Source organism: Agrobacterium sp. K11 (assembly GCF_059429395.1).
In genome coordinates this window covers 1-905266 of sequence record NZ_JCAHRB010000003.1, presented here as the reverse complement: position 1 = coordinate 905266, position 905266 = coordinate 1, and the positions used below count along the sequence as shown (strand labels likewise).

The 905266-nt window shown below is 59.1% G+C and carries 894 protein-coding genes, 11 tRNA genes, 1 other RNA gene, 1 pseudogene and 3 riboswitches (1 of these 910 cut by a window edge); of the genes and pseudogenes, 512 read left to right on the top strand and 395 right to left on the bottom strand.

The window, feature by feature from the left end; translation table 11 throughout:
• From AC5SEO_RS09615 to nrdF, 7 genes are all read left to right on the top strand, one after another.
• On the top strand, positions 1–1023 hold the 3' portion of the coding sequence (locus tag AC5SEO_RS09615) for an ABC transporter permease (protein ID WP_113291290.1). It extends 60 nt beyond the left edge of the window; 1023 of the gene's 1083 nt are visible here — the last part of the coding sequence; its start codon lies off the left edge, out of view; it ends in the stop codon at positions 1021–1023.
• Positions 1023–1805 (top strand): ATP-binding cassette domain-containing protein, encoded by a 783-nt coding sequence (locus tag AC5SEO_RS09610; RefSeq protein WP_013635211.1) that lies wholly within the window; start codon positions 1023–1025, stop codon positions 1803–1805. Before AC5SEO_RS09615 ends, AC5SEO_RS09610 begins: the two co-directional genes overlap by 1 nt.
• Positions 1802–2431 (top strand): nucleoside triphosphate hydrolase, encoded by a 630-nt coding sequence (locus tag AC5SEO_RS09605; RefSeq protein WP_113291289.1) that lies wholly within the window; start codon positions 1802–1804, stop codon positions 2429–2431. The genes AC5SEO_RS09610 and AC5SEO_RS09605 overlap by 4 nt, the downstream gene beginning before the upstream one ends.
• A gap of 131 nt (positions 2432–2562) precedes the next feature.
• Positions 2563–2786, top strand: a riboswitch (cobalamin riboswitch).
• Between the two features lie 256 nt (positions 2787–3042).
• Positions 3043–3264: a glutaredoxin-like protein NrdH gene (gene nrdH / locus AC5SEO_RS09600; protein ID WP_013635213.1), complete on the top strand. Its 222-nt coding sequence runs from the start codon at positions 3043–3045 to the stop codon at positions 3262–3264.
• 12 nt (positions 3265–3276) lie between these two features.
• The gene (nrdI, locus tag AC5SEO_RS09595; protein ID WP_003514252.1) at positions 3277–3675 is read left to right on the top strand and encodes a class Ib ribonucleoside-diphosphate reductase assembly flavoprotein NrdI; all 399 of its coding nucleotides are present in this window, start codon (positions 3277–3279) and stop codon (positions 3673–3675) included.
• A complete protein-coding gene (nrdE, locus tag AC5SEO_RS09590; RefSeq protein WP_075807520.1) occupies positions 3663–5852 on the top strand; it encodes a class 1b ribonucleoside-diphosphate reductase subunit alpha in 2190 nt (729 codons plus the stop codon). The genes nrdI and nrdE overlap by 13 nt, the downstream gene beginning before the upstream one ends.
• 16 nt (positions 5853–5868) lie before the next feature.
• Positions 5869–6843, top strand: a complete 975-nt coding sequence (gene nrdF / locus AC5SEO_RS09585; RefSeq protein ID WP_003514262.1) for a class 1b ribonucleoside-diphosphate reductase subunit beta — start codon at positions 5869–5871, stop codon at positions 6841–6843.
• A 28-nt stretch (positions 6844–6871) separates the two neighbouring features.
• On the opposite strand, the gene AC5SEO_RS09580 is transcribed toward nrdF, so the two are convergent.
• Positions 6872–7984, bottom strand: a complete 1113-nt coding sequence (locus AC5SEO_RS09580) for an alpha/beta hydrolase (RefSeq protein ID WP_080799908.1) — start codon at positions 7982–7984, stop codon at positions 6872–6874.
• A gap of 156 nt (positions 7985–8140) precedes the next feature.
• Here AC5SEO_RS09580 and recF point away from each other — a divergent pair, with 156 nt between their 5' ends.
• From recF to AC5SEO_RS09565, 3 genes are read left to right on the top strand one after another with little or no spacing between them, the layout of a single operon-like run.
• Complete coding sequence (recF, locus tag AC5SEO_RS09575; protein WP_025592007.1) at positions 8141–9268, top strand: DNA replication/repair protein RecF; 1128 nt, start codon at positions 8141–8143, stop codon at positions 9266–9268.
• A gap of 22 nt (positions 9269–9290) precedes the next feature.
• Complete coding sequence (locus AC5SEO_RS09570; RefSeq protein ID WP_003514265.1) at positions 9291–10061, top strand: molybdopterin-synthase adenylyltransferase MoeB; 771 nt, start codon at positions 9291–9293, stop codon at positions 10059–10061.
• Positions 10054–10530, top strand: a complete 477-nt coding sequence (locus tag AC5SEO_RS09565) for a GNAT family N-acetyltransferase (RefSeq protein WP_113291287.1) — start codon at positions 10054–10056, stop codon at positions 10528–10530. The genes AC5SEO_RS09570 and AC5SEO_RS09565 overlap by 8 nt, the downstream gene beginning before the upstream one ends.
• 79 nt (positions 10531–10609) lie before the next feature.
• Here the strand turns inward: AC5SEO_RS09565 and AC5SEO_RS09560 are convergent, their stop codons facing one another.
• On the bottom strand, positions 10610–11614 hold the full coding sequence (locus AC5SEO_RS09560) for a 2-hydroxyacid dehydrogenase (RefSeq protein WP_003514267.1): 1005 nt from the start codon (positions 11612–11614) through the stop codon (positions 10610–10612).
• A 180-nt stretch (positions 11615–11794) separates the two neighbouring features.
• Here AC5SEO_RS09560 and AC5SEO_RS09555 point away from each other — a divergent pair, with 180 nt between their 5' ends.
• Entirely contained in the window at positions 11795–12328 is a 534-nt protein-coding gene (locus tag AC5SEO_RS09555; RefSeq protein ID WP_003514268.1) for an SH3 domain-containing protein, read from the top strand.
• On the opposite strand, the gene AC5SEO_RS09550 is transcribed toward AC5SEO_RS09555, so the two are convergent.
• The gene (locus AC5SEO_RS09550; RefSeq protein ID WP_003514270.1) at positions 12321–13313 is read right to left on the bottom strand and encodes an adenosine kinase; all 993 of its coding nucleotides are present in this window, start codon (positions 13311–13313) and stop codon (positions 12321–12323) included. The genes AC5SEO_RS09555 and AC5SEO_RS09550 overlap by 8 nt on opposite strands.
• Before the next feature lie 532 nt (positions 13314–13845).
• Here AC5SEO_RS09550 and AC5SEO_RS09545 point away from each other — a divergent pair.
• Positions 13846–14790: an AEC family transporter gene (locus tag AC5SEO_RS09545; protein WP_013635221.1), complete on the top strand. Its 945-nt coding sequence runs from the start codon at positions 13846–13848 to the stop codon at positions 14788–14790.
• Positions 14791–14805: 15 nt separating this feature from the next.
• Here AC5SEO_RS09545 and AC5SEO_RS09540 read toward each other — a convergent pair whose 3' ends face one another.
• From AC5SEO_RS09540 to rimP, 9 genes are all read right to left on the bottom strand, one after another.
• Positions 14806–15822, bottom strand: coding sequence for a class I SAM-dependent methyltransferase (locus tag AC5SEO_RS09540; RefSeq protein WP_003514275.1), 1017 nt, complete (start codon positions 15820–15822; stop codon positions 14806–14808).
• Between the two features lie 75 nt (positions 15823–15897).
• Positions 15898–18045 (bottom strand): polyribonucleotide nucleotidyltransferase, encoded by a 2148-nt coding sequence (gene pnp / locus AC5SEO_RS09535; RefSeq protein WP_003514278.1) that lies wholly within the window; start codon positions 18043–18045, stop codon positions 15898–15900.
• Between the two features lie 271 nt (positions 18046–18316).
• Complete coding sequence (rpsO, locus tag AC5SEO_RS09530) at positions 18317–18586, bottom strand: 30S ribosomal protein S15 (RefSeq protein ID WP_003514294.1); 270 nt, start codon at positions 18584–18586, stop codon at positions 18317–18319.
• Between the two features lie 163 nt (positions 18587–18749).
• The gene (gene truB, locus AC5SEO_RS09525) at positions 18750–19697 is read right to left on the bottom strand and encodes a tRNA pseudouridine(55) synthase TruB (protein ID WP_003514295.1); all 948 of its coding nucleotides are present in this window, start codon (positions 19695–19697) and stop codon (positions 18750–18752) included.
• Between the two features lie 3 nt (positions 19698–19700).
• Entirely contained in the window at positions 19701–20117 is a 417-nt protein-coding gene (gene rbfA, locus AC5SEO_RS09520; RefSeq protein WP_065688456.1) for a 30S ribosome-binding factor RbfA, read from the bottom strand.
• 75 nt (positions 20118–20192) lie between these two features.
• The gene (gene infB, locus AC5SEO_RS09515; RefSeq protein WP_003514296.1) at positions 20193–22940 is read right to left on the bottom strand and encodes a translation initiation factor IF-2; all 2748 of its coding nucleotides are present in this window, start codon (positions 22938–22940) and stop codon (positions 20193–20195) included.
• A 102-nt stretch (positions 22941–23042) separates the two neighbouring features.
• Positions 23043–23744, bottom strand: coding sequence for an RNA-binding protein (locus AC5SEO_RS09510; protein WP_003514297.1), 702 nt, complete (start codon positions 23742–23744; stop codon positions 23043–23045).
• On the bottom strand, positions 23741–25357 hold the full coding sequence (nusA, locus tag AC5SEO_RS09505) for a transcription termination factor NusA (protein WP_003514298.1): 1617 nt from the start codon (positions 25355–25357) through the stop codon (positions 23741–23743). The genes AC5SEO_RS09510 and nusA overlap by 4 nt, the downstream gene beginning before the upstream one ends.
• A 64-nt stretch (positions 25358–25421) precedes the next feature.
• Positions 25422–26018 (bottom strand): ribosome maturation factor RimP, encoded by a 597-nt coding sequence (gene rimP, locus AC5SEO_RS09500; protein WP_003514299.1) that lies wholly within the window; start codon positions 26016–26018, stop codon positions 25422–25424.
• 287 nt (positions 26019–26305) lie between these two features.
• Between rimP and AC5SEO_RS09495 the strand changes: the two genes are divergently transcribed.
• Positions 26306–27934 carry an MFS transporter gene (locus tag AC5SEO_RS09495; protein WP_174067928.1) on the top strand — a complete coding sequence of 543 codons (1629 nt, stop codon included), beginning with the start codon at positions 26306–26308 and terminating at the stop codon, positions 27932–27934.
• 89 nt (positions 27935–28023) lie between these two features.
• On the opposite strand, the gene AC5SEO_RS09490 is transcribed toward AC5SEO_RS09495, so the two are convergent.
• Positions 28024–29262, bottom strand: a complete 1239-nt coding sequence (locus tag AC5SEO_RS09490; RefSeq protein ID WP_419459967.1) for a lytic murein transglycosylase — start codon at positions 29260–29262, stop codon at positions 28024–28026.
• A gap of 123 nt (positions 29263–29385) precedes the next feature.
• Complete coding sequence (recR, locus tag AC5SEO_RS09485; protein WP_174041996.1) at positions 29386–29991, bottom strand: recombination mediator RecR; 606 nt, start codon at positions 29989–29991, stop codon at positions 29386–29388.
• A 37-nt stretch (positions 29992–30028) separates the two neighbouring features.
• On the opposite strand from recR, the gene AC5SEO_RS09480 reads away from it, so the two are divergent.
• Positions 30029–30664 carry an MOSC domain-containing protein gene (locus AC5SEO_RS09480; protein ID WP_162736142.1) on the top strand — a complete coding sequence of 212 codons (636 nt, stop codon included), beginning with the start codon at positions 30029–30031 and terminating at the stop codon, positions 30662–30664.
• A 13-nt stretch (positions 30665–30677) separates the two neighbouring features.
• Here AC5SEO_RS09480 and AC5SEO_RS09475 read toward each other — a convergent pair whose 3' ends face one another.
• From AC5SEO_RS09475 to ffs, 3 genes are all read right to left on the bottom strand, one after another.
• Positions 30678–31001 (bottom strand): YbaB/EbfC family nucleoid-associated protein, encoded by a 324-nt coding sequence (locus AC5SEO_RS09475; RefSeq protein ID WP_003514318.1) that lies wholly within the window; start codon positions 30999–31001, stop codon positions 30678–30680.
• A 27-nt stretch (positions 31002–31028) separates the two neighbouring features.
• Positions 31029–32906: a DNA polymerase III subunit gamma/tau gene (locus AC5SEO_RS09470; RefSeq protein WP_111795096.1), complete on the bottom strand. Its 1878-nt coding sequence runs from the start codon at positions 32904–32906 to the stop codon at positions 31029–31031.
• Between the two features lie 162 nt (positions 32907–33068).
• Positions 33069–33165, bottom strand: an RNA gene (gene ffs, locus AC5SEO_RS09465) — signal recognition particle sRNA small type.
• A 65-nt stretch (positions 33166–33230) separates the two neighbouring features.
• On the opposite strand from ffs, the gene AC5SEO_RS09460 reads away from it, so the two are divergent.
• Positions 33231–33659 (top strand): HIT domain-containing protein, encoded by a 429-nt coding sequence (locus AC5SEO_RS09460; protein ID WP_162686704.1) that lies wholly within the window; start codon positions 33231–33233, stop codon positions 33657–33659.
• Entirely contained in the window at positions 33659–34621 is a 963-nt protein-coding gene (nudC, locus tag AC5SEO_RS09455; protein WP_003514323.1) for an NAD(+) diphosphatase, read from the top strand. Before AC5SEO_RS09460 ends, nudC begins: the two co-directional genes overlap by 1 nt.
• 15 nt (positions 34622–34636) lie before the next feature.
• On the opposite strand, the gene AC5SEO_RS09450 is transcribed toward nudC, so the two are convergent.
• Positions 34637–35512, bottom strand: a complete 876-nt coding sequence (locus AC5SEO_RS09450) for a prephenate dehydratase (RefSeq protein ID WP_025592029.1) — start codon at positions 35510–35512, stop codon at positions 34637–34639.
• Between the two features lie 11 nt (positions 35513–35523).
• Entirely contained in the window at positions 35524–36279 is a 756-nt protein-coding gene (locus AC5SEO_RS09445; protein WP_038489351.1) for a 3-deoxy-manno-octulosonate cytidylyltransferase, read from the bottom strand.
• A 150-nt stretch (positions 36280–36429) separates the two neighbouring features.
• Between AC5SEO_RS09445 and AC5SEO_RS09440 the strand changes: the two genes are divergently transcribed.
• On the top strand, positions 36430–37002 hold the full coding sequence (locus tag AC5SEO_RS09440; protein ID WP_003514328.1) for a c-type cytochrome: 573 nt from the start codon (positions 36430–36432) through the stop codon (positions 37000–37002).
• 79 nt (positions 37003–37081) lie between these two features.
• Here the strand turns inward: AC5SEO_RS09440 and AC5SEO_RS09435 are convergent, their stop codons facing one another.
• From AC5SEO_RS09435 to AC5SEO_RS09425, 3 genes are all read right to left on the bottom strand, one after another.
• Positions 37082–37810, bottom strand: a complete 729-nt coding sequence (locus AC5SEO_RS09435; protein ID WP_003514330.1) for a sugar transferase — start codon at positions 37808–37810, stop codon at positions 37082–37084.
• A gap of 302 nt (positions 37811–38112) precedes the next feature.
• Positions 38113–40416, bottom strand: coding sequence for a transglycosylase domain-containing protein (locus tag AC5SEO_RS09430; protein WP_003514332.1), 2304 nt, complete (start codon positions 40414–40416; stop codon positions 38113–38115).
• Between the two features lie 138 nt (positions 40417–40554).
• Positions 40555–41013, bottom strand: coding sequence for a YbaK/EbsC family protein (locus AC5SEO_RS09425; protein ID WP_003514334.1), 459 nt, complete (start codon positions 41011–41013; stop codon positions 40555–40557).
• A 480-nt stretch (positions 41014–41493) separates the two neighbouring features.
• Between AC5SEO_RS09425 and AC5SEO_RS09420 the strand changes: the two genes are divergently transcribed.
• Complete coding sequence (locus tag AC5SEO_RS09420; RefSeq protein WP_003514335.1) at positions 41494–41703, top strand: cold-shock protein; 210 nt, start codon at positions 41494–41496, stop codon at positions 41701–41703.
• A 415-nt stretch (positions 41704–42118) separates the two neighbouring features.
• Here AC5SEO_RS09420 and AC5SEO_RS09415 read toward each other — a convergent pair whose 3' ends face one another.
• Positions 42119–43510 carry a dipeptidase gene (locus AC5SEO_RS09415; RefSeq protein ID WP_174067931.1) on the bottom strand — a complete coding sequence of 464 codons (1392 nt, stop codon included), beginning with the start codon at positions 43508–43510 and terminating at the stop codon, positions 42119–42121.
• A 240-nt stretch (positions 43511–43750) separates the two neighbouring features.
• A complete protein-coding gene (locus AC5SEO_RS09410; protein WP_174067932.1) occupies positions 43751–44185 on the bottom strand; it encodes a MarR family winged helix-turn-helix transcriptional regulator in 435 nt (144 codons plus the stop codon).
• 414 nt (positions 44186–44599) lie between these two features.
• Between AC5SEO_RS09410 and polA the strand changes: the two genes are divergently transcribed.
• The 10 genes from polA to AC5SEO_RS09360 all read left to right on the top strand — a co-directional run bounded on the left by polA (position 44600) and on the right by AC5SEO_RS09360 (position 56291).
• On the top strand, positions 44600–47587 hold the full coding sequence (polA, locus tag AC5SEO_RS09405; RefSeq protein ID WP_174067933.1) for a DNA polymerase I: 2988 nt from the start codon (positions 44600–44602) through the stop codon (positions 47585–47587).
• 85 nt (positions 47588–47672) lie between these two features.
• Positions 47673–48392: a DUF1868 domain-containing protein gene (locus AC5SEO_RS09400; RefSeq protein ID WP_112191816.1), complete on the top strand. Its 720-nt coding sequence runs from the start codon at positions 47673–47675 to the stop codon at positions 48390–48392.
• A gap of 193 nt (positions 48393–48585) precedes the next feature.
• Positions 48586–48771, top strand: a complete 186-nt coding sequence (rpmF, locus tag AC5SEO_RS09395) for a 50S ribosomal protein L32 (protein ID WP_003514347.1) — start codon at positions 48586–48588, stop codon at positions 48769–48771.
• A gap of 161 nt (positions 48772–48932) precedes the next feature.
• Positions 48933–50759 carry a sensor histidine kinase gene (locus AC5SEO_RS09390; protein WP_003514349.1) on the top strand — a complete coding sequence of 609 codons (1827 nt, stop codon included), beginning with the start codon at positions 48933–48935 and terminating at the stop codon, positions 50757–50759.
• Complete coding sequence (locus AC5SEO_RS09385) at positions 50756–52102, top strand: sigma-54-dependent transcriptional regulator (RefSeq protein ID WP_003514350.1); 1347 nt, start codon at positions 50756–50758, stop codon at positions 52100–52102. Before AC5SEO_RS09390 ends, AC5SEO_RS09385 begins: the two co-directional genes overlap by 4 nt.
• Positions 52103–52299: 197 nt before the next feature.
• On the top strand, positions 52300–53283 hold the full coding sequence (locus tag AC5SEO_RS09380; protein WP_026330668.1) for a tripartite tricarboxylate transporter substrate-binding protein: 984 nt from the start codon (positions 52300–52302) through the stop codon (positions 53281–53283).
• A 100-nt stretch (positions 53284–53383) separates the two neighbouring features.
• Complete coding sequence (locus tag AC5SEO_RS09375) at positions 53384–53845, top strand: tripartite tricarboxylate transporter TctB family protein (protein ID WP_003514354.1); 462 nt, start codon at positions 53384–53386, stop codon at positions 53843–53845.
• A gap of 9 nt (positions 53846–53854) precedes the next feature.
• Positions 53855–55360, top strand: a complete 1506-nt coding sequence (locus AC5SEO_RS09370) for a tripartite tricarboxylate transporter permease (protein ID WP_013635241.1) — start codon at positions 53855–53857, stop codon at positions 55358–55360.
• Between the two features lie 153 nt (positions 55361–55513).
• Positions 55514–55726, top strand: coding sequence for a SlyX family protein (locus AC5SEO_RS09365; RefSeq protein ID WP_013635242.1), 213 nt, complete (start codon positions 55514–55516; stop codon positions 55724–55726).
• 13 nt (positions 55727–55739) lie between these two features.
• On the top strand, positions 55740–56291 hold the full coding sequence (locus tag AC5SEO_RS09360; RefSeq protein WP_174060635.1) for a DUF924 family protein: 552 nt from the start codon (positions 55740–55742) through the stop codon (positions 56289–56291).
• A gap of 67 nt (positions 56292–56358) precedes the next feature.
• On the opposite strand, the gene dnaJ is transcribed toward AC5SEO_RS09360, so the two are convergent.
• The 3 genes from dnaJ to AC5SEO_RS09345 all read right to left on the bottom strand — a co-directional run bounded on the left by dnaJ (position 56359) and on the right by AC5SEO_RS09345 (position 59861).
• Positions 56359–57492: a molecular chaperone DnaJ gene (dnaJ, locus tag AC5SEO_RS09355; protein WP_003514371.1), complete on the bottom strand. Its 1134-nt coding sequence runs from the start codon at positions 57490–57492 to the stop codon at positions 56359–56361.
• Between the two features lie 90 nt (positions 57493–57582).
• Entirely contained in the window at positions 57583–59484 is a 1902-nt protein-coding gene (gene dnaK / locus AC5SEO_RS09350; RefSeq protein ID WP_003514373.1) for a molecular chaperone DnaK, read from the bottom strand.
• Between the two features lie 287 nt (positions 59485–59771).
• Positions 59772–59861: transfer RNA gene (locus tag AC5SEO_RS09345), tRNA-Ser, on the bottom strand.
• A 220-nt stretch (positions 59862–60081) separates the two neighbouring features.
• On the opposite strand from AC5SEO_RS09345, the gene AC5SEO_RS09340 reads away from it, so the two are divergent.
• The 10 genes from AC5SEO_RS09340 to deoA all read left to right on the top strand — a co-directional run bounded on the left by AC5SEO_RS09340 (position 60082) and on the right by deoA (position 69310).
• Positions 60082–60399 (top strand): hypothetical protein, encoded by a 318-nt coding sequence (locus AC5SEO_RS09340; RefSeq protein ID WP_013635245.1) that lies wholly within the window; start codon positions 60082–60084, stop codon positions 60397–60399.
• A gap of 77 nt (positions 60400–60476) precedes the next feature.
• On the top strand, positions 60477–61127 hold the full coding sequence (gene msrA, locus AC5SEO_RS09335) for a peptide-methionine (S)-S-oxide reductase MsrA (protein ID WP_019564547.1): 651 nt from the start codon (positions 60477–60479) through the stop codon (positions 61125–61127).
• A gap of 214 nt (positions 61128–61341) precedes the next feature.
• Entirely contained in the window at positions 61342–62334 is a 993-nt protein-coding gene (locus AC5SEO_RS09330) for a BMP family lipoprotein (RefSeq protein ID WP_003514392.1), read from the top strand.
• 83 nt (positions 62335–62417) lie between these two features.
• Positions 62418–63923, top strand: coding sequence for an ABC transporter ATP-binding protein (locus AC5SEO_RS09325; RefSeq protein ID WP_003514394.1), 1506 nt, complete (start codon positions 62418–62420; stop codon positions 63921–63923).
• Positions 63924–63930: 7 nt separating this feature from the next.
• Positions 63931–65034, top strand: coding sequence for an ABC transporter permease (locus tag AC5SEO_RS09320; protein WP_003514397.1), 1104 nt, complete (start codon positions 63931–63933; stop codon positions 65032–65034).
• Between the two features lie 6 nt (positions 65035–65040).
• Complete coding sequence (locus tag AC5SEO_RS09315; RefSeq protein WP_003514401.1) at positions 65041–66012, top strand: ABC transporter permease; 972 nt, start codon at positions 65041–65043, stop codon at positions 66010–66012.
• 19 nt (positions 66013–66031) lie between these two features.
• Complete coding sequence (locus AC5SEO_RS09310; RefSeq protein WP_019564546.1) at positions 66032–66421, top strand: cytidine deaminase; 390 nt, start codon at positions 66032–66034, stop codon at positions 66419–66421.
• On the top strand, positions 66421–67221 hold the full coding sequence (locus tag AC5SEO_RS09305; protein WP_013635248.1) for a purine-nucleoside phosphorylase: 801 nt from the start codon (positions 66421–66423) through the stop codon (positions 67219–67221). The genes AC5SEO_RS09310 and AC5SEO_RS09305 overlap by 1 nt, the downstream gene beginning before the upstream one ends.
• Before the next feature lie 2 nt (positions 67222–67223).
• Entirely contained in the window at positions 67224–67997 is a 774-nt protein-coding gene (gene deoC, locus AC5SEO_RS09300) for a deoxyribose-phosphate aldolase (RefSeq protein WP_003514408.1), read from the top strand.
• The gene (gene deoA / locus AC5SEO_RS09295; RefSeq protein WP_174067934.1) at positions 67994–69310 is read left to right on the top strand and encodes a thymidine phosphorylase; all 1317 of its coding nucleotides are present in this window, start codon (positions 67994–67996) and stop codon (positions 69308–69310) included. The genes deoC and deoA overlap by 4 nt, the downstream gene beginning before the upstream one ends.
• Here the strand turns inward: deoA and AC5SEO_RS09290 are convergent.
• The 5 genes from AC5SEO_RS09290 to AC5SEO_RS09270 form a co-directional block, all read right to left on the bottom strand.
• Positions 69303–69824 carry a TIGR02281 family clan AA aspartic protease gene (locus AC5SEO_RS09290; RefSeq protein ID WP_013635250.1) on the bottom strand — a complete coding sequence of 174 codons (522 nt, stop codon included), beginning with the start codon at positions 69822–69824 and terminating at the stop codon, positions 69303–69305. The genes deoA and AC5SEO_RS09290 overlap by 8 nt on opposite strands.
• A gap of 134 nt (positions 69825–69958) precedes the next feature.
• Positions 69959–70588, bottom strand: a complete 630-nt coding sequence (gene upp / locus AC5SEO_RS09285; RefSeq protein ID WP_003493096.1) for a uracil phosphoribosyltransferase — start codon at positions 70586–70588, stop codon at positions 69959–69961.
• Positions 70589–70684: 96 nt separating this feature from the next.
• Positions 70685–71662 (bottom strand): adenosine deaminase, encoded by a 978-nt coding sequence (locus AC5SEO_RS09280; RefSeq protein WP_013635251.1) that lies wholly within the window; start codon positions 71660–71662, stop codon positions 70685–70687.
• Positions 71659–72879 carry a phosphopentomutase gene (locus tag AC5SEO_RS09275; protein ID WP_174067935.1) on the bottom strand — a complete coding sequence of 407 codons (1221 nt, stop codon included), beginning with the start codon at positions 72877–72879 and terminating at the stop codon, positions 71659–71661. The genes AC5SEO_RS09280 and AC5SEO_RS09275 overlap by 4 nt, the downstream gene beginning before the upstream one ends.
• 114 nt (positions 72880–72993) lie before the next feature.
• A complete protein-coding gene (locus AC5SEO_RS09270) occupies positions 72994–73764 on the bottom strand; it encodes an SURF1 family protein (protein WP_174067936.1) in 771 nt (256 codons plus the stop codon).
• Between the two features lie 90 nt (positions 73765–73854).
• Between AC5SEO_RS09270 and AC5SEO_RS09265 the strand changes: the two are divergent.
• Positions 73855–74016: pseudogene (locus AC5SEO_RS09265) on the top strand (twin-arginine translocation signal domain-containing protein); the annotation flags it as partial.
• Here AC5SEO_RS09265 and cyoD read toward each other — a convergent pair.
• The 4 genes from cyoD to cyoA form a co-directional block, all read right to left on the bottom strand.
• Positions 73952–74347: a cytochrome o ubiquinol oxidase subunit IV gene (gene cyoD, locus AC5SEO_RS09260; protein ID WP_003514416.1), complete on the bottom strand. Its 396-nt coding sequence runs from the start codon at positions 74345–74347 to the stop codon at positions 73952–73954. The pseudogene AC5SEO_RS09265 and the gene cyoD overlap by 65 nt on opposite strands.
• Positions 74347–74973 (bottom strand): cytochrome o ubiquinol oxidase subunit III, encoded by a 627-nt coding sequence (gene cyoC, locus AC5SEO_RS09255; RefSeq protein ID WP_003514417.1) that lies wholly within the window; start codon positions 74971–74973, stop codon positions 74347–74349. Before cyoC ends, cyoD begins: the two co-directional genes overlap by 1 nt.
• A gap of 5 nt (positions 74974–74978) precedes the next feature.
• Positions 74979–76982 (bottom strand): cytochrome o ubiquinol oxidase subunit I, encoded by a 2004-nt coding sequence (gene cyoB / locus AC5SEO_RS09250; protein ID WP_003514419.1) that lies wholly within the window; start codon positions 76980–76982, stop codon positions 74979–74981.
• A gap of 76 nt (positions 76983–77058) precedes the next feature.
• The gene (gene cyoA, locus AC5SEO_RS09245) at positions 77059–78132 is read right to left on the bottom strand and encodes a ubiquinol oxidase subunit II (RefSeq protein WP_003514421.1); all 1074 of its coding nucleotides are present in this window, start codon (positions 78130–78132) and stop codon (positions 77059–77061) included.
• A 306-nt stretch (positions 78133–78438) separates the two neighbouring features.
• On the opposite strand from cyoA, the gene AC5SEO_RS09240 reads away from it, so the two are divergent.
• The 3 genes from AC5SEO_RS09240 (at position 78439) to AC5SEO_RS09230 (ending at position 87442) form a co-directional block, all read left to right on the top strand.
• Complete coding sequence (locus tag AC5SEO_RS09240) at positions 78439–79767, top strand: MFS transporter (protein ID WP_003514422.1); 1329 nt, start codon at positions 78439–78441, stop codon at positions 79765–79767.
• Positions 79768–80174: 407 nt separating this feature from the next.
• Positions 80175–85679, top strand: a complete 5505-nt coding sequence (locus tag AC5SEO_RS09235) for a glutamate synthase-related protein (RefSeq protein ID WP_174067939.1) — start codon at positions 80175–80177, stop codon at positions 85677–85679.
• Positions 85676–87442 (top strand): sulfite reductase subunit alpha, encoded by a 1767-nt coding sequence (locus AC5SEO_RS09230; protein ID WP_013635257.1) that lies wholly within the window; start codon positions 85676–85678, stop codon positions 87440–87442. The genes AC5SEO_RS09235 and AC5SEO_RS09230 overlap by 4 nt, the downstream gene beginning before the upstream one ends.
• Positions 87443–87461: 19 nt before the next feature.
• On the opposite strand, the gene AC5SEO_RS09225 is transcribed toward AC5SEO_RS09230, so the two are convergent.
• The 5 genes from AC5SEO_RS09225 to fabA all read right to left on the bottom strand — a co-directional run bounded on the left by AC5SEO_RS09225 (position 87462) and on the right by fabA (position 91464).
• The gene (locus AC5SEO_RS09225; RefSeq protein WP_174067940.1) at positions 87462–88055 is read right to left on the bottom strand and encodes a TadE/TadG family type IV pilus assembly protein; all 594 of its coding nucleotides are present in this window, start codon (positions 88053–88055) and stop codon (positions 87462–87464) included.
• Positions 88052–88648 carry a TadE/TadG family type IV pilus assembly protein gene (locus AC5SEO_RS09220; RefSeq protein ID WP_003514434.1) on the bottom strand — a complete coding sequence of 199 codons (597 nt, stop codon included), beginning with the start codon at positions 88646–88648 and terminating at the stop codon, positions 88052–88054. The genes AC5SEO_RS09225 and AC5SEO_RS09220 overlap by 4 nt, the downstream gene beginning before the upstream one ends.
• Positions 88649–88837: 189 nt before the next feature.
• The gene (fabI, locus tag AC5SEO_RS09215) at positions 88838–89644 is read right to left on the bottom strand and encodes an enoyl-ACP reductase FabI (RefSeq protein WP_003514436.1); all 807 of its coding nucleotides are present in this window, start codon (positions 89642–89644) and stop codon (positions 88838–88840) included.
• Positions 89645–89649: 5 nt separating this feature from the next.
• Complete coding sequence (fabB, locus tag AC5SEO_RS09210; RefSeq protein WP_003514438.1) at positions 89650–90873, bottom strand: beta-ketoacyl-ACP synthase I; 1224 nt, start codon at positions 90871–90873, stop codon at positions 89650–89652.
• A 75-nt stretch (positions 90874–90948) separates the two neighbouring features.
• Positions 90949–91464, bottom strand: a complete 516-nt coding sequence (fabA, locus tag AC5SEO_RS09205) for a 3-hydroxyacyl-[acyl-carrier-protein] dehydratase FabA (RefSeq protein ID WP_003514441.1) — start codon at positions 91462–91464, stop codon at positions 90949–90951.
• A gap of 195 nt (positions 91465–91659) precedes the next feature.
• Here fabA and AC5SEO_RS09200 point away from each other — a divergent pair, with 195 nt between their 5' ends.
• Together AC5SEO_RS09200 and irrA are read left to right on the top strand one after the other, a co-directional pair.
• Positions 91660–91791: a hypothetical protein gene (locus tag AC5SEO_RS09200; protein ID WP_003514443.1), complete on the top strand. Its 132-nt coding sequence runs from the start codon at positions 91660–91662 to the stop codon at positions 91789–91791.
• Positions 91781–92200 (top strand): iron response transcriptional regulator IrrA, encoded by a 420-nt coding sequence (gene irrA / locus AC5SEO_RS09195; RefSeq protein ID WP_003507276.1) that lies wholly within the window; start codon positions 91781–91783, stop codon positions 92198–92200. The genes AC5SEO_RS09200 and irrA overlap by 11 nt, the downstream gene beginning before the upstream one ends.
• 72 nt (positions 92201–92272) lie before the next feature.
• On the opposite strand, the gene AC5SEO_RS09190 is transcribed toward irrA, so the two are convergent.
• The gene (locus tag AC5SEO_RS09190; protein WP_003514444.1) at positions 92273–92911 is read right to left on the bottom strand and encodes a trimeric intracellular cation channel family protein; all 639 of its coding nucleotides are present in this window, start codon (positions 92909–92911) and stop codon (positions 92273–92275) included.
• Positions 92912–92988: 77 nt separating this feature from the next.
• On the opposite strand from AC5SEO_RS09190, the gene AC5SEO_RS09185 reads away from it, so the two are divergent.
• Positions 92989–93507 (top strand): hypothetical protein, encoded by a 519-nt coding sequence (locus AC5SEO_RS09185; protein ID WP_003514447.1) that lies wholly within the window; start codon positions 92989–92991, stop codon positions 93505–93507.
• Between the two features lie 12 nt (positions 93508–93519).
• Here the strand turns inward: AC5SEO_RS09185 and AC5SEO_RS09180 are convergent, their stop codons facing one another.
• Positions 93520–94230 carry a YoaK family protein gene (locus tag AC5SEO_RS09180; RefSeq protein ID WP_174060645.1) on the bottom strand — a complete coding sequence of 237 codons (711 nt, stop codon included), beginning with the start codon at positions 94228–94230 and terminating at the stop codon, positions 93520–93522.
• Positions 94231–94435: 205 nt separating this feature from the next.
• On the opposite strand from AC5SEO_RS09180, the gene AC5SEO_RS09175 reads away from it, so the two are divergent.
• The 8 genes from AC5SEO_RS09175 to AC5SEO_RS09140 all read left to right on the top strand — a co-directional run bounded on the left by AC5SEO_RS09175 (position 94436) and on the right by AC5SEO_RS09140 (position 101792).
• Positions 94436–95377, top strand: coding sequence for an ABC transporter substrate-binding protein (locus AC5SEO_RS09175; RefSeq protein ID WP_003514451.1), 942 nt, complete (start codon positions 94436–94438; stop codon positions 95375–95377).
• A 141-nt stretch (positions 95378–95518) separates the two neighbouring features.
• Entirely contained in the window at positions 95519–96292 is a 774-nt protein-coding gene (locus AC5SEO_RS09170; protein ID WP_003514452.1) for an ABC transporter permease, read from the top strand.
• On the top strand, positions 96292–97077 hold the full coding sequence (locus AC5SEO_RS09165) for an ABC transporter ATP-binding protein (protein ID WP_013635262.1): 786 nt from the start codon (positions 96292–96294) through the stop codon (positions 97075–97077). The genes AC5SEO_RS09170 and AC5SEO_RS09165 overlap by 1 nt, the downstream gene beginning before the upstream one ends.
• 35 nt (positions 97078–97112) lie before the next feature.
• Positions 97113–97850 carry a histidine utilization transcriptional repressor HutC gene (hutC, locus tag AC5SEO_RS09160; RefSeq protein WP_003514455.1) on the top strand — a complete coding sequence of 246 codons (738 nt, stop codon included), beginning with the start codon at positions 97113–97115 and terminating at the stop codon, positions 97848–97850.
• Between the two features lie 193 nt (positions 97851–98043).
• Positions 98044–99201 carry a tonB-system energizer ExbB gene (gene exbB / locus AC5SEO_RS09155; protein WP_174067941.1) on the top strand — a complete coding sequence of 386 codons (1158 nt, stop codon included), beginning with the start codon at positions 98044–98046 and terminating at the stop codon, positions 99199–99201.
• A gap of 6 nt (positions 99202–99207) precedes the next feature.
• Complete coding sequence (exbD, locus tag AC5SEO_RS09150) at positions 99208–99693, top strand: TonB system transport protein ExbD (protein WP_112675240.1); 486 nt, start codon at positions 99208–99210, stop codon at positions 99691–99693.
• Entirely contained in the window at positions 99690–100616 is a 927-nt protein-coding gene (locus tag AC5SEO_RS09145) for a TonB family protein (RefSeq protein WP_003514462.1), read from the top strand. The genes exbD and AC5SEO_RS09145 overlap by 4 nt, the downstream gene beginning before the upstream one ends.
• Before the next feature lie 186 nt (positions 100617–100802).
• Entirely contained in the window at positions 100803–101792 is a 990-nt protein-coding gene (locus AC5SEO_RS09140) for an Ldh family oxidoreductase (RefSeq protein WP_174067942.1), read from the top strand.
• A 223-nt stretch (positions 101793–102015) separates the two neighbouring features.
• On the opposite strand, the gene AC5SEO_RS09135 is transcribed toward AC5SEO_RS09140, so the two are convergent.
• From AC5SEO_RS09135 to AC5SEO_RS09075, 13 genes are all read right to left on the bottom strand, one after another.
• Positions 102016–102261 carry a helix-turn-helix domain-containing protein gene (locus AC5SEO_RS09135; RefSeq protein ID WP_003514469.1) on the bottom strand — a complete coding sequence of 82 codons (246 nt, stop codon included), beginning with the start codon at positions 102259–102261 and terminating at the stop codon, positions 102016–102018.
• Between the two features lie 383 nt (positions 102262–102644).
• Complete coding sequence (locus AC5SEO_RS09130; protein WP_013635267.1) at positions 102645–103685, bottom strand: AraC family transcriptional regulator; 1041 nt, start codon at positions 103683–103685, stop codon at positions 102645–102647.
• Between the two features lie 87 nt (positions 103686–103772).
• Positions 103773–104387, bottom strand: coding sequence for a phosphonate metabolism protein/1,5-bisphosphokinase (PRPP-forming) PhnN (gene phnN / locus AC5SEO_RS09125; RefSeq protein WP_019564527.1), 615 nt, complete (start codon positions 104385–104387; stop codon positions 103773–103775).
• On the bottom strand, positions 104384–105520 hold the full coding sequence (locus AC5SEO_RS09120; RefSeq protein ID WP_003514474.1) for an alpha-D-ribose 1-methylphosphonate 5-triphosphate diphosphatase: 1137 nt from the start codon (positions 105518–105520) through the stop codon (positions 104384–104386). The genes phnN and AC5SEO_RS09120 overlap by 4 nt, the downstream gene beginning before the upstream one ends.
• Positions 105517–106215 (bottom strand): DUF1045 domain-containing protein, encoded by a 699-nt coding sequence (locus AC5SEO_RS09115; RefSeq protein WP_174060650.1) that lies wholly within the window; start codon positions 106213–106215, stop codon positions 105517–105519. Before AC5SEO_RS09115 ends, AC5SEO_RS09120 begins: the two co-directional genes overlap by 4 nt.
• Positions 106216–106481: 266 nt before the next feature.
• Entirely contained in the window at positions 106482–107831 is a 1350-nt protein-coding gene (phnE, locus tag AC5SEO_RS09110) for a phosphonate ABC transporter, permease protein PhnE (protein WP_038489427.1), read from the bottom strand.
• Positions 107831–108817, bottom strand: coding sequence for a phosphonate ABC transporter, permease protein PhnE (gene phnE, locus AC5SEO_RS09105; RefSeq protein WP_013635271.1), 987 nt, complete (start codon positions 108815–108817; stop codon positions 107831–107833). Before phnE (AC5SEO_RS09105) ends, phnE (AC5SEO_RS09110) begins: the two co-directional genes overlap by 1 nt.
• Positions 108818–108886: 69 nt before the next feature.
• Entirely contained in the window at positions 108887–109792 is a 906-nt protein-coding gene (gene phnD, locus AC5SEO_RS09100; RefSeq protein WP_003514479.1) for a phosphonate ABC transporter substrate-binding protein, read from the bottom strand.
• 85 nt (positions 109793–109877) lie between these two features.
• Entirely contained in the window at positions 109878–110738 is an 861-nt protein-coding gene (gene phnC, locus AC5SEO_RS09095; RefSeq protein ID WP_174067944.1) for a phosphonate ABC transporter ATP-binding protein, read from the bottom strand.
• A gap of 236 nt (positions 110739–110974) precedes the next feature.
• The gene (locus AC5SEO_RS09090; RefSeq protein WP_003514484.1) at positions 110975–111592 is read right to left on the bottom strand and encodes a transferase hexapeptide repeat family protein; all 618 of its coding nucleotides are present in this window, start codon (positions 111590–111592) and stop codon (positions 110975–110977) included.
• On the bottom strand, positions 111589–112296 hold the full coding sequence (gene phnL, locus AC5SEO_RS09085) for a phosphonate C-P lyase system protein PhnL (RefSeq protein ID WP_003514486.1): 708 nt from the start codon (positions 112294–112296) through the stop codon (positions 111589–111591). The genes AC5SEO_RS09090 and phnL overlap by 4 nt, the downstream gene beginning before the upstream one ends.
• A gap of 4 nt (positions 112297–112300) precedes the next feature.
• Positions 112301–113077 carry a phosphonate C-P lyase system protein PhnK gene (gene phnK, locus AC5SEO_RS09080; RefSeq protein WP_003514488.1) on the bottom strand — a complete coding sequence of 259 codons (777 nt, stop codon included), beginning with the start codon at positions 113075–113077 and terminating at the stop codon, positions 112301–112303.
• On the bottom strand, positions 113074–113976 hold the full coding sequence (locus AC5SEO_RS09075) for an alpha-D-ribose 1-methylphosphonate 5-phosphate C-P-lyase PhnJ (protein WP_003514490.1): 903 nt from the start codon (positions 113974–113976) through the stop codon (positions 113074–113076). Before AC5SEO_RS09075 ends, phnK begins: the two co-directional genes overlap by 4 nt.
• Before the next feature lie 36 nt (positions 113977–114012).
• On the opposite strand from AC5SEO_RS09075, the gene AC5SEO_RS09070 reads away from it, so the two are divergent.
• Positions 114013–114108 (top strand): hypothetical protein, encoded by a 96-nt coding sequence (locus tag AC5SEO_RS09070; protein ID WP_003514492.1) that lies wholly within the window; start codon positions 114013–114015, stop codon positions 114106–114108.
• A gap of 1 nt (position 114109) precedes the next feature.
• Here AC5SEO_RS09070 and AC5SEO_RS09065 read toward each other — a convergent pair whose 3' ends face one another.
• The 3 genes from AC5SEO_RS09065 to phnG are packed head-to-tail and all read right to left on the bottom strand — an operon-like array spanning position 114110 to position 116290.
• Entirely contained in the window at positions 114110–115219 is a 1110-nt protein-coding gene (locus tag AC5SEO_RS09065) for a carbon-phosphorus lyase complex subunit (RefSeq protein WP_038489435.1), read from the bottom strand.
• A gap of 1 nt (position 115220) precedes the next feature.
• A complete protein-coding gene (gene phnH, locus AC5SEO_RS09060) occupies positions 115221–115829 on the bottom strand; it encodes a phosphonate C-P lyase system protein PhnH (protein ID WP_003514495.1) in 609 nt (202 codons plus the stop codon).
• A complete protein-coding gene (gene phnG / locus AC5SEO_RS09055) occupies positions 115829–116290 on the bottom strand; it encodes a phosphonate C-P lyase system protein PhnG (protein ID WP_003514497.1) in 462 nt (153 codons plus the stop codon). The genes phnH and phnG overlap by 1 nt, the downstream gene beginning before the upstream one ends.
• A gap of 82 nt (positions 116291–116372) precedes the next feature.
• Here phnG and phnF point away from each other — a divergent pair, with 82 nt between their 5' ends.
• A complete protein-coding gene (phnF, locus tag AC5SEO_RS09050) occupies positions 116373–117110 on the top strand; it encodes a phosphonate metabolism transcriptional regulator PhnF (RefSeq protein WP_003514498.1) in 738 nt (245 codons plus the stop codon).
• Between the two features lie 22 nt (positions 117111–117132).
• Here the strand turns inward: phnF and dapB are convergent, their stop codons facing one another.
• The 4 genes from dapB to mepA all read right to left on the bottom strand — a co-directional run bounded on the left by dapB (position 117133) and on the right by mepA (position 120654).
• The gene (gene dapB, locus AC5SEO_RS09045; RefSeq protein WP_115063508.1) at positions 117133–117960 is read right to left on the bottom strand and encodes a 4-hydroxy-tetrahydrodipicolinate reductase; all 828 of its coding nucleotides are present in this window, start codon (positions 117958–117960) and stop codon (positions 117133–117135) included.
• A gap of 115 nt (positions 117961–118075) precedes the next feature.
• A complete protein-coding gene (locus AC5SEO_RS09040; RefSeq protein ID WP_038489449.1) occupies positions 118076–119098 on the bottom strand; it encodes a glucokinase in 1023 nt (340 codons plus the stop codon).
• Positions 119099–119119: 21 nt separating this feature from the next.
• Entirely contained in the window at positions 119120–119503 is a 384-nt protein-coding gene (locus AC5SEO_RS09035) for a methylglyoxal synthase (RefSeq protein ID WP_003514504.1), read from the bottom strand.
• Positions 119504–119604: 101 nt separating this feature from the next.
• Positions 119605–120654 carry a penicillin-insensitive murein endopeptidase gene (mepA, locus tag AC5SEO_RS09030; RefSeq protein WP_013635279.1) on the bottom strand — a complete coding sequence of 350 codons (1050 nt, stop codon included), beginning with the start codon at positions 120652–120654 and terminating at the stop codon, positions 119605–119607.
• Positions 120655–120860: 206 nt separating this feature from the next.
• On the opposite strand from mepA, the gene AC5SEO_RS09025 reads away from it, so the two are divergent.
• The 7 genes from AC5SEO_RS09025 (at position 120861) to AC5SEO_RS08995 (ending at position 130983) form a co-directional block, all read left to right on the top strand.
• Positions 120861–122705 carry an extracellular solute-binding protein gene (locus AC5SEO_RS09025; protein ID WP_174067945.1) on the top strand — a complete coding sequence of 615 codons (1845 nt, stop codon included), beginning with the start codon at positions 120861–120863 and terminating at the stop codon, positions 122703–122705.
• Positions 122706–122847: 142 nt separating this feature from the next.
• The gene (locus AC5SEO_RS09020) at positions 122848–123942 is read left to right on the top strand and encodes a microcin C ABC transporter permease YejB (protein WP_003514512.1); all 1095 of its coding nucleotides are present in this window, start codon (positions 122848–122850) and stop codon (positions 123940–123942) included.
• Entirely contained in the window at positions 123942–125087 is a 1146-nt protein-coding gene (locus AC5SEO_RS09015) for an ABC transporter permease (protein ID WP_003514514.1), read from the top strand. Before AC5SEO_RS09020 ends, AC5SEO_RS09015 begins: the two co-directional genes overlap by 1 nt.
• A gap of 5 nt (positions 125088–125092) precedes the next feature.
• Positions 125093–126733 (top strand): ABC transporter ATP-binding protein, encoded by a 1641-nt coding sequence (locus AC5SEO_RS09010; protein ID WP_029658722.1) that lies wholly within the window; start codon positions 125093–125095, stop codon positions 126731–126733.
• A 102-nt stretch (positions 126734–126835) separates the two neighbouring features.
• Positions 126836–128083: an NAD(P)/FAD-dependent oxidoreductase gene (locus AC5SEO_RS09005; protein WP_174060655.1), complete on the top strand. Its 1248-nt coding sequence runs from the start codon at positions 126836–126838 to the stop codon at positions 128081–128083.
• Positions 128084–128318: 235 nt separating this feature from the next.
• Positions 128319–129680 carry a glutamine synthetase family protein gene (locus AC5SEO_RS09000; RefSeq protein WP_003514517.1) on the top strand — a complete coding sequence of 454 codons (1362 nt, stop codon included), beginning with the start codon at positions 128319–128321 and terminating at the stop codon, positions 129678–129680.
• A gap of 1 nt (position 129681) precedes the next feature.
• Entirely contained in the window at positions 129682–130983 is a 1302-nt protein-coding gene (locus AC5SEO_RS08995) for an NAD(P)/FAD-dependent oxidoreductase (RefSeq protein WP_003514518.1), read from the top strand.
• On the opposite strand, the gene AC5SEO_RS08990 is transcribed toward AC5SEO_RS08995, so the two are convergent.
• The 7 genes from AC5SEO_RS08990 to rirA all read right to left on the bottom strand — a co-directional run bounded on the left by AC5SEO_RS08990 (position 130980) and on the right by rirA (position 137243).
• Positions 130980–131468 (bottom strand): gluconokinase, encoded by a 489-nt coding sequence (locus AC5SEO_RS08990; protein ID WP_174060714.1) that lies wholly within the window; start codon positions 131466–131468, stop codon positions 130980–130982. The genes AC5SEO_RS08995 and AC5SEO_RS08990 overlap by 4 nt on opposite strands.
• A gap of 108 nt (positions 131469–131576) precedes the next feature.
• Positions 131577–132317 carry an ABC transporter permease gene (locus tag AC5SEO_RS08985; RefSeq protein ID WP_019564507.1) on the bottom strand — a complete coding sequence of 247 codons (741 nt, stop codon included), beginning with the start codon at positions 132315–132317 and terminating at the stop codon, positions 131577–131579.
• Complete coding sequence (locus AC5SEO_RS08980; RefSeq protein WP_003514521.1) at positions 132314–133252, bottom strand: ABC transporter ATP-binding protein; 939 nt, start codon at positions 133250–133252, stop codon at positions 132314–132316. Before AC5SEO_RS08980 ends, AC5SEO_RS08985 begins: the two co-directional genes overlap by 4 nt.
• Positions 133249–134415, bottom strand: coding sequence for an ABC transporter permease (locus AC5SEO_RS08975; protein WP_174067946.1), 1167 nt, complete (start codon positions 134413–134415; stop codon positions 133249–133251). The genes AC5SEO_RS08980 and AC5SEO_RS08975 overlap by 4 nt, the downstream gene beginning before the upstream one ends.
• Positions 134416–134502: 87 nt before the next feature.
• Positions 134503–135414 (bottom strand): glycine betaine ABC transporter substrate-binding protein OsmF, encoded by a 912-nt coding sequence (gene osmF / locus AC5SEO_RS08970; protein WP_013635286.1) that lies wholly within the window; start codon positions 135412–135414, stop codon positions 134503–134505.
• Positions 135415–135555: 141 nt separating this feature from the next.
• Positions 135556–136602 (bottom strand): AbrB family transcriptional regulator, encoded by a 1047-nt coding sequence (locus AC5SEO_RS08965; protein WP_174067947.1) that lies wholly within the window; start codon positions 136600–136602, stop codon positions 135556–135558.
• 170 nt (positions 136603–136772) lie between these two features.
• Positions 136773–137243: an iron-responsive transcriptional regulator RirA gene (gene rirA, locus AC5SEO_RS08960; protein ID WP_003514531.1), complete on the bottom strand. Its 471-nt coding sequence runs from the start codon at positions 137241–137243 to the stop codon at positions 136773–136775.
• A 173-nt stretch (positions 137244–137416) separates the two neighbouring features.
• Here rirA and AC5SEO_RS08955 point away from each other — a divergent pair, with 173 nt between their 5' ends.
• Positions 137417–138466, top strand: coding sequence for a Fe(3+) ABC transporter substrate-binding protein (locus tag AC5SEO_RS08955; protein WP_019564505.1), 1050 nt, complete (start codon positions 137417–137419; stop codon positions 138464–138466).
• A 78-nt stretch (positions 138467–138544) separates the two neighbouring features.
• On the opposite strand, the gene AC5SEO_RS08950 is transcribed toward AC5SEO_RS08955, so the two are convergent.
• Positions 138545–140041, bottom strand: a complete 1497-nt coding sequence (locus tag AC5SEO_RS08950) for a CoA-acylating methylmalonate-semialdehyde dehydrogenase (protein ID WP_174067948.1) — start codon at positions 140039–140041, stop codon at positions 138545–138547.
• 175 nt (positions 140042–140216) lie between these two features.
• On the opposite strand from AC5SEO_RS08950, the gene AC5SEO_RS08945 reads away from it, so the two are divergent.
• From AC5SEO_RS08945 to pncB, 8 genes are all read left to right on the top strand, one after another.
• The gene (locus AC5SEO_RS08945; RefSeq protein ID WP_065661492.1) at positions 140217–140531 is read left to right on the top strand and encodes a putative quinol monooxygenase; all 315 of its coding nucleotides are present in this window, start codon (positions 140217–140219) and stop codon (positions 140529–140531) included.
• Complete coding sequence (locus tag AC5SEO_RS08940; RefSeq protein WP_003514539.1) at positions 140528–141409, top strand: LysR family transcriptional regulator; 882 nt, start codon at positions 140528–140530, stop codon at positions 141407–141409. The genes AC5SEO_RS08945 and AC5SEO_RS08940 overlap by 4 nt, the downstream gene beginning before the upstream one ends.
• A 116-nt stretch (positions 141410–141525) precedes the next feature.
• Positions 141526–142446: a DMT family transporter gene (locus AC5SEO_RS08935; RefSeq protein ID WP_003514540.1), complete on the top strand. Its 921-nt coding sequence runs from the start codon at positions 141526–141528 to the stop codon at positions 142444–142446.
• 307 nt (positions 142447–142753) lie between these two features.
• Positions 142754–143860, top strand: a complete 1107-nt coding sequence (locus AC5SEO_RS08930; protein WP_003514542.1) for a DUF475 domain-containing protein — start codon at positions 142754–142756, stop codon at positions 143858–143860.
• 368 nt (positions 143861–144228) lie between these two features.
• The gene (locus AC5SEO_RS08925) at positions 144229–144573 is read left to right on the top strand and encodes a MarR family winged helix-turn-helix transcriptional regulator (protein ID WP_003514544.1); all 345 of its coding nucleotides are present in this window, start codon (positions 144229–144231) and stop codon (positions 144571–144573) included.
• A 17-nt stretch (positions 144574–144590) separates the two neighbouring features.
• Positions 144591–145442 (top strand): C40 family peptidase, encoded by an 852-nt coding sequence (locus tag AC5SEO_RS08920; protein WP_003514546.1) that lies wholly within the window; start codon positions 144591–144593, stop codon positions 145440–145442.
• Between the two features lie 94 nt (positions 145443–145536).
• A complete protein-coding gene (locus tag AC5SEO_RS08915; RefSeq protein ID WP_035251992.1) occupies positions 145537–145896 on the top strand; it encodes a hypothetical protein in 360 nt (119 codons plus the stop codon).
• Between the two features lie 158 nt (positions 145897–146054).
• Complete coding sequence (pncB, locus tag AC5SEO_RS08910; protein WP_003514549.1) at positions 146055–147359, top strand: nicotinate phosphoribosyltransferase; 1305 nt, start codon at positions 146055–146057, stop codon at positions 147357–147359.
• Positions 147360–147423: 64 nt separating this feature from the next.
• Here pncB and AC5SEO_RS08905 read toward each other — a convergent pair whose 3' ends face one another.
• On the bottom strand, positions 147424–148818 hold the full coding sequence (locus AC5SEO_RS08905) for a leucyl aminopeptidase (RefSeq protein ID WP_013635292.1): 1395 nt from the start codon (positions 148816–148818) through the stop codon (positions 147424–147426).
• Positions 148819–148960: 142 nt separating this feature from the next.
• On the opposite strand from AC5SEO_RS08905, the gene AC5SEO_RS08900 reads away from it, so the two are divergent.
• Positions 148961–149785, top strand: a complete 825-nt coding sequence (locus tag AC5SEO_RS08900) for a tetratricopeptide repeat protein (protein WP_174067949.1) — start codon at positions 148961–148963, stop codon at positions 149783–149785.
• Positions 149786–149883: 98 nt separating this feature from the next.
• Here the strand turns inward: AC5SEO_RS08900 and AC5SEO_RS08895 are convergent, their stop codons facing one another.
• The 9 genes from AC5SEO_RS08895 to AC5SEO_RS08855 form a co-directional block, all read right to left on the bottom strand.
• Complete coding sequence (locus AC5SEO_RS08895; RefSeq protein ID WP_003514557.1) at positions 149884–150870, bottom strand: type II secretion system F family protein; 987 nt, start codon at positions 150868–150870, stop codon at positions 149884–149886.
• Between the two features lie 10 nt (positions 150871–150880).
• Entirely contained in the window at positions 150881–151885 is a 1005-nt protein-coding gene (locus AC5SEO_RS08890) for a type II secretion system F family protein (RefSeq protein ID WP_003514558.1), read from the bottom strand.
• 118 nt (positions 151886–152003) lie between these two features.
• Positions 152004–153476 carry a TadA family conjugal transfer-associated ATPase gene (locus tag AC5SEO_RS08885; protein WP_003514561.1) on the bottom strand — a complete coding sequence of 491 codons (1473 nt, stop codon included), beginning with the start codon at positions 153474–153476 and terminating at the stop codon, positions 152004–152006.
• Positions 153477–153509: 33 nt separating this feature from the next.
• Positions 153510–154796, bottom strand: a complete 1287-nt coding sequence (locus AC5SEO_RS08880) for a CpaE/TadZ family protein (protein ID WP_003514563.1) — start codon at positions 154794–154796, stop codon at positions 153510–153512.
• A 34-nt stretch (positions 154797–154830) separates the two neighbouring features.
• A complete protein-coding gene (locus AC5SEO_RS08875) occupies positions 154831–155523 on the bottom strand; it encodes a CpaD family pilus assembly protein (RefSeq protein ID WP_003514564.1) in 693 nt (230 codons plus the stop codon).
• A 56-nt stretch (positions 155524–155579) separates the two neighbouring features.
• Entirely contained in the window at positions 155580–157163 is a 1584-nt protein-coding gene (locus tag AC5SEO_RS08870) for a type II and III secretion system protein family protein (RefSeq protein WP_025592137.1), read from the bottom strand.
• Positions 157160–157966 carry a Flp pilus assembly protein CpaB gene (cpaB, locus tag AC5SEO_RS08865; protein WP_003514566.1) on the bottom strand — a complete coding sequence of 269 codons (807 nt, stop codon included), beginning with the start codon at positions 157964–157966 and terminating at the stop codon, positions 157160–157162. Before cpaB ends, AC5SEO_RS08870 begins: the two co-directional genes overlap by 4 nt.
• Before the next feature lie 125 nt (positions 157967–158091).
• Complete coding sequence (locus AC5SEO_RS08860) at positions 158092–158604, bottom strand: A24 family peptidase (RefSeq protein WP_003514567.1); 513 nt, start codon at positions 158602–158604, stop codon at positions 158092–158094.
• Between the two features lie 82 nt (positions 158605–158686).
• A complete protein-coding gene (locus AC5SEO_RS08855) occupies positions 158687–158869 on the bottom strand; it encodes a Flp family type IVb pilin (RefSeq protein ID WP_003514568.1) in 183 nt (60 codons plus the stop codon).
• Positions 158870–159314: 445 nt separating this feature from the next.
• Between AC5SEO_RS08855 and AC5SEO_RS08850 the strand changes: the two genes are divergently transcribed.
• Positions 159315–159698 (top strand): pilus assembly protein N-terminal domain-containing protein, encoded by a 384-nt coding sequence (locus tag AC5SEO_RS08850; RefSeq protein WP_046205577.1) that lies wholly within the window; start codon positions 159315–159317, stop codon positions 159696–159698.
• A 240-nt stretch (positions 159699–159938) separates the two neighbouring features.
• Here AC5SEO_RS08850 and AC5SEO_RS08845 read toward each other — a convergent pair.
• Together AC5SEO_RS08845 and AC5SEO_RS08840 are read right to left on the bottom strand one after the other, a co-directional pair.
• Positions 159939–160025: transfer RNA gene (locus AC5SEO_RS08845), tRNA-Leu, on the bottom strand.
• A 120-nt stretch (positions 160026–160145) separates the two neighbouring features.
• On the bottom strand, positions 160146–160451 hold the full coding sequence (locus AC5SEO_RS08840; RefSeq protein ID WP_003514570.1) for an Rdx family protein: 306 nt from the start codon (positions 160449–160451) through the stop codon (positions 160146–160148).
• Between the two features lie 145 nt (positions 160452–160596).
• On the opposite strand from AC5SEO_RS08840, the gene AC5SEO_RS08835 reads away from it, so the two are divergent.
• The 4 genes from AC5SEO_RS08835 (at position 160597) to AC5SEO_RS08820 (ending at position 163433) form a co-directional block, all read left to right on the top strand.
• A complete protein-coding gene (locus AC5SEO_RS08835) occupies positions 160597–161046 on the top strand; it encodes a DoxX family protein (protein ID WP_003514571.1) in 450 nt (149 codons plus the stop codon).
• Positions 161047–161184: 138 nt separating this feature from the next.
• Positions 161185–161883 carry a type 1 glutamine amidotransferase gene (locus AC5SEO_RS08830; protein ID WP_065688418.1) on the top strand — a complete coding sequence of 233 codons (699 nt, stop codon included), beginning with the start codon at positions 161185–161187 and terminating at the stop codon, positions 161881–161883.
• A gap of 86 nt (positions 161884–161969) precedes the next feature.
• Complete coding sequence (locus AC5SEO_RS08825; RefSeq protein ID WP_003514584.1) at positions 161970–162158, top strand: YegP family protein; 189 nt, start codon at positions 161970–161972, stop codon at positions 162156–162158.
• 177 nt (positions 162159–162335) lie between these two features.
• Complete coding sequence (locus AC5SEO_RS08820; RefSeq protein ID WP_174067951.1) at positions 162336–163433, top strand: glycoside hydrolase family 25 protein; 1098 nt, start codon at positions 162336–162338, stop codon at positions 163431–163433.
• A gap of 11 nt (positions 163434–163444) precedes the next feature.
• Here the strand turns inward: AC5SEO_RS08820 and AC5SEO_RS08815 are convergent, their stop codons facing one another.
• Positions 163445–164320, bottom strand: coding sequence for a DMT family transporter (locus AC5SEO_RS08815; protein WP_174067952.1), 876 nt, complete (start codon positions 164318–164320; stop codon positions 163445–163447).
• A 116-nt stretch (positions 164321–164436) separates the two neighbouring features.
• On the opposite strand from AC5SEO_RS08815, the gene AC5SEO_RS08810 reads away from it, so the two are divergent.
• Positions 164437–165834, top strand: a complete 1398-nt coding sequence (locus AC5SEO_RS08810) for an aminotransferase-like domain-containing protein (protein ID WP_162632887.1) — start codon at positions 164437–164439, stop codon at positions 165832–165834.
• 88 nt (positions 165835–165922) lie between these two features.
• Positions 165923–166240, top strand: coding sequence for a hypothetical protein (locus AC5SEO_RS08805; RefSeq protein ID WP_003514590.1), 318 nt, complete (start codon positions 165923–165925; stop codon positions 166238–166240).
• Positions 166241–166310: 70 nt separating this feature from the next.
• Here the strand turns inward: AC5SEO_RS08805 and AC5SEO_RS08800 are convergent, their stop codons facing one another.
• Positions 166311–166769, bottom strand: coding sequence for an Rrf2 family transcriptional regulator (locus AC5SEO_RS08800; RefSeq protein WP_065688415.1), 459 nt, complete (start codon positions 166767–166769; stop codon positions 166311–166313).
• 150 nt (positions 166770–166919) lie between these two features.
• Here AC5SEO_RS08800 and AC5SEO_RS08795 point away from each other — a divergent pair, with 150 nt between their 5' ends.
• Positions 166920–167807: an NAD(P)/FAD-dependent oxidoreductase gene (locus AC5SEO_RS08795; protein ID WP_174067953.1), complete on the top strand. Its 888-nt coding sequence runs from the start codon at positions 166920–166922 to the stop codon at positions 167805–167807.
• Here AC5SEO_RS08795 and AC5SEO_RS08790 read toward each other — a convergent pair whose 3' ends face one another.
• Positions 167808–168590: an AraC family transcriptional regulator gene (locus AC5SEO_RS08790; RefSeq protein ID WP_038489506.1), complete on the bottom strand. Its 783-nt coding sequence runs from the start codon at positions 168588–168590 to the stop codon at positions 167808–167810.
• A 94-nt stretch (positions 168591–168684) separates the two neighbouring features.
• On the opposite strand from AC5SEO_RS08790, the gene AC5SEO_RS08785 reads away from it, so the two are divergent.
• The gene (locus AC5SEO_RS08785) at positions 168685–169092 is read left to right on the top strand and encodes a DUF2000 family protein (RefSeq protein WP_003514594.1); all 408 of its coding nucleotides are present in this window, start codon (positions 168685–168687) and stop codon (positions 169090–169092) included.
• 71 nt (positions 169093–169163) lie between these two features.
• On the opposite strand, the gene lepA is transcribed toward AC5SEO_RS08785, so the two are convergent.
• The 3 genes from lepA to AC5SEO_RS08770 form a co-directional block, all read right to left on the bottom strand.
• Positions 169164–171002: a translation elongation factor 4 gene (gene lepA / locus AC5SEO_RS08780; protein WP_025592156.1), complete on the bottom strand. Its 1839-nt coding sequence runs from the start codon at positions 171000–171002 to the stop codon at positions 169164–169166.
• A 61-nt stretch (positions 171003–171063) separates the two neighbouring features.
• Positions 171064–171933, bottom strand: a complete 870-nt coding sequence (locus AC5SEO_RS08775; protein WP_003514598.1) for a carbon-nitrogen hydrolase family protein — start codon at positions 171931–171933, stop codon at positions 171064–171066.
• Positions 171930–172538, bottom strand: a complete 609-nt coding sequence (locus tag AC5SEO_RS08770; protein ID WP_174067954.1) for a GNAT family N-acetyltransferase — start codon at positions 172536–172538, stop codon at positions 171930–171932. The genes AC5SEO_RS08775 and AC5SEO_RS08770 overlap by 4 nt, the downstream gene beginning before the upstream one ends.
• A gap of 73 nt (positions 172539–172611) precedes the next feature.
• On the opposite strand from AC5SEO_RS08770, the gene AC5SEO_RS08765 reads away from it, so the two are divergent.
• From AC5SEO_RS08765 to AC5SEO_RS08755, 3 genes are all read left to right on the top strand, one after another.
• Positions 172612–173013 (top strand): ketosteroid isomerase-related protein, encoded by a 402-nt coding sequence (locus tag AC5SEO_RS08765; RefSeq protein WP_003514602.1) that lies wholly within the window; start codon positions 172612–172614, stop codon positions 173011–173013.
• A 95-nt stretch (positions 173014–173108) separates the two neighbouring features.
• Positions 173109–173690: a helix-turn-helix domain-containing protein gene (locus AC5SEO_RS08760; RefSeq protein ID WP_065659788.1), complete on the top strand. Its 582-nt coding sequence runs from the start codon at positions 173109–173111 to the stop codon at positions 173688–173690.
• A 22-nt stretch (positions 173691–173712) separates the two neighbouring features.
• Entirely contained in the window at positions 173713–174231 is a 519-nt protein-coding gene (locus AC5SEO_RS08755; RefSeq protein WP_065659789.1) for a GNAT family N-acetyltransferase, read from the top strand.
• 10 nt (positions 174232–174241) lie between these two features.
• Here the strand turns inward: AC5SEO_RS08755 and AC5SEO_RS08750 are convergent, their stop codons facing one another.
• Positions 174242–175318 carry an alpha/beta hydrolase family protein gene (locus tag AC5SEO_RS08750; RefSeq protein WP_065688411.1) on the bottom strand — a complete coding sequence of 359 codons (1077 nt, stop codon included), beginning with the start codon at positions 175316–175318 and terminating at the stop codon, positions 174242–174244.
• 143 nt (positions 175319–175461) lie between these two features.
• Here AC5SEO_RS08750 and AC5SEO_RS08745 point away from each other — a divergent pair, with 143 nt between their 5' ends.
• A complete protein-coding gene (locus tag AC5SEO_RS08745; RefSeq protein WP_065688410.1) occupies positions 175462–176550 on the top strand; it encodes a helix-turn-helix transcriptional regulator in 1089 nt (362 codons plus the stop codon).
• A 3-nt stretch (positions 176551–176553) separates the two neighbouring features.
• On the opposite strand, the gene AC5SEO_RS08740 is transcribed toward AC5SEO_RS08745, so the two are convergent.
• Positions 176554–177657 (bottom strand): TRAP transporter substrate-binding protein, encoded by a 1104-nt coding sequence (locus tag AC5SEO_RS08740; protein ID WP_013635316.1) that lies wholly within the window; start codon positions 177655–177657, stop codon positions 176554–176556.
• Positions 177658–177795: 138 nt separating this feature from the next.
• Positions 177796–178269: a group III truncated hemoglobin gene (locus AC5SEO_RS08735; protein WP_013635317.1), complete on the bottom strand. Its 474-nt coding sequence runs from the start codon at positions 178267–178269 to the stop codon at positions 177796–177798.
• A gap of 140 nt (positions 178270–178409) precedes the next feature.
• Between AC5SEO_RS08735 and mbfA the strand changes: the two genes are divergently transcribed.
• On the top strand, positions 178410–179393 hold the full coding sequence (gene mbfA, locus AC5SEO_RS08730) for an iron exporter MbfA (protein ID WP_013635318.1): 984 nt from the start codon (positions 178410–178412) through the stop codon (positions 179391–179393).
• Positions 179394–179456: 63 nt separating this feature from the next.
• Here mbfA and AC5SEO_RS08725 read toward each other — a convergent pair whose 3' ends face one another.
• Complete coding sequence (locus AC5SEO_RS08725) at positions 179457–180071, bottom strand: transglutaminase-like cysteine peptidase (RefSeq protein WP_003514617.1); 615 nt, start codon at positions 180069–180071, stop codon at positions 179457–179459.
• Between the two features lie 118 nt (positions 180072–180189).
• Positions 180190–180978, bottom strand: a complete 789-nt coding sequence (locus AC5SEO_RS08720; RefSeq protein WP_003514619.1) for an alpha/beta hydrolase — start codon at positions 180976–180978, stop codon at positions 180190–180192.
• Between the two features lie 187 nt (positions 180979–181165).
• Between AC5SEO_RS08720 and infC the strand changes: the two genes are divergently transcribed.
• The 6 genes from infC (at position 181166) to pheT (ending at position 187112) form a co-directional block, all read left to right on the top strand.
• Entirely contained in the window at positions 181166–181702 is a 537-nt protein-coding gene (gene infC, locus AC5SEO_RS08715) for a translation initiation factor IF-3 (protein ID WP_060641871.1), read from the top strand.
• Positions 181703–181896: 194 nt separating this feature from the next.
• Entirely contained in the window at positions 181897–182100 is a 204-nt protein-coding gene (gene rpmI / locus AC5SEO_RS08710; RefSeq protein ID WP_003493355.1) for a 50S ribosomal protein L35, read from the top strand.
• A 40-nt stretch (positions 182101–182140) separates the two neighbouring features.
• Positions 182141–182545, top strand: a complete 405-nt coding sequence (gene rplT / locus AC5SEO_RS08705) for a 50S ribosomal protein L20 (RefSeq protein ID WP_003514622.1) — start codon at positions 182141–182143, stop codon at positions 182543–182545.
• Positions 182546–182710: 165 nt separating this feature from the next.
• A complete protein-coding gene (locus AC5SEO_RS08700) occupies positions 182711–183589 on the top strand; it encodes a BUD32 family EKC/KEOPS complex subunit (protein ID WP_003514624.1) in 879 nt (292 codons plus the stop codon).
• A complete protein-coding gene (gene pheS / locus AC5SEO_RS08695; RefSeq protein WP_003514626.1) occupies positions 183582–184664 on the top strand; it encodes a phenylalanine--tRNA ligase subunit alpha in 1083 nt (360 codons plus the stop codon). Before AC5SEO_RS08700 ends, pheS begins: the two co-directional genes overlap by 8 nt.
• A gap of 24 nt (positions 184665–184688) precedes the next feature.
• On the top strand, positions 184689–187112 hold the full coding sequence (gene pheT, locus AC5SEO_RS08690; RefSeq protein ID WP_003514627.1) for a phenylalanine--tRNA ligase subunit beta: 2424 nt from the start codon (positions 184689–184691) through the stop codon (positions 187110–187112).
• 55 nt (positions 187113–187167) lie between these two features.
• Here the strand turns inward: pheT and AC5SEO_RS08685 are convergent, their stop codons facing one another.
• Complete coding sequence (locus AC5SEO_RS08685) at positions 187168–188169, bottom strand: aldo/keto reductase (protein WP_145166458.1); 1002 nt, start codon at positions 188167–188169, stop codon at positions 187168–187170.
• Between the two features lie 117 nt (positions 188170–188286).
• Between AC5SEO_RS08685 and AC5SEO_RS08680 the strand changes: the two genes are divergently transcribed.
• Positions 188287–189177, top strand: a complete 891-nt coding sequence (locus tag AC5SEO_RS08680; RefSeq protein WP_174067955.1) for a LysR family transcriptional regulator — start codon at positions 188287–188289, stop codon at positions 189175–189177.
• Here AC5SEO_RS08680 and AC5SEO_RS08675 read toward each other — a convergent pair whose 3' ends face one another.
• The 4 genes from AC5SEO_RS08675 to AC5SEO_RS08660 all read right to left on the bottom strand — a co-directional run bounded on the left by AC5SEO_RS08675 (position 189178) and on the right by AC5SEO_RS08660 (position 192228).
• On the bottom strand, positions 189178–189621 hold the full coding sequence (locus AC5SEO_RS08675; protein ID WP_003514632.1) for a GNAT family N-acetyltransferase: 444 nt from the start codon (positions 189619–189621) through the stop codon (positions 189178–189180). It lies immediately after the preceding gene.
• A gap of 1 nt (position 189622) precedes the next feature.
• Positions 189623–190573, bottom strand: a complete 951-nt coding sequence (locus AC5SEO_RS08670) for an aldo/keto reductase (RefSeq protein ID WP_149909557.1) — start codon at positions 190571–190573, stop codon at positions 189623–189625.
• A 111-nt stretch (positions 190574–190684) separates the two neighbouring features.
• A complete protein-coding gene (locus AC5SEO_RS08665) occupies positions 190685–191668 on the bottom strand; it encodes a GlxA family transcriptional regulator (RefSeq protein ID WP_174067956.1) in 984 nt (327 codons plus the stop codon).
• Positions 191668–192228 (bottom strand): isochorismatase family protein, encoded by a 561-nt coding sequence (locus AC5SEO_RS08660; protein WP_003514638.1) that lies wholly within the window; start codon positions 192226–192228, stop codon positions 191668–191670. Before AC5SEO_RS08660 ends, AC5SEO_RS08665 begins: the two co-directional genes overlap by 1 nt.
• A 180-nt stretch (positions 192229–192408) precedes the next feature.
• Between AC5SEO_RS08660 and AC5SEO_RS08655 the strand changes: the two genes are divergently transcribed.
• Positions 192409–193392 carry a Gfo/Idh/MocA family protein gene (locus AC5SEO_RS08655; protein ID WP_003514640.1) on the top strand — a complete coding sequence of 328 codons (984 nt, stop codon included), beginning with the start codon at positions 192409–192411 and terminating at the stop codon, positions 193390–193392.
• Here the strand turns inward: AC5SEO_RS08655 and AC5SEO_RS08650 are convergent.
• Positions 193389–193760, bottom strand: coding sequence for a hypothetical protein (locus tag AC5SEO_RS08650; RefSeq protein WP_149909559.1), 372 nt, complete (start codon positions 193758–193760; stop codon positions 193389–193391). The two genes, AC5SEO_RS08655 and AC5SEO_RS08650, sit on opposite strands and share 4 nt — an antisense overlap.
• A gap of 11 nt (positions 193761–193771) precedes the next feature.
• The gene (locus AC5SEO_RS08645) at positions 193772–194014 is read right to left on the bottom strand and encodes a hypothetical protein (RefSeq protein ID WP_038489554.1); all 243 of its coding nucleotides are present in this window, start codon (positions 194012–194014) and stop codon (positions 193772–193774) included.
• Between the two features lie 190 nt (positions 194015–194204).
• Here AC5SEO_RS08645 and xseA point away from each other — a divergent pair, with 190 nt between their 5' ends.
• Complete coding sequence (xseA, locus tag AC5SEO_RS08640; protein WP_149909560.1) at positions 194205–195809, top strand: exodeoxyribonuclease VII large subunit; 1605 nt, start codon at positions 194205–194207, stop codon at positions 195807–195809.
• Here the strand turns inward: xseA and AC5SEO_RS08635 are convergent, their stop codons facing one another.
• From AC5SEO_RS08635 to AC5SEO_RS08625, 3 genes are all read right to left on the bottom strand, one after another.
• The gene (locus AC5SEO_RS08635) at positions 195810–197012 is read right to left on the bottom strand and encodes a mandelate racemase/muconate lactonizing enzyme family protein (protein WP_003514648.1); all 1203 of its coding nucleotides are present in this window, start codon (positions 197010–197012) and stop codon (positions 195810–195812) included.
• A gap of 54 nt (positions 197013–197066) precedes the next feature.
• On the bottom strand, positions 197067–197774 hold the full coding sequence (locus AC5SEO_RS08630; RefSeq protein ID WP_003514650.1) for a FadR/GntR family transcriptional regulator: 708 nt from the start codon (positions 197772–197774) through the stop codon (positions 197067–197069).
• Positions 197775–197887: 113 nt separating this feature from the next.
• Positions 197888–198388 carry a MarR family winged helix-turn-helix transcriptional regulator gene (locus AC5SEO_RS08625; RefSeq protein ID WP_003514652.1) on the bottom strand — a complete coding sequence of 167 codons (501 nt, stop codon included), beginning with the start codon at positions 198386–198388 and terminating at the stop codon, positions 197888–197890.
• Between the two features lie 81 nt (positions 198389–198469).
• Between AC5SEO_RS08625 and pecM the strand changes: the two genes are divergently transcribed.
• Positions 198470–199336 (top strand): 4-hydroxybenzaldehyde efflux transporter PecM, encoded by an 867-nt coding sequence (gene pecM / locus AC5SEO_RS08620; protein WP_003514655.1) that lies wholly within the window; start codon positions 198470–198472, stop codon positions 199334–199336.
• A gap of 1 nt (position 199337) precedes the next feature.
• Here the strand turns inward: pecM and AC5SEO_RS08615 are convergent, their stop codons facing one another.
• The 3 genes from AC5SEO_RS08615 to AC5SEO_RS08605 form a co-directional block, all read right to left on the bottom strand.
• A complete protein-coding gene (locus AC5SEO_RS08615; RefSeq protein ID WP_003514657.1) occupies positions 199338–200576 on the bottom strand; it encodes an aminopeptidase in 1239 nt (412 codons plus the stop codon).
• Positions 200577–200663: 87 nt separating this feature from the next.
• Positions 200664–201140, bottom strand: coding sequence for a Cys-tRNA(Pro) deacylase (ybaK, locus tag AC5SEO_RS08610; protein WP_003514659.1), 477 nt, complete (start codon positions 201138–201140; stop codon positions 200664–200666).
• A 12-nt stretch (positions 201141–201152) separates the two neighbouring features.
• Positions 201153–201500 (bottom strand): ArsC family reductase, encoded by a 348-nt coding sequence (locus AC5SEO_RS08605; protein ID WP_174067957.1) that lies wholly within the window; start codon positions 201498–201500, stop codon positions 201153–201155.
• Positions 201501–201711: 211 nt separating this feature from the next.
• Here AC5SEO_RS08605 and AC5SEO_RS08600 point away from each other — a divergent pair, with 211 nt between their 5' ends.
• Positions 201712–201879 carry a hypothetical protein gene (locus AC5SEO_RS08600; protein WP_003503889.1) on the top strand — a complete coding sequence of 56 codons (168 nt, stop codon included), beginning with the start codon at positions 201712–201714 and terminating at the stop codon, positions 201877–201879.
• Between the two features lie 60 nt (positions 201880–201939).
• Here the strand turns inward: AC5SEO_RS08600 and AC5SEO_RS08595 are convergent, their stop codons facing one another.
• From AC5SEO_RS08595 to AC5SEO_RS08530, 14 genes are all read right to left on the bottom strand, one after another.
• A complete protein-coding gene (locus tag AC5SEO_RS08595; RefSeq protein WP_173992277.1) occupies positions 201940–202656 on the bottom strand; it encodes a 2'-5' RNA ligase family protein in 717 nt (238 codons plus the stop codon).
• Positions 202657–202760: 104 nt separating this feature from the next.
• Positions 202761–204338 carry a glutamine-hydrolyzing GMP synthase gene (gene guaA / locus AC5SEO_RS08590; protein ID WP_003514664.1) on the bottom strand — a complete coding sequence of 526 codons (1578 nt, stop codon included), beginning with the start codon at positions 204336–204338 and terminating at the stop codon, positions 202761–202763.
• An 82-nt stretch (positions 204339–204420) separates the two neighbouring features.
• Complete coding sequence (locus tag AC5SEO_RS08585) at positions 204421–205059, bottom strand: 5'-methylthioadenosine/S-adenosylhomocysteine nucleosidase (RefSeq protein WP_141193498.1); 639 nt, start codon at positions 205057–205059, stop codon at positions 204421–204423.
• Entirely contained in the window at positions 205056–205505 is a 450-nt protein-coding gene (locus AC5SEO_RS08580) for a PaaI family thioesterase (protein WP_003514669.1), read from the bottom strand. The genes AC5SEO_RS08585 and AC5SEO_RS08580 overlap by 4 nt, the downstream gene beginning before the upstream one ends.
• A gap of 80 nt (positions 205506–205585) precedes the next feature.
• Positions 205586–206038: a TspO/MBR family protein gene (locus tag AC5SEO_RS08575; protein ID WP_174067958.1), complete on the bottom strand. Its 453-nt coding sequence runs from the start codon at positions 206036–206038 to the stop codon at positions 205586–205588.
• Positions 206039–206089: 51 nt separating this feature from the next.
• On the bottom strand, positions 206090–207184 hold the full coding sequence (locus AC5SEO_RS08570; protein WP_174067959.1) for a DUF1513 domain-containing protein: 1095 nt from the start codon (positions 207182–207184) through the stop codon (positions 206090–206092).
• 4 nt (positions 207185–207188) lie between these two features.
• Positions 207189–208310: an imelysin family protein gene (locus tag AC5SEO_RS08565; RefSeq protein ID WP_174067960.1), complete on the bottom strand. Its 1122-nt coding sequence runs from the start codon at positions 208308–208310 to the stop codon at positions 207189–207191.
• Entirely contained in the window at positions 208310–209842 is a 1533-nt protein-coding gene (locus tag AC5SEO_RS08560) for a di-heme oxidoreductase family protein (protein ID WP_174067961.1), read from the bottom strand. Before AC5SEO_RS08560 ends, AC5SEO_RS08565 begins: the two co-directional genes overlap by 1 nt.
• A 41-nt stretch (positions 209843–209883) precedes the next feature.
• Positions 209884–211161 carry an imelysin family protein gene (locus tag AC5SEO_RS08555; protein ID WP_025592217.1) on the bottom strand — a complete coding sequence of 426 codons (1278 nt, stop codon included), beginning with the start codon at positions 211159–211161 and terminating at the stop codon, positions 209884–209886.
• A gap of 155 nt (positions 211162–211316) precedes the next feature.
• The gene (locus tag AC5SEO_RS08550) at positions 211317–212606 is read right to left on the bottom strand and encodes an RsmB/NOP family class I SAM-dependent RNA methyltransferase (RefSeq protein ID WP_174067962.1); all 1290 of its coding nucleotides are present in this window, start codon (positions 212604–212606) and stop codon (positions 211317–211319) included.
• Positions 212607–212667: 61 nt separating this feature from the next.
• Positions 212668–213036, bottom strand: a complete 369-nt coding sequence (locus tag AC5SEO_RS08545) for a septal ring lytic transglycosylase RlpA family protein (RefSeq protein ID WP_013635343.1) — start codon at positions 213034–213036, stop codon at positions 212668–212670.
• A 427-nt stretch (positions 213037–213463) separates the two neighbouring features.
• On the bottom strand, positions 213464–214336 hold the full coding sequence (locus AC5SEO_RS08540; RefSeq protein WP_174067963.1) for an SDR family oxidoreductase: 873 nt from the start codon (positions 214334–214336) through the stop codon (positions 213464–213466).
• A 3-nt stretch (positions 214337–214339) separates the two neighbouring features.
• Positions 214340–215491, bottom strand: a complete 1152-nt coding sequence (queG, locus tag AC5SEO_RS08535; RefSeq protein ID WP_174068018.1) for a tRNA epoxyqueuosine(34) reductase QueG — start codon at positions 215489–215491, stop codon at positions 214340–214342.
• Between the two features lie 79 nt (positions 215492–215570).
• Complete coding sequence (locus tag AC5SEO_RS08530) at positions 215571–216263, bottom strand: glutathione S-transferase family protein (protein WP_003514689.1); 693 nt, start codon at positions 216261–216263, stop codon at positions 215571–215573.
• Positions 216264–216420: 157 nt separating this feature from the next.
• Here AC5SEO_RS08530 and AC5SEO_RS08525 point away from each other — a divergent pair, with 157 nt between their 5' ends.
• The gene (locus AC5SEO_RS08525; RefSeq protein WP_495363815.1) at positions 216421–217227 is read left to right on the top strand and encodes an undecaprenyl-diphosphate phosphatase; all 807 of its coding nucleotides are present in this window, start codon (positions 216421–216423) and stop codon (positions 217225–217227) included.
• 605 nt (positions 217228–217832) lie between these two features.
• On the opposite strand, the gene AC5SEO_RS08520 is transcribed toward AC5SEO_RS08525, so the two are convergent.
• The 6 genes from AC5SEO_RS08520 to dnaN all read right to left on the bottom strand — a co-directional run bounded on the left by AC5SEO_RS08520 (position 217833) and on the right by dnaN (position 222556).
• Positions 217833–218813 (bottom strand): complex I NDUFA9 subunit family protein, encoded by a 981-nt coding sequence (locus AC5SEO_RS08520; protein WP_013635346.1) that lies wholly within the window; start codon positions 218811–218813, stop codon positions 217833–217835.
• Between the two features lie 121 nt (positions 218814–218934).
• Positions 218935–219222, bottom strand: a complete 288-nt coding sequence (locus AC5SEO_RS08515; RefSeq protein WP_003514697.1) for a DUF1330 domain-containing protein — start codon at positions 219220–219222, stop codon at positions 218935–218937.
• A 20-nt stretch (positions 219223–219242) separates the two neighbouring features.
• Positions 219243–219950, bottom strand: a complete 708-nt coding sequence (gene pyrF / locus AC5SEO_RS08510) for an orotidine-5'-phosphate decarboxylase (RefSeq protein ID WP_013635347.1) — start codon at positions 219948–219950, stop codon at positions 219243–219245.
• A 4-nt stretch (positions 219951–219954) separates the two neighbouring features.
• Complete coding sequence (locus tag AC5SEO_RS08505; protein ID WP_013635348.1) at positions 219955–220551, bottom strand: histidine phosphatase family protein; 597 nt, start codon at positions 220549–220551, stop codon at positions 219955–219957.
• Positions 220552–220646: 95 nt separating this feature from the next.
• A complete protein-coding gene (gene pmtA / locus AC5SEO_RS08500; RefSeq protein WP_003514702.1) occupies positions 220647–221240 on the bottom strand; it encodes a phospholipid N-methyltransferase PmtA in 594 nt (197 codons plus the stop codon).
• 197 nt (positions 221241–221437) lie between these two features.
• Positions 221438–222556, bottom strand: coding sequence for a DNA polymerase III subunit beta (gene dnaN, locus AC5SEO_RS08495; protein ID WP_003514704.1), 1119 nt, complete (start codon positions 222554–222556; stop codon positions 221438–221440).
• A gap of 267 nt (positions 222557–222823) precedes the next feature.
• Here dnaN and rsmI point away from each other — a divergent pair, with 267 nt between their 5' ends.
• From rsmI to AC5SEO_RS08445, 10 genes are all read left to right on the top strand, one after another.
• The gene (gene rsmI / locus AC5SEO_RS08490) at positions 222824–223765 is read left to right on the top strand and encodes a 16S rRNA (cytidine(1402)-2'-O)-methyltransferase (protein ID WP_003514706.1); all 942 of its coding nucleotides are present in this window, start codon (positions 222824–222826) and stop codon (positions 223763–223765) included.
• A complete protein-coding gene (locus tag AC5SEO_RS08485; protein WP_003514708.1) occupies positions 223755–224123 on the top strand; it encodes a YraN family protein in 369 nt (122 codons plus the stop codon). Before rsmI ends, AC5SEO_RS08485 begins: the two co-directional genes overlap by 11 nt.
• An 11-nt stretch (positions 224124–224134) precedes the next feature.
• Positions 224135–224695, top strand: a complete 561-nt coding sequence (locus AC5SEO_RS08480) for a sugar O-acetyltransferase (RefSeq protein ID WP_112290941.1) — start codon at positions 224135–224137, stop codon at positions 224693–224695.
• Between the two features lie 133 nt (positions 224696–224828).
• A complete protein-coding gene (locus AC5SEO_RS08475; protein WP_003514712.1) occupies positions 224829–226127 on the top strand; it encodes an extracellular solute-binding protein in 1299 nt (432 codons plus the stop codon).
• Positions 226128–226211: 84 nt separating this feature from the next.
• Positions 226212–227186 (top strand): ABC transporter permease, encoded by a 975-nt coding sequence (locus tag AC5SEO_RS08470; RefSeq protein WP_025592231.1) that lies wholly within the window; start codon positions 226212–226214, stop codon positions 227184–227186.
• Between the two features lie 11 nt (positions 227187–227197).
• Positions 227198–228040 carry a sn-glycerol-3-phosphate ABC transporter permease UgpE gene (ugpE, locus tag AC5SEO_RS08465; RefSeq protein WP_003514715.1) on the top strand — a complete coding sequence of 281 codons (843 nt, stop codon included), beginning with the start codon at positions 227198–227200 and terminating at the stop codon, positions 228038–228040.
• An 11-nt stretch (positions 228041–228051) separates the two neighbouring features.
• On the top strand, positions 228052–229152 hold the full coding sequence (locus tag AC5SEO_RS08460; protein ID WP_113291259.1) for a sn-glycerol-3-phosphate import ATP-binding protein UgpC: 1101 nt from the start codon (positions 228052–228054) through the stop codon (positions 229150–229152).
• Positions 229153–229262: 110 nt separating this feature from the next.
• Positions 229263–229775: a cupin domain-containing protein gene (locus AC5SEO_RS08455; RefSeq protein ID WP_113291258.1), complete on the top strand. Its 513-nt coding sequence runs from the start codon at positions 229263–229265 to the stop codon at positions 229773–229775.
• Positions 229776–230019: 244 nt separating this feature from the next.
• A complete protein-coding gene (gshB, locus tag AC5SEO_RS08450; protein WP_065661450.1) occupies positions 230020–230979 on the top strand; it encodes a glutathione synthase in 960 nt (319 codons plus the stop codon).
• Between the two features lie 185 nt (positions 230980–231164).
• A complete protein-coding gene (locus AC5SEO_RS08445) occupies positions 231165–232697 on the top strand; it encodes a YifB family Mg chelatase-like AAA ATPase (RefSeq protein WP_174067964.1) in 1533 nt (510 codons plus the stop codon).
• Positions 232698–232813: 116 nt separating this feature from the next.
• On the opposite strand, the gene cysK is transcribed toward AC5SEO_RS08445, so the two are convergent.
• From cysK to dut, 3 genes are all read right to left on the bottom strand, one after another.
• On the bottom strand, positions 232814–233782 hold the full coding sequence (gene cysK, locus AC5SEO_RS08440) for a cysteine synthase A (RefSeq protein ID WP_003514725.1): 969 nt from the start codon (positions 233780–233782) through the stop codon (positions 232814–232816).
• 156 nt (positions 233783–233938) lie between these two features.
• Positions 233939–234556 (bottom strand): LysE family translocator, encoded by a 618-nt coding sequence (locus tag AC5SEO_RS08435; protein WP_065659812.1) that lies wholly within the window; start codon positions 234554–234556, stop codon positions 233939–233941.
• A 76-nt stretch (positions 234557–234632) separates the two neighbouring features.
• Positions 234633–235103 carry a dUTP diphosphatase gene (gene dut, locus AC5SEO_RS08430; RefSeq protein ID WP_174060676.1) on the bottom strand — a complete coding sequence of 157 codons (471 nt, stop codon included), beginning with the start codon at positions 235101–235103 and terminating at the stop codon, positions 234633–234635.
• A 90-nt stretch (positions 235104–235193) separates the two neighbouring features.
• On the opposite strand from dut, the gene AC5SEO_RS08425 reads away from it, so the two are divergent.
• The 3 genes from AC5SEO_RS08425 to AC5SEO_RS08415 all read left to right on the top strand — a co-directional run bounded on the left by AC5SEO_RS08425 (position 235194) and on the right by AC5SEO_RS08415 (position 238409).
• Positions 235194–236777 (top strand): peptide chain release factor 3, encoded by a 1584-nt coding sequence (locus AC5SEO_RS08425; protein ID WP_003514729.1) that lies wholly within the window; start codon positions 235194–235196, stop codon positions 236775–236777.
• Positions 236778–236847: 70 nt separating this feature from the next.
• Positions 236848–238053 carry a bifunctional phosphopantothenoylcysteine decarboxylase/phosphopantothenate--cysteine ligase CoaBC gene (gene coaBC, locus AC5SEO_RS08420; RefSeq protein WP_174067965.1) on the top strand — a complete coding sequence of 402 codons (1206 nt, stop codon included), beginning with the start codon at positions 236848–236850 and terminating at the stop codon, positions 238051–238053.
• Positions 238050–238409, top strand: a complete 360-nt coding sequence (locus AC5SEO_RS08415) for an MmcQ/YjbR family DNA-binding protein (RefSeq protein ID WP_013635358.1) — start codon at positions 238050–238052, stop codon at positions 238407–238409. The genes coaBC and AC5SEO_RS08415 overlap by 4 nt, the downstream gene beginning before the upstream one ends.
• Positions 238410–238432: 23 nt before the next feature.
• Here the strand turns inward: AC5SEO_RS08415 and olsE are convergent, their stop codons facing one another.
• The 3 genes from olsE to ubiE form a co-directional block, all read right to left on the bottom strand.
• Positions 238433–239347: an ornithine lipid hydroxylase OlsE gene (gene olsE, locus AC5SEO_RS08410; protein ID WP_003514735.1), complete on the bottom strand. Its 915-nt coding sequence runs from the start codon at positions 239345–239347 to the stop codon at positions 238433–238435.
• A gap of 163 nt (positions 239348–239510) precedes the next feature.
• Positions 239511–241085 (bottom strand): 2-polyprenylphenol 6-hydroxylase, encoded by a 1575-nt coding sequence (ubiB, locus tag AC5SEO_RS08405; RefSeq protein ID WP_174067966.1) that lies wholly within the window; start codon positions 241083–241085, stop codon positions 239511–239513.
• Between the two features lie 36 nt (positions 241086–241121).
• Positions 241122–241898 carry a bifunctional demethylmenaquinone methyltransferase/2-methoxy-6-polyprenyl-1,4-benzoquinol methylase UbiE gene (ubiE, locus tag AC5SEO_RS08400; protein ID WP_080799684.1) on the bottom strand — a complete coding sequence of 259 codons (777 nt, stop codon included), beginning with the start codon at positions 241896–241898 and terminating at the stop codon, positions 241122–241124.
• Positions 241899–242041: 143 nt separating this feature from the next.
• Between ubiE and mutM the strand changes: the two genes are divergently transcribed.
• The 4 genes from mutM (at position 242042) to dnaA (ending at position 246545) form a co-directional block, all read left to right on the top strand.
• Positions 242042–242944 carry a bifunctional DNA-formamidopyrimidine glycosylase/DNA-(apurinic or apyrimidinic site) lyase gene (mutM, locus tag AC5SEO_RS08395; RefSeq protein ID WP_111782858.1) on the top strand — a complete coding sequence of 301 codons (903 nt, stop codon included), beginning with the start codon at positions 242042–242044 and terminating at the stop codon, positions 242942–242944.
• A 31-nt stretch (positions 242945–242975) separates the two neighbouring features.
• Positions 242976–243749 (top strand): enoyl-CoA hydratase, encoded by a 774-nt coding sequence (locus tag AC5SEO_RS08390; RefSeq protein WP_003514743.1) that lies wholly within the window; start codon positions 242976–242978, stop codon positions 243747–243749.
• A 194-nt stretch (positions 243750–243943) separates the two neighbouring features.
• Positions 243944–244210 carry a 30S ribosomal protein S20 gene (gene rpsT, locus AC5SEO_RS08385; RefSeq protein WP_003493474.1) on the top strand — a complete coding sequence of 89 codons (267 nt, stop codon included), beginning with the start codon at positions 243944–243946 and terminating at the stop codon, positions 244208–244210.
• A gap of 871 nt (positions 244211–245081) precedes the next feature.
• Positions 245082–246545 carry a chromosomal replication initiator protein DnaA gene (dnaA, locus tag AC5SEO_RS08380; RefSeq protein WP_236771114.1) on the top strand — a complete coding sequence of 488 codons (1464 nt, stop codon included), beginning with the start codon at positions 245082–245084 and terminating at the stop codon, positions 246543–246545.
• A 74-nt stretch (positions 246546–246619) separates the two neighbouring features.
• On the opposite strand, the gene hemW is transcribed toward dnaA, so the two are convergent.
• Genes hemW through rph form a run of 3 tightly spaced genes read right to left on the bottom strand, consistent with a single transcriptional unit; the run spans position 246620 to position 249203 of the window.
• The gene (hemW, locus tag AC5SEO_RS08375) at positions 246620–247819 is read right to left on the bottom strand and encodes a radical SAM family heme chaperone HemW (protein WP_003514749.1); all 1200 of its coding nucleotides are present in this window, start codon (positions 247817–247819) and stop codon (positions 246620–246622) included.
• Positions 247820–247824: 5 nt separating this feature from the next.
• A complete protein-coding gene (gene rdgB, locus AC5SEO_RS08370) occupies positions 247825–248469 on the bottom strand; it encodes an RdgB/HAM1 family non-canonical purine NTP pyrophosphatase (RefSeq protein WP_174067968.1) in 645 nt (214 codons plus the stop codon).
• 17 nt (positions 248470–248486) lie between these two features.
• On the bottom strand, positions 248487–249203 hold the full coding sequence (gene rph, locus AC5SEO_RS08365) for a ribonuclease PH (RefSeq protein WP_003514752.1): 717 nt from the start codon (positions 249201–249203) through the stop codon (positions 248487–248489).
• A 136-nt stretch (positions 249204–249339) separates the two neighbouring features.
• Here rph and hrcA point away from each other — a divergent pair, with 136 nt between their 5' ends.
• Positions 249340–250431, top strand: a complete 1092-nt coding sequence (gene hrcA, locus AC5SEO_RS08360) for a heat-inducible transcriptional repressor HrcA (protein WP_003514754.1) — start codon at positions 249340–249342, stop codon at positions 250429–250431.
• A gap of 113 nt (positions 250432–250544) precedes the next feature.
• On the top strand, positions 250545–251180 hold the full coding sequence (grpE, locus tag AC5SEO_RS08355; protein WP_003514756.1) for a nucleotide exchange factor GrpE: 636 nt from the start codon (positions 250545–250547) through the stop codon (positions 251178–251180).
• A gap of 129 nt (positions 251181–251309) precedes the next feature.
• On the opposite strand, the gene ptsN is transcribed toward grpE, so the two are convergent.
• The 6 genes from ptsN to lptC form a co-directional block, all read right to left on the bottom strand.
• Positions 251310–251771 (bottom strand): PTS IIA-like nitrogen regulatory protein PtsN, encoded by a 462-nt coding sequence (gene ptsN, locus AC5SEO_RS08350; RefSeq protein ID WP_003493488.1) that lies wholly within the window; start codon positions 251769–251771, stop codon positions 251310–251312.
• An 82-nt stretch (positions 251772–251853) separates the two neighbouring features.
• Positions 251854–252435 carry a ribosome hibernation-promoting factor, HPF/YfiA family gene (gene hpf / locus AC5SEO_RS08345; protein WP_003514759.1) on the bottom strand — a complete coding sequence of 194 codons (582 nt, stop codon included), beginning with the start codon at positions 252433–252435 and terminating at the stop codon, positions 251854–251856.
• Between the two features lie 234 nt (positions 252436–252669).
• Entirely contained in the window at positions 252670–254220 is a 1551-nt protein-coding gene (rpoN, locus tag AC5SEO_RS08340) for an RNA polymerase factor sigma-54 (protein ID WP_026330653.1), read from the bottom strand.
• A 153-nt stretch (positions 254221–254373) separates the two neighbouring features.
• On the bottom strand, positions 254374–255183 hold the full coding sequence (gene lptB / locus AC5SEO_RS08335; RefSeq protein WP_003514762.1) for an LPS export ABC transporter ATP-binding protein: 810 nt from the start codon (positions 255181–255183) through the stop codon (positions 254374–254376).
• A gap of 9 nt (positions 255184–255192) precedes the next feature.
• On the bottom strand, positions 255193–255759 hold the full coding sequence (locus AC5SEO_RS08330) for an LptA/OstA family protein (RefSeq protein WP_003514763.1): 567 nt from the start codon (positions 255757–255759) through the stop codon (positions 255193–255195).
• A 13-nt stretch (positions 255760–255772) separates the two neighbouring features.
• Complete coding sequence (gene lptC, locus AC5SEO_RS08325) at positions 255773–256438, bottom strand: LPS export ABC transporter periplasmic protein LptC (protein WP_003514764.1); 666 nt, start codon at positions 256436–256438, stop codon at positions 255773–255775.
• 249 nt (positions 256439–256687) lie between these two features.
• On the opposite strand from lptC, the gene sppA reads away from it, so the two are divergent.
• The 27 genes from sppA to trmB all read left to right on the top strand — a co-directional run bounded on the left by sppA (position 256688) and on the right by trmB (position 285942).
• Positions 256688–257641 (top strand): signal peptide peptidase SppA, encoded by a 954-nt coding sequence (gene sppA / locus AC5SEO_RS08320; RefSeq protein WP_013635364.1) that lies wholly within the window; start codon positions 256688–256690, stop codon positions 257639–257641.
• Positions 257642–257643: 2 nt separating this feature from the next.
• The gene (locus AC5SEO_RS08315; protein WP_219256707.1) at positions 257644–257970 is read left to right on the top strand and encodes an integration host factor subunit beta; all 327 of its coding nucleotides are present in this window, start codon (positions 257644–257646) and stop codon (positions 257968–257970) included.
• Positions 257971–258035: 65 nt separating this feature from the next.
• The gene (locus AC5SEO_RS08310) at positions 258036–258377 is read left to right on the top strand and encodes a LapA family protein (RefSeq protein WP_003514766.1); all 342 of its coding nucleotides are present in this window, start codon (positions 258036–258038) and stop codon (positions 258375–258377) included.
• Between the two features lie 93 nt (positions 258378–258470).
• On the top strand, positions 258471–259604 hold the full coding sequence (locus tag AC5SEO_RS08305; protein WP_065661445.1) for a class I SAM-dependent methyltransferase: 1134 nt from the start codon (positions 258471–258473) through the stop codon (positions 259602–259604).
• A complete protein-coding gene (locus AC5SEO_RS08300) occupies positions 259601–260461 on the top strand; it encodes a TrmH family RNA methyltransferase (RefSeq protein ID WP_003514768.1) in 861 nt (286 codons plus the stop codon). The genes AC5SEO_RS08305 and AC5SEO_RS08300 overlap by 4 nt, the downstream gene beginning before the upstream one ends.
• The gene (gene lspA / locus AC5SEO_RS08295; RefSeq protein WP_003514769.1) at positions 260461–260949 is read left to right on the top strand and encodes a signal peptidase II; all 489 of its coding nucleotides are present in this window, start codon (positions 260461–260463) and stop codon (positions 260947–260949) included. The genes AC5SEO_RS08300 and lspA overlap by 1 nt, the downstream gene beginning before the upstream one ends.
• Before the next feature lie 55 nt (positions 260950–261004).
• Positions 261005–263236 carry a hybrid sensor histidine kinase/response regulator gene (locus tag AC5SEO_RS08290; RefSeq protein WP_174067970.1) on the top strand — a complete coding sequence of 744 codons (2232 nt, stop codon included), beginning with the start codon at positions 261005–261007 and terminating at the stop codon, positions 263234–263236.
• A gap of 95 nt (positions 263237–263331) precedes the next feature.
• A complete protein-coding gene (olsB, locus tag AC5SEO_RS08285; protein WP_003514771.1) occupies positions 263332–264213 on the top strand; it encodes a l-ornithine N(alpha)-acyltransferase in 882 nt (293 codons plus the stop codon).
• Positions 264214–264403: 190 nt separating this feature from the next.
• Positions 264404–267055 (top strand): DNA mismatch repair protein MutS, encoded by a 2652-nt coding sequence (mutS, locus tag AC5SEO_RS08280; protein WP_003514772.1) that lies wholly within the window; start codon positions 264404–264406, stop codon positions 267053–267055.
• Positions 267056–267150: 95 nt separating this feature from the next.
• Positions 267151–269979: a [protein-PII] uridylyltransferase gene (locus tag AC5SEO_RS08275; RefSeq protein WP_003514778.1), complete on the top strand. Its 2829-nt coding sequence runs from the start codon at positions 267151–267153 to the stop codon at positions 269977–269979.
• A gap of 7 nt (positions 269980–269986) precedes the next feature.
• Entirely contained in the window at positions 269987–271576 is a 1590-nt protein-coding gene (gene murJ / locus AC5SEO_RS08270; protein ID WP_003514779.1) for a murein biosynthesis integral membrane protein MurJ, read from the top strand.
• Positions 271576–271980, top strand: a complete 405-nt coding sequence (locus AC5SEO_RS08265; protein ID WP_174067971.1) for a VOC family protein — start codon at positions 271576–271578, stop codon at positions 271978–271980. Before murJ ends, AC5SEO_RS08265 begins: the two co-directional genes overlap by 1 nt.
• Positions 271981–272083: 103 nt before the next feature.
• Positions 272084–273148 (top strand): tryptophan--tRNA ligase, encoded by a 1065-nt coding sequence (gene trpS, locus AC5SEO_RS08260; RefSeq protein WP_003514781.1) that lies wholly within the window; start codon positions 272084–272086, stop codon positions 273146–273148.
• A 115-nt stretch (positions 273149–273263) separates the two neighbouring features.
• Positions 273264–273755: a universal stress protein gene (locus AC5SEO_RS08255; protein WP_003514782.1), complete on the top strand. Its 492-nt coding sequence runs from the start codon at positions 273264–273266 to the stop codon at positions 273753–273755.
• 169 nt (positions 273756–273924) lie between these two features.
• Positions 273925–274488, top strand: a complete 564-nt coding sequence (locus AC5SEO_RS08250) for a NifU family protein (protein ID WP_111799272.1) — start codon at positions 273925–273927, stop codon at positions 274486–274488.
• Positions 274489–274509: 21 nt separating this feature from the next.
• Positions 274510–275178, top strand: coding sequence for a tRNA (adenosine(37)-N6)-threonylcarbamoyltransferase complex dimerization subunit type 1 TsaB (gene tsaB / locus AC5SEO_RS08245; protein WP_013635371.1), 669 nt, complete (start codon positions 274510–274512; stop codon positions 275176–275178).
• Between the two features lie 39 nt (positions 275179–275217).
• On the top strand, positions 275218–275712 hold the full coding sequence (locus AC5SEO_RS08240) for a GNAT family N-acetyltransferase (RefSeq protein WP_003514785.1): 495 nt from the start codon (positions 275218–275220) through the stop codon (positions 275710–275712).
• 69 nt (positions 275713–275781) lie between these two features.
• A complete protein-coding gene (locus AC5SEO_RS08235; protein ID WP_003514787.1) occupies positions 275782–276210 on the top strand; it encodes a Fur family transcriptional regulator in 429 nt (142 codons plus the stop codon).
• A 30-nt stretch (positions 276211–276240) separates the two neighbouring features.
• A complete protein-coding gene (gene olsA / locus AC5SEO_RS08230; RefSeq protein ID WP_174067972.1) occupies positions 276241–277035 on the top strand; it encodes a lyso-ornithine lipid O-acyltransferase in 795 nt (264 codons plus the stop codon).
• A 64-nt stretch (positions 277036–277099) separates the two neighbouring features.
• Entirely contained in the window at positions 277100–278503 is a 1404-nt protein-coding gene (miaB, locus tag AC5SEO_RS08225) for a tRNA (N6-isopentenyl adenosine(37)-C2)-methylthiotransferase MiaB (RefSeq protein WP_003514798.1), read from the top strand.
• 40 nt (positions 278504–278543) lie between these two features.
• The gene (locus AC5SEO_RS08220; RefSeq protein WP_003514799.1) at positions 278544–279599 is read left to right on the top strand and encodes a PhoH family protein; all 1056 of its coding nucleotides are present in this window, start codon (positions 278544–278546) and stop codon (positions 279597–279599) included.
• 9 nt (positions 279600–279608) lie between these two features.
• Entirely contained in the window at positions 279609–280115 is a 507-nt protein-coding gene (gene ybeY, locus AC5SEO_RS08215; protein WP_019564421.1) for an rRNA maturation RNase YbeY, read from the top strand.
• A 15-nt stretch (positions 280116–280130) separates the two neighbouring features.
• Positions 280131–281276 (top strand): hemolysin family protein, encoded by a 1146-nt coding sequence (locus tag AC5SEO_RS08210; RefSeq protein ID WP_003514803.1) that lies wholly within the window; start codon positions 280131–280133, stop codon positions 281274–281276.
• Between the two features lie 199 nt (positions 281277–281475).
• Positions 281476–283065 (top strand): apolipoprotein N-acyltransferase, encoded by a 1590-nt coding sequence (gene lnt, locus AC5SEO_RS08205; RefSeq protein ID WP_003514805.1) that lies wholly within the window; start codon positions 281476–281478, stop codon positions 283063–283065.
• 134 nt (positions 283066–283199) lie between these two features.
• Positions 283200–283619: a helix-turn-helix domain-containing protein gene (locus tag AC5SEO_RS08200; RefSeq protein ID WP_003514807.1), complete on the top strand. Its 420-nt coding sequence runs from the start codon at positions 283200–283202 to the stop codon at positions 283617–283619.
• Positions 283620–283807: 188 nt separating this feature from the next.
• Entirely contained in the window at positions 283808–285070 is a 1263-nt protein-coding gene (gene metK / locus AC5SEO_RS08195; RefSeq protein ID WP_003514808.1) for a methionine adenosyltransferase, read from the top strand.
• Between the two features lie 173 nt (positions 285071–285243).
• The gene (trmB, locus tag AC5SEO_RS08190) at positions 285244–285942 is read left to right on the top strand and encodes a tRNA (guanosine(46)-N7)-methyltransferase TrmB (RefSeq protein WP_003514809.1); all 699 of its coding nucleotides are present in this window, start codon (positions 285244–285246) and stop codon (positions 285940–285942) included.
• A gap of 12 nt (positions 285943–285954) precedes the next feature.
• On the opposite strand, the gene AC5SEO_RS08185 is transcribed toward trmB, so the two are convergent.
• Positions 285955–286854, bottom strand: coding sequence for a ribokinase (locus AC5SEO_RS08185; protein ID WP_113291253.1), 900 nt, complete (start codon positions 286852–286854; stop codon positions 285955–285957).
• A 53-nt stretch (positions 286855–286907) separates the two neighbouring features.
• Positions 286908–288101: a DNA recombination protein RmuC gene (locus AC5SEO_RS08180; protein ID WP_003514811.1), complete on the bottom strand. Its 1194-nt coding sequence runs from the start codon at positions 288099–288101 to the stop codon at positions 286908–286910.
• 148 nt (positions 288102–288249) lie between these two features.
• On the opposite strand from AC5SEO_RS08180, the gene def reads away from it, so the two are divergent.
• Genes def through truA form a run of 3 tightly spaced genes read left to right on the top strand, consistent with a single transcriptional unit; the run spans position 288250 to position 290545 of the window.
• The gene (gene def / locus AC5SEO_RS08175; protein ID WP_065703749.1) at positions 288250–288762 is read left to right on the top strand and encodes a peptide deformylase; all 513 of its coding nucleotides are present in this window, start codon (positions 288250–288252) and stop codon (positions 288760–288762) included.
• Between the two features lie 47 nt (positions 288763–288809).
• Positions 288810–289745, top strand: a complete 936-nt coding sequence (fmt, locus tag AC5SEO_RS08170; protein ID WP_149909586.1) for a methionyl-tRNA formyltransferase — start codon at positions 288810–288812, stop codon at positions 289743–289745.
• Entirely contained in the window at positions 289745–290545 is an 801-nt protein-coding gene (gene truA, locus AC5SEO_RS08165) for a tRNA pseudouridine(38-40) synthase TruA (protein WP_019564416.1), read from the top strand. The genes fmt and truA overlap by 1 nt, the downstream gene beginning before the upstream one ends.
• Before the next feature lie 15 nt (positions 290546–290560).
• Here truA and AC5SEO_RS08160 read toward each other — a convergent pair whose 3' ends face one another.
• The 3 genes from AC5SEO_RS08160 to dapD are packed head-to-tail and all read right to left on the bottom strand — an operon-like array spanning position 290561 to position 293206.
• On the bottom strand, positions 290561–291157 hold the full coding sequence (locus tag AC5SEO_RS08160) for a hypothetical protein (protein WP_003514818.1): 597 nt from the start codon (positions 291155–291157) through the stop codon (positions 290561–290563).
• A complete protein-coding gene (gene dapE / locus AC5SEO_RS08155; RefSeq protein ID WP_003514819.1) occupies positions 291141–292337 on the bottom strand; it encodes a succinyl-diaminopimelate desuccinylase in 1197 nt (398 codons plus the stop codon). The genes AC5SEO_RS08160 and dapE overlap by 17 nt, the downstream gene beginning before the upstream one ends.
• Before the next feature lie 14 nt (positions 292338–292351).
• Complete coding sequence (gene dapD, locus AC5SEO_RS08150; protein WP_003514821.1) at positions 292352–293206, bottom strand: 2,3,4,5-tetrahydropyridine-2,6-dicarboxylate N-succinyltransferase; 855 nt, start codon at positions 293204–293206, stop codon at positions 292352–292354.
• Between the two features lie 144 nt (positions 293207–293350).
• Between dapD and AC5SEO_RS08145 the strand changes: the two genes are divergently transcribed.
• Entirely contained in the window at positions 293351–294211 is an 861-nt protein-coding gene (locus tag AC5SEO_RS08145) for an LOG family protein (protein ID WP_174067973.1), read from the top strand.
• Positions 294212–294377: 166 nt separating this feature from the next.
• Positions 294378–296723: a methyl-accepting chemotaxis protein gene (locus AC5SEO_RS08140; protein ID WP_026330650.1), complete on the top strand. Its 2346-nt coding sequence runs from the start codon at positions 294378–294380 to the stop codon at positions 296721–296723.
• A gap of 70 nt (positions 296724–296793) precedes the next feature.
• Here AC5SEO_RS08140 and AC5SEO_RS08135 read toward each other — a convergent pair whose 3' ends face one another.
• A complete protein-coding gene (locus tag AC5SEO_RS08135) occupies positions 296794–297738 on the bottom strand; it encodes a nucleoside hydrolase (RefSeq protein WP_174060678.1) in 945 nt (314 codons plus the stop codon).
• 212 nt (positions 297739–297950) lie between these two features.
• On the opposite strand from AC5SEO_RS08135, the gene AC5SEO_RS08130 reads away from it, so the two are divergent.
• Both AC5SEO_RS08130 and AC5SEO_RS08125 read left to right on the top strand, forming a co-directional pair.
• On the top strand, positions 297951–298376 hold the full coding sequence (locus AC5SEO_RS08130) for an Hsp20 family protein (protein ID WP_013635387.1): 426 nt from the start codon (positions 297951–297953) through the stop codon (positions 298374–298376).
• 56 nt (positions 298377–298432) lie between these two features.
• A complete protein-coding gene (locus AC5SEO_RS08125; protein WP_003493591.1) occupies positions 298433–298690 on the top strand; it encodes a BQ00720 family protein in 258 nt (85 codons plus the stop codon).
• 43 nt (positions 298691–298733) lie between these two features.
• Here the strand turns inward: AC5SEO_RS08125 and AC5SEO_RS08120 are convergent, their stop codons facing one another.
• Together AC5SEO_RS08120 and AC5SEO_RS08115 are read right to left on the bottom strand one after the other, a co-directional pair.
• Positions 298734–299330: an EF-hand domain-containing protein gene (locus AC5SEO_RS08120; RefSeq protein WP_113291250.1), complete on the bottom strand. Its 597-nt coding sequence runs from the start codon at positions 299328–299330 to the stop codon at positions 298734–298736.
• A gap of 122 nt (positions 299331–299452) precedes the next feature.
• Positions 299453–300166, bottom strand: a complete 714-nt coding sequence (locus AC5SEO_RS08115; RefSeq protein WP_174060679.1) for a pyrimidine 5'-nucleotidase — start codon at positions 300164–300166, stop codon at positions 299453–299455.
• 106 nt (positions 300167–300272) lie between these two features.
• On the opposite strand from AC5SEO_RS08115, the gene AC5SEO_RS08110 reads away from it, so the two are divergent.
• Positions 300273–301190, top strand: a complete 918-nt coding sequence (locus tag AC5SEO_RS08110) for an EamA family transporter (RefSeq protein WP_035252051.1) — start codon at positions 300273–300275, stop codon at positions 301188–301190.
• Between the two features lie 48 nt (positions 301191–301238).
• Here AC5SEO_RS08110 and argB read toward each other — a convergent pair whose 3' ends face one another.
• Complete coding sequence (gene argB, locus AC5SEO_RS08105; RefSeq protein WP_003514834.1) at positions 301239–302123, bottom strand: acetylglutamate kinase; 885 nt, start codon at positions 302121–302123, stop codon at positions 301239–301241.
• 360 nt (positions 302124–302483) lie between these two features.
• On the opposite strand from argB, the gene AC5SEO_RS08100 reads away from it, so the two are divergent.
• On the top strand, positions 302484–302861 hold the full coding sequence (locus tag AC5SEO_RS08100; RefSeq protein ID WP_038489701.1) for a hypothetical protein: 378 nt from the start codon (positions 302484–302486) through the stop codon (positions 302859–302861).
• Positions 302862–302874: 13 nt separating this feature from the next.
• Here the strand turns inward: AC5SEO_RS08100 and yihA are convergent, their stop codons facing one another.
• Genes yihA through rpmH form a run of 4 tightly spaced genes read right to left on the bottom strand, consistent with a single transcriptional unit; the run spans position 302875 to position 305881 of the window.
• Complete coding sequence (yihA, locus tag AC5SEO_RS08095) at positions 302875–303528, bottom strand: ribosome biogenesis GTP-binding protein YihA/YsxC (RefSeq protein WP_003514838.1); 654 nt, start codon at positions 303526–303528, stop codon at positions 302875–302877.
• Positions 303525–305324, bottom strand: a complete 1800-nt coding sequence (yidC, locus tag AC5SEO_RS08090) for a membrane protein insertase YidC (protein ID WP_113291248.1) — start codon at positions 305322–305324, stop codon at positions 303525–303527. The genes yihA and yidC overlap by 4 nt, the downstream gene beginning before the upstream one ends.
• On the bottom strand, positions 305324–305707 hold the full coding sequence (rnpA, locus tag AC5SEO_RS08085) for a ribonuclease P protein component (protein WP_003514841.1): 384 nt from the start codon (positions 305705–305707) through the stop codon (positions 305324–305326). Before rnpA ends, yidC begins: the two co-directional genes overlap by 1 nt.
• A 36-nt stretch (positions 305708–305743) precedes the next feature.
• Complete coding sequence (gene rpmH / locus AC5SEO_RS08080; protein ID WP_013635393.1) at positions 305744–305881, bottom strand: 50S ribosomal protein L34; 138 nt, start codon at positions 305879–305881, stop codon at positions 305744–305746.
• Positions 305882–306229: 348 nt separating this feature from the next.
• Between rpmH and AC5SEO_RS08075 the strand changes: the two genes are divergently transcribed.
• The 17 genes from AC5SEO_RS08075 to AC5SEO_RS07995 all read left to right on the top strand — a co-directional run bounded on the left by AC5SEO_RS08075 (position 306230) and on the right by AC5SEO_RS07995 (position 325726).
• Positions 306230–308257: a methyl-accepting chemotaxis protein gene (locus tag AC5SEO_RS08075; RefSeq protein WP_003514848.1), complete on the top strand. Its 2028-nt coding sequence runs from the start codon at positions 306230–306232 to the stop codon at positions 308255–308257.
• 255 nt (positions 308258–308512) lie between these two features.
• A complete protein-coding gene (locus tag AC5SEO_RS08070; protein ID WP_038492672.1) occupies positions 308513–309931 on the top strand; it encodes a sensor histidine kinase in 1419 nt (472 codons plus the stop codon).
• 217 nt (positions 309932–310148) lie between these two features.
• Positions 310149–310225: transfer RNA gene (locus tag AC5SEO_RS08065), tRNA-Arg, on the top strand.
• 174 nt (positions 310226–310399) lie between these two features.
• Complete coding sequence (locus AC5SEO_RS08060; RefSeq protein ID WP_174067974.1) at positions 310400–311212, top strand: class I SAM-dependent methyltransferase; 813 nt, start codon at positions 310400–310402, stop codon at positions 311210–311212.
• A 217-nt stretch (positions 311213–311429) separates the two neighbouring features.
• Entirely contained in the window at positions 311430–312575 is a 1146-nt protein-coding gene (locus AC5SEO_RS08055; RefSeq protein ID WP_174060683.1) for an ABC transporter ATP-binding protein, read from the top strand.
• Positions 312572–313498, top strand: coding sequence for a carbohydrate ABC transporter permease (locus tag AC5SEO_RS08050; protein ID WP_003514858.1), 927 nt, complete (start codon positions 312572–312574; stop codon positions 313496–313498). The genes AC5SEO_RS08055 and AC5SEO_RS08050 overlap by 4 nt, the downstream gene beginning before the upstream one ends.
• Positions 313498–314319 carry a carbohydrate ABC transporter permease gene (locus AC5SEO_RS08045; RefSeq protein ID WP_003514860.1) on the top strand — a complete coding sequence of 274 codons (822 nt, stop codon included), beginning with the start codon at positions 313498–313500 and terminating at the stop codon, positions 314317–314319. The genes AC5SEO_RS08050 and AC5SEO_RS08045 overlap by 1 nt, the downstream gene beginning before the upstream one ends.
• 42 nt (positions 314320–314361) lie before the next feature.
• Positions 314362–315654 carry an ABC transporter substrate-binding protein gene (locus AC5SEO_RS08040; protein ID WP_013635399.1) on the top strand — a complete coding sequence of 431 codons (1293 nt, stop codon included), beginning with the start codon at positions 314362–314364 and terminating at the stop codon, positions 315652–315654.
• A gap of 66 nt (positions 315655–315720) precedes the next feature.
• Positions 315721–316521 carry a phosphodiesterase gene (locus AC5SEO_RS08035; protein ID WP_174060684.1) on the top strand — a complete coding sequence of 267 codons (801 nt, stop codon included), beginning with the start codon at positions 315721–315723 and terminating at the stop codon, positions 316519–316521.
• Between the two features lie 277 nt (positions 316522–316798).
• A complete protein-coding gene (gene scpC, locus AC5SEO_RS08030; RefSeq protein ID WP_003514866.1) occupies positions 316799–318295 on the top strand; it encodes a succinyl-CoA:acetate CoA-transferase ScpC in 1497 nt (498 codons plus the stop codon).
• Positions 318296–318484: 189 nt separating this feature from the next.
• The gene (locus tag AC5SEO_RS08025) at positions 318485–319807 is read left to right on the top strand and encodes an alpha/beta hydrolase (RefSeq protein WP_013635402.1); all 1323 of its coding nucleotides are present in this window, start codon (positions 318485–318487) and stop codon (positions 319805–319807) included.
• A gap of 128 nt (positions 319808–319935) precedes the next feature.
• Complete coding sequence (locus AC5SEO_RS08020; protein WP_065661431.1) at positions 319936–320973, top strand: 4-hydroxyproline epimerase; 1038 nt, start codon at positions 319936–319938, stop codon at positions 320971–320973.
• Between the two features lie 113 nt (positions 320974–321086).
• The gene (gene pyrC, locus AC5SEO_RS08015) at positions 321087–322124 is read left to right on the top strand and encodes a dihydroorotase (protein ID WP_003514871.1); all 1038 of its coding nucleotides are present in this window, start codon (positions 321087–321089) and stop codon (positions 322122–322124) included.
• A 64-nt stretch (positions 322125–322188) separates the two neighbouring features.
• A complete protein-coding gene (locus AC5SEO_RS08010) occupies positions 322189–322887 on the top strand; it encodes an orotate phosphoribosyltransferase (RefSeq protein WP_003514873.1) in 699 nt (232 codons plus the stop codon).
• A gap of 97 nt (positions 322888–322984) precedes the next feature.
• Positions 322985–323911, top strand: a complete 927-nt coding sequence (locus tag AC5SEO_RS08005; RefSeq protein WP_174067975.1) for a carbohydrate kinase family protein — start codon at positions 322985–322987, stop codon at positions 323909–323911.
• A gap of 124 nt (positions 323912–324035) precedes the next feature.
• The gene (locus AC5SEO_RS08000) at positions 324036–325001 is read left to right on the top strand and encodes an acetylxylan esterase (protein ID WP_174060688.1); all 966 of its coding nucleotides are present in this window, start codon (positions 324036–324038) and stop codon (positions 324999–325001) included.
• The gene (locus AC5SEO_RS07995; protein ID WP_025592302.1) at positions 324998–325726 is read left to right on the top strand and encodes an esterase family protein; all 729 of its coding nucleotides are present in this window, start codon (positions 324998–325000) and stop codon (positions 325724–325726) included. Before AC5SEO_RS08000 ends, AC5SEO_RS07995 begins: the two co-directional genes overlap by 4 nt.
• A gap of 16 nt (positions 325727–325742) precedes the next feature.
• Here AC5SEO_RS07995 and AC5SEO_RS07990 read toward each other — a convergent pair whose 3' ends face one another.
• The 3 genes from AC5SEO_RS07990 to AC5SEO_RS07980 form a co-directional block, all read right to left on the bottom strand.
• Positions 325743–326612 (bottom strand): ornithine carbamoyltransferase, encoded by an 870-nt coding sequence (locus AC5SEO_RS07990; protein WP_174067976.1) that lies wholly within the window; start codon positions 326610–326612, stop codon positions 325743–325745.
• Positions 326613–326702: 90 nt separating this feature from the next.
• Entirely contained in the window at positions 326703–328328 is a 1626-nt protein-coding gene (gene pgi, locus AC5SEO_RS07985) for a glucose-6-phosphate isomerase (protein WP_111795021.1), read from the bottom strand.
• Positions 328329–328455: 127 nt separating this feature from the next.
• Entirely contained in the window at positions 328456–330168 is a 1713-nt protein-coding gene (locus AC5SEO_RS07980) for a long-chain fatty acid--CoA ligase (protein ID WP_174067977.1), read from the bottom strand.
• A gap of 353 nt (positions 330169–330521) precedes the next feature.
• Between AC5SEO_RS07980 and AC5SEO_RS07975 the strand changes: the two genes are divergently transcribed.
• The 6 genes from AC5SEO_RS07975 (at position 330522) to AC5SEO_RS07950 (ending at position 338358) form a co-directional block, all read left to right on the top strand.
• Positions 330522–331571 carry an ABC transporter ATP-binding protein gene (locus AC5SEO_RS07975; protein ID WP_174067978.1) on the top strand — a complete coding sequence of 350 codons (1050 nt, stop codon included), beginning with the start codon at positions 330522–330524 and terminating at the stop codon, positions 331569–331571.
• Positions 331572–331725: 154 nt separating this feature from the next.
• Positions 331726–332742, top strand: a complete 1017-nt coding sequence (locus tag AC5SEO_RS07970) for an extracellular solute-binding protein (RefSeq protein ID WP_174067979.1) — start codon at positions 331726–331728, stop codon at positions 332740–332742.
• A gap of 72 nt (positions 332743–332814) precedes the next feature.
• Positions 332815–334491 (top strand): ABC transporter permease, encoded by a 1677-nt coding sequence (locus tag AC5SEO_RS07965; protein WP_013635412.1) that lies wholly within the window; start codon positions 332815–332817, stop codon positions 334489–334491.
• Between the two features lie 172 nt (positions 334492–334663).
• Positions 334664–336853, top strand: coding sequence for a TonB-dependent siderophore receptor (locus AC5SEO_RS07960; RefSeq protein WP_081308906.1), 2190 nt, complete (start codon positions 334664–334666; stop codon positions 336851–336853).
• A 102-nt stretch (positions 336854–336955) separates the two neighbouring features.
• Positions 336956–337837: a helix-turn-helix transcriptional regulator gene (locus AC5SEO_RS07955; RefSeq protein WP_013635414.1), complete on the top strand. Its 882-nt coding sequence runs from the start codon at positions 336956–336958 to the stop codon at positions 337835–337837.
• Between the two features lie 128 nt (positions 337838–337965).
• Entirely contained in the window at positions 337966–338358 is a 393-nt protein-coding gene (locus AC5SEO_RS07950; protein WP_003514894.1) for a PRC-barrel domain-containing protein, read from the top strand.
• 66 nt (positions 338359–338424) lie between these two features.
• On the opposite strand, the gene AC5SEO_RS07945 is transcribed toward AC5SEO_RS07950, so the two are convergent.
• The 4 genes from AC5SEO_RS07945 to AC5SEO_RS07930 all read right to left on the bottom strand — a co-directional run bounded on the left by AC5SEO_RS07945 (position 338425) and on the right by AC5SEO_RS07930 (position 340496).
• Positions 338425–338667: a DUF982 domain-containing protein gene (locus AC5SEO_RS07945; protein WP_003514896.1), complete on the bottom strand. Its 243-nt coding sequence runs from the start codon at positions 338665–338667 to the stop codon at positions 338425–338427.
• A gap of 327 nt (positions 338668–338994) precedes the next feature.
• Positions 338995–339153 carry a YqaE/Pmp3 family membrane protein gene (locus AC5SEO_RS07940; RefSeq protein ID WP_003514897.1) on the bottom strand — a complete coding sequence of 53 codons (159 nt, stop codon included), beginning with the start codon at positions 339151–339153 and terminating at the stop codon, positions 338995–338997.
• Between the two features lie 167 nt (positions 339154–339320).
• Positions 339321–339396: transfer RNA gene (locus tag AC5SEO_RS07935), tRNA-Thr, on the bottom strand.
• Between the two features lie 137 nt (positions 339397–339533).
• Entirely contained in the window at positions 339534–340496 is a 963-nt protein-coding gene (locus AC5SEO_RS07930) for an NAD(P)H-dependent flavin oxidoreductase (RefSeq protein ID WP_025592384.1), read from the bottom strand.
• 255 nt (positions 340497–340751) lie between these two features.
• On the opposite strand from AC5SEO_RS07930, the gene AC5SEO_RS07925 reads away from it, so the two are divergent.
• Complete coding sequence (locus AC5SEO_RS07925; RefSeq protein WP_013635415.1) at positions 340752–341897, top strand: hypothetical protein; 1146 nt, start codon at positions 340752–340754, stop codon at positions 341895–341897.
• Between the two features lie 61 nt (positions 341898–341958).
• Here the strand turns inward: AC5SEO_RS07925 and ppk2 are convergent, their stop codons facing one another.
• Entirely contained in the window at positions 341959–342840 is an 882-nt protein-coding gene (ppk2, locus tag AC5SEO_RS07920; protein WP_003514903.1) for a polyphosphate kinase 2, read from the bottom strand.
• 240 nt (positions 342841–343080) lie between these two features.
• Here ppk2 and phoR point away from each other — a divergent pair, with 240 nt between their 5' ends.
• The 7 genes from phoR (at position 343081) to phoB (ending at position 351017) form a co-directional block, all read left to right on the top strand.
• Entirely contained in the window at positions 343081–344340 is a 1260-nt protein-coding gene (phoR, locus tag AC5SEO_RS07915) for a phosphate regulon sensor histidine kinase PhoR (protein ID WP_051365513.1), read from the top strand.
• Positions 344341–344535: 195 nt separating this feature from the next.
• On the top strand, positions 344536–345570 hold the full coding sequence (locus tag AC5SEO_RS07910) for a substrate-binding domain-containing protein (protein WP_003514907.1): 1035 nt from the start codon (positions 344536–344538) through the stop codon (positions 345568–345570).
• Between the two features lie 274 nt (positions 345571–345844).
• Complete coding sequence (pstC, locus tag AC5SEO_RS07905) at positions 345845–347329, top strand: phosphate ABC transporter permease subunit PstC (protein WP_003514909.1); 1485 nt, start codon at positions 345845–345847, stop codon at positions 347327–347329.
• A complete protein-coding gene (pstA, locus tag AC5SEO_RS07900) occupies positions 347326–348648 on the top strand; it encodes a phosphate ABC transporter permease PstA (protein ID WP_003514911.1) in 1323 nt (440 codons plus the stop codon). The genes pstC and pstA overlap by 4 nt, the downstream gene beginning before the upstream one ends.
• 14 nt (positions 348649–348662) lie before the next feature.
• Complete coding sequence (pstB, locus tag AC5SEO_RS07895) at positions 348663–349478, top strand: phosphate ABC transporter ATP-binding protein PstB (protein ID WP_006310676.1); 816 nt, start codon at positions 348663–348665, stop codon at positions 349476–349478.
• Between the two features lie 98 nt (positions 349479–349576).
• Positions 349577–350302 carry a phosphate signaling complex protein PhoU gene (phoU, locus tag AC5SEO_RS07890; protein ID WP_003514921.1) on the top strand — a complete coding sequence of 242 codons (726 nt, stop codon included), beginning with the start codon at positions 349577–349579 and terminating at the stop codon, positions 350300–350302.
• A 31-nt stretch (positions 350303–350333) separates the two neighbouring features.
• A complete protein-coding gene (phoB, locus tag AC5SEO_RS07885; protein ID WP_003493692.1) occupies positions 350334–351017 on the top strand; it encodes a phosphate regulon transcriptional regulator PhoB in 684 nt (227 codons plus the stop codon).
• A 299-nt stretch (positions 351018–351316) separates the two neighbouring features.
• Here the strand turns inward: phoB and AC5SEO_RS07880 are convergent, their stop codons facing one another.
• A complete protein-coding gene (locus AC5SEO_RS07880) occupies positions 351317–351850 on the bottom strand; it encodes a GcrA family cell cycle regulator (protein ID WP_003514924.1) in 534 nt (177 codons plus the stop codon).
• A 430-nt stretch (positions 351851–352280) separates the two neighbouring features.
• Between AC5SEO_RS07880 and AC5SEO_RS07875 the strand changes: the two genes are divergently transcribed.
• From AC5SEO_RS07875 to AC5SEO_RS07865, 3 genes are all read left to right on the top strand, one after another.
• The gene (locus tag AC5SEO_RS07875) at positions 352281–353483 is read left to right on the top strand and encodes an aspartate aminotransferase family protein (protein WP_003514925.1); all 1203 of its coding nucleotides are present in this window, start codon (positions 352281–352283) and stop codon (positions 353481–353483) included.
• Between the two features lie 55 nt (positions 353484–353538).
• Complete coding sequence (argF, locus tag AC5SEO_RS07870) at positions 353539–354456, top strand: ornithine carbamoyltransferase (RefSeq protein ID WP_003514928.1); 918 nt, start codon at positions 353539–353541, stop codon at positions 354454–354456.
• Between the two features lie 223 nt (positions 354457–354679).
• On the top strand, positions 354680–355669 hold the full coding sequence (locus tag AC5SEO_RS07865) for an Hsp33 family molecular chaperone (protein WP_112958880.1): 990 nt from the start codon (positions 354680–354682) through the stop codon (positions 355667–355669).
• A 38-nt stretch (positions 355670–355707) separates the two neighbouring features.
• Here AC5SEO_RS07865 and apaG read toward each other — a convergent pair whose 3' ends face one another.
• Both apaG and AC5SEO_RS07855 read right to left on the bottom strand, forming a co-directional pair.
• Positions 355708–356100, bottom strand: coding sequence for a Co2+/Mg2+ efflux facilitator ApaG/CorD (gene apaG / locus AC5SEO_RS07860; RefSeq protein WP_003514932.1), 393 nt, complete (start codon positions 356098–356100; stop codon positions 355708–355710).
• A 236-nt stretch (positions 356101–356336) separates the two neighbouring features.
• Positions 356337–357521 (bottom strand): O-succinylhomoserine sulfhydrylase, encoded by a 1185-nt coding sequence (locus AC5SEO_RS07855; RefSeq protein ID WP_097101446.1) that lies wholly within the window; start codon positions 357519–357521, stop codon positions 356337–356339.
• A 42-nt stretch (positions 357522–357563) separates the two neighbouring features.
• Positions 357564–357642: riboswitch (SAM riboswitch) on the bottom strand.
• A gap of 73 nt (positions 357643–357715) precedes the next feature.
• Here AC5SEO_RS07855 and AC5SEO_RS07850 point away from each other — a divergent pair.
• From AC5SEO_RS07850 to AC5SEO_RS07835, 4 genes are all read left to right on the top strand, one after another.
• Positions 357716–358813 (top strand): 2'-deoxycytidine 5'-triphosphate deaminase, encoded by a 1098-nt coding sequence (locus tag AC5SEO_RS07850; RefSeq protein ID WP_111804437.1) that lies wholly within the window; start codon positions 357716–357718, stop codon positions 358811–358813.
• 56 nt (positions 358814–358869) lie between these two features.
• Positions 358870–358943, top strand: a tRNA-Gly gene (locus AC5SEO_RS07845).
• Between the two features lie 154 nt (positions 358944–359097).
• A complete protein-coding gene (gene aqpZ / locus AC5SEO_RS07840) occupies positions 359098–359784 on the top strand; it encodes an aquaporin Z (RefSeq protein WP_003514937.1) in 687 nt (228 codons plus the stop codon).
• A 90-nt stretch (positions 359785–359874) separates the two neighbouring features.
• Positions 359875–360168, top strand: coding sequence for a hypothetical protein (locus AC5SEO_RS07835; RefSeq protein ID WP_019564341.1), 294 nt, complete (start codon positions 359875–359877; stop codon positions 360166–360168).
• A 135-nt stretch (positions 360169–360303) separates the two neighbouring features.
• Here AC5SEO_RS07835 and AC5SEO_RS07830 read toward each other — a convergent pair whose 3' ends face one another.
• Positions 360304–362241 (bottom strand): glycosyltransferase family 2 protein, encoded by a 1938-nt coding sequence (locus tag AC5SEO_RS07830; protein WP_174067980.1) that lies wholly within the window; start codon positions 362239–362241, stop codon positions 360304–360306.
• A gap of 170 nt (positions 362242–362411) precedes the next feature.
• On the opposite strand from AC5SEO_RS07830, the gene AC5SEO_RS07825 reads away from it, so the two are divergent.
• On the top strand, positions 362412–363173 hold the full coding sequence (locus AC5SEO_RS07825; RefSeq protein WP_003514940.1) for a transporter substrate-binding domain-containing protein: 762 nt from the start codon (positions 362412–362414) through the stop codon (positions 363171–363173).
• A gap of 40 nt (positions 363174–363213) precedes the next feature.
• Here the strand turns inward: AC5SEO_RS07825 and uppX are convergent, their stop codons facing one another.
• Complete coding sequence (gene uppX, locus AC5SEO_RS07820) at positions 363214–364440, bottom strand: Wzx-type polysaccharide biosynthesis protein UppX (protein ID WP_236771129.1); 1227 nt, start codon at positions 364438–364440, stop codon at positions 363214–363216.
• 350 nt (positions 364441–364790) lie between these two features.
• On the opposite strand from uppX, the gene uppY reads away from it, so the two are divergent.
• Together uppY and AC5SEO_RS07810 are read left to right on the top strand one after the other, a co-directional pair.
• The gene (uppY, locus tag AC5SEO_RS07815; protein WP_025592405.1) at positions 364791–366086 is read left to right on the top strand and encodes a Wzy-type polysaccharide biosynthesis protein UppY; all 1296 of its coding nucleotides are present in this window, start codon (positions 364791–364793) and stop codon (positions 366084–366086) included.
• A 27-nt stretch (positions 366087–366113) separates the two neighbouring features.
• The gene (locus AC5SEO_RS07810) at positions 366114–366866 is read left to right on the top strand and encodes a polysaccharide deacetylase family protein (protein ID WP_025592407.1); all 753 of its coding nucleotides are present in this window, start codon (positions 366114–366116) and stop codon (positions 366864–366866) included.
• 74 nt (positions 366867–366940) lie between these two features.
• On the opposite strand, the gene AC5SEO_RS07805 is transcribed toward AC5SEO_RS07810, so the two are convergent.
• Both AC5SEO_RS07805 and AC5SEO_RS07800 read right to left on the bottom strand, forming a co-directional pair.
• Positions 366941–367591, bottom strand: coding sequence for a S24 family peptidase (locus AC5SEO_RS07805; protein WP_003514944.1), 651 nt, complete (start codon positions 367589–367591; stop codon positions 366941–366943).
• Between the two features lie 111 nt (positions 367592–367702).
• On the bottom strand, positions 367703–368353 hold the full coding sequence (locus tag AC5SEO_RS07800) for a response regulator (RefSeq protein WP_174067982.1): 651 nt from the start codon (positions 368351–368353) through the stop codon (positions 367703–367705).
• A gap of 244 nt (positions 368354–368597) precedes the next feature.
• On the opposite strand from AC5SEO_RS07800, the gene AC5SEO_RS07795 reads away from it, so the two are divergent.
• The gene (locus tag AC5SEO_RS07795; RefSeq protein ID WP_019564335.1) at positions 368598–368951 is read left to right on the top strand and encodes a DUF952 domain-containing protein; all 354 of its coding nucleotides are present in this window, start codon (positions 368598–368600) and stop codon (positions 368949–368951) included.
• Entirely contained in the window at positions 368951–370042 is a 1092-nt protein-coding gene (locus tag AC5SEO_RS07790; RefSeq protein ID WP_019564334.1) for a quinone-dependent dihydroorotate dehydrogenase, read from the top strand. The genes AC5SEO_RS07795 and AC5SEO_RS07790 overlap by 1 nt, the downstream gene beginning before the upstream one ends.
• 125 nt (positions 370043–370167) lie before the next feature.
• Here AC5SEO_RS07790 and AC5SEO_RS07785 read toward each other — a convergent pair whose 3' ends face one another.
• Positions 370168–370665 carry a CAP domain-containing protein gene (locus tag AC5SEO_RS07785; protein WP_013635432.1) on the bottom strand — a complete coding sequence of 166 codons (498 nt, stop codon included), beginning with the start codon at positions 370663–370665 and terminating at the stop codon, positions 370168–370170.
• A gap of 1 nt (position 370666) precedes the next feature.
• Positions 370667–370933, bottom strand: a complete 267-nt coding sequence (locus AC5SEO_RS07780; RefSeq protein WP_003514949.1) for a DUF6460 domain-containing protein — start codon at positions 370931–370933, stop codon at positions 370667–370669.
• Between the two features lie 168 nt (positions 370934–371101).
• On the opposite strand from AC5SEO_RS07780, the gene AC5SEO_RS07775 reads away from it, so the two are divergent.
• The 3 genes from AC5SEO_RS07775 to AC5SEO_RS07765 all read left to right on the top strand — a co-directional run bounded on the left by AC5SEO_RS07775 (position 371102) and on the right by AC5SEO_RS07765 (position 373504).
• Positions 371102–372043 carry a class I SAM-dependent methyltransferase gene (locus AC5SEO_RS07775; protein ID WP_174067983.1) on the top strand — a complete coding sequence of 314 codons (942 nt, stop codon included), beginning with the start codon at positions 371102–371104 and terminating at the stop codon, positions 372041–372043.
• A gap of 134 nt (positions 372044–372177) precedes the next feature.
• Entirely contained in the window at positions 372178–372789 is a 612-nt protein-coding gene (locus AC5SEO_RS07770) for a YitT family protein (RefSeq protein ID WP_003514951.1), read from the top strand.
• 73 nt (positions 372790–372862) lie between these two features.
• A complete protein-coding gene (locus AC5SEO_RS07765; protein ID WP_003514952.1) occupies positions 372863–373504 on the top strand; it encodes a YitT family protein in 642 nt (213 codons plus the stop codon).
• Positions 373505–373530: 26 nt separating this feature from the next.
• Here the strand turns inward: AC5SEO_RS07765 and AC5SEO_RS07760 are convergent, their stop codons facing one another.
• The gene (locus AC5SEO_RS07760; RefSeq protein WP_112752214.1) at positions 373531–373992 is read right to left on the bottom strand and encodes a carboxymuconolactone decarboxylase family protein; all 462 of its coding nucleotides are present in this window, start codon (positions 373990–373992) and stop codon (positions 373531–373533) included.
• Positions 373993–374093: 101 nt separating this feature from the next.
• Positions 374094–374597 carry an RrF2 family transcriptional regulator gene (locus AC5SEO_RS07755; RefSeq protein ID WP_013635435.1) on the bottom strand — a complete coding sequence of 168 codons (504 nt, stop codon included), beginning with the start codon at positions 374595–374597 and terminating at the stop codon, positions 374094–374096.
• Between the two features lie 50 nt (positions 374598–374647).
• On the opposite strand from AC5SEO_RS07755, the gene AC5SEO_RS07750 reads away from it, so the two are divergent.
• Together AC5SEO_RS07750 and pdeM are read left to right on the top strand one after the other, a co-directional pair.
• On the top strand, positions 374648–377239 hold the full coding sequence (locus tag AC5SEO_RS07750; RefSeq protein WP_236771115.1) for a ligase-associated DNA damage response DEXH box helicase: 2592 nt from the start codon (positions 374648–374650) through the stop codon (positions 377237–377239).
• 34 nt (positions 377240–377273) lie between these two features.
• Positions 377274–378002 (top strand): ligase-associated DNA damage response endonuclease PdeM, encoded by a 729-nt coding sequence (pdeM, locus tag AC5SEO_RS07745; RefSeq protein ID WP_174067985.1) that lies wholly within the window; start codon positions 377274–377276, stop codon positions 378000–378002.
• A gap of 18 nt (positions 378003–378020) precedes the next feature.
• Here the strand turns inward: pdeM and AC5SEO_RS07740 are convergent, their stop codons facing one another.
• From AC5SEO_RS07740 to podJ, 4 genes are all read right to left on the bottom strand, one after another.
• Positions 378021–378458 (bottom strand): universal stress protein, encoded by a 438-nt coding sequence (locus AC5SEO_RS07740; protein WP_003514961.1) that lies wholly within the window; start codon positions 378456–378458, stop codon positions 378021–378023.
• Between the two features lie 160 nt (positions 378459–378618).
• On the bottom strand, positions 378619–379443 hold the full coding sequence (locus AC5SEO_RS07735; RefSeq protein WP_013635439.1) for a TIGR02186 family protein: 825 nt from the start codon (positions 379441–379443) through the stop codon (positions 378619–378621).
• Positions 379440–380366, bottom strand: a complete 927-nt coding sequence (locus AC5SEO_RS07730) for a TSUP family transporter (RefSeq protein ID WP_174067986.1) — start codon at positions 380364–380366, stop codon at positions 379440–379442. The genes AC5SEO_RS07735 and AC5SEO_RS07730 overlap by 4 nt, the downstream gene beginning before the upstream one ends.
• A 263-nt stretch (positions 380367–380629) precedes the next feature.
• Entirely contained in the window at positions 380630–384403 is a 3774-nt protein-coding gene (gene podJ / locus AC5SEO_RS07725; RefSeq protein ID WP_174068019.1) for a cell division protein PodJ, read from the bottom strand.
• Positions 384404–384779: 376 nt separating this feature from the next.
• Here podJ and AC5SEO_RS07720 point away from each other — a divergent pair, with 376 nt between their 5' ends.
• The 5 genes from AC5SEO_RS07720 (at position 384780) to AC5SEO_RS07700 (ending at position 391162) form a co-directional block, all read left to right on the top strand.
• Entirely contained in the window at positions 384780–386576 is a 1797-nt protein-coding gene (locus AC5SEO_RS07720; protein WP_065658363.1) for an acyl-CoA dehydrogenase C-terminal domain-containing protein, read from the top strand.
• Positions 386577–386608: 32 nt separating this feature from the next.
• Positions 386609–387817, top strand: coding sequence for an acetyl-CoA C-acetyltransferase (locus AC5SEO_RS07715; protein ID WP_025592421.1), 1209 nt, complete (start codon positions 386609–386611; stop codon positions 387815–387817).
• A 187-nt stretch (positions 387818–388004) separates the two neighbouring features.
• Positions 388005–390221: a 3-hydroxyacyl-CoA dehydrogenase NAD-binding domain-containing protein gene (locus tag AC5SEO_RS07710; RefSeq protein WP_174067987.1), complete on the top strand. Its 2217-nt coding sequence runs from the start codon at positions 388005–388007 to the stop codon at positions 390219–390221.
• A 168-nt stretch (positions 390222–390389) separates the two neighbouring features.
• The gene (locus AC5SEO_RS07705) at positions 390390–390866 is read left to right on the top strand and encodes a hypothetical protein (protein ID WP_065658359.1); all 477 of its coding nucleotides are present in this window, start codon (positions 390390–390392) and stop codon (positions 390864–390866) included.
• A gap of 220 nt (positions 390867–391086) precedes the next feature.
• Positions 391087–391162 (top strand) — tRNA-Phe (locus AC5SEO_RS07700).
• Between the two features lie 246 nt (positions 391163–391408).
• On the opposite strand, the gene mnhG (AC5SEO_RS07695) is transcribed toward AC5SEO_RS07700, so the two are convergent.
• From mnhG (AC5SEO_RS07695) to AC5SEO_RS07665, 7 genes are all read right to left on the bottom strand, one after another.
• A complete protein-coding gene (mnhG, locus tag AC5SEO_RS07695; RefSeq protein ID WP_003514988.1) occupies positions 391409–391753 on the bottom strand; it encodes a monovalent cation/H(+) antiporter subunit G in 345 nt (114 codons plus the stop codon).
• Positions 391750–392031, bottom strand: coding sequence for a K+/H+ antiporter subunit F (locus AC5SEO_RS07690; RefSeq protein ID WP_003514989.1), 282 nt, complete (start codon positions 392029–392031; stop codon positions 391750–391752). Before AC5SEO_RS07690 ends, mnhG (AC5SEO_RS07695) begins: the two co-directional genes overlap by 4 nt.
• Positions 392028–392516, bottom strand: a complete 489-nt coding sequence (locus AC5SEO_RS07685) for a Na+/H+ antiporter subunit E (protein WP_003514990.1) — start codon at positions 392514–392516, stop codon at positions 392028–392030. The genes AC5SEO_RS07690 and AC5SEO_RS07685 overlap by 4 nt, the downstream gene beginning before the upstream one ends.
• A complete protein-coding gene (locus AC5SEO_RS07680; protein ID WP_003514992.1) occupies positions 392513–394159 on the bottom strand; it encodes a monovalent cation/H+ antiporter subunit D in 1647 nt (548 codons plus the stop codon). The genes AC5SEO_RS07685 and AC5SEO_RS07680 overlap by 4 nt, the downstream gene beginning before the upstream one ends.
• Complete coding sequence (locus AC5SEO_RS07675) at positions 394156–394491, bottom strand: Na+/H+ antiporter subunit C (RefSeq protein WP_003514993.1); 336 nt, start codon at positions 394489–394491, stop codon at positions 394156–394158. The genes AC5SEO_RS07680 and AC5SEO_RS07675 overlap by 4 nt, the downstream gene beginning before the upstream one ends.
• The gene (locus AC5SEO_RS07670; protein WP_495363812.1) at positions 394491–397409 is read right to left on the bottom strand and encodes a monovalent cation/H+ antiporter subunit A; all 2919 of its coding nucleotides are present in this window, start codon (positions 397407–397409) and stop codon (positions 394491–394493) included. Before AC5SEO_RS07670 ends, AC5SEO_RS07675 begins: the two co-directional genes overlap by 1 nt.
• Positions 397410–397515: 106 nt before the next feature.
• The gene (locus AC5SEO_RS07665; protein WP_112682624.1) at positions 397516–397893 is read right to left on the bottom strand and encodes a hypothetical protein; all 378 of its coding nucleotides are present in this window, start codon (positions 397891–397893) and stop codon (positions 397516–397518) included.
• A gap of 504 nt (positions 397894–398397) precedes the next feature.
• On the opposite strand from AC5SEO_RS07665, the gene AC5SEO_RS07660 reads away from it, so the two are divergent.
• The 13 genes from AC5SEO_RS07660 to AC5SEO_RS07600 all read left to right on the top strand — a co-directional run bounded on the left by AC5SEO_RS07660 (position 398398) and on the right by AC5SEO_RS07600 (position 411927).
• Positions 398398–400005, top strand: coding sequence for a globin-coupled sensor protein (locus AC5SEO_RS07660; RefSeq protein WP_013635449.1), 1608 nt, complete (start codon positions 398398–398400; stop codon positions 400003–400005).
• A complete protein-coding gene (locus AC5SEO_RS07655; protein WP_013635450.1) occupies positions 400005–400304 on the top strand; it encodes an STAS domain-containing protein in 300 nt (99 codons plus the stop codon). Before AC5SEO_RS07660 ends, AC5SEO_RS07655 begins: the two co-directional genes overlap by 1 nt.
• The gene (gene cheY1 / locus AC5SEO_RS07650; RefSeq protein ID WP_003493773.1) at positions 400301–400666 is read left to right on the top strand and encodes a chemotaxis response regulator CheY1; all 366 of its coding nucleotides are present in this window, start codon (positions 400301–400303) and stop codon (positions 400664–400666) included. The genes AC5SEO_RS07655 and cheY1 overlap by 4 nt, the downstream gene beginning before the upstream one ends.
• Positions 400667–400682: 16 nt before the next feature.
• Positions 400683–402950, top strand: coding sequence for a chemotaxis protein CheA (locus tag AC5SEO_RS07645; protein WP_111799298.1), 2268 nt, complete (start codon positions 400683–400685; stop codon positions 402948–402950).
• A gap of 13 nt (positions 402951–402963) precedes the next feature.
• Complete coding sequence (gene cheR / locus AC5SEO_RS07640) at positions 402964–403872, top strand: protein-glutamate O-methyltransferase CheR (RefSeq protein WP_019564320.1); 909 nt, start codon at positions 402964–402966, stop codon at positions 403870–403872.
• On the top strand, positions 403869–404924 hold the full coding sequence (cheB, locus tag AC5SEO_RS07635) for a protein-glutamate O-methylesterase CheB (protein WP_495363811.1): 1056 nt from the start codon (positions 403869–403871) through the stop codon (positions 404922–404924). The genes cheR and cheB overlap by 4 nt, the downstream gene beginning before the upstream one ends.
• A complete protein-coding gene (gene cheY2, locus AC5SEO_RS07630; protein ID WP_003515008.1) occupies positions 404924–405313 on the top strand; it encodes a chemotaxis response regulator CheY2 in 390 nt (129 codons plus the stop codon). The genes cheB and cheY2 overlap by 1 nt, the downstream gene beginning before the upstream one ends.
• Complete coding sequence (cheD, locus tag AC5SEO_RS07625) at positions 405310–405855, top strand: chemoreceptor glutamine deamidase CheD (protein WP_003515010.1); 546 nt, start codon at positions 405310–405312, stop codon at positions 405853–405855. Before cheY2 ends, cheD begins: the two co-directional genes overlap by 4 nt.
• A 14-nt stretch (positions 405856–405869) precedes the next feature.
• On the top strand, positions 405870–406253 hold the full coding sequence (gene cheT / locus AC5SEO_RS07620; RefSeq protein ID WP_003515012.1) for a chemotaxis protein CheT: 384 nt from the start codon (positions 405870–405872) through the stop codon (positions 406251–406253).
• A gap of 131 nt (positions 406254–406384) precedes the next feature.
• Positions 406385–408067: a flagellar basal-body MS-ring/collar protein FliF gene (fliF, locus tag AC5SEO_RS07615; RefSeq protein ID WP_003515013.1), complete on the top strand. Its 1683-nt coding sequence runs from the start codon at positions 406385–406387 to the stop codon at positions 408065–408067.
• Positions 408068–408439: 372 nt separating this feature from the next.
• Complete coding sequence (visN, locus tag AC5SEO_RS07610; protein ID WP_003515014.1) at positions 408440–409171, top strand: transcriptional regulator VisN; 732 nt, start codon at positions 408440–408442, stop codon at positions 409169–409171.
• 58 nt (positions 409172–409229) lie between these two features.
• Positions 409230–409931, top strand: a complete 702-nt coding sequence (gene visR / locus AC5SEO_RS07605) for a transcriptional regulator VisR (RefSeq protein ID WP_003515015.1) — start codon at positions 409230–409232, stop codon at positions 409929–409931.
• A 148-nt stretch (positions 409932–410079) separates the two neighbouring features.
• A complete protein-coding gene (locus AC5SEO_RS07600; protein ID WP_065703805.1) occupies positions 410080–411927 on the top strand; it encodes a methyl-accepting chemotaxis protein in 1848 nt (615 codons plus the stop codon).
• A 55-nt stretch (positions 411928–411982) separates the two neighbouring features.
• Here AC5SEO_RS07600 and AC5SEO_RS07595 read toward each other — a convergent pair whose 3' ends face one another.
• A complete protein-coding gene (locus AC5SEO_RS07595) occupies positions 411983–415492 on the bottom strand; it encodes a PAS-domain containing protein (RefSeq protein WP_174067988.1) in 3510 nt (1169 codons plus the stop codon).
• Between the two features lie 216 nt (positions 415493–415708).
• On the opposite strand from AC5SEO_RS07595, the gene mscL reads away from it, so the two are divergent.
• The 3 genes from mscL to galE all read left to right on the top strand — a co-directional run bounded on the left by mscL (position 415709) and on the right by galE (position 418814).
• A complete protein-coding gene (gene mscL, locus AC5SEO_RS07590) occupies positions 415709–416137 on the top strand; it encodes a large conductance mechanosensitive channel protein MscL (protein ID WP_003515034.1) in 429 nt (142 codons plus the stop codon).
• 152 nt (positions 416138–416289) lie between these two features.
• On the top strand, positions 416290–417456 hold the full coding sequence (locus AC5SEO_RS07585) for a pyridoxal phosphate-dependent aminotransferase (RefSeq protein WP_174060704.1): 1167 nt from the start codon (positions 416290–416292) through the stop codon (positions 417454–417456).
• A 326-nt stretch (positions 417457–417782) separates the two neighbouring features.
• Positions 417783–418814, top strand: coding sequence for a UDP-glucose 4-epimerase GalE (galE, locus tag AC5SEO_RS07580; protein ID WP_013635459.1), 1032 nt, complete (start codon positions 417783–417785; stop codon positions 418812–418814).
• Between the two features lie 27 nt (positions 418815–418841).
• Here galE and AC5SEO_RS07575 read toward each other — a convergent pair whose 3' ends face one another.
• From AC5SEO_RS07575 to AC5SEO_RS07530, 10 genes are all read right to left on the bottom strand, one after another.
• Entirely contained in the window at positions 418842–419663 is an 822-nt protein-coding gene (locus AC5SEO_RS07575) for a DUF6030 family protein (protein ID WP_025592450.1), read from the bottom strand.
• A 148-nt stretch (positions 419664–419811) separates the two neighbouring features.
• Positions 419812–420039: a DNA gyrase inhibitor YacG gene (yacG, locus tag AC5SEO_RS07570; RefSeq protein WP_013635461.1), complete on the bottom strand. Its 228-nt coding sequence runs from the start codon at positions 420037–420039 to the stop codon at positions 419812–419814.
• Positions 420040–420042: 3 nt separating this feature from the next.
• Positions 420043–420666 carry a Maf-like protein gene (locus AC5SEO_RS07565; protein ID WP_003515050.1) on the bottom strand — a complete coding sequence of 208 codons (624 nt, stop codon included), beginning with the start codon at positions 420664–420666 and terminating at the stop codon, positions 420043–420045.
• A 34-nt stretch (positions 420667–420700) separates the two neighbouring features.
• The gene (infA, locus tag AC5SEO_RS07560) at positions 420701–420919 is read right to left on the bottom strand and encodes a translation initiation factor IF-1 (protein ID WP_003493814.1); all 219 of its coding nucleotides are present in this window, start codon (positions 420917–420919) and stop codon (positions 420701–420703) included.
• A 210-nt stretch (positions 420920–421129) separates the two neighbouring features.
• The gene (locus AC5SEO_RS07555; RefSeq protein WP_065688347.1) at positions 421130–421618 is read right to left on the bottom strand and encodes an arsenate-mycothiol transferase ArsC; all 489 of its coding nucleotides are present in this window, start codon (positions 421616–421618) and stop codon (positions 421130–421132) included.
• Positions 421619–421620: 2 nt separating this feature from the next.
• On the bottom strand, positions 421621–422094 hold the full coding sequence (locus tag AC5SEO_RS07550; protein WP_003515052.1) for a UPF0262 family protein: 474 nt from the start codon (positions 422092–422094) through the stop codon (positions 421621–421623).
• Between the two features lie 3 nt (positions 422095–422097).
• Positions 422098–423396, bottom strand: coding sequence for a histidinol dehydrogenase (gene hisD / locus AC5SEO_RS07545; protein WP_003515053.1), 1299 nt, complete (start codon positions 423394–423396; stop codon positions 422098–422100).
• Between the two features lie 131 nt (positions 423397–423527).
• The gene (locus AC5SEO_RS07540; RefSeq protein ID WP_013635465.1) at positions 423528–423968 is read right to left on the bottom strand and encodes a DUF2948 family protein; all 441 of its coding nucleotides are present in this window, start codon (positions 423966–423968) and stop codon (positions 423528–423530) included.
• Positions 423969–424083: 115 nt separating this feature from the next.
• The gene (murA, locus tag AC5SEO_RS07535; RefSeq protein WP_013635466.1) at positions 424084–425376 is read right to left on the bottom strand and encodes a UDP-N-acetylglucosamine 1-carboxyvinyltransferase; all 1293 of its coding nucleotides are present in this window, start codon (positions 425374–425376) and stop codon (positions 424084–424086) included.
• 102 nt (positions 425377–425478) lie between these two features.
• Positions 425479–425745 (bottom strand): hypothetical protein, encoded by a 267-nt coding sequence (locus AC5SEO_RS07530; RefSeq protein WP_003515056.1) that lies wholly within the window; start codon positions 425743–425745, stop codon positions 425479–425481.
• Between the two features lie 155 nt (positions 425746–425900).
• Between AC5SEO_RS07530 and AC5SEO_RS07525 the strand changes: the two genes are divergently transcribed.
• A tRNA-Thr gene (locus tag AC5SEO_RS07525) sits at positions 425901–425975 on the top strand.
• 195 nt (positions 425976–426170) lie between these two features.
• Here AC5SEO_RS07525 and AC5SEO_RS07520 read toward each other — a convergent pair.
• The 17 genes from AC5SEO_RS07520 to AC5SEO_RS07440 form a co-directional block, all read right to left on the bottom strand.
• Positions 426171–427508: a flagellin N-terminal helical domain-containing protein gene (locus AC5SEO_RS07520; protein WP_003515057.1), complete on the bottom strand. Its 1338-nt coding sequence runs from the start codon at positions 427506–427508 to the stop codon at positions 426171–426173.
• Between the two features lie 262 nt (positions 427509–427770).
• Positions 427771–429114 (bottom strand): flagellin N-terminal helical domain-containing protein, encoded by a 1344-nt coding sequence (locus AC5SEO_RS07515; protein ID WP_035252026.1) that lies wholly within the window; start codon positions 429112–429114, stop codon positions 427771–427773.
• Between the two features lie 591 nt (positions 429115–429705).
• Positions 429706–430716, bottom strand: a complete 1011-nt coding sequence (locus tag AC5SEO_RS07510) for a flagellin N-terminal helical domain-containing protein (RefSeq protein WP_003515059.1) — start codon at positions 430714–430716, stop codon at positions 429706–429708.
• 371 nt (positions 430717–431087) lie between these two features.
• Complete coding sequence (gene fliP, locus AC5SEO_RS07505) at positions 431088–431825, bottom strand: flagellar type III secretion system pore protein FliP (RefSeq protein ID WP_013635470.1); 738 nt, start codon at positions 431823–431825, stop codon at positions 431088–431090.
• The gene (locus AC5SEO_RS07500) at positions 431822–432322 is read right to left on the bottom strand and encodes a flagellar basal body-associated FliL family protein (RefSeq protein WP_013635471.1); all 501 of its coding nucleotides are present in this window, start codon (positions 432320–432322) and stop codon (positions 431822–431824) included. The genes fliP and AC5SEO_RS07500 overlap by 4 nt, the downstream gene beginning before the upstream one ends.
• Before the next feature lie 28 nt (positions 432323–432350).
• The gene (gene flgH, locus AC5SEO_RS07495; protein WP_003515062.1) at positions 432351–433067 is read right to left on the bottom strand and encodes a flagellar basal body L-ring protein FlgH; all 717 of its coding nucleotides are present in this window, start codon (positions 433065–433067) and stop codon (positions 432351–432353) included.
• Complete coding sequence (locus tag AC5SEO_RS07490) at positions 433064–433600, bottom strand: MotE family protein (protein WP_013635472.1); 537 nt, start codon at positions 433598–433600, stop codon at positions 433064–433066. Before AC5SEO_RS07490 ends, flgH begins: the two co-directional genes overlap by 4 nt.
• On the bottom strand, positions 433597–434718 hold the full coding sequence (locus AC5SEO_RS07485; protein WP_003515077.1) for a flagellar basal body P-ring protein FlgI: 1122 nt from the start codon (positions 434716–434718) through the stop codon (positions 433597–433599). Before AC5SEO_RS07485 ends, AC5SEO_RS07490 begins: the two co-directional genes overlap by 4 nt.
• Entirely contained in the window at positions 434715–435203 is a 489-nt protein-coding gene (gene flgA / locus AC5SEO_RS07480) for a flagellar basal body P-ring formation chaperone FlgA (protein WP_013635474.1), read from the bottom strand. Before flgA ends, AC5SEO_RS07485 begins: the two co-directional genes overlap by 4 nt.
• A 20-nt stretch (positions 435204–435223) precedes the next feature.
• Positions 435224–436012, bottom strand: coding sequence for a flagellar basal-body rod protein FlgG (gene flgG, locus AC5SEO_RS07475; RefSeq protein WP_003515079.1), 789 nt, complete (start codon positions 436010–436012; stop codon positions 435224–435226).
• Between the two features lie 122 nt (positions 436013–436134).
• Positions 436135–436470, bottom strand: coding sequence for a flagellar hook-basal body complex protein FliE (gene fliE, locus AC5SEO_RS07470; RefSeq protein WP_003515080.1), 336 nt, complete (start codon positions 436468–436470; stop codon positions 436135–436137).
• A complete protein-coding gene (gene flgC, locus AC5SEO_RS07465) occupies positions 436467–436886 on the bottom strand; it encodes a flagellar basal body rod protein FlgC (RefSeq protein WP_003515081.1) in 420 nt (139 codons plus the stop codon). The genes fliE and flgC overlap by 4 nt, the downstream gene beginning before the upstream one ends.
• A gap of 3 nt (positions 436887–436889) precedes the next feature.
• Complete coding sequence (flgB, locus tag AC5SEO_RS07460; protein ID WP_003515082.1) at positions 436890–437282, bottom strand: flagellar basal body rod protein FlgB; 393 nt, start codon at positions 437280–437282, stop codon at positions 436890–436892.
• A gap of 238 nt (positions 437283–437520) precedes the next feature.
• Entirely contained in the window at positions 437521–438093 is a 573-nt protein-coding gene (locus AC5SEO_RS07455; RefSeq protein ID WP_003515083.1) for a hypothetical protein, read from the bottom strand.
• Positions 438094–438096: 3 nt separating this feature from the next.
• Positions 438097–439503 carry a flagellar protein export ATPase FliI gene (fliI, locus tag AC5SEO_RS07450; protein ID WP_003515084.1) on the bottom strand — a complete coding sequence of 469 codons (1407 nt, stop codon included), beginning with the start codon at positions 439501–439503 and terminating at the stop codon, positions 438097–438099.
• 11 nt (positions 439504–439514) lie between these two features.
• The gene (gene flgF, locus AC5SEO_RS07445; RefSeq protein ID WP_112154761.1) at positions 439515–440249 is read right to left on the bottom strand and encodes a flagellar basal-body rod protein FlgF; all 735 of its coding nucleotides are present in this window, start codon (positions 440247–440249) and stop codon (positions 439515–439517) included.
• 1 nt (position 440250) lies between these two features.
• Positions 440251–441030, bottom strand: a complete 780-nt coding sequence (locus AC5SEO_RS07440) for a DUF1217 domain-containing protein (RefSeq protein WP_003515087.1) — start codon at positions 441028–441030, stop codon at positions 440251–440253.
• 184 nt (positions 441031–441214) lie between these two features.
• Between AC5SEO_RS07440 and motA the strand changes: the two genes are divergently transcribed.
• The 29 genes from motA to folD all read left to right on the top strand — a co-directional run bounded on the left by motA (position 441215) and on the right by folD (position 468606).
• Positions 441215–442087, top strand: coding sequence for a flagellar motor stator protein MotA (gene motA / locus AC5SEO_RS07435; protein ID WP_019564306.1), 873 nt, complete (start codon positions 441215–441217; stop codon positions 442085–442087).
• Entirely contained in the window at positions 442084–443043 is a 960-nt protein-coding gene (locus AC5SEO_RS07430) for a FliM/FliN family flagellar motor switch protein (protein ID WP_174067989.1), read from the top strand. Before motA ends, AC5SEO_RS07430 begins: the two co-directional genes overlap by 4 nt.
• 64 nt (positions 443044–443107) lie before the next feature.
• Positions 443108–443647: a flagellar motor switch protein FliN gene (fliN, locus tag AC5SEO_RS07425; protein ID WP_115063753.1), complete on the top strand. Its 540-nt coding sequence runs from the start codon at positions 443108–443110 to the stop codon at positions 443645–443647.
• A 27-nt stretch (positions 443648–443674) separates the two neighbouring features.
• Positions 443675–444718 carry a flagellar motor switch protein FliG gene (fliG, locus tag AC5SEO_RS07420; protein ID WP_003515095.1) on the top strand — a complete coding sequence of 348 codons (1044 nt, stop codon included), beginning with the start codon at positions 443675–443677 and terminating at the stop codon, positions 444716–444718.
• Between the two features lie 126 nt (positions 444719–444844).
• On the top strand, positions 444845–445927 hold the full coding sequence (gene flhB, locus AC5SEO_RS07415) for a flagellar biosynthesis protein FlhB (RefSeq protein WP_003515096.1): 1083 nt from the start codon (positions 444845–444847) through the stop codon (positions 445925–445927).
• Between the two features lie 5 nt (positions 445928–445932).
• Positions 445933–446370: a BspJ family T4SS effector nucleomodulin gene (locus AC5SEO_RS07410; RefSeq protein ID WP_003515097.1), complete on the top strand. Its 438-nt coding sequence runs from the start codon at positions 445933–445935 to the stop codon at positions 446368–446370.
• 306 nt (positions 446371–446676) lie between these two features.
• On the top strand, positions 446677–447969 hold the full coding sequence (locus AC5SEO_RS07405) for a flagellin N-terminal helical domain-containing protein (protein WP_065703820.1): 1293 nt from the start codon (positions 446677–446679) through the stop codon (positions 447967–447969).
• A gap of 251 nt (positions 447970–448220) precedes the next feature.
• Positions 448221–448871, top strand: coding sequence for a hypothetical protein (locus tag AC5SEO_RS07400; RefSeq protein ID WP_019564304.1), 651 nt, complete (start codon positions 448221–448223; stop codon positions 448869–448871).
• Positions 448868–450154 (top strand): MotB family protein, encoded by a 1287-nt coding sequence (locus tag AC5SEO_RS07395; protein WP_065688344.1) that lies wholly within the window; start codon positions 448868–448870, stop codon positions 450152–450154. Before AC5SEO_RS07400 ends, AC5SEO_RS07395 begins: the two co-directional genes overlap by 4 nt.
• Entirely contained in the window at positions 450151–451428 is a 1278-nt protein-coding gene (gene motC, locus AC5SEO_RS07390; protein WP_174067990.1) for a chemotaxis protein MotC, read from the top strand. The genes AC5SEO_RS07395 and motC overlap by 4 nt, the downstream gene beginning before the upstream one ends.
• Positions 451425–452780 (top strand): flagellar hook-length control protein FliK, encoded by a 1356-nt coding sequence (gene fliK / locus AC5SEO_RS07385; protein WP_174067991.1) that lies wholly within the window; start codon positions 451425–451427, stop codon positions 452778–452780. The genes motC and fliK overlap by 4 nt, the downstream gene beginning before the upstream one ends.
• Complete coding sequence (locus tag AC5SEO_RS07380) at positions 452728–453294, top strand: lytic transglycosylase domain-containing protein (RefSeq protein ID WP_019564301.1); 567 nt, start codon at positions 452728–452730, stop codon at positions 453292–453294. Before fliK ends, AC5SEO_RS07380 begins: the two co-directional genes overlap by 53 nt.
• A 282-nt stretch (positions 453295–453576) precedes the next feature.
• A complete protein-coding gene (gene rem, locus AC5SEO_RS07375; protein ID WP_174067992.1) occupies positions 453577–454248 on the top strand; it encodes a transcriptional activator Rem in 672 nt (223 codons plus the stop codon).
• Positions 454249–454352: 104 nt separating this feature from the next.
• Positions 454353–455633, top strand: coding sequence for a flagellar hook protein FlgE (locus AC5SEO_RS07370; protein WP_174067993.1), 1281 nt, complete (start codon positions 454353–454355; stop codon positions 455631–455633).
• Between the two features lie 22 nt (positions 455634–455655).
• Positions 455656–457134 (top strand): flagellar hook-associated protein FlgK, encoded by a 1479-nt coding sequence (flgK, locus tag AC5SEO_RS07365; protein WP_003515109.1) that lies wholly within the window; start codon positions 455656–455658, stop codon positions 457132–457134.
• A gap of 3 nt (positions 457135–457137) precedes the next feature.
• Positions 457138–458241, top strand: coding sequence for a flagellar hook-associated family protein (locus AC5SEO_RS07360; RefSeq protein WP_174067994.1), 1104 nt, complete (start codon positions 457138–457140; stop codon positions 458239–458241).
• Between the two features lie 34 nt (positions 458242–458275).
• On the top strand, positions 458276–458620 hold the full coding sequence (flaF, locus tag AC5SEO_RS07355) for a flagellar biosynthesis regulator FlaF (RefSeq protein WP_003515112.1): 345 nt from the start codon (positions 458276–458278) through the stop codon (positions 458618–458620).
• Positions 458617–459066 (top strand): flagellar biosynthesis repressor FlbT, encoded by a 450-nt coding sequence (gene flbT / locus AC5SEO_RS07350; RefSeq protein WP_003515113.1) that lies wholly within the window; start codon positions 458617–458619, stop codon positions 459064–459066. The genes flaF and flbT overlap by 4 nt, the downstream gene beginning before the upstream one ends.
• The gene (gene flgD / locus AC5SEO_RS07345; RefSeq protein ID WP_003515114.1) at positions 459057–459527 is read left to right on the top strand and encodes a flagellar hook assembly protein FlgD; all 471 of its coding nucleotides are present in this window, start codon (positions 459057–459059) and stop codon (positions 459525–459527) included. Before flbT ends, flgD begins: the two co-directional genes overlap by 10 nt.
• Before the next feature lie 49 nt (positions 459528–459576).
• On the top strand, positions 459577–459843 hold the full coding sequence (locus AC5SEO_RS07340) for a flagellar biosynthetic protein FliQ (RefSeq protein ID WP_003515115.1): 267 nt from the start codon (positions 459577–459579) through the stop codon (positions 459841–459843).
• A 159-nt stretch (positions 459844–460002) separates the two neighbouring features.
• Complete coding sequence (gene flhA, locus AC5SEO_RS07335) at positions 460003–462090, top strand: flagellar biosynthesis protein FlhA (RefSeq protein WP_003515116.1); 2088 nt, start codon at positions 460003–460005, stop codon at positions 462088–462090.
• Positions 462087–462842 (top strand): flagellar biosynthetic protein FliR, encoded by a 756-nt coding sequence (gene fliR / locus AC5SEO_RS07330; protein WP_003515118.1) that lies wholly within the window; start codon positions 462087–462089, stop codon positions 462840–462842. Before flhA ends, fliR begins: the two co-directional genes overlap by 4 nt.
• A 15-nt stretch (positions 462843–462857) precedes the next feature.
• A complete protein-coding gene (locus tag AC5SEO_RS07325) occupies positions 462858–463277 on the top strand; it encodes a hypothetical protein (RefSeq protein ID WP_003515120.1) in 420 nt (139 codons plus the stop codon).
• 115 nt (positions 463278–463392) lie between these two features.
• Positions 463393–463950 carry a rod-binding protein gene (locus AC5SEO_RS07320; protein ID WP_003515121.1) on the top strand — a complete coding sequence of 186 codons (558 nt, stop codon included), beginning with the start codon at positions 463393–463395 and terminating at the stop codon, positions 463948–463950.
• Between the two features lie 29 nt (positions 463951–463979).
• Positions 463980–464348, top strand: coding sequence for a hypothetical protein (locus tag AC5SEO_RS07315; protein WP_003515122.1), 369 nt, complete (start codon positions 463980–463982; stop codon positions 464346–464348).
• Complete coding sequence (locus AC5SEO_RS07310; RefSeq protein WP_003515123.1) at positions 464348–464884, top strand: hypothetical protein; 537 nt, start codon at positions 464348–464350, stop codon at positions 464882–464884. The genes AC5SEO_RS07315 and AC5SEO_RS07310 overlap by 1 nt, the downstream gene beginning before the upstream one ends.
• A gap of 181 nt (positions 464885–465065) precedes the next feature.
• Positions 465066–465740 (top strand): WecB/TagA/CpsF family glycosyltransferase, encoded by a 675-nt coding sequence (locus AC5SEO_RS07305; protein WP_065688341.1) that lies wholly within the window; start codon positions 465066–465068, stop codon positions 465738–465740.
• 113 nt (positions 465741–465853) lie between these two features.
• Positions 465854–467629 (top strand): GumC domain-containing protein, encoded by a 1776-nt coding sequence (locus tag AC5SEO_RS07300; protein WP_421460716.1) that lies wholly within the window; start codon positions 465854–465856, stop codon positions 467627–467629.
• Between the two features lie 77 nt (positions 467630–467706).
• On the top strand, positions 467707–468606 hold the full coding sequence (folD, locus tag AC5SEO_RS07295; RefSeq protein ID WP_038489842.1) for a bifunctional methylenetetrahydrofolate dehydrogenase/methenyltetrahydrofolate cyclohydrolase FolD: 900 nt from the start codon (positions 467707–467709) through the stop codon (positions 468604–468606).
• A gap of 9 nt (positions 468607–468615) precedes the next feature.
• Here the strand turns inward: folD and AC5SEO_RS07290 are convergent, their stop codons facing one another.
• Positions 468616–469641: a LacI family DNA-binding transcriptional regulator gene (locus tag AC5SEO_RS07290; protein WP_013635488.1), complete on the bottom strand. Its 1026-nt coding sequence runs from the start codon at positions 469639–469641 to the stop codon at positions 468616–468618.
• 275 nt (positions 469642–469916) lie between these two features.
• Between AC5SEO_RS07290 and AC5SEO_RS07285 the strand changes: the two genes are divergently transcribed.
• The 6 genes from AC5SEO_RS07285 to AC5SEO_RS07260 all read left to right on the top strand — a co-directional run bounded on the left by AC5SEO_RS07285 (position 469917) and on the right by AC5SEO_RS07260 (position 476972).
• Entirely contained in the window at positions 469917–471278 is a 1362-nt protein-coding gene (locus tag AC5SEO_RS07285; protein ID WP_019564294.1) for an ABC transporter substrate-binding protein, read from the top strand.
• Positions 471279–471384: 106 nt separating this feature from the next.
• Positions 471385–472398: a carbohydrate ABC transporter permease gene (locus tag AC5SEO_RS07280; RefSeq protein ID WP_174067996.1), complete on the top strand. Its 1014-nt coding sequence runs from the start codon at positions 471385–471387 to the stop codon at positions 472396–472398.
• A gap of 1 nt (position 472399) precedes the next feature.
• Positions 472400–473560 carry a carbohydrate ABC transporter permease gene (locus AC5SEO_RS07275; RefSeq protein ID WP_003515133.1) on the top strand — a complete coding sequence of 387 codons (1161 nt, stop codon included), beginning with the start codon at positions 472400–472402 and terminating at the stop codon, positions 473558–473560.
• A 36-nt stretch (positions 473561–473596) separates the two neighbouring features.
• Entirely contained in the window at positions 473597–475252 is a 1656-nt protein-coding gene (gene bglA, locus AC5SEO_RS07270; RefSeq protein ID WP_174068020.1) for a beta-galactosidase BglA, read from the top strand.
• 21 nt (positions 475253–475273) lie between these two features.
• Positions 475274–476362, top strand: a complete 1089-nt coding sequence (locus AC5SEO_RS07265; protein ID WP_003515137.1) for an ABC transporter ATP-binding protein — start codon at positions 475274–475276, stop codon at positions 476360–476362.
• Positions 476363–476615: 253 nt separating this feature from the next.
• Positions 476616–476972 (top strand): hypothetical protein, encoded by a 357-nt coding sequence (locus AC5SEO_RS07260; RefSeq protein ID WP_050923858.1) that lies wholly within the window; start codon positions 476616–476618, stop codon positions 476970–476972.
• Positions 476973–476993: 21 nt separating this feature from the next.
• On the opposite strand, the gene AC5SEO_RS07255 is transcribed toward AC5SEO_RS07260, so the two are convergent.
• The 7 genes from AC5SEO_RS07255 to AC5SEO_RS07225 all read right to left on the bottom strand — a co-directional run bounded on the left by AC5SEO_RS07255 (position 476994) and on the right by AC5SEO_RS07225 (position 485928).
• Complete coding sequence (locus tag AC5SEO_RS07255) at positions 476994–478358, bottom strand: metallophosphoesterase (RefSeq protein ID WP_174067997.1); 1365 nt, start codon at positions 478356–478358, stop codon at positions 476994–476996.
• 193 nt (positions 478359–478551) lie between these two features.
• Positions 478552–480372, bottom strand: coding sequence for a phosphogluconate dehydratase (gene edd, locus AC5SEO_RS07250; RefSeq protein ID WP_003515140.1), 1821 nt, complete (start codon positions 480370–480372; stop codon positions 478552–478554).
• 123 nt (positions 480373–480495) lie between these two features.
• Positions 480496–481194 carry a 6-phosphogluconolactonase gene (gene pgl / locus AC5SEO_RS07245; protein WP_174067998.1) on the bottom strand — a complete coding sequence of 233 codons (699 nt, stop codon included), beginning with the start codon at positions 481192–481194 and terminating at the stop codon, positions 480496–480498.
• Positions 481195–481204: 10 nt separating this feature from the next.
• Positions 481205–482680 (bottom strand): glucose-6-phosphate dehydrogenase, encoded by a 1476-nt coding sequence (zwf, locus tag AC5SEO_RS07240; protein WP_038489859.1) that lies wholly within the window; start codon positions 482678–482680, stop codon positions 481205–481207.
• Positions 482681–482817: 137 nt separating this feature from the next.
• Complete coding sequence (locus AC5SEO_RS07235; protein ID WP_174067999.1) at positions 482818–483168, bottom strand: hypothetical protein; 351 nt, start codon at positions 483166–483168, stop codon at positions 482818–482820.
• Positions 483169–483194: 26 nt separating this feature from the next.
• Positions 483195–484481, bottom strand: a complete 1287-nt coding sequence (locus AC5SEO_RS07230) for an NAD(P)/FAD-dependent oxidoreductase (RefSeq protein ID WP_174068000.1) — start codon at positions 484479–484481, stop codon at positions 483195–483197.
• Positions 484482–484491: 10 nt separating this feature from the next.
• On the bottom strand, positions 484492–485928 hold the full coding sequence (locus AC5SEO_RS07225) for a glutamine synthetase family protein (RefSeq protein WP_013635499.1): 1437 nt from the start codon (positions 485926–485928) through the stop codon (positions 484492–484494).
• A 129-nt stretch (positions 485929–486057) separates the two neighbouring features.
• Between AC5SEO_RS07225 and AC5SEO_RS07220 the strand changes: the two genes are divergently transcribed.
• Entirely contained in the window at positions 486058–487239 is a 1182-nt protein-coding gene (locus AC5SEO_RS07220) for a BaiN/RdsA family NAD(P)/FAD-dependent oxidoreductase (RefSeq protein WP_174068001.1), read from the top strand.
• Between the two features lie 110 nt (positions 487240–487349).
• Here the strand turns inward: AC5SEO_RS07220 and AC5SEO_RS07215 are convergent, their stop codons facing one another.
• Positions 487350–487697, bottom strand: coding sequence for a hypothetical protein (locus AC5SEO_RS07215; RefSeq protein ID WP_038492686.1), 348 nt, complete (start codon positions 487695–487697; stop codon positions 487350–487352).
• Positions 487698–487780: 83 nt separating this feature from the next.
• Here AC5SEO_RS07215 and AC5SEO_RS07210 point away from each other — a divergent pair, with 83 nt between their 5' ends.
• Positions 487781–488653 carry a LysR family transcriptional regulator gene (locus AC5SEO_RS07210; RefSeq protein ID WP_174068002.1) on the top strand — a complete coding sequence of 291 codons (873 nt, stop codon included), beginning with the start codon at positions 487781–487783 and terminating at the stop codon, positions 488651–488653.
• 6 nt (positions 488654–488659) lie between these two features.
• Here AC5SEO_RS07210 and AC5SEO_RS07205 read toward each other — a convergent pair whose 3' ends face one another.
• Complete coding sequence (locus AC5SEO_RS07205; RefSeq protein ID WP_003515151.1) at positions 488660–488917, bottom strand: SMc00767 family acetate metabolism repressor; 258 nt, start codon at positions 488915–488917, stop codon at positions 488660–488662.
• An 83-nt stretch (positions 488918–489000) separates the two neighbouring features.
• Positions 489001–490290, bottom strand: a complete 1290-nt coding sequence (aceA, locus tag AC5SEO_RS07200; protein ID WP_013635503.1) for an isocitrate lyase — start codon at positions 490288–490290, stop codon at positions 489001–489003.
• Positions 490291–490544: 254 nt separating this feature from the next.
• Here aceA and AC5SEO_RS07195 point away from each other — a divergent pair, with 254 nt between their 5' ends.
• From AC5SEO_RS07195 to AC5SEO_RS07175, 5 genes are all read left to right on the top strand, one after another.
• Positions 490545–491960, top strand: a complete 1416-nt coding sequence (locus AC5SEO_RS07195) for a short-chain fatty acyl-CoA regulator family protein (protein WP_113291980.1) — start codon at positions 490545–490547, stop codon at positions 491958–491960.
• Between the two features lie 151 nt (positions 491961–492111).
• Positions 492112–493209, top strand: coding sequence for a polyamine ABC transporter substrate-binding protein (locus tag AC5SEO_RS07190; protein WP_003515154.1), 1098 nt, complete (start codon positions 492112–492114; stop codon positions 493207–493209).
• 179 nt (positions 493210–493388) lie between these two features.
• Positions 493389–494546, top strand: a complete 1158-nt coding sequence (locus AC5SEO_RS07185; protein WP_013635505.1) for an ABC transporter ATP-binding protein — start codon at positions 493389–493391, stop codon at positions 494544–494546.
• An 11-nt stretch (positions 494547–494557) separates the two neighbouring features.
• Positions 494558–495466, top strand: a complete 909-nt coding sequence (locus AC5SEO_RS07180) for an ABC transporter permease subunit (RefSeq protein WP_003515156.1) — start codon at positions 494558–494560, stop codon at positions 495464–495466.
• Positions 495467–495470: 4 nt separating this feature from the next.
• Positions 495471–496283, top strand: coding sequence for an ABC transporter permease (locus AC5SEO_RS07175; protein ID WP_003515157.1), 813 nt, complete (start codon positions 495471–495473; stop codon positions 496281–496283).
• Positions 496284–496594: 311 nt separating this feature from the next.
• Here the strand turns inward: AC5SEO_RS07175 and AC5SEO_RS07170 are convergent, their stop codons facing one another.
• Both AC5SEO_RS07170 and AC5SEO_RS07165 read right to left on the bottom strand, forming a co-directional pair.
• Entirely contained in the window at positions 496595–498253 is a 1659-nt protein-coding gene (locus tag AC5SEO_RS07170) for an ABC transporter permease (protein WP_065703845.1), read from the bottom strand.
• Between the two features lie 85 nt (positions 498254–498338).
• On the bottom strand, positions 498339–502085 hold the full coding sequence (locus tag AC5SEO_RS07165) for an ATP-binding protein (RefSeq protein ID WP_174068003.1): 3747 nt from the start codon (positions 502083–502085) through the stop codon (positions 498339–498341).
• 361 nt (positions 502086–502446) lie between these two features.
• Here AC5SEO_RS07165 and AC5SEO_RS07160 point away from each other — a divergent pair.
• The 3 genes from AC5SEO_RS07160 (at position 502447) to AC5SEO_RS07150 (ending at position 505058) form a co-directional block, all read left to right on the top strand.
• Positions 502447–502523: transfer RNA gene (locus AC5SEO_RS07160), tRNA-His, on the top strand.
• Between the two features lie 166 nt (positions 502524–502689).
• Positions 502690–504321: a Ppx/GppA phosphatase family protein gene (locus tag AC5SEO_RS07155; RefSeq protein WP_003515160.1), complete on the top strand. Its 1632-nt coding sequence runs from the start codon at positions 502690–502692 to the stop codon at positions 504319–504321.
• Positions 504318–505058: an RlmE family RNA methyltransferase gene (locus tag AC5SEO_RS07150; protein WP_003515161.1), complete on the top strand. Its 741-nt coding sequence runs from the start codon at positions 504318–504320 to the stop codon at positions 505056–505058. The genes AC5SEO_RS07155 and AC5SEO_RS07150 overlap by 4 nt, the downstream gene beginning before the upstream one ends.
• Here the strand turns inward: AC5SEO_RS07150 and AC5SEO_RS07145 are convergent, their stop codons facing one another.
• Positions 505059–506456 (bottom strand): MDR family MFS transporter, encoded by a 1398-nt coding sequence (locus AC5SEO_RS07145; RefSeq protein ID WP_174068004.1) that lies wholly within the window; start codon positions 506454–506456, stop codon positions 505059–505061.
• Between the two features lie 193 nt (positions 506457–506649).
• Between AC5SEO_RS07145 and AC5SEO_RS07140 the strand changes: the two genes are divergently transcribed.
• The 5 genes from AC5SEO_RS07140 (at position 506650) to AC5SEO_RS07120 (ending at position 512124) form a co-directional block, all read left to right on the top strand.
• A complete protein-coding gene (locus tag AC5SEO_RS07140) occupies positions 506650–507651 on the top strand; it encodes an MBL fold metallo-hydrolase (protein ID WP_003515164.1) in 1002 nt (333 codons plus the stop codon).
• A gap of 284 nt (positions 507652–507935) precedes the next feature.
• Complete coding sequence (guaB, locus tag AC5SEO_RS07135; protein WP_003515165.1) at positions 507936–509441, top strand: IMP dehydrogenase; 1506 nt, start codon at positions 507936–507938, stop codon at positions 509439–509441.
• A gap of 114 nt (positions 509442–509555) precedes the next feature.
• Entirely contained in the window at positions 509556–509957 is a 402-nt protein-coding gene (locus AC5SEO_RS07130; RefSeq protein ID WP_003515166.1) for an MAPEG family protein, read from the top strand.
• Between the two features lie 149 nt (positions 509958–510106).
• Entirely contained in the window at positions 510107–511135 is a 1029-nt protein-coding gene (adhP, locus tag AC5SEO_RS07125; RefSeq protein ID WP_003515167.1) for an alcohol dehydrogenase AdhP, read from the top strand.
• A 110-nt stretch (positions 511136–511245) separates the two neighbouring features.
• Positions 511246–512124: a dienelactone hydrolase family protein gene (locus AC5SEO_RS07120; protein WP_065661349.1), complete on the top strand. Its 879-nt coding sequence runs from the start codon at positions 511246–511248 to the stop codon at positions 512122–512124.
• A 44-nt stretch (positions 512125–512168) separates the two neighbouring features.
• On the opposite strand, the gene moaB is transcribed toward AC5SEO_RS07120, so the two are convergent.
• From moaB to AC5SEO_RS07100, 4 genes are all read right to left on the bottom strand, one after another.
• On the bottom strand, positions 512169–512714 hold the full coding sequence (gene moaB, locus AC5SEO_RS07115; RefSeq protein WP_003515169.1) for a molybdenum cofactor biosynthesis protein B: 546 nt from the start codon (positions 512712–512714) through the stop codon (positions 512169–512171).
• 26 nt (positions 512715–512740) lie between these two features.
• Positions 512741–513625, bottom strand: a complete 885-nt coding sequence (locus tag AC5SEO_RS07110) for a 4-(cytidine 5'-diphospho)-2-C-methyl-D-erythritol kinase (RefSeq protein ID WP_003515170.1) — start codon at positions 513623–513625, stop codon at positions 512741–512743.
• 6 nt (positions 513626–513631) lie between these two features.
• Positions 513632–515476, bottom strand: a complete 1845-nt coding sequence (locus AC5SEO_RS07105; RefSeq protein ID WP_026330626.1) for a tetratricopeptide repeat protein — start codon at positions 515474–515476, stop codon at positions 513632–513634.
• A 191-nt stretch (positions 515477–515667) separates the two neighbouring features.
• Entirely contained in the window at positions 515668–516684 is a 1017-nt protein-coding gene (locus AC5SEO_RS07100; RefSeq protein WP_026330625.1) for a polyprenyl synthetase family protein, read from the bottom strand.
• A 111-nt stretch (positions 516685–516795) separates the two neighbouring features.
• Between AC5SEO_RS07100 and AC5SEO_RS07095 the strand changes: the two genes are divergently transcribed.
• The 12 genes from AC5SEO_RS07095 (at position 516796) to AC5SEO_RS07040 (ending at position 527460) form a co-directional block, all read left to right on the top strand.
• Positions 516796–517026, top strand: coding sequence for a putative signal transducing protein (locus AC5SEO_RS07095; RefSeq protein ID WP_003515173.1), 231 nt, complete (start codon positions 516796–516798; stop codon positions 517024–517026).
• 6 nt (positions 517027–517032) lie between these two features.
• A complete protein-coding gene (locus tag AC5SEO_RS07090; protein ID WP_174068005.1) occupies positions 517033–517833 on the top strand; it encodes a methyltransferase in 801 nt (266 codons plus the stop codon).
• 87 nt (positions 517834–517920) lie between these two features.
• On the top strand, positions 517921–518790 hold the full coding sequence (locus AC5SEO_RS07085; RefSeq protein ID WP_025592532.1) for a S49 family peptidase: 870 nt from the start codon (positions 517921–517923) through the stop codon (positions 518788–518790).
• 20 nt (positions 518791–518810) lie between these two features.
• Positions 518811–519005, top strand: coding sequence for an NfeD family protein (locus tag AC5SEO_RS07080; protein WP_003515179.1), 195 nt, complete (start codon positions 518811–518813; stop codon positions 519003–519005).
• A gap of 100 nt (positions 519006–519105) precedes the next feature.
• Positions 519106–520068, top strand: a complete 963-nt coding sequence (locus AC5SEO_RS07075; protein WP_162736222.1) for a glycine--tRNA ligase subunit alpha — start codon at positions 519106–519108, stop codon at positions 520066–520068.
• Positions 520069–520146: 78 nt separating this feature from the next.
• On the top strand, positions 520147–520698 hold the full coding sequence (locus AC5SEO_RS07070) for a LemA family protein (protein ID WP_025592535.1): 552 nt from the start codon (positions 520147–520149) through the stop codon (positions 520696–520698).
• Positions 520699–520782: 84 nt separating this feature from the next.
• The gene (locus AC5SEO_RS07065) at positions 520783–522060 is read left to right on the top strand and encodes a 3-phosphoshikimate 1-carboxyvinyltransferase (RefSeq protein ID WP_080799348.1); all 1278 of its coding nucleotides are present in this window, start codon (positions 520783–520785) and stop codon (positions 522058–522060) included.
• A 23-nt stretch (positions 522061–522083) separates the two neighbouring features.
• Positions 522084–524021: a DUF2207 family protein gene (locus AC5SEO_RS07060; protein WP_174068006.1), complete on the top strand. Its 1938-nt coding sequence runs from the start codon at positions 522084–522086 to the stop codon at positions 524019–524021.
• 98 nt (positions 524022–524119) lie between these two features.
• Complete coding sequence (gene glyS, locus AC5SEO_RS07055) at positions 524120–526273, top strand: glycine--tRNA ligase subunit beta (protein ID WP_174068007.1); 2154 nt, start codon at positions 524120–524122, stop codon at positions 526271–526273.
• Between the two features lie 41 nt (positions 526274–526314).
• The gene (locus AC5SEO_RS07050; RefSeq protein ID WP_003515189.1) at positions 526315–526659 is read left to right on the top strand and encodes a type II toxin-antitoxin system RelE/ParE family toxin; all 345 of its coding nucleotides are present in this window, start codon (positions 526315–526317) and stop codon (positions 526657–526659) included.
• 1 nt (position 526660) lies between these two features.
• Positions 526661–526975 carry a helix-turn-helix domain-containing transcriptional regulator gene (locus tag AC5SEO_RS07045; protein WP_003515190.1) on the top strand — a complete coding sequence of 105 codons (315 nt, stop codon included), beginning with the start codon at positions 526661–526663 and terminating at the stop codon, positions 526973–526975.
• Positions 526975–527460 carry a 2-thiouracil desulfurase family protein gene (locus AC5SEO_RS07040; RefSeq protein ID WP_174061602.1) on the top strand — a complete coding sequence of 162 codons (486 nt, stop codon included), beginning with the start codon at positions 526975–526977 and terminating at the stop codon, positions 527458–527460. Before AC5SEO_RS07045 ends, AC5SEO_RS07040 begins: the two co-directional genes overlap by 1 nt.
• A gap of 59 nt (positions 527461–527519) precedes the next feature.
• Here the strand turns inward: AC5SEO_RS07040 and AC5SEO_RS07035 are convergent, their stop codons facing one another.
• From AC5SEO_RS07035 to purD, 3 genes are all read right to left on the bottom strand, one after another.
• A complete protein-coding gene (locus AC5SEO_RS07035; protein ID WP_025592543.1) occupies positions 527520–529343 on the bottom strand; it encodes a methyl-accepting chemotaxis protein in 1824 nt (607 codons plus the stop codon).
• Between the two features lie 327 nt (positions 529344–529670).
• A complete protein-coding gene (locus AC5SEO_RS07030) occupies positions 529671–530183 on the bottom strand; it encodes a plant virulence effector HPE1-like domain-containing protein (protein WP_149909639.1) in 513 nt (170 codons plus the stop codon).
• A 157-nt stretch (positions 530184–530340) separates the two neighbouring features.
• Positions 530341–531612: a phosphoribosylamine--glycine ligase gene (gene purD / locus AC5SEO_RS07025; RefSeq protein ID WP_174042197.1), complete on the bottom strand. Its 1272-nt coding sequence runs from the start codon at positions 531610–531612 to the stop codon at positions 530341–530343.
• A 201-nt stretch (positions 531613–531813) separates the two neighbouring features.
• Between purD and AC5SEO_RS07020 the strand changes: the two genes are divergently transcribed.
• The 4 genes from AC5SEO_RS07020 (at position 531814) to ubiA (ending at position 537671) form a co-directional block, all read left to right on the top strand.
• Complete coding sequence (locus tag AC5SEO_RS07020; RefSeq protein ID WP_065658323.1) at positions 531814–534138, top strand: Tex family protein; 2325 nt, start codon at positions 531814–531816, stop codon at positions 534136–534138.
• A gap of 167 nt (positions 534139–534305) precedes the next feature.
• Positions 534306–535562: a cyclopropane fatty acid synthase gene (locus tag AC5SEO_RS07015; protein ID WP_003515197.1), complete on the top strand. Its 1257-nt coding sequence runs from the start codon at positions 534306–534308 to the stop codon at positions 535560–535562.
• 234 nt (positions 535563–535796) lie between these two features.
• Positions 535797–536597 carry a MipA/OmpV family protein gene (locus tag AC5SEO_RS07010; protein WP_003515199.1) on the top strand — a complete coding sequence of 267 codons (801 nt, stop codon included), beginning with the start codon at positions 535797–535799 and terminating at the stop codon, positions 536595–536597.
• 120 nt (positions 536598–536717) lie between these two features.
• Complete coding sequence (ubiA, locus tag AC5SEO_RS07005) at positions 536718–537671, top strand: 4-hydroxybenzoate octaprenyltransferase (protein ID WP_174068008.1); 954 nt, start codon at positions 536718–536720, stop codon at positions 537669–537671.
• Positions 537672–537749: 78 nt separating this feature from the next.
• Here ubiA and AC5SEO_RS07000 read toward each other — a convergent pair whose 3' ends face one another.
• Positions 537750–538316, bottom strand: a complete 567-nt coding sequence (locus tag AC5SEO_RS07000; RefSeq protein ID WP_003515202.1) for a DUF6101 family protein — start codon at positions 538314–538316, stop codon at positions 537750–537752.
• Positions 538317–538682: 366 nt separating this feature from the next.
• Between AC5SEO_RS07000 and AC5SEO_RS06995 the strand changes: the two genes are divergently transcribed.
• Positions 538683–541121, top strand: a complete 2439-nt coding sequence (locus AC5SEO_RS06995; protein ID WP_174068009.1) for a DUF1217 domain-containing protein — start codon at positions 538683–538685, stop codon at positions 541119–541121.
• A gap of 80 nt (positions 541122–541201) precedes the next feature.
• On the opposite strand, the gene AC5SEO_RS06990 is transcribed toward AC5SEO_RS06995, so the two are convergent.
• The gene (locus AC5SEO_RS06990) at positions 541202–542152 is read right to left on the bottom strand and encodes a LysR substrate-binding domain-containing protein (RefSeq protein ID WP_003515204.1); all 951 of its coding nucleotides are present in this window, start codon (positions 542150–542152) and stop codon (positions 541202–541204) included.
• Positions 542153–542356: 204 nt separating this feature from the next.
• On the opposite strand from AC5SEO_RS06990, the gene AC5SEO_RS06985 reads away from it, so the two are divergent.
• The gene (locus tag AC5SEO_RS06985; protein ID WP_003515205.1) at positions 542357–542650 is read left to right on the top strand and encodes a YjiS-like domain-containing protein; all 294 of its coding nucleotides are present in this window, start codon (positions 542357–542359) and stop codon (positions 542648–542650) included.
• A 207-nt stretch (positions 542651–542857) separates the two neighbouring features.
• On the opposite strand, the gene AC5SEO_RS06980 is transcribed toward AC5SEO_RS06985, so the two are convergent.
• The 7 genes from AC5SEO_RS06980 to AC5SEO_RS06950 all read right to left on the bottom strand — a co-directional run bounded on the left by AC5SEO_RS06980 (position 542858) and on the right by AC5SEO_RS06950 (position 550535).
• Positions 542858–544231, bottom strand: coding sequence for a glutamate--cysteine ligase (locus tag AC5SEO_RS06980; RefSeq protein ID WP_013635532.1), 1374 nt, complete (start codon positions 544229–544231; stop codon positions 542858–542860).
• A gap of 174 nt (positions 544232–544405) precedes the next feature.
• Entirely contained in the window at positions 544406–545143 is a 738-nt protein-coding gene (locus tag AC5SEO_RS06975; RefSeq protein ID WP_174068010.1) for a 16S rRNA (uracil(1498)-N(3))-methyltransferase, read from the bottom strand.
• Between the two features lie 20 nt (positions 545144–545163).
• Positions 545164–546669, bottom strand: coding sequence for an inorganic phosphate transporter (locus AC5SEO_RS06970; protein ID WP_025592560.1), 1506 nt, complete (start codon positions 546667–546669; stop codon positions 545164–545166).
• Between the two features lie 161 nt (positions 546670–546830).
• Positions 546831–547271 carry an NUDIX hydrolase gene (locus AC5SEO_RS06965; protein ID WP_013635535.1) on the bottom strand — a complete coding sequence of 147 codons (441 nt, stop codon included), beginning with the start codon at positions 547269–547271 and terminating at the stop codon, positions 546831–546833.
• A gap of 274 nt (positions 547272–547545) precedes the next feature.
• Entirely contained in the window at positions 547546–548316 is a 771-nt protein-coding gene (locus AC5SEO_RS06960; RefSeq protein ID WP_112681694.1) for an HAD-IIB family hydrolase, read from the bottom strand.
• Complete coding sequence (locus tag AC5SEO_RS06955) at positions 548313–549659, bottom strand: glycosyltransferase family 4 protein (protein WP_174068011.1); 1347 nt, start codon at positions 549657–549659, stop codon at positions 548313–548315. The genes AC5SEO_RS06960 and AC5SEO_RS06955 overlap by 4 nt, the downstream gene beginning before the upstream one ends.
• Before the next feature lie 102 nt (positions 549660–549761).
• Positions 549762–550535, bottom strand: coding sequence for a FadR/GntR family transcriptional regulator (locus tag AC5SEO_RS06950; RefSeq protein WP_174068012.1), 774 nt, complete (start codon positions 550533–550535; stop codon positions 549762–549764).
• Positions 550536–550825: 290 nt separating this feature from the next.
• Between AC5SEO_RS06950 and AC5SEO_RS06945 the strand changes: the two genes are divergently transcribed.
• The gene (locus tag AC5SEO_RS06945) at positions 550826–552100 is read left to right on the top strand and encodes a DUF3422 family protein (RefSeq protein ID WP_112497011.1); all 1275 of its coding nucleotides are present in this window, start codon (positions 550826–550828) and stop codon (positions 552098–552100) included.
• A gap of 9 nt (positions 552101–552109) precedes the next feature.
• Here AC5SEO_RS06945 and AC5SEO_RS06940 read toward each other — a convergent pair whose 3' ends face one another.
• Positions 552110–553009: a LysR family transcriptional regulator gene (locus tag AC5SEO_RS06940; RefSeq protein ID WP_112290834.1), complete on the bottom strand. Its 900-nt coding sequence runs from the start codon at positions 553007–553009 to the stop codon at positions 552110–552112.
• A gap of 98 nt (positions 553010–553107) precedes the next feature.
• On the opposite strand from AC5SEO_RS06940, the gene AC5SEO_RS06935 reads away from it, so the two are divergent.
• The 3 genes from AC5SEO_RS06935 (at position 553108) to glcF (ending at position 557155) form a co-directional block, all read left to right on the top strand.
• Positions 553108–554556 carry an FAD-linked oxidase C-terminal domain-containing protein gene (locus AC5SEO_RS06935; protein WP_236771116.1) on the top strand — a complete coding sequence of 483 codons (1449 nt, stop codon included), beginning with the start codon at positions 553108–553110 and terminating at the stop codon, positions 554554–554556.
• A 91-nt stretch (positions 554557–554647) separates the two neighbouring features.
• The gene (gene glcE, locus AC5SEO_RS06930; protein WP_174068013.1) at positions 554648–555850 is read left to right on the top strand and encodes a glycolate oxidase subunit GlcE; all 1203 of its coding nucleotides are present in this window, start codon (positions 554648–554650) and stop codon (positions 555848–555850) included.
• A gap of 3 nt (positions 555851–555853) precedes the next feature.
• Complete coding sequence (glcF, locus tag AC5SEO_RS06925; RefSeq protein ID WP_112674031.1) at positions 555854–557155, top strand: glycolate oxidase subunit GlcF; 1302 nt, start codon at positions 555854–555856, stop codon at positions 557153–557155.
• A gap of 234 nt (positions 557156–557389) precedes the next feature.
• Here the strand turns inward: glcF and AC5SEO_RS06920 are convergent, their stop codons facing one another.
• Positions 557390–558049: an outer membrane beta-barrel protein gene (locus AC5SEO_RS06920; RefSeq protein WP_013635541.1), complete on the bottom strand. Its 660-nt coding sequence runs from the start codon at positions 558047–558049 to the stop codon at positions 557390–557392.
• Between the two features lie 263 nt (positions 558050–558312).
• Entirely contained in the window at positions 558313–559086 is a 774-nt protein-coding gene (locus AC5SEO_RS06915) for a L,D-transpeptidase (protein WP_004432233.1), read from the bottom strand.
• 237 nt (positions 559087–559323) lie between these two features.
• Here AC5SEO_RS06915 and AC5SEO_RS06910 point away from each other — a divergent pair, with 237 nt between their 5' ends.
• Both AC5SEO_RS06910 and AC5SEO_RS06905 read left to right on the top strand, forming a co-directional pair.
• Entirely contained in the window at positions 559324–559953 is a 630-nt protein-coding gene (locus tag AC5SEO_RS06910) for a DNA-3-methyladenine glycosylase I (protein ID WP_013635543.1), read from the top strand.
• Positions 559950–560393, top strand: coding sequence for a hypothetical protein (locus tag AC5SEO_RS06905; protein WP_013635544.1), 444 nt, complete (start codon positions 559950–559952; stop codon positions 560391–560393). The genes AC5SEO_RS06910 and AC5SEO_RS06905 overlap by 4 nt, the downstream gene beginning before the upstream one ends.
• Before the next feature lie 15 nt (positions 560394–560408).
• Here the strand turns inward: AC5SEO_RS06905 and AC5SEO_RS06900 are convergent, their stop codons facing one another.
• On the bottom strand, positions 560409–561452 hold the full coding sequence (locus AC5SEO_RS06900) for a YeiH family protein (RefSeq protein WP_111799356.1): 1044 nt from the start codon (positions 561450–561452) through the stop codon (positions 560409–560411).
• Between the two features lie 82 nt (positions 561453–561534).
• Here AC5SEO_RS06900 and AC5SEO_RS06895 point away from each other — a divergent pair, with 82 nt between their 5' ends.
• Positions 561535–562452, top strand: coding sequence for a LysR substrate-binding domain-containing protein (locus AC5SEO_RS06895; protein WP_004432220.1), 918 nt, complete (start codon positions 561535–561537; stop codon positions 562450–562452).
• Between the two features lie 50 nt (positions 562453–562502).
• On the opposite strand, the gene AC5SEO_RS06890 is transcribed toward AC5SEO_RS06895, so the two are convergent.
• From AC5SEO_RS06890 to relB, 3 genes are read right to left on the bottom strand one after another with little or no spacing between them, the layout of a single operon-like run.
• Entirely contained in the window at positions 562503–563267 is a 765-nt protein-coding gene (locus AC5SEO_RS06890) for a hypothetical protein (protein WP_111799357.1), read from the bottom strand.
• Between the two features lie 6 nt (positions 563268–563273).
• Positions 563274–563543 (bottom strand): type II toxin-antitoxin system RelE family toxin, encoded by a 270-nt coding sequence (locus tag AC5SEO_RS06885; RefSeq protein WP_004432216.1) that lies wholly within the window; start codon positions 563541–563543, stop codon positions 563274–563276.
• Positions 563527–563760 (bottom strand): type II toxin-antitoxin system RelB family antitoxin, encoded by a 234-nt coding sequence (gene relB, locus AC5SEO_RS06880; RefSeq protein WP_004432214.1) that lies wholly within the window; start codon positions 563758–563760, stop codon positions 563527–563529. Before relB ends, AC5SEO_RS06885 begins: the two co-directional genes overlap by 17 nt.
• A 156-nt stretch (positions 563761–563916) precedes the next feature.
• Here relB and hisS point away from each other — a divergent pair, with 156 nt between their 5' ends.
• Genes hisS through hisG form a run of 3 tightly spaced genes read left to right on the top strand, consistent with a single transcriptional unit; the run spans position 563917 to position 567314 of the window.
• Positions 563917–565488: a histidine--tRNA ligase gene (gene hisS, locus AC5SEO_RS06875; RefSeq protein ID WP_174068014.1), complete on the top strand. Its 1572-nt coding sequence runs from the start codon at positions 563917–563919 to the stop codon at positions 565486–565488.
• A gap of 9 nt (positions 565489–565497) precedes the next feature.
• Positions 565498–566625: an ATP phosphoribosyltransferase regulatory subunit gene (locus tag AC5SEO_RS06870; RefSeq protein ID WP_174068015.1), complete on the top strand. Its 1128-nt coding sequence runs from the start codon at positions 565498–565500 to the stop codon at positions 566623–566625.
• Entirely contained in the window at positions 566622–567314 is a 693-nt protein-coding gene (gene hisG / locus AC5SEO_RS06865; RefSeq protein ID WP_004432208.1) for an ATP phosphoribosyltransferase, read from the top strand. Before AC5SEO_RS06870 ends, hisG begins: the two co-directional genes overlap by 4 nt.
• Before the next feature lie 63 nt (positions 567315–567377).
• On the opposite strand, the gene AC5SEO_RS06860 is transcribed toward hisG, so the two are convergent.
• The 4 genes from AC5SEO_RS06860 to groES form a co-directional block, all read right to left on the bottom strand.
• Positions 567378–567824 (bottom strand): DoxX family protein, encoded by a 447-nt coding sequence (locus AC5SEO_RS06860; protein ID WP_004432207.1) that lies wholly within the window; start codon positions 567822–567824, stop codon positions 567378–567380.
• A gap of 261 nt (positions 567825–568085) precedes the next feature.
• Positions 568086–568520, bottom strand: coding sequence for a hypothetical protein (locus AC5SEO_RS06855; RefSeq protein ID WP_025592588.1), 435 nt, complete (start codon positions 568518–568520; stop codon positions 568086–568088).
• Positions 568521–569139: 619 nt separating this feature from the next.
• Positions 569140–570774 (bottom strand): chaperonin GroEL, encoded by a 1635-nt coding sequence (gene groL, locus AC5SEO_RS06850; RefSeq protein ID WP_004432205.1) that lies wholly within the window; start codon positions 570772–570774, stop codon positions 569140–569142.
• A 74-nt stretch (positions 570775–570848) separates the two neighbouring features.
• Complete coding sequence (gene groES / locus AC5SEO_RS06845; RefSeq protein ID WP_003494080.1) at positions 570849–571145, bottom strand: co-chaperone GroES; 297 nt, start codon at positions 571143–571145, stop codon at positions 570849–570851.
• A 368-nt stretch (positions 571146–571513) separates the two neighbouring features.
• On the opposite strand from groES, the gene AC5SEO_RS06840 reads away from it, so the two are divergent.
• The 4 genes from AC5SEO_RS06840 (at position 571514) to AC5SEO_RS06825 (ending at position 577417) form a co-directional block, all read left to right on the top strand.
• Complete coding sequence (locus AC5SEO_RS06840) at positions 571514–572362, top strand: TIGR01459 family HAD-type hydrolase (RefSeq protein ID WP_004432196.1); 849 nt, start codon at positions 571514–571516, stop codon at positions 572360–572362.
• Positions 572363–572405: 43 nt separating this feature from the next.
• On the top strand, positions 572406–573386 hold the full coding sequence (locus tag AC5SEO_RS06835) for a bifunctional riboflavin kinase/FAD synthetase (RefSeq protein ID WP_004432194.1): 981 nt from the start codon (positions 572406–572408) through the stop codon (positions 573384–573386).
• A 268-nt stretch (positions 573387–573654) separates the two neighbouring features.
• Positions 573655–576558, top strand: a complete 2904-nt coding sequence (gene ileS / locus AC5SEO_RS06830) for an isoleucine--tRNA ligase (RefSeq protein WP_174068016.1) — start codon at positions 573655–573657, stop codon at positions 576556–576558.
• A gap of 205 nt (positions 576559–576763) precedes the next feature.
• Entirely contained in the window at positions 576764–577417 is a 654-nt protein-coding gene (locus AC5SEO_RS06825) for a hypothetical protein (RefSeq protein WP_019564237.1), read from the top strand.
• 52 nt (positions 577418–577469) lie between these two features.
• Here the strand turns inward: AC5SEO_RS06825 and AC5SEO_RS06820 are convergent, their stop codons facing one another.
• The gene (locus AC5SEO_RS06820) at positions 577470–577928 is read right to left on the bottom strand and encodes a nucleoside deaminase (RefSeq protein ID WP_013635558.1); all 459 of its coding nucleotides are present in this window, start codon (positions 577926–577928) and stop codon (positions 577470–577472) included.
• A gap of 71 nt (positions 577929–577999) precedes the next feature.
• On the opposite strand from AC5SEO_RS06820, the gene AC5SEO_RS06815 reads away from it, so the two are divergent.
• From AC5SEO_RS06815 to AC5SEO_RS06805, 3 genes are all read left to right on the top strand, one after another.
• Positions 578000–579976 carry a pseudouridine synthase gene (locus tag AC5SEO_RS06815; RefSeq protein WP_313594669.1) on the top strand — a complete coding sequence of 659 codons (1977 nt, stop codon included), beginning with the start codon at positions 578000–578002 and terminating at the stop codon, positions 579974–579976.
• Positions 579957–580514, top strand: coding sequence for a 16S rRNA (guanine(966)-N(2))-methyltransferase RsmD (gene rsmD / locus AC5SEO_RS06810; protein ID WP_004432183.1), 558 nt, complete (start codon positions 579957–579959; stop codon positions 580512–580514). Before AC5SEO_RS06815 ends, rsmD begins: the two co-directional genes overlap by 20 nt.
• A 189-nt stretch (positions 580515–580703) precedes the next feature.
• Positions 580704–581630: a patatin-like phospholipase family protein gene (locus AC5SEO_RS06805; protein WP_174068025.1), complete on the top strand. Its 927-nt coding sequence runs from the start codon at positions 580704–580706 to the stop codon at positions 581628–581630.
• A 42-nt stretch (positions 581631–581672) separates the two neighbouring features.
• On the opposite strand, the gene AC5SEO_RS06800 is transcribed toward AC5SEO_RS06805, so the two are convergent.
• Positions 581673–583502 (bottom strand): monovalent cation:proton antiporter-2 (CPA2) family protein, encoded by a 1830-nt coding sequence (locus AC5SEO_RS06800; RefSeq protein WP_004432178.1) that lies wholly within the window; start codon positions 583500–583502, stop codon positions 581673–581675.
• Between the two features lie 116 nt (positions 583503–583618).
• Between AC5SEO_RS06800 and AC5SEO_RS06795 the strand changes: the two genes are divergently transcribed.
• The 6 genes from AC5SEO_RS06795 to lpxK all read left to right on the top strand — a co-directional run bounded on the left by AC5SEO_RS06795 (position 583619) and on the right by lpxK (position 589643).
• Positions 583619–584965, top strand: a complete 1347-nt coding sequence (locus AC5SEO_RS06795; RefSeq protein ID WP_174068026.1) for a TldD/PmbA family protein — start codon at positions 583619–583621, stop codon at positions 584963–584965.
• A 93-nt stretch (positions 584966–585058) separates the two neighbouring features.
• Positions 585059–585865: a 3'(2'),5'-bisphosphate nucleotidase CysQ gene (locus tag AC5SEO_RS06790; protein WP_004432172.1), complete on the top strand. Its 807-nt coding sequence runs from the start codon at positions 585059–585061 to the stop codon at positions 585863–585865.
• Between the two features lie 58 nt (positions 585866–585923).
• Positions 585924–586163, top strand: a complete 240-nt coding sequence (locus tag AC5SEO_RS06785) for a DUF4170 domain-containing protein (RefSeq protein WP_019564234.1) — start codon at positions 585924–585926, stop codon at positions 586161–586163.
• Positions 586164–586378: 215 nt separating this feature from the next.
• Positions 586379–587701 carry a lipid IV(A) 3-deoxy-D-manno-octulosonic acid transferase gene (gene waaA / locus AC5SEO_RS06780; RefSeq protein WP_004432170.1) on the top strand — a complete coding sequence of 441 codons (1323 nt, stop codon included), beginning with the start codon at positions 586379–586381 and terminating at the stop codon, positions 587699–587701.
• Positions 587695–588432, top strand: a complete 738-nt coding sequence (locus tag AC5SEO_RS06775; protein ID WP_115064354.1) for an HAD family hydrolase — start codon at positions 587695–587697, stop codon at positions 588430–588432. The genes waaA and AC5SEO_RS06775 overlap by 7 nt, the downstream gene beginning before the upstream one ends.
• Before the next feature lie 164 nt (positions 588433–588596).
• Complete coding sequence (lpxK, locus tag AC5SEO_RS06770; protein ID WP_174068027.1) at positions 588597–589643, top strand: tetraacyldisaccharide 4'-kinase; 1047 nt, start codon at positions 588597–588599, stop codon at positions 589641–589643.
• A gap of 130 nt (positions 589644–589773) precedes the next feature.
• Here the strand turns inward: lpxK and AC5SEO_RS06765 are convergent, their stop codons facing one another.
• Positions 589774–589995, bottom strand: coding sequence for a DUF2093 domain-containing protein (locus tag AC5SEO_RS06765; protein ID WP_003519053.1), 222 nt, complete (start codon positions 589993–589995; stop codon positions 589774–589776).
• A 151-nt stretch (positions 589996–590146) separates the two neighbouring features.
• Positions 590147–591967: a DNA mismatch repair endonuclease MutL gene (gene mutL, locus AC5SEO_RS06760; RefSeq protein WP_003519052.1), complete on the bottom strand. Its 1821-nt coding sequence runs from the start codon at positions 591965–591967 to the stop codon at positions 590147–590149.
• Positions 591968–592374: 407 nt separating this feature from the next.
• Between mutL and AC5SEO_RS06755 the strand changes: the two genes are divergently transcribed.
• Entirely contained in the window at positions 592375–593994 is a 1620-nt protein-coding gene (locus tag AC5SEO_RS06755; RefSeq protein WP_162633856.1) for a response regulator, read from the top strand.
• 142 nt (positions 593995–594136) lie between these two features.
• Positions 594137–595489 (top strand): putative bifunctional diguanylate cyclase/phosphodiesterase, encoded by a 1353-nt coding sequence (locus tag AC5SEO_RS06750; RefSeq protein WP_174068028.1) that lies wholly within the window; start codon positions 594137–594139, stop codon positions 595487–595489.
• A 94-nt stretch (positions 595490–595583) separates the two neighbouring features.
• Here AC5SEO_RS06750 and AC5SEO_RS06745 read toward each other — a convergent pair whose 3' ends face one another.
• The 4 genes from AC5SEO_RS06745 to AC5SEO_RS06730 all read right to left on the bottom strand — a co-directional run bounded on the left by AC5SEO_RS06745 (position 595584) and on the right by AC5SEO_RS06730 (position 598867).
• Positions 595584–596471, bottom strand: a complete 888-nt coding sequence (locus AC5SEO_RS06745) for an SMP-30/gluconolactonase/LRE family protein (RefSeq protein WP_141193569.1) — start codon at positions 596469–596471, stop codon at positions 595584–595586.
• A 4-nt stretch (positions 596472–596475) separates the two neighbouring features.
• A complete protein-coding gene (locus AC5SEO_RS06740) occupies positions 596476–597105 on the bottom strand; it encodes a 2-dehydro-3-deoxy-6-phosphogalactonate aldolase (RefSeq protein ID WP_111796236.1) in 630 nt (209 codons plus the stop codon).
• A gap of 77 nt (positions 597106–597182) precedes the next feature.
• A complete protein-coding gene (locus tag AC5SEO_RS06735) occupies positions 597183–598097 on the bottom strand; it encodes a 2-dehydro-3-deoxygalactonokinase (RefSeq protein WP_113555979.1) in 915 nt (304 codons plus the stop codon).
• On the bottom strand, positions 598097–598867 hold the full coding sequence (locus AC5SEO_RS06730; protein WP_019564225.1) for an SDR family NAD(P)-dependent oxidoreductase: 771 nt from the start codon (positions 598865–598867) through the stop codon (positions 598097–598099). The genes AC5SEO_RS06735 and AC5SEO_RS06730 overlap by 1 nt, the downstream gene beginning before the upstream one ends.
• 83 nt (positions 598868–598950) lie before the next feature.
• Between AC5SEO_RS06730 and AC5SEO_RS06725 the strand changes: the two genes are divergently transcribed.
• The 12 genes from AC5SEO_RS06725 to AC5SEO_RS06670 all read left to right on the top strand — a co-directional run bounded on the left by AC5SEO_RS06725 (position 598951) and on the right by AC5SEO_RS06670 (position 610855).
• Entirely contained in the window at positions 598951–599820 is an 870-nt protein-coding gene (locus AC5SEO_RS06725) for an IclR family transcriptional regulator (RefSeq protein ID WP_174068029.1), read from the top strand.
• 208 nt (positions 599821–600028) lie between these two features.
• Entirely contained in the window at positions 600029–600769 is a 741-nt protein-coding gene (locus AC5SEO_RS06720) for a helix-turn-helix transcriptional regulator (RefSeq protein ID WP_112958942.1), read from the top strand.
• A 78-nt stretch (positions 600770–600847) separates the two neighbouring features.
• Positions 600848–602071 (top strand): CmpA/NrtA family ABC transporter substrate-binding protein, encoded by a 1224-nt coding sequence (locus tag AC5SEO_RS06715; RefSeq protein WP_174068030.1) that lies wholly within the window; start codon positions 600848–600850, stop codon positions 602069–602071.
• Positions 602072–602198: 127 nt separating this feature from the next.
• Positions 602199–603350, top strand: a complete 1152-nt coding sequence (locus tag AC5SEO_RS06710; RefSeq protein WP_111796222.1) for an Mrp/NBP35 family ATP-binding protein — start codon at positions 602199–602201, stop codon at positions 603348–603350.
• Between the two features lie 337 nt (positions 603351–603687).
• The gene (gene corA / locus AC5SEO_RS06705) at positions 603688–604665 is read left to right on the top strand and encodes a magnesium/cobalt transporter CorA (RefSeq protein ID WP_003511691.1); all 978 of its coding nucleotides are present in this window, start codon (positions 603688–603690) and stop codon (positions 604663–604665) included.
• Between the two features lie 15 nt (positions 604666–604680).
• Positions 604681–606600 (top strand): potassium transporter Kup, encoded by a 1920-nt coding sequence (locus tag AC5SEO_RS06700; protein WP_013635578.1) that lies wholly within the window; start codon positions 604681–604683, stop codon positions 606598–606600.
• Between the two features lie 146 nt (positions 606601–606746).
• Positions 606747–607898 carry a cell wall hydrolase gene (locus AC5SEO_RS06695; RefSeq protein ID WP_019564219.1) on the top strand — a complete coding sequence of 384 codons (1152 nt, stop codon included), beginning with the start codon at positions 606747–606749 and terminating at the stop codon, positions 607896–607898.
• Between the two features lie 270 nt (positions 607899–608168).
• On the top strand, positions 608169–608534 hold the full coding sequence (locus tag AC5SEO_RS06690) for an AtpZ/AtpI family protein (protein WP_003511695.1): 366 nt from the start codon (positions 608169–608171) through the stop codon (positions 608532–608534).
• Positions 608535–608594: 60 nt separating this feature from the next.
• Complete coding sequence (locus AC5SEO_RS06685; RefSeq protein ID WP_003511697.1) at positions 608595–609344, top strand: F0F1 ATP synthase subunit A; 750 nt, start codon at positions 608595–608597, stop codon at positions 609342–609344.
• Between the two features lie 73 nt (positions 609345–609417).
• Positions 609418–609645 (top strand): F0F1 ATP synthase subunit C, encoded by a 228-nt coding sequence (locus AC5SEO_RS06680; protein WP_003494147.1) that lies wholly within the window; start codon positions 609418–609420, stop codon positions 609643–609645.
• A gap of 81 nt (positions 609646–609726) precedes the next feature.
• Entirely contained in the window at positions 609727–610368 is a 642-nt protein-coding gene (locus AC5SEO_RS06675) for a F0F1 ATP synthase subunit B (RefSeq protein WP_003511698.1), read from the top strand.
• A 1-nt stretch (position 610369) separates the two neighbouring features.
• Complete coding sequence (locus AC5SEO_RS06670) at positions 610370–610855, top strand: F0F1 ATP synthase subunit B (protein ID WP_003511699.1); 486 nt, start codon at positions 610370–610372, stop codon at positions 610853–610855.
• 218 nt (positions 610856–611073) lie between these two features.
• Here AC5SEO_RS06670 and AC5SEO_RS06665 read toward each other — a convergent pair whose 3' ends face one another.
• The 3 genes from AC5SEO_RS06665 to AC5SEO_RS06655 all read right to left on the bottom strand — a co-directional run bounded on the left by AC5SEO_RS06665 (position 611074) and on the right by AC5SEO_RS06655 (position 614049).
• On the bottom strand, positions 611074–611763 hold the full coding sequence (locus AC5SEO_RS06665; protein ID WP_174068031.1) for a permease: 690 nt from the start codon (positions 611761–611763) through the stop codon (positions 611074–611076).
• 137 nt (positions 611764–611900) lie between these two features.
• Entirely contained in the window at positions 611901–612554 is a 654-nt protein-coding gene (rnhB, locus tag AC5SEO_RS06660; RefSeq protein ID WP_112958945.1) for a ribonuclease HII, read from the bottom strand.
• A 337-nt stretch (positions 612555–612891) separates the two neighbouring features.
• Positions 612892–614049: a PA0069 family radical SAM protein gene (locus AC5SEO_RS06655; protein ID WP_174068032.1), complete on the bottom strand. Its 1158-nt coding sequence runs from the start codon at positions 614047–614049 to the stop codon at positions 612892–612894.
• 288 nt (positions 614050–614337) lie between these two features.
• Between AC5SEO_RS06655 and AC5SEO_RS06650 the strand changes: the two genes are divergently transcribed.
• Positions 614338–614856, top strand: a complete 519-nt coding sequence (locus tag AC5SEO_RS06650) for a hypothetical protein (protein WP_003511706.1) — start codon at positions 614338–614340, stop codon at positions 614854–614856.
• Positions 614857–614883: 27 nt separating this feature from the next.
• Here the strand turns inward: AC5SEO_RS06650 and AC5SEO_RS06645 are convergent, their stop codons facing one another.
• The 3 genes from AC5SEO_RS06645 to AC5SEO_RS06635 form a co-directional block, all read right to left on the bottom strand.
• Positions 614884–616317, bottom strand: coding sequence for an FAD-binding oxidoreductase (locus AC5SEO_RS06645; protein WP_174068033.1), 1434 nt, complete (start codon positions 616315–616317; stop codon positions 614884–614886).
• Between the two features lie 48 nt (positions 616318–616365).
• A complete protein-coding gene (locus tag AC5SEO_RS06640) occupies positions 616366–617343 on the bottom strand; it encodes an L-threonylcarbamoyladenylate synthase (RefSeq protein ID WP_115064349.1) in 978 nt (325 codons plus the stop codon).
• 64 nt (positions 617344–617407) lie between these two features.
• The gene (locus AC5SEO_RS06635; RefSeq protein WP_013635584.1) at positions 617408–618016 is read right to left on the bottom strand and encodes a DUF6656 family protein; all 609 of its coding nucleotides are present in this window, start codon (positions 618014–618016) and stop codon (positions 617408–617410) included.
• A 332-nt stretch (positions 618017–618348) separates the two neighbouring features.
• Here AC5SEO_RS06635 and AC5SEO_RS06630 point away from each other — a divergent pair, with 332 nt between their 5' ends.
• From AC5SEO_RS06630 to AC5SEO_RS06615, 4 genes are all read left to right on the top strand, one after another.
• The gene (locus tag AC5SEO_RS06630) at positions 618349–619593 is read left to right on the top strand and encodes an aromatic ring-hydroxylating oxygenase subunit alpha (protein WP_003511714.1); all 1245 of its coding nucleotides are present in this window, start codon (positions 618349–618351) and stop codon (positions 619591–619593) included.
• Between the two features lie 7 nt (positions 619594–619600).
• The gene (locus AC5SEO_RS06625) at positions 619601–620683 is read left to right on the top strand and encodes an FAD-binding oxidoreductase (protein ID WP_013635587.1); all 1083 of its coding nucleotides are present in this window, start codon (positions 619601–619603) and stop codon (positions 620681–620683) included.
• Positions 620684–620864: 181 nt separating this feature from the next.
• Positions 620865–621329, top strand: coding sequence for a BA14K family protein (locus AC5SEO_RS06620; protein ID WP_003511718.1), 465 nt, complete (start codon positions 620865–620867; stop codon positions 621327–621329).
• Between the two features lie 224 nt (positions 621330–621553).
• On the top strand, positions 621554–622078 hold the full coding sequence (locus AC5SEO_RS06615; protein ID WP_003511720.1) for a BA14K family protein: 525 nt from the start codon (positions 621554–621556) through the stop codon (positions 622076–622078).
• Between the two features lie 103 nt (positions 622079–622181).
• On the opposite strand, the gene AC5SEO_RS06610 is transcribed toward AC5SEO_RS06615, so the two are convergent.
• Complete coding sequence (locus AC5SEO_RS06610) at positions 622182–623177, bottom strand: transporter (RefSeq protein WP_003511722.1); 996 nt, start codon at positions 623175–623177, stop codon at positions 622182–622184.
• A gap of 223 nt (positions 623178–623400) precedes the next feature.
• On the opposite strand from AC5SEO_RS06610, the gene AC5SEO_RS06605 reads away from it, so the two are divergent.
• From AC5SEO_RS06605 to AC5SEO_RS06595, 3 genes are all read left to right on the top strand, one after another.
• Positions 623401–625185, top strand: coding sequence for an acyl-CoA dehydrogenase (locus tag AC5SEO_RS06605; protein ID WP_174068034.1), 1785 nt, complete (start codon positions 623401–623403; stop codon positions 625183–625185).
• A 10-nt stretch (positions 625186–625195) separates the two neighbouring features.
• Positions 625196–625954: a crotonase/enoyl-CoA hydratase family protein gene (locus AC5SEO_RS06600; RefSeq protein ID WP_174068035.1), complete on the top strand. Its 759-nt coding sequence runs from the start codon at positions 625196–625198 to the stop codon at positions 625952–625954.
• A 90-nt stretch (positions 625955–626044) separates the two neighbouring features.
• Entirely contained in the window at positions 626045–626359 is a 315-nt protein-coding gene (locus AC5SEO_RS06595; protein ID WP_174068036.1) for a hypothetical protein, read from the top strand.
• Here AC5SEO_RS06595 and AC5SEO_RS06590 read toward each other — a convergent pair whose 3' ends face one another.
• Both AC5SEO_RS06590 and AC5SEO_RS06585 read right to left on the bottom strand, forming a co-directional pair.
• The gene (locus AC5SEO_RS06590; RefSeq protein WP_065702768.1) at positions 626360–627610 is read right to left on the bottom strand and encodes a class I SAM-dependent RNA methyltransferase; all 1251 of its coding nucleotides are present in this window, start codon (positions 627608–627610) and stop codon (positions 626360–626362) included.
• Positions 627607–628359 carry a TlyA family RNA methyltransferase gene (locus tag AC5SEO_RS06585; RefSeq protein WP_174068037.1) on the bottom strand — a complete coding sequence of 251 codons (753 nt, stop codon included), beginning with the start codon at positions 628357–628359 and terminating at the stop codon, positions 627607–627609. The genes AC5SEO_RS06590 and AC5SEO_RS06585 overlap by 4 nt, the downstream gene beginning before the upstream one ends.
• Before the next feature lie 277 nt (positions 628360–628636).
• Between AC5SEO_RS06585 and AC5SEO_RS06580 the strand changes: the two genes are divergently transcribed.
• Entirely contained in the window at positions 628637–630658 is a 2022-nt protein-coding gene (locus AC5SEO_RS06580; protein WP_174068038.1) for a methyl-accepting chemotaxis protein, read from the top strand.
• A 126-nt stretch (positions 630659–630784) separates the two neighbouring features.
• Complete coding sequence (locus AC5SEO_RS06575) at positions 630785–631168, top strand: ACT domain-containing protein (protein WP_495363808.1); 384 nt, start codon at positions 630785–630787, stop codon at positions 631166–631168.
• A gap of 62 nt (positions 631169–631230) precedes the next feature.
• Here the strand turns inward: AC5SEO_RS06575 and AC5SEO_RS06570 are convergent, their stop codons facing one another.
• Positions 631231–631686 (bottom strand): Lrp/AsnC family transcriptional regulator, encoded by a 456-nt coding sequence (locus AC5SEO_RS06570; RefSeq protein ID WP_003511738.1) that lies wholly within the window; start codon positions 631684–631686, stop codon positions 631231–631233.
• Positions 631687–631805: 119 nt separating this feature from the next.
• Between AC5SEO_RS06570 and AC5SEO_RS06565 the strand changes: the two genes are divergently transcribed.
• Positions 631806–632768: a nucleoside recognition domain-containing protein gene (locus AC5SEO_RS06565; protein ID WP_003511739.1), complete on the top strand. Its 963-nt coding sequence runs from the start codon at positions 631806–631808 to the stop codon at positions 632766–632768.
• Here AC5SEO_RS06565 and AC5SEO_RS06560 read toward each other — a convergent pair.
• Both AC5SEO_RS06560 and AC5SEO_RS06555 read right to left on the bottom strand, forming a co-directional pair.
• Positions 632749–633102 carry a putative quinol monooxygenase gene (locus AC5SEO_RS06560; protein ID WP_003511740.1) on the bottom strand — a complete coding sequence of 118 codons (354 nt, stop codon included), beginning with the start codon at positions 633100–633102 and terminating at the stop codon, positions 632749–632751. The genes AC5SEO_RS06565 and AC5SEO_RS06560 overlap by 20 nt on opposite strands.
• 6 nt (positions 633103–633108) lie before the next feature.
• Positions 633109–633903: a helix-turn-helix domain-containing protein gene (locus AC5SEO_RS06555; RefSeq protein ID WP_003511741.1), complete on the bottom strand. Its 795-nt coding sequence runs from the start codon at positions 633901–633903 to the stop codon at positions 633109–633111.
• A gap of 107 nt (positions 633904–634010) precedes the next feature.
• Between AC5SEO_RS06555 and AC5SEO_RS06550 the strand changes: the two genes are divergently transcribed.
• Entirely contained in the window at positions 634011–634373 is a 363-nt protein-coding gene (locus AC5SEO_RS06550; RefSeq protein WP_003511743.1) for a nuclear transport factor 2 family protein, read from the top strand.
• Between the two features lie 41 nt (positions 634374–634414).
• Here AC5SEO_RS06550 and dxs read toward each other — a convergent pair whose 3' ends face one another.
• The 7 genes from dxs to AC5SEO_RS06515 all read right to left on the bottom strand — a co-directional run bounded on the left by dxs (position 634415) and on the right by AC5SEO_RS06515 (position 640555).
• Positions 634415–636334 (bottom strand): 1-deoxy-D-xylulose-5-phosphate synthase, encoded by a 1920-nt coding sequence (dxs, locus tag AC5SEO_RS06545; RefSeq protein WP_174068039.1) that lies wholly within the window; start codon positions 636332–636334, stop codon positions 634415–634417.
• Positions 636335–636432: 98 nt separating this feature from the next.
• Positions 636433–637356 (bottom strand): pirin family protein, encoded by a 924-nt coding sequence (locus AC5SEO_RS06540; RefSeq protein ID WP_174068040.1) that lies wholly within the window; start codon positions 637354–637356, stop codon positions 636433–636435.
• 102 nt (positions 637357–637458) lie between these two features.
• Positions 637459–637713 carry an exodeoxyribonuclease VII small subunit gene (locus AC5SEO_RS06535; RefSeq protein WP_003503059.1) on the bottom strand — a complete coding sequence of 85 codons (255 nt, stop codon included), beginning with the start codon at positions 637711–637713 and terminating at the stop codon, positions 637459–637461.
• A 2-nt stretch (positions 637714–637715) separates the two neighbouring features.
• Positions 637716–638651, bottom strand: coding sequence for a histone deacetylase family protein (locus tag AC5SEO_RS06530; protein ID WP_003511750.1), 936 nt, complete (start codon positions 638649–638651; stop codon positions 637716–637718).
• A gap of 26 nt (positions 638652–638677) precedes the next feature.
• Positions 638678–639241: a biotin transporter BioY gene (locus AC5SEO_RS06525; RefSeq protein WP_035197936.1), complete on the bottom strand. Its 564-nt coding sequence runs from the start codon at positions 639239–639241 to the stop codon at positions 638678–638680.
• 31 nt (positions 639242–639272) lie between these two features.
• On the bottom strand, positions 639273–639878 hold the full coding sequence (locus AC5SEO_RS06520; protein ID WP_003511754.1) for a CbiQ family ECF transporter T component: 606 nt from the start codon (positions 639876–639878) through the stop codon (positions 639273–639275).
• Entirely contained in the window at positions 639875–640555 is a 681-nt protein-coding gene (locus AC5SEO_RS06515; protein ID WP_174068041.1) for an energy-coupling factor ABC transporter ATP-binding protein, read from the bottom strand. The genes AC5SEO_RS06520 and AC5SEO_RS06515 overlap by 4 nt, the downstream gene beginning before the upstream one ends.
• Positions 640556–640670: 115 nt before the next feature.
• Between AC5SEO_RS06515 and AC5SEO_RS06510 the strand changes: the two genes are divergently transcribed.
• Positions 640671–641864, top strand: a complete 1194-nt coding sequence (locus tag AC5SEO_RS06510; protein WP_174068042.1) for a winged helix-turn-helix domain-containing protein — start codon at positions 640671–640673, stop codon at positions 641862–641864.
• A 168-nt stretch (positions 641865–642032) separates the two neighbouring features.
• Here the strand turns inward: AC5SEO_RS06510 and ribB are convergent, their stop codons facing one another.
• From ribB to AC5SEO_RS06495, 3 genes are all read right to left on the bottom strand, one after another.
• A complete protein-coding gene (ribB, locus tag AC5SEO_RS06505) occupies positions 642033–643133 on the bottom strand; it encodes a 3,4-dihydroxy-2-butanone-4-phosphate synthase (protein ID WP_003511757.1) in 1101 nt (366 codons plus the stop codon).
• Positions 643134–643145: 12 nt separating this feature from the next.
• Positions 643146–644243 (bottom strand): chorismate synthase, encoded by a 1098-nt coding sequence (gene aroC, locus AC5SEO_RS06500; protein ID WP_111789418.1) that lies wholly within the window; start codon positions 644241–644243, stop codon positions 643146–643148.
• Positions 644244–644380: 137 nt separating this feature from the next.
• Positions 644381–644656 carry a hypothetical protein gene (locus AC5SEO_RS06495; protein ID WP_174068043.1) on the bottom strand — a complete coding sequence of 92 codons (276 nt, stop codon included), beginning with the start codon at positions 644654–644656 and terminating at the stop codon, positions 644381–644383.
• 40 nt (positions 644657–644696) lie between these two features.
• Between AC5SEO_RS06495 and AC5SEO_RS06490 the strand changes: the two genes are divergently transcribed.
• Complete coding sequence (locus tag AC5SEO_RS06490; protein WP_003511760.1) at positions 644697–644957, top strand: DUF1344 domain-containing protein; 261 nt, start codon at positions 644697–644699, stop codon at positions 644955–644957.
• A gap of 197 nt (positions 644958–645154) precedes the next feature.
• Here the strand turns inward: AC5SEO_RS06490 and AC5SEO_RS06485 are convergent, their stop codons facing one another.
• The 4 genes from AC5SEO_RS06485 to AC5SEO_RS06470 all read right to left on the bottom strand — a co-directional run bounded on the left by AC5SEO_RS06485 (position 645155) and on the right by AC5SEO_RS06470 (position 648501).
• A complete protein-coding gene (locus tag AC5SEO_RS06485) occupies positions 645155–645748 on the bottom strand; it encodes a histidine phosphatase family protein (RefSeq protein ID WP_003511761.1) in 594 nt (197 codons plus the stop codon).
• A gap of 31 nt (positions 645749–645779) precedes the next feature.
• Positions 645780–646598 (bottom strand): enoyl-ACP reductase FabI, encoded by an 819-nt coding sequence (fabI, locus tag AC5SEO_RS06480; RefSeq protein ID WP_003511762.1) that lies wholly within the window; start codon positions 646596–646598, stop codon positions 645780–645782.
• 131 nt (positions 646599–646729) lie between these two features.
• Entirely contained in the window at positions 646730–647839 is a 1110-nt protein-coding gene (locus AC5SEO_RS06475) for a DnaJ C-terminal domain-containing protein (RefSeq protein ID WP_174068044.1), read from the bottom strand.
• Positions 647840–648051: 212 nt separating this feature from the next.
• Positions 648052–648501, bottom strand: coding sequence for an RT0821/Lpp0805 family surface protein (locus AC5SEO_RS06470; protein WP_003511767.1), 450 nt, complete (start codon positions 648499–648501; stop codon positions 648052–648054).
• 56 nt (positions 648502–648557) lie between these two features.
• Here AC5SEO_RS06470 and pdxH point away from each other — a divergent pair, with 56 nt between their 5' ends.
• Entirely contained in the window at positions 648558–649178 is a 621-nt protein-coding gene (gene pdxH / locus AC5SEO_RS06465; RefSeq protein WP_003511768.1) for a pyridoxamine 5'-phosphate oxidase, read from the top strand.
• 31 nt (positions 649179–649209) lie between these two features.
• Here the strand turns inward: pdxH and AC5SEO_RS06460 are convergent, their stop codons facing one another.
• Entirely contained in the window at positions 649210–649989 is a 780-nt protein-coding gene (locus tag AC5SEO_RS06460) for a TSUP family transporter (RefSeq protein WP_174068045.1), read from the bottom strand.
• A gap of 150 nt (positions 649990–650139) precedes the next feature.
• On the opposite strand from AC5SEO_RS06460, the gene AC5SEO_RS06455 reads away from it, so the two are divergent.
• Positions 650140–650445 (top strand): pyrophosphohydrolase domain-containing protein, encoded by a 306-nt coding sequence (locus tag AC5SEO_RS06455; protein WP_174068046.1) that lies wholly within the window; start codon positions 650140–650142, stop codon positions 650443–650445.
• 266 nt (positions 650446–650711) lie between these two features.
• Here AC5SEO_RS06455 and AC5SEO_RS06450 read toward each other — a convergent pair whose 3' ends face one another.
• From AC5SEO_RS06450 to AC5SEO_RS06430, 5 genes are all read right to left on the bottom strand, one after another.
• Entirely contained in the window at positions 650712–651386 is a 675-nt protein-coding gene (locus AC5SEO_RS06450) for an HAD family hydrolase (RefSeq protein WP_003511772.1), read from the bottom strand.
• A 6-nt stretch (positions 651387–651392) separates the two neighbouring features.
• Positions 651393–651830 carry a bleomycin resistance protein gene (locus tag AC5SEO_RS06445; RefSeq protein ID WP_003511773.1) on the bottom strand — a complete coding sequence of 146 codons (438 nt, stop codon included), beginning with the start codon at positions 651828–651830 and terminating at the stop codon, positions 651393–651395.
• Positions 651831–652105: 275 nt separating this feature from the next.
• Positions 652106–653521 (bottom strand): metalloprotease TldD, encoded by a 1416-nt coding sequence (gene tldD, locus AC5SEO_RS06440; protein WP_003511774.1) that lies wholly within the window; start codon positions 653519–653521, stop codon positions 652106–652108.
• Positions 653522–653600: 79 nt separating this feature from the next.
• Positions 653601–653909 carry a hypothetical protein gene (locus tag AC5SEO_RS06435; protein WP_038490085.1) on the bottom strand — a complete coding sequence of 103 codons (309 nt, stop codon included), beginning with the start codon at positions 653907–653909 and terminating at the stop codon, positions 653601–653603.
• Between the two features lie 69 nt (positions 653910–653978).
• On the bottom strand, positions 653979–654503 hold the full coding sequence (locus tag AC5SEO_RS06430) for an invasion associated locus B family protein (RefSeq protein ID WP_003511775.1): 525 nt from the start codon (positions 654501–654503) through the stop codon (positions 653979–653981).
• 441 nt (positions 654504–654944) lie between these two features.
• Between AC5SEO_RS06430 and coxB the strand changes: the two genes are divergently transcribed.
• The 12 genes from coxB to AC5SEO_RS06370 all read left to right on the top strand — a co-directional run bounded on the left by coxB (position 654945) and on the right by AC5SEO_RS06370 (position 664889).
• Positions 654945–655808 carry a cytochrome c oxidase subunit II gene (gene coxB, locus AC5SEO_RS06425; protein WP_019564187.1) on the top strand — a complete coding sequence of 288 codons (864 nt, stop codon included), beginning with the start codon at positions 654945–654947 and terminating at the stop codon, positions 655806–655808.
• A 17-nt stretch (positions 655809–655825) separates the two neighbouring features.
• Complete coding sequence (gene ctaD, locus AC5SEO_RS06420) at positions 655826–657535, top strand: cytochrome c oxidase subunit I (protein WP_003511781.1); 1710 nt, start codon at positions 655826–655828, stop codon at positions 657533–657535.
• A 381-nt stretch (positions 657536–657916) separates the two neighbouring features.
• Positions 657917–658870 carry a heme o synthase gene (gene cyoE, locus AC5SEO_RS06415; RefSeq protein WP_065688067.1) on the top strand — a complete coding sequence of 318 codons (954 nt, stop codon included), beginning with the start codon at positions 657917–657919 and terminating at the stop codon, positions 658868–658870.
• A complete protein-coding gene (locus tag AC5SEO_RS06410) occupies positions 658870–659001 on the top strand; it encodes a cytochrome c oxidase system small membrane protein (protein WP_013635615.1) in 132 nt (43 codons plus the stop codon). Before cyoE ends, AC5SEO_RS06410 begins: the two co-directional genes overlap by 1 nt.
• Before the next feature lie 42 nt (positions 659002–659043).
• On the top strand, positions 659044–659673 hold the full coding sequence (locus AC5SEO_RS06405) for a cytochrome c oxidase assembly protein (protein WP_003511786.1): 630 nt from the start codon (positions 659044–659046) through the stop codon (positions 659671–659673).
• 63 nt (positions 659674–659736) lie between these two features.
• A complete protein-coding gene (locus tag AC5SEO_RS06400) occupies positions 659737–660612 on the top strand; it encodes a cytochrome c oxidase subunit 3 (RefSeq protein ID WP_003511788.1) in 876 nt (291 codons plus the stop codon).
• A 100-nt stretch (positions 660613–660712) separates the two neighbouring features.
• Positions 660713–661099, top strand: coding sequence for a DUF983 domain-containing protein (locus AC5SEO_RS06395; RefSeq protein ID WP_019564184.1), 387 nt, complete (start codon positions 660713–660715; stop codon positions 661097–661099).
• Between the two features lie 10 nt (positions 661100–661109).
• Positions 661110–661844: an SURF1 family protein gene (locus tag AC5SEO_RS06390; RefSeq protein WP_003511792.1), complete on the top strand. Its 735-nt coding sequence runs from the start codon at positions 661110–661112 to the stop codon at positions 661842–661844.
• 63 nt (positions 661845–661907) lie between these two features.
• Positions 661908–662954: a 4-hydroxy-3-methylbut-2-enyl diphosphate reductase gene (ispH, locus tag AC5SEO_RS06385; RefSeq protein WP_019564182.1), complete on the top strand. Its 1047-nt coding sequence runs from the start codon at positions 661908–661910 to the stop codon at positions 662952–662954.
• A 92-nt stretch (positions 662955–663046) separates the two neighbouring features.
• Positions 663047–664015, top strand: a complete 969-nt coding sequence (locus tag AC5SEO_RS06380; RefSeq protein WP_003511797.1) for a homoserine kinase — start codon at positions 663047–663049, stop codon at positions 664013–664015.
• Positions 664012–664452 (top strand): ribonuclease HI, encoded by a 441-nt coding sequence (gene rnhA / locus AC5SEO_RS06375; protein WP_003511799.1) that lies wholly within the window; start codon positions 664012–664014, stop codon positions 664450–664452. Before AC5SEO_RS06380 ends, rnhA begins: the two co-directional genes overlap by 4 nt.
• 128 nt (positions 664453–664580) lie before the next feature.
• Positions 664581–664889, top strand: a complete 309-nt coding sequence (locus tag AC5SEO_RS06370) for a Dabb family protein (RefSeq protein WP_174068047.1) — start codon at positions 664581–664583, stop codon at positions 664887–664889.
• A gap of 64 nt (positions 664890–664953) precedes the next feature.
• On the opposite strand, the gene AC5SEO_RS06365 is transcribed toward AC5SEO_RS06370, so the two are convergent.
• Positions 664954–665439: a peroxiredoxin gene (locus AC5SEO_RS06365; protein WP_174068048.1), complete on the bottom strand. Its 486-nt coding sequence runs from the start codon at positions 665437–665439 to the stop codon at positions 664954–664956.
• 122 nt (positions 665440–665561) lie between these two features.
• Complete coding sequence (locus tag AC5SEO_RS06360; RefSeq protein WP_174068049.1) at positions 665562–666410, bottom strand: protein-disulfide reductase DsbD domain-containing protein; 849 nt, start codon at positions 666408–666410, stop codon at positions 665562–665564.
• Between the two features lie 162 nt (positions 666411–666572).
• Between AC5SEO_RS06360 and AC5SEO_RS06355 the strand changes: the two genes are divergently transcribed.
• The 3 genes from AC5SEO_RS06355 to AC5SEO_RS06345 all read left to right on the top strand — a co-directional run bounded on the left by AC5SEO_RS06355 (position 666573) and on the right by AC5SEO_RS06345 (position 668751).
• Positions 666573–667178 carry a YqgE/AlgH family protein gene (locus AC5SEO_RS06355; protein WP_003511807.1) on the top strand — a complete coding sequence of 202 codons (606 nt, stop codon included), beginning with the start codon at positions 666573–666575 and terminating at the stop codon, positions 667176–667178.
• 107 nt (positions 667179–667285) lie between these two features.
• On the top strand, positions 667286–667477 hold the full coding sequence (locus AC5SEO_RS06350; RefSeq protein ID WP_174068050.1) for a CsbD family protein: 192 nt from the start codon (positions 667286–667288) through the stop codon (positions 667475–667477).
• Between the two features lie 167 nt (positions 667478–667644).
• On the top strand, positions 667645–668751 hold the full coding sequence (locus tag AC5SEO_RS06345; RefSeq protein ID WP_003511810.1) for a zinc-binding metallopeptidase family protein: 1107 nt from the start codon (positions 667645–667647) through the stop codon (positions 668749–668751).
• A 123-nt stretch (positions 668752–668874) separates the two neighbouring features.
• Here AC5SEO_RS06345 and AC5SEO_RS06340 read toward each other — a convergent pair whose 3' ends face one another.
• The 4 genes from AC5SEO_RS06340 to thrC are packed head-to-tail and all read right to left on the bottom strand — an operon-like array spanning position 668875 to position 675135.
• Complete coding sequence (locus AC5SEO_RS06340) at positions 668875–671790, bottom strand: EAL domain-containing protein (protein ID WP_003511812.1); 2916 nt, start codon at positions 671788–671790, stop codon at positions 668875–668877.
• Complete coding sequence (locus AC5SEO_RS06335; RefSeq protein ID WP_003511814.1) at positions 671787–672386, bottom strand: GNAT family N-acetyltransferase; 600 nt, start codon at positions 672384–672386, stop codon at positions 671787–671789. The genes AC5SEO_RS06340 and AC5SEO_RS06335 overlap by 4 nt, the downstream gene beginning before the upstream one ends.
• Before the next feature lie 33 nt (positions 672387–672419).
• Complete coding sequence (locus AC5SEO_RS06330) at positions 672420–673718, bottom strand: M16 family metallopeptidase (RefSeq protein WP_003511816.1); 1299 nt, start codon at positions 673716–673718, stop codon at positions 672420–672422.
• 19 nt (positions 673719–673737) lie between these two features.
• Positions 673738–675135 carry a threonine synthase gene (thrC, locus tag AC5SEO_RS06325; RefSeq protein ID WP_019564176.1) on the bottom strand — a complete coding sequence of 466 codons (1398 nt, stop codon included), beginning with the start codon at positions 675133–675135 and terminating at the stop codon, positions 673738–673740.
• A 276-nt stretch (positions 675136–675411) separates the two neighbouring features.
• On the opposite strand from thrC, the gene AC5SEO_RS06320 reads away from it, so the two are divergent.
• On the top strand, positions 675412–675951 hold the full coding sequence (locus AC5SEO_RS06320) for a hypothetical protein (protein ID WP_003511819.1): 540 nt from the start codon (positions 675412–675414) through the stop codon (positions 675949–675951).
• Positions 675952–676147: 196 nt separating this feature from the next.
• Here AC5SEO_RS06320 and AC5SEO_RS06315 read toward each other — a convergent pair whose 3' ends face one another.
• Positions 676148–676837, bottom strand: a complete 690-nt coding sequence (locus tag AC5SEO_RS06315; protein ID WP_013635629.1) for an HAD family hydrolase — start codon at positions 676835–676837, stop codon at positions 676148–676150.
• Between the two features lie 191 nt (positions 676838–677028).
• On the opposite strand from AC5SEO_RS06315, the gene AC5SEO_RS06310 reads away from it, so the two are divergent.
• Complete coding sequence (locus AC5SEO_RS06310) at positions 677029–677709, top strand: GntR family transcriptional regulator (protein ID WP_013635630.1); 681 nt, start codon at positions 677029–677031, stop codon at positions 677707–677709.
• Positions 677710–677924: 215 nt separating this feature from the next.
• Complete coding sequence (locus AC5SEO_RS06305) at positions 677925–678386, top strand: DUF1284 domain-containing protein (protein ID WP_025592678.1); 462 nt, start codon at positions 677925–677927, stop codon at positions 678384–678386.
• Here AC5SEO_RS06305 and AC5SEO_RS06300 read toward each other — a convergent pair.
• On the bottom strand, positions 678346–679446 hold the full coding sequence (locus tag AC5SEO_RS06300; RefSeq protein ID WP_149909675.1) for a hypothetical protein: 1101 nt from the start codon (positions 679444–679446) through the stop codon (positions 678346–678348). The two genes, AC5SEO_RS06305 and AC5SEO_RS06300, sit on opposite strands and share 41 nt — an antisense overlap.
• Positions 679447–679678: 232 nt before the next feature.
• Between AC5SEO_RS06300 and AC5SEO_RS06295 the strand changes: the two genes are divergently transcribed.
• A complete protein-coding gene (locus AC5SEO_RS06295; RefSeq protein ID WP_003511827.1) occupies positions 679679–680821 on the top strand; it encodes a site-specific DNA-methyltransferase in 1143 nt (380 codons plus the stop codon).
• Between the two features lie 336 nt (positions 680822–681157).
• On the opposite strand, the gene AC5SEO_RS06290 is transcribed toward AC5SEO_RS06295, so the two are convergent.
• Both AC5SEO_RS06290 and mutY read right to left on the bottom strand, forming a co-directional pair.
• Positions 681158–681769: an HAD family hydrolase gene (locus AC5SEO_RS06290; protein WP_003511829.1), complete on the bottom strand. Its 612-nt coding sequence runs from the start codon at positions 681767–681769 to the stop codon at positions 681158–681160.
• The gene (gene mutY, locus AC5SEO_RS06285) at positions 681766–682869 is read right to left on the bottom strand and encodes an A/G-specific adenine glycosylase (RefSeq protein ID WP_174068051.1); all 1104 of its coding nucleotides are present in this window, start codon (positions 682867–682869) and stop codon (positions 681766–681768) included. The genes AC5SEO_RS06290 and mutY overlap by 4 nt, the downstream gene beginning before the upstream one ends.
• A gap of 97 nt (positions 682870–682966) precedes the next feature.
• On the opposite strand from mutY, the gene AC5SEO_RS06280 reads away from it, so the two are divergent.
• From AC5SEO_RS06280 to AC5SEO_RS06270, 3 genes are all read left to right on the top strand, one after another.
• Positions 682967–683479: a DUF721 domain-containing protein gene (locus AC5SEO_RS06280; protein WP_003511832.1), complete on the top strand. Its 513-nt coding sequence runs from the start codon at positions 682967–682969 to the stop codon at positions 683477–683479.
• 128 nt (positions 683480–683607) lie between these two features.
• Positions 683608–684288, top strand: coding sequence for a DsbA family protein (locus AC5SEO_RS06275; protein WP_174068052.1), 681 nt, complete (start codon positions 683608–683610; stop codon positions 684286–684288).
• Positions 684289–684372: 84 nt separating this feature from the next.
• Positions 684373–687840: a chromosome segregation SMC family protein gene (locus tag AC5SEO_RS06270; RefSeq protein ID WP_003511835.1), complete on the top strand. Its 3468-nt coding sequence runs from the start codon at positions 684373–684375 to the stop codon at positions 687838–687840.
• A 270-nt stretch (positions 687841–688110) separates the two neighbouring features.
• Here AC5SEO_RS06270 and AC5SEO_RS06265 read toward each other — a convergent pair whose 3' ends face one another.
• Positions 688111–689088: a VOC family protein gene (locus tag AC5SEO_RS06265; RefSeq protein ID WP_174068053.1), complete on the bottom strand. Its 978-nt coding sequence runs from the start codon at positions 689086–689088 to the stop codon at positions 688111–688113.
• Between the two features lie 228 nt (positions 689089–689316).
• Here AC5SEO_RS06265 and ppdK point away from each other — a divergent pair, with 228 nt between their 5' ends.
• Positions 689317–692043 carry a pyruvate, phosphate dikinase gene (ppdK, locus tag AC5SEO_RS06260; RefSeq protein WP_174068054.1) on the top strand — a complete coding sequence of 909 codons (2727 nt, stop codon included), beginning with the start codon at positions 689317–689319 and terminating at the stop codon, positions 692041–692043.
• On the opposite strand, the gene AC5SEO_RS06255 is transcribed toward ppdK, so the two are convergent.
• The 3 genes from AC5SEO_RS06255 to AC5SEO_RS06245 form a co-directional block, all read right to left on the bottom strand.
• Positions 692021–692293, bottom strand: coding sequence for a hypothetical protein (locus tag AC5SEO_RS06255; protein WP_003511845.1), 273 nt, complete (start codon positions 692291–692293; stop codon positions 692021–692023). The genes ppdK and AC5SEO_RS06255 overlap by 23 nt on opposite strands.
• A gap of 181 nt (positions 692294–692474) precedes the next feature.
• The gene (locus tag AC5SEO_RS06250) at positions 692475–692807 is read right to left on the bottom strand and encodes an MliC family protein (RefSeq protein ID WP_041694318.1); all 333 of its coding nucleotides are present in this window, start codon (positions 692805–692807) and stop codon (positions 692475–692477) included.
• Positions 692808–692999: 192 nt separating this feature from the next.
• The gene (locus AC5SEO_RS06245; protein WP_174068055.1) at positions 693000–694364 is read right to left on the bottom strand and encodes a dicarboxylate/amino acid:cation symporter; all 1365 of its coding nucleotides are present in this window, start codon (positions 694362–694364) and stop codon (positions 693000–693002) included.
• 532 nt (positions 694365–694896) lie between these two features.
• Here AC5SEO_RS06245 and AC5SEO_RS06240 point away from each other — a divergent pair.
• Entirely contained in the window at positions 694897–695817 is a 921-nt protein-coding gene (locus tag AC5SEO_RS06240; RefSeq protein ID WP_174068056.1) for a DUF1499 domain-containing protein, read from the top strand.
• A gap of 123 nt (positions 695818–695940) precedes the next feature.
• Here the strand turns inward: AC5SEO_RS06240 and AC5SEO_RS06235 are convergent, their stop codons facing one another.
• Positions 695941–696849, bottom strand: a complete 909-nt coding sequence (locus AC5SEO_RS06235; protein WP_097101792.1) for an MBL fold metallo-hydrolase — start codon at positions 696847–696849, stop codon at positions 695941–695943.
• A 202-nt stretch (positions 696850–697051) separates the two neighbouring features.
• Here AC5SEO_RS06235 and AC5SEO_RS06230 point away from each other — a divergent pair.
• Positions 697052–697126 (top strand) — tRNA-Gln (locus tag AC5SEO_RS06230).
• Positions 697127–697389: 263 nt separating this feature from the next.
• Here AC5SEO_RS06230 and mqo read toward each other — a convergent pair.
• Positions 697390–699123 (bottom strand): malate dehydrogenase (quinone), encoded by a 1734-nt coding sequence (mqo, locus tag AC5SEO_RS06225; protein WP_025592695.1) that lies wholly within the window; start codon positions 699121–699123, stop codon positions 697390–697392.
• 391 nt (positions 699124–699514) lie between these two features.
• Complete coding sequence (locus AC5SEO_RS06220; protein WP_003511854.1) at positions 699515–699934, bottom strand: hypothetical protein; 420 nt, start codon at positions 699932–699934, stop codon at positions 699515–699517.
• Positions 699935–700198: 264 nt separating this feature from the next.
• Here AC5SEO_RS06220 and AC5SEO_RS06215 point away from each other — a divergent pair.
• Positions 700199–700275, top strand: a tRNA-Pro gene (locus AC5SEO_RS06215).
• A 160-nt stretch (positions 700276–700435) separates the two neighbouring features.
• Here AC5SEO_RS06215 and AC5SEO_RS06210 read toward each other — a convergent pair.
• Positions 700436–700756: a hypothetical protein gene (locus tag AC5SEO_RS06210; protein WP_174068057.1), complete on the bottom strand. Its 321-nt coding sequence runs from the start codon at positions 700754–700756 to the stop codon at positions 700436–700438.
• Positions 700753–700974 (bottom strand): hypothetical protein, encoded by a 222-nt coding sequence (locus AC5SEO_RS06205; protein ID WP_174068058.1) that lies wholly within the window; start codon positions 700972–700974, stop codon positions 700753–700755. Before AC5SEO_RS06205 ends, AC5SEO_RS06210 begins: the two co-directional genes overlap by 4 nt.
• A gap of 103 nt (positions 700975–701077) precedes the next feature.
• Between AC5SEO_RS06205 and AC5SEO_RS06200 the strand changes: the two genes are divergently transcribed.
• Positions 701078–701305: a hypothetical protein gene (locus AC5SEO_RS06200; protein WP_174068021.1), complete on the top strand. Its 228-nt coding sequence runs from the start codon at positions 701078–701080 to the stop codon at positions 701303–701305.
• A 79-nt stretch (positions 701306–701384) separates the two neighbouring features.
• Here the strand turns inward: AC5SEO_RS06200 and cysN are convergent, their stop codons facing one another.
• Genes cysN through AC5SEO_RS06185 form a run of 3 tightly spaced genes read right to left on the bottom strand, consistent with a single transcriptional unit; the run spans position 701385 to position 704629 of the window.
• Positions 701385–702866 (bottom strand): sulfate adenylyltransferase subunit CysN, encoded by a 1482-nt coding sequence (gene cysN, locus AC5SEO_RS06195; RefSeq protein ID WP_003511861.1) that lies wholly within the window; start codon positions 702864–702866, stop codon positions 701385–701387.
• Entirely contained in the window at positions 702866–703819 is a 954-nt protein-coding gene (cysD, locus tag AC5SEO_RS06190; protein WP_174068059.1) for a sulfate adenylyltransferase subunit CysD, read from the bottom strand. Before cysD ends, cysN begins: the two co-directional genes overlap by 1 nt.
• A 27-nt stretch (positions 703820–703846) precedes the next feature.
• Entirely contained in the window at positions 703847–704629 is a 783-nt protein-coding gene (locus AC5SEO_RS06185) for a phosphoadenylyl-sulfate reductase (protein ID WP_013635643.1), read from the bottom strand.
• A gap of 204 nt (positions 704630–704833) precedes the next feature.
• Here AC5SEO_RS06185 and AC5SEO_RS06180 point away from each other — a divergent pair, with 204 nt between their 5' ends.
• The 5 genes from AC5SEO_RS06180 to AC5SEO_RS06160 all read left to right on the top strand — a co-directional run bounded on the left by AC5SEO_RS06180 (position 704834) and on the right by AC5SEO_RS06160 (position 709518).
• Positions 704834–705274 (top strand): RrF2 family transcriptional regulator, encoded by a 441-nt coding sequence (locus tag AC5SEO_RS06180; RefSeq protein WP_003511868.1) that lies wholly within the window; start codon positions 704834–704836, stop codon positions 705272–705274.
• Positions 705275–705519: 245 nt separating this feature from the next.
• A complete protein-coding gene (locus AC5SEO_RS06175; RefSeq protein WP_003511869.1) occupies positions 705520–706545 on the top strand; it encodes a sulfate ABC transporter substrate-binding protein in 1026 nt (341 codons plus the stop codon).
• A 201-nt stretch (positions 706546–706746) separates the two neighbouring features.
• Positions 706747–707604, top strand: coding sequence for a sulfate ABC transporter permease subunit CysT (cysT, locus tag AC5SEO_RS06170; RefSeq protein ID WP_112289586.1), 858 nt, complete (start codon positions 706747–706749; stop codon positions 707602–707604).
• Complete coding sequence (gene cysW / locus AC5SEO_RS06165; RefSeq protein ID WP_003511871.1) at positions 707597–708466, top strand: sulfate ABC transporter permease subunit CysW; 870 nt, start codon at positions 707597–707599, stop codon at positions 708464–708466. Before cysT ends, cysW begins: the two co-directional genes overlap by 8 nt.
• An 11-nt stretch (positions 708467–708477) precedes the next feature.
• Positions 708478–709518: a sulfate/molybdate ABC transporter ATP-binding protein gene (locus AC5SEO_RS06160; protein WP_174068060.1), complete on the top strand. Its 1041-nt coding sequence runs from the start codon at positions 708478–708480 to the stop codon at positions 709516–709518.
• Between the two features lie 563 nt (positions 709519–710081).
• Here AC5SEO_RS06160 and AC5SEO_RS06155 read toward each other — a convergent pair.
• The 3 genes from AC5SEO_RS06155 to AC5SEO_RS06145 all read right to left on the bottom strand — a co-directional run bounded on the left by AC5SEO_RS06155 (position 710082) and on the right by AC5SEO_RS06145 (position 713408).
• Positions 710082–711095, bottom strand: a complete 1014-nt coding sequence (locus AC5SEO_RS06155; protein WP_003511875.1) for an NAD(P)H-quinone oxidoreductase — start codon at positions 711093–711095, stop codon at positions 710082–710084.
• A gap of 88 nt (positions 711096–711183) precedes the next feature.
• Complete coding sequence (locus AC5SEO_RS06150; RefSeq protein WP_495363804.1) at positions 711184–712986, bottom strand: GGDEF domain-containing protein; 1803 nt, start codon at positions 712984–712986, stop codon at positions 711184–711186.
• A gap of 182 nt (positions 712987–713168) precedes the next feature.
• Positions 713169–713408, bottom strand: a complete 240-nt coding sequence (locus tag AC5SEO_RS06145; RefSeq protein ID WP_025592709.1) for a ribbon-helix-helix domain-containing protein — start codon at positions 713406–713408, stop codon at positions 713169–713171.
• A 346-nt stretch (positions 713409–713754) separates the two neighbouring features.
• Between AC5SEO_RS06145 and betI the strand changes: the two genes are divergently transcribed.
• The 3 genes from betI to betA all read left to right on the top strand — a co-directional run bounded on the left by betI (position 713755) and on the right by betA (position 717589).
• Complete coding sequence (gene betI, locus AC5SEO_RS06140) at positions 713755–714375, top strand: transcriptional regulator BetI (RefSeq protein WP_003511878.1); 621 nt, start codon at positions 713755–713757, stop codon at positions 714373–714375.
• An 11-nt stretch (positions 714376–714386) separates the two neighbouring features.
• Positions 714387–715868 (top strand): betaine-aldehyde dehydrogenase, encoded by a 1482-nt coding sequence (gene betB / locus AC5SEO_RS06135; RefSeq protein ID WP_174068061.1) that lies wholly within the window; start codon positions 714387–714389, stop codon positions 715866–715868.
• Positions 715869–715939: 71 nt separating this feature from the next.
• Positions 715940–717589, top strand: coding sequence for a choline dehydrogenase (gene betA, locus AC5SEO_RS06130; RefSeq protein WP_174068062.1), 1650 nt, complete (start codon positions 715940–715942; stop codon positions 717587–717589).
• Between the two features lie 3 nt (positions 717590–717592).
• Here the strand turns inward: betA and AC5SEO_RS06125 are convergent, their stop codons facing one another.
• Together AC5SEO_RS06125 and AC5SEO_RS06120 are read right to left on the bottom strand one after the other, a co-directional pair.
• Positions 717593–717892 (bottom strand): type II toxin-antitoxin system RelE/ParE family toxin, encoded by a 300-nt coding sequence (locus tag AC5SEO_RS06125; RefSeq protein ID WP_065661272.1) that lies wholly within the window; start codon positions 717890–717892, stop codon positions 717593–717595.
• A complete protein-coding gene (locus tag AC5SEO_RS06120; protein WP_003511882.1) occupies positions 717889–718161 on the bottom strand; it encodes a YlcI/YnfO family protein in 273 nt (90 codons plus the stop codon). Before AC5SEO_RS06120 ends, AC5SEO_RS06125 begins: the two co-directional genes overlap by 4 nt.
• A 146-nt stretch (positions 718162–718307) precedes the next feature.
• Here AC5SEO_RS06120 and AC5SEO_RS06115 point away from each other — a divergent pair, with 146 nt between their 5' ends.
• A complete protein-coding gene (locus AC5SEO_RS06115) occupies positions 718308–719651 on the top strand; it encodes a chloride channel protein (RefSeq protein WP_174068063.1) in 1344 nt (447 codons plus the stop codon).
• A 7-nt stretch (positions 719652–719658) separates the two neighbouring features.
• Here the strand turns inward: AC5SEO_RS06115 and AC5SEO_RS06110 are convergent, their stop codons facing one another.
• Complete coding sequence (locus AC5SEO_RS06110; RefSeq protein WP_003511884.1) at positions 719659–720411, bottom strand: DUF3750 domain-containing protein; 753 nt, start codon at positions 720409–720411, stop codon at positions 719659–719661.
• 73 nt (positions 720412–720484) lie between these two features.
• On the opposite strand from AC5SEO_RS06110, the gene AC5SEO_RS06105 reads away from it, so the two are divergent.
• Positions 720485–721477, top strand: coding sequence for an asparaginase (locus AC5SEO_RS06105; protein ID WP_065658181.1), 993 nt, complete (start codon positions 720485–720487; stop codon positions 721475–721477).
• A gap of 226 nt (positions 721478–721703) precedes the next feature.
• Positions 721704–722324 (top strand): glutathione S-transferase family protein, encoded by a 621-nt coding sequence (locus AC5SEO_RS06100; RefSeq protein WP_013635651.1) that lies wholly within the window; start codon positions 721704–721706, stop codon positions 722322–722324.
• A gap of 98 nt (positions 722325–722422) precedes the next feature.
• On the opposite strand, the gene AC5SEO_RS06095 is transcribed toward AC5SEO_RS06100, so the two are convergent.
• Positions 722423–723082: a glutathione S-transferase family protein gene (locus AC5SEO_RS06095; RefSeq protein WP_174068064.1), complete on the bottom strand. Its 660-nt coding sequence runs from the start codon at positions 723080–723082 to the stop codon at positions 722423–722425.
• Between the two features lie 81 nt (positions 723083–723163).
• Positions 723164–723679 carry a MarR family winged helix-turn-helix transcriptional regulator gene (locus tag AC5SEO_RS06090; protein WP_003511890.1) on the bottom strand — a complete coding sequence of 172 codons (516 nt, stop codon included), beginning with the start codon at positions 723677–723679 and terminating at the stop codon, positions 723164–723166.
• Between the two features lie 141 nt (positions 723680–723820).
• On the opposite strand from AC5SEO_RS06090, the gene AC5SEO_RS06085 reads away from it, so the two are divergent.
• From AC5SEO_RS06085 to AC5SEO_RS06070, 4 genes are all read left to right on the top strand, one after another.
• A complete protein-coding gene (locus AC5SEO_RS06085) occupies positions 723821–725353 on the top strand; it encodes an MDR family MFS transporter (RefSeq protein WP_174068065.1) in 1533 nt (510 codons plus the stop codon).
• 231 nt (positions 725354–725584) lie between these two features.
• Entirely contained in the window at positions 725585–726595 is a 1011-nt protein-coding gene (locus AC5SEO_RS06080; protein ID WP_174068336.1) for a ligase-associated DNA damage response exonuclease, read from the top strand.
• Between the two features lies 1 nt (position 726596).
• Positions 726597–728222 carry a cisplatin damage response ATP-dependent DNA ligase gene (locus AC5SEO_RS06075; protein ID WP_003511896.1) on the top strand — a complete coding sequence of 542 codons (1626 nt, stop codon included), beginning with the start codon at positions 726597–726599 and terminating at the stop codon, positions 728220–728222.
• A 260-nt stretch (positions 728223–728482) separates the two neighbouring features.
• Positions 728483–729448 (top strand): alpha/beta hydrolase family protein, encoded by a 966-nt coding sequence (locus tag AC5SEO_RS06070; protein WP_174068066.1) that lies wholly within the window; start codon positions 728483–728485, stop codon positions 729446–729448.
• Between the two features lie 45 nt (positions 729449–729493).
• Here AC5SEO_RS06070 and AC5SEO_RS06065 read toward each other — a convergent pair whose 3' ends face one another.
• Complete coding sequence (locus AC5SEO_RS06065) at positions 729494–732214, bottom strand: heavy metal translocating P-type ATPase (protein ID WP_174068067.1); 2721 nt, start codon at positions 732212–732214, stop codon at positions 729494–729496.
• 167 nt (positions 732215–732381) lie between these two features.
• Between AC5SEO_RS06065 and AC5SEO_RS06060 the strand changes: the two genes are divergently transcribed.
• Entirely contained in the window at positions 732382–733290 is a 909-nt protein-coding gene (locus AC5SEO_RS06060; RefSeq protein WP_019564146.1) for a L,D-transpeptidase, read from the top strand.
• A 159-nt stretch (positions 733291–733449) separates the two neighbouring features.
• On the top strand, positions 733450–734175 hold the full coding sequence (locus AC5SEO_RS06055; protein WP_174068068.1) for a L,D-transpeptidase: 726 nt from the start codon (positions 733450–733452) through the stop codon (positions 734173–734175).
• Positions 734176–734229: 54 nt separating this feature from the next.
• Here the strand turns inward: AC5SEO_RS06055 and AC5SEO_RS06050 are convergent, their stop codons facing one another.
• Positions 734230–734688: a MarR family winged helix-turn-helix transcriptional regulator gene (locus AC5SEO_RS06050; protein ID WP_003511901.1), complete on the bottom strand. Its 459-nt coding sequence runs from the start codon at positions 734686–734688 to the stop codon at positions 734230–734232.
• Between the two features lie 193 nt (positions 734689–734881).
• Between AC5SEO_RS06050 and AC5SEO_RS06045 the strand changes: the two genes are divergently transcribed.
• The 3 genes from AC5SEO_RS06045 (at position 734882) to AC5SEO_RS06035 (ending at position 736505) form a co-directional block, all read left to right on the top strand.
• The gene (locus AC5SEO_RS06045) at positions 734882–735304 is read left to right on the top strand and encodes an organic hydroperoxide resistance protein (protein ID WP_003511906.1); all 423 of its coding nucleotides are present in this window, start codon (positions 734882–734884) and stop codon (positions 735302–735304) included.
• A gap of 96 nt (positions 735305–735400) precedes the next feature.
• Positions 735401–735784 (top strand): MbcA/ParS/Xre antitoxin family protein, encoded by a 384-nt coding sequence (locus tag AC5SEO_RS06040; protein ID WP_174068069.1) that lies wholly within the window; start codon positions 735401–735403, stop codon positions 735782–735784.
• Positions 735744–736505, top strand: coding sequence for an RES family NAD+ phosphorylase (locus AC5SEO_RS06035; protein ID WP_174068070.1), 762 nt, complete (start codon positions 735744–735746; stop codon positions 736503–736505). The genes AC5SEO_RS06040 and AC5SEO_RS06035 overlap by 41 nt, the downstream gene beginning before the upstream one ends.
• A 42-nt stretch (positions 736506–736547) precedes the next feature.
• Here AC5SEO_RS06035 and AC5SEO_RS06030 read toward each other — a convergent pair whose 3' ends face one another.
• The 4 genes from AC5SEO_RS06030 to AC5SEO_RS06015 form a co-directional block, all read right to left on the bottom strand.
• A complete protein-coding gene (locus tag AC5SEO_RS06030) occupies positions 736548–738062 on the bottom strand; it encodes an ABC-F family ATP-binding cassette domain-containing protein (protein ID WP_495363803.1) in 1515 nt (504 codons plus the stop codon).
• Between the two features lie 159 nt (positions 738063–738221).
• Entirely contained in the window at positions 738222–738410 is a 189-nt protein-coding gene (locus AC5SEO_RS06025) for a hypothetical protein (RefSeq protein ID WP_174068022.1), read from the bottom strand.
• A 25-nt stretch (positions 738411–738435) separates the two neighbouring features.
• A complete protein-coding gene (locus tag AC5SEO_RS06020) occupies positions 738436–738858 on the bottom strand; it encodes a YciI family protein (protein WP_174068072.1) in 423 nt (140 codons plus the stop codon).
• Positions 738859–738958: 100 nt separating this feature from the next.
• On the bottom strand, positions 738959–739405 hold the full coding sequence (locus tag AC5SEO_RS06015; protein WP_013635660.1) for a MarR family winged helix-turn-helix transcriptional regulator: 447 nt from the start codon (positions 739403–739405) through the stop codon (positions 738959–738961).
• 150 nt (positions 739406–739555) lie between these two features.
• Here AC5SEO_RS06015 and AC5SEO_RS06010 point away from each other — a divergent pair, with 150 nt between their 5' ends.
• The 3 genes from AC5SEO_RS06010 to AC5SEO_RS06000 all read left to right on the top strand — a co-directional run bounded on the left by AC5SEO_RS06010 (position 739556) and on the right by AC5SEO_RS06000 (position 741682).
• Positions 739556–740284, top strand: coding sequence for a DUF899 domain-containing protein (locus tag AC5SEO_RS06010; protein WP_025592728.1), 729 nt, complete (start codon positions 739556–739558; stop codon positions 740282–740284).
• A gap of 26 nt (positions 740285–740310) precedes the next feature.
• Positions 740311–740799 carry a DUF1579 domain-containing protein gene (locus AC5SEO_RS06005; protein WP_174068073.1) on the top strand — a complete coding sequence of 163 codons (489 nt, stop codon included), beginning with the start codon at positions 740311–740313 and terminating at the stop codon, positions 740797–740799.
• Between the two features lie 100 nt (positions 740800–740899).
• Complete coding sequence (locus AC5SEO_RS06000) at positions 740900–741682, top strand: VOC family protein (protein WP_025592729.1); 783 nt, start codon at positions 740900–740902, stop codon at positions 741680–741682.
• A 46-nt stretch (positions 741683–741728) separates the two neighbouring features.
• Here AC5SEO_RS06000 and AC5SEO_RS05995 read toward each other — a convergent pair whose 3' ends face one another.
• Positions 741729–742625, bottom strand: a complete 897-nt coding sequence (locus AC5SEO_RS05995) for a LysR family transcriptional regulator (RefSeq protein WP_025592731.1) — start codon at positions 742623–742625, stop codon at positions 741729–741731.
• A gap of 122 nt (positions 742626–742747) precedes the next feature.
• Here AC5SEO_RS05995 and AC5SEO_RS05990 point away from each other — a divergent pair, with 122 nt between their 5' ends.
• Both AC5SEO_RS05990 and AC5SEO_RS05985 read left to right on the top strand, forming a co-directional pair.
• The gene (locus tag AC5SEO_RS05990; RefSeq protein WP_174068074.1) at positions 742748–743470 is read left to right on the top strand and encodes an SDR family oxidoreductase; all 723 of its coding nucleotides are present in this window, start codon (positions 742748–742750) and stop codon (positions 743468–743470) included.
• Between the two features lie 14 nt (positions 743471–743484).
• Entirely contained in the window at positions 743485–743835 is a 351-nt protein-coding gene (locus tag AC5SEO_RS05985; protein WP_174068075.1) for an Atu4866 domain-containing protein, read from the top strand.
• A 64-nt stretch (positions 743836–743899) separates the two neighbouring features.
• Here the strand turns inward: AC5SEO_RS05985 and AC5SEO_RS05980 are convergent, their stop codons facing one another.
• Positions 743900–745462 (bottom strand): helicase HerA-like C-terminal domain-containing protein, encoded by a 1563-nt coding sequence (locus AC5SEO_RS05980; protein ID WP_174068076.1) that lies wholly within the window; start codon positions 745460–745462, stop codon positions 743900–743902.
• 311 nt (positions 745463–745773) lie between these two features.
• Between AC5SEO_RS05980 and AC5SEO_RS05975 the strand changes: the two genes are divergently transcribed.
• The gene (locus AC5SEO_RS05975; protein ID WP_003511926.1) at positions 745774–746166 is read left to right on the top strand and encodes a hypothetical protein; all 393 of its coding nucleotides are present in this window, start codon (positions 745774–745776) and stop codon (positions 746164–746166) included.
• A 9-nt stretch (positions 746167–746175) separates the two neighbouring features.
• Here the strand turns inward: AC5SEO_RS05975 and AC5SEO_RS05970 are convergent, their stop codons facing one another.
• Positions 746176–746607, bottom strand: coding sequence for a winged helix-turn-helix transcriptional regulator (locus AC5SEO_RS05970; protein ID WP_013635666.1), 432 nt, complete (start codon positions 746605–746607; stop codon positions 746176–746178).
• 103 nt (positions 746608–746710) lie between these two features.
• On the opposite strand from AC5SEO_RS05970, the gene AC5SEO_RS05965 reads away from it, so the two are divergent.
• The 3 genes from AC5SEO_RS05965 (at position 746711) to AC5SEO_RS05955 (ending at position 749083) form a co-directional block, all read left to right on the top strand.
• Positions 746711–747469 (top strand): SDR family oxidoreductase, encoded by a 759-nt coding sequence (locus AC5SEO_RS05965; RefSeq protein ID WP_065658167.1) that lies wholly within the window; start codon positions 746711–746713, stop codon positions 747467–747469.
• A 70-nt stretch (positions 747470–747539) separates the two neighbouring features.
• The gene (locus AC5SEO_RS05960; protein WP_174068077.1) at positions 747540–748346 is read left to right on the top strand and encodes an AraC family transcriptional regulator; all 807 of its coding nucleotides are present in this window, start codon (positions 747540–747542) and stop codon (positions 748344–748346) included.
• 125 nt (positions 748347–748471) lie between these two features.
• Positions 748472–749083 (top strand): LysE family translocator, encoded by a 612-nt coding sequence (locus tag AC5SEO_RS05955; protein WP_174068078.1) that lies wholly within the window; start codon positions 748472–748474, stop codon positions 749081–749083.
• A 21-nt stretch (positions 749084–749104) separates the two neighbouring features.
• Here the strand turns inward: AC5SEO_RS05955 and AC5SEO_RS05950 are convergent, their stop codons facing one another.
• The gene (locus AC5SEO_RS05950) at positions 749105–749932 is read right to left on the bottom strand and encodes an aldo/keto reductase (RefSeq protein ID WP_174068079.1); all 828 of its coding nucleotides are present in this window, start codon (positions 749930–749932) and stop codon (positions 749105–749107) included.
• A 186-nt stretch (positions 749933–750118) separates the two neighbouring features.
• On the opposite strand from AC5SEO_RS05950, the gene AC5SEO_RS05945 reads away from it, so the two are divergent.
• Together AC5SEO_RS05945 and AC5SEO_RS05940 are read left to right on the top strand one after the other, a co-directional pair.
• Positions 750119–750829: a helix-turn-helix transcriptional regulator gene (locus AC5SEO_RS05945; RefSeq protein ID WP_111783243.1), complete on the top strand. Its 711-nt coding sequence runs from the start codon at positions 750119–750121 to the stop codon at positions 750827–750829.
• 49 nt (positions 750830–750878) lie between these two features.
• Entirely contained in the window at positions 750879–751247 is a 369-nt protein-coding gene (locus AC5SEO_RS05940; RefSeq protein WP_113291411.1) for a VOC family protein, read from the top strand.
• A 193-nt stretch (positions 751248–751440) separates the two neighbouring features.
• On the opposite strand, the gene tam is transcribed toward AC5SEO_RS05940, so the two are convergent.
• Complete coding sequence (gene tam, locus AC5SEO_RS05935; RefSeq protein ID WP_113291412.1) at positions 751441–752211, bottom strand: trans-aconitate 2-methyltransferase; 771 nt, start codon at positions 752209–752211, stop codon at positions 751441–751443.
• Positions 752212–752604: 393 nt separating this feature from the next.
• On the opposite strand from tam, the gene AC5SEO_RS05930 reads away from it, so the two are divergent.
• The gene (locus AC5SEO_RS05930; RefSeq protein ID WP_111783242.1) at positions 752605–753486 is read left to right on the top strand and encodes a branched-chain amino acid aminotransferase; all 882 of its coding nucleotides are present in this window, start codon (positions 752605–752607) and stop codon (positions 753484–753486) included.
• A gap of 260 nt (positions 753487–753746) precedes the next feature.
• Positions 753747–756095, top strand: coding sequence for a methyl-accepting chemotaxis protein (locus AC5SEO_RS05925; RefSeq protein ID WP_080799137.1), 2349 nt, complete (start codon positions 753747–753749; stop codon positions 756093–756095).
• 173 nt (positions 756096–756268) lie between these two features.
• On the opposite strand, the gene AC5SEO_RS05920 is transcribed toward AC5SEO_RS05925, so the two are convergent.
• Positions 756269–757156 (bottom strand): LysR family transcriptional regulator, encoded by an 888-nt coding sequence (locus AC5SEO_RS05920; RefSeq protein WP_174068080.1) that lies wholly within the window; start codon positions 757154–757156, stop codon positions 756269–756271.
• Positions 757157–757251: 95 nt separating this feature from the next.
• Here AC5SEO_RS05920 and AC5SEO_RS05915 point away from each other — a divergent pair, with 95 nt between their 5' ends.
• Entirely contained in the window at positions 757252–757794 is a 543-nt protein-coding gene (locus AC5SEO_RS05915) for a GNAT family N-acetyltransferase (protein WP_141193603.1), read from the top strand.
• Between the two features lie 4 nt (positions 757795–757798).
• Here AC5SEO_RS05915 and AC5SEO_RS05910 read toward each other — a convergent pair whose 3' ends face one another.
• A complete protein-coding gene (locus AC5SEO_RS05910; protein ID WP_174068081.1) occupies positions 757799–758143 on the bottom strand; it encodes a hypothetical protein in 345 nt (114 codons plus the stop codon).
• A 220-nt stretch (positions 758144–758363) separates the two neighbouring features.
• Here AC5SEO_RS05910 and AC5SEO_RS05905 point away from each other — a divergent pair, with 220 nt between their 5' ends.
• Together AC5SEO_RS05905 and AC5SEO_RS05900 are read left to right on the top strand one after the other, a co-directional pair.
• Positions 758364–758966: a superoxide dismutase gene (locus AC5SEO_RS05905; protein ID WP_003511955.1), complete on the top strand. Its 603-nt coding sequence runs from the start codon at positions 758364–758366 to the stop codon at positions 758964–758966.
• A 131-nt stretch (positions 758967–759097) separates the two neighbouring features.
• Positions 759098–759967: a metallophosphoesterase gene (locus AC5SEO_RS05900; protein WP_065658163.1), complete on the top strand. Its 870-nt coding sequence runs from the start codon at positions 759098–759100 to the stop codon at positions 759965–759967.
• 111 nt (positions 759968–760078) lie between these two features.
• Here the strand turns inward: AC5SEO_RS05900 and AC5SEO_RS05895 are convergent, their stop codons facing one another.
• Positions 760079–760804 carry a helix-turn-helix transcriptional regulator gene (locus AC5SEO_RS05895; protein WP_013635679.1) on the bottom strand — a complete coding sequence of 242 codons (726 nt, stop codon included), beginning with the start codon at positions 760802–760804 and terminating at the stop codon, positions 760079–760081.
• A gap of 133 nt (positions 760805–760937) precedes the next feature.
• On the opposite strand from AC5SEO_RS05895, the gene AC5SEO_RS05890 reads away from it, so the two are divergent.
• From AC5SEO_RS05890 to AC5SEO_RS05865, 6 genes are all read left to right on the top strand, one after another.
• Positions 760938–761567 (top strand): LysE family translocator, encoded by a 630-nt coding sequence (locus AC5SEO_RS05890; protein ID WP_013635680.1) that lies wholly within the window; start codon positions 760938–760940, stop codon positions 761565–761567.
• A gap of 115 nt (positions 761568–761682) precedes the next feature.
• On the top strand, positions 761683–762117 hold the full coding sequence (locus AC5SEO_RS05885) for a c-type cytochrome (RefSeq protein WP_025592760.1): 435 nt from the start codon (positions 761683–761685) through the stop codon (positions 762115–762117).
• A gap of 86 nt (positions 762118–762203) precedes the next feature.
• Positions 762204–763124 carry a c-type cytochrome gene (locus AC5SEO_RS05880; RefSeq protein WP_003511962.1) on the top strand — a complete coding sequence of 307 codons (921 nt, stop codon included), beginning with the start codon at positions 762204–762206 and terminating at the stop codon, positions 763122–763124.
• Between the two features lie 91 nt (positions 763125–763215).
• Positions 763216–763440: riboswitch (cobalamin riboswitch) on the top strand.
• 166 nt (positions 763441–763606) lie between these two features.
• Positions 763607–763789 (top strand): CbtB domain-containing protein, encoded by a 183-nt coding sequence (locus AC5SEO_RS05875; RefSeq protein WP_003494386.1) that lies wholly within the window; start codon positions 763607–763609, stop codon positions 763787–763789.
• A gap of 11 nt (positions 763790–763800) precedes the next feature.
• A complete protein-coding gene (locus AC5SEO_RS05870) occupies positions 763801–764517 on the top strand; it encodes a CbtA family protein (RefSeq protein ID WP_065702657.1) in 717 nt (238 codons plus the stop codon).
• A 4-nt stretch (positions 764518–764521) separates the two neighbouring features.
• The gene (locus tag AC5SEO_RS05865; RefSeq protein WP_112958968.1) at positions 764522–764836 is read left to right on the top strand and encodes a hypothetical protein; all 315 of its coding nucleotides are present in this window, start codon (positions 764522–764524) and stop codon (positions 764834–764836) included.
• 105 nt (positions 764837–764941) lie between these two features.
• Here AC5SEO_RS05865 and AC5SEO_RS05860 read toward each other — a convergent pair whose 3' ends face one another.
• The 4 genes from AC5SEO_RS05860 to AC5SEO_RS05845 form a co-directional block, all read right to left on the bottom strand.
• Complete coding sequence (locus tag AC5SEO_RS05860; protein ID WP_080799125.1) at positions 764942–765508, bottom strand: type 1 glutamine amidotransferase family protein; 567 nt, start codon at positions 765506–765508, stop codon at positions 764942–764944.
• A 21-nt stretch (positions 765509–765529) separates the two neighbouring features.
• Positions 765530–766018, bottom strand: coding sequence for a GNAT family N-acetyltransferase (locus tag AC5SEO_RS05855; RefSeq protein ID WP_003511975.1), 489 nt, complete (start codon positions 766016–766018; stop codon positions 765530–765532).
• Positions 766019–766223: 205 nt separating this feature from the next.
• Positions 766224–766637 carry a MerR family transcriptional regulator gene (locus AC5SEO_RS05850; protein ID WP_025592768.1) on the bottom strand — a complete coding sequence of 138 codons (414 nt, stop codon included), beginning with the start codon at positions 766635–766637 and terminating at the stop codon, positions 766224–766226.
• A gap of 96 nt (positions 766638–766733) precedes the next feature.
• The gene (locus tag AC5SEO_RS05845) at positions 766734–767087 is read right to left on the bottom strand and encodes a hypothetical protein (RefSeq protein ID WP_003511979.1); all 354 of its coding nucleotides are present in this window, start codon (positions 767085–767087) and stop codon (positions 766734–766736) included.
• Positions 767088–767214: 127 nt separating this feature from the next.
• Between AC5SEO_RS05845 and dmeR the strand changes: the two genes are divergently transcribed.
• A complete protein-coding gene (gene dmeR, locus AC5SEO_RS05840; protein WP_003494395.1) occupies positions 767215–767487 on the top strand; it encodes a Ni(II)/Co(II)-sensing transcriptional repressor DmeR in 273 nt (90 codons plus the stop codon).
• A gap of 81 nt (positions 767488–767568) precedes the next feature.
• Complete coding sequence (dmeF, locus tag AC5SEO_RS05835) at positions 767569–768573, top strand: CDF family Co(II)/Ni(II) efflux transporter DmeF (RefSeq protein ID WP_112958969.1); 1005 nt, start codon at positions 767569–767571, stop codon at positions 768571–768573.
• Between the two features lie 10 nt (positions 768574–768583).
• Here the strand turns inward: dmeF and AC5SEO_RS05830 are convergent, their stop codons facing one another.
• The 5 genes from AC5SEO_RS05830 to AC5SEO_RS05810 form a co-directional block, all read right to left on the bottom strand.
• On the bottom strand, positions 768584–768865 hold the full coding sequence (locus tag AC5SEO_RS05830) for a hypothetical protein (RefSeq protein ID WP_112958970.1): 282 nt from the start codon (positions 768863–768865) through the stop codon (positions 768584–768586).
• A 364-nt stretch (positions 768866–769229) separates the two neighbouring features.
• On the bottom strand, positions 769230–770336 hold the full coding sequence (locus tag AC5SEO_RS05825; RefSeq protein ID WP_112751923.1) for a quaternary amine ABC transporter ATP-binding protein: 1107 nt from the start codon (positions 770334–770336) through the stop codon (positions 769230–769232).
• Positions 770329–771237, bottom strand: a complete 909-nt coding sequence (locus AC5SEO_RS05820; RefSeq protein WP_174068082.1) for an ABC transporter permease — start codon at positions 771235–771237, stop codon at positions 770329–770331. The genes AC5SEO_RS05825 and AC5SEO_RS05820 overlap by 8 nt, the downstream gene beginning before the upstream one ends.
• Before the next feature lie 254 nt (positions 771238–771491).
• Entirely contained in the window at positions 771492–772502 is a 1011-nt protein-coding gene (locus tag AC5SEO_RS05815) for an ABC transporter substrate-binding protein (RefSeq protein ID WP_019564115.1), read from the bottom strand.
• Positions 772503–772997: 495 nt separating this feature from the next.
• On the bottom strand, positions 772998–775097 hold the full coding sequence (locus tag AC5SEO_RS05810; RefSeq protein WP_174068083.1) for a S9 family peptidase: 2100 nt from the start codon (positions 775095–775097) through the stop codon (positions 772998–773000).
• Positions 775098–775320: 223 nt separating this feature from the next.
• Between AC5SEO_RS05810 and AC5SEO_RS05805 the strand changes: the two genes are divergently transcribed.
• From AC5SEO_RS05805 to AC5SEO_RS05790, 4 genes are all read left to right on the top strand, one after another.
• Positions 775321–775722 carry a DUF930 domain-containing protein gene (locus AC5SEO_RS05805; RefSeq protein ID WP_003511997.1) on the top strand — a complete coding sequence of 134 codons (402 nt, stop codon included), beginning with the start codon at positions 775321–775323 and terminating at the stop codon, positions 775720–775722.
• 105 nt (positions 775723–775827) lie between these two features.
• Positions 775828–776736 (top strand): dihydrodipicolinate synthase family protein, encoded by a 909-nt coding sequence (locus AC5SEO_RS05800; RefSeq protein WP_174068084.1) that lies wholly within the window; start codon positions 775828–775830, stop codon positions 776734–776736.
• Positions 776737–776788: 52 nt separating this feature from the next.
• The gene (locus tag AC5SEO_RS05795; RefSeq protein ID WP_019564112.1) at positions 776789–777514 is read left to right on the top strand and encodes a polysaccharide deacetylase family protein; all 726 of its coding nucleotides are present in this window, start codon (positions 776789–776791) and stop codon (positions 777512–777514) included.
• Between the two features lie 116 nt (positions 777515–777630).
• Entirely contained in the window at positions 777631–778707 is a 1077-nt protein-coding gene (locus AC5SEO_RS05790) for a bifunctional transcriptional activator/DNA repair enzyme AdaA (protein WP_174068085.1), read from the top strand.
• A 7-nt stretch (positions 778708–778714) separates the two neighbouring features.
• Here the strand turns inward: AC5SEO_RS05790 and AC5SEO_RS05785 are convergent, their stop codons facing one another.
• Together AC5SEO_RS05785 and AC5SEO_RS05780 are read right to left on the bottom strand one after the other, a co-directional pair.
• Positions 778715–779899, bottom strand: coding sequence for an AI-2E family transporter (locus AC5SEO_RS05785; RefSeq protein WP_013635695.1), 1185 nt, complete (start codon positions 779897–779899; stop codon positions 778715–778717).
• 83 nt (positions 779900–779982) lie between these two features.
• A complete protein-coding gene (locus AC5SEO_RS05780; RefSeq protein ID WP_174068086.1) occupies positions 779983–780843 on the bottom strand; it encodes a VOC family protein in 861 nt (286 codons plus the stop codon).
• A 272-nt stretch (positions 780844–781115) separates the two neighbouring features.
• On the opposite strand from AC5SEO_RS05780, the gene AC5SEO_RS05775 reads away from it, so the two are divergent.
• The 4 genes from AC5SEO_RS05775 (at position 781116) to AC5SEO_RS05760 (ending at position 783371) form a co-directional block, all read left to right on the top strand.
• Positions 781116–781526, top strand: coding sequence for a universal stress protein (locus AC5SEO_RS05775; protein WP_174068087.1), 411 nt, complete (start codon positions 781116–781118; stop codon positions 781524–781526).
• Between the two features lie 61 nt (positions 781527–781587).
• Positions 781588–781908: a TraR/DksA family transcriptional regulator gene (locus AC5SEO_RS05770; protein ID WP_003512004.1), complete on the top strand. Its 321-nt coding sequence runs from the start codon at positions 781588–781590 to the stop codon at positions 781906–781908.
• Positions 781909–782097: 189 nt separating this feature from the next.
• Positions 782098–782766 (top strand): PAQR family membrane homeostasis protein TrhA, encoded by a 669-nt coding sequence (gene trhA / locus AC5SEO_RS05765; RefSeq protein ID WP_003512005.1) that lies wholly within the window; start codon positions 782098–782100, stop codon positions 782764–782766.
• Between the two features lie 107 nt (positions 782767–782873).
• Complete coding sequence (locus tag AC5SEO_RS05760) at positions 782874–783371, top strand: GNAT family N-acetyltransferase (protein WP_174061541.1); 498 nt, start codon at positions 782874–782876, stop codon at positions 783369–783371.
• Positions 783372–783391: 20 nt separating this feature from the next.
• On the opposite strand, the gene AC5SEO_RS05755 is transcribed toward AC5SEO_RS05760, so the two are convergent.
• Together AC5SEO_RS05755 and msrB are read right to left on the bottom strand one after the other, a co-directional pair.
• A complete protein-coding gene (locus AC5SEO_RS05755) occupies positions 783392–784018 on the bottom strand; it encodes a LysE family translocator (RefSeq protein ID WP_019564107.1) in 627 nt (208 codons plus the stop codon).
• 116 nt (positions 784019–784134) lie between these two features.
• Complete coding sequence (gene msrB / locus AC5SEO_RS05750; RefSeq protein ID WP_003512009.1) at positions 784135–784542, bottom strand: peptide-methionine (R)-S-oxide reductase MsrB; 408 nt, start codon at positions 784540–784542, stop codon at positions 784135–784137.
• A gap of 205 nt (positions 784543–784747) precedes the next feature.
• Between msrB and AC5SEO_RS05745 the strand changes: the two genes are divergently transcribed.
• From AC5SEO_RS05745 to AC5SEO_RS05700, 10 genes are all read left to right on the top strand, one after another.
• Positions 784748–787117, top strand: a complete 2370-nt coding sequence (locus AC5SEO_RS05745; protein ID WP_174068088.1) for a putative monovalent cation/H+ antiporter subunit A — start codon at positions 784748–784750, stop codon at positions 787115–787117.
• Positions 787114–787533, top strand: coding sequence for a Na(+)/H(+) antiporter subunit B (locus AC5SEO_RS05740; RefSeq protein ID WP_003512013.1), 420 nt, complete (start codon positions 787114–787116; stop codon positions 787531–787533). The genes AC5SEO_RS05745 and AC5SEO_RS05740 overlap by 4 nt, the downstream gene beginning before the upstream one ends.
• On the top strand, positions 787533–787910 hold the full coding sequence (locus AC5SEO_RS05735) for a Na+/H+ antiporter subunit C (protein WP_003509263.1): 378 nt from the start codon (positions 787533–787535) through the stop codon (positions 787908–787910). The genes AC5SEO_RS05740 and AC5SEO_RS05735 overlap by 1 nt, the downstream gene beginning before the upstream one ends.
• A 20-nt stretch (positions 787911–787930) precedes the next feature.
• Positions 787931–789508, top strand: a complete 1578-nt coding sequence (locus AC5SEO_RS05730; protein ID WP_174068089.1) for a Na+/H+ antiporter subunit D — start codon at positions 787931–787933, stop codon at positions 789506–789508.
• Entirely contained in the window at positions 789505–789984 is a 480-nt protein-coding gene (locus AC5SEO_RS05725; RefSeq protein ID WP_495363799.1) for a Na+/H+ antiporter subunit E, read from the top strand. The genes AC5SEO_RS05730 and AC5SEO_RS05725 overlap by 4 nt, the downstream gene beginning before the upstream one ends.
• On the top strand, positions 789981–790367 hold the full coding sequence (locus AC5SEO_RS05720; RefSeq protein WP_003512027.1) for a cation:proton antiporter: 387 nt from the start codon (positions 789981–789983) through the stop codon (positions 790365–790367). Before AC5SEO_RS05725 ends, AC5SEO_RS05720 begins: the two co-directional genes overlap by 4 nt.
• The gene (gene mnhG, locus AC5SEO_RS05715; RefSeq protein ID WP_003512029.1) at positions 790364–790696 is read left to right on the top strand and encodes a monovalent cation/H(+) antiporter subunit G; all 333 of its coding nucleotides are present in this window, start codon (positions 790364–790366) and stop codon (positions 790694–790696) included. Before AC5SEO_RS05720 ends, mnhG (AC5SEO_RS05715) begins: the two co-directional genes overlap by 4 nt.
• 431 nt (positions 790697–791127) lie before the next feature.
• Entirely contained in the window at positions 791128–791556 is a 429-nt protein-coding gene (gene ros / locus AC5SEO_RS05710) for a MucR family transcriptional regulator Ros (RefSeq protein WP_003512037.1), read from the top strand.
• A 391-nt stretch (positions 791557–791947) separates the two neighbouring features.
• Positions 791948–792370 carry a helix-turn-helix domain-containing protein gene (locus AC5SEO_RS05705; RefSeq protein WP_174068090.1) on the top strand — a complete coding sequence of 141 codons (423 nt, stop codon included), beginning with the start codon at positions 791948–791950 and terminating at the stop codon, positions 792368–792370.
• The gene (locus AC5SEO_RS05700; protein WP_174068091.1) at positions 792363–793220 is read left to right on the top strand and encodes a DUF6456 domain-containing protein; all 858 of its coding nucleotides are present in this window, start codon (positions 792363–792365) and stop codon (positions 793218–793220) included. The genes AC5SEO_RS05705 and AC5SEO_RS05700 overlap by 8 nt, the downstream gene beginning before the upstream one ends.
• Before the next feature lie 4 nt (positions 793221–793224).
• Here AC5SEO_RS05700 and AC5SEO_RS05695 read toward each other — a convergent pair whose 3' ends face one another.
• Positions 793225–793641 (bottom strand): SufE family protein, encoded by a 417-nt coding sequence (locus tag AC5SEO_RS05695; RefSeq protein WP_025592801.1) that lies wholly within the window; start codon positions 793639–793641, stop codon positions 793225–793227.
• Positions 793642–793837: 196 nt separating this feature from the next.
• Entirely contained in the window at positions 793838–794263 is a 426-nt protein-coding gene (locus AC5SEO_RS05690; protein WP_025592804.1) for a DUF5330 domain-containing protein, read from the bottom strand.
• Positions 794264–794748: 485 nt separating this feature from the next.
• On the opposite strand from AC5SEO_RS05690, the gene AC5SEO_RS05685 reads away from it, so the two are divergent.
• The 3 genes from AC5SEO_RS05685 (at position 794749) to AC5SEO_RS05675 (ending at position 797640) form a co-directional block, all read left to right on the top strand.
• A complete protein-coding gene (locus AC5SEO_RS05685) occupies positions 794749–796278 on the top strand; it encodes a sensor histidine kinase (RefSeq protein ID WP_080799091.1) in 1530 nt (509 codons plus the stop codon).
• Positions 796250–797173 carry a peptidoglycan-binding domain-containing protein gene (locus AC5SEO_RS05680; RefSeq protein ID WP_003512045.1) on the top strand — a complete coding sequence of 308 codons (924 nt, stop codon included), beginning with the start codon at positions 796250–796252 and terminating at the stop codon, positions 797171–797173. Before AC5SEO_RS05685 ends, AC5SEO_RS05680 begins: the two co-directional genes overlap by 29 nt.
• 113 nt (positions 797174–797286) lie before the next feature.
• Complete coding sequence (locus AC5SEO_RS05675; RefSeq protein ID WP_003512046.1) at positions 797287–797640, top strand: DUF1491 family protein; 354 nt, start codon at positions 797287–797289, stop codon at positions 797638–797640.
• 55 nt (positions 797641–797695) lie between these two features.
• Here the strand turns inward: AC5SEO_RS05675 and AC5SEO_RS05670 are convergent, their stop codons facing one another.
• Positions 797696–798604, bottom strand: a complete 909-nt coding sequence (locus AC5SEO_RS05670) for a DUF2336 domain-containing protein (RefSeq protein ID WP_003512047.1) — start codon at positions 798602–798604, stop codon at positions 797696–797698.
• Between the two features lie 555 nt (positions 798605–799159).
• Between AC5SEO_RS05670 and AC5SEO_RS05665 the strand changes: the two genes are divergently transcribed.
• A complete protein-coding gene (locus AC5SEO_RS05665) occupies positions 799160–799348 on the top strand; it encodes a hypothetical protein (RefSeq protein ID WP_003512051.1) in 189 nt (62 codons plus the stop codon).
• A gap of 20 nt (positions 799349–799368) precedes the next feature.
• Here the strand turns inward: AC5SEO_RS05665 and AC5SEO_RS05660 are convergent, their stop codons facing one another.
• Together AC5SEO_RS05660 and AC5SEO_RS05655 are read right to left on the bottom strand one after the other, a co-directional pair.
• Positions 799369–799917 carry a DUF1254 domain-containing protein gene (locus tag AC5SEO_RS05660; RefSeq protein WP_174068092.1) on the bottom strand — a complete coding sequence of 183 codons (549 nt, stop codon included), beginning with the start codon at positions 799915–799917 and terminating at the stop codon, positions 799369–799371.
• A complete protein-coding gene (locus AC5SEO_RS05655) occupies positions 799910–800497 on the bottom strand; it encodes a DUF1214 domain-containing protein (protein ID WP_003512054.1) in 588 nt (195 codons plus the stop codon). The genes AC5SEO_RS05660 and AC5SEO_RS05655 overlap by 8 nt, the downstream gene beginning before the upstream one ends.
• 108 nt (positions 800498–800605) lie before the next feature.
• Here AC5SEO_RS05655 and AC5SEO_RS05650 point away from each other — a divergent pair, with 108 nt between their 5' ends.
• On the top strand, positions 800606–801994 hold the full coding sequence (locus tag AC5SEO_RS05650; protein ID WP_111803571.1) for a M20 family metallopeptidase: 1389 nt from the start codon (positions 800606–800608) through the stop codon (positions 801992–801994).
• Here the strand turns inward: AC5SEO_RS05650 and AC5SEO_RS05645 are convergent.
• Positions 801991–802599, bottom strand: coding sequence for a LysE/ArgO family amino acid transporter (locus AC5SEO_RS05645; RefSeq protein WP_003512058.1), 609 nt, complete (start codon positions 802597–802599; stop codon positions 801991–801993). The genes AC5SEO_RS05650 and AC5SEO_RS05645 overlap by 4 nt on opposite strands.
• 294 nt (positions 802600–802893) lie before the next feature.
• Between AC5SEO_RS05645 and AC5SEO_RS05640 the strand changes: the two genes are divergently transcribed.
• Positions 802894–803793: a LysR family transcriptional regulator ArgP gene (locus tag AC5SEO_RS05640; protein WP_065661233.1), complete on the top strand. Its 900-nt coding sequence runs from the start codon at positions 802894–802896 to the stop codon at positions 803791–803793.
• A 6-nt stretch (positions 803794–803799) separates the two neighbouring features.
• On the opposite strand, the gene AC5SEO_RS05635 is transcribed toward AC5SEO_RS05640, so the two are convergent.
• Both AC5SEO_RS05635 and AC5SEO_RS05630 read right to left on the bottom strand, forming a co-directional pair.
• On the bottom strand, positions 803800–804258 hold the full coding sequence (locus AC5SEO_RS05635) for a VOC family protein (RefSeq protein WP_019564096.1): 459 nt from the start codon (positions 804256–804258) through the stop codon (positions 803800–803802).
• A 181-nt stretch (positions 804259–804439) separates the two neighbouring features.
• Positions 804440–806635 carry a transglycosylase domain-containing protein gene (locus tag AC5SEO_RS05630; RefSeq protein WP_495363798.1) on the bottom strand — a complete coding sequence of 732 codons (2196 nt, stop codon included), beginning with the start codon at positions 806633–806635 and terminating at the stop codon, positions 804440–804442.
• A 255-nt stretch (positions 806636–806890) separates the two neighbouring features.
• On the opposite strand from AC5SEO_RS05630, the gene AC5SEO_RS05625 reads away from it, so the two are divergent.
• From AC5SEO_RS05625 to cueR, 4 genes are all read left to right on the top strand, one after another.
• A complete protein-coding gene (locus AC5SEO_RS05625) occupies positions 806891–807370 on the top strand; it encodes a YcgN family cysteine cluster protein (RefSeq protein WP_019564095.1) in 480 nt (159 codons plus the stop codon).
• 150 nt (positions 807371–807520) lie between these two features.
• Positions 807521–808342 carry a class D beta-lactamase gene (blaOXA, locus tag AC5SEO_RS05620; protein ID WP_003512067.1) on the top strand — a complete coding sequence of 274 codons (822 nt, stop codon included), beginning with the start codon at positions 807521–807523 and terminating at the stop codon, positions 808340–808342.
• A 34-nt stretch (positions 808343–808376) separates the two neighbouring features.
• Positions 808377–808985, top strand: a complete 609-nt coding sequence (locus AC5SEO_RS05615) for a class I SAM-dependent DNA methyltransferase (RefSeq protein ID WP_065658143.1) — start codon at positions 808377–808379, stop codon at positions 808983–808985.
• Between the two features lie 139 nt (positions 808986–809124).
• Positions 809125–809550, top strand: a complete 426-nt coding sequence (cueR, locus tag AC5SEO_RS05610) for a Cu(I)-responsive transcriptional regulator (RefSeq protein WP_003512071.1) — start codon at positions 809125–809127, stop codon at positions 809548–809550.
• Between the two features lie 28 nt (positions 809551–809578).
• Here cueR and AC5SEO_RS05605 read toward each other — a convergent pair whose 3' ends face one another.
• On the bottom strand, positions 809579–809827 hold the full coding sequence (locus tag AC5SEO_RS05605) for a hypothetical protein (RefSeq protein ID WP_003512073.1): 249 nt from the start codon (positions 809825–809827) through the stop codon (positions 809579–809581).
• A 175-nt stretch (positions 809828–810002) separates the two neighbouring features.
• On the opposite strand from AC5SEO_RS05605, the gene AC5SEO_RS05600 reads away from it, so the two are divergent.
• Positions 810003–811391, top strand: coding sequence for an MFS transporter (locus AC5SEO_RS05600; RefSeq protein WP_019564092.1), 1389 nt, complete (start codon positions 810003–810005; stop codon positions 811389–811391).
• 22 nt (positions 811392–811413) lie between these two features.
• On the opposite strand, the gene AC5SEO_RS05595 is transcribed toward AC5SEO_RS05600, so the two are convergent.
• From AC5SEO_RS05595 to AC5SEO_RS05585, 3 genes are all read right to left on the bottom strand, one after another.
• Positions 811414–811587 carry a hypothetical protein gene (locus AC5SEO_RS05595; RefSeq protein ID WP_003512077.1) on the bottom strand — a complete coding sequence of 58 codons (174 nt, stop codon included), beginning with the start codon at positions 811585–811587 and terminating at the stop codon, positions 811414–811416.
• 57 nt (positions 811588–811644) lie between these two features.
• The gene (locus AC5SEO_RS05590; protein ID WP_111796163.1) at positions 811645–813363 is read right to left on the bottom strand and encodes a glycoside hydrolase family 32 protein; all 1719 of its coding nucleotides are present in this window, start codon (positions 813361–813363) and stop codon (positions 811645–811647) included.
• Between the two features lie 63 nt (positions 813364–813426).
• Positions 813427–814497, bottom strand: a complete 1071-nt coding sequence (locus tag AC5SEO_RS05585; protein ID WP_313596015.1) for a sensor histidine kinase — start codon at positions 814495–814497, stop codon at positions 813427–813429.
• A 177-nt stretch (positions 814498–814674) separates the two neighbouring features.
• Between AC5SEO_RS05585 and AC5SEO_RS05580 the strand changes: the two genes are divergently transcribed.
• Positions 814675–816135: a protein adenylyltransferase SelO gene (locus AC5SEO_RS05580; RefSeq protein WP_174068337.1), complete on the top strand. Its 1461-nt coding sequence runs from the start codon at positions 814675–814677 to the stop codon at positions 816133–816135.
• A 137-nt stretch (positions 816136–816272) separates the two neighbouring features.
• Here the strand turns inward: AC5SEO_RS05580 and AC5SEO_RS05575 are convergent, their stop codons facing one another.
• Complete coding sequence (locus tag AC5SEO_RS05575; RefSeq protein WP_112152827.1) at positions 816273–817373, bottom strand: saccharopine dehydrogenase family protein; 1101 nt, start codon at positions 817371–817373, stop codon at positions 816273–816275.
• A 147-nt stretch (positions 817374–817520) separates the two neighbouring features.
• Here AC5SEO_RS05575 and AC5SEO_RS05570 point away from each other — a divergent pair, with 147 nt between their 5' ends.
• Positions 817521–817952: an Lrp/AsnC family transcriptional regulator gene (locus AC5SEO_RS05570; RefSeq protein WP_003512084.1), complete on the top strand. Its 432-nt coding sequence runs from the start codon at positions 817521–817523 to the stop codon at positions 817950–817952.
• A 103-nt stretch (positions 817953–818055) separates the two neighbouring features.
• Here the strand turns inward: AC5SEO_RS05570 and AC5SEO_RS05565 are convergent, their stop codons facing one another.
• Positions 818056–818427 carry a winged helix-turn-helix transcriptional regulator gene (locus AC5SEO_RS05565; RefSeq protein ID WP_019564087.1) on the bottom strand — a complete coding sequence of 124 codons (372 nt, stop codon included), beginning with the start codon at positions 818425–818427 and terminating at the stop codon, positions 818056–818058.
• A 143-nt stretch (positions 818428–818570) separates the two neighbouring features.
• On the opposite strand from AC5SEO_RS05565, the gene AC5SEO_RS05560 reads away from it, so the two are divergent.
• The gene (locus tag AC5SEO_RS05560; RefSeq protein ID WP_065688129.1) at positions 818571–819410 is read left to right on the top strand and encodes an SDR family oxidoreductase; all 840 of its coding nucleotides are present in this window, start codon (positions 818571–818573) and stop codon (positions 819408–819410) included.
• A 26-nt stretch (positions 819411–819436) separates the two neighbouring features.
• Here AC5SEO_RS05560 and AC5SEO_RS05555 read toward each other — a convergent pair whose 3' ends face one another.
• A complete protein-coding gene (locus AC5SEO_RS05555; RefSeq protein WP_174068338.1) occupies positions 819437–821077 on the bottom strand; it encodes an alpha/beta hydrolase in 1641 nt (546 codons plus the stop codon).
• A gap of 253 nt (positions 821078–821330) precedes the next feature.
• Here AC5SEO_RS05555 and AC5SEO_RS05550 point away from each other — a divergent pair, with 253 nt between their 5' ends.
• The 11 genes from AC5SEO_RS05550 to AC5SEO_RS05500 all read left to right on the top strand — a co-directional run bounded on the left by AC5SEO_RS05550 (position 821331) and on the right by AC5SEO_RS05500 (position 829773).
• Entirely contained in the window at positions 821331–821858 is a 528-nt protein-coding gene (locus AC5SEO_RS05550; protein ID WP_003512088.1) for a hypothetical protein, read from the top strand.
• Positions 821855–823114 carry a DNA-packaging protein gene (locus AC5SEO_RS05545; RefSeq protein ID WP_174068094.1) on the top strand — a complete coding sequence of 420 codons (1260 nt, stop codon included), beginning with the start codon at positions 821855–821857 and terminating at the stop codon, positions 823112–823114. Before AC5SEO_RS05550 ends, AC5SEO_RS05545 begins: the two co-directional genes overlap by 4 nt.
• Positions 823115–823564: 450 nt before the next feature.
• Entirely contained in the window at positions 823565–824203 is a 639-nt protein-coding gene (locus AC5SEO_RS05540) for a lysozyme family protein (protein WP_065688296.1), read from the top strand.
• Between the two features lie 43 nt (positions 824204–824246).
• Positions 824247–824570 carry a Dabb family protein gene (locus AC5SEO_RS05535; protein ID WP_003512096.1) on the top strand — a complete coding sequence of 108 codons (324 nt, stop codon included), beginning with the start codon at positions 824247–824249 and terminating at the stop codon, positions 824568–824570.
• Between the two features lie 186 nt (positions 824571–824756).
• The gene (locus tag AC5SEO_RS05530; protein ID WP_013635734.1) at positions 824757–825923 is read left to right on the top strand and encodes a phage portal protein; all 1167 of its coding nucleotides are present in this window, start codon (positions 824757–824759) and stop codon (positions 825921–825923) included.
• 187 nt (positions 825924–826110) lie between these two features.
• Positions 826111–826431 carry a DUF6107 family protein gene (locus AC5SEO_RS05525; RefSeq protein ID WP_003512100.1) on the top strand — a complete coding sequence of 107 codons (321 nt, stop codon included), beginning with the start codon at positions 826111–826113 and terminating at the stop codon, positions 826429–826431.
• A 41-nt stretch (positions 826432–826472) separates the two neighbouring features.
• On the top strand, positions 826473–827063 hold the full coding sequence (locus AC5SEO_RS05520; RefSeq protein WP_065658134.1) for an HK97 family phage prohead protease: 591 nt from the start codon (positions 826473–826475) through the stop codon (positions 827061–827063).
• 37 nt (positions 827064–827100) lie between these two features.
• Positions 827101–828360, top strand: a complete 1260-nt coding sequence (locus AC5SEO_RS05515; RefSeq protein ID WP_174068095.1) for a phage major capsid protein — start codon at positions 827101–827103, stop codon at positions 828358–828360.
• A 112-nt stretch (positions 828361–828472) separates the two neighbouring features.
• The gene (locus tag AC5SEO_RS05510) at positions 828473–829042 is read left to right on the top strand and encodes a head-tail connector protein (protein ID WP_003512105.1); all 570 of its coding nucleotides are present in this window, start codon (positions 828473–828475) and stop codon (positions 829040–829042) included.
• A 3-nt stretch (positions 829043–829045) separates the two neighbouring features.
• Positions 829046–829381 (top strand): phage head closure protein, encoded by a 336-nt coding sequence (locus AC5SEO_RS05505; protein ID WP_112681489.1) that lies wholly within the window; start codon positions 829046–829048, stop codon positions 829379–829381.
• Positions 829378–829773 carry a tail completion protein gp17 gene (locus tag AC5SEO_RS05500; protein ID WP_174068096.1) on the top strand — a complete coding sequence of 132 codons (396 nt, stop codon included), beginning with the start codon at positions 829378–829380 and terminating at the stop codon, positions 829771–829773. The genes AC5SEO_RS05505 and AC5SEO_RS05500 overlap by 4 nt, the downstream gene beginning before the upstream one ends.
• 7 nt (positions 829774–829780) lie before the next feature.
• Here AC5SEO_RS05500 and AC5SEO_RS05495 read toward each other — a convergent pair whose 3' ends face one another.
• Positions 829781–830980 (bottom strand): MFS transporter, encoded by a 1200-nt coding sequence (locus AC5SEO_RS05495; RefSeq protein ID WP_174068097.1) that lies wholly within the window; start codon positions 830978–830980, stop codon positions 829781–829783.
• Positions 830981–831087: 107 nt separating this feature from the next.
• Here AC5SEO_RS05495 and AC5SEO_RS05490 point away from each other — a divergent pair, with 107 nt between their 5' ends.
• From AC5SEO_RS05490 to AC5SEO_RS05390, 21 genes are all read left to right on the top strand, one after another.
• A complete protein-coding gene (locus AC5SEO_RS05490; protein WP_003512111.1) occupies positions 831088–831495 on the top strand; it encodes a phage major tail protein, TP901-1 family in 408 nt (135 codons plus the stop codon).
• A complete protein-coding gene (locus AC5SEO_RS05485) occupies positions 831495–831851 on the top strand; it encodes a gene transfer agent family protein (RefSeq protein WP_013635742.1) in 357 nt (118 codons plus the stop codon). The genes AC5SEO_RS05490 and AC5SEO_RS05485 overlap by 1 nt, the downstream gene beginning before the upstream one ends.
• On the top strand, positions 831848–832069 hold the full coding sequence (locus AC5SEO_RS05480; RefSeq protein ID WP_174068098.1) for a rcc01693 family protein: 222 nt from the start codon (positions 831848–831850) through the stop codon (positions 832067–832069). Before AC5SEO_RS05485 ends, AC5SEO_RS05480 begins: the two co-directional genes overlap by 4 nt.
• 97 nt (positions 832070–832166) lie before the next feature.
• Positions 832167–832748, top strand: a complete 582-nt coding sequence (locus AC5SEO_RS05475) for a phage tail tape measure protein (protein WP_065658129.1) — start codon at positions 832167–832169, stop codon at positions 832746–832748.
• Between the two features lie 90 nt (positions 832749–832838).
• Positions 832839–833477 carry a phage distal tail protein, Rcc01695 family gene (locus AC5SEO_RS05470; protein ID WP_174068099.1) on the top strand — a complete coding sequence of 213 codons (639 nt, stop codon included), beginning with the start codon at positions 832839–832841 and terminating at the stop codon, positions 833475–833477.
• Positions 833474–834358: a phage/gene transfer agent baseplate hub protein gene (locus AC5SEO_RS05465; protein WP_174068100.1), complete on the top strand. Its 885-nt coding sequence runs from the start codon at positions 833474–833476 to the stop codon at positions 834356–834358. Before AC5SEO_RS05470 ends, AC5SEO_RS05465 begins: the two co-directional genes overlap by 4 nt.
• Positions 834355–834789 (top strand): C40 family peptidase, encoded by a 435-nt coding sequence (locus AC5SEO_RS05460; RefSeq protein ID WP_113291426.1) that lies wholly within the window; start codon positions 834355–834357, stop codon positions 834787–834789. Before AC5SEO_RS05465 ends, AC5SEO_RS05460 begins: the two co-directional genes overlap by 4 nt.
• 17 nt (positions 834790–834806) lie before the next feature.
• The gene (locus AC5SEO_RS05455) at positions 834807–838610 is read left to right on the top strand and encodes a baseplate multidomain protein megatron (protein ID WP_174068101.1); all 3804 of its coding nucleotides are present in this window, start codon (positions 834807–834809) and stop codon (positions 838608–838610) included.
• Between the two features lie 34 nt (positions 838611–838644).
• Positions 838645–838851, top strand: a complete 207-nt coding sequence (locus AC5SEO_RS05450; RefSeq protein ID WP_019564069.1) for a hypothetical protein — start codon at positions 838645–838647, stop codon at positions 838849–838851.
• Between the two features lie 139 nt (positions 838852–838990).
• Positions 838991–839245 (top strand): hypothetical protein, encoded by a 255-nt coding sequence (locus tag AC5SEO_RS05445; protein WP_003497070.1) that lies wholly within the window; start codon positions 838991–838993, stop codon positions 839243–839245.
• 96 nt (positions 839246–839341) lie between these two features.
• Positions 839342–840013 (top strand): response regulator transcription factor, encoded by a 672-nt coding sequence (locus tag AC5SEO_RS05440; protein WP_003512135.1) that lies wholly within the window; start codon positions 839342–839344, stop codon positions 840011–840013.
• Positions 840003–841403 (top strand): sensor histidine kinase, encoded by a 1401-nt coding sequence (locus tag AC5SEO_RS05435; protein WP_003512137.1) that lies wholly within the window; start codon positions 840003–840005, stop codon positions 841401–841403. The genes AC5SEO_RS05440 and AC5SEO_RS05435 overlap by 11 nt, the downstream gene beginning before the upstream one ends.
• 107 nt (positions 841404–841510) lie before the next feature.
• Positions 841511–841939: an RT0821/Lpp0805 family surface protein gene (locus tag AC5SEO_RS05430; protein ID WP_025592860.1), complete on the top strand. Its 429-nt coding sequence runs from the start codon at positions 841511–841513 to the stop codon at positions 841937–841939.
• 143 nt (positions 841940–842082) lie between these two features.
• Positions 842083–843237: a c-type cytochrome biogenesis protein CcmI gene (gene ccmI, locus AC5SEO_RS05425; protein ID WP_174068102.1), complete on the top strand. Its 1155-nt coding sequence runs from the start codon at positions 842083–842085 to the stop codon at positions 843235–843237.
• A complete protein-coding gene (ccmE, locus tag AC5SEO_RS05420) occupies positions 843234–843746 on the top strand; it encodes a cytochrome c maturation protein CcmE (RefSeq protein WP_003512141.1) in 513 nt (170 codons plus the stop codon). The genes ccmI and ccmE overlap by 4 nt, the downstream gene beginning before the upstream one ends.
• Entirely contained in the window at positions 843743–845737 is a 1995-nt protein-coding gene (locus AC5SEO_RS05415) for a heme lyase CcmF/NrfE family subunit (RefSeq protein ID WP_174068103.1), read from the top strand. Before ccmE ends, AC5SEO_RS05415 begins: the two co-directional genes overlap by 4 nt.
• Complete coding sequence (locus tag AC5SEO_RS05410) at positions 845734–846198, top strand: cytochrome c-type biogenesis protein (protein WP_003512144.1); 465 nt, start codon at positions 845734–845736, stop codon at positions 846196–846198. The genes AC5SEO_RS05415 and AC5SEO_RS05410 overlap by 4 nt, the downstream gene beginning before the upstream one ends.
• A gap of 156 nt (positions 846199–846354) precedes the next feature.
• Positions 846355–847908 (top strand): Do family serine endopeptidase, encoded by a 1554-nt coding sequence (locus AC5SEO_RS05405; RefSeq protein ID WP_003512147.1) that lies wholly within the window; start codon positions 846355–846357, stop codon positions 847906–847908.
• Between the two features lie 270 nt (positions 847909–848178).
• Positions 848179–848937, top strand: a complete 759-nt coding sequence (locus tag AC5SEO_RS05400) for a response regulator transcription factor (RefSeq protein WP_013635754.1) — start codon at positions 848179–848181, stop codon at positions 848935–848937.
• A 9-nt stretch (positions 848938–848946) separates the two neighbouring features.
• Complete coding sequence (locus AC5SEO_RS05395) at positions 848947–850356, top strand: sensor histidine kinase (RefSeq protein WP_174068339.1); 1410 nt, start codon at positions 848947–848949, stop codon at positions 850354–850356.
• Positions 850357–850547: 191 nt separating this feature from the next.
• Complete coding sequence (locus AC5SEO_RS05390; RefSeq protein WP_003512153.1) at positions 850548–850973, top strand: thiol-disulfide oxidoreductase DCC family protein; 426 nt, start codon at positions 850548–850550, stop codon at positions 850971–850973.
• A 113-nt stretch (positions 850974–851086) separates the two neighbouring features.
• Here the strand turns inward: AC5SEO_RS05390 and AC5SEO_RS05385 are convergent, their stop codons facing one another.
• On the bottom strand, positions 851087–851950 hold the full coding sequence (locus tag AC5SEO_RS05385; RefSeq protein ID WP_025592866.1) for a MipA/OmpV family protein: 864 nt from the start codon (positions 851948–851950) through the stop codon (positions 851087–851089).
• A 323-nt stretch (positions 851951–852273) separates the two neighbouring features.
• Here AC5SEO_RS05385 and AC5SEO_RS05380 point away from each other — a divergent pair, with 323 nt between their 5' ends.
• On the top strand, positions 852274–855243 hold the full coding sequence (locus AC5SEO_RS05380) for a bifunctional [glutamine synthetase] adenylyltransferase/[glutamine synthetase]-adenylyl-L-tyrosine phosphorylase (RefSeq protein WP_174068104.1): 2970 nt from the start codon (positions 852274–852276) through the stop codon (positions 855241–855243).
• A 62-nt stretch (positions 855244–855305) separates the two neighbouring features.
• Here the strand turns inward: AC5SEO_RS05380 and AC5SEO_RS05375 are convergent, their stop codons facing one another.
• The 3 genes from AC5SEO_RS05375 to pepN all read right to left on the bottom strand — a co-directional run bounded on the left by AC5SEO_RS05375 (position 855306) and on the right by pepN (position 860993).
• Complete coding sequence (locus AC5SEO_RS05375) at positions 855306–857642, bottom strand: PAS domain-containing sensor histidine kinase (protein ID WP_041694525.1); 2337 nt, start codon at positions 857640–857642, stop codon at positions 855306–855308.
• Between the two features lie 238 nt (positions 857643–857880).
• Positions 857881–858201 carry a carboxymuconolactone decarboxylase family protein gene (locus tag AC5SEO_RS05370; protein ID WP_174068105.1) on the bottom strand — a complete coding sequence of 107 codons (321 nt, stop codon included), beginning with the start codon at positions 858199–858201 and terminating at the stop codon, positions 857881–857883.
• A gap of 143 nt (positions 858202–858344) precedes the next feature.
• Positions 858345–860993 carry an aminopeptidase N gene (gene pepN, locus AC5SEO_RS05365; RefSeq protein ID WP_174068106.1) on the bottom strand — a complete coding sequence of 883 codons (2649 nt, stop codon included), beginning with the start codon at positions 860991–860993 and terminating at the stop codon, positions 858345–858347.
• A 493-nt stretch (positions 860994–861486) separates the two neighbouring features.
• Here pepN and AC5SEO_RS05360 point away from each other — a divergent pair, with 493 nt between their 5' ends.
• Positions 861487–862425: a DMT family transporter gene (locus AC5SEO_RS05360; protein WP_003512165.1), complete on the top strand. Its 939-nt coding sequence runs from the start codon at positions 861487–861489 to the stop codon at positions 862423–862425.
• Between the two features lie 161 nt (positions 862426–862586).
• Here AC5SEO_RS05360 and AC5SEO_RS05355 read toward each other — a convergent pair whose 3' ends face one another.
• The 3 genes from AC5SEO_RS05355 to AC5SEO_RS05345 all read right to left on the bottom strand — a co-directional run bounded on the left by AC5SEO_RS05355 (position 862587) and on the right by AC5SEO_RS05345 (position 865173).
• Complete coding sequence (locus AC5SEO_RS05355) at positions 862587–862778, bottom strand: hypothetical protein (RefSeq protein ID WP_003497027.1); 192 nt, start codon at positions 862776–862778, stop codon at positions 862587–862589.
• Between the two features lie 153 nt (positions 862779–862931).
• Positions 862932–863831: a uracil-DNA glycosylase gene (locus AC5SEO_RS05350; protein ID WP_065704901.1), complete on the bottom strand. Its 900-nt coding sequence runs from the start codon at positions 863829–863831 to the stop codon at positions 862932–862934.
• Positions 863832–863874: 43 nt separating this feature from the next.
• The gene (locus tag AC5SEO_RS05345) at positions 863875–865173 is read right to left on the bottom strand and encodes an Hsp70 family protein (protein ID WP_003512167.1); all 1299 of its coding nucleotides are present in this window, start codon (positions 865171–865173) and stop codon (positions 863875–863877) included.
• A gap of 299 nt (positions 865174–865472) precedes the next feature.
• Here AC5SEO_RS05345 and AC5SEO_RS05340 point away from each other — a divergent pair, with 299 nt between their 5' ends.
• Positions 865473–866450: a sensor domain-containing diguanylate cyclase gene (locus tag AC5SEO_RS05340; RefSeq protein ID WP_162760777.1), complete on the top strand. Its 978-nt coding sequence runs from the start codon at positions 865473–865475 to the stop codon at positions 866448–866450.
• A 22-nt stretch (positions 866451–866472) separates the two neighbouring features.
• Here the strand turns inward: AC5SEO_RS05340 and AC5SEO_RS05335 are convergent, their stop codons facing one another.
• Positions 866473–867261, bottom strand: coding sequence for an SDR family oxidoreductase (locus tag AC5SEO_RS05335; protein ID WP_113472870.1), 789 nt, complete (start codon positions 867259–867261; stop codon positions 866473–866475).
• Positions 867262–867404: 143 nt separating this feature from the next.
• Here AC5SEO_RS05335 and AC5SEO_RS05330 point away from each other — a divergent pair, with 143 nt between their 5' ends.
• The 4 genes from AC5SEO_RS05330 (at position 867405) to AC5SEO_RS05315 (ending at position 872520) form a co-directional block, all read left to right on the top strand.
• On the top strand, positions 867405–868325 hold the full coding sequence (locus tag AC5SEO_RS05330; protein ID WP_113472871.1) for a cation diffusion facilitator family transporter: 921 nt from the start codon (positions 867405–867407) through the stop codon (positions 868323–868325).
• Between the two features lie 218 nt (positions 868326–868543).
• On the top strand, positions 868544–869308 hold the full coding sequence (locus AC5SEO_RS05325) for an isocitrate lyase/PEP mutase family protein (RefSeq protein ID WP_065658115.1): 765 nt from the start codon (positions 868544–868546) through the stop codon (positions 869306–869308).
• Between the two features lie 504 nt (positions 869309–869812).
• Positions 869813–871477, top strand: coding sequence for an electron transfer flavoprotein-ubiquinone oxidoreductase (locus AC5SEO_RS05320; protein ID WP_003512172.1), 1665 nt, complete (start codon positions 869813–869815; stop codon positions 871475–871477).
• 302 nt (positions 871478–871779) lie between these two features.
• A complete protein-coding gene (locus AC5SEO_RS05315) occupies positions 871780–872520 on the top strand; it encodes a pentapeptide repeat-containing protein (protein ID WP_003512182.1) in 741 nt (246 codons plus the stop codon).
• Positions 872521–872575: 55 nt separating this feature from the next.
• Here AC5SEO_RS05315 and AC5SEO_RS05310 read toward each other — a convergent pair whose 3' ends face one another.
• Positions 872576–873592, bottom strand: a complete 1017-nt coding sequence (locus tag AC5SEO_RS05310; protein WP_019564052.1) for a zinc-binding alcohol dehydrogenase family protein — start codon at positions 873590–873592, stop codon at positions 872576–872578.
• A gap of 103 nt (positions 873593–873695) precedes the next feature.
• Between AC5SEO_RS05310 and AC5SEO_RS05305 the strand changes: the two genes are divergently transcribed.
• Both AC5SEO_RS05305 and AC5SEO_RS05300 read left to right on the top strand, forming a co-directional pair.
• Positions 873696–874085, top strand: a complete 390-nt coding sequence (locus AC5SEO_RS05305; protein WP_013635769.1) for a winged helix-turn-helix transcriptional regulator — start codon at positions 873696–873698, stop codon at positions 874083–874085.
• Positions 874086–874205: 120 nt separating this feature from the next.
• The gene (locus tag AC5SEO_RS05300; RefSeq protein ID WP_003512187.1) at positions 874206–875042 is read left to right on the top strand and encodes an undecaprenyl-diphosphate phosphatase; all 837 of its coding nucleotides are present in this window, start codon (positions 874206–874208) and stop codon (positions 875040–875042) included.
• Positions 875043–875110: 68 nt separating this feature from the next.
• Here the strand turns inward: AC5SEO_RS05300 and mgtE are convergent, their stop codons facing one another.
• Positions 875111–876484 carry a magnesium transporter gene (gene mgtE, locus AC5SEO_RS05295; protein ID WP_013635773.1) on the bottom strand — a complete coding sequence of 458 codons (1374 nt, stop codon included), beginning with the start codon at positions 876482–876484 and terminating at the stop codon, positions 875111–875113.
• Between the two features lie 286 nt (positions 876485–876770).
• Positions 876771–878015, bottom strand: coding sequence for an MFS transporter (locus AC5SEO_RS05290; RefSeq protein ID WP_013635774.1), 1245 nt, complete (start codon positions 878013–878015; stop codon positions 876771–876773).
• A gap of 235 nt (positions 878016–878250) precedes the next feature.
• Here AC5SEO_RS05290 and AC5SEO_RS05285 point away from each other — a divergent pair, with 235 nt between their 5' ends.
• The 3 genes from AC5SEO_RS05285 (at position 878251) to AC5SEO_RS05275 (ending at position 881276) form a co-directional block, all read left to right on the top strand.
• Complete coding sequence (locus AC5SEO_RS05285; RefSeq protein WP_013635775.1) at positions 878251–879159, top strand: diacylglycerol/lipid kinase family protein; 909 nt, start codon at positions 878251–878253, stop codon at positions 879157–879159.
• Positions 879160–879369: 210 nt separating this feature from the next.
• Entirely contained in the window at positions 879370–880746 is a 1377-nt protein-coding gene (locus AC5SEO_RS05280; protein WP_019564050.1) for an aspartate aminotransferase family protein, read from the top strand.
• Positions 880747–880805: 59 nt separating this feature from the next.
• The gene (locus AC5SEO_RS05275) at positions 880806–881276 is read left to right on the top strand and encodes an OsmC family protein (protein ID WP_038490422.1); all 471 of its coding nucleotides are present in this window, start codon (positions 880806–880808) and stop codon (positions 881274–881276) included.
• 212 nt (positions 881277–881488) lie between these two features.
• On the opposite strand, the gene amn is transcribed toward AC5SEO_RS05275, so the two are convergent.
• The 5 genes from amn to AC5SEO_RS05250 form a co-directional block, all read right to left on the bottom strand.
• Positions 881489–882994, bottom strand: coding sequence for an AMP nucleosidase (amn, locus tag AC5SEO_RS05270; protein WP_174068107.1), 1506 nt, complete (start codon positions 882992–882994; stop codon positions 881489–881491).
• Between the two features lie 102 nt (positions 882995–883096).
• Positions 883097–883270: a hypothetical protein gene (locus AC5SEO_RS05265; RefSeq protein WP_003509979.1), complete on the bottom strand. Its 174-nt coding sequence runs from the start codon at positions 883268–883270 to the stop codon at positions 883097–883099.
• Between the two features lie 11 nt (positions 883271–883281).
• Positions 883282–883464 (bottom strand): hypothetical protein, encoded by a 183-nt coding sequence (locus tag AC5SEO_RS05260; protein ID WP_013635780.1) that lies wholly within the window; start codon positions 883462–883464, stop codon positions 883282–883284.
• 159 nt (positions 883465–883623) lie between these two features.
• Positions 883624–884220, bottom strand: a complete 597-nt coding sequence (locus AC5SEO_RS05255; protein WP_174068108.1) for a hypothetical protein — start codon at positions 884218–884220, stop codon at positions 883624–883626.
• A 121-nt stretch (positions 884221–884341) separates the two neighbouring features.
• Positions 884342–884680 (bottom strand): DUF2147 domain-containing protein, encoded by a 339-nt coding sequence (locus AC5SEO_RS05250; RefSeq protein ID WP_013635782.1) that lies wholly within the window; start codon positions 884678–884680, stop codon positions 884342–884344.
• Between the two features lie 481 nt (positions 884681–885161).
• Between AC5SEO_RS05250 and AC5SEO_RS05245 the strand changes: the two genes are divergently transcribed.
• Positions 885162–885428 carry an SEL1-like repeat protein gene (locus tag AC5SEO_RS05245; RefSeq protein WP_003496982.1) on the top strand — a complete coding sequence of 89 codons (267 nt, stop codon included), beginning with the start codon at positions 885162–885164 and terminating at the stop codon, positions 885426–885428.
• 407 nt (positions 885429–885835) lie between these two features.
• On the opposite strand, the gene AC5SEO_RS05240 is transcribed toward AC5SEO_RS05245, so the two are convergent.
• The gene (locus tag AC5SEO_RS05240) at positions 885836–886948 is read right to left on the bottom strand and encodes a pyridoxal phosphate-dependent aminotransferase (protein WP_313595756.1); all 1113 of its coding nucleotides are present in this window, start codon (positions 886946–886948) and stop codon (positions 885836–885838) included.
• A gap of 159 nt (positions 886949–887107) precedes the next feature.
• Positions 887108–887455, bottom strand: coding sequence for a hypothetical protein (locus AC5SEO_RS05235; protein ID WP_013635784.1), 348 nt, complete (start codon positions 887453–887455; stop codon positions 887108–887110).
• Between the two features lie 328 nt (positions 887456–887783).
• On the opposite strand from AC5SEO_RS05235, the gene AC5SEO_RS05230 reads away from it, so the two are divergent.
• Together AC5SEO_RS05230 and AC5SEO_RS05225 are read left to right on the top strand one after the other, a co-directional pair.
• A complete protein-coding gene (locus AC5SEO_RS05230; RefSeq protein WP_111789344.1) occupies positions 887784–889001 on the top strand; it encodes an NAD(P)/FAD-dependent oxidoreductase in 1218 nt (405 codons plus the stop codon).
• Positions 889002–889008: 7 nt separating this feature from the next.
• Positions 889009–889809: an aldolase/citrate lyase family protein gene (locus tag AC5SEO_RS05225; RefSeq protein WP_111796138.1), complete on the top strand. Its 801-nt coding sequence runs from the start codon at positions 889009–889011 to the stop codon at positions 889807–889809.
• Positions 889810–889812: 3 nt separating this feature from the next.
• On the opposite strand, the gene AC5SEO_RS05220 is transcribed toward AC5SEO_RS05225, so the two are convergent.
• Together AC5SEO_RS05220 and AC5SEO_RS05215 are read right to left on the bottom strand one after the other, a co-directional pair.
• Positions 889813–889989, bottom strand: coding sequence for a hypothetical protein (locus AC5SEO_RS05220; RefSeq protein WP_013635788.1), 177 nt, complete (start codon positions 889987–889989; stop codon positions 889813–889815).
• A 95-nt stretch (positions 889990–890084) separates the two neighbouring features.
• Positions 890085–890426 (bottom strand): hypothetical protein, encoded by a 342-nt coding sequence (locus AC5SEO_RS05215; protein ID WP_003512218.1) that lies wholly within the window; start codon positions 890424–890426, stop codon positions 890085–890087.
• A 163-nt stretch (positions 890427–890589) separates the two neighbouring features.
• Here AC5SEO_RS05215 and AC5SEO_RS05210 point away from each other — a divergent pair.
• From AC5SEO_RS05210 to AC5SEO_RS05185, 6 genes are all read left to right on the top strand, one after another.
• A tRNA-Ser gene (locus AC5SEO_RS05210) sits at positions 890590–890680 on the top strand.
• A gap of 151 nt (positions 890681–890831) precedes the next feature.
• Positions 890832–891281, top strand: coding sequence for a hypothetical protein (locus AC5SEO_RS05205; protein WP_174068110.1), 450 nt, complete (start codon positions 890832–890834; stop codon positions 891279–891281).
• Between the two features lie 114 nt (positions 891282–891395).
• Positions 891396–891578 (top strand): hypothetical protein, encoded by a 183-nt coding sequence (locus AC5SEO_RS05200; RefSeq protein WP_174068111.1) that lies wholly within the window; start codon positions 891396–891398, stop codon positions 891576–891578.
• A 279-nt stretch (positions 891579–891857) separates the two neighbouring features.
• On the top strand, positions 891858–892652 hold the full coding sequence (locus AC5SEO_RS05195) for a hypothetical protein (protein ID WP_174068112.1): 795 nt from the start codon (positions 891858–891860) through the stop codon (positions 892650–892652).
• Positions 892653–892727: 75 nt separating this feature from the next.
• Complete coding sequence (locus AC5SEO_RS05190; RefSeq protein WP_495363796.1) at positions 892728–893105, top strand: YdcA family protein; 378 nt, start codon at positions 892728–892730, stop codon at positions 893103–893105.
• Between the two features lie 96 nt (positions 893106–893201).
• Complete coding sequence (locus AC5SEO_RS05185; RefSeq protein ID WP_174068113.1) at positions 893202–893786, top strand: hypothetical protein; 585 nt, start codon at positions 893202–893204, stop codon at positions 893784–893786.
• 514 nt (positions 893787–894300) lie between these two features.
• On the opposite strand, the gene AC5SEO_RS05180 is transcribed toward AC5SEO_RS05185, so the two are convergent.
• Positions 894301–894996: a C13 family peptidase gene (locus AC5SEO_RS05180; protein ID WP_495363795.1), complete on the bottom strand. Its 696-nt coding sequence runs from the start codon at positions 894994–894996 to the stop codon at positions 894301–894303.
• Positions 894997–895787: 791 nt separating this feature from the next.
• Here AC5SEO_RS05180 and AC5SEO_RS05175 point away from each other — a divergent pair.
• Together AC5SEO_RS05175 and AC5SEO_RS05170 are read left to right on the top strand one after the other, a co-directional pair.
• Positions 895788–896069: a DUF5334 family protein gene (locus AC5SEO_RS05175; protein ID WP_174068115.1), complete on the top strand. Its 282-nt coding sequence runs from the start codon at positions 895788–895790 to the stop codon at positions 896067–896069.
• 65 nt (positions 896070–896134) lie between these two features.
• Entirely contained in the window at positions 896135–896542 is a 408-nt protein-coding gene (locus tag AC5SEO_RS05170) for a hypothetical protein (protein ID WP_174068116.1), read from the top strand.
• 427 nt (positions 896543–896969) lie between these two features.
• On the opposite strand, the gene AC5SEO_RS05165 is transcribed toward AC5SEO_RS05170, so the two are convergent.
• From AC5SEO_RS05165 to AC5SEO_RS05135, 7 genes are read right to left on the bottom strand one after another with little or no spacing between them, the layout of a single operon-like run.
• On the bottom strand, positions 896970–897512 hold the full coding sequence (locus tag AC5SEO_RS05165; protein WP_174068117.1) for a hypothetical protein: 543 nt from the start codon (positions 897510–897512) through the stop codon (positions 896970–896972).
• A gap of 54 nt (positions 897513–897566) precedes the next feature.
• Positions 897567–898001, bottom strand: coding sequence for a hypothetical protein (locus tag AC5SEO_RS05160; RefSeq protein WP_174068118.1), 435 nt, complete (start codon positions 897999–898001; stop codon positions 897567–897569).
• On the bottom strand, positions 897998–898183 hold the full coding sequence (locus AC5SEO_RS05155) for a GcrA family cell cycle regulator (protein ID WP_112161921.1): 186 nt from the start codon (positions 898181–898183) through the stop codon (positions 897998–898000). Before AC5SEO_RS05155 ends, AC5SEO_RS05160 begins: the two co-directional genes overlap by 4 nt.
• Complete coding sequence (locus AC5SEO_RS05150) at positions 898180–898638, bottom strand: S24 family peptidase (protein ID WP_174068119.1); 459 nt, start codon at positions 898636–898638, stop codon at positions 898180–898182. The genes AC5SEO_RS05155 and AC5SEO_RS05150 overlap by 4 nt, the downstream gene beginning before the upstream one ends.
• A complete protein-coding gene (locus AC5SEO_RS05145; protein WP_112161923.1) occupies positions 898635–899453 on the bottom strand; it encodes a hypothetical protein in 819 nt (272 codons plus the stop codon). The genes AC5SEO_RS05150 and AC5SEO_RS05145 overlap by 4 nt, the downstream gene beginning before the upstream one ends.
• Positions 899450–899953, bottom strand: coding sequence for a hypothetical protein (locus tag AC5SEO_RS05140; protein WP_421460943.1), 504 nt, complete (start codon positions 899951–899953; stop codon positions 899450–899452). Before AC5SEO_RS05140 ends, AC5SEO_RS05145 begins: the two co-directional genes overlap by 4 nt.
• A gap of 31 nt (positions 899954–899984) precedes the next feature.
• Positions 899985–900353 carry a hypothetical protein gene (locus tag AC5SEO_RS05135; RefSeq protein WP_174068121.1) on the bottom strand — a complete coding sequence of 123 codons (369 nt, stop codon included), beginning with the start codon at positions 900351–900353 and terminating at the stop codon, positions 899985–899987.
• Between the two features lie 113 nt (positions 900354–900466).
• On the opposite strand from AC5SEO_RS05135, the gene AC5SEO_RS05130 reads away from it, so the two are divergent.
• The 10 genes from AC5SEO_RS05130 to AC5SEO_RS05085 all read left to right on the top strand — a co-directional run bounded on the left by AC5SEO_RS05130 (position 900467) and on the right by AC5SEO_RS05085 (position 905051).
• A complete protein-coding gene (locus AC5SEO_RS05130; RefSeq protein WP_174068122.1) occupies positions 900467–900715 on the top strand; it encodes a helix-turn-helix domain-containing protein in 249 nt (82 codons plus the stop codon).
• Positions 900715–901299 carry a hypothetical protein gene (locus AC5SEO_RS05125; protein ID WP_174068123.1) on the top strand — a complete coding sequence of 195 codons (585 nt, stop codon included), beginning with the start codon at positions 900715–900717 and terminating at the stop codon, positions 901297–901299. The genes AC5SEO_RS05130 and AC5SEO_RS05125 overlap by 1 nt, the downstream gene beginning before the upstream one ends.
• A gap of 89 nt (positions 901300–901388) precedes the next feature.
• Positions 901389–901670: a DUF6074 family protein gene (locus tag AC5SEO_RS05120; protein ID WP_174068124.1), complete on the top strand. Its 282-nt coding sequence runs from the start codon at positions 901389–901391 to the stop codon at positions 901668–901670.
• A 105-nt stretch (positions 901671–901775) separates the two neighbouring features.
• The gene (locus AC5SEO_RS05115) at positions 901776–902141 is read left to right on the top strand and encodes a hypothetical protein (RefSeq protein ID WP_174068125.1); all 366 of its coding nucleotides are present in this window, start codon (positions 901776–901778) and stop codon (positions 902139–902141) included.
• An 81-nt stretch (positions 902142–902222) separates the two neighbouring features.
• Positions 902223–902726, top strand: a complete 504-nt coding sequence (locus tag AC5SEO_RS05110; protein WP_236771152.1) for a hypothetical protein — start codon at positions 902223–902225, stop codon at positions 902724–902726.
• Between the two features lie 30 nt (positions 902727–902756).
• Complete coding sequence (locus AC5SEO_RS05105) at positions 902757–903011, top strand: hypothetical protein (RefSeq protein ID WP_174068126.1); 255 nt, start codon at positions 902757–902759, stop codon at positions 903009–903011.
• Position 903012: 1 nt separating this feature from the next.
• Complete coding sequence (locus tag AC5SEO_RS05100) at positions 903013–903462, top strand: thermonuclease family protein (RefSeq protein WP_236771154.1); 450 nt, start codon at positions 903013–903015, stop codon at positions 903460–903462.
• Positions 903463–903470: 8 nt separating this feature from the next.
• The gene (locus tag AC5SEO_RS05095) at positions 903471–904100 is read left to right on the top strand and encodes a hypothetical protein (protein ID WP_174068127.1); all 630 of its coding nucleotides are present in this window, start codon (positions 903471–903473) and stop codon (positions 904098–904100) included.
• Positions 904101–904327: 227 nt separating this feature from the next.
• Positions 904328–904714, top strand: coding sequence for a type II toxin-antitoxin system RelE/ParE family toxin (locus AC5SEO_RS05090; protein WP_174068128.1), 387 nt, complete (start codon positions 904328–904330; stop codon positions 904712–904714).
• Positions 904695–905051 (top strand): helix-turn-helix domain-containing protein, encoded by a 357-nt coding sequence (locus tag AC5SEO_RS05085; RefSeq protein WP_174068129.1) that lies wholly within the window; start codon positions 904695–904697, stop codon positions 905049–905051. Before AC5SEO_RS05090 ends, AC5SEO_RS05085 begins: the two co-directional genes overlap by 20 nt.
• Positions 905052–905266 lie beyond the last annotated feature (215 nt).

Below are 905266 nucleotides of genomic sequence, written 5' to 3'. Positions count from 1 at the left end.
AGTTCGACCCAGGTCGCTGCTTTCGATACGCACAACAAGAGTTTGCTTGAAAAATTCCAGCACTTTCTGCATTCCAGCCCGGCGGCCGTACCGCTGATCGTTCTGGTGTTGTCGCTGGCTGTCTTCGGCATGACCCTGGGCGGCAAGTTTTTCTCGGCCTTTTCGCTGACCCTTATCCTTCAGCAGGTGGCAATCGTCGGCATCGTCGGCGCGGCACAGTCGCTGGTCATTCTGACTGCGGGTATCGATCTTTCGGTCGGTGCGATCATGGTCCTGTCCTCCGTCGTCATGGGACAGTTTACGTTCCGCTATGGTTTGCCTGCCGAACTCTCGATTATCTGCGGTCTCGCAGTCGGCGCATTTTGTGGCTTTATCAATGGCGTGCTGGTTTCGCGCATGCGGCTGCCGCCCTTCATCGTTACACTGGGCATGTGGCAGATCGTGTTGGCCACCAATTTCCTCTATTCGGCCAACGAAACGATCCGCTCACAGGATATCGTCCAACAGGCGCCCATTCTCCAGTTTTTCGGCAACAATATCCGCATCGGCAGCGCCGTCTTCACCTATGGCGTCATTGCGATGGTTCTGCTGGTTGCCCTGCTCTGGTATGTGCTGAACCGCACCGCCTGGGGTCGACATCTCTATGCAGTGGGTGATGATCCTGACGCAGCCGAACTTGCCGGCGTTAACGTCAAGCGCATGCTGACGACCGTCTACACACTTTCCGGGCTTATCTGCGCCTTCGCGGGCTGGGCTCTCATCGGCCGCATCGGCTCGGTATCGCCGACCGCCGGTCAGTTCGCCAACATCGAATCCATCACCGCAGTGGTCATCGGCGGCATATCGCTGTTTGGCGGACGCGGCTCGATCATGGGCATGATCTTCGGCGCGCTGATCGTCGGTGTCTTCTCTCTCGGCCTGCGACTTATCGGAACAGACCCACAATGGACCTATCTGTTGATCGGCGTCCTTATCATCTTGGCTGTCGCAATCGACCAGTGGATCAGAAAGGTAGCAGGCTGATGGCAAAAGAACCTATCCTCACAGCACGCAATCTCGTTAAACGCTACGGTCGTGTGACTGCGCTCGACAATGCCGATTTTGACCTTTATCCGGGCGAAATCCTCGCCGTCATCGGTGATAACGGTGCTGGAAAATCCTCTCTCATCAAGGCGATTTCCGGTGCGGTGACACCTGATGAAGGGGAGATCAGGCTGGAAGGCAAGCCGGTACAGTTCCGCTCGCCGATCGAGGCGCGCAAGGCTGGTATCGAAACCGTTTATCAGAACCTTGCGCTGTCTCCCGCATTGTCCATAGCCGACAATATGTTTCTCGGCCGTGAAATCCGCAAACCCGGTATTCAGGGAAGCCTGTTCAGGGCACTGGACCGTCCGGCGATGGAAAAGTTTGCCCGTGAGAAACTCTCTGAACTCGGCCTGATGACGATCCAGAACATCAATCAGGCGGTGGAAACCCTCTCCGGCGGCCAGCGCCAGGGTGTTGCGGTGGCGCGTGCAGCCGCCTTCGGCTCCAAGGTCGTCATCCTTGACGAACCGACGGCGGCGCTCGGCGTCAAGGAAAGCCGCCGCGTTCTCGAGCTTATTCTGGATGTGCGCGCGCGAGGGCTACCGATCGTTCTCATCTCGCACAACATGCCGCATGTTTTCGAGGTTGCTGACCGGATTCATATTCATCGGCTGGGCAAGCGTTTGTGCGTCATCAATCCGAAGGACTATACCATGTCCGACGCCGTCGCCTTCATGACGGGCGCCAAGGAAGCGCCAAAGGAAACGCTGGCCGCATGACGTTGAAGCTTGAAACGATCGTCGAAGACGTTCTTCGGCGGGCAGAGGATAAATCTCGTTTTATCATTGCCATTGCCGGTCCCCCTGGGGCCGGCAAATCCACGCTGGCGGATGCCCTGTGCGGTGCCCTCGTGGCGCGCGGCGAGGCTGCGGCTGTCCTGCCCATGGACGGCTTCCATATGGATAACGGTATTCTCGAAGAACGGGGGCTCTTGCCGCGAAAAGGCGCACCGGAGACCTTCGACGTGCGCGGCTTTCTTGATATCGTCTCCGCAGTTCGTCAGGGCGGGCAGGAAGTTCTTGTCCCGGTTTTTGACCGCTCCCGCGAAATAGCCATTGCCTCCGCTCGCGCCATGGCGCCAGAAACACGCTTCATCCTTGCCGAAGGCAACTATCTGCTGTTGAACGAGGCGCCGTGGACGAAGCTTTCCGGCAGCTTCGATCTTACCGTCTTCGTAGGCCCATCCGTTGCGGTGCTCGAGGAACGCTTGCGGGATAGATGGCAGGGCTATGGTCTCGATGCGACCGAGATTCACGCCAAACTGTTCGAAAATGATCTTCCCAACGGAAAGCGGGTGATTGAGAACTCCCGCCCCGCCGATATTCGCATCGATATCTGGGAATAACCCGCCGCTTCCGTCCGTAGGCGGCATCGAGCATTCACCGTTAAGCCTTTGTTGACCATGTGTTGAATCTTTTTGATCCACAGGGTGGGGCTTTCGCATGTCTAATTATTGACGAAAAAAATTCCTCATATACTATATGTGGTGTTCAAGGTTCTTTCGATTCGCAAGCGTCGGGAGCTAAGACGGGAATTCGGTGCGCAACACCATTATGGTGAAGCAATGCCGAAACTGCCCCCGCAACTGTAAGCGGTGAGCGTCGTTCCGATTTGAGCCACTGGCGCTAAAAGCTCCGGGAAGGTGGGAATGGATGTTTTGACCCGCAAGTCAGGAGACCTGCCTTGAGCGAAAACGTCCACCGGCGGGGTGTCCGGAAGGAAGGTGTATGACGCAAATGAATTGCGTGCGCCCTTTTCTGCCCCCTCCAGAACAAGCTTCGGGGTGAAGTCATGCCAGTGCATTTTTATAAGTTTCTACGCTCGTCGGCGTAGACAGCGATCTTGCGCCGACTGAGCCGCGCGCCTCGCCAGAATGACAGAACCATCGCCACCCGCTTGCGATTGCAGGCGGGCAATGTTGAGCCGTGCGTAAAAGCGGCTTCGAAAGAGGAAACAATGACCGTCACCGTTTACAGCAAACCCGCCTGCGTCCAGTGCACTGCCACCTATCGTGCGCTTGACCGCATCGGTGTCAGCTACGAGATCGTCGATATCTCCGAAGATGCGGATGCCCTCGATCGCGTTCGCGGCCTTGGTTACATGCAGGTTCCCGTGGTCGTTGCCGGCGAGCGCCATTGGGCGGGTTTCCGTCCGGACATGATTGGCTCGATCAGCTGAGGAGGCGATGCGATGGGGCTGATCGTCTATTATTCCAGCCGGTCTGAGAACACTCATCGCTTCCTTCAGAAACTGGGGCGACGATTGCTTCGCCTGCCGCTCGGCGCCGAGGAAGACGTTCCTCACGTGTCGGAGCCCTATGTTCTCGTCACCCCCACCTATGGGGGCGGCGGCATGAAAGGAGCGGTACCGAAACCGGTTATCCGGTTTTTGAACGAGCCCTCAAACCGAAATCTCATTCGCGGCGTCATCGCGGCGGGAAATACGAATTTTGGCGCAGCTTTCGCATCCGCCGGAGATATCGTGTCGCGTAAATGCGCGGTGCCGTTTCTCTACCGCTTCGAGCTTCTCGGCACGGAGGAAGATGTCGCCAACGTCAATCATGGATTGGAACGATTTTGGACACGCTGACCTCGAGCGCGGTGCGCAACACGGATGCCAAACAACAAGTAACCGCCGCGCAGAAACACCTGGACGCGGGACTGGACTATCACGCGCTGAACGCGATGCTGAACCTCTACGATGAAAACGGGAAGATCCAGCTCGACAAGGACCGCCTTGCGGCACGGCAATATTTCCTTCAGCACGTCAACCAGAACACGGTGTTTTTCCATAATCTCAGGGAAAAGCTCGATTATCTCGTGACCGAGGGATATTACGAACAGGAGGTGCTGGACCAGTATTCCTTCAATTTCGTCCGTGACCTCTACGACGAGGCCTATGCCAGAAAGTTCCGTTTTCCGACATTTCTCGGCGCCTTCAAATATTATACGTCCTATACGCTGAAGACCTTCGACGGAAAGCGTTACCTGGAGCGTTATGAGGACCGCGTCTGTATGGTGGCGCTGGCTCTGGCGCGTGGCGACGAGCAGCTTGCCCGCGATCTGATGGATGAAATCATTTCCGGCCGCTTCCAGCCGGCAACCCCGACCTTTCTCAACGCGGGCAAGAAAAGCCGCGGTGAACTGGTTTCTTGTTTTCTGCTGCGTGTGGAAGACAATATGGAAAGCATCGGCCGGTCCATCAATTCAGCATTGCAGCTTTCCAAGCGTGGCGGTGGCGTAGCACTGTCCCTGACCAATATTCGCGAAGCCGGCGCGCCGATCAAACAGATCGAAAACCAGTCCTCCGGCGTCATTCCTGTCATGAAGCTGCTGGAAGATTCGTTCTCCTACGCCAACCAGCTTGGCGCGCGCCAGGGCGCTGGCGCGGTCTATCTGCATGCCCATCACCCCGACATCATGCGTTTCCTCGATACCAAGCGCGAAAACGCCGACGAAAAAATCCGGATCAAAACCCTTTCGCTCGGCGTGGTGATCCCTGATATCACCTTCGAACTCGCGAGAAACAACGAGGATATGTACCTGTTCTCGCCGTATGATGTTGAGCGGGTCTATGGCGTGCCGTTCACCGAGATTTCCGTCAGCGAAAAATATCAGGAAATGGTCGCCGACAGTCGCATCCGCAAGAAGAAGATCAAGGCACGCGAGTTCTTCCAAGTCATCGCAGAAATTCAGTTCGAAAGCGGTTATCCATATATCATGTTCGAGGATACGGTTAACCGCGCCAATCCGATCGCCGGCCGTATCAGCATGAGCAATCTCTGCTCGGAAATCCTACAGGTCAGCGAGGCGAGCGAGTTCAACGACGATCTCTCTTACAGCCATATGGGCAAGGATATTTCCTGCAATCTCGGCTCGCTCAACATTGCTTCAGCAATGGATTCGGCTGATTTCGGCAAGACGATCGAAACCTCCATCCGGGCGCTGACGGCCGTTTCGGACATGAGCCACATCTCGTCTGTCCCTTCCGTGGAAAAGGGCAATGATGCGAGCCACGCCATCGGGCTTGGTCAGATGAACCTGCATGGCTATCTGGCGCGCGAGCGCATCTTCTACGGCTCCGAAGAGGGCATCGATTTCACCAATATCTATTTCTACACGGTGACCTATCACGCCATCCGCGCCAGCAATCGCCTTGCCACTGAAAGGGGCCAGAGCTTCAAGGGCTTTGAAAACTCCAAATATGCCTCGGGCGACTACTTCGATAAATATACCGACCGGGAATGGCTGCCCGCGACGGAAAAGGTCCGCGACCTTTTTGAGAAAGCCGGCATTTCCATTCCGACACAGGAGGACTGGAAAGCGTTGAAGCAGGCCGTCATGGAGACCGGCCTCTATAACCAGAACCTTCAGGCCGTGCCGCCCACAGGCTCGATCTCCTATATCAACCACTCGACCTCCTCGATCCATCCCATCGTCTCGAAGATTGAAATTCGCAAGGAAGGCAAGATCGGCCGTGTTTATTATCCGGCTTCCTACCTTTCGAACGACAATCTCGAATATTATCAGGATGCCTACGAAATCGGTCCGGAAAAGATCATAGATACCTATGCGGCGGCCACCCAGCATGTCGATCAGGGCCTGTCGCTGACATTGTTCTTCCGCGATACGGCAACGACGCGCGATATCAACCGGGCGCAGATCTACGCCTGGAAAAAAGGCATCAAGACCATCTACTACATCCGTTTGCGCCAGATGGCGCTGGAAGGCACGCAGGTTCAGGGCTGCGTATCCTGCACGCTCTGAATTGAGGGACAAGACAATGAATATTGCCGTAAAACCCGCGTCCCGTATTCGCGCGGTCAACTGGAACCGCATCGAGGATGACAAGGATCTCGAAGTCTGGAATCGCCTGACATCGAATTTCTGGCTACCGGAAAAGGTGCCGCTCTCCAACGATATCCCGTCTTGGGGAACGCTGAAGCCGGAAGAGCAGACCCTGACGATCCGCGTCTTCACCGGGCTGACATTGCTGGACACGATCCAGAACGGCGTCGGTTCCGTGCGCCTGATGGCGGATTCGGCGACGCCGCACGAGGAGGCGGTGCTTTCCAACATCTCCTTCATGGAGGCGGTCCACGCCCGCTCCTATTCCTCGATCTTCTCGACGCTCTGCTCCACGCCTGACGTCGATGACGCCTATCGCTGGTCGGAGGAGAACGAATTCCTGCAACGCAAATCCGCGCTCATCATGCGCGAATATGATAGCGGAAATCCGTTGAAAATGAAGGTCGCCAGCGTGTTTCTGGAGAGCTTCCTGTTCTATTCCGGCTTCTACCTGCCAATGTTCTGGTCAAGTCGCGCCAAGCTTACCAACACGGCCGATTTGATCCGTCTCATCATTCGCGATGAGGCCGTGCATGGCTATTACATCGGCTACAAGTTCCAGCGCGCGCTCGAACGTCTGGGCGAAGCGGAAAAACAGGAGATCAAGGATTTCGCCTTCGATCTTTTGCTTGAGCTTTACGACAACGAAGCCAAATATACCCAAGACCTCTATGACGGCGTTGGCCTGACGGAAGACGTCAAGCAGTTCCTGCATTACAACGCCAACAAGGCCTTGATGAATCTGGGTTACGAGGCGCTGTTTCCACCCGAGGCTTGCCGGGTCAATCCTGCGATCCTCTCGGCGCTGTCTCCCAATGCCGACGAGAACCACGACTTCTTCTCCGGCTCCGGCTCTTCCTATGTCATCGGCAAGGCGGTCGCCACAGAAGACGAAGACTGGGATTTCTGAACCGGTTGTCGCCAAGAACCCGCAAAAGTTATTGCGGGTTCACGACCTGGCTCGCAAGCCGGAAGGGGCTGGATACCGTTGCCCCGATAGCATCGAACACAAAGGCACCCGCGCGGCCTATGCCGTTTTCGCCGTTGCCGTTCCGGCTCGCCTCCAGTTGTGGCACCAGCGACGCGAGTGCCGCATAGCGGTCGTGGTTGAGCGGATCCGATGCCTTGAGCTTGGAGATGTCAACGAACTGAACGCCCTCTTTCAGGGCGGCTTCCTGCACTTGAGGATCGGTCACATCCAGCGCGCCGATGCGGGTGACATCGGCCCCCAGGATGGAGGAAGCCTTCAGGGCGCGGTCGTCCTTGGAGACGAGAATGGTGAGCGGCGGATTGAGCCTTCCCACCACCTCGATCTGCTTGCGGAAAACATCGGCGTCGATATCCGGCGCGGCCAGCACTACCTGTAGTTTGGAGAGCACATCGTTCCTGCCTTCGAAGCGCAATTGTCGCAGCGCTTCCATGACCAGCCAGCCGCCCATGCTGTGACCGAACACGACAATGCTTTTTTTCGGTGTCTGCTTGGTAAGGTCGGTCAGCACCATGGCCAGCGCGTCTCGCGAATAGGTCGCTGATTCCTTGTCGGCCACGTAACCGGTGACGCTCGCCTGTGACGGCCAGGAAAAGACCAGCGGCACACCATCCATATTGGCATCGGCTGCCATTTGTGCCGCACGGAACAAGGCTTCCTGATAGCTGTAATTATAGCCATGCACGAAAAGCGCAATCTGCTTGCCGGAGCGGGTGACGTCGCCAAGATCGGAATTGAAGCGCGTTTTCGTCAGCATATCGGCTTTGGTGACGACAAAATCCTTGCTCGGGTTCGGCTTACCTTTGGACCATTCGATATTTCCGCTTTTATGGCTGGGAGGAATGGAAATGTCGAAGCGCGCATAATTCAGCTCAGCCGCCCGCCCAGCGCTAAAGCCCTTTTTGGCCTCGTTGTTTTTCTCCCGCGTGCTCGCCACATAGGCTGTCACGATTTTCGTATCGGTGGTCTTGGTGTTTATGGCCTGCAACACATCCGCCCCCGGTCTGCCCGCGCAGGATGAAAGAAGGCTGAAAGCGAGGAGGAGCGAAAAAATCAGGCGCATGGATGGGGTTACCGATAATGAGGGACCACGCATAAATAACCGGCCGCTCAAAAAGTTGCTACTGGAGACTGGATTGCGGTGTGGTGGCATTATGTTCAATGCGGACGACGCATTCCCCACCTTGCTATCCAGCTATGTTCGTTTTAGGCCGTACAGATGACGAATAAGGTGTCGCTTTTACGGCTGAAACTCACGGACTTCCGCAACTATGCGGCGGCGTCGCTTGCGCTGGATGACCGCCACGTGGTGCTGACGGGTGACAACGGTTCCGGCAAGACCAATCTCCTGGAGGCCGTTTCGTTTCTTTCGCCCGGAAGGGGCCTGCGCCGCGCCACCCTGTCCGATGTGACGCGAGTGGGGGCGGAGGCCGCCGGTTTTTCGATTTTTGCGGATGTCGACGGCATGGACGGCGAGGTCGCTATCGGAACCGGGATCGAGGGTGACGGCGAGGTAGTGTCGCGCCGCCTGAGGCTGAACGGGACATCGGTGAAGTCTGTCGATGAATTGACGGATCATCTGCGGGTGCTGTGGCTGACGCCTGCCATGGATGGGCTTTTTACCGGTTCATCCTCGGATCGCCGGCGTTTTCTCGATCGGTTAGTGCTCTCGCTCGATCCCGCGCATGGACGGCGGGCAAGCGACTTCGAAAAGGCCATGCGCGGCCGCAACCGTCTGCTTTCGGAAGGCCGTTTCGATCCGGTCTGGCTGGACGGTATCGAGAAGCAGATGGCGGAACTCGGCATTTCCATGGCGCTCGCGCGCTATGAAATGTTGGGTCTTTTGAAGAGCCTCATCGAAGGCCGTTCCGGCAATGCTGCCTTCCCCTCTGCAGCGCTGGCGCTCTCGGGTTTCATGGACGACACGCTCAACCGGCCGGCTGTCGATCTGGAAGACGAGTATAGGCTTATGCTGCGCGAAGGCCGGTATCGAGACGCGGCGGCAGGCCGCACGCTTGATGGACCGCACCGTGTCGATCTGTTCGTGCGCCATGCGGAAAAGAACATGGAGGCAGAGCGTTGCTCGACCGGAGAACAGAAGGCGCTGCTGGTGGGATTGGTGCTTGCGCATGCCCAGCTCACCGCCAATATGACCGGCCATGCGCCGGTTCTGCTGCTCGACGAAATTGCCGCGCATCTGGATGAGGGCAGGCGGGCGGCTCTGTTCGATCTCATTCACGCGCTCGGTGGTCAGAGTTTCATGACCGGAACGGATGCGGCAATGTTCTCCGCCCTTGGCAACAGGGCGCAATTCTTCAATGTTTCCCACGGGGGCATCACGGCATGACAGCGAAAAAATGGAGTGCGACATGGACCCGCTGAGCCCGGACGAAATCGAACGCTACAAGCGCCATATTCTCTTGCCGGAAATCGGCGGTTCCGGGCAGCAGCGTCTGAAGGCCGCGCGGGTGCTGGTAATCGGGGCTGGTGGCCTCGGCGCGCCTGTCCTTCATTATCTTGCTGCAGCCGGTGTTGGCACGCTTGGCCTGATCGATGACGACGTGGTCTCCCTTTCCAATCTCCAGCGGCAGGTGATTCACGATACCGGCACGATCGGTGAGCTGAAAACGGCAAGCGCCCGCGCAGCCATCGCCCGGCTCAACCCGCATGTGCGTACCCTTGTTTTTGAGGAGCGTTTTTCGCAGATCTGGGCGCACACCCATCTGCCATCCTTCGATCTCCTTATCGACGGTTCTGATAATTTCGACACACGTTATGCCGCTGCCGATGCCGCAGAAGCTGCGAAAAGGCCGCTGGTAACGGGCGCTGTCGGCCGTTTCGATGGTTCGGTAACGGTGCTGAAACCCTATGAGGCGGGTGCCGATGGTAATCTGCTGCCGGGGTATCGCGATCTGTTTCCCGAGCCACCGCCGCAGGGGCTTATTCCGAATTGCGCGGAAACGGGCATCGTCGGCGCTTTGACCGGCGTGATCGGCACGATCATGGCCATGGAGGCCATCAAGGTGATCACCGCAGCCGGCGAGCCATTGGTCGGCCGCCTGCTTCTCTATGACGCCCTGTCGGCCCGCTTCGAAACCGTGCGTTACAAGCGCCGCCCTGCTGGAAAAAAACATGACTGAGATCACAAGGATTGGCGAAGAATTCGAGCGCTGGCAGGAGCTGCTTGCGCTTATCATGTTGTCCTTCGCCTATATGGACGGCGTCATCGACCCACCATCGTCCGCTCACCGTTTGACGCTCGAAAATCTCGCGGAGAAGGCGAGGGCGGAGACCGCTTTCGTGGCGCTGGATGGTGATGAGATTGTTGGCTGCCTGTTTTGCCGGCAGGAACCACCGGCCTGCCTTTACGTCGGCAAGCTGTGCGTCTCTCTGAAAGCGCAGGGCAAAGGCATCGGCAAAATGCTTCTGGAACGGGCCGAAGCATTGGCCCGCGAATTGGCGTTACCGGCGCTGCGGCTGGAAACGCGCATCGAGCTTGTCGGCAACCATGCGAAATTCGCCGCCTGGGGTTTCATCAAAACCGCTGAAAACGCCCATCCGGGTTATGACCGCACGACTTCGATTGAAATGACTAAATTCCTCGGCTGAGACGGCTCAATTTTTGATCCGCTTAAAGGCCTGCTTCTCCGTCCCATGTCACGAGCAGACACGGCTTGTCTGAACCGGTTCAGTTCCGCCCCGGCAGCACCCGGTTCGGCGGTCGATGTCCGTCGAAAAGCGTGCGGATGTTGATGATGACCTTGTCACCCATCTCGATCCGGCCCTCAATCGTTGCCGAGCCCATATGGGGAAGCAGCACGACCTTGCCTTCTCTCGCGAGCTTGATGAGCTTGGGATTGATTGCCGGCTCGTTCTCGTAGACATCGAGACCGGCTCCGGCGATCTTTCCGTCGCGCAGGCACTGGATCATTGCCGCCTCATCGATGATATCGCCGCGCGCCGTGTTGACGATGTAGCTTGTCGGCTGCATCAGAGCGAGCCGTCGTGCCGAGATCAGGTGATAGGTCGCAGGTGTGGAGGGGCAATTGACGGAAACAATATCCACCCGCGCCAGCATCTGGTCGAGGCTGTCCCAATAGGTTGCCTCAAGCTCCGCTTCCGTCGCCGGGTTGACGCGTTTGCGGTTGTGATAGTGTATGGAGAGGCCGAAAGCCTTGGCGCGCCGCGCAACTGCCGTACCGATGCGGCCCATGCCGACAATGCCGATGCGTTTGCCGGAAATGCGCCGTCCCAGCATCCAGGTCGGCGACCAGCCCAGCCATTCGTCGGCGCCATTGGCAAGTACGCGCGTGCCTTCGATCAGGCGGCGCGGCACGGCCAGTACCAGCGCCATGGTGATATCGGCGCTGTCTTCGGTCAGCACGTTGGGCGTGTTGGTCACTGTGATGCCCTTTCGGGCGGCCGCGTCCACATCCACATGGTCTATGCCGTTGGAGAAGCTGGCGATCAGCTTCAGTTGCGGCCCTGCTTTCTCGATCATGGCGGCGGTGATGCGGTCCGTGACGGTCGGCACCAGAACGTCGACCCGCTGCATGGCGGCCACAAGCTCTTCCTCGCGGCGCTGCGTATCGTCGATATTCAGTTCGGCATCGAAGAGTTCCCGCATTCTGGTTTCGACGACGTCAGGCAATTTGCGGGTGATATAGACTGTCGGTCTCTTCTTGTGGGTCATCGTTTGCCGCTGCCTTGTTCAGAAGTCATTAACCAGAAAGAGCGATAATTTCTTTCAATCAGGGCGTTTCTACCAGACCCACCGGCGAAGACAAATAAAACTCGCCGAAGCTTGAGGCGTGTGGAAACGAGCCTCCTCGAATTTAATCCGGTTTGCAGAAGGCAGGAAACGGAAATGGGCATGCGCAGTGTGGTTTCTATGGTTTGCATTGCATTGTCTCTGGGCCTCTTTGGTGTGGCGAACGAGGCCATGGCGCAAGGCGCTGCCAAAGGCGCAAGCGGCCTGCCTTTGCCGCGTTTTGTCAGCCTGAAATCCAAGCGCGTCAACATGCGCATCGGACCCAGCACGGATTATGCCGTTTCCTGGATGTATATGAAATCGGGAATGCCGGTTGAAATCATTCAGGAATATGAGAACTGGCGGCGCATCCGCGATGCCGATGGCACGGAAGGCTGGGTTAACCAGGCGCTGCTCTCCGGCGAGCGCACGGCCGTCGCCGCGCCGTGGATGCGCGGCAAGGGCAAGGATGTCTACGTGAACATGCGCCGCGACGCACAGTCGGGCGCCTCCGTCATCGCCCGGCTGGAGCCGGGTGTCGTCTTCAGGATCGGTGAATGCAACGGCGACTGGTGCCGCGCCGAGGCCGGTCAGGCCTCAGGCTGGGTGTCGCAGGGTGAAATCTGGGGTGCTTATCCCGGCGAGGCCTTTAAATAAGGCCGTTTTTCTCGCCCAGCGCCTTGAGCGATGACATCGGACGCGGCCCGACCTGCTGAATGACGGCTGCAGCAGCAAGGCAGCCGAGTTTGCCGCAGTCTTCCAGAGACCGATCCTGCGTGTAACCGAAAAGGAAGCCGGCGGCGAAAAGATCGCCGGCACCCGTTGTGTCGACCACGTCATACACCGGATAGGCTTCTACCTTCACGCGTTCCGTGCCGCGCAGGATAACGGCGCCTTCTTCGCTCATCGTCACCGCTGCGATCTTGCAATCGGCAGCGATTTTCGTCAGCGCCAGCTCGAAATCGTCGGTTTCATAGAGCGAGAGAGCTTCCTGCTTGTTGGCGAAAACGATGTCCACGGTGCCGGAACGCATCAGGTCGAGAAATTCTTCGCGGTATCGGCCTACGCAGAAACTGTCTGAAAGCGTCATGGAGACTTCACGGCCGTTCTCATGCGCAATGCGGGCGCAATCGCGAATGGCATCCTTGGCGCGCGGCGGATCCCACAGGTAACCTTCGAAATAGGTGACCTTCGTGTTCGCCACGACGTCTTCTTCTACATCTTCCGGACCGAGATCGACGCAGGCGCCGAGATAGGTGTTCATAGAGCGCTCACCGTCTTCCGTGACGAAGATCATCGAGCGGGCAGTCGGCGGAAACGTGCCTTCCGGCTTCGTTTCGAAATAGACGCCCTGCGCGCGGATATCGTGCTGGAAGATTTCGCCGAGCTGATCTTCGGCCACCTTGCCGAAATAAGCCGCCCTGCCACCGAAATTCGCCACGCCCGCCGCCGTGTTGCCCGCACTTCCGCCGGAGGCCTCGAGCGCGGGTCCCATCAGCGAATAGAGCAGTTCGGCCCGCTCCGCGTCGATGAGGTTCATCGCGCCCTTGGTGATGGCGTTATCATTGAGGAAGCGATCATCACAACGGGAAATGATGTCGACGATGGCATTGCCGACAGTCAGTACGTCGAATTTCGTCATAGGCCCTATCCGGTTTGCAGGGTGCACATTTTTGAATGGTCTTAAACAATTCTGGCGGCAAGAAAAGCCCAAAGGGAAAATATGCGGTTCTCCACCAGAGACAGAAACGCGTCATGTGCCTGTAATGTGGTTAAGCTATCACTCCGATCAGAGCAAACGGTGCGTGAATACGTACCAGAATAGAAGACATGACGTCTTCTGGCTCACCCGTTATCCCCGTCACGGATGTACTGACGGCGTATAACGGATATGACAAAAGGCGGGGGAAACCCCGCTTTTTCTTTTGGTCCACCTTTGCGGCGACCCTTTTTAAATGCCGCAAGCGGGTTTTCATTAGACGGTGCTCGACAAGCCGACCGCAGCGCCGTTTGATCCAGTGACCGGTTTTGAGGGGCTTTCTGCAAAAATACCTGACGGAGCTACGTCGCGTATTGAATGAAACATCGGGGTGCAGCGTTTTCGCGATTCCATTCCCTTGGAAAAGGCTCTAAAGCGGAGTATCTCCCGCAAAAGCCGCGAAAGCTCTCCCTCCATGTCTGCCGTTGCCGCGAACGTCGCTCCGATTTTCATTCTTATCCTGATCGGCTGGCTAACCGTCAAGGCCGGCTTGTTCAGAGCTGATGCCGGTGAGATTCTCAGCGATTTCGTGTTCAAGATCGCCGTGCCGACGTTGATCTTCCGCACCCTTGCGGAGGCGAATTTTCATGGCGCGTCGCCCTTCCGGCTGTGGCTGACCTATTTCGCCGGCGTGGCCGTAACCTGGACGGTTGGGCATATCGTCACGCGGTACATCTTCAAGCAGGATAGTCGCATCGCCGTCATAGCCGGTATATCCTCGGCCTTTGCCAACAATATCTTCATCGGCCTGCCGCTCGTCGGGCGGTCCATCGGGGATGAGGGGCTGGTCGCCCTCTCCATTCTGCTGGCCATCCATCTGCCGGTCATGATGATTGCCGGTACCATCCTGATGGAGAACGCCACTCATAAGGCGGTGGGCGGCGAAAAGCGCAGCATGGCTTCTGTCTTCAGGCAGGTCGGCCGCAACCTCATCACAAATCCGCTGGTGATCGGACTTTTCATCGGGCTTTCGACCAATGTTTCAGGCGTGACGCTCACGCCCATCCTCAAGACCGTGGTTGACCAGATCGCGTCCATGGCGGGACCGGCAGCGCTCATCTCGCTCGGTATGGCGCTGACGAAATACACCATTCGCGGTAATCTGGGGATTGCCGTCACCATGACGGTTTTCAAACTGCTGCTTCTGCCCGCCTGCGTGTGGGCCATGGGCCATGCTCTCGGCCTCAGCCGGGAATGGACAGCTGCCCTCGTGCTCACCTCGTCGGTGCCGACAGGGGTGAATGCATGGCTGATCGCCAACCGCTTCGGCATCGGCCACAGCGTTGCGGCCTCCACAATCAGCATTTCCACGGCGACCGGTGTTCTTTCCGTGTCGCTGTGGGCATGGCTTTTGAGCTGATGATGCTCGAATTGCTTACTTCTGGGCGCTCAGGATCTTGAAGCGCGCGTTGCGGCATACCTCGGCGCTGGTGCGGAATTCCGCCGCCAGCACCGGCTCATAGGGCATGCCGCGATTGGCGACCATCAGCAGCTTTCCACCGTTGCGAAGCGCGCCGGCAGCCGTCTTGATAAAGGCCTGACCGAGAGCGGGTTCTGCCGCCTGTCCTGCCGCGTGGAAAGGCGGGTTCATGATGATGAGGTCGTATTTTTCTTTCGGCGGCTCGTTTGCAAGGTCCTGCCAGAAGAAGCGCGCCGTGAGTCGCGGATTGTTTTCAAGAAGATTGGTTTTGGCGAATTCGAGCGCGTTCCAGTCCGCTTCGAAAAGATCGATACGCGCCGTGCGCGGCGATTTTTCCGCCAGCATGACCGAGAGATAACCCCAGCCTGCGCCGAAATCGGCGGCGTTGCCGTCGAAGTCGGTCGGCAGGCGCGACGCGAGCAGCTCCGAGCCATCGTCCACGCGGTCATGCGAGAACATGCCGGGCATGGCGGTGAAACGGCCAGCAACCGTAACGGAATGTTGCGCGAGTTTCGACACGGCAGATGCAACGTCTTCCGGCCGTTTGAACCAGAGGGCGACGCCGTGGTACTTCGGCGTCGATTCCGCCTCGATGCCAAGCTTTGCCAGCGTCTTGCGCAGCGTCAGGATGCCGTCTTCCTTCGATCCCGCCGCCACGATCAACCCACCCGCCTTGACGCGAGAGAGCGCTTCAGCGACGCGGTTTTCGTTTTCGCCGCGATGTTTGCCGCAAAGCAGCAACGCCGCATCGTAGTCCTCGCCGGAAATATCCGGCGTGACCTCTGCGTTCTGCGCCTGAAGAGCCCGGTAAAGCGGTCGAAAATTCTGAACCGAGACGATGTCAGCGTTAAAACCGTCTAGCCGCGGGCCGGCTTCCGCTCCCAGAAACAGAACGCGCTCGCCCTCTTTCGGCAAGTCGAGCATCTCTGCGGCAAAGGGATGGAAAAGGGTTTTAACAGCATCACGGCTCATTGGAGCGTCCTCAAGATGGAATAGAAAAAAGGCGCGGGCAAAACCCGCGCCTCGATAGGGTCTGGCGAGGCTGCCTTACTCGGCAGCGGCTTCGCCATCTTCCTTCTTCTTGTCTGCGGCAACTTCCTTGCCGGTTGCCTGGTCGACAACCTTCATGGACAGGCGAACCTTGCCACGCTCGTCGAAGCCCATCAGCTTGACCCAGACCTTGTCGCCTTCCTTGACGACGTCGGAGGTCTTGGCGACACGCTCGGAAGCGAGCTGCGAGATGTGAACGAGGCCGTCGCGGGCGCCGAAGAAGTTGACGAAAGCGCCGAAGTCAGCGGTCTTGACGACCGTACCTTCGTAGATCTGGCCGACTTCCGGTTCTGCAACGATCGAATGGATCCACTTGCGGGCCGCTTCGATTTCCTTGCCGGAAGCAGAAGCGATCTTGACGGTGCCGTCGTCTTCGATGTTGATCTTGGCGCCGGTCTTTTCGACGATTTCGCGGATGACCTTGCCGCCCGAACCGATGACTTCACGGATCTTGTCGACCGGAATGTTCATCACTTCGATGCGCGGTGCGAATTCGCCAAGCTGGCCGCGGCTCTCGGTGATGGCATTCGCCATCTCGCCGAGGATGTGCTTGCGGCCACCCTGTGCCTGCTCCAGAGCGATCTTCATGATCTCTTCGGTGATACCGGCGATCTTGATGTCCATCTGCAGCGAGGTGATGCCGTCGGCAGTACCTGCAACCTTGAAGTCCATATCGCCGAGGTGATCTTCGTCACCCAGGATGTCGGAGAGAACCGCAAAGCGCTCGCCTTCGAGGATAAGGCCCATGGCGATACCGGCAACTGGCTTGGCCAGCGGTACGCCAGCGTCCATCAGTGCAAGCGAGGTGCCGCAAACCGTTGCCATCGACGAAGAGCCGTTGGACTCGGTGATTTCGGATACGACGCGCAGCGTGTAGGGGAACTGTTCCGCAGTCGGCAGCATCGGACGGATAGCGCGCCATGCGAGCTTGCCGTGACCGATTTCGCGACGGCCCGGGGAGCCCATACGGCCCGTTTCACCGACCGAGTAGGGCGGGAAGTTGTAATGCAGAAGGAAACGTTCCTTGTACATGCCGGTCAGGCTGTCGACATACTGTTCGTCTTCGCCGGTGCCGAGCGTCGCAACAACGATCGCCTGGGTTTCACCACGGGTGAACAGCGCCGAGCCGTGCGTACGCGGCAGGATGCCAACTTCCGAAACGATCGGACGAACGGTCGAGAGGTCGCGGCCATCGATGCGGCTCTTGGTGTCGAGAACGTTCCAGCGAACGATCTTCGCCTGAAGGTGCTTGAAGACAGCGCCGATTTCTTCAGGGCTATACTTCGCTTCGCCTTCTTCCGGCAGGAAGTGAGCCTTGACCTTCGCCTTTACGGCGTCGACGGCGGCGTAACGGGCAGCCTTTTCGGTGATCTTGTAGGCGGTGCGCAGTTCGGTTTCGGCAAGGCCGAGCATTTCGTTTTCGAGCGCGGAGAAATCTTCCGGTTCGAACTCGCGCGGTTCCTTGGCGGCAACTTCAGCGAGCTTGATGATCGCGTCGATAACCGGCTGGAAGCCGCGATGGCCGAACATGACGGCGCCGAGCATGACGTCTTCGTTGAGTTCCTTGGCTTCCGACTCCACCATCAGGACGGCGTCCTGCGTGCCGGCAACAACCAGATCCAGAACCGATTCATCCATCTCATCAAGATGCGGGTTCAGAACATATTCGCCGTTGATATAGCCAACGCGCGCGCCGCCGACCGGGCCCATGAAAGGAATGCCAGACAGTGTGAGCGCAGCGGATGCGGCAACCATCGACAGAACGTCGGGGTCATTTTCGAGGTCGTGCTGAATGACCGTTACGACAACCTGCGTGTCGTTCTTGTAGCCTTCAGGAAACAGCGGGCGGATCGGACGGTCGATCAGGCGGGAAACCAGCGTTTCCTTTTCCGACGGACGGCCTTCGCGCTTGAAATAGCCGCCGGGGATCTTGCCGGCTGCGTAGGTCTTTTCCTGGTAGTTCACGGTGAGCGGGAAGAAGTCCTGTCCCGGCTTCGGAGACTTTGCGGAAACCACCGTCGCAAGAACCATCGTCTCGCCGTAGGTTGCGATGACGGCGCCGTCAGCCTGACGGGCAACCTTGCCTGTCTCGAGCTTCAGCGGGCGGCCAGCCCATTCGATTTCCACGGAGTGTTTATTGAACATATCTTGTCCTTGTTTGTGTATGCCCGCCTTGCGAGGGGGCAACGAACGACGCAATCACGGGCAAGACAGCCGGAGGCTTTTCAAGGTGCAAGCATCCGGCAATCCTGCCCCATGACAGGTCTGCGGTTGAAAAGGCTGCACCGGCCCATCCGGGGCTGCCTTATCGTCCGGGGGCCACATCTATGGCGAACGCCCGGAAATTGAAGATGACCTTCAAAAGGCCAGATATAAAAACCGGCGGGTATCGTTGCGAAACCCGCCGGATAAGGTTTTAGCGGCGAATGCCGAGAGCACCGATCAGCTTGCTGTAACGGGCTTCGTCCTTCTTCTTCAGATAGTCGAGAAGCGAACGGCGGCTCGAAACCAGCGTCAGAAGGCCACGACGGGAGTGGTTGTCCTTCTTGTGGTCCTTGAAGTGACCGGTCAGGTTGTTGATCCGCTCGGTCAGAATAGCGACCTGAACTTCCGGAGAACCGGTGTCGCCTTCGTTCGTTGCATATTCCTTGATGAGGGCGGCTTTGCGCTCTGCAGTAATCGACATCGGACGATCCTTTCTATTTTAAGGAAAAATGGGACGCCTAGAGCCGGGATGTCGTCCAGCTCTGGCCATTCGGCAGCATAGGCAAAGCCCAAGCTGGCGCTGCCTATAAACTATTCCGGGTACAATTGAAAGAGGCGATTGACGGCGCCCCTCAAGGCTCGTCTCAACCGAAAACGCGCTTCGGCCGGAATTCACCCTCGCCGATCTCGCCGATGGCAATGAGCTTGCCATGCGCAGTGGCATAGGCCTCCGGGTGATTGGCCGGCGCATCACGCCCGCGCAGCAGGATCGGATTGCCCATCTTCAGCCGGTGTGCCTGATCATCATTGATGATGAGGTGGGGAAGGGATGAAAGCGCTTCCGCCGTGTCGATCAGAAAAGCATCGAGCGCTTCAAGCCGCTCGTCGCGGTCTTCGATGGCTTCGAGCGCCGTCAAGGTTTCGAGCGGTACCATCATGTCCTCGCCGAATGGCGCGACCATGGTACGGCGCAATTGCGAAATATGACCGAAACAACCGAGATCCCGGCCCATGTCGCGCGCAAGCGCCCGCACATAGGTACCCTTGCCGCATTCCACTTCGAAATGAGCGGTGTCAGCGTCGGGGCAGGCGAGCAGCGTCAGACGGTGAATTTCCACCTCGCGCGCGGGAATCTCCACCGTTTCGCCTTCACGCGCCAGATCATAGGCCCGCTCGCCGGCGATCTTGATGGCGGAAAACTGCGGCGGCGTCTGCATGATCACGCCGGTATAATTGGGCAGAATATCGCGGATCGCCTGTTCGTCCGGGCGCTGGTCGGAGGAGTTGACTACCTCGCCTTCCAGATCGTCGGTTGCGCGTTCTTCACCCCAGGTGACGGTAAACTCGTAGATTTTCCGGCCGTCCATGACGTAAGGAACGGTCTTTGTGGCGTCACCGAGGGCAATCGGCAGCATGCCGGACGCCAAGGGGTCGAGCGTTCCGGCGTGACCTGCCTTCTGGGCGTTGAACAGCCATTTGATCTTGGAAACGGCTTCGGTTGAGCCGAAATCGAGCGGCTTGTCGAGAATGAGCCAGCCCGAAATCGGGCGGCCCTTGGGTTTGCGGTTCTGCTGTTTGCGTGGTTTGGACATGCTTCAGTTCTGTTCGTCGTCTTTTTCGTTCGAAGGTCCCAGATCGCGCTGCACCTCCGGTGACCGCAGGAGTGCGTCGATCTTCTGGTAGTTGTCGAAACTCGTATCGTCGCGGAAACGCAGTTCCGGCATGTATTTCATCTGCCGCAGCTGCGGGCCGAGGCGGCCGCGCATGAACTTGGCATGGCGGTTGAGCGCCGTGATGATGTCGGTATGATCCGCAACGCCAAGCGGCGTCACGTAAGCGGTTGCGATCTTGAGATCGGGAGACATGCGCACTTCCGAAATGGAAATGACGGTTCCTTCGATCAGATCGTCGCGGACTTCGCCGCGCTGGAGAATCTGGGTCAGTGCGGCGCGCACCTGTTCGCCAACACGGAGCATGCGTTGCGAAGGGACCGATGATGTAGCTTTTGCCATGGGTAATGCCTCAAACGGAGCGAGCGCCGGTGAAGCCGGCGCCCGACAGAAAAGTCCTGTTTTGCGGCGAGACGCTTAGAGCGTTCTCGTGATGTGTTCGACGCGGAAGCACTCGATGGTGTCGCCGGCGCGAATGTCTTCGTAATTCTCGAAGGCCATACCGCACTCCTGACCAACAGGCACTTCGTTGACTTCGTCCTTGAAGCGCTTGAGGGTCTTGAGCTTGCCTTCGTGGATAACGACGTTGTCGCGCACCAGACGCACACCCGCACCACGTTCCACCTTGCCCTCGACGACGCGGCAACCCGCGACCTTACCGACCTTGGTGATGTTGAACACCTCGAGGATTTCGGCATTGCCGAGGAAGGTCTCGCGACGTTCCGGCGAAAGCAGACCCGACATCGCCGCCTTCACGTCATCCACCAGATCGTAGATGATGTTGTAGTAGCGGATTTCGATACCGGCGCGTTCGGACGCCGTACGTGCCTGTGCGTTGGCGCGAACGTTGAAGCCGATGATCGCGGCGTTCGATGCCTCGGCAAGCGAGATATCCGATTCCGTGATGGCACCAGCACCAGAGTGAACGACACGAGCGCGGACTTCGTCTGTGCCGAGCTTGTCGAGCGAAGCGATAATGGCTTCGACCGAACCTTGCACGTCCGCCTTGATGACCAGCGGGAATTCCTTCAATCCCGAAGTCTGCAACTGGCTCATCATCTGTTCCAGCGAGCCACGCTGACCGGTCTGACGGGCAACAGCCTTGTCGCGAGCCAGACGCTGGCGGTATTCGGAGATCTCGCGAGCACGACCTTCGTTTTCGACAACCGCAAAACGGTCACCGGCCGACGGCGTACCGGAAAGGCCGAGGATTTCGACCGGCATGGCCGGACCGGCTTCCTTCACGTGGTCGCCCTTGTCGTTGACGAGCGCGCGCACACGGCCCCACTGATCGCCGGCAACGATGATCTGGCCGGGCTTCAGTGTACCCTTCTGCACGAGAACGGTCGCGACGGCACCACGTCCACGGTCCAGCTCGGCTTCGATGACCGTGCCTTCCGCAGTGCGGCTTGGATCCGCCTTGAGATCGAGGATTTCTGCCTGAAGCAGGATCGCTTCGAGCAGCTTGTCGAGGTTGAGCTTGTTCTTGGCCGACACTTCGACATCAAGAACTTCACCACCCATCGATTCCACGAACACTTCGTGCTGCAGCAGCTGCTGGCGAACCTTTTCAGGGTTTGCCTCGTGCTTGTCGATCTTGTTGATCGCAACGACGATCGGAACACCGGCCGCCTTCGCATGGTTAATCGACTCGATCGTCTGCGGCATCACGCTGTCGTCGGCTGCAACAACCAGCACGGCGATGTCGGTTGCCTGCGCACCACGGGCACGCATTGCCGTAAAGGCGGCGTGGCCGGGGGTGTCGATGAAGGTGATCTTCTGACCGTTCTTTTCGACCTGATAGGCGCCGATATGCTGGGTGATGCCACCGGCCTCGCCAGCAACGACATTCGCCTGACGGATAGCGTCGAGCAGCGAGGTCTTGCCGTGGTCGACGTGGCCCATGATGGTCACGACCGGCGGACGGGAAACCATCTCGCCTTCATCGTCAGCCTTGTTGAAGAGACCCTCTTCAACGTCGGATTCGGAAACGCGCTTGACCGTATGGCCGAATTCGACCGCGATCAGTTCCGCCAGATCGGCGTCGATCACGTCGCCCGGCTTCAGCATCTGGCCTTCCTTCATCAGGAACTTGATGACGTCAACGGCGCGCTCGGACATACGCTGCGACAGTTCCTGAATGGTGATGGTTTCCGGCAGGATGACTTCGCGCAGAACCTTTTCGCGGGTTTCCTGCATCTGGCTGCGACGGAATTTCTCCTGGCGGCGGCGCATGGATGCCATCGAGCGGCCACGCGGCGTACCATCTTCTTCCAGATTGGCGGCGGTCACGGTCAGCTTGCCACGACGGCGCTCTTCTTCGGTCTTCAGGCGGGCTGCAGGCTTGGCCGGAACCGGAGCCACGACCTTGCCACGAGCCGGAAGGCTGCTGCCACGACGGACTGCGCCGCGATCGTCCTCGTCGTCGCCACCGGTGCGGCGTCCACGGGGAGCGGCGGCATCGGGCGTGGCGGGAGCGGAACGGGGAGCAACAGGCTGGGGACGGGCGTCAGCGCGTGGCGCCGGCGCAGCGGCCGCAGCCGGCTTTTCGCCGGACAGATCGGATTTCGCTTCCGTAACAGGCTGGCTCGCAGCGATCTTTGCCGCAGCAGCCTCTTCGGCAGCGCGGTTTTCGGCTTCGATCTTTTCAGCGGCGATGCGTTGTTCTTCTTCCACCTTGCGGCGGGCTTCGTCTTCGGCGCGCTGCTTGGCTTCGATAACATCGCGAGCCTGCGCTTCTATCAGCGCACGGCGGCGGGCTTCCATCTCGCCTGCGGACAGGTCGTGCAGAACGTTGCCACGCGGACGGTCAGGCTGGCGCTGCTGCGGTGCGGACGAGCCGGGGCGCTGCTGCGAATGGGAAGAACCCGGACGCTGCTGTTGGTTGCTCGGCTGTTGAATGCGTTGCTGTGGGGCCTGCGGACGCGGTGCCGAAGGGGCAGGCGCTGCCGGCTTCGGCGCCGGTGCTGCCGCCACGACAGGCTGAACCGGCTTCTCGTCTTCGGGACGCAGGGGGCGGCGCTTGCGTGTTTCCACGACAACCGCGTTGGTGCGACCTCGACCCATGTCCTGCCGCACGGTGCCCTGATTCATCCCGCCCGGTTTCAGGGTAAGAGTCTTCTTGGCCGGCGCATTGAGTGTCTTGTCGTCGTTGTTGTCGGTCATTCCGTTCCCGTTCCTACGGACGAGAACCGGATGACATCCATCAGGTCTCGTCGTTCAATTGCTGCATCGGAACGCGGCGGCCGTTCATGTTTGGCAACCGCGTCATTGTACTGTCCGGGCAGCGTCGCGTTCCGCCTCAGGCTGACCGCCAAGGCGGTACTGCTTAAGCATCTTTGCGCGCTTCACTACACCCTCACCCGCCTGCCCCGCAAGCGCGCAAGCATGGATAAAAGCATTCTGGCCCATCAACTCGTCCATTTCGGCTTCGCTAAAGAGCCGGAAGGACGGAATTTCATTGCCGGCATCGCTGCCGAGCTCCCAGGCCTTGCGGGCCTGGTCCAGTTTTCGCACGCCGTCTGCTGCGGCATCGGTTGCGTGGAACACGGCAATCGCATTCCCCGAACGGACGGCGGCATCGACTTTCGTCGCGCCGCTGATGAACTGACCCGCCTTGCGCGCCATGTTCATCATTCCGGCAAGCTGCTGCGACATCAGCCGGTCGAGAAGAGCGAGAAGCTCCGGCCCGGCCTTGACGTCGCGTTTGAGTGCCCGTGCGAAGATCTTCTTCGCGATGGCTTTCTCTATCAGGGCGCGCTCCGGCTTTACCCAGCATCCGCGCCCCGGCAATTGGCGTTTCAGGTCCGGAACGACGTTGCCGTCCGGCCCTGCGACGAAGCGGATCAACTCGTCTGGAGATCCGCTCTGCCTTGTCACAATGCACATACGTCCATTGACGTTGCCTTCCAGCCGCCCGTCCTCATCGGTTTCGGGCAGCTCGTCCGGCTCATGCACCTGCGATGTCATTCCTGTTCGGCGGTATCCGCCTCCTCAGTAGCTTCCGCATCGACTTCTTCTTCGGAAGCCAGATCCTCAGCCGTGATCCAGCCTGCCAGAAGACGGGCCTGCACAACCATGTTCTCAGCTTCGACGCGCGATACGTCGAGCTTGGAGAAGATGCCTTCGAACTTCTTCGTCTCGCCGTCCTTGCGTTCGCTCCAGCCGACCAGATCGTCTGCGGCGCAACCGGCAAAGTCCTCGATGGTCTTGATACCGTCTTCACCAAGGGCAACCATCATCTGCGAGGTCAGGCCTTCGATCTGGCGCAGCTCGTCGGCAACGCCGAGTTCCTTGCGCTTGGCGTCCATTTCGGCTTCCAGGCGTTCCAGATATTCGCGGGCGCGGGTCTGGATTTCATCGGCGGTGTCATCGTCGAAGCCGTCGATCGAGGAAATTTCGCCAAGATCGACATAGGCAAGTTCTTCAACCTGCGCGAAGCCTTCGGAAGCCAGAACCTGACCAACCATCTCGTCAACGTCGAGGGCGTCCATGAAGAGTGCCGTGCGCTCGTTGAATTCCTTCTGGCGACGCTCGGATTCTTCCTGCTCGGTCATGATGTCGATATCCCAGCCGGTCAGCTGCGATGCCAGACGCACGTTCTGGCCGCGGCGGCCGATGGCGAGCGAAAGCTGCTCGTCGGGAACCACAACTTCGATGCGTTCGGATTCTTCATCCAGAACGACCTTGGCCACTTCAGCGGGCTGCAGAGCGTTGACGATGAAGGATGCCGGCTCCTGGCTCCACGGAATGATGTCGATCTTTTCGCCCTGCAATTCGCCGACAACGGCCTGAACGCGCGAACCGCGCATACCGACGCAGGCGCCGACCGGATCGATCGACGAGTCGTTCGAAATGACGGCGATCTTGGCGCGCGAACCGGGGTCACGGGCAACCGACTTGATCTGGATGATGCCGTCGTATATTTCAGGAACTTCCATGGTGAACAGCTTCACCATGAACTGCGGATGTGTACGCGACAGGAAAATCTGCGGGCCACGCTGCTCGCGGCGAACGTCGTAGACATAAGCGCGTACACGATCGCCATAACGCATGTTTTCCCGCGGAATCATCTCGTCGCGACGGATGATGCCTTCGCCACGGCCCAGATCGACGATGACATTGCCGTATTCAACGCGCTTGACGGTGCCGTTGACGATTTCGCCGATGCGATCCTTGAACTCGTCATACTGACGGTCGCGTTCTGCTTCGCGCACCTTCTGAACGATGACCTGCTTGGCGGACTGTGCGGCGATACGGCCGAAATCCATCGGCGGCAGCGGATCGGCGATGAAATCGCCGAGCTTGGCGTCCGGGTTGCGGTCGCGGGCAAGTTCGAGCGGAATCTGGGTCGAATAGTCTTCGGCCGTCTCTACCACTTCCAGAAGACGCTGCAGGCGGATTTCGCCGGTCTTGGAGTTGATGTCGGCGCGAATGTTGGTTTCCGAACCATAGCGCGAGCGGGCGGCTTTCTGGATAGCGTCGGCCATTGCGGCAAGCACGATTTCGCGGTCGATGACCTTTTCGCGCGCCACAGCATCGGCGATCTGCAGAAGCTCAAGCCGGTTAGCACTCACTGCCATTTTTTTGTCTCCGTAAGTCGCATAATTGCGGGGATCACCCGTTTTCCGGGCTTTTACGTTGGAATTAGTCTTCGTCTGCTTCGTTTTCGTCGTTCTGGTTTGCGGCGGCGGCCTTTGCCGCCTTGTCTGCCCGCAGCGCATCACGAATAAGGTCGTCCGTCAGAATGAGCTTCGCATCGGAAAGCGCGCTGAACGGAATGGTGACTGTCGGTTCGTCGCCATAGGCGATCTGGTCGCGTTCCAGCTTGAAGCCGTCCGCATCCACCTCGACGATCTTGCCGCGAAACCGCTTGCGGTTTTCGACCAGAATGGAGGTTTCGGCCTTCACCAGATGGCCCTGCCAACGGGTGAAATCCGACTTGCGAACCATCGGCCGGTCGATGCCGGGCGAGGAAACTTCGAGATGATACGCCTTATCGACCGGATCTTCCACATCAAGAACCGGTGAAATCGCCATTGACACGGCTTCGCAGCCCTCGACGGTCATGGTGCCGTCTTCCCGCTCGGCCATCACCTGCAGGGTCATGCCGTTCTGGTTGGAGAGCCGCACGCGCACCAGAAGATATCCCATGCCCGTCAAAACAGGCTCGATGATTTCGGCGATGCGCTGGTCGATTCCCGTTTCGGTTATCAGTCGCGGTTCATGTACGGTGTCTGCCATCTGGCCTTCCGGTCTTTAGATTTTCACCGGGCGCTCAGCCCGTGGTTTCCGGTTCGCCTAACGAAAAAGAGCGGAGCCTTGCGGCCCCACTCTTCATCAAGCGATCAAGAATTTCAAAGGTCATATAGACCCATCAGGGCAGGATTGCAAGGTTTTCGCGGGCAGGGCGCTTCAGTCACGGCTTCGGCCACATTTTCACCGTCACCGTGTCGGAAAGGGTGGCATGATTTCCGGCACTGTCTATAGTTGCCGTTTGACAAATCGCAGTTGCATCAAGTGGACTGATCGTGCCTGACCGTAAATCGCCACTCGCGCCTTTAAGGCATTTGACTTACAGACGAATCTGGATCGCGAGCCTTGCCTCGAATTTCGGCGGTCTGATCCAGGCGGTTGGCGCCGCGTGGATGATGACCTCGCTGTCGAGTTCCGAAAACATGATCGCGCTGGTACAGGCCTCCACCTCGCTGCCGATCATGATGTTTTCGTTGATTTCAGGCGCACTGGCCGATAGTTTCGACCGCCGCCGCATCATGATTTCCGCTCAGATCCTGATGCTGACGGCTTCCGTGCTGCTGACGGTTTTTGCCTGGTTCGGCTGGCTCACTCCGTGGTTGCTGCTCTTCTTCACCTTCATGATCGGCTGTGGCACGGCGCTCAACAATCCGTCTTGGCAGGCGTCCGTCGGCGAAATGGTGCCGCGTGAGGATCTGCCCGCTGCCGTGACACTGAACAGCGTGGGCTTCAACATCACCCGCAGCGTCGGTCCTGCCATCGGCGGCATCATCGTCGCTGCCGCTGGTGCCGCGGCTGCGTTTTTCGTGAACGCGCTGAGCTATTTCGCCCTGATCTACGCGCTGGTTCGCTGGCAGCCGCCCAAATATGCCTCGACCTTGCCGCGCGAGCAGCTTCTTGCCGCCATATCGGCCGGGATGCGTTATGTGGCGATGTCGCCGAATATCGGCAAGGTTCTGGTGCGTGGCTTTCTCTTCGGCCTTTCCGCCAGCGCCATCCTGGCGCTGATGCCGATCGTTGCCCGCGATCTGGTCGAGGGTGGCCCGCTGACCTACGGCGTCATGCTCGGTGCGTTCGGTGTCGGCGCTATCGGCGGCGCGCTCGTCAGCGCCAGACTTCGCGAGGTTCTGTCCAGCGAATGGATCGTGCGTGTCGCCTTTTTGGGCTTCGCCTTCAGTTCCGGCGTGACGGCGGTCAGCACGAACGCGATCGTAACCTCGCTTGTTTTGACTATTGCCGGTGCCTGCTGGGTTCTGGCGCTTTCCCTGTTCAATACCATCGTCCAGCTTTCTGCCCCGCGCTGGGTGGTGGGCCGGGCGCTGTCGCTTTACCAGACGCTGACCTTCGGCGGCATCGCCGTCGGCAGTTGGCTGTGGGGCGAGCTGGCGGAAGATTACGGTATTTCCTATTCCCTTCTCGGTTCGTGCGTGCTGATGCTGCTGGGCGTCGTCGTCGGCCTCAAACTCGCCATGCCCGCTTTTGCTTCACTCAATCTCGATCCGCTCAACCGTTTCGTCGAACCGCCGCTAAGGCTCGATATCAAGCCGCGCAGCGGGCCGATTGCCATTCTCATAGACTATGAAATTCATGACGAGGATCTCGGCGAATTCCTGCCGTTGATGGCCGAGCGTCGCCGCATCCGTCTGCGCGACGGCGCGCGCAACTGGAACCTGATGCGTGATCTGGAAAATCCAGATATCTGGACGGAAAGCTACCATGTACTGACATGGGTGGAATATGTCCGCCACAACCACCGCCGCACCCAGGCGGATGCGGAAGCCTGGGACCGGCTGCTGGCCCTTCATCGCGGCAAGACACGGCCCCGCGTACACCGGATGATCGAGCGGCAGACCATTCCGCCGACCGACGATATCTTCCACAAGCCGCATACGGACCAGCATTGAGAGACGATAGGGCTAAGTAGTGGCGACGTCATGCTCGGGACAAGCCCGCGCATGACGGAGGAGTGGTTTCACACGTCGCCAGTAAGCTGCTATTTCAGCTTCGCTTTCAGCGTAGCATCGGGAAAGCAGGTCGGTGACATTCCGTTTTTCGCCTGCCAGTCGCCCAGTGACCGGCGTGTCTTGAAGCCGGCCAGCCCGTCCGCCTTGCCGACATCATAGCCCTTGGCGACCAGTGCCTTCTGCATGGCAAGAACGTCGGAGCGCAACATCGATCCGACATTGCCCCATTCGCCCTTGAACGGCCCCGCCCCATGGGAGATGCGGTCGGCGAGATTGCCGATGAACAGCGCGTAGAGATCGGAATTATTGTATTCCTTGATGACGTAGAAATTCGGCGTCACCACGAATTCCGGCCCGTGCCTCCCGGCCGGCACAAGCATCATGCCGTCGGCGGAGAGGTCATTGGATGGAAAGGCCTTTCCGGAAATGCGGGTGATCCCCATCTTCGCCCACGCACTCACCGGCCGGGCAAGATCCGGGCCTTCCTGGGCGCAGGAGACGTTGCCGGGTATAGACACTTCGAAGCCCCAGTCGCGATCCCTCTGCCAGCCGCGCTGCGAAAGATAGTTTGCTATGGATGCCAATGCGTCCGGCACGGAGTTCCAGATATCGCGGTGGCCGTCGCCATCGAAATCAACGGCATATTTGAGATAGCTCGACGGCATGAATTGCGGCTGACCGAGCGCGCCTGCCCAGGACCCCATCATGCGCGAGGCCGCAATATCGCCGCTTTCGACGATCTTCAGCGCATCGATCAGCTCAGTGCGGAACATCTCCTTGCGGGTCGACATATAGGCTTTCGTCGCCAGCACATCGACAACCGAATGCGGCAGTTTCGCACGGCCGAAACCGGATTCGCGGCCCCAGATCGCCACGACGACATCGCCGGGCACGCCATATTTGGCTTCGATCCGGCGAAGGGTGGCGGCATGCGTCGCGGCCAGAGAGCGGCCGGTGGCGGCAAGCCCCTGCAATCGTTTTTCGGAGAAATAAGCGCCGGGCGATGAAAATTCGGCCTGGCTCTGGCTCTGTTCCTTCGGCGGCTTCTGGCCGGGGATGACGAGATCAGGCAGACTCCAGTTGATGGAAAGGCCGCTCAGCGCAGCCTCCAGCGTCTTTTGCGAAATTCCCGCCTTGCGCGCTTCCGGCCAGATTTCCTTTTTCAGCCACGCATTGAAATCGGCATCGTACCGGGCAGCAGCGGCACCTGTCGGCGCGGATTGCGCCAGAGCGTCCGTTGCTGAAAAAACGGAAAGAATGGCGGCCAATGCCTTGAGGCTTTTCCAGGAAATGTGGAGGCCGGTTTTCCGTCTGGAAATGCGCCAAAACAAAGAATCAAATCGGTTTCGCATTCGGTCTCCTCTTCGAGTGACGGACAGGGAAAGAAGGCGTCAGATCGTTGTGCGAGCGCGCAGCGCCGCCGTCAATGTGCCCTCATCGAGATAGTCCAGCTCGCCGCCAACAGGCACGCCATGCGCAAGCCGGGTGATCTTGATGCCGAGATCGGCCAGGCGGTCGGTGATGTAATGGGCTGTTGCCTGTCCCTCCACCGTCGCATTGACGGCGATGATGAGCTCGCGAATACCGCCGGCGCTGACGCGATCGATCAGTCGCTTAATGTTCAGATCTTCCGGCCCGACGCCATCGAGCGGCGACAGCGTGCCACCAAGCACATGATAGGCGGTATTCATTGCGCCTGCTCGCTCCAGCGCCCACAGATCCGACACGTCTTCCACCACGATGATGACCGACTGGTCGCGTCTATCATCGGCGCAGACCGTGCAGGGATCGATGGTATCGACATTGCCGCAGCACGAGCAGATCTTCACCTTGTCATAGGCTTCACCCATCGCGTGGCCCAGCGGTCCAAGAAGCTGTTCCTTCTTCTTGATGAGATGCAGCGCCGCCCGCCGCGCCGAGCGGGGCCCAAGCCCCGGCACTTTTGCAAGCAGCTGGATCAGTTTTTCGATTTCGGGACCTGTGACTCGTTTTGCCATGAGCGCTTTCTACTGCATAAATCGGGAAACGGGAATCATGAAGCGCGAAGGGCAGTCCATGAAAATACGGGCAGTGTGCCGGGGCGAGGCGAAGGCCTTGCCGGGAAAGACGGCGAAGACGGGTATTTTCAAACATGCCATGCAGGGCGCGGTGATGGTGGATGCGCAAGGCATCGTCAGCGACGCTGTCTGCAATCGTAAACATCACGGCGGGCCGGATCAGGCGATCTACGCCATGGGCTCCGCGGATCTCGATTTCTGGTCGCGTACGCTGGGTTTTGTGGTTGAGCCCGGATTTTTCGGGGAAAATCTGGTTCTGGAAGGTGTCGATAGTGCAAAACTGCATGTCGGCGACAGGTTTTCAGCCGAGGAAGTGGTGCTGGAAGTGACCGCCGCCCGCATTCCCTGCGCCACCCTGTCAACCCGGCTCGGCGATCCCGGCTTCGCGCCGCGTTTTCGGCAGGCGGGTCAGCCGGGCTTTTATTGCCGGGTTCTGAAAGGTGGAATGCTCAGCGCCGGTGAAGGCATTGCTTTCGAACCCTATCAGGGAACGAAGCTGCCCATACCGGTCATTCTCCAGCGCTTCCGCCCCATGCAGCTTACCAGGGACGAACGTGCCGTATATCTCGGCACCCCGCTTGCGAGCCGGTTCCGCGCCATGCTGGAAGTCTGAATTCGTAAGAATATCAGAACGGCAGCTTCATGCCGGGCGGGATCGGCAGGCCAGCCGTGATTTCCTTGGTCTTTTCAGCGGTGATGGCCTCGGCGCGCTCCTTGGCGTCATTGTGGGCGGCGACGATCAGGTCTTCGAGAATTTCGACGTCGTCTTCCTTGAAGAGAGACGGATCGATCTTCAGGCCCAGCAGGCTGCCCTTGCCATTCAGCTTCACGGTGACGAGACCGCCACCGGACTTGCCTTCGACTTCAAGCGCGGCGATATCCGCCTGCATCTTTTCCATCTTGGCCTGCATTTCCTTGACCTTGCCCATCATGCCCATGATGTCGCGCATGTGCCAAACTCCTGTTTTTGTTATGTATTAAAATTCGATATCGTCGCCGGGAAGGATGTCGCCCTCGCTCGATTCGGCAACCGAAGGCGGCGGGGCGATCTCGTCCGGCTCGTCCTGCTGGGTGACGCGAATGCGCACGTCGGTGATTTTTGCACCTGGAAACTGTTGAAGAATGGCTGCCACGTCAGGATCCTGCCTCGCATCCACGAGGCGGGCGTCGCGCGCACTGCCCTCGGCTTCAACCAGCGTCGGCTGACCCTGTTCCTTGCTAAGGCTGACGATCCAGTGGATACCGGTCCACTCTTTCAGCTTCACACCAAGCTCGCCGGGGAGCGATCCGGGTGCGCCATCGCCGAGGCGCATGTCGAGCCGGCCCGGCTCCAGCCGCACCAGCCGCACGAAGTTGCGAACCTTCGCCCGCATGACGGGATCGCGATTTTTCTGGCACAGGTCGGCAATGTCCTGAAGAGAGTTGACGGGAACCTTCGGCTCCGGCCGTTCTTCGGTTTTCGGTGCCGCGACCTGCATTTCCTGCGGGCGGCTGTCAGGCACGGCGCGCAGCATGGTCGAAGGCTGCGAGCTTGCCGGCCTCTGGGCGGAAAGCTCCACAGGTCTTCCAGCGGCCACTGTCTGTCCTGAGGAATAGGCGCGAGTGCCGCCGCCATTGCCGCCACCCGAAGGCGCGCCATTGGAATAGCCGCCATCGCTGTTGGAAAGTTCGAGCAGGCGTCGCGCCGCGTCTTCCGGTGCCGGAAGATTGGCGGCGTGCGAAAGGCGGATCAACACCATTTCGGCCGCACCCGCAGGACGTGAGGCATTTTCAGTTTCCGGAATACCCTTGAGCAGCATCTGCCAGATACGCGACAGCGCAGTCACGGCGATTGTCTCGGCAAATTCCGCGCCACGCACGCGTTCGATCTCGGACAGCGAGGGATCTTCCGCCGCATCCGGCACATATTTCATGCGGGTGACGAGGTGAGTGAAATCGGCAAGGTCGTTCAGCACGACGACGGGGTTGGCGCCTGCCTCGTATTGACCGTTGAATTCCGAAAGTGCCGCCGCGACATCGCCTTTGATGATGTGCTGGAAAAGATCGACGATGCGCGCCCGGTCGGCAAGACCCAGCATGCCGCGCACCGCCTCGGCTTCCACGCGTCCGCCGCCATGGGCGATCGCCTGATCGAGCAGGGAAAGACCGTCACGGGCGGAACCCTCAGCCGCGCGGGCAATCATTGAGAGCGCCTGCGGTTCGGCCTCGAAACCTTCCTTGCCGGCAATTGCAGTGAACAGGCCGACGAGATCGGCGGCGCTGATGCGGCGCAGGTCGAAGCGCTGGCACCGCGACAGCACGGTGATCGGAACCTTGCGGATTTCAGTGGTTGCGAAGATGAATTTCACATGCTCCGGCGGCTCTTCCAACGTCTTCAGAAGACCGTTGAAGGCCTGCGTCGAGAGCATGTGCACTTCGTCGATGATATAGACTTTATAGCGCGCCGAAACCGGGCGGTAACGCACCTGCTCGATGATCTCGCGAATGTCGTCAATACCGGTATGGGAGGCAGCGTCCATCTCGATCACGTCGACATGACGGCCTTCCATGATCGCCTGACAATGTTCGCCGGGGATACGCAGGTCGATGGTCGGTTTGTCGATGGTGTCGGTCTTATAGTTCAGCGCGCGTGCAAGAATACGCGCGGTGGTCGTCTTGCCCACACCGCGAACGCCGGTCAGCATATAGGCCTGCGCGATGCGGCCGGTCTCGAACGCATTCGTCAGCGTGCGGACCATCGGCTCCTGGCCGACCATCAGATCGGAAAAATCCTTCGGACGATATTTGCGTGCCAGTACCCGGTAGCCGGTCCCGCCCTGGGATTCGCTTGATGTGGTGGGTAAGGTGTCGCTCATCGCCTCGCCAGTTTATTTTGCCAGTTTGTCCTAGAGCGCCGTGCGTCCCATTGGACGCATCAGGCACGCTCTATTCCTCTAAAGTCTGCACATCATGCCGATACGCAGGGGCCGCTTTCAGGCTGAACCGGCCCGGCGAAAGCTGAGCGGAATTTAAAAAGGGTGGGAGGCTGGCACGGCGACCCGTGCCTGGCTCGTTAGGGCTGCTTCCTTCCGGACCTGACCCGGTTGGCGAGTGGCTCGTCCACCACCAACCTCCCGGGGCCACATATCGGCAATATCGAAAGCAAATGCAAGCCAAGCCTTCAAAAAACTGCTATCACAATGAAAACAAACATGGAGGACGCCTTGGAGACATTCCGGCTGGACGACAGGCTGGCGCGCGACAGTGCGCTTGTAATGCGTTTGGGACTATGCGAGCTGCGTTTGCAGAACGACAGCCGCTGGCCCTGGCTGGTGCTGGTGCCACAGAGAGGCGGCGCCAGCGAGCTGTTCGATCTTACTCCGCTCGATCAGGCCGTGCTGACGTTCGAGACCAATCTCGTCGCCTCCGCGTTGAAGGAAGTTACCGGGGCCACCAAGATCAATGTCGGCGCGCTGGGCAATATCGTCCGGCAACTTCACGTCCATATTATCGCCCGCAACGAAGGCGACACCTGCTGGCCCGGCCCAATCTGGGGTCACGGGACGCCAGTGCCCTATGGCCCGGGCGAAAAGGAATCCTTGATGAAAAAAATATCCGGCGCGCTCTGATGATATCAATGACTATTTTCGAAACCACTGCTCCCCATCCCGAAGCAAGCCTGCTGACAGCCTTTTCCAAGAACGCCCTCAACCGATTCGCCGAAAAGCGGACGGAAGACTGCGTTGCCGATGCGCTGAAAGTCGATGGCACCCATATTTTTGCCTTCTCCGGCAACCGGCTTGTCCTGAAACATGACGAACAGGTCATAGATCCCCTGTTTTCCGCCTATGAGCTGGCGGAATTGCAGCCGGATTTCGACAATGCCGTTCTGCTTGGATACCGCGAAACCGGCGAACCGAGAATTGCGGTGCCGGTGGCCGTCACGGAAGACACGCTAGCGAGCCACTATAAGCTGGCCGATGCCCGCACCCTTTATCGCGATCATCTTCTCGATGAGGAATTGCTGAGCGAGGTTGCCCAGGCTGTCAGCCTTACGCACTGGAATGCGGATAACCGCTTCTGCGGACGTTGCGGCGGCACGATGGAATTGCGTATCGGCGGCTACAAGCGCATATGCGCCGCCTGCAATCACACTATTTTTCCCCGAACCGATCCCGTTGTCATCATGATGACGATCGATATCGAGCGCGATCTTTGCCTGCTCGGACGCGGCGCGCATTTTGCGCCGGGCATGTATTCCTGCCTCGCCGGTTTCGTGGAGCCGGGCGAAACGATCGAGCAGGCCGTGCGCCGCGAGACGCATGAAGAATCCGGCGTCGAAATCGGCCGCGTGCGCTATCACGCTTCCCAGCCCTGGCCGATGCCGCACACGCTGATGATCGGCTGTTATGCCGAGGCTCTCTCGTTCGATATTTCCCGCGATGAGATCGAGCTGGAGGATTGCCGCTGGTTCACGCGGGCGGAGGTGGCCACGATGCTGGAGGCTGCTGCGGGCGAGGGCTTTTCCGCGCCTCCGGGCGGTGCCATCGCGCACCGGCTGATGCGCGACTGGGTGGAATGGACGAAATGAAGATTTGCGGCAGGCTCAGCTCTGGTTGAGCTTGCCGCGCATCGCATGACCCTTGTAGACGCCGAGAATTCGGACCTTCTCGGAAAAGAAGCGCAGCTCGTCCAGCGCGTGCCGCACCGGCTCGTCATCCGGATGGCCTTCGATATCGGCATAGAACTGCGTTGCCACGAACCTTCCGCCGAGCTGGTAGCTTTCCAGCTTCGTCATGTTGATGCCATTCGTCGCGAAACCGCCCATTGCCTTATAAAGCGCCGCCGGAATGTTGCGGACATTGAACACGAAGGTCGTGACGATGGTTTCATCTGGTGCTTCGCCTTGGGACTGGCGTTTGGCCCAGTTCTCATCACGCGAAAGAATTACGAAACGGGTGATGTTGTTTTCTGAATCCTCGACATTTTCAGCCATGATATCAAGGCCGTAGAGACCGGCGGCAAGACGCGGTGCAAGCGCTGCCATGCTGCGATCACCCTTTTCAGAAACCAGTCTCGCCGCTCCGGCCGTATCGCCGGCAACGACGGGCTTCCAGCCGTTGGAACGGATGATCTTGCGGCACTGGCCAAGCGCGTGGATGTGGCTGTGAACGGTGCGGATCTCGTCTTTTTTCACGCCCGGTATAACCATCAGCTGGAAGCGGATCGGCATGAAATATTCACCGATGATGTGAAGGCGTGATTCCGGCAGCAGATGATGGATATCGGCAACGCGACCGGCCAGCGTGTTCTCGATCGGGATCATGCCGAGATCGGCTTCGCCGTTTTCGACGGCATTGAAAGCATCCTCGAATGTCGGGCACGGCAAAGGCTCCATATCCGGGAACATGTCGCGGCATGCCATGTCGGAATTCGCGCCAAATTCGCCCTGAAAGGCAATGCGGTTTGTGCTCAAGGTCATGGAATTATCCATCAGAGGGTTCGGTTTGCGAGAATAGTGCGGGCTTTTTCGAGATCGTGCGGCGTATCAACGCCAAGCGGCACGGAGTGAACGATTTCGGCATCAATACGCATGCCCGCTTCCAGCGCGCGCAATTGTTCCAGCCTTTCGCGCTTCTCGAGTGGCGAAGGCTGAAGCCTCACGAACGTTTCGAGGGCGGCGCGGCGATAGGTATAAAGGCCGATGTGATGATAAAGCGGTCCGTCGCCATAGGGCGCAGTCGCGCGGGTAAAATAAAGCGCGCGCAATCGCGTCTCGGAAAGCGGGCTGCCAACCACTTTCACCACGTTCGGATTGGTCTTTTCTTCCTCGTCGGTGATCTCAACCGTCAGCGTGGCAATGTCGACGGCGGCATTTTCCAACGGGCGCAACGAGGCGCGGATCGTTTCCGCTTCGATGGTCGGAAGGTCGCCCTGAACATTGATGATATATTCGGCGTTGCCATAGGGGTCGGCCTTCTGCAGCGCCTCGAAAATGCGGTCCGAACCGGATTGGTGATCATCTCGCGTCATCATTACGTCGAAACCGGCATTTTTTACGGCTGAAAATACCTGTTCGTCATCGACTGCAACGACGATGCGCGTCGCGCCAGCTTCACGCGCCCTGAGTGCAACCTGCACAATCATCGGTTTGCCGCCAATATCCGCGAGAGGCTTGCCCGGAAGCCGTGTCGATGCCATCCGCGCCGGTATAAGGACGACAGCTTTCTCGAATTCCCGATTCTTCATCCGACACCCTTCAAATCCCAACCGAAAAGTGTCAAAACGTCACGGAGTGGGGAATATTATTCAAGTTGCGCAGGCTGTGCAAAAGCCATAGCTTTTGAATAATTTCAAGATGCCCGGTTATATGGAGCGGATGCGAGGGAGCGCATATAGATGAATTCTTATGTAAATATGGGCGTTGGGGCGTTGCTGGGCACGGTTTTCGTTCTGATGTCGGTGTCAATTGCGTCTGAGGGCATTTTTCATGCGCCCACCCCGGAAAAGGAAGGTTACGCCATCGTCGCGGAAGCGAGCGGCGGTGAGGCTGCAGGCGAACCCGCTGCAGCGGCAACCCCGATCGCGAAATTGCTCGCCAGCGCGGATGCTGCCAAGGGTGAGGCGGTCTTCAAGAAGTGTACGAGCTGTCATACCGGAGAGAGTGGTGGTGCAAACAAGGTCGGCCCCAATCTCTTCGATATCGTCAACCGGCCGATCGCCAGCCATGCGGGTTTCAGCTACTCCGCAGCAATGAAGGATTTCTCCAAGGGCGGTTCCGTGCACTGGGATTACGATCATCTCAGCTACTTCATCGAAGCTCCCAAGAAACACGTTCCCGGCACGGCCATGGGCTTTGCGGGTGTCAAGAAGGAGACGGAACGCGCCGATCTCATCGCTTATCTGCGCACGCTGTCGGCAAACCCGGCGCCGCTGCCGGATCCGGCTGCGGCTCCCGTGCCGATAAACTGACGGAATATGGTGATTTCATAAGAAAAGCCCGGCATCGCTGCCGGGCTTTTTTGATTCTATCTGTCTGATTTCTGAAAGATCAGAAACCCTTGCCGCCGCGCAATTCGGAAATGACCGTTCCGATCATGATCTTGATATCCAGCCAGACGGAAAAATTGTCGACGTAATAAAGATCGGACACGATGCGGGCACGCGCCTTGTCACTGCGATCCGTCGGGCCGCGCAAACCCCGCATCTGGGCAAGACCGGTAATGCCTGGCCGCATCCGGTGCCGCAGGTGGTAGTGGGGAACAAGTTCCTCATAAAGACGGCCGGCGGCCAGCATGCCGATCGCATGGCAGCGCGGACCCACCAGCGACATGTCGCCTTTCAAGACGTTGATGAGCTGTGGCAGTTCGTCGACATTTGTGCGGCGAAGCACGGCGCCGATCCGGGTTATCCTCGGATCGTTCTTTACCGTTTGCGCCACGCCGGTGGCATCGCCCAGTTCGGTCCGCATCGAGCGAAATTTATAGACCCTTATCTTTCGCCCGTTCATGCCCCAACGGACTTGTGAGAACAGGACCGGCCCTTTGCTGTCGAGTTTGACCAGCGCCGCGACGGTCAGCAATACGGGCGCGAGTGCGACAAGGGCGATGGACGCCCCTGCAATGTCGATCGTTCTCTTGAGCACAAACTGGCTGCGCAGGAACACCGACGTGTTGGTTTCTGAAATGGAAGGTTGTGTTTCCGCCGCGTCGAAAGTGACAGCCGCAGGATAAGGGGCGCCGTAAAACACGGCATGCGATGAGCTTTTAGTACCCAGCATAATATGAAGCCCTGAAAAGTTATTTTGAAACAAGAAAATTAATTTATATGAACGATTAATAATTCATTTACCGTAAAAAGTCATCCGAAATGTAATCGTTTTTGCGCAAATAGCAATCTACGGTTAACGTGGATGCACGCATATGTTGCAAACACAAGTGCGGTCTCCGCTCTTGGCTGCGTTGGTTGCCCATTCGGTGTAATCAAGTCTTTGGAAAATTGAGTATTTGCGGGAAAGGCGACAGGATCGTTGCCGGCCCTTCGCTTGCCGGGTAACCGGCGAGCCGATTACCCAAAAGGCAATTAATTTCCCATCAGAATATCAAGAAGGGTCGTCTGCTTCGGCCCGGAAGTTGCCGGCGCCCGGCCGCCGATATCGGCTGGCGGCACAGGTCCATTGTCGGCTGAATAGCCGGGTTCGATATCGCGGGAAGGGATGTTTCCAGGCGGCATGGGGACCCCCGGCTGACCAGCGTTTGGCGAGACGGGCGCTTCGGGATAGGCTCGGGTGTTTGTCGTTCCGCCGCCGCCGAGAGCATTGGAAATGATGTCACCGATGGAGGAAGGCGCGCTCTCGGGCGCCGGTTGCTGTATTTCCCCAAGCGGCGGCACGCCGCCTGCGCCGAGACCAAAGAGCGGCGAGGGCGAGAGCCCGGAATGGGCGGCGGTCATGAAATCTTTCCAGGCCCTCGCAGGTAAGCCGCCGCCGGTGACCTTTTTCATCGATGTGCCATCGTCATTGCCGAACCAGACGCCCGTTGTCAGGTTGCTTGTGTAGCCGACAAAAAGCGCGTCGCGGAAAGACTGTGTCGTGCCGGATTTTCCCGCTGCCTGCCAACCCTGAAGGCGAGCAGCTTTTCCTGTTCCTTCGGTGATGACGCGCGACAACATGCCGTTCATCGTCGCGGCGATTTCCTCGCTCAGCACGCGCGGCGGGTTGTCGTATCTGTTTTCATAAAGCACCTTGCCGTCAGCATCGGAGATGCGTTTGACGATATGCGGCGTCGCCTTGTAGCCGCCATTCATAAAGGGAGCGTAGGAGGCGGTCAGCTCCATCAGCGACACTTCCGAGGTGCCGAGTGCGATGGAAGCGTTGTTCTGCAGCTCCGATTCTATGCCCATGCGATGCGCCACCTGCGTCACCCGCTCAGGACCGACTTCCATCACCAGCTGCGCAGCGATCGTGTTCAGAGAATTGGCAAGCGCAGTGGCAAGCGTAACTTCGCCACGATATTTCTTCTCATAATTTTCCGGTGTCCAGTTTCCGATGCGGACCGGCCCGTCATTGCGAATTGTACTGGGGGTCAGACCCGATTCGAGCGCCGCGACGTATACGAAGGGTTTGAACGCCGATCCGGGTTGCCGTTTCGCCTTGGCAGCCCGGTTGAACTGGCTTTCGGCATAATCCGCACCGCCGACCACGGCCCGGATTGCGCCTGTGCCATCGATGGAAACGAGAGCCGCTTGCGAGGCGCCCTGCTTTTTACCATCACCCTGGAGAACATGGGTCAGTGCTTTTTCGGCGTCGCGTTCAAGATTGGGGTCGATGGTCGTATCGACGACGATGTCCTGCTTGACGTCGCCAATCAGGCCACGAACTTCCTCCATCACCATATCGGCAGCGTAATGTTCGGCACCGGACCAGAAACGTTTGGCCTTGGTCGGCGGCTGCGACATCGCGGTCTTGATCTCGTCATCGGTGATGAACCCGACATCGCGCATGGATCTCAGAACGACCTGCGCCCGCTCCTCCGCCGCCTGCGGGTCGCGCGCCGGTGAAAGGCGCGAGGGGGCCTTGAGAAGTCCGGCAAGCGTTGCCGCCTCGCCAAGATTGACGTCGCGCGCGGATTTGTTGAAGTAGCGTCTGGAAGCGGCTTCGACGCCAAAGGCGTTGGAACCGAAATAAACGCGGTTGAGATACATCGCGAGGATCTGGTCCTTGGTGTATTTATGCTCCAGCCAGAAGGCCAGCAGCACTTCCTGCACCTTGCGCTCCAGCGTCCGGTCCTGTGAGAGGAACAGGTTTTTTGCCAGCTGCTGCGTCAGCGTCGAGCCGCCCTGCACTGTTCGTCCCGTCATCACATTGGTCACGATGGCGCGGGCCAGGCCGAGCGGATCCACACCGAAATGCGAATAGAACCGCCGGTCTTCGATCGCCATGACCGCTTGTGGAAGGTAGGGCGACATGTCTTCAAGCGCGAGAGCCTCGCCACCCGTGGTGCCGCGATTGGCAAGCACGCTGCCGTTCACCGAAACGATCTTCACATTCGGAGGGCGTTCGGGAATGGTCCAACTGCTGGCACTCGGCATGCGCGCGCCGTAATAAAGGACAAGACCGGCAACGCCGATACCGCCCCAGATGCCGAGCACAATGCACCAGTAAACGAGGGACCGGATAAAGCCTGTTGCGCCACCGCCGGAACTGCGTGTGCGCTTTTCCTTTTTTTGCGGTTTGGCGCGGCCGGATGTGGACTTCGGTTTTCTGGCGGGCTGCTTTGCGGTTCCGCCAATGCGCTCGCTGGCATCAAGACGCAGATCGTCACCGGATTCGTGGAAATCCCCGAAGGAAGGCTCTACCCGATCGCGTGATTTACCCTTGCCTGCCATCCAGCCGAAGTCGCTCCTTATATTCGCGAAACCGTTCGCACTTCAGGCTTCTATGCCTGCGCGATCCTTAATCCAGGATGAAGAGTTTAAATGCGGCAATTTAAGGCGGGGTTAAGTCCTCGCCGGATCAAATCGGCGTCATTGGCAGACGTCGACCCATTCCGCTCCCGTCAGTCGCGCCATCATGTCAGGCGAAATCCTCACCGCCGCATTGGTGGCACCCGCTGCCGGAACCACCTCGGGATAGTTTTTCAGGGATATGTCGCAAAACACCGGAAGGGGAGAAGGCAATCCGAAAGGACACACGCCGCCGACGGGATGGCTGGTAACCGCAACGACTTCTTCCACTCCCAGCATGCGCGGCTTGGCGCCGAAATGATCGCGAAATTTACGATTGTCGAGCCGTTTCGTGCCGGCGGCAACGACGAGAAGAATTGTGTCGCCCGCCTTCAGGCAGATCGTTTTGGCAATCTGGTCGGGATCGACGCCGTGCGCTTCGGCAGCCAAAGCGACTGTCGCCGAACTCGTTTCCGTTTCGATAACGGTCACTTCGGGGGAATTCTCGGTGAAAAACGCTCTGACGGATTCGATGGTCATGCGTATTTATTAGGCGGTATGCCAAGAGGCTTCAAGGTGTCGCGAAATAGCTATGCATTTTATGCAATGCTGCGCTGCGATGAAACGTCTGTTTTTTGAGCGGAGATCCTGTATCTTCAAATCATCGAAGCGACGCACTCCTCCTCCCAGCGTCGCCCGATTGGACTGACAATACTCCTCCTCCCAATTGTCAGTCAGTTTCAAGAACCCGGCGCACCTCCTCCCGCGCCGGGTTTTTGCTGTTTAAGGCCTTGTTTCCGGCGACTTTCATTTGCCGACGCTTCACAAAAATCGCCGGGCTTTTTCAAAGAAACTTGACTTTCAGGCCCTTCCAACCTAGGTGTTCGCGCATCGATATTTGTTTGACGACCAGAGCTTCGGCGCCTTTTTTAGGTGCACACGACGATCTTTCCTTCAAATTCGACCCAAGACCGCACTGCGCGCAGTGCAAATACAATTTGCCAACGGAAGGAAATCGTTATGGCGACTGGTACAGTAAAGTGGTTCAACGCAACCAAGGGCTACGGCTTCATTCAGCCTGACGACGGTTCGCAGGACGTATTCGTTCACATCTCCGCCGTTGAGCGCGCTGGTATGACCTCCCTCAACGACGGTCAGAAGCTCTCCTACGAGCTGACGCAGGACCGTCGCTCGGGCAAGATGTCTGCAGGCGAGCTCGTCGCTTCCTGATAAGCGGCTTGGCCTGAATGGGTCATTCGCATGAATATGAAAGGCCGGATTTTTCCGGCCTTTTTCTTTTGGAAGGTGTACCGGGTCCGGCCGCTCTTGAAAAAGCTGGAGTGCATACCAATATAGGGTTCAACAGTGCTCCGCACGGAATTGTCAGGCTGGTGCTTTCAAAGTGCCGCTGTTGTTGCGTTAACCAAAGATTAACCAAAGCAGCCGATCCTGATCGTGAAAAGCAGCGTCGACTTTGTTGGCGCGCTCTGGAGCATCGGACCGTTTGAACGCTTTGACCACGGATGTACTGGCACTGACGAAAAACGGATGGAAAGGTCGGGCTTGCCCGGCCTTTTTGTTTTGAACCACCAAAATATAAGAGAACGAGGAGGCATCGGGTAACCGGCGCCTCCTTTCTTTTTGACTACTCTGCGGCCAGGGCGTCTAGAATGCGGATCCAGGAGCGGATGCCCTTGTGGAACGACTGCAGGTCATATTTTTCATTCGGCGAATGAATGCGGTCATCGGTAAGGCCGAAACCGACGAGCAGCGAATCCATGCCCAGCATCTTCTGGAAATCGCCGACGATGGGGATCGAGCCCCCCATGCCGATCACGACGGCAGGTTTGGGCCACTCTTCCGAAAGCGCGTTTTTCGCCTTCGTCAGCACTGGCGAATCATAGGAAAGCTGGATAGCCGGCGATGCACCATGCTCGTGAAATTCCACCGAGCAATCGGCTGGAATTTTGGAGCGGACATAGTTCCGGAAGCTCTCGCGAACCGCTTTCGGGTCTTGCTCTCCGACGAGACGGAAGGACACTTTAGCAGAGGCCTTTGCGGCGATAACCGTCTTGAAGCCGTCGCCGGTATAGCCGCCGATGATGCCGTTGACTTCCGCCGTTGGCCGCGCCCAGGTCTGCTCCAGCACGGAGCGGCCCTTTTCGCCCGATGGAATCGAGAGGCCGACTTCGCCGAGGAAGGCTTCGGCGGTGCGGCCCAACGTTTCCCAGGAAGCCTTGATGTTGGCGGGGGTTTCTTCCACGCCGTCATAGAAGCCGGCAAGTGTCACGCGGCCGGTCTCGTCATGCAGGCCGGCGAGAATATCGGTCAGGATGTGAATGGGATTTGCGGCCGCACCACCGAAAAGGCCCGAATGCAGGTCGCGGTCGGCCGCTGTGATTGTGATTTCCTCGCCGACCAGGCCGCGAAGGGCGGCGGCGATGGCGGGCGTATCGCGGTCCCACATGCTGGTATCGCATACCAGTGCATAATCGGCCTTCAGCTCATCGGCATTGGCGTCAAGGAACGGCTTCAGCGAGGGCGAACCGGATTCTTCCTCGCCCTCGAAAAGAATGGTGACGCGCACGGGCAGACTGCCATTGACCGCCTTATAGGCCCGGCAGGCTTCCACGAAGGTCATCAGCTGGCCCTTGTCATCAGCCGTTCCACGCCCGGTGATCACCTGCCGGCCGCCGCCGATATCTTTCACGGCGGGTTCGAACGGATCGTTTTCCCAGAGATTGAGCGGATCGACCGGCTGCACGTCGTAATGGCCGTAGAAAAGCACATGCGGCGCGTCTTTTGTCGCGGCGTCATGATGCGCCACCACCATTGGATGACCGGCCGTATCGCGAACGGAAGCCGCAAAGCCCAGTGATTCAAGCGTTCTGACCAGCCATTCCGCCGCCTTGCGGCACTCCGCCTTGTAGGCGGGGTCCGTAGAAATGGACGGGATGCGCACCAGTTCGAACAATCGCTCGAGGCTGGAGGTGAGGTTGTCGTCGGCCGTGGAAAGAATGGGGGAAACGTCTGTCATCGCTGATCCTGTCATGTCTGTCGTAACCTGGCGATGGACGAAACATCCTGGTATCGCGCATCGCGTGGGAACAAGGGGCTGACGTGTCGTTGAATCGGCAAGCGCGCAGCCGCCGGAACGATAGAGCAGTTCAGGAAAAGTGCGAAGTGATTTTCCGTCCTAAACTGCGCGGAAACAAAACCTTGGAAGCTGCGGGCGATAGAAGGCCAGGAGCAAAGAAAGCGTTTCGAGTTGTAAACGCTATTTCGCTTTTTTGGCGCGGTCGATCGCCCGGCGCATATATTCCAGCAGAAGCTGCTTTTCGAAACGGCGGAAATCCGCCAGCAGCGTATCTTCCGTGGCTTCGGAAGCGGCAATGGCGTTGGCCTCGATATCCCTGCCGCGCTGGGTCAGTTCGATGATCTGCGCGCGGCGGTCGCTTGGGTGGGATTTGCGAACGATCAGCCCGTCGCGCTCCATGCGGGACAGCGTATTGGCAAGCGTCGCCTGCTCCACGTCGATTCTATCCAGCAATTGCCGTTGCGTCAGTCCTTCCTCATGCCACAGTTCGATGAGGATGGGGAATTGTCCAGGAGAAAACCCCAGCGCGGCGGATCTCTTCTGGAGCGCCATGGTGAATTCCCTCGCCATTTTTGCGGCGAGATAGATCGCCGATTCGTCCCGGGAAAAACCCATTCATCAATCCGTCTGGCATCTGGTCGGCGCAATCGCGCGATTTCGATAGTGGAATATATATCGCATGATATGTTTATGCCAGTTAGAAACCCGGCACAAATAAAAACCGCCATGGCCGGGAGGGGACGGCCATGGCGGTCATATAAGAGGACAAAGGCCCGGAGAGGGGGGAAAGGCCTTTGTCCGGTCTGATGCGGCGGGGGACGAGCCTACAATCAGACTACGGCGTGATCAGGCGCCGTCCCCTAAGAAATGTGTGTGCAAATGCGGCTTTTCAAGGGAAAATCTATTACAAATTCGTAAGGTTCACGCGAATTTTGCCGGTGCCTCCAGCGGCTTAGCCCCGTGCGCTTTGCGGTGCGTTGTTTGAACTTTCTGTGGACGTCAAAACGGCCCCGCGCTATCCATATCGCCATGAAAAAAGGCGATCATCTCTTCCTCGTTGACGGCTCCGGTTTCATTTTCCGGGCGTTCCATGCCATTCCCCCGCTGAACCGCAAGTCGGACGGGCTGCCGGTCAACGCCGTTTCCGGCTTCTGCAACATGTTGTGGAAGCTCCTGAAGGATGCGCGCAATACCGATGTCGGCGTCACGCCCACGCATTTCGCCGTGATTTTCGACTATTCGTCGAAAACCTTCCGCAACGAGCTGTACGATCTATACAAGGCCAACCGCACCGCACCGCCGGAAGATCTGGTGCCGCAGTTTGGCCTGATCCGCGAGGCGACACGGGCCTTCAACCTTCCCTGCATTGAGACGGAAGGCTTCGAGGCGGATGATATCATCGCCACTTACGCCCGTCAGGCGGAGGCGATTGGCGCCGATGTCACCATCATTTCTTCCGACAAGGATCTGATGCAGCTCGTCACGGCCAATGTGCATATGTACGACGCCATGAAGGACAAGCAGATCGGCGTTCCCGATGTCGTCGAAAAATGGGGTGTAGCCCCGGAAAAGATGATCGACCTTCAGGCGATGACCGGCGATTCCACCGATAATGTTCCGGGTATTCCTGGTATCGGGCCGAAAACGGCCGCGCAATTGCTGGAAGAATACGGCGATCTCGACACGCTGCTGGCGCGGGCAGAAGAAATCAAGCAGCAGAAACGCCGCGAAAACATCATCGCCAATGCGGAGCTTGCCCGCCTTTCCAGACAGCTCGTGGCGCTCAGAACCGATGTGCCGCTGGAGCAGTCTCTGGAAGAACTGGTGCTCGAACCGCAGAACGGCCCGAAACTCATCGCTTTCCTGAAGGCGATGGAGTTCACGACGCTGACGCGCCGGGTAGCTGAAGCCACCGATAGCGATGCCTCTGCCATCGAAGCCGCCAATGTGCCGGTGCAATGGGGCGCTGATGCCCATGGACCAGACCTCGACGCCGCGCCTCCAGTTGCCGCAGCTGATGACAAGACCGCTGTGCCGGCGTCAACCACCGCTCCGGCACGGAAGGTGACATGGGAGGGCAGTGCGCCCACCGATCTCGCCACGGCACGGCAGACGGTTTTCTCCGCCGCCAAGATCGACACGACCGCCTATACGACGATCAGGGATCTGGCGGAGCTGGATCGTTGGGTTGCCGCTGCCCGCGAAACAGGTGTCGTCGCCTTCGACACGGAAACGACCTCGCTCGACCCCATGCAGGCGGAACTCGTCGGTTTTTCGCTGGCGATTGCCGATAACGGCAAGGATGCCTCAGGCACCGATATCCGCGCTGCCTATGTGCCTTTGACGCACAAGACCGGCTCCGGTGGCGATCTTTTCAGCGATGGCATCAGGCTTGCTGAAGGACAGGTGCCGTTTGCCGAGGCGCTGGCACGTTTGAAGGATCTTCTTGAGGATGAAGCCGTTCTGAAAATCGCGCAGAACCTCAAATATGACTACCTGCTGATGAAGCGCCACGGCGTCGTCATGCAGAGTTTCGACGATACCATGCTGATTTCCTACGTTCTTGAGGCGGGAAAAACCACGCATGGCATGGATACGCTTTCCGAACGCTGGCTCGGCCACACGCCGATCGCCTACAAGGACGTGGCGGGATCGGGCAAGTCGAGCATCACCTTCGATTTCGTCGATATTGACAAGGCGACCGCTTACGCCGCCGAAGACGCGGATGTCACCCTGCGGCTGTGGATGGTGCTGAAGCCCCGGCTTGCCGCAGAGCGGCTGACCAGTGTGTATGAGCGGCTAGAGCGCCCTCTGGTGCCTGTACTGGCGCATATGGAGGAGCGTGGCATCACCGTGGACCGACAGATCCTGTCGCGTCTCTCCGGTGAACTCGCCCAGAAGGCGGCTGCTTTCGAAGAGGAAGTCTACCAACTGGCAGGCGAGCGTTTCAACATCGGATCGCCGAAGCAGCTCGGCGATATCCTGTTCGGCAGGATGGGCCTGCCTGGCGGCTCCAAGACCAAGACGGGCCAATGGTCGACATCGGCGCAGGTTCTCGAAGATCTGGCGGCGGAAGGTGCCGAATTACCGCGAAAGATCGTCGACTGGCGGCAGCTGACCAAGCTGAAATCGACCTATACGGATGCGCTTCCCGGATATGTCCATCCGCAGACGAAACGGGTTCACACGTCCTACGCGCTGGCCTCCACCACCACGGGGCGCCTGTCGTCCTCGGAGCCGAACCTTCAGAACATTCCGGTGCGCACGGCGGAAGGCCGCAAGATCCGCACGGCCTTCATCTCCACCCCCGGACACAAGCTTCTTTCCGCCGATTACAGCCAGATCGAGCTACGTGTGCTTGCCCATGTCGCCGATATTCCGCAGCTTCGCAGCGCATTCGAAAACGGCATCGACATTCATGCGATGACCGCATCGGAAATGTTCGGGGTGCCGGTGGAAGGCATGCCGTCTGAAGTGCGCCGACGTGCCAAGGCCATCAACTTCGGCATCATCTACGGTATTTCCGCTTTCGGCCTTGCCAACCAGCTCAGCATCGCGCGCTCCGAAGCGGGCGAATATATCAAGAAATATTTCGAGCGTTTTCCTGGCATTCGCGATTACATGGAAGCGACCAAGGCTTTCGCCCGCGAGAACGGCTATGTCGAGACGATTTTCGGCCGCCGCGCGCATTATCCGGAAATCCGCTCCTCCAACCCTTCCATGAAGGCCTTCAACGAGCGTGCAGCCATCAACGCACCTATCCAGGGGTCTGCAGCCGATATCATTCGCCGTGCGATGGTCCGTATCGAGCCGGTGCTGGAGGCGGAAAAGCTTTCTGCCCGCATGCTGCTGCAGGTACATGACGAACTCATCTTCGAAGTCGAGGAAGGGGAAATCGAAAAGACCCTGCCCATCGTCGTCTCGGTGATGGAAAATGCAGCCATGCCGGCTATTTCCATGAGGGTTCCGCTCAAGGTGGATGCCCGCGCGGCCGACAACTGGGACGAGGCGCATTGACGGGAATTGACCGGCCATTGACCGATTGGTGTCATTGGTTTGTTGCGTGCGCAGATTAGGGGAAACGTCTCAAAAGGAGTTCCCCATGCACGCCCCGCTCGTTTCAAAAGATCTGGAATCTTTTTCCGCTGCCAGCCATGATCAGCCGCCGCGCCATCTGGGTCGCCGCTATAATACGGATGGTGAATTCCTGCTCGAGCCGGGCAATACCGTGGTCTGCCATCTCGTTGAAGGGTCGAAAGCCGAAAGCGCAATCATCGGGACACGCCAGCGTTTTCTGGATATGCCCGAGGCATCGCAGCTGGCCTTCACACCGGTTTCCAGCCTGCATATGACGGTATTTCAGGGCATTATCGAATATCGCCGTGCATTTCCCTACTGGCCGGAAGACATGCCACTCGATACTCCGATCGACACGATGACGGAGTATTATTGCGATCGTCTGGCGGATTTTCCGGGCCTGCCTGGTTTCAATATGCAGGTGACTGGTCTCAAGCCGACGGGGCTGGTGCTGAAGGGGGCCAGCGCCGAAGACGACCGGATCATTGCGCTGTGGCGGGATACATTTGCCGGAGCTTTCGGTTATCGGCATCCCGATCACGACACCTACCAATTCCATATTACGCTGGCTTATGTCACGCGCTGGTTCGATCCGGAGTGCCTGCCTCGATGGCAGGCGATGCTGGATGAAGAGCTGGAAAAACTGCGTGCGGCAGCGCCGATAATCGAGATGCGCGCGCCAGCTTTCTGTGAATTCAGGGACATGAACCACTTTAGGGAACTTATGGTTTTTGATAGGAAGTGAAGCATGATTTGCAAAGGCCTGCCGCCCGCCCGTCGCAGCAAACCGCCTTAATCGGAAAAAATGCGCGTCAGGGCTGGTCAAAGCCCGTTTGGGCATGTATAAGCGCGCCAAATTTCCGATATCGAGACACCCGACATTCGGCCTTTGGTTATGGCCGGTTACGTTGTTTCGCCGCTAAAGTGGAGTAACAAAAATGGCTGTACCAAAAAGAAAAACAAGCCCGTCCAAGCGCGGCATGCGCCGCTCGGCTGACGGTCTCAAGGCTTCGACCTACGTTGAAGACAAGAACTCCGGCGAACTGCGCCGTCCGCACCATATCGATCTGAAGACCGGTATGTATCGCGGTCGTCAGGTTCTGACGCCGAAGGAAAGCGCATAAGCTTTCTGAAATAATCTTTACGGAAAACCGGCCCTCGTGGCCGGTTTTTTGTTTTTGGGCCGTTTAGCTGCTTTTTTCGGTTACTTGGAAAATCCGATCACTCCTCCTACACTCTGTTCGGGAGAGCAGGTCTGGTGCCTGCAACGGGGAGGGGCGCTTCGGTGAAATATCGCTGGATTTTATTGACGCTGCTCAGCCTCGGCCTCGGTTACGGCGCCGTGACCAAGGGCAGCGGCATCATTGCGGAAAGCTATTTCGGCGAAGTCTCCGATCAGGGCCGCACCACCCTCAGGCTGGCCGTCTCGGCTCTTGGCGGGCTTTTGAGCCGTTTCGAGCCGCTACCCGCCCTGATCGCCGATCACGACGACATTGAGGAGCTTGTCGCGCATCCGCAGGATGAGGCGATGCGCCAGCGCGCCAATATCTATCTCAAATCCATCAATACATTGCTGGAATCCTCCGACATCTACATCATCACGCTGGACGGAGTGACCATCGCCGCCAGTAACTATGATGGACCCACGAGCTTCGTCGGTGAGAATTTCAGCTACCGTCCCTATTTTCAGGATGCCGCCAAGGGCTTCCCGTCGCGTTTCTTTGCGCTAGGCACCACCTCCCACAAGCGCGGTTATTATTTTTCCGCGCCTATTCTCTTCAACGAGGAGATCAAGGGCGTCATCGTCTTCAAGGTCGACATTGAAGGCATAGAGGCGTCGTTCGGCGATGGTGAAAACCGCATTCTCGTATCGGACCCGGAAGGCATCATCTTCATGACCGGAACGCCGCAGTGGCTTTATTCCGGCCTGATGCCGCTGACACCGGAAAGGCTTGCGCGCACGGCGGCATCCCGGCGTTACGCCAATGCCGACCTGAAGGAACTGCCGCTGAAAAACGGCAATTTCGGCTCTCATCAGTTGATGACGATCAGCCAGAACGACGGTGACCGGGAATATCTCGTCCTGTCGCAGCCGATGCCCGACGCGGGCTGGACGGTCAGCGTGCTGATGGATACCGGCTCACTCAGGACGCAGGTCAAGACGGCGATGATCGCGATCATCCTCTGCCTGTGTCTTGCCGCTGCCGTGGTCGCCGCCATGCTGCAAAGACGGCGGCGCCTGCGTGAACGCCTGACCCACCAGGCCGAAGCTCAGGCGGAGCTGGAGCGGCGTGTGGAGGAGCGCACAGCCGATCTGGCGCGGGTGAACCGTGAAATCGAACACGAAATCGCCGAGCGCCGCCAGACGGAGAAACAATTGCGCAAGATGCAGAATGACCTGGTTCAGGCGGGCAAGCTTGCAGCGCTCGGGCAAATGTCGGCAGCACTTTCGCACGAGTTCAACCAGCCGCTCGCAGCCGCCAAGAATTATGCGGAAAACGCCTCTCTTCTCGTGGAACGTGGACGTCTGGAAGAGGTGACGGAAAACCTCAGGCGTATTTCGGGCCTTATCGATCGCATGGCTTCTATCAGCAGGCATCTGAGAAATTTTGCCCGCAAACCCAATGAGAAAATGGCTGCGGTCGCGCTCGATGCTGTCCTTCGCGATACGCTGGAAATTGTTGGAGCACGGCTGAAGGTCGCCAATGCGGTGTTGGATGTTGATCTTGGTCCGGTGCCGCTTGCGGTGAAGGCCGGGCCGGTGCGGCTGCAGCAGGTGCTGGTCAACATCATCTCCAATGCCGCCGATGCGGTGGAAGGGCGCGAGGATCGTCGCATCGCTTTGAAAGCCGTGCTGCACGGTCAGACGGTTTCGATTTTCATTCGTGACCGAGGTCCGGGCGTTCCTCCGGCGATTTCGGAGCGCATCTTCGATCCCTTCTTCACCACCAAGGGCGTGGGGCGTGGCCTCGGTCTCGGCCTTTCCATCACCTACAACATCATCAAGGATTTTGGCGGCCAGCTGCGTGTCAGAAACCATGAAGACGGCGGCGCGGAATTCGAGATCGAATTACCGGCAGCAGCCTATCGTGTGGAGGTGGCGGCGGAATGACCATGTCGCGGGTTCTGTTGATTGATGACGAGGAGGAACTGCGCTTTTCCACCGCGCAGGCGCTGGAACTTTCCGGTTTTGCGGTCACCATGCTGGCAAGCGCCGAACATGCGCTTGAGCTCATCGGCTACAGCTTCGATGGCGTCGTGGTCAGCGATATCAGGATGCCCGGCATGGATGGCATGACGCTGCTGCAGAAGGTGCGGGAGCTTGACCCGGAAATACCTGTCATCCTGATGACGGGCCATGGCGATGTGCAGCTTGCCGTCAATGCCATGCGCAACGGTGCTTATGACTTCATCGAAAAGCCCTTCACCCCGCAATATCTCGCCGGCATCATAAAAAGAGCCAACGACCGGCGGGCACTGGTGCTGGAAAACCGCCGCCTGAAGGCGGTGGCGGGCAAGCATGACGATCTCGAAACGCGTCTGCCCGGCAGAACCCAGGTCATGGTCGATCTGCGTTACCGCATTCGCGCCATCGGTGCGACCGATGCCGATACGCTCATTGTCGGCGATACCGGTGCGGGCAAGGAAGTGGTGGCGCGCGCACTTCATGATATCAGCGCCAGAGCCAACCGGCCTTTTGTCGCCATCAATTGTGCCGCCCTTCCGCAAACGCTGATCGAAAGCGAGCTGTTCGGCCACGAGGCTGGCGCTTTTCCTGGCGCGCTGCGCCCGCGCTACGGCAAGTTCGAGCATGCCCGCGGCGGCACCATATTGCTGGACGAGATCGGCTCCATGCCCTTTGAATTGCAGGGCCGGTTCCTGCGCGTGTTGCAGGAACGGGTGATCACCCGTCTTGGCTCCAATGAAACAGTCGAGCTCGACGTCCGCTTCATCGCCACCAGCAAGGTCGATCTGGAGCAGGAAGTCGCGGCAGGACGGTTCCGTGCCGATCTTCTCTACCGCCTGAACGTGGCGACGATTCTCGTGCCGTCCCTCTCGCAGCGCAGTGCCGACATACCGCTGCTTTTCCTGCATCTGGTGCGGGAGGCTGCTGCCCGTTACGGTCGGGAAGATATGGACGTTCCGCAGCATCTACTCTCAGTCATTTCCCTGCGTGAGTGGCCGGGCAATGTGCGGGAATTGCGCAATGCGGCGGACCGTTTCGTTCTCGGTCTGGAAAGCGATGTCTCCGAAACCTCGCTGCCGTTTGAGGGCGATGGCAAGGCGGCGCTTGCCGCAAGGGTCGCCGCTTATGAAAAAAGCCTTATTGCGCGCGCGATCGCCGCCCACGGCGGAAATCTGAAATCCGTCTATGAGAGCCTCGGCATTTCACGCAAAACGCTTTACGAAAAAATGCAGAAATATGAGCTGCACCGGCACATGACCGAGGTGTGATGGGTGGATTTCCACCCATGGATGAGCCCGTATGGGTAGAAATCCACCCATTGCTGCCCATGATGGCGATAAAAGCGCGCCTTGCCGCAAGACCGCCGTTGCTGAACGGCAATCCCGGATCGCAAATGGCTCACCCCGGTCGCCATGGAGGAGCATGCGCGGCTGAAGTGGCGAACATTTTCATCCGGGAGGAATCGATGAAAATACTGAAGACAGTTACCGGCCTTGCTGCCGCCGCTGCCGTTTCCCTTTTTGCGCTTTCTGCATCCGCTCAGAACTACCCCGAGCGCAACATCACCATGGTCGTGCCCTTTGCCGCCGGTGGCCCGACAGATACGGTCGCGCGTCTTGTCGCTGAATCCATGTCGAAGGATCTCGGCCAGCAGATCATCGTCGAAAATGTCGGCGGCGCTGGTGGCACGCTGGGCGCTGGCCGCGTGGCGGCGTCGGATCCGGACGGTTACACCGTTCTGCTGCATCACATCGGCATGGCGACGAGCGCCACGCTTTATCGCAAGCTCGCCTATGATACCCTGAACGCTTTCGAATATGTCGGTCTGGTCACGGAAGTGCCGATGACCATTCTGTCGCGCAAGACGCTCGAGACCAAGGATCTCAAGGGTCTGATCGACTACGCCAAGGCGAACAAGGACAAGGTCACCGTTGCCAATGCCGGCATCGGTGCTGCTTCGCATCTGTGCGGCATGTTGTTCATGAGCGCGATCGAGACACCGCTGGTCACTGTTCCCTACAAGGGCACAGGCCCGGCCATGACCGACCTGCTCGGCGGACAGGTCGATATCATGTGCGACCAGACTACCAACACCACCAAGCAAATCCAGGGCGGGACCGTTAAAGCCTATGCCGTAACCTCGGCCAAACGGCTCGACGTGCTGCCGGACGTACCGACAGTTGCCGAATCGGGCCTGCCGAAGCTTGAGGTGGGTATCTGGCACGGTATCTACACGCCGAAGGGTACACCGGCCGAGATCAACGAAAAGCTCTCCAAGTCGCTGCAGGTCGCGCTGAAGGACAAGAACGTGGCGGCCCGTTTTGCCGAACTCGGCACCACGCCTTCCCCGGAAGCCGATGCGACGCCCGCAGCGCTCAAGACCAAGCTTGAAAGCGAAATCGCCCGCTGGAAGCCTGTGATCGAGGGCGCCGGCCAATATGCCGACTGATGGTTGGAGCAATTGCCGGCGGCACCCTGCCGCCGGCTTCTTGCCGTCAATTTAACGCGCGGAACGGTGTGTGACCGGCCGCAGTGGAGGGGCATCTTTCATGAAGTCGTTTTTCATTGACCCTGCCGAGGCAGCCTGTGGGGCAATTTTCATCGGTTTTGGCGCTTTTTTCGCGTTGCAGTCTTTCGGGCTGGATATCGGAACCGCCTTCCGCATGGGGCCGGGTTATTTTCCGCTTGTTCTGGCAATCGTGCTGATCCTGCTTGGCGGGGTGATATTCATTCGCGCCACCCGTGTGCAGGGCGATGCCCTCGGTGCAATTGCCTGGCGGGGGATTTTTTTCATCCTGCCCGCGCCGATCTTTTTCGGTTTTACGGTCCGGGGGCTTGGTTTCGTACCGGCGCTTTTTTTCAGCGCCCTTATCGCAGCCTTCGCCTCGCACAAGATGAGCCCGCTCATGGCCGTCATTATTTCCGCCGCCATCACGGTCTTTTCCGTTGCTGTGTTCAATTATGGTCTCGGCCTGCCATTCCAGCGCTTCGGCCCCTGGCTTAAATTTTGAGGTGCCGTAATGGAATTGCTTGATAATCTTGCTCTCGGTTTCGTCACGGCCACGTCGCTGGCAAACCTGTTCTTCTGCCTGATTGGCGTGCTGCTCGGCACGCTGATCGGCGTGCTGCCGGGCATCGGCGCAACCGCAACCATCGCCATGCTGTTGCCGATCACCTTTCAGCTTGAGCCCGTCTCATCGCTCATCATGCTCGCAGGCATCTATTACGGCGCGCAATATGGCGGCTCCACCACGGCGATCCTCATCAACATGCCGGGGGAGTCCTCATCCGCCGTGACCGCCATTGACGGCTACCAGATGGCGCGCAAGGGCAAGGCGGGTGCCGCACTTGCGATTGCCGCCATCGGCTCGTTTTTTGCCGGCACGGTTTCCACCTTTCTCGTGGCAGTCTTTGCACCGCCTTTGACGGCGATTGCGCTGGAATTCGGCGCGGCGGAATATTTCTCGCTGATGGTCGTCGGCCTTGTCTCATCCATCGCGCTTGCCCATGGTTCCATCGTCAAGGCGCTGGCCATGGTCGTGCTTGGCCTGCTGCTCGGTCTGGTCGGCACGGATATCTACAGCGGCGCGCCACGCTTCACTCTCGGCATCCGTGAATATGCCGATGGGCTGAATTTCGTTGCGGTGGCGGTGGGTGTATTCGGTATCGCCGAAATCCTGCGCAATCTCGAAAACGAGCGCACGCGCTCGGTGCTGATCGCCAAGGTCAGCAGCCTGATGCCGTCGAAGGAAGACTTCAAGGCGATGGTCGGCCCGGTGCTGCGCGGTACGGTCATCGGTTCGGCACTGGGCATCCTGCCCGGCGGCGGTGCAATTCTCGCTGCCTTCGCATCCTACACCGTCGAGAAACGCGTCTCCAAGCATCCTGAGGAGTTTGGACACGGTGCGGTCGCCGGTGTTGCCGGTCCGGAATCCGCCAATAATGCCGGTGCCCAGACCTCGTTCATCCCGCTTCTGACGCTCGGCATTCCCGCAAACCCGGTGATGGCGCTGATGATCGGTGCGATGATCATTCAGGGCATCGTGCCCGGTCCGAACGTTGCGACCGAGCAGCCGGCGCTGTTCTGGGGCATCATCGCCTCGATGTGGATTGGCAATCTGATGCTCGTCATCCTCAACCTGCCCCTGATCGGGCTTTGGGTGAAGCTGCTGACGGTGCCTTATTACGTGCTTTTCCCCATCATCATGGCCTTCTGCGCCATCGGGGTTTACAGCGTCAATTCCAACGTCTTCGATCTCTACGCCGTCGCCTTCTTCGGCTTCATTGGTTATGTGCTCGTGAAGCTGCGCTGCGAGCCGGCGCCGCTGCTGCTGGGCTTCGTGCTTGGGCCGCTGCTGGAGGAAAACCTGCGACGCGCCATGATCCTGTCACGTGGCGATCCGACGACCTTCGTCACCCGACCGATCAGCGCTACCCTGCTGTTTATTGCTCTGGCGGTGCTGATCATCGTCTTCCTGCCCAGCGTGAAGAAAAAGCGCGAAGAGGTTTTCGTAGAAGAAGACTGAGCAGGTCTCGAAATATTCGGAACGCCGGTGATGGAAATGTCGCCGGCGTTTCTGCGTTGATGGGATCGCTGTGAGGAATCCGGTTCACCGAAGCGGCATATGGTTGACTTGAAGCTTTTTAGGGCCAAGGAAGGGCGGGAAAGAGAGGTCGATATGACGTCGGAAACCGAAAAACGGATCATTGCGCTTGAGGAAACGATCGCGCATCAGGCCAAGACTATAGAGGAACTGTCCGACCAGCTGACGGAACAGTGGAAGGTGGTGGAACAGACCCGCGCCAAGCTCGACCGGTTGACGGAAAGGTTCCTGAGCCTTGAGGAGCAGTCGCTGGACGCGCCCGCAATTACCCGGCCGCCGCATTATTGATGAGGGAGACCCGATGAGGAGCGATACAGCCGCACTTGCCGCCGAAATTGTGGATTTCTGGAAGCAGGCAGGACCGGACAAGTGGTTCGACAAGGACGCCGCCTTCGACGATCACTTTCATGACCGTTTCCGCGATGCCCATTTTGCTGCTGCAAGGCGCGAATTGGATGGCTGGCTGGACGGTGCGGAAAGCAGCCTCGCGCTGATGCTTCTGCTGGATCAGTTCCCGCGTAACTGCTTTCGCGAGACAGCGCATATGTATGCGACCGATCCGCTGGCACGCATGTTCGCCAGCGAGGCCATCCGTCGCGGCCACGATCAGGCGGTGACCGAGGATTTGCGGGTCTTTTTCTATCTGCCCTTTTCCCATTCGGAAAGCATCGAGGATCAGGAGCGTGCCTGCACGCTCAACCGGCCGCTTGGCGGGCTTTATCTCCACCATGCCGAAGAGCATCACGATATCGTCGCGCGTTTTGGCCGCTTTCCGCATCGCAACGACATATTGCTGCGGGAAACGACGCCGGAGGAACGGCAATATCTTGATGCGGGCGGTTTTACTGGCTGATTTCAACGAAAAACGCCGCCAGTCCCGAAAGACGGCGGCGCTTTTTTTGGTGGGTAACGGCCGCAGATCAGCCGTCGAAGAATTCCTTCATCCGGGCAAAGAAGCCGGTCGATTCCGGATTATTCTCCTGGGACGAGAGTTGCTCGAACTCCTGCAACAGCTCGCGCTGGCGCTTGCTGAGCTTCTGCGGTGTCTCGATCTGGATCTGGATGTAGAGATCGCCAGTCTGCGCCGAACGCAGCACCGGCATGCCCTTGCCCTTCAGGCGGAACTGCTTGCCTGGCTGGGTGCCTTCCGGAACCGTCACGCGAGACTTCGTGCCGTCGAGCGTCGTCACATCGAAGGTGCCGCCAAGAGCGGCCGTCGTCATGGAGATCGGCACGGTGCAATAGAGATCGGCACCGTCGCGCTGGAAGAACTCATGCGGACGCACGGACAGGAAGATGTAGAGATCGCCCGCCGGGCCGCCACGCATGCCGGCTTCGCCTTCGCCCTGCAGGCGAATGCGGGTGCCATCCTCGATACCCGAGGGAATGTTGACCGAAAGCGAACGCTCTTCCGTCACGCGGCCCTGGCCGTGGCACTTGCTGCACGGATCGGAAATCGTCTGTCCACGCCCGTGGCAGGTGGGGCAGGTGCGTTCTACCGAGAAGAAGCCCTGGGCTGCGCGCACGCGGCCGGAACCCTGACAGGTGCCGCAGGTTTTGGGTTGCGTGCCGGGTTTTGCGCCGGAACCGGAACAGACATCGCAGGTTATCGAGGTTGGAACCCTGATCTGCGCCGTCTTGCCGGCAAAGGCTTCTTCCAGCGTGATTTCCATGTTGTAGCGAAGGTCGGCGCCGCGCTCGCGACCGCCGGAAGAGCGGCGTGCGCGTCCGCCGCCCATCATCTCGCCGAAGATGTCTTCGAAGATATCCGAGAAGCCGCCATTGGCGAAACCGCCGCCGCCCATACCACCGCCGCCCATGCCGCCATTTTCAAAGGCGGCGTGGCCAAAACGGTCATAGGCCGCGCGTTTTTGCGGGTCCTTCAGCGTTTCATAGGCTTCGTTGATTTCCTTGAACTTCCGTTCGGAATCAGCATCATCCGGGTTCTTGTCCGGATGGTATTTCATCGCGAGTTTGCGGAAGGCGCTTTTCAGCTCTTTTTCGTCCGCGGTCTTGCTGACGCCGAGTGTTTCGTAAAAGTCTGCTTTCGCCATTAAGATAACAAGCCTCGCAAATGGATTTCCGGCTGCACTTCGGCAGCCGGATGTCTTGCATGTATCGACAGGAGACGGGAAGTCACGCGATTATGCGGACTTCTTGTCGTCCTTGATTTCCTCATAGTCGGCGTCGACGACGTCGTCCTTGCCGCCTTCTCCGTTAGCGCCGGCTTCAGCCTGCTGCGCTTCGTAGATGGCCTGACCGAGCTTCATGGAAACTTCCATGAGGGTCTGGGTCTTTGCCTGAATGTCGTCGGCATCCGGTTCGGAAGCCTCAACGGCCGTCTTCAGGCTGGCAATGGCGTCTTCGATGGCCTTGCGGTCGGTTTCGGAAACCTTGTCGCCATATTCCTTCACCGATTTCTCGGTGGAGTGAACGAGGCTTTCGGCTTGGTTCTTGGCTTCCACACCCGCACGACGCTTCTTGTCGGCTTCGGCGTTGGCTTCAGCGTCCTTGACCATCTTCTCGATGTCGGCGTCGGAAAGACCACCGGAAGCCTGGATACGGATCTGCTGTTCCTTGCCGGTGCCCTTGTCTTTCGCCGAAACCTGCACGATGCCGTTGGCGTCGATATCGAAGGTCACTTCGATCTGCGGAACGCCGCGGGGTGCCGGCGGCAGGCCGACGAGGTCGAACTGGCCGAGCAGCTTGTTATCCTGTGCCATTTCGCGCTCGCCCTGCGAGACACGGATCGTCACAGCCGACTGGCTGTCTTCGGCGGTCGAGAAGGTCTGGCTCTTCTTCGTCGGGATCGTCGTGTTGCGATCGATCAGACGGGTGAAGACGCCACCCAGCGTTTCGATGCCGAGCGACAGCGGCGTCACGTCGAGAAGCAGAACGTCCTTGACGTCGCCCTGCAGAACGCCGGCCTGAATGGCGGCGCCCATGGCAACCACTTCATCAGGGTTCACGCCCTTGTGCGGCTCCTTGCCGAACAGCTGCTTGACGACTTCCTGCACCTTCGGCATGCGGCTCATGCCACCAACGAGAACGACTTCGTCGATCTCGGCAGCGGTAACGCCGGCATCCTTGAGGGCAGCCTTGCAAGGGGCGACGGTGCGCTGCACCAGATCGTCCACCAGGCTTTCGAACTTGGCGCGGGTCAGCTTCAGCGTCAGGTGCTTCGGACCGGAAGCATCAGCCGTGATGAACGGCAGGTTGATTTCGGTCTGCTGCGAGGACGAAAGTTCGATCTTGGCCTTTTCGGCAGCTTCCTTGAGGCGCTGCAGAGCGAGCTTGTCGTTCTTCAGGTCGATGCCCTGATCCTTCTTGAACTCGCCGGCCAGATATTCGACCAGACGCATGTCGAAGTCTTCACCGCCGAGGAAGGTATCGCCGTTGGTGGACTTCACTTCGAAAACGCCGTCGCCGATTTCCAGAACGGAAATATCGAAGGTGCCGCCGCCAAGGTCGTAAACGGCGATGGTCTTGCCGTCCTTCTTGTCGAGGCCGTAAGCGAGGGCTGCCGCGGTCGGCTCGTTGATGATGCGCAGGACGTCCAGACCGGCGATGCGGCCGGCATCCTTGGTTGCCTGGCGCTGGGCGTCGTTGAAGTATGCCGGAACAGTGATGACGGCCTTCTCGACCTTTTCGCCGAGGTAGGATTCAGCCGTTTCCTTCATCTTCTGAAGGATCATCGCGGAAATCTGCGAAGGGGAATAGTTCTTGTCCTGAGCCTTCACCCATGCGTCGCCATTGTCGCCCTTGACGATTTCGAAGGGAACGAGAGCCTTGTCCTTTTCGACGGTCGGGTCTTCATAACGGCGACCGATGAGGCGCTTGACCGCAAACAGGGTGTTGGTCGGGTTGGTGACCGCCTGGCGCTTGGCCGGCTGGCCGACAAGGCGTTCGCCATCGTCGGAAAATGCCACCATGGATGGCGTAGTGCGCGCGCCTTCCGCGTTTTCAATAACTTTCGTGTCCTTGCCGTCCATCACTGCAACGCAGGAATTGGTTGTGCCAAGGTCGATACCGATTACTTTTGCCATGCTCTTCTCTCCTTGAAGCGAGCTGTCGGAACCCCGTGAGGCATTCCATGGACAACTCCTTGACTTGGATTTGCAGTATTCGCTGCTGTTATGCGGCGTATATAAGGAGCGATTTTTCCTGCTGCAAGGCGCAAGAGAGGGTGAAGCGCTGCAAAAAAGCGGATGAAACCCCTGTCTGTGCAGAAGCATAGCCATCAAGGCTTGCAGAAGGGCAAAAACGTGACTTTGACTGCCACGGTCATGCCGATGCGGAGGCGCGTTTATAAAGTCATTGAGGTGAGGTGAAATGGCGGACAGGGTGGGATTCGAACCCACGGTACGCTTTCACGCACACACGCGTTCCAGGCGTGCGCCTTAAACCACTCGGCCACCTGTCCTTTTTTCAAATCTGCATGTTTTGAGGAATGCAAATCACTGGAACGGCGCGATATATACCGATGAATTCGCTGGGATCAACACGAATCTGACAGTTTTTTGAATTGTCGGCAATTTCCTGCCTTCCGATGCGATTGCAAACCGGTTTTCCCGCCTTTATCGATGCAATATATCTTTCAAAACATGGCTGTCGAAACGACGAGCCGCAACCGAGGTATCCTGATGAAAGCTTTTTTGCGGTTTTTGAGCTTTCTTCTTCTCATTGCAGCTGTTTTTCTTGGCGTACTCGATTCGATCCGCTCGGTTTCCACATCCTCGGTCAATATCACCGGCATCCTGTCCGTCTGGAACTATCTTCTTCCTGCCTCGCGCACCATGGTGGAAACGGCCTTGGCTCACTATATTCACCCTGAAGCGTGGCGCTTCATTGAAAATGCCCTGTCGGGACTGCCGGCATTTGCTTTTTTCCTCGCGCTATCCCTGCTTTGCTGGATGGCCGGTTACAGGAAGCGCAAAGTGATGAGGCGTTCGTCAGTCTGAATTTATCAACTGACAGCGCGCGCGCCCCGCAGATGTGAACCCTGAGAAGCGGCATAATCGGCCGCACGGAGGACCGAATGTTCCTGTTCGATACGCTTTCAAAAAAGACGACGATGCCGACCGAAGAGACGGCTTTGCCCGGCCGTGAAGAGGCGCTTGCCGTGCCCGAGACCCATTTCGTCAATGGCCGGCCCTTGAAGGGGCCTTATCCCGATGGTTTGGAAATCATCTATCTGGGTATGGGTTGCTTCTGGGGTGCGGAGCGCCTGTTCTGGCAGACACCGGGTGTGTGGGTGACGGCGGTGGGTTATGCCGGCGGCTTTACCCGCAATCCCACCTATCAGGAGACGACGACGGGCCAGACGGGCCACGCCGAAGTGGTCAAGGTCGTCTACGATCCGGCCGTCATCTCGCTGTCAGGCCTGCTTAAGATATTCTTCGAGGAGCATGATCCGACGCAAGGGATGCGGCAGGGCAACGACGTCGGCACGACCTATCGTTCCGCCATCTATGCCAATACCGAAGGCCAGTTGCAGCAGGCGCAGAAGGCGCACGACGCTTTTCAGCAGGCTTTGGACGAGGCGGGGCATGGCCGCGCCATCACCACCGAAATTGGACCGCTTGAAACATTTTATTACGCGGAAGACTATCACCAGCAATATCTTGCCAAGAATCCGGGCGGCTACTGCGGGCTCAGGGGAACCGGCGTAAGCTGCAATATCGACTAGATTTTTTGCACGTTGCCCAGGTGGAAAGACCAAAAAAACGCCAGAATAAAGTTTTTCCACCGGGTCAAAAAAACCGGATGAATTTTTCATTGAGCCATGCAAGGATATGAGCCAAGCACAGCCGGGATAACGGCTGGCGGTTCCGCAGACATTCCCGGTCAACGGGTTTGCGGGAGGACCCTTAAAATATCAATTGCAACAACAGGGCTGCACAATGAAAAAATCCCTTCTGACGCTTTTTGCGCTCGCCGCCATGTCGGCTTCCGCGCTTGCTGCCGATATCAAGCCGGCATTGGTTTATGGTACGGGCGGCAAGTTCGACAAGTCGTTCAACGAAGCCGCCGCGGCTGGCGCTGAGAAGTTCAAGGCAGAAACGGGCATCGAGTTCCGCGATTTTGAACCGACCAGCGATACGCAGGGCGAGCAGGCTATCCGCAACTTCGCCAGCAAGGGCTTTAACCCGGTTGTTGCCGTGTCCTTCGCCTGGACGTCGGCCATGGAAAAGGTTGCAGCCGAATTCCCTGACACCAAGTTCGTCATCGTCGATTCCGTCGTCGAACTGCCGAATGTCCGCTCGGTCGTCTACAAGGAGCACGAAGGCTCTTATCTCGTCGGTCTTCTGGCAGGCATGGCCTCCAAGACCGGTAAGGTCGGCTTCATCGGCGGCATGGATATTCCGCTTATCCGTAAATTCGCCTGTGGTTATGCGCAGGGCGCCAAGGCTGCCAACGACAAGATCGAAGTCTTCCAGAACATGACCGGCACCACGGGTGCGGCTTGGAATGATCCGGTGCGCGGTGGCGAACTGACCAAGAACCAGATCGACCAGGGCGCTGACGTGATCTACGCGGCAGCCGGTGCGACCGGTATCGGCGTGTTGCAGACCGCTGCCGACAACAAGAAATTCTCGATCGGCGTCGATTCCAACCAGAACCACCTGCACCCCGGCTCGGTTCTGACCTCGATGGTCAAGCGCGTCGATCTGGCTGTCTACAACGCCTACAAGGATGCCAAGGACGACAAGTTCACCCCCGGCATCGTTGCTCTCGGCGTCAAGGAAGACGGCGTTGCCTATGCTCTCGATGACAACAACAAGGCCCTGATCACGCCGGAAATGACCGCCGCCGTGGACAAGGCGAAGGCCGACATCATTGCCGGCACCATCAAGGTTCATGACTATATGGCGGACAATTCCTGCCCGAAATGATATGATATGTGTCTGGGGCGCATGGTGATTTTTCACCTTGCGCCCTTTTCATATCCAGCCTTCGGAGAGGTTTCGGTTTGAGTATGGACCCAGCAATCGAACTCGTGGGCATCGATAAAAAATTCGGTGCCGTTCACGCCAATAAGAATATCAACCTGACCGTTGCCAAGGGTACGATCCACGGCATCATCGGGGAAAACGGTGCCGGAAAATCGACCCTGATGTCGATCCTCTACGGTTTTTACCAGGCTGATGCCGGTGAAATCCGGGTAAACGGCGCGCCGGTATCGATCCGCGACAGCCAGGCTGCGATCAGTGCTGGCATCGGCATGGTCCATCAGCATTTCATGCTGGTGGAAAATTTCACCGTGCTGGAAAACGTCATGCTGGGCGCGGAAGGCGGCGCATCGCTTGCCAAGGGCAGGGCGGCTGCGCGCAAGGAGTTGAAGCGCCTTGAAGACGACTACGGGCTGGAAGTCGATCCGGATGCTGTGATCGAGGAACTGCCGGTCGGCCTGCAACAGCGCGTCGAAATCCTGAAAGCCATGTATCGTGGCGCCGAAATCCTGATCCTCGATGAGCCGACCGGCGTTCTCACGCCTGCGGAAGCCGATCATCTTTTCAAGATCCTCGGTGTCCTGCGTGAGCAGGGCAAAACCGTCATCCTCATCACCCACAAGCTGCGCGAGATCATGGCGATCACGGATTCCGTCTCCGTCATGCGCCGCGGCGAAATGGTGGCGACCCGCAAAACCTCCGAAACCAGCGTTGAGGAACTGGCCGAACTGATGGTCGGCCGTCGCGTGCTGCTACGGGTGGAAAAAGGCGAGACGACGCCGGGCGAGGTTCTCCTTTCCATCCGTAATCTGACCGTCAAGGACAGCCGCGGCGTCACCATGGTCGACGATGTCTCGCTGGATGTCCGCGCCGGTGAAATCGTCGGCATCGCCGGTGTGGCCGGCAATGGCCAGTCTGAGCTCCTCGAAGCGATCGCAGGCATCCGCAAGCCTTACTCGGGCGAGATATGGGTGGCCGGGCAGAAGGTTGATCGGCCCGATCCGTCCATTCTGCGCGAACTCGGTCTCGCACATATTCCGGAAGACCGGCACCATATGGGGCTGGTGCTGAAATTCGAGGAATATGAAAATTCCATCCTCGGCTATCACCATGACGAGCGATACGGCAAAGGCCCTTTCCTCAACCCCGAGGCCATCCGCAAGGATGCGGTCGAAAAGATCGAGAAATACGATATTCGCCCGCCGAACCCGCAGCTGAAGACCGCCAATTTTTCCGGCGGCAACCAGCAGAAGATCGTCGTTGCCCGCGAAATCGAGCGTGACCCCAAGATGCTGATCATCGGCCAGCCGACCCGCGGTGTGGATATCGGCGCCATCGAATTCATCCATCGCCGCATCATCGAAATGCGCGATGCCGGCAAGGCGATCTTGCTGGTTTCGGTCGAACTCGATGAAATCCGTTCCCTTTCGGACCGGATCATGGTCATGTTCGCCGGGCGTGTCGTTGGAGAAAAAACGGCGGAAGCCGAAGAACAGACGCTGGGCCTGATGATGGCCGGCATCGCCGCATGAGGCATGAATGAGCACCGCTTCCGTACCCCTGCCAAACTGGATCACCTACGGCCTCCTGCCGTTTTTAAATGTAGTTACCGCATTTCTGATTTCCGGCCTCGTCGTCTGGTCGATCGGTGAAAATCCGCTCGCGGCGCTTCGCCTGCTCATCGAAGGTGCGTTAGGTCGTGGCGATGCCATCGGCTTCACGCTGTTTTATACGACGAGTTTCATCTTCACCGGCCTCTCTGTGGCGGTCGCCTTCCATGCCGGTCTGTTCAACATCGGTTCTGAAGGCCAGGCCTATATTGGCGGACTGGGCGCGGCGCTGGTGGCGCTGGCGCTCGACCGTTATGTGCCGTGGTATGTGACGATGCCCTTCGCCATCATCGGCGCTGCGGTTTTCGGCGCGGCCTGGGCGTTTATTCCGGCATGGCTGCAGGCAAAACGCGGTAGCCACGTCGTCATAACCACTATCATGTTCAACTTCATCGCTGCGGCGTTGATGGTCTATCTGCTGGTGAACGTGCTGATCGTGCCGGGCAAGATGGCGCCGGAAACGCGCACCTTTCTGCCGGGTGGGCAATTGCCGAAGCTCGACTGGCTGATGGCGCTGTTCGGCCTGAAGCTCGGGCCGGCGCCGTTCAACGTCTCCTTCATCATCGCACTGGTCATGTGTTTTCTCGTCTGGGTGCTGATCTGGCGCACCAAGCTCGGTTATGAGATGCGCACGCTCGGCGTCAGCCCCTCGGCCGCCGTCTATGCCGGCATTCCCTATGCGCGCACCGTCATCATTGCCATGCTCATTTCCGGCGGTTTGGCAGGTATGATGGCGCTGAACCCGGTCATGGGGGCTTCCGCCCGCTTGCAGGTGGAATTTGTCGGCGGTGCGGGTTTCGTCGGCATCGCCGTGTCTCTGATGGGGCGAAGCCACCCGCTCGGCATCCTGTTTTCGGCGCTGCTGTTCGGCATTCTCTATCAGGGTGGTGCAGACCTCTCTTTCGAGATGCCGAATATTACCCGTGAGATGATCGTCGTCATCCAGGGTCTGGTTATCCTGTTTGCCGGCGCGCTCGAATACATGTACCGGCCGGCGATCGTCCGCATCTACCAGCGCTTGGCAAAGGGGTGAGCTGATATGGATTTCTTCGATATGCTGGTCAGCATTCTCGGCTCGACCGTCCGTCTCACCATCCCGCTTCTGTTCACGGCGCTTGCCGGGCTGTTTTCCGAACGCGCGGGCGTGTTCGATATCGGCCTTGAAGGCAAGATGCTGGCGGCAGCCTTTGCTTCGGCTTGTGTCGCCTATCTCACCGCAAATCCTTGGGCCGGCCTGCTTGCGGGCATTGCCGTCTCCATCCTGTTTTCGCTGATCCACGGCTTTGCCGTCATCACAAATCGCGGCAACCAGATCGTTTCGGGCGTGGCGCTCAACTTCATTGCCGCCGGTCTGACGGTGGTTCTGGGGCAGGCGTGGTTCGGGCAGGGCGGGCGCACGCCGCAATTGCCGGGCGAAGGCCGTTTCGCACCGATCATCCTGCCCGGTGCGGATGCGATGCGCGAAGTGCCTTTCATCGGCCCGCTCTACGCCAATGTCATTTCCGGCAACAACATCCTGACCTATCTCGCCTTTCTGGCGGTGCCGCTGTCCTGGTGGGTGCTTTACCGCACCCGTTTCGGCCTTCGCCTGCGCGCGGTGGGTGAAAATCCGGGCGCGGTCGATACGGCGGGCATTTCGGTGACATGGATGCGTTACCGCGCCGTCATCGTTGCCGGCTTCCTCTGCGGTTTTTCGGGCGCCTATCTCGCCGTTGCGCAATCGGCGGCCTTCATCGCCAACATGTCGGCCGGTAAGGGCTATATTGCACTCGCGGCGCTGATCTTCGCGAAATGGAAGCCGGTGCCGGTCATGTTCGCATGCCTGCTCTTCGGTTTCCTGGATGCTTTCGCCAACTTCATGCAGGGCAAATCCGTGCCGGGTATCGGTGAAGTGCCGGTGCAGATTTTCCAGGCCATGCCCTACATTCTGACCTGCATCCTGCTTGCCGGTTTCATCGGCGTCGCCAAGCCCCCTAAGGCCGGTGGCGTTGCCTATGCGAAGGAGCGTTAAATCCATGTCCCGTGAACCAATGTCCCATCAGTTGTTCGAGGCAGCGGTGGAGGCCATGGCCTTTGCCCATGCGCCCTATTCGAAATTCCCTGTCGGTGCGGCAATCCGCGCTGAAGACGGTAAGATCTACAAGGGCGCCAATATCGAGAACCTCTCCTTCCCTCAAGGCTGGTGCGCCGAGCCTTCGGCCATCAGCGCCATGATCATGGGTGGAGCAAAGAAGATAAGCGAGATCGCCGTCATCGCGGAAAAGCTTGCTCTTTGCCCGCCCTGCGGCGGCTGCCGGCAGAAGATCGCCGAATTCGCCTCGCCAGACACCAAGGTCTATCTCTGTGACGAAACCGGTGTTCAGAAGGTCATGACCATGGATGAACTTTTGCCATTCAGCTTCAAGACCGAGCTGCCCTGATGCCGGATACGCTGATCGATATTCTGGTGGAGCGTCTGAATGGCCTGATGCCGCGCATCGCCATCGTGCTGGGCTCAGGCCTGGGGTCGCTGGTGGACGAGGTCAGCGATGCGATCCGCGTGCCCTACACCGAACTTCCCGGTTTCCCTGCAAGCGGCGTTTCTGGCCATGCGGGCGAGTTGGTGGCCGGATATCTCGGTGGCGAGCCGGTGATGATGCTGTCCGGCCGGGTGCACTATTACGAAAAAGGCGATCCGGCCGCCATGCGCGCGGTCATTGAGGCGCTCGCCGGTCTTGGCGTGCAGTCGCTCATCCTCACCAATTCTGCAGGCTCGGTCAGGCAGGACATACCGCCCGGCTCGGTCATGCAGATCACCGATCATATCAATTATTCCGGCATGAACCCGCTGATTGGCGAAGAGAGCGACAACCGCTTCGTCGGCATGACCACGGCTTATGATCCGGACCTGATGCTCGCGATGCGTAATGCCGCGATCCGCGCGACGGTGCCCTTGTTCGGCGGCGTCTATATGTGGTTTTCCGGCCCGAGCTTCGAAACGCCGGCGGAAATCCGCATGGCGCGGCTGCTGGGTGCGGATGCCGTCGGCATGTCCACCGTGCCGGAAGTCATCCTCGCCCGCTTTTTCGGGATGCGCGTTGCCGCCGCATCGGTTATTACCAATTACGGTGCCGGCATGACTGGCGCTGAACTGAGCCATGAGGAAACCAAGGACATGGCTCCGGTAGGCGGCAAGAGGCTTGCCGCCATCTTGAAAGAAATGATCGCAGGAGGAGCGTGACCATGGAACTCCAGCGTCCGCGCGAAGCGGCTGCCCTGACACTATCCTTGCTGGACCTGACCAACCTCAAGGAAGACTGCACGCCCGAGCAGATTGCTGCTTTGTGCCAGAGGGCTCATACCGAATACGGCAATACCGCCGCGATCTGCATCTGGCCGCGTTTCGTCGCGCAGGCGCGTGCCGCTTTCGGAAAAGACCATGCGATCCGTATCGCCACGGTCGTCAATTTTCCTTCGGGCGATCTGGATGTTGCGACCGTGGTGGCGGAGACCGAGGCAGCTATCCGCGACGGTGCCGACGAAATCGATCTGGTCATCCCCTATCGTAAGTTCATAGCAGGCGATGAAACGGCTGTTTCCGAGATGGTGGCTGCCGTACGCAAGGTCTGCGTCGCACCCGTTCTTCTCAAGGTCATTCTCGAAACCGGCGAGCTGAAGGACAAGGCTCTCATTCGTCGTGCTTCCGAACTCGCCATTGCCGAAGGGGCCGATTTCATCAAGACCTCAACAGGCAAGGTCGCCATCAACGCCACGCTGGAAGCCGCCGATATCATGTTGCAGGCGATCCGCGACAGCAGGCAGAAGGTGGGCTTCAAGCCTGCCGGCGGTGTCGGCACGGTGGAAGACGCCACGCTTTATCTGCGGCTGGCGGAAACAATCATGGCGCCCGACTGGGCCATGCCGTCCACGTTCCGCTTCGGCGCTTCCGGCGTTCTCGATGATGTCCTGAACGTGCTGGCCGGTGGCGAACCGGCCAAGGCCGCCAGCGGGTATTGAGCTTGATCCCGCAGGAAATCATCCGCCGCAAACGTGATGGCCTGTCTCTTGCGCCGCAGGAGATTGCCGCTTTTATCGAGGCGCTGTCCAAGGACGGCATATCGGAAGGCCAGGCAGCTGCTTTTGCCATGGCGGTGTTTTTCCGGGGTATGAACCGCGACGAGATGGTGGCGCTGACACTCGCCATGCGCGACAGCGGCGATGTCCTGTCCTGGAACGATATTGGCAGGACGGTGGCGGACAAGCACTCGACCGGCGGCGTCGGCGACAATGTCTCCCTGATGCTCGCCCCGATCGTTGCCGCCTGCGGTCTTGCCGTGCCGATGATTTCCGGCAGGGGCCTTGGCCATACCGGCGGCACGCTCGACAAGCTGGAAGCGATCCCCGGTTACGATGTGATGCCGGACGAAGCCCTGTTCCGCCAGACGGTCAAGACGGTAGGCTGTGCCATCATCGGCCAGACGGGCGATCTCGCCCCCGCAGACAAGCGCCTCTATGCTATCAGGGACGTGACCGCGACGGTGGATTCCATCCCGTTGATCACCGCCTCCATTCTGTCGAAGAAGCTTGCGGCCGGACTTCAGACGCTGGTTCTGGATGTGAAGGTCGGCAACGGCGCTTTCATGCAGAGTGTGGAGGATGCCCGTAATCTCGCCGTCGCGCTGGTCGATGTGGCAAATGGCGCAGGCTTGCCGACGACGGCTCTTATAACCGACATGAACCAGCCGCTTGGCGATGCCGCAGGCAATGCGGTCGAAATCGTCAATTGCCTGGACTTTCTGGCTGGCCGCAAGGCGGGAACGCGTCTCGAAAAGGTGGTTCTTGCCTTTGCTGCGGAAATGCTGGTGCAAGCGGGCAGCGCGGCCACTCTGGATGAAGGCGAGGCGCTGGCTGAGGCCGCCCTTTCCTCCGGGCGTGCCATGGAAGTCTTTGCGAAAATGGTCGCAGCACTTGGCGGGCCTGCGGACTTTGTCGATCATCCATCGCGTTACCTGCCATCGGCGCCGGTCATTCTCCCGGTTTCGGCTGAGCGCAGCGGCTGGCTGGCATCCTGTGCTACGCGCGATCTCGGCATGGTCGTTGTCGAGCTTGGCGGCGGCAGAAGAATGCCGTCAGACAAGATCGACCCCTCGGTCGGGATCTCCGATATCCTGCCGCTTGGCACAAAAGTGGAAAAAGGCGAACCAATCGCCTGCGTCCATGCGGCCTCTAAGCAAGAAGCGGAACTTGCCGTCAAAAGGATTACGGCCTGCTATGGGGTTGCTGACACTGCGATGGAAACCAGCACTGTGGTCCTCGAGCGAATTACCTGACCAGCCTCATTTCGCCACCCGATACCTTGAATGACGATAGTTGTTTCAGGAAGCTCATGCCAACAAGCATGTTGCTCAACGCATTATCTTTCAGCACCATGGCGTCGACATTCTGAACGCGGATCGTGCCGATTTCCACCCGGTCGAGCTTCAGATAGGCCGCCATGGTCTGGCCGTTGGCGGTTGAGATCGGATATTTGAAATCGAGGCTGTTGACGCCGAAACCGAGCCGCCGGGCGATCGTCTCATTGATGGCAACCATGGAGGCGCCGGTATCGACAAGCCCGTCGAAAGATTTGCCGTTGATACGGAAGGCGGCGTTGAAGTGGCCGCGTGCGTCCGCTTTCAGATTGACGCCACCAAGCGAAACGGGTTCCGGTTTGACGGCTTCCGATTTGACTTCGGCTTTTTCCACCTTGGCTTCCGGGCGCGGCTGAAATTTTTCCACCAGCGCCGGAATCTGCGTGGCGCTGACCGAAAGACCGATAAGCAGAAAAATCGTACGCGCCAGCAAGTCGTCGCTCCTGAGAAGGCAGGGTTATCCCTATGCAGAATAGACGCAAAACATGCTGAAATCTTAAAAGAAAAAGCCATTCGTCGCTTGTTGGTCGGCGAATGGCTCAAACGGTTAAGCGATGATGAACGGTGTTATTTCGTGCCGTACATGCGGTCGCCGGCATCGCCGAGGCCGGGAACGATATAACCCTTTTCATTCAGTTGCTTGTCGATTGCGGCAGTATAGATCGGCACGTCGGGATGCGCTTCACGGAAATTCTTGATGCCTTCGGGTGCAGCCAGCAGACACAGGAAGCGGATGTTCTTCGCGCCCCGCTCCTTCAGCTTTTCAACCGCAGCGATGGAGGAATTGCCGGTCGCCAGCATTGGATCGACGACGATGATAAGGCGGGCATCGAGGCTTTCAGGAGCCTTGAAGTAATATTCGACCGCCTCCAGCGTATCGTGATCGCGATACACGCCGATATGCGCAACACGCGCCGAAGGCACGAGCTCGAGCATGCCTTCCAGAAGGCCGTTGCCGGCACGCAGGATGGAGGCGAAAACCAGCTTCTTGCCCTCCAGCACCGGAGCCTCGATGGTTTCGAGCGGCGTATCGATGGTTTCCATCGTCATTTCAAGGTCGCGCGTCACTTCATAGCAGAGCAGCGTCGAGATTTCCCTGAGCAGGCGGCGGAAGCCGGCTGTCGAGGTTTCCTTCTTGCGCATGATGGTAAGTTTGTGCCGCACCAGCGGATGTTCGATGACTGTGACGCCGTCCATGAAACTGGCCTTCCTTTTTAATCCTGTGCCCCTGTAATTCACCGAAAGCAGGCTTTTCGCAAGCCTTCTTCGCGGTTTTACCCCGCCAACCGATGCCTAGTGGCTATCGAGTTTCGCAAGCAGCCGGGCGCGTGTGACTTCATCCACAAAGGCGCTTTCCAGTGCGGTTCGGGTCATGCGGTTGATCTCGGCATCGCTGAAACCGAAAGCATCCGCAGCCAGCGCATATTCACGGGCAAGCGAGGTAAAGAAGAATGGCGGATCGTCGGAACTGATGCAGACGCGCACCCCGGCATCGCGCAACGCCCTCAGCGGATGGCTGCCGAAATCGGGATAAACGTTGAGCGCGATATTTGATCCGGGGCAGACCTCAAGCACTGTTCCCGCCTCAACCAGCCGGGCGACGAGAGCGGCGTCTTCGATGGCGCGCACGCCATGGCCGATGCGCGACGGCTTCACGAGATCGAGCGCATCGACGACGCTTTCCGGTCCGCAGACCTCGCCCGCATGGATGGTCAGCCCAAGGCCGGCATCGCGGGCAATGTCGAAGGCGCGTGCATAATCGGCGACGCGGCCCATGCGCTCCTCGCCCGCCATGTTGAAACCGGTCACCAGCGGGTGTTTCGTCCGTGCTGCATATTCAGCCGCCGCGATGACCCGTTCAGGACCGAAATGCCGCTCGCCGGTCACGATGATGCGGGTTTCGATACCGGTCTTTTCTTTCGCGATCCGGATGCCCTCGGCGATACCGGAGAGATAGGCGTCAGCGCCGAGCCCGATGCGGTCGCCATGATCGGGCGAGATGATGAGCTCGCTATAGATCGTATTGGCCTCGGCAAGTTCGGTCAGATAGGTTTGCGTCAGAACCGCATAGTCCTCATCGGTCTTGAACACCTGCGCCACCGCATCGTAGCACTGGATGAATTGCGCAAAATCCGACCAGACGTACTGGCCGTCGCGCAGAAAGCTGCTGGTGTCTATGCCGTATTTCTCAGCCTGTTTTGCGACGAGGGCAGGGGGTGCCGCACCTTCCAGGTGGCAGTGAATTTCCGCTTTCAGCAAATGCGATGTCAAATGAAGCTCCTGCCGTGCGAACCGGCCTCGATACCTAGATGGTGGGCGATGCTTTCGCCGATGTCGGCGTAGCTTGAACGAATGCCGACATCGCGTGAGCGGATGCCAGGCCCGAATGCCATGATCGGCACTCTTTCCCGCGTATGGTCCGTGCCCCGCCATGTGGGATCGCAACCATGGTCAGCGGTAAGAATGGCGATGTCGCCCGGCGCCATTTTGCGATGGATTTCCGGAATGCGCGCATCGAAGGCTTCAAGCGCCGCCGCATAACCGGCAACATCGCGGCGATGGCCGTAGAGCATGTCGAAATCGACGAAATTGGTGAAGACAAGATCGCCGTTTTCGGCTTCGTCAATAGCGTGCAGCGTTGCATCCATCAGGGCGCTGTTGCCATTTGCCTTGATGATGCGCGACACACCCTTGTGAGCATAGATATCGCCAATCTTGCCGATCGCGTGCACTTTCCTGCCAGCCTCCACAAGGCGGTCGAGCAACGTCGGTTCGGGCGGCGGAACGGAGAAATCGCGGCGGTTGCCGGTGCGTTCGAAGGTTGCTACCGTCTCGCCGATGAAGGGACGGGCAATGACACGGCCGATATTCAGCGGATCGAGCAGCTTGCGCACCGTCTCGCAGAGCGTGACGAGCCGCTGCAATCCGAAATGGGCCTCGTGCGCGGCGATCTGGAACACGGAATCGGATGAGGTGTAGCAGATCGGCTTGCCGCTCCTGATATGCTCTTCGCCAAACTCCGCGATGATCTCGGTGCCGGAAGCGTGGCAATTGCCGAGAATGCCTGGAATATCCGCTTGCGTGCAGATGGCTTCCACCAGTTCGGGAGAAAAGGCGTCGCCTTCTGTCGGGAAGTAGCCCCAGTCGAAGGTGACGGGCGTGCCCGCGATCTCCCAATGGCCTGAGGGCGTATCCTTGCCCTTCGATATTTCGCTGGCGGAGCCATGCAGGCCGAAAATACGTTCCGGCGGCTCCATGCCGGCGGGAATGTCGCCGCTTGCTTGTCGTGCAATCTCCAGAAGACCAAGCGAAGACATGTTGGGCAGCTTCAGCGGACCCGCCCGAAGGCCCGGCCTGTCGGCAGCACCTGCCGCACAGAATTCGGCGATATGACCGAGCGTATTGGCGCCGAGGTCGCCATAATGCTCCGCGTCAGGCGCACCGCCGACACCGAAGGAATCCAGAACGAGAAGAAATGCTCTTGCCATAACTCACCGAAACGAAAATGCGCCGACGGGCAATGTCAGGCCGAACTGTCGTTATAGATCAGCAAAACGTGAAGAAGGAAGTGATTTTATGAACCATCCGGTAAAACCGGCTGTTCAATCCTCTTCCCGTTTCGATTTCGGCGCGTTGAGATTGCGCAGCACGTACCATCCAGCGGCAATTACCATGGCCGCCAGAATATACCATGTGATGGCGTAGGACAGGTGGTTGTTGGGGAAGGTGAGCATGGTCTTGCCGCCGACCGGTAGGCCACCCGGATTGGGCGTCGCATCGGCATCGACATAAAAGGGCGCCACGCCGGAAAGGCCGGATGCCTGCGATATCTGCGGGATATTGCGGGAGTACCAGCGCCGATTTGCCGGATCGTTGGTTCGAAGGAAAAGCCCGCCGGTTTCTGGCGCGCGCATCAGCCCGACGATCTCGACCTGCCCGGTTGGTTCCCCTTCGCGGCGCGAGGATGGATCGCGTTTGTCGGAAGGCACGAAGCCACGATTGACGATGATATTCGATCCGTCATCGCGTCTCAGCGGCGTCATCACCCAGTAGCCGGGCCCGAGATCGCTGACCGTATAGACCTGGACCTCCTTGTCGTTGAGGAAGGTGCCGGACAGTTTCACGCGGCGATATTCATACTCTGCGGGATCGGCAAGGGCCGGCCATTCGCGGGCTGCCGGTGCATCCACAGGTGCGGCATGGGCGCGAGCTTCGACGCGTTCGATGAGATCGAGCTTCCAGAAGAGGCGTTGAACCTGCCATGTTCCAAGCGCCAGCAGGAAGCCTGTCAGTACAATAGTCAGAAGCAGCACGACGATTGCTGCGGGGCGGACGCGTCGCGTGTGCGGGGCGGTTGTCGACGGATCGGTCATGGTTTCACAGTCCTTGCAAGGCCATGCGGTTTGCTGCGGCAACACTGTCGGCTGTCGGCATCCGGGTCTTCCAGCAAATAACCCCATAAATCGCGCCGACGATTCATGGGGTTATGCGCTGCGGGGTCGTGTGCTGGCGCAGAAAGCGGCCTGCCGGAAATCCGGCAGGCCGTTGATCTATGGCTGCTCAGGGCAGATTTTTCACATCCTCGATGTGCAGCGGCATCATGTTCTTGTTCATGTTGTACATGACCCAGAGTGAGCCGGAGAGCGTGATCAGCAGCACCACGACGGTGAAGATCAGCGCCATGAAGGTCCAGCCGCCTTCGGACTTGGTGTCCATGTGCAGGAAGTAGATCATGTGCACGAAGATCTGGATGACGCCGAGACCCATGATCGCGATGACCAGCAGCGTCTTGTTTTCAAGAACGTCGCCCATGACCAGCCAGAACGGGATCGCCGTCAGGATGACCGACAGGACGAAGCCGATCATGTAGCTTTTGAACGTACCGTGGCTGGCGCCATCATGGTGATGATGGTCGTCGCCATGCGCGTCGTGGTGTGCGTGTGCTTCGGAACTCATCAAAGAACTCCCATGAGATAAACGAAGGAGAAGACGCCGATCCAGATGACGTCAAGGAAGTGCCAGAACATCGATAGGCACATCAGGCGACGCTTGTTTGCGGCGATCAGACCATGCTTTGCGACCTGGAACATCAGTGTGACGAGCCAGATCACGCCGAAGGTGACGTGCAGACCGTGCGTTCCAACCAGCGCGAAGAAGGCGGAAAGGAACGCTGAACGCTGTGGACCTGCACCTTCTTCGATCAGGTGATGGAACTCGTAAAGTTCCACGGCGAGGAAGGCGAGACCGAAGAGACCGGTGATGCCGAGCCAGATCAGCGTTGTCTTCACCTTCTGCTTTTCCATTTCCAGCATGGCGAAGCCATAGGTGATGGAAGAGAAAAGCAGGAAGGCGGTGTTGATCGCCACAAGCTTCAGATCGAACAGATCTGCGCCCGAAGGGCCGGCCGCGTAGTTGCGGCCGACAACGGCATAGGTGGCAAACAGCGTTGCGAAGATGAGGCAGTCGCTCATCAGATAGAGCCAGAAGCCCAGCGAGGTGCCGTTCTCCGGATGGTGGTCTTCTTTCAGGTAGAAGACCGGTGTTTCCGCGCCCGCGGCGCTTTGTGCAGGTGTATGAGCCATATTCGTTACGCCTGTTCCGCAAGCAGCTTCGTACGTTCCGCCTCGACTGTCGAAACATCGGAGGCAGGAATGTAGTATTCGCGGTTGTAGTTGAAGGTATGGGCGATCGAGACCGCGATGATGGCGAGCATGGACAGAGCCGCCAGCCACCAGATGTGCCACACCAATGCAAAGCCAAGCACGACGCTGATGGCGCTGATGATTACGCCCGCACCTGTGTTCTTCGGCATATGGATCGGTATGAAGCCTTCCTTGGGACGGTCGTAACCGCGCTTCTTCATATCCGCCCAGGCGTCGACGTCATGCACAACCGGCGTGAAAGCGAAGTTGTAGGCAGGCGGAGGCGACGAGGTCGACCACTCCAGCGTACGCCCATGATAGGGATCGCCGGTCACGTCACGGAGCTGATCGCGCTTCAAGAAGCTGACGATGAGCTGGATGACGAAGGAAGCGATGCCGAGCGCGATCAGGAAGGCGCCGAAGGCTGCGATCAGGAACCAGATCTGGAGCGAATTGTCTTCGAACTGGCTGATACGGCGGGTCACACCCATCAGGCCGAGAATGTAGAGCGGCATGAAGGCGAAGTAGAAGCCGATGAACCAGAACCAGAAGGACAGCTTGCCCCAGAACGGATCCAGGCGGTAGCCGAAGGCCTTCGGGAACCAGTAGACGATACCCGCAAGCACACCGAACACCACGCCACCGATGATGGTGTTGTGGAAGTGGGCGATGAGGAACAGCGAGTTGTGGAGCACGAAGTCCGCCGGCGGAACAGCGAGAAGAACGCCGGTCATGCCGCCGATGACGAAGGTGATCATGAAACCGATCGTCCACAGCATCGGAACGTCGAACTTGATGCGGCCCTTGTACATGGTGAAGAGCCAGTTGAAGATCTTCGCACCGGTCGGGATCGATATGATCATCGTGGTGATGCCGAAGAAAGCGTTGACGCTTGCGCCGGAACCCATGGTGAAGAAGTGGTGCAGCCAAACGATGTAGGCGAGGATGGTGATGACACCCGTCGCATAGACCATCGAGGCATAACCGAAAAGACGCTTGTTGGAGAAGGTCGAGACGATTTCCGAGAAGACGCCGAAGGCCGGCAGCACCAGGATGTAAACTTCGGGATGGCCCCAGATCCAGATGAGGTTGACATACATCATCGGGTTGCCGCCGAGATCGTTGGTGAAGAAATTCGTGCCAACGTAACGGTCAAGGGTCAGAAGGGCGAGCGTGCCGGTGAGGATCGGGAAGGATGCCACGATCAGGATGTTCGAACACAGCGACGTCCAGACGAAGATCGGCAGGCGCATCATTGTCATGCCAGGTGCGCGCATCTTGATGATCGTGACTATCAGGTTGATACCAGAGAGCGTCGTGCCCACACCGGCGATCTGCAGACCCCAGATGTAATAATCCACACCCACGCCCGGACTTCCGTCGATGCCGGAAAGCGGCGGATAGGCAAGCCAGCCAGTCTGCGCATATTCACCGATGAATAGCGAGATCATGGTGATGACGGCGCCGGCCGTGGTCATCCAGAACGAGAAGTTGTTGAGGAAGGGGAACGAAACGTCGCGGGCGCCGATTTGCAGCGGCACGACGAAGTTCATGAGACCGGTGATCATCGGCATGGCCATGAAGAAGATCATGATGACGCCATGGGCCGTGAAAATCTGGTCGTAATGGTGCGGCGGAAGATAGCCTTCCGATCCGCCGGAGGCGATCGCCTGCTGGACGCGCATCATGATGGCATCTGCGAAACCGCGCAGCAGCATGACGAGTGCCAGAATGATGTACATGATACCGATCTTCTTGTGATCGATGCTCGTGAACCACTCATTCCAGAGATAACCCCACAGCCGGAAATAGGTGAGGGCGCCGACGACGGCGATGCCGCCCAGAGCCACTGCCGCGAAGGTCGCGACGAGAATGGGCTCGTGAAGCGGGATGGACTCCCATGTCAGCTTCCCGAACAGGAATGACGTTTGATCGGAATTGACGATCATTTTTAGCCTCTTGCGATTCTAAGACATAAGATCGGCGCAGCCATTGGCCGCGCCGCATAATGCCGGGACTTATCCGTCAGCCAGCGACTTGTTTCGTTTCCGGCAGCGCCGCGGGTTCGAAAGTCTGTCCTTCGATCGCAGCCGGAGTGGATTGGGGTCCGCTGGCGACACCGTAAGGTGAAAGCGGTGTACAGACGACGGAGTTCAGCGCCTTGGCGATATCGATGCCTTCCTTGCCGCCGCCGCCCTTGGCGTCGATATGCATCATGTCACGCATGCAGAGCTTGTTGGGCTCGACACAGCGGTTGAGGATGGCATCGTAAAGCTGCGGATCGACGGAGGCGAAATATTGCACCGGCTCACGTTCCGAAGGCTTGGCAAAGTCGAGATATTCCTGGCGGCCGAAGCCTTTGCCGCCATCCTTGATCTTCGCAACCCACTGATCGAAGCCTTGCTGGCTGAGACCATGGAACTTGAAGCGCATATGCGAGAAGCCAGGGCCGGAGAAGTTGGCCGAGAAGCCGTCATAAACGCCTTCCTTGTTGATGACCGCGTGCAGCTTGGTCTGCATGCCACCCATGGCGTAGATCTGGCCGGCGAGTGCGGGAACGAAGAACGAATTCATCGCGGTCGTGCCGGTGATCTTGAAGTTGATCGGAACATCGACCGGAGCTGCGAATTCATTGACGCTGCCAATGCCGAGCTCGGGGTAGAAGAACAGCCACTTCCAGTCCATGGCCACCACTTCCACCGTAAGCGGCTTGGTTTCGGCGGTAACCTGACGGTTTTCGTCGATACGCTCCAGCGGGCGGTAGGGGTCGAGACGGTGGGTGGAAATCCAGGTCACCGTGCCTAGCATCAGGATGATGGCGACCGGGGCGGACCAGATCACCATTTCAAGGCGCGTCGAGTGATGCCATTCGGGATCGTAATCCTCGGCCTTCGCCGATTCGCGATACTTCCATGCGAAGAACAGCGTCAGGGCGATAACCGGGACGATGATGAGCAGCATCAGAACCGTGGACGTGATGATGAGGTCGCGCTGCTGGATGGCGACGTCGCCCGAAGGGTTCATCACCACGAGGTTACAGCCGCTAAGCAGCAGCAGTGCGGGGATTGCCAGAAGGGCAGATGTGATTTTCTTGATCATGCGCACGTTCTTTGAACTCGTACAGTTTGGATTATGCCGCGATTAATTGCCGAACATCATTTTTGAAATGAGGTATATTGTCGCGGTGCAGCGAAACCTTCGCGATGCACCATAGGCTTAGCGGAGCCGCGTTTGAAGGCGGAGCGGCTGCATTATCGCATAGGGAGCTTGCGGGGCAAGCCTTTCTTATCAAACTTCAATTGACGTTACGTAGGGTGCGTGTGACAATCCGTCGCATCGTAACGCTAAGGAAGAGGAGCCGGCGCGTTACAGGAAATGGTTCGTCCATGACGCAGGAGGGATATTATGAGTTATACTGATGCTGCTCCATCTTTTGGGCAGGCGCCGGAAGCGAAGGGACATGGGACCGATCCGGTCAAGGTCGATCCGGATCGCATTACAATTGCTGTCATTCTTGCGAGAATGACGGAGTTTTTCGACTTTTTCATCTACGCCATCGCCTCCGCGCTCGTTTTTCCGCATGTCTTCTTTTCCTTCGTCGATCCGCTGACGGCGACGCTTTATTCCTTCGCGGTCTTCTCGCTGGCCTTCATCGCAAGGCCGATCGGTTCATTGATCTTCCTCCAGATCGACCGAAAGTTCGGCCGTGCCGTCAAGCTGATGGCGGCCCTGTTCACGCTTTGCGGTTCCACCATGGCGATCAGCTTTCTTCCGTCCTATGCGGAAGCCGGCATGCTTGCCCCCTGTCTTCTGGCGGTATTCCGTATCGGTCAGGGACTTGGTCTTGGCGGTGCCTGGGATGGTCTTGTCTCGCTCCTCGCCATGAACGCACCGCCGAAGCAGCGCGGCTGGTACGCCATGATGCCGCAAATTGGTGCGGCGATGGGCTTTGGTCTTGCCAGCGCATTCTTCATCGTGTTCGTGACGCAGCTCTCCAGCGCGGAATTCCTGGCCTGGGGCTGGCGTTTCCCGTTCTTCGTTGCACTGGCGCTCAATGTTCTCGCGCTCTTTGCCCGCCTGCGCATGATTGTCACGCCGGAATTCCAGTCCATGCTGGCACAGCATGAGCTGGAGCCGCGCCCCGTGTTCAAGATGCTGCGCTCGCAGTTTCCGGTCGTGCTGACGGGCGCTTTCGTGCCGCTGGCAAGCTTCGCGCTCTTCCATCTTGTCACGGTCTTCCCGCTGAGCTGGGTTTCCCTCAATACCACCCAGCGGGTTTCGGACTTTCTGTTCGTGCAATTCGTCAGCGCCATCATCGCCGGCGGCATGATCGTCGTGTCTGGTATTCTCGCCGACAAAATCGGCCGGCGGAAGCTGCTGGCTTTCGCCGCAGTGCTGATCGGTCTTTTCAGCCTCGTGGCACCGCTCCTGCTGAGTTCGGGCGATATAGGGCGTTATCTTTTCGTCTTGGTCGGCTTTGCATTGCTTGGCCTGTCCTTCGGCCAGGCGGGCGGTGCGCTCGCCTCCCGCTTCAGCCGCGAATACCGTTATACCGGCGCTTCGCTCACCTCGGATATTTCCTGGCTGATCGGCGCTGGTTTTGCACCGCTCGTGGCGCTCGGATTTTCGTCCAAATTCGGACTGTTTGCGGTCGGCATTTACCTGATGTCGGGTGCAGTCTGTACACTGGTCGCACTGTGGTTCAGCCGAACGCTGGACATGCCCTCGGAGTGAGCAGGGCAATATAAACATCTCTGCAGCCATCGCGCCGCGGAATCCTGTCGGATTTCGCGGCGTTTTTGTTTTTTTATTGCGTGGGACCGATTTTAATCTTGACTCGGTCCATCATGAAATATTATGTAAGCAATACTGACGTAATTCAATGTGTCTCACTGCCGGAAATGCCGGCCATCAGGGAACGCAATGCGAACGATGACGATCATTATTTGCGAGAAAGCGGCCAATGCCGCCACGCCGTTTGGCGGCCGCAAAACGACCGTTCGCGCCATTAAACGCCGATAAGCAGAAAAGAAGAGGAGCAGCCAGGTCGTCTGCGGCTCCGCCCGCAGAGTGCCGGCTGACGCGCCGGGTTTCGGGAAAAGGGCGATGCCGCGCGGAATGCGCAACGAGAGGAGAGAACCTTGAGCGTGACGGAGCAAAAATTCGGCCTTTACGATGCGGCTTTTGAGAAAAGCAGCTGTGGCGTCGGTTTCATCACCCGCAAGGACGGCGTGCAGACGCATGATGTGCTGAAGCGCGGTCACGAGGCGCTCTGTGCCGTGCCGCATCGCGGCGGCATGTCGGCGGAGGGCGTGGGTGATGGTGCTGGCGTGTCGCTCGATCTTTCACTCTCATTTTTCCGGAAGCTGACTGACAACGATTCCTTGCAAGCCGGCCGGTTCGGCGTCGGCAATTTTTTCCTGCCGCAGAACCCTGCTTTTCATGACCAGGCGATCGGCATCATCGGCAGTGCTCTGGAGGAACAGGGCTTCTCGATCCTGCTCGTCCGCAATGTACCGGTGAATGACGCGGCCATCCGCGCGGCCGCCATTTCCTATCAATTGCCGATCCGGCAATGGCTCTTTTCGGCGCCAGCGGAATGCGCAACCCTTGCCGAGTTCGACTGGCGTATTCACAAGGCGCTGCTCGCTATCGAGGCGCTTGCCTATACCGCGCCGGAACTTGCCGGTTTTTATCCGCTGTCGCTCAGCGCACGCACGCAGGTTCTGAAAGGGCGTTTGAACTCGCATGAGGTCATGCCCTATTTCTGCGACCTGACCGATCCGCGCCATGAAGTGCATACGATGTATTTCCACACGCGGTTTTCCACCAATACAGATCCGCACCCCTCCATGGCGCAGCCCTTCAGGCTAATGGCGCATAATGGCGAACTCAACACCGACAAGAAGAACCGGCTATCGGAAGCGGCCGTGGCGTTGGCGAAAAATGCCAGCATCATCCGGCCGAAGGGCCAGTCTGATAGCTGCCGTCTGGACCAGACATTGCAGACGCGGGTGATGGAAGACGGTCTCGACCTCGTCACCGCCGTCGTCTCGATGATGCCGCCTGCCTGGGAAAACGACGACACGCTCTCTCCCGGCGTCAAGGCGATGCTGGAATATTTCTCGCTCTACGAGGAGAAGAATGACGGCCCGGCTGCGCTGATTTTCGGCGACGGCACCATCGTCGGCGCACGGCTTGATCGCCTCGGCCTGCGCCCGCTGCGGACCATCGAGACAGACGATTATCTCTGCGTCATGTCGGAGGCGGGGCAGATCGCCTTTCCGGCCGAAAGCGTCATTCGTCGCGGTCGCATCGAGGCCGGCGGCATGCTTTACTACGACCACGCCGAACGGCGCGCCTTTTCCACCGTCGAGGCGCTGGAGCTTCTGGCGGCGCGGCGGGACTACCCGTCGCTATTGTCTGAAGCGCGCGTCATGCTTGCGGATTTGCCGGAGGTGCCCGCCGAAAAGCAGGGATCGCCGCTTCGATACAATGGCGATCTGGAACGGCATCAGCGTTATGTCGCCTATTCGCACAATCAGGAAAGCTTCAAGTTCCTGATGGATCCGATGCTGGCGTCGGGTGCTGAAAAAATCTCGGCCATGGGTTATGGCAATGCCATCAACGCGCTCTCCGATCAGGAAGGCGGGGTTGCCAAATATTTCTCGCAACGCTTTGCGCAGGTCACCAACCCCCCGCTCGACAGCATTCGTGAGGCCGATGGCATGACGCTGCGCGTGGCGCTCGGCGCAAAGCCGAATAGCGGTGCGAAAGCGGCCCGCCAGATTGTCGTGCGCTCCCCGATCCTGACCCATCTCGACATGCTGCGCATTCGCGAGCAGTCGGAGACGCCAGTTCGTCGTTTCGAGATGCTTTATACGCCGATCTTTGATGCTGCGAGTGCCAACGAAGCGGCCTTGCGTCAGGCGATAGATGGCCTCTGCGGTGAGGTTGTGGCTTTCGCGGCCGGGGAGGGCGGTATTGCCGTCGTCACTGACCGGCACGTTTCGGCAGGTCGTGCGGCCTTGCCTATGATCATGGTCCTCTCCGCCATCAACCAGCGGCTGATCGAGGAGGGTCTGCGGCTACGCGTGTCCCTGATCGTTGAAAGTGGGCAATTTTCCTCCTCGCATCACATCGCAGCGGGTCTTGGTTTCGGGGCTTCGGCTGTCTACCCACTCGGCGTGCAGTTCCGTGCCGAGGAGAAATTTGGTGCCGATGCTGACAAGGCCTTCAAGCGTTTTGCCAAGGCGGCTGAAAAGTCGCTGATGAAGACCATGGGCAAGGTCGGGCTGTGCACGGCGGAAAGCTATATTGGCGGCGAGTTCTTCGAACCGAACTTCCTCGACACCAACGATCCTGTGCTGAAGCGTTATTTCCCCAATGTTAAGACCCCGGTCGGTGGCGTTACCTTCGCTGTCATCGCGCAGGCGGTAGTGGACTGGCATCGCAAGGCGCTGTCGGTAAAGGGTGAAAACGACATTCCGCTGCTCGGTCTCTTCAAGGAGCGCGCCGAAGGTGCTGGCCATTCCTATGGCACGACGGCGGTTCGCGGTTTCGTCGATATGACGGAGGAAAAGATCGGTTTCGACAAGGGAACCGACAACGAAGAGGCGCTACGTCTCCTGCCGCTCAACCGGCTGGAGGATGCTTTCGGCCTCAACGATGCGGCCTATTATCACAACAGCTTCGACCGGCTGACGCCCGAAGCAATCGACGCTTTCGAGGTAACGCCGGGTTACCGCGCCTTCGCACGCATGATGGCCGAAGAAAGGGCCCGCCGTCCGGCAGCCCTGCGTGATGTTCTGGAATTGCCGGCTGATGTGACCTTTGCCGGTTCGGCCGAAGAATTCCGCCGCGACATGGGGCGCTTTTCCAGACGTGGCAACAACAGCTTCATGGTGCGCGGATTGCTCTGCGAAAGTGGCGGGGAAGGCGCGTTCCGGCTGCAATTGACCGGCCCGCACGGTCATGAGCTTTCCCGGCTTGCCGCACTCGGACAGTCGCTGCTCGATCGTTTCGGTGAGGATATTGCCGGCCATTGGCTGGAGGGCGGCGCGCTTCTGGTTCAGGCGAAGGGTGAAGCATTCACCTATCTGTCGCTGATCCGCACCGCACCTGACAGCATTGCGCTCGACGCTGTGCAAAAGGCGAGTGAGATCACCAAGACCCTCGCTTCGGGTGCGATGAGCCATGGCGCGCTGGTCGCAGCCGCCCATGAGGCGGTGGCGCATGGCACCAATATGGTTGGCGGCATGTCGAATTCTGGGGAGGGCGGCGAGCATATTTCCCGTTACGGCACCATCCGCGCCTCGCGCATCAAGCAGTTCGCCTCTGGCCGTTTTGGTGTCTGGGCGGGTTATCTTGCCGACCCGATGCTGGAGGAAATAGAGATCAAGATCGGCCAGGGTGCAAAGCCCGGCGAGGGCGGGCAATTGCCGTCTCCAAAGGTAACGGTGGAAATAGCCGCGGCCCGTGGTGGCACCCCAGGCGTCGAGCTGGTTTCGCCGCCGCCGCACCATGATACCTATTCGATCGAGGATCTGGCCCAGCTTATCCACGACGCCAAGGCGGCGCGCGTGCGCGTCATCGTCAAGCTCGTTTCGTCGGAAGGCATCGGCACGATTGCAGTCGGTGTTGCGAAAGCGGGTGCGGATGTCATCAATGTCGCCGGCAATACCGGTGGCACGGGTGCGGCCGCTGTCACCAGCCTCAAATATACCGGCCGCGCGGCGGAAATCGGCATCGCCGAGGTGCATCAGGCGCTTTGCGCCACGGGCCTTCGTGCCAAGGTGCTGCTACGCTGCTCCGGCGCACACCAGACGGCGAGCGACGTGGTGAAATCGGCCCTTCTCGGCGGCGACAGCTTCGAGTTCGGCACCACGGCGCTGATGATGCTGAAATGCGTCATGGCGAAGAACTGCAACATCAAGTGCCCCGCCGGCCTCACCACCAATCAGGAAGCCTTCAACGGCGATCCACGCGCGCTGGCGCAATATCTCATGAACATCGCCCATGAAACCCGCGAGATCTTGGCCGCACTCGGGCTGCGCTCGCTGCGCGAAGCTCGGGGCCGCTCCGATCTTCTTCACCTCCTCGATCATCCGGCGAGCGTCGGCCAGCTTGACCTGCGGGCGATGCTTTCGGTGGTGGAGGAAGTGAAGATCGACAGCCCGGTCTATATGGAAAAGGACTTCGCGCTGGACGATGCCTTCATTGAACTCGTGCGCTCGGCTCTGATCGACAGCAAACGGGAAAATATCGAGCTTGGCGGCAACCGCTTCCTCAACAATTGCAACAAGAGTGTTGGCGGCCAGCTCGCCGTCGATATCGAGCGCATGCTGAACCACGAACTTTCCGACGAAGAGGCGGATGCGCTTCCGGCTGTGAAGCGGGATAGCCGTGGTCGCCGTTTTCTGGAGGCGGGTTCGGTGCGCATCGACACATCAGGTTCAGCAGGGCAGTCCTTCGGCGCTTTCTGCAATGACGGCATGGTCATGGTCCATACCGGTACCTGCAATGATGGCGTCGGCAAAAGCGCCTGCGGCGGCACCATTGTAGTGCGCTCCCCCGGTGGCGGTTCGCAAGATGCTGATGGCAATGTGCTGGTCGGCAATTTTGCATTGTTCGGCGCCACCGGCGGTCGCACTTTCGTGGAAGGGCAGGCGGGCGACCGTTTCGCGGTGCGCAATTCGGGTGCGACAGCCGTTGTCGAAGGTGTGGGCGACTTCGCCTGCGAATATATGACCAATGGCGCTGTGCTTAACCTCGGCAGTTTCGGCAAGGGTTTCGGCAACGGCATGAGCGGCGGCTTCGTCTATCAATATGACCCTTACGGCGATCTGCCGAAGAAGGTGAGCCATGATTCCATCCTGCTCGGCTCCATCACCGGCGAGGACGAACAGGCATCTATCCACAATCAGGCCGTTCACCAGCTTTTGACCTGGCATGTCGACGAAACAGGGTCGGCCAAGGCCGCATGGATTCTGGAAAACTGGGAAAGCGAACAGCACAATTTCGTCTACGGCATGCCGCGCGCCCTGCTGCTTTATCAGGACAGCGACGAAATTCTGAAAGCCAAGCCCCGCAAGGAGCTGCTGGAGGAACTGGCGTCCGCGCTTGCCGCCCATCAGGTGCGGAAGTTCAAGCTGGCCTATCGCGACCGCAAGGCCGTGTTGAACGGAACCGTGCCTGGTTATGGTGAGACGGATACGGAAGACATGTATGCGCTCATCAACAACTACACGGTTTTGAGCATGGCGCAGGCCATTGCTCTCCAACGGTTGCCGATGGCATCCGGTCCTTCCGATCCCGCCATCGAAAAAGCCGTGCGCAATCTCGTCCTCACGGAGGACTATGCGCTGATGCAGCGGCTGCTGAAATATGCGCGCGAGGCGCTTTCCGATCATGATGACGAGCAGCTTGCGGTGATGATCGCCGCCAAGCGGCTCGACGATTACAAGCAGGCGCTCGCGCGCCGCAACATCTGGTCGGTGGATAGTCCCGGCACCTATGGCTGGATCATTCAGCAGGACCGCAAAAACATCGAGAAGATCGGTCGTCTGCCGGGCTTTGAGGAGCTTTTCGCGGCGCGTGCCATTCCCGACCTTGCCACCGCATCCAGCCAGAACAGGGCAGCATGATGAAGATACCTTACATTCCTCAAGATGCCCCTTTCAATGGCGACCAGCGCGCCTGGCTATCCGGCTTCCTGGCCGGGCTTCATTCCCGCGCAGCAATGGGTATGGACACATCGGTTGCCGCTGCCGCTCCCAAGGCGGCGGCCAGCGTGCTGAACATTCTCTTCGGCACCCAGACCGGCAATGCCGAGGCGCTGGCGATGGATATAGCCGACGCCGCCCGTGCCCAGGGCATGCAGCCTGTGGTGACGGCCTTGGATGATGTTTCCATGGATAGTCTGGGCGCCATGAAGCGCGTCATTGTCGTCACCTCCACCTACGGCGAAGGTGAAATGCCTGACAATGCCCAGCTTTTCTGGGAGGCCCTTTCCAAGGAGGCCGCACCCCGGCTGGATGAGATGAACTTTGCCGTGCTTGCGCTTGGCGACACCGGTTACGATGGCTTCTGCCAGGCGGGCAAGCTCATCGATACCCGCTTCGAGCAGCTTGGCGGCAAACGGATGAAGACGCGTATCGATTGCGATATCGATTTCGAAGATGTCGCCGCCAACTGGATTGGCGAGACCCTGCCACTCGCGCTCGCCATCGATGGTGGCAATAAGGCGGCGGTTGTGCCGGCGATCGCCGAGGCGCCCGCGCGGGCAAAACAGGGCTGGAGCCGCAAGAACCCCTATGCTGCGCAGGTGAGCGTCAATCGCCTTCTTTCCGGGCCTGCTTCGTCCAAGGAAATTCGCCACTACGAATTTGATCTCGGCGAAAGTGGTCTCGACTATGAGGCGGGGGATGCTCTGGGCGTCGTTCCCCTAAACGACCCGAAACTGGTGGGCGCGCTGCTCGAACGCTTCGGAGTGAGCGCGGATGGTGAAGTCGCCGGACTCGACCGTCCGGTCGGCGATGCGCTTCTCAATATGTTCGAGATATCGACACCGTCGCGTGAGTTGGTCGCGGAGATCGGCAAGCGCGCAGGTCACGATGAACTCAGCCACATCCTTGCGAATGGAGACAGGGAACAGCTTGCCGCCTTTCTCTGGAGCAAGGATATTCTCGACCTGCTTAGTCTCGGTGAAAAACCCGTATTCGACCTTGCTGAATTCGTGACGTTCCTGAAGCCGTTACAGCACCGCGCCTATTCGATCTCTTCCAGCCCTCTGGCCGCGCACAACAGCGTGCATCTGACAGTCGCCAGCGTGCGTTATCGCGCCGAAGGTCGCGAGCGTGGCGGCGTGTGCTCCACCTATCTCGCGGACCGGGTAGAAGCGGGGCAGAGTGCCGGGATTTTCGTCTCTCCGAACAAGGCGTTTCGCGTGCCTCAGGACAATGACGCACCTGTTATCATGGTGGGACCCGGCACGGGTATTGCGCCATTCCGGGCTTTTTTGCAGGAACGGCAGGCGCGGGGCGCAAAGGGCCGGAACTGGCTGTTTTTCGGCGATCAGCACCGGCAGTCGGATTTCGTCTACGAAGACGAACTTGGAAAGATGAGTCGCGATGGCGTGCTGACCCGTCTCGATCTCGCTTTCTCGAGGGATCAGGCCGAAAAGATCTATGTTCAGACCCGTATGCGCCAAAACGGCAAGGCACTCTATCAATGGCTCGAAGAGGGCGGCCATTTCTATGTTTGCGGCGACGCGACCCGCATGGCGAAGGATGTTGACGATGCCCTGCACCAGATCGTTATTGACGAGGCGGGCATCTCTGCGGAAGCGGCAAGCGACTATGTAAACCGGCTGAAGCGCGAAAAACGTTATCTGCGCGATGTTTATTAGAGCAAAGCGCTGAGGCGAATCAGCAATTGGAGCAGGTTATCTCAGCGTCGCGCTGTTTGAAGAAATAATCGCGTGCGATCGTGATCGATCTTACGCCGGACGAAGAAATATCTGGCATGAACATCAACAACTCATGCGGCACGGAAAGCTCGACGTGGATGAGGAAACTGTCCGCTACAAGCAAACGTGTGGGAACGGAGACTCGCGATCCCACCACATAGGGCCTCGCGTTTTTCTCGTTCCAGGACCAGGCGATAGTCGCCTGTTTCTGCTTGTCGATCTTGATGCCGCTGATCTTCAGCTGCAGACCCTTGGTGCTGTAAGGCGCAAAGACGGCAGCCGTTACGTCCTGCATGCTTGTCAGATAAGCCTTGTCGACGGAATTTGTTTTGGAGATCAGGTCGTTGATCGTTGCGGAGGCGCTGCTTGCCCGCTTGTAGGTGTTATAGCCGATGGTGAGTTCGAAGGACGTCAGATAAAGCGCAAGCAATATCGGGAAGACGATCGCAAATTCTACCGCACCCACGCCACGGCGATCCCTTGCGAAGCGTGCAACGAGCGCGATAAAACGAAGTCGGCCGTTCGTGATGGTGGAAACAAGCCCTGCCATCATGAGCCCCCGCTCGTGGTGTACTTCTCATTCATGAAAGCGTCGGTCGCGACAATGAGGAAATGCGACGGCATTGACCCGTCGGCTGGGCGTATTTTGGTAAGATATGGTCGGATGATATCTGCGACTACACGCCAGCGATAATAGACGCGCAGCATATTGATCGTGTCAGGTCCACCCGGCTTGAAGCCGAATTGCGCCGTGTCGAGATCGTAATATTCGCCGTTAGCTTTCAAGGGTATCGTAGTTGGAATATCCTTGAAGGCGGTGAAGGAGCGAAGGTCGATATAAAGCTTCTGTTCTTTTTTGATCTCATCAGCCGAGCAGGTGATAATCACCGAAACTTCGTTGCAGAAACTCTTGCGAAAATCCTCTTTGGAAATCGAACTGCTGATCTGCCCGGTGCGCAGACGCCTCGCCATCGTGTCGGTAGCATTGACGACCACTTGCTCCGCCATCAAGGCGATGAAAGTTTCGATGATCGCGAAGACGACGAGGAAATAGGGAAGCGCCAGGATCGCGAATTCGATGGCTGCTGTCCCGTCACGCGAGAGCCCGAATTTTTCCAGCAATGGCTTCAATTTGGCCAGTCGCATATGTCGGTGTCGATCTTTAGAATATGCGGCAAGCGCAACCGTTGAATTTGTTGCGGACCATAACCAGCCGGTGTTTAAATTCAGTTACCCCGACGAGTTATACTTTATCAGTTCGCAAAAATGGCACAGGCTATAAACGCAAAAAGCCCGGCATATCGCCGGGCTTTTACTTACTGGAAAAACGATAGCTTATTCCGCATCCGCTTTTGAGAGAACCTCAAGGGTGGGTGTGGAGGTGATATTGTAGCCGCAATCCACGTAGTGGCACTCGCCGGTAACGCCGCGCGACATGTTGGAGAGCAGATAAAGAGCCGATCCGCCGATATCGTCGATATCCGCTGTTCGCCGCAGCGGTGCGTTTTTCTGGTTCCACGCATAGATTGCGCGCGCATCGGAAATGCCGGCGCCCGCCAGTGTGCGGACCGGTCCGGCCGAGATGGCGTTGACGCGAATATCGCGCGGGCCATAGTCGGCAGCGAGATAACGCACGGACGCTTCGAGAGCTGCCTTGGCAACGCCCATGACGTTGTAGTTGGGGATGACCCGCTGCGAACCGTTATAGGTCAGCGTCAGCATGGATCCGCCATTCGTCATCAGTTCGGCGGCACGCTTGGCGATTTCCGTGAACGAGAAACAGGAGATGACCATAGTGCGGCTGAAATTCTCGCGGGTCGTATCCGCGTAAAGACCCTTCAGCTCGTTCTTGTCGGAAAAGCCAATCGCGTGCACGACGAAATCCAGCGTACCCCATTTTTCGCGGATTGCCGCAAAAAGCGCGTCAACCGAGGCGATATCCTCGACATCGCAAGGCACGATAAAGTCGGATCCGAGCTCGGCGGCGAGCGGCTTTACCCGCTTGCCGAGCGCCTCACCCTGATAGGTGAAGGCGAGCTCTGCGCCCTGCGCCGCAAGAGCCTTGGAGATACCCCAGGCGATAGAGTGATTGTTTGCGACGCCCATGATGAGGCCGCGTTTACCCTGCATGATGCCGTTCATGGCAATTATCCGTTATGACGCTGAAAGACCAGCGTGGCGTTGGTGCCGCCGAAGCCGAAGGAATTGGAAAGGATCGTGTCGATCTTGGCATTGTCGATGCGGCTGCGAACAATCGGGACGCCCGCAAATTCCGGATCGAGTTCGGAAATATGCGCGCTCTCGCCGATGAAGCGTTCCTGCATCATCAACAGGCCGTAGATCGATTCCTGAACGCCTGCTGCGCCCAGCGAGTGGCCGGTGAGGGACTTGGTCGACTGGATATGCGGGATCTTGTCGCCGAAGACTTCCCGGATCGCGCCGATTTCCTTGCTGTCGCCAACCGGCGTCGAGGTGCCGTGGGTGTTGATGTAGTCGATATCGCCCTTGACGGTGGAAAGGGCTTGACGCATGCAGCGGATCGCGCCCTCGCCGGAAGGAGCCACCATGTCGTAACCATCCGAGGTTGCGCCATAACCGACGATCTCGGCGTAAATCTTCGCGCCGCGCGCCTTCGCATGTTCCAGCTCTTCAAGAACCAGTACGCCAGCACCGCCGGCGATCACGAAACCGTCGCGGTTGACGTCATAGGCGCGGGAAGCGAGGTTTGGCGTCTCGTTATATTTGGACGACATCGCGCCCATGGCGTCGAAGAGGTTGGACATGGACCAATCGAGGTCTTCATGGCCGCCAGCAAACATCACGTCCTGCTTGCCCCACTGGATCATCTCGGCGGCGTTGCCGATGCAATGCGCCGATGTGGAGCAGGCCGAAGAGATCGAATAGTTGACGCCGTGGATCTTGAACCAGGTCGCAAGTGTAGCCGATGCGGTGGAGGACATGGCCTTCGGCACGGCAAACGGGCCAATACGCTTCGGGCTGTTGTTCTTCAGCGTGATATCGGCGGCTTCGACGATGGTGCGGGTGGAAGGGCCGCCCGAACCCATGATGATGCCGGTGCGCTCGTTGCCGCTGATGTCGCTTTCCTCGAGACCGGAATCGGCAATCGCCTGCTTCATGGCAACGTGGTTCCATGCGCCGCCCTGCGAAAGGAAGCGCATGGCGCGACGGTCGACCAGCTCGGTCGGATCGAGAGACGGCTTGCCCCATACCTGGCACTTGAAACCGTGTTCAGCAAAATCCGGTGAAAATGAAATGCCGGATTTGGCGTCGCGCAGGGATGCGGTGACTTCGGCGGCATCACCACCGATGGAAGAAACAATGCCGAGGCCGGTGACAACAACTCGTCTCATGAAATGGACCTTTTCTTAAGATTTCGGCTGGACGACCGAAGCCGCCCGGCGTTTGCCAGGACTATTCCGTCCGCTTCAGGCGGTCTTTTCCTTCGACAGCCCCACACGAAGGTCTGTCGCTTGATAAATGGTTTCGCCGTCTGCCTTCAGCCATCCGTCTGCGGTACCCAGAACGAGACGTCCGCGCATCACGCGCTTGAAATCTATGCCGTACTGGAGGAGCTTCGTCTCCGGGCGAACCATGCCCTTGAACTTGACTTCGCCGGTGGAGAGCGCCATGCCGCGGCCTTCTTCGCCCAGCCAGCCGAGGAAGAAGCCGGTCAGCTGCCACATGCCGTCAAGGCCGAGGCAACCCGGCATGATCGGGTTGCCCTGGAAATGGCAGGGGAAATACCAGTCGTCTGGGCTGACATCGTATTCAGCGCGGATGAAACCCTTGTCGAACGCGCCGCCGGTTTCGGAAATTTCGGTGATGCGGTGAACCATGAGCATGGGAGGCAACGGAAGCTGGGCATTTCCCGGACCGAACAATTCGCCGCGTCCGCAGGAAAGGATCTCCTCGTAATTGTAACTTGATTGCCTCGTTGCCATACCGCTTTCACTTCCTCAATCACTGGTGTTTATCGACTTCACTAGAGCAAGTTAGGTTCAAAATGAAGCGCTGCAAGGGCAGAGGCCATTATGCCCCCATTCTTTGTCTTCGAACCTTCTTTAGAGAAGTCATTACCTCAATATGCCGTCCGCATACAGGAACCATCCGGCAGGAACCAGAGGAAATTTGCAAGAATGGCCGGTTTGCAGCCATTTGCGACACTCGGCGACGCTGAAACTATTGAAAGCATTCACCGCAAAAGATATATGCTATTGCAATTGATGGGTTTCACCCCTGTGTTTGGAATGGGATTGCATGGCATTTGACGCCACATTGGATATCGGGACGAGGCTGCGGCGCTCGGGGCTGCGGCCCACGCGCCAGCGCGTTGCTTTGGGCGATCTTCTTTTCGCAAAGGGTGATCGCCACCTGACGGTCGAGGAGCTGCATGACGAGGCGGTGACCGCCGGCGTGCCCGTTTCTCTCGCGACGGTATACAACACGCTGCATCAGTTTACCGAAGCCGGCCTGATCCGCGTTCTGGCTGTCGAGGGTGCGCGCACCTATTTCGACACCAACGTGTCCGACCACCATCACTTCTTCGTGGAAGGAGAGAACGAGGTTCTCGACATCCCCGTGAACAATCTCCAGATCGACAATCTGCCAGAGGCGCCCGAAGGCATGGAAATCGCCCATGTGGACGTGGTCATTCGCCTGCGTCGCAAGCGCGGTTGAAGCTTCGGCTTGATAAACAAGAAAACATGGCGCCTGTGGGCGCCATTTTTGTTTCAGGCAACCTTCGCCGCCTCACTTCAATATATCTTCGGGCCGTCTGCCGGGCTTGCCCTTGTAGGGCGGAAAGGTCCATCCGAAGATCAACGCTCCGGACCGGACACCGAAAGCCGTCAAGACGCCGATGCCCGACGCGACATAAAGCGGCGCGCCGAGGAAATAAGCGCCGGTGAAGATGGATGCCCCCAAAAGCGCGCAGGTGATGTAGATTTCCGGGCGCAGCAGCACGGAGGGTTCTCCCGCGAGAACATCGCGCAATACGCCGCCGAACGTCGCTGTCAAAACGCCTGTCACGATCGCCACGGTTGCGGAGCCGCTTGCAGCCAGACCCTTGGCGGCTCCCATGACGCAATAGGCTGAGAGGCCGACGGCATCGAGCCAGATGAGCACCCGATACCGGGATTCGAACAGGTAGGCGGTGAAGAAAAGCAGAACCGCAACCGATACGCAGACCAGAATATAGGTCGGGTTCAACACCCAGAACACGGGCGCCCTGCCCAGCACGAGATCGCGCACCGTGCCGCCGCCGATCCCGGTCGCGGCGGCGAAAAACAGGAAGCCGATCAGGTCGAGCTGCTTGCGTGAGGCGGCCAATGCGCCGGTTGCGGCAAACACGGCAACGCCGGCATAATCGAGAAAACCCAGCAGTGTCATGGAAAAGGTCCCCCCGGAAATTTGGATGCGTTTGCGTCAGTGTCGCGCAAGCACGGAACTCTAGGCTGGCCGCCCGGATGATCGCAACATCCATAAACGAAACGGATGCAAAGGAAAATGCCGTGCGAATCGCTATCGTTGCCGCTCTTCAGGCGCTGGTCCTCTTGATGTTTCCGGTCGCGCTGGCGGCACAGCAGCAGCTGGTGAACGATCCCGAGATCTATGAAAAGGATCATTTCCGCAAGGAGTGCAAGACGGCTGGCTTCGGCGATGATTTCATCACCAGACTGGATATCAACAATGATGGCCTGACGGATGCCGTCGTCAATCACGGCGTGCTGGATTGCGATGGCGAAAAAGGCCGCAGCTGCGATGACGAAGGTTGCCCTTACAATTTTTACGTCCAAGTCAAAGAGGGCGGATATCTGATGATCGCGACGGCCCGGATTTACGGCTACGATTTCATCAAACGTTTCGGCAACATGGTCTTCGTACTGAAGATGCACCCGCGTTATTGCGATCGAACCGACAAGGAAGCCTGCCTGATGACGGTGCGGGTGCGCGGCACAAAATTCGTCACCATCTCACGCAAGTGACGACGCAGTCCGTCAGGGCGCGATGCGCCTGATCCGGACCCTTTGGTTATAGCGGTGGCGAAGCGAACGCGGAATGACGAGTGTGGCGATGGCGACCGCAAAAACGGTTGCCGCAACCACCCACAGGGCATCGTACTGTAGCATGGCGCCCAACACCGCCCCGCAGATTGCGCCGCTTATCATACCGAGCCAGGGCACGATCTGGATGCCCCAATCGAGGCTTCGCTCCCCCAGAAGATAGCGACCGATGCCACGGCCAAAACGGGAAAGGGCGCCGGTCACGTAGGTGAGGCCAATAGGCAGCCCCTCAATATGCTCGACGGCAGCGTTGACCATCCCCATGGCGAAAACGACAAGATAAAACTGCGCCAGGGCGGAAGCATCGCCGCGCAGCAATGCGGCAATCGCCACCAGCGACCCGACGGCCACGAGAACGGCAAAGATGCTCCGGTCGAATTTATGCGCGACCACGATACCGCCAGCATTGCCCGCCACGAAAGCGATGATCGCGAAGAGTAGTTTCGCCGCATGGGAATAAACGCCAGCTTCCACCGAAATGGCCGCGCGGGTGGTGTTGCCGGTCATGAAGGAAACGAAATCGCCGGAAAGATGAAGACCCACCGCATCTGTCATTCCGGCGATGAATGAAATGGCGGCGACGAGCGCAATGCCGGTGCCGGTGCGCCTTGCCCTGATGATGTTACGGCGTCTCTGTCTGGTCATGGAAAAGCTCGATATGGAAAACAGCGGGCCGATGCGCCGGGCTGTGCTATCCTATGTCTAGAATGCCGGGCGGCTTGTTTGCAATCTTTCTGGAAGCGTTTGAGCGCCTCTATTTTGTCTAGACAAATGTAAAATCCCTGCCTAGCATGCCTCAAATAAAGCGAAAAAAATATCGCACAAAAATAAATCAAAAGGGGTTCCGATCATGAAAAAGACATGGGTTATCGCCGCAATCGCGACGCTTGTTTCATCTGCTTCCGCCTATGCCGAAACATCGGTTACAATAGGCATGTCCGGCTGGACCGGCTTTGCGCCACTGACGCTTGCCAAGCAGGCCGGCATTTTCGAAAAGAATGGCCTCAAGGTCGATATCAAGAAGATTCCGCAGGCAAGCCGGCATCTGGCGCTTGCTTCCGGTGACATCCAGTGCGCCGCCACCACGGTCGAAACATGGATCGCGTGGAATGCCAACGGCGTGAAGTCCACCCAGATTTTCCAGATGGACAAGTCGCACGGAGCCGACGGCATTGCGGTGCGCAGTGATGTTGCAAAGGTGTCGGACCTGAAAGGCAAGACGGTTGCCGCTTCTGCACCGGGCACATCCCCCTATTTCTTCCTTGCCTGGATACTGAAGGAAAACGGCCTGACCCTGAAGGACGTGAAGGTCGTCAACCTTGAGCCGGGACCGGCCGCGCAGGCATTCGTCGCCGGCCAGAATGAAGCCGCCATGACCTATGAGCCTTATCTGTCCACAGTGCGCGCCGCACCGGACAAGGGGAAAATCCTTGCGACGACGCTGGATTATCCCGCCGTCATGGACACGTTCGGCTGCACGCCGGATTTCTTGAAGGCCAATCCGCAGGCGGCAAAAGCCCTTGCGGACAGCTATTTCCAGGCGCTCGAGCTCATCAAGACGGACCCTGCAAAATCCTATGAGACCATGGGAGCGGACGTAAAACAGACCGGCGAGGCATTCGCAGCTTCGGCGAAATTCCTGGAATGGCAGGACAAGGCCGCCAACCAGAAGTTCTTCGACGGTGAATTCAAGACATTCTCCGAAAAATCGGCTGATCTGCTTCTGGAAATCGGCGTGATAAAATCGAAACCCGATCTTTCGACACTCGCCGACACGTCCTTCATCAAGTAACAGAAGCAAACTGCTGCTTTTCCTTCGGGGATTATTGCAGCCAGTGAGAAGCCTTACAGCGCCTGTGCGTCATGGACGACGCACGGCGCTTAGATGGTGCGGCGATAGAGTGCCGCGCCCGTTTTCCGGACAGGCGACAGAATGCAACCTCTTCAACCCATAAAGAATAGCACGCGGATTTTTCTCGGCATTCTGTTCTTCGTGCTTTTTTTCTCCGCCTGGGGCTTTGCCACGCTCGGCGGTTTCGTATCGCCGACCTTTCTGGCTGACCCGATCACCATGCTGAAGGACGGCATCTATCTGCTGACCGATCAGGGATTTGCCAGCGATATCGGCATGACGATCTGGCGTGTTGTCGGCGGCTTCGTGCTGGCCTCGCTCGTTGCTGTACCGGTCGGCATCGCCATGGGCGCTTACAAGCCGGTCGAGGCGCTGCTTGAGCCCTTCGTCTCCTTCGCACGCTATCTTCCGGCTTCTGCCTTCGTGCCGCTGCTTATTCTCTGGGCCGGCATCGGCGAGATGCAGAAGCTGCTGGTGATCTTCATCGGCGCAGTTTTCCAGATCATTCTTATGGTTGCCGTGGCGGTTGCCGGCACAAGACGCGATCTGGTGGAGGCTGCCTATACACTTGGCGCAAAAGACCGGGGCGTGGTCCGCCGCGTTCTCATTCCCGCCAATGCGCCCGATATTGCGGAAATTCTCCGTCTCGTCCTCGGCTGGGCCTGGACCTATGTCATTGTTGCCGAGTTGATCGGCGCGTCGTCGGGCATCGGCTATATGATCATCAACAGCCAGGCGCTGATGGCGACCGGGCAAATCATCTTCGGCATCATCGTCATCGGTGTCATCGGACTTATTTCTGACTTCGCGTTCAAATCGCTGAACCGGAAGCTTTTCGCCTGGAGGCTTGCCTGATGAGCGAACTCGTTATCAAGGGCGTCAGCCGCACTTTCCCCGGCGTTCAGGGCGGCCAGCCAACGCTGGCCTTGCAGCCCACGGATCTGGAAATCTCCCGCAACGATTTCGTCACCATTCTCGGCCCGTCCGGATGCGGAAAGTCGACCTTGCTGCGCATCATCGCCGGTCTTGACCGTCCAACGACGGGTGAAGTCCTTTTGTCCGGCCGGGCAGTGACAGGGCCGGGGGCGGATCGCGGCATGGTGTTCCAGTCCTACACGCTGTTTCCGTGGCTGACGATCCGGGAAAATGTCGCCTTCGGTCTGCGCGAGCGTGGTGTGGCCGAGAAGGAAAAATGGGAGATCGTCGATAGCTATATCGACAAGGTTGGCCTGCGCGGCTTCGAGAACCATTGGCCGAAACAGCTGTCCGGCGGCATGCAGCAGAGAACAGCCATCGCTCGCGCTCTGGCAAACGGCCCGAAAATCCTGCTGCTCGACGAGCCTTTCGGCGCACTCGACAACCAGACGCGCGGGCTGATGCAGGAATTGCTGCTCGGCATATGGGAGCGCGAGCAGAAGACCGTCATTTTTGTGACGCATGACATCGAGGAGGCGGTGTTCATGGCGTCGCGGGTTGTGACGATGTCAGCGCGGCCGGGGCGCATCAAGTCGATCATGCCGGTCGACCTGCCGCATCCGCGTCACTACACCGTCAAGGCCAGCCCGGAGTTTTCGCAGCTACGCGCCAAGTTGACGGAGGAAATTCGCAGCGAGGCGATTGCCGCCGCTGCCCATGGATAGTTGATCCATAGAATCGGGAGGAAGGAAGCATCGGTATGAGGAGTACAGGCGCCGATCTTCAGGAAAAATCACTGCACGAGCGCATCCGCAACGATGTCGAGCGCCACATCATGTCGGGCGAGTGGCCGCCGGGGTACCGTATTCCCTACGAACACGAGATGACCCGGCAATATGCCTGCTCGCGCATGACGGTGAACAAGGCGCTCGGCGAACTGGTGCAGCGCGGCCTTATCGAGCGCCGCCGGCGTCTCGGCACCTTCGTTCGCCAGCCCCATGCGCAATCGGCCGTTCTGGAAATCCACGATATCGAGCGGGAGGTGCAGGCCCTCGGCCTCGTTTACGGTTACCGTCTCGACAGACGGCGACTGCGCCCTGCGGGGGAAGAAGACGGCGCGGCCATGGCGCTTGCCGCGGATGCCCCGGTTCTGGAACTCACCTGCACGCATTTTGCCGGCGGCGTTCCCTTTTGCCTTGAAGAACGCATCATCAATGTCACCGCCGTTCCGGAGGCGGAGGCAGCGGATTTTTCACAGATCGGGCCGGGCACTTGGCTGCTGAAAATGGTTCCCTGGAGTGCCGCGGAACATCGCATCAGCGCAGTTTCCGCTGATCGCAAAAATGCGACCGCGCTCGGCATTGCTTCCGGTGCGGCGTGTCTGGTCATCCACCGCCGCACCTGGCACGGAGCGGATTATGTCACCAGTGTTCGGGTCACCTATCCCGGCGACCGACACGCGCTGGTGGCGCAGTTTTCGCCTTCGCAAAACACCTGAAGACCGCAGGTCGGTCAATTTTTTGTAAAGAAGAGTTTACGGGTCGTCTTTTGGCAATATAATAGTTGTCAAAAGAACTCAGGTTTATTATCGGAACGTCAAGCTTTCACGACGGCATCCGTTCATGGCCCCGGTTTTAATGAACCGGTCAATCTGCGGATGAGTTCATCGACGGAAATCCGGGATAAAAATTATGTCAGCTGAGACCTCAACTTCTTCCGCGTGCTTCACCAGGGCAAACAAAACACGGCATATCTCACTTGCCATGACGGTCACTTTGCTGGCCGGCTTGAGTGCCGGAGCGGTTTTTGCTCAGTCGGCATCCGAGACCCCGATCCAACCAGCACCTGCACCGGCAACGGAAACGATGCAGCCCGCGCAGTCGCCTGAGACGCCGAGCGCTCCGGCAGTCCAGCCTGTGCCGCCTTCCGTTGCCGCGCCCACACAGCCCGCGCCGGCCCAGCCTGCGCCCGCCGCAAGTAATCCCACGCCGGCAGCCGAAGGTGTTTCACCGCAGCCGACACAGACGGAGCAACCCGCTCCGACGAACGGTACGGCAGCGCCGAACGAGGTCTCCACCCCGGTTGAACCGGTAGTCGCCGAACCCGCAAGTGCCGGACATCGTGCGGACATTCCGCACAACCTGTCTCCCTGGGGCATGTTCATGGCGGCAGACTGGGTCGTGAAGGGCGTGATGATCGGTCTCGCTTTTGCATCGCTCGTCACCTGGACGGTCTGGGTGGCGAAGTCTATCGAACTTGCCGGTGCACGGGTGCGCGCCGGTGCGACGCTCAAGGTCATCCGCCGGGCGAAAACCCTGAACGAGGCGACTGAGGCCGTCGAAAAGAAGGGCGGGCCGGCAGCGCTGATGTTGCGCATGGCAACTCACGAAATGCAGCTTTCCGACGCGGTGGTCGAACACACCGACGGCGGCGGCATCAAGGAGCGTGTATCCTCGGCCCTGTCACGCATTGAAACCCACGCCGGTCGCCGCATGTCGCGCGGAACGGGCGCCTTGGCGACCATCGGCTCCACCGCTCCCTTTGTCGGTCTGTTCGGTACCGTCTGGGGCATCATGAATTCCTTCATCAGCATCTCGGAATCGCAGACCACCAATCTTGCCGTCGTGGCACCCGGCATTGCCGAGGCGCTGCTTGCCACGGCAATCGGCCTTGTTGCTGCTATTCCAGCGGTGGTGATCTACAACGTCTTCGCCCGCTCGATCACGGGATACCGGCATTTGCTGGCGGATGCCGCAGCCGGCGTGGAACGCCTCGTCAGCCGCGACCTCGATTTCCGCCGCATTCCGCCGGGCAGCAGCAAACCCGCTGTGTCGTTGGTTGGGCGGTGATCGGTCATGGCTGGAGGTATTCGCGAAAATAGCGGAGACGATCTCTCCGAAAACCACGAAATCAACGTCACGCCTTTCATCGACGTGATGCTGGTTCTGCTCATCATCTTCATGGTGGCCGCACCGCTGGCGACCGTGGATGTGAATGTCGATCTGCCCGCATCCACCGCCAAGCCGGCGGAGCGCCCGGAAGAGCCGCTTTATCTGACCGTCAAGGATGATCTGTCGCTCAATCTCGGCAATGATGCGGTTGCCCGCGAAGCCCTGGCAGCGGCGATCGACCGGCAGACGGGCGGCAAGAAAGATACGCGAATTTTCCTGCGCGCCGACAAAGCCGTCGACTATGGCCACTTCATGGAAATCATGAACCTGCTTCGCGATGCCGGATATCTGAAAATCGCTCTGGTAGGGCTGGAAAATGCCGCTGCGACAACGCAGCCAGCCGGTGCCGTTCCGCCCACCGCGCCTGCAGTGCCAGGAACCGCGCCATGACTGAAAACGGCTACCCGCAGTCCCGACATTCCCGCCTCGGGGAAGCGGCGTTGTGGTCCGCCGCAGCACTGCTCATGCTGGGCGTTCATGCGGGTTTTGCCTATTACCTGATGCAGGAACCAGAAGAACTGGATGCCGGCGGGCCGCCGCCTGCCGCGATCATGATCGAAATGGCAGCCATACCGGAAGCCGTGAACACCGAGGAAACGACGCCTGCGCAGGACGTTGAAGATGCCGAAGAGGTAAAGAGCGACAACAGCCAGCCGGTAGAGGAAGTCACCCCGGAGGAGCCGCCGCCGCCAGAGCCGGTTGTGGAAACGCCGCCGCCGGAACCCGTGCAGCCGCCGGAGCCTCCGGTCGAGGAGATCGTCGAACCGCAGGAAATCCCTGAACCGGTGGAGCCGATCGATCCCGTGCAGGAACAGATGATGGCGGAACTCGAAAATGTCGAGGTTCCCTTGCCCGTCATCCGGCCACCGCCGCCGCCGGTCGAAAAGAAGGTGGAGAAGAAAGAACCGGACGACAAGAAGAAGGTCGAGCGCCAGCGTCCCAAACCGCAACAGGCATCGGAACTGCGCGAAACGGCCAAGGCCGAGACACAGCAATCCGACCGGACGGCGGCATCGCGCAACAATGCCGGTTTCTTCTCTTCATCCTCCGCCTCGCCGGCAAAATGGGGATCGAAGGTTCGCTCGCATATCCAGCGGCGTAAGCCCCGCTCGCTTCGCAGCGATGCGATGACAGCGACCGTGCGGTTCCGGGTTAACGATACAGGCGCCATCAGCGGTGTCAGTGTGGTGCAATCCACTGGTGATTCCTCCATCGACCAGCAGATTGCGGCCTGGATCCAGAGCGCGTCACCCGTGCCCGCGCCGCCACCGGACGCAAACAAGACAATCACCTTGCCGATCAGCATCCGCTAGATCGATTCCAAGGCCACGTCGCGGTTCTGCTGGAATAAGCTCTTGCCTGGCATGACGCCCTCCCGAAGGGCGAATGCGTGCCCGACCGTTATTCTCGATAAGATATCCATTTGGGCCTGAATTGCATTTCGCGAATGTTTTCGATGGTGTAGGTCTTGTCGACTTAACACGCAGAGGCATTCCGGAATGAAATTCTCAATCGCAGAGGCGGAGGATCTTGTATCCTCTATCTTTGAGCGTAACGGCGTTCTGCCGCAAAACGCCCGCTCCGTGGCGAAGGCGCTCGTGGCATCCGAGGCTGCAGGCCAGGGCGGCCACGGTTTTCGGCGTATCCCCGTTTATGTCCGTCAGGCGCGGGTTGGCAAGGTCGATGGCAATGCGCGGCCGGTGGCAAATCGTGTCAAACCGGGTGTGCTTTCAATCGACGCTAACAACGGTTACGCCTATCCCGCGATCGACTGCGCCGTAGACGAGTTGCCGGACATGGCCCGGCAGCAGGGAATCGCACTCGCCGCGATCCATCGCTCCCATCATGCAGGCGTCATGGCACTTACAGTCGAGCGTTTCGCGGAAATGGGCCTCGTGGCGCTGATGTTCGCCAATGCGCCTGCATCCATGGCGCCTTGGGGTGGCACCAAACCGCTCTATGGCACCAATCCGATTGCGTTCGCCAGCCCTGTTGGCGAGGCAGATCCGCTGGTGATCGATCTGGCGCTTTCCAAGGTTGCGCGCGGAAAGATCATGGCGGCCCGCCAGAAGGGCGAAACCATTCCGGGCGACTGGGCGCTTGATATGAATGGCCGGCCCACGACCGATCCCGAAGAAGCCCTAGCCGGAACGATGGTGCCTGCGGGCGAGGCCAAGGGGGCTGCCCTGGCGCTTATGGTGGAGATCATGGCCGCCGCGCTCACCGGTGGAAGCTTCGCCTTCGAGGCCTCTTCCCTTCTGGACGACAAGGGTGCGCCACCCTCTCTCGGCCACACGATCATCGCCATACACCCCGTATCGTCGGGCGGTGCGGCCTTTACCGAGCGACTGGCGCTTATCGCCGCAGAGATAGAAAAGCAGGAAAACGTGCGTTTGCCCGGTCGGCGAAGCCAGGGCATTCGAAGGCAGGCGCTGGAAAGCGGTATCATCGTCGAAAGCGATATTCTTGCCGAGATTCAGTCGCTGTGAGGAACTGAAAATGAAAACCCGGCGGACCGGAAAGTCCGCCGGGTAAACCGTGTATGGCTGCCTTGCAGTTGCGCCGATAGGTCGGAAATCATTTCCGACCCGCCTTTTGGTCCGCCGTCCCGCCATCGAAATGGTGGGTTTTTGGCGCAGAAAGCAACACATCCGGTTTTGGCTTACGGGAAGGGGACGATTTCGCGTAAGCTTTTCGAGCGAGAGGGAAGCTCTAAATATCCTGTTCGATCAGTCCACGCAGCAGGGCGATGCTGACGGCATTCAGCAGATTGGCCGCACCTAGCCTTAGGCGGACCCGTTCCAGAGTATCTTTAACATCCGCTTCGTCCGCTCCCGTTATCAAGGCAATGTGGGAAGGATGTCGGCCCCGCGCAACGAGCCCCAGATATTGCCGCTCACGATCCGAAAGGACGATTTCACGCGCCTGGTGACGTTCATGCTGCGTTTTTGACGACATAGTCTTTCAGCCTCAAAAGAGATTGACCTTCCCAAAGCCGGATGTGGCCTCAGGAACCAGGCAATAAGCGGCTGATCTCGCAGCCAGCCGGTCCCGGCATGGGCATATCCTCGGCGATGAAAGAATGACTGCATCGTCCTTCCCAAAAACCTGAAATCGGTTCTTGTCCAGAACGATGTAAAATTCAAAGCTTTGGAATATTTTCCGTCATGCCCGAAGGCATATTGCGGCGTTCTATTAGGCGGTCTGCCATCTCAAGAGAATAACATCTCACGCCAAGTTTTGCGTTTTTATTGTTATGTTTCGATACATAATCCAGTGAACGCCGACATATTTCCCAATTTTATTTTGGATATATGGAATATTGATGCTGGGAATGCGTCCTATACGGCGGAATGATGCGCGTGTTTCTTGCGAATATCCGTGGGCGTTGCCCCGAACCAGCGGGAAACGGAACGCGAAAACGCACCCGGCGTAGAATAGCCGAGCCTGTAGCTGATATCGGAAACCGGAAGATCGCTTTCCACGAGGAGCTTGAAGCCGGCATTCTTGCGAATGGCGTCCTTTATCTCGTTGAGATTAGTCCCAAGCTCGGCAAGCCGTCTTTGAAAACTGCGTTCCGACAGGTTGAAATAGGGGGCTATCTCGCTCAGCGAAAGCTCGGCATCCGACAGCCGCACCTGCATGTAACGCTTCACCTGATCGATGAAATGCGTGGCGTCTGCCGATGTCTCCGGCCGCAGCATCCGGCATTGCAAGTTCATCAGCTCGAACAGCCGCTCATCTGCATTTGGGTTGACCACGTCCAGAAGCGATGTGGGAAGACGCATGGTGTGGATGGGTTGCGAAAAGCTGACGCGCTTGGTCATTCTTTCTTTAAATAGCTGAATATTAACCGGTTTCGGCCGTTCCAGACCGATCTCGATCAGGTTCACGCGCTCCCCCAGAATATCGCGAAGGCGCTGGATCAGAGCTGTCAGCGACAAATCCACATATTGATCGCGTTTGGCGATGACAGGCGCAAAGGACCACGACAGGGTTACGTGCGCGGCATCCGTGACCATGGTGAAATTGCTGTTATTGGTCGCGTAATAAACGTGATCCTGAAGAAAACGCAGGAAAGCCCGCACTGTCGGCGCGCTCATCAGGCCATATCCGAACGCGCCGGATGCGCCGGCGGGAAAGGTGGACGCGCATTGCAAACCAAAGGCGTCGTCGCCGGAAATCAACGCACATGTCTCGAGCAGGCGGCAAAATCGGTCGAGGCTGATGCGCTCCGTCACGCTGCCGAAAGTGGCGGGATCGATATCGAGAGCCTTGCAGATGGGGGCGATATCGATGCCCCGCGACCGTGCATAATTGGCGACGCCGGCGGCCAGACCGGCCACCACTGTTATCTCGTCGCTGACCCTCTTTTCAGGCATCCCTCTCCTTGGCGTACCATGTTTGGAAATTGTCGCCTGATGGTAAGCGTTGGGAAGCCATTTGTCGAGCAGTTCGGCCTGTGGAGTTTAAATGTGGCGACGGCAGGCGCTCTGCTCCAGCACCTCCATGATGGTTTTGCCCGCATCTTCCATGGCACCGCTATTGTCCACGGTCGTCACATCAAAATCCCCGACGACCGTGAGCGAACTGCGTTCCAGCCGCCGGAGAATATCCTCCCGGCTTTCCCGCCCTCGCTGCTCCAGCCGCTTCGCCAGCACGTCCGGCCGTGCAACGATGTTCACGACCTTGAGGCGCGCAAAGGCGGTGCCGAACTGGGGCAGGGCCGAGCGGGAGCCGTTGGCGATGACCACGTCTCCCGCATTAAGATGACGATAGACGGCGGCCGGAATGCCATATTTCAGCCCGTGCGCCTGCCAGGAAACGGCAAAAGCACCTTCGTCTTCCAGCCGGTTGAACTCGTGCATGGAAACGGCATCGTGATTTTCGCCGCCGGCATCGCCGCTGCGGGTAATGACCCGGCGGGTGAAATGAAAGCCCGGCCGCCCGGACAGCTGCGCTGCCGCATAATCCATCAGCGTGTCCTTGCCGGCCCCACTCGGGCCGACAATTACGATCATGGTTCCGGGCACAGTACCCAGTGTCTGGCCGTCAAGCCGGCTATCCTGTCCGTTGCCGGTCATGCCACACGTTTGCCCTGACGCCAGACCGAGCGGGCGACGGGAACGCCGTCCTCGCGGTGAACTCGGACCAGATCGGCCCGCAATCCCGTTGCGATGCTGCCGCGATCGCGAAGGCCCACCGTTCGTGCCGGCGTGGAGGTGACCATGCGCAACGCTTCCGGCAGAGTGATGGCTTCCACCTGGTCGGCGAGCAGGAACGGCGCGTAAAGCAGGCTGAACGGCACATAGTCGGAAGAGAGAACATCCAGCACGCCAAGTTCGGCAAGATCACGCGCGGCGATGTTGCCGGAATGGGACTTGCCACGAACGATGTTCGGTGCGCCCATCAGCACGCTCATGCCGGCGCTGTGCGAAGCCTTTGCCGCCTCGACGCTGGTGGGGAACTCCGCGAGTTTCACGCCGTGTCCGATCGCTTCGCCCACATGCGCTTCTGTAGCGTCGTCATGGCTTGCAACAGTTATGCCGCGCTCGGCGCAGCGGGCCGCCAGGTAATCCCGGTGCTTGGCGGAAAACTCCGCCGATGCCGTCTGCCGGCGTCTGACGAACTCGGCGAAAGCCTCGTCGCTCAGTCCGCGCTTCTTCTGGTAATAGAAGATATATTGGTCCATCGACTGGAACTGGCGCTGCCCCGGGGAGTGGTCCATCATCGAAATCAGCCGCACACGCGGATCGGTCTCGAAATCTTCGAAATGCTCGAGCACATCGGCGGAGGCGACTTCACAGCGCAGGTGCAGCAGGTGATCTGCCCGCAGGCGGTTCTGATCGGCAGCGGTTTCAATGGCATCCGCCATTTCCCGCATCTCGCCCTTCTTGAACCCGCCATCTTCGTCGGAGCCGAGCCGCAGGCAGTCGAAAACAGTGGTAATGCCTGATGACGCGACCTGCGCATCGTGAGCCTGAATGGCGGCGATCTTATCCCAGATAACCCCGGGACGCGGCGAATAGTGCTGTTCCAGATGGTCGGTGTGCAGTTCCACCAGACCCGGGATGAGGAAATCGCCTTCGAGATCCTCACCGGTTTTGGAGGCGCCTTCGCTGATATCGGCAATCTTGCCGTCACGGATCAGAACGGATCCCAGAATAATATCGTCTTCCAGAACGATACGGGCGTTGGAAAGGGCATGCTCGGTCATGGGTCAGCATCTTTCTTTGGCGGCTGGCCAAGCGGGTGCCAGCGATGAACGGTAAATGGTGCGCCGCGCGTTTCCTCAACGAACAAAGCGAGGCCGGAAATGGTGAGAGGCCGGTCGACGAACTCGGAAAACTTGGTCGAAAGCACATCCTGGATAGCGGGCGCGTCGCTTTCGTCGATGCGGCCCGTCAGCGTCATATGAAAGCGGAAGTCGTCCATGACATACGGATAACCCCAGAGCGACAGATTTTGCCGCTGGCTTTCGGTCAGGTTTTGCGGGCGCCGGCGGGCAATGTCGGTCTCGGACAGGGGCGCGCGAAAACGGTCGAAATGGTCAACGATCTCAGCGGCAAAATCCTGCAGCGGCTGGTAGGTGCGATCCGGAACGAGCGCGAAAAACGGCCCGAGTGCACCGATGACAACACGCGGAATATCGAAGACGGACTGGCTGGCCGCAAACTGTTCGAGGGCGGCGACGAGATCCGCTTCGCTGTATTTTTCGGAAAGCTCGAAGGGGGCTTTCAGCGTCGCGTGGAAACCGTAACGGCGCGGCTCCTCGGTCATCTCCGCATAAGCGGCATGGTCATCATGTTGCGCGCCGGAAAAGGCATTGCGTCCCAGCCAGCGCGACGCCGCTTCAGTCAGTGGATGATCTTTAGCCGGAGAAAAATAGATGGCGTAGCGCACGGCAAGCACTCTTCGGTGTCATGGAAAACCTGGATGAAAAGCTATTTGGCGTGACTCGCCCGCTTCCCGCAAGGTCAGGAGTGCGAGGTAATCGCTTTCCGTGACAGAATGATGATGCCCCAGGAAAAAAAGCGCTTGAAACGCCGCGTGTCTCTCGAATGTCCGGAAGACGGATGCTGGCGCATTGAGGGGATGTATCTGACTTTGCAAAGAGGTTCCGGTTTTGCGCACGTCTCGGGAAGCGGGATAGCCAAACCCCGCTCCTGCTTTATGAATTAATGCTGGGTTTTCCCGATCAGGCGCGACCGCAGGGAATTCGAGATGTGGTCGAACAGGAAAACCACGAAGAGAATGAGCAGCACCATATAAGCGACCTTGTCCCAGTCGGCATTGGTACCCATCGCTTCCAGCAGTTTCAAACCGATGCCGCCAGCACCAACCGCACCGATGATCGTGGCTGAACGGGTGTTGCTTTCCCAGAAATAAAGCGACTGGGAAATGAAGACCGGCAGGACCTGCGGAAGCACGCCGAAACGATTGACGGCAATGGGGGAAGCGCCAACCGATTTGACGCCCTCGCGCTGCTTGTCGTCAACATTCTCCAGCGCCTCGGCATAGACCTTGCCGAGCGCGCCGGTATCGGTGAAAAAGATCGCGGCAATGCCGGGGATCGGCCCCGGACCGAAGCTGCGGGTGAAAAACAGCGCCCAGATCAGCATGTCGATCGAGCGCAGGAAGTCGAACAGACGCTTCATGCCCCAGTTGGCGGCCCTGTTGGCGGTGATATTGCGTGCGGCGAGAAAAGCGAGCGGCAGGGCAACGAGCGTGCCGAACAGCGTGCCCACAAAGGCCATCACCAGCGTCTGCATCAGCTTGGAAAGAATATCGGCGTGCTGCCAGACACCATTGTCGAGGAAATCATCGACCATGTGGCTTATGTTTGAGCGCGTGGGATCGAGCCTTTCCCCCCACAGCGCCAGTGCGGCAAGGTCGCCGTAGCTCTTGCCCCAGAATTCCGATTTGGTATCGAACAGGAAGTTCGCCCACCCGAGGAACCGCCGCTGCACGTAAACCTGGCTGGTGCGGATTTCCGCCTGTCCGGCAAAACCGTAGTGCACGAGAACCTTGTTGCCGTCCTGCGTGATCTCTTGCGGCAGGACCTCAGGCGCCAGAGCCTTGTCGCCATTGATGATGACGGGATAGTTCTTGCCGTCCACATAGACGTCCACCCGGGTCGGCGTTACGTCCAGACGGTTTTGCGTACCCGCATAAACGACGCTGTAGCCACCATCCGGCAAGGGTTGCAGCCAGTCGATCGGCGCATCGGCGGGATATTGCATCCGGCTTGACCACTGCGGGTTCACCTTGCCGTCTTCGAAACGAAGGCGTGGCTGGGCCCGCCAGGAATACCAGTCCTGAATGTAGCTCGAAGCGCGATCCCATCGGCCCTGCATGAAAGCGGGGCCGACATTGAAGAAGAAAAAGCAGGCGGTGAGATAGACGAGGACGGCGACAATACCGGTCAGCAAGCCGTATCGCTGCATGAATCCGCGATTGAAAATTGCGGGATGTGCGGCCGTCAGCCTCTCGCGGTCTGCGGTATTGAGAATGAAGCTGGACGACATCAGGCCGCTCCCCGTCCGAATTCGAAGGATTGATGGCCGATCAGCCTGCGGCGCAACCAGCTTGAAAACTGGTCTACGGCGATGATGGTGATCAGCAGCAGGATGATGATGGCATAGGTCTTGGAGGCGTGATCGTTACCGATCGACAGCCGGAAGACCTCGCCAATGCCGCCACCACCAACGGCGCCGATGATGGTCGAGGCGCGTACGTTGATTTCGGCACGCAGCAATGCATAGGACACGAAATTGGGCAGGACCTGCGGCACGATGGCAAAGCGCACTCGCTCCAGCCAGTTGGCACCCGCGGCACGCAGCCCTTCATCCGCCTTCATGTCGGCATTTTCCACGACTTCGAAGAATAGCTTCCCCAGAGCCCCGATGGTGTGCACGGAAATCGCGATGATCGCCGCGATCGGCCCGATCGATAAGATGGCAGTCAGCAATCCCGCGACGACGATCTCCGGAAAGGCGCGCAGGATCTCCATTACCCGGCGTACCACCCAGCGCACGAGGCCGGCACCGATAAGGTTGGTGGAGGCAAAGAAGCACAGCACAAATGCGAAGGTCGTGCCTATTATCGTCGAGACCAGCGCGATGTTGAGCGTGATGATCAGCTGATAGATGAAATGCGGTATGTAGAAACCGTTGGTGATGTAAACGCGATCCGCGACATAGTTGTATTTCAGCGAACCGTTGTCATAGGGCGACGGCAGGTCGAACATCGCCCGGAAGACCTCGAGCGGGCTATCCGGCACGAATGTTTTCATGAAGTCGAAAAAATATGGCAGGCGCTCGAAGAACTTGCCCGAATTGGCCTCATTGGCGAAATTCAGTGAGGCGGCAAGGACGATGAGGAAGATAACGAGCGACATAACGGTATAAATCCGCCGTGTCCTAAGCTGCTGTTGATAATGACGCATCACCGTTCGGGACGATGCGCTCAATCCCTCGGGCGTGAGGGTACCATGTTGCAGTGTGGTCGCCATGCCGCTTTCCTTTATTGGCAAAAGCGGCGGTGCCGCAAGGCACCGTCGCTTCCGGATATGATCTGAGGATCAGCCGCCGATAACGGACTTACGAGCGTCGATGATCGTCTGGTAGAAAGCCGGGTCGACCTTGATGTAGGCAGTGTTCTTGCCCTGGGTGTAACCCTGGAAGCAGGCGAGATCCTTCTTCGGCAGTTCCATGAAGAAGTCTTCGACCTTCTGCTTCATGCTGTCACCGATCTTGTTCGCAACGAGAAGCGGACCGTTCGGGATCAGCGGGGACTTCCAGACCTGAACGATATCGTCCATGTCGAGGTTGCCCTTCTTGACCATCTGGTGAAGGTTGCCGCCGGAGTAGCCTTCTTCCCACTTGCCGACGCCCGAACCGAATGTCGTGCCGACGTCGAACTTTTTGTCGAGAACGGCGAGAACGAGGTTCTCATGGCCGCCGCCGAAGCCGGTTTCGGAGAAATATTCCTTGACCGGAACGCCGGTTTCCTTCGGGATCGATACGTTCGGGACGAGGAAGCCCGAGGTGGAGTCAGGGTCGGCGAAGCCGATCTTCTTGCCCTTGGCGTCAGCCAGAGACTTGATGCCGCTGTCCTTGCGGGCAACCATGATCGTGTAGTAGCCGCTGGAACCGTCAGAGCCGGTATAGGTCAGGATCGGATCGACGGCCTTGGGATCGGCAATGGCGATCTTGGCGTAGGAAGAAGCGCCCATGGATGCAATGTCGATGGTGCCGCCGAGCAGGCCCTGGATAACGCCGTTATAGTCCGGCGACGGGAAAACCTGAACTTCGGAAACGCCGGTTGCAGCCTTGAGGCCATCCGCAACGCACTTCGTGTTGCGGATCTGGTCGGCTTCATTTTCCGAACCGTCGAGGCCGATACGCAGGACCTTGACGTCCTGAGCCATGGCCGAACCGGCCAGAACGCCAAGGGCGACTGCCGAAAGAAGGATTTTCTTCAACATGGACTTTCTCCTGTTTCCCGGCGAGCCGGAGTTTGTTGTGAAGTATCGGCCCTTGACGCGGGCGCAAACGATGCTGAGCGGTTCCTCAGAGCCCGGCGAGAGCCAGCGGTTCGGGACCGGCAGATTGCTGAACCGGACGCGCGGCAAGCTGCGCGCCGGGAATATTGATGCTGGTCGAGGTCATGGTCTCGTCGATGCCGGCGCCGTGTGAATCCGTGCCGTAAATCTCGGTGACCGCCGCCGCCGTCAGTTCGGCGGGTGTTCCGTCGAAAACGACTCGACCCTGCGACATGCCGATAATGCGTTCGCAATAATTGCGCGCCGTATCCAGCGTATGCAGATTCGTTATGACGGTGATGCCTTCACGCTCGTTGATGTCGCGCAGGGCGTCCATGACGATCTTGGCGTTCAGGGGATCGAGAGAGGCGATCGGCTCGTCGGCGAGAATCATCTTCGGAGACTGCATTAGTGCCCGGGCGATAGCGACGCGCTGCTGCTGGCCGCCGGAAAGCGTGCCCGCCGCCTGCATGGCTACGTGCTCGATGCCGAGCCGCTCGAGGGCGGCAATCGCCATCAGGCGCTCTTCATCCGTGAAGATGTTGAACAGGCTGAGCACGGTCGAACGGTGGTTCAGGCGGCCGAGCATGACATTGGTGAGCACGTCGAGACGCGGCACCAGATTGAACTGCTGGAAGATCATCGCGCAGTCGCGCTGCCAGTTGCGCAGGGCGGCACCCTTCAGCGAAGAGACTTCCGTGTCGTTGAAGTGAATGGAACCCGAGGAGGGATCGACGAGGCGGTTGATCATGCGCAGCAGCGTTGACTTTCCTGCGCCAGAACGTCCAATCACGCCAACCATCTGGCCTTGCGGAATTTCCACATTCACGGAATCGACCGCAGTGTGGTTGCCGAAACGGCGCGTGACTTGCTTCAGGTGAAAGCTCATTTCCCCGTCCAATCTTCTTCTGATGGGGTTCGACCTAACAGCGGTGCGTGAAGCGTGAATGTCAGTTTGATGAAGAAAATATTACAGAATGCGCAGATAAGGCGTGCGCGTGGTCGCCTGCGAACCTTTTAGTAGTCGTGCCACCGGATTGAGGCCGGCGGGTGTCTCGCAGACATTGTTAGGGAGACCCCGGAGCATGACCCCGGAATCTGCAGTTTCTTCGGTGTGGGGCGATTTTACCCGGCGTATTTCGCCACGAAATCCTCGGCGGCGAGGGTGCGGAAATCGTCCAGTGCGCCGCGCAGCGTTGCGTGGTCCCAGTCCCACCATTTGAGATCGTCCATGCGCTGGCCAAGGTCCGCCGGGAAGCGGTTCCTGATCAGCCGGGCGGGTACGCCGCCGACGATGGTATAGGGCGCAACGTCTTTCGACACGACCGCACCGGCCCCGATTACCGCACCGTTTCCGATTGTGACGCCAGGCAGGATGGTCGCGCCATGGCCGATCCAGACATCGTGGCCGATCACCACGCGCTTGGCGCGGCGGGCGGCGAAGAAGTCATTTTCATCATCGGCGTCGTCCCAATAATTGCGGGCACGGTAGGTGAAATGGTGAAGTGTGGCGCGCGACATCGGATGATTGGTCGCGTTGATGCGGACGGATGCGGCGATGTTGACGAATTTGCCGATGGTGGCGCACCAGATCGCACCGTCCTGCATGACATAGGAATAGTCGCCCATCTCCACTTCCTCGATGCGGCAGCGTTCCGAAATTTCGGTATAGCGGCCGATCGATGAATTGGTGACACGGGCACTTTCGTGGACAACAGGTTCGAGACCGACCTTCACACTCATGCCGCTGCCTTCCGGGGGGAGAATTGCGAGACATCCAGAACGCGATCGGCCACGGCTTCCCGCACTTCCTCGTCATGGAAAATACCGAGCAAGGCCGTCCCTTTGCGCTTCTTTTCCGCGATCATCTCCACGACCACCCGTCGGTTGGCGGCATCCAGGGATGCGGTCGGTTCATCGAGAAGCAGGATCGCGTGATCGGTGATGAAACCGCGTGCGATGTTGACGCGCTGCTGCTCGCCGCCGGAAAAGGTTGCTGGCGGCAGCGACCACAGTTCCCGCGGCAGGTTGAGTTTCGAAAGCAGAACGGCGGCCTGCTCGCGGGCCTCTTCCGCGGCAACCTTGCGCGCAAAAAGTGGCTCGGCGACGACGTCGATCGCCGGAACGCGCGGCACGGTGCGCAGAAACTGGCTGACATACCCGATGGTGCGATGGCGAATCTCGAGGATGGTGCGCGGCGAGGCGCTGCCCATGTCAATGACCTGATCCTCGTGGCGGATGAGGATCTGGCCGCTGTCGATGGCATAATTGCCATAGAGCATTTTCAGGATCGAGCTTTTGCCGATGCCGGATGGGCCGCCGAGCACGACACATTCTCCGCCGGACACGGAGAAACTGACATCGCGGACAACAGGCAGTTCGATGCCATCGCGAAGATGCATGGTGAAGCTTTTGAAGACTTCCGAAACGATGAGGGGTGTCGGCATGGCGTCAAACCTGCAAAATGGAGGAAACAAGCAATTGCGTGTAGGGTTCGCGCGGATCATCCAGCACCCGGTCTGTCAGACCGTGTTCGATGACGTCACCACCCTTCATCACCATCATGCGATGGGAAAGCAGCCGCGCGACCGCCAGATCATGGGTGACGACGATAACGGCGAGGCCGAGATCGTTGACGAGACCACGCACGAGATCGAGCAGGCGTGCCTGCACCGAGACATCGAGGCCGCCGGTCGGTTCGTCCATGAAGACGAGGCGCGGTGAGGTCACCAGGTTGCGGGCAATCTGCAGACGCTGACGCATGCCGCCGGAAAAGGCGCGTGGCTGGTCGTCAATGCGGTCTGTGCCGATTTCCACCCGCTCCAGCCACTCGCTGGCTGATTGCCGGATATTGCCGTAATGCCGGTTACCGACAGCCATAAGCCGCTCGCCGACATTGGCGCCCGCCGAAACCGCCATGCGCAGTCCATCCGCTGGGTTCTGGTGCACGAAACCCCAGTCTGTCCGCATCAGGAAACGCCGTTCGGCCTCGCCCATATGATAGAGGTCTCGCACCGAGCCATCGCGCATGCGATATTCCACGCTGCCAGCCGTCGGCACGAGCCGTGTGGAAATGCAGTTGAGAAGCGTGGTCTTGCCGGAGCCGGATTCGCCGACGATTGCCAGAACCTCGCCCGGATAAAGCTCGAAGGAGACGTTGCGGCAACCGGCGCGGTCGCCGTAATATTTCGAAACGTCCCTGACTTTCAGAAGCGGTGCGTCGCTCATTCTGCGGCCTCCTTCACATCCGCCAGCAAATGGCCCTTGTGGCCATGGGCGCGGCGGTCTTCGCAATGGTCGGTATCGGAGCAGACGAACATCCGCCCGCCCTTGTCGTCCAGCACCACCTCGTCCAGATAGACATTCTCCCCGCCGCACAGCGCGCAGGGCTTGTCGAAGCTCTGGATTTCAAACGGATGGTCCTCGAAATCCAGGCTGACGACATCCGTGTAGGGTGGCACGGCATAGATGCGCTTTTCGCGACCGGCCCCGAACAATTGCAGGGCGTCCGACAGGTGCATTTTCGGATTGTCGAACTTCGGGGTTGGCGAGGGGTCCATCACATAGCGCCCTGCAACCTTCACCGGATAGGCATAGGTGGTGGAGATACGGCCGTTGCGGGCGATGTCCTCATAAAGCTTGACGTGCATCAGGCCGTATTCCTCCAGCGCATGCATGACGCGGGTTTCGGTCTCACGCGGCTCGAGGAACCGCAAGGGTTCAGGAATGGGAACCTGATAGACAAGGACCTGCCCCGAATGCAGTTCTTCTTCGGGAATGCGGTGCCGCGTCTGGATGATGGTTGCATCCTTGGTGCGGGTGGTGACGGCGACATCAGCGACCTTCTGGAAGAAGGCGCGGATGGAAACGGCGTTGGTTGTGTCGTCGGCGCCCTGGTCGATAACCTTCAGGACATCGTCTGGACCGAGGATGGCGGCGGTCACCTGCACGCCGCCGGTGCCCCAGCCGTAAGGCATGGGCATTTCACGGGAAGCGAAGGGAACCTGATAACCGGGAATGGCAATTGCCTTCAGGATCGCCCGGCGGATCATCCGCTTGGTCTGTTCGTCCAGATAGGCGAAGTTGTAGGCAGCCAGCCCGTCGTCGAATGAAACTTCTTTAAGCATTGCGCGTTAACCTTGCGAAAAAAGGAGTACAAGCTCATGGAGATTGGAATTCTTGCAGCCGTGTTCTTTGCCGCTTTTGCAGCATTGACCGTCTTTTGCGCCTATTGGTTCGGCGAGCAGCACAGTCGCTGATTTATTCGGCGGCATCGCTCATCCATTCCCCGGCATCGGTGTCGGTCGCGTCGAAATCGGCGCGCATTTTGCGCACCAGGCCCAGTTCGGCCTGAAAATCCACGTAGTGCGGCAATTTCAGATGTTCGACAAAGCCCGTCGCCTGCACATTGTCGGCGTGCGAGATGACGAATTCCTCGTCCTGCGCCGGGGCAACCACATCCTCACCGAATTCAGCGGCGCGTAGCGCCCGGTCGACCAGTGACATGGCCATCGCCTTGCGCTCGCTCTGGCCGAACACCAGACCGTAACCGCGGGTGAATTGCGGAGGTGCCTTGGCAGAACCCTTGAACTGGTTGACCATCTGGCATTCGGTGACCTTGATGTCTCCGAGCGAGACAGCAAAACCGAGCTCCGGCACATCCAGTTCGACCTCCACCTCGCCGATTCGGATTTCACCGACGAACGGGTGTGTGCGGCCGTAACCGCGCTGCGTCGAATAGGCGAGCGCCAGAAGAAAGCCCTCGTCGCCGCGTGCAAGCGATTGCAGGCGCAGGTCGCGCGCCATCGGAAACTCTATTGGTTCGCGTGTCAGATCGCCGGCAACATGGTCGTCCGGCATGTCGCCGTCACTTTCGATCAAGCCTTCTTCGGCGAGAATGTCGGATACGCGCATGACGTATTCTGTCTCGCCTTCACGGATGGCAGGGATCTCGACAGCTCCGTCCTCCAGCAGCGAGGGATCGAGCAGGCGGTGGGTGTAATCGAAGGTCGGTCCCAGCAATTGCCCGCCCGGCAAATCCTTGTAGGTTGCCGAAACGCGCCGTTGGACCGTCATCTTCGCAGTATCCACGGGAACAGAATAGCCGAAACGGGGCAGGGTCGTGCGGTAGGCGCGCAGCAGGAAAATCGCTTCTATCATGTCGCCGCGAGACTGCTTGACGGCAAGGGCGGCCAGCGACTGGTCGTAAAGCGAAGCCTCCGCCATGACCCGGTCAACGGCGAGCGAAAGCTGCGAAACGATCTGCGCCACCGTCATGGCGGGCAGGTCGCGGTCTCCGCGCCGCTTGTCGGCCAGAAGCCGGTGGGCGTTGGCGATGGCGGTTTCCCCGCCTTTGACAGCAACATACATCTTATGCCTCCACGGGTTGAATGCGCGTCCTGCGCGGCAGGCAGACGAATTTGTCGCCAGCCGTCAGGATGACGTCGATGCCGCGCGGGAAGATGGCGTTGTTTTCCGCCCATAGCCTCGGGAATATGTCCGGCAGGCCGGATGGGCTAATGATGTTGATATGGCGGATGCCGGGGCCGGACAGCAGCAGTTCCCGTCCGCCGTCAAGATCGGGCAATTCAATGATGACCGTCGTGGAACGGTCGGGGTATTCCTGACTGCCTTGGGCAAAGAGACCGAAGGAGGCAATTGCGCTTCCCGCCTCAATGACGGCGAAATGCGCCGCGCTTTTTTCCTCTGTTGTAACCGCCCCGGTGTGAAACCCGATCCATCCCGGCACCGTGGTTTTGCGTAGCGCGCCGCTCAGCCAGACCGGCGTGTCATGGTCGCAAAGTGCAAGAAGAACAGCGCCGCTGGCCGCACCAAGCGGCAGCGGCGGGGCAACTGTTGTTTCGATCGTTTGCGCTGTGCCTGGCCGGGCCATGCCGTCCATGAGCTTCTTGAAGATTCGCTGTGAATCGAAAACGGCGTCGGAAAAACCGCCCGTCAATGCTTCGGCTTTCACGCCCATCAATCCTCTCCTCGAACCATGGTGAAGAAATCCACACGAGTTGCGGCTGTTTCTTTCGTTTTCCGGTCTTTCTCCTCGGCCAGTCTTTTTTCGACCGGTGAAAGAAGCTCGGTCTCGATGAAGCCGCGTGTCGGGTTTTCCTGCCAGAGCGCATCGAAAACCGCAGCGTACCAGGCCTTCTTGCGACCGGTGCCGAGCACATGCGCATGGCCGACGGTGCCGGATGCGAGCTTCACGGTTGCCCGGGTCACGGTGGTTTCGCCCAGATTAAAGGGCGCACCGCCGCCGCCGATACGGCCTTTGACCATCACGAGGCCGGTTTCAGGCCCCCGCACGTTTTCCGTCTGCGGGCTGGCATCCTGCCGGCTCCAGACGGCCTCAAGTTCCTGAACGGTGGCGCGGGCAAGAAGTGCTGCCACCCGTTTCCTTTCCGCATGTGAATTCGCAGCTTCGTTATTCATCGCTTGACCTCTAATGTCTATTGATATAGACAACTATACAATATAAGTTACAATTAACGTCGATGAATGACAAGCGTGTGACATGAGCCCTTCGGCAGCGATGAAAAGAAAGAACGGCGTGGCGCTCTGGCGACAGATCGCCGACAGGATCAGGGGCGAGATCGCAGCGGGCGATCACGACGAAACCGGCATGTTGCCGCCAGAAATGACGCTGGCCGAAAAATTCGGTGTCAACCGCCATACCGTCAGGAGCGCCATTGCCGCGCTGGCAAGCGAAGGCATTCTCGAGGCGAGGCAGGGGCGCGGCACGATGATTGCGCGCAAGGAACGACTGAGCTTTCCGATTTCACTGCGCACACGGTTCACAGCCGGTATCAGCGATCAGGTGAAGGATATGCAGGCGCTGCTTCTTTCCCACACCACCGAGCCGGCAAATGCCGACCTGGCGGCACGGCTGCAATTGCAGCCGGGTGCACCGCTTGTGCGTCTGGAAACCCTGCGAAAGGCCGACAGCCGGCCGGTTTCGCGCTCGACCACGTGGTTTCCGGCGGACCGTTTTTCAGGGATAGGGGAAGCCTATCAAAAAAGTGGGTCGATCACCGCCGCCTTCGAAATGCTGGGCGTCGCGGATTATGTGCGCATCTCTACCGTCATTTCCGCGAGCCACGCCGATACGCAGGATCTGGCCGATCTCGAATTGTCGCCGGGCGCAATACTGCTCGTCACTCAGGCGCTGAACGCGGATATGGACGGCATTCCCGTGCAATATGCCATCAGCCGGTTCTCGGCAGATACGGTTGAGTTTACCGTGGAAAATTAAGGCGCAGACATAGACTGAAGCGTTATTCTGCCTGCGAAAGGCCGAGAACATCCAGCATCGAGTAGAAGCCCGGCTTCTTGTCGAAGGCCCAGACCGCCGCCGCAATCGCGCCGCGTGCGAAGATGGAGCGGTCGCCGGCGTAGTGGGAAAGCTCGACGCGCTCTCCCTCGCCAGCGAAGATCACCGAATGTTCTCCGATCACCGAGCCGCCGCGCAGGGTAGCAAAACCGATTGTGCCCGCTTCGCGGGCACCCGTATGCCCGTCACGCACGCGAACGGAGGAGGTGGCGAGATCGACCTTGCGGCCCGCTGCCGCCGCTTCGCCGAGCAGCAGCGCTGTTCCGGAGGGCGCGTCCACCTTGTGTTTGTGGTGCATTTCAAGGATTTCGATATCCCAGTTCTGCGCATCCAGTGCCTTGGCGGCCTGCTGCGTCAAAACGCTGAGCAGATTGACGCCGAGGCTCATATTGCCCGATTTTACGATGCGGGCATGGCGTGACGCTGCCTTGAATTTTTCCTCGTCGCCCAGTGAGCAACCGGTGGTGCCAATGACGTGCACGATGCGGGCCTGCGCGGCGAGACCGGCGAAAGTGACGCTGGTTGCAGGCGAGGTGAAGTCGATCACCCCTTCCGCATGCAGGAATGCCTGCAAGGGATCGCTGGTGATCTCGATGCCGATTGGTCCGAGACCGGCAACCTCGCCGGCATCGCGGCCAACAAAAGCAGACCCTTCGCGCGCCACGGCGGCATGCAGCGTTACACCCGGTGTCTGGTGAATAAGGCGGATCAGCGCCTGTCCCATGCGGCCCGCCGCACCAACCACCACCAGTTTCATATCGCTGCCGCTCATGCCTTCACTCACTTTTCACGTCCTGCCGTTCAAGGTCGCCATTCAATTGACTGACCCATACCTCACCGACGTTAATGACCGCCCGCCCGCTTCGCAAGCCTGTCCCAAGCGCAGATCAGGCTCTCCAGCGCCGCCCGTCGAGTGAAAGGCCGAAATCCGAAGGGGTGCGCGCGTAGGTGGCGAGACCGGAAAGGGCCGCCTGTGGATGGGTAACGACGAAGGTGGGAATGCTGCGCATCAGGGCACTGTGCGGCGCCTTGTCTTCGAACGCCGCCCGGAATTCAGCGCTTTTCAGCGCCGGAACGATTTTCTGCGAAATGCCACCTGCGAGATAGACACCGCCCTTGGCCATGAAGATCAGGGCAAGGTCACCCGCCACACGGCCGAGATAGGTGCTGAAAAGCGAAAGCGTCTCTTTCGCCTGCGGGTTCTGGCCCGAAAGCCCCTGCGAGGTTATGTCGGCCGGATCGGAAAAGATCGGCTCGATGCCATCGGCGGTGCAGATGGCCCGGTAAAGATTGACCAGCCCGCGCCCGCAAAGGATCTGTTCGCCGGCGACACGGCCTTCGATGGTCTCGATATGCGGAAAGACCGCATAGTCACGCGCGCTTCTGGGGCCGATATCGATGTGGCCGCCTTCGCCGGGTACGGGAAACCACATATGTCGGGCGTAAACCAGACCGGCAACGCCAAGGCCTGTGCCTGGTCCGAGAACGACGCGCGATGCCAGCATGTCTTTTTTGCCGGAGCCGATAGACTCGCGGTTGTCGTCGTCGAGCGCGGCAATAGCCAGTGCCTGCGCCTCGAAATCGTTGATGACGATGACGTCTTTCAGGCCGAGTTTGGCCAGCATATCCTTCGGCTTAACGACCCAATGGCAGTTGGTCAGCGGAATTTCGTCGCCTTCGATGGGGCCGGCGATCGCAAGGATGGTCGACACGGGCTGAAGCGAGGTCTTGTCCAGAACCGCCTGCTGGATGGCGTCGTCAATTGTCGGATATTCCGCTGTTTTCACGGTGGTGAGATGCACCGGCTCCGCAAAGGAATCGATCAGAATGGAAAAGCGGGCATTGGTGCCGCCGATGTCGCCAAGAAGGATCGGAAAGGAAAGATATTCGGTATCGGACGTCTTCGGCATTACCTGTTCCATGTTGGCGCGTCATTCGGCGAGGTTGAAGTCGATCAGGTTTTCTGCGGTGGCGCGATTGAGCGCCATGGGAATGTCGTAAACCGTGGCAAGCCGCGTCAGCGCCTTCACATCCACATCATGCGGCATCGCCGTCAGCGGGTCGGTGAAGAAGATAAGCATATCGACCTCACCGGTGGCGATCATCGCACCGATCTGCTGGTCACCGCCAAGCGGGCCGCTTTTGAGGCGAATGACGCTGAGGTCGGGGCAGGCTTCCTGAACGCGCCCGCCGGTGGTGCCGGTGGCGACGATCTTGAAGCCGGAAAGCACCTTTTGGTGATGACGCGCAAAATCCGCCATATCGTCTTTTTTCTCGTCGTGAGCGATGAGTGCGATACAGCGTTGTCCTGCCATGTCCCCAGCCTGTTCCCTTAAAGAATTAAATCGATTTGAAGCCTTCTATAACAGCTTGTCCCCATTTGAAAAGGGAAGCTGTTTAATGCCGCATTTCTGTTTCAGTTCAATGTCGGGCGCTGGGTCGGAAGCGGAATATCCGCAGGTGGCTGAATGGCCGGAGCGTTCTGGATGATCTGTTCCACGCCTTGCTGGCGCACGGCCTGCGCCGGGGAATATGCCTGGGCAGCAAAACCTTCCGTATTGGCGGATGGGGCGGCGGCCACGGCGGCACAGGCTGCGGGCAGATCGGAGACCATGACCTGACGGGGTTTCACAGGCTTGGCATTGGGGTCTTTTTTCGGCGGCGCCCATGGTTCCTTGGTGAACCACCAGGCGAGCGACTTGTCGCAACCGTCACCTTTGCCAACTTCGGCCTGAGGTTTGCAGTTGGGCGCGCCAGGCGGGCATTCCAGCCGGATGTGGAAATGTTCGTCGTGACCGTAGATTGGCCTGATCTTGCCCATGAAGGTGCGGTCGCCGGTCCATGTCTGGCAGAGTTTCTGCTTGATTGCCGGGTTCACGAAGACCCGCTCCACCTGCGGATAGCTCGCTGCCATCATTACCAGCCGTGCATTGAGCGGCGACCATTTGCGGTCATCGACCGTGAGGAACTTGGACTTATCAAGCATGGAAATGAAAGGCAGCGTCTCGCGCTGCTGCACCGTCAGCCTCGGATTCGGCATGGGCCGCCACCACACATCGACATCGAGGCCGATCTGGTGCGAGGCATGGCCTGTCAGCATCGGTCCACCGCGCGGCTGTGAGATATCGCCGAGCAACAGGCCCGGCCAGCCGATTTTCTGTGCATCCTGCGAGAACCGTTCGAGGAACGAAATCAGCTGCGGTTGGCCCCAGTTGCGATTGCGGGAAAGGCGCATGGCTTGCCACGTCGGGCCATCTGCGGGCATGGCGATGGCGCCGGACTGACATCCCTTTGCATAGGAGCCGATCGGCTGGGAGCTATTCGCAGATGGCAGGTCGATGTGGCCGAATACCTCTTTCGCGGGCCTGTCCTCGGCCGATGCGATTTGCGTCTGCAACTGGAGCGCCGAAACGACCGAAATCGCCAGCATGGCCGCTTTGAAAACTCTGGATGATCCCGCCGTCATATATTCGTGCCCGTTCCGACTAAATGATTCTCTCGCCCCTCAGGATAAACTGGATCGGGATTTTGTTGAAACCATGTTTCAAGCCGCCCGCACCAAGGCATGCGAATAAAGGCCTCAATAAAGAGCTTGTGAGCCGGAGCATCTGTTTTTTGCCAATGTTTGTTTTATGCTCTCTTCAACAAACACGAAAACAGGGAACGTCCCGAATGAAATTGGCACCGCTGAAATCCCGGCTCCTCGTCGCTCTTGCGGCCTACGCCATGCTGATGCCGGCGGCCGCCTCCGCACAGTCTGCGGATGTGTGGCGAAAGGGAATCTCGACGGTCGGTGAATTGAAGCATCCCGATGGTTTTGATCATTTTGACTATGTGAACACCAAGGCGCCGAAAGGCGGCACGCTACGCCTGTCGACGTCGGGAACCTTCGACACGCTCAATCCGCTGCTCGCCAAGGGTGAGGCGGCCACAGGTCTTTCACTGGTTTTCGACACTCTGATGAAATCGACGGAAGAGGAACTCTCGGCCTCCTACGGTCTCCTGGCAGAGGGCGTGAGCTATCCCGACGATATCTCCAAAGCCACCTTCCGGCTGCGCGCGGAAGCGAAATGGGCCGACGGCAAGCCGGTGACGCCGGAAGATGTCGTCTTCAGCTTTGAAAAAGCCAAAGATCTCAGCCCGCAGCTTGCGACCTATTACACCCATGTCACCAAGGCAGAGGTGACGGGTGAAAGGGACATCACCTTTACCTTCGATGAAAAGAACAATCGCGAATTGCCGCAGATCGTCGGGCAGTTGCTGATTGTTCCCAAACACTGGTGGGAGGGTGTTGGTCCGGATGGAAACCCGCGCGACATATCGCGTGGCACGCTGGAGCCGGTGATGGGGTCTGGCCCGTATAGAATAGCGTCGCTGTCTCCCGGATCGACGATGACCTATGAGCGACGTGACGACTATTGGGGCAAGGACATCAATGTGAATGTCGGCCAGCACAATTTCAAAACAATCGCCTATACCTTCTTTGCCGATCAGGACGTCGAGTTCCAGGCTTTCAAATCAGGCACAGTCGATTTCCGGCAGGAAGCTTCTTCCAGCCGCTGGGTCACTGGTTATGATTTTCCGGCCGTCAAGGAAGGCCGCGTCACAAAGGAGGAATTGCCGAATATCTATCGCGCCGTCGGCATCATGCAGGCCTTCGTGCCGAACATGCGGCGGGAGAAGTTCCAGAACCCGAAACTGCGCAAGGCGCTTAACTATGCTTTCGACTTCGAAGAGCTGAACAGGACGCTGGCTTACGGTCAGTTTCAGCGCATCAACAGCTTTTTCATGGGCAGCGAGCTCGCCTCTTCCGGCCTGCCGACCGGTCGTGAACTCGAAATTCTTCAGGAGTTGAAGGATCAGGTGCCGCCGGAGGTCTTCACCACCGAATATAGCAATCCCGTCGCGGGTGAACCCGCCAAACAGCGTGACAATCTGCGCGAGGCGGTCAAGCTGATGAAGGAGGCCGGTTATGAGCTTCGCGGCAACCGCATGGTCAACGCGGCGAGCGGGCAGCCGCTGGATATGGAGTTTCTGATCGATTCCTCCGGCATGGAAAGAACCATCCTGCCCTATGTCCAGAACCTGAAGAAGATCGGCGTCAATGCGACCATCCGCACCGTCGATGCCTCGCAATATACCAACCGTACCCGCAGCTTCGATTTCGACGTTGCGGTCAAGCTCTGGGCGACGTCGGCAAATCCCGGAAACGAACAGGCGGATTTCTGGGGTTCGGCGGCGGCCGACCGGCAGGGCTCCAACAATCTCGCCGGCATCAAGAACCCTGCCGTCGACGCTTTGGTCAGGAAGGTCATATTTGCGCCCAACCGGGATGAGCAGGTGGCCGCCGCGCGGGCGCTTGACCGGGTGCTTCTGGCAAACAGCTACGTCATACCGCAATTTTATCGCGGCGAGATGTTCATCGCTTACTGGAACACGCTCATCCGTCCGGAAAACCTGCCGCAATATGGCGTCGGTTTTCCAGAGGCATGGTGGTCCAGCCAGGCCGCGAACTGACGCCGCGCTTGCTTTCGCGCCGAAGGCTTGATTCACATAGGGCGAGACGAATCGCTTGGATCGCGCAAGGCAGCGCTTTCAGGAAAGGACCGGGTTTGACAGAAACGAAAACCGCTGACGTATCAGCCGGGAGCAAAGGCTGATGGGCGCCTATATTCTCAGACGTCTGGCGCTGATGATCCCGACCATTATCGGCATTATGGGCATTTCGTTTCTTGTCATCCAGTTCGCGCCGGGCGGGCCGGTGGAACAGGTCGTCGCGCAACTGACTGGGCAGGGCGACAGCGCCTCCGACCGCCTCTCCGGCGGCGGCGATCTTATGGGCCAGTCCGGCGGTTTCGATGAAAGCGGCTCGAAATATCGCGGTGCGCAGGGCCTTGATCCGGAGCTGATCGCCAAACTTGAGAAACAGTTCGGTTTCGACAAGCCGCCGCTCACTCGTTTTCTCGAAATGATGTGGAATTACATACGCTTCGATTTCGGCGACAGCTTCTTCCGCAATTCCTCGGTCATCGATCTCATCATCGACAAGCTGCCGGTATCGATGTCGCTCGGCTTCTGGATCCTGATCATCTCCTACATGATCTCCATTCCACTCGGCATCAAGAAAGCCGTTTCCGACGGCTCGACCTTTGATATCTGGACATCAGGCATCATCATCATCGGTTATGCCGTTCCAAGCTTCCTGTTCGGCATTCTTCTCATCGTGCTTTTCGCCGGCGGATCGTTCTTCGACTGGTTCCCGCTGCGCGGTCTGGTATCGGACAATTTTGACCAGCTGAACTGGTGGCAGAAGATCATCGACTATTTCTGGCACCTGACCCTGCCGCTGATCGCGCTATCGCTTTCGGCTTTCGCGACGACGACGCTTCTGACGAAAAACTCCTTCATCGACGAGATCAAGAAGCAATATGTCGTGACCGCCCGCGCCAAGGGGCTCAGCGAACGTAAGGTTCTTTATGGCCACGTCTTCCGCAATGCTATGCTGATCGTGATCGCCGGTTTTCCGGGCGCCTTCATCTCGGCATTCTTCACCGGTTCGCTGCTGATCGAGAACATCTTCTCGCTGGATGGCCTAGGCCGCCTCGGTTATCTCTCGGTCGTCAATCGCGACTACCCGATCGTGTTCGGCACGCTCTTCATCTTTTCGCTGATGGGCCTCGTGGTCAGCCTCCTATCCGACCTTATCTACACATGGATCGATCCGCGAATCGATTTCGAGCGGAGGGACGTGTGATGACGCTTGCCCATACCGCCGCAACGGAAACGTTGGTAAAGCCGAAGCGCCCGTGGTTTTCACCAACCACCAAGCGCCGCTGGCAGAATTTCAAGGCAAACCGGCGCGGTTACTGGTCCTTCTGGCTGTTCCTGATCCTGTTTTTCCTGAGCCTGATTGCGGAATTCATCGCCAATGACAAACCCATTTTCGCTTCCTACAAGGGCGAATTTCTGGTGCCGGTCATGGTCGATTATCCGGAGGAAAAGTTTGGCGGGTTCCTTGCCCAGACTGACTACAAATCCTCCTTCATTCAGGACGAGATCAACGCCAATGGCTGGATGATCTGGCCGCCGATCCGCTATTCCTATCAGACGGTCAATTCCAACATTCCGCATTCCGCCCCCACGGCACCCTTCTGGCTGATGGATGAAAAGGACCGTTGCTCGGCCTATCCGCAGGGTAATGCCGATCCCGGCTGTACGCTCGGCAATCTCAATTGGCTCGGAACCGACAATCAAGCGCGCGACGTCACGGCGCGGATGATCTATGGCTTCCGTATTTCCGTGCTTTTCGGCCTGACGCTGACGATCGCATCCGCCCTCGTTGGGGTGACTGCCGGCGCCATCCAGGGTTACTTCGGCGGCTGGACGGACCTGCTGTTGCAGCGTTTCATTGAAATCTGGTCATCCATGCCAGTGCTTTACATCCTGCTGATCATCGCGGCTATTCTGCCGCCGGGTTTCTTCGTGCTGCTTGGCATCATGTTGCTGTTTTCATGGGTCGGCTTCGTCGGCATCGTGCGCGCGGAATTCCTGCGTGCCAGAAACTTCGAATATGTCCGCGCCGCCCGCGCCCTTGGTGTCGGCAACTGGACAATCATGTTCCGGCATCTTCTGCCAAACGCCATGGTGGCAACACTGACCTTCCTGCCGTTCATCCTCTCCGGCTCGATCACCACTTTGACCTCGCTCGATTTCCTCGGCTTCGGCATGCCGCCGGGATCGCCATCGCTGGGCGAGATGATCGCGCAGGGCAAGAACAATCTTCAGGCGCCCTGGCTTGGCCTCACGGCCTTCTTCACCATGTCCATCATGCTGTCGCTGCTGATCTTCGTCGGCGAGGCGGTGCGAGACGCCTTCGACCCACGCAAGACGTTCCGGTGATCGCCATGATGGAAACAAAGACCCAGCCGCTTCTCTCCGTCCGTGATCTCTCCGTTGCCTTTCATCAGGGTGGAGCGACCAGCGTCGCCGTAGATCATGTTTCCTTCGACCTGATGCCGGGCGAAGTTGTCGCCCTGGTCGGGGAATCCGGCTCCGGAAAATCGGTCACGGCGAACTCCATTCTCAAATTGCTGCCCTATCCGGCGGCGAGCCATCCTTCGGGCAAAATCCTGTTCGACGGCAAGGATATGCTGACCCTGCCGGAACGCGCGTTGCGCGCTGTTCGCGGCAACGACATCACCATGATTTTCCAGGAGCCGATGACCTCGCTCAACCCGCTCCACACCATCGAGCGGCAGATCGGCGAGATTCTGGAGCTGCATCAGGCAATCACCGGCGCTGAAGCGCGGGCGCGCACGCTGGAACTGTTATTGCAGGTGGGCATCCGCGAGCCGGAAAAGCGCCTGAAGGCCTATCCGCATGAATTGTCCGGCGGCCAGCGGCAGCGCGTGATGATCGCCATGGCGCTTGCCAACCGGCCGAAACTGCTGATCGCAGATGAACCCACGACCGCACTCGATGTAACCGTTCAGGCACAAATCCTTGAACTGCTGAGCGACCTCAAAAACCGGCACGGCATGTCCATGCTGTTCATCACCCACGATCTCGGCATTGTCCGTAAGTTTGCCGATCGTGTCTGCGTGATGACCAAGGGAAAGATCGTCGAGACCGGCACGGTGGAGCAGGTGTTTACCGATCCGCAGCATGCCTATACCCGCCATCTTCTGGCTGCCGAACCCAAGGGCGAGCCGCCGCTTTCCGATGCCAGCAAACCTGTCGTCATGCAGGGCGACGACATAAAAGTCTGGTTCCCGATCAAGGCGGGGCTGATGCGCAAGGTGGTCGACCACGTGAAGGCGGTTGACGGTATCGATATTACCCTGCGCGCAGGACAGACGGTTGGCGTCGTGGGCGAATCCGGCTCCGGCAAAACGACACTCGGTCTCGCCCTATCGCGTCTTATAGCGTCTGAGGGGCGTATCAGTTTCATCGGTCAGTCGATCGACAGCTATTCCTATGAAATGATGAAGCCCCTCAGAAATCGGCTTCAGGTGGTGTTTCAGGATCCTTACGGTTCGCTCAGCCCACGCATGTCGGTGGGCGAAATCGTTGCCGAGGGTCTGAAGGTGCACGAGCGACAGCTTTCCGCCGATGAGCGGGATACCCGCGTCGCCCAGGCGCTGGAAGAAGTCGGCCTCGACCCGGCGACGCGCTGGCGCTATCCGCATGAATTTTCCGGTGGCCAGCGTCAGCGTATCGCCATTGCCCGCGCCATGGTGTTGAAACCCCGCTTCGTCATGTTGGACGAGCCCACATCGGCGCTCGACATGAGCGTGCAGGCACAGGTGGTTGATCTCTTGCGCGATCTTCAGGCCCGCCACGAACTCGCCTATCTCTTCATCAGTCATGACCTGAAGGTAGTTAAAGCGCTTGCCAACGACGTAATCGTCATGCGCAACGGCAAGGTGGTGGAGAGCGGCCCGGCAGCGGAGATATTCGCCGATCCGCAACAGGAATATACCAAGGCCCTGCTGGCTGCTGCTTTCAATATCGAGGCAGTCGAAACTAAAGCGGTGAGCCAGTAGCAGGCGCATTGCTGTTTCTATTAAGACGATGATTTTTCTGTTGCTTTGCGCAAAATGCCGACCCATGTTGCGGGGACGAGATACGCAAACGGATTGAATGCCATGGCAGCGGATGTGATCGTTTTGGGCGCGGGGATCATCGGGGTCTCCGTCGCTTTGCAACTGGCCCGCAGGGGCAAATCGGTGGTGCTGGTGGACCGGCGGGGACCGGGTGAGGAAACCTCCTTCGGCAATGCCGGACTGATCCAGAGAGAGGGTGTCGTTCCCTACGCCTTCCCGCAGGAAGTTAGCCGGCTTCTCCGCTATTCCCTGAACAACAGCATCGATGCCCGTTATCATCTCTCTGCCCTGCCCAGGATCGCGCCTTTTCTTGGCCGCTACTGGTATAATTCTGCGGCCACGCGCCACGCAGCAATTGCCCGCGCCTACGCGCCGCTGATCGAGCACTCGGTCTCCGAACACAGCATCCTGATCGATGAAGCCAAGGCAGGCGATCTAATCGTAAAAAACGGTTGGATGGAGACCTACAGGACCGCCGAAAGACGGGATGCAGACTTTGCTTTCGCCGAACGTCTGGCGCGCGACCACGGCATCTCCCACAGGAAACTCGATGGGGCGGAACTCGCCGCGGCGGAGCCGCATCTCAGCCGCGATTTCGTCGGCGGTTTGAAATGGAACGATCCATGGTCGGTGCGCGATCCACATGCGCTGACGCTCGCCTATGTCAAACTGTTCGAGAGCCTTGGCGGAACCTTTGTCCGGGGTGACGCATCCACGCTCAGCCAGACGACAAATGGTTGGACGGTACGCACCGAAACCGGGGCGGTGGAGGCTGAACATGCCGTTGTCGCACTGGGCCCCTGGGCGGATACGGTGACGGAACGGCTCGGTTACCGCTTTCCGCTCGGCGTGAAACGCGGCTATCACATGCACTATGCGCCGCAGGAGGGAACCAAGCTCAACAACTGGTTGATCGACGCCGAGCGCGGTTATTTCCTCGCGCCAATGCGCAAAGGCATCCGCCTGACGACCGGCGCGGAATTTGCCGAACGCGATGCGCCGAGATCCCCCGTGCAGATCGAGCGGGCGGAACGGGTGGCCCGCACCGTCTTTCCTCTGGGCGGCAGGCTGGATGCGGAACCCTGGATGGGCGCGCGTCCCTGCACACCGGATATGATGCCGATCATCGGCAAGGCGCCGCGCCACAGGACATTGTGGTTCTCGTTCGGTCACGCCCATCACGGCCTCACACTCGGGCCCATCACTGGCCGTGTGCTGGCGGAAACCATGCTGGGAGAAACGCCGGTCATCGCCATCGATGCCTATCGACCCGAAAGGTTCAATCCCTAGATCCTGATGAACTGAAGTCATCTCTGGCGAAAACCGTGTACACTTTTCGCCATCCCGCTCTGATGGCCGAATCCGCTGGCCTTCCCGCGGCGGGCCACGTAACATGGGCTTATAAAAAGGGAAAAGGGGCAAGCGTCATCATGACGGCGAGGTTTCTCATCTATCAACAGCAGGACGATTTTCGTTAGCGAAGCGCTTCTGCGCGCGAAACAGAAGAGAAACGGCCTGCTGGTGCATGATGGATGATATTGAAAAAGCAAAGAAATTTTTCGACGATAACCCCGATATCGAAATTCTCGAAGCCTTCGTCATAGATGCGAACGGCGTGCCGCGCGGCAAATGGATTCCGCGCGAAAGGGCGATCGATGTCCTTGAAAAGGGAATGGCGATCCCACGCTCGGTCTATGCGCTGGATATCTGGGGCCGCGATGTGCATGCCGCAGGCCTCGCCGAAGGGACGGGCGATCCGGACGGGTTCTGCTTTCCTGTTCCCGGCACGCTGTCTCGGGTGACATGGCTTGGCCGGCCGACCGCGCAAGTCCTGCTCGCGATGAAAAATCCTGATGGAACCGGGTTTTATGGCGATCCGCGCAATGTTCTGGCAAGGGTGCTGGAAGCCTACAAAAAGGCCGGCCTCACGCCGGTCGTGGCGACCGAACTCGAATTTTACCTGATCGACCCGGTTCGCTCTGCGCTCGATCCGGTGCGTCCGCCGCACAGCCGCGAAGGCCGGTGGCACACGGGCCAGACACAGGTTCTGTCGATTTCCGAATTGCAGGATTTCGAGGATGTCTTCCATGATATCGCAACCGCATGCAGGGCGCAGGGTGTTCTTGCCGATACGACGCTGCGGGAAAACGGCCCCGGCCAATATGAAATCAACCTCAATCATGTGCCGGACGCGTTGCGGGCCGCCGATTTCGCTGTCTTCCTGAAACGTATCGTCAAGGGTGTGGCGCGGCGGCACGATCTCGACGCCACCTTCATGGCGAAGCCGTACGGGTTACAGGCCGGCAATGGCATGCATGTGCATTTTTCCGTTCTCGATAGTGACGGCAGGAATATCTACGCCGGGGAAAACGGACCATCGGACGCGCTGATGCATTCGGTCGGCGGCCTTCTGGAAAACATGGGGGAGAGCATGGCAATCTTCGCTCCCCATGCCAATTCCTATCGCCGCCTGACGCCCAGCGAACATGCGCCCACCTATGCCTCCTGGGGCATAGACAACCGCTCGGCGGCGGTGCGCGTTATCACTGCCAGCAAGGCCGCAACCCGCATCGAACATCGTGTCGCCGGCGCCGATACCAATCCCTATCTTGTTGTGGCGATGATCCTGAGTGCTGCCCTTGCCGGCATGAAGGAAAAACGCCAGCCGGGCGGCGCGATTTCCGGCGACAGCCACGCCATCAATCACGAACCTCTGCCCACCAACTGGGATTATGCATTGCAGCGTTTCACGCGTTCGAGTTTCGCCTATGCGACGCTTGGCCAGCGTTATCGCACGCTGTTTTCTGCCTGCAAACAGCAGGAACTTTCCGAATTTTCCTTGCGTGTAACCGACGTCGAATATGACGCCTATATCAGGACGGTGTGAGATGGCTGAGGTGACGACTATTCCCAATCCCGGCCACACATCCTCCTGGTATGCGGCCTCCGCCAATGTCAAATCCGTGCGGCCAACGCTTGAAGGCGCAATGGAAGCGGATGTCTGCGTCATCGGTGGCGGGTTTACCGGGATTTCCGCAGCACTCGAACTTTCCGAACGCGGCTATTCCGTTATCGTGCTGGAAGGCGTGCGGGTCGGCTTCGGCGCGTCGGGGCGCAATGGCGGCCAGATCGTCAATGGCTATAGCCGCGACCTCGAAACAATCGCCAGTCGTTACGGCCACGACAAGGCGGTGAAACTCGGCGAAATGTCGCTGGAAGGCGGGGAGATCATCCGCAGCCGCATTTCGAAATACGCTATCGATTGCGATCTCGTCGATGGCGGTTTCTTTGCGGCCTTCACGACGAAACAGATTCGCGAGATGGAGGCCCACAAGGCCCATTGGGAAAAACACGGCCATGGCGGGCTTGAGATGGTCTCCAAAGCCGATGTCGGAAAATACGTGCGGACCGATCGTTATGCCGGCGGCATGATCGACCGTTTCGGCGGCCACATCCATCCGCTCAATCTGGTGCAGGGGGAAGCCGCGGCGGCCGAAAGTCTCGGTGCGCGCATATTCGAAAATTCGAGGGTCATTTCGCTGGAGCAGGGCGTAAACCCTGTCGTGCGCACGGCGACGGGCAGCGTGAAGGCGAAATATGTTCTCGTCTGCGGCAATGCCTATCTCGGCAAGCTGCTGCCGGAAATCGGCGACCGGATGATGCCGGTCTCAAGCCAGGTCATGGCGACAGAGCCGCTTGATGCCGATCTGATCGAGCAACTCCTGCCAGCCAATTATTGCGTCGAGGATGCCAATTATATTCTCGATTATTATCGCCGCACCTCCGACAACCGCCTGCTTTATGGCGGTGGTATCGGTTATGGCGGCAGCGATCCGGCGGATCTGACCGGGGTAATCCGTCCGAATATGCTGAAGACTTTCCCGCAACTGGAAAAGACGAAGATCGATTTTGCCTGGAGCGGCAATTTCGCGCTGACGCTGACGCGCATCCCGCATATGGGCAAACTGTCGGACAATGTCTATTTTTCGCATGGCGACAGCGGCCACGGTGTCACCACCACGCATCTGCTCGGCAAGATATTGGGCGAGGCCGTTGCAGGCCACGCAGAGCGTTTCGATGTCTGGAGTTCCCTGCCGAATTATCCGTTCCCGGGCGGTAAGACGTTCCGCGTGCCGCTGACCGTGCTTGGTGCATGGTGGTACGGCCTGCGCGACAGGCTCGGATTTTAAAAAATCACCGCTTTCAGGCCCGAAAGTGCGTTTGCGGTAATTTCCTCCGGCGTGGCGTCGATGCTGACGCTTACGACGCCGGGTTCGCCCGTCGGCACTTCCAGCGTGGCAAGCTGGGTCTGGAGCAGCGAGAGCGGCATGAAGTGGCCCTTGCGTTCGCCCATACGCCTGCTGAGAAGTTCCAGGCTGCCGTCCAGATAGACGAAAGCGAGCGGGCCACCGGTAGCCTCGCGAAGGCGGTCGCGGTAGATTTTCTTCAGCGCCGAGCAGGAAACGACGACACCGTTATTTTCGTTTCCCTTGCGCAGTTCTGCGCCAATCAGATCGAGCCAGGGCCAGCGATCTTCGTCGGTCAGCGGAATGCCCTCTGACATTTTGTCGACATTGGATTTCGGGTGAAGCTTGTCGCCCTCAATAAAGGCAATGCCCAGTTTTTCCGCCAGTTCCTCTGCGACCGTGGACTTGCCAGAGCCGCTCACTCCCATCACGACGATTGCCTTTGTCACCCGAACCTCGAATGTTTCTGTTTCGACGGTCAGCCCCTAACATGCGCGGCGGATGTCGGGAACATAAAAATGAGGAGCTTGCATTTGTCAGTGCCCGGTTTTGCGGGCCGCTGCCTTTTCCAGTGCAGAAAAGCTGGCGTGGATCAGGATTGCCAGCACAGCGACGATCAATCCGCCCTGAAGGATGAAGGCGAGATTGTTGGATTGCAGGCCGGCGATGATCACCTCTCCGAGCGTGCGGGCCGCGACCGTGGAACCGATAGTTGCTGTTGAAAGGCTGATCACCGCCGAAAGCCTGATGCCTGCGAGGATCGCCGGAAGGGCAAGTGGCAGCTCCACTTTGACGAGCCGTTGCCAGCCGGTCATGCCGGCGCCCTTTGCGGCATCCATGACGGTTGGCGGCAGCGTGGTCAGCCCTGTCAGCGTATTTTCGAAAACCGGTAGAAGCGCATAGAGAAACAGCGCAATGAGCGTCGGTTTCTCGCCAAAACCGATCATCGGCACGGCAAGCGCCAGCACCGCCACCGGGGGAAAGGTCTGGCCGATATTGACGATGCTGCGCGATAGCGGCAGAAAATCCGCGCCGAAAGGGCGGGTGACGAGAACCGCAAGGGCCCCCGCCACCAGCGTGGCGAGCCCCGTTGCGATTGCGACAATGGTCAGATGCGACAGTGTCAGGGAAAGCAGATTGGCCTGCGTGTAGATCGCAGGCGCATTGGTCTGCACAAGAGGGCGGAATATCGGTGCGAAAACCTGCGGCGCCGCGAGAAAGGCGATTAGCGCCAGCACCAGAAGCCCGGGGGCGAAAAACGAAGCGGCATTTTTCATGGGGTTCCGGCAGCCCGCTGGAGGAGAACATCGCGCCGTACGATACCTGCGGGTTTGCCATCGTCTTTCAGCACCGGCAAGGTATCGCAGCCCGCCCACAACATTGCAGACAGGGCGTCGCGCTGGCTGGTATGTTCATTCAAAGGTTCGCCTTCGGCGCTTCCCGGCTCCACGACGTCTGCAACCGACAGGACGGATAGAAGTTTCAGGGCGCGCTCGTTTTCGCCGATCATGGTGCGGACGAAATTCGTTGCCGGTTTCAGCACCAGCTCGGCCGGCGGGCAGTCCTGAACGATACGGCCCTTGTCCATAACGGCAATACGATCCGCCAGGTGAAAGGCCTCGTCCATATCATGCGTGACAAGAACGATGGTGACACCGAGCTTCTTCTGGATATCGAGAAGATCGTTCTGGGCCTTTGCGCGAATAACCGGGTCCAGTGCACCGAAAGGTTCGTCCATCAGAAGAATGTTCGGCTCGGCCGCAAGCGCGCGCGCCACGCCGACACGCTGTTGCTGGCCGCCTGAAAGCTCATGCGGAAAGCGGTTGGCATAAAGCGCCGGATCCAGCTGGAAGAGCTGCATCAGCGCGTCGATTTTCGCATCGATGCGCTTGCGGTCCCAGCCGATGAGCTGCGGAACCGTCGCGATATTCTCCGCCACGGTGCGATGCGGGAACAACCCATGGCCCTGAATGGCATAGCCGATCTGACGGCGCAGCTTGTAGCCCGGCATGGTGCTCACATCGTCTCCGTCGATGCGGATAGTGCCGGAAGTCGGCTCCACCAGCCGGTTTATCATGCGCAGCAGCGTGGTTTTTCCTGACCCGGAAGTGCCGACGATGACGGTGACGGTGCGCGGCGCCACAGTCAGGGAGACCTGGTCGACCACGACCGTATCGCCATATCGTTTCGTGATGGTGTCGATCTCGATCATGCCTTTTGCCTTCCGCCTGTGCTGAAGAGATTGCTGTCGATAAGGGCGTCGAGCGTAATCGCGGCGGCGAAGCCGAGCAGAACGGTCGGCACGGTGCCGAGCAGTACGAGGTCCATCGCGGTCTGCCCTATGCCCTGAAACACGAAAACGCCAAATCCACCGCCGCCGATCAGAGCTGCGATGGTCGCAAGACCGATATTCTGCACCAGTACGATACGGATGCCGGTGAGGATGACGGGCATGGCGAGCGGAAACTCCACCCGCAGCAGCCTTTGCAGTGGCGTCATGCCAAGCCCGCGCGCGGCTTCCCGCACTGCCTGCGAAACGCCGGACAGGCCGACCACCGTATTGGAGACAACGGGCAGCAGCGAATAGAGAAATAGCGCCACGAAGGCCGGCGCCATGCCGATGCCGGCGATGCCGATCTTCGCCGCACCCGGCACATTGGCTGCCATCCATCCGAGTGGCGCGATCAAAAGGCCGAAAAGCGCGATGGAGGGAATGGTCTGGACGATATTGAGAGCGTTCAGTAGACCGGAGCGCAAACGCTCGACCTTGTAACAGAGAATGCCGAGCGGGATACCGGCGAGGGTGGCTGCAACCAGCGACCCGATGGCAAGTTCCACATGCCGCAGTGCTTCGGTCCAGAAGATATCTGCCCGGCCGGTATATTCCTTGATGATGGAGAGATCGTCCCAGAGGCCGCTTGTCAGGACCGCCGCAAGCGTCCCGGTTGCCACCAGCAACAGCAAAATCCGCAAAGTGGGTTTCGGCTGGAGGCGTGCAATGCAATCGGCGGCGAGCAATGCAAGCCCTGCAAACATCAACCAGAAACCGCTGGCGGGCGAAACGCGGGCAAAACTGTTGCCCTCAGGTGTCAGCGCAGACGCCGCCTGCCCGACGAAGATCGCCAGTGCCGCGAGACCGACCAGCGCAGCGGCGAGTTTCAGGCGCGCCGGAAACCGGAAAAAGGCTATGAAGGCGGCGACAACAATGATGGCGACGAGGAGGGTAGCAACAGCAACCGGAAGCGCTTCGAAGATCGTTCGCGTTTCACCCTGAATGATCCGGTTGGCTCGGAATGTCATGAAGGGGGACGCTGCAAGCGCGTAGAGAAGCAGGCACGAAATCAGCACGCCTACCTTGTCAGGCCATTTCGTCAAATTCCGCTCCTCCGGATCATAGGTTCGGACGGGATGGTGAAAGCCTCACATGGTTTCCGATATCCCGCCCCAACGGTTCTCTGCCAATTACTTGAGGAAACCGTTCTTCGTCAGGAAGTCGGTCGCGACTGCCTTGGCCTGTTCGCCCCCCACCTGCACGCGGGCGTTCAGCTCCTGCAAGGTTGCCAGATCCAGCTTTTCGAAAACGGGTTTCAGCAATGTCTCGATATTGGGGTTCTTTTTCAGAACTTCCTCGCGAATGATCGGCGCGGGCTGGTAGACGGGCTGCACATGCTTGTCGTCCTCAAGCACGACAAGACCGGACGGCGCTATGCCACCATCGGTGCCATAGACCATGGCCGCATTGGCATTGTTCGTCTGATTTGCGGCGGCAGCGATAGTGGCAGCCGTATCGCCACCGGAAAGCGTGATCAGCTGATCCGGCTTCATGGTAAAGCCGTAGGTGGTCTGAAATGCCGGCAGGGCGGCTGCGGAATTGACGAATTCCGAGGATGCGGCAAGAACCACCTCACCGCCACCGGCAATGTATTTGCCGAAATCCGAAAGCGTCTTCAGATTGTTCTTGTCGGCAACATCCTTGCGCAGCGCGATCGCCCAGGTGTTGTTTGCGGGCGATGGTGTCAGCCAGACGATCTTATTGGCGTCATAGTCGAGTGTCTTGGCTTCTTGATAGGCCTTGGCGGCATCTTTCCAGAGCGGGTCGTCCGCCTTGGAGAAGAAGAAGGCGGCGTTGCCTGTGTATTCCGGATAAATGTCGATCTCGCCAGCAGTGATCGCTTTTCTGACGACCGGGGTAGCGCCGAGCTGGATGCGATCCGTCGTCTCGATATTGTTCTTGTTCAGCACGGCGAGGATGATGTTGCCGAGAACGCCACCCTCCGTGTCGATCTTAGACGACACCACCACCTGCGCCTGAGCGAAGGAAACAGAAAGGGCAAGCGCAAATCCGGCGCCTGTCAACATCATCAAGCGGTTCATGAATAGTCCTCCGGTGGGTCAGCCTGTCGAACACGCGAAAAATCGCCGCCGCAATTGCGGAGAAACATGAACGGCCAGAGGAACAAATGGTTGCAACGCCATTGGCGTTTTTTACCTGAATGGCGAGGGCGCTGGCCCGGCTTAGATTTCGCCGTCCCGCTTGCGTGCATCCTTGCCCATGACGAGCGGCATGAGAACCGACAGGAACAGAAGTCTGAGAACGTGATGTGAGCCGACATAGGCGGTATCGGCATGCATCATCACGGCCATCGCCGCCATCGTTTCAAGCCCGCCCGGGGAATAGGCGATCATCACCGCATTGAGCGGAACGTCTGTAATGTTGGAAATCATCCAGGCGATACTTCCGGCGATCACCATCACGGCGATGGTGACGACGAAACCTGCCAGAAAGCCTTTTCGCACATCCATCAGCGACACATTCGAAAAGCGCGTGCCGATGAGACAGCCGATCAGCACATAGACCGGCAGGCTGAGCCAGCTCGGAACGCCGCCCTCGGTAAGGCCGGTAATATGGGTGCCGATGGAAACCGCGACGCCGCCCAGCAGCAGGGCTGCGGGAAATCTCCAGCGAAGGAACAGCCATCCCATCGCAAGCGACGCGCCAATGGTCAGGGCCAGTGTGAACAGGCCCATTGGTGGATTGGCGATGAGCGGTTCCGTGCTGACGAGATCGAAATATTCAACAATCAGCGGCACGGAAAGCGTCAGCGCCAGCACTCGCACGCTTTGCACGATGCTGACGGTCGCAAGGTCGCTTTTCGTCTCGGCGCCGAGGCTGATGATATAGCTGAGGTGCCCGGGCGAAGCGCCCAGCATTGCCGTCGTCCTGTCGTATCCGAAGCCGTAATGCAGGATCCAATAGGCGACATACAGCATGATGACGACTGCAACGAGCACGATGACGAAGCTCAGTGGCCATGTCTTCGCGGCATCGATCACCGACGGCGTTACGCTCGTTCCCATCGAAATGCCGACCACAACGAAACAGGCATTGCGGATGAAGGCGGGAATCCCAAGCTTCACGCCCGCCAGTCCCGTAATCGTCACGGCGAGCGCCGGACCGGACAGAAACGGCGCTGGAACGTTAAGGAGACTGGCAAGCAGCGCACCCATGCTGCCGACGAGCGCGGTAAGTGCAAATGTATGGAATTCAGGCTTGATGATCATTGCGACGCTGGCTGATTGCTTCAAAAAAGCTCGCGACCAAATGCGCCGCTTCGTCTCCTGGCGTCAACACGCTCGACCAAAAATATTGCATTTCCGAAGTATTCTATAAAAGAAAAGCCCGTGACCTGCGGACACGGGCTAGCGCAATTGTTGCTTGGGCAATCGGATGATCAGGCGGCCGGCAAGGCGGCGATCTTCGGCATTTCCGTGTCGATGCCGAGCAGGAAGTTGATCTGCGGCCGCGCCTTGACGAGATCGTCGATGGAATATTCCGCCAGCACATCGAAGAAGGCATTGAGCGCCTTGCGAAGCGCCGAGTTGAGGCCGCAGCTATCCACAAGCGGACATTCGACAGCACCGTCCTCGAAGCATTCCGCCATGGCAAAACTGTCTTCGGTCACCTTCACTACGTCAAACAGGCTGATTTTCTCAGCGGGTTTGCCAAGACGCACGCCGCCGTTACGGCCGCGCACGGTTTCCACCAGACCGGCCTTGTTGAGCGGCTGCAGAATTTTGAAAAGGAACAGCTCAGATACGCCATAAGCCCTGGCGATCTCCGGAATGCGGCTCAACTTGCCTTCATTTGCGGCGCAATACATCAACATGCGAACGGCATAGTTGGTCTGTTTGGTCAAACGCATGCTGGTCTCCTAACTCTCAATGTGGAGTTATATAGTCTCTTTTTCAGTTTAGAACAATTCCAGAAACTGAAAAAACTGGCAGCCATCCGATATTTCTCGGACAGCCTTGTTGACCGCTGTGATGATTCATGAACAAACAAGTCAAGAATCTGAATGTAATGGAGGCATTCTCAATGGCAAGCTTGAAATCGTGTTTTTCCGCTGCCGTTTTTTCGGGTCTGACGATCCTCTGGGCCGCGCCCGCTGCTTTTGCGGACGGCGAGGTGAACGTCTATTCCTACCGGCAGCCCGAGTTGATCCAGCCGCTGCTCGATGCCTTCACGAAAGAAACAGGCATAGAGGCCAACGTTCTCTTCCTCGACAAGGGTCTGGTGGAGCGCATTCAGGCAGAAGGCGTCAATTCGCCGGCCGACGTGCTGTTGACGGTCGATATTGCCCGGCTTGTCGAGGCAAAAGAAGGCGGTGTCACACAGCCGGTGCTGAACGATCCCGTCATTGAAAAGGATATCCCGGCCAATCTGCGCGATCCGCAAGGCGAATGGTTCGGCCTGACGACGCGTGGCCGCGTGGTATATGCCTCAAAGGAGCGGGTCACCCAGAAAGACATCACCTATGAAGAGCTTGCCGATCCGAAATGGAAGGGCAAGATCTGCATTCGCGACGGCCAGCATTCCTACAATATCGCGCTGATCGCCTCGATGATCGCCCATCATGGCGTCGATTATACCCGGACATGGCTGACCGGCCTTAAGAACAATCTTGCCCGCAAGCCTGATGGAACAGACCGCAGCCAGGCCAAATCGATCTTTTCCGGCGAATGCGATATCGCGCTCGGCAATACCTATTATGTCGGCCTGATGCTGACCAACGACCGCGAGCCGGAGGAAAAGGTCTGGGCGGGATCGGTGCGGGTGATCTTCCCCAATGCGGGCGACCGCGGAACGCATGTGAATATTTCCGGCATGGCGCTGACCAAATACGCACCCAACAAGGACAATGCGCTGAAGCTGATGGAATTCCTGGCATCGCGCGAGGCGCAGGAAATCTATGCCAAGCAGGTCTTCGAATACCCGGTGCTGCCCGGCGCGGAGCCTTCCGATGTCGTGAAGGGCTTCGGCCCCATCAATCCGGACAAGTTGCCACTGACGGATATTGCCGCCCACCGCAAACAGGCATCCGAGCTGGTGGACGAAGTGGGTTTCAACGACGGCCCGACCAATTGACGCCGTTTACACGCCTGTGACCGGTTAGGATACCGGCGGGTCAATCGCCCGCCGGTTCATTGTTTAGAGACGCATTGCTTACTTCATCGTCGGCATGACGAATTCGGCACCCGATTTGATGCCGGACGGCCAGCGCGAGGTGATCGTCTTGGTCTTCGTCCAGAACTTGATCGAATCCGTTCCATGCTGGTTGAGATCGCCGAAGCTTGAGGCCTTCCAGCCGCCGAAGGAGTGGTAGGCGAGCGGAACAGGGATCGGAACGTTGATGCCGATCATGCCGATATTGATGCGGCTGGCGAAGTCACGCGCAGCATCGCCGTCACGGGTGTAGATCGCAACACCGTTGCCATATTCATGCTTCATCGGCAGTTCCAGCGCGTCTTCGTAGTTCTTGGCGCGAACGACGGAGAGAACAGGTCCGAAGATTTCCGTCTTGTAGATGTCCATGTCAGGGGTGACGTGGTCGAACAGGCAGCCACCGACGAAATAGCCGTCTTCATAACCCTGGAGCTTGAAGTCGCGGCCATCGACCAGCAGTTTCGCGCCCTGCTCGACACCGCTGTCGATCAGACTCTTGACGCGCGTCTGGGCTTCCTTGGTAACGAGCGGGCCCATATCGGCCTTGTCGTCGGTGTAGGGGCCGATCTTCAGTGCTTCGATCTGCGGGATGAGCTTTTCAACGAGACGGTTGGCCGTTTCTTCGCCAACCGGAACCGCAACCGACACAGCCATGCAGCGTTCGCCGGCCGAACCGTAACCGGCGCCCATCAGGGCGTTCACGGCCTGATCGAGATCGGCATCAGGCATGATGATCATGTGGTTCTTCGCGCCGCCGAAGCACTGTGCGCGCTTGCCGTTCATGGCGGCAGTACCGTAGACGTAGCGGGCAATCGGCGTCGAGCCGACGAAGGAAACCGCGCCGATATCCGGATCGGTCAGGATGGCGTCGACAGCGCCCTTGTCACCATTGACGACGTTGAGGATGCCGGCCGGAAGACCTGCCTCGATCATCAGTTCGGCAAGGCGGATCGGCAGGGACGGATCGCGCTCGGAAGGCTTGAGGATAAAGGCGTTGCCGCAGGCGATTGCCGGCGCAAACATCCACATTGGGATCATGCCGGGGAAGTTGAACGGCGTGATGCCCGCACCGATGCCGACCGGCTGGCGGATCGAATACATGTCGATGGCGGGACCTGCGCCCTCGGTGAACTCACCCTTCTGCAGATGCGGAATGCCGCAGACGAATTCGCAGACTTCGAGGCCGCGCACGATATCGCCCTTGGAATCTTCGACGGTCTTTCCGTGCTCGCTGGAAAGCAGCACCGCCAGCTCATTCATGTCGCGGTTCAGAAGTTCGACGAACTTGAAGAAAACGCGGGCGCGGCGCTGCGGGTTGGTGGCGGCCCACTTCGGCTGTGCCGCTTTTGCGCTTTCCACGGCAGCGCGCAGCTCGGCGTCGCTGGCAAGCGCGACAGTCGCCTGCACTTCGCCGGTTGCCGGGTTGTAGACGTTAGATGTGCGGCCACTTGTGCCGGACACATGCTTGCCGTTGATGAAATGACCGATTTCCCTCATGGGGCTTTCCTCCGCGATTTTTTGATGGGTGCAGCATTGCACTTGAATTTGTACAAATCAATGAACTCAGATAAGAAACCGTTGTGCGTAAATTGAAGCAAGGCGAGCATTTTGAGGGTAGCGGCGGATTTCCGACACCCACACGTTCGCCGGTCAACAGAAGGTCAGAAGCTTGATGAGCGATGAACCGGTCGTGCGGATGGCTGAAATCCAAATCGATCCAACCCAGCTGGATGCCTATCGCAGACTGCTTGCAGAAGAGATCGAAGCTTCGGTCAGCCTGGAAATTGGTGTGCTTGCATTAAATGCGGTGGCAATTAAAGGCAGTCCGGAAAAGATTCGCATCCTCGAAGTCTACGCGGACCGGGCGGCATATGAAGCGCATCTGCAAACGCCGCATTTTCTGAAATACAAAGAGGGTGTGGCAGGAATGGTGACGTCGCTGACCTTGCTTGATGTCGAACCCATAATGCTGCGCAGCAAACCATGAATTGGGATGACGTCCGCATCTTCCTCGCCGTTGCCCGCTCCGGGCAGATCCTTGCCGCATCGAAACGGCTCGGCCTCAACCACGCAACGCTTTCGCGACGATTGACGTCGCTGGAGCAGGCACTGAAGACCCAATTATTCATCCGCCGGACGAACGGTTGCGAACTGACCGAAGAAGGTCAGCTGTTTTTGGGCGCCGCCGAGCGCATGGAAACCGAAATGCTGAATGCGCAGGCAAATCTCGGTCGTGTCGATACGGCAGTGGCGGGAACGGTGCGCATCGGCGCGCCCGATGGTCTCGGGGTTTCTTTTCTTGCGCCACGGCTTGGCCGGCTGACCGCGCGTTATCCCGACCTAAAAATCCAGCTCGTGCCGGTTCCGCGCTCCTTTTCCCTGTCGCAGCGAGAGGCCGATATCGCCATCACCATCGAGCGGCCGGAACAGGGTAGGCTGATGTTTTCCAAGCTCACCGACTATTCGCTGGGGCTTTACGCATCGAAGTCCTATCTCTCCGAATATGGAACGCCGGCGGATGTGGAAACACTCAAGCGCCATCGGCGCATCGGCTACGTCGAGGATCTGATCTTCTCGCCTTCTCTGAACTATACCGGCGAGATCATGCGCGACTGGGACGCCGCCTTTGAAATATCCAGCGCCACCGGTCAGACCGAGGCGGTGCGCTCGGGCGCCGGTATCGGCATCCTGCACAATTACATTGCCGGACAATATCCCGAACTTCTGCGGATCATGCCGCATATGAGCATAAGTCGGTCCTATTGGACGGCCTATCACGAATCCGCCCGTCAGTTGGTCCGCGTGCGCACGGTGGTCGATTTTCTCCAGGAACTCGTTGCCGAAGAGAAGCGCATGTTCGCGTGACATCGAAATTGCCGATTTATTAGTACTATTAATACGCGACTCCTCCCGCTTCGGGCTTGACAAACGAGGGCTGGCTGAACGACCAATGCAGCCATTGGGAGAGAACGGAACCTGACATGCCGAATATATTACGAAAGCTTTCGCCGACTGGCCTCGGCGTGGCCGTCATGCTGCTTGGAATGCTGCTTTTCGCGTTGAACGACGCTATGGGAAAATGGCTGGTTTCGACCTACAGCCAGGGGCAGGTGATCCTCATCCGCAGCGTCGCTGCCCTTGTCATTCTGGTTCCGATCGTGTGGAAAGGCGGTCTTTCCGGCCTCATGAAAATCGAGCGACCGTCTCTTCAGGTGGCGCGAGTATTCTTCTCCACCGCCGAGCTTTTCTGTTTCTATTTCGCAGTCGCTGCCCTGCCGCTGGCAGACGTGATGACCTACTGGCTCGCCGCCCCCATTTATGTGGCGGCTCTATCGCCGTTTCTCCTGGGAGAAAAGGTCGGCTGGCGTCGCTGGACGGCCATCGCCATTGGTTTCGTCGGTGTTCTCATTGCCTTGCAGCCAAGCTCGGCAAGCCTCACCTCGGCCGCACTGTTTTCCATTCTCGGCAGCGCCGCCTTCGCCTTCATGATGTTGTCCGGACGCCAGCTACGCAACACGCCTGATACGGTGCTCGCTTTCTGGCAGATCATCGGTGCGGGGCTTGCGGGCCTCGTTGCGGTGTTCGTCACGCCGTCGGGCTGGTTGCCGGTCCAGTCCGGTTTCGATCTCGCTTTCCTCGGCCTGCTCGGCGTGGTCGCCATGGCGGCGCATGTGCTGGTCAACCGCGCTCTGAAGCTCGCGGACGCCGCGACCGTCGCGCCGCTGCAATACACATTGCTGCTCTGGGCGGTGGTCTTTGGCTGGCTGTTCTTTGGTGATGTGCCGCAGACCAGTATCGTAGTCGGTGCGGGCCTGATCGTTCTTTCCGGCCTTTATATTTTCTTCCGTGAAAATACGCTCAAACGCGGTCGCGAAAAGGTGGATATACTGGCTGCGGACTAGGCATTTCCTCTGTTTACCCGTGATGTTGCCGCCGAAATCATCACGGGACTTGACGAAGAGGTGATCTTCGAGGAGTAAGAGAGGGTCCTGCGATCATATGTCTCGCAAGGGCAGAGGAAACAAAGGTGCCGGGCCCCTCTGGCGAGAGTTTTACGGCGCTCTCGTGATGTCGGTACCGCCTGCAAAAATTGGCCGGCGGATTAAAAACTATGAAAAACCTGAATGTGCTTCGCGCGCGTGCTTTCTGCGTGCGGCCCGACGTCCTGCGTCGTTCCGCAATCGCTCTCGTTACCGGAGGTAACCGGACATGAGCGCCGCCCAGAAAACCACACTTTCCTACTTCAAGTGGGCTTTTATCGTCACCATCGTCGGTCTGATCCTTGGCGGCTATCTCGGCTGGGAAATGACCGGAACTGTCAGTGGAACAGCGACGATCTTCTTCATTTGTGCGGTGCTTGCCGTGCTGGAAATTTCGCTTTCCTTCGACAACGCCATCGTCAACGCCAACAAGCTGAAAGAGATGACGCCAGTCTGGCAGCATCGCTTCCTGACCTGGGGTATTCTGATTGCCGTTTTCGGCATGCGTATCGTCTTCCCGCTGCTGATCGTGGTCGTTGCCGCCAATGTCGGCCCCTGGACGGCGCTCGTCATGGCGGCCACGCAGCCGGAACGTTATGCAGAAATCATGCGTGACGCCCATCTGCCGATCGCTGCTTTTGGCGGTACCTTCCTGATGATGGTCGGTCTCAACTTCTTCTTCGACCATGAAAAGGACGTGCACTGGGTGCGCTGGATCGAGGAAAAGGCTGCGGTCTATTCCTCCGTCAAGGGTATCGAGATCGCCTTCGTGCTGGTCGTCATGCTGGCCTTCTCTCGTATCATCGGCGCCAGCGACAATCCGGAGCTTGGTCCGGTTGCGGCCAACACCTTTTTCCATGCGGCAATCTGGGGTCTTTTGACCTTCCTGCTGGTGGAAGTCGTCGGCGGTATTCTCGATCGTAGCCAGGAAGTGCTCGAAGGCGCTGCAAAAGGCGGCTTCGGTGCGTTTCTCTATCTCGAAGTGCTCGATGCAAGCTTCTCCTTCGATGGCGTCATCGGTGCTTTTGCGCTGACGCAGAACCTGTTCATCATCGCCATCGGCCTCGGTATCGGCGCCATGTACGTGCGCTCGATGACGATCATGCTGGTGGAAAAGGGAACGCTCGCCGAATACCGCTATCTGGAACACGGCGCTTTCTACGCGATCCTCATCCTGTCCGTCATCATGTACGTGCAGACGATGTTCCACATTCCAGAGGTCATCACCGGCCTTGGTGGCGCGACCCTGATCGGCATTTCGCTCTGGTCGTCCATCCGACATAACCGGCGGCACAATGCAGATGCGACCGATGCCGCTCGCGGTGCGGAAATCTGACCCATCACGATCCCAGCCTTCCGCTGTTACGGCGGAAGGCAGTTTTTAAGCACTGAATTGCTGATTGCCTGTTTTTGTTGCTATTTTCGCCTTGCGGAAAATTTGAACATAACATCGGAATTATACCCCAAGCATCTGTTTTTGCTCGTATTTGTGCACTGCGGTAAAACTGGCACGCTTCCTGCATCTCATCTTGCAAGTCCAGAGGGGACATTAAAGGCCCGACAAACGGGTTTAAACAACACCGCCGCGCCGCGCGATCTTTTATGATCTGCGAAGGCGCGGCGGTTCTGTTTGTGCGGTATGCTTCTTGAGTTTTCCGCTCCGTTGAATGAAAACGGTGGGATAACGACTGGAAGGTTACCGGTTTGCCTGCAGAACTTTCGCCTACGGAGGCCTTGGGGCTTTGGCATCGCGTATCTGCTGCGCAGGTCACGGCCGATGCGCCGGATTTGACCTTGCGCCAGACTACAATCCTGCTGCAGATATACCTCGTGCCGCCGCCACATACAGTCCGGGGCCTCGCCGCCTTGCTGGGCGTGACCAAACCGGTCATCACCCGCGCACTCGACAGTCTGGGAGCGCTCGGGCTGGTTGACAGGGTGCGGGACGAACGGGACAAGCGCAATGTCGTGATAAAACGCACCGTGGCAGGTGCGCTCTATCTGGAAAAATTCGGCGATCTGATTATTGATCAGGCACGCAAGATCTAACCTCTGGATGTGAAACCATGATGCTCGACCGCCGCCTGAATGTCTTCCGCTCCGATCTGGCCGATGAGAAACTGCAAGGCGTGGTTCAGGCCGAGCGTTTCGTCAGCGGTTCGCCAGCCCAGATCGCGGTGCCGGTTATTGGCCTGCGGCCAACGCCTGACCTTGCCGCCGGCATCGATACGGAGCTGCTGTTTGGTGAAACCGTGCGCATTTTCGACCGGGCGAATGGCTGGGCCTGGGTGCAGGCGGATGCTGATGGTTATGCCGGTTACGTGCCGGAGACGGCAATCGGCGATGTCGTTGCCGTTACCCACCAGGTGGTTGCGCCACGCACCTTCCTCTATCCTTCCGCCGAATTGCGCAAACCGCCGGTCGCAGCCATTTCCATGGGCAGCATGGTCCGGATCGTTGGTGAGGCCGAGACACGCGGCACCCGCTATCTGCTGACCGAAAGAGGCGAGGGCATAATCGCCGCCCATTGCCGACCAGTCGATGCCGCTCTCGAAGAGGACTATGTTGCGGTGGCCTTGCGCTTTATCGAGACACCTTATCTCTGGGGCGGCCGCTCCGGCTTTGGCATCGATTGCTCGGGCCTCGTGCAATTGTCCATGGCGATGACGGGCCGACGGGTTCTGCGCGATACCGACATGCAGGTTAAATCGCTCGGCGTGGAAATAGAACGCGATGAATTGCGCCGCGGCGATCTGGTTTTCTGGAAGGGCCATGTCGGGCTAATGGAAAACGAAGAGACGCTGCTGCATGCCAATGGCCACACGATGAATGTTGCACGCGAAAATCTCAATGAGGCCATCGAGCGCATCGGCTGGCTTTACGAAAAGCCGACGGCTTTCCGGCGTCTGGAAGGCTGAGGCGGCGGCTTCACGAAATTGTGCCTGCCTCGCCCTTTGTGCGACCACAGCCGAAAGCCTACATCGGTTGAATGATGGTACGGGACCGGCATCGATGAACACAAAAATGGCAACACGATTGGCAGCGATCCTGGCAGCGGTGTTAATGAGCGCTTCCGCGCAGGCGCAGACCGTTTTTCAGAATGGTTTTGCTCCGGCTCCAGATGCCTATGCGAACCTGCCGGGTGTCAAGGACCCGCGAACGCTACAGCCCAAGGTGCGTTACAATTGCCATAGCGAACTTGGTGTAACTGGATATGCCCGCGGCCCATACCGGGATGTTTTCGGTAGTCGCGGTCTGCCGGTTCAAGGCTATCGCTGCACCGATGAGAACGGCATCTCCAGCTTCGGTGGCAGAAATCCCATCTCCAAGGACTGGTATCCCGGCATCAATCCTGTCGACCCGACCTTCTGAAGTAATATGACTTAAAGCGGCGTTTGCGCCGCCCGCACTCTGGACTTGTTGTTGCTTTTTCAGATAAATCTTTGACATGACAGGTTGATAATACCTGCCGAGGTGCGGGGTGACGTCGGCCCTGCCGATGTTCTGGGCCGATGCTGGGGAATGCAAGCATGACGAAGACCGATATAGCAACCCGTGTCCACAATCACACCTGGAAACTCGATCCGATCGTCCGCAGCCTGATCGATACGGATTTCTACAAGCTGCTGATGTTGCAGATGATCTGGAAACTCTATCCGGAAGTCGACGCGACGTTTTCGCTCATCAACCGCACGAAGACGGTGCGGCTGGCGGAAGAGATCGACGAGATGGAACTGCGCGAGCAGCTCGATCACGCGCGTACCCTGCGCCTCTCCAAGAAGGAAAACATCTGGCTTGCGGGTAACACCTTCTACGGCCGCTCGCAAATCTTCGAGCCTGAATTCCTCTCCTGGCTTTCGAGCTACCAACTGCCCGAATACGAGCTTTTCAAGCGCGACGGGCAATATGAGCTGAATTTCCACGGCCGCTGGATGGATACGACACTCTGGGAAATCCCGGCACTGGCGATCATCAATGAGCTACGCTCGCGCAGCGCAATGCGCTCGCTTGGTTATTTCACGCTGGATGTTCTCTACGCCCGCGCAAAGGCCAAGATGTGGGAAAAGGTCGAACGGTTGCGGGAACTGCCGGGCCTGCGAATTTCCGATTTCGGCACCCGTCGCCGCCACAGTTTTCTGTGGCAGCGCTGGTGCGTCGAGGCGCTGAAGGAAGGCATCGGCCCTGCCTTCACCGGCACGAGCAATGTCCTTCTCGCCATGGATTCCGACCTCGAGGCCGTCGGCACCAATGCGCATGAATTGCCGATGGTGGTTGCGGCGCTGGCGCAGACCAACGAGGAATTGGCCGCAGCGCCCTATCAGGTTCTGAAGGACTGGAACCGGCTTTACGGCGGCAATCTGCTGATCGTGCTGCCCGATGCTTTTGGCACGGCGGCCTTTCTGCGCAACGCGCCGGAATGGGTGGCGGACTGGACGGGCTTCCGTCCCGACAGCGCGCCGCCGATCGAAGGCGGGGAAAAGATCATCGAGTGGTGGCAGAAGATGGGCCGTGACCCCCGCAAGAAGATGCTGATTTTCTCAGATGGTCTCGATGTCGATGCCATCGTCGATACATACAGGCATTTCGAAGGCCGGGTGCGCATGAGCTTCGGCTGGGGCACCAATCTGACCAATGATTTCGCCGGTTGCGCGCCGAAGACCATCGCCAGCTTGAAGCCGATTTCCATTGTCTGCAAGGTCAGCGACGCCAATGGTCGGCCAGCCGTGAAACTCTCCGATAATCCGCAAAAAGCGACAGGCGAACGATCCGAGGTGGAGCGTTATCTGAAGTTCTTTGGTGAGGAAGATCTCAAGGAACAGAAGGTTCTGGTTTGATTAAGGCCGGGCGCTCCGCTTAACGAAGCGCCCGTGGGCAAGTCAGATCAACCGAGGTACCGATTTACTTCGCAAACTGGTGTGTGATGTAATGGAAGAGTGCTCTGATACCTTGAGCCTCACCGCCGATCGATGAATGGTGCCTTTCGCTCAAGGACCAGCCGTAAATATCGAAATGTGCCCATTTTTTCGTATTGGTGACGAAACGCTTCAGGAACAAAGCGGCGGTGATCGATCCTGCCATGCCGCCTGATGGCGCGTTGGTGATATCGGCCGCGCGTGAGCGGATATCCTTGTCGTACCCCATGTAGAGCGGCATGCGCCACAGGGGATCGTCGGTATCGATGCTTGCTTCCGCGATATCGTGGGCCAGATCGTCGTCATCGGTATAGAAGGGCGGCAGATCCGGGCCGAGAGCAACGCGGGCGGCACCCGTGAGCGTTGCCATGTCAATCATCAGGTCCGGCGCATCCTCGTCTGCATAGGCCAGCGCATCGGCCAGAACGAGACGGCCTTCCGCATCCGTATTGTCGATCTGTACCGTCAGGCCCTTGCGGCTCCTGTAGATGTCACCGGGACGGAAGGCGTTGGCGGAAATGGAGTTTTCGACGGCGGGCACGAGGACGCGAAGATTGACCGGCAGTTTCGCGTCCATGATCATCAGCGCGAGACCGAGAACATTGGCCGCACCACCCATGTCCTTCTTCATCAGCGCCATGGAGGCGGCTGGCTTGATATCGAGACCACCAGTATCGAAGCAGACACCCTTGCCAACGAGGGTCAGGCGGGGATTTCCCTTCTTGCCCCAGTTCATTTCCAGAAGGCGCGGTGCGCTTTCGCTGGCGCGGCCGACGGCATGGATGAGCGGGAAGTTTTCCTTCAGCAGATCGTCGCCGGTAATGACGCCCACCTTTGCCTTGTAGTGTGCGGCAAGGCTGCGGAAGGCGATCTCAAGCTCGTCCGGTCCCATATCGTTGGCCGGAACATTGATGAGATCGCGGGCGAGGAAGACGCCGGCCAGAACGCGCTTGATCTCGCCATCTTCGGCATCCTGCGGAATGAGAAGCTTGGCCCCGCTGGTTTTGGTTGTCTTGTATTTGTCGAAGCGGTAGCTGCCGAGGCCGAAACCGAGAGCCAGCCGATTGGCCGTCAATGGCGCGGTTTCAATATGCCACTCGCCTTCGGGCAGCTCGCGGGCCAGTTTTCCGGTTATGAACGGGATTTCGGAGGGATTGCCGCCAAGGCCGAGAAGAACGCCACCCAGCGAACCATCGGAAGAGGGAACAAGCAATACGGCGCCTGCTTCGGCCTTGAAACCCGCTTTTTTCGCCCAGTCCAGAGCAACAGGATCGATGGCACCCTGTTCGATATGGGCTGGCGTCACGGCGAAAACCGGCAGGGTGCTGCCAGCCTTGGAGCTGAAAGGTGTCGGGCGTTCGATGAACTGATAGGGCGCCATGGTCTGCTTTCGTAACTGTCGAGAATCGGTGCGATTAACGCTCTGTTAGGGTTAACAGATTATTGCTTAAGCGAAAGTTGCGTCATGTGAGTCTGTCGTATGTCGGGCGCAAGATCGATAATTCTTGGGCGGGAGCACTGCCATGACTGCTTTTTCTTTGAGCGAGACAGGTCGGACAGGCTTACTGCGGGGAGCATGTCTCGCAGCGCTGGTTTTCGCCGTTTCCGGATGCGCGAGCACCAACAAGCCGGATCGCATATCCACCGGCTCCATTCCTGCGGCCACACGCTCCTATGACCACATGAACATGGACCAGCTCCGGCAGGCGGAAGAGACGGCCGGCAAGGCCTATGAACGCAGCCCGAAGGACAGGTCAGTCGGCATGAATTATGCCAACGTGCTGATGATGACCGGCAAGAACACGCAGGCGCTCGCGGTCATGCAGCAGATCGCCATCGCCAATCCGGCCGACCGCGAGGTGCTTGCCGCCTATGGCAAGGCGCAGGCAGCATCAGGCCAGCTCGAACAGGCCCTTTCAACCATCCAGAGAGCACAGACGCCTGATCGTCCAGACTGGCGGCTGTATTCTGCCGAAGGTGCCGTGCTCGACCAGCTTGGCAGGTCGAACGAGGCCCGCACAAAATACCGACAGGCACTCGATCTCAAACCGAACGATCCAAGTGTGCTCTCGAACCTTGGCATGTCCTATGTCCTGTCGAGCGATCCCCGTACCGCCGAGACATATCTGCAATCGGCCATCGCCCAGCCGGGCGCCGACAGCCGCGTTCGCCAGAATCTCGCGCTCGTGGTGGGTCTTCAGGGACGGTTTGCCGAGGCTGAGCGCATCGCGGTTCAGGAACTTTCGCCACAGCAGGCGCAGGCAAATCTCGGTTATCTGCGTGCAATGCTATCGCAGCAGAATTCCTGGCAGCAACTGGCGAAGAAGGACAACAAGCCAGCAGGCTGATGCGGGTTCAGGCACGTCCATCAATGCCAGATCGCAGATAATTTCACGGCTCCGCCTCATCACGCGCTACCGCCTATAGGGCGGGCGCGTTTAGCGTGTCAGAACGTATCGGCGACGCGAATGCCGGCTGGTCCGAGAACGACTGCGATGAGCACCGGCAGGAAAAATATGATCATCGGCACGGTCAGCTTTGGCGGCAGGGCGGCGGCCTTCTTTTCGGCTTCGTTCATCCGCTCGTCGCGGCCTTCCTGGGCCAGAACGCGCAACGCCTGAGCCAATGGCGTGCCGTATCGTTCCGCCTGGATAAGCGCTTGCACCACGCTTTTGACGCCGTCCAGCTGCGTGCGCATGCCAAAATTCTCAAGTGCGATGCGCCGGTCCTGAAGGAAGGAAAGCTCCGCTGTCGTCAGCATCATTTCCTCCGCCAGTTCGGGCGACTGCTCACCCATTTCTTCCGCAACACGACGCATGGCGGCCTCCATGGACACACCGGATTCGATGCAGATCAGCATCAGATCAAGCGCATCCGGCCAAGCGCGCCTGATCGAGGCCTGCCGCTTGTTCATGGCGTTGGAAACATAGATATTGGGTGCGTAAAAACCCAGATAACCGAAAATGAGCACTGCCATCAGCCGGACGACGAAAGCCTTATCGGCGAGGTTTCCGAGAACGAAAACCCAGGTAAAGGCCAGGGCCAGAAAAACGAATGGCAGCACGAACCGGGCGGCAAGAAATGTGTTGAGCGCATTCTGTGAACGAAAACCCGCAGCGCGCAGCTTGTTCATCGTGTTCTTGTCGGCAAGCGCTTCCTGAAGGTTGAATTTTTCGACGATGCGGCGCGCCGATTTATTATTATTGCCACGCAGGGAGGCCTTGCCGTCCCTAGTGGCGGCGGCGAGGCGCTCACGCTCGCGACTGCGAATGAGATCGCGCTCCGATGACACGGCTTTCATGCGCTTGGCGAAGTCTTTTCGCTCAAAGAGTGGCATGATGAGCGTATAGAGGGTCGCGAAAACCGCAAGGGTGACGAGAATGGCAATGATCGTTTGCGGGTCCGTCAGGCTGGAAAAGAGGCTTCCTGTCATGGTCGTGCCCTCATATGTCGAAATTGATCATTTGGCGCATGATGAAAATCCCGATCAGCATCCATAATGCCGACACCCCCAGAATGATGTGCCCACGCATGTCGGTGAAGAGCACCGACAGATAGTCGGGCGAGGTGAAATGCACCAGCAGCATGACGATGAAAGGCAGCGCGCCAATAATAACTGCCGAGGCCTTCGCCTCCATCGATAACGCGTTGACTTTGGCACGCATTTTCCTGCGTTCACGCAGAACTTTCGAAAGATTGGAAAGAGCCTCCGAAAGATTGCCGCCCGCCTGCGCCTGAATGTTGATCACGGTGCTGAAGAAGCTCACTTCGAAAAGCGGCACGGTCAGCATCATGCGCTCGATCCCCTGCGGAATGCCGATGCCGACCTGTAGCGCGTCGATGACGCGCTGGAATTCCGTCTTGACTGGTTCTTGACCGTCTGAAGCAATCAGTCGCACGGCGTCGTTGAGCGGCAATCCGGATTTGATCGACCGGCACATGACATCCAGCGCATTTGGAAATTCCTCGAGGAATTTTTTCTGCCGGCGCTTGAGTATAAATGCCAATACCCATCGCGGCAGTCCCAAGGCCACGACGGCTCCTATGAGCAGAGCGATAAGCATCGACAGGCCATAAAGAAGCGCAATGACGACGGAGAAAGCAGCCGCGCCTGCGCTCAGAAGGTGGAACTGCCGGACAGAAAGTTGCAGTCCCGCTTGAACCAGCTTTTCGCGCAGACCGACATTCTTTGCTTTCTTCGCCTTTTCGCTTTGTTTCTTTTCCATTTCCCGCAGGCTGTCCTGCATGGACTTGCGGCGTTTGCCAAGTTCCTGGACCCTGTCCCGCGCGGCCTTGATGTTTGCGTGATCCGTTTCGGCGGCCTTGACCCGCTTGACGCGACTAGTGGTCTTTTTCTCGACCTCGATCTGCTGGAAGAGGAAGGCATAAGCAAGCGCCCCTGCCGAAATAGCGACAAGTGCGGCCAGTAACAGGATTGTGGGGTCCATGGCAGTCGCCTTCCTTAGAGCATTTCCAGTAAAATTGCGTAGCGGTTTTCCGTCCGGAAAATTCGCAGAAACAAAGAGTTAGAGCACGTCAGACGATTCCGTTTAAACAAGACTTGCTCTATGACGTCTTTTCCATCTCGTCGAGTGCGGTGGCCAGGCGTTTTTCCTCGCCATAATAGCGCGCGCGATCCCAGAAATGAGGTTTGCTGATGCCCGTGGAGACATGCTTGCCGATCAGCTTGCCATGCGCGTCTTCGCCGTCTATTTCGTATCGCATCAGATCCTGGGTCACGATGACGTCGCCTTCCATGCCGATCACTTCGGTGATCTGCGTTATCCGGCGTGAGCCGTCGCGAAGGCGCTGGGCCTGAATGACGATATCGATAGAGCCCGAGATGATTTCGCGTACCGTCTTTGCCGGCAGGGTAAACCCGCCCATGGCGATCATCGATTCGATACGGCTGAGGCATTCCCGCGGCGTATTGGCGTGGAGCGTCCCCATCGATCCGTCATGGCCGGTGTTCATCGCCTGAAGAAGGTCGAAAACCTCCGGTCCACGCACTTCGCCGACGATGATACGTTCAGGCCGCATACGAAGGCAGTTCTTGATCAGATCACGCATGGTGATCTCGCCTTCACCTTCGATATTCGGCGGGCGCGTTTCCAGCCTCACCACATGCGGTTGCTGCAGTTGCAGTTCGGCGGTGTCCTCACAGGTGATGACGCGTTCATCCTTGTCGATGAAGCTCGTCAGGCAATTGAGAAGCGTGGTCTTGCCCGAGCCGGTACCACCAGAGATGACGACATTGCAGCGGACGCGGCCGATGATCTTGAGCAGGGTCGCGCCTTCAGGCGTGATCGCGCCGAAACGCACCAGCTGGTCTAGCGTGAGCTTGTCCTTCTTGAATTTTCGGATCGTAAGCGCCGGACCATCGATGGCGAGCGGTGGTGCGATGACGTTGACACGCGATCCATCGGGTAAGCGGGCGTCGCATATCGGGCTCGATTCGTCCACGCGTCGGCCGACCTGGCTGACGATGCGCTGGCAGATGGAAAGCAATTGACCATTGTCACGGAACCGTATGTCGGATTCGATGGTCTTGCCGCCGACTTCGATGAAGGTCTGGCCGGAACCGTTGACCATGATATCGGCAATATCATCGCGTGCGAGAAGCGGCTCCAGCGGCCCATAACCAAGAACGTCGTTGCAAATGTCTTCGAGCAGCTCTTCCTGCTCGGCGATGGACATGGCGAAATTCTTGATCGTTATGATATCGTTGACGATATCACGGATTTCCTCGCGTGCGCTCTCCGCGTCGAGCTTGGCGAGCTGCGAAAGGTCGATCGTATCGATGAGCGCGGAAAAGACCTGGCCCTTGGTATTGTAATAATCTTCCGTGCGGGCACGCTTTTTCTGCGGCGATTGCATGGGAGATTGTGCCTGCCGCGTTGCAGGCGATTGGCCGGGCTCCAAAGTGTCGATCGCCAGAGATCGCGGCTCAGGCGTTGCCTTCACCTGCTGTATGGCAGGCGCGACAAAATCCGGCTTTATGGTTCTGGCTGGGCCTTCTGGCCCGCGTTTTCCGAACATCGGCGTTTCCGTCTAAAGGCCCAGAAAGGGAGCCTATTTGCGCTTGAGAATATTCTTGAGCTTGTCCAGACCGCCGCGCTTGTTTTTGCGCAGAATGGTACGGCCTGTAATGGTATGGGCAATTTGCGAGAACGTTTCCGCGATCTGGGATTTTTCGTCCATCTCGCTGATCATGCGACCGCTGTTGGCGGCATTTCCGAACAGCTGGGTGTCGAACGGAATGATGGCGACCGGCTCGATTTCCAGTGGGTCGAGAAAATCCGCAGGGGCGATCTCCGGGCGTTTCGGCATGCCGACCTGATTGAGAACGAGATGCGGTAACTTGTCGTTGGGTCTCAGTTTTATCAGCGCGTCGAACAGGTTCTTCGTATTGCGCAGGTTTGCGAGATCCGGAACCGCCGTAATGACCACCTCGTCGGCTTCCGCAAGCACCGCCCGCGTCCAGTCACACCATTGATGGGGAAGGTCGAGAACCGCGACGGGCGCACTGCGCTGCAGGACCTCAAGAATCGGCAGAAACGCCTGACGATCGAAATCATAGGTCCTGTCGAGAAGAGAGGGTGCGGCCAAAAGTGAGAGGTGGTCGGAACATTTCGTCAGCAGACGGTCGAGGAACACCTCGTCCAGCCGTTCCGGCGAAAACACCGCTTCCGCCATGCCCTGAGCGGGATCCTGATCGAAATCGATGTTGGCCGTGCCATAGGCAAGATCCATATCCGCCAGAATGGTTTCGGTGGAGAAGAGGGTAGAGATGCCGAAGGCGCAATTATGCGCGATCGTCGACGAGCCCACCCCGCCTTTGGCACCGATGAAGGCTATGTTGCGACCGAGCGGCTCCGCTTCCGGGTCAACGAAGATCGTCGCGATCGAGGCCAATAGATCGGCCATGTTGATCGGTGCGACGAGATATTCGGAAATGCCGTTGCGGATGAGATCGCGATAAAGCGTTATGTCGTTGTGCCGGCCAACGATGATGACACGGGTGGTGGGGTCGCAAACCTCTGCCAGAGGAGCGAGATCATCCAGCAGAGAAGACGGTGAGCTTGCTGTTTCGAGAACGATGAGGTTGGGCGTTGGTGAGGCGGAAAACATCGTCGCCGCCGCGTTGATGTCGCCCTTGGTTACCCGCAGGGTGACCTTGCTCATCCGCCTGTCACTGGATAAGGCATCCATCACGCGCTGCATGTTTTCGCTGACGCAGAAGGCATGGACGGATATGCGGGGCAAGGGCCGCAGGCGATCCATATCCGAGGCACGCGGCGCCGGCTGTTCGGCTTCCGCGTCGCCGCTTGACTTGATATCGTATTCTACAGCGCTCATCGTCTTTCCTGCCCTGACAATTGTTGGAACCGCGTCAATTTGGCGTCGCCGTGTTTTTGCCGCTGCGATAGGCGTCAATCACCACTGCTCGGCGCTCCGCGTCGATCGGACTCATGCCACGCGGGCCAACCAGATCCATGGGATTGGCAACCTGTGCCGCGAGATTGCTCTGGGAGGCACATCCGAAATTGTACCAGTTCTTGTTGGCAAAGGTATTGTCGGAAAGGTCTTCGGGCCATTGGCCGCATTGCCCGGTCATGGCGGTAACGGCCACATAACTCAGTCGAATGGGGGCGGCGTCGCCATTCGGGGATGCAGCGTAACGTGTTTCCATGATCTTGCCAGAGGGCACACCAGCGCCGGAAAGCGCGGAGCGGATTTGTCTCGCCATTTTTGAAGCCGCTGCCGAGTTGGCTGATCCCGATGGCATCTGGATATTGACGATTCCCGTCGACATCGAGGCGTAATTCTGGGCGAAACCACGGACATTATCCGCCATTGCCGTGGTCAGCCGGCTATCGCCTGCTGAAACCGGAATATCCAGCGAATGCTCGGCTTCCGAGAGGGTGATCGGATGGCGCGTGCGGTAGTCGTCAGGAATGGCGTTGGTCGTCATCGGGTCGCGTGCGCAACCCTGCAACAGGCCGGCGGCAAGCGCTACCATGGCGACGAGACCTGCCCGTCTGCCCGGCAGGCTTGAGGAAAAGGAAGAAGGGTTTTCCTGCATGACGTTTCCTGCCCGGACCGGGCTTGCTCTGAGGACGAGATTTCGTGCGTGTGTCGTCATTTGTAGATGAACCCCACTGATCCCTGATAGGGAGCCGCCTGGACCTGATCCTTCCGGCCATAGACCTTGTTGACACGGTTCATGAAATACATCGCGGCATCGTTTTCCGGGTTGAAGTTGTCATCCGGCCGGGCAATCTGATTGCGCGCAACAGGACGTACCAGATAGGGCGTTGCTATGATGACAAGCTCCGTCTCGTTGCGGATGAAATCCTTGCTGCGGAAAAGCGTGCCGAAGATCGGGACTTTGGAAATGCCGGGAAGTCCTGACATGGCCTGGCGAATATTGTCCTGGACCAGACCTGCGATCACAATCGAGCCGCCGGACGGAAGTTCGACTGTTGTCGATGTCTCGCGTTTGCGGATCGACATGTAGGTAGAACCTGGGATGGTGCGGCCCGCATTTCCGGTTACAACGTTGCCTTCATATGTCGGCTCGGAAACATTGGTCTCGATTTTAAGGCTGATCCGTCCCGGTGAAAGCACGACGGGCCTGAAGTTCAACGTGATGCCGTAGTCGACCGTGTTGGTGGTACGCGTTATGGTTGGCTGGCCCGTATCCTTGTCGATGGTAACTTCTTGCTCTGCAGGCAGACGGAAATCGCCCCCCACGTAGAACTTGGCCTGTTCGCCGGAGATGGCGGTAAGACTTGGTTCGGCCAGAGTGCGCACGACACCCGCCTGTTCCATGGCGTTGAGATAGGAAGCAAAGTTGAGCGAGCCGGAGCCAATCGCGCCACTGGCTATTCGCGACGCACCGCTAATTGCATTTCCGAGATTGGACGGATTTGAAAATTCGAAACCGTTATTGCTTGTCGAGCTGCTGATGGAACCATTGAAGCCAAGCTGTTTCAGCACCTGCCGGCTAACTTCAGCAACGGTGACTTTCAGCGTCACCTGATCTTCGCCCTCAATCGTCAGCATATTGACGATCTGCGATGTCTGGCGGTTTTCGGCAAATATCGCCGCGTCACCGCCATTGTTACCGCCCGTCAGCGATATGTTGCGGGTGGTGGCTTCGCCGCCTTTCAGAAATGCTTCGGCAAGCTGGACGGCGCGTGCAGAATCCTGCGGCGTGCGCACTGATCCAGTGAGAACGATGTTGTCCGAAACGATCTCTACCTTGATGTCCGATTCGGGAATGAAACGGCGGATATTGGCCTCAAGCCCAGAGATATCGCGCTCGACCTCAAGATCAAGACTGACGATTTCGCGCCCGCCATCTCCGAAAATGAAGATATTGGTCTGGCCCACCGTTTTTCCGAACAGATAGATGCGCTTGGACGTACGGGTTACGGCATCGGCAAGGCTCGGATCGGCGACGAGAATATCATGGGCATCCTCCGGCAGATCGATGACCAGTGCCTTGTTGAGACCGAGCTTCAGGCGCTTGCGAATGCCACTACCGCTTTCGGTGATCCGCACGATGCTCGCGCTTTGAGCCTCGGCTTCGCTGATACGCAAAAACGCGGGAGAGTGCTGACCCGGAAAACCTGAAAAAGCCAAGCAAAATGCAAGGCTGCCCGCCATTGAGGAACGCAGGTGTTGTTTAATGCGCTTTGCCATGGAACTCCCGGTCATTGCGATGCTCCTTGTCCGGCTTTGACGATCGAACCGGATTTGATCACCTGAATCTCCGGCTGCCCGGAGCCGCCGTTGAGAAGGTAACCTGCTGAAAGCGTGTCGTTTTCCTGCGCATCGGCGACTGAGCGCAAAGCCAGCGTAAGGCGATCCGCCATCTGTTGCGCCACGGTGATGATTTTGGCCTGTTCGGGTGTGAGTTCGAGCGTTGCGGTTGCACCCACGACGGCTGAGGTGCCGTCCTCGCCTTCCTTGATCTGCTGGTCGATCGCCAGAACACGGACATTGTTCAAAACATTTTCAGTTAAAAAATGACCTGAATCGCCCTTGCGGACCATGATGACATCGACTCGGTCATTCGGCAGCACGAAACCGCCAGCACCTGTCGAGACGGAAATTTCCGTGGCGACGGCGCGTTTGCCGGCCGGCAAAAGCGAGGACATGATGCGGGTGCTGGAATCGACCACTTTTTCAGGCCGTACCGGCTCGCCCTGAAACAAAGGCAGCCGCACGACAGCGCCGGATAGTTCGGTTATGGCGTTCGGGTTTTTCGCTTCCGTTATGAAGCTGTCGATGACGTTACCAGTGGGCCAGGGCGTCCAGTGTACCGAACTATCGTTCAGGCGGCTGCCAACGGGTAGGTTGACCGAGGAAACGAGAACGTTAACCGTCGGTTCCTTCTCTATGATCGTTTCCGCTTTTTCGATGACCTGCTTCGCGCCGGAAATCTGCATGGCAACGATGCCGGCAAGACCGGCGGCGACTAGGGCAACGGACAGAATGACGATACGCGACGGTTTCATGCTCGATCCTTGAGGGAATCAGATTCTTCTCCCGTCAGGATGGCCGGTCATTGGTATAATTATGGTTAATATTATGCTTGGATTTCTGGTTAACAGGCCTTTAACCTGCAGTGAACGCAGATTTCTCAGGAAAGACTTGCGATGGCGGCTTTTACAAGCGGTGTTTCGCCATAGGTCAAAAGCCCGGCAATAGCGATGCCTATGCCATAGGGGATTTTCTTCGCAACCAGCAAGGAATCCGGAATGGGAATGCCGGCCGCCATGATTTCCCGCGAGCGCGATCGCAAAAGCAGGATTCCAAGCGTCAACACGCCGCCGATGAAGGTGACCGCAAGTAGAAACTCTATTAGGGAGGCATTGAAACCGTACCAGACAGCGGCAGCTGTGAGAAGTTTGGCATCCCCACCGCCCATGACATTGGCAGCGAAGAGCGCAAAACAGGCAAAAAAAACGGCTGCGGCGGCTGAAATGCTCATTGCGAAGGTTTGCCACTCCATACCCGTAAAGGGCGCAACCACAATGAAGGAAAGCAGCAATATAAGCGGTATTCTGTTGGGTATGGTCATGCTCGCTACGTCATTGATGGCAGCGAACACCAAGCAGAGAGGCAGTATAAGAAAAATTGCCGCAACTGCCATTTTTATCTCTTCGAAGTTGACGGAAGATTGTTATAAAAATGCCACCCCGTTTACGGGGTGGCATATGCTTTGGTGCGTATAATCACGATGTCTTCGCGGTCAAGTTGAGGTAAGTCGCGAGGTTCGTGAACTGGAGTCCGATTTTGGAGCCCAGCGACGATGCGCCGCCGATGATGGCAACAGAAATAAGCGCAGCAATCAGGCCGTATTCAATTGCAGTGGCGCCGGACTCATCCTTCAGGAAGCGAGCGAAAATCTTAGTCATGGGTCTCTCCTAACTCTTGTGTTGTGTTCAGCACGCCGACAACTGTTTTCCGTTGTTCGGTTGCGTTCAAATTACAGGTGAGCGATTTCCAAGCGCTTAAAGAAGAGGATTAATCCAAAGTAAACGACAGGATGAGTTTCTCTTGGTAAACAAAACAAAAAAGTATTGTCTCTATTTTTATAGTTCCTGATAAACAAATATATTCCAGAGACTGTCAGTTTCTTATTTCCGGCAAAGTGTCCTCCCGGTGAGACATAGATGTTCAGTTTTGGTGCGGGACAGCGAGAGCCTCGAAAATATTGCCATGTCAGGCATGGTTACCGTTCACATTAGGGGCCTCTATCATTTAACGCTTCATTCACTAAAAACCCGCATTCTGCTGCACAGTAAGTGCGGGTAGTGAGCAGGGGCGAAACGCGTGTCATCCGGAAAACTGGCGAAAATCGTGGTCGGCTTGTCCGTCATCCTATCGGGTTCGTTACAGCCTGTTTTTGCTCAGGAAGACATATTGCGCGTTTCGATGAACCACGCCCGTGTCCTTCGCCTCGACCGCCCCGTGAGCAAGGTTATTGTCGGCAACTCGAAAGTCGCCGATGCGACGGTGGCCGATGCCACCACGATCGTGCTGACCGGGCGCAGTTTCGGCACGACGAATCTTGTTCTTCTCGATGCCGAGGGCAATCCAATCGTCGATGAGCGCATTCTCGTCTCCATCGATGAGGGCAATACGGTTCGCGTTTTTCGACAGACGGAACGGACCGTGCTTTCCTGTACGCCGAATTGCGAACAGCATTCGCAAAACAGTGGCGACAAAGACGCCCAGCCTTAAGCGAACTGCAACCCAATACCAGGTCTGAATATATCGGAATTCCGCGCGCGGGAATGGCTGGCATTTTGTCAAAGTGACAAAGGCTTAGTGCTCGTCCTGGGCAGTATTTTTATGGGAAAAATCGGGGTTGATCGCCAGCAAAACGAAAAACCGCAACATGTTCCCCTGCCTTTTGCAGGAGGACTGAATGTTGCTGTTTTTTCGTCTAAGTGTTTGATCTGGCTAAGATCAAAAATGGAATGGTGCCCAGAAGAGGACTCGAACCTCCACACCCTTGCGAGTACCAGCACCTGAAGCTGGCGCGTCTACCAATTCCGCCATCTGGGCGACGGAGAGCGATGTACGAGGGCAGCCGCCCGGTGTCAACAGACTTTTTGAACTTTTATGACGATCATTGATTTTAAAGGGAAAAAACTTGGTTAGACGCTGTTGAAACATGTTGCCGCGTCAATTGTCGAGCCCTTCATGCTTCGTCCTGTCGACATGACCGAGGTCACGTTCCGGGTCGATGACATCGCGGATTCTCTGTTTGAGCTCTTTTGGACCGGGGAAACCGCCATCGCGCTTGCGCTCCCATATGGTTTCACCATCAACGGTGATCTCGAACAGGCCACCCGTTGAGGGAATGAGGCTGACTTCGCCGATATCAGAAGCGAAGGTTTGCAAAATCTCCTGCGCCATCCATCCCGCACGAAGCAGCCAGTTGCATTGTGTGCAGTAGCGGATGGTTATGCGGGGCTTGGTCTCGGCCATGATCACGTCTCCTTCAGCGCCCGGTGACAATAATGCTCACGATAATGTCAACTATAATACTCATGTTTTTACCTGCGGCATGCTTGTTCTTATCATGCTGCTTTGCGAACAGATAAGCCATCGAAGGCTAAAACGCGGAGATCCCATGGCCCAGTTCGACAATAATCGTCAGCGTCTTTTCGTTCCGGCGGTCGCACCTCTTTATAATTCGACACATGATCTGGTGGAGACCGTTCTGCGCGTCGTGGCCGGGCTTCTTCTTGTCACCCACGGCTTCGGCAAGATCGCCAATCCGTTCGGGGCTGTCGGCATGGTGGAGAGCCTCGGCTTTTATCCGGGTGTATTCTGGTCACCTCTCCTGGCCGCCACCGAATTTTTCGGTGGAATTCTCGTGGCCATTGGGCTGTTCACGCGGCCGGCATCCTTTGCCGCAATGATCGTGCTTTTAGTAACGGTCTATTTTCACGGTATCGTAAAAGCGGAAGGTCTGGGTGGCGCGGAAAAATCAGTTCTCTGGGCAGCCATTTTCCTGTTCTTCGCTGTCCGCGGCGGCAACCGGCATTCCGTCGACGCGAAGCTGTCGCGGGAATTTTAAGATGCCACAGGCCGGCTTGTCCGCTTATTGCCTTGCTGACGATATTGCGCCTCTTGAAAATCCGTTTTTCTCGTGGTGAAGCTGAATTCGATCGGCGATACCGGCCGATCGAATTCCCCGTTGTCGGCAAGAGGCCCCATGCGCGTTGCAATTATCGAAAACATGGCGGGCACGCCGCATGGACAGATCGGCGTCGCTCTGGAAGAGGCAGGGGCTGACGTGCATGTCATCCGCGCCTATGCGGGTGAGCCTCTTCCTCTCGATGCAGCTGCACACGATGCGCTCGTCGTTTTGGGCGGGGAGCAGAACGCTCTTGACGACGTGCTTTATCCCTATCTTCCAGACCTCGCACTTTTGATGAAAGCGTTTGGCGATGCGGACAAGGCCGTGATGGGCGTCTGTCTCGGCAGCCAGTTGCTGGCGCGCGCCTATGGCGGAGAGAATATTCTGGCCGGCCCGCCCGAATTCGGCTGGGAAGACGTATCCCTCACGGAAGAGGGCGTGTCCGATCCGCTATTGGCGGGGCTCGACAAGACATTTCCCATTTTTCAGTGGCATTGCGACACATTCACGCTTCCGCCCGCGGCAACGAGACTTGCGACCAATCGTGCAACGCGAAATCAGGCTTTTCGCGTTGGCCGCGCTGCCTATGGCACGCAATTTCATTTTGAGGCATCCACGGCCGTGGTCGACGGATGGTGTGAGGCATTCCCGGCTTCCGTCGAAAAAATGGCGCCCGGCTGGATGAACAATTACCGCGATCACCGTGGCGGGCGTGCAGATGTGGCCGATGCGACCGGTCTGGAAATTGCCCGTGCCTGGGTACGGCTTGTGTGATCTGGCAATTATCGGTTGCGAATATGGCCAAGGCCGCTCAGAATTGAGTGTGTTTCACCGACGTTTGCCAAGGAGGCACCAAGATCATGTATAAATTCGAAATCTATCAGGACAGGGCCGGGGAATATCGCTTCCGCTTCAAAGCATCCAACGGGGAAACGATGTTTTCGTCCGAAGGATACAAGGCCAAGGCATCGGCCATCCACGCCATCGAATCGATCAAGAAAAATTCCCCCGGCGCCGATACGGTCGATCTGAGCACGATGACCGCCTGAAGCTCTCCGTTTCGCGAAACCTCGAGGCATTCTCCTGCCAGAAATGACGGGCGCGTTGGAAGGTGTCGGCGTAAAGATAAGATTCAGTCTTTTTTGATAATCTTCCGTTAGCAATTGTATTTCGAGGTTCCCGGGCGGCGTCAGAGTGCCCCTGGATTGTTTTGCGTACGGGTTCTCATGCGTTCATCGGCTGTGCCAGCACTTCTCTTCGGTTGCCTTCTGCTTGGTGGCTGTACGTCCAGTTCCGGGCCGGAAAGCCTGATGGCCGGCCTGCCGTCGAAGGAAACCACGAGTTCGGTTACGCCATCCGCGCCGGTGCCGCAGGCAAGCGTGGGCAGCCAACCCATCACGGCCCAGCCGCGACAGGAAGTTCTGGCATGGGGCGGGCCGGTGCCCGAAGAGCCAAAGGCCTTTTCAGCCGTTACCCCACGAGCGCCCGTGCCGCAGAACGCGCTTGAAACCCGTTTGCCGTCACCGTCACAGGCTGGAATGGTACGACCGGCAGAGCGTTCGATGGAGCGTCCGGTACAATTGGCCATGGCTGCAGCCCCGGCGGCCAGTGCCGGTGCGCAGATCCGTTCGCGCATTTTCCGCTCCAGCTTCAGCGATGCAAAACCCATCAATTTCGGCAGGGTCCAGCCGCGCCATTTTCAGGTCCACGGGGTGGATGTCTCGCGCTGGCAGGCCAATATAGACTGGCCGCAGCTGCGCACACGCGGTGCCAACTTCGCCTTCATCAAGGCGACGGATGGCGGCGATCATCTTGACCCGATGTTCCGCACCAACTGGCAGCGTGCGAAGGAAGCGGGCATCCGTCGTGGCGCCTACCACTTCTTCTACTGGTGCCGGTCGGCCGGCGAGCAGGCGGATTGGTTCATTCGCAACGTACCGCGCGATCCGGATGCGCTGCCGCCGGTGATCGACGTGGAATATAACGGCGAATCGAGCTGCAAGATGCGCCATTCCCGCGAGCGTATTCTGGAAAAGATGCGCGTGTTCATGGACAAGCTGGAGCGCCATTACGGCCAGCGTCCGATTATCTATACGGCGCCCGATTTTTATAAGGACAATCTGACCGGCGAGTTCCAGGACTATCCCTTCTGGCTGCGCGCCGTTGCCCAGCATCCGTCCGTGGTCTATCCCGGCCGCAAGTGGTTGTTCTGGCAATATTCCGGCTCCGGCCTGTCGCATGGTGTCGATGGCCGCATCGATCTCAATGTCTTCAACGGCAATGAGGATGCCTGGCATCGCTGGGTAGACCGCCGCTCGAGTTGACGGGGCGGGCGTCAGCGCGAAAATTTTCGCGCGCCGGCAACGCAGAGCACCACCACGAGCGTGATGGCGATCATCGCAGGGCTGACCTCCTCGTGAAGCAGGGTTGCTGCAAGCACCAGCCCGAAGAACGGCTGCAGCAATTGCAGCTGGCCCACCGCGGCAATGCCGCCAAGCGCCAGCCCGCGATACCAGAAGATGAAGCCGATCAGCATGCTGAACAGCGAGACATAGGCGAGGCCGCCCCAGGCCTGCGGGTTGATGCCTGCGAGGGTTTGCGGCCCTGTGAAAAAGGCAAGCGGCAGCATCAGAGGCAGGGAGAGGACCAATGCCCATGAGATGACCTGCCAGCCCCCCAGTTTGCGGGAAAGGGCAGCACCCTCGGCATATCCCAGCCCACAGACGATAATCGCGCCCAGCATCAAGAGATCGCCGGCAAGTGAGGCTCCGAGCCCGGAGGCCAGCGAATTCGACAATGAAAAGCCGGCAACGAGAACGCTGCCCAGGCACGAAAAGAACCAGAAGGCGGGCCGCGGGCGTTCTCCACCACGCAGTACGGCAAAAACCGCGGTTGCGAGCGGCAAAAGCCCGACAAAGACGATGGAGTGGGCCGAGGTAATGTGCCGCAAGGCGAGAGCAGTCAACAGCGGGAAGCCAACCACCACGCCGAAGGACACGATGAAAAGGGATGCCAGATCATCGCGCGCCGGGCGTTTTTGCCGGAACACAAAAAGCAAAGCGAGCGCCAGAAGGCCGGCTATGCTGGCGCGGGCGAGGGTCAGGAACACCGGATCGAAACCCGTTACCGCAACCCGCGTGGCGGGCAGCGAGCCGCTGAATATCACCACGCCGATAAGGCCGCTCAGCCAACCGCTTGTCGTCTTGTCCATGACCGTCTCCTGCAATTTCCCTTTCTTGATCCGGAACGGCTGGTGAAAACAGCGACAATCATATACAATTTCAAGAAACTGTTATGGTTATTTGGACGGTACGGTTGGAGAGAAATGTGGACGGACACCTCGCGACGGGAACACGCATAGAACAGGTGATGGCCAGCATGCGGCAACGCATCGCCTCGCGAAGCCTCGTTCCCGGCGCCAGATTGCCATCCGTTCGAGCGCTTGCGAAGGCAATGCAGGTCTCCACTTCAACCGTCGTCGAGGCCTATGACCGGCTGGTTGCCGATGGCACCATAAGCTCGCGACCGGGTTCGGGATTTTATGTGGCGGGTCCGCTAGCGCCCCTGTCTCTGGCCGATATCGAGCCTCGGCTGGACAGGGCGGTGGATCCGCTCTGGGTGTCGCGCCAGGCGCTGGACGAGGGGGCGGCGCTTGCCAAGCCCGGCTGCGGCTGGCTTCCAGCGTCATGGATGCCAGAGCAAGCGCTACGGCGGGCGATGAGGGGGCTTGCCCGCGCGGATGCTTCCTTGCTGACGGATTATGCGAGCCCGATGGGGCTGTTGCCGCTACGCCAGCTTTTGTCCCGCAGACTTGCCGAACATGGCGTACAGGCGGGCGCCAGCCAGATCATGCTCACCGACTCCGGCACGCAGGCGATCGATCTCCTGTGTCGTTTCCTGCTGCAGCCAGGGGATACGGTGATTGTCGATGATCCCTGCTATTTTAACTTCCGCGCTCTCTTGCGGGCGCATCGGGTGAAAATCGTTGGTGTGCCCTATACGCCAGCTGGACCGGACCTGCCGCTTTTCGAGCAGGCACTGAAAGAGCATCAGCCGCGCCTTTATATCACTAATTCCGCGATCCATAATCCGACAGGCGCAAGGCTTTCCGCCGTTTCCGCCCATCGCCTGCTGATGCTGGCCGAACAGGCGGGCCTCACCATCATCGAGGATGATATTTTTGCCGATTTTGAAACGCAGGCGGCACCACGGCTGGCTGCTTTCGATGGTCTGAACCGGGTCGTCCAGATCGGCAGTTTTTCAAAAACCCTGTCTGCTTCCGTGCGGTGCGGTTTCATCGCAGCGCCTCCGGCATGGGTGGAAGCCCTGACCGATCTCAAGATTGCCACTGCGTTTGGTGGAGCCAATTTTTCTGCTGCATTGATCCTGTCGCTTTTGACTGACGGTAGTTATCGCAAGCATGTCGAGGCTCTTCGACAGCGTCTCGCGGCGGCGGTGCCTGAGGCGGCGGCGCGTTTGAAAGCGCTTGGATGTGTGCCGTGGATCGAACCGCAGGCGGGCATGTTCTTATGGTGCCGCCTGCCGGAGGGGGTCGACGCCGCCGATGTTGCACGCCGGGCACTGGTGCAACAGGTGGTGCTGGCACCCGGCAATGTTTTCAGCTCGGCGCAGAACGCATCCGCTTTCATGCGTTTCAATGTGTCGCAAATGGCCGCTCCTCAGGTCATGGCCGTGCTGGCAGATGCCCTCAGGCAGAGCGCGTAATTGTCGCCCATATTGTGCTGGCCGAGGAGAATCGGAACAAAATCCCGTGAACACCGTTTTCTTCCCAGAATGAAGAGGAGGAAATACCATGACATTCGATCCAAACAATCCGCGCCCGGACCGTGATCTTCGTCCGGAACTGAATATCAGCAATGAACCGCTTGCCCGCAAGTCTCCGTCCTGGATGCCATGGCTGGCGATTCTCGTTGTCGCATTGGTGGGCGTTTTTGCCTGGTCGCAGATGAGCGGCCCGAACACCGATCCGGCCACGACATCCTCGACCATGCCGCCTGCGGCAACGCAACAGGCACCGGCGCCCGTGACTCCGACTGTCCCGGCAACACCGCCTGCCAACAATGCAGCACCGGCAAGCCCGAATACCGGCGGCACGCAGACGCAGCCGTAATGGGTTAGATCATCTGACAAAACCGCCTGCCTTTCGGCAGGCGGTTTTTTATTGCGCCAACTCTGCGGCGTTAGAGCTGATCCATCGCGGAGGGATGGTTGGACAATCTGGACCAGCGGCTCATCGATTCCTCCGCCAGCGCCGAAAGCGTAATGTTTCCGAAGCGGGACAGGAGAATGGTCTCCGCCTCGTTCATGGCGTCGAAAAGGGCAGCATTGACGGCCTGCTCTATGACGCAGTTAGGATTATCTCCTGCCAGCCCAATCGAGAACAATTCCGGCGCGCCAAGCGCCCGGTAAATATCGAGCAGCGTGATTTCGCTGAGCGGTCGCGCCAGAACCCAGCCACCGCCATGGCCTTTTTCCGACGACACGTAACCGTGCTCCCGCAAGCCCGCCATGGTTCTGCGCACCACCACCGGGTTCGTCTGCAACATCGCCGCGATGCTTTCCGAGGTCGCCGCACCCTCGTGTTTCTCCATATGGATCAAAATATGCAGCAGCCGTGAAAGGCGCGTGTCGTGTCTCATCGGTGAAATCCGCCTGTTTTTCGCGACATTACCAGTTAGCCTATGATGTAACAATATAAGTTGCGTGACTATTGACTCTAAAATTCATGTAACAATATAAGTGTCGTGAAATGAACGGGCGCTTCCGGCTCGGTGAACGATAGGTGCATCATGAAATACGACGTCATCATCATCGGCGGCAGCTATGCGGGCCTGTCCGCCGCCCTGCAGCTCGGGCGCGCGAGAAAAAACATCCTGGTGGTGGATGCGGGTGAGCGGAGAAATCGCTTCGCCAGCCATTCCCACGGTTTTCTCGGACAGGACGGCAAGGCGCCAGGCGACATCATCGCCGAGGCACGCCGCCAGATCGAGCGCTACCCGACGATACACTGGGCAAAGGGCAGGGTAACGAATGCCGAAGGATCATTCGATGACTTCGTCATCGAGATCGATGGCAATCGCCGCGAAAGGGCGGCCAGACTAATCCTTGCCACAGGCGTTACGGATGAACTGCCTGATATAGCCGGGCTGAAGGAACGCTGGGGCAGCGCCGTTTTCCATTGCCCCTATTGCCACGGATACGAACTGGATCAGCGCAGGATCGGCGTCATCGCGGCCTCACCGCTGGCCATCCACCATGCACTGATGCTTCCGGACTGGGGTGAAACGACCTTTTTTACCAACGGTATATTCGTGCCGGATGCCGAACAGAGTGCGCTTTTGTCAGCCCGGGGCGTTCGGGTGGAAAAAGAGCGTATCAGAGAGATCGCAGGGCATGCGGATGTCGTTCTTGCGGATGGGTGCAGCATTGCTTTGGTCGGTCTTTTCACGCAACCGAAATTGCGGATTGCCTCGGATTGGATCGAAAAGCTCGGTTGCACCGTGGAAGAGGGGCCGATGGGTTCAAGCATCGTGACAGATGCCGTGAAACAGACGACAGTGCGCGGAATCTTCGCCTGCGGTGATGTGGCAAGGCCCGCCGGCTCGGTCGCTCTTTCCGTGGGGGATGGCGCCATGGCAGGGACTGCGGCTCACAGGTCGATCATGTTTCCGGAATGATCAGTGCGAAACAAGGCTCAGCCAGCGCCCCGGAGGCATTCCGAAGGCATTCTTGAAGTGGCGGGTAAAATGCGCCTGATCCGCAAAGCCGCAGGCAAACGCCGTTTCCGCAAGACCCGCACCAGCCCGCATCATGTCCTTGCATTTTTGCAGACGCCGCATGATGAGATAACGGTGCGGGCTCGTGCCAAACAGGGAGCGGAAGTGCCGAAAGAGCGTGAAGCGATCTAACCCGCTTATTTGCTCCAGCTTCTCTGAGCTGACGGCAAGCGCGCTGTTCTCCAGCAGGTAATCCCGGCAACGGAAAACGGCGATTCGGTCAAGCCGCTTGATTGTTCTCTGGTTTCCGTTCGAATGCTTCCAGAGCAGATCCGACAGTCTCGATTGCCAGTCGGTCAGGAGCAGATTGTCCGGCTCGCCTTCGAGATTGCCGAGAGCCTCTATCAGGCATTGACGGAACTCATCGTCTTCGATGACGGGATTTTTTGCAAATGGCAGCGCGTGAAATCCGGTCGGCACCTGCATGGTTTTTTCCGGCGGAAGATAGAGCATACGGTAGCGCAGACCTTCGTCGGTGCCGGCACCACCATCGTGAACTTCGTCCGGATGCAGCACGATAACCTTTCCGGGCGTGCTGAAATGCGATGTGCCACGATAGGAAAAGGTCTGGACGCCGGAAAGCGTCACACCGAGCGCATAGGTGTCATGGCGATGGGGTGCATAGGCGTTGCCGTGAAAGCGCGCTTCAATGCGCTCGATCCCTTCGCTGGAAGGTGCCTGCACGATCCCCTCGAATTTGCACGAACGTTCAAGATCGCTCGTACCCTGAGGGGCTAGGGTCGCTTCTCTTTCGTAACCACAGCCAGATTGAGTTCGCATGTTTGATACCAAGATCGCCGTCATCCTTCGTGATGACCTTGCCGTGTGGCAAAAACTGAACGTCACCGCATTTCTCATGTCCGGCATCGTCGCCCAGACCAGAGAGATCATCGGGGAACCATACCGCGACGGGGCGGGTAACGTCTACAATCCCCTGTCCGTCCAGCCGATAGTCGTCATGGCCACGGATCAGGAGGCACTGCGCAAAATCCATCAGCGATCCCTGGAACGCGAGGTCACGACATCGCTCTATATCGAGGAAATGTTTGCAACCGGTCATGATGTTGCCAACCGCCAGGTGTTTTCGGAATTTTCTCCCGACAATGCAAAGGTCGTCGGCATGGCGCTTAGGGCGGACAAGAAAATCGTCGACAAGATTACCAAGGGCGCGAAGCTGCATGCCTGAGCAGCTGCCGTGAATGTAAAAAGGGAGGCCGTAAGCCTCCCTTGTCAAATCAGCGACGATTTAGCGGCCGCTTATTCGTCGTTCATCTTCAGCGCAGCGATGAAAGCTTCCTGCGGAATCTCCACCTTGCCGAACTGGCGCATGCGCTTTTTGCCTTCCTTCTGCTTGTCCAGAAGTTTGCGTTTACGCGTCGCATCGCCACCGTAGCACTTCGCCGTCACGTCCTTGCGCAACGCGCGCACGGTTTCGCGGGCGATGACCTTGCCGCCAATGGCCGCCTGGATCGGGATCTGGAACATGTGCGGCGGAATGAGTTCCTTCAGCTTTTCGCACATGCCGCGTCCGCGCCGGTCAGCCGCCGAGCGGTGGACCAGCATGGAGAGTGCGTCCACCGGGTCGCCGTTCACGAGGATCGACATCTTGACGAGATCGCCTTCGCGATAGTCGATGATGTTGTAGTCGAACGAGGCGTAACCCTTCGAGATGGATTTCAGGCGGTCGTAGAAATCGAACACCACTTCGTTGAGCGGCAATTCATAGGTGATCATCGCGCGGTTGCCGACATAGGTCAGCTCCGTCTGCAGGCCGCGCCGGTCCTGACAGAGTTTCAGGATACCACCGAGATATTCGTCGGGCGTCAGGATCGTCGCCTTGATCCACGGTTCGCGGATTTCCTTGATCTTCACGACATCAGGCATATCCGCCGGGTTGTGCAGCTCTTTCTCGGTGCCATCCGTCAGCGTCATTTCATAGACGACCGAAGGTGCTGTGGCGACGAGATCGAGATTGAACTCACGCTCGAGGCGTTCCTGAATGATTTCAAGATGCAGCAGACCGAGGAAGCCGCAACGGAAACCAAAGCCGAGAGCGGCAGACGATTCCATTTCGAAGGAGAAGGAGGCGTCGTTGAGGCGAAGCTTGCCCACCGCCGCGCGCAGATCTTCGAAGTCGGCTGCATCAACAGGGAAGAGGCCGCAGAAAACCACGGGCTGCGCTGGCTTGAAGCCGGGCAGGGCCTGCGCCGTCGGGCGCTTGTCGTCGGTAATGGTATCGCCAACACGCGTATCGGCGACTTCCTTGATCGAGGCGGTGATGAAACCGATCTCGCCGGGGCCGAGGCTGTCGACATTGACCATCTTCGGGGTAAGTACGCCAACGCGCTCGACGCCGTATTTTGCGCCGGAACCCATCATGCGGATCTGCTGGCCCTTGGTCAGCACGCCGTCGATGACGCGCACCAGAACCATGACGCCCAAATAGGTGTCGTACCAGCTGTCGACGAGCAGTGCCTTGAGCGGCCCGTTCTCGCCGACTTCGCTCTTCGGCGGTGGCAGGCGGTTGACGATGGCTTCGAGAACATCGGGGATGCCAAGCCCGGTCTTGGCCGAAATCAACACAGCTTCGGAAGCATCGATGCCGATTACTTCCTCGATCTGTTCCTTGATGCGGTCGGGCTCCGCGGCCGGCAGGTCGATCTTGTTCAAGACCGTCACCAGCTCGTGATTGTTGTCGATCGCCTGATAAACGTTGGCCAGCGTCTGGGCTTCCACACCCTGAGATGCGTCCACCACCAGTAGCGAACCTTCGCAGGCCGAAAGCGAGCGGGACACTTCATAGGCAAAGTCGACGTGACCGGGCGTGTCGATGAGGTTCAGCACATAGGTTTCGCCGTTATTCGCCTTGTAGTGCAGGCGCACGGTCTGGGCCTTGATGGTGATGCCGCGCTCGCGTTCGATATCCATCGAATCGAGAACCTGTTCCGACATATCGCGCTCCGCAAGGCCGCCTGTCGACTGGATCAACCGGTCGGCCAGCGTCGATTTGCCGTGATCGATGTGGGCAACGATCGAGAAGTTGCGGATATGGTCCAGGGGCGTGCGGGTCGAATTTGTGCTCATGCCCCGCGCTATAGCAGGGGCTTCTCATGCCGCAAAGCGGGAATTTGGTTAAAAGCCCTTTAAAATGGGCTTTTCAGATCGCAAACTGCTCCGGCCAGTCGCGGCGGGTGGCCACTTGTCCTTCGGTTCTAAGCTTGGCCACGGCAGCAAGGTCGATATCGGCGATCAGCAACGTGCTGTGTGTCACCGCATCGCTTTCGCTTTCCGCGACGATACCCGATGCCGGCATGCCATAGTCGGATGGCACGTAAAGTGCTGCGCGGCCACGATTTTCATCGACGGCGGGAGACCATGGAGCCTCACCCGCCGTGGGGGAGGAGAGAACGGCATATTGGTTTTCCAACGCCCGCGCCTGAGCGCCGATACGCACCCGGTAGGCGCCGGCCAGCGTATCGGTGCAGCTGGGAGCGAGAACCAGTTCGACGCCAAGCTCGGCCAGCTTCCGGCCAAGCATCGGGAACTCGTTGTCGTAACAGATGAGGATGCCGAGCCTGCCGATCGGCGTCTCGAAGGCTTTCAGGCCCTCGATGCCGGCATGGATGTTCCATTGCTCCCGCTCGAAGCGCGTCATGATCTGCTTGTCCTGATACCCGATCAGTCCGTTGGGGCCGAACAGCCATGCGCGGTTGCGGAACTTGCCGTCCTTGTCTTTCACTGGCGCGCTGCCCGGCTGAAACAGGATTTGATGTTGCCGCGCCAGCTCTTCGCAAAGCTCGACCCATGAGGGGATGAGCGGCTGTATCTCTTCGATGGAGCGGTGCAGGTCCGAGCGCGCATCCGGCGGCAACTGCCCGGTCAGCGTCATGGCCGAATATTCCGGCAACAGCAGCAGCTCGGCGCCTTTTTCTTTCGCCTCGCGCACGATGGCGGAAAGATGGGCGGCATAGCCTTCCCATGTCTCGATGAGTTCGATGGCATATTGGCTGGCGGCGAGTTTCGTCATCTCTTTTCCTCTCCGGCAGCAATGGTCTTCATCCAGAACGACAGGGGCTTTGGGCTTTCGGTGCTCTCGTCTAGATCCCGCCAGGTGAAGCTGGTGTGCAATTCCGGGTGATGGCGATAGCCGCGTTTTTCCCAGAAGGTATTCAGCGGCACGTAATCCAATGGCCGGCGCGGGTGGTCGGCGGGGCGCTCGACCGCGCAGAAGGTGCAGCAGTTGAAGCCGAGCTTGCTCGCATGCGCCTCCCGCTCCACAAAGAACCGCACCCCGATGCCATGCCCGCGATAGCTGGGCAGAAGCACGCTTTCGCCGAAGTAAAATATTCGGTCCGGATCGTAACCCGCCTTCAGGAAGGGCGCCTTCACCTCGTCGGTCTCGGCCGCCATCGGCATGCCGGTGGACATGCCCACCACGTGTGCGCCATCCAGCGCCAGCACGAAAACCGCGCCTTTCGTGTCGGCATAGGTGGCGAGATATTTGCGCTCGTAATCCAGCGATCCGTCATAGAGATAGGGAAAGGCGCGAAACACTTCGATCCGCAGGCGCGCAAGGTCATCGAAATAGGGCGCGGCCTCGATGCCGGAAAGAGACTTGATTTCGACGGTCATGGGCATTTTCACTTTCGGTTGCACTGGTTATACCGTCATGGAAACCCTGCGCAAGCATTGAACGGAGAAGACGATGACCGCCACTGAGACCATCCGCGCCTACTACGATGCCTTCAACCGTCAGGACATGGATGCCTTTCTGGCGCTTCTTCACGACGAGGTGGTACATGACATCAATCAGGGCGAGCGTCAGACCGGAAAGCCGGCTTTTGCGTCCTTCATGCAGCACATGAACCGCTGCTATAAGGAAAACCTCACCGACATGGTCATCATGGCGAGCGAGGACGGTAAGCGCGCCTCTGCGGAATTCATCGTGAACGGCGAATATCTCGCAACCGATGAAGGCCTGCCGGAAGCCGATGGCCAGACATACGTCCTGCCGGCTGGTGCATTCTTTGACCTGAAGGATGGAAAAGTTAGTCGAGTAACGAACTACTATAATCTGAACGATTGGATCGCCCAGGTCGGTGCCTGATGCATCTTTGCCGCGCGCCGAACCCGCGGTAAAAAAGCGATCGTAATTTCCATTATGGTAGATATTGACTCCATCATGTGAGAATGTATTCTCGCATGATGGAAAACGAAGATCATATTCTCGAACGCTCTATCGGCGACCGCATCAAGACGTTGCGCGCTGAAAATGGTTTGACCCTGGACCGGCTCGCCGCCGAATCCGGCGTCAGCCGCGCCATGATTTCCCGCATCGAACGTGGCGAGGCGAGCCCCACGGCCTCGCTTCTTGCCCGCATCTGCGCAGCGCTAGGCCTGTCGCTCTCCGGCTTTTTCGCCGAAGACGAAGAGGCTGTTTCACCGCTGGTGAAAAAGCGTGACCAGCAGCTCTGGAAAGACCCGGAGACCGGTTATGTGCGCCGTGCCATCTCTCCGCCACGCGTCGGTTCCGATGTCGATATTGTCGAGGTCGAGTTCCCGGCGGGCGCACTTGTCGGTTTCCCGCCGCATGCGGCAAGCCGCGGAATGACGCAATATGTCTGGCTTTTTGACGGTGTGCTGGAGATGACGAGTGGTGGAGACGTGCACCGGCTGGAACCCGGCGATTGCCTTTTCATGCCGGTGGGTGAGGGACATGTCTTCCACAATCCCTCAGAAAAACCTGCCCGTTATGCCGTCGTGCTGGATCAAAGACAGCGCTGATTTTCCCCGACAGGAGTTATTAATGGCCACCATCCGCGTATTGAACCGGGCAGAGACGATCAATGCCTTGCCCGAACTTTGTGACGTTATCGCCGACTGCGTTAATGGCGGCGCGTCTGTCGGTTTCATGCTGCCTTTCTCCCCAAAAGATGCCGAGCCGTTCTGGCGGGAGGTAGCCGATGCCGTGGAAGCAGGCGGCACCATTCATGTGGTGGCGGAAGTAAACGATAAAGTGGTGGGCACGGTGCAGGTCGGTCTGGCCTCCAAGCCCAACCAGCCACATCGCGGTGATCTGATGAAGCTTCTTGTGCATCGGTCGGCACGCGGGCTGGGACTTGCACGGAAGCTCATGGAAAAGGTGGAGCAGGAAGCGACAAAACGTGGCCGTACCCTTTTGGTGCTGGATACGGCCACGGGTAGCGATGCGGAGGCAATTTATCCCCGTCTTGGTTGGGAACGCGTCGGCGTCATCCCCGACTATGCGCTTTTTCCTGACGGGCGTTATTGCGGCACGACCCTGTTTTACAAAAGGATCGGCTAGGTTCTTCTGGTTATTGACCCGGCTTCAGCGTGCGGTTGAAGGCGTTGACGATCATCGTTTCCAGCTGTGCATGAATATCCTTACGGTCGCGGGGCCCGGCCGGTTCGCAGATCGGATCGCGCTCGCCAACGGATTTGAGAAACGCATCGGCATCCGGCTTGCAAAGGGGCAGGAAGCTAAAATGGTTGGCCTCGTCGACCTGTCGGTAAGTAGAGGCAGGCACTTGTGCTGCAAGCTCGTCGGCAAGGACAGCGGGCGGTATTTTACCTTCGCTGCCAAGATTGATGAAGGTCAGCGGAATATCGATTTGTCTCAGGCTGTCCGGCTGGAAAGCCAGTGCCAGACCCGGATCGACCAACACGGCGGAACGGATGCGTGGATCGCGGTTCTGCTGCTCGAAACGGGCCTTGTCGATGGTTCTGAGATCGAGCTTCGGTACGCTGACCGGCTCGTTATTGACATAGGCCCGGCCGCCGGCAAACCACTGGCAATCCATCATTGCTGCATTCTCTTCACAATAGCGCACATAGGCGTCAAGATCGGCGCGTGCACCTGCAATCTCCATCGCTGCGCTACCGCCCAGCGAAAAGCCGAGAACACCGATGCGTTGCGCATCGATTGCACCCGACCACGTGCCGTCCGTCGTCAAGGCCGTGACGATTGTGGATAGATCGTTCGTCCGTTCCCAGATTTTCGGCGTATCGGCAGGCGTCGAGTCACCACTGGTCGTGCCGGGATGATTGGTTCCGGCGACGATGAAACCTTCGCTGGCGAGTTTCGCGGCGATCCAGGCCATGCCTTCAGCGCGCGAGCCGGACCCGTGCGAAATCAACACGAGGGGGAAATGGCCGTCTTTGATGGTCGCGTCCTTCCGAACCGCTGATCCCTGAAAGATACGGTTCTCGGAGGAAAGCGCCGGTGTGCCGTCTCCGCCTTTGGCCGGATACCAGATCGTAACGTCAAGGTTTGTGTCGCGAGCCTTGGAAGAAACTGGGATGCTGGTAAGCCCGACATCCTCTGCGGCAAATGCCTGCGGGGAAAAAGCCGCGCACATCAGAAGTGCGACAAGGGTGTTTTTCAGTGTCATGAGAGCCTCTCCGTTTGACAAGGTGGATGCTCCCGTTTTTCTTCTAGGGTGAATAAATGCGTCCTTGATCGCGTTAAAGGTCGTGCCGAAACGCGATCTGGTCCATGAATGGGTGGTAATTCATCGCTTCGGGATCGTTATCCGTGCTTTTCATTCCATTGCCTTTTGTCGTCGCACTTCTGCTGGTCGTCATGTTCATCGTCTTCTTTCGAGGCGCAGAGGATATGCGAACCAACCGGGCGTTTCTGGCGCTCATCGCGCTTTGCGCCGTGCAGTCCGTTCTTGTCGGCTTGCGCTGGGGATATGGTGTGAGCGAAGCGCGTTATGTTTTGCCTGTTCTGGCTGCCTGCCTGCCGCCTCTCGTCTACATCGCCTTTCGCGGACTGATGGGCGTTGGAGTTGAAAGCAAGAGGGCGATGTTTGCCAGTCTTCTGCTCTCACCTTTCTTCGTCGTCTTTCTGGAGTTCGTCCTTCCCGTTGCGATCGATTTTGCGCTGATCGTGATTTTTGTCGGGCACGCCATTGCCTTGCTTCTCTTGGCAAGAAAAGGGCCGGATGGGCTGGACGAGGCACAATTTGCCAGCGTCGCATCTGCACACAAGGCGCTTATTGTCGCCGCGGTCGCTCTCTGCGTTTCCGCGTTCTTCGATCTTCTGGTGTTTTTCGATTTCGAGTGGGCGCATGGAGAAAATGTTGCCGCACTTGTCAGCAATGCCAATCTTCTCGGGCTTCTGCTGATCGGTCTCATGGCTGCACTTGCCGGCAAAAGCAAAGCGCCGCAAACGGCTGCCCAGCCTGCTGCGGAGTTGTCGTCACCGGCGCCTTCACAACAGGACAGGGATGTTGTCGAAAGGCTTGATCGCTTGATGGAGACCCACACGCTCTACCGCGATGAGAACCTAAACCTGTCACGGCTCGCAAAACGTCTCGGTCTGCCGAGCCGGCAAATCTCGGGCGCGATCAATCGCTCGCTCGGCGTTAACGTCTCGCAATATGTCAACCAGCTGCGCATCCGCGAAGCCTGCCGGCTGCTGGAGGAGACGGATCAGTCGGTCACTGCGATCATGCTGTCTTCCGGCTTTCAGACCAAATCCAACTTCAACCGGGAATTTCGCCGCGTCACCGGCATGAGCCCGGTGGACTGGCGTGAACGCGAGGTGTGGAAGCTGGTATCGAATACAAAAACGGCCACCCGGCAGATGCCGGATGGCCGTTTGAAGATACTGAAATGAGGATCAGAGCGTGCCGTTGCGCTGCTGGATCATCATATAGGTGTCATAGGTATATTCGGCGATCTGTGCCCAGAGATAGGCGTCCTTCTTGAACGCCTGCTGGCTATCGTAGATCTTCTTGAAGCTTTCGTTCTTGGCCGAAATCTCCGCATAGGTGTCCTGAGCCGCCTTGTGGCAGACGTCGAGGATTTCCTGGCTGAACGGCCGCAAGATGGCGCCCTGCGCCACGAGTTCCTTCAGAGCCTTCGGATTGCGCGCGTCATAACGCTCCAGCATGCTGGCGCTGCCGGCGGCGCAGGCGTCTTTCAGAATACGCTTGTAGTTCTCCGGCAACTCGTTGAACTTCTGCAGGTTCACGAAAGCATGAACGGCTGGGCCACCTTCCCACCATGCGGGGTAGTAGTAATATTTCGCAACCTTGTAGAAGCCGAGCTTCTGGTCGTCATAGGGACCGACAAATTCGGTTGCATCGATGGTGCCCTTTTCGAGAGCGGCGTAAACATCGCCGCCGGCGATCTGCTGCGGTGTCACGCCAACCTTCTGCATCACCTGGCCGGTCAGGCCGGCAATGCGCATTTTCAAGCCCTTCAGGTCATCGATGGTGTTGATTTCCTTGCGGAACCAGCCGCCCATCTGGGCGCCGGTATTGCCGAGCAGGATCGAGTAGATATTGTGCTGGGCAAGAAACTCATTGAGCAACTCGTTGCCGCCCGCCTGATTGAACCATGCATTCGTCTGGCGTGCATTGAGACCGAAGGGAACCGAGGTCCCGAGCGCGAAGGTCGGGTCCTTGCCGACATAGTAGTATGAGCAGGTATGCGCCATTTCGACGGTTCCGGCCGTCACCGCATCCGCTGCCTGCAGCGCCGGCACGATTTCGCCACCGGCGAAATGCTGGATGACGAAGTTGCCGCCGGATGCTTCCTTGACATGATCGGCGACGATCTGCCCGGCACCGAATAGAATGTCGAGGCCCTTGGTGAATGACGACGTCATGCGCCAGGTGATTTTGGGGTTTTCCTGCGCAATGGCCGGAGCGGCCAGCACGGTTGCGGTAACACCGGCACCAACAGCGCCCGCCTTGCGAATAAATGATCTGCGATCCATGTCGATAAGCCCTGATATGTCTGCATATTACAGGCGAACCGTACGGTACGCCTCCCACCGGCTACTAAACATTTATCCTTGCGGCCATCAAGGGGAATATTTGAACTTGCCGGGCCTGCTATCATCGCCCGGATGGGGCTAAGGATGCATGCGTCTTAACGCCGGATCATCCATTGCAGGATTATAAAACAGCGAAAGCGTCAGGCTTTTTGCGATGCGTTCCGCAGTTTCCATGAACCAGCTATGGGCTTGTGGGCTCGGCGCGATATCGTCAAGGGTGGCCGAAAAAAGCGCCAGCCATTGCGGGAACAGTTCCGCCGACATGCCTTTTACGCCAAGATGCGCCTGCACCGGCTTGCCGCCGTAGCCGCCATTCTTGAAGGCTACGGCGGCCCAGAACTGTTTCATCCTGGCCATATGCTCCGGCCAGCGCCCGGAAAGCCGCGCATCGAAGACAGGGCCCAGCGTGGGATGTTCCAAAACGCGGCCGTAAAATGTCTCGACCAGCAGGTCGACGAAACCGGCGTCGATGCCGATAGCCGCCATGGCCTTTTCCGCCCTGTTCTGAATTTCCGCGTTGTGGGCGGCCTTTGCCGCGATCTGGTCCTGCATTGTGCTTCCTTTTGCGGCAGAACCTACGTGGCTCTTCGACACTCCGCAATGCGACCCTTTGGCATATTAGAATAATTCTAAAAGGCTTGATTGTGGCGTGATCAGGATGTATTTAGAATTATTCTAAAGAGGTTCCAGCCATGTTCCGCAGTCTTTTTTCCCTGTCCAAACGCCCGTTCTCCTCGCTTGGCGAACAGGAAATCCTCGCACTTGCCATCTCGTCCGAAGAAGACGATTCCCGCATCTACCGCTCCTATGCCGATCATCTGCGCGCGCAATATCCGCAATCCGCAAAAATCTTCGATGATATGGCCGAGGTGGAACAGCAGCATCGAAACGTGCTGATCGACATGCACCGCAGGCGATTTGGGGAAACAATCCCCCTGATCCGCCGTGAGCATGTGCGTGGCTTTTACGAGCGCACGCCGGACTGGCTGGTGAAGAACCTGTCGCTCGACAAAATTCGTGCGCAGGCGGAATTGATGGAGGCCCAGGCGATCCGTTTTTACGACGAGGCTGTCAAGCGAACCAGCGATGCCTCGACCCGCAAGCTGCTCGGCGATCTGGCCGAGGCGGAGCGTGGTCACGAAGACATCGCGCAGATGCTGGAAGAGAAACATCTCGACGAAAACGGCAAGACAGAAGAGGAGGAAACCGCAAAGCGGCAATTTCTTCTGACCTTTGTGCAGCCGGGTCTTGCGGGACTGATGGATGGTTCCGTATCGACGCTGGCGCCGATCTTCGCAGCCGCCTTCGCCACGCAGGATACGTGGCAAACCTTCCTGATCGGCCTTTCGGCCTCCGTTGGCGCGGGTATTTCCATGGGCTTCACCGAGGCGGCCCATGATGATGGCAAGCTTTCCGGTCGTGGCTCTCCGGTAAAGCGCGGTCTCGCCTCAGGCATAATGACGGCCGTTGGTGGCCTTGGCCATGCGCTGCCCTATCTCATTCCGCATTTCTGGACAGCAACGGCCATCGCCGCAGTCGTCGTCTTCGTGGAACTCTGGGCCATCGCCTTTATTCAGAACCGTTTCATGGAAACGCCGTTCCTGCGGGCAGTGTTTCAGGTAGTGCTCGGCGGTTCGCTGGTGTTGGCCGCCGGTATCATCATCGGCAACGCCTAGTGAATAATAAAGCCCGCAGCGTTTGCTGCGGGCTTTCTGCATTGAGCCTATAATATCTGTCGATCAGCGCAATGCGCCGACCAGAACGTCGCGGCCATCCTCGATGGAAACCCAGCGGCCCGAATTGAAGGACGCCTGCCGCTTCAGATAAGTGTAGTTGGTGTCGGTCCAGAGCTTCACGTCGTCGGTGAGATTGTCGAGAATATAATCGCCATCGGTGGTGCGGAGCGTCAGCACGGCATGGCCCTCGCCATCAGGCTTGCGCACGACAGTGATCAGCAGGTCAGCAACGGAAAACCCACGCTCGATCAGCTTCTTGCGCTTCAGCAGCACGAAGTCCTCACAATCGCCAGCGGTCGTGGGATATTCCCAGACTTCTTCCTTGCCGTAGATTTCCATGTCGGTCATGGCGACGATCGAGGTGTTGACGGATGTGTTGATCTCGCGAACCACACCCCAGCCATACTCGGTGACGCGTGGTGGCGGCGTCAGCTTGCTTCGAATGTTGCACTCGCTCGCGTATTTCTGACAGAACTCATAATGGCCGATCGGCTGGGATGTGATCCCGCCCGTCACCATGGAAGGGCTTCCCTTGGTTTCCGCCACGGCGGAGGCAGCAGTCAATAGCCCGGCGGCAACTGCAAACAGCAGCGCACGCGCCAGCGGTGCGTTCATCATGAAACCCGTCCCTTAATTCTTAATGAAAAGTTAAGAGGGTTGGGGGTCAGGAGTCAATCACTAGCCATCGGCGGCGCGCAAGACTCGTTAAATATGGTTAAGATCGTTGCGCAAATGCCTATGTTGCAAGGGCTTTGACGGCAGCCAGCATCCTGTCGATATCCTGCGGCCGGGACAACCGGTGGTCGCCATCGCGGATCAGCGTCAAGACGACGTCGTCAGCAGGAAGATGTTCGAGGAGCTTCAGCGCATGCTGATAGGGAACATCGGGATCGCGCATTCCCTGCAGGATGTGAACCGGGCAGCCCGTGGTGATGATGCCGGTGAGGACGCGGTTCTGCTGCCCGTCTTCCATCAGCGCGCGCGTAAAGATGTTCGGCTCGGGGCTGTATTCCGAATGTTCCTCGAAATAACCCTTGTCTTCAAGCGACCGTTTTTCCGCATCCGTGAGGCTCGGCTCTATCAGGTCCGCCGTGAAATCGGGGGCTGGCGCAATGAGGACCAGACCAGCGACGGACGGCGTGCCGCCAGCCTTGCGCAGTTCCTCGACCATGCGCAGCGCGATCCATCCACCCATCGACGAACCGATAAGGACGACGCGCGAGGGCGCCTTTTGGCGCACGACGGCAAGCGCCTCTTCCAGCCATCTTGAAATCGTGCCTTTTTGGAAGTCACCGCCGGAAGCGCCGTGCCCGGAATAATCGAGCCGCAGGCAGGCAATGCCGTTTTCCGCTGCAAAGCGGTCGAGTTCCACCGCCTTGGTTCCCGTCATGTCGGAACGGTAACCGCCGAGCCAGACAAGCGTGGGTGCATCTTCTCGTGAAGTTGCCGGGCGGTGAAGGACGGCGATGTCGCGGGCGTCGTCGCCCATGCCTACACGCAGGAATTCAGCGGCTTGTTCAGTCATGTATATGCAATTCTCCTGAATTTCGCGCAACAAAGGCGGCGTATTTGCAAAAACCGTGACAACAGGTGATCTTTTCGGGCAGATATGCTATTGACTTCGCCACGGCAATAACGACATTTCCGCCGCTTGTACCAAACAAGCTGTTTTTTGCCGATGTGATCCAGAAACAGATCAGGAGAATACGACCATTCGCAGACCTTTCAAAGCCGATGCCCCCGTCAAGGAGGGCCCGCGCTCCAACCGGGAAATCCGGGTTCCCAGAGTTCAGCTTATTGATGAAGAGGGCCAGAACCTCGGTAGCATGCCGACGGACCAGGCTTTGAAAATGGCGGAGGATGCCGGTCTCGATCTCGTTGAGATTTCGCCGAACGCTGAACCGCCGGTATGCAAGATCCTCGATCTCGGCAAGCTTAAATACTCGACCCAGAAAAAAGCCGCTGAAGCGCGCAAGAAACAGAAGATCGTCGAGGTCAAGGAAATCAAGATGCGCCCCAACATCGACACGCATGACTATGACGTGAAGATGAAGGCGATGAACCGTTTCTTTGACGAAGGTGACAAGGTGAAGGTGACGCTGAAGTTCCGCGGCCGCGAAATGGCCCACCAGGAACTCGGCATGAAGCTTCTCCTGCAGGTGAAGGAAGATACCCAGGCGATTGCCAAGGTTGAAGCCGAGCCGAAGCTGGAAGGCCGTCAGATGATGATGGTTCTCGCGCCGAAATAACTCTTTCGCGCACGCCGCCCGGGCGGCATGAAGCACCACCGCAAGGGGAAGTTCGTATTCCCCGTTGCGCTTTTAACCGACTGCGGTTATAAGCGCGCGTCCGAACGGTCCGGCAGGGCATGCCGAGGCCGTTCCTGAATAGCTTGAAATAGGCCTCGTCTGCCTGTTTCGATACAAAAACACGGAGTAGCAAAATGCCCAAGATGAAGACGAAGTCCGCTGCAAAAAAGCGGTTCAAGATCACCGCCACCGGCAAGGTTGTTGCAGCCGCCGCCGGTAAGCGCCACGGCATGATCAAGCGTACCAACAAGTTCATTCGCGACGCGCGTGGAACCATGGTTCTCGCCGAAGCTGACGGCAAAAAAGTCGTCAAGAACTACCTGCCGAACGGTCTCTGAGACTTTTCCGCACTTTTGGACACTTTAAGGAGATCATGACATGGCACGCGTAAAACGTGGCGTAACTTCCCGCGCCAAGCACACCAAGACACTCAAGGCAGCCAAGGGCTTCTACGGCCGCCGCAAGAACACCATCCGCGCAGCTAAGGCTGCCGTGGATCGTTCCAAGCAGTACGCTTACCGCGACCGCAAGGTCAACAAGCGCAACTTCCGCGCTCTGTGGATCCAGCGTATCAACGCTGCTGTTCGCGAATTCGGCCTGACCTACGGCCGCTTCATCGACGGCCTGAACAAGGCTGGCATCGAAGTTGACCGCAAGGTTCTGTCCGACATGGCTATCCATGAGCCGGCAGCATTCGGCGTGCTCGTCGAGACCGCGAAGAAGGCTCTTGAGTACCTCAAGGAAGCTGGTACGACCAACGAGTTTGAAACCGCTGTAAAGTAATTACGGCGCGGACAATCTGTTGTTCATTTGAAACCCGCGCCGGTCCTCCGGCGCGGGTTTTTCGTTTTCAGTTTCTGATACAGCTCTATCGGCGTTTTTTAATTTAGAAATTTAGAAGAGTTGGAGTATTCACGCCGTTTGAAGCGAAATCCTTGGTGGACGGAAATGCTGGTCAATAAAATTCAGGTTGTGGAAGCAGAAGGCTTTCGCGTTCATCTCGACGATGACGACATCGCAACTCTGATGCGCGTCCTCCTGAAAAGTGACCGGCGCATTCAAAAGGTCGAGCTCTCGCAATTGACGGTGTGGATCAAACGGCAGGGCACGGAACGTGTGACCTGGTGGATGAAAATGCAGAAGCTGCTGTCAAAACTTCTGCCTTATGCTTTTCTTCGCCCTTCTGAACCGCTGGACGGCGCCGGCCTCATGCAGCGAGAGCTGGAAACGTTGCAGCAGTTCCAGCAAGGCGGTTTCCCGGTTCCGCCGCTGATCTACTCGTCGCGCACAGCAATGGTGCTGGGAGATGTCGGTCCGACGCTCATGGAGCGGATGGGTGCGCTAAAGGCGTCCGATCCGGTGCAACATGACGCCTTGCTTGTGAAATCCGCAGAAGCGCTTGGCGAGTTGCATGCGGCGGGTCTCTGCCACGGCCGCCCGCATGTGCGTGACTTCTTTTTAAAAGACGACCGTATCGGTTTCATGGATTTCGAGGAGCGCCCGCAGGAGGTCATGCCGCTGGAGACGGCGCAGGCTCGCGATATCTGGCTGCTGTTTTTGCAGGTCGCGACCCGCGCCTGCGATGCGCCTAAAACCTGCGACGCCGCCTTTGCCCGCTGGCGTGAAAACGCCCCGCCGCGGGCGCTTGAAGAATTGTGCCGTCTGATCGGCATTCTGGGGCGATTTTTACCGCTTGCCCGGTTGATCGGGCGCGTGCGGATGGGTAGTGATCTGCGACGCTTTATCATGGCGACCGACTATCTGATGAATGCTGTGAACCCCGAAGCCGCTGTTAAAAATACCGGCAAGGCAGGAAAAGATGACTGAACTTGATACCTTGAAATCGCAACTGATGTCGGAGATCGCCGCCGCCGCCGATGAGCCGGCCATCGAAGCCGTGCGCGTCTCCGCGCTTGGCAAGAAGGGCTCGGTTTCGGAGCTTCTGAAGACGCTGGGGTCGATGACGCCGGAAGAGCGCCAGACCCGGGGCGCTGCCATCAACCAGCTCAAGACTGAAATCACCGACCTGATCGGTGAACGCAAGAGTGGCCTGAAAGATGCCGCGATTGCCGCCCGCCTGAAGGCGGAAACACTTGATGTCAGCCTGCCGGTCCGCCAGTCTCCGACCGAGCGCGGCCGCATTCATCCGATCAGCCAGATCGTCGATGAAATCACCGCGATCTTTGCGGATATGGGCTTCTCGATCGCCGAAGGTCCGGATATCGAAACTGACTATTACAACTTCACGGCGCTGAATTTCCCTGAAGGCCATCCGGCCCGCGAAATGCATGACACCTTCTTCTTCCAGCCGGATGAAAACGGCGAGCGCAAGGTGCTGCGCACGCACACCTCGCCGGTGCAGATCCGCACCATGGAAAGCCAGAAGCCGCCGATCCGCATCGTCATTCCGGGCAAGACCTATCGTCAGGATTCCGATGCCACCCATTCGCCGATGTTCCATCAGGTCGAAGGTCTGGTGATCGACAAGAAGGCGCATGTTGGCAATCTGCGCTGGGTACTTGAAGAGTTCTGCAAGACCTTCTTTGAGGTGGATAGCGTTGTCATGCGCTTCCGTCCGTCGTTCTTCCCCTTCACGGAGCCGAGCTTCGAGGTGGATATTCAGTGCGACCGCTCCGGCCCGATCGTCAAGTTCGGCGAAGGCAACGACTGGATGGAAATCCTTGGCTGCGGCATGGTGCACCCGAATGTGCTGCGCGCCGGCGGTCTGGACCCCGATGAATATCAGGGCTTTGCCTGGGGCATGGGCCTCGACCGCATCGCCATGCTGAAATACGGCATGCCGGACCTGCGTGATTTCTTCAACGCCGATGTCCGCTGGATGAACCACTACGGCTTCCGCCCGCTCGACATGCCGACGCTGTTCGGCGGTTTGAGCGTTTAATCCGGTTAGCCAAGGAGCAAAGACATGAAATTCACTCTTTCCTGGCTGAAAGAGCATCTCGAAACGGATGCGACGCTGGACGAGATTTGCGAACGGTTGACGGCGATCGGGCTTGAGGTCGAGGACGTCGACGACAAGGCGGCCTATAAGCCTTTCGTCATTGCCAAGGTCGTCTCCGCCGAAAAACATCCCGAGGCCGACCGCCTCAAGGTGTTGATGGTGGATGCCGGTGACGGCAAGCCGGTGCAGATCGTCTGCGGCGCGCCGAATGCGCGCGCCGGCCTTGTCGGTGCGCTGGCGCGTCCTGGCGTTTACGTGCCGGGCATTGATGTCACGCTTGCCGTCGGCAAGATACGCGGTGTCGAAAGCCACGGCATGATGTGCTCCGAAAAAGAGCTGAACATTTCCGACGATCACGACGGCATCATCGATCTGCCGGAAGACGCGCCGGTCGGCACTTCTTTCGCGACCTATGCCGGACTTGACGATCCGGTCATCGAGATCAATCTGACGCCAAACCGCCCGGATTGCACCTCGATCTATGGCATCGCGCGCGATCTCGCCGCTTCCGGTCTCGGCAAGCTCAAGACCAAGCCAGCGCCGTCCTTCAAGGTCGAAGGCTCAACCCCGGTCGACGTGAAGCTGGAGCTGGATGACGCGGCGCTCTGCCCCGGCTTTTCGCTGCGCATCGTGCGCGGTGTGAAGAACGGCCCGAGCCCGAAGTGGATGCAGCAGCGTCTGATGGCGATCGGCCTGCGTCCCATCAATGCGCTCGTGGACATCACCAACTACATGACCTTCGATCAGGGCCGGCCGATGCACGTCTTCGATGCCGCCAAGGTCAAAGGCGATCTGACGGTCCGCCGTGCGAAAGAGGGTGAGACGATCCTCGCGCTTGATCAGCGCGAATACAAGCTCGGCCCGAACAATGTCGTCATCGCCGACGAAAAGGGCCTCGAGTCCATCGGCGGCGTCATGGGCGGTGAACACTCCGGCTGTGATGAAAATACCGTTGACGTGTTGATCGAGTCCGCTCTCTGGGATCCGATCAACATCGCCAAGACCGGCCGTTCGCTCGGCATCATCACCGATGCCCGTTATCGCTTCGAACGCGGCGTCGATCCGGAATATATGGTTCCGGGTCTGGAACGCACCACCGAACTGGTTCTGGAACTCTGCGGCGGCGTTGCCGGCGAAGCCAAGGTCGTCGGTTACAAGGGGCATCAGCCCAAGGTCGTTGATTTTCCGCTCTCGGAAGTGAAGCGTCTGACCGGCCTAGAAGTTTCGGCGGAAGAAAGCCTGGCCATTCTCAAGGGTCTCGGTTTCGGCATCGAGGGAACGGGCGAGCGTGTTTCCGTCACCGTGCCGTCTTGGCGCCCGGATGTCGACGGCAAGGCCGATCTGGTGGAAGAGGTCATGCGCATTCATGGCGTCGACAACATCAAGCCGGAACCGCTGGAGAGCTTCGGTGCCGTCAACGGCCGCATCTTGACTACGCTGCAGGTGCGCACCCGCACCGCGCGCCGTGCGCTTGCCAGCCGTGGCATGCTGGAGGCGGTCACGTGGTCCTTCATCCCGGAAGCTCACGCGAAGCTTTTCGGTGGCGGTTCGCCCGCTCTGAAACTGGCCAACCCCATCGCGGCCGATATGTCGGATATGCGTCCTTCGCTTCTGCCGGGCCTTCTGACCGCAGCACAGCGCAATGCCGACAAGGGCCATGGCGATGTGGCAATCTTCGAGGTCTCCGGCACCTATGAGGGTGACACGCCGGACACCCAGCGCCGTGTTGCCGGCGGTGTACGCCGTGGCACGGCCTCGCTCGCAGGCAGCGGCCGCATGTGGTCCAATGCCACAAAGGGCGGCGGCAAGCCGGTGGATGTCTATGACGCCAAGGCCGATGCGCTTTCGGTGCTCGAAGCCTGTGGCCTGCCGATGGCCAATGTGCAGATCGAGGCCGGCGCTCCCGGCTGGTATCACCCTGGCCGCTCCGGCACCATCAAGATGGGTCCGAAGGTCGTGCTCGGCTATTTCGGTGAATTCCACCCGAAGACTCTGTCAGAGCTGGATGTTTCCGGTGTCTATAGCGGTTTCGAGATCTATCTCGACGCCATGCCGGAGCCAAAGAAGAAGGCGACCCGCACAAAGCCGGCCCTTGAGCTTTCGCCCTTCCAGGCGGTCAAGCGCGACTTCGCCTTCGTGGTCGACAAGTCGGTCGAGGCAGGGGCCATCATCAAGGCTGCAACAAGCGCTGATCGCAAGCTGATCACCGGCGTCAATGTCTTTGACGTCTTCGAAGGTGCATCGCTTGGTGAAAGCCGAAAGTCCATCGCCATTGAAGTTCAGATCCAGCCGGTCGACAAGACGCTGACGGACGAGGATTTCGAGGCGCTGACCGCAAAGATCGTCGGTAATGTCGAGAAATCGACGGGCGGCGTGCTGAGAGCGTAAAGCTCTGTTTTCATGAATTGAAAAAGCCGAGGCAGTCGCCTCGGCTTTTTTGTTTTTAGCGGTTCGCCATCTGGGACATACGCTCGGGATATCGTTGGCCGGCAACCTTTGCTGGAGAAAGCAACGCGCCAAGGCTGGCGACTTCTTCTGCCGTCAGCGATACATCCGCTGCCGCCACGTTTTTCTCAAGATTGGCGATTTTCGTCGTACCGGGGATCGGAACGATAAAGTCACCCTGCGCCAGCACCCAGGCCAGCGCCAGTTGCCCGGCGGTAACACCCTTTTCGGCAGCCATATCTTCCAGAAGCTTGATGAGCGCCAGATTGGCATCGAAGTTTTCACTTTGGAAGCGCGGCAGGCCGCGGCGGAAATCGTCGGATGCAAGTCCGTCGAGCGACTTCAGCGCGCCCGTCAGGGCACCACGCCCGAGCGGGCTGAAGGGGACGAAACCGATACCGAATTCGCGGCATGTTTCCAGCACGCCGTTTTCCTCCACATCGCGGGTCCACAACGAATATTCGCTCTGTATGGCAGCGATCGGGTGAGTGGAATGCGCCTTGCGAAGTGTTTCGGCACTCGCTTCCGAAAGGCCTAGATGTTTCACCTTGCCCTGCCGCACCAGTTCCGCCATGGCGCCGACCGTATCTTCGATTGGGACATCCGGATCGACGCGATGCTGGTAGAACAAGTCGATGGTGTCGACGCCTAAGCGTTTGAGAGAGGCTTCGGCGACGGCGCGCACATTTTCCGGGCGGCTGTCGGTGCCCACCATCATCTGGCCTGCGGGTTTGCTGGCGTCGATTTTGAAACCGAACTTGGTAGCAATGACCACCTTGTCGCGATAGGGCTTCAAACCCTTGCCGACGAGGATTTCGTTGTTGTAAGGCCCATAGACCTCTGCCGTGTCAAAAAAAGTGACACCGAGTTCGACGGCGCGGTGCAGCGTCGCTATTGCACTATTTTCGTCGCCGGTCGGGCTATAGGCATGGGTCATGCCCATGCAGCCGAGGCCAAGCGCCGAAACGGAAAGGTTGTTTCCGAGAGTTCTTTTTTTCATCTGTTCGTCCTTCCATAAGGAACCGCCCGTTGTCAGGGGCGTGATGAGAAGATAGCGCCCTAAGACGGCAAAAATAATCGCTGCAAATCGTTGCGGGTTGTTCTATTATTTAGAACAATGAACCGTGTGCAACTCTCCCAACTCGCTGTCCTCGCTGCCGTTGCCGAAGGCCGCAGCTTTCGTAAAGCTGCCGCCGAACTTGCCATTGCGCCTTCCGCCGTCAGCCATGCAGTATCGTCGCTCGAAGCGAGCCTTGGCCTGCGCCTGCTGCATCGTACCACCCGCAGCGTTTCGCCGACAGAGGAGGGCAGGCGGCTTCTCGAGACGCTTGGGCCGGCCCTTGCTGAAATCGATGCCGTCATCGATACGCTTGCCGAGCATGGCGGAAGGCCGGCCGGACCGTTGCGGATAACCCTGCCGAGACTTGCGGCGGAGGACCTGATCATGCCCCGGCTTGGCGAGTTCCTGCGGCTATATCCAGATATCTCGCTGGAGATTTCGACCGATGACCGCTTCGAGGATATTGTCGCAAAAGGTTTCGATGCCGGCCTGCGGCTTGGCGAGAATCTTGAAGCGGATATGATTGCCGTGAAGGCGAGCGGCCCATGGCGTGGCGCGATCGTCGGCGCCCCCACCTATTTCGAAGAAAATCCCCCGCCCCGTGAGCCGAGGGATTTGACGCGGCATCGCTGTATTCTCCGTCGCTTCTCCAGTGGTCTGCTCTACCGCTGGGAGCTGGAAAAGGACGGCAGACCTTTGGTGGTCGATGTGCAGGGGCCGCTCATCCTGTCGGACCAGAGCCTTATTCGCCGGGCGGCGATTGACGGCGCGGGTCTGGCTTTCGTTTTCGAACAGCGCGTAGAAGACGACATCAAGGAAGGCAGGCTGGTCCGGGTGCTGGAGGACTGGTGTGCGCCCTTCGATGGTTTTTATATCTATTACCCCTCGCGCCGGCAGATGCGCCCGGCGCTAAGGGCTTTCGTGGATTTCTTCCGCTTCAGAGGGTGATCAGAACTTGATGCGATAGCGGATATGGCCGTCGCTTTTGACGTAGCTGTCGTAAAGCTTCTGGGCACGGTGATTGTGCTCGTCCGTGTTCCAGTAAAGCCGGGACCAGCCCTTTTCCTTGCATATGGCAATGAGGTCATCCATCAGCGCCCGGCCTGTTCCCTTGCCGCGGATCGCACCGTCAACGAACAGGTCTTCCAGATAGCAGTCGGGCGTTTTCACCCAGGTGGAATCATGGAAGTGATGGATGGCGAAACCGGCCATCCTGTCGCCCAGAAGAGCCACGCGCATGGAAACGCGCGACGCCGGATCGAGGATACGCGCCCATGTATGGTCCGTAACTTCCTCGGCAAGGTGTACGTTATAGAAGGCGAGATAGTCGTTCCACAGGCGCAGCCATTCCGCCCGGTCTTCCGGCTCCGCGTCGCGAATTACAAGATCCATGTCACGCGCCCGCCTTGTCGAGCAGCGTCATCATCTCATCCGTCAGCTTGAGATTGACGGCGCGTTTGAAGCTTTCGAGTTGCGACAGGCTGGTGGCGCTGGCAATCGGTGCCGTCACGGCCTTCTTCCGCAATAGCCACGCCAGCGCGATATCGGCAAGCTTGGCTCCGGTTTCCACGGCAACCGCATCCATGGCGCCCAGAACGGCAAGGCCGCGGGCGTTGACATATTCACCCACCCGGTAGCTGCGGGCGACGCCCTCGGTATCCGCCTTGGCGCGATATTTCCCGGTGAGGAACCCTGCCGCGAGGCTATAATAATTGATGACACCAATTTCCTGGGCGACGCAAAGATCGGCAAGCGGGCCTTCGAAATCCGCACGGTTGTAGAGATTATATTCCGGCTGCAGCACATCGTAACGGGGCAGATCGTTCTTCGCGGCCGTGTCCAGCGCTTCCTGAAGCTGGCTCACCGAATAGTTGGAGCACCCGATGGCGCGTATCTTTCCCTGTTCCTTCAGCTTTGCAAAGGCTGCAAGCGTTTCCTCCAGCGGCACATCCGCGTCCGGCTTATGGGCGAGGTAGAGATCGATATAGTCGGTTTGCAGCCGCTTCAGCGAGGCGTCGACAGCCTCTGCGATCCATTTGGCGCTGAGGCCTGTCTTCTGACCGCGATTGTCGAAACCGACCTTGGTAACGATCACCGCGTCCTCACGCTTGACGCTCGACTGTTTCAGCCATTTTCCGATGATGGCTTCCGACTCGCCGCCCTCATGCCCGTCCACCCAGGCGGAATAGACGTCTGCCGTGTCGATGGCGTTGAACCCGGCGTCGAAAAATGAATCGAGCAGGACAAAGGAAGTCTTCTCGTCCGCTGTCCAGCCGAACACGTTGCCGCCGAAGACGATCGGGGCGATGGAGAGGCCGGTGCGGCCAAGGCTTCGTTTTTCCACGGGGAATGCTCCTGTTGCTGTCTTTGGCGGCAAGGTTATCAACTGCTTGCCGGCATAACCATTCAATTCCTTTGATGGCATTCATCAGGCAACGGGCAAAAGCGGGTGAGATCAGGCCTGAAAGCCGCGATAATGGCTGGGCGGGAGGTGATTGTGCTGTTGCCACACGCGCCGCAAATGCCGGGCGGAGGCAAAGCCCGCCCGCTCCGCGATTGTCTCCATATCCAGACGGCTGTTTGCAAGGATGTCGCGGGCAAGATTGACCCGCATCAGGTTGACGTAGTCGATGACGCTGATGCTGGTATGCTCGCGAAACAGGCGGGACAGGTGCCTCTCGCTGAGTGCGGCAATATCGGCCAGCCGTTCCAGCGACCAGTCCTGAGCCGGTTCAGTCATCACCCGGTCCTGCACCCGGTGAATGGCGGGGTGAATGTGGTTGCGGCCGGTAAGCCAGGGGGAGATTTGCGGATCATTGCCGCTGCGCCTGAGATAAACGACCATATTTTTGGCAATGCGCGCCGCGACCGCAGGCGATGTCAGTCGGGAAACGACATGCAGCATCAGGTCGGTGCCGGTGGAAATACCGGCGCTGGAGAAGCGGTTGCCATCCTCCACGAAAAGACGGTTCTCGGCCACCTGCGACAGCGGTGCGGTGCGGCGCAGCGCTTCGATGCAATCCGCATGTGTCGTACAGCTCCGCCCGTCGAAAAGTCCTGCTTCGCCCGCCAGCAGTGCGCCGGAGCAAATGGAAATGACTGTGGTGTCCGCGCACACTGCGCGGCGCAACCATGCCACCAGCGCCTGCCGCTCCCGTCGCATCTCCGGCGCGTTGTCGAATCGGGAGATGCTGCCGGAAATCAGCAGGAAAGCATTGTCCGGCAGGCTCTCGGGCAAGGCCTCCAGCCCGCAAAGCCCAAGGCCGATGGAGGATTGCTGCTGGTCATGTTCCGCGATGTAACGGCAGTCGAAATGGATGTCCCGCTGTTCCGCGTTGGCATAACGGATCACCTCCAGCGGGCCGGCAATATCGAGCAACAGCGCGTGTGGCGGCACAAGCGTATAAAAGGGAATGGTCCGCGTGCCGCCATTGTCCATCAGGCGGCCTTTCGTACCGTTTCGAGAACGTCGCCGACGGTTGCGATGCGCGCAAAGCGACCGGCCAGCACCAGCTCGGTTCGGGTGCGAATATCATCAGGGCTGAACACGGTGCCCGAGGCGTGCGTCATTGGAAAGGTAAGCGTCGCCTCGGTGACGTAATCGACTGTGTAACCGAGGTCCGATGCATGCCGTGTGGTCGTTTCGCAGCACTGTTCGGTGCGGATGCCGGATACGATCAGCCGGTTGATACCCTTTTGCGTCAGCCAGATATCGAGGCCGGTGCCGGCGAAAGCAGAGTGGCGGTTCTTGCGAAAGGTAACGTCAGGGGTAATGCGCACACCTTCCAGCGCGCGAATATAGCCGCTCTCTTCTGCAAATGCCCGGTCGCCATCTACATGAAAGATTTGCACGACGGGAATGCCCGACGCCTTGGCGCCGTCGATCAGTACCTGCTGTTTTTCCAGATAGGCGGGAAGTTCGCTTTCCTCGAAATAGGGGGTGTGCCGAAAGGATTCCTGAACGTCGATGACAAGGAGTGCTGTGTGAGAAGAGGACATTTCATGATTCTCCATTGGGTTCATGCATAGCATAATTCACCTTTGAAAGGCTGGATAAAAGCATGGAAACCGACAAAGGAAGGACGAATCCGGCCATAGCGTTTGCAGTTACGTTTCGTGCGACTTGCCAGGCGTCGCGACAATGGTAAGTTTCCCGGAATTACAGAGTGGGAGAATGAGATGCTGCGCTTCGGAATAATTTCAACGGCGAAAATCGCTCAGGATCACGTCATTCCGGCGATTCAGGATGCGCGGAACTGTGTGGTCAGCGCCATCGCCAGCCGCGATCATGCCAAGGCGCGTGCGGTTGCAGATCGTTTTTCCGTCCCGCATGCCTTCGGCTCCTATGAGGAAATGCTTGCATCCGATGTGATCGATGCCGTCTATATTCCGCTTCCCACCTCGCAACATGTGGAATGGACCATAAAAGCTGCCAATGCCGGCAAACACGTGCTGTGTGAAAAGCCGATCGCACTCAAGGCTGAAGAGATCGACGCCATCATCGCGGCGCGGGACGACAATGGCGTTGTCGTGTCGGAGGCTTTCATGGTCACCTATTCTCCTGTTTGGGCCAAGGTGAAGGAATTGCTGGCATCAGGTGCAATCGGAACGCTGAAGCATGTGCAGGGCGCTTTCAGCTACTTCAACCGCGATCCCGGCAATATGCGCAATATTCCCGAACTGGGCGGCGGGGCCTTGCCGGATATCGGCGTCTACCCGACCATCGTCACCCGTTTTGCCACGGGTGCCGAGCCGAAGCGCGTACAGGCGAGCGTCGAGCGTGATAAGGAATTCGGCACCGATATCTATTCCAGCGTCAGGGCCGATTTCGGCGGCTTCGAACTGAGCTTTTATCTGGCAACCCAGCTTGCCGCCCGCCAGCTGATGGTTTTCCATGGCACGGACGGGTACATCGAGATCAAATCTCCCTTCAATGCAAATCGCTGGGGCGCGGAGGAAATCGAGTTGACCAACCAGGGCCATAACCAGTCGCAAGTCTTCCGGTTTCAGGATAGTCGCCAGTACAAGCTGGAGGCGGAGGCCTTTGCCCGCGCGGTGAAAGGTGAGGGCGAGGTCGTCACCCTGGAAAGCTCGAGGAAGAACCAGCTTTTCATCGATGCCATCTACCGTGCGGCGGAAAAGGACGGTTGGGAGACGGTTTAATCCTGATCCGCACGCTGCTTTTGAAGCCGCCTATAGCCGTAAAGCGCCAGCACCAATGCCGCGAGTGCCGAAAAAGCAAGCGGGACCAGCGGCTGCACGAGTGGATTGCGCCATTGCAGCAGGGCGAACAGCCCGACGCCAACCATGCGGGAGATAAGCGTGACGGCGTTCAACAGAAAGCCGTTCAGCTCATTGCGGCCATCGCCATTCGAATGGTTTAGCCTCCAACTCGTCGCAAGCCCTGCCAAAGCGCCCGGAAGACGGGCGGCAAGCGGGTCGATGCCGATATAAAAAATCAGCAGAAAAGAGATGGAAAGGTCTACAGCCAGTCCGTAAACCTCGCTCAGGGCGAAGTGGCGAAGCCGCAAGGCCGTGTGCTTTAAAGCGTCGGCTGGGTGGAGCGCGGACGTTGCAGCACGAGAAGGCCGATGACCACACTCACAACGCCGAAATTATAACCGGCAAGCGCCAGGAGCAGCGACATCAGCGGCACGGCTGTTGCAGAAATCGCCAGTGCGACACCATAGGCGCCGATAACCATCAGGCAGATGAAAATGATGCTGAATACCGAACGCAACGCAACTGCGGTTACGCCGAGCAATGTGGCGGTAAGAAAAATCATGAATGCCGCCTCCTCTTTGGTTGCCGGGTCTGGGATAAGACGTAGCGTCCTCTTCCCTAACGAACCCTTGTTTTCTCCTCCCTCACCCATTTTCCTAACTCGTTAGTTGAGGATATGGTTTCACCGCCGTTAAAATAGACCCGGCCAGTACCGGCATTTCCGAATCGACGGGTTTTGGTTACAAACGGGCATGAGCGATATTTTCTCCAATGCCGCATTGAGCAATCTTGCCGAGTTCTCGGTTTCCGAACTTTCGGGTTCCATCAAGCGAACGGTGGAGACGGCTTTCGATCAGGTGAGGGTGCGCGGCGAGATTTCCGGCTACCGGGGTCCGCATTCGTCGGGTCACGCCTATTTCTCCCTGAAGGACGATCGCGCCCGCATCGATGCGGTTATCTGGAAGGGTACTTTCTCGCGGCTGAAGTTCCGCCCGGAAGAGGGCATGGAGGTCATCGCCACCGGCAAGGTCACCACCTTTCCCGGCTCCTCGAAATATCAGATCGTCATAGAAAGCCTGGAACCGGCCGGAGCGGGCGCGCTGATGGCTTTGCTGGAGGACCGCCGCCGGCGTCTGGCGGCGGAAGGACTGTTCGATGCGGAACGCAAACGCCGCCTGCCGTTCATGCCGCGTGTCATCGGTGTTGTCACATCGCCCACGGGCGCAGTCATTCGCGATATCCTCCACCGCATTTCGGATCGTTTTCCGGTCCATGTCGTCGTCTGGCCGGTCAAGGTGCAGGGGGAAGGCTCGGGTGAGGAAGTGGCGAACGCCATTCGCGGTTTCAATGCGCTTCAGCCAGGCGGTGAGATTGCACGCCCCGACGTGCTGATCGTCGCTCGTGGTGGCGGCAGTCTGGAAGATCTCTGGAGCTTCAACGACGAAATCGTCGTGCGCGCCGCTGCAGAGAGCGAAATCCCGCTGATTTCCGCTGTGGGGCATGAGACGGATACGACCCTGATCGACTACGCCGCCGACGTGCGCGCACCGACACCGACGGGTGCCGCCGAAATGGCCGTGCCGGTGCGTGCGGAACTGGAGGCGCAGCTCTCCGGCCTTGCGGCGCGCCTTTCCGGCTCGGTATCACGCCAAATGGACAATCGCCGACAGGGCGTGCGTGCTCTGGTGCGTGCGCTGCCGTCGCTTGACCAGCTTCTGGCTCTGCCGCGCCGTCGTTTCGACGAGGCCGCAAGCGGTTTGGGTCGCGGGCTTGAAATGACGACGCTCAACAAGCGCCGCGCGTTCGAACGCTCTGCTTCGGGTCTGAGGCCGGAAATCCTGCTGAATGGCCTGCGGCAGCATCGCCAGCGTGTTACGGAACGCATGCAGAGGGCCGAGGCGCTTGTGGAGCGCCGCCTGTTGCAGGCACAGTCGAGAATTTCCTCGACCGATTCCGCGCTGCGTTCGCTGCCAGCCCGCTTGCTCGGCCAGTTGGAGAGGCAGAAGGAACGGGTCGTCACCGCAACGCGACGAGCCGATACCGCCGTGCTTCACCGCATGGCGCAGAACCGCTCGGGCCTTGCTGCCCATGACCGCATCCTGCAGTCGCTGTCCTATAAGAATGTGTTGAACCGCGGTTATGCTGTCATCCGCGACGAGGAGAACCGGCCCCTGACCCGGGCTGCTGCCATCGCGTCCGGCGCTATGGTGTCTATGGAGTTCGCCGACGGTCGCGTGGCCGCCCTGACGACAGGCGAGGCTACTCCAACATCTGACGTTCCCACGCCTGCCGCTCCCAAAAAGAAGCCGGTGAAACCGGCCTCTTCCGACCCGGGAAATCAGGGCAGTCTGTTCTGATCAGATCGATGCTGCATCTGAAAAACGACGGCTGACGGTGAAGGTCTTTTCAATATCGGGATGCAGCTCCATGCCAAGGCCGGCACCCGGCGGCACGGTGATCATGCCGTTTTTAACTTCCGGCAATGCGGTAACGAGATCGCGGTACCAGGTTTTGTAGAAGGCGCGCACGCTTTCCTGAACCAGCGCATTCGGTGCGTTGAGAGACAGATGCGTGGAGGCGCAGAGTACCACCGGGCCGGTGCAATCATGCGGCGCAACGGGCAGATGCCAGGCTTCGGCCATGGAAGCGATCTTGCGCGCTTCGGAAAGTCCACCACACCAGCTGATGTCAAGCATCACCACGCCGGCAGCGCCAGTTTCCAGAAGATCTCGGAAAGCCCAGCGCGAGCCGAGCGTCTCCGATGCGGAAATCGGCGCGGGTGAAACGGCGGCATAACGCGTCAGGCTGGAAAGGCTGTCCATCTTGATCGGATCTTCGTGCCAGAAGGTCTGATAAGGGGTGAGCGCCTTGGCGATCTGCATGGCGGGCAGAAGCTGCCACATGGAGTGAAACTCCACCATGATATCCATCTTGTCGCCCACCGCCTTGCGAATTTTCTCGAACGGCTCGAGCGCGCTTTTCAGGTCAGGCATCGAGATATATTGGCCGCGCGTCTTTTCCGCCGCCGCATCGAAAGGCCAGATCTTCATGGCCGTGATGCCGTCTTCAAGCAGCGAATGGGCAAGCTCGTCCGCCCGGTGCAGGAAGCCGTTCAGATCGTCATAATCCTTGCCGCCGGACAGGCCGTAATTGGCCGTCTGCTGGCCGGTCGCCTTCTTGATATATTCCGTGCCCGCGCAGGTATTGTAGGTGCGGATTTCCCTGCGGCTGAAGCCGCCAAGCAATTGCGCAATGGGCTGGTTGGTGGCCTTGCCGAAAATATCCCAAAGCGCGATATCGAAGGCCGAATTGCCGCGTACTTCCGCACCCGATGAACGGAAGCCGAGATAACCGACGAGATCCTGTGCCAGAAGGTCGATCTGCAGCGGATCGCGGCCGATCACGCGGGGTGCGATATATTCGTGCACATAGGTTTCAACCGTCTCGGCGCCGTAGAAGGTTTCACCAAGTCCGGTAATGCCCTCATCCGTGTGGACCAGAACCCAGAGCAGGTTTGCCCGTTCCGCCACGCGGACGGTTTCGAGTTTCGTAATTTTCATGAAGTATCTCCTCCAGAGGCAGGCAGTTTTCGGTCTGGAACTGCGTTTGAAAAATCAGGCGATGCCGGCGGCCAGAAGCGCATGCACGCTTTCATCGAAATGCCGCGCCATAAGTGTTGAGGCCGTTTGCGGGTCGCCCGCGGCAATGGCCTGTCCGATGGCGATATGAAGTTCAGTCGCGGCATGACGCTGCGCGTCGGATTTTCGGCTCTTCCAGCCGATCGGCCATGTCTGGCGCGTCACATTCTGAAAGGCGCCGAGAATGAGTTCGAAAACCGGGTTCTTGGAGGCTCTGGCAACGGCAAGGTGAAAGGCAAGGTCGTGTTCCATGACCCTGTCACTATTACCGAAGTCCCGCTCCATATTGTTGGCGTGGTCGAGAATGGTGAGCGCCTCCGCATCCGTTCGCCGCAACGCCGCCAACGTCACGGTTCTGACTTCGATGGTGCGGCGCACGTCGTAAATCTGCTGGATGTTGATCTGCTCGGTGTGAATGCCATGTTCGAACATCAGCGACATCGCGCCATGATCCAGCGTCGCCACCGTGGCGCGCTTGCCGACGCTGACATCGATCAGCCGCATGGCCGACAAGGACCTGAAAGCCTCGCGAACCACGGTGCGCGAGACACCGAGCTGCTGCGAGAGCGAAAGCTCGCTGGGCAGCTTCGCTCCGGGGGCAAGTTCGTTTTCGCGAATGTGGCGCGTGATTGCGCCAATAGCGCTGCTGACGAGATCGGTTTCCTGCAAAATGGGCTTATACAATCGCTCCTCCAACCTGTAGGACAGGTTAACGGAAAATTGCTTATAGGATTTTTATCGCCGAAACAAGCGCCATAACCTCCGCGATTGCTGGTTCCTGTCCGCTTTTTAGGGAACTAAGCTTCAAACCCCTGTAGAAACCGCTTCACAAGCTTGTTCAACGCCGTGCGCTCTTCTTCGCTGAGCTGTGCGACCAGCCGTTGCTGGTTCTCGACATGGGCGCTAACCGCGTCCTCGACGATGGCAAATCCCCGCTCCGTCAATGATATCAATACGCTGCGCCGATCCTGCGGGTTGTGGACGCGCTCCACCAGACCCGCTTTTTCCAGCTGGTCGATCCGGTTGGTCATTGTGCCGGAGCTTACCATTGTCATGGCCAGCAGATCACCGGGCGAAAGCCGGTAGGGCGCGCCCGCGCGCCGTAATGTCGCCAGCACATCAAAAGCGGAAGAGGAGAGGCCGTGTTTCAGCAGCACCGCCTCCACCTCGCGACCGAGATGCGTGGTTAGCCGTTTCAAGCGCCCAAGCAGCCCCATTGGCTCGACATCGAGATCGGGCCTCTCCTTGTGCCATTGCGCCAGAATGTGATCGACGTGATCAATCGGTTCTTTGTTCATCACCAAGGCATAACAACTGATATCTTGACGTCAAGATAAAATTGGCTAAGTTGTATTTATCTTGATGTAGAGATTCTTGAAATGAAGAAAAATACCACCTACGCCGCCGATGTGCTGGTGACGGCACTTGCGCCCGCCATCTGGGGGACGACCTACTTCGTCACCACCGAATTCCTGCCGCATGGATATCCATTCCATGTTGCGATGCTACGCGCCTTGCCGGCCGGAGTATTGTTGTTGCTTCTGGTCAGAAAACTACCGAAGGGCATCTGGTGGTCTCGCAGCCTTATTCTAGGTGCGCTGAATTTCTCGTTTTTCTGGGCGATGCTTTTCGTTTCGGCTTACCGGCTGCCGGGTGGAGTGGCTGCGACTGTGGGTGCGATCCAACCCCTGATCGTCATCGGACTTTCGCGGCTGTTTCTCGCCGCGCCGGTCCGGCCGCTGGCCATTGTCGCTGGTCTTCTGGGTATTTTAGGCGTCGCACTTCTGGTTTTGGCGCCGGGTGCTGCCGCGCTGGATGCCGTCGGCGTGGCTGCGGGTCTTGCAGGCGCCGTATCCATGGCCTTTGGAACCGTGCTCACCCGCAAATGGCGACCGCCGGTGTCGAACCTCACCTTTACGGCCTGGCAATTGACGGCTGGAGGCATTCTGCTTCTGCCGGTCGCATATTTCCTGGAGCCGGCCCTGCCTGCACCTACCGCGGCCAATATTCTCGGTATGGCCTATCTCGGCATTATTGGTGCCGCCTTGACCTATTTTCTGTGGTTCCGGGGTCTCGCCCGCATCGAACCCTCGGCTGCAGCCTCGCTCGGTTTCCTAAGCCCCGTCGTTGCGACCCTGCTCGGCTGGCTGGCGCTCGGCCAAAGCCTCACGCCAGCGCAAATCGTCGGCTTCGTTGCAGTGCTTTTCAGCATCTGGCTCAGTCAGCGGAGCCAGCTGCCGAAATAGCTCAGGCCCATTCGCCCTTGCGCATCACCGGAACTGTGGAGCCATCCGGCTTCACGCCATCGATATCCACCTTATCGGAACCGATCATCCAGTCGATGTGGATCAGGCTGGAATTGCCGCCTTGCGCCTTGATCTGATCCTGCGACAACGAAGCACCATCAACGAAGCATTTCGAATAGCATTGGCCGAGCGCAATGTGGCAGGAGGCGTTTTCGTCGAACAGCGTGTTGTAGAACAGGATGCCACTTGCCGAAATCGGCGAGGAATGCGGCACCAGCGCCACTTCACCCAGACGCCGCGCACCCTCGTCGGTATCGAGCACCTTGTTCAGCACGGCTTCGCCCTTCGAAGCCTTGGCTTCCACGATGCGGCCGCCTTCGAACTTCACCTGGATATCGTCTATCAGCGTTCCCTGATGTGAAAGCGGCTTGGTGCTGGACACGTAACCATCCACGCGCAGCGCATGCGGTGTGGTGAACACTTCTTCCGTCGGAATGTTCGGGTTGCAGGTGACGCCGTTCTTGGCGGTGGAGGCGCCCCCATGCCATTCGTGGCCGTCCGCCAGGCCGATTTTCACGTCCGTGCCGGGACCGGTGAAATGCAGCGACGAGAAACGTTCACCGTTCAGCCATGCCGAACGCTTGGCGAGATTGGCGTTATGCTCCGCCCATGCCGCGACCGGATCGGCGAGATCTACCCGCGAAGCAGCGAAGATGGCGTCCGCGAGCTTGCGAACCGCTTCGTCTTCCGTCACGCCGGGAAAGACCTGTTTTGCCCAGGACGGGTTTGGATAGGAGATGATGTTCCAGTTGATATCGAAGTTGGAAATCTTCTCAAGCGCCGGCTTATAGGCCGTGGAATTGGCCTTGTTGGCGCGCGCCACCTTGGCGGGATCCTGTTCGGCCAGCAGCATGGGGTTGTCGCCGGCAATCGCAAGCCGCGCCGCGCCATTGGCATAGGCCTTGGCCATGCCGTCATAGAGCCAGCCGGAAGCCCGGTCGAAATTGGCGTCGCTGGCGTGGCGGTAGCGGGAAAGCGTGGTTTCTTCGTCGGAGTAGAAGGTGGTGACCAGCCCGCCGCCGGCAAGATAGGCGTGTTTGGTCAAAAACCGCACCAGCGGCAACGCGGCCAGCGGAGCGGTGATCACCAGATCCTGATCCTTCTGCAATTGCAGGCCGACCTTGACGGCGACTTCAGCCAGTTTCTCGAGTTTGACGGGATCGATGGGGGAAACAGTCATGATCTGCCTTCGTATATTTCAATCGGAGGCGCCGACCATAGCCCATTCGCCTCGAAAGCCAAATGCTTTCAAAGCTGTGTCCAGTCGTCAATCGGCCACCAAAGGTGCGACAACGGCTTTCAGCGCCGCCTGCGCGTCGCCGGGGGAAAGCCTTACCTGCAAACCGCGCTGGCCACCATTCATGTAGACATAGGAATGGGTCATGGCCCCAGCCTCTATGGCGGTCGGAACCTGTTTTTTCTGTCCAAAAGGGCTGATGCCGCCCACATGATAACCGGTTGCCCGCTCCGCATCGGCGGGCTTCATCATACTAGCAGATTTTCCCCCGAAGGCGGCGGCGAGCTTCTTCATACTCACTTCCCGGTCGGACGGGACGACGACGCAGACCGGCTTGCCATCCAGTTCAGCCATCAGTGTTTTCAGAACCAGATGTGGCGGCTCGCCGATAGCTTCGGCCGCCTGCAGGCCGATCCGGTCGGCATTCGGGTCGTAGTCATAGGTAACTGTGGTGAAGTTCACACCGGCCTTGGTCAGCATCTGGGTAGCGCGGGTTGTCTTGGACATGGTGGCCTGCGCTCACGCAAAGAGGGACTGATAGGTTTCCGGCTTGAAACCGACGGTTATCGCCTCCTTGGCCTCCAGCACCGGTCGCTTGATCATGGAGGGCTGCTCCAGCATCAGGCCAATGGCCTTTTCGCGGGTAAGATCGGCTTTCTGGCTATCGTCCAGTTTTTTGAAGGTGGTGCCGGCCCGGTTCAGAACCGTTTCCCAGCCCGCGGCATCGCACCATGTTTCGAGATGGGCCTGGTCGATGCCGGCCGCCTTGTAGTCATGGAAAGAATAGTCGACACCGTTGGCCTCCAGCCAGCTTCTGGCCTTTTTCATCGTGTCGCAGTTCTTGATGCCGTAAATGGTGACCGTCATGTTGCCTGCCTCTTTGTCTTGAACTTCCGACATAACAAATAATGCGCCGTATTCAACCCGCAGCCTGAAGCACGGAATTCTAGCCATGCAAAAATGCAGTGTCTGACATCCAAACGAGCGCGAGCAAAGCTGCATGGCTTCCCTGCTACATCATGAGTTGTAGCAGAGGCCAAGAATGCCCATTATCTGGGCATCAAAGATGGAGAGAAAAATGCGTCAGGTTGCAAAGACATCGCGTAACTTCTTTGGCGAAACTTTCGCCGTTCTCGGTGCCGCACTTTCGGTTTCGGCCGCTGTTCGCGCGCATCGCAAGCCGGCCCGCGCCGACCTCGAAGCGCTTGGCATCGACGGCAAGGCTTTCGACAAGGTTCAGCTCTAAGCTGATTATCGTTTGCAGCGAGGCGACATCGCCTCGCTCGTGCGTATATGTTGGCGGGCCTTAGCGTTCCGCCTGCTTTCGGTTCGGCCGTTTTCTCGGACCGATCAGTTTATCCGGTAAATGCAGCTGGCTTTCGAGCGGCTCATAACGATCTGCTTTTGCGGAGAGTGCGAAGCGTCCAAGGGACTCATGTCGCGTTTCGCCATTATGGCTGAAAACAAGCTCGAAATTACCCGCAAGCCAGCTATAGGGTTTTCCGGCCGGCATCGGCTCTATCTTCCCGCAGCCATAAATCATCGTGATATGCGGCGTGAAAGATGGTGCCGCGATATAGGGAAGGTTTGCCTGTCGAAGCGCTCGTTGCAGCAGCTTCACCAGAGCGTTGATCTCCGGCAGATCACCACCGTTTCGCAGCACCAGACTATTGCGATTGCCGAAAAGCGCGCTTGCGTCCAGGGTGACCGGAACAGGCCGCGCGTTTACAGCACCCATTGCTGCCTTCAGCCTGCTTGTCAGTCCGTGAGGGATTGTCTCGAAACATCCCAAACACAGCAGGGTTATGTGCAGAAGCTCGGCGGGATATGCCTCGCGGGTTGTCCGACCCATGGCATGATGCGACGCATCAACAAAAATTCTTTCCGCCAATTGCCGTGGTGGCTTCAGCAGTAGCAGGAGCTTGTTTCGAAAGCGCGGATTGATGCGCCGTATTTTCTGCGGCTCCAGCCCATCAAAACAAAGCTGCCTTAAGGCTCTTTCGTCCGCCAACTCGCACTCCATGACGATGCTCCACAGCCTTATACCAAGGCCGGAAACCTATCATTGCGCGGTGATAAAATAAAGAACAAAAGAGGAACAAAAGGCGGAATTGCTCCGCCTTCGTTTTACTCCCACTCGATCGTACCGGGCGGCTTGCTCGTCACGTCATAGACGACACGGTTGATGCCGCGGACTTCGTTGATGATGCGGGTCGCGGCGCGGCCGAGGAAATTCATGTCGTAGGGGTAGAAATCCGCCGTCATGCCATCCACGGAGGTCACGGCGCGGAGCGCACAGACGAAGTCATAGGTGCGGTAGTCACCCATGACGCCCACGGTCTGCACCGGCAGGAGCACTGCGAAGGCCTGCCAGATGGTGTCGTAAAGACCCGCCTTGCGGATTTCGTCGAGATAGATCGCATCTGCCTTGCGCAGAATATCGAGCTTCTCGCGGGTGACCGCACCGGGGCAACGGATCGCCAGACCCGGGCCGGGGAAGGGATGGCGCCCGATGAAGCTTTCCGGCAAGCCGAGTTCACGGCCAAGCGCACGCACCTCGTCCTTGAAGAGCTCGCGCAGCGGCTCCACCAGCTGCATGTTCATGCGCTCGGGAAGGCCACCGACATTGTGGTGGCTCTTGATGGTGACGGAAGGACCGCCAGAGAAGGAAACGCTCTCGATGACGTCAGGGTAAAGCGTACCCTGCGCGAGGAAATTCGGAGCACCCTTGCCGTCTGCTGCGATCTTGGCAGCTTCCGCCTCGAAGACCTCGATGAACAAACGGCCGATAGTCTTGCGCTTCACTTCCGGGTCGGAGACGCCAGAAAGCTGGCCCAGGAACATGTCTGCGGCATCCACATGTACCAGCGGAATATTGTAATGGTCGCGGAACATGCCGACGACCTGCTCGCTTTCGCCAAGCCGCATCAGACCGTGGTCGACGTAAACGCAGGTCAGCTGGTCACCGATCGCCTCATGGATGAGGATCGCCGCAACCGAGGAATCGACGCCGCCGGAGAGTGCGCAGAGCACGCGCCCGGTGCCGACCTGATCGCGGATCTTGCGGATCATCTCGGCGCGATAGGCTGCCATCGTCCAATCGGATTTGAGACCGACGATCTTGTGCACGAAGTTGGAGAGCAGCTTGCCGCCATCTGGCGTATGCACCACTTCCGGGTGGAACATGGTGGTGTAATAGTGGCGTGTCTCGTCGGCAGCTATGGCGAAGGGTGCGTTCTCGGAGGTTGCGATAACCTCGAAACCTTCCGGCAGTTTCGTCACGCGGTCGCCGTGGCTCATCCAGACGGGATAGCTCTTGCCCTGTTCCCAGAAACCGTCGAACAGAGGGCTTGCCTTTTTGATGTCGATATCGGCGCGCCCGAATTCCGCCGCGTGACCGCCCTCGACAACGCCGCCAAGCTGGGTGCAGAGCGTCTGCTGGCCGTAGCAGATGCCGAGGATCGGAACCTTGCTGTCGAACACCGCCTGCGGCGCTCGCGGGCTGCCTTCCGCCGTGACAGATGCGGGGCCGCCGGAGAAGATCACGCCCTTGGGCTGGAGCTTCTCAAACGCCTCTGCGGCATTCTGAAACGGGTGGATTTCGCAATAGACCCCGGCTTCGCGGATGCGGCGCGCAATCAGCTGCGTCACCTGGCTGCCGAAATCGATGATGAGAATGCTGTCGGGATGGGCTATCTGGGTCATGGCGAGCCTTTAAAGAAAATGGCGGCTTTAGGCAACCCGGAAGCGGGCGTCTAAAAGCGGAAATTTACTAAAATCGCGAGGTTCAAAGGGTGATCGCACCATCTTCGATGGCGCGGCAAAGCCTGTCGACGGCGTCTGCGAGCTTTTCATCGATGATATGCAAGTATTCCGTCCAGTCGTCCACATGGTTCACATCTTCCCTGCCATCGGAAATACCGCGCAGGCCGATGAGCGGCACGCCGAAGCGCTGGCAGGCCCGGAGCACGGCATAGGTTTCCATTTCCACCATATCGGCATCGATCGACCCATAGGCAGCACCAGAGACGACGTTAGCACCCGTGGAAAGCCGCGCCTCGGCAATATCGGGTATGCGCAGGGGCAAGGCCACCTCGGCCGGCAGATCGAGAAACGGCGTGCGACCCTTTTCAAAACCGAAGGCTGAGGCATCCATGTCGCGATAGGCAACAGAAATCGCCTGATAGATGCCAGTCTGGTCGAGCGTCCGCGAGCCGGCGGAGCCGAGCGAAACGACAAGGTCAGGCAGATGACCCGCCGCATCGAGACCAGCAAGAATTGCCGTGACCGAAATCGCTGCCTCGACCGGGCCGACGCCGGTCATCAAGGGCGCGATGCGCGCCTGCAGGTGGGGGCCGTATTCGGCGGAAGCCGCCATGACGAAAAGAATGGATTTGTCTGCAACATGCAAAAGCCGGTAGCTCATCCGGTAATATCCTCGCGGCCCTTCACCACCATCATCGTGCCTGTCATGGAGGCGATCAGCTTCGCCGGCCCGTCGGAAAGGGCGTAAGCGCGGCCATCGGCAACGATCAGGTTGTTGCCCGGCTTGATGATTTCGCCACGAAACAGGAACCGCTCGCCGCGCCCGGGTGACATGAGGTTGACCTTGAACTCGATTGTCAGCAGCGAGGCTTCCGGCTCTATGATCGTATAGGCGGCATAGGTGCAGGCGGTATCCAGGCCGGCGGCAATGACACCGGCATGCAATATGCCGTGCTGCTGTGTCAGCTTTTCATGAAACGGCAGCTCGATTTCCACCAGACGGTGTTCGATGCGGCTTATCTGCGCACCGATTGCCTGCACCACACCCTGCCGCGCAAAGCTTCTTTCTATCCGCTGACGAAAATCGCCGGGATCCGTGATCTCCATTGGCTTACCTGCCTGCTTTTGTCCTCACCGCAAACTGACATGGCGTGTGGCGGCGGGCAAGGCAAGTGCCGCAGGAGCAATTAGTTCAGCACGGCGATGCTGGCATTCAGCAGCATGGCAAAGGCGACCCAAAGGGCATAGGGCACGAAAAGCCACATGGAGATGCGGTCGCGACTATAGGTGAGCGCAATGAAAGCCAGAATGCAGATCAGCATCGGCACGATGATGACGAGCGCACCTGTCGGGCTTTGCATGCCGAAAAAGATGGGCGACCACAGGAAATTCAGCACCAGCTGCGTGAACCAGAGACGCATGCGCGTGCCCGCCGGTCTCACGATCCATGTTCGCGCGCCTGCAATGCCGATCATCACGTAGAGCGTTGTCCAAACGGGGCCGAATATCCAGTTGGGCGGGTTGAATGGCGGCTTCTGAAGCGACTGGTACCATTCGCCCGGCACGTTGTTGATGCCGATGAGCGCACCCAGCGCAACAACCACAACCACGAAAATGATATACACGGACAGGTTTTTCATGACGCCTCAAATGCTTTTTGGTCTTTTTTGTTCCGGTGCATTTTCAGTATTTTAGCCTGAAATACGCACGATATGCTGGTCCCACGCCACGTCACTGCGAATAGCCTCGAAAAATCCTTCATAGGAAGAAACCGCAATGCCCTTTGTGGCGGGGGCAACGCCCGCAGCCTCCCGCACGGTCGTCTCTGATACAACACGCCCGGTTTTCACATCCAGCGTCACGGCCGCGTTGCCATTGGGTGAGGTCAGGCCCACCAGGCCATCGCGCCGGTTGACGGCGATGGCACCGACATAATTGGCAAGGCGCACCGTCGTTTGCTCTGGTAGATCGACGAAGGCAAGGTCCTCGCCCTTCGAGAAATGGCCAACAAGCGGCGGAAGATCGTTGCGCGGTCCCTCATATTGGCAGGCGAACCAGACACGCCCGTCATCGCCGAGATCGACATGGCGGGTGGAAAGCTGTCGTAACTGGTCTGGCATCGTATGTTTCTGGATCAACTGGCCGCTGGCGGCGTCCAGAAGCACGAGCGACGGCTGCATGCTGTCGACATTGAGTTTGGTTCGGCCGAAATCCGGGTGGGTCTCGATGCCGCCATTGGCGATCACGATCAGCCTGCCATCGTCGCTCACGGTCATGTCATGGGTGCCAATGCCGTGGGCGTCGTATTCACCGATGCGGGCAAATCCGTTGCGGGCATCGTAAAGCCCGATAACACCGCGATTGCCATCGAAGTCGTTTTCACTGGCGTAGAGGATCGCACCGTCGGGAGAAAATTGTCCGTGGCCGTAGAAGTGGCGGTTTTCCGGCGTGTGCATCACGACAGGTTCGCGGCGTCGCGCGGGGTCAAAGGCCATGAAGAAGGTGCCGGGCCGGCGCGCAAAGGCCACTGTCATGCCGGTCGCATGGCTCGTTGCCATTCCATGGGCGCGGGCTGGGAGCGCAACACGGTCGATGATCTCGCCGCGTTCGCTCACAGTCGCAATGCCGTAGGAACCGTCATGGGCGCGAAAAGCGGAAGCGAAGACAGCGTCGGCGCGTTCAAGCGCATGCAGCGAGCCGGGAGCGAGCGTCGCAAGGAACGGAATGCCCACCGCCTTGATGAAGCTGCGCCGGTCTATGAGCGTCGGCTTTTTGCCTGATATCACCGCCTCAGTCTCCGTCGGCGAAGGAAAAGCCGGAGCTGAGACCGATTGCGCCGCCATACTGGTCGTTGAGGCGGTAGATCAGGTCTTTGCCGTTCAGCAGCAGGTAATCCACCTTGGCGCGTTGCTGGTCGTCATCAAGGGCCTTTTCCACGTTGGTATCAATCGTTCCGGCAATGCGGATCATCGATTTGGCGATGAAATCGATGGAGTTGACGATGGAGCGCTGGTCGGGTGGCACGAGTTCGACCATATCGGCCGTGTGCAGGAGGGTTTGAACGGCCTTGATGTTTGCGGCAATGCTTTTCCACGTCAGGCCGGACCGCCAGTAGATCGCCGTGCGGGGAAACTTCGCCTTGTCCGGCCCCTTGTAGAACGTCTCTATGCGCTGGTCGCGGATTGCTTCGGCGCCGTGCACGAGAATGCCAAGCAGCGCAACCAGCGCCTCACGCTCATCGCGAAAGACGGGATTATCCGCGCCGGGCTGCGTCCAGTTTTTCTGCGCGCCGTCAGGTGTGTTCCAGCTGTCGGAAAGCTCCACCGCCACATTGGCAACGTTGCCGGCAATCGCCGCGCCATAACGGCAACGGAAATCGCCCTTCTTGTCGAACAGGTCACCCGCATCGGTGCCATAGAGCACGAATTCCAGCGCGCCGAGGCCCTGCGCTGCGACACTCTTGCCCTTCAGGCTCTCGGCGCTGGTGACGCTTTCGTCCTTTTCCGCAAGGTAACGCTGTACCTGTTTCAGGCCAAGACCCTTCTTGTCTGGGTAATAGAGCACACGTTCGAAGCGGTTGTGCTCGATCACCGGACCGACCCGAACGATCTCGATGGTTGACCAGCTGGAGACCGTATCAGCAAAGGCCGCTTTGGCCGCCTCATCCGTCGTTTTGGAAGGGGCGGCGCAGAAAGCCTGCATGCTGCCTTCCAGCTTCTCTGCCGATTGCCGGAAGTGGTCATAGCCGGGACGGATGAAACCGTTCACCGCTTTTTCCATCACGCCCCGCACCTGTACGGGGTCGAGTGGTGGCGGCGGCATCAGCTCCACATCCTGCGCCATTGCGGGCCGCATGCCCAAAAGCAGCAGCACGGAGATGAGACCGGGTATTTTTCGCATGGCATTTTTCATCAAAGGGACTCCAGAAAAGCCAGCAAAGCCTGCCGGTCGGATTTTTGCAAGGCGGCAAAGGCATCGCGCGCTTTTTGCGCTTCGCCGCCGTGCCATAATATCGCTTCTGTCAGGCTGCGCGCCCGCCCGTCATGCAGGTAAAAACCGTTGCCATTCACGCTTCGCGTCAGACCGATACCCCAGAGCGGCTGGGTTCGCCATTCCTGCCCGCTTGCTTCGCCCACCTGCTGGCCATCGGCAAGCTCCTCTCCCATGTCGTGCAGCAGAAAATCCGAATAGGGCCAGATCAGCTGGAAAGACTGCATGGGGTCGGCAGTGTCACGGCGGGTGACGAATTTCGGTGTATGGCAGGATGTGCAGCCGGATGCGTAAAAAAGCTGCTTTCCCCGCAACACGGTGGGATCACCCACATCGCGGCGCTGCGGCACTGCAAGGTTCTCGGTGTAAAAGGTCACGAGATCGAGAATGGGGTCCGGCGCCTCCACTGGCCCAAGCCGTGGCTGCACGCCGGTCGGCATGGCAAGACAGTCTTTTTGAACGTCGGTGCAATCACCATAGGCGTTTTGTGCATCCGGCGTGGAAATGCCGATATCGTGGGAGAAGGCGCTGGCGCTCTGGTCGCGGACGCTGGCGTTCTGGGCTTTCCAGCCAAATCGGCCGAGCTTCACTTCGCCGGTCCGGTGATCCCGTACAAAAGCAGGGCGCCCGGAAATGCCGTCGCCATTTTTGTTATCCGGATCGGCGCCGGCCAGAATATCGGCATCGGCAATGGCCTCGATCAGCCCAAGCCCAAGGGTTGGCATGGCAATCCGCGCCGACAAAGTCGTATCGACGCCCAGGGGGCCATAGTGCAGGCCTGCCACGGCATAGTCTGGCTTGCGCAGCATCACCACCTCGCCGTCGGCCAGCCGCACGGGTTTCTCGATATAGGTGACGACAGGTTTGCCCTCTGCGGCGAGGCCGGGAATGGCAACGTTCTGAAGCTGCCGGCCATAGGTCTCGTCGGGAAAATTCAACACCTCGTGGCGCGCAATCGCTGCCCGTTCCGCCTCGTTGCGGGCAGGCCGGGCCAGCCGCAGAAACAGGGAGACGGCATCTTCGCCGGCAAGTGGCGGTCGGCCTCTGCCGTCCTTCACATGGCAGGCCTGGCAGGATCGGGCGTTATAGAGCGGCCCCAACCCGTCCGAGGCTTGCGTGGAGGAGGGGGAAGACACCCAGAGCTTCTGGAACAGCGCATTGCCGAGCTTGAAATCCTGTTTTCTCTCAAACGGCATTGTTGCGGATGGATGCGAAAACGCGCCGCTATCGGCTTTATGGGTGCTGGTCGTTGCCCCGCCGGACATGGCCTCGAAGGGCTCCGGCATGGTAAAATCCATCGTCGGCGCGGTGACAGCCTGAACGCGGCTTTGGTCTTTTTCCGTCAGATCGTCACGAAGCGGTGCGGCAAGCACCATCGATGCCACAAGGCAGGCTGCCCCGGCGAAGAAGAACGGCTTGCGGATCCGCGGCAGCGATGAGTTCATGGAAAGCATGGGAATGGCGGGCCGCAGCGATCTGCGGCCCGCATTGGCTCTTATTTGAAGACGGCGTTCGGATTATCGAGGCTGGCGGAACCCTCAAGTTCGATCTTGCCGAGATCGAGTGCCGCAATCACGCGTTCGACGGTTTTCGTCTGGTCGAGAAGGCCGTCGATGGCCGCCTGAACCACGGCGTTGCCTTCCTTGTTGCCTTCGCCGATCATCTGGTCGTAGGCCTCGACCGTCTGGGCACGCTTTTCCATGGCATGCATGGCGTCGAGCGTCTTGTTCAGCTTCGCCGTCATCTCGTCGTTCAGCGCCTTGTCCTTGGCGCCCACCAGCTCCGAAAGCGAGGCGCCGGTCATCTTCGTTCCATCCACACGGGTATATTCGCCGGTATAGGCAGATGCGATGCCGATGGCGTCGTTAAGATGCGAATTATAGGTATTGTCTGAGAAGCAATCATGCTCCTCTTCCGGATCGTGCAGCAGAAGGCCGAGCTTCATGCGCTCCCCTGCCAGCTCGCCATAGGAAAGAGAGCCCATGCCGGTGAGAATGGCGGTCAGGCCGGCTTTCGGGTCGGCTTCCACTGTCTTGGTGGCTTCGCCTTCCGGCGCCCAGGCGTCCACCATTTCCTGAAGATCCTTGATCAGCAGGGTGGAGGCGGACTTCAGGTAATCGGCGCGGCGGTCGCAATTGCCGTTCGTGCAATTCTTCTTGTCGTAGTCGGTATAGGGGCGGTTGCCCGCACCAGGTCCGGTGCCGTTCAGGTCCTGGCCCCAGAGCAGGAATTCGATGGCGTGGTAACCGGTCGTCACATTGGCTTCGACATCGCCCGCCTCGTGCAGGCTTTCGATCAGTTCGGGGGTGATCTTCGAGGTATCGACATCTTCGCCGCTGATCTTGATCTTCGGATTGGCGATGATGTTTGCGACGTAAAGCTCGTTCTCGTCGCTCTCGGTGCCGTAGGAACCGTCGACATAGTCGATCAGGCCTTCATCCAGCGGCCAGGCGTTTACCTTGCCTTCCCAGGCGTCGACCACAGGGTTGCCGAAACGATAGACTTCCGATTGCTGGTAGGGAACGCGCGCCTTGATCCACGCTTCACGTGCAGCTTTCAGCGTTCCTTCGCTCGGTGTTGCGATCAGCGCGTCGATTGCCTTGTCCAGCGCCTTCGCCGTGGTCAGCGAATCCTCGTATTTCGCATGCGCGACGTCGGCGTAATGCTTGACGACAGCGGCGGCGTCGGTCGCAGCGCTGGCGGGAAGCGCGGTGAAGGTCGCGGATGCGGCCAGAAGCGCGAAAGACGCGCTGAGAATGGTTTTGCGGATCATGATCCCTCTCCTTGGGCAGGCGTGAAATAACTTCACGCTGCGGCAAGCGAGTTCTGACCCAATCGCAAACTTGTGTCAAATATTCTAGTTTAGAATGCTTTGAAACAAGCTACTCGGTATTTTTCGAAGTAAAATCAGCGCGTGCAAAACCTGTTTCACGCTTTGCGTTTCATTACGCAGAAGAAGAAACCATCCGTATCTGTAGTTGCAGGCGTCAGCGTCACTGTCTTGCCGTCAGAGGAATGCGGTTTGTTTGCATTGCCGCCAAAAGTCGTCTGCCAGCGTTCCAGTGCCGAACCGATATAGAATTGCGGATTTTCTTCGCAGAAGCGCTTGACCTGCTGCTCGTTTTCCTCGGGCAGAACCGAGCAGGTGACATAAAGCAGCTCGCCGCCGGGGCGCACAAAACCCTTGGCCTGCGAAAGGGCCTCGCCCTGCTGCTGTACCCGTTCTTCCAGATTGCGTGTCGTCAGCCGCCATTTGGTGTCAGGCCGCCGGCGCCATGTTCCGGTGCCAGTGCAGGGGGCGTCCACCAGAACGCGATCGAATTTTTCATGAAACGGGACAAGTCCGGCTGCGCGGTCATGAACCTGCACATTGCGCGTGCCGGCTCGTTTCAGCCGCTCGATGATCGGCGCGAGCCGCTTGCGATCGGCGTCGAAGGCGTGAACCTGACCCTTGTTGTTCATGCTGGCGGCCATGGCCAGCGTCTTGCCGCCGCCACCTGCGCAATAATCGAGGATCTGTTCGCCTTCATGCGCGCCGGCAAGATCGGCAACGATCTGCGATCCCTCGTCCTGCACTTCGAACCAGCCTTTCTGGAAGGACAGTTCTGCGGTCACATTCGGCAGGCGGGAAGGGCCTTCGCCGGCGGGGATGCGGACACCCTGACGGGCGATATGCGTTGCTTCCGCACCGCTCTCTCCCAGTGCCTTCAGCACCTTGTCGCGAGTGGCCTTCAGCGTGTTGGCCCGCAGATCAAGTGTCGGGCGCTGGTTCAGCGCCTGCGCCTCGGCAAGCCAGCCCTCTCCGAACTCCGTCTCGAAGGATGCTTGAACCCATTCGGGAATGTCGCCCTGAATATGGGCTGGTGCATCGGCGAGAGAACGGGAGAGAAAGGCTTTCTGCTTTTCTTCATCAGGCGCGGCAGGGGCAAATTTGTCGCCGTCGAATTCCGCCGCAAGTTCCGAAAAGCTCTTGCCCCATTGGCGCAGCAGAACTGCATAACCAAGCGAGGCGGCGCTGTCGTCATCCATCAGCCAGGCGTGTGACAGTTTCATGCGCAGCGCGTCATAGACGATGTTGCCGATCGCGGCCCTGTCACCCGAACCTGCGAAACGATGGGCAAGTCCCCAGTCCTTCAGAGCATCGGCAACGGGACGCCTGCGTCCCTCAATATCCGCCAAAACTTCGATTGCTCCGGCCAAACGCCCGCCCAAACGCATTGTCTACCTCATTTTGCTGATTAGCCCGGTTGGTAGACGCGAATGGCGGCAAGGGCAAGGCTCAATCGGCGCTGACGACCTCGTAGCAGACCTTGGCGGTGCCGGAACTGATCATGCCGATGTTTTTGGCAGCGGCCTTGGAAAGATCGAGAACGCGACCCTTGATGAACGGACCGCGGTCATTGATGCGCACCACAACGGCCTTGCCGTTACGGGCATTGGTAACCTTGACCTTGGTGCCGAACCGCAGCGAGCGGTGAGCGGCGGTCATGTTGGCGGCGTTCATACGCTCGCCCGAAGCAGTCTTGGAGCTCAACGCATACCACGATGCCCCTCCACAACCATTTGCCGCATTCGCCTGAAGAGGCGCAATGATGGAACAGGCGGCTATAGTTGCGACGGTGAAAGTTATACGACGGATATTCAACAAACTGTGCTTCCCTGAAAATCGGCCCCGCGCCGATTGATTGTGCCCTTGCTAAACGGCCATTGTCTGGCCTGAACGCGTTTGAATGCGAGATTGTAGGGCGAGGGAAAAATGGCGAAAAAAAGCTGATCTCAAATCACGAAGTGTTACAGACTGTAACATTCGTGATCGTTAGCCGGAAAGGTGTCGTCGGTGCCTTATTGTTGAAAACTGGAAAAAATGACGCAGAATCAATGCTCAATGGAAATGCTGTTACAAGTCACGCCTTCGTGAATCGAGTTCACGAAATGTGAGTGAAATATTTTTCTAATGGCTACGATTTTAGCGATTTTTGCATGGTTAATAAAAGCCTAATTGACTGAAAAACCACCAAAACCATCCTCAAAAACGGGTTTGGAAGGATTTTTCATCGCTTTTAAATGGGGAATTTTTAGCCCCGCCAGAGGCCGCTTTCCCACAATTGTGTCAGGGAGATTTTGTACTCCGGGAAGCTGAAATCGAAACCAAGGCCACGTATCCTGGCGTTGGAAACACGCTTGTTCTCGCCGTAAAAGGAGCGTGCCATCGGCGTCAGATCGGCGGTCTCGAATGCCTGTTCGGGAGGCGGCTCAACGCCCATCAACGTGGCGGCGAAGCTCACCACATCCTGCGGCGGGGCGGGTTCATCATCCGTCACATTGAAGAGGCCGCGTTCATTTCTCCGCGCCAGAAAGGCGTGGGCCGCACCAATATCCTCAACCCGGATGCGGTTGAACACCTGGTCTTTCTTCACCAGCCTGCGCGCCGTTCCCTTTTCGAAATTCATGAAACTATTGCGTCCGGGGCCGTAAATTCCCGAAAGGCGCAAGATGGCAAGCGGCACGCCCGCTTTTTCAGCAGCCGCAGCCCACGCGGTTTCGGCAGCAACGCGTTCCACGGACCGGGCGGACACCGGGCGGCACGGGGTTTCCTCACCCACCCATGCGCCGTCATGGTCGCCATAGACGCCAACGGTGGAAAGATAAGCGATCCATTCAAGCTTGGGCAGAAGCCGTTTCAGGTCGTCGCCCAAAAGCGCAAGCAGTGGATCTCCATCCTTGCCCGGCGCGATGGACTGCACGAGATGGGTGACATTGGTCATTGTGGCGATGAGATCGTCATTAAGATGGGCACCGTCGAACAGGAAGGGTGTCATGCCAGTTGCAGCAAGGCTTGCGAACTTGTCCGTGCTGCGCGTGGTGCCCGATATCGTTGCAGCTTCGGTTTTCAGCGCGTTTGCGATGGCCTTGCCCGAATATCCTGCGCCGAAAATCATCACATGCATGGGTCACGCCTCTGCCAGTTGCCATTCCATTTCCGCCTCTGGATCAGGCTCCGGGGCGCGGCCGGCAGAGTATGCACGGAATTCCTCGCTGTCCATAAGCTGCGACAAAGCCCATGCGGCCATGCCGCGCACCTCCGGTGCCGGGTCTTTTTCGGCGAGAGACTTGCATTGCTGCACGAATTGCTGGTCGCGCGAGTTTCCAGCCGCTATCAGCACGTTGCGGATGAAGCGGTTACGCCCGATGCGCTTGACTGGTGAGCCGCTGAAGAAGCTGCGGAAGGCAGCGTCGTCCAGCGTCAGCAGGAAGGCGATGGAAGGTTCCTTCAAATCCTCGCGCGCCTGCAGCTTCATCTCGGAGGCGCTGGCCGCGAATTTGTTCCAGGGACAGGCGGCAAGGCAATCGTCGCAGCCATAGATGCGGTTGCCTATCATCGGCCGGAACTCGTGCGGGATGACGCCTTTGTGCTCAATGGTGAGGTAGGAGATGCAGCGGCGGGCGTCCAGCTGGTAGGGGGCGGGGAAGGCGGCCGTCGGACAGGCATCGAGACAGGCGCGACAGGAGCCGCAATGGTCCTTCTCTGCCTCATCAAGACAAAGCTCGGCGGTGGTGAACATGCTGCCGAGAAACAGCCAGGAACCATGGGTGCGGCTGACCAGATTGGTGTGTTTGCCCTGCCAGCCGAGACCCGCGGCTGCGGCAAGCGGTTTTTCCATCACCGGCGCAGTGTCAACGAAGACCTTCACGTCCTCGCCGGCGCGCGCGGCAAAACGGGTGGCGATTTCTTTCAGTCGCCCTTTTATGACGTCGTGATAGTCGCGGTTGCGGGCATAGACCGAAATTGCTGCGTTGTCGGCTTTGGACAGAACGCCGCGAGGATCTTCTTCAGGCCCGTAATTCAGCCCGAACATGACAATGGAGCGCACGTCGCCCCACAGCGTTTTCGGCTCGGCGCGACGGGCCTCGGTCTCCTCCATCCACGCCATCGTGCCATGATAGCCCTTATCCAGAAACTGCCTCAGCCGTCCTGGTGCCAGCGGAATGCTGTCCGGCGCGGTGATACGACAGAGATCGAAGCCGAGCGAAAGCGCCTCCTGACGAACGAAGTCCGTCAGTTTGCGAGCGCGTATCCGCTGCTTGTCGCTGGCAACGTCGATTGTCGTTTCTCCTGCGGGTTACTCTGCGACATATATATGCGTAGCTACACGCCGCAGCAAATAACCGGGAGGCCGAAACTTAGAAATCCAGATCGGCGTAGTGAGAGGAGGGGGCAAGGCGCGGAATGCGCTCGCTGAGGAACGGCCGGAAGGACGGGCGCGATTTCAGCCGCTGATACCACTCCTTGGCAATGGGCGCTTCAAGCCAGTTGATTTCGCCGAGATAATCCAGCACCGAAACAGAAGCAGCCGCGGCCAGATCGGCATAACTCAATCGGTCGCCGGCGAGCCACGTCCGCGAACCCGCCAGCCATTCCAGATATTTGATGTGCTGACGAACATTGTTACGCGCGGTGCGCAGAAGCTTGGAATCCGGGGGGCCACCACCCTGCGCCGCCGTCATCTGCAATTTATAAACCCGCTCCCGCACCAGCGGTCGGGTCACATCGTTTTCCATCTTCTGCAGGAACCACTCGGTCAAGCGGCGGATTTCCGCCCGCTGAAACGGGTCTTCCGCCAGCAATCGCCGGTCACGCTTCAAAACCCCGTGCGTTTCGTCGAGAAATTCGGCGAGCACGTAGGGACCGCTGAGAGAGCGCATATTGTCATCGAGATAGACCGGCAGGGTGCCCGCCGGATTCAGCGCCAGAAACTCCCGCCTTCTTTCCCACGGCTGCTCCTCCACGAGATCGGTCTGGAACCCGTATTCCGAAAGGATCAGACGAACGAACCGGGATGCGGTCGACATGGGAGAGTGATAGAGAGTTGGCATCGGTACTCAATTTTTACGATTGGTTGTCATGATCGACAATTGCCGGAAAACTTTTTCAGTTTCGCTTCATCAAGACGCTATAAGAGCTTGGCTACTTTAAAACAAGTTTAACGCAATTGCTTTCCATTCCCGCTTCCCCCTGAAAAAAGGATACCTCATGGGTGACCAATCGATCATCAGCGCGCTTTTGCTGGGCATTATCGAGGGTCTTACGGAGTTCATTCCCGTTTCCTCAACGGCGCATGTGCTGCTGGCCGGGCATTTTCTCGGCTTCAAATCGCCGGGCAACACCTTTGCCGTTCTCATTCAGCTCGGCGCGATCATTGCTATCCTTCTTGTTTATTTTCAGAAGCTTGTGTCGATCGCCATGGCGATGCCAACAAGTGCCAAGGCGCGCCGCTTCGTGCTGGCCGTCGCTGTCGCCTTCCTGCCAGCGGCGGTGATCGGCGCTCTGGCGCATGACTTCATCAAGACGGTGCTGTTCGAAACACCCATCCTCATCTGTATCGTGCTGGTTATAGGCGGCGTCATATTGCTGGCCGTCGACCGAATGCCGCTGAAGCCCAGATATACCGACATTATGGATTATCCGCCGTCGCTTGCCTTCAAGATCGGTCTGTTCCAGTGCCTTGCGATGGTTCCGGGCACCTCCCGGTCCGGCGCTACCATTGTTGGCGCGCTGTTGATGGGCACGGACAAGCGCTCCGCCGCCGAATTCTCGTTTTTCCTGGCGATGCCGACCATGGTCGGCGCGTTTGTGCTCGATCTCTACAAGAACCGCGATGCGCTGAGCTTCGATGACAGTGCGCTGATTGCCGTAGGCTTCATCGCCGCTTTCGTCTCCGGCCTGTTCGTCGTGCGCTCGCTGCTGGACTTCGTCTCGCGACGCGGTTTTGCACCCTTTGCCTGGTGGCGCATCGTCATCGGCTCGCTGGGTCTGGCGGCACTTCTGCTCTACCGTTGAGCCGAGCTTTAAAATAGCCGTTCGTTTCCAATGCACGGACAAAATAAAAAGCGCCCCGGAGAATCCGGAGGCGCTTTTTATTTGAGACTTGTGAAAGCTGATCAGTTCGTGCTGATCGAAGCCGTTGCGCAAGGGTCGACACCGTAGGCGGGAGCGCAACCGCTCTTGCCCGCTGCAACCGTGCCCGGCGCCATGAAAGAACCCGCCAGAACCACCAAAGCCGCACACGCAAAAAAGAGTGCGATAGATCTGCCCATTTTATTATTGCCTTTCAGACGTTCGTTCGCGCGGATTACGCCGCCGTGTGTGAAGTGAGGGTTCTGGATATGTTAGGAATGTGGCCATTATCAATAAAGCGGCTTGCTGAATACCGGGTTAATGCGAAGTCTTTTCCACAGTTGCGCTTGTGCCACGCTTGGCTGTGGAGGCCACTTTGCCGTTAACTTTTACCCGGCTGTTCAAAACAGCTTCAGTCGATGGTGCACCTCCCCTGCAGTTGAGGGGGAAATGCGCCAATAGCGGTTTGGTTGCGATTGAATTGCGCAAAAACAAAAAGCGGGAATGGTTCCCGCTTTCGTTCAGATCGTTAATGCGCGACGGTAGGCTTATGCTGCTTTTCCGGCGTTCGAGAACTGTCCGTGCGGGCGATAGTGCACCATGTAGGACGGCAGGACGGAAGCAACGCGAACGGGCGTAATGCCGATGCCTTCCAGAGTCAGGCCGTTCTTTTCCGCGTCAGCGGAAACGACATTATCCTTTTTCAGCATGGTCACCTGATCGACAGTCAGCGGCGGCGTAATCAGCGGCACCAGCGAAGCGATTTTTCCGATCATTGAGGCGACGCCGAAAGGCAGGTTGACGAAAGGACGCTGACGGTAGGTTGCGGCAAGAACCGCCTCAAGACAGTCGCGGAACGTCATGACGTCCTGGCCACCCAGTTCATAGATGGCGCCGGGCTTCAGCTTGCCATCCACGCTGCGGGCAACGGCTTCTGCTACATCTTCGACATAGACCGGCTGGAACTTGGTTTTTCCGCCGCCGATCAGCGGCAGGAACGGCAGGCTGCGGGCCATCTTGGCGAATTTATTGAAGAAGTCGTCTTCCGGTCCAAAGATGATCGAAGGACGCAGGATCACGGCGCCGGGCAGAACGGAATGGATTGCTGCCTCGGCGCGGCCCTTTGTGCGGCCGTAGCCGGTCGGCGAATTGGCATCGGCACCGATGGCGGAGATGTGCGTCAGCGTTGCACCGGCGTTGCGGGCTGCCTCGGCAATGGCTTTCGCGCCGAATTCCTGCACGGCGTCAAAGGTGTTGCGGCCGCTTTCGGCCAGAATGCCAACGCAATTGACCACGTGGTCGGCGTCTTCGATGGCTTTGACGATGGAGTCGCGATACCGCAGGTTCGCCTGGGCAAACGAGATCTGGCCGACATTGCCGAGCGGCTGCAGGAAACCAGCAAGATCGGGACGGCGCACGGCAACGCGGATGCGGTAACCGCGCTTGGCGAGCATCCGCACGACATGCCGCCCGACGAAACCCGAACCGCCGAAAACGGTGACGAGGGGTGGAAGGTTGGCCAAGGTCATGGGAGGCTCCTCAGAAGCTGTCGATAAAGCGTTTTTCAGTCTCTTAGCCCAAAGCCGTGCGCGCGTGAAGAGACGTTGTCACAAGGCCCGGGACTAGTTTTGGAAATGCGGTTGACGACCGTCAAATTCCTTCGACGATCATCATCTCCGCGTCGGCGACTTCCTGACGGATTTTGGCCGCCGCCTGGTATTCGGGCGAGTTGTAGCAATCGATCGCGTGCTGCACAGAGGGGAATTCGATGATGACGTTGCGTGCGCGTGCCTTGCCCTCAAGTTCGGTCAACGCACCGCCGCGGGCGAGAAAGTTGGCGCCGAACCGCTCGAAAGCGGGCTTCGCTGTCGAGACGTAGTCCTTGTAGCGTTCGTTGTCGCGTACATCGACACGCGCGATCCAGTAACCCTTTGCCATTTCGTCTCCTCCGATGGTCCTTATTGATTTGCCGGAAAGCTGGCGCGCAGCATGTCGTCAAGAATGGCGCGGGCTGCTGCTTTCGGATCCTCTGCTTTGACGATGGGGCGGCCGACAACCAGATGGCTCGAACCGGCTTTGATGGCGTCAAAAGGCGTCATCACGCGCTTCTGGTCTCCCGCCTCGGCACCGGCCGGGCGAATACCAGGGGTGACGACGGCAAGGTCGGGGCCAAGGATTTCACGCACCGCCGTCGATTCCTCTGCCGAACAGACGATGCCGCCCATGCCTGCCTCGCGCGCCTGTTCCGCACGGCGCAGCACCAGCGAACGGGCATCCGATGCATAGCCGGCTTCCGCAAGATCGGCATCATCCATCGAGGTTAGCACGGTGACACCAAGCAGGCAGAGGCCGGAGCCTTCGGCTGCCTTGACTGCGGCGCGCATGGCTTTTGGGTAAGCATGCAGGGTCAGCATCGACATGCCCATGCGGGCGATGTTTTCGACGCCGGAGCCGACGGTGTTGTCGATGTCGAGCAGTTTCATGTCGAGAAAGACATTCTTGCCGCTCTGGGCAAGGTCGCGGGCGAATTCGAGACCACCGGCAAATACCAGCTGATAGCCGATCTTGTAGAACAGAACCTCATCGCCAATCTTCGATACGATGTCTTCAGCTTGTTGCACAGTCGGAACATCGAGCCCGACGATCAGTTTTTCGCGCGCGGTCATTGTCTTATCCCTGCCATGTTTCCATTGCCGTCCAGTCGCATGTGGGGCGCTGAGCTGCAAGTGAAAATTCGGCGATTGGGAACCGGAAAAGATTGCCGCCGCCGGGTGGCTGGTCCTTGCTACGACTGATGCCGACGCCTTCCATATGGCATTTCAAAAGCGTGCCGACGCCGCCATGGCCGACAAAGGCAATCGGCTGTTGCGGGTCGTGCCGGTCTAGAACGGCCCTGACGGCGTTAACAATTCGCGCCTGCGCATCGATTGCCCGTTCCCAGCCGTGAAAGCTTTCTCGCGGATGGGCAAAAAACCAGTCGGCAGCCTTTTCAAATTCCGGCGGCGTCAGGAAGCCTGTTGCCGACCGGTCGTTCTCATGCAGCGCCTCGATGATCTCAATATCCGCGCCGGATGTTTCAGCAAGGATTCGGGCGGTTTCGATGGCTTTGGTTTCCGCACTCGACACGATCCGGCGCAATGCGCGTGCCCATGGCAGGCGGCTTGCCTCAAACGCCCGCTGTGCACCCAAGTCCGAAAGTCCCCATTCCGGAACCGGAACCGCCGGATCGATCCGGACCTGGGGATGGGTAATGTAAAGGGCATGCATGGGAACGGTCCTCAATGGCGATGGAAGGGCAAATCAGGACCCTAACCATCTGTCACGACCGGGAAATGACGGCCCTTGCCCACTCTGCCGTGTGATCAGGCCCGGGTATAGGTCCACAATTGCGCCGGAGGAATGTTGCGCACGATGAAATCGAAATGGCGGATGTGGTAGAGATGCGGCTGCGCAACGATCGGGGAAATCGGACCGTAGGATATCTGTATGACGGGGCGACCATGCGGCACGCGTTTCAGCAATTCGTCGAGAAGCTTGATGCGGGCGGCCATCGGAAAATTCAGCATCGGTACGGCGGAAATGACGCTGTCGAACATCTGGCCCTGGTGCTCGCCAAGTGTCGCATTCAGATCGAAGGCATCGCCATTGATGAAGTTGACGCCTGGATAGCTTCTGAGAAGCTGATTGTAGAAATCGGTCGAATATTCGATGGCCGTCAGGCGCTCCGGCTTGATGCCGCGTGCCAGAATGGCCTTGGTGATGACACCGGTACCGGGGCCGAGTTCCAGAACTGGCAGGTCGGAATGCGGGTCGATGACACTCGCCATTTTTCTTGCCGTGATGGAGGATGTCGGGACGATGGCTCCGACCTTTTTCGGCTGGCTGACCATGCCTTTGAAAAAGCGGATTTCTTCCTCAAATTTTCTTTCAAAGCGTTGCTTCAGGTTGAGTGCCATAATTCCCCTCGGATGTATTTTGGTCATTGTCAAAAAAATGTTACGCACTGTTTATCTCATTTGGCGCTAAAACAAGGCAAAATGTCGTAATTGGAAAAATTCGTTTAGCGTTAGAAATCTTTCTGCGCCGAATCAAAAAACGCCGGTGGAGCGATCCACCGGCGTTTTTTGATTGATTTGAAGAAAAAAAGTCCACTTTAAACGCGCATCGGCATCAGAACATAAAGCGCATCGTCGCCGGCGGTGTCGCGAACGAGCGTTGGCGAGCCCGCATCCGCCAGAAGGAAAATCGCGTCTTCACCGGAAAGCTGCGAGGTGATGTCGAGGAGATATTTGGCATTGAAGCCGATTTCCATCGAATCATTGTCGTAACCGACAGCCACTTCTTCCGTCGCACTGCCGGAATCCGGATTGTTGACGGTCAGCGTCAGCTGGCCGTTGGTCAACGCCAGCTTCACGGCGCGGCCACGCTCGGAAGAGATGGTCGACACGCGATCGACCGCACGGGCGAAGGTCTGGCAATCGACGCGCATTTCCTTGTCGTTGCCGGTGGGGATGACGCGCTGGTAATCCGGGAAGGTGCCGTCGATCAGCTTCGAGGTCAAAACGACCGAGCCGATGGTCAGGCGGATTTTCGCGTCTGATACCTCAACAGTGACATCAAGTTCGGGATTGTCCATCAGCTTCTGCAATTCGCCGACGGTCTTGCGCGGAATGATGATGCCCGGCATGCCTTCGGAGCCGGAAGGCGCATCCACATCGGCGCGCGCAAGGCGGTGACCGTCCGTCGCGACTGCGCGCAGCTTGAGGTCGCCGTTGCTTTCGATGGTGTGGAAGAAGATGCCGTTCAGATAATAGCGTGTCTCTTCGGTCGAAATCGCAAATTGCGTCCGGTCGATCAGCATCTTCAGGTCGGTCGCCTTCAGTTTGAAGGTGTGGCTGAAGGTACCGGCGGTCAGATCCGGGAAATCGGTTTCTGGAAGGCATTGCAGCGAGAATTTCGAACGGCCGGAAGCAACCGTCATTGTGGAGCCATCCGGATTGGTGGCCAGAAGCACTTCGGAACCATCCGGCAGCTTGCGCACGATTTCATAAAGCAGATGCGCCGGCACGGTGGTCGCGCCCGCCTGCTCCACCATGGCCGGCGTCGCTTCGGTGATTTCGAGGTCGAGGTCGGTCGCCTTCATATCCAGATTGGCGCCGGATGCGCGCAGCAGAACGTTGGACAGGATCGGGATCGTGTTACGACGCTCGACGACCCTGTGGACGTGGTTCAGCGATTTAAGAAGGTTCGACCGCTCAAGAGTAATACGCATGGACGCTACCGCTTTCAACCGTTGCGACCCGGCCACCGCCGGATCGGTAAGAAGAGTCTTGACCGGCCGGAACGCCGGATAATGTGGACGGGCAAAATGGCAGAGTTATTGCAGAAAATGCAAGAGCCGAGTGCATCTGCCGCCGGTCATTTTGCTGCTATACAGCATGATCCACAGCCTGTGACCGCCCGTGGACCTTGTTCGCCGGTTTTCTATTGCCCATAAAGGGGTAAAACTGGAGCGACCGGCCGGGAATGATCGGCCAGAATGATTGGAAGCCGTGTGACGGAAGAAATATCGAACAGCGACGCCGGACAGGCGACCAAGAGCTTCAGGATCGGCACGGCCACTATTCCGGCGCGGCCGTTGGAGCCGGCGCTCTATCTCGTGGCCACCCCCATCGGCAATCTCGGCGACATCACCATCCGGGCGCTGGAAACGCTGGCTTCGGCTGACGTCCTTGCCTGCGAGGATACCCGCGTCACCCGCATTTTGCTTGAGCGTTACGGTATCCGCACACGTCCGCTCTCCTATCACGAGCATAATGCGCAGGAAGCGGGACCAAAACTCATCGCCGCTTTGGAGGCCGGAAAATCCGTGGCGCTGGTGTCGGATGCCGGAACGCCACTCGTCTCCGATCCCGGTTATCGCCTTGGTCAGCTCGCTTTGGAGGCCGGTCATCGCGTCGTGCCGGTGCCGGGAGCATCTGCGCCGCTTGCTGCGCTTGTTGGTTCTGGCATGCCGAGTGACGCCTTTCTGTTCGCGGGCTTTCTGCCCGTAAAGGATCGCGGCAAGCGCGACCGTTTTGCCGAACTTGCGAAAATTCCGGCCACCCTCATGTTTTTTGAATCGCCACGCCGCATTGGCACCTCCGTAAAGGTGGCATCGGAAGTCCTTGGCCGCGATCGCCGTGCTGTGGTGTGCCGCGAGCTGACCAAGACTTTCGAGGAGTTCCGGCGTGGCACGCTGGGCGAGCTTGCGGAATATTACGACGAGGACCGTGTGGTGAAGGGCGAGATCGTGCTCCTGATAGAGCCGCCCTCCTATGACGAAATTCCCGATATCGAGGATGTCGAGAGACTCCTGAAGGATCTCGTCACAACCATGCCTGCCGCAAGGGCCGCAGCCGAGGCGGCAAAGCTGACGGGCCTGCCGCGCAAGGAGCTTTATCAACGGCTGCTGGATATGAAGGATGCGGATGGCCGCTGACGGGCAAACGAACAAGAGACGAAAGGCCGAGCGACGCGGCCACGCTGCGGAATACTGGGCAGCACTCTATCTGCTGTTTCGGGGATACCGCATCCTCGCCATTCGTTATCGAACCCGGCTGGGAGAAATCGATCTCATTGCCCGCAAGAAGGATGTCGTCGCCATCGTCGAGGTCAAGGCGCGGCCTTCCGGTGCCGGGGCTGTCGATGCGGTCGGCTTCCGTTCGCAACAGCGCATTCGGGCAGCTGCCGATATTTGGCTCTCCCGCCGCAAGGATGCCGCGCGGTTTTCGTTGCGTTTCGATATCGTCGCAGTCCTGCCACGACGCCTGCCGCAGCATTTCATCGACGCTTTTTGAGGGGGGAGGCAATGTCCACTGAGCGGGAAAAAATGGCTGCGGGCGAATGGTATTGTTGCATGGATGCCGAACTGGACGTGCTGCGCGCCCGCGCCCGCCGTGCCGTTCACCAGCACAACACCTCGCCGCCGGATGAGCGTGAGGCCATGTCGCCTTTGCTGCGGGCGCTCTTTGCCTCCGTTGCGGAAGGAGCCTTTATCGAAGCACCGTTTCATTGCGCTTACGGCTTCAACATTACGTTGGGTGCGAACGTCTATCTCAATACCGGCTGCGTCATTCTAGATTCTGCGCCCGTGCGGATTGGCGATGGCGCGATGTTGGGGCCGGCCGTGCAGATCTATTGCGCCGAACATCACCTGGACCCGGCTCCGCGTTCGCAAGGCATTGAAATCGCAAAGCCGGTCACGATCGGTCGCGATGTCTGGATCGGCGGCGGCGCGATCCTTCTGGCCGGCATCACCATTGGCGATGGCGCGATCGTCGGGGCCGGTTCGGTGGTGACGCGGGATGTCTTTGCCGGGACGACGGTGGTCGGAAATCCGGCTCGCCCGATAAAGCGCAAGGACGCTTGAGACATCCGTTTCTGGAAGAATGGAGTTCCTATCGCAGGGACTGTAATAAATCTGACATAAAACCGTTAAAGAGGCGTCACGGAACGTCTCTATTCGCATCCTCATCCCAATAAATGGTGGAGAGGATTTAGTAATGTTGAAGAAGATTTCCATGGCCGCAGTGGCGGTCAGCATTTCGGCAACGTCTTCCATGGCTGCGACCAACATCACCTGGTGGCACGGCATGGGCGGCCGTAACGGCGAAGTCATCAACGAAGTTTCGCAGAAGTTCAACGAAGCCCAGAAGGAATGCGCTCTGACGCCGGTTTCCAAGGGCTCATACGAAGAAGCGCTTGCAAGCGGCATCGCTGCTTTCCGTTCGGGCGAACAGCCGAACATTCTCCAGGTTTTCGATGCTGGCGCTGCCACCATCATCAACGCCAAGGGCGCTGTCATTCCTGCAGAAGACCTCATCAACAAGGCCGGTTACAAGTTCGACCGCGAAGCCTTCATCAACGGCGTCCGCTATTTCTACGCTGCCGCTGACGGCAAGTTCGTCGGCATGCCTTTCAACACTTCCGCGCCGATCATGTATGTCAACGACGAAGCCTTGAAGAAGGCTGGCGTCGAAGCTCCGAAGACCTGGGAAGATTTTGAAAAGGTCGCACCGAAGCTGAAGGAAGCCGGTTACATCCCGCTCGTCCAGTCGCAGCTCACCTGGCAGTTCACGGAAAACTTCTTCTCCCGCAACAACATCCAGTTCGCAACCAACAACAATGGTTACGACAGCGTCACCGACACCAAGCTGAAGGTCACCGATCCGAACCTCGTCATGATGTTCGACAAGCTGAAGGACTGGAAAGACAAGGGTCTGTTCGCCTACTACGGCGCCGGCTGGAACGACAACCAGAAGCCCTTCGAAGAAGGCAAGGTTGCCCTCTGGATCGGTTCCTCGGGTTCGTTCGGTGGCCTGCAGAAGACGGCGTCCATGCCGTTCTCGGCAACCTTCCTTCCGTACTGGGGCTCCATCAAGGGCGCTGGCACCAACTCCTTCATCGGCGGCGCTGCCCTCTTTGCAATGTCGGGCAAGTCTGAAGCCGAAAACAAGTGCGTCGCTGACTTCTTCCAGTTCCTGACTTCGCCGGAAATCCAGGTCTTCTACCACAAGGCAACCGGTTACGTCGCTATCACCACGGCTGCTTACGAAAAGGCCAAGGCTGAAGGCTTCTACAAGGAAAAGCCTGCCGCCGAAGTCGGTATCCAGCAGCTGTCGCTGCCTTCAGGCGAATGGTCCAAGGGCTACCGCCTCGGTTTCTACCCGCAGATCCGCTCCATCATGGAACGCGAATACAACCGCATCTTCTCCGGCGAAGTAACGCCGAAGGACGCCTTCGACATCATCGAAAAGGAAGGCAACGATCTTCTCGCCCGTTTCGCTAAAACGGCTGGCTGATCTCCCTTTTTGAAACCAACGATAGTTGTCGAGCCTCCTTTCCGCCGGAAAGGAGGCTCGCTCTTGGATTAAGGAGGCGCAAGCGTGGCCTATACATCGTCTCAACCGCGTCTGGCCCGGTTTCTATCCGGCCGGTCTGCAAAAACCGGAAAAACGGCGAAGGCCGCAGAAGCCAGCATGAAGCGCGTGCAGTTCTCCTCGTCCTACGTGCCCTATCTGTTTCTGGCGCCACAACTGGCGGTGATTTTCATCTTCTTCTACTGGCCCTCCGTCCAGGCCGTGCAATCGTCGTTCTTTATCGAAGACCCTTTCGGGTTCGGTGCAACGTTCGTGGGCTTCGCCAATTATTCCGATGCCATCTTCAATCCGGAATATCTAAACATCGCCAAATTCACGGTTGTCTTCACCGTGCTGGTCACTTTCTTTTCGCTGGCGCTCGGTCTTTTGCTTGCGGTCAAGGCCGATGCGGTCGTTCGCGGCAGTTCCGCCTACAAGACGTTGCTGATCTCCGTTTACGCCATCGCGCCGCCGGTTGCGGGTCTCATCGGCATGATGTTTTTCGACCAGCATATCGGGCCTTTCGTCAAGATGGCCGCGTTTTTGGGCTGGGATATGAAGGTTGGCCTCAACTACTTCGATACAGCCTTCGCCATGATTGCCGTCGCGGTCTGGAAGCAGATCCCTTATAATTTCATCTTCTTCCTGTCCGGATTGCAGGGCGTATCCGTCGCCGTGCGCGAGGCTGCCGCCATCGATTGCCGATCGAGCGTGCGCCGGTTCTGGACGGTCATCATGCCGCTTCTGGCACCGACTGCCTTCTTCCTGCTGATCATCAACATCACCTATTCGCTGTTCGATACGTTCGGCATTATCGACGTGATGGTGAAGGACAAGGCCGCCAACAATCCGATTACGCTGGTCTACAAGGTCTTTCTCGACGGTTTCCGCGGCAATGACATCGGCGGTTCCTCTGCTCAGTCCGTCATCCTGATGCTGGTCGTCTTCGTTCTGACCATCATCCAGTTTCGCTTCATCGAAAAACGCATCCATTACAATTGAGGGAAAAGACAATGTACAAGACAAAACCCCTCGACCATCTGGTGCTGATCATTGGCGCACTGTTCCTGATATTGCCTGTCGTCGTGGCATTCATGACGTCCACCCATACGGCGGCGGAAATCCACCGCAGCGGCCTGACACTCGTTCCGGGCGACAATTTCGTCGGGACCTATGAAAAGGTCCTGACACAAAAGGGCGGCTTTACCGGGCAGATCACCGGTCTCAACATGGTGCTCAACTCGCTGATCCTCGGCATCGGTTTTGCCGTCGGCAAGATCGTCCTGTCGATGATGGCAGCCTATGCGATCGTCTATTTCCGGTTCCGGTTTGCAACGCTTGCCTTCTGGATCATCTTCACCACCCTGCTTCTGCCGCTCGAAGTACGCATCATGCCGTCCTATGAGGTGATGAGCAAACTCGGCCTCTTGAACTCCTACACCGGTCTGATCGTGCCGCTTCTGGCGTCTGCGACGGGTACCTTCTATTTCCGGCAGTTCTTCAAATCCATTCCTGAAGAATTGCTGGAAGCTGCTCGCATAGACGGTGCGGGCCCGGTCAAGTTCTTCATTGATGTGATCATCCCGCTTTCCCGTACCATGATGGCGGCGATCTTCATCATCATGTTCGTTTACGGCTGGAACCAGTACCTCTGGCCCATGCTGATGACCACGGACGAGAGTTTCTTCACCCTGATGCGCGGCATCAAGTCGATCCTGCAAGTCTGGGTCGGTTCGCAAATCCCCGATTACAACGAAGCTTTCGCGCTTGCCGTTCTGGCCATGCTGCCGCCTGTGATGATCGTCGTGATCTTCCAGCGCTGGTTCATCAAGGGCCTGACCGAAAGTGACAAATAAGGAAACCGAAAATGGCCGCGATAGAAATCAGTCAGGTCTGCAAGGATTATCATGGCGGCGTGCGTGCCGTGCATCACGTCGATATCGACATCAGGGACGGCGAGTTCATTGTTCTCGTCGGTCCCTCCGGCTGCGGCAAGTCCACGCTCCTGCGTATGGTGGCCGGACTTGAGGATATTTCCGAAGGCACGGTGAAGATCGGTGACCGGGTGGTCAACCAGGTAGATCCGGCTGACCGGGATATCGCCATGGTGTTCCAGAACTATGCGCTCTATCCGCATATGTCGGTGCGCCAGAACCTGGAATACGGGTTGAAGAACCGCAAGACGCCGAAGGCGGAGATCGATGCGCGCGTGGCCGAGGCCGCCCGCATGCTCCAGCTCGAACCCTATCTGGAGCGCAAGCCGCGCGCCCTTTCCGGCGGCCAGCGTCAGCGAGTCGCCATGGGCCGCGCCATCGTGCGCAAACCGGCGGCCTTCCTGTTTGATGAGCCCCTGTCCAACCTTGATGCCAAACTGCGCGTTTCCATGCGCGGCGAGATCAAGCGCCTGCAAAAGCGTCTCGGCACCACTTCGATCTACGTCACGCACGATCAGCTGGAAGCCATGACGCTGGCAGACCGTCTGGTGGTGCTGAACGGCGGCCGCATCGAACAGATCGGCGCACCGCTTGAGGTCTATCACACCCCCGCTTCCACCTTTGTCGCAAGCTTCATCGGCTCTCCCGCCATGAACCTGCTGAACGGCGAGTTGCATGGGGATAGCCTTGCCGTCGGGCCGTCGCTGATCGCGCTCAACGGTTTCGCCCCCACCTCCGGCCCGGTTACTGTGGGCATGCGGGCGGAAGATTTCCGCCTGGCGGCGGCAGGTGAGCCCGGTTTTTCGCTACGCGTCGAGTATATCGAGGAACTCGGCTCGCAGCGTCTTATCCACGGTATGATCGGCGACCAGAACCTGACTGTGGCGTTTTCGCCGGAGGTCGAGATTCCGGCTACCTTGTCGGTCGCCATATCTCCGGACAAGCTGCACTTCTTCTCCAGCGAGACCGGCAAGCGCATAGCCGGCAACGCGGAACAGGCTGTGGCGCAGCCCGTGCAGCTGGCAACGGCCTGAGTGGACGATAAGAAATCGGCGCGATGACTAAAATTGCGCCGATTGTCAAAACCGCTTCGTTACGATCCCGATGATAGAAGATCTCCAATATTTCACGGGGGTTTTCTAATATGCCTTTAAAGATGATGTTCGCGGCGGCTGCGACCATGGCGATCCGCACAGTGCCGATATTGCCGGCCTCTATGCGCCGGACAAAAGACGAGGGCGTGGTTAGCGCGTCCTGCACCGATTTGCGGCTGCAGCCGGCCCCCATCAACCCCGACTGGATCATTTCCGGCGATCCTCAGGCGCGTGCGGCGGATCATTCCAGAAGCGGAGACCGCGCGTCCAGCACAGCCATGTGGGATTGTACGGCGGGCGAGTTCCGCTGGTTCTTCGGTTGGGACGAGACCGTCTATATCCTTGAGGGTGAGGTGCATGTGACGGCGGAAGACGGCACAGTCAGTATCCTGCGGGTGGGTGACGTCGCTTATTTCCGCGCGGGAACATGGGCCACCTGGCGGGTGGATGAGTATGTCCGCAAGGTTGCCTTCATGCGCCGCCCTTTCCCCACGGCGCTGGCTCTGGCCTACCGGGTCAAGAACAAGCTGTTTGCCGGTCGTTCCTACAAGCTGGCGGCCTGAACTGGTAAAACACTCCGTCAGGTGGGGCTCTGCGCAGCGCCACCTGCGGAATTCTGAAGGTTCAATAAAACTCACAAAAAGCACCCCTCGCAGCAGTTGCGTTTGAATGGTCGCTGCCCTACATCTTCATGGTTTTCTGAAGCATTTCCGGGTCTCTTCCGGTCCTGCGGGGAATCGCGAACAGACGAGGCAATGGGCACGGCGGAACCGCGAAGCGTCCGCATGCTGCAAGAGGAAGATGCGCATGGCGAAGATCAAGAACGTCGCGATCCAGATGGATCATGTCTCCGGCATCAATATCGCCGGCGACTCCACCTTCGCCATGAGCCTTGAGGCGCAGGCACGTGGATACCGGCTGTTTCACTATACGCCCGAACGCCTCTCCATGCGCGATGGCAAAATCTACGCGACCGTCGAACAGATGGAACTGCGCGATATCAAGGGCGACCATTTTTCGCTCTCGGAGCCGGAGCGGGTCGATCTCTCGACCATGGATGTCATTCATCTGCGCCAGGATCCGCCATTCGACATGGCCTACATCACCTCGACCCATTTGCTCGAGCGCATTCATCCCAAAACGCTTGTTGTCAACGATCCCGCCTGGGTCCGCAACTCGCCGGAAAAGATTTTCGTCACCGAATTCGCCGATCTGATGCCGAAGACGCTGATCACCAAGGATGTCTCTGAAATTGCCCGCTTCCGCAATGAAATGGGCGATATCATCCTCAAGCCGCTTTATGGCAATGGTGGCGCAGGCGTCTTCCATTCCGCGCGGGACGACCGCAATTTCTCATCGCTGCTGGAAATGTTCGGTCAGATGTTCCGCGAACCCTATATCGCCCAGGAATACTTGCCGGATGTTCGCAAGGGCGACAAGCGTATCCTTCTGGTGGATGGCGAGCCCGTGGGCGCGATCAATCGCGTGCCGGCGGAAAATGATGCCCGCTCCAACATGCATGCCGGCGGCCGCCCGGAGCCAACGGAACTCACCGCGCGTGAGAAGGAAATCTGCCGCCGCATCGGCCCCGCCCTGCGCGAGCGCGGTTTCCTGTTCGTTGGCATCGATGTGATCGGCGATTACCTCACGGAAATCAACGTCACCTCACCGACAGGCATTCGTGAAGTGCAGAAATTCGGCGGTGCCGATGTGGCGAGCCTGTTGTGGGATGCGATCGAGAAAAAGCGCGAAGCACAGGAGTTCTGAGGCAATTTCCTCGCCACCTGCGTTTGTTCCGCGTGCACAACTCTATACAACTGAAATACACCGTTCGCGCGAAATTGTTCGCTTAATGTTCTTGTTTTATTCTTTGCTCTGTGGCAGGTTACTTGAGAGTGGCCGCCATCGGGGCATAATGCTTTGATGTTGTGGCCGGTTTGCGGGGGCAGGCCATGGTGGCACGGGTCAATACGGTTGCATTTCAGGGAATAGAGGGTGTGCCGGTCGAGGTGCAGGTGATGGTCGCACCCGGAAAGGTCGGCATCCAGATCGTCGGCCTGCCGGACAAGGCGGTGGCGGAAAGCCGGGAGCGGGTGCAGGCCGCGCTCCATGCCTCCGGTCTGGCGCTGCCGGCAAAAAAAGTCACGGTCAATCTTGCGCCTGCGGATTTGCCCAAGGAAGGATCGCATTTCGATCTTCCGATCGCTTTGGGTCTCATGGCCGCGTTGGGAGCGATCCCGGCGGAAGCGCTCGGGCAATATGTGGTTCTCGGCGAGCTCAATCTCGATGGCACCATCGGCACGGTTTCGGGCGCTCTGCCCGCGGCCATCGGTGCCAATGCGCTCGGGAAGGGTTTGATTTGCCCGGCTGATAGCGGGCCGGAAGCAGCCTGGGCCGGGGCTGGCATCGATATTCTCGCCCCACGCAGCCTTATTGCGCTTGCCAACCATTTTCGCGGCACCCAGCTTCTCTCCCGCCCGATGCCCGCCATCCGCGCCAATCCGGTCAATTTGCCGGATCTGGCCGATATCAAGGGGCAGGAGACGGCCCGGCGCGCGTTGGAAGTGGCAGCGGCCGGTGGCCATAATCTGCTGATGGTTGGCCCGCCCGGCTCCGGTAAATCCATGCTCGCTGCGCGCTTGCCCTCAATTCTGCCACCGCTCGAGGCTGCGGAATTGCTGGAAGTGTCCATGGTCCACTCCATCGCCGGCCAATTGTCCGGCGGCAAGCTGTCGGACCGCAGACCGTTTCGCACGCCACACCATTCCGCCACCATGGCCGCGCTTATCGGCGGAGGGCTGCATGCCAAGCCGGGTGAGGCTTCACTTGCCCACCACGGCGTTCTTTTCCTCGATGAGTTCCCGGAATTTGCGCCTCAGGTGCTGGATGCGCTGCGCCAGCCGCTGGAAACGGGCGAATGCATCGTTGCCCGTGCCAATCACCGCGTCACTTATCCGGCGGAAATCCAGCTTGTCGCTGCGATGAACCCCTGCCGGTGCGGCAGAGCGGGGGAGCCGGGTTTCACTTGCGCCAGAGGGCCACGTTGCATGACAGATTATCAGGCCCGCATTTCCGGCCCGCTGATGGATCGCATCGATATTCGCATCGACGTTCCCGCCGTCTCCGCCACTGACCTCATCCGTCCCATGACTGCCGAACCGAGTTCGGTGGTGGCCGCCCGTGTCGCTCGCGCCCGCCTTGCGCAGCAGGAGCGTTATGCGGCGGCGGGCTCTTCAGGCATTCGCACCAACGCTCGCTGCACGACAACGCTGATCGAAAAATATGCGGAGCCCGATGCTTCCGGGCTGCAGTTGCTGCGCGATGCTGCCGAACAGTTGAAGTTCTCCGCACGCGGTTATCATCGCATTCTCAAGGTAGCCCGCACATTGGCTGATTTGGACGGCAAACAAACTGTCGGACGTATACATGTGGCCGAAGCCATTTCATACCGCATTGCCGGTGAAAGACTGACGGCGGCGGCATAAGCGGCCTTCCTTCGCCCTTTACCGGCTAAAACAATTGTGCCGCTGGCGGATGGCCGGCGGCACAATCGGTCATTGCGGTCAGGCGCGCGTTTGCGGCCTGACCGAAGAGGAACGGCTTAAAGCCCAAGCCCTTCGAAAAGGGCGGTCGAAAGGTAACGTTCCGCGAAGGAGGGAATGATGACGACGATATTCTTGCCGGCATTTTCCTCACGTGCGCCGACCTTGATCGCCGCTGCGAGTGCCGCGCCCGAGGAGATGCCGACGGGTACGCCTTCCAGCTTCGCCACCAGACGGGCGATTTCAAAAGCGTCGTCATTGGTCACGGTGACGATTTCGTCATAGATTCCAGTGTCGAGGATCGCGGGTGCAAAACCGGCGCCGATGCCCTGGATCTTGTGCGGACCGGGGTTGCCACCGGAAAGAACCGGGCTGTCGGCTGGCTCGACGGCAATGACCTTCACCTCCGGCTTGCGGGATTTCAGCACCTGGCCCGTACCGGTGATAGTGCCACCCGTACCGATGCCCGAAACAAAAATATCGACAGCACCCTCGGTGTCGTTCCAGATTTCTTCCGCTGTCGTCTTGCGATGAATATCCGGGTTTGCGGGGTTTTCGAACTGCTGGGGAATAATCGCGTCTGGCAGGGTTTCGGCCAGTTCCTGCGCCTTGGCGATGGCGCCCTTCATGCCCTTCGGGCCTTCGGTCAACACCAGTTCCGCGCCCAGCAAGGCCAGCATTTTCCGGCGTTCGACCGACATCGTTTCCGGCATGGTCAAGATCAGCTTGTAACCCTTGGCGGCGGCGGCAAAGGCTAGCGCAATGCCCGTGTTGCCGGAGGTCGGCTCAACCAGCGTCGTTTTGCCGGGGGTGATCTTGCCCTGGGCTTCCAGCGCTTCGATCATGGCAACGCCAATGCGGTCTTTCACGGAGGCGATGGGGTTGAAGAACTCCAGCTTGGCGAGAAGATTGGCCTTCACGCCCTTTTCCCTCGCCAGCTTGTCCAGCCGCACGATCGGCGTATCGCCGATTGTTTCGGTGATGGAGGAATAGACGCGTCCGCGTCCGGGCTTTCTGGCTTCGGGCATGATGCTCTCCTGTATGAAGGCCACACGATGTGTGGCCGCAAGATTTCAGCGGCAGAATAGGAGCAATAGTCTTGTCAGGCCAGCGAACGTTCATCCTAATATCGTCTGATTATCGGAAAAAATTCACGATAAATCAGGCAAATGCACGAAATCGTTTCAGGTGCTGCGGATCGCGATCATGGTCGCCGTTCCCGCCAGAATTCCCGCCGCGGTGCGGTTGAGGATCGTCAACGCACTTGGCCGTTTCAGGAGGTTGCGCGCCTTGGCGGCAAGCAGGATGTAAGGCAGGAGAACGGCCATCAATACGATGAAGGTCAGCGCCAGAAGTGTCGCATATTCCGATGGGCCGATCATACGGATGTCGATCAGCGTCGGCACCAGCGCCACATAAAACAGCATGGTTTTTGGATTGCCCAGCGTGATCAGCAGGCCGGACAGAAACGACATGGGAATGCTGGTGCTTTTTTTCGCCTTCAGGTCCTGTGGCAAGAGGCCGGCGGTCCAGAGCTTCCATGCGATATAGAGAAGATAGGCTGCGCCGGCAAACTTCAGGACCATGAAGGCCTCCTGAAAAGTCTGCGCCACGAAGGCGAGGCCGAGGATCACGCCGGTCAGGTAGATCATGTCGCCCAGCACCAGCCCGAGGCCCATGAAGAAGGTTTCCCGAAACCCCGATCCAAGCGCGCGCGCCACGATCGCCGTCATGCCGGGGCCAGGGATGGCAGCGGCGATGAAGAGTGCGGTGGCATAGGCAAGAAGGGTCGTCAGCGTCATGGTCATTTTCCCCGAAAATCCGCCAGATCAATAGCGAAAATCAGGGGTGAAAACAATCGCCCATAAAGGGGGCTGGTCAAAGCCCCGTGGAGCCGAAACCACCGGCACCGCGTGACGTCTCGGATGTTTCGGCCACTTCGCTGACTGCCACCTGCGTAACTGGTGCAATCACCATCTGTGCGATGCGCATGCCGCGCTCGATGACAAAATCGGCTTGCCCCAGATTGGCGAGAATGACCTTCACTTCGCCGCGATAGTCGCTGTCCACCGTGCCGGGGGAATTGAGGCAGGTGATGCCGTTCTTGATGGCGAGGCCGGAGCGCGGACGGATTTGCGCCTCATAGCCTTGCGGAACCTCGAAGACGAAACCGGTCGGCACCAGCGCCCGTTCGCCCGGCTGCAAAGTCAGCGGTTCATCGGCCGGCACTGCGGCGCGCAGGTCCATTCCGGCGGCGCCACGGGTTTCATAGGAAGGCAATTCGAGGTCTGCGCCATTGGCGAGACGCACAAGCCGGAGGAGGGGTCGATTATCATTTTGAACGGTCATGCGGCATTAGTTTGCCGAGATCGCGGCAAGGTCAATTGCAAATGCGGGCCTGAAACGCTAGATACCCCGCAATTCCACAGGATTTGTCAGATGGCCGAAACACTTGCCGAGGCGGTCTCCCGCCGCCGCACCTTTGCTATTATTGCGCACCCGGACGCGGGTAAGACCACGCTTACGGAAAAACTGCTGCTATTCGGCGGAGCGATCCAGCTTGCCGGTGAGGTGAAGGCGAAGAAGGATCGCATCCAGACCCGTTCGGACTGGATGAAGATCGAGCGCGAGCGCGGCATTTCGGTCGTCACTTCGGTCATGACCTTCGAATATAACGACCGCGTCTTCAACATCCTCGATACGCCCGGCCACGAAGACTTTGCCGATGACACCTACCGCACGCTGACGGCGGTGGATGCGGCGATCATGGTCATCGATGCCGCCAAGGGTATCGAGCCGCGCACGCTGAAGCTTTTCGAAGTTTGCCGCATGCGCGATATTCCGATCATCACCTTCATCAACAAGATGGACCGCGAAAGCCGCGATCCCTTCGAGATTCTGGACGAGGTCGAGGAAAAGCTGGCGCTCGATACCGCGCCGATCACCTGGCCGGTCGGCCGGGCGAAGAGCTTCTGTGGCGCTTACAATCTTGCTGAAAACACCTTTCGTGGCAACGACACGCAGGTGGATGGCCTTTCGGTCAACGGCCCTCAGGCTGTCGCCGATCGTCTGCCGGAAAATGAGCGCAAGGTCTTTATCGAGGAAACGGAACTGGCTCTGGAAGCCTGCCGCCCCTTCGACCGTCAGGCGTTCCTGGAAGGTCACATGACGCCGGTATTCTTCGGTTCGGCGCTGCGCAATTTCGGTGTGCGCGACCTCATCAATGCGCTGGGTGATTTCGCCCCGCCGCCGCGCGATCAGGTGGCGGATACCCGCACCGTGCATGCGGCGGAAGACAAGATGACGGCCTTCGTGTTCAAGATTCAGGCCAATATGGATCCCAACCATCGCGACCGCATCGCCTTTGCCCGCATCTGCTCCGGCAAGCTGGAGCGCGGCATGAAGGCGCGGCTGTCGCGCACCGGCAAGCTCATGGGGCTGACCGCACCGCAATTCTTCTTCGCGTCACAGCGCCAGCTGGCCGATACCGCCTTTGCAGGCGATGTGGTCGGCATTCCCAATCACGGCACGCTGCGCATCGGTGATACGCTGACCGAGGGTGAAAACCTCGTATTCCAGGGCGTGCCGAACTTCTCGCCGGAAATCCTGCGCCGCGTGCGCTTGGAAGACGCGATGAAGGCGAAGAAGCTGAAGGAAGCTTTGCAGCAGATGGCGGAAGAAGGTGTCGTGCAGCTCTTTTCACCAGAAGACGGCTCGCCCGCCATCGTCGGCGTTGTCGGCGCGCTGCAGCTCGATGTGTTGAAGGAACGGCTGATGGGCGAATATGGCCTGCCGGTCTCGTTTGAAATGTCTCGCTTTTCCGTCTGCCGCTGGATCTCGTCCGATCAGCCGGCGGAAATGGACAAGTTCCTCAACGTCAAGCGCGGCGATATCGCTCGCGATCTGGATGGCGATCCGGTGTTTCTGGCGCAGGATGCCTTCTCGCTGCGGTATGAATCCGAGCGGTTTCCGGCGATCAAGATGGTCGCGATCAAGGAATATCACGTTGCCAAGGCGGCGTGATATCAGCCGGATTGCACTTTGAATGCCAAGGGCTTAGTTTCCCGGTTAAACGGGAAACTGGTCCGGCATCATGACGCTTTCAGGCAAACATATTCTCCTCATCATCTCCGGCGGCATCGCGGCCTATAAGAGCCTCGACCTCATCCGCCGTCTGAAAGAGCGCGGCGCGAAGGTGACGCCAGTCATGACGAAGGGCGCACAGGAATTCGTCACTCCGCTTGCTGTTGGCGCACTGTCCGCCACCCACGTCTTCACCGAGCTTTTTTCGAGGCAGGACGAGCAGGATGTCGGGCATATCCGGCTCGCACGCGAATGCGACCTCGTGCTGGTCGCGCCCGCCACCGCTGATCTGATGGCGAAGATGGCGAATGGTTTGGCTGATGATCTTGCCTCCACGATCCTTCTGGCGACCGATCGGAAGGTGCTGGTCGCACCTGCCATGAACCCAAAAATGTGGTCGGCAAAGCCAACGGTGCGCAATGTCGAAACGCTGAAAAAAGACGGCGTGTTTTTCATCGGCCCTATGGCAGGCGAAATGGCGGAAAAGGGCGAGGCCGGTCTTGGTCGTATGGCGGAGCCTTTGCAGATCGTTCAAGTCGTCGAGGCTTTGCTGGATGGCGGGCCGAAGCCTTTAAAAGGCAGAACGGCAATCGTTACCTCCGGCCCCACCCATGAGCCGATCGATCCGGTGCGTTACATCGCCAACCGCTCCTCCGGCAAGCAGGGCCATGCCATCGCAGCTGCGCTTGCGGAGTTGGGTGCGGAGGTAACGCTGGTCTCGGGTCCCGTCACGATTGCCGATCCGGCGGGCGTTGCAACGGTCCATGTCGAGCGTGCCGAGGAGATGCGCGATGCGGTGATTTCAAGGCTGCCGGTGGATATCGCCGTCATGGTTGCCGCTGTCGCCGACTGGCGGGTGGCGGGTTCTTCGGAGCAGAAGATCAAAAAGCAGCCGGGCGATGCCCCGCCTGCGCTGCAACTTATGGAAAACCCCGATATTCTCAAAACCGTCGGCCACCACGAAAAGCGCCCGAAGCTGGTGGTGGGTTTCGCCGCCGAGACGCAGGATGTCGAGAAAAACGGCCGAGCCAAACTGGAGCGCAAGGGCGCCGATTATATCGTTGCAAATGATGTTTCGGCGGAAACCGGCATCATGGGCGGAGACCGCAACAGCGTGAAGATCATTTCGAATGAGGGTATCGAGGCCTGGCCTGATATGGACAAGGCCGAAGTCGCCAAACGTCTGGCGGCCCTTATCGTGGAGAAACTCGCATGAGCCTTTTCGATCGCAAGACATTCGACAGGTTGCTCGGAGAATGGCCGGGCGTCCGTTTCGTCGATCAGTGGGATTCCCACGTTGCCAAGGTCGGAGACAAGGTCTTTTCCGTTTTGGGTGAGCGTGACGACTGGCGGCTTGTGGTGAAATGTTCGGAGGAAAGCTTCGAAATCCTCACCTCGCTGGAAGGCATCCATCAGGCACCTTATTTCGCCAAGCGCAAATGGATATCGATCTCCGATCATTCACCGCTGGAGCAAGAGGAGCTGGAACACTATGTCCGCCGCTCCTATGAACTCGTTGCCGCAGGGCTGACGAAGAAGCTGCGGGTCGAACTGGGAATTCTCCCGGCCTGAAGGCGGCATTGTCGCCAATCCCTTCAATTTTCTTTCGTGTTTCGCCCGATGATCTGGCGAACCCCTTCTTTAGTGAAAGGCTGAAAAAGCTGTGGCAGAAAGCCCTTTGCAATTTCTCCCTTGATGCCGATGTTGGTCGAGGAAGGGCGATCGGGATTGAAATAGCTGCCGAACAACTGGTCGAAAATCACAAGGTTCTCGCCATAATTTGTATTTCCCTCAGGCAGCTCTTTGGAGTGGTGCCAACGGTGCAGCCGGGGCGTGCTGAACACGTAGTCCAGAGGCCCGGTTTTCATATCCACATTGCAATGAGTCAGAATGCCGATGAAGGCGGTCACAGCCGCGAGCCACCAAAACACCTGCAACGGCGCGCCCATGAGATAAAGCGGAATCTGGCTGAGCGCGATCTTGAACAGCGAGTCGGCCACATGAAAACGGCCCGTATTGACGACCCAAAGACGGACAACGCTGTGATGAAGCGCGTGGAAACGCCAGAAGAACACCGTTTCATGGGCGATACGGTGCGCCCAGTAGAGACCGAATTCAGCGATCATCAGGGCGAGCGTGACCTGAACAACCATCGGCAACTGAGAAGGCCACAGGTCGAATTTCATGGCCGCCAAAGGTTGCAGAAAAATGGCGGTCAGCATTGGAAAGAGCACCGCTGCCATGGCAGCAAGCTGAACAAGCCCCTTGGTCAAGAGCGTGTGGGCGATATTGTTGACGGTTTCACCATCAGACTGAAGCCATTCCGTCTCATAGGGAATGTAACGCTCAAGAAGAAACAGGCTGGCCACCGCGCCCGCGTAGACGGCGAGGAATGTGGTGATCGGATGCTCACTCGAAAAAGCGAAATAAGCCCCGGTAAGACCGAGAAAAAACACCATGGGCCAAGAGCAATAGGTAAGGACCCGTTTTACGGCTTCATTTTTTGCCATCAATCTCAATTCCCGTCCGGCAATCATTTAACTTTCAACCAAGATCAGGTCATTATCCTCGATATGTTGCAGCAGCATGGTACGCATCTATCGAACTGGAAGACCGGCGATTTTCGGTTCGAAAGTGTGCCGCACCGGCGTGAGCGCCGAGTTTGAATATCGTTTAGCTGATCCTGATCGCGATATAGAGAAGCGTCAGCGCAATCACCCAGAGCGCCGCCCGGCCCCATTTGGTATGGCGCGCTTCCGCCTTGCCGATCGCTTCCGCGGTCTGGGCGTCGAAACGCAGGCCGTTCTCGCTCATATACACCAGGTCGGAATGCAGCTTCTCCGTCTTGGCAGCGATCTCGGGTGCCGCTTCCGCAAGCTTGAGAGCCGCCTTCACGCCGTCCTTCAGATCGGTGACAATGCGTTTCGGGCCAAGATTGTCCCTTATCCAGCCGCTGACGACCGGATCGGCCGCTTTCCACATGTTGAAACGCGGATTGAGCATGCGGGATACGCCTTCCACCACCACCATGGTCTTTTGCAGCATCACCAGTTCCGGGCGCGTTTCCATGTCGAAGAGCTCGGTAACTTCGAACAGCAGCGTCAGCAACTTGCCCATGGAGATCGTCTCGGCCGGCTGGCCGTGGATCGGTTCGCCGATGGCGCGGATCGCCTGCGCAAAGCTGGCTTTATCGTGATGGCCCGGCACATAACCGGCCTCGAAGTGCACTTCCGCGACGCGCATGTAATCGCGGGTGATGAAGCCGTAGAGGATTTCGGCAAGGAACCTGCGTTCTTTTTTGCCCAGCCGCCCGGCAATGCCCATATCCACGGCTACGATCATGCCCTGCGGATCGACAAAGAGATTGCCGGGGTGCATGTCGGCATGGAAAAAGCCGTCGCGCAACGTGTGCCGCAGGAAGGACTGGATGAGAGTATCAGCCAGCTTGTTCAGATCGTGGCCGGCAGCTTTCAGCCCCTCAATATCCGACATCTTGACGCCGTCGATCCATTCCATGGTGACGACATCGCGGCCGGTGCGTTCCCAATCTACCTCCGGAACGCGGAATCCGGGGTCTTCGTTGGTATTTTCGGCAAGTTCGGAAAGGGCGGCGGCCTCAAGCCGCAGATCCATCTCGATCTTGGTTGTCTGTTCCAGCGTGCGAGTGACTTCCACCGGCCGCAGGCGGCGGGCAGAGCGGACGAAACGCTGTTGCAGGTCGGCGATCAGATACATCGCCTCCAGATCGTTCTGGAAGCGCTGGCGAACGCCGGGGCGAATGACCTTGACGGCGACCTTGCGCGGCCCTTTCGGCGTATCCACTATCGCCGGGTGAACCTGGGCGATGGAAGCGGCGGCGATCGGATCGCCAAACTCCCTGTAGAGTTCCGAAACAGACCGCCCGAGCGAACCTTCGATGTTAGCCTTGGCCGCGGCTGCGGGGAAAAATGCCATGCGGTCCTGCAGGCTCGCAAGATCGTCGGCGAAGTCGGCGCCGACCACATCCGGCCTTGTGGCCAGAAACTGTCCCATCTTCACATAGGACGGGCCAAGCCGCTCGACAGCTACCGCCAGCCGGTCGCTACGCTGCGCCCGCTTGGCCTTGCTGCGGGCGAATGGCTTCAGCAACGCCTTCATCACTTGCGCGGAGGCAGGAAGGTCATCGGATGGCAAGGCCAGCACGACGCCTTCGCGCACGAGAACCCAGCCAACCCTTGCGAGGCGGAAATATGCGCCCAAAGTGCTCATGCTTATGCTTGTCTCCTGCTTTTGCCGGGCATGGTCTTAAAGCTTCCAGCCGGAATGCAGGGCGGCGATACCGCCGGTGTAATTTGTATAGGTCACGCGCGAAAAGCCGGCGGTACGGATCATCGTCGCGAAATCCTCCTGATTGGGGAATTTGCGGATAGACTCGACCAGATATTGATAGGGCTCGGCATCACCGGTGATCATCTTGCCGAATTGCGGAATGGCGTTGAACGACCATGCATCATAGACGCGGTCGAGTAGCGGCATTTCCACTTCGGAAAATTCCAGCACCAGCAGTCGCCCGCCACGTTTCAGCACGCGGTAGGCTTCTTTCAGCGCAACGTCGATGCGCGGTACGTTGCGAATGCCGAAGGCGACCGTATAGGCGTCGAAGGTATTCGCCTCGAAGGGCAGCTCCTCGGCATTTGCTTCAACGAAGGTCAGATTGTCGGAGAGCTTTCGTTTTGCAGCGCGCTCCTCGCCAACGGCAAGCATCGAGCCGTTGATATCGAGAACGGTGGCATGCGCCAGACGGTTGGAGGCTTCCACGATGCGGAAAGCGATATCGCCGGTGCCACCAGCTACGTCAAGCACCTTATAAGAGGCGTCCTTGCGCGGTGAAAGCGAGGACACCATGGCGTCCTTCCACAGCCGGTGCAGGCCGGCCGACATCACGTCGTTCATAATGTCGTAGCGCTTGGCCACCTTGTGGAAGACATCGTTGACCAGCCCCTGCTTTTTGCCTTCGTCCACTTTGTGGAAGCCATAGGACGTTTCCATGCCGCCTTGGGCAGTGGTACGGGCGTCGGTCATCGTCTGTCTCCATATTAATTGCGTGGCGGACCATAGCGGAAACGCCATGGCGACGCTATCTGTTGCCGCATCGCCTGGGCGCGACATTTCGCGTGCATTGTATAGACCACATGGTCCTAACGATAAACTGCCGGATAAGCCAGATGCCAGAATTGCCAGAAGTCGAAACCGTTAGACGCGGCCTCGCGCCCACCATGGAAGGGGCAAGAATCCGCAAGCTCCACCTTGGCCGTCCCGATCTGCGTTTTCCGTTTCCGGAGGACTTCGCGGGCCTGATCGAGGGCAGGACGATCATATCGCTCGGGCGCAGGGCGAAGTATCTCTTGATAGAGCTGGAAGACGGGCTGACGATCGTTGCCCATCTTGGAATGTCCGGCTCGTTCCGTATCGAGGCGGCGGCAGATGAGGCAGGGAATAGGAACGCGCCCGGCGCGTTTCATTATGCCCGCTCGAAGGACGGCAAGCACGATCATGTCGTCTTTCATCTGGATAAGGGCGAAGAGCGCATCTGCGTCATCTATAATGACCCGCGCCGCTTCGGCTTCATGCATCTGGTGGAGCGCAACAAGCTCGACCTCTACCCCGCTTTTGCGGAGCTGGGACCGGAACCGACCGGCAACGCGCTGAGCGCGGATTATCTCGCGAGCCGGTTCCAGGGTAAAAGCCAGCCGTTAAAAAGCACGCTGCTGGACCAGAAGGTCATTGCGGGCCTCGGCAATATCTATGTCTGTGAGGCGCTGTGGCGTGCCCATCTCTCGCCTTTGCGGGCGGCGGGAACGCTGGTGACCAAAACGGGAGAGCCGAAGCCGCAGCTCATCAATCTCACGGAGAAGATCCGGGACGTGATCGCGGACGCAATCGCTGCCGGCGGCTCTTCCCTGCGCGACCATATACAGACGGACGGAACGCTCGGTTATTTTCAGCATTCCTTTTCAGTCTACGATCAGGAAGGCCAGCCTTGCCGTACACCCGGCTGCGGGGGTACGGTTGAAAGGATAGTGCAGGCCGGTCGTTCGACCTTTTATTGCGCGGCCTGCCAGAAGTAGCTGAGGCGGAATAATGGCGAGGGAGACTGCCGTGGATTATGAAACGATACTGGTCGAGAAGCGCGACGAGGTGGGCGTCATCACGCTCAACCGGCCCAAGGCGCTCAACGCCCTCAATTCGGTGCTTCTGAAGGAACTGCGGCACATTCTCTCCTCGTTCTCTGCTGACGATTCCATCGGCGCGATCATTATAACGGGGTCGGAAAAGGCATTTGCCGCTGGCGCGGACATCAAGGAAATGCAGGGGCTGGATTTTGTCGATGCCTATGTCGGCGACTTTCTCGGCGGCTGGGACGAGGTCGCATCGACCCGCAAGCCGGTCATTGCCGCAGTCTCCGGCTTTGCGCTGGGCGGCGGGTGTGAGCTGGCAATGATGTGCGATTTCATCATCGCTTCGGACACGGCGAAATTCGGCCAGCCGGAAATCACGCTTGGCGTCATTCCCGGCATGGGCGGCTCGCAGCGGCTGACGCGGGCGGTGGGCAAGGCGAAGGCGATGGATCTGGTTCTGACCGGCCGCATGATGGATGCAGCCGAGGCAGAGCGCGCCGGCCTCGTTTCGCGGATCGTCCCCGCGGCAAATCTTATGGATGAGGCGGTGGATGCCGCCACGCGCATCGCCTCGCTGTCTCGCGCTTCCGTTCTCATGGCCAAGGAAAGCGTCAACCGCTCCTTCGAGGTTCCTCTTTCGGAAGGGCTGAGATATGAAAGGCGATCCTTTCAGTCGCTCTTTGCAACAGCGGATCAGAAGGAGGGCATGGCGGCCTTCGTTGAAAAGCGCAAACCCGCTTTCCGGAATCGCTAAGGATTCGGAATATCGGCGTTTTCCGCCATTTGCGCGTTGACGGGCGTACGCTTTAGCGGTATATGCCCGCCCACGGTTAAGGAAAGCCATCCGGCTTGTCCGAAATTACTCCCGCATTCTTGGGTTAAGTGAGGTCTTCGAACGACCCGATCCTCTGGTTGCGGAATTTGGTTTGAATTCGAAGAGAGGCATACATGGCCAATACAACTTCGGCGAAAAAGGCGACCCGCAAGATCGCTCGCCGTACCGCAGTCAACAAGGCTCGCCGTTCGCGCGTTCGCGGCTTCATCCGCAAGGTCGAGGAAGCTATCGCTTCGGGCGATCTGGCAGTAGCCACCGAAGCTCTGAAGGCAGCTCAGCCTGAGATCCAGCGCGCAGCGACGCGTGGCGTTCTGCATGGCAACACGGCATCCCGTAAGGTGTCGCGTCTTGCCCAGCGCGTTAAGGCTCTTTCCGCCTAATCCGGCTAATCACAATTAACTATTCAAAAAGCCTGGTCTTTTGACCGGGCTTTTTGTGATTCTAACCCTACGTTAATCATTCCTGCCGTAACGTGACAAACGCGTGTCAGATGAGCGACAAGAAAAACTGAATAAAAACAATGGATTGCCGGAGGTCTCCCGAAAAATGGGAAGCTTTCTCTACGGAAGTCGCAGCCAGTTTTGAGTCAAGAAGATTTTTATTTTTTTGCCAAAACGGGCTATCGAAAAATGCCAAAATTGAATCTCATTGATTCATAAGCGATTCTGCTTCGGACCTTGCCGGTGATGCAAAACGACCATTGCGAGTCAATGGTCGATCTGAGTTTTTGCAGAAAAAACGCCATTGATCTCTCCCCACGATCCTGCCTAAATGCATTTCAACAAGGGGTGCGGATCTCAGTCCACAGATTATCTCGATGATCGTATCGACGATATTCACCTTCTTGCTGGCGGGCCTTTCGAGGTCCGTTTTCTCAGGTCATTGAGCTTTTTGTGCCGTTTCGGTCTCGGAACGGGCTGGAGCTTTTTGTCCTTAAGAATGCGCCTTACAGTTGTAGCGAAAGGAGCGTTTTTAGCGTGTCGCAGGCCTCTCCATGAAGGGGAGGGAAATGGGATAACCGGCTCGCAAACAAGTAGTAGTCTTTGACGCTCTTTCGAGGGGAGTGCTGGAGGCGGGAAATAATACGAGGGGGATCTCTGGCGATCGTTTTTTGATCGTCAGGCTATGATTGGCAATTTGAAAGGCGGCAATATGCAATTGAATTTGGCGATGGGTGCGGTGGCCGATGGGGACCGCGCACCACAGGCTCGTGATGCAGCTTGCTCAGAAGCGGCAGGGGATAAATCGGCAATGAAGCACGATGCGCTGTTTGAACGTTTTAGCGCGCGGCTGAAGGCACAGGTTGGTCCCGAGGTCTATGCAAGCTGGTTTGCACGGCTCAAACTCCACACCGTTTCGAAAAGCGTCGTCCGTTTTACCGTTCCGACGACCTTTCTGAAGTCCTGGATCAACAACCGTTATATGGATCTGATCACCAGTCTCGTCCAAAGCGAGGATCCGGACGTGCTGAAGGTGGAAATTCTTGTCCGCTCCGCCAGCCGCCCGGCCCGCCCCGCGCAGGTCGAGGAACGGGTGCAGCCCGTTCAGGACATGGGCGCTGTTGCGCGCAACAAGTCCTTCATTCCGTCGCAGCCCGCGACAGCACCTTCTGCACAGTCTGCGGCGGCGCAGGCGACGCTGCGGCAGGGTAGCTCCGGGCCGCTGTTCGGTTCGCCGCTCGATACGCGTTTCACCTTTGACACTTTTGTCGAGGGCTCGTCCAACCGCGTCGCGCTTGCGGCGGCAAAGACGATCGCTGAAGCGGGTGCCGGTGCTGTGCGCTTCAATCCGCTGTTCATTCATGCGGGTGTCGGGCTTGGCAAGACACACCTTCTGCAGGCGATTGCCAATGCCGCCATCGACAGCCCGCGCAACCCGCGTGTGGTCTATCTGACGGCCGAATATTTCATGTGGCGTTTTGCGACCGCGATCCGCGACAATGATGCGCTGACGCTGAAGGACACCCTGCGCAATATCGACCTTCTCGTCATCGACGACATGCAGTTCCTGCAGGGCAAGATGATCCAGCACGAATTCTGCCACCTGTTGAACATGCTGCTCGACAGCGCCAAGCAGGTAGTCGTGGCCGCTGACCGCGCGCCGTGGGAGCTGGAATCGCTTGATCCGCGTGTCCGTTCGCGCCTTCAGGGTGGCATGGCCATCGAGATCGAAGGTCCCGATTACGACATGCGCTACGAAATGCTCAACCGTCGCATGGGCTCGGCGCGTCAGGACGATCCGTCTTTCGAGATTTCGGACGAAATCCTGACCCACGTGGCCAAAAGCGTGACGGCGAGCGGACGCGAGCTTGAAGGCGCCTTCAACCAGCTGATGTTCCGGCGCTCTTTCGAGCCGAACCTCTCGGTTGACCGTGTCGATGAGCTGCTGTCGCACCTCGTCGGCAGTGGGGAGGCCAAGCGCGTCCGTATCGAGGATATTCAGCGCATTGTCGCCAGACATTATAATGTGTCGCGGCAGGAGCTGGTTTCCAACCGTCGCACCCGCGTCATCGTCAAGCCGCGCCAGATCGCCATGTATCTGGCCAAGATGCTGACACCGCGCTCATTTCCCGAGATCGGTCGCCGTTTCGGCGGTCGCGACCACACCACGGTTCTTCACGCGGTGCGCAAGATCGAGGATCTGATTTCCGGCGACACCAAGCTCGGCCACGAGGTTGAGCTGCTGAAGCGCCTTATCAACGAAAACAACGCATGAAAAAAGCGGCCTTCGGGCCGCTTTTTTATTGGTTTCTCGGTTGTTGATTGGCTCAGGACCAGGCAGGCTGCCGGTCAGCAGGCGAGATCGGCGACCACGGCATCCAGAATAAGCATGCCGGAAGGGGTGCAGCGCAGGCGGGAATTGCCGATCCGTTCCACGAAGCCGTGTTGCAGGAGGAATTCCTCTTTCTCCGGGTCGAGTTCGCGGCCGGAGAGATCGCTCCAGCGAGCAAGATCAATGCCTTCGCGCAGGCGAAGGCCCATCAGCAGCAATTCGTCTGCCTGTTCGTCGACGCCGAGAAGCTCCTGATCGACCATGCCGTGGCCTTCACGCTCTACGGTCTCGAGCCAGGTTTCGGGATGGCGCTCGGTGACGGTGGCGAGCTTGGAGGCGCCATTGGTCAGGCGTCCATGCGCACCGGGTCCAATACCGGCATAATCGCCATAACGCCAATAGGTCAGGTTATGGCGGCTTTCCGCACCGGGGCGGGCGTGATTGGAAACCTCGTACGCCGGCATGCCGTAACGCTCGGTGATTTCCTGCGTCGCTTCATAAAGCACCGCCGAATGCTCGCCATCCGGTACGATCAGCTTGCCAGCCTTGTGCAGCCCGTAGAACGGCGTGCCTTCCTCGATAGTGAGCTGATAGAGCGACAGATGGTCGACGGCGTAGGAGACGGCTTCCTTCAGCTCAGCGTCCCATTCGGCCACCGTCTGGTTCGGGCGGGCGTAAATCAGATCGAAGGACATGCGCGGAAAAATTTCCCGCGCCAGACGGATGGCTTTAAGCGCATCGGCAACATCATGCAGCCGGCCAAGGAACTTCAGGTCCCGGTCGTTCAGCGCCTGGACGCCGAGCGAGACGCGGTTGACGCCGGCTGCCCGGTAACCGCGAAACCGCTCCGCCTCGACGCTTGAAGGATTGGCCTCCATGGTGATCTCGATACCATCAGGCACATGCCAGAAGCGCGAAACGCCATCAAGAAGCGCGCCTACGGTCTGCGGGTCCATCAGCGAAGGTGTACCGCCGCCCATGAAAATGCTGGTAACGACACGCGGACCGCTGAGCGCCCGCATCTTTGCCATTTCGCTGAGGAACGCCGCAGTGAACCGTTCCTGATCCACCGGGCGGTGGCGGACATGGCTGTTGAAATCGCAATAGGGGCATTTGGCCGCACAGAAGGGCCAGTGCAGATAGATCCCGAAACCGGGATCGCCCGTATCCGGCAGAAGCGACGCGCCGGGGGCAGAAAGTTGGTGCTCCCCGGTCATCGGGTTCATGCCTCCAGACAGGTTTCGACGAATTTTTTGAACGCGCGGGCACGGTGGGAGCGCGCAAACGCATCGCCGTGCTTCCAGCCGTGTTTTTCGTCTGCGGTCATTTCACCGAATGTGGTGTCGTAACCTTCTGGTTTGAAGATCGGGTCATAGCCGAAACCGCTCGTTCCGCGCGGGGGCCACGCCACCGTGCCTTCCACCTCGCCGCGAAAATATTCGACATGCCCGTCCGGCCAGGCAAGGCACAGCACGCTGACGAATCGGCCCGTGCGGTCTTCCGGCTTCGTTGCACCGCGTTCGGCAAGCGCATCCTCGACCTTCTGCATGGCCATGGCGAAGTCGCGCGTACCGTCAGCCGTTTCAGCCCAATTGGCGGTATAAACGCCCGGCGCGCCATCCAGCGCATCGATCACCAGACCGGAATCGTCAGAAAGAGCCGGCAGGCCGGACGCCTTCGCAGACGCAAGCGCCTTGATGGCAGCATTTTCCTCAAAGGTGGTGCCTGTCTCGTCCGGCTCCACGAAGTTCAGCTCCGCAGCCGATTTGGCTGAAAAGCCGAAAGGCCCGATCAGGTCGGCGATTTCGGCGATCTTGCCCTTGTTGTGGCTGGCGACAACGATCGTTCTGGTATCGAGCTTGCGCATGACGTTTTCCTGTCGGCTCAGGCGATTGCCTGCTTCTGAAGGGCGACCAGTTCGCTGCATCCGGCCTTTGCAAGACCGAGCAGCGTCAGGAATTCCTCTTCGGAGAAGGGGGCACCTTCCGCGGTTCCCTGCACTTCGACGATGCCGCCGGAGCCGGTGATGACGAAATTCGCATCGGTCTCGGCGGAGGAATCCTCGAGATAATCGAGATCGATGACCGGCTGTTTTGCAAAGATGCCGCAGGAGATCGCGGCGATATGGTCTTTCAGGACCTTCTCGACCTTGATCATGTTGCGAGTTTCCATCCACTTCAGGCAATCATGCAGGGCGATCCATGCGCCGGTGATGGAAGCCGTGCGCGTGCCGCCATCGGCCTGAATGACGTCGCAGTCGATGCTGATCTGGCGCTCGCCAAGCGCCTGCAGGTCGACCACTGCACGCAGCGAGCGGCCGATGAGGCGCTGGATTTCCTGCGTGCGTCCGCCCTGCTTGCCGGCCGAGGCCTCGCGCTTCATCCGCTCATGGGTGGAACGCGGCAGCATGCCGTATTCGGCGGTGACCCAGCCCTTGCCGCTGTTGCGCAGCCACGGCGGCGTCTTTTCCTCAAGGCTTGCGGTGACGAGCACATGCGTATCACCGAATTTGACCAGACAGGAACCTTCGGCATGTTTCGAGAAATTGCGCTCGAAGGAAACCTTGCGCATCTGATCGGTTTTTCTGCCTGAAGGCCGCATATGATCCACTCTCCATGTTGGTTCCTGCCTTCTAAGGCGCGCCCCGGGGTTTTGCAAAGCCAATTTCCATTTTGCCGCAGCGGTGCAACGCATTATATTGGTACGGACAGAGTTTTGACGATAAAGAACGGATGATATGGGCTTTTCCGCACCGCTTTCAAAAGATCAGGCATCGTTGCTGGATGAACGGTCGCGGGAGATTTTCCGGCGCATCGTCGAAGGCTATCTCGACACCGGCGAACCCTTGGGGTCGCGCAGCCTGTCGCGGCTGTTGCCGATGTCGCTTTCACCGGCCTCCGTTCGCAACGTCATGAGCGACCTCGAGGAACTGGGTCTCATCTATTCGCCGCATATCAGCGCCGGTCGCCTGCCCACCCAGACGGGGCTGCGCTTCTTCGTGGACGCATTCATGCAGGTGGGCGATCTGCCCGCCGATGAGAGAGCCAGTATCGACCGCCAGATCGGTCCGGTCGCCGGCCACGAGCAATCGCTGGAAGGGTTGCTGACGGAGGCAAGCCGCATGCTTTCAGGCATGTCGCGCGGTGCCGGCCTGGTGCTGACGGCCAAGAGCGACGTCATTCTCAAGCATGTTGAATTCATCCGGCTGGAGCCCACCAAGGCGCTTGCCGTGCTGGTAGGGGACCACAATCAGGTCGAAAACCGTATCATCGAATTGCCGGTCGGCATTTCGTCATCGCAATTGACAGAGGCGGCAAATTTCATCAATGCCCATCTTTCCGGGCAGACGCTGCAAGAACTGCGGGGCCAGTTTCAGACGCAGCGTGCCGAATTGCAGTCGGAACTCGGCACGCTCGCGCAGGACCTCATTGAACGTGGTCTCGCCATATGGGCGGGCGACAATGAAGAGGGCAAGCTCGGCCGCCTCATCGTCCGCGGACGCTCCAACCTGCTGGAAGGTCTGGCCGGTGAGGAAGATATCGATCGTGTGCGCCTGCTGTTCGACGATCTGGAACGTAAGGAAAATCTCATCGAGATACTCAACCTTGCGGAAAGTGGCTCAGGCGTCAGGATTTTCATCGGCTCGGAAAACAAGCTCTTCTCGCTGTCAGGCTCGTCACTGATCGTGGCACCTTATCGGGATGAGGAAAATCGCGTTGTGGGTGCCGTCGGCGTCATCGGTCCCACGAGGCTAAATTACGCCCGTATCGTGCCTATGGTGGACTACACCGCACAAATTATGGCCCGCCTTTCCCGAAAGCAGAGATAGGACAAGCCCGCAAGGTTAGAGAATGCGGCAAGCTTTTCGCCGCAAGCCTTGATTTTTGCCCTTCAAACCTCGATATCGGGCGCAACCAACAATATTCAAATCTGGAGAACGTCATGACCGACGATACGAAAAAGCCCGGACCTGACGCGGACGTCGCCGAAGAGTTTGTCGAACCCGCATTTACAGGGGAAGAGACGGCGGAAGCTGCCGAGCCCGATCCGATCGAACTGCTCAGGGCCGAAAATGCCGATCTGCGCGACAAGTTCCTGCGTCTTGCAGCAGAAATGGACAATCTTCGTCGCCGCACCGAGCGCGAAGTCAAGGATGCGAAGGCCTATTCTCTCGCCGCTTTCGCGCGCGACATGCTTGCCGTTTCCGACAATCTTCGCCGCGCTCTTGAAGCCATTCCTGACGAACTCAAGACCAATGGCGAAGCCGGTCTCAACGGCCTGATCGAAGGTGTCGAGATGACGGAGCGCTCGATGCTCTCGACGCTGGAGCGACATGGCGTCAAAAAGATCGATGCGGAAGGCCAGAAATTCGATCCGAATTTCCACCAGGCGATGTTCGAAATTCCGAACACAGCAGTTCCGAACAACACGGTACTGCAGGTGGTTCAGGCCGGTTTCACCATCGGTGACCGGGTGCTGCGCCCCGCCATGGTTGGCGTCTCAAAGGGTGGCCCGAAGGTGGAGACCGCCGCAGCGCCCGAGCCGGGCACCGCCTCCGTCAACGAGAAGGATGCGTGAGGCATTCCCTCATCTAAAGCGCGTCCGGATATAAAAACCGGGACGCGCTTTTGTTTGAAATGCTCCAATAAAAAACGCGCCTCAAGGGCGCGTTTTTTGTCCATGGAAAGGACCGTCGGCAGCCTTTGATCAGGCAGCGGTCGCCTGCTCCTGATTGAGGAAGGCGTAAATTGCCGTGTCGGAATCGGTGGCACGCAGCTTGGCCACCAGCTCGGGGTCGCGCAAAGCTCGGGCAATTCTCGACAGCGCCTTCAGATGATCCGCGCCGGCGCCTTCGGGTGCAAGCAGCAGGAAAACCAGATCGACCGGCTGGTCATCCAGCGCCTCGAAATCAACAGGTGTTTCAAGACGTGCGAAGACGCCGGTGATCTGATGGATGCTGCTCAGCTTGCCATGCGGAATGGCAATGCCGTGCCCCACACCGGTGGAGCCGAGTTTCTCACGCTGGAGGATGACGTCGAAAACTTCCCGTTCCGAGACTCCGGTAATTCTGGCTGCCTTTGCGGCCAGCTCCTGAAGCAATTGCTTTTTGGAATTCACCTTGAGGGCGGGAATAATCGCATCTTGTTGCAGCAAATCTGCCAACGCCATTCTCTTTTTCCTTCATGCCATCGAGACGATGCAGGAGGCAGATACGCTTTCGCGCTCTGCCTCCCATGTCTTGTCAGACTGTTCAGCTCTTGATCGTTTCCGCGTCGATCCAGCCAATATTGCCGTCATGTCGTCGGTAGACGATGTTGAGATATTCCTTGCCGGGGCTGCGGAACAGCAGAACCGGTTCGTCCGTCATGTCGAGCGCCATCACGGCGCTGGCGACGGACATCGTCTTTATCTGTTTCGAACTTTCCGCAACGATCGTGGGTGCGTAGTCTTCCGGAACCTCGTGGTCCTCATCGGGGACAGCATCCATTACCGTATAGGCGATTTCCGACATCGCGCCGTTCGCCGCGGAACCATTGTGGTGATGGTCCTTCAGCTTCCGTTTGTAGCGACGCAGGCGCTTCTCGATACGCTCGGCGGCGGCATCGAAACTCGCTTGCGGATCATTTGCCTGACCCGCCGCATGCAATACAACGCCCGTATCGAGATGCAGTTTGCAATCGGCTGCAAAACGCGATCCGGACTTCTCTACGGTCACTTGGCCTGAATACCCCCCATCGAAGTATTTGGTAACTGCCAGACCTATATTGTCCTCAATCCGCTGCCGGAAAGATTCGCCGATCTCCATATGTTTACCAGATACACGCACACTCATGGAAAATTTCCTTTTTGTAGTGATTTGCGAGTACCAGCTTACGTCAAGCCGCGCGCGCATCCAAGCGTTTCGAAGGCCTTTAAAAGCCCCCATTCGAATTTTACGCCCATGGACGGTGGAGATGAATCCGTTACAAATGACCTTGCTTACGTGTGCGGCGGGCTTCTAGCCCTTGCCGTAGCAAGAGTCAATGGTGCGGCTGGAAAGCCCTGAAAACGTGACCAGCGCCACCGCTCAGAACGCCGACAGTCTGGCCAGGGCCTTCTTCTCGCGCCGTCTCTGAACGGAGGATGGGATGTTCATCGCCTCGCGATATTTGGCCACGGTCCGGCGGGCAAGATCGATACCACTCTTTTTCAGATTATCGACGATATCGTCATCGGAAAGCACTGCGTCGGCGGCCTCCTGCGCGATCATCGCCTTGATGCGATGACGCACGGCTTCTGCCGAATGGCTGTCACCGCCTTCCACCGAGCTGATGGAAACACTGAAGAAATATTTCAGCTCAAACAGGCCGCGCGGCGTCAGCATGTATTTTTTCGACGTCACCCGGCTGACGGTGGATTCGTGCATCTTGATGGCGTCGGCCACCGTCTTGAGGTTCAGCGGGCGCAGGTGGTCCACGCCATTGACGAGAAAGGCGTCCTGCTGGCGCACGATTTCGGTCGCCACCTTCATGATCGTTCTGGCGCGCTGGTCGAGGCTGCGGGTCAGCCAATGGGCCGTCTGCATGCATTCGGAAAGGAAATCCTGATCCTCTCCCTCACGCGACTTGTGCCTTGAAACCTCTGCGAAATAGGTCTGGTTGATGAGCACGCGCGGCAGGGTCTCGGGGTTGATTTCCACAAGCCAGCCGCCGGCAGAGGAGGGGCGAATGATGATATCAGGAACGATTGTCTCGGAAACGGTCGAATCGTAACCAGCGCCCGGACGCGGATTGAGCGTGCGGATTTCCGCCAGCATGTCGAGAAGGTCTTCCTCATCCACGCCGCAGAGTTTTTTTAGAGAAGCGAAATCCCGTTTCGCCAGAAGCTCCAGATTGTCGATAAAAGCCCGCATTGCCGGATCAAGCCTGTCCTTCTGGGCAAGCTGGATCGCCAGACATTCGCTCAGCGAGCGGGAAAACACGCCGGGAGGATCAAAGCCCTGAAGCGTCTCCAGAATTCGCTCCACTGCCGAAGGCGCCGCCCCCAGCCGTTCAGCGACGTCTTCGACGGCATCTACGGCGATATATCCGGTCTCGTCGAGCTGGCCGATCAGCGCATCGGCGATCATCCTGTCTTCCACAGAGGATATGGCGAGAGGCAATTGCTGATTGAGATGGTCGCTGAGGGTCTGTTTCGCGGCAACGAAGTCGTCGAGATCGTAACTCTCGCCTGACTCCTGCCCGGGCATGGATTTCCACTGCCCCGCAAGTTCGGGTGCGTCGGGCTTTCTGGGTTCGGTATCGTCGGGAAAGACATTTTCGAAGCTGGTGTCGAGCTGTTCGCCGAGATTTGCCGCGCGATCGCCGTACCAGTCGTCGCTGTCGGCCGTTACCGGCGCGGACTTGTCGGACCCTTCGCTGTCGGCATCGCCGAAATTCTCCGCATCAACAGGGCTATCGCTGCTCAAATCGCCGTCGTTTGCCGCAATTTCAAGCAAAGGATTGCGCTCCACCTCCTGCGCGATGAACTGCGTCAGTTCGAAATGCGTCATCTGAAGCAGCTGGATGGACTGCATCAGTTGCGGTGTCATCACGAGAGACTGGTTTTGACGCAGCAAAAGGCTGGCAGATAATGCCATGGCGGACGCGAAACTCCCCTTACAGCTTCTTCGTCGCCACAAATTTCATAAATTTTGCGCAGGCAACGAAACTTGGCCCAAAAATTGCTTTTTTATTATGTTTGGTCAAGCGTCACTGCGGGGCGCGATGAAGAATCTTTCGCGCCCGGGAGCTTAAAGGCTAAAATTATTGCCGAGATAGAGCCGGCGCACATCCGGATTGTTGACGATATCGTCCGCACGGCCATGGGTCAGAACCTCACCGGCATGGATGATATAGGCGCGGTCAATGAGGCCGAGCGTTTCGCGGACATTGTGGTCGGTGATGAGAACGCCGATCCCGCGCGCGGTCAAATGTCTGACAAGGTTCTGAATGTCGCTGACGGAGATCGGATCGACGCCGGCAAAAGGTTCGTCCAGAAGCATGAAGGTCGGATCGGTCGCCAGAGCACGGGCGATTTCCAGACGGCGACGTTCGCCGCCCGACAGCGCGACAGCGGGCGATTTGCGCAGCTGCGCAATGTGGAACTCTTCCAGCAACTCATCGAGCTTGCGGCTGCGCTTGGCGCTGTCAGGTTCGTGCACTTCCAGCACGGCGCGGATGTTTTCCTCGACTGTCAGTCCACGGAAAATGGAGGCTTCCTGTGGCAGATAGCCGACACCGAGGCGGGCACGCCTGTACATCGGCATGGTAGTGACGTCGTTGCCGTTGATGGCGATCTTGCCGCTATCGACAGGTACGAGGCCCGTGATCATGTAGAAACAGGTGGTTTTGCCCGCGCCGTTCGGGCCAAGCAGCCCCACGGCTTCACCACGGCGCACGACCAGCGAGACGCCGTTGACGACGCGCCGTGTATTATAGGTCTTCGTCAGACCATGCGCGATCAGGGTGCCGTCATAGCGAGCCTTGTCGGCCTGCGACGCAGCGTCCACAGGTCGGTCGCGCCCACCGCCAAATATTTTTGAGATCGAGGCTATCTTCACGAGGTGAGACTACTGTTTCTTCTGCTGCGATTTCGGATCGAGCATGATCCGGACAGGGCCGCCGCAGCTTTCGAGCTTTGCCTGCCCCGAATTCATCAGAACAGTGAGCTTGCAGCCGGTGAAGACATTCGCGCCCTCGGACAGCACAACCTGCTTGCCGGTCAGAATGAAGGTCTGCGCCGCCATGTCGAATTCGCCGTGATCGGCCGTTGCCTTCTGCGTCTCGGACGTCAGGTAGACGTTATTGTCGACGAAGATTTTTTCGATGTTGGCGTCACCGCTGGTGAGCGAGGAACCTTCACCCTTGTAATTGACCGTCATCTTGCCGGCCTGAAGGGTGGTGGTGCCCTGCACAACTTTCACGTTACCGGTGAAATAGGCCTTGCGCTCCTGGTCCCGAATCTCGAGCTGATCGCTTTCGATAGCGATCGGCTGGTCGCCGGAGAGCTTGACGCCTGTCATGTTGCTGGTGGTGTTCTGAGCGAAAGCCACGGTTGCAAGACAGGAAAAAGCAAAAGCTGCGGCTGTAACGCCTGCGGATTTGCCAAGGGAAACGGGACGGGAAATTTGCATCATCTGGACCGGGCTCTCACTTGCCTTCATTCTTGATATTGGATGCAGCGATACGTGCGCGTACCTGCCCCGAAAATGTAATAGTCTTGCCATTATCCGCGATATCAATCGATTGCGCAACAATGGCGCCGTCGTTTGTTTTGATCGAAACCGGCTCTTTGCTGCTCATTTTTCCAGCCTTCAGATCGACATCCGCAGATTGGAACTTCGCTTGTATGCCATTGCTGAGATTGATGTCAAAAGGGGCGGTCATCTTCAGCGTGTTGGTGGCCCGGTCGAAAATGCCTTCCTTGGCGATCACCTGGGCGACGCTGTCGTTCACAGGCACCGCAGCCAGAACCCTTTCGAGCGTCATGAGGTTGGGGTTGGCGATATCCTGCAACGCACGATCTGCGTTCATGGAGTAGTCGATCCCCTTCTCGTTGCGGCCCGCAACGGCCGGCTTTTCCATCACGATCTTGCCGTCTTCGATCCTTGCGCTTTCAAGCGAAACCTCTTCGGGCGCCCAGGTGCGAATGAGCGAAACGGCGACGAAGGCAAACGAGATGATCGCCGCACCGAGCGGCAGAATGATTTTCAGCCGCTTCACGCGCGCGGAATGCCTCAGCGCGCGCTCATAAGCGCCGTTCTGGTCATTGGGCAGCGGAAACGCTGGCGCGGGTTGGCGGAGTCTTTCGAGCATAAGAGTGGGTCCGGAAAACTTCCTAGGCGCCACTTTGGCGCGCAACTGAAGCTTATATGTTTATCTTGATGTCTTTGGCATGAGTGCTGTGTCCTGCCAATATGGTTTTTGTCTGGAAAGGTGCAAGGGAAATGCGAATTTAATCGTAATTCTGGTTTCCTTATTGTTTCCTTGCGGCTTCGCGCTAGAAGAACCATATGGCCATGACGCTTACATTACGCTTCAAATGCCGGAAGGCAGGGGTTTTCGATGGATAATATGGCGATAGCGGATCGCAGACGATTGCGCCGCAAGCTGACTTTCTGGCGGATTGCCGCTGTTTTTCTGTTTGTCGCCGGCATTTTCGGCCTCTACCGGTTTTTATGGGCCACCCCGCAGCAAAGCGAGAGACCCCATATTGCCCGTGTCCAGATCTCCGGGCTTATCCAGGACAATACCGAACTTCTGGAGCGGCTGGACAAGATTGCCAAGAGTGACAATGTCAAAGGGCTGATCGTTTCGATTTCATCGCCCGGTGGCACCACCTATGGCGGCGAGCGCATCTTCAAGGCCATTCGCGGCGTTGCGGAAAAGAAGCCGGTGGTGTCCGATGTCCGCACGCTTGCCGCCTCCGCTGGATATATGATCGCATCTGCAGGTGACGTCATCGTCGCTGGCGAAACCTCGATCACCGGCTCGATCGGCGTGATCTTTCAATATCCCCAGATCGGCCAGCTGATGGATAAGCTCGGCGTCTCGCTGCAGGAAATAAAGTCCTCTCCGATGAAGGCGGAGCCTTCGCCGTTCCATGAGGCGCCCGAAGAGGCGAAGACGATGATCCGTTCCATGGTGATGGACAGCTACGGCTGGTTCGTCGATCTTGTGGCCGATCGCCGCAAATTGCCGCGCGAGGATGTGTTGAAACTGGCGGACGGATCGATTTTCACGGGCAGACAGGCGCTCGCCAACAAGCTGGTCGACACGCTTGGCGGCGAAAAGGAAATTCGCGGCTATTTCGAAACGCGCGGTGTTGCCAAGGATCTGCCGATCGTGGAATGGCGCGCACCGTCTTCCAGTTCGCCTTTTTCGCTTTTCAGTGTTGCGCAAATAGCGAAGCTTCTGGGATATGACGATTTAATCCCGTTTGCGGGCTCCGGTCAGCTCGGTGCGGACAAGTTGTTTCTTGACGGTCTTGTTTCCGTTTGGCAGGTTGAGCCGCATTAAAAATCCAATTCTTTCAGGGGGCAACCGTGATCAAGTCTGAACTGGTGCAGATCGTTGCTGCGCGTAACCCGCACCTTTATCACCGTGACGTGGAAAATATCGTCAATGCGGTGCTGGATGAAATCACCGATGCCTTGGCAGCGGGAAATCGTGTCGAGCTTCGTGGTTTCGGCGCATTTTCGGTGAAGAACCGTCCTTCGCGATCCGGTCGGAACCCGCGCACGGGTGAATCGGTTTTTGTCGAGGAAAAATGGGTGCCTTTCTTCAAGACGGGCAAGGAACTGCGTGAGCGCCTGAACCCCGGTATGGGTGACGAAGAGGACGATTGATCGTTCTCACCCGCCGCGCCGGAAACGGAGCCGAGGGAATGCACGCCGCGATGGAGTAATGTCGGATGTCGAAAAAAATCATCAACCTCATCATCCTGCTTCCGCTGGCGATTATCCTCGTCATCCTGTGCGTGGCCAATCGTCAGTCCGTGACGCTCGCGCTCAATCCGTTCCGGCCGGAGGATGGTGTACTTTCCTTCACCGCGCCGTTTTTCGTGTTCCTGTTTCTAGCCGTCATTTTCGGTGTGCTTCTGGGATCTTCCGCCACCTGGTTTGCGCAGGGCAAGCATCGCAAGCGCGCCCGGATCGAGGCGAAGGAAGCCGTTCGCTGGCATGACGAGGCGAACCGGCACAAAGCGGCAACAGCCGCGCAGCTTCCGAATGCGGGCCAACTCCCGGCAAAGTGATGGTGCCGACATTCGTTGCGGCTCTAGTCGAGCGACGCTTGGAATGCTATTTGCTGGCGCGATAAGACGCGGGCAGAAGCGGAAAGATTTCCATTGAAGAAAAAAGACAGCCGGCCGGGCAATCGCGTGCGTGCCGGGAGCGAGAAAAAACAGGTTCATGCCGCAAAGCCGGCACGGCGAATGGACGCGGCACCGAAAAAGCGCGAGCCGGACGCGGTGCGCAGCGCGCCGAAACCTGCGCCGAGGGAAAAGATAGCCCCAGTACCGGCCGTTGAGCAGGTGCCTGCGCGGCCCCTCAAGCATCGCACCGGCGAACGTCCCGCAGAACAGGTTCCGGTAATTCTGGAATCGAGTGGCGCGGGTGATTTTCATCTCATCGACAGCGGCAATGGCCTGAAGCTTGAACAATACGGCGAATATCGCGTCGTCCGTCCCGAGGCGCAGGCTCTCTGGCAGCCGTCGGTTCCCGACCGCGTATGGCAGAATGCCGACGCCATTTTTACTGGCGACACGGATGAAGACGGCATGGGCCGTTGGCGTTTTCCAAAGGCAGCACTTGGCGAAACCTGGCCCCTGTCGCTGCTCGGCGTCGAATTTCTCGGCCGCTTCACAGCCTTCCGGCATGTCGGCGTCTTCCCGGAGCAGATTGTCCACTGGGAATGGCTGAAAAATGCCGTTGAAACGGCTGACCGGCCGCTGAAAGTCCTGAACCTGTTTGGTTACACCGGCGTCGCTTCTTTGGTCGCCGCTGCTGCAGGCGCTGAAGTGACCCATGTCGACGCCTCCAAGAAAGCGATCGGCTGGGCAAAGGAGAACCAGGCGCTTGCCGGGCTCGAACAGGCGCCGATCCGCTGGATTTGCGAAGACGCGATGAAGTTCATCCAGCGCGAGGAGCGTCGCGGCAGCACCTACGACATCATTCTCACCGACCCGCCGAAATTCGGCCGCGGCACCCATGGTGAAATCTGGCAATTGTTCGACCATCTTCCGTTGATGCTCGATATCTGCCGGGAAATCCTGTCGCCCAAAGCGCTCGGTCTGGTGCTGACGGCCTATTCTATCAGGGCCAGCTTCTATTCGATGCATGAATTGATGCGCGAAATCATGCGCGGCGCCGGTGGCGTCGTTGCATCCGGCGAGCTCGTCATTCGCGAGGCCGGGCTTGATGGCAAGACGCCGGGCCGGGTGCTTTCCACATCGCTGTTCAGCCGCTGGGAGCCGAAATGACGAACGACATGCGCGAAAACACGACGCGCCGGGTTGGCCAGGTCAAGGAAGTCACCAGCCTTGCCAATCCCATCATCAAGGATATCAAGGCGCTTACCCAGAAAAAGGGCAGGGAAGAGACCGGCACCTTCATGGCGGAAGGCCTGAAGCTGGTTATCGACGCGCTCGAACTGGGCTGGACCATCCGCACCCTGGTTTACGCCAAGGCGGCCAAGGGCAAGCCGCTGGTGGAGCAGGCGGCCGTAAAGACGGTCGCTTCGGGCGGGCTGGTGCTCGAAGTCAGCGAAAAAGTCATCGCCTCGATCACCCGACGCGACAATCCGCAAATGGTCGTTGGCATCTTTGACCAGAGATGGAAGCCATTGAAGGATATCCGTCCGGAAAAAGGCGAGACCTATATCGCGCTCGATCGGGTGCGTGATCCCGGCAATCTCGGCACCATCATCCGCACGGCGGATGCGGCGGGTGCCTCAGGTGTCATTCTGGTCGGCGATTGCACCGATCCGTTTTCGCTGGAAACGGTGCGTGCGACCATGGGTTCGGTCTTCGCTACGCCCGTTGCCCGCGCCTCGGTTGAGGAATTCCTCTCATGGAAAAAATCAGCCAATGTCAGTGTCGTTGCCACTCATCTTGCCGGGTCGGTGGACTATCGAAAAATCGATTACGCCGGAAAGCCCGTCGTGCTTTTGATGGGTAACGAACAATCCGGCCTGCCGCCTGAACTGGCCGGCAAGGCAGACCAACTGGCGCGCATTCCCCAACAGGGCCGTGCCGATAGTCTCAATCTCGCCATCGCAACCGCTGTCATGCTTTTCGAGGCGCGGCGACATCTCCTCGAACTGGCACCGGTGAAGTAATGGCCAAAGCGGCGTTGTTTTCGAAATTTGGCCCGGCTTTCGCGCTTATCGTTGCTGCCCTTGTGCTGGACCAGGTCGTCAAGCAACTGGTCGAGACCTATCTGCCGTTGCAGGAGATGGTGCCGGTCATTCCGTTCCTGGCGCTTTACCGCACCTATAATCTCGGTGTGGCGTTTTCGATGCTGGCGGACATGCACGGCTGGTTCATCGTCAGCATGCGGCTCGTCATCGTGGTCTTCGTTCTGTGGCTCTGGCGCAAGACGGCGGCGGATCGGACTTTTGCCCATCTTGGCTTCGCCTTCATCATCGCTGGAGCGGCTGGCAATCTTCTCGACCGCTTTTTCTACGGTCACGTCATCGACTACATCCTGTTTCACACCGATACATGGTCGTTCGCGGTCTTCAATCTGGCCGACACTTTCATAACAATCGGTGCCGGTTGCGTCATTCTCGATGAGTTTCTGCACGCCCGGGCGGCTAAAAAGTAAAATTTTAGCGTTTGAGCCAAACATATCAAAACCGCTGCCGTGGTAGCGGTTGTGCATGAGCGAACTGGCACGACTGCGGGAAAAAGTTTCAGATGGCCTCGCCGCCACCCCGGCGCAGCCGGCTGATCGCGTCGACACGACATCTCACCATGGTGGTGCGGGGCGCGGGATAGATGTCAGATCGATCACGCTATACGTTGCCGCGTCATTGTCGGTGGGTGCCTTCTCCGCAGCCTTGATCGCGCTTGCGGTGCCTTATGCGGTCACCGTCGCCTTGGCATCCTTCTTCGGTGCGGTGCTGGTCGGTCTCCTGTCCTACGCCATGTTCGGCAAATCCTTCCAGTATCCCGGCAAACTATCTGCAGATGATTTGGATGTACGGCTACGCCAAACTCAAAACCGATCGCTGATTGCCGAGATCCAGGAGGCCATGGGCGATATCATCGTCATCCGCAATATGGATCGGCGCATCGTCGAGGCGAATGCGGTTTTTCGTGAAGTGACGGGCTGCTCGGCACCCGAAGGGCTGAGCTGTGAGGAAATCGGCATCGCTTTCCGGCCAGGCGACAAGGCCCACACTTATGATGTGGAAATCGCGACCCCGTTCGGTCAGCGCATTTTCTCCTGGCACGATGTCGTCACCCGCGATCTGGCAAGCAGTCGTCTTCTCATCAGCAGCATCGCGAGAGATGTCACCGAGGAGCGGCTGGCACTCGGCGAGCGGGAAAACGCCCGGTTACGCGCGGAAAAGGCCGATGCCGAAAAGGCAAGGCTGCTGGCAACTGTTAGCCACGAGATCCGTCTGCCGCTTTCCGGCATGCTCGGCATGAACCATCTTCTGTCGCAGACGAAGCTCAATGAAGAGCAACGTAATTATCTCGACGGCATGAAGCAGTCCGGTCAGTCGCTGGTACAGTTGGTCGAGGACCTGCTGGATTATTCGACCATGGAGGCGGGCCGTTTCAAACTCAATCCGCGTGCGGAAAACCTGCGCCGGCTGATCGAGAGCATTGTCGAGATGCTGGCGCATCGCGCCCACGAAAAGGGCATCGAAATCACCTCCTTCGTCACGCCGGATGTGCCTGATTATCTGGATTTCGATCCGGCAAGGCTGCGTCAGGTTCTGTTCAACCTCCTCGGCAATGCCGTCAAATTCACGCAGGTGGGCGGGGTCGTCATCCGAGCGCGCATGGCTGAAGGCGAATTGCATATCACCGTCGAGGACACCGGCCCCGGCATGAGCCAAGCGGAACAAGCCCGTATCTTTGGCGAATTCGAACAGGCAGGCCCGATGTCGCAACAAAGTGGGGGAACAGGGCTTGGGCTCGCGATTTCCGCCCGCATCGTGCGGGAATTCGGCGGCAGCCTCACGGTCTTCAGCCGCAAGGGTGAGGGCAGCACCTTCAAGCTGGCATTCCGTCCGGGCAGTTCGTCCACCGGCACGCCGGACCCGGACCGGCACCATTGCCTGCAGCATACCAATGTCCTGCTGGTCGCGCCGAGGGGCGTGGCAGCAACGGTGACGATGGAGGCGATCGAGGCTTTCGGCGGTAAATGCGCTCTTATCCACGAACCGGAGGACTTGGAAAAGCTGCACGGTACAGCTGCCGATCTCACCGATATCATTGTCGACAGGCGTATTTCGCCTCTGTTCAGAGACGCGCTAAGGGATTGGCCGCAACAGAATGTCCGCCGCACGTTGCTGGTCAGTCCCGAAGAGCGGGCGTCGACCATGCATGCGTCCTTCGACGCCTGGTTGATCCGGCCGCTGCGCGAAAAGTCCCTGATTGACGTCCTCTGCGGTCGTCTGCGCGGCATAGAACGGCGCGATGCCATCAACGACAACCATCCGGATGTGGGGTTTTCGTCACGGGTGACGGAGGGGGTAAGCGGCATCGATATCCTCGTGGCCGAGGACGACGCCGTCAATGCGCGCATCATCCGGGCCGTTCTGGAAAAAAGCGGTTACATCGTGCGCGGTGTCGACGATTTTCAGGCCCTGCAGCAAGCCGTGGCGCCCGGCGCAACCCGCCTGCCGCACCTCATCATATCCGATCTCAATATGCCGGGCGGCGAGGGGCTTGAGGTGCTGCCGGAGCTTCTCGGCACGCTGAAGGGTGGAAGAAATATTCCGCTCATCGTGCTCAGCGGCGATGCGAGCGTTGAAACCGCCGAAATCCTGCTGAATGCCGGTGCGGCCAAGGTTTTGACCAAGCCTGCCGACCCGAGACGACTCGTCGAGGAAATCCGCCGCTTGCTGGAGGCGAAACGCCTGCTGCCATCATGACTTGAGAGACTCGCAATGGCTGCATTTTGTCACTATTCTGTCGTCAATTAGTGATTTATGACAGGAAAAATCTTTTGGTGGCGGAGCGATTCCCCATGGTTGCCGAAATCTACAGTCACGACATTTGTGAAAACAAAGTTGTTATTCATCCTCGTCCAGACACCGCTCAGGACAATGAGGGGCTTTTCGGCCGTATCGGCTCGCTGGAAACACGGCTCGCAAGAAACGAGCGGGAGATCGACGCGGCGCAGTCCGTGCGTTACCGGGTTTTCGTTGATGAAATGAAGGCGCGCCTTCCCGCAGACGCCATGCGCCGCAAGCGCGACATCGACGCTTGGGACAGTGTCTGCGACCATCTGCTCGTGCTCGACAAGGCGATTGAAGGCGACAGCGAGGATCAGATCGTCGGTACCTACCGTCTGTTACGTCAGGAAACTGCACTCGCCAATAACGGTTTTTATTCCGCAAGCGAATTCGACATCGCCGGGCTGGTAGCGCGCCATCCGGGCAAGCGCTTCATGGAGCTTGGCCGCTCCTGCGTGCTGCCGGAATATCGCACCAAGCGCACGGTTGAGCTTTTGTGGCAGGGCAACTGGGCCTATGCCGTGAAACACCGCATGGATGCCATGATCGGTTGCGCCTCGTTCCCCGGCGTGCAGCCGGAAGCCCACGCGCTTGCTCTGTCTTTCCTGCATCACAATTGCGTTGCAAAGGGCGAGTGGGCGGCTTCCGCTCTTCCCGAGCTTTATCACGAAATGGACCTGGTACCGGCTGAGGCGCTGAACGCCCGCAAGGCGCTGAACGCCATGCCGCCGCTGATCAAGGGCTATATGCGTCTCGGCGCCATGTTCGGCTCCGGCGCCGTGGTGGACCACGCCTTCAACACGACAGATGTTCTCGTGGTCCTGCCGGTTTCCTCTATCGCCGGCCGCTACATCAGCTATTACGGCGGCGAGACCGAGCGCATCAACGGCTGACCGGTTTTAACTCGGATCTAGCGGGATGTTCCTGTGGGCAGCGATGTCGTGTGTGTTGTCTTGGTGCGGCCATTGCCGCTAGTGTCGGCGCTCCCTTTCCGCAACACGATATGACATCGGCAAGCCATTGACGGACGTTTTGACCACCGCTTCCCTGATCTCGGAAGAGAGCCGCGCTACGGCCACTCCCATGATGGAGCAATATATCGAGATCAAGGCGAACAATCCCGGTTCGCTGCTGTTTTACCGCATGGGCGATTTTTACGAATTGTTCTTTGACGATGCGGTGGAAGCCTCGCGGTCGCTGGGCATCACGCTGACGAAACGCGGCCAGCATATGGGGCAGGATATTCCCATGTGCGGCGTTCCCGTTCACGCCGCGGATGATTATCTCCAGAAGCTCATCCTGCGCGGTTATCGCGTCGCCGTCTGCGAGCAGGTGGAGGACCCGGCCGAGGCGAAAAAGCGCGGATCGAAATCCGTGGTGAAGCGCGATGTGGTGCGGCTTGTCACGCCTGGCACGCTCACCGAAGAAAAGCTGCTGTCGCCGACGGAATCCAACTATCTTATGGCGCTCGCTCGTATTCGCGGCAGTGCGGAGGCACAGTTTGCGCTTGCCTGGATTGATATTTCCACCGGCGTCTTCCGCTTGGCGGAAACCACGCTGACGCGGCTCCTCGCTGATATCTGGCGCATCGATCCGCGTGAGCTGATCGTTACCGACAGTCTGTTCCATGACGAAGAGCTGCGACCGGTTTTCGATATGCTTGGCCGTGTCGCCGTGCCGCAGCCGGCCATTCTGTTCGACAGCGCTACGGCGGAAGGGCGGATCGCGCGTTACTTCAACGTCTCGACCCTCGATGGTTTCGGCACATTTTCGCGCGTGGAAATGGCCGCTGCCGCTGCCGCGGTTGCCTATGTTGAAAAGACCCAGATTGCCGAGCGCCCGCCGCTTGGTGCGCCGGAACGCGAAAGCGCTGCCTCCACGCTGTTCATCGATCCCGCGACCCGCGCCAATCTGGAGTTGGTGAAGACGCTCTCAGGCGAAAGGGACGGATCGCTCCTGCATGCCCTCAACCGCACGGTCACGGGCGGCGGTGCGCGGCTTCTGGCCGAGCGGCTGATGTCTCCCTTGACCGATCCGGAAAGGGTTAACGCCCGTCTCGATGCGGTCGCCTATCTTATTGATGACGTATCCCTTTGCGATGGCCTGCGCGACGCCTTGAAACAGGTTGCCGATATGCCGCGCGCGCTCTCCCGTCTTGCGCTGGAGCGCGGTGGCCCGCGCGATCTCGGGGCGATCAGGCAGGGCCTGGCGTCGGCCGAGAGAATTGCCGCCATTCTCGATCAGGGATTATTGCCGGAGGAGCTTGCTGCTGCACTTGCGGATCTGAAGGCTTTGCCGGGCGGGTTGGAAGCCATGCTCGGATCGATGCTGGCCGACGATCTGCCGCTTTTGAAGCGTGATGGCGGTTTTCTGCGTGAGGGCGCCAATCCAGAACTCGACGACGTGCGCGCATTGCGTGACCAGTCGCGCCGGGTGATCGCCGGGCTGCAGCTGCAATATGCCGAGGAAACCGGCATCAAGTCGCTCAAGATCAAGCATAACAACGTGCTTGGTTATTTCATCGAGGTAACGGCGGGCAACGCCGATGTCATGATGGCGACGGATGAAGCGAAGGCGCGCTTCATTCACCGCCAGACCATGGCCGGCGCCATGCGCTTCACCACCACCGAGCTTGCCGATCTCGAAAGCCGCATCGCCAATGCCGCGGCTGAGGCTCTGACCATGGAGCTGGAAGCCTTCGAGCGCATGGTCGAGGCCGTGGTGCAGCAGGCGGAGGCGATCAAGGCGGGTGCGCTGGCGCTTGCGGTGATCGATGTCGCCTCAAGCCTTGCTTATCTCGCTACCGAACAGGCCTATTGCCGACCGATCGTTGATGCCTCCATGACCTTCGCGATCACAGGCGGGCGCCACCCTGTGGTTGAACAGGCCCTGCGGCGCCAGTCGGCTGGGCCATTCATCGCCAATAATTGCGATCTGTCGGCTGCTGCGGGCGGCAAAAATGGTGCGATCTGGCTGCTGACCGGCCCTAATATGGGCGGTAAGTCGACTTTCCTGCGTCAGAATGCGCTCATCGCCATCCTCGCGCAGATCGGCTCCTTCGTTCCGGCAGAAGCCGCCCATATCGGCATCGTAGACCGGCTGTTTTCCCGCGTCGGCGCGTCCGACGATCTGGCGCGTGGCCGCTCGACCTTCATGGTGGAAATGGTGGAAACGGCCGCCATCCTCAATCAGGCGACGGATCGCTCGCTGGTCATTCTGGATGAGATCGGCCGTGGCACGGCAACCTTCGACGGCCTTTCGATCGCCTGGGCGGCGGTCGAGCATCTGCACGAGGTCAATCGTTGCCGTGGCCTCTTCGCCACGCATTTCCACGAACTGACGGTGCTGTCGGAAAAACTTGGTCGCCTTTCCAATGCCACGATGCGGGTGAAGGAATGGGAGGGTGATGTCATCTTCCTGCACGAGGTCGGACCGGGTGCTGCGGATCGTTCCTACGGTATTCAGGTGGCACGGCTCGCCGGACTTCCGGCATCGGTGGTGGAGCGCGCCCGTGAGGTGCTGACGAAGCTCGAAGATGCCGATCGAAAGAACCCGGCCAGTCAGCTGATCGACGATCTTCCGCTGTTCCAGATCGCGGTTCGCCGTGAGGAAACCCGCAAGGCTGGACCATCTAAGGTGGAAGAAGCTTTGAAGGGGCTCAACCCGGACGAAATGACGCCGCGTGAGGCATTGGACGCGCTCTATGCGTTAAAGAAAGAACTTGGCAAGGCTTAAGAGGATAGACTGCCTGTCCATCGCCTTTGAAACTCGCTATAGGACAATCCCATCGCAAGCGGTGGCTTTTCCACAGGACATGGATAACGGCATAAATGGCCATCAAGGACCTGGATTTTTCCGAAATTCTCGATGTTTCGGCGCTGAAGCGCGAATGCGACATCATCTTCAAGAACGACGGCAAGCGCATCGCCGATGTCAGGTCAGACCTGCTGCCGATCTTTCGCAAGGCCAGCACGGAAGGCCGGGAAAAGGCTCGCGAACTGCTGAAATCCGACGGCAGCGGCATCGATTGCGCCCGACGTATCTCCTGGCTCCAGGACCGGCTGATCGAAATCCTCTATGATCTCGCCTGCCAATATGTCTATCCGAAAGACGCGCCGCAGATCGCCGTTGCAGCGGTGGGGGGTTACGGTCGCGGCACGCTGGCGCCGGGATCGGATATCGACCTTCTGTTCCTGCTGCCGGCCAAGAACACGCCGGATATGCACAAGGCCGTGGAGTTCGTGCTTTATCTGCTCTGGGATCTCGGCTTCAAGGTCGGCCACGCCACGCGCACGGTGGATGAGTGCGTCCGCCTGTCGAAATCCGATATGACCATCCGCACCGCCATTCTGGAAGTGCGGGCAATCTGCGGCAAAAAATCCCTGACCGACGATCTCGAAAAACGTTTCGAGTCGGAAGTTGTCACCGGCACCGGGCCGGAATTCATCGCCGCCAAGCTGGCAGAGCGTGACCAGCGTCACCGCAAGGCGGGCGATACGCGCTATCTGGTGGAGCCGAACGTCAAGGAAGGCAAGGGCGGCCTGCGCGACCTGCACACGCTGTTCTGGATCGCCAAATATTATTACCATGTCCGCGATACAGCCGATCTCGTCAAGCTTGGCGTCCTGTCTAAGCGCGAACTCAGGCTGTTCGAAAAGGCCGATGATTTTCTCTGGGCCGTCCGTTGCCAGATGCATTTCATCACCAACAAGGCGGAAGAGCGCCTTTCCTTCGACATTCAGCGCGAGATCGCCGATGCGCTGGGCTATCAGCCACGCCCCGGGCTTTCCGCCGTCGAACGTTTCATGAAGCATTACTTCCTGGTGGCGAAGGACGTGGGTGACCTGACCCGCATCGTCTGCGCCGCACTGGAGGACAGGCAGGCAAAGGACGTGCCGGGCCTGTCGGGTGTTCTCAGCCGCTTTGCCCACCGCGTCCGCAAAATTCCCGGTTCTGTTGAATTCGTTGAGGATCGCGGCCGCATCGCGCTGGCCAAGCCGGACGTGTTCAAAAACGATCCGGTCAATTTGATCCGGCTCTTTCATATCGCCGATATCAACAATCTCGAACTTCACCCGGATGCGCTGCGTGTCGTTACCCGGTCGCTGTCGCTGATCAATGACGGGCTTCGCGAGAACGAGGAGGCGAACCGGCTGTTTCTGGCGATCCTCACCTCGAGGCGTGATCCGGCGCTCACCTTGCGGCGCATGAACGAGGCTGGCGTCCTCGGCAAGTTCATTCCCGAATTCGGCAAGATCGTCGCGATGATGCAGTTCAACATGTATCATCACTATACGGTGGACGAGCATCTGATCCGCTCGGTCGGCGTACTGTCGGAGGTGGACAAGGGGACGGCTGTGGATGCCCATCCGCTTGCCAACCAGCTGATGCCGGGTGTCGAGGAGCGTGAGGCACTTTATGTGGCCGTTCTGCTGCACGATGTCGCCAAGGGCCGGCAGGAGGACCACTCGATTGCCGGCGCGCGGGTGGCCCGCAAGCTTTGCCAGCGTTTCCGGCTGACCGGCAAGCAGACCGAAATGGTGGTCTGGCTGATCGAGCAGCATCTTCTGATGTCCATGGTCGCCCAGACGCGCGACCTCCACGACCGCAAGACCATCACCGATTTCGCCGACAAGGTGCAATCCATGGAGCGGCTGAAGATGCTGCTTATCCTGACGGTCTGCGATATCCGCGCGGTCGGCCCGGGTGTCTGGAACGGCTGGAAGGGTCAGTTGCTCCGCTCGCTTTATTACGAGACCGAGCTGCTCCTCTCCGGTGGCTTTTCGGAAGTCTCACGCAAGGAAAGGGCGCATATTGCCCGTCAGGCGCTTTACGACGCGCTGGAAGACTGGGGCCAGAAGGCACGGCGCAAATACACCAAGCTGCACTATGAGCCCTATCTGCTGACGGTGGCGCTGGAAGATCAGGTGCGTCACACCCGCTTCATCCGCGAGGCCGACAAGCAGGAAAAAGCGCTGTCGACCATGGTGCGCACACATTCCTTCCACGCCATCACCGAAATCACCGTGCTGGCGCCCGACCATCCGCGCCTGCTGTCGATCATTACCGGCGCCTGCGCTGCGGCCGGCGCCAACATTGCCGACGCGCAAATCTTCACCACATCCGATGGGCGGGCGCTCGATACGATCCTGATCAACCGCGAATTTCCGATCGACGAAGACGAGACGCGGCGCGGCAACAATGTCGGCAAGCTGATCGAAGAGGTTCTGTCCGGTCGTCAGCGCCTGCCGGAAATGATTGCCACCCGCACCAAGAGCCGGAGGAAGAAAAGCGCCTTCACCATTCCGCCCTCCGTCATCATTTCCAACGGGCTTTCGAACAAGTTCACCGTTATCGAGGTCGAGTGCCTGGACCGGCCGGGGCTTCTGGCGGATATGACGGCTGTCATTGCCGATCTGTCGCTGGATATTCATTCCGCACGCATCACCACCTTCGGCGAGAAGGTCATCGACACATTCTACGTGACGGATCTCTTCGGTCAGAAGGTCACCAACGACAACCGGCAGGCCAGCATTGCCACGCGTCTGAAGGCCGTGATGAGCGAGCAGGAAGACGAATTGCGCGATCGCATGCCAAACGGCATCATCGCCCATCCCGATGTGGCGGCGCTGCCGGCCACGCGCACGGCAAAGGCTTGAAATTCCCATGAGCTTGATCGGAAAGTTCGCCACGGTCGGCACGGCCACGCTCGGAAGCCGTATCTTCGGGTTCCTCCGCGAGACGCTGATGGCCGCAGCCGTCGGTACCGGCCCGGTTGCCGATGCCTTCAATGCTGCCTTCCGGTTCCCGAACACCTTCCGGCGCCTTTTTGCCGAAGGCGCGTTCAACTCGGCCTTCGTGCCGCTTTTTGCCAAGGAAATCGAGGCGAACGGCATGGAGGGCGCAAGGCGCTTTTCCGAAGAAGTTTTCGGCGTTCTGTTCACCGTGCTTCTGGCTTTGACGATCCTGATGGAACTGTCGATGCCGTTCATCGTGCGCACCGTTATTGCGCCGGGCTTTCTGGAAGACCCGGTGAAATTCGACAACACCGTCCGTCTCGCAACCATCATGTTTCCCTATCTCGCCTGCATGTCGCTGGCGGCGATGATGGGCGGCATGCTGAATTCGCTGCACCGTTATTTCGCTGCCGCGATTGCTCCGGTCTTCCTGAACATCATTCTGATTGGTGTTCTGATGCTGGCCTGGTGGAAGCATTACGACCCGCTTCAGGTGGGTTATGCCCTGTCCTGGGGTGTCATGGCGGCGGGTGTGGTGCAGCTTGGCATCGTCTGGATCGCCGTGCGCAATGCCGGCATGCGGATCGGTTTCCGCAGACCCCGGCTGACGAAGAATGTCCAGCGCCTGCTGGTCCTTGCTTTGCCGGCCGCGATCACCGGCGGCATCACCCAGATCAATCTCCTGATCAACACCAATATCGCGTCTGCCGGTGAGGGTGTGATCTCCTCGCTTGCCTATGCCGACCGGATTTACCAGCTGCCGCTCGGTGTCGTCGGCATCGCCGTTGCCACCGTGCTTTTGCCGGAGCTGGCGCGGGCTTTGCGTGGCGGACATATGGTCGAGGCGGGAAGCCTGCAAAACCGCTCGGTCGAATTCGTGCTGTTTTTGACATTGCCCGCTGCCGCTGCCCTTCTCGTTATGGCGGAACCCATCGTGCGCTTTCTGTACGAGCGCGGCAATTTCGCGCCTTCGGCCACCGTCACCGTCGCGCAGATCCTCGGTATTTATGGCCTCGGCCTGCCGGCTTTCGTGCTGATAAAGGCGTTCATTCCCGGCTTCTTTGCCCGCGAGGATACCCGCACGCCGATGATCTTCGCGGCGATTTCCGTGGTTGTGAACGTCTCTCTGGCGCTGACATTGTTTCCGCGTCTCGGAGGTCCGGGCATCGCCATCGCCGAGATCACCGCCGGCTGGGTCAATGCCGCCCTGCTGTTCGGGATGCTGTTGTGGCGGGGTCACTGGCATGTGGACATTCCGCTCCTTACCCGCATTCCGCGCTTGCTGCTGGCCGCCGCCCTTATGGCGGGCTTCGTTCACTATGCGCTGACCTATCTCAGCTTCGAGCTGTCCTCCGCCTCCTCCATTTTCGTCCGGGCCGGAACCATCATGGGCCTCGTGCTCTCCGCCATGCTCGTTTATTTCGTGCTGGCGTTCGTTTCGGGTGGTGCCGATCTCGGCATGGTCAAGAGAGCCATCAAAAAGCGCCGCAACAAGAATGCCCAGACGGAGACAAGCTGATGTCCTTCGCAGAAAACCGTCGCATCGCCCTCATCACACTCGTGGTGGACGATTATGACCGGGCAAAGACGTTTTATTGCGAGGTTCTGGGGTTTGACTGCCTTTCCGACCAACCTCTTGATGACGGCAAACGCTGGCTGGTGGTGAAGCCTCAAGGGACCGATGGCTGTGCCCTCTTGCTTGCCGAGGTGGATGGCGAAGCGCAGCGTCTTGCCATCGGCAACCAGACCGGCGGCCGTGTCGGGTTTTTCCTGCATACCGACGATTTCGGTCGTGACTACGAGACGATGCTTGCGCGCGGCGTGCGCTTTCTGGAAGAACCGCGCCATGAGGTTTATGGCTCCGTCGCGGTCTTTGCGGACCCTTATGGAAATCACTGGGATCTTCTTCAGCCACGCGGCTGACGCGCCCTGAAACCGCTTGATTGCGAGGGGCTGTAGGTGCATAAGCGCGCGTGCAATTCCAACCACGGGGCGGGGCCCTCCACAAGCCTTTTCGAGGACGACAATGAACGCATTCAAGCCGCTGGTTTTCTCGGGCGTCCAGCCGACCGGCAATCTGCATCTCGGCAATTATCTCGGGGCCATCCGCAAATTCGTGGCGTTGCAGGAAGATAACGACTGCATCTATTGCGTCGTCGACATGCATGCCATCACCGCCCAGCTCGTTCATTCGGACCTGAAGGCGCAAACCCGCTCGATCGCTGCCGCCTTCATTGCCGCAGGCATCGACCCGGTGAAGCATATCGTCTTCAACCAGTCGGCTGTGCCGCAGCACGCCGAACTCGCCTGGATCTTCAATTGCGTGGCGCGCATCGGCTGGATGGAGCGCATGACGCAGTTCAAGGACAAGTCCGGCAAGAATGCCGAGCAGGTGTCGCTTGGGCTGCTTGCCTATCCGAGCCTGATGGCTGCGGACATTCTCGTCTACCGCGCGACCCACGTTCCTGTCGGCGACGACCAGAAGCAGCATCTGGAACTGGCCCGCGACATCGCCCAGAAATTCAACATCGATTTCGGCGACCATATCCGCAACGCAGGTCTCGGCCTCGACATCACGGTGGGCAATGAGCCGGTGCATGCCTATTTCCCGATGGTGGAGCCGCTGATCGGCGGTCCGGCACCGCGGGTGATGTCGTTGAAGGACGGCACCAAGAAGATGTCGAAGTCCGATCCGTCGGATCTGTCGCGCATCAACCTCATGGACGATGTCGATGCCATTTCGAGAAAGATCAAGAAGGCGAAGACGGACCCGGATGCACTGCCGAGCGAAGTGGAAGGCCTGAAGGGCCGCCCGGAGGCCGAAAACCTCGTTGGTATCTATGCGGCACTGTCTGACAAGACGAAAGCGGAGGTTCTTTTAGAATTCGGCGGACAGCAGTTCTCGGCCTTCAAGCCGGCTCTCGTCGAGCTTGCCGTCAATGTGCTGGCTCCGGTCAACAACGAGATGCGCCGCCTTCTAGACGATCCCACCCACATCGATGCCATCCTCAAACAGGGTGGTGAGCGCGCGCGCGCGATCGCCGAAAACACGATGAACGAGGTGCGCGACATCATCGGGTTCCTGCGCTGACCACGTATCGCCTTGCGGATCACGGCAGGCGGTTTGCGCCCGCCGTGATTTGATATAATCTCCGCCCGAACCGTCGGGCGGTTTTTCGGATCGCGGCGGACACAGGGAGTGCGGAATGGTTTCAAAACGGCTGTCGCGTCTGGAAGGGCATCGTCGCAAATTTCTCGCTGTTATCGATGACACACCGGAATGCGAAAGGGCCGTGCATTATGCCGGTCGTCGCGCCAAGAACTCCAATGGCGGACTGGTTCTGCTTTACATGATACCGGAAGGCGATTTCCAGCAGTGGCTGGGCGTCGAGCAGATCATGCGGGCCGAGGCGCGCGAGGAGGCGGAAGCAACGCTTGCCAAGATCGCCCAGAAGGTCCGTGAGACCATCGGCATCGAGCCGGAAGCGGTGATCCGTGAAGGCGGCGCAACCGAACAGATCCACGGGCTCATCGAGGAAGATCGCGATATTGCCATTCTGGTTTTGGCGGCAGGATCGACGAAGGAGGGGCCGGGACCGCTCGTCTCCTCCATCTCAGGACGCGGTGCGGCCTTCCCCATCCCCGTCACCGTGCTGCCGGATACGCTGACGGATGAGGAAATCGACGCCCTTTGCTGAACTTTGTTCGACCCCGAAAGGCAGGAACGGATTCGGGCAAGAATTTGGGGCTGACGATTTCTTGAATGTAATTATCATGTCAGGGCTTGAAGTAAGGCTTCGCCAGGCGTATTTTTTGGAAGAATTCTAAATTGCGGGGCGTGAACGGCGACCTCGAAGGAGACAGATAATGTTCATTCAGACGGAAGCCACGCCGAACCCCGCGACCCTCAAGTTCCTGCCGGGCAAGGTGGTGCTGGAAAGCGGCACGGCTGAGTTTCTCAACCCTGCGCAGGCGCAGGCCTCGCCGCTGGCAGAGCGCCTCTTCACCATTCCGGGTGTCACCGGCGTTTATTTCGGCTTCGATTTCATCACCGTCACCAAGGATGACGCCGAATGGCAGCATCTGAAGCCCGCCATTCTCGGTTCGATCATGGAGCATTTCATGTCTGGCCGCCCCATCATGGGCACTGCCATTGCGGCTGAAGTGTCGGATGAGGAAGGCGAGTTCTTTGAAGAGGGTGACGAAACCATCGTCGCCACCATCAAGGAACTGCTGGATACCCGCGTCCGCCCCGCCGTAGCGCAGGATGGTGGCGATATCACTTTCCGTGGTTTCCGCGACGGCACTGTGTTCCTGAACATGAAGGGCGCCTGCTCCGGTTGCCCGTCCTCCACCGCCACGCTGAAGCACGGCGTCCAGAACCTGCTTCGCCATTTCGTGCCGGAAGTGCGCGAAGTCGAAGCTGTATGACGTTGTAAGCCAGGCCGCGCCATGATTGTTCTCGCACTCGATACCTCAGGTGTGGACTGTTCCGCCTGCGTCTATGACAGCGCCTCCGACACGGTGCTTGGCGAGGTATGCGAAACCATCGGAAAAGGTCATGCCGAGCGGCTGATGGCTGTGATTGATGGTGCCCTGCAGCAGGCGCAGCTGCCGCTTCAGAAAGTCGGACGCATCGCGGTAACGATCGGACCGGGTTCCTTTACCGGCATTCGCGTCGGCGTTGCCGCCGCGCGTGGTTTTGCCCTGTCGCTCGGCATAGAGGCAGTCGGCGTAACCACGCTTGAGACGATCGCCTTGCATCATCTGCTGGAAAATCCCGGCCGGCCAGTGGCTGTCGGGCTCGACGCCAAACGGGGCGAAGCCTACCTCCAGACATTTGCAGAGGATGGATCGCCGCTCCTCGAGGCCGCGCTTTTGTCTCTGGAGGATGCCAAAACGGCTCTCTCCGGTTTCGATGGCGCCATTATCGGTTCCGCCGCACCCCTTTTTCAGGGTTTCGACACGGGGTCGGGTCCCGATCATTTTCCGATTTCCACTGTTGCGCGGGCGGGTGGACGCAAGCCGAAAGGCATGCCGAAACCCGCACCGCTTTACCTTCGCGGCCCGGATGCCCGGCCGCAGACGGGTTTTGCGCTGGCACGCCAGAGCGTTGCCTGATAGGTGGCACCCGTAAATGCGTGCGGATGATTCCTTGTTATGTTTGACGAATATCTAAGCTGGAAGCCCTATTTCGAGATCGTGCCGATGCAGCATGAGGATTGCGCCGGAGTGGCGGAATTGCATGCGCTGCGCTTTCCGCGCCCCTGGAATGACGGGGAGTTTTCCGGGCTGTTGACGCAGGGCTCGGTTTTCGGTGCCGTCGCGCGGCAGACGAACGCATTTTTCAGCAAACCGCTCGGTGGTTTCGTGCTTGCGCGCGAAGTGGCCGGCGAGGCGGAAATCCTGACCGTTGCGGTGGCCGACAAGTTCGCGCGCACCGGCCTCGGCTGGCGCCTGATGCAATCGGCCGTCCGTGAGGCGATGATGCGCGGTGCCGAAACGATGTTCCTGGAAGTGGACAGCAACAATGCCTCCGCTCTGGGACTTTATAAAAAGCTCGGCTTCAAAACGGTCGCTGAGCGCAAGGCCTATTACACCGCCAAGGATGGCGCGAAGTCGACGGCGCTTGTCATGCGCCGCGATCTTCGCTAGTTCCCTGCGACAGGCATTTTTCGGCGACAGCCCCGAAATTCAACCGGAATACTCAAAAGGCCAGAAGACGTGATAGACCTTTCGAAAACGCTGGAGGAACTTTGTGCCGAACGCGGCATGCGGATGACGGACCAGCGCCGTGTCATCGCCCGCGTGCTGCAGGAATCGGCAGACCATCCGGATGTCGAGGAGCTTTACCGCCGTTCCTCCGCCGTGGATCCGCGCATCTCGATTTCTACCGTTTACAGAACGGTGAAGCTGTTCGAGGACGCCGGCATCATCGAGCGTCATGATTTTCGCGATGGCCGCTCGCGTTACGAGACCGTGCCTGAGGAACATCACGATCATCTGATCGATCTGAAGAATAGTGTGGTCATCGAGTTTCATTCACCCGAGATCGAGGCGCTTCAGGAAAAGATCGCCAGGGAGCATGGCTTCAAGCTCGTTGATCACCGGCTCGAACTCTACGGTGTGCCGTTGAAGCCCGGCGAACATTGAGACGCTGGTGAGCAAGCGCACGGTTCAATCATGATGTGGCTTCGGACAGCCTATATTGCGGTCGTTCTCCTGATCGTCACGCTTATATTGCTGCCGCTGCAACTGTTGGGCCTTGCCTTCGACTGGCGGCTTCGCCGTCGCATTCCACGCATCTGGCACCGCATAGCCTGCCATGTCCTCGGCATCCGCGTGCATGTCCATGGGGATGTGGAGCGGGCAAAACCGCTGATGCTGGCGGCCAACCACGCCTCGTGGAAGGACATTCTCGTTCTCGGCAGTATTGCCGACGTGGTGTTCATCGCCAAGACGGAAGTGCGTGACTGGCCCGTCTTCGGCTGGCTCGCCCGTCTGCAGAAAAGCATCTTCGTCCAGCGCGAGCAGAAGCGCAGCACCGGTGCGCAGGTCGGCGAGATCGCCGCCCGCATGGCCGATGGCGAGATCGTCGTGTTGTTCCCGGAAGGCACCACCTCTGACGGCAACCGCATGCTTGCCGTCAAATCCTCGCTGTTTGGCGCAGCCTCCACGGCCGCCGAGCAGGTTCCGGGCAAGCTCGTCTATGTGCAGCCGGTTGCAATCGCCTATACGCGGGTGCAGGGCATGGCCATGGGACGTTACCACCGGGTCATTGCGGCCTGGCCGGGCAGCATAACTCTGGTGCCGCATCTGCTCGGTATCATCAGGGCAGGTGCTATCGACGTCGACGTTACATTCGGTGACAGCGTTCCGTTTCACAGCACGGATAACCGCAAGCGTCTGGCGACCGATATTGCCGCTTCTATCCGTTCCATGTTGGCTTTCAGCCTGCGTGGTGGCTGGCGGAAATAGAGCATTCCAGCTTTTCCGGTATTTTTCTGTTTAATCCGGGCGTGAAAAACACTAGATAACCGCCATGACCCAGGAAACGCTTGGCCTCGATGCCCCCGAAATGATTGCCCGCGAGGGTTCTAACAGCAGGAAGGTCTTCATCAAGACCTATGGCTGTCAGATGAACGTCTACGATTCCGTCCGCATGAGCGATGCGCTGGCGAAGGACGGTTACGTTCAGACGGAGGATATGGGCGAGGCGGATCTGGTGCTTCTGAACACCTGTCACATCCGCGAAAAGGCCGCGGAAAAGGTCTATTCGGCGCTCGGCCGCCTGCGCGACATGAAAAAATCGCGCGAAGAACAGGGCCGCGAATTCGTGATCGGCGTTGCCGGATGTGTGGCGCAGGCGGAAGGCGAGGAAATCCTTCGCCGTGCGCCAGCCGTCGATGTCGTCATCGGCCCACAGACCTATCATCGCCTGCCGGACGCCCTGAAGCGGGTGCGCGGCGGCGAGCGCGTCATCGAGACCGAATATGCCGTTGAGGACAAGTTCGAACATCTGCCGGTGGCCGAAAAGGCAACACTGCGTACGCGCGGCGTCACGGCATTTTTGACGGTGCAGGAAGGCTGCGACAAGTTCTGCACCTTCTGTGTTGTGCCCTATACGCGTGGTTCGGAAGTTTCGCGTCCCGTGCGCCAGATCGTGGATGAGGCGATGAAACTGGTGGATGCCGGTGTGCGCGAAATCACGCTGCTCGGCCAGAACGTCAATGCCTGGCAGGGCGAAGGCTCGAAAGGCGAAAAATGGGGACTTGCCGAGCTTCTTTACCGGCTGGCGGAAATTCCCGGTCTCGCACGCCTTCGCTATACCACCAGCCATCCGCGCGACATGGATGACCGCTTGATTGGCGCCCATCGCGACCTGCGCATTCTGATGCCCTATCTGCATCTGCCTGTTCAGTCCGGGTCGGATCGCATTCTGAAGGCGATGAATCGTCGCCACACAGGTGAGGAATATATCCAGCTCATTGAAAAAATCCGGGCCGCCCGCCCTGATATCGCCATGTCCGGGGATTTTATTGTTGGCTTCCCCGGCGAGACGGATCGTGATTTCGAAGACACGATGGCGATCATCGAACAGGTGAAATATGCGCAGGCCTTTTCATTCAAATATTCCACACGCCCCGGAACGCCGGGCGCTGATCTGACGGATCAGGTTGCGGAAGAGGTGAAGGCCGAGCGGCTGGAACGATTGCAGGCGCTGCTCTTGCGGCAGCAGAAGGAATTTGCGGAATCGCTGGTCGGAAAGACGATGGATGTGTTGCTGGAAAAGCCCGGCCGCATGCCTGAACAGTTGATAGGTCGCTCTCCCTGGCTGCAATCTGTGAATCTTGATGCAAAGACTTTGAAAATCGGTGACATTGTTAATGTACGAATCACCGCAACGGGTCCAAACAGCTTGTTTGCCGAGGTGGCAGAGAGTTAGAGTGAGGAGCCGACACTGATTGGGACAGGAGCCTGACCGCTTGAACGCACATGAATTGGTATCACCTTCATCGCGCCAGCCACGCCAAGCCGCGACCGACGCCAATCACTTCGTCCTCACGTTCGAGAATAACAGGATAGCGGGAGAGCTATTCGGTCAGTTCGATCAGAACCTCAAATTGCTGGAACAACGCCTCAACATCGATGCGCGCCCGCGCGGCAATTCCGTTGCCATCACCGGCGATGTCGTTGCCACCAATCAGGCTCGCCGGGCGCTGGATTTCCTTTACGAGCGTCTGCTCAAGGGCGGAACCGCCGAGGTTTCCGACGTGGAAGGCGCGATCCGCATGGCCATGGCGGCAGATGACCAGCTGACCTTGCCGACGATGGAGCGCAAGGCGAAGATCTCCATGGCGCAGATTTCCACGCGCAAGAAGACCGTCGCTGCCCGAACGCCCACCCAGGATGTCTACATGCGGGCGCTGGAGCAGTCCGAACTGGTTTTCGGCGTCGGCCCCGCCGGCACCGGCAAGACCTATCTTGCCGTGGCGCATGCAGCGCAACTTCTGGAGCGTGGTGCGGTCGACCGCATCATCCTCTCGCGTCCCGCAGTAGAAGCGGGCGAACGCCTTGGCTTCCTGCCGGGCGACATGAAGGAGAAGGTCGATCCTTATCTGCGCCCGCTTTACGACGCGCTTTACGACATGATGCCGGGTGACAAGGTGGAGCGCGCCATTCAGGCGGGCGTCATCGAAATTGCGCCGCTGGCCTTCATGCGCGGACGCACGCTTGCCAACGCCGCCGTCATTCTGGACGAAGCCCAGAACACCACGACCATGCAGATGAAAATGTTCCTTACCCGTCTTGGTGAGAAAGGCCGCATGATCGTGACCGGCGACCCAAGCCAGGTGGACCTTCCGCGCGGCGTGAAGTCGGGTCTTGTCGAGGCCCTGCAAATCCTCACCGATGTGGAAGGTGTATCCGTCGTGCGCTTCAAGGATGTGGACGTCGTGCGCCATCCGATGGTGGCGCGCATCGTACGGGCGTACGAATCCCACACGGCGGTGCCGGATGAAAGCCTCGTGAAGGGCAACTGACGCAAGACAATGACAGCTCTGGATATTCAAATCAGCGTCGAGGCCGAAGGCTGGTCCTCGGAAGAGGACCTTCTTGCCTTCGCCACCAAGGCGCTGGATGCAGCGGTTGATTTTTTGAAGCGGGAAGAGAAACAACCCTTCCCGAAAATGCCGGTGGAACTGTCGCTGGTCTTTACCGACGATGAAAATATCCGGGAAATCAATGCCGAATGGCGCGACAAGGACAAGGCAACCAATGTCTTGTCTTTCCCCGCTTTTCCGCTGGAGCCGGGCGGCATGCCCGGCCCGATGCTGGGCGATATCGTCATCGCGCGCGAGACGGTTGAACGCGAGGCTCTTGAACTTGAGAAGAGTTTCGAGGATCATCTGACCCATCTTCTTGTTCATGGGTTCCTGCACCTGTTCGGTTATGACCACATGGATGAGGAGGAGGCGGAAGAAATGGAGTCGCTTGAGACTCGCATTTTGGCGGTGCTTGGCCTATCTGATCCTTACGCGGGACAGGAACCGCTTTGAATATTGTCTGGAGCCATGAACGAACATTCTGCACGACCTGCCAATGAGGGCAGAGAAAACGGCGAGCAGTCCTCCTCGGAGGAGGGCAGTAGTCATTTACGGAACGACTCCAATGCAAAGCCGAGATCGACGATCTGGTCGCGCATTGGACGGTTGCTGAAACCGTCACAGGGCGAGCGCCTGCGCGAGGATTTGACCGACGCGCTGATGGACGACACCGAAATCGGTGCCGCCTTTTCGCCCGAAGAGCGGGCGATGCTGAACAATATCCTGCGTTTCCGGGAGGTTCGGGTCGAAGATATCATGATCCCACGCGTGGATATCGACGGTCTCGACCAGAATATGACCATCGGCGAAGCTCTGATCCTCTTTGAGGAAACCGGGCGCTCCCGCATGCCGGTCTACGATGAGACACTGGATAATCCGAAGGGCATGATCCACATTCGCGATCTGCTGGCCTATGTCGCCAAGCAGGCGCGCAACAAACGCCGGGTGGGATCGCGTGGCGTTGCCTATGGCGAGGCGAAGGCTCCGCGCTCGCCGCGACCGAATTTTGACCTGGCACGGGTGGATCTGGAACAGACGGTCGCCGATGCCGGGCTGGTGCGTAAAATTCTTTTTGCACCCCCCTCCATGCTGGCCTCCGATCTTTTGAAGACCATGCAGGCACAGAGAACACAGCTTGCCCTAGTGATCGACGAATATGGTGGCACGGACGGTCTCGTCAGCCATGAGGACATCGTCGAGATGGTCGTGGGTGACATTGATGACGAGCACGACAAGGACGAGACGATGTTTTCCCGTCTATCCGCCGACGTGCTGGTGGCGGATGCCCGCGCCGAACTTACTGAACTTGCCGAGGCAATCGGACCGGAATTCGATGTCCGCGAACATCTTGAAGAAATCGATACGCTCGGCGGCCTGATATTCTTCGCACTCGGCCGCATTCCGGCCAAGGGTGAAGTGGTCAGGGCCGTACCTGGTTTCGAGTTCCAGATCCTCGATGCGGATACAAGGCGTATCAAGGGTGTCCGTATCGTCCGCGATCATGGCTCGGAAGGGCAGGATGACCGCGCGCCGGGCGATGCCGATGCCGATGAGGTTATTCCGCTGCCCGCGCCGGATGTTCGCCTCATCACCCACCAGCAAAACGCTGACTGAGGTGGGCGACGGGATGCTACCCGTCGCCGCCGCTCCTTGAACGCGTCATCAAGTGTCCAAAAGGACGCACGGTGCTCCGGCGATCATCCCTTCTGTGGACTGCGAATCTTTTTTCCTTTACGTCGAGTCTAAAGGGAAATTCGTTTGCACGGCCATGCCGCGGTTGGGCTTTTCCGGGTGGGCATTAAACGGAGATGGCATGGAGCGTCTTGCAGGCAGGGTAATGCTGGCCGGCGGCAAAAGCCGCGCAGTGATGGCGATTGCCGCAGGCGCGGTTGGAGCGCTGGCCTTGCCTCCGGTTGGCTTTTTCGCAGCGCTTTTTTTGTCTTTCACCCTGCTCGTCTGGTTGGTCGATGGCTGCACCGGCAAGCCGGGCGGTGGCATCTTCAGCCGCATCATGCCCGCTTTCGGCATCGGTTGGTGTTTCGGCCTTGGTTATTTCGTGGCGGGCCTGTGGTGGCTGGGCAATGCGCTCCTGCTGGAAGCTGACGAGTTCGCCTGGGCGCTACCGCTCGCCATCCTCGGCCTTCCGGCTGTTCTCGCCGTGTTTTACGGTTTTGCGGTCGCAGCCGCCAATATCGTCTGGTCGGACGGTCTCGGCCGTATCGCCGCACTTGCGGCCGCATTCGGCCTTTTGGAATGGCTCCGCAGCTTCATAGCAACTGGCTTCCCCTGGAACGCCATCGGTTATGGCATCATGCCTGTGCCGATCATGATGCAGTCGGCGCATCTGCTTGGTCTTTTTGGTGTCACCACGCTTGCCGTTTTCATCTTCGCCTCGCCTGCCTTGATCGGCACGAAAAAAGGCATGTGGCCGGGTCTCATTGTGGCGGGCCTGCTGCTGGCTGGCCATTTTGGTTATGGCTTTTACCGCCTTCAGACACCGTTGGAGACACCTGCGGACGCGCTGACCGTGAGGATAGTGCAGCCGTCGATCGACCAGTCCCGCAAGATGCTGAATGCAGACAGGGCCGAGATTTTCAGCGAGCATCTGCGCTTGACGGGACTGCCGCCCGGCGAAGGAAAAAAACGCCCAGATATCATTGTTTGGCCGGAGACCTCCGTGCCTTTCATCCTGACGCAAAATCCGGACGCTCTGGCGGAAATCGCCAAGACGCTTGAAGACGGGCAGGTCCTGTTTACCGGTGCGGTCAGAATGGAAGATGCCGGTGCCGGCCGGCCTCCGCGTTACTACAATTCGGTCTATGCGATTGACAGTCAGGGCGAGATCATCGGCGCGACCGACAAGGTCCATCTTACACCCTTTGGAGAATATGTCCCTTTCGAAGATATTCTACGGGGATTCGGCATCAATAATGTCATCAGCCTGCCGGGCGGCTTTTCAGCCGCGTCTTCGCGCACGCCTTTGACGCTTCCTTCCGGTAAAACCCTCTATCCCCTGATCTGCTACGAGATCATTTTTCCCGAAGAGATGACCCCTGGTCTGGCGGGCGCCGCAGCGATCCTGAACGTCACGAATGATGGCTGGTTCGGCGATACACCCGGCCCTTATCAGCATTTTCTACAGGCAAGAGTACGGGCCGTTGAAACGGGAGTGCCGGTGATTCGCGGCGCTAATACCGGGATTTCCGCCGTTATAGATCCCTATGGTCGTATTATTGCCGGGTTGGATTACGGCCGGGTCGGAATTGTTGACGCCACCTTGAGTGGTGGGTCAAATGACGCTGTTACTTACGACATACATCGGACGTATTTCTGGTTGATTTTTTCTATCATGCTGACCGTTTCGGTATTTTCTGCCTGGCGTTTTGCCCGGCGCCAGAATTGACCGGGAACCCCTACAATTGCATAGTGAATACGTCAGTCGTAAAACAAGTTTAGACGCTGTCGAAATACCAGCTCATTTCTTCGAATAAGCAATGAAACGAGATATCAACCCTTTCCGAGTGTCAGGACCGCATGATGACCGAAAATAAGAAAAAGCCTAACCCCATCGACATTCATGTCGGAAGCCGAATTCGTCTTCGCAGAACCATGCTGGGCATGAGCCAGGAAAAGCTGGGTGAAAGCCTCGGAATTACCTTTCAGCAAATTCAGAAGTATGAAAAGGGCACGAACCGCGTGGGCGCCAGCCGCCTGCAGAATATCTCCGCGATCCTGAATGTGCCGGTTTCCTTCTTCTTCGAGGACGCGCCGGGTGATCAGGCGGTCGGCACGACGGGCATGGCAGAAGCATCGAGTTCCAATTACGTGGTGGATTTCCTGTCGTCTGCCGAAGGCTTGCAACTGAACCGCGCTTTCGTGAAGATCGCCGACCCGAAGGTTCGGCGCCGCCTCGTTGATCTCGTGAAGTCGCTCGCCGCCGAAGGGGATGCCGAGTAGCACTCGCAGGCGACTGCTTTATTTTCCAGCGTACGGCGCTGGACACTCAACGGTCCGCAAGGGCCGTTTTTTTGTGCCCAATTAGAAAGGAATTCTCACATAAAGATATATTTATGTGGTTGTGTCCTTGTCTTTCATGGCCGAAATGACTAACAAACTCGAAGACCGTTCTTTGAGGGGAATCCCGCATGCGTGCCAATTACCTGTTCACCAGCGAGTCCGTGGCCGAAGGTCATCCGGACAAGGTTTGTGATCGTATTTCCGATGAAATCGTGGATCTCATCTATCGTGAGGCATCCAAGACGGGTGTCGACCCCTGGACCGTGCGCATCGCATGCGAAACGCTTGCGACGACGAACCGCGTCATTATCGCCGGTGAGGTTCGGGTTCCCGATACCCTGCTGAAAAAGGACAAGGACGGCAAGGTTCTCAAGGATGCTGCCGGCCACCCGGTTATCAATCCCTCGAAGTTCAAGTCGGCTGCCCGCAAGGCGATCCGCGACATCGGCTACGAGCAGGATGGTTTCCACTGGAAGACGGCGAAGATCGACGTTCTCCTGCATCCGCAGTCGGCGGATATCGCGCAGGGCGTGGACAACGCCTCCGACAAGCAGGGCGACGAGGGTGCTGGCGACCAGGGCATCATGTTCGGTTACGCCTGCAAGGAAACGCCGGACCTGATGCCGGCTCCGATCTATTATTCCCACCGTATTCTGCAGCTGCTCGCGACCGCCCGTAAAAGCGGCGAAGGCGAAGCTGCGAAACTCGGTCCCGACGCCAAGAGCCAGGTGACGGTTCGTTACGTCGACGGCAAGGCTTCGGAAGCCGTATCCATCGTTTTGTCCACGCAGCATCTCGATGCCAGCTGGGATTCGAAGAAGGTTCGCGAAGTTGTCGAACCTTATATCCGCGAAGCGCTGGGTGACCTGAAGATCGCCGATGATTGCCAGTGGTATATTAACCCGACGGGCAAATTCGTTATCGGTGGTCCGGATGGCGATGCGGGTCTGACCGGCCGCAAAATCATCGTGGACACCTATGGCGGTGCTGCCCCCCATGGCGGCGGTGCATTCTCCGGCAAGGACACGACCAAGGTCGACCGTTCCGCGGCCTATGCTGCCCGCTATCTGGCCAAGAACGTGGTGGCTGCCGGTCTGGCCGAGCGCTGCACCATTCAGATTTCCTACGCGATCGGCATCGCCCAGCCTCTGTCGATTTATGTCGATCTGCACGGTACCGGCAAGGTCAGCGAAGATCAGGTCGAAGGCGCCATCCGCAAGGTCATGGATCTCTCGCCGTCGGGCATTCGCCGTCATCTCGATCTCAACAAGCCGATCTATGCCAAGACGTCCTCCTACGGCCATTTCGGTCGCAAGGCGGGCCGTGACGGTTCCTTCTCCTGGGAGAAGCTCGATCTGGTGAAGCCGCTCAAGGAAGCTTTGAGCGCTTGAAGCATTTCCAGTAAAATTGCGTAGCGATTTTACGTTCGGAAAATGCGGGGACTTGTTCTAAGCCTTGTCATTCGACGGGGATTGAGAGATACCGGTTGCACCATTTGTAACCCGCATAGTGCCATTCAAGTGGCCCTGTGCGGGTTTAGTCTATTTGTTCTTGAGAGTATGACATGACGGAAGAGCGGCGTTCGCGCGCAACGGAAGCGTTTTTTGGCAGACGCAAGGGCAAGCCCCTGCGCAATCAGCAGATCGATACGATCGAAAACCTGCTGCCTTTGCTGAAAATCGATCTGGAAAGCGCGCCTCCGAAAAATCTCGTCGCTCTCTTTCCGGCGGATGTGAAATCGGTCCGTCTGGAAATCGGTTTCGGCGGCGGCGAGCACCTTGCCCACCGCGCGGTTGAAAATCCTGAGACCGGCTTTATCGGCGTCGAGCCCTTCGTCAATTCCATGGCAAAGCTGCTGGCAAGCGTGCGTGAAGGCGAGTTGATGAATATCCGCCTTTACGATGATGACGCGACGCAATTGCTGGATTGGCTGCCGGATGGGTCGATCGATCACATCGATCTACTCTATCCCGATCCCTGGCCGAAGAAGAAGCACTGGAAGCGCCGTTTCGTTTCCGACGTCAATCTTGCCCGTTTCCATCGCGTCCTGAAACCCGGTGGCAAGTTCTGCTTTGCTTCCGATATCGATACCTACGTCAACTGGACGCTACAGCATTGCGCCCGCCACGGCGGTTTCGAGTGGACGGCGGCAAGTGCCGAGGACTGGCACACCCCCTATGCCAACTGGCCGGGCACGCGTTATGAGAACAAGGCGAAAAGAGAAGGCCGCAGCTCGGCCTATCTCACTTTCATTCGCATTTAACAGCTCGAACCGTCAGATATTCGCGTCCACTTCGGCAGCAACCGGAATGGAAGGCTGGGCGCCGGCGCGGGTGCAGGCGAGCGAGCCTGCGACGGCGGCGCGCTTCAGCGCCTTTTCGAAATCCATACCCTGATCGAGGCTGGCGGCGAGATAACCGCAGAATGTATCGCCAGCGCCAACAGTATCGACCGGCTCGATCTTGAGACCGGACGCCTTGAAGACCTTGCCGTTGCGAATGGCGATCACGCCATCAGCACCAAGCGTCACGATCAATGTCTGGCCGGTCTGCTCATGCAGGGATTTGAGTTCATTTTCCCGTTCGGAGGCTGAAAGTCCGTTTTTGTCGATCAGCAGTTCGAACTCGGTTTCATTGGCGATGACGATTTCGGCAAGGCTGGCGAGGCGCGGCCCGTCCGCGGTCAGCGGCGCGGTATTGATGATAGTGGTGATGCGTTTAGCCTTCGCGGCCGTCAGTGCTGCTTCGATTGAGGGTGCCGGCACCTCGAACTGAAGCATCAGAATATCGCCCGCTGCCATCTCCGCCACGGCTTTTGCGGCGTCGGATGCGGAAACTTCGCCATTGGCGGCGGGAATGACCGAGATCATGTTCTCCCCGCCTTCACCGATCAGGATTACGGCGGTTCCCGTGGGGCCGGGCGCGGTCTTGACGAGCGACAGATCGGTGCCGGCATCGCGCAGCAATGTCAGCGCTGGCGCGGCAAAGGTGTCATCACCCGTAGCGCCCGCCATTTTGACCGTTGCACCTGCGCGCCGTGCGGCAAGCGCCTGATTGGCTCCCTTTCCGCCGGCCGCCGTGGAAAAGGTCTCTCCCGTCACGGTTTCACCGGGTTTGGGCAGGCGTTTGGCGGTGGCGACGAGATCCATGTTGATGGAGCCGAAAACAGTAATCATCAGGGCATGTCCGTATGAAATTCAAAGCAAGGCGGTGACTTTGCCCGAGGGGATCACTCGTCGTCAACCACCCGCAACTTGGCCGTTCCTGCCCTGTTCTCTGCAAAGCGTCGCGCCTGCTCGATTTCGCTATGGGAGGTCTCCTTTTCCGTCGGCGAAAAATCGAGGCCCTCGATCTTCTGGCCACGCGCCAGCACCTTGTCGGAGGAAATTAGCATCATGTCGACATCTTTCTGCGCCAGCCCGAAATGGGCCTGCAGCTTGCGCGTCCGGTCGTCCAGCCGCCGCACGTCATCCATGAGAAGCGCGACTTCACCCTGAATGAGGTGCGCCTGCTCGCGCATGCGCTGGTCCTTCAGCACCGACTGGATAACCTGCACCGACAGCATCAAAAGCGATGGCGAGACAATGACGACACGGGCGCGATGGGCACGCTGCACGAGATATTCGAAATGCTGGTGAATATCGGCGAAGATCGATTCCGACGGCACGAAGATGAAGGCCGTATCCTGCGTTTCGCCGCGTATCAGATATTTCTCCGCCACGTCGCGAATATGCACTTCCATATCGCGGCGGAACTGCTGGGTCGCAGCCCGTTTGCCCTCGGGCGTTTCATCCGCCTTCAGCGCATTCCACGCCTCCAGCGGAAACTTGGCGTCGATGACGAGGGACGGGGCGTTGTTCGGCATCCTGATGATGCAGTCTGGTCGGTAGCCATTCGAAAGCGTGGGCTGAAGCTGAAAGGCCCCGGCGGGAAGCGCATCGGCGATCAGCGCTTCCATCCGCGCCTGCCCGAAAGCGCCGCGCGTCTGCTTGTTGGAGAGGATCGCCTGAAGCCCGACCACGTCCTTTGCCAGATCCTGAATATTACCCTGCGCGGCATCGATAACCGCAAGCCGCTCCTGCAGGCGGCTTAGATTCTCGTGCGTCGACCGGGTCTGCTCGGTCAGCGTCTCGCCCAGCCGCTGCGACATGCCGTCGAGGCGCTGGTTGATCGTCTGGCCCATCTCGCTCTGGCGCGTGCCGAGCGTCTCGGCCATCGCCGCGATCCGGCCATGTAGTTCCGACTGGGTTTTCAACAGATCGGAAATTTCACCATCGGCTTCCGCTTTTTTCCCACGACTTTTCGTGACCATCCAGAAAGCGGAAAGGCCGAAAACGAGAGCCGCAAGAAGCCCGCCGAAGCTGATGTCGACGGAGCCGGCCCGCAAGGCGGGATCGAGGAGAAAAGAGAAATCGATGCTCATGGCTAAATCTACCAGATTTCCAGTGATTCGTAAGATCAAAACAAGAACATTCATGCGGCGGAATTGAGTCGGGCAAAACCAGCCGAAGGTCTCTTTTCGACCGCGTATTTTTTATTTCCTCCGCGCAAGAGATACGTTATGGGAAGCCATGACTATCAAACCGCTTATCATTTTGCCCGATCCCGTGCTGCGCCAGCAATCAAGGCCCATCGAACAGGTGGATGCCGAAGTGTTGCGCCTTGCCGACGATATGCTTGAAACCATGTATGATGCGCCGGGTATCGGCCTTGCCGCCATTCAGGTGGGCGTGCCGCGCCGCATGCTGGTGATCGACGTTTCGCGCGAGGACGAGGAGAAAAAGCCGGTCGTCTTCATCAATCCGGAAATCCTCAGAGTGTCGGACGACGTCTCGGCCTATGAGGAAGGGTGTCTCTCCATTCCCGATTATTATGCCGAGGTAGAGCGTCCCGCATCCCTGACAGTGCGATATGTCGATCGTGACGGAAAGCAGCAGACGGTCGATGCGGACGGACTTCTGGCGACGTGTCTGCAGCATGAGATCGACCACCTGAACGGCATTCTGTTCATCGACCATATTTCGCGCCTGAAGCGAGAAATGGTCATCAAGAAATTCACCAAAGCAGCCCGCGCTAAGGTCTGATTCGTCTTAAATATTTAGACGGACCGGCATAGAGGGCAGGGGGCGATATGGCTCTTCGCATCATTTTCATGGGCACGCCGGATTTTTCCGTTCCCACGCTGCGTGCATTGGTGGACGCTGGTCACGAGGTCGTTGCCGTTTATACGCAGCCGCCGCGTCCAGGCGGTCGCCGTGGCCTCGATCTGCAGAAATCGCCGGTGCATCAGGCGGCCGAACTGCTGGGTCTGCCCGTGCTGACGCCGGTGAATTTCAAGGCCGAGGGAGACCGGCAGCAATTCAGGGAATTCAACGCCGATGTCGCTGTTGTCGTTGCCTATGGGCTGCTATTGCCCGAGGCGATCCTGAGCGGTACGCGTCTTGGCTGCTATAACGGCCACGCCTCGTTGCTGCCGCGCTGGCGCGGCGCTGCTCCCATTCAGCGGGCGATCATGGCTGGCGATGCCGAGACGGGCATGATGGTCATGAAAATGGAAAAGGGGCTCGATACCGGCCCGGTGGCGCTGACCGCCAAGGTCACGATCGGTGAGAATACCACGGCAGGTGAATTGCACGACAGCCTGATGCTGACAGGCGCGCGGCTGATGCGGCAGGCGATGGACAAGCTGGAAGCAGACGATCTTCCTCTCGTTGCGCAGCCGGAAGAAGGCGTCGTTTATGCCTCGAAAATCGACAAGGGCGAGACCCGGATTAATTTTTCCCGGCCGGCACAGGACGTCCATAACCATATCCGCGGCCTTTCGCCTTTCCCCGGCGCCTGGCTGGAAATGGAAATCGGCGGCAAGGCCGAGCGCGTGAAGGTTCTGGCGTCAGAACTGGCGAGCGGTATGGGCGAAGCGGGCGCTGTGCTCGATGACGCCCTGACCATCGCCTGCGGCAGTGGCGCGGTGCGGCTTACCCGTTTGCAGAAGGCGGGTGGCAAGCCGCTGTCGGCTGCCGATTTCGTTCGTGGCACACCCGTTCCCGCCAGAACGAGGCTCGGCTGATGCCGCGTTTCCGCATGACCGTCGAATATGACGGTACGCCTTACTTCGGCTGGCAGAGACAGGATAACGGCCCTTCGGTTCAGGGCGCGCTTGAAGCTGCCGTCCGGTCGCTGACCGGCGAAACCGTGTCCATTCGCGGCGCTGGCCGCACCGATTCCGGCGTGCATGCCGTGGGACAGGTAGCCCATGTCGATCTTTCCCGCGATTGGGCTCCGTATAAGCTTCGCAATGCTCTCAACGCCCATCTGGCCATGGCGAAAGAGGCCGTCTCGGTTGTCGACGTGACGGCGGTGACCGAGGATTTCGACGCGCGCTTCTCCGCGCTTCGCCGCCATTATCTGTACCGCATCATTTGCCGGAAAGCGCGGCTGGCACTCGAGCACAAGCGCGCATGGTGGGTATCGAAAGATCTGGACCACGAACGCATGCATGAAGCTGCACAGATGCTCGTCGGCCGGCACGATTTTACCACTTTCCGCTCGGTTCATTGTCAGGCGAGCAGCCCGGTCAGAACGCTCGACCGGCTGGATGTGACGCGCAATGGCGATCTTATCGAGATACGCGCCACCGCGCAGAGCTTTCTCCACAACCAGATACGCTCTTTTGCCGGAACGCTAAAAATGGCCGGTGAAGGCAGCATGACACCGGAAGACGTGCGCGCGGCACTGGAAGCACGGGATCGCAAAGCCTGCGGCCCCGTCGCGCCGCCGGATGGTCTCTATTTCATGCAAGTCGATTATCCCGATGTCATTCCGCCGCGGGTCTATTCAAAGGTCGAGACGGTCGAAGACACGGACTAAAGTCCGTCTCGTTTCTCAGGCCGGATAAACGCCGAGAAAACGCTGCAGCGCCTCGGACAGAAGCATGCCCGGCACCAGCAGGGTCATGACGATCGCCGAGACAAGCAACGACTGGTCGCGGATGAAGAAGCGCACGATCCGCGAAAAGGCGAAGACCAGCGACAGCAGGAGTGCCAGCCAGAGGATGGCGATCAGCCCCTGCAAGGGCGGCAGAAAAAACGCGATCAGGATCAGAACCGCATAGGCATAGGAAAACGGCAGCGACAGCCAGTTCATGGTGGTGACCAGTGCGGTGAATTTTTCCCGTGCGCCAAAGGCGAACAGCAGCATGCCGATCAACAGCAGCGGCACGATCCAGCAGATAGCCTCGACCATCGCAAGGCGGAAAAAGTAGATTAGTCCCGTTCCTGTTCCGGGCGGATAGCTTGCCAGGAACGCAGCGCGCAGCCACAGCCAGGACACCAGCATGGCGGGCAGGCACCAGAGGGCGGAGTAGAAGGACCGCCACATGCCGCGTTCGGACAGATCCAGATAACGCGCGCCGGTATGGTCGCCGAGCAGCAGCAGCCAGAGGCCTTTCAGATAGAGCCTTACTTCACTTGCCGTCGGCATGGGAGAACCAGCGTTCGATGAAGGTCTCGTAGATGTTTGTGAGAGTCTCCAGATCGGCGATTTCCACGCGCTCATCGACCATATGCATGGTCTGCCCGACGAGGCCGAATTCCACGACGGGGCAATAATCCTTGATGAAACGCGCATCCGACGTGCCGCCAGTGGTCGAAAGCTTGGGCTCCTTGCCTGTCACGGCTTCCACGGCGCCGGAAAGCGATGAGATGAGCGCATTGTTCCGGGTCAGGAAAACATGGGCCGGACGGTCCGCCCAGACGATCTCATATTTGACCGGGCTGCGGTCGGGACGAAGTTCTCCCTCGGCAGCGGCGGCATCGAGGCGGCGGATGATTTCCGCCCGCAGGCTCTCCACCGTCCAGCTGTCATTGAAACGGATGTTGAACGACGCCGTCGCCCGCGCCGGAATGACATTTGTGGCGGCATTGCCGGTGTCGATGGTCGTCACTTCCAGATTGGACGGCTGGAAGTCGTCCGTACCGTGATCGAAGGGCGGATGCATCAGCGCGTGGGTCAGTTGCAGCAGCCCGCGAATGGGGTTGTCGGCCAGATGCGGATATGCGGCATGACCCTGCACGCCATGCACGGTGATGCGGCCCGAAATCGATCCCCGGCGGCCGATCTTGATCATGTCGCCCAGCTGGTCGGGGTTGGTCGGTTCACCCACCACGCAGGCATCCCATGCCTCGCCTTTGGCGGCGGCCCATTCCAGCAACTTCGAGGTGCCGTTGATCGAGGGGCCTTCCTCGTCACCGGTGATCAGGAAAGAAACGGAACCTTTCGGTTTTCCGTGTTTCTCGATGTAGCGGGCGATGGCGGCAACGAAACAGGCAATGCCGCCCTTCATGTCCACCGCACCACGGCCGAACATTTCGCCGCCGGCAATTTCAGCGGCAAAGGGTGGATGGCTCCATGCCGCCTCGTCGCCCACCGGAACGACATCGGTATGGCCCGCAAACATCAGGTGCGGACCTTCCGTGCCAAGCCGGGCGTAGAGGTTTTCAACGTCAGGCGTTCCCGCTTCCGTCGCCACCATCTTTTCCACCGCAAAGCCAAGCGGTGAAAGCAGGGTGTCTAGCAGGGATAGCGCGCCACCTTCGGCTGGTGTCACCGAAGGGCAACGGATGAGGGCGGCGAGATTTGCAACGGGATCGGTCGTGGTCATGGTATCAGCTTTTATCAGTCGCGCAGAAGCTCGTTGATGCCGGTCTTGGAGCGGGTCTTTTCATCGACGCGCTTGACGATGACGGCGCAATAAAGGCTCGGGCCCGGCTCGCCGTTCGGGAACGGCTTGCCCGGCATGGTGCCGGCAACGACGACGGAATAGGGTGGCACTTCGCCATAGGTGATCTCGCCGGTGGCGCGATCGACGATCTTGGTCGACTTGCCGATGAAGACGCCCATGCCAAGAACGGCGCCTTCGCGCACGATGCAGCCTTCTACGACTTCCGAACGGGCACCGATGAAGCAATTGTCCTCGATGATGGTCGGGCCGGCCTGAAGCGGCTCCAGAACGCCGCCGATGCCAACGCCGCCGGACAGATGCACGTTCTTGCCGATCTGCGCGCAGGAGCCGACCGTCGCCCATGTGTCGACCATCGTGCCTTCATCGACATAGGCGCCGAGATTGACGAAGGAAGGCATCAGCACCACGTTCTTGGCCACATAGGCCGAGCGGCGCACGACGGCGTTAGGCACTGCGCGGAAGCCCGCAGCGCGGAACTGGTTTTCACCCCAGTTCTCGAACTTCGACGGCACCTTGTCCCACCAGGTGGATTCACCCGGGCCGCCGGTGACGATTTCCATGTCGTTCAGACGGAAGGAGAGGAGCACGGCCTTTTTCAGCCATTGGTTCACTTTCCAGTTCCCGTCCGCCTGCTTTTCGGCGACGCGGACCTTGCCGCTGTCGAGAAGTTGAAGAGATGTGTTCACCGCGTCGCGAACCTCGCCCTTTGTCGATACGTTCACACCGTCACGGTTGTCGAAGGCTGTTTCGATGGTGGTTTCGAGAGAGGTGAGATCCGGAAGGCTCATGGAAAATTCCTTGAATGTCGCGTGTGTTCGTGGCCACGGATGGTCCCGCGCCGCTGGAAGGCTCTGGTCATTTGATCTAAGGGAGTGTTGGAAAGGCGTCAATGTGATTTGGGTGATTTGGCGCACCAGACGAAAGGCTTGGAAATGACACGACTGAAAAACGGCAAATTGCGGCGCAAGGATGGGGTGTGGGACCCGTTGAAGCGTAGCTCTGTGGACAAGCAGCAGGCCGATGTCATTCCCAAAACACCGCAGTCGGATTCCCCATCCTACCGGCTTGCCTACGCGGATATGGATTTTCTCTGCCGCGAGGAGTTGCGCCCCGTCAGGCTTCAACTCGAACTTCTGAAGACGGAAATGGCGCTGACCGAGCGGGGCATCAAGTCCACCGTCGTCATGTTCGGCGGCGCGCGCATTCCCGAGCCCGGCGGGGAGGCTTGGGCGGCCCGCAACGAGACGCAGAAACGCAATCTGGAGCAATCCTCGGTTTATTACGAGGAGGCGCGCAAGTTCGCCCGGCTCTGCACCGACTACGGCGCGAAATCGGACCATCTGGAATATGTCGTGGTCACCGGCGGTGGTCCCGGCGTCATGGAAGCGGGCAATCGCGGCGCAGCCGATGTCGGAGGCCCGTCCATCGGCCTCAACATCGTTCTGCCGCATGAGCAGGCGCCCAACCCCTATGTCACGCCGGAGCTGAGCTTCAACTTCCACTATTTCGCCATCCGCAAGATGCATTTCCTGATGCGGGCGAAGGCCGTGGTGATCTTCCCCGGCGGTTTCGGCACGCTCGATGAACTCTTCGAGACGCTGACGCTGATCCAGACGAAGCGCATGGCGCCCATCCCGCTCATTCTCTTCGGAGAGAAATTCTGGCGCTCCGTCGTCAATTTCGAATTCCTCGCGGATTTCGGAACCATTGCGCCCGAAGATATGGAGCTGCTACATTTCGCCGAAACGGCCGACGATGCATGGAACATCGTATCCGCCTATTACGAGCACTGATTTCGGCTCGATGCGACGGGGGAATTTTAGGGGTTAATTAGCAAAGATATTCTAATTTCCCCTCGTCGCGTTGCAGCGCACTGCCCCCAGCGGGCGGGCCTCCATGACGGAGATTTCTCATCCGTTGACGCCAGCCTTTTCGGCCGGCGATTTGATCGAGGCCAAAATGTTCAATTTCAAAGTGAAGTCGCTTGCGACCAAGCTGATCCTTGTAACCGGCTGTGCAATCACCACGGTCCTTGTCGCATCGAACTCCTTCCTCATTTCCCAGACCAGCGACCGTGTCCATTCGCTGACCATGGATCAGGCGAACACCGAGGCACGCGCCATCGCCAACGTCATCGCCGCCGATGTCGGTGAACTCGGCAGCGCTGCCCGCTCCATGGCCGGTATCATCGGCCGTGCGCACCAGGCGAAATCGATGGACCGCCCGGGCATCGTCAACATCCTCAAGGCCAATGTCGAGCAGAATGCTTTCGCTTTCGGAAGCTGGTTCTGTGAGCAGCTGGGCCTTTTCGACGGACAGACCACCGAGATCGCCAACAGGCTCGATCTCGGCACCAATGCAACGGGTGCATTTGCCCCCTACTGGTCGAAGACCCAGAAAGGCGACATCCAGTTTTCGACCTTCAAGAACGACTATGCGGCGGAGTGGTATTCGCTCGCTGCCAAATCCGGCAAGGGCGCCATTACCCAGCCCTATCTGGCCGAAGGCACGGAAGTGCCCACCACAATGACCTCGCTTGCCTATCCCGTCATGTCTGATGGTAAGATGATTGGTGTGGCGGGGGTCGATATCTCGCTGGCAGCTCTGTCGCAGAAGCTGCAGGCGCTGCATCCTTTCGAAACCGGCCGTGTGACACTCATTTCGCAGGGCGGCCAATGGCTGGTACCGCCGACGCCCGAGCAGAACATGAAGGCCTATGACGGAGAGGGTGCAAGCACCGTTCAGGCGGCGATCACATCCGGCAAGCAGGGCCTGATCGAAAATCTCGGCCTTGATACAGACGCGCCCTATAACCGCCTTGTCTATCCGTTTGCGGTTCCGGGCCTCAATGCCACCTGGGTGGTTCTGGTGGATATCCCGCATCAGGCGTTGAACGCGCCAGTGCAGGAGCAGACTTATCTGATGATCCTCGGGGCGATCGTCATTCTTGCGGCGGTTATTGCCGCGCTTTATTTCTCCGTCCGCTATTTCGTCCGCAATCCGCTCGCCTCGCTGGTCTCCGATGTGAAAACACTGAGCGACGGTCGTTACGATGTGCCGGTTTCCGGACAGGATCGCAGGGATGAGACGGGCGCGGTGGCAACGGCTCTGGAAGGCTTCCGTGCGAAGCTTGCCGGTATCCGCGAAATGGAAGCGGATGCCGCCGTGCAGCGTGGCAATGCGGAAACGGAGCGCCAAAGGTCCGAATCCGAGCGCAATGAGAACAGCCGGATGCAGCAACATATCGTGAGCGTACTCGGCGCGGGTCTCAATGCGCTCTCGCAGGGCAATCTGACCTATCGCATCGAGGACCAGTTCCCCGGTGAATATGCAAAGCTGCGCAACGACTTCAACTCGGCGCTCGCCAGCCTCGAGGAAACCGTTTCCACCGTCAACGGAACCGTTGCCAGCATCGGCAACGGCACGGGCGAGATCACCCGCGCTGCGAGCGATCTCTCCCACCGCACGGAACAGCAGGCTGCAAGCCTGGAAGAAACCGCTGCCGCCCTCAACCAGCTGACTGCGCAGGTCAATTCCAGTGCGGAAAACGCAGCGCAGGCGGCGACAGCTGTCAGCAATGCCTGCGATGACGCCGGCAAGTCGGGCGAGGTCGTGCAGCAGGCCGTCAGTTCCATGGAAGGCATCGCTCAATCCTCGGCGGAAATCTCCCGCATCATCGGGGTAATCGACGAAATCGCTTTCCAGACCAACCTTCTGGCGCTGAATGCCGGTGTGGAAGCTGCCCGTGCGGGCGAGGCTGGCAAGGGTTTTGCCGTCGTCGCGCAGGAAGTACGTGAACTGGCGCAACGTTCCGCGACGGCTGCGAAGGAGATCAAAGGTCTGATCAACACCTCCGCAAGGCAGGTGGGCGAGGGCGTCCAGCTGGTCGGCAAGGCCGGCGAGACGATGAGAAAGATTGCCGATCAGGTTCTGCAGATCAACCAGCTGATACGGCAGATTTCGGCCTCCGCCAGCGAGCAGGCGGTCGGTCTCAAGGAAATCAATTCCGCCGTCACCCAGATGGATCAGGTCACCCAGCAGAATGCGGCCATGGTGGAAGAAACAACGGCGGCAAGCGTGACGCTGAACAGCGAGGCGGAAACGTTGAAATCGCTCGTTGCCGGCTTCTCCGTATCCGGCGGTCATTCCAGCCAGTCGAGCCAGCAATTGCGCGCCACCGCGGCGGCAATGCGTGCGCCTGTCGCCCCGTCACAGGCATCGGGCCGCTCGGCTGCGACCCAACGTTCGCGCCCAAGAACCAGCGGCGCAAACGCGCTGGCACAGGACGACTGGACCGAGTTCTGAGAATATCCCGTGGTTCCAAATGAAAGGGCCGCTGGTCATGCCAGCGGCCCTTTTCATGTCTGCGTTCCCATCAGAGGCGGGCGAAACGTTCCGTCAGCAATTCGAAAAAGCCGTCCGCATCCACATTTCGCATCACGCGGGCGTTGACCGGGCGCTCGGTCACCCGCCACCAATCCACCACCGTCATGCCCATGGTCAGTTCGGAATTGACCTCGATTTCGACATTGCAATCGCGGCCCTGAAACAGCTCGGGCTTGAGGAGATAGGCGATGACGCTTGGATCGTGCAGGGGGCCGCCGTCCGAACCGTATTTCTCGATGTCGAAACGCTCGAAGAATTCCAGCATTTCCGCCATGGCGATTGCCGGGCGTGTGCCTATATCGCGAATGCGGCTGACACGCGCCTTGGTGGTCAGCAACTGGTGGGTTACGTCAAGCGGCATTACGACGATGGGCACGCCGGAACGGAAGACGATATCGGCAGCCTGCGGATCGACATAGATGTTGAATTCCGCAGCCGGTGTGATGTTGCCGCCTTCAAAGAAGCCGCCACCCATCATCACAAGTTCCTTGACGCGGCCTGCAATCTCGGGGGCCTTCTGCAAAGCCAGCGCCACATTGGTCAGCGCGCCGAGCGTGCAGAGCGTCACGGTGCCCGCAGGCTCCCGCAGCAGCGTTTCGATCATGAAATCGACGGCGTGCTGCTTTTGTGCCTCCATCGTCGGCTCGTCGAGAACCGGGCCATCAAGGCCGGTGCTGCCGTGAACATGCTCGGCAGTGATGGGCTTTCGCACCAGTGGCCGCTCGGCACCCTCATAGACGGGAATATCGGTGCGGTCGCACAATTCGCAGATGATGCGGATGTTGCGGCTGGTCAGTTTCAGCGGAACATTGCCGGCGACGGCGCACAGACCGAGAATTTCAATTTCTTCCGGGCTTGCGAAAGCCAGCATGATCGCTGCCGCGTCGTCCTGACCTGGATCCGTGTCTATGATGATTTTTCTGCGTTCTGCCATGTCTTGCCCGCCGTTGAGATAAGGCGCTTTTTTCGAGCGGCGGACGCTCACTTGTCAAGTCTCATTCCTCGGCGTGCCCGCCTTTGCCTTGTGGCCCCGCCTTGCGCATCGTGGTTTTGCTTCCCATATTGCGTAGAGCCGGTAAGATTGACCGGCAGGGTTGCCGGAAGCGGGACCGCGAAACGTCGCTTGGTTGCAAGGACAGAGACGATATGAGCCGCATGACGCCATTCACCCACCCGCTTTTGCTGGGTTTTGATGCCATGGAAAAAACGCTGGAGCGTATGGCGAAGGCCAATGATGGCTACCCTCCATACAACATCGAGCGCCTGCCCGGCGGTGAAGACGTGCCGGAACGCCTGCGTATCACGATTGCAGTCGCCGGTTTTTCGCAGGACGATCTGGATGTGACGACGGCCGACAATCAGCTCGTCATTCGCGGTCGCCAGCAGGAGCAGGAAAAGCGAGATTTTCTCTACCGGGGTATCGCTGCCCGGCAATTCCAGCGGGTCTTCGTGCTTGCAGACGGCATGCAGGTGAGGGACGCGCGCCTGCGCAACGGCCTTCTTGCCATCGATCTGGTGAAGCCCGAAATTTCAAACGTGGTAAAGAAAATTAATATTTCCGTCTCAGAGTAGAACGTGAACGCCGGAATCCGACACGAATCGCTCGGCGTGAAGAAGGAGGCTGAAATATGCTTTTAAAAGAAGCGCATGCGCGTCTCACCCGGTCCCAGCTCGCTCATATCGGCGAGGGAGAAGTGGGCTATATCCGTAAAATCCGCGCGGAAGACGTAAGCCGCTGTTTCCCGGAAGCGCCTGATCTCGATCCGCAACTCGATCTCTGGGCCCTGTTTGGCGCGGATGGCACGCCGATCCTCCTGACAGACAATCGTTCCAGCACGTTTTTCAAGGCTGCCGAAGACGATCTGAAAACCGTCAGCCTGCATTGAAAGGAAAAAAGCCCGCCGATTGAGCGGGCTTTTTCTTATGTGATTAAAGGAACGGGCGGTCTGGCATATCATCGATAGAGATGACGCCGTCCTTGTTCCTGTCCAGCCGTTCGAACATTTTTTCGCCGGCTGCGGTGAATTCGGCCTTGCTGACCTGGCCGTTTTCATCGGTGTCGGCCATGCGCATCATCGCGAACGCCCCACCCTTGCCGCCATGCTTGCCCCAGCCCTGACGACCGCCATGTTCGCGTTCGGCGCGCTTGCCCTCAGGTCCCTTGCCTTCGCCCGCTTTGGCGTTAGCAGCCTCTGGGCGCGGATGAGCCGCACGGAACGCCTCCATTTTGGCCTGGCGGTATTCACGCATTTCCTTTGGCGTGATCGAACCGTCCTTGTCCTTGTCGATCTCGGCAAAAAGTGCGTCCTGACGTGCGGCGAACTCTTCCTTGGTAATCTTGCCGTCCTTGTTGGTGTCGGCCACCTTCAGCAGCTGAACGAACGCCAGTTCCGGGCGGAACGGCATGCGCTCGCCGTGGCCTTTGCCGTGCGCTGGCGGGGCCGCAAAGCTGGCTGTAGCGGCCGAGCCGAGCAAGAGGGCTGCGCCAAGAGCAGAGAGTGCGATCTTTCGTGTAGACATCGTCATTACCTTCCGTTGGTGTCCCTGAGGAGGAAGATAGTGGCGCAGGTGGCAGTTCACTACTTAAACATCCGTAAGGTGCATGAAGCTTCGGTAATGTCGTCTGCGCTCGATTTCGATGTTGCCGGTCAGCGGGTGATCGTTTTGGTCAGGAAACCGGTCAGATCGTCAGTGATGTAGTCGATATGCTCATCCGTCGCGGCGGGGATCTCCCAGCGCTCCATGATCACGCCTTCGAGGTTCGAAGGAACGAGCAGCACGGTCTTCATGCCAAGTGCCTTGGGTGCCGCGAGATTGCGCGGCAGGTCCTCGAACATGGCGGCTTTTCTGGTGTCGAGCTTCGCAAGTGCGGCAAACTTCTCATAGGTCGCACTGGCCGGTTTTGGCAGATAGTCCGCGGCGACGATATCGAAAATATCCTCGAAATGGTCGAGAATGCCGAGCGCGCCCGCCGCTGCCTGTGCATGCTTGACGCTGCCATTGGTGAGGATGAACTTGCGGCCCGGCAACGCCTTGATTGCCTCGCCGAGCTCCGGATGCGGGCTCAGCGCGGAATAGTCGATGGCATGCGCGCGCTCCAGAAACTCGTCCGGGCTGATGCCGTAGTGGATCATCAGGCCCTGAAGCGTGGTGCCATGTTCGTGGTAATAGCGCTTCTGAAGTGCGCGAGCCTCGTCGGGCTCGAGCTTTAAAAGCTCCGCAACATAGGCCGTCATGTTACGATCGATCTGGGAAAACAGATTGACGTGATGCGGATAGAGCGTGTTGTCGAGGTCGAAGACCCATTCGCTGACGTGGGCGAAATCGGCGGCATCGGGCAGGTTTTTCGGCTTTGTGTCCATGGGCAGCTTTATGCCCGTTTCGTATGCCGAAGAAAATCGAAAAGACGACGACAGACGGGAAAATCGGGCTTGGCTGCGGCCTCCAGCGCATGATACCGCCAAGATCATGGAACTCTGGATAGGCATAACCTTCGCAAGCGCGTTCTTGCAGAACCTGCGCTCGACCCTGCAAAAACACCTGAAGGGCATGATGGGCACCACGGGCGCAACTTTCGTGCGCTTCGTTTTTGGAATGCCCTTCGCTCTTGCCTATCTCGGTTTTCTGCATGGTGTACTTGGCCGACCGCTGCCGGTGCCGAACATGTCATTCGCCGTCTGGGCGATGGTCGGGGCCATGGCGCAGATCGCCGCCACTTTCCTGTTGGTGCACCTCTTTTCCTTCCGCAACTTCGCGGTTGGCACGGCCTATTCCCGAACTGAGCCGGCGCAGGCGGCATTGTTTGCACTGATTTTCGTTGGCGAAAGCGTCAATGGCGGCACTCTTGCGGCCATCGCTATTTCGGTGGCTGGCGTCATGCTGATTTCGGTCGCGCGCACGGAAGTGACCCCTGCCTCCATTCTCACCTCCATCTTCAGCCGGACGGCGGGCATCGGCCTCGCCTCGGGGGCTTTTTTCGGCCTGTCGTCTGTCGCTTACCGTTCGGCCTCGCTGGCGCTAGCACCCAGCCTGCCAGCACCGGATGCGGTGATGCAGGCCGGCTTTACCCTCGTCGTTGTCATCGTGACTCAGACCTTGGCGATGTTCTTGTGGATCGTATGGCGGGAGAGGGACGAATTGCGGCGGATCGCGAAGGCATGGAAACCGTCGCTTGCGGTCGGTTTCGTGGGGGCCACGGCGTCATTCGGCTGGTTCACGGCGATGACGTTGCAGCAGGCGGCTGTGGTCAAGGCGCTGGCGCAGGTGGAGATGCTCTTCGCCTTCGCCTCGACCGTGCTCTTCTTCAAGGAAAAGATCAACCGGCTGGAACTCTCGGGCTGCCTGCTGATCGTGCTGGGCGTGCTGTCGCTTCTGATATTCGGCTGAAAGTGTTGTCGTGGCGGACAGGCATTCCCGTCCGCCACATGAACCGTATCAGGGCACGATGAGCGTGCCCGCGCCTTCCGTGAAGATTTCCAGAAGAACGGAATGGGCGGTCTTGCCGTTGAGGATCACCACGCCCTGAACGCCGGCCTTGATGGCCTCGATGCAGGTCTCGACCTTCGGGATCATCCCACCGGAAATCGTGCCGTCCTTGATCAGCGCACGCGCCTGGGAGACCGTCAGTTCCTTGATGAGTTCCTTGTTCTTGTCGAGAACACCAGGCACGTCCGTGAGGAACAGGAGGCGGGTGGCGTTGAGCGCACCGGCGATTGCGCCGGCAAAGGTGTCGGCATTGATGTTGTAGGTGGCGCCATCGCGACCGGGAGCGACGGGAGCGATGACCGGGATCATCTCCGACTTGGCAAGCAGGTCGAGCAGGGTGCGGTCGACCTCGACGACTTCACCGACAAAACCAAGATCGAGAACGCGCTCGATATTGCTGTCGGGATCGACGACGGTCTTTTTCGCCTTTTCGGCGAAGACCATGTTGCCGTCCTTGCCGCACAGGCCAATGGCCCATTCGCCCGTCTGGTTGATGAGCGCGACGATCTCCTTGTTGATCGAGCCGGCCAGAACCATTTCGACGATCTCGACTGTCTTGGCATCGGTAACGCGCAAGCCGCTTTCGAACTTCGATTCAATGCCCATCTTCGTCAGCATCGCGCCGATCTGCGGGCCGCCGCCGTGCACGACGATGGGGTTTATACCGGACTGCTTCAACAGGGCGATATCTTCCGCAAAAGCCTTTCCAAGTGTGGAGTCGCCCATGGCATGACCGCCATATTTCACCACGATGGTCTTGTTCTCATATTTCTGCATAAAGGGCAGAGCCTGTGCGAGCAGCCGCGCCTGAGTCTCGCTTTCGGAAGCAGTCATGGAAAAACCTCGGTCTGTGGTTGCGGCCCTTGAGAGCCTTTCATCGCTCTACAGCATCGGCGCAAAAATCGGAATCGATTTTTGCGGTGCAGGATGCGCAGATTCGGCATGTCGATGCGTTTGCAAGGACAGGTGAATACGCGGGGTGAATGAATGAAGTAACCTCCGGGCCATATTGTGTCGGCGCATAGTAAAATTCCGCTTTTGGGCGGCCTGCGGCGCGTAATGAGATTGACATAAAGCACCAATCGGACCAGCCTTGTGGCGAGCAGGGGAGGGGTTATTCAGCAGGGCGACGGAGGATCGTTGCGCATCGCAAAAAACGATGCTGGCCTGAACGACCGAGGAGTTTGAAAACATATGGCCGTACCGGATCGAGACAAGCAAAGCGGTTTGCGGGACGAAGTACTCGCTGGCGAATATGTGCTGGGTGCCTTGCCACCGGAAAGCATGGCGGAGCTTGCAAAACGCGTCAAACGCGACCGCCAGTTTGCGGCCATGGTCAGGCGCTGGCGGGACAATCTGGCGGAAACCGAATATCGCGAAAGAGCGGGCGTTGCAGCCCTGCTTGACAGGGATCCGCTTCGCTCCGGTCTGCCATTCAAGGGCCAGCCGCTTCGCAATGGCAGCATATTCGCCGCAATGCTTCTGGAGGTGTGGAATTCCGTGCGTTTCTGGCGGCTTCTGGCATTGACGGCGATGCTGTGGACCGCCGTCCTGCTTTTCACCATCGCCTGAAGGCGAGGGTCTTTTAGAGCGAGACCGTTCGTACGATCTCGGCGCGCAGGCTATCCAGCCCGAAGGATTTCTCCGAAGAGGTAGCGAGAACTTCCGGATAGGCGGCGGGACGCTTGCGGATTTTTTCCAGCGTTTCACTGATCAGCCGGGGAACGCCAACGTCCTTGATCTTGTCCGTCTTCGTCAGCACGACCTGATAGGACACGGCCGCCTTGTCGAGCAGGCCAAGAACCTCCTCGTCGTTCTTTTTTATTCCGTGGCGGGAATCGATCAGCACGTAGACGCGCTTCAGCGTCGCACGTCCCCGCAGGTAATCGAAGACGAGCTTCGTCCAGGCATCGACATGGTCCTTCGGCGCCTGCGCATAGCCGTAACCCGGCATATCGACCAGCGCCATCGGCGGCAGGTCGCCCGGCTCACCGGAATAACCCTCAGGAACGAAGTAGTTCAGTTCCTGCGTGCGTCCGGGTGTGTTGGAGGTGCGGGCAAGGCCTTTGTGGCCCACCAGCGCATTGATGAGCGAAGACTTGCCGACATTCGAACGTCCGGCGAAGGCAATCTCCGGCGGGCCTTCGGGCGGCAGGAATTTCATCGCGGGAACGCCGCGAATGAATATCCAGGGTCGCCCAAAGAGGGGCTTTTCGGTTGCCGGGCCGGTTTCACTCATTTCGATTGCACCGGCTTTCGCTTGAATAGCCCTTTGAGATTATCGAACAGTTCGATCTTGGCACCGTGACGCTTCATGATGAGGGCCTGCTGCGAGATCGACAGCGTGTTGTTCCATGCCCAGTAGATAACCAGACCGGCGGGGAACGAAGCCAGCATGAAGGTGAAGATCAGCGGCATCCAGGTGAAGATCATCGCCTGTGTCGGATCGGGTGGGGTCGGGTTCATGCGCATCTGCAGGAACATCGTGATGCCCATGACGAGCGGCCAGACGCCGATCATCAGGAAGTGCGGCACGTCGTAGGGCAGAAGGCCGAACAGGTTGAAAAGCGAGGTCGGATCGGGCGCGGAAAGGTCGTGAATCCAGCCGAAGAACGGTGCATGCCGCATTTCGATGGTGACGTAGATGACCTTGTAGAGCGCGAAGAAGACCGGAATCTGCAGCAGCATCGGCCAGCAGCCGGCAACCGGATTGATCTTCTCTTCCTTGTAGAGCTGCATCATCGCCTGCTGCATGGCCATGCGGTCATCGCCATGCTTGGCCTTCAGCTCTTCCATCTTCGGCTGCATGCGCTTCATGTTCGCCATGGATGCATATTGCTTGCTGGCGAGCGGGAAGAAGAGAGCCTTGACGACGATGGTGGTCAGCAGGATGGCCACACCGAAGTTGCCAAAATAACGGAAGAAGAAATCCATCATTTTGAACATCGGCTTGGTGATGAAGTAGAACCAGCCCCAGTCGATCAACAGGTCGAACTTCGGAATGGAATATTCGGTTTCATAGCGGTCAACCAGCGGCACTTCCTTGGCACCGGCGAAGACAAGGCTCTTCAGTTCGATGGACTGGCCGGGTTCGACCGTCATCGTGTCGCTCTTGAAATCGGCCTGGTAGCTCGGCTGATTGCCCTTGATGTGCGAGTAACGCGTTTCGAACGGCGTCATCTGCGGCGGCACAATGGCAGCGGCCCAATATTTGTCGGTGATGCCGAGCCAGCCGCCGGTCGCCTTGGCAATCGTTACCGGGGTTTCTTCGACATCCTTATATTTTTCTTCCGTCAGGCTGCCGTCTTTGCCCGAGACGCCGAGGAAGCCTTCATGGATGACGAAAACGGGCGGTATTGCGGGCTTGTTGTTGCGCGTCACGCGGCCGTAGGTGGCAAAGGAGACGGGCGCCTGCCCGGGGTTCTCGACCTTGTCGTTGACCGTGATCATGTAATGCTGATCGATCGAAACGGTACGCGAGAAAACGACGCCATTCTGGTTGGTATACTTCAGCGTAACCGGTGTGGTCTCCGTCAGCTTGTCGCCGCTTGCGAGTGTCCACACGGTCGAAGGACCGGGAACGCTGCCGGCATCGGCACCGCCAACGTAACCGAGTTCGGTGAAGTAGCCGTCCTTGGTGTCGGAAGGCGAAAACAGCGTGATGATCGGGCTCGAGTCATCGACGGTCTCATGGTAGCCCTTGAGCCGGATGTCATCGAAGCGGGCGCCGGTCAGATTGATCGAGCCGGCGATGGCGTTGGTGTCGATGGCGACACGCTGGCTTTTTGCAATCGCCTCTTCACGCGTCGCCGTGGCGGCGGCCTGCGTGGAGGAGGCAGGCGGTGCGCCGTCGACGGTCACGCCGGGTGCGGCACCCGGTGCCGGTTGTTGCTGCGTCGTCTGCTGCTGCGCCTGGCGGGCCTCTTCGGCGCGGCGCTGCTGCTCGATGCGCGGATTCATGTAAAGGAATTGCCAGGCGAGGACGATGACAACCGAAAGGGCTATCGCGATGAAGTAATTGCGGTTCTTTTCCATCATTCTTTCCTGGAGCGGGTGTCCTGGGACCGTTTCGGTTTCGCCGTTCCTTCAATTCGCTCGGTAAGGAGAGACTGAAGTTTCGGGAAGGCCGTCTCGAGCACGTCCCTGCGGGCGACAATCACATAGTCATGGCCGGGCTTCATTGCGAATCCGGCAGAAAGCCTGACGGCTTCCTTGAGACGGCGGCGCATGCGATTTCGCTCGACCGCGTTGCCTTGTCTTTTCGTTACGGTGAAACCGACCCGAGGTTCGGTTTCCGGGGTTTTCCTGTCGAGGACCTCCAGAAGAAAGGTGCCTCCCCGACGCTTTTCCCCCGTCTGCACGGCAAGAAAATCCGACCGGTTTTTAAGCCGGCCGGGCAGTTTTTTTGTCTTGCTCATGTGCCCGCGACTTTCATCGGGCCACAGAGACGGCAATTAAGCCGACAGACTTGCGCGGCCGCGCGCACGGCGGGCTGCGAGAACTTTGCGACCGCCGGCAGTAGCCATACGGGCACGGAAACCATGACGACGCTTGCGAACAAGCTTGGATGGCTGGAATGTACGCTTCGACATTTATTTAATACCGCGGTGTGCGGCCCTTCTTGAATTTGCACTATTTGCAAGAGCGTTTCGTTTTTTGCACGGCTAACCCCGCCTGGGCGAGCTTTTAATGGCCGAGCGTGCGCGGCTTATAAGGGCATAGGCCGAGCAAAGTCAATTGCCGAAGGGGTTTTCGCGCTTCACCTTTTGCGGAAGCGCCATGAAATCGGCTTCGCTCACGGGCGCTGCGGGCGCATTCCGATCGCACGATCGGTAAATTCTGAAATTCTTTCTTAAGGCGGCATTGATAAATGTTGTGATGGGAAAAGTTATGCCAGCTTCCCATTTTCCATCGTGCGGCTGGCTTTTGGGGGAACGAAATTGAGAATTCGCGGTCGTATCAATCTTCTTGTCGGGCTTATGAGCCTTGTGGCCTGCACCATCGGCGGCCTGTCCATATATGCGGTCAGCGAGTTTCAGGTGCGCACGGTCGGATACGAAAAGGCAGCGGAGCGCGCCTATAAGGGTGAAGCGCTGAACCGGCTTGTGACTGCGGTCGTCATGGAGGCGCGCGGGGTCTACGCTGCGCCCGATATCGAAAAGGCGGCACCTTTTGCTGATGGCATCGTCAAGAACCTCGACGCCATGGAGAAGCTGATCGCAACCTGGACCCCTCTCGTTCCGGCAGAACAGAAGGCGGCCTTCGACAATCTCTCCAGTCGCTTCAAGGAATTCAAGGCCTTCCGTCTGGAAACGGCGCGGCTTGCCCGCGAGGCCGGCCCGCAGGCCGCCAACCAGCAGGGTAACAACGACGCGAACCGGGCCAACCGCAAAGCCTATCAGGCGGAAATCGATGCTGTCGTGAAGAATGACATCGCCGGGCTTGAAGCCGTCAAGGCGGGCATTGACGGGTTTGTAACGACGACCTTCTGGCTGGTCATCATCGTCACCGGTAGCGGCATATTGGCCGGCGCGGCGTTCGGCCTCTACATCGGAGCGCGGCAGCTCAGCGCGCCCATCCGCAAGGTTTCGGAAGTGATGAATGCCGTTGCGGACGGAAATCTGGATGCGGACGTGCCCTATCTCGGCCGGACCGACGAAATCGGCGAAATGGCAGCGGCAGTCGAAGTCTTCAAGAAGAACGGTCGTGAAGTGCGCCGCATGAATGCGCAGGAAACCGCCATGCGTGCCAAGAGCGATGATCTGCAGGCCGGCATGGCCGTTGTCGTCGACGCTGCGGCCCAGGGCGATTTCAGCCGCCGCATCAACAAGGATTACGGCGACGAAAACCTCAATCGTTTCGCTGCGACGATCAATGCCCTGCTCACCGGCGTGGACAATGGTGTTTCCGAGACCAGCCGCGTCATCGAAGGTCTGGCGCGGGGCGATCTGACGGAAAAGATGGATGGCGAGTTCCGCGGCGTGTTCGCCGAGCTCCAGACCAATGTCAACGAGACGCTGGCCAAGCTGCGGGAGACGATGCGGGAAGTGCGCAGCAGCACGGAAGGCATCAGCGGCAATGCGAACGAATTGCGTTCGGCGGCCGACGACCTTTCGAAGCGGACGGAACAGCAGGCTGCGGCACTGGAGGAAACCTCCGCCGCCCTCGACGAAATCACCGCCGTCGTTCGCAATTCCACGGATCGGGCACAGGAAGCCAGCACCATGGTTGCCGAGACCAAGCAGAAGACGGCAGAATCCGCCAATGTCGTGCGCGATGCCGTCTCCGCTATGGATCGGATCGAGCATGCCTCGCGGGAAATCAGCCAGATCATCAATGTCATTGACGAGATCGCCTTTCAGACCAACCTCCTGGCGCTGAACGCCGGCGTTGAGGCCGCGCGTGCGGGTGAGGCGGGCAAGGGCTTCGCTGTCGTCGCACAGGAAGTGCGTGAACTGGCGCAACGCTCCGCGACGGCTGCGAAGGACATCAAGGCGCTGATCACCAAGTCCGGCGAAGAGGTCGGGCGCGGTGTGTCGCTGGTGCAGAGAACCGGCAGCGCGCTGGGCGAGATCGAGACCCGCGTTCTGGCTATCAACGAACATATCCATTCGATCGCCACGGCGGCGCGGGAACAGTCGACCGGCCTGCATGAGGTGAATACCGCCATCAACCAGATGGATCAGGTGACGCAGCGCAATGCCGCAATGGTGGAGGAAACCTCGGCCGCAACCCACAAGCTGAGCGGTGAAGCGGGCCATCTCGTCACGCTGGTGTCGCGCTTCAAGGTCGGCGTAGAGGATGGTCAGATCCGCTCTCGCGCAGAACAGCCGATGCGGCCCGTGGCGGTGTCCGGAAGGGCAGCGGCCGTGGCCTCTCCGGCACGTAAATTGATGAGCAGCGTCAGCCGCGCTCTCAACGCCCAACCAGCCGCTGCCGTAGCGAACGGGGACTGGCAGGAGTTCTAAGCCATTCCGCCTGCGGTTTCGCTTGAGACCGGTTCTAAGTCAAACGCCGCCCTCCCGGGCGGCGTTTTGTTTTTCAGGCGATGGAAACGTTTGTTTTGCAACGCATTTGAAAAATATCTGTTAGGTCCTATTATCGTGCTTGCATATAAACCGAGCCGTTCCACCGAAGCGGCGGCGCGCATACAGGATCAGGGCCCGGTGTTTTCTAAAGGCGTAGACAGCTTGGACGGCACGGAAGACAATCCGGTGCACTGCATGCCGGGATTGACCGGGGGGCTTTCCGGGCGCCTGCTGTTGCTCACCGTTATTTTCGTGATGATTGCCGAAGTGCTGATCTTCGTGCCTTCGGTCGCCAATATGCGCCTTTCATGGCTGCGGGACCGTCTGAACACGGCGGCAGCAGCCGGCGCGGTGATCGATGGCTTGCAGGCCGAATTGCCGCGGAGCGTGCAGAACGACACGCTGATGGCCACCGGGGCGAAGCTGATTGCGCTGCGCAAGGATGGCACATCGCGCCTGCTTGCCGTGGCGGAAACGCCACCCGGGGTCGATGAGCAATATGATCTTTCCGATGTCTCGCAACTGGCAGCGGTACGGGATGCCTTCTCCACATTGCTGTTTGGCGGCAATCGCGTCATCCGCGTTTTCGATGTGGTCGGAGACAGCGACACCATCATTGAACTCGTGCTGGGTGAAAACAAACTACGGGCGGCGATGCTGGCTTATGCCCGCAATGTTTTCCTGATCTCCATCGTCCTGTCGCTTGTCACCGCCGGTCTCATCTTCGTTTCCATCAACCGCATCATGATCCGGCCCATACGTCGCCTGACGCTCGGCATGCAGCGTTTTTCCGAGGAACCGGGCAATCCCGAGCGGATTTTCGTGCCGGAGGAGGGAAGCGACGAGCTGTCCGTCGCAGGCCGTCACCTGGCCGATATGCAGACGGAGTTGCAGAAAACCCTGCGGCAACAGAAAAACCTCGTGGATCTCGGTCTGGCGGTTTCGAAGATCAACCACGACATGCGCAATATCCTGTCATCCGCACAGCTTATGTCGGACCGGCTGGTGGACGCCAAGGATCCGATGGTCAGGAGCTTTGCGCCGAAACTGCTGCGCACGATCGACCGCGCCGTGGCCTATACAACCGAGGTTCTGGCCTACGGGCAGGCGACGGAGGGCGCGCCGAAACGCAAGACGGTGCAGTTAAGTCTTCTGGTGCGGGATGTGCGTGACATTCTGGCGCTCGATCCGGAAAGCGGCATCGAGTTTCACGATAGCGTGCCGCCCGATCTCACCGTCGATGCGGATGCCGAGCAGCTTTTCCGGGTGATCCACAATCTCTGTCGCAACGCCGTTCAGGCACTGCAATCCGACACGGCGAACGCGGCGCCTCGGCATCTGTCGATTGCAGCCCAGAGGGCCGGCAACGTCGTCAGCATCGTGATAGACGACAACGGGCCGGGAATGCCGCGCAAGGCGAAAGAGAACCTGTTTTCCGCCTTCCGGGGATCGGCCCGCTCCGGCGGCACCGGTCTCGGCCTCGTCATTGCGCGGGAACTTGTGCTTGCCCATGGCGGCACGATAGCGCTTGTCGAAAAACCCGGTCCCGGTACGCAGTTTCGCATCGAGATCGCCGACCGCGCCGCCTCCGTACATGCCGCTCGAACCGCCTGATGACTTCGCCTGAACAAGGTCCTGCACAATCGCCGCACCTCCCGGAATATGCGCCCCATATGGCCACTCAAAAATGCCCTTGATGGAATTTCTAGTATAATCAATAAGATACATGAATTGCTGCGGAAAAATGACAATTTCGAAACGAAATCGCTTGCAATCGGAATGAGGACGTTTTAGAGGATCGCCACGCCACCGGAAATGACCGGAACGGCACGCACCCGTAGCTCAGCTGGATAGAGCACCAGACTACGAATCTGGGGGTCAGGAGTTCGAATCTCTTCGGGTGCGCCATTTCTCTTCCCACAAAAATACTATGATACTGCCTTTGCCTAAAGCTGTTTGTCGTGTCGATAGAATATCGGCACCGTTGGCATATCCGTAAAACCCACGTGGCCGAACAGATTCCGAATTTCCCGTATATGTGCTAAAGTTCCGGGGTCATCAGCTGACCGCAGGGTGGAAGCCATGTTGGAAACGGACAAGGTTTTTGCCGGCTCTATTCCGGAAAACTACGACCGCTATATGGTGCCGTTGATTTTCGAGCCATTCGCCCGCGATCTGGCACGGCGGGCGGCGGCGTTGACACCGATCAATGTTCTGGAAATCGCCGCAGGTACCGGGGTTGTCACGCGTGAACTGGCACCAGGATTACCGCCCGCGGCAAACTATGTCGTGACAGACCTCAACCAGCCGATGCTTGACTTTGCGGCGTCGCGCCAGGTGTCCGACAATCGCATCCGGTGGCGCCAAGCCGACGCTCAGGCGCTGCCGTTCGAAAATGCTGCTTTCGATCTCGTTATCTGCCAGTTCGGTGCGATGTTTTTTCCCGACCGCCCGTCTGCCTATCGCGAAGCGAAGAGGGTGCTGAAGCCCGGCGGCCATTATTTATTCAACGTATGGGACCGCATCGAGGAGAATCATCTCGCGAATGAGGTGACGAACGCCCTTGCAAGCCTGTTTCCCGACGATCCGCCGCGCTTCATGGTCCGCACCCCGCACGGCTACCACGATACGACATTGATTCGTGGTGAGCTGGAAAGTGCCGGCTTCTCTCGGGTGGTGATCGAGACGATAGCGGCGCAAAGCCGTGCATCGTCACCGCGCATTCCTGCCATCGCCTATTGTCAGGGAACCGTTCTCCGGACCGAAATCGAAGCCAGAGCGCCGGGAAAACTTGAAGCCGCGACGGACTGCGCCGCATCCGCCATTGAAGCGCGCTATGGCAGCGACGAAGTCGTCACCAAAATTCAGGCTCATGTGATTCTTGCAGCCGTTTAGAAACCGGGCCCGCGAGGCTCGCGGAGCCAGTGAACAAGCGTCGAGCTCGGATAGTCGAACTGCCCCCTGATATTAGCGGCTTTTTATGAAGGTCGGCATCGCAAGGCGTGGCGATGAGCCGGGATTGCCGGGCTTTTCAGTGTCACGGAACTTTCTGCAAACCTTCGTCATATTGTCATACAATATAAGCATATGCGCTCCAGAAAAGGAGCGCAGAATGACGCCACAATCACTTGAACTTTCGGGTATCGGAAAAGGCTTTGGAGCTGACGATGTTCTGAAAGAGATCGATCTCTCGATCCGTCCCGGAGAATTTTTGTCCCTCGTCGGCATGTCCGGCTGCGGCAAGTCAACGCTGCTGCGCATCATCGCGGGGCTGGAAACGCCGGATCGCGGTTCGGTGACGATCGGCGGTCAGGATGTGACGGAGATCGATCCGAGTGACCGCAATCTGGCGATGGTGTTTCAATCCTACGCGCTTTATCCGCATATGAGCGTGCGCCAGAACATCGCAACGCCGCTTCGGATGCGACGTCTGCCGCTTGCTGCACGCTTGCCGCTGATCGGAAGATTTGCGGCGCCTGCCGAAACTTTGCGCCAGATCGATGCTGCCGTCGAACAGGCGGCCGAGACCCTGCAGATCGCGCATCTGCTGGACCGCAAGCCGGCCCAGCTTTCAGGCGGCCAACGCCAGCGCGTGGCGCTAGCCCGGGCACTGGTGCGCTCGCCTGCCGCATTCCTCATGGACGAACCACTCTCCAACCTAGATGCAAAGCTTCGCGCCCACATGCGCGAGGAGCTTGCCGGGCTGCACCGGCGGTTGGGCGCGACGTTTATCTACGTCACCCATGACCAGATCGAAGCGATGACAATGTCGGACCGCATAGCGCTGATGTCGGAAGGTCGTATCGAGCAACTGGGCACGCCGGACGAGCTTTACCGGAAACCGGCGACACTGACGGTTGCGCGCTTCATTGGCACGCCGTCGATCAACCTGCTGCCGGTGGAAATCCATGCTGGAGGTAAGGTCACGGCTTTCGGCCGCGATCTTGGCGTCGAGGCTTCTGGTCGTGATGCCGGCCCGGCGACGCTTGGTCTTCGCGCCGAGGATCTGCGCCCGGGTGCCGAAGGCTTCGCGGTGCGGTTGACCCGCAGCGAAACCCATGGCGCGGACCGTTTCGTGAACTGCCGTCTTCTGAGCGACGAGACAGTCGCCATTACCCTGCGTCAGGCCGCGGGCGAGGTGTTGGGCGCCGATGAGAACGGCGTGATGAACCTCGGCTTTGCGCCGGAGCGCGTGCATCTTTTTGCCGCAGACGGCCTGCGTCGCAAGACGACGGTGCGTGAAATGGTGCCGGCATGACGGCGGTTGATTTTTCCTCGGCCACGCGCGCAAAGTCTCGCCCGCGCCTCTCGAAGGCGGACCGGCGGATGATCTGGCGTGGCCTGATGTTCGCGGCACCGGCAAGTCTGCTGCTTTTGGCAATCTATATAGTTCCCATATTCGTTCTGGCCGGTTTTTCCGTCACAGATTACAAGCTCGGCGCACTCTCCACCCGCTTTGTGGGTCTCGACAATTTCGTGAAGGCTTTCCACGACCCGGTCTTCCTGCGCGCGCTGGCGAATACCGCCATTTATGCGGTCATCGTCATTCCCTTCGGCGTGTTCCTGGCGCTCGGCGTGGCTTTGCTCGTTTATAATCGCAAGCGCAGCCGTGCCTTCTGGGAAGTCGCTTATTTCCTGCCCGTCACCGCAACGCTCGTCGCCATGGCGACCGTGTGGCAATTTCTGCTGCATCCTTCGCTTGGCCCGGTGAATGCGGCGATCAAGTGGTTCGGCTTCGAGCCCGTCGCGTTCCTCTCCAACCCGGTCCTGCTCATTCCCACCATGGCGCTGATGGGTGTCTGGCAGGTTCTGGGCTTCAACATGGTGCTGTTCCTCGCCGGCCTCACCGCCATTTCGAAGGATCTGCACGAGGCATCGAGACTGGACGGCGCGAAAAACCCGATCGACCGGTTCCTAACGGTGACTTGGCCGATGCTGGGGCCGACGACGATGTTCGTGGTGGTCACCACCTCGATCTCGGCCTTCAAGGTGTTCGAGACGGTTGCCGTGCTGACCAAGGGCCGCTTCGGTTCCGAAACCCTGCTTTTCGATCTCTATCTTGAAGGGTTCGAATATTCCAACACCGGTTATGCCGCTGCGCTGACGGTGATCTTCCTCGCGATCGTGTTGATCCTCTCGATCGGCCAGACGCTGCATATGGACCGGAAGGTGCACTATTGATGGCCGCGCTTCGCAAATACTTCCCGCATCTCGTGCTGGCACTCGGCGCTTTCGTGATGCTGCTGCCGTTCTACTGGATGATGTTGACGTCGATCCGCTCGCCTGCGGAAATATTCGACGTCTCGCTCTGGCCGATCCCGGCGAAATTCGATGCCGTCGAAAACTATACCCGCGCAGCGAGCCAGGTGCCGATGGCACGTTTCATGCTGAACGGCGTCATCGTCTGCGTCGGTATCCTCGTCGTACAGGTCCTGACATCGGTGCCGGCGGCCTATGCGCTGGCGAAGCTCAGGTTTCCGGGCCGCAAGCTGCTGCTGGGTCTCATCATCGCGGCACTCTGCGTGCCAATTCAGGCACTTGCCCTGCCGCTTTTCGTCGGTCTGGCGAAGACGGAACTGCTGAACACCTATTTCGCGATGATGATGCCGTTCTTCCTGTCGGTCTTCGCCATCTTCCTGTTCAACCAGTCCTTCCGCAGCTACCCGGATGAAATCATCGAAGCGGCCCGCATGGATGGTTTTTCGGAAATGGAGATTTGCTGGGGACTGGTGCTGCGCGGCTCGCTGCCTTCGCTCGCGGCTTTCTCGATCTTCTCGCTCGTCGCCCACTGGAACGACCTTTATTGGCCGATGATCGTGGTCTCCGACACCAATCTCGCCCCGCCCCCGCTCGGCATGATGCTTTTTGCGGATGTCGAATCCGGCGCCAATTACGGTGCCCTGATGGCGGGCGCAACACTGATTACCGCGCCAATGGTGCTGTGCTTCCTCCTCGCACGGCGGCATTTCATCGCCGGTATTACCATGACCGGCGTCAAGTGACGTCGTTCGAACTCCTCCTCCCAACCCATTTTGGAGAATGACATGAAAATCAACCGACGCGCTCTGATGGGCGGTCTGGCACTCGGCGTGGCGTTTGCAGGCCTCGCAACGCCGGTTCTTGCCAACGAAATCACGCTGAACGTTCTCTACAACCTGCCGGGTTTCACGAAATTCCATCAGCCGCTGGCCGATGAATTCATGAAGAAGAACCCGGATGTGAAGATCAACTTCCTCGCTCCGGCCGCAGGCTACAATGAAGGCCAGCAGCAGGTCTTGCGCTCGGCCGTCACCGGCAATCTGCCCGATGTTTATTTCTCGGGTTACAACCTGACGGCGGAACTGGTGCACACGCTCGCACCGCGCAACCAGATCACCGATCTTAGCCCATTCATCCAGGCTGAAGGCGGTCAGGCCTTCCTCGACAAGAACTACAGCCCGAAGATGGCAGCTCTCGGCCAGATCGACGGCAAGCAGTACGGCCTGCCGGTCAACGCTTCCTCGCCGATCATCTACATCAACTCCGACCTCGTCACCAAGGCTGGCGGCGACCCGGACAAGATGCCGACGACCTTCCCGGAGCTGATCGCTCTCGCCAAGAAGATCAAGGCACTCGACCCGAAGTTTGCGGGCATGAGCTACGACATCAATGGCTGGCCGGATGACTGGTTGTGGCAGGCGCTTGTTTTCGAACAGGGCGGCAAGCTCGTTGACGAAAAGACCAAGACCGTTGCGTTCGACAACGAGATCGGCCTCAACGCCCTGAAGATGACCCGCCAGTTCGTCACCGAAGGTGGCCAGAACCTGCTCGACTGGGACCAGTCGCGCCAGCAGTTCGGTGCAGGCCTTACCGGCTTCATCTTCTCAACCCCGGCCCACGTTCAGACCATCACCGGCCTGGTTGGTGACCGCTTCAAATTGAAGACGGCAACCTTCCCGCTCGACAACAAGGAAAAGGGCGGCGTGCCGACCGGCGGCAACTCTGCCGTTATACTGACGCAGGAAAAAGCCAAGCAGGATGCTGCCTGGAAGTACCTGAAGTGGATCACCGGCCCCGAGGCGCAGAACACCATCGTGCGCATCACCGGCTACCTGCCGACCAACAAGCTGGCAACCGGCGCCGACTTCCTGGCTCCCTATTACGCCGAGAACCCGAATGTGAAGACAGCTTCGCTGCAGGCTGATCGTTCTCTGCCGTGGGCCGGTTATCCCGGTGGCGATTCCGTCCGCATCTGGCGCACCCAGCGCGATATCATCGGCACCGTCATGCGCGGTGAAGTGTCGCCGGAAGCTGGCCTCAAGCAGATCGTCGAGCAGACCAACGCCCTGCTGAAGTAAGCGACACCATGGAAAAGGCTGCGGGAACCACATTCCCGCAGCCATTTTTATGCAGAAAGACCGACAATGAAGATCATCCAGATTACAGACACCCATCTTTTGCCGCCAGGCATCGCGATAAACGGCGTGGATCCCGAGAAGCAGTTGCGCGCGGCGATATCAGATATTGTCGAAAAACACGCAGACGCCGACCTTCTGGTGATGACGGGCGATCTTTGCAATTACGGCGAGCCGGAGGCCTATGAACTCCTTCGCGACATTTTGGCGTCCGTGTCCTTGCCCGTGCGGTTGATGCTCGGCAATCACGACCGCCGTCCGGAATTCGTGGCGGCCTTTCCCGAACAGCCAAGGGATGAAAACGGCTATATCCAGTCCTTTATCGATACCGAATTCGGCCGGCTGCTGTTTCTCGACAGCCACGAGGCCGATGTCATCGGCGGCATGTACGGTGCGGATCGCCTGACATGGCTGGACAAGGCGCTTGAAGGCGCTGGCAACCTTCCCGTGACAGTTTTCCTTCACCACCCGCCAATGGATTGCGGTATCCGGCATTTCGAAAACATCGGCATGCATGATGACGGCGCGGTTATGCAGCGTCTAGGCAGACATCCGGCCGGCGTGCGCCATATTGTTTTTGGCCATATTCACGTTCCGATGGCGGGCACCAGCGCTGAAGGCATCGCCTATAGTTCCGGCCAGGCCTGCGCGCATCGCTTCATCACCGATATCGAGGTTGTCGATCCCCTGTGGACCGGCGGCAACCCCTGTTACCGGGTGATCAGCCTCGGTACATTCGGCATGCGTGCCTATGATGTCGAAGTAGGGCAGGTCGTGCTGGGTCAGGCCTCCGCATGCGAAGGCCCCTGATTGCGGGCAATAGCTGAGGCAACCCTCCGGTATGTAATGAGGCGATCCATACGCCTCATCAGCGGTTGCGGTCGGCTGCGATGCTGCGATGGCCCTGCAGCCTGTCGCGCCGATGCGCCACTTGCGGTCTGTCGATCAGATTTGATGGATCAAAGCCATGGTCCCGTTCACACCCTTGATCTATGTCAGTTTCATCGTTGAAACTCCGCGCCATAGTCACTGGTGAGGTGGCCAGCCACGTGACGCGCCATCTGGAATGCAGATCATGGAGAAGTGCATGCTTGAAAAGCGTATCCGCAACGCGTCCCTCTTGAACAGGATCGTCAGCGCCGAAGAGGCTGCCGGCCTTATTCAGGATGGCATGACGGTGGGCATGAGCGGCTTTACGCGGGCCGGCGAAGCAAAGGCGGTACCGCTGGCGCTGGCCGAGCGTGCGAAGACGCACCCGATGAAGATCACCCTGATGACCGGTGCATCGCTTGGCAATGATCTCGACAAGACCATGGTGGAGGCGGGCATGCTGGCGCGCCGTATGCCGTTTCAGTCCGACCCCGCTTTGCGCAAGGCGATCAATGACGGCAAGGTGATGTTCATCGACCAGCACCTTTCTGAAACGGTCGAGCAATTGCGCGGCGGCCAGATCCACGGTGTGGATGTGGCCATCATCGAGGCGGTTGCGATTACGGCGGACGGCGGTATCGTGCCCACCACATCCGTTGGTAATTCGGCGAGCTTTGCCATTCTGGCTGAAAAGGTCATCGTTGAGATCAATCTGTCGCAACCCGACGTTCTCGAGGGGTTGCATGATATTTTCATCCCCGCAAAACGCCCGACCCGCATGCCCATTCCCGTGGTGGCAACGGACAGTCGCGTCGGTCTGCCGTTCATTCCGGTGCCGCCGGAAAAAATCGCCGCAATCGTCCTGAGCGACAAGAGCGACAGTTTTTCGACGGTGCTGCCACCTGATGACGAGACCAAGGCGATTGCTGGCCATCTCACCGAATTCCTGCTGAATGAGGTCCGTCATGGCCGCATGACCCACGAACTCCAGCCGTTGCAGGCCGGTATCGGCACCATCGCCAATGCCGTCATGCACGGTTTCATCGATACGCCGTTTCACGATCTCAAAATGTATTCGGAAGTTCTGCAGGATTCGACCTTCGAGCTTTTCGACGCGGGCAAGCTGACTTTCGCTTCCGGTTCATCGATCACGCTCTCCTCTGCCATGAACGAACGGGTCATGCCGCGACTGGCCGATTACAAGAGCAGGCTGATCCTGCGTCCGCAGGAGGTCAGCAATCACCCGGAGGTCATCCGCCGCCTCGGCATCATCGGCATCAACACCGCGCTGGAATTCGATATTTATGGCAACGTCAATTCCACTCATGTCGGTGGCACTCACATGATGAACGGCATTGGCGGCTCGGGGGATTTTGCCCGCAACGCCTATATGTCCATCTTCGTCACCAAGTCGATTGCCAAGGGCGGCGCCATCTCCAGCGTCGTGCCGATGGTCAGCCATGTCGACCATACCGAACATGATGTGGATATTCTGGTCACGGAAATCGGGTTGGCCGATCTGCGCGGCCTTGCCCCGCGTGAGCGCGCTGCGGTCATTATCGCAAATTGCGTGCACCCCCACTATCGCGATGCCCTGACGGACTATTTCCAGCGAGCGGTGGCACGCGGCGGACATACGCCGCACCTCATTGAAGAGGCGCTGTCCTGGCACAATGCCCTTCGCGAAAGGGGCACAATGCTGCCGCAGCGATAGAACTCGCCTGCACGTCACAATCACGTCTCGCGGCTCCGCAAGGCGGGGAAATTGGGTCTGTTTGGACACACCGGCGCGGAAATCTCCGCGCTTGCACGATGGTTGCTGGCGCGGCAGTTCCGCCTCCGGTAGAAATTCCTGTCCTCTGGCCGCTATCCGGCTGCCTTTGGGTTGCAGGAGAGTGATGTGATGCCAATCCGCTTCGTAGCCATAATCGCGATTGTTGCCCTGCTCGCTGGCTGCGGGGGGCGTCCCATCGGGGTCATGACGCCAACAGGGCAGACCGTGGCGGGAACCACGCCCGTCAATCTCCTGGTCGCCACCACGCGAGCTCCCTCGGACAATGCAGCCGTGCTTTTCGGCGGCGAACGCGGAACCGGCTTGAAGGTCGATGCCGTCACCATCTCCATTCCGCCCAAGGCCAACCGCAAGGTCGGGCAGGTGCAGTGGCCGAAGAAGCTGCCGCCTAACCCTCTGAAGGATTTCACCACGGTGGCGGTTGAGCCTGTTCGTTCCGAAGCGGAGACGAAAAGCTGGATCAGCAAACATATCCATAAGGACCGCCGCGTTCTGGTCTTCGTGCACGGTTTCAACAATCGTTACGAGGAATCGGTCTATCGCTTTGCGCAGATCGTCTATGATTCCGGCTCGGATGTCGTGCCTGTGGTTTTCACATGGCCGTCACGGGCGAGTATTTTCGACTATAATTACGACAAGGAAAGCACCAATTACTCGCGCGATGCGCTTGAGGAAATGCTGACCCGTCTGGCAAAGGACAAGTCGATCGGCGAGGTCACGGTCATGGCGCATTCCATGGGCACATGGCTTGCCGTGGAGGCGCTGCGCCAGATGGCCATCCGCAACGGCCGCGTCGATCCGAAGATCAGCAATGTCATTCTGGCAGCACCAGATCTCGATGTGGACGTGTTCAGCCGGCAGTTCGCCAGCTTCGGCAAGGCGCCGCCGAAATTCACCCTGTTCGTCTCGCAGGATGACCGTGCGCTCAGCCTGTCGCGCCGCATTTCCGGCAATGTCGACCGTCTGGGCCAGATCGACCCTTCCGTCGAACCCTATCGCAGCCAGCTGGAAAAGGCCGGCATCACTGTACTCGATCTGACCAAGCTGCAATCCGGTGACCGGTTGAACCACGGCAAATTTGCAGAAAGCCCTGAAGTCGTGCGCCTGATCGGCGACCGCCTCATTGCCGGCCAGACTGTGACGGATTCCGATGTCGGTCTGGGGGAGGCGCTGGGCGCGGTCAGCATCGGTGCCGCGCAAACGGTTGGAACGGCGGCAAGCGTCGTGGTCAGCGCGCCCATTGCGGTGTTCGATCCGCGCACGCGTGAAAATTACGGCAGGCAGGTGGAGAGGCTCGGTCGCTCTGTTGAAAACACCGTCGGATCGGTTGGTGATACGGCCGGCTCCGTGGTGGACGATCAGGCAGTTCAGTCTTCGCGAGTGAATTGCGACGCCGCCGCCAATCGTAACCGGGCGGAGTGCCGAAATCGCTAGATCATGATGAGAACTGGATGGCGAAAACCATAAGCGATTTTCGCCATCCAGCTCGCGCAGATTTGTATACAGCTTGTATTTTTACCTATATGGTCGGGTCAACAGCTCAACTTCCGGAGTAAGATCCCATGCGTTGGAAACGCACCCTGCAGCTTCTCGATGTTCATTGCGAAGGCGAAATCGGCCGTGTCGTCACCGGCGGCGCGCCGAAAATTCCCGGCAACACCGTGGCCGAGCAGCTTGACTGGATGAATACCGATCCAAAAGGGGAAGCCCTGCGCCGCTTTCTGACGCTGGAGCCGCGTGGCACGCCCATGGGGTCAGTCAATCTTCTGCTGCCGCCGAAACACCCGGATGCCCATACAGCCTTCGTCATTCTCCAGCCGGATCAGGCGCATGCCAGTTCCGGCTCCAATTCCATCTGCGCGACGACAGCACTTCTGGAAAGCGGCATGGTGGAGATGCAGGAGCCGGAAACGGTCGTCATTCTGGAAACGGCCGCCGGTCTGGTCAAGGCCACCGCCACCTGCCGCGACGGGCGCTGCGAAAAGGTCAAGCTGACCATGGTACCGTCCTTCGTGCATGAGCTGGATGTGACCATCGACACGCCCGAATGGGGCAAGGTGACGATGGATATTTCCTATGGCGGCATCTTTTACGCGCTGGTCGATGTGCGCCAGATCGGCCTGACCATCGAAAAGGCCAATGCAGCGAAACTGGTTGCTGCGGGCATGATCCTCAAGGACCTCGTCAACAGTGAAATGACGGTCGTGCATCCCGAAATCCCCGCCATATCAGGCGTGGCCTATGTGATGTTCCGCGATGTGGATGCCGATGGTTCCATCCGCACCTGCACCACCATGTGGCCGGGCCGGGCGGATCGCTCGCCCTGCGGTACCGGCAATTCCGCCAATCTCGCCACGCTTTATGCGCGCGGCAAGGTGAAGGTGGGAGACGAATACAAATCCCGTTCGATCATCGGTTCGGAATTCGATGTCGGCCTTTCCGCCGTCACCGAAGTGGCAGGTCGTCCGGCGGTCATTCCCACCATTGCCGGCCGCGGTTTCACCTTCGGGCTGCACCAGGTCGGCCTTGACCCCTTCGATCCCTTTGCGGACGGCTTTGCCATGACGGATGTGTGGGGTCCCGAAGCGGGCGGCATCTGAAGCTCGCTTCAAAAAAATGACATTTACAGCCGCCCGATGCCTCTCGGCGGCTGTTTTCCTGTGACGAAAGATGCTAAGCGGGCGCCAATTCCGTCATGCTCCGAGGTATCCCGATGAAGTCGCTCACCCTTCGCCGCCCTGATGACTGGCATCTGCATCTGCGCGATGGCGCCATGCTGGAAGGCGTGATCGGGGATACGAGCCGCCATTTCGCCCGCGCAATCATCATGCCGAACCTGGTGCCACCGGTGGTCACCTGCGCCGATGCCCGCGCCTATCGCGAACGCATCGTCAAGGCCATTCCTGCGGGCGACCGTTTCGAGCCGCTGATGACGCTTTATCTCACCGAGGACACGCAGGCCGACGACGTGGAAGAGGGCAAGAAAAGCGGTCTTATCACCGCCGTGAAGCTCTATCCGGCCGGCGCGACCACCAATTCCCACGGCGGCGTGCGCGATTTCAACAAGGCGATGCCGGTTCTGGAACGCATGGCGAAAATCGGCCTGCCGCTTTGCGTGCATGGCGAGGTGACGACGCCGGAGGTCGATATTTTCGACCGCGAGAAAGCCTTCATCGACACGGTTCTGGAGCCGCTGCGCCAGCGCCTGCCTGAGCTCAAGGTGACGATGGAGCACATTACCACCCGCGATGGCGTGGACTACATAAAGTCGTCCAAGGCCAATCTCGCCGGTTCCATCACCACTCACCATCTCATCATCAACCGCAACGCCATTCTGGTCGGTGGTATCAAGCCGCATTATTACTGCCTGCCCGTCGCAAAGCGCGAGGAGCACCGGTTGGCACTCCGTGCGGCCGCGATTTCGGGTGATGCCCGCTTCTTCCTCGGCACCGATTCCGCCCCGCATGTCGATCCGCTGAAGGAATGCGCCTGCGGCTGCGCCGGCATATATACCTCGATCAACACCATGAGCTGTCTTGCGCATGTCTTCGAGCAGGAAAACGCTCTCGACAAGCTGGAAGCCTTCGCTTCCCTCAACGGCCCAGCCTGGTACGGGTTGGCGCCAAATGAGGAGACCATCACGCTAGTGAAGCGCGAGGAGCCGGTGTCGTTTCCCGCCAAGATCGAGACGGGCGCCGGGCCGGTGACCGTATTTGATCCGATGTTCCCGCTTCATTGGGACGTGAGCTGATTTTTTTAATGACCGCCGGCACTGCCGGCGGTTTTGTTATGAAGGCCGAAAAAGGAGAACGCCTATGAACCATTTCACATTCACTGACCGCACTGTCGTTGCAGAACTGGTTGCGAAGATGTTGTGGGAAATCAAGGCGGTCCACTTCAATTCGGAAAGCCCGTACACCTTCGCTTCGGGCATGAAGAGCCCTGTTTATATCGACATGCGCAAGCTCATTTCCTTCCCGCGTATTCGCTCTGCGGCGATGGATTTTGCGGCAGCGGCGGTGATGCGCGAGGCCGGTTTCGAGAAATTCGACTGTGTCGCGGGCGGTGAAACGGCGGGCATTCCCTTCGCGGCTTTCCTTGCTGAGCGTCTTGGCCTGCCGATGATCTATTGCCGCAAGAAGCCAAAGGGCCATGGCCGCAACGCCCAGATCGAAGGCCATATGCCGGAAGGCGCCCGCGTGCTCGTCATTGAGGACCTGACGACGGCTGGCGGCTCGATGTTCACCTTCATCGACGCCATCCGCGCGGCAGGCGGCATTGTCGATCACGGTATTGCGCTCTTCTATTACGGCATTTTCGAACAGGCCGAAGCGCGCTTCGCCAATGGCAATGTCAAGCTGCATTATCTCACGACCTGGCGCGATGTTCTCGCTGTTGCCCGGGCTGAAAAGCTGTTCGACGAAAAGACCCTGTCGGAGGTCGAGGCCTTCCTCGATAACCCGCTGCCTTGGTCCGCAAAGCGCGGCGGCGTCAGCGAATTGCCGCAATCTTAATTTCGGATGCGGCCAGCCAGCTTGTGGCTGGCCTTCCGATCGATCTTCGTCTAAATCGATTTAAGTCCATTTGATTTGCTGTTTGAGGAGGACCGTAATGATCCTGTGTTGTGGTGAAGCCCTGATCGACATGCTGCCCCGGCAGACGACGCTGGGTGAGGCGGGTTTTGCCCCCTATGCAGGCGGAGCAGTCTTCAACACGGCCATTGCGCTCGGGCGTCTCGGCGTCCCGTCCGCGTTCTTCACGGGTCTTTCCGATGACATGATGGGCGATATCCTGCGGACAACCCTGCGGGCGAGCAACGTGGATTTCAGCTATTGCGCAACGCTTTCACGGCCGACCACCATCGCCTTTGTCAAGCTCGTCGATGGCCATGCCACCTACGCCTTTTATGACGAAAACACCGCCGGCCGGATGATCACCGAGGCAGAGCTTCCGGCCTTGGGCGCCGATTGCGAGGCGCTGCATTTCGGCGCGATCAGCCTCATTCCGGAACCCTGCGGCAGCACCTATGAGGCGCTGATGATGCGCGAGCATCAAAGCCGAGTCATCTCCCTCGATCCGAATATCCGCCCCGGTTTCATCAAGGACAAGCAGTCGCATATGGCCCGCATCCGCCTTATGGCTGCCATGTCGGATATCGTTAAATTCTCCGACGAAGACCTCGAATGGTTCGGTCTGGAAGGTGATGAGGACACGCTCGCTCGCCACTGGCTGCACCATGGCGCGAAATTGGTCGTCGTCACCCGTGGCGCCAAGGGTGCGGTCGGTTACACCGCCAATTTCAAGGTGGAAGTGGCTTCCGAGCGGGTGGAGGTCGTCGATACCGTCGGCGCGGGCGACACCTTCGACGCCGGCATTCTCGCCTCGCTGAAAATGCAGGGGCTTCTGACGAAGGCGCAGGTCGCTTCGCTGACGGAAGAGCAGATCAGAAAGGCTTTGGCGCTCGGCGCAAAGGCTGCTGCGGTGACCGTCTCGCGAGCTGGCGCAAATCCGCCCTTCGCGCATGAAATCGGATTGTAAAGGATATGGTTGAACCGTTTTGAAAAGGCGGTTCATCACTCCTGCCTGGGCCGGGGTCGTAAAAAATCGATATTTGGATATCAAGAAGCTTGTGTCGGCCGGTCTTTCACGAAACAAGCATCGCATGAGCGTTCCAACAACCCATCCTTTCGATTTCGACCCGACCTATGGCATGCGGCGCGAGCAGTTGCTGGCCATTATCCCGCCTGAGGCGCCGCCGGGCTTTGATGATTTCTGGAAGAAGCGTTGTCGCCACGCGCTGGCCACGGATCCGCGACCGGTGCTGCGCAAGAGCAAACTCAGCCATCCCCGCTGGCATGTTCTCGATATCTCATACACATCCACCGGCGGCTTCCGCATCGGTGGATGGATGCTTCTGCCGCGCAAAGGACAGGTGCGGCGCGGACTTGTTGTCGGCCATGGTTATGGCGGGCGGGGAGAGCCCGATTTCGATGTGCCGGTTGAAGAAACGGCCGTGCTGTTTCCCTGTTTTCGCGGGCTTTCGCTAAGCGCCTGTCCGCCGATTTCGTCTGACCCGGCCCTTCATGTCCTCTACAACATCGACAGAAAAGACGACTACATCATCGGTGGCTGTGTCGATGATCTGTGGATCGCCGTCTCCACGCTCGTCACGCTCTATCCATGGCTGGAGGGGCAGGTGGGCTACAGCGGCATCAGCTTCGGGGGCGGGATTGGGGCTTTGGCGATACCATATGATGCGCGCATTGACCGGGGCCATCTGGTCGTACCGACATTCGGACACCGGCCGTTCTGGCTGACGCTGCCGACCGTCGGCAGCGCGGATGCGGTCCAGACCTATCAGAAGACCCATGCCAATGTGCTGGAAATGCTGCGTCTGTTCGATGCCGCTTCTGCGGCTTCCCGCATAAAAGTGCCGATGCTGGTCGCGCCCGCCCTGTTCGATCCGGCGGTGGCGCCGCCGTGCCAGTTTGCGGTTGCCAATGCCCTGCCGCTCTCAAAATTTAATGAAATCTTCATCCTAGACGCGGGACATTTCGAATACGCTGACAGTGCATCCCAAGATGCGGTCCACAGGGACAAGGTCAGACAGTTTTTCAAGGTGCCATGAAACGCGAATATCTCCGCTGGTATAGTCAAAGGCTTCATCGTGATATGGAGCTGTTGATATTCGGTCATTCTGGCGCCAAGGTGCTGATGTTTCCCACACGCGACGGGCGCTTCTTTGAATATGAGGAACTTGGCCTTGTCGACAGTCTGGCCGATAAAGTGGAGGCCGGTCATCTTCAGCTCTATTGTATCGAGGGGCTGGCCAAAGAGACCTTTTATGCGGCCCATAATCACCCGTCCGAGCGCATTCGCCGCCATGCCGCCTTCGAAGATTATATTCTCAATGAAGTGCTGCCGCTGATGGCTAAGAAAAACCCGCATGGCGATACCATCGTGCAGGGCTGCAGTCTCGGCGCGTTTCAGGCCGCCAGCCTCGTCTTTCGTCACCCACATCTTTTCCGCAAGCTCGTCGCCTTTTCCGGCCGCTACGATCTGACGATGAAGGTGGAATCCTTCGGCGATCTGTTCGACGGTTACTACGATGACGATGTCTATTTCCACATGCCGAGCCACTTTCTGCCGGACCTCGCCTGCGGCTGGCGGCTTGAAAACCTCCGCCGCATCGACATGGTTTTCACCATCGGCGATGCCGATCCGTTTTTGGACAACAATCATCACCTGAGCCGGGTTCTTAACGACAAGCAGATAGGGCATCAGTTGCATGTCTGGGAGGGACGTGCTCATCGGGCAGGCGCCTGGCGCAAGATGGCGGCGCTGTATATCTGAGGCGCCCGGCGCCGCCTCAGGCGAGGAGAAATTCCATCAGAGCATTCTGCGCGTGCAGAAGAAATGCCTTTGCGGGCCGGCTTTGACAGGCCGGATGCGACATTGCATCTGCCGTCACTTCCTGACCACGGGCGACCGGCGGGCAGGGTAAAAAGATCACCTCGGGCTGCATCCTGTCGAGAAGGGATGCGGATATACGGTAGTTGATCAGGATATGATCCGAACCGGCGGGCCAGGAATCGGTAATGACCACATCCGCGTCCAGCAACTCCGCTATATCAGAGCTGGCCCGGAAATTCGGGTTGATGAGCGCAGCATCCGTGACGTGCCATTGTTCGGGGTAAACTTGTGTGACCTGAATTGGCAGGGACATCGAGGCCTCGACCCACGAGCGCAAAATATTGGCATCCGGCGCGACGCCGACGATCTTGAGACCGTCGACCCGGCTTCTCAAGCTTTTGATGTGGGCAAGATCGCCAAGCGTCTCGCAGGGATGATTGGACTTGGTCCGCGCGTTGATGACGGGTGCGCGCATTTCGCCCGCAAGCGCCCGGAGGGTCGAGAGTTCTTTCGTGCGGATAATGACTAGATCGAACCAGTTGTCGAGATAGCCCGCCAGGTCGGCAATTTCTTCGCGGCCATTAAAGCTGATCGGGACGGTGACACAAACACCGCCCATGGCCTGAATGCCGAGATCGAAGGCAGCGGTGTTGCGCCAACCGGTATCGTCGACGATCAGCCCGATGCGTTTTCCCTTGAGCAGCTGCGGCATCGTGCCCTTTGACCAGTCCTGCGCCAGACTGCCTGCACGGTCTATGATCGACAGCACCGCATCTTCAGGCAGGTCATGAAACGCCAGAAAATCCTTGCCTTGCCGCAGTGCCATATGTGCCTCCAATCGGCGTTCCATCGATGCTGAATTGAAAAAGCCGGAAGTTTCCTTCCGGCTTTCGTAATCATCAAGGGAGCAAGAATTTTACCCCGCCAGTCCCGACAGCGCCTTCACCAGACCCTGTGTCGAGCTGTCATGGCCGGCTGCACTTTCCTTGCCTTCAACGACGGGAAGCAGGCCGGTTGCCAGTTCCTTGCCAAGCTCCACACCCCACTGGTCGAAGGAGTTGATGCGGAACAGCACGCCTTCCACGAAGACGCGGTGTTCGTAGAGCGCGATCAGACGGCCAAGCGCAAATGGCGTCAGCTTGTCGTAGACGAAGGTAATGGACGGGCGGTTGCCGGTGAAAACGCGGTGCGGCGCGATGAAATCGGCTTGGCTGTCTTCCATGCCCTTGGAGGTGAGCTGGGCTTTCGCCTCAGCCAGCGTGCGGCCCTTCATCAGGGCTTCCGACTGCGCCAGGCAATTGGCGATGAGAAGCTGGTGCTGATGGCGCAGTTCTGGTTCGAAACCGTTGGCGGCGATCATGAATTCCGCCGGAATGACGCTCGTGCCCTGGTGGATGAGCTGGTAGAAGGCGTGCTGGCCGTTGGTGCCGGGTTCGCCCCAGACGACCGGGCCGGACTGGCCTTCGACAGGTGTCCCGTCGATCGTCACCCCCTTGCCGTTCGATTCCATGTCGAGTTGCTGCAGATAGGCAGGAAAACGCGACAGGCGCTGGTCATAGGGCAGGATCGCCCGCGTGGAATAGTTCAGCACGTTGCGGTGATAAAATCCGATGAGACCGAGCAGCATCGGCAGGTTTTCACGGATCGGCGCCTCGCGGAAATGCTTGTCCATGGCATGCGCGCCATCCAGAAACTTTCCGAAATTCTCCGGCCCGATGGCGATCATCAGCGGCAGGCCGATAGCCGACCAGATCGAATAACGTCCGCCAACCCAGTCCCAGAAACCGAAGATGCGATCGCTCTCGATGCCGAAGGCGGCAACCTTTTCCAATGCTGTCGAAACGGCGGCGAAATGGTGCTTCACAGCCTCTTCACCCAGCTTGTCGGCAATGAAACGGCGTGCGGTCGCGGCATTCGTCATCGTTTCGATTGTGGTGAAGGTTTTGGAGGCGACGATGAAGAGCGAGGTCTCGGGATCAACGAGCTTCAGCGTGTCGGCAATATGCGCGCCATCAATATTGGAGACGAAATGCGCACGCGGACCATCATGGAAAGGCGCAAGCGCCAGCGTCGCCATGACGGGGCCGAGATCGGAGCCGCCGATACCGATATTGATGATGTCGGTGATCTTCTTGCCGGTCGCACCTTTCAGGGAACCGGAGCGAATGGCGTCGGCAAACTTGCCCATGGCGGTAAGAACGGCGTTCACATCCGGCATCACATCCTTGCCGTCAACGAGAACCGGCGTGTTGGAGCGATTGCGCAGTGCGGTGTGCAACACGGCACGATCTTCGGTGAAATTGATCGCCTTGCCGGAGAACATCTCCTCGCGCTTTGCCTCGACGCCACCGTCGCGCGCCAGCTGTTCGAGAAGCGTGACGATTTCGTCATTAACAGCGCATTTGGAATAGTCCATCAGCAGGTCATCGAATTTGGCGCTGAAACGGCTGAATCGTTTGTCGTCGGCCGCAAAAGCAGCGCGCAGATCGGTTGCGGCTGTGCTGCTTGCCGTTGCTTTCAGTTTTTCGATGGTGGCCTGCATCTCGTGCTCCTCGGCTTCCTGGAAGGATGAGGAAACTATTCTTTTTCAGGCGACCAAATCAAGGCGACTTCGGTAAAAGAAATGGACTGGGAGAAAAGAAAAGAGCCGGTCACCCGGCTCTCGTCCTTTAGTTCAGATTGCGCAACTCACGCCGCAAGATCTTGCCGACGTTCGATTTCGGCAGCTCCGTTCGGAACTCGATGATTTTCGGCCGTTTGTAGTTTGTCAGGCTTTTGGCGCAGAAGGCCTTGAGTTCCGCTTCCGTCAGCGACTGATCCTTCTTGACGACGAAAAGCTTGACGGTCTCGCCGGAATGTTCGTCGGGAACCCCGATTGCCGCGCATTCCAACACGCCGGGATGGCTGGCGGCCACTTCCTCGATCTCGTTCGGATAGACGTTGAAACCGGAAACGAGGATCATGTCCTTCTTGCGGTCGACGATCTTGGTGTAGCCGCGCTCGTCCATGAAGCCCATGTCGCCTGAACGGAAGAAGCCGTCTTCGGTCATTGCTTTCGCGGTTTCATCCGGCCGCTGCCAGTAACCGGCCATGACCTGCGGCCCGCGAATGCAGATCTCGCCGACCTCGCCGGTCGGCAGGCTTTTGCCTTCCTCGTCGCGAATGTCGATTTCCGTAGAGGAAATAGGCAGGCCGATGGTGCCGCTGAATTCCGTGGCATCGAGTCTGTTAACGGTGGCAACGGGCGATGTTTCCGATAGCCCGTAACCTTCGGCGATCGGGCAGCCGACCATGGAAAGCCAACGCTCGGCCACCGGCCTCTGCACCGCCATGCCGCCGCCGAGAACGAGAATGAGCGAGGACAGATCGAGCTTGCGGAAATCCTCATTGTTCATCAGCGCGTTGAACAGCGTATTGATACCCGGAAAAATATGCGGTCGATAATGCGACAACTCCTTCACGAAGCCGGGAATATCGCGTGGATTGGCGATCAGCAGGTTATGGCCGCCAAGCGCGATGCCCATCAGCGAATTCACTGTCAGTGCAAAGATGTGGCACAGGGGCAGCGCGCAGATGAAGTTGAGGACTTCTGGACGGTCCTTGCGTTGGGTGAAAGCAGCATCCAGCCAGAGGCTGATCTGCGCCTTGTTGGCCAGAAGATTGGCGTGGGTGAGGATCGCACCTTTGGAAATGCCCGTCGTTCCGCCGGTATATTGCAGGAATGCGATATCCTGCGGCAGGAGGCGGACCGCCTTCAGGGAAAATCCCTGACCTTCCTTCAACACGGCCTTGAAGCTGATGGAGCCGGGAATAGCGTAGGCCGGCACCAGTTTCTTCACCTTGCGAACCACAAGATTGACGATATGTCCCTTGAGGCCGAGGAGATCACCCATGGCCGCAACGACCACATGTCTGACGGCGGTTTTCGGCACCGCCTGCTGCGCCACATGGGCGAAATTCTCCAGTACGAAAAGTGCTTTTGAGCCGGAATCCTTCAGCTGGTGTTCCAGCTCGCGCGGCGTATAGAGCGGATTGACGTTGACCACGATCATGCCTGCCCTCAAAATTCCGTATACGGCGACGGGGTTCTGCAGGATATTCGGCATCATCACGGCAACCCGGTCGCCTTTTTCCAGCCCTCTGGATTGCAGCCAGGCTGCCACCGCGCGGGTTTCAATATCCAGATCCCGGTAGGTCAGGGACTTTCCCATGCTGGAAAAGGCCTTCCTGTCGGCAAATTTCGCGCAGCTCTTTTCGAGAAGTTCGACAAGGGAGGTATTGGCGGATGCGGGGATTTCGGAAGGTACGCCCGGCGGGTAGGATACCAGCCAGCGCTTCTCTGCGCTGACATTTTCCGGATGTCCCAGGGACAATTCACTCATGCTTCTCCTCCCAGAGTCTCTGTCGCGCCGTGCGTTCGATGGAACGCATGAAAGGCGCTATAAGCTGCCTGATCATCATGAGACCCCCAATCAACCGGCGTAATGGCCGGATTGAGGGAACCGCATGTGGCGTCACCGGATCGACTGCTCCTCCGCTCCCCGATGACGAATGATAGACGTCTAATCACTTGACGTCCATCGTATCGGCAAAGCCTATTTAACTCTAACGTAAACGTCAATATTCCTGCCGAACATCTCGCAACCTCGTGAATGGAAACCTATTTTCCCCGCCTTTTGACTTTAATCCTGATTTGAGCGATCAACATAATTCGCAAAGCAGGGCAGGATTGGAAATGGCAGGCAACGCAGCGCTTGAACTGAAATCGGTCGGAAAAAGATTCGGCGATACGGATGTATTGTCCGATATCGATCTGACCGTCGAACGCGGCGAAATCATTTGTCTGGTGGGACGTTCCGGCTGTGGAAAATCGACCCTGCTGCGCATTATAGCGGGTGTGGAAACGCCGGATCATGGCAGCGTTTGTGTGAATGGCGCAGTCGTTGCTGGTCCGGCTGGTTTCGTGGAACCGGAAAAGCGCAATATCGGTTTCGTCTTTCAGGATTATGCGCTCTTCCCGCATCTCACCGTCGAACAGAATGTGATGTTTGGTCTCAGGTCATTGCCAAAAGCCGAGGCCCGCCGCCGGGCTGCGGAGATGATCGAGCACGTTCATCTGCAGGAGTTGGCCAAGCGCTATCCCCACACGCTTTCGGGCGGTGAGCAGCAGCGCGTAGCCCTCGCCCGCGCCCTTGCCCCGCAACCGGGCCTGCTGTTGATGGATGAGCCCTTTTCCAATCTGGACCGGGGATTGCGCGACACTGTGCGCGAGGAAACGCTGGGCGTCCTGCGGCAACTGGGCACGACGGCGATCATGGTCACCCATGATCCGGAAGAAGCGCTTTCCGCCGGCGATTGTGTGGTGCTGATGCAGCGCGGTCGTATCGTCCAGAGCGGCACGGGCTACGAAATCCACGATCATCCCAAAAGCCGCTACGCCGCCGATTTTTTCTGCGCCTTCAACAAGATCGAGGGCAGGGTGAGGGAGGGGCGGGTGGAAACGCCGCTCGGGCCTCTGGGCGATGCGTCCGGTCTGGCGGAAGGTCTTGCCGCCACCGCCTATGTTCGCCCCAATGCGATTTCGATCATCGAGGACAGCGCTGCGAAAGACGGGATTGCCGGCGAGATATCAAGTCGTGTGTTCCTCGGCGAGATCGAACAGCTCGGCATAGCCGTTCCCGGCCTTCCAGCCGACCTGCGCGTCAGGACGATGCAGCGCACACCCGCCAAGACCAAGGCCGTGCGCTTCGGCATCGATCCGAAGGGTGTCCTGATATTTACCTGAAGTTGAATGAGCGGATTTGCATGTTTATTTTCGCTCCATTTTCAACTGTTGGTGATCGAAACCCTCCTGAAAACGGCCAAATAAAACTTGATTTGATACGTCATGTATGATGTTTGCTCCCCCTATATTGCGCCATCGAAGAGGGAGACACACCATGACGAAATTTGCCAGACTTGCCCTGCTTGCCAGCACGGTCACTTTTGCAGCGGGATCAGTCAGCGCTGCTGAACTGAACATCTACACCACGAGAGAGCCGGCCCTGATCCAGCCCCTGCTGGAATCCTTCACGGCCTCCAGCGGTGTCAAGGTCAACACCGTATTCCTCAAGGATGGTCTTGCAGAGCGCGTTCTGAGCGAGGGCGCAAGCTCACCTGCCGACGTGCTGATGACGGTGGATGCCGGCAATCTCGTCGATCTCGCGGAAAAGGGTGTTACCCAGCCGGTTGAATCCGAAACCCTGAACAAGGCTATTCCGGCGGAACTTCGCGATGCCAAGGGCCACTGGTTCGCACTTTCCATGCGTGCCCGCGTTCTCTATGCGGCGAAGGATCTCGACCTTGCCTCCTTCAACTATGAAGACCTGGCAGATGCGAAGTGGAAGGGCAAGATCTGCATTCGTGCCGGCCAGCATCCCTATAATACGGCTCTCTTTGCCGACTACATCGCTCACTATGGCGCAGCGGACACCGAAAAGTGGCTTGCCGGCGTCAAGGAAAACCTGGCCCGCAAGGCAGGCGGCGGCGACCGTGACGTTGCCAAGGATATCCTCGGTGGCATTTGCGATATCGGCATCGCCAACTCCTATTATGTCGGCCTGATGCGCTCGGGCAAAGGCGGCGAGGAGCAGGTGAAGTGGGGCGACGCGATCAAGGTCGTTCTGCCGACGTTCAAGAATGGTGGCACGCAGGTCAACATCAGCGGTGCGGCTGTTGCCAAGAACGCTCCGAACAAGGCCGAAGCCGTCAAGCTTCTGGAATACCTTGTTTCGGACGAAGCCCAGAAGATCTATGCCGAAGCCAACTTCGAATATCCGGTCAGGCAGGGCGCAGCACTCAACGACATCGTTGCCTCCTTCGGCACCCTGAAGGTTGACAACAAGTCGCTGACGGAGATCGTCTCTCATCGCAGACAGGCGAGCGAGCTGGTCGACAAGGTCGGTTTCGACCAGTAAAGGCCAATTGGCGACAACAAGTTGGAAGGCGTTCGCATCCGCGGGCGCCTTCCCTGTATTTTCAAGAAGCTCATGAATCCAGACGCCGTCCAGCCATTGATGCCCCGCGCAAGACCAAGGTTTTCATCCTCCTTCTGGTGGCTGAGCCTGTCTCTGGCAGCGGTCTGTGGCGCAATGCTGCCGGTTCTGGCACTCGTCTCGCAGGCGGTGCAGGGGTCTGATGGCCTGTGGTCCCATCTTGGTTCGAGCGTGATTTTGACGGCTTTGCCGGATACCGCAGTTCTGATGCTCGGCGTCGGGTTGCTGGCCGGTGTTATCGGCACATTTGCCGCCTGGCTGGTTACGGCCTATGATTTTCCCGGCCGCAAAATACTGGAATGGGCGCTGCTGCTGCCGCTCGCCATGCCCACCTATATCGTCGCTTACGCCTATCTCGATATCCTGCATCCGATCGGGCCGGTGCAGGGGGCGATCCGCTGGCTGCTGGGCTATTCCAGCCCGCGTGAATTCCGCCTGCCGGACATAAGGTCCATGACGGGCTGCATCATCCTGCTCGGTTTCGTGCTGTTTCCCTATGTCTATATTCCTGTGCGCGCCATGTTCCTCACGCAGGCGGGCAACCTGCTTGAAGCAGCACGCACGCTTGGCGTTTCCAGACGCGCGGCTTTCTTCAAGGTTGCGGTGCCTTTGGCACGCCCGGCCGTCGCGGTCGGCATCAGCCTTGCCCTGATGGAAGCGCTGAACGATATCGGCGCATCGGAATTCCTTGGTGTCCGAACACTCACCGTTTCGGTCTATACCACATGGGTCACGAAATCCGACCTGCCAGGTGCGGCGCAGATCGCGCTTTCCATGTTATTCATCGTGGTTGCCCTCGTGGCATTTGAACGATGGGCGCGGCGTAAGCAGCGTTATACCGTGTCGGCGCAGAAAAGCAGGGAACTGGAGCCTGTGCGTCTCACCGGTCTTAAAGCTTGCGGTGCCTTTGCGCTCGGCAGCCTGCCGGTTCTGATCGGCTTCGTGGCGCCGGCAAGCTATCTCGTCACCGAGGCATGGAAGCGTTTCCGGTTCAGCGGACTGTCGTCCCGTTTTGCCGATGAGGCTCTGAATACCATCCTCTTTGCCGGACTGGCGACGGCGATCACCCTCGTCCTCGGCCTTGCGGTCGCTTACGCGATGCGCCTTGCTCCGGGACGCTTCTCGCTCTGGTCCTACCGGCTTTCCACGGTAGGTTACGCGGCCCCCGGCACGGTCATCGCCATAGGTGTGCTGATTGCGCTTGGCGGCTTCGACCGGTTTGTCGACCAGACCATGCGCGACTGGTTCGGCATATCCACCGGCCTCATTTTCATCGGCAGCGGTGCGGCCCTGATTTACGCCTATTCGGCGCGGTTCCTCACCATTGCGGCTGGCGGCGTTGATGCCGGCCTGAGCCGTATCCCGCAATCCTTCGATCACGCCTCGCGAACACTGGGACGATCCGCAACACAGACATTCCGACAGATCCATCTGCCGCTTTCAAAGGCATCGCTGGCCGCCGCCGCCTTGCTGATCTTCGTCGATTGCGTCAAGGAACTTCCCGCCACCCTCCTGTTGCGGCCGCTGAATTTTGAGACTTTCGCAACCCATCTTTACGGTGAGGCAGCGCGTGGCACCTACGAGGAAGCGTCGATTGCGGCACTGGCGATCGTCGTCATCGGCATCCTGCCGGTCATGCAGCTTGCAAGGATCGGGCGGCGCAAGAGCTGACGCCTGCACCATAAATGACAGGCGCAAAACTGTGCGAGAAGCCAATAAGCTTCAAATCTGCCCAGAAAACGACAAGCATCCGGCCTTAATCCTGATGTAAATACTCAGCTTAATTGAGGTGCTGCGGCCTGCCGTATATAAACGTCGGCCGTGATCTGTTTCGGGGCATATCTTGAAAAATTTGCATGAGATGTTTTTGGGCCGCCTGGCTTTGGGAACGGCTGCCATTGTTTTGATGGCGCCATTGGTAGGTCACGCACAGCAGACGACCGTCCTGCGGGAGATCACCGTCGAGGGGCAGGGCGCGGAAAACGCCACTGGTCCGGTCCGGGGGTACGTTGCGAAGAAAAGCGCGACGGGTTCGAAAACTGAGACGGAAACGAAGGACATTCCTCAGTCCGTATCGGTCGTCGGCCGCAAGGAAATGGATGACCGCGGCGTCGTGACCAAGATCGACGAGGTGCTGCGTTACACGCCCGGCGTAACGGCGGAGCCTTTCGGCACCGATCCGGATACGGACTGGTTTTACATTCGCGGTTTCCAGGCAACCCAGACCGGCGTGTTTCTGGATGGGCTGAACCTGTTCAGCTACGGTTTCGGCGGTTTCCAGATGGATGCCTATGGTTTGGAGCGGGTGGAGGTGCTGAAGGGACCGGCTTCGGTGCTCTACGGCGGCGCCAATCCCGGCGGCATCGTGCAGATGGTTCGCAAGCGCCCGCAGGATGAGCCAGTCCGCGAAACGGAAATCGGCATCAACAATTTCGGCAATGCTTTCTTCGGTTTCGATCTCGGCGACAAGGTTGACGGTGAGGGCGTGTGGAAATACCGCGTCACCGGCAAGGTCTCGGGCGGCGATAATTACACCGACTACTCCGAGGATCTGCGCGGCTTCATCATGCCGCAGATCACCTTCGAGCCGGATGCTCAGACCAGTGCCACGCTCTACGGCTATTTCTCGGCGCTGGATCAGGTCCATGTCGGCAATGGCTTCCTGCCCTATGTAGGCACTGTGGTTGACGCACCTTTTGGCAAGCTGGACCGCAAGGCCTTTTATGGCGAGCCTGATATCGACAATGGTCGCGTCTACCAGTCCATGGTGGGTTACGAAGTCAGCCACGAATTCGACAATGGCTGGAAGATCAGCCAGAACGCACGCTACGGCCACCTCTACAAGCATGAAACCGGACCCTATGCGGGCGGCTGGGCCAATACTGACGCCAATGGCCAGCCAATCCTCGATGCCACCACCAATGACTATATGCTGACCCGCTTTGGTTATGACGGCCTGTCGAAGGTCGACAGTTTCGGCGTCGACAACCGCGTCGAAGGCCAGTTCGATACCGGTGCTGTCAGCCATTCGTTGCTCTTCGGTCTCGATTATAAATACTACAAGCTGGATCAGGTGCAGGCGTGCTGCGGATCGAATGCGATCGGTGCGCTCAACCCGGTCTATGGTTCGACGCAGGGAACGAATTTCGTCTACGCCAATAACGTCGTGACGCAGCAGCAGATCGGCATCTATGCACAGGATCAGTTGCGTTTCGGCGATGGCTGGCTGGTAACGCTGAACGGGCGCTACGATTACGTCGATACCGAACTGAACAACAGGCTGCCAGCGGGTGTGTCTCGCCGCTCAAATGACGATGCGCTGAGCGGTCGCGCCGGTCTTGCCTATGAATTCGACAATGGCCTGACGCCCTATGTCTCGGCGGCCACCTTCTTCAATCCGCTCATCGATACACTTGCGGATGGCAGCTCCGCCGTACCCGAGGAAGGACATCAGTTCGAGGCCGGTATCAAATACGAGCCGACCTTCTTCGATGGCAGCATCACCGCCTCTGTCTTCAAGCTTGTTAAGGACAACGCCATCGTTTCCTATACCGCCGGCGGCGTAACGACGAGCGGCCAGTTCGGACAGGTGGAGTCTACCGGCTTTGAGCTGGAGGCGAAGGCCAATCTCACTGACAACTGGAAAACCATTGCCTCCTATTCCTATACCGATCTCGATATCACCAAGGACGCCAATCCTAACCTGATCGGCAAATCTCCGTGGATTGTGCCTGCTCACACCGCGTCGCTTTGGGTGGATTACGCCTTCACCGATGATACGTTTGAAGGTCTCAGTATTGGCGGCGGCGTGCGTTATCAGGGCAAGTCCTGGGCAGATGCGGCAAACACGCTGCGTGTTCCGGATGCTGCGGTCTTCGATGCCGCGATCCGCTACGAGAAGAACGACTGGACGGCATCCGTCAACGTCGCGAATGTCTTCGACAAGGAATACGTCAAGAGTTGCGCCGGCGTCTCGGTTTGCGGCTGGGGTGACAGCCGCACCATCACCTTCAAGCTTTCCAAGAAGTGGTAACGGGTAGCTGGCAGTTGCGGGAAAAATAGTTTGCCCCTATAAACATGAATAATCTTATCATGTTTATAGGGGCGCCTTTGCGCCTTGCGGGATCGAGAGGCCATGGCTTTCCGCGTTCGGATGGAAAATGAGATCGAGGGCTTTGCCGTCATCGGCGGCCCACGCTCGCGGGTGTGGAACGGCATCGTCGCCGATCTCTGGGACGTGCGTTGCGCATCGAAGGCGGGTGGCCGCTATGTCGGCAAGGACCCGCGTTTCGTTTTCCTGCTCGATATGGATGGGACGAATGATGGCCGGTTCATGATGAACCGTAGCCGCCGCGACAATTACGCGTCATCCGAAGCGAACCGCATTTCCTTCGTACCGGCCGACCTGGATATACATGCGGAACTCAGCAATGTTTCCTTCGTGCGCCATCTCGATCTGCACTTCGATGCGGGATTGCTGGGGGCGCGGCTGGTGCAGGGGTTCGATCCGCACGGGTTGCTCGATCCGCACCTGATGTTCGAGGATGAGCGCCTGCTGGTGCTTGCGCGGCTGATCGCCGCCGAATGTGATAATCCAGACCCTTTGCACGATCTATACGGCGAAAGCCTCGTGCTGGCGCTATTGACGGATTTCCTCAAGGTGAAGCGGGAGCCGGTCAAAAAACGCAGCAAGCTGGCCTCCTGGCAGTTGAGGGCGGCGACCGATTACATTCGCGAACATTGCCTGCGGTCGATAAGGCTGGAGGAACTGGCAGAACTCACCAACCTGTCGCAATCCCATTTCAGCCACGCCTTCAAGGCGTCGACAGGCGTACCGCCGCATCAATGGCAGATGCAGGCGCGTATCGATCGGGTCAAGGACCTGATGATGCGAACCGACATGGCGCTGACCGACATCGCCATCGCAGCCGGGTTTTCGGATCAGGCGCATTTTTCCCGCGTCTTCCGTAAAATGGTCGGCGTTTCTCCTTCCGTCTGGCAAAAAATCCGCCAATAGGGCTTTTTCCGCGCCTCCTGATCCGCGTCTTCAGTCCGCAGCGCGCGAAAAGCTTCGGAACGAATTTCTGGTGGAGGGGTTTACCAGGCGTAATACTCACGAGGAAAAAACCAAGGAGGAAAGACGTTATGTTGCATCAAGAACCCCGTGCCGGGCAGGACCCTTACGTCAAGGATACACCGAGCCTGATCGCCAGCGACAAGGTTGAAGGCACGCGCGTCTATGGCGCCGATGGTAAGCATATCGGCTCGATCCAGCGGATCATTCTGGAAAAACGCGGCGGCCGTGTCGCCTATGCGGTTTTGAGCTTTGGTGGCTTTTTCGGAATCGGCGACGACTATTATCCGCTGCCGTGGGAAAAGCTCCATTACGACGAAGAGCTTGATGGCTATCGCATCGATCTTACCAAAGAGCAGATCGAAAATGCGCCTCACTTCGCCAACCTGGACGATGATGACCTGCTGCATGCGCGAGACCGCAAGGTTTACGACTACTACGGCGTCGCACCTTACTGGATGTAGATCGAACGAAATATAGCAAGCATGAAAATGGCCCCTTTCGAGGGGCCATTTATCGTCTGAATATGGTCAGTGCGGATTTTTCTGCATCTCGGAAACCGCATCGGTAAAGCACTTGCGCGCTTCCTCCGGCGATTTGCGTCCATCAAGCGCAGCGCGGCAGGCGCTTCTGGCTCTCACGAAACTCAATCCGCGAATTTTGGGCCAGCCTTCCGTCAATAACATCAGTGCCTCGAACGGGCCGGCGATAACGCTTTTGCCCTTCGCCTCGAGATTAACCTCGACAGGCTCTGTCCATCTCTCGTTCTTCATCGTGCACCTCCCAGAGCAACGCGATCCCGAAATACACCCGACAGCAAAGCAACCCATGAACGCAGCCGTGTGTTACCGCTGATTAGAATAAGCGCAAGCGATCGAATTGACAACGGTGATCAACGAAAGCCGAAAAACGACAGAATCGCCAGAACGATGACGACGAGGCCCACGATGTAGATGATCTGGTTCATGATTTTCTCCTTAGCTGGTGTCATCACCATAACGTGAGGGAGAAGATGAGGTTCCAGTCGGTATTGCGAATTTAATCACGTACTAAAATATTGTGCGCATCTGATGGTTGTCCCGTCATATGCCGCGCAAATTTCATTTGCGCAGGATCACCCAGATCGCGTGAATGATGCCGGGAATGTAACCGCAAAGTGTGAGCAGGATATTCAACCAGAAATGCAGGCCAAGTCCGACCTGGAGAAACACGCCAACCGGCGGAAGAATGATGGCGATGAGAATACGAAGGACATCCACGATGGCAGGCTTTCCATTTGATTGCGACTTGCTGCTCAACGTGCGGAGGCCCGTTTGGTTTCAAAGGTTTTATGATTGCAGCAGCAGCGCCAAATGACGATTTCCGCCAGTGGACAACGCCGCGCCAAAGGCAACTAAGTGTCGGAAATGAATTTTTTAGGAAGAAATGGTGCCGCTTACGTGACTCGAACACGTGACCCCGTCATTACGAATGACGTGCTCTACCAACTGAGCTAAAGCGGCCCGATTGTGACCCGTTTGTTACGGATCAGCTTCATGGCGGGCTGATACAGGCAATGCTGACGGATTTCAAGCCTTGAATGCGCGGGTTTCGAAAAATCCGAAAAAAAGCTTTGCCTGCCCGTTGTTTATAGGTGGCCTCAGCCTCTCGCGCAGATGCGCTGTCTGGCTGCCTCATACTCGCGTACCAGCCGATCGACGAGGTCAGCCACCGGCTCCACCACCTTGACCGCGCCGATGCCTTGTCCGGCGCCCCAGATATCCTTCCAGGCCTTTGCGCCGCCGGTGGCGGTTTCGAAGTCCATCTTGGAAGGGTCTGCTTCCGGCAGGTTGTCGGGGTCCATGCCTGAGGCGACGATCGAGCTTTTCAGGTAGTTGCCGTGTACGCCCGTGAAATAGTTCGAATAAACGATGTCCTTGGCCTGTGCCTCCACGATCGCCTGCTTGTAAGCGTCGGAGGCCCTGGCTTCCTGCGTCGCGATGAAGGGGGAGCCTATATAGGCCATATCCGCGCCCATGGCCTGCGCCGCAAGGATGGAGCCGCCATTGGCGATGGCGCCAGCCAGCAGCAGGGGACCATCGAACCATTCGCGGATTTCCTGAACCAGGGCGAAGGGTGAAAGCGTGCCCGCATGTCCGCCGGCACCCGTTGCCACTGCAATCAGCCCGTCCGCGCCCTTGCGGATGGCGGAGCGGGCGTGGCGATCGTTGATGACATCATGCAGCACGATACCGCCATAGGAATGCACGGCCGCATTGACTTCCGGTACTGCACCGAGCGAGGAAATCACCACCGGCACCTTGTATTTGACGCAGAGGCCGAGATCGTGTTCCAGCCGCCGGTTGGACATATGTACGATCTGGTTGACGGCGAAAGGAGCGGCCGGGCGCTCGGGGTTGGCCCTGTTGTGGGCGGCCAGATCCTCGGTGATCATTGCCAGCCATTCGTCCAGCTGGCTTTCGGGCCGCGCATTCAGCGCCGGGAAAGCGCCGATGACACCCGCCTTGCATTGCGCCAGCGTCAATTGCGGATGCGAAATAATGAATAGCGGTGACGCTATGACCGGAAGACGCAGATTGTCTTTCAGCACGGACGGCAGCATGTCTCCTCCCACGGATTACGTTTACGCGCACGTAAGTCAATATCGTGTTCGGCGGCGGATTGAAAGCGAAAACAGCGTCGCACTGGCCCGGCAGACCTGCGCTCGCAGCGCCACAATGGATCGATTTTCCCCAAGGCAATCCGGTCTTTATCGCAAACGATGCTTGCGGAGGCGCGGCATAGCCGTTACCGAATCGTAAACCAATGGCGCACTGCCACATATTTTTTGCGAAGAGCAGTAGAATAAGGATCGGTCGTGAGCGGACTGGAAACGGCAATCAGAAATGCTCTGGAAAAATCGGACAGATCGAACGCCGAAGTTCGTGCACGAATTTACCAATCGTCCCGTCAGGCACTGGAAGCGGGCCTGCGCAAGCAGGGCATAGACGACCCGCAGATTGTGGGCCAGCAGCGCCAGCGGCTCGAAAGCCTGATCCATGTTATAGAGAATGAAGAGCGGAATCGTCTTCTGGACAGGGTGGAGCAGCAGTTGCGGCCGCCTGCGCCGGAAAGTGCGGCGCATGACGGCCCCTCGGTCGATCCCGTCTCACAATCGCAGCATCACGGCGATATGGCCGTCGAGCCGGAATTGCGTGGCGAAACGCGCGACGTGCGGCCGGGCGCCGCTGCCGCTCCGGAACCTCTGAGTGCTGGACGTCGTAATGGAAAACCGCCAAGAAGAGGCTCCAGCGCAGGTGACGCCTCGCTCGCGTTTCGTCCGGAAGGTGCCGTTGGCCGCCGCAAGCGTCGCGGACTTTTCGCCCGGCTTTTCATGCTCGTGACACTGCTTGCCTTTGTTGGTTTCGGCGCCTGGTGGGTCTATTCCTCCGGCCTGCTGCTCACGCCGGAGCAGCGCGATACCAGCGTGCCCAATCCGCCGGCACAAGTCCAGGCGGAGGACTTCAACGGTACTGAGCCCGCGCCGAGCCTTTCCGCCGGCCGCGGTTTTTCCGACGACTGGGTGGAAGTATTTAATGCGGAGCGCGGCAGTTCCGGAGTTTCGGCAGGCCCCCGCGCCAATGTCGAGAACATCGCCACACCCGCCGGCAAGGCGATACGGGTGACGTCGAGAAGCGTCTCTCAGGACGGCGCAATCAGCGTCGAGGTTCCGGTGGAAGTGATGCGCGACATGGCGGGTAAATCCTCGACCATCTCGATCACGCTGCAATCCTCCAGCGATCGGCAAACGCAGGTTTCCGTAGCATGCGATTTCGCCACGTTGGGCGATTGCTCCCGTCACCGTTTCACGGCCACGGCCGAGCGTGCGGATATGCTGCTGAACACGACGTTCGAGCGTTCGCTTGCCCCGAATGCGCCCGGCAAGATCTTCATCAACAGCGATATCGATGGCAATGCCCGCCCGGTGAACCTGTACTCCGTGCGCATTTTGCCGGGTCAGTAAGAATCCAGCAAGAAGAGGGAACAAGCGCCGCAGCCGGGGCGCTTGTTGACGTCTCCCAGTCCTATTTCAGAAAACCCGGTCCTGATCCCAGGATCTTGTCGTCGATTTCGCCAATCGCCTTTTTGTCCTTGCCGTCGTAGTCAAGCGTATTGAGGATGTGGCGAATGAGGTTCACCCTCGCACGGCGTTTGTCGTTGGCGCGCACCACCGTCCACGGGGCGACATCGGTGTGGGTCTTTTCCAGCATCTCGTCGCGCTTTTGTGTGTAGTCGTCCCACTTCGTCAGCGCGGCGATATCCATGTCGGAAAGCTTCCAGCATTTCAGCGGGCTGTGGCGACGGTCATGGAAGCGCTCGATCTGCGTTTCGCGGCCGATATCAAGCCAGAACTTGAACAGATGAACACCCTCATGGACCAGCATCTTTTCGAGACGTGGTGTTTCCTTGAGAAAGCGCTTGTGCTCTTCCGGGGTGCAGAAGCCCATGACAGGCTCCACCCCGGCGCGGTTATACCAGGAACGGTCGAAGAGGACGAATTCTCCAGCCGTCGGGAAATGCGAGATATAGCGCTGGAAATACCATTGGCCACGCTCGGTCTCGGTTGGTTTGGTCAGCGCCACGACACGGGCATAGCGGGGGTTGAGGTAAGCGTGGGCCGCAAAGATCGCGCCGCCCTTTCCGGCAGCATCGCGTCCTTCGAAGACTGCCATCACCCGTTTGCCGGTGGCCTGCAGCCAGAACTGCACCTTGACCAGCTCCACCTGCAGCGCCTCGAGGGTGGCGTCGTATTCCTCCCGCTTCATCTTTTTGTCGTAAGGAAAATCTCCGGCGGAAAGCTTTTTCTCCTCCACCCAGTCGGGAAGAACCGGATCGTCGATGTCGAAGCTGCGCAGCTTGCCGCCAATGGTGATCTCCACCGATCGCTTCTTCGTTTCTTCGCCCATGCTTTCCTCCTGATGTTGTTGTGTAAAGGCAACTCGCTGCCAATGAGTTCATATCCACCCGCATAATTCAAGTGAAAGAGGATTGGTTAGCCGGAGTGCTATCGCAGTGACGATTGCGGCGCAGATTTTGCGCATATACGCTGTGGAAAATACGCGATGATGAATCTCTGTCATGAAGCTGGCCTATGAGACTCCGATGCGCTGTCAGGTGAAAGTGGAAAGTGTGCTGAAATGGCAGTCATGAAAGGCGAGAGTGGATTGAAGCTTTTTGCGAAAAAGCTTGGCCGAAACTGGTTGCCTGTTCTCGTCGTCAGCATGCTTGCCGTCGCTGCCGTTTCTGAGTTGCAAACGCCCTATATGCCCGCCGTCCTGTGGCTCTGCGCCGTCATCGCTATTTTGACCGCTCGGCAAAAGCCGGAGGAGCCGGCTAAGGATGAAACCGCAGCTGCTGAGGCGGAAGAACCTGATGTGCCCGGCGAAAACGTCATTTCCGGGGTGAGGGCGGGTCTGGCCGTTCTGGATACGCCGGTCTTCATCCTCGATAAAAACGCAGGCGTGCTTTATCAGAACGGCGCGGCGGAACGCGCCTTTGGCCAGCTTCCGGCCGGCGCACATATTTCCGCCCGGCTGCGTTCGCCGGGCTTGCTGGATGTCATTCGCGAAACCATCACCACCGGCCAGCCCAACCAGGTCGAGCATTCCGAGCGTTTTCCCTCAGAGCGGGTCTTCATCGTCCGCATTGCCCGGGCGGATGCGGGAGAGGCAGCGGGTCCACCGTTCTACATTCTGTCGTTCCGCGATGTTTCGGAGCTTCGCCGCATCGACCGCATGCGCAGCGACTTCGTCGCCAATGCAAGCCATGAATTGCGCACCCCGCTCGCCTCGCTGCGCGGTTTCATCGAAACCATGCAGGGGCCGGCCCGCAACGACCCCAAAGCGCAGGAACGTTTCCTCGCCATCATGCTGGATCAGGCCACACGCATGAGCAGGCTGGTGGATGACCTCATGTCGCTTTCAAGGCTGGAATTGCGGGCGAATATTGCGCCGGACCAGAAGGTCGATCTCGTCCCAGTCATCGGCCATGTCCGGGATGCGCTGCTGCCGCTCGCCAACGAGCTGGATGTGGTTATTACGCTGCATCTGCCCGACCGGCCGGCAGAAGTGCAGGGCGACCGCGACGAGCTGGTGCAAGTGTTTCAGAACCTCGTTGAAAATGCTTGTAAATATGGCCAGGAAGGCAAGGTCGTGGATGTCTGGCTGCGTGCCGATCCCGGTAAGCCGGTGGAGGTGAGCGTCATTGACAAGGGGCCGGGCATTCCTGCTGAACATGTGCCGCGTCTGACGGAACGGTTTTACCGCGTCAGTGTCGCTGACAGTCGCTCCAAAAAAGGGACCGGCCTCGGGCTTGCCATCGTCAAGCACATCCTCACCCGCCACCGCGCCCGCCTCATCATTAAATCGGAACTGGGCAATGGCACGGACTTTACCGTCAGATTCTGACATAGAGTACGTTACAGTCTTCAGCTTCGAAAAATTTTATAAATAAAATCAATAATTTAGGCTGTCACAAATCTTTCACCGAAGTGACATAAAAGGAAGTGGTTACGGTGGTTAAGAAGAGACCGCCGAGCGCATGCTAAGAGCGTCTGCCGCTATCGGCTGCGTCCACAAACAAGCCCACGACGGGAGAGACAAATGAACTTCGTTAAATTTTCCGCAGCAGCTCTGGTGGCTTCTGTCGCCTTCGCTGGCGCCGCCGCTGCTCGCGACCAGATCCAGGTTGCTGGTTCCTCCACGGTTCTGCCCTATGCCAAGATCGTTGCCGAAACTTTTGCTGAGACTTTCCCGAACTTCAAGGCTCCGGTTGTTGAGTCTGGCGGCACGGGCGGCGGTCTGAAGGCGTTCTGCTCCGGCGTCGGCGAAGGCACCATCGACATTGCAAACGCTTCGCGCCCGATCAAGAGCGACGAACTTGCCGCTTGTAAGGCCGCTGGCGTTGCCGACGTTCAGGAAGTGAAGATCGGCTACGACGGCATCGTCTTCGCAATGGACTCTTCCAACAAGGACATCAAGCTCGAGCCGAAGGATCTGTACCTCGCGCTCGCCGCTGAAATCGTCAAGGACGGCAAGCTCGTTGCCAACCCTTACAAGAAGTGGTCGGAAATCAACAAGGAACTGCCTGATGTAGCGATCGCCGCTTACATTCCGGGTTCCAAGCACGGCACACGCGAAGTCTTCGAAGAGAAGATCATGGCTGACGGCTGCAAGGAAGCCAAGGCGACCGACGCCATCAAGGCGCTGATCACCGACGCCAAGCAGGCTGCTGCCAAGTGCGTTGCAGTTCGCAAAGACGGCGCTGCAGTCGACATCGACGGCGACTACACCGAGACGCTTGCCCGCATCGACGCCAACAAGACCGGCCTCGGCGTTTTCGGCCTGGCATTTTACGAGAACAACGCTGACCGCCTGAAAGTTGCGACCGTCAGCGGCGTTGTTCCGTCCACGGAAACCGTTGCCAGCGGCAAGTACCCGGTTTCGCGCCCGCTGTTCTTCTACGTGAAGAAGGCTCACCTGGGCGTTATCCCGGGCCTCAAGGAATATGTCGAGTTCTTCGTTTCTGACGAAATGATCGGCCCCGACTCCCCGCTCGCAAACTACGGCCTCGTTGCTGCTCCGGAAAAAGAACGCGAAGAAATTCGCTCCAAGTTCGCTGCCGGCGCTTCGATGTAATAAACAAGGAGGGGTGCGGCCTGCCGCACCCCTCTCTCCGCTCCAGTACCGTTGTGCTTAAGGCGGCTGTCTCCGGTTGACAGTTCCCATCCATCGCCGTCCACATAATTGTTGATGGATTACAGATGGATAGGATGTATCAACCTTGACGCTTGCCAGACTTTGTTACAGTCAGGCGGCAAGCATCTCTGGATGGTCCAGCGGTCTCGTTTTGATGACTTTTTGATTTGCCCGATATCGCACCGTGCTCTTGAGGCACGACGAGGGAACTCTAATGAACACATCGATCCTTTTGCTGATACTGGTGTTGATCGGCATCGGCAGTTATCTGCTCGGCAGCCGCCGCGCCGTTGCTTTGTCTGGTGGGCGTCCCTCCAGCATGCATTCCCGTGCCGGTTATCACGGTTCCTACGCTGTCGTCTGGGCGGTGCTGCCCGCAGCGCTCATTCTCTGTATCTGGCTTGTTATCAGCCCGCTGATCGTTACCTCTGCGGTGCGTGGCGAATTTCCCGAAGATGTGCGCTCCCAATCCGAAGCGCAGCAGAGCCTCACCTACGGCATGGTAACGTCCATCGCCCGCGGTCTTCAGCGTCTGACGCCGGAAGAAACCGCAAAGGTTGATGCGGATACGGCTGCGGTAAGATCGCTTCTGGCATCGAAGGGCGTGGCAATTGCCGGCGAACCCCAGCGTTTCATGGTCGATGCCGCCCAGACGCTGAATGCGATGACCTCCACCAGCCGCCTGGGCATGATCGCCACCGTGCTGCTGGCCGCATTCGCCGGTGCCGCTTATGCACTGCGTTCAATCGCGCCGCGTTTTCGGGCGCGCAACAGGGTGGAGCGGGTCATTCTCGCGGCTCTGGTCGTCGCGTCGTCCATCGCCATCCTGACGACCATCGGCATCGTCCTTTCGATGCTTTCAGAAGCGATCCAGTTCTTCACCATGGTTCCGGCGCACCAGTTCTTCTTCGGAACGGTATGGGATCCGCGTTTTGCCGCTGCCGGTGCGACTGACTCTTCCGGCCAGTTCGGCCTGATCCCGCTGCTCGCCGGCACGCTCTATATTGGTTTCGTCGCCATGCTGGTCGCCGTTCCGGTCGGGCTGTTTTCGGCGATCTATATGTCGGAATATGCGACGCCGCGCCTTCGCTCGATTGTAAAGCCGCTGCTCGAGGTGCTCGCGGGCATCCCGACAATCGTCTACGGCTTCTTCGCGCTGACGACCGTTGGTCCTTTCCTGCGAGACATTTCCACGCAGATCAGCGGTCTTGCGACAGGCAACTACGCCAACTTCATCCAGGCGCAGAGCGTCATCACCGCCGGCTTCGTCATGGGCATCATGCTGATCCCTTATGTTTCGTCGCTGTCTGACGACATCATCACCGCCGTGCCGCGTTCGCTGCGCGATGGCTCTCTCGGTCTCGGCGCCACGCGCTCTGAAACCATCAAGAAGGTCATCCTTCCCGCCGCTCTTCCCGGCATCGTCGGCGCCGTGCTGATGACGGCGTCGCGTGCGATCGGCGAGACCATGATCGTGGTTCTTGCGGCTGGTGTCGCTGCCCGCCTGCAGCTCAACCCCTTCGAACCCATGACAACAGTGACGGTCAAGATTGTCAGCCAGCTGACGGGTGACCTTGAGTTTACCTCGCCGCAAACGCTGGTGGCCTTCGCGCTGGGCATAACTCTTTTTGCAATCACGCTTTGCCTGAATATCTACGCGCTTTACATCGTGCGCAAATACCGGGAGCAATATGAATGACCGACATCGTTTCTCCGGCGGCCGGTGCTGCCGCCGTGAACAAGGCCACGCGCCGTGATATCGGCATCAAGCGTCGCTATGCAGCTGAACGCCGCTTCCGCGCCTATGGATTGGCAGCAATCTCGTTCGGCCTCATATTCCTCTTTCTGCTGCTCTGGTCGGTCGTATCCAAGGGTCACACCGCCTTCCAGCAGACGATGATCACCGTTCCGGTCGAGTTTTCCGAACTGATCATCGATCCAAAGAACGAGCGCGCAACCAATCCGGCAAAGCTGATGACGGCCAACTACCCCGTCCTCGCCCGTGATGCAGTGGCCAAGGTTCTCGGCGTCGCGCCGACGGATAAGGCCGGTCTTCGCGCCGTCAACGTCATGATCTCCGACAGCGTACGCACCCAGTTGCGTGATATCGTCGTCGCCGATCCGTCCGTCATCGGCACCACGCGCAGCGTCACGCTTCTGGCGTCGGGTGATGTCGACAGCGCCTTCAAGGGCCAGGTCGACATGTCGGGGGATGAAGCAAACCGCCGTATCTCGAACCAGCAGCTCGGCTGGATGAACCAGCTCGTGGAAAGCGGACAGCTTGGCAAGCATTTCAATACCGGCATCTTCGTCAACGGCGCTTCGAGCCGTCCGGAAGCCGCGGGTGTTGGTGTTGCGCTGATCGGCTCGTTCTACATGATGCTGATCGTGCTAGTGCTGTCGCTGCCGATCGGTGTTGCGGCCTCCATCTATCTGGAGGAATTTGCCCCCAAGAACCGTTTGACGGACCTTATCGAGGTCAACATCAACAATCTGGCGGCTGTTCCCTCCATTGTTTACGGTCTGCTCGGTCTCTCCGTCTTCATCAACTTCATGGGCTTTCCACGCTCGGCCTCGCTGGTCGGCGGCCTCGTCCTGACGCTGATGACCCTGCCGACAATCATCATCGCCACCCGCGCTGCATTGAAGGCCGTGCCGCCGTCGATCCGCGCCGCCGCACTCGGTCTTGGCGCTTCCAAGATGCAGACGATTTTCCATCACGTCCTGCCGCTGGCAATGCCTGGCATTCTGACCGGCACCATCATCGGTCTCGCCCACGCACTGGGCGAGACGGCGCCGCTGCTTCTGATCGGCATGGTGGCATTCGTCGCGAACTATCCGACAACGCCTATGGATCCGTCCACGGCCCTGCCGGTGCAGATTTACATGTGGGCGAACGAAGCTGAGCGTGCCTTTGTCGAACGGACATCTGGCGCTATCATCATCCTGCTTCTGTTCCTCATTCTCATGAATGTTGGCGCAATCCTGTTGCGTCGCCGCTTTGAGCGGCGCTGGTAGAGGGAGCTAGAGCAATGAACATGTTGTCGGAAGCAGCAGTTGAAAAGGCGCTGGACAAGAAAATGAATGAAGTCTCATACAAGATGATCGGCAAGGATGTTTCGGTTTTTTACGGCGAAAAGCGCGCGCTTTACGACGTGAACCTCAATGTCCGCGAAAACACGGTGACTGCACTTATCGGCCCGTCCGGTTGCGGTAAATCCACTTTCCTGCGCACCTTGAACCGCATGAACGACACGATCGACGGTTGCCGGGTCACCGGCAAGATCACGCTCGATACCGACGATATCTACGATCAGCAGATCGACGTCGTGGAACTGCGTGCCCGCGTCGGCATGGTGTTCCAGAAGCCGAACCCGTTTCCGAAGACGATTTATGAGAACATCGCCTACGGCCCGCGTATCCACGGTCTCGCCCGCAACAAGGCGGATATGGACCAGATCGTCGAGCATAGCCTGCAGAAAGCGGGTCTCTGGAACGAGGTGAAGGATCGTTTGCTGGAATCCGGCACGGGTCTCTCCGGTGGCCAGCAGCAGCGTCTGTGCATCGCACGCGCGGTTGCCGTTAGCCCGGAAGTGATCCTGATGGACGAGCCGTGCTCGGCGTTGGATCCGATCGCGACTGCGAAGGTCGAGGAACTCATCCACGAACTGCGCACCAACTACACCATCGTCATCGTCACGCACTCCATGCAGCAGGCGGCGCGCGTTTCCCAGCGTACGGCCATGTTCCATCTTGGTCATCTTGTCGAAGAAAACGAAACCGACAAGATGTTCACCAATCCGGACGACCAGCGCACGCAGGACTACATCATGGGCCGCTTCGGCTGATCCCCGGCCGGTGCTTTATCGTAACCGTACAAGACTGGTGCCTCTGCCGTGCCCCGCTGTTGGGCACGCGCATGCAGGCCAAGCCGGAGGAATAGACCATGACACAGACAACGACCCATTCGCATATCCTGTCTGCCTATGACGACGAACTGAAGTTTCTGACGCGCCGCATCGCCGAAATGGGCGGTCTTGCCGAGCAGATGTGCGGTGACGCCGTGCGCGCACTCGTCAATTCTGATGCTGCGCTCGCGCAGAAAGTCATTTCGGACGATACCATTCTCGACCATGCTGAGCGCGAAATCGGCGACAAGGCGATTGTAACCATCGCCAAGCGTCAGCCGATGGCGGCAGACCTTCGCGAGATCATCGGCACCCTGCGTATCGCCGCCGATCTCGAACGCGTCGGCGATCTTGGCAAGAACACGGCCAAGCGCGTTATCGCTGTCGCCGGCACCGGCGTTCCGCGCAAGCTCGCCCGCGGCATCGAGCATCTGTCCGACCTGGCGCTGGTGCAGCTCAAGGAAGTCCTCGACGTCTATTCCACGCGTTCCGCCGAAAAGGCCAATGCGATCCGTGAACGCGACGAGGAAATCGATGCCATGTACACGTCGCTCTTCCGGGAGCTTCTGACCTACATGATGGAAGACCCGCGCAACATCACCACCTGCACGCATCTTCTGTTCTGCGCCAAGAACATCGAGCGTATCGGCGATCATGCGACGAATATCGCAGAGACGATCTATTACATGACCACTGGCAGCCAGCCGGAGGGCGAGCGTCCGAAGGACGACAGTTCCAACACGCTTGGTTCGGTGACCGAGTAACAGACAAGCAGAAGCTTGCGGAGTTCAGCATATGGTGCCCAAGATTGCAGTTGTGGAAGACGAGGAAGCGCTGAGCGTCCTGCTTCGTTACAATCTCGAGGCTGAGGGATACGACGTCGACACGATACCCCGTGGCGATGAGGCGGAAATCAGGCTGCAGGAGCGCATTCCGGATCTTCTCATCCTGGACTGGATGTTGCCCGGTGTCTCCGGTATCGAACTGTGCCGGCGCTTGAGAATGCGGCCGGAAACAGAACGCCTGCCCATCATCATGCTGACGGCGCGTGGCGAAGAGAGCGAACGGGTTCGCGGTCTCGCTACCGGCGCTGACGATTATGTCGTCAAGCCGTTCTCGACGCCGGAACTCATGGCCCGGGTCAAGGCCATGTTGCGCCGGGCCCGTCCGGAGGTTCTGTCGTCGGTGCTCAAATGCGGCGATATCGAACTGGACCGCGAGACCCATCGCGTTCACCGCAAAAGCCGCGAAGTGCGCCTCGGCCCGACGGAATTCCGCTTGCTGGAATTCCTGATGACGTCGCCGGGTCGGGTGTTTTCCCGCTCGCAATTGCTGGATGGCGTCTGGGGTCATGATATCTATGTCGACGAGCGTACTGTCGATGTGCATGTCGGACGTCTGCGCAAGGCCCTGAATTTCTCGCACATGCAGGATGTCATCCGCACGGTGCGTGGTGCGGGATATTCGATGGAAGCCTGAGCGATGCGGAACCAGATAGTTTCGCTGGCGAAGTAGTGCACCAAAAAATCAGGAAGCCCGAAATCTGAAACGATTTCGGGCTTTTTCAATATGAATATCCGCCAAACTCGATGCCATTGTCCGTTTTGACCGGAGGAGATCGGCGGCGCGTTGAAATCCGGATTGAAGGGTCACGCCCGATAGTAAGGGGAAAGGGTGAGGCCTGCCATCAAGCCGCCCAGAAAGCGGCTTTATTTTTGTCATAAAAAAACGGGCCCGAAGGCCCGTAATTTTTGAGTGCTGAATGCGTGCCGCAACACTCAAGCCTTGCGGCGCTCGCTCACCGGCTGGTAGGCGAGTTTCGCATGGAACTTGCAATAGGGCGAAGATTCCAGCGCTTCACAACCGCAGAAATGGAAGTCGTCCTTCAGCGGATCGCCAACCGGCCATTTGCAGGTGCGCTCGGTCAGTTCCGTCAGCGTCAGGCGACGGGAAATCGGCGTGACAACGTTCTTGGAAGGAACGTAATCGAGAACCTGCGCGGTCTCGATATCGATCTCCTCGTGCAGCGCCGTTGCCGCGTTCGAACGGGTGAGGATGCGTGCCGGTGCCGCGTTGACGCGACCTGCGAAAGTCGTCGCACGCGGGGCAGGGGCAGCGGTGCGCTTCGGCGCGGAGCGTGCCGAAGTCACTGGACCGCCAGCCTTGACGCGTCCCGGCAGATTGAGACGATGGACCTTGCCGATCACGGCATTACGGCTGACGCCGCCCAGCTGCGCTGCAATCTGGCTGGCGCTAAGGCCCTCGGACCACAATTTCTTGAGCTTTTCGACTCGTTCGTCTGTCCAGTTCATGCCGCTTCTCCGCTTGTCGCGTGTATTTTCGGCAGAATCCCTCTCCGTCTCGCGCGCATGCCGCAAGCGTGGTTTCCGCCTGATTTTCGGTGACTAGTTCCGCCGCAATGCAGTCTAGTAATTAGCGATTAACCTAGTGCCAGCCCGACTCCGTGGCAAGAGTCGCGGGAATCATCTGGAATCGATTTTCCGGTTTTCCCCAACTTGCTGGCGTATTGAGTCTGAAAGGCAACACCTTGGGGCTGGCCCGCCGCCGCATACTAGTGCTTGAGAAGCCCGGGAAACGCTGACTTTTGTTGACATCGGCAAACGAAGTGACAATAGTGCCCCTGCCGCCGCAAGGCGGCATTTTGATTTTCAGGCGAGGGATAACCCCGCAAGCCTATTGACAACAGTTTGACAGCGCATCTGCGCAAGGAGTGATACAGCCATGGCCGAAGCCGGCGCGCCATTGTTTGATACGTTTTCAAGAGCCCCCTTGCGCTTCGAGCGCGGTGAGGGTGTATGGCTGTTCACGGAAAGCGGCGAGCGATATCTGGATTTTGCGGCCGGTGTTGCTGTCAACTCGCTGGGCCACGCCCATCCTCACCTCGTTGATGCGATCAAGACGCAGGCCGAGAAGGTCTGGCACGTCTCGAACCTTTATGAAGTACCGGGACAGGAAAAACTCGCCAGGCGCCTGACGGAAGCGACTTTCGCGGACAAGGTATTCTTCACAAATTCAGGCGCGGAAGCCCTGGAATGCGCCATCAAGACCGCCCGCCGTTATCACTATACCAAGGGCCATCCGGAGAAGTTCCGCATCGTGTCCTTCGAAGGCGCTTTCCATGGCCGTACACTGGCGACGATCGCCGCGGGTGGCCAGCAGAAATACCTCGAAGGTTTCGGTCCCAAGGTCGAAGGTTTCGATCAGGTTCCGTTCGGTGATGTCGATGCCCTCAAGGCCGTCATCACGGCTGAGACTGCAGCACTTCTGATCGAGCCCATCCAGGGCGAGGGCGGCATTCGCTCGCCCAGCAAGGAATTCCTGCAAATTCTGCGCGGATTGTGCGACGAGCACGGCCTGCTGCTGATTTTCGATGAGGTCCAGACGGGTGTCGGCCGCACAGGCAAGCTGTTTGCTTATGAACATACCGGTGTTGCGCCCGATATCATGGCGGTCGCCAAGGGTATCGGTGGCGGTTTCCCGCTCGGCGCATGCCTTGCCACGGCAGATGCCGCTTCCGGCATGACGGCGGGCGTACATGGCACCACCTATGGCGGCAACCCGCTGGCCATGGCAGTCGGCAATGCCGTGCTTGACGTCGTTCTCTCCGAAGGTTTTCTCGAGAAGGTCCGTGACGTCGCGCTGGTCTTCCGGCAGGGTCTGGCCTCGCTCAAGGACCGTTATCCTGACGTGATCGACGAAATTCGCGGCGAAGGCCTGCTTCTGGGCATCAAGGCGAAGATTCCTTCGGGCGAATTGCTGCAGGCCATGCGCGCAGAGCATCTGCTTGGCGTGCCTGCGGGCGACAATGTCATCCGTCTTCTGCCGCCGCTCGTCACCACGGCGGAAGAGGCCCGTGAGGGTCTTGCACGTATCGACGCGGCTGCCGCTTCCCTGACGGTTGCGAAACAGGCAAAAAGCGCCTGAAAAAATCAAGAGCGGGCCTCTCTTCAGGGGGCTCGCAAGCATGGGACAGATTAGAATGGGTTCACCAAAACATTTTCTGGACCTCTCGGCCGTCGGGTCGGAGGATCTGCGGACAATTCTTGATGATGCGCGCACGCGCAAGATTGCCACCAAAACCGGCACGGCGGAAAAGCCGCTTGCCGGCAAGATGCTGGCAATGATTTTCGAAAAACCGTCCACACGCACCCGCGTCTCCTTCGATGTCGGCATGCGCCAACTCGGCGGTGAGACCCTTTTCCTGTCGGGCACGGAAATGCAGCTGGGCCGCGCGGAAACGATTGGCGATACGGCCAAGGTGCTGTCGCGCTATGTCGATGCCATCATGATCCGCACCACGGATCACTCGCGTCTGCTCGAGCTTGCCGAACACGCCACCGTGCCTGTTATCAATGGCCTGACGGACGACACGCATCCCTGCCAGATCATGGCGGATATATTGACGTTCGAGGAACATCGCGGCCCGGTCAAGGGCAAGACCATTGCCTGGACGGGTGACGGCAATAATGTGCTGCATTCGTTCGTGGAAGGCTCCGCCCGTTTCGGTTACCGCATGGCGATGGCAGTACCGATGGGTTCGGAACCGCACGACAAGTTCCTGAACTGGGCACGCAACAATGGCGGCGAAATCTCGCTGTACCACGATGCCGACAAGGCAGTGGCGGGCGCTGATTGCGTCGTCACCGATACCTGGGTGTCCATGAACCAGGAACACAAGGCGCGCGGCCACAATATCTTCCAGCCTTATCAGGTCAATGAAGCGCTGATGGCGAAGGCCAACAAGGAAGCGCTGTTCATGCACTGCCTGCCGGCGCACCGCGGCGAGGAAGTAACGGATGCAGTGATCGACGGGCCGCAATCGGTGGTCTTCGACGAGGCGGAAAACCGGCTCCATGCGCAGAAGTCCATTATCGCCTGGTGCATGGGCGTCATCTGACCGCTATCGGCCGGGTGCTTGAACTCGGCGATGCACATTCCCATTTGTGGGGCTTCGAAGACGCTCGTCGGCTTTTCGCTGGCGGGCCACCTCACGATTTGCACGATTTTCCCCGGAGGCAGTTTCGCTTCCCGGATCTCTGTGCGACAAGCTGAAAAAGTACATTTTAAAAGCCGGACTTTTGGACGGTAGCGGCGCAACGGCTGCGCCAAGGAGTTATGACATGGCAGATGTAACGGTTGAACTGGACAATCTCGATTTAGCTGGCGACGACAAGGTTGTGCCCTTTCAGGTCGAAGGTCTGGACGTGCGCGGTCGCGCCGTACAGGTCGGGCCGCTGTTGAATGCCATCCTCGAACGTCACGAATATCCCGAGATTGTCGCCCGCCTGCTCGCGGAAGCAACGGTTCTGACGGCGCTGATCGGCACATCCCTGAAATTTTCCGGCAAGCTGACTGTGCAGACCAAGGGCGACGGCCCGGTTGACCTTCTGGTGGCGGATTTCACCGCGCCCGAGAGCATGCGCGCTTATGCTCGTTTCGATGAGGAGCGGCTGGCGGAAGCTGTTGCTGCGGGGCAAACCTCGCCCGAACAATTGCTCGGAACCGGCATTCTGGCCTTCACCATCGATCAGGGCGTCGGCATGCAGCCTTATCAGGGCATCGTGCCGCTGGACGGTTCTTCGCTGGAAGAAATCGCCGGGGTTTATTTCCGTCAATCGGAACAGCTTCCCACCCGCGTACGCCTCGGCGTTGCCCAGTTCTTCGACCGTGACGGCGAAGGCAAGCCGCGCCATAGCTGGCGTGCAGGCGGCGTGATTGCCCAGTTCCTGCCGCAGGCGCCCGAGCGTTTGCGCATGCGCGATCTCCATGGCGGTGACGGCGACGAGGGCGATTATGAAGTGGCGGAGGACGATGCCTGGACAGAGGCAGTGTCGCTGCTGAATACGGTGGATACCGACGAGCTGACCGATCCGCAGGTGCCAGTGGAGCGTCTGCTTTACAGGCTTTTCCACGAGAGCGGCGTGCGCATCTACGATCCGCAGGTCATTTTCGACCGTTGCAGCTGTTCACGGGACAAGATCAAGGGTGTGCTGTCCGGTTTCACCGCTCAAGAGATCAAGGCGAGTGAGGAAGACGGTGCGATTGCCGTGACGTGCGAGTTCTGCTCCACGACCTATCGTTACGATGTCAGCGAGTTTGAAAACGTCTGACGAGGAGAGCCGCGCTTGTGAATGGCGCGGCTTTTTTGTCAGTTCAGCACCCGCAACAGGCCGGGTGAATCCAGTGAAAAGGCGGGGATGGTGACGTTGAACACCTCGCCTTTGTCCGTTTCCATTTCATAATGGCCAAACATAAGGCCTGACGGCGTATCCAGCGGGCAGCCGGATGAATATTCGTAACTGTCGCCGGGGTTCAGATGCGGTTTTTCGCCGACGACACCCGGCCCGTAGACCTCATCCACCTGTCCGTTCTGGTCGGTGATGTGCCAATAGCGGTTGACGAGTGTTATCGGAACATCGGAATTGTTCGAGATCACGACTTTATAGCCCCAGACGTAACGATCGTCATCCGGGTCGGACTGCTCCTCGAGATAATACGGATCGACCGTTACCTCGATATCCCTTGTCAGAGCACGATACATACGCGCCACACCTCGATATTTTCCCTGCTGCCATCATCCTACACTACAGGTTCTGGCTATCGTCAAGAAAATGAATGACTTGACGACCACGTGCATCTTCTGTTGCGCCGTTTTTTCACCGTTAGGGATAACGGTAAAGGTAAATATTGGTTGCCCGACGCGGGCTTTCACCCAGGCGGGATGCGTGCCATGGTCCGACGAGGAAGTCGGGCCATGGCGATATGTCGATTGAATTCTTAAGCTGAAACGGCCGCAAGACCCTTCGCCAGATCTTCCAGCAGATCGTCCGTATCTTCGATACCGCAGGAAAGACGCAAGGTCCCGCCGGAAATACCGAGTTCGGCACGCGCCTCGTCGGTCAGGTTCTTGTGCGTCGTGGTGCCAGGGTGGGTAATGAGGCTCTTGGCATCGCCGAGATTGTTGGAAATCTTCACGATATCAAGCGCGTTCTGCAGTGCGAATGCCGCTTCCTTGCCACCCTTCAGTTCGAAAGCCACGAGCGTCGAGCCGCCCGACATCTGCCGCGCGATGATGTCTGCCTGCGGATGGTCGGCGCGACCAGGATAGATCACTTTGGCAACCTTGCCGCTGTCGGCGAGGAAATCGGCGATCTTCGAGGCATTGGCCGTCTGCTGCTTGACACGCAGCGGCAGGGTTTCGATGCCCTTCAGCAGCGTCCAGGCATTGAACGGCGACATGGCTGGGCCGGTGTGGCGGAAATAGTCCTGCAGCTCTTCCTCAATCCACTTCTTGTCGGAAAGGATCACGCCGCCAAGGCAACGGCCCTGACCGTCAATGTGCTTCGTCGCCGAATAAACGACGATATGGGCGCCGAGTTCGAGTGGCTTCTGGAAAAGCGGTGTGGCGAAAACATTGTCGACAACCACTTTCGCGCCGATCTGGTTGGCGAGCTTCGCCACGCCGGCAATATCCACCACTTCGAGCGTCGGGTTGGTCGGGCTTTCGAGGAAAAACAGCTTGGTGTTCGGCTGGATCGCCTTTTCCCAATTGTTGAGATCGCGTCCGTCGATCAGCGTGCACTCGATACCGTATTTGGGTGCAAGCGTTTCTACCACCCAACGGCAGGAGCCAAAAAGCGCGCGGGCAGCAACGATATGGTCGCCTGCACGCAGCTGGCACATGATGGCGGCTGTCACGGCGGCCATGCCGGAGGCAAGCGCACGGGCGTCTTCCGCACCTTCCAGCAGGCACATGCGCTTTTCGAACATGTCATTGGTCGGGCTTGCATAGCGGGCATAGATGAAGCCATCCGTTTCGCCCTTGAAGCGCGCTTCGGCGGCTTCGGAGTTTTCGTAAACGAAACCCTGGGTCAGATAGATCGCTTCCGACGTTTCACCATAGGGCGAGCGTAGCGTACCACCGTGAACGAGCTGGGTTGCCGGGCGCCATTTATTGCTCATGTGATCACCTCAAAACAAAAAAACCGGTCGCAAAAGCAGACCGGTTCCTAGCACCCGGTCTTTTTAGCCACTTGTTTAACGTGGCTGCAAGCCGACCGGCCAAATCACCACGGGATAAGCTTGCCATACTGCCGTTACCGGCTTGCGTCAATGCTTTCCTTTTGGTTTTGTCGCCGTAAAAAGGAATGATGATCATGACCAGAACCACGGGCATTTTGGCGGATGGCGCGATCAGGGCGCTGTTTGCGGGCGGCAAGCTGAAAAGCGAGGCTGATCTCGATGTCGATCAGGTGCAACCCGCCAGCCTCGATCTGCGACTGGGTTCCAAAGCCTATCGCGTGCGCGCCAGTTTCATGCCCGGCCCCGGAACCCGAGTCATCGACAAGCTCAACCGCTTCAGCCTGCACGAGGTTGATCTGAGCGAGGGGGCGGTGCTGGAAACCGGTTGCGTCTACATCGTGCCCTTGATGGAGAGCCTGGAGCTGCCGGCGGATATGTCGGCTTCGGCGAATCCGAAAAGCTCGACGGGGCGTCTTGATATCTTCACCCGCGTCATGACCGACAATGCGCAGGAATTCGACAAGATACCTGCGGGCTATGCCGGCCCGCTCTATCTGGAAATCAGCCCGCGCACCTTCCCGGTCGTCGTGCGCCGTGGCTCGCGCCTCTCGCAAATCCGTTTCCGCATCGGCCACTCGTTGCTTAACGAAGCCGAGCTTCTGAAATTGCACGAGACGGAGATGCTGGTCGCCAGCGAAACCCCTAATGTGACCGGCGGCGGCATCGCGCTTTCCATCGACCTAAAGGGTTTTGGCGAAAAAGGGCTGATCGGCTATCGCGGCAAGCATCACACAGCGGTGGTAGATGTCGACAAGAAGGCTCAGCACGATGTTCTCGATTTCTGGGAACCTCTATACGCCCGCGGCCGTGCCGAACTGATCCTCGATCCGGATGAGTTCTATATTCTCGTTTCGCGTGAAGCCGTGCATGTACCGCCACTTTATGCGGCCGAAATGACACCCTTCGATCCCTTGGTGGGCGAGTTCCGCGTGCATTATGCGGGCTTCTTCGATCCAGGCTTCGGCCATGCGCAGGCGGGCGGCACGGGCAGCCGCGCCGTTCTCGAGGTGCGCAGCCACGAGGTGCCCTTCATCCTCGAACACGGCCAGATCGTCGGCCGGCTGGTTTACGAGCACATGTTGCAAAAACCTGATGGCCTCTACGGCAGCGGCCTTGGCTCCAACTATCAGGCACAGGGCCTGAAGCTCTCCAAGCATTTCCGCACGGAGTAATGATCCTGTCGGGTGCTTGACACCCGATAAGAACTGTCCGATGTCTTGTGCGCGGCGCGGGTGTAGCTCAATGGTAGAGCAGCAGCTTCCCAAGCTGAATACGAGGGTTCGATTCCCTTCACCCGCTCCATATTTTCAAGGCAATCCAAACAACTTCCTGGCCAGCCAAAAGCGCGCATGTCACCGCCATCGCTCCGGCAAACGTGCGACTATGCGATTTAGCTTGACTACAATTAAATTGCACGTAATAGTTGATGCGGTCGTAACATTATTGGGGGAGTGTTATGAGTCGCAAGCTTCTTTCGGAATTTCTTGGCACTTTCTGGCTCGTGTTCGGAGGTTGCGGCAGTGCGGTTTTTGCCGCTGCTTTTCCTGAACTCGGCATTGGCTTTCTCGGTGTCGCTTTCGCTTTCGGTCTGACGGTTTTGACCATGGCCTATGCGGTCGGGGGTATTTCGGGCGGTCATTTTAATCCGGCCGTTTCCGTCGGTCTGTCCGTTGCTGGCAAATTTTCGGCATCGAACCTCGCTCCTTACATAGTGGCGCAGGTTCTGGGGGCGATTGTCGCGGCGGGGGCGCTTTATGTCATCCTTACCGGCAAAGCCGGTGCCGATATTGGCGGTTTTGCCGCAAATGGTTACGGGGAACATTCGCCGGGTGGATATTCGCTCGTGTCGGCACTGCTGATCGAAGTCATTTTGACGGCATTTTTCCTGATCGTCATTCTGGGATCGACGCATGGCAGGGTTCCCACTGGTTTTGCGCCGATCGCCATCGGCCTTGCTCTCACACTTATTCATCTGATCTCCATTCCGGTCACCAACACATCCGTCAATCCGGCCCGCTCGACGGGACAGGCGTTGTTTGTTGGTGGATGGGCGCTGCAACAGCTCTGGCTGTTCTGGCTCGCTCCGATCCTCGGCGCCGCAATCGGCGCCGTGGTCTGGAAACTTTTCGGCGAGAAAGACTAAGGCTCAAGGCCCGCTTTCTCCGGCCCGAACAGACATGAATGGGAAGCATTGTTTCCCCGAATGGTCGGGGAAACCTGTGAGGAGGATGACATGGATCTTACTTCGATATTGGCCCAAATTGTCGGCGGTGCGGTTGGCGGTTCGGCCGGCGGAAAAATACTCAAGGATTCCGATCTCGGTGCGCTCGGCAACCTGATTGCCGGCGCTATTGGCGGCATCGGCGGAGGAACCGTGCTCGGATCGCTGCTCGGGACGGCGGGAACTGCTGCCGCCGGCGGCATGGATATAGGCGCTCTTGCCGGCCAGCTCGTTGGCGGCGGCGTCGGCGGCCTGATTGTCCAGATCATTGTCGGCCTCATCAAGAACAAGCTCGTTACCAAATAGAGCTGCTCGGCCGATCTTTTGCGAAGCGATAAAGCTTGCCGATGGAGAAACCTCGATCGGCAAGGCGTTTTGGTTTGTGCCATATCCGCAGTGGCGGCGCTGACGGAACCGGAATTCGTTTATAAAATCTGGTCGTCAGGCCTTGTTCCTGATGACCGGCATATGCGGCGTCTTGTTCCAGACGAACGGCTTGGTTTTCAATTCCACCACGGCGCGCCATGCGGCGAATGACAGCATCAGCCAATAAAGCGGGATCGCCAACCAGCGCCGTCCGACCTGTTGTTTCTCATGAGCTATCATCCTGTTTCTGCCCATCAGTACGAAGATGGCGTAGCTTCCGAAAATATTCAGCGTATCGATGAAAAACAGAATGCCCTGCCAGGAAAGCAGCATATCCGCGCCGTTTTCCCGGATTGCTATGGCCATGAAGGCGAAGGAAACAAACAACAAGGGATGGGCCAGCGACGACAGAAGCATGCCGCCAATCAGCAGCTGAAAGACGATATAGGCGATCCATCCCATGCGGTGCGCGGTCGTGAAGGGCGAGCGGGTCATGACCAGCCAGCTTTGCAGCCAGCCCTTGTACCAACGCGCGCGCTGGTTCAGCCAGACGGAAAGGGAGGTCGGAGCATCCTCCAGTGTCTGTCGCCGGATGACACCGCAGCGATAACCCAGCCTGTGCAGCCGGAGGCCCATATCGGCATCTTCCGTCACATTATACGGGTCCCATCCTCCCACCCGGCGTAACACGGCGGTGCGGAAATGGTTGGAGGTGCCGCCAAGCGGCAGCGGCAACTTGCACGCTGCAAGAACGGGCAACATGCAGCGGAAAAGGCCGGAATATTCAAGTGCGAAACAGGCGCTGAGCCAGGAGGAGCTGGCATTGCTGATAATAAGCGGCGCCTGCACACAGACCACCTCGTCCGGCTGGTCGCGGAAGGCGGCATAGGCCTCGCGCAATTGCAGCGGATGCGGCCGGTCCTCGGCGTCGTAAACGGCAACGAAAGTGCCACGCGCGCCGGAAAGCGCATAGGTCAGGGCCTTGGGCTTCGTGCGTGGCATGGATGGCGGCACCCTGACGATCTCGATATGCGGACCGGGATTTATCCGCTGGATGGCCTCGATCGTCGCTACGTCGTCTGCCTCGCATACAAGCTTGATATCGAGCCGGGATTTGGGCCAGTCCAGCCGCTCCAGCGCATGAATGAGCTGCTCAACGACCGCCTCTTCGCGATAAAGCGCCACAAGAATAGTGTAGACCGGCAGCTCCCCGTCCTGCTGGAGTGGTATGACGGTTTTCGCATCGTTTCCTTTTGGCGTATGGACGAGTGCAAACAACCTGAAAAGCAAGGTGGAGAGATAAAGCATCGTGAGGGTGACGTGAATATAGGCCATGGCCGCCTGCGTATAAAACAGTAGCGACAGAACGAGCAGGGTAACGAAAATGCCGCTGACAAAACCCTGCTCGCCATGCAGCGTGATCCTTGCGGAATGCTGCGGCGCCGCGTTGAAAAGCTGATGTCGCGTGTCTCGGCAGCGGCGTGCTTCGCCGGCCTTCCAGATTGCGCTGCGCATGGCCTGTGGCGTGGTCACGGCAAGTTCTTCGAGAAGATACGGACGCTGATCGAGGATGCCTTTCAGCAATTCCATCCTTGCCAGTTCCGGCACGATCAGCAGCACTGGCTTGCCATTCAGCGGTGTCAACCGCAGGAGCCGTGGTTCGGCTAGTTGCGCGTCCAGGTGATTGAGGTCTGCCACACGACCCGGATCGATTTCCGGTCGAAACGGCAATCGCAACAATCTGGCAAAAGCACCGTAATACGCATCCGCATCGACCAGGCCGCTCGCCAGCAACTCGTCTTCCACGGTTGAGCCGTTTTTGAGGGCCTGCTCTTCGAATGCAGCGATGTAAGGCTTGCCGAACCCCAGCGAAGAGAGAAAGCGTGTTGGCCCATGCTCGTCCGGTTCGGGCGCTGTCCAAAACGGATTGTCGCCGATGAGCGAAAACGCAATTTTTCGCCCCGCTGACGTCGTGCGGAACGATTCTCGTGTATAGTGCCTAAAATAATCCATGCATCGCCGCCGCCGCCATGGTAACGCCCTGCTTCTTGCTACGGACAGTATAGATGAGAATGATGAATGTAACGCGAAATATAGTTATTGTCTTTACTTTAGCTATCGCTTTACAATTCGGTGGTAATTTGGGAAAACTTCACGCGGAAGGTCTCTCGGACAGAAACCGCATGCCGGTGCTGTTTGATGCGCAGGAGCGGTTTCCGGGTGGCGATCTGTCCTCCGTGCCCCGGATCAGGTTTTTGATGTCGGTCGATTTCCCACCCTTCAATTTTACCGATCAGGAAGGCCGGCTTGCCGGTTTTCATGTCGATCTGGTGCGCGAAATCTGCGCCCAGCTGAAGGTTGAGAGCAAATGCCAGGTGCAGGCACTGCCGTTTGATGAGCTGGAGGCAGCGCTGGAAATGGGAGAGGGCGAAGCGGTGATTTCCGGCATTGCCACCACCGCCGATCTGCGAAAGAGTTTCACCTTCTCGCGACCCTATCTGCTGTTGCCCGCGCGTCTTGCCGTCAACAAGGCAGCGAAATTCACTGGCTCCGGCGCTGATGCCCTGTCGGGAAAGAAGGTGGGTGTGGTCACGGGCTCGCGGCACGAACAGATGCTCAAGGCATTTTTTCCCAAAGCCTCGGCCGAAGGCTTTAATGGTTACGAACCCATGTATGAGGCGTTGAAGACGGGCAAGGTGGACGCGGTTTTTGCGGATGGTCTGCGCCTGCCTTTCTGGGTTTCGGGAAGCACGTCCGGTGCTTGCTGTGCGCTTTTCGGCGGACCTTATTTATCCGACAGATTTCTTGGCGAAGGCCTTTCCATCATGGCAGTTGATCCGGACGATGTGCTTGTACCGGCCTTTGATCAGGCGCTTGCCGCACTTTCGCGCAATGGCCGGCTGGAAGAAATCTACCGGCGTTATTTCCCCTACGGGCTTTATTAGAGAAATCCGGTTTCATTCGGATCTGCGCCCGGATAACGTTCTATTTGGCGGGCACAAAGGCTTCTTCGTTGCGCCGCAATCGCAAAAGAGCGATCCAAACGGCGGCGGCGATGGCGGCTTCCACGAAGAAATAGCTGCCGATCGTTCCCGAAATGCTGAACGACCAAGTGAGGAAGGCGACGATAACGGAGCCGATGAGATTACCGCTGTTCCATATCTTGGCGCGGATATCCTGCCGTCCGGATGCACCAAGCGCCTCAAGCGCGGTCGCCGCAACGGCCATCGGCAGCACGACCCAGCAAAGGATACGGGTGATGATCGGCAGCGAGACGTATTCGTCGCCGAACAGTAGCGGCAGGAAGGGTGCGATGATGAAGATGACCAGCGCGCTGCCGACTGCGATGACAAGCGCTGCCTTCAGCACATTATAAGCGCGCTCTATAGTCTTTCCGATACCCTGCAGGGCGGCTGAGGCCGACCCCGGATAGATCAGCCGGTTGAGAGCCTCGACGGAGAGGTAGGAGCTGTCGAGAATTCGCCGGGCAATGGAGTAGCTGCCCAGAACCTCGGCGCTGGCAACGGCACCGAGAACGAGAATATCGGCATTGCCACGCACGGCCTTGAACAGGAATTGGGTGGAAAACAGGATGCCGATGCGGATTTCATCGCGAACGATCCGGAAAATCGGCCGACCGAGCCTGCCGATCGCCTTCAGCGAAATCACTGCCGCAATCGTATGGGCAGCCAGGTTCCACAGGGCCCAGGCCTCCACCGTCTCCACCTTGAAGATGAGACAGGCGACCACGGCGGCAATTGTGCGGGCAACGGCGAACATCACTTCCAGCTTGTTGGCCGAGGCGAAGTCGGAATGGGCGATGAAGCTTTGGGTGGAAAGTGAAATGACTTTCAAAAGGATGAGGTTCGTGACCAGGATCACGAAAGTGGTGATGAGGGTATGCAGCAATGTTTCCGACGTCGGGAAAAACACCGGGATCGTGACCATGCCGATGATGGTCAACACAATACCGGTAGCGGCGCTCAAGAGATAGCTGTGGCCGAGCATCACGGGAAACATGCTGCGATCCTGCGCCACGCGGCGGATCAGCGATTCCTGCGAACCGAAACCACAAATCTGTACGCCGAGATTGGTCACGGCCGTGATCGAGGCATAGAGCGCGAATTGTTCCACGCCGAGATGGCGGGCAAGCAGGGCGAAGGTCAAAAGCTGGGCGGCGCTGGACATCAAAAGCGCCCCGCCGGATGCCATATAGGTCAATCCCAGTCTGACTAGATGGCTGAACCGCGGCGTATTCAACGACACCTTATTCTCCGTGCTTTCCGGCGTCGCCGGGCGAATTCAAGATAACTGCCGTGTTTTTAAAATTGATGAACTGAAAAACCCGGCAAGGGGGCAATAATTCGAAGGCCGTCGACCTCTATGAATGGCAGTTGCCCAGTCTTAGCCTTCTTAAGGTAAGAGAGGGTTAAAGCAATTGTATAATAATGATGATAATGACTGTTATGGTTATTTGGACATGGCCCGGTTTCAAAAAGGGTTTCGTTGTTCGTCACAAGGCAGGCCAATGATCCGATTATCCTTTTTCGATGTGGCCGACGATGCCGCCTTTTACTGATACGCAGTCCATTCCTGTACAAAGCAACAGCATGTCGCTTACGGGCGGCCGTCGCGACGCGATTTTTTTCGTCGTCACGATGCTTTATATCTGGATTTCCGTTGCGCCTTTCGAAAATCTTGCGGCTGCACCCGTGCCGCACGCCGCCGCAAACCAGCTGACCGGGCTGGTGATTGCGCTGATGCTGGGTGTTTTTGCCCTGCGTCATCGGCTGACGGGGCTTTTGTTGCGGCCGCGTCTGCCCATTCTGCTGTTGTTTTCCTGGCTGGTGATTTGTTCGGTGCTTGGCTCCCAGCCTGGCACTTCGCTGCAACGTTTGCTCTTTACGGGCCTTCTGTGCTTCATCACCAGTGTCCTCGTCGTCATGCCGCGCGACAGGCGGCAGTTCGACCGGATGATGGCCATCTTCGCCGTCATCCTGCTGGCGCTCTGCTACTTCGGGGTGATCTTCCTGCGCTCGCGCTCGATCCACCAGCCCTACGATCTCGATGAAACGGCGCTCGCCGGCGATTGGCGCGGCATCTTCAATCACAAGAATGCCGCCGCTCCGGCCATGATCATTCTCGTCATGATCGGGCTTTACCTGCGCAATAGCTGGTCGACGGTCGGCGGCATTGTCATCACGCTTCTGGCAGGGTTCTTCCTCTGGAAAACCAACGGGAAAACCGCAGCAATGCTGTTGCCCGTCACTGTTGCGCTGGTCTGGGTCATGGAAAGACATGCCGGTCGGACATTGCTGATGATCGGAGGTCTTCTGGCTTTCCTCAACATCCTCGCGGTCGGCTCCACCTATTTTCCGAGCATACGGCATGTGGTTGATAGTCTGGGGATCGATTCCACCTTTACCGGCCGAACGGATATATGGCGCCTGTCCTTCGACACGTTTGCGCAATCGCCGATCTTCGGGCAGGGTTTTCAGGCATTCTGGACGAGTGACCGGCTTCTGGCGCAGGCCGATACCGCCGGCACCTGGGCGGTCACCGCCTTCCATGCCCATAACGGCTTTGTCGAAAGCCTGCTGAATGGCGGCCTGCCGGCCTTTGTTCTCATCGTCATATGGCTCGTCATCATACCCGCAAACGATTTTCGTATAGCTGTGAACAAGGGTACCGATCCGGCATTAACGCGGCTTTTTGCACGAATTTGGGTGTATGCACTGCTTTCTTCGTGTCTTGAGAGTAATTTCTTTACCGGAACCGGGCCTATCTGGTCTTCTCTACTGATTGCAATCTATTGTTTGAGGCATCAGGCGTACGACATACTTGAGCAGGGGCAGTAATTTGCAGACAGGCCGGGGGGCTTATGCATGACACAAAAAATCGGGACATTTGCAGACAGGATCAATAACCGGCTGGTGCAGTACTTTCCAGGACCGGCGGCGCTGATCAAAACGTCCGAACCAATCGTCTCCTTCACATTCGATGATGTGCCGGCGAGCGCCTGGACAAAGGGCGCGCGCATTCTGGAAAGCGAGGGTGTTCGCGGGACATTTTATCTCGCAGGTACTTTTATCGACAAGCACTATGAACAGCAGGACATGATTTCAACCGAAGGCTGTTCGGAACTTGCAGCGGCTGGCCACGAGCTTGCCTGCCATACTTTTTCCCATCGCAAACTCTCGAGCTTTTCACGGCGCGGGCTTGAAGAGGATCTTGATCACAACGAAACCGTGCTGGGATCGTTCGCCGAAAACCGAGGCAGGCGGAATTTCTCCGTTCCTTTCGGCATGGCCTCGCCCGTCATGCAGCCCCTGTTACGACGAAGGTTCAAGACCGCTCGCGGCATCATGCCTGGCATCAACCGGGGCAGCATCGATCCGTACAATCTTGCCGGGGTGGAGTTGCGCGCGGACCAAAACTATCTCGATGCCGCCGATCGTTGGCTCGAGGACGTTTTGCAAAATGGCGGCTGGCTCATCATTTTCACCCATGATGTTTCGCAGACGCCGAGCTTTTACGGTTGCCCGGAAGACAAACTTCAGAGCCTTGTCCGCAGGGCAGCCTCCGGCGGTGCGAAGATCATGACGGTTGATGCCGCGGCAACGTCACTCGGTCTGTAAAGGGATAGTATCGACGCCTGCTCTCTGAGTTGGGCCCGGGCAAGTAGGACGCCTGTCTTCGCAATGGCGGGTGTCTATTGGCTGGCCCAGATGATGCGGGCGATCCATTCCACATCGGCCATGTCGAAGCTGCGGTTCGGATGTTCGGGATTGAGCGAAAGAAGCTCGATATTCTTGGGGCTTTGCCGCGCCAGCACCTTGGCCATCACTTCGCCGTCTCGGCTTTTCAGCACCACGCGGTCGCCGCGCCGCACCTGCGCGCCCGGCTCCACGATCAGGATATCGCCGTCGCGGTAAAGCGGCATCATGCTTTCGCCCTGTACTTCCAGCGCGTAGACGCCCTGCTTGCGTTCGGGAGAAGAGGGGAACTCCACCACATCCCAGCCTTGGCCGGCCGGAAAACCGCCATCGTCGAAAAAGCCGCCGGAGCCCGCCTGCGCAAAACCGAGCAGGGGGATGGCATTGTCCGCACCTGAAGGCTGCATTGTCTGCGTCCTGCCGAAAGCATAACCAAAAAACTGGTCGACGCTTGCCCCCGTCGCCTCCAGCACCTTGGATACCGATTCCGTCGAAGGCCAGCGTTTGCGGCCATCCGGGCCGAAACGTTTCGATTTGTTGAACGAGGTGGGATCGAGACCGGCACGCTTCGCCAAGGCCGAAGGCGTCAGCTGGTGACGTTTGGCAAGCGTATCGATGGCGCTCCAGATCGTCTCGTGTGAAAGCATGATGAAAGCCCGCAGGTGGAGCCCGTGGCGGAAAAGCTCCTGTCGTTTACTCCGCGGAATCTAGACCATATCCCGTCAGGAGTAAAGAAAAGAAAGGAATAAAATCCTCTATTATGCCACCATGGCCGATGTGTTTATCTTGCTGAGCTGTATCACCGCCTGTGTACGGCTATCGACCTTAAGCTTCAACAGAATAGCGGAGACATGCGCCTTGATGGTGGCTTCCGAAACATTCAGCGCATAGGCGATCTGCTTGTTCAGCAGGCCTTCCGCCAGCATGCCCAGAACCCGGCTCTGTTGCGGCGTCAGCGTTCTGAGCCGGCCGATGAGATCAGCCACGTCAGGATCATGCTCCTTTTCGCCCTGACAGCTTGCCGGTATCCACACATCGCCTTCAAGAACCGCGCGAATGCCATCCCTGATATCGTCGATGCCCGAGGATTTGGAAATAAAACCGGAAGCGCCGAGTTCGATGGACCGGCGAACAGTGGTCGCGTCGTCCGTTGCCGAAACGATGACGATGGGCAGGCTGGAAAATTCCGCCCGCAGCGCCATCAGGCCTGAAAATCTGCTGACACCCGGCATGGCGAGGTCCAGAAGCATCAGATCGGCGTCGTTGCACGCCGTCGCGGCACTTCTGGCAGCCTCGAAATCCCCGGCTTCCATGATTGTCTGCTGCCCGTCGAGACCGGATACGGCCTGTTTTAGGGCGCCGCGAAAAAGCGGGTGGTCGTCTGCGATGATAATGACAAGTTCCGACATTCTGGCCCCCTCCCAAGGGCGTTATGCGGTTCTTTGAAAGGTATGGCGCACTCCCGTTTGCCGGCAGTCTAGACTACTTCCGGCTCCTCTTCTGAAAGGTTGCTCTAATCGGTTGCGTATTACAAGAAAAAGCTTGGGAACAGCCGTCGCGGCAATAAAAATGCCGTGGAAACTGTGGACAATCGACCCGCTTTGCGGCAAACCGCCCAGACTGAAAAGCCTTGGAAAGCCTTCGGAGAGCCCCATGCACGAAACGCCCGCGATCATTTACAAAATCGTGCCGGAGACGTTGTGGAATGCAGCCAGGGAACAAGGCATCTTCGAAGGCGCCGCCATCGATCTGACTGATGGGTTCATTCATTTTTCAACGGCAAAGCAGGCGGCCGAGACTGCCGCCCGGCATTTTTCCGGCCAGACCGACCTGCTTCTGATCGCTGTTGATGGTGCAGCACTTGGCGACAAGCTGGTTTATGAACCCTCGAGAGGCGGCGATCTTTTCCCCCATCTCTATGCGTCTCTTCCCTTGACCGCCGTGCTTTGGGAAACGCCGCTTTCACTTGGCCATGATGGCCAGCACCAGTTTCCGGAGATTTTGTGATGAGCGGATTATTTTCCTCAATCGGCCGCAAGGGCCTGTTTCTTGTCGATCCGGAAAAGGCACATGGTCTGTCCGTGGCGGCGCTGAAAAGCGGCTTTCTGCCCACCTGCATGGTGCCGCACGATCCGCGGCTGCAGCAGACCGTTGCAGGCCTCGTTTTCCCCAATCCGCTCGGCATGGCGGCGGGTTACGACAAGAATGCGGAAGTCCCGGGACCACTTCTTAGGCTCGGTTTCGGCTTTACTGAAATCGGCACCGTCACGCCGCGTGGGCAATCCGGCAATCCCAAACCGCGCATCTTCCGTCTGGTTGAGGATGAAGGCGTCATCAACCGCCTCGGTTTCAACAATGAAGGCCATGCCGCGGCGCTGGAGCGCTTGAGGCAGGCGCAGTTACGCGGCATCGTCGGCGTCAATATCGGTGCCAACAAGGACAGCGAAGACCGCATCGCCGATTATGTGCAGGGCATCGAGGCCTTTTATTCGGTCGCATCCTATTTCACCGTCAACATCTCTTCGCCCAATACGCCGGGTCTGCGTGACTTGCAGGCGCGCGAAAGCCTCGCGGCACTTCTTGGCGCCGTGCTGGAGCGCCGCAGGGCAGAAGCCGAACGCTTTGGCAAACGCATTCCGATCTTCCTGAAGATCGCGCCCGATCTGACCGAGGAAGGGCTGGATGACGTGGCGGAAGAGGCGCTGGCCCATGATCTCGATGGCCTGATCGTCTCCAACACCACGCTCTCGCGTGAAGGCCTGCGGCCCGGTCCGCATAAGGGTGAGGCGGGTGGACTGTCCGGCAAGCCGCTATTCGAGCTTTCGACCACTGTTCTCGCCAAGATGCGCCGGCGCGTCGGCAGCAATCTGCCCATCATCGGCGTGGGTGGCGTTTCTTCGCCGGAAACGGCATTGGAAAAGGTAAGGGCAGGGGCCGATCTGGTTCAGCTCTATTCCTGCATGGTCTATGAAGGCCCCGGCCTGCCGTCGTCCATCGTCAAAGGCCTGTCGAAGCTGGTCTCTCGCGAAGGTGTGCACTCCATTCGTGACCTACGCGACAGCACGGTCGACCGCTGGGCCGACCGCAAGCTTGGATGACGATGACCTGAACGGTCGAGACGCTGCGTCGGTTAAGATAAGTGCTTATCGTGGTGGTGTGCTCTCCTGCCTCATCCCTGTGACAGGGAGAGGAATGAGGGTGGAGGGGGCGTCCCCCCGTTATCTCACGCGCAGAGCACCATCGCCCAATAGGGCCGGTTGCGGCTTGCGGCATCATAGGCAACCGCGACGCCAAGGCCATTATATGGTCCGAGCATGTTTTCGAGATGATGTTTCGAGCCGATCCAGGCCTTGACGACACGCTCAACGCTGTCCTGCCCGGCCGCCACGTTTTCCGCTGCTGGTAGCGGTACATTGCCGTCCTTCATGCGGATGAGGAAACTGTCGGTCAGGCCGATCAGATGCGCCATCTTCTGCGCCTTGACCATGCGTCCGGCCTGATAAGCGGCCGCACCACTTGCCGCACTACTGAAGGAGAGTGGCGAAAGTCCTTTCGAGCGGCGCAACTCGTTGACCATTGGAAGCGCTGCCGCGGTCTCATCGCGGGTGCCTGACGGCATGCCCTTGTTTGTAGGCACGGAAACACAGGCGGAAAGAACGGAACCGGCGGAAATCAGCACGAAGCCGCGCCGCGTAAGCGTCTGGAAAGATGTGTCGGTCATGTCAGCGGCGATAGCTCAGGAGGCGCAGGATGATGAAAATGGGTATGACGATCGTCGCGCCAAGGATCAGATAGTCGCCGATTGCGCCAAGCGCGTGGAAACCGCTGCGCCACAGATCAACCACGAAGTCGCGTGCGCCATAGATGATATTCCATGGCGTCAATCCGAAGATCGCCATCAGAAAGCCGACGAGCAATGAAACCACCAGCAGCTTCACCACGGTGCGGGCCACCGTATCACCCAGCATTTTGTTGACCTCACCGGCCATCAGCAAGTCTCCTGTTTTGTCCTGACATATGAAGCACGCTGCTTCGATGCAAGTTTCGGTGCACTATATCGCGTCATATTCGCAATTCCATGAGTGCGCCATGAAATAGGACTTGAGTTTTTTTATGGCTTGATAAATGACAGCCGACATCTTCTCAGGAAATCTTGAATGGCCCCAAACCAGTTTTCTTCCGGTGACGTCATTGCCGACCGCCGGGCGGACTATGCCCGCATGTTGGCGGAGAGCGGTGATTATCCCGCCGCCGCCGAACTCATGGAGCAGGCGCTTGAACTTGCGCCACGGTGGACGGCGGGCTGGTTTCGCTTCGGGGAATATCATGAAAAGGCGGGGGAAACGGACAAAGCCGTGGCGGCTTACGAAAAAGTCGCCGAACTGGATACGGAAGGGCTGTTTGCAGCCGAACTGAAACTCGCGGTTCTCGGCGCCGCGGACACACCGGAGCAGCCGCCGAGCCGTTATGTAGAAGGGCTGTTCGACGATTATGCCGACCGTTTCGAAACGTCGCTCGTCGAGAAACTGGATTACAGCGTACCGCAAAAGCTGGCGGAACTGATCGGCAAGGCGGCGGGAGGCGGCGTCTTCGACACCATTGTCGATATTGGCTGCGGCACCGGCCTTCTCGGCGTTGAAATCCGCTCCCTGGCGAAGCGGCTGGAAGGTTTCGACATTTCCCAGAACATGCTCGCCAAGGCGGAGGAAAAGGGACTTTACGACCATCTCGGCCAGGCCGATCTATCGCTGGAAGCTGACGCCTCGGGACTGTTCGCGCCGGCAATGCCGCACCACCGCGCGGACCTCGTCGCCGCCGCCGACGTGATGATGTATCTCGGCAGTCTCGAAACCGTCATGCCCCTCGTTTCGGCCCTACTTGTGCCCTCCGGTTTCTTCGCCTTTTCGGTGGAGGACGCAGGGGATGAAGATGGTTTTGTGCTGCGGGAATCGCTGCGTTACGCACATTCGAAAAGCTATGTGACCGGCCTTCTTGAGCGGGCGGGCTATTCTCTTATCGAAATCCGCAAAACCACCATTCGCAAGGATGCCGGAAAACCCCTTTCCGGCATTCTTTTTCTTGCCCGCGCCAAAGCCTGAACATTTCGTTTCTTGCCTTTTTCACGATAGGTCAGTCGTCCTTACGTATCCATCTTGATCGCGTGTTTGTTGCAGTGCAAAATGCGCGGAAACCTGAGGGAAAAAGCGTGAGCAGAACGAGAAGCGTTTACAGCATGTGGAGTTCGGATCCGGCCAAACATGCGCCGGTGGAAGACGTGCAGGGCATCGTTACCGGAGCTATCGTATCGGCGCTCGGTTTTTATCTGCTGAACAAGGTCGGCCTTTTGACCGGTGGCACCGCCGGCGTCGCCTTCCTCATTCACTATGCCTTCGGCATCAGCTTCGGCCTCCTGTTCTTCCTCGTCAATCTGCCCTTCTATTACCTCTCGTTCCGCCGCCTCGGTCTTGCCTTTTCCATCAAGACCTTCATTGCCATCGGTCTTGTTTCGGTGCTGACGGAAGTGGAAGCGCGCTGGATGGTCATTGACAGCATCAACCCGCTCTGGGCGGCGCTGCTCGGTGGCCTGCTCCTCGGTTACGGGTTGCTGGCGCTTTATCGCCATCGCGCCAGCCTCGGCGGCATCGGCATTCTGGCCATCTATATTCAGGACCGCTTCGGCATCCGCGCCGGCCTGATCCAGCTTGCCTTCGATGCATTCGTGATGCTCTGCGCCTTCCTCGTCATCGATCCGGCCACCGTCGTCTATTCGATTGTCGGCGCTTTCGTCCTCAACATGTTTCTCGCCATCAACCACCGCTCGGACAGATACATCGTTGTGCGCTGAATAAAGTACGCTTGAAATCTCTCGCGCTTGGGCGCAATAGCTCGATCAAGGCGGGAAAATCAGGGGAACAGGCATGGGCGATACGACTACGCGAAAGCGCGTGAATATCTGGGCTTCAGCGCCCGATCGCCATTCGCTGCTGGAAGATGCCCAGGGCGTTCTGGCGGGCAGCATGCTGGTCTCGCTCGGCGTGACGCTGCTTTCCGCTGCGGGCCTCCTCACCGGGGGTGTGGTGGGTATTGCCTTTCTGGTGCACTATTCGATCGGCTTCAGCTTCGGCGCGGTGTTCTTCCTCGTCAATCTGCCGTTTTATTATCTCGCCTTCCGCCGTCTCGGCCTTGCTTTCACGGTCAAGACCTTTTGCGCCATTGCCATGACGGCGCTGCTTTCGGAATATATGCCGGGCTTCTTCGCGTTCGAAAGCATCAATCCCGTCGCGGCCGCCCTTTTCGGCGGGTTGACGGTCGCGGCAGGCATGCTGGCACTGTTCCGCCATCGCACCAGCCTCGGCGGCTTCGGCATATTGGCGCTTTATCTCCAGGACCGTTTTGGCTGGCGCGCCGGTCTCGTCCAGCTCGCCTTCGATGGCATGGTGCTGGCCTGCTCATTCTTCGTGGCGACACCCTTCGTCATCCTCTGCTCCATCCTCGGCGCGCTGGTCATGAACCTCGCGCTCGCCATCAATCATAGAAACGACCGCTACATCGCCATGTAACGGTCGTCCGGTGCAGGTAAAGCGGATCAGGCTGCTTTTGCTGCCGTTTCGACCGGGTGCTGCGAACGGAAGCCGACGGCGATGCGGTTCCAGGTGTTGATGGCACCGATGGCAACGGTGATCTTCACGATGTCCTCATCGGAGAAATGCGCCTTCAGGGTCTCGAAGGCGTCATCCGGAGCGCCGGTTTCGGCAATCTTCGTTACCGCATCCACCCAGCCGAGCAACGCCCGTTCCTGTTCGGTATATACCGGGGATTCCCGCCAAACGCTCATCAGGTTGATCCACTGTTCGGAAAGACCGTCGTGACGGCTTTCCTTCACATGCATGTCCACACAGAACGCGCAGCCATTGATGATTGATGCGCGCAGCTTGATGAGATGAACGAAGCGGCGCTCGAGGCCGCTGCTCTGGACGTAGGTTTCGAGCGCCATCACGGCTTTGAAGGCTTCAGGGGATGCCTTGGCGTAGTTCAAACGGGTTTTCATGAGTCTCTCTCCATTCGTGTTTCAGTTTGAGGGGCATGTGTCATCGTTCCGGGAAGCTGCGAAGCTCTCCGGTATTTCAGATGGTTGGGTCTTTTTAGGTTCTAGCGCGTCGCCGTCCTGCGCTCGTTCAGCTCCAGAAAGGCGCAGCCGCGTGCCGCAATGCCGCCGTCGTCAGTGGCGGCAAGGTCGCCCAGAATGTCGGCAATGCTGGTTTTAGCGAGTTCCGCCCGATAGGCTTTCTCCGCCTTCAGCATCGCGGCGTTGATGCCGCAGGGCTTGGTGAAATAACGTCCCGGCAACGGGTTCGGCCCACGCTGGCGAATTTCCGCGCAGCGAAAGGCAGGCTGTGGTCCCTCCACGGCCAGAACAATATCAAGCAGGGTAATCTTGTCGGTTGTCCGGGCCAGACGATAACCGCCCTTCGGCCCCGGTACAGTGGAAACTATTCCGGCACCGGAAAGCAATTGCAGGTGCTTCAAGAGATAACTCGTGGAAACGCCATGGAATTCTGCCAGCGCCGCCGCCGAAAGCACGCCGCCTTCGGAAAGTCCCGCTAACATGCCTACGCTGTGAATGGCCTGTTCAACGCCGTCGCCGAGTTTCATCCGATTTGCTCACGTTTGGTTTGTTTTAGTATCGTGGATATTATTTATCCATGATTATGCATTCCTGTCAAGCAGCTCTGTTCCGCTCTTCTTTTTTCAAGGTTTCTCACTACCTTGAAGGCGTGAAACACGCTGAGTCTCCCATTTCCGGCACGCATGTCGGCACCTTGCCCCTTTCATTCCAGAAATGGTTTGCCGAAAAAGGGTGGTCCCCGCGCGCGCATCAATTGGAGCTGATGGCTCGGGCGCGTGGCGGCGAAAACATGCTGCTGATTGCACCGACGGGTGCCGGCAAAACGCTGGGCGGCTTCATGGCGTCGCTCACCGATCTTGCTGAACGCGGCAAGGTGCCGCCGGGCTCCGCCTTTGTCGGCGTGCACACGCTTTACATCTCGCCGCTCAAGGCACTTGCGGTGGATATCGAACGCAATCTCACCAAGCCTGTCACGGAAATGGGCCTGCCGATCTCAATCGAAACCCGCACCGGCGATACGCCGCAGGCAAAACGCCAGCGACAGAAGGTCAAACCGCCCGATATTCTCCTGACGACGCCGGAACAGGTGTCGCTGCTGCTTGCCAACAAGGAAGCCGAGCGCTTTTTCCGCGACCTGAAATATGTGGTGCTGGATGAGCTGCACTCGCTCGTCACATCCAAGCGTGGCCATCTGCTGTCGCTCGCGCTCGCGCGGGTGCGCAGGCACGCGCCGCATGTCCGCTTCATTGGCCTTTCCGCCACGGTGGCGGAGCCGATGGATTTACGCCGTTACCTGGCACCCCAGGGGCAGGGAGAACCGCCCGCAGGTCTTATAACAGTGGAAGGCGGAGCCAAGCCAAACATCGCCATTCTGCAGACGGAGGAGCGTATTCCGTGGTCCGGCCATTCCGCGCGCTACGCCATGAAGGATTTGTATCCTGCTCTGAAGGCGCACCAGACGACGCTCATCTTCGTTAACACCCGTTCGCAGGCGGAACGGATTTTTCAGGAACTCTGGAATGTAAACGACGATAATCTTCCGATCGCCTTGCATCACGGTTCGCTGGATGCCGGACAGCGCCGCCGGGTGGAGGCCGCGATGGCTGAAAACAAATTGCGCGCCGTCGTCGCCACCTCCACGCTCGATCTCGGCATAGACTGGGGCGATGTCGATCTCGTCGTGCATGTCGGCGCGCCAAAGGGGGCGAGCCGCCTTGCCCAGCGCATCGGCCGCGCCAATCACCGCATGGATGAGCCGTCAAAGGCGATTCTAGTTCCCGCCAACCGTTTCGAGGTGATGGAGTGCCGGGCCGCACTCGATGCGAACTATATCGGCGCGCAGGATACGCCCCCCATCGCGCAAGGCGCACTGGATGTTCTTGCCCAGCATGTGCTCGGTATGGCCTGCGCCGAACCTTTCGATGCGGATGATCTCTATCGTGAAGTGACCAGCGCTTCACCCTATGCCGATCTACCGCGTTCTACCTTCGACCGCGTTGTGGATTTTACCGCTACCGGTGGATACGCACTGCGCACCTATGAACGTTACGCCCGCATCCGCCAGATGAAGGACGGCCGCTGGCGTGTCTCCAATCCGGCGGTCGCGCAGCAATATCGCCTAAACCTCGGCACCATCGTCGAGGCTGCGGAACTCAATGTCCGCATGGTCAAGCGCAATGCCAAGGGCTCGGTCGGACGCGGCGGCATGTCGCTCGGCAAGGTCGAGGAATATTTCCTCGAGCAGCTGGTGCAGGGCGATACCTTCCTGTTTGCCGGCAAGGTTCTGCGCTTCGAAGGCATCCGGGAGAATGAATGCCTGGTGTCGCAGGCCTTTTCGATGGACCCGAAGATACCCTCCTATGCCGGCGGCAAGTTTCCGCTTTCCACCTACCTTGCGGACCAGGTGCGCTCCATGCTGTCCGATCCCGCCCGCTGGCAGTCGCTACCGGATCAGGTGCGCGACTGGCTGGCAATCCAGAAGGAAAAATCGATCATTCCCAAGCGCGAAGAGCTGCTGGTCGAGACATTTCCCTTCCGCAAACGCTTCTTCATGGTCATGTATCCTTTTGAAGGGCGGCTGGCTCACCAGACCCTCGGCATGCTTCTGACACGGCGGCTGGAACGGGCGGGCGCAAAGCCCATGGGCTTCGTTGCCACCGATTATTCGCTCGCCATCTGGGCCATGGAGGATATTGGCAGGCGGCTGAAATCCCGCCGCCTGTCGTTGGCGGAACTTCTCGACGAGGACATGCTGGGCGACGATCTGGAGGCGTGGCTGGACGAATCCTTCATGCTGAAGCGGACCTTCCGCAACTGTGCCGTCATTTCCGGCCTCATTGAACGCCGCCATCCCGGCAAGGAAAAGACGGGCCGTCAGGTCACGGTCTCCGCCGATCTTATTTATGACGTTCTTCGCAGCCATGAGCCGGATCATATTCTGCTGGAGGCAACCAGACGTGATGCGGCGGCGGGACTTTTGGACATTGGCCGTCTTGGCGATATGCTGAAGCGAATCAAGGGTCACACCACCCATCGTGCACTGGAGCACGTCTCGCCGCTTGCCGTTCCCGTCATGCTGGAAATCGGCCGCGAGACGGTGGCGGGCGAGGCGATGGATCAGGTGCTGGCCGAGGCCGCAGACGAGCTTATCGCCGAAGCCATGTCCTGAGGCATCAAACTGGAATGAAGGAACGACCACAAAAGTGCTAAGCCGACTGACATTGAGCGACAGGTTTTCCAATGGCTTCGAATGCCTCGGCAGCGAAACTGCCATCAACGGCGTCGCCGCCTGGTGTGACCCGTTGGGTGGTCTTTACCTGCCCGATCTGTCGCTGCTGGTTGTCTCGGACCTGCATCTGGAAAAAGGTGCGGCCTTTGCCCGGCGCGGGCGCATGCTGCCGCCTTACGACACGATCGCTACCCTCAAAATCCTGTCTTCCCTTGTCAGCCGTTACGATCCGAAGATCGTCGTCAGCCTCGGCGATAATTTCCACGATCGGGTCGGGTCCGAGCATCTGCCGCTTATGCTGCGCGAACTGATCCGCGGGATGGCCCGTGGCCGTGACTGGATATGGATCAACGGCAATCACGATCCGGATGGCACGGTCGATCTGCCGGGGTCTTCGGTAGATGAGATGTTTTATGGCAATCTCGTTTTCCGCCACGAGCCTGAGGTAGGAGATGCCGCTGGTGAAATCGCAGGCCATCTGCATCCCTCCGCCACTGTTCGCCGTCGCGAAAAAACGGTGCGGCGTCCCTGTTTCGCCACCGATGGTTCCCGTCTGTTGATGCCGGCCTTCGGGGTGATGAGCGGCGGACTGGATTTGCGGCACAAGGCCATGCGCGGTCTCTTCGACCACGCTGCACTCGTCGCGCATCTGATGGGGCGGGACCGCATCTATTCGGTACGGTTTTCAAATCTGCTCGGCTGAGCGCATCGCTCCGCCCGTCTATTGGCGGTATACCAGCACCGGTATCTTCGAGTTTTTCAGCACCTTGGCCGTAACGCTGCCGACAAGCATCTCGACGAAGCTTCTGCGCCGGTGTGAAGCCATGGCGATGAGGTCGCAGCCGGTCCTGTTGGCGATTTCGACAATCGCCTCATCCGGCCGTCCCGCCCGCGCCAGCAGGGCTTCGCAATCCAGCCCCATCGATGCGGCGTGCGCCTGCGTATCTCTCAGAAAATGCTCCGCCTCCTCGCAACGGTGGAATTCCTCTTCGGCAATGGCGGCAATGTCCTCGACATCGCTGGCAATCACGTGAAAGGGTTCGGACACCGTCACGACGGTCACCTTTGCGCCTGCCTCTCTGGCGAGAGCGAACCCTTGGTCGATTGCGATCTGCGCCAGCGGCGAGCCATCGGTGGGAATGAGAATGTGCTTGAACATGACATTTCTCCTTTTCATCCCGGTCACAACCGCACTTGCCGCCATAAGCTGCGTACGTGGTTGTAACGTGTTGAATTTTACCGCAAACCATTGAAGGAAGCGAACGCAATCTTTTACGCCGAAGGCGAAAGACGCGCTCTTTTACGGGAATGAAAAACACTCAGTCCTTGCGGAAAATAATACTGGCACTCCAGCCCGTGACGACGGCGAGAAGAACGCACAGCGCGCCATAGGCAAGCGGTGTCTGATGCGCGGCATCGGTGATTGCCTGTTCCATGCCGGTCTTGACGACGCGCAGTTTCAGCTCGCGCTGGGCGATGAAATTGCCGCTCTTGAAGAGATAGGCACGGGCCGTATGCACGCCGTTCGGGACGTTGGCGGGCAGGCGCAAGGTTGCCCAGAACAGACCGGTGCGTTCAAGCCGCACGCCGGTCGTGTCGTTGCGATAGATGCCGCTTGAAAGCCGCAGGCGCCGATAGGCCTCCTGAAAATCGAAGACATTGTCGGGCACGCCGGAAAACACCGCACTTTTGAGCGACAGATGTTCGACACCCAGCCCCATTGCCCGCAAGGTGCCAGGCGAAGCGACGGCGCTGATATCGCGCGTGCTGGCCATGGAATAGGATTCCGGCAGCGGCGTGAAGGTGATGGCGCTGGTATTGATCCAGATACCGGCCACGCGCTCCTTCTTGCGCACCGTCATGTAGTCGCTGGGGCCTTCGAGGGTAACAACGATATCATATTGGCCGATAGCGAGCAGCAACTGGTCGGTATTGTTGAGAGCGCCGAAAAGCGTGAAATCCGCCCCGCGAAAATCGGAGGTGATCGGAATCTCCGTCGTCGATGCGCCGATTTCGATATTTTCCTGCAAGGACCGCTGCTGTGTGCCGGGAGGCAGGGCAAGCGGCGGTGTCTGCGCCGAAGCGGTAAAGGCAAGGCAGGAACCGATAAGCAGAAAGGCGCAAAGCAGCAGGCGGTGGGTCAATAACCTAACCCTCCGACGGCGACCGAAAACAGGTCTTCGGGGCGAACAACCAGTGCCACGGCAAGGCGAAGGGCGACTGCAAGCACCAGAAGCGCCAAAAGCGCGCGCAGCTGTTCGCCGCGCAGTTTCTGCCCGACGCGCACGCCATATTGCGCGCCGATAACGCCCGCGACCATCAGGATGAAGGCCAGCACCACATCGACGGAATAGTTTGTCGCAGCCTGAACGATGGTCGTATAGGCGGTCACGAAAATGATCTGGAACAGTGAGGTCCCGACAACGACGTTGGTCGGAATACGCAGAAGATAGATCATGGCCGGCACCATGATGAAGCCGCCGCCGACACCCATGATCGAGGTCAGGATGCCGATACCGAAACCCAGCGTGACGACGGGAATGACGCTGAGATAGATCTTCGACTTCTTGAACCGCATTTTCAGCGGCAGGCGGTGAACCCAGTTGTGATGGCCGGGGCGGCGCAGCGTCACCGTCTCATTACGGGCAGCACGGCGCAGGGCGGAAATGCTCTCCTTCAGCATCAAGGTGCCGACAGTGCCGAGAAGGATGACATAAAGCAGCGAAACGATGAGATCGAGCTGGCCGATGCTGCGCAGGAAGGAGAATATCCACACGCCCACCGTCGCGCCTACAAGACCGCCGACCAGCAGGACGCTCCCAAGCTTCACATCCAGCGTTCCTCGCCGGAAGTGCGTGATCGAGCCGGAGACGGAAGAGGCCACCACCTGGTTTGCGCCCGTCGCCACGGCCACCACGGGCGGAATATTGTAAAAAATCAACAAGGGGGTGATGAGAAAACCGCCGCCCACGCCGAACATGCCGGAAAGAAAACCGACGGCCGCGCCCATGCCGAGAATGATGAAAATGTTCACCGACAGTTCTGCAATCGGCAGATAGACAGTCACGGCTCGGACCTCGGGCAAATGGTTCCGGGCGGCAGGGCTTGTCCGGGTGTGGGGCCGCGCCGCGATTTACATTTTCTGTCTGAAAAGACCGGGCATGCCCAGCCTTCATCCGTCATGCCCGCGAGGGTCCGACGTGTCAACATTCAACGGTAAATACGTTGATAATTTGGAAAGATAGCGATCAGGCGTGGGAGCAGCGCCACATTCCGGCGCCAAACTGTGGGGAAGCGGCCGGGAAGGCCGCCTCATCCGTTGCGAAACGGTTATTTGTTGCGGGCGAGCAGCGCTGTCACCAGCTCGTTGGTGATGCGCCCGTCGGGCGTCTGGCCAACGGATTTCTGGAAATCCTTGATGGCGGTAACCGTGTTCTTGCCAAGCTTGCCGTCGGGCTGGCCGGCATCGAAACCGTTCTTGTTCAGGATTGCCTGAATGTTGCGGATCGCCTTTTCCATGTCCACGGAGGCAGTCTTCACGCCCTCCTTGCCAGCCCATTCCTCGGGCGGGTTAACACTGTTGGCGTCTTCCGAAAGCGGCTTGACCTTCCATGCGTCGGCTTTCGCACGTGCGCTCTGAAGCTGCTGCGGGTTCATCGCTCCCGCAACCTCGTCACGCTTCTGGGCAGCGTCCGTGTCGCCATCCTTGGCCGCAATGGAGAACCACTTGTAGGATTCCTCGATATCCTGCTTCACGCCGCTTCCGCGCGCGTAGAGAATGGCAAGGTTGAACTGGCTGTCGCGGACGCCGAGTTCGGAAGCCTTGATGAACCATTGCGCGGCGGTGGTGAAATCCGGCTGGCCGGCCGCATCGGAGGCGAGCAGGACAGCGAGATTGTGCATGGCGCCTGCATTGCCCTGTTCGGCTGCCAGCGTGTAATAGCGCTTCGCTTCGGAAAGGTTGCGCTCGACGCCATTCGCCTTCTCGTAAAGGTTGGCGAGACGATATTGTGCGGGAGCAAGGCCGCGATCCGCAGCCAGCTTGTACCATTTGGCGGCTTCCGCGCGATCGGCGGCAAGGCCGCGACCTTCGGTGTAGCGTGCTGCGATCTCGTACAGCGCCTGCGTGTCGCCTTTCGCTGCGGCTTCCGCCAGCGATGCTGGCTCGATACCGGCGGGAACTACAATCGCGCCCTGGGCGGCGGCAGCCGTGGTAGCGGCCTGCACCGGTGCCTGCGGCTCACTCTGTGCGACAGTGCCTGACGTCGCCGCATCCACAGCGGGCGCATCGGCAACAGGCGGTTCATTGGCAAGCGGCGCGCCGCCAATGGTACGCGGATCGATGGTGTTTTCCGATGGTGCTGCGTTTTCGATGCTGTCGGCGGATGCCGCCTCCTGCGGATCGATAGCCAGTTCGGACGGAATGGTCACGGCCTTGTCGCCGGTCTCGGGAAGTGCGGAGACCGGGGCATCGCCCATCTTCTCTTCGATGACCGGTGCCGGGGCTTCCCTGCCGCCCATCATCGTCTTGACGAGCGGCATGGCCATCATCGCAAGAAGAATGGCGCCGATGCCGAGCAGCAGAGGGCGACGATAACGTGAAAGCGCCGAAGCGTCGGGTTTGCGATTTTTCTTGCCGGTTTCAAGCTTCTCCGGGGAGGTTTCCATTGCGGCAGCCTGCGCTGCGCGACGGGCGGCGGCGATGAAATCCGTGCGGCCTTCTGCGTCCGCCGCCTTGCCGCTGGAAGCGACCTGGCTGGCGCGCACCCGTTCCAGTATTTTCTTGATATCAGGTGCGCCAGAGCCGGGCTCCAGAAGTTCGTTCTCCTGGCCCGCAGGCAGCACGTCGATCGGATCGAGCGAAGGGGCGGGTTCCACCTGCGTGCGGGTGGTGGTTGCCGATACGGGTTCTTCTGCCGATTTGGCGGTCTTCGCCGTGCCGGTTTTGAAACGCTTGGTCAGGCCGGCAAGCAGGCTCTTTTTCTCTGCTTTTGCGGGTTTTGCAGCGGCGGGCGGCACGATTGCCATCGCATCCGCGCCGTTTTCGCCGGCATCGCGCGTGTCTTCTAGAATAAGCTGTTCTTCGGCGATGTAGCCCTCTTGCGGGAAGATGGCGGCCGGCATGGCCACGTCTTCGCGGGCGGGCGTAATCATATGCTGCGCGACGTTGCGTGGCGCTGCCTCTTCGCGATAGGCGGGAGCGGGTGCGCGATTATCAAGGCTGTCCAGTCGACCGGCAATCTGCACCAGCGTTTCGTGCAGCGCCTCGAAGGTGCGGTGCGTGCGTTCTTCCGTGTTGCGGCTCAGCGCCTCGAGGCTGCGCAGATCGGTGGCAAGATCGGTCAGCATCGTCATATCGGCGAGGTTTGCGCCGGAGGAGACATTGTTGCGCGTAAAGGCGTCCAGAACGGCCTCGGCCGCCTGTCGAGCCGCTTCGATGATATACTCATCGTTGGACGCCATGTAGTCCTCGATCGCCGACATGCGGGCATCGAGTTCCGGCGACATGCCCGCCGGCTGGTGATGACCCGGCTGGCTGATTAGCGATGAGAGATGGGTGATCTGATTTTCGAGGCTGAGCAAAGCGCCGCTGTCGGCGGGTGCGGCATGGGCGGTCTCGTCCAGACGGGCCGCGATATCGCCAAGCCGTTCTTCCAGGCGCGAAAAAGTGCCTTCGTTGAAACCAGCAACGGGCTGCGGCTGGCTGTAGCGATAGTCAAGGTCTTCGATGCGCCGGGAAAGCGTGTCGAGCCGTTCCGCCAGGCCGTCATTGACGGTGCCGTGATCCAGCGCGTCGATCTTGCGGGAAATGTCGCTGAGGAACGATGTCAGTTCCGCCTGCTGTGAGGGGCGCTGCGAACGCTCCAGAAGCAGGGAAAGCTGGTCCAGTCGCTCGTGCAGCTGTGCCGCGTCGCGCGCCGTGCTCAATTCATCGATCTTGGCGGCCAGCGTTTCAAGACGGGCGGTGAGATCCACAGCTGGATCGGGCTTTGCGGCGGCAATACGATTGATATCACCGAGCTGTTCGGCAAGGCCGTTCAGGCGGGTTTCCAGCCGCTGTGCCAGTGCGTTGTCGGTGGCCTGTGCATTGTTGGAGCGGGCGCCAGTAGCGGCAATGGCGCGGCTGATTTCATCCAGTCGCTGGTCCAGACCGGAAAACTGTTCGGTAAAGGCAGCCTCGTTCGGCTGCATATGCTTGCCGAGCTGCTCCACCGCGCTTGCGATGGTGATCAGCTTTTCCTCAAGCACGCGCACGGCGGGATTGTTGCTCATGCCGCCGAGCTGGGTCTTGATGTCGTCGAGACGATAGGCGAGCGAGACGATTTCGTCCTGCAGCGAGGCCGTGTCGAAACCGCGCAACGTGTCTTCCACGGTGTTCCAGCGGCTTTCGATCCGATGTACGCTGTCTTCACGCGCAAGCTGATCGATGGTGAGGCGCAGGTCATCGAATTCATTGCGCAGCCCGTAGGCATCGGGAGAGGCCAGATTGCCGAGCTGGTCGATGCTGCCTGCAAGCCTTGCAATATCGTCGCGCAGGTCGCCGATGAACTGCTGGTCTTCCGCGATCGCGCGAATGTTTCGGATTTCGGCTCGCAGCCCTTGCGCTTCGCGCGCCACGCCTTCTGAAATATCGTGCTTCAGCTCATGCCGCAGGTTGACGAGCGCCTGCGCGATCTCCTGCAAGGCCGCGTCGTTTCGCTGCTGCTCCTGATAGGGCGGGATGGAGCGCGCGCGCGGTGCGGGGTTGGCCGCCGCGTTCTGCACGTCGTTCGGCCGGTATTCAGGCGCAAGCGGTCTGGTAATGGTTCGTTCCGGGCGCGCAACGGGCTCCTGCGGGCGCTGGAAGCTTGCCTCAAGCAGGCGCTGGCGCTGGCGGATTTCGTTGACGGGGTCGAGTTGCGGCGGGGTGACGGTGGCGCGTGGCTCGCGCGGCGCGGCATGGGCCTCGTTTTTCGGCTCAGCTGTCGTGGCCCGGGGGTCGCGCGGAAATTTCTGGCTCATCAGCCCTTCGATGCGGGCTTCAAGGCCTTCAATGGTGCGATTGAGAGCATCAAGAGACGACCTGTCGCTCGGGCTTTGGTTTTTCGATCGCAATCCGTTCATCTTCTCGCTCGCTTCGCTTCCGTCCGGCGTGCCCGGTGTTTGTTGCAACGGCTACCCGCCTGATAATGCCGTCGCACAACATGCAGCAATTCTAGAGCCGGTATTTGCCCCCATGGAGGAAAATGCTTCGATTGACGAAGCAGTTACCTCGTGTCGGAGAATTCACGAAACGTGGTAAAGAAGTGGTTAACTATGGTTGGAATTTTTTAACTTTTGCGGCGCGTAACGCTTTCGCGTGGGGCTGGCCAAGCATTGCGCGGAAAAAGGGCCATGACATTCGACCGGAATTTATTTGACGTTTACGCGCACGTCAAATATTGTCATCCCATATCGGCCGGATCGGCTCCGGCTTTCACGATGCGGAGGAACATCGGTAATGCCTGTTTACAAGGCCCCAGTTAAAGACACGCTTTTTATTCTGAACGACGTTCTTGGCCTCGAGCGGTATAACAACCTGCCCGGCTTCGAGGATGCAACCCCCGACATGATCGAGGCTATTACCGGCGAGGCGGCGAAACTTGCCGAGGAGCGGCTTTTCCCGCTGAACCTGTCTGGCGATCAACAGGGCTGCAAGCGTGCAGATGATGGTTCGGTTTCCGTTCCTGATGGTTTCAAGGAGGCTTACGACGCCTATTGTGAAGGCGGCTGGATCGGCCTCGCCGTACCGCCGGAATTCGGCGGGCAGGGCCTGCCCTATACGCTGCATGCGGCGATTGGCGAGTATATGTCGTCCGCCAACCTGTCGCTGATGATGTATCCCGGCCTGACGCAGGGCGCCATCGCTGCCGTCCTCGTCCATGGCACGCAGGAGCAGAAAGAAACCTATCTGCCGAAGATGGTCGAGGGAACATGGTCCGGCACCATGAACCTGACAGAACCCCATTGCGGCACCGATCTCGGCCTGCTGCGCACAAAAGCAGTTCCGCAGGGCGACGGCAGCTACAAGATTTCCGGCCAGAAGATCTTCATTTCGGCCGGCGAACATTCCATGACTGACAATATCGTCCATCTGGTGATTGCCCGCATCGAGGGCGCGCCGGAAGGCACCAAGGGTATTTCGCTGTTCATCGTGCCGAAATTCCTCGTGAAGGAGGACGGTTCGCTCGGCGAGCGCAACGGCGTCACCTGCGGCGCGATCGAACACAAGATGGGCATCCACGGCAACGCCACCTGCGTCATGAACTATGACGATGCGACGGGGTATCTCTTGGGTGCGGAGAACAAGGGTCTCTCCGCCATGTTCGTGATGATGAACGAGGCCCGCCTCGGCGTCGGCCTTCAGGGCCTGTCCGTGGGTGAGATCGCCTATCAGAATGCGGTCGAATATGCCCGCGAGCGCATTCAGGGCCGTTCACTTTCCGGGGCAAAATTCCCCGATAAAAAGGCCGATCCGATCATCGTGCACCCGGATATCCGCCGTACGCTGATGACTATCAAGGCCTATAACGAGGCTGGTCGCGCCTTCCTTCTGTGGACCGCGCTGCAATCTGATATCGCCCACCGGTCGACCGACGAGAAAGAGCGTCAGACGGCAGATGACCTGCTCGGTCTCGTCACGCCGATCCTCAAGGGCGTGCTGACTGACAAGGGCTTCGACCATGCCGTAATGGCGCAACAGGTCTTCGGCGGTCACGGCTATATCGAGGAACATGGCATGAGCCAATATGTCCGCGATGCCCGCATCACCATGATCTATGAGGGTGCGAACGGCATTCAGGCGCTCGATCTGGTCGGCCGCAAGCTCGGCATGAATGGCGGCCGTGCCGTCATGGCGCTGTTCAAGGAAATCGGGGATTTCTGCGAGGAAAACCGCGCCGACGAAAAGCTCAGCCTTTACACAAAGGGCCTGAAGAAGGGCTTGAACGACCTGCAGGCCGCAACCATGTGGTTCATGCAGAACGCCATGGCCAAGCCAGACAATGCCGGTGCCGGTTCGACCGATTACATGCACCTCTTCGGTATCGTGGTGCTGGGTTACATGCAGGCCCGCATGGCGAAGGCGGCGAGCGAAGCCCTTGCGGCAGGTAGCACTTCGGACGAGGATTTCCTCAAGACCAAGCTTGTCACGGCGAAGTTTTATATGGAGCGCATCATGCCGGAAACGGCGCTACGCAAGGCCCGCATCGAAACCGGCGCGGACACCATGATGGAACTGGCTGCGGAAGCATTCTGACAGGGCGTGTCACGCGCCGAGGGAGAGAGTTAATGACCGACGTTTACATTTATGACCATGTCCGCACCCCGCGCGGACGCGGCAAGAAGGATGGCAGCCTGCATGAGGTGCCCTCCGTTCGCCTTGCCGCCAAGACGCTGGAAGCCATCCGCGACCGCAACGGGCTCGATACGTCTGCTGTCGACGACATTATCATGGGCTGTGTCGATCCCGTCATGGATGCCGGTGCAGTTATCCCGAAAGCCGCCGCCTTCGAGGCCGGTTATTCCAACAAGGCACCGGGAATGCAGATCTCGCGCTTCTGCGCTTCAGGTCTCGATGCCATCAACTTCGCGGCCGGCAAGGTCAAGGCAGGCTCCGACGATATCGTCATTGCCGGCGGCGTGGAAAGCATGTCGCGCGTCGGCATGGGCATGTCTGGTGGCGCCTGGTACATGGACCCTTCGGTCAACTTCCCCGCCTTCTTCATGCCGCAGGGCGTATCGGCAGATCTAATCGCCACCAAATACGGTTTTTCCCGTGACGATGTCGACGCCTATGCTGTCGAAAGCCAGAAGCGCGCCGCGCATGCCTGGGAAAAGGGCTATTTCAACAAGTCCGTTATCCCCGTGAAGGACCGCAACGGCCTGACGATCCTCGACCGCGACGAACATATGCGCCCCGGTACGGACATGCAGGCGCTGGCTTCCCTCAACCCATCCTTCCAGATGCCGGGTGAAATGGGCGGCTTCGAAGCCGTCGGCATCATGGCGCACCCGGAAGTGGAGCGTATCAACTACGTGCACCATGCGGGCAATTCGTCCGGTATCGTCGATGGCGCGGCCGCCGTTCTGGTTGGTTCCAAGGCGGGCGGCGAGGCTATGGGCGTGAAACCGCGTGCCCGCATCAGGGCTTTCGCCAATATCGGTTCCGATCCGGCGCTGATGCTGACCGGCCCGGTGGATGTGACCGAGAAGCTTCTGAAAAAGACCGGGATGTCGCTTGCCGATATCGATCTTTTCGAACTCAACGAGGCCTTCGCCGCCGTCGTGCTGCGTTACATGCAGGCCTTCGACATCAGCCACGATAGGATGAACGTCAATGGCGGCGCAATCGCCATGGGCCATCCGCTGGGTGCGACAGGAGCGATGATCCTCGGCACGGTGCTTGACGAGTTGGAGCGGCGCGATCTGAACACCGCGCTCGTCACGCTCTGCATCGGCGCGGGCATGGGCACAGCGACCGTTATCGAGCGTGTTTGAGTTACGGAGGGCTAACCCCAGGCTCCTCATCCCTGCGCTCGTCACAGGGATCCCAGCAGCGCCGCGTCTGCGGCGCGCGAGAGTCTTCCAGCCCAAAGACTTGGGCTGACTGGGTTCCTGTGACAGGCACGGGAATGAGGGATCGGGAAGTTCGGCGAAACGAAATTCAGGGAAGAGGAATCCCAAAATGAGCACTTATACCAATTTCACCATCGAGACGGACGCAGACGGCATTGCCCTTATCACCTGGGACATGCCGGAGAAGTCCATGAATGTCTTCACTTCCGAGGTGATGGACGAACTGAACGCCATCGTTGACGCAACTGTCGCCGACGCTGGCGTCAAGGGTGCTGTCTTCACCTCCGGCAAGAGCACGTTTTCCGGCGGTGCCGATCTTTCGATGATCAAGTCGATGTTCTCCTTCTACAATGACGAGAAGGCGAAGGACCCGGATCAGGCAGCCGCCAAGCTGTTCGAACTGGTCGGCCGCATGACCGGCTTGTTCCGCAAGCTGGAGACCAACGGCAAGCCCTGGGTCTCAGCCATCAACGGCACCTGCATGGGCGGCGCTTTCGAGCTGTCGCTTGCCTGCCACGGTCGCGTCGCGTCGAATGCCAAGAGCCTCAAGATAGCCCTTCCTGAAGTCAAGGTCGGCATCTTCCCTGGTGCCGGCGGCACCCAGCGCGTGCCGCGCCTGACCGATGCGCAATCCGCCTTGCAGATGATGACCACCGGTCAGTCGCTGACCGGTGCGCGCGCCAAGGCCATGGGGCTGGTTCATCAGGTGGTGGATCCGGATCAGCTCATTTCCGCTGCCAAGCAAATGATCAAGGACGGCCTGAAGCCGGTTGCCCCCTGGGATGAAAAAGGCTTCAAGGCCCCCGGCGGCGGCATCTGGACGCCGGCCGCTGCCCAGCTCTGGCCGGCCGCTCCGGCGATCCTGCGCCGTGAAAGCGCCGGCAACTATCCGGCAGCACTTGCTATCCTGAAATGCGTCTATGAGGGTCTGCAATTGCCGTTCGATACGGCGTTGAAGGTGGAGCAGCGTTATTTCACCGAAATCCTTCGCTCGAAGGAAGCCTTCGGCATGATCCGCTCGCTGTTCGTTTCCATGCAGGAACTGGGCAAGGGCGCGCGCCGCCCGTCCGGTCAGCCGAAGACGGAGTTCAGAAAGGTCGGCGTCGTCGGCGCGGGCTTCATGGGCGCCGCCGTTGCTTATGTCACTGCCGCAGCCGGTATCCCCGTCACGCTGGTGGACCGCGATCAGGAAGCCGCCGACAAGGGCAAGGGCCATTGCGAGGAAAGCGTCAAGGCCGCCATCGGCAAGGGCAGGCTGACGCAGGATGAAGGCAAGGCCTTGCTCGACCTCGTTACCCCGACAGCGGATTACGCGGCGCTCTCCGACGCCGATCTCGTCATCGAGGCCGTCTTCGAAGACCGCGACGTGAAGAAGGCCGTCATCGAGGCCGTGGAAGCCGTGTTGCCGCAAGGCGCAATTTTCGCCTCCAACACCTCCACTTTGCCGATTACCGGGCTTGCGAAGAACTCCAAGCGCCCGGTGGATTTCATCGGCATCCACTTCTTCTCGCCGGTCGAGAAGATGATGCTGACGGAAGTCATCCTCGGCAAGGAAACGGGTGACAAGGCGCTGGCCGTCGCGCTGGATTATGTGGCCAAGATCAGGAAGACGCCGATTGTCGTCAACGATACGCGCGGCTTCTTCGTCAATCGCTGCGTGCTGCGTTACATGGCGGAAAGCTACGACATGCTGATCGAGGGTGTGCCGCCCGCCATGATCGAGAATGCCGCGAAATTCGCCGGCATGCCGGTCGGCCCGCTGGCGCTGAACGACGAGGTGGCAATCGATCTTTCCTACAAGATCCTGAAAGCAACCGTCGCCGATCTCGGTGAAAAGGCTGTCGATCCGCGCCATATGGAACTGGTGAAGAAGCTGGTGGAAGGCGAGGGCCGTTTTGGCCGCAAGAACTCCAAGGGCTTTTACGACTACCCGCCAAAGCCCGCCAAGAAGTCCCTCTGGCCCGGCCTGAAGGATCTCTATCCTCAGCAGAAGCCGGAGGATGTGGATATGGAAGTGCTGAAACAGCGCTTTCTGGTCACCGTGGCGCTGGAAGCCGCTCGCACCGTGGAAGAAGGCATCGTCACCGACCCGCGTGAGGCCGATGTCGGCTCCATCCTCGGTTTCGGCTTTGCGCCCTACACCGGCGGCGCCCTCTCCTATATCGACGGCATGGGCGTGAAGACCTTCGTGGCGCTGGCCGAGAAGCTGAGCGAGACCTATGGCCCACACTTCAAGCCGACGCCGCTTCTGAAGGACATGGCGGCCAAGGGCGAGACCTTCTACGGTCGCTTCGATCCCTATGGCAGCACCGCGAAAGCGGCATAAGCCTTCAAGACACACAAATGAACAGGCCCTTCGGGGCCTGTTTTTTATCGGCCTATCGTGCCGATACCATCGCTTTATGTGCATCCTTTGCCAGGCTGGGGCGTTGAGAAGGCGTGAACGGGCGATGCGCGCCCGGTGCAGCAATTCAGGACACTTCAGGAGACTGCAATGAAGACATCGCTGCGATCCCATGGTTTCGACAAACCATCGGACCTTGACGACCACTTGGCTGAACTTGATGAAGAAGCTGCGGAGAAAGAGGCAGAAAAGCCCACTGTCCGAGAGGCGCGTGCTTCCGCTACGGTGGACCAGTCGATACGCGCGGAACTGGACGAACTCCGCAAACAGTTGGAAAAGCTGCGCCGCGATGTGAAAAAGCTGGAATCGGCGTCCCATCCAACCCGCCACAAACCGACAGATCTCAGGCACGAGAAAGACCACGAGAATTCGCGCCTGATGATGGTTGTGCGCTCCGTTGCCGTTACCTCGCTTGCCAGCCGCATCTTCGCGTCCTCACCCGTCATGGCGGCTCTGGTGGCCGTGGTGCCTTTTGCGCTTGGACTTGCCGCACGGCGCAGGGAAGGGGCAAGCCGCCCAACCGCCGCTCGCCCTGATCAGCCGCGCCTGAATCCGCCACCTGACTGATGTCGATCAGGTCTGGCGTATCGCCGATAGCGCGTTTCCAGCCACGATAAGGCCTTCACAGCGCATGTATTCCAGCCATCCACAGGCGCCGTGAAAAAACTGTCAAAAAACTTCGCTATGGCGCTTGCCATGTCCGAACAAGATGTTATAACCCCGCTCACTTTCGGGGCACCAAACAGCCCCGCCCGCCAAAAGCGGAGGTTCTTCAAGGACCTGAAGTGCCCGGATAGCTCAGTTGGTAGAGCAGCGGATTGAAAATCCGCGTGTCGGTGGTTCAAATCCGCCTCCGGGCACCATTCTTCTTAATTTCATTTTTTCCTGAATTGAATGCGTGTTGCCTCCTCCGCGCTGGCAAGATTAGATTGCTTCCGTTGTCATCGGTTTTTTAGCGCGGACGATGTAACTCGATGCGTTACGTCTGCCTACTTGTCCAACAATCGGAAAGCTGCCCGCAAGTGGATCATCGGATAAGACCCGTCGCAGGAGAGTTTCCTTGACCTTCAGGAAGGTAATTCACGCAAAACTCTTCTGAGTCCGCGGTGCTACAGATGCTCCCGGTTATCCGTATTCTGCTCCGCCCGGTCCCGATAAAGTGCGGCACGCCCCAGCAGCATCAGCGACACTGGCGTCGTCACCGTCACGAAGATGCCGATGAAGATCTCGTGGAAGGCGAAGCGGTCGCCGGAGACGGAGAAATAGATGATGGAGGCCATGACGATGCCGCCGGTGCCCCAGCTGGTGCCGAGCGTCGGTGCGTGCAGGCGCTCGTAGAAGCTGTTGAGCTTGGCAAAGCCGATGGTGCCGATCAGCGTCAGCGAGGCGCCCAGAAGGACGAAGAACGCCACCAGAATGGCGGCCCAGAGCGGAAATTCTGCGGCATTGTTCATTCAATCACCTCGCCACGCATCATGAATTTGGAAAGGGCAACGGTGGAGACGAAGCCGAGGATCGCAATGAGCAGCGAGGCCTCGAAATAGATGTCGTTGCCGGTGCGCAGGCCGAAGGTCAAGAGAAGCAGCATGGCGTTGACATAGAGCGTGTCGACGCCGAGCACCCGGTCCTGGGCGCGCGGGCCGATGGCGATGCGGTAAACGGAAATCGTCATGGCAATGGCGAGCATCAGCTGCGCGAGCGAAAAGGACCAGAAAAGGATAATCGAACTCATTCGAATATCTCCATCAAAAGTTTTTCATATCGGTTCTTGATGAGGCTTATCCAGGCCGCCTCATCCTCATCGTCGAGAACATGAAGCAGAAGCGTGCCCTGGCTGGAATTATATTCGAGCCAGGCGCTTCCCGGTGTCGAGGTGAGGATTGTCGCCAGAACGGCCAATCCCATCGGATCGCGAATATCGAGCGGCACCGCGAGGAAACCGGATTTGCGGTCTCTCTCGCGCTGGAACAGAATGATCTTCACGACGGAAATATTGGACAGGACGATGTCGTAAAGCACGATCGCGATCAGCTTGACGAGCTTGTGCCAGTTGCGGATGCGCGGTTTTGCCGGCCGGAGCGACGCCATAGCCCAGGAGGCGATGAGGGCCACACCGGTGCCTAGCAGCAGATGTCCGGCTGAAAAGCTGTTGATCGTCATCCAGAAGATGATCAGCGAAACCGTCAGCAGCGGATAGGGCAGGACACGGCTTATCATGGCTGCGCCTCCGGATTGGTTCCCGCTCTTGGGGCGGAAATGACGCCCTGAATGTAGCTGGCCGGCAGATCGAGAATACGCGCCGTCTCCTGCATGTAGCGCATCACCGGCCCCGCCTGCACGGTCATGGCGAGTGTCAGTCCCAGCAGCAGCATGATGGGCGCTATTTCGATGACGAGAACACGCGGTACTGTGCCTTCGAGGGAGGCCCAGAAGGTGCGGATCCCCGCGCGGGTCATCGAGATCAGAGAGGCGAAACCTGCAAAGACAATCAGGAAGACCAGCCACCAGGAAAGGGTGGAGACGCTGTCATTGGCACCCAGCCCTGAAGGATTGAGAATGGCGGTCAGCATGGAGAATTTGGCGATGAAGCCCGAGAGCGGCGGCAGACCGGCGAGGAGAATGCCGCAGGCTGCAAAACACGCCCCGAGCACTGCCATGGTGCCGGGCATGGTCACGCCGACTTCTTCCTCCTCTTCCTCCTCTTCGCCCTCGCCATAGGCTTCCATGGTTACGGCAAGAACGTTCGCGCCGGCATCCTGCCCGCGTTCCACCAGTTCGATCAGCATGAAGAAAGCGCTGATGGTGAGTGTGGAACTGACGAGATAATAGAGCGCGCCGGCTGCAACCGTGGGATTGCCGGTGCCCATGGCGGCGAGAAGCGTTCCTGAGGACACCAGAACCGAAAACCCGGCTAGCCGCCCAAGCGCCTGCGAGGCAAGAACGCCTATGGCGCCGAAGATGATGGTGGCGATACCGCCGACAAGCAGGGCATCATGACCAAAACCGGCCGATTCCCCGGCCGTCTGCCCGAAAAGCAGGAAGGACAGGCGGGCAATGACATAGATGCCGACCTTGCTCATGATAGCAAACAGCCCGCCGACAGGTGCTGAAGCCGAGCCATAGGCGGAAGGCAGCCAGAAATTCAGCGGCCACATGCCAGCCTTGACCAGGAACGCGATGCCGAGAACCGCAGCGCCGGTTTCAAGCAGCATGCGCTGGTCCGGGTTGAGGCCGTCGATGCGGTGGGCAAGGTCACCCATGTTCAGCGTGCCGGTGACGCCATAGATGAGGCTGACGCCGATCAGGAAGAACAATGCGGCGACGAGGTTGATGGCGATGTAATGCAGCCCGGCCTTGACGCGCTGCTGACCGGAGCCATGCAACAGCAAACCATAGGATGCCGCGAGCATAACCTCGAAGAAAACGAAGAGGTTGAAGAGGTCACCGGTCAGGAAAGCACCGTTGACGCCCATCAGCATCATCTGGAACAGCGAATGGAAATGCGCGCCTGCCTTATGCCATTTCGCCAGCGAATAGATCAGCGAGGGAATGGCAAGCAGTGCCGTCAAAAGCACCATTAGCCCGGAGAGGCGATCGGCAACGAGCACGATGCCGAAGGGCGCCGGCCAGTTGCCGAGCAGATAGACCCCGCTCGAAACCACCGCCGCAATCTCGGTATTGACCGTCGAGTTCACCTCGCGGAACAGCAGGATGGCGACAACAAGCAATATCACGGTCGAGGCAAGGCTGATGGCGGCCTTCGCCACGCGCTGGCGCTCGTCGAAGAACAACAGGAGGGCTGCGGTGATCAGCGGCACCAGAATGGGCGCGATGACGATGTGGAAGGGGAACGACATCATTTCGATTCCCTCCCGTCCACATGGTCGGTGCCGGTAAGCCCCCGGGCGGCCAAAAGCACGACGAGGAACAGCGCAGTCGTCGCAAAGCCGATGACGATTGCCGTCAACACCAGCGCCTGCGGCACGGGGTCGGCAAGCGTGGAACTGTCGACGCCGTTTACCAGCACCGGCGGCGCATTGGTCTTGATGCCGCCGACGCCGAAGATGAACAGGTTGACGGCATAGGACAGCAGCGAAAGCCCGACGATGACCTGATAAGTGCGTGGGCGCAGGATCAGCCAGACGCCGGAGCCGGTCATGATGCCGATGCCGATTGAAAGAATGAGTTCCATTACACGTCCTCCACTTTTGCGGCTTCAGGCGTGCGAACGCGGTAGTTACGCAACGATTGGTGTGCCAGTGCTATAAGAATAAGAACGGTGGAGCCGACGACCAGCGAGAAGACGCCGAGGTCGAACAGCAAGGCGGATGCTGTCGGCATTTTGCCGATATAGGGTATCTCCGTGTACTGGAAATAAGAGGTCAGGAACGGATAGCCGAAGTACCATGACCCCATGCCGGTTGCCGCCGCCATCAGAAGGCCGAAGCCCATCCAGCGCAGCGGCAGGATGCGGATGCGATCCTCCGCCCAGCGCGCGCCGCCGGCGAGATATTGCAGCAGGAACGCGATTGCCATGGTGATGCCGGCCGCAAAGCCGCCGCCGGGCAGATCGTGGCCGCGTATGAACAGGAAGATCGAAAAGGTGACGATAACCGGGAACATCCATTGCATGACGATGGACGGTACATAGAGATAGTCGCGCACCGTATCGCCCTTGCTGCGGTCGGGCCGCTCCGCATCGAAGGCGTTTTGCATCTGCTGCTGTTCCGGCACTCCGATGCTTTCATGCGCAGGGCGGAAACGGCGAAGCAGCGCAAAGACCGTCAGCGCCACGATCGCCAGCACCGCGATTTCGCCGAACGTGTCGAAGCCGCGGAAATCGACGAGGATGACGTTGACGACATTGGTGCCGCCGCCTTCCGAATAAGCGCGCTCGAGGAAATAGGTCGCGATGGCGTTCGGCACGGGCAGGGTCATGACCGCATAGGCGATGACGGACATGCCGATGCCGCTTGCTGCGGCCAGCAGGAAGTCACGGGCGCGGCGAAGCTGCGCCGGCAATTCATCGCTGCTGTCCACCTTCTCGAAGCGTTTCGGCAGCCATCTGAGACCGAGCAGGATCAGAACGGTGGTCACGATTTCGACCAGCAACTGGGTGATCGCGAGATCGGGTGCAGAAAGCCAGACGAATGTGAGGCAGGTGACAAGGCCCGAGACGCCGAGCATGATGAGTGCGGCGAGACGATGATATTTCGCCTGCCAGGCGGCACCCAGCGCAGCGATCATGCCGATCAGCCACAGAATGGCAAAGATCGGATCGAAGGACGTCACGCGCGGCAGCGACAATGAAAATTCCGAGAGGAAAAGCGGCGAGAAACCGGCAAGAAGCGCCACGAGGATCAGAAGCCTCAGCTGCGGCTGCAGGCGCCGGGTGCCGAGCGTGCTTTCCAGCCACCGCGCCCACTTCCAGGACACGGTGACGAGAATGCGCTCGAAGATGCGCTGTCCCCGAAGATGCCGGAAGATCGGCGGGCCGTCGTCGCAGCGGGAGAAATAGCCGCCGAGCAGGGCATAGATGGCAACGCCGCCGCCGAGTGCCGCAATACTCATGATGAGCGGCAGGTTGAAACCGTGCCAGATCGACAGGCTGTAGACGGGCGTTTGCGGACCGAGAACGGAAAGCACAGCCGAATGCAGGAACGGGCCGATCGACAGGCTCGGAACGATGCCGACGATCAGGCAGGCGAAAACCAGGAACTCGATCGGGAAACGCATCCAGCGCGGCGGCTCATGCGGATTGGGGTTCGGCAGGTCAACCGGCTTGGGGCCGAAGAAGACCGTGTGGATGAAGCGTAGCGAGTAGGCGACGGCGAAGGCGCCTGACAACGTCGCGACGTATGGCAAAGCCCGGTCGAGCAGCGAGTCTGCGTGGGTTTCGACGGCCTCGGCAAAGAACATTTCCTTGGAGAGGAAGCCGTTGAACAGGGGTACGCCGGCCATTGCAGCGCTCGCCGCCATGGCGAGCGTCGCGGTTGCCGGCATATAGGTGTAAAGCCCGCTCAGCCGCCGCATGTCGCGCGTGCCGGTTTCATGGTCGATGATGCCGGCCGCCATGAACAGCGATGCCTTGAAGGTGGCGTGGTTGACCATGTGGAAGATCGCTGCAACCGCCGCAAGCGGGCTGCCCAGGCTCAAAAGCGTGGTAATGAGCCCCAGATGGCTGATGGTGGAATAGGCGAGCAAGCCTTTCAGGTCCTGCTGGAACATGGCGAAGTAGGCGCCGAGCAGCAGGGTGATGACGCCTGCAGCACCCACCAGCCAGAACCATTCCGGCGTGCCTGCCAGCACCGGCCAGAACCGCGCCAGCAGGAAAACCCCGGCCTTCACCATGGTGGCCGAGTGCAGATAGGCGGAAACGGGCGTGGGCGCCGCCATGGCATTGGGCAGCCAGAAATGAAACGGAAACTGTGCGCTTTTCGTCAGCGCGCCGCCAAGGATGAGAATAAGTGCGGGCAGATAAAGGGAATGGGCGCGGATATCGGGACCGGCCGCGATGATCTTGTCCAGATCGTAGCTTCCCGCCATGTGGCCGAGTATCAGAAGCCCGGCGAGCAGGCTGAAGCCGCCGATGCCGGTCACGGTCAGCGCCATGCGGGCGCCATCGCGCGCGCCGGCATTCTGGTGCCAGTAGCCGATCAGCAGGAACGAGAAGATGCTGGTCATTTCCCAGAATATCGACAGCAAAATGACGTTGCCGGACAGCACTATGCCGAGCATCGAGCCCATGAAGGCGAGCAGAAAGGCAAAAAACCGTGGAATAGGGTCCTGGGCCGACATGTAATATCGGGCGTAGAGAACCACGAGCAGGCCGATGCCGGTAATGAGGATCGCGAAAATCCAGGCGAAGCCATCCAGCCGCAGGGTAAAATTAAGCCCCAGCTGCGGCAGCCATTCCACATCGTATTTCAGCACGCCACCGCCACTGACATTTGGATAAAGAAGGATGCTGCCGACCAGGCCGAAGAGGGCTACGGCGCTAGCTACGTAGGCCGCGCTTGCGGCCGCGCCTTCGCGCGGCATGAAGGCCGTTATGAGTGCGCCGACGAACGGCAATGCGATAATAAATGGTAGAACGGTTGCAAGTGTCATATGCGGCGGCGGTTTTCTCTCTGGAATTGGAGCCTACGGCGGGTTTCCGACGACTCCGATCCCTCAAGGTTCGCAAGGAACCGAATGATGAGGACCGCCGGAATGACTAAGAGATAATATGCGGAGGTGCTCTTGGAACCACGTTCGCAAAGTCTCGGAAAGTTTGTGGCGCGATGGCAACAGGCGTGACGGCCGGTTTGGCGTCAGCCACGATCCGCAGGATGGTCGAGGGAAAACCGACGGGGCGAAGCCCCGGAGCACCGTTGTGAGCCTTGCAGCCGTGATCGTCGCCGGTGGTGCAGTCCTTATCGCGAGGCGAGGGGGAGTGGCTTAGGTCAGCCGTCTGCAATCGTTCCAGACGGCTGGTCTTTGAGATTGCCTTGATGCCGGATGGCGCCTGAAAGCCGATGATGACGAGCAGGCTCGCAACCACAAGACCGATCAACACTTGCGGATGGCGCCTTGAACAGCGGCATTTCTCCATCCGTAACAAGTTGGCGTCTCCTTGATCGTAAAGGTCTCTCTAAAGCATCACCGCTGAGCGAATATCCCGTTGATTTGTTTTAGGGGAAGGCGGACACGCTTGTCCAGCGCACAGGCTGGAAAAACCGCCCGTCGCGTCCGATTCCTTTTCGTTTTTGCCCGTTTGCGGCAAAGTAGGGGCGACAATGGCTAAAAGCTTTTACAAATTTTACCGTTTGACGCCGGTGCTGATGTTTCTTAACTTTCAAGCAAGGAATTAACCATAAAGATTGATGGTATTTCCACGGCGGAATGGGGTTATCTCCCCTTCCAGGCATGACGCCGCACTGCCGTACCGGGCCCGATCCGGTATTTCGTTTCTTGGTTCAAGAAGGTCAGGCAAGCGTCGATGCCGCATCGTCCGCGATGGGTATGTTCGTTCAAAAATCCCCCTTAAGGGTGCTGGCGTTCTGAACCTTGCCATTTGGCCGGGTTTTACCGGCCGTCATATTATTGGGGTCGTCGGTTGGGGCAGGACTTGCCATCAGAACAAGCGCGGAGATCGGCAGGCGCAAGCCTGGCGGGGCGGTTGCGCTTTGCCGGCCTCGACGAGACGCAATCCGATTTCCTGCGCAATTATCGCAGCATGCTGGAGCCTTACGTTAAGGCTGGCCTGCGCGATGTGATGAACCGTTTCCAGTCTATGCCGGACTGTTCGCCGTCTTTCGAAAGCGAAAACCAGCTCGACCGCCTGCACGATTTGCAATCCTCGCACTGGAGCGTGCTGACCGATGCGCGTTTCGATGGGCTTTATGCCGAGCGGGTGAAAGTGCTTTCCGACAATGCCGGTCGCATGGGTCTCGATCCTCGCTGGCAGATCGCCAGCCATGCCGTCGTTCTGGAACATCTTCTGGGCGGTCTGGTGACTGAGCACGCGCCGCGCTCCATCCTGCCCGGCAACCGTAAAAAGAGCCGCGAACTGGCGGAAGCCGTCAAGAACGTCGTCCGTCTGGTGATGGTCGATACCGAGATTGCCGTATCGTTGCGCTTCAATGAATTGCGCCTGCGCCATGGCCGGGAACTGGCAGAACAGCGTGACAATGACCGCTCTGAAGCCGCAAGGTTGCTGGGCGAAGCGTTGACGGCATTTGCCGCAGGCGATTTGCAGGCCCGCATCGGCGGCGACGTGCCCGACGCCTACCGCGACGTTGCTGCCACTTTCAATGCCGCACTCGAGACGATTGGCGCGTCACTGACATCGGCGCAAAACAGCATCGGCGAAGCCGAGGCGCTGAGCGCGCGGTTTGCCGACATTGGCCGTTCCATGGCGGAGCGCTCCCGCCAGCAGGCCGCAGCCCTTGCCGAGACCTCCCGTGCGATCCAGACGATGATCGGGGATGTGGCCGAAAACGGCGCCCGCATTTCGGCGGCGGAGACGGCGGTTTCCCATGCCCGTGAGGCGGCGGTCGAAAGCGGCAAGGCAATCGGCGAGGCGATAAACGCCATGTCGGATATCGAGCAATCCGCCGAGCAGATCGGACGGATCATCGGCACGATTGACGAGATCGCTTTCCAGACGAACCTTCTCGCCCTCAACGCCGGCATCGAGGCAGCACGCGCCGGTGACAGCGGACGCGGTTTTGCCGTTGTCGCGCAGGAGGTCCGGGCATTGGCCCAGCGTTCCGCAGACGCTGCAAGAGAGATCAAAAGCCTCGTTGGCTCCACGAAAAAGCAGGTCGAAGGCGGCGTGCACATGGTCAACCGCACGCAGGACGCAATCGGCGGTGTTGTCCGGCAGGTATCCGGCATCAACGACATGATCACTGAGGTCTCCCGGCACGCGGCAGAGCACGCCGGCGAATTGCAATCAGTCGCTGCCGACATCGGTGAACAGCAAAGACAGGCCGACCGGAACCTTGCCGATATGGGCAATGGCTCCTCGGAGGCCGATACGCTTCACACTGTCATTCTGGAACTCGGCCGCACTATTCGCGAATTCCGCATTGCCCGTCAGGGACAGGCGGCAGCTGTTGCCGCTACGGCTCGGCAGGACACATCATTTGTGGCCCGTGTGGATAACCGCACGGATTACGGCCAGGATTACCAACAATTCAGACGCCAAGGAGTCATGTAATGGCAGCCAGAAAAGCAGCTGAGGCGACGCTGAAACTGTCACCGGTGCTGGATCTCAACGAGGCATCGGCGCTGCACGGCAAGCTGATGACGCTGAGAGGAGCACCTTTGTCGGTGGATGCGTCCGAGGTGGAACGTATCGGTGCGCTTTGCGCCCAGGTCCTGATGGCCGGTGCGAAGTCCTGGGAAGAGGATGGCAAGCCGTTCGGTTTTGCCAGAGTGTCCGATGCATTCGACAAGACCATGAAACTGATAGGCGTCGAAATCGATCATTTGCTCCTGAAGGAGATCAAGAAGTGAAGAAAAAAGTTCTTACCGTGGATGATTCCAGAACGATCAGGAACATGCTCCTGGTCACACTCAACAATGCCGGTTTCGAGACAATTCAGGCCGAAGACGGCATTGAGGGTCTCGAAGTGCTGGAGCAGAGCAACCCCGACGTCATCGTGACCGATATCAACATGCCCCGTCTTGACGGTTTCGGCTTCATCGAGGGTGTGCGTCGCAACGAGAAGTACCGGGCCATACCGATCCTCGTTCTGACGACCGAAAGCGACGCAGAGAAGAAGAACCGCGCCCGTCAGGCCGGTGCGACCGGCTGGATCGTCAAGCCGTTCGATCCTGCGAAGCTCATCGATGCCATTGAACGCGTAACTGCCTGATACGGGACATTTCACGATGGATATGAACGAAATCAAGGAAATCTTTTTCCAGGAATGCGAGGAACAACTCGCGGAACTGGAATCGGGGCTTCTTAAATTGAATGACGGTGACCGTGATCCGGAAACCGTCAACGCCGTTTTCCGTGCCGTTCATTCCATCAAGGGCGGGGCGGGTGCCTTCGGTCTGGATGATCTCGTGGCCTTCGCCCACGTTTTTGAAACGACCCTCGACTGCGTTCGCTCCAACAAGCTGGAACCGACACAGGACGTCCTGAAAGTCATGCTGCGTTCCGCCGACGTGCTGGCGGACCTGACCAATGCGGCAAGAGACGGCGGCAGCGTCGACGAAAGCCGCACCCGTGGCCTCGTCAAGGAACTGGAAGCCCTGGCCAACGGCGAAACCGTCCACGCATCCGCGCCGGTGGCAGCGCCGGTTGTCGCAAAGATGCCGGAACCCGTTGCGCCCAAGCCGACGGACGATAGCGGTTTCGAGCCGATCCCGTTCTCCTTCTCGGACTTTGCCGATGAAACGACGCCGTTGATGGAGACGCCGTCTTTCCAGATAAACTTCAAGCCGCACGCATCGCTTTATTCGAAAGGCAATGAAGCAGCCCTTCTCCTGCGCGATCTCTCGCGCATCGGTGAGATGAGCGTCAATTGCGACCTGTCGGAACTACCCTCGCTCGACAAGCTCGATCCAGAAGCGTCCTATTTCTCCTGGACGGTTTCGATCTCGACCGACAAGGGTGAAGAGGGTATCCGCAGCGTCTTCGAATTCGCCGAATGGGATTGCGATCTCGAAATCACCCCGATTCTTTCGGAAACCGCTGCGGATGCGGAAGAGCTGCCGATGATCCCGGTTCCGTTCGACCTGTCGGCTCTCGACGGTGATGCGGAAGGGGAACCGGCCGTTGTGACCGCCGGGGCCGAAGAGCCTTACGTTGCCGCAGTCGTCGAGGCTGCCGTCGCAACGACGCAGATCGCCCAGAGCGTCAACGCCGCCATCGAAAAGCGTGAGGCTGCGGCAGCGCCGGCCGCAGCGCAGGCGAATGCCAATGCCGCGGCCAATGCAAGCGCCGGCCAGACCATCCGTGTCGATCTCGACCGTGTTGACCGCCTGATCAACCTCGTCGGCGAGCTTGTCATCAATCAGGCGATGCTGTCGCAGAGCGTCATCGAAAACGATGCGAGCGGCACGTCTGCCGTCAACATGGGTCTCGACGAACTCCAGCAATTGACGCGCGAAATCCAGGACAGCGTCATGGCGATCCGTGCGCAGCCGGTGAAGCCTGTCTTCCAGCGCATGTCGCGTATCGTTCGCGAAGTTGCCGACATGATCGGCAAGCAGATCCGCCTCGTTACCGAAGGCGAGAACACGGAAGTCGACAAGACGGTCATCGACAAGCTGGCCGAACCCCTGACGCACATGATCCGCAATGCGGTGGACCACGGCATCGAAACGCCGGAAAAACGCGAAGCCGCTGGCAAGAACCCGGAAGGCACCATCAAGCTTTCGGCCAAGCACCGGTCGGGCCGCATCCTGATCGAGCTTCAGGACGATGGCGCGGGCATCAACCGCGAGCGTGTTCGCCAGAAGGCGATCGACAATGATCTCATTGCCGCCGATGCGAACCTCACCGATGAGGAGATCGACAATCTGATCTTCGCGCCGGGCTTCTCTACCGCGGACAAGATTTCCGACATTTCCGGCCGTGGCGTCGGCATGGATGTGGTCAAGCGTTCCATTCAGGCGCTCGGCGGCCGCATCAACATCTCCTCGCGCCCCGGTCTTGGCTCGACCTTCACCATGAGCCTGCCGCTGACGCTTGCCGTTCTCGACGGCATGGTGGTAACCGTGGCCGGGCAGACGCTTGTGGTTCCGTTGACGGCAATCGTGGAAACCCTGCAGCCGGAAGCGAAGAACATTCACTCCTTCGGCGCCAACCAGCGGCTGATTTCCATCCGCAACTCTTTCTGCCCGCTGGTCGATGTCGGACGCGTTCTGAACTTCCGTCCGACCCAGGCCGATCCTGTGGAAGGCGTGGCGCTTCTGGTGGAATCGGAAGGCGGCGGCCAGCGCGCCCTGATGGTCGATGCGATCCAGGGCCAGCGCCAAGTCGTCATCAAGTCGTTGGAAGCCAACTATACCCATGTTCCAGGCATTGCCGCCGCCACCATTCTCGGTGACGGACGCGTTGCGCTCATTCTGGATGTCGACGCCATCGTCAGCGCTTCGCGCGGGCAGCCACTGAAACAGGAAATGTCACTCGCGGCGACGGGTTGAAGGCGGATATCCAATGGCAGCACTTAATCTCAGCGATCAGCGACAGTCTCCCGATGACGTTCTTGCCAGCGGCGAATATCCGCTGACGAGACGCGATTTGTCGGAGATCGCTGCGATGATCTACGCGGATGCGGGCATCTATCTCAACGACACCAAGGCGTCGCTGGTCTATTCGCGCTTGTCCAAGCATATCCGCAATCTCGGACTGGCCGGGTTTCGGGAATATTGCGCACTGGTGTCATCGCCCGATGGAGCGGCTGCGCGCCGCGAAATGCTGTCGCACCTGACGACGAATTTCACGCGCTTCTTCCGCGAGAACCACCATTTCGAACACCTGCGCGACGAGGTCCTGCCGGGCCTCATTGCAAGGGCAAAGACTGGCGGGCGCGTCCGCATCTGGTCGGCCGCCTGTTCCGATGGGCAGGAGCCCTATTCGATTGCGCTCACCGTGCTCGCCATGTTTCCCAATGCGGCGGACTACGATTTCAAGATTCTGGCGACCGACATCGATCCGAAGATCCTGGCGCAGGCCCGTGCAGGCGTTTACGATGACAACGCGCTCGAAACCGTGTCTCCCGCCATGCGCAAGCAATGGTTCACGGAAGTTGATGCCGGCGGTCGCCGCAAGTTCCGCATCGATGACAAGGTCAAGCGCCTCATCACGTTCAATGAACTGAACCTGATGACGCAATGGCCCTTCAAGGGCAATTTCGACGTCATCTTCTGCCGCAACGTCGTCATCTATTTCGACGAGCCGACCCAGATGCGTATCTGGACGCGTTTTGCAGGCCTGCTGCCGGAAGGCGGTCATCTTTACATCGGCCATTCCGAAAGAGTGTCCGGCGACGCCAAGAACCTGTTCGACAATACCGGCATCACCACCTACCGCTACATTGGTCACACGTCCGGGAGGAAGGCATGAGCGCACTCGCACGGGTCCTCGTCGTCGATGATTCCCCCACCATGCGTGGCCTGATTTCCGCCGTCCTCAAGGCCGATCCGGAGGTTGAGGTGGTTGGGCAGGCCGGCAATGCCATGGAAGCGCGCGCCGCCATCAAGCAACTCAATCCCGATGTCGTGACGCTCGACATCGAGATGCCGGAAATGAACGGCCTCGAGTTTCTCGAAAAGATCATGCGACTGCGGCCGATGCCGGTCATCATGGTCTCGTCCCTGACGCACCGCGGCGCGGATGCCTCGCTCGCCGCGCTTGAAATCGGTGCTTTCGACTGTGTCGGCAAGCCGGCTCCAGGCGATGCGCGCCCCTTCGGCGACTTGGCCGACAAGGTCAAGGCCGCCGCACGGTCGCAACACGCAGCCTACCGCGCGGCGCGCCCGGAACCCGTTGTCGCAGCCCAGCCGTCCCCGGTCAGCGATTATCGCGCCGGCCGCAAAGTCGTTGCCATCGGCTCCTCCACTGGCGGTGTCGAGGCACTGATTGCCGTGCTCCAGAAGTTTCCGGCCAATTGTCCGCCGACTGTCATCACCCAGCACATGCCGCCGACTTTCACCAAGAGTTTCGCGGAACGGCTGAACCGCATCTGCGCACCCGTCGTGGAAGAGGCGACCGATGGGGCGCGCCTGCAGACCGGCAAGATCTACCTTGCGCCGGGCGGTGAACGCCATTTGCAGATTTCCAATCGTAACGCGCCCTGCTGCCGGCTTATCGAGCGCGATCCCGTCAACGGCCATCGCCCTTCGGTCGATGTGCTTTTCGATTCGGTCGCCGAGCTTGCCGGACGCAACGCCGTCGGCGTCATTCTCACCGGCATGGGCCGCGATGGCGCGGCCGGGCTGCTGAAAATGCGGCATGCCGGTGCGCGAACCGTCGGCCAGAACGAAAAAACATGTGTCGTCTACGGCATGCCCAGAGTGGCCTTTGAACTTGGCGCCGTTGAACTGCAATTGCCGCTGGCCTCAATCGGCGAAGAAATCCTGAAACTAACCACTGCCCGCAAAGAAGGTGCTGACTAATGTCTCTCGCAGAAAAGATCAAAGTTCTGATCGTCGACGATCAGGTGACCAGCCGGCTGCTGCTCAGCGATGCGCTGACACAGCTCGGCTTCAAGCAGATCACTGCCGCTGGCGACGGCGAGCAGGGATTGAAGATCATGGAGCAGCAGCCCCATCATCTCGTTATCTCCGACTTCAACATGCCCAAGATGGACGGCCTCGGTTTCCTGCACGCCGTGCGGGCCAACCCGACCCTCAAAAAGGCGGCCTTCATCATCCTCACCGCACAGGGCGACCGTGCGCTGGTGCAGAAGGCAGCGCAGCTCGGCGCAAACAACGTGCTGGCCAAGCCCTTCACCATCGACAAGATGCGCGCAGCCATCGAAGCGGTTTTCGGATCGCTGAAATGATTGAAGCTGCGGCCAAGCGCGTACATATCATTCAGGGCGAGTACAAGGTTGTCAGCGATCCCGACGTGGTCATGACGACGATACTCGGTTCGTGCGTGGCCGCCTGTCTGAGAGACCCCGTTGCCGGCATTGGAGGAATGAACCACTTCCTGCTGCCGGGAACGGGCAACGTGACCGGTGGGGATGCGACGCGTTATGGCGTGCATCTCATGGAACTGCTGATCAACGGTCTTCTGAAGAAGGGCGCACGCCGCGACCGGCTGGAGGCGAAGGTTTTCGGCGGCGCAAAAACGATTGCCAGCTTCTCCAATGTCGGTGAGCAGAACGCCATCTTTGCCATGCAGTTTCTGAAGGATGAAGGCATACCGGTCATCAGCTCCTCCACGGGCGGGGATCATGGCCGCAAGATCGAGTTCTGGCCGGTTTCGGGCCGTGCACGACAGCATCCGCTGAGCGGCGCGGAAACCCAGAAGACGGTCGCCATGGAAACGCGTCCGGTGCCGGCCCCCAAGCCCGTCGCCAACGACATCGAATTTTTCTAGTCACGGAGTTTCCAATGCAGATTGCAAACAACACCGGCACCACTCCGTTCGAAGAAGCCTTGCCCGACGTTCTGATGCGCGTGGTATCGGAACTGCACGATGTCGCCTATCTGATCGAGCGCATCGAGCCGCAACTGCTGGAAGCGACAAGCGGCGAATTGTCCAGCGACGGCGTCAAGCTCTTGCAGGGCATCGACCTTGCCGTCCAGAAAACCCGCGGCCTTGCCGAGTTCATCGATACCGTCACCGGCTCCATTCCCGGTGATTGGATCGTGGATGTCTCGACCGCGCTCAGCCTCGTCAAGCTGGCAGAAATGCAAAAGGCGCTGGGCGCAGCCATCCGCCACGGCCATTCGCAGCCGCTGGACAAGGTCGCCGGCGACTTCGATCTGTTCTAGACAGCATTCATCTGGCGGTTCCCTTCCTTTCGCGGATTGCGGATAAAGGCAACGCTCGCGCAAGCTTCGCACCCTATTGTCATTACGGGGCCAAAAGGTCTCGGACTCTATGAATGACGGTGCGGAACAGAATGAATCTGTTAAATCAAATCCCTCAGGTCTTGAAGAATTTCGCGGCGCTGGGTCAGACACGGTTGTTGATGCTGGGCGGCGTGGGCATTTTGTCCATGGCCATTATCCTTGCAGCAGCACTTTACGTGAACCGTCCCGCTTACGAGACCCTTTATGTGGGACTTGAAAAAAGCGACCTCAACAAGATCAGCATTGCACTCGCCGAAGCGGGGCTGGACTTTCAGGTTGGAACGGATGGCGCCAGCCTCCAGGTTCCGGTCGGCCTCACCAGCAAGGCAAGGCTGCTTCTGGCCGAGCGCGGCCTGCCTGACAGTGCCAATGCCGGTTATGAGCTTTTCGACAATGTCGGTTCTCTCGGCCTGACTTCCTTCATGCAGGAAGTGACCCGGGTTCGCGCGCTTGAGGGTGAGATCAGCCGCTCCATTCAGCAGATCGACGGAATTGCGGCCGCACGCGTCCATATCGTCATGCCGGATGTCGGTAATTTCCGCCGCGGTGAGCAGAAGCCCACCGCATCGGTCATGATTCGAGCCAATGCCACCGCCGGGCGCAAAGCGTCCGCTTCCATCCGTCATCTCGTCGCCTCGGCCGTTCCCGGCCTTGAAGTCGATGACGTGACGCTGCTCGATTCCACCGGCCAGCTTCTCGCTTCCGGTGACGACGTCACCAACGCCGCCATGAACCGCTCGTTGACGCTGGCGCAGAACGTTCAACAGGAAATCACCACCAATATCGACAAGGCGCTGGCGCCTTTTCTCGGCATGGACAATTTCCGCTCCAGCGTGACGGCGCAGCTCAACACCGACAGCCGGCAGATTCAGGAAACCGTCTACGATCCGGAATCGCGCGTCGAGCGCTCCGTCCGCACCGTTAAGGAAGACCAGAAATCCCAGGAAACGCAGCCCGATACGGCCGCGACCGTGGAACAGAACGTACCGCAGGCAGCGCCCCAGGGCGGCGCAGGTGGCCCGCAGTCTTCCGACCAGTCTGCCAAGAAGGAAGAGCAGACCAACTACGAAATCAATTCCAAAACGGTCGCCACCGTCAAGAATGGCTATACCGTCGAGAAGATTTCGGTCGCCGTGGTCGTCAACAAGGGTCGCATCGCCAAGATGGTCGGCGAACCCGTCGATCAGGCCAAGATCGACGCCTATCTTGCCGAAATGCAGAAGATCGTCACCTCGGCTGCGGGGGTTTCCTCCGATCGCGGCGATATCGTAACGCTGACGGCGATGGACTTCCTCGAAACGCAGCTGCTCGACGAAGCCGCAAGCGGGCCGGGCATCATGGAAGTGCTCAGCCGCAATTCGGCAGGCATCATCAACTCGCTCGCCTTCGTCGCTGTTGCTTTCCTCGTCGTCTGGCTCGGTGTACGCCCTCTGGTTCGTACGGTCACTGGCAACGGCGCGGCAGCAGGCCAGATCAGCCAGGAGACCGCAGGCCTCGAACTGCCGGATTTCTCTCCCGGCATGGATGCAGGTGCTGGTGGTCTCATGGAAGGGTTTGGGGCGGATTTCGGCTTCGACAGCACCGACGATCTTCTGGCGGGCGGCGACAGCGAAGGCACCTTCAACCGCCGGGTTCGCGAAGGACCGGAGCGCAGGCTCTCCCGCATGGTGGAAATCAGCGAAGAACGCGCAGCCAAGATACTTCGCAAATGGGCAGTGGAAAAAGCTGCATGATTTTGAAAAAGGCCGGGGTTATCCCGGCCTTTTGCGCATTTCCGGGTTCTTTGGTATCTTGGCGCCGCGCGCGGTCGCATTCCCGCTTTGGGACACTGTTTACAAAAAATTCAGCAACGATACAGTTTGCTGGGAATAGGCTGAGAATGCCGTTTATGGATTGGTCAGCTTTTCAGTATGTTTTTTAGGAATAGACGAACAAGGAAATACGTGGAAAGGCTGGTGTCAGGTAATGGCAAATCCCAGTCCGTTCCATAAAATGAAGTGATTCGGTCTCCGGGGGCTCACCATCCCATTTTGGTAAGCTTCTCGAATGGAATGATTCCATCCCGAGGTATAATCTCCCCATTGGGAGCAAGAGGGCGTAGGCGATTGAAAGTCGATGTTGATATCCGCAGGCTGTCTGCCAAGCCTATGGAGGGCATGGGTAAGCCCTTGCCACGCGACCAGCTTGCCAAGAACGTCGCAGCCTCGGCCGCTGCCGGCAACGTTTCAGGCGCGCTGGATCTGCTCGTAACCTACGCCGGCGCCTCGCATTATCTGCTGGCGCGGGAGGATCTTCTCGAAGAAACCGGACTGAAATTCATCATCACATCCGACTGGCCTTTCGATCTGGTGCGCAGGCTTGGTGCCGAACTCGCCAACAGCCAGAACAGATCGAGCGAAATGGAAAAGTGCCTTTCGCTTCTGCAGCCGCGATTGCTTGTTCTTCCGGACGACGTTTCTGTCCCTTTCGGCATCGACCGGCAATATTCGGCGCTTTCCTTCTGTGTGGGCCGCATTCGTCTTTCGCTTCTGCTGCTGTTTCCTGAACACTCGGTTCCTTCGCCGGATCGTCTGCGCGAAATCGCGCTTCTGACCGGCTATTGCGTCAGCTTCGGCATTGCCAGCGAAGCAAAGGCCGTGCGGGACATCGACCTCACAGAACGTGAGCTTGAGTGCCTGTTCTGGATCGCGGAAGGCAAGACAAGCGACGAAATTGCGATGATACTTGGCATTTCGCGCAATACGATCAATAATTACATTACAAGTGTGATGCGGAAAACCGCGACGAAAACCCGCTCGGAGGCAATCGCCTACGCCGTGCGCAACAACCTCGTATAGATGGTCGGGACCCATGGTACAGACGAAAGATAATGAGGGTACGAGTCAAAGCAGCGGTATGTTTTACCGCAGCCCTGTTGTGACAAGCCGGTCGGATCTGTTTCCGAAGCTGGTCGCCATGCAGAAACTGGTCGGCGCACGTAATTTCGTGGTGACGAAGGCTGCCGCCTCCGGCTTTCCCAACAAGAAGAAGCTGACCTGCGAGCTGGAGAACTGGGGCATGAATGCCGCCGAACAGAGCGCGCAGTTCATCCGCGCGGTCGGCGATATTCTTTTGGATCATATCGAGACATCGCTGCTGCCGGTCATCTGGCGTAACAAGAATGCCGGCGGTTTTGCCGATCTTCCTGACGTGCCGGCTTTGATGCGCCGGATCGAGAACGATACATTGCCCTATGCGGGACTGGCTTTGCCGGTGCGGCTCGGCACGATCGGCAACGGCTACATCGTTTTCTGTGGCAGCAACCTCGTTCTCGACAACGAGGTCGTCATCGAACAGCACATCAAATGCTGCGAGATCATGGTCGATATGCTGGCGCTGGATGAGCGCAAGGTGGCACCGTCTGAAGCGTTGAGCGAAAGGGAAATCGCCTGTCTGCAACTGGCGGGTGATGGCCGTATCAGCGAAGAAATCGCGGTGAAGCTCGGGCTTTCGGTACACACCGTCAACGCCTATCTGGGTTCAGCGACGATCAAGCTCGATTCCGTCAACCGTATCCAGGCGATCGCAAAGGCCATCCGGCTCGGCTATATCCATTGATTGAGGGGGCGGGCTTTCCCGTCCCTGTAAGCCGGCAGGCGCCGGCGCGGCTTGTGTAATCCGCCCTAAAAGCTGCTATCGGTACTTCGCGTTTTTTTAACAGTTGCCAACTAGAACTTTTATAAGTTTGGTTTTGGGGAACTGTTTCATGCACAACCGGCTCTTTAAGTCCGTTGCGGGTAAGGTCGTCGTGCTGACGATCGGCCTGATTGCGCTCAGCGTCGCGGCAGTTGGTTTTTCGACATACATTCGCCTGAAGGACAATATCATCACCACTGCGCTGCGTGACACGCACAGCGCGATGCGCGGCATGGCGATCCTTTACGAGATGAAGGTCGGCGGCGTGGCCCTCGAAATGGTGGATGGAGAGCTCAAGAGTATCGGCCGCGCCAGCATCGGGACACTGCGCGACAATGATCTCGTCGACCGCACGGCTGCCGGTAATGGCGGCATCGCGACGGTTTTTGAAGCCAAGGCCGGCGATTATATTCGCATGACCACCAATCTGAAGAACGAAAAGGGCGAGAGAGCAGCGGGCACGAAGCTCGCCACCGACCATCCCGCTTTCGAAAAGGTCTCCAAGGGTGAGGGTTATTTCGGCGCCGCCACGCTTTTCGGCACCAATTACATGACCGGATACATGCCGGTTCTCAACAAGTCAGGAGCAACCGTCGGTATTCTTTTCGTGGGCGTTCCCATGGCCGTCTACGAAGCCCAGATTTTCGGCCTGCGCGACCTGATGCTGATCTGTGGCGCGCTCGCCATGGTTGGCGTGGGATTGCTCGCCTATTTCGTCATCCGGCGCACCCTGCAGCCTCTAGGCAAGCTTACCGATGCGGTGAAGTCCCTTTCGGACGGCAATCTCGATACGCCGATCCCCTATGCCACCAATACCAATGAATTCGGCAACATCGCCCGCGCTCTCGTGATATTTCGCGAGAATGCGCTTGAGAAACTCGCGATCGAGGGCAAAAGCGCCGAGGAACGGTCCGTGGCGGAATCGGAGCGTCACCGCAACGATGCCGAGAAGCAGGAGCTGGACGGCCAGATCGAATTCGCAGTTAGCGAGATCGCGTCCGGCCTCGGCAGGCTTTCGCGCGGTGATCTGAGCCGCACGATCGAGACACCCTTTAACGGCCGTCTGGATCGTCTGCGCACGGACTTCAACGAATCCCTTCTCAACCTGCGCGATGCGCTGGGGCAAATCCGCGAGCGCACCCTGGTCATCCAGCATAGCGGTTTTGAAATCGAGCAATCGTCGGTCGATCTGTCGAAGCGCACGGAGAATCAGGCGGCCTCGCTGGAAGAGACGGCAGCGGCTGTCGAGGAAATCACCGCAACGGTCAGATCGTCGGCCGAGCGGGCGCGTGAAGCCAACGAAGCCGTCCGCATCACCAAACAGAGCGCCGACAGTTCCGGTTCGGTCGTCAGCAATGCCGTGGACGCCATGGGCCGTATCGAAGACGCCTCGCGCAAGATCGAGCAGATCATCGAGGTCATCGATGACATCGCGTTCCAGACCAACCTTCTCGCCCTCAATGCCGGCATCGAGGCTGCGCGTGCGGGCGAGGCGGGCAAAGGTTTTGCGGTCGTGGCGCAGGAAGTGCGTGAACTTGCACAACGCTCCGCGGATGCGGCACGTGAAATCAAGCAGCTCATCAACCAGTCAACGCATGAGGTGAGTTCCGGATCGAAGCTGGTGCAGGAAGCGGGCACGGTTCTTTCAGCCATCAGCCATCAGATTGTCGCCGTCAGCCAGCATGTCGAAACCATCGCGACGGCGACGCAGGATCAGTCCTCCGCGCTCCACAACGTCAACGGGTCCGTCAACCAGATGGACCAGATGACCCAGCAGAACGCGGCTCTTGCCCAACAGTCGAGCGCAGCCAGCCGGGTGCTGTCGGGCGAAGTGGAAGCGTTGCTCGATCTGGTTCAGCGTTTTCAGATGGAGCAGGGCTCGGCGACCGGCCAGGATCGACTGAGCCGCGCAGCCTGACATTGGAATTTTTGAAAGTCGAAGAGCTCCCGGATCGCAAGGTCCGGGAGTTTTTTTATTCCGCCGCCGCGCTGGCCGTGCTGGATATCTGGTTGATATAGGCCCGCAGCGCGGCCGGTTTGACCGGTTTATGCTGGACGGAAATCCCGTATTTTTCCGCATCGCTGCGCACTTCAGGGCTGCGGTCCGCCGTCACAAGCAGGGCAGGGATCGTTTTGCCGTAGAATGTCCTGATCAGGCGGATGGCGCTGATACCGTCGCCGTCGTCGAGATGATAATCGGCAATGATGACGTCCGGCGCCGCTGACATTGTCAGGAACGGTTCTTCGAGTGTGGCCACCGAACCTGCGGGCAACACCTCACAGCCCCATCCCGTCAGCAATAACGTCATGCCCTCGAGGATTTTCGGCTCGTTGTCGATGCAGAGTACCCTGACGCCGGCAAGCCGGTCGCTCGCCACCGGATTGGTGATCCCGCCAGCGGCCTTGGCTGGCGTCAGGCGGTCTGCCTCGCGCGGCAGGTGGATACGGAATGTCGTACCTTTTCCGGGTGTGGAAATCAGCTGTACCGGATGGTGCAGCATGCGCGACAGCCGGTCGACAATTGAAAGACCAAGTCCGAGGCCGGAGGCCGTTTTTGCACCCTCATCCAGCCGGGCGAATTCCTTGAAAACCGTGCGGAATTTGGATGCGGGAATGCCGATGCCGGAATCCGTCACCTGAATGACGACATCGCCTCCCCGGCGGCGCGCGCCAACGATGACCTTGCCACTCAGCGTGTATTTGATGGCATTGGAGACGAGGTTTTGTATCAGCCGCCGCAACAGGTTGGGGTCGGAGCGGACGGTGAGCGAGGTGGGCATGACCACGAGATCGAGATTCTTTTCCTGCGCCATGGGCGCGAAATCGGTTTCGATGCGTTTCAGCAGCTCGTTCAGCGGCACCGATGTCATGCGCGCTTTCATCGAACCCGTGTCGAGGCGGGAAATATCGAGCACCGCGCCGAGAATGGTCTCTACCGACTCGAGCGCCGAATCGATGTTCTGGACGAGATCGCTTTCCCCCGAGGCGCCAAGCCGCTCGACCAGCGAGGAGGAATAAAGCCGCGCGGCATTCAGCGGCTGGAGGATATCGTGGCCAGCGGCAGCGAAAAACCGTGTCTTGCCGATATTCGCCTCGTCGGCCGATGCCCTTGCCTCCGCAAGTTCGCGGTTGACGCGGGTAAGCTCGACGGTTCGTTCCGCCACACGCTGCTCCAGCGTTTCATTGGCCTGTTTCAGTGCCTGATCGCTCGCCACTCTCTGCGTGATATCGGTGAATGTGGCGACGATACCCTTGTCCGGCATGGTGTTGGAGCGCACTTCGATGATGCGCTCGCCGCCGCCAAGCACCAGCGAGAAAGGCAGGTCCATGGTCAGGAAACTGGTGATCAGCTGTTCCGTGTCGCCCGGCGGCATGTCGCCGCGCTCCTGCAGCATGGAAACGATGTCCGTCAGCGGCAGCCCCACCTGCCCGAATTGCTCAGGTAGATCGAGAAGGGTGCGGAAGCGCCGGTTCCAGATCGTCAGCTGCTGCGAGCTGTCGAAAACGGCGATGCCCTGGTCCATCTGCGCCAGCGCCGTTTGCAGCATGTCCTGATTATATTGCAGCGCCTCGCTTGCCTGATCCAGCAGCCAGGCCGTGTCGGCGCTGGTGTCCTCCGCCTTCTGGAGAATGATCGAAAGCACGAGGCGGGCTGAGGAGGAGCCGATGGCGCTGCCCAGCAATTGTTCGGAGAAATGGATCAGCGCCATGTCGGCGGGCTGGTCGTCATTGAGCTTCCTGCCCGCCGTCTTTTCATAGGTCGCCAATGAGCGCAGCATGCGCTCTTCACCGAGATAACGGGCAATCGCGCTTTTGAGATCGCCGACGCTGACGCGGGTTTTCCAGCCGCGCGTGGCGAATTGTGATTTCGAATGGCGCTTCACGAAGATGCCGGACTGGATGCGCTCCACGGGTCGTGGGTTGCGTGAAAGCGAGCCAAGCACGAAAGCCATGCTGTTGACGAGCAGGCTGAGGATGACCGCGTTCACAAAAGGGTCGGCCTCGGGACCGTTAAAGACCGTACTGCCAGAAAAGAGGAAGCCGAGAACGGTGGCCGCGACCTCTGAGTTATCAGGCCCGCCGAAGCTTGGCAGAAACAGCAGGTAGGCCCAGACAAAAAAGCCTGAACTCAAACCGGCAATCGCACCGCGCGCATTGGCGCGCCGCCAGAACAACCCGCCGAAAAGGGCAGGGGCCATCTGGGCGATGGCGGCAAATGCCAGGAGGCCGATGGAGGCAAGCCCGGTGGCACTATCGGCCGCACGGTAGTAGCCGTAGCCCAGAAGCATCACCGCAAAGATCGCTGTTCTGCGGATGTTGAGAAGCGTTTTGGCAAAGTTGTCCCGGTGCGGCGAGCGGTTCAACAGCTTCTGCCGCAAAAAGATCGGCATGACGATGTCGTTGGAAATCATGATCGACAGCGCGACCGAGGCAACGATCACCATGGCGGTCGCCGCTGAAAATCCGCCAATGAAGGTAATCAGCGAAACGACCGGCATCTGATGCGCGAGCGGCAATTGCAGGACGTAAAGATCGGCGTTGCCATTGGCGCCGAGCGCCAAAATTCCGGCAAGCGCTATCGGCAGCACGAAGATGTTGATCGCAATCAGATAAAGCGGCAGCAGGAACCCCGCCATGCGCAGCTCTTCCGGCGTGCGATTTTCAACCACGGTGACATGGAACTGGCGCGGCAACAGGATGATCGCGAAACCGGAAAGCAGGGTCATCACGATCCAGCGGCTGATGGGCGTGTGATAGGATATGGCCCGCATGGCCCGTTCATTGCCCGACGCAAGTTCCCACAAATGCGAGGGGCCGTCGAATAGGACGAACAGAACGTAAAAGCCGACGGTGCACATGGCGACGAGCTTGACGAGCGATTCCATTGAAATCGCCAGAATAAGCCCGTCCTGGTGTTCGGTGGCGTCGGTATGCCGGGTGCCGAACATGACGGCGAAGCCCGCCATGACGATGGTGACGAGCAGCGGCAGATCGAGGAAATAGAGGTTGCCGCTGCCAATGCCGTAATCGCCGGGATCGACCATCGTCGCCACCGAACTGGAAACGGCCTTCAATTGCAGCGCGATATAGGGAATGGCGCCGACAAGCGCGATGATGGCGACAATCATCGCCACGGTGGAGTTCTTGCCGTAGCGGGCGGCAATGAAATCGGCAACCGACGTCAGCTTTTCGGTTTTGGCAAGCTCCACGATCCGGCGAATGATCGGCATGCCGATGGTGAAGGCAAGGATCGGCCCGGTATAGATGCCGAGGAATTCCAGCCCCTTGTCCGCCGCAAGCCCGACGCCGCCGAAATAGGTCCAGGAGGTGCAATAGATCGCCAGGCTAAGCGCATAGACGAACGGCCGCCCCTTTTTGGGAGCGTTTCTTTTCCGGCTGTTCCCGTCCCCATAACTTGCAACCGCAAACAGCAGCAGGACATAAGCGAAGGCCGAACCGAATATGATCCACCCAGGAAGCACGCATCCTCCCCATGCAACAATCCCTGAAAACGAGCATAGGCGAATTCCGGGCCGTTGAGAATGAGCGCGGTCTGATCATAAAGTTCAAGACTACCGTGCAAAAAGCCTAATAAATGCAATCTTGACGAATTCCAAATGGGACAGGGAATCTATATGGTTGAACCCGTAGGGACAGTCACATAGCTTCAGCTCGCGAAGCAGGAGAGGGACCATCTGATGCTTAACGAATTTAAAACCTTCATTGCCCGTGGCAATGTCATGGATCTGGCCGTGGGTGTTATTATCGGGGCGGCGTTCAGCAAGATCGTCGATTCCGTCGTCAACGACCTTATCATGCCGATCGTCGGTGCGATTTTCGGCGGGTTCGATTTTTCGAACTACTTCCTGCCACTCAGTTCCAGCGTCACCGCCAGCTCGCTTGCCGCCGCACGCGATCAGGGCGCTGTCTTCGCTTATGGTAACTTTCTCACGGTCCTCATCAACTTCCTCATTCTCGCCTGGATCATTTTCCTGATGGTCAAAGGGGTCAACAAGCTTCGCGCTTCTGTCGACCGGAAAAAGATCGAGGAAAAGTCGGAACCGGCTCCGCCGCCGGAAGACGTCAAGCTTCTCACCGAAATCCGCGATCTGCTGAAGACGCGCTGAGGCTTAGATTGCCCCGGCGCGATATTGCTGACCATGGGTCAGCTCCCTCTCGCCGGGCATCCATCCATAAAGAAAATCCATGACTGTTGCACGGAATATCATGCATATCGCCCGTTCGATGCGATAAGAAGACACCAAACGGAGTGTCTTTAATGTCCATTTTGAACAGTCTGAGTGCGCGCTCTCTGGCGGCTCCCGAGAGCGGCATTGTCGAGGTCGTGAATTATGCCCGGGGACGGGACAATCTTCTGCCGCTTTGGGTCGGCGAAGGCGATCTGCCGAGCCCGGACTTCATCAACAGGGCGGCCATCGACGGACTCAACAATGGCGAGACCTTCTATACCTGGCAACGCGGCATTCCCGAATTGCGCCAGGCGCTCAGCAGCTACTACGAGCGTCACTTTTCAGCCTCTCTATCCGCAGATCATTTTTACGTAACAGGTTCCGGCATGCAGGCGATTGCGCTTGCGGTGCAGGCGCTGACCTCGCCGGGCGACGAGATGATCTATCTCACGCCCACCTGGCCCAATATTGTTGCCGCCATCGGCGTGGCGGGCGCAAAGGCGATCGCAGCCGGCATCGATTTCCACGATGGTCGCTGGGATCTCGATATCGGCAAGCTGGAAAGTGCGATCACCGGTAAGACGAAGGCGCTCTTTATCAACACGCCGTCCAACCCGACCGGCTGGACCGCAACGCGAGACAATCTTCGCGATGTTCTGGCACTCGCCCGCAAACACGACCTCTGGATCGTGGCGGATGAGATTTACGCACTTTATCACTATACTGGCACCCGTGCGCCGTCGTTCCTCGACGTGATGGAACCGGATGACAAAATCGTCTTCGCCAATTCTTTTTCGAAGAACTGGTCCATGACGGGCTGGCGTGTTGGCTGGCTTGTGGCGCCACCCGTCATCGGCCAGGTGATCGAGAACCTTATTCAATATTCCACCTCCGGCGTGGCGCAGTTCATGCAGCGCGGCGCAGTCGCGGCTCTCGACCATGGCGACGGTTTCGTCCGCGAGAACTACGAACGCGCTCTGACATCCCGCGACATTCTCTGCGATGCGCTGATCGCGACGAACCGCGTGGAAACATTGAAGCCGGATGGCGCTCTTTATGCCTTCCTCAAGGTGGACGGCGTGACCGACAGTCGCGCCACGGCTCTGGATATCGTTGACAAGACCGGCGTCGGCCTCGCGCCGGGCACCGCCTTCGGCCAAGGCGGAGAGCTGTTTCTCCGTGCCTGCTTCCTGCGCAACCCAAAGCAGATCGAAGACGCAGCCGATCGGCTTGCGTCCTATATTCTCGGCAGATAACCGCAATCCTGCGATAGCCCGCCCTGCCGCGCCGAATTTGGCCGCGGCAGGCAGATTTTCTACCAAAAGAATCATGGCGAGCCGCTAAAACTACAACCTCACGGCGTACCAATCGACGTGCAGGCTTTTCTGTGCTATGCGCCTTGTGTTCCATTTATGAGAACATTTTCATCTAATAAATAAAACACACTTCATTGCGCTAACCAATCGTAAGCCACCTTTTCATAGGGGCGAGGGATAGGTGGGGTATTTGCTGTGCAAGTAATCAATGATGAAGAATTATTGGCTTTGATGGACGCAACAAAAGCAAACAGGGAAGTAATGTCATGGCTGTTCTGGTCACCGGTGGGGCCGGTTATATAGGAAGCCACATGGTGTGGGCTTTGCTCGACGCCGGTGAAGACGTCGTTGTTGTCGACCGTCTTTCGACGGGATCACGTTGGGCGGTCGCGCCAGCGGCGCGTTTCTATCTCGGCGACGTCGCCGATCGCGACTTGCTCGGCCAGATTTTCGAACACAACCAGATCGAGACCATTTTCCACTTCGCTGGCTCCGTCAGCGTCCCTGAATCGATCAGCCAGCCGCTAGAATATTACGAAAACAATACCGGCACGACCCGCGCCCTTGTTGCGGCGGCAGTCGGTCATGGTATCCGCAATTTCATCTTCTCTTCAACTGCCGCGGTCTATGGGAACCAACCCTTTGATGGCCCGGTGCCGGAAACGGCAGTTCTCAGCCCGGAAAATCCCTACGGCCTGTCGAAACTCGCCTCAGAAATCATGTTGCGCGATGTCGTGCAGGCACATGATTTCAACTATGTGGCGCTGCGTTATTTCAATGTTGCCGGCGCCGACCCGAAGGGTCGTGCCGGGCCGTCCCCCACCGGTGTGGCGAACCTCATCAAGGTAGCGTGCGAAGCGGCAACCGGCCGGCGCGACAAGGTGGAGGTTTACGGAACAGATTATCCGACCGCTGACGGCACCGGCGTTCGCGACTATATCCATGTCAGCGATCTGATCGACGCGCATATGCTCGCCATGGCGCATCTGCGTGCTGGTGGCGGCACACGAACGCTCAATTGCGGTTATGGCGTCGGCTATTCGGTACTGGACGTGCTGCACGCCGTGCAGCGGGAATCTGGAAACGATTTCCCGGTTATCCATTGTCCCCGCCGCGCCGGCGACATTGCCGCGATGGTTGCGGATTCGAGCCGCATCCAGTCGGAACTCGGATGGTCGCCGCGTTTCAATGATCTCACAACCATCGTTCGCACGGCCCTTCAGTGGGAGGCCAAACGTCAAGCCCAGCGAAGCGACAGGATTCTGCCTGGGCGGCATAAACTGGCAGCGATAGGCTGAGCGGCCGTTGGTTTTCGGGATGCGGTTCTACCTGACGGAAAAATAGAGGACCGGTCGATCCGAAAGAGTGGCAGCGGGAAGCCATTTCTCGCTGTCGAAATAGCTGCGCGTGAGCTTCAGTCCCGGCAATTGTTCCGTTGCCAGCAAAATCAGGTTCAGCCGATGCGGCGCAGACGGCTCCGGCTTTAGGGAGACCGAAATACCGAAATGCTCTGCCTGATAGGGTTGCAGCCTGCGTGCCGGCTCAAGCATGCTGGCAAGGTCGGCCCAGCGGGTCTGCTCGATGATCATCGCCAACGCGTCCTCAAGCTTCGTCAGAATAACGGCACCATCAGGTGTTTGCGGCGCAACCACTTTCATCCTGATAGAGCGAACCTCGTCGGACGCCTCGCCTCTGATGTCGAGAAAAAGCGATGCCCGTTCCGAGGCGTTCGCCGTGTCCCCGACCACAAGGTCGGCCATGCATTCGAAATTGCGGATCTTCACCGGGCTTGCGTGCCAGCCTTGCGGGTTGGAAAAGCCCGCCGCGGTAAAGCGGTCGCAGAGGTCCTTGCCGGACAGAACGAAGTCGCGGGCAAAGGATGCCCTGTCGCCGCCTTGCTCGAATTTCAGCAGATGCGGCGGTAGATTGAGCTTTTGGGCGGTAACCTTTTGCCGCTTGACGGGCTTCATCCGGGCTGGCTGCTCGGCGGAGCGTGTGGCAGGCGCAAGGTTGAGATAGCTCAGCAGGCTTTTGAGATGTTTCTTGTCATTAGCAAGCAGCACCGTTGCCAATATGGCAAGACAAACTGCCAGCACCGCAAACAGCAGCGCGCCAGGCCTTACTCTTTTTTGCAGGCTTGCGTCCATCGGGGAACCCTAATGGCTGCCGGGGGAGGGGCGTCAACCGGTTTTTGATATGGCTTTCGGGCTGTCGGCAACCCGGTGAATATACTGCGAGCTGAAGGTCATTAAAAATATTCTGTATTCCACCGCCGGATTTTCCGGCGGCGCAACGTTATTCGGAGGAATTTTTGAACGAGTCCTGCTCGTCCGCGCTGCTTTCGTCGTCGGCGACAGGAATGGCGTAGGAACCGTTCAGCCAGCGGGCGAGATCGAGCGAGCGGCAGCGATCCGAACAGAACGGATAGTCTTCCCGTGTCGAGGGCCGCCCGCACTCCGGACATGGCTTCGTTTTCCGAAGCGGCGTAACATTTCCCGCACCTTCAGGAGATGATTTTGTCATGGTCTATCCTTCGAGCCAGCCCGACGTCACCTCGAATCCTTCACCGGAAAGAAGCGACATGGTCTCATACAGCGGCAGGCCGACGACATTGGTGTAGGAGCCGGTCAGTTTCTGCACGAATGAGCCGGCAATGCCCTGGATACCATAGGCCCCGGCTTTGCCGCGCCATTGCCCGGAGGCGATATAGGCGTCGATCTCGCGCGTGGTAAGGCGTTTGAAACGCACCTTGGTTTCCACAACCTTCTGACGGATTTTGCCGCCGGGCGTCACAAGGCAGATGCCGGTATAGACCCAATGGCTGCGCCCCGAGAGAAGATGCAGCGCTGCGGAAGCCTCCTCGGTATATTCCGCCTTGCCGACAATGCGGCGACCCACGGCCACCACGGTGTCGGAGCCGAGAACATAGGCGTCTTTCCACGTCTGCTCGCTCTTAAGCGCCGCATGCGCAGCCTCGGCCTTCTGTAGCGACAGGCGACGGCACAGCGTGCGCGGATGCTCAAGCTTTACGGGCGTTTCGTCGATATCCATCGGCATCAGACGTGCTGGCTCGATGCCGATCTGATGCAACAGTTCCAGACGCCGCGGCGAACCGGATGCCAGAACGAGCTTTTGTTTTGAGTTGGTCATTGCGCTGCCCGGGCTTCCGAATGCCGAAAACGGATTACTTGAAGCGATAGGTGATGCGGCCCTTGCTCAGGTCGTAAGGCGTCATTTCGACCAGCACCTTGTCGCCTGCCAGAACACGGATACGGTTCTTGCGCATGCGGCCCGCCGTGTGGGCGATGATTTCGTGTTCGTTCTCAAGCTTCACGCGGAATGTTGCGTTCGGCAGCAATTCGGTTACGATGCCCGGGAATTCGAGGACTTCTTCTTTTGTCATGTAAGGGTTTTCTTCCTGTTGATAGTGCCGGACCTGTCGTGTCCGGGAAAATTGCGCGGAAACTACACAATCCCGGCACATTTGTGAACCTCTAAAGCATCACGGCGAAAATCGGAACCGATTTTCGCCAGGTGAGAGGTGCGGATCGAATAAATGCCTGTCCTGTGCGGCGTTTGAAGTGTCTGGTCCGATCGAAACGGACACTCAACATCAGTCTTTTGAAAGCGTATCTGCTGCCGGCTGCGGCCTTCCTGGCAGGCGTTCGGTAATCAGCCTAGCAAGATGGTCCCGCACCTCGCGATAGGCATCCAGAATCTGGTCCCGCGTGCCGGTGATGACGGTTGGGTCCATGGTTGGCCAATAGACAACGTCGAGCGAGTTCGAGCGTGTCAGTTCAAGCGCTGCGTGATGAGCTTCGGGTGTCAATGTAATGATCAGATCGAAAAAATCATCCTCGATCTCGTCCAATGTGCGCGGTTTGTGTTTGCCGAGCGAAAATCCCTGTTCTTCCAGAACCGCATCCACAAAGGGGTCACGCTCGCCCGCCCGCACGCCGGCCGACTGGATGTAGATGCCGGGTGCCACCAGTCGTTTGGCGATGACCTCGGCCATGGGAGAACGGATTGAGTTCATACCGCACATGAAGAGGACCGATTTGGGAGCCTGTCCCCCATTTGGAGCCGTGGCGGGATCTCTCATCTCTAACCCCGCCAATAAAGCACACAGACAAGAGTGAAAAGACGGCGCGCAGTATCGAAATCGATTTTGATCTTGCCGGAAAGCCGGTCCATCAAAGTTTGCGAGCCGTCATTGTGAATGCCCCGCCTGCCCATGTCGATCGCCTCGATCTGGCTTGGAGTGGAGGAGCGTATCGCCTCGTAATAGCTTTCGCAGATCAGGAAATAGTCCTTGATGATGCGGCGAAACGGCGTCAGCGACAGGATATGGGTCGAGACATCCTTCTCGTCTTCGGTCTTGATCGAGAAAACCAGCTTGGCATCGACCAGCGATATGTGCAGCCGGTATGGACCGCCCTCATGGCCGAATGGTTCGAACGTGTTTTCCTCTATCAGATCAAAAATGGCGACGGCGCGTTCATGCTCCACGTCCGGCGTGGACCGGCCGATGCTATCGTCCAGAACCACATCGCAGAGCCGGAAATCGCCTGAAGCCATCTCTTAACTTTCCGGGTTGAGGCGAATGGAGACGGAGCGCGCATGCGCGTCCAGCCCCTCCGAACGGGCAAGGGTGATCGCCGCCGGCGCAAGCTGCCGCAGCTGCTCAGGCCCGAGACGCAGGATCGAGGTACGCTTGACGAAATCCAGCACTGAAAGGCCGGAAGAGAAGCGCGCTGAGCGCGCAGTCGGCAGAACGTGGTTGGAGCCGCCGACATAATCGCCGATCACCTCAGGCGTATGGCGCCCGACGAAGATCGCGCCGGCATTGCGGATGTGCGCCATCAGCGCATCCGGATCGTCAACGGCAAGCTCCAGATGCTCGGCCGCAATGCGGTTGGCCAAGGGAATGGCATCGGTGAGCTTTTCGACGAGAATGATCGCACCGAAATCTGCCCAGCTCGCCGCTGCCGTCTCGGCGCGCGACAGCCGTTTCAGCTGCCGTTCCACCGCCGCCTCCACCGCCTTGCCGAGTTCCGCATTGTCGGTGATGAGAATGGACTGCGCGCCACGGTCATGCTCCGCCTGCGCGAGAAGATCGGCGGCCAGCCAGTCCGGATCGTTGTCCTTGTCGGCAATGACAAGCACTTCGGAAGGCCCGGCGATCATGTCGATGCCGACAGTTCCGAAGACATGCCGTTTCGCGGCCGCCACATAGGCATTGCCGGGGCCGACAATCTTGGCGACAGGCGTGATTGTTTCCGTGCCGTAGGCGAGTGCAGCCACGGCCTGTGCGCCGCCAATGCGGTAGATTTCCTCAACACCTGCGATGCGCGCGGCGGCAAGAACGGCGGGGTTTATCACGCCGCCATTCGCCGGCACGACCATGACGATACGCTCTACACCGGCAACCTTGGCCGGGACGGCATTCATAAGGACGGAACTTGGATAGCTCGCGGTGCCGCCGGGCACATAAAGGCCGACAGCTTCGATCGCCGTCCAGCGTGAACCGAGGCCCACACCGATCTCGTCTTCGTAGATATCGTCCTTCGGCATCTGCCGCGCATGGTGTTTTTCAATGCGCCGGGCTGCGAGTTCGAGAGCTTCGATGACACTTCTGTCAACGGCTGCGACGGCCGCATCGATCTCTTCCGCTGTCACCCGCATCGAGACCTTCGAGAAATCGATGCCGTCGAATTTAATGGAGTAGTGGGCCAGGGCCGCATCGCCGCGATTGCGGACGTCATCGATGATGTCGCGAACGGTCGCGTTGACGTCTTCCGAAACTTCCCTCTTGGTTGTCAGGAAGGCAGCGAATTTCTGTTCGAAATCAGCCGATGCCCGCTCCAGCCAGATTGCCACGCCATTACCCTCTCATTTTCCTCGCGGCGATCCCGCGAGGTGCACGAACTCACCGCAGAAAAATGCGGCTCTGGTATGTGGCATAAATCGAAACAGTGACGAAAGGCAACCGTTGCAATGGCGTGGAGAGCTTATTCGCTATCGGGATGATGCGGTTTGGCGGCAGTTTCCCAGGCGCCGCTCACATCCGTCAGCTGCGCCTCGATGCATTCGACATCGAGTGCGATAGCCCCGCCGCCCGAAAGCGTCAGTTCGACGGCGCCATCAGGACCTTCGCCGTTCTGCACGAAGCGGATTGCAAGGAGCGAAAGCACCTGTTCCTTATCAGTGCGATTGATGCCGTGCGAGCGGACGGCGGAGACCCGCTTCAGGAAAACCACGCTGCGGCATCGCTCCGGCGGCAGGTTCTTCTTATTCGCGTTTTCCCAGACGAAACGATTGGCGGAAAGTGTAAATTGGCCCTGCTTTGCCTCGAATGCAACGTCCTTCAGTTTGAAGACGCTGTCCTGCATGTGCGTCGAAATTACGGAGAGATCTTCAGTATCCAGCGCGAGCAATTTCAGGCCGCTCATCGTTTTCTTCCTTTTCCGCGGGGCCTCGCCCGCAATGTCTATTCCTTGTACAGGAAATAGGCAGTCGCGGCCCGCTCTGCAACGGGGAGAAAACGAATGAGCGGCGATGAAAGGATCAATCGCTGACGCGTTCGACCAGCGCACCGCAGCGGGTGAGCTTTTCTTCAAGCCGTTCGAAACCGCGATCGAGGTGGTAGACGCGCGAAACCATGGTCTCGCCTTCCGCCACCAGGCCCGCAATGACCAACGACACCGAGGCGCGCAGATCGGTTGCCATGACAGGCGCACCCTTCAGGCGGGTAACGCCTTCGATACGGGCCATCTGCCCGGAGAGCGAAATCTTCGCGCCGAGACGGGCCAGTTCCTGCACATGCATGAAGCGGTTTTCGAAGATGGTTTCGGTAATGTGGGATACACCCTGCGACCGGGTCATCAGCGCCATGAACTGCGCCTGGAGGTCGGTCGGGAAGCCGGGGAAGGGTTCGGTGACGATATCGACCGGCTGAATGCCGTTGCCGTTGCGCACGACGCGCAGACCGGTCTCCGTGTCGCTGATCGACACTCCGGCAAGCCGCAGCGTGTCCAGCGCATTGTCGAGCAGCGATGCACGCGTGCCTTCCAGCACCACATCACCGCCAGCCATGGCCACGGCCATGGCATAGGTGCCGGTCTCGATACGGTCAGGCAGCACCCGGTGGCGTGCGCCGGAGAGCGAGGTAACGCCCTCGATGGTGATGGTGGAGGTGCCAGCGCCCTCGATCTTCGCGCCCATCGCAATCAGGCAGTGCGCTAGATCGACGACTTCCGGTTCGCGGGCGGCGTTGTGAATGACGGTGGTGCCTCTCGCAAGGCTCGCGGCCATCAGCATCACATGCGTCGCGCCGACGGAGACTTTCGGGAAGGTATAAACAGCGCCGATCAGGCCGCCCTTTGGAGCGCTGGCGTTGATATAGCCGCCATCGATCTCCATCGTTGCGCCAAGCGCCTGCAGGCCCTCGATGAACAGGTCCACCGGACGTGTGCCAATGGCACAGCCGCCGGGCAGTGAAACGCGCGCACGGCCTTCACGGGCCAGAAGCGGGCCGATGACCCAGAAGCTGGCGCGCATCTTGGAAACCAGCTCGTAAGGTGCGGTGGTATCGACAATGGTACGGCAGGTGAAGTGGACCGTGCGGGAATAGGCTTCGCCCTGGCTTTCACGACGGCCATTGACCGAAATATCGACGCCATGATTGCCGAGAATACGGATGAGCTGCTCGACGTCCGCCAGATGCGGCACGTTTTCGAGCGTCAGCGTATCGCTGGTCAGAAGCGAAGCGATCATCAACGGCAAGGCGGCGTTTTTCGCGCCGGAGATGGGAATGATGCCGTTGAGCTTGTTACCACCCGTAATTCTGATGCGATCCATGCGTCCCTACGGGCCTTTGCCCGCCTTTCTTAATCATGCCTTGCGGAAATGCGCGTCCTTAGACGAGTTTCCGCGGCGTTTCAAATGATGCTGGTGAATTCTCTATGAGGATGATTCGTCCGTTTTTGCGGCAGGCAGGCCAATCGTCTCATCCGCATCGCCGGCCCGGCGCGCGCGAACCTGCTGTTTGCGCTTCTGCAGGTTTTCACGCAGCTTCTTCGCTGCCCGCGCCTTGCGCTCCGCCTCGCGTTGCCGCGCCTTCTCGCCGGGACCTGCCTGCGCGTTGCCGCTTGCCGCAACGGCAACGGGGTCTTCTGAAGCGTTCACGGAAAACGCCGCCTTTGCCTGTTTGTCATGATGTTCGTTCATAAATTCAGCAATATCCGAAAAATACGTTTTTCAACAGGGGGAACGCTTTTTTGCCCCGCTTGTTGAAGAATATCGTTTTGCGACTTGCGCTCGTCAAAAACCTATGGCAATAGGCCGCCACGCTTGATGCTGAAGCAAACGCTTCGGCACCGGATGCTGCTATAGCTCAGGGGTAGAGCACTCCCTTGGTAAGGGAGAGGCCGAGAGTTCAAATCTCTCTAGCAGCACCATTTTCCCCAATAAAATCAGAAATTTACGCAACGTGCCGGTGGGTCTTGTCCACGATGTCGGCTTGCTTTTTCGCGCATTCTGCACTGGTCTCGGTAAATGTGAAAACCGCGCCTCTTGCGAAGCGCGGTTTCCATTTCCGAATATTCTGTTGCTGCCAGAGCGGGACGAAACCGCCCGTAGCCAACGGGCGCCGCTTACTGGCGGAATAGCGACAGGATATTCTCGGAGCTGGTATTGGCGATGGAGAGCGACTGGATTGCCAGCTGCTGCTGGGTCTGCAGAGCCTTCAGCTTGGTGGACTCTTCGTTCATGTCGGCATCAACGAGACGTCCGACGCCCTTGTCGATGGAGTCTGTGAGCTTGTTGACGAAATCTTCCTGAAGATCGAGGCGCATCTTGATGGAGCCGAGATCGGCGCTCGCGCTGATCAGCGATTCCAGCTTGGTGTTGACGAACTGGATCATGTTGTCGAGGCCGTCATTGTCCGTCAGCGGCTGGCCCTTGGCGTCCAGCAAACCGCTGAGATCCTTGGTGATGTCGAGATCGATCAGCGAGTAGCCGAGCTTCTGTGCCATCTGGGAATCTGCGGCGGCGGTTTCGAGGTAAATATTGTTATTGGACGAACCGCCGGTTCCGATTGCCGTTACAGTGGTGCCTGCAGGCGTCGGCGCGGTATTGTTGGCTTTTACGTAGAGGGCTTCACCCGCTGCGTTTTCGCCGATCTTGAAGTAGGTGCCGTTGTTTCGTGCGGTTGTCGCCGCAGCAACGGTTACGAGGCCGGTTACTGCGTCTGGAGCAGAAACTGTGGTCGTCGTCCCCGAGGGGAAACCCAGAAGCTGGGATTGCGTGAACACCTTTGCGGTAGAGGGCGTGTTTGTGGCAGCACCTGCGGGTGTGGTCGTGGTAATCTCGAAATTGCGCAGGGAGCCTGTATCGGAATAATAGGCGGCGCTATCGAGGATACCGTTTTTCGCCGCACCGGTCGAGGTATCGAAAAGGGCAGTCTTGTTGTCGACCTGAACGTTGATCGTCTTGACTGCAACATTGCCCGCGCCGTCACGGATGAAGGAGCCGACGATCTGCTTCGTTATCGGGGTGAGGTTGCCGGATGCGTCGCTAATCTTGCCCTTAAGCCAGTTTTCGCCGGAGAAGGAGGCGGATTCGCCGATGCTTTTCAGCTGGTCCTGGAGTTGACGGATTTCTTCCTGGATCTTTGCCTTGTCGACGCCGGCCTCGCGGGCGGCAACCAGCTTCTTGCTGATTTCCTTGACGACATCGACAGTGGTTTCCATGGCGGAATAGGCTGTATCGACCTTTGCGGCGCCGAGGCCGAGGGCGTCCTGAACAGCGGAAAGAGCACCGTTATCCGAACGCATGGTGGTCGCGATAGACCAGTAGGCGGCGTTGTCGGAGGCGGTTTTGACGCGCAGGCCGGAGGAGACACGCGACTGCGTTTCTTCCATGTCGCTGCCGATTGCGCGGAGGGTCTGAAGGGCGGCCATTGCCGCGACGTTCGTCAAAATGCTGGTCATAATTATTTGCCCCTTGATTGGCTTAAATGAAAAGGGACATTCCGGATTGCCGCCGGTAACGATCGCGCGGCTTGATGCCTGTTAACCTCTTTTTCGTCTTGGTTAACCAATCGTTTCGATGGCTAGGTTTTAGGGCCCGAATGGTTAACAAAGCCTAAACTGTTGTTAATAAAAATTAGGAAATAATAATTTCTCTTAACCATGACGGAAAAAGCCGCACCCTTTCGGATGCGGCTCGATTTTTTGGCGATGTCTTTTCCGATTAACGGAAGAGCGACAGGATGCTCTGCGAGTCGTTGTTGGCGATCGACAGGGCCTGAACAGCCAGCTGCTGCTGGGTCTGAAGAGCCTTCAGCTTCGTGGATTCTTCGTTCATTTCAGCGTCGACGAGACGGCCGATGCCCTTGTCGAGCGAGTCGGTCAGCTTGTTGACGAAGTTTTCCTGCAGTTCGATGCGCATCTTGACCGAGCCGAGGTCGGCAGCGGCGGACGTCATGCTCTGGAGCTGCTTGTCAACGAAGGAAACCATGGCGTCGAGGTACTGGTTTTCCGAGACTGCCGAGCCGTCGCTGTTCTTGAACGTGCCGGTCAGGTCCTTGGTGATGTCCAGAGACGTCAGGGAGTAGGTGAGCTGCGTTGCGAGCTGGGCGGTTGCGCCTTCTTCCAGGTAGATCTTGGTGGTGCCGTCGAGGCCAACGGCAATGTTGGTCTTGGTTGCCGGCGAGGTCGGCGCAGTCGTGTTGATTTTCACATACTGGTCGTTGCCAAGATTGAAGTAGGTGCCGTTGACGTCGGGGGCTGTCGCATCGGCGTTAGCGATCGTGACGATACCCGTTGCAGCAGCGGTGGTGAAGGTGACGGCGGTGCCGGCAGTTGCTTCCTTCAGACCCTTGAGCTGGGCTTCAGTGTAAACCTTGGCTGCTGCAACCTTGGTCACCGGCTGGGCGGCGCCTACGCCGTCCGAGTCATTGGTGATTTCGAACAGCTTGTAGCTGCCCGTGGAAGAAAAATAGGCGTAGGAGTCGAGGACGCCCTGCTTGTCCTTTGCAGCGCCCGAAGACGTGTCGAAAAGCACCGTGTTACGGCTCAGGTCAACGTTGACGGTCTTTACGGACACGTTGCCGGCAGCGTCGCGGATGAAGGAGCCAACGATCTGCTTGGTGACGTTCTTCAGTTCGCCAGCACCGTTGCTGACGGTTGCCTGCAGCCAGTTTTCACCGGAGAAAGACGAGGAGCTGGAGATCGACTTCAGCTGATCCTGCAGCTGGGTGATTTCTTCCTGGATCTTGGACTTGTCGACACCGGGTTCGCGGGCGGCAACCAGCTTGTTCTTGATTTCCTTGACGACGTCGATGGAGGATTCCATACCCGAATAGGCAGTGTCGACCTTTGCGGCGCCGAGGCCGAGGGCGTCCTGAACAGCGGAAAGAGCGCCGTTGTCGGAACGCATCGTGGTCGCGATCGACCAGTAAGCGGCGTTATCGGAAGCTTCGCCGACGCGCTGGCCGGAAGACACGCGGTCCTGCGTCGTTTCCATGTTCTGGCCGATGGAGCGCAGGGTCTGGAGTGCAGACATAGCTGCTACGTTAGTGAGAATGCTCGTCATAGTAAATTTGCCCCTTGAATGGCTGATTAAAGAAGGGACATTCCGGTCTCACCGGGAACAGCGCACAGCATCATGCCTGCTAACCTGCTGATTTTTAATGGTTAGCTCGCCGTTTCGATGGCTCTAGCTAACCTCCATATGGTTAATGAAGAGCTAAGGGTCGCAAAAAAATGCACACGCTGAGATTTTATTATGCAATCTTCGCGCGCATGCGCGCGTAGCCTGAAATGTTTAAAAAATAATAAAGCCGCACCCGTTTCCGGATGCGGCTTTGGTAAAAGGGCAATACGCTTGGGTCAGCCTCCGTCACGTTTGCCTGTTTCACGCAATTGCAAGACAGTCAGCCTCCGCTTGCGATCCTGCGTGTTGTGTCATTCAGGCCAGCGGCTATCCGCCTGTCCATGCCCAAAATCTGACAGCCGGTGCTTTCCAATTCCCTAATTTCAGGGCGCTCCCGGCGCTTCGCTCAAATCGTGGTAAATGCTTTCAAAGCAAGGATGGTAAACGAAATCTTCCCGTTTGCGGAGCACTCCACAAATGCAAAACCGCGCCCTTTCGGGCGCGGCTCGACTTTTGTAATTTTCGGTCCGATTAACGGAAGAGCGACAGGATGTTCTGCGAGTCGCTGTTGGCGATCGACAGAGCCTGGATTGCCAGCTGCTGCTGCGTCTGCAGAGCCTTGAGGCGGGTCGACTCTTCGTTCATGTCAGCGTCAACCAGACGGCCGATACCCTTTTCCATCGTTGCCGTCAGCTTGGAAACGAAGTCGCCCTGCATCGAGATGCGGTTGGAGACCGCGCCCAGATCGGCAGCAGCGCTGTTGAGGGTTTCAAGCTGCTTGTCAACGTGGGTGATGAGCTTGTCGAGGATGTCGTTGTCCGTTGCAGCGGCAGTGCCGAGCATGGTGGCACCAGCGCCCTTGTAGATGCTCAGGTCGGAAATATCGAGGTTCGAAACCGACTGCTTAACGCCATCTGCGACAGCTGCCTTGTCGAGGATGCCCGTACCCTTGCCGTCTGTTACAGCGCCGGTATCGAACAGAACGTTCGAGCCGCTGAGCTGGAGATCGACGCGCTGAACCTTGACGGCGCCAGCGGAGTCACGGGTGAAGGAAGCAACAACCTGCTTCTTCAGGTTGGCAATAGCCGCATCGTCAGTACCGGCAGCAAATGCTGCGCCGTCGTTGGATGCTTTCGTCTTCAGCCAGTTTTCACCGTTGAAGGTCGCGGAGTCGGCGATCGACGTCAGCTGCTTCTGGAGCTGGCCGATTTCCTTCTGGATCTTCTTCTTGTCGGCAGTCGGGTCTTGGGCAAGGATCAGCTTGTCCTTGATTTCCTGAACGACCTTGATCGTCGCTTCCATGCCGGAGTACGCGGTGTCGACCTTGGCTGCGCCGATGCCGAGTGCGTCAGAAACGGTGGAGAGCGCCGAAGCGTCCGAACGCATCGTGGTCGCGATGGACCAGTAAGCGGCGTTGTCGGAGGCGGAGCCTACCTTCAGGCCGGTCGAGATACGACCCTGCGTGGTCTCCATGTTGTTGCCGATCGAACGCAGCGTCTGGAGAGCAGCCATAGAGGAGGCGTTGGTGAGAATGCTTGCCATAGTATTTTGTCCCTTGTTTTTACGAGATACTGGAGTTGGGGACATTCCGGACTTTGTATTACCGGTCACAACGTTTCGGCTTCATGCCACTCGGTTCCGAATTACTTGCTTTGGAAACCAAACCCGCTGTGTGTAGGGAGAATTTGGCAGCAAAGAATTGCCCAATTGTTAATTTGAGCATTAAGAAATACTAGAAAATACTTATGGTTACTGCGAAGTATATTTAATTGGTAAGTTTTTAATTTAAAATTATAGTTATCCGACCCCTAGCAAAAACGGTAACCAAAGGGTTAAAACGCGAAAACCCCGCAGCCGTGGGGCTGCGGGGTTAACAAACAGGATTAACGAAGATTATTTCGGCACAGTTGCCGTCAGTTGAACGATCTCACAAGGCTGCCGACCAGCAGGTTCCAGCCGTCGATCAGCACGAAAAAAAGGATCTTGAACGGTAAGGAAATCGAGGTGGGTGGCAGCATCATCATGCCCATGGCCATGGTGATGGTGGCGACGATGAGATCGATGACCAGAAATGGCAGGATGATCAGGAAACCGATCTCGAAACCGCGCCGGATTTCCGAAAGCATGAAGGCCGGAACGAGCACGCGGTAGTCGACCACATTGTCGGTCATCACGACCTGTCCGCGCTCGCGGGCGATATCGACGAACAGCTTCAGATCCTTGTCGCGCGTATTGGCGTTCATGAAGGTACGGAAGGGTTCGGCGATGCGCCCAATGGCCTGCTGTTCGTTGATCTGGTTCTGCAACAACGGCTGCACGCCGTCTGTCCAGGCTTTATCGAAGGTCGGCGACATGACGTAGAAGGTCATGAACATCGCCATCGACAAGAGGATCATGTTCGACGGGGTCGAGGCAAGCCCCATGCCGGAGCGCAGGATCGAAAAGGCGATCACGAAGCGTGGAAAGCTCGTGACCATGATCAGGATGCCCGGCGCGACTGACAAGACCGTCAAAAGGCCGAAGGTGCGGATGATCCATGCGGCGACGGATCCGTCTATCTGTGTATTGAACAGATCGGTCGGAAATTGCTGGGCGTTGGCAAGGCCCGGCAAAGCCACAAGAACAGCGATGGTAACAAGAAATCGAATCATTCGATGACAAAGGTCCGGAACATGACCTTGGATACGCGCCCTTGAGAGCGCAGGTCAACTCGTTCCTGAATGTCATCCTTAAGATATTGAAAGCCGCGTGGCCCTTCCAGCTGCTGAAGGGAAACGGTGCGGACGTAGGCCATGATATCCTGATGGATATCCTCCGCGAGATTGACCTCTACCGGACCCTTGAACATCAGCGCCACTTCAAGCCGCACCCAGTTCGTGGAGGGGTATGCAAGGTTGGTGGTGATGGGATCGAGCTGGACGATACCGTTCGCCTCGGCCGGGATTTTATCGATGCCCTCGCCCTTCTTCTCGCCATGTTCGCCGGCGGCAGCCGGGGCATGCGCCTCGGCGCCGGCGATCTTCGGGGCGACCATGCCGCCCACGAACCAGCCGCCGCCCGCACCCAGCAGGGTGAGGATTGCAACGCCAGCGATGGTCATGACCATCGGCGAGGATTTTTTCTTGCCCTCAGTCTGTTCGTTTTCCATGGGTCAGTCCCGCTTTCGCATGTCGGCGTCAGAGCGGCGAGAACAGGTCGACGACCTGCTGACCGACCGGGGGTTGCTGCACTTCCGTCAGGCGGCCGCGGCCACCGTAGGAGATGCGCGCCTCGGCGATGCGCTCGTAGGAGATCATGTTCTGCGCATCGACATCCTGCGGCCTGACGATACCGCCGACGTTGAGGATGCGGATTTCGTGATTCACGCGCACTTCCTGCGAACCGCTGATGATGAGGTTGCCGTTTTCGAGAATGCCGGTCACCACGGCCGCCACCATCAGCGTCAGCTTTTCGGAACGCTTGGTCTTGCCCTTGGCCTGGGTGTCTGTGTCGGAGCCGTATTTGATGTTGGAATCTGCCTCCGGCGTCCAACCTAAGATTTCCGCCTTTGCCTTCCAGTTCAGGCCGCTGGAATTGGTGCGGTTGCGCTCGGTTTCGTTGTCGAAATCGGCCTTGTCGTTGATCTGGATGTTGACGGTCAGGATGTCGCCGATGTTAAGCGCACGTAGATCCTTGAACAGCGCACCCTGGCTGTCGCTCCACAACGAATAGCCGCTCGCCATGTGCTTCGGCTGTTTCGGATACATGCCCATCTGCGGCGTCTGGCTGAATTGCAGGCCGCTGCCGATCGGGCTCATCGCGGGAGCGTTGCCGATTTCCTTCAGGGTCTGGTTGTTCTGGCAGCCGGCAAGCAGGGCAAGCGGCAGGAGGAGGGCCGGAAGACGCGGGGTCATGAAGGATCCTTCGAAGTGTTTTTGTCGATTGCCTGCGACATGATGCCGGCGACGATTGCGGCTTTCTGAGCATCCATTTCACTGAGGATGAGGCCCGATTGGCGCGGCGGAAGCTGCATGATGATGGCAGCCGCGATTTCCACATGCATCTTCTCGAGCTGCGGTGCTGCGGCATCCGCCTTCATCGTCTTGTAGATATCGACCAGATTGCTTTTCGCCTGCTCGAGGAAATGATTGCGGCGTGCCAGCCAGTCCTCATATTCCGCCTTGCGGTCCTGCAACGCGGAAATGCGCTCGTTGACGTCAGCCTGAAGCTTTTCCAGCTCCTGCTTCTGCATGAGATAGCGCTGGTCGCGGGCCGCATCGGCAATATTGGTGCAGAATTTCTGGATTTCATCCTGCGTGCTGAGTTCGGACACCACGTTCTGCTGGCTTTCGGCGCCAGCGGCGGGCAACAGGAAAAGCAGCGAGGCAACGGCCGCGAACCGGGTAAAGCCGTTCCTGAAAGCAGTTTTCTTCTGAAGTTCCATCATTGCAGCACGAGCTCCGCCTGAAGGGCGCCGGCGGATTTGATGCCTTGCAGAATGGCGATGATGCCGTCCGCCTTGAGCCCGATGCTGTTGAGACCGGCAACCAGCGTGCGAAGGTCAGGGCCTTCGACGATGGCGACCTTGCTGCCTTCCTGCAGTGCCATGATATCCGTCTGCGGTTGCACCGCCGTCTCGCCGCGCGAGAAGGGCGCCGGCTGGATGACCTGCGGCGATTCCGTCACCTGCACGGTCAGCGTTCCATAGCTCACCGCCACGCGGGAAATACGCACATCCGCGCCGATGACGATCGTGCCCGTGCGCTCGTTGATCACGACTTTCGCCGGCGTATCCGTCTGGACCGTCAGGTTTTCGATTTCCGCCATCAACCGCGTCAGGTCGGCGGTGCGAGGCTTCTGCACCGAGATTTCCTGCGAATCGCGCGGTTCGGCGATGCCGTCGCCGTAACGGGCGCGGGCAAAGGCGTTAACGACATCGGCGACGCGCACCGCGGTCGAAAAATCGGGATTGCGCAGCTGAAGGACCAGATTGACCGAATCCTTGAATTTCGACGGCAGTTCCCGCTCGATGATCGCGCCGTTCGGCACGCGCGCCGAGGTCGTGACGCCCTGCGTCAACGTCGCTGCATCGCCCTGTGCCGAAAAGCCGTTGACGATCAGTGCTCCCTGCGCGACCGCATAGATCTGCCCGTCTGCACCGGAAAGCGATGTCATGATGAGGTTGCCGCCGCGAAGCGAGGAGGCGTCGCCGAGCGAGCTGACCGTCACGTCTACACGGCTGCCGGGGCTGGCGAATGGCGGCAGGTTGGCCGTCACCATCACGGCGGCGATGTTCTTGGCGTTGGACTGGCCGCCCTGCGTGGTGATGCCGAGGTTCTGCAGCATGGCGCGCATGGACTGTTCGGTGAAGGGTGAAGAGCGCAGGCTGTCGCCGGTGCCCTGTAGGCCCACGACGAGACCATATCCGATCAGCTGGTTGTCGCGTCCGGCCTGCAGGGATGCGATATCCTTGATACGGGACGTGTCTGCCTGGGCTGGCGGCGTCGAGATGAAGGGCAGGGCCGAAATAACCAGAGCCGCACAGAGGATACGAAGCACTTTCATTTCGCCATAACCTGAATGGTTCCGTCCTTCATGACGGTACCGCTGACCATCACGCCGGAATCGATGTTGCGTACCCTTACGACCTCGCCGAGCGAGCCGTCGCTCATGGGCGTTCCGGACGCCATCAGCGTCATGTTGCCGATGTGGAAAACGAGTTTGACGCTCGTGCCGCGCACCACAAGTGACGGTTCACGAAGCGCTGCAATGGGGATCGTGCGGCCGGGAAGCAATGTCTGCTTGGAGATCATGCCTTCCACTTCGCTGATATCGCTCGCGTAACCAGCGGAAATGTTGGGGTTGGTCACTTCCACCGGCTTCACCTGTTCGGGCGTGATCGTCTCGCCCGGATAGATCGTGCGAGTAGGAACCAGCGCCGTCGGTGCCTGTGCAAAAGCGGGTGCCATGGCACCCAGTGAAAAGGCAGACGCAAGGCACATACGGACGAGTGCCGTTCTGCAGCTGCTATGTTTCCGGCCAAACCTCATGTCCGCCTGCCTTTCCGTTCTTACTTCAGGTTCTTGCTGACAATCGAAGCCATTTCGTCAGCGGTGGTGATGACCTTGGAATTCATCTCGTAGGCGCGCTGCGCCGTGATGAGGTCGGTGATTTCCTTGACGGCATCGACGTTCGAGCCTTCGAGGTAGGATTGCTTGATGTAGCCGTAGCTCGGATCGTCAGGCACGCCGATAACGGCGGCGCCGGAGGCCGGCGTCTGGGAAAAGAGGTTGTCGCCGAGCGGCTTCAGGCCCGCCTCGTTGGCAAAGTTGGCGATGGTCAACTGGCCGAGTTCAGTGAAATCCGCAGCGTTGCCGATGCGGGCGGTCACCTGACCCGTGCGGGTGATGGTGATGTCCTGCGCGTCGGTCGGGATATTGATGTTCGGGATGACATTGTAGCCATCAACCGTCACGAGGTTGCCGTCAGCATTCTTGTTGAAGGCGCCGGCGCGGCTGTAGAGCGTCGAACCGTCGGCCGCCTCGATCTGAAACCAGCCCTGGCCGATGATTGCCACGTCGAGCTTGTTGCCGGTTTCGATCAGGTTGCCCTGGGTGTGGATGTTGCGCACCGCGGAAGTCTGCACGCCGAGGCCGATATTCGCTCCCTCAGGCACGATCGCCTGGTTGGCACGGTTCGGCACACCCTGCATGCGTTCGGTCTGGTACAGAAGATCGGTAAACTCTGCACGCGCGCGCTTATAGCCGGTGGTGTTGATGTTGGCGATGTTGTTGGCAATGACTTCCAGATTGGTCTGCTGGGCGTCCATACCGGTGGCAGCGATGGCAAGAGCTCTCATGTCATTTTTCCTGCGGGGCTAGAGCATTTCCAGTAAAGGCGCGGAGCGGTTCTACGTCCGGAAAGTGCTTAAAAACAAAGGCCTAGAGCGCGGCCAACGATTGGCTTCAAACCGGACGCGCTCTAGATCTGCATCTTGGTAATGTCGAGATAGGCCGACACGATCTTGTCGCGGAACGCGATGGCCGTTTGCAGCGACTGCTCGGCCGAAAGCACGGCATCGACCACTTCGCGTGTGTTTGCCTTGCCCTGAATACCTTCGAAGGAGGCCACTTCCGCCTTCTTCAGGTTGTTCATCGCATCCGTTGACATATTGCCGAGAACGCTTGCGAAGCTTGCGCCCGTCTGCTGGGCGGGCGTCGTCTGCTGGCTGCCGAAAATGCTGTCGGTCAGCGAAGAGACGTTGCTCGTGCCACGCGTGAGCGAGAGGGAACCGAGTTGCTTGATGCCGTCGATCATTGCGATGCTTTCAGAAGGTCGATGGTGGAGGCGACGAGGTCGCGTGTCTGGCGGATGACCTGAAGGTTGGCGTCGTAGCTGCGGTTGGCTTCGCGCATATCCGCCATTTCGATCAGAACGTTGACGTTCGGCATCTTGACCATGCCGCTGGTGTCGGCGGCCGGATTGCCGGGGTCGTATTCATGGACGAAATCGCCGCGGTCGACGCCAAGCTTCTTTACCGTCACGCGCTGCACGCCGCTTACGCGGTCAAGCTCGGAGCCGAATGTCACGGTCTTGCGGCGATAGGGGTCGGCGCCAGGCGTGTCGCCGGTCGATCTTGCGTTGGCAATGTTTTCCGAAACGATGCGCAGTCGGGTGGACTGCACTTCCAGGCCGCTGCCCGCGATCTTGCTCGCCGCACTCAAAGGATCCATGGTTTACCTCTTTACCGTCATCAGCATCATGCGATGGAAGGATTTGACGAGACTGGCGTTCAGGTCGTATTGCCGCTTGATCTCGCCGGTCTTGGTCATTTCCTCGGCAAGCGCGACCGAATTGCCGGACTCCTGCATGCCGATCTCGTTATTGATCGGGTTGTCGCGCACCGCGATATTTTCGCTGAGCTCGCTAGCACCGAAATGAGCGGGATGGGTCTTCGCCATGCCGACCTGCTGGCTGGTGGCCTGCATGACCGCTTCGAAAGGACTGACATCCTTGGCGTGAAACTTGGGTGTGTTGGCGTTGGCGATGTTGGTCGCCACGACTTCCTGCCGCACGCTCAGCCATTCCGCTTGGCGGGAGGCCAGATCGAACAGTTGAATCGGTTGCATAGACTTCTCCATCTCGTATGGCCCGAACCTACGGTGCTAATCTTGCGTCAGACTTGCGGTGAGGGGCGCAGGTGCGGAAGCACTGGAGAATCTGATCCCGAAGGCGATTGCGAAAACAAAAATGGCGCGCCGGCAAATGCGGCACGCCTTGGGATCGAATAGTGAATTGCGAAGACGTCTCCGTCCTGCCTGACTGGATCCGGCGACGGCAGCAGACTTCAGCAGAGTGCCGGTCTGACTACTTCTCGGGATGATAGGTTTTACCGGAAGAAGTCTCTATCATCCACTCGCCGTCGCGCTGCTCGATTTTGGTCAGGCGCGCATTGTCGGGCAATGTGGAGCCCACCCGCACCATATACATGCCCGATCCGTCCTCGATGAGGGCGCGGCCGTTGGAGACATGCAGCAGGCGGAAGGAGGTCTGGCCCGGGAAGGGCTGGTCTTCAAGCCCTGCGGCGAGATTGTTCTGTTTTTCCTTACCCTTTTCGCTGACCGTCGCCGTCGTCAGCATGTCCGGCAATTCGCCGGGCGCTGGCGCGTCTTCCTTGTTGCGATTGGTCATGGCCAGGGGCGAAACGCTGAAGACTTCGCGCGGACCGGTATGGGGCAAGTCGCGCGTGCGGTCGCCGTCTGCCACTCTCATTCCAAACTTGTCCTCGTTGAAGAACACGTACCAGGGGAAAAATGCGGCGGCGGCGGCAAGTCCTATTCCCGTCCACGCCAGAATACGGTCGGGCGTGAAGAAGGGAGGCTGCGGCTGTACGTTCTCGAGGTCGTTATCGTCGATCTTGTCGATCTGTTTCTTTTTCACGGGTCAGCCTCTCATTCTCGGGTTTACCTGTGGCTGATTATTTTGCACTCCACCGCGCAACGCGGTCGCCAGATCGGCGTAGGCGTCCTGCGCCGCCGGTTCATTCGGAAGCTGTTTCAGCGTTTCATAGATGATCGGAACCTGTTTCACCGCCATGTCGAGATCGGGATCGGTGCCGGGTCGATAACCGCCGATGAGGCGCAGATCCCGCGTTTCCTCAAAGCGGTGCACCAGCGCTTTCAGACGCGACACCAGCTTTTCCTGATCCGGTGTCCATGCCTTCTTGGCGAGACGCGAGATCGAGGCCAGAGGATTGATCGGAGGATAGCGACCTTCTTCTGCAAGGCTGCGATCCAGCACGATGTGGCCGTCGAGAATACCGCGGGTCGAATCGGCAATCGGATCGTTGTGGTTGTCGCCGTCCACCAGAATGGAGACGATGGCGGTGATGGTACCGCTGCCTTCGGCGCCGGGTCCCGCCCGCTCCAGAAGGCGCGGCAATTCGGTGAAGACCGAGGCCGGATAGCCGCGTGCCACCGGCGGTTCACCCGAAGCGACCGCCACTTCGCGGATCGCATGGGCAAAACGGGTCACGCTGTCGATGATGAGAAGGACGTTGTCGCCCCTGTCACGGAAATATTCGGCAATGGTGACGGCCGAAAGCGGCGCCATCTTGCGCAGCATCGGGCTTTCGTCGCTGGTCGCGACAACGGCGACGGACTTGCCCATATTCTCGCCCATCGTATCCTCGATGAACTCGCGCACTTCGCGACCGCGCTCGCCGACAAGTCCGATGACGACCTTGTCGAAGGCATCGGCCTTGGCAAGCATCGATAGGAGCGTGGATTTGCCCACGCCTGACCCCGCAAAAATGCCGAGACGCTGGCCAAGGCAGAGAGGCGAGAAAATATCGATTGCCCGGACACCCGTCTTGAAAGGCGTCTCCACCCGCTTGCGCGTCATCGACGGCGGTGCATTGCTGGAAATCGGACGGCGCTCCGTGCCTGATGCAAGCGGACCCTTGCCATCGATGGGTTCGCCAAGCGCATTGATGGTGCGGCCGCACCAGCTGTCGTCAGGCGCAACGCGGAAGGCACCTTTGCGGATGACTGTGTCGTGAATGCCAATCGGCTCGCCCGGTTCGATGGGGCAGACGTAGCAGATATCGGGTTCCACGCGCACGACTTCGCCGAGATGGATACCGGTCGCGCTGCGATGGGCGACGAACTCGCCCAGCCTCACATGCCGCGACAGGCCGGAAACCGTGTAGTGTCCGGCGGCGATGGTGCGGACATGGCCGCCCGGCGCCACCGAAAACTCCGGATCGGCATAGTGTCCGGCAAGGCTGGCCAGCTGGGCGAGCTTCGGTGAAATCGCCTCGACCGTGAGCGTGGATTCCGGCATTGTCATCGCTCAGTTCCTTAACGTGCGCCGCCAAGCGTCTTGATGGCATCGCCGAAAGTGGATTCGGTATCGCGCATCAGCGACGAAATGCTCTCGAAGGCCCGGTTGACCTGGATGAGCTGCGTCATCTGGGAAATGCCGTTGACGTTCGACTGCTCGAGATAACCCTGAACGACGCCGACCTCGTGATTGTTGACGACCGCCGTCGGCGGGGCCACGGGCTTCACGCCGCTATTGGGATGGCGCAGGAAGCCTTTCGAGAAATCCGCCTGGAAGATACCGAGCGTGGCGACGATGTTGTCGTTCTGCCTGATCGCACCATCGAGACTGACGGTGATCGGGCCACCATTCGCATTGAGCTGGATGGGACCGCCGCCGGCGTCGAGAACCGGATAACCGCTTGAGGAGATGAGCGCGCCGTCCGGGCGCATGGTGAAACGCCCGTCGCGGCTCAGGATCTGGCCGTCTGGCGTGTCCATCGCGAACCAGGCATCGCCCTTGATGGCGAAATCGAAACTATTGCCAGTCTGTTCGAAGGCGCCCTGACGGGTGGAGAGATAGTCGTTACCCTGCGATACGAACGCCACCTTGGCATTCATGTCATTGTGGTTCTTGGCGACCATTTCGTCGAATTTCACTTCGGAACCGCGGAAACCCACCGTGTTCGCATTCGCCATATTGTCGGAAATGGTGGTGAGACGACGCTCCAGCGCAATCTGCGAGGAAAGGGCGACGTATAGTCCGGATTGCATATCATTTGCCTCCGAGTTTCAGGGAGTTGATGGAGATCAGCAGGTCCGGGGAAATGCCGTAGCCGCTGGAGGAGCCGAAAACGGCCAGAGGATCATAGGTCGTGGAGGGATTTTGCATTTCCCACATGATGGTGAAACGCTCGAGCAGCTTGCCGACCTTTTCAGGATTTTGCAGATCCTTGATATTGATGGATTTTTCGATGAGCGCGGCCTGTTTTTCGACGCTTCCTGCCGCAATTTCGTCAGGCAGGTTGTAGGCGGTGCGGAACACCTGCGCGAGCGCGTCGTCGGCTAGAAAATCGAGACCCGATTTGATCGTTGGTGCCTTGCGCTCGAAGTAAAGAGCAAGCCGGACACCGTTATTGTCGCCGCCCGCCTCCTGCTCCAGCGTCTGGCGGGTGTATTTGCTGATGATGCCGGACTGGGCCGCTTCGGTCGCAGTTGCAGCTGCACCGAGACTTGCAAAGTCGAGCGATTTCGCAAGGTCCGAATAGCGGCTGTCGGAAAGCTTGTTGGCGAAGGCGTTCTTGTCGGCCGTGCCTTCGGTCAGCACCTTGCGGATGAAGGCTTTCGCATACGCCATGTCCTCGAGGCCGTTGGCTTTCAGCGCATAATTGTAAAGACGGGTATCGGCCATGAAGTCGTCGACGGATTTCACGCTGCCGATCTTCGACCGGTAATATTCGGTTTCGCGCGCCACGTCGGGTTGCTTCGACACACGCTCAAGCGATTTGCCGATGTCCTGACTGATCAGTCTGTAGCTGGTGTAGGTGGAAGTCACTGAACCGCCGCTCTCGTTTGATCCCGATACCAAGGCGCACGTCCGCCTTTGTCGGGATAATGCCGGATGTTGCTTGTGCGAAACTGGCTGCAGTGACGAGTGACAGAGGCTCCGCGGACAGGTTCACGCAAGCCACATTTTCTAGAGATGGCGGCATGGAACACTGTTCGGGCGTGGTCGATCAATGAATATTGTAATTGGACTTATAATCACCTTCGGCTGCATCATCGGCGGCTACATGGCGATGGGCGGCCATCTGAACGTGCTGGTTCAGCCGTTCGAATTGTTGATTATCGGCGGTGCCGGCCTCGGCGGCTTCATCATGGCGAACCCGATGAAGGTCGTGAAGGATTCGGGCAAGGCGCTCGGCGAGGCCTTTAAGCACTCGGTCCCGAAGGAGCGCAACTATCTCGACGTACTCGGCGTACTTTATTCGCTGATGCGCGACCTGCGCACGAAATCGCGCAACGAGATCGAGGCGCATATCGACAATCCGGAAGAATCCTCGATCTTCCAGAGCGCACCCTCGGTGCTGAAGAACAAGGAGCTGACGTCGTTCATCTGTGACTACGTCCGCCTCATCATCATCGGCAACGCGCGCAGCCACGAAATCGAAGCACTGATGGACGAGGAAATCGAGACCATCCTGCACGACAAGCTGAAACCTTACCACGCGATCACCACCATGGGCGATTCCTTCCCCGCCATCGGTATCGTCGCGGCGGTTCTCGGCGTCATCAAGGCCATGGGCAAGATCAACGAATCACCGGAAGTGCTGGGCGGCCTCATCGGCGCCGCACTGGTGGGCACCATGCTCGGCATCATCCTGTCCTATTCGATCTGCAACCCACTCGCTTCGCAGGTCAAGATCGTCCGCACCAAGCAGCACCGCCTCTACATCATCGTCAAGCAGACGCTGATCGCCTACATGAACGGCTCGGTGCCGCAGGTCGCGCTTGAATACGGGCGCAAGACCATCTCCAACTACGAGCGGCCGTCCATCGACGCCGTCGAACAGGAGATGATGAACCCCGGCGGCGAAAACAAGGCGGCATGACCATGGCTAAAGCTGCACAGCAAAAAGCACCCGTCATCGACACGTCGCTGCTCGCGAAACTTACGGGCGGGCTTTCCGACCGCAAGACAATCGCGAAGGTCGGTTCCGATATCGGCCATCTCTACAGCGAATTCCTGCCTGATATCTTTCACAGCGAGACCGGCATTGCGATAGACGTCGAATATATCGGCTCCGAATCGGGGCTGATGACCGATCTCATCGCCAATATCGGCGGCAATTTCTCGGTTGCGGATTGTTCTCTGCGCAACTGGTGCCCCAATTTCATGATGGCGGTCGGCAACGGCTTCGTCATCGCGCTCATGGAGCGCATGCTTGGCGCCGCCGCCGACACCATCGGCGAGCCGGACGAGCGCAGCCTGTCCCACATCGAACTCGACCTGGCGGCCATGGTTCTCGGGCGCATCGGGGGTGTCCTGCGGTCGGGCGTCAACGCGCCGGGCGGTTTCGAGGCGACGATCGACCCGCCCTTTACGGCCAATGGAAAAAGCGCCTTCGAGGAGATGATCGCTGGCCTCTACGGCGTGACAGTCCGCATGAAGATCGCCATCGGCAAGGTTTCTTCGGAATTCGCGCTGATCGTGCCGCAGCGGCCCCTGCTCAAGACCTCCATCGCCGCTCCCAAGGCTTCAGCCCAGGCGCTGAAGAAGCAGGCGGAATGGGTGGATTTGATCTCTGAGCAGGTGAAGAGATCGCAGGTAACGCTTGAGGCGCGCATCAAGCTCGAAACCTTGACCCTGCGGACGATCTCCAGGCTGGTGGCCGGCGACGTCATTCCGTTTCAGGATCTGAAGCAGGACGACATCGGCGTCGAGGTCAGCGCCAACGGCTCCAAGCTCTATAATTGTGAATTTGGCAAGTCCGGCGACCGCTACATGGTTCGGGTAAAGAACAATGTCAGCACGGACGACGAGATCTTGCGACATCTGATGGGTTAAAACCTGTCCACCTTTTTTGGGTTCTGGGCAGGCTGACGCAAGTTTCAAAGGGAATAATCAGCGCATGGCTACGAAGAAAACACCTGTGACCGATGATATGGCGCTGCCGTCGCTTGAAGATGGCGGTGAGCTCGACCAGGCTATCGGCGATCTGCGTGGCGTCCTCAAGACGGATGCGGAAGGTTCGCTGTCCGACTTTGGCGACTTCGGGGATTTCGGGAGCGTTGACGACGCTTCCGTCGACAGCGACCTTTCCGCCTTCGGTGGCGGAGCGGGCGATTTTGCGATGAACGATTTCGCGGCCACCCCACAGGTCGCGGGCATCAAGGCGCCGCTCGGCAGTGGTCTGTCCGACAATATGGACCTGATCATGGATATCCCGATCGATGTCCAGATCGTTCTTGGGACCAGCCGCATGCTCGTCTCGGGTCTGATGAGCCTTGAAGAGGGTGCAACGATCGCGCTTGACCGCAAGATCGGTGAACCGGTCGAGATCATGGTGAATGGCCGCCGTATTGCGCGCGGTGAAATAACGGTACTTGAAGACGACGATACGCGCTTCGGCGTAAAATTGATTGAAGTAATGAGTACGAGAAAAGCCTGATCCCTGTGGGGACGGAGAGGAAAGACCATGATGGACTTCGAGGATTTCGGTAACCCGCTGGCAGGGAAGCCGTTGTCTCAGGCCGACAAGGCGGCCGCGGTGCTTCTTGCCATGGGCAAGGGCGTCGCCGGCAAGCTGCTGAAATTTTTCACGCAGCACGAATTGCAGATGATCATTTCCTCGGCCCAGACGCTGCGTGTCATTCCCCCTGACGAACTCGCCCAGATCGTGGCGGAGTTCGAAGACCTGTTCACGGAAGGAACGGGTCTGATGGACAATGCCAAGGCGATCGAAAGCATTCTCGAAGAGGGCCTGACACCGGAGGAGGTGGACAGCCTTCTCGGCCGTCGTGCAGCCTTCCAGGCCTATGAAGCGTCGATCTGGGATCGCCTGCAGGAAGCGGAGCCGGAATTCGTCGGCAAGTTCCTGCTGCGCGAGCATCCCCAGACCATCGCCTATATCCTCTCCATGCTGCCCTCGTCCTTCGGTGCCAAGGTCCTTCTGACCATTCCCGAAGAGCAGCGCGCCGATATCATGAACCGCACGGTGAACATGAAGGAAGTCAGCCCCACGGCTGCCCAGATCATCGAGAAGCGTGTGGTCAACCTCATCAACGAGATCGAAGCAGAGCGCAATGCGGGCGGTTCCACGAAGGTTGCCGACCTGATGAACGAAATGGAAAAGCCGCAGGTCGATACGCTGCTCAGCTCGCTCGAAACGCTCAGCAAAGAAGCTGCCAACAAGGTCAAGCCGAAGATCTTCCTCTTCGACGATCTCATGTTCATGCCGCAGCGCAGCCGCGTCCTGCTGCTCAACGATGTCTCGGCGGACGTTCTCACCATGGCGCTGCGTGGCGCAACCATGGAAATCAAGGAATGTGTGCTGTCCAGCATCAGCCCGCGCCAGCGCCGCATGATCGAATCGGACCTCGCCGTGCCGCAGGCTTCTATCAACACCCGCGAAGTGGCGATTGCACGCCGCGCCGTGGCGCAGGAAGCGATCCGGCTGGCCAATTCCGGTCAGATTCAGCTGAAGGAAGCCTCCACGGAGGAACAATCCGCAGCAGCCTGAGCGGAAGCCGGTTGATAACCCGCCTTACAGGCAATGCCGGCCATTGCGATGGCCGGTCTCGGGCGCTAGTTTCGGAATGACGGCCTGCCGCGATCGGCGGGCCTTTTTTTATCCCGGGAACGTGCCTTGGCAGACGATCAGGACAAGGACAGTAAAACAGAAGACCCAACGGAGAAAAAACTCCGTGATGCGGCGGAAAAGGGCAATCTTCCCTTTTCCCGCGAGGTGCCGATCTTTGCTTCGTCACTCGCCTTTTACTGCTATCTGGTTTTCTTTTTGCCCGACGGCGCCGGTCGCCTCGGCGTAACGCTGAAGGACCTGTTCGGCCAGCCCGAACAATGGAACCTCAGCACCAGGCCGGATGCCCTGTCGCTGCTTTATTTCCTCGGCACGTCCATGGCCTATCTGCTCATGCCGGCCATGATCATGTTCATCGTCTTCGGCCTTGCCTCCTCGTTTTTCCAGAACCTGCCGTCGCCGGTGCTTGAGAGGGTGCGTCCGCAATGGTCGCGCATCTCGCCTGCAAAGGGGTTCGGCCGCATCTACAGCAAGCAGGGATTTGTGGAATTCGGCAAATCGCTGTTCAAGATCTTGATCGTTTCGATCATCATGTTCCTGTCTCTGCGCGGCGATTTCTACAGTCTCATCGACCTGATGTTCTCCGACCCGCAGGTCATTTTCGTCAGGGTTGTCGAGCTCACCAAAAAGATGATGGTCGTGATTCTCTTTTCGACCGCGCTGCTTGCCGCCGTCGACCTTTTGTGGACGCGCCACCACTGGTTCAGCCAGCTGAAAATGACGAAGCATGAGGTGAAGGAAGAATACAAGCAATCGCAGGGCGACCCGGTGGTCAAAGCCCGTCAGCGTTCGGTCGCCCGTGACCGCGCCCGCCGCCGCATGATCGACAATGTGCCGCGCGCGACACTGGTGATTGCCAACCCGACACACTTTGCAGTGGCGTTGCGTTACGTTCGCGAAGAAGGCGACGCGCCTGTCGTCGTTGCCAAGGGTCAGGACCTTATCGCATTGAAAATCCGCGAGATTGCGGAAAAAAATAATATCCCCGTTTTTGAAGATCCGCCGCTCGCACGCTCCATGTTTGCGCAAGTCTCGATCGATAGTGTGATTCCACCAGCTTTTTACAAGGCTGTAGCTGAGCTCGTTCATCGGGTTTACGCCATGAAGTCATCGAAAATACGGGTTCAATAAAACCAATGAAAAAATCCGCCTATTCTGAAAAGCGGGAAATGATCGTCGCAGAGGCGATCAACCCGATCGCCACCGAACTGCGCCTGCTCGATCCGGCCGACCTGATTTCATTGCTCAGATTCGAGTGCTACGGCAGCATTGCCGACCTCGTCTCGTCGGCCGCGGAGCTTTATTATCATCCGGGCACGATCAATTTCGGTGCCGGTGGCGAATACAGGCTCGAATGGGAAGGGGCGCCGGAGATCGTCCTCGATCTCGAACTGAAACCGCACGGCGCGACGGTTTATGCGCAATTGATTCTGGCCAACGAGCATGCTGCGGTCGAGATCAATCATGTTTCGTTTCAGAACCCTTCGGAAAATCCGGACGAGAACACCGAATTTCTCCGTCAGAGCCTGACGGCTGCCCGATTCGTGTCGGCCCGCCAGGGCGAAGCTGCCTGAACCAGTCCAGCGGACATTTTCATATATTATCCATTGCGCCTTCCGAATTCGCGGGCGCGATGGCTTCATTCGGGCACTTTTTCACCCGACCTTGCCTGAAGCGTGTCGGTTTATGCAAAACCGGCCTGTGAAGGCAAGGAACGCCTTGCAAATCAGCGTTGTTGTTTGGTACCTATCGAATTAACGATTTGTTAACGAACGGCAGGTCGCGGTGGCTCTTTTTACCATCGCTGATGCGCATGATGCCTCTGCTCGTTTTCGGCGCAGCGCCGGATTTTTCCTGACAGTACCAATTGGGTGGACCCAATGACCAGCATTTTGACCAATGCGGCGGCGATGGCCGCGCTGCAAACCTTGCGCATGATCGACAAGAATCTCGAGACGACGCAGGCGCGTGTGTCGTCCGGCTACCGTGTCGAAACAGCGGCGGACAATGCCGCCTACTGGTCTATCTCCACAACCATGCGCTCCGACAATGCAGCGCTCTCGGCCGTGCAGGATGCATTGGGACTTGGCGCCGCCAAGGTTGATACGGCCTATGACGCCCTTGCGAACTCGATCGAGGTCGTCAAGAAAATCAAGGAAAAGCTTGTCGCCGCCTATGGCGTCGGGGCTGACCGCGGCAAGATCCAGGACGAAATCAAGCAGCTTCAGGAACAGCTGAAGAGCACGTCGGAATCTGCCTCCTTCTCCGGCGAGAACTGGCTGCAGGCCAGCATCAGCAATGGTGGCACGCCGCCGGTTGTAGAACCCATCACCAAAAAGGTCGTCGCGTCCTTCACGCGCACCGGTTCGGGCAATGTCGGCGTCACCACGGTTGACTATGTGTTGGACGGCAGTGCCGTGCTTTTCGACCTCAGCGGCGGAAAACTCGGTATTCTCGACAAGAGCGCCGTTTTTGTCGCGAAGACGGAACAACAGATCACCCAAACATCGACGACAGCCGGCGTGACCACCAATGCGGGTTACGTCGTCAAGAAATTGACGGACGCGGAAATCGGCACGCTGAATGCGGCGACGCCGGATACGAATACCGACCCGAGCGTCTACAGCAACGGAACGGTGAATTATCTTCGTTTGTCCGAGAATACCTGGGTCAAGGTGACGGCGACCAACCCTTCGAGCGGCACCACCACCGTCGCGGCGGCCTATCGGGACACAGGCAGCAACGATTGGTTCTATGACACGACCGGTGCGCCGACCTCCGTTGCCAGATCCCTCGGTCTTTCCGTCTCCACGCTCGATCTCGACAATCTTGATGTCGTGGCGGCAGCCATGAGCGGTTTTTCCGGTGGCACCACGAACTACACCGCTTCCGACGCCATCGATGTGATGATGAGTTTTGTCGACAAGCAGCTCGAAGCCATGACCAGTACGGCCTCCAGCCTCGGCTCACTACAGAGCCGTATCAACATGCAGGAAAACTTCGTCTCGAGCCTGATGGACGTGATCGACAAGGGTATCGGCCGTCTCGTGGATGCGGATATGAACGAGGAATCGACCAGGCTGAAGGCTCTGCAGACACAGCAGCAGCTCGGCATCCAGGCGCTCTCGATCGCCAATGCCAACGCGCAAAACATCCTTCAGCTCTTCAAGTAAACCGGCGTCGGTCCGGCGGGTTCGGGGGAGTTGGTTGCAAGGTTTCTGAAAACGGGGCCCGCCTTCATCCTCGCACAAGTTTGAACACCTAACGTCGGGGCAATATCGGGTGGATCGCATGGCGTGATCCGGCCGGAAACAATTGAAGAGACGGGCAGGGTAGCAAGGATGACGGTGGTGCCGCCAAACGGCTTTGATCGCAGGCAACGAAACATGTTTCGCCCTTTTGGCCCGTTTTTCCGGGGGCGGGCATGAGCGCGTCCATTGCAAGATATCTCAAGGATTTCGGTGACGTGCAGCCCGCGGGACTGACGTTCGGCGAACCGTTGGCGGATGTCGACGGCATTTCCGGTTTTGGCGATATTGCATCCGGTTTCGATGAATTCGAGCCGCTCGACGTCGAAAGCGAAAAACAGGCCGCCTATGCCCGTGGTCACGAGGATGCGACCCGCGAGATCACGGAGAAAATGCAGGCCGAGCGCGAGGAGCTTCTTGCCGCTCATGCCGCAGAACTCGAAGGCTTACGTTCCGTCTATCTGGAAGAAATTGCCGTTTTCCTGTCGCTGAGACTGCGTGAAGGCATCGATGCGATCGCCACCAATCTCAGCGAACAGACCGCCAATATCCTTGCCCCGGTTCTGACCGAAGAGCTGTCGCTGAAGGCGGTTTCGGCGCTTGCGGATGTCGTTCGCGCTTCCATGCCGGATGGCGAGGCCGTGACCCTTGTCGTGAAAGGCCCGAAAGATTTGTTTGAGCAGCTGAAGACGCAGCCGGGCTTTGAAGAAGAGACGATGAAATTTACCGAGACGGCAGATATCGATCTCTCCGTTGAGTTGGGTGAAAGCGTGTTCGTCACGCGCATGTCCGCCTGGGCGTCCAGTCTTCGCAAGGTGATGAAATGAGTGAAGGCGAAAATCACCACCACGGCAAGAACGAGATCATCATCGTCAAACGCCACAAGGGCGGGCACGATGGCGCCCATGGCGGCGCGTGGAAGATCGCTTATGCCGACTTCATGACGGCCATGATGGCGTTCTTCCTCGTCATGTGGCTGGTCAACGCCGCAAACGAGGAAACCAAGGCCTCGGTCGCCAGCTATTTCAATCCGATAAAGCTGTCCGATGAAAAACCTTCGTCCAAGGGGCTGGAAAAGCCGGTGGACAAGGAAGAGGGCGTCGAGAAGAAAGACCAGTCCAACATAAAGGCGGAAAAGGTCACCCAGGGTTCGGCCGCTGCGACAGGTGAAGACCTGACCTCGCAGACCGGGGAGCAGTCGAACTTCTCAGAAGCGGACTTTTTCGAGAATCCCTATTCCGTTCTGGCGGAAATTGCCCAGCAGGTCGGGCAGCAGGCCAATGTCAGCGCCAAGGGCGAAGGTGGTGCTGCCGATTCCGGCCCGGCGACGGGTGCGAGCGGCGGTGAGGCTTACCGCGATCCCTTCGATCCCGATTTCTGGACCCAGCAGGTGAAGATCACACGTGCGGACCAGCAGCAAAATCCGGTCGAACAGCAGCAATCTGCCGAGAACAAGCAGCAGGACGCTGCCAAGGATAATGAAGCGGTTGCGGCTAAATCGTCTCAGCAGCCAGCCGATGGTGCAGATCACGGCAAGGCCATGGAAGTCGCCGCCGTTGTGCCGCAGCAGCGGCCGGGTGCTGCAGAGCAGGCAGCACTTACGCAGCCTCAGCCGGAGCAGCAGCAGCAAGGTACTGCGGCGCAGAAGGAAGAGGCCAAAGAGCTGCGCCAAGAGATCGAGAAGCAGATATCCGGCATCAGCGGTAAGCTCGCCGAAGGTCTGGTGGTGACGCCCGCCGAAGGCGGATTGCTGTTGACCATTTCCGACCAGACGGAAACGCCGATGTTCAATGTCGGATCGGCTGTGCCCCGCGGCGAAATGGTCCTGGCCATGGAGAAGATCGGCAAGTTGCTTCAGGAGCGTGGCGGCAGCGTGGTGATCCGCGGCCATACCGATGGACGCCAGTTCAAGGGTGAGGCCAATGACAATTGGCGGCTTTCCATGGACCGCGCGCATAGCGCCTATTACATGCTGGTTCGCGGCGGCCTGTCGGAAGAGCGGGTGAAACAGGTTTCGGGTTTTGCGGATCGCAGATTGCAGGTGCCGGCAGACCCGCTGGCGAATGCGAACCGCCGTATCGAAATCCTGCTTGAGGCCGATCGGGGGTGAGTGTGACGAAATCCTCGAAACGTTGGATTTTTCTTGCGGCGACACTGTGTGGTCTCGGTGCCGAACCGGCGAAGGTTTTTGCGCAATCGCAAGACAACCTCATGCCCTATGCCATGTTGCGTTCCCTGCAGTTCGTGCAGGATTCGGTCACCATGGGAGACCATTCGGCAACCGAAATGCAGCGGTTTCTGCTCCAGACGATCGACGAGCGGCTTAAGAGCGCACCTTCGGCGATCTTCAAGGATCCGCGCAATGTCGATGCGGCGCTTGTGTACGCGATGAGCGGCGGCAATCCGGCCACGCTCGAATTGCTCGTCGCGCGGGATGTGGACGGCAATTTCGACAGCCGCGTCGCCGATATTCTGCGCAAATATCTGTCCGGCAAGGGAACGCTGGTCGCCCAGAGCATCGCGGCCATGGTGCCCGAGTATCGCGGCACGAGAATTGGCGCCTATCTTGCACTGATCGGCGGCAATGTGACGATCCCCCGCGATCCGGTGGCTGCCCTCGGTTTCTATGACATAGCCCGGCTCGAAGCGCCCGGTACCATCGTGGAGGAGGCTGCGCTCCGCCGCTCGCTTGCTATCGCCGTTGAAGACGGCGATGCCGGGCGTGGCGTCGAATATGCACAGCGTTACGCGCGGCGGTTCCTGCATTCGCCCTATGCCAGCCAGTTCGCGGACCTTCTGGTCTCACTGGTGGTCAAACGTGTCGATTCCATCGGGCACGACACGATAGAGGAAACATTCGCCATGATGGACGCGGAGAGGCAGAAGGAAGCTTATCTGCGCCTGTCCCGTCTCGCGGCGATCAGCGGCAAGGATTCGCTGGCTCGCATGGCGGCGTTGAAGGCGAAAGCGCTGTCGCCGGATATGCCGGACCAGCCGCCAGTTCAGGCAAATCTCTATGAAAGCCTTTCCAATATCGGCACGCCCGATGTGGTGAGCGCGATTGAAACAATCGGGCAAATTCCCGAGGCCCAGCTTTCGGATCGCGACAGGGCCCTGCGGGACGCGGCAAGGGCAATCGCCGACCAGGTGGTTCGTCCGCCTTCCCCGCAGCCTGGCGCCGATCCCGGTGTCACGGCAGGGCAGGGGGCCGGGTCGGGCGCGCCCGCGAATGAGGCGGCCAGTGCCGAGACCAAGGGCATATGGAGAGTTGAAAACCACAAGGCTGAGGATGAGGGCGAGAACGTCCGGCAACTCGTGACGAGCGGCCGCAGTAAGCTCGATGAAATCGACAGCCTTTTGAAGAAAGGCGAGGGGGCACCATGATCGACGCAACCATCAACGCGATAGTGAATGCGCCATATAACGATCCGCGCGCTGGCAGCGCCAGTGTGAGGGACGACGCCAAAGGCGGAAGTTTCGGCGACACTCTCGCGACGGTCAGGGAAGAGCGCCCGCCGCAGGCACCGCATTCGCGTCATCAGCAGGAAGCGGGATCGGCTGAGGAGCAGAATGTGCAACCGGATGACGATGCTGAAAAGACGGATGTGCCGGTCAAGCGGCCTCCGAGCTTCCTGAACGTGATCGTCAAGGACCATTCCGGAGAAGGCCATGGTCACGAGGCGCTGGCGGAGCTTCAGAATGCGATTAAGACGGCGCACACATCGCCTGAAAACGGCAAACCTGGCAAGAAGGTCAAGGACGCCGACAAGGAGAGCCAGACGGCGGCGGATGCAACCGATCCGAAGCTGGCAGAGCTGCAGACGCTCACGGCCAATGTCGGCGATATCGTGACAGCCAAGACGCCCCTTGAGGAAATTGCGCAGGCGATTGCCGGCAAGGCCGATGTCAAATCCGAAAAGGTTGAAACTGTCAGGGGTAAGGCTGAGCCTCTGGCGAAGGACATGCACGCACGGACCGAGCTTGCCGGAAACGAAGCCGGATCCGGATCGGGCACTGAAGGCGACGCCTCGGCATTCCGCTTCGCATCTCCTCGTTCCGGCACAGCCCGCGCTCTCGATATGAGTACGGTTCAGCGGGATGGCCGCGTCGAGTTCGATGCCCGGGAAAGCAGTGGCAAGGCGACCGAGACGATTACCGTTCTCGATTCGCGGCGGTTCATTGGTCTGGCACCATCATCCAACGCCTCGGCTCTGACCGGCCTCATCGCCAATGATTCTGAATGGGTTAGCGCCATGCAGCCCGGCTCGTCGCTGTCCAATGAGGCGGCCCAGAGCAGCACCGGCAAAGTCGTCCATACGCTGAAGCTGCACATGACGCCGATCGAGCTGGGATCGGTGACGATGTCGTTGCGTCTTGCCGGCGATGAGCTTGCCGTTCACATGACGGTGGAGAACGTGGCCGCCTACAAAAAGCTTCAGCAGGACAGCAAGAGCATCCTCGAGGGCCTCAAGGTGCAGGGTCTGACGGTCGATAACATCACGATCAGCATTGCTTCTTCTGACAAGAGTGACCAAACGGGCACACAAGCCAACAATCAGCAAAATCAGCAGGCGCAGCAGCAGGGCCAACAGGCCGCCGCAGGGCGCAACCGTGACGAGTCCGGCACACGCGGCGGACGGCAGGGCAATGGTGATAATTTGGGGGTGCATAATGAAGGCATGGATGGCGCTCTTGGCTCTGCCCGCACTTCTGCTGACAACGGCGTTTACCTCTGAAAACGCCTCCGCTTCGGCAACGTCAGGTGTCTGTGAAAGGGAAATTCAGTCCGCCGCCCGCAAATACGGCGTGCCGGAGGGAATTCTCTATTCTGTCGGCCTGACCGAGACCGGTCGCAAGGGTCGGCTTGACCCCAACGCCATGAATATTGAGGGAAAACCGGTATTTGCCTCCTCCACCGAGGAGGCATTGACCACTTTCGAGACGGCAAAGCGCAACGGCGCCAAGCTGATCGACCTCGGATGCATGCAGATAAACCACTATTTCCATGGCGAAAACTTCACATCCGCGCGTGAAATGTTCGATCCGCGCCGCAATGTCGAATATGCCGCCATGTTCCTGCGCAATCTCCACAACAGGCACGAAACCTGGACCATGGCGGTCGCCCGCTACCATGCCGGGCCCAACAACGACCCGGCTCAAAAGAAATATGTCTGCCGGGTGATCGCCAATCTGGTGGCGACAGGCTACGGAAAATGGACCGCCAACGCGAAAAATTTCTGCGACGGATAACAACCATCGATTGTTTTGATGCGGTCAAGGACTCGCAATTTGAAATGTGGCGAGAGAAAGCCCTAAAAAAGGCGTCGCAAGCGATTTTTTCGGATTTTTGAAATTTTTACACAAAAATTTTGTACCGTATATGGTTAACAACCACTATATATAGATCAAATCGGCACAAAATGGTTAATCAATTATTAATAACTGTCGATGATTTCCTACAGTTGTCGCTGAATCCCCCGATTCGTACCAATGCCGCATTGGAAAACACCACACTGATTCGGAGGCGGACGAATGATCGTAGTGGTTGATGAGCGCGAGCTCGTTAAAGACGGCTATACTTCTCTATTTGGGCGTGAGGGCATCCCCTCGACCGGTTTCGATCCGGTCGAATTCGGGGAATGGGTCTCGACGGCAGCGGACAGCGATCTGGCGGCCGTAGAGGCATTCCTGATCGGTCAGGGCGACAAGAGCTTCTCCTTGCCCAAGGCGATCAGGGATCGCACGACGGCACCGGTGATCGCGGTCAGCGACCAGCCCTCGCTGGAATCGACTCTGGCGCTGTTCGACAGCGGCGTCGACGATGTCGTGCGCAAGCCGGTTCACCCCCGTGAAATCCTTGCGCGTGCGGCGGCGATCCGTCGCCGCCTGCAGGTTATCTCGAATTTCACCGATGCGGGACCGATCCGGGTTTTCTCCGACGGTCGTGATCCCGAAGTCGGTGGTGAGGTATTTGCCTTGCCGCGGCGCGAGCGCCGCATCCTTGAATATTTGATTGCCAATCGCGGACGCCGCGTTTCCAAGGCGCAGATTTTCAATGCCATCTACGGCATCTTCGATGATGACGTCGAAGAGAACGTCGTGGAAAGCCACATCAGCAAGCTGCGCAAGAAGCTTCGCAAGAAGCTCGGCTACGATCCGGTCGATTCCAAGCGTTTCCTCGGTTACAGCATTGATTGGCAATAATATTCATTCATCCGCGTGGTCTTTTTCAAACGCGGTATTTCAGACAGCTTCACGCAAGCCAAACGCTTTACCTTCTCCCTGAAGATGACCACGAGGGTTTTTGAATGAGTATTTTCGGCACTATGCGAACCGGTGTGTCCGGCATGAATGCACAGGCTAACAAGCTGGGAACCGTTGGCGACAACATCGCCAACGCAAGCACCACCGGCTACAAGCGCGCATCGACGTCGTTCTCCTCGCTCGTTCTGCCCTCCTCGTCGGGCAGCTATGCCTCCGGCGGCGTGCAGTCCAACGTTCGCTACAGCATTTCAGAGCAGGGCAACCTCTCCTACACCACGTCGAGCACTGACCTTGCCATTCAGGGCAACGGCTTCTTTGTGGTTCAGGACGGAGCAGGCACGCCTTACCTCACAAGAGCCGGCTCTTTCGTGAAGAATGCGGAAGGGTATCTGGAAAACTCTGCTGGCTTCCAGCTGATGGGCTACCCTTATGGATCCAACCCGCCAGCTGCCGTCGTCAACGGTTTTACCGGTCTCGAGGCTATCAATGTCAACAACTTCGGCCTGACTGCATCGGCGTCCACACAGGGTAGCTTCCCGGCCAACCTGAACCGCGATGAAGATCCGGTTACTGCGGGTTCGCGTCCGAGTAACAACGTCGCTACTTCGACAATCGGTGCCAAGACCTCGCTGACGGCGTTCGATAGCGGCGGTGCAAAGGTACTCTACGATTTCTACTATACCAAGACCGCTGCAAACACCTGGGAAGTGGCGGTTTATCGTCAGGACCAGTCCACGAATGGTGGTTTCCCATACACGGCAACAGCACCTGCTACGCTGGTCCAGGGAACTGTGTCGCTGACATTCGACCCGGCCACTAACAAGCTTACGACTGCGTCTCCCAAATCGATCACCATCAACGATAGCAACAGCGGCGTTGCGCAGTCGATCGATATCGACCTGTCTGATATGTCGCAGTTTTCATCGAAGTTCACGCCCGGCACCGCGATCCTGAACGGCAATGGTCCCAGCCAGATCAAGGATGTCGAAATCGGCAAGGACGGCGTGGTGACCGCAGTCTATCAGGATGGTGGCCGCCGCAACATCTACCAGCTGGCGCTGGCAACGGTGCCGAGCGTCGACAATCTCAGCCCGCAGAACGGCAACGTTTATCTGCCCAGCAACGAGTCGGGTGTCGTCACCATCGGCTTCGCGCAGACTGGCAGCTTCGGTTACATCCAGAAGGGTGCGCTTGAGGGCTCGAACGTCGATATCGCCAGCGAACTCACCGACATGATTGAATCCCAGCGTATCTATACAGCGAATTCGAAAGTCTTCCAGACCGGGTCGGATTTGATGGATGTCCTGATCAATCTGAAGAGATAGTAATTCTCACGAGGACAAATGAATGTCGCTCACGTCAGCAATGAATACTGCGCAGTCGATCTTCAACAATACAGGTAAGCAGACGGACGTTACTTCGAAAAACATTGCCAATGTGGGTAATGCGAACTACGTCAAGCGAACCGCCATTCTCGGCACGACCATGTCCGGTGCAAGTATTGTCGCCAACGGCCGTGCCCAGAATGAGAGCCTCCTGAGGCAGACGATCTCCAGTGCATCCCTCGCTTCCGGCCAGAAAACCGTTCTGACCGGGCTCGAGGAGATGAAAAGCCTTTTCGGCGGCAACGATTACGAGAGTTCGCCTGCCACCTATATGAAGGAACTGCTGAAGAGCCTTGACGGTTACGCCTCAAAGCCGAGCGATTCCGCGCTTGCTGCGACTGCGGTTACATCAGCCGTGGACGTCGCCAATTCCCTTAACAAGGCTTCGTCCGAACTGCAGGCGATGCGCCTGCGTGCCGACAAGGAAATGTCCCTTCAGGTCGACAAGCTGAACGGCCTGCTCGCGAAATTCGAGGAAGCCAATAACGAGGTCAAGGCGCAGACCGCGATCGGCGGCAATCCAAGTGATGCTCTCGACCAGCGCGAGACGCTGCTGAAGGACATTTCGTCCATCATCGGGATCAACGTCGTCAATCGTGAAAACAACGACGTGGCGCTCTACACGGCGGATGGCGCGACCCTGTTCGAAGTCGTGCCGCGCAAGGTTACTTTCAAGGCGCAGCCGGGCTACGACGCGACGGTCACGGGGAACGCGATCTACGTTGATGGCGTCGCGATCAAGGCGAGCAGCGGCAGCAACACGACAGCGGAAGGTTCGCTTCAGGGTCTGATGCAGGTTCGTGACGACCTGGCGCCAACCATGCAGAGCCAGCTCGACGAAATTGCGCGCGGCCTCATCACCATGTTTGCGGAAAAGCCGGCCAGCCCCACCAGCACGCTGCCGAAGATGCCAGGCCTCTTCACCTACGGCTCCCCTGCGGCCACAACCATTCCGGCAAGCGGTGTTGTCTCTCCCGGGCTCGCTGCGAGTATTACCGTCAACCCTGCGTTAATTATTTCCAAAGGTGGAAACCCGGAATTGTTGCGCGACGGCGGTATCAACGGTACCGCTTATGTAATCAACAGCACAACTTCAGGCGGAACCGGGTTTTCCGCACTGATCGACAGCTATGTCACTGCTTTTGACGCGCCCATGAATTTTGCCGCGTCGACACGTATCGATACGAATACAAGCATCCTGAAATACGGCACCAACTCGGTGGGGTGGCTCGAACAGGAACGATCCGGCGCAACTTCGGCAAACGAAGCGAAAAGCGCGCTCTATGAGCGCTCCGCCACGTCCTATTCGAACAATACTGCCGTCAGCCTGGATGAGGAGCTTTCGCTGCTCATGGATATCGAGCAATCCTACAAGGCCGCCACGAAGCTGGTGACCACCATCGACGACATGCTCAAGTCGCTGATGGATATGGTGAGGTAATAGATGAAAACGTCCTTCATTTCATCGCTGGCGATGCAGAACAGCATGCGCAGCACCATCCTCAAGGCCCAGCTTGAGATGACGAACCTCAATACCGAGCTGACCACGGGCAAACATGCGGACCTGGGCGTGACGCTGGGTGCCAACACGGCCCGCAGTCTTGACCTTAATCGCGATGTCGATCGTCTCTCTTCGCTCGTCAGCGTCAATTCCATCGCCACGCAGCGCCTCAAGTCCTCTCAGGCGGCACTTGATGGCATGGCAAAGGCCGCCCAGGAAATTCAGAAGGTTCTTGTTCCGAATACCAGCAGCGCAGCACCAACGCTGGCAACGGTCGCCAAAACCATTTCGAATGCGTTCAACACCTTCACCGGTTTTGCCAATACGGCAGTCAGTGGCGAATTTCTGTTTTCCGGCATCAATACGGATGTGAAGCCTATCGATGACTACTTTGCCGAAGGATCGACGCTGAAGGCAGCCTATGAGGTTGAGCTGAACGCGTTCATGGCGGCACAGACACCTGCGGTCGGTAACATTGCCGACCTGTCCAAGGATCAGGCCTCGGCGTTCATGACCCGTATCGAAGGCGTGTTCAACGGTACTACGCCGGTTACGAACCCACCGCACAGCGATCTGACGGCCGGCCAGAATTACGATTTCTGGACGACCTATGGGTCGAAGGCGAGCGACACGAACATGACGAGCCGCATCAGCCAGAACGAGGTGGTCGAGACATCGACCAACAGCAACTCGCAAGGCATGCGTTACTTCGCGATGACAGCAATGACGGCGATGACGTTCCTTGATGACAAGGTCCCAAGCGATGTTCGCGAACTGGTGGCGACCAGGTCGGTGACCAATATAGGCACGGTCATTAGTGGTTTGAATCAGCAGCAGAGCCAGCTCGGCCTTTCCGAAAGCCGTGTTTCGAAAGCGAACGACTCGCTCGCCGCCCAGAAAAAGATCATCGAGACTCATCTGCTGGATATCGAGGGGATCGATACCTACGAGGTGAAGACACGCCTGGATCTGCTCCAGCAGCAGATTGAAATTGCCTACAGCCTTACGTCGCGTCTGCAAAAAATGAGTCTGGTAAACTACCTCTGATGAACAGGGGTGGCGGCAGATAAAGGATACATGAATGTACCAGTTTTCCTACGCCGAAATCATGGAGGATGGTGTCGCAGACGCGAAGGATCGCGAGCGGCAGGCGTTGACAAAATCGATCGATCTACTGGTGGAGGCAAAGGATTCCTCTTCCCAGCGCCACACGATCGAAGCGCTTTTTTACACTCGACGGGTCTGGATCCGCTTCATTGAGGACCTAAAGCAGCCCGAAAACCAGCTGGCCATGGAACTCAGGGCAAATCTGATTTCGATCGCGATCTGGATTTTGAAAGAGTGCGAACTGATCCGGAAACGTCAGTCGACGAATTTCCAGGGTATAATTGACGTGACAACCATCATCAGGGATGGACTGAAATGAAAAGTACACTTCGAATCTCGCTGAAATCGGGCGAAAAGATTTTCATCAACGGCGCGGTTTTGCGGGTGGATCGCAAGGTGGCCCTCGAATTCCTGAACGACGTCACGTTCCTGCTTGAAAACCACGTCCTGCAGCCGGAGCAGGCGACGACGCCGCTCAGGCAGCTTTATTTCATCGCCCAGATGATCCTCATCAACCCGGAAGGACGCGAACAGTCGACGAACCTGTTCCGTAAATCCGTGAGCATGCTGCTGAATTGCTTCCAGCATGAGGAGATTCTGGCCGAACTCAAGCGTATCGACGGTCTGGTTGCCTCGGGTAAGGCTTTCGAAGCGCTGAAGGCCATTCGTGGCCTGTACCCGACCGAGGAAAAGATCCTCAACAATCAGGAAATGACCCCCGCAACGATCGAGCAGATTCGCAAGGAGATCGCACCATGGCGGTAGATGCAGTCACGTCGGCAGCCTCTAACCCCTGGGCAAATGCCGGGGCGAGCAGCAACGACAAAAGCGCGGCCTCGCTTAACTACGACAGCTTCCTGAAGCTTCTCATCGCCCAGATGAAAAACCAGGATCCGACCAGCCCGATGGATGCCGGCCAGCAGATGTCGCAGCTTGCGAGCTTCTCGCAGGTTGAGCAGACGATCAAGACCAACACCCATCTGAAGAGCATGCTGCAGGCCGAAGCCCTGACACGCGCTTCCGACCTGGTTGGCAAAACGGTCAAGAGCGCCGACGACAAGGTCACCGGCGTGGTAAAGGAAGTCGAAGTCTATTCGGACGGCGTCGTCGCCATCACAGAAGCTGGTGACAAAGTGCTGCTGCAGGCCGGTGTGACCTTCTCGAACGGTCCGATCGCGACTACACCTGATAGCGGCACCGATTCGGACGTGCCTGCAGGTTCCTGACATTGAAGAGGCGGCATGATGCCGCCTTTCCGGAATAAAGGATGCGACGATGAACGAGGCCGATGCGCTTGATATCATGCAGGCGGCAGTCTGGACGGTTCTCGTCGCGGCCGGTCCCGCCGTTCTCGCGGCCATGATCGTTGGTGTCGCCATCGCCTTCATCCAGGCCCTGACCCAGGTTCAGGAAATGACGCTGACCTTTGTCCCTAAAATCGTAACGATCATGATCGTTCTCGGCGTTGCCGCCCCGTTTGTGGGCGCGCAGATCGCCCTTTTTTCCAATCTCGTCTTTTCGCGGGTTCAGTCGGGCTTCTGACGCCCGTACCGTCTGGATGCCATCCTCGCGCAAGCTTCAGCGACTAGGGATAGGCTGAAGCATCGGGCTGAATTGCGTCAGCGATTTTAGAAAACCGGTGCCGCGGAACCGTGCGGCGGCTTTTCCGTCGCCCTTCTCATGAAGAGACAGGACGATTTTATGGCGCAACCACCAGTCATTTCCTTGCCCAAGGTAAGCCCGAGCATGCGGGATGTCGGTTTCGCATTGGGCATCGTGTCGATCCTCTGCGTGCTGTTCCTGCCCATTCCGGTCGTTCTGGTGGATGTCGGTCTGGCCTTTTCCATAGCACTTTCGGTCCTCATCCTCATGGTGGCGCTCTGGATTCAGCGTCCGCTGGATTTCTCGTCTTTTCCAACCGTGCTGCTGATCGCGACCATGATTCGCCTGTCGCTGAACATTGCGACGACGCGTGTCATCCTTTCGCACGGCAACGAGGGGCCGACGGCGGCGGGCGGCGTGATTGCGGGCTTCTCCAGCCTCGTCATGTCCGGCGACTTCGTGATCGGTCTGATCGTCTTTCTGATCCTGATCACCGTCAACTTCATCGTTATCACCAAGGGTGCCACCCGTATCGCCGAAGTCGGCGCGCGCTTTACGCTGGATGCCATTCCCGGCAAGCAGATGTCGATCGATGCGGATTTGTCCGCCGGCATCATCGATGAAAAGGAAGCGCAACGCCGTCGCCGCGAGCTGGAAGAGGAAAGCTCGTTCTTCGGCTCGATGGACGGTGCCTCGAAGTTCGTACGCGGCGACGCGATCGCCGGCCTGATCATCACCGCGATCAATATTTTCGGCGGCATCATCATCGGTTACTTCCGCCACGGCATGCCGATCGGCGAGGCTGCCGATGTTTTCGTGAAGCTTTCGGTCGGCGACGGTATCGTTTCGCAGATCCCGGCCCTTATCGTGTCGCTGGCGGCCGGCCTTCTGGTGTCGCGCGGCGGCACCTCGGGATCGACGGATCAGGCCGTCATCAATCAGCTGAGCGGATATCCGCGCGCCTTGATGGTCGCAGCCATGCTGATGGGGCTTCTTGCCGTCATGCCGGGATTGCCCTTCCTGCCCTTCACGCTTTTGGGCGGCATCATGGCCTTCGGCAGCTGGTATATTCCGCGCCAGGTCGAAGCGGAAAGCGCGCAGCGCCGTCAGGAAGAGGAGGACAAGGTTCTCCAGACCAACGAAGCGGAAAAGGACTCCGTCAAGCAGGTCCTCAAGACGTCCGAAATCGAACTTGCCCTCGGCAAGCAGGTTTCGACCCGCCTCCTCGGCGCGCATCAGGAACTGGCTTTCCGTGTCGGCAAGATGCGCAAGAAGTTCGCGACCCAATACGGCTTCGTCGTGCCGGAGATCAAGGTCTCCGACGACATCATGATCCCGGAAAAGGCCTACCAGATCCGTGTCCATGGCACGACGATCGCGTCGAGCAATCTGCGCGTTGGCGATGTTCTTGTCGTGACGGGGGCAGGGCGCAAGCCGAGCATTCCGGGCGACGAAATCCGCGAACCCGCCTTCGGCATGCCGGCCGTTTCCATTCTCGAGACATTCACCGAGGATTTGAAGCGCGAAGGTTTCCACCCGATCGACAATGTCTCTGTGGTGCTGACGCATCTGAGCGAAGTCATTCGCAACAATCTGCCGCAATTGCTGTCCTACAAGGACGTCAAGATCCTCATCGACAGGCTGGACCCGGAATACAAGAAGCTTGCCGACGAAATCTGCTCGTCGCACATGTCCTATTCCGGCCTGCAGGCCGTGCTGAAACTGCTGCTCGCCGAACGTGTGTCGATCCGCAACCTGCATCTCATTCTGGAAGCGGTCGCCGAACTTGCCCCGCATGTGCGCAAGACCGAGCAGATCGTCGAACATGTACGGGTGCGCATGTCGCAGCAGCTCTGCGGCGATCTTGCCGACAATGGCGTATTGCGTGTGCTTCGCCTCGGCAACAAATGGGACATGGTCTTCCATCAGGCGCTCAAGCGCGATCAAAAGGGCGAAATCGTCGAATTCGATATCGATCCCCGCCATCTCGAGGAATTTTCCGAGCAGGCATCGAAAGTTATCCGTGAATTCATGGATCGCGGACTACCCTTTGTCCTTGTCACGTCGCCGGAAACACGGTCCTATGTGCGCATGATCATCGAACGACTCTTTGCGACCCTGCCGGTTCTCTCGCATGTGGAACTGGCCAAGGGGCTGGAGATCAAGATTCTGGGCGCCATTTCATGATAACCGACCCGCAAGGGACAATTATCGCATTGTTCCTTGCAATTTGCCGTATCGGCGCCTGCTTCATGACCATGCCGGGCTTTTCCAGTTCGCGCATCTCGCCGCAGATACGCATTCTCCTGTGCGTTGCGGTGTCCATGGCGCTTCTGCCGGTACTGTGGGATACGATCTATCCGAAAGTCTCCGGCGCAAGCCAGGGCGCCGTTGTCGGCCTCATCTTCACCGAGATCGTCATTGGCGCAATGTACGGGCTGATCGCGCGGTTTTACACGCTCGGCTTCCAGTTCACGGGCGCGCTCATCGGCGCATCCATCGGGCTTAGCGCTCCCGGCGGAGCGGATGCCGTTGAAGACGTGCAGGAAAACCAGATTTCGAACTTCATCACCTTCGGTGGGCTCATGGTGCTGTTCATCCTGGATTTCCACCATATTGTCCTGCGGGCGCTGGTCGATTCCTACGCCACGACACCGGTCGGCGCGCTCATCAGCGGCCAGAAGATGCTGATAACCCTGACAGACACGCTGCGCGCCTCCTTTTCCATCATGCTGCGGCTTGCCAGCCCCTTTGTAATTTACGGTCTGATGTTCAACGTTGCGGTCGGCCTCATCAACAAGTTGGCGCCGCAAATCCCGGTCTACTTCATATCGACGCCTTTCGTTCTCGCGGGCGGTATTTTCATGCTTTACCTGTCGATCGCGGCCCTCATCCGGCAATTCGTGGATGGTTTCGGCCCGGTCTTCATCGGCTTCTGATCTGGAGAAAATGCCATGGCTTCGGACAAGCGTTCGGCCAAACTCAAGCGCCTGGTAACGGTCCAGCGCCACATGGAGAAAATGGCCGAGGTGGAACTGGCCGACACCACCCGCGTGCGTGCCGAAGTGGCGCAATCCATGGAGAACGTGCTTGAAGCGATGAGTTCCATGGAGCCGGTCCACCAGACGTTCTCCAGGCACTATTCGGATCGTTACGGCCGCCTTGTCGTCAAGGACCGTCAGCTCTCCGGCGTGCAGCAATTGCAGGAAAACAAGGTGCTCAAGGAAAAGACCAAGGCCGACCGGCTGGAGGACAGGATGCATCTCGCCCGCGATCTCGAGGATCGTGAGGCCGACGACAATGCAATCTATGATCTGTTAGAAATCACGAACGCATCTCGGACACCAGCCTCCAGCAAGGTTGGCGATCCATAGTCTGTCCCGTTGTTGCATCGTTGGGCGTCCAGAGAGACGTATTCAGCGGTGTTTCTTGATTGAGCGAACGCCCCGGTTTTAATGCCGCCCGTTCGTCAGCTCGGGAGTTCTGGACGTGGCGATATCGGTTATAAGCGATCTGGTGATGGATGTGGTTCGCGCTGCGGACCCTCAGGAAGTGCAGGTCGCTCAGGAAAAATTGAAGGCGAACAAGGCGGCTTTCGCTGCGACGAGCCTTGCCGATTCGGGCAAGGGCTTTGGCGCTGCCATTGATATGCTTGACAGCGCCACTTCGAAAGCAGGTCTCGGCAATACCAACATCCGCTCTGCCCGTACCGAAGTTCCGGAAACATATCGCAAGTATGAGGCTTCCGTGCTTCAGACCTTCGTTGCCAACATGCTGCCGAAAGACAGCGAGGAGGTCTACGGCAAGGGCAACGCCGGCGAGATCTGGAAAAGCATGATGGCGGAACAGTTTGCCGACACGATTTCCAGAAATGGCGGCGTTGGCATTGCAGAACAGGCCTACAAGGATGCGTTGCGGAAAGCCGAGAGCAAAGGCATTACCGACGTATCCATGAATGACAAAGACCATAATGCTGCAATTCGGATGGTGGCGGAGTTCGAAAGGCAGGTCCTCGGCGTTTCCAATGATAAAACGGACGAGGCTTGAGCATGATAAATCATAACGAGGAGACAAGCATGGACCTTATGTCGAACGACCACCGCATCAAATCCGTTCTCGGCCGTCTTGAAATGATCATCGACAATGAGAATGACAATATCGGTAAGGACCCCCAGTTCGATTTCAAAGTCTCCAATGCCCATAAAAGCCGTTGCCTCTATGAGTTGACGATGTTGTTCCGCGATACGCCCCATGAGGAAATCGCCGCCGGACATCTCGATCAGGTGCAGGGCATCAAGTCCAAGCTCGCGACCAATGCCAGCCGCGTCGAGGCGCATCTGAATGCGGTTCGCGCTGTTGCGGATCTTCTCAAGACCGCGATTCAGGAAGCCGATACGGACGGCACCTATTCCCAGGAACAGTTCATGTACGGCGCAGCCTCCTGATGTTGAAGCTTCTTCTCACCGGCGTCTGGGTTTGCGCCGTCACGCTCGGCGCGGTGTATTTCTCCGTCCAGATGGCGACGGCCCCCTCGTCGGGAGATGAGGCGGGGGCGAAAAAGGCAAGTCTGCAACTGGTCAAAGGCGAAAGCATCACCATCCCCGTCATTAATGACGGTGGTGTGAACGGTTATTTCCTCAGCCGCATTTCCTTGCGTGTCGACAAGGACAAGATGGCGAAGATCGAACTGCCCGCAACGCAATTGATGACCGACGAACTCTTCACGCTTCTGGCGGGTTCTTCCATGGTCAACATCGCCAATATCTCCACCTTCGACCCTGATGTCTTCAAGCAGCGCATCCGAGAGGGGCTGAACAAGAAACTTGGCGACGAGGTGGTCGGGGACGTCCTGATCGAGCAGCTCGATTATCTGTCGAAGGCCGATATTCGCGAGCAAAAGGGCAACGGCTCGCCCCGTTCGGTCAAGCTTGTCGAAGGCGAGAAAGTCGACACCGGAAAAGAAGCGGCCCCAAGCCACTGAGGGTGCGGGGCGCGGTGCAGGCCACCGGTCTGGTTAATCGCCCCTTTCTATTTTCCGGAATATTCGATCGGTTGCCTTCAGGGTAAATTCAACCAGCACCTGTATAAACAAATCCATGAGCTGCTGTCCCGCAAACCATGCGCCGGATTGGCGGCGGTGGATTTGGCATTCGGGGGCTCGCATGAATTTCGCAGCAGATTTTGCGCGGACGGGATCGCAACGGAATATTCACGGACTGCGCGTCTGTGATCTGGACTGGAACGGGGCGCTGGAAATGGTCAGCGGCCAGGCTTCGGCTTGTGACGGCCACACGATGCTCTCGTTTCTTACCATCCAGAATGCCAGGCTGTCCCTCAAGGACATTGCTTACAGGCAGATTCTGGAAAGCTGTCTGCTTCTGCCGCAGGGCAGGGGGATGAATGCCGCCGCACGCGCCGAACACGGCAAGCCTCTGCCCGAGACCATCGATGGCGTTGCCTTCGTCATGGCACTTCTGACCTATATGGCGGTGCCGAAACGTATCGGCGTTGCGGGGGATGATGCAGCACAGGTCGGAGAGGTCCTCGCCAAGCTGCGCGCACATGCGCCGTGGCATGATTTCGTCATGCTGAACCGGGATACTTCGGGCGTGAAGGTGGATGTCGTGCTGGCGGGCATGCTTGCGGAAAACCAGGAGAAATGGCTGCATCGCAGCATCAATCGCGATGATGCGCGTCTCGCCATCGCGGTCGGTCCCCTGTTCAAGGTGCTGGCGTCCGAAGTGGCTGGCATGCCCGAGATCTTTCGCAAGCTGCATATGAGCTGGCTTTACAGCCTTTGCGCTGAGCCTTGGCACATCGCGCTCGGCAAGGGCTGAGGCGGGTCGGCAAGGCCCGCGTTAACCATTTGTTTGCCACGATCCTTTAACCTCCCGTAAGGTTTTGAAAGCCGCCTGTTGCGGGCGGCGCCGAGCGTAGCAGACGGCTTCAGATGGTTGATCACAGTCCCGATATGATGGCGACGCGCCCTGATGAGGATGGTGTTGCCGTGCCTACGGCGCAATTTCGCAAACATTGTCTGCGGCTTCTGACAGCCGGTTGCGTAGCCGCCGCCACCGTTGTGGGGGCTGCACTTCCGCTGCTGCTGGTCGATTCCGGTTTTCGCGGATATGTTTCGCAGGCGCATGTCGAGGTTACCCAGACCGGCTACGATGCACCCGATGCGGCACGCTTTCTTGCCATGGCCCGCCGCACCCTGCTTTCTCCGTCCGGTCTGGACCGTATAACGGGCGACCTCAAATTGAAGCCCGCCGACATGGTCGGCGTTCGCAATCAGGGCGAACTTGGCCTGCTTTTCGACCTTTTGACCGGGGCGGATACCCGTTCGCTTTCCCCGCGTGAAGCATTGAACGGTGCTGTGGGCGAGGCGATCCGTCTGGAACTGACGCCGGATGAAAATACGCTGATCGTAACCTCGAAGGCAGCGACGCCGGAAACCGCGATGCGGCTTACGGATTATCTTTCGATGCGTGTCATGGCGGATGGCAAGGCCGGCACCATGACGCCCGCCATGCGCGAGACGGAGCGGGCGCGCACCCGGTTGGACGAGGCGGAAGCCGCCTTGAACGGTTTCCAGATGCGCCACGGCGAGGCCGTCCTGGCGGAAGTGCAGCAACTCGAGCAGCAATTGCGCGACCTCAATCACAGCCTTGCGGGGACGACCCAGCAGCAGCAGTCGCTTCAGACGGATCTGGCGGTGGCCACCGGCCTCAAGCCGAATGACGTATTGTCAAAGCCCCTGCCGTCAGGCGCTGCTTTCTCTGTGCTTGAGGACATCAGGCAAAGACATGCAACTGCCAGCATGGCGCTTTCAGGCGTCTCGGTCGATTACGGCCCGAAACATCCCCGCCGCATCGCCGCCCAGAATGCCGTAGATGCCGTGCAGGCGCTTGTCGCTCCCGCATTGCGTCAGCTGATCGATGGCTTGCGCGCCGATGAGAAGCGCGTCGCACAGGAAGTTGCAACCGCGGACGCCGAACGAACGAAACATCTCGACCGCCTGAGCAGCCTTGGTGTCACGCCCGGTGAATTCTCCAGATTGCAGGATGAACTGGAAACGGCGCGAAATGCCTATCTTGAGGCGAGCGAGCGTCGGGACATGTCCTCATCCACCACAACCGCCGTTGAGACCCGCCTCACCAGGAAGGCCGGACCGGGCGAATTGTCGCGCGACCTCACACAAGCCGCGATGCTGGCAGGCGGTGGCGCGTTGCTCGGCCTGCTGGGCAGCCTGTATCTCCTGAGCTACCGTCGCCATGAAGAGGAGGAGGCACTCGTCTTTGATGATGCGCACGTTCTGCCCTCCGAAAAAGCGCCTGAGCAATCCATGCAGTTTCCCGAGTTCGAGCCGATCGAGCCGGATGTGTTCGATGATCTTGAAGAACTGGCCGCGGATAGCGAATTCGAGCCGGAGGCTGAGTTCGCGGACTATTACGCCGGGGCGGCGAACGATAGCGGATTCGATACCGATGACATTCCGCTGGACGAGCGTGTGCGGCAGGTTCTGATGGGCAACCGCACCGTCAGGAATACCCCCCAGACGACACCGGAGCTGCCGCCATTGCTCAGTGAAGCCCTTGCCGGGCATTTCGATCACGAGCAGGCCGAAGCCGAGGAATTGGCGGAATTGAGACGCGAGTTGGCGCTCTTGAGGGAGCGCCTCGCCGATTACGCCGAGCATCGCGACGACTACCGCAAAACTGCCTGACGAAGCTGCATTTTTGCTTGCATTCCTGCAAAGTCGGCACCATACGGGGCCAACGTAATCCAGCAGGAGCAGGACGCATGGCAGTTGTGATTGACGGAAAGGCAAAGGCGGCTTCGGTAACGGAGGCGGTCCGCAAATCGGCAGAAACGCTTGAGGCGGAACAGGGTGTGAAGCCCGGTCTCGCGGTTGTCATCGTCGGCAACGATCCGGCCAGCCACGCTTACGTGAATTCCAAAAGCAAGACAGCCAAGCAATGCGGCTTCAATTCCGTTCAGCACACGCTGCCGGAAGAAACAACTCAAGATCAGCTTCTGAAGTTGGTCGGCGAACTGAACGCCGATGCCTCCATCCACGGCATTCTGGTACAGCTTCCTTTGCCGAAACACTTCAATTCCGATGAGATCATCCAGTCGATCCTGCCCGAGAAGGATGTGGATGGCCTGAGCGTGCTGAACGCCGGCAAGCTGGCGACCGGCGATCTCGCAACCGGCCTCATCTCCTGCACGCCAGCCGGCGCCATGCTTCTGGTGCGCAGCATTCACGGCGAAGATCTTTCCGGCCTGAACGCCGTGGTCATCGGCCGCTCCAACCTCTTCGGCAAGCCGATGGGCCAGCTTCTCCTGAACGCCAACGCCACGGTGACGATGGCGCATTCGCGCACCAAGGATCTCGCCACCGTCTGCAAGACGGCCGATATTCTCGTGGCGGCGGTGGGTCGCGCGGCAATGGTGAAGGGCGATTGGGTAAAGCCCGGCGCGACCGTCATCGATGTCGGCATCAACCGCATTCCCGCTCCGGAAAAGGGTGAAGGCAAATCGAAGCTGGTCGGTGACGTCGCCTATGATGAGGCAAGCGCAGTCGCTGCTGCCATCACCCCCGTTCCGGGCGGCGTAGGCCCGATGACGATTGCCATGTTGATGGCCAACACCGTCATCGCCGCCTATCGCGCGCTTGGAAAGACCGCACCGAAGTTCTGAAATCGGTAGTTACTCTTTCGGAGCCGGTCCTGTGGAGGCGCGGACGACAAGTTCCGCCTTCCAGAGCTCCTGATGAGGTTCGGTCTGGTTAAGCTTGATCCGGTTGATCAGGCGCTGCCCGACACGCACCCCCGCCGCCCGCAGGGATGAGCGGGTGGTGGTGAGAGGCACCGAGAAATTGTCGGGCTTCAACAGCGGCAACACATCGTCATGGGCAATCAGCGAAATATCCTTGCCCGGTTTCAAGCCGCGCTGGTTGAGCGAGCGGATCACGCCGAGTGCCAATGCGGTACTTGCGCACACGATGGCGGTTGGTCGTTCCGGCTGTGACAACAGCGCTTCCATGCCGAGATAACCCTCCTCATCGGTCATGCTGCTGTGTCTTGTGTGTTCCGGGCGCAATGTCAGCCCATTTGCCGTCAGCGCCTTTTCCACCCCGAGACAGCGGCGGAAGGTGAAGTCGTAGCCCTCCGGCCCGTTAAGAAGCCCGATCCGCTTGTGGCCAAGCTGAAGCAGCAGCTGGGTCGCATCGCGAAATGCGGCCTCATTGTCCACGTCGAGAAAGGGATAATCCTCTTCCACGCCGATGGAGCGGCCATGGACGAGGAAGGGCAGGGAAAGCGATTGCATCATGGCGATGCGGGCGTCGTTCTTCTTCATATAGGCGAGGTAGATGCCATCGACGCTGCCGCTCGCTGCCAGCCCCCGCAGGGCTTCCCGTTCCTTTTCCGGCTCCGTGGGCGTGATGACGAGGTGAAATCCGCTGCGAGCTGCTTCTTCGCCTAGACCGCTCAGGAATTCGCCGAAATGCACATCCGAGCGGTGGTGCTCGCCAACCGGCATGACCAGTCCGATGGAGCCGACCTTGCCGGTCGCCAACCGTTGCGCCGCGGCATTCGGGCGATATCCGGTCTTTTCGGCGGCTTCCATGACGCGGCGGCGCGTCTCTGCGCTCACCTCGGGATATCCGTTGAGCGCTCTGCTGACGGTTGTCTGAGAAATCCCCAGCAGTTGCGACAACTGTTTCAGGTTCATGTTTGTTTTTCCTCCATGCGCGCGCATCGGAAATGGCAAAAGCCTCTCCTCTAACTCCCAAAGCGCTTTAGTTTTTTACCAGTCCCTGCCGGTTTTCTCAATCGAAAACGATAGCCGCCTTTCTAAGTAAGTATGACTATTCATACGACAATGCGGCATGTCCAGCGAAAGAGCCTCTTGACTCCTTCTCAATGACAATGAGATGAATAGGCAGCCAAAGCGCTTTGATTTATGGGAGATGCTTTGAGCCTTTTATGTGATGGGAGGTAAATCACATGCAGAAGACCTTTTTGGCGACGGCGGCTTCTATAGTGCTGCTGTCGGGTTCGGCCTTTGCCGCCGATCTGAAATTCGCGCCCGGTCAGGATGCCAAGTTCAACTGGAAAAGCTACGAAGACTTCAAGGCGGCCCATGCCGATCTGAAAGGTCAGACGCTGACGATTTTCGGGCCCTGGCGCGGTGAGGACGAGGCGCTGTTCCAGACGGTGCTGGCCTATTTCTCCGACGCGACCGGCGTGAACGTCCGCTATTCCTCCTCGGAAAACTACGAACAGCAGATCGTCATCGACACGCAGGCGGGTTCTCCGCCCAACATCGCCATCCTGCCGCAGCCCGGTCTTCTGGCTGATCTCGCCGCCAAGGGTTTTCTGGTTCCGCTCGGCGATGAGACCGCAAACTGGGTCAAGGACAATTACGGCGCTGGCCAGTCCTGGGTTGATCTCGGCAGCTACAAGGGCAAGGACGGCAACAAGGCTTACTTTGCATTTCCCTTCAAGGCCGACGTGAAGTCGCTCGTCTGGTACGTACCTGAGAACTTCGAGGAAGCGGGCTATAAAGTGCCCGAGAGCATGGAAGACCTGTTCAAGCTGACGGACCAGATCGTTGCCGATGGCGGCACACCCTGGTGCATCGGCCTCGGTTCCGGCGGTGCGACCGGCTGGCCGGCAACGGACTGGGTGGAAGACCTGATGCTGCGCACGCAGCCGCTCGACGTCTATCAGAAATGGACGACGAACGAGGTGAAGTTCACCGATCCGGCCGTAGTTGCGGCAATCAATGAATTCGGCAAATTCGCCAAGAACGAAAAATATGTCAGCGGCGGCGTTGCGGCTGTGGCCTCCACCGACTTCCGCGACAGCCCGAAGGGTCTCTTCGACATTCCGCCGAAGTGCTACCTCCACCATCAAGCGTCCTTCGTGCCGTCCTTCTTCCCTGATGGTACCAAGGTCGGAACGGATGTGGATTTCTTCTATATGCCGACCTATGCCGCAAAGCCTGAACTCGGCAAGCCGGTTCTGGGCGCCGGCACGCTCGTCACCATCACCAAGGAAGCGCCCGCCGCCAAGGCTTTCGTCGATTTCCTGAAAACCCCGATCGCCCATGAAGTCTGGATGGCACAGTCCAGCTTCCTGACGCCGTATAAGGGTGTGAATGTCGATACCTATGCCAATGAGCAGATGAAGCGTCAGGGTGAAATCCTCACCTCCGCGACCACCTTCGGCTTTGACGGTTCCGACTTGATGCCGGGCAAGATCGGCGCGGGTGCATTCTGGACCGGCATGATCGATTTCGTCGGCGGCAAGTCGGCCGATCAGGTCGCTGCCGATATCCAGAAGGCCTGGGACGGCCTGAAGTAACCTCAACAGAGCTTGACCCGGCGGTGATGCCGCCGGGCCTTGGCCAACGGAACGGCCGTCGACCGCATAAAATCAGCGCGGCGCGGAGAGGATCAAGGGAGGGAACATGGCTCAACAACTCGTTTCTGCCATCGGCGTCATGGTGGCCGGCGTTTTTGCCTGCGCTGCCTATTATTGGCTATCCGACAAACTGTTGCAGGTAATCTTTCCCGTCCGCTCGGGAGACGTGTTGCAGGCATCCCGCAACCTCAACCGCCGCGCGTCGGTCAGGCCCTGGCTGTTCATCGGCCCCGCTCTTCTCCTTCTTCTCGTCTATCTGGTCTATCCTGTCATCGCGACGCTCATCCTCTCGTTCTATGACCGGACCGGAGCCGAATTCGTAGGTCTTTCCAATTATCGCTGGGCATTTTTCGATGCCGGCTTCAGGCAATCGATCTTCAACAACATCCTCTGGCTGGCCGTGGTGCCGGCCGCCTGCACCTTCTTCGGCCTCGTTATTGCCGTTATGACCGACCGCATCTGGTGGGGCAACATCGCCAAATCCATCGTCTTCATGCCGATGGCGATCTCCTTCGTCGGTGCCTCCGTCATCTGGAAATTCATTTACGAGTATCGCGCCGAAGGTCAGGTGCAGATCGGCCTCCTCAACGCCGTCGTCGAGTTTTTCGGCGGCAGCCCGGAGGTGTGGATTTCCATGCCCTTCTGGAACAACTTTTTCCTGATGGTCATCCTCATCTGGATTCAGACCGGCTTTGCCATGGTCATCCTGTCGGCAGCGCTGCGCGGCATTCCGGAAGAGACAATCGAAGCGGCCGTCATCGATGGCGCCAATGGCTGGCAAATCTTCTGGAAGATCATGGTCCCGCAAATCTGGGGCACCATCGCCGTCGTCTGGACGACGATCACCATTCTCGTTCTCAAGGTTTTCGACATCGTGCTGACCATGACCAACGGTCAGTGGAACACCATGGTTCTCGCCAACCTCATGTTCGACTGGATGTTCCGCGGCGGTGGTGACAGTGGCCGAAGTGCGGTCATAGCGCTTGTCATCATGGCGGCCGTCACCCCGATCATGGTCTGGAACATCCGCCAGGCGAACCGTGAGATGGAGGGCCGCTGAGATGGATATCGTAAAACGTCTGCGCCGCGTCGGCCTGCCGCGCCTCATCGTCCATGCCAGCGTGCTGGTCGTCGTGCTTCTCTGGCTTCTGCCCACACTCGGCATTCTCGTAAGTTCCCTGCGCGACAAGGACCAGATCACCGTGTCGGGCTGGTGGACGGCCTTTTCCAGTTCCGAACAGACCGCGGCGGTTCGCCTTGCCGACGCTGCCGTGCAGAAGCAGGACGGGAACCGCTACGTCATATCAGGTAATGTTTTTGAAAGCGGACAGGGGGGCAAAGTTGCAGCCTTCGGCGTTCGCGTGCAGGAGCCAACGGCCTTCAAAGCCGGTGAAGCGGCAGATATCGGCGACGGGGAAACGCTGCTCGTCAACACCGATGGCACCTATGAATACAGCAAGGCCTCAAGCTTCGAGGGCTCTCGCGGCAAGCGCGTCTATATTTCCGTCGCGACACCGCCGGTCTTCACACTCGACAATTATCGAACCGTCCTGACCTCGGAAGGCATCGGCCAGTCCTTCGTCAACTCGCTGACAGTCGCCGTCCCGGCAACCGTCATCCCTATCCTCATCGCCGCCTTTGCCGCCTATGCGCTGTCATGGATGAGCTTTTCCGGCCGCAATTTTCTGATTGCGATGGTGGTGGGCCTGATCGTCGTACCGTTGCAGATGTCGCTGATACCGCTCCTGAAACTCTACAACGAAATCGGCAATATCTTCGGCGTTCCGTCCAAGACCTATGCCGGCATCTGGCTGGCGCACACCGCCTTCGGTCTGCCGCTCGCCATCTACCTGTTGCGCAACTACATTTCCGGCCTGCCGAAAGAGATCATCGAAAGTGCACGTGTCGACGGCGCGAGCGATTTCGAAATCTTCGTCAAGATCATCCTGCCGCTATCCTTCCCGGCGCTCGCCTCCTTCGCCATCTTCCAGTTTCTGTGGACCTGGAACGACCTGCTCGTCGCCATGGTCTTCCTCGGCACGCAGAAGGATGAGCTGGTGCTGACCGGTGCGCTAAACGCGCTGCTCGGTTCGCGCGGCGGCAACTGGGAAATCCTCACCGCCTCGGCCTTCGTTACCATTGTCGTGCCGCTTGGCGTCTTCTTTGCCCTTCAACGTTATCTCGTGCGTGGCCTGCTCTCAGGCTCCGTCAAGGGAGGCTGATTATCCATGAACGCCCATACCAGACAGGATGAGACTATGACCGCTCCGGTGATTTCCGCTTTGACGCCCAACAAGGATTGGTGGCGCGGCGCCGTGATCTATCAGATCTACCCGCGCTCCTATCAGGACTCCAATGGCGACGGCATCGGCGATCTCAAGGGCATCACCGACCGGTTGGCGCATATTGCCGGTCTCGGTGCCGACGCCATCTGGATTTCGCCGTTCTTCACCTCGCCGATGAAGGATTTCGGTTATGACGTCTCGAATTATGTCGATGTCGATCCGATGTTCGGCACGCTTGCCGATTTCGACGGGTTGATCGCGGAAGCGCACCGTCTGGGCATCCGCGTCATGATCGACCTCGTCATGTCGCACACGTCTGACCAGCATCCTTGGTTCGTGGAAAGCCGCGCCAGCCGCAACAATCCGAAATCGGACTGGTATGTCTGGTCGGACAGCAAGCCGGATGGCACGCCGCCCAACAACTGGCTGTCGATCTTCGGCGGCTCCGGCTGGCAGTGGGACCCCACCCGCATGCAATATTACATGCACAACTTCCTGACCTCGCAGCCGGATCTGAACCTGCATAATCCGGAAGTTCAGGAAGAACTGCTCAATATCACCCGCTTCTGGCTGAAGCGCGGCGTCGATGGTTTCCGCCTCGATACCATCAACTTCTATTTCCATGATCTGGAATTGCGCGACAACCCGGCGCTGGCGCCGGAGCGCCGCAACGCCTCCACGGCACCTGCGGTCAATCCCTACAATTTCCAGGAACATCTCTACGACAAGAACCGCCCCGAAAACATCGCTTTCCTGAAACGCTTCCGCGCCGTGCTGGACGAGTTTCCGGATATCGCCGCCGTCGGAGAAGTGGGCGACAGCCAGCGCGGACTCGAAATCGTCGGTGAATACACCTCCGGCGACGACAAGATGCAGATGTGTTACGCCTTCGAATTCCTGGCGCCGGATGCGCTCACGCCGCAGCGTGTTGCCGACGTGCAGGCGGATTTTGCCAGGGCAGCACCGGAAGGCTGGGCCTGCTGGGCTTTCTCCAACCACGATGTCGTTCGCCATGTCAGCCGCTGGGGCGAGCATGTCGAGGATAAGGATGCTTTCGCCAAGGTGCTCTCGGCGTTGTTGATGACGCAGCGCGGCTCAGTCTGCATCTATGAGGGTGAAGAGCTGGGCCTTACTGAAGCCGATATTGCTTTTGAGGATTTACAGGACCCCTACGGCATTCAGTTCTGGCCGGAATTTAAGGGCCGCGACGGTTGCCGCACACCGATGGTGTGGGATGCGGGCCATGCGCAGGCCGGCTTCTCGACCTCGGACAAGACCTGGCTGCCCATTCCGGCCGAACACAAGCAGCGCGCCGTCAGCGCCCAGCAGGGCAATGAGGCATCCGTGCTGGAGCATTACCGCCGCTTCCTTTCCTTCCGCAAAAAGCATCCCGCTTTCGCCAAGGGCGGCATCGAATTCCAGCCAGTGGAGGGCGACGTGCTGAGCTACACCCGCACGCTCGGCAACGAAACCGTTCTGTGCCTCTTCAATCTGTCCGCGACGTCAGCAAAGGCGACGCTGCCGGAAGGGAACTGGGAGGTTCTCGAAGGCCACGGCTTTGCAAGCGGTGTGGACGGCAGAAGCGTAGAACTTCCGGCATGGGGCGCTTTCTTCGCCCGTTACGCCTGATAGAGCAGGGAGGAACAACCCATGACAAGTCTCGTTCTCAAGGATATCCGCAAATCATACGGGCAGGTAAAAGTCCTGCACGGCATCGATCTGGAGATCGAACAGGGCGAATTCATCGTTTTCGTCGGGCCGTCCGGCTGCGGGAAATCGACGTTGCTGCGCATGATTGCGGGTCTGGAGGAAATCACCGGCGGTGAGATGTTTATCGACGGCCAGCTGGTCAATGAAATCCCGCCCTCGCGTCGGGGCATTGCCATGGTGTTCCAGTCCTATGCGCTTTATCCGCATATGACTGTTTACGACAACATGGCCTTCGGCATGAAGATCGCCAAGGAAAACAAGCAGGAGATCGACCGCCGCGTCCGCGCCGCTGCCGAAATCCTGCAGCTGACGCAATATCTGGAGCGTTTGCCCAAGGCTCTTTCTGGCGGCCAGCGCCAGCGCGTCGCCATCGGCCGTGCCATTTGCCGCAACCCCAAGGTGTTCCTGTTCGACGAACCCCTGTCAAACCTCGATGCCGCGCTGCGCGTCGCAACCCGCATCGAGATCGCCAAGCTCAATGAGCAGATGGCAGACACGACGATGATCTACGTCACCCACGATCAGGTGGAGGCGATGACGCTGGCCGACCGTATCGTCGTTTTGAATGCGGGTCGTGTGGAACAGGTCGGCCCGCCGCTGGAACTTTACGAAAACCCCGCCAACCTCTTCGTGGCGCGGTTCATCGGCTCGCCCGCCATGAACATCATTGCGGCAAAAATTGCCGTAACCGGGGAGCGGACTTCGATCGAACTTGCCGGAGGCAAGACGCTGAACATCGTCGTTCCCACGCCTGCAACCGAGCAGGGCAAGGCCGCGAGCTTCGGTGTCCGGCCGGAGGATTTGAGCATCGTCACCGGCGACGATTATCTTTTCGAGGGAAAAGTCGCGATCGTCGAGGCTCTCGGTGAAGTGACCCTGCTTTATCTCGAAGCGCCCAAGGGGCAGGAGCCGATCATCGTCAAGGTGCCGGGCATCGTATCCGTCGCCAAGGGTCAGACCCTGCGTTTTGCGGCACCGCAGGCAAAGCTCCATCTCTTTGATGCCGAGGGCAAGAACTACCGCAGATAGTTGCGGAGACAATGGCCGTGAGCTTCAGGAAACATGCCCCGGAACGTCCCGTTCCGGGGTTTTTTCATGATATTTTGCCGCTGTGGAAAAATGCCAAAAATGTTCCGTCTTCGGTCTGTTTAAGGTGACGCTGATATGAATTGTTAAAGACTACGTTTTAATCTTGGAGACGTAGAAAGAGCATGGAGGTCAGGGCGTGCAGAGCAGTGCGGGTGTTATCAAGAACAGTTACCTGACCAAGGAAGAATCCTTCATGTACGACCGCGAAGGCCGGTTTCGCATGGAAGACACCATGAATGCGGCGCGCATCGAATATACCGAGAAGGCCGTCATGCATATGGCCGCTCGCCGTTGCGACGTCATTCGCATTTCCCAGACCGAGGCCGTGCTGGCACTCCTGACGAAATACAATCTTCCGAACCAGTTCTATCTGGATATTCCCGACGCCCGCATCAACAAGATCGGCTGCGTTATGTTGCGCGTCAACGCCAACAACACCATCCACGTTCGTTTTCTGCGCATGTTGACGCAAAAGGAACTCGACCGCATTTTCGTGTTCAGCACACATCCGGCGCACAAGGACCGGAAGCTCGATATCCGGTCTTTCTAAGGGGCTGGAGAATCTCCGGCTTCAGGAAAGCCCACCCAGAACCGTCTGCTTCAGCTTCACATCGGGCACTTCCGCAAAGGCAAGATCGCTGCGGCCGAGATAGGATTTCTGGTTGGTGGCGGACCAGTCGTTGCAGACCAGTTTGTATCGCTCTCTTGTGACCGGTTTTTCCGGCATGGCGTAAAGATAATCGCCGGTGCGGTCAGCAAGCGGAATGTCGCCGTCCTGATTGCAGCGCTTGAGGATTTGCGCAAGCGTTTCGCCATCCACTTCCGTCACCATCAGCTTGCCGTCGAAACGCAGCGAGGCGTTGAAATCGTAGCGGCGGATATCGCCCCTTGGCAAACCAGCGCCGAAGGAGGTGTGGCCAATGAAGCCGACATCCGCGCCGGTTTTTGTGGCGATCAGCTGCGCCACACGGCGTCCTGCCTCGTCAACTGTCATTGCCTTTTCCGTTTTGCCGACAACCGCCTTCTCTTCTGCCGTCAGATGTTTGTCGAGCGTCTGTTCGATCAGGCCTTTGAGCGCCGGGGAGGAGGGGGCGTCGCTGTCGATGGCGACGGTCTCGATCGTCGGCGCCTTGCCAGCAGCTTCGATCGTCGCAATGGCCATGGAGGTGCACCATGAACCCGTGTGTACATAGCGCGTCGCACCCTGTTCATGCACGAAGTTCAGGTGATCGTGGCCGCCGACCAGCAGGGTGCCATCGGGCAGCAATGGCAGGATATCGCGGTCGGCAACAACACCGGCGTGGCTGAGAACGATGTTGATCGCCTCCGGCTTGACGATTGCAGGCAGATTCGCCTTGGCCCATTCCACAGGCTGCGGAATATCCAGCATCTCACGCGTCGCCTTCGGATAGGTATTGATCGCGTTGGTGGCAAGGCCCGCAACGACGACCGGCCGTCCGCCCACACTCACCTCCGCACTGGCCGGTGCATAGGGTGCGCCGCTGCGCTTGTCGATGATGTTGGACAGCACGGTGATGCCGAGCGCGCGGGCACGACTGACGAAATTTGCGAGGTCGTTATCGATATCCGGTTCATGGTTGCCGATATTGATGATGGTGGGCGCGAGCCTGGCGAGCGCCGAGAGGAACGTCCACTCGATTTCGCCGGACGACCGTGTCGCCACCGCATTGCCGGTTTCGAACAGGTCGCCGTTCAGAAGAATAATGTGGGGTGCCTTGTCAGCCGCGATGCGCATTTCTATGGCTGCTAGGAGCTGCCCGATGCGCTCATAGGCCGAATGCAGGTCGGAAATCACGATTGCACGCAGGGCCACATCCTGCGCCTCCGCCGGCGTTGCCACCACCATCAGCGGCAGTATGGCGGTGCCAGCCATAAGCTTCAGCACGTCACGGCGTTTGCTTGAGAAAATCGTCATGTCTGGCCCCATCATCTTGAAATGCGTCATCGTCCCGCGGCTGGCTGAGAAGCCCCTATAGGGCGATCATCACAGCCGCATGACAAGTTTGGCGTTTAAGAGACGGGAAATAAAGCGGTTTCAGCGCGGGTTATGCGGGTCATGCCAAGAGGGTGCGGAGGCGAGGCCGAATCCGGCCTTCGCCTCCGGGCGATCAATGGAACAGAACGCTGGCGCCCTGGTCGGCAGGGCCGACATTACGGCGGAACGGGGCGAAAAGTTCGCGGCCCATGCCCCATTCGTTGGCGGAAAGGTCGGCGCGCGCCGGTTCGCGCTTTGCCAGCTCTGCGGCTGGAACAAGCACTTCAAGCGTTCCGGAAATGGCGTCGAGACGGATGATGTCGCCATCGCGGATGAGCGAGATCGGGCCGCATTCGGAAGCTTCCGGCGTGACATGGATGGCTGCCGGCACCTTGCCGGAAGCGCCGGACATGCGTCCGTCCGTCACCAGCGCCACCTTGAAGCCGCGATCCTGCAGTACGCCAAGTGGCGGTGTCAGGCGGTGCAGTTCCGGCATGCCGTTGGCCTTCGGACCCTGGAAGCGGACGACAGCGATGAAATCGCGGTTGAGCTTGCCGTCCTTGAAGGCATCCTGAAGCTCCTGCTGGTCGTTAAAGACGATCGCGGGCGCTTCGATGATATGGCGTTCGGGCTTGACGGCGGAGATCTTGATGACCGATTTGCCGAGATTGCCGGTCAGCATTTTCAGACCGCCGGTCGGCTGGAACGGCGTTTCAATGCTGGCGAGAACCTTGGGGTCGTGGCTCTGCTCGGGTGAAGGCTCGCGGGTCACTGCGCCGTTTTCGTCAAGCTTTGCATCCACGGTGTAGGCTTCGAGCCCCTGTCCGAAGACGGTGCGGACATCGTCATGCACGAAGCCCTGTTTCAAAAGCTGCTTGATGAGGAAGCCCATGCCGCCTGCGGCGTGGAAATGGTTCACATCCGCAAGACCGTTGGGATAAACGCGGGCGAGCAGCGGCACGGTATCCGACAGGTCGGAAATATCCTGCCAGGTGAGGATGATGCCGGCTGCGCGCGCCATGGCGATCAGATGCATGGTGTGGTTGGTCGAGCCGCCCGTCGCGTGCAGGCCAACGACGCCGTTGACGATCGAGCGCTCATCGATCATTTCGCCCGCAGGCGTGAATTCGTTGCCCTGCGCGGTGATGGCGAGCGCCCGCTTGGCGGCCTCGCGTGTCAGCGCGTCGCGCAGCGGCGTGCCGGGATTGATGAAGGAAGAGCCGGGCATGTGGAAACCCATGATCTCCATCAGCATCTGGTTGGAATTTGCCGTGCCGTAGAAAGTGCAGGTGCCGGGACCGTGATAGGATTTGGACTCCGCCTCCAGCAGCTCGGCGCGCCCAACCTTGCCCTCTGCATAAAGCTGGCGAATGCGGGATTTCTCGTCGTTCGGCAGGCCGGTGGTCATAGGCCCGGCGGGGATGAAGATGGAGGGCAGGTGACCGAAGGAAAGCGCTGCGATGACGAGGCCGGGAACGATCTTGTCGCAGACACCGAGATAGACGGCGGCGTCGAACATGTTATGCGACAGGCCGATGCCGGCAGCCATGGCGATGGCATCACGGGAGAATAGCGAGAGCTCCATGCCCGGCTGCCCCTGGGTTACGCCGTCGCACATGGCAGGCACGGCACCCGCGACCTGCGCCACGCCGCCGGCTTGCGCTGCGGCCTCGCGGATGATTGCCGGAAAGGTCTCGTAGGGTTGGTGCGCCGACAGCATGTCGTTATAGGCGGTGATGATGCCGAGATTACCAACCCGGTCGCCGGCAAGGAGGTCCTTGTCGGCGGGGGAACAGACAGCAAATCCATGCGCGAGGTTACCGCAGGAGAGAGTGGAGCGATGAACCCCCTTAGAAACCTGCAGCCGCAGCCGCTCGAGATAGGTCTCGCGGTAAGGCTTGGAGCGTTCGACGATGCGGGCGGTAATGGCCTGAATGCGGGAATCGGCGGACATGAGCGTTCATCCTGTTCGTTGGTCGAGAACCGGCGTTCCGGGAGATGAAGGACCGGTTATCGTGTTTTCGTCTTGTGTCGTCGGGCGCTGTCGCGGGGCCGCTTGCGCGGCAACCGCATCCAGTTATGGCGCCCAGTAAATATCCAGGGCGGTTTCTGCCCGGTTCAGCACGGCGCGGATCGGCATTTCGTCCTCATCCTCGCCCGACTGTGCTTTTTCAAGCGTCGCCTTTTTTGCTGCACCTTCGATGTGGAGCACCAGAAAACCTGCATCGTGAAGGCTGGAGAAGTTGAACGTCAACCGTTCTTCCCCCGCGGTTTCCGCCGCCATGGTCAAAACGCCGCGCGGTTCGTCAAGGTCGAGCGCTTCGTAGAGATTGTCGCCACCGGGAAAGAACGATGCCGTATGCCCATCCGTTCCCATGCCCAGCACGACGACATCGAAAGGATCGCAGATCGCCTCGGTCTTGACGGTCGCAAGCGTCGCTGCATCCTCAGGCGAGGCCGCGGGCTGGAACAGCGGCACGAAATAGGCCGCCTTCGCCTTGTTCTGCAACAGGTTCTCGCTGACCAGCCGGTGGTTCGAGCGCTCGCTTTCTGGCGGCACGAACCGTTCGTCCACCAGCGTCACGCTGATGTTGCTCCAGTCGAGATCATGATGGGAAAGCGCCTGGAAGAACAGCTTGGGCGTTGAACCGCCCGAAACGGCAATGCTTGCCGTTCCGTATTCTTTCGTTGCCGCGTCGAGACGCGCGGCAACATCCGCCGCCAGGGTTTTCGCCAGTTCAGCGGCTGTGTCGAAGACATGGATTGTTTCGCTCATACCCGCGCCCTCAGTCAGCGTCGTGCCAGGTGCGGCCGTCGCGCTCGATCAGTGCGATCGAGCCGCTCGGACCCCAGGTTCCGGCAGTATAACCCTGTACGCCCTGTCCCAGCTCTTCCCAGCTCTTGAGGATCGGATCGACCCAGTCCCAGGCCGCTTCCACTTCGTCGCGGCGCATGAACAGTGTCTGGTTGGAGCGGATGGTATCCATCAAAAGCCGCTCATAGGCATCGGGGCTGCGCACATTGAAGGCTTCGGCAAAGCTCATGTCCAGCGAAACCTGACGCAGACGCATGCCGCCCGGGCCGGGATCCTTGATGAGCAGCGACTGCTTGACGCCTTCGTCCGGTTGGAGGCGAATGACCAGCTTGTTGGCTTCGATCTTGCCGGCCGCATCGTCGAAGATCGAATGCGGGATCTGCTTGAACGTGACGACGATTTCCGAAACGCGGGTCGCAAGGCGTTTTCCCGTGCGAATGTAGAAAGGAACGCCGGCCCAGCGCCAGTTGGCGATTTCGGCCTTGATGGCGACGAAGGTTTCCGTGTTGGAAACGCCGCCCTCCAGCTCCTCCAGATAACCTTTCACCGGGCCGCCTGCGGAAGCGCCGGCGCGGTACTGGCCGCGAACCGTCAGCTTTTCGACATTGGTGGTGTTGATCGGCTTCAGCGAGCGCAGAACCTTGAGCTTTTCGTCACGCACGGCTTCCGCGTTCATGGAAGCGGGCGGCTCCATGGCAACGAGGCAAAGCAATTGCAAAATGTGGTTCTGCACCATGTCGCGCAACGCACCGGCCGTATCGTAATATCCGGCGCGACCCTCAAGGCCGACAGCTTCTGCGACCGTGATCTGCACGTGGTCTATATGGGCGGAATTCCAAAGCGGCTCGTAAAGCGCGTTGGCAAAACGCAGTGCCATCAGGTTCTGCACCGTCTCCTTGCCGAGATAGTGGTCGATGCGGAAGATCTGTTCTTCTTTGAAGACGTGGCCGATGGTGTCGTTGAGTTCCTGCGCCGAGGCAAGGTCGCGGCCGATCGGCTTTTCGACGACGATGCGGGTCGAGCGGGTGATAAGCTTGTGTTCGCGGATCTTGTCGGCGATATCGCCGAAAATGCCGGGCGCTACAGCGAGATAGAAGGCGCGTATGCGCTCCTTGCCCTCATCGAGCAGCTTCTTCAACACGTCCCATCCGTTGCCGGATTTTGCGTCGACGGGAACGTAGAAAAGCCGGTTGAGGAACAGCGCAACCTGCGCATCATCATATTCGCCCGCCTTCAGATGCTCCTTCAGCGCGTCCTGCGCGAATTTGCGATATTCCTCATGGCTCATGACCGAACGCGACGCGCCGATGATGCGGGTCGGCTCCGTGAACTGGCCTTCGACCTGACGGTGATAAAGGGCCGGCAAAAGCTTGCGCTCTGCCAAATCGCCTGTGCCGCCGAAAACGACACAATCAAAAGCTTCAACAGGAATGATCTGACTGCTCATATCGATACTCTCGATCTTCAAGGGTTGGGGCATCCATAATCTAATCGATTTAAAAATGCCAGTCTCAGTTATGTGAAATTATGAATTTTGGTTTCACGGGTCGAAAACCCGTACCGATTGTCATTGAGTGATGCCGGCTAGAAAGCAGGGTTCTTGAACAAGCCTTTGGCCGGCGGCGGAACGGAAAAAAAGAAAAAAACGACGATTGCTACGATTTTCCCCATCCATGATCGCAGTGATGGCTCATCGACCTTGTGCGAGGCATCTATACTGTCCAGCAGCAGTCTTGCCTCATGCCGCTGCCACTCCGGCACCCGGATTTCCATGCCTCCGAAAGCGACCGTCAAATGCCAGTTCACGGAAACGATATGGGCCGAGGGCAGGGTGGTGTGGATGCCATAGGCGCGCAGAAACGAACACGTCACGGCGGTTTCCGCCATCCCGTAACCGGTCGCAATCGTTACAAGCCTGTCGCTAGGTCTTTCCATCAGATCTCCAGAGGTGGGCGGATTTCCTAAAACCTGTCTCGCAATGCGTACCATGAGAGCGCCAGGAAAAGCAGCGGTGCCCGCAGCGATGCGCCGCCGGGGAACGAAGGAACCTTCAACCGCGCGAATGGCGCCAGCATATCCTGTCTGCCGAGAACGAGATCGGCATAGAGCTTGCCGCAATAGTTCGACAGCATAACCCCGTGTCCGGAATAACCGCCGATGGAGGTGACCCCTGGCATGACTTCCCGCACGAACACCCGCCTTGGCAGGGTGATGCCGACGGAGCCGCCCCAGGAATGGGTGATCTCGACATTTCCGAGTTCGGGATAGATTTCCGCGATCTGCCGGCGAATATGGCTGGAAATGTCGCGCGGCGTATCGGCCGTATAGGCCTCGCGCCCGCCGAACAGCAGCCGGTTGTCGACCGTCCTGCGGAAATAGCGCACCACGAAACGGGAATCGGCCACGGCTTCCTTGCCGGGAATAATGTCAGGATAAGCGTCAAGCGGTGCGGTCGCGCCGATGAAGGAGCGGATGGGCATGATATGGGCCGCCGTTACCGGTTCCAGATTGCCGATATAGGCATTGGTCGCAATCAGCACCCGCGTTGCGGTCAGCGTGCCGGAGGGCGTTTCGATGATGGTCTTGCCGCCCGCCTGGCGTATGGATTTGGCGGGCGTCATTTCATGGATGCCGGCGCCCGCCTCTTTTGCAGCTTTCGCAAGCCCGACCAGCAGCTTCAGCGGATGGATATGGCCGGTGCCGGTATCGCGCGTGCCGCCGAAATAATGGCTGGAGCCGACACGTCTGCGTGCGTCCGCCCGCTCCATGTAGGAAATATGCGGATAGCCGTAGCGATTGTTCATCGCATCGACGCTTTTGCGGTAATCGTCTTCGTAAGCAGCCTTGTGCGCCACATAGAGCTGCCCCGGCAGATACTCCATGTCGATGCCGTGATCGCGGGCGAAGTTGAGGACGTAGTGCTTGGCATCCTCGGCGATATCGAACAGTACCTTGGACTGCTCGAAGCCGATCTCGTCTTCCATCTCGTCGGGAAACGAGCGCTGCCCGGTGCCAAATTGCCCGCCGTTGCGGCCGGACGCGCCGTCGCCGAAACGATGCGCCTCGATCAAGGCGACGGAGACACCGTTGGCGGCAAGATTAAAGGCGGCCTGAAGCCCGGTATAGCCACCGCCGACGACCGCGACGTCCACTGCTTTCGACCCGTCGAGCGCCGGATATTGCGGCCGCTCCTGGGCGCTTGCCTGATACCAGGAAATCCCCGGCGCTATCGGGCTTTGCCACGTCATGCTTCAGACCTCACACGTTGAGAAGCAGGAATTCCCGCTCCCATGGGCTGATGACCTGCATGAATGTCTCGAATTCCCCGCGCTTCAGGCCCGCATAAAGGCCGACGAATTCGTGGCCGAACACCCGCTCGAACTGTTCTTCGCCTTCCAGCAGCGCCACGGCTTCCAGCAGCCCGCGCGGCAGGTCGATGGAGCCTTCATTGGCCGTATCGGCGGTCGGTTCGGTCGGCTCGATATTGTTGACGATGCCGAGCCAGCCGCAGGCAAGCGAAGCGGCAAGCGCGAGATAGGGATTGGCATCCGAACTCGGCAGGCGGTTTTCGACACGCCTTGCCTGCGGGCTGGAAATCGGCACGCGGAAAGCCGTCGTGCGGTTGTCGTAACCCCAGGCATTGTTGACCGGGCAAGCCATGTCAGGCGTCAGGCGGCGATAGGAATTCACGTAAGGAGCAAGCATCACCAGCGCGTTCGGAACATAACGCTGCATGCCGCCGACGAAGGCGAAGAACTCCTTGGACGGGCCGCCGTCCTTGTTGGAGAAGATATTGCGGCCGCTGTCGATCTCCACCACCGACTGATGGATATGCATGGCCGAACCCGGCTGACCCTGCATGGGCTTGGCCATGAAGGTGGCGTAGATGCCATGCTTCAATGCTGCTTCACGGATCGTGCGCTTGAACAGGAACACCTGGTCGGCAAGTTCGATCGGATCGCCATGGCGCAGGTTGATTTCCAGCTGGGCCGGGCCTTCCTCATGGATCAGGGTATCGATCTCGAGGCCCTGTTTTTCGGAGAAGTGATAGATATCGTCGATCAGTTCGTCGAACTCGTTGATGCCGGCGATGGAATAGCTCTGCCCACCGACAATGGAGCGTCCGGAACGGCCTTTCGGCGGATGCAGAGGATAGTCAGGGTCGTCATTCATGGCGACCAGGTAGAATTCGATTTCCGGCGCGACGACCGGCTTCCAGCCTTTCTCTGTGTAAAGCGAAAGCACGTTTTTCAGCACGTTGCGCGGCGTATAGGGAACGAAATTACCCTCGGCATCCACGACATCGCAGATCACCTGCGCGGTCGGGTCGCTTTCCCATGGCACCACGGACAGCGTGGAAAGATCAGGCACAAGCTTCAGGTCGCTGTCGCGCGGCTCATAGCGGAAGTTTGCCGTCTCATCCGGATATTCGCCCGAGATCGTGTGGCGATAGAGGGCGGAGGGCAGGGCAAGCGAGGTGTCGCCCGTAAATTTCGCCGTCGGCATCATCTTGCCACGCGCAACCCCGGCAAGATCGGGTGTTATGCATTCAATATCCTCGATACCGCGCGCCCTCAACCATTGCGAAGCTTCGCGCCAGGAGGAAACGCCACGGGTAGAGGAAAGGTCGAGGGGAGGTTTCTTTGCCATGGTTGCCTGTTTCTTCGGGCGGAGCATGGTTTTCTTCGGGGGCATGTATCACCGGGTCTGTGTTTCGACTGGCGCCATCATAACCGGAGTTTGGCAATTGGCGAGGGGGAAAGCGCCATTGACAACGGGCGACACTTCGAAAAGAGGAAAGGGAGAAGCAAACGGAAAACAACTATGGCAGACAAATGTGACGTGCTGATTTTGGGGGCGGGGGCTGCCGGCATGATGTGCGCCATCCGCGCCGGCCAGCGCGGCCGCTCCGTCATCATCCTCGACCATGCCAAGGCGCCGGGCGAGAAAATCCGCATCTCCGGCGGCGGCCGCTGCAATTTCACCAACATCCACGCCGGGCCGAAGAATTATCTCTCCGCCAACCCGCATTTCGCCAAATCCGCACTTGCCCGTTACACGCCGCGCGATTTCATCGCTCTGGTCGAAAAACATCGTATCGCCTGGCATGAAAAGACGCTTGGGCAGCTGTTTTGCGACGATAGCGCCAAGGACATCACCCGCATGCTGCTTGGCGAAATGCAGGCTGCAAAGGTGAAATTGAGGCTCGAAACCGCTGTTTCTGATGTCGCACATGATGGCGGCCGGTTTCGCGTGACGACCTCCGGCGGCGTCATCGAGGCGGAAAGCCTTGTGGTCGCAACGGGCGGCAAGTCGATCCCGAAAATGGGTGCGACGGGTTTTGCCTACCAGATCGCCGAGCAATTCGGCCTGTCGCTCATCGAGACGCGCCCCGGCCTCGTGCCGCTGACGCTTGATCCTGCGGCACTGGAAAGACTGAGCCCCCTTGCCGGTGTTGCCGTGCCAGCCGAAATTTCCCATGGCAAAACGGCTTTCAACGAAGCACTGCTGTTTACCCATCGGGGCCTAAGCGGCCCCTCAATCCTGCAAATCTCCTCCTATTGGCGGGAGGGCGATACGATCCGCCTGAAACTGGAGCCTGCGCGCGATATCGTCGCCTTGCTAAAGGAAGCGAAACAGAAGAACGGCCGCCAGTCGGCCCAGACCGCTCTTGCGGAAATCCTGCCGAAACGGCTGGCGCAACATGTCGTCGAAAAATCGGGGCTGACCGGCAACCTTGCCGATATGTCAGACAAGGCTCTGGCGACCTTGGCGAATGAGGTGCAGGACTGGCAGATCAAACCCGCCGGTTCCGAGGGGTATCGCACGGCGGAAGTCACGCTTGGCGGCGTGGATACGACCGGCCTCGATTCCCGCAGCATGGCAGCGAAAACCGTGGCCGGCCTCTATTTCATCGGCGAATGTGTTGACGTGACCGGCTGGCTGGGCGGTTATAATTTCCAGTGGGCCTGGGCCTCCGGTCAGGCAGCAGGTGAATTCGCCTGAAACCGCTCGTATTAACACCTTGTTAATAGGCACGGAGTCATCCTGACAGAATGCCAGCAAAGCCGGATCGCGTTGTGGTTCCGCTGTACATGATGTCATGCTGGAGGCTCTTAACAGGGCATGGGTCGGTTGAGTTTTTCGTCAGGAGCCCGCGCATGAACAGATCCGCACATCGCCGCCCTCGCGCCATTGCCATCGCCCGCGCCGAAAGCGAGAGCAGGCAGTTGGCCTTTCGCCTGACTGCAATCGCAGCCGGTGCCGTGGCTGCCCTGATCGCCCTTTTTTACTAAGGTCAGGCTCTTCGCTTTCGCCCTTGCAGCAATCGCGGTAAACAGCCGCCACGGCCAGGATGCCTCGGCCATATCGGCATAGAATTTCTCTTCCTGCCGGATGGCTTCCCGCCGCGTGCGCGGCGTCTGGTTTTCGATGATGGCCAATGCTGAATAAAATACGTGCATGTCACTCTCCATGTTGCGGAGGGCCATGATGCACGCCGTTTTTTGTTTTATCTGCGCAAGAAAATGCGCTACGTTTTTCATAAATGAAAAACGTCACTTGGGATTCATACCAACTTTTCCTCGATGTGTCACGCAGCGGCGGCCTTACGGGTGCTGCGGCGCTGACGGGTTTGAGCCCTGCGACTATCGGGCGACGCATGATCGAATTGGAGGAGCGCATTGGCAAGGCGCTGTTCCAGCGCAGCCAGACGGGATATGCCCTGACCGCGGATGGCCGCGCCTTGTTCGACCGTCTTCAGGCCATGGAAAATGCAGCCAAGGATATAGAGGGCTGGCAGAAGGCGTCATCAGCCTCTTCCGTCGTACGTATCGCCGTCGGTACCTGGAATGCCTGGCTGCTGACCGGGAACTTTTCCGCCATCTGCACGGATCGCGATGATTTCCGCATCGACCTTTTCATTGCCGAACAGAGGGCGTCTTTGGCGCACCGTGAAAACGACATCGGCATTCGCGCTTTCGAGCCCGAGGAACGCAACCTCGCTGCCATCAAGACGGGGGAGGTGGCCTATGCGCCCTACAGGCTGCGCAACGCCGCCGCTTCTGTTGCCGACCGGTGGTTGGCGGTGGCGGAAGAAAACGCCATTTCCGCCTACCTGCGCTGGCCGCATGAAAACCATGGTAATGAGATCGTGGTGACGGTTAGCAGGCCAACGGCGCTGCTTGATCTGGTATTATCAGGGGCAGGGGTCGCCGTGCTTCCCTGTTTTGTAGGCGACGCGGATGCGCGGCTTGCTCGGGAAGGCGGCGAAATCGAACTGCTTCGCCACAGTCAATGGATTGTCATGAACAATGACGATCGCCACCGCCGTGATATCAGGACGGTGGCGGATCGGATGACGCGTCTCATCAAGCGACATTCCGATTTGTACGCCGGACGAAAAAGCCGTCCGGCATGAGAGGTGTCACGCGGCAGCACTTCCCTGCGCGACGATGACCGGGATCAGAAGATCGCCCCAGTTGCCGCCCCCGCCGTGATGGCGGGCTGAGCGGACGAGTTCAACGGAAACACCGGCCTCAACTGCCTTCATGACGGCCTGGTTGAGGCGGTGCAGATCGTTGGCCAGCATGCGGATGGCGACCTGTTGATCCTGCGTCATGGCGGAGGACTGCTCCTCGGCGCGTTCCTTGACGTGGGTCTTGATGGGGTTATGGGCATTCATGGCATTTCTCCTCTCTTTATTGGTTGGGGTTCTTGATGCGATTTGCAAGCCCTTCCCGTTCAAGGGAAGGGCAGTTTTCCAGTTTATTCCGCCGCCGGGCGGAACTGGTCGTGCTCGGTGGATTCCTTCATGGCGGTGGTCGAAGACGTGCCGCCCGAGATTGCCAGCGACACGGCGTCGAAGTAGCCGGTGCCGACTTCGCGCTGGTGTTTGGTGGCGGTGTAGCCGTTAACCTCGGCCGCGAATTCCGCTTCCTGAAGCTCGGAATAGGCCGCCATCTGCCGCTCCTTGTAGCCGCGCGCCAGTTCGAACATGCCGTAATTCAGCTGGTGGAAGCCGGCCAGCGTGATGAACTGGAACTTGTAGCCCATTGCCCCGAGTTCGCGCTGGAACTTGGCAATCGTCGCGTCGTCGAGGTGCTTTTTCCAGTTGAACGACGGCGAGCAATTGTAAGCGAGCTTCTTGCCGGGATGCACCTTGTGCACGCCCTCGGCAAACCTGCGCGCCTGCTCGAGATCCGGCTTGGAGGTCTCGCACCAGATCAGATCGCAATAGGGCGCATAGGCCACCGCACGGGCGATGCAGGGTTCAAGACCGTTCTTCACCTGATAGAAGCCCTCGACGGTGCGGCCGGCATCGTAATCAACGAAGGGCTGGTCGCGCTCGTCAATATCAGAGGTCAAAAGCTTGGCTGCCTCCGCATCGGTGCGGGCGATGACCAGCGTCGGCACGCCCATGACGTCGGCTGCAAGTCGCGCCGCCGTCAGGTTGCGAATATGCGCCGCCGTGGGGATCAGAACCTTGCCGCCGAGATGGCCGCACTTCTTTTCAGATGCCAGCTGGTCTTCATAGTGAACACCGGCTGCACCGGCCTCGATGAATGCCTTCATGATCTCGAAGGCGTTGAGTGGTCCCCCGAACCCGGCTTCCGCATCGGCAACGATAGGCGCGAACCACGTGTCGACCGAAAGGCCCTTGCCCTCTGCCGTCTCGATCTGGTCTGCCCGTTGCAAGGTGCGGTTGATGCGCTTTGCAAGCTCTGGCGCCGCATTGGCGGGGTAGAGCGATTGGTCCGGATACATGGCGGAGGCCGTGTTGGCATCTGCCGCAACCTGCCAGCCGGAAAGATAGATCGCCTTCAGCCCGGCGCGAACCATCTGCATGGCCTGGTTGCCGGAAAGCGCGCCGAGCGCATTGATGAAATTCTCTTCGTTGATCAGCTTCCACAGCCGGTTGGCACCCATCTCGGCGAGCGAATGGCGGATTTCAACGGAGCCGCGCAGCCGCTCCACGTCGGCGGCGGTATAAGTGCGCTCAATGCCGTCGAAGCGTCCCTGCGGTGCGCCCGGAACAAGTTTGTAAAAATCCGTCATACTTCTCTCTCCCATGACAAATGCGGTTTCAGAAACGTGCTGTCTTCAACTGTGTGAAGCGCCGTTCGATGTGACTACATTTACATTTTCATGAGTTTGAGCGCCAGAACAAACATAAAAACAGTGACTTGAAAGAGGTTATGCTGTAGTGTGTGTGACAGGCTGGAGCTGTAAAATTGTAAATTTTGTAAAAGCCTCATGCCCGGCGATTTTGTAACAGGCTTGTATGAGTCTTTCGATGTGAGGTTGAGGCTGTGTCGGAAAACAAGATTTTTGCTGGCCCGCGCGTACGTCGTATTCGTAACGGTCTGGCGCTGACGCAGACGGCCATGGCCGAGGCGCTGGCGATCTCGCCTTCCTACCTCAATCTCATCGAGCGCAATCAGCGGCCGCTGACCGTGCAGCTGCTCTTGAAGCTCGCTTCAGTCTACAAGGTGGATCTGGACGACCTGCAAGGCGAGAGTGCCAATTCCGCCGGGCAATTGCGCGAGGTCTTCGCCGATCCGCTCTTGGTGGGCGAGGTGCCGTCGCCGCAGGAGCTGATCGAGGTGGCAGATGCCGCGCCCAATGCGGCAAGTGGCGTCGTCAAGCTGTACAGGGCGTATCGGGAACAGGCGCAGCGCCTTTCCGACCTCTCGGATCTTCTGGCGCGCGAAGGACATGAGGCGGTGCTTTCCTCCACCCGACTGCCGATCGACGAGGTGCGGCACGTCTTTGAAAACCGGCCGGCCTATGTCCATTCCATCGATGCGGCGGCAGAAGAACTCCACAAGCAATTGTCGGCGGGCGAAGATCTCGCCGCGGGCCTTCGCGCATGGCTTCAGAAAAACCACGGTATCGTGGTCAGAACTCTGCCGGTCCATGCCATGCCCAATCTGCGGCGGCGTTATGACCGCCATTCCATGCGGCTGTTTTTGTCCGAGCGCCTGTCGCAGCCGGATCAGCTCAGGGAAATGGCGATGGAAACCTGTCTTCTGGCGCTTCGCGACGAGATTAGCGTGGAGCTGGAGACGCTTGGCCTGAAGGGGGAGGAGGCGCGGCGCATCGCCCGCTTCGAGCTGGCGCGTTATGCCGCCCACGCCCTGATGATGCCCTATGGTGCGTTTTTGAGTGCCTCCCAGCGCGCGAAATACGATCTCGATGTCCTGCGGTCGCGCTTCAATGTGTCGTTCGAGCAGGCCGCCAACAGGCTCGTCAGCCTGCAACGGCCGACGGCTGCGGCAATCCCGTTCTTTTTGATGGAGACTGACAATGCCGGCAACCATTTCCGTCTTGCGGGCGCTGGTGGGTTCCCGCGGGCACGGTTTGGTGGCCTCTGTCCGCGTCTTAATATCCACGCAGCTTTTGCCCAGCCGGGGCAGGTGCTGGTGGAGCCGGTGGAGATGCCTGACGGTGACGCCTTCCTGACTGTGTCGCGCACGCTTGAAGGCCCGCAGGCCGGTTTCGGCGAAAGGGTGCGGCGAACGGCCGTGCTTCTGGGCTGCGATCTCGCCCAGGCCGGGGAGACGGTTTATGGGGCTGCCGGCGCAGGTGGGCCGACCATTGCCATTGGTCCCTCGTGCCGGCTGTGTGAAAGGCAGGGCTGTCTGTCGCGGGCGGAGGCCCCGCTGACGAGGCCGCTCGGCCTGGACGAAATGGTGACCGGTCTTAGTGTTTTCGACTTCCAGTAGAGGTTTCGCATCACTTTTTTTCCGGTGGAACACATTCGGTTGAAAATGCTGTGCTGCACATTTCCCGCTTGCTCCCTTTTGTTTTCCTTTCTAGTCTCACTAAAAAAGGGGATCACGCTTCCGTCACGAGGATGCGTTAACAGGAGAAATCATGAAAAACCGTTCGCTCCGTTTCACTTTGGCTCTCACGACGGCGCTCGTTGCTGCAGGCTCGGCAATGGCCCAGGAGAAGGTCGTTCACGTCTTTAACTGGTCGGATTATATCGACGAATCGATCCTTACCGATTTCACCAAGGAAACCGGCATCAAGGTCGTTTACGATGTATTCGACAGCAACGAACTCGTGGAAACGAAGCTTCTGGCCGGCAGCTCCGGCTACGACGTGGTGGTGCCGACTGGCCCCTTCCTTGCCCGCCAGATCAATGCCGGTGTTTTCCAGAAACTCGACAAGTCCAAGTTGCCGAATCTGAAGAACATGTGGCCGGATGTCTCCGAGCGTCTGGCAAAATACGACCCCGGTAACGAGTATGCCGTGAACTACATGTGGGGCACAACAGGCATCGGCTATAACGTCGCCAAGGTGAAGGCGGCTCTCGGTGATGTTCCGGTCGACAGCTGGGATATTCTCTTCAAGCCGGAAAATGCCGAAAAGCTGAAATCCTGTGGCATTAATATTCTCGATGCATCGGACGAGACCTTCGCCATCGCGATGAATTACCTCGGCAAGAACCCGGACAGCAAGGAAACGGCCGATCTGGAAGCGGGCGGTGCCGTCTATTCGAAGATCCGTCCCTTTGTGAAGACCTTCAACTCTTCCGCCTATATCGACGAGCTGGCAAATGGCGACAGCTGCATCACGATCGGCTGGTCGGGTGACATTCTTCAGGCGAAAAAGCGTGCCGAAGAAGCCAAGAATGGCGTCGAGGTGAACTACGTCATCCCGAAGGAAGGCACCTATATGTGGTTCGACAACCTTGCCATCCCGGCGGATGCCAAGAATGTCGAGGAAGCTCACACCTTCATAAACTACCTGATGCGCCCGGAAGTCATCGCCAAGGCGTCCAACTATGTTCAGTATGCGAACGGCAACCTTGCCTCGCAGGCGCTGATGGATCCGTCGGTTGCCAAGAACCCGGCGGTCTACCCCAATGCCGAGACGATGAAGAAGCTCTTCACCATCTCACCCTACGGACCGAAGGAACAGCGCGTCTTGAACCGTGTCTGGACGCAGATAAAGACCGGTAGCTGATAGCTCCGCGCGCTGGTTGAGAAACGGCCGGCGGGCCTGTTTCTCTGATACCTTGCCGGCAGGTCACGCAACCTGCCGGCGCTGCCCGCCTCATGGCATCGGACCGAAAAGTGTGACGCGGTTTTCGGGAAATCCGATGCTCAAATCTACAAAATCAACGGGATTTGAGGGTAGGGTGAATGGCGAAAACTCTGGGGCCGGTCAAACGCAAATTTAGCCCTTGGGACAATCCCGATGCGGTTCCCTTCATCCGTTTTGAAAACGTCACCAAGCGGTTTGGCGATTTCGTCGCCGTCGATAATCTGACGCTCGATATTTACGAACGGGAGTTCTTTTCGCTGCTCGGTCCTTCCGGCTGCGGCAAGACCACGCTGATGCGCATGCTGGCCGGTTTCGAGGAACCGACCAACGGGCGTATTCTCCTTCAGGGCAAGGATATTTCCGGCGTGCCGCCCTACAAGCGCCCAACCAATATGATGTTTCAGTCCTACGCCCTTTTCCCGCATATGTCGGTGGAGAAGAACATTGCCTTCGGTCTGGAGCAGGACGGTCTGCCCAAGGCAGAAATTTCCTCGCGGGTCGAGGAAATGCTGCGGCTCGTCAAGCTCAGCGAGTTTGCCAAGCGCAAGCCGAGCCAGCTTTCGGGCGGCCAGCGGCAGCGCGTGGCGCTTGCCCGCTCGCTTGCCAAGCGGCCGAAGGTGCTTTTGCTGGATGAACCGCTCGGTGCACTCGACAAGAAGCTGCGCGAGGAAACTCAATTCGAGCTGATGGACATCCAGACCAATCTCGGCCTCACCTTCCTGATCGTCACCCATGACCAGGAAGAGGCAATGACGGTGTCGGACCGGATCGCGGTCATGGACAAGGGCATTGTGGTGCAGGTGGCAACGCCTGCCGAGATCTACGAGGCGCCGAACAGCCGTTACGTGGCGGATTTCATCGGCGACATAAATATTTTCGACGCCAATGTCGTCACTAACGCGTCCGATATCGGCAAGCCGGGACTGGTGACACTCGATTGCGACGGGCTGACAGTTGCCGTGGAGCAGGAATGCGCCGCGGTCACCGGAAGCCGGGTGGCTTTCGCCATCCGCCCGGAAAAGGTCCGCATCTCGCTCGATCAACCCACCGACAGCGCCGTCAATTCCGCTTATGGCGAAGTCTGGGATATCGGCTATCTCGGTGACTTCTCGGTGTTCATCGTCAAGCTTGCCGATGGCCGTGTCATCCGTGCAGCGCAGGCGAATGTCTCGCGTCTCGTGGATCGCCCGATCACCTTCGGCGATATGGTGTGGTTGAACTGGAAACAGGATTCCGGTCTTGTGCTAACGCACTGAGGGAGGCTTTTATGGCGATCACCACTCCTGAAAACCGGCAAAGTCCCTGGCGATGGCTGGTCGTCGCCGTTCCCTATTTCTGGCTGATGCTGTTTTTCGCAGCGCCCTTTTTCATCATTTTCAAAATATCGCTTTCGGATACGGCGATATCCATGCCGCCCTATACGCCAGTCTTCGAAGGGTTTTCGAAGCTTGGCGCGTTCTTCTCGCAGCTGGATTTCGAAAACTACCTGTTTCTGACGGAAGACCCGCTCTACATCGACGCCTATCTCTCGTCGCTGCGCATCGCATTCATCTCCACCTTCCTGCTGTTGCTGATCGGTTATCCCATGGCTCTTGCCATGGCGCGTTCGCCGTCATCCATCCGCCCGACGCTGGTGATGCTGGTCATCCTGCCGTTCTGGACCTCGTTCCTTATCCGCGTTTACGCCTGGATCGGTATTCTGAAGCCCGAAGGTCTGCTGACGGTGCTGTTCCAATGGCTCGGTTTTCTGGGGCCGGACCAGCAGGTCAATATCTTCCGCACCGAGACGGCGATCTTCATCGGAATCGTCTATTCCTATCTGCCGTTCATGGTGCTGCCGCTTTATTCGGCGCTGGAAAAATTCGACAATACGCTTCTGGAAGCGGCGGCCGATCTGGGTTGCCCGCCCTGGAAGGCCTTCTGGAAGATTACCTTCCCGCTGTCGCTGCCGGGCGTGGTGGCCGGGTCGATGATCTGTTTCATCCCGATAACCGGCGAATTCGTCATTCCCGATCTGCTTGGCGGTGCGCAGACGCTGATGATCGGCAAGACCCTCTGGACTGAATTCTTCGGCAACCGCGACTGGCCCCTGGCATCCGCCGTTGCGGTGCTGCTTCTACTGTTGCTGGTGGTGCCCATCGCCATCTTCCAGAACCAGCAGAAGAAAGTCGGGTGAGGCCATGAAACGCGGAAAATTCGACATCACCGTCCTGACCCTCGGTTTTGCCTTTCTCTACATCCCGATCATCATCCTGATCGTTTATTCCTTCAATGCCTCTAAGCTGGTCACCGTCTGGGGCGGATTTTCGCTGCAATGGTACAAGTCCATGTGGTCGAACCAGGGGCTGATGGATGCAGCCTGGGTGACGCTTCGTGTCGGTATTTTGAGTGCCACTATCGGCACCATCCTCGGAACGCTGGCGGCGCTGTCTCTGACGCGCTTTGCGCGCTTTCCGGGACGCGTGCTGTTTTCGGGCATGATCTATGCGCCGCTCGTCATGCCGGAGGTCATTACCGGTCTGTCGCTGCTGCTGCTGTTCGTGGCCGTCGGGGTGGATCGCGGCTTCTGGACGGTGGTCATCGCCCACACCACCTTCACCATGTGTTATGTGGCAATCGTCGTGCAGTCGCGCCTGTTGACCTTTGATCGCAGCCTTGAGGAAGCAGCGCTCGATCTCGGTTGCCCGCCCGTCAAGACCTTCTTCAAAATTACCCTGCCGCTGATCTTCCCGGCCGTCATCGCCGGCTGGATGCTGGCGTTTACGCTGTCGCTCGATGATCTCGTGATCGCAAGTTTCGCCACTGGTCCGGGTGCGACGACGCTGCCGATCAAGATTTATTCGCAGGTTCGTCTTGGCGTCACACCTGAGATCAACGCCATCTGCACGATCCTTATCGGGCTTGTCACAATCGGCGTGATTGTCGCTTCCATCGCCTCCAAACGCACGGAACTCCAGCGGATGAAGGACGAACACGCAGCCGCGCGCAACTGATCGAATATTCCTCTCCGATTTCTACGCGTTACTGTTGAGGCGTCGATAAAATTAGAAACCTGTAATTTAGTTTTCGACTTTTACGGTCTCAAAATAGGAATTATCGTCGGTAATTGATCGATTTTGGTTTTAACCGCTTGTTAATAGGAGTTGGCGGAAAGTAAATCCCAACGCAGGGCTGTCAAACTTTAGATAGCCGGGATTGATAATTTCCATATGGCGAGGTTGTCCCCCTTTCTCTCGTTAAAAAAGCACAACTAATACAGGCGGCCGAGAGGCCGCCTTTCTTTTTGCCGCCATGCGCGTTGCCTTCAGCGGTTTTCCGGATGATCCATCGATTTCGACACGAGAAGCACGGGGATAAGCCCGGCAATGATGATGATGATCGCCGGCACGGCGGCATCCTGCACCCTTGAGCGGGACGCGTCTTCATAGACCAGCGTGGCGAGTGTGTTGAAGCCGAAGGGCCGCAGCAGGATCGTCGCCGGCAGCTCCTTCATGGATTCGATCAGTACCAGAAGAAAGGCTGTCAGCGCCGCAGGCCGCATATTCGGCAGCAGCACCTTGAACAGTGTCTGCAACCGGTTGCGCCCAAGCGTTCGCGAGGCCATGTCGATATGCGGCGAGAGCTTCTGGAACCCGGCATCAAGCGTTCCCTCCGCCATGGTCATGAAGCGCACCGAATGGGCGTAGATGATGGCAAAGGCAGTGCCTGACAGCAGCAGGCCGCTCGAAAATCCGAAATGGGAGCGGACAAACCCGTCGACGTGATTGTCGAGACCGGCCAGGGGAATGAGCACGCCGATGGCGAGCACCGTTCCCGGCACGCCATATCCCATGGAGCCAAGTCGCGCGGCCACCTTTGACGTGCGCGAGCGCTCGGTGCGGATGGCATAGGAAAATACGAAAGCCGCAATCAGGGTGACGAAGGCGGCGGAAAGCGAGACCTCGAGACTGTGACCGAGTGCTTTCAGCAGCTTCGGCGCAAACAGCGCATCCAGCCTTTTTGCGGCGTAACCGCCAAGAACGATGACGGGAATGAGGAAACCACTCGCCACAGGAGCGACGCAGAAGAGGCTTGCAGACCAGCGCCGCCAGCCGCGAAGGCTTTTCAACCGGTGGCGTTGCGCCATGGTCGTGGCTTTTGGAGCGGCAAAGCGCTGTTTTTCGCGGGCGTTGCGTTCGATGAAGATCAACGCGCCAACGATGAGCAGAATGACGGCGGCGATCTGTGTGGCATTGGCAAGATTGCCGCGATTGAGCCAGGTCTCGTAAATCGTGAAAGTCAGCGTCTGGACACCGAGATATTCGACAGCGCCAATATCGTTCAGCGTTTCCATCAGGACCAGCGAAAGACCGATGGCGATCGCCGGCCGCGCCATCGGCAATTGAACGGAAAAGAATACGCCAAGCGGTTTCGCACCAAGCGTGCGCGCAGCTTCGGCCGCAAACCGTCCCTGCATGGAAAAGGCGGCGCGGGCCGAGAGATAGACATAAGGGTAAAGCACCGAACTCAGAACCACCACGGCGCCGCCAAGCGAGCGTACGTCCGGAAACCAGTAGTCGCGGATGCTGTGATAGCCGAAGACGGCGCGAAGGGCGCTTTGTACCGGGCCGGTGAAATCCAGGAACTCGCCGAAAGCATAGGCTGCCAGATACGAAGGAATGGCGAGCGGCAGGACAAGTGCCGCCGACAATACCCGCCGCAAAGGGAATTCGAATGTGGTGACGAGCCAGGCGCAGACAATGCCGAAGAATGCCGTCGTTGCGGCCGTCATCGCCAGCAGCAGGAAGGTTCGAAACCCGGCGCGCGGCAGAACATTGGCTAGAAGGTGTTGCCATCCTTCCGTGCTGCCGGTCAGCGCCAGCCAGAAGACCGCCAGAACAGGCATGGCGGCGATGGCTGCGACGATGACCGCCGTGATGGGCAACAATGAAACGCGTCTTGTTGCCGGAATGGAAACCGTCATGGAAAAGCCAGCCTGCTGTCCTGCGAAAGCCTCAACCGGCTGTCCGTTTAGCCGGCGGTTCCCGCATTGCTACGCCCGCATGGCCTCAGTTGGCAAGAACCCGCTGCGACGGAAAGGTAATTTCCACCAGCGTTCCCTCGTTCGGTGTCGAGGTGATGGAGAAGTTCGCGCGGTTGGCGTCCACCATCGCCTTGGTCAAGGGAAGGCCGAGCCCGGTGCCATCGCCGCGCACGCGCTTGCCCGATGACGCCACCTGCCGGAACGGCTTCATGGCCTGTTCCAGCTCAGCCCGGGTCATGCCGATGCCGGTATCGCGGATACGCAGCGCGACGCTGCCATTGGCCTCATAGGCGGTGGAAACCACGATCTGGCCGCCTGATGGCGTGAAGCGGATGGCGTTCGACAGGATGTTGAGCACGATCTGCTTGATCGAGCGCAGGTCGGCAACGATCTGTGGAACGGATTGCGAAAGCGCCGTGCGGATGATGACACGCTGATTGTTGGCCTGCGGTTGCACCAGCGAGACCGCCTCGGCCACAGTCTCGTTCAGCGGAACCGCGATGAAATCGACATCCATCTGCCCGGCTTCGATCTTGGAGATGTCGAGGAGGTCGTTGACGATATCGAGCACATGCCGGCCCGAACGTCCGATATCATTGGAATACTCCACATAACGCGGATGACCGATTGGCCCGAAACGCTCGGTCGCCATCATGTCCGCAAAGCCGATGATGGCGTTGAGAGGCGTGCGGATTTCGTGGCTGACACGCGCAAGAAAATCGGTCTTGTGCGCATTGGCGGTTTCCGCCGCGCGCTTGGCGTTGCGTAACTCTTCTTCCGTGCGCTTCCACTGGGTGATGTCACGGATGACCACGCAATAGCCGTGCGAGGATTTGAGTCGCCCGATCGTCATGAACAGCGGCAGAAAACCGCCGGATGCCTCGCGGCCGATCACCTCGCGGCCATCGTTCAGCACGCTGGCGACACCGTTATTGGCAAGGCCGGAAAGATAGTCCAGCACCGCGCGCTGGCTCTCATGCGCAAACAGGGTGACGAAGGGCTTTCCTGCGATTTCGCCATTGTCGTAGTTGAATAGCGCACTGGCGGAGCGATTGAGCGAACGGATTTCGCCGTCGTCTCCCAAAAGCACCACGCCATCCGTTGCCGTTTCCAGAATGGAATGCAGTTCTTCGACTTCGCCCTGCAATACGGAAACGCTGCCTGCGTCGGCATTCGCGGTTTCCGCCGCTGACGTATTCTCGTTGGCTGCCGTAACCGGTGCCTGCTTTTCTTCCAGCGGAACCAGCGACAGCATCAGCGCCTTGGTGTCTTCCCAGCAGATGGATTGCAGCCGTGCCTTGACCGGAATGATGTCATTTTCGGCGCTGACGACGACCATGCCGCCTTCGTTATCAGGCATATCCTCAAGCTCCTGCCGTTGCAGCAGGGCTTCCAGTCCACCGACCTCGTCCAATTCATCAAGAGAGCCGTAGCCCGTCAGCCGCAGGAAATCCGGATTGGCATGGATCAGCCTGTCACCGGCATGCACCAGCAGTGCCACGGGCATCTGGTCCAGCGTTTCGGCGCTCAGCGCATCGGCGGGTCGCAGCGGTGGGCTAACCATCGCAGCGGCGATATCGGCCGCCGGTACCACCTCGGTGAAGGCGACTGTCTTTTCTTCGATGTGGATTTCATCGGCAGGCTTGTTCGTGGCCGCAGGACGTTCGCCGCGAACATAGTCCGCGAAGAGATCGTCTTCCTCAGCCGGTTCTGCGGCATTAACGTCTTCTTCCAGCACGGGCGGCAGGTCCACCTGTGTTACCGCGTCGATATCGTCTTGGATGTGCTGTGCAGCCGGATCGGTAGAAGGAGCGTCTTCTTCCGCCTTCGGGCCTTCGTCTGAAACGGCATCTACGGGTGCCAGCGTCCGGCCGATTTCGCGGAAGGCGGCCTGCTCGCCTGCGGTCAGGCCCTCGCGGGAGCGCCAGCGGCGCTCTTCCAGATGGACTACTTTGTCGGAGTAGGTTGGCTCCGGCTCTGGTTCCGGGGTCGGTACGATTTCCAAGGCCGGCACTTCGAATTCCGGCGGGCTGTAATCGTGGGGCCGCTCTTCGTCCGAAATCTCGGCTGGCGCATCTTCAGCGGCCGGGGTTTCCTCATCGAGCTCATCGAGAAAAGCCAGCAATTCCTCGTCTTCATCCTCGGCAGCCGGCTGCGGCAAAACCTCGGTTTGAAGGATGTCTTCGCCGTGCAGGAAGGTGAGGCCGGTGGCGTGCGGATCCTCTGCGGCATCGGCCAGCCGCACGATGCCGAAACCACGGAAACCGTCAAATTCGCGCGAGCGCGTATAGGTGGGAAGGGCGGCGAGATCGATCGGCACCATCAGGGACGTGCCTTCGACTGGCCAATAGATCGTCTTGCCAGACCAGGTATCACGGCGGCCGAGAAGCTCGCGAATCTTGCCTTCCGGATCGAGATTGAACAGTGCCGCCACATCGGCAAAACTCATGCCTTCGACAGCTGCCGCCTTCGCGCCCACAGCCTCCGCAAATTCGTGCGAGATCGAGCTGAAGCGGCCCTCGGCATCGATTTTCCAGACGAAACGGGATGCACGCGCACCGGCGTTGAAGACAAAAGGCCGGGGTTCGTCGGTCGGTTCCACGGCCGCTGGGGCATCCTCTTCAACTGGTGCAGCGTCCTGCGCCGCTATTGTTTCAGCGACCTCATCTTCCGCCTTTGCGCGCTCCGCATCCGGGGCCTGTTCGGTATGGTCTTCGCTGGAAGCCTGGCCAGTTGCCGGAACCTCTGCCTCATCCGCATCCAGTTCGAAGAGATCGGCAATATCGTCCGTCATCGCCGCATTCGCAGCCGTATCGGCATCCTCCAGCGGGACATCCGCCGGAGCATCCGTTTCTTCTTCTGCTGCAAGCAATGGCAGGACGGTTTCCTCATCCTGTTCCACCGTCACTTCGTCTTCGACGTCGGAAGGCAGTTCCGGCACGTCCTCCACATCTTCTATCCCAGCGACGGCGTCGAGCACGGAATCGAACGAGGCAGCCGTCGCGGCAACAGGCGCGGTCTCGGCAACCGGCAAAGCCGGTTGGGCGGCGGCCGGTGCTTCCTGCGGCTTGTCTTCGGCAAAGCCGTTAACGGGATCGAGCGTCCCGAGCGCGGTTTCGACCACGAACAACAGATTGAGTTCTGGCGATGTCGTGATCTGGCCGGCGGCGGCGGGCATGTAACCCTTGCCGGTCGGCACGGGCCGTTTGACGAGGTGGCCAGCCTGACCTGCGGCCATCCTAACCAGCGTCTTTGCCGTATGCGGCGTGATGCCGAGCGACGCAAACTTGGCCGAAGCGGCAACGACCTCGTTATCGCCATTGATGACAGCGATATGGATATCGGGATCGTCAAAGCCTTCAATCATGCGCCTTGCGCATTCCGCCGTGTCAGGTGCGGCCTGATCGGTGAGGGCGGAAAACAGAATAGCAGGCTGGCCCGGTTCGGCCTCGATGATTTCCGCCTTGGCGGTAACGGCAAGGCTGCGGAAGCCGGCATTGATACGAATGGTAAACGGCAGGCTGTCGCCCGTCTTCGAAAGACGCGCCGCCGTCGCGGCCAGCTGCCGGAAGGTCACGTCCTGCCGTTTAGGCCCCTGTTCCAGAAAATCATAGACCATCGGCGTGCCGAACAGCGCTGCACCGCGCCCATTGGCCCAGAGCGCGCTCTGAAGATCGAGCGAGAACAAAGCCATCGCCTCGCCGCGCCCGAAACCTTCGCGCACCCGTTCATGCACTGCGATATCGATAAAGGGATACTGGACGGCGGGCATGTCGAAACCTATTCTGGCACTACCGGACCTTGCGAGGCTTTCGGCTTCCTCATGAAGCTGAAACGTAAACCCGCTGAGGCACCACGTTAACAGAATTTTAAATAACTTCACAGGGCGGCGCGGTCCACCGCCGCCTGAATGAATCGCCAAATAGAGTTAACATGAACAGGCCCGGCGAGACCCGTTCTGGCCCCGTTCCAGATTGCAAGCGGTAGACCCGGCTATCGACTGTTGCCAGCTCTGGCGCCATGAAAACCGCTTGCCTTTCCAAGCCTTTTTTCGCAAAATTCGCTGAAGGACTTGCAAATAGCGAAAACACCTTTTATGTCACCCCCCGTGGCGCCGGTTCGGCGTTTGATGTGCGGTTGTAGCTCAGTTGGTTAGAGCGCAGGTTTGTGGCACCTGAGGTCGGAGGTTCGAGACCCCCCAACCGTACCATCTCCAATTTCCTAAAATTCCTGAAAATCATTACAGCGATTTCAAACCCGATTTGGGTTATCGCAAACGCATGTCTTTGCTGCGCGTCGACTGTGCGGTTTCCTCGCTTCCAAAAACCATTTGGCTAAAATCTCTTGCGCTGGTATTGTCCGCCCAACGAAACCTTATGAAAGCCAGCAGCATAGCGTCTACGCTTGTGCGCGGCGAAATGGACAAGACAGTGATCGACCCCGGAAACGGCCCAAAGCCGTCGGAACAAGGGGCGTCGGTGGCAAACAAAGGGAAAGCGAAGCGATCCCGTCGTGGCAAGAAAAACAGGCGTGACGGTAAACCCCGTGACGTTGCTGTGCTGTCGCATGATGTTGCCGCGGATGTTCCGGCCGGTTCCCCCTATGTATCGGCTCTCGAGCCGGATGCCGAACCGCGCAAAAGAAAGCGGCGTCGGCGTTCCCGTGGCAAAGGCACCTCCCATCAGACGCCGCCTGCTGCCAGTGAACAGCCAGAGGCTGTCGTCGCAACGGATGCCACCAATCCATCCTCCGTGCCGCCTGCCGGTGGTCGCAAGTCGCGTAACCGCAAGCGGGCTCACCGTGATCCGCGCAGCCGCGATCCGCAGGGTCGCCCGCTGGTTCCCTCCCATGCGCCCCGACATGTTGGCAAGCAGAACGGTCGCGCCAATGGGACGGCTCAGGAACCGCACCGGCAACAATCCGAAATGTCCGCCCGTCACGGCGCCCGCCATCAAGAGCATGGCTCCGAATTCGCAACGGACATGTATGCGGCGCTCGATCTTGGAACCAATAATTGCCGACTGCTGATCGCGCAGCCGACACGGCCCGGCCAGTTCCGGGTCGTCGATGCCTTTTCGCGCATCGTCCGGCTGGGCGAGGGGCTGGTATCGACCGGCCGTCTTTCAGACGATGCCATGGATCGCGCGGTGGAGGCTCTCAAGGTCTGCTCCTCGAAACTTGCTGGACGCCCGATCAGGCGTATGCGCCTCATCGCCACCGAAGCTTGCCGGGCAGCAACCAATGGCGAGGAGTTTCTGGAGCGGGTTACCCGGGAAACCGGGCTCAAGCTTGAGATCATCAGCCGCGAGACGGAAGCGCGTCTCGCCGTTTCGGGTTGCGCCTCGCTGGTCGGGCGTGAAGCCCGTTCGGTGGTGCTGTTCGATATAGGCGGCGGATCGTCGGAAATCGCGGTCATCAAGGTCGGCGAAAACCGTTCCAACCGGCTCGCCAACCACATCACCCACTGGACATCGTTGCCGGTCGGCGTTGTTACCCTCTCGGAACGCCATGGCGGCCGCGATGTGACGCCGGATGTGTTTGCCGCCATGGTGCGGGAAGTCGAAGGGCTGCTGGATGCCTTCCAGTGCCCGCCTCTGGCGCCGCTTGCGCATCACGAGGATTTTCACCTGATCGGAACCTCGGGTACGGTGACGACGCTTGCGGGCGTTCACCTCGACCTGCCGCGCTACGATCGCCGCAAGGTGGATGGCCTCTGGCTTTCAGATACCGAGGTGACGGCGATGCAGGACAAGCTTCTGGCATGGGATTTTGCCGGCCGCGCCGCCAATGCCTGCATCGGTCCTGACAGGGCCGATCTGGTTCTGGCCGGCTGCGCCATCCTCGAGGCCATTCGCCGTCGCTGGCCGGCGCGGCGCATGCGTGTGGCCGATCGCGGGCTGCGCGAAGGCCTGTTGACGGATATGATGGCGGATGACGGCGCATGGCGGCGTAACCGGATAAGGCGCATGCAGATGGCACGGCAGGACAGAACGGAAGGTTTGACATGAGCAAGGCGCCCACAAGCACCAATCGCACCGGCCGAAAGATCGGTCAGAAGGTCAAGAAGACCAAGCTCAAGGCCTCATCGCGCCGCTGGCTGGAACGTCATATCAACGACCCCTATGTGCAGCGCGCCAAGCTTGAAGGCTATCGCGCCCGCGCCGCCTTCAAGCTTCTGGAAATCAACGACAAGCACCAGATCCTGAAGGGTGCCACCCGCATCATCGACCTTGGTGCGGCACCCGGAAGCTGGTCGCAGATCGCTTCTAAGGTTACCGATTCCACCGAGGATGATATCCGCGTCGCCGCTATCGATTTTCTCGAAATTGATCCCATCCCCGGCGTGAAGATCCTGCAGCTCGACTTCCTCGATCCGACCGCACCGGACCAGTTGATGGAGGCCGTTGGCGGCACGCCGGATCTGGTACTGTCCGACATGGCCGCACCAACCACGGGCCACCAGAAGACGGACCACATCCGCACCATGCATCTGTGCGAAGTCGCGGCCGATTTCGCGGTTCAGGTGCTGGCGGAAGGCGGCCATTTCCTCGCCAAGACCTTCCAGGGCGGCACGGAAAAGGCATTGCTCGACATGCTGAAGAAGAACTTCAAGCAGGTCCTGCATATCAAGCCGGCGTCCTCGCGCTCGGAATCGGTCGAAATGTTCCTGCTCGCCAAGCATTTCAAGGGCCGGACCGCCGAAACGCAGTCCGTTATGCACGTGGATGAGGCGGACGAAGACTAATCATTCTGCCGGTTGCGAGACCTTGCCGCGGTGGCCGGAAACGGCCGCGCCCGCTTGCGCGTCCATGCGGATGATCGGCACGATTGCAAACAGCGAAACGAGCGCCACGATGGTGAAGGCAACGTGGAAATCGGCGAGCTGCAGATGCGAGCCGGATAACATGCTGCTGACTTCCAGGATGGCGGCTGCGAAAGCCACGCCGAGCGCAAGGCTGATCTGTTGCAGCACGGATGCCATCGAAGTTGCCTGACTTGCCTGGCTGTCGTCTATATCGGAATAGCTGAGCGCGTTGGATCCAGTAAAGAAGAAGGAACGGGCAAAGCCCGCCGTGACCAGGCAGATCATGATAAGTGGGTAAGGCGTTTCCGGCGTGAAGAAGCTGTTGGCGAGCGTCGTGAAGGCACCGACGATGCCGGCTCCGATCAGCGTTGATCTGAACCCCGTTGCGGCAAAGACCCGCTTGGCCATGAATTTCGTGGTGATCGCGCCGATTGCCCCGGCAAAGGTGATCATGCCTGATTGAAACGGGTTGAGCCCGAAACCGATCTGCAACATCAACGGCATCAGGAAGGGAATCGCGCCCGTGGAAATGCGGAAGGCGGTGCCGCCAACGGTGGCCGCCCGGAATGTCGGGTTGCGGAAAATGCGGAAATCCAGAATGGGAGCAGGATGGTTTGCCGCGTGGCGCACATAAAGAAAGCCGCAGATGAAACCGATGACCGTCGAGGCGATGCCGATGGCGGGCGGCAGTGCCGGAAGGCTGACGACCGACACGCCGAAAACCACGCCCGATGCTGCAAGACCGGATAACACGAAACCCTTGCCGTCCATCGGTGGCGGATTGGTGGTCTCGATTTCCGGCAGGAAGATCGTCGACAGCCAGATGCCGATAACGCCTATGGGCCCGTTGATGAGGAAAATCCAGTGCCATGAAAAATAGGTGGTGATGAAGCCGCCGATCGGCGGGCCGGTCAGAGGCCCGACAAGTGCCGGTATCGTCAAAAGCGCCATGGCGGAAACCAGCTCGCTGCGTTGCGTCGTCCGCAGGAGGACGAGGCGGCCAACGGGCGTCATCATCGCCCCGCCCATGCCTTGCAGGAAGCGCGAAACGACGAATTCGAATACCGATGACGAGACTGCGCAGCAGATCGAACCGACGACGAAGACGCCGATGGCGAAACGGAAGATTTTCTTCGCGCCGTATTTGTCGGCCATCCAGCCGCTGATCGGAATGAAAATCGCCAGCGACACCATATAGGCCGTCAGTGCGAGCTTGAGCGTGATCGGACCCACGTGGAGATCGGCCGCGATGGCCGGAAGCGATGTGGCGATGACGGTGGAGTCCATCTGCTCCATGAAGAGAGCGACTGCCAGGATCAGGGGAATGATGCGGTTCATGAGGCTGCCTGCGGCTCTCCGCTGCGACAATGGTATCGCAGTTCCTCCTACGCCTGATGGGCCGACTTGCCAACACGTTAATTATCAATTTCTGAAGTTCCGATCAAACCTGCGTGAGGCCGGTTTTCTTGCAACTTTCTCGCTCTATTGTCCGTTGGGCAAAGTGACATTGGCGAGAATCGGGAGAAAAATGATGACTCAATCCTTGAGCATGAGCAGACGCGGCCTTATCGGTGTGGCGGGAGCAAGCGTTCTCGGCGCGCCGCTTCTGATGGCGCGCACCGCAACGGCGCAGACGAACCAGCCGCAAACTTCCATGGAGATCAAACACGCCATGCCGCCTGAAACCAATCGCTTCAAGCTTGGTACTTTCGAAGTGCTTGTCGTGAAGGACGGCGCGCGCGCCGCGCCCAATCCGGGCGAGACCTTCGGCACCGATCAGTCGGCGGAAACCGTCGGCAAGCTGCTGGAAGACAATTTTCTGCCGAAGGAGCAATTCGTCAATTCCTTCTCGCCGGTTCTCGTAAATACCGGCACGGACCTCGTGCTGTTCGACACGGGTTTCGGCGAGTCCGGCCGTGGCGCTGGTAATGGCCGTCTTATCGAAGGCATGGCGGCTGCCGGTTACTCTCCTGACGACGTGACCGTGGTGGTGCTGACCCACATGCACGGCGACCACATTGGCGGATTGATGGAAAAGGGCGCGCCGGCCTTCCCCAAGGCGCGTTATGTTTTCGGCCAGGCGGAATATGATTTCTGGACGGACGAGAAGCGGGTTGGCACGCCTGCCGAAGGCGGCCAGAAGGGCGTCATCGCCAACGTCAAACCGCTGGCGGAAAAGGCGACCTTCATCGGCGACGGTGCTGACGTAGTTTCCGGCATCACCGGCATTGCGGCGTTTGGCCATTCGCCGGGCCACATGATCTTCCGTGTCGAATCCGAAGGCAAGCAGCTGATCCTGACGGCTGATACGGCCAACCATTTCGTCCTGTCGCTGCAAAAGCCGGATTGGGAAGTGAAGTTCGACATGGACAAGGCGGCGGCAGCTGCAACCCGCAAGAAGGTCTACGACATGATCGCCACGGACCGGCTGCCGTTCCTCGGCTATCACATGCCTTTCCCGGCTGTCGGTTACGCGGAAAAGCTGGATACGGGGTACCGTTTCGTGCCGAAGTCCTACCAGTTCGACATCTGATGCATATCGCGCAAAAGCGTTAAGCGGTTTTGCGATAACGACATGCGTAAAAACAAGCAGTTAAAGCGCGTCGTGCGGAACAGGGATCCACAGGACGCTGTTTAACGCCTGCTGCAATGCAGCAACAGAATAAGCCCGGAAGGTCATTCCGGGTTTTTTCTATTTCCTTCCTGTCATGAACGTGTTACCAGCCCTCGCCAACTTCCAAGCAATCCTTGCAGGGCGCCGGGGTGAACTTTTCGTTCCGGGACGGCCACGCATTTTCATTATGAAGGAATTTGGTCATGGCACGCATCATTCAAACACCCACTGGTTTGGACGCCCTCACATTTGACGATGTGTTGCTGCAACCCGGACATTCCGAGGTTATGCCGGGACAGACGAATATCGCCACCCGCATTGCCCGTGATATCGATCTCAACCTGCCGATCCTCTCTTCCGCCATGGACACGGTCACGGAAGGCCGCCTTGCCATCGCCATGGCGCAGGCCGGCGGCATCGGCGTCATCCACCGCAACCTTACCCCCATCGAACAGGCCGAAGAAGTCCGGCAGGTAAAGAAGTTCGAGAGCGGCATGGTCGTCAACCCGGTCACCATCGGCCCGGATGCCACGCTGGCAGAAGCACAGGCTTTGATGAAGGCGCACGGCATTTCCGGCATTCCGGTGGTTGAAAACGGCGGTGCCGGCGGCCACAAGAATGGCCGTCTCGTCGGCATTCTGACAAACCGCGACGTGCGTTTCGCATCCGATCCGCAGCAGAAGATCTATGAACTGATGACCCGCGAAAACCTTGTTACGGTCAAGGAAAGCAGCGTCGATCAGCAGGAAGCGCGCCGCCTGTTGCACAAGCACCGCATTGAAAAGCTGCTGGTGGTGGATGGAAAAGGCAATTGCGTCGGCCTCATCACCGTCAAGGATATGGAGAAGTCGCAGCTCAACCCCAACGCCACCAAGGATGCGCAGGGCCGTCTTCGCGCCGCTGCCGCAATCAGCGTCGGTGCCGATGCCATCGAGCGCGCAGAACGCCTAATCGATGCCGGTGTTGACCTTCTGGTCGTCGATACCGCGCATGGCCATTCACAGCGCGTGCTCGATGCGGTTTCGGTGGTCAAGAAGATGTCGAACTCCGTTCGCATCATCGCCGGCAATGTTGCGACCGCTGACGGCACCAAGGCACTGATCGATGCCGGCGCCGATGGCGTCAAGGTCGGTATCGGCCCCGGTTCCATCTGCACCACCCGTATCGTCGCCGGCGTTGGCGTTCCGCAGCTTGCTGCGATCATGGCCTCTGTCGAAGTGGCCAATGCCGCAGATATTCCTGTCATCGCCGATGGAGGCATCAAGTTCTCGGGCGATCTGGCGAAGGCTATTGCCGCCGGCGCCTCCGCCGTCATGATCGGCTCGCTTTTGGCCGGCACGGATGAAAGCCCGGGCGAAGTGTTCCTCTATCAGGGCCGTTCCTTCAAGGCCTATCGCGGCATGGGTTCCGTTGGCGCCATGGCGCGCGGCTCCGCCGACCGTTATTTCCAGGCGGAAGTGCGCGACACGCTGAAGCTCGTTCCGGAAGGTATCGAAGGTCAGGTTCCCTATAAGGGTCCGGTCTCCGGCGTCCTGCACCAGCTGGCCGGTGGCCTGAAGGCTGCCATGGGTTATGTCGGCGGCGGCACGATCAAGGAATTCCAGGAGCGCGCCACCTTCGTGCGCATTTCCAGCGCGGGCTTGCGCGAAAGCCACGCCCATGACGTGACGATCACCCGCGAAAGCCCGAACTACCCCGGCGCGGTTTGATCTTTCGAGCCGAATCCGCAACAACATAGTCTCAGTATTTGGCGCTCCCCGATTCATGCCGGATCGGGGAGCGTTATTGTGATTGGAGGAGAAAGCATGTCACCAACGACCGCAATGTTCTGGCCGATGATAGCCCATGCATTTCTCGTGTTCGTTCTTTACGCCCTACTGCTTTACCGCCGCAAAAAATACACGCTGACGGACCGTGATACCGCGCTCAGATATCGCGATACGGGACAGGAAGGGCGCGAAAGCTATCTGGTCAACCGAAACATTGCCAACCAGTTCGAGCTTCCGGTTCTCTTCCACCCCGTCTGCCTGCTGCTTTATATTACCGACGCGGACAATATCGTTACCGTCGTTCTGGCCTGGCTGTTCGTGATTTCCCGTTATGCGCACTCCTTCGTTCACGTCACCAGCAACCGTTTGCGTTATCGTGCGCCATTGTTCGCGATTGGTTTCGCGCTTCTCGTCTGCCTCTGGGGCTGGCTCGCCATCTGGTTGGCGCTGGAGTGAGATGGCACCGTAAGGTTGCTTCATAAGTGAGACAATCGCGCCTCTAAAATGCTGCGATTTGCGATGGGTCAATTCCGTGACGCCCCATCCCCGGTAGTCTCTGCCTCGCCGTCGAGAATTTCAGGCGAGCAGAGATTAGGGAGTATGTCATGGCTAAAACAATGAAGGCCGCGGTTGTCCGCGCATTTGGCAAACCGCTGACCATCGAGGAAGTGGCGATACCGGATCCCGGCCCGGGTGAAATTCTCATCAATTACAAGGCGACCGGCATTTGCCACACGGACCTGCACGCCGCAACGGGCGACTGGCCGGTCAAACCCAATCCACCATTCATCCCCGGCCATGAAGGCGTCGGCTACGTCGCCAAGATCGGCGCTGGCGTGACCGGCATCAAGGAAGGCGACCGCGCCGGCACGCCGTGGCTTTACACCGCCTGCGGATGCTGCATTCCGTGCCGCACCGGCTGGGAAACTCTTTGCCCAAGTCAGAAGAACTCGGGTTATTCCGTCAATGGCAGCTTTGCGGAATACGGGCTTGCCGATCCGAAATTCGTTGGCCGACTTCCCGACAATCTGGAATTCGGCCCCGCTGCACCCGTGCTCTGCGCCGGTGTCACCGTCTACAAGGGTCTCAAGGAAACCGAAGTGAGGCCCGGCGAATGGGTGGTCATATCGGGCATTGGCGGGCTTGGTCATATGGCCGTGCAATATGCCAAGGCCATGGGCATGCATGTCGTTGCCGCCGATATTTATGACGACAAGCTGGAGCTTGCGAAAAAGCTGGGCGCGGATTTTACCGTCAACGGTCGGGCGCCGGATGCGGTGGAACAGGTGCAGAAGGCGACCGGCGGCGTCCACGGCGCGCTCGTGACGGCGGTTTCGCCCAAAGCCATGGAGCAGGCCTACGGTTTCCTGCGCTCCAAGGGCACGATGGCACTTGTTGGCCTGCCGCCGGGCTTCATCTCCATTCCGGTTTTCGAAACGGTGCTGAAGCGCATCACGGTGCGTGGCTCCATCGTCGGCACAAGGCAGGATCTGGAGGAGGCGCTTTCCTTCGCTGGTGAAGGAAAGGTAGCCGCCCACTTTTCCTGGGATAAACTCGAAAACATCAACGACATCTTCCGTCGCATGGAAGAGGGCAAGATCGACGGCCGTATCGTCGTGGACCTTGCCGCCTGAGACAGATGACCAGCGGCGGCGCTCACGCAAAAGTGTGCCGCCGCTTGTTCACCGGGCGACGATCTGCGCTATCCTCCCTGTGCATCTGCGCGTTCAGGGAGAAGAGAGCGATGGACGACAAGCCGAAGATTACGCAGGCCATGATCGACGCTTACGATGAATATACCCATCTCAGCCTCGATCGCCGCAAATTCATGGAAAAGCTCAGCCTGCTTGCCGGGTCCGGCGCAGCTGCTGCCGCAATCGCGCCGCTTCTTTCGGCCAACAGCGCCCGTGCGGCAATCGTCGCGCCTGATGATGCGGGTATCGTTGCGGAAGAGGTGACCTATCCCGCCCCCGGTGGCGAGATGAAGGGCTATCTCGTCACGCCGAAATCGGTTTCCGGCCCCATTGGCTCGGTTATCGTCATCCATGAAAACCGGGGCCTGAACGACCATATCCGCGATGTGGCAAGACGCGTGGCGCTTGCGGGGTTCAGGGCGCTTGCGGTTGATTTTCTGTCGCCGCAGGGCGGCACGCCTTCGGACGAGGATAAGGCACGGGAGATGTTCAGCGGCCTCGATATGGACGCAACAGTCGCCAATGCCGAAGCCGGTCGGGTGTGGCTCGCTGCAAGGCAGGGTGCGAACGGCAAGGTTGGTGCGGTCGGTTTCTGCTGGGGCGGCGGGCTGGTCAACCGGTTCGCCACCAAATCGGCAGGCCTGAATGCCGGTGTCGCCTATTACGGCCAGCAACCGCCGGCGGCCGATGTGCCTGCTATCAAGGCGCCCCTGCTGTTACAGTATGCCGGTCTGGATGAGCGCATCAATGCCGGTATCGACGCGTATAAAAAGGCGCTGGAGGAAAACGGCAAGACCTTCGAAATCTTCGTTTACGACGGCGTCAACCACGCCTTCAACAACGATACATCCTCGGCGCGATACGACAAGGCCGCGGCCGATCTCGCCTGGGGCCGGACGACGGAGTTCTTCAAAAAATATCTGGCGTGATGGGGTTTTGGTCCGCTGTGACGAACAACCCCTGAAATTCCACTCTAGACGCCGCCAGCCCCGCGTTTCAAATGCTCATCAAGCCGGGGCATGATCTCAACGAAATTGCAGGGCAGGTGGCGGTAATCGAGCTGGGCTTTGAGAATACCGTCCCAGGCATCCTTGCAGGCGCCGGGAGAGCCGGGCAGCACGAAGATGAAGGTGGCGTTTGCCACGCCGCCGGTCGCCCGTGACTGGATGGTGGCGGTGCCGATCTTTTCATAGGAAATGCGATGGAAGATGGCGGAAAAGCCGTCCATGCGCTTTTCGAACAGGGGTTCCAGCGCCTCGGGTGTCACGTCGCGGCCTGTAAAGCCGGTGCCGCCGGTGGTGATGACCACATCCACGCTCCCGTTGAGCGTCCAGTCGCGCACGGTGTTGAAAATAGCAGCCTTGTCGTCTGCCACGATGGTACGAGCGGCGACCTTGTGTCCGGCTTCCTCTATGCGTGCGACTAGCGTGTCGCCGGACTTGTCATTCTCAAGCGTGCGGCTGTCCGAAACGGTCAGAACCGCGATGCCGAGGGGAATGAAGGGTCTTTCGCCTGCCATGGCCTTATCCTCGAATTGTGTTGTCTTCAGATGGTCCGCGTCGCCTGAAAATACCAGCCGGGGCGCTTGTTTCGAAGCGATGTTTCCGCTTTTCGGGCGGCCTCGAAGGAATGAAATAATCCAAAACAGGTGGCACCCGAACCGGACATGCGCACAAGGGAAGCACCTTCCTGCGACAGCATGCCGGCGATTGCGCCGATCTCCGGCAGAAGTGCCTTCGCGGGGACTTCCAGATCGTTTCGGCTTTGCGCCAGAAAATCCATCCAGCCGTCTTCTTTGCGCTCCGGCAGGGGCGAGTTGGCCTTGTCGAGCAATCGCCGAAAAATCTCCGGCGTCGAGACCGCTTTCAGAGGGTTGGCCAGCACCAGAAAGAATTCCGGCAGATCGGAGACCGGCTCGATATCCTCGCCGATACCTCGTGCGATGAGTGGGCGGCTTTCAAGGCACATCGGCACGTCAGCGCCAAGCGCAAGCGCGATGGGTGCGAGATTTTCAGGAACAATCCCGGCATTCCAGTGCCGCAACAGCGCCCGCAGTGTCGCCGCCGCATCCGCTGAGCCGCCGCCGATTCCGGAGGCGACCGGCAGGTTCTTTTCGAGATGGATGGCAACCGGGCGTGCCGATTGACCTGCCGCCACAAGCGCATCACGCAAAAGGTCTCTGGCACGGACGACGAGATTGTTGCCGCCATCGCCTGCGCGCAGCAGATCGCCAAACGGGCCGGAGATGGAGAAAGTGTCGGCATCGGCATCGCGAACATGGATCGCGTCGCCTGCTTCGGTGAAGGTCACCAGCGTCTCGAGCAGATGATAACCATCTGCCCGCTGACCGGTTACATGCAGTGCCAGATTGATCTTGGCCGGGGCCGCCTCGTTTGTTTCGACAGCCCTGGTAATGTCATCCGCGCGCATGTCGCGTCAGGATTTCTTATCCGGGGCAGGGGCAACAGGGGCCGGTGCTGGCGGAGCCGGCGGCTGCGGCGCGGCCTCCTTCTTGGCGGTGTTTTCGGCGTCCTTTTCCAGCGGCGGCAGGCCGTTGGCAATCTTTTCCTTCACCTTGGCCTTGTCCAGATCGTCATTGTCGCCAATCAGTGCGCGGTTCCACTGATACACGGCCTCGATCTTGCGACCGACACGCCAGTAGGCATCGCCCAGATGATCGTTGATGGTCTGATCGCCGGCCTTTAGCTCGATTGCCCGCTCCAGTTCAGTCACGGCCTGGTCAAATGCGCCCAGCCGGAAATGCGCCCAGCCAAGCGAATCGACGATATAGCCGTCATTCGGCCGAAGCTCGACCGCGCGGCTGATCATCTTCATCGCTTCGTCGAGGTTGATGCCCTTGTCCACCCAGGAATAGCCGAGATAGTTCAGCACCTGCGGCTGTTCCGGGTTGAGTTCGAGCGCACGCTTGAAGTCCGGCTCGGCCTTGTCCCATTCCTTCAGGCGCTCATGGGCGATGGCGCGCTGGAAGAACACGGTCCAGTCCGACTTCTGCGGTACGGCACCGATCACCTCGACAGCCTTGTCGTAGTTTTCGGCCATGGCCTTGTAGTCCTTGGCGTCGGAAAGCACGCTGCCATAGGCGAGGTAAGAACGGATATCCTTCGGATCGGATTGCAGCAGGGATTGCAGGTGGTTGCGCGCTTCCTCCACCTTGCCCGTCTGCGCCAGCGTTAGCCCGAGCTGCAGCTCGGAGATGCGGTGCATCGGCGAATCCTTCGGCACGTCGCGGTAGAAGGCGATGGCGCGGTCGGGCTGTTTCATCGCCTCGGCAAGTCCGCCGAGAAGGATCAGCGTATCGGCGCTTTGCGGATCGAGCGCCCGCGACGTCTGAAGGTAAAGCGTGACGATCTCTTCGGCACCTTCGCGGTTCAGCGCGCCCGCGATCGAAAACATCACGGAAGCCGCGCCTTCAACGGCATTGGTGATCTGCTGCGGCGGCTTCTCGCCCTTCTCGATGGATTGGCGAAGCGCTTTGAGCGGCGCATAGTTCGGCGCAAAAGTGTCGCCGACCGCAATTGCGTCCAGCGCCTTCTGCTTGTTGCCGGCTGAAGCCTCCAGCCGTGCAAGCGCCATCACCGCGCGCATATAGGTGTCGGAAGCGGTTGCCCCGCCTTCACGATCCGTCACGGCCTCATTGAGGCTCTTGCGGGCAGCATCTGTGTTGCCGGCGACAAGGGCGATCGCGGCGGCATTGTATTTCTGGAAAATCGAAATCCAGCCCGGACCCTTCATGTTGTTGACGAGGGCCAGCGCTTCCTTGGGCTTGCCTGAACCGGCGCGCGCCCATGCCGTCAGAAGCGTGTTGACCATGCGGTCGAGATCGTTGGGGCCGGTATATTTCAGGATTTTCTCGGCCTTGACGAATTCCTTGTCCTTGATGGCGTCGAGGCCGCGCACGATGGTCGTCACGCGTTCGACGGAGGTATCGTCCTTCATCGAATCGGCAATCTTGGCGCCAGCCTCGAAATTGCCGCTCAACAGTTCGGCGATCATCAGGCGCTGGCGGATTTCCGAATTGGCCGGATCGAATTCCAGCGCCTTCTTGTAGAGCGAAATCGCGGTGGGGTAATCCTGATCGACATCGGCATTGCGCGCGGCTAGGAATGCGCCGGAGAAGGTATTTACCTTGGCAGGATCGAAAGTAACGGCCTTGGCTTCCGTTTTCGTCTCCGCAAAGCCGGGGCTTGCACCCGCGCCAAGTGCGAGAGCGGCGGCAAGAGCCGCGCTGCAGAGAAGACGAAGTGCTGGTTTACGCCGCATGAGGGAACCCTTGCCTTTGTGCAGAAGCACGGAAAAATCAGTTTCCATTGTTTGGTCACGATAGAATGGCTTTTTTGAAGCAACCCCGCAAGAAATTATGGCCCGCGCCACAATCTCCCCTTGCGGGACACCCAGTCCGAAACAGCGGCGGACGGTCTTGCCCATCCGCCGTTTGCCTGAGGCCTCCAGCGTCAGTTGAGACGCTCGATGCAGAAGTCGATGACTTCCAGAAGTGCGTTTTTCCACGGGCTTTCCGGCAGCGGTGCAAGCGCATCGCGGGCAATGGTGCCGTAATGCGTGGCGCGGCCGATCGTATCGCCAAGACCGTTGTATTTGGTGATGAGACCGAGCGCCTTTTCGAGGTTCTCGTCGCTGCTTTCACCCTTTTCGATGGCGTTGCGCCAGAAGGCGCGCTCATCCTGCGTGCCGCGGCGATAGGACAGGATGACCGGCAGGGTTATCTTGCCCTCACGGAAATCGTCACCCGTATTCTTGCCGAGATCGGCGGATTTGCCGCCGTAATCCAGCACGTCGTCAACGAGCTGGAAGGCGAGGCCGAGATTCATGCCGTAGGATTTCAGCGCGCTGCGGCTTGCCTTGTCGGTTTTGGCGACGATGGGGCCAACTTCCGCGGCCGCTGCAAAAAGGGCGGCCGTCTTGGCGCGAATCACCTGCAGATAATCGTCCTCGGTCGTTTCCATGTTCTTGGCGACCGAAAGCTGCAGCACTTCGCCCTCGGCGATGACCGAAGCGGCGGTGGACAGCACGTCGAGCGCATCCAGCGAGCCGACGTCCACCATCATGCGGAAGGCCTGGCCGAGCAGGAAGTCGCCGACGAGAACGCTTGCCTGGTTGCCCCAAATGGTGCGGGCGGTGGACTTGCCACGGCGCAGATCGCTTTCATCCACCACGTCGTCATGCAGCAGCGTCGCCGTGTGCATGAATTCCACGCTGGTGGCGAGCTTGATATGGTGGTCGCCCTCGTAACCGAACATCGAGGCAGAGGCCAGCGTCAGCATTGGCCGCAGGCGTTTGCCTCCGGACGAGATCAGATGGTTGGCCACCTCAGGTATCATCTGGACATCGGAACCGGCTCTGGAAAGGATAAGCTGGTTCACCCGTTCCATGTCGGCACGGGTCAGGTCGACAAGCGGCTTGACGGATGCGAGTTTGTTTTTGCTTTCTTCAAGCGGTATGACGACGCCCAAGGGACAGGACTCCTGTTCGAATTTGAGTTCGACAATAAAAACTGGCGCCTGTCGCGGCAAGGGGCGAATTGCCGCTAGCCATTCAAAAAAATGGGAATTTGGGGCTTATCCATGCGTGAACTGATCCGTACCAACGATGCCGTGCTGTTATCCTTCGCCGAAAGCCTGATGAAGGACGCCGGCATCCATTGCCTTGTCGCCGATCAGGCAATGAGCATTCTGGAAGGTTCGCTCGGTCTTTTGCCCCGCCGGTTCCTGGTGGAGGAAGACCGCGCCGGTGAGGCCCGCCGCATTCTCGTGGATGCCGGTCTGGGCGACGAATTGCGCAACGAAGAGGCGTAAACGAACGTGGGCGGCGAGATTTCGGAAACTTTGGATGCGTTTCACCGGGGCCGTTTTCACATTCTCCAGCCCAAGGGCAGGGGGCACCGCGCCGGCATGGACGCCATGCTTCTTGCCTCGATGGTGGCGGACGAGCGCGCCTGCCGCATAGCCGATCTCGGCGCGGGCGCGGGCGCGGCAGGTTTCGCGGTTGCCACGCGGCTTGAAAAGGCCGAAGTGACCCTGTTCGAACGTTCGCCGGAAATGGTGGAATTTGCCCGCCGCAGCCTGGCATTGCCGCAAAATGCCGCTTTTTCCGCCCGTATCAGCGTGTGTGAGGCCGACGTGACGCTGCGTGGCAAGGCGCGCGTCGAGGCCGGACTGCCGGACGGGCATTTTCACCACGTCATCATGAACCCGCCCTATAATGATTCAGGTGACCGCCGCACGCCCGATGCGCTGAAGGCTGAGGCCCACGCCATGACGGAGGGCCTGTTCGAGGACTGGATCAGGACCGCAGGTGCGATCACGGTTCCAGGCGGGCAGCTTTCCCTTATTGCACGGCCGCAATCGGTGGCGGAGATCATTGCCGCCTGTGGCAGCCGTTTCGGCGGCATCGAGATCACACTCATCCACCCACGCCCCGGTGAGGACGCGGTGCGCATGCTCGTAACGGCGATCAAGGGGTCACGGGCGCGGCTGTCGTTCCGGGCGCCGCTCGTCATGCACGAGACCGGCAGCCATGCCTTCACGCCCATCGTGGATGACCTGAATAATGGCCGCACCGCCTATCGCCGTAATGTAAAGGCAATCGGGCCTGGCCTATAAATTCGCCGTTCCTCCGGCCGCAAACCATTGTGTTTCGCAGGGCAATACATACATCCGTGACGAACAGGCAAATGCTGCGAGGAGTGAATTGTGGGTTTTCTGAAGTATCTGGTGCCGAAACGCTTTCGCAAAAAAGAACTCGTCATCCCGGTTGTGCGCATGCATGGCGCCATCATGGCTGGCGGCAACCAGTTCCGCCCCGCTCTCAATCTCGCCTCCTATGCACCGCTGCTGGAAAAGGCCTTTGCCATCAAGGACGCGCCAGCTGTCGCCATTTCCGTGAATTCTCCCGGTGGCTCGCCGGTGCAGGCGCGAATGATCTATAATCGCATCCGCCAGCTTGCCGAGGAAAAGGACAAGAAGGTCCTGATCTTCGTGGAGGATGTGGCGGCCTCCGGTGGCTACATGATCGCGCTTGCCGGCGACGAGATCATCGCCGACCCCACCTCCATCGTCGGTTCGATCGGCGTCGTTTCCGGCGGTTTCGGTTTCCCTGAAATGCTGAAGAAGATCGGGGTGGAGCGCCGCGTCTATACCGCCGGCGAGAACAAGGTCATCCTCGATCCCTTCCAGCCGGAAAAAGAGGGCGACATCGAATATCTGAAGTCGCTTCAGGTCGAAATCCACAATGTTTTCATCGATATGGTCAAGATGCGCCGCGGTGCAAAATTGAAGGGCGATGAGACGGTCTTCTCCGGCCTGTTCTGGACCGGTATGCGTGGCCTGGATCTCGGCCTGATCGACGGCTTGGGCGACATGAGGGAAGTTCTGCGCCGCCGTTACGGGACGAAGGTCAAGCTTCAGCTCGTCACCGGTGGGCGCTCGCTGTTCGGCAAAAAAGTGCCGGGCGTGAATGCGGCACTCGGCCTCAATGCCGAAAGGCTTGCGGCAGGCGCCGTCTCTGGACTTGCGGAAGTTGCCGAAGAAAAGGCATTGTGGTCGCGTTTCGGTCTATGATGTCGCAGGAATAGGGCCTTATGGCGCAGCTTATTACAATTGTTCTTCTGGTGGTGGGATCCGTCATCCTCTACCGCCGCTTCGTTCGCGATGCGGAAAAGCTTTCGGCAAAATCGAAGCAGCGCGAAAAGGAACGCGAAACCGGCGCCATCGGCACGCTGATCAAGGATCCCGAAACCGGCGAATACCGCGTGAAGCGTGAGGATGAGACGTAAGCCGGTGTCTCCACGCATAAATCCTTGACCCCTTCGCCATGCCGTGGCACCAGTCCGCATCCGAAGTAAGTCAGTGCTTACTTATCCTCACAACGCCGCGATGACTGCAATGACCGATATTCCAGACCATATGAACCCCAAGCGTTCCTTTCAGGCGCTGATCCTGACGCTGCACAATTACTGGGCCGACAAGGGCTGCGCGGTATTGCAGCCCTATGATATGGAAGTGGGCGCTGGTACGTTTCATCCGGCAACGACGCTGCGCGCGCTGGGCCCGAAGCCGTGGAAGGCTGCCTATGTGCAGCCCTCGCGCCGGCCTTCCGATGGTCGCTACGGTGAAAACCCCAACCGTTTGCAGCATTATTACCAGTATCAGGTCATTCTGAAGCCCAACCCTTCCAACCTTCAGGAACTGTATCTCGGTTCGCTGAAGGCGATCGGTCTCGATCCACTGCTGCATGATGTGCGCTTCGTCGAAGACGACTGGGAAAGCCCGACGCTCGGCGCCTGGGGTCTCGGCTGGGAGTGCTGGTGCGACGGTATGGAAGTGTCGCAATTCACCTACTTCCAGCAGGTCTGCGGCATCGAATGCTCGCCGGTCGCTGGCGAACTGACCTACGGTCTGGAGCGTTTGGCCATGTATGTTCAGGGCGTCGACAATGTCTACGACCTCAACTTCAACGGCCGCGAGGGTGAAGAGAAAATCTCCTATGGTGACGTCTTCCTGCAGGCCGAGCAGGAATACTCCCGCCATAATTTCGAATTTGCCGACACCGGCATGCTGCATCGCCATTTCATCGACGCGGAAAAGGAATGCCAGGCGCTTCTTGCCGCCGGTGCGCCGGGTGATGATGACAATCAGCGCCTGCATAAATGCGTGTTCCCGGCCTATGACCAGTGCATCAAGGCAAGCCATGTCTTCAACCTGTTGGATGCGCGCGGCGTGATCTCGGTGACGGAACGCCAGAGCTATATCCTGCGCGTGCGCACGCTGGCAAAAGCCTGCGGCGAAGCCTTCCTGCTCACGGATGCGGGCGGGTTGAACTGGAACAGGGCCGCCTAAACCTTTATGTAAGGCGGGGCAACAGTCTAACGTGCGGGTGCCGTTGCGGCGCTCGCGCCTCTTGAGGAGGGGTCGGGAATGTTCATCACGCTGGCAATCATCGCGGCAATCGCGCTCTATGTCGTCTTCATCTATAACGGCCTCGTCAAGGCGAGGCAGATGAAGGAAGAGGCGTGGTCGGGCATCGACGTGCAGTTGAAACGCCGCGCCGATCTCATTCCCAATCTCATCGAGACCGTGAAGGGCTACGCGGCGCATGAGAAAAGCACCTTCGAAGAGGTGATTGCCATGCGCAACCGGGCGCAGGCTGTGCCGGCGGGCGATGTCGAAGGCCGCGCCCAGGCGGAAGGCATGCTGTCGCAGGCGCTCGGCAAGCTCTTTGCGCTCGCTGAAGCCTATCCCGATCTGAAAGCCAATACGAACTTTCTGGAATTGCAGCGCTCGCTGGAAACCATCGAGGGCGAACTGCAGATGTCGCGCCGTTATTACAATGGCGCCGCGCGCGATCTGAACGTCAGGGTGGAAAGCTTCCCATCCAATCTGATCGCCGGCCAGTTCGGTTTTGCCAAGGCGCCTTATTTCGAGATCGACAACCCGGCAGACCGCGCCGTGCCGACCGTGAAATTCTAAGGCAACCGTTCCCAGGGGCCAAGTCCTCCCGCCGACATTCCTGTATCCCGGCTCTCTGCCGCATTCTTTGACAAGACGACGATCATGATCGAACTGACCATCACCCCGCCCGGCCACCCGCTTTCCGGCAAGGTAGAGCCGCCCGGCTCCAAATCCATCACCAACCGCGCGCTTCTGCTGGCTGGCCTCGCCAAGGGAAAAAGCCGCCTAACCGGCGCGTTGAAGAGCGATGATACGCTCTATATGGCCGAAGCCCTGCGCGCCATGGGCGTTAAGGTGACAGAACCTGACGCCACGACCTTCGTGGTGGAGGGTACAGGCGTGCTTCAACAGCCGGAAAAGCCGCTTTTTCTCGGCAATGCCGGCACAGCCACTCGGTTCCTGACTGCGGCTGCAGCGCTGGTGGATGGCGCCGTTATCATCGATGGCGACGAGCACATGCGCAAACGCCCGATCATGCCGCTGGTGGAAGCGCTGCGCGCCCTCGGCGTCGAAGCGGATGCGCCGACCGGCTGCCCGCCAGTCACCGTGCGGGGCAAGGGCATGGGTTTCCCGAAGGGCAGCGTCACCATCGATGCCAACCTCTCCAGCCAGTATGTGTCGGCACTTCTGATGGCGGCCGCCTGCGGCGACAAGCCTGTCGATATCATCCTCAAGGGCGAGGAAATCGGCGCGAAGGGTTATATCGACCTCACCACATCAGCCATGGAAGCTTTCGGTGCGAAGGTGGAGCGGGTCAGCAACGCCATCTGGCGCGTGCATCCGACCGGCTACACCGCGACCGATTTCCACATCGAACCGGATGCATCCGCCGCCACCTATCTCTGGGGCGCGGAGCTTCTTACCGCCGGTGCGATCGACATCGGCACGCCCGCCGACAAGTTCACCCAGCCGGATGCCAAGGCCTATGAGGTCATGGCGCAGTTTCCGCACCTGCCCGCTGAAATCGACGGTTCGCAGATGCAGGACGCCATTCCGACCATCGCCGTTCTCGCCGCGTTCAACGAAACGCCGGTACGTTTCGTCGGCATTGCCAATCTGCGTGTGAAGGAATGCGACCGTATCCGTGCCGTCTCGCTCGGCCTCAACGAAATCCGCAACGGTCTGGCGCATGAGGAAGGCGACGACCTGATCGTGCATGCCGACCCGGCGCTGGCGGGCCAGACGGTCGATGCCTCCATCGATACTTTTGCCGATCACCGCATCGCCATGAGCTTTGCGCTCGCGGCTCTGAAGATCGGCGGCATCGCCATCCAGAACCCTGCCTGCGTTGGCAAGACCTATCCGGGCTACTGGAAGGCGCTCGCCTCGCTCGGCGTCGACTATACCGAAAAGGAAAGTGCTGCCGAGCCGCAGCACTGAAACCGGCTGGAGGAGACCGCCCCGTGAAGACCATCGCCGCAAGACTTCTCGCGCTGCTTGTCTTCCTGGGCGCGACCTGCCCGGCCTTTGCGGAAGAATTCATCCGCTCCTATCATTCCGTCGTCGAGGTTGCGAAGAGTGGCGAACTGACGGTGACGGAAACCATCACCGCCCGTGCCGAAGGCCAGAACATCAAGCGTGGCATCTTCCGCGATTTCCCGCTTTATGCGCTGGATGCGAATAACCGACGCACCAAGGTGGATTTTAACGTCGTATCGGTGGAGCGCGATGGCGCGCCGGAGAACTGGCGCACCGAGAATATCGATGGCGGCATCCGCATTTATACCGGCAGCGCCGACCGTTTTCTTCCGACCGGCGAGCATATCTTCCAGATCACCTACACCACCGCCCGGCAGATCCGTTATTTCAGCGATTATGACGAACTCACCTGGAACGTCACCGGCAATGGCTGGCAGTTTCCGATGGGTGAGATTTCCGCCACCATCACTTTGCCACAGGGCGTGAAGGCCACCGATACTGCCGTTTTCACCGGTCCACTCGGTGCCAAAGGCAAGGATGCGCGCATTTTGAGCGAAGGCAACGAGGTGTTTTTTGCCTCTACCCGCCCGTTTTCAGTGGGCGAGGGCATGACAGTTGCCGTGAAGTTACCGAAGGGCGCCATTGCCGCCCCCGACTCCTCCCAGGAGGCAGGTTGGTGGCTACGTGACAATCTTGCCATCCTGCTTTCGGGCGGCGGGCTTTTCGCAGTGCTGCTCTATTATCTGCGAGCATGGTTCGCGGTCGGCCGTGATCCGGCCAGGGGTGTAGTCGTGCCGCGCTGGGATGCGCCGGAGGGGCTTTCGCCGGCTCTGGTCAATTACGTTGATAACAGGGGTTTTTCCGGCGCAGGCTGGACAGCGCTGTCCGCCTCGGCACTTGATCTGGCGGTCAAGGGTTATGTCGTTCTGGAGGATCTGAAGAACTCCATCGTCATCCGCCGCACGCAAAAGCAGGCTGGGGCGGAGTTGCCGAGCGGGCAGAAGACGCTGTTGTCCTCCATCGGCGGTCCGGGCGAGACGCTCACCATCGACAAGGCGCATGGAACGGAAGTCGAAAAAGTCGGCAAGCAGTTTCGCGCGGCGATAGAGAAAGAGCACCGCGGCAAATATTACCGCAGCAATGCCGGTTACATCGTTTTCGGCATCTTATTCAGCGTCGCCATCATCGTCGCGACGCTGGTGTTCGGTGATCTCGATGAAAGCTCCATTGCCGCCGTGCTGGTCTTCGGCTTTTTCGCCTTCTTCTTCAGCATCCTGTCGATCGGCATCGGCCGACAGTTCTCGCGTGGCGCGTCGTTGAGCAAGCGCATCGGCGGCATCGTTATGCTGGCCTTTGCCGGTTTTGTGGCTTTTTCGGTCATTGGCGGCATTGCCACACAGATCCTGCTGGATGTGACGCATGACACCAAGTCGCTGGCGCTGGCTGCCATCGGCGGCATCGTGCTTACCAACGCGCTGTTCCTGTTCCTGATGGGTGCGCCGACGCCGCTCGGCCGCAAGCTGATGGACGGCATCGAGGGCCTCAGAACGTATTTGACGCTGGCGGAAAAGGACCGGATGAATATGTCGGATGCCCCCGCCATGTCGCCGCAGCATTTTGAGACATTGCTGCCCTATGCGGTCGCGCTCGGCGTGGAAAAACCCTGGAGCCGCACCTTCGAGACCTGGCTCGCGACAGCCGCCGCTGGTGCCGCCGCGGCAAGTTATGCGCCCGGCTGGTATTTGGGCAGCAATTACGGCAGCTTCGGAGACCGGATTGGTGGGTTCTCCACTTCCATGGCGAATACAATCGCTTCCACCATTCCCCAGCCTGTCAGCTCATCTTCCTCCAGCTTTTCAGGTGGCGGTGGCGGTGGTTCTTCCGGCTCGGGCGGCGGCGGCGGTGGTGGTGGCGGCTGGTAACGTCCACCGGCGGTAATTTAACCGATAGCTGATGACTTTTGCCGCTGGTCTTGCTAAGTCCGCGACACTCTTTTGCAACAGATTAAAGTCCTTATCCCATGCCCGATCTTCTGCTTGAACTTCGCTCCGAGGAAATCCCCGCACGCATGCAGCGCAAGGCGGCGGGCGATCTGAAGAAACTCGTCACTGACGCCTTGGTGGAGAGAGGGCTGACCTATGAGGGCGCGCGCGAATATTGGACGCCGCGCCGCCTGACGCTGGATATTCGCGGCCTCAATGCCCGCTCCGCCGATGTGCGTGAGGAAAAGAAGGGTCCGCGCACCGATGCAAACGAAAAGGCGATTGAGGGCTTTCTGCGCGGCGCTGGCCTTAATGATGTCTCCGAGGCTCAGGTCGTTTCCGATCCGAAGAAAGGCGATTTCTACATCGCCATCATCAACAAGCCCGGCCGCCCGGCGGAAGAGATCATCGCCGAGGTGATGCCCGGCATCATCCGCTCCTTCCCCTGGCCGAAATCCATGCGCTCCGGCCCGGCCTCCATGCCGAAGGGTTCCAGCTATGCCGGCATCGAAGGCAAGGGCTCGGAGAGCCTGCGTTGGGTGCGCCCGCTGCAATCCATCGTCTGCCTGTTCGGCCCCGAACATGACGAAACCCAGGTCATTCCCTTTGTCATCGACGGCATCGTCGCTGGCAACGTCACCTATGGCCACCGTTTCCATGCGCCGGGTCCGATCACCGTGCGCCGTTTCGAGGATTATGTCTCCAGCCTTGAAAAGGCGAAGGTCATTCTCGATGCCGACCGCCGCAAGGATATCATCCTGCACGATGCCAAGGATCTGGCATTTGCCAACGGCCTTGAGCTGGTGGAAGACGAAGGCCTGCTGGAAGAAGTCTCCGGCCTTGTTGAATGGCCGCAGGTGCTGATGGGCACTTTCGAGGAGGATTACCTGCAAATCCCGGCGGAAATCATCCGGCTGACCATCAAGACCAACCAGAAGTGTTTCGTCACCCGCAATCAGGGTGCGGAAGAGGGTCTTTCCAACCGCTTCATCCTGATCTCGAACATCGAGGCAAGCGACGGCGGCAAGGAAATCATCCATGGCAACGGCAAGGTCGTCCGCGCCCGCCTGTCGGATGCCCGCCATTTCTGGAACCGTGACCAGGGCGATCTGCCCGATCTGGAGACGCTCAAGGATTCGGCTGCGAAATTTGGCCTCGATCTCAAGAAGCCGCTCGACCAGCGCATGGCCAAGCTCGATGCGCTGAACGTTACCTTCCATGCGAAGCTCGGCACTCAAGGGCAGCGTGTGGCCCGCATTCGCGAACTGGCCAAGGCTCTGGCCCCCGTCGTCGGTGCCGATGCTGCTATGGTGGACCGCGCCGTGGTGCTGGCGAAAGCCGACCTGCGCACCGAAGCCGTCGGCGAATTCCCCGAGCTTCAGGGCCTGATGGGCCGAAAATACGCAACCTTGCAGGGTGAAAACGAAAGTGTCGCCGCGGCGATCGAGGATCACTACAAGCCGCAGGGTCCCTCCGACCGCCTGCCAGCCGACAAGGTGGCGATCACGGTTGCTCTCGCCGACAAACTCGACACGCTCGTCGGCTTCTGGGCCATCGATGAAAAGCCTACCGGTTCGAAGGATCCCTTCGCACTGCGCCGTGCGGCGCTGGGCGTGGTTCGTATTCTGCTTGAAAAGAACGTGCGCCTGCCTCTCTTGAGCGTCGCGAAGGATACTGACCTTCTCTCCTTCTTCCATGACCGCCTGAAAGTCTATCTGCGCGACCTCGGCGCGCGTTACGATCTGATCGACGCCGTCCTGACGCCGGAATCCGACGACCTGCTGATGATCGCCCGCCGTGTCGAGGCGCTGACCGCCTTCATCACCGGCGAAGATGGCCGGAACCTGCTGGCCGGTGCAAAGCGCGCCACCCAGCTTCTGGCCGCAGAGGAAAAGAAGGGCACCGTGGTTGCGAACAGCGTTTCAGAAGAACTGCTGAAGCTCGACGCCGAAAAGGCGCTTTACGCGGGGATCAAGACCGCTTCCGCCGATGCCGCAAAGGCCGTCGAGACGGAAGATTTCCGCTCCGCCATGCAGGCGCTTTCGACGCTTCGCGCGCCCGTCGACAAGTTTTTCGAGGATGTGCTCGTCAACGACGAGGACGCGGCCATCCGCGCAAACCGTTTGGCGCTGTTGAAGGCCATTCGTGAAGCCACCGGAACGGTTGCGGATTTCTCGAAGATTACGGGGTGAGGCAGGGTTGCCAATGGTAATGTTTATGTTACTATTGCTCCATGAAGGTCGTTGAATATCTGGACCCTAACGGATCGAGCCCATTTGAGCGATGGTTCGTGAAGATCGACGCGCGTGCAGCGTCGAAGGTAACGATGGCCGTGACCCGGATGGGGCAGGGCAATCTCTCCAACGTAAAATCCGTTGGCTCCGGTGTTCTCGAATACCGGATCGATTATGGCCCCGGATATCGTGTCTATTTCGGGCGTGACGGTGATGAGCTGGTGATATTGCTGATTGGTGGAACCAAGGCACGGCAGCAGAACGATATCGAAGCGGCCAAGGCCTTTTGGCAGGATTATAAATCCAGAAAGGGCGCCCACAAGGGTGCCGGGATGGGTGATTGACATGGCGCTAACGCGGGAATTCAAACAGACAGTCAAGGCGAGGGCGGAAAAAGACCCAGCCTTCCGGGCGGCTCTCTTGTCGGATGCTGTGGAACTGTTGCTGGAGGGAGATGTCGAAACCGGCAAGTCGGTATTGCGAGATTTCATCAACGCCACGATCGGTTTCGAGACTTTATCCAAACACGTGGATGTGCCTGCGAAAAGCCTGATGCGCATGTTCGGCCCGAAGGGAAATCCCCGGGCCGATAATCTGTTTAGTGTCATTCAAGCGCTTCAGAAGAACTCGGGTATACATCTCGCTGTCGCAGCGGCCTGATGATCACCAAAATCCTAATCAGCGCCTGTCTCCTCGGCCAGGCGGTCCGCTATGACGGCAAGGGCAAACCTCTCGTACACCCGGCGATAGACCGCTGGCGGGATGAAGGCAGGCTGGTGGCGATCTGTCCGGAAATGGCGGGCGGGATGCCCGTGCCGCGCCCGCCGGCGGAAATTGAGAATAGCGCTTCCGGTCTCGATGTGCTGGAAGGCCGCGCCCGGGTGCTGGAAGTAACCGGCGGCGATGTCACAGCGGAATTTATTGCCGGTGCGGAAAAGGCGTTGGCCCTCGCTAAAGCCAATGGCTGTACGCACGCGCTGTTGATCGACGGCAGCCCGTCCTGCGGATCGGTCGCGATCTATGACGGCTCGTTCTCCGGCATCAAACATGCGGGCAATGGTGTGACGGCGGCACTGCTTGAAAGAGCGGGAATTGCGGTCTTTTCGCCTGCCGATATCGACCGGCTGGATACTTCGACACGTTGAAACAAAAAAACGCCGGAGTTTCCTCCGGCGTTTTCGTTTATCCATCACCTCGGCGTATATCACCCCGCCATGCGCATCTGCTCTGCCATGCCGTGGAGTTGGTTGCCGGAGGAGACGCGGAAGCCGCGGATGAGGTTCAGTAGCTCTTCGGTATCGACGGCCAGCGCTTCCGCCGAAGCCGTGGTCTCTTCCGCCATCGCCGCATTGTGCTGGGTGGCGACGTCGAGTTGGTTGAGCGACGTGGAGATAGAGCGCAGCGTCGTGTCCTGTTCGGCCGCCGAATGGGCGATCTTGCCGACGATCTCGTTGGCGGATTTGATCTGGTCCGAGATGCGTTTCAGCGCGTCACCGGCTTCGCCGACAAGACGCACGCCGTTTTCCACCTGGTTGGAAGAGCGGGCGATCTGGTCCTTGATCTCCTTGGCGGCGGCGGCAGATTTCTGCGCCAGTTCGCGCACTTCCTGTGCCACCACGGCAAAGCCCTTGCCCGCTTCCCCGGCACGCGCCGCTTCCACGCCCGCATTCAGTGCCAGAAGATTGGTCTGGAAAGCGATGTCGTCGATCACGCCGATGATGTTCGAAATCTGATCGGAAGATTGTTCGATGCCGCTCATCGCCGCAATCGCTTCTTCCACCACCCGGTCGCTGCGCATCGCTTCGGAACTGACTGTCGTGACGCGTTTGGCGGCGTCGGCTGCACCTTCAGCCGTCTGGCGTACCGCAACCGTCAATTCGTCGAGCGCGGCAGAGGTTTCCTCTAGATTTGCCGCCTGCCGTTCGGTGCGCTGCGAAAGCTCGTTGGAGGCCTTGCGGATTTCTTCCTTCGAACCGCCGATATCGATGCTCTTGGAATTCACCTTGGCCATGGCGGCGTCGAGATGGGTCAATGCCTCGTTGAAATTGTCGCGCAGCGCGGCGTAACGGTTGCCGAGATCGGCGCAACGCACGGTCAGATCACCGCCGGCGAGTTTTTCCAGCGCCTCGCCAATGGTGGTGACGACACGCGCCTGCAATGCGGCCTCGTCGCGCTGCATGTCGAGGTTGTTCTGGCGCTCGGCGTTGAGCTGCTGCTGCTGTTCTTCCTCCCGGCGCTGCATGGCGTGGCGCTCCCGCACCTTGTCCTGAAGCGAGGCCGTGGCCTTCGCCATCATGCCCACCTCGTTGGTCAGCCCGGTGTGGGGTATGGTGAGCGAGACGTTCTCATTGGCGACTTCACCGAGCGCCCTGTGAATGTCGCCGAGCGGCTTCGAGATCCCCCGGATAACGTAGAAGGCGGCGGCAAGTGCCAGCACGAAGATGGCGGCACCGATGGACAGCGCCCTCATCACCTCGCCACGAACCTGGGCATTCAGATCATCGATGTAAACGCCGGTCACGACCACCACCTGCCATGGCTCGAAAGCAAGGGCGTAGGAGCTTTTGGCGTAGTCATTGCCTTCCATGCCGGGCTTCGGACCGTAGAAATCCGTCTGGCCGCCGCCGTTGCGGCCAAGCCGTACGAGCTCGTCACGATACTGGAAGCCCTTGCTGTCCGGCTTGCCCTTGTAGTTCTCGCCGACACGCTTCGCGTCGGGATGGAATTTCATCGTCACGTCGTAGTCGTAACCGAACAGATAGCCATCCGGGGTGAACCGCATGGCGCTGACGGTCGCGAAGGCCTGCTTCATGGCGTCTTCGCGTGAAAGTGTCCCGGCCTTTTCCTTGTCGTGGAAGGATTGCAGGATGGAAATGGCGGATTGCACCTGTGTCCGCAGCATGCCGTAGCGTTCTTCATAGATCGCGTCGGTGGCAGATTTCAGCTGGTAAAACGTTGCTGCTGCGAAGGCGGCCATAAGGGCCACCACGAGCACGATCAGCTGACGGGAAATGGAAAGATTCTTCATGGGCGCTCACAAGCTTTTGCGTCGCGAGCCGGAAAAAGCCGCGCGCTGCCGAAGTTTCGAAAATGGGAAGGCGCCTGATGCGCTGTGATCAGCCTGAAAGCGAAAGTCCGCTTTAAGCCCTCATGTCGTGCTGCATCGCACTATGAGGTCACTTAGCGGCAAAAAATTTGAATAAATATTTAATTAGCAAAAGCTTTATGAGCGTGCTTGGCAGAATAATGGATGCATAATTTATTATTCACCGGATGGTTGCCGTGCACTTCGAAAAATGCAGCGATGACGCGATTATTTGACTTTTGTCATCAAAGACGCCGCCGACACTGTCGGTCAATTGCCGCGCAATTTGAAATCCTGGAAATCGGGTGCCGCCATTGCTGATGCGCTTGACGGTGCCGTGGCATTGGCCGCCGAAATTGTCTTCGTCGCTGCCGTGGTCGCGGTCATGTCTATGCCTGCTGGCGTGGCTGCCGTTTCCTCGGGGGGAGTGCCAGCTTCACCCTCATCATAGGTGGCAATTGCGGTGCCAGGGGTTTCCTGCGGCATCCAAGCGGGATTGGTGCTGACGAAGGTGACGGGCGCGCCGCCAAGCCAGGCCTCGGTGCGCACCAGCGTGCGCTTACCCTCGATTTCACGCATTTCCGTGTGCTGCGTGCCCGGCTCGATGGAGGGGATGGCAAAGCCCTCGGGGGCAGGGTTGTCCTTCACGGGCTGGCAGCGGGCGCAGTCGAGGCGAACGAAGCTGCCATTGCTGGTGTGGGTGCCGTTTACATATTCGATGGAAGACGCCACCGCAGACCCGCCGGTCAGCGCGACAACCGCTGTCAAAAGAAGACGACGCATCGAAAAACCCCCGAAATGACGGCGCAGCCTCACGATCGAGACAGAATGCGCCCTTCAATGTTCGGCAGATATTATCGGTCTTTCGTTTCCATCAGGTCAGCAAACTTGGTAAAAATTGAGCGAAATCTGCGCCCCGGCCGCTGTATGCCTTGAATGGTCAGACTTTTTCGCGCGCCACGGCCTGCCAGCCGATATCGCGACGGCAGAAGCCGTTTTCCCATTCCACCTTGGCCGCCAGCGCATAGGCGCGCGCCTGCGCTTCCGTCACGTTCTTGCCAAAGGCGGTGACGTTCAGCACACGTCCGCCCGTCGCCACCAGTCTGCCGTCCTTCAGCGCCGTCCCGGCATGGAACACCTTTGCCTCTTCGCTGGCATCGGGAATATGGGCGATGGGCGTGTTCTTGTCGTAGGCACCGGGATAACCCTTGGAAGCTAGAACAACGGTCAGCGCCGCATCGTCGCGCCATTCCGCTTCTACCTTGTCCAGCGTGCCGGTAGCAGTGGCGTAGAGGATCGGCAGCAGGTCGCTCGTGAGGCGCATCATCAGCACCTGACATTCCGGATCGCCGAAACGCACATTGTATTCGATCAGCTCGGGGCCTTTGGCGGTGATCATCAGACCGGCGAAAAATACGCCGGAGAAGGGATTGCCGTCTTTCGCCATGCCAGAAATCGTCGGTTCGATGATTTCTTTCATGGTGCGCTCCACCATGGCCGGTGTCATCACCGGGGCGGGGGAATAGGCGCCCATTCCGCCGGTGTTGGGGCCGGTGTCGCCATCACCCACGCGCTTGTGGTCCTGGGCTGTTGCCAACGCCAGCGCGGTTTTGCCATCGGAAAGGCAGAAGAAACTGGCTTCCTCACCGTCGAGGAAAGCTTCCACCACAACCTCGGCGCCGGCAGCGCCAAAAGCGCCGTCGAAACAGTCGTCGATTGCGGCAAGCGCTTCCGCCTCGCTCATGGCAACCGTTACGCCCTTGCCGGCGGCAAGCCCGTCGGCCTTGATGACGATGGGTGCGCCCTGTTCACGGACATATTGCTTTGCCGGTTCGGCGGTCTTGAAACGCTGATAAGCCCCGGTTGGAATATCGTAACGGGCGCATAGATCCTTCGTGAACCCCTTGGAACCCTCAAGCTGAGCGGCTGCTTTCGAAGGCCCGAAGGTGGCAATACCAGCCGCACGCAGATCATCTGCCAGACCGGCAACCAGCGGCGCTTCCGGTCCGACGACGACGAAGTCAATCGCCTTTTCCCTGGCAAAGGCGATAACGGCGGCGTGGTCTTCCACGTCAAGCGAAACGAGTGTCGCATGGTCGGCGATGCCGGGATTGCCCGGAGCGGCATAAAGTTCATCGAGCAGGGGAGACTGGGCGATTTTCCACGCCAGCGCATGTTCGCGTCCGCCGGAACCGATCAACAGAACTTTCATGGTCAACACTCCTGCAAATTCGCCTGTAACCTTGTTTGAGGGGCGTTAAGGGCAGGGGGGCGAAAGGTCAAGGAGAAAGCGCCTCAAATGCCCGTCTTTCCCTCGAACTCAGCCTTTCCTGTGGAATCGTTGCCGCCTCTTGTTGTCACGCCACAATCAGACATTATGTTCGCCGCTCCAGATGTGACATCAGAGAACCCCATGACCGCAGATAATGCCCGCCTCGCCACGCTCATCGCCTCCGAAATCAACGCCCGCGCCGATCAGGTGAAGGCGGCAGTGGCGTTGCTGGACGAGGGAGCGACCGTGCCCTTCATCGCCCGTTACCGCAAGGAAGCGACGGGAGGGCTGGATGATACCCAGCTTCGAACGCTTGCCGAACGCCTCGTCTATCTGCGTGAACTCAATGCGCGCCGCGCCTCCATTGTTGATACCATCAACGGTCAAGGCAAGATGACGGACGCCCTGATGGTCAAGATCATGCAGGCGGGCACCAAGGCGGAGCTGGAAGACCTTTATCTGCCCTACAAGCCGAAGCGCCGCACCCGCGCCGAAATCGCCCGCGAGCGCGGTCTCGGTCCGCTGGCCGAAGCGATCTGGGCAAACCGCGCAGCCGATCCGGCAAAGCTTGGCGAGGCCTATGTGCAGGGCGAGGTGGCGGATGTGAAGGCAGCGCTTGAAGGCGCGCGCGACATCGTGGCGGAAACCATGACGGAAAACGCCGATCTTCTTGGACGCCTGCGCGACTATATGCGCCAGAACGCCATTTTCCGCGCCAAGGTGGTCGACGGCAAGCAGGCGGCAGGCGAAAAATTCTCCGATTATTTCGATCATTTCGAGCGCTGGGCGACAGTGCCGGGACACCGCGCGCTGGCCATGCTGCGCGGCTGGAACGAGGAGATTCTGACGCTGACCATCGATGTCGATGCGGATGATCCCTCTCCGGTCAAACCCGCGCAGCGTACCGTCGCGGCCGCCTTCGATATCCGCAATGCCGGCCCCGCCGATCAATGGTTGATGGAAGTGGCAGGCTGGACCTGGCGGGTGAAGCTCTCCATGTCGCTTTCGCTCGATCTCATGCGCGAATTGCGCGAACGTGCGGAAGAAGAGGCGATCAATGTTTTCGCCCGCAATCTCAAGGATTTGCTGCTGGCCGCACCGGCGGGCTCACGCGCCACCATGGGGCTCGATCCGGGCATCCGCACCGGCGTCAAGGTGGCCGTGGTGGATGGCACCGGCAAGCTGCTCGACACCACGACGGTCTATCCCTTCCAGCCGAGGAACGACGTGCGCGGCGCGCAGGCGGAACTCGCCATGCTCATCCGCAAGCACAATGTCGAGCTGATCGCGATCGGCAACGGCACGGGCAGCCGTGAGACGGAAAAGCTGGTCGCCGATCTGCTGACACAGATGCCGGCTTCGGCTTCCGGCGCAAAGCCCACCAAGGTCATCGTTTCGGAGGCGGGCGCATCGGTCTATTCCGCGTCGGAACGGGCGGCGGCGGAATTCCCCAATCTCGACGTGTCCCTGCGTGGCGCGGTGTCCATCGCCCGCCGCCTTCAGGACCCGCTGGCCGAACTGGTGAAGATCGAACCGAAATCCATCGGCGTCGGGCAGTATCAGCACGATGTCGATCAGGGCCGTCTTAGCCGTTCACTCGACGCGGTCGTGGAAGATGCGGTGAATGCCGTCGGTGTCGATCTCAATACCGCCTCCTCGCCGCTTCTGGCGCGGGTTTCCGGCCTCGGTGCTTCGATTGCCGATGCCATCGTTGCACACCGCGACCAGACCGGCCCCTTTGCCAGCCGCAAGGAGCTGTTGAAGGTGCCGCGCCTTGGCCAGCGCACCTTCGAGCAATGCGCCGGCTTTCTGCGTATCCCCAACGGCAAGGAACCGCTGGATTCGTCCTCCGTGCACCCCGAAGCCTATGGCGTTGCGAAAAAGATCGTTGCCGCCTGCGGTCGCGACCTGCGCACGCTGATGGGTGACAGCGCCACGCTGAAGGGGCTCGATCCGAAGCGCTTCATCGACGAACAATTCGGCCTGCCCACCGTCAAGGACATCATCGCCGAACTGGAAAAGCCCGGCCGAGACCCGCGCCCAAGCTTCAAGACGGCGACCTTTGCTGACGGCGTGGACGAGATCACCGATCTGAAACCGGGCATGTTGCTGGAAGGTACCGTCACCAATGTCGCCGCCTTCGGCGCTTTCGTGGATATCGGTGTGCATCAGGACGGGCTCGTGCATGTCTCGCAGCTGGCCGACCGTTTCGTGAAAGACCCGCATGAGGTCGTGAAAGCGGGTGATGTCGTCAAGGTCCGTGTCGTGGAAGTGGATGTGAAGCGCAAGCGTATTGCCCTCACCATGCGCAAGGACGGCGGCGAGGCGGCACCCCAGCCAATGCGCGAAAAGGGCAATGCGGGCGCCATGCGCCACGCGAATTCCAAACCGCAGGGACACAACGAAGGGTCGCAATCCGGTGGTGCTCTTGCTGCGGCTCTGGCCGAAGCGATGAAGCGACGCTGACCTCCGGTTGAAATGATTTCTATGGAAAAGCCCTGCCGGAAACCCCGGTGGGGCTTTTTGCTTGATGAAATCGTTCAATTTTTTTGAAATAAGACTATCTTGAAACTTGTGCTGAAAGGAATACGGTCAGAAAAATTGATAAGTGAGACTTAGCAATTGGGGGTGCCATGGCGTCGTCTCTGCATGTTCTTCTCGAAAAGATAATCAAGAACGGTAATCTTGTCGTCAATAGCCCGGGTGGTAGCCGTACATTTGGTAACGGTACCGGAACAAGGGTGGTTCTGAATTTCACCGACGAAGCTGCCATGCAGGAGATCGCTGCCGATCCTGCGCTGAAACTCGCCGAAATTTATATGGAAGGCCGTATGCAGGTCGTCGAGGGCGACATCTACGACTTTCTGGCGCTGGTTAAAAGCAACACGCTAAGCGAGGCGCTGTCCTTCGGCATGGTGTGGCGTGGTATGGCCCGCATCATCGCCGCCCGCATCAGGATGCATCTGCCGGTAAACCACAACAAGAGCAACGTCGCCCATCACTACGATCTGAGCGCCAAGCTGTTCGACATCTTCCTTGATGAGGACTGGCAATATTCCTGCGCCTATTTCAATCCGCCGGGCATCAGCCTTTATGAGGCGCAGGTCGCCAAGAAGCGGCACATCGCCGCCAAGCTGATGACGGAGCCGGGCCAGAGCGTACTGGAGATCGGGTCCGGCTGGGGCGGCATGGCGATGTATATTGCCGAAAGTGCGGGTGCCGATGTGACCGGCATCACGCTCAGCGAGGAGCAACTGCGCGTTTCCCGCGACCGTGCAGCAAAACGTGGGCTTGCCGGCAATGTTCGTTTCGAATTGCAGGACTACCGTTACCTGCCTGCCTCGAAGAAATTCGACCGTATCGTCTCGGTCGGCATGTTCGAACATGTCGGGCCGACCCATTACCGCGATTATTTCGACAAAGTGGCGGAGGTTCTGGACGACAAGGGCGTAATGGTGCTGCACTCCATCGGCCAGCCCAGTCCGGCACTTGCAACCAATCCCTTCATCGAAAAATATATTTTCCCCGGTGGTTACATCCCCTCGCTTGCCGAGGTGCTGCCGGCCATCCAGAAGTCGGGGCTGCTGGTGAAGGATATCGAAATCCTGCCCATGCATTATGCGCATACGCTGCGGCACTGGCGCGAACGTTTCGTGGCGCGCAAGGCAGAGGCGGTAGCACTTTATGACGAACGTTTCTTCCGCATGTGGGAATTTTATCTGGCGGGGTCCGAAATGGCCTTTACCCACGAAAATTTCCATATTTTCCAGATCCAGCTCGCCAAGGATCGCGACGCCGTTCCGCATAATCGCGACTACATTGCCCGCAACGAGGAAAAACTGCTGGAGTTCGAAAAGACGCGGCCGCCGCTTGAGAAGGTTATGTTCTAAGGTTTGTCCATTCGTCACCGTCATGCCGGACCTGATCTGGCATCCAGCCAGCCCAAGTCCTTGGGCTGAAAGAAGGCTTCCCGCCGCGCAGACGCGCGACGGCTGGATTCCGGCTCAGGGCCGGAATGACGGAAGAGCTAATCGCCGCCTTCTCGCGCTGGTTAATGGAATGGAAACGGAATCCCTCTAATTCTACGCTTACCTGTTTGTATTGCGTTTCCTGGGGTTATTTTCATGTTCAAGCCATCAGCGGCCGTCGCCGCTTGTGTTTTATCGCTTTTTGCCGTCGGTAACGCCCATGCCGATGGCTGGTTTTCCGGCGACTGGTATTTGAAGCTCGGCGGTTCGGGTTTTTCTGCGCCGAAATATCAGGGCGACAACAAGAACGAATTCGGCTTTTCGCCCATCATTTCTCTCGGCCGTCAGGGTCAGGGCGCGCGTTTCACGTCGCGCAACGACAGCGCCTCGATCTCTCTGCTGGACAATGGCCCGATCAGTATGGGTCTTGCGGGAAAGCTGGTGTCTCCGCGTGACCAGAAGGATTCGGCCGATCTGAAAGGCATGACCCGCATCAAGCGCGGCGGCGAGCTTGGCGGTTTCGCCGAGGCTTATCCCACCGATTGGCTGCGTATTCGCGGCGAAGCCCGTCAGGGCATCCGCAGCCATAGCGGCGTGGTCGCCGACCTCTCGGCCGACGTCTTCACCGATATCGCCCCCGGTATCCAGATTTCCGCCGGCCCGCGCGCCACATGGGTCAGCAGCAAATACAATGAACGCTATTACGGCGTAAGCGCCGCGCAGACAGCGGCTGGCGCGCCATCGCCCTACAGCCCCGGCGGCGGCCTGCATTCCGCCGGCGTCGGCGCCGCCATCACCTGGAAGGTCACGGAAGCCGCTGAAGTTGGTTCCTTCGCCGAATATCGCCGCCTCACGGGCGATGCCGCCGACAGCTCGCTGGTGCGTGAGCGCGGCTCCAAGAACCAGTTCGTCGTCGGCGTCCAGGCAAGCTACAAATTCGGCTTCACGCTGCCCTGAGGCGAGGCGAATATGCCCACCCCAAGCCCCGCCGCGAAAGCGTTGCGGGGCTTTTTTGTGTCTATGGCCAAGTGCTGAAATCGATTCCGATTCGCCTGCCGATGCTGTAGAACCATCCCCATGGTTCACCACAGCGATTTGTCAGACCGCGTCTCCGACGCACCATCCAACAACTGGGTCTATCGGATTTTGCCGAGACCCCTCTGGCCCTATGCGCAGCTGGCAAGATGGGACCGCCCCATCGGCTGGCAATTGCTGATGTGGCCGTGTTTCTGGTCCGCAGCACTCGCGGCCAATGCCGCGGTAGCAAGCGGCGGTTTTTCCTGGGGCACGCTGATCTGGCATCTGGCGCTGTTTTTCATCGGATCGGTGGCGATGCGCGGCGCGGGCTGCACCTATAACGATCTTGCGGACCACAAGATCGACATGGCCGTTGCGCGCACGCGCTCGCGGCCGCTGCCATCTGGTCGCGTGAGCAGGGCGCAGGCGAAGGTCTTCATCGTGTTGCAGGCGCTCGCCGGACTCGTGGTGCTGTTGCAGTTCAACGGATTTGCGATTGCCACCGGCATATTCTCGCTGGTCTTCGTGGCAATCTATCCCTTCGCCAAGCGCTTCACCAACTGGCCGCAATTTTTTCTCGGCCTTGCCTTTTCCTGGGGTGCGCTGATGGGCTGGGCCGGGCAGTTCGGGTCCATCGCCTGGCCTGCTGTCCTGCTTTATGTCGGCTCCATCGCCTGGACGATCGGTTATGATACAATCTACGCCCATCAGGACAAGGAAGACGACACCGCTGTGGGCATCGGTTCAACTGCGCTGCTGTTTGGAGACAACACACATCGCTGGCTGGTTTTTCTTTATGGCACAGCCCTTGTCATGATCGCCCTGTCCTTCTGGGGAACGGGCGTTAACCTGATCGCCTATAGCGGCCTTGCCGCCGCCGCCATCATGCTTTTCCGGCAGGTCTGGGTGCTCGATATCGACGACGTGGCGCAATGCCTTGTGCTGTTTAAATCCAACAACCGCGTCGGCGTACTGATTTTCGCCGGTCTCATTCTGCCGCTTCTGTTGGCGTGAGGTTGTTGAAAGGCAAGATGCAAAAAAGCCCGGCCGCGATATCCGCGCCGGGCTTTTTATTGTTTTGTCTGAAGATTATCAGCTGCGAGCGATGATTTCCTTGCCCTCGATCTTCATGCTCATGCCGAGAGAACCGGTGGAGCGGCGAACGAGAAAGCGCGGGCGACGATCCGCGAAATAGGAGTGCCGGCGACGGGGGCGGCTGTTCTTGGTGCGCACCTTGCCGAGATGTTCTTCCAGCGGACGGGCAACGCCATCGGCCTCCACCATCAGCATCGGAATGCGGTAGGCTTCGGACCAGCTGCGCCAGTCGGCGGCGATATCGCAAAGATCATGGGCGACGAGAAGCGGAACGCAAAGTTCCGGATCGTCGTGGTGAAGCTCCAGCGTCACCGTCACCTGTCCATCACCATGGTCGATGGCGCGGGCGGCAACGCCCTTGAAAGCGCGGGCTGGCAGGGCGAAGGACAAAGGCAGGCCGGAAGAGGACAGGACCTTTCGCAGAACGGCGCCCCGTTCATCGAGCGTGACGGCAACATCGGTTGCGCCATTGCCCCTGCCATAGGTGACCTGTTGCGGAAAACGTGCCGGGTCGAGTCTGAGTGTGGCGACGGCCCAGTCGGGCTTCAGAACGGTCTTGGTCATGTTTATTCTACCCTTGTTTTACCTGAGAGCCGGTTTCCGGTCTTCTCATCGGGACTTTTCGTCCTCTGATGTCAGGAGAATATCCGCCGCATGTTCGAGACTGCTTAAAAATCGCGGTTAAGAAAACTTTGCATTCCCAAATGGTTAGCAAAACCCACCGTGGCATGGTTTCGCTGAGGTAAAGCCGATTGAGACAATGCGATTTTTCTCAGTCCCGAAACTGTGCTCTTTCAAGCTCCGGGCAAGGCGCGTCATGCACAGTCGCGCCAAGGCCTGCCGTGCGTCCGGATGGAGGTGTGGTGGGCGAATTCAAAACCGGAGCCGGCCGTATCCAGCGTGATGCGCGGTGCTCCATGGGGCATTCGCATGGTATCGACATTTCTGAGCTACGACCTCATCAACCGCGATATGAAGGCAAGCATTTCACGCGTGTCGCAGCAGGGGATCGTCGAGCGGCAGACGAAATATTACAAGGAAAACATCGGCAATGTAAAAAGCGTCGACGAGTTCCTCAATAACTACCAGCTCTATTCCTATGCCATGGATGCCTTCGGTCTCGGCGAGATGACCTATGCCAAGGCCTTCATGAAGAAGGTGCTGGAAAGCGACCTGAACGACCAGAACAGCTTTGCCAACAAGCTGACCGATGAACGTTATCGCGAATTTGCCGCATCCTTCAACTTCACGCAGTCCACCACCACGGTGCAGACGGAGGCGCAGCTCGACAAGATGATCGGGCTTTACGACACCTCGATCACCAACCTCGATGACAGCCTGTCCGAAGAAACCCGTTATTATAAGGCGATCATCGGAACGGTCACGAACGTGGACCAGCTGCTTCAGAACGATAGAACCCGCGCCTACATCTTCGAGGTCTTCAGCATTGATGAGAAGACCTACAGCTATTCCCACATCAAGGGATTGATGACGAGCGATATCGATGACCCGAACAGCTATCTGAACCAGAAGTTCGGCGCGGCCTATTCCGCTGCCGTGGAAAAGCTTACGACCAAGGGCAATATCGAGTTGCATGGGGATGTGACGGATCGGATAACGGCCATCGATACCGCGCTGGCTGATACCACGCTGACCGCCGAACAGCGAACTGCCCTTGAAACAGAGAAAACCACCCGGCAGGATCAGCTCACCCAGCTTGAGGGCGTACTGCCGCCGAAGGACCAGTGGGCGGCGACCCTTGCCTCCATCACGGCGGAGCAGACCCAGCTCTCCAATACCGTATCGCAATATAATACGATGGCGCAGATGGCCCAGGCTTTCGAATTTGCCAATGACGGTACCGTTGTGGCCGGCCAGGCTCAGACCGCCGACAACGTCAAGATCCTGACCCAGGCCTATGTCGGCAGTGCCCCGCGTGTGACCCCGACCGTTGCCACCTTGAACAGGGATTATTTCGAATCGAAGATCGGTTCGATCAAGACCGTCGATGAGTTAATGGCAGACCCGCGTCTGGTGAATTACATCAAGGTCGCATTCGATCTGAATGACTTGACCATAGTCAATGCGACGATCGAGAACATTTTGACCAGCGATCTCAGCGATCCCAACAACTATATCGCCAAGTTCGGCAATGGCGACAAACGTTACATCGCATTGCGTGAAGCGTTCAATTTCAAGGCGGATGGAACGCTGCCGGACGGTACGGCACCACAGACGACGACCCAGACCGTTACAACGACCAACGGGTACATGAACCATTATAACGACAAGGACGAAGCCGCTGACGAAAACGCTTTGAAGCTGTTCAAGAGCGATATTGCCAACGTCAAATCCGTTGCGGACTTCCTGGAAAGCAGCGCGGTCTACACCTATGCGCTCAAGGCGGTCGGCCTCGATCCGACGAAGGTGAATATTGCGGACGTTCGTAGAGCCTTGACCAGCGACCTGCTGGACAAGAAGAGCTACGTTTATGCGCTGAAAGACGACCGTTACGTCAAACTCGCTGAACTCTTCAACTTCAAGTCTGACGGATCGCCAGGCTCTCCGGTTCTTGCGCAGTCCGAACTTGAAATTCAGAGCATGTCGGTCGACTACATCAAGAAGAAATCAGCCTTCGGAACAGACCAGGAAAAGGAAGCCGCCAAGAAGGAGGCGGAATTTTTCCGTTCGGAGCTACAGAAGGTCAAGACGCTCAGCGATTTTCTGGGGAATGATCGCCTGACGAAATTCGCGATGGAATCGCTTGGCATCGACCCGACGAAGGTCACCAAGGACCAGCTGCAAAAAATGTTCACGTCCAATCTGGATGATAAGGACAGCTATCTCAACAAGGAGATGGACCCGGCTTTTCGCCGTCTCGTCACCGCGTTCAATTTCGACACGGACGGTAATATCCTGCGCGAGGATCGAAGCTCCATTCAGACTCGTCGCGGCCTCTACGAGACGCTGGACAATTATCTGACGCAGACGCTGGAGACGCAGGCAGGTGAAGAAAATGCGGGCGTGCGTCTGGCGCTCTATTTCAAGCGAATGGCGGCGGGAACAACGTCCTATTACTCCATTCTTGCCGACACCGCGATCCAGAACTTCATCACGACCACCTTTGGCATTCCCGATGAACTCGGCAATGCCGGGGTCGATACGCAGGTGGCGATGATGAAGAAATATTTCGACATCGAGGACTTTCAGGACCCCGATAAGGTCAAGAAGCTGATCGCCCGTTTTACCATCATGTACGACGACAAGCAGAACACCACCAACCCGATCATGATGCTGTTCAACGGCAGCGGCTCGGTGGGCATCAGCGGCGACACGCTGCTGGCTGTCGCATCGCTGCGTGCGCGGTAGGCTGGAAAGCGAAGACGGACGATGGAAAGGCCGAGCTTACCCGGTTAAGGCGTCTCACACGCCCGCATTTGCGCGCCCATTCACCAGCCCGGCAGCATGTGCCCGGCGCGCAGGCGCGGCATCTTCGGGTAGGTCTTCACATCGTTATCCAGCTCATCGGCGACGTTCATCGGAGAGATGTTGTCGAGGCAGGCGGTGATGTGGTCTGTAATGGCGTTCACCAGCGAGGGCGATAGGCCCGGCCGTTTCATCAGGCCGATCTGGACCGGCGGCAGCGGTGGGAAACCGTCCGAGGCGGTCAAAACCTTCATGCCGGTACGCAGTGCCGATTCCGGCAGCACGGAAACCGCCATACCTGCCAGCACGGCGGCGGCAACCACGGTGGAAGACCAGCTGGTGAACAGCACCTGATAATCCCGCCCGTCGGCATCGAGCGCCGAGCAGGCAAGTTGGCGCCAGTGACAGTCGCGCCGGCCGACAGCCAGCGGCACTGGCGCATCATCCTTCAGCGGATGGTTCGCGGAGGTGACCCAGCAGAGTGGCTCGGTGCGCACGACATCGGAGGAGCGGGCGCGGGGATTGTGGGTGACGAGTGCTATATCCAGCTCGCCGCGCGCCATTTTTTCGGCAAGGCTCACCGAAGGTTCGCAGACTATGTAAAGCTCGACATTCGGATGCGTCTTGGCGAAACGCCCGATGATCTCTGGCATGTAGCGGTCGGCATAGTCGTCCGGGGTGCCGATGCGCAACGTGCCCTCGAGCCTGTTGTCATCGAAGGCCGCAATCGCCTCGTTGTTAAGGCGAATGATGCGGCGGGCATAATTCATCAGTTTCTCGCCCTCGGCCGTCAGGCGGTTGCCGCGCCCGTCCTTTGCAAAGAGCTGTTTGCCGATCCGCTCCTCAAGTCGCCGCATCTGCATGGATACGGCGGATTGCGTCTTGAAAACGCGCTCAGCGGCCTTGGTAAAGCTGCCGGTATCGACAATGGCGATGAAGGTGTGCAGCTGGTCTATGTCGAGAGGTGCGGACATTGATACTCATCCATCAGAATGATTGATGTCTCACATTAGAAACATTCGTTGGACTGATCAATAGTCTTGCGACATTTTGACACCCAGCAAATCAATCTCAACCCCGGGGCGGGCACATCGTCAGGCCCCCAACCCAAGGCAGCTTCCCGCGCACGGTGCGTCGGGAGCGGTGCCGCATCGTGCCGTTACGGAAGGATCATTGTTATGCGCACGGCAGAACGGAAAATGGAACTGGAATTCGCAACTGGCCAGCAGAGCGACACCCTGCGTCGCATCGCTTTCGGTGTTGCTTCCACCGTGAAAACGTTTGTGCAGCGCATCTACAATCGTATCGTCGCAAATGGTCTCACGGAGCTTGACGATCGCCTGCTCGCCGATATCGGGCTGGCGCGCTCGGATGTGACCAACGCGCTCAATACCGGCTTGCTCGAAGATCCGACCGCCCATCTGACCCGCGCCGCACGCACGCGCTCAGTCACGCGGTTCAAGACGCTCTAGGCTTGTGTTCGTGCAATTCCGGCGTACCTCCAGACGCCGGGATTGCTCGCGAACCGATAAGGTTTTCCCCGCAGGGTGATTTGCCAATAACCCTGCCTTTGCCCGGTGTCAGGCCCCTCGGCCGCACCGGGTTTTTTTATGGCAACGCCTTGCCTGTCTTGCGCACTGTCCGGACGTAAAGCCGCTGCGCAGTTTCAGCGAAATGCTTTAATACTGATATTCATCGAATACTGGCAGCACCGATCCACCCCAGCGGCCGTTATAGAGCGCAAGCAGGTCTTCGGCGAGCGTGGTCTTCTTGGCGAGAACCTCGTCCAGCGAGGACAGGAACACGGTTTCGTCCTGGCCTTCGCCGTTCAGCCGGTTGCGGTTCTTGAGGCCGGTGCGGGAAATGTCGAGCACCTCGCGGGCGAAACCGAGAAGCGGCTTGCCGGCGATCTCCGCGGCGAGCCCCTTGGCCGGCACGGTATTGCGAAGGGCGATGACCTCATCAAAACTCCAGTCGGCTGTCAGCGCATCGGCTGCGTCAAGCGCTTCCTGATTATAGAGAAGGCCGACCCAGAAAGCGGGCAGGGCACAGATGCGTCTCCATGGGCCGCCATCGGCACCACGCATTTCCAGAAAGCGCTTCAGGCGCACATCGGGGAACAGCGTGGAGAGATGGTTCGTCCAGTCACCCATGGTCGGTTCCCATTCGGCGATTTCACCCTTCAGAGCCCCGTTCATGAACTGGCGGAAGGTGACATGGGTGCAATCGTGATACTTGCCGTCGCGCACGATGAAATACATCGGCACATCCAGCGCCCATTCGACATAATCCTTGAAGCCGAAATCGTCATTGAAGGTGAAGGGCAGTACGCCGGAGCGGCGATTGTCGGTATCGCGCCAGATATCGCCGCGCCAGGAAAGCAGGCCGTTCGGCTTGCCTTCGGTAAAGGGCGAGGAAGCAAACAATGCGGTTGCCAGCGACTGGAGCTTCATGGAAACGCGCATCTTCTGGCGCATATCCGCTTCGGAAGAAAAGTCTAGGTTAACTTGAATGGTGCAGGTACGGTACATCATGTCGAGACCCTTGGTCCCGACCTTCGGCATGTAGCGCGTCATGATCGCGTAGCGCGATTTCGGCATGCGCGGTGTTTCGTCATAGCTCCACAGCGGGCTGCCGCCAATGCCGAGAAAACGGATGCCCATCGGCTCCGCCACTTCGCGCAGTGTCGCCAGATGCTGGTTGGATTCCTTGCAGGTCTGATGCAGGTTCTCGAGCGGTGCACCTGACAGTTCGAACTGGCCGCCCGGCTCGATGGATATGGCGCCCATGCCGTGCTGTTCGCCAAGTCCGATGATGTTTTCACCATCCATGATCGGCTCCCAGCCGAGCTTTTCCTGCATGCCCTTCAGCAGAGCGGAAATGCTGGCCTCGCCGAAATAGGGAACCGGCCGGTTGCCCTCGCGGAAAAAGGCGAATTTCTCGTGCTCGGTGCCAATGCGGAAGTCGGCTTCAGCTCTGCAACCGCCGGCCAGATAATCTGTAAGCTCCGTGACGGAGGAGAGGGGTGTCTGGTCGGTCGTATCGCGTGCCATGGCTTACCTTGTTATGACGTCTCTGTTGCGGCGGAGGCATATGTGTGGCAGATAGAGCCGGATCGTATCCGGAGGCAAATGAATTTCTTTTAAAGATGCATGAAGCGCAATGGTTCAGCGCATGTCTCGTAAAACTGTGCAGCGGTTTTGCGATAAAGACATGTGCCAGATAGGTCAATTCCAGTCGCCGATCGATGCCTGAATGACCGCAAGGGCTGCGACCGCAGCCGTATCGGCCCTGAGGATACGCGGCCCGAGCGGGATGGGGGTGACGAAGGCAAGGCTGCGCAGCAGCTCTCTTTCCTCTTCGGAAAACCCGCCTTCCGGGCCGACCAGAAGAGCAATTTTGCGTTCCTTGATGGATTGCAGGACAGGCAGCGGATTTTGCCCCGCATCGCCCTCGTCGCAATAGATGATCCGTCGATCCTGGGGCCAGGTCTCGAGCATGTCTTTCAGTTTCACCGGCTCGGCCACGTCAGGCAACGACAGGATGCCGCATTGCTCGGCGGCCTCGATGGCATTGGCGCGCAGCTTTTCGGTATTGTGGATCTTGCCCTGCACATGCTGGGTCATCACCGGCTGCAAAAGACCGGCCCCCATCTCGACCGCCTTCTGCACCATATAATCCATGCGTCCGACTTTCAGCGGCGCAAACAGGTAGTGCAGATCCGATGCCGGCGGCTGGGGCCGTGTCTGTTCCAGAGGGATGAGGGTGATCTTCTTGCGGCTCGGAAAGGAGAGCCTCGCCTTCCATTCGCCGTCGCGACCGTTGAACAGCAGGATTTCCGCGCCACCGGTCATGCGCAGCACATTGGCGAGATAATTGAACTGTTCGGTTGTCGCTTCCTGCGCCGCGCCCGCAGCAAGCGGGGTTTCGACGAACAGGCGTTGCATCCGGAAATTTGCGCGCATGGGACTTTTCTGTTTCAGCGTCAGAGAAAGAGGAAGGACATAAGCCAATATAACAGTGCTGCAAGCGTAGCACTTGCGGGAACGGTCACCAGCCAGGCGGCGATGATGGTCATGAAGTGGGATCGCCGGACGAGATAACGGCGGCGTATCTCCGAAGGATTGTCCAGATATCGATCGGCCCGGCGGATTTGACTGGTGCCGGCCTGGACGAGTTCCTGCCGCCGTCGAGACGCCTGCGTGTACCATTCGCGGAAGAAGCCGACGCCGAACACGGCGCCGATCGCCGTATGGGTGGTGCTGACCGGCAGGCCGAAGCGTGATGCGACGAGAACCGTCAGAGCCGTAGCCACGGAAACGCAGAAAGCGCGCATCGGGTTGAGCTTGGTGATCTGTTCACCGACAAGGCGGATGAGGCGCGGGCCATAGAGAAGAATACCGCAGGAAAGCCCGAATGCGCCGACCAGCATCACCCAGAGCGGCGCGCGGGCGGACGTCTCCACCGCCTCGTCGTGCAGTGCCCGCACGATTGCCACCACCGGGCCGATGGCGTTCGAAACGTCATTTGCCCCATGCGCGAAGGACATGAGGCCAGCCGCAAGAACGAGCGGCCACTGAAACAGGGTTCGAAGCGACTGGTTGCGGTTTTCCAATCCCACCGATTGTTTGCGGATGATCGGCACGCACAGCCGCCAGGCGACGAGGCCGGTCAAAAGCCCGATGCCGCTTGCATGGCCAAGCGAGACATGCACGATCTGCCTCAGCCCCACCCAGATCAGATAAGCGGTGAAGACCCCGGTCATGATGCCGATCAGAACAGGAACCCAACGCTTCGCGGCGTCGATCTTGTCCTCCCGGTAGATGATAAATTCCTTGATGAAGGCAAGGAGGGCGATGGCGATGGCCGCGCTTATAAAGGGCGCTAGAACCCAGGCAAAGGCGATGCTGCCAAGCGACAGCCAGTCGACTGCCCGGATGCCATAGGCCGCCATTCCAGCCCCCGCAACGCCGCCAACCACCGTGTGGGTGGTGGAAATCGGCGCTTTCGTCCAGGTCGAGATATTGACGAGAAGACCGGCGGCGAGAAGGGCCGACAACATAGCCCAGGAAAACACGGTGCGGTCGGGAATGGTCTGGATGTTGATGATGCCGCTGGAAATGGTCTCGACGACGTTGCCGCCGGTGATCAAGGCACCCGCGATTTCGCAGATGGCGGCGATGATGAGTGCCGCTGCAAGCGGCATCGCCTTGGCGCCGACCGCCGGGCCGACATTGTTTGTCACATCGTTTGCGCCGATGTTGATTGCCATATAGGCGCCGATGGCAACGGCTGCGATGATGATGACGGCGCCCGCCGTGCCCGTGACGAAGGCGCCCGCAAATATCGCCGCCAGAACAACGAACATCACCCCCGCACCAAGGCCGGCAAGCTGCTGCGTGACGTGCAGCGTCGCCTCTTCGACACGGGTGATCTTCTCGAGATCCTTGTCGAGCGTCGGCTTCATGTTCGGTGGCGGCTTTATTGCCATTCAGACCTCGTTCGCCAGCATTCCCATTCGTCCGGCAATGTCGCGGGCTGAAGGCAATTTACAAAAAGACTGTTACATCTCGCACATCTTTCCAAAATGAAAGACAGTAAAAGCCATGTTGGAAAAACAAACTGCAGATTGCCACTATTCGGGCGTGGACGCTATTTCGAAAGCGCCATCCGCTTGTCGAAAGTGAGCATGAGCGCTTTCAGTTCCGGCTCGTTGACCCGTTTGGCGGCCTCTTCGGGAGTGACCCATTCAAGCCGTCTGGAATCCTTCTCGGGAAAGCTGTCCTGCAGCTCCGCCACTTCGAGCAGATGTACCTGAACCTTGCACAGCACATTGATGCCGCTGTTCAGCTTTTTCTCATACTCATAAAAGCCGAAGGGGGCCTTATCCACCCTGCCTTTGACACCAGCTTCCTCGTAGGCTTCCTGTTCGGCAACGGCATGCGCCTTCTTGTTGGCCATGGGCCAGCCTTTGGGAATGACCCAGCGCCCCGTATCCCTGCTTGTCAGCAACAGGACTTCCGGCTCATGATGTTTTTTGGACGATCGATAGCACAGCGCTGCATATTGCTGTCGCGGCGGTCTGCGCAACATCAAGCCTACATCTGTCGCCAATCGATTCAAAATCTTCAATCCGTGTGGATCCTTCTTCGCCTGTTAGTCGTAACTGCTAATATAGATATCCTTTATGTCCCGCCAATCCCCTCTCACGCATAACCCACGATTGTCTTCATTCCGTTGAAGATCGTAGGCAGCAGGGGATGTGGCAGGGGTGCGAACGAAGACTTTGCCCGGTACGTAACCGTCAGCGACCGATCGCGGAAATACTGCATTTTTTCTGTTTTACGCTATTCAGAACGCAAAACCGCTATGAATTATTGCCGGAACTGCGTTGGCCAGTGTGCAATCCCCAATTCTGGAGACCTTCGATCACACCGTCAGCTTCGGTCGCGCGCGAGAGGAAAAAACGGCTGTCATTGTTCGCCAGCGAAAGAAGCTCCGGCAAGGCATTGCCAACGATCACACCGCGAATACCATTCAACTCGAACATCGCCCGATCATTGCCAGTATCGCCCGCAACCACTGATTCGTCGAGACCAATGTGCAGTTGTCCACATAACCACGCCAATGCCGCACCCTTGTCTGCGGCCTTGGGTAATATGTCGAGGTCGCGGTTGCTGGAATAGACGATCCGGGCATCGATATCCGCCGCAACGAGCGTGTCTTCGATATCACTGAGCGTCTTCTCATCCGCACCATGCAGGAACCAGCTGGATTTGAGGCCATGCTGATAGCGTTCCGCCTGCATGGTCACACCCGGTAGGCCGGCCATGACATCGGCGATCTTTTGCCGGTCGAAACCCGTACCGAGCGAATGCGTATAGGCGCTTTCAAGCTCGCCCCGCTCTCTTGCGTGCAGCATGGTGCCGACCCCGCCGATAATGTAGTCGGGCCTCGGCAAGGGAACGTCTTCCAAAAGGGCGAGCTGGTCATCGACCAGCCTGCCGCTATTGAAGACCAGAACCGGGCGAAGATCGTCCGGCAGCGAATGCCAGAAATCGCGGAACCGGCGCGTAGCGGCGTTATCGCCGACGACGGTTCCGTCGAGATCGGTGGAAAACAAGCGAAGCGGTTTCAATCGCCGTCGTTCCATGGCTCTGCCCAATCGGATTCTTCCAGAACCGGCATCAGCGGCCTGCCTTCCACCAGCGCCAGCAATTGCTGCGCGATTCCCGTCCAAGTGAACAGGCTGCGCGCCTTGTGCGCCCCCATGCGGGAAAGCCGCCCATACAGCCGCTCGTGCTTGAACGGCTTCATCATGGTGATGCCAAGGTCTTCCTTATCGAAAGGATCGGCAAACAGCGCGTGGCGGCCGTAGCTGACGGCGCGGAACAGCCCGCCGTGGATGGTTACCACGGTCGGAGTTCCGCTCGCCATCGCCTCGATTGCGGTCATGCCGAATGGCTCGTAACGGCTCGACAGAACGAAAAGATCGGCTGCCCGATAGATATCAGGCAAATCCTCGTCTTCGACATAGCCGGAAAACACCACCTTGTCCTCCAGCCCGAGCGATTTGACCCGCTCTTTCAGCTGATTGAGAATGGTGGTTTCCTGCTCGTCCATATTCTCGCCGCCGACGGCCAGATGAAGGCGGGCTTCAGGTTCGCGCGCCGCAAGAACCGAGAAGCCGTCGATCAAAAGGTCGTAACCCTTGTTGGTGGCAAGGCGTCCAAGCGCCAGCACCACCTTGCCCTCGAAACCGAAACGCTGCCGGATCATTTGCCGCGTCGCATCCGAGACGGGGAAGAAGCGGTTGTCGTCATAACCCGGCGGGATCATGTGGATGTGCTTGCGCTTCAGACCGTAATCTTCGATCAGGACGTCGAGTTGCACTGGCGTCGTCGCAATCACCATGTCGCAACTGCGATAGATGATGAGTTCGTGCTGGATACGTTCCTTGAAATTGAACTCGAGTTCGAAGGTATCGGCCTTTTCCGGGTAATCGGTTTCCATCTGGCGTTTTTTCCAGAGGCCGAGCGAATGCGGCGTGTGCAAATGCGGGACTTTCAGCGCCTCGGAAAGCCGCTGCCCGGCAACGCCCGCATCCCAGTAATGGCTGTTGATGAAAGAGTAGTTGAGGTTGTTTTTCTTGATGAAGCGCAACGCGTTTTCGCACCATTCCATCAGATGGCGGTGCAGATATTCCTTGGGGATGAAATCGCGCCCGCCGCAGGGAATGCGCACCACACGGACGCGCTCGTCAACCTCGTCGAATTCCGGCTGGTCTTCGAAGCGGCGGGTATAGAGATCAACGGTGTAACCGAGCTGGCCGAGTTTGCGTGCAAGCTCAAGCACATAAACCACTTGTCCCCCGGTGTCCGCTGCGCCGAGTGGCGGGTGCGCGGCGACATAGCCATGCGTCGATATGAGAGCTATCCTTGGATAGCGTTCAGTTTCGCTCGTGGTCGTCATGGGTCCCATCTTGGTAAATTTTTCCAATTAACCCCAGAAAAAGACCAAACAGGACAAAAGGTTCCATAAAATCTGAAGAAAAGCGATGCCGCATTTCGTCTGAAGCTGTTTTCAGGCGTTGCGCTGCTGTTGTCGCAGGCGTGAAATCCGGTCCCATTCCCTTGCCTGGTGCGCCTTTGATGTGGTGTCCACGATGAAATCGATATGGGTTTCCGCCGCAGCCCTTGCCCCTGCCGCATTACCGCCCGCAATGGCCTCGTGGATGGCGATATGCTGTCTCAGCACCTCGTCATGCGCACCTGCGACACTGAATATGAGATGGCGGTTATAGAAGATGTCGTCGCTCAGGAGCCGATAGCAGGACCGCAATGTGTGCATCAGCACGATATTATGTGCCGCCTCGCCGATGGCGTTGTGAAATTCCACATCGCTTGCAAGTTCATCTTCGAAGCGGCCAGCCTCATGCGCCTCCCGCATTTTTTCGACGATAGCCGCAAGGTTGCGCCTGTCCGGTTCCGTCGCCCGCTGTGCCGCAAGTTCGGCGGTCATGCCTTCGATATATCGGCGATATTCCAGAAAATCCCGCGTTGCGCGGCTGTGGCGTGTGATCAGCGCGCTCAAGGGATCGGAAAAGACCGGACCGACAATATCGGCCACATAAGTCCCACCGCCGTGCCGGCTGGTGAGAAGGCCGCGCGTTTCGAGTTCCTTCAGCGCTTCCCGCAGGATTGGCCGCGAGACATCGAGCTTCTGCGCCAGTTCACGCTCGCCGGGCAGCCGGTCGCCATCCCGCAATATGCCGTCGAGGATGAGCTCCTCGAAACGTAAGATCACCTCCTGCGATGTGCGGCTGTGCTCTATTCGGGCGAACAGTGTTTCGTCCATCGCAACATTCTCCGGCGAAATCTCGCCCCGTATTCGATGAGGCAAATTATCAGCGAAGCATCGCACTGGTCAAATATTCTGTCCAGTTCTGCCGTAAGCTCTGCGCCATGCCTGCGGCAACACGGCACCTGCCTTTTTAAACTGGCTTTTGTTAAAGCACCCGCACAGGGTGGTAATGGCGGGTTTTCTCCGTCAGGTGCATCAAAACAATTACATATGCTTCGATTGCGGTGTCGTCATCGCGATGGATGTTCTAGAAAACCGGCGAAACAGGCGGGGACGATATCGCAATGGCCAAGGGTAGATTTGCTTTCGCAAGCGCGCCGGAAAGATCGCTGGCTCTCGGCGAGGTTCATGCGCGGCCGACCGTGCTTCTTGCGCCGTCGCGCATCATCGTCCAGCTTGCCTTCATGATGGATGGCGGTTCTGCCGTGCATCACTCGGTCATTGCGGAAATGTCGCGCAGCCGGGGTGTCGCGCCGCCGGAACGCGATGCCCGCCACCATGCCATGCCCTGGGGGCAGGGTACGCTGCGCTGGGAGCGGCATACCGAATTCTCGACATGGTTCTGGGATGGCCCCGCGCCGGAAAAATTCGGCGGCGATATTGTCGGCGACCCGTTCGGCGACGGTTTTTCACCACCCGGCTCCCTGATATCAGGCATACGGCTGGAAATCCGTCCAGAAGGCGCAACGGCCCCCAATGCGGAGACCATGTTCGAGCCGACGAGCCTCTGTTACAGCGACGTGCGCGACGGGCAGGCGGCGATCCTCACCGATTTTCGTCAGGATCGCGACGGGTTGACGCAGATATTGGTGATCGACCGTGGCTTGAGCGATTACAGCCGCGGTGCGCTGGTGCAGCGGCTGCTGGATATCGAGACCTATCGCACGCTCGCCATGCTCGGACTGCCGATGGCGCAGACGCTGTCGCCGGAAATCCGTCGCATCGAAGATGGCCTGACGGGAATCACACAGCGCATGAAAAACGGCGCGCGCGACGAGGCCGATGCGCTGCTGGCGGAGATGACCCGGCTCGCGGCGGAACTGGAAGCCAATGCCGCGCTCAGCCTCTATCGTTTTGGCGCCAGCCGCGCCTATGACGGCATCGTGCGTGAACGTATTCGCGCGCTTGCGGAAACGCCGGTTCAGGGGCACGAGACCATGGGCAGCTTTCTGGAAAGGCGTCTGGCGCCCGCCATGCGCACCTGCCAGTCGGTCGAGGAGCGGCAGGCCAACCTGTCGCGCAAGCTCTATCGCGCCACGGCACTCGTCAGAAGCTGGATCGACGTGGAACTGGAACGGCAGAACACGGTGCTCCTGAACACCATGAACAAGCGCGCCGCCATGCAGCTTCGCCTGCAGCAGACGGTGGAAGGCCTGTCCGTCGCCGCCATCTCCTATTACGTCGTCGGATTGATCGGTTACCTCACCAAGGCGATCAGCCACGACGTGCTGCCGGTTGATCCCGCCGTGGTCACCGGTCTTTCCGTTCCCTTTGCCGTGCTCGGCGTCTGGTGGGTGGTGCGCCGCATTCGCCGCTCCCATGTCGAGGGCGGGCACTGAATACCGGCGTCAATCATGCTCCCAATAGGGTGAGGGGCCGTAAAGTCCGGCGAGATAGTCGATGAACAGCCGCACCTTCGCGGGCAGGAACTGGCGGCTTGGATAGACCGCCGACAGCGTGACGTTTCGCGATCCCTCATAGCTGGGTAGAACCTGCACCAGCCGGCCGGCGCGCAATTCGTGGCCGATATCCCAGGTGGAGCGCAACGCAATTCCCAGTCCCGATATCACCGCCTCGCGGATCACTTCGCTGGAATTGGTGACCAGTATGCCTTCCGGGCGGATGCTGAGCGCCCCGCCCGGTCCTTCCAATCGCCAGATATCGTTGTTGTGGGCCGGCAGGCAGCGGTGCTTCTTAAGGTCCTCGATCGTCGCCGGCATGCCGTGGGCAGTGACATATTCCGCCGAGGCGCACAGCACGCGGCGCACCGGCGCCAGCCGGCGGGCGACGAGGCTGGAGGAATTGAGATCGGCGATGCGGATCGCCAGATCGTAACCGCCTTCGATGATATCGATGAATTCGTCGCTGAGCACCAGATTGACGGACAGGTCCGGGTGGCGCTCCATGAACGTCTTCAGATGCGGCGCAATATGCATGCGACCGAAGGAGGTGGGAGCTGAGATTTTCAGCGTGCCGTTGACGGTGTTGGCGCGCCCAGACACGAAATCCTCGGCATCCTCCAGCCCTTCCAGCACGGCAAGTACCCGTTCGTAAAAGCCCTGGCCCGCTTCGGTCAGTGAGATCTGCCTTGTCGTGCGCTGGAACAGCCGTGCGCCGAGCTTTTCTTCCAGCCGCTTGATCCGCTTAGAAATAACAGCGGGCGAATAACCAAGCTCCTTGGCGGCAAGCGACATGCTGCCGGAGGCGGCAACGGTTGCGAAGACCTCCAGATCGCCCAGATTTGTCACAGTTGCCTCCCGACTATTTCCAGAACGGAAAAAATCCTTAGCATTTGATTGCGCTCCTTCAAAGTGGTAAAGAAACAATACCACTTGGCAAGACGTGCATGGAGGAGGGGGCGGTGACGCAGCCGATCAAGTTTCTGGAGCCGCGTGCGGCGGTTTTATCGAGCCGTGACCGCATCATATCCGATCTGAAGGATATCCTGGCCGAGGACTGTCTCGTGCACGAGCCGCGTGAGCTCGTGCCTTTCGAGACCGACGCTTTCGTCTCCTACCGCCGCCTGCCGCTGGCCGTCGCCTTGCCGAAAACCACCGAAGAGGTCGCAGCGGTGCTGAAATATTGTCACCGTTACGGCATTCCTGTCGTTCCGCGCGGCGCGGGCACCTCGCTTTCCGGCGGCGCCATTCCGCAGGAAGATGCGGTGGTGATCGGCCTTTCGAAGATGTCCGCGATCCTCGAACTCGATTTTTACAATCGCACGGCAATGGTACAGGCGGGCGTCACCAATCTCTCCATTTCCGGTGCGGCCGGTGCGGAAGGCTTCTTTTATGCGCCGGACCCAAGCTCCCAGCTTGCCTGCACCATCGGCGGCAATGTCGGCATGAATTCCGGCGGTGCGCACTGCCTGAAATACGGTGTCACCACCAATAATCTGCTCGGCGTAAAAATGGTGCTTGTCGATGGCACGGTGCTGGAGCTGGGCGGCAAGCATCTTGACGCCGCCGGTTACGATCTTCTCGCCCTCGTTTGTGGTTCGGAAGGCCAGCTCGGCATCGTCACCGAGGCGACGGTGCGGCTGATTGCCAAGCCGGAGGGCGCGCGCCCGGTGCTGTTTGGTTTCGAAACCTCCGAAGAAGCTGGCTCCTGCGTGGCCGACATCATCGGCGCGGGCATCATTCCTGTCGCCATCGAATTCATGGACAAGCCGGCAATCGAGATTTGCGAAGCCTTCGCCAAGGCCGGATATCCGCTGGATGTCGGCGCGCTGCTGATCGTCGAGGTCGAAGGCTCGGAGGCGGAAATGGACGCCATGCTGGCCGATATTGTCGCCATTGCGAAAAAACACGGCGTGAAGACGGTCAGGGAATGCCAGTCGGCCATGGAGGCCGCGGCGATCTGGAAGGGCCGGAAATCCGCTTTCGGCGCAACGGGCCGCATCGCGGACTATATCTGCATGGATGGCACGGTGCCGCTTTCCCAGCTTTCCTATGTGCTGAAAAAAACAAGCGAAATCACCGACCGCCTCGGCCTTCGCGTCGCTAATGTCTTTCATGCGGGCGATGGCAACATGCATCCGCTGATCCTGTTCAACGCCAACGATCCGCAAGACGCCGCCCGGGCCGAAGAGGCGGGCAATGAAATCCTGAAGCTCTGCGTCGATGCGGGCGGTTGCCTCACCGGCGAACACGGTGTCGGCATCGAAAAACGCGACCTGATGCGGCACCAATATGCCGAGGCTGATCTTGCCCAGCAGATGGCGGTTCGCGCTGCTTTTGACGAGGGTTGGTTGATGAACCCTTCCAAGGTGTTCCCGCTGGAGGGGAGGGGATGATGTACTTTAGCTTTGTAGCCTTGGTGGGTGCGGCTCACCCCTCCGTGCCCGGCAGGGCAGAGGAGGGTATCTCTTGCTCGGAGCGCACCCCATGCTGACCCCTTATGCAGAAACCCAGGTCGCCGACATCATCCGCGACCACACGACCCGAAAAACCCCGCTGAAAATCATCGGCGGCAACACCCGCTCTGGTTTCGGCAATGCTGTCGAGGCAGATGAAACGCTTTCCTCCCGCGCAATGTCTGGCATCATCGCCTACAACCCTGCCGAAATGGTCATGACGGTCAAAGCAGGCACGCCGCTCGCCACCGTCGAGGCCGCCCTTGCCGAAAACCGGCAGATGATGGCCTTCGAGCCGATGGACCACCGCCCGATCATGGGAACCACAGGCGAGCCGACCATCGGCGGCGTCTTTGCTGCCAATGTTTCCGGCCCGCGCCGTTATGTGGCTGGTGCGGCGCGTGACAGCCTGCTCGGCATCCGTTTCGTCAATGGAAAGGCGGAAGTCATCAAGGCGGGTGGCCGGGTGATGAAGAATGTCACCGGGCTAGATCTCTCGAAGCTTCTGGCGGGTTCACACGGCACGCTCGGTTTTCTCACGGAAGTAACCTTCCGCGTGTTGCCGAAACCGCCAGCGGAAAAAACCGTGGTTGTCTGCGGTCTGGACGACGAGGCCGCGACGCGGATCATGGCGGCGGCGATGGCGATGAGCGTCGAGGTTTCCGGTGCGGCCCATCTGCCGGAAAGCGTTCGCTCCCATTTCATCGCAGGCGCGCTGCCGGAAGGTCCGGCGACAATCCTGCGGTTGGAAGGGCTCGGGGCTTCCGTCGAGGCGCGCGCGGCGAAACTCCTTTTCGTCATGGATCGGGTTGGCCCATGGGCGCTGCTGGAAGGCGAGGAGAGTGCTGTTTTATGGCGGCAGGTGCGGAATGTCGCGCCCTATGCCGGGCAAGATGCCAAACCGCTCTGGAAAGTCTCGGTCGCGCCGAGCGAAGGCCACAGGCTGGTTGCTGCCTTGCGCATGGAAGCGGGCATCGATGCCTTTTATGACTGGCAGGGTGGTCTCATCTGGATGCAGATGGAGGCGGACCCCGAAGCGGAATTGCTGCGCGGTGCCATCCGCGCGCTCGGCGGCGGGCACGCCACCTTGATGCGGGCGAGCGACGCGGTGCGCGCCACCGTGCCGGCATTCGAACCGCGCCCGGCGGCGGAGGCCATATTGTCTGCGCGCATCAGGGAAAAGCTCGATCCGGCGGGCATCTTCAATCCTGGCAAGATGGGAAGGGCCGTCTGAACCATGCAAACATCCTTCACGCCCGAGCAACTGGCTGATCCGCAAGTGGCGGAATCCGAAAAAATCCTGCGCAAATGTGTGCATTGCGGCTTCTGCACCGCCACCTGTCCCACCTATGTCACGCTTGGCAATGAGCTGGACAGTCCGCGCGGCCGCATTTACCTCATCAAGGACATGCTGGAAAATAGCCGCCCGGCGGACCGCGAAGTCGTCACCCATATCGACCGCTGCCTGTCCTGCCTTGCCTGCACCACCACCTGTCCGTCCGGCGTCGATTACATGCATCTGGTCGATCACGCCCGCGCCCATATCGAAAAAACCTATAAACGTCCCTTCATGGACCGCCTGACCCGCAATCTTCTGGCTGCAGTTCTGCCTTATCCCGGTCGCTTCCGGCTGGCCTTGCATCTGGCACGGATCACGCGACCCTTCGCCGGTGTGCTCGCGAAGTTTCCCGCGCTGAAACCGCTGCAATCCATGCTCGCTCTCGCCCCGGCTTCCGTGCCCGCCGTTTCAGCTTCTGCCCGTCCGGGTGAACGGTCAGCCGAAGGTGAAAAGCGTGGACGTGTCGCCATTCTTACCGGCTGCGCCCAGCCGGTGCTTGACCCTGGTATCAACGAGGCGACGCTGCGTCTTCTGGCGCGGCTTGGCGTGGAGGTTGTCGTGCCGAAGGGGGAAGGCTGCTGCGGATCGTTGGTGCACCATATGGGGCGCGAGGCCGAGGCGCTCGCCGCCGCCCGCCGCAATGTCGATGTATGGATGCGTGAAATGGAAAATGGCGGCCTCGATGCCGTCATCATCACCGCATCCGGCTGCGGCACGACCATCAAGGACTACGGCCATATGCTACGGCTTGATCCGGCCTATGCGGACAAAGCCGCACGGGTATCGGCACTCGCGAAGGACATCACCGAATATCTTGCCACGCTCGACCTGCCGCAAAAGGAAAGCCAGGGCCTGACGGTTGCCTATCATTCGGCCTGCTCCATGCAGCATGGCCAGAAGATCACCATGGCACCGAAGCAATTGCTGAAAGCGGCTGGTTTTACCGTCCGCGATCCGGCGGAAGGGCACCTCTGCTGCGGGTCGGCCGGAACCTATAACATCATGCAGCCGGAGATCTCAGGAAAGCTGAAGGCGCGCAAGGTGAGGAACATCGAAGCCACACGCGCGGATGTCATTGCCACCGGCAATATCGGCTGCATCACGCAGATCGCGACTGGCACGGAAATGCCGATCCTGCACACGGTCGAGCTGCTGGACTGGGCTTATGGCGGACCGAAACCCGCGAGGCTTTTGGCTTAGAGCGCCGTTCGCTTGTAAGGGCCATGGGACCCGACACAAGGTTCGGGCCGGTGCGTCGTTCGCTCTGCTCATCCTGTGTTTGTCACAAGGATCCAGTCAGCCCAAGTTTTGGGCTTGAAGGCCTCTTCTCGAAGCGCAGACGCGCGTCGGATGGATCTCTGTGACAAGCACAGGAGTGAGGTTTGAGGGTAGCTTGGCACCTGTCGGAAAGCGCCCTCTATTGCCATCCCAGCTTTAGAACTTGTAGGCCACGCCGAAGTTCACCGCATTGGTCATGATATCGGTTTTCAGCTTGCCGCCATTGTCGATATCCACGTCGATAAAGGAGTAGGTGCCTTTATATTCCACGAAGGTCGACCAGTTGTCGGTTATGCGGTAGCTAAGGCCGGCCTGCGCCTGCAGGGTTGCGCCACCGAACTGGTATTCGAAGGTTTTGCCGGAAGCCCGGGTAACCTCCACATGCGGCACGTTGATGCCAACGCCCGCGCCCACGTAAGGCGTCAGGCGCCAGGTCTCCAGCGGGAAACGATAGAGCGCGTTCAGCGTCAAAAGGTTCAGGCCGTCGGTGAACTCGAAATGCGACCAGCCGGAACGCGCCAGCGTCTGGTCGTCGGCATAGACTTTGTCATGGGTGTAATCGAGCGAGATGCCGAGATTGTTGAGCTGGCCTTCCTCGAACCAGTAGGTGCCGCGCACCCCCCAATAGGCCGGGCTCGAAAATGACTTGCCTTCCCACCCCGCCCGAAAGTCCGTTCCGTCCGAAACCGTGACATCGCTGTGCGGGGCGCTTTGCCAGCCGCCGTAACCGGAAAATTCAAATTCCCCCGCGATTGCGGAAGAGAAGGAAACGCCGCTGAGCAGCAGGGCGCAAAGAATGGAAACGTGGCGCAGCATGGGGAGAATCCAGTTTGGTGTTGAGGACACACCAAACTGCTTTTTAGTAACATTTAAATGACAGAAACGAAAAACGGGCGGTCATTTGACCACCCGTTTCAAGGCCGTTCCATCATCCCCCTGAGAGAGGTCCGGCGCCTGGCGTCCCCCGCCAAGTCTCCTTCAATCAATCTAGTAGCGATTGTACCGCTGCGGGACATCAATTCAAGCGCGATCTGCCGTGGTGTGGGCTGCAAGTCCGCGTATTAGCGGCACCGTTGCCGTCATATCACAATGACGGTTGTTCCGACGTTCACACGCTCGTAAAGATCGGTGACATCCTCGTTGCGCATGCGGATACAGCCTGAGGAATTGTTGCTGCCGATCGTCCAGGGCTGGTTGGTCCCGTGGATGCGGTAAAGCGTGGAGCCGAGATACATGGCGCGCGCGCCCATCGGATTGGCAGGGCCGCCTTCCATGAAGGCCGGAAGGTAGTGTCCCTTCGTCGCTTCGCGGCTGATCATTTCTTTCGGGGGCGTCCAGCTCGGCCATTCCGCCTTGCGGGTCACCTTGTGTGTTCCGGCCCATTCGAAACCGGGCTTGCCGACGCCGACGCCATAACGGCGGGCCTTGCCATCCGCCATGACGAGATAGAGGAAGCGGTTCGGCGTATCGATGACGATGGTGCCGGGCTTCTGGGTGGTCTGGTAGCTTACGATCTGGGGCAGGAATTGCGGGGCGATCTGCGTGCGCACCGGCGCATTCGGGCGAACGGCGGCGTTCTGTACCCGGGCCGGGCGCTGCGAGGTGACGCCGGAGCTTGGGCGCTGTGGCATGGCGGCCTGGCGCTGCTGGAAGAAAGGCTGGCGGGCTGCTGGCGCGCGCGGGTAAACCACGGGCCGCACATTGCCGCCACCAAGCTGCGTTACCCAAGGGGCGGAAAGGTCTGGACTGACGACGACAGGCGGGCGCTCCCGGTAACGCTCACCGGCTGCGGCGGCCGGGGCGGCGAAGGTGGAAACGAGGCTCAGCGCCAGAAAAACGGACTTCATCGTCATCGGGTGGACTCTCTCTGCGGTATGTCGCAACAATAGCAATTGCGGGATCATTCGCCCGCCTTGCCGGCTACGTTCGCACCTTGACGCCAGCGAATCGTAAATGGCTGTTCATTAAAAAGCGCTTGATTAGAAAAAGCTGGATTTAAGGTTAGCGACCCGTTTTGAAACGTGGTGAATGAGTGGTAAGTGCGCGCATCACGCCGGTCACGGGCGGGAGCGAAAAAGGGTGGTTGCGGTATGAACGAGGCGGGACTTGAAACGGGCGCGGATGGGCGCGTGCGGTGTTTCTGGCAGCAGGGACTTGAGGATTACAGCCGCTACCATGACAGAGAATGGGGTTATCCCGTCACCGACGATCGCCGCCTGTTCGAGAAGATATGTCTCGAGGGCTTCCAGTCCGGCCTCTCTTGGCTGACGGTGTTGCGCAAGCGCGAGGCTTTCCGTCTTGCCTTTGCCAATTTCGAATTCGAAAAAGTGGCGCAGTTCGGTGAAGCCGACATTGAGCGCTGTGTTGCGGACAAGGGCATCATCCGTCATCGCGGCAAGATCGTGTCGACCATCAACAATGCCCGTCGCGCCATAGCGCTCCGGGACGAATTCGGTTCGCTTGCCCATTATTTCTGGGGGTTCGAGCCTTCCGCCGCAGAAAGGCCGCAAAGGCTGGACTATGCGACGTTAAGGGCCAACCCCACCAGCGACGCGTCCATTCGTCTTTCCAGGGATTTGAAAAAGCGCGGCTGGACCTTCGTCGGCCCGACGACCGTCTATGCATTCATGCAGGCCATGGGTATGGTCAACGATCATATCGAAGGCTGTCATTGCCGTGAGCCGATCGAGGCCATGCGGCGGGAGTTTGTACGTCCATGAAAGCAAAGTCCCTTCTTCTGGCTTTTGCCATGGCCGTGGCGGCCGTGCCGCATCCATCCCTTGCGGAAAGCCGCAACGTCGACGGCATCTGGCTGGACGACGGCGAAAGGCTCAAGGAAGTTGCCCTGCCGCCCACCGGGCCGTTGAAACTAGATGGCTGGACACGGCGCGGCCGTGGCGATGTCTACCGCCTGAAGGTCAAGGCCGGGCAGACGATGAAGGTCGAGCTTACCTCTTCCAGCGAATTCGTCCTGATGGCGATCTTTGATTTTTCGACGCCGGATCAGGACGCGATCTTTTTCAGCGACTCCGAAGGTAAAATCGCCACGTTGACGCCGAAGGCGGATACCGAATGGCTGATCCGCCCGACGCTTATCCTGGGATCACCGCGTCGCGGGCTCGGCGCGCATTATATCCTGACGGTCAGCACTCAGAAATAACGGCCCGCCGCACCTTCAGGCCGTTTGCGTCAGCGCGATCAGGCCGAAGCTCAAGATTCCAAGCAGCACGAGCGAGAGGCTGGCGGCGACGATGACCTTGCCCCCGGCATGGCGAAGGCTGCGAATGTCGACCGACAGACCAAGTGCCGCCATCGACATGATGGTGAGGATGTTGGAGAGCGAGGCGAGGGGGCCTAGCAGAACCTCGGGAATAAGGCCGAAGGAACGGGCCATGATCATCAGCACGAAGCAGATGATGAACCACGGAACCATCTGCTGCAACTTCAGCCGGCCCTTGCCGGACTGGCCGTGGATGATGGAGAGGGCAGCAATGACCGGCCCCAGCATCAGGACGCGTATGAGCTTGACGATTGTCCCGGTCTGCACCGCAACGGCGCCGAGCGGGGCGGTGGCGGCTAGCACCTGCGGTACGGCATAGACCGTCAGGCCCGCGAAGATGCCATACTGGGTGGCATCAAGACCGAGAAGCTGCGGCAGAAACGGCATCAGCAGAACGGCGGCGACACCGAGAACGGCTGTAAAAGCAATCGATGCGGCGACATCTTCTGGCTTGGCGCCAATGGCGGGCGCTGCCGCCGCGATCGCCGAATTGCCGCAGATGGAGTTGCCGCAGGCGATAAGGGTTGCGAGTTTGGGTGGCAGCCCCAGCATCCGCCCGGCGGCATAGCTGAAGATCAGCGACAGGGCGACGATGACAGCGATGCCGCCGATCAGCAAACCGCCGGCGCCTTTGAGAATGGCAAGGCTCAAGGATGCGCCAAGAAGCGCCACCGCTATCTCGAGCAGGGTCTTGGCACTGAACTTGATGCCGGCCGAAGCAACCGCTGGCAGCGACACGAGCGAACGCAAAAGCGTACCGATCAGAATAGCCAGCACCAGATCACCGAGCCATGCATGTCCGGCAAGACGCACCTGAAAGCGTTCCGCCAGAATGGCAGCGCAACTGACCGCCGCGCAAAGCAGAATGCCCGGCAGAAGCGGGGTCAGCGAGCGAAAAGAAGACTGGAAGGGATGAGTGAGGGTGCGATGCTGTGCCATGGCCAGACAATGCCGGAATGGCCTGTTTTATTCTATCAAATAATATGGCATATATTATTCGGTAAAATCGAATGAAAAAGCCATGACCTTTGAACAACTCCGCATTTTCATCGCCGTCGCCGAACGCGAGCACCTGACAAGGGCCGCGCAGGCAATCGGTTTGACCGCCTCGGCTGTCAGTTCCGCTATCAAGAACCTCGAGGCATTTTACAATGTCGAGCTGTTCCATCGCGTCGGCCGCAATATCGAATTGACCGAAAGCGGCCGGGTGTTTCTGGGTGAGGCCAGGGCGACGCTGGCGCGTGTGCGCAGCGCCGAACTGATTCTCTCCGAAATGGGCGGTCTGACGCGCGGCGAAATCACCGTCTGCGCCAGCCAGACCATTGCCAGCTACTGGCTGCCGCCGATCCTCATGCAATTCAAGAAGCTTTATCCGGGTGTGACGCTGAAACTCGATATCGGCAATACGAAAACGGTAACTCAGGCCGTGCTCGATGGGCTGGCTGAGGTCGGCTTCATCGAGGGCAAGATCGACGAGCCGGCGCTGATGGTGCAGCCCGTGGTATCCGACAAGCTTCTGGTCGTCACCGGCTCCGCCCACCCCTTCGCCGACGGCCGTTATCTCACCGCCCTCGATATTCTATACGGAACGTCCTGGGTGTTGCGCGAACAGGGTTCCGGCACCCGCTCCGCCTTCGAGGCGGCGGTGCGGCAGATGGGTGTCGACCCGGCAGATCTTTCCGTGATGCTGGAACTGCCCTCCAACGAGGCCGTGGTGATGGCGGCACGCTCCGGCGGCGCGGCGACGGCGGTTTCCGCCTCCGTCGCTTCCCTGTTCTTACGCCAGGGATTGTTGGTCCGCGCCGGAATCGATCTGCCCGCCCGCAATTTTGCTCTGTTGCGCCACAAGGAACGTCACACCAGCCGTGCCGCCATGGAACTGGAACGCCTCAGCCGTGCCGCCTCGGAGGACTACAAGGCCGGTCTTGCCGGTTTGTAGGTCGAAAGGCCGCGCGGCATTATCGGATCGCGGTGCGCGGGCAGAGCCTATCACGTCAGCTCATGCGCAACGACGTGATGAACGATTCGATAGTCCCTGCTTTCCTCTCCCAACGGAGCGAGTGGCCATTCCCATGCGGCGGCCGGCGCGGACAAATCAGCGCCGTGCAGCAAGTCCTCGTGCTGGTGCAGGCTGCCGTCTTTGCCGATAACGTCAAAGGATGTGTCCGTTACCAGGCACACCTTGCAGGGAAGGGCGGCCAGCGCATCCAGATGCGTCTGAATGAGCCTCGGCAAAAGGTCATCAGGCGCGCCGGCAATCTTCTCCCGCTCCAGCTGATGCCGCGCGCCGGTGCCGATCTGTGACAGGAGGTTGGCCGAGACGACGAAATCCAGATAGGGCACCCGCCGCAGGAACTCGAGCGGTTCCGGTTCTTTACCGGCAACGATATCGTCAAAACCGGAAAGATCGCGGTTGACGATGCGCACATTCTTTTTGGAATTGAAGCGCAGTTTCGCCTGCACGCTGGCAAGATGCACCAGATCGACCAGAACCACGGTATCGAACATCGCCACCAGCGCATCGTATGGCACGTCGCGCAGCAGACCCGACCCGAGCACCACCGCCGTCCGTCTCTGTTTGAGTTTTCTCACCGATTGCAGCACAAATTGCTGGCTGTTGTTTTCATGCTCCGCCCATGCTGTTGCGCAGCGATTGGCGCGCGCCCATAGATTGACGGAATAGCGGATATGCGGCCGGAATGGCTTCGGCGTGGCCGCACGCGTGGCGGCATATTGCAGGGCTTCGAGGATCATTGATGCCTAACGGTAAATTTCGCGGCGATGGCCAATTTCCACCACCAGCACGACAAGCTTGTGGTCCTGTATATCGCAGATGATACGGTAATCGCCTACCCGGTAACGCCAGAAGCTGCCGAGTTCTGAGCCTTGCAGGGCGGCACCTGTCTGGCGGGGATTGTCGTCCTGGACGACCCGGTCCGCCAGAAAAGAAACGATGCGGTTCGCGTCCTGCTTTGCCAACTTTCCAAGCTGTTTGACGGCTCGGTGCTGAAATTCAATTTTCCAGGTCAAGATCGCGCATCACTTCTTCCAGATTATAGGTGCGCTCTTTATTGGCAATGCGCTGTCGCGTCGCCTCTTCGGCTAGATAGAGATCTTCCATATCCTCAATATGTTTCTCAATCGCCTCGCGGATATAGTAAGCGGACGTACGGCCCGTGCGCTCGGAAAGCGCTTTCAGCCGTTCATAGGTCTCGTCCGGCAGGCGGATGGCAGTCTGTTTGCTCATTGCTTGCGCCCTTTTCGACTAAAATGGGATACATGCATCCCATATAGCATTGTTTGCCCCGTGCGGCCAGTAGAACCAGAGGCTTTGCGGCTTGCCGCACCGGGCTTCATCATCTAATACACCGGCATAATTTCAGGAAAATATCGGATCGGCATCATGAGCGAAAAAGCAAAAAAGCCTCAGAAACTGAAAGCCCGCCTGCCGCGTGGCTTCGTGGACCGTTCTGCTGCCGATATCCATGCCACCAATGAAATGATCGACAAGATCCGCAAGGTCTACGAGCTTTACGGCTTCGATCCGGTGGAAACACCGCTGTTTGAATATACCGATGCGCTCGGCAAATTCCTGCCTGATAGCGACCGTCCGAACGAGGGCGTATTTTCGCTGCAGGATGACGACGACCAGTGGATGAGCCTGCGTTACGATCTCACTGCACCGCTTGCCCGCCATGTCGCGGAAAATTTCAACGAAATCCAGCTGCCCTACCGTACCTATCGCGCCGGTTATGTGTTTCGCAATGAAAAGCCCGGCCCCGGCCGCTTCCGCCAGTTCATGCAGTTCGATGCCGATACGGTCGGTGCTGCCGGTGTGCAGGCCGATGCCGAAATGTGCATGATGATGGCCGATACGCTGGAAGCGCTTGGTATTGCGCGCGGTGATTATGTCATCCGCGTCAACAACCGCAAGGTGCTGGACGGCGTCATGGAGGCCATCGGCCTTGGTGGCGAGGAAAATGCCGGTCGTCGCCTGAACGTGCTGCGCGCCATCGACAAGCTCGACAAGTTCGGCCCTGATGGCGTGAAGCTGCTGCTCGGTCCTGGCCGTAAGGATGAGTCCGGCGATTTCACCAAGGGTGCGGGTCTCGGTGAAGAGCAGATCGAAAAGGTTCTGTTTTTCGTCGGCATCAAGGATTATGCGGAAAGCGCCGATGATCTCGCAAAATTGGTTGCGGGCACATCCAAAGGCGCGGAAGGCGTCGATGAACTGAACATCATCGGCTCTCTGGTTTCCGGTGCCGGTTACGATGCGACGCGTATCAAGATCGATCCCTCCGTCGTGCGCGGTCTCGAATATTACACCGGCCCTGTCTATGAGGCCGAACTGACCTTCGACGTCACCAACGAAAAGGGCGAAAAGGTCGTCTTTGGCTCGGTCGGCGGTGGCGGCCGTTATGATGGTCTCGTCTCTCGCTTCATGGGTCAGCCAGTTCCGGCAACAGGCTTTTCCATCGGCGTTTCTCGTCTGATGACGGCCTTGAAGAACCTCGGCAAACTCGGTCAGGTCAAGCCGCTCGCCCCGGTTCTCATCACCGTCATGGATGGCGATGTGGACAGCATGGGCCGTTACCAGCGCTTCACGCAGGCGCTGCGTGCCGAGGGCATCCGCGCCGAAATGTACCAGGGCAACTGGAAGAAATTCGGCAATCAGCTGAAATATGCCGACCGTCTCGGCTCCCCCATCGCCATCATCCAGGGCGGTGACGAGCGCGCCGAAGGCGTCGTGCAGATCAAGGATCTGATCGAAGGCAAGCGCCTCTCCGGCGAGATCGAGGACAATGCCAGCTGGCGCGAAGCGCGGGTGGCACAGATCACCGCGCCAGAAGCCGAACTGGTGGCGAAGGTTCGCGAGATTCTGGAGCATCATGCAGAGGACGTTCGCCGCGCCACCGAGGGTTACGAATTTCCTTACGATCCCGCCCAAAACGGCGATCGTGATGACGACATCTGAGAGTTAAGGATGCCCCTGATCGACATGCCGGAATTTTCCGGAGAGCTACTGGAAGAATTCGCCGCGCGCCGCACAAGTCGTGTGAACACGCCTGTGATCCAGCCTGCCGAACCGTTTCTGGATATGGCGGGCGAGGATTTGCGTCGGCGTATTTTCATGACGGAGAGCGAGACAGGTGAAAGCCTTTGTTTGCGCCCGGAATTCACTATTCCCGTCTGCCTGCGCCATATCGAGACGGCGACGGGTACGCCGAAGCGTTACTCCTATCTGGGCGAGGTCTTCCGCCAGCGCCGGGAGGGTGCGAACGAGTTTTATCAGGCCGGCATCGAGGATCTTGGCGATACCGATATCGCCGCCGCCGATGCCCGCGCCGTGATTGATGCAACCGCCATCCTGAAACGCCTGCTGCCTGGCCGCTCGCTCGCCGTCACGCTGGGCGACCAGCAGGTGTTCGAGGCGGTCGTTGCAGCGCTCGGCCTGCCGCTCGGTTGGCAGAAACGGCTGGTGCAGGCTTTCGGCGATATGGCGCAGCTCGACGCGCTGCTGGAAAGCCTCGTGCACCCCAAGCCCATGACCGGCCTTGACGCGCGGGTCGCTGGACTTCTGGCAACGGGCGAAGAGGCGGTGCTGGTCGGTTATCTCGACACGGTAATGCAGGAAACCGGCTATTCCACCAATGCCAGCCGCTCGCCGCAGGAAATCGCCCGCCGTCTGCGGGAAAAGCTGGCGCTTGCCGCCACGCGTCTGCCGGATGAGAGTTTCGAACTGCTCAAGCAGTTTCTGGCCCTGCAGGCACCCTTGCCGCAGGCCTCGCAAGTTCTGGCCGATTTTGCCGCAAAGGCTAAGCTGAAACTGGACGGTGCGCTTTCCGCTTTCGATAAGCGTGTCGCGGCCCTTGCGAATGCCGGGGTCGATCTCGAAACAGTCAGCTACGGCGCGGCCTTCGGCCGTCCGCTCGATTATTATACTGGCCTCGTTTTCGAGGTGATGGAAGAAGGTAGCGATAGCGTTTTGGCCGGTGGTGGCCGTTTTGACCGGCTGCTGACGCTGCTTGGCGCGCAGGAAAAAATACCGGCCGTGGGCTTTTCCCTCTGGCTGGATCGCATCGAAACGGTGCGCGGGAGCGATAAGCCATGATCACCATTGCCTTGCCCTCCAAGGGCCGGATGAAGGAAGACGCCTCCGCCGTTCTGGAACGCGCCGGGCTGAAGGTCGCAGCTGTCGGTAACGACCGGTCCTATCGCGGCCGCATCGAAGGGCGCGACGATATCGAGATTGCCTATCTCTCAGCCTCCGAGATCGCCCGCGAAATTGGTGCTGGCAGCGTGGATTTCGGCGTGACGGGTGAAGACCTGGTGCGAGAGGGGCTGACCAACGCCGATGCGCAGGTGGAATTCTGCGCCCGCCTCGGTTTCGGCCATGCCGATGTCGTTGTCGCCGTGCCGGAAATCTGGCTGGATGTGGACAGCATGGCCGATCTCGGCGATGTGGCCTCGGAATTCCGTGCCCGTCATGGTCGCCGTTTGGCAATCGCAACCAAATACTGGCGGCTGACGCAGCAGTTCTTTTCGCGCCAGCATGGCATTCAGCTTTACCGTATTGTCGAAAGCCTTGGCGCCACCGAAGGTGCGCCGGCGGCAGGGCAGGCGGATATCATCGTCGATATCACCTCCACCGGCTCGACGCTGAAAGCTAACCACCTGAAAATCCTCTCCGACGGCATCATCGTCCGCTCGGAAGCCTGTTTCGTGCGCGCCCGCAAGCCGGAGCACGAAGGTGATCCGGCGGTTCAGGAGATCGCGGCGCGAATAAAAGCGGCTGTCTGAAAGCATAAAAGAAAAAAGCCGCCGGATCGCTCCGGCGGCTTTTTTCTTGGTCAGCCTATGGGCTCAGGCGCGGGCGGCAACGAAGCCGCGCTTTGCGTCGACGGAGTAGGCGCCTGCACCGAAGGTTGCGAGCAGGATATAGGCGCCGGCAAGGGTGATGTTCTTCATCAGCATGATGCCGTTCAGCGTGTTGATCCAGCCGAGAGCAGGCTCAGGCCAGCCGGGAACGGCAACGGTGCCGCTGTGGAATACGAGGCCGGTGAACACGCAGAATGCTGCAAGCGCCCATGCGGCAATCTTCGTCTGGAAACCGGCGAGAATGGCAAGACCGGCAACGAGTTCGAACAGGCCGGCAAGATAGGCAAGCGCGGTTGCGGCAGGCATGCCGGCGCCCGAGATCATGCCGGCAGTGCCGGCCGGATCGGTGAGTTTGCCGAAGCCGGAATAGATGAAGATGAAGGAAAGCAGAATGCGGGCGATGAGAACGAGAGCGTTCTGGCTGCTGGACATGGAGTATCTCCGGTAAGTGATCGGCGTGTCGCCGGTTAAACTGCAAGGTGATGTCTGGAGATATCAATGACCGAAAATCATGCATCTATAAAGATGAACAATAGAAGACAAATTGTCTTCATTTTGTGAACGACCAACAATGTCGTTCAATGACATTGAGCGCGCATCCCCGTTTGAACGGGACCATTCGTCTCGATCTATCTATTTGTTTTAAAAAAATTTCCTGACATAAAGCCGCTGCGCAGTTTTACTGGAAACGCGCTAGGCGGCGAAGCGCATATCCTCGAAACGCGGAAACAGGAAGAGCCCCGAAATGCGCCCTTGCTGGCCGATCTCGAAACCCGAGGATTCGCCCATGCAAATAAGCGGCTGCCGCATTGCCGGCAGGGTGAACAGGCCGGTGGAAAAGCAGAAGCGTGAGGGTGCGGCGGAAGCCTGTTCGAAAATTTCGAGCACGCGGTCGTGGTGACCCCGATCATAACAGCGGATCAGGCTGAGCAGGCCGCACTCACCCTGCGGCAGCCCATGCATGAAAGATGCATGTTCGCCAAGCTTGATGACGCCGCTCGAAAGATCGCCGCTCCATTCCTCCGAAATAAAGAAATGCGACAGGGTCTGAGTATCCGGCATGGTTGTCGCGGCCGCAGGCAGAGCATCGTTGCGTCTTGATATTTCGAACAAATCGCGCCCCCGCATGAACATCGTACCAGCGCTGCAATCTCAAGCGTCGCTGCCAAGTTGATTTTTCATCGCCATCCGCATTCGAGCGTGCTTGCCAAGCATCGAACCCCTTCAATGCTTGCGTCCCGCCGCGGCACCCTCACGGGCGCTGACTTATAGTTTATTTTCTTCTACCCACAACAACCTGTCAGAGAGAAAATCAAAAATAATATGTATTCCTTCATCGTAATCGCGAAATATATGAAAAAAAGACAACTAAATGTCGTGCTTATAAACTGGAGAGGGCGAAAATCCGCCCCATCGGCAATTGTGATTCGCCTCTATCGGCACCCGATTATTGCACGCGCTGCCGAAAACAAGCCGACTAAAGTTATCGCTGTTTCAAAAAGAGACAATATTTTTTAAGCCCGATTCCGGCAAGTGAGGATATCACGCCAGCTCTCACAAGGGGCATGGGCGGCAACAAAAAAGAGCGATCCGAAGACCGCCCTTTCGTATTCCAGTGACAGGACTGATTGGAAGTCCATGCCGCCCGTCTGGCGCGCTTGCGACGCCAGATCACCAAAAGGCATGAGCGGCAACGAAAAAAGGGCGATCCGAAGACCGCCCTTTCGTATTCCAGTGACAGGACTGATTAGAAGTCCATGCCGCCCATGCCGCCGCCAGGCATCTGGGGCATTGCCGATTCCTTCTTAGGAAGTTCGGCGATCATGGCTTCGGTGGTGATCAGCAGCGAAGCAACCGAAGCTGCGTTCTGCAGAGCCGTGCGAACAACCTTGACCGGGTCGACGATGCCGAGCTGGATCAGGTCGCCATATTCGCCGGTCTGGGCGTTGTAGCCGTAGTTGTCTTCGTTCCGGTCGAGGATCTTGCCAACAACGATGGAAGCTTCGTCACCTGCGTTTTCTGCAATCTGGCGAACCAGAGACTGCAGAGCCTTGCGGACGATGTTAATGCCGGCTTCCTGGTCGTCGTTCTCACCCTTGACGGTGATCTTCGTGGAAGAACGCAGCAGGGCAACGCCGCCGCCCGGTACGATGCCTTCCTGAACAGCAGCGCGCGTCGCGTTGAGAGCGTCGTCGATGCGGTCCTTCTTTTCCTTCACTTCAACTTCCGTCGAACCGCCAACGCGGATCACGGCAACGCCGCCAGCGAGCTTGGCAAGACGTTCCTGCAGCTTTTCGCGGTCGTAGTCGGAAGTGGTTTCTTCGATCTGCGCCTTGATCTGGGCAACACGGCCTTCGATGTCGGACTTCTGGCCAGCACCGTCAACGATCGTGGTGTTTTCCTTGGAGATCGAAACCTTCTTCGACTTGCCGAGCATGTCGAGGGTAACGCTTTCGAGCTTGATGCCGAGATCTTCGGAAATGACGGTACCACCGGTCAGGATGGCGATGTCTTCCAGCATGGCCTTGCGGCGGTCGCCGAAGCCAGGAGCCTTGACGGCAGCGATCTTGAGGCCGCCACGCAGCTTGTTGACGACGAGCGTTGCAAGGGCTTCGCCTTCTACGTCTTCAGCGATGATGACGAGCGGCTTGCCGGTCTGAACGACAGCTTCGAGAACAGGCAGCATGGCCTGGAGGTTCGAAAGCTTCTTTTCGTGCAGAAGGATGTATGCGTCTTCGAGGTCCGCAACCATCTTTTCCGGGTTGGTCACGAAGTAAGGCGACAGGTAGCCGCGGTCGAACTGCATGCCTTCGACGACTTCGAGTTCGGTTTCAGCGGTCTTGGCTTCTTCAACGGTGATGACGCCTTCGTTGCCGACGCGCTGCATTGCTTCAGCAATGTCGAGACCGATCTGACGCTCGCCGTTTGCAGAGATCGTGCCGACCTGTGCAACTTCTTCCGAAGTGTTGATCTTCTTGGCCTTGGCCTGAAGGTCCTTGACGACTTCTGCAACGGCCAGATCGATACCGCGCTTGAGGTCCATCGGGTTCATGCCGGCAGCAACTGCCTTTGCACCTTCGCGAACGATGGCCTGGGCCAGAACCGTTGCGGTGGTGGTGCCGTCACCGGCGATGTCGTTGGTCTTGGAGGCAACTTCGCGAACGAGCTGTGCGCCCATGTTCTCGAACTTGTCTTCGAGTTCGATTTCCTTGGCGACCGAAACGCCGTCCTTGGTGATGCGCGGTGCGCCGAACGACTTGTCGATAACGACGTTACGACCCTTCGGGCCGAGGGTGACCTTCACTGCATCAGCGAGAATGTCGACGCCCTTGAGCATCTTTTCGCGCGCTGTGCGGCCGAATTTGACTTCTTTGGCTGCCATTTTCAAAACTCCTGGTTTCGAATGGCCGGACGGGGTCCGGCTTGAAATTTAAGGAAACGATGGGTGCGGCGAAATCAGCCGATGATACCCATGATGTCGGCTTCCTTCATGATCAGAAGGTCTTCGCCGTCGAGCTTGACTTCGGTGCCCGACCACTTGCCGAACAGGACGCGATCGCCAACCTTGACGTCGAGAGCGACGACCTTGCCGGCCTCATCGCGAGCGCCGGAACCGACGGCGACGATTTCGCCTTCCTGCGGCTTTTCCTTGGCGGTATCGGGAATGATGATGCCGCCCTTGGTCTTTGCTTCGGACTCAACGCGACGAACGACGACGCGATCATGAAGCGGGCGGAAATTGGTGCTTGTCATTGCCTAATCCCTCGATCAAATGACTTCAGGAACCTTTTGAAGGTTCACGTGATGGGTGTTAGCACTCCTCTTGTTGGAGTGCCAGCAAAGCCGAGATAAGGAGGCGTCCCCCCGGAGTCAAGAACGCACTGCCGGAAAAATTTCACGGCCTATGGTTACCAGCGTTCCATGACAGAAAATTTCCACGCTATGACGGGCGAGGACAAATCGCTCTTTTCAGGCAGCCTTCGTTTTCGGCGTAGAGGGGTTTTATGTTCGGATGGTGGCCGGTGGTCCGGAGGCAGGCCTGGCGCCGCTTTTTTCCTTGCCATCGGCGTCCTGCTTTGCCATGTGACGCACACCCTTTTTTCGCACCCGGAAAGCATATCATGGCCCATCGCATTCTCACCCTCGGCGAAATCACTGATGGGTTCGACGTTGTTCTTTCGGATGTCTGGGGCGTGCTGCATAATGGCGTTAGCGCTTTCCCTGATGCGGCGGTTGCGCTGCACGACGCGCGCAAGGCCGGCAAGACCGTGGTGCTCATCACCAATTCGCCGCGTCCGGCCCCCGGTGTCATCGCCCAGCTTCGCGTTCTCGGCGTGCCGGATGAGGCCTATGACCGCATCATTACATCGGGCGACGTCACCCGCGGCCTGATCGCGGAAGGCCCGAGAAAAGTCTTTCTGCTCGGCCCCGAGCGTGACATGCCGCTGCTGGAAGGTCTCGATGTCGAACGGGTCGGCGAGGCGGAAGCGGAATCCGTCGTCTGCACCGGTTTCTTCGATGACGAGACGGAAACGCCGGAAGATTATACGGAAATGCTGAAAGGCTTTATCGCCCGCAAGGCGCCGATGATCTGTGCCAACCCCGATCTGGTGGTAGAGCGCGGCGAGCGCATCATTCCCTGCGCCGGCGCCATGGCCGCATATTACGAACAGCTTGGCGGCGAAGTCCGTATTGCCGGCAAACCGCACGCACCGATCTATGAAGCCTGCCTCGCGGCGGCGAAAGAAGTGCGCGGCGATTTCCCGAAGGATCGCGTGCTCGCCATTGGCGATGGCATGCCGACGGATGTGAAGGGCGCAATTGCGAGCGGCCTCAACCTTCTTTATATCAGCGGCGGCATTCACGCCGCCGAATATACGCTGAATGGCCAGACGGACGAGGCGCTTCTGAACGCCTATCTGAAGGGGCAGGGCGCGGCTCCCGGCTGGTGGATGCCCCGCCTTGCCTAGGAAACGTCTGGCGTAAGCCGGCGTAAAAAATGGATCGACTGCAATGACCGTCTTTCATCGCAATGAAAAAAAGGAGCCGCTGCCTGAAGGCTTGCGCGGCGGCGTCATCGCGATCGGCAATTTCGATGGTGTGCATCGCGGCCACCGCGCCGTTCTGGACCGGGCGCTGGAACTGGCCGAGGCGCGTGGCGTTCCGGCACTGGTGCTGACCTTCGAACCGCATCCCCGTTCGGTCTTCCGCCCTGAAACGCCGGTCTTCCGCCTGACACCTGCGCCGTTGAAGGCACGTATTCTCGAGGCCATCGGTTTCCGCTCGGTCATCGAATACCCCTTCGACCGCGAGTTTTCGCAGCGCTCGGCGGAAGAGTTCGTCAATTCCATTCTGGTCGACTGGCTGGGCGCCAGCGCAGTCGTCACCGGCTTTGATTTTCATTTCGGCAAGGGCCGCGAAGGTGGCCCGGCATTTCTAATGGCGGCCGGCAAGCGCAACGGCTTCGACGTGACGCTCGTGGATGCCTTTCGCGACGAGGGCGCGGATGTCGTCTCATCGAGCCGTATCCGCTCGCTTCTGTGCGAAGGAGATGTGGCAGGTGCCGCCGGACAACTCGGGTATCGTTTCACGGTGGAAAGTGAAGTCATCGGCGGCCAGAAGCTGGGGCGAACGCTGGGTTACCCAACGGCCAACATGGCGCTTTCACCCGAAACGGAGCTGAAAGCCGGCATCTATGCCGTGCGGTTCCGCCGCCCCGACGGGGCGATTTACGATGGCGTTGCAAGCTTCGGTTACCGCCCGACGGTCACCGATAACGGTGCGGCACTTCTGGAAACCTACGTCTTCGATTTTTCCGGTGATCTCTACGGTGAGGTGTGTTCGGTATCCTTCTTCGGGCACCTGCGTGACGAGCTGAAATTTGACGGCTTGGACCCGCTGGTCGCGCAGATCAGGCGGGATGAGGAAGAGGCGCGGGCGATGCTGTCAGGCGTGCGGCCGCTCAGTGAATTGGATGCGAAGATAGCATTTTGAGCGGGCAGATAATCCTGTCCCGGATTGTCGTCGCTTTTCACTTCCTTTTTGCCGGAAAACCGCATAAACAACCGGCCATGTCCCAATACCGGTTGCTGTTTAAAGTTGAGATAGGCCGAATTATTGGCCCGGCCTTCCGCCCGCTCTGAAGAGCCGGAAGGTCCGGGATTTTGGCGCTCGTCATGGCATTTGACATGGCGCTTTCCGTATTTGCCCTCTTTGAAATTGAGACGGCGCGACCGACACGGCGCGCAACAACGGTACAATTATGAGCGACACCGCAGAAAAATTCGACTATTCCTCGACCCTCTATTTGCCGCAGACGGATTTCCCGATGCGTGCCGGCCTGCCGCAGAAAGAACCGGAAACGGTGAAGCGCTGGCAGGAAATGGGCCTTTATAAAAAGCTCCGCGCCTCCGCCGCCGGTCGCGAGAAATTCGTGCTGCATGATGGCCCGCCCTATGCCAACGGCAACATCCACATCGGCCATGCGCTGAACAAGATCCTGAAAGACGTCATCACCCGCTCGTTCCAGATGCGCGGTTTCGACGCCAATTACGTGCCCGGCTGGGATTGCCACGGCCTGCCGATCGAATGGAAGATCGAGGAAGCCTACCGCGCCAAGGGCAAGAACAAGGACGAGGTTCCAGTCAACGAATTCCGCAAGGAGTGCCGCGAGTTCGCTGCTGGCTGGATCAAGGTTCAGTCGGAAGAGTTCAAGCGCCTCGGCATCGAGGGTGACTTCGAAAACCCCTACACAACCATGAACTTCCACGCGGAAGCCCGCATCGCCGGCGAACTGCTGAAGATCGCCAAGAGCGGCCAGCTCTATCGCGGTTCCAAGCCGATCATGTGGTCGGTTGTCGAGCGCACGGCGCTGGCGGAAGCCGAGGTCGAGTATCACGACGTTGAAAGCGACATGATCTGGGTGAAGTTCCCGGTGAAGGACGCTGCGCCAGCTCTTTCCGGCGTCTCTGTCGTCATCTGGACAACCACGCCGTGGACCATCCCCGGCAACCGCGCCATCGCCTTCTCCTCGCGGGTCGAATATGGCCTGTTCGAAGTCGAAAGCGCGCAGAACGATTTCGGGCCGCAGCCGGGTGAAAAGCTGATCTTCGCCAGAAAGCTTGCCGATGAGGCTGCTGCCAAGGCGAAGGTGACCTTCAAGTTCGTGCGCGATGTGAAAGCTGAAGAGCTGGCCGCCATCGCCTGCGCCCATCCTTTGGCGTCGCTTGGCTACGATTTCCCGGTTCCGCTTCTCGATGGCGACCATGTCACCGACGATGCAGGCACGGGCTTCGTGCACACCGCCCCGAGCCATGGCCGCGAGGACTTTGACGTCTGGACCGCGCATCAGCGTGAGCTGGAAGCGCGCGGCGTTTCGCCGGCCATCCCGTTCCCCGTTGGCGATGACGGTTTCTACACCGAGGACGCACCCGGTTTCGGCCCGTCTGCCGAAGGCGGTGCGGCCCGCGTCATGGATGATAACGGCAAGAAGGGCGATGCCAACGAGCGCGTCATCAAGGCGCTGATCGCTGCCAATAACCTGTTCGCGCGCGGCCGTCTGAAGCACAGCTATCCGCATAGCTGGCGCTCCAAGAAGCCGGTGATCTTCCGCAACACGCCGCAGTGGTTTGTCTATATGGACAAGGAACTGGGCGACGGCACGACACTGCGCTCGCGTTCGCTTGATGCCATCGACCAGACCCGTTTCGTTCCGGCATCCGGCCAGAACCGCCTGCGCGCCATGATCGAAGGTCGGCCCGACTGGGTTCTGTCGCGCCAGCGCAGCTGGGGCGTGCCGATCGCGGTCTTCGCCGACGAGCAGGGTGAGGTTCTGGTCGACGAGGCTGTCAACGCCCGCATCCTCGAGGCCTTCGAGGCTGAAGGTGCGGATGCCTGGTTCGCCGAAGGCGCGAAGGAACGTTTCCTCGGCAATGACCATGACCACGCCAAATGGCAGCAGGTCATGGACATTCTCGATGTGTGGTTCGATAGCGGCTGCACCCATACCTTCACGCTGGAAGACCGCCCGGACATGAAGTGGCCGGCGGATGTCTATCTCGAAGGCTCGGACCAGCATCGCGGCTGGTTCCATTCGTCGCTGCTGGAAAGCTGCGCGACGCGTGGCCGCGCGCCTTATAACGCCGTCGTCACCCATGGCTTCACCATGGACGAGCAGGGCCGCAAGCAGTCCAAGTCTCTCGGCAACGTTGTTGCACCACAGGACGTGATGAAAGAGTCCGGCGCGGATATCCTGCGCCTGTGGGTCATGACGACCGATTACTGGGAAGACCAGCGTCTGGGCAAGGCCATAATCCAGACCAATATCGACGCGTATCGCAAGCTGCGCAACACCGTGCGCTGGATGCTCGGCACGCTTGCCCACGACAAGGGCGAGGAGATCGCCTATGCCGATCTTCCGGAACTGGAAAAGCTGGTGCTGCACCGCCTGTCCGAGCTGGATAAGGTCGTGCGCGATGGCTACGACGCCTTCGACTTCAAGAAGATCGCCCGCGCCCTGATCGATTTCGCAAATGTGGAGCTGTCGGCTTTCTACTTCGACATCCGCAAGGACACGCTTTATTGTGACGCGCCGTCGTCGCTGAAGCGCCGTGCATCGCTGTCGGTCATCGCCAAGCTGTTCGATTGCCTCGTCACATGGCTTGCGCCCATGCTGCCCTTCACCACTGAAGAAGCATGGCTTTCGCGCTATCCGGATGCGGAATCGGTGCATCTCGCCCAGTTCCCGGAAATTCCGGCGGAGTGGAACAACGACGCGCTGGAAGCGAAGTGGGAGAAAATCCGCAAGGTCCGCACGGTCGTCACCGGTGCGCTCGAAGTGGAACGCCGTGAAAAGCGTATCGGCTCCTCGCTTGAGGCAGCGCCCATCGTGCACATTGCCGACGCCGATCTTCTGGCGGCTCTCTCCGGGCAGGATTTTGCCGAAATCTGCATCACCTCGGCCATTTCGGTGGTCGGCGATGAAGGCCCTGCCGATGGCTTCCGCTTGCCGGAGGTCGCAAAGGTCGTGGTCGAGCAGAAGCTGGCGGAAGGCGCAAAATGCGCACGCTCCTGGCGTATCACCACCGATGTCGGTTCCGATCCGGACTATCCGGAGGTTTCGGCCCGTGATGCGGCGGCACTGCGCGAGCTTGCCGCGCTGGGATGATTTAAAGCTGCTGCGCATCGTTCCTGTCGAAAAATCGATTTCGAGTTTCGGGCCGATGCGCGAGGAAAATGGCCGGATGAATTGCGCTTTAGCTCTTCATCCGGTACACCTGCCTGAAAATGGCCGGATTTGCACGGCAATGCGGGCTACCGCCTGCCGAAAGACGATGTCTGGCGCAATGGGACGGACGGCTGGAAGGGTTTTTATGAAGACGATGAAGGCTTTTGGGCAGGATAACGCGCAGGGTTTGAGCATGTTCCGCACGGTTGCAGGTATCACGGCGATAGGCGTGCTGCTCAGCGCCTGCACGAGCCCGACCTATGGTACGGGCAAGACTGCGGCAGAACAGCTTGTAGACGACCTCGGCAACGCGACTTCGATCACCGGCAACGATCAGGAAAAACGTAACCTGAAATACAGCCCGCGTCCCGGTCTCGTTGTCCCCGCCCAGTCCCGCGCCGAGCAATTGACGACGCCGCAGCAGAACATGGCGAGCCGCGAAAACAACCCGCAATGGGTCGAATCGCCGGAAGAGACCCGTGAACGCCTGCGCGACGAGGCGGATGCCAATAAGAACAATCCGCATTACCGCTCACCGCTGCTTGCCGGCAACGGCACGGCCGGCCAGATGACCGAAAGCCAGAAATGGGAAGCCTTCCGCAAGGCCAAGGCAGATGCCCAGGGTGGCTCTGTCGTCAACGCCCAGCGCAAGTTCCTGACTGATCCGCCGCAGGAATATCGTAGCGTTCCGCAGGATCAGCTGACTGACCTCGGTGAGCCGGAGCAGAAGAAGGAAAAGCGCCGTAAGAAAGAAGCGGCGATGGCAAACACCGGCAAACCCTGGTGGAACCCCTTCTGATAAAATGAAGGGCTTATGGCCTGCGGGAAAGATTGCATCTCCCGCCGGCTGCTTATTCGTCGAGACGTTTCTCGCGAAAGAATTTCCGCAGAATTTCAGCACTTTCGCTTTCCGCCAGCCCCGAATACACATCAGGCGCGTGGTGGCATGTCGGCTGGCTGAAGAAGCGCACGCCACTATGCACCGCGCCGCCCTTCGGGTCTTCCGCACCGTAATAGAGACGACGGATGCGGGCAAACGAGATCGCCGCCGCGCACATGGTGCAGGGTTCCAGCGTTACATAGAGATCGGCACCGGGCAGGCGTTCCTGTTCCAGCGCCTCGCAGGCCATGCGGATCACGGCGATTTCGGCATGCGCCGTCACATCGTTCAATTCACGGGTGCGATTGCCGGAACGGGCGATGACGCGACCGTCCATAACCAGGACTGCGCCGATCGGAACCTCCTGCCGCTCACCGGCGGCACGGGCTTCCGCCAGCGCCAGTTCCATGAAATGCGTCCTTTCGGCCATTGCGTTTCAATTTCCTCTTAACCCTTGTGCTTGGACCTGATAGGACAGCCCAAACAACAGGCAAACAGCAAATGACTTTTAAAGACAAGCCGAAGCGTGACGGTGGCAAGACTTTTAGCCGCGACAAGAAGCCGAAAGGCCCCGGCAAGCCCGCCGCAGAGCGTGAAAAGAAACCGGTAGAAGCCAAGGCGGCTCCGGTGCAGGAAGCCGTTATGGGCACCAAGCCAGAGCGCATTTCCAAGATCATGGCGCGCGCCGGCGTTGCCTCGCGCCGCGATATCGAGCGCATGATCATGGAAGGCCGCGTGTCGCTGAACGGCGTCAAGCTGGACACTCCGGTGATGAACGCGACTCTTTCCGACAAGATCGAAGTGGATGGCATGCCCATCCGCGGGGCTGAGCGCACGCGCCTGTGGCTTTACCACAAGCCCGCTGGCCTGGTGACGACCAATTCCGACCCGGAAGGCCGCCCGACCGTTTTCGACAATCTGCCGGGTGAATTGCCGCGTGTGCTCTCTATCGGCCGCCTCGACATCAATACCGAAGGCCTGCTGCTGTTGACCAATGATGGCGGTCTCTCGCGCGTGCTGGAACTGCCGACGACCGGCTGGCTGCGCCGCTACCGCGTGCGCGCCCATGGCGAGGTCGATCAGGCAGCGCTCGACAAGCTGAAAGAAGGCATTGCCGTCGACGGCGTGCTTTATGGCGCTATCGACGCGACGCTCGACCGCACCCAGGGTCACAACGTCTGGATCACCATGGGTCTGCGCGAAGGCAAGAACCGCGAGATCAAGAACGTGCTCGGCGCGCTTGGCCTTGAGGTCAACCGCCTGATCCGTATCTCCTACGGCCCGTTCCAGCTTGGCGATCTGCCTGAAGGCAAGGTGCTTGAAGTGCGTGGCCGCATGCTGCGTGACCAGCTTGGTCCGCGCCTCATCGAACAATCCGGCGCCAATTTCGACGCGCCGATCTACGATGCGCCTGTCGCCGACGATGAAGAAGAAAATACGCCCAAGCGCGCGCCCCGGTCCGAATGGGCAAAGAGCGACGCGCCGGAAGGCAAGCCGCGGTTCGACAGGGCTGCCGGCAAACCGGAAGATCGCCGCGAAAAGGCGCTCGGCCGTCTCGACACCAAGCGCGGTGACAAGCCAGCCGGCAAGTTCGGTGGCAAACCTGCCGGGAAATTCGGCGCGAAAACCCGTGGCGAAGAGGATGGCGAAGAACGCCGCCCCGCCCGCCCGCCCGCGGGCACCAGCCGCACGGCCAATGTCTGGATGGCGCCCGGCGCAAAGCCCACCCGTGATGGCAAGGAGCGGAAGTCTTCTGCCCGCGCGGAAGCGGAAAGCTTGTTCAAGAAGCCATCCGCCCAGGCGGAAGCGCGCCGCAACGTCGTCAGGCATGCCGATTCCGAGGGCGAGTGGATCCGTTCGGATTCCCCGCGCGAAGAGGAAGGCGGTCGTGGACGTGGCGACGGCCCGCGCGGTGGAAAGAGCTTTGGAGATCGCGGCGGGAAATCCTTCGGTGACCGCCCGTTCCTTGACAAACCACGGGAAGCGGGAGATCGCCCGCGTGGCGACGGTCCTCGCGGCGACAAGAGCTTCGGAGATCGCACCGCACGCGGTGGAAAACCGTTTGGCGACCGTCCGTTCCGTGACAAGCCACGTGAGGAGGGTGATCGCCCGCGCAGCGACCGCCCCCGCGGCGAGAAGAGCTTCGGAGATCGCACAGCACGTGGTGAGAAACCTTTCGGTGAGCGTACGTTCCGCGACAAGCCCCGCGAAGACGGTGATCGCCCACGCGGCGACCGGCCTTTCGGTGACAAGCCAAGAGGCGCAAAACCGGGTGGCAAACCCGGCGGCAGGCCCGCATCGGGCAAGCCTTCTTTTGGAAAACCGGGTGAACGTGGCGAACGTTCGGGTTTTTCAGGCAAGGGCAAAGGCCCCGGTGGCGGTAGCGGCCCCGGCGGCGGCAAACCGGGCGGCAAAGGCCCGGGTGGCAAACCTTCTGGTGGCAGGGGAATGACACGTAATGCGGATCGTAGGCGGTGAGTTCCGCGGCCGAAATCTGGCCGCGCCGAAAACAAATTCCATTCGTCCGACAATCGACAGGACACGGGAAAGCCTCTTCAATATTCTAAGCCACGCCTATCCGGAAAGTCTTGACGGTACGCGCGTTCTGGACGTTTTTGCCGGAACGGGCGCGGTCGGGCTGGAGGCGCTTTCGCGTGGCTGTCGTGTGGCGCTCTTCGTCGAAAACGGCGTTGAGGGCAGGGGGCTGTTGTGGGAAAATATCGATGCGCTGGGGCTGCATGGGCGTGCCCGCATCCTGCGGCGTGACGCGACCAAGCTTGGCGGCGTCAACAATATCGAGCCCTTCGATCTCCTGTTCGCCGATCCGCCCTATGGCCAGGGCCACGGGGAGAAGGCATTTGCTGCTGCCCATGCTGGCGGCTGGCTGGCCCCCGGTGCGCTCGCCATTCTGGAAGAGCGCGGCGATGTTGTGGTCAATGTCGAGCCGGTGTTCAAACCGCTCGAAAGCCGCATCTTCGGCGACTCGAAAATGCACTTCTACCGCTACGAGCCCTAGAGCATTTCCAGCAAAAACGGCCCCCGGTTTCCGTGCGGAAATGCCGCAAAACAAAGAGTTAGATTGTTTTCGCGATTTGAAGAAAAGCGAAAACGCTCTGACGGCAGCACTTTCCCGTCACGTCACGGTCTTGTCTTGTTTGCCGAATAGGCAGAGGCTTTGCCGTGGAAAGGGTCTTGGGTATTTGGCATGGAGCAGGGTCTAAACGACAGCGTCACAATGGTTCACGCCGGGCAAGAGGCGATCGATGCCAGCCGCGAGAGCGGCCATGAGCCGACATTCGGCCTGGCGCTTGGCGGCGGTGGCGCACGCGGCATCTGCCACATCAACGTTATCGAGGCATTCGACGAACTAGGCATTCGCCCGGTCACGCTTTCCGGCTCCTCCATCGGCTCCATCATCGCAGCAGGCATGGCGGCCGGCATGAGCGGCAAGGAAATCCGCGAATATACGCTTGAACTCATGGGGCGGAAGGGTTCGGTCGCCAACCGTCTCTGGAGCCTTGGCCCCTCATCCATGCGCCATGCGGTCGATGGCTTTCGTCTTGGCCAGTTCAATCTCGAACTCATTCTGCACGCCTTGATGCCGCAGGCCCTGCCGAAGGATTTTTCCGAACTTGCCATTCCCCTGAAAGTGGTAACCACGGATTATTATGCGCAGACCGAAGTGGTGGTGGAAACCGGCGAGATCATTCAGGCGCTGGCGGCTTCTGCGGCTATTCCGGCTCTATTCATGCCGGTGCGCGTTAACGGCCGCATCATGATCGATGGCGGCATCTTCAATCCCGTGCCCTATGAGCATCTGATGGATCAGGCCGATATCATCGTCGGCATCGATGTGGTTGGCGGCCCTGAAGGTGATGGCACCACCATGCCGAACCGGCTGGACAGCCTGTTCGGCGCCAGTCAGCTGATGATGCAGGCGGCCATTGCCCTGAAACTCAGATTGCGCCCGCCGCATATTTTCCTGCGCCCACCGGTGCACCGTTTCGGCGTGCTGGATTTCCTCAAATCGGAAGAAGTGCTGAACGCTTCCGCCGGGATCAAGGATGATCTGAAACGGCAGATCGAAATGCAGGTGGAACTGTTCCATCGCGGGCAGGGCGTGGAGGCTTGAGCGGTACTCCTTGAGTATTCGCTATGGGCGAGCGCGTGCCGCTTAGTGGGTGACTGCTATTTCACCCTCGTCTTCGTCCTCTTCTTCCTCGCGCTTTTCCACCTTGTTCTTCGGCTTCATCAGTGGCTCGGGTTTCACTTCGCGCACCGGCTTGTTGTGCAGCATCTGCCTGCCGGCGGCGAGCCCTTCCACGGCCTGTAGCTGCAATCTCTCCTCGTCGCGCTCGCGTATGTCGTCGGAAATGGCAAGCGCCCTTTCGCCGTCCATGTCCAGCCCTTCCAGAATGCGGCGGCCAAACAGCAGGCCGGATTCCAGCGTCTCGCGGATTTCGTATTCCACGCCCTTTTTCCTGAGATCGAGGGAATGAATGCGGTCATAGGAGCGGGCATAGATGCGCACGCTGGGAAATTCCGACTGGATCATGTCGATGATGCGGTCGGTGACTTCCTTTTTATGGGTGCAGACCGCCACGAGATCGGCGCGCTCTATGCCAGCCGCGATCAACACGTCCTTGCGTGTACCATCGCCAAAAAAGATGCGGAAACCGAAGCGGGAAGCCTGACGTACACGATCAGCCGAACTGTCGATGACAGTCACGTCGCGCCCACCGGCAAGCAGGATTTGCGAGGCGATCTGGCCGAAGCGCGAAAAGCCGATCATCAGCACATCGGCGCCAGCCCCGTCAAAATCCTCGTCCAGCGTGTCCTCATCGGCATCCTCCGCCGTCAGCCGGCGAGAAACCACTGCCAGCAGCGGCGTCAGCGCCATGGAAAGCGTCACGATGGCGACAAGGATGGAAGCCGTCGCCTGCGGAAACAGGCGGGAGGCGGCGGCAGTGGAAAACAGCACGAAACCGAATTCGCCGCCCTGCGCCAGCAGCAGCGCGATACGGCTCGATGCATAACGGGATGAACCGGCGATGCGGCATAGCCCATAGATTACGGCCGCCTTCACAGCCATCATCGCCGGCACGGCGATCAGGATGAGAAGAATGTGCTCGTAGACGATGTTGATGTGCAGCGACATGCCGACAGCCATGAAGAACAGCGCCAGAAACAGCCCGCGAAACGGCTCGATATCCGCTTCCAGCTCGTGCCTATAGGAGGATTCCGACAGCATCAGCCCGGCCAGGAGCGCACCCATGCCCATCGAAAGCCCAACCGCCTCCATGATGGCGGCCGCACCGATGACGACGAAGAGGGCGGCGGCGATCATCACCTCCCGCGCACCCGTGCGGGCGATGATCTGGAACATCGGCGTCAGCAGATAACGCCCGGCCAACACCATGCCCGCCACCGCGACAACGGAGGCGACGAGATCGTAGGCCATCGAATCCGTCGGCACGTCCGGGCGGTTGGAAAGAATGGTGACAAGGGCGAGAAGCGGTACGATGGCGAGATCCTGAAACAGCAGGATCGAGAAGGACCGGTTGCCATGCCGCGTATTCATGTCGCCATCGTCTTCAAGAATCTGCAACGCAAAGGCGGTGGAGGAGAGTGCAAGGCCGAAACCCGCAACGAGGCTGCCGCGCGCGTCGATCAGCCCGGCCCACCAGGCAATCAATGCCAGCACGCTGCCCGTCACCAGCACCTGCGCCAGCCCCAGCCCTAAAATATCGCGCCGCATCTGCCATATGCGCGATGGCTTGAGTTCGAGGCCGATGATGAAGAGCAGGAAAACCACGCCCAGTTCCGAGACGTTGAAGATATCTTTCGCGTCTGTCACCAGATGCAGGAACGGCCCGATGACGATGCCCGCCACCAGATAACCGAGCACGGTGCCAAGGCCGAGTTTGCGGAAAATCGACGCCGCGATGACAGCGCCGGCCAGAAGCAGCAAGGGTTCGGAAAAGAGAGCGTCGTGCTCGGTCATGCTGGCTGACTTTCGAATATGGTGGCGACAAAGCCTTGTCGATGGAGAAAGCGGCGTTTCGCCCTTGATGCGGGGTTGATGGCACAATAAATGGAACAGGAATGAAAGGCCAACTCATGTCCTCAGAAATAGATTCTTCCAAACTTCTCGATCGCGCCAGCGAGCTTGTCGATCTTGCCCGTGCTGCAGGCGCGGATGAGGCGGATGCCGTCGTCGTCCGCTCTCGCTCGCAATCGGTCGGCGTCCGGCTTGGCAAGGTGGAAAGTACCGAATCCTCCGAAAGCGATGATTTTTCGCTTCGCGTTTTCGTCGGGCGGCGGGTGGCGAGCGTTTCGGCCAATCCCGGCTTCGACCTGAAGACCCTGGCGGAACGGGCGGTGGCCATGGCGAAGGTTTCGCCGGAAGACCCCTTCGCCTGCCTGGCAGACAAGGAACGGCTCGCAACCTCCTACGACGATCTCGAGCTTTTCGATGCGACCGAGGTCTCTACAGATCAATTGCGTGAGGCAGCGCTCGCCTCGGAAGAGGCGGCGCTTGCCGTCAAGGGCGTCAGCAATTCCTCCGGTGCTGGCGCATCGAGCGGCATGGGCGGCCTCGTCCTTGCCACCTCGCACGGTTTTTCCGGCAGCTACATGGGCAGCCGTTTCAGCCGTTCCGTCAGTGTCATCGCCGGCGAGGGCACGAAGATGGAGCGCGACTACGATTTCGACAGCCGCCTCTATTACGCCGATCTGGATGCAGCCGAAGAGATCGGCCGCCGCGCCGGCGAAAAAGTCGTGCGGCGGGTCGGCCCGCGTCAGGTCGATACCGGCAGCAATATTACCGTGGTTTTTGATCCCCGCATCGCGCGCGGTTTCGTCGGCGCCATTGCCGGCGCGATCAATGGCGCTTCCGTTGCCCGCAAGACCAGCTTCCTGCGCGACAGGATGGGGCAGCACGTTCTGAAAAAGGGCCTTTATCTGACGGACGATCCGCAGATCGTTCGTGGCCCCTCGTCGCGTCCTTTCGATGGCGAGGGTGTCCGGGGCGAGAAGATGACGATGATCGAGGACGGGGTGCTGAAGCATTGGTTCCTCTCTACCTCGGCAGCGCGTGAACTCGGCCTTGAAACCAACGGTCGCGGCGTGCGCGGTGGCACTTCGGTATCGCCGTCCTCAACCAATCTCGCGCTGGAGCCAGGCGATATTTCGCCGGAAGATCTGCTGAGGGACGTCGGAACCGGCTTTTACGTCACCGAATTGATTGGCCACGGCGCCAACATGCTCACAGGTGAATATAGCTGCGGTGCGAGCGGCTTCTGGATCGAGAATGGTGAAAAATCCTTCGCGGTTTCCGAGGTCACCATCGCTTCGAACCTGAAGGACATGTTCATGCGTGTCACGCCGGCTAACGATATCGACCGTAAATACGGTGTCGCAGCACCGACACTTGCTATCGAAGGCATGACGATAGCGGGCAAGTGAGGCGACCTGCGGGTTGTTTTCGCCAGCACTTTGTGTGCAAGTGCGAAGGGAAAAACAGGCGCGCCGTATGAGGCGCGCGGAAAAGACGGCAAAATGAACGATATGGCTGAGGCCCGCTGGGCTTCCGATCTGAGGCTGGTCCTCGAAGCCGCACGCAAGGCGGGCGAGACGGCCCTCGGTTTCTTCCGCAAGGACCCCGAGGTCTGGTGGAAGAATGGCGGGCTTTCACCGGTCAGCGCGGCCGATTACGCGGCAAACGAAATTCTCGAAACCATCCTGCGTACCGCCCGGCCGGAATATGGCTGGCTGTCGGAAGAGACGGATGACGATACGACAAGGCTGGCCCGCTCCACCGTCTTCGTCATCGATCCCATCGACGGAACGCGCGCCTTCATCGGTGGGCGGGATACCTGGTGCGTCAGCGTCGCGGTGGTGCATGAGGGGCGACCGGTCGTTGCCGCCCTTGTTGCGCCTGCACTCGCAGAGGAATTCACCGCGCTTGAAGGCGGCGAAGCGCTGAAGAACGGCAAGCCGATTTCAGCCGCCCGCGAAAACACCGGCGTCTTCCATCTGGCCGCACCGGAAGACGTGATTACGCATCTGCCGGAAGAGGTGCGCAGCACCGTCAAGCGCATTCCGCATGTGCCCTCGCTCGCCTACCGGCTGGCGATGGTGGCGGATGGCCGCATCGATGGAACGCTGGTCAAGGCGAACTCGCACGAGTGGGATCTGGCCGCCGCAGACCTTATCCTCGAAAGGGCAGGCGGCAGTCTGGTCGGACTTGATGGAAAACCCCTGATGTATAATCGCCGCGAGGTAAACCACCCCGCATTGTGCGCTGCAGCAGAATATGCGCTTCCCGCGCTTTTGAAAGCGTTTTCACATCTGTCCGATGGTTGACGTTTGCCCGGAAATCCCGCAGATGAGGGGCTCTCAGAGCTTAAGAAAGAGACAAGACATGACGGAATCTGGCAAACAGAAACAGCTGCTGCACCTTGTGTTCGGCGGCGAACTGGAAAATCTTCAGGATGTTCAGTTCCGGGATTTGAATGCGCTCGATATCGTCGGCATCTATCCTGACTACGCTTCCGCGCTGACCGCGTGGAGATCCAAGGCGCAGATGACTGTTGATAACGCCCATATGCGTTATTTTATCGTGCATATGCACCGTCTTCTCAATCCCGACGATAAAAATTGAGTCCTTTTGCCCTTGCGTTGTAATACTATTGGGTGAAGGCGAGTTTTCCCGTGATTCCTGCCCGGAATGGCAGGCAGGAAATTCGGTTGCGAGAAAACGTGATCGCGCTTTTGTTTCCGATGATAAAAAATGACGCAATTTGAGAAGAAGTAGGCGGCGATAACAACAAAGAACAGGGGCAGGGCATTGCGCGGAATGATCAAGGGCAGAATGTCATGAGCAGCCGTATCGCACGTTTCGCTCTTTCCGGTTACAGGATTGCCGGTATCGCCGCTTATCCGTTTGCACGGCCTTATCTTTCCTATCGGGCCGCAAAGGGCAAGGAAGACAAGCGCCGCCGTCTAGAACGTTTCGGATACGCCAGCGCGGAGCGCCCCCGTGGCCCGCTCGTCTGGTTCCATGCCGCAAGTGTCGGCGAAACGCTCGCCCTCATTCCGCTGATCCGCGAAATACGCAAGCGCGATATCTTCGTGCTTTTGACCACAGGCACCGTCACCTCGGCCGAGCTGACCCGTACCCGGCTTGGCGATGATGTGATCCACCAATATGTGCCGCTCGACATCAAGATCGCGGTCAACCGTTTCCTCGCCTACTGGGCACCGGATGCCGCCATCACCGCTGAATCAGAAATCTGGCCGGTGACGATGATGGAGCTGGAGCGCCGGCACATTCCGCAGATCCGGGTGAATGCGCGGCTCTCAGACCGTTCCTTCGACCGCTGGAACAACCGGCACGACATTGCGGAATCGCTGTTCTCCAAGCTGGCGCTGGTGGTTGCGCAATCCGATGTCGATGCTGAACGCTTCCGTGATCTCGGCTCCTGGCCGGTGGTTATATCCGGCAACCTCAAGGGCGATACGGATCCGCCGCCTTGCGACGAAGCTCTGCTCGAGCACTATCGCAGGCAGATCGGCACCCGCAAGACATGGGCGGCGATCTCCACCTTCGACGGTGAAGAGAAGGCAGCAGCCACCGTGCATGCGGCGATCAAGTCGCGCAACGGTCAATTGACCATCATCGTGCCGCGCCACCCCGAGCGCGGCGACGACGTGGAAGCCATGCTGAAGGGCATGGGGTTGACCGTGGCGCGCAGAAGTCGCAACGACGTGATCACGCCGGAAACCGATATCTTCCTCGGGGATTCCATTGGCGAAATGGGGCTTTACCTGAGGCTCACCGAACTTGCCTTCGTCGGCCGTTCGCTGACGGCCGAGGGTGGGCAGAACCCGCTGGAGCCGGCAATGCTGGGCTGCGCCGTACTGTCAGGCGCGCATGTACAGAATTTCCGCGAGGCCTATCAGAAGCTGATCCGCGCCGGCGGCGGGCGCATCGTCCGCGATGTCGAGATGCTGGCCAAGGCGGTGCATTACCTCTTGGTCAACGACAATGAACGCTACAAGATGATCGATGCCGGCAACCGGGTCATTCAGGACATGCGCGGCGCGCTTTCCGCCACCGTCAAGGCGCTGGAGCCCTACATCAACCCGCTCACAGTCACCGCCAAGCTGCAACCGCGGAGTGCCATCGGTTCATGGTAGCGGATATGGAGATTGATGCGACCCAATCGATTGCCGCAGTCCTTTTCGACAAGGACGGTACGCTGTTGGGTTATGACGCAAGCTGGGGGCCGGTGAACCGTGAACTTGCGGCGATTGCCGCCAAGGGCGATCCCGTTCTTGCGGACCAGCTTCTCGCCGCCTGCGGCATGGATCCGGTTACCGGGCATGTGGTGCCCGACAGTCTTTTGGCTGCCGGCAATACGGCGGAGATAGCTGCCGGTCTCGTCGCCGCCGGTTCGCCTTGCGATGTCGTGGAGTTGACTGCGCGGCTCGACCGGCTATTCACTGAAGCAGCGGATAAATCCGTGCCGGTCACCGATCTCAAGGCATTTTTCGCAAGGCTCAAGGCACGCGGCTACAAGCTTGGCATCGCCTCCAGCGACAACGAAAAATCCATCCGCCAGACGGCGATCCGTTTCGGTTTCGAAAGCGATGTCGATTTCGTCGCGGGTTATGACAGCGGTTACGGCACGAAGCCGCAACCCGGCATGGTTCTCGGTTTCTGCGACGCGATTGGTCTTGCGCCTGCACGCGTGGCAGTGGTCGGCGACAATAATCACGATCTGCACATGGCGAGAAATGCCGGCGCAGGATTGCGCATTGCCGTTCTCACCGGAACCGGCTCGCGCGAAAGCCTTGGCGCCGACGCCCATTATTGTTTCGATGATATTACCGCGCTGGAAACCCTGCTTCCGGAACGCGTTGTTTAGGTCATGTCCCCGCAGTGCGCGCCACTTGTCGCACAAGATGGGAAGAGACAAGCTGCGCATGTATAGCCGGGTTTTGCAATTCAGGGTTTTTTCTGGCAAATACCCATGTGACTTATCGAATTTAAGCGCAATGCCGTGGGTGATGCGGCCGGGAGCAGGCATATATGGTTTCTGAAGCGCCGCCTTTCTGGTGGCAGAAAGCAGGCTGGCAAGCCTGGCTGTTATCACCGTTTTCCCTTCTCTACGGCAATGTTGCCGGCCGGCGGATGCGCACGGCAAAACGGGCGAGCGTTCCCGTTCCGGTCATCTGCATCGGCAACTTCACCGTGGGTGGTGCAGGAAAGACGCCGACCGCAATGGCAATCGCCCGAGCCGCCACCGCAAAGGGCCTGAAACCCGGCTTCCTGAGCCGTGGTTATGGCGGCACACTTGATGCCACCACCCTCGTCGATCCCGCGCAGCACCGCTCCGCTGATGTCGGCGATGAACCCCTGCTGCTTGCCCGCGAGGCGGTGACGGTCATCTCCCGCAAGCGGGTGGAAGGTGCACATCGGCTGGTGAAGGAGGGCGTGGATCTCATCATCATGGATGATGGCTTCCAGAGCGCACGCCTGACGCTGGATTATGCGTTGGTCGTTATCGATACGGTGCGTGGCATCGGCAACGGCCATCTTGTGCCGGGCGGCCCGGTCCGGGCGCCGCTTGCCGAACAGATGCGGCATATGACCGGACTCTTGAAGGTCGGTAACGGCCATGCGGCCGATCCGCTGGTCAGAACCGCGGCAAAGGCCGCCAAACCGGTTTTCGTCGCGGCGATAAAGCCGCAGGAACCGCAGGATTTCAGGGGAAGGCGCGTGCTGGCCTATGCTGGTATCGCCGATCCCGCCAAGTTTTTCCGAACTGTCGAGGGGCTTGGTGGCGAAATCGTGCTGCAGCGCTCCTTTCCTGACCATCACCATTTCAGCGATGACGAGATCGCCGATCTTCTGCAGGACGCGGATAAGGAAAACTTGCAGCTGGTGACAACGGCCAAGGACGCCGTGCGTCTTAACGGGCACCATGGCCGTGCGGAAGAATTGCTGTGGAACAGCCTGGTGATCGAGGTCGACATGGTGTTCGACGATCCCAATGCGGCCACAACGATTATCGAGACGGCGGTGCGGAATTGCCGCACCCGTTTGCTGCGGGAAAATGCGCGGACGTCAATTTAGAGCATCTCGGAACGCAAGCCGCCGGGCACTCACCCCCTCATTCCTGTGCTTGTCACAGGAATTGAGCAGCCCTCAGCGCGAAAAGAAGAATTCGCACACGCGGCCATTTCGGGCGTGCTTCCGCGCCTGATCAGGCGGGCAAATTACCAGCCTTGCGCTCTGCCTCCAGTGAGGCGCTGGCATCCACATAGGCTTCCTGCCGGGCGACGCTCCAGTAGCGCAGCTCGTCGACCGGAATGGTCTTGCCGGTGATGGCGCATATGACATGCGAGCCAGTCTGCACGATCCGGAAGTCACCGTCGAGATATTCGATGACGGCGATGCGGTTTCCGCCTCCCTCAAATCTGTTCATCCGTTTTCGTCTCCTGCTATGTCCTGTCAGTGCATCCAGCCCGAAACGGCGTAGCGTTCTCCTGAACAATCCGGATGCTCCAGTCCCTTGAATTTATATCGCTGAGCTACGCCCAAGGCCAGCCCTGCCTGCTTGCCCCCGGGGTTAAGGCTCAGCTTCGGCCGAAGAGACGTTCTATATCGGAAAGTTTTAGCTCAATATAGGTCGGACGACCGTGATTGCACTGTCCTGAACCCGGCGTGTTTTCCATCTGCCTTAAAAGCGCGTTCATCTCCTCCGGCCGCATGCGCCGCCCTGAACGCACCGAGCCGTGGCAAGCCATGGTGGCGGCGACATATTCCAGCTTGTTGGCAAGCGTGGAGGCAGCGTCCCATTCAGCGATCTCGTCGGCAAGCTGCCGCACCAACCCCTGCACGTTGACCTCGCCAAGCATCGCCGGCGTTTCGCGAACCGCGACCGCCCCCGGCCCGAAACGCTCGATGACCAGTCCCAGCGCATCGAAACCAGCCGCATGGTCCATCAGCCGGTCGCAATCCTCTTCGGGAAGGTCGATGATCTCAGGAATGAGCAGCACCTGTGAAGGCGGGCGTCTGGAATGCAGCGCATTGCGCATTTCCTCAAACACGAGCCGTTCATGCGCCGCATGCTGGTCGACGATGACGAGGCCGTCTTCCGTCTGCGCGACGATGTAATTTTGGTGCAACTGCGCCCGCGCGGCGCCGAGCGGATATTGTGACGGTTCCAGCGACGGGCTTGCCGAGGCCTCGTAAACCTCGCTGGGTTCTGCCCGCGCGGTCGGCATGGTGATGTCGGAAAAGCGCGATTGCACGGCCTCGGCAAATTGCATGTTCCCGGAAATGGCAAGCGGTCGGGAAGGCGAGGCCGCGGCGGACCATGTCGCAGCGGCAGACGGTCGGAGATTGGACGGGCTGTAGCCGGGGCGAAAGGCGTTCATCATCTGGCTGGCACCAGTCGTCGCCGCCCTGTCACCGTCACGAGTCAGCGCCTGGCGGATCGCACCGACGATCAGCCCGCGAACGAGACCGGGATCGCGGAAGCGCACATCTGATTTCGCCGGATGCACGTTCACGTCGACAAAGGCGGGATCGAGCGTCAGGGACAGCACCGCGACCGGATATCGCCCGTGCGGTACGGTTTCGGCATAGGCACCGCGAATGGCGGACAACAGCAATTTGTCCTGCACCGGGCGACCGTTGACGAAGACATATTGATGCGCCGAGTTGCCGCGGTTGAAGGTCGGCACGCCGGCAAAACCGGAGAGCGTTACATCCTCGCGCCCGGCATCGATTTCGATGGCGTTGTCCTTGAACTCGGCACCGAGAATCTGCGCCATGCGGGCAAGGTGATCGTCGCCGGTGGAGGGGATTTCAAGCGTGGAGCGGTCGGTGCCTGACAGCACGAAGCGGATATGCGGAAAGGCAATTGCCATCCGCTTGACGACTTCGGTAATGGCGGCTGCCTCCGCTCGCTCCGTCTTCAGGAATTTCAGCCGTGCGGGCGTCGCGAAAAACAGGTCGCGCACCTCGACGATGGTGCCGGCATTGGCAGCGGCGGGCCGGACCTCGGAGACTTTGCCGCCGGTGACGGAGATCACCGAACCCTGTTCTGCGCCGTGTTGCCGGCTGGTGATGGAAAGCTTGGCAACCGAGCCGATGGAGGGCAGGGCCTCGCCGCGAAAGCCAAGCGTGCGGATATCGTCAAGCGTGGTGGATATTTTCGAGGTGCAATGGCGCCGGACCGCAAGCTCCAGATCGGCAGGCGACATGCCGGAGCCGTTATCGGTGATGCGCACCAGTCCCTTGCCGCCGCCCGCCGTGGCGATCTCGATGCGCGTTGCGCCCGCGTCGATGGCGTTTTCCACCAGCTCCTTCGTGGCGCTGGAGGGTCTTTCGATGACCTCGCCGGCGGCGATCTGGTTGATGAGGGTTTCTGAAAGCTGCTTGATGGCCATGATCGTCATTTTCGCGGATTCGTCACGGCTTCGAAAGCAAAAAACTCAAGTCGTGAAAGTTTGTACATGTTTTGCGGCCTGCCCGGCGTTTGATCATTTCCGTTCAACGTCAGGTTAAGCGTTAATCCGCCTTTAATCGGCCTTGCATATGGTGAGGCGGCTTGAAATGACTGCAGGAACGAGGCCCCCCTTCGCCGGGTGGTGTGACGTCGTATATGGGTGAACGTCATCTTCCCCTCAAGACTGCTTCAAGTAGCGAACCCTGATGTCTCTTTTGCGGAATTTACCGTTTCATCCCGGCATTTGCCTCGGACGATTCCAATAGAAACATAAGCCTGACCCTGAAAACAGGTGGGAGTTTGCAGTTGAGTGATTTGGCGTCCTCCGGCGCGGGCGTTCATACGGTGATGCTTGATGCCCTTTGCGACGCGCTTGGCGCGGCGATCGTCGTTTACGACCGGAACGATCACATCGTTTTCGCAAGCCGGAAGCTTTTGAGTTTTTTTCCACTGCAAGAGGCCGTTATCGGGCCGGGCGCGCGGCTGCGCGACTATCTGAGCGCGCTTTACGATTGTTATCTTCTGGAAGCGGAAAGCCTGTCCGCCAATGCCCGGCAGCTGGGACGCGAGGAATGGATCGGCGAGCGGCTGGCGCTGCACTGGAAGGAAAGGTCTGAAAAAACCGAGCGGCTGAAGGGGGAGCGCTTCCTGCGCTTCGTCATGAACCGCCTGCCTTCCGGGCTGGGCATCAGCGTCGTTGCCGATATTTCCGAACAGAAGAAAAGAGAAGAACAGTGGCGCATCGACCTCGAACGCGTGCAGCTGATCGAAGACATTCTCGACAATCTGCCGTTTCCGGTCCTCGTCAAGGACCGGAACCTCGCCTATGTCGCCGTAAATAAAGCCGCCTGCACCATGGTCGAGACCAGTGCAGAGAGCATTCTCGGCCGCACGGTTTTCGACCTGCATTCGCGCCAGGTCGCAGGCCGGATCGACGCTGCCGATCGCATGGTGCTGGACAGCGGCACGCCGAGTATCCTTCCCGAAAGGGTGAGGCGCGCGAATGGTGAAGAGGTGCTGACGATTACCCGCAAGCAGCGGGTGGGTCGGCCTGGCCGGCATTTTCTGGTCACGACGATGGAGGACGTGACCGCGCTCGCCACCATCGACGCAAACGGCATGCCCGTCATCCCCTCGCTCGAACATGTCGATTTCGTCGCCTCCACCTATGGTAAGGATGAAGATCGCGATTCCGCAGGCGGTCTGCTGAAAAGCAAGGCGGTGCTGGTGGTTTCCGGAAACGGGCGCTTTGCCGAAGCCGCCTGCCACCGGCTTGCCGCGAGCGGCATGGATCATGCCGTGGTGAGGAGCGAGGAAGAACAGCGTAGTTTCATCGATATCGCCGCTTCCGCAGGCGTCGGCATCGATGTCGTCGTTGTCGACGCCCAGATGAGCGTTACATGCCTCGATATCGCGGCTGCGCATGACCTGCCGGTCGTCACCATCGAGGAAGAGGAGATCGACGCTTCGCTGCTGCATTATCTCGCCGTCGGCCTCAAATCGTCTCCGAAGGAAAAGTCCTCCGACGAGGACTGGGAGATCATGACCGAGGACCTGCCCAAAATCCTCAAGACTGGCGGCGTCTGCGAGATACTTCTCGTTGAGGACAACAGGGTCAACCAGATCGTCTTCTCACAAATCCTTGAGGGATTGGGGCTGTCCTGGCGGCTTGCCACGTCGGGTGAGGAGGCGTTGCGTCTTTTTGAGGAACAGGCGCCGTCCGTCGTCCTGCTCGACACCACGCTTGGCGATATCGACGGTTTTGAGGTCGCCCGCCGTATGCGTGCACTGGCCGGCGACGAGCGCATTCCCATCGTCGGCGTCATCACCCACGCTTTCGAGGGCGATCTCGACAAATGCCTGGCGGCGGGCATGGAAGACATGCTGCTGAAACCCGTCAGTCCCGATATGGTCGATGCCGTTTTCCTGCGCCTTTTCGGCAAGGATGCCCTGCGGCTGCAAGCCTGAAGCTCCTCCATTTCAGCTTTTTGTGTTCGAGCCGCTGGCATTGCGGAGACGCCGCCGCATTTTCGGTGCGCGGTTCTATGGCTTTTTTAATACTTGCCCTGCATTGTGATCGCGGTCGACACGGGATTCACGAGATGCAGGAATGAAACGGGCAGAGCCGCAGGCGTTGCACGTCAGCCAGAACGAGCTGCAGGCGATGGCTTACAGCGATCCGCTGACGGGGCTTGGCAATCGTTACCGTTTGCGGGACAAGATCCGCATGCTCGCCAGCGAGCGTTCCAGCGATCCCGCGCCCTTCACCGTCGGCATTGCGAATATTGACGGCTTCAAACCCATCAACGATCTTTTCGGCGTGCAGGCGGGCGACGAGATTTTGTGCCAGGTCGCGCATCGGCTGAAGGCTTGCATTCCCGATGGCGCCGCCGTGACGCGCCATGATGGCGACGAGTTCGCCTTCGTGCTGCCGCTGGTATTCGAACGCACCGGCGCAGAGCGCATCGGCAACATGATCAAGGACGTGCTTTCTGCGCCTTACGATCTCGGCGACCGCAACGTGCGGCTTTCCTCCTCCTTCGGTTTTGCCATCTATCCCTTCGCCGGCGATGATTTCGAGGATTTGCTGAAAAGCGCCGAGACTGCGCTTTACCGCTCCAAGCGCCGTGGCCGTGGCCAGATAACGGTCTATTCGCGCGAGATTGCGCAGGAAATGAAGCGCGCCACCCAGCTGGAACAGGCGTTGCGTAACGCCATCATCACCGATGCGATCGACGTGCATTTCCAGCCCATCGTCAGGCTGGAAGAAGCGAAGGTCATCGGTTTCGAGGCACTCGCCCGCTGGAACGACCCCGATCTCGGTTTCGTGTCGCCCGCCGTTTTCGTGCCGCTGGCCGAAGAACGCGGTTTCATCGACGCGCTGTCGGAAGCGCTGCTGAGGAAGGCGGCGGAAGCGGCGCTGTTCTGGCCGCGAGAGCTTTTCCTGTCCTTCAACCTGTCGTCCGCGCAATTGATGGATCCCGGCACAACGGATAATATTCTGTCCATCCTGTCGCGTGTCGGCCTTGATCCGCACCGGCTGGAGCTTGAAATCACCGAAACCGCTGTCATGACATCCGCCGATACCGCGCAGCGCATCATCAGCGAATTGCAGGGTGCGGGTGTTCGTATCTCTCTTGACGATTTTGGCACCGGCCAGTCGAGCCTTGGCCGCCTGCGCGACTTCACCTTCGACAAGGTCAAGATCGACCGCGCCTTTGTCTCCCGCATCAGCAGCGACCGTCCTTCGGAACATATCATCAAGGCCATCGTCGCCATGTGCGAAGGGCTTGATCTCGAGGTCGTCGCGGAGGGTATCGAGGAGCAGGCGGAAGAGGAAAAACTGCGCGCGCTCGGCTGCGCTATGGGGCAGGGCTATTTTTACGGCCGCCCCGCCGATGCCGCCGCCACGCAGCGTTACCTTCACGAAAACTATCGCGAGATCCTGTCGGATATTCCCTGAGAAATGGAATGGCCTTGCACATGAGGCTCTAGGGACCTCCCCAACCTCATCCCTGTGACGAGCACAGGAATGAGAAGGCGGCACGCGCCGCGCTTCACAACCGGTAGAGCGGCTCGAACCTGCCCTTCACCTCAATCCCGAGCTCGAATGTCTTTCCATGCTGCGGATTGGCGGCAATGGCGTCGTCGTCAAGATTTTCGCGGGCGGATGTGACGAGAAGGCGCGACGCATCGGGGCCGATGAAGGCCGGGCAGGTCGTCTGTCCCGCTGGCACCAGATAGCGTTCGATGTGGTTGCCGTCGGCATCGTAACGATCGACCGCACCCATCCCCCAGCGGGCGTTCCAGATATGCCCTTCCGCATCGCAGACCGATCCGTCTACGCCACCGTCGATGCCGGCGGTGTCAATGAACACCTCTGCCTTGCCGGTGGGAAGTCCCGTCTCGGCATCGAGCGGCACCTTCATAAGCTCGTTGACCTTGGTGTCGACGTAATATCCGGTCGCGCCATCGGGCGAAAAGCAGATCGAATTTGGAATGCTGACATCGGCAAACAGCTTGGTCACGGTTCCCCTGGCAACGTGGTAGATGCTGCCCGCGCCGATTTGCGCCTTGCGGCCCATGGTGCCGATCCACAGCGCGCCCGAGGGATGCATACGCCCGTCATTGGAGCGGTTGTCGGGCATGTCATTTTCAAGCTCCGCATGCAGCGTCAACACGCCGGTTGCCGTATCGCGAAGGAAAAGGCCGTCATCGGACGCGATCAATTGCTTGTGGTCGCTGATTTTCGCCAGTGCGCTGCCCATGAAGGGCAGGGCGTGCACCGTTTTGCGGCCGGAAGCGAGATGCAATTCATGCAGTTCGCGCCCGATGATATTGAACCACCAGGCCGTGCCGGTCGCCGGGTCGAAAGTCGGGCCTTCGCCAAGCGTCATCGGCGTTTCGTCAAGAACACGTCCGGCAAAGGGAAAAACGGTCGCCATGCTTTTATCCTCCAATTGCTGCATCATAGGCCGAAAGTGTGACGATGGCGCGCTCGCGCACCTCCGCGGCCGTCATGCCGGGCTTGTAGAGACTGGTGCCAAGCCCGAAAGCGAGGATGCCGGCGTTGGTATAGTCGGCGAAATTCTTGTCCGAGACGCCACCGACGGCGGCAATGACCAGATCCTTCGGCAGGATCGTCCGGATCGCATTGATGCCGGACGGGCCGATGATGCTGGCGGGAAAGAACTTCAGCCCGGTTGCCCCGGCTTTTGCGGCAACCAAAGCCTCGGTCGGAGTCAGAACGCCCGGCATCGTCACCATGCCCTTGACGCGCGCGGCGGTGATGACGTCGGCATCGGCGTTGGGGCTGACCATCAGCTTGCCACCGGCGGCGTCCAGCGCATCCACGTCTTCCGTGCTGAGCACGGTGCCGGCGCCGATCAGGCAATCGGCGGGCGCCATCTTCGCGGCGATCTCGATCGAGCGGAACGGATCGGGCGAATTGAGCGGGATTTCGATGGCGCGGAAGCCGGTCTCGATCAGCGCGCCGACGACGCCTTCGGTTTCCTCGGGTTTAAGGCCGCGCAGGATGGCGATCAGCGGATATTTCATGGCGGGGAAGGGGATACGCATGGTGGGTCTTTCGTCCTTGAGCGGGATGGCGAAAAGCGGTAGCGGTTTTCGCCTGGAATTCCGCTCCACTGAATAATCTATGACCAGATGGCATTTGCGGCGGCTAACAACCCGCGCCGAACGGCCTCGTCTGCGTCGATGACAGTATATTGAATCTCAAGGGCTGCGAATGCACCCTCGTAAAGCGCACCGAGCGCGCCGGAGCCGATCAGCACCACCGGCGTGTCCCGCCGTACGGAGGAATGCGAACCGGCGATTTCCAGTCCGATCATGATGCCGGAAAGCTTGGCCTTGGCGTCTGTCGCGGTGAGGCCGTGCAACAATTGTCCAGAGCGCAGGGTGAACAGACGGTTGGTGGCGAGCTGCGGATTGGCATAGACGTCACGCACCGCCGCCCTGAATACCTCGTGCTCGCCGGTAAAGGCTTCGGCTTCCGACACCGCATGGGAAAGGATGGTCTGTTTCGAGATGACCTCGAACAACTCACCGGTCATGAAGGTGGCAAAGCCCGTCACGTCGCTGCCATCCACCGTTACCCATTTGGAATGGGTGCCGGGCATGCAGACCAGCTTCCTGCCGCCACCGGCGGAGCTGAGTGCACCGAGCAATTGCGTTTCTTCGCCACGCATCACATCAGGTGCGTTTTTGTCCCGCTGCGCCAACCCCGGCAGAATGCGGACATCCCGCTCCTGACCCGGCACGCGCACCGCACCATCGAGAACCGCTGAAAGCGATGCAGGCACGTCGATATAACCGGCCTCCACCCAGCCCTGCCGCGCACCCGCCATGCCGCAGATAAGAACCGGCAGTTTTTCCGGTGCACCGATGGCATCGAGATGCGATTGCAGCACCTCTGTAAAGCCGGTCCGCATGGCCGTCGTCATGCCTTCAGAACTTCTGCGCTCAGCCAGCACCGCGCCGGACCGGCTGAGCAGCCAGAGCCGGAAACTGGTCGTGCCCCAGTCGACGGCGATAAAAGCGGGTTCAGACATTATAACAGGCCTCCGTCTACGATTATGGATTGCGCGGTGATCGCGCTCGATGCCGATGATGCGAGAAACAGGCACGGACCCACCAGATCGGCGGCGACAAGCGTGCGCTTGAGACATTGCCGTGCCGTGGTCGAGGTGACGTCGTCGTCCGTCAGCCACAATTCTTTCTGCCGTTCCGTCACGATCATGCCCGGCAGCAACGTGTTGACGCGGATATTTTCCGGCCCCAACCGTCCGGCCAGGCTTTTCGTCAGGCCGATGATGCCGGCCTTGGCTGCCGCATAAGAAGGAAGCTCGCCCATGTTCAGCAAAAACGAAATCGAGGAGAAATTGATGATGGCTGCGTCCTGCGCCTGCCGCAGATGTGGCAAGGCGGCCTGAACCGTGAAGAACATCTGCTTGAGATTGACGGCCTGATTGGCATCCCAATAGGCTTCTGTGACGGTATCGATGTCGTGGCGGTCGTCCCATGCGGCATTGTTGACGAGCACCTTGATGCCGCCGGTTGCAGCTGCTGCCGCCTCCACGCTCTGCCGGGTCGCCGCAATGTCGCGCAGGTCGGTCTTGAAGAAATGGACCGGATGGCGTGCGGCATGAGCAAGCCGCGCAACGAGCGCCACACTCGGCTCTTCGGCGATGTCGATGAACGCGACCCTCGCGCCCTGCGCCGCAAAGGCCTCCACCAGCGATGCCCCGATGCCGGAGCCGCCGCCGGTGACGAGCACGCCCGCGTCCTTGAGGTCAGGGAAATGGGCTTGCATCATCGGCATCATCTCGTCCAGTGGGGGCTTGATTGTTCCATTATTTGGAACTAGATTTTACTAAGTGGAATTATTCTCTTGGCCGCAGGCTTATGTCAAGACAGATGACGGTGGATGTTGCCATGCCCGATCACAAAAACCCAAATGACAGCGAGCATGAGGTGGTTCCTGCCTTGGAGCGAAAAAAGGAAAGCGTAACCGGCACGCTTGGTAAGGCCGTCTCGCTTCTGGAGCTTATCGCCCTTGCCGAAAAACCGATGCGCTTCACCGACGTTGTCGAGGCTTGCGGCCAGCCGCGCGGCACGGTGCACCGCCAGCTCGCCCATCTCGTGGCCGAAGGTCTGGTCGATCATGTCGCCGACCAGACCTATGTCGTGGGTCTGAGGCTGCTGCAACTGGCTGCCAAGGCCTGGAGCGGCAATGATCTGCGCAGCGTTGCCGCGCCGCATCTGGCGGCATTGCAGGAGGCGACGCAGGAATCCGTGCATCTTGCCGTTCTGAACGGCGGGCAAGTCACCTATCTGGACAAGATGGAGGGTAAGCATACTTTGCGCATGCATTCGCAGGTGGGCAAGACATCACCCGCCTACTGCACAGGGGTGGGCAAGGCCGCGCTGTCAATGCTCTCCCCTGATGATCTCGCTGCACTTGCCGCAGAGCTGGACTTCCACCGCTTCACGCAAAATACGATCGTAACCCCGCAAATGCTGGCGCAGGATGTGGCCGCCATTCGCAGCAATGGCTACGGTTTCGACCTTCAGGAGCATGAGATCGGCATTCACTGCGTTGCCGCGCCGGTAAGGGCGCCGGGGCGCAATTTTCTCGCGGCGATTTCCGTCACCGGCCCAGCCTATCGCGTGGATGTGGAGCAACTGCAGAAATGGGGTCCTCTGGTGCGCGAAACGGCCGATCAAATTTCGGCAGAACTTGCCTGCAGATTATCTCCGGTTGCGAATGGTTGAGAAAAATGGATGCGTGAAGCTGTTGGTTTCCTCTTCAAAAACGGCAGATCGCGCGCCGATGCGTGTAAGTGAAATCTTATTTTCGATTATTCGGAATTAAGTTTCAACTTTTGTTTGCATGAATCATTTTGGCGAGTAACATCCGCGCAATTTCCGCACGAAGGCAGGCCTTTGCGGCGGTATTTTCTCTTTTTTGAAGAACCGCTTCATGCAGAAAACAGAGACGGCCGCCGTTCAGTCGATTGGTGTTGATTGCGTTCGCGAGATCGCCGGTCTCAACACGCAATTTGATATATTCCGGTTTTTGAAACGGCTGACGGAAGCCTGGGGATTCAAGGCCTTCATGGTGCTTGACCTGTCGGCCGAAATGGCGAGCGAATTGTCGCAATGCACCATCATCACCAGCTGGCCGGCCGAGCTTTTGCAGCGTTATGACGAAGAGGGCCTGCTGCAGAGAAGCCGGGTGATGGCGCAGTTGAAAAAATCGACCACACCCTTTTCCGTCTCCCTGGATTTTCTGGTCAGCGGCGACGAAAACGCGCCGAAGAAACCGGTCGTCGGACTTTTTGAGCGGTTCGATATGATCAATTCGGTGTGGTTCCCCGTTCACGACATCACCACGATGCGGGGAGCGGTGTCCTTTTCCGGTAACAAAACGACTTTGCCCACCAGCCAGCTAGCGGAACTTTTTTACATTTCCAGCCACATCTTTGCCCGGCTATCTGAAATCCGCCGCCTTGACCTGCGGGTTCCCGAGACATTGAACGAGCGAGAGATAGATTGTCTGAACTGGACGGCCGCCGGCAAGACTAGCGCCGAGATCGCTGAAATCATGATGCTCTCGGAACATACCATCAATCACTACCTGAACCGTGCGACGAAAAAACTCGATACGGTCAACCGCACCCAAGCCGTCGCAAAGGCGCTCCGGGTCGGTCTGATTAAATAGCGAAACCGCAAATTTATCATTGTGATAAATGGGTTCCTGGGCGATCCTTCTTTCGAATCACCGGGAAGGAGAAATCGTTTGCCGGAACGGCATAGGATAAAAGCGGGGTTTTCTCCGACTGTCGATTGCGCCGTACTGATAGCCGCTGCCGAAAAAGGCTTTGCTGCCGACGAAGGCGTAGAACTGGAACTCATCCGAAAACAATCCGCGCGCGCCGTGCTTGCAGCACTTGGCGAGGACGAGGTTCAGATCGCCCATTTGCCCGCCGCGGTTCCTGTCGGTTCCGCGGTTGGCCTCGATGACCTGCCGGCCGATATTGTCGGCGTCTTCACTCTTTCCCTTGGCGGATCGGCAACGACCGTTTCGCACGGATTTTTCGACGAGCTTTACCGGGAGGGCATGAAGCTGCCGGACCCGGCCGCGTTCGGGCGGGCGATGGCCCGTGTCTGTTCCGCGCGCCGGGCGGCGGGTGAAAAACCGCCGGTCTTTGCGATCGAGGATATCGTGTCCACGCCGTTTTATGCATTGCGTTATCTGCTCGCAAGCTGCGGCGTGCTGCTCGGCCGCGACATGGAAATCGTTGAAGCCCTGCCGAAGGCTATGCCGGCGCTTTTGGAAAGCGGCAAGGTCGATGCGCTCTGTACCGCCGAACCGGCGGGCAGCGCTGTGGTGCTGGGTGGCGGCGGGCGGATTGTCACCACGGGAGCGCTGATCTGGCACAATGCTCCTGAAAAGATACTGGCCGTGAAGCGGCCCTGGGCGGAAGAGAACGTCACTGCGCTGGAAGGCTTGCTGCGTTCGCTTTATCGCGCCGGCGAATGGTGCGCCAACTCCGCCAATATCGAGGAACTTACCGGCATTCTTGCCGCCCCCCATTATATTGACGAGAACGGCGAATTCCTGCTTCCGGCGCTGACTGGCTATATTTCCACTTCGCAAAGGGACATGCAGCGTTTTCAGGAGTTTTTCGTAACAAGCGCCAAGGCCGCCAATTTCCCCTGGCAAAGCCAGGCGCTGTGGTTCTTCAGCCAGATGTTGCGCTGGGGCGAGGTTCCCCCCGATCGCCGGTTCGATGCAGCCGTGGTGGAGGCCGCGCGCAATGCCTATCGGCCAGATATCTTCCGCAAGGCGATGAAGCCGCTTTTCGTGCCGGTGCCGGGTGCGAACCTGAAGCTGGAAGGCACGTTGCGGGAGCCGGTCCATGTCGGGGCGTCACGCTCGGGTCTTGTCCTCGGCCCCGACTGTTTTTTCGATGGTCGGGTTTTCGATCCGGAAACGCTTGATATGGACGACGAAATCTGAAGTCTGCGAATAAACCGTCGCGACGATCCGCTGTTTGCGGTTTGGCATTGGCGAACGGGCCGCGTTTGTCTATGGATGGCGCGGAATGCAGCCCATATCCGGCGGGATGATGTAGCGGAGTAAACATATGGCAGAGGTCAGCAAGCACCAGGTCGAAAAGGCTTTGGAGGCAGTCATCTATCCGGGCAGCGGCAAAAGTATTGTGGCGCTTGGCATGGTCTCGGAAATCTTCATCGCCGACGCGAAAGCCTATTTCTCTATTACCGTCCCGGCCGACAGGGCAGCCGACATGGAGCCGTTGAGGCTTTCGGCTGAACAGGCCGCCAGGGGCGTTCCGGGTATCGCCGGTGCCGTCGTCGCGCTGACGGCGGATCGCAAACCCGGCACACAACAACCCGCACCGGCGCGCCCGGCACCGGCACCCGCGCGCCCTGCGGCTGCAACCGGTCGCCCGCCCGCGCAGCCCGGCTCGTCAAAGGTCGGCGTTCCCGGCGTCGGCGCGATCATCGCCGTTGCCTCGGGCAAGGGCGGGGTCGGCAAGTCCACGACCGCCGTCAACCTGGCGCTGGGCCTGCAGGCGCTGGGCCTCAAGGTTGGCATGCTCGATGCCGACATTTACGGCCCCTCGCTGCCACGACTGCTAAAGATTTCAGGACGCCCGCAGCAGCAGGAAGACCGCATCATCATTCCCATGGAAAATTACGGACTGAAGGTCATGTCCATGGGATTTCTGGTGGATGAGGAAGCGGCGATGATCTGGCGTGGGCCGATGGTTCAGTCCGCATTGATGCAGATGTTGCGTGAAGTCGCCTGGGGTGAACTCGATGTGCTGGTGCTCGACATGCCGCCTGGCACCGGCGACGCGCAACTCACCATCGCCCAGCAGGTGCCGCTCGCCGGCGCCGTCATCGTCTCCACGCCGCAGGATCTGGCGCTGATCGACGCGCGCAAGGGCATCACCATGTTCCGCAAGGTGGAAGTGCCGCTGCTCGGCGTCGTCGAGAATATGAGCTACTTCATCGCACCGGATACCGGCGCGCGTTACGATATTTTCGGCCATGGCGGTGCTAAGGCAGAGGCTGAGCGGATTGGCGTGCCGTTCCTCGGCGAAGTGCCGCTCACCATTTCCATCCGTGAAATGTCTGATGCCGGAACGCCGGTGGTTGCCGCCGAGCCGGATGGTCCGCAGGCCGCCATCTACCGCGATATTGCGGAAAAAGTCTGGGCCCGCATCGGTGCGGGCGAAAGAAAAGCCGCCCCGAAAATCGTTTTCGAATAACGTACCGGTTAAGGAAGAAAAAAGGCCGGGCGGTTGTCGTGCCTGGATATATTTTAAAAACAATATGTTAACTGGTGGCTTCGGGAAAGGCCGATGCATTTGAACGCCAGAGATGCATCGCCTGCAATGCTGTCGCGAGAAAATATTGCTTGATTGGGTCTCGCTTTGGGAGCATAGCCCTGCGCCGTTTGGTTCTTGGTCCGTCAGTCCGGCGGGATGTGAAAATCCCGCTCGTTCCGGTGTTCCCTGAAGTGTCGTCCAAAGGTTTGCCGACCTTGAACAGGATATGTTAAGCAGCATTGCGGCTGAAGCCAGCGATGCGGACCGGAGAAACGGATTGATAAAAGCCTATCGCGCCAACTGCGAGGCGATCAGCCTGTCGCCAGACGACGGCCGTGAACAGATTCCCGACGATATCGTCTGGATCGACCTTATCAATCCGACGAGGACGGAAGAGCAGTATGTTGAAAAACTGCTGGGTCTTGAGCTGCCCACCCGCGAGGATTTGAAGGATATCGAACCTTCCAGCCGCCTTTACATGGAAGATGGCAACGTCTTCATGACCGCCTCTCTGGTTTGGAAGGCAGATTCCGACGGTCCACGCCTGACCGATGTCGCCTTCATTCTTGCCGGCAAGCGCCTTGTGACGATCCGTTATGCCGAGCCGAAATCATTCCACCTCTTCACCGCCGCCATCACCCGCGTCCCGCACGAGATGCGCAGCGGCACCGCGCTGTTGCTGAAACTGCTGGAAACCATCGTCGATCGCACGGCGGAAATTCTCGAAAACTCGGTGGCAGGCATCGACAATCTCGCCGCCGATCTTCTCGGCAGCCAGGCGCGCAGCAAGCGCAAGGCGCCGCGTTATCTAGAAGACCGACTGACGAACATTGCCGCCTATCACCGGCTGATCTCCAAGGTTCGTGACAGCCTTGCTTCCCTTGCACGCCTGCAGACTTTCCTGTCCACAAGTGGGCAGGTCCAGCAGGACAAGGAAGCGAGGGAACAGAGCAAATCGATCGGTCGGGATATCCAGTCGTTGAGCGAACATGCCTCCTTCGTTTCCGGCAATCTGACATTCCTGCTGGACGCTTCTCTCGGCATCATCAACATCGAGCAGAACGGCATCATCAAGATCTTCTCGATCGCGTCGGTCGTGTTCCTGCCGCCAACTCTGGTGGCGTCGGTTTACGGAATGAACTTTCAGCTCATGCCGGAGTTGAACTGGACGTTTGGCTATCCACTCGCGCTCGTCGTCATGCTGATGTCGGCAATCATCCCGTTTCTCTTTTTCCGTTGGAAGGGCTGGCTCTAAGGAGCCAGGATCATCATGTCTCAAATCGCAGACAAGGACTTTACCGAGAAGCCGGATTCGGATGACAAGCATCAGAACAAGGGGCTTTATGCCGCGATCCTTGGTTCTATCGGCGTCGTCTACGGCGATATCGGCACCAGCCCGCTCTATGCCTTCCGCGAAGCGCTAAAGCCGATCGCCTATGATGGCGTGACGAGAGAAGAAGTCATCGGCCTGACATCCCTGATGATCTGGTCTCTGACGATCATCGTAACGTTCAAATACATCACGCTCCTGCTGCGCGCCGACAATGACGGCGAGGGCGGCACACTCTCGCTTCTGGCGCTGTTGATGAAGACGGCGGGCACTCACCGAAGCGTTCTCATCGTGCTCGGCCTCATCGGCGCAGCCCTGTTCCTGGGCGATGCCATGATCACGCCTGCGCTATCAGTGCTTTCGGCGGTGGAGGGTCTGAAGCTCGTCACTCCGGCCATGGACGACTTTATTATTCCGATCTCCGTCTGCATTCTCATCGGCCTATTCGCGATCCAATCGCACGGTACGGGAACGGTGGCGAAATTCTTCGGACCGATCACCGCTGTCTGGTTCCTGGTCATGGGTGTAGCCGGCCTCATTCACATCGCCGATGATTTCGGCATTCTCTATGCCTTCAACCCCTGGCATGCGGTCGAGTTTCTCGCCAATGAAGGCTTTTATGGCATCGTCGTGCTGGGCGCGGTTTTCCTGACGATCACCGGTGCTGAAGCGCTTTATGCCGATCTCGGCCATTTCGGCCGCCGTCCCATCCAGTGGGCATGGTTCTGTCTGGTTTTCCCGGCGCTGACGCTGAATTATCTCGGTCAGGGCGCGCTGGTTCTCAAGGACCCGGCGGCGATGTCCAATCCGTTTTACCTGATGTTCCCGCAATGGGCGATCCTGCCGGCCGTCATTCTTGCGACCGCCGCCACCATCATCGCCAGCCAGGCGGTTATAACAGGCGCGTTCTCGCTCGTGCGTCAGGCGATCCATCTCGGCTATCTGCCGCGGATGGAAATCCTCTTCACTTCGGAAACCAATACCGGGCAGATCTATCTTCCCGCCGTCAACACCATCCTGCTGTTCGGCGTCGTCGCACTGGTGCTCACCTTCAAAAGTTCGGATGCACTGGCCACCGCCTACGGCATTTCCGTTACCGGCGCGATGGTCGTCACCAGCATGATGTTCTTCGAATTCGTTCGCAAGCGCTGGCAATGGTCCATCTGGCTGGCGATTGGCGTGCTGGCGCCGCTTCTGCTGCTGGAACTGATTTTCCTCGGTGCAAACCTGCTCAAGATACATGATGGCGGCTACGTGCCGGTGTTGCTGGCAATCGCTTTCACCATCATCATGACTACCTGGCAGCGCGGCTCGAAAATCCTTTTCGCCAAAACCCGCCGCAGCGATGTGCCGCTGAAGGCTTTCGTGGCTTCGGTGGAAAAGGAAAGCGCCCATGCGCCGGTGCGCGTGCCCGGCACAGCGATTTTCCTGACTGGCGATCCGGATGCCGCACCCGCTGCATTGCTGCACAATCTCAAGCACAACCACGTCCTGCACGACAAGAACGTGATTTTGACGATCCGCACGGAAGACCAGCCGCGCGTCCGCCCCGAAAATCGTTACACATTGACGAAGCTGAGCGATCGTTTTGCCGTAGTCGAACTGCATTTCGGCTTCATGGAAACGCAGAACGTCACCCAGGCGCTCGGTTACCTCAGGCGCACGGGTTACAAGTTCGACATCATGTCCACCTCGTTTTATCTCGGTCGCCGCAAGCTGGTGCCGGATCCGAAATCGGGCATGCCCGGCTGGCAGAATCGACTGTTCATTGCGCTTGCCGAAACGGCCGCCGATCCCTCGGACTACTTCCGCCTTCCGGCCAACCGCGTGGTGGAACTCGGATCTCACGTCGTCGTCTGATTATTAGAAGGTGGTTACACATTAACGTGAAGCCGCGCCCGCGCGCGGCGTTAACCAAGCATCAAGGTTAATAAGAGATTCTCGAACACCTGTAACAAATATGGTTCCTGGTGTTCGGAGTGCTGGTTTTGCGTTCGAAAAGAGTAATGCGTCGTCGGTCCTTTGCGTCCCTTCAGGCATGGACCTCACCCGTTGTCTTCGGCCTTGCTGCCTGGCTCGTCTTTCCTTCCATTGCCGCACGCGCGGATTTGGCCTCCCTGCTGGCAGGGCTGGACAATGGCGGCGAGCAATGGCGCATGGTGCTGACCGCGTCTCCGGCAGGCTCTGTCCATAATGCCTCGCTCACCTTTAACGATGCGGAAGGGGAGGCGGCGTTGCATGGCAGCGGCATGACCCTGCCCGATGGCCGCAAGGTGGCTTTCGTCACCAACAAGAAGGGTGACGAGACGACACCCGACAGCGAGCGCGTCAACCGTGCTGCCAAGAAGGGTCGCATCGTCGCAACCGAAATCATGCAGCCGCCAAAGGCCTTCACCGCCGGTTCCGTGCTGGAACGCACCAGCATGCTGGATATAGAGCCGCTGAAGCGCAAGGACCGCACGGCTTTCGTGAAACCGAAACGCGGCAGCGACGTCAAACTTGCCTCTTTCTATTTCCGCCGTGAAGAAAAGAAGGCCGACAAAAGCGTCTCTCCGATGCTGGCGGAACTCGTCACCAACAGGACTCCCGATATTCTCGCCACGGCTTACGCGCCGGCCGAACCGGATTTCGCCCGTGAATCGCCGTTCGACGCCATTCTGAAAAAGCCGGAGGCCGGCCGCTTCGTGCCGTTGATCGGCGCGGACGATCACGCATGGGCGGCAACGCCGCTGCCCGCTGCCGTGTTTTCCGCAGCCGAACAGCAATGCCTCGCATCCGGCATCTATTTCGAGGCGCGCGGTGAATCGGTCAAGGGACAGGCGGCGGTGGCACAGGTGATCCTTAACCGCGTGCGCAACCCCGCTTATCCGAAAACCATCTGCGGTGTGGTTTATCAGAACAAGGACTGGCGCAACCGCTGCCAGTTCTCCTTCGCCTGCGACAATATAAAGGACCGGGTGAATTCCGAACGTCACTGGAAAATGGCCCGCGAAGTGGCCATGGCAACCACCGCCGGCAAAATTTGGCTGACGGAAGTGGGCTCGGCGACTCACTACCATGCCGTCTATGTTCGTCCCGCCTGGGGAAAATCCATGAAGAAGGTCGGTAGGATTGGCTTGCACGTCTTTTATCGAACCTATGGTGGCGGCTGGAGCTGATACCACCGCCAATTTGTCGCAATTTGCGTGTCAAAAATGCCGATTCCCGGGGGAAACATCGTCGACAAACGGCGATTTGGCGTTAAGCCTTTGTTTTTAAATATTTAATTTGTGAAAAAACAAGCTTCGCCAGTGCCTTGACTAGCGAAGCCCCTAAAACTATGTTGCGCGCGACTTCAGAGCGGGCTGGAACAGGCTTAATCCGTCACCGTTTACAACTCCAAAGGGTTCTGGCATGGCTGGAACGGAGAAAATGGGTGGGATTTTAAGATGACTGGCAACCGTGACGATAGTCTGGACGAGCGTCGCAAGCGCCTTGCCGAAGAGTTGGCAAAGGTGAAGGCGGAGGATGAGGCGGAAGTGAGGGCGGAGACCAATGCCGCGGAAAGCCGGAAAGGCTTTGCGATGGCGGTGAAGCTCTCATCGGAGTTCATTTCGGCCATCGTGGTCGGCGCTATGCTGGGTTATCTTCTGGACTATTTTGTCGGCACGACGCCGTGGGGGATGATCGTTCTTCTTCTTCTCGGTTTCTGCGCAGGTGTATTGAATGTGTTGCGCTCCACGGGCGCGGTGGCAAAGCCGCCGCTGCTTGAGAGAGCCGACAAGCGAGACGAGGGTGGAAAAGACGGCGTTTAAGCTGTTTTTTCTTGCAGTTGAGATGCCGCCATGAGCGGCGACAGGTAAAGAGGGCAGCCGGTGGCAAACGATCCGACCCATCAGTTCTTGGTGCAGCCGATCATTCCGATCGAAATTGGCGGCGTCGATTTTTCCTTCACCAATGCGTCGCTTTTCATGGTCGCGACCGTGGCCGCCGCTTCCGGTTTCCTTTATTTCGCAACGTCGAGCCGCGGTCTGATCCCGACCCGCATGCAGTCCGTTGCTGAAATGTCCTATGAATTCATCGCCTCCATGCTGCGCGAAGGCGCCGGCAAGAAGGGCATGGTGTTCTTCCCATTCGTATTCTCGCTGTTCATGTTCGTGCTGACTGCGAACCTTCTCGGCATGTTCCCGTATTTCTTCACGGTCACCAGCCAGATCATCGTCACCTTCGCGCTTGCCTGCCTCGTCATTGGCACGGTCGTCGTTTACGGTTTCTACAAGCACGGTCTGCATTTCTTCGGCATCTTCGCACCTTCGGGCGTGCCGAAGGCGCTATTGCCGCTTGTCGCGTCAATTGAAATGATTTCGTTCCTGTCGCGCCCGATCAGCCTTTCCGTTCGTCTCTTCGCGAACATGCTGGCTGGCCACATCACGCTCAAGGTTTTCGCAGGCTTCGTCGCCTCCATGGGTGCGCTCGGCGCGCTCGGTATCGGCGGTGCAGTCCTGCCTCTCATCATGACGGTCGCAATGACCGCTCTCGAATTTCTCGTTGCCTTCCTGCAGGCTTATGTGTTCGCGGTACTGACTTGCATGTACCTGAACGACGCCGTGCATGGTGGTCACTGAGAAGTAAAGTCGCTGGCCCCGGCAACGGGCGCCAAAAGATAGCCGCAACAACCAATATCTCAAGGAGTCTCACATGGAAGCGGAAGCAGCAAAGTACATCGGCGCAGGTCTCGCATGCCTCGGCATGGCTGGTACGTCCCTCGCACTCGGCCGTATCTTCGGTGATTACCTCTCCGGCGCACTGCGCAACCCCTCTGCTGCCGACAGCCAGTTCGGCCGTCTGGTATTCGGCTTCGCCGTTACGGAAGCTCTGGGCATCTTCTCGCTGCTCGTAGCTCTCCTTCTCCTGTTCGCTGTCTAATAACGGCATCAGGTCTGGATCACGGCTCGCGCAAACTGCGTGCCGTGATCCTTCGCATTTGCAGTCCCCCTGGAGGTGAGCATGTTCGTGACCGAGGCTTATGCCCAGTCAGCACCGACCGTAGGTGAAACGCATACGGAAACTCCGGCTGTCGGCCAGCCGCAACCGGAAGCCACGCACACGGAAACCGGTGTAGCGCACGGCGCCGAACACGGTGCTTCCGGCGTTTTCCCGCCGTTCGACCAGTCTACTTATGCATCGCAGGTCCTGTGGCTGGCGATCACGTTCGGCCTTTTCTACCTGCTCATGCAGAAGGTCATCGTTCCTCGCGTCGGCGGCATTCTGGAAAACCGTCATGGGCGCATTGCACAGGATCTCGATGAAGCGGCACGGCTGAAAAGTGAAGCCGACGCTGCCGTCGAAACCTATGAAAAAGAACTCGCGGCAGCCCGCGCCAAGGCAAGCTCGATAGGCTCCGCGGCACGTGACGCCGCCAAGGCGAAAGCCGATGCCGACCGCGTCGCTATCGAAGCCGGACTTGCCGAGAAGCTTGCCGCCGCCGAAAAGCGCATTGCGGGTATCAGGGATCAGGCATTCGCGGATGTCGGCGCCATTGCCGAGGAAACCGCGACCGCAATCGTTGACCAGCTGGTTGGCGCCAAGGTCAAGGATGCCGACGTCAAGGCCGCCATTGCAGCCGCTTCGACTGTGAAGGGAGCCTGATATGGCGTTTGATGCATCATTTTTCGCTCTTGTCGGTCTTGTCCTTTTCTTCGTCCTGATCGCCTATCTCAAGGTTCCGGGCATGCTCTCCAAGTCTCTGGACGAGCGCGCACAGAACATTCAGGACGAACTGGCCGAAGCCAAGCGTCTGCGCGAAGAGGCACAGCACCTGCTGGCCGAATATCAGCGCAAGCGCAAGGAAGCCGAAGCTGAAGCAGCTGGCATCGTTGCCGCTGCCGAACGCGAAGCGGCCGCCCTGACCGCCGAAGCCAAGCAGAAGACGGAAGAATTCGTCGTCCGCCGCACGGCCCTGTCGGAACAGAAGATCAAGCAGGCAGAAGAAGACGCCATCGGCGCCGTTCGTGCCGCCGCCGTGGACATCGCCATTGCAGCTTCCGAGAAGCTCATTGCCGAAAAGACCACCGCTGCCGCAAAGGCCAAACTTTTCGCCAACACCATTGGCGAGGTGAAGTCGAAGCTGAACTAAGTTCATCTCGGACTATTCAAAACCCCTCCGGCACCCGCCGCGAGGGGTTTTTTGTTTTATGCCTCAGCCAGGGGCGGTGTTGGCAGACTCGCGGTTGCACACTGTGGTGCCGGCTTGCAGCGTGTCTATCGATATCTGTCGACCTTTGGAGAAAAAGCATCGGCTTTGTGGACTGGATGCTGGCCGGCAATTCGTGGCTGCCAATTTGTCGAGGCTCGTTAAGTGATCGCGGGATAGATTGTCTTGGCCTCCAGCGCTATCAGCACCGCCAGTACAAAAGCTGCCGCGGTGGCAACCAGAAATGCGCCACTGAAAGCCAGGCCTGCTTTCGCGATGCCCAAGCCGAGATCCTGCATCAGCCATCTTATCTGAGCCAGCGCATACCAGATCGTGGCGAGCGCGATAATGGCGAGCCCGAACGTAAGGCCATGTTCCAGAGGCATGGATGCAAAATCGAAGCCCAGAACCAGGACAAATGTAAACGGCGCAGCCACGTAACATTGGCTGAAGAACGGCGGACGCAGGGAGTTTCGGGTGATCCTCACCCGTTTCCACCGCAGAAGCGTGACGGCCATACACAGCGGATAAATCCCGAATATAACGCCACGCGCTATGAGCAGGTTCGAACCCGAACCAAGCTCCCGGGCGGCCAATGCGGGATCGTAAATGGTCGGAAGGGAAGCGGAGAGCCCCTGCGAAAATAGCAGAGTGATCAGGAGGAAGAGGGGCGGACTCAGTGTGTCGTCATACTGGTCCTCGAGCCGATCCGCGAGTTCGCTATCGGCGTAGCGCATCATGCTGAGCGGTGCGACGACCGATCGCCACATTGTGAGCGGATAGAAGAGGAGCCATGAAACCAGCTCGTAGAGAAGTTCTTCGAGCGACTTCAACAGTTTCATGAAATCCAAATCTCTTCTCCCAAAGCCCGTCAAGTCCACGCATTGAGATAGAATTCTACCAGTGGAGACGGAGATCGTCACCTCATGGCAGGGCGCTGAAATCCGGGGCGAGGCCGCATTCTCCGCTTCAGGATCGTGGTTTTCGATCAGTCCTGCTTCAGCGGCCTGAAACTCATCCGGTGCAGCGGGCAGGGCCCATGGCTTTCTATGGCGCGCAGGTGGGCTGGTGTGCCGTAACCCGCATGGCCTTCGAAACCATAGGAGCTGTGCACTACACCGGCCCGTTCCATCATCCGGTCACGGGTCACCTTGGCGATGATCGAAGCGGCGGCGATTGAGAGGGAGCGGGAATCGCCCTTGATGACGGCCTTTGACTCGCAGGTGATGCCCGGCGGCTTGTCGCGGCCATCTGTCAGCACGAGGGCCGGGGAGATTTCGAGGCCGAGTACGGCGCGACGCATCGCGTCGAGGCTGGCGCGCAGGATATTCATGGTGTCGATAAGGCCGGGGCCGGAGGAGGCGACGGAAACGATCGATGTTTCCATGATTTGCAGAAACAGGCTTTCCCGTTTCAGCTTGGTCAGTTTCTTGGAATCGTCAAGACCACCAGGAATATTGTCGGGATCGAGAATGACAGCTGCCGCAACCACTGGTCCCGCGAGAGGCCCCCGGCCTGCCTCATCCGTGCCGGCCACGGGCCAAAGCCCCTTCTTCCTCGCTTCAAGTTCGAAGGAGAAATCGGGGCCCGTATCGGCGAGATCAAAGAGGGCAGGAGAATCGGGTGTGGTGCGGCGTTTCATGCGGCAGAAACTTGCACACACACCCGATCTCCTGCAAGCCCCCGGAAGCGGGCGATGACGGGCGCGGCCAGCCGGGTCAAGGGGCGTGGCCAACCGTGCCCCTTAGGTCGTCATGACCTTTGATCCTCCAACGGGGCGGCGGAGGAAAAACGATCGCACGCGAGGCGGCGGGTTCCGGGGGTGATGTCCGACGGGCCAGGGAAAACCCGCCGGGCATTTCGTCAAGAGCATGGCCCCGTCAACAGGAAAGGGCTGCCACTCTTTATGGGTCTGCACCGCTGGGTATCGTTGCGCGCATCGTAATGCGCCTTTGATCGGCCAAGCGGGCCTCATATTTTCAAAGCAGCGACAATTGCACGCCGGCACCTCCCGGCGGCACGAAGATGTCGTCGCGCAGGTGAATGCCACGGCGGATGAGGCCAAGCCGTTTCGTCGCCATTTCGAAACGCCTGCCGATCTGCCATGCATAGGGACCAGCACCCTTCATGCGTTTTCCGAATTCCGCATCGTAATCCTTGCCGTCGCGCATGGAGCGCACCAGCGACATGACATGCCGGTAGCGGTCCGGATAGTTGCGCAGCAGCCAGTCGCGGAAGAGCGGGCTGACCTCCAGCGGCAGGCGCAGCAGCACGTAGGAGGCCTCCGTTGCGCCAGCGGCCTTGCCGGCTTCGAGAATTCGTTCGATCTCATGATCGTTGAGTGCGGGAATGACAGGTGCCATCATAACCGCCACGGGAATGCCGGCATCCGTCAGCGCCTTGACCGCTTCCAGCCGCTTTTCGGGCGTGGCGGCGCGCGGTTCCATGCTGCGTGCCAGCTTGCGGTCCAGCGTCGTCACGGAAATACCAACCTTGACTAGACCCTTCTTGGCCATGGGCGCGAGAATATCGATATCCCGCTTGATCAGGGCCGATTTGGTGACGATGGCGACGGGATGGTCGGCCTTTGCCAGCACTTCCAGTATCTGCCGCATGATCCGCCATTCGCGCTCGATCGGCTGATAGGGGTCGGTATTGGTGCCGATGGCAATGACGCGCGGCTTGTAGCCGGGCTTCGCCAGCTCCCTTTCGAGCAGTTTTGCCGCATCCGGCTTGGCGAAAAGCTTCGCCTCGAAATCCAGCCCCGCAGAAAGCCCCATATAGCTGTGCGTCGGACGGGCGAAACAGTAGATGCAGCCATGTTCGCAGCCGCGATAGGGATTGATGGAACGGTCGAAAGGGATGTCAGGCGATTCGTTGCGGCTGATGATGCTGCGCGGCTTTTCCACCTGCACTTCGGTGCGGAACTCCGGCAGCTCCTCGAGGGTCTGCCAGCCATCGTCGAAAACCTCCCGCTGCAGGGCCTCAAAGCGCCCGCCCGGGTTAAGTCCGGCACCACGCCCGCGACGACGGTCGATCTCGATGCGCAGGCCCGACGCATCGGCCAACGCATTGGCAATGTCAGGCGTATGGCTCGGCTGGAAAGCAGCCTGCTCCGAAAGCGTATGGTCTCTCATCTGGATGCTCCCAGGGTGCCGCACGCCTCTCAAGGCAAGCCAACGCCCTAAACCGTTTCCACTCGAACCGGCGTTTCATTGCCTCTTCGAATGATTAAATTCCTACCGCAGAAAGGAGAACATTACAAGAACAAAAAATGCAAAATCGATAGCTGGCCGACCCGCCACCGGGGTCCTGTTTCTATCAATCCCACCTGAAGGTGGGCTGGAGTTAAGCCTGAACGGTCGCGGATTTTCTGACATCCAGTGCAGTGGCAATTTATTGTGCGATGCGTTAGAGCTATGCATATGTTGACAGTCATAATGGAATGCCGGGATCAGGAACCGGAACTGGCGCATACGCTGTCTGCGCTTGTAACCGGGGCCGTGGAAGGGCTGGTAAGCGACGTTGTGATCCTCGATCACGGTTCGCGCGATGGATCGTCGCGCGTCGCCGATGCCGCTGGCTGCCGTTTTTATGCGCAGTGGGATATTGAGGATGTCATGCGCTCGGCGCGCGGGCATTGGATCCTGCTGGTCGAACCGGGTGCGCGTCCGCAGAGCGGCTGGATCGAAGAGATTCTCGAATATGTGGCTGTCTGTGCCGAGCCCGCGCGTTTCTCGCCGTCCCGGTATCACAAGCGGCCCTTTTTCAGCCGGATAGTGCGCCGCCGTCCTCCCCTGGAATGCGGCTACCTGATGCCGAAGAAACATGCGGTGGCGATCGCAAAATCCGGCATGGGCCTGACACAGCTCGTGCACGCGCAAAAGCCGCGCCGCCTGAATGCGGAACTGGTTCCCGCCTGGACGGCGAGAACTTCCAACTAATCTGCAACGATGATGAAGCTGCTATCCCTAGCGGGCGGTGATCACCTTGCCGGGGTTCATGATGTCCGCGGGGTCAAAGGCGTGTTTGATGCGTCGCATCAGGTCCATTTCAATGCCAGGCCTGATCGCGGCCAGCTCGTCGCGCTTCAACTGGCCGATGCCATGTTCGGCCGAAATCGAGCCGCCGAGCGACAGCACGATGCCGTGCACGATCTCGTTCATATCCCGCCAGCGACCGATGAATTCAGCTTTGTCCGCACCAACCGGCTGGGAAATATTGTAGTGGATGTTGCCATCGCCCAGATGGCCGAAGGCGCAGACGCGGGCGCCGGGAATGGCGGCAAGAACGGCCTTTTCCGCCGTTGCCATGAATTCCGGTATCTTCGACACCGGAACGGAAACGTCGTGTTTGATAGAGCCGCCTTCCGGCTTTTGCGCATCCGACATGCTTTCGCGCATATGCCAGAGCGCCTGACGCTGCGCTTCCGATGAAGCGATCACCGCATCCTCGACCAGCCCGGCCGAAAAACCGCGCTCCAGCAGCGATTGCATCATTGTTTCAGCCGTCTCAGCCGAATCGGAGGTGGAGATATCGATGAGCGCGTACCAGTCATGCGGCGTTTGTAGCGGATCGCGCACGCCGGGAATATGTTTGGCGGTGAATTCCACGCCGATGCGCGGCATCAGCTCAAAACCGGTCAGCGCTGTGCCGCAGAGGTTCGAGGCCATTTCGAACAGCTTCAACGCGTCCTCAGTGGATCGAAGACCGGCAAAACCCACCTGATGGCCGAGCGGCACGGGGAAAAGCTTCAGCACCGCACCGGTGATAACGCCGAGCGTGCCTTCCGAACCGATGAAGAGATCGCGCAGATCGTAACCCGTATTGTCCTTTTTCAGCCGGCGAAGCCCGTCCCAGATTTCACCTGTTGGCAGCACCACTTCAAGCCCCAGGCAAAGCTGGCGCATATTGCCATAAGCGAGAACTGCCGTGCCGCCGGCATTGGTGGCCAGATTACCGCCGATGCGGCACGAGCCCTGCGAGCCGAGCGACAGCGGGAACATCCGCTCCACGGTCGATGCGGCCTTGTGGATGTCGTCTAGAATGCAGCCGGCATCCGCAACGATGGTATTGGCGACCGGATCGATGTCGCGGATACGGTTCATGCGCTCGAGCGAGAGGATGATGTCGGTTCCGTCAGCACGCGGCGTCTGGCCACCCACAAGGCCAGTATTGCCGGTCTGCGGCACGATGGGCGTGCCGGTCTCGCTGGCGAGCTTCAGGATGGCTGCAACCTCCTCGGCAGTGCCGGGCTTGAGCAGCAGCGGTGACGCACCATGGTAAAGCCCGCGATTTTCCACAAGACGCGGCGCCATTTCCACAGCGTCGCGCACCGCGTTTTTTTCGCCGACAATGGCAGTGAAGCGGTCGAGGATGTCGGAGGAGGGGGCTGCGATTGTCATTGGCGTCTCGCTGTCATTTGAAACGGTGGGCGAAATGGTGAAGTACCGTCAGCCTCGCGGCGCGGCGGCGCGGGAAAGGCGGTCATTGATCGCCTCTCCAAGACCGCGAGCGGGAATGGTTGTGACCGCGATTGTCGCGGCACCGCTCGCATCGGCTGCTTTGAGATAATCGAACAGATTGGCGGCCGCCTCGGCAAGGTCGCCGGAAGGGCTGAGGTCGAGAACGGTACGGGCCGTCTCTTGTCCCTCAACCGCGATGCCGCCGAACCGGATCAGTGCCTCGTAGGAAGAAACGGACTTCGCGTCGAGGCGAACAGCTGCACCGGGCGCATAATGCGAGGCGAGCATTCCGGGTGCCTCGATGGCGGCTGATGCCTTTTCCGGCCGTTCGAGCTGGGTGCCGGTGATGCGCTCGATCTCCTCGGTGACGATGCCGCCGGGACGAAGCAGCCGCACCCGCCCGTCGTCTTCCACTTTGACGATGGTGGATTCGACACCGACGGAGGCAGCGCCGCCATCAAGAATGAGGTTGATCCTGTTACCGAGATCAGCCTCGACATGGGCGGCACTAGTGGGGCTGATCTTGCCTGAACTATTGGCACTGGGCGCAGCAAGAGGTTTGTCGAACCGGCGGATCAGATCACCGGCGAAACCCTGCGGAACGCGAATGCCGACGGTATCGAGCCCGGCCGTTGCGAGTGAGTGGATGCCGCTTGCCGGTTTCAGTGGCAGAACCAGCGTCAACGGGCCGGGCCAGAAGGCTTCGGCGAGGCGTCGCGACACGGGATCGAAAACCGCATAACGTTCGGCCATGGCGATATCGGCCATATGGCAGATCAGTGGATTGAACTGTGGCCTGCCTTTCGTTTCGTAAATGCGGGTAATGGCCGCCGGATCGGTGGCGTCCGCAGCAAGGCCGTAGACGGTTTCCGTGGGCAGGGCGATTGGCTGGCCGAGGGAAAGCTCCTCGACGGCCGCCTGCAAGGCGGTTTCCCGCTCGTTTTCGATATCGATGTGACGCGCCATGATGCTGCCTTTCAGGGCGTCAATAGCGTATTTCAGGGCCTTATGGAAAGCGCTATCGTGGCTTTTATATTGCCTTGATGATCTTGCGCATCTCGTCCGAGCGGGCGCCGAGCATAAGCACGTTTTTGAGCGCTACGCGCGGGTCGTGGGTCTGGAACAGCAGGCCGCCGCGATGGAAGGAGGTATCGATGGCGACGTTCTTGTTTGGAAGCGCGTTGATGGCGACTGCGAAATACATCCGCGAATAGCGCGCATCGATGTTTTCGAAGAAGTTCTCGGCCCCGCTCAACTCGGCGAAGAAATTCGCGAAATAGAATGACCAGAGCACATGACGCTCGGCGTCGAAACTGGTTTTCGCTGCCGTGACATGGCAATAGCCGAGATGCGGCCGCTCATCCAGCAGATGGTGGAAAACCATCTTGGGAAAACGGATGGACTGGTGAAAGCCATTGAGACGGCTATGGGTGGCGTCGGCAGCAGCCTCGAGCTTGCGCCCGGTCATTGCCGCCACTTCTTCATGGCTGTAATAGACGCGTTCCCTCGGCAGCCAGCGTTCTTCGTAGCGGCTGATGCGCCCGGTTCGCAGGAAATCCGAATGCGCGGTCTTTGAACGTATCGGCGTGACCGAATGTTTGCCGGCATCGAAATAACGTATGCGTGTCGCCTTCTCCACCCGGAACGCCCTCGTTGTTGTCGATCAGGCAATATAGTTTAGGGCATGTTAAAACTCCGTTGCGCCACAACCCCCGTTTTTTAACGGGTAGAGAGGGAGCCGCGCGACATCATGCGTCATATTGCGACGTGGTTTCCGGCGGGGAATAGCTGCCGGATTTCGCAGCGGAATGGCGTGCAACGGCCATTGGCGCATGTCGCAATTTGTCGCCAATGCGGAAGCCGATGTCGCTGTCTGCGCTACCGCAAATGAACGCTGATGTTTAGATGGGATCACACTTCCGCAGTCCGATAAATGGTGTGGGGCAGGGCGGTTTGATCGAGGATTTGGCCATGGAATTGCGTGATACCGTACTGCGTCAGCTGAAGAACCGCCGCGAAGGCTTCAGCCTGGAACAGTCTTTCTACACGGACCCGGATTATTTCAATCTGGACATGGAAACCATCTGGTACCGCGACTGGCTGTTTGTCGGCCATGATTGCGAAGTGCCGAAGGCCGGTAACTACATCACCGTTCAGGTCGGCGCCTATTCCGTCGTCATCATTCGCGGTCGCGATGGACAGATTCGCGCCCTCCATAATTCCTGTCGCCATCGCGGTTCCCGCGTATGCTCTTCTCATAAGGGCCAGTCCGCACGCCTCGTCTGTCCCTATCACCAGTGGACCTACGATCTGGACGGCAAGCTGCTGTTTGCCCGCCATATGGGCGATGATTTCGACAAGGCTGAATTCGGCCTGAAGCCGGTCCACTGCGAAACCGTTGCCGGTTACGTCTTCATCTGCCTGGCAGACCAGCCCGCCGACTTCGCGCCGATGCGCGCCGAGGTCGAAAGCTACATGGCGCCGCATCGCATCTGGGAAGCCAAGGTCGCGCATGAAAGCACGATCATCGAAAAGGGTAACTGGAAGCTCGTCTGGGAAAACAACCGCGAGTGCTACCATTGCGCCGCCAACCATCCGGAACTCTGCCGCACCTATCCTGAAAACCCGAGCGTTACGGGTACGGACGGTGGTGCAAGCGATCCCGAGATCGGTGGCCACTGGGCGCGCTGCGAGGCTGCCGGCCTGCCGAGCCGCTTCAAGATCGATCCGAAAGGCCAGTTCCGTGTTGCCCGCATGCCGCTGATCGGCGAGGCGGAAAGCTACACCATGTCGGGAAAACGCGCCGTGCGCCGGCCGCTTTCCGATGATGTCAGCATCAGCCATATCGGCGCGCTGCTTCTGTTCCATTATCCGACGACCTGGAACCACTTCCTCGGCGACCACACCATTTCCTTCCGCGTGCTGCCGCTCAACGCCAATGAGACCATGGTCACTACCAAATGGCTGGTGAACAAGGATGCGGTTGAAGGCGTGGATTACGATCTCGAGGACCTCACGCACGTCTGGAACGAAACCAACGATCAGGACCGCCGCATCGTTGAGGAAAACGCCTTCGGCATCCGTTCGCCCGCTTACCAGCCCGGCCCCTATTCCATGGAAGACGAGGGCGGCGTGATGCAGTTCGTCAACTGGTATGCCGATTTCATGGTTGACCGGCTGTCGGGCGACAAGGCCCGCCTTTCGGCAGTAGCGTAACGCGAAGATGAATATGGCTGTGACCTACAAGCACATAGACGAGATGAAGCCGTGGAGCGACAAGCTTCACCTGCTGGAATGCATTTCGGTGACGCCCGAGACGCCTGACGTGATGACATTCCTGTTCCGGTCGGAGGATCAGAACTGGTTCCGTTACCTGCCGGGCCAGTTCGTGACGCTGGAGTTGCCGGTAGGCAAGGAGCCGCTCTACCGCACCTACACATTGTCCTCCAGCCCGTCGCGGCCCTATGCGCTGTCGGTCACGGTCAAGGCGCAGGCCACCAGCATCGGCACGCGCTGGATGTTCGACAATCTGAAGCCCGGCATGAAAATCCGGGCACTCGGCCCGCTCGGCGATTTCTCTTATGTCCGGCATCCCGGCGACAAATACCTGTTCATCTCGGCCGGCTCCGGCGTGACGCCGATGATGTCGATGGTGCGCGACATGAGCGACCGCGCGCCGCAGAGTGATATCGCCTTCATCAATTGCTCGCGCTCGCCATCCGATATCGTGTTCCGTCACGAGCTGGAATATCTTGCCCGCTTCATGCCGAAACTGTCGCTCGGTTTCATCGTGGAAAATTGCGGCCGCACTGATCTCTGGTCCGGCTTGAAGGGCATGGTCGACAAGGCCAAGATTGCGCTTCTGTCGCCTGATTTCATGGATCGCACGGTGTTCTGTTGTGGACCGGAGCCTTTCATGGCCGCCATCCGCTCCATGCTGGATGCTTCCGGTTTCGACATGAGCCGTTACCACCAGGAAAGCTTTTCGCCAGCCGCCCCGGTTGCTGTGGGCGAGAGTATTCACACCGTGGCGGATGGCGAAGCACTCTCGATGGTGGGGTTTACGCTTTCCGGCAAGGAAGTGCCGTGCCAGCCCGGCCAGACCGTTCTGATGACGGCGCGCGCCGCCGGTGTGCGCATCGGTGCCGCCTGCGAATCGGGAATTTGCGGCACCTGCCGGGTGCTGAAGCTCTCCGGCGAGGTGGAGATGAACCACAATGGCGGCATTCTCGATGACGAAATCGATGAAGGCTATATTCTCGCCTGCTGCTCGCGGCCCTTGACCGACGTGAAGGTGGAAGCCTGAGCGCACGAAATCCTGCGTCTTATGCGGGAATCTATTTTTGAACCGGAACCAAAGGTCTTAAAACTCGTTTGCACGTCATCGAATTCTTTTCGGGTGTTTCAATGGGGCTGCCCCTACCTCCGACAAGACCGAGTAGTTAGAAAGCGCGGTTCAACGCGCTACAGCAAACGGAGGAAAGATCATGATGAATTTCCGCACGACGAGCGTCGCTACGGCGGTTGTCCTGTTCCTGACAAGCTTCACGCCGTCGCAGGCGTTCCAGGCGCCTGTTCCGATGGCGAAGCCGGCAATCTCAACCGAGAATGTAGTGCCGGTGCAGTATCGTGAATGGGACCGCCGAGGTGACCGCAGATACGGCGACCGCATGTATCGTCCGCGCCCGTCGCGGGACGGATATTATAACGGCCATCGCGGCTATCGCGACCGCCGTCCGGGTTACCGCTATCACAACGGAATGTGGTTCCCGCTGGCGGCCTTCGCCACTGGCGCAATCATTGGCGGTGCCATGGCGCAGCCGAGACCGGCTTATGGCGGCAGCCATGTTGCCTGGTGCCAGAACCGTTGGCGCTCTTACCGCGCCTACGATAACAGCTACCAGCCGAACAGCGGTCCGCGTCGTGTATGCGTATCTCCATACAGCCGTTAAGCACGCCTTTCGAAAGCCCGGATCCGATCCGGGCTTTTGCTTTCGAGTGCCGAGTTTCGGTAACCGAAGCGTGACAACGCCGTTAATGCTGGGTTCAGGCGAAAGCGCCTAGCCTGCAACCTGTGATGTTCCAGCCAGCACCGACAAACTGGCTGGATAAAAAGAAAAAGGTGTTATTATTCACGTGCAACGGCCTGTCGACCGTCGTGAATGGAGGAAGTCAGATGAGAAGCTATGTGAAGAATATCCTGGCTGTCGGTCTTTCTGCAATCGTGGTTGCAGGAGCGATTGTTCCCGCTGAGGCAATGCCATTGCTGATGGCGCCGAAGAGTGTCGAGACCCTGGGTAACGATGCCGGCAAGAATGTCGTCAATGTGCAATACTGGCGCGATCGTGACAATCGTGGCGGCTGGGGCGGCGAGCGCCGCGGCTGGTACGGCGGCCATCGCGGTTATCGCGACTACCGCCCGGGTTATCGTCACCACGACGGTTATTGGTTCCCGCTCGCAGCCTTTGCGACGGGCGCGATCATCGGCGGCGCACTGTCGCAGCCGCGCGAAGTCTACCGTCCGGTTCCGGAATATCGCCCGCGTCCGGTCTACCGCGAATATCGTCCGGTCCGTCGTGCCGGCATGAGCCAGGCGCATGTGAACTGGTGCTATGGCCGGTATCGGTCCTACGATGCCTATAGCAACACGTTCCAGCCCTACAATGGCCCACGCCAGCCCTGCTATTCGCCTTACAGCTGATAGCACTACTCCGTCACTCAGGCCTTCATCCGGCAAGACGGAGTAGCGATTGACCAGCCTGATAGTTATTACGAGCCGCCCGGATACGGGCGGCTTTTTGTTTTCACAGAATGCGCGCCCGCTTCAGCACGAACCAGGCAAGCATAACCGAAATCACGATGAAGATGCTGGCCGCCATCGTGCCGCCTGTGCCGACCGTAAATGGCAACTCATCCGTGTTCATGCCGAAGAAGCCGGTGACCAGCGATGGCGGCAGCAGGAATGCCGTCATCAGCGACAGGATATAAAGATGCCGGTTGGTTTCGGACGAGAGCTTGGAATCGATTTCCTCATGCAGCAGCCTTGCGCGTTCCTGTAGGGCGTAGACATCGTGATCGACGGCCTCGAGGCGGCCCATCAGCCGCGAGGCGACATCCTCGAAACCGTCAGGCATCTCGTCCTCATCGGCGGCAGACGCCCGCCGCATCAGGGTGAGCACCGTGCGCAGATGCCGGTGGAGGCGAACGACCGTGCGCCTGAGCGGCGCAAGCCGCCGCCGCTCGTCGCGGTTTTCGCTGTCATAGACCAGGTCCTCGATGGCATTCAGCTCTTCGGTCGTTTCCATCACAAGGCTGATCAGCGAACGCTGGAATTCCGCGACAAGGCCTTCGAAGACATGGGCCGGCGTGAGGTAGCGGTTGGAATTCTTGTCGACTGCCGCTTTCAGCCGGTCCACTGAGCGCAACGGTTGCAGACGGGTGGTAATGATGAAACGGTCGCTGACCGCGAAATGCAGCCAACCGAAATCACGCGTTTCCTGATCGAACTCGCGCTGGAAATCGACCAGCGTCCCATAAAGTGACTTTTCATCCACCGTGATGGACGGATGGGTTTCATGGGTGGTGAGGCTTGCCAGCGCTGCCGGATCGAGACCATCGATCGTTTCGAGAAAGCCCGCCACCCGCTGATCCGCGAGATTGAGGTGCAGCCAGAAGAAGCCCTCGCATTGCGCCATCTCGCCAAAGCCCGCATCGGGCGCAAGCCGCCGGCATGGCGCCGTTCCGGGGTGGAATTGATAGGCCCAGACAAGGCCGGGGATAGCGGGCGTTATGAGATCCATCGTGGCAGTCCTGACCGGCGGAATGGGAGGGGAGGCGTCCGTCGCCCCAAGACGGAAACGGCAGCCGTGGCACGGCACCTGTCAGCGCATGCTGAGCAAATTCATATGACAGTTTTATAACAATCCCGCTTAAAAGGCGGGAATTTTCAAATTGACGTTTACGTAAAAATCATTTAGCCCGAAAGCAACAGCACGATAGGCAAGAGCTTCGGGAGGAGGCAGCATGTATACCGCGCCGGTGGATGATATCGCCTTTACACTCAAACATGTGGCGGGTCTGCAAGACGCGTTGTCCAGAGGTGCTCTGGGAGACCTCGGTGAAGATGTGGTCGATGCCATATTACAAGAGGCCGGCCGTTTCGCCACCGAGCAGGTCGCGCCGCTTGCCGATATAGGCGACCGACAGGGCGCGCGGCTGAGCGACGGCAAGGTCTCAACGCCGGACGGCTGGGCCGATCTTTACCGGCGCTGGGCTGAGGCCGGCTGGAACAGCCTCACCGCACCGGAAGAATTCGGCGGCCAGAACCTGCCGCATATGCTGAATGTCGCCGCACTCGAAATGTGGAATTCCGGTTCCATGGCTTTCGCGCTTGCGCCGACGCTCACCATGGGCGCGGTGGAAGCTCTCGTTGCCCACGGTAGCAACGACCTGAAGCGCATCTATCTTCCCAAACTCGTCTCCGGCGAATGGACCGGCACGATGAACCTCACCGAACCGCATGCGGGATCGGACCTTGGCGTGCTGAAAACCCGTGCCGAGCGTAATGGTGACGGCACCTACCGCATTTTCGGGCAGAAGATTTTCATCACCTGGGGCGAACATGACGCCGCGGACAATATCATCCACCTCGTTCTTGCCCGCCTGCCGGATGCGCCGGCCGGCACGCGCGGAATTTCGCTGTTCCTCGTGCCGAAATTCCTGCCCGAAGACGACGGCACGCCGGGCAGTCGCAACGACGTCTTCTGCCATTCGCTGGAGCACAAGCTCGGCATTCACGGTTCGCCCACCTGCACGATGATCTTCGGGGACGGAAAGTTTGGCGAAGAGAAGGGTGCCTTGGGCTGGCTGATCGGCGAGGAGAACAAGGGTCTCGCCTGCATGTTCACCATGATGAACAACGCCCGCCTTGCCGTTGGCATGCAGGGCGTGGCGATCTGCGAGGCGGCGACACAGAAGGCAATCGAATACGCCAGGGAACGCACGCAGGGCAAGGCGCCCGGCTGGCAGGGTTCGGGCATGAGCCCTATCATCGAGCATCCCGATATCGCCCGCACGCTGTTGACGATGAAAGCGCTTACGCAAGGTGCGCGCGCCATCTCCTTCAACTGCGCCCACGCCATCGATATGGCGCATGCCGCCGAGGACGTGGCTGAGCGCGCCCACTGGCAGGAGCGCGCTGCTCTTTTAACGCCAATCGCCAAGTCCTTCTCCACCGATGCCGGTGTCGATGTCGCTTCCATGGGCATTCAGGTGCATGGCGGCATGGGCTTCATCGAGGAAACCGGTGCGGCGCGTTACCTGCGCGATGCCCGCATCGCGCCGATCTACGAAGGCACCAACGGCATTCAGGCGATCGACCTTGTGGTGCGCAAGCTGCCGCTTTCCAATGGCGCACAGGTGCGCGGTTTCATCGCAGAATTGCGTGAAATCGTCGCCCGAACTGCTGCCTCGAACCGCACCGATCTCGGCGAGACTGCCCGTTATCTCGAAACGAGTCTCACCGATCTCGAAACGGCGACCGACTGGTTGCTGGAACGCCTGAAAGCGGGCGAAACCGAAACCGCGCTCGCCGGTGCCACGCCCTATCAGCGCCTCTTCGGGCTGGCGCTCACCGGAGCCTATCTTGCCAAGGGCGCCCTGGCCCAGGTGGATGACGGCAAGAGAGCGCATCGCGCATCGCTCTGCCGGTTTGCGGCGGAAAACCTGCTGGCGGAAACGGCAGCGCTGAGGGATCGCGTCATTGCCGGTGCAGCAAGCCTTGCCGCCGCCCGCGCCGTTCTGGGTTAAGGAGAAAACCATGTCGGACGACCATATTCTCGTCGAGCGGGTCAGTCATGCGCCTGACGTTATGACCATCCGCTTCAACCGGCCGGAAAAGAAAAATGCCATCACCGATGCAATGTATCTGCGCATGGCAGAGGCTCTGAAGGCCGCTAATGCAGACCCGGATATCCATGTCGTCGCGTTTCTGGGTACGGAAGGCTGCTTTTCCGCCGGCAATGACATGGCCGATTTTCTTGCCTTCGCCATGTCTGGCGCAAAGGGCAAGCTCGCGGTGCTCGATCTTCTGAAGGCGCTGGCAACCTTCGAAAAGCCGCTGGTTTCGGGCGTCGATGGGTTGGCCATCGGCATCGGCACGACGCTGAACCTGCATTGCGATCTGACCGTTGCCTCCAACCGCAGCCTGTTCAAGACGCCGTTTGTGGATCTGGCGCTGGTGCCGGAAGCTGCGTCCAGCCTGCTTGCGCCAAAGCTCATCGGCCATCAGCGCGCCTTTGCCCTGCTGGCCATGGGCGAAGGTTTTACCGCCGAACAGGCCTTGCAGGCCGGAATGATCTGGAAAGTCGTGGCGCCGGAACATGTCGAAAGCGAAACGCTGGCGCTTGCCACGCGGCTTGCCGCCAAGCCGCAGCAGGCGCTGAAGATTGCCCGCGATCTCGTGCGCGGCAATCCGGCGGATGTGCTGACCCGCATCGATGAGGAAGCCCGCCATTTCACCGCGCAATTGCAGAGTGCCGAGGCGCGGGCCGCTTTCGAGGCATTCATGCGGCGTTAAGCGTTCCGGCAGGAATTCCTTGCGGTTAAGGAACCGGGTAATATGGCTTGGGTTAGATAACGCAACGTCATCCTTCGAAGGCCACCCGCCATGCGTCACTTTGTTTTCGCCCTGACCGTCCTCCTCTCCGCTGCGACTGTCGCAGATGCAGCGGCGACCGTGCCTTTGCCGGGTTCGAGCAATAACGTCATTTTGGCGCAGTCCACGCAAGACGACAGCCCGAATTATTACTCCGGCAATTCCCGCGATCGCCAGCGCCGCGCGCGTTTCGTTTGCGTCATCACTCCACCGGACAGCGCCAATCGTCGTCGGCCCTATGTCTGCCCCATCGAACAGGGCCGCGTTGGCGGCGCCTGCCGTTGCTCGGGCGTGGTCGGCAACGGCACGGTCGACACCGCCTGGTGATTATTTCTCCAGCGTCGCCACCGCTTCCACATGCGGCGACCACAAGAACTGGTCGACCGGCGTGACGCGCGTGACGCGATAGCCGCCCTCCACCAGAATGGCGAGGTCGCGCGCAAGTGTCAGCGGATTGCAGCTGACGGCTACGATTTTCTTCACCGCGCTGCGCGCAAGTTCCTTGCACTGAACTTCCGCACCGGCGCGCGGCGGATCGAACACAACGGCATCGTAATTCTTCATTTCGCTCGTCATCAACGGCCGGCGGAAAAGATCACGCTTTTCGATGCTGACGGGTTTCAGGCCCTGCGTGTTGCGCGCGGCGAAATCGAGCGCTTTCAGCGGCTTGTCCTCTGCCTCAACCGCATGCACGCGGCCGACGCGCGCAAGCCGCAGCGCAAACGTGCCGGAACCGCAGAAGAGATCGGCGATGCGTTTGGATTTGCCAACATGGGCAAGCACCAGTTCCGCCATGGCGTCTTCGGCCTGTTTGGTTGCCTGCGTGAAACCGCCGGCCGGTGGGGAAACCGGAATGCCGCCGAATTCGATGATCGGCTTTTGCGGTTCGATCAGGATTTCGCCTGATAGCGCGACACGGGCGATGCCACGCATGGCCAGCACCGTTTCCGTCAATGTGCGCCGCTGTTTGTCGCCGACGGATTTGATGCCTTCGACGGAAATGTCGAGGCCCGAAAGCGTTTCAAGAACGGTCATGCGGAACGGTTCTGCATTCGACGCAAGGGAAAGGCCGATTGCCCGCACGGCGTCCAGCCGCGCGACGATACCGGGCGAGGTGACGGGACATTCCTCGATGGCGACGATGTGATGGCTGTTTGCCTGGTTGAAGCCGAGCAGCAGGCCCTTTTCCGTCTTGCGGGCGGCAAACACCGCGCGGCGGCGCTCGCCGGGGCGACAGATGACGAGATCGTCTACTGGCGGCGTCAGGCCTTTCGATCTCAGCGCCGAAACCACCAGCTCCCGCTTGAAGGCGTGGTAGGGCTGGTCGGCAAAGTGCTGCAGCGAACAGCCGCCGCAGGTGCCGTTAACGCCCTCGGGGCCGAAGTGGCGGCACACGGGTTCGCGGCGATCCGCGGAGGCTTCAGCAATCGAGATGATGGTGCCGGTATCCTTGACCTTGGCGATCGCCACCGTTTCGCCGGGCAGGGCGAAGGGCACATAGACCGGGCCGTCGGGACAGTGCGCAATGCCGTCGCCCTGGGCGCCAAGGCTCTTGATACTGACGGTCTGCGTGCTCATGGCTTTTCGCCTCCGAGAAGAAATTCGATATTGCCATCGCCGCCGGAAATCGGCGAGGGGATGAGACCGAGGCTCTTCCAGCCCATGTCTTCAACGAGCCAGCGTTCCAGTTCGGCAGCAACGGCAGGCGCCGTTTCCGGCTCTTTCAACAGCCCGGCCTTGCTGATGGCATCACGGCCTGCCTCGAATTGCGGCTTGACCAGCAGAACCGCGTGCGCGCCGGAGGCGGCAAGTGCGAGTGCCGGGGCAAGGGCGAGCTTTATGGAGATGAAGGACACGTCGGAGACGATGAAGTCCACGGACCGGTCATCAATGTCGTCGGTTGTCAGGAAGCGCGCATTCAGCCCTTCCAGATTGGTCACGCGCGGATCGTTCTCGATCCGTGGATGCATCTGCCCGTGGCCGACATCGATGGAGGTGACGTGTTTTGCGCCGCGATGAAGCAATACCTCGGTGAAGCCGCCGGTGGAGGCGCCGACGTCGAGGCATTCATGGCCCTTCGGATCGAGCCCGAAGTGATCGAGCGCGGCGGTGAGCTTGAGGGCGGCGCGGGAAACATAGGCTTGCGCCGGATCGGTAATGGCGATCTTGACGTTTCCGGCAACGGTTTGGCTGGGCTTTGTGGCCGTTTTCCCGTTGACTCTCACGGTGCCGCGCGCAATCGCATCGCGCGCACGCGAGCGGCTGGCAAAGTGGCCGAGCGAAACAAGAAGCTGGTCAAGCCGTTCATTTTCAGGTGTTTTGGACATGGTCCCGTGTCAATGACCGCCAAACCCCGCAGATGCAAGCGATTTATCGCGCGCAAGGCTTCGCAACGGCACCATTTGCCGCAGCGCAGGGTCGTTTCGTGGTCGTTAAACAGCATATGCGATTAATCCAATATAAAGGCTTGTATTGCACTTTGTCTGCAAGGCCCGTGCGGCCAGTCGGAACCTGCCATGACGGCATCTCCTCCCATTCCCAAAATTGCGACCGTTGCAGCGCAGACGCTTGCTCCGTGGCATCAGGTCGCCGAGAGAGTTTGCGATGTCGCTAAAAAATTTCCCCATCAACATTAAGCTCATTGTCACCTTCTGCGTCTTGATGGGCGTTTGCCTGCTCGCCTCGGCGGTGGTCTTCTGGCAGACGCTGGGGAGCGAGCACGTCACGATCCAGAACAACAAGGCCAACAACATCCTGCATGCGGTTGACGGTGCAACGGCCGCCATGCTGGAACAGGCCGTCAACCAGCGCGGCTTTCTGCTGTTTCGCAGCGACAGCACCTACAACGATGTTTTCGCCCAGCGCGATATAATGCTGAAGAAGCTTGGTGAAGCCCGTGCGCTTGCCGCCGGCCAGCCGGACATTCTGAAATCCATCGATGACATGCAGGCATCCGCCACCGTGTTCTTCAAGGAACTGGCGGAACCGCAGCTTGCCGCCCGCAAGACGACCGAAGCACCGATTTCCGAAATCATCGAGATCGGTCGCAATCAGGCCAAGGGTCAGCTCGACGGTTTCCGCGCCTCCGCCGCCAAGATCAAGGACCAGCTGAACGGCTTGTCGGCAAGCTACGCCGCACAGCAGGACGCTGCCGCACTCAACCTCAAGCTTGCACTTCTGGGTGGCGGCGCGGTTGCCGGTCTTCTGGCCGTGGCCCTCATCTGGGCCCTGTCGCGCTCCATCGTCACGCCGATCGTCGGTATGACGGCGGCTATGAGCAGGCTTGCCGACGGCGATATGACGACGGAAGTTCCGGCTCTCGACCGCAAGGATGAAGTCGGCAAAATGGCGAAAGCAGTTCTCGTCTTCAAGGAAGCCGGACTGGAAAAATCCCGCCTTGCCAGCGAAACCGAGCGCATGCGATCCGCAACCGAGACCGAGCGCCGCCGCAACGAGGAAGAGAAGGCCCAGGACGAAGCCGCCAACGCCCTTGCGCGTGACGAGCTTGGCAAGGGCCTTGCGGCTCTGGCGGAAGGCGATCTCGCCTACCGTATCGAAACGCCGTTCGCCTCCTACATCGACCCCATCCGTATCGACTTCAACAGCGCTGTCGAAAAGCTGCAGCAGGCCATGCGCGCAGTTGGCGAGAATGCCGCTGCAATCAATGCCGGGGCTTCGGAAATGCTCTCTGCTGCCGACGACCTGTCGCGCCGCACCGAACAGCAGGCTGCTTCCATTGAGGAAACCGCCGCAGCACTGGAAGAAGTCACCACCACGGTGCGTGATAGCGCAAGGGGTGCTGAGGACGCTGGCAATCTGGTTCAGCGCGCCCGCAGCGGAGCGGAAAAATCCGGCATCGTGGTCCGCAAGGCGGTTGCCGCCATGCGCGAGATCGAAAAATCATCAGGCGAAATCGGCAATATCATCGGCGTCATCGACGATATCGCTTTCCAGACCAACCTGCTTGCGCTGAACGCAGGCGTCGAAGCCGCCCGTGCGGGTGATGCGGGCAAGGGGTTTGCCGTCGTCGCGCAGGAAGTGCGTGAACTCGCCCAGCGTTCCGCCAATGCCGCAAAGGAAATCAAGACGCTGATCGGCGCTTCCAGCCAGCAGGTGGAAAACGGCGTCAACCTCGTCGACGAGACCGGCAAGGCGCTCGAACTCATCGTGGCGGAAGTCGAGGAGATCAACACCCATGTCAGCGCCATCGTCGTCGCTGCCCGCGAACAGGCGACTGGTCTGCAAGAAATCAACACGGCCGTGAACACCATGGATCAGGGCACGCAGCAGAATGCCGCAATGGTTGAGCAGCAGACCGCTGCCAGCCATTCGCTCGCCCGTGAAGCGGAAGCGCTCAATAGCCTGCTCGGCCAGTTCAAGGTGGGCGGCGTTCGAGGTGCCGTTGCCGGCGCCGGCGGATATTCTGCTCCTCGCCAGTCCTCGGTGAAGCCTGTCTACCAGTCCGCACCCGCCGCACCAGTCAGAAAAGCCGCAGTGAAGCCTGCCTCCACAACCGCAAGGCCGGTCGCGTCACCCGCCCGCGCCCTTGGCCAAAGCCTTGCCCGCGCCTTTGGCGGCAAAGCAGAAGCGCCGGCTGCCAAGGATCAGGACTGGACGGAGTTCTGAGCCTGACGGTCACGATCATCAAGCGTGAATCAGGGGGCTGTGAAGCCCCCTTTTTGTTGCTAGATTTACGGCGCGAGCACTCAACCACGCGTTCTGTCGCAGTTTCCCAACAAAGGTGATTTCGAGATGGCACCTAGGATCAAGTTGAAAGTTCTGGATGGTGCATATGGGGTGGCCCGACTTGAGGCATATGAAGCCATTCCGGCCTGGGCCGATGGCGGTGGCTTCGTCAGTATCACCCGGACCGATGATGAGCTTTCCATCGTCTGCCGGGAAGATCGTATACCTGGGCATGTCAGATCTGATACGGGTTGGTCCTGTCTAAAGCTACAGGGGCCATTTGCCTTCGATGAAACGGGCATCGTCTTGTCCGTTATCGAGCCGCTCTCGACCAATGAGATCGGTATATTCGTGGTTTCGACTTTCGATGGCGACCACCTGCTTGTGAAATCGAACGATCTGGAAAAAGCTTTCGTTCTGCTGAAAAATGCAGGGCATTCGCTCATCTAGAGACCCATTTGCCACGACGACTTCTCCAAGGAGGAGCGTTTTGACGAGTGAAATGGAAGAATTCAATCGAGCCGAATGGCTGTTTCCTCTTTCGCCGTTCGTATGACGACCATGGTGAAGAAGCGTGCGACATTGTTCTGGTCGCGGAACAGCCTGTCGCATAGCGCGTCGAACTCCTCCATGTCGCGCAAGCGCAGCATCAGAACGACATCGGTGGCTCCGGTAACGGAATAGGTGTGCGAAACCGCGTCCTCGGCGCTCGCCAGGTCGAGAAAACGGCGCATATGCTGCTCGCCGTGCAATTTCAGCTCCACCGTCACCAGCGCCTTGATTGCCCGTCCGGCTCTGGCGGGATTGAGGATCGCGACAATGCGGTCGATCACGCCCGATTTGCGCAGCCGCTGCAGACGGCGCAGGCAGCTGGATGGCGACAGCCCCACCTCCTCGGCCATGTCCACATTGGTGCGCGATGCGTCACGCTGCATGAGGTTTAAAAGTTTGCGGTCGATACGGTCCATTGCCGCAGCATAATCTCTAATGGTCAACTTGCAATAAAATTGCACAAAGCTGCAATCTTTGACCACAAATGCGAACCGGCTCGAGCTAGTGGATTGAGACAATCTTTAAGGAGTTTCAGATGCCATTGCTGATGCCGGTCTGGCGTAAAACGCGGGAAACGCTTGAAATCTATTGGGTGCTTGTCCGGATCACCGTTCCGATTGCGATCCTCACCGAACTGTTGTCGAGAATGGGCGCGATCGAGGCCGTGGCCCCGGTCTTTGCGCCGGTCATGAACCTGATCGGGCTTCCGCCGGAGCTGGGGCTGGCCTGGTTGACGGGAATGCTGGTGGGAATATGGGGCGCGGTGCCGCTGGTCTTCACGCTGGTTCCGGTATCCTCGCTCAGCGTGGCGGATGTCACGGTTTTCTCGGCCCTCATCCTGTTCGCGCATGGGCTGCCCATTGAGCAGAAGATCATTGAAAAGGCCGGTCCCGGCGTGATCGCAACGACGCTGCTGCGTATCGGGGGCGGATTGCTCTATGCCTTTCTCCTGCACCATTTTCTGGAGGTGACAGGGTGGCTGTCGGCCCCGGTGAACCCGGTCTGGACTGCCATGGGCGCCACACCCGACTGGGCGGACTATTTTTGGGGCCTTGGCGAAACCATGCTTTCGATGCTCGTCATCCTTCTGGTCCTGTCCTTTGGCCTTGAAATCCTCAGGCTGACCGGCGTCCTGGCCTTGATGATGAAAGCGCTTTCGCCCGTGCTGCGTCTTGCCGGCATTCGCGGCGAGGCCGAACATCTCACCGCCATCGGATTGTTCCTCGGTATCTCCTATGGCGCCGGTCTTCTGATCCGCGAGGCGCAATCGGGAGCGATATCGCCGCGTCAGGTCTTTCTGTCATGCGTGTTCATGGGGTTTGCGCATAGCGTCATTGAGGACACCATTGTCGTGATGTCGCTGGGTGCAGATGTCTACGGCGTTCTGGTCGGACGGCTCGTTTTCGCCATTGTGGCAACCGCCGCTATTGCAGCCTTGCTGCATCGCCTGTCCGACGAAGTGTTCTTTGCACGGATGTTCAGGCCACAGGGTACGTAGACGAAGACACGCCAGGTTTCGCCGCGGGGCCGGCATGATCAGCCCGCATGGGGTGCCAGACGGAAATGTCGCGCGGGGCATCTAGAAGCTCGGGCAAGGCATCGTGCCAAGCCTGCCGATAGGGACGATGAACCTGCACGTCGAGGACATCCTGATGGTCGCTCCAGGTCTCATGCAGCAGGAAGTGGTTTTCGTTTTCGCCGTCCCGATGCAGGGTTGCGTTCACAAAGGTGTTCTCGTGTCGCATGGCGTCGAGCAGATCATTCAGCAATCCTAGAAAACGTTCGCGCTGATCGGCACGGACCTTGAAGCCGATGAGATAGGTGGTGTGCATGGATAGTTACTCCTTTGTACCGTTCATCAGGGCGGCGCGGGTCTCGGCGTCGGCCGGGTAGAAACATTCCAGCACCAGCTCGGACAACGTCACATCAGTGGCGGTTCCGAAAACCGTGGTGGTCGAAATGAAGCGCAGCACGCCCCCGGACAACGGATCGCGTAGTTCGAGCGGTATCGCCAGCGGATCGGCCCCGGCGGAATGCCGTGGAGCTGCGGGCGCGGGATAGGCGGAAAGTTCCGCATGCAGCCGGGAAAGCGTCTCGTCTCCGGTCTCTTCGACTTGGCGGCGTAGGCGATCCAGCAGGTGATGCCGCCATTCGGCAAGATTGACGATGCGTGAACTCAAGCCATCAGGATGCAGGCTCAGCCGCAATACATTGAGGGGCGGGTGAAGCAGGTCTTCGGATATGCCGGCGAGAAGCGATTTGATCGCATCATTTGCAAGAACCAGATTCCAGTGGCGGTCGACGGCAAGTGCCGGGAAGGGCATGTGGCCCTGCACCACGGTTTCGACGGCCTTACGAACGGCCGTCATATCAGGCGCATCCAGTGATCGTTCGGAATGGATCGGCGCATAGCCTGCCGCCAGCATCAGCCGGTTGGCGGCGCGAGCTGGCATGGAAAGCTGCTCTGCCAGCCTTGCCAGCATTTCACGGCTGGGCGAAGATCGCCCGCTTTCCACAAAACTCAGATGGCGCGCCGATATCTCGGCATCGGACGCCAGATCGAGTTGGCTCAATCTGCGGCGCGCCCGCCATTCCTTAAGCACCTGGCCGACATGTTCTTGATGATGTGTCATGCCCCGCAGCCTAGCAGAAGATATCGGCAATGCGATTACCTCGCAGGTAATTGTTCTGCGTCACAGCCCCCGGCATGCTCAGGCCGTCAACCAAAAGGAGCACAATCATGACGCAACATCTCGCAATCGCCGAAACCTACCTCGCTGTCTGGAACGAGGAGAACGATGAACGCCGCCAGCGCCTCGTCAGCCAAGGCTGGGCTGAAATGGCGTGCTATACAGATCCTTTGATGCAGGGTGAGGGGCAGCAGGGGATTGCCGCGATGATCGAGGCGGCGCGGCAGAAATTTCCGGGATATCGCTTTGTGCTCACAGGCACCCCGGACGGCCACGGCAACTTCACCCGTTTTTCATGGCGTCTCATTTCGCCTGACGGAGAAGATGTCGCCGGCGGAACCGATGTCGTCAGCCTAAATGCCGAGGGGCAGATTGAAAATGTCGTCGGTTTTCTCGATGGCGCCGCATCCTGAAGCAGAGGCGGATCGTCCCGCCTTCTGTCCCGGTAATGCTGTCAGCCGGCGAAACCGACGCCGGCCTGACGCTGGCCGAGCGCATTGAACACGGTGGAAACGATGCCGGCGCGGTCGAGGCCGGCATTGGCATACATGGTCTCGGGCTTGGCCTGCTCCACCCAATGGTCGGGCAGCGTCAGGGTCCGAACCTTCGGGCCGTGGTCGAGCAAGCCTGCGCTTGCCATGAAATGCAGCACATGTGCACCGAAACCGCCGACAGAGCCTTCCTCGATTGTCACCATAACCTCATGATGAGCGGCAAGCTGGCGGATGAGGTCGAGGTCGAGCGGCTTGGCGAAGCGCGCATCGGCAACCGTGGTCGAAAGTCCGGCGGCATCGAGGTCTTCGGCAGCCGCCAGGCATTCGGCAAGGCGTGTGCCGAAGGAAAGGAGTGCGACCTTTGTGCCCTCCTTGATGATGCGGCCCTTGCCGATCTGCAAAATCTCACCGCGCGCGGGCATCTCAACGCCCACGCCTTCGCCGCGCGGATAACGGAAGGAAATCGGGCCTTCATCATAGGCTGCGGCTGTGCGAACCATATGTTTCAGCTCGGCCTCGTCGGACGCCGCCATAACCACCATGCCGGGCAGGGTGGCAAGGAATGTGGTGTCAAAAGAGCCGGCGTGGGTCGGTCCGTCTGCGCCGACGAAACCGGCGCGGTCGATGGGGAAGCGCACGGGCAAGCTCTGGATCGCCACATCATGCACCAACTGGTCGTAACCACGTTGCAGGAAGGTGGAATAAAGCGCGCAGAACGGCTTGTAGCCATCCGCCGCAAGCCCCGCCGCGAAGGTGACGGCGTGCTGCTCGGCAATGCCGACATCGAAGGTGCGGGCCGGGAAAAGCTCGGCCATCTTGTCCAGCCCGGTACCATTAGGCATGGCGGCGGTGACGCCGATGATCTTGTCGTCGAGGGTCGCTTCCTGGATAAGCGCTTCGGCAAACACGCTGGTATAGCTCGGCGCATTCGGCTTGGCTTTCGCCTGCGCGCCGGTAATGACATCGAACTTGTTGACGCCGTGATATTTGTCCGCTGCCGCTTCCGCCGGCGCATAACCCTTGCCCTTCTGCGTCACCACATGGATGAGAACAGGGCCTTTCTGGTTGTCGCGCACATTGCGCAGCACAGGCAGCAGGTGATCGAAGGAATGACCGTCGATCGGGCCAATGTGATAGAAGCCAAGCTCCTCGAACAGCGTGCCGCCGGTCACGTAACCGCGCGCATGGGTCACGGCGCGGGTAATGGCGCGATCGATGGTCTTGCCGAGATAGGCGGTGAGTTTCTTGCCGAAATCGCGAAAGCCCATATAGGTGCGGCCGGAGGCCAGCCGCGCGAGATAAGCGCTCATCGCGCCCGTCGGCGGCGCAATCGACATGTCGTTGTCGTTGAGGATGACGATCAGCCGCGCGTCGAGCGCACCGGCATTGTTGAGCGCCTCAAACGCCATGCCCGCAGACATGGAGCCATCACCGATAACGGCGATAACCTTGCGGTCGCTCTGATCCAGTCCCGCAGCCACCGCCATGCCGAGACCGGCGGAAATGGAGGTGGAGGAATGGCCGGCGCCGAAATCGTCATATTCGCTCTCGGCCCGACGCGTGAAACCGGAAAGCCCGCCTTCCTGGCGCAGCGTGCGGATGCGCTCGCGACGGCCGGTCAGGATCTTGTGCGGATAACATTGGTGGCCGACATCGAAGATCAACCGGTCTTCAGGCGTGTTGAACACCTTGTGGATGGCAATTGTCAGCTCCACCACGCCCAGACCGGCACCCAGATGCCCGCCGGTGCTCGACACCGCGTCGATCATCTCGTCGCGCAACTCCCTTGCCAGTTCCGGCAGGTCGCGATCGTCGATCTCCTTGAGATCGGATGGAAAATTCACCCGGTCAAGCAATGGGGTCTGTGGCATTCCGGTCAATCGTTCGGCCTTTTCTCGTGTCAGCGGTGGGCACCAGTGCGTCTTTCATATGGAAAGCCGGCAGTTGAGCCCTGCATGTCGTTCACTTCTATAGAATTTCAACCCTCCGGCAAAGGGACAAACTCTTCTTCGTCGCCGGGAACGATATCGAAGCGTCCGGTTCTCCACTCCTGTTTGGCCTGCTCTATGCGTTCTTTTGATGACGAAACGAAGTTCCACCAGATGTAACGGCGCTGGTTGAGTGCCGCACCGCCGAAGATCATGATGTGACAGCCGCCGCTGCCGCTCTGCAATGTGATGTCGTCGCCGGGCCGGAAGACGAGCAACTGGTCGGCGGCAAAAACGTCACCCGCGACATCCAGAGAGCCGGAAAGAATGTAGATCGCCCGTTCCTCATGGTCGGCGGAGAACGGGAATTTCACACCCGGTTCCAGCGTCAGGTCAACGTAAAGCGTGTCAGTAAAAGCCGAAACGGGGGAAGTGAGGCCTTCGAAATCACCGATGACGACCCGACCGGATGCGCCCTTGATATCGATCAGAGGCATGTCTTCCCGGGCGGTATGGGAAAAGGCCGGAGCGATTTCCTCCATATGATCAGGGAGGGCAAGCCAGGTCTGCAGGCCGGACATGGAAAGCGGATGGCCGCGCAGGTTTTCCGGCGTGCGCTCCGAATGCACGATTCCGCGCCCCGCCGTCATCAGGTTGATGTCGCCGGGCCGGATGACCAGTTCGGTGCCGAGGCTGTCGCGATGCTTGATTTCGCCGTCAAACAGATAGGTAACGGTGGAAAGCCCGATATGCGGATGCGGCTTGACATCCAGCGCCTCGCCCGCCTTCAGGATGGCCGGACCCATGCGGTCGAAAAAGATGAACGGGCCGACCAGCCGCAGCTGCCGCGTCGGCAGCGCCCGCCGCACGGCGAAGCCGCCAATATCGCTGGTGCGCGGAATGATGAGGTTTTCGATGGCGTCGCAGGCGAAAGCATCACCCGCGACAGGATCGTTGCCGGGAAAGAAGGACATCCGAAGCTCCTCGTATCGTTACACGCAAGCTTACCACGAACGATACGACGTGGGAGCGCCGTAATGTTGAACGCTGTGTCGCCCCCGTTCAACAGGACGTGTTTATTCCCCGTCCAGCGGCTCCACGCCCTGTGGTTTTCCGGCGCGGTCGAGACGGATTTTCTCGATACGCTTTTCGGCGGCGTTCAACAGCGTCTCGCAATGTTTTTTCAGGGCTTCGCCGCGCTCGTAGATGGCGATCGACTCGTCCAGCGCCACGTCTCCGCGCTCCAGGCGTGCAACAATGCTTTCCAGCTCGGCGACGGCCTTTTCGAAGGAATAACCGCTGACATCGGCTGTGTTGGCATTTTCCGTCATTTTCAACCCTTCATCATTCTCAAAATATGCATGGCCGCCGATTCCGCCAGCCCTTCCAGATCATAACCGCCTTCAAGCAGGCTGACGACCCGGTTCGAGGCGTATTTGTCCGCCATTTCCAGCAACCGCCCTGTCGCCCAGTCGAAATCCTCGCCCACCAGATTGATCTGCGCAAGCGGATCGCGATGATGCGCGTCGAAACCGGCGGAGATGATGATGAGATCGGGCGAAAAATCGGCAATCGCTGGCAGGACGCGGGATTTGAACGCCTCGCGAAAATACTCGCTGCCGGTATTGGGGGAAAGTGGCGCGTTGACGACATTGTTCTTCACGCCGGTTTCGTTTTTATCGCCGCTCCACGGGTAAAGCGGCATCTGGTGGGTGGAACAGAACAGCACTGACGTGTCGTTCCAGAAGATATCCTGCGTACCGTTGCCGTGATGCACGTCCCAGTCGATGATGGCGACGCGCTCTGCGCCGTGCACCTTCTGGGCGTGACGGGCGGCGATTGCTGCATTGTTGAAGAGACAGAACCCCATGGCCTTTGCGGTTTCCGCATGGTGGCCGGGCGGGCGGGACGCAACGAAGACGTTGTCGGCGGCACCCGTAAACACGTCATCTACCGCCACCATCGCAGCGCCTATGCCGGTCAGCGCCGCCTGCAGGCTTTTCGGCGAGACATAGGTGTCGGCCTCTACGCGGTTGATCTCGCCATCTTCCTCGGGAATCTGGCGCATGACGGACAGCAGATGCTCCTCCGGATGCGCCAGAAGCACGGCATCCTCGTTGGCCTGCGGTGCTTGCTTGCGGACCAGTCGCTCGAAATTCGGATGTTCGAGCGCAATGTTCAGAGATCGCAGCCGATCCGGCCGCTCGGGATGGCCTTCCGGCGTGATGTGTTCAAGGAAGATCGGATGTTCGTAAAGACGGGTCGCCATTCTCTAATCCTCCCGAAATAAGCTGATCAAGCGCGCTGCGGCAAAAGCGGATAGCCGACCATCACGGCGCGGCCGGCAAGGGCGGCAAGCACGGCCTTCAACGCATCACCGGGAATGAAGGCGAGCGAACCCATGAACGCCTTTTCAAACCCGAGCCCGACCACCAGCGCCAGATAGGAGATGCCGAAGGCATAAAGCACGACCACGCCGCCGGCGAGGCTTGCGATGAAGAAACCGATACCCTGCGTCAGAGCCGACTGGCCGCGATTGACGAGTTTTTCCGAGAGCGTGCCGGTGACGAAAGCGGCAGCAATCCAGCCGATCAGGAAGCCCGTGGTCGGCGTGGTGAAGATGGAAAGGCCGCCGCGTCCGCCTGAGAGGACTGGCAGGCCGATGGCGGCGATGAGGATGGTCAGAAGAACCGCGAGCGTGCCGCGTTTCGCCCCCAGCACGACACCGGCCAGCATGACGCCAAGTGACTGCGCGGTGATGGGCACCGGAATGAAACCAAGCGTGATCGGCGGCAAAAGTCCGAGTGCGATGATGATGGCGGAAAACAGCGAGATCAGCACAAGGTCGCGGGTCGTCATGGCTCGGGAACTCCGGATGGTTGTTTTGCCGTCAGCTTTGGCCTCTGAAACCGCGCGCGTCAATGGCGTCGGCAATGGCATCCGCATCCTTCAACGTCATAATGACGAGCGGCACGATGATCGTGGCCAGCCGAACGGGGAGGCCGCGCGCGCGGTGCGCATCGCGCACGGCATGGTAACGGTTGACGATCTCCGGCACGAACCGCACGACGAGCCCGACCGCGAGCCCGATATCGGCCGCCTTGACCAGCCCCAGCCTTTCCAGCGGGGCGGCGGCAAGCGCGATTTCGTCCATGAATTGCGAAATGCTGACGGTGATGGTGACGGCGGTGGCGAGAAGCGCCAGTGCAGTCAGCCGCAAAAGATTGACACTCGCATCGTGTACCGGAAGCAGCAGATGGCTGAAGGCGGCAACGAGGAGAATGGTCAGCATCACCGGGCGTAGCCGCAGGCCGATCTCGCGGAATTGCAGCCGCGTCTCGCGCAGAATGGCGGCGGCGACAACGACGGCGCATCCCAGCAAAAGCAGATCGCGGGTGAGAAACAGCGCAATGCTGAAAACCATCAGCGTCACGAGCTTGAGGCGTGGAGAGACGCGGTAGAGCCAGCCCGTGCCTTCGACATGAAGCGACTTCATCGCGACGCAACCTCCAGATAACGTGCCACCGCCTCTTCGGGGTTGGCGTCTGCAACCAGCTCGCCTTCGTGAAAAACCAGTACGCGATCGAAGCCGGAAAGCAGCGGCAGATCATGGGTGATGACGACAAGCGCCTGCGACAGCGCAGCCATTGTCTTTTCAACGGTCGCGCGGTTTTTGAGGTCGAGCTGATTGGTCGGTTCATCGAGAATGAGGATTTGCGGTTCAGTGACGAGCAGGGCGGCCAGTGCCGCCAGCTGCAATTCGCCGCCGGAAAGCTCGTGCGCGCGCCGTTCTTCCAGATGAGCGATACCGAGCCGGGCAAGCACGGCCTTGACCCGCGTTTCTGTCTCCAACTTGCCGATACCGAGTCGCTTGAGGCCGAAGGCGACATCGTCGCGTATGATCGGCAGGATGATCTGGTTCTGCGGATTCTGGAAGATGAAACCGACTGCCTGCAATACCGCTCTCGCATCTTTGACGGTGTCGAGACCGTTCACCGACACCTTGCCGTGCGTCGGCTTTGTCAGACCATTGATCAGCCGCGCAAAGGTGGTCTTGCCCGAGCCGTTGAGGCCGATGACGCCGATACGCCGTTCAGTCAATGTCAGGGACACGGGCTGTAAAGCCTGCCTGCCCTCGAAGGCGACGCCTGCGGTGTCGAAACGGATTTCCAAGATTGATGCATCCCTCTATCGCTTTCCGGTTCTATATCGTGTCATCAACAGAAGTGAAACAAAGAACAAAAAAAGAACATTGCAATCCTGAAAAAGCCGTCATACCTTCTGCTTTATGACGATCAAGGTTTCAAACGAAGCGGCAAGGCGGATTTTTCTGGCGCGGCAGGGGCTTTGCTCTCCGCCCGGAAAGGCGCTTTCCAAGGATGGCCTGCTGCGGCTCATTACCGATATCGGTTTCGTGCAGGTGGACAGTATCGGCACGGTGGAGCGCGCCCATCACCAGATAATATTCTCCCGAAACCAGACCTACAGGCGCGAACATCTGACAGCACTGCTGGAAAAGGACCGCGCGCTGTTCGAGCACTGGACGCATGATGCCTCCATCGTGCCGACCGAATTTTACCCCTATTGGAAGCACCGCTTCCGCCGCCGCGAGCCGATCATTCAGGAGCGCTGGCGCAAATGGCATGGTGACGGGTTCGATGCGGCTTTCGCCGAGACGCTGGAGCGCATCGCCGCCACGGGTCCTGTTCTGGCGCGTGAGTTGAAGGAGGAGGGGCATCAGTCCGGCGGCTGGTGGAACTGGCATCCTTCCAAGACCGCACTCGAATATCTGTGGCACACCGGCAAGCTTGCCATATCCGGCCGCGTGAATTTCCAGAAGGTCTATGATCTGGCGGAGCGGGTCATTCCCGGCGAGCACCACGAAAGCGAAGTGGAGCATACGCAATTCGTCGACTGGGCCTGCCGGCAGGCGCTCACCCGGCTGGGTTTTGCCACCCATGGCGAAATCGCCGCCTTTTTTGATCTCGTTACCCCGCAGGAGGCGAGGGATTGGGTCAAGAGCCACCGTGACGAACTGTGCGAGGTCTCGCTTCTCGCAAGCGATGGCGGTGCTGCCCGCCCGTCCTATGCATTTGCCGATTTCAGCGCCGATGTCGCCAACCTGCCGGAACCGTCGTCCCGCGTCCGTGTGCTGAGCCCCTTCGATCCGCTGTTGCGCGACCGCAACCGCACGGAGCGGCTGTTTGGCTTCTATTACCGTATCGAGGTCTTCGTACCCGAGCCGAAACGGCAATATGGCTATTACGTCTTCCCGCTTCTGGAAGGCGACCGGCTGATCGGCCGTATCGACATGAAGGCAGACCGCAAGCGCGGCACGCTGGATGTGCGCCGCCTGTGGCTGGAACCGGGCGTGCGCGCTTCAGCGGGAAGGCTCGAGAAACTAGACGCGGAATTGTCGCGGCTTGCGAAGTTTACGGGAGTGGAGAGTGTAAATTATCTGGAGGGGTGGCGGGAAGTGTAATTGCGCCTTGAGCCGGCGACTGTTTCTTCCTTCATGCTCGGGCCCATCCCGAGCATCTGCAACGGAAAATGTATAGGATGCGTCTGCAGATCCTCGGCACAAGACAGAGGATGACGCCGGACGGGAGGAGAGGACGCCAAATCGAAGCGCCCTCGCGACGTCCCTAAATCACCCGATATCCGTTGCCGAAATCTTGATCCCGAAGCCTTCCAGCCCGACATAGTGGCGCTCGCGGGTCGTCATCAGCTTGATCGAGCTGATGCCGAGGTCTTTGAGAATCTGCGCGCCGAGGCCGATTTCCAGCCACTCATTTTCGCGGGAGCGGGCCTGTGCGTGCGCTTCGTCGGGATCACGCGCCTTGCGCCGTCCGTCCACCTGGCCGACGCCGACAGAACCTTCGCGTAGATAGACGATGACGCCGCGGCCTTCTTCGGCGATCTTCTGCATATAGTGCTGCACCGGCTGGCGGTCGCCGAACACGTCGTCAGCAACGTTTTCAGGGTGCAGGCGGACGGGAATATCGACGCCATCGCGGATATCGCCGAAAATCACCGCCATATGCTGCATCCGGTCCCATGGCAGGGAATAGGTATGCGCCTTGGCCGGTCCGAAAGGGGTTTGGATGGTGAAGGAGGATTCCATCTCCACCAGCGTTTCCTTGCGCTGGCGATAGGCGATCAGATCGGCGACCGAAACATGCTTCATGCCGTGTTTTTCGGCGAAATCCAGGACCTGCGGCCCGCGCATCACGGTGCCATCGTCATTGACCAGCTCGCTGATGACGCCGATGGGCGGCAGGCCGGCGAGCCGGCAGAGATCGACGGCCGCTTCGGTATGGCCGGAACGCATCAGCACGCCGCCTTCGCGGGAAATCAGCGGGAAAATGTGGCCTGGCCGGGTGAAATCCGACGCGCCGACATTCGGGTTGGCGAGGTTGCGCACCGTCAAGGTGCGGTCATCCGCGGAAATACCGGTCGTCGTGCCATGCTTGAAATCGACGCTGACGGTGAAGGCGGTCGTGTGGGCGCTGTCGTTTTCCGCCACCATGGCGTTGAGGTTCAGCCTCTTTGCCTCATCACGCGGCATGGGCGCGCAAACGATGCCGGATGTGTGGCGCACGATCAGCGCCATTTTTTCCGGCGTGCAATGAACCGCCGAAATAATCAGATCGCCTTCGTTTTCACGGTCGTCGTCGTCGGTCACGACAACGATCTCGCCTGCTTCGAAAGCGCGGATAGCGTCGACGACACGTTTCTGATCATAGGCCATTTCGGATTTACCTCACTTCAACCGGCCGGTCTGGCCACGATCTCTCAAATAATGGTCGGCAACGGTGCAGGCCACCATCGCCTCGCCGATCGGCACGGCGCGGATGCCGACGCAGGGGTCGTGGCGGCCCTTGGTGCGCACATCCACATTGCGGCCGTCGGTGTCGATGGACTGGCGCTCCGTCAGGATGGAGGAGGTGGGCTTGATGGCGAAGCGGGCGACGACGGGCTCGCCAGTCGCGATGCCCCCCAGAATGCCGCCGGCATGGTTCGACAGGAAAATCGGTTTGCCGTCATTGCCCATGCGCATCTCGTCGGCATTCTCCTCGCCGGAAAGCTCGGCCGAGGCAAATCCCTCGCCAATCTCCACGCCCTTGACGGCGTTGATCGACATCAGGCTGGAGGCAATATCCTGATCGAGCTTGGCGTAGATCGGCGCGCCGATGCCGGCCGGAACACCTTCCGCCACGACTTCGACGACCGCGCCGATCGACGATCCCGCCTTGCGGATGCCGTCAAGATATTCTTCCCATACCGGCACCATCGCCGGATCGGGGCAGAAGAACGGGTTCTGATCGACCTGGTCCCAATCCCAATTGTCACGGTTGATCTTGTGTTTGCCGATCTGCACCAGCGCACCGCGCACGTTGAGGCTCGGTACCACCTTGCGGGCGATTGCGCCTGCGGCAACACGCGCCGCCGTCTCGCGGGCGGAAGAGCGTCCGCCGCCGCGATAGTCGCGAATGCCGTATTTCAGATCATAGGTGAAGTCGGCATGGCCGGGGCGGAAGCTGCGGGCAATCTCGCCGTAATCCTTGGAACGCTGGTCGGTATTTTCGATCAGCATGGAGATCGGCGTGCCGGTGGTTATCATCGTCTCGCCGTCCTCATCCAGCATCACGCCGGACAGGACTTTGACGATGTCATCTTCACGGCGCTGGGTAACGAAGCGGCTTTGGCCGGGCTTGCGCTTGTCCATCCAGTGCTGCACCTCGGCAAGCGTGAAGCGAATACCGGGCGGGCAGCCGTCCACCACGCAGCCCAAAGCGGGCCCATGGCTTTCGCCCCAGGTGGTAACGCGAAAAAGATGACCGAAGCTGTTATGCGACATATTTCTCTAGACCGGAAAACGAGGGCGCGCCTGCGGACAGGGGCCGTTTAAAACAAGCGGATTTGTCATAGTAGAAAATCGGACCAAGGCAAAAGCCTTTCTTTCATCGCAAGTCCGATAAGACGGCGACGCACCGTTCACGACGCCGAGCAGCCCGGAAAACGACAGGCGTGACGATGGCTGACGGCTGGCCGGATGAATGATTCGGCGGAAACGGCGCAGAGTTTTCCAGGTGACAAAAGTGTAAAGGTGCTGGTGTTTTCCACGCTGTTTCGCGGTTTTCCAATATTGCCGGGAAATGCGGTGTAAAAATCACTAACGACTTGAACGTGATCCAAAATCCGTTCATCAATTGGGCCGAAAATGTCATGGTTGCGGGCAATTTCCGCCACATTCGAAAGGCAATTCTTCATGCATGTAAGGTTTTCACGCAAATTCACGAAAGCTAGATCGATGCGTATGATGATTGCCGCCCTTCTGGCCACCGCCAACTTGCTTATGCCTATCAACAGCTACGCCCAGAGCGTCGATGTCGAGGGAACGATCAGCAAGATCGACGTGAATGCGCTGACCATTACCTTGAACGACGGCAAGAATTACCGTGTGCCGGAAGAGTTCAATTTCGAAGGCCTGAAGGCAGGCGTGAAGGTCGTTGTTTTCTACACGGAAGTGGACGGAAAACGGGTGGTCGATGATCTCGAGGTCGTGCAGTAAACTGCGGTTTAGGCTCTGCCTGTTGTCGAGGCTGACCTCTCTAATCCCGGTCGGGAAGCTCCAGAATTTCCATTATGCCGGACTTGATCCGACATCCACCCGACGAGCCTGCGTGGCGGGATTGGTTTTTCAGCCCAAAGATTTGGGCTGGCCGGGTTCCGGCTCGAGGCCGGAATGACAGAAGAGGATCGGTACCCTCACGAAATCCACTCAGCACTGTTCCTGTCGATCTCGACCTTCAAAATCCGGTCCTGCGGGATCTGCGTCGTAGAGGCTTCATCCTTGTCCATGCCGGAAACCAGGCGGAAGATCGAGCGGATCACGCCGCCGTGGCAGACACATACCGTCGGCACCTCGACTGAGGAAAGCCATGCGCCAATACGCCAGGACAGGATTTCATAGCTTTCGGCATGCTGACCTGGGGGAATGAAGTCCCACTTGTTGGCCTTGCGCGCCTTCACCCGGTCGGGAAATTCTTTTTTCAGTTCCGGCAGTGTCTGGCCTTCCCAGTCGCCGAAGGAAACTTCGACGAGGCGGTCATCGGTGCGGTATGCGTGGGGATCGAGCCCCATCGCTCCGCGCATCAGCTCCATGGTCTCGCGCGTGCGCCCGAGCGGGCTTGCCACGTAATCGAAATCACGCGCGGAGTCGCCGAGAATTTGCGCAAGAACCTTGCCGTTGCCGACCGCTTGCGCGCGGCCGAAATCATTGAGCGGAATGTCTTTCTGGCCCTGAAGCCGGCGTATCGCATTCCAGTCCGTTTGTCCGTGCCGGATCACATAGACGAGCAAGGCGATACCCCTGTTTCAAAGTTCGGTCGGCTCAGTCCTTGACCACCGAGATATCCGGCGCGTCAACAGCCTTCATGCCGATGGTGTGATAACCGGAATCCACGTGGTGGATTTCGCCGGTGACAGCCGTCGAAAGGTCGGACAGCAGGTAAAGCGCCGACTTGCCGACTTCTTCGATGGAAACGGTGCGCTTCAGCGGCGCGTTGTATTCGTTCCATTTCAGAATGTAACGGAAATCGCCGATACCGGAAGCCGCAAGCGTCTTGATCGGGCCAGCGGAAACCGCGTTGACGCGGATGCCGCGACTGCCGAGGTCTACCGCGAGATAACGCACGCTTGCCTCGAGTGCAGCCTTGGCCACGCCCATGACGTTGTAGTTCGGCATGACCTTCTCGGCACCGTAATAGGTGAGCGTGATGATCGAACCACCATCATTCATGATCGGCTCTGCCCGCTTGGCAACGGCGGCCAGCGAGAAGACGGAAATGTCCATGGTGCGGTTGAAGTTATCGCGGCTGGTGTCGAGATAACGGCCGGTCAGCTCGTCCTTGTCCGAAAAGGCGATGGCGTGCACGACGAAATCGATCTTGCCCCAATGCTTTTCCAGCCCGGCAAAAACCGCATCGATCGTCTCGAGGTCGGTCACGTCACAGTGGCCGGCCATGAAGGCGCCCAGTTCCTGCGCCAGCGGTTCAACACGCTTCTTCAGCGCGTCGCCCTGCCAGGTGAGCGCGATTTCCGCGCCCGCGTCCGCGCAAGCCTTGGCAATGCCCCAAGCGATTGAACGATTATTGGCGACACCCAAGATGATGCCGCGTTTGCCAGCCATAAGGCCGGATGCCTGAGCCATTGTATGCTCCCTGATACTTTCGATTGATTCTGCCTATGGCATAGGCTGCAATCCTGTTCAAGATTGCCGAGGATCATCTACTGTTAGGGAACGTAACAAAGGGTGCGTTGTCCCGCCTATTCGCAAAACTTTTACAAATAAAGGCCTTCGCGCATGTGGCGCATGAGGTCAGTCACCTTCTCGTCCGGCTTTTCGAGCAGGATGATGCGCAATTCGATGACGAGATCGCCATATCCACCCTTGCCGTCCGCAAGCCCCTTTTCGGCAAGCCGCAGCTCGCGGTCGGAGCCGGACCAGGCAGGAATGGTGACGGTTTCCTCGCCAAGCGGCGTCCGGATACTCGTCTCGCAACCCAGAACCGCGTCACTGAGAGAGATTGGCAGCGTCGTATGAATATCGAAGCCGCGAAGGGAAAAGGCGTCGTCGCGTGCCGCCAGCAACGTGACGGCCAGATCGCCACGCGCAATGTTCGGCAGCTTCAGCCCCTGGCCCTTTAGCCGCACCACATGACCGTCCGTCATGCCGGGTTCAAGCTGGAAGCGTACCTCGCGTTCGTCGGCAAGGGATACGGTGATCCATTTGCGCTCCAGAAGTTCGGTGACCGTAACGGTGGCTTCCGCCGTGATGTCAGGTGCCTTTTCCGGCGGCGTCTGCGGGGGGCGGAAGCGACGCACGAGAGCGCTGAAGAGGTTGGCGGCGAGCGAAGCGGCTGCGGTTTCGCTTGCAGACGTCTGCGTGGTCTCGCCAGCACCGGGCGCTTCGCCCTTAACGCCCGTGGCTGCGGCTTTCGCCGCTTCGGCTGCCTGCTGCACCTTGGGGTCGTTCTGCGCGTCTGCGCCGAAAATCCGCTCGACGATATCTTCGGCCGTTTCGGGTTTTGCATCGGCTTTCTGGCCGGTTTGCGCCCTGTTGCGGGCATCCGCACGGGCCAGTTCCTCCATCAGCTTCTCAGCGGCCCTGGCGCGCTCGGCGGCCTCGCGTGCCGCCTCCCGCTGCTGCATGATTGTTTCGCCGCGCCGCTTCTTCTCGGCCGCCTTGCGAGCCTGGTCGTAAAGATCGCGCTTTTTGGGGTCTTTCAGAAGATCGTAGGCCTGCCCGACCTCGGCGAATCGCGCCGACGCGTCAGGGTCATCGCGATTGGCGTCCGGATGGACGGTTTTTGCCTTAGTGCGCCAGGCAGCCTTGATGTCTTCGTGACGGGCGTCACGTTTTAAGCCGAGGATAGAATACGGATCGCGCATGCGAAACACCAGTTACGTTGGCTCAGGCACGTGCAGCCGCTCATGGCGCAATCCTGAAACAAACCCCTCCGAAAAGGGATGCCTGCGATCATTCGCATGCATGCCCTCGGTTCAAACAACGTCGACTGTGGCAATAAGTTGCTAAGCAGTTGTTTACGGGGAATGCGCGCTGCCATGCGGCCGGATTAATTCCGCGCGCCAGGGTAAACAGTTTATTTCTGTTCGAAGCGGGTGAGTAACCATTCGCCGGTTTCCGACAGGCAGGCCTGTCCGGCATAACTCGCCACACCTTCGAAAGAGTGGCGCGTCGTCTTGAAATCGCGGCAGACGAAACCGCTGGACTTGTCTTCGTGAATGGTTGTGACGACACCGGCGCTGCCGGTTGCGGCATTGGCCCAGGGCAGGGGCTGTTCCGCGAGTTTGGTGAGATCCGCCGATGTGACCGCATTGCGGATGGTCGCGTCGTCGGTCTGCGGGTTATTATTGGGCTGGTTGGGAACGGAGGCGGTGGAAAGCGAGCGATCGACCTTGTCGCCGCCGAACAGGTCAAGGCTGACGCATCCGCTCAGCACCACAAGCATTGACACGATGGCGGAAACTTCCGCTATCGATGAAAGGAGGCCCTTTGTTCGACTGTTCGACTTTGCTATGACGGTCACCATCTTTCGCCAGAGATCATCTCTGGGGTCCAAATCAGCTCGGGAGCATTTTAGTCAATATGTCGGAAACGGGGTTAACATCCAGTGACTTCACTGAAGAAAATGAACCGTTCACGCTTTTTGCCGAATGGCTGAAGGACGCGACGGCCTCCGAAATCAACGATCCGAACGCGGTAGCACTCGCAACCGTCGATGAAAACGGCCTGCCGAATGTGCGCATGGTGCTGCTGAAGGACGTCGACGATCGCGGCTTCGTTTTCTATACGAATTTCGAAAGCCAGAAGGGGCGCGAGATCCTGGGCCAGAAAAAAGCGGCCATGTGTTTCCACTGGAAAAGCCTGCGCCGGCAGGTGCGTCTGCGCGGCGAGGTGGAGATCGTTACCGACGCGGAAGCGGATAGCTATTACGCCTCGCGTCCGCGCGGAAGCCGCATCGGCGCCTGGGCGTCGAAGCAGTCGCGGCCGCTGGAAGGCCGGTTTGCGCTGGAAAAGGCGGTTGCCGAATACACCGCGAAATATGCTATCGGCGATATTCCGCGCCCCTCCTACTGGTCCGGTTTCCGCATTCGCCCGGTCAGCATCGAGTTCTGGCACGACCGCAAGTTCCGCCTGCACGACCGTGTCGAATTCCGCCGCGAGACGCCGGATGAACCGTGGTCCAAGGTCCGCATGTATCCTTGAAAGCTGCAGGGGGCAGGCCGTCCTTGCCTGCCTATTTCAGCAGCGAATCAAATAGCGGCAGGCCGATGACGGCGGAAATGGCGATCAGGCCGTAGCAGATGCGCCTGAACGCCGCCTCGTCGGCAAGCCCGTGCAGCCGCGCACCGGCATAAAGACCCGCCCCGTAAAACGGCAGGGCCAGCAGGAAAAAAACAAAGACGTCAGCGGTGAACAGGCCACCAAAAAAATAGCTGGTGGCGGATATCACGGTCGAAATCGCGAAATAGAGAATGACATTGGCGCGCACGAAAGCGCCCTTGAGGGCGCCGCCAAGCCAATAGGCGACGATGGGTGGACCGCCCAGTTGCGCCGCACCTGAAAACAGCCCGGCAACAAGCCCGGTGAACAGGGTGAGCGGCGTTTTCGGCCGGCCGCTGTAACGCCAGCCGGAAACGAGAAATAACAGCAGCACGACAACCACGATGGAAATGATCCAGCGCAGGGTGAGCGGATCCCCGCCGGAAAGCAGCAGCGTTCCAAGCGGGACACCGACAAGCGCACCGGCTGCCATGGTGAAGACTTCACGCCGGTCGGCCATGCGCCAGGCCGGCGGTATCATGCCGAGCGTCAAAACGCCGTCCACCACAAGAAGAACCACCGAGGCGATGCGCGGGCCGACAATGGCGCTTGCCAGCGGAATGAAGATGAGGGCCGCACCAAAGCCGGAAAAGCCGCGGGCAAGTCCGGCGAGAAAGGCGGCGCCCGCAAACATGGCGAGCAGCGTCGGACTATGCGCGGTGATGAGAGCCGGGAAAAAATCGAGGAGAGGCATGGGTGACTGCATGGGTTTCGAATACCTCTTTATCCCGCATGCAGGCACCTGTCGCGGAAATTTCAGCTGATTATCGCACGATATGCTTTCGAATCGACGCCGCCGGAGAATCGTGATCAGACTTGTATCTCACGAACAAAGGATGAACAAATGCTTGCTGTCTTGATGCGCCAGTTTGAAGCTGCCTCACAGAAATACGCTGAGGAAAATGGGATCGTCCGCGATCCCGACTGGTATATGCTGAAGCTTCAGGAGGAGGTTGGTGAGGTCACGCAGGCCTGGAACCGACTGACTGGGCGTGGGCGCAGCAAAGGCAGAAGCGAAGAGGAGATGAAACTCGGTCTTGCCGACGAAACCGCCGATCTCTTGGGTCACGTGTTGCTGCTCGCCCATTATAACGGTCTCGACATCGAAGCATCGATAGAGCGCAAGTGGCGTTTTACACCGTCGGTTTGACAGTTTGCGGGGAGGGACGCGACCCTAGCGCTGCGCTCTGCCGCTGCCGCGATTATGAGAGCGAAACGATAGAGAGCAGAGCTGCGAGAATGGCGGCCACCGGTGTCATGACCTGCCGCAGGGTAATCTGAAATGCGCAAAGAGCGAGCAATATCAGCGCCGCTCCGTTTATGGATGTGCCGACAATTGAATTCGAGCAGGATCGTCCTGTCAGCCTATATGTGAGGCTCCATAAAGACCAATGGCTAAAGGCATGCGACGCGCCTTCATGCCTCTGATAACGGCGCCTGTTGCAGAAGACCGGCAACCGCATGAAGGTCGGTTGAAACGGCGATGCATTTTTCCCGCATTTCCTCGGTCGGCGGCGCGACATCCGGCACCATGATCGTCATCATGCCCGCCGAGGAGGCGGAGCGCACGCCGTGCCAGGAATCCTCCAGCGCCAGGCAACGGCCCGGATCGATGCCGAGACGTTTTGCGGCAGTAAGATATGGCATGGGCGACGGCTTCGGCTCCGAATAGTCGCCGCGGGCGACGATGGTATCGAAACGTTTGAGCAGGTCATAGGGGCCGAGATGACGCGTGACGGAATCGTGCCGCGAGGAGGTGGCGATGGCGCGGCGTATATCGAGCCTGTCGAGAAGATCGAGGATTTCGACGACGCCGGGTTTCAGCGCCACGCCTTCCGCCATCATCACGGCAAGATGCCGGAGCCAGGCGTCACGGAAGCTGTCGATCGGAAAATCCGCGCCATAATCGGCGAAAATGGTGCCGGTAATGACATCCCACGGGCTGCCGCAGACCTTCTGATAGGTCTCTACCCGCATTCCGTGGCCGCCCTCATCTGACGCGGCCAGAAAGGAATCGCGATAAAGCGTCTCGCTTTCGATCAGCAATCCGTCCATGTCGAAAACGACAGCATGCGGGAGAAAAGGCAGCATGGCGGCTCAACCGAACCGGAAGGGGCGTTCACCGAGGCTTTCGAACGGGCGGAGCAGGTAACCGTCCGGATCGGCGACGATGAATTGCCGGTTGCCGACCTCGACTGTGCCGCGCCTGTACCATTTTTCCTCTGACGGCAGGACAAGATCGATCGAGGCCCGCTCAAGCCGCGCTAGGATGGGCAGCAGGGAAGGAACGGCAAGTTGCAGATTCATGCCGCGGCCCAGCGGAAATTCAAGCGCTGCATTTTCCGCCACGAAGGTCCGGGTCGCACCGATCTGGTCGATCATCAGTTGCGCATCACCCAGCGCCAGATAGGCAAAGCCCTCTTCGGCGCGCTCATAAACCACATGAAAACCGATCAGGTCGCAATAAAAAGCGCGGCTTTTCTGCCAGTCGCTGACGGCTAGTTCCGGGACGAGGGCATTTCGTATGATGGTCATGGTCTCCTTTGCCGCGCAGGCCCGGCGATGGGAGGCGTGGCCTGCGGTGATGGGGCGATATTATCGTCTTCCGGGTGACTTGCCAGAGGAATCCTCATCATGGCAGCCATGTGCGGAGTTGTGGGCTGAAGCAGGTTCAACTTTTCGCCCTGCCACAGCTTTTCTCACCTCATGCCGGACACGATCTGGCACTTAGTCAGCCCAAGTCCTTGGGCTGAAACGGCTCATCTCACCAAGCGGACGCGGGTAGGCTCGATTCCGGCTCGAGGCCGGAACTACGCCTTCGTGCCGCCGACGGTGATCTGGTCCATGCGCAGATGCGGCTGGCCGACGCCAACCGGCACCCATTGCCCGGCCTTGCCGCAATTGCCGATGCCGGTGTCCAGTTTCGAATCGTTGCCGATCATCGAGACGCGCTTCATTGCGTCCGGCCCGTTGCCGATCAGCATTGCACCCTTCACCGGCGCGCCGATCTTGCCGTTCTCGATGAGATAAGCCTCGGTGCAGCCGAACACGAACTTGCCTGATGTGATATCCACCTGACCGCCACCGAAGGAAACGGCATAGATGCCCTTCTTGACGGAGGAGATGATCTCCTCGGGCGTCTTGTCTCCTGACAGCATATAGGTGTTGGTCATGCGCGGCATCGGCACATAGGCATAACCCTGACGGCGGCCATTGCCTGTCGCCTTTGCACCCATCAGCCGGGCGTTCTGGCGGTCCTGCATGTATCCCACCAGCCTGCCGTTCTCGATCAGCACATTATAGGCCGACGGTGTTCCCTCGTCGTCGACGGTGAGCGAACCACGGCGGCTGTCGATGGTGCCGTCATCCACCACAGTCACACCCGGGGCTGCCACCATCTCGCCCATCAGGCCGGCAAAGGCCGAGGTTTTCTTGCGGTTGAAATCGCCTTCGAGGCCATGGCCCACAGCCTCATGCAGCATGACGCCGGGCCAGCCGGAGCCGAGAACCACATCCATGGTGCCAGCCGGCGCATCGACGGCGGTCAGGTTGACGAGCGCCTGGCGCAGCGCCTCGTCGGCACCGCGCTGCCAGTTCTCCGTGGTGATGAAATCGCCAAAGCCGACGCGGCCGCCAATGCCGTAGGAGCCGCTTTCCTGCCGGTCGCCTTCACCTGCGACCACGGAAATATTGATACGGGTCATGGGCCTGACATCGCTGACGCGATGGCCATCGGCGCGCAGAATATCCACCACCTGCCAGCTTGCGGAAATCGTCGCCGTCACCTGTCGGACATTCGCGTCTTTGTCGCGCAAATAGGCATCGATATCGGTGAGAAGCTTCACCTTCTCCTCGAAGCTCGGGCTGCCGATCGGGTTTTCGTCGCCGTAGAGCTTTTTGTTAGTGCGTTGTGGGGCTGCGGCATAGGAACCGGAATAACCTCTGGTCACGGCGCCGACAGCATCCGACGCCCGCTTCAGCGCAGCCTGCGACAGCTCGCCCGCATGGGCGTAGCCAACGGTCTCGCCGGCAACGGCGCGCAGGCCAAAACCCTGGTCGGTATTGAAGGAGCCGCCCTTCAGGCGGCCGTTATCGAAGGTCAGCGATTCGGCCTGCGCATGTTCGATGAACAACTCGCCATCGTCTGCGCCGGTGAGTGCTTCCGCGACCAGCTTGCGCAACTGCGTCTCGTCGCAATCGAAGAGATTTACAAGGTCGTTGGTCATGGGAGGCTCCAAACTGAATAGTGTCTGGCAAGCATGTAGGATTGTGGGGCGTCGGTGGCAAGCCAAAGCGTGATTTGGCTCAAGTCAGCTTGAATATGAGGTGCACGAAAAAAGCCATGGCCACATAGACAGGGACGCTATGGAGAAGAACCAGCAACGTCAGACGTCCCCAGTGCTCAGGCGGATTCGGCACGACGCGTTCCCAGTGGAACTGCGACAGAATATTCCCAGTGACAATCATAATCAGCATTTGCGGCTGCGCGTTTCCTACCATGAAATCGGGCAAGAGGCCACTTTCATGAGCAAAGCTCACCGCAAAAGCAAATAGTAGAAGTACCAGAAAAACGCCGCAAAACTGACGGAGGGTTACCGGTTTTCTATATTTCATGATATCCGAAAATAGTTAAAACAATACTTTCATGGTAGAGTTTTAGTCTCTCGGATTCAACCTTATTGTTTAAGGAAGCGCGTCGTAGCCTTCGGCAAAGCCGGTGAGTTCGATCGGAATACCGACACGATCCTGATCGACGGATTCACGCAGCGCGAAAACCGCGTTCTTGCCGGCGCGCAGAACCTTCAGCAGCTCGTCGTCAATATCGACCTCGACATAGCAGCCTTCGGAGAAGCAGCGGGTGAAATAGGCGCGGCCAATATTGTTGTTGTCGATATAAAGCTCCATGCCGTCCTTCAGAAGCACGCCAAGCGGTGCGAGGATACGCAGGATGCGCGACTTGCGGTCCGCGGTTTTCAGGACCACCACCGAAAGCCCCACTTCCGGGCGGTCGTCGGCAATCACGTTCTGCATCAGGGCGCATTGATCTTCGGATGCGCCTGCCGGCTTGTCGCAGATCACCGACCATGCTCCATGCGTCGACTTCGGCGTTCCGGGCGGCTGCTGTTGCGCCAGCGCCGCTGCGGCGGGAGCGATGATGGCAAGACCGGCGGCGGCAAGAAAAGTGCGCGCGAGCGGGGAAAGACGCATGGATACCTCTGGGATTCGAATCAGTGCGGCTATTTTGACGCCATAATCCGGAAAAAAAAGCCTTGGTACCTCAATTCCAGCCGAGTTGGGCGGAAATAGGACCTGTTGCCAGGTGCAGGCGCCTGATTTGACCGTGCGGCAGCCTGTGCCTGGTGGCTCAAGCCTGCTGCAAAAGCGCTGCCAGCAGGGGCTGCGCCGGATTTTGACCATTGCCAAGCGCATCTGAAATATCTTGCGGGATACGGGACATGGGAAACTCGGCTGCGACGAACAATGGTGAAATTGGCTGACATCCGTGTCCTTACGCATATTGCGGCAAAGGACAAACTGTGGTTTGAAGTTAGTACCATAAGCATGGATTCTGCGTCTGTAATTGATCAAGATCAGACGCGTGAGGGAGAGGGTACCGTGACGAATAGGATTTACGCAGCATTGGCGGGGATGACCTGTCTGCTCACGGCTGTCGGCGCCCACGCCGATCAGCCGGTGCATTGGCAAATGGGCATGCAGGAGGCCGCCACGCCGATCATGCACGAAATACGCTGGTTTGAACAATATACGCTCTGGTTCATTGTTCCGGTTACGCTTTTCGTTCTTGCGCTGCTCATTATCGTCGCCTTGAAATTCCGTGCAGCGAAAAATCCGGTGCCGTCCAAGACCAGCCACAACACCGCGATCGAAGTGGTGTGGACGCTTGCGCCGGTTCTCATTCTCCTGTTCCTCGCTTTCCCGTCGTTCAATCTTCTGAACGCGCAGCTGACGCAGCCGGAAAACCCTGATCTGACGCTGAAGGCGACTGCGACGCAATGGCTCTGGAACTACGAATACAAGGCTGCCGAGGGCGCCGAGCCGCTCGCCTTCGACAGCTATCTGCTGAAGGAGCAGGATCGTGCAGCTGCAGGCAAGGAGGACAAGGCCCGCTACCCGCGTCTTCTCGCGGTAGACAATGAAATGGTCGTTCCGGTCGGCAAGACCGTTCGCCTTCTGGTGACGGCGGCGCCTACGGATGTCATCCACGCCTTCGCCATGCCCGCTTTCGGTGTTAAGATCGACGCCGTTCCGGGCCGCCTCAACGAAACTTGGTTCAAGCCGGAGAAGGAAGGCCTTTATTACGGCCAGTGTTCCGAGCTTTGTGGCAAGGACCACGCCTTCATGCCGATCGCCATTCGGGTGGTTTCCGAACAGCAGTACAATGCCTGGCACGCCGCCGCCGCTTCAGATCTGAACGGCGCGAACCGGGCACTGATGGCCTCCGTCGATGGCGCTCCGCGCACGGTCGACGTTGCCGCCAACGAAACCAACTGAGACCTGGAGTGACGACAATGGCTGGACCTTCCGCACACGACGATCATCACTCGCATGGTCAATCCGCTCATGATGGGCACGCGCATGATGATCATTCGCATGATCATTCCCACAAGCCGGGCTTTTTCGCCCGCTGGTTCCTGTCGACCAACCATAAGGACATCGGCACGCTCTACCTGATCTTCGCCATCATGGCGGGCATCATCGGTGGTGGGCTTTCGGTTGTCATGCGTATGGAGCTGCAGGAGCCGGGCATCCAGATCTTCCACGGTCTGGCCTCCATGGTTTACGGCTTCGAGGGCGATGCTGCCATCGACGGCGGCAAGCACATGTTCAACGTGTTCACGACAGCGCACGCGCTCATCATGATCTTCTTCATGGTCATGCCGGCGATGATCGGCGGCTTTGCCAACTGGATGATCCCGATCATGATCGGCGCTCCTGACATGGCTTTCCCGCGCCTCAACAATATTTCCTTCTGGCTGATCGTTCCGGCGTTCATCCTGCTGCTCCTGTCGCTTTTCGTCGAAGGTCCGGCGGGCGGTTACGGCGTGGGTGGCGGCTGGACCATGTATCCGCCGCTTTCGACCAACGGCATGCCGGGACCGGCAGTGGATCTTGCGATCTTCTCGCTGCACGTTGCCGGCGCGTCGTCGATCCTTGGCGCCATCAACTTCATCACCACCATCCTCAACATGCGCGCTCCGGGCATGACGCTGCACAAGATGCCGCTTTTTGCCTGGTCGGTTCTGGTCACCGCATTCCTGCTGCTGCTTTCCCTGCCGGTTCTGGCTGGTGGCATCACCATGCTTCTGACCGACCGTAACTTCGGCACGGCATTCTTCTCGCCGGAAGGCGGCGGTGATCCGATCCTCTACCAGCACCTGTTCTGGTTCTTCGGCCACCCGGAAGTGTACATCCTGATCCTGCCCGGCTTCGGCATCATCAGCCACATCGTGTCCACCTTCTCCAAGAAGCCGGTCTTCGGCTATCTCGGCATGGCATACGCCATGGTCGCCATCGGCGCTGTCGGCTTCATCGTGTGGGCGCACCACATGTACACGGTCGGCCTTTCGCTGGAAGCGCAGCGTTATTTCGTCTTCGCAACCATGGTCATCGCGGTGCCGACGGGTATCAAGATCTTCTCGTGGATCGCGACGATGTGGGGCGGTTCGCTGACCTTCTCGACCCCGATGGTCTGGGCAATCGGCTTCATCTTCCTGTTCACGGTCGGCGGTGTTACCGGCGTCCAGCTCGCCAATGCCGGTCTCGACCGTTCGCTGCACGACACCTACTACGTCGTGGCGCACTTCCATTACGTTCTATCGCTCGGCGCGGTCTTCGCGATCTTCGCCGGCTGGTATTACTGGTTCCCGAAGATCACCGGCTACATGTACAACGAGTTCATCGGCAAGCTGCACTTCTGGGTGATGTTCGTTGGCGTGAACCTGATCTTCTTCCCGCAGCACTTCCTCGGCCTTGCCGGCATGCCGCGTCGTTACATCGATTATCCCGATGCCTATGCCGGCTGGAACCTGGTGTCTTCCTATGGTTCCTATATCTCGGCCGTTGCCGTGTTGATCTTCCTCTTCGGTGTTTGGGAAGCCTTCGCCAAGAAGCGGATCGCTGGCAACAATCCCTGGGGTGAAGGTGCGACGACGCTCGAATGGCAGCTGTCCTCTCCGCCGCCATACCACCAGTGGGAACAGCTTCCGCGCATTCGCTGAATGCCGGACCGGAGTGCGCGGGCAGGGCTTGCGAACTCCGGAAGCTGAAAAGAGGGGATGGTGTGGGCTTATCCGCGCCGTTTCCCTTGAGGCGGACGGAGTCTGCTGCTGCGTGAGGCATTTTGTCCAAGCGAAGCTTTTCGTGCGACATGATAAAAGCCAAGTGCTGCCACTATGAATGGGCAGACGCAGCAGGGCGACGGAACGGGCGTGGCGATATGCCAGGCGCATGGCATCGGGTCTTTTACCCCGGTGCTGCCCGTGCCGGAACGTTCGGACCAATGAATTGACGCACCGTGCACGCCGAAAACGACACTCTGTTTTCGGGCTGGTGCAAGGGATGCCGCGGCAAGCGGCATCTGAAGAAAAACAGGATACGAAATGACCGTCATCGACAATCGCGAAATGCTTGGCCTGGAAAGCTCCGAACTTTCGGAAGCCGGCGCGCGCGATTATTTCGAGTTGCTGAAACCGCGCGTCATGTCGCTCGTCGTCTTCACGGCGTTTGCGGGCCTCGTGCTGGCGCCGGGCCACATCAACCCGGTCCTCGGCCTCATCGCCATTCTCTGTATTGCCGTCGGTGCCGGCGCATCCGGCGCGCTCAACATGTGGTACGATGCAGATATCGACGCCGTGATGAGCCGCACCGCCAAGCGGCCGATCCCGTCCGGCCGCGTAGCACCTGGCGAGGCGCTGGCCTTCGGGCTGACGCTCTCGGCCTTTTCGGTGGTCATCCTCGGGCTTGCGGTCAACTGGTTCTCCGCCGGACTGCTCGCCTTCACCATTTTCTTCTACGCCGTCGTTTATACGATGTGGCTGAAACGCTCGACACCGCAGAACATCGTCATTGGTGGTGCTGCCGGCGCTTTCCCGCCCATGCTTGGCTGGGCCTGCGTCACCGGCGGCGTTTCGCTTGATAGCGTCATCCTCTTCCTCATCATCTTCTTGTGGACACCAGCCCATTTCTGGGCGCTGGCGCTGTTCAAGATGCGCGACTACGGCTCCGTCGGCATTCCGATGATGCCGAACGTGGCGGGCGAGCGCTCCACCAAGAACCAGATGATCGTTTACGCGGTGCTGACGGCTGCAGTTGCGGTCGCGCCGTATTTCACCGGTCTGGCGAGCCTCGGTTATGGCATTTTCGCCGCCGTGCTGAGCGCGATTTTTGTGTACTGTTCGCTCGATGTCCGGCGCATGCCTGACGGTGACGAGAAAATGCTGCCCGCCAAGAAGATGTTCGCCTATTCGGTGCTTTACCTCTTCGCCATCTTCTCCGGCCTTTTGGCCGATCATTTCGCTCCGGCCCTGAAAGCCGTGATTTCGGGAGTTTTTTGATGGAAACCGTGGAACTGAGCGCGGCGCAGAAAAAATCGAGGCGCGGGCGCAACGTCGCGCTCGGCGTCTTGCTCGCCGGTCTGGTGGTGCTGTTTTACGTCATCACCATCATCAAGATCGGCTCGCATTGACGGCCTGACAGTGAGGGCATGATCGGAGGAGAGGAGGGGGACATGGCGAATACTGGGGCAAATATCGGGGCAGACAAGGCAACGGCCGGCACGCAGCGGGTGAGCAATCGCTCCATCCTCGTGCTCTGTCTCGTGTTTTTCTGCGCTATGATCGGCATGGCCTATGCCGCCGTTCCGCTCTACAGCCTGTTCTGCCGCGTCACTGGCTATAACGGCACGACCCAGCGCGTCGAGCAATATTCCGACGTCATTCTCGACAAGACTATCAACGTCACATTCGACGCCAATACGTCGAATGGCCTCAACTGGGATTTCCGCCCGGTCGACAAGTTGGTCACGCCGAAAATCGGCGAGACGGTGCAGATCAATTTCAAGGCGACGAACCGCTCAGCGGTGGCAACCACGGGCACGGCGGTCTTTAACGTCACGCCCATGGAAGCAGGCGCTTATTTCAACAAGGTGGAGTGTTTCTGCTTCACCGAAACGACGCTTCAGCCGGGCGAAACGCTCGAAATGCCGGTGGTGTTTTTCATCGATCCGGATATCGCCACGGCGCGCGAAACGAAGAACATTCATACTTTGACGCTGTCCTATACGTTTTATCCGGCCAAAACCGAAAAACCGGTTGCGTCCTTGCCGGTAAAGACTGAATCTGGCGAAAGCAAATTGTGAGAGGAGACTCGGGCCTTTTGAGCAGGGCCGGGTCTGGGAAGAGATACCAGGGGATTGTCACACATGGCAGATACGCATCAGAAGAACCACGACTACCACATCATAGATCCAAGCCCCTGGCCGCTTCTGGCCTCGATCGGCGCCTTCATTCTGACCTTCGGCGGCGTCTGTTACATGCGTTACCTGTCGGCTGGCTCCTTCAAGCTGTTCGGCATGGAACTGGCCAATCCCTGGCTGTTTTATATCGGTCTCGTCATCGTGCTTTACACCATGTACGCATGGTGGGCAGACACGATCAAGGAAGCCAATGAGGGTAGCCACACCCGCGTCGTTTCGCTTCACCTGCGTTACGGCATGATCATGTTCATCGCCTCTGAGGTGATGTTCTTCGTCGCGTGGTTCTGGGCCTATTTCGATGCCAGCCTTTATCCGCACGAGGCCATTCAGGCGTCCCGCCTCGAATATACCGGCGGTCAGTGGCCGCCAAAGGGCATCGAGGTCATCGATCCCTGGCACCTGCCGCTCTACAACACCGTCATCCTGCTTTTGTCGGGCACCTGCGTCACCTGGGCGCACCATGCCCTGCTGCACAATGACCGCAAGGGGCTGATCACCGGTCTTGTCCTCACCGTTGCCCTCGGCGTCCTGTTCTCGACCGTGCAGGTTTACGAATACATGCACGCCCCGTTCGACTTCAAGAACTCGATCTATGGTGCGACCTTCTTCATGGCGACCGGCTTCCACGGTTTCCACGTTTTCGTCGGCACGGTTTTCCTGCTGGTCTGCCTGCTGCGCGCCATTGCCGGCGGCTTCACGCCGAAACAGCATTTCGGCTTCGAAGCAGCTGCCTGGTACTGGCACTTCGTTGACGTCGTCTGGCTGTTCCTGTTCTTCGCGATCTACATCTGGGGCGGCTGGGGCGCGCCGCTGGCGGAGTGATGCGGTTTGTTTTCTGACTCGGAGGGCGGCATCTGCCGCCCTTTGTGTTTAAACAGGCGGGCCGGACGGAGGTTTAACCGGCCCAAGGCGGGAGGCCATAATGTCTGAACCCGGAAACGGCGGCTTTGCGCCGGTGGACCCAATAAAAGTCGGGCTGAAGGGCTGCTGCCCGCGTTGCGGCAATGGCAGGCTGTTCGACGGCTTCCTGACCCCGAAACCCGCATGCAGCGCCTGCGGGCTGGATTATGGCTTTGCCGATGCGGGCGAAGGCCCGGCCGTCTTTGTCATGCTGATCGTCGGTTTCCTTGTCGTCGGGCTGGCGCTTTGGTTCGATCAGCGTTTTGCGCCACCCGTCTGGGTGCATGTCATGCTCTGGTTGCCTTTTGCGGTGATCGTCTCCCTCGTGCTGCTGCGCAAGATGAAGGGCATCATGATTGCGCTGCAATACCGCAACAATGCAAGCGAAGGCAGGCTTGATCGTGAATGAGGTTTCCCACATGAAGGCGGCGGAAAGACGCATCTGGTTTGCCGCGCCGCTCGTCCTTTTGGCACTTGCCATCCTTCTCGGGCTAGGCACATGGCAGGTGAAGCGGCTTTACTGGAAAGAAGCGCTGATTGCCGATATCGAGGCGCGGCGCAACGCAAGTCCGGCCACGCTCTCGCAGATCGAAGCCATTGCCAAAAGCGGCGGCGAAATTGAATATCGCAGGGTCAACGTTTCCGGCGTTTTCGATCATGCCCGCGAGCGGCATTTCTTCGCCACCCACCAGGGCAGAACCGGCTATTACATCTATACTCCGCTGTCGCTTGCCGATGGCCGCATCCTCTTCGTCAATCGCGGCTTCGTGCCTTTTGAGATGAAGGAGGCGACGAAGCGGCCTGAAGGGCAGGTCGCTGGCGAGGTGGAGATCAAGGGGCTGGCGCGCGCGCCGCTCGTTGCAAAACCGTCTTCCCTGCTGCCGGATAACGATATCGCCAAGAACATCTTCTACTGGAAGGATCTGGCGGCCATGGCGTCGAGCACCGATATCCCGCCCAACAGGCTGGTCAACCTGTTCGTGGATGCCGACGATGCGCCGAACCCCGGCGGCTGGCCACAGGGCGGCGTGACGCTGATAGATTTGCCCAACAATCACCTGCAATATGCGATAACGTGGTATGGTCTGGCGGCGGCCCTTGTCATCGTCGCCGGTTTTGCCTATTTCCGGAACGGTAAGGCGCAAGGTGAATAACGCGCGCCCTGTCCGGTAAGGCTGGCTACCGGGAAAGGGCAAGGAGCACGCCAAGGAGCACGAATGAACATCGCCGTTTCCAAACCCCCTTTGACGATAAGGCTGTGCGGACCGCGCGGCTTTTGCGCGGGCGTGGACCGGGCGATCCAGATCGTCGTGCTGGCGCTGAAAGCCTATGGCGCGCCGGTCTATGTCCGCCACGAAATCGTCCATAACCGATATGTGGTCGAGGGGCTGGAAGCCAAGGGCGCGATTTTCGTCGAGGAACTGCACGAAATCCCCACCGAGCATCGCGAGCAGCCGGTGGTCTTTTCCGCCCATGGTGTGCCGAAATCCGTGCCGGAGGATGCGCAGGCGCGCAACCTGTTTTATCTCGATGCCACATGCCCGCTCGTCTCCAAGGTCCATAAGCAGGCCATGCGCCACCAGCGCCTCGGCCGTCATGTCGTGTTGATCGGCCATGCCGGTCACCCTGAGGTCATCGGCACCATGGGCCAGCTGCCCGAAGGTACTGTTTCGCTTGTCGAGACGGTGGAGGATGCGGGCACCTATGAACCGGTGGACCGCGAAAACCTCGGTTTCGTTACCCAGACAACGCTGTCTGTCGATGATACCGCAGGCGTTATTGCCCGGTTGCAGGAACGTTTTCCGGCCATTCAGGCGCCCGCCGCCGACAGCATTTGTTACGCCACCACCAACCGTCAGGATGCGGTGAAGCAGGCGGCCCCCGGCTGCGATCTCTTCATCGTGGTCGGCGCGCCCAATTCGTCAAACTCGAAGCGGCTGGTGGAAGTGGCGCTGCGCGCTGGCGCCAAACATTCAGTTCTGGTGCAGCGTGCGGCGGAAATCGACTGGGATGCGATCGGCGATATCCGCACCGTCGGTCTTTCGGCGGGCGCTTCTGCGCCGGAGGTCATCGTTGATGAGATCATCGAAGCCTTCAAGGCGCGTTTCGATACGACGCTCGATCTGGCCGTCACGGTGGAGGAAACGGAACATTTCCTCGTCAACCGCGAACTGCGCAGCATCGAGCTGACGACGGACGACATGGCTTTCGTGAACGGCAATGCCAGCAATGCCCTGCCACCGAAAGCCGCCACTGGCGCCTAGACCGGGATGGCGAGATATGTGAGTGGTTCCCACCGCGCATATGTCATCCCCTCTTCAGATTTTCACTCCATCCTTCATCAAGAGATTTGAAATTGGCAGTTTATACGGACATCACCGAAGATGATCTGAGGAATTTCCTCATACAATACGACGTTGGCAGCCTCACATCCTATAAGGGCATTGCCGAAGGCGTCGAAAACTCCAATTTCCTGCTGCATACGACGAAGGATCCGCTGATCCTGACGCTTTACGAAAAGCGCGTCGAAAAATCCGATCTGCCGTTCTTCCTCGGTCTCATGCAGCATCTGGCCGCCAAGGGTCTGTCCTGCCCCTTGCCGCTGCCGCGCAAGGACGGGGAATTGCTGGGCGAATTGTCCGGTCGCCCGGCGGCGCTGATCTCCTTCCTTGAAGGCATGTGGCTGCGAAAACCGGAAGCGAAACATTGCCGGGAAGTCGGCAAGGCGCTGGCCGCCATGCATCTTGCCGGTGAGGGGTTCGAGATCAAGCGCCCCAATGCACTCTCCGTCGATGGCTGGAAGGTGCTGTGGGACAAGTCTGAAGACCGCGCCGACGAGGTGGAGAAGGGCTTGAAGCAAGAGATCCGCCCGGAAATCGATTATCTCGCCGCCCATTGGCCGAAGGATTTGCCCGCGGGCGTCATCCATGCCGACCTGTTTCAGGACAACGTTTTTTTCCTCGGTGACGAGCTTTCCGGCCTGATCGATTTTTACTTCGCCTGCAACGACCTGCTCGCCTATGACGTGTCGATCTGCCTCAATGCCTGGTGCTTCGAGAAGGATGGTGCGTACAACGTCACCAAGGGCAAGGCGCTGCTGGAAGGTTACCAGTCGGTGCGTCCGTTGAGCGAGGCGGAACTGGATGCCTTGCCGCTTCTGGCCCGCGGCTCGGCGCTGCGCTTCTTCCTGACCCGCCTCTATGACTGGCTGACGACGCCGGCGGGCGCGCTGGTGGTGAAGAAAGACCCGCTGGAATATCTGCGCAAGCTGCGGTTCCACCGCTCCATCAGTCATGTCGCCGAATACGGGCTGGTTGGCGAATGAAACATGTCGATATCTTTACCGACGGCGCCTGCTCCGGCAATCCCGGTCCGGGCGGCTGGGGTGCTGTGCTGCGATATGGCGAGACCGAAAAGGAATTGTCCGGCGGCGAGGCCGATACCACCAACAACCGCATGGAACTGCTGGCGGCCATCTCGGCGCTCAACGCGCTGAAAAGCCCCTGCGAAGTCGATCTCTATACCGACAGCGCCTATGTCAAGGATGGCATCACCAAGTGGATTTTCGGCTGGAAAAAGAAGGGCTGGAAAACCGCCGATAACAAGCCGGTCAAGAATGTGGAGCTGTGGCAGGCGCTGGAGGCTGCGCAGGAGCGCCATAAAGTGACGCTGCACTGGGTCAAGGGCCATGCCGGCCACCCGGAAAACGAGCGCGCCGACGAATTGGCACGCAAGGGCATGGAGCCTTTCAAACGCCGGTAACGGAAGTCTGATTTCTTCCATTCGGCCCTGATCCGGGCCAACCGTGATAAGGGATTGTGAAAACTGAAACCCGATCTATCTTGTCGCCAAACAGTTGGACGATGTTCCAGCGGAGGAGAGACATTCAGATGATCCTGCATTGTGTATTTCTACGGTTCAAGGCTGCAACGGCATCCTCTGAAAAACACGCGGTGTTTGAAGCAATTGCGGCCCTCAAGGACGTGATACCCGGCATAATCGACGTGAAATACGGCCAGAACGTTTCGCCGGAAGGCTTGAATGGCGGTTTTGTCGACGGCTTCATCGTGACGCTGGAAAGCCCGGAAGCCCGCGACGAATATCTGGCGCACCCGCAACACATGGAAGTCGGTCAACGTCTGGTCTCGCTGACCGATGGCGGTCTGGCCGGGCTTCTGGTGTTTGATATGAACGTGTGAAAAAGGGCGGTTTGACCGCCCTTTAATGGATACTGTGCTTCATTCGCGACGACAGAGAGGTGGCTTATAGCTGCTCGATCATCGCTGCAGCGGCCGAGACCGTCGCCTGGCCGGGATTATCTTCCACGTTGAGCGATGTAACCACGCCGTCTTTCACCAGCATCGAATAGCGCTTGGAGCGCACGCCGAGGCCACCGCCGGAGAGGTCGGCATCGAGGCCGAGCGCCTTGGTGAAGGCGGCGTCCCAGTCGGCGAGGAAGTGAATTTTGCCCTGGCCGCCGGACGATTGTGCCCATGCGCCCATGACGTGCCAGTCGTTGACGGAAACGACGGCGATGTCATCCACGCCCTTTGCGAGAATGGCGTCGCGGTTTTCGAGGTAGCCCGGCAGGTGGTTCAGCGAGCAGGTGGGAGTGAAAGCGCCGGGTACGGCGAAAAGAACCACCGTCTTGCCGCCAAAAAGCGCATCGGTGGTGGTTTCCACCGGGCCATCGGCGGTCTTTTCCTTGAAGGTTGCGGAAGGCAGTTTTTCGCCGATCTTGATAGTCATGTCCATGCTCCTATGGCCGTTTGGTTCGCGCGACTATAGAGCAAGGAAAAGAAAACTGTCATACGGTTTTCGCGGGAAATTACATGGCTGAGACACCCGTTCGGGATATGCCGCCTGAACCGTCAGGGCTTTGGAAAAATGAGCAAGGTCTCCATGGTCCGATCGCCGGATTTGACCAGAATGGGCCAGCTGTTGCCCTGCACCTGATAGGTTTTTGGCAAGCCCTTGATGTTCATGTAGAAGGAGAGCTTGCGCTTGTCTCGCACCAGGTTCTGCGGCTCGTAATAGGCAAAACCGGAGGGGCCGGCGATGAATATCTCGGTCTCCTTCGGCGCGTTTTCTGGCAGCTGCAATTGCACGCCAAGCATGGTCTTGTCGGGCGTGATGTGGAAATCGACAACCTTGAAATCGTCGGATGCAGCCTCTGGCAGCGTCTCGCGCGCCTCTTCCAGCAATCGCCGCTCTTCGTGGTCGTCATCGCCCGCATTGCCGCGGCTGATCGAAAACGTCGCCTCAAAGGGAATGCAGATATTCTGGCAGACGCCGATGAAGGCGGTGAGGTCGATATTGCCTCCCGCTTTGGCGTCCACGGCTTTCAACTGAAAGGGAATGCTGACAGCGTGATCGTAGCCGATATCGGTGATATCGCCGTTCTCGATGAGCTTGGGAACAGGATAGGCCATCGATGTCAGGCTTACACCGCTTGCCGGATCAAGCGTGATCTTGGGTGGTATTCCAGCTTCGCCCGGTTCGCGCCAATAGGTTATCCAGCCGTCTTTCGGCTCGATCTGCAACACGCCGCGCACCACGCCGTCCGCATCCATGGCAAGGCTTGCCACACGCATCTGGCCGCCTTCACTTCTCGCCCAGTCGGTAATTTCGGCCTGCGCTACTTGCCCGCTACCGAGAAGGGCGGCGAAGGCAACGGCGAGGCGAAGATGTGAAAATCGAAAGAATGTCCTGACGCTCATTCTTTCCGTCTAACCCAACATCGCCTGATGGACCAGTTACGAATTCGTGCGGTTCATCATTTTCGGTTGATTGATCGGGCGCGATGCCGCATCCTGTGCTTTGTCGAAGTGCGAACGCCGCTTTCCCGTTCAATGATGGAATTCGGCAAGCTGGAGGCGCCGGTGAGCTTTTCAACCCTGATGGACAAACGCGAACGTGGCTTTTTTGACAGCCAGTTCCTCATTGCGATGCCGGGGCTGGACAATGGCAATTTTGCCCGTTCGGTGGTCTATATCTGCGCCCATTCGGATGCCGGAGCCATGGGTTTCATCATCAACCGGCCGCAACAGATCACCTTCACGGATATTCTGCTGCATCTGAAGCTGGTGGACAGCAACGACGCCATCATGCTGCCCAACCGCACCCGGGAATTTCCGATCCAGTGCGGCGGCCCGGTCGAATCCGGCCGGGGTTTCGTGCTGCATTCCGATGATTATTTAAGTGAATCGAGCATTCCGGTCAGCGACGACATTTCCTTGACGGCGACGCTGGATATCGTGCGCGCCATTTCCAACGGTCGCGGCCCGCAAAAGGCTACCATGATGCTCGGTTATGCCGGCTGGGGTCCGGGTCAACTGGAAAACGAGATCGCCAATAATGGATGGCTGAATTGCCCGGCGGCGGAAGAGCTGATTTTCGACCGTGGACTGGACAACAAATACGAGCGGGCGCTTGCGCTTATGGGTGTGGATGCTCGCATGCTTTCTGCGGAAGCCGGCCACGCCTGATTTTTTCGTGATGCTCCTTTTGTCGACTGCTGGAACCAATCCCAATCCCTGACGTTAACAATCCCGAAAGCCGCACAGACAGTACGGCTCAACTAGGGAGCAGTAACATGGGTAGCACATCAGACAAGATCGCCGGTACAGCCAAGGAAGTTGCTGGCAAGGTCAAGAAAAACGTCGGCGAAGCAACCGGCAACAACGAGCTGCGCGCGAATGGTGCCGCTCAGGAAACCGAAGGCAAGGTACAGAAGAACGTCGGCAAGGCCAAGGATGCGGTCAAGGGTGTCGTTGATCGTATGTAATGCCACCTGACGGGCTCCCGTGTCTTTGATGCGGTGCTTTGGAGCGCATGTGTTATCGCACATGCGCTCTTGTCGTCTGGAGGCCTGAAGGGCGGGTTTGTTACGCCTTGCACCTTGGTCTCTCATATTCGCCTTCACCCAATTCATCCATCGCAAGGGTTTCATGAATGAAGCTTTTCTCCTGCGCTTCCTGTGGCCAGCCCGTCCACTTCGACAATCGTTTCTGCGTCTCCTGCGGCCATCGTCTGGCCTTCGTGCCGGAGCGCCTTTCCATGGAAGCGCTGGCGCCTGCGGGTGAGCCGAACTGGCAACTCGTGGCCCAGCCGGAAAGACAGGTGCGGTTCTGCGCCAATGAGGTGAACGACATCTGCAACTGGTCCGTGCCGGCGGAAAGCCAGAACGCCTTTTGCCCGGCCTGCAGCCATAACCGTCTCGTGCCGAATATCGCGACGGATAAGGGTATCGAACAATGGCGCGGCATCAGCCAGGCACAGCGGCATTTGTTTTATTCGATATTGCGTCTCGGCCTGCCGCATCCCAACCGCGATGCCGATCCTGTCGGCGGGCTAGTCTTCGACTTTCTGGTCGACGAGGTCGCACCTGACGGTTCCGTCATTCCCGCCATGACCGGCCACGACGAGGGCCTGATCGCCATTCGCGCGGCAGAGGTGGATGATGCTACGCGCGAGCAGGTGCGCGCCAACATGAACGAGCCCTATCGCACCATGCTTGGCCATTTCCGCCATGAGGTCGGGCATTTCATCTGGAACAAGCTGGTTCGTGATGAGAACCGACTGGAGGCCTGCCGCGCGGTATTCGGCGATGAGCGCGAAGACTATGCCGCCGCGCTACAGCGCAACTACGAGCAGGGGCCGCGCCCCAACTGGCAGGAAACCTTCATAAGCGCCTATGCCTCCGTGCATCCCTGGGAGGATTTTGCCGAGTGTTTCGCGCATTATCTTCACATCGTCGATACGCTGGAAACCGCGCGCGCCTTTGGCGTGGCGATAGACCCCGATGGACATGAGGAAATGGCGGCGGAGGTCACTTTCGATCCCTATAATGCCCGTAGCGCCGCACAACTGGTCAAGGCCTGGATTCCGCTCAGCGTCGCCATCAACTCGATCCAGCGCAGCATGGGGGAGGCGGACCTTTATCCCTTCGTGCTGGCCCCGCCTGTTGTGAGCAAGATGGAATTCATCCACGACCTGCTACACGGCAGGATCGACGCGATGCCTCAACAGCAGATGCAGCAGTTCTCGATGGCGCAGTGAATACGAGATACAAGAAGTCGTAGTCAGGAAACGCGTCGTTTCCTTCTCCCGTCATTCCGGCTCAATGCCGGAATGACGGCGGTGGATGGAGTAGCCGTTTACCACCCCATATTCCAATACCTCTTACGAAGCTCGCTTCGTCGGCTGGAACCGCTCCCGCAGAAGTTTCAGCGCCGCATCGCCGGAAACCGGTGTGCCGAACAGGAAGCTCTGGCCGAAATGGCAGTTCATGCGTGAGAGTTCCGCCGCATCCTCAGGCGTTTCAATGCCTTCCGCCACCACCTGCATATCGAGAGCGCGCGCCATGGCGATAACGGAGCGCAGCAGCACGTTGCGCTTGTCGCTGGTATTGGCCACCAGTGCCTTGTCGAGCTTGATCGTGTCGAAGGGGAAGCGGGTGAGATAGGCAAGTGACGAATAGCCGGTGCCGAAATCGTCCATGGCGAGGCTGATGCCCGTTTCCTTCAGCTTGGAAAGCACCAGCCGCGCCTGTTCCGGGTTCTCCATCACCACGGATTCCGTCAGCTCCAGCTTCAGCTGCTGCGGATTACAGCGCGTTCGCGTCAGCATGCCGCGCACGTCGTTATACAGTTCGTTATTCAGCAATTGCGCGCTGGAAATATTGACGGAGATGAAGATCGGCATCTTCTCGATGGAATGCTGCCAGTCCATCAGGTCAGTCGCTGCCCTTTCCAGCGCGAACATGCCGAGCGGTTCGATCAGACCGGAGGCTTCCGCGATGGGTATGAATTCGCTTGGCGGAATGTTGCCGCGCTTGGGGTGTTCCCACCGCATCAGCGCCTCGAAACCGGCCAGCGCGCCATCGTCAAGCTTGACGATGGGCTGATAGGCGAGCGACAGCTCCTTGCGCTCGATGGCGCGGCGAAGATCGCTTTCCATTTGCAGGCGGTCGGTGCCGGACGTGCGGAAAGCGGGACGGAACGGCTCGACGCGGTTTCCGCCAGCGCGCTTGGCGCGGTACATCGCCAGTTCCGCATCGCTCAAGAGACCTGCGGCACTTTCCTGCTGGTCGATCCATGAAACGAGGCCGATGGAGGCGGTGAGGATGATTTCGCGATTGGCGAAATTGATCGGCACCATGATTGCCTTGTTCACCGCATCGGCGAAATCGGCCACCCGCTGCGGATCGCGCTCCGAGGTCAGGATCAGGCCGAATTCATCGCCGCCGAGGCGCGCCAGCGTATCCTGCGGTTTCAACAGGCGGCGCAGCCGCCGTGTCAGCGCGATGAGAATATTGTCGCCTGCAGCAATGCCGAGCGTATCGTTGACCAGCTTGTAACGGTCTATATCGATCGCCATCACCGTCGGGCGCACGCCGTCGCTTTCGGGGGAGAGGTTGAGGATCGATTGCAGGCGGTCGAGGAAGACCTGCCGGTTTGGTAGCCCGGTCAGATTGTCATTCATCGCATCCTGCAACAGCCGCTCCACCGAGTTCTTCTGCTCGGTGATGTCGGTGATGGTGCCGACGCAGCGGATGATTTCGCCGTTGGAGCCGAGAACCGGGCGGGCGCGGATTTGCAGCCAATGGAAATGTCCGTCTTCAGCGCGAATGCGGAATTCGTGATTGAGGCGGCCCTTGCGATGGTCGAGCAGCACGTCGAGCGTTGCCTTGAACCGGTCGCGATCGTCAGGATGCAGGCGCGGCAGCCAGTTGCGCGCAGCACCATGCATCGTGCCGGGCTCCAGCCCCAGACGGTTGGAAATGTCAGGTGTGGTGACGATGCGGTCGCGCGTCACGTCCCAGTCCCACACGGTATCGCCGCTGCCCGTCAGTGCGAGAGATTGCCGTTCGAGATCGGAAAACAGGCCCTGCTGATAGGCGCTGCCGGCAAAGGCATGCTGAATGACTGTGAAGCCGATCAGAAGCACGATCAGCACCAGCCCGCCGCCAAGCGCCGGCTGAACGATGTCGTTGTCCAATTGTCCGGTCACCGTCAGCCAGCTGCCGAACAACCAGACGAGGATGAGCGCCCAGGACGGAACGAGCAAAATCGCCCGGTCGTAACGGTTGAAGCCAAGATAGATGATGAGTGCGATGCCGGCCGTCGCCGTCAGCGCGAAGGAGACGCGCGCGATACCGGAGGCGACCGAAGGATCGTAAATCGCGACGCCGAACAGCAGCGCCAGCCCCACCACCCAGGCAAAGGTCGCATAACCCAGATGCGCGTGCCAGCGGTTTAGATTGAGATAGGTGAACAGGAAGACCACGAAGCTGGAGGCGAGAGCCACTTCGGCGCCCGCCCTCCATATTCGCTGATCGCTGGATGTGACGGTGATGAGTTTTTCAAGGAAGCCGAAATCGACGCAGATATAGGCGAGCACCGCCCAGGCGAGCGCGGCCGACGCCGGCAGAACCGAGGTTCCCTTGACGACGAACAGGATGGTCAGGAGCACGGCCAGCAGGCCGGCAATGCCGAGAACGATGCCGCGATAGAGCGTGAAGGCGTTGATCGTATCCTTGTAGGCTTCCGGTTCCCACAGATAGATCTGCGGCAATTGCGGTGTCGACAGCTCGGCGACGAAGGTGATGACGGAGCCGGGATTGAGCGTGATGCGGAACACGTCGGCATCCGGGCTTGGCTGCCGGTCAAGCGCAAAGCCTTCGCTCGGTGTGATCGCGATGATGCGCTGCGAGCCGAGATCGGGCCAGAATAGCTTGGAATTCACCAGACGGAAATGCGGTGCGACGATAACGCGCTCCAGCTGCTCTTCCGAGACGTTGGCGAGCGCGAAGACGGCCCAGTCGCCCTGATGGTCGGTGGAGCTGGCGCGCACCTCGATACGGCGGCGGATGCCATCCGGACCGGGCGCGGTCGAGACCTGAAAGGCTTCACCCTGATTGGCATAGATATCGGTTGTCGCGGTGAGATCGAGCGCCGTATCGTCACGGGAAATCTTCACCGGCTCGAAGGCGTAGGAAAGAGACGAAAAAAGCAGGAAAAACAGGAAGAACGGCGCAGCCAGTGCAATTGCCGCCAGACGTTTCGACAGGCACGGCGCAGAGTGAGTGTAAGTCATGTATCGTACTTCGTTCCACTGGAGCTTTGCTTGTCGGCAAGAAGGGAAAACATCGTATGATCCCGCCATTGGCCGTTGATTTTCAGATATTCCCGCAAGAGGCCTTCCCGCTGGAACCCGGCATTTTCGAGAAGCCGGATGCTTTTGAAGTTTTCCGGAATACAGGCTGCCTCGATACGGTGCAACTGAAGTCCGTTGAAGATATAGGGTATTACCAATTTTAATGCGGCAGACATATGGCCTTGCGCGGCGTAGCGTTCGCCCACCCAATATCCAATCATGCAGCTTTGTGCAGCACCCCTCCTGATATAACCGATGGTGATGCCGCCAACGAGCAACGTCTCCTTCTCGAATAGCAGAAACGACACGGCGGTGCCGGAGGAAAACTCCTGGCCGTTGCGCACCACACGCGTGCGGAAGGAGCCTTCCGTCAGTTCGTCCGGGCGCCAGGTGGGTTCCCATGGCTGGAGAAACTGCCGGCTTTCCGAGCGCAGAACGTGCCACTGCTTGAAATCGCCATAGCGCGGCAGTCTGAGAAGATGGTTGGCGCTGCGCAGTTCCGGGGTGTCGTTATGTCGGGAAAGAAAACGCAGCATTCACCATCCCTGTACGGAAAGAAACCGCAACCCTCAGCCGTTCGCCTTTATCCTTGCGGGCTGCTGCGCGGAAAGCGCGGCAGTAATGTCTGAAAGAGGCGGCAGCTGTTCGAGCGGGCCAATTGCAGACAATGTCGGAACTGTATCGAAAAACAGCCGTCCTGCAAGATCGGTTAGGCGTTCCCGCGTGATGTCGTTCAGGCGCTCCATCATCTCCTCATTGGGGATAGGCCGGCCGTAAAGCATCATCTGCCGTGCCATCTGGCCGGCACGGGCTGCCGGGCTTTCCTGACCCATCAGCAGTTGCGCGCGGATTTGTGCGCGGGCGCGGTCGATTTCTTCCTGATGAATGGTCTGGGAAGATTTGCGCAACTCGTCGACGATGACGGGCATCAGTTCCGGCAGGTCGTTGCCGCCGGTCGCCGCATGCACGCCGAAAATGCCGGTGTCGGAAAAACCCCAATGGAAGGCATAAACGGAATAACAAAGGCCGCGGGACTCTCGCACTTCCTGGAACAGGCGCGATGACATGCCGCCCCCAAGAATATTGGCGAGAATTTGCGAACAGTAGAAATCGCGGGCGTGATAGGCCTTGCCCTCGAAGCCGAGAAGCACCTGCGCGTCCATGAGGTCACGGGTCTCGCGGATTTCCCCGCCGGTATAGATCGCCTTTTCGAGAACCGGCGTGGTGACCGGCAGCTGCGGCAGCGATGCAAAACGTTCTTCCACCTGCTTCACGAAGCTCTGGTGGTCGACAGCACCTGCTGCAACGACGAAGATGCGATCCGTCGTATAGTTGCGGGCGAGATAATGCCTGATCTGGGCGCTGGTGAAGGATTGCACGGTTTCCGGAGTGCCGAGGATCGGGCGGCCGATGGTCTGGTCGCGATAGGCGACGCCGGAAAAATTGTCGAAAATCACATCGTCAGGCGTATCGGTGGCGGCACCGATTTCCTGGAGGATGACGTTTTTCTCCCGCTCCAGCTCGTCTTCGTCGAACAGCGACTCCGTCAGGATGTCTGCAAGAATATCGACGGCGAGCGGAACGTGGTCTTTCAGGACGCGGGCGTAGTATGAAGTTGTTTCCGTCGATGTCGCGGCGTTGACTTCGCCGCCGACATTTTCGATCTCTTCGGCGATCTGCCGGGCGGTACGGCGCGCCGTACCCTTGAAGGCCATATGCTCGAGAAGATGGGCGATGCCGTGCTCGGCAGTCGTCTCGTTGCGGGACCCGGATTTGATCCACACCCCAAGAGCAACGCTTTCGAGATGCGGCATTCTTTCCGTGACAACGGTCAACCCGGACGAAAGCCGGGTCACATTAACTCTCATATCAAGTCTTTCCGCGTCTCTATTTGCCGGCGCGTGCGTGGCTGCCGATGAAGGTTTCCACCGTCTTCAGCTCTGCGTCCAGAATGTCGAAACGCTCCTCCCGGTTCATAATGTCAGCTAGCCATACTGGAAGCGCCGGGTCGATTGCGCAAGCGGATTTTACGGCGGCCGGGAATTTAGCCGGATGGGCAGTGGACAGGACCACCATCGGGCTTGATGCCTTTTCGTGTTTTTCCGCCACAAAAACGCCGGTCGCCGTATGCGGATCGATCAGGTAACCGGTTTTCTCAAGCGTATTGCGGATCGTCGCCGCCACCTGCTTTTCGGTGGCACGGCCGGCGCGGAAATCCTTCTTGATGAATTTCAGCGCATGCGGCGGGATTTCAAACGCGCCGGATTGCTTGAGGCCATCCATCGATGCCTTTACCGCAGCGGAATCGCGGCCATAGGCTTCAAACAGCAGCCGCTCGAAATTGGACGAGATCTGGATGTCCATCGAGGGCGAGGTGGTGGGGGTGACGCCGCGCATCTCGTAACGGCCGGTCTTCAGCGTGCGCGCCAGAATGTCGTTGTCGTTGGTGGCGATGACAAGCTTGTCGATCGGCAGGCCCATCTTCTTGGCGACGTAACCGGCGAAGATATCACCGAAATTGCCCGTTGGAACGGTGAAGGAAATCTTCCGGTCGGGACCACCGAGCGACAGGGACGCCGTGAAATAATAGACCACCTGCGCCATGATGCGCGCCCAGTTGATGGAGTTGACGCCCGAAAGCTTGACGCCGTCGCGGAATTTCGCGTCGTTGAACATTTCTTTGACGAGGTTCTGGCAATCGTCGAAATTGCCGTTGATCGCCAGCGCATGCACGTTGGAGGCGGTGGAGGTCGTCATCTGGCGCTGCTGCACCGGAGAGACCTTGCCGTTGGGGAAAAGGATGAAGATGTCGGTGCGCTCGCGCCCGGCAAAGGCGTCGATGGCTGCGCCGCCCGTGTCGCCGGAGGTGGCGCCGACGATGGTGGCGCGCTCGCCGCGCTCAGCCAGCGTATAATCCATCAGGCGGGCGAGAAGCTGCATCGCCACGTCCTTGAAGGCAAGCGTGGTGCCGTGGAAAAGCTCCAGCACGAAGGTGTTCGGCCCGGTCTGCGTCAGGGGTGCTACGGCCGGATGGCGGAACGTCGCATAGGCGTCGTCGATCATCGCCCTGAACTTGTCGGCCGGAATTTCACCGCCGGTGAAACGGTAGAGAACCTCAAACGCGATGTCCTGATAGGACTTGCCGCGCAGGTTGCGGATTTCCTTTTTCGACATGGAGGGCCATTCGCGCGGCACGTAAAGCCCGCCATCACGGCCAAGGCCCGCCAGAAGCGCGTCGCAGAAACCAAGCGAAGGGGCCGCACCCCTGGTCGATACATATTTCACGAGATAGTCCCTTGTCGTTTACCGGTCTGTCCGTTGCCGTTACCGGCTCTTTATCAGCAGCATCCCGCCGGAATGAGGCGATTGGCGAGGTAATGAAGGGCTTTTTTGAAAATTCAAGCAAAACCAAACATGCCAATCGATTTTTTCCGGCGTCGCTGCTATAGACCATCGCCAACCTGCGTGAAAGGTCAATAAACAGCGTCTCCGGTTCGGTTCCGGGACAATGGAGAGGGAATTAGAAGAGTGTCAGGGAATTTCTTGCGTTTGTCCGCCGCGATGTCGCTTCTGGCCGTTGTTGCAGGATGCAATTCCTCCAATCCGTCAGATTCGCTTGCCGTCAACCCTCCGGCGGCGCAGGCAAATGCCGTTGCTCCGGTGGTGCAGGCCAACTGCCCGACGGTCACGGTTCTCGATGCCAATGCCGTCCACCGCGTCTATGCCGGTGGCGCAAAGGACGATCCGCAGAAACTCGCCTATCAGGTTTCGCTGTCAGACACGACGCGCTCTTGCACCGCGAACGAAACCACCCTGACGGTAAACGTGCTGGCCCAGGGCCGTCTCGTTCCCGGCCCGATGTCGAAGCCCGGCCGCGTGACCGTACCGATCCGCGTCACCGTTAAGGACGGCGACGGCGAGATTTACGGCGAAACGACCAATTTCGCCATCGACGTTGCTGCAGGCGGTGCCGGCACGCAGTTCATCTTCAACAACGATCATGTCGCCATTCCCAACGGACCGGGCGGCGCACCGAGGTCGGTCAGTGTCTATATCGGTTTTGCCGAGCAGGGCGCAAAGGCCAAGACCAAGCGCCGGTGATTTGACGGGCGAAATGTAAAAACCGGAGGCTGCTTCTGCGGGCTTTCGGGCAGATCGCAAACAAACCATGGTTCATACGCAACGTCATCCTCGGGCCTGTCCCGAGGATCCGAACACGTATCGTGGAATCAAGTCGTCGCAGATGCTCGGGACAGGCCCGAGCATGACGAAGTGGCGTTTGTGACAAAGCCAGAGATTAAAAAGCGCCTTCCCATTCCGCCATCGCTGCAATAACGGCGGGCAGGTCCTGCATGCGTGAAATCACCGTTTCCGCGCCCGCATCCGTCAACCGGTCGGCATGGCTCGAATAGGTGTGGGATGCGCCGGTGAAGCCGATGACGCGCATGCCGGCTGCCTTTGCACCATGCACGCCGTGCACGGAATCCTCGATTACCACGGCGCGATCCGGTGAAACGCCGAACTGGGCTGCGCCATGCAGGAAGATATCCGGCTTCGGCTTGACGCGGTCGGCTCCGAGATCCTTGGCGGAGTAGATATGCGGTGCGAAATAGGGCTTCAGGCCCACCTTCGTCAGCATCATGTCGAGGCGGTGGCTGGAGGAATTCGAGCAGATGCAACGCGGTGTCGTCAGGCGCGACAGAGCGAACTTGACGCCCTCGATGATCTTCACGTCGCGTTCCAGCCGCGCGTCGAGCAGCTTTTCCGACTTGTCGAGCAGCGATGCGGAAAACGGGATGCTGGCTTCGCTTTCCACCTGCAGGAGGATGTTTTTCCAGGTCATGCCGGCGAAACGCTCGCCCATTTCCTCGACGGAGATCGGATACCCGGCCTCGGTCAGAAGGCGGGACTCCACCTGTGCGGCGATGATTTCGGAATCGACCAGAACGCCGTCACAGTCGAAAATAATGAGGTCGAAGCCGCTCATGGGCGCTCCCTGTATCGGATTTGCCTTGGAAAAAAGTGATGCCCGGGCTTTTAGACCAAGTCCGCGTCAAGCTCAACCGGCTGGCCCGCAAGGGTCGGTCGCGCCCGGCTCATAGCTGGGATTTGGCTTTGCGCGTTTCCTGCGTGCAAAAACAGCTACACAGATCAGCGCCGGATGCGTTATGGGATGTTATGCCCAAGACAGCGAAAACCAGACCCGAAGATACCATTGCCGCACGCATCAGCCGCACACTGGCTGACCGCATCGTGCGCGGCGAGCTGTCGCCGGGTGAACGTCTGAGGCAGGATCACATCGCCGCCGAATTCGGCGCATCGCATGTGCCGGTGCGCGAAGCGTTCCGCAGGCTGGAGGCGCAGGGCTTGGCCGCCAGCATTCCGCGCCGCGGCGTGCGGGTCGCGGATTTCGGCCTCGCCGATGTGCGCGAAGTCGCGGAAATGCGCGCCGCGCTTGAGGTTCTGGCGCTGCGCCACGCCATTCCAAACATGACTTCAGCCATTCTCGACCAGGCGGAGGCCGCCACGCTCGAAGGCGATAGCGCGGTCGACGTGCAGCATTGGGAAGAGGCCAATCGCCGCTTCCACCGCCTCATCACGGCGCCTTGCAACATGCCGCGCCTGATGGAGGCGATCGACGGCCTGCATGCCGCGAGCGCCCGGTTCCTGTTTTCCGCCTGGCGGGCAGGATGGGAGCGCCGCACCGATACCGATCATCGCGCGATCCTCGACGCATTGCGCGGCGGCCGTGCCGAGGAGGCGGTGCGAATTCTCGACGGGCATGTGCAATGGATCGGCCGCAAGGCAATCCGCACCCCTTCAGGCTCGGTGCACGATGCCTTCGCCATCGTCGGATAGGCCGGGAATGATTGGCTGGGCTCGCTTGGACTCCGCCGGAAAAGTCGGTTATCGATATCCGCCCGCGATGACGATCTGCGGTGCGTGAAGGGAGCATGGATGGCTGCTGATACGGCGAAATCACGGAGCGGATTTTTCCTTTGTCCGCCGATCTGTTTCCTTGATCGGAAACGCGTCCCGTGACGGTCCGCCTTCGCCCCCATCACCTTCTCTGCATGCTGACCTATGTGGGGAAGGGATATACCTCCGGTTTTGTCGAAAACTACGACCGTGTCGCCGCTCGGCTGAACGCCGGCGAAGAGGATATCGAGCTGGTCGATGGGCCGGACGATATCTGCGTTGGCCTGTTGTGCGAAAGCCATGCCCACTGTTTCAACGAGGGCGTGGTCCAGAGGGACGAGGCGGCCCGGCTTTCGGTTTCAACGCTTTTGAACGAGACAATCACCGCCGGAAAGCGGCTGCGGGCAACGCCGGAGCTACTGGAGAAAATGCGTCTGGCCTTCGCCGCCGGAGACATCCGGCAGGCCTGTCGCGGCTGCCAGTGGATTAGGCTGTGCGATCGCATCGCGGCATCAGGATTTACCGGCGTGAAAATTGGCGAACCGCCGCCGCACCCGGCCGGGCAGCGGCTTACTGCTACTGCGGCACATTCGTCTCGGTTCTCTCGGCGGCCTTGACCGTCGCCTTGATCTCCTTCGGCTCGCGCCCGGATTTCTTGTCGTAGCTCACCTTCACCGAATAATCGCCGGGATGCAGGGTCTCCTGATGCCGGTTGCCGTAACGGCCGGAAATTTCCTTTTGCGTACCCTGAAGGTCCTTGGTCGTTTCGACGATGTCGATCCGCTCCGCACCCGGTGCCGTGATTGCCAGAACACCAGCATCGAGGTTGAGGTTGATCTCGGTGCGTTTTCCTGCAGTTACGGTGAAGGGCTGTTCCACCGTGACCTTGCCCAGACGCGCCCGCATCACGAAATCGCCTGCAGGCATTTCCATGGTTTTGCCGGTGCCGTAAACGCCGTTGATGGTCTGGCGCGTGCCATCAAGCGTCTCCTTGGCTGAAAGCGCTTCGAAACGGATATCGTCCGTTTCCACAGCCTTGCCACCGTCCGTATAGGCCGCCTTGGCAACGACCACGCCGCTCGGGATGACTAGATCGTGGCTGATCGTCTCGCCCGCCTTGATGGCAAGCGTTTCCTGCGCACGCGCAGGGCCGATGCTGCCGGTGAGGAGGAGTTCGCCCGCCGGCACGAAGGTCGTGTTCTGCCCGTAGACGCTGTCTTTGAAATCGTCCTTGGTGATTTCGGTTTTCGCCTGGCTTTCCACATCGCCGCCGGGGCTGCGTTTTGGCACCACCGTCAGTTCCGCCGCGTCGAAATTCGCCTTTGGCCTCGTTAGGCTTCCCTCCTTCACCTCGAAGGGTATTTCGCGACGGATGTTGCCCAGCGCTGCCACGCCGACATATTTGCCCGCCGGCAGCTTCGCTTCGAAGGTGGCGTCGTAGGAGCCGCCGGCATTGACGTCGCTGCGCACGCCGGCCCGGTCGGCCTTGTAGAAATCCCACCGCACCCTGTCGCTGTTGCCGAGCGAGGGGCCGCCATCGAACAGCACAGCGTCGGTGACGACGTTGTATAGCGGTGCCGGCTCCTGCGCCCCCAAGCTTGACGGCAGCGCCGCCAGAAGAAGAGCCGCGGAAAAGGCATGCACTGAAAAAGAAGCCACTCGCGTTACGGACGTCATTGCGGATTACCCCCTGAGTTGCCGGTATTGCCAGCACCGACATGCGGAACAGGACAACCCGTTGTGCACAACGTTTTTGCGCCACTTCGGGTTCCCCGCCCGCGCCAGCAAATTGCGCGTGTCGGCCGCAACAGCCATTTATTTCGCATTTTCCGTGACTTGTTCAGGCTTTGATAACCATCTTCGGTAACCATAAGCATCAGTAGAGAGTAAGCGTATGGAGCGAGTACCAATGGCAGCAGTTTTTCCGCTGGCCGATTTTCGGCGTGCCGGTTTTGATCGTGCGGGCGAGAGTGACGCCTGGAAAGACAGCATAATCAAAGGTGATTGTGTCGCTGCCTTGGATGCCCTCCCGAGCCAGTCGGTGGATGCGATTTTCGCCGATCCGCCCTACAACCTCCAGCTTGGCGGTACGCTTCACCGGCCAGATCAGTCGCTGGTTGATGCAGTCGATGACGAGTGGGACCAGTTCTCCTCCTTCGAGGCCTATGATGCCTTCACCCGCGCCTGGCTGCTGGCCTGCCGCCGCGTGCTGAAGCCGAATGGTACCATCTGGGTCATCGGCTCCTACCACAACATCTTCCGTGTCGGCTCCATGCTCCAGAACCTCGATTTCTGGATCCTGAACGATATCGTCTGGCGCAAGACCAATCCCATGCCCAACTTCAAGGGCCGCCGTTTCCAGAACGCCCATGAGACCATGATCTGGGCGAGCCGCGATCCGAAAGCCAAGGGCTATACCTTCAACTACGAAGCGCTGAAGGCCTCCAACGACGACGTTCAGATGCGCTCCGACTGGCTGTTCCCGATTTGCAGCGGCCATGAGCGGCTGAAAGGTGACGACGGCAAGAAGGTGCATCCGACCCAGAAGCCGGAAGCATTGCTGGCACGCATCATCATGGCCTCTACCAAGCCTGGCGACATCGTGCTCGACCCGTTCTTCGGCTCCGGCACCACGGGTGCGGTTGCAAAACGTCTCGGCCGCCACTTCGTTGGTATCGAGCGCGAACAGGATTACATCGACGCGGCCTCTGCCCGCATCGCCGCCGTCGAGCCGCTCGGCAAGGCGGAGCTGACCGTCATGACCGGCAAGAGGGCCGAACCGCGTGTTGCCTTCAATACCTTGGTGGAAAGCGGCCTCGTCCGTCCCGGCCAGGTGCTGACCGATGCAAAGCGCCGTTATAGCGCCATTATTCGTGCCGATGGTACGATTGCATCCGGCGGGACTGCCGGCTCCATTCACCGTCTTGGTGCAAAGGTGCAGGGTCTCGACGCATGCAACGGATGGACGTTCTGGCACTTCGAGGATGGCGACCAGCTGAAGCCTATCGATGATCTGAGAACAATCATCCGCAGTGAACTGGCAAAGGCCTGACAGTCTAAAGCCCAAAAGGCTGAAGGCAACGATCCACCGCCCGCCATTGTCAGCATACGTCTCCGTCCGGTTTAGTACCTTCAGTCCCGGATGGAGAACGACCAACGCCCGGCACTTCGGTGTCGGGCGTTGGTATTTTTGAATATCTAAATTTAGCCAGACAAGTTTCGCGCAAGAGAACGGTCATAGTGTCCTACGCAAAGCAATGGTTGTGAAAATCCGGTTCGGAAAGTTCACGAAAACATTGCTGTCCCATGCCGCTTGCGGCAGGACTGGCGCAGGCAGGAGACCGCCATTTCCGCCTGCGCCAATTTTCTTTTTGGATCTGATGGTCTGTCAGACATCCACGCCGTAGGATTGCAGATCCTGCTTCAGCTTTTCCGCTCCGGTAAAATGCACCGCCTGCCAGCCGGCGGCCTTGGCGCCTTCGACATTCACAAGCGTATCGTCAATGAAGATGCTTGCGGCAGGGTCGAGGCCAAATTCCTTGGCGTGCAGCTCGTAGATCGCCACATCCGGTTTCAGCAGCTTCACATCGCCAGAAACCGTCACGCCGCGCGGCAGGGTGAGGAAGGGGAACATCTTCTGCGCTTCGCGGAAGGTATCGGAGGCGAAGTTGGTCAGCATCGTCACGTCGTGACCGTTGTCGATCAGGCCGGTCATGATCGCGACGCTGTCGTCATAGGAATGCGAGACCATCTCATGCCAGAACTTGCGGAAGGCGCGGATATGCTCTTCCCGCTCGGGAAACTGCTCCATCAGCAGCGCCTCGGCGTCTTCCCAGCCGCGTCCGCGATCCTGTTCGAGGTTCCAGTCATGGGTGCAGACATTCTCGAAGAACCATTTGCGCTCGTCGGCATCGGGAATGAGGCGACTATAGGGAATATGCGGATCGTAGTGGATCAGTACCTTGCCGATGTCGAATACGATATGCTCAATCTTGGTCATCGAAACTTCCTGCTTTCATCGAATGCGGATGGAATAGCCTGTGCGATGACTTTTTTCATCACCGTCGGCAAGGCTTGCGCGTCAAGATTTGTAACCGGCTCCCACCATCCGTCATCCGCGCCAGTTTCAAGCCCATCCGGCACCTGTGCCCGATAGACGGTGAGCCGCAGCTCGAAATGGGTGAAGACATGCACAATGACGCCCGCCGCTTGCCAAGGCGCGGCAAAAGGCGCGTGGCTCGTGTCGGTGCCGCCATCCACGCGGGCGGTCCATGCCGTTGTCGGCACCTCCGTCATGCCACCAAGAAGGCCGCTTTCTATGCGCCGCCGCAGCAGAATTTCGCCGCTTGCATTCACCGCCACGAAGGCGGCTCCCAGCCGCACCGGTTTTGCCTTTTTCGCGGCCTTGACCGGAAACCGCTCCGGCTCGTCATGGGCAAGCGCCAGACAGCCGCCATTGAACGGACAGAGCGCGCAGGCAGGGCGCTTCGGCGTGCAGATCGTCGCACCGAGATCCATCATCGCCTGCGCAAAATCGCCCGGCCGGTCGGGAGGCGTAAGCTCCGCCACCTTCGCCTTCATGGCGGGTTTCGAGCCAGGCAGGGGGGCATCTATGGCGAAAAGGCGGGAGATGACGCGCTCCACATTACCGTCCATCACCGCCGCCTGCCGGTTGAACGCAATGGCCGCCACGGCAGCAGATGTATAGTCGCCGATGCCGGGCAGCTTCTTCAGGCCCTCTTCGGTATCGGGAAAGACGCCGCCATGCTCTTTCGCCACGGCTTCCGCACATTTTTTCAGGTTGCGGGCGCGGGCGTAATAACCAAGTCCCGCCCATGCAGCCATCACATCCTCAACCGGCGCCGCCGCCAGATCGCTGACATGAGGCCACGTCGCGAGGAACTTCAGGAAATAGGGTTTCACCGCCTGCACCGTCGTCTGCTGCAACATCACTTCGGAGAGCCAGACATGATAGGGATCGGCACGTTTTCCTTGTGCCGCCATGGCCGGCGAGGTGCGCCAAGGCAACTCGCGATGGTGGCGGTCGTACCATGCGAGCAGCATCTGCGCGTGCGATGAGGGGGCGGTTTTTTGAAGCATGGTTTGCCGTTTCTCTTCGATTCGGCCTATAGTTGGGCCATTCATACCGACCTATCAAGAAGCTCCGGACTGTGCGGTCCTGAAACCCGAGTGAAAAATGCGATATCCACGCAAAGGCGTCATCCAGATTGCCGAAATAGCCAATGGCATCATGGATCCCCTCCTGTCGAAACGGGCGGGCATCAACACGGCGCTGCTCGGCTCGTGGGACGAGATCGCCGGCGATGACTTCGCCGATTGCACGCGGCCGGAAAAGATTACCTGGCCGCGCCGCGACGAAGGGCCGGATCGCGGCGGCTACCAGCCGGGCGTGCTGACGATTGCCTGCGAAGGCGCGCGGGCTCTGTTCCTCACCCACGCACAGGGCGAGCTCATCGCCCGCATCAACGGCTTTTTTGGCTTTCCGGCGGTACGCCAGATCAGGATCGTGCAGAAGCCGGTATCGCAGCCCGTTCCCCGCCGGCGAAAGCCGCCGCCGCTGCGCGGTGATGCGGCAAAACGTCTCGATGACATGATGGACGGCATCGAGAGCGAAGCGCTGCGCAAGGCAGTGGAAAGGCTCGGCACGGCGGTGATGCAGAAGAAGAAGCCGCGGGGCGGGACGATTTGATGTCGCGCACGGTCCTTGACTGGTCACAATTCTTTGACAAGAAGAGTTCAAAACCCCGCTTGTGATGAACAGGCCGTCGCTATATCGGAATCAACAGACAATAGAGTCTATTACCAACAGGTGCTTTCATGCATTTTTCCGAACTGACCATTTCCCGTCGCAGCCTTCTCGGCGGCGTTGCACTTGCTGCCCTTGCCACGGCCCTGCCGTTTGCCTTCACGTCGGGCGTTGCCCAGGCGCAGGAATTGCCTGAATCCACCGGTGACGTGGATATGGCTGCGGTGTTGAAGCCCGGTCCGCTGCCGGAAGCGGCGCTCGGCGATGCGAACGCTCCCGTAAAGATCGTCGAATATATGTCGATGACCTGCCCGCATTGCGCCAATTTCCACAACAAGACCTTTGACGAGATCAAGAAGAAATACATCGATACCGGCAAGGCCTATTTCGTCATCCGCGAATTCCCGTTCGATCCGCGTGCCGCCGCTGCATTCATGCTGGCGCGCTGCGCACCGGAAGGACAGTATTTCCCGTTCGTTTCCATGCTGTTCAAGCAGCAGCAGAGCTGGGCAACAGCCCAGGATGCCCGTGCGGCCCTGCTGCAATTGTCGAAAATGGCCGGTTTCTCACAGGAGTCTTTCGAGGCCTGCTTGACGAACCAGAAGCTTCTGGATGATGTGAACGCAACGATGCAACGCGGTGCGACGGAATTCGGCGTCAACTCCACGCCGACTTTCATCATCAACGGCAAGAAATACGCGGGAGACATGTCGGTTGAAACCATGTCGGCTGTCATCGACAAGCTGCTCTGATCGCCGAACCCTTAAAGGAACGGGCGGCGGGTATTTCCGTTCGCCCGTTTTTTATTGCCGTTATTTCAGGCGGAGCGGAGCGGCATGAAGTTCAACAAGCTCCGCGTCGTCGGTTTCAAATCCTTCGTTGAACCCTCGGAATTCATCATCGAGCCGGGTCTGACCGGTGTCGTGGGTCCCAATGGTTGCGGCAAGTCCAATCTGGTCGAAGCGCTTCGCTGGGTGATGGGCGAAAACTCCTATAAGAACATGCGCGCATCCGGCATGGATGACGTCATCTTCTCCGGTTCCGGCAATCGCCCGGCCCGCAACACCGCCGAGGTCGGCCTTTATCTCGACAATTCCGATCGCACCGCGCCCGCCGCCTTCAACGATGCCGATGAAATTCAGGTGACGCGCCGCATCGAGCGCGAAAACGGCTCGGTCTATCGCATCAACGGCAAGGAAGCGCGCGCCAAGGATGTGCAGCTTCTGTTTGCCGATGCCTCCACCGGCGCGCGTTCGCCCTCGATGGTGGGGCAGGGGCGTATCGGTGAACTCATCAATGCCAAGCCGCAGGCCCGCCGCCAGCTTCTGGAAGAGGCGGCCGGCATTTCCGGCCTGCATTCCCGCCGCCATGAAGCGGAGCTTCGCCTGCGCGCTGCCGAAACCAATCTGGAGCGGCTGGAGGATGTGACCGCCCAGCTTGAAAGCCAGATCGAAAGCCTGAAACGCCAGGCGCGGCAGGCCAACCGTTTCAAGATGCTGTCGGCGGATATCCGCGCCCGCGAGGCGACCCTGCTGCATATCCGCTGGGTAGAAGCCAAGGAAGCCGAAGGCGAAGCGGAAAGCGCGCTTAATCAGGCCACGAACATCGTTGCCGAAAAGGCGCAGGCGCAGATGGAGGCGGCCAAACAGCAGGGCATTGCCAGCCTGAAGCTGCCGGAATTGCGCGAGGATGAAGCGCGTGTCGCTGCCGCCCTGCAACGTCTGCAGATTGCCCGCACCCAGCTGGATGACGAGGCGAACCGCCTGCTGCGCCGCCGTGATGAGCTGGCGCGCCGTCTGTCGCAGCTTGGCGAAGACATCGTTCGCGAAGAACGACTTGTCTCTGATAACGCCCAGATCCTTGCGCGGCTCGATGAGGAAGAGGCAGACCTTCTCGAAATTCTCGCCGATTCCGGGCGTCATGCCGAAGAGATGCGCGAAGCCTTTGAGGCAGCTGCCGCTAAACTGACTGAAAGCGAAACCGTTTTCACTGCCATCACCGCCGAGCGCGCCGAGGCCGCCGCCGGGCGCCAGCAGCTGGAACGGGCGATCCGCGAGCTTTCCGATCGTAAACTCCGGCTGGAACGCCAGTCGCAGGAGGCATCCTCCGAGATCGATGCCGTCGATGAAAAACTCTCCGGCCTTCCCGATCCTTCGGAGCGCCGCGAGGCGGTCGAGGCAGCCGAGATCGCGGTGGAAGACGCTCTGATCGTGGCGGAGGAAGCCGAAGCCGCCGTTGCCGAGGCGCGTTCCGCCGAAGCGCTGGCGCGCGGCCCGCTGGAAACGGCGAGAAACCGCCTGAACGCTCTGGATACGGAAGCGCGCACCATCACCAAAATCCTGGCGGCCAGTGCTGCCGCCAATGGCAGCTTCACGCCGGTGGCGGAAGAAATGACGGTGGAACGTGGTTTTGAGGCAGCGCTTGGTGCAGCCCTTGGCGACGACCTCGAAAGTGCCCTTGATCCCGCTGCTCCCGCCTATTGGGCCGGCAATGGCGATGGTGCGGGCGATCCTGCTTTGCCGCAGGGCGTCAAGCCGCTTCTGAACTATGCGCAGGCGCCGGACGCATTAAGGCGCGGTCTCGCCCAGATCGGCGTTGCAGCCGACACTGCGGAAGCCTTGCGCCTGATGCCGTCGCTGAAGGCCGGTCAGCGGCTGGTGACGCGCGAGGGCGCGCTGTTTCGCTGGGATGGCCACATCGCCAGCGCTGATGCGCCGGGAGCCGCCGCCCTTCGTCTGGCACAAAAGAACCGGCTTGCCGAAATCGAGACGGAACTGGAAGAGGCCCGTTTCAGTCTGGAGGAGGCCGAAGAACAGCTCTCCATCAGGACCGACGACATCAAAAGCGCCGAGTTGCGGCTTTCGGAAGTGCGCGACAGAAGCCGGCTGGTGACGCGTCATCTTGCCGAGGCACGAGAGGCGCTGACATCAGCCGAACGCGCCTCGGGCGATCTTCTGCGCCGCCGGGATATCGTCTCGGAAGCGCTGAACCAGATCGGCGCGCAGATCGACGAGATCGTCGTTCAGGAAGAAAACGCCCGCATCGAAATGGAAGATGCACCGGATCTTTCCGCTCTTGATCTGCGCCTGCGTGAAAGCCAGCTGGAAGTCGCCACAGACCGTGGCCTGCTGGCAGAAGCGCGCGCCCGCCACGAGGGGGTGAGCCGCGAGGCGGAAAGCCGCCAGCGCCGGCTTCAGGCAATCGCGCAGGAGCGCTCAACCTGGGCATCGCGGGCCGCCAGTGCCGCCGATCACATCGCCACCCTGCGCGAGCGTGAGGAAGAGGCGCGCGAGGAAATCGCCGAACTAGACATTGCGCCGGAAGAGTTCGACGAGAAACGCCGCAACCTCCTGACCGAGCTTCAGAAAACCGAAGACGCCCGCCGCTTGGCCGCGGACCGGCTGGCGGAGGCAGAAAACCTGCAACGCGCCGCCGACCGCGTTGCCACCACCGCCCTTTCCGAACTGGCAGAAGCCCGTGAAAAGCGCGGCCGCGCCGAAGAGCGGCTTGTTTCCGCCCGCGAGAAGCGGCAGGAAACCGAACATCGCATCCGCGAAACGCTGAATACCGAGCCGCATATGGCGTTGCGCCTGACCGGCCTTGGTCCCGACCAGCCGAAGCCCGATATTCGCGATGTCGAGCGCGATCTCGACCGGCTGAAGATAGAGCGTGAAAGACTGGGCGCCGTCAACCTGCGTGCCGAGGAAGAGCAGGCGGAGCTTTCCGCCAAGCTCGCGGCCCTCATCAAGGAACGCGACGATATCATCGACGCGGTGCGCAAGCTGCGCGCCGGTATCCAGAACCTCAACCGCGAAGGCCGTGAACGGTTGATTGCGGCCTTCGATGTGGTCAATTCGCAGTTCCAGCGGCTTTTCACCCATCTGTTTGGTGGCGGCACGGCGGAATTGCAGCTGATCGAATCCGACGATCCGCTGGAAGCCGGCCTGGAAATTCTCGCCCGTCCTCCGGGCAAGAAGCCACAGACCATGACGCTGCTTTCCGGCGGTGAACAGGCGCTGACGGCCATGGCGCTGATCTTTGCGGTCTTCCTGACCAATCCCGCACCGATCTGCGTGCTGGACGAGGTGGACGCGCCGCTCGACGACCATAATGTCGAGCGTTACTGCAACCTGATGGACGAAATGGTTGCCTCCACCGAAACGCGTTTCGTCATCATCACCCACAATCCCATCACCATGGCGCGCATGAACCGCCTCTTCGGCGTCACCATGGCCGAACAGGGCGTGTCGCAACTGGTTTCCGTGGATTTGCAGACTGCCGAGCAACTGCGCGAAGCCGTCTGAGTTTCCCGTTCCGGGTCTGCCCCTTAAGCCTTGTCCATCGCGAATTTATCTGGCCGCATCACCCATTCGGGTGGGCGACAATGCGCGGCATTTTGCTATGTCTTTTTGAAAGGAATTTGGGCTCTTTCCAGACCCCCCATCCGGTTTCCTGTACCGGATGGAAAGCCTTGCGAGGTCGCTGCCGTGGCCTCGCAAGGCTTTTTTTGGTGTTGTGCCTCGCGTCCCTCGTTCCTGTACCAGTCACAGGAAACCAGCCGACTTGCCGCCCTCTTATACCGGCACCAACCGCAGCCGCGTGCCCCACGGATCAATCGCTTCCACAACCTTGTTTTCCATCTCCACCAGCACATAACCGGCCGCCCGCAGCCGCGTTTTCTGCGCTTCAAGGTCCGTGGGATTTTTGATGGCAACAGAGAACCAGTCGAGGCCGGTTTCGGTGGCGTTGCGCTCTTTCGCCCCCCGGCTGTTCCATGTGTTGACGGCTAGATGGTGGTGATATCCGCCCGATGACAGGAAGGAGGCATCCGAACGGGCATCCTGCGTCGGTTTGAGACCAACGGCTTCCTCGTAAAAGGCGCGTGCGGTGGCAATCTCGCCGACCCGCAGGTGAATATGCCCGATGCGCATGCCGCAAGGTGCGGCCTCGTAATCGCTCTTTTTGGTGTCGGTCAGCGTTACGAGATCATCGACGTCGAGCGGTTCGGTCCCCATCTTAACCACGCTGCCGCTCCAGACCCATGTGTCCTTCGGCCGGTCGCTGTAAACCTCGATGCCGTTGCCTTCGGGATCGTTGAGATAGACCGCTTCACTGACATTATGGTCCGCAAAGCCTGTGAGCGGCACCTGCCTTAACGCCGCATGTACCAGCCACCGCGCCAGATCCTTGCGGGTGGGCATCAGATAGGCGATGTGGAACAGACCGGCTGAGGTGGGGCTTTCATAATCCGCCGTTGGCTTGTGAACGAGATCAAGCAGGGGAACGGTGCCGGCGCCGAGCGTCACGCCCCGTGCGTTGCGCGCAACCTCATTCAACCCGAGCACGGAACGGTAATAATCGATCATCGGATCGAGATCGCGCACCCGAAGCGCCGCCTGACTGACATGCATCGGGGTTGTCAGCGCAAAGGGAAGGGCGGTGCCTGCACTTGCTGCGGGTGGGTCGCCTTCTGCTCTAAGAGCACCAGCAAGGGCGGTGGCGGCGCAAGAAATTCCGGCAAATTTCAACGTGTGGCGGCGAGTAAATTGCATGAATAATCTCTTTTTGGGCGATGTGGATGGCTTAGGGAACACTCCGTTTCTGCGCACTACACGAATGCGTCAGTAACGCTGTTATTTTGCTTTTGCGGCAATTCTGGCGCGCAATTCGCCGCAATTATGCTGCACTGCGATGTAAACTGGACGTTGTGGCGTTTCCAACATGCTGCCAATGCTGTAGATGATAGAAAAATGACAACGCTTCTGGGTGGAGAGCGTGGAATGAAAAAGTGGGTTTATACCTTCGGCAACGGTGCTGCCGAAGGCCGGGCAGGTGACGTTGCTATATTGGGCGGCAAGGGTGCAAACCTTGCCGAAATGGCAAGTCTCGGCCTTCCCGTTCCCCCCGGCCTCACCATCATAACCGATGCCTGCGCCCTTTATCACAAGAACGGCCGCGATCTCCCCGAAGAGCTGAAGCTGCAGGTCATGGCCGGCATCCACGGCATGGAAGCCGTGACCGGCAAGACATTCGGCGGCAGCCAGACGCCGTTGCTGTTGTCGGTCCGATCAGGCGCGCGTGCCTCAATGCCGGGTATGATGGACACGGTGCTCAATCTCGGCCTCAACGACCGCACGGTGCAGGCGCTGGGCCACGATGCGGGCGACGCCCGTTTCGCCTGGGACAGCTATCGCCGTTTCATCCAGATGTATGCCGATGTCGTCATGGGTCTCGACCATGAGCTGTTCGAGGAAATTCTCGAAGACGAGAAAGGCCGGCTCGGCCATGAATACGATACCGATATGTCGGCGGTCGAGTGGCAGCATGTCGTTGCGCTTTACAAGCAACTGATCGAGGACGAGCTGGGAGAGGCTTTCCCGCAGGATTGCCATGTTCAGCTCTGGGGCGCGATCGGTGCAGTCTTTGCCAGCTGGACGAACCATCGCGCCGTAACCTACCGGCACCTGCACAATATTCCCGGCGATTGGGGCACGGCGGTCAACGTCCAGGCCATGGTCTTTGGCAATCTCGGCTCGTCATCGGCAACCGGCGTTGCCTTCACCCGCAATCCCTCCACCGGAGAGGCGGAGCTTTACGGCGAGTTCCTCGTCAATGCCCAGGGTGAAGATGTGGTGGCGGGCATCCGCACGCCGCAATCCATCACCGAGGCCGCGAGGCTGGCGTCGGGTTCCGACAAACCCTCCATGGAAAAGCTGATGCCGGAGGCTTTCGCCGCGTTCATGGTGATCTGCAAGCGGCTGGAGACCCACTATCGCGACATGCAGGATCTGGAATTTACCATCGAGCGCGGCAAGCTCTGGATGCTCCAGACCCGTTCCGGCAAGCGCACCACACGCGCCGCCATGAAAATCGCCGTCGATATGGTCGAGGATGGGCTGATTTCGCAGGAAGAAGCCGTCTGCCGCATCGAGCCGTCATCGCTCGACCAATTGCTGCACCCCACCATCGATCCCGGTATTTCCCGGCCCATCATCGGCTCCGGCCTGCCTGCCTCCCCGGGGGCGGCAACCGGCGAGATCGTCTTTACCTCGGAAGAAGCGGTCGCTGCGGAAGCTGAAGGCCGAAGCGTCATTCTGGTCCGCATCGAAACCAGTCCGGAAGACATTCACGGCATGCATGCCGCCGAAGGCATTCTGACCACGCGCGGCGGCATGACCAGCCACGCCGCCGTGGTAGCGCGCGGCATGGGCATTCCCTGTGTTACCGGTGCGGGTTCGATGCGCGTCGATATGCGCAACAAGGTGCTGATCGGCGTTGGCTGCATGCTGAAACGCGGCGATGTCATCACCATCGACGGCTCTTCCGGCCGGGTGATGAAAGGTGAAGTGCCGATGACGCAGCCTGAACTGTCAGGCGACTTCGGCAAGCTGATGCAATGGGCCGATAATCTGCGCCGTATGACAGTGCGCACCAATGCTGATACACCGGCCGATGCCCGCGCCGCCCGTGCTTTCGGTGCAGAAGGTATAGGTCTTTGCCGCACCGAGCATATGTTCTTCGAAGGCGATCGCATTCATGTGATGCGCGAGATGATTCTCGCCGAAAGCGAAAAGGGCAGGCGGGCAGCGCTTGATCGGCTTTTGCCGATGCAGCGTTCGGATTTCACCGAGCTTTTCCAGATCATGCACGGCCTGCCGGTGACGATCCGCCTGCTTGATCCGCCGCTGCACGAATTCCTGCCGAAGAGCGATGGCGAGATCGTAGAGGTCGCCGCCGCCATGGGCATGCCGCAGACCGTATTCCGCCAGCGGCTGGATGCGCTGCACGAATTCAATCCCATGCTCGGCCATCGCGGCTGCCGGCTTGCCATTTCCTATCCCGAAATTGCCGAAATGCAGGCGCGCGCCATTTTTGAGGCTGCGGTTGCGGCGGCGCGCATCACCGGTGCACCTGTCGTGCCTGAGATCATGGTGCCGCTGGTCGGCCTCCGGTCCGAACTCGATTACGTCAAGGCCGTCATCGACACTGTGGCCGCCGAGGTGGCGGAAGAGACCGGCATGACGCTCGAATATCTGACCGGCACCATGATCGAGTTGCCGCGTGCGGCGCTGCGCGCGCATGTGATTGCGGAAGCTGCGGAGTTCTTCTCCTTCGGCACCAACGATCTGACGCAGACGACCTTCGGCATTTCCCGTGACGACGCGGCACGTTTCATCAACACCTATCAGCGCAAGGGCATTATTGAACGCGACCCGTTCATCTCGCTCGATTTCGACGGTGTGGGAGAACTGATCCGCATTGCCGCCGAGCGCGGCCGCCAGACGCGTCCGGAGCTGAAACTCGGCATCTGCGGCGAACATGGCGGCGACCCGGCCTCGATCCATTTCTGCGAGGATGCGGATCTCGACTACGTGTCCTGCTCGCCCTTCCGCGTGCCCATCGCGCGTCTTGCCGCCGCGCAGGCGACACTTGCCGCAAGGGCAAGGCAGGGTGAAACCGCCAGCAATGTCGCCTTCATTCCGGTCAGGGGTTTGGTTGGACGATGATCCGCCGCTCCACCACCACCGGACGATAGAACATGTCGCGGTTCATCTGCGCCTGCCAGGCGCGGTTGTCGGCGCGGCGATCCATTTCCAGATCGAGAAGGCAACCCGCCATGGGGTCGGTGCCGGGGCGGAAACCATAACCCCGGCATGTCGCCTCATCCCGCGCCCGGCGCTCTTCCGGCGTCAGCGTCTGGCAGGCGGTGAGCGCCAGTAGAGCGGCGAGCGAACCTAAGACGATGGAAACGCGCATTTTGTTTCTCCCTAGAACATGACTGCCGGGCGGCACTTTTATTGCCGCGATTGATACGCCTGATTCATGATCGGGAAAAGCGGGTGAAGACTGGAAAGTTGCATCGTCTATTGCCTAATGCCGCAATCTTCTTTTCACGCCAGGGATGTCCGCGGCCGCCACCCGTTCTTGTTTTGCATTATTACTCTGAGCAGCCGTCCAGTATCGTGCCCCTGCTATCTTCAAGCGAGGCGTTGCTGCCTTTCGTGCGCAAAGTGTAGCTATAGTTCGGGTCGATTGCGTTATAAACCGCTCCGGACGCCGATATTGTTTCCGCCATAGGTATCATTTCTTCCATCTGCTGCAGGATCGCGAAGCTTTTTCCATCGGCGCCGTTGACGTAAACTACACGTAGGACTTCGTTCTTGGCGCACGAATAGGACACGGAATCAACAGTTGTTCCCGCTGCTGCGGTCAAATTAGGGAATGCAATGAAGGAGAAAATACTCAGGAGAATTATAGACGATTTTTTCATATTTTTTCTCGGTGCAATTTTGTTTCCCATAATTATATTAGGGTAATTGCAGTTAAAATTGATGATTCGCAAATTTATACTTCAATATTTTTGGGATTATTGTCAATGTGGGCATCGCTAAAGTGATAGCGACGCCCGTCATGGAGATATGAAGGTACCACCCCGGCGGCACCACTTTCATTCGTTCTTCACTCAGGCGGCCACCGCGTCGCGGTCATCGAGCGCCTCGATGTCCTTGGCGTTGTTATAGACTGCCTCGTCCAGAATGCCTTCACGTTTGGCGACGATGGTGGGCACCAGCGCCTGACCGGCGACGTTGACGGCCGTGCGGCCCATGTCGAGGATCGGGTCGATGGCGAGCAGCAGGCCAACACCTTCGAGCGGGAGACCGAGCGTGGAGAGCGTCAGCGTCAGCATCACCACGGCACCCGTCAGGCCCGCCGTTGCGGCCGAGCCAAGCACCGAGACGAACACGATCAGCACATAGTCCTGAATGCCGAGCGGCACCTGGAAGAACTGGGCGATGAAGATCGCCGAAATCGCCGGATAGATGGCGGCGCAGCCGTCCATCTTGGTGGTGGCGCCGAGCGGCACGGCGAAGGCGGCATATTCGCGCGGCACGCCGAGGCTCTTTTCCGTCACGGTTTCGGTGACGGGCAGGGTGCCGATGGAGGAGCGCGACACGAAGGCGAGCTGGATTGCCGGCCATGCGCCCGCAAAGAAGCGCGATGGTTTCAGGCCATGGGCGAGAAGCAGCGCCGGATAGACCACGAAGAGAACCAGCGCCAGACCGATATAAACGGCCGCCGCATACCAGCCAAGCTGCGAAAGCGTCGTCCAGCCATATTGGTCAACGGCGCGACCGAGCAGGCCGATGGTGCCAATGGGCGTGAGGCGGATGACCCACCACAGGATCTTGCGCACGATGGCAAGCAGCGACTGGTTGAAGGCAAGGAACGGCTCCGCCGCCTTGCCCGCTTTCAGCGCCGCGACACCAAAGGCAATCGACACCACGAGCAGCTGCAACACGTTGAAGTTCAGCGAGGTGCTGGCGGAACCGTTATTGACCTTGGTCGAGGCCTCGAGGCCGAACACGTTGGCCGGGACGAGACCCTTCAGGAAGTCGAGCCAGGAACCGGTGGAGGAGGGTGCTGCCGTTGCGGTATTGGCAATCGCGGTGTTCACGCCCGGCTGAATGACGAGGCCAAGGACGATGCCGATGACCACGGCGATCAGCGCCGTGATGGCGAACCACAGAAGCGTCTGCCAGACGAGCTTTGCCGCATTGGAGAGGTTCTTGAGATTGGCGATGGAGGCGACGATGGCCGTGAAAATCAGCGGCGGCACCAGCGCGCGCAACAGCTGCACGAAAATGCTGCCGATGGTCTGCAACGTCACGGAAAGCCAGTTCGGGCTGCCGGCGGCATCAGGACCGATATTGCGCGCAACGAGCCCGAGCAGCAGGCCGATGACCATGGCGATCAGAACCTGAAAGCCGAAGTTGCGATAAAAGGGTTTTGACCCGGATGAGCGGGCTGGCGTCGTTGCCTGTGACATGGCTTGTCTCTTTTTTATGCAAGAAAACGAGGATAATGCACTTTTTACACGCATTCTCGAAGGAAGTGACGAAGAATACGCCGATTTCCTCAGCAAATAAGGGATGAGCTTGCGTATTTGTTGCACTGCCGATGCATTATTCTCTTAAAGGGAGATAATGCGGAAAAATATTCCGCTCTATCGTGGACGCGGCCTTTTACGCGCTCAAAAACGATGTCGGAGGCTGGAAGAGCGTTTGCGTTTGCTGAGGCCGTTGCGTTCCCACGCCGTCACCCCGGACCAAATCCGGGGTCCCTTGCGATCAAGTCGTTGATCGCGGGAGGCTTCTTTCAGCATGCAGACGCACCGTGGCTGGATGCCGGATCAAGTCCGGCGCGACAAACGTGGGTTTACGCACTTTACCCGCAGATCAGACCCGTCCTTGTTTTCCTAACCGCAAATCCGGTCTATGACATCATATGCAGGTGATTCCCTTGCCAGATTTCGGGTGCAACGCTTTTACGCCAATGCGATCTAACGGATATCCGCTTCCATGACTGTGCGTTTCGTCCGGCCTTTTTCAGTTGCAGCCTATCTTTCCCGCTATCTCGGTATGGCGGCGCTGGCGCTTTTTCTTGTCGCCGCCGGCATCCACCGTTTCGGACCGTTGACGACGCCCGATCTCGTCGGCCTGCTGATGATTGCCGCTGGAATCGCTTTGGTGGCGATGCTTCTGGCGTTGGTTGGGCTTGAACGGCTATGGACCACGGGTGCGCGCGGCGGCCTTTCTGCGCTTGCCGCGCTGCTGATGTCGGCACTGCCGCTCGGCGTCGTCGGTTACGGCGCATTTCTGTACTGGCAGCAGCCAAAGATTTACGACATCTCCACCGATCTTGCCGATGCGCCGGAATGGCTGTTGCCGCCCGTTGCCAATCAGCAATGGCTGTCAAGACCGGCCACTGTTGCAAAAGCGGACCGGGACGCGCAGGCGGTGGCCTATGCGAGCCTTGCCGGACGCCGTTATGAAGGTGCGATAGACCGCATCTACACCGCCGCCAAAAAAATGGCCGCCGCCCAGAGCATCCGCATCACCCATACCAAAGGCGTCATCGGCACGGTGGAGCCGCCCTCCGTCGGCGTTCCCGAACAGGACAAGTCTCAGCCCACCGAGGAAGCGCCGGTAGAGGACCTCCCCTCCATCGTGCCGGTTCCCATGGCACGGCCGGTCGAGGCACCGCAGCCCACCTTCTTTAACGGCAGCGGCGTGGTGCTGATGCAGGGCGAAAAGCGCACGCGCATCTGGGGCCTGCGTTTCGACATCCTCATCCGCCTGAAAGAGGAGGCGGAAACCACGATCGTCGATGTGCGCGTTGCCTCCCGTTACGGCCCGCACGATCTCGGCATGGGTGCAGCAATCGCAGAAGCCTATCTCGATGCGCTGGACGCGGAAATGCAGGGCCTGAACGACAATTGAGGCTCAGTTTCCTTCTTCGTCATTCCGGCTCAATGCCGGAACGACGGGAAAATGCGACGGTGGTTGAAATGTTTGAACCGGATATGATGACGCCGATATGAGCGTTGCGCCCAGACGCCTGCCTCACGCCGGAAAATATTCCCCCAGTAACGAAGGCGCACCCTCGGTCCGCACCTCGCCCTTTTCGATCAGGTCTTCGATATGGGCCAGTACGGAAAGTGCCGCAGCCCCATGCAGGCGTTTGTCGGTGCTGGCATAGATCACCTTCACCATATCGGCTATCCGCCGGTCGCCTTCCCGGATGCGCTTCAGAACTGCCCGTTCCCGCATGCGGCGGTGGGCGCGAAGCCCGCGCATGAAGGCTGCGGGATCGTTGACCGGGCCGCCATGGCCGGGCAGGAACAGCCGGTCGTCGCGGGCGAGCAGGCGCTCCAGCGAGGCCATGTAATCGCTCATCGACCCATCAGGCGGTGCGACGATGGTGGTGGCCCAGGCCATGACGTGATCGGCGGAAAAGACGATGCCGCTGCCTTCCAGTGCGAAAGCGGCGTGGTTGGCGGTGTGCCCCGGCGTGTGCAGCGCCGTCAGCGCCCAGCCGTCGCCGGAAAGGCTCTGCCCGTCGCCAAGTGCCACATCCGGCACGAAAGCCGTATCGGAACTTTCGGCAAAGGGATTGGTCTCACCCACATGCAGTGGCCGGGCGGCGCGGTGCGGGCCCTCCGCAACCGTGATAGCGCCGGTCGCCTGCCGCAGCCGCTGCGCAAGCGGCGAGTGATCGCGATGGGTGTGGCTGACGAAGATATGGGTAACCTCGCGACCATCAAGCGCCGCCATCAGCGCCTGAAAATGCGCCTCATCCTCCGGGCCGGGATCGATGACGGCAACGGACCGGTCGCCGACGATATAGGAGTTGGTGCCATGGAAGGTAAACGCGGAAGGATTGTTGACGGTGATGCGCTGGATGAGCGGGGCAACGGGAACCGCCTCGCCATAGGCCGGCCTGAAATCGAGATCGAATGCCGGGTCCGCCATCAAGACCTCCTGAAATATGCCATGCCACGCAGAGCCGCAGCCTCAGCCGCGCAATCGCCAAGCCCTAACATGCCATGTCAGGCACGGCATCCAAAAAGCTTGGATTTTGTGAAAAAATAAGCCGTCAGGTCATTGCCGCGTCGGGCAGGCTTTGCTAATCAGGCCCGGTTCAGGCAGCGGCGTTTCGCCCAAGCTGCCCTGTTGGGGCGTCGCCAAGCGGTAAGGCACCGGTTTTTGGTACCGGCATTCCCAGGTTCGAATCCTGGCGCCCCAGCCATCACTTCCAAAATCAGAACAGCGTGCACAGGTGCCGGCGTGCATCTATCAGCCGTACCATTTCACTGCGATCCCGGATGTTGTGACGCGCGAAAACCTGCCCTCCGTCATCACCAGCCTTGACCCAAGAATCCACAAGCCGTTGAAATCCATGGATCCTCGCGAAGAGGTCAGGATGACGCGTGTGTGTTAAGGGCCTGCTTAAACAGAAACGCCGCGCATCCAAAGACACGCGGCGTCCAAACTTAAAATCGCGGCTAAGCCTTAAAGCGCGATATCCGGAACCTTCTTCACCGGCGCGCCAGCAGGTGCCGCTCCCGCGCCCTTCAGCGCGCCAAGATCGATCTGCGGCGGGGTCGGCAATTGCAGGTGCTCGGCCGTATAGGCCCATTCCTGCTGCACTTTTTCCGGGTCGTCATTGAGCTTGGTGCCGTAGCTCGGAACGATCTGGCGGATCTTGGCCTGCCATTCCGGTGTTGCCACCTTGTCCTTGAAGACCTTTTCCAGAACGCTCAGCATGATCGGTGCCGCCGTGGAGGCGCCAGGGGAGGCGCCGAGCAGACCGGCGATGCTGCCATCCTGCGCGGCGACGATTTCCGTGCCGAGCCTGAGTACACCGCCCTTTTCCTCGTCGCGCTTGATGATCTGCACGCGCTGGCCCGCCTGCCACAGGCGCCATTCGCCCTGCTTCGCGTTCGGGAAATATTCCTTCAACGCGGCAAAGCGGTCGTCGTCCGACATCATCAGCTGGCCGGCGAGATATTCCACCAGCGGATATTCATCGATGCCGACGCGCACCATCGGCCAGGCATTGCTTGTCGTGACGGAGGAGACGAGATCGAAATAGGAGCCTTCCTTCAGGAACTTGGTGGAGAAGGTGGCGAAAGGTCCAAACAGGATGACGCGCTTGCCACCAAGCACGCGGGTATCCAGGTGTGGAACCGACATGGGCGGCGAGCCGACCGAGGCCTTGCCGTAGGCCTTGGCCAGATGCTGCATCGTCACGTCAGGATTGTCGTTGATCAGGAACGAGCCACCGACCGGGAAACCGGCGTAATTGTCGCCTTCCGGAATACCGGACATCTGCAACAGATGCAGCGCACCGCCGCCGGCGCCGATGAACACGAATTTCGCATCCACGGTCTGCTCAGCATCGGTCTTCAGGTTGCTATAGGTCACGCGCCAGCTGCCATCGGCATTGCGCTGGATATCGGAAACCTCGCTGTTGACCTGCAGGTCGAAATTCCGGTCGCTTTGCAGATGCGAAACGAACTGGCGGGTGATCTCGCCGAATTCCATGTCGGTGCCGAGCGGCGACCAGGTCGCGCCGATCTTCTGGGAAGGATCGCGCCCTTCCATCATCAGCGGCACCCATTTCTTAAGCTGCTCGGGGTCGCTGGAATATTCCATGCCGGCAAAAAGCGGGCTTGCCTTCAACGCTTCGTAGCGCTTTTCGAGATAGGCGATGTTCTCATCGCCCCAGACGAAGCTCATATGCGGCGTGTGGTTGATGAAGGAGCGCGGGTTCTTCAAAACGCCGTTACGTACCTGCCATGCCCAGAACTGCCGGGAAATCTGGAAGGATTCGTTGATGTTGACGGCTTGGCTGATCTTGATGTTGCCGTTGTCGTCTTCCGGCGTGTAGTTCAGCTCGGCAAGCGCGGAATGGCCGGTGCCGGCATTGTTCCAGCCGTTGGAGCTTTCAAGCGCCACGCCGTCCAGCCGCTCGAGCATCTGCATCGACCAGGTTGGCTCCAGTTCACGCAGCCACACGCCGAGCGTCGCGCTCATGATGCCGCCACCGATCAGAAGCACGTCGACCTTCTTGGTAGCCGTATTGGCGAGAAGCGAGGATGTCGGCAGCGCTGTCGCTGCAAGCCCTGCGAGCGCAGTGCCGAGAACCTGTCTGCGGTTCATTGGAAGCGCATGGGAGGGAAGCGCGTCTGAGGAAAGATCAGTGAGCTGGGATTTGTCTTGATCGATGGGAGTCACGGCCATACCTGATTCTTGTTTTGTGTTAAAAACACTCCTCCCAGCCGCCCCGTTACAGCAAAGCCGAAACAGGCACAACCCTGACTTATTCACTCCAGTTCAAGCGCTTTTGCGGGGATTTTGCCGGGACATAAGGTCGCATTGGCAGTTTTTGCCATTTTGCGGATTGTCATTTTTGTGGTCGCGAGGATTAGACGGTGCTTTCAAACGGTTGAAAGTGTCTCAAGCGCGAATATCGCGAACACGCCGTCAATTCGGCGTTTGCCGCGCTTGGCGGATCAGGTCGCGCTGGTCCGTGTGAAAAAAATTCAGGAAAAATGAGAATAATCGCAAAAAAAAGTGAAAAGGCCCGCCGGTTAGGGCAGGCCTTGGCTCGTTTCGTCTGCTGGACGAAAACTCAGTTTGCGGCGAGGAATTCCGCGCAATAGCTCGGGCCGTTGACGCCGGGGCGGTCGGAAACCGTGCGTACCGAAGTGATCGTGTAGTCGCTGGAGACGGTGAGCTGAACCGTGCAGGAGAGCGAGGCGGTGCGGGCGGGCGAAATCTGGCGACCCTTCTTGCCGTCCTTGCCTTCTTCGAACTTGGCCGGAATGGTGGCCTTCTTGTAACCGCCGCGCCAGTTATAGATGGTCGAGCTGCCGGTTTCCGTGTCGCTCAGCGGCGGGCCGAATTTTGCAAAGAAAATACCTGCGGACTGACCGACCCACCGCGTTTCAACGGGGCTCTTCTGGGTGAAGGAAGGGGCAGAGCCCGTCGATGTCGTACAGGCGGAGAGCGCAATGGCGAGCCCTGCGAGCGTTACGCTGCGAAATAGCATGGTGAAATGTCCTTTGTGCCGTGTCCGGCTTCCCGCCGGTCATTACGTTCCCCTAGCAGATTTGGCGGCGACGGGCAGGGGAGCTGTGCCGCTTGACGAAAATTTCCTGCCACAATTGCTTTTTTGTAACGTTTTCCTACACGCCGCCCGGTGCGGCAGGCACTTGGCGACCGCCCTTCGCAGCGCGTTGAAAACTTGTCACAAAAAATGCAATATGCCGCTTGTCGAATGCTGGAGGCTGGTCTATAGAAGCGCCGCTGGTCACGGAGTGTAGCGCAGTCTGGTAGCGCACGTCGTTCGGGACGACGGGGTCGGAGGTTCGAATCCTCTCACTCCGACCAGCTTAAGCCCAATATTTCCCGGGGCTTTCAAATGATCCCAACACTTCTGAAGATCCTTGGATCAAGGCATCGTACCGAGACCTGACCGTTTAAAACCGGACGGGTAAACGCATTCGGCGTCCGCGGCTGCAAATCACGACTTTGGTGATTGCACGGAATGTCAATTTCTCCTCCTCGCCAACGGGAGAATGAGCAAAACGCAAACAAGAGCCGTCGGCCAGAAGTCGGTTAAACCATCCCAGGACCAATTCCAGAAGTAATAACCCTCCAGATGGGGAGGAGGCATTTCTACGGACACCTCGTAGTCCCGCTTTTCCCGGCCATGAAAATGACCGGCGGCGAAGGCCAGACCGATTATCCACGCCATTCGCCAGCTAACGAGCAGGCGAAGCAGAACGGCGACAATCGCCGCCATGATGACGGCCTCTAGAATGTGCCCCGCCCAATCCCAATGGTCTTGAATGTAGGTCCAGTCGATCATCGGTAGCGGTAATCACCGCGCCAGTCGCGACGATCGCGCCAATCCCTCCGGTCGCGCCGGTCGCGACGGTCATAGTCACGGTAGTGGCTATCGCGTTCATAGGTGCGGTAGTACACGCCGGTCGTATAATATCCGCCGCTACGGTAGCCCCGATCATCGACACAGCCGCTTAGGATGCCCACTGAAACAAGGCAGATCGCTGCAGTCAGAATTTTCATAATCTTCATCTCCCAATGACGGACGCTAACGTGCGCTGAACCACGCAGTTCCATTGCTGAGAGAGTGAGGTGTCGGTCATTAACCGGGCCTGAACACAGCGCCATGACGCTGGCCATCTTCTGGGCTCTGCCAAGCGTCGAAAGCTTGATGCGTTTGACGTTATCGACTGCGATGAACCCGTCGTCAGCGCAGTCGCAGGGAACGCAACTGCGCCTCAACCGTTATCCCACCACAACAACGATGGAGGATAACATGCTAAAAGGTATTGCACTGTGGGCGATGGGTGTTCCGATTTTTGTGATCATTCTGCTTTACATGTTCGTGTTTTAAACGAGGCCTGATCCAAAGGCTTTCAAACAAAAAAGGCGACCGCTTGGACGGTCACCTTTTTGTTGTGCGCGCGTGTCTGTCAGTCCAGATCGCTGATCAGCCGTGAGGCTGTCGCGCCATCTGTGCGGCGAATGTCGATCTCGTCGCGGTGCTTGGCCAGCAGTTCGCTTGCCAGAAGCTTCTCGGCCAGATGGGCGGGCAGGGAGAGAATGACGCGGTCACCCTGTTCTTCCGTTGCGCCAACGCTGCGTTTGCCGGCAATCATGCCACCCGCCACCGTGTTGTTGGTGTCGGGGTCGATCAGGATGAAGGAGCCGGTTGCCCGGTTCTGCTCATAGGCATCGAAGATCGCCGTCTCGTCGAAGGAGAGCCGCACCTTGCCGATGGCGTTCATCGGCAGCGATGTCTCGTGCGCCTGCCATTCGCCTTCTTTCAGGTTGAGCTGGCTGACCGGCTGCACGCTGACGCGCTGGCGGCGGCTGCCGCTTTTCAGCCAGTAACGTTTGCCGGCCTCGATGCCACCTGGCTGCAACGCCACGATCTGCGCGTCGAAGGCAAGCCCTGTCTGCGGTTGTGCCTCGATGGACACGATCATGTCGCCGCGCGAGACGTCCACCTGACGGTCGAGAACGAGCGTGACCGCGTCACCAGCAACGGCGGCGTTACGCACCAGATCGAAAGTGACGATCTGCTTGACATTCGCGACCATGCCCGACGGCAGCACGACAACGCTGTCGCCCGGCTTGACCGAGCCGCCGGCAACCGTGCCCTGATAACCGCGGAAACTTTCGCCGGGGCGCGACACGCGCTGTACGGGGAAGCGGAAACCACCCGATTGCGCCGAGCGCACCGTGGCAAGCTCCAGCGTTTCGACCAGCGTCGGGCCTTCATACCAGGGCATGGAGGCCTTGCCTGATAGCACGACGTTTTCGCCCTTCAGCGCCGACATTGGAATGGCTGTGATCTGCTTGATGCCGAGGTCGGAGGCGAAATCGCGGAATTCGTGGGCAATCAGTTCAAAACCTGCCTTGTCGTAATTCGTCAGGTCGATCTTGTTGATGGCCAGCACGAATTGCCGGATGCCCATCAGCGCCGCGATGGTGGCGTGTCGGCGTGTCTGTTCCAGAATGCCGGTGCGCGCATCGACCAAAAGTACGGCGAGATCGGCCGTGGAAGCGCCGGTCGCCATGTTGCGGGTATATTGCTCATGGCCGGGCGTGTCGGCCACGATGAAGGCGCGCCGGTCGGTTGAGAAATAGCGATAAGCGACATCGATGGTGATGCCCTGTTCGCGCTCTGCCTGCAACCCGTCGAGCAGCAGCGCGAAATCTGGCAGGCCGAGATCGTTCTGCTTGCCGCTATCGCGATGCAGGGTAGCGGCCTGATCTTCCTTGACGGCCTTGGTGTCCCACAGGAGACGGCCGATCAGGGTCGATTTGCCATCATCGACGCTGCCGCAGGTGATGAGACGAAGCGGGCGCGTATCACGCGTCGCCTTCGAATGTTCGGCAAAGGGCAGAATGGTGGCCGTGGAGGCGGTGTTGGTAGCAGCGGCGGTCATCAGAAATAGCCCTCGCGCTTCTTCTTCTCCATCGAGCCGGACTGGTCTCGATCGATGGCGCGGCCCTGCCGCTCGGAAACGGTGGCGATTTCCAGCTCTGCGATGACCTCCTGAAGCGTCGCCGCCTCGGAGTGGATCGCGCCGGTCAGCGGGAAGCAGCCGAGCGTGCGGAAGCGGATCGAGCCGTGCTGGATCTCTTCGCCGGGCAGCAGCTCCAGCCGCTCGTCTTCGGCAAGGATCATCATGCCGTCACGCTCGATATAGGGGCGCTCGGCAGCGTAATAGAGCGGCACCAGCGGAATGTTTTCCGCCTCGATGTAACGCCAAATATCGACTTCGGTCCAGTTGGAGAGCGGGAAGGCGCGCACGCTTTCACCCTTGCGGACCATGCCGTTATAGATGTTCCACAGCTCAGGGCGCTGGTTGCGCGGGTCCCATTTATGGTCCGGCGTGCGGAAGGAATAGATGCGCTCCTTGGCGCGGCTTGCTTCCTCGTCGCGGCGCGCACCGCCGAAGGCGGCATCGAACGGACCGGCGTCCAGCGCCTGGCGCAGCGCTTCCGTCTTCATGATGTCGGTGTAGAGCGCCGAACCGTGGGTGAAGGGCGTCACGTTTTCGCTCGCGCCGCGCGGGTTTGTATAGGAGATGAGATCGAGGTCATATTCCTTGACGATCTTGTCGCGGAATTCGATCATTTCCTTGAATTTCCAGCCCGTATTGACGTGCAGCAGCGGGAATGGCACGCGGCCTGGGAAGAATGCCTTGCGCGCCAAATGCAGCAGCACGGATGAATCCTTGCCGATGGAATAGAGCATCACGGGATTGTCGAATTCGGCGGCGACTTCACGGAAGATATGAATGGCTTCGTTTTCAAGCGCCTTCAGATGCGGATCGAGCGGCGGCTTGGATGCGACAGTATTCTTGCTGTCCGTCTCGTGGACTGCGTTGGACATTTTAAACTCCGGAACTGGTCTGAATGATTATCGTTGTGGGATGGCGGAAATGGCGGACGTCTGGTCCGCACCGGCGACGTGAAGACCGCATTCGCGCTTCTCGTCGTTTTCCCACCACCATCGTCCGGCGCGCTCAGGCTCGCCGGGCTTGATAGCGCGTGTACACGGCTCGCAGCCGATGGAGGGGTAACCACGCGCATGCAACGGATTGACGGGAATGTTTTCAGAAGCGACATAGGCCTTGATCTGGTCGATGTCCCAGTCCGCCAAGGCATTGACCTTGATCAGATTACGCTCAGCGTCGAATTCGGCAAAAGGTGTGGTAGCACGATTGCCCGACTGGCCGCGGCGGAGCCCGGTGATCCAGAAGGTGGCACCTTCCAGCGCCTTGCCGAGCGGGATCAGCTTTCTGACATGACAGCAGGCGTGACGGGCCTCGATGCTTTCGTAAAAACCGTTGAGGCCGTATTTTTCGGCATAGGCGTCGATATCGTCCTGTTCGGGCCGGAAGCGACGGATGTCGATGCCGAAGCGTTCCTCGGTTTCCTCGATGAGATCGACGGTTTCCTTGAAGAGCCGGCCGGTTTCCAGCGTCACGACGTCAATCGGCAACCGGTGGGTGCCGATGGCCGCCGTGATGACCTGATCCTCGATGCCGAGGCTGGTGGTGAAGACCGCACGGCCGCCAAGACCGGCGATAAAGGAAAGTCGTCCCGCAAGATCGAGCCCGGCAAGCGTGGCGTCGAGGGAAGCGGTATCGGCAGAGGCATTTGCTGAATTGATCGTCATTGTCACGTCCGGGATTTCCATGGCCGATTATTGTTGAAATCGGGCCTCTGGAACAGAAATGACAGTCTTTGTGCGCTGCACTTCAGAGCAAAAATGCCTCACGCGCACGATCTATGAGCAAAAGATGCCCGTTCACCTTCTTTGCAGCTTGGATTTGAATTGTGACAACTTCTGCGCTAAGCCGGAATTGCCGGGTATCCGGGCTTGTGTTCTACTGGTTTCACGATGATTTCGCAGAAGGCAAAATATGCGCTGAGGGCGCTTCTTTCGCTGGCAAAGGCCGACGGCGGCTGTCCTGTGCAAATTTCCGATATTGCCCGCGAACAGGCCATTCCGAAAAAATTCCTTGAACAGATCCTTCTCGAAATGAAGAAGGAACGCATCGTCGAAAGCAGGCGCGGCAAGCAGGGCGGTTATTTACTGGCGCGCCCGGCTGCCGATATCACCTTCGGCGAGGTGCTGCGCCTCATCGACGGGCCGCTGGCTCCCTTGCCCTGCCTGTCGCAGACCGCCTATCGCCGGTGCGAGGATTGCGATGGCGAAAAGCAGTGCGAAATACGCCACGTCTTCGCCCGCGTGGCCGATGCCACCCGCAATATCCTTTTCAACACCACCGTTGCGGATGCCGTTTCAGGTGTGGAAGTGCCCGAACTTTTGACGGCCTGACGAAAAAATCGTCTAAAACACCTGAATATTTTTCGCCGTAACGCCAAAAAATCGTCAAAAATGTGAAACGGTTTTGCATTCAGCAAAGTTTTACACGACGCTTGTTGCGCCTTTCGCCTATGCTGCGCTGTATTTGTTGCCCGTGGAAACGCTCTCGGGAAACACTTTTTCGATCGTATTCGGCCTCATTGACCAACTCTACCGGTCCAGTAGAGTTAAGCCATCTTCATCAGGAGGGAATACCGATGTCCAAGCTTCTGTCCGGTTTGAGCGTTTTCGCTCTCGGTCTATCGCTGGCTCTGGGAGGTGTCGGCTCGGCTGCCGCGCAGACCAAGCTGCTTAACGTGTCCTATGATCCGACCCGCGAACTCTACAAGGATTTCAACGAAGCCTTCGCCAAGAAGTGGAAGGCCGATACCGGTGAGGATGTCACGATCCAGCAGTCGCATGGCGGCTCCGGCAAGCAGGCTCGCTCGGTCATCGACGGTCTGGAAGCCGATGTGGTGACGCTGGCGCTGCAGAGCGATATCGATGCCATCGTCCAGAATTCCGGCAAGATCAACAAGGACTGGCGCGGCCGCCTGCCGCATAATTCCTCGCCCTACACCTCCACCATCGTGTTCCTCGTCCGCAAGGGCAACCCGAAGGGGATCCATAACTGGGGCGATCTGGTAAAGGGCGACGTGCAGATCGTTACCCCGAACCCCAAGACCTCTGGTGGCGCACGCTGGAATTACCTTGCCGCCTGGGCATGGGCGAATGAAGAGTTCAAGGGCGACCAGGACAAGATCAAGGCCTATGTCGGCGAACTCTACAAGCGCGCTCCGGTGCTCGATACCGGTGCCCGCGGCTCCACGGTCACATTTGCGCAGCGCCAGATCGGCGACGTGCTGCTGGCCTGGGAAAACGAAGCCTATCTGGCCGGTCAGGAATTCGGCGCGGATGCCTTCGACATCATCGTGCCGCCGATCTCGATCCTCGCCGAGCCGCCGGTCGCCGTGGTTGACGCGAACGTCGACGCCAAGGGCACCCGCAAGGCGGCGGAAGCGTATCTGCAATATCTCTATTCCGACGAAGGTCAGAACATTGCGGCGAAGCACTTCTATCGTCCATCCAACCCCGCAGTTGTCTCCAAGGATCTGCTGAAGCAGCTGCCCGACATCAAGCTCGTCACCATCGACGATCCGCAGTTTGGCGGTTGGGCCAAGGCGCAGCCTGAACATTTCGGTGACGGCGGCATCTTCGACCAGATTTACAAGCCCGCCAAGTAAGCGGATGATGGGCTGAAGACAAATCCGCCCACCCCGCTTAAGGGAACTTGAAAAACGACAAATCGATCGACCGGACACCGTGCCGGTCGATCCTTTATAACAAGGCCGGGGAACACCGGCTCCCAGAAAGCATTTCCAGGAAAAGTGGACCCCGGTTTTCTGTCCGGAAATGTGCCAAACTAAAGATTATCCGGAGCGTTGATGAGCAATAATACATCCGGAAACAGGTGGAAGTGGCGTCAATCGAGCGTGATACCCGGCTTCGGCCTGACGTTCGGTTACACGGTCGCCTATCTGTTTCTCATCATTCTTATTCCGCTCGGCGGCCTCGTCTGGTCCACGGCGAAACTTGGTTTTGCAGATTTTATTGCGATCGCTGTCGATAGCCGTACGCTGAATGCGCTGCGCGTCAGTTTCGGCACCGCCTTCATCGCCGCACTGGTGAACGCTGTTTTTGGTGTCATCGTCGCCTGGGTTCTCACGCGGTATCGTTTTCCCGGCCGGCGTTTCGTTGATGCCATCGTGGATCTGCCCTTTGCCCTGCCGACGGCGGTTGCCGGCATCGCGCTCACCACGCTTTATGCCAATCGCGGCTGGGTTGGCTCGCTGTTCGAACCCTTCGGCATCAAGATCGCGTTTACGCCGACCGGTATCGTCATCGCGCTGATCTTCATCGGCCTGCCATTCGTGGTCCGCACCGTGCAGCCGGTCATGGAAGAAATAGACCGGCAGGTGGAGGAGGTGGCGGCAACGCTCGGCGCCAACCGTTTCCAGACAATCAGCCGAGTGCTGCTGCCAAGCCTCACGCCCGCCATCCTGACGGGCTTCGCACTCGCCTTCGCGCGCGGTATCGGAGAGTACGGCTCGGTCATCTTCATCGCCGGCAATATTCCCTACGTCTCGGAAATCGCACCGCTCCTCATCGTCATCCGGCTGGAGGAGTTCAATTATGCGGGCGCGACGGCCATCGCCACCATCATGCTGATCATTTCCTTCGCCATGCTGTTCCTCATCAATCTCATTCAGGCCTGGAGCCGCAAGAGGTACGGTTATGTCTGATGCTTCCCGCACCTCGTCCCGACCGTTCCGCGATCCCGCCAGCGAGAGCCTGCCTGCCCGGCTGGTGCTGATTGCCATTGCCTTCCTGTTCCTTGCGGCTTTCCTCGTGCTGCCGCTGGTATCGGTGTTCTTCGAAGCATTTCGCAAAGGCGCCGATGCCTTCTGGGAAGCGATCGTCGAGCCGGATGCACTCTCCGCCATCCGTCTGACACTGCTTGTCGCCGCCATTTCGGTGCCGCTCAACCTTATCTTCGGTGTCGCCGCCGCCTGGGCGATCGCGAAATTCGAGTTCAAGGGCAAGGCATTCCTGATAACGCTGATCGACCTGCCGTTCTCGATCTCGCCGGTCATATCGGGTCTGGTCTATGTCATCCTGTTCTCTTCGCACAGTGTGCTCGGGCCATGGCTGAAAAGTTACGGCATCGAAATCCTCTTTGCTGTTCCGGGCATCGTGCTTGCCACCATCTTCGTGACCTTTCCCTTCGTCGCGCGTGAACTGATCCCGCTGATGCAGGAGCAGGGCAATGGCGATGAGGAGGCGGCGATCTCGCTTGGCGCAACCGGCTGGCAGACCTTCTGGTATGTCACGCTGCCGAATATCAAATGGGGACTGCTGTACGGGGTGCTGCTCTGCAACGCCCGCGCCATGGGCGAGTTCGGCGCCGTCTCTGTCGTATCAGGCCATATTCGCGGCGAGACCAACACCATGCCGCTGCATGTCGAGATACTCTATAATGAGTACAATATCGGCGCGGCCTTCGCGGTGGCGACGCTGCTGGCCGGTCTGGCGCTCGTGACGCTCGTTCTCAAAACCATTCTCGAAATACGCTTTGGCGCGGGCAACGCAGCCGGCAAGCATTGAAAGGCATATTCATGGAAGTGAAAGTTTCCGGCATCACCAAGCAGTTTGATCGCTTTCCGGCGCTGAACGACGTGTCGCTCGACATTCGTTCCGGCGAGCTGATCGCGCTGCTCGGTCCCTCCGGTTCCGGCAAGACGACGCTGCTGCGCCTCATCGCCGGCCTGGAGCAGCCGACCCAAGGCCGCATCTTCTTTGGTGATGAGGATGCCTCGCACCGCTCGGTGCAGGAGCGCAATGTCGGTTTTGTGTTTCAGCACTACGCCCTGTTCCGCCACATGACGGTTGCCGACAACATCGCCTTCGGCCTGAAGGTGCGCCCTTCCGCCTCCCGCCCGCCGAAAGCGGAAATCCGCAGGCGAGTTTCGGAGCTTCTGGACATGGTGCATCTGACCGGCCTCGAAAAGCGTTACCCCACCCAGCTTTCCGGCGGCCAGCGTCAGCGCGTGGCACTTGCCCGCGCAGTTGCCATCGAGCCGAAGGTGCTGCTGCTCGATGAACCCTTCGGCGCACTCGATGCCAAGGTGCGCAAGGAACTGCGCCGCTGGCTGCGCGAGTTCCACGACCGCACGGGCCACACCACCGTCTTCGTTACCCACGATCAGGAAGAAGCACTGGAACTGGCCGACCGCGTCGTCGTCATGAGCCAGGGCAAGATCGAACAGGTCGGCACGGCGGATGACGTCTACGACACGCCCAATTCCCCCTTCGTCTTCTCCTTCATCGGCGAATCCTCCAGCCTGCCGGTGACGATCCGCGACGGCCAGGTGGTGTTTCAGGGCGAGAGCATCGGCGTCGCCGAAAGTGGCGCAGGTGAGGGCGAGCTGTTCTTCCGTCCGGAAGATGTGGTGCTGACCGACGAGAAAAACGCGCTTTACGGCAAGGTTACCACCTGTCGCCGCCTCGCCGGCACCCGCATCGCCGAAATCGACATCGCCAATGACGGCCATGACCCCTATCACCTCGAAATCGAGGTGCCGCTCAACGCCGCCGTGGCAGTAGGTGCCGAACTGCGGTTTCGTCCGACCCGGTGGAAGGTGTTTGGCAAGAAGTAGGGGAGATGCGGCTGCGATTGGCAGCTGGCGGTTGCGCCTATCCTAAGTTCCCCGTCATACCGGCCTTGAGCCGGTATCCAGCCAACCCAACTCCGTAGGTTGAAAAGAACCTTTCCGCCGCGCAGACGCGCGTCCGACGGATGTATAAGATGTCTGCAACGCTAGCGTACACACCGTCATTCCTGTGATCGTCACAGGTTGCCAGCCGGCGCGCGTCTGCGCGGCGGTGAAACTCCATTCAGCCCAAAGACTTGGTCTGGCTGGATCTCTGTGAAAAGCACAGAGATGAGGGAACCGGGTAAACGCGCCGATCATCCCAGAAACGGAAAAGGGTCGCCAGAGGCGACCCTTCCATGAGCTTGGTCCTGTTTACAGACCCGGGACTGTTTCTCAACGTTCCGAAGGCAAGAGGTTTTTACGCCGAGGGCTGCCCCGTCGAAAACCCACCCTTTCCATTGCCTGCACCAGAGACCGAAATCTCATTAGACATTGGATCACCTCCTTCCGATACGTTGAACATAACTAGAAGGTAGTACGATTCGTCATTAATGCAAGAGGTCTGATCAGGACACCCGCATCACGATCTTGCCAATATGATTGCTGGTTTCCATCAGCCGGTGGGCCTCCACAACTTCGTCCAGCGTGAAGACCTTGTTGATGACAGGCGCAACCTTGCCGCTTTCGATGAGTGGCCAGACCTGTTCGATAAGCTCATCACGGATGGCGCGTTTCTCGTCAGCGGTACGTGGCCGCATGGTGGAGCCGGTGACGGTCAGGCGTTTGACCATGATTGGCCGCAGATCAACCTTTTCAGCCACGGCGCCGCCCAGAAAGGCGATGATGGACAGACAGCCATCCTTGGCGAGTGCGGCAATGTTCTTTTCGAAATAGGCCGCACCGATCATGTCGAGAACCACATCGACACCCTTGCCATCGGTCTCGGCCTTGATGACGGCGGTGAAATCCTCGTCGCGGTAATTGATGGCCCGTTTGGCACCAAGCTTGACGCAGGCCTCGCATTTTTCCGCAGAACCCGCCGTCGCATAGACATCAGCGCCGAAGGCTTTGGCGAGCTGGATGGCGGTTGTGCCGATACCGCTGGTGCCGCCGTGGATGAGCACGCTTTCGCCTTCGGTCAGGCCCGCCATCTGGAAGAGGTTGGCCCAGACGGTGAAGAAGGTTTCCGGCAGCGCGGCGGCCTTGACGGCGTCGTACCCCTTGGGGAAGGGCAGGGCCTGCCCGGCCGGTACGGTGCAATATTGCGCATAACCGCCGCCATTGGCGAGCGCGCAGACCTTGTCGCCAGGTTTGAATTCGCTGACGCCTTCGCCGAGCGCCACCACTTCTCCGGCAATTTCGAGGCCGAGGATCGGGCTTGCGTCCTTCGGCGGCGGATAGGCGCCCTGCCTCTGCGCGACATCGGGGCGGTTGACGCCGGCCGCCTCGACCCTCACCAGGATTTCGCCTCTGGCGGGGGTTGGCAAAGGTGCTTGCGAAAGCTGCATCACCTCCGGGCCACCATGGGAGGGAAGGTCGATGAAGCGCATTTTTTCGGGCAGGGTCACATTTTCGGGCATGGCCAGGGGCAATTCCTCATTTGTCGGCGTTACCTGAAGATTTAGGACAGATGTACCGCTTAGGGAAGGAGGCCCTTTGTCGCTGATGTCATTTTGTCTCCCCGAACACCCGGATGACGAGGCCGCCTTCGTTTTCTTTCGCGGCTGTCTTGATGCCGGCGATCTCGCTGCCGATGCGCTCGGGATTGGCGATGATCAAACCTTTTGGCAATGTGAGAACGCCGATGGAGCAACGCAGCAGGGCAAAATCCCGCTCATTGCCGCGACGGTCCAGCCCGACCATGCGACCGGCCTGACGGTCCTCTGGCGAATAGAGTTCGGCCACTTCACCGTGAAAATCGCTGAGCAGCCGCTCGAGGATTTCCGTCAGTTCCTCCACCGCCCAGTCACGCACGCCGACGAAGAAGTCGTCGCCGCCGATATGGCCGAGAAAACAGTCGCCAGCGAAAAAGTAGCGACGCATCAGTGCGGAAAACAGGGTGATGGCGTGGTCGCCGGCATTGAAGCCGTATTTATCGTTGAAGGGTTTGAAATTGTCGAAATCGCAATAGCAGAAGAAACGGGTCTCATCGCCATCACCGCAGCTGTCGGCGATGAAGCCGCCGATGGCGTGGTTGCCCGGCAGCGCCGTCAGCGGGTTCTGGTCCTGCGCCATCTTGAGCTGTTTTTCATTGATGACCTTGATGAGCGATGCGGCTGAGACGATGCCGGCGTAACGCATGTTTTCGGTCAGGATGATGCAGGCGCTGCCGCCCATGCTGGCGAACATGTTCATCAGTTGATCGGCATCGGCGTCGAGACCCACGATCGGCGCAGGATCAACGAAGTGGGAAATGGTGCGCTCGTAGATCTTGTTCTTGAGGAGATCGCGCCCGAAAGGCCGGTAGATGTATTCCTTGAGGTGATATTCGTTGATGACGCCGCGCGGTTCGCCATTGGCGTTGAGCACCGGGAAAAACGCCTGCTGCGGGTTTCTGCGGAACAATTCGAAGACGCTGTCGACGCTGTCATGCTCATAGACGGTGGGAAGACGCTCTATTTCGCGACGGATGAGGATTTCGTCCAGCGACTGGCTGTTGCGCCGCGCCACGCCCACGCGGTTGAGGTGCGGAAAGCTCTCGGGAAGCTCGCTGGTGAAAACCGTCGGCCTGGCGATCAGCCAGCCCTGCACCAGATCGACGCCATATTCGCGGCAGGTGAGAAATTCCGCTTCGGTCTCGATGCCTTCCGCAATGACCCGGACGCCGAGAACATGAGCGATGTTGACGATGTTGCGCACGAGATGCTGCTTGCGCGGAAGATGATCGACACCGCTGATGAAATGTCGGTCGATCTTCAGGTAATCAAGCGGATAGTCGCATAAAAGCTTCATCTCGCCGTGACCGGCGCCGAAATCGTCGATCGCCAGCTTGAAACCTTCCTTGCGCATGCGGGCGATCAGCGCCTTGAACTCCGGCACGCTGGTATTGTCGAAACGTTCGGAAAGTTCAAAGCAGATGGAGGAGGCCGGAATGCCCGCCCGCGCCAGATGGCCAACGAGCTTGTCGAGAATGGCGTCCCCGTGCGGGATAAGCCTTACATCGAGATTGAGGAACAGGGTGGTGGTGGAAAAATCCGCCAGGGTGGAGAATTTAGCGAGCGCCCGGCTCGCCAGCATCTGCTCGAAGGTCTTCAGCTCGCCATCCTCGGCAGCCTGGTCGAGAAGCGCGAGCGGATTGGAAAACCCAAGCCGGTCATGGCCGCGCATCAGTGATTCATATCCGAAAATCGTGCCCGTCGTCGCCTCGACGATCGGCTGAAACGCGGTTTCAAGCACAAGCTTCGCCATGGGAAACATGTGCCCGGAGGCAAACCGCCTTATGACATCGTTCTCCAGCGTTACGGCCGGCATTTCTGTTCTCCGCTATTGCCAGTTCCCGTTGGTGGCATGACAAGTCAAATGCACACACGGGAACTTGTCTCTTTTCAGCAGACAATCGCAGATTACAGGTCAACAAAAGCTTTCACGACTGTGAAGCTTTAATGAAGGTTTTGTCACGGGCCCCTCAATAGCCAGGGGTATCCGGCAGGCCCTCAGGCCCGGCGCACATGGCCGGTGTGAGCGGCGTAAAGTTCCGCAACATTCAGGCGTTCGCGATCCGCCTCGACAGGTGCTGCAGCCTCTGTATCTGCGCCGGTTGCGGCAGCAGAGGCCGCCCATAGTCTCAGCGCGGCCCTTACGACCTCGCTGCCGGATGCGTAGGCGCCGCTATTCACGGCCTCGCGCATTCTTGCTGCCTGTTCCGGGGAAATCGATACTGTCACCATTGGCATGATATCACTCCCTTGTTCAACCGTTGCGAAGGCATCTCCGGTCCGTGTCGGGACCTGATTGGGATCGCGGTCTTGCGGGCGTTTTTTCAGTTTTCGTCTGGCGCCGCTTCCAGCGAAATTTGTATCACTCTGCATATTAGCACGAAACGTGTTCCATTCCCAATTTGCAGTATATCACGGTTTAGTTTTTCCCCTGTGAGCGGCTCCTCAGCATGGGAGCGGCTAGTCTTATCCGGCCTTGCCCGGTTTTCTTTGATCCATGGCAAATCAGCGACATGAAATGGCGCGTTTTTTATTGATTGATTGATCAATCAAGAATATTTTGCCCGCCATCAAGGAGACCCTTATGCCCAAGATCGGAATGGAGCCTTTGCGCCGCAAGGCGCTTGTAGATGCGGCGTTACGCACCATAGGCCACCATGGTTCGCTGAATGTGACAATGTCGGATATTGCCCGGGAAGCGGGCGTATCGCCGGCGCTTGCGCATCATTATTTCGGCAGCAAGCAGCAGCTTCTTCTGGAAACCATCCGCAGCCTGCTGCGGGATCTGAGGCGCGATGCGGTGGCGGCGCTGACCCGCGCCAATGGCCCGCGCGAACGGCTGAGCGCCATCGTTCACGTCTCTTTCCAGAGCGACCAGTTCACGCCCGAGACGGTGGCGGCATGGCTTGCCTTTTATGTCGAGGCGCAGCGCTCGGAAGAAACCCGCCGCCTGCTGGTGCTCTATTCCCGTCGCCTGCGCTCGAACCTCATGGCAAGCCTGAACCGGCTATGTCCACCCGATGACGCCGCGCGCATTGCGGAAGGGGCGGCAGCCCTTATCGACGGGCTGTATATCAGGCACAGCCTGCGTTCGGCCCCGCTTGGGCTCGCCTCAGCGCCGGCCCTTGTCGAAGACTATTTCGACTTGCAGCTCAAACCATATCCTGATGGACAGCGCCCGAAGCCGTCCGTCCGCATTCTCTAGGAGTATTCGACATGACTATCGCGACGTCTCTCAGGGCGCAGCCCAAAGCCTCGCATTTCATTGATGGCGACTATGTCGAAGACAATGCCGGCACGCTTTTCGAAAGCGTCTTTCCGGCCACCGGCGAAGTCATTGCAAGGCTGCATGCGGCAACGCCCGCGATTGTCGAGCGCGCCATTGCATCGGCCAAACGCGCCCAGAAGGACTGGGCGGCAATGAGCCCCATGGCGCGCGGGCGCATATTGAAACGCGCCGCCGATATCATGCGTGAACGCAACGAGGCGCTCTCCACGCTCGAAACGCTGGATACCGGCAAGCCGATCCAGGAAACCATTGTCGCCGATCCGACCTCGGGTGCCGATGCCTTCGAATTTTTCGGCGGTATCGCGCCTTCCGCGCTGAATGGCAACTACATCCCGCTCGGCGGCGATTTCGCCTATACCAAGCGCGTGCCGCTCGGCGTCTGTGTCGGCATCGGCGCATGGAACTATCCACAGCAGATCGCCTGCTGGAAGGCGGCCCCGGCGCTCGTTGCTGGCAACGCCATGGTCTTCAAGCCATCGGAAAACACCCCGCTCGGCGCTTTGAAGATCGCCGAAATCCTGATCGAGGCAGGGCTGCCCAAGGGCCTGTTCAACGTCATTCAGGGTGATCGCGATACCGGCCCGCTTCTGGTCAACCACCCGGATGTCGCCAAGGTCTCGCTCACCGGCTCGGTGCCCACCGGCCGCAAGGTGGCCGCCGCCGCCGCCGGGCATCTGAAGCACGTGACGATGGAACTCGGTGGCAAATCGCCGCTGATCGTGTTTGACGATGCCGATATCGAAAGCGCTGTCGGCGGCGCGATGCTCGGCAATTTCTATTCTTCCGGCCAGGTCTGCTCCAACGGTACCCGCGTTTTCGTGCAGAAAAAGGCAAAGGACCGCTTCCTCGAAAACCTGAAGCGCCGCACCGAGGCGATGATCCTCGGCGACCCCCTGGATTACGCCACCCATCTCGGCCCGCTGGTCTCCAAAGCCCAGCAGGAAAAGGTGCTTGGCTATATCGAAAAGGGCAAGGCGGAGGGTGCGACGCTGGTAACCGGCGGCGGCATTCCCAACAATGTTGCAGGCGAGGGCGCCTATGTGCAGCCGACCGTGTTTGCCGATGTGACCGATGACATGACCATCGCGCGCGAGGAAATCTTCGGCCCGGTCATGTGCGTGCTGGATTTCGATGATGAGGATGAGGTTCTGGCCCGCGCCAACGCCACCGAATTCGGCCTTGCCGGCGGCGTCTTCACCGCCGATCTCGCCCGCGCTCATCGCGTGGTCGACCAGCTGGAGGCGGGCACGCTGTGGATCAACACCTACAATCTCTGCCCGGTGGAAATCCCATTCGGCGGCTCCAAGCAGTCTGGTTTCGGGCGCGAGAATTCGGCGGCGGCGCTGGAGCATTATAGCGAGCTGAAGACGGTTTATGTGAGCACGGGGAAGGTGGACGCGCCTTATTGAGATTTGGTGGGGGGGGACCCCACCCTCAGCCCGTTAATCGGAACCAACGCTCATTGAAGAGAGAGCAAATCATGCACGCAGATTACGTCATCGTCGGTTCCGGTTCCGCAGGCTCCGCCATCGCCTATCGCCTGTCGGAAGACGGCCGTTATTCGGTGATTGTCATCGAGGCTGGCGGCTCGGATTTCGGGCCTTTCATCCAGATGCCGGCCGCACTGGCCTGGCCGATGAGTATGAAGCGCTACAATTGGGGCTATCTCTCCGAACCCGAACCGAACCTCGACAATCGCCGCATCACCGCCCCACGCGGCAAGGTCATCGGCGGTTCGTCCTCCATTAACGGCCTTGTTTACGTGCGCGGCCATGCCGAGGATTTCAACCGCTGGGAGGACCTGGGCGCGCATGGCTGGGCCTATGCGGATGTGCTGCCTTATTTCAAGCGCATGGAACACAGCCATGGCGGCGAAGAGGGGTGGCGCGGCACGGATGGGCCGCTGCATGTTCAGCGCGGGCCGGTCAGCAATCCGCTGTTCCACGCCTTCATTCAGGCTGGTGCGCAGGCAGGCTTCGAGCTGACAGACGACTATAACGGCTCCAAACAGGAAGGTTTCGGCCTGATGGAGCAGACCATCCATAATGGCCGCCGCTGGTCCGCCGCCAATGCCTATCTGAAGCCGGCGCTGAAGCGCGGTAATGTCACGCTGGTCAACGGCTTCGCCCGCAAGGTCGTCATCGAGAACGGCCGTGCCGTCGGCGTCGAAATCGAGCGCAGGGGCGGGGTGGAAACCATCAGGGCCGATCGTGAGGTCATCGTCTCGGCATCGTCTTTCAATTCGCCGAAATTGCTGATGCTTTCGGGCATCGGGCCTGCCGCTCATCTGAAGGACATGGGCATAGAGGTTAAGGCGGATCGGCCGGGTGTGGGCGCAAACCTTCAGGACCATATGGAGTTTTATTTCCAGCAGGTCTCCACCAAGCCGGTGTCGCTTTACTCCTGGCTGCCCTGGTTCTGGCAGGGGGTCGCGGGTGCGCAATGGCTGCTGTCGAAAGGCGGGTTAGGGGCCTCCAACCAGTTCGAGGCCTGCGCCTTCCTGCGTTCAGCGCCCGGCCTGAAACAGCCTGACATCCAGTACCATTTCCTGCCCGTCGCCATCTCCTATGATGGCAAGGCTGCTGCGAAAAGCCATGGTTTTCAGGCACATGTCGGCTACAACCTGTCGAAGTCGCGCGGCAATGTCACGCTGCGTTCCGCCGATCCGCATGACGACCCGGTCATCCGCTTCAACTATATGAGCCACCCGGAAGACTGGGAAAAATTCCGCCATTGCGTGCGCCTCACGCGCGAGATTTTCGGCCAGAAAGCCTTCGACGATTTTCGCGGGCCGGAAATCCAGCCGGGCGAAAAGGTGGAGACGGACGAACAGATCGACGCCTTCCTGCGCGAACATCTGGAAAGCGCCTATCACCCCTGCGGCACCTGCCGGATGGGCGACAGGAACGACCCCATGGCGGTCGTTGATCCCGAATGCCGGGTGATCGGCGTGGAGGGGCTGCGGGTCGCCGACAGCTCGATCTTCCCGCACGTGACCTATGGCAACCTGAACGGTCCGTCGATCATGACGGGCGAAAAGGCGGCGGACCACATCCTTGGCAAAACCCCGCTGCCGCGCTCCAATCAGGAGCCGTGGGTAAACCCGCGCGCGGCTGTCAGCGACCGGTGAGGATCAATGGTAATCGTCCTCGCGCTGGTGGCGAACGGCGGCAATGGTGACTGTTTCCGGGCCGTCGATGCGGAACAGCACGATATAGCCGGATGACCCGAACGGCACGAGGAGTTCACGTATCAGCCCGTTTTCAGAAGATGCCTTACGGCAACTGAAGGGAAAATCGCTGAGAATGTCTAATCCTGCTCTTATGGCGTGAATGGCCTTCTCGGCCACATCGATGTCGTATGCGATCAGAAAATCATAGATGCGATCGAAATCCGCCAGTGCTTCTTCGGTATAACGAAGCTGATATGTCATTTCCGTTTCGCGGCTTTCGCAGCATCGAGTTTTCTTTGCATCATCGAAAGAACATCGTCGGTGCTATAATAGACACCGGTTCGCTCCGCTTGTTCGAGCGACGCCAGCCCGCGCGCAATGAATTCCGCCTGCGATTTGCGGATTTCCACCTGCCTGCGGACCGAATCCTCGACAAATGACGATAGCGTCTCGCCGTCTTTCAGAACGCTTTCTGCCGCCTCGCGGAAATCCGCCGTTACACGCAGCGAAGGCAAAGTTGCGGTTTTCATCTTTTCTCTCCATGCGTTGCATTTGCGATGCGCAGCTTCTGCCATCTGTCGCAACGAGTCAAATGCAAAACTTGCAATCGCCGGCTGGCAGGCCGATAAAAGGGCCTCCCGCCCGACAATAACTGAAATCACCGATCTGGATCCCCATGCCCGTCGACTACAAAAAGCTGAAGATGCTCCGCCGTTCCCGTGTTGTGTGGGGTTCATGGCGGGTGTGGAAGCCGAGGGCAGTATTCTGGATCGGCGCGCTTGCAGTCGGCATCATCAGCGTCGGGTTTGCCTGGGCGGCGGATCGCGCCCAGCATCTTTTCTTTGCGGCAACATCTTCTGGCGAATGGGCGTTTCTGCTGCCGCTTGTCGTGACGCCGCTCGGTTTCACGCTGTGCGCCTGGCTCGCCATCACGGTTTTCCCCAATGCCGGCGGCAGCGGCATTCCCCAGGCCATCGCAGCGCGGCACCTGCGTGACGACGCGGATCGTTCGCGGCTCCTGTCGCTGAAACTCGCTTTCGGCAAGGTCGCGCTGACGGTCGTCGGGCTTTTGTCCGGTGCGTCGATCGGGAGAGAGGGGCCAACCGTGCAGGTCGGGGCCTCGATCATGCTTCAGGCGGCGCGCTGGGGCGGCATGGCACAGGCAAAAGGTCTTATTCTTGCCGGATCAGCGGCGGGTATTGCCGCAGCGTTCAACACACCGCTGGCCGGCATCGTGTTTGCCATCGAGGAAATGAGCAAGACCTACGAATCCCGGGCAAACGGCCTCGTCCTTACCGCCGTCATCCTGTCCGGCCTTGCCTCGCTGGCGCTGGTCGGCAGCTATACTTACTTTGGCACCAGTTCCGTGATGGCGAAAACCATGATGGACTGGCTGCTCGTGCTGGTCTGCGGCATTGGTGGTGGTGCGTTCGGCGCGCTGTTCAGCGCGGGCGCGCTGCGCCTGTCCGCGCGTATCCGGCGCTTCGCCCAGGCCATGCCGTCAAGGCGGATGCTGGCGGTTGCCGCCGCCTGCGGCCTTGCCTCCGCAGTCATCGGTATTGCAACTGATGGCGCGACCTTCGGAACGGGTTACGAACAGGCGCGCGCCGCAATCGAGGGCCAGGCCGCACCGGCCTTCTTCTTCATCGAAAAGCTGGCGGCCACGTTTCTGGCGATGATGTCGGGCATTCCGGGCGGTATATTCGCGCCGTCGCTGTCCGTGGGCGCGGGCTTTGGCAGTACGATGGCGACTTTGCTGGGTACGAGCATCGGTCTTGGCGCCATTGTCGGCATGGCGGGATATTTCGCGGGCGTGGTGCAGGCCCCCATGACGGCTTTCGTGATCATCCTCGAAATGACCGGCAATCATGACGGCGTCATCCCCATCATGGTGGCATCGATGCTGGGATATCTGACCTCCCGGCTGTTCTCCCGGGAGCCGCTCTATCACGGCCTGTCGCGTGTTTTTATTGCCCAGAGCATCCGCGCCAAACGCGCAGCACACGCCGCTGAGACCTGACCCGACTTTACGCGCGGATACCCGCCACTCCGAAATAGCCAAGTCCCGGTATCTTCACACCGGGCCGGCTGAAATCGAAGCCCGCGACCAAGCCGAGGAAATTGACCTCGAAGCCACTGCGTGCGCCCGCCGAAATACCGAACAACCCGCCAAGCGAGAGGCTCGCATCCTTCCAGTCGTCGGCGACGTGGTAAAACGCGCCGTTGGGCAGATAGTCGCGGCCCACCGCGTCTGATGGCAGAACCACACCGAGCTCCGGCACGCTGCGCAGCACATGGGCAACGAAAGTGTTGGAGTTGGGACCGGGATAGATACGATAGCCGCCCGGTTTCCCATAGGGATAGTCGGCAATCGCCTGTTCGATCTTCGGGATCAGTTTTTCCGCTGCCGCCCCATGAATGGCCACCACCTGACGCGGCGTGTTGGAATACCAATAGGCATCCGCCGGATAGCCATTGTGGCGTATCGGCATTCCCCAGCCCACCTTGTCGTAGCGATCGTAGGCCGTCGCGCCCGGCTTTTTCAGCACGATCCAGGCATGGCTGGCGACGGAGCCTTTAAAGCCACCGGTCATGGCGGAAAAAACGTAAACCGCCGCCTGCCGGTCGGCACCTGCTTGCGGCAGGGTGCCGGAGGAAGACCAGCGCGCGTCACGCCAGCCCTGCGGGTGATCCCTCATGGCCCACAACCCCGCCGATGCCAGAGCTGGCAGCAGATAGATGATGGCAATCGCCAGCAGCAGACGTTTTGCAAATTTCACTGATAGCCTCGTGCATCGAAAAATCAATTGCGCTATCAACGACATAAAATCAGAACTTTTTGAGGCCGCAAAAATGAACAATTCCGTTACCGTCGAAGTCCTCAGGGGCAGTCTGGTCGAAAGCCGCCACCAGGGTCTTGCAGTGGTGGTGGATGGCGATGGCGGCGTGGTATTTTCAGCTGGTGATGTCGAGCGTGGCGTCTTCCCGCGTTCTGCCTGCAAGGCCATGCAGGCGATTCCGCTGGTGGAAAGCGGCGCGGCGGATGCCTATGGCTTCGGCAATCGCGAACTGGCGCTTGCCTGCTCTTCTCATTCCGGCGAGGATGAACACGCGGCGCTCGCCGCCTCCATGCTCGCAAGGGCGGGCAGGGATGTGGATACGCTGGAATGCGGCGCGCACTGGTCTTCCGACCAGAAGACCATCATCCATCAGGCCCGCACGCTGGAAAAGCCGACGGCGCTTCACAATAATTGCTCCGGCAAGCACTCCGGCTTCATCTGCGCCTGCTGTCACACTGGCACCGACCCCAAGGGCTATGTCGGTTACGACCACCCCCTGCAGCGGGAAATCCGCGCGACGATGGAAAGCCTGACGGGTGCGACGCTTGGCCATGACAATTGCGGCGTGGACGGTTGCTCGATCCCCACTTATGCCGTGCCGCTCAAGGGTCTGGCGCATGGTTTTGCCAAGATGGCGACGGGCAGGGGGCTGGAGGCCGGGCGCGCGCAAGCCTCCCGCAGGCTCTTTGACGCCTGCATGGCGGAACCCTTTTATGTGGCGGGCACCGGCCGCACCTGCACCAGGCTGATGCAGATCGCGCCGGGCAGGATTTTCGCCAAGACCGGTGCAGAAGGCGTGTTCGTGGCCGCACTGCCGGAAAAGGGCATCGCCATGGCGGTGAAATGCGAAGACGGCACGACGCGTGCGGCGGAAGCGATGATTGCCGCAATGCTGGCGAAATATTTCGATGGCGCCGAGAACGAGGCGCTGCTTGCCATGGCAAACCGGCAGATGCGCAACTGGAACGGCATCCATGTCGGCGATATCCGGGTTGTCGGCCTCTAGAGGCATCTCCTGTAAAACTGCGCAGCGGCTTAAGACAAAAAATAAGGCGCGCGGTATGCCTTCGGTTAAACGCGACACGCTTCAGAAATAACCTTTGACGCGGCCCGCTGCCGGCAGGATGATGGATTGCCCTTGCATGTGATGGTCTGCCAGATAGCCGCCGCAGGGGCTGGCGTCTGCACGCGAGGAGGTGGGCGCCCCTCATTGCCCTGGAGGTTGCATATCCATGTTCACACTGTTTTTCTCCCCCGGTTCCTGCTCCCGCGCCAGCCATATCGTGCTTGAGGAATCCGGCCTGCCTTACACGGCCCATCGCGTCAACTTCGCCGAGGGCGAGCAGCGCTCCGAGGCATTCCTGAAGATCAACCCGAAAGGCCGCGTGCCAGCGCTGGCAACGGCAAGCGGGGTGCTGACGGAAACGCCTGCCATCCTCGCCTTCATTGCGCAGATGGCTCCGGAGAAGAAACTCGCCCCACTCGACGATCCCTTCGAATTCGCCCTGATGCAAGCCTTCAACGCCTTCATTTCCTCCACGGTGCATGTCGCCCATGCGCATGGCCGGCGCGGCAGCCGCTGGGCGAGCGAGGATAGTTCCCTGGCGGATATGAAAGCGAAGGTGCCGCAGACCATGACCGATTGTTTCGAACTGATCGAGCACGGCATGCTGCACGGCCCATGGGTCTTGGGCACCGCCTATTCGGTCGCCGATCCCTATCTATTCGTCATGTCCGGCTGGTTGGAAAGCGACGGCGTGGATATCGCCCGCTTCCCGAAGGTGCATGATCACTTCAGGCGCATGAACGAGCGCCCGGCCGTGCAGCGGGCGCTGGCGGGTGAGAAGGGGTGATGTGCTAAAAAGCTTGCTTCGTCATCCTCGGGCTTGTCCCGAGGATGACGTCGAGTGCGGAGAGAGGTCTGCCAACTATCCCCAGCTAGTGCCTTCGTTCACGCCGCCTCGGCGGCCCGGCTGTCCCACATGGACTTGAATGCCGTGCGGGCCTGGCAGCGCTCCAGCCAGGCTTTCAGCGCCGGATGGGCGTCAAACAGCGGCTGGTGGCCCTGCGCGTAACGGACGATCTCCGCCACGTTGAGATCGGCGACGGTGAAACGGTCGCCTACCAGATAATCGTGGCTGGCAAGATGTTGCTCCAGCACCCGTAAGGGCCGCCTCAAAAGGCGCGCGGCGACATCGATCACCGCTTTGCCGGCATCGCTTTCCGAAAGCCCTTCGGCAATGGCGGAGGAAATCTTCAGCGAATTGGTCTCGATTTCGGTCGCGGCAAAGAACGACCATTGCAGCATCGCCGCATCTTCCTTCAGGTCGACCGGTGCAAGCGGTCCGCCATATTTGCGGACGAGATAAAGGTTGATGGCCATGGATTCATAAAGCACCATGCCGTCATCTTCGATGCAGGGGATGGTGCCCATCGGATTGATGGCCAGAAACGCGGGGGACAGCGTGTTGAGCGGCGCGTCTGCGGCCAGGGGATCGGCAACGCGGCGGGCCTGCACGACAGGCACGTGCTTGAATTCCATGCCCAGTTCCCCGGCAAGCCAGAGCGTGCGCGTGGCGCGGGAACGGTAGACACCATAGATCGTCAACATCGAAGTCACCCTTTTACCTTTTCGATGGCGGCACGTTAAGGTCTCGTCCTTTTAAAGTGAAGTTGTGGATGTCAGGGTCAACTATGATTTTTTCTGATCCGTCAGGAGGTCCGTATCCGGTGACAGCCGGGCCTCGAAACGGTCGATGAACCGATCGAAAAGCCGCGCGAATGTCTCGACATCCTCCTCCGGCCATCCATCCATCACGTCCTGGATGACGCTCATCTTGGTCCGGCGCATTTCCTGCAGCAGACTGGTGCCAAGTGGTGTGATCTCGACGATGCTGCGGCGGGCATCCTCCTGCGAGACGCCGCGTTTCAACAGGCCGCGCCCGACCATATCCGCCACCACCCGGCTGCCGCGCGAGGGGTCTATGCGCATGCCCTCGGCAATCGCACCAACGGTGACATCACCGTCCGCGCGGCGCAATATATCGAGAACGTCGATATGGGAGAGTTCCAGACCCGGAGCCACCTTGGCAAGCGCCATGCGCCCGATGATGCGCCGTCCGATCATGATGCGCATACGCGTCATCGTATTGCCGATGCGCTTGATGTCTTCGGGCAGATCCTCGTTCCAGTCTTCCTCAGTCGACACGCTCAGCCGTTCCTTTCAATCCCGATTTGCGATCACATTTAGCGCCAATATCATGGATGTCAAAAACTTGCCATTGACATATATATGCTAATAGCACATAAATTGTCGCAGCAAAATTGCCGAAACTCAACGAGATTTTTCATGGATATGTCCGTTGCCCCCGTGGCGCCGCTTGTGTCGGATCACCGGCGTAGGCTCATCGTTTTCCTGTTTCTGATGCTGGCCATGTTCATGGCTACCCTCGACAACCAGATCGTCTCGACAGCGCTGCCCACCATCGTCGGCGAATTCGGCGCGCTGGAGCGTTTTGGCTGGATCGGCTCGGCCTATCTTCTGGCGACCAGCGCGGTCATGCCTGTTTATGGCAAGCTCGGAGACCTGTTCGGGCGAAAATACGTGATGATCGCTGCGGTTATCATCTTCACGCTCGGCTCGCTCGCCTGCGGGCTGGCCTGGTCAATGGATAGCCTGATCGCGGCCCGCGTGCTTCAGGGCCTTGGCGGCGGCGGCATCATGGTGTCGATCTTCTCCGTCAATGCGGATCTGTTCGAACCGCGTGAAAGAGCCCGTTACCAGAGCTATTCCAGCCTCACCATCATGGCGTCGGGCAGCGTCGGGCCCATTCTCGGCGGCACGATGAGCGATCTGTTCGGCTGGCGGTCGATCTTCCTCATCAACCTGCCACTCGGGCTTATCGTCATCACCGGCCTGATTTTCCTGCTGCCCTACCGCCGTCCCGCGCGTCAGCCGAAGATCGACTATCTCGGCGCCGTCTTGCTGGCAGCGACGATCGCAAGCGTCGTCTTCTGGGCCGACAGCAGCGAATTGTTCGGTTCGCTTATTGCAGGTCCCAGCCTCGGTATTATCGCTTTCGCCGTCATCGCCGCATTCCTCTGGGTGCAAGTGGAACGTCGCGCGCCGGAACCCGTGGTGCCGCTCAGGCTCTTCAAGGACAGCACCTTTCCGCTGTTGATGATCGTTTCATTGACCAGCGGCGGCATTGGCATCGGCATGGTCAATTATTACGCGCTGTTCCTGCAGACCACGACCGGGCTTTCCCCATCCCATGCCGGCCTGTTCTTCATCGCCGTCACCGGCGGCATCGTCATGGGTTCCCTGTCGGCCGGGCGGTTGATCTCGATCACCGGCGTCTACAAGCCGTTTTCGGTGGCCGGGCTCACTATCAATGTCATCGCCATGCTGCTCTTCACGCAGATGCATGCGGGAACGCCGCTTTGGCTGATTGCGATTCTCATGCTGGCGCAGGGTTTCGCTGTCGGCCTCGGCCAGCAGGTACCCATTATCGGCGTGCAGAATTCCGCGCCGAAGGCCGATATCGGTGCCGCAAGCGGCGCGGTGACGCTCACCCGCATGGGCGGCGCAGCAATAGCCATCTCGGTCTATGGCGCGATCGTCACCTCCAGCCTCAAGGGCGTTGACGTGACCATTCCGGGTGTTGGACGGATTGAGGAATTGACGCCGAAGATGCTCTCCGAACTGCCCGCGGCATCCCAGGCCGCCGTTGCCTCGCTCTATTCGGATGCCTTCACGCCGCTGTTCTTCGCAGCCGCCGCAACCGCCGCCATCGGCCTTGCCGCAGCACTGATGCTGAAACCGGTCCGGTTGCCAGCCGCAGCACAGGCGGCCAAGCCGGCGGAAAGTGCGGGGGAGTAGGGGCGGCTGTCCCTATAAGGCGCGGTGAACTCGAGCTGTGCCTTCCTCCGGCAACTAGCTCTTCCCTCATCCCTGTGAGAAGCACAAGGATGAGGGATGGTTCCGGGCCTTTCCAATATACCCGCGACCTCTGAGCGCGAAAACAAAACCGCACCCCTGGAAATTTAACGCCCGTTCCGCGTTATGCTCGCAGCACTTTAAATTCGCGCGGGCGGCCCTATCTCAATGAATATGAAGCCGGAACAGCTCCTGAACTCCACGCCCAAGGGTCTTTATTGCCCGCCGGGCGATTTTTATATCGACCCGGTGCGGCCGGTGGCGCGCGCGTTGATAACCCACGGCCATTCCGATCATGCCCGCGCCGGCCACGGGGCGGTGCTGGCTACACGCCAGACGCTCGATATCATGCGCATCCGTTACGGCGAGGACTTCTGCGGCAGCGAGCAGGCGGTCGCATTCGGGGAGGCGGTGGAGGTAAACGGCGTGACCGTCGGTTTCCACCCGGCGGGCCATGTGCTGGGTTCGGCGCAGATCTCCGTGGAAATGAACGGCATGCGCATCGTTGCCTCCGGCGATTACAAGCGCGGTATCGATCCCACTTGTACACCCTTCGAAACGGTGCCGTGTGATGTCTTCATCACCGAGGCCACCTTCGGGTTGCCGGTGTTTCACCACCCGCTGCCGCGGGTGGAAATCGGCAAGCTGCTCACCTCCATCAAGCAGTTTCCCGAGCGCACCCATCTGGTCGGCGCTTATTCACTCGGCAAGGCGCAGCGCGTTATCAGGCTCCTGCGCGACAATGGTTATGCCGATCCCATCTATATCCACGGCGCGCTGGCGCGGCTTTGCGATTATTACGTGTCGCAAGGCATCGATCTCGGTGAGCTGCGCCCCGCGACGCTTGAAAAAAGCGATCCCGCCATCTTCAAGGGCGCGATCGTCGTCGGCCCGCCCTCTGCATTTCAGGAGCGCTGGGCGCGCCGTTTCAACGAGCCGCTGATCGCATTCGCGTCCGGCTGGATGATGGTCCGACAGCGGGCGAAACAGGGCGGCGTGGAGCTGCCTTTGGTCATCTCCGACCACTGCGACTGGCCGGAACTGCTGGAAACCATCAAGGAAATTGGCCCGCAGGCCGTCTGGGTCACGCATGGTCGCGAGGAGGCGCTGGTGCGCTGGTGCGAATTGCAGGGCATTGCTGCCAAACCGCTGCATCTTGTCGGTTACGAAGACGAGGGGGATTGAGATGAAAGCCTTCGCCACCCTTCTCGACAGACTTGTCCTCACCCCATCGCGCAACGGCAAGCTGAAGCTTTTGACCGATTATTTCCGCGATACGCCTGACCCAGACCGGGGGTATGGGCTGGCGGCGATTGCCGGCACGCTGGACCTCAAAAGCGTCAAGCCCGCAATGCTGCGCGAGCTGGTGCTGGAGCGCATGGACGAGGTGCTGTTCCGCTATTCATACGATTATGTCGGCGACCTGGCCGAGACCATCTCGCTGGTCTGGGGCAATATCGGCGGTCTGGATGATTCCGAGGCGCAGGATCCCCGTCTTGGCGAAGTCGTGACGCTGATGAATTCGCTCGGCCGCACCGAAGTGCGCGGAGCGGTGCGCGATCTGCTCGACCGGCTCGATACCTCCTCGCGTTTCGCCTTCCTGAAACTCGCAACCGGCAGCCTTCGCATCGGCGTTTCGGCGCGGCTGGCGCGGCAGGCACTGGCGGATTTCGCAGATAAGGACATCATCGAAATCGAAACCCTCTGGCACGGTCTGACGCCGCCTTACACGACGCTTTTCGCCTGGCTGGAGGGCAAGTCCGAGCGACCGGTTCTGGCAACGCCCGCCATCTTTCACTCGGTAATGCTGGCCACCCCGGTTGCAGACGGCGATCTCGATGGTCTGGACCCTGCCGATTATGCGGCCGAGTGGAAATGGGACGGCATCCGTGTGCAGCTTTCCCGCGCAGGCGAGACGCGCAAACTCTACTCTCGCTCCGGCGACGATATTTCCGGCGCATTTCCCGACGTGCTCGATGCCATCGATTTCGAAGGCGTGATGGATGGTGAATTGCTGATTGGCGGCACGGCGCGCTCCAACAATCTCACGCGCACCTTTTCCGACCTTCAACAACGGCTGAACCGCAAGACGGTGACGGCCAAAATGCAGGATGACTATCCGGCCTTCATCCGCGCCTACGACCTGCTGTTCGATGGCGAGAGCGACATTCGCGCGCAGACCTATCTAGAACGCCGTGGCCGCCTGTCGGATATCATCGAACATGCCCCGCATGACCGCTTCGACCTGTCTCCGCTCATCGGTTTTTCAACATGGGACGAGCTGAATACGCTGCGCGCCGCGCCGCCCGATCCGGTGATCGAAGGCGTCATGATCAAGCGCCGCGACAGCGCCTACCAGGCCGGCCGGGCCAAGGGACCGTGGTTCAAGTGGAAACGCGATCCCTACAATATCGATGCTGTCATGATGTATGCGCAGCGCGGCCACGGCAAACGCTCGAGTTATTATTCCGATTTCACCTTCGGCGTATGGGCGGAAGGGGAGGATGGTGAACAGCTGGTGCCGGTTGGCAAGGCCTATTTCGGTTTTACCGATGCGGAGCTTGAAGTGCTGGACAAGTTCGTGCGCGACAATACCGTCGAGCGTTTCGGACCCGTGCGCGCGGTGCGCGCCACGCCGGATTTCGGTTTCGTGCTGGAGGTGGCTTTCGAGGGCATCAACCGTTCCAACCGCCACAAATCCGGCGTTGCCATGCGGTTTCCACGCATTGCGAGGCTTCGCGCCGACAAACTCCCGGCGGAGGCGGATCGCCTGGCGACGCTTGTGGCGATGATCGATGGCGTTGATGGGTAGGGGTCCCCGCTACCTCCCTCATCCCTGTGCTTGTCACAGGGATCCAGCCAGCCCAAGTCCTTGGGCTGATGGGACTCTTACCGCCGAGCCGATGCGCGTCGACTGGATTCCTGTAACAAGCCCAGGAGTAAGGGAATGTTTTGTCCAGAAAATGCCATGATGGCTGCGAATACATTGTTGTCATTCGCGAATCCGTGATTGGACAGCCTCTCGCCGCAGTGCTGAACTGCTTCTAATGTTTTGATCACTCAGGTGCGCATATGCCAGATAAACGCTTTCTCTCCTCAGCATTCGGACAGGAAGAAAGCGGCGCGACCTTAAGGAGCCTGACGCGGCGCAATCTGCTTGTGGGTGCCATGGGCCTGTCAGCAGCGGCACTTCTGCCCGCGGGTGCGAAAGCGGGCATTCCCACGCCCGAAGTGCTGCCGCTGGAAAAGCAGGATTACGGCGAGGCGCGCAAACGGTTCCATACCCATTTGCTGCGCAAAATGTCCGCTCCGGAAAAATCATCGCCGCTCGGCACACCGCCGGGCGCGGAACGGGTCACCTATCGTGGCGGGCCGGATGGTTCCATCGAGCTTGTGGCCTGGCTTTCCCATTATCAGCCCTCGACGGTACTCAAACCCGCGGTGCTTTTCCTGCACGGCGGCAACGCCACCGGTGACGGCCATTGGGCGATGATGAAGCCCTATTGGGAGGCGGGTTTCGTGGTGCTTTTGCCGTCCTTCCGGGGCGAAAACGGCCAGAACGGCAATTATTCCGGTTTCTACGACGAAACAGCGGATGCGCTGGCGGCGGCGACCTATCTGGAAAGCCTACCCGGTGTCGACAGGAAACGCTTCTTCATCGCCGGGCATTCCAATGGCGGCACGCTGACGCTCTTGGCCGCCATGAGCCGCAAATTCCGTGCCGCCGCGCCGATTTCGGCGGGCGTCAATTCATGGCGTTACTTCAACCGCTATTCGGACGAACTCTGTTTCGACGAAACCGACGAGCGGGAATTCATCATGCGCTCTTCGGTCTGTTTCGGCCCCAGCCTCAAATGCCCGGCGCTGTTGCTGCGCGGCACGGAGGAGCGCCCGTTCGACGCCGATCACCAGCTTTTCGTCGACCGCGCCGTGTATTCGGGATTCAAGGTCGACAAAAAACTGCTGCCCGGCACACACAATGGCGTGGTGCCGGGCGCCGTGACGGAAAGCATCCGCTTTTTCAACGAATTTGCATAAAAAAGGGCCGAAAACCGCTTTGCAGCTTTCGGCCCTCTCGTAAAGTCAGGCGCTCTTCTTGAAGTAGCCGAGCAGCCGCATGGCATTGGCGGTGACGAGAACCGTAGCGCCGGTGTCGGCGAAGACAGCGAGCCACAGGCCGGAGAGGCCGGTAACCGTTGTTACCAGGAATACCGCCTTCAGGCCGAGCGCGATCGTTACGTTCTGGTGGATATTGCGCATGGTGGCGCGCGATAGGCCGATCAGGCGGGCAGCATCGCCGACATTGTTGCGCATCAGCGCTGCATCCGCCGCTTCCATCGCCACATCCGTGCCTGAGCCGATGGCGACACCGACGCTTGCAGCCGCGAGGGCGGGCGCATCGTTGATACCGTCGCCCACCATCACCACGGTTTTCTTCTGGGCAAGCTTGCGGATTTCCTCGACCTTGTTCTGCGGCAGGAGTTCGCCGCGCGCTTCAAGTCCCAGCTTGTTGCCGATTGCCTTTGCCGTGCGGGCATTGTCGCCAGACAGCATAAGCGAGGAAATACCCATCTCCTTCAGTGCCTTGATGCCTTCTGCCGCATCCTTGCGCGGTTCGTCGCGCATGGCGAAGAGACCGCTTGCCGCACCCTCGGCCATGACGACGGCCACGGTCTTGCCTTCGCTTTCCAGTGCGGAAATGCGCTCTGCAAGTTCCGTCGATACGGTCCCGACTTCGGTTGCAAAACGCGGCGCGCCGATGAACAGGCGCTTGCCGCCGACGGTGCCCTGCATGCCACGACCGGAAATCGCCTTGATCTCCGAGCCGGGCAGGGGAGTTACGCCTGCCTTGTTGGCATGGTTGACGATGGCTCTGGCAAGCGGATGGCTGGACTCGTTCTCGATGGTCGCGGCTTGCGCGATCAGCCCGGCCTCGTTGCCGTCAAGAGCCACCACATCCGTCACGACAGGTTCGCCGAGCGTCAGCGTGCCGGTCTTGTCGAAGGCCACGGTTTCGGTGCGTGCCAGCATCTCGATAACCGCACCGCCCTTCACCAGCATACCGTGCCGTGCCGCAGCCGAAAGGCTGGAGGCGATGGCAGCCGGAACGGAAATGACGAGTGCGCAGGGGCAACCGATCAGAAGCAGGGCGAGACCGCGATAAATCCAGGTGTCCCAATCGCCAAGGCCCACAAGCGGCGGCACGACGATGGTAAGTGCGGAAATCGCGACGATCAGCGGCATGTAATAACGCGAGAAGTTCTGGATGAAGCGCTCGGTCGGGGCGCGGGCATCCTGGGCTTCTTCAACGAGCGTGATGATGCGGGCAATGGTGTTGTCTTCCGGCGCACGGTCGACCCGAATGCGCAGCGAACCATCATGGTTGATCGAACCCGCAAAGACGCGTGCGCCTTTTTCCTTGGCGACCGGAATGCTCTCGCCGGTCATCGGCGATTCGTCGACGCTGGATTCGCCTTCCATCACCACGCCATCGGCGGCAATGCGGTCGCCCGGACGCGCCACGACCACCTGGCCGATGCGAACCTTATCGGCGGCCACCTGCCGAAGCGTACCGTTTTCTTCCACCAGTGCCGTTTTTGGCAGCAGGGAACCGAGAGCCTTGATGCCCGAGCGGGCACGTGCGGCGGCAAAGCCCTCCAGCAACTCGCCAACGGAGAACAGCAGCACGACGATGGCCGCTTCTTCCGCCTCGCCAATGATGATGGCGCCGATGGCGGCAATCGTCATCAGCATCTCTATGGTGAAGATCGCCCCGAAACGCGCGGCGTTGAAGGCGTTGCGCGCAATGGGAAACAGCGTGACCAGCGTTGCGACGATGAAGGCGTAACTGCCCCATGCCGGGAAGCCGAGCTCCGCCGCATAGGCAACGGCCACGAGAATGGTGCCGGTGAAGGTGTTGCGCGCCTTGGCGGTGCGCCACCACACGCCTTTTTCATCCGCGCCATGGGCGTGGCCTATGTCGGCGCTCTGCGCGACGGTTTCAACGCTCCCGTGGCTATGCGCGTGCTTCGCATCGTCATGATGGTGGCCGCCGCAGCTTGAATGGTCGTGGTCGGCGTGGTCATGGCCCGAATGGTCGTGGCCTGAATGATCATGTTTGTGATCGTGATCATGGCCGTGATGACCGCCGCATGATCCATGGTCATGGTCGTCCGCATGATCATGATTATGTTCTTCGACCTTGCCAAGTGCGGTTTTTTCCTGCGGCAGCAAGGCAGGCTTGAAGCCGAGCTTGCGCAGCGTGTCCTCGATCTTTTCGACCGGGGTTTTGTTGTTTGCCAGAGTAAGGTTCAGCCTTTCGCGCGCAACGGATACCTTGACGTCGGCAACACCGGGCAGACGCGAGAGCGCCGTTTCGATCTTGGCCGCGCAGCTGCCGCAATCCATGCCGCCGACAGAGAAGGCCAGGGCATTGTTCTGCTCGATGCTCGGTGCTGCTTCCGCATGGTGATGACCACCGCACGATGAATGGTCATGATCATGCCCATGATCGTGATGTTCCGCCGCAATCTTTTCGCGCGGAGCCTTGTCCTGCGGCAGCAAAGCGGGCTTGAAGCCAAGTTTGCGCAGCGTATCCTCGATTTTTGCGACCGACGTTTTGTCTTCCGCCAGCGAAAGGTTCAGCCTTTCGCGCGCAACGGAGACCTTGACGTCGGCAACGCCGGGCAGGCGGGAGAGCGCCGTTTCGATCTTCGCCGCACAGCTGCCGCAATCCATGCCGCCGACCGTGAAGGTCAGGTCTCCTGATTCCCCGTTCAAACTGCCGCGTGTCGAAATATTCATGGTTCTAGCTCCTGAATTCCACTCGACAGCCAATCTGGCACCTCTAGCAACTAGAGGTTCAAGGGCAAAAATGCGCTTTTCCGATTTTTTTTGAAAGGCACACACCAGCCTCGCGCCAGCCGCGCAATGCATCATGCCTTCAAACTTGGTTTCATGAAGCGGTTCAGATGACAGCACTCCTATTGAAAAACTGCCGCCGGGCGGCCTCGCTGGCGGTTATTGCGCTGCTGCCTTTCCTGAGCGGCTGCCTTTTCGTGACGGATACGAGCCGGATGAACCCGGACGTCTTCGTTCAGGAAACGGCGCCGGTGTTCAATTTCAATTCCGTAAGCTCTAATCGCCAGCCGGAACTGCCACCACAGCCGGGTCAGCTTTCCACGCGCCCGCCGGATCTGTTCAGAACCCGCTTCCATCAGGAATACGGTCCGCCGGTGCGCGGGCAGGGCCTGAGCGCGCCGCAGGTGCAGGGATTGAATGTGCCGCAGGCGCAGGGTCAGGCGATGGCCTATGGCCTTCCGGTCTCCAATCCGCTGCACCGGGTCATGTATGGCCCGATCCGCGATGACGACCGGTCCCTGCCGGCCATTCCCTATGGTCGCATCGATCCGCGTTATCTCCGGCAGGAGGTGAGCTACCAGACGGCGGAAGCGCCGGGTACAATCGTCGTGGATACAAAGCAGCATTTTCTCTATCTGGTGCAGCCGGGCGGCAAGGCTATCCGGTATGGCGTTGGCCTCGGGCGCGACGGTTACGCCTGGTCGGGTCGCGGCAAGATCCAGTGGAAGGCGAAATGGCCGCGCTGGACGCCGCCCGACGAAATGGTCAGGCGCCAGCCGGAACTCACCTCCATTTCCGCCGCCAATGGCGGCATGACGCCGGGTCTCAACAACCCCCTCGGCGCGCGTGCCCTTTACATTTTCAAGGACGGCAAGGACACGCTTTACCGCGTGCACGGAACGCCCGACTGGCAGTCCGTCGGCAAGGCAACTTCGTCCGGCTGCGTGCGCATGCTCAATCAGGATGTGATCGACCTCTACGAGCGCGTACCGAAGGGCGCACAGATTGTGGTTATCTGACCACTTTCTAAAAGAAAGCGCTGCATCGTGGGGTTCCCCCAGCGCCTTCTGGCTGGCTTTTAGCGGTCGGTTAACTATTTTCGCAATACGCCTGTGTACGTGGAACAAACGATGTACAACGGCGATATAGCCGTTCGAAATGTGGGACAATCCGGCCTTATGACAAGCACCGACACAGATCTTTCCAGACGCACTTTCCTTTCCCTTCTGGGTATTTCCTCCGCTTCGTTGCTGGCGGGCTGCGCTTCTTCCGGCACGGGTGAAGCCATTCGCCAGCAGGCGAGCAGCATCGGCAGCGATTTCCGCCAGATGTTCTCGTCGGGCGTTAGCGATGCGGAACTGGCCGTCATGTACGGTTCGGTCGAGGATGGCGGTTACGTCATTCCCGCGGTTCCCTATCAGAAGATCGACCGGCGTTATTATCGTCAGCGCGTAGTCGATCCGACCGGCGAACGCCCCGGCAGCGTCGTCGTGGATACGCGCTCGCGTTTCCTCTATGTCGTGGAGCAGGGCGGCAGCGCCATGCGTTACGGCGTCGGCATCGGCCGCGATGGTTTCGCCTGGTCCGGCGAAGGCGTCATCCAGTGGCGCCAGAAATGGCCGAAATGGACCCCGCCGGACGAAATGGTCGCCCGCCAGCCGGAACTGGTCAAATATTCTTCCAAGAACGGCGGCATGCCACCGGGCCTGAAAAACCCGCTCGGTGCCCGCGCGCTCTATATCTTCCAGAACGGCAAGGACACGCTTTACCGCCTGCATGGATCGCCGGAATGGAACTCCATCGGCAAGGCCGTCTCTTCCGGCTGCGTACGCCTGATGAACCAGGACGTCATCGACCTCTATGACCGCGTGCCGCAGAAGGCGCGTGTGGTTGTTTGGCAGTAAGCCAAGCCTGTTCGAATAAAAAGGCGGCCTTGTGCCGCCTTTGTTTTTTCGGGATCACGGCCGGGCGATATTTTCCTTCAGCGCATTCACCTGGTCCCGCAGTTGCACCAGTTCCTCCAGCCCGCAGCCCGTGGCGTCGCCGATTGCCGCCATGATCTTCACGCCCTCCTTTTTGAGATCGGCGCCCTTGGGCGTTACGGCCACCAGCACCTGCCGCTCGTCAACAGTTCCGCGTTTGCGGGTGATCAGCCCGGCATGTTCCAGCCTTTTCAGCAACGGCGAAAGCGTGCCCGAATCGAGGCCCAGCATTTCACCGAGCGCCTTGACGGTGGAGGTTTCCTTTTCCCACAGGGCCATCATGACCAGATATTGCGGATAGGTCAGGCCGATCGGGTCCAGCAGCGGCTTATAGGCGCGGGTGAAAGCGTGCGCCGCGCCGTAAAGGGCAAAGCATATCTGCTGGTCCAGCCTCAACAGGCTTTCCAAATTGGTGTCGTCGCTCTCTGCGCCCATTGTTCTGCTCCAAAAATCAACCGGGAAGGGAACAATCAGCCCTGCCTTTCGGTTCCTGCCACATGGATGCGCGGCGAAATTTCGTGAAATTATCGCAAAAAACAATTTTTTATTCAATGTGCAAAATTATATTGCGCACAATTGAATTGCGCATTATAAGAAACCCAACACCAACCCAACGGGAGTAAATGCCATGCCTATTCTCTACACGACCAAAGCATCCGCCACCGGTGGCCGCGCCGGCAACGCCAAGTCGGAAGACGGCGTACTCGACGTAACGCTGACCGTTCCGAAGGAACTCGGCGGCGATGGCGCCCGCGGCACCAATCCGGAGCAGCTTTTCGCAGCCGGTTATTCCGCCTGCTTCCTCGGCGCCTTGAAGGCTGTCGCCGGCAAGCAGAAGGTAAAGATTCCTGAAGACACGACTGTGACGGCAACCGTTGGCATCGGTCCGCGCGAAGACGGCACCGGCTTCGGCATCGAAGTGTCGCTGAAGGTCAACATTCCCGGTCTTGAGCGCGAAAAGGCAGAAGAACTGGTAGCCGCCGCCCACATCGTGTGCCCTTACAGCCACGCCATGCGCACCTCCACGGAAGTGCCGGTCTCTGTGGCCTGACCCAGCAAGTTCCAGCAGCAAGGCCGGGTTAATCCCCGGCCTTCTTGTTTATGGAAAGAAAAGTGCTATATTCTTTCTAAGGAAAGGATATATACCATGAATATTCACGCCAAGACCGCCATGGATCTTGCTTCGCAGGGCAGGGTCGTCACCAAGGCCGTTGTGACCGCTGCCGAGCGGCTGGGCCTTAATGCCGCCCGCACCGCGGATATTCTCGGTGTTTCCGCCCCGACGGTGTCGCGTATGAAGCGGCTCGATTTCCTGCTGGAGCCGGGCGCCAAGTCTTTCGAGCTTGCGGTGCTGCTGATCCGGGTTTTCCGTTCGCTGGATGCAATCGCCGGCGGCGACGAGGCGGTAGCCAAAAACTGGCTGCGCAATCACAATACGGCGCTCAACGCCGTGCCTGCCGAGAGGCTCACCACCATTACCGGATTGATCGATGTCCTCTCCTATCTGGACGCCCGACGCGCTCCTGTCTGAAAAGCGCGCCGCATCGGGAAAATACTGGCGGCTGGTGGAAGCGCAGCATCAGGTTTCCACCATGAAGCTGGTGGATACGGTGGAGGAGCAATCGCTGCTGGAAGATATTCTGGAGGCGAGCAAGCGGCCCTTTCCGCCGGAATGCGCCGGGCTCGACTATCTTCTTGCCACGCCCTTCCGGTATGGTGCGGCATATCCACATGGCTCGCGTTTCCGCCGGGCTGGCTTTACCGAAGGCGTTTATTACGCCGCAGCCAAGGTGGAAACCGCGCTTGCCGAAATGGCCTTCTACCGGCTGCTGTTTTATGCGGAATCTCCCGGCACACCGCTGCCTGCCAATCCCGCCGACTATTCCGCGTTTGCCGCCCGTATCGCCACCGATGCGGCGCTGGACCTGACGCAACCGGAATTGAACCGGGACGAGGCGCTGTGGACCGACCTGCAGAATTACGAGCCATGCCAGGCGCTGGCCGAGCAGGCGCGTCTGGCGAAGATCGAGGCGATCCTCTACCGCTCGGTGCGTGATCCCGCAGGTGGCCTCAATATCGCGGTACTGTCGCCGAAAGCCTTTGCCGAAAAAATGCCGGTGGAACGGATGAGCTGGCGCATCCGCCTGTCGAAGACCGGGGTGCAGGCACTGTGCGAATTTCCGATACGCAGAACAGGGTTTGCGGTCGCGGATTTTTCCGGTGATCCACGCCTCGCCAGCCTGCTGGGCTGACGGGCGTTTCGCTTGTTTTACTCTCAGCCCGTTTGACGGGCCTCATGCCGACGCGAAAAACGCTTCGGGATCGTCGACTTCCACCAGCCTGCGCTTGTCGATCAGCCAGAAACGTGTTCCGACCACCCGCACGAAACTCCTGTCATGCGAGACGAAGACGCAACTGGCCGAACGGTTGATGATTTCCGCCTCAAGCCCTTCCTGCCCATCTATATCAAGATGGTTGGTGGGCTCGTCCAGCAGGTAGAAATTCGGTTCCGCCAACCGCAGCGCCAGCATGGCGAGCCGCGCCTTCTGGCCGCCGGAAAGCGTTGCGATGCGACGTTTCTGCATTTCCATGTCGATACCGGCACCCGCAAGCAGGCCGTGTATGCGCTGGTCGCCAATGTCGAATCGGCGGGTCATGAGCGCAAATGGCGTGCTGTCGTCGTCGATTTCGGCAAGCGACTGATCGACATATCCGGCCACCAGCGAAGGCGTGGCCTTTATGCCGTCCTGTATTTGGCCTTCATCCATTATCGCCGCTTTCAGAAGTGAGATCAGCCGCGTCTTGCCGACGCCGTTGCGGCCGAGAATGACGATGCGGTCGCCTTGGTGGACAAATTGCCGGCCGGTGCGAAACAGCAATGTCCCGTCCGGCGTCGAGACCGGCACATCCTCCAGAGTGACCAGAACCTTGGCATGCGTACCGCGATTGGCGAGCTGGATCTTGCCGGCGGAGCGCTCGCTATGTGCTGGGCGCGCATTCTCCTCGAGTTTCTCGGCACGCTGGCGCAATTGCTTGGTCTTGACAGTCAGAAGATCGCTGCCCGAATTGATGCCTATATTGTTGAGCTTGGCGGCCTGCCGGCGCAATTGCTGCGCGGTTTTCATGTCGCGCTGGAAACGCCGCTCATCGGCGGCATCCTCCTCTTCGAGTGCCGCACGCGCATGGCCGTAAGGCAGCCGGAACAGTGCCGAATTTTCCGGCCGCAGGAACAGCGTGGTCTTCGTGATATTGTCGAGAAAGGCGCGGTCATGGCTGACGATGACGACCGCCGTGTCGCGCGGCAATTGACCGAGCCAGCTTTCCAGCACGTTGATTTTTTCGAGGTCGAGATGGTTGGTCGGCTCATCGAGCAGGAGAACGTCAGGCTCGGTGATCCACGCCCGCGCCAGCATGGCAAGTCGCTGCCAGCCACCGCTCAGCTCTTTCAAATGGCGATGACGATAGGGTTCCGGCACCAGCATGGCATCAAGAATAATGTCGGCGCGCCAGCTCTCATTGTCGATCTCATCCGCCGGCAGGGCGGAAAGCACGGCGTCCCGCATCGTCTTTTCCAAAAGCGGGGAGGGCAGGTGCTGGTGGACGATGGACTGCGTCAGCCCGCGCAGCCGGGTGATATCACCGCTGGTAGCGTCCAGTTCACCGGCAAGGCAATTCAGTAGGGTGGATTTGCTGTGGCCATTCGCAGCGACGATGCCGATGCGGTCTCCGGCATTCACGGTGAGGCCAAGATTGGAAAAAAGCGGCTTTCCCAGAATGATTCCGAGGTTTCGAAGCGTGATAAGGGTCATGAAATTGTCTCTGGCAAAACGGATCTGTGACGAACCGTGGTCTGCGACAATGCAGTACGGGATATCGCTTCGAGGTGATCCGTCGTGAAAACATGCGCAATGGCAGACAAGCTGCATTCTGCGCGGCCTTTCGGGCAAACCAGAGTTTTGGTGTTCCGGTCAGCCCTGCAAACGCGTCTGCAGGGCAAAAAGGTGGCAGATCTGGCGGTTGCGCCAGAAGCAGGAAATATCCATGCGAAGCCTCCTTTCTTGATACGTGTTCAACCGTTCAACAATTAACAGCGGCAGGGGTTCGAGGCAATGGCTTTTGAAGAGGCGGGTGGAGCCGGAGAATACGGCGACCCGCATTCTCCAGCCCTCAAGCGCGGCGCCCTTACTGTTTTGCCACGCGCTCGCGCAGTTTTTCCACATGTTCGGCGATTTCAGGTGTCACCGCGTCGCCGAAATCCTCCATTTCGAACATCGGGCGGATTTCGATTTCGCTGCGCTCCAGCATCGGGTTCGGGCAACGCTTCACCCACTCCACGGCCTCATCCATGTCCTTCACCTTCCAGAGCCAGAAGCCTGCAACCAGCTCGTTGGTGTGCGGGAAGGGGCCGTCGATCACGCTGCGGCTTTCACCATCGAAAACAACTCTCTTGCCTTTGGAGGAAGGGTGGAGGCCATCACCGGAAAGCATGATGCCGGCATTGACCAGTTCCTCGTTGAACTTGCCCATGGCTTCCATCAGTTCGGTGGTCGGCATTATGCCATCCTCACTGCTGCGGGTGGCCTTTACGAAAACGATAACACGCATGGTTTCCTCCCTTGTTGCGTCTTCCTCGTTAGTTTCGCCGTCCGGCACGACGGGCAGATGACATTTTCACGGGTAAAAGTGGCAGTATGCCGCTTTCCCGTCAGCCGAGATCAATGAGGTCGCGGCGCAGCCGGTCGGGGTCGCCGCTGCCGATGCGGGCCTCGATTTCGGCGTGGGTCTGTTGCCAGATGGGGAAGGCGGCGGTGAGTACGGCCATGCCTTCCACCGTCAGCCGCAGCCGCTTGCCGCGCTTGTCCTTTGGGTCCTGCTCGATACTGACCAGCCCACGCCGCTCCAGTGGCTTCAGCGCTGCCGTCAGCGTCGTGCGGTCCATGGCCAGAAGATTGGCGACCGGCCCCATCGGCGGCGGCTCCGGCCGGTTGAGCGACATCAGCAGGGAAAATTGGCCGTTGTTGATGCCGACGGGCTTCAATGCGTTATCGAACAGCCGCGCCAGCGCCCGCGCTGCACGTTGCGCATGCAGGCAAAGACAGGAGTCCCGCACTAAAAGAGTTGCCGAAAAAGGAATCACGCTGGCGTTTGACATGGACTATATATGTTGATATCAACGTAATTAGTCAAGCGGAACCTGTCGCCTTGCTGACGGTTTTCCTGGCTTTCAATGCAGACACAGGCGGCGCCCACCATGGAAGCGGAGTGGTGCCGTGGTGAAAGACGGATCCAAGGAGGAAAGATCATGTCTCATCCCGTCGTTTCTAATGAGGAGTGGCTTGCGGCCCGCCGCGATCTGCTGGTGAAGGAAAAGGAATTGACCCGCGCGCGCGACAGGCTGAACGAGGCGCGCCGCGCATTGCCATGGGAAGAGGTGACGAAAGATTATATTTTCGACGCGCCGTCCGGCCCGAAATCGCTGAAGGAACTCTTCGGCAATTGCAGCCAGCTCATCGTATACCACTTCATGCTGGCACCCGACTGGGAGGAGGGCTGCACCGGCTGTTCCTTTTTCGCCGACCATGTCGATGGTGCGATGGTTCACCTGAAGCACGGCGATGCGGGTTTCGTTGCGGTCTCGCGCGCACCGCTCGAAAAGATCGAGGCCTATAAAAAACGCATGGGCTGGAAATTCCCTTGGGTCTCGGCCAACGGCAGCGACTTCAACTATGATTATCAGGCCTCCTTCCGTGATGAGGATATCGAGAGCGGGGCGATCACCTACAATTACCGTGAGATCGAGCCGATGGGCGACCTGAAGGACCTGCACGGCGTCAGCATTTTCGCCAAGGGCGAGGACGGCAGGATTTACCATAGCTATTCCGCCTATGCCCGCGGCATGGAAGAGACGCTCGGTACATTGATGCTGCTCGATCTGGTGCCAAAAGGCCGTAATGAAGACGGTGTAATGGATTGGGTGCGCCGGCACGACCAGTACGAGGACGAGCCCAAGGCCGCGTCTTGCTGCCACTGAAATAGGACGAGGAGGAGGAGACGACAATGGAAAATGCCAAGCCGCAGAAGGAACACGCGTTCCTGGGCAGGATCGTCGGCGACTGGGTCATGACCGCCAGTTCCGGGCATGAGGGATACGATCCCGATGACCCCGCCCAGCGGTTCACCAAAACCGTCAGCTCCATCGGCGGGCTGTGGATCATCGGGCACGGCACCGGCAAGATGCCTGACGGGACGGAGATGACGGCTGTCATCACCGTGGGTTTCGACCCTGCCAAGGGCCATTTCGTCGGCACCTGGGTGGGGTCGATGATGACCAATCTCTGGGTTTACAAGGGCTGGCTGGAAGATGATGGCAAGACCCTAACACTCGAAGCGGAAGGACCGGCCTTTGACGGTTCGGGCCGCATCGATACCTATCGCGACGTGCTGGTGCTGCACGACGACAATAACCGCAGCTTTTCCGGCAGCGTCCGGCAGCCGGATGGCAGTTTCAAGACTTTCATGACATCGGAGTTCCAGCGCAAGGCGTGACGCCCCGCCGGAATTTGCCCGATCACGCCGAATAATGCGCTGCCGCGTCCTGCGGCGGCCGATCGCCAGAGAAATGACGCCATAACCCCGGAGAGATTCAATGTCCGATACACACGGAAAATTCATATGGGTTGAACTGATGACGCCTGACATGGAGCAGGGTGCCCGCTTCTATGGTCATGTCGCCGGCTGGCAGACCAAGGATTTCGGTTCGCCGGAAATGCCCTATCTGGTGCTGGAAGCCGATGGCAAAGGCATGGGCGGCATCATGGAACTGACCGAAGAACACAAGGGCCAGGGCATTCCTCCCAACTGGACCGGTTATGTCGGCGTTGACGATGTGGACGCCACGGCAAAACTTTTCGCGGAAAAGGGCGGTTCGGTCAGGCGTCCGCCGCAGGATATCCCGGAGATCGGTCGTTTCGCCGTGGTGGCTGATCCTTCCGGTGCGGTTCTGTGCATCATGACGCCGCTGCCGATGGAAACCGGCGGTTTTCCGCAGGAGACGCAGAACCTGCCGGGTCACGTCGGCTGGTACGAACTTGCCACCAACAATGTCGACGACGCCATAGCCTTTTACGGTGAGGTCTTCGGCTGGACCAAGGACCATGATTTTGACATGGGCGCAGAAATGGGCCCGTATCGCATCTTCGCCCATAACGGCAAGGTCGTCGGCGGCATGATGAAATGTATGGCGGGTGCGCCCACCTGTTATTGGGGTTATTATTTCAACGTCGACGGCATCGATGACGCCATCACCCGGGTCAGCACCGGTGGCGGCAAGGTCGTCAACGGCCCGATGGAGGTTCCCGGCGAGAGCTGGATCGTCAATTGCCAGGACCCGCAGGGCGCTTTCTTCTCGCTGCTGTCGCAGAAGAAGTAACCCTTCTGGGCTGATATACCGATCTGCCGGAGGCTACTCCGGCAGATTACCGGTTTCTCGGTAGCCGAACGTGATCGATAAAGGCGCGGAGCTTCGGCGCAAGATGACGTCGATTGGGATAATAGAGATAAAATCCCGCAAAAGTCGGAGAATGGTCCTCCAGCATGGAAACAAGCTGGCCGCTCTCCAGGTAGGGACGGAAGGTCTCTTCCATGCCGAATGTGATGCCGGCGCCGGCACAGGCCAGCTTTATCATCAACTGCATGTCGTTGGTGGTGAAGTCCGGCTGCACCGCGACCGCGAATTCCCGGCCATTTTCGGCAAATTCCCACCGATATGGCGCAACGTCCGGACGAGGCCGCCAGCCGATACATCTGTGATGGATCAGTTCGCGCGGCTGCGTCGGTAAGGTGACGCGATCTCGATATTGCGGGGAACAGACGGCGAGCTGCCGCTGCGGCCCGGAAACCGGAACGGCAATCATATCCTGCGCGATCAGCTCCCCCAGCCGCACGCCGGCATCGTAGTGTTCGGCGACGATATCGAATTCCTCGTCCGTCACGACAATATCGAGTTGCACTTCCGGATGGATTTCAGCAAAGCGCGCCAGCAATGGCCCGGACAAGAAGCGCTCCGCTATCGAGGAAACGGCAAGCCGCAATTGCCCCCGAGGCATTCCACTCAGGGAAGAGGCGGCCTGTGTCGCTTGCATGAGGTTGCCGATGGATGGCGAAACATCGGCGTAAAGCTGTTGCCCCGCTTCCGTCAGGCTAACGCTGCGCGTTGTGCGCTGAACGAGCGCTATCCCCATCGTTTCTTCAAGCCTGCGGATGGTCTGGCTGACGGCTGACCGTGTTACGCCGAGCCTGTCCGCCGTAGCCCGAAAATTGCGTTCCTCGGCAACCATGCAGAAGGTGGAAAGCGCGTTGAGATCAACATTCATTGGTTAGTAAATCTATCCATGGAGGTTATCATTGAGGTAATTATCACGACAATGGCAAAGCTTTATCTTTCCTGCAACGGCCTCCTCTCGAAAAAGCGGGCCGTAAAGCCAAGGAGAAAGCCATGACATTGAACAAAGTTATTCTCATAACAGGTGCGTCGAGCGGGATAGGTGAGGGTATCGCCAGAGAACTTGCCGCTGCAGGCGCGAAACTGGTTCTGGGTGCGCGCCGCATGGACCGTTTGCAGGCTTTGGCCCACGAACTGCGCCAAACGGGCGCTGAGGTTGTCGTCCATCCCCTTAATGTCACGGAAAGGCAGAGTGTCGAGGATTTTGCCGAGGCGGGACGCAAGGCGTTCGGACGGATCGACGTCATCGTCAACAATGCCGGCATCATGCCGCTATCGTTGATGTCGTCCCTCAAGGTCGATGAATGGGACCGCATGATCGACGTCAACATCAAGGGCGTGCTTTATGGCGTCGCCGCCGTTCTGCCTGAGATGACCGCGCGTGCTTCCGGCCACATCGTCAACATCGCTTCCATCGGCGCACTGGCCGTTTCGCCCACGGCTGCCGTTTATTGCGCGACGAAATTTGCGGTGCGGGCGATTTCGGACGGGCTGCGACAGGAAAACCGCGACCTGCGGGTCACCTGCGTTCATCCCGGCGTGGTGGAAAGCGAACTTGCCGACACCATCACCGATCCGGCCGCTGCGGAGCTGATGCAAAGCTACCGAGCCATAGCATTGAAGCCGGACGCCATTGGCCGCGCAGTCCGCTATGCCATCGAACAACCCGACGACGTGGACGTCAATGAAATCGTCGTCCGCCCGACCGCCGCATAGGGAGGACCGGGACAATGAAGATTGTTTCGGCATCGCTTGCCCTTGTACTCGCAACGGCCGCCGCCGATACCGGCCACCATCAGGAGGATCGTGCCGTGAAAGGGAATATGGACAAGATGGCCCAGACCGAAAGCCACCCCTATATCGGCATGTGGGTCACCGGCGACGGCCATATCCGTCAGGAACTTTTGCCTGATGGCCGCTATGATGAGGCGCGCGGCCAACGCAAAAGCGCCTATCAGGGGCGTTACGAGGTGAGGGGCAACCATATCGACTATTGGGATGATACCGGCTTTACCGCCGATGGCGAGTTCATCGACGATGTGCTCTACCACGGCGGCATGATTTTCTATCGCGAGCCGTGAACCAACCGTCACGCTAACAGGATAAAAACCGCCCGGCTGATCAAGGCCGGGCGGTTTATCTGTTTTAACGCTTCAGGCTTCCCAGTATGCCGCGCACGATGGCGCGGCCCACGGATGTGGCAACCGAGCGGGCGGCGCTTTTCATTGCCGCCTCGATCACGGTTTCGCGCTGATAACCGCTCGTCTTGCGGGCGCCGGTGGTGGAGGCCTTTGTGGGTTCCTCGTCGCCGAAACCGGGCAGGCGCCAGCGTCCCGAGGCACTGTCGGACTGGCTGGAGGCATTTTCCTCTTCCGCGCGCTTGGCGGCTTCGGCTTCCGCAGCCTTCTGGGCGCGTGCGTTGAGGATTTCAAAGGCCGATTCCCGGTCCACGTCCCTGTCGTATTGACCGGCAAGCGAGCCGGTATCCATCAGCAATTTGCGCTCGGCGTCGGTGAGCGGCCCGACGCGGCCCGAGGGCGGCCGCACAAGGGTGCGCTCGACGATGGAGGGCGCGCCCTTGTCATGCAGGGTCGAAATCAGAGCCTCGCCCGTACCGAGCGTGGTGATGATGTCGGCTGTGTTGAAGGCGGGGTTCTGGCGGAACGTATCGGCTGCGGTGCGCACAGCCTTCTGCTCGCGCGGCGTATAGGCGCGAAGCGCATGCTGCACGCGGTTGCCCAGCTGGGCAAGAACGGTTTCCGGCACGTCCAGCGGGTTCTGCGTCACGAAGTAGACGCCCACACCCTTGGAGCGGATAAGCCGCACCACCTGCTCCACGCGCTCGACGAGCACCCTTGGCGCGTCGTTAAACAGCAGATGCGCCTCATCGAAAAAGAACACCAGACGCGGCTTTTCCGGGTCGCCCACTTCCGGCAGTTCCTCGAAGAGCTCCGAGAGCATCCACAACAGGAAGGTGGCGTAAAGGCGCGGGTTCATCATCAGCTTGTCGGCGGCGAGAACCGAAACCGTGCCACGCCCGTCCGTGCCGACGCGCATGATGTCGGCAATATTCAGCGCCGGCTCGCCGAAGAAGTTTGCGGCACCCTGCTGTTCGAGAACCAGCAGCCCGCGTTGCAGCGAACCGACAGAGGTCTTGGAAATCAGGCCGAACTGGCTGGACAGCGCACTTGCATTCTCGCCCATGTAGTTCAGCAGCGATTGCAGGTCTTTGAGATCGAGCAGCGGCAACCCGCCCTGATCGGCGATCTTGAAGGCAATGTTGAGCACGCCTTCCTGGGCTTCCGAAGCATCCATCAGCCGCGCCAGCAGCAGCGGGCCCATTTCGGCAATGGTGGCGCGAACGCGATGGCCTTTTTCACCGTAGAGATCCCAGAAGATCACCGGCGATTTGCCATAGGCAAAATCCGTGAAACCGATCTGTTCGGCACGTTTCTGCACCCAGTCCTTGGCTTCGCCCTGGGCGGCGATGCCGGAAAGGTCGCCCTTGATATCGGCGCAGAAAACGGGAACGCCGGCTTGCGAGAAACCTTCGGCAAGAACCTGCAGGGTTACGGTCTTGCCCGTGCCCGTTGCGCCGGTGATCAGGCCGTGGCGGTTGCCGAATTTCAGCTCCAGATATTCACCCTTGTTCAGGCTGTCGTCCGGATTGCGGCTGGTCCCGATATAGATCTGTCCGTCCTGCAACATCGACCATTTTCTCCTGCGACTGATGCATGCCCCTTAAATCGCGATCGATTTGAAGATGGTCATGTCCGAATTGAACTTTTACGGCACCCTCTGGCCGCTACTGCCAAAGCGGCCTTTTCATAGTATGGTTGTGATGATCTTATAAGGACAGTTTCAAGGCGCAACAACTGCTTGATGGCGATGAAGAAAAACCGCTTCATGAAAGTTGCCGCACCCGCCTGCCGCCCGCTTGAATGCGGCATGAGATTGTTTTACGTTGACGTTAACGTCAGTTATTCGGTGTTGGCGTCGTTTTTCAACAGGAGGCAAGAATGAACGAAGTCGTTGACCAGATCGCCGCAAAGGCGGGCATAGACCCTGCGCTGGCCGAAAAGGCTGTTGGCATGATTCTGGGTTTTCTCCAGCGCGAGGCGGCAGATGGTCCGATCGCCCGCATGATCGAAGCCATTCCGGGTGCCAGCGATCTCGTGGCACAGTATAATGGCGAGGGCGCTGGTGGCGGCGGTCTGCTGGGCGGATTGATGAGCGCGATCGGCGGCGGCGGCATCATGGGTCTCGGCCAGCAACTGATGAGCCAGGGCATCGGCATGAGCGAAATCACCACGCTCGCCAAGGAAACCATCGCCGTTGCTCGCCAGCACGCGGGCGATGAGACTGTCGATCAGGTGATCGCTTCGGTTCCGGGCCTCAGCCAGTTCGCGTAAGGCGACATTTTATTCGATAGCGGGGCGCGGCGGCTGTTCATTGAATCGGCGCCGCGCCTCTTCTATTTCCGCATGGTGGGTTTCCGCCCATATCCACACGCCGCAAAAGGCGCTGCCAAGGGTCTCTCCGAGAGACGTGAGGCCATAATCCACATGCGGTGGAATGACGGGGTGCACGGTGCGGCGCACCAGTCCGTCGCTTTCCATCTGCCTCAGCGTTTTCGTCAGCATCTTCTGGCTGATGGTGCCGACCAGCCTGCCGATCTGCGTAAAGCGAAGCGTGCCATGCTCTTCCAGCACCTCAAGGATCAGCATCGTCCATTTGTCCGCCACTTTCGCGATGATATCCTCAACCAGCGCCTCGATGACCGGATCGGTTTCCGTGGGCGGCGGAGACTTGCGCCTGTTCTCGATCATGGGATCGGCGGCATACCGTTTCATCTTACACTCTCCTTTGGGTAAGTATAATTCTTTTGGGTGCCTACTTACGAATAGAGAGTATAGCCGCTAATTTCCCGTCATCCAACAGGCAAAGGATTTTTCGATGAAAACGACAGGCAACACCATTCTCATCACCGGTGGCGGCTCCGGCATCGGCCGGGCGCTGGCGGAAGCGTTTCACCGGCTGGGCAACAAGGTCGTCATTTCCGGCCGCCGCCAGAATGTGCTGGATGAGGTAACGGCCGCCAATCCCGGCATGGCCGCGATGGTCATGGACGCGACCGACGCCGAAGGCATCCGCTCTTTCGCCGACAATCTCATCAAGACACATCCGACGCTCAACGCCGTCATCAACAATGCTGGCATCATGCGGCCGGAGGACATCGCCTCGGCCCCGGACTATCTGGACACGGCGGAGGAAACCATCGCCACCAACCTTCTGGCGCCCATTCGCCTGACGGCGGCGTTGCTGCCGTATTTCCTCAAGCAGCCTGAAGCGACAGTGCTGACGGTATCCTCCGGCTTGGCCTTCGTGCCCATGGTGGTCACCCCAACCTACAGCGCCACCAAATCGGCCATCCACGCCTACTCGGTCGCACTTCGCGAACAGCTGAAAGAAACCTCGGTTGAGGTCATCGAAATCGTGCCGCCCTATGTGCAGACGACGCTGATGGGGGAAGGCCAGGCAAGCGACGAAAGAGCCATGCCGCTCGAGGCCTTCATTTCGGAAGTGATGGACATTCTCGGCGGTCGCCCGGATGAGAAGGAAGTGGTTGTGGAACGCTGCAAGCCGCTGCGTTTCGCCGCGCAGAACGGCAATTTCGATCAGGTGTTTTCGATGGTCAACGGCATGCATCCGTAAAGGCCCGGCCCTGTCTCGGACGCATCGCCTGTGATAGCGTGGCGCTCTTTATAGGGAGCGCCAGCTTTTCATGGGCAGCCGTCAATTCCTGATGCCGAAAACCGCCATGCCCGGTATTGCTGCCGTGGTTGCGGATAGCGACCGCTCTTTTCCACGTCACATGCACGACCAGTTCGGCATCGGCCTTGTGGAGCGCGGCGCGCAGAAATCGCTGAGCGGGCGCGGCATGGTGGAGGCTGAAGCCGGCCATGTCATCACCGTCAATCCGGGTGAGGTTCATGACGGCATTCCGCTGGGAGAGGGCGGGCGCGCCTGGCGGATGATCTATCTCGACATCGATATCGTGCAGGCCGCCATTGCCGATATTATCGAAAAGGATCACGGCTTTTTCGAATTCGCCTATCCGGTCGACATCAGGCCTCTGGCAGACCGGTTCCGCGCGCTTTTTTCAGCCGTGACGGCAACTGATCGCCCGGGTGACACCCTTCGCTGCGACGAGACCCTCCTTATGCTGCTCGTGGGTGCAATGGAAACAGTGGCAACACCACGCCAGACGGCAGCGCCCGATAGCATAAGGCGGGCGAAAAGCAGGATCGATGACGATCCTGCCCGGCCATTGCGCCTAACCGATCTGGCGCAGGAGGCCGGCATGAGCCAGTTCCGCTTCCTGCGATCCTTCAGCAAGACCACGGGGCTGACGCCGCACAGCTACCTTTTGCAGCGACGCCTGCATCTGGCACGGGGTGCGCTGGCCAAGGGTGCTCCACCCGCCGATGTGGCGTTTTTCGCCGGTTTCTCCGACCAGAGCCATTTGAACAGGTTTTTCGCACGGCAGTTCGGGGTGACGCCTGCGGCGTATAGGGCAGCGGTTTCGTAGGGCAGGTTGGGGTAATAGGGCTACAGACGCGAGCCTCCAAGCCTCAACGCTGCAATTTCATCCAAGACCCCCGCGCCGGACACAGTCAAGCTCCTGTCCTCCGTTCAACAGGACTTGCAGAAACCATGACGCCCGAATTCCTCATCACATCCCTGATCATCGCCGCTTCTCCCGGAACAGGCGTGGTTTACACGCTGGCCGCCGGCCTGTCCCAAGGGTCGAAGGCGAGCGTCGTCGCGGCTTTCGGCTGCACGCTCGGCATCGTGCCGCATCTGCTGGCCGCCATCACCGGACTTGCCGCCATTCTGCATGCGAGCGCCCTTGCCTTCGGCGTGATCAAATATCTGGGTGTCGCCTACCTGCTCTACATGGCGTGGAACACGCTTCGGGAAGATGGGGCGCTGAAGATCGACGACAAGCAGGAGCACCGCAAGGCGGGGCGGGTCATCGGTGAGGCTATCCTCATCAATCTCCTGAACCCGAAACTGTCGATCTTCTTTTTTGCTTTCCTGCCGCAATTCATCGCGCCTGATGAGGTTTCTCCGACGTGGCGCATGGTCGATCTCGGGCTGATCTTCATGGCCATGACGTTTCTGGTCTTTGCGCTTTACGGCTGTTTTGCCGCCTCGGTCAGGCGGCAGGTTGTGGCGCGCCCGGCCGTACTCACCTGGCTGAGACGCAGTTTCGCCGCCGCGTTTGTGGCGCTCGGGGCGAAACTGGCGTTGACGCAGCGGTGAGACCGGACCGGGTTCACGCAGTCAATCGTCCCAGTCGGGCGCGAGGTGACCGGGGTTGACGATGCGGCCATCGGGTTTGGCAAGCGCGTGGATCGCCTGCATTTCCTCTTCCGAGAGCGCAAAATCGAAAATGTCGAAATTCTCCTTGAGGCGGCTTTCGGTTGCGGTCTTGGAAAGCGCCACGACATCCGGCTGCTGCACTGCCCAGCGCAGCGCCACCTGTGCGGCCGTCTTGCCGTGCCTTGCACCAATATCCTTCAGAACCGAATCATCAGGCACCTTGCCATCCGCCATCAGATAATAGGCAGTGACCGAAAGCCCGTGTTGGCGCGCGGCCGCAATCACCTTCGTCTGGTCCAGATAGGGATGGTATTCGATCTGGTTGGTGGCAAGCGGCGTGTCGGAGAGTTTGACCGCCTCTTCCGTCAGCGCCACGTTGAAGTTGGAAATGCCTATATTGCGCACCTTTCCGGCCTTGCGCACGTCGTTCAGCGCGCCGATCCTTTCCGCCAGCGGCACATCGCTTTTAGGCCAGTGCAGCAGCAGTAGATCGACATAATCCGTCTTCAGCTTTTGCAGGCTTTCATCGACGGAGGCGAGAAAATCAGCGTGGCGGTAGCGGTCCACCCAGACCTTGGTGGTCAGGAAAATATCGTGCCGGGAAATGCCGGACTTCGCGATCACTTCGCCAACCGCACCTTCATTCTTGTAGATCTGCGCCGTATCGACATGGCGGAAACCGAGTTTCAGCGCCTCCGGCAAAATGCGCCTCATATCCTCTTCCGGAATGCGGAAGGTGCCGAAACCGAGGGCGGGAATGTTCGCGCCATTCGCGTTGACGTCATACATGCATGTCTCTCCTGTTTATTGCAAACATGGCCGGCAAGGACTGCCGGATGGGGAAGCGGTCTTTTATTAACTGGTGTCAGCGCCATTGGTTTCAAGCGTCTCGCCATTGCGAGGCGCTGTGCGCGAGGCTACCAGTCGATGGTGAAACGTCGTAGATGGCATGATCGGAATGTGGAGGAACCACGCGTGTCGCGCTCACAACGGCTTCTTGATCTGTTGCAGATCCTGCGCGCCCACCGCATGCCGGTCAGCGGTACGGCGCTGGCCGCTCAAACCGGCGTCAGCCTGCGCACGCTTTACCGCGATATAGCAACGCTTCAGGCGCAGGGTGCTGACATCGAGGGCGAGGCGGGTGTGGGTTATGTGCTGCGTCCCGGTTTTTTGCTGCCGCCGCTGATGTTTTCGCAGCAGGAGATCGAGGCGCTTGTGCTCGGGTCGCGATGGGTCGCGGGCCGTGCCGATGAGGGCTTGGCGCAGGCCGCCCGCGCCGCACTCGTCAAGATCGCCGCCGTTTTGCCCGATGCCCTGCGTGAGGAACTCGATAATTCCACCCTGCTTGTCGGCCCCGGGCAGGCCATGGCCACCATCCACGTCGATCTCGCCGCCATTCGCGATATTATTCGCAAGGAGAGCAAGGTCGTGATGACCTATCGCGACGAGAAGGGAGAATTGACGGAGCGGGTGATCTGGCCCTTCGCGCTCGCTTTTTTCGATCTGGTGCGGGTGGTGCTGGCATGGTGCGAGACGCGGCAGGATTTCCGCAGTTTCCGGGCCGACCGCATCGAGAGCTTCAACCCTCTGGACAAGCGTTATCCCCGCCGCCGCCAGTCCCTGCTGAAGGACTGGCGCGAGCGGGAAAAACAGCGACGGCAACAAAATCATGCTGACAAAAACTGACAGCACGGGAGGCTAGAACCTGTTCATCCGCAACTCAAGGAGAACAGCCATGACCCACCCCGATTTCACCATTATCTACGTCGACAACCCGCCGGCCAGCACGGAATTTTATAAAGCCCTGCTCGGCGCAGAGCCGGTCGAAGCCTCTCCGACATTCTCCCTCTTCGTGCTTCAAAACGGCATGAAGCTCGGCCTCTGGTCGAGGCATACGGTGGAGCCGAAGGCATCGTTAACGGGCGGTGGCGGCGAGCTTGCCTTCCGCGTCGAAAGTGATGCGCAGGTGGATGAAGCCTTCGCCGACTGGAAGACAAAGGGCATCGCCATTTTGCAGCAGCCCGGCACGATGGACTTCGGCTACACATTCACTGCGGCCGACCCCGACGGCCATCGTCTGAGGGTCTACGCCTTCGCGGGTTAGAGATAATGCGTTGAGGCCGATTGGCTAAATAGTGTCGTAGCCATGTCGTACTCTAAGCTCTCCTCATCCCTGTGCTGGTCACAGGAATCCAGCCGCCGCGCGTCTGCGCGGCGAGAGAGCCTTTTCAGCCCAAGGACTTGGGCTGGCTGGATTCCTGTGACAGGCACAGGAATGAGGGGAGGCGAAAACTACGCTACTTCTTCACCGCCACCACGAACAGGCGCGGAAAACGCAACAGCAGCCGGCCGTCTGCCATGGGCGGATAGGCGGCTGCGATGCGCCTGGTATAGTCGTTGAGGAAGGCCTCGCGGTGTTCCGCGCCGGCGGCGGCAAGATAGGGGCGCAGACCCGTGCCCTTCACCCATTCCACAATGCTTTCCGCATCCTTCATGGGGTGGTTGTAGATGGTGTGCCACACATCCACCCGCGCGGATTTCGGTGTCAGCGCATCGAAATAGGCTGATGGCGCGGGCAGGGGTTTGCGGCGTAATTTGCCATCCGCAAACTTGTCCTTCCAGGGGCCGTCTGCTCCCGTTTCCTCCATGGCGCGATGTGTCGGCTCCTGCAGATTGTCAGGCATCTGCACGGCAAGAACGCCGCCGCTTTCCAGCTGGTCCATCAGCTGCGAAAGAACGGCAAGATGATCCGGCACCCATTGGAACACCGCATTTGCATAAAGCAGGTCCGCCTTCTGGCTGGGCCGCCAGTTGCCGAGATCGGCCTTGCCGAAACGGGTGTTGGGCAGCCGGTCCGCCGCCTTTTCCAGCATGTCGTCGTCGCTGTCGATGCCGGTGATGACGTTAACGCCGTAACGATCGGTCAAAAGCTCGGTGGAATTGCCCGGGCCGCAGCCCAGATCGTAACCGTTCAGCACGCGCTCCAGCGGCACCTGCGCCAGAAGATCCCTTGCCGGGCGTGTCCGCTCGTCTTCAAATTTCAGATATTGCTGGGCGGACCATGCCATGATTTTCTCCTGCTGACGTGTTGCATTCGGATCGGCGAACAAGAATGGTAAGGGGCGTTGCAAGCGCCGTCAGACTGCCAGCATCGCATGGGCGAAATCCCCCCGCCATCATCCAATGCATGAATTATTGTGATGGATCTATTCATCAACCTTTTGTTTCGCCTCACAAAACGTCTTTGTCAGGGCATGCATTTGTTATTTTCCATCAAAATAAGACATGGTGGCAATTAAAACTTGACCTCACCCGGTCAGAGGCATTCACTCCCGCCGATTTCAGAGCATTGCCAGCAAAAGTGCGAAGCGGTTTTGCGTGCGGCAATGTGGCAGGACGAAAAAGATGGAGCTCTTTCGCTTTTTGCAGAAAGGCGGAGATGCTCAAGACAGGAGACAGTCATGACCGTCGATACCGCACCCCGATCAACCACCTGGACCTATGTTGATGGTCAATGGCTGCCCGGCAATCCGCCGCTCATCGGCCCGACCTCGCATGCCATGTGGCTGGCCTCCACGGTGTTTGACGGCGCGCGCTGGTTCGATGGCGTGGCTCCCGATCTCGATCTGCATTGCCAGCGCGTCAACCGCTCGGCCATTAACATGGGCATGAAGCCGACCATGACGGCGGAAGAGATCGAGGCATTGGCGCTGGAAGGCGTCAATAAATTCGACGGCAAGACTGAAATCTACATCAAGCCGATGTATTGGGCAGAACACGGTTCGCCGGGCAGCGTCGTCGCGCCCGATGCCAATTCCACCCGTTTTGCGCTGTGCCTTTTCGAAGCGCCGATGAATGCCGGCGCATCGCTGACACTCACCGTCTCGCCGCTGCGCCGTCCTTCACCGGAAACCGCGATGACGGATGCCAAGGCCGGTAGCCTTTACCCCAATAGCGGCCGCGCCATTCTGGAAGCCCGTGCACGCGGTTTCGACAACGCCCTGATGTGCGACATGAACGGCAATGTCGCTGAATCGGCATCGTCCAACGTCTTCATGGTCAAGGACGGCGTCGTCTTCACCCCGGTTCCGAACCGCACCTTCCTTGCCGGCATCACCCGTTCGCGGGTGATGAGCCTTCTGCGCCAGGCCGGTTTCGAAGTGCGCGAAGCTACCCTGTCGGTCGAGGATTTCCGCGGGGCGGATGAAATCTTCTGCTCGGGCAATTATTCCAAGGTTTCCCCTGTTGTGAAACTGGATGACCGCGCATTGCAGGCAGGCCCGGTCGCCCGCAAGGCGCTCGATCTTTACATGGATTGGGCACGTCTCGGCGCAGACGTCTAGAGCGCCGTGCGTCCCGCCGGACGCTCTGACTCTCTTTGATCTGCGCATCGTTACGGACGAAAATCGAATGTGATTTTCTGTCTGGTGGGCAAAGCTGACAGGTATTTCGATCAGGGCCATGGCAGGCGTTCGGCTTGCCGTGGCCTTTTGTTTTTGCAGTGCAGTATTTTCCCACGAAAACTGAGGGGAATTTAATCCAATTTTAGACAAACCACACTTAGTTTGCAGCATCTTCCCTTCCGGCTAACGAGGGCCGCCAGATGTCTTTCAGCATTCGTAATGTACTTGTAGGATTTTTTCTTACCATCAGCCTCGCGCTGGCCGGTTTGGTCGGAAACGAGTTGTGGCGGTCGGCCAATCGCGCCGGCACCTTTTCAGAGGTTGCGCAACTCGTCTCGCTCGACAAGCTTCTTTTCAACGCTCTTTTGAATTTCCGCAGTGAACGCGGCGACAGCGCCACGGCACTGACGCTCGATCCGTCGAAATCGACGGGCAGCGTCGCCAGCGTGCAGGCCGCACGCCAGAAGGTGGATGCTGCCATGACGGCATTCCTCACGCAGTCTTCGTCGCTTGAAGACACGCAGCTTCAGGCACCGCTGAAGCGCGTTAAAGATGTCTACGCGCAGTTCGTCGAATTGCGAAAGAAGGTTGACGCCAACGTTTCGCTGCCGCTCGACCGGCGCGAAGGCGGGCTCGACAAGACGGTCATGGCGCTCGGCGGCGATTTCCTCGCCTCGCTCGAGGCGGGCTCGACGGCGCTTGAAGGCACTGTTCGCTCTCTCGATCAGGGCCAGACCGGTTTGATCCAGTTGCGCTCCTACGGCTGGTCTGCCCGTGCCCTTGGCGGCAGCGCCACCGTCATTCTCAACGCTGCCGTTGCCCAGAACCGTCCACTGACGGCGCAGGAGATGCAGCAACTCGGCGCATTCGATGCCGGTGCGGCTTTCGCCTGGAAAGCGACCGGCGATCTGGTTACGCATGAATCGACGCCGCAATCGCTCAAGGATATCTACGCCACGGCGGACAAGACTTACTTCAAGGGCGATTTCAGCACGCAGCGCGCCAAGCTCATCGACGATCTCATGAATGGTCGCACGCCTGCCTTCACCATGGACAGCTGGCGCACCACCGTCACCGAAAACCTCGGCACGATCGCGAAAATCGCTTCTGCCGCCATGGATGTTCTGGACGCAAATGCCGCACAGGCCAAACAGGACGCCTTCATCGATGCGATGATCTATCTCGTCGTCTTCATCGCGACGCTGGCGCTCTGTATCCTCTCGCTTGCCGTCATCGTCGGCCGCGTCACCCGGCCGATCAGCCGCCTGACCAACGCGATGATGGAGCTTTCGGGCGGCAATCTTTCGATCGATGTCGCCGGCGCAAAACGCGGCGACGAGATCGGCGAGATGGCCCGCGCCGTGGAAATCTTCCGCGAGGCGGCAATCCGCAACAGGCAGCTGGAATCCGAAGCCCTGGCCAACCGCGAGCGGGCCGAGCGGGACCGTATCGAGTTGCAGCAGCGCGCCGAGGCCGAGGCCGAAGAACGGCTCAATCAGGCCACGGGTTCGCTGGCGGGCGGTCTTCGTCGTCTCGCTTCCGGCGACATGGTCTGCGAGATCGCCACGCCGTTCGCACCGCAATTCGAGGCGCTGCGGCACGATTTCAACAGCTCCGTCGTTCAACTGCGCGAAGCGCTGACAAGTGTCGGCCAGTCCGTGCAGACGGTAAATGGCGGCGCTCACGAGGTTTCGTCGGCATCGGACGATCTTTCCCGCCGCACGGAGCAGCAGGCTGCCTCTCTGGAAGAGACCGCTGCCGCGCTGGAAGAGATCACCGCCAATGTTTCGGCCACCTCCAAGCGGGCAAGCGATGCGCGCGACACGGTGCGTGAGGCAAGGGCAAAGGCCGATCTTTCCGGCAAGGTGGTGCGCGATGCCGTTTCCGCCATGGAACGCATCGAGCATTCCTCGCGCCAGATCGGCCAGATCATCGGTGTTATTGACGAAATCGCCTTCCAGACCAACCTTCTGGCGCTGAATGCCGGCGTCGAGGCGGCGCGGGCTGGCGATGCGGGCAAGGGTTTTGCAGTCGTTGCACAGGAAGTGCGCGAACTGGCCCAGCGTTCCGCCAAGGCTGCCAAGGAAATCAAGCAGCTCATCAACACGTCCGCCGTTGCGGTGGGTGAGGGCGTGAAGCTTGTCGCCGATACTGGCGTCGGGCTTTCCGAGATCGAGCAGCTCGTACTGTCCGTTAACACCCATATGGACGCCATCGCCACCGCGGCGCAGGAACAGTCCGCCGGTCTCTCCGAGGTCAACACCGCCGTCAACCACATGGATCAGGCTACGCAGCAGAACGCCGCGATGGTCGAGGAAATGAATGCGGCCGGTGCGGGTCTTGCGCAGGAATGTGCCAATCTCCAGGCTTTGTTGGCGCAGTTCCAGCTCGGCCAGCAGACCTCCGCCTTGCGCGAGACGGCAAGGCACATGCGAGAGGCAAGCCCCGCACGTGCACCTGTCTCCCAGCCGTCCAGATCCCGCCCGGTCACTGCTTCGCGTGGCAATGCCGCGCTGGCCGTGAAGGGTGATGACTGGACCGAGTTCTGAGGACGAGATTGCCTTTGGCTTCGGGGTCCAGCGCGATCGGTTCTCTGATCGCGTACGACTCTTCTCACGGCGCAGACGCGCCGTGGCTGGATGCCGGATCCAGTCCGGCATGACGAAACAAAAAGTCGCAAGCACCAACAGATCGAAGCCCGCGTCCGAAATCGACGCGGGCTTCATCGTTTCTGCAGGTTTGGCAATGCAGCAGCGAGCGCCCTTAGTGGCGCGGTCATGTGCTTGTCGCGTCTGAGGGCAAGGGCGATCCGCCGTTCGAGCGGCGGCTCGAGCGAGCGCCATTCAAGCCCCGATGCACCACCTTCATGCTCCATCGCCATGCGTGGCACGATGGCAAGGCCAAGGCCCGCGCCGGCCAGTTTCTTGATGGCCTCGACGCTGCCCAGTTCCATGGCCGGTTGCACGGTGCGGCCGCTTGCCGAAAACCATTGATCCACGAGCTTGCGCGTATTGCCGCCCTCGTAAAGCAGCAATGGCTGTGTCGAAAGCGTCTCGGCATTCAGGATTGTTGCGTCGCTGATGGTGCCAAGCGGGAAAACCGCAACCAGTTCATCGAGATGGATGTCGCTGATATCCAGGCTGCGGCCGCTGGCCGGCAGGGCCACCACCGCCGCATCGATCGTATTGGCTTCGAGAAGCCTCAGTATATCGTGGGTATTGCCGGTCTGCACGACGATGTCTATCCCCGGCATCACCTGGCGGATTTTGCCCAGCACTGGCGGCAGAAGATAGATGCAGGCGGTGGCGCCCGTGCCGATGCGCAGGCGTCCCGTCACGCCGCTGCGATGAGGGGCTACGGTATCGATGGCATGCGCCACTTCTTCCGCAATCCGTCTTGCATGGATGAGAAAGTCCCGGCCCGCCGCCGTCGGCTGCGCGCGCCTGCCGACCCGTTCGATCAGCCGCACACCGAGCTGCTTTTCCAGCAGCCGGATGTGCAGGCTGATGGCCGGCTGCGTCAGCCCCGCCTTGTCGGCTGCGGCGGAAAAGCTGCCGAGATCGGCGACATCCATGAAGCTGCGCACCTGCCGCAGATCGAGGTCCATCATCAAAGAAAACCTTATCGTTTGTATAAGACAGATAATCTTTATTTTGACTGAGCCGCAATGCACAATAATGCCGTGAATGACCACAGGACACGAGAATGACCCTTCCCACAATTTCCAGCCTTACCATCCGCCCCTGCGAGGAGGCGGATATTCCAGCCATTACCGAAATCTACCGGGATGCCGTGCTGCATGGCCGCGCCAGCTTCGAGATCGATCCGCCAAGCGTGGATATGATGATTGAGCGCCGCCGATTGCTGGTGGAAGGCAACTACTCCTATCTCGTCGCAGAAATCGACGGAAAGATAGCCGGATATGCCTATGCCGGCGCCTATCGCCCGCGTCCGGCCTATGGTGCTGCTGTGGAGAATTCCGTTTATATCGATCCGGCCATGAAGGGCATGGGAATTGGCCGCAAGCTGCTCGATGCGCTGATCGAGGATGCGACTTCGCGCGGCTTCCGGCAGATGATTGCGGTCATCGGCGATAGCGCCAACGCCGCCTCCATCGGGGTTCACCGCGCCGCCGGTTTCGAGCATGTCGGCACATTCAAGTCCATCGGCTGGAAACACGGCCAGTGGCTGGACACGGTGCTGATGCAGCGCGCGCTGGGCGATGGCGACACCACGCCCCGTTTCTGAAACCTCAGGGCTTGGTGGAACCAGGGATTTCAACCTTCAGCGTATCGCCGGCAAGCTCGCTGCCGAGTTCGACGGCCTTGGTCTTCTTGTCGTAAACGCAGATATGGCTGATCGTCGCATCCGCGCCCTTGGCCTTGCCGGTGAGGACGGCGAGGCCATAATTCTCGCTGCCCACCGGATCGACCACCACCTTGGCGTCCTCGATCATGTCTTTGCCGGCACCAAGGCACGCCGTCTGCACATCCGCCACGAATTCCTTCCACGCATCGTCAGACGATGCGGCGGCGGGTAGCGCCAGCGAGGAGAAGGCGGCGAGAAGCAGCGCGCGATGGATCATGGGGCGGGTCATGGAATTTCCTTCCTGCAATTTCATCAAAAGCGAACCGATAGGGTGGAAAACAGTACGCCAGGGTTGTGAAACAAATGTGGTGGCGGCTGGCTTGAGAGGAATTTTCTCTTTTGTCGGAACATTTTGATATTTCACAGGTTGCCCAAACAGAGGTTCGCTCCTATGGTCCGCTCACACGGTTTCTAGGAGCGGTAACCCGCTGCAAAAAGGAGTAAAAACCATGGCCTTCGAACTTCCTGAACTCCCCTACGACTACGACGCGCTTGCACCATACATGTCGCGCGAGACGCTCGAGTTCCATCACGACAAGCACCACAAGGCATATGTCGACAACGGCAACAAGCTGGCGGCGGAAGCCGGTCTTTCCGACCTTTCGCTTGAGGAAGTCGTGAAGAAGTCCTTTGGCACCAATGCTGGTCTCTTCAACAATGCTGCCCAGCATTACAACCACGTCCATTTCTGGAAGTGGCTGAAGAAGGACGGCGGCGGCAACAAGCTGCCGGGCAAGCTGGAACAGGCATTCGCCTCCGATCTCGGCGGTTACGACAAGTTCAAGGCTGATTTCATCGCTGCCGGCACCACGCAGTTCGGCTCCGGCTGGGCATGGGTTTCCGTCAAGAACGGCAAGCTCGAAATCTCCAAGACCCCGAACGGCGAAAACCCGCTGGTTCATGGCGCAGAACCGATCCTTGGCGTCGACGTGTGGGAACACTCCTACTACATCGACTACCGCAACCTGCGTCCGAAGTACCTCGAAGCCTTCGTCGACAACCTCATCAACTGGGACTACGTCCTGGAGCGTTACGAAGCCGCTTCCAAGTAAGTTTTGCGGATTGTAATTTTCTGAGCACCCGGCCCCCAAAGGCCGGGTGTTCTGCTTTTGAGGTCGACAATCCAGCGTGTCGCTCCCATTTGTCACAAGCCTGTCATCCGCCCGGTTTATCGCGGCGCATCATGACTGAAAAAACCACACCGCTCTTCTCATTCGGCATCGTTGCCGATCCCCAATATGCCGATGCCGAACCCCGCCCGGATATGGGCCGGTATTATGCCGAAAGCCCGAAAAAGCTTGGCGAAGCGATCGACGCCTTCAATCGCGAGGAACTGGCCTTCGTGGTAACGCTGGGCGATATCATCGATCGCGGTTTTGAAAATTTCGATGCGATCCTTGGCGTCTACGAGCAGCTTCGCCACCCTTCGGTGATGCTGCCGGGAAATCACGATTTCGCCGTTGCCGCCCAACACCTGTCCGCCATCCATTCCCGCCTCGGCATGGCGTCGCCCTGGCACGATTTCACCATCGGTGAGATACGTTTCGTGGTGCTTGACGGCAACGAGGTCAGCCTGTTTGCCCCGCCGCCGGGCGATCCGCGCCGCACGCTGGCGCAAGAGCGTCTGAGGCGCCTGCAAGAGGTGGGTGCGATCAATGCGCAGGACTGGAATGCGTCGCTCAGCGACGAACAGTTCGAATGGCTGCGGACCGTTCTGCAAAAGGCGGATGCGGCGGGTGAAAAAGTGGTCATTCTCTGCCACTATCCGGTCTATCCGAACAACGCCCATAATATGTGGGACGCGCCTCGAATCCTCGATCTTCTTGATGTACACCCTTCGGTCGTCGCATGGTTCAGCGGCCATAATCATGAGGGCAATTACGGGGTGCAGGGCAACACTCACTTCGTCAACTTTAAGGGCATGGTGGATACGCCCGACCAGAACACCTTCGCCATTGCCGATGTGTTTGCCGACCGAATCGTCATCCGCGGTTTCGGGCGCGAGGACGATAGGGTGCTGGAGCATTTGCGGCATAACGCTGCCGTGCTTTGAAGTCAGCACCACCCTCTCAACCGTCATTACTGTCCCTGTCACAGGAATGACGGTTGAGACGGAGGCCCCGACACAGAACGAAGGTTGAAAGACGCGCTAAATCAGGTGCTTTTACGCGCCGGCTTGATTCGTCGTTCGTTCCGAAGTCCCCAGCTGATTGCTCTGCCAGCCGCTCATCCACAATTGCCGCAACCTTTCGCCTTCCATCTTGAAAAAGCTGCCGGTTGTCTTGCAGGTCAGAACGCGGTCGGAGCGGAAATTGCGGATCGCTTGCCTGAGTTCGCACCAGGCGACGATATTGGTCGTCTCCGAATAATAGATCGTGGCGATGGGCCGGATCTGTCGCCGGGTCTCCACGCCGGTTTCATCGCCATAGGTTATGTCCAACCGCTCCTCGTCGCGCACCGCCCGCCTGACCATGGCAAGATCGACGCCGGCGGGTGAGGGCGCGATGCTGCCCCAGGCGTGCAGGGCATTGGCCGACAGGGTTTTCGACAGGGGTTCGGGCAGGGATGCCGCAATCTTGTCGCTGACCTTTTTGGCCGCCTGCCGCAATTCAGTGTCGCCCGTGCGCGCGACCATGGCGAGCGCAAGCACGATCGCCTCCGTCTCCTCGATGGAAAACATCAGCGGCGGCAGGTTGAAGCCGGGACGCAGTATGTAACCGACGCCGCGTTCGCCTTCGATCGGCACGCGCATGGTCTGAAGGGCCGAAATATCGCGATAGACCGAGCGCACCGTGACCTCCAGTGCCTCGGCAATGGTCTGCGCGGTGATCGGCCTGCGCGCCACCCGCAGGATCTGGATGATCTCGAACAGTCTCGATGCCTTGCGCATTGCCGTTTTTCCCGGTGGTTTCCCAACGCAACTGACACAACGCTGTCAGTTGGCTTTTCCTATAAGCAGCAAAACACATTGAGAAACATGAGTTTTCCCGAATGTGTCGAAAACTGTTTTGGGAGATACTGACATGAGTTACGCCGAAAATCTCTGGCTTTTCTTTCTGGTCCTGTTCGGCATCATCATCCTGCCGGGCATGGATATGCTGTTCGTGCTGGCAAGTGCGTTGACGGGTGGCAAAAGAACCGGGCTTTCCGCCGCAAGCGGCATGAGCGCCGGCGGCATGGTGCATTCACTTTACGGTGCATTGGGCGTCGGCATGCTTGCCGCCTGGATGCCGTCGCTGTTCCTGCCGCTGCTGGTCGCCGGCGCCGCTTACATGGTCTGGATCGGCGTCGGCCTGATGCGCAGCGCTATCACCGTCAATGGCGATGATGCGCAGGCGAGCGCCTCTGTCAGAAAGGCGTTCTGGCGGGCCGTGCTCACCTGCCTTTCCAATCCGAAAGCCTATCTCTTCATGATGGCGATCTATCCGCAATTCCTCAAACCCGACTATGGTCCAATCTGGATGCAGGGGCTGGTAATGGGCGCGATGGTGGCCATCACGCAGTTCACGGTCTATGGCGCTCTGGCGCTGACGGCGGATAAAAGCCGGGCATGGCTCGTTTCCTCGCCTGCCGCGACGATTTTCATCGGCCGCGCCGCCGGTTTCATGCTGATTGCCGCAGCCCTGGTTACGCTTTGGGAAGCACTCTCCTAGACTTCTGTTTTCTTGGGGAAATTCACTGCAATGTGACTTCTTTTCGCCATGCGGAAAGGGCATCCTCGCGCCGTTATCGCGCGTTCGGCATCTGCCGGAATCAAGGAGAGAGTGTATGAAACTGAAAACCATCGCGGCGGCCATGCTTTTCGGCTGTCTTTGCGCCGGAGCGGTCTACGCTGCCGGCGAAGTCGAAAAACGTGAAGGCATGATGAAGCAGATCGGCGGCTCCATGGGGGCGCTTGCTGCCATCTCCAAGGGCCAGAAGCCTTATGACGCCGAAGCCGTAAAGGCTGCCGTGACGACCATCAGCACCAACGCCAAGGCTTTCCCCGACCAGTTTCCCCCGGGCAGCGAGACCGGCAGTGCTGCGGCACCCGCGATCTGGGAAAATTTCGATGACTTCAAGTCCAAGGCCGCCAAGCTCGGTGCCGATGCGGACAAGGTCCTCGCCAGCCTTCCCGCCGATCAGGCAGGCGTCACCGCCGCCATGCAGACCCTCGGTGCCGATTGTGGTGCGTGCCACCAGACCTACCGTCTGAAGAAGTGATCCTAATAAGAACGCCGCTTCCCGGCGGCGTTTTTTTCAGCGGGAATGACGCCTGATCTCATCAGGTGATAATGGGGAGAGGGGTCATGGCCTCCATTTGGACGAAGCTCGCGGGCGGGATCGCGGTGGCGGCCATTGCCGGTTTCGGCATTTTCGCCTGGGTGACCGCGCCTGTGCGTCAGGCACCCAGCCACTGGGTGAGCCTTGGCGAGCCGGACCTTGCCAATGGCGAAACGCTGTTCTGGGCGGGCGGCTGCGCAAGTTGCCATGCGGCACCAGATGCCAAGGGCGATGCGCTTTTGACGCTTTCGGGCGGGCAAGCGTTGAAAAGCCCCTTCGGCACCTTCCATGTGCCCAATATTTCCTCCGATCCGCAGCATGGCATTGGCGGCTGGACGCTTTCGGAATTCGGCGATGCGATGACGCGCGGCGTCGGCAAGAACGGCGAACATCTCTACCCGTCCTTCCCTTACGCCTCCTATGCCCGCATGACGCAGAAGGACATCAACGATCTCTTCGGTTATTTGCGGGTTCTGCCCGCCAGCCAGAATGACGCGCCGGATCACGAACTGCCGTTCCCCTTCAACATGCGCATGGCATTGGGCGGCTGGAAATTCCTCTATTTCGATACATCCGCGCCACCCCGCGTCGAGCTTGCCGATGCCAATGCCGAATTGCTGCGCGGCCAATATCTGGTGGAAGGCCCGGGCCATTGCGGCGAATGTCACACGCCGCGCAATGCGCTTGGCGGTTTTCTCGATGGCAAATGGCTGGCCGGTGGTCCAAATCCCGAAGGCGAGGGCCGCATTCCCGATATCACCCCCGGCTCGCAGAGCGTCGGAAGCTGGGAGGCGGCCGATATTGCCAACTATCTGGAAACCGGCTTCACCCCGGAATTCGACAGCGTCGGCGGCTCCATGGTCAAGGTGCAGCAGAATATGGCGCATCTGACGGCCGAAGACCGCAATGCGATCGCCGCCTATCTGAAGGCCATCCCGGCACGGTAGCCCTTTGCCGTCATGCCGGACTTGATCCGGCATCCAGCCGCGGCGCGCAATTCTCACGCCGGCCTGCCATTGACTCCCACCCACACCCATCGGATAACGATCCTGTGATGGTTCCTTCCGGGCGTTCCGGAAGGTGAAAAGGGAACACGATAGGGAGACATCCTCATTCGTGGCTGCCCCCGCAACTGTGAGCGGAGAGCCTGAAACGAAATGCCACTGGTAAGCATCTCGCCGGATATGGGCGAGGGCAATGCCGGGAAGGTGTTTCAGGTTTTGACCCGTAAGCCAGGAGACCTGCCATCACGGAAATGTCCATGCCGGCGGGGTGTCCGGAAGAGCGGAATTTCAGGGTGGTGGTGCTTGAACGTGCCGCCCTGTGTCAGTCTCGTATCCCCGTGGTGAAGTGTATCGCATGCGGCTGCACGGCGTTTGCCGTTCCGCCGCGTCTAAAGGCGCGGGGTCGCGCCGTAAGAGGGGTCACCATGTCCATCAACCAGAATACGGCAAATGCCGCCGTTTCAGCAAAAACGGGCAGCTTCGCGCAATCGCTGACGGCGATCGTGCTTGGTCTGTTCGTCGTCGGTTTTGTCGGCTTTTCGCATGTGGAAGCCGTTCACAACGCCGCGCATGACACGCGTCATGCCAATGCTTTCCCTTGCCATTGAGGGGAAAAAGCATGTCGTTCTTTCGCAATATCGTTTTTACTGCCGTCCTCGTCGGCATCGTTGGCGGCTTCGCCGTTTCGGCCATGCAGGCTTTCGGCACCACGCCGCTGATCCTGAAGGCGGAAACCTATGAAAATGCCGGTGGCGAAGCGCCCCACAGCCATGATGCTCCGGCCACGACCGGCGCTGCCGTTCCCGCGCACGAACATAACGAGGAAGCCTGGTCTCCGGCCGACGGCTTCGAGCGCACCGCCTATACGGTCGCCGCCAACGTGCTGACCGCCATCGGTTATGCGCTGGTGCTGACCGGCCTCATCTCGCTGCGCGGCACCGATGCCGGCTGGCGCGAAGGCCTTTTGTGGGGTGTGGCCGGTTTTGCCGCCGTCATGCTTGCGCCGATGATCGGCCTGCCGCCGGAACTGCCGGGCAGCCCGGCGGCCGCGCTTGAGGCGCGTCAAATCTGGTGGCTTTCGACGGTTGCGGCGACCGCAGGCGGCATTGCGCTGATCGCATTCCGCCGCGAACCCTGGGCAATCGTGCTCGCACTGGTGTTGATCGTTGCTCCACATGTGGTGGGCGCGCCCCTGCCGCCGGAAGGTGAACATGCGCTGGCACCGCTGCCGCTGGAACGACAGTTCATCGTCGCCGCCACCGTGACCAGCTTTGTCTTCTGGGCCTTGCTCGGAACATTGAGCGCGTTTTTCCTGAAGCGCTTCCAGCAGGCTTGAAACCATGCAGGGCGCAGCCGAATGGAGTGAGGAACTCGATGCGCTGCGTTTTGCCGTTCCCGGTCACGGCGCTTTCTGCGCCGTGCATCGCCTTGCTTTCAAGGCAGTCCTTGGCGTCAGCCCGGAACGGGAAGCGGCGCTCGCCTATTTTCATGAGAATGAGGCTGCCTTTACGGCCGCAGCCCTTGCCAAGATAAAACGCTCGGCTTTGCCGGCCGGTCGCAGTCTGCATCTCAACAGCCGCGATATCCGCCGTGCGATTGCGGGGGAGGGCGGGGATGTCGCGCCCCGTGTCTGCCGGGTGCTTGATCGGGGGTGATTTGTGATGGTCTCGCGGCTTAACTTCTCCACCACCCTCATTCCTGTGACAAGCACAGGAATGACGATGAGAGGATCCGCAAAACTCTCGATGCCAAGGTGAGCCTCACCGGTGCTCCGCCGCAAAAACCTGAAGTTCCGCCTCGGCTTCCGGACCAAAGAGGCCGAGGTGTTTCAGAATTTCCACTGCGAAACTGACGGGTGCACTGCCGGCTGCGGTTACGATGCCGCCATCGCTGACCGCCTTCGGCTGGTCGCGATAGAGCGCTTCGCCGCGATAGGACGGATAGGCCTTGTGAGAGGCGAGCGAATTGCCGGTATGGGCGACGTCATCAAGGGCGCCCGTGCCTGCAAGCGCGCTGGCAGCCGCGCAGATGCCGGCAACCAACCGGCCCTTCTCGCGAAACCGCTGTACCAGCCCGCCAAGATCGACAGCCGTTCCCTTTTCCCAACTGAGGCCGCCGGGAATGACGAGCGCATCGATGTTAGCAGGATCAAGTGCATCATAGGATGTGTCGGGCGTAACGTTGAGCCCGCCCATTGAAACCACGGGCCGGCCGTCCGGGGTTGCGTAAACGATCTCGACGCCGAGATAGCCGCGCGCGGCGGCGGCAAGCAGCGCCGGTTCCCAGTCCGCAAAATCCTGCGCAAGCGCAATGGCAATCCGTGTCATGACCGTCTCCAAAGGTTGCAATCAGGCGATAGACTGCATGTAGCGCATGCCGGTGACCGGGCGCGGCGCGAAATCCATGCTTTCGTAGAAACGATGCGCGGCGACATTGCCGGTCGTGGCGCTGACGGAAAGATAGTCGCAACCGAGGCGCTTGGCGATATCGCGGGCGCGGGAAACCAGGTGCTGGCCGGTGCCATGGCCGCGGTGACCGTCACGCACGAAAAGATGGTGCAGCTCAAGCCCGCGGCGGCCTTCCTGCGCCCTGTAGAGCGGCAGCATCAGGGCGTAACCGATCAATGCGCCGTCGGCTTCCGCCACCAGCCCATGCACCCAGGGAAGCGGGCCGAACAGGTCGCGTTCCAGTTTCGCCGGCGTAATCGCCGCCGCATCGCCATGAAAGGTGGCAAGCAGGGTGATCATCTCATTGAGCTCAGGCAAATCGGTCTTGCGTGCGCCACGAATGATGACGACGGGCGGTCTTTCCAATGTAAGGGAACTGTCTTCGGTCATTTTTCTGGTCCTTCGGTTTTATCGGTGCCGTCCGGACGCTTGAAAAACAACAAAGCCGCCTGACGGCGGCTTGTTGACAAAATGATCTGTCGAGCCGCCCTTTACAGGTAGGCCCAAAAGTACGAGCAGGAGATGGGTGCGCGTTCGTTGATCATGTCCATGCAATGCGCTCGAATCTGAAATCTGTCAAGCCTGCTCTTCAGCCTCAATGCTCCCCTTCGCACATGCCATGGTCGGAAAGTGCGCGGATGACGTAACAATCCTCGATCGAATGACCATGGCAATGGGAGACGATACGTTCCAGCTCATGCTCGAGCTTCTTGAGGCTGCTGATTTTTTCGCGCACATGGGCGAGGTGTTCGGCGGCAATGCGGTCCGCACCCTCGCACGGCATTTGCCGGTGCTGGCTGAGCGCGATCAATTCTCTGATGGCGTCGATATTGAGCCCGATATCGCGGGCATGGCGGATGAAAGCCAGCCTTTCGAGATCGGATTTTTCGTAACGGCGCTGGTTGCCTTCCGAGCGGTCTGCCTCGCGGATGAGGCCCATCTGCTCATAATAGCGGATCGTCGGAACCTTCACGCCGGTACGTTTGGACAATTCACCGATGGACAGCATTGCCTTCTCCATATTCTCAAGAGCAGCCGGGACAAGAACGAACCGGATGCTCTAGTCTCTAGAGATATAGCTTTTCAGCCTGCCGTTCAATGGGTGTCAGGCGGCGGCATCCACGCCGAGTGCCTGCGCCAGGGCTTTGAGAACTTCTGTCTCGATGCTGGAGGCGGCGTCAGGCTGCGCTGATGCGGCGATATCTACCGCCGGTTCGGTTCTGGCCTGTGCGCCGCTGTCCAGGTTCCAAAGTGCTGCGGCAAGGCCGGCGGAAACGCTGGCGGCGGCAGGTGCGGCGGAAACGGCAACGCTCTCGGCGCTGGAAATCGCGCGGTGTGCCGCCCGTGTCAGTTCCAGCAGGGCCTCGGTGGTTGCATTGGTTTCCCTGGTCTTTGTCGGCTCAAGGGTCCGGACCGGAGTTGCGTAATAGCTGCTGGTTGTTGCTGCGATAGTCGTCATGACTGAGTCCCCTAAGTTTCATGGGGTATTTTTAGGGGTCGAAACATTCGCGAAGATTGCGTCGCGCAGGGCTTGAACCAAAAAACATCGCAATATAGTATACCCCCCTATAGTATATGAGGTACTCATGTCCCATACGATCCGCAACAAGGAGAAGCTTCTCGCTCGCATCCGTCGCCTCAAGGGGCAGATGGAGGCGGTGGAGCGTGCTTTGGACGATTCCAAGCCCTGCGGCGAGGTGCTGCAATTGCTGGCCTCGGTGCGCGGTGCGCTTTCCGGCCTGACGGGGGAGGTGATGCAGGAACATCTGCATGAGCACGTCGTGCACGCCGAAAATGAAGACGAGCGGGCGCGTGCGGCGGAAGAGCTGGCCCAGGTGCTGAAGACCTACATCCGCTAACCTCTCTCCCAAAAGTGTCCGCGGCTTTGGGAAAAGACATGCGTGAAACAGAATATTCCAGGATCGAACAGGATTAGCGACATGACGACGACATCCGAATTTTCCGCAGCGTCCGGCCACGACCATGTTTTCCTAGGCCGGAACCATGAGCGCAATGAAAAGCGCGTGTGGATGGTGATTGCGCTGACCACAGTCATGATGGTGGCGGAGATCGTCGCCGGCCACTGGTTCGGTTCCATGGCGCTGACGGCGGATGGCTGGCACATGTCCACCCATGCGGGCGCAATGCTCATCTCGGCGCTGGCCTATCTCTATGCCCGGCGTGAGGCGCGCAATCCGCGCTTCACCTTCGGCACCGGCAAGTTCGGTGATCTCGCCGGTTTTGCCAGCGCCATCGTGCTGGCGGTCGTGGCGCTGCTCATCGCCGTCGAAAGTGCGATGCGGCTTTTCAATCCTGTTCAGATCGACTTCAATCAGGCGATCCTCGTCGCCGTCATCGGTCTTATCGTCAATCTCGTCAGCGCCGTGCTGTTGAAGGATGACCACGATCACGGCCATGGGCACGCACATGGTTCGCATGCCCATCACGGCCATGGCAGCCACGCTCATCACGATCACGGCTCGCACGCGCATCACGGCGAGCACGGTGCGAAGGGCGGCAGGGACAATAATCTGCGCGCAGCCTATCTGCATGTACTCGCCGATGCGCTGACTTCCGTTCTCGCCATTGTCGCGTTGCTGCTCGGCAAGTGGAACGGCTGGTCCTTCCTCGATCCGTTGATGGGTATTGTCGGCGGTGTGGTGATTGCCCGCTGGTCATGGGGACTCATTCGCTCCACGGCAACGACGCTGGTTGATGCGGTTCCGCTGACGGAGGACTTGCCGCAGGAAATTCGTGAAAGCGTGGAAACGGAAGAAGATCGCATCACCGACCTGCACGTCTGGCAGGTGGGGCCGGGGCATCACGCCGCCATTGTCGCCATCCACTCGCAGATGCCGAAGGCACCGGCTTTCTACAAGCAGAAGCTTGCAGCCATACATGAACTCTCACATGTAACGGTGGAGGTCAGCCCGGCAAGGGCCTGATCGGAATCATCTATTCGTATTCGGAATAGGCGCTGCGCACCCATTCGGCCTGCGCTTCTGCCTTGTCCTCGGCGGAGGTCGCAGTCTGCGTGTGGGCAGGCGCGCTGCCATTGCCGACGGCCCACAGCACGTTTGCCAGCGAACGGGAAAGAACGGTGCTGGAAACGGTCGGGTTGCCGGGGCCGCGTTTAACGGCCTGTTCCTCGGGCGCGCTCTGCGCGCTGCCGGGTTTTTCGATGTCGCGGACACGAGCCTGATAATTGTATCCGCCAATATTGCTTTCGATCTGCATGCCAGTGATTCCGCGTTCAAAAGTTAACAAATGGTTAACGGCGGCGGCTTGCCCGAAGCTTGCGCTTGTTGCATTGCAATGTCGTTCCCGGCTTGACACGTGGCAAAGGGGTGCTTCGTTTTTGCATGGTTGGATGGAAAGGCGGGCATTGCCGGCCTTGCCCACACTTCGCGTCGTGCTCGCCATGGCGACCCTGTTGTGCAGCTCAAACTCTGGCGCCAAACACCCCAACTCCCGTCATGCCGGCTCTAGGCCGGTATGACGAAAGAGTTTGGACGCGGCCAGGCAGCTCCGATGTCTTTTGCGCAGCGGGGCTGGGGCTTTTTCGGTCTTCTGAAAGAAAGGCAAATCCTGTGGTGCCGGATTACGCAGTTTCCTTCTCCACAGGCGCCGCCGGTTCCGGGATCTTTTCCGCTTCCTCCACGACTGCCGCCCCGGCCTCCGCCTCCTGAGGTGCCGGCGTGACCATCGCCGCCACCAGCGTGTCGAGGCCGATGGCGCCGACTGGCTTGCCGTCTTCATCCACCACATGGGCGCTGGTTTCGTTCGCCTCCGACATATCGCGGGCGATGGTTTCCAGAGTCGCGTTTTCCGGCACCGACATGCCCTCGGGTTTCGCCGTCAGCGGCTCCATCACGGTGGTCGCCTGAAGCACGCGGCTGCGATTGACGTCGCGCACGAAGTCGGTGACGTAACCATCCGCAGGGGAAAGGATGATGCTCTGGCCGTCGCCCTGCTGCACCACTTCGCCGTCTTTCAGAATGGCAATGTGGTCGCCGAGCCGCAAAGCCTCATCCAGATCGTGGGTGATGAACACTACTGTCTTTTTCAGCTCCTGCTGAAGGTCGAGCAGCATCGTCTGCATATCGACACGGATCAGCGGATCGAGAGCCGAATAGGCCTCGTCCATCAGGAGAATATCGGCATCGTTGGCAAGCGCACGGGCAAGGCCGACGCGCTGCTGCATACCGCCGGAAAGCTGGTTCGGATAATAATCCTCATAGCCGGCAAGACCGACACGATCCAGCCAGTAACGGCCTTTCTCTTCGCTGTCCTTGCGTGGCATGCCCTGAATATCGAGGCCGTAGACGCTGTTTTCCAGCACGGTGCGATGCGGCAGGAGGCCGAATTTCTGGAACACCATCGCCGTTTTGTGACGGCGGAATTTCCGCAGCGCCGAAGTGCTCATGCCGCAAATGTCCTCGCCGTCGTAGAGGACCTCACCTGCGGTCGGGTCGATCAGCCGGTTGATGTGGCGGATCAGCGTCGACTTGCCGGAACCGGAAAGCCCCATGACCACGGTGATCTTGCCGCCCGGCATGGTGATGTTGATGTTGTTGAGGCCAAGCACATGGTTGTGTTTGTCGTTCAGCTCGACCTTGTCCATGCCGGATCGCACCGCTTCGAGATATTTCTCGGGATGCTTGCCGAAGATCTTGTAAAGATTCCTGATTTCGATGCTTTTAGCCATGGGAGACCTCGCGGTATTTCTGCAGGCGCTTGCCGAAAGCCTGGCTTGCCCGGTCGAACATGATGGCGATGGCGACCAGAGCGAAACCGTTCAGGAAGCCCACCGTGAAAAACTGGTTGTTGATGGCCTGCAGCACATTCTTGCCGAGACCGCCGACGCCGACCATGGAGGCGACGACGACCATGGCGAGTGCCATCATGATGGTCTGGTTGATGCCGGTCATGATGGTGGGCAACGCCAACGGCAGCTGCACATTGAACAGCTTCTGGCCGTTGGAGGAGCCGAAGGCATCGGCGGCTTCCAGCACTTCCCGGTCTACCAGGCGGATGCCGAGGCTGGTCAGGCGGATGACGGGCGGAATGGCGTAGATCACCACTGCGATCAGGCCCGGTACCTTGCCGATGCCGAAAATCACCACCACGGGGATGAGATAAACGAAGCTTGGCAGGGTCTGCATCACGTCGAGCACGGGATTGATGATACGCTGCAACCGTTCGGAGCGTCCCATCAAAATGCCGAGCGGCAGGCCGATGACGATGGCGATCAGCGTGGCGATGGCGACGATGGAAAGCGTCGTCATGGCGTCGCGCCAGAGGCCGACTGCGCCGATCATGAGCAGGGAGATGGCCGTGCCACCGGTGATCTTGAAGCTGCGCCCGGCCAGATGCACGATCGCCAGAATGACCAGCATGGTGACGATCCACGGGGTCTGGATGAACAGCCGCTCCGAGGAGTTGAGAAAGAGCTGCAGCGGATGCACGATCACATCGATCGCATCGCCGTAATTGCGCACGATATCGCGAAAACCGTCATCGATGGTCTTGCGTGCCAAACGCATCGTGCCGTTATCGATGGCCGGAAACTTGCACAGCATATCCGGCAGATAGTTACAGAGGGCCATTATTGTTGTTTTCCCTTTGGGTTTTGGGGGATGGGTGGTCGAGGCTGGAGCGCGGGGCACCCCCTTCCGTCCTGCCGGACATCTCCCCCAAAAGGCGGGAGATCGATCCGAGGCAAAGTCTCGCCCATCAAACAGGTTGCGGATTTGTGAGAAGGGTGAGCCCAGCCGATCTCCCTCCTTGGGGGGAGATGCCCGGCAGGGCAGAGGGGGTAAGCCACGGATGACAACCGAAGCTTCCCACTCTCATCAACCAATCACATCGAAGCCTTGATCTTCTCCGCCACCTCGGGCGAAACCCACTTCGTCCAGATATCCTCGTTGTTCTCGAGGAAATATTCCGCGCCGTCTTCGTTGGTGCCCTGGTTTTCATCCATCCAGGCCAGAACCTTGGCGACGGTCTCGTTGTCCCACTGCCGCTTGCGGATATAGTCGATGGAAGGACCGGCCTTCTCGGCGAAGTCCTTGGTGACAACAGTGAATACTTCTGCCACCGGATAGGCGTTTGGCTTGGGATCGGCGCAATCAGGCTTGGCGATGCAATTGTCGTAGGCCTCGCGGTCGAGTGCCACGCCATCGTCCAGTTTCACCATGTCGTACTTGCCAAGAATGGCCGTCGGGGACCAGTAATAGCCGAGCCAGCCCTGCTTTTTCTCATAGGCATTGGAGATCGAGCCATCGAGGCCCGCGGCGGAGCCGGTATCGATCAGGGCGAAGCCCTTCTCATCGGCCTTGCGTGCCTTGAACAGGTTGGCGGTCGTTGGCTGGCAGCCCCAGCCCGGCGGGCAGCCAAACACGGCACCCTTGCTGGCGTCTTCCGGCGCCGGGAAAAGCTCGGGATGCTTGAGTGCGTCTTCAACTGTCTTGATATCAGGGTGTTCGTCGGCGAGATATTTGGGAATCCACCAGCCTTCAACGCCACCTTCACTCAGGATTTTGCTTTCCTGGATCAGGTTGCCCTTCTTGACGGCGTCCTCATAGGGGGCGCCAAGGGTATTCACCCACATTTCGGGCGCCATATCCGGCTGGCCCTTTTCATTCATGGAGGTGAATGTGGGAGTGGTGTCGCCGCTGATGACGTTGACCGTGCAATCATAGCCGTTTTCCATGATGAACTTGTCGACGTAAGCCGCAACACCGGCGGACGCCCAGTTCATTTCGGCGATGGTGACGCTGCCGCATGTTTCTGCGGCGTTGGCGGAATTTGCTGCACCGGCAGCGATGGTAAAGCCCGTTACGAGAATGGTCGAGGCCAGGAGTTTCTTCATGGGAGACCTCCAAGTCTGATGCAGTGTTTTCAGTTGGCAAAGCGGGAGCACTGCAAAGCCCGGATTGCCAAGGGCGAACTGACATGGCGCATGAAAAAGCCGAAAAAATCCGGCGATAAGATTATCCGCAAGACGTGCTGCAGGATTGCCGCGAGAAAGGCGGCGAAAAGGCGCATGAATATGTCAACGGCCCGGATAATACGGCCGAAAAGTGATATTGCAATGCGAAATGGCGCAACGCAGCCATGCGTTCGATTTCCGGAACATTTTTTCCGGTGACGTAATACATGGGAATTATTTGCGTTTGCGGAAGATATATTATGAGTTGCAGCAACTGGAAATAAAAATTCAATGTCGATAAAGATGTTATTTAAATAAAAGATACGTATGATAATTTGTGGAAAAAATATTCAATAACGAGATTTTTGCAGGTATTTTCGTTCAAAATAAGATCGGGCGACGATTGGATCGCCGCCCGTTTCTGCATTCAGCGTGTCAGACGGTGTCCTTGCCCGCGACCTTCAGTGCGAAGGCATATTCGAAGGCAATTTCTTCCAGCCGCTGGAAACGGCCCGACTTGCCTCCATGGCCAGCCGCCATGTTGGTCTTGAGCAGGATCGGGGCTTCCCCCGTCGTCTTTTCGCGCAGTTTCGCCACCCATTTGGTCGGTTCCCAATAGGTCACGCGCGGGTCGGTGAGGCCGGAAAGCGCAAGCAGCGGCGGATAGGGCTTTTCCCCGACATTGTCATAGGGGCTGTAGGCGGCGATCCACTGATATTCCTCTTCCGATTCCAGCGGATTACCCCACTCCGGCCATTCCGGCGGGGTTAGCGGCAGCGTGTCATCAAGCATGGTCGTCAGCACGTCCACGAAGGGAACCGCAGCGATGATGCCGGCAAATTTTTCCGGGGCCATGTTGGCGACGGCGCCCATCAGCATTCCCCCTGCCGAACCGCCCTCCGCAATGATGCGATCGTAGGAGGTAAAGCCTTCCTTGACCAGATGATCGGCAGCCGCGATGAAATCCTTAAACGTGTTCTGTTTGTCTTTCATCTTGCCGGTTTCATACCACTCGAAACCCTTGTCCTTGCCGCCGCGAATGTGGGCGATGGCATAGATGAAGCCACGGTCTGCCAAAGACAGCGTTGTGGTGGAGAAGGAAGCGGGAATGGTGATGCCATAGGCGCCGTAGCCATAAAGCAGGCAGGGGGCCGAACCGTCGAGCGCTACATCCTTGCGGTAAAGCAGCGAGACCGGCACCAACTCGCCGTCATGGGCAGGCGCCATGATGCGGCGGGTAATGTAATCGTCGGGATTATGGCCGGAAGGCACTTCCTGCGTTTTCAGCAGCATGCGGTCGCGCGTCACCATATTGTAGTCGAACAACTGGCTTGGCGTCGTCATCGAGGAGTAGGAGAAGCGGATGACATCGGTGTCGTATTCTGCAGCGCCATGCAGGCCAAGCGAATAGGCTTCCTCGGCAAAGGCGATGGAATGTTCCTCGCCCGTGCGGCGATCGCGGATAACGATGCGCGGCAGGCCGTCGCGGCGCTCCAGCCAGATCAGATGGCGGGCATAGGCATCGACGGAGAGAATGAGGCGACCCGGCTCGTGCGGCACGACCTCCTTCCAGTTTTCCTTGCCCGGCGCGGTCACCGGAGCTTCCATGATGCGGAAATCCTTGGCATCGCCGTCATTGGTGAGGATGTAGAAGACATCGCCGCCTTCGCACATCGAATATTCGATACCTTCCTCGCGCTCCGCAACCACGACAGGCTCGGCCATCAGGTCCTTGGTGGAAAGAATGCGGTACTCGCTGGTCTCATGGTCGTGAATGTCGATGAAGATGAAGTCGTCGAGCACGGACGCGCCAACGCCCATGAAGAAGCCGGGGTCCTTTTCCTCATAGACCAGCCGGTCGGCCGACTGCGGCTCGCCGATGATGTGGTGGAAGACCTTCGAGGGGCGGTGGTTTTCGTCCTGCAGCGTATAGAAGAAGCTCTTGCCGTCAGGCGCCCATGCCCCGCCGCCGCCGGTATTTTCCACGACATCGGCAAGGTCTTCACCGGTTTCGAGATTACGGATGCGCAGCGTGAAATATTCCGAACCCTTGTCGTCATAACCCCAGATGCCGTGACTGTGATCGGAAGACTGGTCGAGGCCGGCAAGACGGAAATAATCCTTGCCTTCAGCTTCCCTGTCGCCATCAAGCAGCACGTGCTTTTCGCCGCCATCACGCGGGGTGCGGAAATAATGCGGTTGCTCGCCGCCGGTCACGAACAGCGTGCCATAGGCATAAGGTCCATCATTGACCGGAACAGATGAATCATCCTGCTTGATCCGGCCTTTCATCTCCTCGAACAGCTTTTCCTGAAGCGCCTTGGTGTCGCCCATTGCGGCTTCCATATAGGCGTTCTCGGCCTCGAGATGGGCGCGGATGGCTGGGTCGAGCAGGGTAGGGTCCTTGAACATGGCCTGCCAGTTATCGGCCCGGAACCATGCGTAGTCATCGGTGCGGGTGATGCCGTGATGCGTATCCTGGACAGGCCGTTTTTCGGCGGTCGGGGCGGCGGGCAGGTTCTTGAAAATCGGCAAGGGAAACTCGCTTTCGTATGAAAAATGCGTGGGCGGCACCCAAGATGTAGAGTGCCCCTCACCACCGATCAAGTTTCAAATCTCCACAGGTGAAATGAGGCTTGGGCACAATTTCGTCAGTTTTCGATCACATTTTGGCAATATCCGGCAAATCAGCGATGATACGCGCCTGCCACCGGCCTGCCGTGCATCGATAAGAACAAACGAAAACTGACAGGATCCCATGCGAAAGTTTCTTCCCGCTGCTCTTTCTGCGTTTTTCCTTGCCTTGCAGGCATCTACACCCGCTTTTGCAATAGACGCCAACGTCATGCGGCAGCTGAACGTGCTCGCCCCCGAGGAGCGTCTGGAGCAGCGTTGCGACATAGAGGCGATGGAGCGGATCGCGACGGAGCAGAAGGGCATGAAGCCGGATAAGGTCATTGCCTATACCTTCGGTGATCCCGAGGTTGGCAAGAATTCGATCAAGGCGTCGGGTGCAGTCTTCAGAAGCGCCGGTGAATGGTACAAGCTCAAATACAAGTGCCAGTTGAAAAGCGACAGCCTCTCCATCCAGTCCTTCGATTACCGTGTCGGCGACAAGATTCCCGAAGAGCAGTGGAAGAAGTTGTATCTTTATGACTGATCGGGGAATTCTTCGTCCGCGGTCGCCGGTTTAACCCCCGCTTTTCTTGCCGCCCTGCCAATGGGTCTGTAACGCTGTCCTTCGATCGAATTGAGGGGCGAGAACATGGCGAAGCAATTCAAGGGACTTTCGGCTTTTCCGATCACGCCCGCTGACGAGGCCGGGCAGGTGGATAGCCAAGCCTTTTCCGCCCTCGTCGAGCGGCTGGATGCGGCGGAGGTCGATTCCATCGGCATTCTCGGCAGCACCGGAACCTATATGTATCTGTCGCGTGCCGAGAGGCGGCGCGCGGTCGAGGCAGCCCATGCCGTCCTCGAGGGCAGGCGCACGCTGATGGCAGGCGTCGGCGCATTGCGTACCGATGAGGCCGTGGCGCTGGCGAAAGACGCCGAAGCCGCCGGTGCCGATGCGCTGCTTCTGGCACCCGTTTCCTATACGCCGCTGACTCAGGAAGAGGCCTATCACCATTTCGCCGCCGTCGCCGGCGCAACCGATTTGCCGCTCGCCATTTACAACAACCCGACGACGACGCGATTCTCCTTCAGCGATGAGCTTTTGGTCAGGCTCGCCTATATCCCGAATATCCGTGCCATAAAGATGCCGCTGCCGGCCGATTCCGACTATGCGGGAGAGCTTGCGCGGCTGCGGCCGAAACTGACGGATGATTTCGCCATCGGTTACAGCGGCGACTGGGGATGTGCGGAAGCAACGCTTGCCGGTGGCGATGCCTGGTACAGCGTCGTTGCGGGCCTGCTGCCGGTTCCGGCATTGCGGTTGATGCGCGCCGCTCAGGCCGGGGATGCGGAGGAGACGCGCAGGCTCGATCTGGCCTTCCAGCCGCTCTGGGCGCTCTTCAAGGAATTCGGCAGTATCCGCGTGATCTACGCCGCCGCCAATGCTTTGTCGGTAACGGCATGCGAGCCGCCCCGGCCAATCCTGTCGCTCACCAGCGCGGAGCGCCAGCGGGTGGAAGAGGTGCTGAACGCTCTGTCAACGCTGGAAGCCGCGCCATAATTCGGGCGTTTTGCAGGCGGATTGCCACATCTTACCCTTCGGAAACTGAAAAATGCTGCGTAGCCTTCCCTTTGCCGCTCTCTTCCTGTCGCTCTCCACTGCCGCCTTCGCGGGGACGGGTCTCGTCGAGCCGACGCTGAAAATGACGCCGAGGCATGACGGCAGGGTGCGGGTGGCGATGACTCTGGACGCCTGCATGGGCAAGACCGACCATCGCATTCTCGATACGCTGGTGCAGGAAAAGATACCGGCGACGATCTTTGTCACTGCCCGCTGGCTGAAGCACAATAGCGAAGCACTTGCCGTAATGATGGCGCATCCGGATTTGTTCGAGATTGAAAACCACGGCGAAAACCATGTGCCAGCGGTGGACAAGCCCGTTGCCATCTACGGCATTGCCGCTGCCGGTTCGGAAGCGGCAGTCGAGCAGGAGGTCGAGGGCGGCAGGCAGGCAATTGTCGCCATGACCGGTCTTCAACCGCAATGGTTTCGCGGTGCGACGGCGAAATATACCACCTCGTCCATGGCCACCATCAACAGGCTCGGCATGCGGGTGGCGGGTTATTCCGTCAATGGCGATGGCGGCTCGCTTCTGGGCGCGGCCGCCACGGCAAAGCACATCGCTTCGGCCAGGGACGGCGACGTCATCATCTCCCACATCAATCAGCCTACCCACGAAGCGGGTGAGGGCGTGGTGAGGGGACTTCTGGCGCTGAAGGCGCGCGGCGTGGTGTTCACAAGGCTGGACGACCCGTCGTTTACGCCGCCGGGTAATTGAGCGGGGCGGCTCTCTCCTCATTCCTGTAACAAGCACGGGAACGAGGGAAATGAGCATCCCACATCCACGCCCGTTTTTCGGCGGCATACCGCGCAAATTTGCGCTAGCATCCTCCCATGCTGTTCAAACGCCCCGACACCGAAACCCTATATTCCGCCCTTGTTAACAAGGACCCCGCCTATGAGGGCGTGGCCTATGTGTGCGTGACCTCGACGAAGATTTTCTGTCGCTTTACCTGTACGGCGCGAAAGCCGAAGATCGAAAACTGCCGCTTTCGCGAAACCATCGCCGAATGTCTGGAAGCTGGCTTCCGCCCCTGCAAGCGCTGCAAGCCGATGCTTTCCTATGGCACGGCGGATGAAACCGTCACCACCCTTCTGACGGCGCTGGAAAGCGAACCGGCGCGGCGCTGGCGTGAGGAGGATGTGGTGGCGATGGGCCATGACCCTTCCACCGTGCGCCGCACCTTCAAACGCCGTTTCGGCATGAGTTTTCTGGAAATCGCAAGGCTGCGGCGGCTGGGAGATGCGGCGACAAGCCTCGCATCAGGAGAAGCCGTGATCGGCGCGCAGATCGATGCCGGATATAAATCCGGCAGCGGTTTCCGCTCGGCCATCAACCAGTTCTTCGGCACCTCTCCCGCCGCCTTGAAGGGCAAGGGGTTCCTGAAGGGCGACTGGATCGACACGCCGATCGGTCCGATGCTGGTGGTTGCCGATGATCACGCCCTGCATCTTCTCGAATTTGCCGACCGTCCAGCGCTTCCGGCCGAATTGAAGCGGCTGAAGGCCCGCACCGGCGCGGATATGGTGCTGGGCAGGACGCCGGTCACCGGCCAGATCGCAGCAGAACTCGCGGCCTATTTCGCCGGGCACTCGGCTGACTTCGAAACCCGGCTTGCCGGACACGGCACACCCTTCGAGCGCGATGTCTGGCACGCATTGCGGGAGATACCGGCGGGAGAGATCGTCAGCTATTCTTCGCTTGCGACGTCGATGCAACGGCCATCCGCCGTGCGTGCCGTCGCCCGCGCCAATGGCGCTAACCAGATTGCCATCGTCGTTCCCTGCCACCGGGTGCTGGGCGCAGATGGCAGCCTGACCGGGTATGGCGGTGGGCTGTGGCGCAAGAAATGGCTGATCGAGCACGAGCGGCGCATGGCCGATAAGCTCCGCATCCCTCTCGCCTCCTGACCGGCCTTCAGGCCGGCAGGTTTGGAACGATGCGGCGTGAAGGAAACAGCTCGCGCGTTACTGTCATGGCGATCAGCGACAGCGGCAGTGCCAGCATGGCGCCCGCAGCACCCCACATCCACGTCCAGAAGATGATCATCACGAAGACGAGGAAGGGGTTGATCTCCATGTTGCGGCCCACCACTGCCGGAAAGGCCAGGTTTTCCATCAACAGGTGAATGGTGAAGAAGATCGCGGATGGCAGCAACGCCAGCACCATGTTGTCATGCGTGATGATGCCTGCCACCGCCAGCGACACCGTCATGGCGGTGATGCCGAGAAACGGCACGAAGCTGGAGAGGAAGGCGAAGAGCCCCCACAGAAGCGGCATGGCCAGCCCGCCGAAATAGGCGATCGCCACCATCGTCACGCCCAGCGCCGCATAGATCAGCGCTGCCGTGGCAAAATAGGTGCCGAGCACTTCTTCCACCGAAGCGATGATCCGAATGGCCCTCAGCCGCTGGTGCCGGGCCGGAAAGGCCATGATGATCGCCTTTCGCAGCCGCAGGCGGCTGTAGAGGAACATCAAAAGCGCGGCGAGGAAGATCATGCCCTGAACGACTGCGGGGGTGACGTTGGAACCGAGCAGGGAAATTATCTCGCCGCTGCGCGAAATCAGCGACTCCATCGAAATCGACCCCATGCTGAAGGTCGCTGCCGAAATGTTCAGCCATCGGATGCTTTGAAGATAGGGCAGGAAGCGGTCCATACTGCGTTCGATCAGCGCTGGTCCTTCGGAGGCGAGCTGCGACAAAGGGTCGATCAGCGAATTGATCACGAAAAACATCACGGCCGCGACAAGGCCGGAGAGAATGACAGCGACACCGGCTCCGGGAATGCCATAGGAACTGAGCTTTTCCGCCGCAATGCCGAGGATCATGCCCACGACAATCGCCAGCACCACCGGTATGAGGATCAGAGACAATTCATGAATGACCGCCATCATGACGACGAGAAAAATGCCGATAACCGACCATGCAACGGCCACATCGAGCGCTTCTCGGCCAAGCGGTTGCTGGCTGCGCGCGTCGTCACGGTGCGACCCGGACGCCAGACCCTCGAAAGGGTCGGCCCTCGTCGACGGAGCGTTTGCGGCGCGCCGCCCGATATTGCCCAATATGCCGGTATTTTCCGGCCTGGCATTCTCATTCATCGAACTGTCCCCCAATAAGACATCAAACGTTCGAAAAATGAGGCGGTTCCGGAGCGGCAAAAATTTCTGCCGCCCCGTGGTCTTTACGCGGAAAGCTTCAGGCCTATGCCCCACGGATCTTTGAGAACAATACCGTCGCTCTGCCGTTCCGTAGCTATTTCCAGCCGGTCGAGAGCGGCCATTGCAGTATCGAGCGCCGCACTATCGTTGAACTTCAGCGAGTAGCCCGAAAGGCCGGTCATATTGTCCGTGCGGGCCGTAGCGCCGCGGCTGTTCCAGATATTGGCGGCCACATGGTGATGATAAGCGCCCGAGCCGAAGAAGCTGGCACCCGGATAGCGCGCCATGATCTTCAACCCCAGCACATCCTGATAAAACTCATCCGCCTGCGGAATATTGCCGACCTGCAGATGCATGTGGCCGATGGCCGTTCCATCGGCAGCGGCCTCGAACGCCGTTTTCGGCGCACTGTCATACAGCGCCTGTAGGTCGAGGCGGAGCGTGGCCATCTCCACCGTGCCGTCCTGCTGGTAGGTCCATTCCGAGGGCGACCGGTCGCGATAGACCTCGATGCCGTTGCCTTCGGGGTCGGCCAGATAGATCGCTTCACTCACCAGATGGTCGGATGCGCCCTGAAGCTGGATATTGTTGTGCGCGGCATGGGCCAGCCAATGGGCCAGATCCTCGCGGCGCGGCATCAGGAAGGCGGTGTGGAACAAGCCTGCGGCATTGCGCGGCGCGCGTTCAACCGTACCGGAGGTGGAAAGTGTGAGCAGCGGCTGGCCGTTGACGCCCAGAACCTCGCCGCTCGGGCTTTTCTCGATGACGGAGAGGCCGATGATTTTCTGGTAGAACTCCGAAATGCGCGGCAGATCGTGAACGACAAGATGAGCCTGACCGACATAAGCCGGCCGCGTCAGGGCGAATTGTTTGATTTCACTCATCATAATCTCCATATTGAATCCGGCGTGCTGACGACGCGGGTTTGCGCGTCTGCATCAGCCGACGCCGCTTTGCGGCGTTCATTTGTGGTGAATATGGGCGGGTTTTGTCGTTCAGCAAAGATCGCCATCTGGCGATTGACCGTCCACTATTCGTTGACAATGCCCCTGTTGCTGCTCCGACGCAGCTTTGACTTCAATCAAGGCGAAGGGCGCATCGGCAGGGAAATATGAGCCCGACACGTGAACGGCAGATTACGCCAAAGGAGATAGCCATGTACAAGAAAATCATCGTACCGGTAGACCTCAGCGCCATCGACAAGGGAGAGAAGATTCTCGCCAAGGCCAGGGCGCTGCTGGATGCCGATGGCGAGATCGTCCTCATCAATGTGGTTGAGGAACTGCCCGGCTATATGGCGATCGACCTGCCGGTAGACCTCATCGAAAATGCCATCAAGGATGCCAAGACGAAACTTGCGGATATTCAGGCGAAGGCCGGCTTCAAGGGCAAGCACGAAATCAGAAGCGGCGCGCCGGCACGTGAAATCGTAGCCGCTGCCGAAGAGCACAAGGCCGATCTCATCATCATCGCATCGCATATGCCTGACTTTACCAATTATTTCATCGGAGCCACCGCCGACCGCGTGGTGCGCCATGCCAAGTGCTCGGTGCTGATTGACAGGTAAAGTGAGCTGAAATCTTGGGGTTGCGGGCGATTTTCGCCCGCACCGGCTGGAGGAGAAGACCATGAATGTCGAAAGTTACGAGAAAATCCTGCGCGACCGCCAGCGCGAGCTTTACAGCCGCCTGCACAAAATCGAGGCGGATTTCGAAGAACCGCGCAACCCCGATGACGACGATCGCGCCGCTGAACGCAGCAATGACGAGGTGCTGGATGAAATAGGGCAGGTGGGCCAGGACGAGCTGCGCGCCATCGACGCCGCACTGGACCGCATCGCGAACGGTACCTACGGCACCTGCGTCAAATGCGGCAAGAAAATTTCGGAAGACCGCCTGAAAGCCGTGCCCTATACGCCGTTCTGCCAGGAATGCGCTGCGGCCTTGTGAGGGCGCTCCGTTTTCCCTCCTCATTCCTGGTGACAAGCGCAGGAATGAGGGAAACGGCGAGGCCGCCACTCAACCTCTCCTTTCGCAACAGCCCGGAACGCAATTTGATCGCCGTTAACCGGCTGCTGTCTTGTTCCTGTCTAATATTGCCTTCATGCTTGGCCACAAGCAGGCAAACGGGAATGGACTATGAGTAACGTATGGCGGTTTGGTCGCCAGTATGATTTTCACGAGATTGTCGCCGATGGTATCGTCCACGGCGTGGGTATCGTTTTTGCGCTGGTCGGCGCCACGGCGCTGATTTTTTACGCGACCGTCTGGGGCAGCCTCAGCGCCATCGCGGCCGCCTGGATTTACGGACTCGGCCTTGTCGCCTGCCTTTCCGTGTCCTTCACCTATAATATCTGGCCGCATTCCAACGTAAAATGGTTCCTGCGCCGGCTGGATCACTCGGCGATCTTCATCCTGATCGCCGCCACCTACACGCCGTTCCTGATGCGCGGTATCCACGAGCCGCTGATTGCCACCATGCTGGGGCTGATCTGGCTTGCCGCCATCTGCGGCATATTGCTCAAATGCCTGTTTCCCGGCCGTTACGACCGGGTCGCCATAGGCCTTTATCTCGCCATGGGCTGGAGCGGCATCATGGTGGTGCAGCCACTCTCGACGCATCTGGCCCCCGTCACGCTCTGGCTGATTGTCGCTGGCGGTGTCATCTATTCGCTCGGCGTGGTCTTCCATGTCTGGGAAAAGCTGCGATTCCAGAACGCCATCTGGCACGGTTTCGTCGTTGCCGCCGCCGTTGTCCACTATTTTGCCGTGGTCACTTCCTTCAGCCTCGTTCCCATGTCTTCCTGAGCTAGAGAGCACTGGACAGCCATCCGCGTCATCGCCTAATGCTCGCCTGAAGGTCGTGTCCCGAAACTTTGGGCGCGCGATGCAGACAAGAATGAGGGCGAACGATAATGAGTTTGGAACTGCGCGATGCCACCGTGGACGATCTTTCCGGCATCATGGAGATTTACAACGACGCGGTCCTGAACACGACGGCGATCTGGAACGAAGTGCTGGTCGATCTGGAAAACCGCAAGGAATGGTTTTCCGCCCGCAAGTCACGCGGCTTTCCTGTGATCGTCGCGATTCTTGACGGCAAGGTTGCCGGCTACGCTTCCTATGGCGACTGGCGCGCCTTCGACGGCTATCGCCACACCCGCGAACATTCGGTTTATGTCCACAAGGACGCGCGCGGACACGGCATCGGCAAGCGGCTGATGCAGTCGCTCATCGACCACGCCTCCGGCAACGATGTGCATGTGCTGATCGCCGCGATCGAATCGGAAAACGCCGCCTCCATCCGCCTGCACGAAAGCCTCGGTTTCACCGTTGCCGGCCGGTTTTCGGAAGTGGGCACCAAGTTTGGCCGCTGGCTGGACCTGACCTGCATGGAGCTTAAATTGAACTAGTACGCGGGCCGGGATTTCTCTCAGGCGGGGCGCCGGGCGAAGGCCAGCATGACACCGAAAGCCATCATCATCGAGCCGCTGATCCGGTTGACGCGCTTCAGGGCGCGCGCATTGCGCATAAGACCGGACAGTCGCGAACCGACAAAGGCATAAACGGTGATCGCCACCACCTCGAGCAGCAGGAAAATTGCGCCGAGCGTGGCGAAGCTCTGCCAATAGGCGTCCTGCTGGATGAATTGCGGGAAAAAGGCCGTGAAGATCAGGATGGCCTTCGGATTGCCGGAGGCGACAAAAAACTCCTGCCGCAGATAGGTCTTGAGAATATTTCCGTTGCCCGAGGAGATATCGGGAGCGGTGACATCCGCCCTTGAGCGGATGAGCTTGAAGCCGATCCACAGCAGGTAGAGAACGCCGATCCATTTGATCAGCGAAAACATCATTTCGGAAGCCATCAAAAGTGCGCCGAGGCCCAAAGCGGCGATCGCGATCATGCCCGCAAACGCAACCAGCCGGCCGCTCGCGGCCATTACTGCCGTTGCCATGCCGTATCGCGCACCAACCGTCATCGACAGGAGATTGTTGGGCCCGAACGCCATGTTCAGGGCAAAGCAGGCGGGAATGAATATGAGGATGGTTTCGAGCGCCATGATGGTGATCCGGAAGGAGTGAGATCGCGATAATCTCACTCTCCGGTCCGGCTGTCGAGACGGTCATTTTCTTCGCAAAAACGGCCGGCAGGCAGCCGGCCGTTACCTGTCTCTCATCAGATCGGTTCGAACACCATCGAATGGCCGTTGATGCAATAACGCAGGCCGGTGGGCGGTGGGCCGTCCGGGAAGACGTGGCCGAGGTGGCCGCCGCAATTGGCGCAGCGGATTTCGGTGCGCACCATGCCAAGCGTCGCATCGCGATGTTCCGTCACCGCACCCGGTTTCACCGGTTCGAAATAGCTCGGCCAGCCGCAACCTGCATCGAATTTGGTATCGGAGAGGAACAGCGGCTCGTCGCAGGCGGCGCAGCGATAGAGGCCTTTCTGGAACGTGTCCCAGTAGGGACCGGTAAATGGGCGCTCGGTGCCGTGTTCACGCAGGATGCGATATTGCTCCGGCGTCAGCTGCTCGCGCCAATCGGCATCGCTCTTGTTCACTTTCGGGGATGTCAGATCGCTCATGGAATGATCCTTTCTGTTCCTGCCAGAAATAGGCATCGGCGCTGCAGATTGAAAGAGGGCAGCTGTCATAACGAGTACGTTATGGGCAGGTATGAGAGTCGATTTGGGTTGAGATGGCGGTGTCTATGCCTTAACTGAAAAATACGATTTGAAAAGAACGCCGTTCATGGGCGTACAGGGGTAGGGGAAGCCCTGGGAGATGTGAATGACATCAGATGTCACGCAGCTGACATTCCTGTCGCTGTTTTTGCCGTTTCTGGCAGCGCTTGCCGCACCGATGCTGGTGAAAAGATTAGGTCACAATGCCGTCTGGATATTGGCGATCGCGCCCGCGCTGGCTTTTGTCCACTTCGCACTGATGCTGCCGCAGGTGGCGGCTGGCGGCGTGGTCACGGGCGGTTACGTCTGGGTTCCAAGTTTCAACCTCAGCTTTTCGTGGTTCATCGACGGCCTGTCGCTGACCTTTGCACTTCTGATCACCGGTATCGGTCTGCTGATCGTGCTTTATGCCGGCGGTTACATGAAGGGGCATCCGCAGCAGGGCCGCTTCCTGTCTTTCCTGCTTCTGTTCATGGGCGCGATGCTGGGCGTCGTGGTTTCGGACAGCCTGTTGATGCTGTTCGTTTACTGGGAACTGACCTCGATAACCTCGTTCCTGCTGATCGGCTTCGATCATGCGCGCCCGGCCGCACGCCGTGCCGCCTTACAGGCGCTGGTGGTAACGGGCGGCGGCGGTCTGCTGCTGCTCGCCGGGTTGATCTTCATCTGGGACATGAGCGGCATGACGCAATTGTCCATGCTGGTGCGTGGCGGCGATATATTGCGCGACAGCCCGTTCTATCTGGCTGCGCTACTGCTGGTTCTCGGCGGCGCGTTCACCAAATCGGCGCAGTTTCCGTTTCATTTCTGGCTGCCCAACGCGATGGAGGCACCGACACCGGTTTCGGCCTATCTGCACTCGGCAACCATGGTGAAGGCCGGCGTCTATCTTCTGATGCGCCTCAACCCCGTTCTCGGCGATACCGCTGCCTGGCAGATCCTGCTGCCGTTCTTCGGCGGGTTGACCATGCTGACCGGCGCGCTGCTGGCCGTGCGCCAGACCGACCTGAAGCTGATGCTGGCCTATACCACCATGTCCTCGCTCGGTCTGCTGGTGATGCTGACCGGCTTCGGCTCGGACCACGCGATCGAGGCGGCTGTGCTTTATCTGGTGGCGCATTCGCTTTTCAAGGGCGCACTGTTCATGGTTGCCGGCATCATCGACCACGAGACCGGAACCCGCGATGTGACGAAGCTCGGCGGCTTGCGAAAAGCCATGCCGATCACCTTTGCGACAGCACTTGCCGCGGCCATCTCCATGGCCGGCCTGCCGCCCTTCTTCGGCTTTCTCGCCAAGGAAGAGATTTATTATGCGCTGGCGCATGGCAATCCGCGTGCCGTGCTGTTCACCGGCATCGCCATTCTCGGCAATGCGCTGATGTTTGCCGTCGCTTTTGCCGTGGCGCTGAAACCTTTCCTCGGCAAGCCCGTGAAAACCCCGAAACACGCTCATGAGGGACCACTGCTGCTGTGGCTCGGCCCGGCGCTGCTGGCGATAAAGGGGCTGACCATCGCTCTCTTCGCTGGCCTTTCGCATTTTTACATTTCGACGCCGATGGCAAGCGCGATCGCGGGTGAGGCGCGCCCGGTGGAAATCTCGCTCATTCCCCATATCGGCGTGCCGCTCGGCCTGTCGCTGCTGACGATCGCGCTCGGCATCGTCCTCTACATGCAACTTTCCGCCGTTCGCGGCTTGATGGTGCGCACCTTCAAGGCGCTGGGTGCAGGGCCGGACAGGGGCTTCGATGTTTTCATCGAAACGCTGGTCAAAATCTCGTTCCACGTTGTCAGGCTTATCCAGCCCGGCAGGCTGGAATTTTACGTCACCGCCACTTTCGCCGTCATCGCCGTCGTGCTGCTTGCGCCGCTGTTTCTCTATGGCGAAATGCCGTCCATGCCGGCGTGGCCGCACGACATGAAAATCCATGAGCTGACCTTCATTGCCATTGCGGTTGCGGGCCTTGTCGCGGTGCTCACGGCGTCCAGCCGGCTTACGGCCATCATCGCGCTCGGCATTCAGGGGTTTGCGGTGGCGGTCATCTTCCTGCTGTTCGGCGCGCCCGATCTGTCGTTTACGCAATTCATGGTCGAAACCCTCTCCGTGGTCATTCTGACGCTGGTGATGACAAGGCTTCGCCTGTCGCCGTCAGACCACCGCGGCCCTGGCCAGAAGCTTCTGGACAGCACCATCGCCATTGCCTGTGGAACCGGCTTTGCCCTGTTCCTGATGCGGGCGACGGAAGCGTCGTTCGATAATCGCCTCACCGATTTCTACAACACCTATTCCAAGGTCATCGCCCACGGGGCGAATGTGGTGAACGTCATCATCGTCGATTTCCGAGGCACGGATACGCTGGGCGAGATTGCGGTGGTGATGATAACAGGCCTGGCCATTCTCGCGCTCATCCGCATCCGCCCGGCTGCTGCCATCAAGGGACCAGCAAAAATAGCCAAGAAGAAGGGAGCGCGGGCTTGAACACGCTTATCCTGCGCACCGTCGCCCCCGTAGTCACCAGCCTCATGGTGCTGTTTTCAATCTTTGTATTGCTGCGCGGCCATAACGAGCCGGGCGGCGGTTTCATTGGCGGGTTGATCGCGGTCTCGGCGCTGGCGATCTACGGCATCGCTTATGGTGTGGCCGCGGTCCGGCGCGCCATCGTGTACCACCCGCTGTCCATTGCCGGCGCGGGGCTGCTGTTGGCGATGTTGTCTGGTCTCGTCTCGATTGCAGCCGGCGTGCCCTTCATGACCGGGCTGTGGGTCTATCCGAGCCTGCTTGGTGTGGAAGTGCCACTCTCCACCGTCATGTCCTTCGATATCGGCGTTTATCTCGTCGTGGTCGGTGCCATCACCTCCATTGCGCTGGCTCTGGAAGAAAGGGATAGCGACTGATGGAAGCTGTTTTCTCCATTCTCGTCGGCATCTTCTTTTCGGTGGCGATCTATCTCATGCTCTCGCGTCACAGCATCCGCATGCTGCTCGGCATCGCCATTCTCGGCAACGCAGTCAACCTCCTGCTGTTCACGGCGGGAAGGCTGACGCGCGAAGTGCCGCCGATCATTCCACCCGGCATGGACACGCTGCCGGCGGGTGCCGCCAATCCGCTGCCGCAGGCGCTTATCCTCACGGCAATCGTCATTTCCTTTTCCTTCTTCTGTTTCCTGCTGGTGCTGACCTGGCGCGCGTTCCAGGAATTGCAGACCGACGACACCGACGAAATGCGCACCGCAGAACCGGCAGGCGAGCCTTTGCCGCCGCTCGGTTATTGAGCGGGGCGGGGCACAGACACATGGCTTCATCCACCACTTCCGCAATATCAGATCTTTCCGCAGCGCTTGTCACGGCACCCGTGCCGCTATCCGACTGGCTGATCATCCTTCCCGTCGCGCTCTCAATCGGCGCAGGTGCGGTGCTGATGATGCTGCGCCACACCATGCGTCTGCATGCGCCCATTGCAATCACGGCACTTGTTCTGCTGGTATTGCTCGATGCTGCGCTTCTGTGGAAGGTCGTGACCCAAGGGCCATTCACCATGGTCATGGGCCGCTGGCTGCCACCCTTCGGCATTGCCTTTACGGCTGATCTGACTGGCACGCTGCTGTCGCTCGCCGCCGCCATCGTGGCGCTGGCCGGTGCCGTCCATGCCAGCGCCGATATCGACGCCAGCGGCAGGCGATACGGTTTTTATCCATTCCTGATGCTGTTGATGGCGGGTGTCACCGGTGCGTTCCTGACCGGCGACCTCTTCAACCTCTATGTCTGGTTCGAGGTGCTGCTGATCTCGTCCTTCGGCCTCATCGTGCTGGGCTCCACGCGCGAGCAGATCGATGGCGCGCTGAAATACGCCATCCTCAACCTCATCGGCACGACGTTGTTCCTGATCACGGTCGGTTATCTCTATGCCATCTTCGGCACGCTCAATATGGCCGATATCGCGCTGAAGGCGACGCAGCTGCGCGGCACGGCTCCGTTGATGACGCTGGCCAGCCTGTTTGCTCTCGCCTTCGCCATGAAGGCGGCGGCCTTTCCGGTGAATTTCTGGCTGCCCGCCTCCTATCACACGCCGCGCATCGTCGTTTCCGCCCTGTTCGGCGGCCTGCTCACCAAGGTCGGCATCTACGCCCTGCTGCGCGTCATGGTCATGCTGTTTCCGGTCGAGCGGGAGGAGCTGAGTATCGTCATCGCCATCTCTGCGGCGCTGACAATGGTGCTCGGCGCCATGGGTGCGCTCGCACAGAACGATATCCGCCGCATGCTCGGTTACATCGTCATATCGGGCATCGGTTACATGATGGCGGGCATCGCCATCGGCACGCCCTCCGGCGTTGCTGGCGCGATCTTTTACGCGCTGCACTCCATGGTGCTGATGACGGCGCTTTATCTCGCCGCCGGCCACGCCGCCCGCCTTGGCGGCAGTTTTACCCTGACTTCGCTCGGTGGCCTTTATCGGCAGGCGCCGTGGTTTTCGGGCCTCGCGCTCGCCTTGTTTTTCGCCGGTTCCGGACTGCCGCCGTTTTCCGGCTTCTGGCCGAAGGTGGTTCTCGTCAAATCGGCGATCGATATCGGCGCCTGGTGGCTTGCCGCCGCCCTTCTCCTGTCCGGCTTCATCGCCACCATCGCCTTCGGGCGGGTCTTCCTCTTATGTTTCTGGCGCCCGGCAGTGGCCTCAACCGGCCATGCGCCGTCGCTGCCTGCGTCGCCTCTGGCGGCCCCTTCTTTCGTCCCGCTGGTCGGGCTGACATTGCTGGTGGTGTTCTTCGGCCTGTTTCCGGAAAGCCTGCTCAATCTCAGCCAGCAGGCGGCTGCGGGGCTTGGCAACCCCGAAGCCTATATCCAGTCGGTGTTTTCCGAGGGGAGCAGACCATGAGCCGCTACATCCTGTTACTGCTCTTCGTTGGCGTATGGCTCGCCGTAAGTGGCAGCGTCACGCCGGCGAACATTCTCTTCGGCCTCATCGTCTCGGCGCTGGCTCTGGGCCTTATTCGTCACCGGATCCCCGAGGGCGGCCGTCATCGGCTGCGTCCGGTCCGCGTGCTGTCGCTGCTGCTGCTGTTCTTCAAGGAGCTGGCGCTATCGGCCTGGAAGGTGGCGGTGATGGTGACGCGGCCGAAGCTCGATGTGCAGCCCGGTATCTTCGCCTATCCGCTCAGGCTGACGACGGATTTCGAGATCACGCTGCTTGCCAATCTCATCACGCTGACCCCCGGCACACTTTCGGTCGATGTTTCCGAGGATAAAACAACGCTCTACGTCCACGCGATCGATTGCAGCAATATCGAAGCCGCCAAGAATGACATCAGAAACGGCTTCGAAAAAAAGATCATGGAGGCGTTTCAGGGATGACGCCGGAACTCATAGTTTCATTTGCAACTGTACTTGCCACGGTTGTACTGTCCGCTGCCTTTTTGCTGACAGTATATCGCGTCGTCGTCGGTCCGACCTTGCCGGACCGAATCGTCGCGCTCGACATGCTGGTCGGCATCGCCATCGGCTTCATTGCGGTTATCGCCATCCGCACCGGCGTCGATCTTTATGTCGATATCGCCATTGCGCTCGGACTGGTGGGTTTTCTCGCAACGGTAGCTTTTGCCCGCTTCGTCCTGTCGCGCGGCGCAGATGGCAGGCGCAGGACAAAGGCTGTTCTGGACGGCGAGCGGGCATCGGAAGTTGTTGAAAAGCCTGAAAAACAAGTATCCAGGCGTGGAAAAAGAAGGGGCGGGCGATGATGGGCTGGATCGTGGCTATTCTGGTTGCGGCACTGACGGTCTCAGGTGCCGCCTTCTCGCTGATTGCGGCAATCGGGCTTAATCGCCTGCCGGATGTCTACACCCGCATGCATGCGGCTTCCAAGGCGGGAACGGTGGGCTCAGGCCTGTTGCTGCTGGCTGTCGGCATTCATTCCACGGAAATATCGACGCTGGCACGGGCACTTGCCGGTTTCTTTTTCTTTGTTCTGACAGCACCGGTCTCCGCACATCTTCTTGCAATGGCTGCACACAAGGCAGGTTATCCACTTGCTGATAAATCGGTAGTTGATGACCTAAAGAAAATTTGAAGTTGAATTACCCCCTAATAATGGGGGGTCTTCGTTTTGCATTACTACTTGGCATAGTATTTTATTACCCGTGATTTTTTGTATTCCAATTAGACTGTTTTGAACTGAAAAAATCATAATAGGAATTTGACTTTTGCTGTTTTGATGCTATCCAAATTAAGTGTAAAATTGCTTATTGCGATTTGCATCTAGCCTCTTCATGGTCGGCATAGGCATTTTATTAATGTCTAATCTATGGTTGATCAGACCTTTGTTGGCCATGTCGCGGGCTACAAGTTGAATCTCGGATCAATTCGTTTCCGGTTTCGCTTGAAATCTAGGGGTAGATTTCACGTTGGTTTCAACAGGGCGAAGGAGGGGCACCGGGTAACTTCACATCGCTCGATGCGGCGTTCATCCGTGTCTGGAGATAAATAACAGGAGATACTTAAATGACGGAAACTGCATACGGTAACGCCCAGGATCTGCTGGTCGAACTGACGGCGGATATTGTGGCTGCCTATGTTAGCAACCACGTCGTTCCGGTAACTGAGCTTCCCGGCCTTATTTCGGATGTTCATACGGCACTCAGCGGAACATCGGCACCGGCATCGGTGGCGGTCAATGTTGAAAAGCAGAAGCCTGCTGTGTCCGTTCGCAAGTCGGTTCAGGACGATCATATCGTCTGTTTGGAATGTGGTGGCTCGTTCAAGTCGCTCAAACGCCACCTGACGACGCATCACAGCATGACGCCGGAAGAATATCGCGAAAAATGGGATCTGCCGGTCGATTATCCGATGGTTGCTCCCGCCTATGCCGAAGCCCGTTCGCGGCTCGCCAAGGAAATGGGTCTCGGTCAGCGCCGCAAGGCGAACCGTTGATTTTCTAAGACGGATTGTGTCGCGGCTGTATTTTCTCCCCGTCCGGGGAAAGATGGCCCGAAGCGCCGGATAAAGGGGACCTTGGCAGCATATTGCTGGCCTTGCCCCTTAACTCGCCGCCGTGACCTTTTCCCTTAGAAGGAGATGGCGGCAGGGCGCGCATGCCCGCTCCATACACAACTTGCACCATAGTGTTATGTCCAGCTGGTCCTTAGACCGGCTTTTTTATTGCCGCGCGCAATTTCGACAGAGGAAAAAAATCCTTGTCGAGGCGTCACCTTTATTCAAAAACAAAGCGAAATCAATCGCATGTTTTTCGACGTCAAATTTGCCCTTCCCCGCGTCCATCCTCAGGTGTATGAATTAATTCCTATTCGTAAAGGAGTTGCATATGCCTTCGGACATATCGTCTTTGCCTGCCCTCTTTCGGCCCTGTGTGCAGGTTGCCGATAGCAATTTCCGCCGTTTTCCGCCTGCTGCCGGGCGGGATGAGATTTCCCGGATTTGCCGGCTGGTCCGGCAACTGGCCGGGGAAATGGTGCAGTTGACCGGCGATCGTGTGGCTGCGCGCCGGGACAGGCGGCGCACCGAATGCCATATCCGCCAGATCGCCATGTATGTGTGCCATGTGCAGCTCGGTATTCCCATGTCGGATATCGGCCCCTGTTTCGGCAGGGACAGAACGACAGTCGGCCATGCATGCCAGGTGGTTGAGGATCGTCGCGACGAACCCGCCTTTGACGAGTTCGTCGCCACACTGGAGCGGCTTTCCGGCAGCATTTTCAACGTGATGAAGGGTGTTCGGGATGAGTGAGACAAAAAGCGCTCCAGCCATGCCTCCCGATCCTGTCCTGTTGCGGCTCCTGCGCTGCATTGCTGCGGGCACGGCTGCGATATCGGAGGATCGCGGCGATATGGTATTGCAGCGACCGGAGGCCGGGAACGGCAGGACAGGGCGTCCGGCGTTGCGGTTTCCGGCCGCTACGGTGCAGCTCGCCCTCTCTTCGGGGCTGATCGAAAGACGCGGAAACACACTCTCCGCCGCGCCGCCGCTCGCCTCCTATTTGAAGCGCGCTATAGCCAGGGATCGCGACGAGATTTTTCAGGAACAGCACTGGGATTTGCAGACGGTGGTTCTGGATGTCGCCAAGGACAGGCAGCCGGCCCGGCGCAACCTCAATAGCTCGCCACTGACAGGGCTTTCACGGCTGAAGGAAAAGGATGGCACGGCATTCTTCCCCAGCGACGCCTTGCAGGCGGGCGAACGCCTCGCCGCCGATTTTCACCGCGCGCAATTGAACCCGAAGGTGACGGCAACATGGGAGCCGAAAATTGCAAGCCGCACGAAGGGGGAGGCGGGTGGCAAGCTCGATCTTACCGATGCGGCGATTTCCGCCCGAACGCGGTTTTCCCGTGCAGCCGATGCTATGGGGCCTGAACTTTCAGGTGTCGCCATCGATATCTGCTGCTTTGAAAAGGGGCTGGAGGCCGTAGAGCGCGAGCGGCAATGGCCGGCGCGTTCGGCAAAACTGCTGCTGCGGGCCGCTCTGCTATCGCTTGCCCGGCATTATGCGCCGCAAGCGCAACGCAGCAGAAGGACAAGCCACCATTGGGGCGACGAAGATTATCGCCCGCCGATGGCGCCAACGATGGCAACAGAATGAAGGCTCAGGCGGTCAGAAGTCTCGCTTCCTCGCGGATACGTTTGACCATGGAACGCAGGCCATTGGCGCGCTGCGAGGACAAATGTTCCACCAGCCCGATCTTGTCGAACACCTCAATGGCGTCGAGACCGGCGATTTCGGAAGCTTTTTTACCGGAATAGACGGCAAGAACGATGGCGACGAGGCCGCGCACGATATGCGCATCGGAATCGCCCTCGAAGGTCATGAGAGGATCTTCGGCACCATCGCTGTGGCTGACGAGCCAGACCTGGCTTGCGCAGCCCTGCACCTTGTTCTCAGGCGTGCGCTTGTCTTCTGCAAGGTCGGGAAGCGCCTTGCCGAGTTCGATGACGTAACGATAGCGATCCTCCCAGTCGTCGAGGAAGGCGAAATCGTCAAGGATCGTATCGAGAGAGGCCATGTTGCGCGCCGTACCGTTCGTTATTGCCATGCTTTGCTACGATATAGGGCAAGTGCAGACGGTTTTGAACCATGCGGACCATGAAAAAGCCCACGGAAAACAGGTTTCCGTGGGCAAGTTTGGCAGGCAGTCACGCAGGCGGACATATCCGGCTGCAGAGAAGGGGCGGCGCGGCGTTAGGCGGCGGCGGAAAATATCAGGGGGTGGGGCGCTTCTGCGGCAGGGGAATGATGGTGCCGGTCTTCAGCATGTCGGCATTCCCAGGGAATTCGACGCTGATCGCCGGTGCTGCGGCCAGTTTTTCGCTCTCGCTGGCGAGTTCGGCTGCGGGTGCCGTTTTATCACCGGATGCAAGCTGCGCGTCGAGCAATTCATAGGCGACCTTGGCGCCTTCCTTTGCCCGTTCACCGAGCGCGTGGAAGGTTTCGGCGCCCTTGACGCAGACGTCGGGTTTTTCGATGCAGATGGCGCTGACATAACGATAGGCCTCACCGGCTGCCGAAACGGCGCTGGGAATATCGAATGCCGAAGGTTCCTTGGTCGGATCGTTGCTGCTGCCGAAATAGGACAGCGCGACCAGCACCAGCGAAAACCAGAATGTTCCTTTGATCAGAAACCACATTGTCAGACTACCCTGCCAGATGATCTTTGTTTTGAAGCCCCGCCCGTTTTGGGTCATCGGCCTTTGTCCCGTTTTTCGGGCTTGGAGAGAAGCTACAGGCGACCGGCGAACAGCCAATTGCAAAAAGCCGCGCAATTTAATTCAAATTGTATCTATTCTCCTCGCATCGGGACCGGCTCCAGCAATTCCGTCGCATTTTAACAGTCCATGTTAAGCATAATTGCGACAGATGCCGTCTGTTCCGGGCAAAAGTGCTCACCCGTGCCGCCACAAAGGTTAACGCGATGGCAAAAATAAAGCGAAATCCGTCGCTTACCCGTCATTAACCATGATTGGCAAAGCTTGGTTGAAATGCTCCGTAATGGGACTGCGGCGCATTTCGCGGCTGTTTGGTGCCGTTCTTTTTATCCATTCCTTAAGCCGCGGGCTTCTATTGTCGGAGCCGTTAGATCCGTCTCAGGGATTCAGGTTTGGTATTGCGTAATATGAGAAAAAAAGCGGTCGCATTGGTCGACCATGCCGCAGGCAGATGGCTTGCGCGTATGGAGGAGGACGCCGAAAGGCGCGCCGGCACCGTTGCGCGCCTGCGCCGCCTGTTTGCCTTCAGCGCCGTCGGCTTTCTGGTCGTTCCCGCCCTGTTCAGCCTGGTCTTCAGCCCCGCCATCGCGCTGCCCATCGGCGCCGCTCTGGTGCTGGCGCTCTATCTGGCCGCAGCCGCCCTGTTGATCGCCTTTTCGCGTCCTGCCCGTGGCGCAGCGTCCCAGTCCGCTCAAGCCGGCGACGATGACCTCGTTGCGGCATCGCAGGTGCCCGGCCTCGTACTCACCATCAATGAAAACGGCCTCGTCGAGCGCGTCTCCGGCCGCGACCTTGAAACGTTTCCAGCCGATCTTCAGGCCTGCAAGGGCCATGTCTTTGCCGAATATGTCTATGTTTCTGATCGCATCGAGCTGATGCAGGCTTTCGACCTTCTGCGGCAGGGCGAGGAAAAGTCCAGCGTGGAACTGCGGTTCGAAACCGGCGCGAAATCGCGCCAGGCGCAGTTCATCCACGCGCGTATGGAAATGACGGCGATCCGCAATGCGGCCGGCAGGCTGCGCCGCGTCGTCGCCCAGCTCTCCGACGTTACCGAGATGGAGCTTCTGCGCCGCGATGTCGCCCGCAAGGCAGCGGAGGCGGAATCGGCCAACGACGCCAAGTCGCGGTTCCTCGCTGCCGTCAGCCACGAACTGCGCACCCCGCTCAACGCCGTCCTCGGCTTTTCCGACATTCTGGCGGGCGAATATTTCGGCCGGCTGGAAAACGACCGCCAGCGGGAATATGTCGGCTTGATCCGCCAGTCCGGCGCGCATCTCCTGTCGGTGGTCAACACCATGCTGGATATGAGCAAGCTGGAAGCAGGCCGTTACGAGCTGATGATGGAAAGCTTCCCGATCGGCGAAACCATCTCGTCCTGCGAGGCCATGCTCGGCTTGCAGGCGAAGGAAAAAGGTCTGACATTGACCAGCCGCATCCAGCGCGGTATCGGCGAAATCTCCGCCGACCAGCGCGCCATCCGCCAGGTTCTCATCAATCTGGCCGGTAACGCCATCAAGTTCACCGATGCCGGCGGTGTAGTGTCGATCGATGCTGCGCGTGAAGGCAGGATGCTGAAACTGACGGTCAGCGATACCGGCATCGGCATCGCATCCGACAAGATTGAACTCCTGGGCCAGCCTTTCATGCAGGTCCAGAATGAATATACCCGTCGCTATGAGGGCACGGGTCTGGGATTGTCCCTGGTCAAGGGTCTGGTAGCACTGCATGGCGGCACTTTCGCCATCACCAGCCAGCCCGGCGCGGGGACGGTCGTAACGATCATGTTGCCTGCCGACGGTTCCGGCATGGCAGGTGGCGAAAACGCTGAAACCGAATGCATGGTGGAGTTTCCGCCGCGCATCAAACGGCTCGGCGAAATGGCCGCGATTATGAAGAAGGATGGTGACGATGGCCCCGCGAAAGCGAAAATCGCCTAAGAAAACAACGGCCCAGATTGGCGCCGGGATTGTTTCCTTGGTGGTTTCGGCCATCGGGCGCGAACTCCTGCGCCGTCCGAAACTGGTGGGCGGCTCAGGCGCCTTCGTGGTCGTCTTCGGTTTTGTCGCCGCCAACGCGCTCTGGTACCAGCCGGGCGTTCATCCTTCTCCTTTCCTGCGTACCCGCGATGCGGCAAACCCGAACGGCATTGCCGGTTATCGCGCGGCGGAGCCGCTCGGCACGCAGGGTCATGTCACGACCTTCCGCATAGAACGCCCCAGCGAAACCGAAACCGCACAGCAACCGGCGACCGCAACGGCGACGCCTGCGACATCGGTTGCGGCGGAAAACCAGAAGCCGCAGCAGATCGTTGCCGATATTCAGGCCGAACTTAAAAAACGCGGGCTTTACGAAGGCGAGGCGGACGGCAAGATGGGACCGCGCACGGCTGCCGCCATCATGTTCTTCGAAGAAACACTCGGCATGGAACAGACCGGCGAACCGACGACACGGGTGCTGGCGGCGCTCAGGATCGACGGCGCAACCGTCGCCGCAATCCCGAAGGATCGGCCTTCCGACGCCAACACCGGCGGCGGCGTTGAGATCGACCCGGTCGCGGCCGCAATCCGCAAAGCTGAAGCGCCTCGTCCAAAGGCCGAACCGGTCTCCTTGAACAGCGCTGCCGCCGCTTCAAAGCCGGTGAGCCGCGATCTGATTGCAAAGATCCAGCAGGGACTGATCAATATCGCCTATGCCGATGTGAAGGTGGACGGTGTGGCCGGCGAGCAGACCCGCAACGCCATCCGCCATTTCGAAAAACACTACCGCCTGCCGGAGACCGGTGAACCGAGCGAAGCCGTGCTGAAGAAGCTGAAATCGATCGGGGCGCTTTAGGGGACTGGGTCTCAACTCTCTCCATTCTTGTGACAAGCGCAGGAACGAGGAAAGAAGAGAGCGTAACAACACGGACAGGCAGCGGCCTGCCGCCTCCATCGAAAGCACCCCCAATGCGCCTCAAATCCGAAATCTTCGTATCAGCCCTTATCCGCCGCGTGTTTTCCGCTGGTGGTTTTGCCGCTGTCGAAAAGAAGGGTGCGGAAGAGGCCGGGGCGATCTTCATCCGCCAGCGCCTTCGTGATGGCCGCGAAAACCTCTATGGACCCGCGCCGCAGAGTTTTGCCGAGGACGAGGAAGTCCGGGCCGAACGCCGTTTCGAGACGCGTCTTGCAGGTGTGGAGGGGGAGGAAAGTGCTGCTCTTCTCGAAAGGGAGCGGCGCTTCGACAGCGATCTGTGGGTCGTCGAGATCGAAACGGACGAGATCGGCACTCTCCTGACGCTGGTGGACCAACCGAAGATCTAAAGCGTGCAGCAGCTTTGCGCCCGTAATTCCGGGTGAGGGGGGGCCGCCTTAACCCTCACGTCCCCGTTCTGTGAATGACAGGTGCGCTGTGGTTCGGTCGTTCGCGGCCGTGGGTGTAGCTGTCGGCGCGCCGCCAGCTTTCCACCCGCTCTTCGCATTCAATGATTTCAAGGCGGTCGAGCATGGCCTCGGCGCGGCTCATGTCGCCTTCGGCGGCGGCAAGATGCGGATAGAAGCATTGCAATATGAAGGCGGCTTCGGAAAACTCCATGCCGAGCCCGATCAGGGTGGTGGCGAGCTGCGTGCCTGATATGTCGAGCATGATGCGCTCCGACAGCCAGTAGCTGGACGACAGCGAATCCGCCAGCGTCACTGCAAACTGCCGCGCATCACGCTCGCGCGCGAACCGCACGAGCAGCGCTTCCTGCACGTCACTCAGGCGGCGCAGGCCAAGAACGTCGCTTTCCGGGCGGCTGAGCTGATGCGCCATCCGTTTGATGCGCTGGCGCATTTCCTCTTCCACGGCGGTGGATTTGATCTGGGCGTCTGCCGGCTGCGCAATGGCGGGCTCCGGCATGGCGGGAGGCGTCGCGTCATCGGGTCGCTTCAGGTCTTCCATGTGCCGCAGGCCGACAAGCGCGTCGATGACGGTCGGCGACAGGTCCTCGCGCCGCACGATGGCGCGCGCATGGGCGGCCCCTTGCGTGCGGGCAATGGTGATCAGCGTGTCGTCATCAAGGCACTTCGACGAAATCAGGAAGGGGGCGGCAATGGAAATCGGCTGGCAGGCGATGAAGAAGGCAACCGCCGAAGGCACGTTTGGATGCTGGGAAAGCGCTGCAATGGCTTCCCGCTTGGCCTCTTCGGTGGAAGCGTTGAAAAGCGGCATGAAAAGCTCGGCAAACTGCCGAAGGTCCGTTTTTGACGGATGGGGAACAGTCTCAAAATTCGTGACAGTGGCCATTAGCACCACATCTTTCTTCCTCACGGCTCTTGGCCTCTCAAGTTCTCGAAACCGGTCGGTCAACGCACTACCCAACAAAAACGCAAACACAATATCGGTTCAAATTAGAGCAAATCCGTTGACACCCTGTTAACTATGGGGGGTGGCAAGCGTTATTGTGCGTTTATCAACAAGGAAATTTTAAAACCTTCGTGACGGACAAAACGTCATGGAACCTTGCCGGCTCGCCTTTGTTTTCAACGGGTGCAGCTTTATGAAGGATAAGTTGGCGCCCGGCGATTAGGGTTAACGGATCATTAACCTCTGTCTGTTTCTAATTTCATGGGCAGTATTAGGATTCCATGTTATTCTGATTGATAGAATAATTTCGAAAATGGCATGCCGAAGCCTTGATATGCGCACGACACCTTGCAAAATCGCCATCGATTTTTGGGTCGTGCGAAAACCAGTCTGTGGGCTGGATTATGCGCAATGTGATGGTGATGAAATTCCCGACGCAAGACGAGGCTTGCGCGGTTCCCATGGGCAACATTGACTCCCGAAGAGGAGACGAGCATGGCAGTTATTATTCCAATCGCCGAAGCCCGACGAAGCTTGCGCCCGGCCGGAATGCCCGGCAAGGTTATGGGCCCGGCAAAGGTCGTGCTGTTTACCGGCGTGCGTTATGAAAAACGCGATACGGAACCGGCTGGCAAGGACGCGCGCAAGCGCAAGCCTGCACCGGAAACCGTCTTCAAATCCTGATTACGCTTGGTTGACCGGCGCTATTTCCAGGGTGTCGGCTGGCATTTCGCTTCGTTCAGGAACCGTTCCGCTTCTTCCCCGAAGCTCGGCTGCGGCACCATGGTCCGCAACACCACATACCCTTCCGTCTGATCCGATTCCGCCAGAATGGCCTGTGAGAGCGATGGCGGCTGCGCCTTGCGAATGGCCGCGATCTGCACCGAATCCGCCACCAGAATATCCATCACCCCGCCTGCGGACGTGCGGTCGTTCATGCTGAACACCTCGTTCGACGCCTTGTCGTAAACCGCGACCGACCAGAAGGGCACCGCGCCGATGGCCGTCAGCCTGACGGGCTTTTCCTCGATATTGAAGGTGCAGACGGCAACCCGCATGAAGGGATCGCCGCTTCCCAGTGTCTTTTTCTCCGTCGTTTCTTCGAGAAGATGAAACTGATTCGGCTTACCTTCCGCCACCGCCCGGGTATAGGCGTCGCGATTGCTGAAATGCGGTATCGCCAGAAGAATGACGACATGCAGCACGGCGGCGGCGACAAGGCCGGTGAGGACGGCGAGCAGGGTCCTAAGCATTGCCACACCCCAGCTTGCGGATTTGCGGCATGGCGATGTCGATAAGGCCGGAACTGCCGGCAACCGGCGTGTCGAGCAGCGTCATGACCAGCTTGAATGTCTGCCCCTGCGGCACGGCCAGCCAGTTATAGGTCTGGGCATCGGGTGCAATGGTGATGTCGATGCCGCCATCGGCGCTGCGCAGCAGCGTGCGCGAATTGAGCGCAAAGGGTCGTCCGGCATCTTCCGCCAGAACATTGCCCTGCTGGTCGGCGGTATAGAGCGTCCAGAACCGCGAGGGCGGCACGGCGCCCGCCAGCTGGTAACGGCATTCGCCGGTCAGGCGCTGGCCGTCGCTGTCGACGGAGGCGGTGAAGGCCAGCCCCTCGGCCGTTCCATAAAGCAGCTTGCCGGCATCGGCGCGGTGCGACTTGGCGTAGGGATCGGCCTCGATCGTCTGCGCTTCCGGAAAGGCATCCCATGAGCCGATGCGGATCGAGCCGAAGCCGGATGTCGCCTCAAGTGCTGCCAGCGTCGCGGCAATCCCGCCGCCAAAGGCGATCAATAGGGCGATGCCGACAAGGAATGGAACTCGAAACACGCTGTTTTCCCGTTTTTGAACAGGTCGAGGACTATCACTGATTCCCTGTTTGGAAAATGGTACGCCTTGTTTAGTCTTGATGGAAATGACCAGAAGAGGGATTCCACCATGTCGCGACAAGCCGCCATCGACCACGCCACCCGCTTTTTCGACGATGGCAGGTTCGAGCAGGACTTGGCGCGGCGCGTTTCGCTGCGCACCGAAAGCCAGGATAAGGCGCGGGGTGCCGAGCTGGCGCTCTATCTGGAGCGCGAAATGCAGCCCGCTTTCACCGCCATGGGGTTTTCCTGCACGATCCTGCGCGACCCGGCGGCGGATTTGCCGTTTCTGATCGCCGAACGTTTCGAGGGTGAAAATCTGCCGACCGTGCTGGGTTATGGCCACGGCGATGTGGTGCGTGGTCTTGATGACGGCTGGGCAGAAGGCCTTTCGCCTTTCGTGATGTCCGAGCGCAATGGAAGGTGGTACGGGCGCGGCACCGCCGACAACAAGGGGCAGCATTCGGTCAACATGGCGGCGCTGAAAGCGGTGCTGGAGACGCGTGGAAGACTTGGGTTCAACGCCAAATATCTGATCGAGATGGGCGAGGAGAGGGGTTCTCCCGGCTTGAGGGAAGTTTGCCGGGACTATAGCGAGCGGCTGAAAGCCGATCTTCTGATCGCCTCCGACGGCCCGCGCCTGAATGCTGAGCGGCCGACCGTTTTTCTCGGTGCGCGCGGCGGCATTACCTTCGATCTGGTGATCGAGGCGCGGGAAGGCGGCCATCATTCCGGCAATTGGGGCGGGGCGCTGTCCAACCCCGGCGTGCAGCTGGCGCATGCCATGGCAAGCCTCGTTGGCCCATCCGGGCAGATCCGCGTGCCCGAACTGGTGCCCGAAGAACTGCCTCAGGCCGTGCGTGACGCGCTTGCCGATTGCGAGATCGATGGCGGCCCGGATGGTCCGAAAATCGATCCTGACTGGGGCGAGCCCGGCCTTTCCACCGCCGAGCGTGTGTTCGGCTGGTGTGCGCTGGAGGTGCTGGCCTTCGAGACCGGCAATCCGCGCGCGCCCGTCAATGCCATTCCGCCACGGGCATGGGCGCGGCTGCAATTACGCTTCGTTGTCGGCATCGATCCGGAAGCGGTGCTGCCCGCCATCCGCCGCCATCTCGACCGGCAGGGGTTCAGCATGGTTCGGATCGTACCCGCCGGCGACGAGATTTTCCGCGCCACGCGGCTTGATCCGCAGGACCCATGGGTCGGCTTCACGCTGAGTTCCATGGCCCGCACGACGGGCAAGAAACCGGCACTTCTTCCCAATCTGGGTGGCTCGCTGCCCAACGATATCTTTGCCGATATACTGAAACTGCGCACCATCTGGGTGCCACATTCTTATCCCGGCTGCTCGCAGCATGCGCCGAACGAACATTTGCCGAAGGAGATTGCCCGCGAGGCGCTTGCCATCATGGCCGGGCTTTACTGGGACCTCGGAGAGGGAGAAACCCCTCCGCTTTAAGCGCCCATGACCAGCTTGAAGGCGATGGCCCACATGGTGAAGGCGATAACCCCTTCGAGGATGCGCCAGGCGGACGGCTTTTCGAAGATCGGGCGCAGCCAGCGCGCGCCGTAACCCAACGAAAAGAAGAACAGCAGGGAGCCGGTGGCGGCACCCGCCGCGAAGGTTTTTTCAAAGCCGGGAAATTGCGTGGAGATGGTGCCGAGCAACACGACGGTATCGAGATAGACATGCGGGTTGAGAAAGGTCAGCGCCAGGCAAATGGCAAGCGTCTGCCACAGGCTCGCCTCCCGCCTTTCCGCCACCGAAAGCACCTCCGACGAACGCAGGGCCGAATGTAGGCTTTTCGCGCCATACCAGATGAGAAACGCCGCACCGGCATACCGCATGATGGGATCGAGCGCCGGCATGACGGCGCTTATCCGCTGAAAACCGAAGACGCCGACGGTGATCAGCAGCGCATCGGAAATCGCGCAGGTGGCACAGACGGCAAAGACATGGGAGCGCGCCAGCCCCTGCTTTAGAACGAAAGCATTCTGCGCGCCGATCGCAACGATGAGGCTGAGACCCATCGTCAGGCCGGTGAAGAAGATCTGAATGTCCATGCTGGCTGCTGCCTTTTGCCTCTGCCTGTGCGGATGGATGATGCCACCGCTTCCAGACCGAGTGCTTTGATATTTCCCTCACATGGTTTAATCAAATTAAACAAACTCAGTTCAAGTAAGTAAAACTAATGACGGGCGAAAGCTATACGACAGGGCGATTTCATGTGCGGGCACCTCGCCTGACCCTCATTCCTGTGACAAGGACAGGAATGAGGGAAGAGGCGAGTGCTACTGCTACTGCCCGGACGCTTCCCGCCAACCACGCCCATATCAACCTTTACAAGGAGGCCTGTGATGCTGGACTATCCTTCCATGCGCGCCGTGGCGCTCGTGGCCCAGACCGGCAGCTTTGAGAAGGCGGCACAGGTGCTGTGTGTCACGCCCTCGGCCGTTTCCCAGCGTATCAAGCAGCTGGAGGAGCGCCTCGGCGTGGTGCTGATCGTGCGCGGTAATCCTTGCGTGGCGACGGAAAAGGGCGAATGGCTTTGCCGGCACATGGACCATGTCGGCATGCTGGAAACCGAACTGTTCCGGCAGCTTCCGGTTCTTTCGGAAGCGGGCGCGGCGGCAGAGCGTGTCACACTCAACATTGCCACCAATGCCGATAGTCTCGGCACATGGTTTCTCGACGCGGTTTCGAAATTCACCGGTGGCAGCGACTATCTCGTCAACATCGCGGTGGACGATCAGGACCATACGGTGGAATGGCTGCGCGGGGGCAGGGTGCTCGCCGCCGTCACCGCCCATGCCAAGCCTGTGCAGGGCTGCCGGGTCTTGGCTCTCGGTGTGCTCAGATATCACGCCACCGCCAGCCCGGCTTTCATGGCGCGCCATTTCTCCGATGGCGTCACGCCCGCCACGCTTGCCCGCGCGCCGGGGCTTACCTTCAACCAGAAGGACAGGCTGCAGGCCAGCTGGATCAAAAAAGCGCTGGGTGAGGATATATCCTATCCCACCCACTGGCTGCCCTCGACCGACGGTTTCGTGAAGGCAAGTCTTGCCGGCATGGGCTGGGGCCTCAACCCGGTGCAGCTGGTGGGAGAGCACCTTGAGGCGGGGCGGCTTGTGGAAGTCGTTCCCGGCACGCCGCTCGATATCCCGCTTTACTGGCAGGTCAATCGGCTCGCCGCTGAACGCCTCGGCACGCTCACCGCCCATGTGGTGGAAACAGCACGGGCGGCGCTTCTTTCCTGAGGCAGATCAAATAGTCTGCCATTCGCTCCAGTTCAACACGCGCGGAATCTGCGGTTTTGCTTCACCGCCAAGAAACGCGATATATTCCAGCGAGTGGCCGTCGGGATCCTTGAAATAGACGCTGGCTGCCGGCATCCATGGAAAGACGACGGGCTCGTCGATCTCCTTTTCGCCGTCAAAACCGAGCGGCGTTACGCCGTTCCGGCGTAGATAGTCCGGTGCGGCGAGAAGCTGATCAAAATCGACGCTGAAGGCGATGTGCAGTCTCATATTGATGGGTGCGGACTGGATGGACCATAGGCCAAGCATCGAATGCCCACGTTCGCCGGTCCAGAAGAACGCCACATTCCGTTCAGGGAATCGTTGTGCCAGCTCCAGACCGACAACATTACGATAAAACTCAACCGAGCGTTCCAGGTTCGAAACCGTCAAATGCGTCTCGAACAATGCTTTTACTTTCACCATTTCCTGTCCTCAATTGCCTTAGCGCTGCGCCTTTCGGGCATTCGCTTTCTTGCAACCGGACTGTGCAACCTCAACCATGATTGAGGTCAAGCACCAAATATGGATTTTTCTAAAGCCGGGTGCAGGCAGCAATCTGGAGGGAAAAACGCCTTCAGCATTATGAGCCAAGGTTGCCAAGCCGTCACCGCCGGGCCGCATCCCCCGGGCCATCCCGCAATGACGCATCCGCAACCTTTTGCGTCGTGACGGTCAAAGGCGCGGCTTCCTTCATCTTCTTGGCGATGGAACGGATGACGCGGGTTGCTTCGGCTGAGAGCGAGCGTGGGCGGGTGAGTGCCGGCATGGCGGGTGCAGCGGTGGCGGATGCGGCAGCGACCTGGGCTGAAGGCTGCGGGCGCGCGCCTGTCGGCAGCGGGTTCTGGATGCCGGGAATGGGGCGCAGCTCCATGCCTTGATGGGCGTAGTCCATAAGCCGCTTGAAGGTCATGGCGGGAAGCGCGCCGCCGGTCATGTTGTTCATCGGCGTGAAATCGTCGTTTCCGAACCAGACCGCCGTGGTGTAGTTGCCGGTGAAGCCCACATACCAAGCGTCGCGGTAAGCCTGCGACGTGCCGGTCTTGCCACCGGAAACGATGCCGTTTTCAAGCGCGCCGCGCCGGGCCGTTCCCATCACGGGAATGGTAACAAGCATCTGGTTCATCTTCGAATTGGCCTCTTCGGAAAGCACCCGCTTGGCGGGTTCCTCGTCACGGCCGAAATCGTAGAGAACCTTGCCCTCGTAATCCAGCACCTGCTCGATGCCGTGGCGGCGCGATTGCATGCCATCGGCCGGGAACACGGCATAGGCCGTCGCCTGATCGAGAACCGTCAGTTCCGATGTGCCGAGCGGAATGGTCTTGTCGCTGCGCAGCGGCGTGGCGACGCCCATCGCCTTTGCGGTGTCGACGATCACCTGCGTGCCGAGGACGTCTTTGGCGAGACGCACCGGCACGGTGTTGTAGGATTTGGCAAGCGCCACCTGCAACGTCACCTTGCCGGCGTAGGAGCGGCCATAATTCTGCGGAGACCAGCCGCGCCAGGTCACGGGCGCGTCGGAAATCAGCGTCTCCGGCTTCATGCCCTTTTCCATGGCGGCCGAGTAGGTATAGACCTTGAAGGAGGATCCCGGCTGGCGCAGCGCCGCCGTTGCGCGGTTGAACTGGCTTTCGCCGTAGTCACGCCCGCCGACCATGGCGCGCAACGCGCCGCCGTTTTCGATCATCACCATCGCGCCCTGCTTGACGCGGTAGCCCTCGCCATACTCGCGCAGCTCCATTTCCATCGCCTGCTCGGCTGCCTGTTGCAGCCCGGTATCGATGGTGGTGCGCACGACGACGGTATGGTCCTTGAACCTGCCCTGCGCCGCCAGCCGCTGTACCTCGTCAAACGCCCAGTCGAGGAAATAATCCGGGGCCTTCACATCGGCGCGGTCGATGACGGTGGCCGGATTGCGCCGCGCGCCGATCACCTGACCCTCGGTCATCAGCCCGCTCTGCACCAGATTGGAAAGCACGGTGTTGGCGCGCGCACGTGCGGCTGGCAGGTTGACATGCGGTGCGTATTTGGCCGGCGCCTTGAACAGGCCGGCGAGGATGGCGGATTCGGCAAGCGTGACATCGGTCAGGTTCTTGCCGAAGTAAAATTGCGCCGCCGCTGCCGCCCCGAACGTGCCGCCGCCCATATAGGCGCGGTCGAGATAAAGGCTGAGGATTTCCTTCTTCGACATGTTGGCCTCGAGCCACAGCGCGAGAAAGGCTTCCTTGATCTTGCGCTCAAGCGAGCGCTCATTGGTAAGGAACAGGTTCTTGGCAAGCTGCTGCGTCAGCGTCGAGCCGCCCTGCACGACGCCGCCGGCGCGGGCATTCTCGCTCATGGCGCGTGCAAGGCCGATGAAATCGATGCCGAAATGGTCGAAGAAGCGCCTGTCTTCGGTGGCCAGAACCGCCTTGATGAAATGATCCGGCATCTGGTCGATCGGGACGGAATCCTCATGGATGATGCCGCGATGGCCGATGCTGTTGCCGTAACGGTCAAGGAAGGTCACGGCAAAATCACCGCGATAACGCCAGTCCTTCTTGGTTTCCTCAAAGGCGGGCATGGCAAGCGCCAGAAGAACGACACAGCCGGCCGTTCCGAAGGTCAGCGCGTCGCATGTCAGGTTGACGAGAAGCTTCTTCCAGCCGCGCACATGCAGTTTGCGCGAGGCAATGGTGACGTCTTCCCAGAAATCCACCAGCCTTGCCGCAGCCGTCCACAGGCCGGAGTCGATAAAGCTATCGATTCTCAGCAGGATGTGCCGCTTTTTGCGACCGTTTTTATCGTCTTTTTCTTCCTGCACCTGGCGATGTTTTCCTGTTCAACGCAACGCGGATTGTCGATGTTTCTGCGCTTCATCCAATTCCGGACGCAAAACCATGACATGGTTCTGCTGGAATTGCTTGACGCGGCGGCCTCTCGCGGGTCAATGACCCTTTGCCACTCGCCAAAATGCTAAAATATCGTACAAACCAGCCCTTGGCGATACGATATTAAGGATTAGGGATCGGTTAAACCTTGCCCTCCAAGAGATCAAAATGGAACGGAAATGTTAACGATGAATGACGCGCCGTTCTGGAAAACCAAATCACTGGAAGAGATGAGTGGCCAGGAATGGGAAAGCCTGTGCGACGGCTGCGGCCTGTGCTGTCTGAACAAGCTGGAAGATTGGGACACCGGCGAAGTGGTGTTCACGTCGGTCCGCTGTCAGCTGCTTGATGGTGAAAGCTGTCGGTGCTCCGACTATGAGAACCGCCGCGCCACCGTGCCGGACTGTATCCAGCTGGATTTGAAAAAGGTGCACGAAATCGGCTGGCTTCCGCCCACCTGCGCCTACGCGCTGGTACGCGATGGCAAGGATCTGTACTGGTGGCACTATCTCGTCTCCGGCGACGTGAACACGGTGCATCAGGCCGGCATTTCCGCGCGCGGCCGCACCGTCAATGAGCTGGATGTGGAGGTTGACGATTTCGAGGATTATGTGGTGGACTGGCCGCTCACAGTGGGTGAGACGGCGGGCGAAAAAGAGAATAGCTGACGGAAGTCGCCAATTTTCGTGTTGGTCCTATTCCTGCCCCATCGTTTTCTTAAGGCATGTTTCGGAAGCACGGCATGCCTGAAACAAGGGCCGCCGTTCATCCATTCCGGCATATGATCCGCAGAATGCGGACGAGGGACATCAAAACGCATGCGCTATCGGCTGCCCGCCATCGTTCTTTCGTGTATTGCCCTTCAGGGTATTCTGCCGCTTTCCGCCTCCGCCCAGCAATCGCAGGCTTTTGAATGCACGCTGGTCACCTCCATCGAGACCGGCGCTGTCATCAACCAGCAGGGCGCCTGCGATCAGCGCGTGGCGCCGGCCTCCACCTTCAAGGTGCCGTTGGCTCTGATCGGTTATGACGCCGGCATCCTGCTGGATGACAAGACCCCCGCATGGGACTGGAAACCCGGCACGGAAGCCCGCGCGCAGGACCGCAAGACGGTTGATCCGACCATATGGGAGCAGGATTCGGTGCTGTGGTATTCGCGCGAACTCACCCGCCGCCTCGGCCCGGAAAAATTCGCCGCCTATGTCAAACGTCTGGGTTACGGCAATGCCGATGTATCCGGTGAACCCGGCAAGAATAACGGTCTCACCCATTCCTGGCTCGGCGCTTCCCTGACCGTTTCCCCGGTCGAGCAGGTGGGCTTCATCCGCCGCCTTCTGGCCGGAAATCTGCCGGTTTCGCGCGACGCGCAGGCAAAGACGCGGGCGATCGTGCCGGTGTTCGATGCGCCGGAGAGCTGGAGCGTGCACGGCAAGACCGGCACGGGCTTCATGCGCGACGAAAAAGGCAACCCCGACCGCAGCCGCCCCTTCGGCTGGTTCGTTGGCTGGGCGGAGCGCGAAGGCCAGCACATCGTCTTCGCAAGGCTTCGCGTTGCCGACAAGCCGTCGAGTGAACCGCTCGGCCCCGCAGTGCGCGACGCCTTCCTGCGCGATATTGCCCGGCTGGCGGTGCACAGATGATTATACGGCCGGCCAGCCCCAAGGAAAAGCGGACATGGCGGACGCCTCCAACGATGTGATCAAGCTCTATACCGACCATGGGGCCGATTTCGACAGGCTGCGCGGTCGCTCCCTTGCCGAAAAACCCTGGCTGGACAGGTTCACGTCGCTTTTGCCGCAGGGCGGATCCATCCTCGATATCGGCTGCGGTTCAGGCGAGCCGATTGCCGGCTACTTCATCGGCAACGGATATGACGTGACCGGCATCGATACGTCATATCCCCTGATAGAAATTTGCCGCACCAGATTTCCGGAAAAGCGCTGGGTGGTCGCCGATATGCGTGAACTCGTGTTGAGTTGCCGCTTCGACGGGTTGATTGCCTGGCATAGTTTTTTCCATCTGAAGGCCGACGATCAGCGCCGCATGTTCGGTATTTTCCGGCAGCACGCCACTGACGGCGCCGCACTGATGTTCACGGCCGGGCCGGGACACGGGGAAGCGACGGGGACCCTTCAGGGAAAGCCGCTTTACCATGCCAGCCTCGCTCGCGAAGAATATGAAAGTCTGCTTGCCGAGCACGGTTTTCGACTTCTCGACCACATCGTCAACGATCCCGATTGCGGTGGGGCGACGATTTATCTCGCCAGACGTGTGGCGGCGTAACCATCGAATTCAGAGCCCTGCCAGGCACTCACGATTGTGCGTGCGATAAAAAATGTCCTTATCCCTTGACCTTCCCATGATGGGAATCCTTACATAGTAGCCATAAACTGGCGAAAGTCGCCCCGAGGGAAGTGGCATTATGAATATCGGACAGGCTTCGGATGCATCCGGCGTTTCCGCCAAGATGATCCGTTATTACGAACAGATCGGCCTCATCACCCCCGCCGCCCGCACCGGCAACAACTACCGGGTCTATGGCGAGCAGGACGTGCATAATCTCCGCTTTATCAAGCGGGCGCGCACGCTTGGCTTCTCGCTGGAGGAGACCGAAACGCTCCTGAAACTCTGGCAGGACAAGAGCCGCGAGAGTTCGGCGGTGAAGGACATTGCGCTCGGCCATATCGCCGATCTCGAGCAGAAGATTGCCGAGATGAAGGGCATGGTGAAGACGCTGTCCCACCTTGCCCATTGCTGCGGCGGCGACCACCGGCCGGATTGCCCGATCCTCGATGATCTAGCGGCAGGCGTCGAAAAGGCCGCCCACAAGCCTGCGAAGGCCCACTGACGGCCGCATCCCGCCCCGCCGCCAGTCCCTAAACCTCGTCGAACGCACCGCCTTCGCGCGAGGGATTGCGGTCGATCACGCGCTCTTCCGCGTCATCGGGAAGGGCCTCGTCGCTTTCCTGATAAGGGTCGTCCTCGCTCTCGGCCTCTTCTTCCTCGATTTCATGTTCGATGGACTGCGGAATTTCTCCCTTTGCCGGAAGGGCGTCGATATCGAGATCGAGCAGTTCCTCGTCCATGGCGTCTTCGTTGAGAGGTGTGATTTTCTTGCGGTCCATGGTGGTATCCTTTCTGTCTGGTCATTGCGCAAACGACCGGGGAGGCAGAGGGTTCCTGATGCCTGCAAGTTCGCTCGAGCGGAATAGGTGAAAAGGCGCCTTGACCTCAATGGTGCTTGAGGTTCTAGTTTGCCCGCCGTATCGCAAGAATGGAAAGGATACGGCTTTGACGAGTATGGAAATGACGGAGAAAAATAGCTGGTCGGAATTGCTTGGTGGGGCGAACCTCTCGCTTCTGACCGTCATTTCCTCCGGTATCGGCCTGCATGCCTTCAACCAGTTTGCAGTAGTCACGGCCCTGCCGGTCGCGGTGCGCGAGATTGGCGGCGCGGCCTTCTATAGCTGGGCCTACAGCCTCTATTTCGTCGGTTCCGTGGCAGGCGGTGTCACCGCCGTTCTGTTTCGCGAGCGTTTTGGCGCACGCAGCGTTCTATTCCTGTGCTGCCTTATCTTTTCCTTCGGCTCCGTCATGTCGGCACTCGCCGACAGCTTTTTATGGGTCGTCATCGGCCGGGCGTTGCAGGGACTTGCCGATGGCCTGATCGTGGCGGTGTGTTACAGCCTCATACCTGCCGGCTTTCGCTCGGCTCTACTGCCGAAGGTCTTTGCCATCGAGGCGGCCATCTGGGCGGTGGCGTCCTTCGTCGGGCCGCTCACCGGCGGGTTTGCCACGGAGCACATCTCCTGGCGCGCCACATTCCTGTTGTCTGCGCCGCTGATCGTGCTGCTGCTGGCCTATACGGCGATTGCGGTCTCGGCGGAACGGTCGGTCGCGACCTCGCGCAAGCCGATGGTGCCGCTGCTGCTTTGCCTCGTTGGCGCATTGGCTTTCTCCGCACCCTCCGCCTTTGAGGATGCCGGTCTGCGCATCATGTCGCTGCTGGTTGGTGCGGCACTGTTGTGGGCGTCGCTGAAGGCGGGCATCCGGCCTTCCACCGGCCTGTTCCCCAGGGATTCCTTCCGGTTGAAAACGGTACTTGGCAGCGGTTTCTGGGTGCTGTTCCTGATGTCCTATGCCCATGCACTCGGCAGCGTCTATCTCGCTTATGTCGCCATCAATCTCTGGCACCATGAGCCGACCTTCGCCGGTTTTATCGTCGTGACGATGCCGCTTGCCTGGAGCTTCGTGGCAATGCTGATCGGCAGCCTGCGTTCGGGCCGCCTGCGGCAGCTTTGCCTGCATTACGGACCCTACCAGATGGTGCCGGGCTGTGCGCTGCTCGGGCTTGGGCTGGCGACGGGGAACTGGCCGGAAATGCTGATCGGGCAGATATTGATCGGTTCAGCTTTCGGCATGTCCTGGGCAGGCATCAGCCAGGCAGCCATGGAAGCCGCGCCGGAAGAGGAACGCAAGATGACGGGCGCGCTGCTGCCTACGGTCGCGACGCTGGGTGCCGCGGCCGGTGCGGGCGCAAGCGGCACCGTCGCTGCCGCGAGCGATCTCGTTCTGCAGATCGATCGTGCGGATGTGACGATGCCGATGCTCTATCTCTATGGGCTGGGTGTCATCGTCTCGCTTCTGGCGATCCTGACAACCCGCGGCTTGCGAAGCGGACAGCGCTGACGCCTCTGCGGCGTGTGTGCGGTTAAGACTGCGTGGTGGCGATGGTGATCGCCGCCAGATAAACCACGAAAGCCATGATCGCGACTGCGCCAATAATGATGACGACACCCTTGCCCGCGCGTTTTTTCTCGGTCTTGTTTTCGTTGGCTTCTGTCGGAAACAGGATGGGATCGCGGGAATCGCTGATTTTTGTCATGCCGTTTCTCCTTTGAGCGGTTGCTGCTTATCAACAGCAGATCCGCCAAAAGGTTCCTCACGGACGCAGCGCCCAGCTGGTGGCGTGCACTACAGCCCCCGGCGCTGCCTTGAGGAGCGCTGAACGCACGGGCTCGAAACCCTCTATGCGTTTTGTTCCCACATACCGGCCCCGGTTGGCGAACACTTCGATGGATCCGTAGTCCAGAAAGACGCGGATGTGCGAGGCCCTTGCCCCTCTGGCGATATAGTGCGGCGAGGGGCCATCGCGCCCGTCATCATGGCGGATCCACAGGCCCGTTTCATCGGCGATGAGGCCCAGTGTGACCACGGGATGATCGAGCACCAACTCGAACGGTGCGCCGGGCGAGGCAAGCTCGATCAGCATCTCCACCGCACCGTTGATGAAGGTGACGCGCTCCCCGGCCGCCAGCCGCGTGCGATCGACAATATGGCTTCGCAGGCTTTCCGCCGCACCGATTGGCGGGGTCAGTAGCTCGCCGTTCGAATAGTGGATCCGGCGCGGCAGCGTCATGGATGTCGGGAAATCGATCTCCGGATTGGCATCCGCCCAATTGGCGAGCCAGCCGATGCCGATGATGCTGTCGCCATCCAGAAACGCCTGGAAGGCGTAATTGTCGGTGCCGAAATCCAGCTCCTGCCCAAATTCCTTGGTGAAGACCTTGCCGTCGAACCAGCCGACATCGGCCATGGTCAGGTTCTTGCGGCCGGTTTCAGGGTCTTCTGAATGCATCAGCCCATAGACCAGAACCCAGCGCGTGGATCGGGCATTGGCCGGGCCGTCGAGCGGCAGAAGGCAGGGGCATTCAATGGCAGTGGTCTTGTAGCGCGTTTCCACCCAAAGCTTGCCCACATAGGTCCAGCCTGACGCCGCCGTCGGGTCCAGCGTCTCGTAAAGCAGGATGACGCCGCCACCGTCGCTCTGACTTCCGAGCAGCATTTTCCAAAGTCCATCCGGGCCGCGAAAGACGTAAGGATCGCGGAAGTCCGGCGTCAGCCCCTGTCCGTCCGGGCGATGGCCGAGAATGACTTCGGCCTGTCCGGCCATGATGAGATCGGAAGAAGTGGCGGTGAGCTGGATCTGCTGTTCGGGAATGCGATCCTGCACCTGCTCGGTGAAGAACACGCGGATGCCCGAACCTTCGACCAAAGGAATTGTCGAGCCGGAATAAGCGCCGCCGCGCTTGTCCGGCCGCGTTGTCAGGTCCTCTGAAGGGAAGAGGAAGATCGGCAGATGCCGCCAGCGCAGGTAATCGGAGGAAACCGCGTGGCCCCAATGCATGGTGTTCCAGCGCAGCCCGTGTGAATAATGCTGGTAGAACAGATGCGGCCGTCCTTCGAACCGGCCAAAGCCGTTCGGATCGTTCATCCAGCCGAAGGGCGGGCGGAAGTGATAGCTGTCAGGCAGTTCCGGTGCGGCATTGTCCGGCTTGGTATGGACGACGGTTATGCCGGTTTCCAGCACGTCGGCGGCGGTGAACCAGTAGATGACGGAAACGGCGGTCGTGACAGTATCGTAGCTCAGTTCCACATGGCCGCCGCCGAAGACCTGATAGATTCTAAATCCGAACTCTTCCGTGTTGAGGCTTGAAACCTCAGCGAATTTTCCATTCGCATTGGAAAAGGAGACGGCACCGGGTTCCGCCGGTTTTTTCGCCTTCAGCCATACATGGAAAGTGGCGTTAACAGGCAGATCGGTGTGCAGGATGCGGATTGCGCTTTCCGGCTCGGCGGCTACGGCTTCAACGACGGTCATTCCCGTTCCTTTCGTTGCGGCTACTTTGGTTCAGGAAACGCAACGAATGGGACGAAAGAAAGTTCAACCGCCAGAGGTTTCGCCGTCGCCAGCCTCGTATTTGCCATCCAGCTCGAACAGCAGCCCGTCTGGATGATAGAAGGTGCGGCCTTCGCCGGAGAAGTAAGCCGCAACGATCTGGTTGGTCAGCCGCGAGCCGAAACCCGCACGCGTCGGCGTCCTGACCGCAGGTCCGTCCGTCTCGCGCCAGCGCAGTTCGAAGCGGTCATCCTCGTCCAGCGTCCAAAAGATTTCGATTTTGCCGCTCTCGTTGGAAAGTGCGCCATATTTCATCGCGTTGGTGGCCAGTTCATAAATGGCCAGAGACAGGCCCAGCGCCTGTTGCGGCGCGATTTCCATGTCCGGTCCGGAAATCGTTACGCGCGCCTTGTCGTCGAGATGCGGATAAACGGACTCGCGGACAAGCGCGGAGATGCTGGCACCCTTTCCCGAAGCATGAATGAGGTTCTGGGCGTTGCCGAGTGCGGCGATACGTCTTTTGATGGTGTCGCGCGCATCCTCAAGCGTCTGCGAATGGCGCAGGGTGGCGCTGACGACCGCCGTGGTGATCGCCATCGTATTCTTGACCCGGTGGACGAGTTCGCGCCGCAGAAGATCCTCCCGGCTGCGGCCCTGCACCGCTCCGGTCGTGTCGACGGCTATGTCTATCAGCCCTGCGATCTTGCCCTGGTCGTCGTAAAGCGGGCTGTATGAAAAGGTCCAGTAGGTGTCTTCGGGGTAGCCGTTGCGGTCCATGACGAGATGCATGTCCTCGGCGAACGTGCCCTTGCCGGAGAGTGCCTGATCAACGAAGGGTTTCACATCGTTCCAGATATCGGACCAGATGATGTGAAACGGCTTGCCGAGCGCACCCTCTTCCTTCAGCCCAAGAAACGGGCGGTAGGCGTCGTTGTAGACGATGTTGAGGTCAGGCCCCCAGAACAGACAGATTGCATGGCCTTGCTTGAGGATCATCTGCACGGTGGTTTTGAGTGATACCGGCCATGTCTCTATCGGCCCCGTGCTTGTCGACGCCCAGTCGAAGCGGCGGATGGCCTCGCCCATTTCACTGTCGTCATAGGGGAACTCTGGCACGAATTTATCCTGCTTGCATTGCGGCTCATTCATTGGATGTTTGTATGTTCAAATATACCTGTAGTTCAAATTGATTTTTCCAAACTCCGCTGCGGCTTCCCGTAATTGTGGCTATTCACCCCTCGCAACCGGGCGGAAAAAGGGCCATATCAGGTAAAAGCAGGGAGTTTACCCGTGATCACATTCGACAATTCCTATGCCCGCCTGCCGGAAAGGTTCAGCGCCGCCGTCTTGCCAACGCCGGTGAAGGCGCCACGCCTCATCGCCTTCAATCGGGCGCTGGCAGACGAGCTTCTTCTCGACGTCTCAGGCCTCGACGACGACAGGCTGGCGGCGATCTTTTCCGGCAATGTGGTACCGCAAGGGGCCGAGCCGCTGGCGATGGCCTATGCCGGCCACCAGTTCGGCGGTTTCGTGCCGCAGCTCGGCGATGGTCGTGCCATTCTTCTCGGTGAAGTCATCGACAAACACGGCAAACGTCGGGATATCCAGCTGAAGGGCTCCGGCCCGACGCCGTTTTCGCGAAGGGGCGACGGGCGCGCGGCGCTCGGCCCGGTGCTACGCGAATATATCGTCTCCGAGGCAATGTTCGCGCTCGGCGTTCCCGCGACAAGGGCGCTCGCCGCCGTCCTGTCCGGTGACAGGGTGCAGCGCGAGGTGGGTCTGCCGGGCGGGGTTTTCACCCGTGTTGCGGCAAGCCATATCAGGGTCGGCACCTTCCAGTTCTTCGCCGCGCGCGAGGATGATGAGGGGATCAGAAATCTTGCGGATTATGTGATTGACCGCCACTATCCCGAAGTGAAAAACGCGGACAATCCCTATCTCGCCCTGTTGCAGGGCATCGCTCAGAGGCAGTGCGAACTCATCGCCCGATGGATGATGGTTGGCTTCATCCACGGCGTGATGAATACCGACAATATGGCGATCTCCGGCGAGACGATAGACTTCGGTCCATGCGCCTTCCTTGACGAATACAATTCGAACAAGGTGTTCTCCTCCATCGACGCACAGGGGCGCTACGCCTTCAATAACCAGCCGGGCATCGCCCAATGGAACATTGCAAGGCTGGCGGAATGCCTGTTGCCGCTGCTCGACCCTCAAGTGGAGAAAGCAGCCGAACTCGCAAACGCCGTGCTCGCTGATTTCGCCGCCGCGTTTCCCAAGCGCTGGCTTGCCGGCATGCGCGAAAAGCTTGGGCTGAGGGGCGAAGAGGACGGCGATATCGAGCTGGTGCAGGCGCTTCTTTCGCTGATGCAGGCATCGGAAGCCGATTATACGCTGACCTTCCGGCGTCTTTCTCACGCGGTAGAGGGCGATGCCGAGCCGTTTCGCGGCATGTTCATCGATATCGCGGCGGCGGATGCATGGCTGGCGCGCTGGCAGGAGCGGGCCGGGCGGGAAGAAGTTTCTGCCTCCGAGAGGTCGCGGGCGATGCTCGCCGTCAACCCGGCCATCATTCCCCGCAACCACCGCATCGAGGAACTGATCGAGGCGGCGGTGGAAGACGGCGATTTCGAACCGTTCCACGCCATGCTGGCGGCGATTGCCACGCCATTTGAGGAACGGCCGGACAATTTCGTCTACATGCAGCCGCCGATGAGCGATGAGAAGGTGTTTCGGACCTTTTGCGGGACGTGATTTGGGAGAGGCATTCCGCCGCTCGTCGTCATGCTCGGGCCTGTCCCGAGCATCTGCGACCTATCGATTTCGTGAGACGTTAGATCCTCGGGACAAGCCCGAGGATGACAGTGTCGGGGCCGATTGCTCCCCTTAACTCACCCAACCCGGGCCAGCGGCTCATGCGCGCCGTAATATCTTCCAAACCGGTTTTCCAGGAATTTCGGCAGGGCCACTTCTTCCTGCCGGACAAACCCCTTCTGCGGCAGGGCGCATTCCGCAAGCAGGTCGAGAACGGTGCAGATACCGGCTGCGGTGGTGATCTGGATTGCGCTCATCATCCGGCCGGAAACGGGGCCGGCATAGACCTTGTTGGCATAGGTTTCCTGCAGGAAACGGCCGTTGCGGGTGCCGCAGACGGTAACGAAGACAATGACCACGTCCTGCATGGTGCCGGGCAGGGCGTTTTCGAACAGGTCCTTCAACACATCGCGGCGGTTGCGCAGGTTGAGGTCGTTCAAAAGCGCCTTCATGATTGCGACATGGCCGGGATAACGGATGGTGCGGTAATTCATCGTCCGCACCTTGCCTTCCAGCGTCGCACATAGCGTGCCGAGGCCGCCCGAGGTGTTGAAGGCCTCATATGTCACGCCGTCGAGCGAGAACTCTTCGCGCTCTTCCAGCGCCGGAACGGCGGTGAGGCGGCCTTCGACGATGGCTTCGCAGGGCTCGATATACTCGTTGATCAGCCCGTCCGTGCTCCAGGTAAGGTTGTAGTTGAGCGCATTCGACGGATATTGCGGCAGCGCGCCGACACGCATGCGCACGCTGTCCAGCTTGTCGAACCGGGCGGCAAGATCTGCGGCGACGATGGAGATGAAACCGGGGGCGAGGCCGCATTGTGGAATGAGCGCGGTCTCAGCCGTTTCCGCCAGTGCCTTGACCTTGCGGGTGGATTCGACGTCTTCAGTCAGATCGAGATAATGCGTGCCGACTGTAACCGCAGCTTCCGCAATGCCCGCCGTCAGGTGGAAGGGCGCAGCGGAAAGCACGGCGAACTTACCTTTCAACAGCGCTTCCAGCGCCGGACGGTCGCCAATGTCGACGATTTCAGTGTCGACACGCTCATGCGCCGGCACATTCGTCAGCTGGTCTGCCGAGCGATCGGCAACCGTGATGCGATAATCGCCGGTGACAGCCAGCATCCAGGCGATGGCTGAACCGATATTGCCCGCGCCGATGACGACGATGTTTTTCATGTTTTTGTTCCCCGCAGTAAATTTATATGCCTCTGCGCACCGGATGCGCTTCATAGACAGAATGCCAGCTTTTTTGGACGATTCGCAGCTTCACTATGTGCGGATAGCGGGTTAATATTGGACAATTAGACGACAGGATTGGTCATTATGACGATTGCCGACAAGGACCGGGCGCTGCTGGCCCTGCTTTCCGAAAACGCCCGCATGCCGGTGGCGGAACTGGCCCGCAAACTCGGCCTTTCGCGCACCACCGTGCAGGCTCGCATCGAGCGGCTCGAGGCCGAAGGGGTGATCGCCGGTTATGGCCTGAGACTTTCGGAAAGCTATCTTTCCGGGCTGGTGCGCGCCCATGTGCTGATCACCATCGGGCCAAAGGCGCTGCCCGGCGTGACGGCGGCGCTCACGGCCATCAAGGAGGTGACAACGCTGCATTCGGTCAGCGGCACTTTCGACCTGATCGCCATTCTGGCAGCACCTTCCATTCTCGACCTTGACCGGTTGATCGACAGGATCGGCGCGCTGGACGGCGTGGAACGCACGCTATCGTCGATCATTCTTTCCACGCGGATTTCTCGGTAGGTGTTGGAGGGTTTGGCAGGTAAAAGGTGGACGAGTGCCCGCAATGCTCTCGTCTCCTTCATCCCTTTGACAAGCAAAGAAATCAGGAAGGCGGGGGTCTGCCTTACCCTAACCCACCCCTCTCGTCATAAGCCTTCTGCGCCGCCAGCACCGCGTCCATGTTGCCCTCCGCCCAGTGGGCCAGTGCCGCAACCGTGTCGGTCAGCGTGCGCCCGAGCGGCGTCAGGGAATATTCGACCGTGACCGGCACAGTCGGAAAGGCCTGCCGCGAAATCAGGCCGTCGCGCTCGAGCTTTTTCAGCGTCTGAGACAGAACCTTCTGCGAAATGCCCTTGATTTCCCGCCGCAGCAGGTTGAAGCGCACCGCGTCCACCCGAAGCTTGTCGAGGATCAGCAGCGCCCATTTGTCAGCGATCCTGTCCAGCACCATGCGTGTGGGGCAGCGATCCTCGTAAACGTCATAGACATGTTCCATGGGTCTCATCCCGCTCTGAAAAGCCCGGGTCGGTTTCCTTGAGGATACCAGATAACCGGAAAGTGCTCTCTTTTCCTGATTTCGAATACGCAGTACGTATGTTTTCGAAACATGGTTTCTACTAGATACTACGGAGATTTGAGATGACTGGCAAGATACTCGTAATCGGCTCCACCGGCACCATCGGCACGCCGCTGGTAAAAGCGCTTCTGGCCAGGGGCGAAAGCGTGAAAGCGGCCTCGCGCACCGGCAAGGCAGCCGAAGGCGCGGAAGGGGTGCGCTTCGATTATACCGATGCCTCGACCTACACGGATGCCTTCGATGGCGTCGATCGTCTGTTTCTGATCCTGGCTGGCGGGCGTCTGGATGCAATCGACGCGCTGACGCCGGTTGTCGAGGAAGCTGCCCGCCGCAATGTGAAGATCGTGTTCCTCAGCGTCTTCGGCGTCGATGCCGACGATTCCATTCCCTATCGCCAGGTGGAACTGAAGATCATCGCTTCCGGCGCGCCTTACGTCATTCTGCGCCCCAACTGGTTTGCCGATAATTTCCACACCTACTGGAAGGCCGGCATCGAACACGGCCAGATCGCCGTTCCGGCAGGCGAAGGCAAGTCGAGCTTCATCGACGTGCGCGATATCGCCGACAGTGCAGCGGCAGCGCTGACCTCGACGGCTTTCGACAATAAGGCGTTCAACCTGACCGGGCCGAAGGCTTTGAGTTACGGCGAGGCGGCCGCGATCATCTCGCAGGCCATCGGCAAGCCGGTCGGCTATAGCGCGGTTTCGGACGATGTTTTCATCGGCATTCTGACCGGCGCTGGCGTTCCGAAGGATTACGCCGCCTTCCTCGCGTCGATCTTCTATCCGGTGCGCGAAGGCTGGACGTCGGCGGTCACCGGTGATGTCGAGACTTTGACCGGCCACGCACCGCGCTCGCTGGAAACCTATGTGGCCGACCATGTGGCCGCGCTGAAGGACTGACGCTCAGAAACGACACGCCCGTCGCGTCACGCCGGATCGGTGGAGCCGCGGCGGGCCTTGAACAACATCTTGAGCCGCTGGATATCATCCGCATTCCAGCCCTGCGGTGCGGTTACCTCCATCCACGCATCGATATAGTGCTCCGGCGCGTAGACATGGCCGTAACCGATCGGCGCCGTGGTGGCGGCGGCAACATCAAGACCGAGCTGCAGCAGGGTCACGACGGGGAACCAACGGAAGGATGTGGAGACGTCAGGGCCGTGATGAACCATCCATTGCGGTCGCCGGTAAAGCGATGCGGCCTCGAAGAAGGTGATCGGGTCGCTGGCATATTGCAGATAGACGATGCGCATCGGCCCCCACTTCGCATCAGGCATATGCGCAGTGGTATATTGGTTGGCGAAGCGGATGACCGAGGAATCGCGGAAACGCGGCAGCCATTCCGGCGTACCCGCCACGCGCCCATTGGTGGCCATGCGCCATGTGGGGCTGGAAAAGGGCGGACCGCTCCACAGCGCACCCTGGAACGGGTCCGAGAGCACATCGTAAAGATCGGATGATTTCTGCGAGTTCAGCGAACCGAGGCTCAGCCCGTGCAGATAGAGTTTCGGGCGCGTTTCCTTCGGCAGGGTGGTCCAGTAGCCGTAGACGGCCTGAAACAGCGCGCGCGCCGTTTCCACACCGTAATCCGGTTCCGTCAAAAGCGCGATCCAGCTGGAAAGATAGGAATATTGCACGGCAACGCTGGCGATATCGCCGTCATGCAGATATTCGACCGTATCAAGCGCTTCCGGATCGATCCAGCCGGTGCCGGTGGGAATGACGACCAGCAACACCTTGCGCTCGAACCCGCCAACCCGCTTCAGCTCCTCCAGCGCAAGTGCTGCCCTTTCCTCGGGCGTTGCCGCAGAATTCAGGCCTGCATAGACCCTGAGCGGTTCCCTGGCCGGGCGGTGGGTGAAGGCGGAAATCTCCTGTGCCTCCGACCCGCCGGCCACGAATTCGCGGCCTCTGCGGCCAAGCGATTCCCATGTCATCAGGGAAGCGCTGCTGCCGGTTTTGAGCGCATCGGAAGGGCGCGGTACATCCGGCTCGATCAGCGCATCCACCTGTTTCAGCGAGGAATCGGCAAACTTCAGGCCGATATCGAAGATCAGACCGTTCAGCAGCATCCATGACAGCACGATGGCGGCGGCTATACCGAGCACATTGGCGAGCCGGCGCGGCAGGAAGTGACGGCTGCGCACCGAGAAGAATCGCCGGATGAGCTGGAAAAGCCGTCCAGCGCCGATGAGGAGGGCGGAGACCAGCACCGCAACGCCGCCAGTCTTGGTGGGGTGGGCGCTGGGCAACGGATCTAGCTCCATCAGGATACGGATGGAATTCTGCCAGTCTTTCGCCTGCCAAAGAAACGCGATCGCCGTTATCGCGCTGGCAAGGGCGATGAGAAAGCGGATGCTGCGCCGGTTATGGCGCGAGGGGTGGGGCAATTCCAGATAGGTCCATATGGCGGTGAGCGCCACGCCGATCAGATAACCGATGGCAAAGGAAAATCCGCACAGCACACCCTGCATCAGCCATGTGCGCGGCAGAAGAGACGGCGTGAGCGAAGCGCAGAACAGAATAGTGCCAAAGACGATGCCGGTTGCCGAAAGACCCGCAAACAACCGCCCAACCCATTGTTTCAACAACTTGACTTGCCCCTTTTTCCCGCCGTCTGGCACGAGTGTAGTATGCGGCGGGCGAGGGTGCAAACCCTGTTAGCAGGATAAAAATCACAATTATAGGAAAATAATCCTTTACAGCGTGACGGTGGTTTGATAGGTTTAGGTCACAGTCGGAGATTTGCGGCTGAGCGGCAAAGGTCGGTTTAACCGATGCTTTTTCCGCGACACGTCATTTCTCTCGCAGGTCCACCTCATGGCAAATATCCTCAATTGCGATCTGGCGCTCCACGGCGTCTGGCAGGAAAGCTGCGCCTATGGCGGCGAGGGCAGGCTAGAGGCCGCACCCGAGATAAAATCGCGGGCCGACAAGCTGGCTGCCGAAGATGCGGCGCGCAATGGCAATCTGCGGCAATTGCTGAACGAGCTGACGGTGGAGATGCGCGAACAGTTCTGCATGTACCGCAACCTGCGGCAGACAAGCGAAGCGGCATTTTTATCAACGGTGGAGGATGCCTCGGGCAAACAGGCGCGCGCCGACGTGAAGGCCGCAACGGATCAGCTTTCGCTGATTGTGCGCACACTGGAACGGATCGATGCCCTGCAACGGGTGCTGGCAGAAGAGAGGCAGGCTCTTGCCGGCGAGGACGAAGCCGATACCGAAGATTACGAAATGGCGGTGGCGCATTTCCTCAAACGCATCGACGAACTGGCGGAACAGAAATGCCGCGCGAGGCTGGAGGCAGATCTGGCTCGTAGTCCATCTACAGAAGCTGACACATGATGGATGTTTCGAGCGAACCCCAACTGCAAAAGCAGGTCTTCACCCTTCTGCGCGACTGGCGTTTCATCGGCAACCTGCCGCAACAGCCGCCTGAGGGTGACTGGCGGACGTGGCTTCTGATCGGCGGGCGAGGATCCGGCAAGACCCGCGCCGGGGCCGAATGGGTGCACAGGATTGCGTCCGCCGGCAAGCAATCTGATCTGCGCATCGCGCTTGTTGCGGAAACCCTGGGGGATGCCCGTGAGGTGATGATCGACGGCATTTCCGGTATCTGCCGTATCGCCCGCCGTTGCCGCCCCGCCTTCGAGGTATCGCGCCGCCGGCTCATCTGGCCAAACGGGGCCATGGCGCAGGTGTTTTCCTCTGAAGACCCAGAAAGCCTGCGCGGCCCGCAATTTCACATGGCTTGGGCCGATGAACTTGGAAAATGGAAATATCCGCAGGAAACCTGGGACATGCTGCAATTTGGCCTGCGTCTTGGTGAGGCCCCACGGCAATTGGTGACGACGACGCCACGGCCCATTCCCCTCCTGAAGGCGCTTCTCGCCGACCCTTCGAGCCGGGTGGCCAAAATGCCGACGGCGATGAATGCGCAAAATCTCTCACCGGGTTTCCTGAAAGCCATGCACGACCGTTACGGCGGTACGCGGCTGGGGCGTCAGGAAATCGGCGGCGAACTGATTGATGAGCGCGAAGGCGCGCTGTGGAAACGTGCCGATCTGGAAGCAATTGTGGAAACCGACCATGAGTCGCTGGCGCGGATCGTGGTCGCGGTAGACCCGCCCGCCGGTATCGGTGAAAATTCCTGCTGCGGCATCGTGGCGGCCGGGCTTGGCATATCAGGCAAGTTGGTCGTGCTTGCGGATTGTTCGGTGGAAGGTGAAACACCGGGCGGCTGGGCGCGGGCCGTTGTCGCCGCCGTTCGCCGTCATGAGGGCGACCGGGTGGTTGCGGAAGTCAATCAGGGCGGCGAGATGGTGCGGGCAATGTTGCAGAGCATAGACGCCAATCTGCCGCTGACCCTGGTGCGGGCAAGCCGGGGCAAGTTCACCCGCGCCGAGCCGGTGGCGGCACTCTACGAACAGGGCAGGGTACGCCACGCCGCACGGTTTGAAAAACTAACCGACCAGATGGCGGATTTCGGACCCGACGGTCTTTCATCCGGACGCTCGCCCGACCGGCTCGATGCGCTGGTTTGGGCAATAACGGCGTTGACGACGACTGTGGCGAGTGAGCCGAGGGTGCGAGGGATGTGATGTCCGCGATTATTGGCCCCATGAATGAGAGCCAATTGCCTATCTAGCCGATGCATATTGGTTCTTCTCCCCGGCGGGGAGAAGAAATCCGGGTCGCCGTTAACGCCCAAAATCGGACGTCTGGCAGATCCTACTTCTTCGGAGACTGCGCGGGTTTCGGCTGAGAACCGGTTTCGCGCATCTGGCGCCACTCGTTTTCGAGCCGGTCATAAACGGTCTGGGGGATTGTCGCTGTCATGGTGGCATTCCTCCTTGAATGGTCAACGCTGCGGAAGTGCGCGGTGAATGGAGTTAGCGCGCTAAGGTTCCGCAACTCAAGGAATTTTTTACCTCAAAACCCCGGTCAGCGGATTAAAATCGATTAGGATTTTTTCAAATCGATTTAGTTCTGACGGCCGTCATGTGGAAAAAACAAAGGGTGATATCGCCCACGATTTTCAGGAGCCGGCTGTGGCCTATGACGAGGCGCGATTCTTCGCGTCGGTGCGAATTTCCATCTACGGTGGTCGCCTGCGAGCTACACAGCTTGACGGGACGAAGGCGATCCTGGCCGGCTTCGGCAAGGCCCTGCCGGGCGGTGATCCCCGCTGGCTCGCCTACATGCTGGCCACCACTTTTCACGAGACGGCTGCGACCATGCAGCCGGTGCGCGAGACATTGGCGGCAAACGATGCCGAGGCGATCGCAAGGCTGGACCGGGCCTTTGCGGCAGGCAGGCTGCCCATGGTGCGCAAACCCTATTGGCGGCCAGACGCCGACGGCAGAAGCTGGCTCGGGCGCGGTTTCGTGCAACTGACGCATCGCCGCAATTACGAGGCCATGTCGCAGCTGACCGGTGTGGACCTTCTGGAGCGTCCCGAGCGCGCCATGGAACCGGATGTGGCAACCGCGATCCTGATCCACGGCATGATAGCCGGCAGCTTTACCGGCCGGAAACTTGCCGATGTCTTCGAGGGCAAGCGTGAGGATTGGGAGGGTGCGCGCGCCATCATCAATGGCCGCGACCGGGCGCGGCTTGTCGGGGACTACGGCCGGGCATTTCATCGCGCACTTTTGGCGGCGCGGATTGAACCGGCGCGGGGCAGATGATAACCCGTTAGCAAGCGCCGCAAGGGCCATATTCGAATTTTGCATGACAGGTGACACCGTGATCCGCCATATCGTTTTTTTCACCGTTCCCGAGGAAAACCGCGACGCCGTGCGCAAGGGGCTCTCCGGCCTCACCGCCATACCGCATTCGCTGAAGCTCGAAATCGGCGAGAATGTGAAGAAGGACCAATGGGGCAATTCGGTCGATTTCATCGTTTATGGCGAGTTCGAAAACGAGGCGGCGCTCGCGGCCTACAAAGCCGACCCCGCTTATGATCTTTCGACGCGTACGGTGAAGCCGCTGCGCGAGACGCGGGTTGCCGCTGATTTCAACAGCGATACGGCAGTGAAAGCGCCAATCCGGTAAGTTTCGTCAAGACTCGGGCCCTCCACCCTCATTCCTGTGCTTGTCACAGGAATCCAGCCGACGCGCGTCTGCGCGGCGAAAAGAGTGCTTTCAGTCCAAAGACTTGGGCTGGCTGAATCCCTGTGACGAGCACAGGGATGAGGGCCTGGCGGGAAACTGAGCCCGCATTAAAACAAGGACAATTCCATGCGATTTCCGTTTTCCCTGCCGTGGCGGCGCCCGGCGGATGGCAGAGCCGTGCCTGAACGCAAGACAGCGGCGGGCGGCTTCATGGCGGTTGCGGCGCAGGGTGGGCAGGCATTCTGGTCCGGCCGCTCCTATGCCGCACTCGCCCGCGAGGGCTTCATGAAAAACCCGGTAGCGCACCGCGCCGCCCGCATGGTGGCAGAAGCCTCCGCATCGGTGAGCTGGCTGCTTTACGATGGCGATGAGGAGATCGGCGATCATCCGCTGCTCGCACTTCTAGGCAAGCCCAGCGCTCATATGGGTGGGCCGGACTTTTTCGAGACGCTGTATGGCCATCTGATGTTGGCTGGCAACGCCTATATCGAGCCGCTAGTGGTCGGCGAACGACTGCGCGAGCTGCATCTTTTGCGGCCGGACCGGGTGAGCATCATCGAAGGCGCGGATGGCTGGCCCGTGGGTTACGATTATCGTGCCGAGGGCCGTGCCATCAGGCGCATTGCCGCTGAACGTGACGGGCTGGGGCTGCTTCACCTCAAACTTTTTCATCCGCTGGACGATCGGGCCGGGTTCGCTCCCCTTGCTTCGGCGGGCGCGGCTCTCGATCTCCACAATGCCGCAAGCCAGTGGAACAAACGTCTGCTCGACAATTCCGCTCGCCCTTCCGGTGCGCTGGTCTATCAGCCGAAGGAGGGTGGCAATCTCTCCACCGAGCAATATGAGCGGCTGAAGCGCGAGCTGGAGGAAGGTTATCAGGGCGCGATGAATGCAGGCCGGCCGCTTCTTCTGGAAGGCGGTCTCGACTGGAAGGCCATGGGGCTTTCGCCGCGCGATATGGATTTTCTGGAAGCACGCAACGGTGCGGCACGCGACATCGCGCTTGCACTCGGCGTACCGCCGATGCTGATCGGCATTCCCGGCGACAATACCTATGCCAATTACCAGGAGGCAAACCGCGCTTTTTATCGTCTCACCGTGCTGCCGCTCGTCAACCGCACGGCGGCACGGCTCTGCGGCTGGCTATCGCCGATTTTCGGCTCCGGGCTGCGGCTGGAACCGGATCTTGACAGGATCGCCGGTCTTGCCGGTGAGCGGGACGCCCTGTGGACAAGGATCGGCGCAGCATCGTTTCTGACCGACGAGGAAAAGCGGGAGGCGGTGGGGTATTAGCCACCGTGCTTGAGCCACCGGGCTGCGTCTTCGACCAATTTCTGAACCAGCGGAATCGTTTTGTGAGGTTCGCCGTTCAAGCGATTCTGAAGACTCGCGAAATGGCGTTTTGAAACTGCACACCCGACCTGCGGGCGACGCGGCGCGTCTGTCCGATTTTTCACATCATAAACCGGAATGATTACCCATGTCTGAATTCGCCAATGAAGGCGGCATCTGGGCCGCCCGCATCACCGGTGCCGTCGCAGGCGCGGGTGTGTCGCTCGTCTACCTCCTGCCGAAAAGCAAACGCGAGGCGGCGAGCCGTTTCGTGACCGGCGTCTCCTGCGGCATGATCTTCGGCGGCCCCGTGGGCCTGTGGATCGTGCAGCAACTCGAGATTGCCGGCGCGCTTTCAGGCCGGGAAATCATGGTGGCGGGCTCCGCCGCTGCCAGCATGGTGGCCTGGTGGGGGCTTGGCCTGCTGGTGCGCGTGGCCGACCGTTACAACGCCCGTCCGCGCGCTTAGCCTCCACGCGGCACCCCCTTTTCACATCGCAGGAGTTTCCCATGCACGTCTATCGCGGGCCGCGCCCCGCCACGCGCAAATTCGCCAATCTGGAACTGCGCGGCATAGCTGGCGACGGCACGTTTTCCGGTTATGCCAGCGTCTTCGGCGAGGTCGATCTCGGCCGCGACGTGATCGAGCACGGCGCTTTCCGCCGCTCCATCGAGGAACGCGGTGCGGGCGGTATCCGGATGCTCTACCAGCACGATCCGGCCGAGCCGATCGGCGCATGGCGCACCATCCGCGAGGATGAGCGCGGGCTTTACGTGGAAGGTGTTCTCGCCCCCGGCGTCGCCCGCTCGCGAGAGGTCCATTCGCTGATGAAGACAGGCGCGCTGGACGGGCTTTCGATCGGTTTTCGCACGGTACGTGCCAGCAAGGAGGGGCGCTCCGGCAAGGCGGCACGCTCTGGCGTCAGGCGCATTCTGGAGGCCGATCTCTGGGAAATCTCTGTGGTGACCTTTCCGATGCTGCCGTCCGCGCGGGTATCGGATGTCAAACACGCCCGCTTCTTCCGCGACCGCGAAACCGAGCTGGTGCGCACCATGCGCCGCGCGGCGCGTTCGCTTTTCGACACAGCCTTCAAACGCTGACTTCCTCCCAAACACTTCCGAAAACAAGGATGGCGACATGACAGACCAGATGACAAAACCGGCCGCAATGACGGTTGCGCCGCAGGTGAAGGCCGTGCCCGATACGATGACGGCGGCCTTCGACGAGTTCATGGAGGCCTTCCGCGACACCAACGACCAGCGGCTTTCCGATATCGAACGCAAGATGGGGTCCGACGTCGTGACCCGCGACAAGCTCGACCGCATCGACAAGGCGCTCGATGACAACCGCAAGATCATGGACGATCTGGCGCTCAAGAAAGCGCGCCCGGCGCTCGGCCGCAAGCAGGCGCATTCCCTCGATACGGATGAGCACAAGGCCGCCTTCGAGGCCTATATCCGCCGGGGTGAGGAGGGCGCGCTGCGCGATCTGGAGGCCAAGGCCTTTGCCGGATCGACAGGCGCCGATGGTGGTTATCTGCTGCCCACCGAAACGGATGGCGAGATCGGCCGCCGCATGACGGCGATTTCACCGATCCGGTCGCTGGCGACCGTGCGGCAGGTTTCCACTGCCGTGCTGAAGAAGCCGTTTTCGCCGGGTGGATTTGCCACCGGCTGGGTTTCTGAAACGGCGGCTCGCCCCGAGACGACGACACCGAAGCTCTCCGAACTTTCCTTCCCGACCATGGAACTCTACGCCATGCCTGCCGCAACCCAGGGGTTGCTGGATGATGCGGCCGTGGATATCGAGGCCTGGATCGCCTCGGAAGTGGACATTGCCTTTGCCGAACAGGAGGCAGCGGCGTTCATCGCCGGCGACGGCACCAACAGACCGAAGGGTTTCCTCTCTTATACGGCCGTCGCCAATGACAGCTGGAGCTGGGGCAATATCGGTTATGTCGCCACCGGTGTTGCGGGTGGCTTCGCCTCCGCGGGGCCAATGGATGTGCTGCTGGATGCCGTCTATGGGCTGAAGGCAGGCCACCGCCAGAACGGCAACTTCGTGATGAACCGCAAGACGCAAGGCGCGCTGCGCCGCTTCAAGGATACCAGCGGCGCCTATCTCTGGCATCCGCCCGCTGCCGCCGGGCAGCCAGCCTCGCTGATGGGCTTTCCCGTGATGGAGGCCGAAGACATGCCGAATGTCGCGGCAAACAGCTTCGCCATCGCTTTCGGTGATTTCCGCGCCGGTTACCTCGTGGTGGACCGCACCGGCGTGCGCATCCTGCGCGATCCCTATTCGGCAAAACCCTATGTGCTGTTCTACACCACCAAGCGCGTGGGCGGCGGCGTGCAGAACTTCGAGGCGATCAAGCTGGTGAAGTTCGGGGTGAATTGACCACAATCTTCCCCGTCACCCCGGACCAAGTCGGGGGTGACGGCGTGCGGATGCTACATTTTCGCCAAACGCTTTCGGCCGGAATTCTTTCTGTCCCATATCCGGAGACCCCATGACCTATGCCCTCATTCATCCGCCGCAGGCGGAGCCGCTGACGCTTGCCGAGGTGAAGGCGCATTTGCGTCTCGACGGCGGCGACGAGGATGCGCTGCTGGCTGCGCTGATCCGTACCGCCCGCGAGCATCTGGAACGTACGACAGGACTTTGCCTGATACGCCAGACCTGGCGGCTCTATCTCGACCGGTGGCCGCCGAGTGGCATGATTCTGATTGGTAAGGGACCGGTGCAAACCATCGAAACGATTCTGGTTTTTGACGGTCAAGGGCGCGCGGCCGACATCACAGCCGCCGACAGGTTGCTTGACGGCGAGGCGCGCCCGGCGCGGCTGTGGCTGCGCGACCCGCCAGCCCCCGGACGGGTGATGAACGGCATCGAGATCGACTTCATTGCCGGTTACGGTGAGGCGGGAACCGATGTGCCCGATACGCTGAAACGCGCCATGCTGATGCATGTGGCCCAGATGTTCGCCTTCCGCGGAGCCGTTGCTCTGGAAAATCAACCCGCAGCGGTTCCGGCCGGTTACGAGCGGCTGGTGTCGCCGTTCTGCCGTGCGGGGCTCTGAGCCATGAACCTCGTTTTTCTCGACCCCGGCAAGCTTACGGCGCGGTTGGAGCTGGAGGTGCGCAGTGAGGTACCGGACGGGCAGGGTGGGGCCGCGGAAAGCTGGAGTTTCCTGGGTTCGCTCTGGACGGCCATCGAACCTGTTTCGAATGCCTCGCATGAGCGGGCCTCGGCTGAGGGCGTAACAATCACCCACCGCGTCTGGCTGGTCTGGCGCAGCGACATTGCCGCCGGCATGCGCTTTCGCAAGGGACGGCGCATTCTGGCGATCCGGGCCGTGATGGATCCGGACGAGACCCGCCGTTTCATCGTCTGCCGCTGTGAGGAGGAAAGCCCGTGAGCGCCGCAAATGTGCTTCTACAGGCGATTTTCGCAAGACTTTCCGGCGACGCTGCTCTGATGGAGTTCATCCCCGGCGGTATCGTCGACCGGCTTTTGCCGCGCGCCGTCCTGCCCTTGATCGTTATCGGCGAACTTGAAAGCCGCGATTACTCGACGGCGACGGAAAAGGCCGAAGAACATTTTCTGTCGCTCGACATCTGGAGCGATGCCAATGGCCGCAGGTGCGCGGGTGAGATTGCCGGGCGGGTGAAAACCCTGCTCGACGATGCCGCCCTTCCGCTTGTCGGTATCTCGCTCGTCAATCTGCAGCTTCTCTCGAGCCGTTCGCGGCGCGAGCCGAAGACACGGAACTTCCTCGCAGAAATGCGTTTCAGGGCGGTAACGGAATAGGGTCGGTTCAGGAATTCTGTTTGCGCACGGTGCGCCAAAGCACGATCAGCAGCAGAAACGAAATGCTGATCAGCACGGCGGCGATGGTGAGCATGGCCGCCACCCCGCCGCGATCCAGCGCCAGCGTGAAAATGACGGGCGCCACGGCAATCGCAAGGTTCTGCGGCAGGGAGATACGCGCGGCCTGAAGGCCATATTGTTCCGGTGAAAATACTGCGAGCGGCAACACCGCGCGACTGACGGTGAGCACGCCCGCGCCAAAGCCGAAGAAAATGATGAAACCGATGAAAGCGGGCATGGCCGGGGCAAAAACGAGCAACAGCACGAAGGATGCGAGCAGCATACCTAAGCCGATCATGCAGGTGACGAAAGGATTGCCGTGTTTTCCAAGCAGAAAATCCAACCCGCGCGCCATGATCGCAAGCACGCTGCGCACGGCTGCCAGTTGCACGGCGAGCGATTGCGATGCGCCGGCATGGACCAGCAGCAGAGGCAGGAGCGGCGAAAAGCCAAAGGCTGTGAAGGCGCTAAGCGTCGTCATTGCCGCCAGAAGCAGAAAGGCGCGCCGCGTATCGACAGGCGATGTCGAGACAGCAGCGGTTTTCGACGTGCCTGGAGTATTGCTCGTCCTTCGTCCGGGAAGGACAAAAACATAGAGTGGCAGAAGCACGAATATTTGCAGACAGGCATATACCAAAAGGGTGCCGCGCCAGCCCAGGTGCTGATCTGCGACGGTGGTGACGGGCAGGAAAACCGCTGCCGAAAGCCCGGTAAACACCATCAGAAGCGTCAGCGACCGGCCACTTTCCGCGCCGACACGTTCCACCACAGCGGTATGGGCCGCCGTCGTCAGGCCACAGGTTGCGGCCAGACCCATCACGACCCAGCCGAGAAGATAGCTGATCACGCCGCCCGCAAAGGCGAGCACGACAAAACCCGCCGTGAAGAGCAACGAACCCGCCACAAGAACAGGGGTGGCACCACGGCGCACCAGCGTTCTTCCCAGAAGCGGGCCGCAGAGGGCGCTGATCGTCATCATGACGGTGAGACCGGCAAAAACGACCTCGTTTGCGATGGCCAGTTCCTGTCCGATGCGTGGCCCCAGTATGGCCAGCATGTCGAAACCGGTGCCCCAGCTGACGACCTGCCCAACCGCAAGCACGCCGATAAGGCGCGCGCGAGACGTGAAGGGGGTGGCATCAGACATGATGAAAATCGCGGGTGCGAGATGCGGGAATGCTTTTGGTAGCAGGCCAGTTGCGACCCGGCAACATCAAACGAGACGACATCAATCGAAACGAGAGGGAGAACACCATGGTGGCGCAGAAGGGCAAGGACCTGCTGCTGAAGTTCAACAACGCCGGCTCCTATGTGACCGTGGCGGGGCTCAGAACCAAGCGTCTGGCCTTCAACGCGCAGGCGGTCGATATTACCGATGGCGAAAGCGCCGGGCGCTGGCGCGAGCTTCTGGCCGGCGCCGGCGTGCAGCGGGCATCGTTGACGGCGTCGGGCATCTTCAAGGATCAGGCAAGCGATGCCCTGGTGCGTGGCGCATTTTTCGCCGGCTCCATTCCGGGCTGGCAGATCGTCATTCCTGACTTCGGCACGATCACCGGGCCGTTCCAGATCGTCGCGCTCGAATATTCCGGTCGCCACGATGGCGAAGTGCAATTCGAGACTGCGCTGGAATCGGCCGGTTTCCTTAATTTCGGAGCACTGTGATGCCGCAAGGGTTACGTTACGGGCGGGCGAACCGCCATCGCGGCGAGATTGAGGCGCTGATCGATGGCGAAAGGCGCGTTCTTTGCCTGACGCTCGGTGCTCTCGCCGAACTCGAAACAGCCTTTCAGGCCGATGATCTCACCGCGCTCGCCGAACGTTTCGCAGCCGGACGTATGAAGGCGACCGATATGATACGGGTGATCGGCGCCGGTCTGCGCGGCGCGGGCAACGTGTTTTCCGATGAGGACGTGGCCGCAGCCACGGTGGAAGGCGGCCTTGCCGGTCACGCCGCCATCGTCGCCGATCTCCTGACAGCCACCTTTGCCGGTTCGAGGGGCACGCCGCCGGACCCTTGAGTGCCGCAGCAGGTGAGGTGGGCGATCTGACACCGCGTCCTTTTCCCTGGGAGGCGGTAATACACACCGGTTTCCACCTGCTGCGGCTTTCCTCCGAAACCTTCTGGCGGCTGACGCCAAGGGAATTCTTTGCCATGACCGGCGGCATCCGCCCCGTTTTCCACACCCTCGACCGCCCGGCGATGGATGCGATGATGCGGCGGTTTCCGGATGGGTGAGTGTGGTTTGCTATTTTGGGGGACGTGCATCTTTCGTGAAAACGACCAGGCAATTCAAACATCTACGGCTCCGTTTTGAATCAGAAAGGCAAGCGTGATGGCAGGCGAAGTATCGATTGCGGACAGTCGCGAGGAAGCGGAAGCGCTTTCGGAGGTGATGGGTGATCTCGAACGGCGTTCCGAGCGGTTCGGGGCGGCGTTGACTTCTGCCATGCAGGCCGCAGTGACGGGCGGCAAGGGGTTGGATGAAGTGTTGCGCGGGCTTGGCGAACGGCTCTCCGGCATTGCGCTTTCCGCCGGGCTGAAGCCGCTTGAGAACATGATCGGCAATGCCGTAGGCGGGCTTTTAAATGGCGGCGGTTCGCTGTTTGCCTTTGCCGATGGCGGGGTGCCGGGACGCAGTATCACGCCCTTTGCCGATGGCGGTGTGGTCGCAAGCCCGGCCTTCTTCCCGATGGGCGGCGGGCTTGGCCTGATGGGCGAAGCGGGTGCCGAGGCGATCCTGCCGCTGAAGCGTGGTTCGGATGGGGCGCTCGGTGTTGCCGCACCGGCGGGTGGCGGCGGCGCGCAGATCGTTTTCAATGTGACGGCGACGGACGCGGCGAGCTTCAGAAAAAGTGAAGGCCAGATCGCCGCCATGCTGGCGCGCAGCGTCGGGCGTGGCCAGCGCGGCCTGTGACGGATTGGACCTCCTCCCTGCAAGACCTCTGTGTCGAGCGTGACCCTTCCATCTTTCCCAGACTATCAAAACGAATCCAGGAACAACGACATGGCGGCATTTCATGAAGTGCGGTTTCCGCTGAGGCTGGCGCTTGGCGTGAGCGGCGGGCCGGTAAGGAGAACCGATATCGTCAACCTTTCCAATGGGCGGGAGAACCGCAACCAGCGTTGGAAGAATGCCAGACGCGCCTATGACGCAGGATCGGGCATTCGCTCCGTTGCCGATCTTTACGAGGTGCTGTCCTTTTTCGAGGCGCGGCGCGGTGAACTCCATGGTTTTCGGTTTCGCGACCCGGTGGATTTCAAATCATGTCCGCCGGGCCAGACACCTGCTGCAAGCGACCAGAAGATTGGCACCGGTGACGGCACGACGACGGCTTTTCAGCTGGTGAAGACCTATGCCGATGCGGGCGGTTCTTTCACCCGGCGGGTAGAGAAGCCGGTCGAGGCTTCGGTCATCATCTCAGTCGATGGGGTGAAAGCCGTCTTGTCGGATTTTTCGGTCGACCATGCGACCGGTACGGTGACGTTTCGCGCCGGTAAGGCGCCGCCTGCCGGTGCCGCAATCCGGGCCGGTTTCGAATTCGACGTGCCGGTGCGATTTGCAATCGACCGCATCGACGTGAACCTTACCGCCTTCGAGGTGGGCCGCATTCCCTCCATTCCATTGATGGAAATCCTCCCATGAAGACCATTCCTGCCGCTTTTGCCGAGCATCTGGCGGGCGAGGCCACGACCACCTGCCATTGCTGGAAAGTGACGCTGAAGGACGGCGAGGTCATCGGTTTTACCGACCATGACGGGACCCTTTCCTTCGCCGGTACTGCCTATCTGGCCGCAAGCGGCTTTGGTGCGAGTGACAACGACAGCGAGGCCGGACTTGGCGCGAGTGCGGGCGAAGTGACGGGCGGCTTTGCCAGTGAGGCGATTTCCGAAAGCGATCTGGCCGCCGGACGTTTCGATGGTGCGCAGGTGGCGCTCTACCTCGTCAATTGGCAGGCGCCGGAACAGCATGTGCTGCTGAACATGCGCGAAATCGGCGAGGTGACACGGGCGGGCGGAGCGTTTCGTGCCGAGCTGCGCAGCATCGCCCATCGTCTTTCCCAGCCGCAGGGCAGGGTCTATGGGCGGCGCTGCGATGCCGCCCTTGGTGATCGGCGATGCGGCGTCGATCTCAAGCGATTTACCGGCACCGGCAGCGTTGCGGGCACGGACGCGGCGGGCAACCTGCTGGTGACAGGGCTGGACGCTTTCGCCGATGGTTTCTTCAGCCGTGGGAAATTGCAGTTTCTGAGCGGCCAACTTGCCGGCAAGGGTTTCGATCTCGACGGCCACGAGAAACGCGATGGCGGCACGCTTCTGTCCTTGTGGCTCGCTCCGGAGCAACCGCCGCAGCCGGGTGATGTTTTTTCCGTCATCGCCGGTTGCGACAAGCGTTTTGCGACCTGCAAGGCGAAATTCGCCAATTACCTGAACTTTCGTGGCTTTCCGCATCTGCCGGGGGCGGATTTCGCCTATTCCTACGCCAGCAGCGGCCAGACCCATGACGGCGGGGCGCTGTTTCCATGAGCAGTACCTCAGAAAAAGTGCTGGCGGTCGCGCAAGGCTGGATCGGCACGCCCTACCGGCATCAGGCGTCGTTGCAAGGCGTTGGCTGCGATTGCCTCGGCCTTGTCAGGGGCATCTGGCGCTCGCTTTACGGCGAGGAACCGGAACTGCCGCCGCCCTACGCACCAGATTGGGCCGAGCGGGGCGGCGAGGACCGGTTGCTGGAGGCCGCGAAACGTTATTTTTCGGCGGTGCCTGATATGGAAGAGGCTATGCCGGGCGACCTGCTGCTGTTCCGCTGGCGGGCCGATGCAGCGGCGAAACATCTCGGCATCCTCGCCGGGCCGCAGCATTTCATCCATGCCTATGAACAGGTGGCAGTGGTGCGCTCGGCGCTGGTGCCCGGCTGGAAGCGACGTATTGCCGGCGTCTTCCGTTTTCCCGAACCCTGACATTTTTCGAGGCGACCATGGCGACCATTCTCTTTCAGGCGGCGGGTGCAGCACTCGGCGGCGTTTTCGGCCCCGTGGGTGCCATCATCGGCCGCGCGGCTGGCGCGCTGGCAGGCCATGCCGTCGACCGCGCGCTGCTTTCGAACGGGCGGACGGTGTCCGGCGCCCGGCTTTCCACAGCGCGTATTCCGGGTGCGGACGAAGGCGCGGCCATCAACCGGCTTTACGGCACGGCGAGGATCGGCGGTACGCTGATCTGGGCGACGCGCTTTGAGGAAAGCGTCGAGGTGACGCGTCGTGGCGGCAAGGGCAATCGCGGCCCGAAGGTCGAGTCCTTTCGCTATTTCGCCAATCTCGCCGTCGGGCTGTGCGAGGGCGAGGCGGCCATGGTGCGGCGCGTCTGGGCCGATGGGCGGGAACTGGACCTGAGCGCCATCGAGATGCGCTTTTATCCCGGCAGCGAGACGCAATTACCGGATCCGCTGATCGAGGCAAAACAGGGCGCAGGCAATGCACCCGCCTTTCGCGGGTTGGCCTATGTCGTGTTCGAACGCCTGCCGCTTGACAGCTATGGCAACCGCATTCCGCTGATGCAGTTCGAGGTGGTGCGACCGGTCGGCCGGCTGGAAAAAGCCATCCGTGCCATCACCGTCATTCCCGGTGCGACGGAACACGGTTACGCCACGGCGCAGGTTTCGGAACGCACCGGCATGGGCGAAAGTCGCATCATGAACCGCAATTGCCTGACGGCCTTGACCGACTGGCAGGCCGCGATCGACGAATTGCAGGCGCTGTGCCCCAATCTGCAAAGCGTGGCGCTGGTGGTGAGTTGGTTCGGCACCGACATGCGCGCGGGCGAATGCCGCATTCTGCCGGGTGTGGAAGTGGCGGGTCGCGACAGGGAAAGTGCGGCATGGTCCGTCGCCGGTGTTTCGCGCGGGCAAGCGCATCTCGTCAGCCATCACGGCGGCGGCCCGGCTTATGGTGGCACGCCGGATGATCAAAGCGTTGTGCAGGCGATAGCCGACCTCAAGGCGCGTGGTCTGAAGGTCTGCCTTTATCCATTCGTGATGATGGATGTGCCAGCCGGCAACGGCCTGCCGGACCCCTACGGCAAAGGCGAGCAGGACGCCTATGGCTGGCGCGGACGCATCACCTGTTTTCCGGCACCGGGCCTGGCAGGTTCGCCCGACCGCAGTGCAGGCACGCGCACGGAGATTTACACCTTCTGCAACCGCACTGAGGGGTATCGCCGCATGGTGCTGCATTATGCGGCGCTGGTGGCGCAGGCGGGTGGGGTGGATGCCTTCCCGATCGGCTCGGAGCTGCGCGGGCTGACAAGCCTGCGCGACCATAACGACGCCTTTCCTTTCGTGGAGGAACTGGTGCGGCTGGCGGCGGATGTGCGCGCCGTTGTTGGGCCGGCAACGAAACTGACCTATGGCGCGGACTGGAGCGAATATTTCGGCTATCAGCCGGCGGACGGTTCCGGCGACGTCTTCTTCAATCTAGATCCGCTGTGGGCAAGCCCTGATATCGATGCCATCGGCATCGACAACTATATGCCGCTTTCCGACTGGCGCGACGAGGATGCCGCAAACGGCAATCCTGATGGTATGAGCGGCCCGGACGATGCTAACGCCTTCCGTCGTGCCATCACGGCGGGCGAGGGTTTCGACTGGTATTACGCCAGCCATGCCGACCGCGCGGCGCGGCGGCGCAAGCCCATCACTGATGGTCTCAGGGGCAAGCCGTGGGTATTCCGCTACAAGGACCTGCGAAGCTGGTGGCAGAATGCCCATTTTGACCGGGTGCGCGGTGCAGAGAAATTGACGCCAACCGCATGGGTGCCGGGGTCGAAACCGATCTGGTTCACCGAACTCGGCTGCCCGGCGGTGGACAAGAGTGCGACGCGCCCGAATGTCTTTCCCGATCCGAAATCGACGGAAAACGCTTATCCCTATTTTTCCCGCAGAAGCCGCGCCGATAGCCAGCAGCGACGGTTTCTGGAGGCGCATCTCGACCACTGGAGGGGGAAGGGCGATGCGGCGATGGTGGATCCGAACCGCGTCTATATGTGGACCTGGGATGCACGGCCGTTCCCCGCCTTTCCGCAGAACGGCGCGGCCTGGAGCGATGGGGCCAACTGGCGTACCGGCCATTGGCTGAACGGCCGGCTTGGGACTGCCACGCTTGCCGATACCATCGCCGCGATCCTGACGGACCATGGATTTTCTGGCTTCGACGTCTCCGCCGTCAGTGGCGATCTGACGGGGTATGTGCAGGGCGACGTGACCTCGGCCCGCAACCTCCTGGAGCCGCTGATGTCGGCGTTTCAGGTGGATGTGGCCGAGGACGGCGGAACCCTGCGCTTCCGCTCTCGCAATACGGCGGTTCTGCCCGTGCGTGACGCTGCCGTGCTGGCCGATCTGGACGACGAACCGCTGTGGTCGGAAAATCGCGGCCATGACAGCGATTTCGCCGCAGAGGCCGTGCTGAGCTCGTTCAATCCGGCGCTGGACTACGAGCAGGCGAGCGTGCGTTCGCGCCGTATCGACAATGCCGGCAGCCGCGTCATGCGGCTCGACCTTAGCGCGGCACTCCCGGCGGAAACAGCGGAAGCCGCAGCTGAGGCCCTGTTGCGTGACAACAGGCAGGCGCGGCGCACGCTGCGTTTTGCGTTGCCGCCCGCAGATATCGCTCTGGAACCCGGCGATTGCATTCGTCTCCCGCAGAATGTGTTTTCGGAGGCTCCGGCAGGGAGGTTTCTGGTCAGCCGGATTGAGGACGGTACTGTACGGCAGGTGGAGGCGCGCGCCTTTTCCGCCGCATCCGCTGCTTTTTCGGGCGCTTTGGATGAGCGTCGTGTTGGCGGGGCAAACGGCGCGGAAGGTTTTGCCCCGGAGGTGCTGTTTCTCGACCTGCCGCGCCATGACGGCACAGCGTCTGAAAATTCGGCGCGGATTGCCGTTTTTGCACGGCCATGGCGGCCTATCGTCGTTTCGTCCTCCGCCGGCACGGAAGGCTACCGGCAGTGCGCCGTGCTTGACCGGCCCGCGATGATCGGCACGTTGGCCATGCCGCTGACATCAGGCCCCTCCGGCCGTTTCGACCGGCAAAACACCATCCTGATCGATCTGCCATCCGGCGAGCTTTCCTCGGCCACGGAGCTTTCGGTGCTGAACGGCGAGAACCGCATGGCGGTGAGGGCCGCAAACGGTGTTTGGGAGATCATCGCTTTCGCGCGCGCAGAGGAAATTGCGCCCGCGCGCTGGCGGCTTTCCGCTTTGTTGCGTGGGCTTGGCGGCACGGAAGATGCGTTGGCCATTGGCGCGCCGGTGGGCGCCCCTGTCGTGGTGCTGGACGCGGCGGTGCAGCCGCTCGGTCTTGCCGCGACCGAACGCGGACGGCGGCTGAACTGGATCGCCGAGGCGGCGGGAATGGCGGGCGCCCCCGCCGGTCCTTTTGTCTTCGAGGGTGGCTTGCGGGCTGAAACGCCGCTCGCGCCGGTGCATCTTGCGGCCGAGCGGCGCAGGGACGGCATTTTGCTGCGCTGGGTGCGCCGAGGCCGGATGGAGGCCGATGGCTGGGACGCGAGCGAGATACCGCTGGAAGAGCCGTTCGAGCGTTACCGCGTGGAGGTGCTGGACCGCGAGGCCGTTCGACGCACGGCAGAGGTCTCCGAACCCTTCTGGCTGTACCCCAAAGCGGACGAACTCACAGATTTCCCGACCTTGCGGGATCACATTTCCGTGCGTGTCCGTCAGCTCGGCCGTGCGGTGCCTCTGGGAGTGGCGGCGCACGCCGTTCTCCCACTCTGACAACCACCTGAAAAACAACGCAAAGGACGAGATTATGGATAGTACCAAGGCATGGTATCAATCGCGCACTATCTGGGGCGCCCTGGTTGCGGTTTTCGCACCGCTTTTCAGCGTCGCTGGTCTTGATCTTCCCGCCGGCCTGCACGGCGAGCTGGCGGAGGGACTGGTGACCGTTGCGGGCGGAATTGGCGGCCTCGTCGCACTTTACGGCCGCCTTTCGGCAACACGTGCCATCCGTTGACGCCACTAGCGCCCATACCGTCCCCGCCGTGCGTCGTAGCGTCGGGGGCGGCATTCATTTGCCATTCAGACGCTTTGCGCTACATATTCGGTCACAATACGGTTCGAGACGCAGCCGATTTTTTTGGAAGATTTGTGCAATGGCATCACCTCTCATCATCGCGACGCTTGCAGCCGGGCTTTCCGGTTTCACGGCGCCCGAGGCTGATTTGCAGGGCCATTACATTCTGGCTGCAAGCGATTGCGGCGCGGCCGTTGCCCGCGTGGTGCGCGAAACCGGTGGTCAGCTTCTTTCGGTCTATCCCTCCGGTGACGGTCAGTCCTGTGTAGTTACCGTTCTCGTCCAGGGTAATGGCGAGCGCCCGCGCAAGGTAACGATGCGCGTGCCGATGTAGCCTTGCCCGCACCGCCGAAATATCGGAAAACAATCCGACACAGTTAGCATGACCGGCGACGCGCGCGCGGGCCGGGACGTAAGGAAAGGGCGGATAATGCGTATTCTCGTGGTTGAGGACGATGCCAATCTCAATCGTCAGCTGACCGACGCGCTGAAAGAAGCCGGTTATGTTGTCGATCAGGCATTTGACGGCGAGGAAGGCCATTATCTAGGCGATACCGAACCCTATGACGCGATCGTTCTCGATATCGGCCTGCCGCAGATGGACGGCATCACCGTCGTCGAGAAATGGCGCGCGGCGGGCAAGGCCATGCCGGTCCTCATTCTCACCGCCCGTGACCGCTGGAGCGACAAGGTGGCGGGTATCGATGCCGGTGCCGACGATTACGTGACCAAGCCCTTCCATGTGGAAGAAGTTCTTGCCCGCGTGCGTGCGCTCATCCGCCGCGCCGCTGGCCACGCTTCCTCCGAACTCGTCTGCGGACCGGTCAAGCTCGATACCAAATCCTCCAAGGCAACGGTCAACGGCGTGACGCTGAAGCTCACCTCGCATGAGTTCCGCCTGCTTTCCTATCTCATGCATCACATGGGCGAGGTCGTCTCGCGCACGGAGCTGGTCGAACATATGTACGATCAGGATTTCGACAGGGATTCCAACACGATCGAGGTGTTTGTCGGACGTTTGCGCAAGAAGCTCGGGGTTGATCTGATCGAGACCATCCGTGGCCTCGGTTACCGGATGCAAGCGCCGGCAGATGCGAAGTAGCTCTCTTACCGCCCGCGTTCTTCTTCTCGCCTCCGCCTGGTCGGCGCTGGCGCTGGTGGTCATTGCCGTCGTGATCTCGACGCTCTACCGGCAGGGCGTGGAGCGCAGCTTCACCGATCTTCTGCGGGCGCAGCTTTATAACGTCATTAATTCCGTGACGATTTCGAACGAGAATACGCTGGCCGGCAGCCCGCAGCTCGGCGATCTCCGGTTCTCGCAGCCCGATACCGGCTGGTACTGGGTGGTGGAGCCGCTCGGCAATTTCCAGACGGCACCGCTGGTCTCCTCTTCGCTCGGCGTCGCGTCCTTGCCGGTGCCGAGCATTATCGATGCTCCCTTCGATAACAGATACGAGCGTTTTTATGCCGTGACCGACGAGGCGGGCAACAAGGTCCGGGTGGCGGAAACGGAAGTCGTGCTGGATGGTGAAGGCCGTGCGGCGCGTTTCCGCGTTTCCGGCAACCTGAATGTCGTTGAAGACGATGTGCGCAATTTCTCCAACAGCCTTTATCTGGCGCTCGCCGTCTTCGGTGTCGGCAGTCTGGTCGTCAATGGCCTTGCGATTCTCTACAGTCTGCGGCCGCTCGATCAGGCCCGTCTGGCGCTCGGAAAGATCAGGGGCGGGGAGGCGGAAAGCCTCGAAGGCGAATTCCCGCGCGAAATCCAGCCATTGGCGAACGAAGTCAATGCGCTGATCGACAGCAACCGGCGTATCGTCGAGCGCGCCCGCATGCAGGTCGGCAATCTCGCACATTCGCTGAAAACGCCGATTGCCGTGCTGCTGAACGAGGCCCGCACGCTGGAGCCGCAGCATGGCGATCTGGTGCGCGCGCAGGCTGACGCCATGCAGGCGCAGGTGCAGTCTTATCTTTCGCGCGCCCGCATTGCCGCCCAGCGCGGCTCGATTCTTGCCCGTGTGGAAGCGGAGCCGGCGCTGGAACGGCTGGTGCGCGTCATGCGCCGCCTCAACCCCGACAAGCAGTTCGAGCTGAATTTCGAGCATCCGGGGGCGGTGCTGGGCATGGAACAGCAGGATCTGGAGGAGATCGTCGGCAATCTTCTCGAGAATGCCGCGCGTTTTGCACAGACCAAAGTCGTCGTCACGCTTGCGACCGGCACTCACCCGTCCTCCGACCCCGAAATGGGCCGGCGCTCATGGGTGGAGTTGATCGTGGAGGATGACGGGCCGGGGCTGGAGCCCGGGCAGATAAGCGAAGCGATGAAGCGCGGCAGGCGGCTGGACGAAAGCCGTCCTGGCACCGGCCTCGGATTGTCGATCGTTTCCGAAGTGGTGTCTGAGTACCATGGCCACTTTTCCCTCTCGCGCAGCGGGATAGGTGGCCTGAAAGCCGATCTGATTTTGCCTGGCCTCTCGAAAGAGCTTGCGTGAGGCAAGAAAAAAGGCAAGAAATTCAATGCCGATATATAACGCGCGGTGCGGTAAGGAAAAGAGGACAGGGTTTGGTTGACGTGTATGATGGCTGCCGCTCCGTGACGATGCGTTCGCTGGTGTCACGCCCGGCACTTCTCTCGATCCTGTGCGTATCGATGCTGAGCGCCTGCACCACCACGGGCACCCGCTCGGCCGGTGGCAGTCTGTTCGGCGGTTCGGCACAACCTTCAACGCCGTTCCTTGCCAACATGCAGGGCGGCATTGTCGGACGAAGCGGTCTGCAGCTCGAAAAGGGTGACCGCACCAAAGCGCTCGAGGCCGAATATCGCGCACTGGAAACCGCCCCGGTCGGTACGCCGGTGACATGGACCGGCGACGATGCCAGCGGCCAGGTGGTTGCCAATGCGCCCTATCAGGTGGGCAACCAGAATTGCCGGCAATATTCCCACACGCTGACTGTCGATGAAAAGGAAACCCGGGTTCGCGGTGCGGCCTGTCGCAATGCCGATGGCAGCTGGTCTCCTTTGACGTAAATCAAGGTCATGGACCTTTCCGAGTGACAGGAAGGGCTATAGCGATGCACCTGGATGCCGGGCGGTGCGGCGTGATGTCTCAAATTCGCGTCATCTCCGCGCTTCATGTTTCCATGTGCCGTGCATTCGAGTAATTGAGCCATATGTTCTGGATTGTCGTTGCGATATTGACGGCGGCTGTCGCCATCGTCCTGATGTACCCGCTGATGCGGAAGACCGAGGTGTCGCAGACGCGCCGCGACGGCGAGGTTGCAGTCTATCGCGACCAGCTTGCCGAACTGGACCGCGAGCGTGCCGCTGGCCTGATCGGCGAGACGGAGGCAGAATATGCCCGCGCCGAAATCGGCCGCCGGCTGCTTGCCGCAGCCGATACCCGTCAAGACGCTGAAAGCAGCGCCCGGCCGCTGCGGCACAATCTCGCCGTCACCCTGATTACCGTTTTGCTGCCAGCACTTGGCCTCTGTCTTTACATCTGGAAGGGAAGTCCGGAAGTGCCGGACATGCCGCTCGAGGCACGTCTGGAGCAACCCGGCAACGACATGAACCTTCTGGTCGCCCGTGCCGAGCGGCACCTGGCCGAAAACCCCGACGACGGTGCAGGCTGGGATATCCTGGCGCCGATCTATTTCAAGACGATGCGGCTTGACGATGCCGAGCTTGCCTATCGCAACGCGCTTCGTCTGCAAGGGCCGAGCACAGAACGGCTGACGGGACTTGGCGAAACACTGGTGGCGAGCAATGACGGCATCGTCATCGAGGCTGCGCGTGAGGCCTTTGCCGAAGCCGAGCGGCTGAAACCCGGCAATCCACGCGCCCGCTTTTATCTGGCGCTGTCGCTGGAGCAGGCGGGCAAGGCGCAGGAGGCACGTGCGGCCTTTGCAGCACTGGCGGCGGATGCACCAGCCGGTGCGCCATGGTTGCCGCTGGTGCGGGAACATATCGCCAGAACCGGCGGCGAGGCAGCGCCCGGCCCGACCGCAGACGACGTGGCGGCGGCGAAAGACATGACGCCCGCCGACCGGCAGGCGATGATCGAGGGCATGGTGGCGAGCCTCGACGCCAAGCTCAAGGAAAATCCCGGTGATTTCGAAGGCTGGATGCGCCTCGTGCGCGCCTATTCCGTCTTGAACAATGCAGCGAAGGCGGGCGAGGCACTGAGAGCCGGTTTGCAGGTTTTCCCGCCTGAGGGCGAAGAGGGTAAGCAGCTACTGGCGCTGGCGAAGGAATTGGGAGTTTCCGCCGGACCCGTTCGCATGGACGGGCAAGGGCGCGCGATGCCGCAGGGAGTGACGCAATGACCCGCAAACAGAAACGGCTCGCAATCATCGGCGGCGGCATGAGCTTCATCGTCGCGGCCGTGCTGCTCGTCATGTTCGCCTTCGGCCAGTCCATAGCCTATTTCTACATGCCGGCCGATCTGGAAAAGACGCCGGTCAATCCCGGCACCCGCATCCGCCTTGGTGGGCTGGTGGCGGAAGGCTCCGTCAAGCGCGGGGAGGGCCGCACGGTGAGCTTCACAGTGACTGACGGTGAAGCAAACGTGCCCGTCAGCTATACCGGCATTCTGCCCGATCTTTTCCGCGAGGGGCAGGGCGTGGTGACGGAAGGCGTTTTCGATGCCGCGACCCATGGCTTTGTTGCCGACAGCGTTCTGGCCAAGCATGACGAAAACTACATGCCGAAGGAAGTGGCCGACCGGCTGAAAGACAAGGGCCTGTGGCAGAACACCGGAGAGGGCGGGCAACCTTCCGGCGCAGCGCCTTCTCCTGCGGGAGCTTCAGCCGACAAGACCGGAGCGATAAAATGATCAACGAGATCGGCCACTACGTTCTGGTTCTGGCACTCGCCGTGGGGCTGATCGTCTCGACGCTGCCGGTGATCGGCGCGCGCCGCAACGACCGGGCGCTGATGGATATCGCCTCGCTCGGCTCCGTCGTGATGTTCCTGCTCGTGGCCTTGTCCTTTGCGGCGCTGACGCGGGCCTATGCGGTTTCGGATTTCTCCGTGCGCAACGTCTGGGAAAACTCCCATTCGCTGATGCCGATGCTCTACAAGTTGACCGGCGTCTGGGGCAACCATGAGGGCTCCATGCTGTTATGGCTGCTGATCCTGGTGTTTTTCAGCGCGCTCGTTGCCATCTTTGGTCGCAACCTGCCGGAAACGCTGAAAGCCAATGTGCTGTCCGTGCAGGCCTGGATTTCCGTCGCGTTCCTGCTGTTCATCCTGCTCACCTCCAATCCGTTCATGCGTCTGGAGCGGGTGCCGGCCGAAGGGCAGGACCTGAACCCTATCCTTCAGGACTTCGGCCTCGCGATCCATCCGCCGCTGCTTTATCTCGGTTATGTCGGCTTTTCAGTCTGTTTCTCCTTCGCCGTCGCTGCACTTCTGGAGGGCCGGATCGATGCGGCCTGGGCGCGTTGGGTAAGGCCGTGGACGCTCGCCGCATGGACCTTCCTGACGGCAGGTATCTCCATGGGATCTTACTGGGCCTATTACGAACTCGGTTGGGGCGGCTGGTGGTTCTGGGATCCTGTTGAAAACGCCTCCTTCATGCCATGGCTTGCGGGCACCGCACTGCTGCATTCGGCACTCGTCATGGAAAAGCGCGAAGCGCTGAAAATCTGGACCGTGCTTCTGGCGATCATGACCTTTTCGCTGTCGCTGCTCGGCACCTTCCTCGTGCGCTCCGGCGTCTTGACCTCCGTGCACGCCTTCGCCACCGATCCGAGCCGCGGCATCTTCATTCTCGGCATCCTTACCGTTTTCATCGGCGGAGCTTTCGCGTTGTTCGCATGGCGGGCGCCCTCGCTGAAGGTGGGTGGATTGTTCGCGCCGATCTCACGCGAAGGGGCGCTGGTCCTCAACAATCTGATCCTGACGGTCTCGACCGCAACGGTACTGATCGGCACGCTCTATCCGCTCATTCTCGAAACGCTGACAGGCGAAAAAATCTCGGTCGGCGCGCCGTTCTTCAACCTCACCTTCGGCCTCCTGATGATCCCGGTCCTGATCGTCACGCCCTTCGGGCCGATGCTCGCCTGGAAGCGCGGCGATCTTCTCGGCGCTTTCCAGCGGCTTTATGTGGCGGCCGCCATTGCAGCCCTTTCCGGGCTGACGCTCTGGTACGTGGAGAACGGCGGCCCGGTACTCGCCGCACTTGGCATCGCAGCCGGTTTCTGGCTGATCTTCGGGGCGCTTGCCGATCTCTGGTATCGGGCCAATTTCGGCAAACTGGCTTTCGGCATCGCATTCCGCCGGCTGAAGGGCCTGCCGCGTTCGGCCTTCGGTGCCGCACTTGCCCATATGGGGCTTGGCATCACCGTGCTCGGCATCGTCACCGTCACCACCTTCGAGACCGAAACCGTTCTTGAAATGAAGCAGGGCATGGAGGCGAAGGCGGGCGGCTATAGTCTCACCTTCGATGGCATCCGCCATGCCGTCGGCCCTAATTTCACCGAGGATCGCGGCCATTTCACCATACGCAAGGCGGGTGTGGAAGTGGCCGACGTCTGGTCCTCCAAACGGCTCTACACCGCACGGCGAATGCCGACCACGGAAGCGGGCATTTTGACGTTCGGCCTCAGCCAGCTCTACGTCTCGCTCGGTGACCCGATGGCGGATGGCGGCATGGTAGTGCGCATCTGGTGGAAACCCTTCATCCTGTGCATCTGGGGCGGCACGCTGTTCATGATGGCCGGCGGTTTGATATCGCTCTCCGACAGACGGTTGAGGGTGGGCGCACCGAGCCGCAAGGCGAAGCCGGCAAAAACGGCCGCGATGCCGGAGGCGGCGGAATGAGGGAGGTTGTGGCGGGGCTCACGCTCCTTCTCGTTCTCATGTTTACGTCATGGCCGGCATTCGCCTTCAACCCGGACGAGGTGCTGAAAGACCCCGCACTGGAACAGCGCGCCCGCAATCTCACGTCGCAACTGCGCTGCATGGTCTGTCAGAACCAGTCGATCGATGACAGTAATGCCGAACTGGCACGGGACCTGCGCGTCCTGGTGCGGGACAGGCTGGTGGCAGGCGATAGCGATCAGGCTGTAGTCGACTACGTCGTGTCTCGTTATGGCGAATTCGTGCTGCTGAAACCGCGTTTCAGCATGCGCACCGCACTTTTGTGGGGCGCGCCCATCGTTCTGGCGCTTGCGGGAATATTCGCCATCCTCGTTTTTTCGCGTCGGCGCGCCACCCAGGAGCGGCCGGAAAAACTGAGCGCGGACGAAGAAGAGAGAATTCGTAATCTCATTGAAAAATAACTGATTTTCATATCCGTCCTCGGTTCTTTTTCAACATTACGGTTTTTTCATTCGTCAGACACTTCGCTGTAAGGTGTCGCCTCCTATATCTTCATCATCCACCGCTTCTCCCCCGGTCAAACGGGTTCCAGTCTGAATGAAGAAAGAAGGTACACCATGTCTCACTCGCAAAACGGACGCTCCTCGCTGAAGACGGTTCTGAAGGCAACGACCGTTGGCGGTCTTGCCGCGCTGATGCTTTCCACAGGCATCGCCGCACCGATCGTTCATTCCTTTGCCGCTCCGGTGGAGGTGACTGCGCCGCAGGTTCCGAGCTTCGCCAATGTGGTCGAGGCTGTTTCGCCCGCCGTCGTCTCCGTTCGCGTCCAGTCGAACGTGCAGCCCGCTTCCGATGATTCCAGCAACTTTTCCTTCAATTTCGGCGGCCGTGGTCTCGACCAGCTGCCGGACGACCATCCCCTGAAGCGCTTCTTCAAGGAATTCGGTGGCCCCAACCAGGACCGTCCCGACCGTGGTCCGAACCGTCACCGTGACGGCAAGGGTCCGCTGCGCCCCGTCGCTCAAGGATCCGGCTTCTTCATCTCCGAAGACGGTTATGTCGTCACCAACAACCACGTTGTCGATGACGGCTCCGCCTACACGGTGGTGATGAATGACGGTACCGAACTCGAAGCCAAGCTCGTTGGCCGTGATCCGCGTACCGATCTGGCGCTGCTGAAGGTCGATGTAAACCGCAAGTTCACCTATGTGCAGTTTGCCGACGATAGCAAGATTCGCGTCGGTGACTGGGTCGTAGCCGTCGGTAACCCCTTCGGCCTCGGCGGCACCGTAACCTCGGGCATCGTTTCTGCCCGTGGCCGCGATATCGGCTCCGGCCCCTATGACGATTACCTGCAGATCGACGCCGCCGTGAACCGCGGCAACTCCGGTGGTCCCGCCTTCAATCTCAACGGTGAAGTCGTTGGCATCAACACCGCGATCTTCTCGCCCTCCGGCGGCAATGTCGGAATTGCTTTCGCCATTCCGTCGTCCGTTGCCAAGGACGTGATCGCCGACCTGCAAAAGGACGGCAAGGTCGAACGCGGCTGGCTCGGCGTGCAGATCCAGCCGGTCAGCAAGGACATTGCCGAGTCGCTTGGTCTTGCCGAAGCGAAGGGCGCGCTCGTCGTCTCGCCGCAGTCCGGTTCGCCGGGCGACAAGGCTGGCATCAAGCAGGGTGACATCATCACTGCCGTCAATGGCGACCCGGTCAAGGATGCCCGCGATCTGTCGCGCCGCATCGGCAGCATGACGCCAAACAGCAAGGTTGAAATCTCGCTCTGGCGCGGCGGCAAGTCGCAGTCGGTCACCGTGACGCTTGGCGATCTCGCAAGCGACGATGCCTCCAAGGCAACGCCGGGCCAGGAAAACGACAGTGGCAGCAAGCCTTCCAGCGCAAAGGTGCTGTCGAGCCTCGGCCTGACGGTTGCGCCCGCTGACGACGGCAACGGCCTTGCCATCACTGATGTCGATCCGGACAGCGACGCCGCTGCCCGTGGCCTGAAGACGGGTGAGAAGATCACCTCCGTCAACAACCAGCAGGTGGCTTCTGCCGCCGATATCGAGAAGGTTCTCGAGCAGGCGAAGAAGGACGGACGCTCCAAGGCGCTGTTCCAGATCCAGACGGACAGCGGCAGCCGCTTCATCGCACTGGATATCGACCAGGGTTGATAATCTGAGATGCGACGCCGGTTCTTCTTCGAGCCGGCGTCGCTCGGGACTGTGTCTCCCCTTGAGGGCGGGACAGAGTATGTGGAACGCGCGTGCCGCTTGTTTCTTCTCCGCTAGGGAGGAGGAGGTCGCGGCAGCGGGATCAAGGGCAAGGCCCGCGATAGACCGCGCCCTTGCCCCCTCATCCGACCCTTCGGGCCATCTTCCCCCCGCCGGGGAGAAGACAAGGACCCACAAAGCCGGTCCAGTCAGCACCGAGGAGGAAATCTCATGGAAAACAAGGTTCAGGAAATGTCCGTCGCATCTGTTTCCGGTTGTGCGGAAAAGGGCGAGGGCGCTATTGTCCCGCACATGAAGATTCTTGTTATTGAAGACGATCTCGAGGCTGCGGCCTATATGACCAAGGCGTTCCGGGAAGTCGGTATCGTTGCCGATCACGCGAGCGATGGTGAAAGCGGCCTGTTCATGGGCTGCGAGAATTCCTATGACGTGATGGTGATCGACCGCATGCTGCCGCGCCGCGACGGACTTTCCGTCATCAGCGAGCTGCGCCGGCGCGGCATCGAGACGCCGGTTCTCATTCTTTCGGCGCTTGGGCAGGTGGACGACCGCGTGACCGGCCTGCGTGCCGGCGGCGATGATTATCTGCCCAAACCCTACGCCTTTTCCGAACTTCTCGCACGCATCGAAGTGCTGGGCCGCCGCAAGGGCAAACCCGAACAGGATATGGTCTACCGTGTCGGCGACCTCGAACTTGACCGGCTGTCCCACGATGTCCGTCGCGGCGGCAAGGAAATTCTGTTGCAGCCGCGTGAGTTCCGCCTGCTGGAATATCTCATGAAGAATGCCGGCCAGGTGGTGACCCGCACCATGCTTCTGGAAAACGTCTGGGATTATCATTTCGACCCGCAGACCAATGTCATCGACGTGCATGTGTCCCGCCTTCGTTCGAAGATCGAAAAGGACTTCGAAAAGCCGCTGCTGAAGACCATTCGCGGCGCGGGTTACATGATGAAGGACGAGGGCTGATTGGCGAAAATGGTCCGCCTCAGAATATTGTTCCGGTCAACAGCGGTGCGCCTTTCTGCGCTTTATATCCTGCTGTTTGCGCTCTGCGCAGCCTTTCTGGTCTTTTATGTCACCGCCCTTTCCGAACGGCTGCTGAACCAGCAGACGCGTGACGCGGTGCTGCAGGAAGTGTCGGATGTGCAGCGCATCTACAATCGCGGCGGCATCAACCCGCTGTTGCGGATGATGGAGCGCCGTGCCCGCCAGCCGGGGGCGAGCCTTTACATCATCGCCGGCCCCAATGGCGAAATCCTTGCAGGCAATGTCGCTTCCGTGCAGCCCGGCGTGTTTGACAAGGAGGGCTGGACGGGTTTCCCCTTCCGTTACGAACGTTATTCCGAAAGCGGCGACAGCGTGCAGCATATGGCGACCGCCAATGTCTTCATGCTGGACAACGGCCTGCGCATCCTGATCGGCCGCGATCTCGGCGAACCCACCAAATTCCGGGCGCTGGTGCGCAATGCGCTGATGGTGGCGCTTGCCATCATGAGCGCCGGTGCGCTGCTCATCTGGTTCGGCATCGGCCGCAATGCCTTGAAACGCATCGACCGCATGTCGGCAGCGACCAAGAAGATCATGGCCGGCGATCTTTCGCAGCGCCTGCCGCAGGGCCGCTCCGGCGACGAGTTCGATCGGCTGTCCGGCTCGCTCAACGCCATGCTCGGCCGTATCGAAAAGCTGAACGAGGGCTTGCGGCAGGTGTCCGACAACATCGCCCACGACCTCAAGACACCACTGACGCGGCTGCGCAACAAGGCAGCGGCCGCCTTGGATGACGACGATGAGACGAAACGGCGCGCGGCACTCGAAGGCATCATCGCCGAATCCGACCAGTTGATCCGCACCTTCAATGCATTGTTGATGATTTCCCGCGTCGAGGCCGGCTCCATCGCCGCCGAAATGACCGATGTGGACATGTCGGCAATCGCCGCCGACAGCGCCGAACTTTACGAACCGGTGGCCGAGGACGCGGGACTTACGCTTGAGGCCGAGATCGAACCCGGTCTTTCGGTGCAGGGCAACCGTGAGCTGATCGGCCAGGCGCTTTCAAACCTCATCGACAACGCCATGAAATATGCCTGCGAATGCGAGGGCGACAAAAAACTCATCGTGCGTCTGGTGAGCGAAACGGACGCCATCGTGCTGTCCGTCTCCGATAACGGCCCCGGCATCCCCGCCGACAAGCGCGGCGAGGTGCTGAAACGTTTCGTGCGGCTGGACGAAAGCCGCTCCAAACCCGGCACGGGGCTCGGCCTGTCGCTGGTGGAGGCCGTGATGGAATTGCACGGCGGATCGCTCGCGCTGTCGGACACCGACACTACAAATTCCGTCTGCCCGGGCCTGACCGTCTCGATGATCTTTCCCGTTTCGACCCAGTAAGCCGCGCTGTCCAACGCCGCTGACACCAGCACCGGCTGGTCACCGCTATTTGTGCGGAAATTCGTTCACCTCCGAGAAATAATCGTCTCTCGAGATTGAATTGAAAGATGATCGGAAGAATATCTTATAAGGTTCTACAGCTGCACTTTATGAGGGGATCGCATCGCGATCGGCAAAAGGACTTATGATTGATGGCAAACATGGCCCCCTTGGTCGGCGACCACCATGGACCGATCATTCTGTTCGATGCCGAATGTGTGCTGTGTTCGGTGAATGCGCAATTCGTACTGCGGCATGACAAGGCCGGATATTTCCGGCTGGCCTCCATGCAGGGAGCCGTCGGCACGGAAATCTACCGGCGGCACGGAATGGACCCCAAAAATCCGGTCAGCCTGCTCGTCGTCGATGGCGAGAGGGTGCGACAGGACAGCGACGGTGTTCTTGCGATCTATGAGGCGCTTGGCATGCCCTGGCGGCTGCTTGGCATGTTGCGCATAATTCCCGCATTTCTGCGTGATCCCGTCTATCGTTTTGTCGCCCGCAATCGCTACCGTTGGTTCGGAAAACGTGCGCAATGCTGGGTGGCGCCGCCGGAATACAGGGACAGGATTCTCTGAACTTAGCGACGATCCTCCGCCCAGGGCAGGCGACAATTTCAGGTGGCGGTACAGACACGTGACGGCGTTGCGGAGATGGTTACGCATCCCCGCAATGCCACATCGCCATCGGCTCAGAACGTATAAGCCACGCCAATCATCGCGAAGGGCTGGATGTCCTTCTTGGAGAGCGGGCTGTCCTTGGCATCGCCCAGCAGGAAGCCAACACCGCCGGCGCCGGTGATCGACCAGTTCTCGGTCATAAGATAAGTGAGGGAGGCGCTGGCGTCGATGCGCTTGAAGCCTGCCTTGGCGTCATAGCGGCGCAGGCCGGAACGGGCGGATTGGGCCGAGGTGACGCCGAAATAGGATTTCATGTGCTTGTCGTCCGCCCAGGTGGCGGAGAGGTCCGCGCCAAGGATGAACTGGTCGACTTTGTGCGAAACGCTGGCGCCGACGGTTGCGGTCAACCCTTCGCTCCCGCTGATGGTCTTGTCCACCTTCGCATAGACCTCGAAGGGATCGATGCCATAAGCGATAACACCGCCGACCACGCCGCCCGCCTTGATGTCACCCATTCCGCGAAGATTTTTCTTGTCGTCCTTTTCCTTGCGCCCGGCTTCCCAGCCGCCCTTGACGCCCAGTCTGAAGCCGTTGCTGTTCAGCAGGTTGACGGTGACGCCGCTGAAATCGATGCTCAGCGTATCTCCATACTCAACGGAAACCAGGGGAACCGCGCCTGCTTCAAGCTTGTCCGAGCCCTCATATTTGGGAGCGTAGGCAGCACCCACGCCAAGTGTGATTTTCCACTCACTGGAACTGCTGTAGCGGGCATTGTCGAAATTGCCCTGCGGTTCGGCGAACCTGTCCGATTTGCCGAGATCGGCAGCGAGGACGGGCGTGCAGATGCCTTGCGCCAGGGGCAGCGCGGTCAGGCACAACGCCATTGCACGCAGGTTCTTTTGCCATTTGACTGTAAAAATCTGTTTCATGATCATATCCGTTGCAGCATCAAGCGTTGCAAAACCTGGGAGTCGGGTTTCGTTGAGCAGGACGCTACGTGGGCATAATTGCGGAGACATTACGCGAGATTGCCGGCCACGACTGAAATGGCGCTTCCGCAGGCCAGACCGCGGAAAAGATCGGCAAAAACGGTTTTCCTGATCGCAAAGCGCCACGCATTTGTTACAACGCGGAGTGTATGCGCCCGGAAGCTTCGACAATGCGTGGCGGCAGGACGATTTTGCGGGGAGCGATCCTTCCTGAGAATCAGGCACGGTCGAAGCGCAAGGATGGGTCGCTCGGGAGAGGGAGAGAGACAGTGACGAAACGGGAAACCGCTGAAAGGCGGCTGAGCGAGGTTCTGCCGGGAGTTATCCGCCCCTATACGCAGACGGAACTGAAATCCGTTCTCTCCACGCTGAAGGATATCGCCAAGGGCGAGCCAGCTGTGGCCGCGCTTCTTGCCGCCGAAAGCCCGCTGAAGGACTTCATCGCTGCGGCTTTCACGCTGTCGCCCTATCTGCGCGATATGGCCGCGGCGGACGAGGGACTGCTGACGCTCGCGATTTCGAAGCCGCTGGAGCCACTACTGGCCGATCTCGTCGGTGAAGCGCGCGATTGCTGGAAGCCGGGGCAAGAGGGCGGCGTGCCCGTCGAAAACGAGGTGATGTCGCGCTTGAGGATCGCCAAGCGTCGGCTTTCCTTCGTCGCAGCGCTTGCCGATCTCGCGCGCATCTTCACCGCCCGCGATACCACGCGCTGGCTGAGCGACATGGCGGATGCTTCGCTGTCGGCCGCCATCGACCACCTGCTGCTTGTCGGCCATGAGACCGGCAAGCTCAAACTTAAGAACGTTGCCACGCCAAGCGAAGGTTCCGGCCTGATCGTGCTTGGCATGGGCAAGCTCGGCGCGCGCGAACTGAACTATTCCTCGGACATCGACGCAGTGGTGTTCTTTGAACCCTCTGCTGGCATTATCGATGATCCCTATGCTGCGACAGAGAATTTCGGCCGCATGATGCGCCGCCTCGTGCGTATCATGCAGGAACGCACGGCAGACGGTTACGTCTTCCGCACCGATTTGAGGCTCCGGCCAGACCCCGGCTCGACACCGCTCGCCATTCCCGTGGAAGCGGCGCTGCTTTATTACGAGGGCAGGGGCCAGAACTGGGAACGCGCCGCCTATATCAAGGCGCGGCCGGTGGCCGGCGATCTGAAGGCCGGCGACAATTTCCTGCGCGAACTGACACCTTTCATCTTCCGCAAATATCTCGATTACGCGGCGATTGCCGATATTCACTCCATCAAGCGGCAGATTCATGCGCATAAGGGCCATGGCGCGATTGCGGTTAAGGGCCATAACGTCAAGCTCGGACGCGGCGGCATCCGCGAGATCGAGTTCTTCGCGCAGACGCAGCAGCTGATTGCCGGCGGACGTATGCCGGCGCTCAGGGTCCGCGCGACGCAGGAGGCGCTGGCGGCGCTCACCGAAGCGAAATGGATCGATGCCGAAACGCGCGATAGCCTGACTGAAGCCTACTGGTTCCTGCGCGAAGTGGAACACCGCATTCAGATGGTGCGCGATGAGCAGACCCACGTGCTGCCCGACACCGAAACCGAACTGAAGCGCATTGCCTTCATGCTCGGTTTTGAAGATACCAAGGCGTTTTCCGAGAAGCTGGAAAAGGTGCTGCGGCTGGTTGAGCGCCGTTATTCGGCGCTGTTCGAACAGGAGACGAAACTCTCCGGTGAGGCAGGCAATCTGGTCTTCACTGGCCAGAAGGACGATCCAGATACGCTGAAAACCCTCTCAGCACTTGGTTTTCAGCGGCCGGAGGATATTTCCCGCGTCATCCGCACCTGGCACAATGGCCGGTACCGGGCAACGCAATCGGTCGAGGCGCGCGAGCGGCTGACGGAGCTGACGCCGGATCTGCTGCGCGCCTTTGGCGAAAGCAAGCGGGCGGATGAGGCGCTGCTGCGCTTTGATAATTTCCTCTCCGGGCTACCGGCGGGCATCCAGCTCTTCTCGCTGCTCGGCAACAATCAGCCGCTGCTGTCGCTGTTGGTGACGATCATGTCGTCGGCCCCGCGCCTTGCCGAAATCATCGCCGCCCGCCCGCATGTTTTTGACGGCATGCTGGACCCGGCGCTGATGAGCGACGTGCCGACGCGCGAATATCTTGCCCAGCGCATGGGCAATTTCCTCTCCAATGCCCGCCACTACGAGGATATTCTCGACCGGCTCCGTATTTTCGCCGCCGAGCAGCGCTTTCTCATCGGCGTGCGGCTGTTGACAGGCGCGATCCGTGGCGAGATCGCCGCCCGCGCCTTCACCCATCTTGCCGATCTGGTAATTGAAGCGGCCCTGAATGCCGTACTCTCGGAGATGGAGACGGCGCATGGGCCATATCCGGGCGGGCGCGTGGCCGTGATGGGCATGGGCAAGCTCGGCTCCTTCGAGCTGACCGCGGGTTCGGATGTCGACCTCATTCTCCTCTACGACTACGACGATGCCGCCCATGAATCGACCGGCGCAAAACCGCTCGATGTGGTGCGTTACTTCACTCGCGTCACCCAAAGGCTGATTGCCGCACTATCGGCACCCACAGCCGAGGGCGTGCTTTACGAGGTGGACATGCGGCTTCGCCCCTCCGGCAACAAGGGGCCGGTGGCGACGCGCATTTCCGCTTTTGAGAAATACCAGCGCGAGGAAGCCTGGACCTGGGAACATATGGCGCTTTCCCGCGCTCGCCTGATCTGTGGCGAAGCCTCGCTGATGGAAGATGCGCGCGGCATCATCGCCTCGGTACTGTCCCAGAAGCGCGATGTGGCGAAAGTCTCAGCCGATGTGCTGGAAATGCGAAGTCTCATTGAACAGGAAAAGCCGCCGGAAAACATCTGGGACTTCAAGCTCATCAATGGTGGGCTGATCGACCTCGAATTCATCGCCCAATATCTGGCTTTGGTCGGTCCCGCCAAGGGTCTCCAGCCGCACGAACCGGGTCGCAACACGGCAGAGGCATTGCAGGTGCTGGCCGCCCCGGTGATGGAGCAGCAATCCTTCGACGACTGCATGGCGGCGACGGCGCTTTACACCGAGATATCGCAGATCGTGCGGCTGTGCATCGACGGTGCTTTCAATCCGAAGGAAGCGCCTGCCGGTCTTATCGATCTGGTTTGCCGGGCCGGGGATTGCCCGGATATTTCCACGCTGGAGGGCGAGGTGAAGCGGCTGGCGAAGGTCGTTCGCAAGGCCTTTGTGGCGACGGTGAAGAATGGCGGGTGATGGTGGGTATCGCGCGTTCTGCCGTCACTTACTGCAACGCAGCGGGCACAGCCCGATATTCCTCAATGCACCGTGCCACAGCACCCTGCCGCATGCGGGATGATAATCGTCACCACCGTGCCTCTGCCTTCGCAGGAGCGGATTTTCATCGTGCCGCCATGCAGCCTGACGAGCGAGCGCGAGATGGCGAGCCCGAGGCCTGAGCCGCCCTGGCTTTTGGCGTATTGGCTCTGCACCTGCTCGAAGGGCTGGCCAATCTTGTCGAGCGCCTCGGCGGGAATGCCGATGCCGGTATCGGCGATGGTGAGGATCATGGCGGCCTGATGCACATGGGTGCGCAGCGCTACGCGGCCGCCATTACCGGTGAACTTCACGGCATTGGACAGAAGGTTGAGCATGATCTGCTTCATGGCGCGGCGGTCGCCCTGCATCGTCAGCCCGGCGCAGACCTTCTGCTGCACGGTGATGTTCTTCTGTTCCGCCTGGATGGCGGTCAGCCGCAGGGTTTCCTCGATAAGCGGCGCGAGATCGATTGTCTCGCGGTTGATCCGCATATGGCCCGCCTCGATCTTGGACATATCCAGAATGTCGTTGATGACATTTAGGAGGTGCTTGCCGCTGTCGTGGATATCCCGGGCATATTCGGAATATTTCGGCGAGCCAACCGGCCCGAACATCTCGTTTTGCAGGATGTCGGAAAAGCCGAGAATGGCGTTGAGCGGCGTGCGCAGTTCATGGCTCATATTGGCGAGGAATTCGGACTTTGCGAGGTTTGCCGCCTGGGCGCGCTCTTTTTCGGCGAGATAATTGGCGTTGGCGTCTGAAAGCTCCGTCTTCTGCCGCTCCAGCTTATGCTGCGAGGCGGAAAGATCGCCGATGGTGGCCATCAGCCGGCGTTCGGAGTCACGCAGGCGCTCCTGATGGCGCTTCAGAAGCGTAATGTCGGTGCCGACGGAGACGAGGCCGCCGTCACGGGTGCGGCGTTCATTGATCTGTAGCCAGCGATCATCGGCAAGCTGCACTTCCGTCATGCGCGAAAGGCCAGACTGATCGGGGTCCGCAACGCGCCGCTCCACAACCGGGCGTGCCGCAGCCGCCTGCACGGCGCTCTTTTCGGTGCCCGCTACCAGAACGCTGTCCGGCAGGCCGTAAGCCTTCTGGTAATGGGTGTTGCACATGACGAGACGGTCATTCTTGTCCCACAGCACGAAGGCTTCCGAGGTGGATTCGATGGCGTCTGCAAGGCGCTGGTCTGCCTCGGCATAACGTTGCGCAAGGCGGTGCTGCTCGGTCACGTCCATGGCGATGCCGATGACGCGCGGGCCGTTATTGGTGCGGATGACCTGGGCACGGGCACGCAGCCAGACATAGTGGCCTTTCGCGTGGCGCATGCGGAAGATCTGGTCGATCTGGCGCAGATCACCGCAGCCGACAGCACGGGCAAGCTCGTAGAGGTTCCCATCTTCGGAATGCATCATGCGCGCCGCATCGGAAAAGGACAGCGGTGCGGCCTTCGGCGGTCTGCCGAGGATTTCGTAGAGCGAGCCGGACCAGAACATGCGCCGCGTGGAAAGATCGAAGTCCCACAGGCCGCAGCGGCCACGTGACAGCGCCGTCTCCACCCGCAGGTTCGATTCGGCGAAGATGTCGTCGGCATCGCGGGCGCGTTTGACCTGCATGTAATAGGCGTAGAGCACGACGAGAAGGATCGAGGAGATTCCGGCAAACAGCGTCACGTTCATGGCGATTTCGCTGCGCCAGAAAGAACGGATCGGCTCAAGCGAGCGCGCCGCGATGACCATGCCTCCATCGTCGCCGAAGGGGATCATCGTCGCATAATGCGGCTGGTTGTCGATATTCGTTTCGATGGTGCCGGGCGCGCCGGGAAAACGCTGAACAATGGCGATTTCGGGAAGCAAAGCCGGCAGGGAGGTGCCGATGTAAAGCGTGGCGCCCTTGCCGGCGCCGGCGAAAATCCGGCCGTTGCTGCCCGACAGAAGCACCATCGTGCCATCAGCAAGGCTGCCCGAAGGCAGCGCTGCGGCAAGGCTCGCCTCTGCGCGGGCGCGCTCTTGCGAGGCAAAGACAATACCGTTGTTGATAAGGGCTGCTTTGGCCGTCAGCGCTGTCAGTGCGGTAGAGTGGCGGGCTGCCTCTTCCATGCGGCTATATTCGGCAACGATGCCCAGCATGCGTGACGCCGCGATGACGACGAGAAATGCAAGAATGAGAATGGGAATGAGGCGTTTCAGCAGGGTCTCGACCTGCGGCATCGGGCGGTCGGAGCCGTTCATCAAACCCATCAGGTCGCTGGAAAGCCTTTCGCCCCAGGCCGCAAGATCAGAAAATTTGGCATACGGCCGCTCATCGCCCGCAGTCGCCCGCCGCACGTTCGTCATTGTCCCGCCTTCAAGATATCCCCACTGATTCGAAGCGCCGCCGCTCGAATATGCATAGTGAATCAAATGCGATTCGCCGTGTCCAGAGGCAAAAGTTAAAAGAATTTTAACCCCTTGAACCGACTCCGTATTTTTTCGGGACAGCGCGTTACGGTCTGCAAAGCGGCGGCAGGCATTGGAAAAACCGACACCCGGATGGCCGGTCTGGGACGTTCCGGTGTGTTACGGCCGGTGGTTCTCAAGCCTTGTCGAAAGCTTCGAGAGCAGGTCCAAGTGCGCCGAGAACGCCGTTTCCGGCGGCAGGAAGCCCGGTCAGCACCGCGCTGATGATATCGTCACGGCTTGCGCCATGCGCTTTGGCTTCCAGCACATGAAATTCCACACCGCCTTCAAGCCGCAGTGCGGCGAGAATGCCGATATAGATCAGGCATTGCGTCTTGGCATCCAGCGTGGACGCCGCACCCAACCCCTGCACGGCCTGAAGCCAGACAGCCTGATGGGCCGGGGCTTCGGTGATGAAACGCTGGAACGAATTGCTGGTGTTGGAAATATCCGTCATTTGAAGTCCCTTTCCGCTTGCGGCCGCGTTCCGGCCTGTCGCTGACGATTGTGTCGCGCAATGCGTTGCGCCGCCTTGACGGAAATCAAGACGGCGCACAGGCATTGTCCGGAATAGGGGAGTTGGCGAATGTTCGCCGGGTATTATCCTTTCAGAATACGCCCGACGATATCGCTGACATCCGTCGAAAGACCTTTTGCTTCGGCGATCGTCGAAAGTGCTGCCTTGGCGTGTTCGGCGCGGCTTGCTTCCAGCGACCGCCAGGAGCGCATGGAGGTGAGAATGCGCGCGGCAAGCTGCGGGTTACGCTTGTCGATGGCTATGATCTGCTCGGCGAGGAACCGGTAGGCGGCACCATCGGCGCGGTGGAAACCGGTCGGGTTGGAGAAGGCGAGCGTGCCCACCAGCGACCGTACCCGGTTGGGATTGGAGGCGATGAAGTGTTTCGACGTCATCAGCGCCTTGATACGTTCCAGCGCGCCGTCGCCGGGAATGGCGGCCTGCAGCGAGAACCATTTGTCGAGAACCAGCGCATTGTCGGCAAAGCGGGCTTCGAAGGCGGCAAGCGCCTCCTTTGTCTCCGTGCTGTCGGGGAAACGTTGGGTCAGTACACCAAGCGCATGCGCAAGATCGGTCATGTTGGTGGCGCTGGCATAGGCCTTTGCCGCCCTGTCAGGCGTTCCCTCGGCAAAAGCAAGGAAGCTCAACGCGCCGTTGCGAAGCGAACGCCGTCCGGCGCTGTCGGCATCGGGGCTGTAGGCTTCACCATTTCCGTCACTGTCGGCGAGCCGGCGGAGCGTTTCGAGACCGGCCGTGGCAATGGCCTTGATCGTCGCGTTGCGGGCCTTGTGGATGGCGTCCGGGTCGGTATTGCCGCCCAGTTCGCGAGCGATGTCCGTTTCGCTCGGCAGCGCCAGCGCCTGTGCCCGGAAAGCGGGTTCAAGCGAAGCGTCGCCGACGATTTCGATCAGCGTTGCGATGAGGTCGGCGTCCGAGCGTACTTCTTGGCCGTTCTGCACGGCCTTGGTAGCGGCAATCAGCGCCGGCAAAGCGAGATCGGTAAGCGCCTGGAAACGGGCAAACATATCCGTCTCGTGCCGGGCAACCTGCACCAGATCGGCAGCACTCTGTTCGAAATGCAGGTTGATCGGCGCCGAGAAGCTGCGGTTGAGCGACAGCACTGGGCGCGATGAAATGCCGGAGAAGGAGAATGTCTGGTTGCGTTCGGTCAGATGCAGCACGCCGTCGCGGTATTCTCCGCCCGTGACAGCCTGCGGCTCGGCGATCTGGCCATTGTCGAGAATCAGTGCCAGCGAAAGCGGAATATGACGCGGTTGCTTCACCGGTTGGCCGGGCGTTGGTGCGACGGTCTGTTCCAGCGTCAGCCTGAAGGTCGCCTTGGCGGCATCGTAGGCGGAGGAAACGGAGACGAGCGGCGTGCCGGCCTCGGTGTACCATAGCGAAAACTGCGACAGGTCGCGGCCGCTGGCATCGGCAAAACTCTTGACGAAATCCTCAACAGTCGCCGCTTCGCCGTCATGACGTTCGAAATAAAGGTCCATGCCTCTCTTGAAGTCGTCTTCCCCAAGGATCGTGGCGATCATGCGGGTAACTTCGGCGCCCTTTTCATAAACGGTCGTCGTGTAGAAGTTGTTGATTTCGCGATAGGTATCGGGGCGTGGCGGATGGGCCAGCGGACCGGAATCCTCTGGAAACTGCTCCGATTTCAGGTGACGCACATCGGCGATGCGCTTGACCGGGCGCGAGCGCATGTCGGCGGAAAATTCCTGGTCGCGATAGACCGTCAGGCCTTCTTTCAGGCACAGCTGAAACCAGTCGCGGCAGGTAATGCGGTTGCCGGTCCAGTTGTGGAAATATTCATGCGCGATGATGCGCTCGATATTGGCGTAGTCCGCGTCGGAGGCAGTTTCCGGGTCGGCCAGCACGAATTTGTCGTTGAAGACGTTGAGACCCTTGTTCTCCATCGCGCCCATGTTGAAATCGGACACGGCGACGATCATGAAGATATCGAGGTCGTATTCACGGCCGAAGCGTTCCTCATCCCACTTCATCGAGCGCTTCAGCGCATCCATGGCATAGGCCGCGCGGGGCTCCTTGCCATGCTCGACATAGATCTTCAGCGCCACTTCGCGGCCGGAAAGGGTGGTAAACGTGTCTTCCACCACGCCGAGATCGCCGGCGACAAGCGCAAAGAGATAGCTGGGTTTCGGGTGCGGATCGAACCAGGCTGCAAAGTGGCGGCCTTCATCGTAATTGCCGCCGCCGAGGAAGTTGCCGTTCGACAACAGCAGGGGATTGCCCTCCTTCGCGGCGATGATCGTCACCGTATAAGGTGCCAGAACATCGGGCCGGTCCGGGAAATAGGTGATGCGGCGGAAACCTTCCGCCTCGCACTGGGTGCAATAAACGCCGTTGGTGCGGTAAAGCCCCATCAGCTGCGTATTGACCTGCGGGTTGATGTAATTGGTGACACAGATCTCGAAGGGCGTCTCCGCAGGCAGATCGCGGATCGTCAGGCTATCGGGCGTTGCGTCATATTGGCTTGCGGGAATGTCCACCTGATCGAGCAGCAGGCCCGAAAGCGTCAACTCGTCGCCATCGAGAACGAGCGGCGCTGACACATCGACGCCCTCTCGGCGATGAAAGATCAGACGGGCTTCGACCTTGGTATTCTTGGGGTCGAGTTCGAAGGTGAGATCCACCCGCTCCAGAACGAAATCGGTGGGGCGGTAATCTGCCAGGTGAACGATCTGGCCCGTGTCTGTTCGCATGACTGTTCCTGAATAACTTTGTCGTTGTCCTCCGGGCATCATGTCGTCATAAGGCCCGGATGTAAAATAGGTAGAGTATTCGTCACAATCATGTGCGCATCGGGAGGACGTTCTGTCCTGCCATGGAAGGCTTTGCCGGCCCTGCAGACGATCCTGCCGCTGCCGGACCTGCGGACCATGCCAGCAAATGTTGAACGATTGCTGAAATTGTATTTTATTTTCTTCAAATTTTAGCGCGTGTCGCTTTTGGTCTGATTCTCACGTCGCCATCAGGGCTGAAGGCCTGAACAATGGGGGTGAGGAGGCCACAAGCCGGGGAAAGCAATCCTGCGCCTCACCAGATCAACGGAATTCATGGGTAAATAACATTTTTTGTTGTAAAGCGCTTCGGGAATGCTCTAGCCTTGGGCAAATCCAATTCCCCCGCGTCGTCCTCCCCCGCATGAACAATCTCCCGATGGCGTGTTTGCGCAGCCGATATGAGTAACTGCCGATGAACGCCGAACCGACAAATCCCTTTCGGGGGATAAGCCTGAAGCTGATTTCGGTTGGCTTTTTTCTGGTGATGCAGACTTGTATCAAGGCCTCCGGTCCCGATGTGCCGGCCGGTCAGATCACTTTCTTCCGCTCCGCTTTCGCCATCATCCCCATCGTCGTTTATCTTGCCTGGCTGCATGCGCTAACGAGCGCGCTGCACACCAACAATCTCATCGGCCATTTCAAGCGCGGGTTTCTCGGCATTCTCTCCATGGCCTGCGGGTTTTACGGGCTGACGCTGCTGCCGTTGCCGGAATTCATCGCCATCGGTTATGCCTCACCGCTGCTGGCCGTCGTGTTCGCCGCCTTCATCCTGCGCGAGAAGGTGCGCATCTACCGCTGGAGCGCGGTTTTCGTTGGCATGATGGGCGTGCTGGTTATCCTGTGGCCGAAGATGACCCTGTTGCGTGAAGGCGGTTTTGCCGCGGGCGAGGGGCTGGGCGCGATTGCCGTGCTATGCGGGGCAGCACTTGGCGGTCTCGCAATGATCCAGGTGCGGCAACTGGTGGAAACGGAAAAGACGCCGACCATCGTTCTCTATTTCTCGCTCACGGCCACCTTGCTTTCGCTCGTCAGCGTACCCTTCGGCTGGAGCGCTCTGGATACCAAGCAGGCCGTGCTGTTGATCACCAGCGGCATTTGTGGCGGCGTCGCACAGATCTTCCTGACGGAGAGCTATCGCCACGCGGAGGTCTCAACCATCGCGCCCTTCGAATACAGCTCCATCGTTTTCGGGATAGCGGTCTCCTATATCCTGTTCGGAGACATTCCCACGCTCACCATGCTGATCGGCACGGCAATCGTGATTTTCGCCGGCATCTTCATCATTTTCCGCGAGCACCAGCTGGGCCTGGCGAGACGAGCGGCACGCAAGGCCTCCACGCCGCAGGGGTAACGCACCAAATTTGGCGGAGGTCGCAAACATGCGGCATCGTCGGCGCCAGAGCCGTTGTCGTTTCGGCGCCTAGTCCCGCAAATGCAAAAGGCGCCTTCCCGAAGAAAGACGCCAGCGCGCAATCAAAGATATAGACCGGTTTTACACCGGCCTGAGTGCTCTCAGCGCTCGCGGAAATCCGCAAAGACAGCTGCAGGACGTGTGACGCGAACCTGCTGCATGGCAGCACGTGCGGTCATCTGTTCGTTAGCGGCAGCGCCGAAACGATGGTAACCCTGACTGGAGCGAGGGCCGAGGCCCGCCAGTCGGAGCGTTTCAAAGCCGGAATGTACCGGACGGAAGCGAGTGGTCATTGCCTTGGTTCCTTAAACCGAATTCCTCCCAAGACACAGGCTGGCTTATCGCAGTGCAGCATGGATTCGGCAAGCAGGGTCAGCGCGCCGCTGTTATGCGTAATACGCATGGCTTTTTTCATACTTCATTTACTCTGAGTAAGAATCAGGCAATCAGCCTTCGGAGATTTTTGCCTGAAACGCCAATAAATCCTGCCATGCCAATGACTTACTGGCAGGTGCGTTTAGAAGTTCCTGCGGATGCAGGCTCGCCAGCGCCGGTAAAACCAGGTGCCCGGCTGCGACATCACGCCACTGTCCGCGCAGCGTATGGATCGTTCCGGTGCCGCCGAAAAAGAAACGTGCGGTCAAGTTGCCAAGAAGCAACAGGTGTTTCGGCTCCGCAAGCGCGATCTGGCGCTCGATGAAGGGGCGGCAAATATCCATTTCAGCCTGAGTCGGCGGGCGGTTGCCCGGTGGACGCCAGGGCACGACATTGCCGAGCATGATGCGTGCGCGGTCAAGGCCGATAGCGGCCAGCATACGGTCGAGCAGCAGCCCGGTCTTGCCGGCAAAAAGCTGGCCCTCGCGGTCGTCATCCGCATCCGGCATCGGGCCGATGACCATGACGGCGCAAGCAGGGTCGCCTTCGGTGAATACCGTGTTGCGGGCGCTGTTCTTGAGGTTGCAGCCGCTGAAACCCTCAAGCGCGATTTTCAGTTCGGAAAGCGACCTTGCGCTTTCAGCCGCAAAACGGGCAGCCGCCACGGCCTGTTCGTCCGGCATGGCAACATTCTGCTGAAGTGCCGGAGCAGGCGGCGCGCCTCTCGTCGGCGCGCTGCGACCTGCCGTCTGCCGCTGCGGAGCATCGGCACGACGCTCCGTGCCGCTGTCCATCTGGTGTGCGGGCGCAGAGCTTTCCTGACGCACTGCCGGTCGGGCAGGGCGGGAGGCGGCAAATTCGGCGAAACGGTCAACAGGTCCGTCTTCCAGCAACCAGTCCACGCCCGCATCCGCATGGAAATGCAGAAGCGCGGCGAGTTCGGCCGGGGAGAGGTCGTGAGCGGCGATCATGGGGTGAAATTATCCCATGTTCCCCGCCCGGGGAACCCGTAAATCACGCTGTCCAGCGCTGAATGTCACCGCTTTCGCCGATCATGGCCAAACCATGGGCAATCGAGAGCAACTCGCCGCCGGTTTCGATCCGGTCCGCGTCGAAACGACGGGTGAAAAGCTCGCGCACCGCCGGCACGAAGGAGGTGCCGCCGGTAAGGAACACCTTGTCGATTGCCTCAGGCGCGACTTGCGTCTTCTCCAGAACCTCGTCCAGCGCGCCCTCGATCTTGGCGAGGTCGTCGGCTATCCAGTTGTTGAAGTCGCTGCGCTTGACCATTTTGCGGCCGGCCTTGCCGAGCGGCGCGAAGTTGAATTCCGCTTCTTCGGCCGAGGAAAGCGCCATCTTGGTGGCGGAAATCGACTGATAAAGCGGATAACCCTCGTCATGCTCCACGAGATCGATGAAGAGTTCGAGCTTGTCCGGCTCCAGCGCCGAGCGCACCAGCGATTTCAGATCGGTGAATTCCTTCGAGGTCTTGAAGATCGACAGCTGGTTCCAGCGACCGAAATTCACGTAGTAGCCGGAAGGCACGTCCAGCACCTTGTCGAAGCTCTTGAACTTGCTGCCCTTGCCGATTTCCGGCGAAACCAGATTGTCGATCATGCGGAAGTCGAAATGGTCACCGGCGACGCCGACACCGGAATGGCCGATGGGGGTGGCGGAAAGCTTGCCGGCATGGGTCTCGAAGCGGATCAGCGAATAGTCGGTGGTGCCGCCGCCGAAATCCGCCACCAGCACATTGGCGTCCTTCTTCAGGCTCTGGGCGAAATAATAGGCGGCCGCCACCGGCTCGTAGACATAGTGGATTTCGGGAAAACCGGCACGCGTCAGCGCTTCGTTGTAGCGGGAGAGCGCCAGCGTCTCATCCGGATTGCTGCCGGCGAAACGCACGGGGCGACCGGCGATGACGGTCGAGACGTCGCTTGGCCACTCTGCGCCCGCATAGGTTTTCAGCTTGCGCAGAAACACGTCCATCAAATCCTCGAAGCTCTGGCGCTTGGCGAAGATCAACGTACCCTGGAAGAGCGGCGAGGCCGCAAATGTCTTGATCGACTGAAGGAAGCGGCAATCGCCCGCATTGTCGATGAATTGCCTGATGGCTGCGTGGCCCGCTTCCACGTGCAGGGCAGCCGCACCAAGGCCCGAATCCTTCATGAAGGAGAGCGCGGTGCGCATGCTGTCATCCGTGCCCGCGCTGCTGGTAAACTGCATGGAGCGGCTTTCGCCGCCGCCGTCGGAAAGAGCCATGACCGTGTTGGTCGTGCCGAAATCGAGGCCCAGTGCCCGCTTTTGCGTCATCGCCATATCCTTGTCGCCGATAGAAATGCTCGCCCGGCCCAAAGGCGGCCCGGCGTGAGAATAAGGGACGCATTTGGCATCCCGATGTCAGAGGAGGGCGGTTGATTGCACAGGCCCGGCAGAATGGCAAGCGCCACTTCTCGGTTTATTAAAACATTAGAATAAAGTAATTTTCCGTTATAAATACAGTTTTGCGATGCAAATTAAATATTTTTTCGCAATCGCAAAGTATAAATAAAGGCTATATCCTCAGGGAGCTTTCTTAATTGTAGCTGTCGCGTTGTAACCCGGAAGTCCAGATGTCCCGCAAGCAGGCATGTTCCGCCCTCCAAGATGTGCCGCCCGGGCCGGAGGTCCTCATTCGCGGCGACGTGGAAATTTTCCATTCCCAGCTTATGAACCTCATGGCGTCATCGCAGCAGGGTTATGCCCTTTTCGATGGCAGCGATGACTTGCGCTTTGCCAATGCGGCCTTCCGCGAGGCGCTGGGCATGGCTCCGGACGGTTTTCCGAACTGGATGGAGCTGATGCGCGGCGGGTATCGCAGCTCGACAGGAACGGCGGTCGAAACCACCGATTTCGAACTGTGGTTGCGCTCGGCGCGGACAAGGCGCGGCAAGTTGCCTTACCGCACCATCGAAACCAGCCTGAACGATGGACGCTGGATGCTGACGACGGAAACGACGCTGCCGGGCGGCTGGATGTTGTGTGTCGTGACCGATGTTTCCGAGCTTGGCATCCAGTTGCGCGATCTGCGGCAGGAGCGCGACAGGGCGCTGAAATCGGCGCTGAGCGACGAACTCACGGGCCTCGGCAACCGCCGCTATGCCATGGATATCCTCAACCAGATGCTTGGCCCCAACAAGGCGCAGGCGCTTGCGGTGATCATCATGGATATCGACCACTTCAAGGCGGTGAACGACCGTTTCGGGCATGCCTGCGGCGATCTCGTCCTTAAGGATTTCGCCACCCGGCTTTCCGCCGCCATCGGCCGGGACGATCTGGTGGGGCGGATCGGCGGTGAGGAGTTTCTGCTCGTTCTCAGCGGTTCGCGAATGCTGAGCGCGGAAAGCACCATGCAGAAGCTGCTGGCGACGTTGACCGAGGCATCGCCGCTGAGCGATGTGCCGGATTTCCGTTACAGCTGTTCGGCCGGCATTGCCTTTGCCGATCCCGGCGAGAGCGCGAGCGATGTGCTGCGCCGCGCCGACACGGCACTCTACGAAGCCAAGAATACCGGCAGAAACCGCTTCGTAGTCTACGGAGCGGCCTCTTGACCGCTCCGGCGTCTAACCGGCGTCAGTTCGATTTCGCCGCGCCGCCATCCACCCGCAGCATTGTGCCGGTGATGTAGCTTGCCGGAACCGAGCAGAGGAAAGCCCCGGCGGCGGCGAATTCTTCCACCGTGCCAAGCCTGCCTGCCGGAATGCTCTTGACCGAAGCCTCGCGGATTTCCTCCATGCTTTTACCCAGGCGCTTGGCATTGGCGCCATCCAGCTCGTCGATGCGGTCGGTATGGATGCGGCCGGGCAGAAGAAGGTTGGAGGTGACGCCGAAACCGGCCACTTCGCTCGACAATGTCTTGCTCCAGCCCACCAGCGCCCCACGCAGCGTATTGGAGAGCGCCAGATTGGGGATGGGTTCGAACACGCCGGAGGAGGCAACGGTCAGGATGCGGCCAAAGCCCTGTTCCTTCATCTGCGGCAGCAGCGCATTGGTGAGCGTGATGACGCGCAGCACCATCGACTGGAAGAAGCTCTCCAGCTTCTCGGTCGTGATCTCCTGCGCAAGACCCGGCGTCGGGCCACCGGTGTTGTTGACGAGAATGTCAATGCCGCCGAGCTTGTCGTTCACGGCCTGAACCATGGCCTCGACGAAATTGTCGTCGCCAAGATCGCCCCGCACCCAGTCGGCCTTGCCCTTGCCGAGTGCATTGATCGTCTTGCAGTTCGCGTCCAGCTTTTCGCTGCTTCTGCCAACGAGAAGAACATTCACGCCTTCATTCGCCAGCGCCGTGGCGATGCCCAGCCCAAGGCCGCGAGAGGAGGCGAGAACGAGGGCGCGTTTGCCGGAAATGCCGAGATCCATGGGTTTTGTCCTGTCTTGTTTGCAGCAGATCAAAGAATCGAAGCGTGACTACAGGCGAAAACCTTCCACAGTTTTCGCTATCCCGCTCCATCTGTGCTGTTTATAGGAAGGCGGCGCCCGCTTTTGAAGGTTAAATACGCGTCATGACCGAACAATCTCTGCTGAAATTCTCAATTGCCATCACGGTTCTTCTGGCCGCGTTCGGCATTGGTGCAGGCCTGTTTTCCGGCTCTTTCGCGGTGGTGTTCGATGGCGTTTATGCCCTGACGGATGCCTTCATGACGGTGCTGGCGCTACTGGTGGCGCGGCTGATCGCGGCTTCCGCCGCCCCACGGCCCGGTGGCCGGCTGGCAGAGCGTTTCACCATGGGCTTCTGGCATCTGGAGCCGATGGTCCTCGGCCTCAACGGCACGCTTTTGATGGGCGCTGCGATCTATGCCCTGATCAACGCCATCGACAGCCTGATGGACGGCGGCAGATCGATCGAGTTCGATTACGCCATCATCGTCACCTTCGTCAGCTTTGCCGTTTCGCTCGTCATGGCATGGTTCGTCAAACGCCAGAACCGCAGACTGAAATCGGCCTTCGTGGCGCTGGACGCCAAAAGCTGGCTGATGAGCGCGCTCCTGAGCGCGGCCCTGTTCCTCGCCTTCGCCATCGGCTACGGGCTGACGGGAACGGCGCATCAGTGGATCGCGCCCTATATCGACCCCACCGTTCTGGCGCTGGTCTGCCTCATCATCATTCCCATGCCGCTCGGCAATGTGAAGCAGGCGCTCGCCGACATCCTTCTGGTGACGCCGTTTGAATTCAAGCAGCATGTGGACAGGGTAGCGGCCGAAACCGTCGAAAAATTCGGCTTTGCCTCGCACTATTCCTATGTCGCCCGCGTGGGCCGAGGCCGCCAGATCGAACTCTTCTTCATCGTCCCGAAAAACTGGCCACCCCGGCGTCTCGAAGAATGGGACGCGATCCGCGACGAGATCGGCGATGCACTCGGCGGCGAGGGGACGGATCGGTGGCTGACGATTGTGTTTACGACGGATGAGGAATGGGCGGTTTGAATGGGATGTTTGATTTTAGCTGCTTGCGGTACTCATCCTGATTCGCAAGTAGAGGACTTTCGAAATTTTAGACAAAAAGAAATAGGTGCCCGAAAATCGGCGTTCTGAGCATTTTCCCGGTGCTAGTCGTTTCCAGGTAACGGCTGCGGCCTTTAGAACAGGCGACGGCTGATCGAAATTGAGCGAAAGCTCAAAGATAGCACACGGGAGACACCAAAATGAGCAATCAGATTGAACGTGCAGAAAAGTTTCGAAGCTTGCACATTCCGGGCGATCCCATCGTCCTTTATAACATCTGGGATGCAGGAAGCGCGATGGCCGTTGCCCGTAGCGGTGCGAAGGCCATTGCAACCGGAAGCTGGTCCGTTGCTGCCGCGCAAGGCTATTCGGATGGTGAGGAGATGCCGCTTGATGACGCACTGGCGGTCGTCGCTCGAATAATGAAATGCATCGATCTGCCTCTCACTGTGGATTTTGAAGGCGGTTATTCGAGTGATGCTGCAACGGTCAGGCGCAACGTAGGTCGTCTGCTCACCCTCGGTGTCATCGGATTGAACTTCGAGGATCAGGTGGTGCACGGGACGGGCCTCTATGATGTCGATTATCAGGTGGACCGGCTTCGAGCTATTCGCAGCGCTGCCGAAGACCACCGTGTCCCGGTCTTTATCAATGCGAGAACGGACGTGTTTCTCAAGGCAGATGAGGGCATCGATCATGCGGTCTTGCTGGATGAGGTGCTCGCTCGCGGGGCAGCCTATAAGGCGGCAGGAGCAGATGGTTTTTTCGTGCCCGGGCTAAAAGACAAAAAGCTGATCAAAGAAATATGCGACCGCACGACTTTACCGGTCAATGTTATGATATCGGGCGACCTGAAAGATATACGAGAGCTGGCAGACCTTGGTGTGGCCCGGATCAGTTTTGGCCCCACGCCATACATCAAAGTTGCCGGAGACTTGGAAAACAGCGCACGCGTTTTTGCCTGAAAGCAACTCTTGTACTGACCTGATCTCGTCATTGCTGAGGTCAGAGTCGGAAGAGCGGCGTTAGCCCGGCTGGGTCGGCCTTGGCGGAAAAACACTTTGCAGCTCGAGTTTTCGGCCGACTGGATGGCTGGGAGTGCGAGCTGCAATGAATGGCGGGAAGCGTCCTGACCGCCCTGGCGACTTAGGCTCGGTGCAATCCTAGGAATTGGCAATCCTTTGCCATCAAATAATGACAAACCTTGACGCCCACCCACTCAACTCCTATTCTCAATCTTACGTGCACGTAAAAGTAATAAAATACTCATCAGGTTGTCTGACAATTGAGTGGCGTGCGACATGTTTTGCCGCTATGGAAGCTCGACAAAGGCGTCGTGCTTTGCGAAGACAGGCTAGGGCGAATGTGTTGTCGCAGACTGACTTTTCGGCCAGTGCAGGCAACACGGTGCGAATGCCGGAAGCGGATATAACAACAGCCGGATGGGACCGGCGAGGTGAGAGGACAAGATGACGGAAGCGATGGAACTGCCGGAACGCGAAGCGATGGAATTCGACGTTGTGATCGTCGGTGCGGGTCCTGCGGGCCTTGCCGCCGCGATCCGTCTGAAGCAGGTCGAGCCGGAGCTTTCGGTCGTCGTTCTGGAAAAGGGTGCTGAAGTCGGCGCGCATATTCTCTCAGGTGCCGTGGTTGATCCCATCGGCATCGACCGGCTTCTGCCCGGCTGGCGTGAGGAAGAGGGGCATCCCTTCAAGACCGAGGTCAAGGACGACCAGTTCATGTTCTTAGGCCCTGCGGGCTCCATCCGTCTGCCGAACTTCATGATGCCGCCGCTCATGAACAATCACGGCAATTATATCGTCTCGCTTGGGCTGGTCTGTCGCTGGCTGGCGGAAAAGGCGGAAGCGCTCGGCGTCGAGATCTATCCGGGCTTTGCCGCCACCGAAGTGCTTTATAATGAAGAAGGCGCAGTGATCGGTGTCGCCACCGGCGATATGGGCATCGAGAAGAACGGTGAACCCGGCCCCGCCTTCACGCGCGGCATGGAGCTGCATGGCAAATATGTGCTGATCGGCGAGGGCGTGCGCGGTTCGCTCGCCAAGCAGCTGATTTCCAGGTTTGACCTTTCGAAAGATCGCGAACCGCAGAAATTCGGCATCGGTATCAAGGAACTCTGGCAGGTCAAGCCGGAACACCACAAACAGGGCCTCGTGCAGCACTCCTTCGGCTGGCCGCTCGGTTTCAAGACCGGCGGCGGCTCGTTCCTCTATCATCTGGAGGACAATCTCGTTGCCGTCGGCTTCGTGGTGCATCTCAATTACAAGAACCCCTATCTTTATCCTTTCGAGGAATTTCAGCGCTTCAAGACGCATCCGGCCATCCGCGACACTTTCGAGGGCGGCAAGCGCATTTCCTATGGCGCGCGCGCGATTACCGAGGGCGGTTACCAGTCGGTGCCGAAGCTGACTTTCCCTGGTGGCGCGCTGATCGGCTGTTCGGCCGGTTTCGTCAATGTGCCGCGCATCAAGGGCAGCCACAATGCGGTGTTGTCGGGCATGCTGGCGGCGGAAAAGATCGCCGCGGCTATTTCCGCCGGTCGCGCCCATGATGAAGTGGCCGAGATCGAGGCGGAATGGCGCGACGGCGATATCGGCAAGGACCTGAAGCGGGTGCGCAACGTCAAGCCGCTGTGGTCGAAGTTCGGCACGCTTGTTGGCGTCGGCCTTGGCGGTCTCGACATGTGGACCAACCAGCTATTCGGTTTCTCCGTTTTCGGCACGCTGAAACACGGCAAGACGGATGCGCAGAGCCTTGAGCCGGCCTCCAAACACAAGCCGATCGCCTATCCGAAACCGGACGGCGTTTTGACCTTCGACCGGCTGTCATCGGTGTTCCTGTCCTCCACCAACCATGAGGAAGACCAGCCGGTGCATCTTCAGGTGAAGGATATGGACTTGCAGAAGCGTTCCGAACACGACGTCTATGCCGGTCCCTCGACACGTTATTGTCCTGCCGGCGTTTATGAGTGGGTGGAGAAGGACGGTGAGGAGGTCTATGTGATCAACGCGCAGAACTGCGTGCACTGCAAGACCTGCGATATCAAGGACCCCAACCAGAACATCAACTGGGTGCCGCCGCAGGGTGGCGAAGGGCCGGTTTACGCCAATATGTGATGGTGATGCCGGTCTGCCGGCAACCTTCGTCTTGCCCGGGCTTGCCCCGGGCATCTGCAACCGATTGATTTCACGATACGTGGATGTATCCTCGCGACAAGCGAAAGGATGACGTCGCGTGCGCGAGGCATCGAAAGTCTCGTCCCCCCTAGTATTTGTGGATTGCCCTTCGATTTCTTACATATAGGATGTTGGGGTGTTGTAGCTTTGCATGGTCCATGGATTGTGGGTCAGGAATGCGGTAACGCCTTGAATGTGCATATGTTGCGTTTGGGCCGTCGCCCGGCGGCAGGAGTGATGGAATGTCCGGCTTTCAGAGGCTGAATATCGTGCGGAATACAAGGATCGTCGCCGGTCTGGCGGCAGGTATGGTAGTTGCCGTTTCGCTCAGTGGCAGCCCGCTGATGGCCGCCAGCTGCCGCGCCGACGCCATGGCCGGCATCGACTGGCGCGAATGCAACAAGCGCCTCCTGATGCTGGGCGGCAGCAACCTCGATTCGGCGATGCTTTACGGCACGGATTTCACTTATACGGATTTGCGCGGCTCCTCGCTGAAGGGCGCCAATCTTGAAAAGGCGAAACTCATCCGGACGGCTCTTGGAGAGGCGAACCTGCAGGGCGCCAACCTGACGAAGGTGGAAGCCTACCGCAGCGACTTTTCCGCCGCCGACGCCACCAGCGCAAAATTCATCAATGCGGAAATGCAGCGGACCAATTTCAACAAGGCCAAACTGGACGGCGCGGATTTTACCAAGGCTGAACTCGGGCGTGCCGAGTTTGAAGATGCCAGCCTGTCCGGCTCGAAGTTTTCGCTGACCAATCTGTCGCGTGCCAGCTTCCAGGGCGCAAAGCTCGGCGGCGCGGTGGATTTTGCCAACGCCTTCCTGCTGTTGACCCGCATAGAGGGGGTCGATCTTTCCGCCGCCACCGGCCTTGAGCAGAAACAGATCGACATCGCCTGTGGCGACGCCAAGACAAAACTGCCGAGCGGCCTGACGACGCCTGCCGCATGGCCATGCCCGGAAGATCCGGAAGACGATTGACCGGGAAGGGCGCGCTTTATCAGGCGCGCACCTCCCACTTCGTGTGACGTGAAGATCAAAAGCCCGAAAGCACGATCTTGCCCTTGGCCGTGTTGCTTTCAATCAAGGCGTGGGCCTTGATGAGGTTTGCGGCGTTGATGGTGCCGAAAACCTCGGTCAACGTCGTCTTGATCTTGCCGGCATCAACCAGTTCCGCAACGTGATTGAGCAGCTTGTGCTGTTCGATCATGTCAGGCGTCTGGAAAACCGCGCGTGCAAACATCATTTCCCAATGGATTGAAACGCATTTGCGCTTGAACGCCATGGCGTCGAAACCGCCGGCCGGATCGTCGATCAGCGCAAAACGGCCCTGCGGCGCAATGGTCGCCACGCTGTCTGGGGCGTGAATGTCGCTATGGGTGGTCGAGAATACGAAGCCCGGTGCACCAAGGCCAAGCGCTTCCACCTGCGGGGCAATCGGCTTGCTGTGATCGACGACATGATGCGCGCCGAGGTCTTTGGCCCATTGCATCGTTTCCGGCCGCGAAGCCGTGGCAATGACGGTGAGATCGGTCAGTGCGCGCAGAAGCTGGATGGCAATCGAGCCGACGCCGCCGGCGCCACCGATCACCAGAACAGCATTTGCCGCACCCGGAACGGGCTCTGTCACCCGCAGCCGGTCGAACAGCGTCTCGTAGGCCGTGATCGCGGTCAGCGGCAGTGCCGCCGCTTCCTCGAAATTCAGCGACTTCGGTTTGGCGCCGACGATGCGCTCATCGACCAGATGGAATTCGCTGTTGGAGCCGGGGCGGTTGATGACACCAGCGTAAAACACCTCGTCGCCGGGCTTGAACAGCGATACCTTGTCGCCGACGGCTTTCACCACGCCCGCCGCATCGAAGCCCAGCACGCGGGCAGCACCGTTTTCCGGCGCCTGGTTGCGGCGAACCTTGGTGTCAACAGGATTGACCGAAACGGCCTTCACCTCCACCAGAATATCATGCCCCGTCGCCTCCGGCTGCGGCAGGTCGAGGTCGATAAGGGCATCCGTTGCGGTAATGGGCTGGCTCGTCTTGTAACCGATGGCGCGCATGAACAGTCTCCTTTGCTTGTTTGCGTGCCTCTTACTTGATACATATGAACATCGATCGCAAGAATGCACATTTTGTGATGATACATACAAAAAGGATACTGTGATGTCGCGACCGCGCGCCAAGCTTACCGGCAATTTTCCGGGCTGCCCGGTGGAGTCTGCCTTGAGTTTTCTCGACGGCAAATGGAAAGGCGTGATCCTCTATCACCTCATCAACGAGGGCACCCTGCGCTTCAACGAGTTGCGCCGCCACATCCCAAGCGTCACCCAGCGCATGCTCACCAAGCAGCTGCGGGAACTGGAAGAGGCGGGCCTGATTTCGCGCACCGTCTTCCCGGTGGTGCCGCCGCGCGTGGACTATGCGCTGACGCCACTTGGCGAAACCATGAAGCCTGTGATCTCGGCGCTGAAAAGCTGGGGCGACGCCCATGTTGTGTGCAAGAACGGCGCGAAATACACCCTTCATCCTGAGCCTGCGGAGAAAGCAGCCTGAAAAATAACGGGTAAAACCAAGCCCTCCGGCACTTCATTTTCATGGTGCGATGCAACACGGATTTGCCCGGTTTGATGCATAATGCTGCGAATTCGATTCGCAGCAGGGACATCAAATCACATGAGCATCGGTTGGTTGGAGGCCGGATTTCTCGGCCTTTTGCAAGGACTTACGGAATTTCTTCCGGTTTCTTCAAGCGCGCATCTGAGGATAGCCGGGGAGTTTCTGCCCTCCGGTGCGGATCCGGGCGCCGCCTTCACGGCGATTACGCAGATCGGCACGGAAGCGGCGGTGCTGGTCTATTTCTGGTCCGATATCATGCGGATCGCCGCCGCCTGGCTCCGGCAGAACCTTCGCCTCGGACCCTATGACAAGTCCGATGCGCGGCTTGGCTGGCTGATCATCGTCGGCTCGGTGCCGATCGTGCTGCTCGGCCTGTTCTTCAAGGATGCCATCGAGCATTCGCTGCGCAATCTCTATATCACCGCCGTAATGCTGATTGTTTTCGGCATCATTCTCGGCGTCGCCGACAGGATCGGCAAGAAGCGCTACAAGCTGAACCAGCTGATCTGGCGTGATGGCATCCTGTTCGGTTTCGCGCAGGCTATGGCGCTCATCCCCGGCGTCTCGCGTTCGGGCGGCACCATCAGCGCCGGCCTGCTGTTAGGCTACACGCGCGAGGCGGCCGCACGATATTCCTTCCTGCTCGCCGTTCCCGCCGTGTTCGGTTCCGGTTTCTACCAGCTGTTCAAAAGCATCGGCGAGGAGAACCCTGTAGGCTGGGGCCAGACGGGGCTTGCAACCCTGATCGCCTTCGTCGTCGGTTACGCCGTGATCGTCGTCTTCCTCAAGCTGGTCTCCACCAAGAGTTACATGCCCTTCGTCTGGTACCGGGTGGTCATCGGGGTCATTCTTTTGGGACTTCTCGGAACGGGCGTTATCAGCGCTGGCGGTTGAGGGGTGCTTGCCCTGTCAAAAACGCTGCAAATGAAAAGGCCCGCTCTTTCGAGCGGGCCTTTTGTGTTTCAGAGCAGCGTGCCGCTGAGGATGACCAGCGCCACCGAGAAGTAGATGACGAGGCCGCTGACATCCACCAGCGTGGCGACGAACGGCGCAGATGCGCTGGCTGGATCCAGCCGCAGACGCTGCAGCAGGAATGGCAGCATGGAGCCGGCCAGCGAGCCGAAGGTGACGATGCCGACGAGTGCGGCAAAGACGGTGGCGCCCACCAGCAGCCAATGGTCGCCATAATCATAAAAGCCTGCCTGCTGCCAGATGGTCAGACGAAGGAAGCCGATGGCGCCGAGAATGCAGCCGAGCGTCAGGCCCGTCGGGATTTCCCGCAGCAGCACCCGCCACCAGTCCGAAAGCTTCAGTTCGCCGAGCGCCAGCGCCCGGATGATGAGCGAGGTGGCCTGCGAACCGGAGTTGCCGCCTGATGACATGATAAGCGGAATGAACAGCGTCAGCACGACGGCTTTTTCCAGCTCGCCTTCAAAATGCTGCATGGCGCTTGCCGTCAGCATTTCACCCAGGAACAGGGCAGCCAGCCAGCCTGCGCGCTTGCGGATCATGTCCGGAAAACCCATTGCCATATAGGGCTTGCCGAGTGCTTCCATACCACCGAACTTGTGGGCGTCTTCCGTGGTGTCGGCGATCATGGTGTCGATCACGTCGTCGACCGTGACGATGCCGAGAATGTGCGAATGATCGTCAACGACGGGAAGCGCCAGAAGGTCGTGCTTGCGGATGAGCCGGGCAACATCCTCCTGCGACATCAAGGGGCTGGCACAGACGATGCCTTCCTTCGATGCGACGGAGAGAATGGAGGCGCCGGCCTCGCCGGTCAGCAGGCGACGCAGCGTCACGACGGTGGACAGCGTTCCGTCCTGCGCCAGCACATAGATGGCATAGACCGTTTCACGCGACCGCTCGACGACGCGGATGTGCGAAAGGGTCTGTTCCACCGTCCAGTTATCCGGCACGCTGACGAATTCCGTGGTCATGATCGAGCCGGCGGTGCGCGGCGGATAACCCATCAGATGTTTGATGGAGAGCGCGGTCGTGCGATCCAGCCGGGAAAACAGCTTTGCGCGCGGCTCCTCGTCCATTTCCGCCATGACGTCGGCAACGCGGTCGTCAGACATCAGGTTGACGAAGCGGGCGGCCTGGTCAAGCGGAATGCCGGCAATGATGGCGGCTGCGTCATGCAGTTCCGGCCGGTCGAGAATGGCGACGGCCTTTGCCTGCGGCATGGCGAGCAGGGCGGCGACTGCCTCATGCGTATCGAGTGTGTTGAGGTGCTCGACGCGTTCTGCAATGGTGGTGGAACCGGCATTTCCGCTGCGGAGAAGACGTGCGGCCTTGCTGGCTCTCTGGGAGAGGGTGTGGAAGTTCATGATTGCTCACCTTTCCGTCGATTCGCCGATTACGACGAACGCGGTGGTGAGCCGACAGGTGCCGGATCAGTTCCCGTTCGCCGCTTTCGGCAAAGGCAATCGACTACTACTGTCGCTAGACATCAAATGATGCTCCGTTAAAATCCGCGCTGTGCCGGGTCACGGCCTGCGCGTAACGCCGTGTTGCGCCCGAAACCAAAAAGAGTCAAGCGAGCCGATCGTGAAATTTCCGTAAGGTTTATTGCAGGTGCCGGAACGGGTGTTCCGGCCGCTGAAAAACCGGCTTTCAGCCGGCTTTTGCGCGCCGTTCGACGGTGACGGACACAAGGAAAACGCCAAGCCCGAGAAGCGAAAGAACAGCGCCCACATAACCGGTGGAGGCATATCCATAGCCCATGGCGATGACCATGCCGCCAAGCCATGCGCCGAGCGCGTTGGCGATGTTGAAGGCGGAGTGGTTGGAGGCAGCCGCAAGCGTCTGCGCATCCGCTGCCACATCCATCAGCCGCGTCTGCACGGCGGGGCAGGCGGCAAAACCGCAGCCGATCAGGAAGACGCAGAGACACATCATGAACGGGTCATGCGCCGTCATGCCGAACACGGCCATGACCACCACGTTAAAGGCGAGCATGCCGCCGATCGTGCCGTTGAGCGAGATATCGGCCAGCCGCGAGCCGACCACATTGCCGACATTCATGCCGATGCCGAAGAGGGCGAGCACCATGGAGACGGTGGAAACCGGCATCATCGCGACATCGGTGGTGGTCTTGGCGATATAGCTGAAAACCGAGAACATGCCGCCGAAACCGACCGATGCGATGGCGAGCGTCAGCCACACCTGCACGCGGCGGAAAGCCCCGAGTTCACGCCAAACGCTGGCACCTTCCTCTACCCTGTCGCGCGGCTGGAACAGCCACAGCAGGGCGACGGTCAACAGCCCGATGCCGCCGACCAGCATGAAGGCCGCGCGCCAGGAAAGCATCTGCCCGAAGAAAGTGGCAAGCGGCGTTCCAAGCAGCGTGGCGATGGTGAGGCCGAGCATGACGCGGCCAACGGCGCGGGCACGTTTGTGGATTGGCGCCATGGAGGCGGCCACCAGCGCTGCAACGCCGAAATAGGCGCCGTGCGGCAGGCCGGTGATGAAGCGCAGCACGGTGAAACTCAGGAAATCAGGTGCGACGGCGCTCAAGATATTGCCGAGTGCGAAAAGTCCCATGAGGCCGAGAAGCAGAGTGCGCCGCGTCATGCGCGCAGCCAGCACCGCGATGATGGGCGCGCCGATGACGACACCCAGTGCATAGGCCGTGATGACGTAACCTGCCTGGGGCACTGTGACGCCATAGGTCGTTGCGACGTCAGGCAGCAGGCCCATGATGGCGAATTCGCCGGTGCCGATGCCGAAACCGCCGGCCGCAAGCGCCAGTTCGATGAGTGCGACGGCAAACGGCGTCAGTGCCACGGCAGGCCTTGCCGCAACAACGGTTTCACTCTCCGCCTCGAGGCGGGCTTCCGACAAATTCGAATGGCTCATTGCGACCTGAAAAGGGGGAGGACCCCACAGAAAAAAGGGCAAGACCGTATGGGAACGGCCTGCCCTGACTGGAGATGCGCGGTCATGAAAATGACCTTAAGTGATATCTAACATGAAATGATGCATTGCGGTAGAGCGATTCTCGGCAAAAGAGCATCTTCACGCGATGGTGTTTGGAACCCTATATAACCCCAAGCATTTACGCGCGGCTGCCTCACAGGATCAGGTTGGAAATATGAAGCTCATTGCAATTTTCAATCGTGACGGCGGCACCTTCCGCACCACGGATATGGATGCCTATTGCGACCACGCCCGCGAGGTCTTTTCCCGCGCCGGCCACACAATCGACTGCCGCGTGGTCTCCGGCAAGGAAGTCGTCGAGGAGATGGAACGCGCCGCCGATGAGCCTGATATCGAAGGCATCATTGCCGGCGGTGGTGATGGAACGATTTCGGCCGCTGCCGGTATCGCCTGGAAACACGGCATCGCGCTCGGTATCGTACCGGCCGGCACCATGAACCTGTTCGCCCGCTCGCTGAAGCTGCCGCTCGATATCCGCCACGTCCTGGAGACACTGGCGAATGGCGAGATCGCCAATGTCGATATCGCCAGCGCCAACGGCCGTCTTTTCGTCCACCAGTTTTCCGCAGGCCTGCATTCGCGCATGGTGCGCTATCGCAACAATCTCGCCTTCGCCTCCCGCCTTGGCAAGATCAAGGCAAGCGTCCGCGCCGCCATCAGCGTCATTCTCAATCCGCCGGTCTTCGAGGTGGAATATACGGTTAATGGCAAAACGCAGCGCCGCAAGGTGTCAGCAATTTCCGTCTCCAACAATGAATTCGGGCAGAACTCGCTTCTGGTCGCGGATAATGTCTCGGGCGGCCATCTCGGCTTCTATCTCACCGATCCCCTGCGCCCCTCGGGCGTGGCAAGGCTCGCTTTCGACATCCTGCGCGGCAAGCTGAAGGAAAACGCTGCGGTAACGGCCACGACCGTCACGGGTGTGGAACTTCATTTCCCCAAGAAGCGCCATGACGTGCGCTGCGTCATCGATGGCGAATTGCTGCCGATGGAGCGCGACGTGGCACTTGAAGTCCATGCCGGCGAATTGAAGGTGCTGGTGGGGCGAGGGGTCTTGGCGTAGCGCACCACCTCCATAACGCTGGAATCGAACCTGCTTAAAGGCAGCGGCGCATTTCTTCTCCCCGGCGGGGAGTAGAAACAAGCGGCAAGGCCGAGTCATCGTCTCGATCCCCCAAAAAACGCCAGTCTTGCCAAATCGAAGCCGCCCGGCCATGTTCGGTTGGGTGCGGCTCCGGAAGGCGCCGTCGTCTTTGCGGGAGTGCGATCTGTCATGAATGAAGTCTCCAAGCCGGTGTCCAACCTTGCCGCTATCGATGCCGCCCATCACCTGCACCCCTTTTCCGATATGGGTAAGCTGAACGCGAGCGGCACCCGCATCATCGAGCGTGCGGAAGGCGTCTTCATCTATGACAGCACCGGCAAGAAGTATCTCGACGCCTTTGCCGGACTATGGTGCGTCAATATCGGTTACGGACGCCGCGAGATCGCCGATGTCGTGCAGCGCCAGATGAACGAACTGCCCTATTACAACGCCTTTTTCGGCACTACGACACCATCAGCCACACTTCTGGCTCAGAAGATCGCTTCCCGTGCCGGGCCGAAGATGAACCATGTGTTCTTCACCAATTCCGGTTCGGAAGCCACCGACACCTGGTTTCGCATGGCACGGGTCTACTGGAAGGCGCTCGGCCATCCAACGAAGACCAAGGTGATCGCTCGCCGCAACGGCTATCACGGCTCTACGGTCGCCGGCGCTTCGCTCGGCGGCATGAAGTGGATGCACGAGCAGGGCAATCTGCCGATCGAGGGTATCGCCCATATCGGCCAACCCTATTGGTATGCGGAAGGCGGCGATCTCTCACCCGCGGAATTCGGCCTGAAGGTGGCCCGCGAACTGGAAGCGAAGATAGACGAGCTCGGTGAAGAGAATGTCGCGGCTTTCGTGGCGGAACCCATTCAGGGCGCCGGTGGGGTCATTGTGCCACCGGAAACCTACTGGCCGGAAATCGCCCGCATCTGCAAGGCGCGCAACATTCTGCTGGTGTCCGACGAGGTGATCTGCGGTTTCGGCCGCCTCGGTTCCTGGTTCGGCTACCAGCATTTCGGCGTGGAGCCGGACCTCGCGCCCGTCGCCAAGGGCCTGTCATCCGGTTATCTGCCGATTGGCGGGGTCATTGTGTCTGACCGGGTGGCGGAGGTGATGTTGTCCGAGGTCGGTGATTTCAACCATGGCTTCACCTATTCCGGCCACCCCGTCTGCGCCGCTGCTGCTCTGGAAAATATTCGTATCATCGAGGATGAGGGGCTGGTGGAACGGGTGCGGGATGATATCGGCCCTTATTTTTCGCAAGGCTGGAAAAGCCTCACCGACCACGAGTTGGTGGGTGAGGCAGTGAATGTCGGCCTCATGGGTGGCCTGCAGCTTGCGGCCGACAAGGCGACCCGCAGGCGTTTTGCCAAGCCGGATGACATCGGCACCGCCGTGCGCAACCATTGCCTGGCAAACGGCCTCGTCATGCGTGCCACCGGCGACCGCATGCTGGCCTCACCGGCGCTGACGATCAGCCGCTCGGAGGTGGACCAGATCATCGAGACTCTGCGCAAGGGGCTCGATCACCTGCGCGATACACCAGAGCATTTCCAATAAAAGCGCGTAGTTGTTTTACGTGCGGGAAATGCGACAAAAAACTCTAAGGGAGAAATGAAATGGCAGGACAGGAACATCACTATGCCGTTCAGGTGAAGTGGACCGGCAATCGCGGCAAGGGTACCTCGGGATACCGTGACTATGAACGCGACTACACGATTTCCACGTCCGGGAAAGCGGATATCGTCGGCTCTTCAGATCCCGCCTTTCGCGGCGATGCCTCCCGCTGGAACCCGGAAGACCTTCTGGTTGCCTCGCTCTCGGCCTGCCACAAGCTATGGTACCTGCATTTCTGCTCCGTCAACGGCATCATCGTTGAAGACTATGTCGACAATGCCGAGGGCACGCTGGTGATGGAAAAGGACGGCGCCGGGCAATTCAGCGAGGTGGTGTTGAAACCGGTCATCACCATCTCGAAGGGTGATCTTGCGCGGGCTGATGAGCTGCACCACGATGCCCACGACAAATGCTTCATCGCCCGGTCGGTGAATTTTCCCGTGCGTGTGGAGGGGACGGTGAAGGTGGTTTGAGACGGATGTAGTTGCTTCCCCAGCGCGCGTAGCGGATTATTTTGCTCGGCCCAAATTCAACGTCATCCTCGGGCTTGACCCGAGGATCCATAGTCGACCGGTGGTGGATCCTCGGGTCAAGCCGGAGGATGACGACGGAGAGGTTTCCAGCCTTTGCAGCGCCTCAAGGTGTCTGAGCAACATCACCACCTTGAGGACATGGATGCGCAAATTTACTGGAATGCCGTCTCGTAGAAGCTTCTGAGCTTGCGCGAATGCAGCGTTTCCGTTGGCATGGCGGCGAGTTTCTGCACGGCGCGGATGCCGATCTGCAGATGCTGGGCAACCTGCGTGCGGTAGAACTCCGTCGCCATGCCCGGCAGCTTCAATTCGCCGTGCAGCGGCTTGTCGGAGACACAGAGGAGGGTGCCGTAGGGCACGCGGAACCGGAAGCCGTTGGCCGCGATGGTGGCCGATTCCATGTCGAGTGCGATGGCGCGCGATTGCGACAGGCGCTTGACCGGGCCCGCCTGGTCGCGAAGCTCCCAGTTGCGGTTGTCGATCGTGGCGACGGTGCCGGTACGCATGATGCGCTTCAGCTCGAAGCCCTCGTAACCGGTGACTTCCGCAACCGCACCTTCCAGCGCCAGCTGCACTTCCGCCAGAGCCGGGATCGGCACCCAGACCGGCAGGTCGTCGTCCAGAACGTGATCCTCACGCACATAGGCGTGTGCCAGCACATAATCGCCAAGGCGCTGGCTGTTGCGCAGGCCGGCGCAATGGCCAACCATCAGCCAGGCATGCGGGCGCAGCACGGCGATATGGTCGGTGATCGTCTTGGCGTTGGAAGGGCCGACGCCGATATTGACCAGCGTAATGCCGGCATGGCCCTTTTTCTTCAAGTGATAGGCTGGCATCTGCGGCAGGCGGCCAAGCACCGCATCCGTATCCGGCCTGTCGCAACCGGCGGTGGTGATGATGTTGCCCGGCTCCACGAAGGCCGTGTAGCCTTCGCCACCATTCTTCATCAACTGCCGCGCCCATGCGGCGAATTCGTCGATATAGAACTGGTAGTTGGTGAACAGCACGAAGTTCTGGAAATGGCTGGCGCTCGTTGCCGTATAATGGCTGAGGCGGGCCAGCGAATAATCGATGCGCTGCGCGGTGAACGGCGCAAGCGGCGCGGGTTCGCCGGGCACCTGATCATATTCGCCATTGGCAATGAGATCGTCGGTGTTGTTGAGATCCGGCGTGTCGAAAAGATCGCGCAACGGCACGTCGGACAGCGAGGATGCCGCCGCCGCCTCGACATAAGCGCCTTCGCCAAAGGCGAAATGCAGCGGAATGGGCGTGGCCGATTCGGCAACCGTCACCGGAACGCCGTGGTTCTTGATCAGAAGCCCCAGCTGCTCTTTCAGGTAGTGGCGGAAAAGCTCCGGCCTGGTGATCGTCGTCGTGTAGACGCCGGGGGAGGTGACATGGCCGTAGGAAAGGCGCGAATCGACATGACCGAAAGTGGATGTCTCGAGGCTGACCTGCGGATAACAGGCGCGGTAGCGGCCGGTAATCGGCGCACCCTTGGCAAGTTCGGTGAAGGAGTTGATGAGGAACGCCGTATTGCGTTCGTAAAGCGCGGTCAAAGCCTCAACAGCTTCTTTCGGCTCCGTGAACGTCTGCGGCGCGAAAGGCTCGGGGCTGATGAAGGAGAAGGGCGGAATCGTTCGTTTTGCTATTGTCATGGCCCATTATAGGAGGCCTATTTCGACAGGCAAGCGACAGAAATACGAAGAAACTGAAAAGAAACGGAAAAATGGCTGCGGCAAAGGGCAGGCGGTGAAATCTCAGCCGAGCGCGCCGCGTTGCAGGCTCATCAGCAGCACGAAACCGGCGCCCTTTGATGCCGGGCGGGGATCTGCCTTGTAAACTGCAAGTCCCGCCACCGGGCCTAGAAAGATCGATGCCATCAGCACCAGTCTCAGTGCGGAAAACAGGCCGTTGGAAAAGCTCGTCGTCATCGGCCGGTCCCTTACAGCACGACGGGGCAATTGGCGGCGGGTGCCGGGCTGTGCTGGCAGGCAAGCGCCGCACCCGCATTCACCCGCTGAAAGCTGCGGTTGGGATTAACGACGAGCGAGGCGAAGGACATGGCGAAGATCGCCATGAGAAACGCGAAGATTGCCAGCCGGCTGATCAACTTTGTCATGTCCATTCCCCTTTATTGGAGTTCATGGACAGAGTTTTGCCACACTCGGACTGAACGGACCCTGAGACCCCGGTTCATATGGTGTTCAGGGAGATTAACGGGATACTTCCAGTGTGAATTAGGGCGGAGGCTGACTTCAGCGGCCTCAAATCGCCTGCTTTTGCATCACGCCGGAGAGGCTACCGCACGGGCTGTAAGTTCGTTGACGAGGCCATCGAATGCTTCGGGATTGGCGATGTCGACGATCGGGACTTGATGGTGTCGCGCGGATGCCAGCATTTCGGTATTTTCGCGCAGGGACCGCTCAATGAAGGCGTCCATGATCCGGCGCTGGCCCGCCGTCGCATCTTTATATCCTGCATGCGCGCGCATTCTGTCGGAGAGAAAGTCATTCTGTGCGTGAAGAAAGATCCCGGCTACCGTGCTGCCCAGCAGGGGCGCTATAAATTCCGGCCGCAAGGCCGCGCCCTCGAAGATGACGATATTGCCGGTGCCTGTCTTGCTGTCGATCAGCCCGCGCACAAGCGGCCAGATATTCTGGTGATGCACCTTCAGAAACCAATGGATCGTTTCTGCCGACAGCTGCCTGTAATATTCCTCCACAGGCGCGGGTATGCCCGGCCATGGCCTCCCGGGGTGGCGTGCCAGGCTGTCGGTTGAAATTGCCTCGCAGTGGAGCTTTTCGCTTAACAGGCCGGCTAGGGTGCTTTTGCCGACATGGGACGTACCCGAAATCAGGATTATGGAAAGGGTGGCAGGCATGCGTCGCTCTTAAGAGTGTTCGTTCGGGCCGCGACGATACATCAACGGATATATGCGTTACACACGACGTCCGTCTGCGACGACGGACAGGCTGTTACAAGCCTGTCCGCCGCATCTTATCTCACAACCGCGTCCAGGTCTGCGATTTGCACAGGATTTTCAGCACGCAGCCCTTCATGCTCAGCGAATTGCCGGAAACGGTGCCGGAGCCGCTATAGGTCTTGTCATTGGCGGGATCGGTAATATCGCCCGAATAGCTGTTTCCCTTGCCGGAAAGCTTGCCGATCTGTTTTCCCGCATGTTTGCCTGTCTTCAGCGTCACGCAGAAAGCTGCGCCGCAGGGGCCGATTACGGCTGTCTCGCCGCTCGCCGTCTTCCAGTTGCCTTCAATGGGCTCAGCAGCAAAAGCAAGGTTGCTGCCGATCAGCAGGCCTGCGGCAATCATCATCACACGCTTCATAAAAACTCCTCCGTCCATGTCGCGCTTTGTTTGCCCGTTTCGTCCTCCGCACGGGCATGCGGATAGTATTTGACGTTCACGTAAAAGGAAACAGAAAATTCCAGCTGCGAGACGGCATTTGCGTCGGTCAGGAGAGCGGTAGAGGGGCAATTCAAAAAACCGTTGTTTGGATCGTGGTGAATGAAGGGTTGAAATCCAATTCTAAAGTTTTCGTAAAATTCGCTCGAAAGTCCTTAATTTCCGCACCTCGTGATATTTAACAAAAACCCAATTTTACCAATCGTTTGCAGTTTGTTTGCGGCCCATTAATCATGCCTTTTAAGCGCCCGTTGAAAGCCTCATGACATATTGGGGTCATCAAAAGCGCAGGGAAAACCTGCCGGCCGGAAGAACAAAAAAGCCGCAAAAGACGGCAGTTCCAAAGGTTAGCCTCGACAAGAAGGCACTTGATGAAACAGGCGAGAAGACAGGGATTAAAACAATGGCACGCTTTGAAATTCGCGATATCGAAATGGCAGTTGCCGGTGGCGAAACCCGCGCCGACACCCTTTGCAATCTCGGCCTGGTCTATGCGACCGGCCGGGGATGCAAGGTGGATCTGGTCGCCGCCCACAAATGGCTCAACATCGCCGCGATCCGCGGATCGGAAAGAGCCGCTTCGCTGCGAGCAGATCTTGCCCGCAACATGACCAAGGCGGAACTGGCCGAAGCGCTGCGTGCCGCACGCGACTGGATGACGATGCACTGACGCACCTTATCCGCGACAGAATTTCCGGTCCGGTTCCCTCCAGTCCCGATGACCGGTACAAACGAAAGTAAACCCGAAGGGGAATGCGGCGAGGGCTTTGAAACGAGCTTTTGCGCTGACACATCAAACCGCGACCGGCAGGAACAAGGCCGGCGCGGTTTTCTTATGTCTGGCGATGTCGGTTGATGGAAAACGATTCGCGAACAGGGGTTTGTCAGAGGATGTTGAATCGATGCACGCAATGGTCGATCGCGCCATATGCCGCCTGGCTCGCCATCCTCATCCCTTTGTCTGCCACGGGGATCCAGCCGGCACACGTCCGTGTGGCGAAAGACTCCTCTCAGCCCAAGGACTTGGGCTGGCTGGATTCCTGTGACAAGAACAGGAATGAGAAGGCACGCGAAACCTCAACCCAGCGCCTTGATGACCTTCGGCAATGCCTGTTCAAAAAGATCAAGCTTGTCATCAGGTCCCACACTCACACGAATGCAGCGGTTGAGCGGCGCCACGCCCGGCATGCGGATGAACACGCCATGTTCCATCAAGCCGTCGACGATGGCGCGGGCGTAAGTGCCGTCGCGCTGGCAATCGATGGTGACGAAATTGGTTGCCGACGGCAGGGGCGAGAGGCCGTTATTGCGGGCAATCGCGGAAATGCGATCTCGAGCCACCGCAATTTTTCCAACGACGTCATGCAGATAGGCCTGATCCTTCAGTGCCGCCAATGCGCCGGCGACCGAAACGCGTGCCATGCCGAAATGATTGCGGATCTTGTCGAAGGCTTCGACATTGCCGAGCGTGCCGATGGCATACCCCACGCGGGCGCCGGCAAGTCCGTAGGCTTTCGAGAAAGTCCGCATGCGCAGGATGTTCGGCTGGCCGATAAGGGCGTCGATGCTTGGCACGGCGCTGGCAGGTGCGGTCTCGCAATAGGCCTCGTCCAGAATGAGCAGGCAGGTTTCCGGCAGCGCACGGGCAAAGGCCACGACCTCGCTTGCCTCCCACCAGCTTCCCATCGGATTGTCGGGATTGGCGAAATAGACCAGCGGTGCATTTTCCCGGATGACGAGATCGAGAAGCCCGTCGAGGTTCTCGTGATCGTCGACATATGGCGTGGTCACGAGTTTTCCGCCAAAGCCGTTCACATGGTAGTTGAAGGTAGGGTAACCGCCGAGCGAGGTGACCACCGGTGTGCCCGGCTCAACGATTAGCCTGACGATCTCACCCAGCAAACCATCGACACCGCCGCCAATGGCGATATTGCCACGCGAAACGCCGTGGTGGATGGCGAGTGCTTCCTTCAGTTCGAAATTTTCCGGATCGCTGTACATCCAGGTCTCGGCCGCCGCATCCCGCATGGCCATAAGCACGGATGGGGCAGGGCCGAACCCGCTTTCATTGGCGCCTATCCGCGCTTCCACCTTCAGGCCGCGGCCCCGCTCGATGGCTTCCGGGCCGACGAAGGGGACGGTTGAAGGAAGAGAGACGGCTAGCGGCGTAAGACGTGAGAAAGCGGACATTGGCTGAGATTTCCAGTACCTGTTTGAAAACCCGGCACACAATAGGTGCAAAAAAACCGGACGCAAGTCGCGCCCGGTTACCGGATGCCTGTTTTGGAACAGTTTTTTCCACCGTCGCGCCGTGAGAGAAAAACTCGGCCGCGAATCGGCCGATGCGGCTCAGACGCTGGTCTCGAAACTCAGCCTGCGCACATGGTGCAGGAATTCCGCGTCGATCAACATGTTGAATCCGATGGTGACCTTTTCCTCTTCCCTGCGGATCAGGTTGCAGCCGATCTCATCGCGAATGCCGAGAATTTCCAGATAGAAGTTGGTGGGCATCTCCAGATGCGGGCTGACCTCGATCTCTGCGCCGTAAAGCGAGATGCTGCGCACCAGGCAGCGCATGGTATCCTTGGCGCTGAGGTGATGCCCGATGAAGGTGATCTTTCCGGGCCGGTCGATCTGAAACTTCTCGTATTGCTCGTCCTGCGGGACGCTTTGACGGTGATCAATATGTAAAGCCATGACAACCTCCCGGATTGCCTTTTCCTGATGCCGATTTTAACGCGGCTTCCTTGCCAGTGCGTGAAGGAAATCCGCGCAATTGTCTGTTGTGCGTCTCGACATGGGCCAGACCGCCTGTCGGAAGCCGATGTTTCCCTTGAGGAAATGCATCCGGCTCCTTCCGGTTGCAAGGGTGTCGCAGTCTGGGGTGATAATGTGTCATGCTTGCACCGGGCTGGTGGCGCTGTACGGTTGACGCGGGCCGTACTTGGCGTTACGCCTGATCCCGCAATATGGCTTCGCAGGGTGCGGCAAATCTGCCCATTGGCGATTGTTCTGGGAGTGAAATGTGGCGGGAAGGCTGGTAATCGTCGGGGCGGGGCAGGCCGCTTTCGCGCTGGCGGCAAAGCTCAGGGCGCTGAAGGATGAGCGCCCCATCACCATCATCGGCTCGGAGGATGCCTATCCTTATCAACGGCCGCCACTGTCGAAAAAATACCTTTTAGGCGAGATGAGCTTCGACCGGCTGATGTTTCGGCCTGAGGAGTGGTACGCGGAAAACAATGTCGATATCCGGCTCTCCACCTTCGTGGAGGAGATAGACCGCGCTGCCAAATCCGTTCGCATGCAGGATGGCAGCACGCTTTCCTACGACAAGCTGGTACTGGCGACCGGTGCTGCACCACGCGAGCTGCCCGCCAGCATCGGCGGCGATCTCGAAGGGGTTCTGACCGTCCGCGACAAGCGCGATGCTGACCGGCTGTTTGAGGAAATGAAACCCGGCCGCAGGCTGCTGGTTATTGGCGGTGGTTATATCGGTCTGGAAGCGGCAGCCGTCGCCCGCAAGCTCGGTCTCGAGGTCACGCTGATCGAAATGGCCGACCGCATTCTCCAGCGCGTGGCGGCAAAGGAAACCGCCGATATCATGCGCGGCATCCATCAGGAGCACGGCGTCTCCATCCGCGAAAAGACCGGCCTCGTGCGGCTCGTCGGCATGGATGGCCTGGTGGCCGCTGCCGAGCTTTCCGATGGTTCGGTGCTTGACGTGGATTTCGTCATCGTCGGCATTGGCGTAACCCCGAACGATCGCCTTGCCCGCGAATCGGGCCTCGATGTCGGCAATGGCATCGTGGTGGATGAACACACCCGCAGCTCTGACAAGGATATCCACGCGGTGGGCGATTGCGCGTTGCTGCCGTGGCGGGGCCAGCTTGTGCGTCTCGAATCAGTCCAGAACGCGGTTGATCAGGCCGAGGTCGCCGCGCATGTACTGGCAGGCGCTGAAGTCGCCTATGATGCCAAACCCTGGTTCTGGTCGGATCAATACGAGGTAAAGCTGCAGATCGCCGGCTTCAACCTCGGTTATGACGAGACGGTGCTGCGGCCCGGCGCGCGCGAAGGCAGCTGGTCGGTCTGGTATTTCCGCGACGGGCGATTCGTGGCGGTTGATGCCGTCAACGATGCCAAGGCCTATGTTTCCGGCAAAAAACTGCTCGATACCGGCGCTGAGCCGGATCGCGCCATCCTGGCGGACCCGTCCGCCGATCTGAAATTACTGCTTTCCTGAGGACATCATGCCCGCTCCCGAAAATCGTTTCAAAACAGCCATCCACGCCGGCAGGCCGCAAATCGGCCTCTGGCTCGATATGGGTGAGGCCATCACGGCGGAAATTGCCGGAACAGCGGGTTTTGACTGGCTGGTCATCGATGGTGAGCACGGCCCGAACGATCTTCGCAGCATCATCGACCAATTGCGCGCTCTCGCTACATCGCCCGCCGAACCGGTGGTGCGTGTGCCCGTTGGCGAAAGCTGGATGATCAAGCAGCTGCTGGACGCAGGCGCCCGCACGCTTCTGGTGCCCATGGTCGATTCGGCGGCGCAGGCTGAAGCTTTGGTCAGTGCTATGCACTATCCGCCGCGCGGCATTCGCGGCATGGGGGCGGCGGTTGCCCGCGCCTCAGCCTTCAACACCATAACCGATTATGCCGACAGTGCGTCCGACAGCGTGTGCCTGCTGGTGCAGGCCGAAACGCGCGCCGCGATCAATGATCTCGACAATATTCTTGCGGTGGAAGGTGTGGACGGCATCTTCATCGGCCCGGCCGATCTTGCTGCGGATATGGGCTATCTCGGCAGGCTCGACGAGCCGGAAGTGCAGGCCGTAATCGAGGCAGCGATCGTCAAGATCGTGGCGGCCGGCAAAGCTGCGGGCATTCTTACCTTCAACGAGACCTTCAATCGCCGTTATCTGGAACTCGGCGCATCTTTCGTGGCTGTTGGCGCCGATGTCACGGAGTTTTCCAATACACTGCGTGCGCTCTCCAGCCGCTACAAGGGCGGCTCAGCGCCTGCGCCATCCAAATCCGGATATTGAGTCTTAGTCATCGTTGCTGGCGTTCAGCTTTTCCGGCGGAATGCCTTCTTCGCCGGAAGCGAGATAACCGTTATTGATGAGTGCGGCGCGGACGATGCGCTGGATAGCCTCATCCCTGTCAATGCCGTGATCTCTCGCGAAATCAGACAATGCCTCTTCAAGATCGCTGCTGAACACCATTTCCGCCCCCCGTTCGTCAATTCTCTGAAATATATGCGAACAGGCAAGGCGGAACGTATCCCGCCTTGCCTGAATTCTAGCCTCTAGTGCGGCAATCAACGCCAGCGATAAAGGCTGCTGTTCGAAGAACTCTGCTGAGTACCAGCGCCGACCGCATAACCGATCGCAAAGCCGAGTGCGCCGACGATCGTCAGCAGCGAGGTTGCAGTGCCGGGGTTTTCCTTGACTGCTTCCACAACGTTCTGGCCCTGGGCGCGCACATTGCTTGCCGCCTTGCGAACGCGGCCACGAGCCTCGTCCAGAAATTCGGATGCATCTTCACCAACGCCTTCCGCACGAGCGGAAACGGACTTGGAGAGAGACGAAATCTGCGAGCGCAACTCCGCGATCTGGTTTTCGATCGTATCTTCGACAACATTCAGTTTGGTCTGAGCCATTAGAACACCTCTTTTTGTTACCGAAGCCAGAACGTGCCGGAAGAGAAGAAGTTCCCCAATGGCCCGCAAAGTTTCGCTGGCGGGTGTTCGGCCAACAGGTTTTTCGGCTTCTTGGCGAAAAACCCTTGCATTCATTTTTTTAAAGCAATAATCAGGCCGCACCGGAGAGGTGGCCGAGTGGTCGAAGGCGCTCCCCTGCTAAGGGAGTATACGTCAAAAGCGTATCGTGGGTTCGAATCCCATCCTCTCCGCCATCAATTTCAATTAAGAGATTGATGGCACTGCGGAAATCGACCCGCGTTCTTCCGCTTCCCCATTTCCTTCCCCACTTTGAGCGTCGAATATCTGCGAACTTTGGTGAACAGCTGCGACCTTTATGCAATAGTTGCGCAGGTGTGAGCGGCGATGGACCGAATCGCAGTCAGCGCTTCGACATTCTCCAACATGGGCTACTGCTTGATGGAAGTGCTTCCTACTCTGAGCGACGAGCAACGAAATACGCTGTTGCAGAGTTTGATGGAAGTGGGCGTCTCTAAGCCAATTGGCTATCTGCCGCTGTACACGATCGAAAAGTTCTTACGACTTACACCGGAAGCTCTTGCCGACGCTGCGGCAAAGCTTGGTCTTGCAACGGTTCAGTTCGATGTGGCTGCCTGTTGCATCAAGAGCGGTGCACTTTATGCGTATCATCGGCAGGCGCTTGCGAGCCTTTTGCACGTAAATGCTCCTACCGTTCATGCCACTGGGCTACCGTTAGACCCGGATGAATTTGTATCTCACATCGCCACGAGGTGGTTTGATGAGCAACACCCAGGATATCCGGTCATCATCGCTGCTTTTGGCGACGAGGCTTGACGAGCGGCCAATCAGATCGTCGCGTGGCGGTAAAGCCCTTTGCCAACCCTTGCGCGAGTTTTCGTGACGTGCATTCTTGATACTAGGATGGGTGTGACATAGGGGGATTAGAGATTGGCGTTTGAAGACAAACCGATGGCTTCGGCAAGCCTCGAAAAGGATGGTGACGGTTGGCTTGTGGTGACTTTTAACATTGGTGGAAAAGCTCGCCGGGAACGTTTCTTTTATTCCAAGGCCGAAGCTGACGCCTATTTGCTGACTCAGCATGCGCTGGTTCGCGAAGAAGGAGCCGGCTGACGATAGTTACCGATCTTCCCCACTCATCTGAGTGGACAGACGGCGGCTCGAACCTCCCCTATTCGGAGTTTTACCGTGAGCGTGCAAGGCGCCGGGCGGCTTTGATTCCTTTTGATTAAATTCAAAGCCTCGCTTGTGCGTATGTCTCGATCTAGTGTCGTCTCGGCTGTAGCGTTCGACTTATGACTTTAAATTTGTGTTGAACGTCTCGCGGTCAATACATCATCCGCTACTGGTAGCGGTCGTGGTTTACGTCATCCATTTCCTGAGGGGTCGCAATTGGAAGCAGTCAGTGAAGAACGTCTTGCTGAAATGGGCGAACAACTCCGCAAATGGCAAGAGGCGGCCCTAGATAGATTGATGTCGGGGAACGATGGGCCGGTTCCGCCTTCGCCGGTTTTTACGGCAGAAGAAATATCTGCTTGGGGGGAGGCGTTCGCTGCAAACATAGAAGAGAGAATGGCATCGGCCTTTGGTGGGAGGGAGGCTTACGATAGACAAAAAGTTCAAGCCCAAGCGATTTACCAAGCTCAAGTAGAGGCGGACCGTTCAGTAGCACTTGTACGAACAAGTGTCGTTGAGGAGCATCTGCGTTTGGCGATCGAACGTCATTTTCCGGGTCTGGCTACGGACCCAAAAGTGATTGATCGTATATTCGATCCGATGAAGAACGGGCCACTCAGCACCTTCACTGCTCGCGTAGACGTAGCTTTTGCTCTGGGTATCATCGGGAAGGGTGCGTTGACTGCGCTGAAGAAGATTGCCGAGATTCGCAATCTTTTTGCGCATCGACTGGAGATAAACGCGTTCGACCATCCCGAAATTGTTAAACTGGTGGGGAAGCTTACGTACATCGATTTTGCGATAACTGGTCCAGATGATGAGGGTATCATTCATGTTTGGCAGCGCAATCCAAACAACGAGGTGAGGTGCGGCCTCGGGTATCGTGCAGTAGACAATCCGCTCAGCCAAAGAGGAAAATTCGAGCGAACGTGTGAGTTCCTGCAAAGAGCGCTTCGCGAGGCGCATCCAGCCCTGTCTCATCCCGATTTGCATGAAGGCGATACATCGTAAACCAATACGCATCTTCTGCGCGGTTGCCAATCTGCCGCGTGGCGGTCATTCTTCCAGCCTTAACCATCGCGGAGAATGTTTCTTCAATCCTTTGGCAGCATACTCGGCTCATGCAACGCGGGGTGGCTCATGAAGGGGTTTATGATTGCGGTTGGCATTATGCTCCTCGCCGGATCAGCAATGTCAGCAAACACGCCATGCAGCGGCAAGAAGGGCGGCATAGAGCGATGCCAAGGCGATACCTTCATTTGTATGGATGGGTCGGTCAGCGCCAGCAAGAAGTCCTGCATAGCCACGATGGGCAGTCTCGGAGTGATTGGGTCGGGAGCCGCTGATATGGTACCTACGACTTCAAAGGACTGTTCATGCCGTGGCGGGTCTTACTGCACCGGCCCGCGTGGAGGGCAATACTGCCTCAAAGAAGATGGTGGGAAAAGCTACCTCAGGAAGTAGCGCGCCGGCGCTCTACCAGTACCCTAAGTCAATCGTTGCGCCGCCGTTACATGCCGTGCATTCTTGAGTACTGGCGTAGGTAACTGTGGAGAACGAATGGCTGCACCAATGTCGAAAAGTGCGCTTCTTGCGCTTGATCACGACACGAGGGCATTCACACTTGTCGGTGGGTTTATGGGTTACTTCGCTCTCCTTGAGGCTGGGATCAACGGCGCTATGGGCGACGTGCTGGACGTCGAGCCGCCCAAGCTATCAATCATCACAAGAAACATGTCCCTGAATGACAAGATCAATGCGCTTCGGTCGCTGGTGAACTACTACGTCACTGACAAAGCCAAGGCAGACGAATTCGACAAATGGGCCGTGCGAGCTCGAAAGATTTCCGAAACCAGGAACATTGTTGCTCACACCGCCTTTAGAGCAAGCCCCAAAACTGACGGCGTAGAGTTTTTCACGATCGAGGCCAAGAAACACCTCAAATTCGCAGAAACGGACTGGACCGTAGAGGAATTCCTAGCTCGTATAGACGAGATCCAGACGGTCGATAACAACCTACGCTCCATCAAGAGCAGGATGTCTCTCCAGCGGATTGCGGAAGCTCTAATGAGGTCTCCACCTCGTGGCGCTTTCGGTGGTCTTTTCGGGTTAGGCGCCGCGCTAACCAGTGATGAAAAAAGCTAGAAGGTGTTCAGGTTCTCCACAGTATGGAGGCCCACAGGAGTTTGAGCCAAAAGAAAAGACCATACCCCTGAAGGTCGGCCAATCCTCTTGCGCCGGTTCATCGGTGGCCGTGCGCTCTCACAACGCATGATAATGGATGAAGACAACTGCATCAATTTTTGTGAGCTTTCTGGCAGCGCAGCGTCAATAAACGGAACTAGGCTTCCGTTATGCCTTCTCTCATTTTCCTCCAACGGAGTAAAAGTCGGCCGATGTCTGGGAACGCTTGCGATTTCAGTTTTTTAAGGTTCTAGACTGACTGGAAAAAAGCCGACGCTCGATTTTTCTACCCGGCATACTGAGTCAAAAAAAGCGGGAACCGGGATTTTTCAGCCCATGGACTGACGCAAAAAAGCCGGAACGTGGGTTTCACGCTTCCCACAACCTTCTGTTGACGCTAACATTCGCTAACAGGCAGCTCGCATCACGTTCGCATTGCATGTCGTGAAGCCACGAGCATACGGTCCAATCCGCCTCAATCAAATATCCGCAGGTCGGTCACCTTGCTCCCGAAAAACGCCTGTGGCTCTGAAGGCTCGAAGCCTCTTTCGTTCTCCTTGACGGAGACGCAGGCCCTAGCCTTTTCGTACAGGCTTTTCCAAGTCCCTGCTTCTTTCAAGTTTTGAAAAACGCATTCATCCCAGTAAGGGAACTCGAAATCAGACGAGCACCCAAAAGAAGTTCGATCGCTTCTGGCAGAGGTGAGGATAATTCTGCTCGCCCCTTTCATCTCGTCGTTGATGAATTGACCAGAGTAACAGGCCGAAATGAGGATGACGGTTTTTCGCTTAGGGCAACCGTCCTTCAAAAGCTCATTCAGTAACGAGGGGCCGACGTTTGAATTGGCCCGTCTGATAAAAACTCCCGCGGCTTTTTGGCCATGCGACGTGAAGTAAATAAGACAATTGCTTCTAGTCTGACCCCTAAGGCCTCTTATAGACGCAATTATATTGTCAGCGGTATTCTCGTGGACTCGCCGTCCTCCGTCTACGAGGCGGTCATCGTTAGTTAACTGGACTATCGAGGATGCCACTGGACTGAATTCTTGGGAAAGCTTGGCGCGTGCATTATCAAAGACCGCAATTTCACTATCACCTGAGATAGCTACTACCGCCCAATCAGTCGATGACGCTTTCTCAATGGTGAGGACCAACAACAGAACCGCATTCAACAAAGTCACAATCCCGCGCACGGCACACTCCACCTAGTCGTTTATTCAGCATGGCGCGCTTTAGCAAATTTTCAAGGTACGACGTTTGAAATGCCAATGTTTACTAGCTGGTACGCCTAACTTGTCGGGGGCAGTCGAACGCTGCGCCCTGGCGGTAGACCGTACCCAGAGGGCAGCGGTAGAACGCGCCGAATACCACTTGCTCAACAGGACCTATTTAACCGTCTGTGATTCAAGCACCGGATGCTCCATTTACTCTTCCTAATAAAAATTCTAGTTGAGTAGACTCGACTCCAATCTCTCTGCGTGTTTTTTGTAATCACGGGGACGTTATTGGGGGCTTTTTTGACAATTGTTTATTTGAGGGTGCTCGGCGCCCTATTCATTTCGTGCGCCTTGAGCGCATGCACCACGTCGCGTGAGGCATTTAACGCCAATCCGAAGTCGATCGATAAGCCGACGCTCTGTCGCACATATTTGCAAAGCCAAGATCCAGCGTTTCAGCAGGACCTCGCAAAAGAACTCAGCCGGCGCGGTGTGCAGTTCTATCAATGTCCAGAGATGGTTCGGAACCAGGATGCAGCGGCCGCAGCCCTGGTCGCCGTGGCGCTTGTGGGAACGGCTATCGCCGTTTGTGCGAACAATCATTGTGGAGGCGGGGGATACCCGCCGACACGCTACCCTGGCAATTGCTACTCCTATTATGACAGAGCAGCGGATGGCAGCCTTTGTGGACACCGCAGTGCGATGTCTCGACCGGGCGGCTATTACTAAAGATGAGGGGGGCGTTAATGCGCACAAAATTCCTGATTACTGCTTTCGTAGCGTTTCTTTCTCCGACCGCCAATTCGTTTGCGTGGGACGGCGTCGATGCTGCTAGCGGAAATGACGTTGAAATAGGGAGCGGTAATCTGGTTCGCCCAGGTAGCGATATCGAGGTTTATGATTACGGCTCCGGCTCGTATCGTGACGTTGAAGTCCAATCAATTAGACGCTCTGGGTCGTCCGTCGAAGTCGAAGTTTATGATAGTGAAAGCGGTGAGTACCGCACGTTCGAAATGGAGGACGAATAGCTGCATCCATCACGGGCAAGCGAATTTACCAAAAGTAGCATGAGCTCATCACAAAGGTATTAGCATTGACAAAGGTAATCGTTGTCGAAGGGATTTCCAGTTCTGGAAAGACGTCTTCCATCAGAAAATTTGCCGAGAACCATGGCATTTTCGCTCCATTGTCTCCGAGAGACTTTATTTTGGTAATAACCATTCAGAAACACGGAAAATCGCATAAGATTTGCGTGGTAACCGGTGGTGACAATCCGTCGATGATAAAGGCTGGTGTAGATTTCGGATTGTCGCAATCGGTAGACGTCATCGTCTGTGCTACGAAATCAAGCGGCGCTACGGTTGCGTATATGAATTCGCTCGTCTCCACCCATGGCCTCAACCGAGTTACCATTCCTACCAATTGGGTAGACCCTACTTTGAGCAGTCAAACGGCAGAGCATATCCGGGTGGCATCTGAAATAGATAAGAATATTCCGTAAGTAGGTCTGTCGCCCGCCGGCATCAGCAAATGCTACTGGCGGAATCGATCGGAGGAATGAGATGCAAGTCGTGCAGGAGCTTGAAATTGTGGAGGTCAGTCATGCACTCCATCCCACACGTCGCGTTGTCATCCTACAGAGGAAAGATGGCTTTTACAGCTGGGCGGAGCAGTATTACTATGTGTCGGAGGACGATGGTGACGTCGTAGCCGAAGGTTGGTGCACACTCCCCGCTGAAGGTATTTACGCGGACTTACGCGCTGCCGTGTTTGAGGGGCGTACCGCCTTCTCACGCCAGCATGGGATTCCTTAATGATATTCCTAGTTTCTGCCAAGGCGCATGGCAACGTGGTTTTCGGGCCATAGACTGACGCAAAAAAAGCAGGAACACAGCGCCTCATCGATTTTCACTAGCCGCTTGAAGCCGTCACACAACCTCTTGAATCCCGTAACGTGCTGGGTTCGATCGCATGTGAACTGATATAGCTAGGCGCCTAACCATGTGTCCGATTGGCATAATAAGAGCACAATCACTGTAGGGAAGATTGGTGTCGCCGTCTGCAAAAGCAAGTCCCATTGCTTTGCCATCTGAATCTCTGCTGAACTTCAATATCGCGTCGGTGTGGTATGGAGAATTGAGAACCTTTTCACCGGCCCAAATGGCGTAAGTGTGTGGTTCTGACGCCAGCGAGGTTTCATCGTGTTGGACTGAGAAGCCATAGCGAAGTAGCCGGTCAGATAGCAGGTTGTAGACAAGATGATATCCTGTGAAGACCAAAGTCGATCGCAACTCTCCGTTTGGTTCTCGCAGTGCCAGCGCCTGGCCCCGCGCTATCCGAGTTTTGAATGTATTCCTGTTTATCCCCAACAGTTCTGGAACGTTAGTTATGCTCGGCATTCCGATGTGCCAGTGCTCGTTGAGGTATTCAAAAGCTTGGATGTGCAGGTCGGTCGCAGCGTCGTTATTCATAGGGCACCTTATTAGGTTTCATTGAAACCAAAATGGTCTCAATGAAACCATCTGTCAAGATGCTCTATCAGTCACCCCTCTGGCCGTAAGGGCAATCTGTGTGAAGATGGCGTGCACGGTGCTTTCGTCGCAGTAGAAGTATGCTCGGCAGTCGCTGAGCCGGTCATGAACCCACCGCGTGAGCGTCAACACGTCATCGAACGTTGATAGCTGGTAGGCGAAGATTGCCGCCTCCATTCGCTCCACGACGGTCTTTGCATCCTGGCAACGCGCCTCTTGAGCGAGGTATTCGGGCGACGGGTCTACACGGAAGCCGGAAGGATCAAGGTCGAACAGTTTCCCCCATTCCGCGCTGTCAGCCTCATAGGCCAGTGTGTGAAGCTCGATGAGGTGAGAGAGCGTTACGTGGTCGGCGGTGTCGGCAAGGGCGGTGACGGTCGGGGTGGCGGCGGCAATGACGGCGGCCTTCATGAAGGTGCGGCGGTTCATTGTGATTTACCTTTCGGGCGATAGGCAAGCGCGCAGTGGGCGGCGCAGTAGGGTTTGCCGTCAATGGCGGGGGAGCCGCAAAACACATGCGGCTCGTGACGCGCGGGGGAAGTGAGGGGATAGCGGCAATCGCTGGTCTTCAGCAGGTGAAGCGGGCGGCCTTCGGCAAGAGCTTCCGTCATGCCTTGGTTCCACCCGGCATGTAGAGGCCGATGACAGCGCCAACGAGCTTGCTCTCCAGATAGTCGAAACTGAAGGGGCCTTCAGCCCAGCCGCCGCCCCATTGAGGCACCATGCCCTTGCGGTTTGCTTCAGCGGCAGTGGCAAGCCAGTCTTGGAACTCTGCGGGTGTCGTGGTCCTCATAGAGCCGACATGCCAGCGTGGTTCTTCACCGGCCTTTTGCCATGCACTGTGGCGGGCTTGGCAGACATTGCGCCGGTCGCCGATCCACTCGATGACATAGATATCGCCCACGCGGGGCGTCCGGTCTTCGGTGTCGATCACCACGACCTCCCCCGGCTCGATGAAGGGGAGGCTATGACGGTCCGTCACCTCGAAGGCGATGCAGTGCGGCGGCAGGGTCCGGTAGACGTTCAGCGTGTTGTGCTGTTGCGGTCGGTTGATGAGAGCATTCATATGGACACCCTCCCGCCCATGTCTATTACTTGCTGCACGAAGCGGGCCATCTCGCCAACAACGCCTTCGCAGCGAGTGAAGCTGTCCATATAGCCGGTCGCGTTGATGGCCTCTGCTTTGATGAGCAATCCTTCGGGACCGCATGCGGGTATCTTTGAAACATCACTGCATGCGGCGAAGAACTTTTCCTTGGCATCCTCGATACGGCGTTTTGCTGCCTCGACGCCGGCGGCCCTACGCAGTCGGGCGGTTTCCTTCTCATAGGTGCGTGCGAGCTCGACGCGCTGGCTGTATTCACGAATGTTGCGGTCAATGACTTCCTGCGATTGAGCAATAGCTTCGGGCGTCCTGCCTCGTGGCTTCCGTTGCTGAAAATCTTCCAGCCAGCTTTGGGCCTCCGTCGTCGTGATGATGGAAAAGCAGTCGCGCCGGTCAACCTTTCGGAACTGTGGTGAAAGACGCTTGGTGAGAGTTGAGCAATCCCGAAGGATGAAATTGCCGATAATGTCTGTTTCGCCTACCGCGTGCCCCATATGGCGGTCAGCCCCAGCTGGGCCAAGCAGTTCTTCGGGAGCGAGCGGCCACAGGTGCCGCCACTCGTCAGCTATCCACTCCAGCGCGTCCTTTGCATTATGCAATTCAGCCTGAGCATCCCGCAGGCGGGCATACGCCGCCAGCAGATCGGGGTTTTCAGCAATTGGCGCAGGCGCTGCGGCTTGGGCCTGAATTGCTGTTACAGCAACGCAGGCGCCAGCAGTGACGGGCAGAGAGGCGGCAGCAGCGCCGCCGAGGAAAGTTCTACGGGTCGTTTTCATGCCTTTGCCCTCAGATCGAACACGCCGAGCTTGGTCAGCATTACGGTGTGCCCAGCAGACGAGGAAGGCAGCACAACGGCCTGAAACGCGCCGTTCTGATAGCCGCTCAACGTTTCGGAGAGCTCCCACGACAGGCGCTCGATATGATCCACCGCCAGTTCATCCGGCTTCTGCCCCATGGGGTAAGCACCGAACCCAGTGAAAGCTTGCGGTCGCGGCGGCATGACATGGGCAAACCACGTTGCATCGTCGCAATCGTCCAGCGTGGCCGAAAGCTCCTTCATCAGACGGCGCGCCTTGGTCCACGGATGTTCCTCGGTACCGGGAATAGCAAAGCTGGCGTAAATGCCATGCTTGTTGGCCGTAACGTAGTCGATCATCAGATCGGGATTATCCCGGATGATTTTCACTGCTTCTTCAAGAAGAGCATCGATCCGCATCTTCGGGGATTGCACTTCAACGGGCATAGCTTCGCCAGCGGCCGGAATCGTGTTCGGCATGATGGTATCTCCTCTTTGTGGTCTGTCTGGTTCAGTGCGCCGTAAGGGCGACGATTTCGGATTTGATAGAAGCGCGACGGGCGGCAGCGCTGTAGCGGAATGAAAGCGTGTCGGTATCGGCCAGAGCGGCACGGAGAGCGCGAAGACGGCCACCGGCAGGTGTATCGGCCAGCGTGGCAACTTTGGCAGCTACGGCGGCTTTGGTGCGGTTCTGCTTGGCAACGCGCCATGCGGTCTTGAGGCAGGCCGAGAACGAGGCGTCCACAATGCCGTGCTCGATCTGCCATGCAGCGTACTGGCGGCGGATATAGCGGTAGCGCTCCCATGCATCAGACATGATTGCTGCTAGGTCGAATTTGGGCATGCCTTCGGCGGTGACCGGAACGGTGGTGTTCGGCATTGCTTTGTCCCTCAGAATTAACTATGTTGTACTTTAGGTATAACGAACGTATTGTATGGTGTCAACCATTAGGGTACGTTTATTATACGAAAAGTTACATTTAGGAGTTACGCATGATAACCGCCGCCCAGATAAAGGCAGCACGCGCCCTAGTAGGGCTTACGCAAGATGACATCGCGAAGGCCACGGAGCTTTCCGTTCAGACGATTAAAAGGATGGAAGGTGTTGGTACCGAGCGCAGCACCGCCGGCAACGTCGATGCCGTTAAGAAAGCACTACAGGCGGCTGGGGTGATGTTCTTAGAAGACGGCGAAGCAACGAGTGGCGGCCCCGGCGTGCGCCTTGCAAAGAAGCATGCTTGATGCCTCCAGTCTTCAACCCGCGCGACATGAGCCGAACCTCTGCCGGCAAGACCTACAACATGGTCAAGAAGAATACCCAGCCGCCAGCGGATCAAGGCGGGTGGATGGCTATCACTCGTGAGCTTCTGGAATCCGCAGCCTATCGATCGCTTTCTGTGAACGCCCGCAAGGCGCTGGATCGGCTGATTATCGAGCACATCTCACATGGCCGTTCCGAGAACGGTAAGCTTATAGTGACGCACGACCAGTTCTACGCTTACGGGGTGACCTTCAGCAGCATAGCCGATGCTCTGGACGAACTGGCCTACAAACGGCTTGTGAAGATGACGAAGGGTCGCGCTGGCAATGGCACCGCACACCCTACAGTTTTCACCCTTACCTTTGATGGCACTCATGACGGTGCACCGGCAACAAACGAATGGCGGCGGTTCACGATGGCAGAAGCCCGCTTGTGGTCTGAGGTGGTCAGAAAGCAACTGGCTGACGCACGCTCGAAACCGGGCAGGAAGAAAAAAAGCCCGCTACGTGATTCCGTAGTCCGCCCGCTACGGGTTCCCGTAGTCCGTCGCCAAAACGGGGAGTGACAGGTGGAAAATTGTCCTTTGTTTTCAATGCAACAACCGACTACGGAAACCCGTAGTGCTATATATACTCTGGTGAGGGAGTGCAGCGGATGAGCAATGACGCCGACAAGCTAACGCTGTTCACATGGAAGCAGCCGGAATGCAGGCTGATACCCTTTCCTATGGTCAATCGGATAGGTCGCATTAGGGATACTGCGGCCAAGATGCTCGACAAGCCGACGGAAAAGAGCGCAGAGCATTACCGCCGGCAAGTCGATGAAGCCATCACGGGCCAGCTAACAAAAATCGGCCTGTCGGGCGAAGCGATCGAAATTGAGCGGGCAGCATTCTGGAGAGCGGTTGGCGCAGAGATGATGTTGCGGCAGTCGTGAGTGGTGCTGCCGACAACTGATGGTTTGCTAGGCGAGCAACAATCAGAGGTTTCATAATCAATTAGCTTTCTAGGACTATTTGTCACTCAATTGAGTGAGGGGCAAATGCTGAGACAATCCACAATTTTCAAATACTGGGACACCGTTTGGTGTATCGCTGCCTCGAAACACGTGCAGGAATTCATGATTGGTTATACGAGGCGCCCGTTGAGGTTTCGCCAAGGTGAGTACCGACGAAAACATGGGTATCAATACTCGGTTGTACTGGCGAACGGCCTGACAAAAGACGAAGCCCATCAACTAGAGCAGTCAATTCAGGACCTGATCAAGTCGGATAAGCGGCTCAATATTTATCGAAAGTACAACCCTGAACGTAGAGATGGCCGCTACTATCCTAGTGAAGGGCCTACTAGTCAGCAGCAGTTGGACCCACTTCATTCCGTCTACATGGCTTGGTGGTGCGACGAATGAAACGAATTTTTTGTTTGGTTTTGATCGAGTGCGGTCTAAACGAGCATTGCCCTGCTAGCCCACGATCAGCGGAGGTCTGCCATGAATACGTTGGTTGAACGGTCGATGGAAAAGATCGACGAGGATGACCTGAATCGCTTTGCGAACGCGGCGCTAGAAAGGTTGGCAGAAATTTACGAACGAGCACCAGTCGCGGGACTATATCGCGATAGGCTGCTTATGCTCACTTTGGCTCAAGGTGGCGCACTGCACTTCTTGGATCAGAAGAATGGCCTGAAGGATATCGACGTTTGGGCGTTCTACCGCGGCGGCTTGGAGAAACCTTTCCCCTTTCGAGCCGTGTGGACTAAGGATTTTGGGCAATCGAAGTTTGGGAGAAACCCTCATGACGGTGGGTTTTCCGGGCGGAGAATGGACATTATCGGTAGAGCGGTTGAATGCCGCCCTGAGGATGATTTGATCACTCCAACAATGAGATGGCTGCATGGACACAGCAGATCGGCGTGGGCGCTCCGACAGAAGGCCGTGGTTTGCATTTATCCGCCCTCAGTCCGTGGGCGCGTTTTGATAAAACCCCAGTACTGAACTCCTTCTCTCGTCAAGACGGTGGAAATAATGTTTTTCTCCTACCTCGCTAGAATTATTGCTGCGCTTTCTTTGTTGATCGGCGTCTCCCAACTGCTTCTTGGAATATCTATAGGCGAGGGCCTGTTTCTCCCCTACGAGCAGGCGTTGGCGCGTTATGCACCGGGTTCGAAAAGCGCAGGCGCCGTGATAGATCGAGGCGTATATGCCATCGTCGTCGCAACAATTCTCGGAGCCGTGGCCGAAGTCAGCTTCCGTTTGAGGCAGATGCAAAGAGACCGGTGAGATGATCAGAGTTCTTTTCTCAATAGGTGCGGTTGCTGCGTTTACGTTATTTCCTGTTATTTTAACGGCTGGGCAAGGCGTATCTTGTGCATCGCTTATTGTCATTGATGGCGACACGATCAAATGCGACGGCCAAAACCTGCGGCTGCTGGGCGGCGGGGTGCCGTTCAAGTCTGGCGTGGATGCGCCCGAGATGGGAAGCCGCGCCAAATGCGACTATGAGCGGGATCTAGCGCTGAAGGCGAAGGCCAGGCTGAAAGAACTGCTGCTGGCCGGCGTGCCTCGCATTGAGGACAGCGGCGCGAGGGACCGGACGCAAAGCCGCCGACCGCTCGTCAACATCTACCTTCCCGATGGCCGGGAAGCGGGGCAGGTTCTCATGTCGGAAGGACTGGCGCGAGAGTGGCGTCCGAAGCATCACATTGATTGGTGCCACGGCGACGCTGTATAAGCCGTGGAATGACCAGCGAGAATTATGCCCGCATTCGAATCTATGAGCTGATCGATGGCGAGCCGCTATCTTCAATGCTCGATTTCCCGCTTTCGCATTTCGGGACCTGCCCTAATGTGGGTGACACACTCTGTCTCGATATGCCGACCACAAAATTCTATTCGGTCAGCCGCCGGTACTACGTGAGAATGAAGGGATGGGCGATTGTCGTCAGAGAGGTTCCAGCTTCCCCGCAAATAGACAGCGTCATGAGAGCTTGGAAAGAAGATGATGATTGGGACGCCGAGATAGATGCGGAAGAAGAAGCAGAGCGGCTAGAGGCGAGGCGGAAAGAAGACGAGCGTCGAAATCTCATATTCGGCAAACCTCCGAGCGAGTTTGCATTCGACTATTGGGAAGAGCCCATTATGCAGCACTTAGCTAAAATAGGCGTGAACAAGCCTGTCCGAGCGAGCGCGCTAAAAGGGCTGGGTGACAACACCCGTAAGAAACTTGAAAGACGTGGATTTATCGCTGTCCAGACGGGACAAGGCCAAAAAATCAATCATGTAGTCTCACTCACCAGCGCTGGCGCTCACGCTTGGAAAGCGCTTTTGGCCTACCGCAAGCGCGTTGAGGCCGCGAAGAACCATCGCTGATGGGTCAGAAGAGTAGCAGCAATCTATAACCGCTACGACAACGCCGATGAACCGCATCAAATATGCCAAATTCAGCAAAAGTCAGTCTTGAATTTTCATGCCAAATGTAGCATAAGTTAAGCGCTTGGTCTGGACCGAAAGGGGGCCGAGCGGTGCTAGTTAACAATAAAACCTACGGAGTAAGCCAATGCCCATTATTGCCAAACAAAACAGAGGAAATTTGAGCAATGAAAGACGTAGTATTTGTGGGAAGCAGTTTAGATGACATCAAGAATTTTCCCGAGGACGTAAAACGAGAAGTTGGATTTGCGATTTACACCGCTCAGGGCGGGGGAAAAGCAATTAACGTTACGCCAATGCTTGGCTTCGGCGGAGCTGGCGTGTTGGAAGTAATATCAAATTGCGACGGCGACACCTATAGATCTGTGTATACCGTCAAGCTTGGTGATATTATCTACGTGCTCCACGCTTACATGAAAAAGTCTCTGCGGGGTGCTAAAACTCCTCCTAAAGATATGAGGCTCATTAGGGAGCGCCTTAAGCAGGCTGAACAGAAACATTTCCAGGATTTGGAAACAGAGAAAGTTACGAAAAATGGTCGACAACAAACTTGATGACGTGAAAATCGTCAGAAGTTCGGGCGACATTTTTGCTGATCTTGGCGTCGAATTGGACGCCAAGGAGAAGCTCAAAATTGATATTGCCCGAAGAATTTCTGCTGCCATTGAGCAGCGGAAGTTAACACAGAAAGACGTGGCTAATATTCTGAAGACAGATCAGGCGAAGATTTCCAATATCACTCGTGGAAAATTGAAAGATTTCACCGTCGACAGGCTCGTTAATTACTTGATTGAGCTTGGGATCGATATTGATGTCAGGCTTGGTGAAACTCATGGTAACCGCCGCGGGAAATTGACTGTCAGTGCTTCCCGTGCAGCACGATATGGATGATGATCGGGACCGAATGCTTCTCCTCTCTCTATTCTCTTTGCGCTTGCCAACCAGGCAGGTAGGGCCGATGTGAAGCCCTCCTGCCGGGAGGGGTCCTTCTATCTTCCCTAAAGAGGGAAGATGTTTTGAGCAGCCTTAGAAACAAAGCCTTCTGTTAATTCGTAAGCGCGATTTTCGATGCGCCTAGACGGCCTCTTCAGGCGTAATCGCGCACG

Excerpts from the sequence above, each read along its gene's own strand:
- AC5SEO_RS09610 (WP_013635211.1), top strand. The coding sequence starts at position 1,023 with ATGGCAAAAGAACCTATCCTCACAGCACGCAATCTCGTTAAACGCTAC.
- AC5SEO_RS09605 (WP_113291289.1), top strand. The coding sequence starts at position 1,802 with ATGACGTTGAAGCTTGAAACGATCGTCGAAGACGTTCTTCGGCGGGCA.
- nrdH (WP_013635213.1), top strand. The coding sequence starts at position 3,043 with ATGACCGTCACCGTTTACAGCAAACCCGCCTGCGTCCAGTGCACTGCC.
- nrdI (WP_003514252.1), top strand. The coding sequence starts at position 3,277 with ATGGGGCTGATCGTCTATTATTCCAGCCGGTCTGAGAACACTCATCGC.
- nrdF (WP_003514262.1), top strand. The coding sequence starts at position 5,869 with ATGAATATTGCCGTAAAACCCGCGTCCCGTATTCGCGCGGTCAACTGG.
- AC5SEO_RS09580 (WP_080799908.1), bottom strand. The coding sequence starts at position 7,984 with ATGCGCCTGATTTTTTCGCTCCTCCTCGCTTTCAGCCTTCTTTCATCC.
- recF (WP_025592007.1), top strand. The coding sequence starts at position 8,141 with ATGACGAATAAGGTGTCGCTTTTACGGCTGAAACTCACGGACTTCCGC.
- AC5SEO_RS09570 (WP_003514265.1), top strand. The coding sequence starts at position 9,291 with ATGGACCCGCTGAGCCCGGACGAAATCGAACGCTACAAGCGCCATATT.
- AC5SEO_RS09565 (WP_113291287.1), top strand. The coding sequence starts at position 10,054 with ATGACTGAGATCACAAGGATTGGCGAAGAATTCGAGCGCTGGCAGGAG.
- AC5SEO_RS09560 (WP_003514267.1), bottom strand. The coding sequence starts at position 11,614 with ATGACCCACAAGAAGAGACCGACAGTCTATATCACCCGCAAATTGCCT.
- AC5SEO_RS09555 (WP_003514268.1), top strand. The coding sequence starts at position 11,795 with ATGCGCAGTGTGGTTTCTATGGTTTGCATTGCATTGTCTCTGGGCCTC.
- AC5SEO_RS09550 (WP_003514270.1), bottom strand. The coding sequence starts at position 13,313 with ATGACGAAATTCGACGTACTGACTGTCGGCAATGCCATCGTCGACATC.
- AC5SEO_RS09545 (WP_013635221.1), top strand. The coding sequence starts at position 13,846 with ATGTCTGCCGTTGCCGCGAACGTCGCTCCGATTTTCATTCTTATCCTG.
- AC5SEO_RS09540 (WP_003514275.1), bottom strand. The coding sequence starts at position 15,822 with ATGAGCCGTGATGCTGTTAAAACCCTTTTCCATCCCTTTGCCGCAGAG.
- pnp (WP_003514278.1), bottom strand. The coding sequence starts at position 18,045 with ATGTTCAATAAACACTCCGTGGAAATCGAATGGGCTGGCCGCCCGCTG.
- rpsO (WP_003514294.1), bottom strand. The coding sequence starts at position 18,586 with ATGTCGATTACTGCAGAGCGCAAAGCCGCCCTCATCAAGGAATATGCA.
- truB (WP_003514295.1), bottom strand. The coding sequence starts at position 19,697 with ATGTCCAAACCACGCAAACAGCAGAACCGCAAACCCAAGGGCCGCCCG.
- rbfA (WP_065688456.1), bottom strand. The coding sequence starts at position 20,117 with ATGGCAAAAGCTACATCATCGGTCCCTTCGCAACGCATGCTCCGTGTT.
- infB (WP_003514296.1), bottom strand. The coding sequence starts at position 22,940 with ATGACCGACAACAACGACGACAAGACACTCAATGCGCCGGCCAAGAAG.
- AC5SEO_RS09510 (WP_003514297.1), bottom strand. The coding sequence starts at position 23,744 with ATGACATCGCAGGTGCATGAGCCGGACGAGCTGCCCGAAACCGATGAG.
- nusA (WP_003514298.1), bottom strand. The coding sequence starts at position 25,357 with ATGGCAGTGAGTGCTAACCGGCTTGAGCTTCTGCAGATCGCCGATGCT.
- rimP (WP_003514299.1), bottom strand. The coding sequence starts at position 26,018 with ATGGCAGACACCGTACATGAACCGCGACTGATAACCGAAACGGGAATC.
- recR (WP_174041996.1), bottom strand. The coding sequence starts at position 29,991 with ATGGCAAAACGAGTCACAGGTCCCGAAATCGAAAAACTGATCCAGCTG.
- AC5SEO_RS09480 (WP_162736142.1), top strand. The coding sequence starts at position 30,029 with ATGAAGCGCGAAGGGCAGTCCATGAAAATACGGGCAGTGTGCCGGGGC.
- AC5SEO_RS09475 (WP_003514318.1), bottom strand. The coding sequence starts at position 31,001 with ATGCGCGACATCATGGGCATGATGGGCAAGGTCAAGGAAATGCAGGCC.
- AC5SEO_RS09470 (WP_111795096.1), bottom strand. The coding sequence starts at position 32,906 with ATGAGCGACACCTTACCCACCACATCAAGCGAATCCCAGGGCGGGACC.
- AC5SEO_RS09460 (WP_162686704.1), top strand. The coding sequence starts at position 33,231 with ATGAAAACAAACATGGAGGACGCCTTGGAGACATTCCGGCTGGACGAC.
- nudC (WP_003514323.1), top strand. The coding sequence starts at position 33,659 with ATGATATCAATGACTATTTTCGAAACCACTGCTCCCCATCCCGAAGCA.
- AC5SEO_RS09450 (WP_025592029.1), bottom strand. The coding sequence starts at position 35,512 with ATGACCTTGAGCACAAACCGCATTGCCTTTCAGGGCGAATTTGGCGCG.
- AC5SEO_RS09445 (WP_038489351.1), bottom strand. The coding sequence starts at position 36,279 with ATGAAGAATCGGGAATTCGAGAAAGCTGTCGTCCTTATACCGGCGCGG.
- AC5SEO_RS09440 (WP_003514328.1), top strand. The coding sequence starts at position 36,430 with ATGAATTCTTATGTAAATATGGGCGTTGGGGCGTTGCTGGGCACGGTT.
- AC5SEO_RS09435 (WP_003514330.1), bottom strand. The coding sequence starts at position 37,810 with ATGCTGGGTACTAAAAGCTCATCGCATGCCGTGTTTTACGGCGCCCCT.
- AC5SEO_RS09430 (WP_003514332.1), bottom strand. The coding sequence starts at position 40,416 with ATGGCAGGCAAGGGTAAATCACGCGATCGGGTAGAGCCTTCCTTCGGG.
- AC5SEO_RS09425 (WP_003514334.1), bottom strand. The coding sequence starts at position 41,013 with ATGACCATCGAATCCGTCAGAGCGTTTTTCACCGAGAATTCCCCCGAA.
- AC5SEO_RS09420 (WP_003514335.1), top strand. The coding sequence starts at position 41,494 with ATGGCGACTGGTACAGTAAAGTGGTTCAACGCAACCAAGGGCTACGGC.
- AC5SEO_RS09415 (WP_174067931.1), bottom strand. The coding sequence starts at position 43,510 with ATGACAGACGTTTCCCCCATTCTTTCCACGGCCGACGACAACCTCACC.
- AC5SEO_RS09410 (WP_174067932.1), bottom strand. The coding sequence starts at position 44,185 with ATGGGTTTTTCCCGGGACGAATCGGCGATCTATCTCGCCGCAAAAATG.
- polA (WP_174067933.1), top strand. The coding sequence starts at position 44,600 with ATGAAAAAAGGCGATCATCTCTTCCTCGTTGACGGCTCCGGTTTCATT.
- AC5SEO_RS09400 (WP_112191816.1), top strand. The coding sequence starts at position 47,673 with ATGCACGCCCCGCTCGTTTCAAAAGATCTGGAATCTTTTTCCGCTGCC.
- rpmF (WP_003514347.1), top strand. The coding sequence starts at position 48,586 with ATGGCTGTACCAAAAAGAAAAACAAGCCCGTCCAAGCGCGGCATGCGC.
- AC5SEO_RS09385 (WP_003514350.1), top strand. The coding sequence starts at position 50,756 with ATGACCATGTCGCGGGTTCTGTTGATTGATGACGAGGAGGAACTGCGC.
- AC5SEO_RS09380 (WP_026330668.1), top strand. The coding sequence starts at position 52,300 with ATGAAAATACTGAAGACAGTTACCGGCCTTGCTGCCGCCGCTGCCGTT.
- AC5SEO_RS09375 (WP_003514354.1), top strand. The coding sequence starts at position 53,384 with ATGAAGTCGTTTTTCATTGACCCTGCCGAGGCAGCCTGTGGGGCAATT.
- AC5SEO_RS09370 (WP_013635241.1), top strand. The coding sequence starts at position 53,855 with ATGGAATTGCTTGATAATCTTGCTCTCGGTTTCGTCACGGCCACGTCG.
- AC5SEO_RS09365 (WP_013635242.1), top strand. The coding sequence starts at position 55,514 with ATGACGTCGGAAACCGAAAAACGGATCATTGCGCTTGAGGAAACGATC.
- AC5SEO_RS09360 (WP_174060635.1), top strand. The coding sequence starts at position 55,740 with ATGAGGAGCGATACAGCCGCACTTGCCGCCGAAATTGTGGATTTCTGG.
- dnaJ (WP_003514371.1), bottom strand. The coding sequence starts at position 57,492 with ATGGCGAAAGCAGACTTTTACGAAACACTCGGCGTCAGCAAGACCGCG.
- dnaK (WP_003514373.1), bottom strand. The coding sequence starts at position 59,484 with ATGGCAAAAGTAATCGGTATCGACCTTGGCACAACCAATTCCTGCGTT.
- AC5SEO_RS09340 (WP_013635245.1), top strand. The coding sequence starts at position 60,082 with ATGAAAGCTTTTTTGCGGTTTTTGAGCTTTCTTCTTCTCATTGCAGCT.
- msrA (WP_019564547.1), top strand. The coding sequence starts at position 60,477 with ATGTTCCTGTTCGATACGCTTTCAAAAAAGACGACGATGCCGACCGAA.
- AC5SEO_RS09330 (WP_003514392.1), top strand. The coding sequence starts at position 61,342 with ATGAAAAAATCCCTTCTGACGCTTTTTGCGCTCGCCGCCATGTCGGCT.
- AC5SEO_RS09325 (WP_003514394.1), top strand. The coding sequence starts at position 62,418 with ATGGACCCAGCAATCGAACTCGTGGGCATCGATAAAAAATTCGGTGCC.
- AC5SEO_RS09320 (WP_003514397.1), top strand. The coding sequence starts at position 63,931 with ATGAGCACCGCTTCCGTACCCCTGCCAAACTGGATCACCTACGGCCTC.
- AC5SEO_RS09315 (WP_003514401.1), top strand. The coding sequence starts at position 65,041 with ATGGATTTCTTCGATATGCTGGTCAGCATTCTCGGCTCGACCGTCCGT.
- AC5SEO_RS09310 (WP_019564546.1), top strand. The coding sequence starts at position 66,032 with ATGTCCCATCAGTTGTTCGAGGCAGCGGTGGAGGCCATGGCCTTTGCC.
- AC5SEO_RS09305 (WP_013635248.1), top strand. The coding sequence starts at position 66,421 with ATGCCGGATACGCTGATCGATATTCTGGTGGAGCGTCTGAATGGCCTG.
- deoC (WP_003514408.1), top strand. The coding sequence starts at position 67,224 with ATGGAACTCCAGCGTCCGCGCGAAGCGGCTGCCCTGACACTATCCTTG.
- upp (WP_003493096.1), bottom strand. The coding sequence starts at position 70,588 with ATGGACGGCGTCACAGTCATCGAACATCCGCTGGTGCGGCACAAACTT.
- AC5SEO_RS09275 (WP_174067935.1), bottom strand. The coding sequence starts at position 72,879 with ATGGCAAGAGCATTTCTTCTCGTTCTGGATTCCTTCGGTGTCGGCGGT.
- AC5SEO_RS09270 (WP_174067936.1), bottom strand. The coding sequence starts at position 73,764 with ATGACCGATCCGTCGACAACCGCCCCGCACACGCGACGCGTCCGCCCC.
- cyoD (WP_003514416.1), bottom strand. The coding sequence starts at position 74,347 with ATGAGTTCCGAAGCACACGCACACCACGACGCGCATGGCGACGACCAT.
- cyoC (WP_003514417.1), bottom strand. The coding sequence starts at position 74,973 with ATGGCTCATACACCTGCACAAAGCGCCGCGGGCGCGGAAACACCGGTC.
- cyoB (WP_003514419.1), bottom strand. The coding sequence starts at position 76,982 with ATGATCGTCAATTCCGATCAAACGTCATTCCTGTTCGGGAAGCTGACA.
- cyoA (WP_003514421.1), bottom strand. The coding sequence starts at position 78,132 with ATGATCAAGAAAATCACATCTGCCCTTCTGGCAATCCCCGCACTGCTG.
- AC5SEO_RS09240 (WP_003514422.1), top strand. The coding sequence starts at position 78,439 with ATGAGTTATACTGATGCTGCTCCATCTTTTGGGCAGGCGCCGGAAGCG.
- AC5SEO_RS09230 (WP_013635257.1), top strand. The coding sequence starts at position 85,676 with ATGATGAAGATACCTTACATTCCTCAAGATGCCCCTTTCAATGGCGAC.
- AC5SEO_RS09225 (WP_174067940.1), bottom strand. The coding sequence starts at position 88,055 with ATGATGGCAGGGCTTGTTTCCACCATCACGAACGGCCGACTTCGTTTT.
- AC5SEO_RS09220 (WP_003514434.1), bottom strand. The coding sequence starts at position 88,648 with ATGCGACTGGCCAAATTGAAGCCATTGCTGGAAAAATTCGGGCTCTCG.
- fabI (WP_003514436.1), bottom strand. The coding sequence starts at position 89,644 with ATGAACGGCATCATGCAGGGTAAACGCGGCCTCATCATGGGCGTCGCA.
- fabB (WP_003514438.1), bottom strand. The coding sequence starts at position 90,873 with ATGAGACGAGTTGTTGTCACCGGCCTCGGCATTGTTTCTTCCATCGGT.
- fabA (WP_003514441.1), bottom strand. The coding sequence starts at position 91,464 with ATGGCAACGAGGCAATCAAGTTACAATTACGAGGAGATCCTTTCCTGC.
- AC5SEO_RS09200 (WP_003514443.1), top strand. The coding sequence starts at position 91,660 with ATGGCCGGTTTGCAGCCATTTGCGACACTCGGCGACGCTGAAACTATT.
- irrA (WP_003507276.1), top strand. The coding sequence starts at position 91,781 with ATGGCATTTGACGCCACATTGGATATCGGGACGAGGCTGCGGCGCTCG.
- AC5SEO_RS09190 (WP_003514444.1), bottom strand. The coding sequence starts at position 92,911 with ATGACACTGCTGGGTTTTCTCGATTATGCCGGCGTTGCCGTGTTTGCC.
- AC5SEO_RS09185 (WP_003514447.1), top strand. The coding sequence starts at position 92,989 with ATGATCGCAACATCCATAAACGAAACGGATGCAAAGGAAAATGCCGTG.
- AC5SEO_RS09180 (WP_174060645.1), bottom strand. The coding sequence starts at position 94,230 with ATGACCAGACAGAGACGCCGTAACATCATCAGGGCAAGGCGCACCGGC.
- AC5SEO_RS09175 (WP_003514451.1), top strand. The coding sequence starts at position 94,436 with ATGAAAAAGACATGGGTTATCGCCGCAATCGCGACGCTTGTTTCATCT.
- AC5SEO_RS09170 (WP_003514452.1), top strand. The coding sequence starts at position 95,519 with ATGCAACCTCTTCAACCCATAAAGAATAGCACGCGGATTTTTCTCGGC.
- AC5SEO_RS09165 (WP_013635262.1), top strand. The coding sequence starts at position 96,292 with ATGAGCGAACTCGTTATCAAGGGCGTCAGCCGCACTTTCCCCGGCGTT.
- hutC (WP_003514455.1), top strand. The coding sequence starts at position 97,113 with ATGAGGAGTACAGGCGCCGATCTTCAGGAAAAATCACTGCACGAGCGC.
- exbB (WP_174067941.1), top strand. The coding sequence starts at position 98,044 with ATGTCAGCTGAGACCTCAACTTCTTCCGCGTGCTTCACCAGGGCAAAC.
- exbD (WP_112675240.1), top strand. The coding sequence starts at position 99,208 with ATGGCTGGAGGTATTCGCGAAAATAGCGGAGACGATCTCTCCGAAAAC.
- AC5SEO_RS09145 (WP_003514462.1), top strand. The coding sequence starts at position 99,690 with ATGACTGAAAACGGCTACCCGCAGTCCCGACATTCCCGCCTCGGGGAA.
- AC5SEO_RS09140 (WP_174067942.1), top strand. The coding sequence starts at position 100,803 with ATGAAATTCTCAATCGCAGAGGCGGAGGATCTTGTATCCTCTATCTTT.
- AC5SEO_RS09135 (WP_003514469.1), bottom strand. The coding sequence starts at position 102,261 with ATGTCGTCAAAAACGCAGCATGAACGTCACCAGGCGCGTGAAATCGTC.
- AC5SEO_RS09130 (WP_013635267.1), bottom strand. The coding sequence starts at position 103,685 with ATGCCTGAAAAGAGGGTCAGCGACGAGATAACAGTGGTGGCCGGTCTG.
- phnN (WP_019564527.1), bottom strand. The coding sequence starts at position 104,387 with ATGACCGGCAACGGACAGGATAGCCGGCTTGACGGCCAGACACTGGGT.
- AC5SEO_RS09120 (WP_003514474.1), bottom strand. The coding sequence starts at position 105,520 with ATGACCGAGCATGCCCTTTCCAACGCCCGTATCGTTCTGGAAGACGAT.
- phnE (WP_038489427.1), bottom strand. The coding sequence starts at position 107,831 with ATGTCGTCCAGCTTCATTCTCAATACCGCAGACCGCGAGAGGCTGACG.
- phnE (WP_013635271.1), bottom strand. The coding sequence starts at position 108,817 with ATGGCGACCACACTGCAACATGGTACCCTCACGCCCGAGGGATTGAGC.
- phnD (WP_003514479.1), bottom strand. The coding sequence starts at position 109,792 with ATGTTGAAGAAAATCCTTCTTTCGGCAGTCGCCCTTGGCGTTCTGGCC.
- phnC (WP_174067944.1), bottom strand. The coding sequence starts at position 110,738 with ATGAGCTTTCACCTGAAGCAAGTCACGCGCCGTTTCGGCAACCACACT.
- AC5SEO_RS09090 (WP_003514484.1), bottom strand. The coding sequence starts at position 111,592 with ATGAGTGTGAAGGTCGGTCTCGAACCTGTTGTCCACGAAAGTGCCCGT.
- phnL (WP_003514486.1), bottom strand. The coding sequence starts at position 112,296 with ATGCCGACACCCCTCATCGTTTCGGAAGTCTTCAAAAGCTTCACCATG.
- phnK (WP_003514488.1), bottom strand. The coding sequence starts at position 113,077 with ATGAGCGACGCACCGCTTCTGAAAGTCAGGGACGTTTCGAAATATTAC.
- AC5SEO_RS09075 (WP_003514490.1), bottom strand. The coding sequence starts at position 113,976 with ATGCTTAAAGAAGTTTCATTCGACGACGGGCTGGCTGCCTACAACTTC.
- AC5SEO_RS09070 (WP_003514492.1), top strand. The coding sequence starts at position 114,013 with ATGGAGATTGGAATTCTTGCAGCCGTGTTCTTTGCCGCTTTTGCAGCA.
- AC5SEO_RS09065 (WP_038489435.1), bottom strand. The coding sequence starts at position 115,219 with ATGTATGTTGCTGTCAAAGGCGGGGAAACCGCCATCGCCAACGCCCAC.
- phnH (WP_003514495.1), bottom strand. The coding sequence starts at position 115,829 with ATGGGCGTGAAAGCCGAAGCATTGACGGGCGGTTTTTCCGACGCCGTT.
- phnG (WP_003514497.1), bottom strand. The coding sequence starts at position 116,290 with ATGAATAACGAAGCTGCGAATTCACATGCGGAAAGGAAACGGGTGGCA.
- phnF (WP_003514498.1), top strand. The coding sequence starts at position 116,373 with ATGAGCCCTTCGGCAGCGATGAAAAGAAAGAACGGCGTGGCGCTCTGG.
- dapB (WP_115063508.1), bottom strand. The coding sequence starts at position 117,960 with ATGAGCGGCAGCGATATGAAACTGGTGGTGGTTGGTGCGGCGGGCCGC.
- AC5SEO_RS09040 (WP_038489449.1), bottom strand. The coding sequence starts at position 119,098 with ATGCCGAAGACGTCCGATACCGAATATCTTTCCTTTCCGATCCTTCTT.
- AC5SEO_RS09035 (WP_003514504.1), bottom strand. The coding sequence starts at position 119,503 with ATGGCAGGACAACGCTGTATCGCACTCATCGCTCACGACGAGAAAAAA.
- mepA (WP_013635279.1), bottom strand. The coding sequence starts at position 120,654 with ATGACGGCGGGATCATCCAGAGTTTTCAAAGCGGCCATGCTGGCGATT.
- AC5SEO_RS09025 (WP_174067945.1), top strand. The coding sequence starts at position 120,861 with ATGAAATTGGCACCGCTGAAATCCCGGCTCCTCGTCGCTCTTGCGGCC.
- AC5SEO_RS09020 (WP_003514512.1), top strand. The coding sequence starts at position 122,848 with ATGGGCGCCTATATTCTCAGACGTCTGGCGCTGATGATCCCGACCATT.
- AC5SEO_RS09015 (WP_003514514.1), top strand. The coding sequence starts at position 123,942 with ATGACGCTTGCCCATACCGCCGCAACGGAAACGTTGGTAAAGCCGAAG.
- AC5SEO_RS09010 (WP_029658722.1), top strand. The coding sequence starts at position 125,093 with ATGATGGAAACAAAGACCCAGCCGCTTCTCTCCGTCCGTGATCTCTCC.
- AC5SEO_RS09005 (WP_174060655.1), top strand. The coding sequence starts at position 126,836 with ATGGCAGCGGATGTGATCGTTTTGGGCGCGGGGATCATCGGGGTCTCC.
- AC5SEO_RS09000 (WP_003514517.1), top strand. The coding sequence starts at position 128,319 with ATGATGGATGATATTGAAAAAGCAAAGAAATTTTTCGACGATAACCCC.
- AC5SEO_RS08995 (WP_003514518.1), top strand. The coding sequence starts at position 129,682 with ATGGCTGAGGTGACGACTATTCCCAATCCCGGCCACACATCCTCCTGG.
- AC5SEO_RS08990 (WP_174060714.1), bottom strand. The coding sequence starts at position 131,468 with ATGGGAGTGAGCGGCTCTGGCAAGTCCACGGTCGCAGAGGAACTGGCG.
- AC5SEO_RS08985 (WP_019564507.1), bottom strand. The coding sequence starts at position 132,317 with ATGAAAAATGCCGCTTCGTTTTTCGCCCCCGGGCTTCTGGTGCTGGCG.
- AC5SEO_RS08980 (WP_003514521.1), bottom strand. The coding sequence starts at position 133,252 with ATGATCGAGATCGACACCATCACGAAACGATATGGCGATACGGTCGTG.
- osmF (WP_013635286.1), bottom strand. The coding sequence starts at position 135,414 with ATGAACCGCTTGATGATGTTGACAGGCGCCGGATTTGCGCTTGCCCTT.
- AC5SEO_RS08965 (WP_174067947.1), bottom strand. The coding sequence starts at position 136,602 with ATGATCATCAAGCCTGAATTCCATACATTTGCACTTACCGCGCTCGTC.
- rirA (WP_003514531.1), bottom strand. The coding sequence starts at position 137,243 with ATGCGTTTGACCAAACAGACCAACTATGCCGTTCGCATGTTGATGTAT.
- AC5SEO_RS08955 (WP_019564505.1), top strand. The coding sequence starts at position 137,417 with ATGGCAAGCTTGAAATCGTGTTTTTCCGCTGCCGTTTTTTCGGGTCTG.
- AC5SEO_RS08950 (WP_174067948.1), bottom strand. The coding sequence starts at position 140,041 with ATGAGGGAAATCGGTCATTTCATCAACGGCAAGCATGTGTCCGGCACA.
- AC5SEO_RS08945 (WP_065661492.1), top strand. The coding sequence starts at position 140,217 with ATGAGCGATGAACCGGTCGTGCGGATGGCTGAAATCCAAATCGATCCA.
- AC5SEO_RS08940 (WP_003514539.1), top strand. The coding sequence starts at position 140,528 with ATGAATTGGGATGACGTCCGCATCTTCCTCGCCGTTGCCCGCTCCGGG.
- AC5SEO_RS08935 (WP_003514540.1), top strand. The coding sequence starts at position 141,526 with ATGCCGAATATATTACGAAAGCTTTCGCCGACTGGCCTCGGCGTGGCC.
- AC5SEO_RS08930 (WP_003514542.1), top strand. The coding sequence starts at position 142,754 with ATGAGCGCCGCCCAGAAAACCACACTTTCCTACTTCAAGTGGGCTTTT.
- AC5SEO_RS08920 (WP_003514546.1), top strand. The coding sequence starts at position 144,591 with ATGATGCTCGACCGCCGCCTGAATGTCTTCCGCTCCGATCTGGCCGAT.
- AC5SEO_RS08915 (WP_035251992.1), top strand. The coding sequence starts at position 145,537 with ATGAACACAAAAATGGCAACACGATTGGCAGCGATCCTGGCAGCGGTG.
- pncB (WP_003514549.1), top strand. The coding sequence starts at position 146,055 with ATGACGAAGACCGATATAGCAACCCGTGTCCACAATCACACCTGGAAA.
- AC5SEO_RS08905 (WP_013635292.1), bottom strand. The coding sequence starts at position 148,818 with ATGGCGCCCTATCAGTTCATCGAACGCCCGACACCTTTCAGCTCCAAG.
- AC5SEO_RS08900 (WP_174067949.1), top strand. The coding sequence starts at position 148,961 with ATGACTGCTTTTTCTTTGAGCGAGACAGGTCGGACAGGCTTACTGCGG.
- AC5SEO_RS08895 (WP_003514557.1), bottom strand. The coding sequence starts at position 150,870 with ATGACAGGAAGCCTCTTTTCCAGCCTGACGGACCCGCAAACGATCATT.
- AC5SEO_RS08890 (WP_003514558.1), bottom strand. The coding sequence starts at position 151,885 with ATGGACCCCACAATCCTGTTACTGGCCGCACTTGTCGCTATTTCGGCA.
- AC5SEO_RS08885 (WP_003514561.1), bottom strand. The coding sequence starts at position 153,476 with ATGTTCGGAAAACGCGGGCCAGAAGGCCCAGCCAGAACCATAAAGCCG.
- AC5SEO_RS08880 (WP_003514563.1), bottom strand. The coding sequence starts at position 154,796 with ATGAGCGCTGTAGAATACGATATCAAGTCAAGCGGCGACGCGGAAGCC.
- AC5SEO_RS08875 (WP_003514564.1), bottom strand. The coding sequence starts at position 155,523 with ATGCAGGAAAACCCTTCTTCCTTTTCCTCAAGCCTGCCGGGCAGACGG.
- AC5SEO_RS08870 (WP_025592137.1), bottom strand. The coding sequence starts at position 157,163 with ATGACCGGGAGTTCCATGGCAAAGCGCATTAAACAACACCTGCGTTCC.
- cpaB (WP_003514566.1), bottom strand. The coding sequence starts at position 157,966 with ATGAAACCGTCGCGTATCGTCATTCTGTCCGTTGCCCTAGTCGCCGCC.
- AC5SEO_RS08860 (WP_003514567.1), bottom strand. The coding sequence starts at position 158,604 with ATGGCAGTTGCGGCAATTTTTCTTATACTGCCTCTCTGCTTGGTGTTC.
- AC5SEO_RS08855 (WP_003514568.1), bottom strand. The coding sequence starts at position 158,869 with ATGACTAAGATTTTCGCTCGCTTCCTGAAGGATGAGTCCGGCGCCACT.
- AC5SEO_RS08840 (WP_003514570.1), bottom strand. The coding sequence starts at position 160,451 with ATGGCCGAGACCAAGCCCCGCATAACCATCCGCTACTGCACACAATGC.
- AC5SEO_RS08835 (WP_003514571.1), top strand. The coding sequence starts at position 160,597 with ATGGCCCAGTTCGACAATAATCGTCAGCGTCTTTTCGTTCCGGCGGTC.
- AC5SEO_RS08830 (WP_065688418.1), top strand. The coding sequence starts at position 161,185 with ATGCGCGTTGCAATTATCGAAAACATGGCGGGCACGCCGCATGGACAG.
- AC5SEO_RS08825 (WP_003514584.1), top strand. The coding sequence starts at position 161,970 with ATGTATAAATTCGAAATCTATCAGGACAGGGCCGGGGAATATCGCTTC.
- AC5SEO_RS08820 (WP_174067951.1), top strand. The coding sequence starts at position 162,336 with ATGCGTTCATCGGCTGTGCCAGCACTTCTCTTCGGTTGCCTTCTGCTT.
- AC5SEO_RS08815 (WP_174067952.1), bottom strand. The coding sequence starts at position 164,320 with ATGGACAAGACGACAAGCGGTTGGCTGAGCGGCCTTATCGGCGTGGTG.
- AC5SEO_RS08805 (WP_003514590.1), top strand. The coding sequence starts at position 165,923 with ATGACATTCGATCCAAACAATCCGCGCCCGGACCGTGATCTTCGTCCG.
- AC5SEO_RS08800 (WP_065688415.1), bottom strand. The coding sequence starts at position 166,769 with ATGAGACACGACACGCGCCTTTCACGGCTGCTGCATATTTTGATCCAT.
- AC5SEO_RS08795 (WP_174067953.1), top strand. The coding sequence starts at position 166,920 with ATGAAATACGACGTCATCATCATCGGCGGCAGCTATGCGGGCCTGTCC.
- AC5SEO_RS08785 (WP_003514594.1), top strand. The coding sequence starts at position 168,685 with ATGTTTGATACCAAGATCGCCGTCATCCTTCGTGATGACCTTGCCGTG.
- AC5SEO_RS08775 (WP_003514598.1), bottom strand. The coding sequence starts at position 171,933 with ATGACGAAACTCGCCGCCAGCCAATATGCCATCGAACTCATCGAGACA.
- AC5SEO_RS08770 (WP_174067954.1), bottom strand. The coding sequence starts at position 172,538 with ATGACCGTCGAAATCAAGTCTCTTTCCGGCATCGAGGCCGCGCCCTAT.
- AC5SEO_RS08765 (WP_003514602.1), top strand. The coding sequence starts at position 172,612 with ATGACCGCCACTGAGACCATCCGCGCCTACTACGATGCCTTCAACCGT.
- AC5SEO_RS08760 (WP_065659788.1), top strand. The coding sequence starts at position 173,109 with ATGATGGAAAACGAAGATCATATTCTCGAACGCTCTATCGGCGACCGC.
- AC5SEO_RS08755 (WP_065659789.1), top strand. The coding sequence starts at position 173,713 with ATGGCCACCATCCGCGTATTGAACCGGGCAGAGACGATCAATGCCTTG.
- AC5SEO_RS08750 (WP_065688411.1), bottom strand. The coding sequence starts at position 175,318 with ATGACACTGAAAAACACCCTTGTCGCACTTCTGATGTGCGCGGCTTTT.
- AC5SEO_RS08740 (WP_013635316.1), bottom strand. The coding sequence starts at position 177,657 with ATGGATCGCAGATCATTTATTCGCAAGGCGGGCGCTGTTGGTGCCGGT.
- AC5SEO_RS08735 (WP_013635317.1), bottom strand. The coding sequence starts at position 178,269 with ATGCAGGACCAGATCGCGGCAAAGGCCGCCCACAACGCGGAAATTCAG.
- mbfA (WP_013635318.1), top strand. The coding sequence starts at position 178,410 with ATGTTCCGCAGTCTTTTTTCCCTGTCCAAACGCCCGTTCTCCTCGCTT.
- AC5SEO_RS08725 (WP_003514617.1), bottom strand. The coding sequence starts at position 180,071 with ATGATGAACGCACCGCTGGCGCGTGCGCTGCTGTTTGCAGTTGCCGCC.
- AC5SEO_RS08720 (WP_003514619.1), bottom strand. The coding sequence starts at position 180,978 with ATGACTGAACAAGCCGCTGAATTCCTGCGTGTAGGCATGGGCGACGAC.
- rpmI (WP_003493355.1), top strand. The coding sequence starts at position 181,897 with ATGCCCAAGATGAAGACGAAGTCCGCTGCAAAAAAGCGGTTCAAGATC.
- rplT (WP_003514622.1), top strand. The coding sequence starts at position 182,141 with ATGGCACGCGTAAAACGTGGCGTAACTTCCCGCGCCAAGCACACCAAG.
- AC5SEO_RS08700 (WP_003514624.1), top strand. The coding sequence starts at position 182,711 with ATGCTGGTCAATAAAATTCAGGTTGTGGAAGCAGAAGGCTTTCGCGTT.
- pheS (WP_003514626.1), top strand. The coding sequence starts at position 183,582 with ATGACTGAACTTGATACCTTGAAATCGCAACTGATGTCGGAGATCGCC.
- pheT (WP_003514627.1), top strand. The coding sequence starts at position 184,689 with ATGAAATTCACTCTTTCCTGGCTGAAAGAGCATCTCGAAACGGATGCG.
- AC5SEO_RS08685 (WP_145166458.1), bottom strand. The coding sequence starts at position 188,169 with ATGAAAAAAAGAACTCTCGGAAACAACCTTTCCGTTTCGGCGCTTGGC.
- AC5SEO_RS08680 (WP_174067955.1), top strand. The coding sequence starts at position 188,287 with ATGAACCGTGTGCAACTCTCCCAACTCGCTGTCCTCGCTGCCGTTGCC.
- AC5SEO_RS08675 (WP_003514632.1), bottom strand. The coding sequence starts at position 189,621 with ATGGATCTTGTAATTCGCGACGCGGAGCCGGAAGACCGGGCGGAATGG.
- AC5SEO_RS08665 (WP_174067956.1), bottom strand. The coding sequence starts at position 191,668 with ATGGACAATGGCGGCACGCGGACCATTCCCTTTTATACGCTTGTGCCG.
- AC5SEO_RS08660 (WP_003514638.1), bottom strand. The coding sequence starts at position 192,228 with ATGTCCTCTTCTCACACAGCACTCCTTGTCATCGACGTTCAGGAATCC.
- AC5SEO_RS08655 (WP_003514640.1), top strand. The coding sequence starts at position 192,409 with ATGCTGCGCTTCGGAATAATTTCAACGGCGAAAATCGCTCAGGATCAC.
- AC5SEO_RS08645 (WP_038489554.1), bottom strand. The coding sequence starts at position 194,014 with ATGATTTTTCTTACCGCCACATTGCTCGGCGTAACCGCAGTTGCGTTG.
- xseA (WP_149909560.1), top strand. The coding sequence starts at position 194,205 with ATGAGCGATATTTTCTCCAATGCCGCATTGAGCAATCTTGCCGAGTTC.
- AC5SEO_RS08635 (WP_003514648.1), bottom strand. The coding sequence starts at position 197,012 with ATGAAAATTACGAAACTCGAAACCGTCCGCGTGGCGGAACGGGCAAAC.
- AC5SEO_RS08625 (WP_003514652.1), bottom strand. The coding sequence starts at position 198,388 with ATGAACAAAGAACCGATTGATCACGTCGATCACATTCTGGCGCAATGG.
- pecM (WP_003514655.1), top strand. The coding sequence starts at position 198,470 with ATGAAGAAAAATACCACCTACGCCGCCGATGTGCTGGTGACGGCACTT.
- AC5SEO_RS08615 (WP_003514657.1), bottom strand. The coding sequence starts at position 200,576 with ATGACTGTTTCCCCCATCGATCCCGTCAAACTCGAGAAACTGGCTGAA.
- ybaK (WP_003514659.1), bottom strand. The coding sequence starts at position 201,140 with ATGTCCAAGACAACCCGCGCTACCCAGATGCTGACCAAGGCCGGTGTG.
- AC5SEO_RS08605 (WP_174067957.1), bottom strand. The coding sequence starts at position 201,500 with ATGACGGTCACCATTTACGGCATCAAGAACTGCGACACGATGAAAAAG.
- AC5SEO_RS08600 (WP_003503889.1), top strand. The coding sequence starts at position 201,712 with ATGCGTCAGGTTGCAAAGACATCGCGTAACTTCTTTGGCGAAACTTTC.
- AC5SEO_RS08595 (WP_173992277.1), bottom strand. The coding sequence starts at position 202,656 with ATGGAGTGCGAGTTGGCGGACGAAAGAGCCTTAAGGCAGCTTTGTTTT.
- guaA (WP_003514664.1), bottom strand. The coding sequence starts at position 204,338 with ATGACCCAGATAGCCCATCCCGACAGCATTCTCATCATCGATTTCGGC.
- AC5SEO_RS08585 (WP_141193498.1), bottom strand. The coding sequence starts at position 205,059 with ATGAGCTACCGGCTTTTGCATGTTGCAGACAAATCCATTCTTTTCGTC.
- AC5SEO_RS08580 (WP_003514669.1), bottom strand. The coding sequence starts at position 205,505 with ATGGAGATCACGGATCCCGGCGATTTTCGTCAGCGGATAGAAAGAAGC.
- AC5SEO_RS08575 (WP_174067958.1), bottom strand. The coding sequence starts at position 206,038 with ATGAAAAACCTGTCCGTGTATATCATTTTCGTGGTTGTGGTTGTTGCG.
- AC5SEO_RS08565 (WP_174067960.1), bottom strand. The coding sequence starts at position 208,310 with ATGAAAAATGCCATGCGAAAAATACCCGGTCTCATCTCCGTGCTGCTG.
- AC5SEO_RS08560 (WP_174067961.1), bottom strand. The coding sequence starts at position 209,842 with ATGCTTTCCATGAACTCATCGCTGCCGCGGATCCGCAAGCCGTTCTTC.
- AC5SEO_RS08555 (WP_025592217.1), bottom strand. The coding sequence starts at position 211,161 with ATGATCCGCAAAACCATTCTCAGCGCGTCTTTCGCGCTTCTGGCCGCA.
- AC5SEO_RS08550 (WP_174067962.1), bottom strand. The coding sequence starts at position 212,606 with ATGCGTTTGGGCGGGCGTTTGGCCGGAGCAATCGAAGTTTTGGCGGAT.
- AC5SEO_RS08540 (WP_174067963.1), bottom strand. The coding sequence starts at position 214,336 with ATGCATGTGATGATTTTCGGCGCAGGATATTCGGGCAAGGCCATCGCA.
- AC5SEO_RS08530 (WP_003514689.1), bottom strand. The coding sequence starts at position 216,263 with ATGCCAACTCTCTATCACTCTCCCATGTCGACCGCATCCCGGTTCGTT.
- AC5SEO_RS08525 (WP_495363815.1), top strand. The coding sequence starts at position 216,421 with ATGGGTGACCAATCGATCATCAGCGCGCTTTTGCTGGGCATTATCGAG.
- AC5SEO_RS08520 (WP_013635346.1), bottom strand. The coding sequence starts at position 218,813 with ATGACCTTGGCCAACCTTCCACCCCTCGTCACCGTTTTCGGCGGTTCG.
- AC5SEO_RS08515 (WP_003514697.1), bottom strand. The coding sequence starts at position 219,222 with ATGGCAAAGGGTTACTGGATCGCGCGTGTCGATGTACGCGACAACGAA.
- pyrF (WP_013635347.1), bottom strand. The coding sequence starts at position 219,950 with ATGACCGCGCGCGAAAAACTGATCGTCGGGCTCGATGTTCCGACTGTG.
- AC5SEO_RS08505 (WP_013635348.1), bottom strand. The coding sequence starts at position 220,551 with ATGCATGCCCTTTACATTACCCATCCCCAGGTCCGGATCGATCCGGCG.
- pmtA (WP_003514702.1), bottom strand. The coding sequence starts at position 221,240 with ATGGCACTCAACCTGAAGCAACGCTTTGAAAGAAAATTTGAGGAAGAA.
- dnaN (WP_003514704.1), bottom strand. The coding sequence starts at position 222,556 with ATGCGTATTACTCTTGAGCGGTCGAACCTTCTTAAATCGCTGAACCAC.
- rsmI (WP_003514706.1), top strand. The coding sequence starts at position 222,824 with ATGATTGGAAGCCGTGTGACGGAAGAAATATCGAACAGCGACGCCGGA.
- AC5SEO_RS08485 (WP_003514708.1), top strand. The coding sequence starts at position 223,755 with ATGGCCGCTGACGGGCAAACGAACAAGAGACGAAAGGCCGAGCGACGC.
- AC5SEO_RS08480 (WP_112290941.1), top strand. The coding sequence starts at position 224,135 with ATGTCCACTGAGCGGGAAAAAATGGCTGCGGGCGAATGGTATTGTTGC.
- AC5SEO_RS08475 (WP_003514712.1), top strand. The coding sequence starts at position 224,829 with ATGTTGAAGAAGATTTCCATGGCCGCAGTGGCGGTCAGCATTTCGGCA.
- ugpE (WP_003514715.1), top strand. The coding sequence starts at position 227,198 with ATGTACAAGACAAAACCCCTCGACCATCTGGTGCTGATCATTGGCGCA.
- AC5SEO_RS08460 (WP_113291259.1), top strand. The coding sequence starts at position 228,052 with ATGGCCGCGATAGAAATCAGTCAGGTCTGCAAGGATTATCATGGCGGC.
- AC5SEO_RS08455 (WP_113291258.1), top strand. The coding sequence starts at position 229,263 with ATGCCTTTAAAGATGATGTTCGCGGCGGCTGCGACCATGGCGATCCGC.
- gshB (WP_065661450.1), top strand. The coding sequence starts at position 230,020 with ATGGCGAAGATCAAGAACGTCGCGATCCAGATGGATCATGTCTCCGGC.
- AC5SEO_RS08445 (WP_174067964.1), top strand. The coding sequence starts at position 231,165 with ATGGTGGCACGGGTCAATACGGTTGCATTTCAGGGAATAGAGGGTGTG.
- cysK (WP_003514725.1), bottom strand. The coding sequence starts at position 233,782 with ATGCCCGAAGCCAGAAAGCCCGGACGCGGACGCGTCTATTCCTCCATC.
- AC5SEO_RS08435 (WP_065659812.1), bottom strand. The coding sequence starts at position 234,556 with ATGACGCTGACGACCCTTCTTGCCTATGCCACCGCACTCTTCATCGCC.
- dut (WP_174060676.1), bottom strand. The coding sequence starts at position 235,103 with ATGACCGTTCAAAATGATAATCGACCCCTCCTCCGGCTTGTGCGTCTC.
- AC5SEO_RS08425 (WP_003514729.1), top strand. The coding sequence starts at position 235,194 with ATGGCCGAAACACTTGCCGAGGCGGTCTCCCGCCGCCGCACCTTTGCT.
- coaBC (WP_174067965.1), top strand. The coding sequence starts at position 236,848 with ATGACGCTTTCAGGCAAACATATTCTCCTCATCATCTCCGGCGGCATC.
- AC5SEO_RS08415 (WP_013635358.1), top strand. The coding sequence starts at position 238,050 with ATGAGCCTTTTCGATCGCAAGACATTCGACAGGTTGCTCGGAGAATGG.
- olsE (WP_003514735.1), bottom strand. The coding sequence starts at position 239,347 with ATGGCAAAAAATGAAGCCGTAAAACGGGTCCTTACCTATTGCTCTTGG.
- ubiB (WP_174067966.1), bottom strand. The coding sequence starts at position 241,085 with ATGAGCACTTTGGGCGCATATTTCCGCCTCGCAAGGGTTGGCTGGGTT.
- ubiE (WP_080799684.1), bottom strand. The coding sequence starts at position 241,898 with ATGACCGACGCCCGTACCACTGCCCAAGGCGGCATGGAAACGTCCTAT.
- mutM (WP_111782858.1), top strand. The coding sequence starts at position 242,042 with ATGCCAGAATTGCCAGAAGTCGAAACCGTTAGACGCGGCCTCGCGCCC.
- rpsT (WP_003493474.1), top strand. The coding sequence starts at position 243,944 with ATGGCCAATACAACTTCGGCGAAAAAGGCGACCCGCAAGATCGCTCGC.
- dnaA (WP_236771114.1), top strand. The coding sequence starts at position 245,082 with ATGAAGCACGATGCGCTGTTTGAACGTTTTAGCGCGCGGCTGAAGGCA.
- hemW (WP_003514749.1), bottom strand. The coding sequence starts at position 247,819 with ATGACCGGGGAGCACCAACTTTCTGCCCCCGGCGCGTCGCTTCTGCCG.
- rdgB (WP_174067968.1), bottom strand. The coding sequence starts at position 248,469 with ATGCGCAAGCTCGATACCAGAACGATCGTTGTCGCCAGCCACAACAAG.
- rph (WP_003514752.1), bottom strand. The coding sequence starts at position 249,203 with ATGCGGCCTTCAGGCAGAAAAACCGATCAGATGCGCAAGGTTTCCTTC.
- hrcA (WP_003514754.1), top strand. The coding sequence starts at position 249,340 with ATGGGCTTTTCCGCACCGCTTTCAAAAGATCAGGCATCGTTGCTGGAT.
- grpE (WP_003514756.1), top strand. The coding sequence starts at position 250,545 with ATGACCGACGATACGAAAAAGCCCGGACCTGACGCGGACGTCGCCGAA.
- ptsN (WP_003493488.1), bottom strand. The coding sequence starts at position 251,771 with ATGGCGTTGGCAGATTTGCTGCAACAAGATGCGATTATTCCCGCCCTC.
- hpf (WP_003514759.1), bottom strand. The coding sequence starts at position 252,435 with ATGAGTGTGCGTGTATCTGGTAAACATATGGAGATCGGCGAATCTTTC.
- rpoN (WP_026330653.1), bottom strand. The coding sequence starts at position 254,220 with ATGGCATTATCTGCCAGCCTTTTGCTGCGTCAAAACCAGTCTCTCGTG.
- AC5SEO_RS08330 (WP_003514763.1), bottom strand. The coding sequence starts at position 255,759 with ATGATGCAAATTTCCCGTCCCGTTTCCCTTGGCAAATCCGCAGGCGTT.
- lptC (WP_003514764.1), bottom strand. The coding sequence starts at position 256,438 with ATGCTCGAAAGACTCCGCCAACCCGCGCCAGCGTTTCCGCTGCCCAAT.
- sppA (WP_013635364.1), top strand. The coding sequence starts at position 256,688 with ATGGATAATATGGCGATAGCGGATCGCAGACGATTGCGCCGCAAGCTG.
- AC5SEO_RS08310 (WP_003514766.1), top strand. The coding sequence starts at position 258,036 with ATGTCGAAAAAAATCATCAACCTCATCATCCTGCTTCCGCTGGCGATT.
- AC5SEO_RS08300 (WP_003514768.1), top strand. The coding sequence starts at position 259,601 with ATGACGAACGACATGCGCGAAAACACGACGCGCCGGGTTGGCCAGGTC.
- lspA (WP_003514769.1), top strand. The coding sequence starts at position 260,461 with ATGGCCAAAGCGGCGTTGTTTTCGAAATTTGGCCCGGCTTTCGCGCTT.
- AC5SEO_RS08290 (WP_174067970.1), top strand. The coding sequence starts at position 261,005 with ATGAGCGAACTGGCACGACTGCGGGAAAAAGTTTCAGATGGCCTCGCC.
- olsB (WP_003514771.1), top strand. The coding sequence starts at position 263,332 with ATGGTTGCCGAAATCTACAGTCACGACATTTGTGAAAACAAAGTTGTT.
- mutS (WP_003514772.1), top strand. The coding sequence starts at position 264,404 with ATGATGGAGCAATATATCGAGATCAAGGCGAACAATCCCGGTTCGCTG.
- AC5SEO_RS08275 (WP_003514778.1), top strand. The coding sequence starts at position 267,151 with ATGGCCATCAAGGACCTGGATTTTTCCGAAATTCTCGATGTTTCGGCG.
- murJ (WP_003514779.1), top strand. The coding sequence starts at position 269,987 with ATGAGCTTGATCGGAAAGTTCGCCACGGTCGGCACGGCCACGCTCGGA.
- AC5SEO_RS08265 (WP_174067971.1), top strand. The coding sequence starts at position 271,576 with ATGTCCTTCGCAGAAAACCGTCGCATCGCCCTCATCACACTCGTGGTG.
- trpS (WP_003514781.1), top strand. The coding sequence starts at position 272,084 with ATGAACGCATTCAAGCCGCTGGTTTTCTCGGGCGTCCAGCCGACCGGC.
- AC5SEO_RS08255 (WP_003514782.1), top strand. The coding sequence starts at position 273,264 with ATGGTTTCAAAACGGCTGTCGCGTCTGGAAGGGCATCGTCGCAAATTT.
- AC5SEO_RS08250 (WP_111799272.1), top strand. The coding sequence starts at position 273,925 with ATGTTCATTCAGACGGAAGCCACGCCGAACCCCGCGACCCTCAAGTTC.
- tsaB (WP_013635371.1), top strand. The coding sequence starts at position 274,510 with ATGATTGTTCTCGCACTCGATACCTCAGGTGTGGACTGTTCCGCCTGC.
- AC5SEO_RS08240 (WP_003514785.1), top strand. The coding sequence starts at position 275,218 with ATGTTTGACGAATATCTAAGCTGGAAGCCCTATTTCGAGATCGTGCCG.
- olsA (WP_174067972.1), top strand. The coding sequence starts at position 276,241 with ATGATGTGGCTTCGGACAGCCTATATTGCGGTCGTTCTCCTGATCGTC.
- miaB (WP_003514798.1), top strand. The coding sequence starts at position 277,100 with ATGACCCAGGAAACGCTTGGCCTCGATGCCCCCGAAATGATTGCCCGC.
- ybeY (WP_019564421.1), top strand. The coding sequence starts at position 279,609 with ATGACAGCTCTGGATATTCAAATCAGCGTCGAGGCCGAAGGCTGGTCC.
- AC5SEO_RS08210 (WP_003514803.1), top strand. The coding sequence starts at position 280,131 with ATGAACGAACATTCTGCACGACCTGCCAATGAGGGCAGAGAAAACGGC.
- lnt (WP_003514805.1), top strand. The coding sequence starts at position 281,476 with ATGGAGCGTCTTGCAGGCAGGGTAATGCTGGCCGGCGGCAAAAGCCGC.
- AC5SEO_RS08200 (WP_003514807.1), top strand. The coding sequence starts at position 283,200 with ATGACCGAAAATAAGAAAAAGCCTAACCCCATCGACATTCATGTCGGA.
- metK (WP_003514808.1), top strand. The coding sequence starts at position 283,808 with ATGCGTGCCAATTACCTGTTCACCAGCGAGTCCGTGGCCGAAGGTCAT.
- trmB (WP_003514809.1), top strand. The coding sequence starts at position 285,244 with ATGACGGAAGAGCGGCGTTCGCGCGCAACGGAAGCGTTTTTTGGCAGA.
- AC5SEO_RS08185 (WP_113291253.1), bottom strand. The coding sequence starts at position 286,854 with ATGATTACTGTTTTCGGCTCCATCAACATGGATCTCGTCGCCACCGCC.
- AC5SEO_RS08180 (WP_003514811.1), bottom strand. The coding sequence starts at position 288,101 with ATGAGCATCGATTTCTCTTTTCTCCTCGATCCCGCCTTGCGGGCCGGC.
- def (WP_065703749.1), top strand. The coding sequence starts at position 288,250 with ATGACTATCAAACCGCTTATCATTTTGCCCGATCCCGTGCTGCGCCAG.
- fmt (WP_149909586.1), top strand. The coding sequence starts at position 288,810 with ATGGCTCTTCGCATCATTTTCATGGGCACGCCGGATTTTTCCGTTCCC.
- truA (WP_019564416.1), top strand. The coding sequence starts at position 289,745 with ATGCCGCGTTTCCGCATGACCGTCGAATATGACGGTACGCCTTACTTC.
- AC5SEO_RS08160 (WP_003514818.1), bottom strand. The coding sequence starts at position 291,157 with ATGCCGACGGCAAGTGAAGTAAGGCTCTATCTGAAAGGCCTCTGGCTG.
- dapE (WP_003514819.1), bottom strand. The coding sequence starts at position 292,337 with ATGACCACGACCGATCCCGTTGCAAATCTCGCCGCCCTCATCCGTTGC.
- dapD (WP_003514821.1), bottom strand. The coding sequence starts at position 293,206 with ATGAGCCTTCCGGATCTCACCTCTCTCGAAACCACCATCGAAACAGCC.
- AC5SEO_RS08145 (WP_174067973.1), top strand. The coding sequence starts at position 293,351 with ATGACACGACTGAAAAACGGCAAATTGCGGCGCAAGGATGGGGTGTGG.
- AC5SEO_RS08140 (WP_026330650.1), top strand. The coding sequence starts at position 294,378 with ATGTTCAATTTCAAAGTGAAGTCGCTTGCGACCAAGCTGATCCTTGTA.
- AC5SEO_RS08135 (WP_174060678.1), bottom strand. The coding sequence starts at position 297,738 with ATGGCAGAACGCAGAAAAATCATCATAGACACGGATCCAGGTCAGGAC.
- AC5SEO_RS08130 (WP_013635387.1), top strand. The coding sequence starts at position 297,951 with ATGAGCCGCATGACGCCATTCACCCACCCGCTTTTGCTGGGTTTTGAT.
- AC5SEO_RS08125 (WP_003493591.1), top strand. The coding sequence starts at position 298,433 with ATGCTTTTAAAAGAAGCGCATGCGCGTCTCACCCGGTCCCAGCTCGCT.
- AC5SEO_RS08120 (WP_113291250.1), bottom strand. The coding sequence starts at position 299,330 with ATGACGATGTCTACACGAAAGATCGCACTCTCTGCTCTTGGCGCAGCC.
- AC5SEO_RS08115 (WP_174060679.1), bottom strand. The coding sequence starts at position 300,166 with ATGGACACAAAGCCGAAAAACCTGCCCGATGCCGCCGATTTCGCCCAC.
- AC5SEO_RS08110 (WP_035252051.1), top strand. The coding sequence starts at position 300,273 with ATGGAACTCTGGATAGGCATAACCTTCGCAAGCGCGTTCTTGCAGAAC.
- argB (WP_003514834.1), bottom strand. The coding sequence starts at position 302,123 with ATGACTGCTTCCGAAAGCGAGACTCAGGCGCGGCTGCTCGCACAGGCT.
- AC5SEO_RS08100 (WP_038489701.1), top strand. The coding sequence starts at position 302,484 with ATGGCCGTACCGGATCGAGACAAGCAAAGCGGTTTGCGGGACGAAGTA.
- yihA (WP_003514838.1), bottom strand. The coding sequence starts at position 303,528 with ATGAGTGAAACCGGCCCGGCAACCGAAAAGCCCCTCTTTGGGCGACCC.
- yidC (WP_113291248.1), bottom strand. The coding sequence starts at position 305,324 with ATGGAAAAGAACCGCAATTACTTCATCGCGATAGCCCTTTCGGTTGTC.
- rnpA (WP_003514841.1), bottom strand. The coding sequence starts at position 305,707 with ATGAGCAAGACAAAAAAACTGCCCGGCCGGCTTAAAAACCGGTCGGAT.
- rpmH (WP_013635393.1), bottom strand. The coding sequence starts at position 305,881 with ATGTCGAAGCGTACATTCCAGCCATCCAAGCTTGTTCGCAAGCGTCGT.
- AC5SEO_RS08070 (WP_038492672.1), top strand. The coding sequence starts at position 308,513 with ATGCCGGGATTGACCGGGGGGCTTTCCGGGCGCCTGCTGTTGCTCACC.
- AC5SEO_RS08060 (WP_174067974.1), top strand. The coding sequence starts at position 310,400 with ATGTTGGAAACGGACAAGGTTTTTGCCGGCTCTATTCCGGAAAACTAC.
- AC5SEO_RS08055 (WP_174060683.1), top strand. The coding sequence starts at position 311,430 with ATGACGCCACAATCACTTGAACTTTCGGGTATCGGAAAAGGCTTTGGA.
- AC5SEO_RS08050 (WP_003514858.1), top strand. The coding sequence starts at position 312,572 with ATGACGGCGGTTGATTTTTCCTCGGCCACGCGCGCAAAGTCTCGCCCG.
- AC5SEO_RS08045 (WP_003514860.1), top strand. The coding sequence starts at position 313,498 with ATGGCCGCGCTTCGCAAATACTTCCCGCATCTCGTGCTGGCACTCGGC.
- AC5SEO_RS08040 (WP_013635399.1), top strand. The coding sequence starts at position 314,362 with ATGAAAATCAACCGACGCGCTCTGATGGGCGGTCTGGCACTCGGCGTG.
- AC5SEO_RS08035 (WP_174060684.1), top strand. The coding sequence starts at position 315,721 with ATGAAGATCATCCAGATTACAGACACCCATCTTTTGCCGCCAGGCATC.
- scpC (WP_003514866.1), top strand. The coding sequence starts at position 316,799 with ATGCTTGAAAAGCGTATCCGCAACGCGTCCCTCTTGAACAGGATCGTC.
- AC5SEO_RS08025 (WP_013635402.1), top strand. The coding sequence starts at position 318,485 with ATGCCAATCCGCTTCGTAGCCATAATCGCGATTGTTGCCCTGCTCGCT.
- AC5SEO_RS08020 (WP_065661431.1), top strand. The coding sequence starts at position 319,936 with ATGCGTTGGAAACGCACCCTGCAGCTTCTCGATGTTCATTGCGAAGGC.
- pyrC (WP_003514871.1), top strand. The coding sequence starts at position 321,087 with ATGAAGTCGCTCACCCTTCGCCGCCCTGATGACTGGCATCTGCATCTG.
- AC5SEO_RS08010 (WP_003514873.1), top strand. The coding sequence starts at position 322,189 with ATGAACCATTTCACATTCACTGACCGCACTGTCGTTGCAGAACTGGTT.
- AC5SEO_RS08005 (WP_174067975.1), top strand. The coding sequence starts at position 322,985 with ATGATCCTGTGTTGTGGTGAAGCCCTGATCGACATGCTGCCCCGGCAG.
- AC5SEO_RS08000 (WP_174060688.1), top strand. The coding sequence starts at position 324,036 with ATGAGCGTTCCAACAACCCATCCTTTCGATTTCGACCCGACCTATGGC.
- AC5SEO_RS07995 (WP_025592302.1), top strand. The coding sequence starts at position 324,998 with ATGAAACGCGAATATCTCCGCTGGTATAGTCAAAGGCTTCATCGTGAT.
- AC5SEO_RS07990 (WP_174067976.1), bottom strand. The coding sequence starts at position 326,612 with ATGGCACTGCGGCAAGGCAAGGATTTTCTGGCGTTTCATGACCTGCCT.
- pgi (WP_111795021.1), bottom strand. The coding sequence starts at position 328,328 with ATGCAGGCCACCATCGAAAAACTGAAAGCAACGGCAAGCAGCACAGCC.
- AC5SEO_RS07980 (WP_174067977.1), bottom strand. The coding sequence starts at position 330,168 with ATGAGTGAATTGTCCCTGGGACATCCGGAAAATGTCAGCGCAGAGAAG.
- AC5SEO_RS07975 (WP_174067978.1), top strand. The coding sequence starts at position 330,522 with ATGGCAGGCAACGCAGCGCTTGAACTGAAATCGGTCGGAAAAAGATTC.
- AC5SEO_RS07970 (WP_174067979.1), top strand. The coding sequence starts at position 331,726 with ATGACGAAATTTGCCAGACTTGCCCTGCTTGCCAGCACGGTCACTTTT.
- AC5SEO_RS07965 (WP_013635412.1), top strand. The coding sequence starts at position 332,815 with ATGAATCCAGACGCCGTCCAGCCATTGATGCCCCGCGCAAGACCAAGG.
- AC5SEO_RS07955 (WP_013635414.1), top strand. The coding sequence starts at position 336,956 with ATGGCTTTCCGCGTTCGGATGGAAAATGAGATCGAGGGCTTTGCCGTC.
- AC5SEO_RS07950 (WP_003514894.1), top strand. The coding sequence starts at position 337,966 with ATGTTGCATCAAGAACCCCGTGCCGGGCAGGACCCTTACGTCAAGGAT.
- AC5SEO_RS07945 (WP_003514896.1), bottom strand. The coding sequence starts at position 338,667 with ATGAAGAACGAGAGATGGACAGAGCCTGTCGAGGTTAATCTCGAGGCG.
- AC5SEO_RS07930 (WP_025592384.1), bottom strand. The coding sequence starts at position 340,496 with ATGCTGCCGTCCGTGCTGAAAGACAATCTGCGTCTTCCGGTCATAGCG.
- ppk2 (WP_003514903.1), bottom strand. The coding sequence starts at position 342,840 with ATGGGCGAAGAAACGAAGAAGCGATCGGTGGAGATCACCATTGGCGGC.
- phoR (WP_051365513.1), top strand. The coding sequence starts at position 343,081 with ATGAAAGGCGAGAGTGGATTGAAGCTTTTTGCGAAAAAGCTTGGCCGA.
- AC5SEO_RS07910 (WP_003514907.1), top strand. The coding sequence starts at position 344,536 with ATGAACTTCGTTAAATTTTCCGCAGCAGCTCTGGTGGCTTCTGTCGCC.
- pstC (WP_003514909.1), top strand. The coding sequence starts at position 345,845 with ATGAACACATCGATCCTTTTGCTGATACTGGTGTTGATCGGCATCGGC.
- pstA (WP_003514911.1), top strand. The coding sequence starts at position 347,326 with ATGACCGACATCGTTTCTCCGGCGGCCGGTGCTGCCGCCGTGAACAAG.
- pstB (WP_006310676.1), top strand. The coding sequence starts at position 348,663 with ATGAACATGTTGTCGGAAGCAGCAGTTGAAAAGGCGCTGGACAAGAAA.
- phoU (WP_003514921.1), top strand. The coding sequence starts at position 349,577 with ATGACACAGACAACGACCCATTCGCATATCCTGTCTGCCTATGACGAC.
- phoB (WP_003493692.1), top strand. The coding sequence starts at position 350,334 with ATGGTGCCCAAGATTGCAGTTGTGGAAGACGAGGAAGCGCTGAGCGTC.
- AC5SEO_RS07880 (WP_003514924.1), bottom strand. The coding sequence starts at position 351,850 with ATGAACTGGACAGACGAACGAGTCGAAAAGCTCAAGAAATTGTGGTCC.
- AC5SEO_RS07875 (WP_003514925.1), top strand. The coding sequence starts at position 352,281 with ATGGCCGAAGCCGGCGCGCCATTGTTTGATACGTTTTCAAGAGCCCCC.
- argF (WP_003514928.1), top strand. The coding sequence starts at position 353,539 with ATGGGTTCACCAAAACATTTTCTGGACCTCTCGGCCGTCGGGTCGGAG.
- AC5SEO_RS07865 (WP_112958880.1), top strand. The coding sequence starts at position 354,680 with ATGGCAGATGTAACGGTTGAACTGGACAATCTCGATTTAGCTGGCGAC.
- apaG (WP_003514932.1), bottom strand. The coding sequence starts at position 356,100 with ATGTATCGTGCTCTGACAAGGGATATCGAGGTAACGGTCGATCCGTAT.
- AC5SEO_RS07855 (WP_097101446.1), bottom strand. The coding sequence starts at position 357,521 with ATGAGCAATAAATGGCGCCCGGCAACCCAGCTCGTTCACGGTGGTACG.
- AC5SEO_RS07850 (WP_111804437.1), top strand. The coding sequence starts at position 357,716 with ATGACCAGAACCACGGGCATTTTGGCGGATGGCGCGATCAGGGCGCTG.
- aqpZ (WP_003514937.1), top strand. The coding sequence starts at position 359,098 with ATGAGTCGCAAGCTTCTTTCGGAATTTCTTGGCACTTTCTGGCTCGTG.
- AC5SEO_RS07835 (WP_019564341.1), top strand. The coding sequence starts at position 359,875 with ATGGATCTTACTTCGATATTGGCCCAAATTGTCGGCGGTGCGGTTGGC.
- AC5SEO_RS07830 (WP_174067980.1), bottom strand. The coding sequence starts at position 362,241 with ATGGATTATTTTAGGCACTATACACGAGAATCGTTCCGCACGACGTCA.
- AC5SEO_RS07825 (WP_003514940.1), top strand. The coding sequence starts at position 362,412 with ATGCCGGTGCTGTTTGATGCGCAGGAGCGGTTTCCGGGTGGCGATCTG.
- uppX (WP_236771129.1), bottom strand. The coding sequence starts at position 364,440 with ATGGCATCCGGCGGGGCGCTTTTGATGTCCAGCGCCGCCCAGCTTTTG.
- uppY (WP_025592405.1), top strand. The coding sequence starts at position 364,791 with ATGCCGCCTTTTACTGATACGCAGTCCATTCCTGTACAAAGCAACAGC.
- AC5SEO_RS07810 (WP_025592407.1), top strand. The coding sequence starts at position 366,114 with ATGACACAAAAAATCGGGACATTTGCAGACAGGATCAATAACCGGCTG.
- AC5SEO_RS07805 (WP_003514944.1), bottom strand. The coding sequence starts at position 367,591 with ATGCTTTCACACGAGACGATCTGGAGCGCCATCGATACGCTTGCCAAA.
- AC5SEO_RS07800 (WP_174067982.1), bottom strand. The coding sequence starts at position 368,353 with ATGTCGGAACTTGTCATTATCATCGCAGACGACCACCCGCTTTTTCGC.
- AC5SEO_RS07795 (WP_019564335.1), top strand. The coding sequence starts at position 368,598 with ATGCACGAAACGCCCGCGATCATTTACAAAATCGTGCCGGAGACGTTG.
- AC5SEO_RS07790 (WP_019564334.1), top strand. The coding sequence starts at position 368,951 with ATGAGCGGATTATTTTCCTCAATCGGCCGCAAGGGCCTGTTTCTTGTC.
- AC5SEO_RS07785 (WP_013635432.1), bottom strand. The coding sequence starts at position 370,665 with ATGACCGACACATCTTTCCAGACGCTTACGCGGCGCGGCTTCGTGCTG.
- AC5SEO_RS07780 (WP_003514949.1), bottom strand. The coding sequence starts at position 370,933 with ATGGCCGGTGAGGTCAACAAAATGCTGGGTGATACGGTGGCCCGCACC.
- AC5SEO_RS07775 (WP_174067983.1), top strand. The coding sequence starts at position 371,102 with ATGGCCCCAAACCAGTTTTCTTCCGGTGACGTCATTGCCGACCGCCGG.
- AC5SEO_RS07770 (WP_003514951.1), top strand. The coding sequence starts at position 372,178 with ATGTGGAGTTCGGATCCGGCCAAACATGCGCCGGTGGAAGACGTGCAG.
- AC5SEO_RS07765 (WP_003514952.1), top strand. The coding sequence starts at position 372,863 with ATGGGCGATACGACTACGCGAAAGCGCGTGAATATCTGGGCTTCAGCG.
- AC5SEO_RS07760 (WP_112752214.1), bottom strand. The coding sequence starts at position 373,992 with ATGAAAACCCGTTTGAACTACGCCAAGGCATCCCCTGAAGCCTTCAAA.
- AC5SEO_RS07755 (WP_013635435.1), bottom strand. The coding sequence starts at position 374,597 with ATGAAACTCGGCGACGGCGTTGAACAGGCCATTCACAGCGTAGGCATG.
- AC5SEO_RS07750 (WP_236771115.1), top strand. The coding sequence starts at position 374,648 with ATGATTATGCATTCCTGTCAAGCAGCTCTGTTCCGCTCTTCTTTTTTC.
- AC5SEO_RS07740 (WP_003514961.1), bottom strand. The coding sequence starts at position 378,458 with ATGTTCAAGCACATTCTCATTCCCACCGATGGCTCGCCGCTGGCGCAG.
- podJ (WP_174068019.1), bottom strand. The coding sequence starts at position 384,403 with ATGAACGGATTGCGATCGAAAAACCAAAGCCCGAGCGACAGGTCGTCT.
- AC5SEO_RS07720 (WP_065658363.1), top strand. The coding sequence starts at position 384,780 with ATGCCTGTTTACAAGGCCCCAGTTAAAGACACGCTTTTTATTCTGAAC.
- AC5SEO_RS07715 (WP_025592421.1), top strand. The coding sequence starts at position 386,609 with ATGACCGACGTTTACATTTATGACCATGTCCGCACCCCGCGCGGACGC.
- AC5SEO_RS07710 (WP_174067987.1), top strand. The coding sequence starts at position 388,005 with ATGAGCACTTATACCAATTTCACCATCGAGACGGACGCAGACGGCATT.
- AC5SEO_RS07705 (WP_065658359.1), top strand. The coding sequence starts at position 390,390 with ATGAAGACATCGCTGCGATCCCATGGTTTCGACAAACCATCGGACCTT.
- mnhG (WP_003514988.1), bottom strand. The coding sequence starts at position 391,753 with ATGAACAATGCCGCAGAATTTCCGCTCTGGGCCGCCATTCTGGTGGCG.
- AC5SEO_RS07690 (WP_003514989.1), bottom strand. The coding sequence starts at position 392,031 with ATGAGTTCGATTATCCTTTTCTGGTCCTTTTCGCTCGCGCAGCTGATG.
- AC5SEO_RS07685 (WP_003514990.1), bottom strand. The coding sequence starts at position 392,516 with ATGATAAGCCGTGTCCTGCCCTATCCGCTGCTGACGGTTTCGCTGATC.
- AC5SEO_RS07680 (WP_003514992.1), bottom strand. The coding sequence starts at position 394,159 with ATGATGTCGTTCCCCTTCCACATCGTCATCGCGCCCATTCTGGTGCCG.
- AC5SEO_RS07675 (WP_003514993.1), bottom strand. The coding sequence starts at position 394,491 with ATGGAACTCATTCTTTCAATCGGCATCGGCATCATGACCGGCTCCGGC.
- AC5SEO_RS07670 (WP_495363812.1), bottom strand. The coding sequence starts at position 397,409 with ATGACACTTGCAACCGTTCTACCATTTATTATCGCATTGCCGTTCGTC.
- AC5SEO_RS07665 (WP_112682624.1), bottom strand. The coding sequence starts at position 397,893 with ATGGAGAAATGCCGCTGTTCAAGGCGCCATCCGCAAGTGTTGATCGGT.
- AC5SEO_RS07655 (WP_013635450.1), top strand. The coding sequence starts at position 400,005 with ATGGCAGCCAGAAAAGCAGCTGAGGCGACGCTGAAACTGTCACCGGTG.
- AC5SEO_RS07645 (WP_111799298.1), top strand. The coding sequence starts at position 400,683 with ATGGATATGAACGAAATCAAGGAAATCTTTTTCCAGGAATGCGAGGAA.
- cheR (WP_019564320.1), top strand. The coding sequence starts at position 402,964 with ATGGCAGCACTTAATCTCAGCGATCAGCGACAGTCTCCCGATGACGTT.
- cheB (WP_495363811.1), top strand. The coding sequence starts at position 403,869 with ATGAGCGCACTCGCACGGGTCCTCGTCGTCGATGATTCCCCCACCATG.
- cheY2 (WP_003515008.1), top strand. The coding sequence starts at position 404,924 with ATGTCTCTCGCAGAAAAGATCAAAGTTCTGATCGTCGACGATCAGGTG.
- cheD (WP_003515010.1), top strand. The coding sequence starts at position 405,310 with ATGATTGAAGCTGCGGCCAAGCGCGTACATATCATTCAGGGCGAGTAC.
- cheT (WP_003515012.1), top strand. The coding sequence starts at position 405,870 with ATGCAGATTGCAAACAACACCGGCACCACTCCGTTCGAAGAAGCCTTG.
- fliF (WP_003515013.1), top strand. The coding sequence starts at position 406,385 with ATGAATCTGTTAAATCAAATCCCTCAGGTCTTGAAGAATTTCGCGGCG.
- visR (WP_003515015.1), top strand. The coding sequence starts at position 409,230 with ATGTTTTACCGCAGCCCTGTTGTGACAAGCCGGTCGGATCTGTTTCCG.
- AC5SEO_RS07600 (WP_065703805.1), top strand. The coding sequence starts at position 410,080 with ATGCACAACCGGCTCTTTAAGTCCGTTGCGGGTAAGGTCGTCGTGCTG.
- mscL (WP_003515034.1), top strand. The coding sequence starts at position 415,709 with ATGCTTAACGAATTTAAAACCTTCATTGCCCGTGGCAATGTCATGGAT.
- AC5SEO_RS07585 (WP_174060704.1), top strand. The coding sequence starts at position 416,290 with ATGTCCATTTTGAACAGTCTGAGTGCGCGCTCTCTGGCGGCTCCCGAG.
- galE (WP_013635459.1), top strand. The coding sequence starts at position 417,783 with ATGGCTGTTCTGGTCACCGGTGGGGCCGGTTATATAGGAAGCCACATG.
- AC5SEO_RS07575 (WP_025592450.1), bottom strand. The coding sequence starts at position 419,663 with ATGGACGCAAGCCTGCAAAAAAGAGTAAGGCCTGGCGCGCTGCTGTTT.
- yacG (WP_013635461.1), bottom strand. The coding sequence starts at position 420,039 with ATGACAAAATCATCTCCTGAAGGTGCGGGAAATGTTACGCCGCTTCGG.
- AC5SEO_RS07565 (WP_003515050.1), bottom strand. The coding sequence starts at position 420,666 with ATGACCAACTCAAAACAAAAGCTCGTTCTGGCATCCGGTTCGCCGCGG.
- infA (WP_003493814.1), bottom strand. The coding sequence starts at position 420,919 with ATGACAAAAGAAGAAGTCCTCGAATTCCCGGGCATCGTAACCGAATTG.
- AC5SEO_RS07555 (WP_065688347.1), bottom strand. The coding sequence starts at position 421,618 with ATGAGAGATCCCGCCACGGCTCCAAATGGGGGACAGGCTCCCAAATCG.
- AC5SEO_RS07550 (WP_003515052.1), bottom strand. The coding sequence starts at position 422,094 with ATGGCTTCAGGCGATTTCCGGCTCTGCGATGTGGTTCTGGACGATAGC.
- AC5SEO_RS07540 (WP_013635465.1), bottom strand. The coding sequence starts at position 423,968 with ATGAGCGGCCTGAAATTGCTCGCGCTGGATACTGAAGATCTCTCCGTA.
- murA (WP_013635466.1), bottom strand. The coding sequence starts at position 425,376 with ATGGATCGCATCAGAATTACGGGTGGTAACAAGCTCAACGGCATCATT.
- AC5SEO_RS07530 (WP_003515056.1), bottom strand. The coding sequence starts at position 425,745 with ATGAACGAACATCATGACAAACAGGCAAAGGCGGCGTTTTCCGTGAAC.
- AC5SEO_RS07520 (WP_003515057.1), bottom strand. The coding sequence starts at position 427,508 with ATGACCAGCATTTTGACGAACGTCGCGGCAATGGCCGCCCTTCAGACC.
- AC5SEO_RS07515 (WP_035252026.1), bottom strand. The coding sequence starts at position 429,114 with ATGACGAGCATTCTCACTAACGTAGCAGCTATGTCTGCACTCCAGACC.
- AC5SEO_RS07510 (WP_003515059.1), bottom strand. The coding sequence starts at position 430,716 with ATGGCAAGCATTCTCACCAACGCCTCCTCTATGGCTGCTCTCCAGACG.
- fliP (WP_013635470.1), bottom strand. The coding sequence starts at position 431,825 with ATGATTCGATTTCTTGTTACCATCGCTGTTCTTGTGGCTTTGCCGGGC.
- AC5SEO_RS07500 (WP_013635471.1), bottom strand. The coding sequence starts at position 432,322 with ATGGAAAACGAACAGACTGAGGGCAAGAAAAAATCCTCGCCGATGGTC.
- flgH (WP_003515062.1), bottom strand. The coding sequence starts at position 433,067 with ATGACCCCGCGTCTTCCGGCCCTCCTCCTGCCGCTTGCCCTGCTTGCC.
- AC5SEO_RS07490 (WP_013635472.1), bottom strand. The coding sequence starts at position 433,600 with ATGATGGAACTTCAGAAGAAAACTGCTTTCAGGAACGGCTTTACCCGG.
- AC5SEO_RS07485 (WP_003515077.1), bottom strand. The coding sequence starts at position 434,718 with ATGAAAGTGCTTCGTATCCTCTGTGCGGCTCTGGTTATTTCGGCCCTG.
- flgA (WP_013635474.1), bottom strand. The coding sequence starts at position 435,203 with ATGAGGTTTGGCCGGAAACATAGCAGCTGCAGAACGGCACTCGTCCGT.
- flgG (WP_003515079.1), bottom strand. The coding sequence starts at position 436,012 with ATGAGAGCTCTTGCCATCGCTGCCACCGGTATGGACGCCCAGCAGACC.
- fliE (WP_003515080.1), bottom strand. The coding sequence starts at position 436,470 with ATGATCGACGGCATCAAGCAACTCGGTTCCCTCTCGCTCACGCGTGGC.
- flgC (WP_003515081.1), bottom strand. The coding sequence starts at position 436,886 with ATGGATCCTTTGAGTGCGGCGAGCAAGATCGCGGGCAGCGGCCTGGAA.
- flgB (WP_003515082.1), bottom strand. The coding sequence starts at position 437,282 with ATGCAACCGATTCAACTGTTCGATCTGGCCTCCCGCCAAGCGGAATGG.
- fliI (WP_003515084.1), bottom strand. The coding sequence starts at position 439,503 with ATGACAATGCCGGAATCCACGCTCACGGTCGAGGCGATTTCACCGAAG.
- flgF (WP_112154761.1), bottom strand. The coding sequence starts at position 440,249 with ATGCAATCCGGACTATACGTCGCCCTTTCCTCGCAGATTGCGCTGGAG.
- motA (WP_019564306.1), top strand. The coding sequence starts at position 441,215 with ATGAATATTGTAATTGGACTTATAATCACCTTCGGCTGCATCATCGGC.
- AC5SEO_RS07430 (WP_174067989.1), top strand. The coding sequence starts at position 442,084 with ATGACCATGGCTAAAGCTGCACAGCAAAAAGCACCCGTCATCGACACG.
- fliN (WP_115063753.1), top strand. The coding sequence starts at position 443,108 with ATGGCTACGAAGAAAACACCTGTGACCGATGATATGGCGCTGCCGTCG.
- fliG (WP_003515095.1), top strand. The coding sequence starts at position 443,675 with ATGATGGACTTCGAGGATTTCGGTAACCCGCTGGCAGGGAAGCCGTTG.
- AC5SEO_RS07410 (WP_003515097.1), top strand. The coding sequence starts at position 445,933 with ATGAAAAAATCCGCCTATTCTGAAAAGCGGGAAATGATCGTCGCAGAG.
- AC5SEO_RS07405 (WP_065703820.1), top strand. The coding sequence starts at position 446,677 with ATGACCAGCATTTTGACCAATGCGGCGGCGATGGCCGCGCTGCAAACC.
- AC5SEO_RS07400 (WP_019564304.1), top strand. The coding sequence starts at position 448,221 with ATGAGCGCGTCCATTGCAAGATATCTCAAGGATTTCGGTGACGTGCAG.
- AC5SEO_RS07395 (WP_065688344.1), top strand. The coding sequence starts at position 448,868 with ATGAGTGAAGGCGAAAATCACCACCACGGCAAGAACGAGATCATCATC.
- fliK (WP_174067991.1), top strand. The coding sequence starts at position 451,425 with ATGATCGACGCAACCATCAACGCGATAGTGAATGCGCCATATAACGAT.
- AC5SEO_RS07380 (WP_019564301.1), top strand. The coding sequence starts at position 452,728 with ATGGCGCTCTTGGCTCTGCCCGCACTTCTGCTGACAACGGCGTTTACC.
- rem (WP_174067992.1), top strand. The coding sequence starts at position 453,577 with ATGATCGTAGTGGTTGATGAGCGCGAGCTCGTTAAAGACGGCTATACT.
- AC5SEO_RS07370 (WP_174067993.1), top strand. The coding sequence starts at position 454,353 with ATGAGTATTTTCGGCACTATGCGAACCGGTGTGTCCGGCATGAATGCA.
- flgK (WP_003515109.1), top strand. The coding sequence starts at position 455,656 with ATGTCGCTCACGTCAGCAATGAATACTGCGCAGTCGATCTTCAACAAT.
- AC5SEO_RS07360 (WP_174067994.1), top strand. The coding sequence starts at position 457,138 with ATGAAAACGTCCTTCATTTCATCGCTGGCGATGCAGAACAGCATGCGC.
- flaF (WP_003515112.1), top strand. The coding sequence starts at position 458,276 with ATGTACCAGTTTTCCTACGCCGAAATCATGGAGGATGGTGTCGCAGAC.
- flbT (WP_003515113.1), top strand. The coding sequence starts at position 458,617 with ATGAAAAGTACACTTCGAATCTCGCTGAAATCGGGCGAAAAGATTTTC.
- flgD (WP_003515114.1), top strand. The coding sequence starts at position 459,057 with ATGGCGGTAGATGCAGTCACGTCGGCAGCCTCTAACCCCTGGGCAAAT.
- AC5SEO_RS07340 (WP_003515115.1), top strand. The coding sequence starts at position 459,577 with ATGAACGAGGCCGATGCGCTTGATATCATGCAGGCGGCAGTCTGGACG.
- flhA (WP_003515116.1), top strand. The coding sequence starts at position 460,003 with ATGGCGCAACCACCAGTCATTTCCTTGCCCAAGGTAAGCCCGAGCATG.
- fliR (WP_003515118.1), top strand. The coding sequence starts at position 462,087 with ATGATAACCGACCCGCAAGGGACAATTATCGCATTGTTCCTTGCAATT.
- AC5SEO_RS07325 (WP_003515120.1), top strand. The coding sequence starts at position 462,858 with ATGGCTTCGGACAAGCGTTCGGCCAAACTCAAGCGCCTGGTAACGGTC.
- AC5SEO_RS07315 (WP_003515122.1), top strand. The coding sequence starts at position 463,980 with ATGGACCTTATGTCGAACGACCACCGCATCAAATCCGTTCTCGGCCGT.
- AC5SEO_RS07310 (WP_003515123.1), top strand. The coding sequence starts at position 464,348 with ATGTTGAAGCTTCTTCTCACCGGCGTCTGGGTTTGCGCCGTCACGCTC.
- AC5SEO_RS07305 (WP_065688341.1), top strand. The coding sequence starts at position 465,066 with ATGAATTTCGCAGCAGATTTTGCGCGGACGGGATCGCAACGGAATATT.
- AC5SEO_RS07300 (WP_421460716.1), top strand. The coding sequence starts at position 465,854 with ATGGTTGATCACAGTCCCGATATGATGGCGACGCGCCCTGATGAGGAT.
- folD (WP_038489842.1), top strand. The coding sequence starts at position 467,707 with ATGGCAGTTGTGATTGACGGAAAGGCAAAGGCGGCTTCGGTAACGGAG.
- AC5SEO_RS07290 (WP_013635488.1), bottom strand. The coding sequence starts at position 469,641 with ATGAACCTGAAACAGTTGTCGCAACTGCTGGGGATTTCTCAGACAACC.
- AC5SEO_RS07285 (WP_019564294.1), top strand. The coding sequence starts at position 469,917 with ATGCAGAAGACCTTTTTGGCGACGGCGGCTTCTATAGTGCTGCTGTCG.
- AC5SEO_RS07280 (WP_174067996.1), top strand. The coding sequence starts at position 471,385 with ATGGCTCAACAACTCGTTTCTGCCATCGGCGTCATGGTGGCCGGCGTT.
- AC5SEO_RS07275 (WP_003515133.1), top strand. The coding sequence starts at position 472,400 with ATGGATATCGTAAAACGTCTGCGCCGCGTCGGCCTGCCGCGCCTCATC.
- bglA (WP_174068020.1), top strand. The coding sequence starts at position 473,597 with ATGACCGCTCCGGTGATTTCCGCTTTGACGCCCAACAAGGATTGGTGG.
- AC5SEO_RS07265 (WP_003515137.1), top strand. The coding sequence starts at position 475,274 with ATGACAAGTCTCGTTCTCAAGGATATCCGCAAATCATACGGGCAGGTA.
- AC5SEO_RS07260 (WP_050923858.1), top strand. The coding sequence starts at position 476,616 with ATGTACGACCGCGAAGGCCGGTTTCGCATGGAAGACACCATGAATGCG.
- AC5SEO_RS07255 (WP_174067997.1), bottom strand. The coding sequence starts at position 478,358 with ATGACGATTTTCTCAAGCAAACGCCGTGACGTGCTGAAGCTTATGGCT.
- edd (WP_003515140.1), bottom strand. The coding sequence starts at position 480,372 with ATGTCCGCCGATTCCCGCATTCAGGCCATTACCGCCCGCATCGTCGAA.
- pgl (WP_174067998.1), bottom strand. The coding sequence starts at position 481,194 with ATGAGCGAAACAATCCATGTCTTCGACACAGCCGCTGAACTGGCGAAA.
- zwf (WP_038489859.1), bottom strand. The coding sequence starts at position 482,680 with ATGAGCAGTCAGATCATTCCTGTTGAAGCTTTTGATTGTGTCGTTTTC.
- AC5SEO_RS07235 (WP_174067999.1), bottom strand. The coding sequence starts at position 483,168 with ATGGAAAGACCTAGCGACAGGCTTGTAACGATTGCGACCGGTTACGGG.
- AC5SEO_RS07230 (WP_174068000.1), bottom strand. The coding sequence starts at position 484,481 with ATGACGTGGCAAAGCCCGATAGCGCCGGGGATTTCCTGGTATCAGGCA.
- AC5SEO_RS07225 (WP_013635499.1), bottom strand. The coding sequence starts at position 485,928 with ATGCCCCCGAAGAAAACCATGCTCCGCCCGAAGAAACAGGCAACCATG.
- AC5SEO_RS07220 (WP_174068001.1), top strand. The coding sequence starts at position 486,058 with ATGGCAGACAAATGTGACGTGCTGATTTTGGGGGCGGGGGCTGCCGGC.
- AC5SEO_RS07215 (WP_038492686.1), bottom strand. The coding sequence starts at position 487,697 with ATGCACGTATTTTATTCAGCATTGGCCATCATCGAAAACCAGACGCCG.
- AC5SEO_RS07210 (WP_174068002.1), top strand. The coding sequence starts at position 487,781 with ATGAAAAACGTCACTTGGGATTCATACCAACTTTTCCTCGATGTGTCA.
- AC5SEO_RS07205 (WP_003515151.1), bottom strand. The coding sequence starts at position 488,917 with ATGAATGCCCATAACCCCATCAAGACCCACGTCAAGGAACGCGCCGAG.
- aceA (WP_013635503.1), bottom strand. The coding sequence starts at position 490,290 with ATGACGGATTTTTACAAACTTGTTCCGGGCGCACCGCAGGGACGCTTC.
- AC5SEO_RS07190 (WP_003515154.1), top strand. The coding sequence starts at position 492,112 with ATGAAAAACCGTTCGCTCCGTTTCACTTTGGCTCTCACGACGGCGCTC.
- AC5SEO_RS07185 (WP_013635505.1), top strand. The coding sequence starts at position 493,389 with ATGGCGAAAACTCTGGGGCCGGTCAAACGCAAATTTAGCCCTTGGGAC.
- AC5SEO_RS07180 (WP_003515156.1), top strand. The coding sequence starts at position 494,558 with ATGGCGATCACCACTCCTGAAAACCGGCAAAGTCCCTGGCGATGGCTG.
- AC5SEO_RS07175 (WP_003515157.1), top strand. The coding sequence starts at position 495,471 with ATGAAACGCGGAAAATTCGACATCACCGTCCTGACCCTCGGTTTTGCC.
- AC5SEO_RS07170 (WP_065703845.1), bottom strand. The coding sequence starts at position 498,253 with ATGACGGTTTCCATTCCGGCAACAAGACGCGTTTCATTGTTGCCCATC.
- AC5SEO_RS07165 (WP_174068003.1), bottom strand. The coding sequence starts at position 502,085 with ATGCCCGCCGTCCAGTATCCCTTTATCGATATCGCAGTGCATGAACGG.
- AC5SEO_RS07155 (WP_003515160.1), top strand. The coding sequence starts at position 502,690 with ATGAAAGCCAGCAGCATAGCGTCTACGCTTGTGCGCGGCGAAATGGAC.
- AC5SEO_RS07150 (WP_003515161.1), top strand. The coding sequence starts at position 504,318 with ATGAGCAAGGCGCCCACAAGCACCAATCGCACCGGCCGAAAGATCGGT.
- AC5SEO_RS07145 (WP_174068004.1), bottom strand. The coding sequence starts at position 506,456 with ATGAACCGCATCATTCCCCTGATCCTGGCAGTCGCTCTCTTCATGGAG.
- AC5SEO_RS07140 (WP_003515164.1), top strand. The coding sequence starts at position 506,650 with ATGACTCAATCCTTGAGCATGAGCAGACGCGGCCTTATCGGTGTGGCG.
- guaB (WP_003515165.1), top strand. The coding sequence starts at position 507,936 with ATGGCACGCATCATTCAAACACCCACTGGTTTGGACGCCCTCACATTT.
- AC5SEO_RS07130 (WP_003515166.1), top strand. The coding sequence starts at position 509,556 with ATGTTCTGGCCGATGATAGCCCATGCATTTCTCGTGTTCGTTCTTTAC.
- adhP (WP_003515167.1), top strand. The coding sequence starts at position 510,107 with ATGGCTAAAACAATGAAGGCCGCGGTTGTCCGCGCATTTGGCAAACCG.
- AC5SEO_RS07120 (WP_065661349.1), top strand. The coding sequence starts at position 511,246 with ATGGACGACAAGCCGAAGATTACGCAGGCCATGATCGACGCTTACGAT.
- moaB (WP_003515169.1), bottom strand. The coding sequence starts at position 512,714 with ATGGCAGGCGAAAGACCCTTCATTCCCCTCGGCATCGCGGTTCTGACC.
- AC5SEO_RS07110 (WP_003515170.1), bottom strand. The coding sequence starts at position 513,625 with ATGCGCGCGGATGACATTACCAGGGCTGTCGAAACAAACGAGGCGGCC.
- AC5SEO_RS07105 (WP_026330626.1), bottom strand. The coding sequence starts at position 515,476 with ATGCGGCGTAAACCAGCACTTCGTCTTCTCTGCAGCGCGGCTCTTGCC.
- AC5SEO_RS07095 (WP_003515173.1), top strand. The coding sequence starts at position 516,796 with ATGCGTGAACTGATCCGTACCAACGATGCCGTGCTGTTATCCTTCGCC.
- AC5SEO_RS07080 (WP_003515179.1), top strand. The coding sequence starts at position 518,811 with ATGGCGCAGCTTATTACAATTGTTCTTCTGGTGGTGGGATCCGTCATC.
- AC5SEO_RS07075 (WP_162736222.1), top strand. The coding sequence starts at position 519,106 with ATGACTGCAATGACCGATATTCCAGACCATATGAACCCCAAGCGTTCC.
- AC5SEO_RS07070 (WP_025592535.1), top strand. The coding sequence starts at position 520,147 with ATGTTCATCACGCTGGCAATCATCGCGGCAATCGCGCTCTATGTCGTC.
- AC5SEO_RS07065 (WP_080799348.1), top strand. The coding sequence starts at position 520,783 with ATGATCGAACTGACCATCACCCCGCCCGGCCACCCGCTTTCCGGCAAG.
- glyS (WP_174068007.1), top strand. The coding sequence starts at position 524,120 with ATGCCCGATCTTCTGCTTGAACTTCGCTCCGAGGAAATCCCCGCACGC.
- AC5SEO_RS07050 (WP_003515189.1), top strand. The coding sequence starts at position 526,315 with ATGAAGGTCGTTGAATATCTGGACCCTAACGGATCGAGCCCATTTGAG.
- AC5SEO_RS07045 (WP_003515190.1), top strand. The coding sequence starts at position 526,661 with ATGGCGCTAACGCGGGAATTCAAACAGACAGTCAAGGCGAGGGCGGAA.
- AC5SEO_RS07040 (WP_174061602.1), top strand. The coding sequence starts at position 526,975 with ATGATCACCAAAATCCTAATCAGCGCCTGTCTCCTCGGCCAGGCGGTC.
- AC5SEO_RS07035 (WP_025592543.1), bottom strand. The coding sequence starts at position 529,343 with ATGAAGAATCTTTCCATTTCCCGTCAGCTGATCGTGCTCGTGGTGGCC.
- AC5SEO_RS07030 (WP_149909639.1), bottom strand. The coding sequence starts at position 530,183 with ATGCGTCGTCTTCTTTTGACAGCGGTTGTCGCGCTGACCGGCGGGTCT.
- purD (WP_174042197.1), bottom strand. The coding sequence starts at position 531,612 with ATGAAAGTTCTGTTGATCGGTTCCGGCGGACGCGAACATGCGCTGGCG.
- AC5SEO_RS07020 (WP_065658323.1), top strand. The coding sequence starts at position 531,814 with ATGACCGCAGATAATGCCCGCCTCGCCACGCTCATCGCCTCCGAAATC.
- AC5SEO_RS07015 (WP_003515197.1), top strand. The coding sequence starts at position 534,306 with ATGGCGTCGTCTCTGCATGTTCTTCTCGAAAAGATAATCAAGAACGGT.
- AC5SEO_RS07010 (WP_003515199.1), top strand. The coding sequence starts at position 535,797 with ATGTTCAAGCCATCAGCGGCCGTCGCCGCTTGTGTTTTATCGCTTTTT.
- ubiA (WP_174068008.1), top strand. The coding sequence starts at position 536,718 with ATGGTTCACCACAGCGATTTGTCAGACCGCGTCTCCGACGCACCATCC.
- AC5SEO_RS07000 (WP_003515202.1), bottom strand. The coding sequence starts at position 538,316 with ATGACCAAGACCGTTCTGAAGCCCGACTGGGCCGTCGCCACACTCAGA.
- AC5SEO_RS06995 (WP_174068009.1), top strand. The coding sequence starts at position 538,683 with ATGGTATCGACATTTCTGAGCTACGACCTCATCAACCGCGATATGAAG.
- AC5SEO_RS06990 (WP_003515204.1), bottom strand. The coding sequence starts at position 542,152 with ATGTCCGCACCTCTCGACATAGACCAGCTGCACACCTTCATCGCCATT.
- AC5SEO_RS06985 (WP_003515205.1), top strand. The coding sequence starts at position 542,357 with ATGCGCACGGCAGAACGGAAAATGGAACTGGAATTCGCAACTGGCCAG.
- AC5SEO_RS06980 (WP_013635532.1), bottom strand. The coding sequence starts at position 544,231 with ATGGCACGCGATACGACCGACCAGACACCCCTCTCCTCCGTCACGGAG.
- AC5SEO_RS06975 (WP_174068010.1), bottom strand. The coding sequence starts at position 545,143 with ATGCGCGCAAATTTCCGGATGCAACGCCTGTTCGTCGAAACCCCGCTT.
- AC5SEO_RS06970 (WP_025592560.1), bottom strand. The coding sequence starts at position 546,669 with ATGGCAATAAAGCCGCCACCGAACATGAAGCCGACGCTCGACAAGGAT.
- AC5SEO_RS06965 (WP_013635535.1), bottom strand. The coding sequence starts at position 547,271 with ATGTTGCGCAGACCGCCGCGACAGCAATATGCAGCGCTGTGCTATCGA.
- AC5SEO_RS06955 (WP_174068011.1), bottom strand. The coding sequence starts at position 549,659 with ATGGGACCCATGACGACCACGAGCGAAACTGAACGCTATCCAAGGATA.
- AC5SEO_RS06950 (WP_174068012.1), bottom strand. The coding sequence starts at position 550,535 with ATGGACGAAACACTGTTCGCCCGAATAGAGCACAGCCGCACATCGCAG.
- AC5SEO_RS06945 (WP_112497011.1), top strand. The coding sequence starts at position 550,826 with ATGGCCAAGGGTAGATTTGCTTTCGCAAGCGCGCCGGAAAGATCGCTG.
- AC5SEO_RS06935 (WP_236771116.1), top strand. The coding sequence starts at position 553,108 with ATGGAGGAGGGGGCGGTGACGCAGCCGATCAAGTTTCTGGAGCCGCGT.
- glcE (WP_174068013.1), top strand. The coding sequence starts at position 554,648 with ATGCTGACCCCTTATGCAGAAACCCAGGTCGCCGACATCATCCGCGAC.
- glcF (WP_112674031.1), top strand. The coding sequence starts at position 555,854 with ATGCAAACATCCTTCACGCCCGAGCAACTGGCTGATCCGCAAGTGGCG.
- AC5SEO_RS06920 (WP_013635541.1), bottom strand. The coding sequence starts at position 558,049 with ATGCTGCGCCACGTTTCCATTCTTTGCGCCCTGCTGCTCAGCGGCGTT.
- AC5SEO_RS06915 (WP_004432233.1), bottom strand. The coding sequence starts at position 559,086 with ATGACGATGAAGTCCGTTTTTCTGGCGCTGAGCCTCGTTTCCACCTTC.
- AC5SEO_RS06910 (WP_013635543.1), top strand. The coding sequence starts at position 559,324 with ATGAACGAGGCGGGACTTGAAACGGGCGCGGATGGGCGCGTGCGGTGT.
- AC5SEO_RS06905 (WP_013635544.1), top strand. The coding sequence starts at position 559,950 with ATGAAAGCAAAGTCCCTTCTTCTGGCTTTTGCCATGGCCGTGGCGGCC.
- AC5SEO_RS06900 (WP_111799356.1), bottom strand. The coding sequence starts at position 561,452 with ATGGCACAGCATCGCACCCTCACTCATCCCTTCCAGTCTTCTTTTCGC.
- AC5SEO_RS06895 (WP_004432220.1), top strand. The coding sequence starts at position 561,535 with ATGACCTTTGAACAACTCCGCATTTTCATCGCCGTCGCCGAACGCGAG.
- AC5SEO_RS06890 (WP_111799357.1), bottom strand. The coding sequence starts at position 563,267 with ATGATCCTCGAAGCCCTGCAATATGCCGCCACGCGTGCGGCCACGCCG.
- relB (WP_004432214.1), bottom strand. The coding sequence starts at position 563,760 with ATGAGCAAACAGACTGCCATCCGCCTGCCGGACGAGACCTATGAACGG.
- hisS (WP_174068014.1), top strand. The coding sequence starts at position 563,917 with ATGAGCGAAAAAGCAAAAAAGCCTCAGAAACTGAAAGCCCGCCTGCCG.
- AC5SEO_RS06870 (WP_174068015.1), top strand. The coding sequence starts at position 565,498 with ATGCCCCTGATCGACATGCCGGAATTTTCCGGAGAGCTACTGGAAGAA.
- hisG (WP_004432208.1), top strand. The coding sequence starts at position 566,622 with ATGATCACCATTGCCTTGCCCTCCAAGGGCCGGATGAAGGAAGACGCC.
- AC5SEO_RS06860 (WP_004432207.1), bottom strand. The coding sequence starts at position 567,824 with ATGTCCAGCAGCCAGAACGCTCTCGTTCTCATCGCCCGCATTCTGCTT.
- AC5SEO_RS06855 (WP_025592588.1), bottom strand. The coding sequence starts at position 568,520 with ATGCGGGGGCGCGATTTGTTCGAAATATCAAGACGCAACGATGCTCTG.
- groL (WP_004432205.1), bottom strand. The coding sequence starts at position 570,774 with ATGGCAGCCAAAGAAGTCAAATTCGGCCGCACAGCGCGCGAAAAGATG.
- groES (WP_003494080.1), bottom strand. The coding sequence starts at position 571,145 with ATGACAAGCACCAATTTCCGCCCGCTTCATGATCGCGTCGTCGTTCGT.
- AC5SEO_RS06840 (WP_004432196.1), top strand. The coding sequence starts at position 571,514 with ATGGCCCATCGCATTCTCACCCTCGGCGAAATCACTGATGGGTTCGAC.
- AC5SEO_RS06835 (WP_004432194.1), top strand. The coding sequence starts at position 572,406 with ATGACCGTCTTTCATCGCAATGAAAAAAAGGAGCCGCTGCCTGAAGGC.
- ileS (WP_174068016.1), top strand. The coding sequence starts at position 573,655 with ATGAGCGACACCGCAGAAAAATTCGACTATTCCTCGACCCTCTATTTG.
- AC5SEO_RS06825 (WP_019564237.1), top strand. The coding sequence starts at position 576,764 with ATGAAGACGATGAAGGCTTTTGGGCAGGATAACGCGCAGGGTTTGAGC.
- AC5SEO_RS06820 (WP_013635558.1), bottom strand. The coding sequence starts at position 577,928 with ATGGCCGAAAGGACGCATTTCATGGAACTGGCGCTGGCGGAAGCCCGT.
- AC5SEO_RS06815 (WP_313594669.1), top strand. The coding sequence starts at position 578,000 with ATGACTTTTAAAGACAAGCCGAAGCGTGACGGTGGCAAGACTTTTAGC.
- rsmD (WP_004432183.1), top strand. The coding sequence starts at position 579,957 with ATGCGGATCGTAGGCGGTGAGTTCCGCGGCCGAAATCTGGCCGCGCCG.
- AC5SEO_RS06805 (WP_174068025.1), top strand. The coding sequence starts at position 580,704 with ATGGAGCAGGGTCTAAACGACAGCGTCACAATGGTTCACGCCGGGCAA.
- AC5SEO_RS06800 (WP_004432178.1), bottom strand. The coding sequence starts at position 583,502 with ATGACCGAGCACGACGCTCTCTTTTCCGAACCCTTGCTGCTTCTGGCC.
- AC5SEO_RS06795 (WP_174068026.1), top strand. The coding sequence starts at position 583,619 with ATGTCCTCAGAAATAGATTCTTCCAAACTTCTCGATCGCGCCAGCGAG.
- AC5SEO_RS06790 (WP_004432172.1), top strand. The coding sequence starts at position 585,059 with ATGAACGATATGGCTGAGGCCCGCTGGGCTTCCGATCTGAGGCTGGTC.
- AC5SEO_RS06785 (WP_019564234.1), top strand. The coding sequence starts at position 585,924 with ATGACGGAATCTGGCAAACAGAAACAGCTGCTGCACCTTGTGTTCGGC.
- waaA (WP_004432170.1), top strand. The coding sequence starts at position 586,379 with ATGAGCAGCCGTATCGCACGTTTCGCTCTTTCCGGTTACAGGATTGCC.
- AC5SEO_RS06775 (WP_115064354.1), top strand. The coding sequence starts at position 587,695 with ATGGTAGCGGATATGGAGATTGATGCGACCCAATCGATTGCCGCAGTC.
- lpxK (WP_174068027.1), top strand. The coding sequence starts at position 588,597 with ATGGTTTCTGAAGCGCCGCCTTTCTGGTGGCAGAAAGCAGGCTGGCAA.
- AC5SEO_RS06765 (WP_003519053.1), bottom strand. The coding sequence starts at position 589,995 with ATGAACAGATTTGAGGGAGGCGGAAACCGCATCGCCGTCATCGAATAT.
- mutL (WP_003519052.1), bottom strand. The coding sequence starts at position 591,967 with ATGGCCATCAAGCAGCTTTCAGAAACCCTCATCAACCAGATCGCCGCC.
- AC5SEO_RS06755 (WP_162633856.1), top strand. The coding sequence starts at position 592,375 with ATGCTTGATGCCCTTTGCGACGCGCTTGGCGCGGCGATCGTCGTTTAC.
- AC5SEO_RS06750 (WP_174068028.1), top strand. The coding sequence starts at position 594,137 with ATGAAACGGGCAGAGCCGCAGGCGTTGCACGTCAGCCAGAACGAGCTG.
- AC5SEO_RS06745 (WP_141193569.1), bottom strand. The coding sequence starts at position 596,471 with ATGGCGACCGTTTTTCCCTTTGCCGGACGTGTTCTTGACGAAACGCCG.
- AC5SEO_RS06740 (WP_111796236.1), bottom strand. The coding sequence starts at position 597,105 with ATGCGTATCCCCTTCCCCGCCATGAAATATCCGCTGATCGCCATCCTG.
- AC5SEO_RS06735 (WP_113555979.1), bottom strand. The coding sequence starts at position 598,097 with ATGTCTGAACCCGCTTTTATCGCCGTCGACTGGGGCACGACCAGTTTC.
- AC5SEO_RS06730 (WP_019564225.1), bottom strand. The coding sequence starts at position 598,867 with ATGCCGATGATGCAAGCCCATTTCCCTGACCTCAAGGACGCGGGCGTG.
- AC5SEO_RS06725 (WP_174068029.1), top strand. The coding sequence starts at position 598,951 with ATGTCAAGACAGATGACGGTGGATGTTGCCATGCCCGATCACAAAAAC.
- AC5SEO_RS06720 (WP_112958942.1), top strand. The coding sequence starts at position 600,029 with ATGCAGAAAACAGAGACGGCCGCCGTTCAGTCGATTGGTGTTGATTGC.
- AC5SEO_RS06710 (WP_111796222.1), top strand. The coding sequence starts at position 602,199 with ATGGCAGAGGTCAGCAAGCACCAGGTCGAAAAGGCTTTGGAGGCAGTC.
- AC5SEO_RS06700 (WP_013635578.1), top strand. The coding sequence starts at position 604,681 with ATGTCTCAAATCGCAGACAAGGACTTTACCGAGAAGCCGGATTCGGAT.
- AC5SEO_RS06695 (WP_019564219.1), top strand. The coding sequence starts at position 606,747 with ATGCGTCGTCGGTCCTTTGCGTCCCTTCAGGCATGGACCTCACCCGTT.
- AC5SEO_RS06690 (WP_003511695.1), top strand. The coding sequence starts at position 608,169 with ATGACTGGCAACCGTGACGATAGTCTGGACGAGCGTCGCAAGCGCCTT.
- AC5SEO_RS06680 (WP_003494147.1), top strand. The coding sequence starts at position 609,418 with ATGGAAGCGGAAGCAGCAAAGTACATCGGCGCAGGTCTCGCATGCCTC.
- AC5SEO_RS06675 (WP_003511698.1), top strand. The coding sequence starts at position 609,727 with ATGTTCGTGACCGAGGCTTATGCCCAGTCAGCACCGACCGTAGGTGAA.
- AC5SEO_RS06670 (WP_003511699.1), top strand. The coding sequence starts at position 610,370 with ATGGCGTTTGATGCATCATTTTTCGCTCTTGTCGGTCTTGTCCTTTTC.
- rnhB (WP_112958945.1), bottom strand. The coding sequence starts at position 612,554 with ATGAAACGCCGCACCACACCCGATTCTCCTGCCCTCTTTGATCTCGCC.
- AC5SEO_RS06655 (WP_174068032.1), bottom strand. The coding sequence starts at position 614,049 with ATGAGAGACCATACGCTTTCGGAGCAGGCTGCTTTCCAGCCGAGCCAT.
- AC5SEO_RS06650 (WP_003511706.1), top strand. The coding sequence starts at position 614,338 with ATGTTGACAGTCATAATGGAATGCCGGGATCAGGAACCGGAACTGGCG.
- AC5SEO_RS06645 (WP_174068033.1), bottom strand. The coding sequence starts at position 616,317 with ATGACAATCGCAGCCCCCTCCTCCGACATCCTCGACCGCTTCACTGCC.
- AC5SEO_RS06640 (WP_115064349.1), bottom strand. The coding sequence starts at position 617,343 with ATGGCGCGTCACATCGATATCGAAAACGAGCGGGAAACCGCCTTGCAG.
- AC5SEO_RS06630 (WP_003511714.1), top strand. The coding sequence starts at position 618,349 with ATGGAATTGCGTGATACCGTACTGCGTCAGCTGAAGAACCGCCGCGAA.
- AC5SEO_RS06625 (WP_013635587.1), top strand. The coding sequence starts at position 619,601 with ATGAATATGGCTGTGACCTACAAGCACATAGACGAGATGAAGCCGTGG.
- AC5SEO_RS06620 (WP_003511718.1), top strand. The coding sequence starts at position 620,865 with ATGATGAATTTCCGCACGACGAGCGTCGCTACGGCGGTTGTCCTGTTC.
- AC5SEO_RS06615 (WP_003511720.1), top strand. The coding sequence starts at position 621,554 with ATGAGAAGCTATGTGAAGAATATCCTGGCTGTCGGTCTTTCTGCAATC.
- AC5SEO_RS06610 (WP_003511722.1), bottom strand. The coding sequence starts at position 623,177 with ATGGATCTCATAACGCCCGCTATCCCCGGCCTTGTCTGGGCCTATCAA.
- AC5SEO_RS06605 (WP_174068034.1), top strand. The coding sequence starts at position 623,401 with ATGTATACCGCGCCGGTGGATGATATCGCCTTTACACTCAAACATGTG.
- AC5SEO_RS06600 (WP_174068035.1), top strand. The coding sequence starts at position 625,196 with ATGTCGGACGACCATATTCTCGTCGAGCGGGTCAGTCATGCGCCTGAC.
- AC5SEO_RS06595 (WP_174068036.1), top strand. The coding sequence starts at position 626,045 with ATGCGTCACTTTGTTTTCGCCCTGACCGTCCTCCTCTCCGCTGCGACT.
- AC5SEO_RS06590 (WP_065702768.1), bottom strand. The coding sequence starts at position 627,610 with ATGAGCACGCAGACCGTCAGTATCAAGAGCCTTGGCGCCCAGGGCGAC.
- AC5SEO_RS06585 (WP_174068037.1), bottom strand. The coding sequence starts at position 628,359 with ATGTCCAAAACACCTGAAAATGAACGGCTTGACCAGCTTCTTGTTTCG.
- AC5SEO_RS06580 (WP_174068038.1), top strand. The coding sequence starts at position 628,637 with ATGTCGCTAAAAAATTTCCCCATCAACATTAAGCTCATTGTCACCTTC.
- AC5SEO_RS06575 (WP_495363808.1), top strand. The coding sequence starts at position 630,785 with ATGGCACCTAGGATCAAGTTGAAAGTTCTGGATGGTGCATATGGGGTG.
- AC5SEO_RS06570 (WP_003511738.1), bottom strand. The coding sequence starts at position 631,686 with ATGGACCGTATCGACCGCAAACTTTTAAACCTCATGCAGCGTGACGCA.
- AC5SEO_RS06565 (WP_003511739.1), top strand. The coding sequence starts at position 631,806 with ATGCCATTGCTGATGCCGGTCTGGCGTAAAACGCGGGAAACGCTTGAA.
- AC5SEO_RS06560 (WP_003511740.1), bottom strand. The coding sequence starts at position 633,102 with ATGCACACCACCTATCTCATCGGCTTCAAGGTCCGTGCCGATCAGCGC.
- AC5SEO_RS06555 (WP_003511741.1), bottom strand. The coding sequence starts at position 633,903 with ATGACACATCATCAAGAACATGTCGGCCAGGTGCTTAAGGAATGGCGG.
- AC5SEO_RS06550 (WP_003511743.1), top strand. The coding sequence starts at position 634,011 with ATGACGCAACATCTCGCAATCGCCGAAACCTACCTCGCTGTCTGGAAC.
- AC5SEO_RS06540 (WP_174068040.1), bottom strand. The coding sequence starts at position 637,356 with ATGTCCTTCTTTCCCGGCAACGATCCTGTCGCGGGTGATGCTTTCGCC.
- AC5SEO_RS06535 (WP_003503059.1), bottom strand. The coding sequence starts at position 637,713 with ATGACGGAAAATGCCAACACAGCCGATGTCAGCGGTTATTCCTTCGAA.
- AC5SEO_RS06530 (WP_003511750.1), bottom strand. The coding sequence starts at position 638,651 with ATGGCGACCCGTCTTTACGAACATCCGATCTTCCTTGAACACATCACG.
- AC5SEO_RS06525 (WP_035197936.1), bottom strand. The coding sequence starts at position 639,241 with ATGACGACCCGCGACCTTGTGCTGATCTCGCTGTTTTCCGCCATCATC.
- AC5SEO_RS06520 (WP_003511754.1), bottom strand. The coding sequence starts at position 639,878 with ATGAAGTCGCTTCATGTCGAAGGCACGGGCTGGCTCTACCGCGTCTCT.
- AC5SEO_RS06510 (WP_174068042.1), top strand. The coding sequence starts at position 640,671 with ATGACGATCAAGGTTTCAAACGAAGCGGCAAGGCGGATTTTTCTGGCG.
- ribB (WP_003511757.1), bottom strand. The coding sequence starts at position 643,133 with ATGGCCTATGATCAGAAACGTGTCGTCGACGCTATCCGCGCTTTCGAA.
- aroC (WP_111789418.1), bottom strand. The coding sequence starts at position 644,243 with ATGTCGCATAACAGCTTCGGTCATCTTTTTCGCGTTACCACCTGGGGC.
- AC5SEO_RS06495 (WP_174068043.1), bottom strand. The coding sequence starts at position 644,656 with ATGAAGAATTGCCTTTCGAATGTGGCGGAAATTGCCCGCAACCATGAC.
- AC5SEO_RS06490 (WP_003511760.1), top strand. The coding sequence starts at position 644,697 with ATGCGTATGATGATTGCCGCCCTTCTGGCCACCGCCAACTTGCTTATG.
- fabI (WP_003511762.1), bottom strand. The coding sequence starts at position 646,598 with ATGGCTCAGGCATCCGGCCTTATGGCTGGCAAACGCGGCATCATCTTG.
- AC5SEO_RS06475 (WP_174068044.1), bottom strand. The coding sequence starts at position 647,839 with ATGCGCGATCCGTATTCTATCCTCGGCTTAAAACGTGACGCCCGTCAC.
- AC5SEO_RS06470 (WP_003511767.1), bottom strand. The coding sequence starts at position 648,501 with ATGGTGACCGTCATAGCAAAGTCGAACAGTCGAACAAAGGGCCTCCTT.
- pdxH (WP_003511768.1), top strand. The coding sequence starts at position 648,558 with ATGTCGGAAACGGGGTTAACATCCAGTGACTTCACTGAAGAAAATGAA.
- AC5SEO_RS06460 (WP_174068045.1), bottom strand. The coding sequence starts at position 649,989 with ATGCCTCTCCTCGATTTTTTCCCGGCTCTCATCACCGCGCATAGTCCG.
- AC5SEO_RS06455 (WP_174068046.1), top strand. The coding sequence starts at position 650,140 with ATGCTTGCTGTCTTGATGCGCCAGTTTGAAGCTGCCTCACAGAAATAC.
- AC5SEO_RS06450 (WP_003511772.1), bottom strand. The coding sequence starts at position 651,386 with ATGCTGCCTTTTCTCCCGCATGCTGTCGTTTTCGACATGGACGGATTG.
- AC5SEO_RS06445 (WP_003511773.1), bottom strand. The coding sequence starts at position 651,830 with ATGACCATCATACGAAATGCCCTCGTCCCGGAACTAGCCGTCAGCGAC.
- tldD (WP_003511774.1), bottom strand. The coding sequence starts at position 653,521 with ATGACCAACGACCTTGTAAATCTCTTCGATTGCGACGAGACGCAGTTG.
- AC5SEO_RS06435 (WP_038490085.1), bottom strand. The coding sequence starts at position 653,909 with ATGAAATATAGAAAACCGGTAACCCTCCGTCAGTTTTGCGGCGTTTTT.
- AC5SEO_RS06430 (WP_003511775.1), bottom strand. The coding sequence starts at position 654,503 with ATGCGTCTTTCCCCGCTCGCGCGCACTTTTCTTGCCGCCGCCGGTCTT.
- coxB (WP_019564187.1), top strand. The coding sequence starts at position 654,945 with ATGACCTGTCTGCTCACGGCTGTCGGCGCCCACGCCGATCAGCCGGTG.
- ctaD (WP_003511781.1), top strand. The coding sequence starts at position 655,826 with ATGGCTGGACCTTCCGCACACGACGATCATCACTCGCATGGTCAATCC.
- cyoE (WP_065688067.1), top strand. The coding sequence starts at position 657,917 with ATGACCGTCATCGACAATCGCGAAATGCTTGGCCTGGAAAGCTCCGAA.
- AC5SEO_RS06410 (WP_013635615.1), top strand. The coding sequence starts at position 658,870 with ATGGAAACCGTGGAACTGAGCGCGGCGCAGAAAAAATCGAGGCGCGGG.
- AC5SEO_RS06405 (WP_003511786.1), top strand. The coding sequence starts at position 659,044 with ATGGCGAATACTGGGGCAAATATCGGGGCAGACAAGGCAACGGCCGGC.
- AC5SEO_RS06400 (WP_003511788.1), top strand. The coding sequence starts at position 659,737 with ATGGCAGATACGCATCAGAAGAACCACGACTACCACATCATAGATCCA.
- AC5SEO_RS06395 (WP_019564184.1), top strand. The coding sequence starts at position 660,713 with ATGTCTGAACCCGGAAACGGCGGCTTTGCGCCGGTGGACCCAATAAAA.
- AC5SEO_RS06390 (WP_003511792.1), top strand. The coding sequence starts at position 661,110 with ATGAAGGCGGCGGAAAGACGCATCTGGTTTGCCGCGCCGCTCGTCCTT.
- ispH (WP_019564182.1), top strand. The coding sequence starts at position 661,908 with ATGAACATCGCCGTTTCCAAACCCCCTTTGACGATAAGGCTGTGCGGA.
- rnhA (WP_003511799.1), top strand. The coding sequence starts at position 664,012 with ATGAAACATGTCGATATCTTTACCGACGGCGCCTGCTCCGGCAATCCC.
- AC5SEO_RS06370 (WP_174068047.1), top strand. The coding sequence starts at position 664,581 with ATGATCCTGCATTGTGTATTTCTACGGTTCAAGGCTGCAACGGCATCC.
- AC5SEO_RS06365 (WP_174068048.1), bottom strand. The coding sequence starts at position 665,439 with ATGACTATCAAGATCGGCGAAAAACTGCCTTCCGCAACCTTCAAGGAA.
- AC5SEO_RS06360 (WP_174068049.1), bottom strand. The coding sequence starts at position 666,410 with ATGAGCGTCAGGACATTCTTTCGATTTTCACATCTTCGCCTCGCCGTT.
- AC5SEO_RS06350 (WP_174068050.1), top strand. The coding sequence starts at position 667,286 with ATGGGTAGCACATCAGACAAGATCGCCGGTACAGCCAAGGAAGTTGCT.
- AC5SEO_RS06345 (WP_003511810.1), top strand. The coding sequence starts at position 667,645 with ATGAAGCTTTTCTCCTGCGCTTCCTGTGGCCAGCCCGTCCACTTCGAC.
- AC5SEO_RS06340 (WP_003511812.1), bottom strand. The coding sequence starts at position 671,790 with ATGACTTACACTCACTCTGCGCCGTGCCTGTCGAAACGTCTGGCGGCA.
- AC5SEO_RS06335 (WP_003511814.1), bottom strand. The coding sequence starts at position 672,386 with ATGCTGCGTTTTCTTTCCCGACATAACGACACCCCGGAACTGCGCAGC.
- AC5SEO_RS06330 (WP_003511816.1), bottom strand. The coding sequence starts at position 673,718 with ATGAGAGTTAATGTGACCCGGCTTTCGTCCGGGTTGACCGTTGTCACG.
- AC5SEO_RS06320 (WP_003511819.1), top strand. The coding sequence starts at position 675,412 with ATGTCGCTTCTGGCCGTTGTTGCAGGATGCAATTCCTCCAATCCGTCA.
- AC5SEO_RS06315 (WP_013635629.1), bottom strand. The coding sequence starts at position 676,837 with ATGAGCGGCTTCGACCTCATTATTTTCGACTGTGACGGCGTTCTGGTC.
- AC5SEO_RS06310 (WP_013635630.1), top strand. The coding sequence starts at position 677,029 with ATGCCCAAGACAGCGAAAACCAGACCCGAAGATACCATTGCCGCACGC.
- AC5SEO_RS06305 (WP_025592678.1), top strand. The coding sequence starts at position 677,925 with ATGCTGACCTATGTGGGGAAGGGATATACCTCCGGTTTTGTCGAAAAC.
- AC5SEO_RS06300 (WP_149909675.1), bottom strand. The coding sequence starts at position 679,446 with ATGACGTCCGTAACGCGAGTGGCTTCTTTTTCAGTGCATGCCTTTTCC.
- AC5SEO_RS06295 (WP_003511827.1), top strand. The coding sequence starts at position 679,679 with ATGGCAGCAGTTTTTCCGCTGGCCGATTTTCGGCGTGCCGGTTTTGAT.
- AC5SEO_RS06290 (WP_003511829.1), bottom strand. The coding sequence starts at position 681,769 with ATGACCAAGATTGAGCATATCGTATTCGACATCGGCAAGGTACTGATC.
- mutY (WP_174068051.1), bottom strand. The coding sequence starts at position 682,869 with ATGCTTCAAAAAACCGCCCCCTCATCGCACGCGCAGATGCTGCTCGCA.
- AC5SEO_RS06280 (WP_003511832.1), top strand. The coding sequence starts at position 682,967 with ATGCGATATCCACGCAAAGGCGTCATCCAGATTGCCGAAATAGCCAAT.
- AC5SEO_RS06275 (WP_174068052.1), top strand. The coding sequence starts at position 683,608 with ATGCATTTTTCCGAACTGACCATTTCCCGTCGCAGCCTTCTCGGCGGC.
- AC5SEO_RS06270 (WP_003511835.1), top strand. The coding sequence starts at position 684,373 with ATGAAGTTCAACAAGCTCCGCGTCGTCGGTTTCAAATCCTTCGTTGAA.
- AC5SEO_RS06265 (WP_174068053.1), bottom strand. The coding sequence starts at position 689,088 with ATGCAATTTACTCGCCGCCACACGTTGAAATTTGCCGGAATTTCTTGC.
- ppdK (WP_174068054.1), top strand. The coding sequence starts at position 689,317 with ATGAAAAAGTGGGTTTATACCTTCGGCAACGGTGCTGCCGAAGGCCGG.
- AC5SEO_RS06255 (WP_003511845.1), bottom strand. The coding sequence starts at position 692,293 with ATGCGCGTTTCCATCGTCTTAGGTTCGCTCGCCGCTCTACTGGCGCTC.
- AC5SEO_RS06250 (WP_041694318.1), bottom strand. The coding sequence starts at position 692,807 with ATGAAAAAATCGTCTATAATTCTCCTGAGTATTTTCTCCTTCATTGCA.
- AC5SEO_RS06245 (WP_174068055.1), bottom strand. The coding sequence starts at position 694,364 with ATGTCACAGGCAACGACGCCAGCCCGCTCATCCGGGTCAAAACCCTTT.
- AC5SEO_RS06240 (WP_174068056.1), top strand. The coding sequence starts at position 694,897 with ATGACTGTGCGTTTCGTCCGGCCTTTTTCAGTTGCAGCCTATCTTTCC.
- AC5SEO_RS06235 (WP_097101792.1), bottom strand. The coding sequence starts at position 696,849 with ATGGCGGACCCGGCATTCGATCTCGATTTCAGGCCGGCCTATGGCGAG.
- mqo (WP_025592695.1), bottom strand. The coding sequence starts at position 699,123 with ATGGCCGTGACTCCCATCGATCAAGACAAATCCCAGCTCACTGATCTT.
- AC5SEO_RS06220 (WP_003511854.1), bottom strand. The coding sequence starts at position 699,934 with ATGCTATTTCGCAGCGTAACGCTCGCAGGGCTCGCCATTGCGCTCTCC.
- AC5SEO_RS06210 (WP_174068057.1), bottom strand. The coding sequence starts at position 700,756 with ATGATCGACTGGACCTACATTCAAGACCATTGGGATTGGGCGGGGCAC.
- AC5SEO_RS06205 (WP_174068058.1), bottom strand. The coding sequence starts at position 700,974 with ATGAAAATTCTGACTGCAGCGATCTGCCTTGTTTCAGTGGGCATCCTA.
- AC5SEO_RS06200 (WP_174068021.1), top strand. The coding sequence starts at position 701,078 with ATGACGCTGGCCATCTTCTGGGCTCTGCCAAGCGTCGAAAGCTTGATG.
- cysN (WP_003511861.1), bottom strand. The coding sequence starts at position 702,866 with ATGACCGCCGCTGCTACCAACACCGCCTCCACGGCCACCATTCTGCCC.
- cysD (WP_174068059.1), bottom strand. The coding sequence starts at position 703,819 with ATGTCCAACGCAGTCCACGAGACGGACAGCAAGAATACTGTCGCATCC.
- AC5SEO_RS06185 (WP_013635643.1), bottom strand. The coding sequence starts at position 704,629 with ATGGAAATCCCGGACGTGACAATGACGATCAATTCAGCAAATGCCTCT.
- AC5SEO_RS06180 (WP_003511868.1), top strand. The coding sequence starts at position 704,834 with ATGATTTCGCAGAAGGCAAAATATGCGCTGAGGGCGCTTCTTTCGCTG.
- AC5SEO_RS06175 (WP_003511869.1), top strand. The coding sequence starts at position 705,520 with ATGTCCAAGCTTCTGTCCGGTTTGAGCGTTTTCGCTCTCGGTCTATCG.
- cysT (WP_112289586.1), top strand. The coding sequence starts at position 706,747 with ATGAGCAATAATACATCCGGAAACAGGTGGAAGTGGCGTCAATCGAGC.
- cysW (WP_003511871.1), top strand. The coding sequence starts at position 707,597 with ATGTCTGATGCTTCCCGCACCTCGTCCCGACCGTTCCGCGATCCCGCC.
- AC5SEO_RS06160 (WP_174068060.1), top strand. The coding sequence starts at position 708,478 with ATGGAAGTGAAAGTTTCCGGCATCACCAAGCAGTTTGATCGCTTTCCG.
- AC5SEO_RS06155 (WP_003511875.1), bottom strand. The coding sequence starts at position 711,095 with ATGCCCGAAAATGTGACCCTGCCCGAAAAAATGCGCTTCATCGACCTT.
- AC5SEO_RS06150 (WP_495363804.1), bottom strand. The coding sequence starts at position 712,986 with ATGCCGGCCGTAACGCTGGAGAACGATGTCATAAGGCGGTTTGCCTCC.
- AC5SEO_RS06145 (WP_025592709.1), bottom strand. The coding sequence starts at position 713,408 with ATGCCAATGGTGACAGTATCGATTTCCCCGGAACAGGCAGCAAGAATG.
- betI (WP_003511878.1), top strand. The coding sequence starts at position 713,755 with ATGCCCAAGATCGGAATGGAGCCTTTGCGCCGCAAGGCGCTTGTAGAT.
- betB (WP_174068061.1), top strand. The coding sequence starts at position 714,387 with ATGACTATCGCGACGTCTCTCAGGGCGCAGCCCAAAGCCTCGCATTTC.
- betA (WP_174068062.1), top strand. The coding sequence starts at position 715,940 with ATGCACGCAGATTACGTCATCGTCGGTTCCGGTTCCGCAGGCTCCGCC.
- AC5SEO_RS06125 (WP_065661272.1), bottom strand. The coding sequence starts at position 717,892 with ATGACATATCAGCTTCGTTATACCGAAGAAGCACTGGCGGATTTCGAT.
- AC5SEO_RS06120 (WP_003511882.1), bottom strand. The coding sequence starts at position 718,161 with ATGAAAACCGCAACTTTGCCTTCGCTGCGTGTAACGGCGGATTTCCGC.
- AC5SEO_RS06115 (WP_174068063.1), top strand. The coding sequence starts at position 718,308 with ATGCCCGTCGACTACAAAAAGCTGAAGATGCTCCGCCGTTCCCGTGTT.
- AC5SEO_RS06105 (WP_065658181.1), top strand. The coding sequence starts at position 720,485 with ATGAACAATTCCGTTACCGTCGAAGTCCTCAGGGGCAGTCTGGTCGAA.
- AC5SEO_RS06100 (WP_013635651.1), top strand. The coding sequence starts at position 721,704 with ATGTTCACACTGTTTTTCTCCCCCGGTTCCTGCTCCCGCGCCAGCCAT.
- AC5SEO_RS06095 (WP_174068064.1), bottom strand. The coding sequence starts at position 723,082 with ATGTTGACGATCTATGGTGTCTACCGTTCCCGCGCCACGCGCACGCTC.
- AC5SEO_RS06085 (WP_174068065.1), top strand. The coding sequence starts at position 723,821 with ATGGATATGTCCGTTGCCCCCGTGGCGCCGCTTGTGTCGGATCACCGG.
- AC5SEO_RS06080 (WP_174068336.1), top strand. The coding sequence starts at position 725,585 with ATGAAGCCGGAACAGCTCCTGAACTCCACGCCCAAGGGTCTTTATTGC.
- AC5SEO_RS06075 (WP_003511896.1), top strand. The coding sequence starts at position 726,597 with ATGAAAGCCTTCGCCACCCTTCTCGACAGACTTGTCCTCACCCCATCG.
- AC5SEO_RS06070 (WP_174068066.1), top strand. The coding sequence starts at position 728,483 with ATGCCAGATAAACGCTTTCTCTCCTCAGCATTCGGACAGGAAGAAAGC.
- AC5SEO_RS06065 (WP_174068067.1), bottom strand. The coding sequence starts at position 732,214 with ATGAATATTTCGACACGCGGCAGTTTGAACGGGGAATCAGGAGACCTG.
- AC5SEO_RS06060 (WP_019564146.1), top strand. The coding sequence starts at position 732,382 with ATGACAGCACTCCTATTGAAAAACTGCCGCCGGGCGGCCTCGCTGGCG.
- AC5SEO_RS06055 (WP_174068068.1), top strand. The coding sequence starts at position 733,450 with ATGACAAGCACCGACACAGATCTTTCCAGACGCACTTTCCTTTCCCTT.
- AC5SEO_RS06050 (WP_003511901.1), bottom strand. The coding sequence starts at position 734,688 with ATGGGCGCAGAGAGCGACGACACCAATTTGGAAAGCCTGTTGAGGCTG.
- AC5SEO_RS06045 (WP_003511906.1), top strand. The coding sequence starts at position 734,882 with ATGCCTATTCTCTACACGACCAAAGCATCCGCCACCGGTGGCCGCGCC.
- AC5SEO_RS06040 (WP_174068069.1), top strand. The coding sequence starts at position 735,401 with ATGAATATTCACGCCAAGACCGCCATGGATCTTGCTTCGCAGGGCAGG.
- AC5SEO_RS06035 (WP_174068070.1), top strand. The coding sequence starts at position 735,744 with ATGTCCTCTCCTATCTGGACGCCCGACGCGCTCCTGTCTGAAAAGCGC.
- AC5SEO_RS06030 (WP_495363803.1), bottom strand. The coding sequence starts at position 738,062 with ATGACCCTTATCACGCTTCGAAACCTCGGAATCATTCTGGGAAAGCCG.
- AC5SEO_RS06025 (WP_174068022.1), bottom strand. The coding sequence starts at position 738,410 with ATGCGGGTCGCCGTATTCTCCGGCTCCACCCGCCTCTTCAAAAGCCAT.
- AC5SEO_RS06020 (WP_174068072.1), bottom strand. The coding sequence starts at position 738,858 with ATGCGTGTTATCGTTTTCGTAAAGGCCACCCGCAGCAGTGAGGATGGC.
- AC5SEO_RS06015 (WP_013635660.1), bottom strand. The coding sequence starts at position 739,405 with ATGTCAAACGCCAGCGTGATTCCTTTTTCGGCAACTCTTTTAGTGCGG.
- AC5SEO_RS06010 (WP_025592728.1), top strand. The coding sequence starts at position 739,556 with ATGTCTCATCCCGTCGTTTCTAATGAGGAGTGGCTTGCGGCCCGCCGC.
- AC5SEO_RS06005 (WP_174068073.1), top strand. The coding sequence starts at position 740,311 with ATGGAAAATGCCAAGCCGCAGAAGGAACACGCGTTCCTGGGCAGGATC.
- AC5SEO_RS06000 (WP_025592729.1), top strand. The coding sequence starts at position 740,900 with ATGTCCGATACACACGGAAAATTCATATGGGTTGAACTGATGACGCCT.
- AC5SEO_RS05995 (WP_025592731.1), bottom strand. The coding sequence starts at position 742,625 with ATGAATGTTGATCTCAACGCGCTTTCCACCTTCTGCATGGTTGCCGAG.
- AC5SEO_RS05990 (WP_174068074.1), top strand. The coding sequence starts at position 742,748 with ATGACATTGAACAAAGTTATTCTCATAACAGGTGCGTCGAGCGGGATA.
- AC5SEO_RS05985 (WP_174068075.1), top strand. The coding sequence starts at position 743,485 with ATGAAGATTGTTTCGGCATCGCTTGCCCTTGTACTCGCAACGGCCGCC.
- AC5SEO_RS05980 (WP_174068076.1), bottom strand. The coding sequence starts at position 745,462 with ATGTTGCAGGACGGACAGATCTATATCGGGACCAGCCGCAATCCGGAC.
- AC5SEO_RS05975 (WP_003511926.1), top strand. The coding sequence starts at position 745,774 with ATGAACGAAGTCGTTGACCAGATCGCCGCAAAGGCGGGCATAGACCCT.
- AC5SEO_RS05970 (WP_013635666.1), bottom strand. The coding sequence starts at position 746,607 with ATGAAACGGTATGCCGCCGATCCCATGATCGAGAACAGGCGCAAGTCT.
- AC5SEO_RS05965 (WP_065658167.1), top strand. The coding sequence starts at position 746,711 with ATGAAAACGACAGGCAACACCATTCTCATCACCGGTGGCGGCTCCGGC.
- AC5SEO_RS05960 (WP_174068077.1), top strand. The coding sequence starts at position 747,540 with ATGGGCAGCCGTCAATTCCTGATGCCGAAAACCGCCATGCCCGGTATT.
- AC5SEO_RS05955 (WP_174068078.1), top strand. The coding sequence starts at position 748,472 with ATGACGCCCGAATTCCTCATCACATCCCTGATCATCGCCGCTTCTCCC.
- AC5SEO_RS05950 (WP_174068079.1), bottom strand. The coding sequence starts at position 749,932 with ATGTATGACGTCAACGCGAATGGCGCGAACATTCCCGCCCTCGGTTTC.
- AC5SEO_RS05940 (WP_113291411.1), top strand. The coding sequence starts at position 750,879 with ATGACCCACCCCGATTTCACCATTATCTACGTCGACAACCCGCCGGCC.
- tam (WP_113291412.1), bottom strand. The coding sequence starts at position 752,211 with ATGGCATGGTCCGCCCAGCAATATCTGAAATTTGAAGACGAGCGGACA.
- AC5SEO_RS05930 (WP_111783242.1), top strand. The coding sequence starts at position 752,605 with ATGACCGTCGATACCGCACCCCGATCAACCACCTGGACCTATGTTGAT.
- AC5SEO_RS05925 (WP_080799137.1), top strand. The coding sequence starts at position 753,747 with ATGTCTTTCAGCATTCGTAATGTACTTGTAGGATTTTTTCTTACCATC.
- AC5SEO_RS05920 (WP_174068080.1), bottom strand. The coding sequence starts at position 757,156 with ATGATGGACCTCGATCTGCGGCAGGTGCGCAGCTTCATGGATGTCGCC.
- AC5SEO_RS05915 (WP_141193603.1), top strand. The coding sequence starts at position 757,252 with ATGACCCTTCCCACAATTTCCAGCCTTACCATCCGCCCCTGCGAGGAG.
- AC5SEO_RS05910 (WP_174068081.1), bottom strand. The coding sequence starts at position 758,143 with ATGACCCGCCCCATGATCCATCGCGCGCTGCTTCTCGCCGCCTTCTCC.
- AC5SEO_RS05905 (WP_003511955.1), top strand. The coding sequence starts at position 758,364 with ATGGCCTTCGAACTTCCTGAACTCCCCTACGACTACGACGCGCTTGCA.
- AC5SEO_RS05900 (WP_065658163.1), top strand. The coding sequence starts at position 759,098 with ATGACTGAAAAAACCACACCGCTCTTCTCATTCGGCATCGTTGCCGAT.
- AC5SEO_RS05895 (WP_013635679.1), bottom strand. The coding sequence starts at position 760,804 with ATGCGCAAGGCATCGAGACTGTTCGAGATCATCCAGATCCTGCGGGTG.
- AC5SEO_RS05890 (WP_013635680.1), top strand. The coding sequence starts at position 760,938 with ATGAGTTACGCCGAAAATCTCTGGCTTTTCTTTCTGGTCCTGTTCGGC.
- AC5SEO_RS05885 (WP_025592760.1), top strand. The coding sequence starts at position 761,683 with ATGAAACTGAAAACCATCGCGGCGGCCATGCTTTTCGGCTGTCTTTGC.
- AC5SEO_RS05880 (WP_003511962.1), top strand. The coding sequence starts at position 762,204 with ATGGCCTCCATTTGGACGAAGCTCGCGGGCGGGATCGCGGTGGCGGCC.
- AC5SEO_RS05875 (WP_003494386.1), top strand. The coding sequence starts at position 763,607 with ATGTCCATCAACCAGAATACGGCAAATGCCGCCGTTTCAGCAAAAACG.
- AC5SEO_RS05870 (WP_065702657.1), top strand. The coding sequence starts at position 763,801 with ATGTCGTTCTTTCGCAATATCGTTTTTACTGCCGTCCTCGTCGGCATC.
- AC5SEO_RS05865 (WP_112958968.1), top strand. The coding sequence starts at position 764,522 with ATGCAGGGCGCAGCCGAATGGAGTGAGGAACTCGATGCGCTGCGTTTT.
- AC5SEO_RS05860 (WP_080799125.1), bottom strand. The coding sequence starts at position 765,508 with ATGACACGGATTGCCATTGCGCTTGCGCAGGATTTTGCGGACTGGGAA.
- AC5SEO_RS05855 (WP_003511975.1), bottom strand. The coding sequence starts at position 766,018 with ATGACCGAAGACAGTTCCCTTACATTGGAAAGACCGCCCGTCGTCATC.
- AC5SEO_RS05850 (WP_025592768.1), bottom strand. The coding sequence starts at position 766,637 with ATGCTGTCCATCGGTGAATTGTCCAAACGTACCGGCGTGAAGGTTCCG.
- AC5SEO_RS05845 (WP_003511979.1), bottom strand. The coding sequence starts at position 767,087 with ATGACGACTATCGCAGCAACAACCAGCAGCTATTACGCAACTCCGGTC.
- dmeR (WP_003494395.1), top strand. The coding sequence starts at position 767,215 with ATGTCCCATACGATCCGCAACAAGGAGAAGCTTCTCGCTCGCATCCGT.
- dmeF (WP_112958969.1), top strand. The coding sequence starts at position 767,569 with ATGACGACGACATCCGAATTTTCCGCAGCGTCCGGCCACGACCATGTT.
- AC5SEO_RS05830 (WP_112958970.1), bottom strand. The coding sequence starts at position 768,865 with ATGCAGATCGAAAGCAATATTGGCGGATACAATTATCAGGCTCGTGTC.
- AC5SEO_RS05825 (WP_112751923.1), bottom strand. The coding sequence starts at position 770,336 with ATGGCTAAAAGCATCGAAATCAGGAATCTTTACAAGATCTTCGGCAAG.
- AC5SEO_RS05820 (WP_174068082.1), bottom strand. The coding sequence starts at position 771,237 with ATGGCCCTCTGTAACTATCTGCCGGATATGCTGTGCAAGTTTCCGGCC.
- AC5SEO_RS05815 (WP_019564115.1), bottom strand. The coding sequence starts at position 772,502 with ATGAAGAAACTCCTGGCCTCGACCATTCTCGTAACGGGCTTTACCATC.
- AC5SEO_RS05805 (WP_003511997.1), top strand. The coding sequence starts at position 775,321 with ATGCGAAAGTTTCTTCCCGCTGCTCTTTCTGCGTTTTTCCTTGCCTTG.
- AC5SEO_RS05800 (WP_174068084.1), top strand. The coding sequence starts at position 775,828 with ATGGCGAAGCAATTCAAGGGACTTTCGGCTTTTCCGATCACGCCCGCT.
- AC5SEO_RS05795 (WP_019564112.1), top strand. The coding sequence starts at position 776,789 with ATGCTGCGTAGCCTTCCCTTTGCCGCTCTCTTCCTGTCGCTCTCCACT.
- AC5SEO_RS05790 (WP_174068085.1), top strand. The coding sequence starts at position 777,631 with ATGCTGTTCAAACGCCCCGACACCGAAACCCTATATTCCGCCCTTGTT.
- AC5SEO_RS05785 (WP_013635695.1), bottom strand. The coding sequence starts at position 779,899 with ATGAATGAGAATGCCAGGCCGGAAAATACCGGCATATTGGGCAATATC.
- AC5SEO_RS05780 (WP_174068086.1), bottom strand. The coding sequence starts at position 780,843 with ATGAGTGAAATCAAACAATTCGCCCTGACGCGGCCGGCTTATGTCGGT.
- AC5SEO_RS05775 (WP_174068087.1), top strand. The coding sequence starts at position 781,116 with ATGTACAAGAAAATCATCGTACCGGTAGACCTCAGCGCCATCGACAAG.
- AC5SEO_RS05770 (WP_003512004.1), top strand. The coding sequence starts at position 781,588 with ATGAATGTCGAAAGTTACGAGAAAATCCTGCGCGACCGCCAGCGCGAG.
- trhA (WP_003512005.1), top strand. The coding sequence starts at position 782,098 with ATGAGTAACGTATGGCGGTTTGGTCGCCAGTATGATTTTCACGAGATT.
- AC5SEO_RS05760 (WP_174061541.1), top strand. The coding sequence starts at position 782,874 with ATGAGTTTGGAACTGCGCGATGCCACCGTGGACGATCTTTCCGGCATC.
- AC5SEO_RS05755 (WP_019564107.1), bottom strand. The coding sequence starts at position 784,018 with ATGGCGCTCGAAACCATCCTCATATTCATTCCCGCCTGCTTTGCCCTG.
- msrB (WP_003512009.1), bottom strand. The coding sequence starts at position 784,542 with ATGAGCGATCTGACATCCCCGAAAGTGAACAAGAGCGATGCCGATTGG.
- AC5SEO_RS05745 (WP_174068088.1), top strand. The coding sequence starts at position 784,748 with ATGACATCAGATGTCACGCAGCTGACATTCCTGTCGCTGTTTTTGCCG.
- AC5SEO_RS05735 (WP_003509263.1), top strand. The coding sequence starts at position 787,533 with ATGGAAGCTGTTTTCTCCATTCTCGTCGGCATCTTCTTTTCGGTGGCG.
- AC5SEO_RS05730 (WP_174068089.1), top strand. The coding sequence starts at position 787,931 with ATGGCTTCATCCACCACTTCCGCAATATCAGATCTTTCCGCAGCGCTT.
- AC5SEO_RS05725 (WP_495363799.1), top strand. The coding sequence starts at position 789,505 with ATGAGCCGCTACATCCTGTTACTGCTCTTCGTTGGCGTATGGCTCGCC.
- AC5SEO_RS05720 (WP_003512027.1), top strand. The coding sequence starts at position 789,981 with ATGACGCCGGAACTCATAGTTTCATTTGCAACTGTACTTGCCACGGTT.
- mnhG (WP_003512029.1), top strand. The coding sequence starts at position 790,364 with ATGATGGGCTGGATCGTGGCTATTCTGGTTGCGGCACTGACGGTCTCA.
- ros (WP_003512037.1), top strand. The coding sequence starts at position 791,128 with ATGACGGAAACTGCATACGGTAACGCCCAGGATCTGCTGGTCGAACTG.
- AC5SEO_RS05705 (WP_174068090.1), top strand. The coding sequence starts at position 791,948 with ATGCCTTCGGACATATCGTCTTTGCCTGCCCTCTTTCGGCCCTGTGTG.
- AC5SEO_RS05700 (WP_174068091.1), top strand. The coding sequence starts at position 792,363 with ATGAGTGAGACAAAAAGCGCTCCAGCCATGCCTCCCGATCCTGTCCTG.
- AC5SEO_RS05695 (WP_025592801.1), bottom strand. The coding sequence starts at position 793,641 with ATGGCCTCTCTCGATACGATCCTTGACGATTTCGCCTTCCTCGACGAC.
- AC5SEO_RS05690 (WP_025592804.1), bottom strand. The coding sequence starts at position 794,263 with ATGTGGTTTCTGATCAAAGGAACATTCTGGTTTTCGCTGGTGCTGGTC.
- AC5SEO_RS05685 (WP_080799091.1), top strand. The coding sequence starts at position 794,749 with ATGAGAAAAAAAGCGGTCGCATTGGTCGACCATGCCGCAGGCAGATGG.
- AC5SEO_RS05680 (WP_003512045.1), top strand. The coding sequence starts at position 796,250 with ATGGCCCCGCGAAAGCGAAAATCGCCTAAGAAAACAACGGCCCAGATT.
- AC5SEO_RS05675 (WP_003512046.1), top strand. The coding sequence starts at position 797,287 with ATGCGCCTCAAATCCGAAATCTTCGTATCAGCCCTTATCCGCCGCGTG.
- AC5SEO_RS05670 (WP_003512047.1), bottom strand. The coding sequence starts at position 798,604 with ATGGCCACTGTCACGAATTTTGAGACTGTTCCCCATCCGTCAAAAACG.
- AC5SEO_RS05665 (WP_003512051.1), top strand. The coding sequence starts at position 799,160 with ATGGCAGTTATTATTCCAATCGCCGAAGCCCGACGAAGCTTGCGCCCG.
- AC5SEO_RS05660 (WP_174068092.1), bottom strand. The coding sequence starts at position 799,917 with ATGCTTAGGACCCTGCTCGCCGTCCTCACCGGCCTTGTCGCCGCCGCC.
- AC5SEO_RS05650 (WP_111803571.1), top strand. The coding sequence starts at position 800,606 with ATGTCGCGACAAGCCGCCATCGACCACGCCACCCGCTTTTTCGACGAT.
- AC5SEO_RS05645 (WP_003512058.1), bottom strand. The coding sequence starts at position 802,599 with ATGGACATTCAGATCTTCTTCACCGGCCTGACGATGGGTCTCAGCCTC.
- AC5SEO_RS05640 (WP_065661233.1), top strand. The coding sequence starts at position 802,894 with ATGCTGGACTATCCTTCCATGCGCGCCGTGGCGCTCGTGGCCCAGACC.
- AC5SEO_RS05635 (WP_019564096.1), bottom strand. The coding sequence starts at position 804,258 with ATGGTGAAAGTAAAAGCATTGTTCGAGACGCATTTGACGGTTTCGAAC.
- AC5SEO_RS05625 (WP_019564095.1), top strand. The coding sequence starts at position 806,891 with ATGAATGACGCGCCGTTCTGGAAAACCAAATCACTGGAAGAGATGAGT.
- blaOXA (WP_003512067.1), top strand. The coding sequence starts at position 807,521 with ATGCGCTATCGGCTGCCCGCCATCGTTCTTTCGTGTATTGCCCTTCAG.
- AC5SEO_RS05615 (WP_065658143.1), top strand. The coding sequence starts at position 808,377 with ATGGCGGACGCCTCCAACGATGTGATCAAGCTCTATACCGACCATGGG.
- cueR (WP_003512071.1), top strand. The coding sequence starts at position 809,125 with ATGAATATCGGACAGGCTTCGGATGCATCCGGCGTTTCCGCCAAGATG.
- AC5SEO_RS05605 (WP_003512073.1), bottom strand. The coding sequence starts at position 809,827 with ATGGACCGCAAGAAAATCACACCTCTCAACGAAGACGCCATGGACGAG.
- AC5SEO_RS05600 (WP_019564092.1), top strand. The coding sequence starts at position 810,003 with ATGGAAATGACGGAGAAAAATAGCTGGTCGGAATTGCTTGGTGGGGCG.
- AC5SEO_RS05595 (WP_003512077.1), bottom strand. The coding sequence starts at position 811,587 with ATGACAAAAATCAGCGATTCCCGCGATCCCATCCTGTTTCCGACAGAA.
- AC5SEO_RS05590 (WP_111796163.1), bottom strand. The coding sequence starts at position 813,363 with ATGACCGTCGTTGAAGCCGTAGCCGCCGAGCCGGAAAGCGCAATCCGC.
- AC5SEO_RS05575 (WP_112152827.1), bottom strand. The coding sequence starts at position 817,373 with ATGAAAAACATCGTCGTCATCGGCGCGGGCAATATCGGTTCAGCCATC.
- AC5SEO_RS05570 (WP_003512084.1), top strand. The coding sequence starts at position 817,521 with ATGACGATTGCCGACAAGGACCGGGCGCTGCTGGCCCTGCTTTCCGAA.
- AC5SEO_RS05565 (WP_019564087.1), bottom strand. The coding sequence starts at position 818,427 with ATGGAACATGTCTATGACGTTTACGAGGATCGCTGCCCCACACGCATG.
- AC5SEO_RS05560 (WP_065688129.1), top strand. The coding sequence starts at position 818,571 with ATGACTGGCAAGATACTCGTAATCGGCTCCACCGGCACCATCGGCACG.
- AC5SEO_RS05550 (WP_003512088.1), top strand. The coding sequence starts at position 821,331 with ATGGCAAATATCCTCAATTGCGATCTGGCGCTCCACGGCGTCTGGCAG.
- AC5SEO_RS05545 (WP_174068094.1), top strand. The coding sequence starts at position 821,855 with ATGATGGATGTTTCGAGCGAACCCCAACTGCAAAAGCAGGTCTTCACC.
- AC5SEO_RS05535 (WP_003512096.1), top strand. The coding sequence starts at position 824,247 with ATGACAGGTGACACCGTGATCCGCCATATCGTTTTTTTCACCGTTCCC.
- AC5SEO_RS05530 (WP_013635734.1), top strand. The coding sequence starts at position 824,757 with ATGCGATTTCCGTTTTCCCTGCCGTGGCGGCGCCCGGCGGATGGCAGA.
- AC5SEO_RS05525 (WP_003512100.1), top strand. The coding sequence starts at position 826,111 with ATGTCTGAATTCGCCAATGAAGGCGGCATCTGGGCCGCCCGCATCACC.
- AC5SEO_RS05520 (WP_065658134.1), top strand. The coding sequence starts at position 826,473 with ATGCACGTCTATCGCGGGCCGCGCCCCGCCACGCGCAAATTCGCCAAT.
- AC5SEO_RS05515 (WP_174068095.1), top strand. The coding sequence starts at position 827,101 with ATGACAGACCAGATGACAAAACCGGCCGCAATGACGGTTGCGCCGCAG.
- AC5SEO_RS05510 (WP_003512105.1), top strand. The coding sequence starts at position 828,473 with ATGACCTATGCCCTCATTCATCCGCCGCAGGCGGAGCCGCTGACGCTT.
- AC5SEO_RS05505 (WP_112681489.1), top strand. The coding sequence starts at position 829,046 with ATGAACCTCGTTTTTCTCGACCCCGGCAAGCTTACGGCGCGGTTGGAG.
- AC5SEO_RS05495 (WP_174068097.1), bottom strand. The coding sequence starts at position 830,980 with ATGTCTGATGCCACCCCCTTCACGTCTCGCGCGCGCCTTATCGGCGTG.
- AC5SEO_RS05490 (WP_003512111.1), top strand. The coding sequence starts at position 831,088 with ATGGTGGCGCAGAAGGGCAAGGACCTGCTGCTGAAGTTCAACAACGCC.
- AC5SEO_RS05485 (WP_013635742.1), top strand. The coding sequence starts at position 831,495 with ATGCCGCAAGGGTTACGTTACGGGCGGGCGAACCGCCATCGCGGCGAG.
- AC5SEO_RS05475 (WP_065658129.1), top strand. The coding sequence starts at position 832,167 with ATGGCAGGCGAAGTATCGATTGCGGACAGTCGCGAGGAAGCGGAAGCG.
- AC5SEO_RS05470 (WP_174068099.1), top strand. The coding sequence starts at position 832,839 with ATGGCGGCATTTCATGAAGTGCGGTTTCCGCTGAGGCTGGCGCTTGGC.
- AC5SEO_RS05465 (WP_174068100.1), top strand. The coding sequence starts at position 833,474 with ATGAAGACCATTCCTGCCGCTTTTGCCGAGCATCTGGCGGGCGAGGCC.
- AC5SEO_RS05460 (WP_113291426.1), top strand. The coding sequence starts at position 834,355 with ATGAGCAGTACCTCAGAAAAAGTGCTGGCGGTCGCGCAAGGCTGGATC.
- AC5SEO_RS05455 (WP_174068101.1), top strand. The coding sequence starts at position 834,807 with ATGGCGACCATTCTCTTTCAGGCGGCGGGTGCAGCACTCGGCGGCGTT.
- AC5SEO_RS05450 (WP_019564069.1), top strand. The coding sequence starts at position 838,645 with ATGGATAGTACCAAGGCATGGTATCAATCGCGCACTATCTGGGGCGCC.
- AC5SEO_RS05445 (WP_003497070.1), top strand. The coding sequence starts at position 838,991 with ATGGCATCACCTCTCATCATCGCGACGCTTGCAGCCGGGCTTTCCGGT.
- AC5SEO_RS05440 (WP_003512135.1), top strand. The coding sequence starts at position 839,342 with ATGCGTATTCTCGTGGTTGAGGACGATGCCAATCTCAATCGTCAGCTG.
- AC5SEO_RS05435 (WP_003512137.1), top strand. The coding sequence starts at position 840,003 with ATGCGAAGTAGCTCTCTTACCGCCCGCGTTCTTCTTCTCGCCTCCGCC.
- AC5SEO_RS05430 (WP_025592860.1), top strand. The coding sequence starts at position 841,511 with ATGCGTTCGCTGGTGTCACGCCCGGCACTTCTCTCGATCCTGTGCGTA.
- ccmI (WP_174068102.1), top strand. The coding sequence starts at position 842,083 with ATGTTCTGGATTGTCGTTGCGATATTGACGGCGGCTGTCGCCATCGTC.
- ccmE (WP_003512141.1), top strand. The coding sequence starts at position 843,234 with ATGACCCGCAAACAGAAACGGCTCGCAATCATCGGCGGCGGCATGAGC.
- AC5SEO_RS05415 (WP_174068103.1), top strand. The coding sequence starts at position 843,743 with ATGATCAACGAGATCGGCCACTACGTTCTGGTTCTGGCACTCGCCGTG.
- AC5SEO_RS05410 (WP_003512144.1), top strand. The coding sequence starts at position 845,734 with ATGAGGGAGGTTGTGGCGGGGCTCACGCTCCTTCTCGTTCTCATGTTT.
- AC5SEO_RS05405 (WP_003512147.1), top strand. The coding sequence starts at position 846,355 with ATGTCTCACTCGCAAAACGGACGCTCCTCGCTGAAGACGGTTCTGAAG.
- AC5SEO_RS05400 (WP_013635754.1), top strand. The coding sequence starts at position 848,179 with ATGGAAAACAAGGTTCAGGAAATGTCCGTCGCATCTGTTTCCGGTTGT.
- AC5SEO_RS05395 (WP_174068339.1), top strand. The coding sequence starts at position 848,947 with ATGGTCCGCCTCAGAATATTGTTCCGGTCAACAGCGGTGCGCCTTTCT.
- AC5SEO_RS05390 (WP_003512153.1), top strand. The coding sequence starts at position 850,548 with ATGGCAAACATGGCCCCCTTGGTCGGCGACCACCATGGACCGATCATT.
- AC5SEO_RS05385 (WP_025592866.1), bottom strand. The coding sequence starts at position 851,950 with ATGATCATGAAACAGATTTTTACAGTCAAATGGCAAAAGAACCTGCGT.
- AC5SEO_RS05375 (WP_041694525.1), bottom strand. The coding sequence starts at position 857,642 with ATGACGAACGTGCGGCGGGCGACTGCGGGCGATGAGCGGCCGTATGCC.
- AC5SEO_RS05370 (WP_174068105.1), bottom strand. The coding sequence starts at position 858,201 with ATGACGGATATTTCCAACACCAGCAATTCGTTCCAGCGTTTCATCACC.
- pepN (WP_174068106.1), bottom strand. The coding sequence starts at position 860,993 with ATGCGAACAGACACGGGCCAGATCGTTCACCTGGCAGATTACCGCCCC.
- AC5SEO_RS05360 (WP_003512165.1), top strand. The coding sequence starts at position 861,487 with ATGAACGCCGAACCGACAAATCCCTTTCGGGGGATAAGCCTGAAGCTG.
- AC5SEO_RS05355 (WP_003497027.1), bottom strand. The coding sequence starts at position 862,778 with ATGACCACTCGCTTCCGTCCGGTACATTCCGGCTTTGAAACGCTCCGA.
- AC5SEO_RS05350 (WP_065704901.1), bottom strand. The coding sequence starts at position 863,831 with ATGATCGCCGCTCACGACCTCTCCCCGGCCGAACTCGCCGCGCTTCTG.
- AC5SEO_RS05345 (WP_003512167.1), bottom strand. The coding sequence starts at position 865,173 with ATGACGCAAAAGCGGGCACTGGGCCTCGATTTCGGCACGACCAACACG.
- AC5SEO_RS05340 (WP_162760777.1), top strand. The coding sequence starts at position 865,473 with ATGTCCCGCAAGCAGGCATGTTCCGCCCTCCAAGATGTGCCGCCCGGG.
- AC5SEO_RS05335 (WP_113472870.1), bottom strand. The coding sequence starts at position 867,261 with ATGGATCTCGGCATTTCCGGCAAACGCGCCCTCGTTCTCGCCTCCTCT.
- AC5SEO_RS05330 (WP_113472871.1), top strand. The coding sequence starts at position 867,405 with ATGACCGAACAATCTCTGCTGAAATTCTCAATTGCCATCACGGTTCTT.
- AC5SEO_RS05325 (WP_065658115.1), top strand. The coding sequence starts at position 868,544 with ATGAGCAATCAGATTGAACGTGCAGAAAAGTTTCGAAGCTTGCACATT.
- AC5SEO_RS05320 (WP_003512172.1), top strand. The coding sequence starts at position 869,813 with ATGACGGAAGCGATGGAACTGCCGGAACGCGAAGCGATGGAATTCGAC.
- AC5SEO_RS05315 (WP_003512182.1), top strand. The coding sequence starts at position 871,780 with ATGTCCGGCTTTCAGAGGCTGAATATCGTGCGGAATACAAGGATCGTC.
- AC5SEO_RS05310 (WP_019564052.1), bottom strand. The coding sequence starts at position 873,592 with ATGCGCGCCATCGGTTACAAGACGAGCCAGCCCATTACCGCAACGGAT.
- AC5SEO_RS05305 (WP_013635769.1), top strand. The coding sequence starts at position 873,696 with ATGTCGCGACCGCGCGCCAAGCTTACCGGCAATTTTCCGGGCTGCCCG.
- AC5SEO_RS05300 (WP_003512187.1), top strand. The coding sequence starts at position 874,206 with ATGAGCATCGGTTGGTTGGAGGCCGGATTTCTCGGCCTTTTGCAAGGA.
- mgtE (WP_013635773.1), bottom strand. The coding sequence starts at position 876,484 with ATGAACTTCCACACCCTCTCCCAGAGAGCCAGCAAGGCCGCACGTCTT.
- AC5SEO_RS05290 (WP_013635774.1), bottom strand. The coding sequence starts at position 878,015 with ATGAGCCATTCGAATTTGTCGGAAGCCCGCCTCGAGGCGGAGAGTGAA.
- AC5SEO_RS05285 (WP_013635775.1), top strand. The coding sequence starts at position 878,251 with ATGAAGCTCATTGCAATTTTCAATCGTGACGGCGGCACCTTCCGCACC.
- AC5SEO_RS05280 (WP_019564050.1), top strand. The coding sequence starts at position 879,370 with ATGAATGAAGTCTCCAAGCCGGTGTCCAACCTTGCCGCTATCGATGCC.
- AC5SEO_RS05275 (WP_038490422.1), top strand. The coding sequence starts at position 880,806 with ATGGCAGGACAGGAACATCACTATGCCGTTCAGGTGAAGTGGACCGGC.
- amn (WP_174068107.1), bottom strand. The coding sequence starts at position 882,994 with ATGACAATAGCAAAACGAACGATTCCGCCCTTCTCCTTCATCAGCCCC.
- AC5SEO_RS05265 (WP_003509979.1), bottom strand. The coding sequence starts at position 883,270 with ATGACGACGAGCTTTTCCAACGGCCTGTTTTCCGCACTGAGACTGGTG.
- AC5SEO_RS05260 (WP_013635780.1), bottom strand. The coding sequence starts at position 883,464 with ATGGACATGACAAAGTTGATCAGCCGGCTGGCAATCTTCGCGTTTCTC.
- AC5SEO_RS05255 (WP_174068108.1), bottom strand. The coding sequence starts at position 884,220 with ATGCCTGCCACCCTTTCCATAATCCTGATTTCGGGTACGTCCCATGTC.
- AC5SEO_RS05250 (WP_013635782.1), bottom strand. The coding sequence starts at position 884,680 with ATGAAGCGTGTGATGATGATTGCCGCAGGCCTGCTGATCGGCAGCAAC.
- AC5SEO_RS05245 (WP_003496982.1), top strand. The coding sequence starts at position 885,162 with ATGGCACGCTTTGAAATTCGCGATATCGAAATGGCAGTTGCCGGTGGC.
- AC5SEO_RS05240 (WP_313595756.1), bottom strand. The coding sequence starts at position 886,948 with ATGTCCGCTTTCTCACGTCTTACGCCGCTAGCCGTCTCTCTTCCTTCA.
- AC5SEO_RS05235 (WP_013635784.1), bottom strand. The coding sequence starts at position 887,455 with ATGGCTTTACATATTGATCACCGTCAAAGCGTCCCGCAGGACGAGCAA.
- AC5SEO_RS05225 (WP_111796138.1), top strand. The coding sequence starts at position 889,009 with ATGCCCGCTCCCGAAAATCGTTTCAAAACAGCCATCCACGCCGGCAGG.
- AC5SEO_RS05220 (WP_013635788.1), bottom strand. The coding sequence starts at position 889,989 with ATGGTGTTCAGCAGCGATCTTGAAGAGGCATTGTCTGATTTCGCGAGA.
- AC5SEO_RS05215 (WP_003512218.1), bottom strand. The coding sequence starts at position 890,426 with ATGGCTCAGACCAAACTGAATGTTGTCGAAGATACGATCGAAAACCAG.
- AC5SEO_RS05205 (WP_174068110.1), top strand. The coding sequence starts at position 890,832 with ATGGACCGAATCGCAGTCAGCGCTTCGACATTCTCCAACATGGGCTAC.
- AC5SEO_RS05190 (WP_495363796.1), top strand. The coding sequence starts at position 892,728 with ATGTTTCTTCAATCCTTTGGCAGCATACTCGGCTCATGCAACGCGGGG.
- AC5SEO_RS05185 (WP_174068113.1), top strand. The coding sequence starts at position 893,202 with ATGGCTGCACCAATGTCGAAAAGTGCGCTTCTTGCGCTTGATCACGAC.
- AC5SEO_RS05175 (WP_174068115.1), top strand. The coding sequence starts at position 895,788 with ATGCGCACAAAATTCCTGATTACTGCTTTCGTAGCGTTTCTTTCTCCG.
- AC5SEO_RS05165 (WP_174068117.1), bottom strand. The coding sequence starts at position 897,512 with ATGAATAACGACGCTGCGACCGACCTGCACATCCAAGCTTTTGAATAC.
- AC5SEO_RS05160 (WP_174068118.1), bottom strand. The coding sequence starts at position 898,001 with ATGAACCGCCGCACCTTCATGAAGGCCGCCGTCATTGCCGCCGCCACC.
- AC5SEO_RS05155 (WP_112161921.1), bottom strand. The coding sequence starts at position 898,183 with ATGACGGAAGCTCTTGCCGAAGGCCGCCCGCTTCACCTGCTGAAGACC.
- AC5SEO_RS05150 (WP_174068119.1), bottom strand. The coding sequence starts at position 898,638 with ATGAATGCTCTCATCAACCGACCGCAACAGCACAACACGCTGAACGTC.
- AC5SEO_RS05145 (WP_112161923.1), bottom strand. The coding sequence starts at position 899,453 with ATGAAAACGACCCGTAGAACTTTCCTCGGCGGCGCTGCTGCCGCCTCT.
- AC5SEO_RS05140 (WP_421460943.1), bottom strand. The coding sequence starts at position 899,953 with ATGCCGAACACGATTCCGGCCGCTGGCGAAGCTATGCCCGTTGAAGTG.
- AC5SEO_RS05135 (WP_174068121.1), bottom strand. The coding sequence starts at position 900,353 with ATGCCGAACACCACCGTTCCGGTCACCGCCGAAGGCATGCCCAAATTC.
- AC5SEO_RS05130 (WP_174068122.1), top strand. The coding sequence starts at position 900,467 with ATGATAACCGCCGCCCAGATAAAGGCAGCACGCGCCCTAGTAGGGCTT.
- AC5SEO_RS05125 (WP_174068123.1), top strand. The coding sequence starts at position 900,715 with ATGCCTCCAGTCTTCAACCCGCGCGACATGAGCCGAACCTCTGCCGGC.
- AC5SEO_RS05120 (WP_174068124.1), top strand. The coding sequence starts at position 901,389 with ATGAGCAATGACGCCGACAAGCTAACGCTGTTCACATGGAAGCAGCCG.
- AC5SEO_RS05115 (WP_174068125.1), top strand. The coding sequence starts at position 901,776 with ATGCTGAGACAATCCACAATTTTCAAATACTGGGACACCGTTTGGTGT.
- AC5SEO_RS05110 (WP_236771152.1), top strand. The coding sequence starts at position 902,223 with ATGAATACGTTGGTTGAACGGTCGATGGAAAAGATCGACGAGGATGAC.
- AC5SEO_RS05105 (WP_174068126.1), top strand. The coding sequence starts at position 902,757 with ATGTTTTTCTCCTACCTCGCTAGAATTATTGCTGCGCTTTCTTTGTTG.
- AC5SEO_RS05100 (WP_236771154.1), top strand. The coding sequence starts at position 903,013 with ATGATCAGAGTTCTTTTCTCAATAGGTGCGGTTGCTGCGTTTACGTTA.
- AC5SEO_RS05095 (WP_174068127.1), top strand. The coding sequence starts at position 903,471 with ATGACCAGCGAGAATTATGCCCGCATTCGAATCTATGAGCTGATCGAT.
- AC5SEO_RS05090 (WP_174068128.1), top strand. The coding sequence starts at position 904,328 with ATGAAAGACGTAGTATTTGTGGGAAGCAGTTTAGATGACATCAAGAAT.
- AC5SEO_RS05085 (WP_174068129.1), top strand. The coding sequence starts at position 904,695 with ATGGTCGACAACAAACTTGATGACGTGAAAATCGTCAGAAGTTCGGGC.